Source organism: Exiguobacterium sp. U13-1 (assembly GCF_001750115.1).
In the GTDB taxonomy this organism is placed as follows: Bacteria; Bacillota; Bacilli; order Exiguobacteriales; family Exiguobacteriaceae; genus Exiguobacterium_A; species Exiguobacterium_A acetylicum.
In genome coordinates, this window is sequence record NZ_CP015731.1 from 1,787,803 (window position 1) to 2,696,050 (window position 908,248).

Below are 908,248 nucleotides of genomic sequence, written 5' to 3' on the forward strand. Positions count from 1 at the left end.
AGCTTTGCGATTTTGGAGCAGGGACGTCTCGTCGGGCATTACCCGAGTTTAGCAGCGTTCGATGCTGCGACGGATCCTGCCGTTGAACGGATACGCCAAGCAAAGCTTGCCGTGCATCCAAGGCAACGAACGATTCGCAAGACACAAGCAAACAAAGGATAACGGACGGCCGAACGGCACCGTTATCCTTTTTGTGTTGTAGCGGTGGATCAATAAGACGTTTTTCGGAATCGAAGAGCTGACCAGCCGAGTGTGAGAAGAATCCAAATGAGACAAGAAATGATTCCGATCAGATGAGACGAAGAAAAAAACGACGTGTGCGATGGGAGCGACAGTAGCGCACCAGGCGTGAAGAATAATACATCTGGCATTAGCGAAGGTAGTGCAACGAGTAATAAGGAAACGACGAGCGACAGGATGCCAATCGGAACAGCGCGTCGCAAGAAGGTGCTGATCAGTAGCGTCAGACTGACGACGAATAACGTCCAGAGACTAAAATCGAGAATGATGCGTAGCGCAAGCAGCGGCGAAAGGGATCCGAACCAATAGACGGTCAAACAATAGGACGTGAGGGCGCCGATCAGCATCCCGAATAGACTGATCATCCCGTGACTGAACCATTTCGACAGGAGATAGACATTCCGAGAGACAGGGCGCGTCAGAATGAAATCCTGCATGCCGGTTTGTCGGTCTGAAGCAAGCAATCCCATGAAGCTCATGATCAGGACGATCAAGCCAAGCTGATTGAACTGACCGTGGATCGTTGCGCTGAAGACGTCAAGCGATTGTGGAGCAGGGCGATTCGGATCAACGATGATTCCGTCCGCATTTCCGACATGTGCAAGCAAGACATCCATATACATCAACAGCAATGGTTGGGTCACGCCAAGGGCAATGAAGAACAGCGGTAACCAAACAATCTTCCATTCTTTCCATGCTTCCAACCACTCGGTCCATGTCAGCGTATAAAACGTCCTCATACGTCTGCCACCATGTCGAGGAACCGTTCCTCGAGTCCGATCGGTTGATAGGCAATCGAAGTAATCGACCATCCCTGTTGAATCAAAGTGATCGCTAACTGTGAGAGATCAAGCGGCTGCTGTGCGGAGAACTGATAGCAGTATGGGTTGATTCGATCAATCTCGACTTGTGGAAATCGTGTCGCAGAAAACGAAGGGGTAGCTGTAAGCGTCTCGACTTGAATCCGGTATTGATCCACGTTACGTTGATTATCGAGCGGTCCCAGCAATTTTCCGTGTTTAATGACGAGGAAGCGATCGCAACACGTCTTTGCGTCTTCTAACAGGTGCGTTGAGACGATGATCGTCATCCGTTTCTTTAGACGGAGAATCAACTGATTGATATCATGTCGACCACTCGGATCTAGGGCGGAAGCCGGTTCGTCAAGAATCAAAAATGTCGGTTCATGTAAGATGGCTTGGGCGATTCCGAGACGTTGGCGCATCCCGCCGGACAGGCGTTCGATGACTTCTGTTTGTTGGTTGTGGAGTCCAACTTCATGTAGAACGTCCGGAATCCGCTTATTTAACGTTGCGCGATCAAGCCCCGACAAGCGTCCGAAGAAACGTAGTGATTGTTCGCACGTCATCCAAGACTTGAAATCTGTTTGTTGTGATAAGTAGCCGATCGATTGCTGCTGTTGACGGATAGGGCGCGAAGACATCGTGATTGAACCACGGTCACTCTCGATCATGCCGCTCAGACATTTCAGGAGTGTCGTTTTTCCGGCACCATTCGGACCAATCAGTCCAAGACATTCATGTTCGTGAATCGTAAAGGAAATATCGTCTAGGATAAGACGTCGTTGAAGTGAAAACTGGAGATGAGAAATCTGAATCATGCTGTCATCCTCCTTCCGAGGACGAAGTAGAGAATCGAGCCAATCGGCTGGACGAGGAGAATGATCAATAACCAAGTAGTCGGTGTCGCGATCCGGTCCTTCCGTCTGAACCAATCGATACAGGCGCAGCTGAGTAGAATCAGGTTGATGGAGATGTAAATCAATAATAGGGGCAGGAATCGTTCCCAGTCGATGTGTGATAAGGCAGAGAAATCTGTATTCATGAAAAACCCTCCTTTTCTATTACCATTATCAATAATGAAAATAGAAAAGTCAATAAAAGATGTACTGATAAAAAACACTCTCCTGAATTCGGAGAGTGTCTACGGTAAGATGACGAGCGAGACAGTCCTTTCTTTTGCCTGGTCTTCTGTCTCCAGGTGATGATATTTTTCGAGCAGTGCCCGCATGTCCTGTTGAAAATCATTGAAGGTTTCATCCGTCAGGTGCAATTTCGCGATCGAGAACGTCGAGTGGTCCTGACCTTGCGTTTGAACGGTCTGTTCGAAGTACGTCTGGTACTGCTGCAAGACGTACATGAAGTAGAACGAGACAAAATTTACTTTTTCATCGTACGTCGCACTGTTCCAGTCTGCTTCGCTGATTTGATAGCCGCTTGTGTTCAAGGCATAGATTTTCTCTTCGACTTTTCCAACACGCTGGACGGCGACGACCTTCAACAACTGATCGTCCATCATCGCATTGACTTGCCGGTACAAAGTAGACTGCGGTACATCCGTTAAACGTTGATTCAGTTGCATGATTGATAAGCCGTCTTCGAGATCAATCAACTCAAGCGCAATCTTAAACCGGACATGATTTTTGAATAAGTTAAAGTTCACGTCGTGTCCCACTCCTTCATCCAATCGTTTCTAAAACTATCTTATCATGCTTTTGGAAACATTCTTAAAAATGATAATGAAAAAAGAGGAAATAAAAAGTGAATAGGGAATAGTCTATAATGACACTAATTGGTAAAGGAGCGTTTATTATGAAAGATTCAAACTATCGCTATGGTACATATGCACTCATTACAAGCTTTTTCTTATTTTTCTTTGTTCAGATGTTCCGAGCATATGTGGAATTATCACCAGAATTTGCTGGCGAAACACTTGAAGAATATCACTTGATGTACTTCCCAATCATTGCTTTAGTCGCCGGACTCGTCCTATTCATCAACGGCTGGTGGAAATCGACGGAAGCGCAACATAAAGCCTTATCGAATACAGAGCAAAAATAACGTATGCAAGTTAAAAAGACCGTCAACGAAATTATCGTTGACGGTCTTTTTAGGTTTATTCACTGACTTTCGTAAATCGTTCAATCGAAAATGGTGCAATCGGTTCAGGAGTCGATTTTTCGATGACTAGTTCACTGAGTACTTTTCCGACTAAGCTGCTGAACTTGAATCCGTGACCGGAAAAGCCGGCGGCGATCGCGATGTGCGGATAGTCCGGGTGCAGATCGATGATGAAGTCCTCGTCCGGTGTCATCGTATAAAGACATGTTTTGCCATGAGATAAGGTATCGATCGAGGGGATGAATGTGTTCGTGAACTGTCGTAAATCTGCCAGATCACCGGCTTCTTGACCAAATGGACGGCGTGGATGATTCGGATCAACCGGGATACCACCATCGTGCCGTCCGATTTTCAGACCGGCTTGAGCGATGCTTGGAAAACCGTAATAATAACCGGCGGGTGTATCAAAGGCAAAAGCAGGGAACGCCGCGTCGTTGAATACTTCTTCCGCTGCTTCAAACCAGGCGAACGTCTTGCGGACCGGGCGAAGCGGTAAGGAGAGGCCGGTCTGTTCGAGCAACGGACCAGACCAAGCCCCGGCTGCGACGATCAACGCGTCAGCCGAATAGGTGTCTGATCCGACGGTCACGTCAACACCAGTGGCATGAGCAGTAAGCGTCGTCACTTTCGCATTCGTCCGGATGTCGACACCGTTCACGACAGCAAGATCACGGTATGCTTCAATACAATCCTCACACTTCAACACACCGGACGTCGGTTCAAAACAACCGATATACTCGTCGGGCATCGTTAAGCCGGACCAGCGCGTTCTCATTTCTTCAGCCGTCAGGATCTCAAGCGGTAAATCATACTGCGCTGCACTCCTGATGATCGTCTGCATCGAACGGGACGAACGGTGACCAGCGTTTAAGACTCCCGTGTTCAGGAATAGACTTCGGCCGCTGATTTGTTCCAACTCATACCACAAGCGTTGCGCGGCTAACGCCAGTGGCACATAAGCTTCACCTTCACCGTAGGCATGGCGAATGATTCGTGTCTCCCCGTGGTGACTCGCTTGATCATGCGGTGGATTATAGGCGTCTAGTAGTAAGATGTTTTGATCGGTTCGTGAGAGATAGTAGCCGGCTGCCATCCCCATGGAACCCGCACCGACGATGATGACATCATAATGGGACATCTGGTTCGACTCCTTCATATGTAAGTTCACACCAGTATAGAGTGAGAACCAGAAAAGAACAAATGAAAGATTAAATCTCGAAGCGACGGGCTTCTTGTTCTAAGTGTTCTGTCCGCTCGTTCAAATCACCGACGAGCGTATGCAGCGTCGTGATCGTCGCAATCATTTGTTCAGACGCAGCGGCAACTTCTTCGTTACTCGCCGTGTGCTCTTCTGCGACAGCAGCAATTTCCGTCAAGGCATTGCGGATGAACCGTTCTGCCTGCAAGACGTCTTCCATTTGTTGCGTCATCTGCTGTGTTGCCGTTGAGACATGCGTGACTTGATCCGTCAACCGTTCGAACGTTGTATCTGTATCGAGAACGATCTGCTTGCCGGCTGCTGTTGCTTCGACCGTCGTCTTAAAGCTGTGTTGCATCTGCTGCGCACTGGCTTCGATTGACGTGACAATCGTTGCGATCTCACTGACACTGCTAGCGACATGGCTCGAAAGATTCTTGACCTCGGTCGCAACGACAGCGAATCCTTTCCCTTGTTCACCCGCCCGTGCCGCTTCAATCGCGGCATTAAGGGCGAGTAGATTCGTCTGTTCGGAAATTCCGCGGATGATACCGACGAGCGTTTGGATATCCGATGATTGCTGTTTCAGTAGATCAATCTGTTCAGCAGATTGCGTGACATGCTGATGAATGTGACGCATTTGTTCAACAGAAGTAGACATTTGCTCCCGGCCGACTCGTGTCAGTGTTGCCATCTGCTCCGTCGTTCCTTGAATTTCAACACCAGACTGATTCGTCGTCTCAATCAATGTTGCGAACCGATTCATCTCGTCATTCAACGAAAGCGTGACTTGCGTCTGACTTTCAGTTCCCGTTGCGATTTCCGACATCGTATGAGCGATTTGCTCAGATCCGTCGAGTACTTCTGATGTACTTTGATCAATCGATTGACTCGTCGTCGAGACGAGAGTGGCCGTCTGTTTGATGTCGACAATCATCGTCCGCAGCATCTCGTTCATATCACGAATCGAGATCGCAAGCGCATAGATTTCGTCCTTTGAAGCGATTGTCAAATCGCGCAACGTCTGTTTCGCCTGATTCAGTCGTCCCTCGGCAATCAAGGCGGCGACTTTCTGTAACGTCTCGAGCGGACGTAATTTTCGACCGAGCACGATGTAGAGCAAGACGAGGGTGATCGTTAACAGCAGGAGCATTAACCCGATGAAAATCGGAGCGTTTTGTTGTAATAGATCCGTCGTAAGCGCATCGACTTCCTTCGCAGCGATGTCGACGCCAAGAATGCCGATGATTTGACCAGACGCATCCTTTAACGGAACGTAGACACTCATATACTGTCCATTTACAGGATCATCAATGATGTCCGTCGCGTGTGTTCCACCATTTAATACGTCCTTCATGTCAGTAACTTTTGCGCCACTCGCCGGTTCATTAATCTTTGCGGCATCTTTCTTAGGGAGACCGTCAATCAGCAAACGGACCTTATTTTGGTCGATGTGTGCTGTGTATGCATACAGGAGTCCGTTTTGCTTACGTAATGCATCAAGTTCATTTCGTAACGTTTCATATTGCTCAGACGTGATAGGCGATTGTAGAAATTCGCTATAAGCCGCCGTGTCGAATGTCTTGCTGATGCGTAGCGCATCCTTTTCAGCGGTCGCTTTAAGCGTTGAAACCGCAGTTTGCTTCGTATTGAAGTATAAGGCCAGACTACTAAAAACAAAAAAGGCAATCAAAATTAAACTAATCATTACTAAAAGGCGTGTTCGGATGGAATGGTTTTTGGTTGTATTCTTCACTTGTAACTAGTCCTCTCAACTCATATTTTCTATCTATAATTCATTTATCGGTTGGTAAAATACATATTAAACAGGACCTTTTAACGATTTTTTTTATACCACCGCTGGAAGACAAACTATTTTTTCTAAAAAAAGGATTTATCAAGAATGATTCAGGGCACATATTAAATAGAAAAAATACAAATTGAGGGAAGAGGGATCGAGATGGAAAGTGAAGTCGATCATCGAATCAAAGCAAGACATGTATATGAAAATGAATTACGAAGACATGCGGTCAGCACAAAAAAAACTACATTTCGATTGATGACATGTCTACGTTGCCAATCGAAGATTCTGTTGAAACAGGGACATCAGGATAGCCATCAATGTGACGCGAACTAAAAAATCCCGCTCTTAGGAGCGAGATTGAACAAAGTGTTAGGTAGGAAAAGCAACGGCTAGAATGACAAAAACAATCATGAGCACTTGTTTTTCGGTCGTTCACGTTAGGATTTCATAGGCAACACATAGCGTAATAATAATTGTTGGATACAGGCAAGTAGCGTTCCGATTGTCAACGGAGCAAGAATCAAACCCATTCCGATGATAATCAGACCAGGTGCGTCGTCAATCTGACCAATATAGAAAAAGACGGGAAAGAGACATGCCGTTAAAATGGCGACGATATAAAAAGACAATTTCATCGATTGAATGGAAGCTGTGATGAGCGGAAAAGCCGAAGGAGTCATCGACATATATCGAAGGATTCGGAGCGCATGGAATAAAATCAAAAGAGTTGGGATGAAGATAAGGTATGCGGTCAATAGAACACTGTAGCCAGGTCGCTCGAGTAACAAGTTTTTCGTGATACCATGCCAGACAAGTGGGATACCAAGTCCAGCTAAACCGAACAGACTGAAGATGATACCGAAGACGATAAAACGTAAAAACCGGATTTGCCAGACGAAATGATTCACGATATCAACTCCTTTCGAGGCAACAAACGTTTCTTTTAGTATACTGCATTCCCCGATAGGCTAGTAAAAAATTCAAGTGAAAAGACAACCGTACGCCAAAACAGTCTCATGAAGATGAAATAGATTAAGGAAATGGAGGTCACGTGATGAAACGAGAGCAACATGTCACGCCGCATCCCAAAGGTGGCTATCAAGTGAAAGCTGCCGGTGCGACTCGAGCAACCAAACGATTCGCTACACAGAAAGAAGCGATTGCAGAAGGGCGTCGCATTGCGAAAAGTCAGAAGACAGAGCTCGTCATTCATAACAAAGAAGGGCAGATTCGCGAAAAAGATTCCTACGGACACGATCCATTTCCACCACGAGGTTGAGCCATCATATAAGACACGTTCTGAGCATGAGAGCGTGTCTTTTTAATGATTCTCATGTCAAAAGTTTTTGATATGAGAATGGAAGTTCATCACAGTAGAGATTTAAAAAGAATTTGACCCGTTGTGGAGGAATGAACGTGAGAAACCACATCAAGGAACTGCGTCTAGCGGCAAAATTATCGCAACAAGAACTGGCTGACCGCTGTCAGGTCAGTCGGCAGACAATCAATGCGATTGAAAACAACAAGTATGATCCGACTTTACAGAATGTACGAGCGAGAAAGCCCACTCCTTTAGAAGTGGGATGATAGCGAGTTCGGGGACGGGATGTCTTCAGACACCGCATGTCGCCGACTGTTCTTCCTGATGAAATACATTTATAGTAAATCTATAATGGAGTTGATTATTATGATGAAGGAGGTGTCAAAGATGAGTCAAGTCGTCACGGTAGAAGTTCGAATCTATGCCACGCGTCGTCAGGATGCCATCCTAAAAAGGATGGGCAAGACCTATATCCAGACCGCCAACCGAGTCGTGGCGAACATGGTCGCCTCCGAGGACGGGAAGAGGTGGTCGAGCAAGGACATCGACACCCCCCTTCCGAGCGCCGTGAAGAACCAACTCGCAGGAGATGCCGTCGGCATCTACAAGAAGGCGAGGAAAGAGGATTTCAAACGCATTCCTGTCCTCAAAAAGCCGGTCTGCGTCTGGAACAATCAGAACTATTCCTTCGACTTCGAGAGCATCTCCTTCCCCGTTTGGATGGACGGGAAGTCCGTGAAGATGCGATTCCGTGCTACCATGGTTGACAAGGACAATCGGAATACCCGACTCCTTGCCAACAAACTCGGGACGCTCAGGGTCACGAAGAAGGGAAGGAAGTGGATCGCTCAGATTTCCGTCCATGTACCGACCGTCCCTCGGACGGGGGTGCGGGTGATGGGGGTTGACCTCGGACTGAAAGTGCCGGCGGTCGCCGTCACCGATGACGACACGACCCGTTTCTTCGGGAACGGTCGTAAGAACAAGTATATGAAACGCAAGTTCCGTGCGGAACGGAAGGCACTCGGCAAAAAGAAGAAGCCGAAGGCTATCAAACGACGCAATCAGAAGGAACAGCGGTGGATGCGGGACAAGGACCACAAGGTCAGCCGAGCCATCGTCGATTTTGCAAGACAGAAGAAAATCTCTGTCATTCGCCTCGAACTCTTGGCGAACATCCGACAGACGGCAAGAACAAGCCGTAAAAACAACCAGAACCTCCACTTATGGTCGTTCTATCGTCTCGCGTCCTTCATCGAATACAAAGCCGCCTTGTCGGGCATCAAGGTTGAGTATGTGAACCCCGCCTACACGAGTCAGACCTGCCCATCCTGTTCCGTCAGGAACAAGGTAAGGGATAGGGTCTATACGTGTGCCTGTGGGTTTAAAGGACATCGGGACGCCGTCGGTGCGATGAACATTCGATACGCACCTGTGATGGATGGTAACAGTCCATCAGCCTGAGAACCTATACGGTCTGTCTCAGGAGGGGTGATGGCACACCCCTACCTCAAGGCTCGGACGAAGCAGAAATGGATTGAGTCCGCCAAGCACTTGAGAATCCCACCCTCACCAAAGGTGTGGGCTTGCGGCTTTAGCCGTGGGAGTGTCAAAATTAGCGTTTAATATCGCCAAAGTCTTGCAGACACAAGTCGATCATCTGTTCATTTCAGAACAGGAGGAATGGGATGTCTAAGAAAAAAACGGGTTTATTTTTAGTAACGCTCGTGATAGTGGCGAGTCTTACCATCATTAGTATGATCATCGAAAACAATGTAACGTTCTTCTCGATTGTTCAATTGGCGATTCTATTGATCATGTTCTTCTCGTATTTTACGTGGGCACGATCAGGAGAAGACGAGCGTCCTGTGCCAGAAGATGAGCTCGGCAAAAAGATTACGACGGAAAGCGGCCTCGTTAGCTACAAAATCCTGATTGTCCTGATTTTTGGATTCATCTGTCTCGATTACTTTTTACGTGAATCAGCGAATCTGTTATTGATCGTTTTGTTCGCGATTGCTTTAGTTACACTACCAATCATTGAATTTATGAAAGCACGTTCCTATCGATGAAGTGGTTTGGAACGGAAAGGAGTAAAGCATGGAAGAACAACAATAATGATGTCACTACTGATGGTACATCTACTATATTATATGGAATGTGCCTGCTGCATCATGCACGAAAAGCGATTGAGCTTGCTCCACTAGATGTTGCTTATTATGAATTGAGGGCAATCCTCATGTCTATCTGTTTAAAGAAGAAATAACTGATACCCACAAACGAATCAAAGAATTGCATAAATGATGAAAAAAATACCTAGATGAGATGACTAATAATCTCTTCTAGGTATTTTTTTTATTATTTTGTCAGTACAGGTGAAATCAATGTAGTAACTGTACTGTTTCCTTCTGCAGTTACACGAAGATTCGCCACACCCGTGACATCAATATCAAAGTCTATTTCATCCGCGCCATATACAACATCATAGCGACCGAGTTCTTTTCCGTTATTGTCGGAGAATACAAGTGTCATTTCATCTTCTGGACTCGCATAGTTCAAGTCACTCGAACTTTTTGTCAAAGCTTGTTCAGTCAAAAGGGACAGTTGACCAGATAATTTTTTATATTTTCGATCAAGACTAAAAGTAGCATATTCATCATTGAAGAACCCTGATAAGATTACGTTTTGATTATTTAGTTTACCATTCGCTAAAATGGATTGATTTTTTTCAATCGATTCAAACGATGAAGAGGCGATATGGATCGATGAAAGTGATGTACCTGAAAGTGGTGTTCCGACTTCATAAGCGGTGGAAGTCTCGATTAGAGGTAATCCTGAAAGGTCTGCTAACAATTGTAATGGTACGTATGGCGTTTTACCAAGCATCAACAAACTTTCTGTATTTTTGTACTTACCAGTTACGACTGCTCCGTCTGTGACAAGTGATTTTGAAGATGCGAGAAGGCGATACCCAGTCGAAAGCTCTTTGATCTTCTTTTTGTTCCCTTCGTTCTCGATTTGAAGATTCTTGTACTTAGTATCAAGTGATTTATAAGACTTTGAGAGGCTCGTGTGCTGTCCTTGTAACGTCTTATAGGCGTTTTCCGACTTCTTTGTTTTTTTCTTTTCGTCGGCTAGTTGTTTTTGGAGTGTTGCTTTTTCCTTTTTCAGTTTAGCCACTTCTTTTGAAGTTGAACTTGCTTCAACGATTGATGTCTGCATGACACCGAATGCTAATGATGATACAAGACCTGCTGCGATCCATTTCTTCAAGATGGTTCCCCCTTAAATGACAAAAATGATTTCTTACACCTAACAGTATATTCCAATATCATCTTTTTAGATTTCAATCATTTTGAAATGAAGGGAATGTTTTTATAGATTAAATTTGAAACCAATCACTTCGCAATATCGAGTACATATACAAATCATCGAATTGTCCACGCGTTTTCTCATATTGACGAAGCAACCCTTCACGTTGGAATCCGAGCCGTTCAAGCAATTGTTGTGAAGCAGTATTTGCTGGTAAGACAAGTGCTTCGATACGATTTAAAGAGAGCTCCTCAAACCCATATTCGATGACCGCAAGCGCTGCTTCCTTCGCGATGCCTTGTCCCTGATAGGCAGGGCTCAACTCAAACCCAAGTTCTGCCCGCTGATGGCGTTCCGCTTGATTCAAGAAACCGCAACTGCCGATGATGACATCGTCTTCTTGTAACGTGATCCCGAACCGGATACCCGTTCCATCTCGACGAATCGAGGCATACCAGTCAATCTCTTCAAGCGCGTCTGCTTCCGATTGAAAGGCGTCGAGTCCCATCTGTTTGACGACGTGTTCGTCTGATAAATAGGCGAGGACACTCGTAGCATCTTCGGGTAACACTTCGCGTAAGACGAGGCGGTTCGTTTTAAGCGTTGGGAAAGTATGTAACATTCAAAAAACTCCTTTGCAAGAAAATGTAAAAAGCTGTTGTGCAGTCTTTAAGTCATGTGGTAAGATTCTCCACAACAAGAGCATATCATTTCGTTGACGAGAAAGAGTAATGATTGTCCCTCTGCCTTACAGAAAACCTGGATTGCTGAGAGCCGGTAGCCAGATCAATCATGAAGATCCTCTCTGAGAAGTCACGCTGAACCATTCAGTAAGCGTGACCGGGTGTCCACCGTTACGTGGAATGCACATGATAGTGTGCAACTAAGTGCTGTCGAGAATAAGTATTCTCGGCGGAATATGGGTGGTATCGCGGTGAAGTCCGTCCCTGTCAAAGGGGGCGGACTTTTTTGTATTCTCTTAGTTATCGACAAAGGAGCGAACAAGAGATGACGTCACAAAACCAAGCAGAAACCGTACAACAACGCGAAGCGCGTGTTCGAAACAGATGGAAACAAGATCAGGTCTTCGCACGATCGATCGAGCAACGCACGGAAGCGGAATTCGTATTCTACGAAGGACCGCCGACTGCGAACGGCTTACCCCACGTCGGTCATGCACTCGGACGAACCGTCAAGGATACCGTCGCCTGCTATAAGACGATGCAAGGATTCCGGGTCGAACGAAAAGCCGGCTGGGATACACATGGACTACCGGTCGAACTCGGGGTCGAGAAACAACTCGGCATCTCCGGCAAACAAGCGATCGAAGACTATGGCGTCGAAGCATCCATCGCACGCTGTAAGGAAAGTGTCTTCTCTTATGAAACACAGTGGCGTTCCTTCACGGAAAAACTCGGATACTGGGTCGACATGGATGACCCTTACGTGACGATGGAGGACGAGTATATCGAAAGCGTCTGGCATATCCTTGGGACGATCCATGACAAAGGCTGGTTGACGAAGGGACATCGTGTATCACCTTATTGTCCGAGCTGTCAGACGTCACTCAGTTCCCATGAAGTCGCGCAAGCCTATCAGGACGTAACGGACTTATCGGCGACGGTCAAACTTCCGATCGTCGGTATGGAGCAGACGTTTCTACTTGCATGGACGACGACACCGTGGACGTTACCCGCAAACGTCGCGGTGGCGGTTCATCCGGAATTGACGTACGTCACAGTAGCGTTTGAAGGAGAGCGATTCATTGTCGCAAAAGCGTTAGTCGCTGAACTGTTCTCAGAATCCGTCGAGGTCGTATCCGAACAGCTCGGTGCGGAACTCGTCGGCTTGCGTTATGAACCACCGTTTGATTTCGTGACGCCAGAGAACGGTCACACGGTCGTCGAGGCGTCCTTCGTCCAAGCGACGAGCGGAACCGGACTTGTCCATCTTGCTCCAGCGTACGGGGAAGAAGATTACCGGGTCGTCCGGGAAAACGGTCTGTCATTCGTTAATGTCGTCGATGCTGCTGGATGTTACACGGACGCCGTTCCACCACTCGTTGGTCGATTCGTCAAGGAGTCAGACGTCGCGATCATCCAGCTGCTCGCGGAACGGGGACGCTTGTTTGCGAAAAAACGCTATACGCACAGTTATCCGCATTGTTGGCGATGTGACTCGCCACTGCTCTATTACGCACAAGACAACTGGTTCATCGAGACGACGGCCGTCAAGGAACAACTCCTTGCGAACAATGCGTCTGTGACGTGGTACCCTGATCACGTAAAGGAAGGGCGGTTCGGGAAGTTCCTTGAGCAACTCGTCGACTGGAACATCAGTCGCAATCGCTACTGGGGCACCCCACTGAACGTCTGGGAGTGTGAAGCGTGTGATACGACGTTCGTTCCGAAAAACAAGGCGGACTTGTTGCACCGGACGACATCGACGGAATCTGTCGAGTTGCATAAACCATACGTTGATGCGTTATCGGTCTCGTGTCCGACGTGTCAGGGTGTGATGCACCGGACACCAGAAGTCATCGATGTCTGGTTTGATAGCGGAGCGATGCCGTTCGCGCAACAGCATTATCCGTCACGGACGCAGACGCTTAATCGCTATCCAGCCGATGTCGTCATCGAAGGCGTCGATCAGACGCGGGGCTGGTTCTACAGTTTGCAAGCGATCTCGACACTCTTCACGGGACAGCCTGCCTATAAGCGCGTCCTCGCACTCGGGCACGTCCTCGATGAGAACGGACAGAAGATGTCGAAGAGTCGCGGGAATGCCCTCGATCCGGTGGCGTTAATCGAAGCATATGGTGCTGATAGCCTGCGCTGGGCGCTACTCGTCGACAGCAGTCCGTGGAGTGCGAAACGGTTTGCCGAGCGGATCGTTCAAGAAGCAAAATCAAAGCTAGTCGATACGCTGGATCATGCTGTCCAGTTCTATCTGACGTATACCGAACTGGACGGATTTGAAAGTTCACGTCCGCAAAACCGAACGCGTCTCGACGAATGGTTGCTCTCGCGTGTCCATCAGACGACGCAAGACGTGACGGATGCAATGGACGATTATCAATTGACTCAAGCAGCACGGAGTCTTGCGCAACTCGTCGATGAGATCAGTAACTGGTACATCCGCCGTTCGCGGGAACGTTTCTGGCAAGCTGACTGGTCGGAAGAGAAACAAGCCGCGTACACGACGCTTCACTTCGCACTTTCGACGACGGCACGACTACTCGCTCCGTTCACGCCGTACCTTGCTGATGATGTTTATCAGCGATTAACAGGAATGAGCGTACATGTAGCGGATTATCCGGTTGCCGATCCAAAGATGCTCCGACCTGATCTGGAATATGAGATGACACAAATCGTGTCTGTCGTCGAGTTAGGACGACAAGTACGTAATACGCACGCTTTAAAAGTAAAACAACCGCTTGCTAGCTTAGGCGTCCAATCGAGTGAAACCTTTTCGTGGTCGGACTATACGGCAATCATTCAAGAGGAACTGAATGTAAAAGACGTCCAAATCGTCCTGACGACGCAAGCGACGACACGGTTCCGTCTTAAACTGAACTTCCGCGCAGCCGGAGCGAAATTCGCACAGCAAGCGAACGCGATCCATCAATGGCTACAACAATTGTCTGCACAGAAGACTTCAGACTTGCTCGAGACCGGAAGATTGATCTATCAGACCGCATCAGGCGATGAAGTCGAGGTGCGTCAAGCGGACGTCATCGTCGAACCAATCGTCCAGACGGGCTTTGCTGCTGCGACGAGTGGTGGACTCACCGTGACGCTCGATACGCGGATCACGGAAGCACTGGAGCAGGAACGCTGGATGCGAGAGCTCGTTCGCTATATCCAGTCGGAACGAAAGGCACAAGCATTATCGCGGGACGCACGAATCGATCTCGTCTTGTCTGTCGATGCGACGTTCCAACCGATTGTCGAGACGTTTGAGCCTTTGTTATTTAAACACCTTGCCTTATCCTCCGTTCGAACTGAACCGCTACAAGGAGCAGGGGATGTCCAGCTAGGCGGACACGATGTCGGTGTCTCGTTCGCACCAACGAAAGAATATTGTTAAGGAGAAGATCATGATTGCATTAGAAGCATTAAAAGGTCGACTCGTCGACGGTTTGTTAGAGGTCCAAAAAGAAGAAGGATATGTTGCCCGAGAACGTTTCATCTTTAACCGAGGGGCGACGGACGAACAGCTCGCGCTGTTACCTGCGTGGACGGCAGACGACTATCAGGCGTTCTTGCGTCAACATAACGGGGCGAAGCTGTTTCAGCACGAAACGTTATCCTACAACGATGGATTCGAACTCTTTTCGATCGAGGATTGCCTGACGTATAGCGAGATTTGGGAATGTCCCGAAAACTTCTTAGCGATCGGCGCAGGACCAGACGGGGAGTGGATCGTCTACGAGATGAATCGCCCGGCAGGAAATCGGATCTGGAGTGGGGAATTTCTTAATTTCGAGGAATGGGAAGAAGACGCAATGCCGTTTGGCTTCGAGCGATGGCTCGACTACTTGATCGTCGCGCAAGGCACGCCATTTTGGGAATGATTCCGGTAAGAGAGGAAGAGGTTCAGTGGATATTCAATTAAAGATAGCGTCTCTTACAGACGCTCCGAAGCTTCACTCGCTTCAACTCGAGGCGTTTTCAGAGACGCTCGAGCGGTATCAGGATTTTGCAACGAATCCGGCGAACGAATCGATCGATCGTGTCATTCACCGGATCACGCATCCAAGTAGTACGTTTCATCAAATCATCGTCGACGATGTCGTCGTCGGCGGGATTTGTGTCGTTGCGAAAGCACCGAGTCGCTACGCGATCAGTCCGATGTTCTTAGATCCAGCCCGTCAAGGTGAAGGGATCGCCCAACGCGCATTACAGCTCGTTGAAGCAGCTTATCCGACTGCAACGATATGGGAACTGCGGACGATTCGCGAAGAGACACGTAACTGTTATTTCTATGATAAGATGGGCTATCGATTGACCGGTGTCAGTCAACCGCTCAATGAACGGGCGACACTCGTTTCTTATCAAAAATTGGTTTCGGAATGAGCAGGTTTTGTCGGAAGGAAGAACCACCACAGATTCGTCAAAAAAGCGGCAAGAACGGCAAAATTAAACAGATAAAGGCAAAAGAAGAAGACGAACTCGCCGATGTCCTCAAGGTTAGCTAACGGATTATCGACCAGGTATGATTCGTGACTAACGCCGAAGATGAACAAAGGAAAGAAGACATAGAAGTATCGTTTCCAAAAGAATGACGCACGACCTGTTTGAGACATAAGAGCACCTCCTGAAGGAATGGCACGCTTCTTCCAGTCAGAAGAAGCGTGTGTTCGTTTACGATAAAGAGGGTGTACCGACGACTTCGACGTGACGCGTGACCGTATCAAACAGACGTGTCCGCGTATCGTTATGAGACAACAGCAACGGTTCACCGGTCTCGTCATAGATGAAGGCAATCGGAATCGAAAAACCACAGTTGCGGTACGAACCATCGGCATGACTCGTTCCGATCATGAGTGCTCGTTGCGCCTGACTGATGATACGCGCTTCACCGGACCACTCAACGTACTGTTCCTCGCTGAACATGCCGACGCCAATCGGGTTAAAGATGAGATCAAGTCCGGATTCCTCGCGTAGTCCGTCTTTTCCTAAGAAGATTTCACGGCAGAGGACGTATCCATAGCGGAACGACCCGTCGTTTGCTGTTGATGGTGTATAAAGCGGTCCAGCTTCTGGTGTTTTTGCGCGATCAAGAAGAATTGTACCAGTCGCATCAATAATGACGGCGCGATCGAGATTCGTCGTATCTTTGTAACCTAGGACAACGGCTGTCCTGAATTGTTTGGCAAGATGTTGTACGCGATCGAGTTCTGCGATCGTGCAGTATCCTTCCGGATAGACGATCAGATCGACTTCAGGATAAGCGGCAATCTCGCGTTCGAATTGTGCGAGCCCGGTCTCGCGTTTCGGTTGAGCGATTAGTAATTTCATCTAAACATCCTCTCATGCATAAAAATATCTGAAAAATCAGACTTTTATATCGTCATGATTTTACTATTAGTGGTAAAATAAAGCACATCACTTTTTGATAAATTTTACTGCAAATGAAGGAAGGTCATCAGCTTGAACATTTCAAAAACCATTCTTGTGACACGCCATCTACCGGCGATGAAGGCTTTTTACATAAACCAGATCGGATTTCCGCTCGTCTCGGAAACGAATGAGTCGTTTACGATGCAAATCGGTACCGATCAGCTGACATATCAACAGACGGACGATGTTGATACGCAGTACCATATGGCGTTCAACATTCCGGAAAACGTCTTCCAACAAGGTAAAGCGTGGCTCGTAGAGCGGACACCACTCTTGATCGAAGACGGACAGGATGAGATTTATTTTGACTTCACGGATTCGCATTCCTGCTATTTTTATGATCCAGATGAAAATGTCTTGGAACTGATCGCGCGGCATCAAATCAATCCATCTAAAGCGAAACTGACGTTTGATGTATCCGACATCCTCGGAATCGGTGAGATGAGTCTGACGGTGAAAGATGTGCTTGAAGTGGGTGAGCAGCTAGCGGAGATCGGCGTTGTCGAGCGATGGGAACGTCCGCTCAATGGCGCGTCACTCAACTTCCTCGGACCGGTCGTGGATGGAACGCATATCTTGCTCGTCCCAGAAGGACGGACATGGTTGTTCTCACCGAAGACGGCGAAGATCAGTCCGATCGAGATGGAACTCGACGGCAGACATCGGGTCCGGCTTGATGCAGCGGGTATATGGCATCAAAGTACCGTTTCTTCATAATTCATTATTCTAAAAAGTGAGGGAAGTAAGATGAACAAAGCGGTGAATGCGAGTATCGCGTTCGGATTATTGTTGTTCGTATGTGGTTTCTTTTTTCTGTTTGGCTATTTGACCCGGTCGATGCCGATTCAGCAAGGCGGTGACCCGGTCATCTTACCGGTCGCAGCACTCCTCGTTCTCCTACCATTCGTGATCCGTGAAGGCATGCGCGTTTTGACGTATGTCTCACTGACACGTCGACAGGTCGGAGTACTCATCTTACTTGCAATCAGTGGAATCATACTAAGTAGTTGGATTGAGATGCAGCAGAATGTGGCACTGATCGATTTCCGTTCCCTCTTTACGATTCATACGTACGTACTTTTTGTTTCGGGCATCATCTTGTTGTGTCTCCTATTGACAGGACTCAAACGGATGCGCGTCCGAACGAAAGTAATTTAAATGGAAAAGGACTGAATGACATGGGATACATCACAGAATTACGCAAACTCGTCGGCACACGACCACTCGTCATGGCAGGGGCGTGTGTCATCGTCGTCAACGATAAACAAGAAGTTTTGTTACAACTTCGGCAAGATAATCGTTGCTGGGGACTCGCTGGTGGAGCGCTTGAGATCGGGGAGACGCTCGTAGAAACAGCAAAACGAGAATTAAGGGAAGAGACCGGTCTTGAAGCGGAGCATCTCGAATTATTGAACGTCTATTCGGGTGATGCGTTTTACTATAAGTATCCGCATGGGGATGAAGTCTATAATGTGATTTCGGCATTTCTGTGTACAGCTTATACGGGTGAAGTGGTTCGGGATCCGTCAGAAGTCGCAGAATTACGCTTTTTCGCTATGGATCAGCTACCAGAAAACCTCAATCCACCGGAACGACCGATCTTGATGAGTATGTTCAAAAACAACGGACAGCACATCACCTCTCCATTGGAAGCAAAGGATAAAAAACAAAAAATCTTGAATGAACTGTTCATTCAAGATTTTTTGTTGCACTGGGACGCGTTTCAGCCTGTAGCATCAAGAGGACACGAAAAGGGGGAAACGCGATGCGATGCGATGCTTTGCGATTGATTTAGATGGAACGTTATTAAATAAGGAACACGGAATTTCGGCGGAAAATCAGGCAGCCATCAAGAAACGGCAAGCCCAAGGAGATATCGTCATCATCGTCACCGGGCGAGCTGCTTTTGATGCACGACGGATTCTAGCGCAACACGGACTGGATTGTCCGGTCATTGGTGCGAACGGGGCAGAGGTCGAGGTGGGACAAGGTAGACGGTATTTTTTGAGCCGTTCTAGCAGTCGAACGATTTGGGAGATCGTACGATCTACAAACATATTCATACATATTTATCTACAAGATAACATCCTGTTACCGCAGTTTTCGCTTGCGCTGCTCTTCAAGGCGGAGATCGTGCGTTTCAAGAAGCGATTCAGGCTCAATTAACGCAACACAGTGTTGAGGAAGTTGACGAAATCGCAATCGATCAGTTGGACGTCATCAAATTCATGTTCGTCTCACCTGACAGATGGCGACTCGAACACCTCGAGCAACAACTCCTTCAGCTGAAGATCTGTTCCGTGACACGTTCAGGTGCCTATAACTTAGAAGTCATGGCAAACGGCGTGACAAAAGGGACTGCCCTTCAAGATATCGCAAGAGCGTACAGGATGACACTCGAGGACATCATTGCGATCGGTGATAATCAAAACGATCTACCGATGTTCGAAGTGGCGGGAACATCGATTGCCATGGGAAACGCTGAAGCGTCTGTCAAAAGCAGAGCGACATACCTTACCAGTGATCATGACGAGGACGGTGTAGCGGAGGCATTAAACGGCTTAGAACGATGGGAACAAACGAAGGAGGAACAGCATGGCGAACATCTCGGATATCGCTAAACAAGCGGGTGTCTCGAAGTCGACGGTATCCCGTGTCTTAAACGGTCATAAGCATGTATCAAAAGAAAAGCGACGGATCATCTTAGACGTGATGGAGCGACTGGAATATAGTCCGAACGGAAATGCGATCAACCTCTCACGCGGTGAGACGAATACGATTGGTGTCCTCGTGCCGCGTGTCGGTCATCCGTTTTTTCATCAATTAATCGAGGGAATCGGTCAAGTGTGCATGGAACGAAACCACACACTCCTTGTCATCCAGACGGAACACGATTCATCAAAAGAAGAAGCGAGTATGCAATACCTTCGCGATAAGCGGATTGACGGATTGATCATTGGCGCCATCAGTCAGCCGCAGTTACTTAAGACGATGCGGACGCTTGGACCAGTCGTTGCCTGCGAAGATCATCAGGGTATCGTGCCGTCGCTCTCTTTTAATCATGAAAAAGCGATCACGATGTTGCTGCAACATGTAGAAGAACGAGGAGCAAAAACAGTCGGTCTCTGTCTTGGAAATCCAGATAGCGGAGTCGGAAGAGTCAGACGGGAGGCGTTCGACCAATATCTCAAGACGTCTACGCTCCGTCATGGAATTCAATGGTACGCGGATCGGTGCTATTCTTTCGAAGACGGACAAGCACTAGCAAGTCAACTTCTAACGATAGACTTACCAGACGCCATCATCGTCGGCAATGACGAAGTCGCAGCAGGTCTCATCCATCAATTTCGCAAGGATGGCATTCGGGTGCCAAAGGATATCGCGATTACAGGATTCGACGATCGACCGATCGCACGAGCGCTTGGATTGACGACGATCCGGCAACCAGTCGTGGGGCTTGGAAGACTGGCAGCAAAGCAGTTACTGGATCAAAAAGAATTAGATAATCAAAAGAAAATAATATTGGAAATGGAACTAATGATTCGAAGATCAACATAAAATAAATATGGATAGTTATTTTTATATATGGAATAATGATACATGTAATGCCATTATATTGGGGGTGGAGATGTTGATTACAGCGCTTAAAATCAGAAGTAGATTTGTTTTCATCACAATTATTTCTTTATTCATGGCTTTAACCGTTTCATGGGCTTTCGCTAGTAATTTTGTTGACATCATGACGATGGATTACAATGCAAAAGATTTGGTTGGAACAAAAAGTGAAATTCGATCAAACTTTTTGATGTCCATTGCGACATGGGAACGGTTTGTCGACTCATCGATGTTCTATCTAATTAATTTCCTACCAGCATTTTTTGTTTTAGTCACATTAGGATTATATGCTGAAAAAAGAAGTACATATGCAATGGGACGCCATCGCTATTCATCATTTAAGAAGACGATCTATCGAGATGTCATTCAATATGTTCTTCTCTCTACTGCGACGGTAACAGGAGTATTCATTATTTATTATTCGATTGGTGCTGTCTTTGTTTATCGGGGACTAAACGATATTGGAGGCTTTGCATCTGCATTACCAGTAAATTTTTATGCTAATCATCCCTACCTATTTTTCCTCTTCATGGCCTCAACCATTTATCTCTCACTTGCTTTTGTTTTTAGTTTATTGTCTGCAGCGCTCGTCTTAATTTTCGATCGGGAATACAAGGTGATTCTAGCGGTATTAGCCATTTATTTTGTTTACGGAAAAATTGGCTTTTTGACAGGGAGCTCATGGCTGACTATATTTTCTAGTTTTGTTGCTTATAATACGACTCGTTCAACAGTTGAGACGTTTTATCCTCTTCTTGGACTATTGATTATTGCAATTGGTTTATTGGTTTATGGTGTAAATAAGACAGTTCGACAATATGAAGAATAGGAAAATAATGATATGACTAACAGATATGCTTTTAAACAAATGACGATTATCAGTATGTTGGCAATCATCATCAGTTATTTAAATTACAAACAAGGATTCAAAGCGATACAAGTTTATTCGTCTGATCGTCAAATCGATTTAGGCTATCTTGAGATATTTGATCGCATTTTCATTAATCTTAATTTTAGCCAATTAGAGTATATGGAAGGAAATTCTCCTTTCCATTACATAGGTCCATTCTTATTTTTTTTATGCGTCATTTTTGTAGGGAGCTATCCTTTTTTAGCTTTAAAAAAAACATATTTTCAATTTATTTATGTACGCTCTAATCATAAGTTAAAAGCCCTCCTCTATATGCTACAGGGCTTTTTATCTCGAATCACAGTTTTTGTAATCGTTTACGCGATTAGTATGTTGGGTTGGCTATTTCAAAATAATCTCTCAGCGATCACAAGTAATACAGAAATTTTAATGAAGATTACTTTTTTTTCGATAGCAGCTTTTTTTATATCTAGCGCGTTAACCATCCTCCTTTTATTTCTCTATATAAAGTGGGATGAAATTATTGCGATAGTAGGCGTATTATTAGCGCTTTTTACTGTGTTCGTCATAAATGTATCTTTTCCAAATTCAAGTATCGTCTTTATTGGTCAGGATCACTATTTCAGTACAGGAATAGTTACTGGATTAACATTAGTTGTTTTATCATTTACAGCTGTTTATAAAACCAAATACAAAATAGAGTAGGTGCCTCGGATGATTCAAATTCAAAACGTAAATAAGTCGATTAAAAATACTCAGATTTTAAAGGATATCAGCATATCGATCGAAGAACAATCGTGCGTTGGTTTTGTTGGACATAACGGGTCTGGTAAAACGATGTTGTTGAAAGCAATTTGTGGATTTACGAATATCAACAGTGGAAAAATCATAGTTAAGGATTCACCTATTGAATTTGGGAATAAGTACATCAAAGACGCTGGAATCATCATTGAACACCCACCATTCATCCACTACATTTCTGCTTGGGATAACTTAAAGGTCTTAGCAAACATCAACAATAAGATTGATGATGAAACGATTCTACAAACGCTTGAAAAGGTTGGATTATTGCAGGATAAAGATAAAAAAGTGAAAAGCTTCTCGTTAGGCATGAAACAAAAATTACGAATCGCTCAAGCAATCATGGAAAAGCCGGAAATTTTAGTCCTAGATGAACCATTTAATGGATTGGACCGTGCTTCTGTTCAAAACGTTCAAGAGATTCTTCTTGAATTCAAAAAATCAGGTACGACAATTTTGTTAACGAGTCATGATGAACGTCACATCGAGGCGTTATGCGATATCGTTTACCAAATGGAAGGGGGCGAATTAATTGCGTAACGTTAAACTTATGTTTTTATGTAGCTTTCTTCTAATCGGAGGATGTACTCCTTATGGTATTACAGGTTCTCCTGAAGAAGATGCACCAAAATCGCAAGAAACAGCTGCAGAGAAAAAGGCAATGGAAACACCTGATCATTTTTCGGTCACTCTTCAAGCATTCGAGAACCAGATAGCGCAATATGCGTTTTTCAAAGAGTTCGAACCGATACAAAATGGTTTGAAACAAAATGATGGTCCAGTTCAGTTTGAATACAAATCAAAGGACATAAAAAACGAGGACTCTCTTCAAAATATTTATTTGACGATCGATGTAGACGGTGAAGAGTTTAGCACAGCTTCAGAACAAACCGTTAAATCATTAGAGATGATCTGTGATGGTTTGAACCAAGAAGTTGACCTTGTTACGGTCATTAAACGAATTAAGGCGAATGAAACCAGTTTATATGAAAATGAACAATTATCGATAGAATTAATGAATTTCAAAAATGATGTTCAAATTATCATCAGTCCAAAAGTATGACAGTTGGAAGTCTTTACAATGCCTGTTCCTTATCGGAGTAGGTATTTTTGAAATGAATAATAACTCTATGATGATTTGAAAGGTGCCCAATTGATGACGAGAAATCAACAATGTGGATCTACTGCTATCGTAATGACGATGTCTGACGAGCGAGTACGCAAATACTTCCATGAATCGATTGAAAAACAACGAATCATACAGGAATTTCGTATGCTTGAAGAACTTGAACGGACGACCATCCCGACGCCAAACGTATATGCCGTTGAATTAGAAGATTCGCCGTTCATTGAGATGCAACGGATCGACGGCAACGAATTGTTAGAGTTGTTTGAACCCTCCCAAATAACGGACTTTCTTAACGCCTTCGCGACATTACATCAACGGATTCATCAGCAACAATCGCGCCAAGCGCCTAAATGGCACGATGTCACCCATCACAAAATGCGTCATCTATCACCAGAGTTACGCTTGAAGGCGGAACGATTGTTAGAGTCACTTCACATTCCCCAACAGCAGGCGTTGCTCCACGGGGACTTCCATTTTCAGAATATCCTCGTGACAGTAGATGAAACGTTCGTCGTCATTGATTGGCATGATGCGACGACAGGTCCACCGATCGCGGATGTCGCGCGGACGTTGCTCTTGCTACGGACAGCAGGTGGAACAGTAGTGCCGGACGAGATGCGACGATACGTCTGTCTAGAATACCTCGACCGCTATCAAGCTGTTTCGTCAATCCAGCTATCGAACCTTGCAGACTGGTTACGACTCATGGCGATTCTTAGGACGCTTGAGCAAGTACCGGATGCTGAACAAAGTCGTTTAGAGGAATTGATCAGTCATCCAGACCTCAGCGCATATTTTTTTATTACTTAAAGTATATACAAGTAGGAGGAACGCCATTCATGAGAACCATCATCTCGATTCAAGGCGCAATGGCTTCCGGGAAGACGACGCTTGCGCATGTGCTTGAAGACGCTTACCCGGAGTTGCATGAAAACTGGTTTGAACGGTTTCCGGTACATCCGATTGATACGACAGCGAAAACGCCGGAGCAAGTCCGACAAGCAGCGGTTCATCGGTTGGCAATCACCGGAATCTTAGGAAGGGAGAATGAGATATGAATGTAAAAGGGATGACCTATCCCCTCATCGAGGAACGAGACAAAAAACAGGTCTACTGGATAGAGCAAGGAGAATCGGTTCAGATCGGACAGACCTACGAAACGATTCGGTTTGAAAAAACAGCACATCAGTCCATTTTGGTACGGGAGCAAGAATTAGTGTCAGAAAAAATTGGCAATCGAACGATTCGTCTGATGATTGACGCTGAAGACTACGCACCACTCGAATTCTTCGAGTACCAAGATGGTGTCCAAACCGTGTATGCATCGTATGGGGGAGATGAAGTCGTGATCACGCGAGGAAATGAGCAATCTGTCTTGCCCATCCGTACGAAAAGTGTTGATCTGTTTTCAATCGAATTGTTGTTGCGAGTATTACCACTGGCTGTTGATTCGACGCTCTCGTTCAACGGCTTTAGTGCCGTTTCCGGACGTGAGGTGCCGATTCAGGTGAACCTTCTGCGGAACGAACTATTGACGACTGAATCAGGCGAACACGTAGAGACGCTTTGCGTTCACGTTACGTTTGGTGAGCGGATTCAGTATTACTGGATTGATCCAGTCAAGCGGGAGCTGTTAAAACAGTCCTCCCAGATTGCCGACGGGGTCTCGTTGGAATTTCGTCGATGAAAAAAGAGCTGACTCAAAAGTTGGTCTCTACAAAGAAAAGGGTGGCAGAATGATGATCTGCCACCCTTTTCTCGTAAAAATGACGCGTCACACGCCACTCCTACAGGAAAAAGCGCATTATGCGCTGTCAGAGACAAACAAGACCCGCTTTCCTGCTTAAATGAAGCAGGAAAACTGGCTTGTGTCTCGCCTGAGGAAAGGGCGTGAAAAGACGCGTCATTCTTTTTTGAGTCAGCTCCATTTGTTATAGCTGAAAATGGTGTTGCATCGCTTCGAAAATCCGTTTACTTGCTTTTGTATCGTCAAACGCATAGATGTGACTAAGATGACGTTTGAACTTTTTAGGCATCTTCGATTCGTGTAGTGACTCCATCAAGGCGTCTCTTGTTTCGATGACGTCTCCTGGTAACAAATCCGTCGATTCGCCGGCGTTATCTTCGCCAACTAAGACAGGTGGGCGGTAGTAGATGACCTTTTTGTGCATCAAGGAAAAATCGAGACCGACACTCGAATAATCGGTAATCAACACATGATGATTTTCAAGTAGCTCCTTGACTGTGAACGCATCCTGACTGATGACATCAACGAAGTCCGAGTGGAACAAGTGGCTGAATTTTTGGAAGTTGCGATGAAGATAGAACGAGACTTCAGCCTTGTTGTCCATCACTAAGCTTTTTAACCGTTCGTCCGTGATCAACGCTTGAAACTCCTGATAGTAGTCACTCTCCATAAATTGTTCATCTGAATACGTATCGAGTTTCGGTCGCCACGTCGGCATGATCAATAGCTTTTTCCGGTTTTTATATCGCTTGAGCCAACGTGATCGTTCCGTGATCAGGTGATCGAATCGGGCGAGACCCGTCACGATGATTTCGTCAGGATGAAAACCGTAATCGCGGGCGATGAGTTGTTTTTCCCGCTCCGAGGAGACGACGAATAAGTCGGTAAAAGGATGCGGCATTTTTTTACCATAAATGTGACTGACATCTTTTGATCCGATGACACCGTGTTGCAAGAACAGCTTTTGTTTCGTTTGCATCAGTGCCTCCGTGTGATAGGTAGCGAACGGTAAGGCATAACTTGAAGAATGCGTATGGCAGAGAATGTCTGCTGCTTGGACGACCTCGATGTTCTCTGGTGATTTGTAGAACACGATATGGTTCTCATATCCGACAAGATTTTTGAGGTCCGGACTCGACCGACTGATGATATAGAAGATATTGAAGCGCTTCTGATGCTGGTCGACGAGATACTTGAAGAAAATCATCCCGTTATCTTGTGCTTTATCCGGATATTCAAAACAGATAATCGTCTTCTTATTTGGATCCAGTCCAAGTAACGGTTGAGGGTCCGCGTAATACTCGACGGTCTCGACCGGCACTGGGATTAAACGCATCGCAAGGCGTTCCGACACGGTTGAATAGGGGCGGACCAGCACATCGTATTGCTCATTTAACGATAACCAGTGCTCATCGTTCAAGAGTTCCGGGTGATTTTTGAAGTGACGAATCCGCGGTGTAAAACCAGAGATCGGCATCTCACGAATCGTAAATCCGAACATGAGGTCATAGATGTTCGCATTGAACGCGTCGTAGTTATACCGGTCACCGAGTAACTGCTCGACGAGTTTTGGTTCGATCACGGCTTCGACCTCTGTCTTGAAGCGACGAGCATCAACCGGTGTGACGCTGAAGCGATTAATCGGCAGGGCGATTTTTTGCTCCTGATGTCTGATTTTAATGAAGCAATGTGGCTGTTTCACTTCGAAATACTTTGAGTGAAACGAAAACTTCAATAGAAGGACATCGTCTTGACGAGTGATGCCCTCAAATAGGATGTCTTGATCATAAAAATTCATGATGGACGGTTTTTTGTTATAGATCAGACTGAGCTCGTTGTCTTGGTCGATAAAAATGAAATAGGAATGTTTCCCTTGTTTGATGTAACTATTCGGTGCGATGATTAGTGGTTCCGAAAGATGTTTGAACGAGATTGGTGTTCCGGATTCATCGACGAATTTAACAGGATGATTCTTTTTTTTGAAGATATCGAGCAATGTATCAATCGATAGCACAAAGGCTGTCTCTATTTTTTGGAGTGGTATCAGTTGCTCATGGATCGCTAACTGTAGACTTTGGTGCGGAAGATTCTCGATCAAAAACGTATGATCACGACAGGTGATTTTCATTGGTGCATGGCTTCCTTTCATACTCTGATTCAGTCGTTCTTAAACTACATCACTTACCATACAATATCTTCCGATTTCTGCAAAGATGTAGATTGATTGGAAACCACTGCAGTATAGTCTACTGGCTGAAGGATATTGGGAAAAGACAGACGTTACCGTATCTTCGACAGACCATTGGTTGCAGAACCATGACAATGATTGGATATTATGCAAAACCGATTGACTTTGTTCGTAAAAAAGGAGATAAATAGAAACTGTATTGGTAAATGCGACTAGTATCGCAAGAGGTTTATGAAAAAGAAAAGTCGGCTATATATAGAGGTTGAACTCACAGAAAAAAACAGGGATCAATCTTGAAGGGTGAAGGGGAGTATTGACAGATGCTGTATACGGTAACATCGACATTACCACCAAAACACGGTGGTAGAACGAAGTCGTTATTGAGTCGAATCGCGCTCATGGAACAAGAACTTGGCGCCGGTTCAACAATCGTTACGACGAACTACAATGCCAACTACATGGAAGTCTACGAATTGTTCCGAACAGAAGAGAAGGTCGGTCCGAAAGTACAATTTGAAAATATCTACGATTGGCTATCAGATTACAAATTGTTAAGTATTCCAACGACTCGTTTTCGTAACAAACCGATCATCAAAGAAACAGAGCGCGAAATCGAAGGAATGAAAAGCGTCGAGAAAAAAAACAGTGACGCCGTTCGTTATTATGATGAGGAAGATGAGTATGTCCTCTACCGTAAATTTTACCCTGAAACGCAAGTCGTCGAATTCGAGGATTTCATGACGAACGCTTCCCGTAAAAAAGTCGAGCGCTGGGAATATAACGTCTACGGTCAATTACACCGGAAGACGATTTATTCGCCGGTCCATCATGGAAAGATGATGGAAGAGCTATATGATTCGGAAGGCAATGTCTATTGTAAGAAGTTCTACAATGAAATGGCGCGCCCGAAGCTCATCTTGATTCAGTTATACCGGAACGGCAGAATGTACAAAGCATTCAAAAAAGAGAAGGACTTATTTGAGTATTACTTCAACCGATTGTTTAAAGACGGTGATGTCTTGTTCGTCGATGCGCGTTTACTGGACCGCTCGATTCTCAACATCAAAGCAGATGTTAAACGGGTCATGGTCATCCATAACTCACACTTGGATGGTTCGACCGTCAAAGGATCATATACGACGATGTTCTCGGAATCCGATAAAGTGACACGTTTCATCAGTCTGACGAATCACCAAAAAGAAGACATTTTGGAGAGGTATAACATCCCGGAAGAGAAGATTTCCATCATTCCGCACTTCATCGTCCCAGAACAAACGCAACGACGCGAACAGGTCAAGGATCAATTCTGTTTCATCGGTCGATTCGGTCTGCAAAAGCAGATGGATCATTTGATCAAGAGTTATGCGATCTTCAAACAATCCGGTCATACGACGAAGCTTGTGCTCTATGGCATGGACGAACAAGGGCAACTGGCGATGATGGAGAGTTTGATCGAGGAACTCGGCTTACAGGATGATATCGAAATCCACGGCTTCACGTCGAATCCGGCAGAAGTGTTCCGGGAATCGAAAGCCTCCCTGTTGACGAGCGAATTTGAAGGATTTGGACTGACGGTCATGGAAAGTATTAATGTCGGCTGTCCGGTCATCTCTTATGACGTCAAATACGGACCACGCGAAATCATCGCCCACGGCGAGAACGGCTACCTCGTTCCAGCGAACGACATGGAAGCTTTTGCTGCCGCGATGGTGCAACTCGTCGAACGACCACTCGAGCGCGTCGAGACGAAGCCATCGCTGTACCTCGAGACGGCTGTAAAGAACTACGGACGATTACTAGAAGAATTAAGCAACTAAACCTACTATTTGAACGATGAAGAGGATGAACGTTATGAAGAAAATCACGAAAGCCATTATTCCAGCAGCAGGACTCGGGACACGTTTCTTGCCTGCGACAAAAGCCATGCCAAAAGAGATGTTACCGATTCTCGATAAACCGACGATCCAGTATATCGTCGAAGAAGCGGCAAAAGCCGGCATCGAAGATATCATCATCGTCACGGGGAAACACAAACGGGCCATCGAAGATCATTTCGATAACCAAAAAGAACTCGAGATCACGCTTGAGAACTCCGGAAAGACGGAATTACTCGAGAAGGTTCAATTCTCGACGAACCTCGCGAACATCTTCTATGTCCGCCAAAAAGAACAAAAAGGTCTCGGTCATGCCATTTTGACAGCAAAACAATTCATCGGGAACGAACCGTTCGCAGTCTTACTCGGGGACGATATCGTCGAGTCGGATGATCCGGCAATCAAACAATTGATGGACGTCTACGAGCAGACGGAAAAATCAGTCATCGGTGTACAAGAAGTCCGTCCGGAAGATACGCATCGTTACGGCATCATCGATCCTGTTTCACAAAACGGACGACTGTATGACGTGAAGAAATTCGTCGAAAAACCGGCTCCGGGTACAGCACCATCGAACCTCGCGATCATGGGACGTTACGTGCTGACACCGGATATCTTTGATTATCTAGCGAATCAAGGAGAAGGGGCAGGCGGTGAGATTCAATTAACGGATGCGATTGAACGATTGAATGCGGATAGCCAAGTCTATGCGTATGATTTCGAGGGTAACCGTTATGACGTCGGAGAGAAACTCGGTTTCGTCAAGACAACGATTGAATATGCGTTGAAAGATGCAGAGATGCGTGACGAGCTGAAAGCTTTCATCAAGACACTAGACATTTAACATGATGGGCCACTCTGACATGATTCAGAGTGGTTTTTTTGTAATTCATGAAACCAATCCGTCTAGTCGAAACGTAGAAAAAGGAGAAGAGAGGTGCTACATATGTTAACGTGGCTCGGTGTGAAGGCTGATAAAAAAGCAGAGCGACAATTTTTCGCAGGTGTCGAAAAGAAAACAATCTTCCTGATCTTATTCCTAGCGCTTGCGATCTTGAAGGGTGTGAAGTGGGGAATGACAGTACTTATCCCAACGGCATTTTTCAGTGATTCGATCATTTCCGTGTTACCAGGCGTGCTTGGCGTCCTAACAGCAGTCGTTTTCGTGCTTTTGGTAGAGCGCTCCCTGCAGGATAAGTCGAGTGAAAAGTAAGAGATACACGAAAGACCACCTGAAGTTAGTCGATTCAGACTGAAGACAAAGTGCAATTTTTCTTTAATTGAGAAGGATTGCGCTTTTTCGTTCGTCTCGAATCATTTATCAGGGTCAAGCTTCGCACCGTTGCTCCTGCTTATTTTTCTAATGTTTTTTGAAGGAATGCCGAAGTCGACTGATACATGGGTCGAATATGGAATAAAGTCTGTGGCAATTGCTGTTATTTTCCTAATAACGGAAGGTATTTTTTCTAAAAAATCTCTCAAAAAAAACACATCAAATCAATAAAGTATTCAATTGTTTTAATGCTGAGTACACGATAGAAACAAAGCCCACATGTGCGTTATAATGTGGGCTTTTTTCAATGCAAAGTGATCGAGTGAAATATATTACGATACGACGAATCCATTATTTTCACGATGTTTATCTATGCTCTGATCATGATTATTTTTCTTTTAATTCTAACGATCTCCCTAAAATCAATAAATGTCATGAGTGACGAACTGAACTTGGTACAAAAGACATCAGATGTTCAAAGGCGTTTTTGCGCATGACAACTGATTGTTGTTGTAAAATGAGGACAACGACGGAACAGGTGAGGGGCGAACGGACATGACGAAACGATCCATCCAAGATGCTGCTTTTTTGGGCAAACGAAAACAAGTAATGCGCTGCATCGAACGTGGTGACGATCTGAACGAACTGGATGAAGAAGGATTTGCGGCGCTTCATTGGGCGATTCAGGAAGGGTACCTACGGATCGTCGAATTGTTGCTCGATCACGGGGCGGATGTCAACCTTCCGAATCAGGACGGGATGTCACCGTTGCATATTGCGCTTTATGATCAAAAGACCGACATTGCGTTACTTTTGATCAAGCGAGGCGCTCATCTTGATTTAGATGAACACGGATTCTCAGCGCTTCATTTAGTAGCGGGCCGGGGCGGAAATAAAAAAGTCTTACGGAAACTAGCGCAGAACGTCGAGTTGTTACATCAACGGACCGATGACGGGGAAGGTGTGACACCGCTACATTATGCGGCGCAGGAAGGTAAGTCGAAAAAAGTCCAGCTATTACTGGAGGCAGGAGCAGAAGTCGATGCTGTCGGACTAGACGGATTCACACCGCTGTATCTCGCAGTCGGAAATAATCATCCGAAAGCGGTGAAAGTGCTTCTAAAGGCAGGAGCTGACATCGAAGCGGAAAACGTCGCGGATGGCGATACGGCAGTCCTTGCATTAGCGAGTGCTTACGGCTATGAACGGGTCGTCCGGTTATTGCTCTCTTATGGAGCCGATCCACTGCATCGAAACGAAGACGGGCGGACAGCGCGTGATGCGGCATTGGATAACGAACACCATCAGATTGCGGAGATCTTGCGCCAAAAAGAGATTGATGCGTTATCTGAGGAAGAGAATAACTGAACGGTGGACGACAAGACAAGAAACATCTGCGGATGCTTCCTGTTTTTAATTTTTAAAGGATTTTCAAATTGCTTTGTCAAAATAGAGATAAGAGAACACTTATTCGTCATTGAAAGGAAGGTCGCATCATGAACGCAATCGATTGGACGGTATGGAATTTAAACGAAGTGAGAAGAAGAAGCATCAAAGTCTGGCAGTCGATTCCTGAAGATAAATTGAACTGGAAACCGGATGAGAACGCCATGACGTGTTTTGAGATGATCCGTCATGTGTTAGACAGTGAGTATTATTATTTCTTAGCGTTACAGAATCGAGGCAGTCTACCGTCGTATGAGTCCCCGTTTGAAGGGCGCGGCTTCGTATCCGTGCAAGAGGAATTAGACTTTGCGGAAGCCTATCGTGAGGAATTCATGGCATATGTCGAGCAACTAACGGAATCAGATTTAGCGATCGTTCAGATTGATCGTTCGGAATCCGGATATGTGCGTTCGCTCGGTGATATGTTGTTACGAATTGCTTATCACGAAGCAGTGCATACAGGACAGTTACTCGATTACTTAAGAACAGCAGATGTTGAGCGGGTACGGGTCTGGGATTAATGTTGAGAGATGAGCAAATAATATCTTTTTAATGAAGATAAAAAGAAAAGAGAAAGATGGAATGATCGGAATCAGCATCGCCACCACATGGGAGTTCGACGCAACACTTGCGTATTTTCATGTCTCGCCTGAAGATAGAATCACTTATCCATATGGTGAATACTTCACGAGTGAGATAAACGGGAAGACACTTCTGTTTTATAGCACGGGCGTTCGAAAAGTAAACGGTATCGGTGCCAATCAATACATGATTCTCCGTTTCTCATTGACGAAGGTCATCGTTGCCGGAACGTGTGCCAGGATTGATCCGAGGTACGACGTACTCGATATCATCGTGGCAGATCGTGCCGTTCAATATGATTGCACGGTCAAAGAGATTGAACCACTGATTAAACCCTCGTTCGTCGTCAATCTCGATGTATCGAAGTATGGCAACGGTTTTCATCTCGGAACGATCGGAACGGCAGACCGTGCTGTCGTCATGTGGCGAGACTATATCGAACTGCGGGATAACGGATTGACGATTGCCGATACGGAAGCGGGGGCTATCGCGTACATCTGTCAGAAAAACGCCGTCGAATGTATCATCATCAAAGGTATCTCCGATTTTCCGACCGAAGAGAAGGAGGAAAATGCTGTCGAAGCAAACGTCGAACAGATGCGGATCTATATCGAGAACACACCAAAAGTCATGCAACGGATTTTTGCCGACTACTTATACCGGTTTCTAACGTAATCTTTCATCAGTGCACTTCTTTTACATATTTTCCAAGTTTCTTGCGACAATATAGTTCAGTAGCATTGTATTTTTTGAAATATGTTCTATCATAGTGAATGGAAACGTTTTCTTAAAATGGTGAGTACATACCGAACTGTACAAGAAATGCGCTGCAATCGTCAGGATTCGTAGGTGTAGAAGTAGATGGAGGGACATAGAAGCATGCAGGAATGGAAAGTATCTGGTCAACCGGGTCAGAAACGGATTGATATTGAAAGCCGGTTTCGCCCGGAAATCGAAGGGTTACGCACGGTAGCTGCCTTACTCGTTGCGATCTATCATATTTGGTTCAATCGTGTCTCAGGAGGTGTCGATGTCTTCTTCGTCATCTCGGGTTTTTTGATCACGACATCGATTATCTCGACGATCAACCGGACAGGGGAGTTCAAATTCCTGCCGTACGTCACAAAGTTGCTGAAACGACTCTTGCCATCCGTTTTGTTCATCTTAGGCGTCGTGTTAGTACTAAGCACATTTTTATTACCGGCATCGATTCTTGGGAAAACAATTCGTGAAGTCGTCGCCTCGATGTTCTTTTATCAAAACTGGCAACTCGCCGTCTCAAGTACGGATTACTTAGACGCGACCCAGATGAAGTCACCCGTCGAACATTTTTGGGCGCTATCGATCCAGTGGCAGTTTTATATGATTTGGTTCGTCTTGTTCTCGTTCATCTTATGGATGATGAACAAGTATCAGATTCGATCGATTAAAACCGTTTTAAATGGGTTGCTTGGATTCCTATTCGTCACGTCACTCGCGTACTCAATCTACCTGACAGAAGTCAATCAGCCGTGGGCGTATTTCATTACGCCGACGCGGGTCTGGGAATTTGCCTTAGGTAGTCTGTTATGTGTGAACTTATCGGCGATTCGTGTTCCGAAGTGGATAGCGACGATCATCGGCTGGGTCGGTTTGCTTGGCTTGCTGACGACTGGTGTTCTGTTTAATGTCTCGCAAATGTTCCCTGGCTATATCGCACTCTGGCCGATGACGTGCGCCTTGATGATCGTGTTATCAGGAACGCAGGAGACACGATTCGGATTAAAACGATTCCTCGGATCAAAGCCGATGGTCAAACTCGGCGGGATCGCGTTCGGGATTTACCTTTGGCACTGGGTGTTGCTTGAGTTCTATCGCTACAATGTTCAACAAACGCCAGGTCTGCTCGTCGGTACACTGATTATCGTTGCATCGATCGGTTTATCCTACTTGATGACGGAATGGGTTGAAAAACCGATTCGCACTTCGACTGTCAATCGGACAGCGTTCAAGAAGCTAGGTGCGCTGTTGACGGTCAACGTTTTGTTGATTGGATCCTTACTCGGACTCGCTTATATGGAGGAACAAGAGCTAAAACAAGCTGTCAGCAAGAATAAGTATCCGGGTGCCTTAGCGATCGAACAGACAATGCCTGTACCGAAGCAAGATCCTTTCCCGTCTTATGCGAACGTCTTCAATGACTTACCGCTCGTCCATACGGATGGTAGCAACCAAGGACTGCAAAAGACGGAAGCGAAAGTCGGTGAATACGGGAAGACGAAGGATTATAAAGCGACGATTGCGCTCGTCGGAAGCTCGCACTCGGAGCAATGGTTCGGTGCATTGCATGAAGCAATCAAAGGAACGGACATCCGTTTACTCAATCTGACGCGGTCAGGAACACGTTTTTCGACCGGCTATGAACCGGACTCCTTAAAAGGAATCTGGAACCAGAACGTCTTGAACTATTTGAAGGATGCCGATGTTGATTTGATCATCTCGCACGTGACTGCAGCGGATGCTTCAAAAGACAGCATCCATCAACAAATGGTCGACCAGATGCAGTTCGTCAAAGACGAGTATGGGATCGATGGTCTAGCACTCCGGGATAATCCACGATACGATTTCAACGTACTCGAGGCGCTCGAGACGACAAGCATCGCGGATACGACGAAACAGATGAATACGCAACCGAACCAAACGGATGAGGCGTACTGGAAACAGTTTGAAAAAACGAACCAGTCGCTCCATAAGCTGGATTTGACGCGTTACTTCCACGTCAAAGGCGAGTATCGCCCTGTCATCGGCAATGTCGTCATCTATCGTGACAACAGCCATATGACGAATACGTATGCGGAAAGCTTTGCTCCGATGTTCAAGAAAAAGCTCGACGAAGTGCTCGCGGACAAATTAGCGAGTACAACAGCTAACACGAACCAATAGAAATTTAGAGCGTGTCGTGAAGCTTAACGAGGAGGAAATAAAAGAAACCATGGCAAATATTACGGCAAAGTTTAATCGATGCTTAAAACTAATCGAAAAATACCCACAAGCTTTCAGAGTGGGAAATGGGTCAACGGAAAATGAGATTCTTGAAGTCGAACATCGTCTTCAGGTCACGTTTCCGCCAATGTACAAAGAATTTCTAAAAAAATTCAGTTATCTGGCTACGCATGATGAAGAGATCTGGGGAATCAGTCCATCAAACAACCAGTTAGATCTTGTATTTAGACTTGAAAAATATAACGAGGAACTCCGTAGCAAATCTCAAAGTGAAGTTCCTTCACATTTAATCGGAATACAAATGGAAGACTTTAGTTCATCGCTCATTTGTCTAGACTTACAAGCCTTGACCTACAATGATCAAGAGGCAAAAGTATGTTTTTACCCAAGTGATGATGAACCATATTATGCAGATTCCTTTACGGAAAGATTATTTGAAGTGTGTGATAGTGGCGTGTCAACGTATTTAGAGGATATAGAGGACGAATCCTCTACTCCAATCGAAAAGGTGAGTGCGATCAAGACGGAGCATAAGGATATTTATTCCGAAGCAAAAGCATTGATCCATGCACATCCAGAGTTATCTGAGTTTGGAGAAGGGATTTCGGACGCTGAAGTCGAGGTAATTGAAAAAGAGTTAAACGTCACCTTACCTGAAAGTTACGTGACATTCATGAAAGAATTCGGAGGGGGTATCTTTGGAGACAACCAGTTTTTTACGATGTTCAATGATGAATTAGTAAAAACGAATCTCGAATTGTATCATCCAACAGAATTTGAGCATGCTCTTTCAAAACATCTAGTGGCTGTCTATTTTGATGATCTTGAGGAATTTTATGCGTGTCTTGATTTCAAAAATATAGTGAATGGTGAGCCTAAAGTAGTGTATCGAGAAGTGAACGTACCGGAAGAAGACTATGATGATCGTGATGCATTCAAATCGTTCTCCGATTTTCTCTACTACATTATTCAAGACACCGTTGAGGTCAATAGCTGATATCATCCGATCGACTACGTAAATGCTCGATTTTTCCGTCAAACGAATAAGCAACGTAATGAAACGGCTTGAGTCCAGAATTCAAAAGGACTCAAGCCGTTTTCCTATTCTTAGCATCACTTAACGTATGGACCATGCAGAAGGGCTGAACGAAAACACAGAAAAACTCCCTTCAAAATAAACGGTTGAAAGAATGAAACCGTCTGTTTTGAGAGGGAGCGTTTATTCAACAGATTGAAACAATTAAACAGAATAACTGCCGTCCGGTTGTTCACGTAATTCGAGTGCTTCAGTGCGAACCTGTGGATTCGTCCCGAAGTACGCATCGACGACGCGGGAAGCGGCGAAGCCGTCCTCCATCGGACCGTACGTCGCACGGAACGTATCGAGTTGCGCTTGATACATTTTCGTCAGACGCGGAATGTCCGATAAGGCGTGAAGCAAAGCCTCTTCCGTCTCTAAGATGGGTCCCGGAAGATCGTTGTAGTAATCGAGATAGAATCCGCGTAGCGTGTCCCGATAGAGGTCAAGGTCATACGCATAGAACATCATCGGTCGATTCATGTTCGCGAAGTCGAAGAAGACAGAGGAATAGTCCGTGATCAGCAGATCCGTGATCAAATACAGTTCTTGAATATCCGGATAGGCTGTCACGTCAATGAATTGTTCCCGGTGCTGTACTGGAATCTTCGGTTTTTTCGTGACAAGCACGTGCGTCCGAATCAAGAAGACGTACTCATCGCCTAACGCTTCCGCGACCCGGTCGAAATCAAACGGATAGTCGAAGTAGAACTTCCCTTTGCCAAGCGATTGATGATCGCGGAAGGTCGGTGCATACAAGATGACTTTTTTGCCTTCCGGTAGTTGCAACTGCGTCCGAATCCGATCGATCGTTGCTTCATCATTCGCCGTAAAGAAGAGGTCATTTCGCGGATAACCGGATTCGACGACAGGACCGCTATACTGGAATGCACTTCTAAAGATGTTCGTCGCATAAGGACTCGGAGACAAGAGGACGCTCCATTGCGCGATCGAATTCGTCACTCGTTCGACGTAACCTTCATCCCGTCCATGGATCTCATCTAAGTCGAACAACATCTTCTTCAACGGCGTGCCGTGCCACGTTTGGATGTACTTCGTCTCTTTCCGCCGCGTCATGTAGTGCGGGAAGTTCTGATTGTTGACCCAGAACTTCGCCGTCGCCATGTAATAGAAGTAGGCAGGAGACAGGCGTTTGACGACTTTTGCGTTCGGATCACCAAGATAGAGCTTTTTGTTATAGATCCACACGACTTTATAACCGAGCGCTTGTCGCTTCAGTTCTTCGTAAATGTAGCGAGGACTGTCCGCGTAATGTTTACCGAGTCCGCTCTCGAAGACGACGAGTTTCGGGTCGACTGGTAAGACGCGTTGCATGAGTCGATATCCTGCCTTCATTGTCGGGAAGTAGAACCGGCTCCGACGATAGACTTTAAAGAGGATGTTCGCCGCTTCGTTCGTCTGAATCTTTTCCAAAAGACTTGTCTGTTTTGTATAGTTCGCGATCGTTTGATAGACCTGATCGGAATAGGTCGTATCCGTTTTCGTCAGGAAGACGTCAGCGCGGCGTTTGAATTCGTCATCCATCTCAAAATGACGGCGTGCCGTCGCATCGAGATCCTCGAACAAGTCATCGATCGTCTTCGAGATCCGCCCCGGTAATTCGTTTTCGAGATCGAGATACGAACCGAGCGGACCGATGAAGCGTTTCGGGTCGAATTGCAGGTAATGGACCGGTCGCTTCAAGAAACTGAAGTCAAAGGCGACACTCGAGTAGTCGGTCACGAGCAAGAGGCTCTCTTTTAACAACCCTTGGACATCACGTTCGCCTTGATGGATGACCGTGATCGGTAAGTTCTCGAAGTGACTAGAATATTGCTGCATGTTCGGGTGCAGGCAAAGGACGATCTCGAGACGATGTTGTTTTGCGTATGCATGCAGACGCTCACTCGATAGGAACGCTTGGTACTGCTGATAATATTCCGATTCGAAGAACTGGAGTGGCGTCTGTAGCCACGAGCGCCACGTCGGAATGACGAGCATCTGACGTTTGACTGGGACGTCATCATTCAAGAGGGCATCGAAACGAGACAAACCGGTGATTTTGACCTCTCGCTCAGCGTAGCCCATGTCTTGTGTGACAAGTCGTTTCTCACGCTCGGAACTGACGAGGAACAGATCCGTATCGAAGGCAGCGGCAAATTTCCCGTATTGGTCATTCATGTTCTTCGTTCCGAGAACCCCGTGTTGGATGAAGACACGATCCGCCCGCATCTTCCGTTTGAACGGTTCGGACCGGAGCGGATACAAGTATTCCGCATGATGTGTCCCGATGACCTTCTTCGCCATCAACGAGTGATAGATGTGTTCCTTCGATTTGATCGGCAAGACGTTTCCGAGCGGAGCGACTTGTGCGTATTCGTTCGACGTCGGATCGATGACGTAATAGACCGGTCGCTCCGGATAGGTTTCGCGCATGTATTTGAAGAAATGATACCCGTTGTCCTGCGCTTTATACGGGCGTTCTCCGACGAGCCACGTGTTCTTCTCGGCAAACAGCCGGTAGAGCGGGGCGAACGTCATCAGGTGATTTAGATAGGCGTAATTTTCATTCGTAAACTCGGTCATCTCAAACGATAGATTCCGGTGACCGACCGTGTAGTACGGAATGATATGCATTGTCGACGTATCATCTTTCCCTAACGCTTCCGGTGTCAGTTGACGCGTGATGTACCGGGCGCGACCGAGACGGTGTAATTTTGGTTCCGACCGGTGATAGAAGTCGAGTGCGACGAAGGCGTCATACACCCCTTCTTGTAATTGCGCTGCTTGATAGAGTTGTGACCAGTGGATCGTCGCCGTGTAGTGATAACGATACAATCCGAATTTTTTCGCACTTGTCTCATTTTGGTACAACCAATCGATTGGGACCGGGACTTGATTGCCACTTTCCCGGTGCACGAGGAGCAACCGTCCCGTCTTGACGAACGCGTGACGGGTAAAGGCTTTCCCGCTGATGATCGTCGTCGCTTTCGTCTCATTGCGGACCGCATCAATCTGAATCTTCGGCTTCGTCTGCGGTTCTTTATTCAACAATAGACGCAGGTTGCCTTTTAAATCCGTATACAATTGGACGAATTCGTTGAACGTCTCATCCATCAACGGCGCGAGCGGCGCAGGAATCTGCGTGTCAACGAAACGTCCTAGCAGAATCTCGCGGGTGAAGACGGACGCGTCGAGCGTAGCATGACTCGGTAAGCCGTCAGACTCCCATTTGTGTAATTGTTCTGGTGTGAGGTGTTCGACTTTTTTCGTAAACGTCAGCCAGAGTGAAAAACGACCGATCGGATAGGCAGTATCTTGATCGGCTTCGACAGACTCGATTTCAGCGAGTCCATCCTCTTCGACTGTCGGAACGTCCGCATCCTGCATCTGAGCAGCATGTTGACTCAGCTGAGAGACGAGCGTATGCGGCAGTTGGAAAGAGAAGCGATGATCGTGCTGTTGGTTCGGCACTTCAAGGACCGTCTCTTGCAATCGATCGCGAATGAGTAAGGACGTGATTGTCAGCAACGGATCGTTCAATTGACCGGATAGCGTATAGTCTGTCGGTGAGGAGTGAATCTGTAACGACTCTTTTAACACCGATCGTTTAAGTTTCTTTGGTTTCTTCGGAAGTACAGTGTGCCCGAATCGAAGCACCCGGAGAACAGATTTAAACAGCATGGAATCAAGGGACCTCCTACTAGGTGATATTTTATGAAAGCGTTATCTTCCATTAGCATTCTATCACAATCAATAGCTAAAACATCCCAAAATTTGAAAAACAATACGGACTTTGGTGGGTAGACGAAAAAAACCTTCTCACATGGGAGAAGGTCAATAACCGATTAGTCGAGCTCACTTAAAAGCGTTAACCAGTTTGTCGTAAAGAGATCATTAGAAAACCGATTGATCGAGTGCAGGGCGGCTTCCCCCATTTGACGGCGTAGAGCGGGCTGCTCCATCAAGCGGATTGCTGCTGCTGCAAAAGCTGACGTGTCACCAGGTGGAACGATATAACCGGTCGTCCCGTGCGCGATGATTTCACGCGGACCATAACAGATGTCATAGGCGATGACCGGAACACCGTGCCCCATGCTCTCAAGGATCGCCATCCCGAACCCTTCGGATTGCGACGTGAAGATCGTTGCGACGGCGCCATGATAGGCGTCTTGAATGTTCGTGATGAATCCGTTGAACCGGATTTGTTTCGTCAGTGACAGTTCCTTGATCAACGCGTGGAGATCCTTTTCGAGTTGATCGTTGTAACCGAAGCCATAGAAATCAAGGAAAGCATTCGGATGCTGGTCGACGATCTTCCGCATGATACGGATACTGGCAGCGACATCCTTTTTGATTTGAATGCGCGAGACGACGATGAACCGATTTGGATCAGGTTCAGGAAGAACCGTATAATCCGCTTCCGGCACCGCACCGACACCGTGAGGAATCGCATGGAACGTCTCCGGATGACCGAACTGATCGGTCATATGTGCTTGTTGCCGAAGGGTTGCCGTGATGACTCGATCCCACTCGTCGATACGACCGAATAACGTATCCCAGACACCGCTGACCGTTGCCGTCTCGTTGAAGGGGGAGACGAAGTGATTGCTGTGTCCGAAGGCGATCTTTTTGATGTTCGGATGTTTGATATCCAAGATGACTGCATCCAAATTCTTTTTCGGTAGGTTGGCAAGACGATCTCGGTATTCTGACGAGATCAGGACCGCCTTATGCTGACCTAACAGCTTATTCAAGACGAACGTATTAAAGGTCGCCGGATCATTGAACTGTTTTTCCTGACCGGCTTCGAAATAAAACAGATGACTCCAGTCCGCTGAATTGATTTTATGCCAAATCGTTAAATAACACGTCCCGTCACTATGGAAGAAGGAGCGAGAGACCGGCTTGTTCGACGTAAACGAATACTGGATCGTCTGCACCAACTGGCCGTTATCCAGATATTCTTCGCGGCGCAGGCGATGACGATTCTCTGAAAAATAATCGATGAAGCTGAGCTGATCATTCGCGTCAAACCGGGCGTACTGGACGTATGTACCATTGTCGAACAACCGATACGAATCTTTTTCGGCGCGACTCGCGTCAAGGAACAACGTATACCGCTTTTCCCAGCGTGGAATCAATTCGGCTTTCGAAGAGACGACGGACCGTTTGTCTGCCTGGCGACGTGCTAAAAAATTAATGACGTTGACGACTTGGATGCGAGGATCAAGCAACCGTGCCTCGACCATCTCTTGACGAATCGTTTCAAGATTCGGTTGAATCCCTAACGTCACGAGCGTCACGTTTCGCTCCGGATCAGCCGCGATGATCGCGTTCGCTCGTTTAATGACTGCTTTTGATAAACCGCCACGCTGGGTCGCTAACGTATTCAATGTAAAAAACAAATCTCGTTTCATAGGGCATCTCCTTATATAGCGCTTACAATTCTACCTAGCGTCATGAAATGTGAATCTCTTTGGTGAACCTTGCCCATACTATAGCATACAATGTTGGAATAATAAGGAACCTAGGGATGAAATGAAGATGTCCCTAGGCGTATCGTTAAGCTTCATGAATGGGTTGAATGAATGAACGATTGGCTGTGATGTACGTATCCTGAGCCGTTTTCAAGCGTGGGGTGCCTTTAGATGACAGAACGATCTTCTCAATCGAAAGAACCGTATCCGGTGTATTTTTCGTTGGTAGTTCGTTTTTAAAGTCACGATCAGCATACTGTTTACATGTCTTCAAAATCCGCACTGTTGTCGGAAGATCAGTCAGGTACGTCTCGTCATCAATCATAGGCGGAAGATGGATGTATTTTTTATTTGCCGTGACGTAAGCACCGTCAACCGTGACGAGTCGTGGTGTGCCGGCCAGTGTCAACTGAAGATCGGAAATCGCCAGCAATTGCCCGACTTCAAGTGCTGTCTGCTTATGCTCGAATTCCAGATCGTCATACAAGAAAGCCTTCTCGAGTACAACGACTTGCGTCGGTGCATCGACATGATACTTCGTCGCGTCGATTTTCTGTACAGGTGATCTGGATTCCGCTGGACGAAACTCGACTTTAAGTTGCTGGTAATGCAGATGCATCCCATTTACACTACTCGGTAACGTCATCCGGACGACGAACGGATGATAGTCGTCATGGATCAGCATCAATTGGAATGGATATGAATGTCGTTCGAGTGCCTCCGTCGGAATGAATAATTCAGTCCCTTCGATCTGGAACGGGACGGCGGTTTCCGTTGCTTCATCGTTCGGCGCGATCAAGAGAACTTGATCGACCGAAGCCGTGTCGTCTTTGAGTAATTGTACGATTTCATAGAAGACACCATCAACGAGACGCGTGCCTGCATACGTAGCAAAGAACGGCTCAAGGACAGGTCCGAGATGATGTAATGATTTTGGCATCCGGAAATAAAGGCGGTTCTCCGATACATAGCGCCGGGCTTTATGTTTTTGGACGAGGAGCGTGATGAAGGCGACGAAGCTGTCGTAATCTTGTTGCTGAAGTAAGGCGTACTGCTTTTGGAAGATGTCATCGAAAATGAAATCGGCTGGATCTGCACCATGACGTTCAAAGATTGTGATCATCTCGCGGAATAAATCAAAGAAGGTCTGATGTTGCGGATGCTCAAGGAACCGTTTGTTGTTGAACAGACGGGAGAGGAAATCCATCTCGATCAGACGGCTCAAGGCATGAGTCTTGGCGACTGTCGGAATATCCAGTTCAAGCGTTTTCTCAAGCACCTGTAAATTAAAGGTCGTCTTCTCGAAGATGCTCGTCTGTCCGACTAACGAATCATTCATCGCGAATCGGTTGACGTGATAGACAGGTGCCGGATTCATCGAAGCCGTTTGACATTTGGAGATGGCTTCGAAGAAGAAAAGTTTATCTTCACCGAACTGCATCGGGCTGAACCGGATGTTATGCTCGATCAAGACGGAGCGCTTCAGGATTTTCCCAGGGGGTCCAACCGCGCGAAATACTTTGTCGATTTCATATGGAACAAGCTGATTGGCAGTCGTGAACGATGCGAACCGCCCGACTTTTTGAATCGACGTGTCGGTATGCTTGATCGTTTGACCGAATGCGATATCGGCATCGTTCGAAGCGGCTTGTGCGACAAGCTGAGGAAATCCAACCGGATCGAGGCGGTCATCAGCATCTAAGAACGTGACGTATCTACCTGTCGCCTCTTCGATTCCGACGTTTCGCGGATGGGCAGGACTTCCCGTATTTTCGGGGAGTGCGATGATGCGAATGAAATCCATCGTTTCTGCAGCCGTTTGGAGAATCGATAACGACTCGTCGGTCGAACCGTCATCAACGAAAATCGCTTCCATCGTTGAATGGTCAAGCGTGAGTGCCTGAATCGACGCGATACACGTCAAGAGATACGTCGCTTTATTGTATACAGGAATGATAATTGAAACAATTTTTCCCAACAGTAATTCCCACCTTAAAGAAAATATTTTAAAAAATACCATTTGAACTGTACCACAAAATGGATGCTCTTAAGCTTAAGAAAGGTGAGAACATACAAAAAAGGACGATGACCCGATCAAAGAAGGGAGTCATCGACCATTTAAACGCGGTCATAAAGCACTGGAATTACTTGATTCCAATGTTCTCAAGATATTTTTTTTCAGAGTCATCGATTTTACGGCTGATTTGTTTCGTATACGTCTTCCGCGCGTAAGTAGATCCTTTTTTCTGATAAATGGCTCTTTTTCCTCCAGATGATTGGTCGTAATAGATTTCGATTAAATCTTGATCCTCATAGACGATGACGCCCGTTTCACCGGTGTTTCGCTTCAATTGTCTGTTGTCCTGCTGTTTCTTTAAGTACTGGTTTTCCGATTTAAAGACTTGATCGATGGCTGCATCATATTTCTTTTTTGCTTTCTCACTCGTCGTATTTCCGTCTTGATCGTAATCACTGCATCCCGCTAGGCAGACGATCGAAAAAAGGAGGAAAGATAAAAGTTTGATTTTCAAGAACGAACACCTCCGAAGTACACGTTTTGTATTACCGATAGTGTACATCAAGGCAACCCTTCATATGTAACGTACTTGAGAAATAGGGAAGTGCCTTAGAGTGGGCATGTTATAGTTCAATCGCATCGATGACGCCTTCAGGATACTCCCAGACGTTTCCTTCGATGAGCCATTGGTGGTGGCAGTTCGGACAAGCGACTTCCGAAGAGAAGTCATACTGGATTTCAACACCTAAGCGCCGCTCCTCGTGCGATACACTATGTAAATCTTCAATGAGAATCTCATCCTTGAATTTCTCACGACAACGTGGGCATTTGAATTTCGAATAATGACTGATGACCGTATCCATTCGATTCAACTCCTAAATAAAGAATTAGTATCGTATACAGTATAATGATAACGCTTACATACAAACGTGTTGATTTTGAATTGTAATCAAAATGGAATATATCAACTGAATTGGATTTTGATATATAGAGATCTCGAAAAAAATTTAAAAGGAATTACCCGTACTTATACATCCGTTCAATCCAATTGAGGCATACTTTTCTTCTAGATCAGTAAAAAGTGCCTTAAGATATAAGTTGAAACCACCATATCATTACAGCTTTTAAGAGAGGTGAAAATCATGTTAGAACTCGAAGTGTTATATATTGAGAAAAATGCAAATAATGAGTTGGATATTAACTATTTTGATCCAAAAAATGAACTATTGATCTTTATGTTTCAAAAGATGTTGAAAAAATTAAAGGTACAATTTCCGAAATACAGTTCGCTTTATGTTATTTTTTATGAAAGTTTAACAGAAGAAGAAAAACTAAAAATCAGAAGTGAAAATGGTGAAGGACGCGAATATTATTTTAAAGAAGCTAAGATGGAGGAATTAAAGTCAAAAAAGAATTTAGATTTTTTAAAAGAAACGTTGAATACTTTATTAGAAGGAATTAGACATTCAATATTCCGAGAATGTATAACCGATGATGAATTAAATAAAATAGAAAATTATGTGTATGAACAGAACTTTATATTCGTACAGAACATAGGCAGGAAAAATAACAAAACGAAAACAATGAGAGCTACTCTAAAAGCAAAATTGACACCTGTAAACCTAAATTTGTTTCTAGTGATTACTGATATGAAGTCTCGGAAAAGCCTATATGATGGATGTATATTTGAATTACCGCAATCAGTCATTATACCGTTAAGAAGTATATTAAACCCTATCTCTTTATATGGATATGAATTGCATTGGGAAAATGAGAATACGATCGACATCATCATAAACACTGTGGGAGATAGATTACGAACAAAAATTTATCGGAAGAATGATGACTCTGTTTTGGTTAAGCAACAAAAAATAAAGGCTTAAAGAAAACATTATTTTTTATCAAGTGATTGCGACATGGAGTGTTCTTAACATGCAATTCTTTTCTTCTGCTCACTAGATGCTACACTTAGACTAGCTATTACACATAAAAGGATGATATGGATGTGGAAGGCACTAATGTTTAATTCTGTTTGGATGGGTATCACATTGCCAATTCTTTTGAGTATTACTTTTACAATTTTATCCTCTCTATTCGTTTCTGGTAATAATGGTGTTCTCATGATTGTCGTTGCGTTAATCATTGGCATAATTGATGTTTACCTATCAATTCGGATTTGGATATGGATCGAAGGAAAGTCCTACAAACGAAAACGGTACATGTGAGTGAAGCCTAACGGATGAACATTTTAAAAAGTCGCTTTATTTTTTTACATTGTTATAAGATGGCTTCGGTATTGAACCGGAGTCATTTTTGTCGTTTTCAGATGTCACGATACCCTCCATTAGGAAAAAATAAAAAATCCCAAAATTGTATTATGAAATATATAATATATGGTAGAAGATATTTATTGGAAATGACATTTTTTAATGTCATGAAATGAGGATATAAAAATATGAATTACATAGAACACTTAGAAGCCCATTGTGGTGAAAGTACTGGTCACCTTGAGATGGAAGAATTACAAGATCATGCGATTCAAATGTTGCAGTTTCAAAATGCACCGTTTGCGAATGCGAATACCGTGACATCACTTGGATTATTGCATCAGCCATTGCAATTCGAGAACGGTGCCGTTATCCATCAAGAAGTGATGCTATCTGTCATGCAACAAGATGCCGAGTCGGATTTAATTGAATTGATCTATCGCTTGACGCTGGAAGCATTAAAGACTGGACACGCTTATGATTTAGGCGAGTACTTACCGATGCCGGTTGGGTTGTTATCGAAGTACGACTTCGCTGCCCTATACGTGACGACACCGTTCTATTTTGAAGAATCATTTCAAGTCTATAAAGGTAACGCGGCATTCGGGGAACCGGAGACGGTGTTACCAGTCTGGTTCGTACCCATCTTTGCTTCGGAAGTCGCTTACATCGAACAATACGGTACTGAGGAATTTAATGAGATGATGTATGAAACTGAGATGCAGCTACTTAATTTAAAGCGACATCCGCTCGTGGGAGACGATGAAGGAATTGAAGAATCGATTTTTAACAGGGAGGTATTCGTTTGCGAATGCGAAATTACCGACGCCCTTTTTGAAGACGAGATCCAACGACCGTTAGTACTAAATGGACCGTTAGCGAAGGCGTATCACATGAGTGTTGAATCGGGAGAACAAGGCGATAAAGATCAAAATGAAACTTTCCTGTTTGATTTTCTAAATCATCAAAATCGTTTTCCGATCTACGCGACCTTTTTTGCTTTTGAAGAGGAAGACAAAGACAACAGGGCTTTTTTCTCGCAACATCATATGTCGTTCACTTCACATGTCTTGTCTAGACAGAAACAAACGAACGGTTGGTTACGTGGAAAACGAACATCGACAAGTGAGAGTCATTTTTTCACGGTAAAGATTGAAAATGCTAGGATGCTCGAACTCATCCTTGAACACGCTTATAGAGTTGCGTCGATGAACGAACTGTTCATGTTTTCGTATTCCAATCGCTTGTCGATTCAACAAGAGGTCGAAACGACGTACCGAAAAACACGTGTCTTAGAAGATCGGTTCGTTTATCCGGAAGATACGACCGTCGTGATTGTCGGTCATGATGGAACAATGCTTTATCTGCTATCGAACGAAGAACACTTCGCTTATGATCTTCGGACGGACTGGGCGAAACGACTACGACAACAGTTACCGAACGATACGATGATTCGCCAGCTGAATGGCGAATTGTTCGCAGACCTATAAGAGTGGAGGGAACTTCATGCAACTCATCAAACCAATGAACGGTCAGAATCATTTTTGGCTGTTCGAAAAGGATGGACGGACACTCTATACGTTTCACGGCATCATGGGAGAGAGATTGAAAGAACCAATGAGCGAGCAAAAGTTCTCGCGCTTTTTTAATCTGGATGCCTACATTGGGGAGCTCGTAGCAGAGAAAGAAAAGGACGGATACTCGGTCGTTCAAGAAGCGGATTACCACGAAGTTGTCGTCGAGATCTTTTGTCAGGATACAGAGTATGACGTCATCTTTGAGCATCGTTTGAGCATTGAAGAAGACCTCAATGAATTTCTTTTTGAAATCGGCAATGGGTATTTTGTTGAAGATGAATATGGTCCAGAAGCGATCGAATTCGTCCTTCATATCTTGGAGCCGTCTTATATCATTGAACCCGTCATTGATTATTTTAAGGAACAGTTTAATCTGAAGAAAATCCGAATGGGACAGGCAAAAGTTCATTACGGCAGACGTTTGACCGGACTTTATCCTGCAGGCAAGAATTTTAACCGGAAAAATTGAACGATGACGACACAGATTGGAGATACAGTATGAACGAGCTGACAATCGACGAATATTCTTTTCAGTCGAAGAGTATCCAACATATGCTTCAGACATCCGAAATCAACGTGCTTGGTCCATTGCAAACTATCTACGAAATCATGTGTTATGACCATACAGTAGGTAGTTTTACCAGTGAATTGACGGAGGCAGTATTATATGACACGCTGGTTCGCTTCAATCATTTTCCTTTATATATCACGACTAATTTTGATGAGATTCGAGAAGATGAAATGGACCTCTTAGAGCGTTTAAAATTGCGACCATTCGTTTGCCACGAACATCTCCGGTACGAAGGCGATCAGCGACGTACCAGTTTTTATTGTTGTATCGAAGTGTTGAATGCGAATGATCTGTGTTTCGTCTTAAAAGAATCCTTCTTTCGAGCTGCTTATAGTGAAACGTTCCTCATCACGTTCGCTCGACCCACATTTGAATTAAAAACCTCTGGAAAATGGATTTTTAAAGAAGCGAAATACACGCATGTAATTGATGCACGTGATAGATTGCCGTTTATCCTTCCATCGCATGATGCGCTCGGTTTCATGTGGTTTTCGAATGGAGATGCCTTTCAAACCGTCGATCAGCTAAAAGCGACTTTACCAACGGATTATTCAGATTGATTATGCACTAAATACCTACAAATAATTTAATTTAAGATCAAAGGAGTCATACAGAATGACATATCAAAGTGGATTACCTGGCGTTACGGAAGAGAGATTACAAGAAGTAGAGGCAGTACTCGGCTTCGAGCTTCCGAAAGAACTACGAAATAGATACAAGCACGAAAACAAATTCAGCGTTGGCGAATGGGAGTTTCATCCGATCAAGGACGAGCATTATATCAAGCAGACATGGGATGACCTTGTTCGTGTCAATTTGACAGATACAGAAGAGTATCCAGAAGGGTTCTTGCGGATTGCGGCGGACGGAACAGGTGACGAACTCGGATATCAGCTCCCGGACAAAGAGACAATCGTCTTATGGGATCATGAGGAACAAGAGCTGTTTCCGATAGCACCGACACTTAAAATGTTTATAAAAAAGGAACAGAGCGCGGAACAAGCAGAACTTTTCTTAGAGACGGTTCTTGAAACGAGAGCTGTCTATGGTCTATCGAAGTTGGAACAGTCGGGCTGGGCGTACTGTCCGTCGAATCAAGAGGAAACAGACGTCCTATTATTCTTTTCGACGGAAGCGGCGGCAAAAGCACTGCAGACGAAGGAATGGGCGAACTATCATCTGATTCGCTTAGACCTGGATTTGTACATGAATGGCTGGTTACCGAGCATGATTAACGACGGACTGTATTGTGGCTTGGATTGGGGACCGGAGCTCGTCGGACTTGAGCTGGATCCAGAAGATGTCCTAGCAGATCTGGAGGGTTAACATGATTCAGACACTCAGTAAACAGGTGGATGGCATTACGTACTTTTGGTACTTGTATCGTGATGGTCGAACAATCCAGACCCATCACGGTGTCACCGAGCAATGGAAGCTTGATCAAGATGTCAGCGATGAGAAGGAAGAACAGTACTCGACGAGGCGTCAAGCGAAACGACGGATGGAGGAACTAATTGCTGAAAAGCAAGCGGAAGGATACAAGCAGGATGATATTTACGGGATACAACCCGGACGAAAGGAACGCGAGAAGTTTCGACGACGGACGTCCTGGTTCGCCTATATCCTTATGGGACTAGGTCTGTTTCAGTTCGTGACACCGTTCTCTGTCTTACCAATTGTAGTATTTGGAATGGGTATTCCCTTGATGTTTTTAGCTTTTATCGGTAAAGATTATCTTCCTACATGGCTTCGAATTGTCTGCTTCATTAGTTACTTTTTCATGCACGTGATTCATCAGCAGGAATCGTACATCCCGTATCTTTTCCCGGTTCTTTCGATAGGCACGGGAATACTATTATGGTTTCATCTTCGAAAAACGAGACAACAAATAAAAGTGGAGCAATGACATTTTTAAAAGGAGATGAAACATGTCGCTTCTAGATAAGTTATTACAAGACCCTATCGTTTCTGATCTACCACGTCTTCACACCGCTCTTCTTGCCAAAAATCGTGGCTTACGCAAAGAGTGGTTAGTACATATGGATAGATTCATTGAAGAAGCGAATACGTGGAACTTCGAGTGACAACGGACGTTTGTGAATTGGTTATTGTCCACCTGTGAAGGAGAGACAGACGCTTCGTTTCTCTTGATTCATCCGCTAAAAGAACGTCTTCTAAAACCGACTTTGAAGAAGTGGATGAAAGAGCTGCCGGATGACGTCCGACCGTATCGCTAGTATGGTCTTTTCATTGATGAAGATGACCGTTACATCTACTTACAAGAAGCGATTACACGTGGGGGAGGACGGGAGCAGTTAGCGATCGAGAGAATGATTGATCATCACTTGTATGGACTTTGGCATTCTTTCCACCATCTCGATGAAGACTTGTATTTAGGAGAAATAAAAGAGGATGCAGCATCCTTAACAGAGGCTTGGTTACTAATCGAGCAACTTGAAGATGCGGTTTTGAAATCGACATGTATTAACGAATGGAAGAAGATGAATCAAACCTTAACGGATTGGATTCGTTTCCGGAAAGAGCAAACCACCGGATTCATGGAGTGGCGGATGCAACAAGAATCAAAGGGTTAAGTTTGATTAATCCAATGGTATTAGCAAGTTGGAAATGTCCTCCCCGTTATATTTAAGAAAGAGGTATACACCATGAAAAAACTAGGCACGTTTATAAGTCACAAAGGAAATCTAATCGTCTCGGATCCGGCTTTCCTTGAGCCGGATGAAGAATACAACGTGACAATTCCAGTTGAACAAGGTTCGATTTGGATGGTCTTCTATGACGAAGATGAGTTCGAATCAATCAATTTGCTTTACCTAACAATGAATGAAGAAACGAAGATGGATCCACCGGATTTTGAGCCGCTATCCGATCTAGTCGTCGTCGATTCAGCGCAGCTCGTCGTCATGAACACAGCGGATTACGGGAGACGGGAAGCCATCGATTGGGAGATTCGAAATACGTTGGAGTTCGACGACGAGATCGACCCGTTCTATATCGCGATCTCAGACGAAATGATGGAAGACGAGATCTTTCTGTTTCCGTTCGGTGTCGCCGTTCAGTTAATGGGAGACGGACACTATGAAGTCCTTGTCCGAAGGGAAAATGGTAACATGACAGGGATTGCGATCGTCCTCGGGGAACATGAGGCTTTTGAAGAACACGATGACGAGGAAGACGTGTCATTAGAAGACGTTGAAATGCCAATCATCAAGAAAGAAAGAAATCCATCAGGAGCTGATGATAGGTTTCTGGCGAATGTACTAGCTTCCATGGAGAGATTTTATGGAAAAGACCACAAAAAACTAAAATACAGTATTCCAATCAAGGGGCAAAAGGTAAGTCACGAGCTTTGTTTGTATGATCGCTTACCAAAAATTCAAAGCTACCGAGTGTCCGTGGAGAGTCCTTGTCCAGAAGCCCGCCTCCAAGCATTCGAGACCAATCATTTTGCGATTCCGGAGTGGTATAAAGATATTTTACGAGTCTGTAACGGTGTGCGTTTTTCCGAAGAGTTGAACTTATACGGTATACCGCTGACGAGCTGGAACGGGTTATCGCATGAGATCCAATACAATCTCTCGGTTAGTCTTGATGAATACGCGTTTACCGAGTTCGATGCGATCCGCGACAAATACTTCTTTTTTGGTTCGTCGTTTAAACAGGACGAATACTATGCGGTATTGAAAGAGCGTCCAGACGAAGCTGTCTATTGCTTTGATTATAGAACGTTAAAACTCAAACCGAAGGCAACGACTTTCCAAGATATCGTCCGTGATGCATGGCGCGCGTGTAATCTGAAAGCACTCCATAAAAGAATGTGAGGATGATCTCATGAAAATAATCTATTCCCGTGAAGACTTACTCGCACTCGAGGATCCCTTTGAATATGAGGTTGGATTGCCAATCCGCATCAGAGAACTTCCGGCTTCCGTCATCGAAGAGGAGCTTCCGGATAGCCGCGAACAATTAGATCGCCTTCTGAAAGAGGGCTATACCTTGGTCATTCAAAAACCGCGAATTCCAAACCCTCCCGTATTCGCAGGGTTATCCGTGATAGCGGAGAACACGGTCATGAAATTATATGTCTACGAGGCGAATCATTGTGAGGATGCGTTATGGGATGTCCTGTCCGAGAATGAATACAATCGCCACTGGGCATATTTTTTAATGAAGAAAATCGAAGGTGTCAGATTCGAATTGCCTTATACGAATGAAGCTCAAAGTTCGCTGAAACTGTCTAATCTCAAAACAAATGAACTCGTACATCTACGATTTGAAACCAATCAAAGCGTAACGTGTCAATGGGAATGAAAAAGTAGATACTTCATGAAAACGTATCTTGAAGAGCATAGCGATGCGACACGCATCTTTCAATGGCTTGCGGATGCGAGTTCATCAATTCGCTGTCTATGTGCAGTCGGTGAGATGCTTTTGTTTCCAGAAGACATCGTCCAATTCAAACAAATCAGTAGTGAGATGTTCCGTGACAAGCTAGCGAAAAAGCATGCGCTGAGCACGTATCGCTTTTATGTAGTAGTGTGTGTCGGAAATGAGTTTCAGTCCAAAAGAATCTTTGATTATTACAAGCTGTGGCGTCTACTCGAACGAGAAGAAATGCTCGAGGGCTTCATCTCTCGAATAGAAGTACCGGTTCAAGTGGGAAAAGAACCGTACTACGTTGGGATTGCTGAATTTGGCATCAAACAGCTCACAACAGCCATCGAGATGATTAGTGATTCACCAGCTATGTATACCATTATTTGTGCGAATCATGATCGACCGTCACACTGTCAGGAGTTACTTGATCAGGTGCTCGACAACGGCTTAACAGAGAGTGGGGGTTTGCCAGTCGTCGAGATGGTCACGACACTGACCGCACAAGGTTATGCCATCTGCACGTGGGTAAGTTCGAGTGAAGAACAGGAACTACAGTGTTTTTATACGGCAACCTTCTTATAACATTTTAGAAAGAAGGAATTCGATGAGTCTGCGTGGCGTATCGTTTGAAATTCCGAATGAACCGGGACGTGTCTTGCTCGACATATTAAGTGCGATCGAGATGAAAGCGTATGACTGGTTTCTTCGTAACTTTGATTTTCCGATCCAAACCATGGATGGGGACTTGTATGACAGTTTAGAAGAGTTTTCAATCGATCGGATAGCGACAGGACATGAATTAGCAAAATGGCTAAGGGGACCAAGCAATTACCTGATCTTTGCTGAATTGTTTGCATTTCAACGTGGTCAGACTGAAGAAGTGGGAACAAGTTATGAGTGGTTTCAGGAAAGCAATTGTCAAATCGCGATTTTGGTATATGACTGCATGTACGTCGATATCTATTGCAAGGAGCAGCACGTATCTGAAGCATTTTATGAGAATGCGATGAAACGTGGATATACCGGAATCAAGTGGGTGACTGATGATAATGATCCTCGGACTCGTTTGTCGGTATGGGCAGAATAAGACACTGTTCAGACGAATAGATGTAATCGGTAAGCGTTCAAGATGAGAGATATGAACTACGAAGTGTTGATAAAAGGAGAGAAAAATCATGAACCAAGAGATGGAGGAGTTTGTTCAAGCGGTCCATCGGACGGTCGTTCAGGACGGTATGGCAGATTATAAGGACATCTATGAAGAAGAAGTCGATCCAAACGTCAATGACTATACGGCCTGCATCGCGTTTTACCAACAGTCGAGCGAAGCGGATCAAAAACGAATGAGACAGATGATTGAACAGACGATCATCGATACGGTTTCCCATGTATTTAGTATCATCGATGGGAGTTCAGGACTAAATGGATCTGCGCTTGAAGCGAAACTGGCACTTGTCCGAGTTGACGAAGCAGGAGATCCGGTCGATACCGTAGAGACAGATGGTGCATTGCAAGATACGTTTTTAGGCTACATAGAAGATCGTGACTTGAACGCATTGTGATGGAGGGAGCGGAAACCACTCATGATCCAACTGACAAAACAAAACGGCTCGGATACGCTCTACCAAACAATCTATACAGAGGGACGCCTCATCGTTCAACATCAAGGAATCGTTGGAGCGTGGGTGAAAGCAGAAAACGTAAAGCAAATGCGCGTCTCGCGCTTCAAACGATTAGGTGTACAGATATTGCAGCTGATCGAGAAGTTTGAACGTCAAGGCTATCGCGAGCTGAACGAGACCGATTATACGGAACTGGTTGTCCAGTTTTCTTATGAAAAGGATCAGGAAGAAACAGCGCTCGAGCGACGTCACATGATGGAAGAAGTAATCAATGATGGTTTGCTTCACACGGGGAACGGCTACTGCGAAGGGGGAGATGTCGGCAGTGGTACGACGAATATCTTTTACTATGTCCATGATGTCAAGACAGCCATTACACTAATTTTTGAAGAAATGAAAGCACGCGATGTACAAGACGAACCAAAAATTGCAGTACAAGAAGGAGCAGCGTACACCGTTCTATATCCTCAAGGAGCGCCGTTTGATCTGATTGGTGAAGGTAAACCATGGAGCTGGATTCCGATGACGCAATTGGAGGATGAGAAGGTATGGCACGTCATTGATCAACAATTTCAGTTCACACCGAGCACGACAGTCTTCCCCTCATACCGTGCTCCGAGTCCGTTCATTACATACGAAGTGGATTATAAGAAACGAGAAGAAATCGAACGAGAACTAGAACGTATTCTGATCGAGCTAACTGTTGAAGGAGAACGCGTCATGGCGCTCGATTGGAATCATCAAGGGTATTGGATCGACCCAAGACGTCCGTTTCTTCGCAATGAAGAAGGAGACTGGATGATTCCAGCAGTTCCAGATGGCGATTACTCCTTTTTCATCGCTCGTGATTTTCGCTGGGGATATCTCGGTCATCCCTGGGAGGGTAGCATCACGTTGTTTGGAGAAGATCTGATCTCTGCGTTTCAAAGAACGGAGATTTTTTCGAATGAAATCCGTAGAGGATAAAAGGAGGACAGGAAGTGAGAACACCATACGAAGAGTATCACAGAACCGCATTATGGCAGGTCATCTCGGAGACAATCAATGAATTAGTCGACAATGATGATCTTGAAGAACGGACGACGCATGAACATATCGTGGGCTATCTTTGTAGCAAACTAGAAGGTCGTATGAAAGATGAAAAATAAAAATAGGATGCTGGTTGAACGAGACGACTGGATCGATGTGTTCCGGGAACTGCTACCACGCGACGATTGGCAAGACCTCGTCCGTCTTCAAGTGAGTCAGCATTCGTATCCGGTTGAAGTAAAGTTATTGGACCGACCTCTCAAACAGAATCTACACATCGACGATTTTTCAGATTGGACGGTCCGATCTCACATGATTATGACCGACGACTCACAGCTTGAAAGATTTCTCGAACACCTTGTCATCGAACAGCAGGAAATGGCGACTAAAGCAGAAGTGACGCTCATTATCCAAAAACAAGGACAAGGAATCGTCCGAGTCACGAACGATTGTGTCTCGATGTATGGAGTCGCATATGAAGAGCTCGATAATGCAGGGACAGAATATGAGAAATTTTTCGATGCGATTTTACCGCATGCCACGTTTCCGGTCGAGGTCATTTTTTGTGGTCGGGATGTTTTAGAAAATGATGATTCGATTCACGTGATGACGTTGCACGATTCCAATTGGCAAGCGGTGTTGGAAGAACATGTATTGCATTTGCTGAATCGCAAGGAAGTGACGTCAGGATTATTTTCGAAAGATGCACGTCCCACGCAGCAAACGCTTGAGGACTTTATGTCTGAATTCTCGTTATTGATGCCCTATAACTTCATCGTGACCCGCGATGCAACAGATCGATTTGGCATGCTCGATCACTTTTGTACGAATGGAAAGATCGCGCATTTTGGAAAGATGAACAATGGAAAGACGTCTTTCAACTACCGATGAAAACATCACACATAAGGAGGAAGCACAATGAGCTTAGCATCATATATTTGCATGGAGAGACAAATTCCTGAACAGTATCTCAATTTAGATGAAAAAGATGAAACTGTTCCTTTATATATCGGTCCCTGTTTTGCGGATGAAGACTGTCTGTATGAAGTAAAAACGAAGCATTTTCATAAATGGTATGTATATGAAATTTCGAGTCACTGGGGCATCGAGATTGTTGAACCTTTTGATTCCGAAATTGCACTGGAATCGAAAGAAAAGCTGCGTTATCTGTTTACGTTCATGAATGACTTCTTAGACGAGGGTGAATCGTTCGAATTGTATACTTGTTGGATTGGGGAAGAATCCGATCCGCAAGTGAAAAGTATGACGTTATCATTGGCACTTGATCAGTTAGAAGACATTGAGATTCCTGAAAGAACGCATATTTTGATCACGAAACAGAGTAAAAACTAAAAAGCCGCTGCTTCACAGCGGCTTCAGTTTATTTGGTTCACTCTTGTGCATAGACGATGTCTGCGATGGCATGGACCTGAGCAAGCGTCATTTCGGAATAGAATTCGATCGACAAAGGATGATCCGTCGGCTCGAGTTCAAAGAAAGGAAGTTGACCGGTTCCTTCATCATGGACCATCACTTTTAAGTTGACGGTATCCGGGTAAGCGGGTAGATCGCTTGAAAACCAGCCGAACATCGGCTCCTCAATCCGAGAACGTTTTTTCTCGATGAAGCGAGCGAAGTTGTCAGGACTCAGGCTCACCCATGTAATCCACCAGAAGGGTTCGTCTTGTCCAGCAATCGGGAGTTCAAGAATGCCCTTCACGAAATAATGTGGACCGTGCAGTTCTAAGACGCACCACGTATCATGCATCTCGCTTTTCGTTTCTTGCTCTTTCTCAGACATTTGTTCGTAGTAGACCGGTCCGAGTGTTTCATATTCAGTCGGGAGTTCGTCGTGGCGTTCGCCACAGATGGCGCAAGGCATAAGTTTTTTCACTGGAATCACCTCTAAGTTGGGTTATGTATGTCTCGTTATCGAATGTTAGGAGAGAGCATACTTGTAGTGTAACACCCATTAGTAGAGAATCCTGATGGAGACCGTGACAATCCAGCGAAAGTGAGGGGATTAACGTGCACATTTACATCGAAGAACAGCAAAATCATGCGAAGACGATTAAGAAATATCATCTGACAGTGAAAGGACAAGACCGAATCACATCCATTTTTTCTTTCGAGTATTATGACGATGATTCAAAAGAAGATGAAGTCATCTCTTACGAAATAGTGTTAACCCAGTTATTCTCGCGGTTAAATCGTTTTCCAATTTATCTCTCTTTTGGATTTCATGAACTGACGGATTTAGAAAAAGAAGATTTGCTGTCTATGGTTAAGCACAAACAATTACCGTATACAGAGACCTCAATCACTAAGCGTGAAAGATATATGACCGTCGAAGTGAATCAATCGACTGACTTACTGCAAATACTAGCGAAGATCATTTCATTGGCTAGGAACAACGGCTACTATTTGATTGCTTTCACTGATGTATTGAAATTTGAAACGAGGAGAGTCAGACGGTGGTTGATTAAAAAAGAGAGAGTAGTGCCGGTAATCGATATGACGAAACCGACGACATTTTTTAAAACCGGCTTTGATTTCGAGAATGTCCTGATCTTCTCGAATGAAACAGATTTCGATGCGTTAGAAAAAATAGAAGCACTGTTTCCAGAAGATGAAATCGAGCGGTAATAAAGTGATTGAGAGAGGAGTGGAATCGTGTTGGATGTCTATTTTGAGAAGCATGTGGATCACGCACAAGTGTTCAAAGACAGATACTTGTACGTTGATCGACCGGAACGTATCGATTTCATCTATTCGATGGGATGTCTACCGGATATGGAAACTAAAAGCGACTATCAAGGCGATTCAAACCGAGTCTTGAAACAATTTTTGACGCGTCTCAATCGGTTCCCGATTTTCGTCACGTTCGGTGGAGGTTTTACGGACGAGGAGGTCGAGCCGTACTTTCAAAAGCACAATCTATCGTATACAAAGGTTCGACCAAACAAGAACCTATACTATCACGTTCAAGTGCATGACGCGACCGAACTGGAGTTATTGCTAGATGAGACCTATTGGTATGGGGCTGTGAACGAAGACTTTTTTATATCGTTTACGAATCTCCTGACGTTTGAGCGGAGAATGGCCAAAGGATGGTTTTTCAAAAAAAGAACATACCGTGCCCGTCATTCGTGTGAAAAAAGAGATGTCGTTCATCACGATGGAACATGATTTCATGGGCTATTATCTGTTTTCGAATGAAGCTTGTTTTAATACCGAAGACAAGGTGAAAGCCATCTTTCCTGACGACGGTACCATTGAATTCTATTGATGAAACAAGCAGTTGGATGATGCAGATGGATCAAACAAGTGCGCGGAGGGATTTCCATGTTATACATCGATTTCGAAGAACATACAAATCATGCAAAAGTAATCAAAGACCGTTATCTCGAAATTGATCCACCGGGTGCTATTAAGTCGATTTATTCGATGGGATGTATTCCGAATGACGAGAAACGAGACTATCAACATGATTCCAATGAAGTACTGAAGCATTTTTTGACGCGTCTGAATCGCTTTCCAATATTTGTCACGTTCGGTGGTGGTTTTACCAATGAAGAAGTGGAACCGTTTTTTCAGAAGGAAAACCTATGCTATACAAAGATTCAACCAGATAAGAGCAGTCTTTTTTATAGCGTTCAAGTGAACGATGCGAGCGAACTTGAGCGTCTGCTGGACGAAACGTATTGGTATGCGGCTGTGAACGATTTTTACTTCCTATCGTTTACGAATCTCCTGACGTTTGAACGGAAAATAGTCAAAGGGTGGTTTTTCAAAAAAGAACGTATCGTTCCCGTCATCCATGCGACGGAAGAGATGTCGTTCATCACAATGGAGCATGATTTCATGGGCTATTATCTGTTTTCAAATGAAGCTTGTTTTGATAGTGAAGACAAGGTAAAAGTATTTCTTCCAAAAGGAGAAGGCATCGACTACTATGATTGACATTCATAGGAACGATATAAAGGAGGACGATCATGTTTGGGATTAGTACGGATTTAAAAGAAGTGCCAGAAAACGAAAAAGAGATTCTCCCATTTCCGAGTCACGTCCAACGCTTTTTAAGAGAAGAATTCGCAAGTACCTCCAATCGCTGTGACCTCTTGATTGATCTCGATCCTTACGGCGATAAGTTGTTTAGAGCGAGAGAAGTGAACGAGTTGATTGGAATTTGCGAGCTGCTTATTCAACGCTATTGCACACCGAAGGAAGTGTGGATGTTGAATCAAGCGAATCATTATGCGAGTGAGCCGTGGATGATACATCAATCAGATAAACGAATGATGGAACTACATCAATTTTTAGAATTGTTGAAGCGGATGTGCATCGCGTCTGTCGAACAGAATACGTTGATTTGCTTTTGGGGCGACTAAACGATTGAATGTTGAAGAATATATAAAAATTGGAGTTTTGAAAAGTGAGAAAAAAGTTAAAGATAACGGGAATCATAGCAGGTGTAAGTCTTTCGATATATGTCGTGTGGACGATCTACCGACTATTTTTTTTGGTTGATATCAATGTTGTACCAAAAGAAGACTATATCTCGAAAAGCACCTCGCCCGATCAGGCGTACACGATTCGCTTTTATCGCGCGAATGGTGGCGCGACGGTGGATTATGCAATGCTCGGCATTATGGAGAACAAGGACGGAGAAAAGCGCAGAATGTACTGGGAGTATCCTTGTCGCGAAATAAAAGAAGTGAAGTGGACGAAGGATACGGTGACGATCAATGGCACTAAGATCAAGATATGGAGTCAAGTGTATGACTTCAGAGAGGGCATATACGAAGCAGACTAAGAGGAACATGAGGATGATGGTATGCATTCAGCAAATTTTGGCGTACGATCACGTGACGTAGCTGTTAGAAACCAAGCATGCAAGGATGAAGATTAACGATTGCTTGGTTTCTTCAACAAATAACGAGGTGGTGGACCGAAAGATTGCTCCGCTTCGAAATACGCTAGTTCGCCTGGAATACAGGAAATGATTGAGGCGAATCCAAAGCCGATGGCGTGTTCGAGTGCCTCACGGAGAGGTAACGTTTTCCCGCTAATCATCTCGTTTTCTGATAGACAATAGCACGTATCCGGTGCACCATATTGTTTCAATAAATCATATGTATCGTCAGGCCATGAATTAGGTGGTTTGATTTCAATCAAATAATCATTTTTCAGCATGCTTAAATACCGGTGATCTAACCGCTGAAGCGCCATATCTCGTTTTTTTGGCGTGAACAATTCATGTAGAACGCGCTCTTGAACGCGCTTGACAAAAAATGATTGGACGAGCACTCTTTCTTGTTCTTTATCCATGTTTTCATTTCCTTTCTACTCAATTTAGCGAATCAAATCCATTACATACACTCATTGAATTCATTTTACATAAAAAGGAGCCAATTTATGAGCTACCTATCTGCGGGATACTATCTTATTCTGCCAACTCCTCGAAAAGAATACATGGACAAGGCGTTTGTTCCTGAATCCGTTCTATCCGTAAGTGAATGCATCTGTACACACTATCCTGACATCAGTATCTTATGGGGAAACTCGGAAGTAAAGAAAGACCGTTATATGGAGCAACTTGGTCTATCACTTAATACCTTTGAGTTACTCGAACAATGGATAGAAGAACATCAGAAGACAGGAGATATGTTGTTTCCTCAAGTGTTCTCTAACTTAAATGCTGCGCAAACGTTCGTAGATCGTTTTTTGAATCATCTTCCTGACATACGTATCATCAGCATCGGTTTGCCTGAGCAGTATAAAGTGGATTTTCTGGAAGATGTAGCGGCTTTTAGTAGTCAAAACCCTGAGCCTTATGGAATAGAAAAAATAGTATCACAACATCTCAGCCCTAACACGGACAATGCCAAAAAAATCGGGTACGAAGTGTTAGGATTTGATTCGGGATCATTTCATTCGTATTTGTGTAACGGACTGGAACGCGATTTCAGTCACCATTTCAACTTCTCACTAAACAGCCATGGTTTAATCCATACGTTCGAAGAAGCGGATCGTTACTCAGATTATTGTAATGAATTAGGCGAGGCAACAGAAGCAGTCTTATGGCTTCCGTGGGCGATTTTTGAATATGAACGCAGCAATTAAAAGTAAAGATGCTGCTAATCAAGTAACAATCTTTAGCGTAATGGATCAGGAGGATAAAAAACAATGGAATCGACCGAACAATTAGAACAGCATGTAAATCAATTGAGAAATACACTTCACGAATTTTCTGTTGAAGAGTGGCGTTACCTGCTCGAACATGGATTAAATAGTCTTTTGAGCACACGTGAAGATGCACAGCAAATGATTTCGAAGCTCTCCATTCGAACGAAAAAAAGGGCCACTCGTTGGAAGCTATCATCTGGAGTTGTCTATGCGATTCCGTTACCTCGACTTGGAGGATACGGATATGCAGAGATGAGAATTTCGCAAGATGAGAATCATGAGACTGGAAAACTAGAGTCTATGGATTACATCCAATACTATAATCTTAGAACAGAAAGAATTCTTTCACTTCATGAGTTAGATAAAAAAAATCCTGAACCTTGTATAGTCATTAGAACGGGTCACTATGGTATAAAAAATCGGGAATGGTTTGTACTTGGAAGACGCCATCGAGAAGAAGGAACATTTTCAACTCCGTTGTTATTTGACACTTTAGAATCGAATAATGAAGAGTATTTCATCACGAAAGGCTTATGGGGAGAGAAAATTTTTGTGGATGAAGAAGAGGCTAAAGCAGTCGTAAATCCATATGGTTCAAGTGGGGATATAGCTGCTGTTTACAAATACGAAGAACGATTAAAAGAAATCAATGACAATTTGAAATGACTATTTATGTTGGAATCACAGATTGGTTTAGAAGTATTTAAACGATACTCAAACGGAGGTTTATTTAATGAATTATCTTGATCATTTAGAACAGTATTGCGGAGAATTCACGGAAGCATTTCCAATTGAGGAACTTGAACAAAAGAACGTCCAAATCTTGAAATTCAAAGATGCACCATTTAATGAAACCTATACGATTGCATCCCTTGGATTACTTTTTCATCCACTCCAAACGGAAGATGGTTCACTGATGCATCAAGAAATAATGATGTCAGCGGAACAACCAGACGTTCAGGATGAGATCATTTTTCTACTCTGGCAATTGGCTGAATACGCTATGAGAACAGGACACGCATTTGATGCAGCAGAATACTATCCACTCCCTGAAGGAATATTTGAAAAGTATCAGTTCTCATCTGTTTATGTCACAAGTCCTGTGTACTTTGATGAATCCTTCTGCCTATTTGAAACAGATTCTAATGTTGGGAATGAGCCAGATACCGTATTGCCAGTCTGGTTCGTACCGATTTTTGAATCTGAGGAGAAATATATTGAAAAACACGGAGCAGATCAATTTGAAGATCTTTTGTTCGAGACAGATGAGTTAGTAGATTTTAACCGTAAACCACTCGTGTAGATGGTTATTGATAGCTATTTGAAAGATAGAACATCGATCATACACGATCTGATAGAAAATCTTGGAGGTTTAGAGAATAATGGAGGATCAAATGACGACGCCTCGTATACCTGACATTATAGCGAAATTAGAATTGGTTTTAGAAAATAAGCTTTCTAGAGAAGAAGTGTCTGATTGGGCTTATAAATGGATGATGGTTTTAGAAAATAAAGAAGGATGGGAGACTACAGATTACGATATTTTAGTTTTTCAAGGCTTAACTACAGTGTATGGCATGGACTTACTCAATAGCCCAACCGGATATCTGCACTGTGAGGAAGATATCCGTGATTGGGTGAAAGAACTCCAAAAAATCGAGAATAACGATCATCAGAAGGTTAGAAAGAAGTTTAACTAAAGTTTTGATATATCGCACAATGACAGTAAATCATCTAGTGGATGCTTGAACTCCTCAAGTGAATTAGAAGAATTTCCATAACTGTTTTAAAAACAGGAGGTATGAATGAATAAGAATCAAATCATGGATTCAGGATGGAATCGTCAAACCATATGGCAGGGATGTATACTCGCTTCAATCGCTCATGCTATCTTTGTCGCAAACAACCCCGATTTTGCTTATGAGCATTCGTGGGATGGCGATCATTACAGTACGAATGATGGTCAAGGCTGTAGAGGAACAGTATCATTTGGATCGGATTTTTTTGTGGCGGGCTTTCGAAACGAAGATTTTTTTGAAGAGACTGTAGAAGCGAATGACTTGCTAATCGAAGCACCAGAAAAAGTACAAAAAACGGCTATAGATGATACTTTTCAATATCTATTAGATGATATTGAAGGAGTCGTTCTTCCGGTCGTCACTACTGTCTTGTGGGGAGATGATCGTCTAATTTTTTCTAGTCATCAATACGAAGAAATGATGGGTCGGGGATCAAGTCTATTAGAAATACAGGCATCGGGTTACGAAGCTGGACTGGCATATTGGGAAGAGTACTACGAGCTCACAGAACAACAGCTGGCGCTCCTAGAAACACTATATCACCTGAAAATAGAGAATCCATCTCAAGCTATTACCTTATCGCATGAGGACATTCAAGTATTAGATACGAGTGATATGGAAGGAATTGAGGAGAGTACAACTTCTTTTGATGAGATTGCTATTCATTGGCCTGGTGATGTTTTTAACTAATCTATTCACTTACGTAATCTAGTTATGATTGCAAAGAAGCACATATCGTCAAAGAGATGCGTGCTTCTATTTTTTAATACTAGATGCGTGTAGCTTACATCCTTTAATTCAGTAGTAGTAGTGTTTAGTACATATTAAAAGTGACTACTTCGAGGATGTTTAATTTGTCTTATATATTTAGAATAGTTCAAGTACATAAAGAAAGAGCTTTGTTTTAGGATTATTGAAGCAACTCTATCGCATATGTTGTCATGGAATCATGATAGAGTTTTAAATCTATTTCGACTTCGATACGGTCGATGACGACATCGTGAACGAGTGTAGAAATCGTGATGTTATTTGCCTTTGCGTATTCTTTTATGAGTTGTGCATCCTGATCATCCAAACATATGGAAATGGTACTCATGATTATCAGCTCCTCTGTATTATATTGTAATACAGATTAAGCTTACACATCATAATCGGAAATTATTAAAAATATCCGATGTAGTTTTTCTTAGACGTAGCTGTACGTTATTTTATTTTGTTGCCTCTGCCTCATATTTCTCTAAAAATTCATCAACAGAGACCTTCTCATTTACTTCACTCGTTGATTTACTCGAGGAAATGGTGTGAGATGATTTTTTTAAATCATCTGGACTTGATTGGATTTCAAGCACTAATGTATCACCTAAACCCGTTTCAAGCCCACTTTCGAAGTTGAAAGTTCGTGTTACATAAGCTTCAGCATAATTTCGTTGATTTTCAGAGTACACTTTTACGTTAGAAATTTTATAACTAAATGAATGTAGCTGTTGTTTATCCACTTTTATACTAGATAGAAAAATTAATACAGCCTCGTCGCGAGAAGATAATCTCGATTGATTGGTGTGTGCCAACGGCGTATTGTTTAAAAAATCCGCTTTTTGTTGTTCCAGGACTTTTGTGAAAAAAGTGAAGGCTTGCTCCTTTGAAATCGTTCTTTCAGATTTTTCCTGTGAAATATTAGAAGTCGCTATTGCGTTACTGATCAAAAAGCCAGAAGATAGAAGTACACCTAAAGAGAGTGATAATAAAATAGTTTTCTTCAATATCAAAACCTCTTTCTGTTGTATGGATAATGTTACTATATAACAAAAAAAACCAAAAAAGGAAAGGTTGAAAAAGATGGGTAAATCGAATTCTAAGAAAAAGAACAGAAAGAAAATAGTCCTGATCTGTTTCGGAACGCTAGCCATCATCGTACTACTCATGCCGATCCTATCACCGGTTCTGTTTACGGATGCTTCGCCGAGAGGGGCTCTAAGACACGAACTTTATAAAGAAGGCTATTTCTATCAAAGTTACTTTGCAATCATTACGGAACAAGATCCGCAAGCGGAGCGTTACCATATGTTTTGGTACCATTGGAAAAGTGAAACGGGCGGAACTCCTTTTGTCTGTTATTCGAAGAAAGTGAGTGAAGAAAAGTACGCGGTCTCTTGTGGTACAGGTCCATGACCTGATTTTTGGATAAGAATCTTACATAAAAAAAGTGAATACATCATGCGAAATAGGAGTGCAGGCTGGTGCGATGGAAGCGTACATAGTTCTGCGCTCCTTTTGTAAAAAAGAAGATATAAAAGAAAAAATCATACATAGAAAATTTTTCAATGAAACTTAATAAAGGAAAATATCGTAATTATTAGTTGTATAATAACTTCATGAAATAAACATATTCAAAGAATACATATGTCGGAGGAGACGTCTATGGTAATACCGTTTCTTGGACTTGGTGTCGGGATATTCTTGTTGACGTTAAGCATCTATTTCATCCGCTCAAAGCATGCGAAAAAGACAACGTTAGAAGGACACGGGGATAGTGTCGACACGGTGGATTCATTCGTACTCAGTATCATTTTGTCAATTGGCGTCATTCTATTTTGTTCGTTGACCGTCAGACATTATGGTTACGTCTGTGTTCTAGGTGGACTGTTCATACTATACATGGTCAGCGCAGCATGGTGAGATCTGTAGGTATTTAGAAAGCAAGATAGAGGGAGCACAAATCATGATTCAATTAGTGAAACAAGTCGACGATCGTGTGCATCACATCGTCTTTCACCAAGAGGGGCGCACTTTATTCTGCCGGGAAGGTGTTGCCCGAGAAGAGCAGGCAATCGATAGCGAGGATATGATGGAAAGGAATGAAGAGTCCGCAACGAAGCGGATCGTTTTTAAAAATCCGTTCCTCGCGTATCGTCAGAAAAAAACGTGGGTTCGTGAAAAATTAGACGATGGTTAAATCCGGTCACCTTTTGCTCTGTCTGAAGCGATGGATTTTCGAGCCGACCGACGCATCATAAAGTTGCGTATTTTAAGCGCTCTATTGATCTTGTTCAGTGGATTACTGACGCTGACTGATATCTTGCCAATCCCAGGATACATAACACTCGTCGTTCTGATGATTTTCTGGCCGATGCATCTCGAAGGGAAATCTGCACGTGCTCGCACGTATCGCTGGTCAGGAGCACTTTTCATGTTCGCCTTAGCGGGCTCATCGAAAAACTATTTATCACCGATCAATCTATCGATTAACGGAGCAGTCTGTCTCATCTCAGGATTCATTCTCCTGTTGTATGCGACAGAACAATTACAGGAACTTGCGACGAAAGGAATCACATATCATGACGAATCAACAAACGAAGGTGATTGAACTCAAGCGCGACAATGGTCAAGCGACCGACTACTGGGTCAGTTACCGGATGGGGCGCACGCTGTATCAGGTATCCGTGCAAGAGCAAGCGGATGGTCAAACGGATGAAGGGGAGGTCGTCAAAGAACGTTTTCCGTTTTATTTTGGGATGACGAAACGAATGCTTGAGTTAGCGGAAGCGAAAGAAGCGCTTGGTTTTCGACCGTTGACTGAAGCGGAGAAAGCAGCGCCCGTCATCGAGGAAGAGGAAGCGCAGCTCGATCCTGCTTTCTTTAAGCCTGCGATCCGATACGCTTGGTTGATGCTCGGTCTCGGCATTCTGCTCTTCCTTCTTCCTTCGCCGATCCTGAACGGACTTGCGTTCGGACTCGGCTTATACGTCTGGTATGAGACATTCGGGCAGCCAGGAATGCCGCGCAGCTATCAACGGTATTTCCACGGGATGCTCGCGGGATTGACGACCTTACAGGTGCTATCAGCGATTGAGTTGGAGCGATTTACGCAACCATATTATGCGACGATTTGTGTGATTTCCGCGATTGTACTAGTGCTGCTCGTCGTTCAGCACCGCTTGAAAGAGACCGATCAAATCGGTCAGGAGGAAAATGTTCGGGTTAGGAAAATGAAAGACATCGATCTCGATCGTTTGGATGATTGAATACGAGTAAACAGGAATCATTGGATGAACGAAAGCAGGCAGAGATTCGCCTGCTTTTTTCTTTGTGTTGAAACAAGTCTATTTGTTTAGTAAAATGAGTTCACATTTTACTACTGATCAGAGGAGTGAGGAAACATGGCAAGTATTCGAGAGGTGGCAAAATTAGCTGGTGTGTCGATTGCGACGGTTTCGCGTGTGTTGAATGCGGATGAGAAGTTATCAGTCAGTCCAGAAACCAGAGATAAGGTATTGCAAACGGCAAAAAAACTGAACTATAGTCCACGGCAAAAAAAATCGTATAATCAGCGGATTGCAACCGTCGGCTTAGTGACGACAGTCAACGAAATACAAGAAATCGATGATCCTTATTTCAGGGCAATTCGTCGCGGCATCGAAAGTGAAGCGGAACGCCAAAAAGTAAGTGTCAACAAAATTATTCGTCTATCTGAGAAAAAGGCGGATCTCGAAGGATTAAATCATCTAGGTGCGATTTTAGTACTAGGTACCGTCGCGCCAGACATGTTAGAAGTCTTATATCAAAAAAATCAAAACATCATCGTGATTGACGATTCCCAAGCAGATGCGCGGTTTGATGCCGTCTATTCTGACTTTAAAAGTGCGACGATTGCGAGTCTTGAGCACTTTTATGAGCTCGGTCATCGGCAGATCGCATTCATCGGTGGTCATCGTGTCATCATGAATCAGAACGGCGAGTCATTCATGAGTGAAGAAGAGGATCGCTATCAGACGTACGTCTCTTGGATGAAACAAAAAGAGTTGTCTGAGCATATACACGGGCTGCTTGGGGAATGGAAAACACTCGAAGGACTTCGTCTAGGGGAGCAGATGGCTGAACATCAGGAGGTCACCGCGGTACTCGTCGCTAGTGATCCGATGGCAGTCGGTGTGTACCGGGCATTCCAGCGAAACGGTCACCAGATACCGAAAGACATCTCCATCTCGAGCTTTGATGATATCGAAATCGCCGAATTTTTAACACCTTCCTTGACGACAGTGAAGGTCGAAACAGAAGAGTTAGGAAAGTTCGCCATTAAAATGGCTTTGGAACGAATTCGTGGCGAACGTCATCTGCCCATCCGCCTCATGATTCCCGCACAACTGATCAAACGAGAAAGTGTATCTCCTAAAAATTGAAAATAGTGTTGACAAAGTGTTTACTAAACTTTAAGTTATAGATATGTTTAGTAAACGCTTTTTGTTTTGTCTCAAAATGAAAGCGTCATCAATTGAGGGGGTTGGGTTTTGGAACTGATTCATGTTAACGAAACAGAAGGAATATTTCACTTAACAAATCGTCATTACAGCTATATCCTTCGTATCGAAGAAGGACAGGTCGTCGCCCAGGAGTATTTCGGTCAACCAATCAAAGCGTATCATGGAGCACGAAAATACCCACGGATTGATCGATCGTTTTCACCTAACTTTCCGGATGCTACGGATCGATTGTTCTCGCTCGATACGCTCCTGCAAGAGTATCCCGGTTATGGGACGGGGGATTATCGTTCACCAGCGCAACAAATCAAACATGAAGATGGGTCAGATGTAACAGACTTTCGCTATCGCTCATACGAACGAATCAAAGGAAAACCGAAGCTGGATGGTCTTCCCGCCACCTATGTCGAAATGGAGGAAGAGGCGGAGACGCTTGTCTTGATATTAGAAGATGCAAAGGAAGAACTCGAGTTGCGTCTAGCATATACCGTCTTTCGAGATCGACCGATCTTATCGCGATCCGTTCAGTTGCATAACGTCGGTACGAAAACACATGACATCCAAAAACTGATGAGTCTGTCACTGGATCTCCCGTCTCAACAATTGGAATGTCTGACGTTGAATGGTACGTGGGGGCGTGAGCGGATGATGGAACGAGAGACGATTACACGAGGCATCAAGGTGTTTGACAGTAAACGTGGTTCGAGTAGTCATCAAATGAATCCGTTTCTCGCGATCGTCTCACCGGAGGCGACGGAGTACAGCGGGGAAGTCGTCGGGTTCAGCTTGGTCTATAGCGGGAGTCATCAAATGACGATCGAGAAGGATCCCTATGGACAGACGCGAATTCAACTCGGGATCAATCCATTCGGTTTCCAGTGGCAACTGAATCCAGGCGAGTGTTTTCAAGCGCCCGAAGTCAACATCTCCTACAGCCAACACGGCATGATGCAAATGTCACACGCCTTTCACGCACTGTATCGCGAGCGCTTGGCGCGAGGAAACTTCCGTGACGCGGATCGTCCGGTTCTGATCAATAACTGGGAAGCGACGTACTTTGATTTTGATGAAACGAAAATCAAGCAAATCATGGAGGAGAGCGCGGCTCTTGGCATCGAATTGTTCGTGCTGGATGACGGCTGGTTCGGACGACGAGATGACGATTATTCCTCACTCGGAGATTGGTTCGAATATCAAGAAAAGATACCGAACGGGCTGAAACATCTCGCGTATCATGCCCATGCTCAAGGGATGCAATTCGGATTATGGTTCGAACCGGAAATGATTTCAAGAAACAGCCGACTTTTCAGAGATCATCCGGACTGGACGATCCATATTCCAGGTCGTGGACGATCCAAAGGACGAGATCAGTACGTCCTGGATTTCAGTCGAAAAGAGGTGCGAGACAATATCATCGAACAGATGACAGCTGTACTTGACGAAGTCGAGATTGATTACATCAAATGGGACTTCAACCGGAACGTCACGGAAGTCTTTTCGACCGCGTTACCAAGCGAGTTGCAAGGCGAACTGTTGCATCGCTATGTACTCGGACTCTATGAAGTACTGGAGTTCTTGACTGCGCGTTATCCGCATATCCTGTTCGAGAGTTGTTCCGGCGGTGGCGGTCGTTTTGATCCCGGGATGTTGTATTACATGCCGCAAACATGGACGAGTGACAACACGGACGCCGTCGCGCGTCTGAAGATCCAGCACGGAACGAGCATGGTCTATCCAATCTCGTCGATGGGCGCACACGTCTCTGCGGTCCCGAACCATCAAACGCATCGCAAGACGAGTCTTGAAATGCGAGGTCACGTTGCGATGGCGGGTGTATTCGGATATGAACTTGATGCGACACGGTTATCGGAACAGGAGAAGGCGATCGTCAAACAGCAAATCGCGTTTTACAAAACGCATCGGCGTACGCTTCAATACGGAACGTTTTATCGGTTGGAGAGTGCGTTCACAAGCAATCATCCAGCTTGGATGTTCATCTCACAGGAGCAAGATGAGATCATCGTCTGTGATGTCACCGTCTTGAGTGAAGCTGCGGCACCGATTCGGACACTGAAATTGAGTGGTCTCGATCCTCAAGCGATCTACGAACTAGAAGGAGCTCGTTACGGCGGAGATGAGCTCATGTACGTCGGATTATATGTGCCGCCAACCGTCAACGGAGATTTTGACAGCCGGTTATATGTCTTGAAAAAAATATAAGAGCATTCAGGAGGCAATCATGATGAATAAGTCGATGAAATTAGGAATGGCAGGCATTCTCTCGTCTTCGTTATTGTTTGGAGCAGGCTGTACGATGGGAGCGAATTCGGATCAGACCGAGATTGAGTTCTTTTCACAAAAAGTCGAGATGAAAGCAACGTTAGATCAAATCATTAAGGATTTCGAGAAGAAGAATCCCGACATCGATGTGAAGCTGACGAGCGTCAGCAATGCCGGTACCGTTTTAAAAACGCGGATTGCTGGTGGTGATGTTCCGGACATCGTCCATACCTATCCACAAAACGCGGATTTCAAAGGGTGGGCAGCAGACGGGAAGTTCGTTGATTTATCGAAAGAGTCGTTTTTAGGAAATCTCAAGGACGGTGCTGCCGAGTCGTATGCTGTTGATGGGAAAGTCTACTCGTTACCGCTGAACTCGAATGCCTGGGGCTTCTTCTATAATAAGACGAAATTCGATGAGCTCGGTCTACAGCCACCTAAAACGTGGGATGAGATGAAGGAAGTCGTCGCAAAAATCAAAGACGCGGGCGAGACACCATTTGCGAGCGCATTGACGACAGAGGACTCGTGGACAGTGAACGGATATCATCAACTTGCCTGGGCGACGGTCACAGGTGGATTCGAACAAACACAGGATGCACTCAAGAACAGCCCGAAAAATGGCATCAAAGTCGGAGATCCGAACTTTGAAGCGGTCGCGGACGAACTGAGTCTCGTCAGCGGAAATACGCAAAAGAATGCGAACGGTGCTTCGTATAGCGATGCGGTCGCTGTGTTTGCGAATCAAGACGCGTTGATCTTCCCGAACGGCATCTGGGCACTTCCAGTCATCCGGGACCAACAGCCTGATTTCGAAGTCAGTATGTTCGCATACCCGGGAAAACAAGCGGGAGAAGAGATGACGGTCGGAGCAGCCGACTTGGCGTTATCCGTCTCAGCGTCAGGATCGAAAAAAGAGCAGGCAGCTTCGAAGAAGTTCTTGTCGTACTTAACGGAAGGGGACGTCATGCAGAAATACTATGATAAGGATGGCTCACCAACGTCCGTCAAAGCTGTAAAAGCAGACGGATCCTTCAAAGAAACAAAAGCCGTCTCGGATCTCGTCTTCTCGGATAAACAAATCATCTGGTTGCATTCCGAGTGGCCATCGGAAGAAGAGTTTTGGCATTTGACTGTGGATTATATGAACAAAGGGGATAAGAAGAAGCTTTCGAATGATCTCAACACGTTCTTCAATGAAATGAAATAATCGAAAGGGAGTTGCCTCATGAAAGAAAAAGGATTCGTCAACCGCTACTGGCCCTATCTCTTCATCATCGTGCCACTCTTACTTCAAATCATTTTCTTCTTCATTCCCTTGGTTCAAGGTGTCATCTTCAGCTTCACCGACTGGACAGGGCTGACTAGCTCCTATCACTTCATAGGGATTGATAATTATATCTCGATTTTATCAGACACTCGTTTCCGGGATAGCATCGGCTTTACATTACTCTTTACGATTGGTCTCGTCGCTGGTCAAATCGTACTCGGCATCGCGATTGCTAAATTATTGAACCGTAAGATCAAAGGAGTCGGGCTGTTTCGAACAGCCTACTTCTTTCCTGCGGTCATTAGCACCGTCACACTCGGCTTGATTTTTAAGCAGTTCTTCAACTACGGTCTCGTACCGCTCGGTGAATACTTACAGATTGAATGGCTGTCGCAAAGCTTGATCGCAAACGAAGGAACTGCCTTCTGGGGTCTACTCTTCGTTGCGCTTTGGCAAGGGGTCGCGATTCCTGTCGTCATCTTCTTAGCGAACCTTCAAAGCATTCCAAACGAGATTCGTGAAGCGGCGTCCATTGACGGAGCAAATGCGTGGCAGACATTTAAAAAAATTGAACTACCTTTCCTATCGCCAGCGATCAGCATCGTCTTGATCCTCGCTATGAAGGCGGGTTTGACTGCGTTTGATTTAATCTATGCGTTAACGGGTGGAGGACCAAGTGGCTCGACGACATCTCTTGGACTACTCGTCTACAACTATGCGTTCAAAAATAACCAGTTCGGTTATGCCAGTGCGATTGCGATCGTACTGTTCATCATCATCGCGATCGTTTCGGTCATTCAAATCAATTCGTCCAAACGGTTCGAAGTTTAAGGAGGGCATCATGAAAAAAGATCGCATTCATATTCCGACCTATTTATTTTTATCCATCGGACTCGTATTGATTGCTCTACCGATGTATCTGACGATTTTGAATTCCTTCAAAGAAACGCGTCAAATCACCGGCGGTTTCTTTGATTGGCCAGATCCATTCACGTTCAATAACTTCCAGCGTTTATGGGAGGATGGTGTCGTCCAGTACTTCGCGAACTCGATGCTCATCACGACTTCGGCGATTGCGTTGATCATCCTGATTGTACCGATGGCTGCTTTTGCGTTGGCACGTACGATGGATCGAAGCCGTGTGTTTCAAGGCATCTACATTTTTTTAATCATCGGGATTTTCGTTCCGTTTCAAGTCATCATGATTCCGATCACTTCGATGATGTCAGGACTCGGTTTATCCAGTAAATTCGGCTTGATCCTGTTGTATTTGACGTACGCGGTACCACAATCGCTGTTCCTTTACGCAGGATATGTAAAAACCGTCATTCCGAAAGAACTCGATGAAGCGGCAGCGATTGACGGGAGCGGGAAGTTCAATACGTACTTCAAGATCATCTTCCCGATGATGAAACCGATGCATGCGACAGTGTTGATCTTAAATGCACTTTGGATTTGGAACGATTTCCTCTTGCCGTTGCTTCTGCTGAACCGCGACGAGTCGACTTGGACCTTGCCTTTGTTCCAATTCAACTATCAAGGGCAGTATTTTAGTGATTTTGGTCCTTCGTTCGCGTCGTATGTGGTCGGTATCGTATCGATCCTCGTCGTGTATCTCTTTTTCCAGCGCCATATCATTGATGGGATGGCAAACGGATCAATTAAATAAGGAACTAAGGAAGCATGTATTTGACGCGCAAGTCGAATACATGCTTTTTGTATGAGGAAATAAAAGGAAAACAGAATTGGAATGAAGAATAGATTACCGTGTTATAGAAGCGAAACAACAAAACATTGAAAAGAGGAAAAAGAGATATGGAAGTACAGTGGAACGATAAGACTATCCTTGAACTCATACTCATCGTCTGGGTGATCGGTGCCATCATCATCATCGTGAGTCAGGCGCGGAGTAAGAAAAGTTTGAAATCTAGCTTGATTAGCGGAACGATCATCAATCTTCTTTATACGACGGGCATTTCATTACTGTGGTTTTACACGATCGCAGTCGATGGGATCAGTCAGGTGTTAGTCGTCTTTTTCTTCGTTGGCATCTTTACAATCCTTGAGTTTCTATTCGTGATCGTTCTGTTGATCGTCAAACGCAAAAAAACAATGATCTCTTGAGAAGTGAAAATTCGTGATGAACCGTTTTAGAACGCTGATTTCAGAATTTCAACGTTTGCTTCGAGAATCATCCAAAATTCAAGCGGACGATAGAAGAATTAGAGGCGATATCGTGTTTGATCGGAACAGATCAAAGAAGGACTCGTTTATGTACGACGCAAGGACATCATCTACATAGTAGTAAACGTGCTTTTTCGTAAAGGCTCTATTTACGAAGAAGCATTTTTTCAAGGAATTAGTTAAATTAAATTGAACTCATTGCTTTACATTTTTCTTCCAGTCCTTTACGCTACAATAAAGTTCAATAAAATTTAACTATTGGAGAGAGAGGGGAAGGCGATTGAACAAGCAACTAGTCATGTTGTTACTTGGTAGAATTCTGATGAACATATCAGACAGCTTTTATATGATTGCCATCGTTTGGTTCGTCAAGACGACGACGAATTCGCCATTCCTGGTCGGATTAACGAGTACGATTGCTGTGTTACCCGTGACGCTTCAATTTTTGTACGGTCCGATCATTGATCGCTATTCGAAAAAGAAAATCCTCTTTTTCTCAGGCATCGGGCAAGCCGTTTTGGTCGGAATCATCACCTTGCTTTATTTTAACGAGGCGCTCTGGATTCCATTGCTGTTCGTCATACTGTTTTTAGCGTTAACATTAGCGGAAATCTCGTATCCCACCGAAAATACACTCATCGAGCGGTTGGCATCAAAAGATCAGTTGACGAAGGTCAATTCGGTGTTCGCCTTTTCTTATCAAACGCTTGATTTGATTGCTGATGCGTTAGCAGGCATCGTGATTTTGTTTGTCGGCGTCGGAATCGTATTCGCTGCGAATAGTATCGTACTGCTAGGGATCGGGTTCTTATTTTTGCTCATACTCAAAGTACCATCTTCGAAAAAGGAACAACCCATTTCCTTACGAAACTTTTGGCAACAGTATAAGCGAGACTTCAATGAAGGATTTTATGTTGTCAAGCAACAAAAGAAATTACTGACCATCATTTATGGCATCATCGGAATGAATTTTCTTGCGACGATGGGACTTGCGGTGTTACCAATTATTTCTGAGACGTCAGCAGAGTATGGATTTTGGTTAGCAGCAATTTCACTTGGAACGATGATCGGAACATTGATATCAAGTCGCTTGGAGACGTTTGCTCTCAATCGTGTCATGCCGATTGCAGCGCTCCTATCCGGTCTGTTTTGGATTGGTGCGTTTTTAGTAAATGATGCTGGGGTGCTTCCCATCGTTTTATTTGGAATCGCTTGGATTGGAATCGGTGTGAACAGCATATATCTGTATACGCTCATCCAAGTCAATCTTCCGTCGGACTATTTAGGAACAGGTTTATCGTTTCTCTCTTCACTGTTAGGGTCGTTAAGTCCACTTGGATATTTTGCGGGAGGGATTTTCGGAGAATGGTCTTCTAGTACAGCAATCTTATTGATCTCTAGTATCGGCTATTTTGGCTTTGCCGGCTATTTCTTAATTCATCCGACACTTAGAGCGTTAACGATACCTGTCAATACTAAATTCGAGAAGACTGCTGAAGAGAGAATAAAGGTCAATCAACATCTGTGAAACATTTTAGTTTACATAATGAAGTAGGAGAAGGAACGCATCTTTTTCTACTTTTTTTGTAATTATGCAATCGATTGCATTCGTATGCTTACTTAACATCCAGGAAAAGGAATCATATTTCTTGCAAAAAACTAGTTTTTATTTCACACGATTTATGCAAAAATAGAACACAACAAACTGCGAGAATTTTTAGAAAAGTGAATGACTAGACTATTCATCCTTTTGAGTAGAAGAGAGAAGTCATCGTTTTTCGAATTCTAAATAACTTATTTTTTGTAAGCCTGGAGGGGAACGTATGAAATTGTTGAAGATGTGGAACCAAATCAGTTTAGTGAAACAAATCGCGATTGGCTTGATCGTAGGGATTATTTTAGCCGTCACGATTCCTGAAGTAGCGAGTTCTTTGACCATCTTTGGAACATTATTTGTTTCCTCACTAAAGGCAGTCGCGCCGATTTTGGTCTTTTTCCTAGTTATGGCTTCGATTGTGCAACACAAAAAAGGTCAGCAAACGAACATGAAATCCATCGTCTTCTTATATCTGCTCGGTACATTTTTAGCGGGTGCGATTGCGGTCGTCGTCAGTTTCTTGTTCCCGGTTACGATTACACTGACAGAAGGCGCAGAGAAGCTGTCCGCTCCTGGAAACGCCATCGAAGTCCTTAAGAAACTTGTCTTGAACATGGTCGACAACCCCGTTAATGCGCTCATTCAAGCGAACTACATCGGAATTCTGACATGGGCGATCGTCTTAGGACTCGCATTAAAAAATGCTTCCGACACGACAAAAACGTTCATCTCGAATTTCTCAGACGGTATCGCTAAGATGGTCGGTTGGATCATCAAACTCGCACCCCTCGGGATCATGGGTCTCGTTATCGGTTCAGTCACAGAGAATGGACTTGGTTCTCTCGGTAAGTATGTAGGTTTATTAGGCGTTTTGATTGGTACGATGCTCATCGTTGCACTCATCGTTAATCCATTGATCGTATTCATCAACGTCCGTCAAAATCCATATCCGCTCGTCTTTAAATGTCTACGTGAAAGTGGCATCACGGCATTCTTCACACGCAGTTCTGCAGCGAACATCCCAGTCAACATGGAATTGTGTAAGAAGCTCGGTCTCGATAAAGAGACATACGGCATCTCGATTCCGCTCGGTGCCACAATCAACATGGCAGGTGCGGCGATTACGATTACGGTTCTAACACTTGCTGCCGTCAATACGCTCGGGATTCAAGTCGATATTCCGACAGCCATCATCTTGAGTGTACTCGCTGCGGTCTGTGCATGTGGAGCGTCAGGTGTCGCTGGCGGATCACTTCTCTTGATTCCACTTGCATGTAGCTTATTCGGAATTCCGAACGATGTCGCGATGCAAGTCGTTGCCGTTGGTTTCATCATTGGGGTGTTGCAAGATTCATTTGAAACAGGACTCAACTCTTCGACAGATGTTTTGTTCACAGCTACAGCGGAATATCGCAAACGCTTGAAAGAAGGCGAGCGTTTCTCAATCAATCGTCAGTCGATGAATGATGAAGTAGCTGAAAAAGTCGTTAACGGCTGATCAGCTTCTCAATTATCATCATGATCTAAAAAAGAAAAGGCATCCCAGCTGAGGATGCCTTTTCTTATAGATAAATTAACCTTCTCCTAAAGCAACGTACTTTTTTAATTTCCCGTTGAAGCTGACTAGCAAAATCTCATTTCTTTCTTTAGTAGAGTATAGGACGGTACCCTTAGAGAGCTTCGTAGCAGTCCCATTATCAAAACCGTCTTTATCCGAACTTCTTCTTTTAATTTCTCCGACTTTTTCCTTCTGAGTGACTTCGGTTTTCTCTGCCCATGCTACATCTGATTGGTAGATCGTATCATTGAATTGAAAAATGTCTGCTTTAGCATCTTCGCTCAATACTTCGGATGCCGTCGGTTTTTCACTAGTACTTTGCATTATCTCTTCATTGTTACAACCAACTAATATCCATACCGTCATAATCGAGAAAGCGAATGATAAAACAACTTTTTTCATGATATAACCTCTTTCCCGTTTTGTAAGTTATTCCATACCGATACACGTTAACATCAACTGCTCTTCACGGTTACCATCCCATTGAACAGTGGTTTCCTTTAGTCTAGCAAATTCAAATGTTTTTCTTAGTCAGGAATCTTAACAAAAAGGGAATCCATTTTTATGGGATCCAGCGTCCAATCTGCTCCCCCATCTTGACGCGACGTTCGATGCCTGGTGCGAGTTCGACGGTGTCCGGTGGCAAGACGAGGATGACGGTCGAACCGAATGAGAAGTAGCCGAACTCTGCACCACGCTCCAGCAGGCGTCCTTGATGTGTCTGAACGATCGTATTGACGTTCAGCGCATCGACCATGACGTGCTCGATCGTTCGGTGATCGACTTGCAGACGCGTGATCCGACGATAGTTGCGTGTCAGCGGACGTTTGCTGAATCGTAGTCCCATATCATTGACGGGTGCTGATTCTCGCCCTAGTGTATAACTCGTCGTGATTTCGCCCGTGACTGGCGAATGGACACGGTGATAGTCGGTCGGACTCAAATAGAAAATCAAGGCGACACCGTTCGCGTAATCCTGGGCGCGTTCGCTCGAGCCGATCAGCTCAGTAACGGTATAGTCCTGTCCTTTGATTGTAAACCGACTATCTTGCGTTAATGCTGGGACGATGGAAAGTACGGCGTCACTCGGACTGACGAAGGCATCCGGCGCGGTTGCGATTGGTCGCATACCGGGACGTAACTCGCGTACGAAACAATCGTGCAGCGAGGTAAACGAATCAACGGACTTCAGCGCTTGATCCGTCTGAATGTGATAGGTGCGAATAAAAGGTCGGATGAGCGGTTTACTAAAGCGACTCATCGCAAACCGTTTTAGTGTGTTCGCAACAACGGGTCGAGCATTTAAGTGGACGATCGTATCAAAGATGGCTTTCTTCATGAGGTAAAAACTCCTTTAAGCTGTAATCTACCTCTTAGGATACGGTCGAATTCTGTTGATAGACGGAGTCGCTTTCTTAAGTTTGTCTTAAGAAAAACACGTACCGAAGATGCGGCACGTGTCAGAACGTCATGATTTTCGAGTCAACAAATAGAGTAGAGGTCCGAACGCACCAATCGCGAGGGTGATGATCGCCCAAAGCGGAAAGCTTCGTCCGGCACGACGTGTATCATGGCGGAGCCAAACGATGATGAAGAGGGCGCAAAGAATCAAGTTGACGAAAATCTGGAGCGTCGCCGTATTTTGTGTCGCTTCAGCAAAGATGCCAAGTACACCAAAGTCAATGATCGAAAACGCAGTTAAAACAGCGAAAGCGATTGTAATGACGAGCAATAAAGGTTTCGGGATGGTGTCTACAAATGAAGCTTGAGATTCTTTCATGAAGGATCCTCCTTATAATTGTAGTGTTCACTACAAATAAATGTAGCATGTACTACAATCAAACGTCAATCGAGGATATATAGAAGGAAAGTTATTACCCTGATACGTCAAATAACGAAATGTGATGCTGTTAAATTTGGTATAATACGGAAAAAAGTACGTTGAATGACGAGAAGGGACGGAGCGAACATATGAAGGTAAAGCGATTGCGAACAATCATCGCCTGTAGTGCGGCTGTAGCCGTATTGATGAGTGGAGCGAGTATCGGAAGTGGAAGCACTCTTGTCGAAGCAAAAGTGATCCAAACGAAAAAAGCGTTTGATTACAAAAAATACCGTGCCGATCAATTGAAGGTCATCACGAAGTACGGCAACATCTTATCGGATCTTAGTTCCAAATCCCCAATCAAAATTCCTTCTTATTATCAAAATAAAGCGTATCGGACTGCGGTCGAGCAGTATAATCCGAAAGTAGAAAAATACGATTCAGATAACGTGAAGGAGTCAAGAAAAATCAGAGCGATGCGGGTTGATTTAAAAGCAGTCGATACATTGTCTGAGAAAAAAGCGTTCGATAAACGAATGGTCGCAATGAAAAAAGAAGTCAAACGACTCGTTAAGGTCGAGCAGGCATTAGCGAAGGAAAGCAAACCACTCTATCAAGAAGTCATGGATTACGAGCGACAACAAACGGAAGCGTTCATCGCCCAATATGGACCGATTGATCCGGCTTTGACGTTGATTAAATCACTTCCATACGTACAGGAACTTGAGCGAAAACTGATCAAGAAAAAAATCAGTAAGCAAGACCGGATAGAGCGCGTAGATCAAGCAGCAGAGGCGATGGTACGAGAACGTGAGACGTCGAGTGAGCGCGTCGGACCGGAGCGTGGGAAAATGACGATCTTGATTTACGAGAATAAATTTGAGGAAGCAGCAGCTGTCTTTGAAGAAGCGAAACAGCTGACGAAAGACGAGAACGTCCGACTGGATCTTGCTTTTAAGAAGATCATCAATCGCTATTTAAAATAGAGCATCCTTCGTGGATGCTTTTTTGCGTAGTGCCCGTTTCTTAAAATCGAGTATGATGGAAAAGGAAGGAGTCGATCGGATATGGATAAGTTTGAACAGAAGCGACAGGATTATACGCATCACATCGCAAAAGCGACGTTAGCATCAAGCATCAAGGAGATGAGTCTGAAGAAGATGGCGACCGCTGCCGGGACGAGTGACCGGATGCTGATGCATTATTTCAAGGATAAACAAGATATCGAAACCGCGGTGTTGACCGCGATTAGCCAAGAATTAATTGATTTACTACAGCAACCGGATCTAAAACTTGAGTTCACGGCATTCGTCCGTTTTCTGCGACAAGCGATCGATGAGCCACGAATCAAGCCATATTTGAATCTCTGGTTCGAGATCACCCATCTCGCAACGAGTCAGGGGGAGCCGTATACGTCGATCACGCGGACGATCGGGGAATCGTTCGACGATTGGATTAAACAGATCTATGTACCAACAGAGGGGGAAGATGTCGATCAGCAAACTGCGCTACTCTTCGTCTTCACGGAAGGACTCGTCGTCTTAAATAAGATCGGCTTAGAGGAGCGGATGGACGCGGCAGTGGAAGCGATGATCGCATTAACAAAGGACAACAGGCCTCGCAATTGAGGTGTGTTGTCCTTTTTCTGCATTTCACTGAAAATCGTCACAGTTGAATAAAGGAGTAAGCCACACATAATGACGCGAAACGCGACATCGTATCTTTGAAATAACGAACGAAACAGGGAGCCACTTCCTGCCCAAAGCAATAAGGCGATCCAACCGAGGATGATGGCATACGACGTGTATTGAACGATTTCTACAGTAGACGTGCTATGCGGCAGAATGAACGTCGATAAAGCGGTTAAGAAAAAGAGGATACTTTTGACGTTGATGAGTTGGAACAACAGACCGGATAAAAATGTCGCTGGCACGGTATCGACCTGACTTGCTGTCTGTTTCGGGAAACCAATCTTATAGGCAAGGTAGGCGAGGTATGCGGCACCGAGCCACTGAAGAATCGGTTCGATCATAGGTAAGGTCGCTTGTAAAACTGTCGTCCCTAATGCGCTGACCAACCCGAGCATCATGAACCCCAGTAAGATACCGGTATTAAATCGCCAAGCACCACGAAAACCGAAGTGGCTCGATTCATGCATGACTAACAGATTACTTGGTCCAGGTGTGATGGACGTAATGATGACATAAGATAAAAAAGCAACAATATTCATGAGAAAACTCCTTTTTCGTTCTATCGAGTACTTGAATTCTAGTGTAAGATGACAAGACCGATAAATAAAATTGAAATAAAAAATCATGCCATCATTTTTTTCGATGGATGATGAAAGGAGAGTCTTGGAATGGAAATTCGCCATTTGATCAGCTTCTTGAAGATCATTGAGACGAGGAGTTATACGGCAGCAGCGAGTGTACTCGGCTACACACAATCGACGATCACGTCCCATATGCAATTGCTTGAACAAGAAGTAGGCGGTGCCTTGTTTTTCTATGCCAATCGTAAGCTTCAGCTTACACCGCTAGGTCAGGAAATCATTCCGTTAGCTGAAGACTTACTAGCGACACACGAGAAAATCAAGTCGATTCAACAACAGGATCCCTTTGAAGGCGTCTTGAAGGTCGCAGCGCCAGAGTCACTGACAATCTCTCGTCTTGGTTCCGTCTTACAGACGTTCATGACAGCATATCCGAAAGTCAACATCATCTTATCAAATGGGACATGTCAGGAAAATCAAGACGAACTCTTACATGGACGGGTCGATGTCGCCTTGATGCTGTATCCAAAGTTTATCGCCGAACGTTGTACGCATGACGTTTTGAGAGAAGAAAAGATCGTCATCATTGGTCATCCGACGATGCCGGATCATTTTGACGCGATTCGATCTTCCGCAGACGCATACGTCTATCTGACGAATGAAGAAGGGTGTAGTTACCGAACGATGTTTGAGGCGTGCGTCAGAAACCAAGACATCTCGTTTCAGACACAGGAATTGTGGAGTATCGGGGCAATCAAGAAGATGGTGATGAACGGTCTTGGTTTTGCTGTGTTACCGTATGTGACGGTAGCAGATGAAGTGGAAGCAGGTGCGATAAAAATCATTCAACATGATGAGACGTTTGAACCGATGTATGCCCATCTGCTTACGAAACAGTCGAAGTGGGGCTCACCCGTGACACGCGCGTTTCAGGAAATCGTCCTGGACCAATTCACGAAGTCAAAGTGAATCGAGTATCTCGACCCAGACTTGATAATAGATTTCTTCATCGAGGTGAACCGTTGCCGAACGTACGCGATAGTCTGGGTTTTCCGCCAGATAAAAAGCAAGAATCGCCGCGACTTTAAAGTCAGGGGTGCAATAACCGGTAATTGAACGACCATGGATCTCATTCGTGATCGAGTCTGCCCAAACTTCGGCTTCACGAAACGTCTCGAACTGAAGCATCTCTTCCTTCCAACGAATCGACATCTGCATCTCCTCCTTTACTGTAGTTAATGTTAGTATATGGAAGAAATAGTGTGTTACTCAAGGGGGAACGTCAGACATGAGTCGTTTTGGAATACATCAGGAAGTAATCAATCCGCCGCTCGGTGCCACCTTCATCGGTTATCACCGAGAAGAAGGTGTCGCAAGCATACACGATCCGCTATATGTCACAGCGAGCATCTTTGAAAGTGAGCAGACGACATCGGTTTTCGTCAGCATCGATAACATCGGTTTGCTCGTCGGCGATACCGATACCATCCGTGAAGGCATCGCCGACCGGCTAGACGTGTCAAAGAAACAGATCACGGTTGTCTACACGCATACGCATTCGGGACCAGCGACAGCGGGAACTGAACCGTTGACCGTCGCCTATAAAACGATCTTGACGCAACAAGCGATCGTATCTGCCGTCAAAGCAAGCGAGGCGATGCAACCGGTCGAGATGGGTTGGGGTGTGACGTCCGGAAAACTTGGTGTCAATCGACGAGAGAAAATAAATGGTCACGCGGTGATGGGGACGGATCCGCTTGGGGTGACGGATGACCGAATCGGAACACTGTTGGTTCGCCGTGCCGATAATGCGAGTCTCGTCGGAGTCTTCGTTTTCTGTACAGCGCATCCGAACGTCTTGAAATCAGATAGTGTCGTCTTATCCGGTGATTACCCGGGCGTCGCTCGAACGATACTCGAACAGGCACTCGGTTGTCCAGTCGTGATCGTCCAAGGGGCGACGGGAAACGTCAATGCGAAATATCGCGGTGACCTAGCAAGTCTACAGAAGATGGCGTTTGTTCTAAGTGGACACGTCTTAACGACGATTCCAGACGTATCGTTTCAACCGTTAACGCACCACCGGATTCAGTCTGTGATTTATCCGATGCGCTTAACCGAAGTACCGGCTACGAACGAATTGCAAGACATGGCAACTTACGCTGAACAGACATGGGGTGTCAGCGCATCGCGCTGGTTGGCGTACGTTCAAGAGCAATCGGGAACAACACTCACCATCCCGCTCGAAGTTCAATTGTTCGAACTAAACGAAGGTTCGTTCTCAGGCATCCCGATGGAACCGTTCTGTGAAACAGCGTTACAGATTCAACAGATGCGTCAAACGGAACTCGCATTCTTCGGAGGCTATACGAACGGTTACATTGGTTATTTGCCGACAGCGGAAGAACATCCGTATGGTGGATACGAAGTGGCAATCAATCCTGTCGTCTACGGTCCAGTGACGGGTCTTTGGATGCCACCTGTACCGGAAACGGCAAACGAAATCGTGCATCGTATCCGACAACTCTATGAAACAAACAACCCGGCTTCTCTCGTCTGAGAGACCGGGTTTTCGTGATTACGATTTGATTTTTTTGATGATCCAAAATAAAGCGAAAACGATTCCGCATGTCAGTAAGACAAATAGAAGAAGCAGAATAAGTAAGTTAGATACTTGTAGCATCAAAGACCTCCGTGAATAGGTATAGCTGGATTTTCGAACTTTCGAATAATAATAGAGTAACATAGTAATTAACAATATATAGGGAAGTGACTTATTGTTTTTGATATTCCTTAAAGGATTTACTTATTATATGAAATAATAGTTATTTTATTCCATTTTAAAAGAGAGGGAAATATCATGATTATCAAAAGATTTATTCTTAGTGTTATCATCACTTATTTATTCCTCAGTTTGCTTTTATCTTTCAGCATCGGATATACGATCGATTGGATTCCGGAAGCAACGTTAGCTCAATAGATAAAAGGTTACGCTTTTGAAGGGTTCACTCGTTTTAATTTTATTTAGCTTTTAATTGCTGTAGGTGTAGGTACTTTGTACAGCCTATTCTACTTAAAACCAAGATCATCGAGTTCACTAAAGCGTTGATTTCCTTTATTTTGAAACTTTTCTTTATTTGTTTCGTTTATTAGGATGAGAACGAGTCAACGTATTGGGGGAAATAAATATGAAAAAGACAGTTGGCGCAATCGTCTTAGCGGGCGGTATGCTAATACTCGGTGGTTGCGGAACAGCAGCGACACAAACCGATTTATTTAAACAACAAGGTACATATCTAGGGGATAACAGTAACGTACGAGACATCGTCCAACAGCTACCTCATGGCGATCAGTTAAAGAAGATAGAACTGTCGACGAAGGATAAACCGTATCAACTCACATTACGTTATGCTGGATACGAAGAAGGACAGGTTGAACAAAAAAGCAATCATACGGCAATCTACAATGCAACAGCACTGTTCACATTGATTCCGAATGTCGACCACGTCAACATGACGATCGAGGATGCTTCGTATCACTTTACGAAACAACAGCTTCGCGATTGGTATGGAAAAGACTTTACGGCGTACGATAATGAAAAAGCGTTAAAGGCGTTTACGAAGCCTTTTATCGAAGATTCGAAGAAAGTAAACGACTTATTGAACTAAACCGACCGAGCACGCCCTTAAACAGGAGCGTGCTTTTTCGTCGATTCATTCCCATAAGTTGTAAAAAGTACTTTGCATTACAGAGTAATTCAGTTTATTGTAAAGGTACTGATACATCCAGAATAAGGAAGGGGTTGAACGGGGTGGAAATCGATAAAGAACTGTTAAAGGGGCATGTCGACACGATCATCTTGTCGTTGCTGAACGAACAAGATCGATATGGGTATGAAATCGCGAAGACGATCCGGCAAACGTCAGACGAGCAGTTTGAACTGAAAGAGGCGACACTCTATTTGTCACTCAAACGACTTGAGAAAAAAGGATTCGTCAAATCCTATTGGAGTGACGAAGCAGCGGGCGGCGGGCGGCGTAAATATTATACGCTGACGACTGAAGGAGAAATCCTTCTTGCGAAAAAACGACGCGAATGGCGTTTTCTGAAGCAACTACTCCCGAAGTTTCTTGAAGAGGGAGACGGTGCGCTTGAATAAACTCGATCATTTCGTCCGCGACTTGTATCAAGATGCGGATGTGACGGATCCGGAAATCATTGACGTCATGGAAGAGACGCGTAGCCATCTCGAACAATCGATGCGAGACTTGATGATTCAAGGTTATTCGGAAGAAGAAGCGACGAAGCTTGCCATGTATCGCTACGGTAGCAAGGAACATGTCGATCAGCTCTTGACGTGGGTCTATCGAAAAGAGCGGACGTTCGCTTCGTGGTTGCTCCGAATCGGAATTAGTATAGCTACTGCAACGATACTATGCTTTATCGGCACGATGATGTTGAGCCAGCATCAGTCACTCGCCTATGCGGATGCCTTTTATGGTAATGAACGCTCGATTGAAGCGTATGAACGTATTTTAGAAGATCATCTATTGCTAGTATCGATTTCTGGACAAGACACGGCGTCTTCACGTGATTTCACCATTCATAAATCGATTTGGTTACCGGAGTTGTTCACTTCACACGGCTTGTATCTGATTGACGAACAGCACCTGACGACGACAGAAAGCTTTGACGTCACGAAATTTGGTGCCGTGCTCATGTTGATTGGCATGACGATCTATCTCGTGACATCGGTCATTTGGAGCATCATCAAGCTCCATCATGCAGGACGATTGCATCTATTAAGTATCGTCTCAATCGTATTCTTTAACGTCCTAGGTTATTGGTTTTGGGCATTACGAAAATAGGAGGGGTCATATGTCGCAGCAAATCAAGCTCATTTGGTCGCAAGCATTCACGGTGAAACGATGCGTGTTCTATCTTCTGATCATTCTCGGATTACCGGTGCTTCAATTCAGTTTCATTTATGAAGGCTATCAGTTCTTCTTACCGATCGAAGTGTTCGAGGAGACGCTATCAGGAACGATCCCGATGCTGTTTCCGGTACTATCGGTCTTAATTTTCTTGCCAATCTTCATCGCTGAATACAAGGATAACTATCTTACATATGTCCGAACACGTGCGAGTCTAAAGGATTATCTGCTTGCGGTCGGTTTCGTCAATGCGATGCTGACAGGAATCGTATTCTTTTTAATGACAATCGTGACGTTCGTCCTCATTCATTATGTCGAACCAATCATCGGTCTCGTTGACTATTGGTCTCTCAGCGAAAAGACGTATGAGACCTCAAATGCATTTTCGTTCTTAGCGGACATCCATCCGTTACTCTATGCCGTCCTCTATGCTGTTTGGATTGGACTCAACGGAGCCGTGTACGCGACGCTTGCTTATTTGTTGATTTTGGCGCTCGAACAAGTTTATCTCGCAATTTCGTTACCATTCGTCGCTTATCATATCTTTAATTTCGTTGTGGGTATCATGCAAGTACCACAGTTCTCACCCATCAGTACCGTCTTTCCGTTCAATATCACGGAACAACCGCTTTGGACGGTGTTCGTGCCGTTTGCTATTTTGGTTGTCGTTAACATTATGCTCTATCTGACTATGATTCGAGCGAAACCGGAGTGGATCTTCCAATCATGAAGAGGACACGAAACATTTCGATTGTACTGAACAGTCTATTCATCCTCGTGATCAGCTATGTCGCATGGTATAGACGACAAGAAGTTCTGTCCGAGGCACAAGAATTCGGCAAAGACGTCAACGCGTGGGACATCACATTTGCGATTCAAAATAATATGTACCTAATACTCTTTTTCTTGATGCCGTTACTGCTGTTCCTCTCGTTTCGAACGATTGAACAGCAGTATGAATCGACGATTTTGATTCGGGTTGGCTCATTTCGGAACTGGGTTTACTACTCGACAAAACGGTATGTACGCGCTGTTCTGACACTGTTCGGATTCGTCTTGTTGCTGAGTCTTCTTAGTGCTAGCGATCAATCGTTTACGTTGCAGTGGAGTCCATATAGTCAACTCGCAACGAGTGGTAACATCAGTCATTATCTCGTTTCATCTTTCCGCTCACCCCTGTCAGTGATTTTATTACAACCGATTCTGTGGTTGCTTACGAGCATTGTCCTACATGGATTGATGTGTCTTATGTTTCTGTTACACGAAAAGCGTAATGGCTTGTTGCTTCAGGCGGCAGGGGTAGTGATTTGGTGTATCATCAGTTTCAAATCATCGTTTGGAGTAGGAGAGTTCTTTTCACCCGCCGTGTATTTCTCTGTCGGGGCTGTATCAAATAGAATGCATCCTTGGATGGCACTCGTCGGTCTCAGTCTTGCAATCGCGCTGATCTATCTACTGGCACAATGGATGCAATCGCTCCGTCAACTATTGACTTTGCGCAAGGAGTTCGTACCATATCTCGCCTACGCGATGCTTGCTCTTCTGTACATCTTCCTCAGTAGTAGTCGAGCGTCAACTGAGCTGCAAACGATCGGTGATCTGCTCGTTGTCGTATTTTACGGCGTCAGTGTGGAGGACAGTTCGTTTCTGCAACTCGTGTCACATCTGATTCTTTTCTTCGGTCTCGCTTACTTAAGTCAATTGCGTCTGCAGGAACAAATGACGGCAATCGGACCATACACGTGGATGCGTTACCAACGCCTCGAGAAATGGGCACTACATGTCTTCGTAAAAGAAGGACGTTTTTATCTACTTGCTTTCTCACTTCTGATTCTCGGAACGATGGGGATCGGAATGCTGCAAGGCGTATCGCTGTCGCTTTCGACTAGTCTTTTATCGATTTCACCGATGCAATTGCTGCTGCAACTGATTGGCATCTCGATGCTACAGTTAATGCTTTATTCACTTTTCAGCTTCATCTTGCTGTGGCAATTCCCAGATGGATACGCGATGCTCGGTTTGTTCGGTGTCTTATCGGTTTTCTTACTGCCCAACTTCAATCGGTATGGCATCTTTCCGTCCGGATTAAATGGATTCGCCCAGTTGCAGTCATTTAGTCTGACACATCTCTTGATCGTTTTGTTGATTTATGTTGGGCTTTCACTTGTCTGGTTATATGTTCTGTTTCAAAAAAGCATACGAATATAAGGAGGACGTATCATGGAAATGATCAAGCTCGAGCAGGTCACGAAAGGGTATCAAGGCAATCCGTTATTCGCAGACGTCGATTTGACGATTCAAAAAGGAGACATCGTCGGCATCACGGGACCGAACGGTTCAGGAAAGTCCGTCTTATTCAAGATGATTTGCGGCTTCATCCATCCGGACGCGGGAACGATCACCGTCCGGAATGAACAGCTTGGTCCGACACGACGCTTTCCGGAAAACGTCGGCGTCATCATTGATCGACCGGGTTATATCGCTCATAAATCAGGGTTTGAGAACTTAAAGCAACTCGCAGCAATCCGAAAAGTGATTACAGATGCTGACATCGAACAAGCGATGCGGACCGTCGGCTTACAGCCTGGCAATCGTCAGAAGGTCAAACAATATTCGCTCGGAATGAAACAAAAGCTCGCAATCGCTCAAGCTATCATGGAACAGCAGGACATTTTGATCTTGGATGAGGCATTCAATGCACTCGATCACGATAGTGTCTTGCGTCTGCGGGAACTTTTGTTGTCGTTCAAAAAAGAAGGGAAGACGATCATCTTGACGAGTCATAATCAACAGGACATCGATGCACTTTGTGACTCCGTCTACCGCATCAATCAAGGTCGACTCGAACAGGTCGGCTAACACAAACAGGGAGTGGATCAACGGATCCACTCCCTGTTGTATTACGATTGATTATTTCCCTGGCTTCGTCTTGTAGAAGCTGTAGAAGACGCTAATCAAGATGACGAGAACGATCGTGCCGAGCGACATCCAGATCGGCATTTTGTAGACATCACCGAGAATCATCTTCGCTCCGATAAAGACGAGCATGAAGCTGAGACCGTGTTTCAAATAGTAGAAACGATCGATCAAGTTCGCGAGGACGAAGTAGAGACTCCGGAGTCCGAGGATCGCCATGATGTTCGCATAGAAGATGATGAACGGATCACGCGAGTACGCGAAGCTTGCTGCAACGGAGTCGACGGCGAAGACGATATCCGATACTTCAATGAAGAGTAGAGCAATCAAGAGCGGCGTGAAGAACAGTTTCCCATCAATTCGTTTTGCGAACTTACCAGACGAGATGTCTTGCGTGATCGGTAAACGTTTCTCTAGCCAACGAATCGTTTTGTTTTCTTCGAGCGACGTCTCTTGACCGATGTTTTTATACATCATCCAACCCGTATAGACGAGGAACGCTCCGAAGATGTAGTAGATCCAAGCGAAGTTCTCAAGCAACGAAACACCAGCGACGATGAAGATGACGCGGAAGAAGATTGCACCAAGAATACCCCAGAATAAGACTTTGTGCTGGTACTTCAATGGAATCGCGAAGTATGCGAAGACGAGTGAGAAGACGAAGACGTTATCAATCGCGAGAGCCTTCTCGATGAAATAAACGCTCGTATATTCGATTGCAGCGGAACTTCCTTGATCGAAGTAGAGCCAGCCACCGAAGGCGACGGCGATTGCGATCCAGACGAACGTCCACGTCCAGGCCTCCCGAAGCGAAACTTCATGTGCCTTACGATGGAAGACTCCAAGGTCAAGAGCGAGCATGATGAAAACGATGGCTAGAAAAGCAATGAGTAGTGTCAACAGCGCTTCCTCCTTTAAGGTAATTGTTATCTTGAATTTATTATAAGGTCATGAGAACTCAAAAGTAAAGGGGTAAATGTTCGGAATGTGCAATTGGTTAAAAAACAATCCCCAAAAGTGGACGAATATATTCGACGTGATGTGCAATGAAACGACATGAAACTCAGTTCCGAAAAGGGACTGGGTTTCATGCAAATTATAAAGTGATTTTTAAGGCATCATGATAAGGGAAGGAAATGCGGCACGACATACGTTCCGAGTTCATCGATGACGTCTTCTGCTGATCGCTTACCGTCGAATAGGGCGAAGAACAGATGATTGACGCCAAGCTCGCGGTACAATTCCAGCAACTCAATCAGTCGATGGCGCCCGATCCGAAAACCGAGTCGAATCGGTGTCGCTTCCTCGTTCGGATCCGCGGATAAATCAAGATGCATCGGCATCGAAAACGGGCGAAACGTTGTGTTACCGGCTGCTTGACTCGCTGCACGCCATTGTTCGATGGCACGTGCTTGTTCGAACGGTCCTTGCGGATAATACATCCAGCCGTCGCCGTTTTTTGCGAGCCAGTCCATATCCTGCTGTGCGAAACTCGTGATCATCGTCGGGATTCGTTTCTTTGGTCGTGGCACGAGAGTCGCACCACGGACTTTCCCGTACGTCGAATCGATTTGCGGATAGTCTTCGTATAAGGCTTGTTCCATCACTTGCAGTGCTTCCTTGAACTGAGCACCACGGCTCGGATGATCGACACCGAGTCCATGGAAGTCGGCTTGCCGGTCACCGGACGAGACACCGAGAATCAAACGTTCCGGGAACAGCGCATCAATCGTCGCGACTTCTTTCGCAGAGCGTAACGGATGACGGAGTGGCAGGACAAGTGCTGAAGTCCCGAGGGCGATCTGTTTCGTCTGACTGAGGAGATGCGTCCCGTATATCAGCATGTCATGAATCTGTCCGACAGCCGGATCAAGAAAATAAGGATCCTTCAATAAGACGTCACGCAACCAGAGGGTCGTAAAACCATAGTTCTCTGCTTTTTGTGCGAGCTCGACTTGATTGGCAAGCGTCGGCGTTCGCATCTTGAAATTCTCGAGCGGGACGTGGAGACCGAGCGTGAGCTCGCCCTCCCGGTACATCCGCTGATAACTTGCATGATCGTTATACATAGTAGTCCTCCTTATTGATGTTCGAGACGACGCGAGACACCCGTCAAGATGACGGCAAGAATGACCATGATTCCGCCGACCCATGGCGTGTGGACGAGACCGATCGTATCGGTGACGAGACCACCAATCGTTGCTCCGAGTGCGATCCCAATATTGAAGGCTGCGATATTCAAGGCAGACGCAACATCGACTGCTGCTGGGACATATTTTTCAGCCAACTGAACGATATAGAGCTGGAGTCCAGGGACGTTCATGAACGCAAGGAGTCCCATTAAGATGATACCGATGATACCGGCGACCTTGAACGGAATCATGAACGAGAGAGCGATCATGACGATAGCGTGAATGATGAACATATAGAACAAAGCTTTAATCGGATTACCATTCGCGAGTTTTCCACCGACCGTGTTCCCGATCGCAACCGCGATTCCGTAGACGAGCAGAATGATACTGATTAAGCTCGGACTGATTTTCGTGACGTCCTGCATGATTGGTGTTAAATACGTAAAGGCGACGAACGTTCCACCATAACCGAGGGCAGTGATTAAGAAGCCGAGCATCAAGCGTCCGTTCGTCAACAATTTGAACATGTCGGAGAACTTAGCAGGTGGTGATTGTTTCAAGTCTTTTGGAATCAAGAAGAAGCTTGCGATGATCGCAATGATACCGAGTGCAGCAACCGCGAAGAACGTCGCGCGCCAGCCGAATGACTGACCGATGAATGTCCCGAGTGGAACACCTGTGACCGTTGCGACTGTCAGACCTGTGAACATCAAGGCGATGGCACTGGCTTTTTTATGCTCCGGTACGAGCTGGACGGCAATCGTCGCACCGATTGAGAAGAAGACACCGTGCGAGAAAGCAGTGATGAAACGGGCGACGATCAACAATTCAAACGTCGGTGAAATCGCGGAGACGAGGTTACCAGCGATGAAGACGACCATCAATGCCATCAGTAATGTTTTTCGATTCATCCGGTTCGTTAGTGCCGTTAGGATAGGTGCACCGACAGCGACACCGATCGCGTAACCAGAGATGATGAGACCAGCGAGTGTGATACCGATATTTAAGTCACCAGCTATTGCTGCGAGCAGTCCGACGGGAACGAATTCTGTCGTACCGATCCCAAATGCGCTGATGGCTAAGGCAAGTAGGGCAAGTCCGCCGTTTCTTGGGACCTGTTCCTCCTGGATCTGTGAGTTTAATTGATTCATGGGGATTCCTCCTAAAGATGATTTCAGTAGGGATCGTGTCCGATGGGCCCGACCAAACATGATCCGATTGACATGACCCCAGCATAACCGGGGTGTTTCCTTTCGGGAAGTACGTACTTTAAAGTGCGATAGGCACTAAAAAGTACCCTACTCCTCCTTTGAGATGCAAGGTCTAAAAGGAGGTTGTACTTTCCGTTGACAATTGCTATCATATAGCCAGCTAATCTGCTTGGGAAGTACGCACTTTCAAGTACGATAGGCACTAAAAAGTACCTATACCTTTAATTGAATCACGAAAGGATGGAATATATATGCCATACAATATCCCGGTCGAAGCAACACTTGAAGTCATCGGTGGAAAGTGGAAGGTCGTCATCATGTGTCATTTGATCAAAGGCGAGCGCCGCACGAGTGAGCTCCGCAAGCTAATGCCGACGATCACGCAAAAAATGCTAACGCAACAATTGCGGGAGTTAGAAGAAGACGGCGTCATCATCCGGACGGTCTTTGAACAAGTCCCACCGAAAGTCGTCTACTCGTTATCCGAGTACGGCTGGTCGCTGAAGCCGATTCTTGACGCGATGTGCGCATGGGGAGAAGGACATATCGATTTGACGGGTGGAGAGGTCGTCTCGTCATGACAAACAGAAGTGAGTCTCACTCGAGGCTCGCTTTTTTGAGTACATCATATACAGAATAGGGGTAGACAGATGGAACAACCAATCGTTCAATTTGATTCGATTACCGTTAGTTTTGAGGATAAAGCCGGCAGACGCCAGTCAATCGAGGAGTTTGCACAAGGATTCGAGCATGGCATCTTATTTTTCGGTCATCCACCGGAAACCAACAATGTCAAAGTTGTCCTTGATTTGAAGACGAACTTTGGTGAACGGACGTTTCGGTTTAACTTTTGCCGAATGGACCGGGCAATCGGCCATTATCTAATCGATGGGTTGGTCTGGAAATGGGTCATCTTGTGGGAATGGTATTACCAGGAGAGTTATCAAACGGGTGAGTCCTACCATATCAATCGTCCAAAGGAAGGAATTCGTGATTTTTATCGACAAATCGATGTACAAAATGAGACTTGTTCGAATGATTATTTAGAGTCAGGCATTCGCGAGGAGAACGTATCATTTACGGATAGTTATACAAATTTTGAGAACCTAGATTGGGTCACCGAAGGAGATCCGATTAATACATTAGAACGGATGCGGAACCAAGGTGTCTTTTTCGAGTATTATTTTAAAACCTGGATTGATTTAGAGCATTCATTGCCCGCGATTCGACGCGTCATGGATGAATTGTATGCACATACACCTGAATAATGCTTAATCAAATAAGCACCGCTCCCTCTGTCATTGACAGAAGGAGCGGTGTTTTGGTTAGAACGCTTTACGTTGACCTTTTAGAATCGTCTGTTGCAAGGGACCAAAGTCCCCCGGAACCGTCCGTTCCATAAACATATATGGTTTTCCATCGACGATGAATTTGCGATCTCCAAGATACTCGAAGTGGCGACCATCATCCTTTAATCTTCGCTTAACAGCTTGAATATGGTCTTCATGATGGATGAACCTCTCGTTAAACGTCATGACGATATTTCCTTTTTTGAATCCGAGTAAGAAGACATAGTAGAACCAATATCCAACGAGACAAATACCAACGGCCAATAACAAATCATACATGTGTGTCGAGCTCCTTTCGTGTATACAGATTTTTACGAATATTTATGTAAAAAGATTCAATCAATTTCAATTAAAAGTAAAAAAGTATTCATCCGAAGATGAATACTCGTTATTTTTGAGCGATATATCTCTTTTGATCGAAATCATATTTAAATTCAACGATCATCCAATCATCACCAGTTGAATTCCGATACGAGTAAAAGAGCGATGTCTGTTTTTCTGAATATTCGACTGTACTGTCATCAAAAGCTTTTCCAATCTTAGAGTAATCTTCTGTGCGGTGAGCCGTCATGACACCTAGCCCCTTACCAGAAAGAATATGATCGAATTCAGCTATCGTCATGACTGGTTTAAATTTCTTTCCTGGCAAGAGTCGTTTTTTCGAAGGCGTTTTAGGGGTGTATTCCTTTTGCACAAGATATAACGTGTGACCTTTTTGTTTCGTTTTGAAGATCAGATGCATGCGCTGTAAAGACCAATGATCATTTTTTTCATCGTACGGATAAAATGAGAAAGCGTATAAAGCATAGTCGTCTTTGATTTCACTCAATACTACACCGTGATTGAGTGTCGTGACGCCATGTTCTTTCTTTATGTATTTCTTATATGATTTTCCGTAGAGCGACTTTGCGACGTCTGTCGCGGTCATACCGAGTTTTAGTTTTTTGTACGACGTATATTCCTTTGTCGCCGCGTCGACAGAATGAGGTGCGAAAATAGCACCAATCATCGAAAGCGTGATCAGAAGCGCGAAGAGTACTTTCAACTGAAGAAGGTGTAATTTTTTCGTACGTGCCATCATGATTGTATCTCCTTTGACAAACTTATTAAAAACCGTGCGTTTCTTTTCGTTTAAGATACCAGAGAAGTCCGAGGGCAATAGAAAACCCAATCGCACCTATGATTCCGATGAACAGGAGACCAATGAGATCATTACCGATATTCTTTTGAAAAAAATAGGATGAACCAAAAATCGCAGTTGTAATCATGAAAATGTTGCTTAGGTGGCGAAGTACTTGGACTATCGTGGAGAACCCCTCTTTCTTAGTCTTTTGTTCGACGGATCTCGGTCGCGACAATCGAATCCTTTTCAAACGTCACTTGAATCGTATCACCCGTCTGAATGGCAACCGTGTTATCCGTTTTGCCATAGACGATCGTGTCCGGCGTGATGCGAATCTCCGTCAATGCATATTGCTCGTCCGGCTTTTGTTCACTCGGAGCGACGAATAACGTATCCCCTGTAACTTTCTCGACGATATGTGTATCGTTCTCGTGTGTACAGGCACTAAGCGGCATACTAAGGAATAGAATAAAAGCGAAAAGCCACCGACGTGTCGGCATGAACCAGGCACCTACTTTCGTCAGTTAATAGGGTTAAATGAAATCTTATTATTATATAAATTTTACCAGTTGCGATACTGATTGATGCGAATTAAAAAAACTTTCATACTCCAAAACAACAGGAATTCGGATCGAAATCGGCGTATGATTAAGGGAATACCATCATCTCGATCAGAGGAGGAAATACGATGAAGGCAGCCATCTGTACCCGCTACGGATTCCCTGACGTCTTGCACATCACAGAGGTACCACGCCCGGTTCCAAAATCAAACGATCTACTGATTAAAGTATATGCATCTGCCGTCCATTCCGGAGATCGTCGCATGCGTTCGCTCGATGTTCCGCTGTTGGGGAAGCTTCCGATGCGCCTAGCTGTTGGCTTTAAGCGACCGAGACAACCAATTCTTGGCGTTGTTCTTGCCGGTGAAGTCGTCGAAGTCGGTCAGGACGTCAAGCAGTTTCAAGTCGGAGACCGTGTCCATGCCTTGACCGGATTTGGTTTCGGTGGATACGCCGAATATGCGTGCGTTCCTGAGAAACGTTGCATTGCAAAAATGCCGCAGTACGCATCGTACACGGAAGCGGTCTGTCTCCCGTTCGGTGGTACGACGTCGCTCCATTTCTTCCGGAAACTCCAAATCGATCAGATGAAGACGATTTTAATTTACGGTGCGTCGGGTGCTGTTGGTACGGCTGCCGTTCAGATCGCCAAAGCAAAAGGGCTGCAGGTGACGGCTGTCTGTAGTGGACGAAACGCGGAGCGGGTCAAAGCGCTCGGTGCCGATCACGTCATCGATTATACAAAGGACGGCTACGATGGATTGTTGCTGAAGTACGATGCCGTCTTCGATGCGTCCGGAAAGATCAATAAGACGCAAGCGAAACGGCACGTCAAACAAAACGGTGCCTTTGCATCCGCCGCGGGGCAAGGTGTGGCGAGAGAACGGAAAGAGGATCTACACTATTTAAATGAACTGTTTGAAGCTGGACGATTTAAAGCCGTCATCGACCATATCTACTCGCTTGATGAGATCGTCGAAGCCCATCGTTATGTCGATACCGGGCAAAAATTCGGTAACGTCGTCGTGTTAATAGCAAACGAATGATTCATCGAACCACCTGGGTCAGGTGGTTTTTTTATGTTTATCCAATATATGTTAAAATGAAATAGGCTATTTTAAGGATGGGGGATATAGCGATGATGAAACAGATTCATGCGTTTGAGACAAAAACGGACTATGACAAATACGAAGCGGTCACGTATCGCTTTCAAGCACGGTTAGACGAGTATCAAACGATCTTACAAGAGACGTATCAACTGATCGACGTGCCGAAAGGAATCGTTTGGACGTCAGCGGAACTCGCGACGACCGTCTTCTCGGACATTCCGATTCCAGCATTTACGAATAAGGACTTGATCTACATATCACCAGACGTTGCAGAGTGGCGGACGTTATTTTTGTCTCAACTCGACGGGAAGGACGTACCGCATATTCGAGCGTTCTACGAAACACTCGCGGAAGATCACGTCTTGACGATTGCTGGTCATGAACTGACGCATCACTTGGATTTGTTCGTTGATGAATTCGACGATGAGAGAGCAGACGGGATCTGGTTCGAAGAGGGAATGTGTGAGTATCTGCCCCGGAAGCACCTGTTGTCGGACGAAGCATTCAAGCGAATTACGACAATCGAGACAGAGCTGGTCGAGCTCTTTCAGGAGGAGTATGGAGCGCGCTCGATTGATCAATTTGGGAGTGCCTCCTATGCCGGTAGTCTGTCGAGTATCATGTTTGATTATTGGCGGAGCTTTCTCGCGATCCACCATCTCATCGAGGAACGATATGACGGGGACGTCTTACGTGTTTTTGAAGCATATCGGAACTGGCATGAACAGGGGCGGATCGTGCCACTATCGGAATACTTTAATCTTCAGACGGTAAGACGCTAAGCTGTGTTTGTAGTGGAGGAGGGCTTATGAATCGTTACAGTATTTTTTCGTTAGCTGCATTCATCTGTTTTTGTTTCTTATTTTTTCTGATGAAGAGCGGAGTCAGTCTGAAAGGGTTTGGAACTGTCTATATCCTGCTTCTGTTTATCGTTCCGTTAGTCGGAGTATACACAGGGTACAAAACGAAGCATCGAATACTCAAGTGGGGATTCGTCGGCATCCATCTCATTACGTTCTGCATGATGTCCTATTTACTGTTACTGGCTTACGGTATTTCGGAGTCATAAAACAGATTAAATAAAAAAGTCAGCTGATTCCATGTAAAAAGGAATCGGCTGACTTTTCATGTTATGTAGTGCGAAACAAGTTATCATCGTGAACTCTAGTTTCGCTTCGGCAAACTAGTCGTCGTGCCCATCTCAACGACTCGGTCGTCTTGAAGACGATACAAGAAATATTCCTCTTTTTGAAGTCCTTGCCCCTGTACTTTTACAGCAATCTTATAGCGTTTTTCCTTATCGCGGTGTTTGTCGTCATAAGCAGAGTGGAGTGAGACGACACGAGCTGGACCGTATTTTTTCTCGACATAAGTCTCAACCTTAGTGCTGACGTGCTGCTCGAATCGTTCATCGTATCGGACGTCTAAGTAAAACAGCAGTCCTCCTAATAGGAGTGAAAAAACCAAAACGTTCATTCCGATTTTTTTCAATTCATCACTTCCGATCGTTCCATAGCATTGAACCTAGAAAAGCTGTTACAGATGATCGAAAGACGATCCATCATAACAGCGATTGAATCATTAAGTTGAAAATCTACATCATTTGAGTGATTGCTTTAGAGATCGACTCCAACTAATTTAAGAATGATGACGATCGTGATAGCTGAGAGCGCAAAAGAACCGGCAAAAGCAAGTTGTTTTTTCAAATGGATCTCCTCCTCATGAAAAGGTTACCATTATTATGCCATTAAGTAATGTATCTGTAAAATTAATTCCAATTAGAACCCTGGATTTTCATCACAATGTTTCAGAAAGGAATAAAAACATCCTTTTGTTAAGAAAGTGGGAAGATTGTTTGGTGACTTAAAAATAGTGATAGTGTGTCTTTAAATTATGTAGTGATAGATATAAAGTATTAAAAAACATATGTGAACGTTCTGAACGCGTCATATAAATGAATTTTATTAGTTTTACACCAAGTTTAGTAATAGTTGAGGCTGTTGGGAGAGTAAGTAATCGTTTGCGACGTAGTGATGATAGGACAATGACGAATCGTTCATATGAAAGAGCGCCAACTGCCGACTCTCGAAGTCGACTTCTTCTATGTAGACAAGTTCTGCAGCGCCACCGGAGTGATGGAGAGGAAGCAGTTTTAAGGATAATCTCTCCCGTAAAGCGATGAATAACATGACTTCCATTTTATAAGTCGTCGAAACGGGAGAATCATTGTGAAGAATAACGGATGAATCGATGGAGAGATAAATAAGCGGATTCATAGTAGATAACGATACCGGATGAGTCATTTCTTTTTGAAGGTGTTGCATGGTGGACCTCCTTATAATAAGAACGTATGTTCATATTATGGAGTATGAATCCATTTTTTGCAATCCTATATAATGCTTATAGCCTAATGATGTTTTATCCATAATCGTTCGAGTTTTACTATGAAGTAGCGGAATATACTTTTCGAAAAGAATGCTGAAATTCTTATATGTCTTGGGATAACCGAATCATATCCATGCAACGGATTCCGTTTTCGATGATCTCCTCTTCATAGTGTCTCAAGAAGAAGTTCAGATCGACTCCAACAATTCGGAATCCACATTTTTGGTAAAGTGCTAGCTGTCCAATGCTTGAATTGCCTGTTCCGATTTCAATGGTCATATAGCCCAGTGTTTTCGCTGTGCGAATCGCATGTCGTAAAAGATTTTTTCCGACACCTTTTCCTTGATACAACTCGTCCACTGCGATATTTACGATTTCAATCGTTTGGGGTCTTGTCGGAAGAAGTACATATACACCAATCCATTGCTCATTCCTTTCAGCGACAAAACAATAACCTCTTTTTACATAGCTTTTGACTAACTTCTGAGACGGGTCTGCTGCTAGCAAAAGCTCCATCGGTGGATCTTCATGGACGGACAATTGTCGGATGTTCATATTCATTCTCCTCACGGATCGATTGAGATACGTTTGTCTTAGACTTTAGTTTCACTCTGCTGCCTCAATAGCTGATGTAGAAGCGTTATGAAAGAACTTGTTAGCCTCTATTCTTCTTAAGAGTACAAAAGAGCATGTAAGAAAGAAAGTCGTCATCCGTACAGAGTACCGGAAAACGACTTTCTTTCGTTAGATTAAGATCATGATCGTTTAATTAGACGGGAGAAGCTTTACGACATGCAACGCAGATTTTTTTCCGTTCGTGATGGAGTAAATGATTTCCCCATCTTGCAGTAGAGGAGGGGATACCAACTCTTCAAAGTCCGTTAAAGGAGCGACGGTCTTCGCTTTTAAGTTTGCATACATCAACTGATGGATGCCTTCGCGGAAGACGACTTGTGTATTTGAGAGGAACTGAATGCCGTCGATTGTCGTCTGGGCACTGGAAGCGGAATAGTTCAGCGTCTGTTCGTCCAATCCGATGGGTTGGAACATGGCGTCGCCTTCTGTTCCAAGAGCGAGATAGGTACCGCTGCGACTGAAATCAATTAATCCGGATATTTCTTTTTTGTAGGCACGATCCAGCGTCTCAAGCACACGGACGTTCTTTCCGTTGTTAAAATGAGACGTGTATAAGGTTACGCCGTCATCGCTATCGCGGTGCTCGTATGTGAATAGACCGTCTCGTGCCTTTCCTGTTTTTAAGATGAAGGACTGGAGTGGTGTGATCTTTCCGGTTTTTAACGAATACGACTTTAACGTGGAAACCGTTTTTTGTGCAGTCGCTTCTTGTGTGATCCAGGACGCGCGAGTTGACGTGACATCGATTCTCGGAGGGGATGTATCAAAGCGACTTTCTCCTGTATCAAGTGTTTTCACTTGATTCGTCGTGATATTTAGTTGACGAATCGACCATTTCACACCTGTCTTTGTCGGCTGTTCTGTTTCGACCCATAGTAAAAACGCACCTGTACCCGTCATCATCGGGATTGCATTCTTCGTCGCATGGACGATTTTGTTGTGCTGTCGTTTCGTATCGTATGTATAGATGACACTCTTATTTTCTTGTAGGTCAAAGTAGAAGATCTGGTTTTGATAGAAATACTGCGGATCAATCGAGACACGGTGTTTGCTCAGTAAAGAAGAAAGGTCGAACGTTTTCGTTTGACCTAACGTGATGCGCTCCGATTGTTTTTCTAATTCGATGGGGGATTGGTTCTTTGTATCGGTCGCTGCTTTTTTGGAGGAAGTGTTTACTTGTTCAGGTGACGCGCTATTTTTTTGTGCTATACGCGGTGTTGCTTGTTCTTCCATCATGGTACAACCCGCTGTCGCCCAAACGACAGTCGAGAGACAAAAGACAGATGCGAATCGATGTAATTTCATATCAAATAGCTCCTTCGAAGGTTTTCGAAAACGTAAGTCATTGCTGTACCTCATGTGAAGAGGGACTCGGACGACGGGTATGAAGAAACACGAGATACCACCACTTTAATGTGTAGGCGAACAAGAAGACACACATCCATGCCCACGGTCGCAGTGTCGTCACTCCTTCGTAAAAATGTCTGAATTCTGTGATGTCAAGACGGTACAAGGAGTTCCAAATGAATAATGCATACATGAAAAGCATCGCTAACATCGCTCGAATCGATGCTTTTCTCAAGGCTGGTTGCTTGATTGCGACGAAGATCGCACTGATAAGCGTGATGAAAAAGAAAGCATAGGTCAATATCCACACCCACATGTCATTGGTAGGTCCCATATGTATTCTCCTCCTCAGTTAATCATGGATGCTTCTAGACGACCGTCTCATCAAAACAGAAAGAATGATATCGATCAGTAACCCGATCAAGAACCAACTGATCAAGGTCAGGATGTAGATCAGGAACAGCGGGACATGGAACGAATCCAGCCATGTTCCAAGAAAGGATCGTGATTCAAGAAGCCAAAAGACAGGGCTCGTCAGAAACAACAAGATATTTTTGTCGTCGTAGCCGAAGACATTGAACAGACAGACGGCAAGTGAAAGCAAGGGAAGCCAAAGTCGAAAACCTTTTCGCACGGTCATTCATCTCCTGTTTGAATGGGATGGGTATTATCGGACTTGAATCAAGAAGGCGGACAGCCCGTCGCCGTGATCGTTCCACCGCGCCTGAATCTCATAGGTATACGATCCTTGAGCGGACGGTGCGATGAGAGTATCGTTTTTTAAAGCAACCTGTTTACTTTTTGTTTTTGAATCCCAGCGTACGACTTGAAGCATATCGGGTTTACGATCGAACGAGAGGTGAATTTTGTCAGAGGGTGAGACGATGATAGGCTTACTTTTTTCAGTCATGTGTAAAGCATCCACATAGATCATGTCCGCACATTGAGCACTGAACAAACTGGACCAGCAATAAGAGCCTTGGACAGTCGGAATCGCTTTACCGTTTACTTCGACGTCTGGGTCATATGGTTCGATCCGAAACGGTTCAAAATAGATGAAAAAAGCAATCATAGCGATTAAACAACTGATCAAAATGTATTTCAGAATAGGAGCACCCCCTTAAAAATCAGTCTCGAAAAATGTATAGATCGATTACATCTAGCATATTTTTCCACAAGAAACAATTGAATCCCTTCTACTGGTGGATGGAGTTTCGGGATAGTCTGATATTATTGACTCATTCTTTAAATTGAAAAGAAGGACAGTGGTTCATGAGCGAATTCGCTGAACCTCTGTCCTTTTGATGGTCGACTGTACAGACTGATTTGATTTAACCAATCTTGTCCGCCGTATCCGGTATGGCGTTTCTTCGTTGACGCGATACACCAATTCCTAAAGCAATGGCAGCTCCAAGACAACTCGATAAGCAGCCGAAGAGTAAATACAGAGAGGGTGTGGATTCGCCGATCATGACGGATGCGATTCCGCCGATGACGGGGAAGAGCGCCACCATATAGCCGCTCTTCGCACCACCGATCCGTTCGACGAGTTTCAGGTAAAACAGCCATGCGAGAAATGATGCAATCACGGTTAAATACAGTAAAGCAGAAAGATAGGTGACGGTTGTCGGGAGCGTAAGCGGTGTTCCTTGGAACCAGACGATAGCGCCCATCAGTAGACTCGCGACAGAAAATCCGATCGCGTTGGCATTAACCGGGTTGATTCGTTGATTGGCGTTCCGCGCTGAACTGGCGTCACCCACTGAAGTCAATAGCGTGCCGACCAAGGCAATCAAGACACCTTTTAAATCGGTCAGTCCATGGATGCTGCTTAGACTCGGAACAATCAGGACACCGACGCCGATGATACCAAAACATCCGCCAATCCAAACGCGCGCATGGAGGGTCTCTTTTAAAAACAAGCGCAGAGCAATTGGTGTCAGAATGACCTTGAGTGAGAAAATCAACGTCACGATGGCGGCAGAGCTTAACATCGTCGCGTAATAGAGACATAAGTAACTCAGAGCGAAGTTACAGACACCAAATACGACGATGAAAGGCATGTCCGACGCGGTAGGTTTGTTCGTTCGTTTAACGAATAACACAAATAGAATGAAAAGAACAGCGGTCATCGCTAATCGATAGGTCAGGGATACTTCCAAGGCGACAGGTGTTCCTTGGATTTTGACAGCAATGAAATTCAGTCCCCAGACGATCAAACAAAATAGATACATGAAATATGTCATGGTTAATCCTCGTTTACGTATTTTCATTTCCAAATCTTTTCCTGTATTTCATCTTACCAAAAGTAAAACGTTAAGAAATTAATTTCGGTATAAATAGAAAAATCACTGACCGTCATATGACAGCCAGTGATTAAGTAGTAATCATAATTTGATTTTAACGGTGTAGAGAAAACCAGTGAATCCTGTTTTTACGTTCATGACGAAGGTATTTTCATTTTTCGGTACGATGTAGATGACATCAATTTTTGAGTGTAACGGAGCGTAATAACCTAAGCTTTCTGAATAGGCTTTTTTGTTCAGATTGATCGTTTCTTCTGGCATGTAGCTTTTCTTGTGACGATCAATCAATGGGAAAGAAGAGGGTTTATAGTCAATATAAGAGTCAGCTGAATCTTCACCCTTTACCTGCATCTCAAGTCTGACAGATACGGCTTGTTTATTTTTCGGAAGATTCTTCAGTGGAACACGTTTCGCCGAACTGACCATGAACCCACGTTGTTTCATTAAATTCTTATCACCAGCATAAGTCTGAAGACCACCTTTATTCATCAGTTCTTCGATGGCGTCTGTATTCTTTTTCTTTGACTGTTTCTTTTGTCCGGTCTTCACGTTGGTTGATGCAGCATTAACAGCATCGACTTCGATTTTGACGGTCGTCGGCTTCGCAATGGCTTCGCTTGTCGCGAGAAGAACATACGTATTTTTATCACTTGGAACACGGAACACAAGATCGACGCGAGAAACGAAAGGTGGGAAATAGCGATAGCCGTCCTTCCAAGCGTCTGGGTTCCGGTTCTCATAATCGACAGCTTCGTATACATTACCGCTTGTATCCTCTAACGTGAATAGATTTGGCTTATAAATACCATATCCGCCATCTGCGTCTTTATCCTTGTAGTTCTCAAGGATGACGGGAACGGTAACATATTGTTCATCATCAAGAGTTGGTAATTTCAACTCCTTTGGAGGAGATAGGAGAAGTTTATCAACATGGAAAATATTGCTTTTTGTTTTAGGATCTCCCGGATAGGTTTGAACGACTCCACGATCCATTAGTTGATCGAGCTTGCTCGAATTGACTTTTTTCGTAGAGGACGCTTTCTTTTTCTTGTCTTTTACATCTGCCAATTTCGTTCCTGTCGTCTTGACCGTTGGTGCAGCTGTTTGTACCGGTTTCGTGGACGTAGGACCTTCTTCTGTCGTAGCAAAGAAGAACAGGGAAGCGACACCAACGACAAGGGCACCACCAACTGCGGATAAGGCGAGTCGGAAACGTCGTTCCGTCGCTTTCGTATTCGTTGCGACACTTCCAATCGCAGCATTTGGTGTAATGCTGACGGCGCGTTGAGCGGGTAAGAGGGCACCGAGAACTCCCGTGATGGCAGGAATCAACAACATGACACTCAAGAAACCAAGCTCACCTGTTGGGAACTGGTTATAGACGAAGCCGATCATCGCGAGTGCAATGAGCAAACCGATGATTCCAGCGAACAGTCCCGTCATCAATCCTTCACTTAAGACGAGCGTCCGGATTTGACCGTTCCGCCAACCAGTTGCCTTCAAGACGGCAAGTTGACTCTTTCGTTCGTTGACGTTTTGCCACATGATCTCCGTCGTCGTCAGGATGGCGATAAGTAAAGCGACACCCATCGCAACATAATGCATCGTGCCGACTTCGAGGGCAACGTATTCGCCGAGCCATGTCGCATACAAGACACCTTTCAGTCGGAAGGTGATGAATAGGAAGAAAATGAACAGACTCGTCGGCAAGGCGATCGCGATTGTCGAGAGGATCGTCCGTTGCCAATACGTTGCAAGTTGGTTGATGCTCATCCCAAGGACACTTTGTGCCCGGACGAAGCGACGACCTTTGGAGACTTCACCAGAACGCATACTTTCGAACGGCTGAATCCGGCGGATGAGCGTCATCGGGACGAGCGTACCGCCCCAGTAAATCAATAGACCAGCAAGTCCAATCAAGATGATCCGTGATAAGGCAATCGGATGATCCGTCGTCAGCCAGAACGAACCGAGGATCGTCCAAGAGATCAAGGCGACGAGTGTGCCGAGTAGTGTCGCTTCCAGGAACAGAAGCTTCGAAAGCTGACGTGGACGCCAACCGAGCGACAGTAAGATCGCGAATTCCTTCTTGCGGGCATAGAGTAAGATGATGTTTGAACTGAAGACATAGACGAGCGCAACAGCGATGACACTGGCGATGATACCGCTCATTCCGACTTTCGCTTCTTGGAAGATGGCCATCGATGAACCGAGTTTGATCCACGGTTGCTGGATCCAACCGAGTGCCGATTCACCTTTTAATCCAGGGAGGTAAGTCAGTGCAAGTTGTGGCGAGGAACCAAGCGTGACGTCGGTGATTAAACCGGTCTTGTCCTCGATCTCTTGAGCGACAGCTTTCAACTTCTTCTCACTCGTCGCGTTCATCGTCTCGACACCTTTGACGTTGACACGAATAGCAGAAATCGCTTTATCACCACGTAACTTAAAGGCGGCGTCAAGCGTCGTCAGCATCGATGGTGGTTTCGTCAAGAAGTCATACGGATCGTTCGTCGGCTTGACTTCTCGGACTGGATTGACCGGTTTTTCATTCTTATCCATGACCCATTGGGCTTTCGCCGGGAAGTAGGTCTCCATCGGTAGTTCCGTCAACGGATCCTTCGAGATGTTCAATTTTTTCGGATCAAAGACACCAATATAGTTCAAATGCATTTTTGGTACTTTGTCTAGGTTACCCGTACCATCACCGAAGATACGCGCTTTTCGGTACATCGATCGTTTTGAAATGAGGGCGTCCTTATCGACCTCTTGAGGTGTTACTTGATAGGTGAACGGCCAACGTTTGGCAAAGGGACTAGCAATCGTTTGATACTCGACAGACGATGGCTTTAAAAACATCCAGTCAAAGCTACCACTTGCTTTTTCCGGAACCTTATCTTCGAGAATGTTCTTAATAAGTTGCTTTGATGCTTGCTCTGTCGAAATATAGTATTCCTTCGTATCTTTAACAGGAAGCGTCTTGAGATAGGATTCGCCACCTTTTTTCATGATACTGCGCACCGTTTCAACCATTGAATCTTTGACGAGCGGGATATCGACTTTCTCGTAGCGATAGGTCCGCGAAGCATTGACGTATTCCTGACTGTTCATGATCAATGGGATGTCCCAAACACCGTCACCATAATCGTTCACGACATCGTCCTTCGTGAAATAACGACTATGCGTAGCCTTTTTGGTTGCCTGATCGAGTCCAACGAGTTGTGCTTCAGCTTCCGGATCAATCCCGGCAAGCATCACTGCGCTCCCGTAACCGTAGATAGGAAACTCGCCTAATTCTTGCGGTGAAACATCTCGATTCAATCCGTCACTCTCAGGAGGGAACCAACCGGCTCCGGCAAAGAATGAATAAGATTCTGTTTCTTTCTTTAGCCCAGTATCTTGCATATCCGTAAACGAAATTTTGTAAATGCCCGGTTCTTTGAAATTATAGGTATCCGTTTCAGCATTCGTATTGTAGTTCCCAATCATCGCAATCGGTGCTGCGACTTCTACGTCAGCAATCTGCTTGATCGTCTCGTACTGCTTGCGGGAAATCCCACCGTCGAGTCCGCTCATATAGTTCGGTTCGAGCAGGTTCAAGTCTTCCGTCACGCTCCGGCTGCCTTCCGGACGGACGACGATATCGTACGACGATCCCCAGCGTTTTTGCAGTTCATCGACGACCGTTCCGTTGTTCGCTTGCGTCGTACCGATCAAGTAACTCAGTCCGGTACTGACGATCAGGACGCCGACGAGGAGCAAGATGAAACGCTCCTTATTGCGCCACCATGAATTCCAGATGAATCTCAGCATGTACTATCCCTCGCTTTCGTTTGATTTGAAGAAAATTGTGTAATATGACCTCCTTATCACTTATGTACATATCCATATATTTCTTTTTATTTTTCCATTATATACAAATAATAGTGAATTGACTAAAAAATCTGTTGATTAGGTATGTTCGTTTTTAATAGATTAGAAAAAGCACCTCACGAAGGAGGTGCTACATCAGGATTGATTCTTTTAAGCATAGAGCGGATTACATTTCCGCATGATGATTTCGTCGAACGAACGCCCTTCATAGGATACAGCATCAGGAATCGTTTCTACGACGTCAAAGCCAACTTTTTTATACGAAGCGATGGCTCGCTCATTATGCGAAAACACTTCAAGTTCAAGGTGATGAAGTCGAAGTTCCTCGAAACAAAAGCGGATGATACACGCGATCGCCTCTGTCCCGTATCCTTGACCGGTCCAGGGGAGGGCGCGCATCGAAATACGAAAGCCCGCTTGTTTCAACTCTGCCTCAATGTCTAAAATGGAACACTCACCAATTATTTCACCGGAATTCAAACAGATTGCGAAATCGAAGCGCGATGGATCAGCTTGGATCGAAAGAATGTGTCGTTCGATCTGCTCGAGCGAAAACGTTGCTGTCGTACCAGTCAGGAAACGTAATGTCTCATCCTCAGTTTGTTCGAATAAGACGTGCGCATCGGTCACGTCAAGCGGACGGAGGAAAATTCGTTTTGCGGTCAGGTGCATGAATATCTTCCTTTCTCATGACGAAAGCTTGATCGTTTCGTCTGTTTCCGTCGTAAAATGATGACGTTTCGTTCGATCCTGGACGATCCAAACAATCCATCCACCGATCAATAGAAAGCTGACTGCAGCGACGGTATACGTCAAGCGGATTGAGGTCTCCGCATAGAAACCAATCAACGCCGTCAAGAGAATGACACCAGCTGACTGTACGACGTGGATGCTACTGAGGAATCGTCCCATCGTTTCGACCGGAATGTGCGTTTGAGCGAACGTCATGAAGCCGGTGTTCGCAAACGCAAGGGCGAACGTCAGCAAGAAAAAGCCGGTCGCTGCCGTCAGGAATGACGTCGCTGTGGCAAAGATCACATAACCGATCGGTGTCATCAGTGCTCCGAATTGAATCAAGAAGCGGAGCGACAAGCGATGCGTGAAGATCGCATTGACGGCAGAACCACAGATGATGCCGATTCCAGCGATACTGACGAGAAATCCATACGTGCTTTCATCCAGTTGCAGAACGATCGTCGCAAACGAGGCTTCGAGCGAATCAAGTCCGCTCATCAGGACGATCATCAGCGCATAGAAGGCGTAGACGAGCGTGACGTAGCGCCGCGTCCGTGCAAACTGAAGCGTCTCTTTCCAGTCCGCAAGAATCACTTGGAGTGAGAAGGACGTCGCTGGAGTCTCTGCCTGACGGACGTCGGGCAAGACGGACAGTAAGGCAGCAGAACACAACAACGCTCCCGCATTCAGAATGATCGCTGTTTCTGGGGAACCAATCAAAAATAAGAATCCAGCAATCGACGGTCCGAGAATAAAGCCGGCTGACTGAATAAAGTTCTTCAACGCATTGAACCGTTGGCGACTCGTCTCCGGGACGAGCTTCGTCATATAGATCAATGACGATGTCTCAAACAGTGTGTTGCCGATGTTCAGGATAAAGACGAGCGCATAGAGGACATACAGTGAATCGATCAGTGTCAGTGAAAAGACGAGCCCGGCACGCGAGACGTCAAGCATGACGAGCAAGCGGCGCTGATTGATCCGATCGACGACACTACCGGACCAGAGGCTCGTCAACAGCGCGGAGATCGGCAACAGAATATAGAGAACGGAGACGGCGAACGCTGATCCCGTTCGTTCAAGGACAATTAAATTCAAGGCGATGAAGTAGACCCAAGCGCCGATGTTCGAGACACCGACACCAAGTAATAGCAATCCAGGGTATTTCCAATTCGACATATGACACACTCCTTTTTATTGTTTTTTAAGCCAACAAAAAAATCCCACCTCCAAGACGTTGGTCTTGGGGACGAGACTGTGCGTGTCGTGGTGCCACCCCTGTTCGCGAGACCGTCACCGGTATCGCCTTCATCGGTACGACCGTTTTCAAACGGCAAATACCTGAGCTCGATAACGGGAGCACCCGTCACGATATCCCCGATTCGGTTCCACCGTGCTGCTCAGAGGCTTGGTTCGGTCAATGGCTGATGCTCCTTTCCACCAATCGGAGCTCTCTAGGAAAAGCCGAGATGACGTACTGTTCTCTTCGACGCGTTTAATTCATATGATTTGTCTCATCCTAGCATATACAGAATGAAACCGTAAAGAATTTTATCAATTTTTTACAATTGTTGAAAATGATACATAGAAATCAGAATTAGAAAAAGCGACCTAAATGGTAAAAGATGTAACAGGTTGTATGATACATTGTCATGGTCACACGTTCACTTTCAAGAAAGTCGTACGAAAGGAGGGAAAGAAATGAAACGTTTGATTTTTTTCATATCTCCACTCCTTTTTCTAACCGAAGCTGTCTTTTTCACGACGTTCCGTCCAGTCGAGCAAGCAATCTATTTCTTAATCTTATTTTTACTGACCTGTCTATCAGCGATGATTCTAGTGGAGCGTTTCGTCAAACGTCATGATGTGATCCGTCGACTAAATACGATCCATCCACTTATCGGAATCGTAATGGGGACAGTTGTACTTGCCGTATTAGTCGGTGGTCTCATATGGTTAGCACCTTCGTTGACGAATCCGAGTCTCATTGGTCTTCTCGTCATCTTCCTTTCCATGTATAGCGGAATCCTCGTTCTCGGTTTCATCATCAGTTGTTTCTTCGAAGGCATTACGCGTCAACCGAAGGATCAATTGATTCGCCCAGTCTTTCTGTTCATCGGAACAGGCTATCTCATCTTGACCGTCTTCGGAATTTTGCAACTGTATCGTCAAACCGGATGACAGCAAACCCCACTGAAGTCATGAGACGACAGTGGGGTTATTGTTTTACTGCACTTTCAATAAGAATCCGAATTGTCCGTCTCCTTGTTCCCAGCGCGAGTTTAGTTCGTACGCATAGAGGCCAGGTTCTGTCGGGGCGTTGAACTGATCTTTTTTCAAAGCGACAGGGGATTCCTGTTTTTGATCGTCCCACTGTGATAGTTTTACGCTTTTAAGATCACCAGATAATTCGACACGGACGGGTGCCCCAGCGGAGATGGTAACTGGCGTTTTCCCTTTTGCTAGGTCAAGACCGTCACGGTACGTCTTATCGACACATTGACTGCGGAGCAAGCTGTCCCAGCAATAAGATCCTTGGACGGTCGGAACATCCTTTCCTTTTGCCTCGATTTCGGGATTCGGTGGCGCACCACGGAACGGTTCGAAAACGATGACGCAAACGACGAGGACCAGTAGAACGGCTAATGTTAGACCACGTTTCATGAGACACCCCCGATGGATTTTCTTTATTTTACCAAAATAAATCGAAATAAGTTGAGGTGTCTTTGAAAAAAAGGATATTCATTTCTTAAATTTCGAAATACTTCCGTTCCCTATTATTTTTCAGAAAACAGCTGCAATCGTTTGTTCAACAACTCCGCGACATAAATCGTTCCATCCGAACCGACCGCGATGTCGTGCGCAATCCGGAGTTGTCCCGCTTCTTTGCCCCACGCACCGAATCGTTTCTCAATCTTTCCTTGTTTGTTCAAGATGACGATTTGGCTTTGCGCGTTCTTTTTTTGTCCATTTAAATAGTTTCCGCCATCGGCGACGTAGACTTTACCGTTCGCACCGACTTCGATCCCGTACGGTCGACCGAGTTCTTTTGACGACCACGTATTGATGTGTTTGCCGTTTCGATTAAAGACTTGAACTCGGGCGTTGTCCCGGTCCGCCACATAGAGATTCATCTCATCGTCGCTACTGATCCCATGCGGCAGATTGAACTATCCGTCTTGTTTGCCGAGTTCATTGACTTCCCATTTGACTGCTCCTTTTGGATTGAACATGACGATGCGACTATTCCGGTAGCCGTCAGATACGGCGAACGAGCCGTCCTTGAAAACGGTGACGTCTGTCGGACGAGCGAACGTCTTTTCATCCAGCTGTAGCGGGATGCTTGGCAAGACGTTTCGGATACGCAGACCGACTTCCGTGAACGGACCATATGCGTTTCCGAACGTTTGCAAGACTTTGCCGGACGCATCGAGCTTGAAGACTTGGTTCAGACTGATGTCGGTAATCCAGATATTGTTTTGGTCATCGACTTCAAGACCGTGCGGTGACTTGAACAGACCGGCGCCTAACCGCTTCTTCACCTGCATCGTCTTTCCGTCGAGCACGATCAATGTCGGTTCTTTGATGTAGGTGTCATCGCCGTATAAATTACTACCCCGGTGTAAATAGTAGACGTCACCGTTCGGAGCAACAGCGACACCGCTTGCTTCGCCGGCAATCGAACGATCGCGCGTTTCAAGTGGCCAAGCGACCTGTCCTCGATACATCGTATCTTTTAGGATAGGTTGATAGTTGTCTTTCATGACGGGATCTGCGCCGCATCTCGACCAGGTAATACCCAGTACCGTGATGGTTGCTAATGTCCCTATAAAGAGCAGTCGTTTTTTCATACATTGTTCCTCCAGACGTGAATTCGTCCCCATATTATATCTAGATACTAAACGAGGACGAATCGTTCTATAGGAGGAGACAGCGGGTTACGGAAGCAGGATATTAAAATCAGGATGAAGGGGTAAAGAAGAGAGATATCATATGGAAGAAAGAAAGTGAGGCAAAAACATGAAGGCAGTCACCGTAACGGGGCATGGTGGGCTTGAGCAGCTCGCCTATATCGATCAAGAGACACCACAACCGAAACAAGGCGAGGTATTGATTGAAATCAAAGCTTGTGCCTTGAACAATACAGAAATTTGGATGCGGGAAGGCGCCTATGGTGCGGAGAGTGAATCCGGCTGGAAAGCAGAAGGGGTGCAGTTCCCCCGGATTCCCGGTTCAGACATTAGCGGACGGATTGTCGCGGTCGGAGACGGTGTCGCCGAGACGGAAATCGGGCGCGACGTCGTCTTGTTCCCGTTCACGGCAAGTGGAGAAATCGCTGATGAACAAAGTGCCGAGGACTTATCGTTCATCGGCTCCGAGTATGACGGCGGATACGCGGAGTATGTCTGCTGGCCGCTTGAACTCTGCTACGACATGCCGCTTGCTTCCTATACGGACAGTGCGGTCTTCTCGGTCAGTGGATTGACGGCGTGGCACATGGTCGAACAACTTGACTTACAAGAAGGACAGACGATACTCGTAACAGGTGCCAGTGGTGGTGTCGGCTCACTCAACGTCCAGATTGCGAAACGTGTCTTTGGCGCCCTTGTCATCGCACTTGTCGGTGACTTGAAGCTGACGGATCAATTGCAAAAACTCGGGGCGGACTTGGTCGTTTCCTACCGTGAGCCGGACTGGGATCAGCAGGTCATGCAAGAAGTCGGTCCGGTCGATGCGATTCTCGACGTCGTCGGCGATGCGGTGTTTAAACAAGGACTGGATCTGCTGAAGCGCGGCGGAACGTACTGTATTTCCGGATCGTCTGGGGGACAGGTGACGTCGCTCGATTTTCGGACGCTTTATTTGAAACATATCCGTCTACAAGGATCCGTCCTTGGCAATCGCCATGATTATGAGAAATTACTGGAGGCGGTTCGGACGCAGACGATTCAGCCCGTCATCGACCGGACGTTCCCGCTCGCTGAAGCGCGAGAAGCCCAAGCGTACTTTAAACAAGCTGGTAAATTCGGCAAGGTCGTCTTGCTACCATAAGAGAAACCGAACAAAACGAGCTATCCTCTTCCTGTGATGGAAAGGATAGCTCGTTTTCGTATCGTTAACGATTTGGCAAGATATAAAAAAATGTGACGGTCGAGCTGACAGGCTCCTCTTCCGTATAATCGATGAATTTCTCCTGTGATTCATGAATCGTATACCGGTTGCTCGGAAAGAGTTCCGTTACCCACGTCGGAACGTGTGAAGCGTGAGGGAACGACTGAATCCGCTCGAGTGGGAATGGGGTTCCGTCCGGATTCGTCGTGTGGACATGTAGTGCGTCTTGTGAAGCATCCTCGAGGACAATCGTTATGTAAAGCTGATGTTCAATCTGTTTTTCCGCTAGTTTTTGTTGCATGTCCTGCATAGCGCTCAATGCAATCCGAAGATGTGCTTTACGAATACGCAGACTCGCGTTGCCATGTCCATAAAAGTCAGGGTGCTCGTGCCAGTCGTTAAACCAAACGTCTGAATCAATATAGGCTGGAGAAGAAAAACTGTTGAATTCCAGTTCGAGATTTTTAAAGTAACGGCGTTTGCCGCGGAATTTTTTCATGAGCAATGTACCTTTCGTTAAAGGGATTTTTTATTTTTCATATGGGAAATAAGGCGAACACACTAAAAACGGGTAAATAAAAACCAATGACTTAAATGGTGTGACTCGTTTTTAAGTGACGAACTGATTGCGCGGACGTTCCCGGTGTCGTAATCGCCACCGCCTTGCTGCCACCGTCTATAACAGCATTGCGAATCAGAGCATGACCTACGCGCTCGGTGCAGATATCTGTTTCTGTACAACTGTAGTTTTATTTTGATCGCGACGTTGCTCGATGTCAAATAGCTCCTACGGACGGATCAAAGTTTACAACGAATCGATTATTTCCTGATCTCTGACTTGAATCAACTTGATCCTGACCAACTAGAGAAATTGTTCAATGAACGTGCGCCGTGATGACGGAACTGAGGAGAGAGCATGCTGGCGTTCTTTATTTTGATCCGAAATTTTTTTCATGTCATTCGTATCTTATTCAAGCAAGAAGAACAGAAGGCATTGATGATCATGGTCGGGGCACTTTTTTTGATTGGAACGGTCTTCTATCACAATGTCGAACAGTTCAGTATTCTGGACGCCTTTTATTTCTCCGTCATGACGATCGCAACGGTCGGATATGGGGATCTTGTCCCCCAAACAGCGTTCGGTAAATTGTTTTCGATTGTTTACGTCATGCTTGGCGTAGGTGTTCTCAGTGCCGTCATCGTAAACGTCAATATGGCATTAAAACAATATCACCGGGAGAAGAAAAAGGAGCAGAAATAAAACCGGATCTGATGTACTTCTTGCAATGATCCGCGGAGCAATCGTTGAGTTCTAAATAGAGAAACTTCTAACGAAGCATGATGGAAATCCTCTGTCATTATCCGATTAATAAATTTATGACTTATTACATTATTCGTTATTTGTCTTATAAATTGAATGAATCTATACTTTTTAAGAAGACCAAGCAAAAGGAGAAACCACATGATTGATTTTGAATGGTATCGCAGTTTCATTCACGTTTATCAACAACGTTCCGTCTCGGCAGCTGCCCGAATTCGTTTTTTGACGCAACCGGCGGTCAGTCAGCATATCGCGGCACTGGAAGCAGAACTAGAGACATCCTTGTTCATCCGTGCGCCACGGCAAATGATTCCGACGGACGCGGGAACAGCTCTCTATACACAAGTCGTCGGATTGATTGATCGGCTCGAGGAGTTATCACTTGAGATGAAGTACGAAGCAGGGGAACAATCTCGTCCGGTCTTGAAGTTCGGTGGACCGACGGAATTCGTCACGCATGGGATCGTACCGAAGCTACCGCTCGACGTCGCACAGTTCACGGTAGTCTTTGATTTGACGGTTCCCTTATTGCAACGCATGTTTGCAAATGAGCTCGACTTCATCATCGCAACGAAGCGAATTGATGAGCCGGGCGTCCAGTACGTTCCGATCGCTGACGAACGTTTTCATTTGATCGCCCCGATTGGCTACGATGCTCCGGAAGCGGATCTAAAGGAATGGATGGACCGACAGCGCTGGATCAGTTACGGACTCGAGTTACCGATCATTCGTCGCTACTATCAGACGCAGTTCGGAGAACGACCTGGGATCCGTCCGGAAATGATCTTACCGAACGTCGATGCGATACTAAAAGCGATCGAAGCAGGGCACGGCATCAGCGTTTTGCCCGATTATCTCGTCGAAGCAGCGGTCAGCGCTGGACGAGTACAACGGATTGCACCGGAACGATTCGCAACGAATCAGTTATATGTCGCTTATCGAACGGACTCGCGCCACGATCCGGTTTTGCAACAGGTGATTAAGGCGTTAAGTTGAATTAAGTTAAAAAAGTCCAATCCCCAAGCAATTGCTTAGAGGATTGGACTTTTTTGTACGAAATATACATTATTTCGATACGTCATCTAAGAACGTCAAGTTTCGATCAGCGACAAGACTGGCACTGACTGCTCGATAGGCTTGATAGTGCGGTGAGGCGACATGCTGATCGAAAGCGTCTTGATCACGCCATTGTTCATAAAAGTAGAAGACGTTCGGATCATCGATAGTGCGATGTGTCTGATACGTCAGGCACCCTGCTTCGGCACGCGAAGGGGATCACACCTTCGATGATAGAAACGAGCTGTTCGCCTTGATTCGGATGTGCTTCGATCCGGGCAATCAGTTGAATCATCTAAAAGACCTCCTATGAAAAGAGATCCTTCATACAAAGGATCTCTTGTTTCGATTAGTTGAGTGTATTAATGACGGCTTTCGCGACCGCAATCGTGGACTGTGGATTTTGACCCGTGACGAGGTTTCCGTCGACTTGGACGTTTTCCGTGAAGTTGTCAGCCGTGATGATGTTCGCACCGAGTTCACGAAGACGTGTCTCGAGCAAGAATGGCATGTAGACGTCAAGACCAGTCGCGCGTTCTTCTTCATCCGTGAACGTTGCGATCGTCTTTCCAGCGACGAGTGGTGTTCCGTCTGAGAGTGTCGCACTGACGAGTCCAGCTGGTTCGTGGCAGACCGCAGCGACCGTTTTGTTCGCTTCAAATAATGTCTGAAGGGCGTTGTTCAAGGCATCACTTTGTGGCAAGTCGAACATCGTACCGTGTCCACCTGGCATGAAGATTGCATCGAATGCTGAGAAGTCCTGGATTGATTTCAAATCAAGTGTCTCTTTCAAGAGTGGAGCTGTTGCTTGGATCTCAGCGGGGACTTCGTCTTCAAGGCTCCGTGCGTCGATTGGTGATTCGCCGCCGTTCGGACTTGCGACCGTTACCGTATATCCTGCATTTTTGAACTCAATGTATGCTTCTGCGAACTCCGACAACCAAAGTCCTGTCGCGTGACCTTCCTTCATTTCCTTTGCGTTCGTGACGACCATTAAGATGTTTTTACTCATGATGTGTTCCTCCTTTTTCGTTTGCCGATTGGCTACGTGATTAGAATACGCCCGCTTGAATCAAAAAACAAATTAATAAAAGCGAGCTTATCGATAAATAAATTTATACATGAAAATAAAAACTACTTCCTATCATGACGACGGAAGCAGTTTGAAAGATAGATTAACGTACGTCAGAAGAATAGTTAGTGAACATCGAGTGACTTCGCACTATCACGATGACACTGGCAAGACTTGCGACCGTTCCAAGGACAGCGACGATGATCGTCGAGGATCCGTTCGGACTCAAGAAGCCGACGGGAATCAGTCCGACGAAGCTAAAGACGATTAAGGATTGATAGACGACATTGATGATCTTCAGGACAGGATGTTCGAAAAATGATAGGACGAGCGGTGGTAAGAATAAGAAGACAATTAGTCCAATCGCGATGTAAACCGATACCGGCTCTTCAAACGATATGGTGTTTCCAGTTGAGTGGCGTGCTGCGACGAGCACGGCGACGATCGCGACGCATAAGGTCACACAAACGAAAGTTAGCCGTTTTAACATATGAACCCCTCCTTTTTACTTTAATTCCATAATAAACCATTTTTCAAATGGAAGACAATCTTTTTCCGGACGTCCAGTAGTGACGAATCGCTTCGATGATGACGTCAGGACGATCCCAGTGTAATAGATGTCCTGTCTCGGGTACGAAATGGACCGTCGCTTGCGTCATCTCATGTAATCGGTTCGTCGCCTGCTGACGGATCGAAGCTTGATCCGTCGGTAACGTTGCGACGTACAACTGAATGTCCGCTGGTGGAACGTCCGGGAGGAAATCAAGAACATCCTCGTGGTGAAGCGCGCGTACGATCGCAGCAGCCGTCTCTCCTCGGGCATGCCAGTGGTATCGTCCTTCCTCCATCCGAAGGAGATCGACGCCGGCTTGATCAAGGGAGGGCGAGCGACGGGCGTTTGAGGCATAAACAGCAATGTCCAAAAATTCGTCCCATGTCGAAACGAAATCCTCGAAATCTTGTTCATAAAAGGTGACTTCTTCCTCTACGGAACGACCGTAGAGCCGTTTACTGTGATAGCCGCCGTCAATTAGGATCGTGCCAAGCACACGGTCTGCATGTTCAATCAAATAATAAAGCGAGAGAACACTGCCCCACGAGTGCGACAAGGCATAGAACCGCTTGATATCAAGGATGTGTAAGACTTCGTCGATCCAGTCCGTAAAGGGTTTCATGCGATAGTGTAGGGGATCTAAGAAAGCTGGTGTTTTGCCGTGACCGGGTAAATCAATCGCAATCAGACGGAATTCGTCCGCGAGCGCTTCGGCGATTTCGATGAAGCTGAGACTCGTACTGCCGAGTCCATGAAAGCAGACAATCGTCGGAAGCTGTTCGTTTCCCCATTCCGTAATATGAACGGATGGTTGCTGACAGGTGATCGTATAACGTTTCATTTGCCGTCTCCTTTTTTCTTTTACTGTACCATGAGGAGAATGTTGGGAATTGAAAAATAAGGAAACTTTTTTAAGGAGTAGCGTAGAGTAAGATAACATGTCATTTACATAGAGGAGAATTCACATGGAAACCATCATCACGATGCTCTTAACAGCCGTTACCTTATATGGACTCGGTGTCCTTGTCACGAAAGTAAAAGAACGCTTGCGTTAATCAAAATAAGTTCAAAGGAGTCCGTCATGTTTCCAATCGTAAAACAAGAATTCACGAGCAGCTTCAAAAGCATCAAAGCGATTCTATTGATTCTTTTTCTGACGATCACGTCCGTCTTCACAGCATCGTATTTGACGAGGCATCCGGAACTGCTTGCTGGCGTTAATCAACCGTCTGCTTATACTTCAAGCATTAAGTTCTTCATCCTGTTCTTCGGTTTTCTGTTCGTGGCTGCGTTATCACACGACATCATCAATCGTGAAATCGAGACGCGGACGATTCGTTTACTGGTCACGAAGACGTCGCGTCTGCGAATCGTTTTGGAGAAGTTTCTCGGATCGCTATTGTTCTGGTGCGCGACGCTTACGATCAATTTTCTGATTGTTTCGCTCTACGCGCAGCAATGGTTCTGGATGGATTATCTGACGGTTCTGATCGTCATCCTATACATCACGAGTTTCAACATCTTTTTATCTACGATGATTGCGAAGCCTGGTTTGACGATGTTTCTCGGTATATTTCTCGGGGTTGTCGTCCCGATCATCGGTCTCTGGTCAGCGTTCTCAGAAAAATGGTATCTGGTACCGTTTCAATACATCTTGCCGTATCACGCTGTCATCATGTCTGGGACGTTATTACTGTTACCTGTTTTATGGAGTGGGTTGTTTTTGACAGTCTCCTATCTCACGTTAAAGCGAAAGGATTTGTAATATGAGTGCGATTGAAGTAAATGGGTTGAAGAAATCGTTCGGTGCGAAGGAAGTCTTACGAGAGGTGAATTTGACGGTCGAACGAGGAGAAATCTTTGGTTTTTTAGGTCGTAATGGTGCTGGGAAATCGACGTTCATTCAGATTATGACCGGAATCACACAAGCGACAGGCGGAACTGTCGACCTTCTCGGTGAACCCGCTGATCGACTGGATACCATCAAACAACGGATCGGAGTCATGCCGGATACATCGAATCTGTATCATGATATGACGGCACGTGCGTTTCTTAACTACATGGCAGGATTATCAGGAGTTCGCATCACGAAGCAAGAAATTGGACGATTGCTTGAACAAGTCGGATTAAGCGGAACGGAGCGACAAAAGATCGGGAGCTTTTCGTTCGGGATGAAGAAAAAGATCAGCATCGCACAAGCGCTCACCGGAAATCCGGAATTACTTTTTTTAGATGAACCGACGTCCGGTCTTGATCCAGAATCGGCGATTGATATCCAGCGATTGTTGCTTGAATTAAAAGCGGAAGGAAAAACGATTTTCTTGACCTCACATGACTTGAATGAGATCGAAAAGATGTGTGACCGTGTCGCCATCATGGCTGAGGGAAGAATCGTCCGCTATGGAACCGTTGCGTCCTTACAAGAAGCAATGAGGCAGGAGATTCAAATCCGTATTCGGACTGTTCCGCGATTAGCGCCATCGCATCTGCCAGCATACGCTCGACTTTTGTCGCAAACCGATGACTGTACACGGCTTGATTTATCGACGGAAGAGGATATTCCAGAGTTACTCGTCATGCTTGCAAAACAAGACGTCAAAGTCTACGAGGTGCAGATCGAACGCCAATCGTTAGAAGAGATTTTCTTAGCGGTCTGACCGATCAACCTCTGATTCCGTCTCCGGAACATCTTCGAGTAAAAGACGACCCCCGTCATTCCACTGACCGTACATCTGATTCAGTTTCGTTTTTTCAATCAACGTCTGGAGACGTTTTTCATAGAGAGCGGGATCCTTACGTACACTTTGAATCGTATCGATCCGGATACGTCGATAAAGCTCCGGGAAGTCATTAAACTGTTCATAGACGATCGGGTCTTCTTGTATTCGCGCCTGGATGGAGTCATCGATGACGAATGCATCAGCATGCATGTCTGGTAGAACCTGTCGTCCGGACGGTTGCATCAAGCCGAGGCGTTCCAAGCGACGGACCCGTTCCTTGTTCAGTTCGGTCCAGTTACTGTTCTTTCGACGCGGGGTGAAGCGTTGCGCCAGTTCACCGTCTTCGGTCTTCTTTGCAATGCCATCAATCCAGCCGAAGCAAAGTGCCTCTTCGACGGCATCGAGATAAAGTAACCCGTCCCCGATTTGTTTTCGACTGAGAATCACCCAACAGAAGGACGCGTGATCCGCGTGGTTCTTCAGCCACTGTCGAAAGCCATCGCGATCGGTAAAGCGTAAGACATTCGTAATTTCCATGTTCGTTCCTCCATTTCATATAGCAGTGCCCCCTCAATGTCACGCGAGGGGGCACTTTTTTTCATTAATGCAACGGATCATGATGAAAGACACAATTCCGACCACTCTTTTTCGCTTGATAGAGGGCAGCGTCTGCCTGCTGGATCGTCTGCAGAAAATTATGCGTCTCAGACGGTTGATGAGTTTGACGAGATACACCAATCGATAACGTCACTTGCAGCGGTTCTGTCGCTGATAACTCATACGTCCGTTTGGCGCAGGCTTCACAGATTTGTTCTGCGAGTCGACGCGTCTCCTGCAACGAATGCTCCGGTAACAGCATCATGAACTCTTCGCCACCGAATCGACCGAGCACACAAGTTGGGGGACAATACGATGTAAGCAAAGAGCTGATTTGCCGCAAGATATGATCGCCGCGGTCATGACCGTAAGTATCATTGACCTGTTTGAAATGATCGACATCGATGATCATGATTGAAAAATCCGTCTGTTGTGATTTGTAACGTTGGACGGTCTCTTCTAGGCGACGTCGATTATCAAGCCCTGTCAACGTATCCGTCAAGGCGAGACGCCGATGCATCCGGACTTGATTAAAGTGCCAGCGGACTTGATGCAAGATGCTGTGCAACAGGAGACCGGCACATCCATTCCCGACGAGAAAGATCATCATCGCGGTCATGTCATTCGGTTGAACATGTTGAACGTATGGTAAACAGAGAATGAGTGCAATCGTGAAGATGATCGGAAACGAGATGAATCGATCCGGTGCTTCATTTTGTAAGTACAAGACAACGATGCTGACGATCAGATACGTACCGATCAGCCAATAGGCATGAGCGGAATCAAAAACGAACGTTTGAAGGGAAGCGAAGACGAGGGTCGTGATGAAGCCGCTACTGATGCCTCCATAAATGAAAGCGATGACGATCAAGGTAATCGACAAATCGAAACGGAATCCCTCATAGGTGATGGCGTTATGGATGACCCAGTAGCCGGCACCTGTCGCAAGGATCAGTACTAACAGATTTTTCTTCAACCAGCTGTCGAACGTGTTTCGAAACTGAAATCGTTTAAAAAAGAACAGGGAGATGAGCACGAAGAAAAAGGTCAGAGCGACGTTGAGGATAAGATGGTTCAGCGTATTCCACATATTCGTGTTCCTCTCAAATGAGTTCTGAAAAATAACTACAAAAAATGTTTCATTCAATGAATATTTATTCTATATAGCCAACGATACCCTAAAGATGTATGAAAATATCTTGATTTCCGTATATTTTAAAAAAGATTAGATTTCTTCAACTAAGTCAATAATACTCGGAGATTTTTTCGCGTGAAGACTCGATTAGATAATCAAGTGAGACGAAATTACGAATGAATGCATACGAGCCGATTTCCTCGATCGATACGCCTAATCTCTCTGCCTGGTGACTGCGGTCATCTTCTTGCGATTGCAGAATCTCGAAGCCTGCTGCTTGCATCCGCTCCCCATCGAATTCGAGGGTAACGACATCTCCATCCTGCCACTCATTTTTTAATTGATGAAAGTGCGTTTGATACGCTGCGCTTGGAGGATCGACTTCAAAGGCGATCCAGCCTGTTGGTGCATCGATTTGGAATGTCGGTGACAATCCACCGCGCGTCACGATCGATTTAATATAATGCCGATGTGTCATATGACGTAATAGCATGGTCAGACCACTCCTTTTTTATCTATTATTACGCGACAGCGTCAGAATATCGAGAAAAATTTTCAAAAGAGATGGAAGGATATTGGATTTTTCTGGTATACTACGATTTCGGAAAGCGTTTGCACAAAAAGGGGGAGAATACATGCAACCATATGCCGTCAAAGCAACGGGACTGACGAAACACTATCAAATCCTACAACGGGAACCGGGACTACGAGGAGCGATCAAAGCGTTGTTTCACCGAACATATCGGACGAAAGAGGCTGTCAAAGCGATTGATTTGACGATCGCGCCAGGAGAACGGGTCGGCTATATCGGTTTCAACGGTGCCGGGAAATCGACGACGATCAAGATGCTCGCTGGTGTCCTGCGTCCGGACGCGGGGAACGTCCGGGTGTTCGGACTTGATCCACACGCCGACCGCGTCAAGAACGCGTCACAAATCGGAGCCGTCTTCGGTCAGCGGACGCAACTGTTCTGGGACATTCCGGTCCAAGAATCGTTTGAGCTGTTGAAGGAAATCTATCAAGTACCGACTTCCGAGTTTGCCGAGACGCTCGCGTGGTTTCGGGAGAAGCTTGATCTGGCACCGCTCTTAGACGTACCAGTCCGACAACTGTCGCTCGGACAAAAGATGCGCTGTGAACTAGCCGCAGCCTTCCTGCATCGACCAAAAGTCGTCTATCTCGACGAACCGACGATCGGGCTTGATATCGAGATCAAGGAGACGATCCGTCATTTCATCCGCGAGATGAGTGATCGCTGGGGGACGACCGTCCTCTTGACGACGCACGACATGCAGGATATCGAGGAAGTCTGTGACCGGGTGATCGTCCTCGACGACGGTAAAATCATCTATGACGATACGATCGATCAGTTGAAGGCATCCTTCAGTCACGAGCGGACACTTCGAATCACGCTCGAAGAACCGGTGCCGTTCGCTTTACCGACAGCGTTGATCAATCGTGTGATTGTGTTTGAGACGGATGAACTAACGTATGAGCTCGCCTTCGACGACCGAGAACTGTCAAGCGGTCAAGTCATCAAGGAAATCGTTTCGCTGTACGCCGTTCGGGACGTCTCCGTGTCCGTACCGAAGTTGGAGACGTTAATCCGCAAGCTCTACCAAGCGGGGATCAGTGCATGAGAATCCGTAAATATACCGCGTTGATGCGGTCCCAAATCAAAGTTGATCTCGCCTACACGGCCTGGTACTGGGCAAGCATGTTTAGCGTGACGATGCGTCTGTTCATCCTCTATTTCTTCTGGCAAGCCGTATATGCCAATAAGACCGATGTTTCCGGTATCTCGCTGTCGACGATGCTGACATATGCGGTGCTTGCGACGATGATCGATCAGTTCCGCGGGGGTGCCGGACGCGATCTCGCCCGGATGATCAAACAAGGGGCGATCGCAATCGAGTTACTCCGTCCGTATCACTTGCTCGATAAGTTACTCGCCCAAGACATCGGCTCAAAAGTCTCGGTCTTGTTCCGCTCGATCCTACCACTCGTCATCGTCTCGATCTTGTTCATCGGCGTGGATCGACCACAGTCATGGCTAGCTGGCATTGCCTTCGTCGGTAGCGTGATTTGTGCCGTGTTGCTCGCGACATTGATTGATCTGCTCGTCGGCATCTTTGCCTTCTATACCGTCAACATTTGGGGACTATCCGTCTTACAGGACGCCGTCATCACGATCATGTCCGGTGCGATCGTCCCGTTGACGCTGTTCCCGGACTGGTTTCAGACGATCAGTCTGTACTTACCGTTTGCTTCACTCGTCTACGTTCCGGTTGCGATCTATACGGGAGAAATTGGCGCAAGCGGCATCCTGCAGGCGTTACTGATTCAAATCGGTTGGTTGATTGGGTTCTTTGTCATCTTGCGGATCACGTTCGCGCTCGCAATCCGGAAAGTGACGGTGTTCGGCGGATGAAACGATACATAAAACTCTACTGGTTGTATGCCAAAAGTCATTTTAAAGTGATGATGGAATACCGGATCGATTTCCTGATCGGTGTCTTGTCGGTCTTCGGTCAACAGTTCGCCTCACTCTTTTTCCTGTCGGTCGTCTTTCAGCATATCGAGACGCTAAACGGTTGGGACTTTTACGAGATCCTATTCATTTACGGGATTGCCTTTTTAGGGCGAGCCTTACACCATATCTTCTTTGATAACTTGTGGACGATCGGCTGGCAGTACATCCGGACCGGGAATCTGGATCGGTTGTTGATGCGCCCGGTCAATCCACTGTTTCAAATCGTCGCCGAGCGCGTTCAGCAAGACGGGTTCGGTCAACTATTGATTGGCGGGGGGGTGCTCTATGTTGCTTCCGATCACCTCGACATGATCTGGAGCTTCGGTGATGTCTTGATGTTGATCGTACTTGTTCTTTCGAGCGGATTGCTCTATATCGCGATCAACCTGTTTTTTGCGACGTTCTCGTTCTGGATGGTCGACAGTTTACCGGTCGTCTCAGCGGTCTTCAGTCTGAGTGATTTCGCCCGTTATCCGATGACGATCTACTCGAAAGTCTTGATGTTCGTCTTGACCTACATCATCCCGTTCGGCTTTACTGCCTTTTATCCGGCGATGTATTTCTTTGACGGAAGAGGCTATGGTGTAATAGCAGTCGCGACACCACTCGTCGCGATCATCGCCTGTTTGATTGCTTATCGGTTCTGGTTGTTTGGACTGAAGGCATTCGCGAGTACGGGATCTTGAAATAAGAAGAACCTTGAAGTGTTGCGACGCTTCAAGGGTTCTTTTTGTTTCTAATCAATTTAGATATGGATTTCTTTATCTAAAATATGAAACTTTTGTTATTAAATGACAGTATAAAATATTGAGACATGAATCTGAGGGAGGGGTTACATTGAAAAAGGGATGGCTCGTATTACTGTGTTTGGTCTTGCTTACCTTATCGGGGTGTACCGTTTGGGAAAGGACAGAAAACTTCTTTTCACAGAACGACGAAACGATTAAAAACAAGACGATCAAGATTGGTCAAGATGATCAGGTCAAGATCGTTCCGCTCTATACGCAATACAATCAGTACTTAGAAGAAGCGATGCAGACAGGAAACTCAGACGACAACACGAACAGTTACCTAAAACATGTCTTAGGTTACATCGATGAAATCGGTGAGCAACAAGATCTCGATCTAACATATATGAAAAGTTACTTTATGCTACAAGCAACTGAGTATAAAGAACAATTGGTGAGTCGGACGAAAGAGCTGATGAAACAAGATACAGAGATCAAAAAAATCATTGAAAAAAGTTACACTGCTTCACATCGGGCATTACCAAAACAAACGAATACGATATTCATCGTGCCTGTTAACTCGGAATTCATTGAGCGTATGGATGTCATGGGAGGGGTCGCAGGATTGGCAACTAGAGATTGCTTCATGCTATTCCTTACCGCTGACTACGATAAGAAAATGTTGGAATATGCAGTAGCCCATGAATATCACCACACTGCTTTATATGATCGGATGAAGCTAGATACTTCCTTAGGAGAGGAAGCTAGTCCACTGATCCATTCACTCCTCCTTGAAGGGAAAGCGGATCAGTTCGCGAAACGCGTCGTTAAAGGTGTGACACCAGCTTGGGTCGAGCCATTAGAAGAAGAGACGAAACAACGTGTTCTACGTTTAATGAAAAATGGTGAGTTAACGCAAGATGATATCATGGACGGCAATAAGGAACAGGATGTACCTATGTGGAGTATGTACCGATTAGGTAAAGATATCATGGACGCATATCTTGAAAAACATCCTTCAGAATCGATAGCAGATTGGACGACTAAAGACGCGGAAACGATTTTAAAGGATTACAAGTATAAAAATGATCTACTTTGATTCAAAAAATAGACCCGTCAGCATAAAGAAGCTGATGGGCATATTTTTGTACTTTTGAAATTTTTCGAAATTAAGTCGAACGCTTTTGAACGATGGATGAACAGAAATAAAACGGCGAACGTGTTTTTTAGGAAATATCAGTTCGGGCGAGTGAACGGATAGCGTTTGACATGGCAGGGGAGACAGGATGAATCTGTTCGATGTAATCGAGGATCACTAGTGCAGCCGTTTTATTATGTGAATAGCCTGGCATCATCTCTGAGAATCGGTTGACCATTTCCGGGAAACGTTGCTCAATCCGACGTTCCGGAGCAAACGGATCAACAGATGTCGTTTCCTCTTTTTCAAATGAGGACAGAACGTGTAACAATTGACCAACGGCAAATTGTTGAATCAAACGGAAGGCTGATAAGGTTTCACCACGTGCTTCGCGACAGAGCCCGACATATAGGTTCGTCAGTGCTTCATGGATGGCGTAATCGACGGATGGATGTTCGCTCGAACTGTTACGTGGTTGTGGGACTAAGCGTTCAAACGCGTCGAAGGAAGGATCGCACCACACGATACGACCAGCGGAAAATGCAATTTCAGAAAGTTCATCTAGTTCGAAGATCGCGAATTCGGCGTAGATACCGTCGTCAAACATGACTTTATGTCCATCCTGCGTATTTTGAAATTGAAAGTGTAAAGGGTATGTGTTTTCTAACCAGTCGAGTTGCTCGATGAATCGAGCCTTCTTACCGGGCTTTGCGATGACGAAAAAGTCTAAGTCCGAATAGTCATCGAGTCGTGCAAGTTCTTGACCGACTGAACCGAGTCCGAGAAGGACAAGCGCATCATCTGTTTGTGCAATCGTTTGCCCAATTGCGTCTAATCGTTCCAATAATACGTCTCTATGTGTCATCTCTGTTACTCCCTCTTTATGGTGTTTATATGTAAAAATTGCGGACACCTCATTAGGGAAGCGTCCGCGAGTGTCGGTAGGGCGATCAAAAATGATCGCTTTGCATCTTATGGAGCAATTGGTCGAACGTCTCGTGGTCCTTTGATGTAAAGGCACGGAAATAACGATCATCAATCTCTTCGATCTCGGGAGCTGATGTTTGAATCAGCGCTGCACCATCTTCCGTCAAGAGAATCCGTTTTTCCCGGTTGATTCGTTTTCGGATGACGAGGTGTTCTGCGAGCAACTTCTTGACCGTTTGCGAAATGGCACCGCTTGAGAGTTCGAGCGTGCGTTCAAGTGATTTTTGCGTCGCACTCTCTTGATGATACAAGGTCATCAATAAATCGAATTGGGATTTTGAGAGTCCTTTTGGTTTCAGTACATCGTTGACTTCTTTCGAATAACGAGAATGGATTCGCTGAATGGCGTTCCAGTGTTGCATTGAAGATTCGAATGTGAAGGTCATGATTTTTCCTCCTCTTCTGTCACGCAGGATTGAGCTTATCGAAGAAACGGATTAATTCTTTCTGTTGTCGCGCAGTCAAAGCAGCGAATTGTTCTTGTAGAAAACGTTCGTAGGCGGGCAACACTTCTTGCAGAATGGCTGCTCCTTTTTCCGTCAAGAGCAGATAGTTCGTCTTCCATTTGCGTTTGCGGGTGATGAGTTGCCGATCAAATAAACGTTTGATTCCGTGTGAAATCGTGCCATCGGTCACTTGGATCCGTTCCGCGATTTCCTTCTGGCTCGTGCATGAGGTCGTTTGTAGGCAACGTAATACTTCAAGATTCGTATGGGAGAGATCCCATTGTTTCAAGAACGCATTGACGCGCTTGATTTGTTGATTATGATACGTCGAAATCGTATGCCAGCATGTCATGGGATATGTCTCTGTCATTATTGTCATGAGGAACCTCTTAAATGTAGAATGTACTGCTGATGAATTACTTTTACCATACCATATTAAAAATATGTAGTGCTACTAGTTTGAACGCAAACCCATCACTTCCCATCATTGCCTAGGAACTGTACAAAAAAGACCTGAACGTGTCAGGTCGGTTCAGGAAGGAATCCCATTCGAAAGCGTGAGATAGGAATCCGTTAACTGGAATCCATATTTCGTAAAACATTGATCTGAGACGCGTCCTTGTAAGGTAATCGTCGCATAGTCGCCACGAATCGCGTAATGAGTGTACTTTTTTTCAATATCATGAATCAATGACTCAAGTAACAGACCACGCTCGCCGAGTCCTTCTTCCCGAACGTTGATCTCAAGTAAACAGAATGTACCATATTCGGTGAGGGATGTGCGCTTTGTTCGTTCGTGAAGCACGGTTAAGAACGAACGTTTTGAAATAAGGGATCGACTATGGGGTGGTTCTAGAATCGTGACGTAATAACTGAGAGCTGGTGGACGTAAATTACGCGTGACTTCGACGACTTGCCGCTGATTGTTGTACGCGAGACCAACGAATTGTTCCTGCGGATGATGCGGCACGGTCAGTCCTTCTTGCTCACAAACGGTTTGCCACTCGGCTTCTGGAATCCAGACAGCCTCTTCGGTTTTCGCTAAAGCTTTAAAGAACTTCACGTTAAACGGATGACCTCCTATAGGGTATGTAAAATGACTATTCCCATCATGCCTGATGGCTAGACAAAAAACGAGTTACAATCTGACGACAAATGATCTTCCTTTGCTATAAGTATACCGTGAAATTTCGTTTTGAAACAGACTACACCTGAATCAATCGACTGTCTATACTGAATGTATCCAGTCAGGAGGCGAGCGTATGAAACCAGTCGAAGGTCCGTTTTTCCATGGCACGAAAGCCACATTGCGAATCGGTGACGAATTGAAACCAGGGCACGCGTCGAATTTTCGTGAACGACCGCTCCAGCACGTCTATTTCACAGCAACACTTGATGCAGCGAAGTGGGGCGCGGAGCTCGCACAATCTGACTCTCCGGAGCACATCTATCTCGTCGAACCACTCGGAGCGTATGAGGATGATCCGAACTTGACGAACAAACGGTTCCCAGGCAATCCGACCCGGTCGTATCGTTCGACTGAACCCGTGAAGATCATCGCTGAACTCGGAACGTGGGAACGGCATACGGATGAAGAGATTGAGACGATGAAAGCATCCCTGCAGCGGTTACGCGTAGAAGGGAAGGATACGATCATCGACTAAACGAACGGGGGAGAAGACTTGCCTGTATATGATTTTAAATCGATCCAACCAACGAACGTGAACTTCATTGATCAATTATTAGTTAATCACTTGCATGCCATCCGCCTGAATCAACAGGACGAGCGATTGATCACGATTCTGGAAGATCCATTCGTTCCACCTGTTGAAACGATCGTTGGAGTCTATTGTGTCTACCGGAAATCAATTCTCGACCTGTTGCAAGGCAGGATTTCCTCCATCGATTCGTTTGACTTTCAGAAAGTATTTGTGAAAGACAAACTCCTGACAGCAGAAGGTGTCGAAGGAGTGCTTGATATGGCGACATTCGTCGTCATCGCTTCAGAAGACACCACCTATATGTCTCACTACTTCATCGGCGGTGAGGCAGAGAAACTCAATTCGATACTAAATGTATGCTTTGGTCATCCGAATTTGATTGACGATCAATCGACGAAGCGTTGCATCAAACGCTTCGAGCAGGATGTTTTGATCGTTGCAAAGATGGGATTCATGAAATTGCTTCGAAATGAATAGAGAAACTAATTGAATGTAAGATAAGCACTACCACGTATTTTTTTGTCAGAATGTACTGCAAGGTGAAGATGGGATGGTACAATATGTAAAAAGGGGGCGTTTATATGTCTCGCTTCAAACAAGAAAAGAAACAACCACTCGATCATCTACGCGATGGTGTTGATCAAGGTCTTGGTAGTGCCGTACCTCGTGGACAAAACGACGGAATGCGCGGACTTGAGATGCTTGCAGTCGTCGTAATCCTTGGTGGAGGATATTTGCTATACCAATGGTTTTTCTAAAGTAAGAAGCATCATCCTTTCGGGGACGATGCTTCTTTTTGTTCGATTTCATTGACGATATCATCAAGCGTGACATGAGCCAGCACCTTCTCAAGAGCAGATTGCGCAAGCTCGAAGATTGGCGTGACCGTCGATTGGATGTTTCGTCCGACCGGGCAGTCTGGATTCGGTGCCGCATGGACGCTGAACAATTCCTTGTCCGGGACGACAGCGACAGCGTGATAAACGTCAAGCAGCGTGATGCTAGACAATGGACGAGCAAGCCGTGCACCGGCAACACCCGGACGAACTTCGATCAAACTGGCTTTTTTGAGCATGCTCATGATTTTACGGATGACAACCGGATTCGTATTGACGCTGCCGGCAATCAAGTCGGATGTCATTTTCTCTTCGGTCGCAATCAACGAGAGAATGTGGATGCCGACGGAAAAACGTGTACTGATGGCCAACGGATGACCCTCCTTCTTAACAACAGTGTTCTCTCATTATACGCTGTATCATTCATTTGGCAAGAAACAGGGAATAGAGACAATAATGTTGACAAACACTTTATTTGTAACTATATTGGTTACATGTAATCGAAGTAGTTACATATTAAAAGGAGGAATCATCATGAACATTGGAGTTATCGGTGCAACAGGAAAAGCAGGGCAATTGATTCTACAAGAAGCAATCGAGCGCGGGCATGACGTCACAGCAATCGTCCGTAATGCGGCAAAAGTGACGGCTAACGTCACGATTCTCGAGCGCGATGTCCTCGCGCTGACGAAAGACGACTTGAACGGGTTTGACGCAATCGTCAATGCGTTTAACGCAGCACCCGGTGAGGAGACGAAACATATCGAAGTCGGGCGTCACTTGATCAATCTGTTAGCAGGTAGTACGACGCGCCTATTCGTTGTCGGTGGTGCTGGTAGTCTATTCGTTGACGAGAGTCACTCGACACGCGTCATGGAAACACCTGATTTCCCGGAAGCGTATTATCCGACAGCCTCGAACATGGGGAAAAATCTGATCGAACTACAAGGACAGCAAGACGTGACGTGGACGTATCTCAGCCCCGCTGGATTCTTTGATCCGAGCGGTAAACGAACAGGAACGTATTCGGTCGGCGGCGAGCAGATGATTCTAAATGCAAAAGGGGAGAGCTACATCAGTTACGCGGATTATGCCATTGCTGTAGTGGATGAGCTTGAAAAGGGACAACACCTCAACGAACGGTTTTCCGTCGTTGGTGAACAAGGATAACGTTGTCAGACCGACGTATCTAGTCGGTCTTTTTTGATGGGCGGAGTGAGAGATACAGCGGAGGACGGATGGCGAAGTGGCGCGGTTTGTTTAAAATGAGAAGAGAAATAACAAAAGGAGCATACATTATGATGCGACGATATTTTAGTATCATCAGTCTGTTAGCTGTCTTGATCGTCTGTACGACGTCAACGCAACCGTCTCGGTTCGAACGTTCTGAACCAATCGCGACGATTGAAGATCATTACGCAGGACAAATCAATTGGCCGAGTGACACCGATCCGTTGCTAGAGCTTCATGCCAAACCGTGATCTACATATGACCGATCAAAGCCCGTCTCCTTAAAGAAGACGGGCTTTTTGGTGACGTTAAATGACAGTCATTGCGCTCAAGAAGACGAAGAAGAACGTGATGCCGCTCGTCAAAATCAAAAAGGGAAGGACGATCAGTAATTCGAGATGCGGACGAAGACCGTAGTAAAGCAGAAAGAACAAAGTCAAACAGGCGGTCGTGATCGTCAACGCAAGAGAAGTCATCAAGAGATGAAGGGGTTCGAAAAACGGAAGGTGAGACGATCCTGTGATCGTATCGAAAGCTAAACCAAAGGACAGAAAAATGAGTAAATACAGAAGCGATTTTTGACGAAACATGTGGCATGTCTCCTTTTACTAAACGATACATTTAGTATAAAGCGTAGGTCATCTTGTTTTACCTAACAAAAATGTAAGAAAGTGGCTGATTTCAAACAGCTGAATCTTTCTTGTATAACAATGTCAAACGCGTCATCAAAAAGTAGAGGAAAGCGGCGCTACTCGCGATTGCCTGAAAATAGATCGGTTGAAACAGACCTTTGAATACAAGTAACAGTACGCCACCGAGTAATAAGGCGATGCCTTGATTCAGGAGGAGGTGTGTTATCCAAGGTAGTGGACGTGAGCGAAATCGGAAGTAACGAATCGCGTCAGTCAGGATGCCACCGACCGTGATGACGATCGCAAACGACAGCAAGGTTTCGAAGACACCTGGATAATAGCCGACGTCCGGATCGGGCTTGAGACGTGGTGACGACAGGAGGTGTTGATAAAGCATCAAAAAAATCCAATTACTCATCAGTAGTCGAAATGACAGACGCATCATGGTACTCCTCCTTCCCGGTTTTCATGACGATGAATAGACGGGTGATCATTACATATAAACAGGCAGCGACTACGTTTCCGATGAAAAATAGCGCGGGAAGTGAACTGAACAAGATGAACGCACCGGCAAACACAAGGACCGTGCCTTGATGAACGAGGAGATGTGTCGTCCACGGTAGCGAACGCTTCGTGAAACGGACAGCTAACAGCATGTCAGCCATCGCGATGCTGCTGAAGAACAGTAGCATGACAGCGTCTAACTGTTCATTGACGAGCTGCACCGCGTGAGACAAACACGGAACAATCATCGTCATCGAGCCAAACAATTGGAGAAACAGAAAAAAGCTGAAGACGGTCCGACCGAACCACCCGAACAGATAGGGGAGGAATGACGGATACTTTCGCGCCGACTCGGAGACGATGAAATAGAGCAACGCTACACCAGAACAGAATACGATCAGAACGAGCGAAAACGAATTTGGTTGCATGAGCAGATAGAGGACGATGCTTGCGAATAACGCGACGATTTGATTGAGGATGACCCGTTGTGCAAATGAAATATCCGAACGAAATAACAGGCGCAGAAGCCCTTCTGTTAAGAGTGCACCGATCAGAATGGCGGGACCGACAAACAATGGACCAATCATAAAAAAGTCGGTGAAGGAAGTGCCGTATATTGCTGGGTCACCCATCTCAAACCCAGCAATGAGTGCATACAAGAAAACGAACAATATCGCGGAAATGAAACTGTTCTTTACGATAGATAACATGAGATAAGCCCTTTCCGACTGACGTTCAAAATAGTTTATACCAATACAATGTCAGGTCAATATGTGGATTGGCGAATTGTTTTAAACTATCGACACCGCCGAGCACGAAACCTTCTCGTTCGTAAAAACGGCAAGCAATCAAGTTATCGTCCTGTGCTTCGAGTGACAGACCACTCAACTCACGTTGCTGTGCCCATTTTGACGCAGCGACAAGCAATTGGTGTCCGACGCCTAGTTTACGAAACGCTTGTTTGACCGCGATGTTTTCGATGTAGGCGAAACGGTTCCAGTCACGAACAAGACGAATCTGTCCGACACAAGAAGTGCCGGAAAAGGCGAGGAGGACGATACGATCTTGATGATCAATATAAGTAGACCAATCGAGACGATCGTCCGGGAAATGGGTTTCAGTAGCGGTTTCATAGAGTTCTTCCGTATAAGACCATGCGGTACCAGAAAACTGCGGAACGATGCGTCCGATGATCGGGAATGAATCGTTGGCATCATTAACGAATGGAATGCTCTCGAACGATAGCGGTTGAATCGTCAGCTTTTCAGTCTCTTTCATTGTCATCCTCCTTCTTTCTATAGAGATCTACTTTACTCTATTCATCATCTCCTACAGACTGAGCATTGTCACGAGGAGAGATGCGAGAACAGGTCAATTTTCGAATGAACCAGGTTTTAATTTTTCTAAAAAAGGAATTGCTTCAACAGGAACGAATACATAGTCAGAAGACGTTGAAACAGTACAGAAAGACAGCAGTAGAGGACGTGACAACATGAATATGGATAAGGTCAATCAGTATCTCGATGCCTATGGATATGGCGTAATTTTCATTTTTTTATTTTTTGGCATCGTCGGGATTCCAGCACCGGAAGAATCCTTACTCGTCCTGATCGGCATCTTAAGTGGTCAAAATGAAGAACGTTTAATCTATTCAATCTTGACTGCGTATGCTGGGACGTTCGTCGGTATGCTGACGGCATATGGAGCGGGGCGCTTCTTCGGACCGACCGTCCTACGGTACGGTCGATTCCTCGGATTGACGAAGGAACGCTGGGAGCGGGTGTCAAAAGGCTACATGGAACGAATCAATCGAACGATCATTGGCGGTCTTTACATTCCGGGGGTGCGACAGATCAATCCATATTTTGCAGGCATGAAGCGGATTTCTTTCGGTCGGTACTTCTTTGTGTCAGCAATCGGTTCCGCGCTGTGGGTCGTCCCCTTTGTCTTACTCGGTCACTTTGCAGGAAAGACATTTCATATCAAGCCGGAAGTCGTACCGTATTTCGGACTTGCCTTACTCGTATTGTTCCTGCTCGGAGTGCTCGTGAAATGGCTCAAGCGGAAGCGACTTGAGAAACGCGTCGTTTCAGGGAAAAACGAAGCGGGAAAAGAAGACTAAACGTTACTTCTTTTTTGAAGATCGTCGGAACAGTTTGAAGGAGTGGACAAACGATGCAAAAAATAGTGATCTTTCCTTTTTTAAGGATGCGATCCGGTCATCATCTGGTTGCCGAAGCCATCGCCGAACGACTGCAAGGTCCGGGGGTTGAAGTCAAGGAAATAGAATTGCTCAGTACGATCAGCCCGTTTGCGGAATGGGTGACATCGAAGTTTTACCTGAACTGGATCCGACACTTCTCAAACGGCTATAGCCGTTTTTATCACCAGCATATTGCCGGACGTTCGAGCAATGCGCGGTCGACAGGGTGGACGTCGCATTATTTCCAACAACAGATGTTACGGATCATCCGGACGGAACAACCGGACGTCATCATCTGTACACATGCGTTTCCCTCCTATCTTTTGAATCAATTAAAAGAACGAAACCTTTGTGACGTACCGGTCATCAATGCCTATACCGATTTATTCGTCAGCCGCGTCTGGGGAAAGACGCATATCGAGTATCATCTGTTGCCGAATCGTGAGGCAAGGCAAGAATTGCACGAGCATCATGCTGTACCCATTGAGCGCTTGTTCGTGACGGGTATCCCCGTCCATCCAGCAATCGCTGGCGGTTCCATTTTTCGCTCGACGCAGTCACGCAAACAAATTCTTGTCGCAGGCGGAAACGGTGGACTAGGTCAACTCGAGACCTTACTGACGCAGATCGAACAATGTCCAGAAGCAGATTTCCATGTCTTATGTGGGAAGAACCAAACATTGTACAAACGACTAGCTTCGCGACGTCATCCACATATCCATCCGCTCACCTATATCGATTCACGGGATGAGATGAATCAGCTGTATGAACGAATGGATGCGATCGTTACGAAACCGGGTGGCGTGACGGTCAGTGAAGCATTCGAAAAACGTGTACCGTTGTTCATTCAGCACGTCCTACCGGGACAAGAAGAGATCAATCGTACGTATTTGATGGAGAAAGGACTTGCGTTCGCATTTCATCAAACGGATACACTCGCGGACGTCATCCGTCGGACGCTTGAGAACCCAGACGTCATGCATGCTTGGCAACAAGCAGTCACGCAGTATCAAAATGATCGCGTCATGGCCGATCAGCGGTTCTTCGCGGAACGGATTGCGGGTTGCCTGCAAGACCGTCGCCGAAAAGTAAATGAATAAAAGGGAGTTAGTTTCTATGCGTTCACGTCTTATCACAGCAGGAATTCTCGCGACACTCGCCTATACGGTCGTCCCGTACGTGGCATCACGCGTCTTTGGATGGCGCGTGACAAAATCACTGAACTCACGATACGTCGCCTTAACGTTCGATGATGGTCCAGATCCCGTCTATACGGCAGAACTGCTCGATCTCTTAAAACAAGAAGGCATTCAGGCGACGTTTTTTGTCGTTGGTCATAAAGCAGAAGCACATCCGGACCTCATTCGCCGGATACACGACGAAGGGCATCAACTCGGTATCCACAATTACGTCCATCGACCGAACTGGTCGATGCGACCGTCGACGGTCCGGGCAGGAATCGAGCGGACGGCTATGATCATTGAACGGATCACCGGTGAACGTCCGACGGTCTATCGTCCACCGTGGGGTGCACTCAATGCCGGAGATGTCCTCTGTCCAACCGCTTACAAGATGATTCTCTGGTCGAAGATGGCGGAAGACTGGAAGGTGGAAGGCGGGACAGTAAAAATCAAGAGGCTACTATCGAATGTGTCAGAAGGAGATATCATCTTGCTCCACGATAACGGGGATACGTTCGGTGCGGACCCACAAGCACCCGTGCAGACGATTGCGGCGCTGAAAGAACTCTTGCCGGAGTGGAAAGCACGCGGCTTACAGTTTCGGCGAATCGATCAAGCATAAAGAAAGAGGACTTACCGCTTTCATGGTAAGTCCTCTTTTGCATGGATTAAGCATTGCGTGACATGTCGTCCTCGTCTGCTTGACTATGATGGAGGATCAAGCGTCGTACGACGAACGAGCGTAAGAATAGGATGAAGGTGATGACCGGAAGTAGTAACCACCAAGATTGCGTCAAAAATAAGTCGTCGAACGTCGTGATCATGACGAAATGACGACCAATGTAAAGCCACATGAAAAAGGAACTGACGAATAGAATTGCTTCCGCCGTTGTCATGAACTCAAACTCATTTTTCATTGAACCACTCCTTATGGATGGATTTGATTTATTTTACACTATCCACCATATCACAAGACCGATACCAATGCCCCAACAACCTAATACGAACGCTAGACCATAACGTCGGAGTAATGGAAAGGAACGCGTTCCTTGTTGTTCAAGTCGCCGTTGTGCTTGTGTCAAGATCTCTTTAGGAATCGAATGGATGATGAAGTAGATACCGAGTGGAACGAGTAAGAGATCGTCGAGAAGACCGATGACAGGCAGAAAATCTGGTATCAAGTCGATCGGACTGATAGTATAGGCGATTAAGGCGATGATTCCCCATTTGATATGACGAGATAAACGAGGATGTTCGATTGCATAAGAGAGGACTGATAATTGTTGCTTCATCCGTCTAGCGATGCGTTTCATTCGCTCTAACATAGACGAGTACTACTTTCTTATGAGCGAACCGGTTCCCGTTCGTTTGTCGTGACGGCTGCCTCGTCATCCGCTTCATACAGAATGACACGATTTCGTCCTTGTTCCTTTGAGGCATATAATGCGTCGTCCGCAAGAATATTCATTCGTTGAATGGCGATATGTTTCCCGTGAGCGATCCCGACGGATGCCGTGATGGCAATCGACGGGGATCCGTCGAGCTGAAAGTGTGTGTTCGCGATCCGTTCTCGAATCCGGTTAGCGACTTTCGTGACTTTTGGAGGCGTGAGATCATAGATGAGGACCATGAATTCTTCGCCGCCAATTCGAGCAGTGATATCATGCGGACGTGTCTCTTCCTGCAAGATTCGTGCAAACTGTTGCAAGACGAGATCACCGTTCGCATGACCGTACGTATCGTTGACATGCTTGAAATGATCGATATCGAGCGCGAGCACATTGTAGACGCGTCCTTCTGCTTCAAGCAATGTCGTCCGTTCGTCCCAGACACGCCGATTGTACAGTCCTGTCAAGTGATCGAGTTCTGCTGATTGTTTATAACGCTGGACCTGTTCGTTGAGCAACTGAAAGTCGATCGTCAAGAGGCTCGATAACAGTCCAACTGCAAGTCCGATCGTCCACGTTGAAGCAAGTAAACGAAGTGCGGCGTCACTGAAGCCGAGATTGATCGAGACAGCGATCGAGATCATGAACAATGACCAGACGTTCATGATCAGGTTTTGCAAGAGCGGTCGATGGAGTAACCGCTTATGAATGAAGTACATCCCGGTGCTGATGCCGAGGACTGCGAGAAAGGCGACGATTGATTGCGGGGTCCAGCCGAAGTAAAATCGAGAACAACCGATGATCAGCGTCGCGATGATGAGAGGCGAGCGAAAGCCATAAAAAGCGAGCAGGACGAGCGGTAAATGACGTAAGTCCATCCGTAACGATTCATTGACTGCAATTCCTTTAAACATCAATAGCACGCCGAGTAGTCCGGTCGCAAGACCAACGATGAGGGACTTCATTCTGCTCGATGCGAGGCGTTGACTATAGATGATTTTAGCGATTAAATAAAAGCCGGTGAAGGCGATACAGGCATTCAATAACAACTCGGCAATGAACATGAGTTCCACATCCTTGAGTATGATACTTTCACGATAGCAGTTTGATAAGGGATGTCAACGAGAGAGACTCAAAATTTTAAAGATTCAGGAAAAGCCTTGCTCGATTGAAAGTATTTGGTAAAATAAGAGATCTTCAGGAAAAGGGAGGGATGAAGTGAAATTAAAACGTCTTATGATTGAGGCACGGAAACTTGACGGACGTCCGCACTATTCGTGGGATGGATATGTCCTAAAGCAGACAAAAGACTATCTACTCGTCGCGAATATTCCAGGGCGGACGCTTCATCATCATCGTCGCGCAACCGTTTATACATACGACAACTATAGTCTCGAATTCTATCCGTTTGAAGCTGATTTCACGGTTGGTCTCGATATAGAACGGACGGGAGAGATGAGCTATTACTGCAATATCTGTCTTCCGTCAGTCCTTCAAGATGAAACATTATCGTTCATCGATCTGGATCTTGATCTCGTCTATCGAAACGGAGTGTGGCAAGTCGTCGACGAGGACGAATTTATGGAGAACCAACGGCTCTATCACTATCCGGTTGAATTGATTGAACGAACCCGTGCGTCATTGCTGAACCTTCAAGAACGGATCGCGCAGCAACAGTTTCCGTTTGACGGCTATTTAGATGCTTTCATCCTGACCGTCATGAACATGAATGATGGAAAGGATACCCAATAAAAAAACCGCGATATTACGCATTTAGTCTGTTCCCTTTTTGTCGCAAGACGTTTGAGTCAGTCTATACGTTGACTCTCTTGATTCTATCATTAAAGATAGGGGTCCACCTGTTTGTCTCGTCTTAGTAGAGTAATCCGATGTAGTTCAATGAAACATCCTGTAGTGAGATTAACGTCGTCTACTTAATAATATGGAAGTCGCTGAACGTTCGTTTGTGATCCAAGCGTACTTTAAACAACGAACAAACGGCTTGAGTCCGGTAAAGTACCGAATTCAAGCCGTTTTAAGGGACATTCGTTCATCTGTTAACGATTCATTCATGAAGTAACAATATGTTTCTTCATCATGTATTGCATGCAATTAAAAAAGGCACTGATGGCTAGTGGGATGATGACGATACTTATTCCTACAAGCACTAATCCAGGAGCATCATCTAACTGACCTATATAAAAGAATACGGGAAGAATAGAAATCGCTAAAACAGCAATCACGAGGAATGCCTTTTTAATGCTATTCGACGATGAAGAAATACGAATAGCCGCGTCCTGACTTTTTGTAAAGGCGCTTAAAATGCGGAAACCGTGAAAAATAGAAGCCAATAGCGGTATAAGAGCAATATAAGCAACGATCAATACGACATATCCTGGTTTTTCAAAAATGATTGAACTCTTGATTCCGTTCAGCAATGTAGGGATTGCATAGCCCGCTAAACCCAGTAGACCAAGAGATAGTACAAATAGGCATGACTTTAGTAAAAAAACACTTAACTTTGGGGGATTCATGGTAGCAATCCTTCTTTCCATATGACTTTTCATTTAATGATCTATGTAAAGTGTATGATGAAATACGAACTATTACGTAAGCCTTTAGACTGATTTTGTAACGATTAATATAAAGCTAACCGCATTACCGCGTTCTTTAGATATCAATATGTTTAAGTGTCATTGTGATAAAAAATAAAAAATGTAAAAGAGAAGTAAAGGGAGGTATGATGAATGAAAACGATTCGTTGTCACCGTGCATTTGGAGTCTATGGCTTATTAATGAAAGAGGATGCTTTACTCGTAATCGATAAAAATGGTGGACCGTACATCAATCGCTATGATTTACCAGGGGGTAGCCTAGAAGAAGGGGAGACACTCGCTACGGCGATGCGCCGTGAGTTCACAGAAGAGACAGGGCTTGAGGTAGAGCTCGAACGACAGATCGGCGTCGCTGACTTCAAGCTCCCGTGGGACTGGCGGGAGTTCGATGAAGTCCATCATATCGCCGTCTTTTATCTCGTTCGACAGACCGGTGGAACGCTTGGCATTCCCGAGCAATTCGTCGGACAAGACTCACTCGGTGCGCGTTGGGTCAAGGCGAGTGAAGTTTCAATCGACAATGCGTCACCGCTCGTACTTGAAGCATTCCGCTGGATTGAGGAACAACAACTCGATCTTGAGGTACGACACTTTTCGAATTGGGATGTCTTAAAATGAATCGAAGCGCTCTTCGCATGCGGAGAGCGCTTTTTCATGTTCAATTGGCTAGCGCAGCGTCGAGTCGTCGTTTTTGATGCCGGTGATGCGCGAGATGGTACGAGACGAGGGCATACCACTCGGCAGCGTTCAACCAGCCCATCCCACCGTGTTGCGTCTTTTGATCAACGGGTGTCGCCTGAGCAATCGTTGCTAGCGTTACGTGACGATCAATCAGTTGCAACCAACGTGTCCTTATTTGTTCAACCTGATCCGTCTCGTTCGGTGGTGCGTTCATCGCATCCGGTAATCGAATCGGTGTCGCCGGAAATGCACCGACAGCAAATAACTGTTCGCCGAACGGTGACTTTCCGGACGTGGTCACGGGTGCGAACCGGCACGACTCGACTTCATCCAAATACTCATGACTGACGACGATCAAATGATCGTACATTTGACTAATCGACCACGTGTCATGATCGAGATGATGAATCAACGCCTCCGGCTCATAGCGATCAAGTTCTTGTAGATAATAGGTGAATAGTTCGTTCATCCTGTCACTCCTCTCAAAAAATATCTTCTTCACTCTTTTCGAACAATCTTCGACTTCTTCCTGTCATATTTCCTAGAAAGGAGGAATCACCATGCAAGCTCCATATCTTCCGGTTCCCCATACGCTCTTACGGAGCGGGACGGCATTCGCGTCCGTCCATGAAAAAATGATCTACCTGATCCTTGAAAGCTTCAGTGGTCAAGATGGTCAAGCATTTCCGTCCTATCAGACGATCGCCGATGCTGTTCCGTGCAGTAAATCGACAGTCAAGTCGTGTATACAGTCCTTGATCGCAAGTGGTCGGATCGAGAAAGTCGAACGGTTCACGAAACACGGAGGACAGACCTCAAATGCTTACCGTGTCCTGCCCCGTGTTGACACACCGTCCCCGGCGAGTCACGAGACGACTGCCTCCGAGGTTTCTGCTGACTCCGAAGAAGAAGTCTTGAAGAAAACGACTTTAAAAAAGGAACTGGTGCAGCAGTACGAAACGAATCTAGGTAAAGCGACACCACGAATCGAGCAGGAATTGCTACAGCTTGCATCAGAGCATCCGATTGAGCGAATCCAGTATGCGATCGAAGAGGCAGCGCGAGCGAACAGTCGTCATTTCGGTTACATCGAACAAGTCATCAAGCGTCTCGCGACCGGATTACCAGCTGAACGACGGAAACGAATAACCAAACGTTCAAGAAGAGAAACTTCATTATTTCAATTACCGAATTGGATAGAACAAGAAAGAACAGCGCAACGAGCATATGAAGCACACCAGAAGGAGAACCAGATCATACCTGACGACGTCGAAATTGCTGAACTATTACAAGGACTGACAAGGGAGGGAGCCTGATGCAACTGGAAGAAATACTCCGACGTGCCAATCAAAAACTATCCGTTCCGGGCATGCATCCGTCTGTCGTCCGGATCGCGCGTGACGCGATTCGAGAGCTGTATCCGCATGGGATCAAACTCGGTATAGCACAAAGCTTTCGAAGCATCGCGGAACAGAATGCGTTGTATGCAAAAGGACGGACGACACCAGGACCCATCGTGACGCAAGCCCGCGGAGGACAATCGAACCATAACTTCGGTGTAGCAATCGATGTCTTTCTCTATCAGGATGGGGCAATTTTCCTTTCTCCGCCAGACGCGCGACTCCGGCGGATCGTTGTAGCGATGAAACGACGCGGAATGGACTGGGGAGGTGATTGGTCTCGTTTTCCTGATTACCCACATTTTGAACTGTACGATCATGTCAGTCTTGCCCGCCATCATGTGCCAAAACCGGGACACTATCTACGGGAGCGCATCCAAGCACCGGAACTCGTCCGAGCCATCGAAAAACGCTTGGGTCTTGTGGTGACAGGAATCTTTGATGCCCGATTGACGCACGCCGTTCGAACGTTCCAACAGACATGTCGTCTAGTCGCTGACGGGATTGTTGGTCCGCAAACATGGCGTCGTCTCTTTCCAGTGTCACCATGATTCGTCTTCAGGCGTGGATCCGCCTCTTGATTCCGCTCTATGTCTTCCTTGAGTTACTCTTACCGACGCTCGGTTTTACAGCATTGCCAGTGTCGTCAAGTGACGTCGAACGGTTCGTGACGGGTCTGATCGGACTGGTTGGTCTACTCGTCGCTTGGTGGAAGAACAATGACGTGACTGAGCGGGCAATGAGACGAAGGCAGGCACAGGAACAGTTGGAAAACACATCCTTGACCGATTAAGAAAGCTGGAAGCGTTTGGAATGTGTCGGCAACGGGCATTATTTCATACAAACGACTAACAGTTTGATTTCAAGACACCGATAGAAGGGATAGACTTTAGTCAATTAGAAAGAGAAAGAAAGGTCGGTCTTTTTGTGAAATGGTCAACGTTGCAGCGCTATTTGTTTTTGGCACTCTGTGCGCTTTTGTTTACAAGCGTTTGGAGCTATCAAGCTTTCCTGAAAATCGAACGAGAGAATGCACGCATCTTAAACGAGGCGATTCCGATCTCGACGGAAGCAGCGGAGTTGTTTCCGGCGTTGCTAAATCTTGAACTGGTCGTTCGCAGTTACATCCTCACACCGAACGAAGCGGATTTAGCCCAGTATGATCGGACGATTGATCGGCTTGATCAAACGGTCAAGCGACTCAATCAACTCGATGAGAATCATCCAATCATGCGAAAACTCGTCCGGACGGAAGTGATTCCCCGGATCGAGACGGCAGTCCGATTTTATGATGCCCAACTGGCACTCGTTCGAAGCGGGGATCAATCAGCCGCTGAGGCAAAGCGCTATCAAGGGATGCAGTTCATCGAGACGTTTCGCCCGATCGATGCCCGTCTACGGACGGACGTCAACCGAATCATTGCTGAAGCAACGAATCGTTCCGAACAAGCATCGAGTGCTGCGAAATGGGTCATCGTTGTTGTCGCAAGCATTGCCGTTCTTGTCTTGATTGCCTTCATCCAGACGTTTCGGATGGAACGCAGTAAACAAGCCTTGATTCATCGTTCGCTTCACGACGCCTTGACCGGCATCCCGAATCGACGGGCGTTCGATGAACGATTGGAGCAACTCCTCGAAGAAGCCAAACAACAGCAGACACCACTCTCCCTGATTTTGATCGATGTCGATGCCTTTAAGTCGTATAATGATACGTATGGTCATTTAAAAGGGGATGAATGTTTAAAAGAAGTCGCCCGCGTCTTGAAGCGTCAAGCACGGCATGGGCAAGTCGCACGGTACGGTGGGGAGGAGTTCACGGTCTTGTTGTCGCGTGGAGCAGAAGAAACCCGGCACATTGCAGAACGAATTCGTCAGGACATTCTCGATTTGAATATCGTACATGAACGCTATGAACCACTTTGTCGGGTCAGTGTCAGTCTTGGCTTGACGTCGCTTGTACCCGGAGCAGAAACGACGGAAAAAGAGGTGATCGACCAAGCCGATCAAGCGTTATATCGGGCGAAAGAGAATGGTCGGAACCAAATCAGTGACATGGCAGGGTAATGCATAATCAGATGGGAATGAAGAATGCTGATACAGGTAGGATTTGTTTTTGAAAAAACGCAAGATATGGAACACGCTGTTCGAATGGTCTTGGATGCATTTCATTCAGATATACGATGTCTTAGATACAGTTACGCGACGGATATCGATGGATCACATTGGAATGAGGAAAAGGGTCTTCCGAAAGACTGGCGTCCATTACTGAATCATCATTACGGGAATGCCTCGCTCGTCTTCTTAGCGTATCATGGTTTAATAACAGTACCGGTTCGAATGACGATTGAAAAAGAGCCTGACTGCTTTGGTTTTCGATTCGGTTTTCAAGAAGAGAAGTTAATTCCGTTGACGACCGACCAGCAAGAATTGATGTTCATGGAGGACATGCAAAGGATTGCTGACAGGTCAAGCGCTCTGTATGCCTTTTGTGATTTTGATGCGGAAATCGAGCATGCGATAACAGAACGGGAACACATCAATCGAGAATATGCGATTGTCTATTGGTCGCAGCAACAGACTTTTTTGAAGAATTCTTGGAAAATCGATGGTTTTACCAGCCGATGAACATAAAAATACCCCGCATGAGAGTGTACTTCTCATGCGGGGTATTTTTATGTTCATTGTAAAATAACGCAATACGATCGATCGGAAATGAGAGGCGCCGATATGACATAGACCGCTTTGACAGGAACACCACCGACACGTGCATCGAGTTGTTTGAGCTGGGACCGAATCTTGCGGCTTAAGCCATAGCGTGTTTCAGTACTGAGCTCATCGACATCTTCTTGGACGTGCAAGAGAAGTTGGAACGGTTCAAGTGAAAAGATTGAAAAATCACAGGAAATCCGCGGATCCTCGAATTTTTCATTCAATTCCTTCTTGATGTAATAGGCTTCTTGTGCACTGATCATCTTCTCTCACCTCACTCTCCTGGTTAAACGACTTTTTCTCTACTATAGTCTATATTACCCAGTTTTCTGGCAACTAATCGTCTGATTTTGAAAAATAGTCAATCCAAATCTTAAAAACCTTTGGAACCTTCTTTCAAGATGTCATCCTACTCGACAGCAAAAGAAAAACCGCCGAGCTTCAATGAGCAGGGCGGCAGGATTCAAGAGATCGATGATTGAACTTGGCATGTCCGAAGATACTGCTCCATCGCTTGGGCGAAGAAGGTCAATTGATGCGTCGAGATGACCGGTACCTTCCCATACCGCACTTCAAAGTAGAGCGGATCAACAGGAGATGGGAACGCAATCCGATCAAACCATTCCGTTACCGTCTCGTGGGTCCGGCGTTGTAAGAACAGTGGCAATTGTGCATTAAAGTGAGCGAGTTGTTTTCGAATTGAGTCAGCAGGCAGGTCTTTTGTCTCATAAATGAAGATTGGAAATCGTGGCGGAAGCACGTACCCTGATGGATTGATACGAGGTCGACGCAACCACTGGAGATAATGCCAGAAAAACCAGCTACAAAACAGGAGAATGAGACATAGTATGAGAAGATAAGGAGGTGTAGTCACCGAAGAATCGAACCCTGTCCGGAACCATGGAGCTGGTGGATCGACTTCGCTCATCGTGACCGTGCTCTCGCCATAAGACGTTCCTTCTTCGATCGTATCGAAGATCGATTCCTTTGGACCGCAACGGTCGACGCAATATGTATTCGTTGCTGGATCAATTCCTCCAAGCAGTGACGTATAGAGCGACGGGACAAATTGTTGCATGATAAGTAGTAGTAGACAGACAAGTGGAATAAGAAGCAATAGGCGAGTGCGAAGCGTTTGCACGATAGGGACACCTCCTTTGACGAGTACGTTTAACAGACTTTCGCTACACAGTATAGCAAAAGTAGAGAGGGAATATTTTGATTTTTTCAAAAAATAGTCATTGATTTAGAAAGGAATGAACGAGATGGATTTACGATCGAGTTACCAAGAAACGACGAAACGTTTAGATGGACATGGTAGTCGGACGGTCGGCGTGTTACAAGAAGCGCTACGAACTGTCTCGGCTGATCAACCAAGTGACATCTATGGCAATGGCGAATTAATCAAGACGTTCGAGCGCAAGATGATAGACTTACTCGGGCACGACGATGCGGTCTTTTTCCCGAGTGGCACGATGGCGCAACAGATTGCGCTACGTATCTGGTCGGATGAACAGGACAATCGTAAGGTCGCGTATCACCCGCTCTGTCATCTCGAAATCCATGAACAGGACGGCTTAAAGAAATTGCACGGGATCGAACCAGTACTAGTCGGAGAAGCGGATCGGTTGATGACGATAGACGACGTCAAAGCTTTGCCGGACGTCAGTTGTCTGTTACTCGAACTGCCGCAACGCGAACTCGGCGGATTGCTTCCGTCGCGTGAAGAACTCGAAGTGATCTGTGCGTATGCCCGTGAACGAGGAATCCGTCTTCACTTGGACGGTGCCCGTTTACTTGAGGTCTTACCGTATTATGAGGCAGAAGCAAAGGACATCGCGCAACTGTTTGACAGTGTCTACATCTCTTTTTATAAGGGACTCGGCGGCGTCGCAGGAGCAATCTTAGCTGGACCAGAAACGTTTTGCCAAGAGGCACGGATCTGGAAACGTCGCTACGGCGGTGACTTGATTAGTCTATATCCGTATATTCTGTCTGCCGATCATTATTATGAACAACGAAAAGACGACATGGCAGAGTACCATGCAGCCGCAAAGGAGCTTGCGAGCAGTTTGAATGCGATTTCGGGCATCTCGACTCGTCCCCTAGAGCCAGTCTCGAACATGTTTCATCTCTACTTCAAGGCAGAAAAAGCAGTCGTCGAAGAAAAATTGATTGAAATCCAGTCGAACGGAAAAGTTGGTATCGCTGGTTATCTCGTTGAGAAAGATAGCGGCTGTGCGACGGAAATCAACATCGGCGACAGTTTTCTTGCGTTGACGCCTGACGAGCGTGAAACAGTCTATCGTCAATTGACGGAGGCGTTCTCAGAGGATTGAACAACATCAGGAGAGGGAATCGTAGGATGAAGGAGACGATAGGTGTCGACTTTTTCTGCGATCATTCGCTCCGTTTCTTGTAATGCTGCTAGTTGTGCTAAGACGTTCGCATGGTGGGCTTCAAGCAATGCGAGCCGTTCTTGCGTCGTATCCTGCTCGCCGTGAGCAAGAAACAGCGTCACGTAAGAACGGATTTGCTCGATCGGCATATGCGTTACGCGCAAGCGAAGGACGAACCGAAGCCACGTCACATCTTGGTCGTCGTATCGACGTTGACCGTTCTGGCGCTTCGGAAACAGTAGCTCTTCTTTCTCGTAATAGCGAATCGTATGGGCACTCGTATCGGTCAATCGACTGATTTCAGAAATCGTATACATACATCTCACCTTTCTGCTTGACTTAGAGTTCACTCTAAGGATTAGACTCTCACTATACCAAATCAAAAAGGGGATATGCTACATGAAGTACACGGTCATTACAGGAGCAAGTTCGGGGATTGGATATGAGACGGCAAAACTACTCGCAGGAAAAGGGAAATCACTCGTTCTCGTCGCGCGACGGACGTCTGAGCTCGAAAAACTTCGGGATGAAGTCAAACAAATCTCACCAGATAGTGATGTCATCCTCAAGTCGGTCGATCTCGCAGATAACCAAAATGTCCATGATTTATATGAGGGACTAAAGGAACTCGACATCGAGACGTGGATCAACAATGCTGGATTCGGCGATTTTGATCTCGTCCAGGACATTGAGCTCGGGAAAATCGAGAAAATGCTTCGCTTGAACATCGAGGCGCTGACGATTCTATCGAGTCTGTTCGTCCGCGATCATCATGACGTTGAAGGAACGACACTCGTCAATATCTCGTCAGCAGGTGGCTACCGGATCGTTCCGAACGCGGTCACGTATTGCGCGACGAAGTTCTATGTCAGTGCCTATACGGAAGGGCTAGCGCAAGAACTGCAAAAAGGTGGGGCAAAACTGCGGGCGAAAGTACTGGCACCAGCTGCGACAGAGACAGAGTTTGCGGATCGTTCGCGCGGCGAAGCAGGGTTCGACTACAGCAAGAACGTCAAAAAGTACCATACGGCGGCTGAGATGGCAGGCTTCCTGCATCAGTTGATCGAAAGTGACGCGATCGTCGGCATCGTCGACGGTGAGACGTATGAGTTTGAATTGCGTGGTCCGTTGTTCAACTACGCAGGATAAAATAGAACAAGGTCCCTTTTTCGAATGAGAAAGGGACCTTGCTTATGTAATCATGATCGATACGAATTTCAAGAATGAATCAAAAAAGGAAATCCATCATTTATTTTTTAAAGAGTTTTTTTGCTAATTTCCATACGACATAGACGACTGCGCCAATGATCAGAAGATTCATCAAGGCACCAAAAATCATGAATTGTCCCACGAGTTAACCACCTTTACATACTTTTTTTGGAGCGATAAGTATTCTATTTACGTTTTCGCTTTGAAAACCTCAAACTGATAAAAAATAACGCCATCAGCACGATAGCGATGTTCACGGCTAACGTTAATCGCTCATTTTCAATCACTCGACCATTCAAGAGATTCAAGATGATAACAAGCAACATAAATGACAATAAAAAGTATGTTATGGATTTATTTATCATGAACGACTTCCTTTTTTTGTGTTCTTGTATTAGTTTAAATATATCGCGGATTTTAAAACAAGGGGAATCAAGTTGTACGAAACATGTCAAAACAATGAAAGTAACGTCAAATGACCATTGGAAAAGAGGTGATCGAATGAAAAACATGATGTTCTTAGGACTCGTCGTTTTCTTACTCACGACGCTCTTTTCACTGCATTACGGGCTACAGCTCATCAGTGATACGACGCTGAAAATATCTTTGTTGGCTTGACTGATCGTAGTATTGATTGCGCGGAAAAAATGGAAGATTACGTTCTCTACGGCGGAATGATCTAAAGAACGTATGAAGAATCGGTAGAGAGAGAATGAGCGTCAATAAATTTTTTGACTGGAAAATCAACTTAGATGATGAACTGTATGCTGTCATTGATGAGAAGGCGAGAAAAATGGTAGTGATGGGGGACTTCATCGAACTGACTGCGGTCTTGTGGTTGGATCGAAATGATGTCCTTCAGTTAAAGCCGACATGGGATTGTGTCATATCCATCGATGATGCTACAAAACAAATTACGATTCGCTCGGCAGAATCACTGAACATGAAAGAAGAATGTTAAGAGGTACATAAATCGAGTCCATTCGTGCAATCGCTGAATGGGATCGATTGTTATTTAAAGTACGATGTCTACTTTAATTCATGTTGAACGGAGCCAGTCACTTCAACATGATGCTGGTCGTATACAGTCGTCAGTACATGATCTTCGACGATTTCATAGTTGTATGTATAGTCTGGTTCATTCGTGTATTTGATTTCCAGCACGTATCTTCCGGTCTTAGACTCAAAGACCGTTTCCTTTTTTGAAATATCTTGTTCGTATCCTGATTCAACTAACATTCGTTCAATCTTGATTTCGGTCATCGTTTTAGAAACGAAGAGGTAAGTCGGATAGGCAGCTATCAAGATGACGAGGACGATAAGTGTATAGATGAGTGGACGTACTTCTTTTTTCATACAATCACATCCGTTCCGATGAAATGAATAGAGAAGCTAGGTATTCTATATTGAAGATGAGGAGAGATGTGTGATGGGAAAAAACAAAGACGAGATACCGTACTATATGAGGAACGTTCCGTTCTTCTTCCTAACGGCACTCCTCGCACCCATCGCGGTACTACTTGTACTGCTCAATTGGGATAAGCTCTCTACACAAATGAGAAATAACCATTTAACGTTCTCAATCCTAATGACCATGTTATATATCTCAAAAATACTGCCTGACGGTTTATTTAAAATCATATTCGCGGTTTTTACGTGGACGTTGATTCTTTTCGTGACATACATCTACTTCGGTGGCTGTAGAAAAGGAGGGAAACCATGAGTAAGTATCATTTATCGAGCATTCGGTTAGTTCTCATTGTCGTCATCACATCGTCAATCTTGTATTTTGGATTCGATTGGGAACTCGGGTATGGCATTATCTGGTTGATTGGTTTAGTAGGATTTACGATTTATCGCAACTTTGAGGCTGCTCGGAACGAGAGAATCGAAGCGCAAACGAAGAACGATTGATTTAATCTGAAGTCCATCGTTCTTTTTAAATATGACCCCACAGAATTAAATCTTCGAAGTGCTCATTATCTTCTTCACCGACACACTAAAATTCATCTGCTTTTACGACAAATAGACCGTTGGATGAGTCCGACGGTCTACGCTCGTTATTTGTCGTACTATAAAATACATATTATCGTGTTAGAACATCTTATATCCCATCCGTTTTGCCTCGATGAAAGCAACAGCAAGAAAGGCGAAGACCCCCCGAAGAATCCATGCTGCACCATGTCCGACGAGTAAGGGATCCGTTCCATACAGAGATGTGCCCCACGTTAGAACGATTCCGTCTAAGAACGTAGCCACTAACAGTCCGAGACTGACATCCGGCACCATCTGTTCAGCACTTAAACGAGCGACTTTTTTTATGATGATGACGGAAATCCACGAGACTGCTAAACCAATCAGGAAGGCAATCACGTTTCCAGCGTTTTCGAACATACCGATTCCAGATCCGAATCTGACTGACAGGGCACCGACGAACCAAAACGCTACACCAAGTACGACCAAGACGATAGCTTGTTCTTTCGAAAATAGAGGGGGATTATTATGTGTCATTTTTATTTCCTCCTTAAAATTGTAGTATTTACTACATAAACAAATGTAGCATCTACTACGCTTTTTGACAATGCCGTAGTGTATCGTTTGTAAATGTCATAATATTTTGATTGAAATGATCTCGTTTTAGCGAAAAATCAACTTGGATAATCGCTGATTCATCTATAAAAAAGGTCAATTGATGACGATAGATAGGTACAGATTGTTCTCTTGAAAAACTGTCTTAGTACATGAATGATACATAGAAGGAGTTAATGACACTATGAATGAAATTTTACCGAGACCGCTACGCTCGCCAGCGATTTTGTCGAGCCTGGAAGCAAACGTCGCGATGATTTATTTTGATCGCCAACGACGTGTCGTCGACGTCAATGACTTGTTTGCGAAAACGATGAAGTATAAGCGGGACGAGATGATTGGCCTACAGCACCATACGTTTTGTACACCAGAATTCGCGAACAGCCGTGAGTATCAAGACTTTTGGACACGCCTGTTTTCGGGATTCAGTACAGCGGATAAAATCAAACGAGTCGATGCCCGGGGCGACATCTTATGGCTTGAAGCAACCTACATGCCGATCTTTGAGGGAGAAGAAGTCGTCGGCGTCGTCAAGATCGCGAGTAACATCACGGACCGGATCGATCGTGTACAAGGATATGCGAAAAGCTTCCAGACGCTTGCTGAGGGGTTGAATTTGCAATCGGTTCAAGGATCGAAAGAGGGCACCCAGCTTCAAGAGACGATGACCACGATCGCGAGTGAAACGGCAGTAAACCAACAGACGTTCGAAACGCTGTATGACCAAGCCATCGAGATCACGAAGATTGCTGATACGATCAAGGAGATTGCGGCCCGGACGAACCTGTTGTCTCTGAACGCGGCAATCGAAGCGGCACGGGCTGGGGAACACGGTAAAGGCTTTACCGTTGTTGCCAGTGAAGTCAAAAACTTATCGGATTTAGTCGGCAGTGCAGTTGTCGAAGTACGCACGAATACGGAAACGATGAACCGTCAAATCATGGCGATGATGAAAAAGATTGAAGCGTCCCATCTCGAAGTTGCGTCGAGCCTTGCGACGGTAAAAGAAACGATGCAACGCTTTACTGCGATCGAAGAGGTCGAACGACAACTCGAGCAGCAAACAGAGGATTTTCGGTCGTTTATTTAAAAAAGGATATGGAAAAAGCGATGGCAGTGGGTCATCGTTTTTTTTGTTTAGTCAGATGAGTCGTTTTAGGAGAGTAAAGGCGTGGGATATAACAGATGAGCCCGTTGACCACAGAACGGAGGCATGTTATAATTCAAATAGACGTTTGAATGTAAGGTAAAAGGAGGCAACGTCATGGCACATGATCATCATCACCACCATCATCATACCGACAATAAAAAGGTACTGGGCCTGTCGTTCCTGATCATCACCGCGTTCATGATCGTCGAGGTCATCGGCGGAATTTGGACGAATAGTCTCGCGTTGTTATCGGACGCAGGGCATATGCTCAGTGATTCGATTTCACTTGCGATCGCTTTGTTAGCCTTCCAGTTCTCGAGTCAAGCACCGGATGCGAATAAGACGTTCGGTTCAAAACGCTTTGAAATCTTAGCCGCCATCATAAATGGTGTGACGCTGATCGTCATCGCCCTCTATATTTTCATTGAAGCCATTCAACGCTTCATCGATCCACCCGCTGTCGCAACGACCGGGATGCTGATCATCAGTGTCCTCGGGTTGCTCGTCAACATTCTCGTTGCTTGGATCATGACACGCGGCGGAGGGCATGAGCACAACCTCAACATGCGTGGTGCCTATCTGCATGTCTTAAGCGACATGCTCGGATCGGTCGGTGCGATTGCAGCTGCTCTTCTGATCATGTTCTTCGGTTGGGGATGGGCGGATCCACTGGCAAGTGTCATCGTGGCGATCCTCGTCTTACGGAGCGGCTATTACGTGACGAAGGCATCCGTTCACGTCTTGATGGAAGGAACGCCGAGCGACGTCGACATCGATGAGGTCGTTTCGACGATTCAGACGAACGAAGCCGTCCTCGGTCTGCATGATCTACACATCTGGTCGATCACGAGTGGTTATAACGCATTATCGTGTCACGTCGTCGTCAAGGAGGACATGACCGTCCGGGAGTCGGAGTCGATTCGCGAACAGATTGATCACGATTTAAAACACGTCGGGATTAATCACGCGACGATCCAGGTCGAGACGGATCAGCATGCGCACGGCAATACGTTGTATTGTGACGGTAAACACGAATCGCATACGCATTAAAAAAACGAGCACGCGTCCAAGTCGGACGGGTGCTCGTTTGCTTATGCTCAAATGATCGGCACCGTTGGTAGAAACAGCGTCGCGAACAGACTGATACTCAAGAACATCGAGTATCCGAAAAAGGTCGTTTTGGCATTTCCAGCCGCTCGGTTACCTAAGTACATGAAAAAGACGATGGATAAGAACGTCAAACCCGTCAATACGGACGAGTGGTGTTGATCCGGCGAAGGAGCAAGCGACTGGACAAGATGCGCGAGACCAAGCGGCAGGACGATTAAAAGAAAATAGTAGCCTAGACGTGCCTCGGATGGGACGTCGACCTGTTCCTGTTCGGTTTCATAGTCATAACGCGTTTGCGTTTTCATGGATCTTCACCTCCCTATGCGTTTTAGTATAGCGAATGAACATGTCGGCTCTGTTACAGACGGGTAAGAATGCCTTAACAGACGATGACGATGTGATGACGAAAAAAGAATGGGCAGCAATTGAGAAAAATTGTAAGATAGACAAGAAGTCGTTTTAGGAAAGGAATAAAGCATCATGTCACGTGCGTTTCGTTTTATGTATGTCTCGGATTTGTTATCGACCGTCGGGACGAGTTTCGTCTATATCGCAATCTACTGGTTGAGCGCGGAAGAGATCAGTGCTTCTGGCGTCGCCCTGATTGCGACTGGTGTATTCTTGATTCGTTTTCTCGTTTCAACGTTCGTCGGACCATGGATCGACCGGTTCGTCAGTGCATCGTTGTACCAAATGTCGTTGCTCATTCGATTGCTTGCACTTGGTATTACGTTAGCAGGAATCGGGATGACGGACGTCGTCCTGCCGTGGTTACTCGGCTTACTCGTCGTTCAGACGATTTTACAAATCATTGGTGGCAATGCCGTCTTCACATGGGTCGTAGATTTAGTCGAAGATGATCAATTACCGCAAGCAAATGCGTATCTCGCAACGATTGAACGAATCGGGACGTTAAGCGGATTCTTGCTTGGTGGGATGATGATCGCCCGTTTTTCGATTGCGAGTATCTTATGGCTTGATCTTGGTCTGCATCTCGTCGCATGGTTACTCGTTCGACATATGTCAGGGCAAGTCGCAGAAGGGGCGCGTCAAGGATCGTACCGCGAAGCGTTGCTCGAAGGGATCAGTCACGTCGTCCGTGACGGTCGCCTGAAATGGATCCTCGGTTGTGCGATCCTCGCAAACTGGATGATCACACCAATGAATACCTTACTTGCACCATATGCGAAGAATGTCTTGTCGGGAAATGCCCAGACGTTTTCTGCACTCGAACTGGCGACGGTGATCGGGGGAATCGCGATGTCGCTCCTTTACGGAAAATGGGTCGCCTCCGTACGACAAGATAAGCTGTTTCGTTTTGCCGTCGTCTTGCAAGGTCTTGCGATTGCGATCGTTGCTTATGTCTCATTCGTTCCAGTGGCTGTTGGTGGGTTCGTCTTACTCGGGATGGCGCTGACGCTGTTCGGGATACCGTTTGCGACATTATTGCAACGCTCGACCCCTACGCATTTGCTCGGCCGGGTCCGGACGGCGATGGTCGCTGCATCAACGGCATGTTCCGCGCTCTGTTACGGATTGTCGTCGTACTTGACGTCGTTCTTTAGCATCTCGTTCGTTTTCCTGTTCTTTGCCTTAAGTGGTCTTGTGATGACCAGTATCTGGTTGCTCCTTCATCGTACCGTTTCCTTTACTGAGGTACGACAGGACAAGGTCGGATGAAATATCCGCCTTGAGGTGGAGGTAAGCGGTTTCGCACTCTTATACACTAGAGATAGAAATGAACGATGAGGAGTGGAGTCGATGGAGAGTTTATGGATCACAGCGTTATTGTTTTTGATTCCGATCAGTGGGATGACGGTCTTCTTGAATGTACTGTGGCGCCGAATGGAAACGGAAGGCGTTTCGGAGTAATCATGAACTAAATAGTGCGTCTGCTTACCGATGTTAGATCGGACAGCGGACGCTTTTTTCATTTGAGGCACAAATGGTCGTAGGAGAATAACCTCAGATTCGTTAAATCAACACTTCCCGTGTAAACTGATGTAGTAAGTAGTTTTATAATGTTTCGATTGAACATAAGGGGGATGAATCACCATGAAAGCAATCATTACAGGTATGAACGGAACGGTAGCACCTGTCGTTGCGGACGTCTTAGCAAAGCACGACATCGATACAGTCGCTTGGGATCGGACGAAAGTCTCGACGACTGACGAATCCGCGATGCGAACGTTTTTAGAAACGGAACGACCGGATTATTTCTTGCATATCGGGATGGGGTCTGTCAGTTGGACGGAAGCGCTCGTCCGCCTGTGCCAAGAGTATAAGATTCCGTTTTTCTTCACGAGTACGGTGTCTGTATTCTCAGACGACGTGCCGGCACCAATCGACAAGGGCGCTGTTCCGGATGCGACCGACGAGTATGGCGTATACAAGATTGCCTGCGAACAAGCGATTCAAGCAATCGATCCACATGCGAAGATCGTCCGAATCGGCTGGCAGATCGGGACGGAAGCTGGTTCGAACAATATGGTCGACTTCTTCACGAACGAGATGAAGCAGCACGGAGTCATTCGGGCGAGTCGGAATTGGTATCCGTCGAGTTCGGTGCTTGAAGATACGGCTGAAGCGCTCGTTACGATTTTACTCGAACAAGAAGCAGGGCTCTATCAATTGAATGGTAACAATCGCTATTCGATGTACGACTTAGCGCGTGCCTTGAATACGCTTCATGCGAAAAACTGGACGATCGAACCGGTCGACGAACCACGCCGCGATAACCGGATGGCGACGGACGTCGTTTTGGTTCGTCCTTTGTCAGAACGATTGCCACTATAATCAAACATCCCGTTCTCCTTGATGCGTGTCAAAGTGAACGGGATGTTTTTTATTGAGCAACTGGAGTTTCTGCTGAAAAGGCAAGCGTTGGTCCAAAGATTTCGTAATGCAGTTTGTCTGGTGACGCCGTGAAGTGTTCAATCACATATTGAATCATCGCTTCCGGACCGCAGACGTATGTCGGATCTGTGATGCTTGCGATAACGTCTTTCGGCAGGCGACCTGCTTGATCCGTCGCCTGATGCTCCGCGTAACGAATGACTCGCGCGCCGCGCTCCTCAAGCAAGGCAAGTTGCTCGTTAAATGGACGATTGCGTTCGTCTTGGACGGCATGATGTAACGTTACCTGTCGACCAGCAGCTAACGCTTCGTCAGCCATCGCAAGCATCGGTGTAATCCCGATACCACCGGCAATCAGCACGACGGGTTCGCCTGATGCATCAAGAGTGAAGGCACCCGCTGGCGCACTGATCAATACCGTGTCACCGACTTGCGCTGCATGTAAATAGTCCGAGACGATGCCTTCTCGTTTGACACCAATCGTATATGTCTCCGTGTTCGATGCCGTCGTCAGACTGTATTGACGATTGTGCCATAAGCCATCTTTGTCTTGAATCCGCACCGTAATGTATTGTCCGGCTCGATAAGCGGGGAGTGGACCGTCCTTGCGGAAGGTCAAGACGCGAATCCCATCCACTTGCTCCTCGACATCCGAAATCTCGACTGTCTGATATCCGGAAAAACCTTTTGCTTGTTCATCCTGTGCGTACAGTTCGGCTTCAAGCGTGATGAACAGATTGGCAATCTCACTATAGGCTTCTCCCCACGCGCGCAAGATGTCTGGCGTTGCGGCTTCTCCTATGACATCTTGCATCGCCCCGAGTAATTCGTGTCCGACGATGGGATACATCTCCGGTTTGATTTGTAGACTACGGTGTTTATGGAGCACCGGTAATAAGACCGGCTTTAACGTCTCGAGTCGATCGATGTGAGCAGCAGCGGCATACACGGCGGTCGCGAGTGCTTGCGATTGGCGGTCGCTTCGTTGATTCGATTGATTGAAGACATGTTTCAGTTCCGGATGAGCCTGAAACAAGCGCTGATAAAAGACTTTCGTGATCGCGGCACCGTGCGACGCAAGGACGGGAACAGTCGATTGAACGATTTGAATGGTAGAGGTTGATAACATAAGACCACTTCCTTTTCACTAAGTAATAAAGACAGTCTTAGTATTTCGCAACCTCACCTTTAATACAACATTTAAAATACTAGATTAAAGAATACCGTGCGTTTTGTCACAAGCAGGTCAAGATTTCGTCAACGATTCGTCACGATTGATTGGAAATCCAGAGCTTCGAGAAATCAAAGTAACCGAACGAGTCGATCGTGATGTTTCGCAGTTCGATCGGATACGGAATCAGCCGCGTATCGTGATAGAACGGGATGAAATACGATTCGTCGATCAAGTAACGCTCGATCGATTGGTGGATCGGGAGCCAGTCTTCGAACGGTGTCGCATCGTATTGTTCGATCCAGGTCAGCATCTCTGGCATCTGCTGAAACAGTCGGATCGGTGGTGAGAACGTGTTCGTCATGAACTGATAAAAGGCGTACTGGACATTTCGCTCGAACACTTCGGCATGGATGGCGAGATCGATTGTATCGTAGGCATGAAAATCCGTGATGCTCTCTTCAAATCCGACCTCGACGAACTCATACGGAATTCTGTCCTGATCAAATCGCTGACAGAGCCAGCGTGTCACCTTGTCCGTAAAGTCAGTTAGCTTGATTCGGATCGGTTGCGTGAACAAGACTGCAGGACCATCCGGGACAGTATACGGTTGACTATAGGACTCAAGAAAACCACAGTCGTTCGGTTGTGCCCGTTCATGGAAGTCATGAATGCCATTACGGACTTCCGCGACGAGCCGATGGACATAATGTCGCGCGGCTTTGGATTCAAACGGACCACCAGCACGTGGATGAAGCAAGACAAGACCAAATCCGGATTGCGTGGCAATCGTATCAATCGGACTGGAGTCAGACGCCGATGTCCGGTAGACCGGGTCATATTGCTCCGGCATCTGGATGAACTCGATCCGGTCGAGCAGGGCACGGATGCCAAAGTAATTCGGGAACGCTGTCAGAACGGTCTTCTTGTCGTCATGTTGCGTCAGTTGGAACGGTCCCGTTCCAATGCCGTCCTTGATGATGCTCGTATGAATCGAGGCAAGTTGCGGCAAAATCGAACTTCGACGTTGATCGAGTGTGAGGTCGACCCGGTACGGACCGTTCGAGACGATCTGTTTTACGTGCCGGTAGGAATAAGCGTAAGCCGGATATTTAATCAAAGCACGCAAGCTCTTCGTCACTTCCTTACTCGTCAGGAGCGAACCGTCATGAAAGCGGACGTCCTTCCGTAAGAAGAGACTGAGCGTCGCCCTGTTCCAGACAAAGTGATGGGCGAGTTCACCCTGAATGTTGCCGTCGCCATCGATCGTAAACAGCCGGTTGAAGACGTTCTGGACGAGATGGGCACTATGGATATCCGCTGCTTCTAACGGGTGTGTCGTCAGGAAATTCCGTTTTCGCGGAATCAATAACGCGTCAGCCGTCGTCTGTGTATAGCCGAATTTTCGTTCGAGTTGCCGCATGAAGCGTCCTGCTTGTGCTGGCGACCAGTCCCACGTCAGTTCCTCCGTCACTGATTCGATCGAGTCACGGTCGATCCGCTCGAGCATCCGTTTCGCATATTCCCTTTCAACGTGGCGCAACCAGACAAGTTCACTTAAGTTGCCTCGTCCGCGACCGCTCGTGTAACCAATCCAGCCGTCTTCCTGCCATTTATTGAGATATCGTTTCGTTTGTTTAGGACTGAGATGGATGGCGTCGGCAAGCGTCGCAATCGAGTAGTGTCCATTTCGGCAAGTCTTCCATAACATAAAAAGATAAGCATCCATCGTCCTTCTCCTCCTTAAAAGGGGACATCTTTTTTAAATGACGTCCATTTTTCCTGTGTCTTGTCTTGTTTATGATAAAGGTAGAGAATGGAAGGTGACAATATGAAATGGAAAGAAATACCGAAACCAATTAAAGTACGTCTCATCACATCGTTTTTCAACCGGGCTGTCTCGTTCTCCATCATGCCGTTCATGGCCCTCTTGTTCGTCCGGGCATTCAACGAAGTCATCGCCGGTGCATTTTTGATCGCGATGGTCTTCGTCAGCTTCATCACGAATCTACTCGGTGGATATCTTGCCGACCGCTTTTCCCGCAAACGTCTGCTCGTCACGACTTCTGCGCTCACGGCGCTGACATTCATCACGATGACGATCTCATTGACATTCGATTGGATGCTGTTGTTCATGGTCATCTACGTTGTCTTCTCGGTGACAAGTAATCTTGGTCGACCAGCAATGGGGGCGATCATCATCGATGCAACGACGAAGGAAAATCGCCAAGCGGTTTATGCGCTTGACTACTGGCTGATCAATCTCTCGATCGCCATCGGTACGGCGCTCGGGGGCTGGCTCTACGTCAGTAACCAACTGCTGTTGTTCGGGATCTTAAGCTTCACGTCGTCCGTTTTACCGATTGCCTATTATCTGTTTCTTGACGACACGTCACGGACATGGCAGCGTCAAAAACTACGTGGTGTCCTCACGGATATTTTCACGAGCTATCAACTCGCTTGGCGGGACCGTCCGTTCGTTAAGGTCGTCTTCGGTTCGATGTGTATCTTAGCGGCTGAGTTTTCGATGGGCAGTTATGTCGCCGTCCGACTCGCCGATTCGTTTGAACCGTTATCATTTGCCGGGTGGTCGATCAACGGGGTTCGGATGATGAGTATCATCAACATCGAAAATACGTTACTCGTCGTCACGTTGACGTTCATCGTCCAGCGACTAGCGAAGCACTTGTCGCCGCGTCGGACGCTCGCTGTGGGTCTCATGCTGTACACGATCGGCTACGTCGTCGTGACGAGTGCCAACAGTATGACGGCACTGATGGTCTTCATCTTCATCGCGACGATTGGCGAGTTGCTCTACTCTCCGGTCTTGAACACACAAAAAGCAAACATGATGCCAGCCGATCAACGTGGGGCGTACTCAGCGTTCGCGGGAACGTCGTTTGCTGGAGCGGACTTACTTTCTCGGTCGACGATTCTCGTCGGGACCTTCTTGATCCCATCGATGATGAGTGTATACATCGGATTGATCCTCTTAACGGGCTTTGGATTAGTCTATACGAGTCTGTTCGTGAAGGAATCTGTCGAACGAGAGCGAAACGTATCTTAATAAGGGGGAATACAGATGAACTTACCAGATACTATCGAAACGCCACGGCACCTGTTACGCCGTTGGCAGGATGAGGATGCAGCCGCATTGTATGCTTACGCGAAGGATCCAAATGTTGGACCAAAAGCAGGTTGGGCGCCGCACGCGTCACTTGACGAAAGCCGAGAAGTGATCGGCATTTTCCAAGCGTCACCTGGTGAGTATGCCGTTACCGATAAGGAGACGGGGGCAGTCATCGGGAGCTTCGGACTTCACTTCAATCGTCGGCCGGACGATTCGATTACCCATGACCGTCAAGTCGAGATCGGCTATGTCCTCGCGCCTAACTACTGGGGAGAAGGGCGGATGCCGGAAATCGTTGAAGCAATACTTGATTTCATCTTCCGGGAACTACCGATCGATGTCGTCTGGTGTGGTCACTTTGATTTCAATGACCAATCACGCCGTGTCGTTGAGAAACTCGGGTTTACGCCTATTCTTGACCGACCATTCGTCTTAGAACGAATCGACGGACGGATCGTGACGAGCCATGTCTACAACTGGACGCGTGAGCGGTATGAAGCAAAGAACGGGATGAAGAATACGTAATACATCAAAAACGACCTCAGCGCTGAGGTCGTTTTTTGGTATCAGAATTAAATAGATTCTTTAGAGTTTGTATTTTTTGACTGATCTTGCTTAGATTTTCGGAGAAAGATAACTGCAATCGTAATCGAGGTCAAAACATAACTCACGAGGACGGCGGTAATCTCTGAAAAATTAAATACAAACAAAAGCAGCAGTTGAGGCACGAAAAAGACGGACACTGCAATCGGTAAAATCCATGTCTTCGTCTTCCATGCCGTGATTAGAATCCAGGCAATTAGAAGGGCGCCAATTAACCAACCGACACTCGGAGATAACGTGATTTTGGGCGAATCAATGAGTCCGTTGACGATCAATAGTCCAATGATCAGGAGAATATGAACACTTCCATGAATACCATAACGCATGATGCGAGGGCGAGCGCCATCACGTAATGCATCTTGACGGAATAAAAACGCCAGGGTCGTCAAATAAACAGCGCTAATCAGCAGGAAGCCACCAACTAGCAAGATACTGAATGTCGTTGTTCCATTCAGCAGGTTTTGGAGATAGAGAAAACTCGATGCACCGAGAAAGACTTGCATGACGATCCAAAATGCTTCTATCGGATCGAACGCCATCTCTTTAGAAATCGACTGGATGTAGTCAGCCGGACTGTCACCCGTGATCGCGCGAACCGATTTGCCATCCGCTTCCGCTTCAATCAGATGGTCTTCGAGTTCAAGGACGATTTCGTTCGTCGCTTGTTCATTTTTTCCCGAAGCAAGCAGGTAGACCTTCAAGTCTTCCAAAAATCGGGTTGATTCCGTTGATAGGGTCATCTCAATCATCCTCCTTTAAAATACTTTCAACACTTGTCGAAAGATGTTGCCATCTTTCCTTGAATGCGGTGAGTTCTTCTGCACCGCTCGTCGTGATCGAATAATACTTCCGTTTTGGACCGGACGGAGAGACGCGTGAAGTCGCTTCGATCCAGCCCAGTTTCTGCATTCGGATCAATAATGGATAGATTGTTCCTTCGCTGATGTCAGCGAAACCGTATGCTTTGAGTTTCGTCGCCAGTTCGTAGCCATAAATCTCTTCTTCCGCGATCAGTGCAAGTAAACAACCGTCGAGAATCCCCTTTAACATTTGCGTCGATGACATCCGCATCATCCTTTCGCTACTTGGTATTACAAGGTAATGATATACCAAGCTATTGTGTATTGCAAGGTAGCTGGAGGAAAAAGATTCATTTCCCTGAAAAAAAGGTAAACAAATCATAAAGTAGATACGTCGCTTGTTTAGAAAAGGTAGGTATTGATCGTAGATAAGCGGAATACTATCGTCTCGGCGACCGTCGTCTTCATCATCATGGGTATCGTCATGGCTGTCTCTGCGTTTGGTTTCGGCATTCGTTAAGGTGAACCGGAGTTGTTACGTATCGCAATCTTCGGTGAAGTCGCAACAGCGATTTTTCTCGTCTGGTACATTCGTCGTCATGCCACGTTTGCTGCCGTCGGGTTTTCGAAATTGCAGTCGCGGGGTCTAATCTGGTACATTCCGTTACTGCTGATCGTTCTCGTTCAAGTCGGATTGATCGTCAATGCGTTGTTCACGTCCTCGATATCATCATCGGCACTTCAACTTGTCGGAATCGTCTTCCTGACGACCTTATTCGTCGGTTTTAATGAGGAAGTCTTGTTTCGGGGCATCATCTTACGCTATCTCAAACCGAACGAACATCCGTATCGTGCCGTCCTCATCAGTGCGCTTCTGTTCTCATCTTTCCACTTGCTTAATTTGATCGCCTTGATTCCGCCGGCAGCGATGTTGTTCCGACTTGCGAACACATTCGTCTTTGGTGTGTTCTTAGTGATCATCGCACTGAAGCTGAATAACCTCTGGCCATTAATCATTTTCCATGCGCTGTGGGATTTCGCGAGCATCGCAGCGGATGTCGTGAACGTCAATTTAGGCATCACTCCTCTTTTGACACAAGCTTATCTACTCTTCGCGATTGTCATTCAATTGATCTTGTTGAAACGGAACGATCTCAGTCACCTGAATGGACCGATGAATCCACGTAACGTTTGAATAGCTGACTCTCCGTTGTTTGACGGGGAGTTTTTATTTTTGAATAAAGCTAGTATCAATGATTAATATGTAATATATTACTTGTATGAAACCTACAGATGATTTAGCCATTGCACGACTTCCTCTCAGTGAGGAAGTATATCGACGTTTACAGCATCACATCATCACTTTACGCCTCGCCCCAGGCGAGAAGGTGAACGATCAAGCGCTCGCGGAAATGTTCGGAGTCAGCCGAACACCGGTCCGCGAAGCCTTGAAACGACTCGAGGAGGAAGGATTGATTTTTGCGAAACGGGGCTCGCGGACGATCGTGACAGAGCTTGACGCTGAACAGGCACAGCAAACCTATCCGATCATCGCGACGCTGCACGGACTAGCAGCGCGTCTAGCGGGACCGCTATTGACGGAAGACGATTTGACGGAGCTTCAGACGATTCACCAACAGTTCACGACGGCAATCGATCAGCAGGAGACGGAGACGGCACTGACGCTTGACGATGCCTTTCACGATGTCTTCGTACAGCGCAGTCAAAACGCACAACTACGAGAAACAATCCGCCGATTGACGCCGCTGATCCGCCGGCTCGAATATGCTCAGTTCGATCGACTCGGACGTCAATCGATTGCCGATCATGCGGCGATTTTGATCGCGTGTCAACAACGGGATGTCGAGCAGCTCGTCCAGGCGACGGAACATAACTGGAACGGGCTCGGACGTTTACTCGTCTCGACACTAAAGGAGGAGCGCTGATGCGACCAATCATTTATGGGATCTTGGCGGCGATGTTCTTTGCCGTCACCTTCATCTTGAATCAATCGATGCAAGGAGCAGGGGGGCACTGGATCTACAGTGCGTCGCTTCGCTTCTTCTTGATGTTGCCGTTCTTCGTCGTCATCGTCTTGATGCGTCGGGGAATCGGTCGCGTCTTACAGGCACTGCGAGCCGATTTCGGTTTTTGGTTACTGTACGGTACAATCGGTTTCGGACTGTTTTACGGTAGCATCTGTCTTGCTGCCGATCATGCGCCAGGCTGGTTGATTGCCGGAACGTGGCAATTGACGATCCTAGCCGGACCGCTCCTTGCACCGTTGTTCAAGCAACGGATTCCGTGGTCGGCCCTTAAGTATTCCGTCTTGATCGTCCTTGGGGTCGTCGTCATGCAGTTATCCGTCGCAGGAAGTCTATCGCTACAATCCTTACTGTTCGGTGCCTTGCCGGTGCTCGCCGCTGCGATTGCCTATCCGCTCGGTAACCGGAAGATGATGGAACGGTATGGGGATGAGCTCGATGTATTCGAGCGGATCCTTGGAATGACGATTGCGAGTCTACCGTTTTGGATCGTGCTTTCCGTAATTGCTTACATACAAGTCGGCTTACCGAGTATCAGTCAAGTGACCCAATCCGGCTTCGTCGCTTTATTCTCAGGCGTCATCGCGACATCGCTCTTCTTCTACGCGACGTCACTCGTCCGGACGGAACCGGTCCGGTTAGCCGCGATCGAGGCGACCCAGTCGTTTGAGATCGTCTTCACCGTTCTCGGGGAGATTTTGTTTCTCCATGCGGCACTACCGACGGGACTCGCGACATTCGGGATCATCCTCGTCATGCTCGGGATGACGTTGCATAGCTTGAATCAGGCGGAGCGGACGGTCGTCCGTCCCGCTAAAAGAAAAATCAATTGAGAAAGTAGGCTGTCAGATGGTTTTAACAGGTACACTCGTCAATACCGTCCTGATCATCGTCGGGACGTTGCTCGGATTGATGTTCCACCGGATTCCGGAACGGATGAAGGAGACGGTCTTGCAGGCGATTGGTCTAGCCGTCGTCGTGCTCGGGATCCAGATGGGGATGAAGAGCACGAACTTTTTGATCGTCATCGGTAGTCTTGTTCTCGGAGGTGCGATCGGGGAATGGTTCCGTCTCGATGAGAAGCTCGACCGGATGGGGGCATGGCTCGAACGTAAGATCAGTCGCGGTCGTCCATCGAATATCGCGGAAGGATTCGTCACCGCGACGTTGATTTTCGTCATCGGAGCGATGGGGGTCCTCGGTGCGCTCGATGGTGGACTGCGTCAGGATCACGACGTCCTCTATACGAAGGGGCTGATTGATGGTTTCACGGCGCTTGTCCTCAGTTCAACGCTCGGGATCGGCGTCATGTTCTCAGCGATTCCCGTTTTCCTCTATCAAGGGGCGATCGCACTGAGTGCCGTTGCCATCACGAAGTTCATTCCCGATGCCGCGTTGCAAGAATTCATCTTAGAGATGACGGCGACCGGTGGAGTGATGATTGCAGCGATTGGTCTCAATCTAGCCGGAATCACGAAGATCCGCGTCGCGAACTTGTTACCGGGCATCGTCATCGTCGCTGTCATCGTGACGGGCTTACATCTATTCTAACGAGACATCCCCGCCTGTCCGAAAGGACGAGCGGGGATGTTGTGTTATGACTCGATCAATTCATGTGTCTCGTATGCCGTGATTGTATGTCCATCGTAATGGAAGTCATGCAGTAATGGATGCTCGGTCGAAAGCACGACCGGTAAGTAGTGCCGGAGGTTGCTGATGATGCCCATGTTATCGTCGTCTAGAATCCAGTCGAGTGCTTTCCAATCGAGGATTCCTTCAACTGTCATGACCGGTGTTGGAAATGGACGATCTTCTAAATCAGCCAGGTAGAGGTACATGCCAGATGTCTCTTTCCCGTGCAAGCGGACGATTCCTTTTGGTGTCACTGAGGTGAGCGTGATGCCTGTCTCTTCGAATGTCTCGCGGATGACGGCGGCTTCCGGTGTTTCGCACGGTTCGATCTTACCACCGACACCGTTCCACATGCCCATCGCTGGACGTTTTTGTCGATTGACGAGTAAAAAGTGGTCTGCGTGGCGGATTAAACAAAGCGTATAACGATCCATGGTTTACGACTCCCGTCCTAAAAAGTGTGTGTTGTACAGCATCTCGAATTGGGCGGGACCTGCGACCGGTAACTCGGTCGTCGTCGTTTCTTCAATCCGTAACGTCCGCTCAGTCAACGTCTTTTGTCCGGTTGGCGTCCGCATCGCGACGAGGCGACCTTTATTGAACGGCGAAGCGTCGCTCTGCTGGATGATCTGTTCCATTTTCGATAAGTCATCTGTTGTAATGGATGTCTCGCGGTCGAACCGGTATCCAGTCACAAACTCCGCTTGTCCCGTTCGCTTCATCTCAAGTGTGTCATTATTGATGATCCGGTAACTGCCGCTCGCGGAATGAACGGTCTCCCCACTCAACGGAACAGGAACGAGCGGTAAATTAACGCCGAAGCCGGTATCAAGCAGGTGTGTTTCATTCCAAATGATCGCGACATGGGTCGGTCCGGTCGCTGACCAGGCGTCCGACTTCGTATCGTAAACAGTCGCTTGAACGAGTCGAACAGGACAGTTCAGTTCTTGCAGGACTCGGTGTAGCAGTCCGTTCAGGTCGTAACAGACACCACCGCGTCGCTCTGTCAGAAATGTCTCGATGAAGCGCTCGTCGCTAAACGGACGGATGCGTTTCTCAAGGACGGTCGTATTCTCGAACGGTAACTGGTAGGCGAAGGCTTCGAGTAAGTCAGGTAACTGATCAAACGTGATGGCATCGAGCGGAAACGCAATTCGCTGTTCTAAGTCTTTCATCCAATCCATCTTTAGTCCCTCCTTTGTTCACTACCTGATTATCCCATATTGCTTCAGAAAATGTGAATGTTAGTCTATATTATCTGAAAATAAGGATTTCCCTTTTGTTCAATGGAAATCTTTGATATGCTGAGACAGGATTAATTAAGAATGATTCTCAGTGTCGAATCACGAATTAAAGGAGGTCTCACCATGAGACGGAAAACTTGGATGACAGCGTTGACGCTCCTCGTGTTGAGCAGTTTGATGCTTGCAGCTTGTTCAGGTCAAGCAGAGCAAAAGAACGAAAAGACGCGGACGATTACGCACGAAGCAGGAAAAACGAAAGTACCGGAACAACCGAAGAAGGTCGTCGCGCTCGAATTCTCGTTCGTTGATGCGTTAGACAAACTCGGCATCACACCGGTCGGGATTGCACAAGAAAACAAGACCGATGTCTCTGGATTACTCGGAAAAGACATCGAGTTCACGGAAGTCGGTACACGCCAACAACCGAATCTTGAAGTGATCAGTTCCTTGCAACCGGATTTGATCATCGGCGACTTCAACCGTCATAAAGGAATTTACAAGCAATTGCAAGAAATCGCACCGACGATCATCTTGAAGAGTCGCAATGCGACGTATGAAGAGAACATCGATTCGTTCAAGACGATTGCGGAAGCGGTCGGCAAAACGAAACAGATGGACGATCGCCTTGCCCTGCATGAAGAGCGCTTGCAGGCAGCGAAGAAGAAGGTTGATCCAAAAGATGACCGGAAAGTCATGGTCGGTGTCTTCCGCGCCGATTCACTGACAGCACACGGTGAGACGTCGTTTGACGGTGAGTTGCTCGAGAAGATCGGTATCGAGAATGCCGTTACGAAAACAGCGGAACCGACTGTGACGATCACGTTAGAGCAGATGGTCAAGTGGGATCCGGACGTCATCTTCATGGCGGAAGCCGATCCGAAGTTACTGAAAGAGTGGAAGGATAATCCGCTTTGGAATCAGATCACAGCGGTCAAAAACGGAGAAGTCTACGAAGTCAATCGTGACCTCTGGACACGTTACCGCGGTCTGGACGCTGCTGAACAAATCGTTGACGAAGCAATTCAATTGCTCAAACAGAAATAACGAACGACAAAAGCCGGAGCAATCTGGCTTTTCGTCTTGATGAAAGGGGAAAGATCCGGTGCAGCGGAAACGTCTGATTTTCGTACTTATCTTACTCAGTTGCTTGGCCGTTTATAGTAGCTTGTTCTTTGGTATCACACAGATGAATCCGGTCCACTTAGTGCAGGAGTGGATCAGTGGCACGACCTCTAAAGCGGGACTCGTCCTGACGAATCTGCGCTTGCCGCGTCTCTTACTCGGATTGTTGCTCGGAGCAAACCTTGCTGTCGCTGGAGCGATCATGCAAGCTGTGACACGGAATCCGCTCGCTTCACCACAAGTCTTTGGGGTCAATGCCGGTGCGTCGTTTCTCGTCGTCTTAAGCCTGCTCATCTTTCCGTCACTCGGGACGGCGAACTTGCTTTACTTCGCATTTGCCGGTGCCTTACTCGGTGGCGTGCTCGTCTTTTCGTTCGCTTCGATTCGCGGGATGACGGCGTTAAAACTTGCCCTCGTCGGGATGGCGATCCATCTCTTGTTGACGTCGCTAACGAAAGGCTTGATTTTGTTCAATGATCGAATCACGAACGTCTTGTACTGGTTGTCTGGTTCGCTCAGTGATGCAAGCTGGCTCGAACTCCGGATCGTCTTACCGTGGTCGCTCGCCGGTTTGATTCTTGCGGCAAGTCTTGCGAAGTCGCTCGCCGTCTTCCAACTGGGACAAGACGTCGCGGTCGGACTCGGTCAAAAAGTGACGCGGATCCGTCTGCTTGTCGGCATCAGTGTCGTCTTACTCGCAGGCGTGACGGTTGCCGTCGCCGGAGCAATTGGCTTCATCGGTCTGATGGTGCCGCATATCACACGTCGACTCGTTGGCGAGGACTACCGAATCGTCTTACCCGTCTCTGCCGTCATCGGTGGTCTGGTGTTGACGTACGCCGATGTCCTGGCGCGCTTCATTGCCTATCCGTATGAATCACCAGTCGGCATCGTGACGTCATTGCTCGGGGCACCCTTCTTCCTTATCTTGGCACGCCGCCAGATGAAAGGGGGATTACGATGAGAGACATGCGTCGGATTTTACTTGTCGCAGTTTTAGTTCTTGTCACGAGCTTCGCCTTACTGTCGGTCGGTTCGATTCAATTGTCGTTAATGGAACTCTGGCAGTCGTTCTTTGGTGGAAAGGATGCTTTCATCGTCCAAAATTACCGTCTGCCGCGAACGGTCCTCGCCTTTTTAGCAGGAGCGAGTTTCGCACTTGCTGGCGTCATCTTACAAAGCGTCATCCGTAATCCATTGATCTCGCCGGACGTGATCGGAGTGACGAACGGAGCGTCTCTGTTCGCCGTTTTGACGATTGCCTTAGTGCCGGATGGTCCGCTCTTGTTGACACCGATCGCCGCCTTTATCGGAGCAGCACTCGTCATGCTGGCATTGATGATGCTAGAGCGTGGAGGAAACGTCTCCCGCAGTTCGTTTGCGTTACTTGGTATCGCCGTTAGTGCGATCTGTGCTTCAGGAACAGAATACCTGTTGATTAAATTTCCACTCCAGACGAACGATTCACTCGTCTGGCTTGCTGGAAGTCTGTTCGGGAAAGGGTGGCAGGAAGTTTTGATCTTAGCGCCGGTGCTCGTCGTGATTGGTGCGATCCTCTTCTATCGACACCGTCAACTCGATGTCTTATCACTCAGTGAGGAAGTCAGCATTGGTCTCGGTTTACCGATTCAGCGGACGCGGCACGTCTTCTTGGCGCTCGCTGTTGTCCTAGCCGGTGTTGCCGTCGCGACGGTCGGTGCGATTGGTTTCCTCGGTTTGATTGCCCCACATATGGCACGGCGTCTTGTCGGACATAAACATATCGCCGTCTTACCGATGGCGCTGTTACTCGGTGGTGGGTTACTCGTCGTCGCTGATGCGCTTGGACGCGGGATTCATCCGCCGCTTGAAGTGCCAGCCGGATTGATCACAGCAATCATCGGTGTACCGTACTTCCTGTATCTCTTACGAAGGGAACGGACGGCTTAAACGGATGAAACAAAACAAAACAATCCCCCTCATTTCATAATTGGAATGGGGGATTATTGTATAGAAGTTTTTATTAGATGGAACACGAGACATGTTTTTCACTTTATGCCGAGCGGATTTCTGAACCTAAGTTCAAGAAAATCTCTTCCAAAGAAGCTTCCTCTACTTCGAGTCGATACACGTTAACGTGTTGCGAGACGAGGTAGCTATTGATCGTAGCAATATCGTGTTCACTTTGGACGATGAACGTCGAATGAGTAGAGGAGACGTTGACGTCTTTCGCAAGTGTCGACAACTTGGTCTGCAGATGTTGTTGTGTATCATTGTCGAGCGACGCATGTTTTACATGAACGGTGATGTTCTTCTCATGTTGTTCCCGTAACTCCTCCATCGTGCCTTGCGTCTGAATCGATCCATCCTGCATGATCGCAATCTCCGTACACAGTTTTTCGACCTCGTCTAAGTTATGAGACGTTAAGAAAATCGTCGTTCCGTCTGCTGCGATCTTACGAATCAAAGTATGAATCCCGAGAATCGAGTTGGCATCAACGCCAGACGTCGGTTCATCTAAAAATAGCATTTCCGGTCGATTAATCAGGGCTTGGGCGATCCCGAGCTTTTTTTTTCATCCCAAAGGAGTAGTTCTTCGTTTTCACATCGATGGCGTCTTCGAGTTGTACATCACGGAGGAGTTGTTTTAACTCGTCCGTCGTCGTCTTCAGACCGAGGACTTTACTGAAATACTTCAAGTGATCGAGCGCCGTGAAGTTTTCGTAAAAGGTCGAGTAATCCGGGAGGACGCCGATTCGGGTCCGGACGTCCTTCAAGGAATCGTTCGGTGCTCCGAGTAACTCGAACGTTCCGGATGTCGGACGGACAAGACCCGTTATCATGTTGATGAATGTTGATTTACCGGCGCCATTTTGACCAAGGAAGCCGAAGATAGCCCCTTGTTTGATTTCGAGATTCAATTGGTTGACGACGGTCTTATTGCCATACTGTTTCGTTAGATTGGTTGCTCGAAGAGCTAGCATCATAAATCTCTCCTTTTAAAAATCATCAAGCTCGCGATGACGAAGACGGCGATATGGATCAAGATAAGGTACGTGTATGCAGTGTTTTCTTGCGTATAGTAATAATAGGGCGTCAAGTAAGACAACGTATCAACGATGACATTCTTCGAAATAAGACTCCACATCCCGATGACCGGAAGCGCGATCGAGATGAAGATGCCGACGAACATCGTCATCGCGGAGTTACTGACGACTGTTGAAAGAAACAGCGACAGACCAATGAAGTAAGAGACGAAGATGATACTCTGGATCAAATCGACGATCGGGAACGATTTTGAAAACGGGACGATCAACAAGAGGGCAACTGTCAGACAGAGGACCCAAAATGATACGTTGCCTAAAAACTTCCCGAAAATGATGTTCTCACGAGATGTTTTCGTCGCGAGAAAACGAATCGTCTTCGATTCAATCTCTTTGTTGACGCTACTATGAGAAATACTCGTCACGAATAAAGGAGATGCTAAGAACAGAAGCAGCATCAAACCGATGATATAGGCGTTGTCACCTAGACCGAGATCACTGAGTTGTCCTTTAAACTGGCTGACGAGTTTAGCAGAACCAATCGTCACACCGAACAAGACGACGATGATCAGGATGGCCCGAATACTTTGGAAAAGCGATTTAAATTCTCGAAGTGTAATCGCGAACATATCGACACACCTTTCTGTTTGAGTTTAGTATTGCCGTGCTATCTTTTTATTCTTCGTGACGTTAGTGATACCGGCGATCAAATAAGCGATTGAACCAAAGACACCGGCGAGTAATGTGAAAATCCCACCAAGAATTGCAGTAATGATCAACATCTTTCCTGCTGAACCGTTTTTGCGAATCCGGACGATTGAGACGATTCCGCCTATCGTACATAAAAGAGAGACGGCACCAAGGTACAAGAAGAATTGTTGGAAGGATGTGAGGATTTGGGTAGACGTGACATCCGTAATGTTCTCATCCTGGATGAATTGATCGACCAAATCCTTCATGCCAGCGTGATCCGCAATCGATCCAGACAATAGAAACCCACCTAAACATAATGATCCAAACAAGACGATACCGATGACAGCAAATATGTATTCCGTTGTTCTTTTCAAGTAGAACACTCCTTTTCCTTATTTTTCCGATTTGATAATCCTAAACTACCATGACTCGAATCACTATGACAAGCGAAATAATGAATATATTTTAATTAATTATTGGTTAAATGTTTAATAAATATCAAAAATACTTTAACTTTATTTAATTGGATGCTATTATGGTGGCATGGGAGGGAAATGGTAAATGAAAAAAGATGATGTTCCAGATTGGGTTTTATCTCTAGAATTGGAAGAGATGGAATTCGTTAAAAAATTCATCATAAGCTCGGGTTCTTTGAAAGAACTGGCGAAACATTATGATGTCTCCTATCCCACAGTCCGGATTCGCGTCGATCGAATCATTCAGAAAATCGAAGTGAATGAGAAAATCGAGAATGAACCGTTCATCGCATACATTAAACAAATGGCTATCGAAGACCGGATCACGATTGAAGATGCCAAAAAAATCATCGAAAAATATCGACTTGAGAGGGGTAACAATCAATGAACTTTTTCATTTCTGCTCTAATTATCAGCATCTGTTTAGGAATACAGTATTTCTTATCAAGCCGTCACAATCCGTATCTCGGTATCATCATGCCAATCGTTCTAGTGATTTTTCTGACATGGCGTTACTTTGATGGTAGATACAATAGTTTTTTAGCCTATGTATTGATTTTAGGAGTCGGCATGATTTCACTGTGGGAACAATGGTCGCGTGGTCGAAAGAAGCTTAAAGAGAATCAAGAAAAAGAACTAGAACGGATGCGCGTTCACGATACATTGTGAGTTACAACGATACATATCGTTTTTTTTGTGAAAAATGAGAGTAGCCTCGGTTTCGATGATGAAACCGAGGCTACTCTCATTTATGCGTTCCGTGCTAGATTCATATTACGGCATATTAATCGAGTTCAATCTTCACTGTCGTATCCTTTGGAAACGCATCATCCGCCGCAAAGAGAACGAATACCTTCTGGTCATCAGGAACTTGATAGACTAAATCAACGGTTGACTTATATGGAGAGAAATACTGATAACTGTTTCTAAATGCTTTCTCATTATGATTGACATAATCAACGGTTTCGTATTCTTTACCGTCTAGTGACGTCAGAATATACGTTCCAGGACGATAGATAGCATAAGATCCTTTTATTGGATTGCCGGGATCGTACATGACAATAGGAATCGTGACATAGCGATAGCCGACCTTTTCCTTTAGATTGAGTTCTTTTGGCGTCGGAATGAGAGATTTGACGTAAAACATCTGAGATGTCGCTTCTGGATCACCTGGGTACGTTTGGATGACTCCTTTATTCATTAGTTTTTTAAGTGCTTTCTGATTGTCAGTTTTCTTGTCGGTTGACGCTTTCGTTTCAGAAGCCAAGTTTTTTATTTTTTGTCCGCTTGTTTGTTGCTGAGGTGCACTCTGTGGTGCTGTGGTCGTCGAGGATTCCGTTGAGGCGAATAAGAATAGGCTTGCCACTCCGATACACAAGGAAGCGGCGATGGATCCGAGTGCCCATTTGAAACGCCGTTCTGTTGCTTGCGTATTTTCGACGATGCTACCGAGTGCGGCATTCGGTGTGATCCGGACGGCACGCTCGGCAGGAAGTAAGGCGCCTAACACGCCGGTGATCACTGGAATCAAGAGCATGATGCTGAGGAAACCAAGCTCTTGGACCGGAAATTGTCCGTAAACGAAGCCGATCATCCCAAGTGCTGTCAGAAGACCAATCACGCCAGCGCAGAGTCCTGTCATCATGCCTTCACTTAGCACGAGTAAACGAACTTGACCGTCTTGCCACCCCGTCGCTTTAAGGACGGCGAGCTGACTTTTCCGTTCATTGACGTTTTGCCACATGATTTCTGTCGTCGTCAGGATGGCAATCAGTAAAGCGACACCCATCGCGACGTAATGCATCGTCCCCACTTCAAGCGCGACATATTCACCGAGCCACGTTGCGTACAAGACGCCTTTCAGTCGGAACGTGATGAAGAGGAAGAAGATGAACAGACTCGTCGGTAAGGCGATCGCAACGACCGAAAGCAATGTCCGTTGCCAGTACGTGACGAGCTGATTGATGCTCATCCCGAGGGCGCTACGCGCACGAACGAAACGGCGACCTTTTGAGACTTCACCGGAACGCATGCTTTCGTACGGTTTGATCCGACGGATGAGCGTCATCGGCACGATCGTTCCACCCCAGTAAATAAGTAAACCAGCAAGACCAATCAATAAAATTCGACCGATCGCAATCGGGTTGTCCGTCGTGACCCAGAACGAACCGAGAATCGTCCAGGCAATCAAGACGACGAGTGTTCCGAGCAGCGTGGCCTCGAGGAACAATAGTTTCGACAGCTGGCGCGGACGCCAACCGAGTGATAGTAAAATCGCGAATTCTTTCTTTCGTGCATACAGCAGGATGATGTTCGAGCTGAAGACATAGACGAGCGCGACAGCGATGACACTGGCGATGATGCCGCTCATCCCGACTTTTGCTTCCTGGAAGATCGCAATCGAAGAGCCGAGCTTGATCCACGGTTGTTGGACCCATCCGAGTGCTGATTCGTCTTTTAAACCCGGTAAATAGGTCAAAGCGAGCTGCGGCGAGGAACCAAGTGTCACGTCCGTGATCAAGCCTGTCTTTTGTTCGATTTCTGCTGCCACCTGTTGGAGCTTCTTCTCGCTAGCAGCATTCATCGTCTCGACACCTTTGACGTTGACGCGGATGGCAGAAATCGCTTTGGCACCACGAATTTTAAACGCAGCATCGAGCGTCGTCAGCATCGACGGTGGTTTCGTCAGGAAATCATATGGATCATTTGTTGGTTTAACGTCTCGAACCGGATTGACGGGACGTTCATTTTTATCCATGACCCACTGGGCTTTTGACGGGAAGTACGTCTCCATCGGCAGTTCTGTCAGCGGGTCTTTCGAGATATTCAATTTCTTCGGATCGAAGACCCCGATATAGTTTAAGTTGACTTTGGGCCAATCCACGCTATCTTTTCCGAACATGCGCGCTTCCCGGTACATGCTGCGTTTAGCGAGCAAGGAATCTTGGTCGACTTGTTTCGGTTGGACTTGATAGGTGAACGGCCAACGTGAAGCGTAAGGACTTTTGATCGAACGGTAGTCGATCGGAGACGGTTTTAAGGCAATCCATGTAAAGGAATTGCTGTTCGTCTCTTCAGCGGTCGGTAACGTGTGTTTCAAAATATCATTGACGAGCTTCTTCTGGACATCTTGTGTCGTAATCGTATAACGTTTCGCACCACTTGTCGGTAAGGAATCTAAGTATTTTTTTCCGCCTTCTTGTTCGACTTGTTGTACCAGATCGTTAATGGATTTCTTTTTCGACGGCAGCTCCACTTTTTCGTACGTGTAGATGCGCGACGCATCGACATATTCACGATTGTTCAACAGGATCGGAATTTGGACACCATCTTCCCTGAACGAGGTGACCTGATCATCTTTTGAAAAATAGTTACTATAGGTTCCTTTGGTCGTCGCTTTGTCCAAGCCGACGAGTGCGGCTTCCGCTTCGGGATCAACCCCTGCAATCATGACTTGACTTCCATACTCATATAACGGTTGTTTTCCAAGTGGAAGGGGAGACACACCTGATTTTTTGGCATTTCCTGTAGGTTCCCATCCTGCTGCTAAGAAGGTGACGCCACTCGAGGATTCGTTCTGTAACCCGGTATCTTGCGTGTCTTTGATCGTTAGTTTATAGATGCCTTCTTGATCGATGGTATGCGTACCGACACTCGAAACTGTTTGATTATACCCAATCATCGCGATTGGGGCAGCGACCTCGACGTCAGTCATTTTTTTGATCGTTTCGTATTGTTTGCGGGTGATCCCGCCGTCGAGCCCACTCATGTAGTTGGGCTCGAGTAACTTCAAGTCTTCTGTTACGCTCCGGCTGCCTTCCGGTCGGACGACGATATCGTAAGAGGAACCCCAGCGTTTTTGCAGTTCATCGACGACGGTTCCGTTATTGGCTTGCGTCGTACCGATCAAGTAACTGAGTCCGGTACTGACGATCAGGACACCGACGAGAAGGAGAATGAATCGTTCTTTGTTACGCCACCACGAATTCCAGATGAACTTAAGCATAGGCAGGGACCTCCGATGGATCAACAACCCGACCATCTTTCATCGTGATCGTCCGGTTCGCGCGTGCGGCTAGTTCAGGATCATGCGTGACGAAGAAGACGCCACAGGCGTTCTCACGGTTCAGTTTCGTTAATAGACTGAAGATGACCTCACCGGTTGCTGTGTCAAGATTCCCAGTCGGTTCATCCGCGAGCAACCACTTCGGGCGATGGATGAGAGCGCGGGCGACGGCGACACGTTGCTGTTGTCCACCAGAAAGTTGCGAAGGGAGAGAGTGAATCTTGTCTGCGAGTCCGACCTCCTCGAGGAGCTCAAGTGCCCGTTTTTCCTTATCATAGTCGACCTTGCGTCCGAAGAGCGGAGCGAGCACGTTCTCGAGTGCCGTCAGCGTCGGGATGAGATGAAACTGCTGGAAGATGAAACCGATATTCTCGAAGCGTAAGTCCGAGAGTTGCTTCGCATTCAATTTGGAGATGTCTTTTGCATCAAACAGTAATTCGCCTGAAGTCGGAGTATCGAGTGTCCCGAGAATACTGAGCAACGTCGACTTACCAGAACCGGAAGGTCCGATAATCGAAATGAAGTCACCTTCGGCGAAGTCGAGCTGGATGTCGTGTAATGCGAACGTCTCGTTTTCACCTGTCTGGAACGATTTCGTTATACTTTTGCACGTAAACGAATAAGCCATGTACCTTACCTCCTAAAAGTAATAGTTATTTAATCCCATATTTAAGTTATAAAATCCATTACTTTCCTATTATAATCATAAAAACACTCTTATTAAACCGTAAAAATACAGAAATATCTGAAAAATAAGTCAATTTTCGAAGTAATGAATCTATTCTAGTAAACATATTCGTTCTACTCTTTGAATAATGAATATCTTTGTTCCTGCTCATCAAGTAGGTATCAGTTAATATTACATACGAATACAGATAACTTCCGTGTCAAGACAAGCAAAATGAAACAAGGAAGTCCACATCTGAGAAATGATGTGGACTTCCTTTTATAGTAGCTATGCTATTTGAAAGGTTAAGTATTTAAATATTCTTCACGACGATCATTTGTAAATATCTCGACGGTGTCCTATTTCGAGAATTAAGATCACGACTTTTTCATCCTGGATGTCAGCAATCAGACGATAATCACCGATGCGATAACGCCATTCACCCGATCTGTTCGAGACGAGCCCTCTACCATGACGACGCGGATCATCCGTCCCGACCAGATTCTTCTTGATCCAGGACATGATGATCCGCGCTTGTTGAGGGTCCATCTTCTTGAGAGACTTTTGAGCTCCGCGCTCAAACTCTACCGTATATGCTGTCATTCTAAATCAAGTTCTTTCATCATATCGTCGAAAGAGATCGCTTCTGATTTTTTACGGTGTGCTGCCATCGAATCATGATAGAGTTGTAAATCGATTTCATCTTCGATACGGTCGAGGACGGCATCGCGAACGAGTGTAGAAATCGTGATGTTCTTCGCTTTCGCATATTCCTTGATGAGTCGTGTATCTTGATCATCTAGACGTACGGAAATGGTACTCATGATTATCAGCTCCTTTGTAATACATTGTAATACATATTCCAGTAGTAGTCTAGAAATGGCACCGATTTAAAATAGGATTGAACCTGTTACAACTAGTATGAAAATGATGAATAAGTATGAAAAAAGAAAGGCTGCTGTATCGCGTGCCTTTCTTTTTGTATAAGACGTCGCACACGCTGAAATGCTCATGTGGAGGATCATAAATACACGGAAATGCTATACAACGCTGCGAAAAATAATGAGATCGAGACGCCTAATCCAAGATAGAGGGTCTTGATGGAGTCTTGGGTTGATCGGATGACGTACACCAACAATCCCACGAAAAGGAGGCTGATTGCCATCAAGATGAGGGATATCATGGTCGGCTCGAACCGGATATCAGAATAGGTGAAACGCAAGCTAGGGAAAAGAAACCCTGACAGTGGACCAGCCCCGCTGGATTGAAGAGTATCCTTGATCGAGTGAGGGGGTTCCTGTTGACCGAGCCACGCAGTAGCTGTGAAGAGAAGCAGGATCAAGATGCCTTCCATCCGCATCCGTCGGACTTCAAACGATCGTTCAGGAGACGCGTAACTCCACTTCCCGTTCATGATACCGATGATCAGCACGGGTAGAATCAGGACGTGTTTCCAGAGTAAGGCTTGTCCATACGGTAAAATCCAGGAATCGGAATACTCCTCTACCTGCACGACGACAGACATCAGATAGATGCCGGAACCGACGATCAGTAAGAAACATAGCGTCACGAGTGGTTTGAACCATTCGAGGAAGATGCCCCAGTTACGATCTGATGGACTCCAAAAGCCGAGTATGAGCAATCCACCGGTCCAGATGAAGACGGCGAGTGCGTGAATAGAATGTACGAGCATGCCTTCTGCCCCTTTGATGCTAGAGGGGTGCCCGGACCACGCGAACGTAACGACCATCGCCATAACAAGGAATACCCCTAGTTTTATACGTCCAGGACTGAGTGATGCACGATTGATGACGATGAGAAGGAGTACACTCCAGAGAACCATCAGAATCCAAGCGTTCCTTGCCTCGAATGTAAGTAACACGGATCGCAGTGTTATCCAAAAACCGATCTCTTCATATAAATACAGTACGATTCGTAAGACGGACAGGGAAAAGGATAACAGCATCAGCACGATGAGCATGCGAACCCAGCGGATTGAAAGCGATACGTCAGGTCGGTAAGAACGAGGGATGAGCTGGACGGAAAAGAAACCGATCAACAGCGCAAGACAACCGTAGAGGAGCGTATCGTCGATCAGATAGAGCGCGGTCATCGCTTCCGCCCCTTCAGGATAATCTGGTAGAAACCATACAACGCCAAGACGAACAAGCCTCCGGCAATCCAGAAGGGAAATCTGCCATCTTCCGTCGTGCGAGTAGTGACCTGAGAAGGTGCTACTTTTTTCGTTTCCTTTTGAACAGATGATGTCTCCTCTTCTGGTTCGGACGTAGTATTACTTGATACGACAGTGAATGTATATGTACATTGATCGGATGTCCATCTGTCCCGATGATTTTCCAATCGACCTGGTATTTCCCTGGCGCCATGGGACGGTCAAGTGTCAAAATCATCCGTTCGTTTTCTTGAGTGAACGTCCCCTCAAGGATGTCGGAAGCATCCACGGCGGATACTTGAAGACTACCGCCAGCCTCGATCTCGGATTCAAAACGGAGGGTCAGTTTGTCAGTTGGTTGAACAGTCTGATTCGCTCCCGGAGTGGAAGATTCCAGCCCGGTATGTGCGGAGGGAACCACTATAATGCGCCCGTAAGCAACAAAAGGAGAAAGCTTTTTTGATACATCGTGTCAACTCCTTCATGTGTAGGTATGTATGGTCGAAAAGATAAGGAAGAAAATCCAGTCCATTATTTTTTTGACGCTTACATTAGGAAATACTAATATGATGATAATATATTAGCGGATTCGAATATGAAAAAGGAGTGAATATTTTGGAACAATTACTGGAACCATTGGACTTAAAGGTAAGGGTCGTACATGGTTTTTCTAATAAGACACGATTGCAGATCTTAGAATGTATCCGTGACGGAGAGAAAACCGTCACGGAAATCGTCGAAGCGATTCAAGGAAATCAGTCCAACGTCTCGCAACACTTGGCGTGTCTAAAAGGATGCGGATTGATTCAAAAACGGACACATGGGAAGTTCGGGTACTACTCGTTGCGAAACGATACCGTACGAGAATTATTGCGACTGTTTGGAGAACTGACGTTAGAAATCGGTCAGGAATCTGCTTGTTGTGAACATCACATCGAGGAGGCGTAAAGATGGCAAGTTCCTGTTGTAACAATGACTCTTCGAAGGAGAGCGCTCCAAAAGAAGGGAAGAACGCTTCTTTACCGACAACGACGTGCTGTACCTCGAGCGCGGACACGCAACGTGGAAAGGCGGATCAGACAAGTTGTTGTACGACCTCCGAATTAGCGGGTACGTCGTTACAAACGGAACCTTCTGAGTCTCCGCCTAACGATACGGAGACATGCTGTAGTAAGGTGCCACTGGAGAAGGTGAATCCGGACGATGCGTCATGTTGCGCCTCGAGTAGCCCTGGATCAGCATCGAACCTCGCTACTCGTGCGACGTATACCTACCGAATAGAAGGGATGGATTGTCCCTCTTGCGCCGCGACGCTAGAGAAGGGGGTGGCGACGATACCGGAGTACCAGCAAGTGTCCGTCCAATATGGTGCTGCTCGTCTGAAGATCGACAGTGAAGAAGAACCAGATGATCGTCGTTTAGGGGAGGAAGTCCGAAAATTAGGATTCCATCTCATCCTTCCCGATAAATCAGATCAGCTCGTCCAAACATTCACCGTTTCCGGGATGGACTGTAGTAGCTGTGCTAAGACGATCGAACAACACTTTCAAAAGATGCAAAATGTCCAGACCGTCACAGTTTCGTTTGCCCGTGGGGAGATGGAAATCGACCATCATCTGGATGCTCGACAAGTCCAAAGCGAGCTGAACAAGATCGGTTTCGATGGATACGTCAAGGGAAAGAAAACGTCCGAGGCACCGGTTCGGTCGTTCGAGGCGATCTCCTTGATCCTGTCCGGGATTTTGATTGGTCTGGGATTGCTCATCCAAACGAGCGGAGTAGCGTATCTTCCGAATGTTTTGTACGGTATCGCCTTGATCCTCAGTGGGGGGAGAGTTTTCCGGAGTGCCTATTATGCCGTCCGTGCCCGCTCACTCGACATGAACGTATTGATGAGCGTAGCAGCCATCGGTGCCGCATGTATCGGGGAGTGGCTCGAGGGAGCGACCGTCGTCTTCCTCTTTGCCATCGGCAATTTGCTTCAGAATCGCTCCCTTGCGCGGACGCGCAATTCCATTCAGAAACTGATTGAACTGTCTCCGAAGGAAGCCTTCGTGCTGACGGACGGGGACGCTAGACGTAAACCGGTGGAAGCGGTGCGAGTCGGAGAAATCCTCCGGATTCGACCAGGTGATCAGGTTGCACTGGACGGCACGATCCTGAACGGGACGACGACCATCAATCAAGCACCGATCACGGGCGAATCGATTCCTGTCGATAAGAAGGAAGGCGATCACGTATTTGCCGGAACGCTCAACATGGATCGTTCGTTCGACATGATCGTCGAGAAGACGTATCAAGAGACGACGCTTGCGCACATCATTGAACTGGTCGAGGAAGCGCAGGATAATAAAGCACCGAGTGAAGCGTTCATCGATCGTTTCGCGAAAGTGTATACACCGTTCGTCTTCCTAGGTGCATTGTTGCTGATGATCGTCCCACCTTTACTCCAACTTGGTAGTTGGGGAGAGTGGTTCTATAAGGGGTAGCGTCAGGAAAATGCGGATTTACAATGCTAAGGAAATTCCCATACTAAAAAGCCAAATTTCTCAACATCAATTGAGAAATTTGGCTTTTTCCGTTGCTCAGTTAAAGCGTCCTTTAGTTGTATATTTCCTGTTGATATCCCTTTTGAAGCATAACATTGTTTTCAATGATCGCACCCGATAGTTGACGCCCATTTTAGAACCTATTCTTTGATTTTCAATAAGCGTAAACTGTTTAATGTTACAAGTAAAGTTGCTCCCATATCAGCAAATATAGCTATCCAAAGTGTTAACCAACCGGGCATGACCAAAAGTAATGCCACTAATTTAATCGCCAAAGAGAAGGTAATGTTTTGCTTGATGATTGCTAAAGCCTTACGGCTTAATTTTATTGTATATGGCAATTTACTCAAATCATCAGACATTAAGGCGATGTCAGCCGTTTCTAAAGCTGTATCAGTTCCAGCACCACCCATTGCTACACCAACGGTAGATGCCGCAAGGGCTGGAGCATCATTCACGCCATCTCCGACCATCCCCACACTTTGATGTTTTTCTCGAAGTTCTTTAATAAAATTAAGCTTATCTTCTGGAAGTAAGTCAGCTTTAATATCCGAAACACCAACTTGTTTTCCGATGGCTGTTGCCGTTCTTTGGTTATCGCCTGTTAGCATCACTGTTTCGATTCCCATATTGTTCAACTTGCCGATAACTTCTTTAGACGATTCCCTCATTTCATCGGCTACGGCAATAAACGAAAGAATTTCTTTTTCTGTTCCTAACACCATCACCGTTTTACCTTGAGTTTGCATATCGGCAATTTTTTCTTTCCTATCGCTTGAAATGCTTCCGTGTAATTCCTCAAAAAGATTTGGACTTCCCACATAATACATTTCATTATTTATTTTGGCTTTAACGCCTTTACCTGTAATGGATTGAAAATCCTCTACTGTTACTTCGTTAAATTTTAATCCATTTTCTTCTGCTTTTCGCATAATCGCTGAAGCAAGAGGGTGCTGTGATCCTTTTTCAATGGCTGCTGTTATGGTCATTAATTCATTTTCATTTCTACCATATGTCACAATGTCTGTTACAGCAGGAATACCTTTGGTTAATGTTCCTGTTTTATCAAAGGCTATCGCTTTTAAGTGTCCTGCTTCTTCTAAATGGATACCACCTTTAATTAAAACACCATTTTTCGCTGCATTTCCTATTGCTGTAACCACAGCAACTGGAGTTGAGACTACTAAGGCACAAGGACAACCAACCACTAATACAGCTAAGCCTTGATAAATCCATTGGCTCCAGTCTCCGCCAAATAATGGTGGAACTACCGCAATTAAAAGAGCTAGTATGACAATAGCTGGTGTATAGTATTTTGCAAATTTATCGACAAACGCTTGAGAAGGGGCCCGTTCTGCTTGGGCTTCTTCTACCAAGTGAATGATTTTTGAAAGAGTAGTATCTTCAACTCGTTTTGTTACTTTAACCTCAAGTAACCCTTCTTCATTCAAGGTTCCTGCAAATACTTCATCATTTGTGGTTTTCGTTACTGGAACACTTTCACCTGTAATCGCAGCCTGATTTAATGTCGATGTACCTTTAACCACTATTCCATCCATTGCTAACTTTTGACCGGGCTTAACAATCATGATGTCTCCAACTTGAATATCATCAACATGAATCATCATTTCTTCATTGCCTCGTCGAATTAACGCTTCTTTTGGGGCAATATCCATTAAAGATTCAATAGATTGACGTGCTTTATCCATTGAATAACGCTCTAATGCTTCACTAATCGCAAATAGGATAACAACGGTTGCCCCTTCACCCCATTCACCAATGATTGCAGCTCCTATAATTGCAATAGTCATAAGCGTATTCATATCGAAATTTAATCTGCTTAGATTTTTGAGACCTTTAATGAATAACGAATATCCACCGATTAAAATGGACGCTGCATAACCAATTGTCGATAGAACATGCTCTTCACCATACTGCTCTCCTAAGAACCAGCTAACTACAAGTAAAAGAGCTGATATATATACCTTAATGTTTTCTTTCTGCTTCCAAAAAGGTTCTCGTTCTACCCTTTGTTCTTTTTCATCTCGAATTTTTAAATTTTCAAATGCTCCTGCTTTTTCTAATTCTTCAACGGTTGTCGTCCCTTTAACATAAACTTTAGATGCTCCGAAATTTACTTTCGCATCCTGAACACCGGGAAGTTCTTTAACATTATTTTCAAAAATGGCTGCACAGTTAGTACAAGTAAATCCTTGAACACGATAGGCTTTCATTTCTTCTTCAGACAGTTTTGCTTTCCCACTAGACATTGATCTTCACCTCTTTCTTATGTGCCAATGCAATCATCATAATTTGTCTGATATGCTCATCATCTAATGAATAAAATGCAAGTTTTCCCTCTTTTCGAAACTTAACAATCCCTTGCTTATGGAGCGTTCGCAGGTGATGAGAGGCATTTGCAACCGTAACACCTATAATATTTGCTATATCACACACACACAGTTCGTCATCTTGACATAAAGCATAGGTAATTTTTGCTCTATTTTCATCTGCAATAGCTTTTAACATTTGGGCAACACTAGAAATATCTACTGTCTGTAAATTACCTTGTATTCGATTGACCTTTTCTTCGTCATAACAATAAATTTCACAAGTATCTTTCTTAATCACATTCTCACCCCAATATCATTCAAGTGTTTATTTGAATATAGTATAACCATTTTTAATAATTCATTCAAGTGTTTATTTGAATGAGTAAAAAAATTCATAAAAAAAGAATTGGAGTACCCAATTCTAATAACAAAATAACCAAACTGCATAAGACTTTAAGTACATAACATTATCTGGCCAATTAATGGAATAGGACTGAACTATTTGTTCTCTTCCGATAGCTTTCTATATAATGAATCCCTAGACACATTTGTAATTTCACAAATTTGATTTACAGTCATATTTCCTTCTTTATATAGCTTTACTGCATAATTCATTCCCGCATGATTTTTATGATATTTCTTTATCCGACCTTTAAACTTTCCTTCTTTCTTAGCCAGCTCAATCCCTTCACGTTGACGCATACGGATAAGATCTCTCTCTACCTGGTTAACACCAGCCATTACTGTAATTAAGAATTGGCTGTATGGATTATCCTCTGATAAATCTAGCCATGTATCCTTGAGTGATTTTAAGCTGGCTTTTTTCCTTCGTATGTAATCGATCAATTCAAATAAATCTTGTGTACTACGAGTAATTCGAGTTAAATCTGTAACATAAATGGTGTCACCATCTTGTAAGTCCTCTAACATTTTTTGAAGTTGCTCACGTTCCTTCGTTGCCCCAGAAACTTTTTCTTCGTATATAATATCCATTCCGAATTCGCTTAGCTGCTGAAATTGTCTTGAAGGGTTTTGACTAGTTGAACTGACACGTACATAACCAATTTTCCGCAAAATATCACCTCACTTTTGAGACAAGTCTTATGAGACGCTAGATCACAGCAATCCACTTCAAAATAAATGACTTGATGAAGTCGCTTCAGATCATAGAAAAACCCTCATTTCGACGTCGAAATGAGGGTTTTTCTATGATCTGAAAAGATGCTGTCTTAGGACATCCTCTCTTCTTTTTTTAGGTTACAAATAGTTCAATGGGTTGACACTATTCGCTGCAGAATAACTGCTGTATTTATAACTGTTTTTATGAATCTCAAAGTGTAAATGATTTCCGAACGAGTTTCCTGTATTCCCAACTGTTCCAATCTTCATACCTTTAGAGACTGTCTGACCACTTTTTACCGAAAGACTATTCATATGAGCATAAACGGTTACGTATTTTTGATTCTTTAGACTATGTGAAATCATAACGTGTTTACCATATGCACCGCTGTTTTTAGAGGTAGTGACTTTTCCACTCGCAGAAGCATAGACAGGTGTGCCTTTTGTTGCAGCTAGATCAACGCCATTATGGAATGTATAACCGTAAGCGCCATTAGATTTTCCGTATCCTTGGGTCAGCCTCCCTTTAGTAGGAGAAGCAAAAAGAGACTCATTATACGTCATTTTTTTTGCAACGTGGCTCTTATATTTTTTTAGGTAAGAACTATAGATATACCGTGTGTTCCCTTTGTAAAGTACTTTTGTCCAAGCTCCTTTTTTTCCTAAATAAGAAAAAGTCTGACCAGTGTTAGTCACGCCGACTATATTGTAATTGAGAGAAGGACCAGTCCGAACACGGAGACCGTCTGTCTTTACTTTTACTTTATATGCACTACTTGCTTCAACTTTTGGGCTATGCATTGAAAAAGTTGTTGTGAGTAAGACGCTAGAAGCGATAAGTATTACCTTGTTTTTCATTAGTTGTACTCCTTTAAAGATAAAGATACGGTGACAAACGATTTGTTAAAAGGAGTATAGCATCACTATATTACAAAAAAGTGTATCAAATTCATTTCAAAAATTGATACGAGATTTAATCAAAAAATGCATAGTTTTTTCACAAACAGATTTTATGTTTAAAATTAAACACATTTCTTTTTTATACATCTTAAAAAAGATTTATTTTTTAGAGTTCGGGAGGAATTTGATGGAGTTATCTTTTTTGTTAGCTTTTGGAGCAGGGTTTTTATCTTTTATCTCGCCATGTTGCCTAGCTTTGTATCCTGTTTTTCTATCTTACATTACAGGAATTTCAGTTACAGAGTTAAAAGAAAATAAAAAGTGGAACTGGAATGGTGTTCCCCATACATTCGTTTTCTTACTTGGATTTTCGAGCGTATTTTTAGTGATGGGTTTTTCAACGTCATATTTGGCTGATTTTTTTATAGTGTATAAAGATGTTCTACGGATGAGCGGTGCACTTATTTTATTCATATTCGGTGTTATTTTAACTGGTCTGTGGACCCCAATATTTTTACTTAAAGAGCGAAGAATGAACTTAGGAAAAAGAAAGCGTGGTTATATCGGAACGTTTATTGTCGGAGTCGGATCGGCTGCTGGATGGACTCCTTGTACAGGACCAATCCTCGCTGGAGTTATTGCTTTGATCGCCACGAATCCTAGTAATGGATTTTTATATATGCTCTTTTATGTACTAGGTTTTTCTATTCCATTTTTCTTGATGTCGTTTTTGGTCGGGAAATCCAGATACTTAATGAATTATTCTTCAAAGGTTATGAAAATAGGTGGCTGGTTTATGATTTTATTAGGTATCATATTGTATTTCGATGGTCTGACGAAACTAACTACAATATTGATTGATTTTACAGGGTTTAGAGGGTTCTGACGCTCTATTTTCTATTTCGAGAGGAGATGCATCGTAAATGTCTCGTGAAAATGTCTTGATAATGGGAGTAGAGGAAAACTGGAAAGTGATGGAGAACATAAAACAACTTAAGCCTGTAAGTATAGATATTCATATTTCTTCAAAAGAAGGATGGGTTCGAAAGCTATTTCCTGATTTTAAATATTTTGATTCATTTTCAAAAAAAGAATCAGAAGAAGGGTATATTAGTAATCTGATTGAATATTGTACTTCTCAAGAAATAGGCTGGATTATCCCTTTAAGCGAACAAGAAGCATCTACGTTATCAAAACATAAGTTGAAAATGAGAAAAAATAACGTAGCGTTTATAACATCCTTTGACTGGGATAAAACAGTACTTCATGATTCATTTTCGGTTCAAGGTAATACTTTCACTTATTCTTTTGACCAGATAAAGAATGCGCCTGAAGGTGTAAAGGTGGGGAAAATTGATGCATATGTCGATTATCGATCTAGTGAAGTGATTTGCTGTTTTATGAGAGAAGAGTATGAACGGTACCAAGATACTGTTCTTTCATACGAGGTGTTTGCCAACTCGATTTTAGAGGAGTGCGTAGCAATAATTGCTCAAAGGCTTAATATAAAGGGTTCTTTTTCTTTCGATTATCAACGTGATTCGGAGGGAATGTATACGATTACAAAAATAGAATGTTTCATGACGCGTTCTACTCGTGAGGCTATTTTTAGTGATTATGATTTCGCTAATTATTTGTGGAGTAATATTCAAGGAATTGTCCTTTTAAAAGAATCAAATGATAAAAGCTCTTTTGTGTATCGCCTAAATGAAGAATACTTTCTTTTCTAAATCTCAACAGTTTGTTTTTATATGCAATCATCTTAAATGAGAAAGGTACTTTATGAATAAACTTTCATTTAAAATAACGTTATTTTATTTTGTCGGGATTCTCATGATTTTCATTTTCTCATCTGCTATTGTATACAACATTCTTGAGCATCAACAAGTAGAAAGTGAACTGGAGAGCCTTCAAGAGAGAGGCAATAGTCATCGAGATGTTCTTTCCACTAACTTCGACAAGCAAACAGTTGAACACGTTGTTTTAATGGAGGAAAAGGCGATGACTGATGTGATTATCTTAGACAAAAATAATCAAGTCGTCGATTCATCTAACGACGCTGAACAATTTTTGAACCCGGATTGGATTCAAAAAAAGGATGGAATCGTAGAAGGTAATTGGAGAGAGGGCAAATTTTTAGTGACGGTGAGTAATATTGAAGATGGCGGTCAAATAATCATGTTAGAGCCGACGAAGTATATACAGCATTTGATGGGGGAATTGAAACAACAAGTAGTGTTCTCTCTATTCTTGTTAATACTTTTTCTATTAGTAAGTGTTTATTTTTTGAGTTATATCATTATAAAGCCACTTTTATCAATGAAAGAGGCAACGGTAAAGTTAAGTAAAGGCGAGGTGCTGAAAATCAGAGAAGCTGAGAGAAGCGACGAAGTAGGAGATTTAGCACGAGCGATCACTAAGTTATCTGTTGATTTACGTCACATTCAAAATACAAGAAAGCAATTTCTGACTTCAATCACACATGAATTGCGTACGCCGATTACCTACATCAAAGGATATGCAGGACTCCTCAAAAAAAACGAATCGAGATTTGGAGATATTATCTATGAGGAATCCGAAAGACTTCAAGAACTGATTGAGGATTTGTTTGAACTTGCTAGATTGGAAGAGCCACATTTTCAAATAGATCCTCAGATCACAGAGATGAATGATTTCTTAAAACAAATCAGTGAAAGAATAATTTTTAAATTTGAGGAGAAACAAGTGAAATTAATTCTTCAAATTAATAAAACTCCCATCTACAAAGAGATAGACCAAGCTAGATTCGATCAGGTTCTCTTAAATTTACTGGATAACGCGCTAAAATATACACATGCGAACAAACGCGTATTTTTAAAAATTGATGAAAACTTTATTGAAGTTACGGATGAAGGTGGTGGTGTGGATGAGCAATCACTCCCGTATCTTTTTGATCGTTTTTATCGAGTAGATTCTTCACGAAATCGTGAAACAGGAGGTACTGGGCTCGGTTTGGCTATCACGAAAGAAATAGTTGAAGCGCACAAAGGGACCATCGTAGCTATTAATGTAGAAAACGGGCTGAAGGTTGTCATTGACTTGAGGGGGATTCCAGGATGAGAACCATTGCTTTGGTAGATGATGAGAATCGAATGTTAGAACTGATTGAACTCTATCTGCAAGACAGTTATACCTGTATTAAGCTGAACAGCGGAAGAGAGATATTGAACTTGATTGATGTAGATGAGCCTGACTTAATCATATTGGATGTGATGATGCCTTTAATGGATGGTTTTGAGACCTGTCAAAGGATAAGGGAAGTTTCGAATGTACCAATCATTTTATTGACAGCACTCGACGGAAAAGAAGAAATCGTAAAAGGATTACAACTGGGAGCAGATGATTACATTGTGAAACCGTTCGACGAGGCGGAATTGAAGGCAAGAATTCAATCGATTTTCAGACGAACTACAGTTTCTTCAGGATCAAAAATCGAATCGTCGGGTCTAATCTTAAATGAAGACGCCCATGAGCTGTATTATGATAATCATTTAGTCAAAGTCACGCCAAAGGAATTTTCATTACTTGCTAAGTTATTAAAAAATCCAGAACGTGTCTATTCAAGAGAGGAACTACTCTCAAGTTTATGGTTAGCAAATGAGTGGACAGATGAACGAACGGTCGACTCTCATGTAAGAAACTTAAGAGAAAAACTTAGGAAACTCGAGTTTCCTATTGAAGAACACTTTCGCACAGTATGGGGAATTGGTTACAAGTGGGTTCCTTAAATAAGGAGAAATAAGACAAGAGAGGAACGGTTAAAAAACCGTTCCTCTCTTGTTTATCGTTTATTCTGCAGATAGTTCGTCTTCAGTCACCCATTTATGATTTTTCACTTCTTCACCTGTAGTCGATTCGAAATCAATCATATACACTGTTGTTTGCTTAGCTGAGTCGATAGTGGCCGTAGCATCCTTCATTCCTTTCATATGATCCGCGTCTACTTTTACTTCATCGCCTACTTCATAAGGAGATGACTTGGCATCTACAATCTCTTCTTGAATAATCCATTTATGATTCGTGACGCGTTTCCCGCCATTTGTAGGGTCATAAGAAATGCTATAAGCAGTAGTATCATAAGCTCCTACAATTTTAGCCTCGGCCCCTTTCATGCCTTCCATATGTGCTTCTTTGATCATCGCCATGTCGCCAACTTTAAATTTAGGGTTTTTAGCCTCTTGGAGCCCTTTCGGAACCTCTTTCGATCCAGACATGTCCATCGTCGAATGATCCATACCGTCCATATTTTTATCCATGCTTCCTGTTGATTTAGAATCATCACCATTGCTTCCGCACGCAGCGAGTGCTAAAGAAAGCGAAGCAGCCATAGTTGTCATAAAAATCTTTTTCTTTAATTTCATAAAAATTACCTCCAAGTGTTTTTTTTTATGCTTTCCATAGACTTTATCACATAAATTTGCAGAAACATTGCAGAGAGCAGAAAAGTAACACATTGAAAAAATATAAAATTCATGGGTGGAAAGACATATTTTTTTCACAATCATTCTTTAAGTTAAAGAAAATAATTAAATGAAGGGAATGATCCATGTGAAGAAAAGATGGTTAATCGCAACTATCGGTATCTTTACTCTCATGATGATAGTGGGCGGTTCGTATTTACTTTTTACCCGAGGTACTATGCCAAATAACAAACAGCATATGGAATCTATGATGAATGTAGGGAACACTACTACAAATCAGACCATGATGGAAGGTATGGGACATGGCGCGAGTGTCGATTTAAAATCAACTGAAGAAAAAGAGCGACGATTGAACATCCCTAAGATGCTAAAATCCGATCGTGAAACCAAGAATTCCATTCAATACACGATTGTCGCTAAACAAGGAGAGACACAGTTCTTCCGAAATAGTAAAAAAACTGAAACTCTAGGATATAACGGAAATTATTTAGGTCCTGTAGTGGAATTGAAAAAAGGAAAAATGGTAACAATCCGTACGGTGAATCGCTTATCAGAAGCGACTACATTCCATTGGCACGGTCTTGTTGTACCATCATCCGTAGATGGCGGACCACATCAAGTCGTGAAAGCTGGTGAAACGAAGGTAGTAAAGTTTAAAGTGAAGCAAGATGAATCGACATTGTGGTTTCATCCACATCCAATGGGGAAAACTGCTGAACAAGTATACAAGGGGTTAGCAGGATTGTTGTACGTAAAGGATGAAAAAACTAAAGAGACGATGCTACCTCAAAAATATGGTGAAAATGATATTCCATTAATTCTTCAAGATCGAAAAGTTAAAAACAGGAATGTCCTTGGATATGCTGATGTAGAAAAAACAGATGGGGCTTTAGGCGATACCCTCCTCGTAAACGGTACGATTAATCCATATTTCAACGTAAAATATTCGCAACTTAGAGTCAGATTGATAAATGGCTCCAATGCACGTAACTACGTAGTGAAGCTATCTGACGGTTCATCCTTTAAAAAAATTGCTGATGATGGTGGTTACATCTCAAAACCGAAAAACGTAAAGAAAATTGAATTAAGTCCAGGCGAACGTATAGAGGTATTGGTAGACTTTTCAAAAAGAAAAATTGGTGAGACTGTTTCATTTGAGACGAATGGAGTAAGGGTCGTTAACTTCAAGCTGAAGGATAAACAAGGGACGAACCTAAGTGCATTGGCGCCGAAAAGTAGATATGAAAAGCCGCTAAAGACCTTGTCTACAGTGAATCAAAAGTTAACTCTTTTCGGGATGGGCAAAAATGTTGAAATCAATGGGAAAAAGTTTGATGAGAAGAGAATCGATATTAAAGCGAAACAAGGAGAAACCGAAATTTGGGAGGTCTATAATAAAAAAGACATGATGGGTGGAATGACTCATCCCTTCCACATTCATGGAGTCCAATTCAAAGTGTTAGAGCGAAACGGACAGAAACTGGATAATCAAGAAGCAGGTCTAAAAGACACTATCGCTATAAAACCAGATGAACGAGTTAAGATTCAGATGACTTTCAAGGAAAAAGGGGTATTCATGTACCATTGCCATATCCTTGAACATGAAGAGAACGGAATGATGGGTCAGTTGAAAGTGGACTAAAAAATAGGTGAATGTTTTCATCTTTTTTTCACAAACTAAGGAAATAGGCTTTGTGTAAGTCAAAAAAGACGGAAAATGGAGGTATTTTAGAATGAATACTGGACAACAAGAAATCTTAGGTGCCCTACACAACTGTATAGTGACTTGTAATGAATGCTTTGATGCGTGTTTGAGTGAACATCATGTTTCTTCGATGGCAGAGTGTATACGTCTAGACAGAGATTGTTCTGAAATTTGTAGTCTTTTAGTACAAGCTATTTCTCGAAACAGCAGCAATATTGATGTTCTTGCAAGAAGCTGTGTTGAAATTTGTGAAAGATGTGCCGACGAATGTTCGAAACATGATCATGATCATTGTAAAAAGTGCGCTGAGGCCTGTAATGAATGTGCAAAAGTCTGTCGTAAATTAATTGCTTAAAGCGAAGTGTTAAAAATGAAGGAGCATCTATGTCGCCATGCCGAAAAAGGTATGAGCTAAAAAGCTGATGCTCTTTCATTTATAAGCACTAAGATACTTAGTTATGAAAAAGTTCATAACCCTTATAGACCAGTATTATGGTGAGAGAAAATAAGGATACATAGAGGATAACGATCAAACTCTTCATAAACACTTTCATGAAAATCAACTCCATTCTATAGGTTGAATTGATTATATAGAAAGTTCGTGAAATTTATGAGGAAATAGACTAACAATCATTTATTATTAAAAAATTTTAATGTAAGAGGTGGTGACTAGGATGGATAAAATATTAATTGTTGATGATGAAATAAGAATGAGGCAATTATTAAGACTCTATCTAGAACCAATAGGATATGAATGTAGTATGGCGAATGATGGGATCGAAGCTTTAGAGAAAGTGAAAAAAGAAACCTTCGATTTGATTTTATTGGATGTAATGATGCCAATGTACGATGGATTCGAAGTATGTAAGAAAATAACGGATTCTCACCCGGAAGTCCCTATCATCATGATAACGGCTCTAAATGATGCTGAATCCATCGTCAAAGGACTAGATGCTGGAGCTACAGATTATGTCACAAAGCCGTTTAACGGGGACGTACTTTTAGCAAGAGTTCGGTCTGTCATGAGAAGGAAAGCAAAAGAACCCGTTATCTACCACGGACTTACGTTCGATGAGAGCAACAATTTAATTTTACTAGATGGCAAGTCGATTGACTTTACACCAAAAGCACATGCATTACTGCGACTATTCCTTCAACATCCTGGAAGGCTGTTCAACAGACTAGAGCTTTATGAATTCGTTTGGTCTTATACGTCAGAATCGGATCCGAGGACAGTTGATTCTCATATTAAGATGATTAGAGAAAAGTTAAGAGAGTTAGATTACCCGATCGATAGGCATCTGAAAACAATTTGGGGAAGAGGATATCGTTGGAGTGAGGATGAAACGAAATGACACTCTTGCTATAGGAGCAAAAGTGTCATCATAAAAATCATAAGGGAGTCGGTGTCGGCTTCGAGTATCCATCTTTATATGAAGAATCGATTGCAGAACGAATATCTTTAACCGATTCTCCGTCCCGTTGCTTCAAAATAGACTTTACAGCAATCTCGAGACAGGTGCTGCATGTCGTTCCGTGACTTGTCCATTTCACCGATCCATTCGTCGCGTTTTCTTCTATAAAGCAATCATAATTATTTTTATGATTGACTGTTTCACCGCAACCGCAATAGCAAGGTATTTTCTCTAGTAGTTTACGATTTTTCCCTACAGCTTGATAAACATTTCGTACATCTTCAGGTTGAGTTTTTAAAAACGTGGGAAGTATCAACGATGATGATGTTTCTTCAATCTTGTCACCGCTCATATGTTTCGCATGATCTACCTCCTTTGAATGATTAGGAGTAGAAGACTTCATCGGGGATTGAGCACAGCCGACCGCAATCAAGGATAGGCTAATAAGACTTACGCTTTTTAAGAGTATGTTAAGTTTCACGATTGGATTCTCCTTAGAGATAATTTTGTAGGTGCATAAAACAAAGCTTTTTAATTGCGTTTTTTGTATTAGCTCATTTGTCTGTTCACGATAGTACCTATTCGTTCATTTGACCATAGTCTTCATTAGTTCAGTTAATTCATGAATTGTCATCAATCATTTGATGTCTACCTCGAACTTGTCCTTTAATTCTTTTTAAAGTTTCAGTACTTGTGATTTTGGCGCTAAATAGTCCTATTCAAACAAATGGTCTCATTTTTTAAAATATATCCTATACTTGTATGATAATTTTTATTTTTTAGTGTGTCAAAATACATTTTATATTTATATATATAAGTTTAACTGGAAGTAAAAACGAGATGTAGCTCTATATAGTCATGATCTCTCTATATACACCATACAGGTATATAGTACGTAAAAGGAGGTTTTCTTATGAATCACCATATCCATCACGAACATACTCATCATGAAGACCAACAAATGAGTGCTTCACATCATGAACATGAAGGAATGATCGGAGACTTCAAGAAAAGATTTCTCGTATCGTTAATGTTGACCATTCCAATCCTGCTACTTTCCAAAATGATTCAAGAATGGTCGGGTATCAACATTAGCTTTCCATATGACGACGTTGTTTTGCTTTTGCTATCCACAATTGTCTACTTCTACGGTGGATGGCCGTTCTTAAAAGGTAGCTTAGACGAAATGAAACAAAAAAATCCGGGGATGATGATGTTGATCGCTTTAGCGATTAGTGTTGCATACTTTTATAGTGTGGGCATCATCTTAGGTCTAGGAGAGGGACATGACTTTTTCTGGGAGTTAGCAACGCTCATAGATATTATGCTTTTAGGACATTGGATTGAAATGAAGTCAATCATGGGCGCGTCTAACGCGCTACAAGAATTAGTCAAATTGTTACCCAGTATTGCGCATCGAATTGATGATGAAAAAATAGAAGATATTGCGGTGTCGGAATTACAGACTGGTGACGTGATTCTGATCAAACCTGGGGAGCAAGTTCCAGTTGACGGTAAGATAATAAAAGGAGCAACAACAGTTGATGAATCGATGCTGACAGGTGAATCTCTTCCCATCGAAAAGAAAATGGACGACAACGTAATTGCTGGCTCCATTAATCAAGAAGGAAGCTTGACTGTTGAAACGAAAAATACAGGTGAAAGCACGTATTTATCGAAAGTGATCGAATTAGTCAGCGAAGCGCAGGCATCTAAATCTAAAACACAAAATTTAGCGAATCGTGCAGCAAAAATTCTCTTCTATGTCGCTGTTTTTGCCGGTGTGTTGACATTTATCATTTGGCTTGCATTAGGATATCCGCTCAGCATTGCTATCGAACGTATGGTGACTGTCATGGTTATTTCGTGTCCCCATGCACTAGGACTTGCAGCGCCATTGGTCGTCTCTGTCTCGACGGCGCTGTCTGCTAAGAAAGGTTTATTGATTCGAAATCGGACGCAGTTTGAAGAGGCACGGAAATTAGACGCCATTATTTTTGATAAGACAGGTACTTTGACGCAAGGTAATTTTGGTGTGACGGATTTGATGCCGGTTGATGAAATTTCCTCAAACGAACTACTTCGTCTAGCAGCGGGAGTCGAACGTTCATCACAACATCCTCTTGCTAAAGGTGTAGTAAAAAGAGCAGAAGAGCTACAACTATCACTTCCGTCGATTGAAGATTTTATGTCTATTACAGGAGTCGGATTGGAAGGGAAAGTAGAGGGTACGTTAATTCGTGTAGTGAGTCCTCGATATATTCGTCAAGAAAAAATAACGGTTGATGAGCTCGCTTTTGAAAAATTATCTGAAGAAGGAAAGACTGTCATATTTGTATTGAAAAACAAGCAATTACTAGGAATGATTGCACTTGCTGATTTAGTAAGAGAAGAAGCGAAAGAGACTGTGACTGCTCTTAAAAATAAAGGCATAAATTCAATCATGCTCACTGGTGACAATAAAAAGGTTGCACATTGGGTTGCCAAACAGTTGGGTATTGACGAAGTTCATGCAGAAGTTTTACCTGATGATAAATCAAGACAAGTAAAGAACATTCAATTGGAAGGTAGGAAAGTAGCCATGGTGGGTGATGGCATTAATGATGCACCCGCACTGGCACAAGCTGACGTAGGGATTGCGATTGGTAGTGGAACCGACGTGGCAGTCGAAACCGCTGATATCGTACTGGTCAGAAGTAATCCGAAAGATGTTCTCTCTATCCTTGAACTTTCCCGAAGCACTTATAACAAAATGATTCAAAACCTATGGTGGGCAGCTGGTTATAATGTTATAACAATACCACTAGCAGCCGGCGTTCTAGCTCCCTATGGTGTGATCTTATCCCCAGCCATTGGGGCAGTACTAATGAGTCTTAGCACCGTCATTGTTGCTGTAAATGCTAGAACGTTAAAAATATGAAATCATTTGAAGTGATTTCAGAACTTATTAGTAGCGAAGCACTGAATTTAATCGCGTGTAAAAAGTCTATGAGTATTCGAAGACTTTTTACACGCGATTTTAATTTTATTAGAATATATGATGATGATGATTTATATAAAGAACAAATTTTTATTGCAATCATTATATAAAACGGTCGTTAAATAGACAAAAAAGAAAACTCACATATTTCCTCAGATGCGAGTTCTAACTGCCATATTTATAGATATCACGACGATGTCCAATTTCAAGAATCAAGATCACGACTTTTTCATCCTGGATGTCAGCAATAAGACGATAGTCGCCAATGCGATAACGCCATTCACCCGATCTGTTCGAGACGAGCCCTCTACCATGACGACGCGGATCATCCGTTCCGACCAGATTATTCTTGATCCAGGACATGATAATCCGCGCTTGTTGGGGATCCATCTTCTTGAGAGACTTTTGGGCTCCGCGCTCAAACTCCACCGTATATGCTGTCATTCTAAATCAAGTTCCTTCATCATATCGCCGAAAGAGATCGCTTCTGATTTTTTACGGTGTGCTGCCATCGAATCATGATAGAGTTGCAAATCGATTTCGTCTTCGATGCGGTCGAGGACAGCATCGCGAACGAGTGTAGAAATCGTGATGTTCTTTGCTTTCGCATATTCCTTGATGAGTCGTGTATCCTGATCATCCAGACGTACGGAAATGGTACTCATGATTATCAGCTCCTTTGTAATACGTTGTAATACAAATTGAGCTTTTAGTACATAGAATTGATGATGATTCAGAATGAACATTCTCTGCGAGATGAAACCCGGCTACTGAATATCATGAATGAGTACGATTGAATAGATTGAATCATGTTCAAATTGTTCTAAACATAGTCATTCTATCTTAATTTTGACTATGTTTAGGCAATCGATGACCATGATTTTTTCAGCCCGATAGAGTGACGCTCAATATTTGCTTGAAAGGAACAATCTCGACGTCGAGATTTCGTTTGACTAGGTAGACCTCCTCTTGCACATAGTCGAGCTTCTCGACGAAGGCATCGAAACGATGCGTCAACAGACCGTTCATCGCCGTCACCGTGACGATGTCACCGCTGAAGATGGCGTCGTTCAACGCGTTCTCGATCGTCCCGTCGATTGGTCCCTCCGTATCCTCGAACTTGAGATGATGGACCTCTTGGTAATAGCGTTTTAGCAATCCTTTGTGTTCGGGCATGAGGAACGGGATCCACTTCTTATTGCCTCGGTCTTCATAACTCATTAAAACCACTCCTTTTCATAATAAGAACATTTGTTCTTATTATGTTCCTCGTTTCTCCTGTTTTCAATCCGCTTTTTCGACGTCTCATCAATGCCTCCGTTTTTGGGAACGAAAAAAGGCGCGACGAGTATCTCGTCACTGCCCTAATATGTTTCGCCTATTCGATTGGGTGGAGAATTCATTCTCCGACCATACCGTCATAGTCATTGTCCCGCATATATTGGTACAACCAGTGCTTCTCCGTGATTGGCATCGCAAAGCCTGCGTCCTTCGCTTCCTGGATCGTCACTTGACCATTGCCGTCGGTATCGACGCGCGAGACATCCTCGGTCGCTGTGGTATCGGCAGAGGACGTCGCTGACGATTCTGTTTTCGTCTCCTTTTTCTTCGTCAGACCGAGTGCCGCATTCGTCTCGTCCGGGTTACCGTTCTTGAACCGGTCGACGACAGTGTTCCCACGGACCGTATAGGTATACTGATACGCGGATGGGATCATCGTCGACGTATCCGGATAAGTGATTTGCGCCTCGAAGTTCGTCGCGCCACCTGCCTTGCGGATGACGTCTTCCATGTACGTCTGATCACCATGACGGTTCAAGGTGCTGTCCTGTGGTGTGATGTCGTAAGCATTCGAGACGCCACCGAGCGAAACAGCGATGATGTGTCAGTCAATCGATACCGTGTTGAGCGTATTGGAGAAGGGGCGAATTTTACAGTTAATTCTATAGATGGAGACTTGAAAGTAAACACAATTCTTGGTCTGGATGATGTGAACTCGAATGCATTTTTTAGTGAGGATGGCGATGTATTAGAAACTCAAGCAGATGTAAAATTAAAGATCATTTAATAATCTTTTGATTACGAATTAACGTGTACTCAGATTAAATAGCATCTATCAAACAATAGAGAACTAAATAAATGAGCACCCGATTTTTTTGATTTTATTCTAAAAAGAGAAGTTAATATAGACATTATAAAAATTGAAAGGAGTGTTTAAAAGACTTTTAAAAGTCTTTTAAACGGTGTATACTAAAGGAAATAAGAGGAGGGTATGATAATGAGAATGCGAATACTTGATATTCCAACCACTTCTATATCTGACGTGAAACGGTCTCCTATGGAAGCATTTCAAAGAGCAGATCGTGAAGCAGCCGGCGTATATGTTTTTAACCGTGAAAAAGTTGCAGGTGTTATGCTGACTCAACAGCAATACGAATCACTCAACAAAGAAATTGAAGACTTGTACAGCCGATTGGATGATTTAACAGTCGAAATGCGACTATCCAATAAAAATGTCCGCACCTACACCGATTCAGAAGTCCGTGGAGAACAAGGAACTCACTCGACGACTATTGATGAAATGGATGGGTGGGAGTAATCATTGTATCAGCTTGAGTGGACACAGTATTCGAAAGAGGACTACGATAACCTCGACGGTAGTCAAAAGGTATTCGTAGATAAAGCATTGAATCGCATCGTTTCTGTAGGAATGGCAGCAGGACAGCCGCTCAGTGGGAACTTGGCACATTGCAATAAATTAAAAAACAGAAAGATGGGGTTACGCGTTGTTTTTAGAGAAGTAGAGGGTAAACTCCAGATCATTCAAATTGTAGCGATTGGTAAACGAGATAAAGATGAGATTTATAAAACAGCAGAACAACGTTTAGATTAATAATTAAGAAAAGGATCAACGTACGGACACTTTAAAAGTATCTATACGCTGATTTTTTTGTATTTTTACATAAGAAAGGACTATTAAAAACACATTGATAAAAAGATGAGTTAATAAACTTTAAATTGTGTAGTAAATCAACTGAATACACATTTGTGAAAGACTAACTATTTTTGTATGCATAATGGTCGTTAAAAAAACATAAATCTAGTAGAAATCAATTATCTACTGGATTTATGTTTTTAATGAATTACAACGTACTTACTGAGTTTTCTGATCAAGTTCTATTTTTACAGTCGTATCCTTTGGAATAGATTCGTCGGTTGCATAGAGAACAAATGTCTTTTTGTCGACGGGTACTTGATAAACTAAGTCGACAACTGACTTATACGGGGCGAAGTATTGATAGCCGTTCTTGAATGCTTTTTCGTTATGATTGACATAATCGACGGTAGAATATTCTTTTCCGTCTAGCGAGGTTAGCGTAAATGTTCCTGGTCTGTAAGTTGAATATACACCTTTACTTTTTGTATCCGAGTTGTGCATAAAGACAGGAATTGTGATATACCGATAACCAGGCTTTTCTTTTAAATTCAGTTCTTTTGGTGTTGGAACGAGTGATTTAGCATAAAATAGCTCATATTTTGCTTTCGGATCACCCGGATAGGTTTGAATAACACCTTTCTCCATTAGTTTTTTAAGTGCTGCATCCTGCTTGCCTGTTTTCTTATCAGAGAATGTTTTCGTATTAGTTGTCAAATCCTTTAATTTTTGGCCACTAGTCTGTTGTTGAGGTGGAGTACTCTGTGTTGCTGTAGTCGTCGAAGATTCTGTTGAGGCGAACAGGAATAGACTCGCCACTCCGACACACAAGGAAGCAGCGATGGATCCGAGTGCCCATTTGAAACGCCGTTCTGTAGCTTGTGTGTTTTCGACGACACTGCCGAGTGCGGCATTCGGTGTGATCCGGACGGCACGCTGAGCGGGGAGCAAGGCGCCTAACACGCCGGTAATCACCGGAATCAAGAGCATGACGCTAAGGAAACCAAGCTCTTTAACGGGGAATTGCCCATAAACGAAGCCAATCATTCCAAGTGCTGTCAGAAGACCGATCACACCAGCACATAATCCTGTGATCATTCCTTCACTCAATACAAGTAAGCGAACTTGTCCATCCCGCCAGCCGGTTGCTTTGAGGACGGCAAGTTGACTCTTGCGTTCATTGACGTTTTGCCACATGATTTCCGTTGTCGTCAGGATAGCGATTAATAATGAGACTCCCATGGCGACGTAGTGCATCGTGCCGACTTCAAGCGCGACATATTCACCGAGCCACGTCGCATACAAGACGCCTTTTAAGCGGAACGTGATGAAGAGGAAGAAGATGAACAGACTCGTCGGTAAGGCGATCGCAACGACCGAAAGCAATGTCCGTTGCCAGTACGTGACGAGCTGATTGATGCTCATCCCGAGGGCGCTACGCGCACGAACGAAACGGCGACCTTTTGAGACTTCACCGGAACGCATGCTTTCGTACGGTTTGATCCGACGGATGAGCGTCATCGGCACGATCGTTCCACCCCAGTAAATAAGTAAACCAGCAAGACCAATCAATAAAATTCGACCGATCGCAATCGGGTTGTCCGTCGTGACCCAGAACGAACCGAGAATCGTCCAGGCAATCAAGACGACGAGTGTTCCGAGCAGCGTGGCCTCGAGGAACAATAGTTTCGACAGCTGGCGCGGACGCCAACCGAGTGATAGTAAAATCGCGAATTCTTTCTTTCGTGCATACAGCAGGATGATGTTCGAGCTGAAGACATAGACGAGCGCGACAGCGATGACACTGGCGATGATGCCGCTCATCCCGACTTTTGCTTCCTGGAAGATCGCAATCGAAGAGCCGAGCTTGATCCACGGTTGTTGGACCCATCCGAGTGCTGATTCGTCTTTTAAACCCGGTAAATAGGTCAAAGCGAGCTGCGGCGAGGAACCAAGTGTCACGTCCGTGATCAAGCCTGTCTTTTGTTCGATTTCTGCTGCCACCTGTTGGAGCTTCTTCTCGCTAGCAGCATTCATCGTCTCGACACCTTTGACGTTGACGCGGATGGCAGAAATCGCTTTGGCACCACGAATTTTAAACGCAGCATCGAGCGTCGTCAGCATCGACGGTGGTTTCGTCAGGAAATCATATGGATCATTTGTTGGTTTAACGTCTCGAACCGGATTGACGGGACGTTCATTTTTATCCATGACCCACTGGGCTTTTGACGGGAAGTACGTCTCCATCGGCAGTTCTGTCAGCGGGTCTTTCGAGATATTCAATTTCTTCGGATCGAAGACCCCGATATAGTTTAAGTTGACTTTGGGCCAATCCACGCTATCTTTTCCGAACATGCGCGCTTCCCGGTACATGCTGCGTTTAGCGAGCAAGGAATCTTGGTCGACTTGTTTCGGTTGGACTTGATAGGTGAACGGCCAACGTGAAGCGTAAGGACTTTTGATCGAACGGTAGTCGATCGGAGACGGTTTTAAGGCAATCCATGTAAAGGAATTGCTGTTCGTCTCTTCAGCGGTCGGTAACGTGTGTTTCAAAATATCATTGACGAGCTTCTTCTGGACATCTTGTGTCGTAATCGTATAACGTTTCGCACCACTTGTCGGTAAGGAATCTAAGTATTTTTTTCCGCCTTCTTGTTCGACTTGTTGTACCAGATCGTTAATGGATTTCTTTTTCGACGGCAGCTCCACTTTTTCGTACGTGTAGATGCGCGACGCATCGACATATTCACGATTGTTCAACAGGATCGGAATTTGGACACCATCTTCCCTGAACGAGGTGACCTGATCATCTTTTGAAAAATAGTTACTATAGGTTCCTTTGGTCGTCGCTTTGTCCAAGCCGACGAGTGCGGCTTCCGCTTCGGGATCAACCCCTGCAATCATGACTTGACTTCCATACTCATATAACGGTTGTTTTCCAAGTGGAAGGGGAGACACACCTGATTTTTTGGCATTTCCTGTAGGTTCCCATCCTGCTGCTAAGAAGGTGACGCCACTCGAGGATTCGTTCTGTAACCCGGTATCTTGCGTGTCTTTGATCGTTAGTTTATAGATGCCTTCTTGATCGATGGTATGCGTACCGACACTCGAAACTGTTTGATTATACCCAATCATCGCGATTGGGGCAGCGACCTCGACGTCAGTCATTTTTTTGATCGTTTCGTATTGTTTGCGGGTGATCCCGCCGTCGAGCCCACTCATGTAGTTGGGCTCGAGTAACTTCAAGTCTTCTGTTACGCTCCGGCTGCCTTCCGGTCGGACGACGATATCGTAAGAGGAACCCCAGCGTTTTTGCAGTTCATCGACGACGGTTCCGTTATTGGCTTGCGTCGTACCGATCAAGTAACTGAGTCCGGTACTGACGATCAGAACACCGACAAGTAGCAGGATGAAACGCTCTTTGTTGCGCCACCAGGAATTCCAGATGAACTTAAGCATCGGCAAACCCCTCCTGGAGTAAGATGTACTGTCTTATGATGGACCTTGCATTAACCATTAATTGAGGTGACGTGTAGCTATGGATGTGTACCGATTCAGTCATGGATGAATCCTCCTTTGAAAGAACGTTTTTTATTCCATATGTAAGTTAAAAAATCCAATCATTACCTAATTATAATTGAAGATTAAGAAAGTGAGCTAAAAAAACAGAAAAATCAGAAAAATTGGTTGGTCATTCAACTAAATATTATGAAACTTGAAGGAATGTAAAAGCGTTAATGAATTGACACACGTCATACATTAAAACGAGAGAAAGGAGAGGATGGTCGTGAGCGAATCTATTGTTTATTTTGTAATTCTTATCCCTCTACTAGTGTTTGCTATCGTTCTATCGAAAGGAAAAGGTGCATCATTGCTTGCAGGATATAATACGTTGTCTGAAAGTAAGAAACAAGACTATGACGAAGTCGCCCTATGTCAATTTATGGGTAAAATCATGTACGGCGTTTGTTTTAGCATCCTGTTGATTGCTGGGAGCGAGCTGTTTGGATATCACTCTTTGTTTAGTTTAGGCGTCATGCTACTATTCTTTCTTATTGTATTCGCAGTCGTCTATTCGAACACGAATGACCGATTCAAGAAAAAGAGATTATTCTGTTCACGTCAGCAAGATCTCCATCATTTAAACCATAATGAGAAATCCTTTAAGACGATTAACATCAAATGACTTTCGTCGTTCATATGAAGATATCAATCCTCATCAATCGTGTATGAAAAAATGTGTATGGGTAATTCCGTCGTCTCGATCGTCTCGACCAATGTCCATCCTAATTTTTTATAATATGCTGAAGCGTTTTCTGTTTTTAAATAGATTGTTGTGATCTGTCGTGATTTGGCGTAGACGATTAATTGATTGATGAGTTGCTGCGCGATCCCTTGATTCCGATAGACTTTTTCAACGAATAAAGAAGCGAGCCAAGGCGTATAGGCTGGTCGTTCGTTCAAGTCATTTTCAAAGAGGGAAACGGTTCCGATACACGTGGCATCATCTAAGGCAACGAACGTTACAGGATACGGTACACTTGGCTTTTTGTCTAAAAAGGCTTTTATTTGTTCATAGGGTACCGACCCTTTTTTCTTTTGAACGAATTCGGTATGAATCATTGTGGCAACCACTTCTAATTGTTCAGGATGATTCGATAATGTATCAATGATCATCTTCTCATCCTCCTTTCTACAATTGTTGTATCGATCATTAAATTAATGCGTCCTGTAATAGTTATTCAAAACAATACATCTGTCCTCATCAGAATAAAGGAGCTTTGGAATGAACTTCGAACAATACTTGCAACAACATTTTGGGAAGGTGAACTTATTTGATCGTTCCTTTGTTGAGAAGGATTTAGTATTCCACGTAGACTTAGTGAAGGACCTGTATCAGTTAAAGAAAAATTCAGATGAAATCAACGAGGAATACTTCAAACAGGCATACCAAAAATCAAACGACTTGTTTGAGGATCTATTCCGAGAAGAGGAGCCTCTTTATTTCGTCGTACATGTGAGAAGGGAGCGCGGTAAGTATCAAAAGTCAGCGACGAAAGTATTCCGTCACTTAAAAAGAAGAGAAGATCAATACAACATAAAGTTCGTAGAGAAAATGATGGATGAAGAAGAGCAGGTATCCGAATATGCCGTGTTATTACCGAACAAAAACACATTAGATTATAAGCGTTTAATCAAAGCGATCTGCCATCAGGATTTCCCGGCGCTGCAACCAAGATTTCGTCAAACATATACAGACTATCCGGAAGTCTTTTTCGTGAACGTGGATCGAAAGATCGTCATGAATATCTATGATGATCGCGGTTGTTTTCTCCTGTTCGGTGATTCAGCAACGTATAACGTGTTCAAGAAGAAATATCGTCATGATCTCAGTTAATCTTTAACCGTGTTTTCATCGGTTAGCGAAACGTTCAAGCTAGTGCCAAGAAGCCGATTACTGAAAAAATAAAAAGAACCAATAGAGAAGTGAGTAATGTTAACGCAAGGATTTTCCCCGTATTTCTTAGACTAATGATGGCGCACACTAGCGCAAGCAATAGTCCAGCTAACATATAGTTCGTACCCCAAAAACCATTGAACGGTAAGAGCTTAACAGTAAGGAAAGTGAAAACCACAATACCGATTGAGATCCATCCTAGGTGCTTTCGCATAAACTGCCTCCTCTTAAAATGAATACATATAGTCATAATTTGGTTCTTTTTTAGCATATCATTACAAATGTTTACAGCGAAAGAGTTTTGTAATCGTCGCTTAAAGATATCCTGAATGAACGCGTGTCATACACCAGCTCGTCACGAAACATACCAACAAGCAGAAAACAATTGAACAGTCATCGACCAACAAACAATCCCTCACTCTAATTAGAATGAGGGATTGTTTCGTTTCGTCATTAAAACGTCAACTCAATCATATTACCTTCCGGGTCCGCGATCGTACTTTCATAATACCCGTCACCCGTCGTCCGGGGACCGTCAAGATGTTGTACACCGGCATCCTGTAACCGAGCTGTCCAGTCATCGACTGCTTGTTTACTGCCGAGCGAAAAGGCGAAGTGGGCATACCCGAGCGCATTCATTGTCCGTTCCGTGATATCCGTCCGTTGCATCAACTCAAGACGCGCACCACTCGAGAACGTCAGGAAATACGACGTGAACCCTTTCGTCGGATTATGATACCGCTCGCCTGCCGTAGCATCAAAATGTGTTTCGTAGAATTGACGCATCCCGTCAAGGTCTGCCACCCAGAGGGCGATATGTTCAATCTTCATCTCCATTCCTCCTTTTTTCAAGACGCTTTTGCCAATCGCTGTCTGAATAACATCCGGTTCAAGCCTTCCGTAGCGACCAGCATCAAGAAGATGAGACTGATCGTGAACCAATGGAACAACGATAAGGAGTAGGACGTCGCCAGCCATCCGAACAATGGCGGCATGAAGGTACTACCGGTATAAGCAAATGCCATTTGTACCCCCATCAGCCGTTGCGCCGCAGCCTCCCCGAAGCGAACCGGTGTCTCATGGAGCATTGCCGGGTAAATCGGTGCGAGACCAAGACCGACAAGTACGAAACCAAGCGGCATCCAGGCAGCGGGTGCGAGGATGAAACAGGCTGCTCCGACGAATGCCGTCCATTGACCGACACGAATCAAACGACGATTCGACCAGCGTAGCGATAGAAAACCACTGATGAATCGACCCGCGGTGATGCTTCCGTAGTAGACGGAAATCCACGTCGCTGCTGATGTTACGGAAAAGGACCGGACTTGGACAAGATAACTACTGCCCCACAGCCCGACGACCGCCTCAACCCCGCAATAAAAGCAAAACGCTGCGAGAGCGGCAATCAATCCGCGTGGTTTTCCGGACGACGTACTCACGGTCTGAACCTGTTCAGACACCTGTTTCGGAGCCCGCTTCCAAAGCGGTAAGCTGACGATTAAGACAATCATCAAGACGAGTTGCAATGCGCCGACGACGAGGTAACCAACACGCCAGCCGGAATCGAGCAATACACCAGCCATGATGAGCGGACCAGCCGTCGCACCGATGCCCCAGAAGCAATGGAGCCAGTTCATATGATGTGCTTGATAATGGGTGGCGACGAAATGATTTAACGCCGCGTCGACGACTCCAGCACCGAGTCCAAGCGGGATCGCAAGGACGAAGAGCCAAATCAAGGACGGAGCAACGAAAAAACCGATCAATGCCAGTGCCGTCAAACCGGCAGAAGCTGCCGTGATCGGACCCGTAGAATAACGTTCGATCAAGCGACCGCTAAACAGACTCGAAACGATCGTTCCGGCAGCGATCGTCATGAAGAGCCAACCTGCCATGTCGAGCGGTGCGTCGAGATCGAGCCGCATCACAGGTCACGCCGTACCGAGTAACGCATCCGGAAGACCAAGACTGATGAAAGCGAGATAAATCAAAGGTAATAGTAGACGGGTCATCGGGCGAGTCCTCCTAACGGAATTTGTTCAATGAATGACTGGATGCTCAGTTGCATCAGACCATCTAAATAATCAGTTTCCCAGTCACCTTGCCGCAACCGAGGTAATTTGTCGAGCGGAAAGCGCTTGGCACATCGTTCCGTCAACCGTGCTAATCCGTCATCCGAGACATCTGACGCTGTAAACAAGATGACATCTGGGTTCAAGGTGACGCTAAACGAGAGGATGATTCGACATAATGCCTCATACCAATCGTCAGAGTGTGGTGCAGTCGTTGCGAGGACTTGACCGACATTTCGTTTCTCGTCAAACGGGATGAACGAGATCTCTCCAGCGAAGTGATGCGCTCCGCGGACGACATGACCGGAAACGGCGATGCCAGCGCCCGGTCCGTTCGTCCCGAGATACACATAGACAGTCGTCTCGTTATCAGAAGCTTGGGCACGGACCGCCGTGTTCATATCATTTTCGACGATGACGGGTCGCTTGAACAGTTCCGTCAGTTCTTGTTGCAAAGGGCGACCGTCAAGCGTCGGATAATCTGGGGCGAACAGGATCGTTCCGGTGGTATCAACGGCACCGGCAACACCAATCGCAAGCGTTTGAATAGATGGATGATCGTTAAGTAATGTTGTCAGCGTTTTCAATAAAACAGATCCATGATCCGACGAATCGAAGTTCAGGAGATCCGTTGCGATCAGATGTCCACTGACGTCGTGGATGCGATACTGCAGATACGTGCGTTCGAGATAAAGAGCAAGTCCATGAAAGTGATCCGCGCGATAGCGATACCGTTTTGCCGGACGCCCTCCGCGAACCAATTCAAGTGGTGTCTCTTCAATTTCCCGAGCATCGATCATCAAATCGATCTGTTTGCTCGCAGTCGGAAAACTGACATCCAAGACGTGGCGAATCGCAGGAATTGTATCGAACTGCTCGACTAAAAAAGCGTGACGTGTACGTGAAATGAGTTCAGTCAAAAAAAGACCTCCAATCTAAATCACTTATTAAAATTTTTTAATAAGTATCAATTTGAGTATAGCAGATTCAGGGATGAAAACAAGTTTAAAAAAGAGGTGTAGGATATGAATATTTAGAGAAATCACGTTTCATTCTATCGTTGTCTGGATATAGTAAAAGAAGTTAAAAAATTTTAGTCATATATCTTTAGTCCATACTATTCCGATTTGAAATATCTTGGATAGCCTGTAACAGGAGGTAGATGACGAGAGGAGCTTATAATCATGACTACCCAACTATCAACCGACCTAGGATCCCAAGATATTTTAGCCTCCCTGCGAGATAATGTTGCGATGATTCGATTCGACCGGCAACGTCGTGTCGTCGACGTTAATGGTTTATTCGCAAAGACGATGAAGTATAAACGAGAAGAAATGATCGGGATGCAGCATCATCTCTTCTGCACGACGGAGTTTGCAATGAGTGATGGTTACCAAGCATTTTGGCAGAAGCTGTTTAGTGGCTTCAGTACGGCAGATAAAATTGAACGCATCGATGCGCATGGTCAATCGATTTGGCTAGAAGCAACCTATATGCCGATTTACGATGGAACGGAAGTGACCGGTGTCTTGAAGATTGCCTCCGATATTACGGATCGGCAGCAGACGATTCAACAATTCGCGACTTCGTTTGATGCGATCGCTAGTGATTTGAATACGCGGTCGACGCATGGCGAGCAGGAAAGCGAAGCGTTACGGCGAACAATCGAACAGATGGCTGAGACGACCCGTGATAACCATCAGACGATTGAACGATTGCAACGTCAGGCGCAGGACATCTCTCAAGTGACGGAGACGATCAAAACCATTGCGTCACAGACGAATCTCTTGTCACTCAATGCATCAATCGAGGCAGCGCGAGCCGGAGAACACGGCAAAGGATTCAATGTCGTCGCGACGGAAGTCCGAAATCTCTCAAAGCTCGTCGAACAAGCCGTCGTCGATGTCCGGCAAACGACGCAGCGAATGAATGATGAACTGCAGCGGATTGCCCGTGCGATGACGCAAGCAACGTCGGATGCGCAAGCAAGCGTCAAGGTCGTCGCGGAAACGGTCGATCGTTTCCATGACGTGCAGAGTGCGGCATCGTCGTTAACGGAGACAGCGCGAGACTTTACAAAAGCCATTTAAGTGAGAGACGGCATTCCGATAACCGGAGTGCCGTTTTGTATAAAAAGTACCCCTATACTTTGGAATAATATGTTAATATACTACAAAACGAAAAGGGAGCGAACTTCTGATGAATATCCGTACTGCCCGTCCTGACGATTTTCAGGCCTTGATTCCATTGTTTCAGCAAATCCACGATCAACACGTCGCCTTACGACCTGATCATTACCGTCCGCACGAGATGCCGGTTCCGGAAGACTTATTTCTGTCGCAACTCGAGAATCCGGATTATGCATTACTCGTTGCGGAACAAGATGGGCTTGCCGGTGTGATCGTCCTAAAGGAAGACATCGTCGAAGGAAGCGGCTTCGTCTTCGATACGCATTACTTACGCGTCATCAGTCTCGTCGTTGCGGATACGCATCAAAAACAAGGCGTCGGGAGACGATTGATGCAAGCCGCTTACGCGCACGCGGAAACGATTGGCTGTGACAAAATCGAACTCGGCGTCGATGACGCCAATCAGGAAGCGATCGCCTTTTACGAGGCACTCGGAATGGCTGTCCGCTCGAGACGAATGGAATGGAACGTGACGTCAAGCAGGGAAACGTCGATGTGATGTCAAACAACAGGTACTAGAAAGGAGAGAGGTCATGTTCAGATTACAAGTATCCGATCACGTATCGCTTCAATTGTTTGAACGGCACCATGCGGAAGGATTATTCGCCCTCGTCGATGCCAATCGTGCCCATCTTCGCGAATGGCTCGGTTGGGTCGATGGTGCAACAGATGCCAATACATATCAGGAGATCGTCATCCCAGCATGGCTGCAACAGTTCGCCGATGGCAACGGCTTTACATGCGGCATTTATCTTCAGGACGAGCTCATCGGAACGATCAGTTTACATGAAATTAATCGGAATCTCGGGCAAACGTCGATCGGCTATTATCTAGGAGAAAAGGGCCTTCGAAAAGGCGTCATGACGGACGTTGTCCGGTTCGTCACGAACTATTGTTTCGAGACGCTCGGCTTGAACCGTGTCGTCATCGAGTGTGCGACTGGAAACGTCCGGAGCAGACGAATTCCGGAACGACTCGGCTTCACGGAAGAAGGCGTCTTACGGGATGCTGAAAAATTGTACGGGACGTATCACGACCTGCAGGTCTATGCGATGTTACGACGGGACTGGACGAAATCGCAGGAGGTGGCCGCATGCGTATCGAGCAAATGAGTCAAGCGACGTATGACGCTTACTTACCGGTCGCAATCGAGGAGTATGCGGCAGAGAAGTGTCGTGCTGGTACGTGGTCAGAAAACGAATCGCTCGAGAAGGCGACAGAAGAATTCGCAACATTGTTGCCAGAAGGGCTGAAGACGAAGGATCACTACTTATTTACGTTTCGTGACGAGACAGGTAACGATCTTGGAATGGTCTGGGTTCATGTGACAGAAGAATCACGCGGACGTTGCGCTTTCATCTACGACGTCAAGATTACGTCCGATAAACAGAACCAGGGCTACGGCAAGGAAGCGCTTCGCTTACTGGAAGCGATGTTGAAGCGGATGAACGTCAAGAAGGTTTCCTTACACGTCTTCGCGCATAACGAACGTGCGATTCATGTCTATGAATCGCTTGGATATGAAAAAACGGATTATTATATGTCGAAACGTCTCGATGACAGCCATTAAAAAGCTTCCTCTTGCGCAAGCAGGAGGAAGCTTTTTCGTTTAACGCCACGTCTGTAAGGTATTCGCGAACTGGATGTTCGTCTCCAGTTCTCCTGTGATCTCGCTTGCTGTGAAGTCATTGCCAGCGAGCCAGTCGGCAAAGTCGAACGTGACCGGCTCCTGATCACCACCGAGCGCGAACCAGACCTTCAATTCTTCCGGGAAGTAGGCAGACGTATGAATCGTTCCCGCCCACTGTGCATATAAATCAGCGAAGACGCCTTTATCGGTATCGTTGAGTAGTCGAAAAGCGGACTCCGCATCTTGAATCATATGTTGATGCGTCTTTAACTCCATCATCCGACGTTTCGAGTCATCCAGGTGATAGCGGTTTTCATGCTGTAGCAAATCAAAGTGATTCGTGCACATGTTTGTCTCGCGCACTTGCACATCCCGCGCCGTCGCCTCGATGACGAACGAACGCGCGGATTTATCATGGACGACGTACGTGAACGATCCGCGATGTGGAATCTCCTTGACGAGTGAGATCGCATCGTCGACCGACGTACACATCTCGAGGATGATCCGCCCAATCATGAAACTGACGAACCCGTCTCCCGGGCGGCGACGGTTGATGAAGTTATAGCCCATCGCAAGCCCATGTTCATTCATCCCGTCCATCCGCCCGGTCACCCGTGAAGCGGGACCGATAATTGCTGATCCGCCATCGTTCGGTTGAAAGACGGAAAATCGACCATCGTATGTCATCGGATGATAGTCGTAATTGCGGACGAGGAAATTATCACCGGTCATGATCGAACAACCACTTTTCGGTCCTTCGACCCGGTAATGCCCGAAATGTAGTAACGTATCCGACAGCGATAGTTCAAGTTCGTCTTGAAGTCCGAGTAGCTCGTCCCAAATATGCGGGGCGTAGCGGAGGAACATCTCCTTCGTCTCGACCGGATCGACTTGAAAGCGCGGAACACGGATCTTCCAGTTGTCCTCCCGGTTATGGAGCAACTGGTTTCGTTTGACGTAACGTCCTTGTTCGCGACCGAATTCATAATGACTGCCGCGGAATTGTGTGATCTCATTGGCTACACGTTGCATACGATTCATCCTTTCTTCAACTGCTGTATGCTGATTATATCGAACGCGAGCGAGAAAGTCGTATGGCAAGTCTTTACTGAAGCACATCTAAAGTATGGGAATATTGAAAAAATAGTCAACTTTTTCATTCTTGAACCGATAACAAAAACGGGAGGGGATGGAATGAAACACATGTCAGTCAGACGGAAGATACAAGCTTTGATCGCAACAGCCGTCGTTGCGATGCTTTTGATTGCGGGAGCAGGACTTTATTTCTTAAATCAGATGTCGAATGCTTCCCGAGCGATGTATCAGGAAAACTTATTACCGATCCAGGAAGTGGCTCAAATCCGGATTGATACACGCGCGCTCGATTCGTTTTTAGTCGAGATGATGTTAACGAAGGACGAGACGCGGGTCACGGAACTGCAAGCTGACATCGATACGCGTCAGGAACAGATTCGCGCATCAGTCACGAAAATCGAAAAAACAGGGCAATTCGATGCTAAAGAGAAGAAACAGCTCGAAGAATTAAAGGATAATGTCCTCGCCTATGATAATTCGATGACGATCGTCCAGGATGCGGCGACGCGCAACGAAACCGAAGAAGCCTATACGGCATACACGCAAGGTCTGGAACAAGTCCGGGATAACGTCGCAAATTCTGCGAAGTCGTTGATGGCTTCGATGACAAAACAAGCGAAGACGTTAGACGCTCAGAATCAAGCAGAAAAACAAACGGCCTTTTACTTAATGCTCGGCACCTTTTTACTCGCGGTTCTCTTGTTTGCAGGACTTGCAATGTACATTACACGTCTCATCACGCGTCCGATTCGTCAATTGCAGGGATGGATGGATCAATCGGGGAACGGGGACTTGACCGTCCGTGGAACATACGACTCAAAAGACGAGCTTGGACAGTTGACGACGTCTTTCAATGAAATGATTGCGTCACAGCAACAAGTCGTGCTTGAACTAACCGGTACGGCTGACCGTGTCGCTGTTGCGTCGGACGAACTCAGCGTCAACGCGGAATCGACGACGAAAGCAACAGAAATGGTCGCTGTGACGATGGAAGAGATGGCAAGCGGTGCTAGTCAACAATTGCATCAAGTATCGGATGCCTCACGGACGATCGAAGAATTGACGACATCGGTCCGTTACGTCGCCGGTAATGCCCAACAAATGACGGAACGCACTGCGGATGCGATGGAAAAAGTCGCTCTCGGTGGTCAAGTCGTCGGAACACTCGGTACCCAAATGGGACGGATTCAAGAAGACGTCTCTCGACTGAGCCACGTCATTGACGGTCTTGGTAACCGATCGCAGGAAATCGGACAAATCACGGATTCGATCAAAGGTGTCGCGGCACAGACGAACTTGCTTGCGTTAAACGCAGCAATCGAGGCAGCTCGCGCCGGTGAACAAGGGCGCGGATTCGCCGTCGTCGCTGCGGAAGTCAAGACGCTCGCGGAGCAGTCGGCGGTCTCGGCAAAACAGATCGAGTCGTTGATTCGGGTCATTCAACAAGAGACGGAAGCATCGGTCGCCTCGATGGAGAAGGTTTCGACCGAGATGACGAGTGGAATTGCCGTCGTCGATCAAGCCGGTGCCTCCTTCTCAGAAATCGAGACAGCGATCACCGACGTGACAGGGCACGTCGAAGAAGTGTCCGGTGCCGTACAGGAAATGGCGGCAGCGAGTGAGCAGATTGCCTCCGTCATGCGAACGATTCAAGCAGTGACGGAAGGGACTGCTGCCGGAACACAAAACATCTCCGCTTCGACCGAGGAGCAGATGGCGTCGATGGAAGAAATCACATCCGCGTCCCAATCACTCGCGACGATGGCGGATGATTTAAAACAAGTCACAGGCAGATTCACCGTGTAAGATATTGAACGACGACCATGAGGTAATTCATCATGGTCGTTTTTTTATTTGTGGTAATGAATGGAAAACAAGCAGGGGAGTAAGCGTGTGGCGTCGTATGTACAGGTTAAGCAAGAATGATACAAAGCAGCAGATAGATGTTATGAAAGTGATTGAAGAAATTGTTTGACAGCACGACGGGACGTCAGATGGATGACTTTTTTATCGGACGTCGCTGTAAGCGTTGAAAGAATACTCGGTCGCTTATCGATCGGGAAACGCCAAATCCATTTCAGAAAATCGAACGATAGTTTCTCGGGACAGCCTGCCGCCATATCCGGTCGACCGGTCTTGCGATAGCGCCATGTCCTTTTCAATGCCCGGTACAGACAGAGTGTCCGTGGTAGGTCAAGGAAGATGATCGTATCGGCGGCATCAATTCGTAAATCGAGCGTTCCAGCGTAATTACCGTCGATGATCCACGTGTCGCGCGTTATAAGTGTTTGTTGAATCTGGCGTTGTTCCTCACGCGAAACTGCTTCCCAGTTCGGACGCCATAATAAGCTGTCGAGGTGATCAACGGGATAGCTGAGTTTTTTGCCCATCTCGCGGGCAAGCGTCGATTTACCGGACCCACCGGAACCAATCAAGATGATCTTTCGCATACACTACCTCCTATTTTTTGTCATAGGAATTGATCATACCACGGTTTTCTAGTCGAGGATAGAACGAAAGGAGTGAATGAGATGGTACCAAATTTCATAATCGAAGGGATGACGATCGTTTTTACACTACTCGTAATCGGTTGCGGCGTGATATTCCTGCCGCAGCGATGGAAGCGGTATGGCTTGATTTTACTTGGTTTGGTGGCAATCGGGTGTAGTTCCTTTTGGTACATCCGACCGACGCTCCTCAATCAGCAGATTGCTGAGAATACGAAGCTCGCAAAAGTAGAACTAGCACGCCAGTTTCCAGGTGAAGCATATACGATGAGACCACAGAAGTTTTCATACGAATCGTCAGCAAATCCATATACGATTGAAGTCGAATTCGCGAATGAACCGAATATGATTTATATGTTGAAATTCTATGAAAATGATATCGAGCTAGCAGGTTATGTCATCAAAAATGAAGATATCTCCTATGAACAACAACATCAGTTCAAATAAAGACCGGATGTTTTGAGCATCCGGTTTTTTGATTAAGTCGATTTCAAATTTTTCGTAGCAGACATCGTTTTGACGGCGAAGAAGGCAATCAGACCAAATCCGACCTTGTTGATCGAGTCAGCGAAGTTATAGATCAATTCGCGGACGAGTTGCACCTCGATGCCGGGTGCAAACAAGGTGACGGCGTAACCGACCGGATAGATCGACCATCCGATTAAGATGAACAAGCGCATCTGCAGCAAGGCTTTACGAATCGGGGCAGGCTTATCTTCAGCGGCTTTCGTGACGTTCGTGAATAAGAGATAAATGATATAAAACCATGCGATACAACCGACGACGTATGCCCAAAGACCGAGTTGTGTGAAGCCACCCGCTAGATTGATCGACGACTCTCCAATGTAACCACCGATGATCATAATGATGTCGGCTATGACGAGTTTTGTTAATAATGCGCGTCCTTTTCCTTCTTTTAATCCAAGCAACAACGGGAACTTGATCAACAATAGCGGTGTCGTCACAAGCCAGTCGATGTAGCGAATTTCAGTCGGAAAGCCATCGATCTCCGACAACAAACCGGATTCCCCGACAGCTTGCTTCATGAAATAATAATGAATCGCGGCGACGAACGTGACGAGTGCAGCGACTGTTGCGGTCGAGCGGTATTCCGGGGCGAGGGAATTTCGTTCGACGAGAAAATAGAGCGTACCCGCGGCCATTCCGACGAATCCGACCCAGAACATGTACTGGGTCGCAAGAACGAGAAGGTTGACGTCTTCCATATTATTTCGACTCCTTTTCGTAAATGGACACGACCTTTCATACTTTTATTTTACTGACGATACAGTCTTCAGACACCACGTCAAAACGCTCTTGATGTGCGGTCTATCAACGGTTTGACAACATTTCGACACACTTGGAGAGGAACCATCGATGACACACTATCAGCCTCAATGTCATAGGGATTAACTAAATAAATTCAGACATTCCGTCATGACCTGCCTTCGCTGAAGCGAGGGTTTTTTAGTTTATCCGTTGATGGAAGAAGGAAAGTACTAAAGACGAATGATGTTACTTAAAATGACGGAGGAGGATGGATGGATGTTGCACGCCTTATTTTTAAACTGCACCTTAAAAGCATCACGTGAACCATCGAATACGGAGGCGCTGATCCGTGACGTGATTGCATATTGGAAACAAGAGGACGTCACTTCAGAAATTGTCCGCATCGTCGATCACCAAGTGGCGTTCGGCGTCACGGAAGACGAAGGCAACGGGGATGAATGGCCCGTGATTTTCGAAAAGGTGAAACGAGCGGACATCGTCGTCATCGGAACACCGCTCTGGCTGGGGGAAAAAAGTAGTGTTGCGACGCAAGTCATTGAACGATTATACGGAGGAAGCGGTCTGACGAACGATCTTGGACAAGCGATCTACTACAACAAGGTCGGTGGCGTCATCGTCACGGGGAATGAAGATGGAGCTAAACATGCGTCCGCTTCCATCTTGTACGGTCTGTCGCATATCGGTTTTACGATTCCGCCGAACGTCGATGCTTACTGGGTCGGTGAAGCGGGACCAGGACCATCGTACATCGAAGCAGGACGGAACAACGACTTTACGAAGCGACACGCACAGTTTTTAGCTGCCAACCTATACCATTTTGCCAAGATGTTAAAGGAACATCCGATTCCAGCAGAAGGGAATGTGATGGAATGAAAAAACAACGTGTAACAGGATACGGTGTCGCCACGTTGTTCGCGATGAGTTTTATGCTTGCGGGTTGCGGAAACGACGAAACGTCGACGGACAAGGTCGAAGAAGGATCAACGAATTCGAACACGACCGACGACACGATGCAAGACAAGGATACGGTAACGAAAAATGCCGACACGGATTATGGCTTCAACAGTCTGTCGATTGAAGCGGACGTTGAAGGGGATAACGATGCCATTGATATTAGCTATGACCGGGATAATGACGGAACGGAAGCGGAATATCGCTATAAAGGGGAGCAAAAGCAAGGAGACGACGCGATGACGGAACTCGACGCGAAGTTCAAGAACTTAAAGATTGGTGCGGATACATCTGAAAAAGAGGTCATTAGTGAGGTCGAGCGTGTGTTTGCGATTCAAGATGCTTCCCGCTTAGAGGTTGAAATCGAATTCTCAGACGGTACCGAAAAAGAATATAAAAAATAAACAACAGGTCTGCGCCCGTAACGGGTGTAGACCTGTTGTCTTAGTGTAGCGTCACATGAGCGAGGACACCGTAATGATCGCTCGGTACAAGGTGATGCGGCAGTCGATGATTTCCGATCAGCTGGACGTTCTGTAAGGTCACCTGTGAAAGCGAACGCTGACAGAGTAACCAATCATATCGAACGGGGCTTGTAATGCCGTCATTCTTCCTTGCGTACGGATTCGTAACGGAATCAAGCGTCGCGGCGGCGATTTGTCCTGTACGAGCGGCAAAACTGCCAGCAAGATCGACCCACTCCTTAAGCGCAGCGTGATGCAACGCAGAGTGTGGACCATCATTAAAGTCGCCGCCTAAGAACTCAATCGTCGTGTCATCCGTCTGTGAGGCAATCCATTCGTTGACGAATCGAAGTTGATCGAGTCGAATGTCTGAAGCACGCCAATTGAAATGAATGTTCGTCACGGCAAAACGAACACCGTCAATCGAAAACGGGATCCGAATCGCACAGTGGTGGTTGATGTTTGCTGTCGCAGCGGCACTCGAATCCGTTCGTTCAAACGGCAATTTCGTCAGAATGGCAAGTCCTTCATCTGGTGAATCCATATAAGGATCCATCATCCAATACGGATAACCGGTCGCCTCTGCGAGGTGCTCAGCGATCGAGACGAATGGTTCATCCGGATGAAACGTCGACATGACTTCTTGCAGAAGGAGAACGTCCGGTTGGTGTTGCTTGATCTCCGCGCATAACGCCTGGAACCGTTCTTGTCGTTTGTGCGGGTGATGCCAGATGTTATATGTCGCAATCGATAACGAAAGACTCATAGCTGTAAGCCCATCAGAACCGTATCGTAAAAGCAACCGTCCGATAGTAACCGGTCATGACGCAGTCGTCCTTCTTCTTGAAATCCATGTCGCTGATAGAGGCGAATGGCGCCAAGGTTCGTCTCGACGACCTCGAGCTGAATCTTTTGCAGGGATTGCGCTTTTGCCCAAGCAATCATTCGTTCCAGCAGTTGCGTACCAATTCCTTGCCCCCAGTCGGATTGAAGTACACCGAGTCCAAATGATGCTTTGTGCGCGAAACGTTTTAAATGAAAACCACGACATCGGGCGTAGGCGATGAGTCGTCCATCGCGCTCGACGACGAGGATACGATTCGGAACCGAGGAATCGCGTAACTGATCTGCGAAATCCGTCGCCGTCATCACGTCCTCACCAGGCATTCGGTCGAAGTATTCCGTTTCCGCATCGAGTGTTTGGCGGAGTTCAGCGAGGGCTTCAGCGTCACTAAGTCGAGCCGGTCGAATCTGGTACCGTTGTGTATCGAACGAGTGGTGCATCGTCTGCATATGTAATCCTCCGTTCTAGATGGAATATGCTATCATTATGGCAGTAATGGTATCATTTGTAAATTTAAGGAGAGAAGAAATGAAAATTCAAACTGGAATGAAGGAAGATAGGACATTCATCCGCGAGCAATTGATTGCCTACAATCGGCAATATGTTCCTAAAGCCTTATATGAACAATCGGAAGAACTTTGTTTTACAGCATATAATGAGAAGGGCGAATGCATCGGAGGAATTACCGCGTCTTACGGTTGGCAACACATTCATGTCCAGTTCCTTTGGGTGAGCGATACAGCACGACAGGCAGGTGTCGGAACCCGCCTGCTGCAAGCAATCGAAGGATATGCGAAGGAAGCAAGGTGTACGAAAATTCTTTTGGACACGTTTGATTTTCAAGCACCAGACTTTTACCGCAAGCATGGTTATGAAGAGTATGGACGACTGACCGATCATCCATCGATTGGACAAACTCAATACTTCTTCGTCAAGCGGCTTTAACGACGGACATGGACAATCCATGCCGTCATATACGTGAGTGTTCCAACCGAGAGAATGAGAGCGATCGCATAGAACGGAAACGCTGGAAACAGTTGTAGTAACGGCTGTTCAAACAAGAAAGCAATCATCAGGACAGGAAGGCTGATCATAAAAGCGACGTACGCTGCGCGGGTCGCTTTACCGGTGATTTGTGCCTCACGTTCATCGGAGTCGGAAAATTCTGCTGTCGCAAACGAATGCGAACGGTCTTCTCGTAAGAAATAGCTGACGATCGAAAGAATAATCGCAATCACTAGCACTGGAAGGACACTCATTAGATTCAATTTCAGCGACAATCCCGTACCGGATACAGGATCATCTTGAAATAACTGCAGATTCGCATGAATGGCACTAATGAGATAAGCAGCTAAAAAGTAGAGACAACAATTAAGTAAAGATTGAGTGACGACACGTTTCATCAGGATTCCTCCTCTAATTGAAATAGTTCCTCGATCGGGCAATCAAAGACGCGGGCAATCTGCATCGCGAGTAAGAGCGACGGCGTATAGCTCCCTTTTTCAAGCGAGATGACGGTTTGTCGGGTCACACCGATTCGTTCCGCGAACTGCTCTTGTGTCCACTTGTGCTGTTGACGATAGAGGCGGACATGGTTCGTCAGTTTCATCTGACGACCTCCTTTCCAGTTGTTTACATTGTAAAGTCAGTTTTACATTTTGTAAAGTAGACTTTACGTCATGTATTTAAAAAATGGAGCTGACTCAAAAGTCAACTCCTCAGACTGAAGACAAATCGTAATTTTTCTTTTAACGAAAAGGATTGCGCTTTTTTTGTTCATCTCGAATCGTTTTACTAGGGCAAGCATCGCGTCGCTTCGCTTCGCTGCAGGTTCGCTCTTGCTTGTTTTTCCCTAGGAAGCGATATGGAGTGAACAAAACGCTTCTCTGATCCTTCTTCCGGATATAAAAAAATGACGCATTACACGCCACTCCTACAGGAAAAAGCGCGATTTTGCGCTGTCAGAGACAAACAAGACCCGTTTTCCTGCTCGAACGGAGCGGGAAAACTGGCTTGTGTCTCGCCTGAGGAAAGGGCGTGAAAAGACGCGTCATTTTTTGGGATCAGTCATCTGAAGCCCACGTGAACATTAAAATACGTAAGGTGTCAAAATGACAGCCATGAGACAGGCGAACGTCGTCCATCCCTGATGATAACGTAAGGATAAGAAAAGCGTAATCAGCCCAGAGATCGTCATACCGGATAAAATCCATCCTAGCCAAAACTCCGTGCTATTCGAAGCAATCGGGATGCTTAATAAGTAAGCTGTCGCGTGTGGAAAGAAACCGATGGTATCTAACAGGATACCGCCAAAGACACCCATTAGCAGCAAGCCGATCGACAGACGAAATAGTGCGTTGCGTTTAATCATATGCATACTCCTATTCTGTTTGGTTGACGCAAGAAATCCTACTGTTGCGCCTATTCAATATGTTTCTACAAAAAGCGATGAATTCCTTTCTGTTATCTATCCCTGAACTTTATCAAAAATCCTCGCTTCTGCACATCGATCGGAATATTCAGATAATTATCGGGTATTCTTTTGAAAACGCCATCGCCGATTCAGTGGAGAGGAGAAGAGAAGATGATGCCTGAACTGATACCGGATGACCGGGAGCTCGAACGAAGGATTCGGATCGTCCATCTGTTGCGAAAACTGGGGAAGACGGACGAAGCGATTGCCCGATCCTTGTATGTTTCAATTGAATGGGTTCAATCAATTTATGAGGAAGACGACTGGCAGCAAATGCAATCATCCTAAGGCAAGGACGTCTAGTCCTTGTTTTTTCGCGTGTTCCGGTATACTAAAACAAGTATCTCAAATCGAGAGGATGAAATGAAATGAACGTTGCCATCATAGGAGCAGGAATCAGTGGTTTGTATCTCGCGACGCGTATGCAGGAACTTGGACACGCCGTGACGATCTATGAAGCACGTGACCGAATCGGCGGTAGAATCGAGACGATTGATTTCAACCTAGCCGGGCAAGCATATGCGTTTGATCTTGGACCGACTTGGTTTTGGCCGGACAGTGAACCACTGATGGTCGATTTGATCCATCGATTCGATTTACCGACACTGGAACAATATGCGACGGGAGCGCTTCGACTCGAACGGGCTGACGGCATCGAGTCACATCTGGTTGCGAATCAACCGACGGCGCTTCGCCTTCGTGACGGAATCCGCTCCGTAGCTATGGCACTTGCTGCACGACTCACACCGGGAACGATTCGACTCAAGTCTCCCGTCAGCCAGATTGATGTCATGAACCGGAGGGTCATCAGTTCAGGAAGGAAGAGTCAACCGTTCGATGAGATCGTTCTCGCACTACCACCACGTTTAGCGGCAAGACTATCGTATGTGCCAGCTTTACCTGAAGCAGTCCTGGATGAACTCGAAGCATTACCGACCTGGATGGCGCAGCAAGCGAAATGTCTGATTCTTTACGAGAAACCGTTTTGGTGTGATTCGGGCTGGTCCGGTCAGGCAATCAGCTGGACTGGGATGGTGCAGGAGATTCATGACGCTTCCCCACAAGACGGACCAGGAGCGTTGTTCGGTTTTTTCCGGACGCCAGCACGTGAACGACAGTTGTTGACCGAGGCGGAAATCAAGAAAACGGTACTCGCGCAGCTGGTTCGTCTGTTCGGTGAACAAGCACGTCAGTCGATTGGCTGGTTGTATAAAGACTGGTCAACGGATAGTTGGACAGCAACACGAGCCGATGCAGCACCACTCGTAGATTTCCCGGCGTATCATGCCATCAATCTCGGAGTGGAGCATGTGGCGATTTCACTGATTGGGACAGAGACCGATCCGAGTCATGGTGGACACTTAGAAGGCGCATTACGATCCGTTGAACGCTATTTAAAAAAGAGAGGAGCTGAAAAATGATCGAGACGCTACATTATGATGTGTTTACATCGACGCCAGGAAGCGGTAATCCAGCTGGGGTCGTCTTAGACGCCGATCAATTGACTGAGTCGCAAATGCAACGAATCGCTCGGATGAATGGCTTTACCGAGACGACGTTCGTCCTGTCATCCGAGCAAGCGGACTACCGCATGCGCTACTTTGCACCGGAACGGGAAATGGACTTATGCGGACATGGTACGATCGCTGCATTGACGGCACTTGATTCAAAGATCCGCTTATCTACGGCATGTCAGATCGAGACAAAGTCAGGCATCTTGCCAGTGATGCGTTTAGCGAACGGCATGTTTCGCTTGCAACAGGGACAACCACGTTTACAACAGTTTGACGGTGACATAAAGCAGGTTCTAGCCGCGATTGGTCTCGAATTGACACATCTCGATGACCGATGGCCAATCGTATACGGCAGTACTGGGAACTGGACACTGCTCCTCCCGATTCGTCGACTTGAGGACTTTCACCGGATGATGCCGGATAACCAACGCTTTGACACCGTGTTGACCGACTTGCCGCAAGCCTCGATTCATCCGATTTGTCTCGATACATATGACCGACAAGCGACGATGCACGGGCGTCACTTCTCGGCAGCAGGAGCAGGGAGCGTTGAAGATCCGGTTACGGGAACGGCGAGTGGTGTGATGGGTGTCTACTACCGAAAATTCATCCAGCCATTTGAAACGGAAACTGCAATCATCGTCGAACAAGGACACGAGATGGGACGACCCGGTCAGGTCGGAATCCGTATTTCTGGCGAAGGTCTTGATCACAGCCAATGGAAAGTCGAGATGGACGGGCAAGCCGTCTTTGTCGGCGTCAAGAGAGTGGGAGAGGAAGAGGCAGATGTTGAAACATTTCATTTGGGATTTTGACGGCACCTTGTTTGATACGTATCCGGTGTTAGTCGATGTGTTCGTGGAATTACTCGAGCGTGAGGGGCGAACGGTCGAACGCGAGCAAGTAGCAGAACTGATGGCGATCTCAGCAAAAACGACGTATGAGACGTTTGGTGTGTCTGAAGCATTCATTCTGAACTACAAGCAACAAAAGATGATGATCGAACAAGAACAGTCTGAACCGTTTCCCGGAATCCGTGAACTGCTAGAGGTGTTATCGACGAGAGGTGCGACGCATCATATCGTCACCCATCGTGGAACATCGATTCATGCGTTGCTTGCAAAACACGAGTTGACGCATCATTTTCAAGACGTGTTGACGGCACCGGATGGATTCGCCCGGAAGCCGGATCCGGAAGCTGTCACGTATTTAGTCAATCGGCATCAGATGGCACGAGACGAAACGATCATGATTGGAGACCGGGAACTCGATGTCTTAGCCGGACATCGTGCCGGTATCAAGACGTGTTTGATAAGCAACCGACCAAATGAGACCGTTGCGACGTATACCGTAACGTCGCCCGGTCGATTAAAGGAATTGTTACTGACATAACGACAGCCCCGCTTCCAGTGATGGAAACGGGGCTGTTTTTTAAGAAGACAATCGATCTGCTTCGGTTGCTTCCGCGCGTGGTGCACGCCAGAAATACGTCAGTAAAATGCCGACTGCAAGCATGACTGTCGCAAAATAAAACGGATAGTTCAAATTGACGTCAAACAGTAGTCCACCAACGATCGGTCCGAGGATGTTGCCGATGCTCGTAAACATCGAGTTCATTCCGCCGACGAATCCCTGTTCATCTCCGGCAATCTTTGAAAGATAGGTCGTGACAGCGGGGCGCATCAAGTCGAAACCGACGAAGACGACCATCGTCACGAGAATGATCGAGAGATAGTTCGTCACGAACGTCATCAAGACGACGAGCAGTGTCGAACCGATCAAACTGTACCGGATTAAACGAATCTCACCGAACCAGCGTGTTAAACGATCGAACAGTCCCACTTGGACGATGACGCCGACGATCGCACCGAGAGAAATTGCGAGCGCAATGTCCTTCGCTGTGAAGCCGAACTTCCGGTCGACGAACAAGGCGAATAACGACTCGAACGAGGCGAGACCGAACGACGAAATCAACAGGACAAGAAAAGCGATGAAATAGAGCGGACTGAAGACTTTCCGGAAACCGGTCTGCTGTTTGACCGTCGTTGTCTCGTAGTGACGTTTCGGTTCTTTAAGCGTAAAGACGGATAACACCATCGCTGTCAAACCGAAAGCAGCAGCAAAGAAGAACGGTGTCCGCGAGCCGAGGTCAGCGAGGAACCCACCGATCCCCGGTCCGATGATGAAACCGGTCGAGATGGCAGCAGACATATATCCGAGCGCTTTCGGACGAGTCTCGTTCGTCGTGATGTCAGCGATGAATGCCGTGACGGCTGGCATGATGAAAGCCGCACTGACACCACCGAGAATCCGTGACGCGAACAGGACTTCGACGCTTTGACCGAGACCGAATAAGAGCTCGGACATGCTGAAGATGAACAAACCGATGATGATCATCGGTTTACGTCCGTACTTGTCGACGGCACGTCCCGCGAGTGGTGACAGAATTAGTTGCGCAAAGGCGAAGGCGGAAACCATGTAACCGACCGTCGCCCCTGAGATGTTCAACTCGTTCATGATCGTCGGTGTGACGGGAATGACGAGTCCGATACCTAAAAAGGCGATGAATAAGTTGAGCAGGAGTGTACTTAAAATCAATGTATTGTTTTGCATAGTTCACCTCAATAGAATTAAATCGTTTTTGACATACCGCGCCAGACGATCGGCCAGACAGCTTGCTGTCGAGCGTGAAACGCGTCGACACCGTTGTAGACGAGTTCTGTCAGCGTGCCTTCCGCCACCGTTAAATAGGCGAGAGCGGCACTTTTGTAATCCGTCGAATAGAGAATCTGTTCCGTTCGGTCTCGTTCGCGTAGTAATCGCGTCAATAGATCGTGCAGTGAATCGAAAAACGGATTGAAGCGATCCGTCATTTCTTGTTCGAGCTTCTCCGGTGGAAAATAGGCAGCCCGAAGGATGAAGCGCATCAGGATATCGTCTTGCTGTTCCGAAATGAACCATTCGAAGAAACCGTGCAGCGATTGCTCGAGCGGCTGCTGCCGCGTACTCGTGAAATACGTCGCAAAGCGGCGCTTTTGTTCTTGCAGGGCATACGTCGTCGCTTGCAGGAACAGGTCGTCCTTCCCTTTATAGTGCGCATAGATCGATGGCTTTTTAATACCGACCTCTGTCGCGATCTCTTGCAGCGATGCCCCTTCATAGCCGTGCGCAGCAAAATGATGGATGCTCGTCTGTAACAATTGTTGGGCTTTCAGATGAATCACCTTCCTAACGGTCGTTAGGTAACACTGTAACAGTAAATTTCAAATAGAGTCAATCAGATTGTCTTATCGCACAAAAAAACTGACTCCGCGATGGCGGAATCAGTTAGGAAGGAATCATTATTTATTCATGACACGACCGCGTGTTGCGACGCGTGAACCGACGATTCCTGCGAATGACGTGAAGATGAGTGTCAGAAGCAGTCCGACGAACGCCCAGATCGAAACTTTTGACGCCGTTTGTGTCGCTTGTTCCGTTTGCTCGCGGACATCTTGGACCGTTTTCTTGAGGTCAGCCGATGTCTCATCAAGCGTTTGTTTGGCGTTTTCGATTTGTTGCGTCGTTTCTTTTGTTGCCGTGTTGAGACCATCGACGATATTTTGTGTCGCTTCTTCCGCCTCAGCACCTGTCAAATCGGTGTTTTTTGCGACTGCGTCAGCGATTTTATCTTCATCGACTGATTTCTCGATTTTTTCAGCTCGTGCTGTCAACGAATCACCGAGATCCTGGACGATCGTATCGAAGTTTTCTGGTTTCGTGATTGCTTCCTTACCAGCAGCCGTGACGTCTTCTTGAACAGCGTCAAGTTCATTCTGCAAGTAACCTGGTTGCAATTCTTTGATGTCCGTATCTTTTAAGATTTCGTCGACGTTCCCTTCAAGTTCTTTCGTATCAACTTGTGACACGTTTTTCGTAATCGAATCGAATCCTTTCGTCGCAGCGTCTTGTGCTGTTGAAGCAACGGATCCGATACCGTTACCAGCCGCACCACCGACTGTCCCGAGTAGTGAGCCGACCGATTGTAACGTATTGACCGTCGTGAACGTCAAAAGAGCGAACAAGAGGATGACGCTCGTCGACCATGTCAAGAAACCGTGGACGAGACCGGCACGTGCCGACGTCACACCGGAGACGAATCCGGCAACGAACAGCGAGATGAGCAATGAAAGGATTGCCCAGATGATCAAGCCCGTTCCAACACCATCGAACGGGTTATTCGACGTGACGTCCGTGACGCCGAGTCCGATCGCTGAACCGATTAAACTAAATAAGATCAATAAAGATAGAAATGATACCACACCTGCAAAAATCGAGCTCCATGAGATGTTACGACCTGCTCCGTCCGCTTCCGCTCGGAAATGCGACGAAAAGCCTCTGTTTGTTTTTTCCATACTAAGCACTACCTCTCCCCAAATTGGTCTTTCAAGTTCGAGATGTTCATGAATGTAAAAGCTTCATCTCAAGTTTCTTACGCGCATAGCTCTTATATAACCGGTAACTAAATAAGAGAAACCTAGTATTACAGGTACATGATTAATGGTCGTCTGAACTTCAACGAAGTGATATTGGTTGCGTTTGAAGAAAAAGCATCGTACACTCTTATCAAGTGTCACGTTATACTGTACAGTTTAAAATCAAAAGGAGGTGATCCCCCGCTTCTAGGGGGATACAAGTTGGACATCGTCTTAACACTGAATTTGTTGTTGCTCGTCGTATTGATTGGTTTGACTGCGTTTTTCGTCGGTTCGGAATTTGCTGTCGTTAAAGTCCGGATGTCACGTCTCGACCAGATGGTGCAAGAAGGAAAAAAGGGAGCAGTACTTGCGAAGAAGGTCGCAGGAGATCTCGATTATTACTTGTCGGCCTGTCAGCTTGGTATTACGATCACTGCACTTGGTCTGGGTGCACTCGGAAAACCGACCGTCGAGAAATTGTTGACACCGGTCTTTGATGAACTCGGTGTCGCCGTTGCGCTCTCAACGCTTCTCTCATACAGTATCGCTTTCATCTTCGTCACGTTTCTCCACGTCGTCATCGGAGAACTCGCACCGAAGACGCTCGCGATCCAGTATGCGGAACGGATGACGTTATTACTGGCGCCGTCACTCTATGTATTCGGAAAAGTCATGTATCCATTCATCTGGATCATGAACGGTTCGGCCCGTGTCCTCTTGCGGATGTTCGGTGTGAAACCAGCCGGTCACGAACAAGCCCATTCCGAAGAAGAGTTGAAGATCATCATGGCTCAAAGTTTTCAAAGTGGTGAGATCAATCAATCGGAACTCGCCTTGATGCAAAACGTCTTTGCGTTTGATGAGCGTGTCACACGTGACATCATGGTGCCACGGATGAACATGATGGTCATTTCGGACGAGATGAGTTGGGAAAATCTATTACAGACGATGTCTGACAATCCGTATACACGTTACCCGGTCAGTGAAGGAACGGATAAGGACCGGATTAGTGGTTATATCAACGTCAAGGAAGTGCTCGCCCATCACGCGGTACAAGACGAACGAGAACTTGCATCGTTCCTTAAACCGTTGCCGGTCGTCTCGGAATTGACACCGCTGCAAGAAACGATCTTGAAGATGAAGCAGACACGGTCACACATCGCTCTCGTCATCGATGAGTATGGTGGGACATCTGGTTTGATCACGATGGAGGACATTTTGGAGGAAATCGTCGGTGATATCCGAGATGAATTCGATGAAGCGGAGCAAGCTGATATCGAACAGTTACCGGACGGATCGTACCGTTTGGCCGGAACCGTCCTATTAGTTGAGATCGAAGAACGATTTGGTCTTCGTTTCACTGAATCAGAGGCAGTCGACACGATTGGTGGGTATATCCAATCACGGACGGCCGCTTTTGAAGAGGGAACCCTCGTCACAGATGAGGCGTTTACGCTTGAGATTTTGCGTTCTGCTCAATACCAGATTCAGGATGTCAAGTTAACAGTGACGGCGCGTTAACAGAAAGATCCGTTTTGCTTAGTAGTTCAATCTACTGAGCTGGCGGGTCTTCTTTTATCAAACGAGGTCTTAGCGCGTTCATCAAAGAGAAGTATGATAATATTCCAGACCGACGAGCTCGCGAATCGATAAGATTTGGCGATAAAGCGAGAGTATATCTACTAGATGCTCAGGAAAGTGGTCTCTTTAATCAACAAACGTTCAAGGTTATACATAATTATTGTGATTTTCCATTCAATTGTTAGAAGTTCGAGACGATATAAGGAATGAAGTTCACAAATAAACGAGGGAGAGAAGCATATGAAATGGTTCGCGAAATCAGCATCACCTTCCTTTGAAGCGCTCATTGAAGTCGAACACACGCATGTCATATTGAATGTTCCAGCATCCTTACATGAACAATTACGTCTAATCGGTCTACACGCCATCGATTTACAAATTGCACGAGTCATCCGCGAAGATGTATCCAGTTGGATGCCGAGCATGGTCGATGCGTTCTACGAGGAGCTGGTCCGGGTTCCGTCTCTCCGTCAGTTGATTGAACAGCATTCGACACTCGAACGATTGAAAGGCACCCTCGCTCGGCACATCCTGCAAATGTTCGATGGTCAGGTGACAATGGACTACATCGAAGCTCGGCGCCGAATCGCTGAGCGGCATGTTCAAATCGGTTTGCATAATAAATGGTATATTGCCGCATTCCAAAAAGTCTGGAACGTTCTCAGTGAGAAGATTGACGACAGTGCTTGGCCGGAAGCAGAGCGCGTCCGAATCATGCGGGCAGCGGGCAAACTCTTCAATCTCGAACAACAAATCGTCATGACGATGTATGAGGATCAAATCGATGAAGAACGCCAAGCGATCGCGACAGCAAAACAACACGTCGGGGATGGCGTTCAAAAATCGACCGAGGAACTCGCTGCGATGAGTGAGGAGTCGTCAGCGAACTTCCAGGAGATTGAACGGCACGCCAAACACGTCTCAACGACGACAAACGCGATTTCGATCCAGTTGACGGAAGCGGTCAGTGAAGCAGAAGCGGGTGTCGTCCTCGTCGAAGAGGAGACACGTCGCTTTGAACATGTCGTTGCAGATTTATCACGGACGACCGAACAAGTCGCTGAACTGTCCCGTCTGTCGCAGGAAATCGAACGGATCGCTGGGATGGTGACGACGATTTCTGATCAGACGAACCTTCTCAGCTTGAACGCCTCGATCGAAGCGGCACGTGCCGGGGAGATGGGACGCGGGTTCACTGTCGTTGCGCAAGAAATTCGGAAGCTTGCCGAAGAGAGTAAACAGTCGGCAACAGAGACGTCGCGGATCGCCCAAGAGATTACACAAAAGATGCTCGTCGTCTCAGAGCGGATGGGAACGACGGAGACAGCGGTCGTCCGGACGACGACAGAGATGCAACAAGTCGTCCGTGCCTTCTCACGGATTTCGGAACAGACCGACAATGTCTCGCGGCAAATTCATGAACTATCGACCGATACGAAGGATGTCGCCGGCACGATCGAAGGCATGCGTAAGATTGCAGAAGCGATTGCTGAGACAGCGGATGACTTACAAGAAGTCGCAGCAACCTTATAAGTGATCCCTCCTTTCTACGGGAAAGGAGGATTTTTTTGTCGTTTTATGGAAAAAAGAAAGTGGAGGTGTGAAGGATTCATGATGAAAAGTCTTGGATTGATTTTTGTATGTATGATCGCTTTTGTAGGAAATTACGTGATAGCAGGTGATCTCGCTCCACGGGAGTTCTATGCCTTACTCGGTTTAATGGGTGTCGCTTTCTTGACCGGTGGGATTGAATGGTGGGAAATCCGGCGCGATTTACGTTATCGGGGAGTAGAAGAGGGGATATCCGTTCGCTTAGCAGACCGGGCGAGCCGAAAGACGAATACGGTCTTTCTCGCGCATGAACGATGGCTGACGTTCTCACGTCGTTACGCCACGTGGTGGCAGGCAATCCTTGCGCGCTTCGAAAAGTTCGAATCATTTTTCCTTGACGTGACGTTCGAAGGAGACGGGGAACAATTACAAATTAAAGAGACAAGGACGGAGTGGCTCCGCAATACGACACATTTTGTGATTCGTAAAGACGGACGCGATGTCGGAACAATCCGCACCGATGCGGCACTGCGTCAGCAACTGCAGCTGCAAGAAGTCTTACTCGTCTCGTATGCCGATCAGGAGTATCAGATTCGGTCCTCGACGCTTACGCGAAAAATCGGCGTCTATCAAAACGGGGATTGTATCGCGACGGGGTCACGACACGGGGCGCGACTCGTCTTTGACTGTGACACGAATGAACGTCTCCTAGCCGTCGCCAGTATGATCGTCTTTCGACTTGTTTATTCGAAGTGATTTTATTTCAAATACCTAATTGAAAAAGGAACTATTATGATTCAATTTCAAGGAAGTCCAGCATTACAGACTGAACGACTACGATTACGGAAGATCCAACTGGCTGACACGGAAGCTATGTTTCAGAACTGGTTATCGGACGATCGTGTCATGCGCCATTTGATCAAGGGACCACACGAGACGATGGCGCAAACGAAGGCACGCGTAATGGAAATCCTCGCTTCTTACGAAGAGGACACCTTTTGCTACTGGGGGATGGAAGAGAAGCGCAGTGGGACGTTGATCGGTGTCATCGATCTATTCGCTTTTGATGCGGCGACGGATCACTGTGAGGTCGGCTATTGCATCGGATTCGACTGGTGGAATAACGGATACGGTAGTGAGGCGTTAGCTGCCGTCCTTGCCTTCGGTTTTCAAGAGATGCAGATCCATAAGATTTCTGCCGCCCATAATATCGACAATCCAGCTTCCGGACGGATCATGCAGAAGGTCGGCATGATTCAAGAAGGAACGGTACGGGCGATGATCCGCAACGCGGCAGGGGAGTATAAGGATTGTGCGATCTATGGGTTGCTTCGTGAAACATATGACTTACATAACGAATGAGGTGTGATACGTTGCAAGAAGTGACATTGTATCGAAATTTTGACGAACTGGCAGATGATGTATTGGAATTAGCGAAAGAGATTCTACCTGATCAATTGTTGTATTTAACGACAATCGAAGAAGACCAACAAATGATTTTACGGCTCTCGAACAATCATCGACGAATCGAGATTCGGGCAGGACAAGTGTTCGAGATGGAACAGACACTATGTCGTCACATCAATTTTGAACAGAACGAGCCCATCTGGTATGAATCCGTCAGCGATGACGAGCGCTTAGAAGATATGCAGGACACATTAAAAGCGCTACAGATCGAGTCCTATCTCGGGATTCCAATCAGTTTAACGAATGGTCAAACCTTTGGTACGTTGTGCGCTGTCCATGATGAAGCAAGTCAATTCGAAGAGAAAAGCATTCAACTTCTCCAACGGATCGCGAAACTGTTTTCGTATTACCTTGAGCTCGAACAGTTTGCTTGGAAGGACACGCTAACACAATTGTATAACCGACGTTATTTGACGAGACAGTGGGAAACGGAACAGCAACATTCCGGTGCGCTGTTTTATCTTGATCTCGACGGATTCAAGCAAGTGAACGACGTGTATGGGCATGAGACCGGCGACAAAGTCTTGATCGACGTCGCGAAACGACTACAGGATAGTACACGTTCTTATAAAGACGCGTTTTCTGTCCGTATCGGAGGAGACGAGTTCTTGATTCGTTTCACCCATCAGAGGACGAAAAAGGAGTACGAACGAATTGCGCAGCAGCTCCTTCAGAAACTTGGAACATGGCAGACGCCATACGCTGTCTCGACCAGCATCGGGATCGTGCTATTTGATGATGAAACCATTAAGCTAAAAACGATCATTCAACATGCAGACCGTGCGTTATATGCCGCAAAAAAAGACGGTAAGAATACGTTTCGTTTTGCGGATGCTGTCTCACATCGCATCCAATAATCAACGAAAAAACGCGATGTTTCCTCACAAGTAGGAGCATCGCGTTTTCAATTAACCGGTCTTTCGAATCGATTCGAACAAGCGTCCCTTATAGACATCAGCGATCGTATTGAGGAACGTCTCGCTCAGTTTTTTCGGGAAGAACGGTTTTGCATAGACATACTGGTAGGCTTTCTTCAAATCATCCCATTGTGTACACGGTTCGGTTTGACGGAACCTTGCGACATCGATGATCCGTGTTCCATTTGCCGTTAACAAAATATTGCGTAGATGAATATCTGATGGATTAAGACCTACGGCGCGTGCCTCTGCTAGCGCTGCATCGACAGTCGTTAAGACGGATTCTGGAATATAGGTCCCGCTGACGAGGCATTCGAATAACGTTTGTCCCTCGATGTATTCGAGCACAAGGTAATCGGGTCCATATTCGAACATCCTCGCATACGTCGAAAACGTCGTCAGTTGTTCATAAATGCCGCCTTCTAACTCAGCGAGAGGACGAAATGACGGATAGAACTTCTTGATGACGCGGTCGGTGCCACGAACCCGGAATACATAGGCGCTACGACCGGTGCCGATCCAGTCGAGCTCTTTTGGGAGATGTTCGATCGTACAGACCGGTCCCGTTTCTTTCAACTGAATCAAATCGGCTAACTCAGCGTCTGTCTTCACTGTTGCCACTTCCTTTCGCTCTGCTTGATCGTATGTTCATTATACGCTCATCTGACGGGAAAAGTTTCAAAAATCATTCGTGTGTGAAAGTTTTGAACATTTTGTGATATGCTAAAAATGCTACACTGTTACATACTTCAAGGGGGTCTCTAATCATGTCAACGACACAACAATGGCGCGACCATTTTGATGGTCTTCGCGCATACGAAGAAGCCGTCGCATTACTATACTGGGATATGCGGACATACATGCCGGATCAAGGTGCAGCGAACCGTTCCGCTTCAATCGGATTCCTCTCAACAGAGAGCTTCCGTCGCCGGACAGGAAAAACGTACCAACAATTACTGGCAGCGATGGAGCAAGAGACGCTGACGGGCATCGAAGCGATCTCGTTCGCGAAAGCAAAAGAAGCATTCGATCGCGACTCGAAGATTCCAGAAGCCGAGTATCAAACGTTCATCACGTTGATCTCTGAGGCAGAGAGCGTCTGGGAAAAGGCGAAGGACGCGAATGATTGGTCGATGTTTGAACCATACCTCGAGAAAATCGTCGCGATGGAGCGCCAGTTTGTTGAGTATTGGGGTTATGACGCGCACCCGTATGACGCGCTCCTGCATGACTATGAACCTGGGATGACGGTCGCGACACTCGATCCATTGTTTGCGGAACTCCGTCAAGCGATCATCGGTTTGCTCGGTCAGCTCGAAGGAAAAGACTTCCCGACGCTTGACTGGTCAGCGGACCGCGAGACACAGATCGCCTTGAACCAAGAGTGGCTCCTCGATATCGGCTATGACTTCACGTCTGGTCGCTTGGATGAGACGGTCCATCCGTTCCAGACGACGATCAACCGGAAGGACGCACGCATCACGACGAAATACGATGAGAACGACTACCGGAACTCTGTCTTCGGCACGATGCATGAAGCCGGACACGCGACGTATGAGCAAGGCATCGAACCGGAACTCGATTCACTCGGTCTCGGTGACGGCGCTTCGATGGGGATTCACGAATCACAATCGCTGTTCTTTGAGAACTTCATCGGACGTAACCAAGGCTTCCTCGAAGCTCGCTATCACGGCTTGCAACAAGCGATCCCATCACTGGCTGACGTCCCGTTCGAACGGTTCTATGCCGCGGTCAATGAAGTCAAACCGTCACTGATTCGGATCGAAGCCGATGAATTGACGTATGCGCTTCATATCATCATCCGCTATGAGCTGGAAAAACGCTTGATGACGAAAGAGCTCGAAGTCAAGGATCTTCCGCAAGAATGGAACCGCCTCTATAAAGAGTATCTCGGTGTGGATGTGCCGAGTGACGCAAAAGGCGTCTTACAGGACGTCCATTGGTCAGGTGGCTCGTTCGGTTACTTCCCAAGTTACGCGCTCGGTCTCGTTTATGCGGCACAGCTGAACGAAGCGCTTCGTCGTGACGTCGATAACGTCGATGGTCTAATCGCGGCGGGAACACTCGCTCCAATTAAAGGCTGGCTGAAAGAGAACATCCACCGTCACGGGAAATCGAAGACACCTGCTGAACTGATCGAAGCAGCAACGGGTCAATCGATCTCTGTCGCACCACTCGTCAACTACTTGACGAAGAAATACACGCGTGTCGTCGAGGCACTCTGATGTTATGGTTTGCACACCGCGGCGTCAGTGACCGTTTTCCGGAGAACACGCTCGAAGCCATCGCTGCTGCGATTGAAGACGACGTCGATGGGGTCGAATTCGATGTCCATTTCTCAAAGGACGGTGTCGGTGTCATCATTCACGATGAGACCGTCAACCGGACGACGAACGGGAAGGGGCGCGTCATCGACATGACGGTTGCCGAACTGCAGGCGCTGGATGCTGGAGCACGATTCAAAGGGGAACCGATCAAGACGAAGATTCCGACGCTTGACGAAGTCCTCGCAATCCTTGCACCAGTGACCCTGCGGCTCAACATCGAGCTGAAGACGGATACGATCCGCTATGACGGGCTTGAAGCGTATGTCCTTGAACGCTGTGCAGCGCACGGCATCGCGACCGACCGATTGTTATTCAGTTCGTTCAACCATTATTCGGTTGCCTTGATCCGGAAGCTCGACCCAAGCGTCGAGACGGCGATTCTCTATCCGTATCCGATCTATCATCCGGAAGAACAAGCCCTCCGAATTGGTGCGACCGGGATCCATCCCGATTATCGACGGGTGACGGAAGCGGACGTCGCGTTCGCTCATGCGCAAGACGTCACGGTCCGGGTCTATACCCCGAAGACGGTCGAGGATGTCCGGCAGATGCAGCGGATCGGCGTCGACGCCGTCATCGTCAATGATCCAAAAGGGATGCGCGATACACTCGAAGGATGAGGAGGAGGAAGGGATGCGCAAGGAATACGTATTCGTCATCAGTTTGTCGCTCGTCGCTTTATTCGTCGGACTTCAGCTTGGCTTTGCCCGCTTGCCGGAACCAAAACCGAAGCAAGTGACAACGACACCGATGCGCCCTGCGGATTATCAGGCAGGACTTGCGTCAGCGAAACGGGAACTGAAGCAGATTCAGCGCTTCACCTTGAAAAGCACCCTTCCTGCAGATGGAACGACGGTGACCTGGATCTATGAGACCCCATCCGATGAACGAATTGCGGTCGATTGGTATTACGTCGAGAGTTATCCGGAAGAACAAGTCCAGATGACACGAAACGAGACATCCCGGATCATCTCGTACGAACGCTATTTAATCGTCATCCGACCGATTTACGGAACGGTCGTCGATAGTGAACTGGAACAGTTCGCTCTTCGCTTTACAGGTTACTTCACGACACAACAACAGGGGGAAAACGATGTCAGGTAAAATCATTCTCTTGATTGGTGGATCGGGCAGCGGAAAGTCCTCCCTGATCAAACGTCTGCGGACGGAATACGCGCACGTCCGGTTCATCCCGTCGGTGACGACCCGACCGAAACGACCGACGGAGATTGATGGAGCAAGCTATCATTTCGTCGACGTCAAGACGTTCCAACAATTGATCCAAGACGACGGCTTCATCGAATACGCCCACGTCCACCGGGCGTGGTACGGGACACCGCGTCAAGCGTATGTCGATGTCCTCGAACAGGATCAAATCGTCATCAAGGACATTGATCCGAAAGGGGCGGCGAACTTCAAGCGTTTGTTTGGCGACCAAGTGATCACGATTTTCGTCTCGGTCCCACCCGACTTGATGAAGGAACGACTGTTGATGCGCGGGGATACACCGGAGTTTGAAGCGCGACTCGTCGATTACGAGGAAGCGTGGAAAGACCGCGATCATTATGATTATATGATTGAAAACATCGATTTTGAGACAGCGTATGCCGATCTGCTTGAGATCATTGCTGGCTACATTCCACAGGCATGACGAAGAGGACGCAAGATGCGTCCTCTTTTTGGTTTCAGAAAGGAGTCTCCATGCTACCTACGCATCCCTTACTCACGAACGTTGAGAGCGAAAGACAGTTATCTGGACGATCGCGCCAAGCCGTCTGGTCCGTCAAGACAGCAACAGCGCACTACATCGTCAAGGTCGTGACGGACCCGTCTAGTCGTCAATTTGAACGAGAAGCCGCTTTAGCGATTCCAAAACAAGCAGAATTGTCTCATGCCTTACCGCTAGCGACCGGACGGACCGCAACGACTGCTTACGGTATCTATCCGTACCTCCCCGGACAAACCGTTCGAAGTGTGCTCGAGGAGTCACCGGAATTAGCGCCCCGACTCGGTCAGGAGACAGGGCAAGCGTTGAGACGCATTCATGACGTCACCGCACCGAGCGGAATAACGTCATGGAGCGAACGTTGTCAGGCGAAACACGATCGCTATCGCGCGGCGATTGATGGGTTGCTTGAGCCAACGTGGATCGAGCGTCTGGATCGATTCATTAGCGAGCGGATTCCGTTACTTCAGGCACGTCCGAATCGATTGCAACATGATGACGTTCATCTCGATAATCTCCTTGTCGAGGATGGGCATCTTTCCGCCTTCCTTGATTACGGGAACCATGATTATGGCGATCCGTGGCATGACTTCGTCAAATGTGGTCTGTTTCAGGTCGAGACGAGTCCGCTATTTGCCCGTCACATGATTGAAGGGTATTTCGAGAACGAAGTACCGTCCGACTTTTGGCGAATGTATAGTCTTTACATGGCAATGGTCGTCTTCTCGGCACTCGTCTGGGCGAAGCGGTTCGATGCAGACGGGTTGGAGGCGATGCAACGACGTGTCCAGCGAATCATTCAGGATCATGCTGGATTTCAGCGGGACATCCCGCTTTGGTATGAGACTTGAACAGCAAGGACAACAAAAACATGATGCGTTCGTCTCTCTTGACTGAGAAACGAACGCATCATGTTTGGTCTGAATCATATATTCGAAGCGATACTTACCACTCGAAGCCTTCTTCACTATACTTGCCGTTCGAATTGAAGAATCGTTCTTCTGTTTTACCGTTTACCGTACTCGTATAAATGACGTAGACGTCGAGATGATCATTTTGATCCGCCATCTTTTTAGCAGCTTTCTTAGCATCGGCTTCAGTCGTATAGGTCTCTGACTTGCTTGCCTTGCCGTGTTTTTCTTGTCCTTGTTCTTCGTAACCTTCTACTGTCCATACTTTTTTTGATGACATCCTTAACTTCCTTTCCTGCCAAAAGCGAGTCCGCTTGGCTGTTACATTATGCTGTGCAAAACGAGCACTCGTCAACCGTTGCCGTTCATTCTTTGACGATCTCGTCCAAATGATCGGCATAATAACGGATTGCTCGGTCAAATGTCTGGATCGAGGCGTCCGACGACGTCGTAGCAATACTCTTTAGCAACCGACCGACCGCCTGATCGGCTTGACCGAGATTGTACTCCGTCATCGCAAGGAAGGCTTGCAGGGCGTGGGCGTTCGGAAATTCAATTAACGCACGATGGAACACGTCTGACGCAACTTCGAACTGACCGATGACACGATATGTACTGCCGAGCCCGATATATGCCTGCAGGCGGTCCTCACCTGCAAGACCGAGCGCTAGTGCTTGTTCATAATAGGGAACAGCAGCATGTTCCTCACCGAGACTATCATGACACCACGCCATCTGATAGAGGACGGTCGGGTCGTTAGGTGCCGTCTCGACATACTGACGGACGACTGCCTTCGCTGCTTCATATTGCCCCGTCTGTCGTAACTGTTGCACCGATTCGAAATCAAACATCGCGTTTCCTCCTCATTTATAAACTAAAAAACAGACCCGGTCGTCCTGACCGGATCCGTTCGATTGAACAGCTTAGATTGTTTTTTCAAGCTTCGTTAAGAGCGTCCGGAACAGTTCGAGTTCCTGATCCGAGAAGTCCTCGAAGACGTCTGCGAGGTAATCCATCTTCATCGATTCGAGTTTTTCATAGAGCTCGATGCCTTTTGGAGTGGCGCGGAGTTCGACGACACGACGATCGAGTTCACTTCGCTCACGCGAGATCAACTCTTTTTTCGTCAATTCGTCTGCTAATGCCGTGATCATGCTCGCTGAGAATTGAAACTCCTGCGAGAGGGCAGAGGCGATTTGCGGACTGTTCGCACAAAGGGACTTCAAGATGAAGAACTCATTGCGTGTCAAGTACGTCGTGAACATGCTACGCACGTCCTTTTTGATCGCGCGGTAGTTCATCCGTAATCCTTTTTCCGTATCAACGATCAACTGATCGCGTTGTGCTACTTCTAGTGTAGTTGCCATGTATCGTTCACTCTTTCTATACCGTAGTTTCTTTCACTCGTGATTTAGTATAGTGAAAAATTTTAGTTTAATCAATATTTTTCTCTTGAATCATCTGTTTCGACGACGCGAGCGACTTGGGCGACGATTTCTTCGACGTTGCGCAGTTCTGGATAGAAGCGGCGGAAGAAGTAGTCGATCCGGTGTGTATCTTCGCCAGCGATCGTCAGCGCCATGCAGATATAGGCGATACCGATTCCTTGACGAGGCAGGAACGGATTCGGCATGACCTTCGCACAGCGTAAGGCGAGCGGACTGTGTGTCGTCACCGCTTCAATCAACTCTCCGTACGTCCGGATATCGACATAATGGAACATCCGAATCAGTTCGTTGATCAGTTGTTGATCGGAATCGAGCATCATCTGCGATGTAACGAGTCGTTTATCGAGCTCGTTGATGACCGAGGAGTGATCGATGAAGTAGTTCAAGTTATCTGCCGTGATCCGGACTTGATGGGGGTCAGACAAGATTTGTTGAACGGTCTCGTCTTCAAATTGTTTTAACTGTTTCTTGATGTTGACGAACTCCTGATCGGCGATCTCGAGTAATCCTGCCACCCGACTGAAGCTGCGCCGGACTTCTGCTGGGACACTGTTCGGATTTTTATATCCGAGATCATGTTCGATCTCCGCCCACGCGTGTTGCAGGATCGAGCGAATCTGGATCTCAGCCGTGTAGTCTTTAAAACGTCCATACTCGCTCAGGGCTAGCCGCTGATCGCTGAGTGAAGCGACGAAGTGGACCGAGAGATAACCAAATTCCGTCGTATCGAGCAACGTCGACTTATCGACCGATTGATCGCGATCGATCGCGAACTCATTCTCGATGATGCGTGCCGCTTCCCGGACGTCGTCATGGAAATAAGTGACGATCCGAATCCCGGTCAAGTCATGGACGTCCTTGAGTGAACGGTATTTGTTCGGTTGCCGTAAGACTTTTTGATACAGACTCTCGGAGTCCTTCGTCCGGGCGACGATCGAGTGGTATTTGATGCCTGCCGCGTCCAGCAACTCGGACAAGAGCATCTTCAACTTGTCGGCGTAGGCATCGTATTCTTCCTTATCGTTGACATATTCGAGCATCATCGTATTTAAATCTTGTGATTGCACCGTTTCGCACCTTCCTCATCCTGTAGTCATCTAGCCATATTGTAGCACTCTGCTTCGTTAAACGCACAGCAAGACCCTGTTTGAAGCAGTACGATTCGTGGGAAAAAGACAAGTAGTACGTGTCCGGGAGGAGATTAATCATGGAAATAGTGGATGCCCGTGCTTTACCCGCCGATCATATGGATGTCTTGCATGTCACACCATCGTCGATTTATTTTCGACGTCGTCTTGATGACGCCCGTTACCACATCAGCCGATATGATCTTGAAGATCAGGAACAGGTCGATCTAACGCCAGAAGCCTTGACGGATCACGGACCAACCCGACCGTTCGTGCGGCACGGAAGAGTCTATTGTTTGAATGAACATACGCAAGAGCAGGGCGGGGAGACGGAAGTGCTCGTCATCGATCTCTTGTCCGGTAAACGGGAGCAGATTGCGTCGTTTTATGTCGAAGGGGATTTGACGCTCTACTGGGTGCTCAATGAGAACTATCTCGTATTCTTGCAAACGACCGATACGACGTCTGCGTTTTTGTATGACGTCAAGGATGAATCGCGGCAGACGATTCTCGATCCACGGCTCTACGGAATGACGGAGAATTACCGGGAACTCTATTTCTTTCTCGTCACGCTCGAAGACAAGGAGTACATCGTCTGTAACGCTCGGCTCGATGAGTTCTCGTTCTATGACGCCCTTGAAAGTGGTGTCATCTCACCGGAAGATCCGATCGACCACTCGGAAAGTCTGTTAATTGCCCCACTGCCGACCTTGATCGAGGAAATCGAACGCGGTATGGAGCACTTATCGTTCGCAACCTTGTTGAAGTTAGAAGGGGAAGGGGATACCGTTCAGTATCTCGGGGAACAGGAAGGGCATCTGATCTTCAGTGCCTATACCGATCGTCTAAACGAAGAAATCTTTTACCGGATTGATACGGAAGCGAGTGTCGAAGAGGTTGCCCGGATTCAGTGGAGTGACTATGAACCGCTCGACTTCACGTACGATGACGTTGAGTCGACGATCTTCATCGTCAATGACCGGTCCGAGCACCATCATGAAGTGATCAATTTACGCAACGGTGCCCGATTCCTCGATAAGGAACCGTTCGAACGTGTCTTACGTGGACGCTTCTATTTACACGAAGCGATCGGAGACGACGCGGAACCAATGGTCACGGTCTATGACGCAGAACACAATGAACGCTATCGGTTCGAGGATGCCTATTATGTCACCGTATCCGGGGAACTCGTCATCTTATCGGTCCATCAACTATAAAAAAAGAGCGGTTGTTCTTTTCGTGAGAGCAACCGTTTATCATCTAGAATAAAATTATTTCAACTACCGAAATTAGTACAAAAAATAAAAACCAGTCGAGAGTAAACCTCAGACTGGCAAGAAATGCTACACTTATTCTGTGTCAGTTGTACGTGTGTAGACGTCAACTTGGATGTTTCCAGCAGTTGCACGCGAATAAGGGCAGACCGTATGCGCGACTTTCGCAAGTTCAGCCGCAGCTTCTTCTGAGATCCCGCGGACGAGAACATCGAGTTCGACTGAAAGCATGAATCCGTCAGCTGCTTCGTTTAATGTCACGTGTGCTGTGACTTCACTGCCATCGTGTTTGATTCCTTGTTTGCGAGCGACCATGTTCAAGGCAGAGTCGAAGCAAGCAGAATATCCTGCAGCAAAGAGTTGTTCTGGGTTTGTGGCTTGTTTTTTCGATCCTGGTACCGGCATTGCGAGAGCGATGTCAAGGATTCCGTCCTCCGATACGACGCGTCCGTCGCGACCTCCGACAGCTGTTGCAGATGATGTGAACATTGGTTTCATGTGTGTAACTCCCTTTCGTTGTTAGATTCAAATAAGTAGCTTACAATTAGATTGTATACAATTTAAATCGAAATGCAACTCGTTTGCTCACGATAGGAGGAATTTTTTATGAACCCGTTAGCTTTAGATGAACAACTCTGTTTTCCGTTTTATGCGATTTCGCGTGAGATCACGCGTCGTTATCGTCCGTTACTTGAACCCCTCGGTCTGACGTATCCACAATATCTCGTCATGCTCGTCGTCTGGGAGGAGGAGGGACAATCGCTGAAAGCCATCGGCGAACGGCTCCATCTTGACTCCGGTACTTTAACGCCGTTACTAAAGAAACTCGAAGCAGCAGATTTGTTGCGACGCGTCCGTAAGCCGGAAGACGAACGGCACATCCAGATCTTTTTGACGGATGCCGGTCGTGCATTACGGAAACAAGCAGAGACCATTCCGCTTGATCTCGTCCGGACACTCGACGTTGACGAAGAAGACTTGCGCGTCGTCAAAGCGGCACTGAATCGTCTCGTCATGAAAATGAGCGACCCGGATTAACCGGATCGCTCATTGTCTTATTTACGGCGGAAACCTTCTTCTTCAAGATAGTTCGCTGCTTCCTTATACGAGTTGAATGCACCGTCTAAAAGATCACCAGCATAGACGAGCCACGTGTCGATGTCTTCATTGAGCAACGTTAATTCGAACTGATTATCGTTGACCCATGTTTCTTCGAGTGTTTCGACCGATTGGACCGTCGAGAGTGCTTTGATTGCATCTTCTAATAAGAGAATTAAAGCAGGCTCTGAGAATTCACGGATGTTGACGAACCCTTTTTCGTCCGTTTCATAACCTGGTAGACCAGCGGCATAGACGAAGCCGTTCCCGTTCGGATGCAAATGATAGACGAGATTCTTCTTCTCATACTGACTGTCCGGGAATTGGAAATTGACGCGCTTCAGCGAGACATCTTTTCGGACGAGTTGTGGGAAGGTCTCGATAATTCGTAGTTTTTCTTCAAAAGTTAACATGGTTCCTCCTTGGTGTTACAGTTCTTCACTTCTATATATGCGATGAAATCAAACAAAATGTCAACCGCTGTCTGAAACCAAGCGACGTTTTTAACCGTAAATGGAAACGAAAGGAAGTGTTTATTGATGTCTACTGTACAATGGCATACATTGCCACAACGATCGATTCGAGCAGAACGGCTCGGATTGTTGCCGTTACACGGCTTGATCGCCGTCATTTTGATCGGAACGACGATCACTCAAGTCATGTGGCTCGACCTGACACCCTGGTGGATGGGCATCGTCGGTCTGCTTTGGCTGATCTATTTCATTCCCCGTATCGTCTACATACCCGTTCTTCGCTTGAAGTATATGCGTTATCGCATCGATGAGGAATTTCTCGTCGTCCGCAACGGCATCTTCTTCCGCCGCGAAGTCACCGTGCCGCTCGTCAAGGTGCAATTGATCGATAGCCAAACGGGACCAATCCTGCGTCGCTATGATTTGATCACACTGGATATTCGAACGGCATCCGGATTCGTCACGTTGACACGACTCGATCGTGCGCAAGGAGACGCGCTACGCACACAAGTCGAACGCTTCGCGAAACTCGAGGAGCGGGAGGAGGAATCGTTATGACCCGGCGCGTCCACCCGCTGTTCATCGTGATGTCGAGTATCTCGATCATCCGCTCGCTCCTGATTCCGTTCGCCGCCTTGATTTTAAATGCGATCCGTAAAGGCGAGATCAACACCTATACGTGGATCGGGATCAGTGTCGGGATTGTGTTCGTCCTCTTATACGGGATCGCCTCCTGGTATTTTTATACGTTCACGATTGATGCCGAAACGATTCGGGTCCGCAAAGGGATTTTCCAAAAAAGTGAACGGACGACGCAACGTAAACGGATCGAGTCGATCGGCATCCAGCAAAATGTCATCGAACGACTGCTGCGTCTTGCGACGTTGACCGTCGAGACGTCGTCCGAGAGCGGAACACCGGAAGTCGAACTAAAGGGAATCCGTCTTGATTTTGCGAAAGAACTGAAATCGTCGATCAAAAACGAGGGGCAACTCGTCGTCGAAGAACAACAGGCGGAAGTCGCCTATACGATCCCTGTCCGTGATTTGGCATTAGCCGGTGCCTTGTCTGGACGCGTCGGACTGGCGCTCGTCGGGATCGGGACCGCCTATCAATTCATCGATCAGTTCATTGAACGTTATGTCGATCGACTGTTCTCGGAACTCGCGCATTTATCATTGTTCGTCTTGACGGGGCTTGGCGTACTCGTCTTACTCGTCATCTACATCGGCTCGATCATCGTCTATATCTTGAAATACGGTTCGTACCGTGCCGTCTTGCAACACAACCGATTGTTGATCGGGTACGGAATGTTGAACCGGACCGAGGTCGCGTTTCATGCTGACAAGATTCAAGCCCTCGTCATTCAGGAAAGCTGGATTCAGCGTTTGATCGGTCGAGCGAGTCTGTCCTTACACATCATCTCGGCGACCGGAGAAAAGGAGCGACTGTTGCTCCATCCGTTCATCCGGACGAACGAGATTGATCCGTTTCTGGCGACGTATCTACCGCGCTTTCGACAGTTCAGTCCGCAGCATGAAGTCGCACCGATCGGTTTTCGCTACCGGGTTCGTTGGCCGTTACTCGGTTATGCGCTGTTGTTTACGGCACTGAGCAGTGTCGTCATCATCGTCCTTGATTCCTCATGGCGCTTCTTGATCTTGCTTCTGTTCATCTGGTTACCGTTCTATTACTTCGCTGTGCGCAGCGGTTACCGAAAGACCCGTTTCGGAACCGGTCACGATCTCTTGATGTTACGCAAACAATGGGTCCAAAAAGAGACCGTCTATACGCCACGACTGAAAATCGAGGAATTGACCTGGTCCGTTTCTCGCTGGCTCGAAGCAAAGGAGATTGCCCGGATTGAGATTCAACTACGGGGCAATACTGCTTTTAACGCGCTTTATTTTGAACGAACGGATATCGATACCTTACAGCGCTGGTATAAACAATCGTTCCTTTCGACCCCGTTAGCAGGGGAAGTGAAAACCGACGACGAATAAGGAAAGACTCACTGTCGGAAAGGAAGCGAAGCACATGCGCAAATGGGGAATCGGCATCGTGTTGCTCGTCACGTGTCTGCTACTGTTCATCGTCTATGATGGATACCGGATGCAAGAAACATTGATCGGTCAGTCGGACGCTTCTCCGATTCTGAAGACGACGAGAACGGACGGACAGGTGACGAAAGACGAGACATGGTTCAAACAAACAAGCGAGACACAGCAATGGTCGAAGGACGGGCTCGTCCGTTTCGGTCGTTATCTACCGGTTGACGGTAGCAAACAGACGGTCCTCCTCGTTCCGGATGAGATGATGTTTTCACAGACCGGTGTTTATGCGCTTGCCCGTTATTACCATGAGGCTAATTTCAATGTCTTACTCATCGAACGGCGTGGGCAGGATCGAAGCGGTGGCGTCCGGAACTACGGTTGGCTCGATCGACTGGATGTCTTGGAATGGACGAAACGCCTGCTTGCTGAAAACGGAGACGATACACGGATCGTCTATCACGGACTCGGTGTCGGCGCAGCGACCGTCTTACTCGCTTCTGGCGAGACCGTACCGACACAAGTCCGGGCGATCGTTGCTGAAGGAGCTTACGCCCGACTCGACGACTGGTTCAGTCTACTCGCAGATGAACAAATCCTTTACCCGGCACTGCCGTCTCTGACGGTCGCGAGCATGTGGAACAAAGGCGAGCAAGATTTCTTTTATGGCGACGTCTCGGTGACCCGTCAAGCAACGAAGAGTCGAGTTCCGACGATGTTCATTCATGGAATGAAGGACGAACTCGTTCCGGTTCGGATGATGTACGAACTGTATCAAGCAAAAACGGGATTAAAACAATTGTATCCGGTTCGCGATGCCGATCATGACGAGACGTATACGATGGACCCGGATAACTACGAAAAACGATTACGCTTATTCTTGCAACCGTACTTGCGGGAGATGTAAAGAAGGGAAGACTGATGCATGCAGACGACACATCCATCCTACTACTGGGTCGGATCCGACGAACCATTCGTCGACACGAAGCAGATTGACCAGATTGGTCGGGTGACGCTCGGTCGATTCGGAGGCTGCTCAAGAAGCGGTCAATATAAAAACGAAGACGGGGCTGCCATCTTGATCGGCGACGATTGGGAGATGACCGTCGTCTTAGACGCTCATAAGACAGCGGATAGTGCAGCACTTGTCTTACAGCAGTTGGCACAACACGAGTCGCGTATTCGGACTGATCTTGATGCACCACTTACGGAAGCATTCCGACGAATCGAGACGACCGTGCTGGATCTACTTCAAGACCCGGACTTTTTAGCGGCGTGTGCGATGTTGCAAGGGGAAACCGCTTGTTTGATCGCCGTCCGCAAAGGACGTTTCATCTGGTGGTTCTCCGTCGGTGACGTCGTCTTGTATCTGTTTCATCCAGATTTGATGAAGATGGGACAAGCTGCTTTGAATGAGCGGCAGTTCTATGAATGGATCGGACGCGCGAACACCTTTGCGTTACCAGTGCCGAGTTACACACGAGGCGTCCGCGAGTTGCGGCAAGGGGACAACCGATTGTTCGTGACGACGGATGGTTTGCTCGAGTGCCCGGGAACACCGTATGCTGAACCGAAGCAGATAGAGGACACTTTACGATCAGGTGGTATTGCTAAACTCCTCTCGACGATCGAAGTACAGGGCGTTCGTGACAGCACGACGGTCGTCACGTGGACCGTCACGATTGACGAACGCGTCACCCAACCAAGTGATACATGAAATAACCCGCGCTCCTGCATGAGCGCGGGTTACTGTTATTCTGTTTCAGGCGTTTGTTCCTGTTGCTGATCGAGTTCGACCGGTTCTTGGTCAACGGGTGGCTTCGCTTCAGCCAACGGGAAGGCGATGCCCGCACTTGTCAGCAAGGTGATCAAGGCGGCGCTCGTCAATGTTTGACGCATGGTCCGGCACGTCCTTTCTGTCTGATTCCGACACTATATTTTAATAATTCTGAACATTCTTCATCGTTTCGTCAAGCAATCTTTTACTTCCACTACGTATTTTTCCCAAAAACCCAGTATACTTAAACATGAAAAAGGGGGAAATCGATTGAAATTAACGAAAGCCAACACACGTCAATTAGAAAACGTTTTACCACGCTTGAACCTGAATGTCGCAGAACCGGACCGGACGGAGATTGAAGACCGTCTGCGGGCAGATATCTATGAAGCCCAGCGGAAACAACGTCCATTCGAAGAGATTCACGGTCTATCCGTCGAGGCACGTCTCGACCAGATGATCGCCGAGTTACCGCAGCGGCACCGGATGGAGACGCAGAAACGCTGGACGCGAAACTATGTCTCGTCGATCCTGATGTTCATCTTCATCGAAGGGATCGATGGATTGTTCCAATTCGCTTTGATTGATTACTTATTCTTCTCGATCATCGCGCTATTTTTGATCGACGCGATGTCACAGGTCATCACGGCACCGAAGATTAAACAAGTCAAACCGCGGGTGTGGATTCAATTCGTCATCAGCTTCATTCTTTTTTCAACCTACAAGGCACTGCTCGTGACGGTCTTCCCGGCACCGGACGTCTTGATTCAAGTCAGCGGCACGCCGTCCTATATCATCGGCATCGCAGGACTCGTTGGTCTCTACATCTACTGGTCAAAGAATCCGTTACGAAAGCGCGGCGCATAATTCGCGAGAGGAGAGGATTGCGTGGAGTTCACACATTGGAAACGACGGCTGCAAGATCATTTCGAACGAATGGGTTTTTCCTTACTGACAGAACGCCTAGCGATGCAAGATATGGTCAAACTCGAAGCGACACATGGTGCCTTCCTGTTCTTTCCGGTGACGATCCATCTGTATGAGCGGTCCGGTTGGAAGATGATCGCCTTTGAGGCAGAGACGGAGGAGGATTCACAACTCGTCGAGCAACAGATCGCCTCGTTGTTCCAACTCTTGATGGTGACCTTCCAGGAAGAAGAGCGCGAGTTCCTGCTCGGATTTCACGCGAATACCGGTCGTTACCTGACGGACCGTAATGCACCCGTCGGACGGCTCGTCCGTCTGATCGAAGAGTGCTGGTATGACGGTGACGTCCTGCGAGTCGAAACGTTCGATCCGTTTCCGGGACTGTTCGTCGCGCCACCTTTCGCCCATCAAAGTTATGCCTTCATGCCGGAAGAACGGACGTGGCGTTTATCCGTTGGGCGTACTGGACGTCCGGCGAACGATTATCGCTTCGACGGAACGATTTTGTCCCCACACCGCTTACCGGAATCGGAATTATTCACCGTGACAACACGGTCGGTATTGTTAGAGGACGAGAACGCAATCCGGACCTTACTGGAAACGGAACGACAAACGATCGCTAATTTCCATGAACGGGCGATGGCAACGATTCGGGCGTACGACCCATCATTTGGTTTTGCTTGGCGCGGGACGCAGACATTTTTCCACGGTGTTCCGGTCAATCCATTCGCACAGCGCTTGTGGCTCGAGAACGGTGTAACGCGATATCGGATTCTACAACAAGGGTCGACGCGGTTGCTCGCTTCCGGTGAGTCCTGTGACGCTGTCATCGAAATGCTCGATGATGCCGTCAGCAGTGAAGAACCGGATGGTCAATCCGTCAGTCCGATTGGTCAACTGATCCTCGGGATTTGGCAACAGATCGAGTCGGACGAAGCGACGTATATCACGAACGTCGACTGCCGCGGCATCTCGCGTACACAAGCCGATAACCGGATTCGCCACGCGCTAGCACGACAAGAGACGATTGATTGGGTGCACCGGGCACCGAACGAAGATGATATTTGTCGCTTTGCCGGTCTGACGTTGACCTTCCCGCATCGTCCGCCAGGTGTCGTCACGATTGAACGAACGGAAGCAGAATAAATAAACGACCAGGTATGTCCGCGCTCGAGCAGACGTACCTGGTCGTTTTTAATGTGTTGGTGTCAGTCGATTAAAGACGACGGACAGGCTGTAATAGATCATGGCTGTCAGACCAGCGATCGTAAAAGAAAGTGGCAGATCAAATGCGTCCTTCGTCGTCAGTACGATGAGCAGGCTCGCAATCACGATGCCGTACACTCCGTAACCGAGGACTGTCGGCACATACGCTAATGTCGTCGATGATCGGTTGATGATCATGCCGATGATAAAGTCGAGTAAGAAGCCGGACAGCAGGATGATCGGCAATGCCACTAAGACATAAAACAAAAATGTTGACCGGAATGATTCATACATCGTATCCGATGCCTGATCTCGGAGCGGTGTATAGGATATGTATGCTAGGACGGTGCAAACGAGGGTGGTGGTCAAGATGACGGCAAGTAATCGTTTCAACATCAAGGTTCCTCCTTTATTTTCCTCTTTGAGTATACTAATCTACATCAAAAAACACACCCTACTTAAGGATGTGTCGAGAGCGATCTATAACCCGAGCGACACAATCAGCCGCCGAACGTCCTGATCCGCTTGTTTAGGTGTCAAAATCAACAGTTGATCGTCTACGAGGACACGTGTCTGACCACGCGGCGTCAGAATTTCATCTTCACGAATGATCGCGACGACGAGCACATCCTGAGGCATCTCGATATCCTGTAACGTTCTTCCGGCAATCACACTGTTTGCCGAGACCCTGACCTCGATGATTTCCGCTTGCGGATGGGTGACGGTCATGAATTTCAAGAACGGTTCAACCGTCGTATCGTGCTGTGTCTCAAGCCCCATCCGCCGGACGATCCACGGCAAGGCCGTTCCTTGCAAAAGGGCAGACGTCATGACGGTGAAGAAGACGATATTGAAAAGAAGCGGCGCTTCCGCGAGACCACTCGAAAGCGGATAGGTCGCGAGAATGATCGGAACGGCGCCCCGTAATCCGGCTGCTGTGATGACACTCTGTTCTTTGACCGTATACCGAAACGGAAGCAGCGATAAGACGACGGCAAGTGGACGAGCGAGCAGGATCAACGTCAGGACGATGACGGCTGAGACGAACAAGGTCCGAGGATCGAGCAATTGTTTTGGAAAGACGAGCAATCCGAGCATGATGAACATGCCGATCTCGGCTAAATGCGATAAGCTGCCACTGAATCGTTTGAGCGTCTCGCGGTAGATCATGTCATGATTGTTGATCCAGATCCCAGTCAAATAGACGGCGAGAAACCCACTGGCGTGCAAAATCGTCGCGAGACCATACGAGAAGAGCGCTCCACTGAATAGAAGAGTTGGATAAAGGGCGGACGATGGTAACTCGATCCGGTTCAGCAGTTGCGTGACGAGATACCCGATTGCGAGACCAACTAGTGTCCCGAGTCCCATCTCGTAGATGAAGGACAGAATACCCGCACCGATCGAGAACGATTCCGGTGCTAACGCAAACGACGTGAACAAAATCGTCAGGAAGACAGCCATCGGATCATTCGTTCCGGACTCCGCTTCGAGCGTATGTTTGACTTTTGGATCGACTGGTCGTCCACTGAGCAGGGAAAAGACAGCGGCCGCATCGGTCGAGCCGACGAGCGCGCCGATCAATAATGCGACCGGCCAAGAAAAATCAAGTAGTAGATACGCGACGATCGCAATGATCCCCGTCGTCGCAAGGACCCCGACGGTCGCAAGCGACAGGGCGGCAGGGAGGATTTTCCGGAAGTGTGCCCACTTCGTATGCAAGCCACCGTCAAACAGAATCAGAACGAGCGCCATCGTCCCAAAGAGACGGGCTTGCTCGAAATCACCAAAGTTGATGATTCCTGTGACATCTGACCCTGCTACGATCCCGACGACGACGAACAGGATCAACGTCGGTACATTTAACCGGACGGCGAATTTCGTCGTGATGATCGCAATCAATAGTAACGTTCCTGCGACGAATAAGATCGCCCCTTCTTCCATCCGACCACCTCTTTCGTGATAACATGTTCTTCTTTTAGTATACGTTACTTTTTGAAAATTTCGAAAAATAACGTCAAAACGAGGTGTACAAACGAAAAGAAAAAGGAAAACTAGAAACAGAACTATTTGCGTTCAAAATGGAACACAAGGAGGAAAAGGGATGAACATCTGTATCGTCACGGGTGCCAACTCCGGCATGGGGATGGTCACGATTCAAGAATTATTAGAGCGAGGAGATCGGGTCATCGCTACCGTCCGTTCGCAGAAGAAAGCAACGGCACTCGTACAATTACTGCGGGAACATGTTGTATCGCATACGCATCTGGAAATCGAGATTGTCCAACTCGATCAATTGGACTCCGTTCGTCGCTTTGCGGATCGTCTGTTTGATTTAGTCGGTCGCATCGACCGCTTGATCTTAAACGCTGGAGTCATGGTACCGCCGTATCATGTTACGAAGGACGGCTTCGAATCACAATTTCAAGTCAACTACTTGAGTCATTTCTACTTGATCGAGCGCTTATTGCCGTTACTTGAAAAAGGAAACGATCCGCGCGTCATCTCGATTTCGTCGCTCGCTGGTGAAGGCGGCTTGATTCGGACCGACGTCGAACTCGAAGCCATCGCCCACGTCAAAAAAGAACACTATAGTCCGATGCGTTCTTACCGCGAATCAAAGCTCCTGCAAATGATTCATATGCGTGAACTGGCCGAAAAACACGGCGACCGGATCACGTTCGTCAGCGTCCACCCAGGGATCGTCAATACGGATCTGTTCTACCGCGGCAAGTACGGGAAAGTGATGAAGACGTTACTCAAGCCGGTCGCCCAAGTCGGATACTGGACCGGAAAACTCTATACACCGGAATACGGCGCGAAGACGGCACTCTACCTCGCAACGACCGACGATCCGCTCGATAACGGTGGCTACTATGCGGATTCCGCTCCACGACTCAGCAATCCGATCGTCGAAGACGACGAGTACCGGGCGCAAGCACGGAATTTGTCGCGTCGTTGGGTCGAACTCGCCTGAACGACAAAAAAACGACCGGCTCGTGGGAAGCCGGTCGTTTATCCGTTGTGACGACTGGGGGTCAGATCACTCCTAAAGGATACGTTACATTGAAATAAAATTGTGGAATATGAAAAAAATCACAAAATAATGGGCAAACGTGAAATCTTGAAGCAAAAAGGTTTTCTTCTCGCTGTACATTCGTTAGGATAGAGAAGAATTTTTTTGTAACAGGAGGAATAACATGATACGACAAGCTACATCAAAAGACGTTCGAAACATCGCAACCCTACTTGAGCAAAAAGCGCTCTCCCTCAAAGCCAGTGGCAGTAGCCAGTGGTCTGCTTATCTGGAGCAAGACATCGACCAACTCGTCGCACGAGATTTAGAAGCAGGTCGCTTATATGTCTTTGAGGATCAGAACGAGCTGCTTGGTTCCGTTGCCCTGCTTCCTTCGCTCGAATGGGATCAATCCTTGTGGGATGATGTAGAAGGTCTGTATATCCATCGAATCGTCGTCAGCGACCGTGCAAAAGGACAGGGTGTCGGTCGAAAACTACTCGAACACGCGATTGCTGTGACAGAGGATGAAGGAGAAATTCTACGACTTGACTGTGTCGCGACGAACGAGTTTCTCAATGCATATTACGCGTCATTCGGATTCGTCTATCAAGGAACACGGGATGGATTCTCGATTTATGAGTACGAACGCATCGAAGCGACTGCCTGAAGCGGTTCAATCAAGACAACGGTCGTTTCGTTTGGTATGGTAATAGAAAAAGAACGGTTCAAGGAGTGATCGGATGCGACTGAATATCGGCTTTATCGGCTTTGGCAAAAGTACGACCCGTTACCATTTACCGTACGTGATGATCGAGGACAACTATCACGTCACCTGGATTTACAATCGGAAGGAAAAACCGGAGCTGTTCGCATCCTATCAGGATCGACTGCCGGATGCCCGGTTTACGACGGATCTGTCCGAGATGCTCGCTGACCCAAAACTCGACGTCGTCGTCATCAATACACCACCGGCGACTCATTTTGAGTATGCGTTACAAGCGTTACAGCATCAAAAGCATGTTCTCGTCGAAAAACCGTTCACCGTGACGGAAGAAGAGACAAAGCGGTTATTTGCGGAAGCAGCTGTGCAAGGCGTTAAGATTCTCGCCTATCAAAATCGACGTTACGATAGCGACTTCCAAGTCGTCGCGCAAATCATCCGTTCCGGAAAACTTGGACGACTCGTCGAGGTCGTCTCGCAATTTGATCTATTCCGCCCGGAAGCGGCGTCAGCGGACCCGCGTCACGAAAACGGTGCGCTTTACGGGCTCGGCGTCCATACGCTCGACCAAATCATCGCCTTGTTCGGAAAACCGGACAAGGTCGCCTTTGACGTGCGCAGTGTTCGACTGCCGCACAATCCAGACGACGCATTTGCGATCGATCTCTATTATCCGGAGCTGAAGGTGAGTGTCCGGACGAGTCACGTTGCACTCGCCCCGGCCCCACGCTGGATGTTGCACGGGACGAACGGGACGTTCATCAAACAACACGTCGACCGGCAAGAACTTGATTTAAAAGCGAACTACTTCCCAGGGGAAGAAGGTTTCGGTGAGGATTCCGAAGACGATTATGGTCGTCTGATCTATCATGACGAACATGGTCATCTGCAAGACGTCCGGATTCCGAGTCCTGTTGGTGATTACGGTAAAATGTACCGCGCCTTTTACCGCAGTATCGTCGAAGATGCACCGCTTCCAGTGAAAGAAGAGGATACCTTGTTTGTTGCCCACCTGCTCGAACAAGCTTTTGCGCAACCGTCCCCTTATATCTTGACGATCCAAAATTAAATTTTAATTTGATTGCAGGTTGATGACAACTCGACTGTGCCCATAGGCATGGTCGGGTTTTTTTGATATAAAGAACAGGTGCATTCCTGATTTTTCAGATTTTTCTAAAGAAATGTTGATTATTTTTTCAAAAAGTTGGGAATAAGGGAATGTCTCACCAAATCAAAGCATAGGGGGTCTATCATGAAACGATTCTTATCCGCATTGCTCGTAGCGGTTGTCATCGTTGGGGTACTCAGCCCTTCGTTGATCGCTGAGGCCGCAACGAAGTTGACCGTGACGACGGATGTCTTGCGTGTCCGTGAAAAACCGTCGACGTCGAGTAAGATTCTCGGTAACGTCTACAAAGGAAACGTCTACACATCAAAAGGAACATCCGGCAGCTGGTATAAAATCAGCTACAAATCCCGCACAGGTTACATACACAAGGATTACGTCAAATCATCCTCGTCGAAATACACGTCGACGGGTACGAAGTATACGACAGTCGGAACACTTAACGTCCGGACGGGAGCTGGAACGAAGTATAAGGTCGTTGCCCAACTGAATAAAGGGGTTGCTGTCGCGACATATGGCACGTCAGGTAGCTGGACACGGATTCTTTATAAGGGAAGCTACCGTTATATCTCGACGCAATATGTATCGAAATCAAAACCATCGACAACAACGAAGAAGTTGAATGTTCCGTATTACAACCAGTATTCACTCGGTTATCCGTCGGGTTGTGAGTTCGTTTCGTTGAAGATGGCGCTCGAATACAAGAAAAAAGCCGTCTCAGCTGCGTCGCTTTACAATCAGATGCCAAAGAGCATGAAAAATGCGACATACAAGAACGGGAAGTACTACTGGGCAGATCCGGAAAAGATGTTCACAGGAAATCCAGCCGGTACACTCGATTATTACAAGAACTGGGGCATCTATCCGAAAGGCATCTTGCCACTCGCTAAAAAATACCGCAGTGGTGCAGTCGATATCTCAAAACAAGGTGTTTCAAAGATTGAACGTGAAATTCGTAGCGGAAACCCGGTCATCGTTTGGGCAACCGTCGATTTCAAGAATCCATATGGCTACTTCTCTTGGATCAAACCGGACGGTAAAACTTTCACAGGTTACCGGAACTATCACGTCATGCTCGTGACAGGTGTCTCAAGCGGCTCGTTCTATGTCTCGGATCCATACCGCGGCAAGTATAGTGTCAGTCGCTCGCAGTTCACATCCGTTTTCAATCAGACGGGACAATATGCGTTATCTGTTCGTTAAACCCTCATCCGGTCGCTCTAAGGCGACCGGATTTTTGTCATTTTCAGGCATATTGATACGAAATCTACTGTAAAATGAAGGAGTTCACCTGCTAGGTGTGTAAAAGAATGACAATGTATCCATGAAAGGAAGTGAAGAGATGGAAGATCCACGGATCACGCGTCTCGAGCAGGAGGTCGCGGCGTTACGACAACGAGTGGCTGCTCTTGAAGAACAGCACACTTCACCTATCGCACCTGAACCGAGCGAACCAGAAGTGAGTACGGTCGCTCGCCCAGCCCCGCGTCCTGCCTATACGAAACGAAAACCGGTTGTTCCTCAACCAACGTTCAAGGAAAAGCGCTCCCGCGAAGAATGGGAACAGGTCATCGCGACCGTCTGGTTACCCCGGATAGGAGCGATATTTGCTGCACTCGGGGCTTTGTTCCTCTTCTCCTATGCCTCGGTTGCCGGTCTGATCAGTCCGCCTGTCCGTATCGGAAGTGGGGTGTTGATTGGTCTACTCGTCATCGCCCTCGGAGAATACCAGTATGAAAAGAAACGACGTGAGCTTGGGGTCGGACTCGTCGCGACCGGTACGATCGTCGCTTTGGCGGCACTGTTCGCCGGAATGGCCTTATATCAATTCTATCCACCGTCTTTAGCCTTCTTACTTGAGCTCGTCGTCGTCTTCATCGCGTACGGTTTGATGCTCTGGATGCGATCGCAAGCCTTACTCGTCCTCGTATCCATCACCGGTTTCTTATTACCGTATCTACAATTATCGGACGAGCCGAACTTACCGCTCTTCTTATTGTACGAAGTCGTCTTGTTCGCAGCGATCTTCTTTGCCGTTGACCGACTGAAGGCAAAGAAAGCGTTCGTCTTCGCTTGGGTGATCTTTACGATTGCACTCGCGTTTGGATTGTTGTCGTTGACGCTCTCACGGTACGACGATGGTGTCCCGCAACTCGATGAATGGTCTCTCTTACTTGCGACATTCTTCGGTTACGGCGCAACGTCTTTCGTCGGACGACGGATCCAGTTTCAGCCAAACGCCCCAAGCTGGCTTGCTGGTGTTGTCGTCTTGCTGACGTTACTGATTCTTGATTGGTCGTTCGGGACGCTAATCGCGATTCTGTTTGCTGGCGTTGCCTACGTGCTCGCTGATCGATTAAAGGATTCGGCGCAAAACGGCGTCGGTCACGTTGCTTTACTCGTCGCCGTCCTCTTGATTCCGGCAGATGCCATCAGCTGGACGTATCAACTGCGCTACTTCTTGATTGCCGGGGTGATCGCCGCATTTTGGTTCGTTCCGCAGGCGCGGATGCCGCATCAACGGTTGTTTAACGTCGGCTTGTATGTCGTCTTCATCTTTTCTGCCGTCGTTGATTATGAATCCTATCAAAGCTTAGGTCTGTCTTACGCCTTGACGGTGCTCGCTATGGTCATTGCTTCGACAGCATTCGTCTTGCTCCTCGTTCAGACACATCGTGATCCGGTCTGGAAAGGGTCATGGCAACTTGTTCTCGTCTTAGCTGCGATCGGTGTCTTTACGACCTATACGTTGATTATCATGGAGTTACCGTTCTACCGCGGTCTTGAAGAAACGGCGCGTAGTACGACGTTGTCCGCTGCCTATATCGTCCTCGCACTCGTCCTTGTCGCGATCGGTCGGATGCGGACGTCGTCGACGTGGCGATTGTCCGGATTGTTGCTACTGACGATCAGTGCCGTCAAGCTTTTACTGTTCGATTTGTCGTTCCTGAGCTTATTCCAAAAAGCGTTCGTCTTCATTGGCTTCGGGATCGTCACATTCATCATTTCACGGACGTACTTCAAAAAACGAAAAGAACAAGCATAACGAAGAGCTTGAATCGGTTGAAATGAACCGGTTCAAGCTTTTTTAATTGCGCAAAAATTTTTATTGATAACGATTATCATTGTCGTCTATACTATTTAAGGAACTGACTTAATTAGTAACAGGGGGAACCATACATGAAACAAGCATTATTGATGACAGGGGCGCTCGCCGTCGTTTTAGCAGGTTGTAGTCAAGCGAAACAAGCGGAGACACCGGCACCAAAAAAGACGAATTTTGATCAGGTCGTCACGGATTACCGAACGTATGCGATCAACGAAATCGATACGTTCGTCCGCGAGACGGAAAAGTTCACCGATGCCGTACAGGCTGGCAAACTCGAAGAAGCGAAAGCGTTGTACGCGCCAACACGGATGCACTACGAACGTGCAGAACCAATCGCGGAAGTGTTCGGTGACCTCGATCCGAAAATCGATGCGCGAGCAGGCGACGTTAAAGCGTCGGAGTGGGGTGGCTACCACCGGATCGAGCAAGGGTTATTTGAAAAGGGAACGACAAAAGGCTATGAAGCATACGCGAAACAATTGATGAAGGACGTTCACTTACTGCGGGCGAAGGTCGAGACGGTCGAGGTGACACCAGAATTACTCGTCACGGGGGCGACGGATCTATTGAACGAAGTCTCGACCTCAAAAGTGACAGGCGAAGAAGACCGCTATTCGCATACGGACTTATATGACTTCGCAGCAAACGTCGAAGGTGCTGAAAAGATCTACGAACTGTTGAACCCGGCGCTAAAAAAACAAGATGCGGCGTTATCAAAAGAGATCGCGGATCGCTTCAAGGACGTCCACGCTTTACTCGATGCGAAGAAACAGGGTGACGGCTATGTCCTCTATACGAGTCTCTCGAAACAAGACGTCAAACAGATGAGTGTCGCCATCAATGAACTCGCGGAACCGCTCTCGAAGATGGGCATCGTACTGGAGGGATAAGCATGAAACCAATCCAAGAAGGTGTCACGCGGCGTGACGTCCTGAAGGTCGCAGGCTTGACGAGTCTCGGGGCCGCCCTATATGCCAGTGGTCTTGAGAAGTTCCTCCCGCGGACATTGACTGTTGAAGCAAGTGATCAAGAGCCGTTCTACGGGACGTATCAAGCGGGAATTCTGACACCACCACAAAATCACGTCCAAGTCGTAGCGTTTGATATCAAGACGGAGCGACGCGATGAGTTGGTCGATTTATTAAAACGCTGGACGCGGTTATGTGCAAGACTTGCTGCCGGTTTACCATACGGCGATTCCGACTCCCGTTACGTCCCACCGGAAGATACGGGGGAAGCGGACGGATTATCTGCCGGTCACTTGACGTTTACGTTCGGGTGCGGTCCAAGTCTGTTTGATGGTCGCTTCGGCATCCGTCATAAACGACCGGATGCACTTCAATCGTTGCCGGCGTTCGACCTCGATCGTCTGGACGAAAAATGGAGTGGAGGCGACCTCGTCGTCCAAGTCTGTGGTGATGATGCCCAAGTCGTCTTCCATGCGATCCGTAACCTCGTCCGTGTCGGGCGCGGGACGGTCGCGATGCGTTGGTCCCAAGCTGGTTTCCAGCGCAGTAAAGCAGCAGATGCCTCTGGTGGGACGCCGCGCAATCTTTTCGGCTTCAAGGATGGCACGGGGAATCCTGACGTCTCGAAGAAGCAAGTCCGGAAAGAATCGCTCTTTTGTCAGTGGCAAGACGGTACGCCGTGGCTGACGAACGGCTCGTTCCTTGTCGTCCGTCGCATCCAGATGCATCTCGAAGTCTGGGACCGGACGATCCTAAAAGAGCAAGAACGGACCTTCGGGCGCGAACGTGCTTCCGGAGCTCCGCTCGGCTCAACAGACGAATTCGCTTCCGTCACACCGGCGAAACGACAAGCTCGTGGCGAAGCTGTTTTACCGGTTGACTCGCATACCGCTGTCGCGCACGGGGATGGGAAGACAGCGATCTTACGCCGTTCCTACTCGTATCAGGACGGCATCGATGAGAAGACAGGTGCCCTCGATGCGGGTCTACTCTTTTTATCGTATCAGCGTTCACCAAAACAATTCATCGAGATTCAGCGTCGCCTTGCCGCACAGGATCGATTGAATGAATACATCACGCACCGTGGAAGTGCCATCTTCGCCTGCTTCGGTGGAATCTCGAAAGGAGGCTACATCGGTGATGCGTTATTTGCGTAATCTCGTCCTTGTACTTGTACTCCTTATAGCCGGTCAACACGCGGTGCCTGTCCATGCTGCTTCGACGGATGATCTTTATGTCGCGATCGGACAAGCCCTGTCTGCCGTCGCAAGTGAAGATCGCGCGGCACTGAATCAAGCAATCGATGAACTAGGACAAGCTGCTCAAGACTTACCTGATCAACAAGCGGCAATCACGAAAGCTGTCAAACAGGTCGATGCGAAACGGTCGGCAGCGTTTCCGGAAGTCCGCGAGCAACTGACAGCACTCTCTGCTGCCGTCCGCAAGCAAGAAGAAGCAACGAAACCGAAGACAGATCCGGTCGCGAAAGCAAAAGTGAAACAACTGCTTTCATTGACGAAAGAGATGCGGCAGGTCAAGGCGAGCGATCGTCCGGCAGCGGAGCAACGATTGTTGACCGCATGGGCGACGCACGAGAGTCTTGTTCGCAATGACAGTGTCGGTCACTATGGCAATATCGAGATGACGCTCGCGTCGATCCGGATCGCGGCGGCGCGTGATTCCGCGGATACGAAGGAATGGAAAGCCGCACTTGATCAGTTCGATACGGCTGTCCAGTCTTTCCTCGACGGAAAGCAGGTCCAGGCAAAGAAAACGGGACTGCAGTCGCTGTTGACGCCACTTGAAAAGGCGCAAACCGCGCTAGCTGCAAATGATTTACCGAAAGCGAAACAAGCACTCGAATCGTTTCTGAAGACCTGGCCACGTGCGGAAGGCGAGGTCCGGACACGTAATGAAGGTCTCTATTCCCAGCTTGAATCAGATGTACCACTGTTACTTGCCCGCCTGACGCCGGAAACGCGGGAAAAGACGGCACAAGAACTCCAGTCGTTTGAGAATGCTATCGCACAATTACAAACGAAGACGCATTATACGTTCGTCGATGCAATGCTCGTCATGCTGCGGGAAGGTCTCGAAGCGTTACTGATCGTCAGTGCGCTCGTTGCTTTCGCTCGCAAAAGTCGTTCAAAACAAGAAGGGAAGGTCTGGGCAGGTGCTGGTCTTGGTCTGATCGCAAGCGGTCTGTTAGCGCTCATCCTCCAGACGGTCTTTCAGGCCACGTTCGCGGCGACAGGTCGGGAACAAATCGAAGGCTATACAGGAATCGTCGCGGTCGTTGTCATGTTGTTCGTCGGCTACTGGTTGCACTCGAAAAGCGCCGTCGCCAAACGAAAACACTTTTTATCGACGCTTTCGACGACGTCCTTGTTCTTCGTCAGCTTCTTAACGATCTTCCGGGAAGGCGCCGAGACGTTGTTGTTCTACATCGGAATGGCACCAGAGATGACGAAAACTGCCTTGTTATCCGGAATCGGACTCGCGATCGTCATCATCGGTCTGGTCTCGTATGCGGTCATCCAGATTGGTGTTCGTTTACCGATCCATCGTCTGTTCCAAGTCGCGTCCTGGTTGATTTATGTGATGGCGTTCAAGATTCTTGGTACGAGTCTGCACGCGTTGCAACTGACGAATGTCTTACCGATTCGTCCGATCAATGGACTCGGAACCGCCGGCTGGATTGGTTTCTACCCAACGCTCGAGACGCTTATCCCGCAAGTCGTCCTGATGATTCTGATTGCCTTGTTTACGATCTGGCAAAAGCGGCGCACAGCAGCAATCCAGGCTGCCGCTTGATCCATTTTTCAATTTCAGGTTTCAACTATTATGTTTCGGGTATAACTTCTTATCAGCAGCTTGCTGCATGAAAGAGAGGGATTTTTATGCTTGAAACACGCATCGTACGAAACATGACCGCTGTCGACGCAGAAGTGACGAGCCTCAAATCAAGTGGCTATTCGAATAAACAGATCTACATCTTTGCAAAAGACGAAGAACTCGCGGAACGCATCGCGAATGACACGCAGACGTTACCATACCGCGTAACGAAGAAGTCATTCTTCGAGACGTTATTATCAGCCGTCCGCAGTAACCGTAATGATCGGATTGCTCAATTGTCCGAGCTTGGCATGACGAAGGATGTCGCTGAGGATCTAGAAGATGAAGTCCGACACGGGCGGATCGTCATCGTCGGTTCGAAGTCTGATTTACTGAATCCAGCGTTCGCGGCGTCTTACGTGACGGATGAAGCAACCGATTATGGTGCTGGCGTACCAAAACTTGAAGACGAGGAAACGACGACGACGTTACCAGCCGATCAAAACGTCAAGTTAAAAGATGAATGATACATAAGCCTCCTGTTTCTCAGCGTAGAGACAGGAGGCTTTTGTTTAGCCTTCTCATGGAAGGGAATGGGAAAATTGAGAGGAGGAAAGACAATGCAATTCTTATATGTTGGCTATTACGATGCTGAGCGGATGGATGCTTTATCGAAGGAAGAGATCGATGCTTTGATGTCGCGATGTGATGCGTTGATGAACACCTTCAATGAACAAGTCGATGTCCTATCAGACTGGCACCCGGGTCTTACGACACAAGCATTTTACTGGCAAGATGGGGTCGTACAGAAGAAAGTAGAGCCGGATCGAGCGCATGGAGAGCAGATTGGCAGTTTGATTGTCTTTGAAGCACGTGATTTGGATCATGCGATGGAACTGGCTTCCCTTCATCCGACGACTCAAGTCGCAGAAGGGGAATCTTACGGTTGGCGCGCAGAAGTCCGTCCATTATCCGGTACCTCTTGATGTATGGATTATGGACGACATTTACGACTCAAGCCGGACAACGCGACCACGTCATCGCCCTGTTACTTGAAGCTGCGGCTTCTTTAGAGACTCATCCGAGTTGTCTACACTACATCATCAGTAGTTCTGACGAACCGGATGTGCTATATGTCCGTGAAATCTGGACGGATGCCGCTGCACACCTCGCGTCTTTAGAGTTACCGGTGACGCGGCGTTTGATTACGCAAGCGCGTCCGTTGCTCGAGCGTGTTGAACGCGTGCTCGAAGACCACCCGCTCGGTGGCAAAGGACTCATGTAAACCAAAAACCCCTCCTCTAGTCGAGAAGGGGTTACATGCCGTTAGGTTGTCTTCTACTCAATATCGATGACGTCCGACGCTCGCACCATCCGGCGCATACCTGTCGATGTGACGAGTTCAATCGTTCCGCGGTCATGAAAAATCGCTTGGATCGAACCGGATACCGTATCGAGTTGTTTTAATCGGACGTGGACCGTCTGTCCGGTCCGGACTGCACGTTCCATGATGTGTTGTAAGGAGAGGCGATCACGAACAATCGTCTCTTCGCGTGATTGATACAGATGTTCAAGATGAAGGATATGCTGGCGTGAAGTCAGTTGTTTCCACTTGCGATTCGATCGTTTTTTAGATGCGAACATGGCTGACCACCTCCTGAATTGAGTCGTACGCTAAACAGTCGTGCGCTCTGCTTCAGATAATTCCCTTCACGAACCGTGCTTAAACACGTGCTCCTGACATTTTTTCACGAAACGCCTCGATTGCCGCAATCGCTTCTTGATCGTGCTCGACCTCACCTGGTGCATTCCCTTCGGCAAGAATCGCTGTCTCAAGCGTCGCGCCAAGGAACGATGCGATATGCTCGAACTGCGTGACGAGCGCTTGCCCTTTAACGCGTGGATTGTCTCCTCCGACCGCGATCAAGTGGAATCGTTTCCCCGCCATCCGGTTTTTGAAGTCGAGCTCTTCGTCGCGCAGTGACTCGCTGAATCGATCGATGAATAATTTCATCTTCGTCGACATCGAGTACCAGTAAATCGGAGTGATGAACAGGATGTCATCGTGAAGAAGCATCTCTTCGACGATCCGGCGATAGTCATCACCGATCGGCAAAAAGCCTCCGTGATGACGGCGGTCTTCGATCGGCTGAATCGAGACGTTCGCCAAATCGACAGCAACATGAAGGAGGTCTTTCAATGCTTGTTCCCCGAGCCATTCACTGTTTCCTTTTCGTGAGCTACCAAAAATCGTATACATATCGTGCATCTCCTTTTGAATTCGATTGTTCTATTCTATTCCAAACTGAACTGTCAATACACCGATATGCTCACAATTGGTTTTGAATAAGGGTTTTGCGGAAAAAGACAAGAAGACGAAAAACAAATAGGGGAGGAACGGTCGAATGGAGAGAAGCACGCTCATTGCGCTAGAAAAACACTTATATGCCATCCACCTCGAGATGGATGGACTGGCGCGACTCATTACGAAACAATTGATTCATTTGAGCCAAGTGGCTGCATCCGTCGAACATTTTCGACGGATGAGCTTTGATATCTATAAACATCGGACGTCACTCGAGCAGATCCCGTCACAAGTCTTGTATGAGACGGCACTCGACTACGAAGACTGGCTCGAGGAAGAGTTTGATGAGATTCCTGCTAGCTGGCAACTGGCGACGAAAGAAGAGGAGGCACTCGAGCAGCTCTGGTGGTTCGAATTCTCACGAATTCAAGCGGAGCTCGAAGAATGGCTCAGTCTCTATCTGATTCGCCGGATTCGAGAAGACGTTCGTTATATGCCACCGGTGATCGAGAAAAATGCCTATGCTTTATCAGAGGATGCCCGCCATGTCTTTTGGCGCCTCTTACAACGCTCCGTCGCGAAGCCTTCATCAAAGATCAAGGCGAACCAACTGTCATGTCGGATGGGCATCGCTGAGATTGCCCGCTGTGCCCGACTTAATCAAGACCGGACGCGTCGTGCGATTGGTGAACTAACGCGTCGTGGTCTGATTGCGATCGAGGAGGATGATGAGAAGCTAAAAATGCGGCTCCGCCTTCAAGTCATCTGATTGAAGGCGATGAATCGTTCGATCATACGTTCATCCCGACGTGCGGATGGACCGATCCAAATCAGGTGACCGGGACTTTTCGATTCAATGAACTGCGCGTGAGGAATGCTCCGTCGTGCGTGTTCCGCATGCTCGAACGGAACAGCACGGTCTGACTTCGAATGGACGATCAAGACGGGACACGTGACGGCTTCAAGCCGTTCTCGTTCGATGTCTTGTGTGATATCAAACAAGACACCTCGCCCAGGACCATTTTGGAGACCAACTTCATACAACAACGATGCATCCGTCTCACTAATATGAGTACGGATTGTTTCGCGTGGTAAAAGACTCGTCATCTCTACCATCCGAACCGCTGCTTCTTCAGGAAACTTGCGAATCTTATCCTTCACGTATGTCCAGAGCCCCCACTGGATGAACTGTAAAGGACGTTGTAAGACCGGTTGTATCAGAAGCCGGTGATAGGGAAGCGAGATCCGGTGTGTCATTGCACACGCTAAGACGAGAGCATGAACGCCTGGATCCATTCCAGCAAGCGCGATTGCTGTCGGTCCACCGGCAGAGATGCCGTAAACGGTGTACTGTTTAATCTGGCGGGATGCCAGCCACCCAGCGTAGAACGTTGCAAGTGCCTCCGGACTATCAGCGAGCTGAAGTGGTGTTCTTCCATATCCCGGACGCGATGGCACGATGACTCGATATCCTGCAGCAATTAATTTTTCGACATGGTAGACTTCCCGGTAATCCGACTGCGTACCATGAATCAAAAGAATGATGGGACCACTTCCGCTATCCCGGTAATCAAAGCGCTGACCGTTCCATTCTGCAATATAATGCATCCAAATTCTCCTATCTCTTAATTATTACCATTTTATTGTTAATCTCGAATTTATTTTCATGTATACTGTAAAGTATAACCAAACCATTGTGACTTAGGAAATGAGGATGCGTAGTGTCAAACGAAAAATTAACGAACCGTGACCGCTTACTTGCTGTACGAGAAATCTTCGAACGTCAGTCGGATGAAGACCATACGTTGACGCTTGAGGAATTGAGCATGGAACTCTCGAAACGAGGACTGATCGAGAAGCTATCCCGAAAATCGTTGAAGGATGATATTGCGGCACTTGCCAAATCAGGTTTTGACGTCGTGGCGGAAGAGACGAAGAATGGACTTGCCATTCCGTATCATCTCGTCAGTCGTCCCTTTGAGCATCATCAGCTCCGATTGCTCGTCGATGCCATCGCCAGTGCGAAGTTCATCTCGGAAAGTGAGACGACGTCGCTCGTTCAGACGATTCAGTCGTTGACGAGTGACAAGATGGCGGAGTCACTCCAACCGGTACTACATACTGTCAAAAAACCAAAAGGAATGACGTCGCGCTCGATCGATACGATTCAGAAAGCAATCAGCGATGGGTTCGTCATCAGTTTCCAGTACCAAGGAAAGTTTAATGAACGGACGCGGAAGTTCGAGTTACGGAAGGATGGCGAGCATTACCTCGTTTCTCCGGCTCATCTGTTGATGGATAACGGAAATTACTATTTGATTGGACGCGATGAGCGGATCAAAGAGATCCGAACGTACCGGGTCGACCGAATCGTCGATTGTAAAGCGTTCGAACCGATGGAAGAACCCGTACATGTCGAGCCGAGTTACTTAAGTAACATGTTCAACATGTACGGGGGAGAGAACGAGCAATTGACGCTTAAATTCCAGGAGAGTCTGATGCCAACCGTCGTCGACCGGTTCGGAACGGATATCCGCTGCCGTCGTCTCGATGACCTCTGGTTCGAGGTCAAAGTCGATGCGCTCTTTTCCGACGGTTTCATGATGTGGCTGATTCAGTTCGGCAACCAGGCGGAAATCATCGCGCCTGTCGAACGGCGGGAGACATTCAAGAACAAGGTGGCAGGTCTTGCGACGATGTACCAAGTCGAAACACCTGCTCTCTAAGGGCTAAAGCAAGGTTCACTTGACCGTGGATCTTGCTTTTTTAAATTGTCGAGAAAAAAACTTTTTGTCGTTTTTTGTCGGATATTCATATTTGAATATTTTAAGCGAATAGTTCCAGTTACTATTAAGGGTATCTGATACTTATGTAGGAGGAACGACATGCAACAGATGGAAAAAAGCCAATCAAACGGGATGCGGAAACTAGCTGCTTTCCTCTTCTTCGTTTGTCTATCCTATACATCGTGGTACTTATTCTCACTTTTTGTCTTTCATCTCGTGTTTCCAGAAGATGTCGTGACATCCTTAGATATCGTCGTGTTCGGATTCAGTCCGGTCGTCGCTCTTGTCGTCACCATCGGCTCGTTACGCTTGATCGAACGACGCATGAAACCTAAATTCACACCCCTTTTATTCATCGGATATACGCTCTCGACAAGTATCTTGATTTATTACGCGATCGTGAACGAACTTCTGCCCCGACTGTGACTTGCAACTCCCCAGCAATTGGCATATGCTACGCTTATAGCTTGCTAGGTAAGGGGGGATACGATGAACGCACAGTATATCCTCGACTGGATGCCGCTCGTGATTCCTGTCGGTGCCATCGTCTTTATTGTCGTCATTGCAAAAAAAGCTTCGAAAATCGATGCTGAAAAGTAAGGAGACTCCGATCAGGGAGTCTTTTTTTATTGGCTTCTGTTGGTACTTTATTCACGCGATTTCCCTATTGTGCAAAAACATAACGTCACCCATTTCTATGGTATAAAGGAACTAGGCGAAAGACCTAATATTAGGAAATCATGGAGGGACAGATGAGACAAAGAACCGTCATGACTTTACTTGCACTCAGTCTACTGCTTACCGTATGTATGATGAAAAAACCAACGTTGACGCCAAAAGCCAGTACCATCGATCTCACCATCGCCGTCGTCGGAACGGCCCCAGTTCTTACGCAATCACCGGATTTTCACTCGATTGATCTGCAGGAGATCAAAGGAGATTTACGACGATACGACGCCGTCATGATTATGCCGGAGTACTTACATCAGGCAGCGGGACGTGACTATGCTACCGTCTACCGGAAGGCGCAGATTCCCTTTTTCTTTATCGGCTCTCAAAAATCCATCGAACCGTTTCTTGACCCGAGTCTATCCTATGAGGAAAGCATCTCGGTGCCGAATCCGACGTTTGCGGCTGGTATGCTCTATGACGATACACAAGAGACGACCTGGTTGTTTGGTGAGGGAATCGAACGACCGAATCGTTCAGAGCAACTGAAGATCTATCAATCAATCTTTCAAACGATTGAACAGAGTCACTTAGAAAAGTAACGCTTGAATGAAACAGACCGAAGTGCTCGGAAGTACATCTACTTCCAAACACTTCGGTCTGTTTTTTCGTCAATCGAGTTGTTTCGTCGGGGCTAAGACGATTTCCCGGATGTTGACATGTTGCGGTTGCTCGAAGGCGAATAAGACAGTGTCCGCGACGACTTGCGGATCGAGTCCACCGTCAATCGACTGTTTCCATTCGTTGTAGCCATCCTTAATCGCGTCACTTGTCGTATGACCGAGCAGTTCTGTCTCGACGACACCTGGTGCAATCGTCATGACGCGGACACCATGGGACGCGACTTCACCTCGGACGTTCTCACTCATCGCGTGGACGGCGAATTTCGTGCCGACGTACGCGGCGTGGTCTGCGAACGTCTTTTTACCGGCAATCGAGCTGATGTTGGTGATCGTGCCGGTCTTCCGTTTCACCATCGAGGGAAGGACAGCTTGCATTCCGTGTAAGACACCGAGCGCGTTGACATCAAACATCTCTTCCCATTCTTCCGCATCTTGTGTCTCGATTTGACCGAGTAACATCCGACCCGCATTATTGATGATGGCTTCGACCGGTCCGAACGCTTCCGTCGCGTCTGCTAAAGCAGCATCGAGGGCAACTCGGTCGGTGGCTGCGACTTGGCGAATCAAGACATCGTCTGAAGCAAGGCTCGCCAGACGATCAATTCGTCGTCCGAGCAATAAGACGCGGTACCCTTTCTGAATGAACGTTCGTGCAATCGCATGCCCGATTCCTGACGTAGCACCGGTGATGGCAATGAATCCTGTTTTCATGATATCGTCTCCTTATTTGATATGATAAATTGAAGATAACAGAGGGAAACCAATCCGAGAAGTACGCACTTTTAGGTCAGTCGGTTACCTTTTGGTAAGGGAGGGAACGGTATGCCGTATCTAAATGAGTTCGATGCGACGATGCGTCAGATTCAAGGTAAGTGGAAAGTGATGATCTTGTACGAGCTGCATGAGGAAGGTGCGGTACGTTTTAATACACTGGAGCGTTATATCCAGGACGTCTCACCGAAGACGCTGACACAGCAACTGAAGCAACTCGAACAAGATGGCTTGATTACGCGGACCGTCTACCCGGAAATCCCACCTCGTGTTGAGTATGCGTTAAGCGCGAAAGGTACGTCCTTGATTCCCTTACTCGATGCGATCTGCGACTGGGGACTCGCGACGACACCACGCAACCAATTGATGCGCACATTATGCGACGAGGAAGCCCCCGCTCCATGAGCAGGGGCTTTTCATTAGCGTTCGATTTGTTCGCGTACTTGACGGCGGAACGTCTGGATATCGTAGGCCGGTTCACTTGGACTGAACTCAATCCCGTCAATCAGACGAGCGTTTTGCACCGTATCCGGGAACTCGATCCGTGTCAGCCATTCAAGCGTCGTCTCTTCATGGCGTCTTGGGAAAGCTTGCTCGAGCTGAGAAGCAATCTTCAGAAGCGGATGATGACTATGCCGTTTTGGCGCATGTGCCCGTACTTGTTTGGAGTGCTTGACGGTTTGTTCTCTTTCGATCGCTATGACTTTTCGCTTCCGGATGACATAAAGTGTAACCGCAACTAAGATCACCGTCAGAAGCGTCGTTGCGATCCAAATCCAATCCGGTGTTCCTGCCTGGACGGCAGCTTGCTCCACGTCTTGAACACCTTTGATATTCTCTAGCCCCATTGCCCGGTTCGTCATCGTGTCCGCTTCCCGACCAAGTGGTTCCGTCCAAAGGAATAATGAACCGAATGCTTCAAATAACGGACGAATCGCACTCGTGACGGATCCGACGAGCGCTTCTTTCGTGAGACGGAAGACAACAGCGATGATCAGCCCCGCGCTGAGGACTAACGCGATCGTCGGGAAGATACGCCGCCATTCTGTCATGTAGGTGACGACGAATGGATACGCAATGACGAAGACCAAAATTAAAAATGCGCCAATTGGTGGTGTCACTCCCGGGAACAATACCATCACGACGCCGATGACCATCGCACTCGTAGCGTAACGCCACGCCGAATCGACCGTATCAAGAAACGCGGTCCAGGCGACGAAGACAAGGGCTAAGACGCTAGCTACGGGAGAGAGGAAAAACAAGGATCCCGCCACGAGTAACTGTAATCCGATTCGAATCGAACGATGTGGCACGAAGGCGAGTGCCGGAAGAGCGAGCGCGAGATAGAACGGAACCGGTAACAGACTCGCAAGGAATATCCACCAGAGAATCATGCGCTCACTCCTTTCTGCCGGTGACCGAGATGTATCTCCGCCGTCGTCGACGGCACACTACGTTGCAATCGCTTCGTGAAGTACCGTCGCTCGAGCGGTAGATCGTATTCGGAAATCCGGGCAAGGCATTCCATCGTCCGTAGGAATTGATGTTTTCCCATACCAGACGGAACATGGTACCACTGCCCGGATCGGTTGACCATCGAAATCCAGAGGCTGTAGGAAGCCCCTTGTTTCTCGAGTTCACGGATGATCGTCGCGGCACGCGATAATAGTTTCTCGAAGTCCGAGCGGAGAGCGAGTCCGTCTGCGGACAAGCCATCGACGATGACGGCATAATCATGGTTACGTTTCCGGTCATATTGATACGAGTACAGTTCATTCGTCTTCGCATAAGCGGACCAGTAAATCGACTTCGCATCTCCAGAGTAGGGAACGACGGAGTGGAAACTCGAGCGATCGGTGAACGGACTCGAGCGATCAATCGTCTCACCGGGAATCATCCGTTCATTCCACTCGACTGACGCTGGTGCAAAGTCAGGGAAGACGTGACCCAGCTCTTGGATATCAAGCGTCACATAGATTGTGATCAAATGAAACGGATCCGAGATCATGACGTCAAACGACTGAATCCGAATCGTTCCTCGGTGAGCGGCAATGACATCGATTGAAAACGGCACAATTGTCTGTTTGCTGACATATAAGTGTTGACGCCAAAATTGACTACTCGCATCAGGAAGCTTGATCTGATCCCCGAGCAACCCAGAGATCGTGATGCGACCGAGTGGTAACTTCGTTGGGTTCGACAATTCGAACGGTATCTGGATCGTTTCCTCTCGAAAAGCGCGAACCGTCTGAAGGAGGCGGACGCGAATCCGCTTCGCAACGTATTCGAGATAATACGGCATCACCCAGCCATATAATGTATAGGCGAGTAATAAAGCCGCAATCCAGACAGGACCATAGAGTCCCACGATGACGCCGCTTGCACCTGTCATCGTAAGAATGATGAGGTTAAAGCCTTTTGGTATGATCAATTGCATGATTACACCTCAGTCGGAACAGTGAGTGAATCGAGGACCTGCTCGACGAGACGTTCGTTCGATAGCTTCAGCGTCGCTTCGAGCGTTAAGACGAGACGGTGGGCAAGCAATGGCGTCGCCAAGTGCTTGACGTCCTCTGGTGTGACGTACGTCCGCTCCTGCATCCAGGCCCGTGCTTTTGCTGCTTTTAAGAGTGCGAGCGTCGCTCGTGGACTCGGTCCGATCTCAACGTCACGATGGGCGCGGAGTGCGTCACAGACATCAAGTAAGTAGTTTTCGACGCTATCCTCGATTGAGACGGCAACGACTTCCTCTTTCCAGTCATTGAGTTGTTCGAGCGGAATCTGTAGTTCGGCTGCTGTTAAGTGCGCCCCGCGTAATAATGCTTTTTCCGCTTGACGTGTCAGGGGAGCGAACGATAATTTGAACAAGAAACGGTCGAGTTGGGCATGCGGTAATGGGAATGTACCGTGTCCATCGAACGGATTTTGTGTCGCGATGACAAGAAAGTGTTGCGGTAACGTATAAGATGTATCCCCGATCGTCACTTGTCCTTCGGCCATTGCCTCGAGCAATGCTGACTGTGTCCGTGGAGTCGTCCGGTTGATCTCATCGACGAGGACGATGTTCGTGAACAGCGGACCAAACCGTTGTTCAAACGATCCTGTCAGTGGGTTGAACAGCTCCATCCCAAGTAAATCGGTCGGTAACGTATCCGCTGTACATTGAACACGTGAGAACTTTGCTTCGAGTGTCTGCGCCAGTGCTTTTGCTAGTGTCGTCTTACCGGTCCCCGGACGGTCTTCGAGCAACACATGACCTTCTGCGAGCAAGCCCATCAATAAATGATCAATCACATTGTCCTGACCAAGGACAGATTGTTTGAGTGATGTACGTAACGTTTGAAACATGGATGATTCCCCCTTTAAGATGCATCGTATTTCTAAAGTGTACGAAAATTCAGAAAAAACCGCTAGTGATTTTCCAGGAATCACGCATAAAGAAATACGTCTATCTTTTATACTACCAGTTTCATCCAAAAGTTTCGTGAAATATCAAAAAAATTGAAACAGGATTATGAAGTTACTTAGCGAATAGAAGGATATAGTCATTGGAATAGGGAGGATGGACAGATGAAACCACACACTACCGAATCGAACTCTACTCTAAACCAGCAACAGGATGTTGCTCACAGTCCTATTGACGAGTATCAACGTATTGTTGCCGGAGGACCTCCGAATCGTCGAGCCTTTGCCGCGATTCGTCGGCTCCCATTCGGATTACGTTTGCTGACGTATACGCTCGGTTCCTTATTCACAGCAGGCATCCTCGCTGGTCTCGTCATCAGTCTACTCGGTTAAAAAAGACTCCCTCAGCATTCCGAGGGAGTCTCATCATTCTTCAAAGAGATCATCCATCAACTCGGAGATCTCTTTTTTACGTGCGTTCGTCTCATCGCGTAAGATCCGAATCGAACGTCCGGTCCAGTCGAGTCGGTCGCCGATCGTCGCCTGGCGCGGCAAACGACTTTTCGGTAATGTGATCGTCTCGCGGTCGTCCGTCTCGCAAATCGCTAGATCGTCTTCAAAATCAGCTAGGGTCAATCGCATCTGATGCACCTCCACGTCTTGTTATTCCGGTCGTAAATCGGTCCGGTTCGATTCCTTGATGCCGTCACCAGTCGAGATATACTGGATCGTACCGCTTTGATCGGTTCGGTCAATCGTAATCCGTTCTGTTTTCAGTTCCTGTAAGACGGAGGGGCGTGGGTGACGATAGGCATTGTCCTTCCCGGCTGAGATCAACGCTCGCTTCGGATCAACGGCTTGTAGGAAGGGCAGGGAGGACGATGTGTCTGCTCCGTGATGCCCAAGCTTCAAGACATCGGCGCTAAGATCGACATCTGACTCGAGCAATTGTCGTTCCGTCCGGATCGGTGCGTCGCCCATGAAGAGGAACCGGTCCTGTCCATGTTCGACCCGCAGGACGGCACTCCAACTGTTAAGATCCTGCGTTCCGTCCGTTAGGGGAGCAAGGAAAGTAAAGCGTGCAGCTTCACTCGGTATCTCAAGACCTGCCTTAACCGACTTGATCGTCACCCCTTCGCGTTTGACGGCAAGGAGGAAATCGCGGTATGTCTCTGTCGTATGCGTGACACGCGGGGCATAGACGCTGTCGACTGGAAAGGCATCGAGGACGGTATCAAGTCCACCGATATGATCGGCGTCCGGATGTGTCGCAATGACTGCTGTTAAGCGTTTGACACCCAATTCTTGCAGGTAGCGGACGACATCCTCGCCTTTGCCGTTATTCCCGCCGTCAATCAAGATCGCGTCTTCCTTCGTCCGGATGAACGTACTATCTCCTTGACCGACGTCAAAACCATAGACCTCCATTTGTCCCGCGGTTGGGGCTGGGGGCTCTTCGTCCCGTGTCGTATAGAAGATGACGATCAGGCAGAGTGCTAACAGAATCGTTGATCCCCATTTCAACATGTCGGTTCCTCTTTCTCGAACAGATACAGCATGCCGTTACGCGGATGACCGAACCGAGGCCCCCGGTAACCGCGCCGTTTCAAGGCAGCACGCATCAAAATCATCATACCGCCATGCCCGACGAGTAAGACCCGTTCATCATCCTCGAACATCAGTTGATTCAACAGGACCTCAATCCGTTCATTCGCTTCCTTGATCTCCGCTTGAATCCGTTTGCTGAACGGGGCTGCGAGTCGACCGAGGACCGCCCAGCCAAGAAACGGTAACCGTAGATTCGACTGAATCGTCGGAAACGGTACTTCCCGTAGTAGATCCGTCACGATGATCTCTTTATCGTAGACACTCTTCGCCGTCTGGACGGCGCGTGGCATGCTACTGGCATAACAGACTGTCCAGTCGATCTGACCGAGCTCGACCGGTTGAATATCGATGTCTGACGTATCATACCGTTCAATCCATTTTTCAATATCGCTGGCGCTGATCCAGCCTTTCGTCGGGTATCCTTCCGTCACCCGGTGATGTCTCACTAATCCAATTTGTTTCATACTTCGTGCGACGGTCAAGACCGTCTCCCTCACTTTCATTCATCGTTTAGAGTGCGACGCGAATCGCGAGTCCACATAAAATCGCACCTAAGATACTGAGCAAGCTCCCGATGATGTAATATTCCGCAAAGCGGCGATCTTCAAACTGTTTAAAACGTGCCAGTGCCTTCAAAGCAATGATGAACCCGATGGCTCCGGTTGCGTTCGTGACGACGAGCAGGGTGATGATCGCCCGTTCGACGAGACCGATATAACGCCCGATTCCGTTTAATTCCGTCGTATAACTGCGCGCAGAATCTTCGACTTCATGTGTGACGGTCCGCGAAACGCCGTCTAATTGCTCCTTACGTGTCACTTTTCGCTCGAAATGCGCTTCGATCAAGCGCGGAGCAAATGGTGCGAGCATTAAGGCAATCCCGTGGCCGAGTAACTCCGTCGTCACTAAACTAAAGCATAGAATCCAGAGGACCTGCTCGGGTCGTGAGAACGACAACGACCAATCGATCGGGATGAATATCCATGTCAAAGCGATGATAGCAGCGATATGTAACGCTTGATCGATCCAGTACGCCGCCGCTTGCTTGACGCGACGTTTGAGCGGGGAGGCATCGAGTAGGGCGTGAAACACGAGAATACTTCCTCCAAGCCATCCGGCGATGTCGATGGTTAATCCCCCTCGGATGACGAAGAACGCAAGGACAAGTAGCATCAGAGCCGCATGAACGGCAATATGTTGGAATAAGATCCGTTGGTGTCGGTGTTTCAGTAGCGCCATCCGTCTCGTCTGTAATGGAAAATCAGCAAGTAGGTGGACAAGTATAAGGCTAAGTAAGATGGTCACCGAATCGCCTCCCAGACTTGGAATTGCTCCAGTGCCTGTGTCAAGGCAGCTTCAAGACGCTTCCGTTGCTTACGCTGCGAGCGGGAAACGAGTTTTGCGACATTCGCGCGGGCATCTTGTTCTTTAAAGCCCATCTTCAGACCGATCTCTTCATACGTATCATCTGGATATTGATCCATCAACCGGTGCAGTTCAATCTGACGGTCCGTCTTCCCGAAATACGCCGGATAAAGCATCTCGAGATAGCCATTCAGCAGGGCGGTCGGTAAGTAGGGCGGTCCAGCAAACGCAATCCGTGACGGAAGCGTCTTCGCCTGTTCTTGCGCTTCAAAAGCGTGAATGATCGCACTACCATTGGCTTCTTCAGCTTGGGTCGTCGAAATCGTCTCATATTGACCAAATCCGATCCCGATGTAACCTGGCAATTCTTGATTCAATAAGTGCAGAATGACCGGATAACTAACCGGATAATCCGCAAATACCGCTAGTAAGCTATCACCGGATTTGATTTGGAACGGAACGATACTCGTTGGAAATGCCGTATTCAGATTGTTCGCGAGTTCTCGGAGCGCTTGAAGTAATGCTTCTTTGCTCGGATAATCGCGGGAGCCTTTGACATCAAACGACAAGGCAACAGCTTGCATGACGATTCCTCCTGTTCATTTGTTGCCACAATCATGGAAACATTTGATTTGTTACCGTTAAAAAGGTAACATTCGCGGTGTTACTGTTATTAGAGTAACAAAGAATGAAGAAGAAGACCAACAGGACGATAGACCGATTTTTACACGACAGGGGGGATGGATGAATCTGACTAAAAGATCATTTTTTTATTCAAGTTAACATAACATATATTATCAATAGTTATAAGATTTTGTCTCATAATCAGGGTAAACTTAAGATAGTGAGACAAAACAAAAAAACACGGAATTAACCGTGTTTTCGACAATCATACGGACGTGTCCGTTCCAATCGATGAATCAAACGATCCAGGAATATATGATGGCGGCGTTCAAGTTGCGTGATCCGATCAAGTGGCAACCACGCGAAATCAAAGAAATCACCGCAATCCTGACCGTCACCAGCCACACAATGCGTCCAGCGGTTCTCTTGGCATTCGATGTGCGCATGGTAGAAATACGTGTAATGCACCCGCATTCGCTCCGGATAACGCATCTCTTCTTCGCCGATGTACTGGACGGATGCTAACGAGAGACCACTTTCCTCAAGCGTCTCACGGACAGCCGCTTCTTTTGCGATTTCAGCATCTTCGATCGTACCTGCGGGGATCTGCCAATCACTCTCAGGAGCCGATTGTGGATGAAAAACAAGTAGTTCCCATCCGTTAGGTTTTTCCCGAGTGATATAGATTGCTACTTTTTCGCGACGTCTGAATTTCATCTTCATCACCTCTCCAAGGTCGGCAGATTGCACAACAAGCAGCTAAAGGGACGGTCCCGTAGCTGCTTGATCAATTGACGCTATAAGCAAAGCTGCGGAGACGCGTGACCCGACGCTTGTTCGTGACGAATCGTGACCTGACTATTTCTTCTATTGTAGCCGTTATTGGTCAGTGTTTCAATTTGTAAACGATATTTATAGCGATAAATCTCAAAATTCCGAGCATTCGTCTCAAAATTCCCCCTCTCCTGCCCCGCTAGATCTAAAAAAGCTCCCCCGTTATCCGGAGGAGCCTCGTCTTATCGTGTATACCAGTCGAGCAATGGACCGAATTTCTCTTCATCATAGGCAAATGAACCGTTCGACAAGCGGTCGAGGAACGATAACGAACCGATTTGGATCGTTTTCTCTTGCTCTTTTCCGCTGAGGACCAATTCTTTCGCTTGTGTGACGTCGATCAATGCTGCGACTTGGTGTGGTTTCGATTTCAAATCACGGAGCAACTGTAAGCCACGGAGCGCACGGCTCGAGACTTGGAACTGATCCGCGAGGCGCATCTTCTTCAAGGCACCCCGTTGCGTCAAGAGGACGATCTGTGGTGCTTCCTTGAAGCCAATTGCACCCGCGACGACATCTTGATCCTTCAGGTTGATCGCTTTAACACCGGCAGCCCGGACACCAACGACAGGAACGTCGTCTTCCGTGAACCAGAGACCGAAACCGTTCTGTGTTGCAAGGAACAGCTCCGTTTGACCCGTTGAGACCTGAGCATACAAGACTTCATCGTCTGCCTTCAAACGAACACCTTGAAGTGGTTTTGACTTCCGCTGGGCGTTGTAGTCACTCAGTTTCGAGCGTTTGACCATCCCTTGACGAGTCACGAACAAGCAATGCTGTGCTTCGTCGAACGAGCGGACGAGATCCGCTGAGAGAACCCGGTCACCCGGTTCGAGTGGAACGAGGTTCGCGACGTGTTGACCGCCATCTTTCCACTTCGTATCCGGCAATTGATGGACCGGAATCAGCAAGTAATTCCCGCGAACGGTCCAGACGATCAAGTGATCCGTCGTCATCGCTTGCCCTTGGAGCAACGGACGATCCTGTTCCTTCAAATCCGGTAAGTCGTTCGAAGCACCAAATGAACGGAGCGACGAGCGTTTGACGTACCCGTTTTTCGACAGGAAGACCATCGTTTCTTCAACAGCGATCATGACTTCCGTCTTCAGCTTCAGTTCTTCAACTTCCGCTTCGATCGTCGAGCGACGTTTGTCCGCGACTTGTTCCTTCAAGACTGTCAATTCCTTGATGATGAGACGATTCCGTGTCTTTTCATCGTTAAGGATCTTCTCAAGACGAGCGATTTCCTTCTCGAGTTTCGCTGCTTCTTCCTGCAACTCGACGATATCGGTATTCGTTAACCGGTAAAGTTGGAGCATGACGACAGCTTCCGCTTGGCGATCCGTGAAGTTGAAGCGCGCGATCAGCTTCTCCTTTGCGTCCGCTTTGTTCGACGCAGAACGGATCAAGGCAAGCGTCTCATCGAGGACAGAGATTGCTGTCATCAAGGCAGAAACGACTTCCTGACGGCGTTTCGCTTGTTCGAGATCAAACGCTGTCCGGCGGATGACGACTTCCTTGACGTGTGCAAGATACGCATCAAGTAGTGTCAAGACGCCCATTTGCCGCGGTGTCCGTTCATGGATCGCGACCATGTTGTAGTTATAGGCAATTTGTAAGTCAGTCTGTTTGAGGTAGAAGTGTAAGACACCTTCTGCGTCCGCTTCCTTCTTCAACTCGATGACGACCCGTAAGCCGTCGCGGTCGGTCTCATCACGGACTTCAGCGACACCTTCGACCTTTTTATCAAGACGGAGTTCTTCCATCCGTTTAACGAGATTGGCTTTATTGACCTCATACGGGAGCTCCGTGATGACGATTTGCTGACGACCACCCCGCAGTGTCTCAATCGTTGAGCGCGAGCGGATGATGACTTTCCCGCGTCCTGTCTCGAACGCCTTCTTGATGCCGTCAAGCCCTTGAACAACACCACCAGTCGGGAAATCAGGACCTTGCATGTGCGTCAACAAGTCATCGACGTTCTGGACCGTACCGGAAATCCGACCAATCGCAGCATCGAGGACTTCTCCCGCGTGGTGCGGTGGAATCTCGGTTGCATAACCAGCGGAAATCCCCGTCGAACCGTTCATCAGCAAGTTCGGCAGTAGTGACGGTAAGACGAGCGGTTCTTCCGTCGTATCATCGAAGTTGAGCGTGTAATCGACGGTTTGTTTGTTGATCCCGTCGAGAATCAGACTCGAAACTTTTGATAAACGGGCTTCCGTATACCGCATCGCTGCCGCGCTATCGCCGTCGATTGATCCATTATTCCCTTGCATATCGATCAACGGGTAACGCAGTTTCCACTCTTGGCTCAAGCGGACCATTGCTTCATAGACCGATGAATCACCGTGCGGGTGGTAGTTACCGATGACGACACCGACCGTCTTCGCCGATTTCCGGTAAGCACGGTCAAACAGGTTGCCTTCCGTATGCATCGCATACAAGATACGGCGTTGAACCGGTTTCAGACCATCCCGGGCATCCGGTAAGGCACGATCTTGGATGATATATTTCGAATAACGACCAAACCGGTCGCCGACGACTTGCTCGAGCGACAGGTTCAGGATGTTTTGTAGATTAGACATGTTCGTTCACACTCTCTTTCGTCACGTGCTCATTCTCGATGATCGAGAGGTCTTCCGCGAGACCGAAGGCGACATTGTCCTCAATCCACGTCCGGCGGTGACCAACGTTATCGCCCATTAAGACCGAGACACGTTTTTCCGCAACAGCAGCATCGTCGATCGTGACCCGAATCAATGTCCGTGTCTCGGGATCCATCGTTGTTTCCCAGAGCTGTGGTGCATTCATCTCCCCAAGTCCTTTGTAACGTTGGATCATATAACCTTTACCGAATTTCTTCGTCGTTTTCTTGAGTGTCTCTTCGTCCCAGACATATTCAAATTTCTCCGATTTGCCTTTCCCTTTTGATACACGATAGAGCGGTGGTAAGGCAACGAAAACCTTCCCAGCGTCGATCAACGGACGCATGTAGCGGAAGAAGAACGTCAATAGCAAGACTTGGATATGCGCGCCATCGGTATCGGCATCCGTCATGATGATGACTTTGTCGAAATTACAATCCGACAAGTCAAAATCGGCTCCGACACCGCCACCAATCGCATGAATGATCGTATTGATCTCTTCATTTTTCATGATGTCAGCGAGTTTCGCTTTTTCCGTGTTCAAGACCTTACCACGGAGTGGAAGAATCGCTTGGAACGTCCGGTTTCGTCCTTGTTTCGCAGAACCACCGGCAGAATCACCCTCGACGAGGAACAATTCATTCTTGTCTGCGTTTTTTGAAGCAGCAGGTGTCAGTTTTCCGTTCAAGATGCTCGAACGTTTCTTCTTTTTCCCATTTCGTGCTTCTTCGCGGGCTTTACGTGCTGCTTCACGCGCTTGCGCTGCGCGGATCGCTTTTTTGATCAACAGCGTCGCCGTTTGCGGGTTCTCTTCCAAGTACGTCGAGAGACGACGGCTGATGACAGCATCACAGCTCGTCCGCGCTTCCGGTGAACCGAGTTTCGACTTCGTTTGTCCTTCGAACTGGAGGAACTCTTCCGGAATTCGGATCGAGACGATCATCGTCAAGCCTTCGCGGATATCATTTCCGTCAAGGTTCTTATCCTTTTCCTTCAAGAGCGTGTTCTTTCGGGCATATTCATTCATAACCCGTGTCATCGCTGTCTTCGCACCAACTTCGTGTGTTCCACCGTCGCGTGTCCGGACGTTGTTGACGAACGACAGGACGTTTTCCGAGTACGCATCCGTGAACTGGAAGGCGATATCGACTTCGATCTCGTTTTCCGTTCCTTCGAACGCGACCGTCGGATGAAGCGTATCTTTATCATCGTTCAAGTACTGGACGAATTCGCTGACACCGTCTTGGTACTGGAAGATATCTTGTTTATCGGACCGTTCGTCCGTCAGCGTAATCTTCAGACCTTTCAGCAAGAAAGCGGATTCGCGTAAGCGTTCCGCGAGCGTATCGTAGTTGTATGTCAACGTACTGAAGATCGAGCCATCTGGTTTAAAGTAAACGCTCGTTCCTTTTTGACGCGTCGTACCCGTTTCAAGCAACGTCGTCTTCGGAATCCCACCGTTTTCAAACGTTTGCTCATATTGTTTCCCGTCACGGAAGATCGTTACTTTCAAATCCGTTGATAAGGCGTTAACGACCGACGCCCCGACGCCGTGTAAGCCACCGGACGTCTTATAGCCACCTTGACCGAACTTACCGCCAGCGTGAAGGACCGTGAAGATGACTTCAGCAGTCGGCTTTCCCGATGCATGCATCCCCGTTGGCATTCCACGTCCATGGTCACGGACAGTGATTGCATTATCTTTATGAATCGTGACGTCAATTTGTTCCCCGAATCCTGCAAGTGCCTCATCGATTGCGTTATCGACGATCTCGTAGACGAGATGGTGAAGTCCACGGTGATCGGTTGAACCGATATACATACCTGGGCGCTTCCGGACTGCTTCGAGTCCTTCGAGCACCTGTATGGCATCATCATTGTAGTTATTTAAGTCTGTCGCCATTCATTTCACCTCAAAATTCGAAATTACGACGTCGTTTTTACAAACGTTCGTTCGTTATTTCAAGTAGTCTGTCTCTAATTGTAGGCATCTTCTTGCTTCCTGACAAGCATAACCTGTAAAGCGCATGAAAAAAGACACCTTCACGAACGGGTGAAGATGCCTGAAATCGTGCGATGACTCACAGATATTGATGCTCGATTTTGATGCAACGATTCTCAATATATGGAATACCAGCACCGAGTGCAAGACTTTCTGCTTCGACACTCGAGAGACCAAGCTGATTCCAAATCATCCCGACGTCACCGTGAGCAACAGCATCTTTGGCGACATCCGCTAAAAACTCAGACCGACGGAAGACGTCGACGATATCGATGTGTCCTGGAATGCTTGCGACGCTCGGATAGACTTTTTGACCGTTCCACTCGTTTAACGTCGGATTGACTGGAATGACTTCGTATCCATGTTGGACTAAGTAGTCCGCAATCCAGTTCGCGGTCTTTCCGGAATCACTCGAGACACCGACGACGGCAATGCGTTTCGCATCCTTCAAATACTGACGTGCTTGTTGATCGGTAATCATCTAGAACTCCCCCTTATGAAAATAACTCTTACCTAACACTCTATACCCGAACCAAGATGAAGTATGCGAAATCGAGCACGTTTTCGACGTTTTTCAGAAATCGTCTTGAAATCAAATGAGTCGACCAATGACCCGTCGAACGACTTCTCGATGCAACTGAGAGCGAAATTGAATATTCATTCTTTTTTGATGATTAAGTTGACATAATAATGTTATTGTTATCAAAGGGCATTTTGTAGCTCAAAAACCATAAAAATAGGTTAAATTCTCACGTGCATCGAGTTGACCAACGACCCGTCTGGTGCGTTGTCGATGCAACTGAGCGCTCCCTGTCTGACAATTTAACGTTGCGTGAAATAACTATTTCACGCAAATAAGTGTCTGATGTACCAACGTTTGGTATACTACTGCTAGAGGGGTGATTGTCGGATGAGTTTATTTAAAAACCTAGGAAAAACGATACATAAAACGACCGTTCCAGCTACAGCACCAGCTATTCCTGGATATGAGCGGATGCCTCGCTTCATACAGTCCTATTTGGATCAGCTAGCAGCAAAACATTTCTCATTAGCAACGATGCGCCGCTACGTCTACGACTACGAAGCGTTCTTTCAATTCGTTGCAACGGCGTCGGGTGAAGAAGTGACGGCGCGCGAGATTCCGCTTGAAGCGTTCGTCGAAATCGATGCAGCGGGGATTGAAGCTTATGCCGAATACCTTGCCTTAACGAAACAAAATGCACCGAGCGTCATCAACCGGAAATTATCGGCACTACAGTCGTTATTCCGTTATTTGGTCGATACAGGTCAACTGTCGGAAAATCCGGTCGCAAAAGTCAATCGACCAAAACAAGCGAAACGGGAACCGGTTTACCTGACGAAACGCGAATGGGATGAATTGATTCAGTTGTTACCGTCAAACGTTGAGATGAATGCCCGGGAAGCGTCGCATTATGAACGTGATCGCGTCCGCGACGTGACGTTATTCCAACTACTCGGCTATAGCGGGATGCGTTTGAGTGAGATGACCCAGCTCGTCTGGAACGATGTCGATTTCTACGAAAACACGCTCCGCGTCATCGGAAAAGGTAATAAAGAACGGTTAATTCCACTTGCAAAACCAGCCCGGATTGCCTTACGCAAATACGCGATTCATTATCAGATGCCAACGAGCGGCGCCGTGCCTGTCTTCCAAAAACACGGGAAACCACTCAGTCCACGGGCAGTCCAGCATATTTTGCAGCGGCATACGGAACGATTGAAACCGGTCCTGCCCTTTTTAGAGCGAAAAAAAATTACACCGCATAAATTGCGGCATACGTTTGCGACACGTCTTGCGATTGGTGGGGTCGACGTCCTGACGATCCAGCAGCTACTTGGTCACGAATCCGTCGCGACGACACAAGTCTATGCCCATATCGGTGATTCCGAGAAAAAACGCGCCGTCGATTTATTCGATGGTGAACGATAATCATATTATGTCAACCAAAGGAGGGATAGCATGAATTACGGGCTCAGTGAACGCAAAATCAAACAGATGTCTGATGCCTATGCTTTTCGACGGGGAAAGAAGTATGTCGCCGCTCGAAAGGTCACGTTGCATAATTATCGAATGGGCGACGAGCTGATCGAAGCGAGTGTCGACGGTGAGGAACGATTCACGGTGACCGTCCGCGTCAAGGCGCACGGTGTCGACGCCGGCTGTAATTGTCCATCACTTGCGATGGATACATCGTTTTGTGGACATATCGTCGCTGTTTTACTAGCGATGCATCATGTACAGGCGCACGGTACACCGACGCCGTTATCGCCGCAAATCCGTCCGTTCTCAGCAATCCAAGTCGATGACGCTGGCGCGCGCCATTATTTACGCAGTCTCACACCTGATCGTCGGGTAGCGATTCATTTCGAACTGACTGGAGCTGTCGTGACGCTTAAACGATTGACGGACAATCAACAGCATCAACTGTCCCTATCCTACTTTGATCGTCTGCTTGGACAGGCCGAGTATCTGCAGCGACTCGCCGATGTTTCGTTCAGTCCTGATTTACAAGAACGAATCGTTTCCGGGACACCAATCGTCAAACTCCATCTCGACCGAACGGCTCAGGAAGTCGAAGTCCGCGTGTCGTTTGATTATCAAGGGATTCAGCTGAATCCGCTCGATGAGACGATTTACGCTGGACGGGATCAGGTAACGGAGCAAAGTGTCTTACGCTTCTTACGTGAATTCCAAGCAACACCACGAGACATGCGATACATCATCACGAGTGACGTCGCGCAGTATGCCTTTCTGCGGAGTCTGCTTGACGAACGGGTTGCGCTCGGTCAACTGGAGTTATTTGCAACACAAGCGATCCGGACGACGTTACCAAAAGGTCCGTTCCATCCGCGAATCGAAGCCGACGTAACGGACCGCCTCGACTGGCTCGTGTTCAACTTTTCGATGGACGGGATTCCAGAAGATGAGCTGAAACGTGTCCTGAAGTCGCTCGTCTTACAAAAACGGTACCACCGCTTGAAATCTGGACAGTTCGTTTCCCTTGAGACACGGGCCTTCGAGCAGTTGCAACGGGTTCTCGCCCAGATGGAAGCAAGTGAACGCGACTTGCGCGATGGACGAATCGTCTTACCTGCCGTCCGGAACATGAAGCATCTGATCGGCGCCTCCGTCCTCCATCTTCACGCTGATTTGCTCGAGAAATGGCTTGAATTAAAATCCGGACAAGGATTCCGGCTCGACTTGCCGAATTCGTTAGAGTCACGACTCTATCCGTATCAACGGACGGGTATCCAATTTCTGAAGAATCTAGACGCGTTAGGATGTCACGGGATCCTAGCCGATGAGATGGGGCTCGGGAAGACGATTCAAGCGATTGGTTATATCGCGACGATTCCTGACCGTCGCGCGCTCATCGTCGCGCCGGCGTCACTGCTCCGCAACTGGGAAGCGGAACTGAAGCGCTTTTTACCCGGTCGACCGGTTCATGTCGTCACTGGTTCTCAAGCCAGCCGACTCCGCGAACTGGAGCACTTACCTGAAGATACGGTGACGATCGTCTCCTATACGACGCTTCGGACCGACGTCCGTCGCCACCCTGTATATGACGTCGTATTCTTTGATGAAGCACAGCACTTGAAGAATCCGCAGTCACAAACGGTCAGTCAACTACGGCATCTGCAAGCAAAACGCCGGTTCGCCTTAACGGGAACACCGCTCGAGAATCGTCCGCGTGATATCTGGTCAATCTTCCACGTCTTGTTTCCAGAATTACTGCCGGATCTAATGACGTTTGAGAAATGGTCGTTTGATGATATGCAACAGTTCATCCAACCGTTCTTATTACGGCGCGAAAAACAAGATGTCTTACAGGATTTACCGAAAAAACAGATCGAGCATCATTATGTCGAGCTCGGTCCGAACCAAAAACGCTTATATGCGTCGTATCTCGCCAAACTGCAACTGGAGACGCTGCAACACTTAGACGAGACGAAACGCGAAGATCGTTTGAAGTTACTGGCTGGATTAACGCGGTTGCGGCAAATTTGCAACGATCCGGGATTATTCGTCGAAGGATACACCGGGGAAGCGACGAAACGAACGCGTCTGCTCTCTTTGATTGCCGAAAAACGAGCAGCCGGAAAGCGGATCTTGATTTTCTCGCAGTATACGCAAATGCTTGAGCGCATTCGCTCGGACCTTGCGCAACGGCATCTCCCCCACTTCCTATTGACGGGTGAGACACCACTTGAAGACCGGGTCGCGTTATGCGACCGGTTCAATGACGGTGAAGTCGACCTCTTCTTGATTTCCCTGAAAGCCGGAGGAACGGGACTGAATCTCGCAACTGCTGATACCGTCATCCTGTTTGACAGCTGGTGGAATCCAGCCGTCGAACAACAAGCAGCCGATCGCGCCCACCGGCTTGGACAACAATCTGACGTGACGGTCATCAAACTGCTGACACGCGGGACGATTGAAGAGAAGATGACGGAATTACAAGATCGAAAAGCTCAGATGGTCGATGCCGTCCTGACGGCTCCGGACAGTGATGCCTTGACCGTCAAGGAACTCGTCCATCTCGTAACGACAAAGGAGGAACAACGGTGATCCTTGATCTCCTGCTTGGTTATCTCATCGGCAGCATTCTTGGCGGTACGCTCTGGAAGTACATCAGTCGTACCGATTTGGCACAGGTCGGTACCGGAAACATCGGTGCCCGCAATGCCCATCGCGCCGGTGGGCTCCCGGCTTTTTTATTCGTGTATCTGTTTGATGCCGCGAAGACGGTTCTTGCATTACAGCTAACAGACGCATTTTATCCAGTCGCCCTCGCCGTGCTCATCGGTCACTTGTTTCCGTTGTTTCATCCGCGACGTGGCGGTAAAGGGTATGCCGTATTTTCCGGCATCGTCTTTGCCATCACACCATGGGCATATCTGGGTGGACTAGGCATACTCGGTTTGTCTTATCTCATAACGAAAGATAGCGTCAAAGCGGGGCTTATTCCGGTCGTTTTACTCCCGTTACTACCTGTCTACTTTGACGCGGGACCCATCAATATCTTGTGTACCGTTGCCGTAAGTCTACTTGTCCTGTGGGCTCATGATGCATTTCACAAGCCAGTCATTACATAAGGAGGACGTCTCATGATCGACTTTTCCATTGCTACCGCTGTGGACGCTGAAGCAATCCATGAATTGAACTATCTCACCTTCACGGAAGAGATTCCGCAACACCAACCAAACATCGAGCGGAAACGGATTGACCGCTTTCATGATCAAAATACCTATCTGATCGGCAAAGAAGACGATCGACTCGTCGCGATGATTGCTATTCGGAAGCATCGTCCTTTTTCGCTTGAGGAAAAGGGCGTGACGCTAGATGAGACACTGACGGACCCAGTGGAAATCCGCTTACTCAGCGTTCGTCCCGAATACCGCAATAGTCGTACGTTCATGCAATTGATGCGCTTTTTGATGGTCTACTTGGAACGGGAGACGATTGATCATGTCTATATCAGTGGTACGACACGGGAAGCTAAACTATATGCGCGGTTCGGCTTCACACCAATCGCAGCAACGCTTGGTAGTGGCGATGCCCAGTTCGTACCGATGTTGTTGTCTCGCGCAACATACGAACGGTCCGTCATCGCGGATGTCTTACGTCCCCTGCATTTCCTAGCCGGTCCGGTCGAAGTCGCTCCGACGGTCCGTCAAGCGGCGCAACAAGCACCGCGTCCACATCGGACGGCATCGATGCGTCAGCTCGATCAAGATTTACGGGACCGAATGTGTCAGTTGCTGGATTTGCCACATGTCTCGATGGCTGTCGGCAGTGGTACGCTCGCGAACGATATCGTCGCACAACAACTCAGTGGACATGGATTGATCCTAAACGGTGGCGAGTTCGGTCAACGCTTGATCGATCACGCGGCACGAGCAGGAAAGTCATTTGATATCCACCTGCTTCCGTCCGGTCACCCGATCGACTTAGAACAACTCGCAAGCCAACTGCATCAAACGGAGTACGACTGGATTTGGTTGACGCATTGTGAGACGTCTACGGGCGTTCTCTACGATCTCGATGCGGTAAAAGCGCTATTAGATCAACGAACCGCACTCATCGTCGATGCGATCAGCGCCGTCGGGACCGGACGTTTCTCATACGCTGGCTGCAGATTCGTCACGACCGTCTCCGGAAAGGCGATTGGTGGGTTACCGGGTCTTGCGTTCATCGGGCATACGTCCAGCGTATTGCCTTCCTCCCGGATTCCACGTTATCTGGATCTCGGTCTATATGCGGAAGGGGTTGCTTTTTCCGGTTCCTCAAATCTGTTGCTGGCTTGTCAGGCAGCGCTGGATGCCATTGATCTCGATCAAGCAGCCATCAAGATGACCTATCTCGAACAAGCCGTTCGCGCTACTGGTTTCAACCTTCTTGCGACTCAAAAAGCGCAAGCGCCGGGAATTCTGACGATCGTTCATCCGTCGGCAACCGCTTTAGGAGACGCTCTTCGGATTCAGGGCTATCACGTCCAGTATGAAAGCGACTATCTCGTCCGTAATCAATGGCTCCAAATTTCAACGATGGGACAGACGACGATGCGGCACGTTGAACGTCTCGTCCGTGTATTGGTTCGTGAAAACCAACGCATCACCATAAAAAATGAAAAAAATGAAAGACCTCTCAACCCTTGACTTCAAGCGGTTTGGAGGTCTTTCGACTTTAAAAAATAAAAATTAGAGGTTTAAGGATTTAAAAAATAGGGGTATAAACTCACTAGCACCGCATCAAACCGGTGACTTATTCACACATGTTTCTCAATATCAGCGTAATGACCTGGGAGAGAAATGCAAAGTCACGAAAGCGTCAGGCTCAATGCGAGTCTGGAACCGATTGTCTTAGCATGTTTCATATTGTTCAGGACTTGTCCTGCTCCTACATTCATTACCTTTTGAGGGCTATACCAAATTCAAGGGGGAAATGAACATGTCAGTTAAATTAACAGTCGAAAAACGCGAGGTACGTCCACGCTCACTCCGTAAACAATTACGTCATGAAGGAAAAGCTCTTGGTGTCGTGTATGGTTACAAAGTGGAAAGTACACCAATCGCATTCGAAGAAAAAGAATTGCTTAAAATCGTTCGAGAAAACGGTGAGAACGTCTTGATTTCACTTAAACTCGATGGTAAAAATATTAACGTCTTGATCAACCGTCGTGATATGGATGTCTTCACACCAACCGTCGATCACGTTGAATTCATCGCCGTTAAAATGGATGAAGAGACAGAAGTAGAAGCAGACGTCGTACTCGTCGGCGAGGCAGCTGGCGCTAAAGTCGGCGGATTCCTGTCACAGACACTCTTTAAAGTAACAGTCGCAGCGACACCAGATAAATTACCAGAGAATGTCGAAGTCGACGTCACGAATCTCGAAATCGGCGATTCGATCTCTGTTGCTGATCTTCCGGAACAAAAAGATTTCCGTATCGTCACAGAAGGCGACATTCAAGTCGCAGCTGTCGTCGAATCAACGCTTGAACAAGAGCTTGAGGAAATCGAAGAAGCAGAAGCTGAAGCACAAGCACAAGCGGAAGCTGGCGAAGACAACGAAGCGGAAGCTACGGAAGAGTCTTCAGAAGAAGCAAAAGAAGAGAACGAAGATAACAAATAAGTCGTTTATCGATACGCCCTTCGTGGCGTATCGTTTTTTTGTGTCTTGACAATAGACAGAAGATTGCCTAAAGTGAACAGCGTATCATCTATTACCATATCCACTAGGGGAGCCCATTTGGCTGAGACGATTCACTTCGGACCCTTCGAACCTGATCTAGTTCATACTAGCGTAGGAAAGTGGAGCGATCACATCCAATGACTCCTGCTGCGCGCAGTTTTTCTGAGGACCGCTCTCTTTTTTACGGAGGGCGGTCTTTTTGGCGTCTCCCCCATTCTAAGGAGGACGAACACGATGCAACACTGGAAAATGAAAGAAATCATGGTCATGATGATGCTCGCCGTCGCTTGCGGGGTCATCTATCTCGGTTGGTCAACACTCTGGTTACCGATGTCTGCAATCTTCGGGCCAGTCGGTGCCAACTGGATGTTTGGGATCTGGATCATCGCAAGCCCGCTCGTCGCAGCAATCATTCAAAAACCAGGTGCTGCCCTCATCGCGGAAATCGTCGCGGCAGCCGTCGAGCTGTTCACGGGTAGTCACTTTGGCTTATCGGCTCTACTGATCGGGGTCTGCCAAGGACTTGGTGCGGAACTCGTCTTTGCGATGACGCGTTATCGCCGTTATGACACCTGGACATTGATGTTATCGGGTGTTGGAGCCGCGATTGGTAGCATTGTCTACAGTCTGATCGCGAACGGATTCGGTTACTACACGACGACGACGTTGCTTGCGACAACAGGTTTACAATTGATTAGTGGTGCATTACTCGGCGGCTTGCTTGCAGCGATTCTCGTCCGTCGCCTTGTTGCGACCGGTGTCTTGAACGGGTTTGCGGCCGGACGTGCGAAACGGGAAGTCGCATGATTACTGTCGACGACCTCAGCATCCGCTATCCGGGTCAGATGAAATCGGTGCTCGATCATGTATCGCTGACGATCGAACAAGGAACGACCCTTTTGCTTGGACGCAGTGGGAGTGGCAAGACGACACTGCTTCATGCCCTAGCCGGACTGACACCGGAGACGATTGAAGTCGAACAGACTGGTACCGTTACCCGGTCCGGTTCGGTCGGAGTCTTATTTCAAAATCCAGAAGAACAGTTCTGCATGGAAACGATCGGACGCGAAATCGCTTTTAGTTTAGAAAACCGGTCGATTCCAAGTGCGGAGATGGAGGAACGAATTGAACGCTTACTCGCACTCGTCGGTCTCCCTCTCCCCTTCTCGACACCGATCGCGAGTCTATCCGGGGGGATGAAACAGCGCCTCGCGCTCGCCGTGGTCCTAGCGCTCGAGCCGACGATCTTATTACTCGATGAACCAACAGCCCAGATTGATCCAATCGGACAACACGAGCTGATGGCGCTGATCTTTCGGATTCAGAAAGAACACGATTTAACGATCGTCTTGATCGAGCACCAACTCGATGTCTGTTTACCGTACATCGACCAGATCGTCTTACTTGAGGACGGATCGATTACTGCGACGGCGCATCCGCAGGATTTGTTCCCGCAGGCTTATACAGAGCTTCAATCGAAAGGCATCGCTGTCCCTTCCTTGTATCCGTACACGTTAGAGACGTTACCCATAGATGGACCACAAGCAGCGCGACTTCACGTGCTTCCTCCAGTCGCTACAGCAGGCATTCCCTTGTTACACATCGCTGCATTATCGACGAAAGCACCTTACCCGCTGACCGATGCGACGTTTTCCTTAGAGACAGGAGAATGGGTGATGTTGCTCGGGGCAAACGGCTCCGGAAAAAGTACGTTACTTGCAACACTCGGTCGATTGCTTCCCCATCGTGGAACATATCGATTCCAGGAACGTCCGGCTCATCGTTACTCCCGGCGACGCTTTTATGAGCACGTCGGCTATGTCTTTCAACAACCGGATTTGCAGTTTCTCAAGCTGACAGTCGAAGCGGAAATCGACTGGAGTCACCGGGCAGCGACGAGTGATGAGCGCACGACGTTGCTCGAACGGCTGGAACTTACATCCGTCAAACAACAGTCACCACTTGCGCTTAGTACGGGTCAACAACGACGACTCAGCGTCGCGACGATGCTCGGGCAGACGAAGGATGTGTTACTGCTCGATGAACCGACGTTCGGACAAGACGGGTTGACGACGCGGCGTTTAATGGAGCAGTTGTTGACGGAGCAACAAAACGGAACGACACTCGTCATGGCAACGCATGATATGGAACTCGTCGCCCGGTACGCAAATCGTGTCCTCGTCATGGAGCAAGGGCGGATTGCTTTTGACGGGTGTCCGAACGAGTTGTTCGCTGACGTTCCGTTACTCGAACGCTGTCAGCTACAACGCCCACTTTCGTACCAATTCCAGGAGGTGAAACGCGATGCAGACGAACGCGTCATCGTTCGCTAAACTCAATCCTGTCATCAAAGGTAGCGGATTATTTTTGATCATGTTCGCTCTAATCGCAACGAATGACTGGGGCAAGACGTTGGTATTCCTAAGTTTTGCTATCGCTCTGCTACTCCTCTCCGGGTGGGGTCCTCGCGATTTCTTGAAACGACTCGCACCTTACAGTCTATTATTCTTATTGACGTTCTGGATGATGGCAGCCTTCGGCAAAGGAACGAATCCTCTATGGTCGTTTGGTTGGTTTCATGTCACATCGGAAAGTGTCATGCACGGCTGGTTACTTGCCTTACGGATGGCAACGTTCGTCTGCTTAAGTTTCGCTTTCGTCACGACGACCGATGCGACCCGGTTCGTGATGAGCTTGATTCACCAAGCAAAGGTATCGCCTCGCTTCGCGTACGGATTTCTTGCCGGGATCCGCTTTCTTCCACATTTGGTCGAAGAAGTCCGCGTCTTACGGCAAGTCCGGATGATTCGGAACGTTCACAGTCGCTTTCCTGGTGATGCGTTCCTATCAATCGGCTTACCGCTCTTCTCGCGATCGATTCAGCGGGCAGAACGGATGGCAATCGCTTTCGAAGCCCGTCATTTTTCAGCAGAACGGACATATTATGAAGTGCCAGTCGTTCAGCGCCAGGATGTTATCTATCTCATGGTCATCCTCCTGTTCATCAGTCTTGTTTTTTGGCTATGATTACCACCACCCGTATCCGGGTACATTCTAGCAAGACAGATTGAAGGAGAACGACATGAAACGAATCCTCTTGATTGGTGCAGGACACGCTCACCTGCATTGCATTACCAATGGACCAACAGAAGACGTCGAGTGGCTGATTTTAAATGCCTCGACGTACCAATATTACTCAGGCATGTACTCCGGACTTGCTGACGGAACGTACGATATCGATGAGATCCGTATCGACGTCGCCGCACTGTGTCGCGCCAATGATAAACAGTTCATCGAAGAGACCGTCATCAAAATCGACCCCGATGAAAAGGTCGTCTTCGGTGCATCCGGCAGACGCTATACCTATGACGTCGTCTCGACGAATATCGGCTCGTTCGATTGGTCGGAAGACACGACACGATTATCGATCAAACCGAACTACCGGTTACCGGATACATTAAAGCGTCTGCAACAAGCAAAGTGTCCGGTCGTGATTGGAAGCGGTGCAGCGGCCGTCGAGATGGCGGCGTCCTTAAAAGCAGCGGGTGTGCCGATCACCCTGATCACGGATCCAGAGTTACTTTCAGGACACCCAGCAGCGGAAGCCATTACACGACGCTTACAAGAACTCGATGTTCATTGGATTCGAGAACGGTCACTGAACGAGTCGTCTCCTCTCCGCTTTTCACATCACCCGCCAATCGAGTCGGATGCGCTCGTCCGCTTGACGGGTGCGAAAGCTCCGGCATTGTTTGCGGACAGTAAGCTCTATACGGAAGACGGATTCCTACTTGTCAATGAGCAGTTGCAAGCGCTCGATCATCCAAGTCTGTTTGCTGCGGGTGACGCGGCGACCCTCGTCGCTTATCCCGATATTCCAAAGAACGGCGTCACAGCTGTCCGGCAAGCACCGATCTTACTGGCAAACCTCTTGCGGTATGTCAAAGAAGAAACGTTGCGATCCTATCGTCCGCAAACGAACTATTTGACGATTTTATCGATGGGACCACGTCATGCGGTTTCCCTGTATGGTAATCATTATTCGACACTGCCGTTCGGTTGGTACCTGAAGCGTTGGATTGATCAACGGTTCATGCGGAAGTATCGCCCTTAAAAGCGTGCGCCGGCGCACGCTTTTTTCTGTACACAAAAACAAGCCGTGGACGGGTGTCCATGGCTTGTTAGATTAGACGGTTTGATTTCCTTTGACGTATGACAGTAATGTCTCGTTGAACTTCTCTTGTTCATCAAGCAACATGCCGTGTCCACTCTCTTCGAAGACTTCAAGGCGTGCATGTGGAATTTCCTTTTGCATTTCTTCCGCGAACTCGAACGGACAAACTTGGTCTTTTTTACCGTGGATGATCAACGTATCGACTTTGATGTTCTCGAGTTTTCCACGTAAGTCTTCGTCACGTAAGGCGATTGCTGACTGAATCGTACCGTGGGACGAAGCGGCGATACTAAGTCCATGGAACCATTGTTGGAGTGGTTCTGGATGTTCCTTCGCAAAGAAGATTTCCCCGAATCCTTTGAGCATCGACGGACGATCCTGTTTCGTGTCGGCAATCAACGCATCGACTTCTTCTTTTGTCATTCCGTATGGATAACCGTCTCGCTGTGTAAAGACAGGTGCTGCAGCTCCTGCGAGAACGAGCTTACTGACTTTTGAATCCCCGTATTGTAAGAGATAGGACAAGGCGATTCCTCCTCCCATCGAGAAACCAAGCAACGTGACGTTCGATAATTTCAGCTGTTCGATGACTTCATTGATATCGGACGCCATCGTCTTATAATCGTATCCCGTTGCCGGTGCATCTGATTTGCCATAACCGCGATAATCGATTCCGACGTAACGGTATCCTTCTTCGACGAGCAGATTCTTTTGATACTCGAACATGTTATTGTTTGCCGGCCAGCCGTGTAAAAAGACGACCGGTTGACCCGACCCGACATCCTCGACATAAATCTTCGTGCCATCAACTGCTTGAATGAATGTACCCATCATAAAACCCCCATAGTAATAGATTGACCGTGCATGCATCTAATATTCCCGAGTCAAGAGATGTCAAACATCTTAATGTTAAAGCATTATAGAAAATTCTGTCTATTCTAGAAATTATGGTAAAATACAGTCAATAGGATAAAGGAGGTTTTTCATGAGACGCTATATACATACGGGGATTCTCGCAGGCGTAGTCTTACTTGCCGGATGCGGTAAAGAACAATACTTAGACCTTACATACGATGTTAATTACTGGGGCGGTATTTCGACTACCTTTGATGGGCAAGAGATACCGGATCTCCCGAAAAAACAAACCGCTGCTTTGTTGAAGGTTTGCCAGCAAAAACCAGACATGAAGCACTTACCTGATCGATATGTGCAACACGAAGGATTTGACTTATACTTCCTGCCTCCGAGTGTCCAAGGGCGTGAGTTCCAACACGTCCGTTTCCTGTCAGACGAAAAAAAGGACTATCTGGCGTGTCAGCCGATTCGTCATGCGGATTATGCGGTCCATCAGATCAAGCGAAGTGATTATCCATTCGTCGATTGGTCAAAACAACCGGTTAAAGCTAAATCGACAGTCGTTCGCTTTGGACCCGTTCCAAAAGAAGTGACAGATCAACAAAAACAGGAAAACGAAGATCGTAAAGAAGTAAAAGAGCTCGGACGGTACCTTTTCCCGTCCTATCAACTATCTTTGCCACCAGAAGGACAACTCGTCGTCTACATGAAAGAGAAAGGCAAAGATAAAGAACAAACACTCTTTGAGACGACCGAGTCACTATCCGGTTCCGAATTGAATTTAGCTTTTCGCGTTAGTCCGACTGGTGGTTTCCAACAATCGTCGATTGAGCTGATGTTCAGTGGTGACCGTGTCGGATTCCCTTCGACGATTCAAGAATATATGAATGGACAAATCTATCAGATTGAGCGGAAGCAACTGCTGGATACGATTGCGACAGGTCAGACCGTCCAGTTCGCGACCGTTCGGAAACAAGAGGACGGAAAAGTCGTCCAAGAAACATCGATTTATTTGCGTTTTAATAAAACTTATAAAAAACCTGTGAATTACGATTATGGATTCCTTCAAGCATCCTCAAGCAATTATGTCGGTTTCATCCATCAATCACCGAAACAGCTCATCGATAGCGATTATAAGTTCGTCTCAGCAATTCCTGACAAGCTAGCGAAAAAAATCGCTCAGGAATTAAAAGAGACCGAAGTGATGGAGCCACAAGGGACAAAACTAAAGCAGAAAAAATTGACGTTGATGCGCGAAGGGAAAAGCCAAATGTTCGAGCTATTCGAACGCAAACGCGCCAAAAAACTTGAAATCTATGTTGTCAAACCAGGATCAAAAAACGGTGCGAAGCTGTCGGGTACGACAAGTGAAGCACTCAGTGAGGTGCTCAATCAATGAACAAACGTTTCTGGATCGGACTCACACTCGGAGCAACGCTAGCATTAAGCGGTTGTCAAAGCGATGCGCCGAATTTCAAATGGGATTACTTATCGCAAATGTATGACGGAGGGCAATTCAACGAAAAAGAATCTCGCACCTTGTCAGCTAAAGAACGAACTGCCATCCAAAAAACGTGCGCGTCGAAAGTGAGCGATGCACCTACTGATTACGCTGTCGGCGATATCTATTCCGTCATGATGACGAATCCGTTCGAAGATTATGAAGGTCAAACCGTTCGTTACGTGAAAGCTGGAAAGAAGAGATATTTATATTGTCAGACATCGTTTAAAGGCGGGTACTATCCATTACCAAAGAAAGACGATGTCTTCAAGAAGACTGCTCTGACTCAACAACGGAAGAACTTTAATGTGAAGCCTACTGTATTAAAAAAAGACGACTGGTTTAATCCTGATGAGAAGATCGCAGATCATTCTGCTCGAACATTAGAACTTCCAGGATCAGGTTACCTCGTCATCGAGGCGACGGATGTCACAAAAAAAGATACACGTACGACGTCTTTCGTATATACGAATTCTTTGACACCGTTCACCCGTGATGTCGATCTCTATCTCGTCTACAATCAACAATTCGGTTCGACATACGACGTTTCGGTTCGAATACCACAGTTGTATGGTGGACGGCGTGCGGAACACCCGATCCATTCAATGAAACATCCAGGAAAGGTCCGGTTCATTCCGGGTGACGGAACACCCGAGCATTATGGAACGGTCATCGCAACGGAGAAAAACGGACGCGAATTCCGCTACGAATTATCGATTCGACACACGACGGAACAACCAACTGAACTCCAAGAACCGAATCAAACAACAGATGATCTTGTTGTGGATAATGAAGAAATGACGTTGATCCATCAAAGACAGTTCTCGCATGTCCGTTTTGAAGAAGATGATCAAGGAAATCGTATTTCGGAGAAAGGTCTCGATTGGGACCATATGATCATGATGACCAGTGATGAATCCGGGAAATTAAAAAAAGCAATCAAGACAAGTGAACAAGCTGACGTACGAGGAAAACGGGCGAAGTGGAAATATTTGACGTTCCGAGATGGAGTGAAAGGACAACAATACGAAGTTTATCTCGATAAGCGTGTCAAAAAGACCGATGTTTATTTAAAAGATCCGAAGCGTGACGTGTCGATTCACCTATCAGCGACAGGTCGTGACATCCTCCTTCCTTTGTTCGAGCAATACGAAAAATGACTCACGCCATGAAGACGAGATGTTGCAACAAATAAATCAAGGAACACCAGAAGATGAAAGCAATCCCCTCTCTTAACCACTCTTTACGCGTCAACGGTTCACGTAAGAAGGACACGCAAGCGAATAGTAAGACGAAGAAGTAGAGATAAATGAAGCCACCGCTCGTCAAGAAACCAAAGAGCAGGATCATACCACCGAGGACGGACAGGCTAGAGACGACAGGTTTACGATAGACCATGCGGTGTCACCTCGCTTCATCTAGTTTGTTAGATTATACCCAGATTACGGAAAAATAATCTATTGTAATGTACTAGACAACACCCCTTGAGAGGCGTCCTCCCAAGGGGTGTTGTTGTTTATTCCACGACGGCACTGTGATCAGCGACGATCGCATATTGCGTGACGGTATTCGACGTCACGAGCGGTTTGACTTCGGATGTTCCGTTATCCCGCTTATGGTGCACGCCTTTGTACGCTTGACTCTCTTGCCATGCATGGAATGCTGCTTGATTCGACCATGTCGTCATGATCGTGACGATGTCTTCTTCTTCCTGACTGATATCGACGAGGACTTGCATCCGGTGAAACCCTTCCATCCGTTCAATTCCTTTCGTCGTCTTAAAACGCGCTGCGACTTGATCTGCTGCACCTTTGACGACGTGTAACTGGTTCATGACGATCCACATGTTTACTTCCCCCTTTTTTCGTCTTTAGTATACTAAAAGTCATGGGTCGTAGAAAACACGGATGCGTTATCGCTTGTTGACACTCCCACGGCTAAAGCCGCAAGCCCACACCGTTGGTGAGGGGGGATTCTCAAGTGCTTGGCGGACTCAATCCATTTCTGCTTCGTCCGAGCCTTGAGGTAGGGGTGTGCCATCACCCCTCCTGAGACAGACCGTATAGGTTCTCAGGCTGATGGACTGTTACCATCCATCACAGGTGCGTATCGAATGTTCATCGCACCGACGGCGTCCCGATGTCCTTTAAACCCACAGGCACACGTGTAGACCCTATCCCTCACCTTGTTCCTGACGGAACAGGATGGGCAGGTCTGACTCGTGTAGGCGGGGTTCACATACTCAACCTTGATGCCCGACAAGGCGGCTTTGTATTCGATGAAGGACGCGAGACGATAGAACGACCATGAGTGGAGGTTCTGGTTGTTTTTACGGCTTGTTCTTGCCGTCTGTCGGATGTTCGCCAAGAGTTCGAGGCGAATGACAGAGATTTTCTTCTGTCTTGCAAAATCGACGATGGCTCGGCTGACCTTGTGGTCCTTGTCCCGCATCCACCGCTGTTCCTTCTGATTGCGTCGTTTGATAGCCCTCGGCTTCTTCTTTTTGCCGAGTGCCTTCCGTTCCGCACGGAACTTGCGTTTCATATACTTGTTCTTACGACCGTTCCCGAAGAAACGGGTCGTGTCGTCATCGGTGACGGCGACCGCCGGCACTTTCAGTCCGAGGTCAACCCCCATCATCCGCACCCCCGTCCGAGGGACGGTCGGTACATGGACGGAAATCTGAGCAATCCACTTCCTTCCCTTCTTCGTGACCCTGAGCGTCCCGAGTTTGTTGGCAAGGAGTCGGGTATTCCGATTGTCCTTGTCAACCATGGGAGCACGGAATCGCATCTTCACGGACTTCCCGTCCATCCAAACGGGGAAGGAGATGCTCTCGAAGTCGAAGGAATAGTTCTGATTGTTCCAGACGCAGACCGGCTTTTTGAGGACAGGGATGCGTTTGAACTCCTCTTTCCTCGCCTTCTTGTAGATGCCGACGGCATCTCCTGCGAGTTGGTTCTTCACGGCGCTCGGAAGGGGGGTGTCGATGTCCTTGCTCGACCACCTCTTCCCGTCCTCGGAGGCGACCATATTCGCCACGACTCGGTTGGCGGTCTGGATATAGGTCTTGCCCATCCTTTTTAGGATGGCATCCTGACGACGCGTGGCATAGATTCGAACTTCTACCGTGACGACTTGACTCATCTTTGACACCTCCTTCATCCTAATAATCAACTCCATTATAGATTTACTATAAATGCATTTCATCAGGAAGAACAGTCGAGGACATGCGGTGTCTGAAGACACCCCGTCTCCGAACTCGCTATCAGCCCACCCCTAAAGGAGTGGGCTTTCTCGCTCGTACATTCTGTAACGTCAAGCGCTGGATCGTCTCTTTTCCGTCTACGCTCGTCGCGATCATCTCGAAATAGAGCGAATGCGGGAAGGCATCCGGTAACGGTTGGACGGTATGGAAACGTTCCTGATCTGCTACCGACAAGGAACGTTGCATCGGACGAAGCGGCGCTTCGCCTTCAGCCGTCGTCTTATACGGCTCGAACCGGATCGATTTCATTTGTTTCGAACCATTCATGCCGTAGGCGACAAGGTATCGACCTTCGTCCGTCGTCAACAAACGACCTTCAAACCAATCCGACTCCCTCGTCTGTTTTGAGCGAATGATTCGGTCGATTCGTTGTGACTCATCGGTTTGTTGCAGGAGCAAAAACAAGCGGTCGTGCTTCGCTTCAAGATACGCAACGGCATAATGGTCAGATAGTCGTTCGACGAAGTAGACATCACGCGCTTCGACTGGTGTGTTCGTCATCTGTGTATATAACTGGGCGACTTGCTTCGCCGTAAAGGAAACGGTCTCTTGACGTGGATGCATCCCCGTCAGCGTTCCGAGCACGAGACCGAACAATAAGATGAGGAAAAGACGCCGTTTCATCAGTCAACCTGTTTGACGAGCAGATGGTAGCTCATCCCTGGTGGATAGTCATCGATTCGTCCGACTTCGACGAATCCCTGTCGCTCATAAAACGGAAGCGCTTGAAACGAGAACGTCTCGACGCGGATTCGCTGAACACCCGCTGCTCGTGCCCATTCCTCCAGTTGACGGAGTAACTGAGTACCGAGCCCACTTACCCGTTCCTCCTCGACGACGAAGAACCATTCAATATGTAACCAGCCCCAGTACATTTCTCCTGAGATGCCGCCGATCGATTGATCGTCACGCGTCGCAAGTAATGTGACGGCTTGTGTTCCCTCGGAGCGTTTCGTCGCATGAAATGGTGAATGCTCGACATTGTATTGACGCACTTGTTGTTGAAGCCAGTCCTGTCCGTCCTCATTTTCCTTAAGTTGAAATTGCAGCATGTCCAAACTCCTTTCTTGTTATAGTAATAATGGAGGTGAATACGATGGAACCCACGTTCCAAATTGATTGTACGAAGTGTTTTGGTTTATGTTGTACAGCACTCGCTTTTTCGAAATCTAGTGATTTTGGTCATGACAAATCGGAAGCAACACCGTGTCGTAATCTTGATACGGACTACAGCTGTCGGATCCATGACCGGTTACGTGACAGCGGCTACAAAGGCTGTACCGTCTATGATTGTTTTGGTGCTGGACAGCATCTGTCACAGCAGACGTTTCAAGGCGATGATGCGCCCAAGCGACGCCAAGCGATCTATGCTGCTTTCCCGAAGATGGTCCATTTATTTGAGATGATGTGGTACATAACCGACGGGAAACGCGATGTCACGCGTGACATCCACGATCAACTCGATGAGACACTTGCCGCACTGACCCGGTACGCGGCATTACCAGCCGATCAATTTGAACGACTTGATGTGATACCTGTTCGTCATACCATCCGACCACTCCTTGAGATGGTCGCCTCACGTGTTCAAGCTCAGTATAGCGGAAGACGCGACCAGACACCACGTGACTGGGTCGGAAAACAGTTACCCGGGCGTGATTTTTCAGGTGCCAGTGTTCAGAATCAGTGGTTGCTCGCGACGAACTTGTCAAATACCCGCTTGCGCGGGGTAAACTTTCTCGGGGCTGATTTGCGAGACTGTAACGTCAAAGGCGCGGATTTGACGGATGCGCTCTTTTTGACACAAGCACAAATTAATTCAGCGATCGGCAATGCGGCGACACAGTTACCGAATCGTTTACTTCGTCCATCCCATTGGCGTTAAACAGAACTGAACGATAAAGAGGCACGTTTTCGGTCGATTGATCCGAAAACGTGCCTCCTTTTGAATGCTTGTCATCGTTTACCGAGCGTAAAGCCATCAAAATAACGCCCGCCGAATGGTGCGAGATAAGCATCGATTAACGCGACGACTTCTCGTTGGTCATCCGATTGATAATACAACTCGAATGCCATTGTATGTCGGCTGGCATAGTCTTCGTCAAACTCTGCAAGAGCGCGAATCGCCCACTTCCCTTGTCCGATGTAGTAACGATTGGCACGAAGAACAAACTCGATACTCTGTTCATATAAACGTGACGCAATCGCTAGACCTTCTGCGCGGTTCGTCACACTTTCGAAATCGTCGAGCAAATCACTTAAAAAATAACGTGCGCGGTCTTGTTCCGAATTCGTCCACGCAACAGGTCCGTCCGTTAATTGGTGAGCCGCTTCCTGACGGATAGATGCAAGACGCGGATGATCCTCGATCGTCCAGCTGTCAGCAATCATTCGTTGCAGGGACGGGCGACCACGTTCCCGGTCACTCTCGAAAAAATGTGCAATCGTCTCAAAGGAATGGACGAATGCTTCGACCGGGACACCGTCATGGATGAACGACTCCCGGTACGCCTGACCTCGACTTGCTTCAAAAATGATCACATCGACATCTGATTGTGCGGTCGCTTGCCCTCGCGTATGGCTGCCGGCAAGTAAAACAGCACAGTGATTCGGGTAACGTGACGCAACGAGCGGCATGATCCAGTCGCACCACTCCATGCGTGTCCACTTAGTCTTCAACTTGTTCACCGATTCCGGAGAAGACGGCCAGTTCGTCACCCGGTACGGCAACGATCGTCGCGTCGGCTCGGTGTGGCGCGAGACCGATATCGATCGCCCACGATTCATAATATGTATCCGATCCGTTCAGGACGAGCGTTTGTCCGTTGCTAAACGTTAGGAATAAGTGCGGTGCCGTCTTTCCGATTCGCACACCGGTGATGCGTTCCGCGTGAAGTGAGACGATCAAATGTAACATCTCTTCTTTCGTCGCATGGCGGACGACCCAATCCTGTGTCGTCTCGACATCGCCGTAAAACAGACGGTCCGTCTCGATCCGTAGTCGTAGTTCAGGCGCTGTCGTATCGAACAGATTGATGAATTCGAGCGTGACGTAGCCTGCGACATGGACCGTCGCTAATTGTGTACCGATGAAATAGGTCGTCAAGAGCTGACGGGCGAGTTGATGATCTTCTTTGTTCATGATGAGCACCTCATTTAAAAAGAATGAATGGTATCGGGATGAGTCCGAGAAACTTACTTCCACTCAATTTACCACAAATTAGTCGATACGAACATGAGAAGAAAGGCATGTTTTCGGTTTTCTACGGCACGGAGGTGAGAATACGGTATACTGATGAGGAACTGACGTCGATCGTGATCGACAGAAAGGAGCTCCATCCATGCAATATTTCTACATGAGACCCTATCCGGATGATCCAGACTGTTCTATGCAACAAGCGGAAGCCGACAAGAGTGATGTGACGACACGTGTCATCGAGACGCATGATTCGGCTAAACGACGGACGGCACTCGAACAGATGCTTGAGGCACTTCAGACGGGAGACGAAGTCATCGTCTCGCATCTCTACATCTTAGCAGACTCGACGCGGCACTTGATCGAGTTGCTTGAGCACATGGAGACTCGTGGTGCGACGCTGTGGTCACTCCGCGAACAGATTCGGACGAGCGAGCGTGCCTCCTTATCGTTTCTTGAAACGGCCCGCCATCTCGTTCAGCTGCAAAGTGACGTCATCAGCATGTCGACGCGTGCTGGACTCTCTAAAGCAAAAGAACAAGGAAAGCAGACCGGTCGCCCCCGGAAGCCGGATGAAAATGTCCGCCGCGCGATCGCCATGTATCAAAGTAAAAACTATTCGCTCGCTGATATCCGCGAACAGACCGGTATTAGTAAAAGTACGTTGTACCGATATCTCGAAAGCGAGACAATCGATGCAACGGATAAAGGCTGACTCCATCATGGAATCAGCCTTTTTTTCAGCTATTTTGCTTTAAGGTGTTGCCGAGCCATTTTTGGAGGGCTTTTCCGCCTTCATAGAACGAGCTGTCTCGTAATTCATACGTATGACCACCTTGTTCAATCAAGTCGAGGAACGTATTCCCGACATCCCGGTTTTCCCATTTCCGCTGATCCGTCAAATACTTGAAACCGAAGTTACATTCGACGTTGAAGATGATGTGGAAGGGTTCCTTGAACGATTGGACGGCGCGGATCATCTCGATCAAGATCATCCGTTTTGGTGATGACGCTTCGAATGTATCGAATAAGGTCGTTCGGCGTCCGTGAAACTCGATGACGCGGATCGCGCGACCGGTATCCGCTTTAAAATCATAACTCGTCCGAATCGAGACGATGATCTCGCGTTGGTCTGGTTGTACTGGCATGGTATATCGCTTCCTTTCTCTCGGTCGATTATAGCATGGACCTGTTCGATTTTAATAGACATCGTCGATTCGGTCTCAAGAAGGATTGTCGCAACCTAAAATTTGTCTTATACTAAAATTACCAATACATAAAGGAGCGTTTTCGTGAAACATCTATTTTCGATACTCCTCTCGGCGAGTCTTTTGTTCACGGGTTGCTACTGCACCCTCGACGAACGAACGGACGAGCCGCACTTCAAATCACGTGCCCGCTCCATTTCCTCGTATCATACCTTCGACATCGAATATGCGAAAGGACTACGGAAGGAGCAAGTTTCGAACCGAACGGTCACCGTGACGGATTCGAATGGCGAGCGGATGCAAACGGAGATTGAAGTCCTAGACGGCAAAGAAATCCGAATCAAACCACCGCGCTCTGGATACAAAAAAGGACGTCGCTACATCATCCACATTCGGGATTCGATCGACGCCCGCAAACAAGTCCATACGAATACGATTCGGGAACGAACCTTCACTGTCGACCGCTGACAGACAAGGTTCGTTTTTTTATTTGGAACGAGCCGGAAAGACGGTGTAACTCATCGAGATGACCCCATCGATCACGAGGACGAGCCCCCACAGTTGTAACGTCCGTAAGAGACTCTCCGTCTGCTCAGCATCTCCCAGCCAGAGAATCATGGCACCGAGTAACGTACCACCAATCAAAAAGGCCAGGATGTGTCGATAGAAACCGTTGCGTTCCCGTCGCGCACGCGATATCCGTTCTTTTGCTACGTGCTCTTTTAGGACAAAACGGCGGTAGACTTTATCCGCCCAGGCAATCATTTGTTTCCCAAATGCAAGTGAGACGCCGATATAGATCGCAGCGAGACCGTGCGCGAGCGTTGCTGTATTGCCGCGACTTAAGTCAAACACCGTTAAGACCAGTAAGACGATATCAATCACCGGTGACATCGCCATCAATCGAAAACCAAGCTTCTCTCGTCTGAATCCATAACGCACGATCAGTCCGGCGACAATGAATACCCAAAATAGAATCTCACAACCGACGATTGCCCACGCGACGAGTTGCATATCAATCCTCTCCTTTTTTAATACGACTGTATCATAAAGATAACACCTCTTTCAGTGCTTGACTAGTCTTTTTAATACATTCGTGCTAAAAAAGATGATATACTTGAGACATGCCAAAACAAGTCAATCACGAAGAACGCAAACGCCTCATCGCCGAAGCGACGTGGCGCACGATTTCTCAAGTCGGTATTGAACAAGCCAGTGTCCGGACGATCGCCAAGGAAGCGGGACTCTCACTGGGTGCCTTGCGATATTACTTCACGACCCAGGACGAGTTGCTCCGCTTCTCGATGGACCTCGTCCAAGAACGGGTCCAAGCACGCATCACAACCATTTTCGAGAAAGGAGGAACCCCGGAAGAAACGTTATGTGACGTCTTACTTGAGGTCTTACCTTATGCACCCGAGCATCAGCTCGAGATGCAGGTCTGGTTTCAATTCATGATGTCCGCGTATTCATCGCAAGCGACGGAAAATCCGGACGATATCTACCATATGGTTCAAGTACTGTTGACACAGATTCCGGACGGTACACTCCGCGCGGGCTTAGACATTGCGCTTGAGAGTGAACGGCTCGCAGCACTCGTTGACGGGTTAGCCTTTCATGCTCTGTTTCGACCGGAACGATTACCAAAAGAACGCCTGCGTCATGTCCTCGTCCATCACTTGAACGCCCTCTTCGTCCGTCCTTTAGCGATCGACGACAAATAACCCGCTGTTCCCTTTGCGCGCGAGGGAAACAGCGGGTTTTTCATCGTCTTGCTTCTACGAGAATCAACGATAAGGAGCGAATCAAGAAGAAGGTCAAAAACGCTGCCCAGACGCCCTGATTTCCAAAAGTCGGTGTCAACAGGAGGACGACCGCAAAACCAATTCCTGCTTGAATCATTGAGTTCCGGACCGGTGTTGCTTCAACCCGCCCGGCAAAGATGCCTTCGTAGATCATCGCCCAACCGGCAAGGAGCGGTAGGATGATGATCCAGAAGTAATAATCGTGCGCCGCATTTAGGATTGCCTCTTCTGAAGTGAACAACTGAAGGAGCGGTGTCTCAAGGAAGAGGAGCACCAGTGACCAGAAGACGACCGAGTAGAATCCAAACGTCCGTGCCAAACGGACACTCGTCCGGTATCCTGCCTGATCTTGATGCCCTCTCGCCCGACCGACGAGAACGGTTGACGCATGACCGAGTCCACCGAACCAGTAAGAAATCAGATACTGGATTTGTAGCAGGATCGCGTTGGCTGCGAGGATATCCGGTCCGAATTTTCCACCAGCACGTGTGAACCAGCCGGTGACGAGTAGCAGGAAAATCGTGCGAATGAATAAATCCCGATTGACTTGAAAGAATTGACGGTACGCTTGCCATGCTGTCAAGGCACGCCATTCATCACGCGTCATCGACAAATGACTCCGGATCAGATAAAGACTACAGACGACGATGCTGATCTCTGCGATGACAGTCGCAACCGCAATTCCAGCAACACCGGCATCCAATCCGTAGACGAATCCGATATCGAGAACGACATTGACTCCTGTACTGAACAATTGTACGAACAAGGCGTGCTTGACCTGACCGGTACCAATCAACCAGCCGAGTAACGCATAGCCCATCAACACGAACGGTGCGCCGATCATCCGGTATGAGATATACGTTTTGACCGCATCAAGCAAGTCAACGGGTGGTGCAAGTAAGTACAGTCCGATTTGCTCGAGCGGCTGTCGAAACAACAGGATGAGCAGACCGATACAAGCTGCTAGAAACAGCGGTCGGTAAAGTGACGTCCGTAAGGCGTGCACGTCATTCGCCCCGCTTGCTTGGGCACTGAATCCTGTCGTACTCACTTTTAAGAAACCAAACAACCAGTAAATCGTATTGAAGAAGACGGCTCCGACGGCGATGCCGCCGATCGCCCGCGGATCACCGGATTGACCGATGACGATGGTATCGGTCACACCAAGCAAGGGTGTCGCAATACTTGAGAGAATCAGCGGATAAGCGAGTAACCAGTACGTTTTGTGGGTCGGTTGTGCGTTCACCATGTTCCGGCCTCGACGAATCGTTGAGTATACGCGCCACCTGATTCCAATCGATCAATCAAATCAACAGCGCGACCGTCACGTAAGACGAGTATTTCCGAACAGAGGCGCCGGATGAAATCAATATCGTGCGAGATCAATACAAGACTGACACCGAGTGTCTGCTGCAAGCGTTCCAGTAGCTCGATGATCTGCGCCCGAGAGACGACATCAAGTCCGGTCGTCGGCTCATCCATCACGATAATGTCGGGTTCGATCGAAATCGCGCGGGCGATCGCGGCACGTTGAATTTGTCCCCCACTCAATTGATGGGGCACTCGATCGAATAACTGCTCCTCGACCCCGACAGCAAGTGCGAGGGCTGTAATGAGATTTTCTTCTGACGTCGCTGGGAAATGCCGCAAGATCGGACGATGCCGACGAAACGGTTCAAGAATCGATTCCCGCACCGTCCATTCTGGATTAAAGGAAGCGAGAGGATGTTGAAAGACGGCTTGAATAGCTCGTCGCTCGTTTCGGTGCCCACTCGGAAATGCCTTTTCATGTAAGGAAATCAAACCATGCGTGGGTTTGAGCAGACCGAGAATCAATCGTCCGATTGTCGTCTTGCCACCCCCACTCTCCCCGATGATGCCAATTGACGCCTTTTTCGTCACGTGAAATGAGATATTCGACAAGATAGACTGACTCTTTATCTGATAAGTAAGATCTGTTACGGATAAGACTGGTGACATGAACTCTTCCTTTCTTCCAGTGATGTACGATGCGCTTGCATCAAGCTCATCGTGAACGGATGACGACTTTGCTCGATCATCTGTGGTGTTCCCGTCTCGACGATTCGTCCATCCTGCATTAAGACGAGTTGCTCTCCATAATGTAAGGCAGGTCCTAATTCGTGGGTGACGAACAAAATCGTTGCCCCGTACTGGTGTTGGTATTCGGTCAACCAGTCGAGTAAACGACGTGTCAACACAGGATCGAGCGCCGTCGTTAGTTCATCCGCTAAAATCAATCGTGGTTTTAAGGTGACGGCAAACAGGATCGCGAACCGTTGCAATTGCCCACCGCTCAACTCTCCTGGATATCGGTCCAACCAGGTCGGGTCCAACTCAAGCGTTCGCAAGACGTCATCGATGTAAGGATGATCCATCTTTCGTCCATGTGCTCGATATGTATCCCTTAACATCTGACGCATCGTCAAAAACGGAAGAAACGCATCGGTATACTGCTGTGGTATGTAACCAATATCGAGACCACGCCGAAGAGGTTCGTCCGAGATGACTTCTCCGCTCGACGACATCCCGTCCGGCAATCGATCCAGTAATCGTTTAAGCAAGAGCGTCTTACCGCTCCCGCTCGCTCCGACGAGACAGATGAATCGATGAGCTGGTAACGATAGATTCATGTCATGCAGAAGGACGTGCTTCGCCCGAACGTGTAAGTTCCGAATCTGAATCATTTACTTGTCCTCCTTTTTTCTTCATCCACCGTGTCCATCCCATCGTCATAACGACGGTCAAGACGATGCACGCACCTGGCAAAAGCATGAGCCGGGGTGCGGAACTGAAATAGGGACGTCCTTCATTCAACATCGCTCCCCACTCTGGCAGTGGTGCTTGGACACCAAGTCCAATATAAGAGAACGCTGATAAGAATAAGATGACTTTGCCGACATCCAAACTCATTAAGACGACGACTTGCCGGATGATAGGCGGAAGGATGTGGCGTCGTAAGATCATCCTGTCTGTTAACCCATTGATGCGTGCCATGCTGACGTATGGCTTTTGCATCGTCTCGGTCACGAGTGTTTCACTTAATCGCGCGTAGGAAATCCATTTAATGAGCAGAATCGCAAAGATTAAACTTCGAGGACTGGCACCCAATAGTCCGGCGATGACGAGTGCTAGAACAGTGTCCGGGAAAATCACGAGACCATCTTCTAATCGATGAATCACCCGCTTGAGACGTCCATCATAAAAACCGGCTAGACAGCCAAGGCAGGTACCGACGCATGCCGTGAGCAACACCGTAAGCAGGCTGAAACCTAAGGATATCAAACCAGCTAAAAAAAGACGAGCTGTGAAATCTCGTCCTAAACCGTCTGTTCCGAGCCAATGTTCGAATGAAGCAGGCTCAAGTCTCTTTGCTACGTTTGTATCAAATGGATTAACATATACGGTATATGAAATAAATAGTAGGAGACATCCTCCGAAAATGAGCCATGTTTTTTTCATGTGTGTATTCCCTTCTGCCAATCTGGTCGTAACGCCCGGTTTAACGACCGGATACCTTGATGCAAGACAAGAATGATGCCTGTCGTCAGCAAGATGTACCCTTGAATCAGTGGGTAATCACGTTGCAAAATCGCATCGACCATTAACTTTCCGACACCTGGATACGCGAACAGGACTTCGAGGACGACGACACCTCCGGCAAGACTGCCGAGCGTCAGACCGAAAACGGACAGAACCGGCGGCAAACTGCCGCGTAACGCATAACGCCAAAGGATCGTCCGCTCGGATATGCCACGCATCCGTGCCAACTCGATGTACGGTTGGCTCAGTTCACGGCGTAGATTCAGTCGAATCAATGGAATATAGACGCTCGCAAGTGGAAAGCCGAGTGATAGAGCCGGGAGGACGAGTGACGTCATCCCCTCCCTTCCCATTACAGGTAACCATCCGAGACGGACGGCAAACAGGTCGACGAGCAACAGACCGATCCAAAAACCAGGCACGGCCGCTCCACTCATGCTGACAAGGTGCGCAAGACGAACGATACTTCGGCGCGTCGTCAAGGCGCTACCGATTCCAAGGGGTAAGGCGATCAATAAGGCGATCGTAAGACCACCAAGTGCCAGCTCCGCCGTCACAAGATAACTCTCTAACAACATCTCGATGACCGGTCGCCCCGTTTGCAACGAGTTTCCGAGACGCAAGGTGAGTATGTCTTGCAGCCAACGAATGTATTGAACGAGCAACGGCTGATCGTATCCTAATTCACGGCGCGCGGCCTCGATTTGTTCGGGCGTCGCTGATAATTCATCGATATTCAATAACGTCAAGACCGGATCACCCGGCAGTAACCGCAGCAAGACAAAACAACTGAACGTGATGAGTAAAGTGAATAGACTCAGCGACAGCAGTCGTTTGACGATGGAACGCATCAATCGTTCACCTGCAGCGTATTCGTGATCATATAGTACTCACTTTTTTCTGTTTTCCATCCTTTAACGCGTTTGCCGTCGTAGGCAACGAGAGTCGATGGATGGAGGAGAAAACTATTATAGCGGCGTTCATCAACGTAACGGGCAATCTCTTCAGCCAGAATCGATCGATCCTCGACCTTTAACGTCCGGTTCAACGTCTCGATCTGTTTCGTCAACTTCGGATCCGCGACACGACTGAAGTTCAGTCCCCCGTTCGGATGATAGGTCGCGTTTAAATAATAACCAGCATCCCCACGCGGAGCTGTCAGATTGCTGTACGTCGCGATATCCCAGTCCCGGTTACTCGCCATGTATTCTTCTGGGACATCGATCTGTTTAATCGTGATTGTCACACCAATCTTTTTCGCGTCATCTTGAATGACTTGGGCAATCAACGGCAGGTCTGGTCGAGCCGCATACGTCAATAAAGTCAGTTTTAAAGGACGACCGTCCTTTTGCATCCGTCCGTTTTGTTTTGTATAACCGGCTTGTTTGAGCCATTCCTCAGGCGTCTTCTGCACTTGTTGCGGGTAGTCCGGAGCAAATGGGAATGACGAGAGGAATGGACCACGCGCTGGCACCGCATATCCTTGGAGGACGTGATCGACGAGTTGCTTTCGATTGATCAAAGCATCCATTGCCTGTCGGACTTCAAGAGATTGCATCGGACCGTTCGCGACATTCATCGTCAATTGATGGACACGGAACGTATCCGTCGCTTGGACTGTCAACCCTTCAGACTTCAATTGCTTGACACTCTCGATTTCCGGACGATAGACGATGTCTGCCTGTCCGGCACGCAAAGCGTTCGTCCGTGCGCCAGCGTCTTCGTTGAAGACAAAATCAACGGAATCAAGTTTCGCTTGTTCTTGCCAATAGGATGTAAAACGTTTTAACTCGACTTTTGTTCCCGGAGCGAACCGCTCGACTTGGAACGGGCCAGTTCCCATCGGTTCCTTCGTCACCCCGCTCGCCTTCGTGTCGATGATTGCTGTGTTTGGATTGACGAGTTCCGAGATGAACTCCGGATACGTCGTCTTCGTTTGGATGAGCACATCTGGTCCATCCGTTTTGATCGTCTCGATGTTCAAAGCATTTTTGACACCTGGATTTTCGTCGATCGAGCGTTCGAGAGACGATTTGACGGCCGCAGCATCAAGTCGTTTCCCGTTATGGAACGTCACGTCTTTCTGTAAGACGATCCGCCACGTTCGCTTTCCTTCATAGGACCATTTCTTCGCAAGCCACGGTTCGACTGTCAATCGTTCGTCATCAAGACGGACGAGCGTCTCCGTTACCCCCGCGCGAAGCGGAACATAACTGCTGTCCCGATGCGGATCGAGTGATTGTGTCGCGAAGTTATAGACGAACGTCAAATGGTTTTGCTCTTGTGGCGTATCAGAGGAGGCACAACCGGCAAGTGTCAATCCGAGGAAGACACTACCGATGAGGCTCGCTGTTTTATATGTAGACATTGTTCTCCACCTTTAATTCGGAATAATTACGTTTTACATCATATCGTAATGATTCCGATTTAACAAGCGTCTTTTCTATTTCTCTATATTGATGAAGTCATCAAAAAAATACCGAATCGTCATCGAGCAACCTGCTCGTACGATCCGGTATAGGTGGATGCGTTATAAGACATCGACGAATTGTTTTGCCTGACGCTCGAGTTGTTTCGCTGAATCAGCCAATTGATCGAACTCACTGACCGTATGTTCGAGTTGCCCCGTACTGTCCTTGACCTTAGACGAAATCCGCTCGATGCTGTGCGAAACGTCTTCAATCCGTTCAACGATCCCTTCAATGTTGTTCTTGATTTCTCCGATTGAATGCGACACTTTGTTCGACAGGTTTCGGACTTCGGTCGCGACGACATCGAACCCGCGACCATGTTCACCAGCACGTGCCGCCTCGATTGCCGCATTCAAGGCGAGCAGATTCGTCTGCGCGGCAATATCACGGATCGTCTTGACGATGTCGGTGATCGAGTTCGCATCTTTTCGTAAGGCAACAAGGCTCGACAAGTTCTCGACGGACTCCGCTTCGACTTGTTGAACGGTCGCCAGCACGTTCAGCCCATCCTGACGACCACTCTCCGATTTGACCGTCAAGAACGCGGACGTCTCGTTGAGTTCAGCTGCCATTCGTAAGACGTCCTGTTGGCGAATCGTAATGTCCGATGCAATTTTTGAGACACCGACGACCCGGCGTCCGTCATCCGAGTAGATCGGCATATACGTCGCTTCGAGCCATTTTTGTTGCCCATCGGCAGCCCGGCGTTCAATCTTGTCCTGATAGGTGATGCCTTGCATCAACTTGCGCCAAAACAACTCGTAATCCGGACTATTGACGTACGCTGGAAAACAAAGATCACGGTGGTATTTACCGATTAGCTCTTCCACTTCATACCCCATCGTCCGGGCAAACAACTCGTTGACATATGCAACTTTCCGTCGATCGTCAAAGCGGATGATTGCTAGATTTTGTTCGATTGCTCGAATGACTTGTGTGTCGGTGACGTGTGCTGCCTGTTCCTGCATCGACATGCCGATTCCTCCCTGGATTCAAACTCAAGGTCATAATGCGCCTATTGTCATATTATCCCTTATATCGACAAGTTCCTGCCATTTTAAACTGTAATCCAGTAAATAAGATATGAATTTTAATACGCGCTCCATCCGCCGTCCGCAACGACGATTGCCCCGTTAATGAAACTCGCCTCGTCAGACACGAGGAACAATGCCAATTTCGCGATCTCATCCGGCTGACCGGTGCGTGGATTCAGACCCATACCAAGCATTGCTCGTCCCATCCCGAATTCATTCAGATTCGTCATCGATTGCCCAATGTTCGTCTCGACGGCTCCGGGTGCGATCCCGTTACACCGAATCCCCTCTCCAGCATAAAAGAAGGCAGTATTTTTCGTCAGACCGATGACGGCATGTTTGGAAGCCGTATAGGCTGCACCTGCTCGAGCACCGTTCAGACCACCGATCGAGATGTTATTCAAAATGACGCCACCTTTTACTTTCTTGAAATGCTTGACTGCCTCACGCATCAGACGCATCGTTCCTGTCGTATTGACGGCGAAGACGTGATCCCAGCGCTCATCCGAGATGTCTTCCACTCCCTCCATTCCGTCCATGATACCGGCATTGTTAACGAGAACGTCCAATTTTCCATACGCATCGATTATTTGTTTGATTAGTTCTCTTGCCGCGCTAGGATTAGCGATATCACTTACAACAGCTATCGCTTCTCCACCTGCTGCCTTGATGTCAGAAACAACCCGTTCGACGGTTTCCAACCGAATGTCCGCTGCGACGATTCGCGCACCTTCTTGTGCAAACAATTTGGCCATTGCTTCCCCCATTCCTGAGCCGGCACCAGTGACGATGATCGTTTTTCCTGTTAGTCGCATCGTGCATCATCCTTTCGTCTTTCGTGATTTTAAACTATTCCCGTTCTCATCATCAAATACATCAAACGTCGTGTCGATTCCATGAAAAAAGACCCGACGAGTTTGTCGGATCTTTTGACTTGCTTATTGCAATTCGCGGTTCTTTTCTTCTTGTTCATTGTTTGATTTATTTTTTGCTTCAAATTCAGCACGTGTCATGACGTCCTCGACGTGCATATTGACTTCGACGACTTCAAGACCTGTCATGTCGCTGATTGATTTTTTGATTTTAGCGACCGTCTCTTGGAAGATCGACGGAATGTTTTTACCGTATTCAACGATGACTTTTAAATCGAGTGCGACTTGGCGTTCGCCGACTTCAGCGCCGATTCCTTTTGTAATGTCTTCCGTGCTCCGGAGACGATCCGTCAATCCACTCATGAATCCACCACTCATTGACAAGATACCTGTCACTTCGTTTGACGCAATCCCAGCGATTTTTTTGATGACTTGATCTTCGAACGTCAATTTATTTTCGCGTACCACTTCGTTTTGAGTTGTTGTGTTTACTTCGTTTGCCATTTGAAATCTCTCCTTTTGAATGTTTAGTAAGTTATATATGAATCAGTCCCGTTGAAAGAACTGAATCCACCCTTCAATATCGAGCGCACCATCGCGCCATTTTCCAATCAAGAATCCGATCGCCGCGAAGGCTACGATAAGGATTGTCGGACCGAAGCCGATCGTCAAGAATAAGACGGCGAGGATCAGACCGGCAAGTCCTCCGATCAGTCGAAACCGATACGGATAGAGTGCTTCTCTTGTCTTCATGTTCCCTCTCCTCCTTTAGACGACACGTTCCGATGTTTTCGTTTTCGTGTCACTGATCGTGACTTTCGTACTCGTTACCGGCAACTCAAGTAAGGATTCGACGGATTGTTTAGCACGTTCTTGAATATCCTTCGCAATCGTTGGTAATCCTTCTTGTCCGAAGACCGAGCAGTCGACTTTCAAGGCGACCGTCTCTTTTTTCGAATGGATATCGGCATGGACACGCGGTGTCCGTACGCCACCAATCCCACGAATCGACTCTAACGCCGTCCGTTCGATCGTTTCCTTCGAAATCGTGATCGTTCCATCACCCGTTTGGATCAACAGACGTTGACCTTTCGAGCGGCTGAATAATCCAGTGAATAATAGAATGACGAATACGAATGCTAAAAATCCTCCAATGGATAGAACGGTATAGCTATACCATTGCTGATCCTGCCACTGCTCAATCAATGAACTGAGGCGTGGAACATCATACACACCGAGCACAAGCAGCCCGACACTGACGAGTCCGAGTATGCCTATGATGACGAGTAAGAATCGATTGAACCCATTCATCTGCACCTCTCCTTTACGATTGTTAATTTCTTTCACCTAGGTGATTCAACACATGAACTATTATGTGTATGATGTGTTTATTCCCGTTCATTCGAACCCGAAACATTTAAATACACTTCTATTAAAATGTTTATTTATTCTGATTATTCAGACTAAAAACCGTTAATCAAGTGGATTATTTACTGTATTTCATGAAAAAAGACCTCTTTCAACTAAATAAGAGGTCAGCGATCCATTTATTTATCATTAAACATATATCCTGTCAATATGTTTTTATCTTACCTTTCATTCACCTCAATCGGAAAGGCGAAATCGCCATCACCTTCTTTCCAATCGGCTGTAATCTGATAGACATACTTTCCGGGAGTCGAGGGGACAGTAATCTGCCCGGTCTTCTTATATGATTTAATTTTTTTATTATCTTCGACCGACCATAAGACGATCGTGACAGACTTCGAAGCTGGTCCCTCTTTAAAACGAATCGTCAATTGATCTTCAGGATTTGCTGGCGTACTCGGATCACCTTTTACTAAATCGACGGCCTCCGACTTCGCATCGGCTGTTTCTCCGCGAAACATCCCTGACCAACTATAAGTACCTGTATACACCTTCACCTCACGATCTTCGATGGTCGCGTTAGGTTCTGGTGGTTGATGCCGAAATGGATCGAGCGACAAAAACCATCCGATTGCAATCACTATCAATCCGATAAATAAATAACGTTTCATAGGCAAACCTCCTACAACATGTTTTTAAAACAACAAAAGCGGAAATACCTCTCAAGGAGTACAATATTCAGAAGGAGGAGTTCAGATGATTCAAGATAAAGTCGTCATCATCACAGGAGCATCAAGCGGGATTGGTGAAGCAACGGCAAAGGAACTCGCAAAACAAGGTGCAAAACTTGTTCTTGCCGCACGCCGGGAAGATCGTTTGCAAGAGCTCGTCAAAGCCGTTGAAGCAGAAGGTGGTCAAGCCGTTTATCAAGTGACGGATGTCACTGATCGCGAGCAAGTCGATGCACTCGCTAAACTTGCGAAAGACAAGTTCGGTTCTGTTGATGTCATTATCAACAATGCTGGATTGATGCCACTATCACACCTCCATAAGAATCAGCAAGACGAATGGAACACGATGGTCGACGTCAACATCAAGGGTGTCCTTCACGGGATTGGCGCAGTCTTGCCGTATATGCGTGAGCAAAAAAGCGGACACGTCATCAATATCTCGTCCGTCGCAGGTCATGAAGTCATGCCGTCAAGCGCCGTCTATAGCGGTACGAAATTCGCCGTTCGTGCGATCACGGAAGGTCTCCGCAAGGAAGAATCGGTCTACAATCATATCCGCGCAACAATCATCTCACCGGGAGCGGTCGATACAGAACTGAAGGACCATATCTCGGATGAAGAGATCAAACAAGGAATCGGTGACTTAAAAGCCATCGATGCGAGTGCGATTGCGCGTGCCATCGCTTATGCCGTTAACGAGCCAGAGGATGTCGCGATTAACGAGATTTTGATCCGTCCAACCGCTCAACGTTAATTGAATCTAGATTTGTAGACAGGACCCCTTGTTAGCCGTTTGGCTAATGAGGGGTCCTGTTGTGTTTAGAGTAGTTGTTCCGCGATGAGCTGGTACGACTGCAATCGTTTTTCTTGATCAAAGGCATTATTGATCAGTAAAAATTGATCCGTTTGATATCGGGTTGCTAATGCCTCAAGTTCTCGCACAACGACGTCTTGTGTCCCAATAATTGCTCGCCGGCGATCTTTGCGAATCCGCTCCGTTTGCACATCATTCCAGACCTTTGCTTCTGTCGTCGTAAACGACGGAACGATTGAATTCCCGAGTCGGACGCCTTGAATCCAGGCATCTTGTGTCCGAGCGAGACGCTCTGCTTCTTCTTGTGTCGGGGCACAGATGACGAAGACACAGACGATGACGTTCTTCCCGCCTGCTTCGCGATATGTCGAAAGCGTCTCTTCCCAACGATCCGGATTAATGAAGTGACCAAACACGAGACCACGGTCTTGTTCGGCTGCAATCCGCGCACTACGTGGCGACAGACCTAGGATCGAGATTGGCGACGGTTGTCGGTCACGCGGTGTCGTCTTGACGATCCGGTACGGGTGTCGATTCGATAGACTGTCTGTCAAGAAGCCCGCCGTTTCATTGACAAGTCGACTAAACTCAGCCGCTCGGTTTTCTTCTCCATCCGTCAAGGCAAGTCGTGTCCGCTCACTTCCACCTGGCGAGTTGCCGATCCCAAGTTCAATCCGTCCCGGATAAAACGCATCAAGTGTCGCAAAACTCTCGGCGACTTTCAGCGGATGATATTGCGGTAACAGTATCCCTCCTGATCCAAGCTTGATTGTCTTGGTCTGCGCACCCATTCGGGCGATGAACAGTTCCGGTGCCGCACTGAGCAACCCGTTCGTATTATGATGTTCTGCGAACCAGTACCGTTCATAACCGAGTCGCTCGGCTTCTGAGACGAGTCGTTCCGTCGCTTCCATCGTCGCTTCGACCGTATCGCCTTCATGTAACGGTACTTGATCGAGTATTCCAAGTCGCATCACACATTCCTCCTCTACCCTATTAGTGTAAAGGGTGATGGAAAGGAGTTCAAAAACGAGGCTCAGACACGAACGAGACGATCTTCGATGATGACGCCATCTCGCATCTCAATCGTCCGGTTCGCTCGTTCCGCAAGTGCCGGATCGTGGGTGACGAACAAGACGCCGCAGCCCTTCTCTTCGTTCAACGACCGTAAGAGATTGAAGATGATTTCCCCCGTATCCGTATCGAGGTTCCCTGTCGGCTCATCGGCAAGTAACCATTTCGGTTCATGGACAAGTGCGCGGGCAACAGCAACCCGTTGTTGTTGTCCACCAGAGAGTTGCGACGGCAAACTGCCCGTTTTATCGGCGAGACCCACTTGCGCGAGTAACTGCTCAGCGCGTTCTTTTTTATCGTATGGTACTTTTCGACCGAACAGTGGTGCCATGACATTCTCAAGCGCCGTCAGCGTCGGAATCAAATGAAACTGCTGGAAGATGAAGCCGATGTTTTCGAACCGGAAGTCGGATAATTCTTTGCTGTTTAATTTGTTGATCGGTTTCCCGTCATAGTGCAACTCTCCGCTCGTCGGACGATCGAGCGTTCCGATTAGACTGAGTAACGTCGACTTTCCAGAACCAGATGGTCCGATAATCGAGATAAAATCACCCGCTTCGAGTGTCACGTCGATATCTTGTAACGCATGTGTCTCGACACCGTCTCCTGAAAATGATTTCCCCATCTGTTTACATTGAAATGTGCCTTCCATATGTAACCCTCCATTTATTCGTGATAACGTACTATTCAAGAATTTATTGGGAATTCCTTCAAAATGAAAGGAAATAAAAAACAGTATTCTTGAGGAACAAGAATACTGTCAAGAAACACGTGGTTGAATGGAAACGAAATTTTTGCGATAGATGATCTCGTACGGTAAAACGAACAACAGACAGGCAAGAGCCGTGAACTGAATCATGCTGCCGATCGGTGGTAAGGGAGATAGCGAAGCTTCGTGCCACGCTTCATATAGACCGATGAATAGAAACAAGACGACGGCACTCGTCGTCACGTAAATGAGTAGACGAAGAGTTAACGGATAGTGGCGAACAATCCATAACATCGGTAAACCAAAGATAAAATAGGATAACGTCATCGCAAACGTTCCGAACTGATAGACGATTTCAAAATCGATCGTCGTCAAGAACGAATACGCCGTGAACGCTAAGAACGAAAGAATCGTCACGACAGCCGCATAACTGATCCAGCGCATACGGTTGGCTCCTCTCCTAAATGTCATTCCTGTGCGCGCGATCGCGACAGAAACCGGATATGTACAATTAGTGTAGGCAGTCCGATTTCATTTGTCAATTGTCTTCAGATTGACTTATTCAGTCTCTGTACGATTGCATTGGAAGCGAATTCATTGAATAATGGAAAAAAGGAACTAGGAAAGTGAGGTTTTACCGATGGAGGAACCATTAACGATGTTTCGTGACCGCTTTGAAGCTACTTCTGACCTGCACGATGGTCCTTCGTATGACGAGGTCGAATCACGTCTGACGTCATCGAAACGAGCAGCACTTGCTTGGATGGAAGAGACGGGCGGCAAGCCGAACGTCTTAAAAATGGAAGGAAGATTCGTCATCATCGACACTGCCAAAGAAAGTCCCTCAGGTCGCCGAAGTGTCTGTTTGGATGAGTCCGCTCGACTCGGTCGAAAGAAAAATACGCCGGCAGCAAGTGTCGAGTCGATGATTGAGAAGCTAGAGGTGCACCTCTTAACACCAGAGCAGTATCAAGAATTGCAGACGCAGTTTTCGTTTGACGAAAAAACCTCCAGTTGGCTTGCGACACCGGACGCAATTCGTCATAAAGGCGGCGCCTTGTTCGGAGACCGTCGTTATGAGACAACGTTCATCTATCACAACGGGGCGGATTCCTATTATGCAAGCCGAGGATTTCGTGTCTTCATTGAGCTAGACTAATCAAAAAACACGCTACGATTGGAGTAGCGTGTTTTTTGTAAATTATAGGGAATAAAACCCAATTATGATATGATGGTCGATGAGTAGAGGAGGTGGACGTCATATTTGTATTGGGATTGATTGTAGGTGGTCTTCTAATGTTGATCAGTTTCCGGTTATTCCGCCAGCAACAGCCGGATACGATCGCATTGTGTAAAGATATCTTCTACGTGTTCGAAGTGCAGCCGGAATATCGGTTTCGTTATATCAGTCCTTCCCTCGATGACCATATGGGGAAAGGCGTGGCAGCAGCCAGCTACATGGATCCAGACGAGTGTTTCGCACGCATTCATCCGGAAGACGTCGAAGTCTTGATGTCGAAGATTTCGGGCGATTGTGACTACGAGCAGCCGTTTCGGCAACGCTGGCGGACGAATGACGAAACGTATGTCTGGTTCGAAGAATATGCGACGCCGATTCGCGAAAATGGACAGATCGTTGCCATTCAAGGTGTGATCCGCAACATTGACGAGCAGTTGAAATCACAACAGGCATTGCTCGATCAATACCGGATTGATTCCTTAACGCGGCTCGGTAATCGACACGCCTTCAACGAGGCTGTCCGCAAGCTCGATCAAGAGAAGACGTATGGGTTGATTCTGCTTGACTTGAATGAACTAAAAGAGCTCAACGACCGGTTCGGTCATGCGGTCGGTGATGCCTTGCTTGAACAAACAGGACTCTGCATCCGCCGCTTGACAGATCATGGCTACCGAATCGGTGGTGATGAATTCGTCTTGATCGACAGTAGTCCATCGATTGAGACGTTTGAAGCGTTCGTCGAACACGTCCGCTCGACGTTCGCGACGCACGAGATTGAACTTGCAATCGGCGCTGTTCATACGACAACAGGACGCCGTGTCGACGACGTCCTGCATGAGGCAGATGAGCAGATGTATCAAGAGAAGGTGAACGAACGCTTAAGTCGTCAGCATCGATTGGTGCGCCTGAAGCAGTAAGGCGTTGAAGCGTTCCGGTTGATCGAGATTCGCTGTATGCCCGGCTCCCTCGACCGGTAAGACGATGACGTTCGGCACGTGTGCCGCAACGAACGCGGTTGCGTCGACTTCGTAGTCCTCATTCGTCCCGTTTAGGATGACGACTGGAAGCGTGATCGACTGCAACATCGTTTCCGTCATTGTTGGGAAACGGAACGTCATCAAATCGAAGACTGCTCGTGCCGTCGTTTTCCAAGTCGGACCATGCAGTTTTTCGAACTGAAGCGCAATATCCGGTGCATGCTGGTCGATGTTAAGAAAATAGTCCCGTTGCTCGTGCATCAACGGTTCCATCGCTTCCGGAATGAACGGTGAATAACCCGTCACGATAACACCTTCGAGTTCGTCAGGTGGCTCGAGTGCCAATTGCATCGCAAGCGTCGCCCCAAGCGACAAGCCGAGAATCCACCCTGGACCTTCCTGTGCCATCCGTGAACGGATGGCACGTGTTGCTTGTGATAAGTAATCCTCCGTTGCTGGCTCCGTCGTCATTCCGTGACCAGGCAGATCAATCGGAATAAATGTAAACTCATCCGCTAAAGCAGATAGCTGTGGTGCAAAGTGTGTCGTTGCCGTTCCCATTAATCCATGTAATACGTACATGCGTGTCATACAGTAAACTCCTTCGGTTGATGTAGTGTCAATATGGCTTCTGCAATGACGTCCGGACGATCATGATGCATCATGTGCGACGTTCCCGGAACGAACGTCACGTTCGCCTGATAAGATAGATTCGCCTGTCGTCGAATCAATTCCTGCCATTTTTCTTCCATCCGTTCCAGTTCATCTTTCGGAAAACCAGCAGCCATCATCGTCTCGATCGACTGCGCTTTGTCCCGTCCAAGAACCGTTAACGGGACACCGAGATCGCGCATGAGTGGTTGAAGATCTTTCGCATCAGCTTTCCACTGTGTGATGATCGCATGCATCGACCGGTAATATGCTGGGTTCCAATCCGTACGGTCATCCCCGTCCGGGAAACGGTCACGTAAATCAGTTGCTTTTGATAGTTCTTCGAACCGGTCGATCCAGACTGCGTCATCCCCTTCTTGATCGAGTGTCGGTGTATCGAGCTGATCGAGTTCTGCTAAGTCAACGGATGTCGCATCCACGAGGACGAGTCCAGCTACACGTTCCGGATATTGTAAGGCGAAAGCTTGCGCGACGAGTCCACCGTAAGAATGTCCGACGAGCGTGACCGGAGTCGTAATATTCGTCGCGTTCAGGAACTGTTCGATTTGCCGTAAGATGCCGGTCGTCCCGTTCATATAATCTTCCGACCACTCATGCGGATGGAAGCTGACGACCCGGTAGTCCGGCGTTAGTTTCGTCAAAATGTCTGACCAGTCCTGGTATGTCCCACCGAGGGATGGCAATAGTAACAACGGTCGACCTGTCGAACCGTCATCATAATACGTCACTTGTTTTCCCAGTACTTGAATACATCGTTCCATTATAATCACTCCTCTATACTTTGAAAGATGGTGTTTACCTTGATTCGTGCTTTATTGTTTGATTTAGACGAGACGTTACATGACCGGTCCGGTTCTCTCCCACATTTCCTTCGGGATCAGCATCAACGTTTTCGTGAAGTGTCGCATGTTCCGATCACCGACTACATCGCGACGTTCTTATTGCTTGATCAAGGCGGGCGGGTCTGGAAGGACGTCGTCTATGCCGAAATGATTACTCACTTCCAGTTGTCGCTTTCTGTTGAAATACTGCTACAGGACTACGTGACGCGTTACCCGATCTTCGCAAGGAGCTTTCCGGGAGTCGACGACTTTTTTGCGCAATTATCGTCCGAGCTACCCATCGGTTTACTGTCGAACGGTCGGACGACGTTCCAACGTGCCGTCTGTGACGCGATCGGACTGTCTCCCTCCTTTACACAGATCGGGATCTCGGAACAAGAAGGCGTCCGTAAACCGAATCCGGCATTTTTCTTGCGCCTAACGGACCGTTTAGGTGTTCGCCCGGACGAAGTCCTTTATGTCGGCGACCATTACGACCACGACATCTTACCGGCACGCGCCTTCGGCATGCAGGCGATATGGAAGCGCACAGGCGATGTTCCGTTGACCGATACGCAATTTTCGGACTGGCGCCAGTTACCTGCTCCACTCCAAGACCTGATACGAAAGGAGAACCAGCCATGACTGAAAAGATCCGTCGTTTCCAACTTGACGATTTTGAGCAGATTCATCGATTGAACGCATTAGAAGGGTGGCAGGATCTCGTCGCTGATCAAGAGCGGACGCGCAACGCCTGGAGGAATTCGAATGCGGCTTTTGTCCTTGAATCTGACGGAAAAATCCTTGCTTATATCCGCGCTTTGACGGACGGTTCGGTGACGACGTTCGTCTGTGAGCTCCTCGTCAGTCGCGACGCACGCAAGCGTGGCTACGGACGAAAGTTACTCAATCATCTGAAGCACACTTATCCGACACGAATTGATTTACTGGCAACTCGTCAATCTGCTTCTTTTTATGAAGAGCAAGGTTTCCGCGTTTTCCATGGGTTCCGTCAATCACGATGAAGACAATGATTTCGAATAACTCGTACTCGTCACGCCGTAGCCCATCGCTTGATAAAAGTGATGGGCTGCTTCGCGTTCCGGTCGATTGCCACTGTTCAGTAAGACGGCAGTTGCGCCTCTCACTTTGGCCCAGTCTTCCGCTGCTTGGATCAAACGGCGTCCAATTCCCTGCCGACGATGTTTCGCGTTGACGACGAACGCCACGATTCGGACATAGGTCGTATCATGCTCGAACGCTTGTGCCTGAAAAAGACCGACGCAACCGAGAAGGATCCTGTCTTCTTCTAGTACAAGCAATCCATAATCCGGGTGACGGGTGATTCGCGAAAATCGTTCGCGTAACTCGTTCTCGCTTGCCGGATAACCGAGTTGCGTCATCAATCCCACCAATTGCGGTAGATCGTCTTCTGTCCAAGACCGGATGTTCATCTTTCTCTTCCTCCTTATCGTGTGGGCGACAGAATCATCACCCGTTCTCGACCTTCTTCCTCACCGACGACTAACACGTGCTCAGATACCGGATCATTCTTGACTTGATAGACGGTAAACGCATCGAGGTTCGACGCAAAATCAGATGTGTCCTGTTCTAGTTGCGTATCGGTCAAGACATCATCCGTGACACCAAGTCGTTTCCCTTTCAGCTGTTGCCAGTCTAAATTCGTCATCTCTTTTGCTACTTTGTAAAAGTGTTCATCATAATACATGCCGACCCTCATCGATTGCGACGATTGTTCGGGAACGGTCTCATGCAAGGAACTAAAGCCGATGATCGTTAGACCGGCAGCAAGGCAAACAGCTTGTAACGAGCGCCGGCGCCGTTTTGCTTTACGGATGCCCTGAATTGTCCGTTGCCTGACAGATGACGGTACGTCGATCAAGATTTTTGGATCGTGATTCATAGACTCATCCCCTTCTGTCGTCGTACTTTCTCGAGTGCGCGGTACAACGTGCTTTTGATCGTACTCAGTGGCACATTGAAGGTTTGCGCAATCTCTTGCAGTGACAAATCTTCTTCATACCGGAAGTAGACGATCGAGCGCTCGGTCGGCTCGAGGACTTCTAGTAAATCGTCCAGGTACAATCGATCAACAAGACGCTCTTCAAACGACGTCGTTTGACTGGATTCGATCGCGAGCGGCTGAAACGACGCTCGATGTTGCTGGAAAGCGCAATTCATCGTGATGCGCGTCAACCATGTCTTAAAATACGCAGCATCCCGTAGACTCTTTCGCGCGCGCCATGCCCGGTACGCGACCTCTTGCACGTTCTCAAGCGCTGCCGCCTCCTCTTTCAGATAAATGAAGGAAATACGGTACACATAGTCTTCTTCTGCGAATAAAGCTGCTTCAAAAGCAGCGTCCGATAATGCTGGACCTGACTTTCGAAACACATCGGCATCCTCCTTTTTTGCAATCACTTCCCTATTAGATACGCGACACATTTAAAAAGTTTCATTTTTTTCAAATTTTTCTTATAATTCCCTTTTCTTGAATGAATGAATTCGATAGGATGGGACACAGAGAGATAAAAAAGGAGGATGTACGGAGAATGAAACTCTATATCGCTTCTCGCTTTGACCACACGTTGACCGTTCGCTGGCTCCGCGATGAACTCCGCTTGCGTGGTCACGACTTAACATATGACTGGACGATGAATGATCGGGCAGAGGATCCTCAAGCACTTCGTCAAATCGGTCTTGCGGAGTTCGAAGCCGTGCAGCAAGCAGATGTCTTTGTCCTCGTGTTGCCGGCAGGAAAAAGTAGCCATGTCGAACTTGGAATTGCGCTCGCGACGAATCGCCCCGTCTACTTATGTATGCCAGACGCGACCTACTTCACTGGACCGTTAGCGAGTACGTTTTATCATATTGGCCAAACGACTCCCTGCTTCGGAACGAAGGAAGACTGGCTCGCGCAGATTCTTGCCGATCGCTTACCGGAAGAACAACTGACGTCATGAGGACCGTCCTGTTGACGATCGGTCCGACTCATGCCGGGAAAACGACGTTCGCCCGACAGCTTGCTCAGCGGCTACCAACAAGCCTTGTCATTGATCAGGATCTCCAGGCGCGTTTTTTGCTCGATCATTAACCGGAACTTGTTCCGACAGAAGGACCGAATCACGTCAAACATGACTTGACGGGATGGTTGATTAAACAAGCAGTCGCTTCTTCCCTCGAAACGATCATCTTATGTAATGCCAACGCCTTGCGCACCGGACGTCAGCAACTGTTAGATCAATTTCCCCGTTCGACGTTCCGCTCGATCCTCGCCTGGTTCGATTTACCTGAAACTACCCTTACAGATCGACTAACCCATTCGACACGTGATGGACGGGAGATTCGTAGCAATGCGTCGTACCACGACATCTATCAACGACAACGGATTGAGCCGCCAGCTCCCCATGAGGCCGACCAAATCGTTCATCTTCGTTCGACGGAAGACGTCGAAGCATTCCTCGAACACATCACGAATCACTCGTTTGATTCTTTTTTTGGTGGTGTGTCGACACCATGATGTTGACGTAACGCACGGTTGAAGTTCGCAATCAAGGCACTGATCATGCCGATCCCAAGTAAGACATATCCCATCGAGAAAATCTTACCGAGCGGTGTCACGGGGTGTAGATCACCGTACCCGACCGTCGTCAACGTCATGACCGACAAATAGAGCGCATCGAGATACCCAAGTGACTCGACGCCATGATAAAAGAACATCCCGATCGCAAGTAAAAAGACGACGGACCCCATGACGGCTTGCTGTTCCTGTTGCTTAAAGAGGATTCGTAGCACGTGGTACATATTCTTAAATACGATGAAAAACGCCAGCATGAGAATCGACCTTCTTTCGGCTTTTTGATAGTCGATTCCCGTCTCGTGGCAAAGACAATCCGCTTCTTTTAAACGGATTCATAATGACGAGCCAATAGGTAAGCAATCACAAATGAAACAAAGAAAGTAGGAACGATGATGTCTGAAGAACAACGATTGACTGGCGGAAATGTCTCCGCTGTCTATAAAAAAGGAAACTATGTCTATCGCTCACAAAAAGAGAACAGCAAAAACGTCCAACGATTATTGCGCCACTTGGAAGTTAAACAGTTATCTGGTGTTCCCCGCTTTATCGGCATCGACGAACAAGGGCGAGAAATATTAACCTATCTTCCTGGGGAAACGGCAGATTATCCGCTAAAGGCATACATGTGGCAAGACGACGTGCTAGACGATGTCGCGCGTCTGATGCGCAAGTACCATGACGCGACGGTCGACTTTGACGTCTCACCGGACTGGGCACCGTTGCTCAATACCCCGAGTCCACACGAAGTCATGTGTCACAACGATTTTGCCGTTTACAATACAATTTTTGAGGATCAAAAACTGAGTGGCGTGATTGACTTTGATCTCGCGGCACCCGGTCCGCGTGCGTGGGATATCGTCTATGCGCTCTATACGTTCGTTCCGCTCAGCAGCAGACGGCAAGCACCTGACGGATTCGTTCTTGATTATTCACCAGAGCAAGATGACGCAAGCTTCTCCGAGCGGGTGAGTCGATTCCTTGATGCGTATGGTTATGAAGGACCGCGTTCCGAACTGCGATCCCTATTATTGTTGCGTGTCGAAGCCCTGTATCTGTTGATTGATCAAAGAGCTGCGGACGGCGATGCTGCCTTCATCAAGATGAAAGCAGACGGTCACGATACACATTATCGAGCGGAATACCGTTTCATCGCCGAACATGGGCAGAAGTGGTTCACCGATAAATCCTCGATAAAATAACGTTCAATGTCCATGTTCATCATAAAGGGGTGATTTCTTTGAAGATGATTGATCTCGATTTTTTACTGACGACTGAAGATTACGATCTTGAACTGGATACGATGTCGTTAAAGGCGAACGACCATTACGCGATTGATTTCTATTTTTATGGCGCTGACGAAACATTTAAGCTCTTGATTGACGATCCTTCGCGCGATTACTTTTTGATGCGTTTTGAAAAGTACGCCGTTTTCCTCGGGACATTGCAAGAGCACGGCATCATCGACGAGAAACTTCGAAATCCGTATCCAGTCGTGAAGTCCAAAGAATCGATGTTCGGTGACTTTGCTGCAAAGTATATGAAAACGAAGGAAATTTATACGGAACGGGGAGACTTACACTTATTTGCCATTAGAACACATGAACAGGATTTTTACATTTTGTCCTACAGTGATCCGATCATCATTGATCATACGGCGAAAGAAGATTAATTGAACAACAGATGTTGTTACACCATAAAAAAGAGGAGGATGAACGTCTTTTGAAAAAATCACTGATAATACTTTTAACTGCTCCCGTTCTGCTTTTATCCGCTTGTACAGAAGAGCAAAAGACATCACAGCCTACTACTCAACTAATGTTAAAGAGTGAAAAAATACAATCCGAATCTGTAAAAATTGATGATGACAGTAAAGTGAACATTGTTTTTCTCTATGAACCGTACAAAAAATATCTACAAGCGTCCTTAAAAAACAATGATCCTGAAGTAGATAAAAAGAATTATGCGAAGTATGTCTTAAGCTATATCGACAAAGTCGGCGACAAGGAGCAGTTCGCGACAGCCGACTTAAAAGGTTCTCTGATGTTGCAATCAACCGTATACGAACAAGAGCTACTCGATAAAATCGAGAACTTGATGAAACAGCAGGACAACATTAAAAAAATCATCCAAAAAAACTACATCGCTTCACATATGATCCTTCCCAAAAAGAAAAGTACCATTATTGTCGCCCCCATTAATCCTGAATCCTCTCTCGATATTCAGCCGATGAAAGGTGTTACAGGAGCCGCCTATAAAGATGCTTTCATTCTCTACCTGGATCCAAACTACGATCAAGACGTCTTAGCATATACGACGGCACATGAATATCATCACTTAGTCCTCATGGATACACCCGATTTTAGTTTAAATACGACTCTTAATTCCGTCATTGTCGAAGGAAAGGCAGATGCCTTTGCCGAGCGAATCGTCAAAGACGTTTCCATTCCTTGGAATGTCGAGATGGATGAAGCAACAAAGAAACATGTCGTGCATCTCGTCAACAGCCATGAAGTATCACAACTCGACTTCGTTCTAGGTAACGAACAAAAAGAGATTCCTCGCTGGAGTAACTACATGTTAGGGCGTGATATCCTCAATCATTATTTTGAGTCGCATCCCGACCAGTCCATCGCTGACTGGACCTATACGGATCAAACAGATATCTTAAAAGGATACAAGTATCAAAAGATTCTTGAGCAATGAGGTGCTTTCATGAAATACACATGTCCCGTCTGCGGATATGACCGAATGGACGACGTTGCTTATTATGAAAATGGTGACGCTTCGTTCGAACTTTGTTCTTGTTGCGGCTTTCAGTTCGGAGTAGACGATGATGTCGAAATCGAGGATGGTATCTTCTTATCAAGAAGTGAAGCACACGACTTGTATCGCTCGAACTGGCTCAAGGACGGTGCTAAAATCTTTAGTCCTCATGCCTTTAAAACCATGCAAGACGCGGGCGACTATTTGGAAAGAACAATTTTACAAAAACAATTACAAAGAATTCATATCACGCTAGACAACTAAGCTGAATTCAAATTGATGACGTAACCAAATGAAAAGGAGCGCCACACTTCACGATAACATCGTGTAAGTCTGCGCTCCTTTTCGTCTGACATCATTCACGCGTCTCGTGCGCCATCAACGTAACGGTCACGATTGCGCCTTGCTCCGAATGATTCCTAATCGTTAACTCACCGTCATGTAAATCAATGATTCGTTTAACGATCGATAATCCAAGACCATGTCCTTCATTCGCTCGTGACTGTTCGCCCTGATAAAAGCGATCGAACACGTACGGTAAATCCTGTTCTGCGATTCCTGGTCCTTCATCGCGGATCGTGACGCGAATGTTTTTTCCTTCGCTTAAGGTCACTTCTAACACTCCCGATTCCGGCGAAAACCGAATCGCGTTCTCAAGCAGATTGAGCCAGACGTGCTGCATCAGTTCCTCTTCCCACTCGACGGACACTTCTGGTAAATCAAGCTCCAGTCGAAGTGATTTCTCCGTCCACTGTCGTTCCAGTAGTAAAAGACATGTCCGAAGTTGTTCATCAAGGCGATACCGTTTCCGCTCGATGATCGTCTGATGATCAAGCCGCGATAAGCGGACGAGATTTGACGTCAAGCGTGATAGACGGGTGCTCTCTTGCTCCATGATCGTCAAGTACTGCTGCCGTTTATCCGAGTTTTCTTCTGTCTGTAACAACCTAGAAAATCCTTGAATCGAAGCAATCGGTGTCTTCAGCTCATGCGAGATCGAGGCGACGAGATCTTTTGCGAGATGGTCGTTTCGTCGCAGTGCTTCGGTCATGTGGTTGAAGTTTTCAACGAGGAGTGCGACCTCATCATTTCCACCTTCCTTGATCGAGACATCATAGTTCCCGTTCGTCACTTCAATCGCCGCTTCACTGATGCGACGAATCCGTCGTGTCACGAGCGTGACGGCAAGCCAGGTCAGGATGAAGGCGACGCCGATCGTGATGACGATACCGATTCCAGCTGACGTTCGTAATCCGTCAAGGATGCGTTGTCCGGCAATCGGTGTCGAGACGAGATATCCTGTCTCCGTTTGGCGAATGTATTGCGACGGTTCGAGCCACGCCCCATCGATCGTAATTTCTCCTTTTTGCTGTAACTGGTTACGTTCTGACGCCGATAATGACTGTACTTGATTGAGCGACGTGTATTGTGTCGTTTGAATCAAAGACTGATCCATGTATTGACTCGCTTCAGCGAACGACAGGTTTTGGTCTTGCATCAATCGTTCAATCTGATCCGTTCGTTGTTGCAATTGATTATTCAGATCTTGATCGATTTCTTGGAACTGGAACCAGACCGTCATGATGAAAGGTAACAGCAGTGGTAGTAACAATAAACCCAATAGGATGACGAAAAAGCGACCGGAGATCGAGCGGATGAAGCGCTTCACTGGATCACTCCTTTATAACCGAGTCCCCAGACCGTCTCGATCGTAAAATCATCATAAGTGCTGAACTTGTCACGCAACCGCTTGATGTGGACATCGACCGTCCGACTGTCGGTCTCGACATCATATCCCCAAATCTCGTCCATCAACTGCTGACGTGTAAAAATCTGCTTCGGATGTGCCAACAAGCGATAGAGCAGTTGAAACTCCTTCTGTGGCAACGGTATCTCACCACGAGGCGTTACGACCGTCGCATCCGTCATCCGTAGTTGCAGGGAATTAACGATTAATTCTTGTGCTGCTACGATCTTTGAACGGCGTAACAGCGCTCGGATCCGCAGTAAGAGCTCGTCCAAATCAACTGGCTTGACCATATAATCATCGGCACCGGTCGTGAATCCGGCTTCCTTATCCTGAAAGGAATCCAGCACTGTCAACATCAAGACAGGTTGTTCGTACCCGGATTCACGTAGCAGCTCAACCAGTTCGATTCCTGAGACGTGCGGCATCATCACATCCGTCACGACGAGGTCGACGTGTTTCTGATCGAGTTGATCGAGGGCGTCTTTTCCGTCTCTCGCTTCAATCACCGTAAAGCCGGCGGACCGGAGTGTCTCACCTAATAGTAGACGGACATTCCGGTCATCTTCGGCAATCAAGATCGTTACCATCGTCTTCCTCCTTCACTTAAACATTTCGTAAGGCTTCGATCGGGTTCAGACGGGACGCTTTCCGTGCTGGCATATAACCGAATAAGACACCGACCCCGATTGAGAATCCGGCTGCAAGCAGAATCGTGCTCACGGAGAGTGTGAACGGTGTGCTGATCATCAGACTGACGCCAAATGCGAGCATCGCTCCGACAAGAATCCCGATCACCCCACCTATCAAGGACAGCAGGATCGATTCCAAGAGGAACTGAAGGCGGATCGTACGTGGTTTTGCACCGAGTGCTTTTCGTAAGCCAATCTCCGTCGTCCGTTCCGTGACCGAGACGAGCATCATGTTCATGATGCCGATTCCGCCGACGATCAAGGAAATCGACGCAATACCCGTCAACAAGAGCGAGAGCATCGTATTGATTTGGTCAATCGAATCGAGTGCTTCATCCAAGCTGACGACGTCATACGTATCGTCGCGTCCGTTATAGAACTGATACAGCTTTGCCGAGACATCCCGTTTGACGGTCGCGACGTCTGCTGCGTCCGTCTTGAAGATATCCACTTGCTTAACGGCTGTCACCCCAAGCGTCCGCAATGCCGTCGTATAGGGAATGACGATTTGATCGCCATCTGCGTTACTGACACCGACGATCCGGTAATCGAGTCCATCGAGCTTGATCGTCTCCCCAATCGCGACCTGACCCGGATAGAGCGTCCGGGCGACGGACGGACTGACGACGGCGACATGCGACTGTTGTTTCACATCACTGATGACGATACCACGTCCTTGCGGGACATCTTCTGATTCCCGGTAATAGATGTGGTTTCGTCCTTCGATCGTCACCTGGTCGAGCGTGTGATTTTCGAAACGGACGTCCCGAACCGTCGAAACGGTCGGTGAGACACCGCGTGCTCCTTTAATCGTGTTTAACTCTTCCAGTTGTGCAGGTGATAATCCTTCTTTCAACGGCGTCTCTGTCGTTTGGACCGTTAATTTATTGGCACCGAACGACGCGACCTCTTCATTGATTGAGGCCGTCGCGCCGTTGACGATTGAAATCAAGGCGATGATCGACGCGACACCGATGATGACACCAAGCGTCGTCAAGAACGACCGCATCTTATGATGCCAGATATTCGACCATGCCATCCGTAACGTTTCGCGAATCATGTCGTCACCTCCGTCACCTGACCATCCTCGATCCGGATAATCCGGCGGGCTTGCTTAGCAATATTGACATCGTGTGTAATCATGATGATCGTCTTCCCTTCCTCCGAGAGGCTCTCGAACAACTCCATGATTTGTTTCCCTGTCTTTTGATCGAGCGCTCCGGTCGGCTCATCGGCGAGTAAGATCGTCGGTCGCGTCACGAGCGCCCGTGCGATCGCAACCCGTTGTTGTTGACCACCGGACAGTTGACTCGGTAAGGCATCGGCTTTATCTGTCAATCCGACACGTTCCAAGATTTCAAGCGAGCGCGCGCGGCGCTCTTTGCGCGAGACGCCGGCATAGATGAGCGGTAATTCAACGTTTTGTAAGACGCTCATGCGCGGCAGCAACTGGAACTGTTGAAAGATGAAGCCAATCTCTTCATTGCGAATCGTCGCTAGCTGATCCTCGGATAGATCGTGGACGAGCTGCTCCTGCAAGCGATAGACGCCGTTTGAAGCGACATCGAGGCATCCGATGATATTCATCAGCGTTGATTTTCCTGAACCCGAAGGTCCGAGGATCGTCACATATTCACCAGCCTCGATCGTCAGCGATACTCGATCGAGGACGATGTGACGATTGGTTCCATCGCCGTAAGTTTTTTGGATTTCTTGCAAGTCAACGACCGGCATCAGGACGCACCTCCTGGTGGAGTCGGAAGAAGACCAGAACCACCGTCATCACTCGGCAGGAAGACTTCGTCTCCGGCAGACAATCCGTCCTTGATTTCAATATCTTGTCCGTCCGTCACGCCCGTCTCGATGTATTGACGAGTCGTTTCCCCGTCTTTTTTCACATACACATACGGACGATCCGACTTCGAATACGAAATGACATCGAGCGATAAGACAGGTACATCTTGTGCGAGTTGATACGGTAAACGTCCCTCGACCGTCATGCCGGGTAACCAGTTTGAAGAGCTCGGTACCGACACTTTTGCATTGAAATACGTACTCCCATTTTCCGTCACAGCTTCCGGACTAATCGATTCGACCTTTCCTTTGATGGTCTTATCAGATGCATCCGTCTGTAGTTCAATCGTATCTTCAACTTCAATCCGTTCGATATCTTGTTCATCAATTTTCAGACGAGCGATCAACGCTTTGTTGTCTGCAACAACGAAAAGGACGGTATTCGGGGCATACGCTTCGCCTTCCGTGACGTCAAGACGAACGAGTTGTCCGGAGCGTGGTGCCTTGAAATCTTCTCCTCCTTCGACGCTGATGATCGTTTGACCCGACTTGACGGTATCCCCTTCTTCAAATCGAACGTCAGTGACACGGACATCACGATCACTGATGACCGTCTGTCGATCTTTCGCTTCAAGCGTGCCTGAGAAGTAGAAGAATGTTTGTAATGTTTTCGACTCGACGACCTCCTTCGTTTCTTGTGCCTCTCCTCGTCCTAAAAAGAGCGTGGAACCGATTAATAGGAGTACCAGGATGACCCCTCCACTGATCCATAACCATTTCTTGCGTGTTCGTTTCATGTTAAATGACTCCCTTGATTGGTATTAATCCGATCATAAGGAGAAGTTATGAACCAACTATGAATAAATGTTAAAAAAGTGGTTGGATCAGAAATAAAAACGCAATAGACAAAATTTTCTAAAAATAATACACTGAACATAACCAAATTATGTAAAAGGAGTGGTCATATGGATATTACCTTTCAAGATATTTCGCATACATTCGAACGAAGCGGTGTCCGGACCGATGTCTTGCATCAACTAAACGGTCAGTTTTCGCACAGTGAGGTAACGGCACTCGTCGGTCCATCCGGGTCTGGAAAATCAACGTTCCTGAGTCTCCTTGGTTCGCTTGATCGCCCGACGTCCGGGCAGATTCTTTATGACGGGCAGGATATCACGTCTTGGAAGAACAAACGGTTATCGCAATTCCGCTCGCAAGAGATCGGCTTCATCTTCCAGCAGTTTCACTTATTACCGGCACTGACGGTATCTGAGAACTTAAAGGTCGCCTTGTTAAAGCAAAAGACATCCTTCAATCAAGAGGAGCGGATTCTCGAGTTACTCGAACGGGTTGGACTCGACGACAAACGGAATGCTTTACCTGCTCAATTATCCGGTGGTCAACAACAACGGGTCGCGATCGCCCGTGCCCTGCTTCATCATCCACAATGGATTCTTGCGGACGAACCAACCGGTAATCTCGATTCCGTGACCGGTGATGCAATTTTTGAGTTGTTACTAGAGCTCCATCGTGAAGCCAAGTGTGGCGTTTTATTTGTCACACACGATTTGGAACTCGCGGAACGTGCTGACCGGATTCTCTTCATGCAGGATGGTCGGATCGTCGAAGACCGCCGAAAGCGCACAGTGCAAAGTGTCTAAGTTTCATTCTCTTAGGAGGTGTTCGCGTTGCAAACGTTTCGCAGCAAACTGATTGTGAGCTTCATCGGCTCAATTGTCGTTTTTCTGTTGCTATCGGTATCGACGCAGTCCGCGTATGAAGCGTTTCAGAATGCGGACTTCTCGGAACAGGAGACGACGATCGTTCGGGGATGTAATCATAACGACTTATCCAATTTATTCTTCACAAAAAACAGTTGTAATTTCGATGACAAAATTGATGAAAAAGAAGACGGCGTCTATCTGGGAACGTCCGATGAAAAAAGTAAAAATACGGGAGGAACGCCACGCGGTCGAAAGGTAAAGGATCTTCCTCCATTTTCTGTTTTGAATGTTGTAGAAGGCACATCCTCCTCCAATAAACTTCTATTCTTAACCGCTGTACTTGTACTCGTTGCTTTCGTAGCATACCGGATTCTTCGTCGTCAGCGACGTTCATCACAATCACGAGAATTTGAAAGTGAAGCAAACCATTGGGTCCAACCATCTCCTGAAAGTTATGTCCAACAAATAAATCTTCAATCGGTGCTTACTCCGCCTGAAGAATCATTGCGTCTGATGCTATTTGATTTTAATCAACGCTTACCACGTGCCCTCAGACGGCGAAGCCATGAATCATTGACAGACTGGACAGAGCGCATTCATCTGGTGACGCCACTCTCCCCTTATTTCGTCACTCGCTACGCGGCGCAAGCAGAAATAGAAGCACTCGATGCACAAGCGATTCACCATTTTGAACAAGATCTTACGCGTTATTTAAAGACGCAGCTCTCCCAATAACATACAAAGGAGACTACATATGCTTCGTTTCGTCATCAATCACTGGCGTCGGCAGCGCGGAAAATTCATCCTGACGCTCGTCGGTGCGCTCATCATTAGTGCTGGACTCAGTTTGATGTTCAACCTCACCGACTCCAGTAAAGGGACGGTCGAACAAACATTACAAAAGAAATGGTCGTCTGCGTACGACATCGTCGTACGACCGAAGGCAAGTCAGCTTGCAAGTGAGTCGAATGATTTACTTGAACCGAACTATTTGAATGGAATCGATGGTGGAATTTCCTTCAAACAATACGAAACCATCAAGAAAATGCAGGACATTGAAACTGCTGCACCCGTCGCCGTGATGGGTTATGTCAAACTTGGCTTACGCGTTGATGAGCAATGGGACGTTCCCAATAAACCTGGCTTTTACCGTTTGAGAGAAACGCTGACATCACCTAATGGTTTCGGGAAAAAAATCCTAAGCGACGAAGCCGTTTATAGTGTCAATGGCAATAAAAACGCACGTATTGCTGATATACCAGGAGTCTTTACAACTAAGTCTACGTCGCGAATCATCTATCCTCGAACATTCAGCTTGCTTGTAGCAATTGATCCTGAAGCTGAAGCCAAGTTAGTGGCTCTTGACCGTAGCATCATTCCTTCAAAAGGAAATAGTCGCTATTTTACTAAAAATGATAAAGCTACCGAAAAAGCAAATTCAAATACCATTCCCATTCTTTTAAATCCAAATTCATTTAATCAAGGGACTTTTCAGTATTCAATCGAACGACTAGATGTTCCATTCGATACACAAAAACAACAAAATACATTTTTTTCAAAGATTCCAAAGGATTTTACACCTGCGTTTGAGATGTTGAATGAGATTCCAAGTAAAACAATCAAAAAATTTAAGATCTCTTCAAAAGATGTTGAGCAAAAATTTTTTAGCACTTTAACGAATACTCCAACCAAAAATACTCAATCATCACGATTAGATGATGCAACGATTTCTGATTACTTACAACTCGAAATCACGACTGGACCGCTAACGTACCAATCTGAAAAAAGTCCGTTTGCCGCGCGTTGGTCAAATGCCTACCAAGTTGAGAGTCAGAAAATTCAAGTCACGAATCCATTTTTAAAGGATACGAACGCTTTACCTAAAACCGGATATCGTTCCACGCATTCGTTAGAAAAAAAAGTAAAAGACACTATGGGTAGCGGGAATGATATTTATTATTCTCCCGGCTTTTCAATGAATGTCATCGGACTTTATGATCCTAACAAAATTCGTGTATCAAAAGATCCACTTAATGAGTTACCGATGGAGACATATCGCCCTTCTTCAGCTGATCTGGTCTTAGATGCAAATAGAAAACCAATCAATCCAGCTAAATCTATCAATACTTCAGGCGACCCAGTCGGATTACTGACTAACTCACCGAATATGTTGACGACTCTAGACAGTGCACAGCAATATCGAGGCAACAAATCGATCTCATCGATTCGTCTAAAAATCAAAGGTGGCGAAACACTCAACGAAAAGTCAGATCAGCTCTTACAACAAATCAAAGCAACCATCGAGAGAGATCCTGGTCTTGTCGCTACGATCACTAAGGGCTCTTCCCCGCAACCCGTCGTCACGAAAGTCGTCGAACAAGGCAAAACACTCGGTTGGATCGAACAACCATGGGTTCATATCGGTGCTGCGATGACGATTTTCCGCGAGACGAGCGTCGGGTTCTCCGGTGTCATCTTCGCAATGCTCGCCGTCGCCATCGTCTATGTCCTCGCGACGAGTTATGTTTCGATGCTCGCGCGCAGAAAAGAATTCGCTGTTTTACTCGCACTCGGCTGGCGGACGAAGGACCTCTACAAAATCGTCTTGATCGAGGCAGCGATCCTCGCTGGATTCGTCTCTACGGTTGCCTTAATTGTCGAAGGGATCTTCTCGTATGTCCGTAACGAAGCGATGAACGGCTGGAGTCTTCTTTGGATCGCGCTGTTCAGTCTCGTCATTTACCTGGCTGGTGCGACGTGGTCAGCGTGGACGATTCGTCGCATCTCACCGTACGAAGCGATTAAGACCGGTGAATACGCGAAAGCAGCTCGTGTCGGACTGAAGCTTCGTTCGACCGCGACACTCGCACTAAAAGAACTAATCGGGAAATGGAAGCGGAACAGTTTGTCGGTCCTCTCGATTGCTCTACCGACGGCGCTCTTGACGTTCTTCCTGTTCGTGACGTTCCATTTACAGGGTGTTCTTTACACTTCGTGGCTCGGTCAGTTCGTTGCCCTGCAAGTCGGACCAATGCATTACGTGACGATGGGTGTTGCGATCACGATCGCTATCTTAACGACTGGTGAGATCATGTGGCAAAACGTCACCGATCGTAGGGCATCGCTCGCCGTCCTAAAAGCACTCGGCTGGACGAACGGCGCAATCCGACAGTTGATCGTCCTTGAAGGCTTCCTCGTCGGTCTCATCTCCGGAGTCATTGGACTGATTGTCGCCTACTCGACGATTTACGTTCTATACGATCTTGTTCCCTGGAATGAGCCGTTGTTGATTGGCGTATCGCTCGCCCTACCGATTCTGTTCGGTGTCATTGCAGCCTTCATCCCAGCACAACTGGCAGCACGTGTTCAACCGTATCAAGAACTGAAAGATGCATCTTAATATTTGGCGGAGGGGCAACAGGCGTTGTCCCTCTCTTCACAGGAGGAAGTCTATGTTACCGACATCGATTTATTCGTTATCAGCAGGAGCGGTCGTCTTGAATGACCAAAACGAGATTCTTTTAATCCAAGGACCGGATCGCGGCTGGGAGTTTCCGGGTGGCATCGTCGAGCCTGGAGAAAGTGCAGCTGACGGTATCATTCGCGAAGTCAAAGAAGAGTCTGGAATTGAGATTGAAATCGTGAAATTTTGCGGCATCTATCAAAACCTCGAGGCGAATGTCTGTGCGACTTGTTGGATTGCCAAAGCGATTGGTGGCCAACCGCAGACGAGCAGCGAAAGTTTAGCAGTCGGTTTTTTTCCGCTCGAAGAAGTGTTACGACGCGTAACGTGGTCGAACTTCAGCGAACGAATCTTACATATCTTAGATGAACAGTCTCATCCATTTTTCGTAGCCTTTACCCCATACAAGGAGGAATGACGATGTTCCGTTTTGTCTTAAATCAATGGCGCCGGCAGCGCGGGAAATTCATCCTGACGCTTGTCGGTGCCCTCATCATCAGTGCCGGGCTCAGTTTGATGTTCAACTTGACCGACTCCAGTCAAGGAACGGTCGAACAGACGTTACAAAAGAAATGGTCGTCTGCGTATGATATCGTCGTCCGACCGAAAGGCAGTCAGATGACGACGGAATCAAATAATTTACTCGAACCGAATTATCTCAATGGGATCAATGGTGGGATTTCGTTTAAACAATATCAACAAATCAAACAAATGAATGAGGTTGATATTGCAGCCCCGGTCGCTGTCATGGGGTATGTCATGTCTAATGTTTCCTTTGAAAAAGCGATTAAAATTCCTTCCACACCAGGAATCTATCGTTTTACAGAAACCACTTATATTCAAAACGGCTTCAAGAAGGAGCGACAATCAAAAACTGTGCTTCATCTTGCTCAAGGAACAAAAGTTCAAGTTCCTGAGAACGCTTCATTCATTTCTGAACAAATTGATGGTTTTTCAACGGCTGTCGCTAGAAATCCAGTCCTGATCGTCGGTATTGATCCAAAAGAAGAAGCACGGCTGGTCGGTTTGGACAAGAGTGTGCGTACGACGAACAAATCCCGATACTTCAATTCGACCGACCACCATGAGTCAGATACTGCTAATAATCGAAACATCATCCCGATTTTAGTAAATCCGAACTCCTTTAATAAAGGAAGTTACGACTATGATATCGAACGTCTCGATGCTCCTTATCAAACCGAACAAGATCAGCAAAAACTAATTAATAAGGTCATCAAATCACAACCAAAACGGTCTATTATCGATTCTCCTCTTGCCTCTTATCCCGCTAAGAATATTCAACACCTGTCCATCCCAACCGCTAAAGTAGAAGAAACCTATCTGCGAACGATGGTTGAAAAGACAAACAGCATACAAACGGATTCTGAATATGCAGAAGGAGGACAATTGGTTTATCAATCCGGTCCTCTTCGATTCCAATCAACGGCTAGTCCGTTTTCAAGCCGATGGATCACAGCTTTTGAAGTATCCGCGACGCCGACACGAATTTCAGGAATCGGTTTTGAGAAGGAACTTATTTCTGATAAAGGGTTTCGTTCCCTCACATCAATGGGACAAAAGGTCAAAAGACCAGAACCGGGCTCATCTAGTATCATCTTTCCATTTTTACAATTTAAAGTCGTTGGTCTATACGATCCTAATAACATCAAAGTCTCAAAAGACCCGCTGAACGAGTTACCAATGGAAACTTATCGTCCTTCGTCTGCCGATCTTGTTTTAGATGCGAAGGGCGAACCCGTCAACCCAGCGAAATCGATTGATACGTCTGGTAATCCCGTCGGACTGTTGACGAGTTCTCCAAACATCCTGACGACGATTGACAGCGCGCGAGCAGTCAATGGAGAACAAGCGATTTCTTCGATTCGTCTTAAAATCAAGGGGGCTTCGACCGTCAGTGAAGAGTCGGAGCGACTACTCCAAGACGTGAAAAAGCAAATCGAACAGAAAACCGGATTAATGGTCACTATCACCAAAGGTTCTTCCCCACAACCGGTCGTCACGAAGGTCGTCGATGACGGGAAGACGCTCGGTTGGATTGAACAACCATGGATCCACATCGGTGCTGCGATGACGATCTTCCGCGAGACGAGCGTCGGATTTTCAGGTGTCATCTTCGCGATGCTTGCGGTCGCGATCGTCTATGTCCTCGCGACGAGTTATGTCTCAATGCTCGCCCGCCGGAAAGAATTCGCTGTCTTACTCGCTCTCGGCTGGCGGACGAAGGACCTCTACAAAATCGTTTTGATCGAGGCAGCGATCCTCGCTGGATTTGTCTCAACAGTCGCCTTGATCGTCGAAGGCATCTTCTCATATGTCCGTAATGAAGCGATGAACGGCTGGAGTCTCCTCTGGATTGCGCTGTTCAGTCTCGTCATCTACCTCGCTGGTGCCGCTTGGTCGGCGTGGACGATTCGCCGCATCTCACCGTACGAAGCGATCAAGACCGGTGAATACGCGAAAGCCGCTCGCGTCGGACTGAAACTTCGTTCGACCGCGACACTCGCACTAAAGGAACTGATCGGGAAATGGAAGCGCAATAGCCTATCCGTCCTCTCAATCGCTCTACCGACGGCACTGCTGACGTTCTTCTTATTCGTGACGTTCCATTTACAAGGTGTTCTTTACACGTCGTGGCTTGGTCAATTCGTTGCCCTGCAAGTCGGTCCGATGCATTACGTGACGATGGGAGTTGCAATCACAATCGCTATTTTGACGACAGGAGAGATTATGTGGCAAAACGTCACCGATCGCCGCGCCTCACTCGCTGTCTTAAAAGCACTCGGCTGGACGAACGGAGCGATCCGTCAGTTGATCGTCCTCGAAGGCTTCCTAGTCGGTTTAATTTCCGGCATCATTGGATTGATCGTTGCCTATTCGACGATTTATGTCTTGTACGATCTCGTACCGTGGAATGAACCGTTGTTGATTGGCGTATCGCTTTCCTTACCAATTTTGTTCGGTGTCATCGCTGCCTTTATCCCAGCACAACTGGCCGCACGTGTTCAACCGTATCAAGAACTGAAAGATGCTTCGTAATCAAAGGAGTTGTACACATGAATTCTATTCAGGCAATATTTCTTGACCGAGACGGAACGATTGGTGGAGATGCTACCGTCCACTACCCTGGAACGTTTGCGTTATTTCCATACGTTTCTTCGCTAATCGAACGCTTACGTAATCAAGGGATTTTACTGATTGCGTTCACGAATCAACCTGGTATCTCAAAAGGCTTGGCCCGCGAAGAGGATTTTCGAATAGAATTACAGAGCTTCGGCTTTGATGACGTGCTGATTTGTCCGCATGCAGCGGAAGATCGCTGCACTTGTCGCAAACCATCACCAAATTTATTATGGCAAGCACAAACAAAACACAATCTCCGACTCGAGCAATGTGTCGTCATCGGGGACCGCTGGAGTGATATGGTGGCAGCTGCGCATGCCGGGTGTATCAAAATCTTAGTCCGAACCGGTGCCGGAGAGTGCTCGATTCGTGATTACGCTGATCGGGTGGAACAAGCAAACGTTGACTACATTGCCGACGACTTGACGGACGCGATCGCTTGGCTCGATACGCAAAACTGAACAAACGAAAAGGCGCGACTTCCATTGTGGAAGTCGCGCCTTTTTTATTTCTTCGAACGTTTCGGCTGAGAAGATGCGTAGACACTAACCGCTAACACAAATAAGATTGCAAACCATGTCCAAAATGACATGTCATCGCCTCCTTTTGATGATGCGTAAGTACTTTAACTACCTTCTTGTTATTACCAATAAATCCCTGCATTCATTTATTAGCGATTTTCCGTAATAGATAAAGCGCGTAGATGATCGAAGGAACAGCCATCGCCATGAGGATGATATGGATACTTCCGAATAACACATTCATAGCTAGATTAAACTCTGACACTTTTGTTTCCTCCTATACTTCAATGGTTCTCTTATATATATTCTAATATAATAATGCATTTACTACATTTTGAACCCTTACAATTATGTAATAATTTTCAATTACCCTTCATTATGAAGGGATTCACGTTACACTGAACGTACGAAACAGAGGTGAATAGGTTGCAATTAACATTTGAGTACATGCCTTATTATTACGATGATGATCTTCAATTGATTCCAAATGATTTTTCAAATCCTGACAATCTACGATTCGTCATAGAACAAGACTACACATCTGCCTTCAGCATCTTTACGAATCCAGACGATGAATCCTCTTCGTTTAAAAGTTCATTTCTTGAGAATTGGCTTCATCGATTACATACAATGATTTAACACCACTTGCGGACAAACGTTTTATCGTCGTTGAGCTTAAGCATGCCGAAGACTTCCAACGATTATATTCTTACATCCATTCCCACGCGAGTTGGAATGATCTTGTCATCTGGTCGACCAAACCATATGTCTTCCGGATTGAATACCGAACGCACTACTACTCCGAAAGACCAGAAAAAACGGTCATCGTCTCCATGCAGGAAAACATGTCTGTCTTTGCGTTCAGCTACGATGCAGATGTCGTGAATGTTGTTTCAAATCAACCGTTTTTCGAGACATCCGATCGCTTATTCCAAACCTTACCTGACTTCGTCATTCCAACCTTGATTGACGACACGGAGGACATACAAAAAAAGGAGTGAACAGCTTGCATGCCCTAACAAAACAACTGACTGAATACATGCTCGAGAAATATCGGTTAACCGATTATGTACTCTATGAATCGTCCTACGCTCGACACAAACGGAACGACCAAACCGTTTACTCTTTTGAAACGTTTTGGATTCCGCGAGGTGCATCGGTTATCGAGGAAGAGGATGGCACGCTGCTTCCTGAAGGAACCGTGCAGATTAAAATTGACCCTGTTACGAAACGAACGACGACGTTATCCTTACACGGTCCGACCTCGATTCATTCCGTGCCTAACGATTTACGTGATCCAACCACTCGGATGGCTTGGATCGAATCAGAGACCGACATGATCCATGGTACGCATTTCATGCTCGAAGAAGAAAACGAAACTTTTTTTAGTTATGTGAGTTGTCATGAAGGGATTCGGCTGTCTCCCGGTTGTTTCATTCATCTGACGTTAACGGACAACGGTCAACTCGATGAGTTGTTCCTATACGGTCCTCATCCGCTTGATCATCATGTGAAACAGGAACCTTTCGCCTTAACGCTCGAGGACATCAAATCGCTAACTAAACAACAACTAAAATGGTTCTCCTATACAAAACCAGGACATCAATACGCGCATACCGTCGTCGAGACGATCGTGACGCAAGAAGGGTCTATCCTTGTGCCTAGTAAACTGGATATCACGTCATCACTCGATCGAAATGACATCTTAACGTGGACAAATCCGTCATCTTCAATTCTCAAATGCCATCCTATCCAATCAGCAGCAAGCGTGACAGCAGAGGATGTGATCACGCAATCCGAACATCCGGATTTTCGTCCAATCCAGCAAGAGACGGTGAACGCCTGTCGAATTGCGATTCAAGAAATCGTCCAAAACGTGTACCCTGGCGAGTCCGGACAATGGACAATTCGTCACATTTACCGGCAACATCCCTACCTTGCTGTCAAATTGTCACGCGCGCATCCGACGTCCTATGTTGATCAGCATCGGCGCGTCACGATTCTCCTTGACGAAAAGACGCTTCACTGGATTAGCTTGACCGACGATCAGGAACTCCATACCGTGTTCGATTCCGTTAGCGCACCGGAGCTCGAGGATGAGCAGCAAGACATCATCTTCAACGCATTACGTCCGTACCTTTTACTCACGCCGCGTTATGTGTTTGCCGCTTCAAAAGGTCAATACGTTCTTTGTGGCTTGCTTGACTCAAATCATGCTTACTTACCCGCAACAAATGAGGTCGTTTTATTACGCAATCTATAAATTGAAGATAGTTACGAAGGAGTGAACGAGTTGCATCCATTAACGAAAGATTTAATCTCCCATATTCAAGATAAATATCAACTGAACGATTATGTCTTACATGAATCCTTCTATCACCGCGAAAAAATTCATGGTGCAACGCAGTATTCGTTTGAGACATGTTGGTTCCCAATCCTGCACGGTCCATGGTTTGAAGACGAGAGTTATCCAGACGGTACGATTGAGATCCAAGTCGATACAGTTACACGACGAACGACATCAATCAACAAACATGGTGATGTCACAATTTATTCTCTTCCAGAGGACTTGCGTGATTCAGACACACAGACTTCCTGGCTAGAGCAAGAGTTAGGAATGACGTTCGACCAGGAGTTCATGTTACTGAAGCACCAAGATTCGCTGTATCAGTATGTCAGCTGCCAAAACGGAATTCGCCTCTTCCCTGGTTTTTTCATTTCGCTTGAATTGACGGACGACGGAGCGCTTGATTTTTTCAGTGTGTATGGAACCCCCGCCCTGAGCAACAATTATCCGACTGAATCGTTTTCACTGTCACCTGTTCAAATCACACCGATCATTACAGAACAGATACGGTTCTTTTCAGCTCCTGGTGAGCAACAACGAATACAGGCGCATACAATCGAGGAAATCTTTGTTTCTCAAAACGACTCGCTCACGTATCCCTTTAGTGATCCAGACACTTCGTCCGTTGCCATGAAGGAGATCGTGACATGGGACAAGCCATCTACGTTCTCCTTCACGCGTAAATTGATTAAGCGGAGAGACGCCGTCACGGCACGCGATGCCGAAGCTCAAACGCCACACCCGGATTATCGACCGTTGACCGATGGGACATTGATGACTTGTAAGTCAATTGCTGTAGACCTCATCGCTGCGGAGTATCCTGAGGAGTCAGGAGCGTGGACGATTCAGGAAATCTATCGGGATTTTCCATTCATTAACGTGAACGTACGCCGGACACATGACGACCCAAATCTCGCTCATAAACGTCGTTTGACGATTCTCCTGATTGAAGAAACTTATGAAGTCAGCCTAATCGTTGATAACGAGTCGATTATCGCGCTCTACCATGACTCGTCACAACCGTTGCCTAATAGCGTGCCCAAAGAAGTTATACGTGACGCACTCATGCCTTATCTGACATTAAAGCCATATTATGTCTTCGACCAGGCGCTCGATCAGTACGTCCTCTGCGGACTACTCGACTCCGTTCATGCTTACTTACCGGCAACGAACGAAGTCGTTTTATTGCGCGACTTATGAGTTAGTTCAGCCATTGATCTATCCGATTCCTTATTGCTTTTGGAAGAACGAGTCGTCTCAGCTGTTCCAGTCGCTCTCGGTCCGCTTCCTGCTTAGCAAGACATTGCTCAATCATCGCGACCTTTTGTTCCCGTCCTGGAATCAGTTGATAGTTGACGTACCAATCAACGAGTGACATGAACGGACGTCCAGTTGAATCAATCGATTGTTCATCAAACGGATAGATGAACACGCCCTCACCATGACGAATCTGCAGTCCGCTCATCAAATCGATATCGATTCCTTCGATGATAAATTCCTGGAACACTTCCGTCGCATAAAGTGACGTCTTGTCTTGTTCGACGACAGTCCCCATGTCCGCCAACAGTTGGACTGCTCGTTCGGCGTCCGCTAACGCGACGACGAGATCGATGTCGCGCGGTACAACTGGTAGTCCATGCTGCGCCAACAATAATGAACCACCGATACCAAAATGAATCCGTTCTTGCTGCAAACAAACGACGACTTTTTCTAAGACTTGCTCAAGACTCATCGCCGGAACCCCGCTGCTCGAAACGGTCCTTCCATCGAAATCGTAAAGACAATTCGAACAATTTCATCCGGTGATGTCTCGTTTGGGTGGCTCAACCAGGATTCGATGACACCGAGATGGGCGGCTGAGAGATAGGCAATGAGATAATTTTCTGGAACAAGCCGTTCTCCTTGTTCCGGTAGTCCCGAGAACAGAATCTGTTGCATGTAATCACGGACCCGCTTCCGAAACATCCCGTCACTCGATGGACTGAGTAAGATCCGCATCAGCGTCCGGTGTTCATAAAGAAACGTTAGAAACGGAATGATTCGTCGGTACGGAGAGTCCTCCGATTTGTTGATCAGAACGAACGGAATCTCGCGTTCAAATGTCGCTTCAATCTTTTCAAAAATCTCATTCGTCATCCGCTCAAGCAGTTCGTATTTATCCGCGTAATGATGGTAGAACGTCCCACGGTTGACTTCCGCCCGGTCCGTCAACAACTTGATCGTCACACCATCAAAACCAACTTCATCGATCAGCTGAAGGAACGTCTCGCGTATCCTCCGGTCGGTCCGGATAACGCGTAAATCCTGTTTTTTCATCGAAATCGCCTCTTTCTTCAACAGATTGTCGGGATGTGTCGCTTAAGCGACAGATGGACGTCAACTGGTCATTGCTCCCAGTTTCTCTCCCTTTTATAATGAAATTAATCAACACGTTGTTCAATAATTATTTCATAAAAGGAGGGAGAATACGATGGATTTACGATTACACGGTGTATCAAAATCATTTCATCAACAGAACGTCCTCCAACAGATTGATCTTTTGATTCCATCCGGTGAAATTTGTGGGTTGCTCGGTCCGTCAGGTTCCGGAAAGACGACATTGATTCGTTTGATGATTGGTGCAATCCAAGCAGACGCAGGTTCGATTCAGATTGGCGACACTTCGATACCAAACTTCAAGATGTTATCGCAGATTGGTTTCATGCCACAAAATGATGCCTTATACGAGGATTTATCTGGCCTTGCGAATCTGCAATTTTTCGGTTCCTTATACAACATGTCTCGTCAGGACTTAGCGAAACGCATCGAAGAAGTGTTAACGCTCGTCGATTTAACAAATGATCAAAAAAAGCTCGTTCGCCATTATTCCGGCGGGATGAAGAAACGATTATCCCTCGCCATCTCGATCCTGCATCGCCCTAGCGTCCTATTTCTGGATGAGCCGACCGTCGGGATCGATCCCGTGTTACGCCGCCAGATTTGGAATCAATTCCAAACGATCCGTACGCAAGGCACGACGATTGTCGTTTCAACCCACGTCATGGATGAAATCAATGAGTGTGACCGGGCGGCATTGATCTATAACGGTCGGATCATCGCCTACGATCCGCTCGACCGTTTACTTGCGCAGACTGAAAACGGTCAGGTCGAGGAACTGTTCCTGCTTGCTGGAAAGGACGTGACGTAATGTGGCAACTCGCACGACGGGTCATCCGTCAAACGTTGAACGATAAACGAAGCGTCGGACTCATTTTGCTTGCTCCATTATTAATCTTCACCTTAATCTATTTCCTACTTGGAAACGATGATTACACGCCTGTCGTCGCCATTGACCAGGATGTACCAGCTCCGGTCTCACAAGCGATTAAAAAGCAGGATCTGTCGCTTAAAACGTATAACGGTAGTGATGCGGAAGTCTATCTCAAAGATCACGAAACGGTCGACGTCGTCTTAGAGATGAGCGACAATCAGCTGTCCTTAAGTCTCCGCGAACCATCGACGAAAAGTTCGAAAGCACTACGCGAGATTCAAGCTGGACTTGCGTCACTGCAACCGACGATGCAACTTAAGACGAACTATCTGTACGGAGATGTCGATCAATCGACGTTTGACGCGCTCGGATTCGTCTTTTTATCGCTATTCTCCTTCTTTTTCGTCTTTATCTTATCAGCAATGGCACTCGTCAAGGAGCGCAGTGGTGGTACACTCGAGCGACTGATGATGACACCGATTCGCCAAACGGATGTCATCTTCGGCTACACGCTCGGTTATAGCGTCTTCGCTTCCATCCAAGCCATTCTTGTCGTACTATATGCGACGACCGTTCTTGATCTGCCATCTGCAGGTTCAATCATCTGGGTCTTCTTGACGATGCTCGGACTTGCTGTCGTCGCGGTTTTGTTCGGGGCAACGATCTCGATCTTCGCCCAGTCTGAATTACAAGTCGTCCAGTTAATTCCTTTTACGATCATTCCGCAGATTTTCTTCTCCGGCTTGATTCCACTTGATTTAATCCCGTATGGACTCGGGAACATCGGATATATCACCCCAATCTTTTACGGGGCGAGCGCAATCAAGGAAGTACTTGTCTACGGCAACGGTTGGTCAAGCATCTGGCCGTACTGGTTCGGATTATTCCTTTATGGCGCAGCCTTGTTCCTGTTGAACATGCTCGCTCTCAATAAATATCGCGGACACCAAAAAAGACACGGCTGATTACACGAGCCGTGTCTGATTTTGCTTAAGCTGTTCAAGGAAAACAGTCCGTCGAGAAGGATCAAGTGTCTGTTCTGCCACGTCGGCATACCGAACGAGCTGATACATCTCATACGGAACCGTGACCTCTAAACGTGTTAACCACTCCGTCAGCGTCTCATGTGTCCGCCGTTGTTGTACTGGAGCAAGTGACCGATTGAACGCGCGCACTGCTTCACGAATTTTTGAATCAAGAATACTGTCTTCTGATGAGGACTGGACTTCAGGCATTAGCGTTAGCGATAGAGCGGTTCGTTTTGGTTGATGCCTTGGTGGAAATGACCACTGCATACGGTTGAATCGTTGTCGACGATACAGGTAGATGATGACTAGAGCGACCATCCAAGGAGTCATACGTGCGATTTGATTGATCGCATCTGTCAAGAAACCTTCCCCAAGCTCAATCGGTTTTTTCTTTTTAGGTTCCTTCCGATATCTTTCGTGCCCAATTTTTGAAGAATCCGGTTGTTTGATGATTTGTTCTTCTTTCACATAGATGACTTTTTTAGTCGGTAAGATCTTGCTCGGAATATGTACCCAGTTCCCTGTCGATTGATCAATCGGTGGATCGATCAATGCTTGATACGATAGTTTTACACCCATGATGCCTAAAAATAGGACTAGGTACGTCAAAAAAGTCATTCCAATGATTCGATGTCTCATTTCATCCTGCACCTCCAAACCGACTTGAAATCCGTGACACAAGATCTTTTCCCATATGTTACCATGAAAGGAGGCGATTCAGATGAGTTACGAAAAAGTATTTCAAATGCCAATGTTGCAGCTGTATCAGGTATACCGTCAAAAAGTCGAGCGTAAGCAACGGACACAAGAGGAACTCGATGACGTGCTGTTCTGGTTGACCGGACACACGCAATCAACTCTTGAACAAGCCATACAAACCCAAACTGTCGCAGCCTTTTTCGAGCACGCACCCGACCTGAACGAACGCCGATTTTTAGTCACTGGCGTCATCTGCGGGATTCGTGTGGAAAATCTAACGGATCCGCACATTCGTAACATCCGGATTCTCGACAAACTCGTCGATGAGTTGGCGAAAGGAAAAGCGTTAGCTAAAATCTTACGATAAGGAGGAATGCTGATGTCTACTTTACTCAGTACACTGGCGATCCTCGTCATGGTGACCAGTGCGACCTATTTCATCGTCTATCAAGTCAAACGAAATAAAGGAACCCATCGTTCACCCGTCTATCGACTTGCTTTTAGTGGTCTGTTGGTCGGCTTGATGGTCAGTTATTTTTTGTTGACGTGAGTCGTGATTTTTAGTTTTTGATTTAAACAATAAAATCATTAATACAGTATTTGAAATAATGAAGGAGGTATACGATTGAAGATTCGAAAATGGATCCTTCCGCTTTTGCTACTCATCTGTCTTGCTTCACCGAATGCCGCAACAACATATGTGAAATGGACGGTCGCTCCGACGGGTCACTATCTCGAACGTCTTCAAGCGGCTGACATTCCTTATAAAGTCCGCCAACACACGCTTTACATTCAAGAAAAGGATCTGCGCCGCGTCACGTCGTGTTGTACATGACAACGATAGAAAACCCCCTCATTTCGCTGAAATGAGGGGGTTTTCTGATCAATCACGAATTAGCGAATCGTTTTTAACGCCGTTGCCCACGGAATGACTTGATCGAGCATTTGGTTGACCGATGTTTCTTGAACGGCTGCCGCTTTTAAGACCGATCCGTTCTCGAAATCAGTGAACAAGGATAATGCCGGATGCACACGGACATCGGCAATCAATAACTCACCGAGGATGCCGCGCAAGTGTTCTGCTGCCCGCGCTCCACCGACAGAACCGTAAGAGACGATCCCTGCCGCTTTATTGTTCCATTCGACTCGTAAATAATCGAGCGCATTCTTGAGTGAGGCTGCGATGGAGTGGTTGTATTCCTGGACGATGAAGACGAATCCGTCTTGTGCCGCGACATCCTTCGACCAATCAGCAGCACCTGACGCATCCCCGTCCTTTTCACCTAGGAGCGGTAATTTGTAGTCGGCGATATCAAGAATCGTATAGTTCGCATCCCCCCGTTGATCCGCGAGTTGTTTGACCCAGTTCCCGACTTGTGGGCTGAGGCGTCCTTCACGTGTGGATCCTAAGACGATACCAATGTTTAATTTCTCCATTTTCATTTCCTCCTCTTGTTTAGATGCGGTTAGTTACATTATCGTAATGTTCTCTTAAAGGTATTCTTTTTCGATCTTGCGCGTACTCCGGACCGTATCGATCGGACGGACCATTTGTTCGATTTGTGCTCGTTGTGGCTCGAGGAATGGTGGTAATGACAATTTCTCCCCGACCGTTTCGTATGGCTCATCACCCATGAAACCAGGACCATCCGTTGCCCACTCGAACAAGACACCACGCGCGACACGAGCGTAGAGCGATTCGAAGAAGAAGCGATCAACGTAACCGGATGTGTTGAAGCGAAGCTGTTGCATCCGCTCGATCCATTCCTGTAAGGCAGCCGTATCTTCAACGCGGAAAGCGACGTGGTGGACCGTTCCGAATCCTTGACGTCCGCTTGGTAGAACGACGTTGTGCTCAACGATGACTTGGGCACCATTTCCGCCTTCGCCCATCTCGAACAAGTGCAGGGAACCAGCTTGATCGACTTCGCGCATCAACATCGCTTGTTCAAGTACCGCTTTTAAATTGTCGAATTCCGCGATCCGGATGTGAATTGGACCGAGTCCCGTGATCGCGAACTCGAGGGGTACCGGACCGTTTTGCCACGGCGTGCCGGAAGCGACACCTTGATTATGCTCGTCAGAAATCAACATGTATTGTTGCTCATCGAAATCGACGAACGAGAGCGTCTGCTTGCCGAATTGTTCTTTGATACCACGATGCTTGACGTCGTATTTGTCAAAGCGTTTGATCCAGTATTCGAGTGCCGCATCCGTTGGAACACGGAACGCTGTCTTAAAGATTTCATTCGTTCCGTGTGACCCTTTTTGGATACCAGGGAAATCAAAGAACGTCATATCCGTTCCGGCAGATCCTTTATCATCGGCGAAGAATAAGTGATACGTCTGGATGTCATCCTGATTGACGGTCTTCTTGACCAATCGCATTCCTAGGACGTTCGTAAAGAAGTCATAGTTTTTCTCGGCACTGCTCGTAATCGCTGTCACGTGGTGGATTCCTTTTAATTCATTCATGAAAAATCACTCCTTTAATGTAATGGTTATTATCTCGAATTCGAGATATCAGTCTAAAAAAATTTTTATTGTTTTTTTGCTTGATAGCCGATCGTTTTGGCTGTCTCGATGAATGCTTCGAGGTCTGACGGGGCTATTCCTTGAAATACTTGATTGATCGCTTGTTCGTGCTCCGGAAAAATAGCTTCCATCAGTTGGTGTCCTTCAGAGGTCAGTTCCGCAAATGTCACACGCCGATCCTCTGGACAGGCTTTGCGGACAACGTAATTCTTTTTTTCGAGCTTATCGATGACATAGGTGATGCTACTGCTCGTGATCAAGACTTTTTTCCCAATCAATTGAATCGGTTGCCTGCCTCTGTGAAACAGCAACTCAAGAACCGAAAAATCCGTTGGGTTCAACCCCCATTGCGCAACATCCTTCTTGATGACTTCATGTAACGCATCGACTGCGCGCACCATGACCGTTAATGCTTTCAAGTTCGGATTCGGTGGAGTCATTTCGTTCACCTCTTTTGTATCTTTAATTCATATATCTTTAATTCGAGATAAATATACCATCTCGATTTTTGTTCGTCAACTGTTTTGAATCATATTTATGTGGACTTGATGCGTAACAAACTAAAAAAACTGAGCCGAAGAAAAATTTCGGCTCAGATGGGATGAATCACATAGTTTTTAAAAATAGCTTGAATATTAGACCCAATCAACGAGATCAGCGATGGCTTGACGCGTTTGCGCATGCGCCGGTGCTGCATTTCGGTAACCGAACGCTGCCATGACAGCGACATTCAGATTGTCCGTCAAATGTCCTTCTTCACGTAACAGCTGTTCGATGGCTTGTTGGTCGAATCCTTCCATCGGGCACGAATCAATCCCGACCTGTGCCGCACTGGTCATCATGTTGCCGAGCGCAATGTATGTTTGTTTTGCCGACCAATCCCGCATAGCGCGCTTGGATGACACAAGATCGAAATCGGCTTCCTGGAACTGCCGATAAAATGAATAACGACATTTCTGTGCTTCAGGAGTTAATCCGATCACATCTTGCATCATATGATTGATGTAAGGCGCGTCAAAATGCATGTCCTGTTCATTTCGAGCCAAGAGGATGACGAAGTGGCTCGCTGTCTCAAGTTGTCCGGCAGCGCCCCACGCAAACGGTGCAAGCCGCGCACGAAGCGACTCATCCTGAATGACGAGAAAACGCCACGGTTCGTAGCCAAACGATGATGGAGAAAGACGTCCCGTTTCGAGTATGAAAGCAAAATCATCTTCCGGAATCTGTTTGTCCGCAAATCGTTTTGTCGCGTGACGGAAGGCGAATGCCTCGAGAATCTGTTGTTTTCGTAAATCGGTAGTCGTTTTAGTTAACATGTTCTAGTCTCATTTCGTATGATAGTGACATCTGAAGTGTATGCCGCTTCATATCAAGCGACAAGTACGCACTTTGAAGTGACATACTATCAATCATGTAACTAAAGGAGACGATCCACATGCCAATCGAAGACAGTTGTATGTTTCTAAACACCTATTCTTGTGCGACCGCAGCGACGGTCGAAGTAATCGGTGGAAAATGGAAAGCCATCTTACTCTATCAACTACTTGACGGTCCGCTTCGCTTTTCAGAACTGTTGAAGACCTCTGAATCCATCAGTCCGCGTATCTTGACCTTACAACTGCGAGAACTCGAGCACGATGGGCTGATCCATCGTGTGACATACGCAGAAGTACCACCTCGTGTCGAGTATTCGCTGACCCCGCTCGGTGAGACACTTCGTCCGCTCGTCCTGATGATGAAACAATGGGCGACCGATCATATGTCAAGCGTGCTCGAACATCGTGCTGCAGGAGAACTCGTTCGATGACGTTCTCACTATATGAAGCGCATCTACCGGTATCTGATTTACATCGATCGATTGAATTTTACGAATCACTCGGATTAACCTTTGATCATACCATTGACGATCGAATCGCATTTTTATGGATTGAACCCGGAAAAAGTTGGATTGGACTTTGGCTTAGTGAGCATACGAACACACCGTATCATCCTTCCATCCGACACATCGCTTTAACTGTTGATATCGACTTTTTACGAAATGCTCCGAATTGGTTGCGCGAGCGTCAAATCGAACCACGCGCTGCATTTGGATTTGGACCAGATGAGCCCTTCGTTATGACACATACGGATTACGCCCATGCCAAACTGCATTTCAATGATCCGGATGGCAATAGTCTTGAATTCATCTGTCACTTACCGAATCCGAAACGACTATCGAAGAAGATGACACTCCTAGAGTTCGAGACGCTAACGTTCACTTAATGTAACATCCATACAACGCGTGTCCTTCGCCTAATCGATAGTAATCGGTCCCAGAAAGAATATACGCCGTATCGTCAGGTAATCCGATGGCGTGATTCATTTGAGACAGGTGTTCCTGAAAACGGGTTGCCCGTTTTTCCTGGTTCAAGTGTGGACAGAGACAACCACTCAGCCAACCTTGCCCCGTATCCAGGTAATAGTCCGTTCCGTCCTCACTCGTACGGATTCCGTATTCCATCGCATAGATCGCTCCAGCGCTGACACCGACGTACCACGTTCCACGCTTGATGGCTTGTTCAAGCAATACATCCATGCCTTTTACAGCAAACGTCTGAACGAGTAACGGATAATTGCCACCACCGACATAAAGAATGTCGGCATTTTCTATTAGTCGTCGTTGCGTCTCCATGGATTGTTCGTCGTCAAACAGCGTGACGATCGAGACAATCGCTCCAATTGCTTCATATGTATCTCGAAATTGTTGTTGGTATAGCAATTCATCTCGACTTGCCGTCGGCAGGAAGACGATATGTGGTGCGTGTTTCGTCAGTTGAACGACATGCCGATTGATGAATTGATGAGACGGAGCAACCAGTTGACCGCCTCCGATTAGCATGAGGTTCATCTTTTTTCTCCTTTGCAGCGACTTTTTAGAAAAAGGAATACAGTCCGTGTTCGTAATAATCAAATTCTCGTGTAGTTAGTCGCTCAAAGCGATAGTCTTCATAAAAGGCATCGAGTGCTACCGGATCATTGATGATTGGACTGATGGCGAGAGCGATATCATACCGCCGATCGCCCGGTCTCATCGCTCCGACATCTATGAACGAGAGCTTTCCGTCCGTCGCGACCAACAGATTGTCTGTCGTACAGTCGCCATGAATCCAACTGGCAGTTATCGGCTCCGGACAGGAGGACTTTAGTTGTTTCAGTAAATCCATCGTGCCGGACGTCCAAACAGATGTGACATAACGTTCCGCTGTCATGAGTCGTTCCGTTAACCAATCCTGTGACGTTCCCCCTGTCGCTCGTTGATGAAAATGAAAAAGATATGTCCCGAATGCTCGCCACAGCTGGATCCGTCGCTCGCTTGTCGCCTGTCTTAAAGCTGTCGTCAACGTTATCCCGTCTCGCCACTGCATCAAGAGATGGCTTTGCTGTTCCGTCTTTAAAAAGCCGACGTACTCAGGTAGGAACCCCGGTTCTCGTTGCATCCATTCTTCTAAGACGATTGCTTCTTCTGCGAGCCATTCCTGGTACCTCGCTTTCGTAGCAGTCTTGAGTAAGTATTTTCCTGTTTTCGTTTCAACCCGGTAGACCGTCGATGTTCCCCCTTGCTCACCGAGTTGTTCGATGTACTCGATATCCCCCGTCAGTTGTTCGATCCGTACACGTGTCGCTTCCGTCATACCGTATATCCCGTGAACGGCACTGGCGTCGACAGCCGAATCCAGGTCGACGGTTTGCCGTAGACCGATGCATCATCGAGAAAACGTTCCAGTGTTGCAACGGACGCGGTTTGCAACTTGACCATGAAGTTATAGCTGCCGGTCAGGCGGTGACACTCGACGACTTCTGGATGTCCTTTACAAAATTCAATCAAGCCTGCACAGCGTGTCTCTTCGAACATGACGATCGCGAGTAACCCTTGCGCGAGTGCTTCTGGATTAATGACAGCACGGAACCCTTCGATGATTCCCGTATCCTCCATTTTTCGGACCCGTTCGATGACGGCAGGTGCCGATAATCCGATCTGACGTCCGAGTTCCGACCATGGAATCCGGGCATCGTCTTGCAGAATCCGGACAATCTGTTGATCAATTTGGTCCATTTTTCATCTTCCCTTCGAATTAAAACCACTTTCTTCAAATTAACATGGAATCAAAGGGAAATATAGCCTTTTTCTATGTTCTCCTACTGTGCTCATCAAAATGCTTTTCTTATACTAGTAACAGGAGGTGATACTTATGGAACCAACCTGTGTCCGGTGCCAAGAAACGATTGAAACGACGGTCTATCAGTGCTCGCACGCTTGTACATTTTGCGAACCGTGTACGAAAACGCTCGATCATATTTGCCAAAACTGCGGGGAGATGCTCGAACCCGTCACACCAGTCGCGACTTAAAAAGACGGATGCCTCGGCACCCGTCTTTTGTCTATTTAGATCGTCTCTTGTGATTGCCGCTCGGCTAAGCGCCCTTTTGCTTGTTCTTGATGCGGCTTGATCGCCGACTCCCCGAGTGCTTTCGCTAGACCTCGGGTTGGAAGATTGACATACATCGACTCATAATTGCTGACTTCGAACGTCTCATGGAAGATCCCGACCGCTTCTGATGTCCGTGCCTTCTGATTGAATCGTTTCCACGCCGTCAAATGACGGGAACCATGGGCATATGCCATCAATTCTTCCGTCGAACGCCAATACTGAATCAACGTCACGGAACGCCAACCGACAAGTGACTCATGCGAAATCAGACCGACATCGTTTTCATAACACTCTTGTAGCATCGGTCCCATCGCTTGGACCGTCGGTAACCACTGCCGGACAGAACGTAAGCGATTGATCCGTAAACCGACTCCGAACACGACGACGTCTTTGTTCGGAGTCGCAATGATCCGTTTCATGTCAATTTCCTCCTTCAAGGGTCTCAAGGGAAGCGTCGCACCAGTCGAGTAACGCCCGTGTCTTCCGAATGCCATAATCAAGCGTCAATAACCAATAGACGGCATCATTCGAGTCAGGATAAGAACGAATCATCGCATCGATCGCTTGATACGTCTCAAGCCGTTCTTCGAGCAATCGAGCGTGCTCCTGAATTTTCTGCAAGGTGACCTCTTTTGAAGCATGTCGAGCGAAGTACAGCTTCAACAACAGGTCGTTCCGTTGCACGGGCAATTCGACGGACGGTTCAGCGACCCACCGCTCGAGCTCCGCATGCCCGTTTTTCGTCAGAGCGAATTGTTTCCGTTCCCCATCCGTGACCTCTTCAACAATCAATCCTTCCGCCTCTAACCGTTTCAGCGTCGGATAGACTTGTCCGAAGCTGATTTTCCAAAAGTGATTCAAGCTCGTGTCGATCGTATGTTTCATCTCATAACCAGACGTACATCCACTTGCAAGAAGTCCGAGAATCGCATAACGAGTCATGTTTTCTTTAGGCATCGGTCCCTCCTATATCTAAAAGATACTATCTTTTAGATATAGTTCCCGTTCATTCAAATGCCAAACAAGAAATTCACTAAATGAAGCAGGAATTCTCGTTTTAAATCCGAATTCTTGTTCACATACTTAATTAAAAGGAGTTCTCATATGACATACGCTAAAGCTTCTATCTTCTTTAGTTTGCTCGGTCTACTCATCGCCTATATGATTTTCCCGCCGCTCAACTGGTCGTTCGGACCGAACTCGATGCTTACGATTCCGATCGGACTTGCCATTTATCTGTTCGGAATCGGACTCGGGATCGTCGCCATCAAACGACGCGAACCGGGAATCCTTAAATACGTCAGTCTCGCTTGTGCCGTTCCGCTTGGCGTGTTACTACTGCTCTTTCTCGGTTTCATCTTCAGCGGGCAGATTTAATCATTTTACAATAGTTGTTCATGAGACGTTTTCCCGCTTGCATCGAATGTCAGTTGATGGATTGCTGGACTCGCCATCGTGTTAAGCCACTCATTGGCTGGTCGTCCAGTGTAGTGTTCGAGCACTAACGCCAACACGAGACCATGCGTCGCGACGACCACTCGGTGGTGCGGGTGGGTTTTACGTAGATGATCGATGGCTACTAGAACACGATTGCGTGCTATTTGATTCGACTCTCCACCACTTTGCGCGTAATCGTCATTTTGGAATGATCGCTTCAACAGTTCTTCTAGCCGTTCAGGTGATAAACGTTCGTCTGTTTCCTGAAAACGCCGTTCCTGAAACGCTGCCTCGTAGATTCGCAAATCTCGTTGCTCAGCAAGCGGACGGACGGAATCCATCGCCCGTCGCATCGGACTAGAATAAATGATATCAATCGGTATCGCTTGAAAGAACGCTACGAGTTCCTGCGCTTGTTCTTGACCTGCATCTGTTAATCCCCGCCCTCGATCACTGCCTGTTTTGATCGATTCGCAATGGCGAACGAAATAGATCGTCCTCATCGCAACTGGACCCACGTTCCTTCAGAAATTACATCTACGTTCGAACCGATGACACGGATCGCTGTCGCGTCGTCGATTGCGTAAGCTGGATTCGTTAATATCTCAGCCCAAGACTTGGCAGCTTGTAAGTGATTGTCTGGTAACTGCGGATGCTCGAGGTGCGGGAAGATTGAAAAATCAACGAGACCTAATGTTGCGTCCGATTGCTCCGGCGTCTTTTTCCACCCAACGAAATCCGTTCCGATTCGTGGCGTAAGCACCATGCTACCGGCGCTCATCCCGACATAAACACCGGTCAGTTGCGGTAATAGTCGATCGAAGCCCGATTCGACGAACCAGTGATGTAGAAAGAGTGGATCACCACCATTAACGAGGATGACATCTGCTTGTTCGACCGCTGGTTGCCAAATTGCTGGATCAATTACCGAGACCGCTGATAATTCCAACAGACCGACTGACTTCCATCCTAAATCGACCATCGGTGCCTCATCTTTTCCTTGAATGAAGTTGACAGCGAGGGCCGTTCCTCTGCCTAATGCGTAGGAAGCTGTCGTGATCGCGATGGCATTGCATTCCTCAATCGGTTTTCCGAGCATCTCGCGTAACGCGTTGTGAATCGATGGATTTTGTATCCCACCAGATGTTAATAAATAGTCCATCATGATACCTCCTGTCCTTTGCTTCAGTTTACAATATTTGTTTCTTTCTGGTATCCTTACTTTTATTCCCACTAGAATAGGAGGAATCATATGTCTTTCGATTTAATGACGTTACCTGAAACGACGTTACACTATCGTCTGATTCTCGGAACTTCCAATCAACCGACGTTTAGCTTTGAAAATGGATATGGACAAGATCTTTCAACTTGGCAACCAATCATGGATCAAGTTGAAGGACTTGGAACGATCTTGATGTATGACCGTACGAACATCGGTGGCAGTATGCCCTATGATTCCGAGACTAGTCGACAGAGCGTGAATCGCCTTCGCCGTTTGATTCATACTTTATCTCTCAAACCACCATTCATTCTTGTTGGTCATTCCTATGGCGGCACGTTAGTTCGACAATTTGCATCGCAATATCCAAGTGAAATAAATGGGCTATTGCTCATTGATGCAACACCAGAGTCCTATATTCAACGCTTTTTACCAGTGATGCCAAACACGTTCCAATCCATTTACAAAAAACAATTCACGCTCGAATGTACATACGAAGATTTTAAAGAGAGTATTGAAGCGACGAACGTTGATATCCTCTACCCATTTCCAGTCATTGTTCTGTCTGCTGGTAAAAAGGATCATTATTCGCGTGAGGCGCAACTATTGTGGCACGAATTGCAACGACAAACTGCTGCACAGTCGATTCAAGGATCATTCATCGAAGTTGTCAACAGCCGGCACTTCATTCAACAGGATGCTCCCGATATTGTTGTCGATGCGTTACATCGTTTGATTTCAGGTGATTCTTAAACCCTTTTCAAAGGAACTATTTCCCATTTCCAAACGTATTCTTAATATAAGCTTGATTCGACACACTGATTGGAGGCACCTATGTATTCGATTCCTAGCTACTTCACACTCTACTTAAAAATCATGCTGACGGATAAGATTCCGGTCTTTTGGTCGTTGATTTTCCCGTTGATTCTCGCCTTTGTCTTCGGATCACGCCTCGACTTCACCGAGAACAGTTTCCTCTCGTTCCTCGCGCTATTTTGGGGCTATATCTTACTTTCGATTTACGTGAATGGCATCGGTCTCCAGCTTGCCCGAATGCGGGAGCATGGTTTGATGAAGACGTATATCATGATTTCCGGTAGTAAGATCGGTTGTATTCTCGCACTCGTACTCGTTCAGCTCGTGTTTGCAGCCGTTAGTTTAACGGTCTTTACGACGATCCTGATGCTCGTATTCAGCTTCTTCTCACCTTTGACGTTGTTACTTGCTTATCTCGTCTTGTTGCTCAGCATCCCGCTTGCTTTTGCAAGCATCGCCTTGACGATGCTTCCGGCAAAGATTTCGAGTATGTCGACATTGATCAACATCGTCATGTATCCACTGTTCTTGTTCGCGAATAGCCAACCGGATCGTTGGTACAGTTACTTGAATCCTTTTTATGTCATGAAAACACTCGGTCTCGCCGTATCCGAGCACGTTACGGGAGCATCGTTACTTATCTTGACCGTCGTACTCGTCGTTTACCTGTTACTTGGTCTATTCTCTGTCAAACGCTTTAATCTCATGTCATTGCTGACCCGATAGGAGGATTCAGATGCACGTCCAACACATACGCTTTAACTATCCGAAATCACCTGACCTGTTACACGATGTCTCCTTTTCGCTCATTCCTGGAAAATTGAACGTCTTGATCGGGATGAACGGTGCCGGTAAAACAACACTGTTTGATTGCATGACCGGTGCTTTACCGATCACGTCCGGTGAGCTTGATTTACCCGATATCTCGGACATTCTCTATTTGACGCAATTCATCTATTACTCGGACGAACTAAAGGGCAAGGATGTCGCCGTCTTCGTCGGTCGGCTCGCCCGTTTGAAAGCATATCGCAAGCAAGAGACGTATACGCTTCATCTGAAACAGCCACGAGAGCTCGATCTATTCGCTCACCTGTGGGAGATGAAAATCGGCAAGATGTCCGCTGGCGAAAAGAAATGGTTGTTCGTTACACTGTTGACGACAGTACCACGTTCGCTCTACATTTTTGACGAGCCGACGAGCGGGGTCGATCCGGCAACACGACTTCATATCATGCGACGCTTCGAGCAGATGACCGCAAACGGTCAAACGTGTCTTTTCTCGACCCATCAACTACACGATCTATTGCATACGGACGCTCATGTCATCTTTCTCCATCAAGGTCGTATTTTGTACGAAGGTGACTTCAAGGATTGGTTGAACCGATTCGAGACGACCGATCCAGACGTCGCGTTCGTTCAAATGCTTGAACTGGCAGGATAACGTTAACCACCTCTTTTTTTGAGGTGGTTTTTTTATAATATTTGAAATACAGGTTTTTAATAAACATGTACAGGATATACACATTATAAGAAAGGAGGTCGTCCGATGCATTTCATCTCTGGTCAAGCTTTTATTACGATGATGGATTCACTTTTCAACGAACAGGAGTGGAAGCGACACGTCTTATACGTCACTGCGAATTCAGCAGCTGTCCACTTGCAAAAACGATCTGTTGCTATCCCCTTGCCACCTCTTGAATATCAGATTTCGTTTCTCGTGCATTTACCAACGCTAGAAAAACGACTGATCGTCAAAACGAATCAACAGGAGACGCGTCAATTTTTCTTTGATTCAATGGCTTCCATCGATTGTATGTGCACTAGTTTAATGCCATGGACGAATCCAGGGCGATTTAATGAGGAGGAAAACGTTCATGTCCACCAACACTCTTGAACAACGCATGAATGCCGTCCTCGATTGTTTGGCGGCCGCAAAGGACTACCAACGTATCGCCGGACGGCATGATGTGTCGTATCAACAATTGTATAACTGGGTCCGGCGCTATGAGAGCGGCGGTATTCCTGCCCTGACGGATCGCCGTGGTCGGAAGTTACGAAGCGAACGACTTACTTCGACTCAGCATACGCCTTGAACCGATCAAGGATCGCCTGCCAACCCGCTTGTTGCATCTCAGGCGGGTTTATCGTTTCGGCATCAAACGATTCGACGACTTCGGTTTGTTCCCCGTTCCGAGAAAAGTCGATCGTCACCTGACGACCATCCTCAAGGACATACGCAATGCGCTCATAAGAAACGATCGCCTCATATGTACCCGTGAAATCAAACCCCATGCTACCGTCTTTTGCTTCCATTCGATTCGTGAATTGACCACCGACCGTCAAATCATTCGTTGACGCCGTCGTATGCCAATCGTCAGACGCAGCGTTCCAGCGTTTGATGTCTTCCGGTGCGTTCCAGATCTCCCACACGGTCTCGACCGGACGATCAATCACGGCTTGAATCGTTAGTTTCGTCATCTTTCTTCCTCCTTACTAATTTGAAGTTCTCTCCTTTTTTCAAGAATACCTAGACGAATTCCTTGTTTTTATCGATTAATTCAGAGGTGATTTTGCGCTCTTTGTTTTCCATACCACAAACAATAGAATCGCCGGAACGAGACAGATGATTGCATCGGTAACGGTTGGTAGGCGTAATGCTGAGCTTGTTAAAAAACGAACGCCTTCCACCGTCCAAATTGTTAACATCAAGGCGGTCAATATTCCGAGTCGCCAGCGTCTCGGAATCCCGATCCAGTAAGCGAGTAATCGTTCCGATCGCTTCATTCTCATTCCACCTTTCGAACGGCTTTCAAGAAGCTTTGTTCCGTTTTATAGGAGGCCTCGCGCCACATGAAACGTTTTGTATGCTTGAACGTATTTTTTTCAAACTGGTTCCCAGAACTCGTCTTGAAGTAATGGGCGACACTTAAAGGACCGTCGAATGTGTTTCTGATGATCGTGTTATCATGGACGTCATGCTGGACGAGCAATTGACCACCCTCGAGCCCTTTCGTATCATTCCCGATCAGCTGATTTTGCTCGATCCGGACATGTTTTGTACCGCCCCGCTTTGTGTCATACCCACCGATCGCAATCCCGGTGTAGACGTTTTTCCGTACATCATTCTGGCGGACGATGACATCTTCTGCGTACCGTCCGGCATGTTCACTCGTTACCTCAATCCCGATGTCACTCGCTTCGACGAGATTCTTCTCAATTGTTAGGTTTTTCCCACCATCGACATAGATGCCCGCTGCATTGTATTCCTTCCCGTAAGCAGGATTCCCGTAGCTTGACGTCCGGTAGACACGATTTTCCGACACGACGCCTTCACGGACGTAGTCGTCTTTCTTCGATCGAGCGATTCCTTCATATCCGATCAAATCAATGCCGATGTTGTCGTTATCCCGTAAGACGTTCTTCGTCACACGGAAATGTTTGACGTTTCCGTTTAAGACGAGAGCTTCACTAAAACCGAGGCGATTCTGCTCGACTCGGTTGCCGGTGATCGTCAGGTGACGAATCGCTCCCGTTCCGTAGACCGCGATTCCGTGTGCATTCCCATCTTTCGCGAGCGTCTTGATCTGGCGGACCGTATTGTTCTTCAACGTGATGTGTGATCCTGATCCTGTAATCAAAATACCGACTGGTGTCGCGTCCGTTCGTTTCGACTGAACGGCTTCGATCGTCAGACCTTGAATTGTTACGTATTTCCGATCCTTGATCTGGATGATTGGTAAGGTGGCGTCCCGATCTTTGATGTTTTTCCCGCATAACGTGACCTGCTCGTCTTGATAGTTTCGGAAGGAGATCGGGCGTTCTCTCGTTCCGCTCTGTCTAACGTTCAGTGCCTCGTGATACGTTCCCTTTCGCAAGTAGACCGTCGTACCCGCAGTCGCTTTTTGCGTCGCCTGTCGGATCGTTTTAAATGGATGCTTCAACGTGCCGGTATTTTCGTCACTGCCGTTCGGTGCGACGTATAACGATTTTGCCGTCGATTCGGCCTCTTCACCCGTCGAGGCACAACCGACGAGCAGGACGGTTGCTAATAACCATTTGCCGTTCATGATTTCCTCCTTTATTTAGCGAGAACATTGTTGGTATAATCTAGGTATCATTTCTAATTTTTTGAATATTTAATTTTATCCCGATTTACTATGACTATGGAAAAGAGGAACACGTCATGAAATATGCGCTTTTATTCACCCTTCCCTTGTTGCTTGCTGGTTGCACAACGGAAGCAACTGTCCTTCCAAAAGAAACCGTCAAGATTAAGAAGTCTTCCTTTTCGATTACACCCTCTACCGCAAAGGACGAGTCGCAGCAACAGCGGACATTTTTCTTGACTGGTACACTCGATCGCCCACTTCAGCTCAAAGCGGTCCAATTTGACGATACAAAACCACCAGAGGTGCTGATTGACAAATCGATTCCTGCCGGTACATACGATCGCACGCCGTTCCAGTTGACATATGATTTGAACCTGCTCAATAATTCGCATGCCTTTACGTATTCGCTTGATGCGAAGAATGGTATTCCTGAGACGAAAACGGCGTACACCTTACCTCAAAATCTCCAGACTGACAGCGGTCAATTCAATGATCAGAAACAGATGAATGTTTCGTTCTATCCCTTATTACTCAAACGCTACACGACAGGAGAATCGATCATCGGTCGCTCGATCGACACGTTATCCTCCCCTCACCTAAAGGTCAGAAAACAAGAAGGCGCGATTTTGATTTATTTGACGAAATCACGATAAGGAGAACAGCGGACCGAGAAAAAGTCCGCTGTTTTTTTAGTCCGCTATGACATGCGACATGTCAGCTTCTAATCGGATTATGGCTTCCCCATCCGTATATTCGACGATCGTCAAACTCGTTCCATGAATGAACGGCGGATCCCATAATGTCGCGAACGGCTTACGTTGAAGATGTGTCAGCAAGATGTTAAGGAAGATGCCATGCGTGACGATTAAGATGTTTTCGTCTTCTTTATGGTCAGCCAGTTGTTCCAAAAATGATAGGATGCGCTCGCGGACCGCGTCAAAGGACTCTCCACTCTCCGGTATGTATGCGTGCGGCGTTTGCCAAAATGCAGCATGAGCAAGTGGATGCGCGACTTCAATTTCCGCTGCTGTCCTCCCTTCCCAGGCTCCCATGTGCATTTCACGCAATCGATCGTCGATGGTGACCGGAATCGCTGGATCGAGATCCATCATTCGAACTGTTTCTCGGACGCGACCAATCGGACTGATATAGAGGTGATCCAGGTGCATTTCACGTAAGCGGTGACCAAGGTCCCGCGCATTTTGCCTGCCCTTTGCTGTCAAGGGAGAGTCTTCCCAGCCTTGCATTCTTTTTTCTAAGTTCCATTCCGTCTCGCCATGACGCGTCATGTAAAGTGTTGGCATCTGTTCCATCCTTTCGATTTCTAGTTTCTTTCAAAAGTGTATCAAACTCTGGCTGTTTTTTCCTGCAACTAAAGAAAACGAATCTAGAAGAGAAATTCTCCCATCCGTTCGGTATGATGAAGATAGACCTAAAGGAGGAATTCGATGAATCGCCAAGAGATGATTGACCTTGCCAAACAAATCCGCTCAGATGAGGAACGTCCTCAAGTCACACCTCCTCATTCACCGCAAGCGACCACGACTACGCTACAAGTGCCGACTTCAGTCGGAGACGTTCGAGTGTTGTGCCACTCGCCAATCGATACAGTAGAACCGTTACCTGGATTCATCAGTTTTCATGGCGGTGGTTTCATCACCGGAACGCCAGAGATGGATGAACCATGGAATTTGTTTCTCGCTGAGACCGCCAACTGTCATGTTCTCAATATTGAGTATCCGTTAGCGCCGGAGCATCCATTTCCCACTCCGGTCCACGTCGCCTATGAAGTCGTTCAGTGGATTTTCCAACATGCTGATACGCTACGCCTCGATGCTTCACGTATCGCAATCGGAGGGCATAGTGCCGGTGGCAATCTCGCGACTGCCGTATCGTTATGGAACGCTGAGCAGACAGATCCTGTGCCGCTCATCACTCAAATTCTGGACTATCCTCCGCTTGATCTCGCGACGGACCCCGCGGACAAACCGTTCTTCGAGGAAGCGATACCGGCTGAGCAAGCACGGCAGTTCAATGCGATGTACATCGCGCGATCGGAAGACGCATACCACCACCTCGCTTCGCCACTCTATGCGGCTCAACTCGATGCGTTACCACAGACGCTCGTCCTGACGGCGGAGCACGACTCGCTGGCGCAGGAGGCGCGGCAGTATGCAAAACGCCTTCAGTCGGCAGGTGTCGCTGTTGAACACCAGGAATTCGCTGGTCAAGCTCATGCCTTTACACACCACGGTGACTTAGACGCGGCGCTTCAGGCTTGGCAACGTATCGCGGATTACCTCAAGTCCGTCTATCGTTCGTAAGTATAAGGGGGCTGACTCAAAAGTCAGTCTCTACAAAGATAAGGGTGGCAGAACAATCATCTGCTACCCTTATCGCGTAAATAAAGAATGACGCGTTTCACGCCACTCCTACAGGAAAAAGCGCATTTTTGCGCTGTCAGAGACAAACAAGACCCGCTTACCTGCTTGAATAAAGCAGGTAAGCGGGTCTTGTGTCTCGCCTGAGGAAAGGGCGTGAAAAGACGCGTCATTCTTTTTTTCTACTCGGTGAGAAGCGAGTCAATCGGACTGTCTGGTGATTTCTGAATCAATCGCATGGTTGTCTCTTCCGGTCGATCACTGACGATCCACATTACGTCTTTTCCGTTTTGGTAGGCAAGATTGAGCTGTTTCCCTTGCTTTTGAACGTGTACCTTCAATCCGTTGATGGTACGTACCCGTTTTCCAAATCGTGCCGGAATCTGCTCACTTTTCAGTCGTGTCTCAATTACCGTATAATGACGATTCGTAACAAGTTTCGTCGTCATTTTTTTCTTGTTTCCTTCCCACGCTAGACTCCCTTCGATCGACTCGCCTTTCGTGGATTGATCCCGAATGAGATCCATAGAACTGCTTAACATCCAGTTCGACTTCTTTTCATAAATCATCAGCGAATCGAATCGTCCATCGATGACGCTTGCTAGCAGTAAATTATAGTCACCGAACCGAGCGTCCACTCGGAAATCGTCTTGCTTTAACGTATAGGTGGACTTGTCACTCAAGTCATATTTAAACTGATGTTCGGCCGTCTCTACAGCAGTCGGATAGGAGCCACTGTCGAACAAACTCGTACCATCAACGTGAATCTTTTCTTTCACCTCGACATTCTTTTCCGGTGCGCACCCGCTGATACAGAGGAGTCCTACTAGTATAAGCGGTATCGTTTTTTTATAACTGATTCGTTTCATCACATAAGCTCCTTCTTGTTTCATTTACATATTTGTAGACCTGGGTCGTCTTGCCATCCTTTTTCGATCACTCGTCGCTGAAAAATCGAATGACGCGCGGTACCGATTTGAAAAGGTGGCGTCGGTCGAATGATCCGATGAGTAAAGTCACTTGCACCGTATGGAAGATAGAGTTCAAAATCGGGTCGTCTCGTTACGCCGATTGCCGTGACGGTCTCAGGGAACCGCGAAATCGCATCCGTTACGGACTGATAAGGTGGTAATCCATTGACGAGATGCATTCGTGTTTGATTTTTAACAGACCACGGCAAATTCAATAATTTTCGTAACTGTTCTTCATGACGTTTTTCCGTGGCTTCCGAAAGATCAGTAGGATCAAAATAGACGATATCGATGTCCGATGTCGCCTGTCGTTCGATGTTCCAAATCTTCGAACGTAAGACACCGGCACAGATCCACCAATCCGGTAGATCTAGTCGTTCTACGATATCTAGCATTTGTTGTAATTCCAAATCTTCCCGTAATCGTCGTTCGATATCAGTTTGATTCATTCGTTTCCCCTCGCATCTACTTTCTATTTGATGATTCTTGCTTCAGTTTACCTCAATTCCTCTATCAGGAAATCATTTCCTGTGTTTTTTAAGAAATGATTGAAAACAGCTCGTTCTCAACGTATGCAACCTTACGTTCGAACGAACTGTTTTTAAATGCGGATCAACACGATACCAGCTAGCATGACAAGTAGACTGACGATTTGCACACCGGTGACCGGTTGTTTTTTTGCACCGAACCAACCGAAACGATCAATCAATAGGCTGCCGGTCAGTAAACCAATCGTAACGATGACGACGGCGAGCCCTGTACCAACGAGTGGAACGATGAAAGCATTCCCGGCAACGAACAGTGCACCGATCAATCCCCCGATCCAGATCCAAGCAGGTAAGGATTGCGAACGATCGATGTGCCACTTCGTTCGGAGGATCAGATTCAGCAATAACAAGGTGAGTGTACCGATGACGAATGAAATCAAGGCTCCTTTGACGGCTGACCCGAGAACACTTCCGAGATGACCATTGATCGCCGTCTGGGCAGCACTCATCATACCCGTCAGAATTCCGAGCAGACGCCAGACAAGCAACGAGTTTTCTGATGATGTCACCTGTTGCTTGCGCCGTCGTGCGAAATAGTCACCTAGCGCGACCGTCCCGACGACACCGAGTAACACAAGCACTGCGCCGATGACTCGTGTCAGCGAAAGTGAGGTGACCGTTGACTCAAACAATCCGAAATGATCGATCAACAGTCCCATGATGACCTGACCGAAAATGGGCATGATGACCGTTTGGACGCCTCCGAGTCGCGGAAACAACAAGATGTTCCCAGTCAAATAGATGACGCCGAGCAACCCCCCACCCCAAATCCAGAACGGTTCATCGGCAGTAGCCGTAAGACCTGTGAGATTCCCATCGACGAGCAACACGAGAATCAGTAAGAAGAGTGAGCCGATCGAAAAGGAAATCAGTGAAGCGAGGAACGGCGATCCCACGACGATCCGTAGTCGTGTATTGACACTCGTTTGAACCGGTACGAGTAGACCGATAATAAATCCAATGATGATTGCAAGCATTCGAGGACCTCCTTCTTCATGTGCCCCTTCATCATACGGCAGTCGAACAAGCTGAGGCGACCGGAATGCTCAAAAAGGAGCCGGTTCATCGACCGGCTCCACGGATTAGATCTTTTTCCACGATTTCGGATACGTCCGCAGTTCCTTCTTCGTCGGATGCTCAGCATCGAGACGTTTTCCGTTTCGTTCAAGCAACATATCGGATACGAGCAAAACAATCGCAAGGACGACATAGACGGCAAAACTGAGGAAGAATGGCAAGTCGAATACGATGATCAGCGGGAAGAATAATCCCATTAAGATCACGAACAGAAAATCGGTCACATACTGCCATTGAATGATTTTCTTCATCTGTGGTTCTACCGTTAATGCCATATCACGTTCGACTTCTTGTGAGTGAATCCGCGCAATCCAGACCAATGCCACAAGTAAAAAGAACAATGGCCAGTATACGTCACGATTGGCGACGACTAATAAGATACTGACGCCGTACAGCAACGAGCTGTACAAACGTGGTTTGATGAGTTGACGCTTTTCTTCTTGAATGAACGCGATGCGTTCGGCTTTCGTTTTCACCTATATTCCCCCAAACGGATGTGACGTCTACTATTAATTCGGTCGAACGGTCCGTGATCGACCGATGTACTCGACTTTATTTTGAAGTACACGATACATCCGGTATTCTCCCGTCGGTGCCGACTTCAGCTGAACGGCAATCTGATGACGTCGTGATTTCGATGATTCCGACGCTACGAAGTACGGTTTGACCGATGCGATATCATCGCGTCCGAACTGCTTCGTCACGTGTCGAACGACTTGTACTTCAACAATCTGTTCATAGGTCGCATCCCGTTCATCTGCGATCATCCACCAGCCGACACCGCTAATTATTACGAGTAATAGAATCGCCCCGATCGTTTTTCGCATTTCGATCCCCCCGGTTCACGTGCCCTTACTTACTGTTTCAATTCGTGAACGATGTTTTCCTGCTTTCGTCGGGTGACGAACCAAGCGATGCTTATGACAAGCACTATTAAACCGACAATGGTTCCGGCAATCGTCGGTACGTTGAAGTAAAATGATCCCGCATCATCAATCCGTGTCACGAAGAAGGTCGCACCAAGACCACTGATCAGTCCAAAGGTGATGCCGCTCCCAATGAATAAGAGCATTTGAAGGAGTGTAAGCTGACGGAGCTTGTTCCGTGTCAACGCAATCGTTCGTAGCAATGCGTATTCACCTCGTTTTCCACTCACGAAACTGAGTAAGGCGTTTGCAAGTCCGAACCAGACGGATCCACTCATGACGACAAGCGCAATCAAGAAGACGAACCAGCGTTCCGTCGTTTGTTGCTCCGCATCGCGAAGTGCGTCAGATAGTCGATTCACTTGCAATGTCGGATAACTTTCTGTGATCTCTAATAATGTTGTGGTCACTTGCGCCTTCGTTAACTCGGACGGAACGTCGATAAAGACATTCAAGATGTGATCGTTTGGTTGCCGCAGTTGCTCGTTCCGCCAATCCACGAGGACGTCTGGTGCTATCTTCTTTTCAATTCCAACGATTCGGAATTGACCGACCGAAACGTTTCGTTCTTGTTCCCCGTCCCATCGCCCGATTGGCAACATATCGCCTTTTTGAAGACTGTGTGTTTTAGCAAAGGCGCGTGAGACGATGATTCCTTCTGTGTCACTCGTCTGCTCTCCCGCTAAGACATCAAGACGACGATAATCCGTCACTTCGTATTCGATCGAGACATCTTCTTGAGGCGACTGGTATTCGAAGGAATTGCGAGACGACAGGAAGGTCGCTCTTGCGCCAGGTAGGTCGGTTTCAATTTGTCGAATCAATTGCAACGGGTTTCCTTGCGATCCTTCATCCAAACGACTCTTTAGGACGACTTCTGTCGGATATTGGCTGATGATGTACTTCCGCTCGTTTTGTTGCACCGTCTCAAGGAACGTCGAGCCGATGACGACGATGATCATCAATACTTGAACGATCAGCATCAACCAAGCATTTTTCCGTAGTTGCGGTAACACGCCCCGGAAGGCAACGAAACTCGTCGGTCCCGCTAACCGACGAACAATCGGTTCCGCTCGCTGGAGCACTCCCTTCAAGAGGAGTGGCGTCGCAAGGTACATCGTCAGTAAAAAGGCGACGGTTGCACCGAGCCAGGCGATTGCCCGTGACCCATCCGTACTGGAAATCACTTCAGCGAACAACACCAAACTGACAGTCAGTCCACTACTGAACAGGACGAGACGTTTTCGTCGAGTCGGTCGTGACGCCGTTTTCAGATTTTCTCGCAAGACGTGGAGTGGTAACACATCCCGTTTTCGATAAGCCGTACTCGCAAGCAACAGCAGAATCAACAAAGCACTACCGATCGTGATGAGCATCAAAAACGCTCCCTGTTCAATCATGAGGGAGACGATCATTTTACCCTCTGTCGGCCATACGAGTTGACCGAGTAACGGGAAGAAAATACTGCCTAGAATCGTAAGCATCATTCCGGCTAAGACAATCAATCCAGATTGAACGAAGAACAGCTGAAACAATTGCCGGGTCGTTGCTCCAAGCGTCCGCATAATCGCAAATTGAACAGCATGTTTACGTAAATACAAGTCGAAGTTCGCCATCAAGATGAAACCGGAGACGACAAGGATCAGTACTGACAAGATTCCGATGTAGCCGTTCAGCGCCGGTGAGAGCGCTTGCCCCTCCGCAAGTTCAACCCGGAGCTTCGGATTCGCTTTGACGAGTGTATCGGCATAGTGGACGAAATCCACCTCTTTTTTTAGATTGAGCAAGACGGCTTTCGTTTCGATTGGATGGTTCTTTTTCAGATCAGCATACGAAAGCAAGACTTGATCGTGCGAAGCTTCAGGCGTTTTTGTATTTGGTAAAATCTCACGGATTCGATACGTCGCTTCTCCAACGCGAAGCGTTTGTCCGACACTACGATCAAGCGACGTCGCGAGTCGAGCTGACACGATCGCTTCTCCCTGTTTCAAATCGTTCGTGAAATGATACCGACTTTTCGTCAGAGCATCCGAATGAACTCCCATCGTTTCCACGTCGGCCATCGTTTGACCAGCGACGCGCGCTGTCGTCTGTAAGATCGACTCTGCGTCCAAGCCATCGTGATCCTTTTTAAGTTGCTCAAACTCGGACTGATCCGCCTGCTCATCTTCAGGTGTATATTTGACCGTCAGATCGACTTGACCGTATCTTTGTTCACGATCCGCTTCGATTGCGGCTTGATTATGTAGTAAAAAAATGACCATCGTTAAGACAAGACCAATCGAAATCATGACGCTTCCGATTGAGGTCACTAAAATCATCGGACTTTTACGGTACAGTCGGTGCGAAAGACGGAAGAGATGTTGTCGTTTCATACAGCCCCCACGAACTGCTCGTATGTCTCTAAGATCGGAGCCACGTCTCCGGTCGACAGCTGATCGGCAACGAGCTGTCCGTCATGGAAATACAGCACACGTTTCGCATGAGCAGCTACGGTCGCATCATGGGTCACGAGCAGGATACTCGTTTGTTGTTCGCGATTGAGTTCTTGTAGCAATTGCATGATTTCAGCAGATGTCTTGAAATCGAGGTTCCCCGTCGGCTCATCCGCTAAGATGATCGGTGGTCGACTGATCAAGGCACGTGCGATCGCAACACGTTGTTGTTGTCCACCCGACAGCTCTTGCGGTCGATGATTGTTCCACTTCGTCAGTCCGACTCGTTTGAGCCAAGTCTCTACCTCTTGATTGATCGTTTTATCATCCGTCCCCTTCAACATCAACGGTAAGGCGATATTCTCATGCACCGTCAAGTCATCGAGTAAATGAAACGATTGAAAGATGAAGCCGATATGTTGTTGTCGGTATAACGTCGCAGCAGGTTCAGTGAAGATGTCGCGTTGCCGTTTTTCTTTTAAGGTCAACGTTCCGCTGGTTGGCGCGTCAAGCGCTCCCAGGATATTCAACAGTGTACTTTTCCCGGAGCCACTCGTGCCCATGATGGCGATGAATCCTCCTTCCTCTAACGTAAAGCTGACTTGCTTCAACGCATGGATCGTCTCCGTTCCACGTATGTAGGTTTTTGATAACCGTTCGACTTCTAATAAAGCTGACACGCAAATCCCTCCTTAATTATTCCGTCTTTATCATAACCATAATAAGGATTTTTTAGAAGTAAATGCAAAAAAAACCCTCATCCAAACGACGAGGAGTTACTGGTTATTGTCGGACATATTTCAATGGAATCAAATCCGCGATCCGGACTTTCGTCAACTGATCGTCGATCGTCAAGAGGACAAACGCGTCCGGTGCATAATCGGAAATCAATTCGCGACACATGCCGCACGGACTGACGACACGAATCGTTCGGTCCGTCTCATCCGAATAAGGATGTCGGACAGCGACGATCGTCTCAAAATCCGTCAATCCATCCGTGATGGCGGAACCGATCGTGATGGCTTCCGCGCACACCGTCACCCGTCCGATATAGGCTTCGACATGAACACCCGTTTTCGTCGCGCCATCTTTTGTCCGCAACGCAGCTGCGACGTGATGTTTATCGTCAGCGTAACGGCTTTGAATCGTTTCGGTTGCTAGTTCGACCAGTTGTAGGTCGGCTTCTGTAATCGGATAAGTCTGCATAACGTGCTCCTTACGTGTCTTTTTTCTTATAGGTCAAACCGATGAATTGTGCTTTTTCATTGAACAGTCGACGGTAGGATAGAAAACCAACGAGGACCGATGCCATCGCCGCCGTCGTCAAGATCAGGAATAGAATCAATAGTTGATAAAGGACTGCTTCCATCGGATCCGCGCCACCGATGATCAACCCACTCATCATCCCTGGCAGTTGGACGAGGCCCATCGTTTTTTGCGCTTCAATCGTTGGAATCATACTTGTCCGAATCGCGCCTTTTAAGCTCGTATCAATCGCTGTCTTCGCATCTCCACCAAGCGAAAGAATCAGTTCAATGACCTCGTCGCTTCGTTCGACCTCGTCCTTGAACTTATTAAGAAACAATAAGGACAAAATCATACAGTTCCCAATGACCATCCCGCTGATCGGAATGACTTGCTGGGCTTCAAACGGAATGATTTGTAATCCAAGCAAAATGCCCATCGTCAATGCTTCGACCGCAATCAGTGTCAACAAGATGATCCACTGGATCCCAGGAATCCCGTCCCCTTTACGGATGACGTTCAGTGTCGCTGCACCGATCATCAACAGAATCATGAGTAACATGAAAATTGGACTGCCGCTCTCAAAGACGAACGTCAGAATGTAACCGATGATCAAGAGTTGGACGATTGATCGAACGGTTGCGATGATGATGTCCTTCTCTAAACCAAGCTGTAACGTCCGTGCTAAGACGAGGGGGATCAGAATGAAGATTAGCGAAGTTGCCAGTTGGAGGTAACTCATACCGATTCCCCCTTCAAGAATGCTTGCGTCTCGGCTTGACCACTTGAAGCGAGTTCTTTAAAATCACCAGACTCGATCAATCGTCCATCCTTTAAAAACCAGACGTCGTCGCTGACCCGCTTTGCTTGCTCTAAGTCATGCGTAATCCAAATGATTGTCGTCTGTAACTCCTGCTGTAGATCAAGGATTAGCTTCTCAATCTCTTGTACCATTCGGTAATCGAGACTTGCCGTGATTTCATCGAGCAACAGGACGTCTGGACGATTGACGAGTGTCCGTGCGATTCCAAGTCGGCTTCGTTCGCCACCGGACAAATCTTTGACCGGTCGCTCAAGTTCGACGGATAGTTCGACTTGTTGTAGCAAGCGTTCCGCCTCCTCGCGTGGCAACGATTCCCCGAAGATCGATTTCGGTAAATTGATATTATCGTAGACGGTACCTGGAATCATCGGCGCGCTTTGGAACGCCATTCCGATCCGTTTGCGGACGTCGAGCAGATTCATCTGCTCGAGTGGTTCGCCTCGAAAACAAATTTCGCCGCGATCGGGAGAAATAAGTCCGTTGATGTGTTTCAATGTCGTGGATTTTCCGGCACCACTCGGTCCGACGAGCGTCGTAATGACACCTTCTCGGAACTCACCCGTTATTTCGTGTAAGATGTGTTGATAGCTGACTTCGTGAAACGTAAGAATCGACATACTGTGTGTTCACCTGACTTTCTACAAATTTCGGGTAATGCTCCTGTAATGTTGTACCCGAAAATCCGTCACCTTAGTACGTCAAGCAACACTTCCTTACGCGTGAATGATCTCTCCGGCAAAATCATATGGTACCGTTCGACCAGCAAAGAGCGATTCTTTTGACGCTTCCGGTAAATTGAGGTGTTTGAACGCTTCTTCACGGTCCATCCAGACGAGTCCGGAAATTTCTTCTGGGACATTCGTCTGCAATTGACCGGAAGTGATTTCTCCCGCGAAGAAGAAAAAGAGACAATGTTCCCCCGCTTGCGGAAAGAATGCTTCTGCCACATGGACGATGTCACCTGGGATGATGGTAAATCCTGTCTCTTCTAATACTTCACGCGCGATTGCCATATGTAACGTTTCGTCACGTTCGACCGTCCCACCGGGCAATGTATAGTAGTCACCGTGATCGCCACGATTTTCAACCATCAATAACTGACTGCCTGTGGCATTGAATAAGGTCGCATAAACAATGTTTTTTCGTGTGTTCATGTTCATCCTCCTATCGTTTTGTACATCTGCTATTTCTGATCAAAGCGTGTTGTTTTTAATATGTCTTTTCTAACTCATTTGTCCAAATTTCAATTTGACCTTCTAGGAACGCCATCAACTCTTTCATTTCCGCATCACTTGGTAAGAAGGATACTCCCGCTCTCGCATAGACGTCTTGAATCGAATGGGTGTGACTAAGCGCTAAAGCTGCAAGGAAGTCCTTCATCGTTTGGTCAGGATCTTTCGTAAAACAGTGATACAACTGAAGAGCAGCAATTTGGGCTATCGCATATTCAATGTAATAAAATGGCGTCTCAAAGAGATGAATGACACTCATCCATTCGAGGCCTTTCCAATCGAGCGTTTCCGACCAATCGATGACGTCCGTATCATACGTCTCCCGGAGACGAGCAAAAGAAACTTGGCGCTCTTCCGGCAGATGGTCCGGGTGAGCATAGAGCCACGACTGGAAACGATCAACGATAATCGTTTGTGGCAAAAACTCCACTATGGAACGAATCTGTTCGAGTTTCGCTCGGGCAACGTCTTTTCGACCTGGAATCACTTGGTGCCACTCGTTCATCGACAACAACTCAAGTGACATAGCAGCGAATTCCCCTACTTCAAGCGGAATCGGTTGTAGTCCATCATACGTCTCTTTCATCGCATCATGATGGACGGCATGCCCGATCTCATGCATAAAGATGACGAGATCATCAAACGTATGGATGCGATTCATGAATAGGAACGATTGTTGTTCGACCGGTAAATACTCACAAAACCCTCCGCCCGCTTTATTCGACCGGGCACCGATATCGAGATGATTCGTATGTCGCATTTCTCTTAATACGTCAGCAAAATATAAATGCACGCTCTCGAGGATTGCTTGTGCCTTGTCTAAGAATGAAGTATCAGACCCGGTTACATGATGATCAATCTGCGTATAGGCCGATTGCCGAACGTCCCACGGATGGAGCGCCTGTTTGCCGAGAAACGTTTGTTGCTCGAGCTGAAATCGCTGTTTAACCGGCAGAAAATAAGTTTGAATGATGCTGGCGTAATGATCGACATCCTTGCTTGTATAATCGATACGTCCGAGCTCCGCAAAAGCTAATTCTTCGTATCCCGACTGATGCCTTGCAGAAGCACGCGCTTGTCGCAAGTCGACGAGTTGCGAAAATAATCGTTGAATGACAGATTCATTCGTCCGGAACGCTTCCTCAATCGATAAGAATGCTTGTTTCCGTGTCGGCTCATCTGCATCAAATAAGGCGGCATAGAGATCAGAAACCACTTCTCCCGCTTCTGTCAGCATCGTTGCCTCATTCTGGAGATACTCTTGAATGAGACGTGCTTCCTCTTCCGTCACAGACGTCGCTCTTAGTGACTGTTTCCAGAGTGCTCGCGTTCGAATCGGAACGTCGTCGCGCGAGATAAAATTCATTTTTACCGAATGTCTTAACGTATCGAGTTTGTCTGATAGCTGCTGACGTCCTTGTTCGTATGTATTAGTTGCGTCCGAGTCTGTCACGTCCTGGAGATACGTGATTTTTTGTTTGAGCAATGTCTCTTCCATTTGGAGAATCGAAGCAATCTGGTGCGTAACATTCTCATCATTATTAATAACATTGTTTATACATGACTGAGATTTCATCGACGGATTTCACATCTCCTTTCAACTTATTCCAGTATACAGTTTATGCCAACGATATGATCATTTTACGAACAAATGACTATCATGTTGTCTTTTTTGACTATTATCGTTGTCAAAAAGACTATGATAAGTTACATTATATAGGAGGTGAATCCCTATATGAAATCCCGTTTAAAAGAATTACGTGCTCGCCACGGATGGAATCAGTCTGAACTGGCACGGCGCGCGAACATTTCTCGCCAGACGATCAGCTTAATCGAACGCGAAGAATTTATGCCGTCGCTACTGATCGCCGTCAAAATTTCTCGTGTGTTTGACACACCGCTAGAAGACATCTTTTATTTCGATGAGGAGGAATTAACATGAACAAGGAAGCAGTCAAGGTCATCATCGCAGGATTACTCGGTTTCATTAGTAGTTATATCGTTATGTTTGTCCTCAAAAATACGCATTTGTCACAGTTTGAACGATCGCTCTATCTTGATTACATATTCACTGGTCTTTTCGTTATCTTGACGATCTTGACTCTCAGTTACATCGTACGCTATTTGCAAATTCGTCAATTGACTCGACGCTCCGTTTCTTCCAACGAAGAGGACGCGATTGACGATCAAGTGAATCGCTACTATGCGGACGGCATGATGATCGTGCAGTTCTCCAATCTTCTCAGCATCGGACTTGCATCATTTAGCATCATTGAAAACCAGTTCGGACTTCATTTGATACTGAGCGGACTCTTTTTTATCATCAGTAGTCTTGTCTCTGTTTTTTATCTTAATCTCATGCATCATATATATCCGGACCGTCAGTTCCCGAAGTACTCGGAAACAAACTATATCAAAAAGCTGTTCGCTGCTTCAGATGACGGCGAGCGACACGTCATGTTAGAAGGACTCATCCGTTCACAATCTTCTTTGCAACTCCTATTAATGGGTATTATCGTCGTATTGGTCGTGTATTCATATGAGACCGGTCAATCTCAGATCTTCGCGATCAGCTTATTGATTTTCGCCTTGATCTGGAGCAACGCAAAATATTTTCTCCATGTACGCAATCGCTAAAAAGGAGCATTCAGTCAATCGACTGGATGCTCCTTTACATGCCTTCAAAAATCACGATGATTTTTTTGTTGATGGACATCATGTTGATTCAGTGTATATTCCTGATCGTCGAGCGAGCGATGTTTCGATTGACTCCGCGCTGAAATGAACCAGACGACTCCACCAACGGCGAGAAAAATAGCAATGAAGATCATAGACACCCTCCTTTAGATTCCTTTTTTACTTTATTCTTCCAACACCTTTATTTTTCCTTTACGATAAGGTAGAAGATAAAAATAATCAGGGGGAGTTAGGATGTTCGGCAAAGAACCGACATGTATTCATTGCGGCAAAACGATTGAAGGAAACGAAAAAGTCTACATCCAGATGCGCTATCCGAAACATCGCGGGATGACGGAAGTCAAAGCATACCTAAAAAGCGAAGGACGTTTCATTTGTGAGCAATGTTTCGCTGAAAAGACAGAGTCAAAGGGGTAAGCATCCATGAATCTGAAAGAGAGTACGATTTTAATTACAGGAATGACCGGGACGCTTGGCTCTCGTGTTGCGCGACGTTTTCTAAAAGAAGCGCGTGAAGTGCGCGGTTTGTATCGCTCTCAGGAACAAGCGGATCAATACGCTTTCAAAGGTGTCCACGCAGTCATCGGTGAGCTCGGTGATCCGGATTCGCTTCTTACAGCACTTCAAGGTGTCGATCTGTTGATTCACTGTGCTGCCTATCTCGGAGATGATCCCGATTTAGCACAGGAAGCAAATGTCACTGGTGTACAACATCTCGCGGATGCTGCGACAAAAGCTCGTGTCAAGCGCATCGTTCACATCTCGACGACTTCCGTGTACGGCGAAGTCGTGAGTGGACATTTTACGGAAACGTCACCGCTCCTACCGTCCGAGCACGTCTACATCCATACAAAGCAGGAATCCGAACGCCTGTTACAGGAAAACACACCCGATTCCGATTTAATCATCTTACGCCCAGGATCAATTTGTGCCGAGGAGCAGTCCTATTGGGGGGATCGTCAAGTCGAGCGGATGAAGGAGGCGGATGTGATTACCTGGGTGCATCCGTATGATGTCGTCCCGTGGGTCCATACGGATAATCTAGTCGAAATGATCGTCCTTGCCGCAACAAATGCGCATAATGGGGATATCTTCAATGCAATCGATTCGAATCTACCTGAGACGGATTTCCGGATGAAGTTGATCACAGCAAGTGACAAGCCGTACCAAATACCGAAGCGTGCAGCGGAACACGCGACATTTGCGAATGACCGAATCAAGCAACTTGGTTATATTCCGATTCGCACTCCTGAATCAACTATTGAACAGTTGGTCAAATCGTTTTAATAACGAAGAGGCATCGAATCGAGTGATTCGGTGCCTCATTTACGCTTATCTTACCGACATCCACTTGATCCAGAGATTCCGGTCGTGCGCTCGTAATTCTTTTATTGTTAAAACGACTTGTTCTGTTCCAAGGACTCGTTCCGCTTCAGGGATCCCACTTTTCCCGAGTGAGCGCTCCAGATTAAAATTCAGCCAGTCCAGCTTTCCTTGAACACTGCTATCGATGACGTGCGTCCAGTCGACATCAGGCAAAACTTGATTTGTTGCGTAACCGTCAAGAAATGCGTTAAATCGAACGCTGTCGAACGTATCGTTTTCCTGCTTCGACCAATAACAGGCTGTCTCGAACACGTCGACGGCTCGATGAATCAGACCCGCAGACTCCCAGTCAATCAGGACTGGACCCGTTGGTGTCCAGAGGACGTTCTTTGGATCGAGATCACGATGACTGACGATCCAGTCTACTGGCAGTTGTTTCTGTGCTTTCTGTGCTAATCTTTCAATTCGTTGCAAATGTTCCTGCTCTTCCATGAATAGCTGCAGCCACTTTCCTTGCTGCCGTTTTCCTGCTTCTAAATGACCGTTCCAATCGATTGAAGTAATTGAGGTATCCGGCTTTATAAAGCCAGTCGTCGCTATGGAAAGACCGTGCAATAGTCCTAATTGAACTCCGATTTGTCGTGCATGTGCCGATCGAAGCTGGTCGGTTGATAACGTCTTGCCATCGATCCAGTCAAACAAAAGGTAATCCGATCCGTCAATCGTCTGTACCGCTTGATCGTTGATGCAACGTGCCGGTAATGCTGCTAAGTGAAATGACGCTTGCATGGCGACCGCTTCTGACATCTTAAAATTATTTCGTGCTTCAGGGCGTCGCATGATGTCCGGATTCAATCGCTTTAAGACGTAAGATCCAGTCGTCGTCTGTAGTCGCCATGTCTCATGCAAGAGTCCGCCTGTCAATCGTACAGGTTCGCTAATCATTTGCCCTAATAAAAATCGTTCACAAATCAAATTCATCGTTTGTTGCATCATATTCTCCATTTCGTTCGTTCCAACCGATCCGTGAAATGCTACACTAGTTCTGCATGATTTCATTGAACACGAAGGAAGGTTTTTAGTATGAAACAAATTCATCACATCTGTATTCAGACAACGGATTATGCTGCGTCTAAACAATTTTATGAACAGCTTGGGTTCTCACTCGTTCAAGAGTCGCCTGGTTTTCACGACCGCGCCTTTAACAGCTGGTTACGTCTCGGTGACTTCTATATCGAATTGCAAACACCCAAATCGGGTCAGCCGTTCACCGATTATACGAAGCAAGCAGCGGGTCCCGTCCATTTCGCACTTTACGTTGACGACTTGCAAGAAGAAGTAGCACGCCTCGAACGACTCGGGATGCCTTTCCTACCGAAACACGGCGGAAACATCTACTTCGTCGTCGATGGTCATCTCAGCAAATTAAAAGCACCCGAAGGAACAATCATCGAGTTACGGGATACGTTTGCGATTCATGGTTGAATCTTGAAAATATCTTTATTAATGATTTTTTTATGAAAGAATCCCAATCATAAGTAAAAAGCTAACGATTTGTAATCTAAGCATTTCTAGATCCACGTCGTTAGCTATACTTTTATTTGATTTTAATATGTTTTTGATTTTCTATAAAGGCACCATTTGATGCAATTACTTTTTTATACCAATCAAATGACGCCTTTTTTTGTCTTCGATTCGTTCCACTGCCATCATCATGACGATCTACATAGATATAGCCATACCGTTTTGCATATTCTCCGGAAGAAGCACTAACAAGGTCAATACATCCCCAACTCGTGTAACCGATAAGTTCAACACCGTCTTGTATCGATTCGTACATTGCGCGTATATGATCTGTTAAATAAGCAATTCGATAGTCATCTTGAATGTTTCCTTCACCATCCAATTCATCAAATGCTCCTAATCCATTTTCGACGATGAATAAAGGAAGTTGATAACGGTCGTATAGCTGATTTGCCGTTAAACGGAGTCCTTTCGGATCAATCGTCCATCCCCATTCCGATTGATTTAGATATGGATTTTTAACAGTCGGGAACACATTCCCCGCCGTCATCTTATTCAGTATTTCTGGATCAGTACTGATACAGCGACTCGAGTAATAACTAAAGCCAATAAAGTCCACTGTGTGGTTGCGCAATAGTTCAATATCACCTGGTTCCATCTGAATTTCAATTCCAGCATCTTTCAATTGTCTTAATGCATAACCAGGATAGGCACCGCGAGCTTGTACATCAATGAAGAAGAAATTCTCACGATCACGTTCCATCGCTTTTTCGACGTCATCTGGGTTACAGGTATAAGGATATGTCATGGCTGCTGCTAACATACACCCAACTTGAAGATCCGAATTAATCGTATGAGCAATTTCCACGGCACGCGCACTCGCCACCAATTGATGATGTGCTGCTTGATACTGAATTTGTTGCCGATTCTCTCCTTCAACGAATACTAATCCAGCTCCCATATAAGGAAGGTGGAACAACATATTTATTTCATTGAAAGTCATCCAATAGCGAACTTTTGAATGATACCGGGATACAATCGTCTTCACATATTGTTCGAAAAATGTAACCATCTTTCGATTGCGCCAACTTCCGTAATGCTCTACTAAATGAACGGGAACATCAAAATGCGCCATCGTGACAACCGGTTCAATTCCATATGTTAATAATTCATCGAACACATCATCGTAAAACTTCAATCCTTGTTCGTTTGGTTGTTCTTCATCACCATTTGGAAAGATACGCGCCCATGAAATCGATAGACGAAGTGCTTTAAATCCCATTTCAGCGAATAACGCAATATCTTCCTTGTAGCGATGATAAAAATCAATCGCATCATGGGATGGATAAGTTAGTTCTGGGAGCGGCTCATAATGTGATAAGTCTCCTTTCATGACGGCTCTTCGAGTTGACCCACTAGGAATTAAATCAACGGAAGATAATCCCTTTCCATCGGATAAATAGGCACCTTCTGCTTGATTGGCAGCAATAGCGCCACCCCATAAAAAGTTTTTTGGAAATTGCATCGTCTCATCCTTTCTTATGCAAAAGCAGGTTTATTGTATTTACTCACTGAAATTTGATCTTGGTCAATCGTAATTTGTCGTTCTTCTGATAAATTCGTGAAAATCACAGGTGTGATGATGTCATACCCTTCCGATTGAATCGATTCCATATCAAAAGTGATTAATACATCTCCTGGTTCGATTTTCTGGTCTTGTGTGACGTGTAATTCGAAGTGAGTTCCATCTAAGCGTACCGTATCAATCCCAACATGAATGAGAATCTCCATTCCGTCCTCTGATCGAATACCAATTGCATGTTTGCTTGCAAATATAGCAGTTACTTGACCTGACACTGGGGCAACGACTTTTCCTTCAGTCGGAACGACTGCGAAACCTTGTCCCATCGCTCCACTTGCAAACACACTATCCGAAACTTTTTCGAGAGACACGATTTGACCTGACACTGGGCTTGGAATCGTCATCTCTGTTGATGGACGAACATTTATTTCCGCTTCTTTTTCAATTGGATCATCTTCAAATCCAAGGATGTATGTTAAGACCATCGATAATAAGAATGAGACACCGACACCAATTAATAACCCGTAAAATGCTGTCATACTATCTCCAATGAAGACGGGTAATGTCAATAATCCCGGAGGACCAGAAGCTACCGCTACACTTCCAAAATGTCCTACAATTCCTCCACCTACTGCTGCACTAATGACCGCTGCAATGAAAGGGCGCTTTAAGCGTAAAGTAACTCCATATACGGCTGGCTCTGTAATACCGAATAATGCGGTAATTCCCGTAGATCCTGCTAATGTCTTTAACTTTTTATTTTTTGAACGAAGCATGACACCGAATGAAGCTCCTGCCTGTGCAAAAATTGCTGGAGCAGTTGCTGGTTTGATATAGTCATATCCTTTAGTCGCAATGTTATTGATGAAAATCGGAACGACTCCCCAGTGAATACCGAAAATGACAAGGACTTGCCATACACCAGCAATAAACGCCCCTGCTAAAATTGGGTTAAATGCTAATACCTTTAAAATGAACGCAGCAATCAAGTCGCCTGACGTGACGCCGATTGGTCCAAACACGATTAATGTCAATGGAACGATTGTAATGAGAGCAATCAAAGGTGTAACAAAATTTTTAACACTCTCATGGATATGTCGATTGAAGAATTTTTCAACATAACTCATAACCCAAACGGCAAGAATGATTGGAATGACCGTAGAGGTATATGACATCATCGTCACGGGTATACCGAAGAATGTCGTCGCGACTGCATCCGTCTTCAGTTGAATGATTGTCGGATAGATCAAGGCACCTGCTACTGTCATGGCAACAAATTGATTCGCACCAAACTTCCGCGCTGATGTAACCGCTAACAAAATAGGTAAAAAGTAAAAGAGACTATCCGCTGTAGCATTTAAAATAATATACGTAGTTTCAGTAGGAATTAACCAACCTGCATTCGTCGCAATCGCAAGTAACCCCTTTAAGATACCAGCTCCCGCCATGACACCAAGCAATGGCGTAAAGATACTTGAAATAATATCGATTGCTCGACCAAAAATGTTTCCTTTTTCATTTATCTCACTAGTGTCTGTTGACTCCTCCATCAGCTTTGTTTGTTTCCCAATTGCTTGATATACCTCAGGTACTGTATTTCCGACAACGACCTGAAATTGCCCTCCGCTCTCTTTTACTGCAATGACACCTTCTAGTTTTTCAAGTTTTAATTTATCAGCCTTTACTTTGTCTTTAAGTACGAAACGTAGACGGGTCGCACAATGAACAAGTGAACTAACGTTTTGTTCGCCTCCGACAGATTCAATGATTTCTTTTGCCAATTGATCGTATTTCATAAGACACCTCCATAGTTGATAGACACAAAAAGAAACCCAGATGAGAACAAGTAACGTATTTCATGAAAATACGTTTTGTTTCACCTAGGTTTCGCCTGCTTGACCAGTAACAATCCCATTAAATATATTTATTAAACATATAATAACAATTATACATTTATATGTCAACCTTTCTTTTTTTCTTTGATTAACCTTGTGATATGAACCGTTAGGTACAGTTTCTCTTCATCCGTCAACCGATAATCATATTTTGTCTGAATAAAGGTAGCGATTTTTTCAGTGCAGACATAGGACTTTGGATATTGCATTTTCACTAAATCGAAAAGCGCACTCTCATCTCCTTCGTATTCGGTTCGTGACACGAGTCGTTGTGCAAAAAATTTAAGGTGAGTAACAAAACGATGATAGGCGAGAGCATTCTCATCCCATTCTAATGCAAAGTGGTATTTTACGAGATTTAATACTTCTTGAATGACTTTTGTCATTGAGACGATGTTCGGCATCTCTTCGTTTAATTCAGCATTCACGATGTGAAGTGCAATATAGGCTGCTTCGTCTTCAGGTAATATGATATTGAATTTTTCTTCAACTAGTTCAAGTGCTTGCAGACCAACACTAAACTCATCTTGATATAAACGTTTAATCTCCCAAAGCAATACATTTTTGATCTCTAAACCTTTTTCATGACGTTCTAATGCAAAATGTAAATGATCGGCAAGAGCGATATAGACAAGTTCATTGAGTTTTTTTCCAAGCGTCAATTTAGCAATCGTTACGATATCATCAGTCAAGACGATGATTTCTTCAGGAATTTCTTGAAGTAGTAATTTAAATCGTTCATGATTGCCAGCATCATCGAGATAAAAGACTTTTTCAACATCGGAGGCTAATATCGCCTGCCCTGAATTCCGTTTAAATCCGATCCCCTTCCCCATGACGACTCGCTCACGCCCTGCTTCGTCAAATACACTGATGACATTGTTGTTGAAAATTTGATGAATGATCATAGGTGACCTCCTTCCAAATCGAAAAAATAGAAAAACCCAAATCAAACGTCACTCACGGTTCCAGTGATCGCTGATTTGGGTTTCGCCTGCTTGACCAGTAACAATCCCTATTCCATTACATTCTATACCATTTTTGATAACGGTTACAAGCATCATTTTTATAAACATTTAATTCTTCACATCTTTCGATTCACGTACAGCAATACAAGCGGAAAGAATAAAAGTTGTCCTCCTAATGCTAGTAACAGAGCAAATTGAATGTCTTGAATGATCGACAGATTAACGAGTACCAAGATTAAAAAAAGATATCCGATACTTACGAGATAAGCGATATGTCCACTACGGATTTTAACCGCTCCTTGGCGCTCATCATACGGTTCCGTTGGCGAGAATACCGTTCCTGTGATACGTGACGTGACACCTGCTAAAACAAGGATGATTCCGAGTGTTTTAGCCGCTGGATCCGTCATTGTTAAGTAAAGACCCGCTCCAATTAAAATGATGTCTAAGAACACATTGACTCGCTTCATGCTGTTCCCTCCTCGCTCGTTCGATTCGGTGTAAAAATTTCTTCGATTCGCCGCTCAAATAGATCAGCTAGTGTAAACGCGAGGTCGAGTGACGGATTATACCGCTCTTTTTCAATGGAAATGACCGTCTGACGCGACACATTCAATCGTTTTGCCAGTTCGCCTTGCGACCAGCCTCGTTCTTCGCGCATCTCCTTGACTATATTTTTCATGATTCCACCTCGTAATTCCACTATATGTAAATAACACACTACCTGTCAAGTTTCCTTTACAACCTCTTTGTTCGCTTCCACATGATATATCGATCATCACTCCCGACCTGAATCAATCTCGCTTTTTCGAGCACTCGGATCGATGCTTTATTCGTCGACTCCGTCTTCGCAAGTACCCCTGTCACTTCCGTTTGTTCAAACGCCCATTTAATCAATGCTTGAACTGCTTCCGTCGCAAACCCTTGATTGAGATACGCTGGTAACAGACCATAACCGATTTCAACCGCTTGTCGTATGTCCGGCTTCCCCTTGAATCCGATATCCCCGATTACTTGACTATCCTTTGTCATGACGAGCCAGCTGCCCCAGTATAGTAGCGAGGGATCTGACGCTATTGACATCAAATGATGCTGAACTTCCGGTCCGTTATCGTAGTGCTGTTGTTGTAAACGTGTCACGTCATTCGCTGTACATGGATGAATCGTCAATCGCTTTGTTTGAAGGGTTATCATTACTTTGTCTCCTTTTTTAGGTTTGCCACCACTGTTGTAGGTAACGTTGGATATACCAACAAACGATAAAAAGACTTGTTGCACCGAGTATACTGTAAAAAATAGGAATCCCTAAGCGGATCAATCCATATAAGACGGCAAGCAATAAGAACGTCGCTGGTAATCCGAGTAACACACTCTTTAAGAATGTACTCAGTTCTGCCCGTTCACTTCCCTGTTTAACGAGCCAGGCAAAGCTAATCAGACTGACGACGGGCAATGCAGACAACACACCACCCAGTGACGGTGAACGCCGGGCGACTTCGGTAACAAGACCAATGACTAGTGCGCTCGAAAACACCTTAACGAGAAAAGCAGTCATCTGCCGCCTCCCGCAACAATCGAAACGCCTGTTCAATCGCCTGTTGGTCTGTTTTTGACATCGTAGCAAGGACTTGATTTAACCGTTCAGGATCAAGTTCCGTATGACGACGAACAATTATATCCCCCATGTCTGTCAAACCAATCGTCACTTGGCGTTGGTCTTCTGGATTCCGTTTTTTTTCGATATAGCCTAATCTGTCCAACTTTTTGACGTGCTCGGACGTCGTATTATGTGAGAGGCGAAATGCCTCGGCAATCTGCTTGATCGTCGGATTCACCGCAAATTGAATGTATTGCAAAATACGCACACTTTGGTGAGACAGGTTTTCTTCGAACCGTGGATGTAATTGATAATAAATTTTTGCAAAATCAGCTGAAATCATGATGCTCCCCCCTTATATCGTATAATTCGAATATATCGTAAAACACGATATATTAACAGAGAAAGAGATGTGTTTCATGAAAAAAACGTTAGCTACTATCGTATTGGTCATTCTTTTTCTCAGTGGATGCTTAGCGGAGACGACGATGACAACGACGGACCTCATCGCGGCGGATGCCATTAAACAAGATCAAGACGTCATCCGCTTGAACGATCGCGTGTATCGACTAGATCAGGTCGTAACCGTCTCGATTCTTTCTTTGACTCCTGGTCCACGTGTTCAAAAAATAGCATCCGAAAAGACGCTCAAGGACGGCATGGCAACTCGTCTTAATAGCGATACGGTCATCTATCAAGAAAAAGATGATACGATGTTTTTATATGTGCAGCGAAACAAGAAGTGGTATCGCTATCAATCCATTCCTGAAGGATGAGGAGGAAGACAGATGCAGTATCCAACGACATTGGGCACGAAAAATGGCTACATCCACAATCCGACTTCCGCTGAAGCGATTCCTGTCCGTTATCGTGCCGTGATTCGAGACGTCGTCGCCTATGTACAAACCTTATCCGTGTTTCATGGCGTGTACTTGTATGGAAGCGTCGCAAAAGGAACGGCGCGTCCCTTTGAATCCGACCTCGATTTTACACTGATTTTGACAGAGCCGTTGACGGAAGAAGAACACATGCAGTTAGATAAACGGACGGAACACTGGTTGACGGACTATCCATTCGTCACCAAAATCGATTATGACATCGGTCTGCTTGACAACGTCATACGGGACGACGAAGTTCTTCGCTGGGGCGTCTGGTTGAAATCCGTCAACTTGTTTTTGGCAGGCGAAAATCTCCAAAGTCGATTTCCATCCCTTCGTCCGACACGCGCTCTTGGCTTCGCGTTAAACAGTGGAGTATGTGAGCAGTTAAAAACGGATTTATTTCTCTTAGAAACAAGTCAGGTCGCTTTGCTTCATTCCGATTCGATCGTGAAACAGATTGTTCGGAGCGCCTATCACCTTATTCTAGAAGACGATCAAAGCTTCGTACATGACCTAGAGACACTCCGCCCAATCTTGCTTCATTATTTCCCTGACGAACCGCGCTTTTTGTCACTGTTCGCTGCATACGATACACACCAAATCGTTTCGCTAGAGGATGTCCACTACTTTGTAGACTGGTTCGCGTCTCGAATGCAGGACGAATCAATCCTTTAATCGAAACAGACCAGTCCACAGTCCAACATGACCAAATAATGCCTCTGGATTGTCGACGGGTTTCATTTCCTTTAGTTCGATGACGTCGAATGCATCGAATATGGAGAGTAATCGCTCTTTCGTATAGCCAAGTCCGCCATGGAGACTATTTTCTTGATAGACTTCCCAGTCCGTCAACGTCGCCCCGCCTAGCGGACCACCCGCAACAAAACACGTCAATCCGAAATATCCTCCTGGCCGCAACATCTCTTTTATTCGCGTCACGTAGGTCAAACGTCGATGTGGCGCCATATGATGAAAACAGCCGGAATCGTAAATGAAATCATATGTATTCTGTTCGGTCGTCTCTAGAAAATCTTGTTTTCGAAACGCAACATGCGCTCCAGTCTGTTGTGCTTGTTCTGTTGCCCAGTCTAACGCGGTTGCTGAAAGATCGAGTCCCGTCACCGAAAAACCGTGTGTTGCGAGGTAGATCGCGTTACGTCCCGGTCCTGTCCCGAGATCTAACGCGTCACCCGGTGAGAGCCATCCCTGTTCGATATAGCGAACTAAGTTCTCGTCAGGGATGTTCTTAAAAAACGGAACCGGTTTCGTACGATCTTCATAAAATTTGTCCCAAAATGGTTCCGGTTCACGCAATCGCGCGTCGAGCATCTTTAAAATATCCTCCATCGTATCAATCGTCTGTGGTTCTGTCATTGATCAGTTCTCCCTCTTTTTTTCTATAATAATGTATTCGTGTTTCCCTACTGATTTCCCTGTATTTCTCGGATAAAAATGCGCTATTTTTCTTACCTTACGATATTGTTAGTATGTTCTTGAAATCTCTCATGCTACACTAGCCTGTAATTGAAACAACCATTCAAAAGGGAGATATCTTGCATGCGTCAACATCCGACTTCCACTTCCACCTTAGCAACGGATGAGAAGATCATCCGCTTGATTCAAGGTCTTCATCAAATGCACCATTCACCTATGAAAGCTACCCATTATCAAAAGTTAGCAGCTCAACTTCCTTATCCTTCGCTTGAAGAGATCAATGCCCGATTCGGTTCGTGGGCACACCTGTTAGAACGAGCGGGAATCGTCAAGACTTCCCACTTATCGACGAAAGAACGCATGACGTTGAACCGTCCCGCTGCGGTCAAGCGAACGAAACGGTGGTCGATCGAAGAAAGCGTCGCTTTTTATGTCGCACAGAAAGGAACGAACATGACGATTCGCTCCTACACGGAATTGCGGGATCTACATCCGGAGATGTTAAGTGCCAATACGATCATTCGTCGGTTCGGTACATGGAAAAATGCCTTAGCACACTTCGACCTCACCTCGAACGGCTTCTTCACAGATCAAGACTGCTTAGACGCTCTTGAACAAGCTGCAGCCACGCATGGACCACTTCTGACGAGTCAACAATATGCCAAGTGGGCGCGTGCGCACCAAGCACCTTCACTGACGTTGTTGATTGAACGTTTCTCCAGTTGGCGCGAAGCCTTGCGTTGTCTCGAGATCGAATAAAAAGGATCGTGCCCGCTGATTGATTCGACGGGACACGATCCTTTTTGATTATTGTTTTGGCAATCGCAGGAGCTCATGATCCGCTTCTTCAGCGCATTTACGTAACGTATAGATCGACTGCTTCTTATCGCTTGTCTTGTTGAGTTGCTGACAGATTTCGTTTTTACGATCATCGTCTGTCGTACCGAACTGATCACGCGATGAATCGGAAGTGTATTGATACGACTTACCATCATACTTGACATCATACAAAATCGGGTCTCCTTCAGTCGTAAACGCCGTGATGCGAATCTGATCCGATTTGCCTTGCGTTGACTTTTTCAAAAAGGACTCGAATCGGTCTCTGTTCGTAACATCCTTCTGGACAATGATGTCGCCATTCTTCTTCTCCTCTTCCATCGTATATTTTCCGAAACCAGCTAAACAAAGCAGACATACCACAAGACAGAGCTTTCGCATCACTCACCGACTCCTTCTCACTATTTCGCTAATAGACGATCGAGGCGATACAGTTGCGACGTAAAGCCCTCCTTCATCCCCATACCGAGCACTTCTTGCACAGCTTCTTCTGTCTCATAGGTCGACTCGAAGACGATCAACGTCGTCTCCCCATGATCAATGAATGTCGTGACATTCTCGCTTCCTGGTAAATGTTCAGAGATCACCCCTGACGCGTCTGAGAAGTAATCGGCATGACTATACGTGTTCGGAGCATCGATGTTTCTGAAAATCGCTTTCCCCCACGACTCCATGCCGTAAAAGTCACCTTGCGCCGGATCAACACAGCGCATGCAATAATGCCACATACCACCCGGTTGAAATTCGAACGTCTTGATCGCTGTCTCCCAGCCTTCCGGTCCCCACCACGCTTCAAGCTGTTCTTTTTCCGTAAATGCGGCAAAGACGCTATCTCGCGGCGCTTCACACGTCCATTCCATTCGTAGCGTCTTCCCCTCAATCGAAGTCTTCAATTCCTTTTTCATTCGTCCCGTCTCCCTTCACGTTCGACTGAATCTGCTTCAAATGTGCGTCTAAACGATGCATGCGGGCCTCCATTTGCGCTAGCGAGTTGCTCCATATGACGAGTTCTCGAAACGCTTCTGGACGAAGACTGTACAAGCGACGATTCGCCTGTCGTTCGACAGTGATCAGTTCCGCGTCAAGCAACAGCTTCAAATGCTTCGAGGTTTGCGGTTGGCGTAACTGTAATTGTTCAGCTAACTCATTGACGGAGCGAGGACCGTTTCGTAACGCTTCGATCAGTTGGAGCCGTGTCGCGTCTCCGAGTGCTGAGAATCGTATTGGTATCCGATCGTTCATATCCGTTCACCTCTTTATTTTATATATTCCCAATTTGGAATATTCTAAACTAAGAATATAAAAAATGCAAAATGATTGTCAGATGCGTTCAAATGACGTACGTTCTAAACAACCTGTATGAAAAGAGCGTGAACCAATGAAGACCGAATGGATGGAAGCATTCCTCGTCACCGCGGAGACCGGCAGCCTGACGAAAGCAAGCGAAGTATTGCATATGACGCAACCGGCGTTAAGTAAACAAATCAAAAGTCTTGAGAGTGCGCTTGATGTCTCTTTGTTACACCGATCGGCACATGGTGTCACGTTGACGCCAGCAGGCGAAATCGTCTTTGAAGAGAGTCGTGAACTGATTGATCGGATCGATCAGATGAAACGACGGATCGGTACGATCGACGAACGGACGACCTTAACGCTCGGATCATGGCCAAGCGTCGCGATGACGTATCTCCCGCGTCACGTCTCGCGTCAAGCAACAGCACCAGATCTCAAGTTGAAGACGGCGCATACGACGATCGATTTGATGCAAGGTCTTGAAGAACGCCGATACGATGCTGTCTTACTCGACGATCGTCACCATGTCCATCCGTATCATACGACCCATTTGTATACGGAGAACTTTTTACTTTATGTCCATCAAGACGATGAACGATTCACAGGCTGTACGTCTGTGGCGTTTGAGCAAATTCGTGACGCCTCTTTCTTGTCGCTTCCGATCGATTGCGATTCGACGAACATCCTAAAGGACGCGTTCATCGAGCGAGGTGCCGTCTACCAAGCAGAAAACGAGATGGAATTCGGTTCAAGCGTCCTCGGTTTCATCCGTGCAGGGCTCGGTATTGCCCTGTTGCCGGAGATTTTCCAAGACGGACTATCCCCAGAAATCAAGACGTTACCGGTCGACGGGTTTGATGTCGTCCGTGAATTGTCACTCGTCTCACGGGACGCCTCTCATCATGCGATTCTGCTTGATTTACTTGGTCAGTCGCGCTGAAGGTGCACTTGTAGTTCATGCCTCAGCCCATCGACTTGATCTTGTGAAATCGCCGAATCCGGTGTGTCACCGTACCGGACGAGATGGTAGATCGATGGATCAAGCGTGACATCAATCCGTTGTAACCATTCGCCGACCGTCTCTTCGGAGCGGCGGCGTTTTTGTCGTGTCAGTTGCCGATCGAACTTTTGTAACAGACGGCGAATCTCTGACTCTGATTCTTCACCAACAAGTGTTTGTCGTGTCGAACGATTTGGGGAAAACACCGGCGGCGGCTGCATTAAATCGTCGATTACATTCTCTCGTTTGCGTCGTTTTCGCAAACGCTTCAAGAAGTAACGCACACTGAAGAGGACGATTAGTAGTATGGCAAGACCGACGACACTGTAAAAGGTAGCAACACCTAAGGCATCCTTATCCGCAAATCCCCCGCTTTGGATGTCCATTTTTTGCTCGGTCGGTTTTCCTTCTTCTTTCCCGCCTCCATCAACCATAAATCGGGCTTGATAGGTTGCCGGATCATAAAAGAAATAACGATAGACTTCTGTACCGACTAGTTGAATAGCAGCAAGGCTCACGAGTGTTATACATAATGTCACAACTAAACCACGCTTCATCTCATCCCTCCTTTTCAATATTTTACCATCTCCACTCTACCTTGGAGTGATTTTTCTTTCTTTTCAGTCAATTTTTCATTAGAGTAAGTGATGACTCTCAATAAAAGGACGTGACATCATGTATCTTCCAAGTTTTTCGTTAACCGATCAGACATTTCTCATCACAGGAGCTGGTCGAGGCATCGGACGTGCGCTCGCCATCGGAATGGCAGAAGCCGGTGCCGACATCATTCTCGTCGCCCGGACGGAACGCGATTTGACGGAGACGGCACAAGAAATCGAACGACTTGGTCGAACGGCTTACATATTCCCGTGCGACATCACTGACCGGAAACAAGTCGTCGAGACGGTAGCTCGTGCTTACGAACAAGTACCGCAGATTGATGGGCTCGTCAACAATGCCGGAATGAACATTCGTTCGAAGGCACTCGATGTGACGGAAGACGAGTGGGAAACGATTCAACAGACCAATCTGAAATCCGCTTTCTTCTTTGCTCAAGAAATTGGTAAACGGATGCAGGAGACAGGTGGAAGCATTCTGAATATCGCCTCGGTTGCTGGTCACGTCGCCTTACGGACCGGCGTCGTATATGCGACGACGAAAGCGGCGATGATTCAGATGACGAAAGTACTGGCGCTTGAATGGGGACCACGAAACATTCGCGTCAATGCGATCGGACCGTGGTATTTTAAGACACCATTAACGGAACCATTGCTGAAAGATTCTACATACCTGCAAGAGATCGTTGACGTGACACCACTCGGGCGGGTCGGTGAATTAGAAGAACTGGTTGGACCAGCCGTCTTCTTATCGTCTGCTGCTGCCCGTTACGTGACCGGGCAAACGCTTTATGTCGATGGTGGAATGACGATTAAAGGTTTTTAAGACAGAAGAAGACGGATGCGCATCTGCCCATCCGTCTTCTCGTATCTGAAAGGAGCTTCATCATGTCAAAACGTATTGCACTCGTCGCTGGTGGCTCCCGTGGCGCCGGACGTGGCATCGCCTATGCCTTAGGTGACGCCGGAATGATCGTTTACGTCACGGGACGAAGTACGAATGAACAGACGACGGATCATCGAAGCGAAACGATCGAAGAGACGGCTGCTGGTGTCACGGCACGCGGCGGACTCGGCATACCGGTCGTTTGTGACCATACGAGTCTTTACGATATCGATCGTCTGATTCAGCAGATCCAGCACTGCGATGGTCGAATCGATCTCCTCGTCAATTGTGTGTTCGGTGGTTCGGAAAACCACTTACCGTCTGGAACCGGACGACGGTTTTGGGAGCGACCACCGGAACATTGGAACGCGATGATGTCTGCCGGACCAAAAGCGTACTTGTGGACGATTCGGGCCGCGATGCCATTACTGCAACAGAGTCCAGCTGCGCTCGTCATCAATCTGACGTCATTCACTCCAGAGCAGGTGTCTGGAAACCTCTATTATGATTTGGCAATGCAAACGATTAATCGGATGACGCACGTCATGGCGCAGGAGTTAGCTCAGACGACCATCTCCGTTATCGCGCTTTGCCCCGGTTTCATGCGGACGGAACGGGTTGTCGATGCCGGTTTCGCGAGTGCCGCGACTGAATCGACGACCTATATCGGACGAGCCGTTACAGCGCTAATGGCGGATGAAGATGTTAGACGTTATTCTGGACAAGCCGTCTTCGTTGCCGATCTCGCGAAGACCTATCAATTTACGGATCAGGACGGAACGCAGCCACTACCGTTTTAATTTCTTTAATCGATGATTTCAAATAGTTTTCGATCACTCACTTCCGTTCCGGTCGTACTGAATCAAAGACCTCTTTCGCATCAAAGAATGGATCGAGTACGCTCGTCTTTCCAGCAACGGCTTGGCGTAAACGAATCCCATCAACGTTGATCCGGGCTTGGCGGAAGTAGTCGGGACCAATTTGCTTCCACGCATGTTGACTCGCATCGACATTGAAGAAATACCGGAACCCGCTATCGATGAGCAAACGATATTTCTCACCCGAATAATCGTGCCAATCCCCGACATCACTGCCGTAAGGATAAATCAGTTGCGGCGTTTTTCCAATCAGCGGGGCAACGTCCTGTTTGTAGCGTTTAAGATCCGCGCGGATCGTCGCGACTGATTCTTTTCCGACCCAAATATGTCCGTACGTATGACTCGCGAACTGCCAGCCGTCCTTGTTTAATGCGACGGCGGTCTGCTTCGCTTGTTTTCGTGCCGTTTCGACCTTTTCATTGTGCCCATATTGATTGTAAGAAGAACGATACCCGAGCACTCCGTTATAGCCTGTGATGCCGAGCAACCCTTTCGCGCCTTTATACGAAAAGTCAGGATGAGACTGGACGAACGCATCGACGATTGGTACGAGATCATAGGCGCCGTCGGGCTTTCCGACCATCGTGTTGACGATTTTGCCATCCTTCACTTTTAAATTCTTCGCAAATCCATCCCCTTCCATGTATTCGTAATAATTGACGTCATCCTGCGAGAGAACGAGCGGATGTTTTCCTTTTGGTAAACGAACCGGTGTCTCGACAATCTTTCCGTTCGCTTCTTTTGCTAAATCCGTCGGTCGGACGAGTACGTAATCGTTTTTATACAATGCATCCAAAATTCGTTCGAACTCCTGTTGCGTCACCATATAATCGTCGTATCCCGCCTCCTTTCGGTCGCCGTCAAACGCTTGTTTTGGATCAGCAATCAGTGAATGGAAAAAGAGATGTGGCACAGTTTTTTTCATAGGTAAGAGCGCCTGCTTTTTCTGTTCGTATTCTTCCGTTTTCAGATTCGTCTCTTTTGCGCGGACGGGTTTCAACACTTTGATCGCCCGGTCATAATCGTACTGGGCAGCGTAACGATCAGCACGCTGTATCGTCTTTTCTATGTATGCCTGTTGCGAAGCTTGTCTTTTTTGCTGTGACTCTAGTGTTTTTTCCGACTTTTTCTCGCTGACTTCGCTTTCCCCACATCCACTTAGTAGCAGACTCAGCGCCACACCGCCAATGATCCAGTTCCGTCTCATGTTTTTCGACTCCTTCATCAATTTTGACGTTTTCATCCCCCTCTATTCTAACTGTTCCCGATTGTTCAGTCGATTAACTACTTTTTTGAGTCATTCCGTTTCGTTATGACTGTCCATCCAAAGCGGAACTTCCGCTCACTCGTCTTGAGGTGTTTAATAAAGGACGTAATGAAATTCACGGAGGTGCAACAAGATGATTGAAAAGAACTTAATTAATGGTGAATGGTACGATACGACAGAAACGATTCCGGTCTACGACCCAGCAACGAAAAAACTGCTCGGACATGTTCCTGCAAGTTCAGCGGAAGACGCACAACGTTCCGTTGACGCAGCGAGCGAAGCATTCGTCAAGTGGTCAAATGAAACAGCAGACACACGCGCGAATTTAGTCGATGCCTGGTATCGCTTGATCAACGAACACCGTGAGGAACTCGCTCGGATCATGACGACAGAACAAGGGAAACCGTACGTCGAAGCACTCGGTGAAGTCGATTACGGAAATCAATATGTCCGTTGGTACGCTGAAGAAGCACGCCGGATTTACGGTGAAACGATTCCGGCTTCTGTTCCAGGAAAACGACTCTTCGTCGAAAAAGAACCAGTCGGTGTCGTCGCAGCGATCACACCATGGAACTTCCCGGCAGCGATGATCACACGTAAACTTGCACCGGCTCTTGCAGCGGGTTGTACGATTGTCCTTAAACCATCGGAAGAAACACCGTTTACGGCACTTCGCCTCGTTGAATTAGCAGAAGAAGCAGGTATCCCTAAAGGTGTCATCAACGTCCTAACAGGTGACGCGGCAACGATCAGTGGTGTCTGGCAAGCCGATTCCCGTGTCCGGAAGATCACGTTCACAGGTTCAACAGCCGTCGGGAAATTGATCATGCGTCAAGCAGCCGATACGATGAAAAAACTATCACTTGAACTCGGTGGTCACGCACCCTTCATCGTCACGGAAAATGCGGATCTCGATAAAGCTGTCGAAGGGGCAATGCGCTCAAAATTCCGGAACGGTGGACAAGCGTGTGTCGCGACGAACCGCTTCTACGTGCAAGCGTCTGTTCTTGACGCATTCACGGAAAAATTCACAGCAGCCGTCAAACAACTGCAAGTCGGTAATGGGATGGACGCTGACTCGACAGTTGGTCCATTAATCAATGCGAAAGCCGTCGCAAAAGTCAAAGCACACATCGATGACGCTGTCGCAAAAGGGGCAACGATCCTGACTGGTGGTACGATTGACGAATCTGTCGGCTACTTCGTCACTCCGACCGTGCTTTCGAATGTCACAGAAGACATGCTTTGCATGCAGGAAGAGACGTTTGGTCCGCTCGCACCGATCTCTGTCTTTGAGACGCTTGATGAAGTCATCGAACGGGCGAACAACACACCATACGGACTTGCGGCTTACGCGTTCTCTGAACGCATCGATGAAGCATTGATGCTCGGAAAACGACTCGAATACGGGATCGTCGGTCTGAACGATGGTGCGCCATCTGCAGCACAAGCCCCATTTGGTGGCTACAAAGAGAGTGGTCTTGGACGTGAAGGTGGCGTCTACGGCATCGAAGATTATCTCGAAGTCAAATACTTGTCGCTCGGTTAATCCATTAGACGATTTGTTTGAAGCAAACGATCGTCACTCCTAGGAAACCCCTCATTTCTAAAACGAAATGAGGGGTTTTTGTACGGCTCATACTTGCATACGAAATTTAAGGTATGATTGACATCGAACGATTTTATGGAAAGGAGCGATGGAAGAATGAATGTCATCACCTTCGGACAGAAAGAACAGAATCAACGCTACATCACAAGACCTGCTGTTTATGCGGTCATACTCGACCATCAAACAGGTAAAATCGCCGTCATTCAAAAAAAGGACGGTAAGTTGTTTCTTCCGGGTGGCGGTATCGAGACCTATGAGACGCATGAAGACTGTCTTAAAAGAGAGGTATTAGAAGAAACCGGAATAGATGTTACGGTGGTTGATTTCATCGGACGAGCCAATCAATATTTCTATTCACAAAATGAAACGACATATTATTTAAACGAAGGGCAGTTCTATCGTTGCGATGCTGGGCAGAACATATATGACCCAATCGAAGACGATCATCATCTAATATGGATTGATCCCGTTTCTGCTATAGAAGGCTTATTCCACGCACATCAACGCTACGCAGTCCAAAAGACGCTAGAAATGATTTAAATCGAGTCAAACAAAAGGTGCACAGTTCTCTTGTTCAGAGAAACGTGCACCTTTTAAATACTATCCGTTGTGACAAACGAGCAGCCTAGTCGTTATTCAACGTATTCGTACAAAACGACACTCTCGATATAGTGAATGAAGCGGCGTAATTCCTTCTCCTCTTCGTTCGAGAGATCGCCTTCTTTTGACATATTGGCAATTTCAAGACGCTGAACTTCGATGGCCTTCAGACAGAGTTCTTCCTTCTGCTGATCGACGTCCTTGCCGCCAATCGGCGACGACCAACGCGTATGTTTGAAGCGAAGTCGTTTATAGAACTCCAGCACACTTTGAACGACGTCTGGTGGATAAGATGAGCGGCAATTCTCGAGACGTTCGATCACTGTGCCCATTACCTTTTCATACAGTTCATGCTCGACTTGTGTCATTTGAATCAACGCATCAGACGACATGTTCGATCGTTTCCGCTTCCACCACAATTTACGAATCGGTTGGACGATTTGGAAACGCGAATCCTTGCCGATCGCCTTACGACGGTTTTCGATCGAGCGGAAGACATCCTTCTTCAACAGATCCGGCACCTTGTGCTCAGCGACGAAACGTTTTGATTCTTCCTTTTCCCACTGGACGGCTTCCAGTCGCAGTGCTTTCAATTGATCATTGAATTGATCGAGCTCTTCCTGACTTTTTTCCTGTGCCCGAAGTAACCGAAGCATGACATGATACTCATTAAGGAGATCAAACGCAACGACTGCATTGTCTTCGTCCGTCACTTGTTTAATTTCTGAGATTGCACGGCGAATCATCCGTTGTTTTTGGGCATTCAGGTCGAGTGCGATTGGTGTAGCCGCCTCACCACGGTTCAAGACCGGTAAAAGAATCGTTGCGAGAACGAGTGTATAGATAATGACACCCGCTGCAAGAAAGATAATCAATGAGCGTTCTGGGAAGGCTTCGCCGGACTCCGTCAAGAACGGTAATGACAAGACCCCGACCATCGTGATCGTTCCGCGAACCCCGACCAGTGTCGTGATTAAATCTTGTTTGAAGGACGGTCGACGATGATCGCGGTCCTCTTTTTTAAAGAACCGATGATCGAACCAATTGAAGAACATCGTCCAGACGAGACGGATCGCGAGAATGAATGAACCGATTTCGATGACATATAGCATGAGACGCCAGTTGTTGATCGCGTCATCCGCAAAAATCTCGCGTGTCGCTTCTGGTAACGTCAAACCGAGCAATAAGAAGATGATCCCGTTTAACGTATACGCGATCATCGTCCAGATGTTATCCGTCAACGTCTGCTCTTGTGCAAAGAACGTTTCCGTCCGTTCTTTGATCAAGGCATGCAAGATACCACCTGTCACGACGGCGATGACGCCTGACGCGTGAAACCCTTCTTCGGCGATGAAGAAGATGATGAATGGCGTTAAAATTTGCAATAAGGCATAAAAGACGACATCTTCAATGCCGGCGCGACGCAAGCGAACCTTGAGAAAGTTCATCGCGAGTGAGATCGTCAATCCGATCAATGCTCCGACGATGAACATGTAGAAGAACTCAGTCGTCGCACTTTGAAGCGAGAAATATCCTGTGACGACAGCAGCGACCGCATAACTGAACGCAACTAATCCTGAAGCATCATTGATCAGCGACTCTCCGCGAACGAGTGTCAGAATCTGTTCTGGAATCTGGACACGTTTCGCGATCCCGTTGACGGCAATCGGATCCGTTGGCGATAAAATCGCAGCCAAAGCAAAGGCAGCAGCGACTGGAATAACTGGAATCAACCAGTTGATGAAGTACCCTCCGACGATCGTCGTCAACAAGACGAGAATGATCGCGTTCCCGAAGATCGCTGTCCGCATCCGCCATAAATCTTCTCGTGGGAAGTGAGAACTATCGTTGTAAAGTAACGGTGCGATGAATAAGAGGAGGAACCACTCGGATTCGACCTCGATCGTCAAACCACTCATCAGGAGAGCGGCGACGGTTCCGGCAATGATTTGAATCAAAGCCGTTGGGATGAAACGGATGTAATGTCCGATGACTTGCGTCAATAAAATAAGCGCAAGCATCAATAAAATCAATGATAGTGTTTCCATGGAAGACCCCTTCCTCTATTGTTTCTTTCTACCTATATCCTAACATAGTTTTTTAATCAATCCTGTCCGAGCGCCTTATCGGACCGTTGCACAGCAATCATTTCTTCTGCTTGACGAATCAACTGCTCCCGGAGTTCGAGTGGTTCAAGGACTCGCACTTCCGGACCGAGCCGCATCAATTGGCGTCCGAGATACGGCAGTTCAGTTTCCGGAACCAACCATGTTCGTTCCGACTGAATCGGTAAAATCCCCTCTAGCAACCGTTCGCCTAATGGTGATACTTCCAGTTTCACCGTCGTCATCGGTACGTGTGCCGTACCCTGCTCCAAATCTGAAAAGGTTAACTCGGTTGCCGGCAACTCATGGAGCGTCACGTCTTTAATCCGATCGACACGGAACTGGCGATACCCTCGATTCGTCTGTCCATAGAAGTACCAGCGATTCTGTTCGAACGATATACCGATCGGATCCACGACGATCACGTGTCGTCCTTTTGTCGTCTCATAAAGAATATTCCCCATCCGTCCGCTCTCTAACAAGTCGAGTAACGCAGGATTTTGCGGCGACGGTGGTGTATCGACCGCTTGAAAGCGAAAGCGGTCTTTCCATTTTACAATCTGTTGCTCCGTCATTTTCGGTAACTCGTTCGCATAGCGTTCAGCGACTTCCTGTCGAATCGTACCGAATGGAAAATCGGGAATCTGTCCGACCCATTCCAGAAGGATGAATAAGACAATCGTCTCTTCATCCGTCAAGACGAGTGGCGGCATGTTCCGGTGCGGCAGCATCCGGTAACCCCCCGCTACGCCTGGTTCGCTGTAGATCGGATAACCATTTGCTTCAAGTACCGTCATGTCCCGTTGAATCGTCCGGATCGACACCTGACATTCTTCCGCAAGCATCCGTGCAGAGAAGTGTTCCCCCCGGTTTAACAAGCGGACTAAACGCCATTGTCTCGTATTCATACATTTCCTCCTCAAATAACGACATCTTTTGTCGTCATTATACGCTAAGATGAAGTCACACGATGCAAAAGGAGGAATTATGGATGTCACAACCTACGACCGTTCTTTATATCGCTTGTAGTCTTGACGGGAAAATTGCTAGACTCGACGGTTCACTTGATTGGTTATTTGCCGTTGCCGGAGACGGGGATAATGGTTATCAAGCGTTCTATGATCAAGTCGGTGCCGTCATCATGGGACGAAAAACATATGATGAGGTCCTGCAACTCAGCGAGACATACCCTTACGCAGATATTCCGAGTTATATCTATAGTTGGACGCAACGAACGTCTGAGACGGTCACCTATACGGATGAACCGCTCGATCAACTGCTTGACCGGATCACGCCAACGATCGAAGGTAACGTCTGGCTTGTCGGTGGTGGCGAATTGATTCAAGAAGCGTTGCGTTTAAAACGCATCCGCTCGATTGAACTGGCGATCGCACCCGTCATCCTCGGAACAGGCATCCCGCTGTTTCCGGAAGGGACGAATGAAACGCATCTTCGTTTGACAGCAAGTCGCCATTCGGGACAATTCCTGATGGCGACGTATGAAGTCTTGACTTAAAACAACAACAACCGGTTCGGGAAAGCGAACCGGTTGTTCGTTTATATCAGTCAGGCATTTTTCTTCGTTTTTTTCTCTTTTGGTTCCGTCCACTTGAAGATTTTATTCATGACGTTGTAAATCCGTTTTGATTCCTTCGTCATCAACGGTCCGAGGATGGCGAGAATCAAGACGTACAAGGCTGAGAATGGTGACAAGATGTCCATCAACCCACCAGCGATTCCGAGATTCGCGACGATGATCGAGAATTCCCCACGCGAGACGATTGTCAAGCCGATGTTCGAGGATGCTTTGTGTGACAAACCTGCTTTACGTCCCGCGATCATACCAGCCACATAGTTTCCGATGATCGTGATGACGACGGCACCGAGTGCGAGCCAAACGGCGTCAAGTAACATCGTCGGATCGATACTCAACCCGAAACTGAAGAAGAAGATCGCACCGAAGAAATCACGGAATGGGACGACGAGATGTTCGATCCGTTCGCCTTGATCAGTTTCCGAGAAGACGAGACCGAGTAACAACGCCCCGATTGCTTCTGCAACATGAATCGTTTCCGAGAATCCGGCGATGAAGAACAAGGCAGCAAAGACGACGATGATGAAGACTTCGTCCGAGGCGATCTTCAGCATCTTATTCAAAAGCGGTGTTGCCTTCCGAGCGACGATGAAGAACAGCAACATATAGCCGAGGGCGATCAAGATTGAGGTAAGGGACGCGAGTAACGTCGTCCCACCGCCGAGAAGCAGTCCCGATAAAACCGACAAATAAACGGCGAGGAAGATGTCCTCGAACATGATGATTCCAAGAATCAACTCCGTCTCCGTATTACCGGTCCGGCGAAGATCAACGAGGACTTTTGCCACGATCGCACTCGAGGAGATCGTAATGATCCCGGCGATGACGAGTACTTCATAGAGTGGGAATCCAGCGATGAACCCGTATAAGAGACCACCGGTAAAGTTAATCGATAAATAGATCGTTCCGCTCGTGACAATCGATTTTCCAGACCGGATCAACTTACCGATCGAGAACTCGAGTCCGAGATAGAATAAAAGGAACAGGACGCCGATTCGTCCGAGGAAGCTGATGAACTCAGCACTTTCAATGAACTTGAAGTCTAGTATCCCGATTGTCGGAGCGTGCGGTCCAACAATCATCCCGAGAATTATTAGAAACGGGATGATTGAGAAATTGAGTCTGTTCGCGAGCACTGCCGCGATTGCCACTAAGATAAGCGCGGTACCGACTTCAAATATGAGATGATCCATATATTATCCGCCTCCTTCGATTGAGAATAATGCTTTCGTGATGTGACGGATGTTTTGACGCTCTCCAGATAAGACGATCGTATCACCGGCTTCAAGGCGTGTATCCGGTCCTGGATTGAGCGATTTTGAACGGTCATGCTTGAGCACCGCAATGATTGAAATATCGTAATGGTTACGGACATCGAGTTCACCGATCGTTCGATTGTTGACCTTTGAATCCTGACCGACTTTGAACCATTCAATGACGAGATCATCAAACGCGAGTTCAATTTTTTCGAGATCCTTCGGCTTATAGGATAATCCTCCGAGAATTCCTGCCATCTGACGGGCTTCTGCGTCATTGAACGTCACGCTCGAGATGCTCTCATCAAAATCATCGTCATCGTAGTGATGCATCTCGCGTCGTCCATCATCATGGACGATGACGACCACCTTATCTCCTCGTGTCGTGATGCCTTCGAACTTCCGTCCGATTCCTGGTAAATCTACTTCTCGCATATCCATCTGTTATTTCCTCCTTTTTTTGGTTTACAAATGATGATTTGCTTTGTGGATGAGTGTCTTGAACGTCTCATCGCTCAATATATCTTGAAGGTCATGCAGCTGTTTCAAATCCGCTTTCGCCATGATGACAAACCCGTCCTCCTCAATGAATGCCACGCGATCTCCTTCCTCCACTTGCAAGGCCTGCCGAATTTTTTTGGGGATGGTGATCTGTCCTTTTGACGTTAACTTTGATAGCTCCATCACGAACTTCCTTCTTTCTGTGTTTTTCTTGTATTCCTTACTTCCTTACTTTTCTTATTTCCAGCGTAACACAGTTCTAAACTTATTCCGAGTGTTTTGCTTTGAATTAAAATTTAAAAATCGATTTTCTTTTTGTTCAACCGTATTCATACGATTATTTTCAAGACATCTTACAATAAACATAGAAAAACGCATCCTAATCTAAATGGATGCGTTCTTCGTCTTATTGTTATTCGGAGGTGATTTTATGTCGCAATTATTTTCAATTGCGTTTGTAATCTATATTTTATCGTTGAACATGGCAGCGATCTATCTTGTCCATAAACGAATCGTACCAGCTATAGTCGCTGGCTTAACAATTCTCTTCCTGATTCCAACCGTCAGTTGGACCGTCATGGTACTTTTTGTTTTCGCTTTATTCGTCACACCAGTCATGGATTGGTTTGAAGGTTTAGAAAGTCTGATTAACCTGATGTGGATTGGTCTGCTGAACGGATGCTGCTACATATTATTCGGTACCGTTAGATGGATCATTTCAATGATTCGGAGATGATTCTTTCGCTGGATCGATCTTTAGCCCTTTTTCACCTAAGTGATGGAAGGAACGTTCAATCGCCGTTTCGATATATCCATCCAATTGACACGGCAACAAGATATCATATTCTTGTGGCAGAACGGTTCGTCGATCCTCCTCTACCTCTCTAATGAAATGCGGAAATGCTTTCTATCTCGACTGCACACTCACTTCATGAAGCGCCCAATTTATCGCTTGTTCATTCCAGTTCACGAACGGAGCAATGCGTGTATTGTACCGCCTGAAGTCATCATGATACCTTGAACCAATCGAGGCGTCAGCTATGATCGCTTGCCGTAACCACCCCATATAAAAACCGCGTAACCAAATATCGTCCGCTATCAGATGGACGTAATAGCCACTTCGAAAAGATGGATCCCAAGACGCCGAGTCTCTCCAAAACGCTTCGCAGTCAATCGCTCGTGTCCCGCTCGCTAATTCACCCGTATAATGGTGGGCTTGCTCCTTCTCGTCATAGCGCGCATCAGGAGCGATCGTACCGAGAAGAAATCGAGCGGGGTCTAGTTCCGGAAGTAACGTAATCAATCGTTGTCCGATGTAGGCATGCATCAGTCGTGAACCCATCGCTTACTTCCCTTCGTAATCGTTACGCGTGATCGCATAAATTTTTAAATCCCAGAAACGCTCTTTAACGAATAAAGCACTCCGCGAGATCCCTTCAAACGTCATACCGATCTTTTCCATGACTCGAGCTGATCCATCATTCGCAACAAAATAACGGGCTTGAATGCGCTCGAGTCCGAGTGTCTCAAAACCGTACTGTACGAGACGCGCTGCTGCTTCCGGCATCAAACCCTTCCCCCAGTAATCGCGCGACAGCGCATAACCGAGTTCTGCTTGCTGTTGCTCAAACGAGACTTTGATGAAATCAATCGTCCCGATGACTCGTCCGCTCGTTTTTTCTTCGATTGCCCAAGGTGCCGGATTTCCTTGTTCGTATTGGCGAAGGATATGTTCGACGAATTGCTCAGAGTCCGTGAGGCTTTTATGCGCATGCCAGCTGACATATCGCGCCGTCTCTTCATCTTTCGTATAGGCATAGATATCTGCTGCATCTTCTATGCGAACCGGTCGCAAACGGAGTCGCTCCGTTTCAAGTACAGGCAAAGCTTGATATAAATCGATGGTCGTTAACATGATCGAACCCTTCTTCCTTTGATTTTTTCCAAGTATACCCACTCTTCCATAAAAAGTATAGAGATATACGAAAACGGTATCAGAATTTTCTGTTATAATATTGGAAAATGATGTAAGAAAGGATGCTGTCATGTCTTCTCGGGAACGAACCCTCTTAAGTGCGCTCGGTATTTCACAGTTTGGTGACTTCATTTATCTCGTTGCGATCAACGTATACATCTATCGCTTGACCGGCTCTGCGTCAGCCGTTGCTGCGCTTTGGATCATCAGTCCGGTCATCGCTCTCGTCATCAAGTCGTTCGCAGGAAGTTGGGTCGACCGATCCGACTTACGTCGACTGTTGATTCAAACTGATTTGTTGCGTGCTTTCTTAATCGGTATCATGCCATTTCTACCATTATCGTTGCTTTACATCGACTTGATCGCCTTAGCTATCATCAAAGCGGTCGTCGAACCGGCAACGTTGACCTACATCACGACGCTTGTTCCACAAAACGATCGGACGTCATTTAATGCCTATCGTAGTCTGATCACGTCTGGTGCCTTTTTGATCGGTCCGGCTCTCGCTGGAGGACTGCTCTATGTTGCTTCTGCCGACGTTGCCATTTGGCTCAACGCTGTCTCGTTCCTCGGATCAGCTGTCCTGCTGATGCGCTTGCCGCGTTTTACTGCTTCGGTCGAACAAGGGATGCGGCTGCAAGACATTATATCCGATTGGCGGCTTGTCTATCAGTTCAGCAAAAGTGCACGCTACGTGACGGGATTGTATATCCTCGCGATGCTGATGATGATCGCGACACTTGCACTTGATACGCAAGAAGTCGTCTTTTTACAACGAAGCATCGGGTTATCGGAAACCGACTATGGTTTACTGATGAGCCTGACTGGGATTGGTTCCGTCGCCGGCAGCTGGGTCGTCGCCCGCTACGCTAAAACGCTCTCGATTAGGACGATGCTGACGATCGGCTATGTATTTGTCGCTGTCGGTTACATGCTGTATGCGAATGCGAATTCGTTTTCGATCGTCTGTACTGGTTTCTTGTTGCTCGGTAGTTTTCACGCATTTGCGGGAACCGGTTTCTTGACGTTCCAACAGACGAATATTCCACTCCACTTAATGGGACGCTTTACGAGTCTATACGGTGTCGGCGTCAGTCTGCTACAGATTCTAGCGATCGTCGCGATCGGTCTGCTCGGTGACATCTGGTCGATTCGTTTCAGTACGATTCTATTTGCCGGTCTCCTCGTGATCGTGACGATCTGTTTCCTTGGATTGGTTCTCCTCCCGCGCAAGCAACAGTATTTCGCAACGAACGAGATCAACGAAGAACGACATGCCTAAAAAAACAGGGAACCCCGTCAACGCGGTGTTCCCTGTTTGAGTTGCAATTCTAACCGTTCTTTCATTACTTCAACGTGTGCGACGAGCGGAAAAGTTCCGTCTTGTAGTTGTTTTTGCAGTTGTTTTGCTTCCGCTAAAGCGAGCGCGTATTCCGCTTCTGAGACGTCCCCTTGCTCCCGTGCTGCTTCCAGTTCGTCCACATCGACTAACAAGAAGACTTCTCCCGATGGCAAAACGATCAGATCGAGAAACAGATCCTCCCAGTAAATACGTCCGTCTTCCACTCCAGTACGAAGACAGATATCGATATAGTTTTGTACCAACTGACCTGTGGCGTCAAACATCGAGGTCACGGCATGATGGGCATCGCTTGGGAATTGTTGTACCCAGACGTAACCAGCGTCAGCGATTCGAATCGTTTCGTCACCATAACGGACGTCTAACGGTGAAGTGACTTCAATGAGTTGAAGGAGTGTCACATGTCCTTTGAACACTTCGTTTTCTACTTGTTCATGACCATAGTGTCGTTGTGTGATGCGACGCCAGTCACGTCGATCGGCATAGCGTTTTTTGATCATTTACCGGTCCTCCGTTTTTTCCTTAGTGTGCCATACCCCACTTCTTTTTCATTCTAATTCTTTAAAAAAAGAGGCAACGGATTTTTTCCGTTGCCCCTTACTTCATCATTTTGCCGTCTCTGAACCGTGTAACGCAGCACCATTCGTCTCGATGACGTGACGGTACCAATCGAACGAATCTTTTTTCATCCGTTTCATCGATCCATTGCCTTCGTTATCCCGGTCGACATAGATCATGCCGTATCGTTTTTTCATCTCTCCTGTCGTAAAGGAGACGATGTCGATGACGCCCCACGGCGTGTAGCCGATCAATTCGACGCCATCTTCGAGCACGGCTGCTTTGAACGCTTCGATATGCTCACGCAAGTAATCGATCCGCGCTGTATCATGAATCTGACCATCCTCGATCGTATCAATCGCACCGAAACCGTTCTCGACGATGAACAACGGAATCTGATAGCGGTCGTACAGACGGTTCATCGCATACCGGAGTCCAACCGGATCAATCGCCCATCCCCAGTCACTCGACTGGATGTATGGGTTCTCAACACCATTCGCAAGACCACCGTTGACGATGTTACCTGTGTTATTGACGACAGCATCATGTTTGACGGTCGTCGACATGTAGTAACTGAATCCGAGATAATCGACCGTTCCGTTTCGTAAGATTTCTGCGTCACCTTCTAGGATCGGAATGTCATACCCTTCCCGTTTGAACTCATTTAACGCGTAAGACGGATAATAGCCGCGGACTTGAACGTCTGGGAAGAAGTAACGCTGACGCATCGATGTCTCAGCAAGCAGAATGTCTTCCGGGTGCGACGAGTACGGATAGATCGGTACATGGGAAACCATCGCTCCGATCTCGAAGTCCGGGTTGATCGCTTTCCCTTTCGCGACAGCTAGTGCACTCGCGAGTAACTCATGATGCCCCGTTTGATACATGACTTCCATCGCGTTCTCTTTCGGATCAAGTAGGACACCAGAATTCGTCCAAAGGAACAACGGATTGCTGACGTCCATCTTGTTGTTGATCTCATTGAACGTCATCCAGTACTTAACCTTGTCTTTGTAACGCGTGAAACAGACTTCCGCGAATTTTTCGAAGAACAGCGCTACTTTCCGGTTGCGGAATCCACCGTATTCACGTGCGAGGTGGAGTGGCATCTCAAAGTGCGACAGTGTGATGATCGGTTCGATGCCGTATTTCAGTAATTCGTCGAAAACGTCATCATAAAACTTCAGTCCTTCTTCGTTCGGTTCCGCCTCGTCTCCGTTCGGGAAAATCCGACTCCACCCGATTGACGTCCGGAGACATTTCAGTCCCATCTCAGCGAACAGGGCGATGTCCTCTTTATAACGGTGATAAAAATCAATCGCCTCGTGATTCGGATAGAATTCATTCTCCTCTACCTGATCCGTGATGCGTCGTGCAACGCCGTGAGCCCCTGCCGTCAATACATCAACGACGCTCGGTCCTTTTCCGCCAGCATTCCAGCCACCTTCGAATTGATGCGCCGCTAACGCACCGCCCCATAGGAAATCATTTGGTAATGTCTTCATCTTCATGTCCTCCTTCTTTTCTCTTACTTGATGATCGTCAAGATTTCTGTATTTGCCGTCGTGACTGTCTCGTCCGTCGGTAGGATTTGTGCATAACTCTGCGTGTTCGTGATAATGATTAGTGTGATCGTCTCGAGTCCATGCGTCTCAATCGCTGTCGCATCAAACGTTACGAGGAGATCACCTGTCGTCACCGTATCACCTTCTTGGACGTGAAGCGTAAACGGTTTACCGTCGAGCGTTACGGTCTCAAGACCGACATGGATCAAAACTTCGACACCACTCGTCGAGCGTAATCCGATCGCGTGACCTGACGGGGCGACCATGACGACGGTCCCGTCAAACGGTGCCGTGACCCGGTTGTTCGTCGGACGAATCGCTACCCCTTGTCCCATCGCACCGGAAGCAAAGACAGGATCCGGTACATCCGATAAGGCAACGATTTTTCCTTCAAGTGGTGCACGAAGCGTCTCTTCATTTGTCAGAGTTGCGCTGACTTCCTGTTTTGCAACTGGTGTCGCTGTACTTGCAGGTGCTACGACCGGAGCAGCCTGCTCCCCGAAACCGAACACTTGAATTAAAACGATGGGTAGAATCAAGGCAATCGCCGTTCCGATCAATAAGCCGATGATCGACGATGGATAGTCGGAATCGATGCCGTTGACGAGCGTCAATGGTCCCGGTAATCCGGCGTAGGCAAAGTAATACGGTTTAAAGAAACTTGCCGTGACTGCGCCGATTGCTCCCGAGATACAGCCATAGATAAACGGTTTTTTAAAACGGAGCGTCACCCCATAGATAGCTGGTTCCGTGATACCGAAGATACCTGTCAGTCCGGCTGAGACCCCGACTTTTTTCGTTTCTTTGTTACGTGCTTTCAAGATGACCCCGATGACAGCACCGATTTGGGCGATGACGGCAATCGTTTGGTAGGCTTGGAACGAGTCGCGACCATATTGCTCAAAGTTTGCGAGCACCATCGGCGTGACACCCCAGTGGACACCGAAGATAACGATGACTTGCCAGAAGCCACCGATGATGAGACCAGCTACCGCAGGAGCATTCTCCGCTAAGTAGTTATACCCGTTTGCGATCCCTTCTGCACCAAGTGTCGTGATCGGTCCGATCAAGAGAATCGTAAGCGGCACCATCAATACCATACTGAAGAATGGAACGAACAACGGACGGACGACTTCATGAATTGTCTTGTTCAGGAATCGCTCGACATAAGACAGGATCCAGACGAGGAATAATGGCGGTAAGACCGATGACGTATACGTCGTCCCGGATAATGCGATTCCTAAAAACGTGATGGATTCACCAGCCGTGATGCGTGCTGCGATATCTGCCCATGTTGGACTGACGAGTGCCGCACTACAGGCGACCGCGATGAAGGCATTGACCTTAAAATGATTCGCTGCCGTGATGGCAATGAAAATCGGCAAAAACGTAAACGGTGCCCATGAAATGAAGCTGAAGACTTCGTAAATCCCTGTTTTCGCAAATGCTGGAAAAGCGAGCGTCGTCAAAATCAAAATTCCCTGCAGAATCCCCGCTGCAGCTAAGATGTAGACAAACGGTGCAAAGACGGCTGACATCGTCGCAATGATTCGGTTGAGGACCGTCCCTTTCGGCGCCTCTTCCGTTTCCGATTGTTCCAAATCGACGAGCTTCAAAAATTCTTGATGAACTTCCCCGACGTGTTGACCAATGACGACTTGAAATTGCCCACCAGACTCAACGACCGTAATGACGCCAGGTAGTGCACTGACTGTTTCCTTAGCTGACGAATCCGATCGTTTCAAGACGAGACGAAGTCGTGTGGCACATCGGACGGCGCTGATGACGTTGTCTTCTCCCCCGACAGCTTCTAAAATCGAATGCGCCAATTGTTGATAATCGCGAACCTTGCCCATATCGTGTACCTCCCCTGAATATGACGCTTGAATACCCTTTCATTTTAATTGTACATTCACAATTAATCAATACATAAATAATTAAATTTAACATGTTATTAATCAACAGAAGGCTTATGCTATACTAAAGAAAGAAAAAGTTCGCAAGAAAAGAAGGTGTCCTATGCTGAAATACCAACAGACGGCCGATGAAATCGAACGGTACATAGAACAACATGAGTTGAAACAAGGGGACAAACTACCGATTCTCGAAGAGTTGATCCGGCAGTTCGCCGTCAGTAAGACGACGATGACAAAATCACTTGAGTTACTCGAACGAAAAGGGGTTATCTTTCAAGTCCGTGGAAGCGGGATTTTTGTCCGGAAGACGAATCGCACCGGCTACATTCGCCTGTTCTCGACCCAAGGATTCAAGCAGAATCTCGTCGGTCATACGATCGAGTCGACCGTTCTCGCACTCGAACCAATCGCTGCAACCGATAATATCGCGAAAAATCTCGGGATCGAGGCAGGTGAGACAGTTTATTACGTCAAGCGAATCCGCTACATCGACAGCAAGATCCTCTGTCTCGAAGAGTCTTACTATCGCCAATCAATCGTTCCGTACTTAAATCGTGAAATCGTCGAGCAGTCGATCTTCGAATACTTAGAGACGGCACTCCAATTGAATATCGGGTTCTCGGATATGTATATGCACGTCGGGAAGTTAAGCGCTGAGTCGGCTCATCATCTGGATCTCACCGAGGGCGATCCTGGATTGACGATCGAGACGGTGTTTCATTTGACGAACGGTCGTCCGTTCGACTATTCCGTCATCACCTATCATTATGAACACTCGCATTTCGTCGTTCAGGCGAACGGACTATATCTTTAACAAATGAAAAAAGTAAAAAAGCGAAGTCTGATGATCGTCTTCATTTTACTGAAGACGTTCCATCGGATTTCGCTTTTTCTTTTAAGAAACTAATTAAAATTAACATACAAAACGGATAAATCGCTAAAACGGCAATCAATAATAAGCCAAGGACTGGGCTCGGAAAATCAGTAGGGTACGTGACTGGGAACCACTGACTCAGAGCATACGACATGAAGACGAAATACGGTATCCAACTAAAGGAAAACGACCAAGTAATTCGACCTCGAACTATTATCCCCTGCATCAGACGAATAGGCGTAAAAAATAGGATCATACACACCGTGATTAATAGAAAATCCATTAGATAAAAAACTGGTATGATGTTCCCGTTATGCGGATAATACGTTCGATGTTCAATGTCATCTCAACAGGAAGAAAGAGAATCAAGGCGAAAAACAGACTCCATCCGTTCCATTTTATAAATAATCGCATCCTTTAAATACCTATCTCTTCTTTACTAGAATTTTCGATATACAGTTCCCCATCAAATGTCGTCAAGGCAATCACTTTCCCGTCTTTTTCATACCACGCCGTTGCGCCTTCACGATCGAGTTCTTTCCAATCGGCTTGGCGAATCCGAGTCCCATAGAGTAAACCCGGTCCGTCAGTTTCCGAGACTAGACGGGTTTTGATTTTCCACTCGCCTTGTTTTTCAACTGCCGTAGCAAATCGCGGCACCGGAAAACCGGATACTTTTGATTCTTGAAATCCAGCATACCAACTACCGATGACTACAATGAGCCCAAGACATACAATGGCGATCCATTTCTTCTTCATAAGTATTCTCCTTTTACTTTCCATCTTCATTTTAAAATTACCAAAAAATAGTTTAATTTCCCTCATCCTAAAGGCGGATTACTGATTTTTTAGTTGTGAAAACATATGAAAATTGTTTCGAATTTATGAAAACATCCAAAAAAATTTCAATTTTTTTCATAAAAAATGCACACCCCTGTTCGTCCTTAGAGTAGCAACGGTTTGACAACTCCCGGCACAGAGCCGTTTTCAGTCGTTTTCAATTGATTAAGCGCATTAGCAACTTGACTTCATTTCCTGCTATGGTACGATACGAACTTATCAAAGGGAGTGAACAGAACTTATGAAATTCAGAAAAGAAAAAGTCAATGTCGTTGACATGCAGCAAACCAAAAAGAGTGTCTACGCGACCGGAATTGGGAATGCGATGGAATGGTTCGATTTTGGTCTTTATTCCTATCTCGCAATCATCATCAGTCAAAACTTCTTTAGCGCTGTTGAAAATGATGAACTGAAGCTCGTCTTTACTTTTGCGACGTTTGCGATCGCTTTTTTAATGCGACCAATCGGCGGAATCGTCTTTGGACGCATCGGAGATCGACTCGGGCGGAAGGTCGTCTTAACAACGACGATCGTCATGATGGCTGGTTCCACGCTCATCATTGGTCTATTACCGACCTACGATCAAATCGGAATTTGGGCACCGATCCTGTTATTGTTAGCCCGGATTTTACAAGGATTCTCGACTGGCGGTGAATATGCCGGCGCAATGGTCTACATCGCTGAGTCATCACCAGATAACAAACGGAGTGCCCTCGGAAGTGGACTTGAAATCGGTACACTCGGTGGATATATTCTCGCCTCATTACTGGCTACAACACTTTTCGTCACCTTATCGGATGATCAAATGGCATCTTGGGGATGGCGGATTCCCTTCATTCTTGGAGCACCACTCGGTTTATTTGGTCTCTATTTACGTCGTCACTTGGATGAATCACCGATCTTCGAAAATGAGATTAATGAAAACACAGAAGAGCCTGCGACATTCCGCGAAATTCTTCGCGACCACAAACGTGATATCATCGTTTGTTTCATCGCTGTTGCCTTCTTCAATATTACGAACTACATGCTCTTGTCCTACATGCCATCGTACCTCGATGAAGTCATCGGCATGTCAAGTTCGACAAGTACGATTCTAATTACTGGGGTCATGGTGATCATGATTCCGCTCGCTTACTTCTTCGGGAAGCTCAGTGATAAAAAAGGGAATCGTAATATCGTCCTTTTCGCGTTAGCCGGACTATCGTTGCTTTCAATCCTGTCGTTCTTCTTGATTGGTCTTAAACCACTCTTTTTCGTCGGAATCGGGATCTTCATCCTCGGCTTCTTCTTGGCGATCTTTGAAGGAACGATGCCAAGTCTTCTACCGAGTATCTTCTATACGGATGTCCGTTATCGGACACTATCCGTGACGTTCAACGTCTCGGTCTCGATCTTCGGTGGAACGACGCCACTCGTTTCGACTTGGCTCGTCCATACGACACAAAATCCGCTTGCTCCTGCTTTCTATCTAACAGCAGTCAGCGTCATCGGATTCGTCACGTTCTTCTTCTTCTTTAAAAATACAGCCGGAAAAGCACTTAAAGGATCGCATCCGACTGTATCGAGTGAAAAAGAAGTCGCATCAATCGCGAAGAAACCAAACGATGCCCTCTGGTGGGCAGAATAATTGCTAGCTATAAGTAAGAGCCGTCTTCCACAGAAGACGGCTCTTTTTATTAGACAGCACTCAACTCTTTTACGACTCGGTCCGCGACTGCGAGTTCCTGTTCTTGTGCAAAATCGAACTGACAACCGATCGCAGCGAGCCCGTTTGCATGCGCCGCTTTGAAATCAGATAAGCGGTCACCGACAACGTAGCCTGACGAGATATCGTGCATCTTACAAATCTCCCGTACGAGTGCTGATTTATCACCGGAACGAATGTCTTCAATGCTATAGACATGATCGATATACGCTTCAAGTCCATACGTCGTCACGATTGCTGACAAGTAGGATGGCCACCCATTACTGGCGATATAGACGGAGTGACCCGCTTGTTTCAAACGAGCGAGCAACTCGACCGTTCCTGGATATAAGCGACCGTTCCCCGCTTTGACTGCCTGCTCTAAGCTACGTCGAAACTTGTGATCCGCAGCCTGTTGGTCTGTGGCTGAAAAGTCCGGTAGTAACGTCTGCCAGACTTCCGGTAACGAGACGCCCATGATCTGCTGATAGAGGGCGAGTGGGGTTTCCCCCTCCCAGCGTCCCGTTTGACGCAACTCTTGAAAGACCTCTTCTAGCGCATGCGACAGCACGGCATTCGTTTGAAACAACGTTCCATCCATATCAAAAATGTAGTGTGTCATTCGCTCTCCCCTTTTTGCTCTTGATTTATCATTTGAATCACGGATTCTATCGATCTATCCTCAGCAATTAGACGATCTGTCGGGCGGTGATCCCGATCAATCCACCAGCGTTTCATATCCGTCACAGAAAACTCCGTGGGCTGGCGCATTTCATGGCGACGAACCGTTTCTTCAAATGAGACGTCAAAATAATACGCCGCGTACCGTGAAGTAAAGCGTCGTTCCAACCGGTCAATCATCTCACCGTACCAGTTCTGTGCAAGAATTCCTTCCAGCAGAATCGTCGCGTGGCGTCCGTCAGCAAGTCCGATCAACTCTTCGATCCAGCAAATCGCCGGATTTCCTGGTCCATCTTTTACGTTCAACATCTCCCTGCGGATGACATCTTGCGAGAATAAGATGCTATCCGGTAAGACCGATCGTAACGCTTTTGCAAGCGTCGTTTTTCCACTACCAGAATTCCCACGGATGACGATCAAGCGCGACTTCATGTCGTGAACCAGTCCCCGTTTAAGGCAGCAATGTACCGCTCTGCAGAGCGCGCTACTGCTTCAGACGCACCGGTTTCGATTTTCCGATGAAAGGCGTCATATAATTTTTCAAAGTGAAGCGGACGTAACGTTTCTGCCATTCGCGCGACCGTCTTTGCCGGAAGCGGAATCACATTCGGATAGCTGTACATGAAACTGACCCATGCCCGATCGGCAACGATCCGAATGATGTCTCCTGTCAACAATAGCCCCGCTGACGCGTCTTTTCGTTCACAAATGACTGCTCCTTTGAAGTGACCACCGACGCGATGTAACATCACATCTTCTGCTAACTTCAATCGTTCACCACTCCAGAAGACGATACGCTCGCTTGGTCGTGTCACGAACGACGCATCATCTTCATGAATATAGATCGGTACGTCAAAAGTCTCCGCCCATTCGACTTGTGTCGCGTAATAATGCGGATGTGATAAAGCAATCGCCTGAATCCCGCCCAATTCGTCAAGTTGCTCTTTCGTTGCGGAATCAAGATATGTAATGCAGTCCCATAACAGGTTGAACGATTTTCCTTGGACAAGATATGCCGTCTGACCGATACCGAACGACGGTGTCGTCTGAATCGCATAGACGCCTGCTCCGTCGTCACTAATGACATTTTGATACGTTCCTGATTGTTGCATCGCATCGAGCGTCGTCCACGTTTGACCGGTTGGATTGACATACTGTCGTTCCTCTAAGCAAATCGGGCATGTTTCGCGCTCTGGATTGATTTGTTCAACACCACACGTCGTACAGATGATGGTTTCCATCTCATCATTCCTTTCCAATTCGTAAATGATTTTCCTGATATATCATACCATATTCCATTTATAGGGATTGGAGGGATTAAGAGGCGGTTATCGAAAGGAACATGTATGAAAACAAAGGAGGAGATTCTGATGTCAATTTCGACCCACCTCATTACGCCCCGCTTGAACGCTGTTTTTTTGCATGTTCAGGATGTGAAACGTGCCGCCGCTTGGTATCACCAGTTACTGCAGCTGCCGTTTGATGCTTCGCGCGTCTCGTCACCTGTCTACAATCTTCCACTTGAGGGTCCAACGAGTTTGACGCTCGATGATCATACGAATGACGCAACGTACCGACATCACCCTTCTCCCCATGCCTTGTTTAATTTTTATACGACGGACATCGATGCATCCTATCAGTTTGTGCGGTCACTACACGCACCCATCATTCGAGACATCGAACGTTTCGATGACTTTGCTTACTTTACGTTTTCGGATCCTGACGGTAACGTCTTGATGCTCTGTACAGGGTAAGACAAAAGCAGGTCGAACCACTAATATGGGCTCGACCTGCTTTGTTTAATAAGACGTTCGATCGTCATTTATGACGCTTTGAAAACGTTCTGTGAATCGATTGATTGCCTCTTCCGTGTCTAAAATACCTGAAAACCAGATCTTCTTGTTCTGTGAAAATGTAAGATGCAGTGAGTCATGTATCGTGGATTGCACTTCAAGCATCGCAATCGTATCTGACTTCATTAACGTCTTTCGTGATAGAGTGACCAGTTCGTTCGTCAACGTTTCGCGTGTATCTTCTGACGTCTTTTCATGGAGAAGATCAACTGTCTTATGAAGCAATACGGCTTTTGAGACACGTGATAGATTCAACTCACGAATTTCGAACGTGTAGGCGTCCTCATGTTCATGCTGACGCTGGACGACGAATCGTGGAGAATGCACTAGGTGTTGAATGAAGTGAACGAACATTTCGATGGTCATTTCGGACATACCGAAACCCTCCCTTTTACGTGGATCAATGAACGAATGCCTTTAATCCTTTATCTGAATGGACAGTAAGAGTCCTGTATAAAAATCAATCAGGTGAATTGGAAATATCCCCTCCTCCCTGTAAAGTTATACCACAAAAACAAGTACAAAGTGTACATGTTTTTGTTTCAAAATTAAGATTCGATTAGCGTCCGAATCTTGTTTATAGTAACATAAAAGATACTAGTTTTAATCATAATTACCATCATCATGTGATAAAAATCTGAATGACTAGATTATGTACACGGATAAAGAGTCAGAGCTCGTTGATCCCACTCTGACTCTTCCTTCAATCGATCATCGTTGGCGCGATTAAATCTTGTAACGTGTATGCCTGCAACGCATCCGTAAAGGACATGAATGCTTGATCGAACGCTTGTCGTGTGTTTTGCAAACTACCATTTTTATTTGGAACTGTCACATTTTCAAGATAGGAGACTTCTTCAAATAAATGAACAATTTCTCCTAACGTAATCGTCTCTGGGGATTTTGCTAATTTGAATCCACCATTACGACCTTGTACGGAAATGATGAGACCAAACTTGCTCAATGAATGGACAATCTTCATCAAATGATTTTTAGAAATATCATAATGGGTTGCCACTTCCTGAATTTGTACGAGCCGAGTCGGATGCGACGCTGCGAAAATAAGCACACGAATGGCATAGTCCGTAGAGCGAGTCATCTTCATCCATTTCACCTTCTTTTTCTTTCCTTTATATAAACATAGTACAGAAGCTCACTCATTTTCACAATCAATAGTATGGTTTAAAGTGTCACTTCGAGTGATTTTGCACATATGTATATCGTTTATCTTAAAGGATATGAAGTGTCAAAATCTAGGGATTTTTTCGGAAAGAGGCAAAATGATATTTGGATCGATGAATCAAATCATGCAGATTATTGAATGTCTATGATAAGATTTCTTTAAACATGTATTTTTAGAGTTTGTTTCTATATCTTTTTAGAAAGAGGTCTAGTCATGAAGTGGCTCTCATCAAGTATGTTTCATCGATTTTATATCTTGTTACTCTCAAATTTCTTGATTTTTGCAAGCATTGGCGCCCTAACCTTTTACTTTTCTCAAAAAGAACTCGAGCAACACCGTGCTTCATCTCAAGAAATAACACTACAAAAAACGAAAGCTCGTACGCTTTGGAATGAAGCACAGCAAGTAAATCTTCAAATTCAACAAGTTGACTTTAATGATCAATCTGATCTCAAGCAGGTCAAGCAGCGGTTGGAACGTTTTCAACGACAGGTTCAATCATTTAATCAACGCTACTCAAATCCAGCGGACGAACGCTTTATACATCAACTCGTTCAATTTGCGAGATTTTTGGAACTGGAACTCACGTTGCAAGTACTCACGGATAATCAAAAGCTGGTTCAACAATCTGACTCCTCTATCAATGACTATTTTCGATTGATTCATGATGAAGAGCGAAAAGCGCAACAGTCACTACAACAAAGAACCGTTGAAGTTTTACGTTATGCTTTTGGTGTGATGATCATCGCTTTTTGCCTTCTCAGTTACTTGATTTTACGACTTGTGCGGTCTTTTCGAACGGACTTACTCGATCTCGTCGATCAAACGAAACAACCTGATCGATTGGAACATCATGATTTCCAGAACCGCCACGATGAGATTGGTTCACTTGGGCGATCGATGCAACAAATGACGACATTGCTCGCATTTGAACATCAGCAAACGCAAGCTGTTAATTCACAACTTCAAGAGTCTTTCTATCAACAAAAAATAATTGAGCGACAACTTCAATTTCAAAACCAGTTAGCTACTCAAATTTTACGCCATCAATCAATGTCAGGTCTTCACACTTGGCTACAAGCAATCGGTAGTCATTTTCGGGCGACGCATATCCATTTTTCACCACAGTCGGAAAGTTTTGAACCTGTACATATCGCCTTATCAGACGAACCGACATTTGACCAAGAGCGGCTAGAGTTAGAAGCGAAGACTGAGTTAGATACATCGCTCCATCTAATCGAGAAGGAACAATCGACGTTGTGTGCTCTCCCTTTACACAGTCCGTCAAAATTCATTGGTACATTGACGTTACAATTTCATCATCGTTTCACCGAGACAATCGCACTTCAGAAAACGACACATTTATTAAATATCGGATTGATGCGGTTGCTTGATGATATCCGTATAAAAGATCATCATCAATTAATTCAACGTATCTTAAATGGTCTTCGAGAAGCTATATTGTTCGTCGATGTGACGAACACAAATATCTTTACGAATCACATGTTCCATCAATTGTTCCCGAACTGGTCACCTTCTGAAAAACAATCCGAAAACTTAGCATTCGTCATCGAAACTTTCGAACCGTTGATTCTCGAAACAGATGCGTTATATGCCTATGTCGAACAAATCAAAGCAGGCTTTGAGCACGCAACAGTCGTTCCTGCTCAGGATTTTTCAATGTCAGACGATCGTCATGTAAGACTTTATACAGAATTTTTGTCCGATCGACAAGGGATTTTATTTGTTTTTCGTGAACGTACGGTTGAAGTCAATTATGCCAAAAGGGAGCAAAATTTCATTTCGGTTTTATCTCATGAGCTACGAACGCCGCTTGCGTCCATTGAAGGGTTTAGCGAACTGATGTTACATCGGACGTTGTCTCCTTCAAAACAGCGCAAATATCTAGAGACGATGCGGAGTGAGACACAGCGACTTAGTCAACTGTTAACCGAATTCCTTGATTATCAGCGACTCAGTCATCAAAAAGAATCATATCAGTTAGAATCATTTTGCATCGAACATATGCTCATTGAGTTAACGGAATGGTTGAACGTCACGACATCGACGCATCATATACAAATCGAAAGCGATGGTCCTTGCCTGATCACGGCTGATCCAGAAAAAATCCGGAGAGTCTTATTAAACCTCCTGAATAATGCAATAAAGTACTCTTCAGCCGGTTCGAACATTCAGGTCTCGTTAGCGTGCTGTGAAGCTGAAATCGTCATCACCATTAGCGATGACGGGTATGGTATTCCCAAAAAAGATCTTCCCCATCTGTTTGATCCATATTACCGCGTCGAACATGAAGATCATCTCCAAGTTCAAGGAACAGGTCTCGGTTTACCGATTTGTAAGGAAATCATTGAAGCGCACGGCGGACGGATCACCGTTCATTCAGAAATCGAAAAAGGATCCGACTTTTTTATCCGTTTACCTCGTGATGAAGAGTGGAACACAACCAATAACATGTATAAGAACAGTATGAATAATCTACAACTAGGAAGTGAAGAAAGTGGAAGCTGATTTAAATCAAATCGTTCGCTGTTTAAATCAAGATTTTAAACAGCAAAAAACTGTCTTCAGTGCAATACCCTTAAAAGAGACCAATCCCTGCATCGTCTTGATGGAAGATCACCGTAAAAGACGGATGGAGGATGCCTTGTATCAATATCCTGATTTCATCGCAGAGTTGGAATCACTCATTTATCGTTGTTTAATTGATGTCCGGGGAGCCCGTGAATCAGCCTCCCCTTCGGAGATTTTTATCTCTAAAGCCCAGCTTTATTCGCCGTATCATTATTTAGTCACCTTTTTATGAGAGGAGTCCGCCATGACTGTTCAAGAAAATACAGCATTGTTGATCATCGATGTCATCAATAAGATGGATTTCGAAGGAGCTGAGCAGTTATTGCAACAGACGCTCCCTGTCCTCGAACCACTCTCAAAATTAAAACAACATTGTAAACGTCAAAATATCCCAGTGATTTATGTCAATGATAATTTTGGTCTGTGGCAAGAGAATGTTAACCAAATCATTGATGAGTGCCGCGGTGGTCTTGGCGATGTACTCATCGAAACAATGCACCCAGAAGAGAACGATTACTTCATCATCAAGCCAAAACATTCAGGCTTTTTCGGGACCCAACTTGATATTTTATTGAAGCATTTGGAAGTCTCACGTCTTATCATCACCGGTCTAACGACAGATATGTGTATCTTATTTACTGCAAACGACGCTTACATGCGAGAATATGCTATTCATGTTCCTGAAGACTGTACGGCAGCAGAAACCGCCGTTGCAAAAGATCATGCTTTAGAAATTCTCAGTTCGACATTATCTCTTGATTGCTCTTCAAGTTTAAGTTTGATGAAGGGGGAATAACGATGTTGCATTATTTTTCTGGTACGTATGAAACAGCACGCCAACGTTTCAATGAGACTTCGAAGGAAATGCTCTCTCGGTATTATCCGAAACTTATTCATGAATCACTCAAACAACAAGGATCGCTTTGTTCCGATTGGTGGCATGGGCAATCCGGTAACAATTCAACATTATTGATCCTAACGAGTGGGTTACACGGAATTGAAGGATATGCAGGGAGTGCCATGCAACTTCAATTTTTATCAGACCATATGAAACAGCTAAATACGGGAGAAGTCGATGTTTTGCTGATCCATGGTATTAATGCGTACGGGATGAAACATCATCGTAAAGAAACACATCATAACCTCAATTTAAATCGAAATGCGATTCACGATTTTTCAAAGGCAGATTTACGTAATCCAGGTTTTGATGACTTACAGTCTTTGTTCATAAAACGACCAGGTTCAGGGCGTCGTCTGGATTATGTGCCGTTTACGTTACATGTCTTATACGACTTGATTCGTCTAGGTCCACATGCGTTTTTAAAGGCTGCGACACTAGGACAATTCAAACATCCGACCGGATTCTATTATGGCGGACGTACGCCAGACGCTTACTTCTCTGACGTATTAAGTCGTCTCGTCGATACCCTATCTACTTACCGACACGTCGTGATGCTCGACTGTCATACTGGTTATGGACCAGCGGGGCAAGTCCAACTCGTCATGTCATCGGATGATCCAAGACACGCAAAGGAAGTAGAAGGATATACACATTACCCGATTGTCGATCAACCACGAGATCAACAGTTTTATGCGATTGAAGGGGAATGGTTAAACTATCTGTATCAAGAAACAAAAAAGCGCGATATCGGTTTTTTAGGTTTAACCGTAGAGTGTGGGACGCTTGGAAAACATCCTTTCGCCCTACTCCGAACATTGAAAGCAACGATTGATGAAAATCGTCTCTTTTTCAATCAAGCAGTTGCCCCTCGACGGATTAGAGAGCGGTTCGATGCACTTTACATTCCTAAAAATAAACAGTGGCGACAGTCCATCTTGAATGAGACATCCTTCATTTTCAATAACATCACCGAGTGGGTCAATGAACCTAAAAACAACACTTTAATTAACCGATCACTTCAGCATAACGAAAAATAAGGTGAAAACAGGTTTGAAAGAAACTGATTAAGGTATATAACATGTGTAACTTTTATATGTTTAAAACTTAAAGGGGGTCTTTTCATGTTTCGTCATCAAAAGGAATTACAATTCGAAGTCAAGGTAGATCGACCCGATCCAAAACTTGCTCGGGCCGTGCAAGAGGTACTCGGTGGACAATTCGGTGAAATGACGGTCATGATGCAATATCTCTTCCAAGGCTTCAATTGCCGAGGCGAAGAAAAGTACAAGGATATGCTGATGGATATCGGGACGGAAGAAATCGGACACGTTGAGATGCTGTGTTCCCTTATTTCTCAATTGCTCGACGGGGCGTCACCGGATGATCAGGCAGAAGCTGCCAAAGATCCGGCGACAGCAGCAATTCTCGGGGGAATGAATCCTCAGCACCTACTTGTCAGCGGTCTCGGTGGATTGCCATCGAACGCAAACGGCATTCCATGGAACGGATCCTATATCGTCGCCAGTGGTAACTTATTGGCAGACATGCGCTCGAACTTACATGCTGAATCACAAGGTCGCCTTCAGGTCGCCCGCCTCTATCATATGACGACAGATGAAGGCGTTCGTGCTACCTTCCGTAAAATGCTCGCTCGCGACCGATATCACCAGTATCAATGGATGGCTGCGATCGAAGAACTTGAGACAAAAAACGGAATCGTCGTGCCGGCTACTTTTGCACCAGAAGACGAAATGGAAGCGCAACCGCATGCTTATGAGTTCTGGGACCTATCGGAAGGAACAGCTTCAAAAGAAGGTCGCTGGGCTCAAGGGGAAGCACAAGATGGAACTGGTGAATTCGTTCATCTAGAAAATCCTGCACCGCAAGGAAACATTCCGAACATGAAGGTACCAGCACACAAACTTCATCACGACCTAGCAGAAAAAACAGGAATGCAAAACGTTAAAGATACTGTCAAACGGATGTTACATGATAAGGAGTGAGACCGATGGCTAAATCACCACTTGCAATCCATGAAACACTCGAAATCCATGAAATCATGACGATGAAACAAGCTTGTCTCGTTAAAGCTGTTGCTGTTCGTTCTTTTGTTAAAGATGAGACGCTTGAAAAATTGATTGCTCAAGACATCAAAGATAGCGAACAAGCATTAAACGATTTACAAAGGCTATTGGCAGATCATGAAGGAGGCGGTTCTCATGAATGAAGCTCTTCAATCCATTAATCGTCCCAGTAAAAAACGAGACGAGTTGATTGCGACAGACTTCTTGATCAGCAGTAAATCACTTGTCCGTGCTTATGCTGTCGCGATTACGGAAACGGCTTCTCCTGATGTGCGGAAAGTCTTGACCGAACAACTGAACAAAGCCATTCAGACTCACGCTGCGATCGCCGGATACATGATCGATCACGATATGTATCACGCGCATGACTTGAAAAAACAATTAAAACACGATCAAGAAAAACTAGAAGTCGCTAAAGGATTATTATGACGTTCCCCCTTCCCTTCTGATCCTGAAGTGGAAGGGGTTTTCTTTCAGAATTCGTGTAAGGAGCGATCAGTCTCATGATTGACATCAATCACATTCAAATCAAACAAAGTGGAGAAACCGTTTGTCTCACCTGGGAAGGGACAAGTAACGTCCGTCTCTTATTAAATGGTAGACCCTGTTTCATTCAAAACTCGAATAGCTATCAAACGGAGACACTTCCTTTATTTGAGCCTTTGTCATTCGAACTGATCGATTCAGATTCGAAGACACGCATCGTCACCGCGCTTGTTTCAAGTACAGATGATTTGTTCTGGAACCGAAAAATGACTGTCCTGATCCAACAAGATCATGCTGTACGACTGTTATGGGGTGAAATTCCAGAAGTATCGCATTATACGGTATTTCAAGATGGACATCGGTTAGGTCAAACTATGATACCCGAGTGGCAAGGAACGATTGACCCTGAACGGTTTACACGTTTCGAAATCCGGGTGTTACGTCCCATTTCTAGAAAAGCGATGCCGTTCGCACGGACAATCGAGAAGTTCGCCCGCGTTACGAATCAGATAAAACAAGAACAAGACCGGGAACGAGAATTTGAACAGTTCGTGCTCTATTTTTCTTTGTATCCACTATCCGCTTCACATATGAAGGTTTCTTCATACCGATTACGTGTACTGACGTTCATTGCTCCTCCGATTCTCGTGAATCCGAATCCGTTTTCTCCGCATCGATATTTTGAAGGCGATGCGCGACAATATTCGCCTTTTTCTAAAGAGTATCGCACCTTTACAGAAGTCCTGACATGTAGTGGTGAAACTACTCATCAACTATCAAAACAAGCAAATCCTACCCGCTCTTTTGATGCTCGCCATCAGTTATATCGAGAAGATGTTGCCTCGACACAGCGGGTCTATTTATCAAATCAATCACCAACTCGGTATACACTCCACCATTCTGTCGGTAATCCGCTCGTCGTCTCACCTAACATCGACTACGAGATCAAGGTGGCACATCGTTCAAATCTTTGGCGTATCGCAGGAACACATCTCCAATCACCGCATCATGAAGTGTACTTAGATGAAGGGGACGATTGTTTCGAGACGATTCACCAAGCCCATGATTTAGGTTTAAGTTTTCTCGGCGATCCGCTGCCGAGTTGTCACTGGTTACATGTGATGAATCAATGAACAGAGAGAAAGCCGCGACCGATTCGTCGCGGCTTTTCATATTTAGTCGTGAAATCGAGCACGTGTCTCCGGAGACGGCAGTGCACACTGCTGTTTTTGCCCGAACCAACGATGGCGATTATTTGCAACGAAGTCATAGACACGATCCCGAAGTCGACGTGGAACAATCCGAAGTATACTTAACAGATGCCACCCACCTCTTAAATGACCGGCAATCCGTAACGCAGCATCGGATTTAATATACGGTACACCTCGGTCAATCACAACGACACTGTCGATCGTTTCCGGGAGATGATGGCGCCTTACGAGTTCTTGCCCCGTCTCCCCTTGCAATGAAGCAAAGTCATGGTACCCTTGATCTCGCTTTAAGATGAACTGGACACTCGCGTCACAGAGATTACATTCCCCGTCAAATAAGACGATTGCTTTCATGATTGATTCATCCTTCCCTATCTGTTTAACAAATAATTTCGTACACTTTTTCTTTACCACACTTTAGGTCAAAACATGCATTTAATCAGTATGTTAAATCATGATAACGCTTTTGTTCATTGTCTTTCTTACGTTATACTGGTTTTGTAAACATTTGGAACCGTTCATTTATTTGAATGTATCTATGTAAAGGAGCGTACATATGACGAAACGACCGATTGCCATCGTGACCGGTGCCAGTCAGACACGCGACATCGGAGCTGCCATTTGCCGCCAGCTTGCCTCGTCCGGACATGACTTGGTCTTTACTTCTTTTAAAGCAACAGCGGATTGGGCGGCTAGTTTTACGACCGAACTCGAAAATCAAGGTGCCCGCGTCCTTGCGATCGAGCTAGATTTAGGTCAAGCAGATGCTGCTGACGATTTATTCGCACGCATTGAAGACTTTGGAACACCAAGCATCCTGATCAACAACGCTGCCCATTCGACGATGACGGATTGGAAAACGCTTGATGCAAAAAGTCTCGATCAACACTATGCCGTCAATCTCCGGGCACCGCTGTTGCTTGCGACACGTTTCACGAAACGATTCGCTGAAGCACATCTAACGTCCGGTCGTATCATTCAACTGACATCGGGACAAGATCTCGGTCCGATGCCTGACGAGATTGCTTACGCTACGACAAAAGGTGCCTTGTCGACATTTACAAAGACTTACGCGGCAGCCGTAGCACCGCTTGGCATCACCGTTAATGCGGTCAATCCGGGTCCGACAGACTCGACTTGGATGGATGAAGCAACACGGACAGCGCTTAAACCTAGTTTTCCATTCGGGCGAATCGGTGCGCCAGAAGACGTCGCACGATTGATCCAATTCCTCGTGAGTCCTGACGGTGACTGGGTGACCGGACAGATCATTCATTCCGAAGGCGGCTTTGAACGCTGAACATGGAGAACATAAAATCCCCCCTGATTTTTACATCAGGGGGGATTTTTGCGTTATCGAAAAACCGGACCCAGTTCCGTCAAAAAATCGTTCCAGGCTGTTTGATGCAACTCGCTATAGAGTTCTGGCATTTGGTCTCTTTCAAAAAAAGTAATATCGAGTGATTCATCGGAATCAATCGTCAATTGCCCCCCATTGATTCGGCAAACGAAAAAATGGACGATCGGTTGGGCGACATCCCCGTTTGGATACATCTCTTCGTACTTCGAATAGACACCACTCAAACGTTCAATCGTGACATGAAAACCGGTCTCTTCAAAAATCTCACGCTGTGCGGCTTCGACAATTGACTCTCCCAGTTCCAGTGCGCCGCCGGGAAAGCCCCATGCTTGTTGCTCTCGCCGTTTTTGAAGAAGAATGCGCCCCTCCTCGTCGAAGACGATGCCACCCGCAAAGTTCAACATCACTTTTTCTTGACCGACCTTACTGCGAAGAAAACGTATGTAGTCCATCTGTCGCCCCTTGAAGTTTGACGTGCTTCAGCCATGCAATCAGTTGCTTGATCATGGCATCGGTCACGGTATGGTTGACACCTGGAAAAACGTCTAATACGGTCGTTTGCGCCATACCTGCTTGAACAGCTGTCCCGTGATAAAACTGCTGGATCGATAGTGGAATGATGTCATCGGCATCGCCGTGCAGGAGCAATCGCGGACGCTCATCCATCACACTGATCGGATCGAGCTTCCATGGTACATCCTCCTGTTTGATGGCAGGTCGCCCGTCACGAACGCGGAATTGACGTTCCGCTTCAAGATAGGCACCGCCCCCATTGATCGCAACAAGCGCTTTAATCGGCTGACGTGCCATGATTCCATGGGCAATGAACCCACCCATCGAGACGCCGATTGCCATCACATCTGAAACATGCCAGCCTGATTGTTCGATGATAGCTGTCGCTTCCGTAATCGATTGTTCGACGACCGTCCAAAAATAGGTCGTCGTTACTTCTTTATCGTAAGGGTCATCAAACGGTTCTCGTTGATCATGTCGAACGAGTTCCGGAATGAAGACATCGTATCCTTCGTCAGCGAGTTGCTCAGCAAACGCTAGATAAGAAACAGCTGTCCCACCCCAACCATGATAGAGCAGGATGGCTCCTGTTGGTTGAGAGGATCGGACGATATGGACATGAAAATCAAGCTTCATTTTTTAGCTTCTCCTGACTCAAGCGGACGATCGTTCTCGCGAAGTCATCTTCCGGTAATCGTTGTCCGTTCTCAAGAAACGGTTTCCAGTACGGTCGAATCTTAAATAGCGAGACCGTATCACGATAGACTGTTCGGCGGACGATTTGTTTTGTCGTCAACGGCAATCCGTTCTCGCTTTCGACCTGAATGCCACAGATCTGACCACCAATCGATTTTCCGTTCAAAAGTTTTAATTGCGCGACTTCTCCTAGAAAACTGATCGTCGGTTGTGTGACGACGGCGTGCACGACTTCTGACTTCACACGCCGTAATACCGTTTTTTCGATGACGACGGAAAGTCCAAGATAAACAGCTTGGTTGATAATATACGCACCGATTCGTCGTTTGGTCGTTGAATGCATGAATGGTCCTCCTTATACGTTAAAATAGACGACAGCGCCGAGTCCACTGACCGCAATCAGGTAAAAGACGATCGCGAGTCGCTTGTTTGCGGCAGAGATATCCTTTCGGACGAGGATCTTACTATACCGAAACGTCAAAAATGCGAACACGAGCAATGCCAAAATTAATAATGGTGCCATTTGATTCCCCCCTCTTCTTTTTTATTCTACATCATTTCTGGTTTCGAATTGTTATATTTTACAAGTAAAGTGGTATATGCTTGATCCATATGTAATCAATCCAACAATGAAATGAGGTTTACATGTTGAACACTACAACAATTTGCTGTCTTGTTGAGTCGAAGACGCCTAGTTATCTTGTTCGGGAACTGCCGCCGCTTGGCATCCATGACGTCCACGTCCGCACCTTAGCCGGTGCCATCAGTATTGGTGCCGAACTTCCCCAATGGCTGGAACAGGATATAACCGAAACCGTTTATGATTATCCACTCGAGACCGGATATGAAAGTTACGGCGAAGTGATTGCTGTTGGTGACGCGGTCCAAATCGTCAAGCCGGGTGATCGGATCGTCAGCTTCTATGGACATCAAGATCAAGCGATCGTTCCTGAATCGAAGGTCATCCCGGTTCCTGCTCACATTTCACCGCGTGAAGCTTTACTTCTGATCCTGTCTTGCGACGCGGCAAAAGGCGTCCGAAAGCTGACATTGACGCCCGATTCTAGCGTCTTAGTTTCTGGAATGGGTACGCTCGGTTTGCTGACGGTACATTACTTACGGCATTACTTTGATGTTTGTCAGATTGATATCATCGAGCCGCTTACGTCCCGAGCGGAGTTAGCGCGTCAATTAGGTGCACGTGTTGTCACACCGGGTTCAAGTATGTATGACGCCGCCATCGAATGTTCCGGACGTCAAGCGGCCTTTGCCGAGCTTCAATCCGCTGTCCGTCCTCATGGTTCAATCTGCGTCTTATCGGACGGCAACCGGGAAGCCTTGGCGTTGACGCCCGCTTTTCACGCGAAAGAACTTCAGATCGTTGCATCGAGTGACGGCTGGGACTACCGCAAGCACGCAGACTGGCTCTTTGCAGACGAGCGTCACGCGACATTGCCCGCTTTGTTCGAACACGAGACTTCGTTTTCGGAGCTCGCCAGTTGCTTCGCTGCCTTGATGGAAACACCAGATCTCCCGATTAAAGTATTCGTTGATTATGAGCAGACGAGCTGAACACCGTTCGGATCCGTACCTACTAGCGATACGTCGGAAAAGACTGCTTCTTGCAAGACGGTCTTCTCTCCGCGGACGGTTTGGATTTGTGACATCGGTTGATCGAACAGTTTCGCTAAATCCGCCTCTAATCCTTCTCGTGGCGTCGCCAGAACGAGACGCTCAAGTGTCGTTCCATCAGTATCCGCAATCGCATCTTCATGGATTTGCAGTTCAATCCGTAATCCGTATGGTGTCTGCAAGAACGTCCGACGCTCGTTCGCTTGGACCGTGAACGATAACGTTTCTGCGCGGTCGAGAATCGCTTGCACGTCACCAGGCTGAATCAAAAATCCGATGTGATCGAAGCGAACCGTTTTTCCGAATCCGATCGTCACGTTGACCGCCCCCCGTTTCATTTCGATGATTCGGAATAAAATTTGATCCGCTCGAAAATCATTCCATGACAGAGGTGGATTAAACGAAGAAAATTCTCCGTCCTTCTTCCCGATGCGCTGGGAAACGTGAAACCCGCGTGCCGTGTACCAGGCTTCTGTTTCTTCCAAATGTGGTGTCCAGATATGGTAGTGAAATAGCATTTACATACACTCCTTTTCGTTGTTCCAATCGTTCCACGTCATCACTTCGACTTGGTTCGATTCATTCAAGTACTGTCGTAATAACGGGAGGTGCGCAGCACCGTACAAACAGACGATTCGCTCGTTCGTCTGAGCGAGTTGCAGTAAACGATTTGTGATCTTTTGATTGCGGACTTGCCAGTAGCGTTCGATCCAAATCCGCCCGCTTTCCAGTCGTTCGATTTGATCATAGATTCTAGCCGACGCTGCAATCGTTTCTTCAGCGTGCAATCGGTCGAGCCATTCGGAGAAGGATAACTGCTCCATCGCGTGCTCTAACTGTTCTGTCCGCTTCATCTCAGCCGCGACGATCGTCTCAAAGGCTTCCGGATGATGTGAACGGACAATTCCTAAATCCGGTACGCCAGGTACGACTTCGTTCCAATCGACCCCATGGAGATGTGCTAATCCTGCCATCCGGGCTAAGCGAAAACCAATTTGTTGCCGTTCATTATCAGCTAAGTCGCTCTCGGATTGACAGGTTTCATATGTATGTTGCAAATCATTCATGCGTTCGGCTACCGTCTCAAGAGCAACGCCTGTCGGTCGAAATGCGTTCAATCGAGCAACGACTTCTTGGATTTCTCGTTGCCGTCGTTCTGATCTGACATCAAATATCGACGGACGAATCAGATCTCCATTGGCCGGGCGATCGAGATGGAACATGCCTAGCAGTAAAATCTGAGGTTTCATCTACCCCCCTCCTTTTCCTGATTTTACCTTATATTTGGTAAGGGAAGCGACTTTTACCTATCATGAATTTACGTTCCTATTCAACAAATACTCATATAAGGAGGTTCCGATGAAAAAGATATTTGTCATTGTGTTCATTGGATTTTTATTCGGATGCAGTCAAACCGGTACAGAGGACGAAGCTAGTTATGCCATGATCGTCATTGTGAATAACAAAGAGTATAACGGAACAGAAACAGAATTGGATGCATCTAAGCAACAAGGAGAAAAAATTAGCACGATACTAAAGAAAACAAAAGCATATGAAATGCCCCAAGCGAACAGTCAATCGAATCTTTTTTCAGTCGGGTCCACCATCTATTCTGTTAAAGGAACAGAAGATTTTATCATCGTAAAAGACAAAGAAAATAAAAAATGGCTTTTACAAAAGGTAAGAGATATCAAAAACCATTTGAATTAATGAGGTACTTAACACTTTTAACGTGGTACCTCTTTAGAAGTACTAACAGCGGAGATGTTTTGTACTTTTACACGAGGTATGGTGAGAAGAATTTAGAAAGGAGACAGATGGCGCCATCTGTCTCCTTTCTTTTATCCTGTTAAGCTTGATTTGACTAGCAAGATCTTACCACTTTCCTCAGCATCGATATAAGAAACGGCTTGCACATCGAGATGGATATCACGACCGAATAAACGGTATAGCCGTTCCATCAGAAGTCGTTCGTCTGATTGACTGAACCGCTCTGCGTCCGGAACGTAGTAAATCGATACGCTATCCGGCGTCATTTGAACATATTGAATGCGTTCGATACTGTTTGGTAAGTGTTTGACGAGACTTGACAGTTGCGCCTCAAAAATCTTCTGCCCATCCGGTTTTTGGATGAAGGCGCGTCCTCTTCCGTCAATTGAATCAATGATTGGTCCTGGATGACCGCACGAACAGGTGCGTTGACTGAGCGTCATCCGATCGCCGACACGGTAGCGAATGAGTGGCGTCCCATGTGTATCAAAACTCGTCACGAGAATCTCCCCGTCTGTATCGAGTTCGATGATCCCCATCTCATGATGCAGATGTTTTTGACCTTACCGACATTCCGAAACGATTGGTGCCCCTTCAGACGATGCATATTGATCAAAAACTAGTCCGTGAAACACTTCTTCGATGACTTGGCGCTCTTCCGCATCGATCCGTTCAGCCGTTGGAAAAATCGCAATCGGTTGACACGTCAAGCGGATCCCTTCTCACTTCGCGAACCGGGCGAGCTCAATCATCGCTGACGGAAGACCATCGATCGTTTCTGGTTGAAAACGTTCGATGGCTTCAAGATACGCTGCCATCGTCCGTGGAGACAATCGTTTTACCGTGAACAAGAGCTGATTCGCCGCATGCCACGGTAGACACCGTGGGTCGCCTTGAAATAATCCAGATGGGCCATGCGAATTTGCATATCCGGTATCGTATATCGTACTTGCAGTGACATGCTGCCTGTCGTTCCGCCCGTTTTCCCTATGATTGGTGCAGGAATGTCCGTTTGAATTTCCGCCATCTTCGTTCGTAATGTTTCTTTTGATAATACAGGGATGTTTTTTAGTTCTGATAAGTCTTTGAACGGTAGGCGAATGCCATGTGAAGTGAAGAGCTGATGGTAATAGGGACTGTGTTCCGTACAGAAGTGAAGGAAGTCATTTAAACGATCAAGTTGTTCCGCTTTGACGTCGATCGTCGTATGTTCTCGTTCGAGGAGCATCCGGAACCGTTCTTGATAGGCCGGTCCATAACGTTCGCGATGCAATTGATACCCATAGAGGGTTGTGAAGAGGTGCTGGAGAAATAGAGGAGAGCGATTGTAGATCTGCTCTTTGATACCCATGTCATCACGTCCTTTCGCAAGGGAAGTAACGGTTTCGATGTCTCTACGATAGCCTATGTACCTGACAAGAATATGACAAAAATAAGGGAACATGCATCCTGACAAATTACTATCGCCTTGGACAGGTCAGACGATCATCGCTCTATTATACTAAAAACAAGGAGGTGACAAGATGTGGCTCGAATCAATTCAACGCGTCATTGACTATATCGAAGATCATTTAGAAGATTCGCTCGATCTCAACGTTTTGACAAGGGTGGCGCAGATGCAAACGTATCCTTTACAACGGACGTTTTCGTTACTTGCGATGATGACCTTACCGGAATACATCCGCGGGCGACGTCTGACGCTCGCTGCCCAACAATTGACGCAGACGGACGAAAAAATCATCGATCTCGCCTTACGTTTTGGTTATGAGACGCCGGAAGCTTTCACAAAAGCTTTCAAACGTCAGCATGGTTGTTCGCCGACGTTGATGCGAAACGAGCGACGTCCGATTCACGCCTATAACCGCCTGAGTATTCAGGTGACTTTGAAAGGACTGGAGCAAATGGATTACCAACTCATCGAACGACCGGCTTTACAGATTTCAGGATGGCGAAAACATTTCCCGACGCAAGATGGCGCCCAACAGCAACTGATTCCGTTGTTTTGGAATGATGTGAATCGTTCTGGTCAAGACGCGATTTTGTTCAAACAAAACGATGGAAAGATCGAAGGTGTGATTGGTGTCTGCTCCAATTTCACCGAAGCATCAATGGATTATTGGATCGCGACAACGACAACGGAAGTCCTGCCCGGTCAAGAGACGATGACGATTCCGGCGAGTCTTTGGGCGACGTTTCCGGTCGTTGGTCCGATGCCGCATGCCATTCAAGAGATGTGGCAGCGTATCTATCAAGAGTGGCTCCCATCGCATGGATATGATCCTCTGCCTCACGCTGAACTCGAAGTGTATTCGGCAGGCGACCCGTCTGCCGCCGATTATCAATCTGCCATCTGGATTCCGGTGCGTCCGCGCGACTGATAATTTCAGGACATACGAAAAGGCGAAATCATCGGTGGTCTCGCCTTTTACGTTGTACGTCATGCATACTGTTGTTTAATCAGTAACGTTTTGCCACTGATTTCTTTCGGTATTTCGGGTACCGCGCGCATGACGACATTCAATTGTCCGTCAAACAGTCGGTCAAGAACGAAAAAGAGTTTTTTCTCATGTTCTTTCTCAAAACATCGTTCATCCGGAACATACAATAATACAATCTCGTCCCGCGTCTCTTGAATGTATTGCACGCGTTCGATACAGTTCGGGAACGCTCGAACGATTCCCGCGAGCTCCCCTTCAAAAACACGATGTCCGTTTCTGAGTTGAATGAAGCTTCTCCCTCGACCATCAATCGAAGCGATGATTGGACCTTGATGACCGCACGGACACGTTTCCTGACTGAGCGTCATCCGATCGCCGACGCGGTAACGGACGAGTGGTGTCCCGTGTGTATCAAAACTCGTCACGAGAATTTCTCCATCCTCATCGCGTTCAATGATTCCCATCTCATAATGTAAATGTTTTTTCCCATACGGACATTCGGCGACGATCGGTGCCCCTTCTGAAGACGCATACTGGTCATAGATCGGTGCATGGAAGACGTCTTCGACGAGTGCTCGTTCTTCTGCTGTCATCATCTCTGCCGTCGGGAAAATCGCTTTCGGTCGGAACGTACAGGTCATCCCATATTTTTTAGCATATCGTGCGACTTCAATCATTCCTGAAGGCAAACCATCAATCGATTCCGGCTGAAACCGATTCAGTTGTTCAATGTATGCAGCAGCGGTTTTCGGATTGATATTTTTGATCGAGAACAGCATCTGATTGATGACTTTGTTCGTCCGCCAGTAGACCGGTGCCTTTTGTTGCGGCGAAGCGAGCGTTTGACCGGTAAAACTTGCACGGCGCATTCCTTGATCGACTCCATGGGTCCACTTGAAGAAATCGAGGTGTGCCATCCGGATTTGCATATCTTCCTTTGTATAATGCACTTGAATCGATTTACCAGTCGTCCCGCCCGTTTTTCCGAGAATCGGGGCATGGACGTGCGCATGGACGTCTTCATTTTGTTGCCGTAAGATTTCTTTCGTTAAAGGGGGAATCTGCTTTAGCTCGTCAATCGATTTTAAAGGGAGCTCTAATCTGATAGAAGAAAACAATTCCTGATAGTATGGACTATGCGTTTGGCAAAAAGAAAGGAAGTCGTTTAATCGATGCAACTGTTCTGCTCGAACGTCAATCGGTCGTCCTAACTTCTGTTTCAGTTCTTGTAAGCGTTGCTGGTAAGTTGCACCGTATCGTTCGTGGAACAGACGGCGTCCTTGTAAAGTCGTCAACAAGTTTTGGATGAAAATCGGTGAGTGAAAGTAGATCGATTCTTTGAGCTGCATGATGTCACTCCTTCCATAGTTAGACCACCTTTTACTGATACTTTCATCTTATTTCCAGTCGCCGCCCATCTCAATTAGTTCTTCGTGAATAAACTTAGCTTTTATTTTCATGGCGATTTATTTTAATGAACTCTGATTCACGAACATCTTCTTACCGATTCTCGAACTTACAACTTTTCTTCCCTCACAAAAAATCCGATTGATGAAGAGGAGTTTCTTCATCAATCGGATTCATACGAGTGGCATTACGATTTCGCACCTTTTTGTAGCATCTGACATCCGTATGCCCGCAATTTAATCGCTTCGAGTACGAGCGACATCTGTTGCTCATCCAATCGTTCAATCAGCTCGATGATCGTGATCGTCGTTCGTCCATTATACAATTGGACGATCAAGTGGATGATTGCTTCTAACGCTGGACTCGGATAGGGTTCAGCCAGAAATTCACGATCAAAAAACTCACCACTATCCGGAAAGAAGTAATCCGAGAACCGTTCGAGCACTTCTGGCTGTCCTGTCGCAAGGTACAGCATCGAGACCATCGCTGCATCTTCTCGTTGTTTCGGCTTTAATCGTCTCCACAACAGATCGAATCGTCGTTCATGTCCCTCTTGCATGAATTGTATCGTCTGCATGGTTGAAGCCCCCTTTGTTTTCATACTTCCTGTTGGTTCTTTTCCATATGTTACTATTCCCTATTCCATTCAACTGAATCGTCTCAGCATATCCTCTTGCGATTGAACCGACTCGATTGGGGGTACATTACAACAGATATAAGAGAGGAGTTTACATCCATGCCAACGCGTTTAGCTTTAGCCGGAGCCACCGGATACATTGGTCACAACCTACTGAATGAATTAAAGAAAAAATATGACGTCATCGCCCTTTCACGAAACGGTGATGATAAGGACAATGAGGAACGCGTCGAATGGCGATCGTGCGATCTCTTTTCTTTAAACGATACGATCGAAGGTATGAAAGGAGCGGACATCGCTGTCTATCTCGTCCATTCGATGATGCCTTCTGCCAAATTGACACAAGGATCGTTTGAGAACATGGATTTGCTGTTAGCTGATAACTTCGCCCGTGCCGCAAAAGAAAATGGTATCCGCCAGATTATCTACTTAAGTGGTATCATCCCTGAGGAAACAGAAGACCTATCACGTCACTTAAAGAGCCGACTGGAAGTCGAACGTGTCCTCGGTGCATACGGGACTCCAGTGACGACGATCCGTGCCGCGTTGATCGTCGGTCCAAAAGGCTCATCGTTCCCGATCTTATCGAAGCTCGTCAAACGCCTTCCCGTCATGGCACTCCCCCGCTGGACGCGCAACAAAACGCACCCAGTCGCCTTGCCCGACGTCATTCATGCACTTGGCGAAAGTGTTGATCGTGACGACGTGAAAGACCGGGCAATCGATATCGGTGGTCCGGAAGCGATGACTTACAAAGAGATGATTCTTAAAACGGCAGATATCATGGGAAAACGACAACCGACGATCGATATTCCTTTACTGACCGTTAAATTATCCCGCCTCTGGGTGACGCTCGTGTCCGGGGAACCAAAAGAAACCGTCTATCCACTTGTTGAAAGCATGGTACATGAGATGGTCGCAGATCCAGAAAAAATGGTTCCAGGCATCAGTGACGGTAAAATCACTTTCGAACAATCGGTTCGGGATGCGTTAAAAGAGGAAGAAGAACAAAAAGGCTCTTCCTCCTCGTCGTCTTCGACACCAGACGTCCTAGACGTTCGTTCAGTCCAACGTGTCCTTCTACCGAAGGATCGTGACGCCGATTGGGCAGCCGATGATTATATGAATTGGTTGTCTTCGTTTGCCCGTCCCTTCCTATCGTCAACTGTGCAGGATCAAGTCGTCGGAATCCACATTCCATTTTACGAACAACCACTACTTGAATTGACGAAGGAACCAGTCCACGACCGACAAATGGCGACGTACCGGATTACTGGTGGACTGTTCGCGAAAGTCGAGCAAGATAGCCGTGGTCGGATTGAATTCCGGCAAATTCCTGGTACACAGGAATGTATCATCGCCATCCATGAATTCGTGCCCGCGTTGCCTTGGATACTCTATAAAGCAACGCAGGCGAACGTTCACTTGCTTGTGATGTACCTCTTTAAATTACACTTGTTGCGTCGGATTCATTCGACGGAGCAAGAATCGACAAGCGCAGACGAAATCGTTCCGTCATCTTGATCACGATCACACGATCCGCCTCTTCCCGGGCGGATCGTTTTTTGTCGCTTTTAGAAGGATGACGAAACTGAAAAAATCGTGATACACTGAACGGTGACTGAAAGAAAGGGGTTTCATCGCATGCGCTCATTTGAGGAACGATTATCGAACCAACTCGAGGCGACGGCCTCACTCGTCACATTGATTCAACCTTCAACGGATCAACTTCGTTTAGATAAACTAGATAAATTCGCCATGAAACTATTAAAACGAGAGTTCACGATTGCGTTTGCTGGTCATTTCTCGGCTGGGAAGTCGAGCATGATTAACGCCTTGACAGGAGAATCGGTCTTACCAACGAGCCCGATTCCAACGAGTGCGAACATCGTGACGCTTCAGCAAGGTGACACGGATTCAGCGATCGTTCACTTTCACGAACAACCGTCTGTTCGCCTGACAGCGAAAGAGCAAGAGGAGCATCTTCAAACGCTTGGGAAGAGTGGCGATGTCCGACAAATCGACTTGACGCATGCCGCGTCCAAGCTGCCACCTGGTCTTGTCCTAATGGATACACCTGGCGTTGACTCGGTCGATGATGCCCACCGTGTATCAACGGAATCCGCACTTCACTTAGCAGACATCTTGTTTTACGTCATGGACTACAACCATGTCCAATCCGAATTGAACTTCATGGTAACGGATGAATTACAAGCTGCCGTACCTGAGTTATATTTAATCGTCAATCAAATTGATAAACATCGTGACGATGAATTATCATTCGACGCATTCCGCCGCTCGGTCCATGCATCCTTCGCCGAACATGGTGTCGTGCCAAAAGGAATCTTCTTTACGAGTCTAAGGAATCCAGATCATTTGCATAACGATTTTACGGAAGTCGAACAGCTCGTTAAGCAAAGCATTCGCGACGCTCAACCGAAGTTGTTGACGTCTGCCGCTTTGACACTTGAAAGTCTTCACCAAGAGCATACACGGTATCTCACACGTCTCGTTTCAGAAGCCCACGAGACGATGACTGAACAATTGAGTGACGCTGAACGACGCGATCCGGCGACGATCGAAGCCGAACTAGTCCACATCTCGCAGCAATTAGAAGCACGCCAACCGGACCGTTGGGTACAGACGTTTTCGTTGCATCGGGATCAACTCTTGAAAAATGCGACCTTGATGCCGTTTGAGTTACGTGAGAAGATGCGCCGTTTTCTTGAGTCACGCCAACGTGACTTCAAGGTTGGACTATTCCGTAGCACGAAAAAGACGGAAGCGGCTCAAGCAGAGATCGCGCAAGACGTGCTACGTGCCTATCAGACGGTGACCGCTTCCGAAATTTCGCTACATTTACGTAACTTGATGAAACAATCGTTACGTGACCTTGGTCTCTTGCAGGATATGCATATCGTCGCAATCGATCAGCTCTCACTCGACCCACCGCTTTCCGTACTCGAAAGTGCCTTGCCGACGGGTATTACGATTACCGGTGAATCGGTGCTCCAGTTCACGAATCGTGTCGCTGAGCAGACACAAGCGTGGTTCGTCAAGGAAACGAACGCGTGGCGGGAGCATGTGCGCCAAGAGTTAACGGTGACTTTCCCGAAAGAGCAAGCTGAACTATTGCAACGACAGTCGTCACTACAGCACAAATGGAACAGCGTCCAAGTATGGCAACAGGCTACCGTAGCACTTGAGCGTTATGAGCATGGTGTTGCCGATCCATCTGATCAACAACTCGAACGAGCTCGGACGCAAGTTTCGGTCTGGGAGGAGCAATTGATCCAACAAGAAGCGGCGATCGTCTCCTTTACCGGGTTTGAGTCGATGACAGAGACAACTGCGTTTGAACTTGCGACGACGGTCAGTGAGCAACAAGCCGTCCGTTATGCACCAGAAGACGTCGCTCAAATCCGTCAGCATCTGAATGGTCTTCAAGGTTTTGAAGATGCCGTCGCTTATTTGAATGACAAATTGGACCGACTGACACACCAATCGTTCACGATTGCCTTATTCGGTGCCTTCAGTGCCGGAAAATCATCGTTTTGCAATGCCTTACTCGGAGATAAGGTACTACCGGTCTCTCCGAATCCGACGACGGCATCAATCAACCGGATTCACCCTGTTGACGCAGCACACCCGCACGGCGTGGCAGAAGTCACGTTCAAGTCGGAAGCAGCGATGCTTGAGGACTTAAATGAAGCAATGGTCGAAACGATGACGTTCGAGTCAACGAAACAAGCATACGATACGCTCTTACCACGTACCGCGTCACTGACGGATCCGTTCTTGCGTGCTTTCTTGAAAGGATTCCCTGCCGTTCAATCCTTCATCGGTACCGTCCAGACGGTCGATCAAGAAGCTTTTAAACAGTATGTCGCGCAGGAAGAACGAAGCTGTTTCGTCGATGTCATCGATTTCTATTATGATAGCCCGTTGACGCGACTCGGCGTGACGCTCGTTGATACGCCGGGAGCAGATTCAATCAATGCCCGTCATACTGATGTCGCTTTTGATTACATCAAGAACGCGGATGCGATCTTATTCGTCACGTACTTCAATCATGCCTTCGCCCGCGCTGACCGTGAATTCTTGATTCAACTCGGTCGTGTCAAAGACGCATTCGAACTCGATAAGATGTTCTTCCTCGTCAACGCGATTGATCTTGCTGCGTCAGATAGCGAACGTCAAGATGTCTTGAACTATGTCGCGTCGGAATTGCAACGCTTCGGGATTCGATCGCCTCGACTGTATGGAGTCTCGAGCTTACAAGGACTCACGGAAAAGCAACAAGAGCGATCGGATTCAACTTCCGGTTTACCTGAATTCGAAGAGGCATTCCATCACTTCCTAGCGGAGGATCTGACCGGTCTCGCCAAAGTATCGTTGTCTGAGCAGACGGAAAAGACCGTCCAGCGACTCGAACGATTTATCGCTGCGACTGAAGCGAATCTGTTGCGAAAAGAAGAACGGTTGGCTGAGCTGTCTGCTTTAGAACAGCAGGTCACGGATCGTTTCGAAGACAATCGCGCCGCTTTGATCGAACCTGCACTCAAAGCAGAGATCCATGAGCTGTTGCATCATGTCGTACAACGCATTTATTACCGTTTCCCCGACTTTTTCAAGGAATCCTATAATCCTGTTCGTTTTGCTCAAACTGGCAAAGGAGCGGCATTACAGGATGCATTAACGGAACTGTTGACGTTCCTTCGGTTCGATTTTGAACAAGAGCTCCGGGTCACGCATTTCCGTGTCGATCAATGGCTCGAAGCGGCCTTGATCCGGCGTCAACAAGAGGAGCAACAGTTGCTAGAGCAATGGAACGAATCCTTCCAACTCGCACCTGTCACGGTCTCTCGATTAAACGAAATGACGTTCGATGGTCCATTCGAAGATGCAACGCCTTATGTCGGCGTCAAACGTCACTTCCGGAATGCGAAAGCCTTCTTCGAGAAAAATGAGAAGGAGCAGCTGAAAGAGGAGCTTGCGACATTAACCAAACAAGAAGCACTCGCGTATACTGCCACTCAAGAAAAACGCTTGCTGGCAGTCGCGGCGGCACATCTAGATGTTTCTTTGACAGCCGTTTCAGAGCACCTGTTACGTCAAACACTCGAGCAACTTGAGAGTGAACGCGCGACGTTACAGGCACAAGAGACGCTGACCCCTTATAAACAAGCAGCTAAGCAGATTCGCAGTCTGACGCAACATGTCACTTCATGAGATACGATCGTTCAGCACAAAAGACCGGAGCGCGATGCGTCCCGGTCTTTTTTCTTCACCGCGCAGGCGTCGGCCAATACGACTGAAAATAGTGGACGATGTATTGATGAACGTGCCGGACGACAGGACGTAATTCCGTCCCAACGAGTCGGTTCAACGAGACATCCCATAACATTGGTGGGTCGAACGGGATGATTTTAATGTCATCCGCATGATGAAACCGTAGGATTGGTTCCGGTAGGATCGAGATGACGTCAAGTTCTTGGACCATCCCGATCAATAAGTCCCATGCCCCTGACATGAAGAAGATATTCGGTTCTTGTTGCACCTTACGAAACTCCGATAGTATCTGATGGTGCAACATGAATCGATCATTTAAGATGACGAGTGGTTCATTTCCGATATCACGATATGTTAGGGCTTCTTTTGATTGAAATGGATGATTCGGACGCACGGCGACGACGACCTCGTCTTCAATCAATCGAAAACGTTCGATGCCATAGGATTCACCTGGTTCGATCAAGATGGCCAAGTCGAGTTCTTCAAGTAACAGTCGACGTTTGAGTTCAAACGCCCCCTCCTCAATGATTTCGAGTTCAATCCCAGGGTGTTCCGCCATGAACTTCGGAATCAACTGTGAAAATAAGACAGGGAGGATAACGGGTGGGATGCCAAGACGGACTTTCCCTCGGACGACGTTCGAGCGTTCGCGCAGATGACCCATCAATGCTTGATGACGTGTCAGAACGATCTTCGCATCTTCATATAATTGACGTCCCGTTTCCGATAATCCTGTCAACCGTCCGTGCTTTCGAATGAATAGTTCCACTTGCTCTAGCTGTTCGAAGTCGCGAATCATCTGACTAAGCGCTGGTTGCGAAATCGACAAGTGCTTCGAAGCACGCGTTAAGTTATAGCCTTGCTCGACGATCGTCGTAAAAAAAAGTAACTGTCGAATATCCACTTCTATCTCCCCTTATTCATCAAACCAGCGATTTTTTTTAAAGAACAGAATCATTCCTAAAGCAAGGAGCGCCATTGCCCCTAACGTCACGAAATAACCGTAACGAGTGGTCAGTTCTGGCATATGTTCGAAGTTCATGCCGTATATACCAGCAATGAACGTCAACGGCATGAAAATCGTCGTGAAGATTGTCAATGTCTTCATGATACTATTCATCCGGTACGAGTTGAGGGAAATGAAATTGTCCCGAAATTCAGATGTCATCAATCGATTGTATTCAATCATTTCCGATAACTTCAGTAAGTGATCGTACAAATCGCGAAAAAATGCCTGTTTCTTCGGATGAATCGATAAGCGCTTCGATTCGACGACACGGTACAATAAGTCCCGCATCGGCATGACCGTCCGCGAGATTCGAAGTAACCGCGCCCGTAGTTCGAAAATTTCTTCCATCAACCGACGATCGTTTCCACGCGTCCGGTAACGTTCCTCAAGCGCAAACAACTCATCTTCCGTCGCATGAACGATCGGAAAATAACCATCGACGATTTTGTCCATGATTTTATGGACGAGGTCGACCGTCTCTTGTTTGTCAAGGCGTTGTGTACACTGTTCAAACACGATATCAATTTCTCGCGAAGATTGCTCATGGTAGCTGACGAGATGCCGATCACTTGCGAACAAATTAATTTCGCGACTCGTCAACGTTCCTTCATCGAGCGCATGAAGGACAAAAAAGCTATGTTCTGTATAATATTCAAGCTTCGGGCGTTGTAAGTAATGGAAACAATCTTCAACCGCAAGTGGATGGAAATCAAAAACCTCAATCAATTTTTGCTTCTCTGCATCTGTCGGTTGATCGAAATCAACGAAATAACGTTTGATACCTGACTCCTGTGTCCGACCTACATCAGCGGTCAAAATGATCGTGTCATTCGCATCGATCAGTATACAACGAATCAACTTTTTCTCCCCCTTTGATTATGTAAGCGTACTATATTTTTTCGTATGCAACAAAAAAAGGACTCCTCCGAAGAGAAATCCGTTTTATATAGCAATCAACCATGTTCAATATAAAAGCCGCTCCAATAGACCTGACGATACGTAAACTCTTTTCCACTCTTCGTCGTCACAAGCATCTCATCTTCTGCCATGACGGCAATTTTAATCGGGACTTCACCGTGATCCGTCAAATAATTGAGGATTTCAAGATGTCGATTCAACCAAAGACGACGGCGGAACCAACGAAAGCGACTGAATGCCGCACAGAAGTGGAGTAAGGCGAGCGCAAGGATAATTAAAGCAAACGGAAGTGGAATATCGAACAACGCAATCAAATATACATCTGCGATCAGCAAGGATAACGAGAGACCCATTTCCGTCATCTCCATGAAAGATGCTTTATAGGTCGCAAAGTAGGTCATCACACGAAATAGGAAGATGACCGTGAGGTACGGTACGAAGTACATTTGAAACACATGGTCCGTGCCGCTGTTGACGAACATGAGCAGTGGCAGGAAGAATAGCAATTTCCAGATTAGGATGGCGGAATAAAATAAAGTATGATCCGTGTAGCGTCTGCGTACGATGGCTTGACTCATATTCATTGCCTTCCCCTCCTTCATGATGGACCGTTTCAAAGTCGATGATGACAGGACATGATGCCTATAAGGGTATGTTTCCGAATTCAGCTGTTTCTAATCGTCTAATTCACAGTTTTTAGAAACTGTATATTTAGTATACGTCATGATTCACTAAATGGTTCACTTTCCCCATCATTTCCCATCATTCGATGTGCTACAGATTGGAAACCCGCTCTTGCTAGTCGTCCTGATCTTCTACTGCTACAATTAAAGATATTCCAATTGAACAGAATCGAGTTGAATCTTTCATGTACACCCATATCATCATCGGCGCCGGAATTCTCGGTGCCTCGACAGCTTATCATTTATCAAAGGCTGGTGAACGCGTCTTACTCGTCGACCGAAAGGAACCAGGTCGCGCTTCTCATGCGGCAGCCGGTATCATCTGTCCATGGATGACACAACGGCGAAATAAGGCATGGTACAAATTAGCGAATAACGGGGCTCATTTTTACAAGACATTGATTCCTGAACTCGAAGCACTCGGTGAGACGAGTACGGGTTATCAGCAAGTTGGAACAATCGCCTTACACGAAACGTCAAAAATCGATAAGATGGAGACGATTGCACATAATCGTTTTCCGGAAGCTCCTGCCATCGAGCGACTCGAGCGACTCGATCAAGATCGTGTCAAAACGCTCTTTCCGCTCGTCGAACAAATTGAAGATGCGTTGTTCGTCTCTGGCGGTGCCCGTGTTGATGGACGTGCCTTATGTGCCGCTATGATCCGTGGTGCTGTCGAACATGGAGCCACCGTGATCGAAGGAGACGCTTCTCTGATCGTAGAGGACGGGAGCGTCACGGGAATCAAAGTGGGGCGTGAGGAGTATACGGCAGAACAATTCATTTTAACGGCAGGTGTCTGGTTGAATGATCTTCTCCGCCCGCTTGCGCTTAAAATTGATTTGCATCCGGAGAAGGGACAAATCCTACAACTCGACTTGACGGATTCTACATCAACGACGTGGCCGGTCATCATGGGACAACGCGGATTATATCTGGTCTCAATCCACGAAAAGAAACTGATCGTCGGTTCGACACACGAAAAGCAGACCGACTATGACTTGAAACCGACCGTCAAGGGGATGCATGCTTTATTGAATCGCGCCTTACCTGTCTTACCAAGTTTAGAAGAAACGACGATCGATGAACTGCGTATCGGCTTACGCCCGTATACGAAAAACTCCCTACCGGTGATCGGACCGCTTCAAAATCATCCGAACGTGTTCCTAGCGAATGGACTCGGTGCATCCGGTCTAACGATCGGACCTTATCTCGGTAGCCAATTAGCGAAGCTTGCACGTCATCAAACGCCTGATATCGAATGGACGACTTATGAGCCGACCTACGTCGCTCTCGACTCCTGACCCACTCTATGCTTCATTTTGAAAGGAAGTACACCATTGTCCATGAAACCTAACGTTCCTCTTGAATTATTCGATGCTTTAGATATACGCGTTGGTACGATCCAGTCGATTTCAAATCGCACAGACGGCTTGATTCAGCTTGAACTACAATTCGACGGATTTACACGTTCATTTTCACTCGACTGGGAATCACTGCGACCCGATGTCCATGAATTGCTTGGAAAACAAGCGATTGCCGTCCTGAACATACCTGGACGTACGCCTGAAGAGTCCGGTCGGGTGCTTGAGATTGGTCGCTCAGAACAATGGATGCCGATTCTTGTCGTACCGGAACATCCGATTCCGGAAGGCGCACGTGTCGAATAAGGCAGATCATTTAGAAAAACACTCCCTGTGTCGCTTTGAACTGAACCAAAAAAGTTAGACAATAAATAATTTGTCAGGCGACCTTGAGGACCTGAGTCCGGTATTCCACCGGGCTCAGGTTTTTTAGTCGTCTCTTGATACGACGATGATTATAGTACTCGATGTAACGCTCGAGCTCACTTTTGAAGTGGTCCATGTCATCGAACTCCTTGAGATACAGGAGCTCTGACTTGAGCACAGCGAAGAAGCTTTCGATGGCTGCGTTGTCGAGGCAGTTGCCCTTACGGGACATGCTTTGCGTAATGCCGTGCTCGTGAAGCGTACCGACGAACGCTCGATATTGATAATGCCACCCTTGGTCGGAATGCAGAATCGGTCGGGCTTTCCCGTCGAGCTTCCCGATTGCCTGATCCAACATTTCACCAACGAATTGATAGGTAGGGCGGTCCGATAGGGTATAAGCAATGATCTCACGATTTCCCAAGTCCATCATCGGTGAGAGGTAGAGTTTCTCCCCGAACAGGTGAAACTCAGTGACGTCAGTCACCCATTTCTGGTTCAGGCCGGTGGCCTTGAAGTCACGTTGGAGAAGATTCGGTGCGACCTTTCCGACCCGTCCTTTATAGGAGCGGTATCGCTTCATACGGACAAGACATTTTAGACCGAGCTCATTCATGAGACGGCGTACGGTCTTCGGATCGTGCCGGAAGCCTTGGCGTTCGAGAAGTGCGTGGATGCGACGATAGCCACATCGTCCCTCGTGTTCGTGGAAGAGAGTATGGATAGCTATCTTCACCTCCGCATACTTGTCCTCGCCCGTCAGGCGCGTCCGCCAATAGTAATAGACGCTTCGTGCCATACCGAGCACGCGAAGGAGTCCCGGAACGGGATAGACTGACCGCAATTCGTCGATTACTTGTGCCTTGATCCGGTTCGTCGCGCATTCTCTTCTTGAACCAAGGCTTTCAATTTTTTTAACGCAGCGTTCTCCATCTCGAGATACTCGATCCGCTCTTTGAGCTTCTCGACTTCTGTCATCTCTTCAAATTCCTTCTTCTTGCGTCTCGCCATCGGGGCACGTCCTTTCGGTCTGGCGACCAGACCTGCGGTCCCTTCCCGTTCATACGTCGATCGCCATCTCGAGATCGTCCCTGGGGAAGAAATTCGGTACTTTACGGTCGCCTCTATATTGGACAGCCTGTTGGTCACCATGTCGTTTAATACCTCCAGTTTAAATGCCAGCGAGTGGCTTGTATAGGAAGGATCGAAGATCGTTTCCCCCCAACGCTCATAGAGACGCGACCACTCGCGGATCAGTTCACGTGCTATCCCGAATTCTATCGCTACACCTCGGTATCCGTCTCGTCCTGTCAGATAACGCTCAGCGACTTGGACTTTAAACGCCTTTGTATATTTGACCATAAAAAACACCCCATAAAAGTTGGATTTTTATGTCCAACTTTTATGGGGCAGTTCATCATTCAAGCGGGAGTGTTTTTAGATATGCCATTACATTTTTTCTAAATAATGTACGCTAAATCGTTCATCGTCATCGATCCAGCAATTGACCGGATGAAAACCACTTTTAAGGGCAAGTGTCTCAAACTCTTCTTTACTGTATTTATAGGAGTTTTCCGTATGAATCGTTTCTCCTTGTTTAAACGGAACCGTCACATCTCCAACTTGTACGAGTTGATCGAGTTGACTCCGAAGATGCATTTCGATTCGTCCTTTTTCCTCATTATAAAAAGCATGATGTTCGAATCGCGTCACATCAAATGTTCCCTCAAGCATCTGATTCAAATGCGTCAACATATTCAAATTGAATGCTGCTGTGACGCCGGCTGCATCATTATAAGCTCGTTCAAGAACGTCAACAGACTTTTTCAAATCGACCCCGATCAAGAATCCATCTCCTGTTTCAAGAATTCGTGAGGAATGACGTAAGAAGCGCATCGCTTCCTCAGGTTCAAAGTTTCCGATCGTCGATCCCGGGAAAAAAATGACTCGTTTTTGAGACTCCTCGACCGGTAAAGAAATCGATTGTGAGTAATCCCCACAGACCGCTTTAATATGCAGCGCAGGATACCGTTCCGACAATTGGCGTGCAGATTCCATTAAGAAATCTTTTGAAATATCGATGGGCATATACGTGTCTAAATGTGTAAATGTCTCCAGTAACATTTGGATTTTACGACTGCTTCCACTTCCATATTCAATCAGTGTATGCACATCCCCGATACTTCGTGCGATTTCCGCTCGATGTTGCTCCAAGATGGCGAGTTCTGTTCGTGTCGGATAATATTCCGGTTGTTGCGTAATCTGTTCGAACAGCTGGGATCCGATGTGATCATAAAAATATTTTGCCGGTAAGACCTTTTGTTCTTGCAACAGACCTTCGATGACTTCTAAACGCATGTTTTGTTGCGGCGTATATAAATCGTAACCTATTACTGTTTCCCGCATCACATGTCACCTGCCAATCGGAAGCCGCCAAATAACCAACGTTTATCAGGCGGGAAGAAGTTGCGGTATGTTTCGCGAATATGATCGTCAGGCGTCACGCACGCTCCTCCACGCAGTACCATTTGATTACACATGAACTTCGCGTTGTATTCTCCAAGTGCTCCTTCGAGCGGTTTACTGCCTGGGTATGAACTATAAGCGCTCGACGTCCATTCCCAAACGTTTCCGAACATGCTCGCAAGCGTTGTCTCTGACTCTTCAACGGCTACCGGATGGAAGGTCCCGCTTCCCATCATATTACGCTTCGTGACAGAATCGACTTGGCGAGAAGCCCATTCCCACTCTGCTTCTGTCGGCAACCGTTTCCCTATATAACGACTATAAGCATCCGCCTCATAAAAACTGACGTGACAGACCGGTTCATCGAGACGAAGTGGTTCGACACCATTCATCGTAAAGATCGTCCACTCCCCTGCTTCATCCTTCATCCAATATAACGGTGCTTTCCAGCCTTCTTTTTGAACCGTCGAAAAGCCGTCGGACAACCAGTATTCTGATTTTTCATAGCCCTCTGCTTCAATGAACGCCAAATACTCTCCATTCGTGACAGGACGCGTCGCGAGTTTAAACGGATACAGCCACGTTTTATGACGTGGACTCTCGTTGTCAAACGCAAAACCGTCTCCTGTATGACCGATCTCGACGAGTCCTTCCTCGAATTGGATAAAAGATGTTTCCTTGACTGCATTTTCAGGCACATCTGTTGCCCGCGACTTTGACTGATAGGCAGGTAACAACGGATTCGTAAAAAAGTTATTCTTCACGTCCATCAAGATCAATTCCTGATGTTGTTGTTCGTGTTGTAATCCCATCTCGACTAATGCTTCGATTTTTCGTTGGTCTTCTGGAGTTCGATCTTCCTTCAAGAACTCGATCATTTGTCCATCGACATATGACCGGTAAGCAATGATGTCTTCGACGGTCGGACGTGACAGCATTCCTCGTTGTTGACGAGGTTGGTAAGGACCGATCGAGTTATAGTACGAGTTGAATAGATAATTGTACTCCGGATGGAAGACGCGATAGTCTTCACTATATTCCTGTAGTATCATTCGTTCAAAAAACCAGGTCGTATGGGCGATATGCCATTTCGGTGGACTCACGTCGGAACTTGCCTGGATGACGAAATCCTCCGCTTCGAGTGGTTCGATCAAGGCGATTGTTTGATTACGAACAGTGGAAAATTTTTCAATTAAGTAAGATGTCGTTTTAAATAGCATGTCAATCACTCCCTATCCAAAATATTCCGAATCTTTTGGTCCATTTGATGTATACCCCTCCTATGGAAGAGTTATGCTAAAGAAACAAAAAAAGTCCGCTCCGTTAAGAGCGAACTGATCACTTTAATATACTTTATCGCCGTTGAAGATCGAGTTCTTGACGACAACGTAGTCGACCGTCCGAATCGCCTGCAATTTGTTCCCACCAGCGTACGAGATTGCCGATTGTAAATCTTGCTCCATCTCGATTAAAGTATCCGCTAGACTTCCTTTATGCTCGACGAACATTTTCTTTCCTTCGACGTTCTTGCGTTCCCCTTTTTGGAACTCAGAAGCAGAACCGAAGTATTCCTTGACGAGCACTCCGTCCACTTCATGTGTCTCACCAGGCGATTCTTCATGCCCTGCGAAGAGTGAACCGATCATGACCATCGACGCACCGAACCGGACTGACTTCGCGATATCGCCATGCGTCCGAATCCCACCATCAGCAATAATCGGTTTACTTGCTGCTTTTGCACACCAACGAAGTGCCGCGAGTTGCCAACCACCTGTACCGAATCCTGTCTTAATCTTCGTGATACACACTTTACCTGGTCCGATCCCGACTTTTGTTGCATCGGCTCCCGCATTCTCAAGTTCACGCACCGCTTCCGGTGTTCCGACGTTACCAGCGATGACGAAACTTTCTGGTAGAAGCGACTTGATGTGGCGAATCATCTGAATGACGGCTTCCGAATGACCGTGCGCGATATCAATCGTGATGTATTCCGGAGTCAGCCCTTCTGCTGCGAGCTGTTCGATCAGCTGATATTCCTCTTCCTTGACACCGACGCTAATTGAAGCGAACAGTTGGCGTTCTTGCATCATACGAACGAATGCCAAACGACGAGCCGGTTCGAATCGATGCATGATATAGAAATAATCGCCTTCCGCTAAGAACAAAGCGATCGATTCATCAATGATCGTTTGCATGTTTGCCGGTACGACTGGAAGCTTGAAACGACGACCACCGAACTCGACTGACGTATCACATTCCGAACGACTACCAACGATTGATTTTGCTGGAATTAATTGAATATCTTCATAATCGAATACTACATCCATGAATAACACCTCTAATTACGAATATTTTTAAATATATTGGCGATAATCATTCGCCCCTTGACTACTATAACGAACTGTCCTCATAGTGTCAAAGAAATTTTCGCGTTTTTAAGGTTTTTCAAGAACTTTATTCCGCTATCAGCAATTTAATGTTCGGTTTTTAACGGTTCTTCCGTTGTAAATCTGTCAACCAGTGCTCTTCCCAGTCAAAATAGCTCGTCGCTTCGGATGCTTCAAACACATGATCAGGATAAGGAAGTGCTAGAGGTGGACGCTCCTGTTTTGGGAAATATGCCAGTTGTTTGGATTCCCCATCGACGGCTTCGAGCGTTCCCCCGACTACCTTACACTCGAATACTGTCGCTACGTATTCAACTTCGTTTCCGTCCGGGTACGTCAAACGAAACGCCTCTCCACCGAATGTCGCAATCAGTCGGACCGGTCGGACGAATAGACCCGTTTCTTCATAGACTTCACGAATGACTGCTTGCGCAGGAGATTCTCCCAGTTCGATCGCTCCAGCAGGCAAACTCCAAAACGGACCTCCTGGATCCTGAAAGAGGATATGACCTGCTTCGTTTCGAATGATCGCTGCGACGCATGGTGTAAAAAGACGTTGCGTTCCGACAAGTTGGCGCAGATTAGCATAGTAATCAGAGATTGGCATGTTTTGACTCCTCTCGGTCTTCTTTTAATAGAGCAAACAAAATAAAGTCTTCCCAGGCATCGTTGATGAAGAGATTTTGTTTCGCGATTCCTTCTTGGCGAAACCCAACTTTCTCAAGGACACGGATCGAGCCGATATTCTCTGGCATGACTTCAGCACGGATCCGGTGGAACTGGTGGACATCAAATAAATGATCTACGAATAATCCGACTGCTTGAGCCATATATCCTCGACCAGAAAAGGTGGCATCCAGTTGATAACCGATCATGCATGTCTCGGCTGGTCCACGCTGAACGAACATCGCCGAGACATCCCCAATCAATTGGTCTGTCTCATTTAAAAAGACGCCATACGCATAATAAGCATCTTGGCGCATCAACTCTTGGTGGCGGTAAATTCGTTCTCGTTGTCCTTCGATCGTGTATTGTTCAGGAGACGGTTTGATTGGCATCCAGTACTCAAAGTGATCACGGTTTCGCAAATTCACCTCAAGGACCTCCGCTGCATCCTCTAATGTATAAGGACGAATGTAAACAGGTAACATAATTATTCCTCCTCTTCCATCAATATCTTTAGTTCAAGAAGTTTGAGTGTTTCATAATTCATCCAGCGGGAATCTACATAATAGTTTCATTACATTACTGTGACAGCATACTATAGAGAAAACTGTCGAAGAAGGAGTGACTTATGTATTCAGACACTGATTTGCTCAATCAAATCAAACAACGCGATTCCGTCGCGTTAGAACGATTATACGATCGTTACGAAAAAACACTCTTTCTTCTATTCCGTCGCACGCAAGTCGAGGAAGCACTCATTCATTCCGCGATGACTCAGTTATTCCGCACTGTTTGGGAGCAACCGACACGTTATCCGAACTTTCAAGGATTCATTCTGCATACATTACGACAACTCAGTAGCAAAAGAGAACATATCCCGACTCGCTGAAAGAATCAGTTATATTCTTTCGACATGAGTAGAATGAACCCTTTAATTGCATGATTTATTCAGAGAAGAACAGCTTCGTTTGTTCTTTTTTTGTTTTGTCCTTTCTTTTTTGTTTGAGGCATGCTATATTATTAAGTAATTATTGTTGTTCGGTGGAGATACGAAGTGTTTCACTTTATATTCGATGAAATTGATCACGGTAGTAATAATCAGTGTGCCAGTCACACGCAGGAGGCAATACACATGGAACAAGGTAAAGTAAAATGGTTTAACGCAGAAAAAGGATTCGGCTTCATCGAGCGCGAAAGCGGAGACGACGTATTCGTACACTTCTCAGCAATCCAATCTGAAGGTTTCAAATCACTTGACGAAGGTCAAGAGGTTTCTTTCGAAGTTGAAGAAGGTCAACGTGGACCACAAGCAACTAACGTTGTAAAACTTTAATTTCCTTTAGACCCTGCTCACGCAGGGTCTTTTTTTGTTTATATATGCTACACTAGCGATTCAGGAAGAAAGGAGATGTAATATGACACTTGAACAAACGATGCAACACCTTCAAGATGCTATGTTAAAAGGCGACCTAACACAAGTCTCGCATCTATTATCTCCCGAATTTACGTTCATCGATGCATTAGGGCGGTCATTTGATGCCGAGACCTACCTCGATCATTACGTGGATCCTGCAAACATCCGCTGGTTATCCCGAACTGATGATTTTTCATACATTGATCATTTCGAAGATACGGCAATCCAGTATAGTTTGACAGAAGACCGATTTGAATACGGAACAACTCAATACGTTGGTCGTTTCCGGATCGTGTCCATCTATCGTGCTACGTCAGATGGTTGGAAATGGCACTTTGGTCAATTGACATCTCTTGATCCGTCGTAACGGATTCAAGGGATGTTTTTGTTTTCATTTTCCATTCATCGTCAGTTGGAATTGCTTCTCATTTTTCATTCCGTTACACTTGAGGGGTACATATTTTCTGAAAATTCAAGAAGGAGTGTTCCTCATGACGGTTTATAACTTCTCTGCCGGTCCAGCAGTCCTTCCTGCCCCGGTCCTATTGAAGGCTCAATCCGAGCTACTCGATTATGAAAATTCAGGACAATCCGTTTTTGAAATGAGTCATCGTTCGCCAATCTTTGAATCGATTCGAGATGCGGCTGAACAATCCTTACGGAGACTGATGTCGATTCCCGATACGTACTCCGTATTGTTTCTTCAAGGGGGAGCTACACTTCAGTTCACGATGTTACCGCAAAATCTAGCGACGAAGACCGGACGGGTTGATTTCATCGATACCGGTGGCTGGTCGACGAAGGCGATTGCAGATGCCAAACTGTACACCTCTGTCAATGTGCTCGCCTCTTCCGCTGATCACGGATATCGCTTCATCCCAGAAGGTCCGTTCACATCAACGGCCGACTATCTGCATATCACTTGGAACAATACGCTCGAAGGGACGACGTATCAGACACCGCCTCTCGTCGATGTGCCACTCGTCGCTGATGTCTCTTCTTCGATTTTGTCTGAACCATTGCCAATCGAGTCATTCGATATGTTGTATGCTGGTGCTCAAAAAAACCTTGGCGTCGCTGGTTTGACGGTCGTCATCGTGAAGAACGCGTTGCTAGATCGTGTTCCTGACACGATTGGTGCCTACTTACGGTATGACATCCATGCCAAACAGCGGTCTCTGTATAACACGCCACCGACGTTCAGTCTTTATATGACGAAATTAGTACTCGAATGGATTGAAGAGACGGGACTCGAGACGATCGCGGCACGAAACGTCTCACAAGCACGCATGTTATATGAAGCAATTGATCAATCCCATCTATTTCATAACCATGTAGGCGTCAAGGATCGAAGCCGGATGAACATTCCATTCTCGACCGGTAGTGAGTCGGAGGATGCTGCTTTCTTGAACTTTGCTGCAAGTCACGATCTAATCAACCTTGCCGGTCACCGTTCGATTGGTGGAATGCGCGCGAGTCTTTACAATGCGATGCCGACCGAAGGGGTTACGGCACTGATTCATATCATGCACCGTTTTGAACAGGGGGAACGTTAAATGTATCAAGTCCAACTATGGAATGATTTATCGGATAAAGGATTAAAACGATTCACAGACGACTATCACGTCCAACGGGAAACGGAACAACCGGATGCTTTTCTCGTCCGCAGCAAGGATTTGCATGACATGCGCTTTCCAGATAGTCTCAAAGCCGTCGCCCGAGCCGGTGTCGGTGTCAATACAATTCCACTTAATCAACTCGCGAACCGCGGGATTCCCGTCTTTTCGACGCCAGGTGCTAATGCGAATGCCGTCAAGGAACTCGTCATCGGTAGTTTATTCCTGACGGCGCGAAAGCTCGTCCCGAGTCTGCTTTGGACGAATAACTTACGCGGACCAGATATTCCAGAGCGGATCGAAGCGAACAAAAAACAATTCGTCGGAACGGAGTTACTCGGGAAACGAATCGGGATCGTCGGACTTGGAGCGATCGGGGCAAACTTAGCCAACACCCTTCACGAGCTTGGCATGAGCGTCACAGGCTATGATCCACACATGTCCGTCGAGTCAGCTTGGCGCGTCTCGAATCAGATTCAGCGGGCAACACAGCTTGAGGATCTCCTCGCGACAAGTGACTACATCACGTTGCATCTCCCGCTCGTTGATGCGACGACGGGTTTACTCGATGCGTCACTCTTCTCGAAGATGAAACACGGTGCGACCCTGCTCAACTTCTCGCGTGGTGAACTCGTCGATGAAGAGGCGTTAGCCGACGTGCTCCGGTCGGGTCGCCTGGCGAACTATGTGACGGATTTCCCGAACGCCTTCATCTTATCCCTCCCCCGTGTCATTGCTTTACCACATATCGGGGCATCGACGAGTGAAGCGGAAGAAAACTGTGCCATCATGGCGGTCGATCAACTGCGTCTGTTCCTTGAGACAGGAAACATCCGCAATGCTGTCAATTTCCCAGCCGTCGAGTTACCGTTCACTGGAAAACGACGGATTACGATTGCGCACCATAACATTCCGAACATGGTCGGTCAAATCGCTTCGGTCTTAGCACAAGAGTCGATCAATATCGCGAATATGATCAATGGTAGTAAAGATGCAATTGCCTATACGATCATCGATATCGATAACCATGCGGACGAATCAATCTCGCTCGACCGACTGAAACAGATTCCTGGCGTCTTGAAAACACGTCTACTTTAAAAGGAGTGAACTCCATGCCAACTTTCGAACTTTTTGCGGCGTTACGACCGGACTCAAAATATGCGGCAGAATTTGCCGCCCTACCGTATGATGTTTATTCGCGCGAAGAAGCACGTTCTGAGATTCGACGTCATCCGCTGTCTTTTTTGCGGATCGATAAAGCAGAAGCCACCCTTCCGTCATTGATCGCTGAAGATGATCCACGCGTTTATCAGCAAGCAGCGCTTGCCTTCGAAGAGAGTCAAACAAACGGCATCTTGCGACTCGATCCGGACGAGACATATTACATCTATCAATTGTCAGATGGGACACATACACAATCTGGTTTCGTCGGATGTGTTGCCGTCAGCGATTATGAGACGAATCAAATTCGTAAACATGAATTCACACGTCCAGATAAGGAGCGCGACCGTGTCCGACACGTCGAACAGTTACAAGCTCATACGGGACCGATTTTACTGGCGCATCAGACCGATCCACAACTCGAAGCAATCGTCACAACGGTCACTGCCGGCGACCCTCTATATGATTTCACCGTCGATGGAGTGACGCACCGAATTTTTAAAATCGCCGATCGTAATCACCTGTTGACGATCGGAAGCCAGTTCGCCCGTCACGATGCTCTCTATATCGCTGATGGTCATCATCGTGCGGCGGCGGCCGCCATCGCTGCCAGTCGGACGGACCAGGAGGAAGCCCAACGTTTTCTTGGTGTTTCCTTCCCGCAAGATCAATTACGAATCCTTGGCTACCACCGTGTCGTCGAAGATTTATACGGTCAATCGGTCGTTGACTTCCTCGAGCGATTAGCCCATCGCTTTACGATTACAAAAGGACGCGCTGAACAAACGAAGTCTCACCAAATTGAGATGTATCTCAACCGGCAATGGTATACCCTTTCGTACAAATCTGAACGAATCGGGACGAAAGCGAATCTCGACGTCTCGATTTTACAAGAAGAGTTGTTGACACCGTTACTCGGTATCGAAGATCCACGGACGGACGCACGGATCCAGTTCGTCGGTGGTCATAAGGGATATGCTGGTCTTGAGCAGATCGTGGACTCTGGTCATGCCGCTGTTGCTTTTCACTTGCATCCGACTTCGATCAAAGATTTAATGGCTGTGGCTGATGCCGGAGAAGTGATGCCACCGAAATCGACTTGGTTCGAACCGAAACTTCGGAGCGGTTTACTGATCCATCCGTTTGATTCGTAATGCACACTAAAAAAGCAAGTCGCGGATACGATATCCACGACTTGCTTTTTCTTATACGTGTCGCAAAAGAAGAGCTGACACAGCTTCTACTTGAATAGTTCCCGATAACGTCGTTCCATCTAACAGACTTTCATACGTTCCTTCAAGCGAAAGAGATTGTACCTCTTCACTGACGTTGACGACGAGCAAGTAAACCTGTTCGCCCTGACGTCGCTCGACAATAAATGTCTGTCTTGTATCATCGATCCTTTGGAAATGATACGTTCCGGCATTTGCTAAAACCGGATGCTGTTTTCGAAGGGCGATCAACTGCGCAACGTGATCGAACAACTCAAGGTTCTGCTTCGTCTCGTCCCATTCCATACACGCACGGTTGGCCGGATCTTGCCCACCCTTCATTCCAATCTCATCACCATAATAGATGACGGGTGAACCTGGAAATGTCAACAGTGTAGTGAACAGCAATTTCATTCGATCGATATTCCCTTTCGCACGCGTTAGAGCACGCGGCGTGTCATGCGAGTCAATCAAATTGAACATGACCTCGTTGACATTTTGGGAATGCCAGTTCAAATTCCGGCTGACTGCATGTGAGAAATCACGAACGCGCGTCTCGCCCGTCGCAAAACAAGTCAAAAAGCTCTCGGTCAAACCATAATTCATGACGGCATCAAATTGATCGCCGAGGAGCCATGGTTGCGAATCCGTCCAGCACTCACCGACGATATAACATGTTCCGTTCGCAGCCCGGACTTCCTTGCGAAACTCACGCCAAAATGCATGATCGACTTCACTTGCGACATCCAGACGCCAGCCGTCGATTCCGAATTCCTCGACCCAGTAACGTCCGACGTGAAGCAAATAGTCTTTGACGTCCGGATGGGCAGTATTTAACTTCGGCATGTTTCGTTCAAAGGCAAACACTTCATAGTTCGGAATCGATGGATCGACTGGGAAGGAACCAATCGTAAACCAATTGGCGTATTTTGAATCTTTCCCCTTTTCTAAGACATCCTGAAAGGCGGGGTGCTCTTCACTAATATGGTTGAAGACGGCATCGAGTAATACGCGGATACCGTTCTCATGTAGCACATCGATCATCTTGCGGAACGTTTTCTCGTCACCAAATGCAGGATCAAGCTTCAGATAATCAAGCGTATCGTATTTATGATTCGATGGTGCCTCAAAGACTGGGCAGAAGTAGACACCCGTGACGCCAAGACGTTGTAAATGATCGACGTGATCGATGACCCCTTGAAAATCTCCACCAAAGAAATTCTGAAAAGCAGGTGCTTCACTTCCCCACTCCTTCGTTCCCGCTGGATCATTCGCCGGGTCACCATTCGCGAATCGTTCCGGGAAAATTTGATACCAGACCGTATCCTTCACCCACTCCGGTGTATCAAAGACATCCGTTGCATGAACATATGGCACAGAAAAATAATAGCCCGGATGATCGAGTGGCGCTTCGTCATACCAGCCACGCTCGGTTAAAACGGCTGTCGTATCGCCATGAACCTCAAACCCATATCGTACCCGCTTCCGTTCTGGACGGATTGCAACGAACCAATAGTCATACGTTGCATCACTTCCATTGTGTTGCATCGGCGTCCGCTCTACTTTCCATGATTTTTCTTTCTCCGGATCAAAATTCCAATCTCGGTCTTCTTCTTTTTCCGCTTCCCATTCGTACGGATCACCATATATCAATTCAACTTTTTCAATATCGTCTTTAGCCGTCATGAGTCGGACATGGACCGTCTCTTGATCGTAAGCATAAACGAACGGTGATAATGCGCGATGAACTACCCCAGCCTGGTTCAAATTCTGCCACTCTCCCTTAAATTGATATTTCTCTATCAGTAAAGTTCCTTTCTTCCACATCGCTTAAACGTATTTAATAGAAATTCAACGGTTCCACCGACATTTTAGTTCAGTCTGTCAGGTAGTTTAAGGTATACTGATAACGCATAGGAAATCACGGATTTCTGACATTACGGAAAGAGAGTGGATACGAAATGGGTCGTAAATGGAATAACATCAAGGAAAAAAAAGCATCAAAAGACAAAAATACGAGTCGGATTTACGCAAAGTTCGGTCGTGAGATTTATGTAGCGGCTAAACAAGGTGAACCCGATCCAGAATCAAACCAAGCATTAAAGGTCGTTCTCGAACGAGCGAAAACATACAACGTGCCACGTGCCATCGTCGATCGGGCGATTGAAAAAGCAAAAGGTGGAGCGGAAGAAAACTACGACGTCTTGCGTTATGAAGGATTCGGTCCAAGCGGTTCAATGGTCATCGTCGAAACGTTGACGAACAACGTTAACCGGACGGCTTCTGACGTTCGTGCTGCATTCGGAAAAAATGGCGGAAACATGGGCGTGAGCGGATCCGTCGCTTATATGTTCGATGCGACGGCAATCTTTGCGTTTGAAGGTAAAACTGCAGATGACGTTCTCGAATTGATGATGGAAGCGGATATTGATGTGCGCGATATCCTCGAAGAAGACGAATCTGTCATCATCTACGCTGAGCCGGAACAATTCCATGCTGTACAAGAAGCGTTGAAAGCTGCAGGCATTACTGAGTTCTCACTTGCCGAACTGGTCATGCTCGCCCAAAACGAAGTCGCGTTGTCTGAAGACGACGTCGCACAATTCGAGAAAATGATCGATGCACTGGAAGATCTTGAGGATGTGCAACAGGTCTACCATAACGTAGAACTATAATTAAAAAGACAAGGGGATGGTCACGACCATCCCCTTGTCTTTTTAATTATAGTTTCTGTATCGGTTAACGCCCGAAATCGGTCACGCACCGTCTGTTTTTATCATAAAGTATGAAACGCGTTTCATAACAAGAACAAAAAAAGATTCATTTGTGATGTTTATTTCTTGTATTTAATGGGAATAGTAATATTCGGAGTTGATTATAACTTATTTTGCTTTGAAGAAATAAAAGGAGGAACGAACGATGACATATTCTTTAATTGAAACATTCAAACACATCGTAAGCGAGGCAACTAGCTTTAAGCGCGTTGATTTCGGAGGTTACGATATTTATATGCAGACAACAGATGGACGAACGATTACGGCACACATCCGCTATGATGGTGGTGGTACGGACTTCAATGAAGCTTATTTAATGCTTGAATCGAGTACCGGTCAACGTCGCACAGCGACCTTAACGCTTTATCAATTCGAACATCTCTCTTCTTATACTGCACACAGTGAACGGACACGTGCCCTAGTCACAACAAGTGCTTAATGACCATAAAACACGCCTCTCATTCGAGAGACGTGCTTTTTTAATTTTCTTCTCGCTCGAGGCGCTCGAGTTCTGCGTGTGTTTGTGGGAATCCATTCGCTTGCCAATCTGCCCGATGAATGGAATCCAGTTGTGTCAGTCCGACTTCAGCCGGATCGCGTTTCGCGTCGACACTTGGACGATGGTCAATATCATCTGAAGTCGATTTTCGTTGTTGGTATTGTTGATAGGCGATTGTCGCAATCGCCGCTAGACCACCTAAAATGACACCTGTCTTGAATGTTGCTCGCATGAAAGTTCCCCCTCTATGGTCATTAGTTGTGCTCTAGGTAGATGTACCCGAGTTACTTGAATTTGAATCATTCTTCTCATGGATCAACGTGTTATTTGAAAAAAATCAAAAAAAATTTCAGCCTATTTCTGCCGTGTTCCTACATATTTAATAATCAAGAGAGAAAATGGCTCTATCCCTTATGCTTCAACGCTTCACGTCATGCAAGAAGGAAAAAAGTACGCTATACTTGATTCAGAAACATCTTCGACGAACAAAATGAATCGTGTCTTCTACTGGACAGTTCCGAGCTTCAACAGCTTGCGTTCGCGTCCCTTTTTCATTTTTGGTCGTCGATGTCACAAAGGAGGGAATTTCGTGTCCGTGATGCACGGGGCTATTTTACTGCCCATATTGATCAGTCTTTTCATTCCGCTTCTAGCGAAACGCCTTCCGAACATTCATACCGGTTGGTTTGTACTTGTCGTACCTGTACTGCTCGTTTCGTATTTCAGCCGCTTTCTCGCTGGTACGATGTCAGGTGAGACCTTTACGGCACGCATGCCGTGGATACCATCGCTCGGTATCGATTTCGTCACGTATCTCGACGGACTCGGCTTATTGTTCGCACTATTGATCACAGGAATCGGCTCACTCGTCGTTCTTTATTCGATTTTTTATTTAGATGCGAAAAAAGAATCACTCGGAACATTTTATGTTTATCTGTTGATGTTCATGACCGCCATGCTTGGCGTCGTGCTGTCAGATAACATGATCGTCCTCTATCTGTTCTGGGAATTAACGTCGATTTCGTCGTTCTTATTGATCGCCTATTGGTACGAGCGGGAACGTTCTCGTTACGGCGCTCAAAAATCGATGCTGATCACCGTCTTCGGTGGACTAGCGATGCTTGGGGGAATCGCGATTCTCTCAACACTCAGTGGATCGTTAAGTATTCGTGAGACCTATGCGTCGCTTGAATCGATTCAAGGTGAACCCTTCTTTTCGGTCGCCCTCGTTTTATTCTTGCTAGCTGCCTTCACGAAATCGGCTCAATTTCCGTTCCACATCTGGTTACCGGATGCGATGGAAGCACCGACCCCTGTCAGCGCCTACTTGCACTCGGCAACGATGGTCAAGGCAGGGTTGTATCTTGTCGCTCGTTTCAGTCCGATTTTTGCGGATGAGTCGCTCTGGTTCTATCTCGTCTCATCTGTCGGAATATTCACCTTATTCTGGGGTTCACTCAATGCGGTGAAACAACATGATTTGAAAGGAATCCTTGCTTACTCGACGATTTCTCAGCTTGGATTGATCATGTCCTTGCTCGGACTCGGAGCAGCCGCCTTGCACGTCGACGCGTTAGATGACGGATTATATACGATTGCGACAGTCGCTGCGATCTTCCACCTGATCAACCACGCGACGTTTAAAGGCAGTCTCTTCATGATGGCGGGAATCGTCGATCACGAGACTGGTACTCGCGACATTCGGAAGCTCGGTGGTCTTGCGCAACTCATGCCGATTTCGATGACGATTGCGATGATCGGGACCCTTTCGATGGCGGGGATTCCACCATTCAATGGTTTCTTAAGTAAAGAGATGTTCTTGACAGGTGTACTTGAAGTTTCAGGATCTGACTTGTTCCACTTACCGTCTTACGGTTGGATTATTCCTGTACTCGCCGTCGTCGGAAGTATCTTTACATTCGTCTATAGCATCTTGATCGTCCGCAGAACGTTCTTCGGTAAGCGTCAAGACGACAAGTTACCGAAAACACCACACGAGGCACCGATTGGCATGTTGATTCCACCTCTCGTCCTCGTCTCGCTCGTCGTCATCATCGGACTCTTCCCGAATATATTATCGGATACGTTGATTCGACCGGCAGTCGAAGCGATCTTACCGCAAGTCGTTGATGCGGGTGGCAAGATTGATGTGCATATTTCAATGTGGCATGGATTCAATACTGAATTATTCCTGACACTCGTGATCATCAGTGCTGGCGTAATCTTGTATAAAACACTCCCACGTTGGCAATCGCTTTACAACCGGATGCCACGTGCCGTCTCCTTGAATCATCAATATGACGCCTTGTTACGTCGTGGTGAACAGACATCGACAAAGATCCATGATACGGTCATGACCGGATACATGCGGTCGTATCTCGTCTACATCTTCGGATTCATCGTCATCTTGATCTTGACGGCATTATACGGGTTTGATGCCTTCCGCTTCGCGGTTGATCCAATCAGCTCGATTGACGCGTATGAGATCATCCTTGCACTCGTTCTCGTTTCGAGTGCCCTCTCGATCACCTTTGCGCGTTCACGACTGACATCGATCATCTTGCTCGGTGTGACAGGTTATACGGTCGCTCTGTTCTTCGTCTTGTTCCGAGCGCCAGACCTTGCCTTGACGCAACTCGTCATCGAGACCGTATCGGTCGCTCTGTTCCTGCTCGTTTTCTATCGTTTACCGGAAATCAGCCGGAAAGAAGAGCGCATTCCGTTCAAGCTCGGCAACGCCTTGATTTCGGCACTCGTCGGACTGACGGTGACACTCGTCGCACTTGCTTCTCTCAGCCAACGATCGTTTACTTCAATCGCCAAATATTACATCGATAATGTCGCTGATCTTGCCGCTGGCGGTAATATGGTCAACGTCATTCTCGTCGACTTCCGTGGCTTCGATACGTTGTTTGAGATTGCCGTTCTCGCACTTGCCGGAATCGGAATTTACACGATGATTAAATTCAGACGAACAGGAGGGATGGATAAATGAAAAAGCAGACAAAAAAGCATACGAATGACGTCATCTTAGAGTCCGCGACTTCCTTTATCACGTTCATCATCTTCCTGTTTGCTGTCTACTTGTTCTTTGCTGGACACTATACGCCAGGTGGCGGTTTCATTGGTGGTCTTGTGACGGCGTCTGCTCTTGTCTTGATCTTACTTGCTTACGACATCAAGACGTTACGCCGGATTTTGCCATTCGACTACAAATGGATCACGGCTCTTGGCATGTTGATTGCCGTACTGACGGCTTCAGGAGCGCTTGTCTTTAACGTCCCGTTCTTCACACATGCACATGACTATTTCAACCTACCGTTATTCGGTAAGACATCACTTCATACGGCGATGTTGTTTGATCTTGGTGTTTATCTTGTTGTCGTCGGTGTGACGATGACGATTATTCAAACGATTGGGGAGAGTGATTAATATGGAAATCATCATGGCGATCGCCGCAGGCATCCTGACGATGTGTGCCATTTATCTCATTCTTTCGAAAAGTATTCTTCGCATTATCATCGGAACAGGGTTGCTCAGCCACGCTGCCCATCTACTCGTCATGACGATGGGTGGATTAAAACGAGGCGCGGCTCCGGTCTTAAAGGACGGCGTGACTTCCTATACGGATCCACTACCGCAAGCACTCGTCTTGACCGCCATCGTCATCAGCTTTGGTGTCACTGCCTTTTTCTTGGTACTCGCTTATCGTGCCTATCAAGAACTCGGAACCGATAATATCGAAGAGATGAAAGGAACCGATTCGAATGATTAACTTACCGCTACTACCAATCATCATCCCTTTGTTGACGGGTGTCATCTTGATGTTTTTCCCACGACACCTCAAAGGACAACGAATCGTTTCCCTCTTTTCGACGATTTTAACTGTCTGTGCCTCCATCTATCTTGTGCTGACTGTCCGGTCTAACGGAATCTTAACAGTCACACTCGGTAGCTGGCCAGCACCTTTTGGTATCACACTCGTCTCTGACATGCTATCCGCTTTACTCGTCACGACGACAAGCATTCTTGTTCTTTGTATCATCTGGTATGCCATTGTCTACTTGAGCGTTTCCTATCAACGATACTACTATTTCATTGCCGTCCAATTCTTGCTCGTTGGTGTCAATGGTGCCTTTACGACAGGTGATATCTTTAACATGTTCGTCTTCTTCGAAGTCTTCCTGATTTCGTCTTATGTCTTGATCGTTCTTGGCGGGAAACCGGCACAATTACGAGAATCGCTGAAGTATCTCTTGATCAACGTCATCTCGTCCGCATTATTCGTCATGACGGTTGCCTTCTTGTACGGGATCATTGGATCGCTCAGCATGGCGGATATCAGTCAAAAGATTTCAGAGGTCGGACAGCCGGCAATCCTCAACGTCATCGCCTTGTTATTCCTGATCGTCTTCGGATTAAAAGGTGCGATCTTCCCGCTCTACTTCTGGTTACCTGGTTCTTATCAAGTACCGCCGACGCCTGTTCTTGCTCTGTTCGGTGCCTTGCTGACGAAGGTCGGGGTCTACGGGATTTTACGGACGTATAGTTTGTTCTTCTCAAATGAGATTGGAACGATTCATCAAATCTTAAGTATCCTTGCTCTCAGTACGATCGTCATCGGGGTGATTGGTGCGCTCGCGACACGAGATGCGAAGCAAATCATCATCTACAACATCATTGTCGCAGTCGGGGTCATCTTGTACGGGGTTTCCCTCATGACACCGCAAGCACTAGAAGGTGCGATTTTCTATCTTCTTCATGATATGTTGATTAAAGCTGCTCTATTCCTACTTGTTGGGATTATGGTCGGAATTGCTGGTTCGAGTAAACTGAAGGATATGGGGGGAATGATCAAAACCTACCCTGTACTTGGTTGGACGTTCTTTATTGCGGCGTTATCACTTGCCGGGATTCCACCGCTCAGCGGGTTCATTGGGAAATTCCTGATTGTTCGTGGTGGTATTGAAGCCGGTGAGTTGATTGGACCAATCATCGTCTTACTATCAAGTCTACTGGTCTTGTATTCCGTCGTTCAATTGTTCATGCGTGCCTTTTGGGGAACACCAAAGACTTACTCTGGTGATAAACAAGCGCTTGTTCCAAAGCTGCTCGTTCCTACGATTGCCTTAGTTGCGCTCAGCGTTCTCTATGGAGTAGGTGCTGAGGCGATGCGTCCACTGATTCAACAAGCCGTTGAACCGTTGACGAATCCAACGCTCTATATCGATGCCGTACTAAAAGGAGGTCGTTAATTCATGGCATTTCAAGTCTTGCTCAACTTATTTCTTGCATTCTTGTGGATGTTCCTCTCAAACAATTTCTCGGCCTCCGGTTTTGTCATTGGTTACGCGCTGGGGCTGATTGCGATGTTCGCTTTCCGTCGCGGCTTCAAAGGTCGCTTTTATCTCGGACCTGTCGTCGCACTCGTCCTATTGTTCTTCCGCTTTCTCTACGAGCTTGTCGTCGCGAACATCGATGTCTTGAAGATCATCTTAAAGCCGAGGTTAGATATTCAGCCTGGTATCTTTGCCTATGAGACCGAACTCGATCAACCATGGCAAATCACGTTGCTGTCGATGCTGATCACATTGACACCAGGAACACTTGTCGTCGATATCTCAGATGATAATAAGACACTCTATATTCACGCGCTCCACATGCCAGAGGTCGATGAAGCAGTCGCTTCGATTCGTGATAGTTTTGAGAAAGCCATTCTGGAGGTGAGTCGGTAATGTTCGATATTTTAATCTATATCGCACTCGGGGGTGTCTTTCTCTCGATGCTCGGTCTGTTTTACCGGGTCATCAAAGGACCAAGTGTGGCGGATCGTGTCATTGCTCTTGATTCGATTGGTATCAGCTTGATTTCAATCGTTGGCCTTGTCTCGATCATCTTACGGACGAGCGACTACCTCGAAGTCATCCTGTTGATTGGTATACTCGCCTTCATCGGTACGGTTGCCTTTTCAAAATATATCGAGAAAGGAGAGATCATCGAACGTGATCGCAATCAATGAATTGATCGTCGCGGTCTTCGCCTTGCTCGGTATGGGATTTAGTCTCGTCACCGCGCTTGGTCTGATCCGCTTACCGGATGTCTATACGCGTGCTCACGCTGCATCTAAAAGCGCGACATTAGGTGTCATGTCGATTTTAATCGGCGTCATCATCTATTTCGTCACTGAAGATGGATTCTTCTCCTCTCGTGTCGTTCTCGGCATCCTGTTCGTGCTCATTACAGCACCGATTGGAGGACATCTGATCGCTCGTGCTGCATATTACAGCAATGTGCCGTTATGGAAATCGTCTGTTCGTGACGACTTGTCTCAGAACAAAGAACATGTGGAACCAAAGAAACGCCAAGATGATGTATAAGTATCGCTATGACAAAACCCTCGCTTCCATTCACGGAAGCGAGGGTTTTTTGATTAAGAACGCTGTAAAGGTGAGGCAGCAAACAAGAGTGCCAACTCATCACGATTAACCAGCAATTCTTCTAATGTATGCTGTTCCAGTTCCCGGATAAAAGCTCGAAGCGCTCGTCCGAGCACACCTTTTAGACGACATCCTGGTTCGATGACACAATGACCGTTGCTTCCAAAACACTCGACGATATCCATCGGTTCCATCTCCCGAACGACTTTACCGATGTTGATGTCTTTTGGATCACGAATCAAACGGAGTCCGCCTGACCGACCTCTTGTTGATTCGACATAGCCAAGTTTCGCTAACTGTTGTGTCACCTTCATTAAATGGTTGGATGAGATGCCATAATGATTTGCAATCTGCGGCATTGGTGTGATGACATCCCGGTGCACCCCGAGGTACATCAACACACGTAATCCATAATCCGTATACTGTGTAATTCTCACGATCCTCACTCCATTCCTTCCCAAAACTGCACTGTTATCGTACCATGAAATACGAAACTGACTACATTGTTTTGTCTCATGATTCGAAATTCTGATAAACCTCTATAGGGTTTACGTATGGAATGAAATATTGGATTTAAAATACGAGTTTTAAAAACAAAAAAACTATTTCTCCTTTCCTGTTCGAAAGAAGAAATAGTACTATTTCCTTTTTACCTTATTTTTTGTACAGTCCTTTCACGACATCATTAAAACGGTCGGCATAGTTCGTAAAGACTCCCGTGACACCATAATCAAGCATACGAACCATATCCGCTTTTTCATTCACTGTGTACGGGTGAAGTAACAAATCATGCGCCCGAATTGCTGCGACGTTCTCACGTGTCAATGCTTTGAAGGAAGGACCGACACCGACCGCATACTGGCGGATTGCTGTTAATCGATCATCCGTCATTGCCTTGACTTCATTTGCTTCCATCAACTGAACCAAGGGAACGTTCGGGTCGATGGCTCTGACTTTTTGAAGACTCGCTTCACTAAACGACTGAATCAAGACTTGTCCTGATTTGACCTTGTTACTCGACAATCCGTTCTGCTTTAGTACGTCGAGCAATTTCTGTTCCATTCCCGGGTACACTTCCGGTGATTTCGTCTCGATGTAGTAATTCGCATGCTTCCCATACTTACTCAAGACTTCTTGAAGCGTCGGAACTTTCAAACCGACATACGATTTTTTCGCAAGGGTCGGGTTCGCTTCATTGAACCAGCTACCGGCATCAAGTTTCTTGATTTCAGCAAGCGTTTTATCTTTGACGGCACCCGTTCCGTTCGTCGTCCGATCAACCGTTTCATCGTGCATCGCAATCAATTGACCGTCTTTTGTCATCTGTAAATCAATTTCGATGTAATCTGCTTTGAATGTCTTATGTCCCATTTCATAAGCTGGCATCGTATGCTCTGGCGCGTATCCCGAAGCTCCGCGGTGAGCAACATTGATGATTCGATTTGGATCGAGTAACGATGTTCCTTTTGAATGTGCGCTGACATCTTCTGTCGGAAGACCCGTGCTTAATACGGCTCCTGCTACCATCGTCAATCCAAATTGTTTCAACATAATCAATCCCCCCTTGAAATATTCTTACAACACTTATCCTAAATCGTATGTATGAAGCTGATATAGAGATGATGTAAATGTCATTTCGTGTTTTGATGACAAAGTGATATCAACAAAAAAAAGACCCGCATCTAAAACGGGTCTTTTAATGATTACGCTTCGAAAATCAATGACTCTGGATCTTCAAGGAGATCTTTAATGTGCTTCAAGAACGTAACAGCTTCTTTTCCATCAACGATTCGGTGATCATAAGAGAGTGCGACATACATCATCGGACGGTTTTCCATGCGTTCAGCATCAATCGCTACAGGACGTAAGTTGATTGCGTGCATTCCGAGAATCGCGACTTGTGGACCGTTTAAAATCGGTGTCGACATGAGTGAACCGAACGTACCACCATTCGTGATCGTGAACGTACCACCCGTCAAATCAGATAGACCGAGTTTGTTATCGCGCGCCTTGACCGCTAATTGAATGATGTCTTTTTCAATCTCAGCAAAGTTCTTTTTGTCCGCATCACGCACGACTGGAACGACGAGACCATCTGGTGCTGAAACGGCAATACCGATATCGTAGAATTTCTTCAGGACGATTTCGTCGCCTTGAATCTCAGCATTCAAGTATGGCATCTTTTTAAGTGCTGCGACTGCTGCTTTCGTAAAGAATGACATGAAGCCAAGTTTGACTTCGTTTTCTTTCACGAATTTCTCTTGGCGACGTTTACGCAGTGCCATGACCGCTGACATATCGATCTCATTAAATGTTGTCAACATTGCTGCCGTTTGCTGAACTTCAACGAGTCGGTTCGCAATCGTCTTGCGACGGCGTGACATCTTGATTCGCTCTTCCGGTTTCCCAGGAGCGGCTGCAGATGCTGGTGCTGGTGCCGGTGTAGCGGGTTTCGTAGGAGCCGGTTTTGCTTGCTCACGTGGTGCTACTTCAAACGTCGCGACGTCTTGCACACGGATACGACCAAGTGGATCTTGCGTCGCCACTTGTGCTAAATCAATTCCTTTTTCACGAGCCAGTTTACGGGCAGCAGGTGAAGCAATCGGACGATCCGCAACAGATGTACTTTCAGTCGCTGCCACAGCCACCGGTTGTTCCGCTTTTTCTTCTGCTTTTGGTGTCTCTTTTGGAGTTTCTTGTACTGGTTCTGCCGCAGCCGGTTTTGGAGCCTCGCCACCAGCAGAGATGACAGCAATCGTTTCCCCGACGCGAACTGTATCTCCTTCAGCAGCCATCACTTCCGTCAACGTACCTGCTTCATCTGACGGTACTTCGATATTGACTTTATCTGTCTCGAGCTCAACGATGGCTTCTCCTTTTTCAACGTGATCACCTGGTTGTTTCAACCAAGACGCCACCGTTCCTTCTGTGATTGATTCGGCAAGTTCTGGTACTTTGATTTCCATCGTATTCTCCCCCTATGACTCGATTCTATCTTAAGTTATGATGTGTGATTTGATACGTGTGATGGTGCTGTTGGAGTAGAAGCAGTCGCTGTGAGTGCATCATTGATGATACGTGCCTGCTCTACTTTATGACCTGACGGGTCACCTTCTGCTGTACTTGAACGGCGACGACGACCGATGTAACGGACGGTTTGGATGCCGTTCGGTGCGACTGTCTCAAGTCGAGGTTCCATGAAGGACCAAGCCCCCATGTTTTTCGGTTCTTCTTGTACCCAGACCATCTCTTCGACGGCTTCATAGCGCGCGATGACTTCTTGTAAGGCTTTCGCCGGGAACGGATACAACTCCTCGACCCGGACGATTTGTAGCCAATCGAGATTCTCATCTGATTTTGAAACGGCTTCCGCTAGATCGATTGCCATCTTACCAGAACAGAACACAAGACGTTTAACTCGATCTGGTGCTTCGCCAAGTCCAGCTTGTTCGATGACACGTTGGAAACTACCTTCCGTCAACTCAGAGACATCCGATGTTGCAAGCGGATGACGCAAGAGACTCTTCGGCGTCATGACGACGAGCGGTCGGACTTCCTCTTTTCCGAGAATCGCTGCTTGTCGGCGCAATAAGTGGAAGTACTGGGCAGCACTCGATACGTTCGCGACTGTCCAGTTTTTCTCACCCGATAACGTCAAGAAGCGTTCTAAACGACCACTCGAGTGTTCTGGTCCTTGCCCTTCATAACCATGCGGAAGCAACATGACGAGACCTGACGTTTGTCCCCATTTCGCGCGGCTAGCTGAGATGAACTGGTCGAAGATGACTTGACCTGAGTTCGCAAAGTCCCCATATTGCGCTTCCCATAATACGAGCGTTTCCGGAGCGAAGACGTTATAACCGTATTCAAAACCAAGTACACCTGCTTCAGACAACGGACTGTTGTAGACCGAGAATGATGCAGTTGCCGTTGATAAGGCATGGAGTGGCGAGAAGCCTTCTCCTGTTTTCACATCATGAAGATTAATGTTCCGTTGTGCGAACGTTCCTCGTTCAGAATCTTGACCGCTCAAGCGGATGGGTATTCCATCTGAGAGAATCGAAGCGAACGCCAATGTTTCGGCATGTCCCCAGTCAATTCCGTTCTTTGTCGAGAACGCATCCGTCCGGCGCTTCAGGACCTTCTCAAGTTTATGGAACACCTGGAAGCCATCCGGCCACTGTAATAATTCTTCGTTGTACGCTGTTAGTGTTTCGATCGAGACCCCTGTCTCGATTGTCGGTACCCCTTTAAAGACGACATCCGGCATGACCCCACCATACTCTTTCTCGACGTTCGGTACTTTCTCTCGAGCCGCTTTCATCTGATCATTGATCGATGTTTCAATCGATTGAATTTCGTCAGCTGTCGCATCCCCATTCGCGACAAGCGTTTTCCCGTACAAGATACGAATTGGATCATGTTTATGAATCAAATCATATAAGACCGGGTTCGTATTCATCGGTTCATCCATTTCGTTATGACCAAAACGACGGTATCCGATTAAATCAATCATGACATCCTTCTTAAACGTTGCCCGGTACTCGCTCGCGAGTAACGCGACAGCGAGACAGCTTTCCGGCTCATCTGCGTTGACGTGGAAGACTGGGATCTCATACCCTTTGGCAAGATCACTCGAGTAACGCGTCGAACGGGAGTCCGTCGGCTCCGTTGTGAAGCCGATCGTGTTATTCGCGATGATATGAATCGTTCCGCCGGTGTTATATCCTTTGAGATTCGCTAAATTCAACGTTTCAGCCACGATTCCTTGACCTGGGAACGCTGCATCCCCGTGAATGAGGATCGCAGCAGCAGCTGCTTGCTCTTGGCGTGGTGCCCCTTTTTGTGAGCGATCATCTTGTGCCGCACGTGTGAAGCCTTCAACGACTGGGTCGACGAACTCAAGGTGCGACGGATTGTTTGCAAGCGTCATCCGGACGTTACGTGTCTCTTGCTCGAGTTTTCGGTTTAAACCGAGGTGATACTTCACGTCGCCTGTCCAACCGTACGTGATCCCAATCGAGCCTTCAGATGGAACGAGATCATGGTTCGGTGCATGTTGGAACTCAGCAAAGATCATTTCATATGGCTTCCCGAGTACGTGCGCCAAAACGTTCAACCGTCCACGGTGTGCCATTCCGATATTGATCGTCTCCGACCCGTTCGAGATGAGGTGTCCGACGATCGTGTCGAGCAATGGCACCATTGCGTCAAGTCCCTCAATCGAGAACCGCTTTTGACCGACATATGTTTTGTGCAAGTATTTTTCGAAAAGGTCCGTTTCAGCCAAGCGTTTGAATAACTGTTTCTTTTGTTCAGCATCTAGCGTCGCTGTCAAAGCACCTTGCTCGATTTTTTGACGGAGCCATTTCTTTTCATCGAGATCGTCGACATGCTGGAACTCAACAGCGGCTGCTCCCGTGTACTGTGCCTTTAAATGTTCGATGCCTTCATACGCGTCCTGTATACCAGTTGGTGGTTCAGGGCAGACGAGTGAGACTGGCATTTTCCGAAGATCTGCCTCTGTCAATCCGTACTGACTCAATTCGAATAATCCTGTTTCTCGCGGATGGTCCTTCAGCGGATAGATATCCGCCGCAAGATGTCCTTTTGCACGAATTTGTTCCGCTAAACGATTCGCCGCAAGATATTTTTCGAAATCTCCTGTCTCGACTTGCATCGGTACGACTGGTTCCGTCACGGGTGCACCATGCTCTTCGAAATACGCACGTGTCTCCTCATCAACGGATGTCTTGTCTTCTAAAAAACGCTCGTACAATTCAATAATGTAGCCAAGGTTTGGTCCATAAAATGCTTGTTGATCTTGCTCGTGGCCTGCCATGTACGGTTCCCCCCGTTTCTATATTTCTCCCCACACATCCAGTGGATACTCGATGTGTTTCCAGCCCTCTACCTGTTAGCGCTTTCAAAAGGAATTGCATGAATAAAACGCTGAACGTCATGAGAAGGAATGACCGTGTCATTCTTCCATGAAAGTGCCTTCGTTACTATATTACTACTCTTTTCCTATGTGTGCATTTCGAATTCCCAAATTCTCACGCTTAAATGTATAAGTTTTTCTTATGACCACTTGCCTAGTTATTTATGATTCGTCAAAAAACCGGCGTATCCGCATTTAGATACGCCGGTCTCATCATAAGACTTTACTAAGGAACGATTGCGTCCGTTCGTGTTGTGGAGAATCAAATAATGCTTGTGGTACGTTCTCTTCGACGATATAACCACCATCCATGAATAAGACGCGATCTCCAACCTCTCGAGCAAATCCCATCTCATGGGTCACGACGACCATCGTCATGCCTTCAAGAGCAAGTTGTTTCATGACGGCAAGCACGTCACCTACCATTTCCGGGTCAAGTGCTGACGTTGGCTCATCAAACAACATGATTTTCGGATTCATTGCAAGCGCGCGGGCAATCGCGACCCGTTGTTTTTGACCACCAGATAATTCACCTGGATAATTATCCGCTTTTTCACGTAATCCGACTTTATCAAGGAGTTCAAGTGCCCGCTGTTTCGCCTGTTCTTTATCCGATTTACGTACTTTGATCGGTGCGAGCGTGACGTTTTCTAACACAGTTTTATGCGGGAAGAGATTAAAATGTTGAAAGACCATCCCTACTTCTTCCCGGACCTTGTTAATATCGACCTTTGGACTCGTAATGTCGAAATCATCGACAATGACCGTGCCACCTGTAATCTCTTCCAATCGATTCAAACAGCGTAAAAACGTACTTTTCCCAGATCCCGACGGACCGATGACACAGACGACTTCTTTTTCGGCAATCGAGACGTTGATGTCTTTTAAGACTTCATTCGAACCGAAGGATTTCTTTAGATTCTTTACTTCAATGATACTCATCGTAATGTAAACCTCCGTTCCAAAAACTTCGCCACTAAGGACAAGAGATAAATGATGACGAAGTACATCAATCCGACGACGGACCAGACGATGAATGGTTCAAACGTCGTTGACTGCTGTACTTGACCTTGTTGCGTCAAGTCAGCGATGCCGATAATCGACAACAACGATGTATCTTTTAAGCTAATGATCGATTGGTTCGTAATCGTTGGTAACATCCGCCGGAATGCTTGCGGTAAGATGATCTGCACCATCGTTTGACGCCCTGTCATCCCGAGTGAACGTGCAGCTTCTGTTTGTCCTTTATCAATCGATTGGATACCAGCTCGAATGATCTCTGCAAAATAAGCACCGGCATTGATTGCGACCGTCAGTATCCCTGCATACATCCGGTCCATCGATAACCATTCGAGCGAGTTAAGTCCAAAATAGATGAAGAATAACTGAACGATGAACGGCGTTCCGCGAATGACATCAATATAGACAATCGCGATCCCGTTTAAGATTTTTGATGGTGATAAGCGCATCAATGCGACGACTAAGCCAATCAGAAAGCCGACGATGACCGCGATGATGAAAATATACAATGTGACTTGAAGCCCTTCCAAGAAAAATGGAAATGCGGTTTTGACCACTTCCATTGGCTATCCCACTCCCTTATTGCCTTGCGACTTATTTCAGATACGTATCAACGATTTTATCGTATTCACCGTTTTCTTTTAGATTCGCAAGTCCTTTGTTGATTTTCTTCATCAGATCCTCGTTCTCACCTTTTAAGACAGCGATTCCGTAATTGTCCCCGTTGAGACGGTCTCCGACAAGTTTTAATCCAAGGTTTTGTTGTTTGTTTGCATATGAGATGACAGGATAATCTTCAATCAAGGCTGCTGCGTTACCGTTCTTCACTTCTTGGAACATCGCTGGGCTGTCATTGAACTGTGTGACTGTGAAGCCAAGCTTATCTGCGTTATCCGTTGCATATTTCGCACCCGTCGTTCCCTTTTTGACGGCTACTTTTTTCCCTTTTAAATCGTTGACGGATTTAATACCATTCTCATCTTCTTTGACGACTAAAATAAGACCAGCTTTGAAGTATGGATCTGAGAATGTGACGACTTTCTTCCGTTCTGGCGTAATACTCATACCGGCAATGGCAACGTCCAATTGATTGGCTTGAAGTGCCGGAATGATACCGCTAAAGTCCATTGCTTCAAATTGAATCTTGAAGTTCTGATCCTTCGCGATTGCTTTCATGAGATCAATGTCGATTCCCTTGTACGTATCCCCATCTTTATATTCAAATGGTGGGTACGTGACGTCAATGCCGACCTTATACGTCTTTCCTTCTGACGACTCTTCTTCTTTCGAACCGATGCTACATGCACCAAGCACGAGAACACAGCTCATCAAGAGCGCTAGCAAGATACTCCCTTTTTTCATGTTTGTTTCCCCTCTCCTATGTGTTAAAGATTGTTAACTCTACTTAGTACTTTCCCTGAAGAGTACCCTCTTTAAAACGTATTTTACCAGAAAAATTCTAAAAAGATAAACTTTTCTGAATTTTTATTCGTTGAAACCGTTTTCTATTCATCATCAAAAAAGAAGGCAACCCCTTGCTGGGATTGCCTCCTTCAATCATTTATGCCGCCGAGAGGACTTGAACCTCCACGGTGTTGCCACCACTAGATTCTGAGTCTAGCGCGTCTACCAGTTCCGCCACGACGACGTTGATTTATGATATTAATATAGCGGGTAACGAACTGAGTTGTCAATCATTTCGCAAGATGTTGCGAACGAACTTCTCGACGACATCATCATACAATGCCGGATCCTCAAAATAGGCCATCGCGTGAGCGGCATTCGGAATGACGACGAGCTCTTTTTCTGTTGGACAAGCTTCATACAGCTCATATACCATATCTGTCGGTACAAACGTATCTGCCCCACCATGGATGAACAAAATTGGTACCTGTGCTTTTTTGACTTGTTTCAGCGCTGATGCTTCACGGAACGTATAACCTGCCTTTAGCTTCGTCAATACGCTCGTCATACCTAAAAACGGGAAATGTGGTAGTCGATACATCCGCTTCATCTGATACGCAAGTACAGCATTGACGGACGTATAGGCACAATCAGAAATGATTCCTTTGATCTGTGGTGGGAGTTGCTCGCCACTCGTCATCAATACGGTCGCCCCTCCCATCGACACCCCATGCAAGAACAGTTTCGCATCCTGTCCAATCCGTTCAATCAGATAGTTCGACCAACTGAGACAATCTTCCCGATCATGCCATCCGAATCCGATATAGTGACCGTCACTCATTCCGTGTCCTCGATTATCCGGCATCATGACATGAAAACCGGCCTGATGGTACAGATAGGCGAATCCGGCTAAATCCGTTCCGACGCCTCCGTATCCGTGCACGAGAATGACAATCCGATCTGATGGAACAGGAGACGGAAGGAAGTGCCCGCGTAACGTCAAACCATCTTTCGCTTCAATCTCGATCCGCTCGAGCGGCTGCTCCTTGATCCAGGTCTGTCCAGGTTGCATCAATCGGACCATCTCATCACTCAAATCCCGATTATTCGATAAGAAAGGCTTCGGATTCGTGGCGATTGCCATCTCATAAAAATAATAACTCGCTGCTACTAATCCGGATCCGATGACTCCGATTCCAATTTTTGTTCTGCGACGCATCTGCCCCACTCCTTCTTTCAGTTATAGCTCGATCTTCAGTTGAGCAGCATGGTCATCCTCTTCATCCTGCAAGACTTGTTGACGTAATCGTTGTTCTTGTTGCTGACGCCGGTAGGCAAACTCTTGGACAAGCTCTGTACCCGTGAACCCATCTTCTACGAGTTCGCTCAATAAATCCGTTTCTGTCTCGACGACCTCGCCCGGACGTCGCATGACGAGAACATCTCCGACTTGTGCAATCAGCAATTCATCTTCTAGACGAAGTGCATCGTAAAATGGTTCCGGTAACGTCATTCGACGTGTCTCCGGATTGATATGGACGCGTTTATAAACGCCTAATGCTTGAAACTTACGACGTGCCATTGCGTGCTCTCCTTTTTAGTTGAACGTCAGATCGATTCGTGAATCTTTTCCTTGAATACGAACCGTACCCGTCGCTCCATTGATTAACGTCAACTGTGGCGGCTGATGACCGATGTCAAGATCATATAAGACTGGTAAGCCCGTTTCATCTGCTAGATACTGATACACGTCTAGCCATGTCAGATCTTCTGTGATCCTTGCAGACGTACGACCGAATAAAAAGCCAGCCGCATGGTCAAACCATCCTGCATACGCCATTTGTCGAAGTGTCCGGTGCACCTCTGCTGAACTCGCTTCAGACACCTCGAAGTACCAGAGTATCGGTTCTCCGTTGATTTCTTCACGCTGGAAACGCTGTACATCTCCGTACGGTGTCCCAATCAGATGGCGAATCGTCTCAAGACACCCACCAAGTATCCGTCCGGTCACTTCTGTTCGCTCATCAAGTGCTTTCCATTCGGTCGCTTCCGTCAGTTGAAATAACGAACCTGCTGGACGTTCTTGGTCTGTCCACTCGGATTGATAACGATCGGAAGCCCACTGTGTGACGGTTCCTCCAGTTGGCGTTGCGAGCACCCGTCGCCAGGCACTTGTCGTCTCGTCCCATTCTTCACTTCGAAGCTCAACGAAATTCGGACCATGTGCTGTCGCCATCCCCGTCTGAAGCGTCAGACTGAGCAATAACGTACTGATATCGGAATAGCCAAGCAACCATTTCGGTTGGTACGTAGCTAGCGCCAACTCGGGTAAAAGATCAATGGCGCGTTCCCCACCAAATGGCGGGATAACGGCATCAATCGTCTCATCCGTCATCATCTGATTCAATTCTTCGGCGCGTTGTTTAACCGGCGCACTCGCAGCAAGTTGATGCGACCAAATCGTTTCGCCCAAACGGACGTTCATTTGCCGTGCTTGTACTTGTTCAACTGCTCGTTCGACCCATTCCTGTTGCTGTTCACGTAATCCGGAGGAGGGCGCCGTCACTCCGATCGTTTGACCTGTCCAACCTAAAAATGGATATTTCATGGTGACCCCTATAATGTCATAGTGTGAAACTATCTTCTCGTCAAAATATGAGTTCATTATACCGTTCTTATGCCGCATTACCAACTTTTATCCTGTTAGAACGTCGTGATACGAACAAAAAACACGATTCCGCACAAGCGACCTGAATGAACAAGTCACCTCGACGAAATCGTGTTTGAATCTTTTTTAACTTGATGCTGATAGTTCAGCATATTCCTCTTGCGTGAACGCACGGGAGCGTGTCAAAAAACGTTTCCCTTCGACACCCTCAAGAGAGAACATTCCGCCTCGACCATTCACGACATCAATGATGAGTTGCGTATGTTTCCAGTACTCATATTGATCTTCATGAATATAAAACGGACAACCACCGATCTCTCCTAGTTTTTTATCCTGATCCCCTAGAAATAGATCACCCTGCGCAAAACACATCGGGGAACTGCCATCGCAACAACCACCAGATTGATGAAACATCAACGGACCGTGCTTTTCTCTCAACTGGTCGATTAACTCTAAACAAGCTGCTGTCGCCTGAACACGTTCCACCATTTGCATCCACGTCCTTTCCGACTTAGAAGAAACCGAGTTTATTCGGGTTATAGCTAACGAGTAGGTTTTTCGTCCGTTGATAATGGTTAAGCATCATCTTATGGTTTTCGCGTCCGATACCCGACATTTTGTAACCACCAAATGCCGCGTGAGCTGGATATTGGTGATAACAGTTCGTCCAGACGCGTCCTGCTTCGATCGCACGACCAAACCGGTACGCACGGTTCATATCGCGCGTCCAAACACCGGCACCAAGACCGTACAACGTATCATTCGCAATTTCGAGCGCTTCTTCTTCCGTCTTGAATGTCGTGACCGACAAGACCGGTCCGAAAATTTCTTCTTGGAAGATTCGCATCTTGTTATGCCCTTTAAAGATCGTTGGTTGGATGTAATATCCTTTTGCGAGATCCCCTTCGAGCATGTTACGCTCTCCACCGACGAGACACTCTGCGCCTTCAGATTTCCCGATTTCAAGATATGAAAGGATTTTCTCCATCTGTTCGTTCGAAGCTTGAGCCCCCATCATGACGTCCGAATCAAGAGGATTTCCGATCTTGATGGCTTTGACGCGCTCAAGAACACGTTCCATGAACGGCTCGTAAATTGATTCTTGAATCAAGGCACGCGACGGACACGTACAGACTTCTCCTTGGTTCAATGCAAACATCAGTAATCCTTCGATTGCTTTATCGAAGAAGGCATCATCTGCCTGCATGATATCTTCGAAGAAGATGTTCGGCGATTTCCCACCAAGCTCGAGTGTGACCGGAATCAGGTTCTGTGATGCGTACTGCATGATCAAACGTCCTGTCGTCGTCTCACCCGTAAAGGCGATTTTGGCGATTCGTTTGCTTGAAGCGAGTGGTTTCCCTGCCTCAAGACCAAATCCATTGACGATGTTAAGAACACCTGGTGGAAGTAAGTCTTCGATGAGTTCAACGAGTACCATGATGCTCGCTGGTGTTTGTTCTGCTGGTTTTAAGACGACACAGTTTCCTGCCGCGAGAGCTGGTGCTAATTTCCAGACAGCCATTAAAAGCGGGAAGTTCCACGGAATGATTTGACCGACGACGCCAAGTGGCTCATGGAAGTGATACGCGACCGTATCTTGGTCAAGTTCACCGACCGAACCTTCTTGGGCACGGATGACGCCGGCGAAATAGCGGAAGTGATCAATTGCAAGCGGTAAATCCGCGTTGAGTGTCTCACGGACCGCTTTCCCGTTCTCAAGTGTCTCTGCATAAGCGAGCATCTCAAGGTTTTCTTCCATCCGATTCGCGATTTTATTTAAAATGTTTGAACGTTCCGTTACAGAGGTCTTCCCCCATGCTTCTTTTGCGGCATGCGCTGCGTCAAGAGCCAGTTCGATGTCTTCCTTACCGGAACGAGCGACTTGGCACAATACTTTACCGGTGACAGGTGTTACATTATCAAAATATTCTCCCCCGACAGGTGCCGTCCACTTTCCATTGATGTAATTTTCATACCGTTCCTTGTACTGTACTTTTGACCCTTGCTTGTTCGGAATGTCATAAATCATGCGTTACTTCCTCCCTCAACTAAAATGGTCAAGCAGTGAGACGGATGCTTGTATGCGCTTACATTTTAATATAGGCTAAAACAGCCCTCTCGATACCATCGTACCAAAATTATATGAAAAGTCAAAAAATTCCGGTAAATATCTGTGATTTTTTTCGAAAAAAAACATCTCCGTTTTCAGGAGATGTTTTACGATCAAGACCGTGTCGGGTCAATCCCGTCTTCTTGGTCAGACGGTGTATCGGAACTACCAAAGTCACTCACTTTCGAGAAACCGTCCGTATCACCGTCGATGTCTTTTCCGCGGGCTGTGACCGATGGATCAAGTACATCTTCTTCGCTTGGTCGTGAATTCGGATCGTTCTCATTTTGTGCAGCTTCTTCTTTAGCATGCTCGATACATAATAACGTCTCCGGAATGATATCAAGACGTTCAATCTCAATCTCTTTTCCGCATACTTCACAAATCCCGTACGTTCCGTCTTCAATCGCTTTAAGAGCACGATCCACATCCGACAGCATGTCTTCTTGCATATCCGTGATCGCTTGATCGCGTTCCCGCAAGAACAGTTCATCGCCGGAATCGGCAGGATGATTATCGTAACTCGACAATTCACCTTCATCGTAATCGGTATCGCGTTGTTCGATGTTTGATGTCGTCTTCTCTTTTTCCTTTAATAACCGTTGCTTGAATTCTTCCGTCTGTTGTTTAGATAACATGATTGTTCGACTCCCCTTCGTTAGTACCTCTGTTAAGAATGTAGCCTATTCGGAGAAGAGTTAAACCATCAGGAACATTTGTAAGAACGAATCGATCCGTGAAGATCGCAGATGACCGTCATACATTCATTTCCATCATTAAAGCAAATCTGATGCGACCGTCCGTTTTTGGATGTCGTGATATCGTCAATCCACAGTTGCGAAGCATCTGCCGAAGACAACATGGCGATTTTGTCGCGAATCATGAATAAATCAAACGGTAACAGATTCAAGGATTGAATCGTTAAACCGTGCTTCCGGAAAAGTGGATCAAGCTGATATTGCGAGAGACTATACAAACACTTCTCCGCCCCACCAATCAACAACTGAATCGAATGGGAGGGTTCATGACTATCGATTCGCTCCTTATGGAGGATGATTCGTCCTCGAACACCAGATTCATTGAAAATCCGTTGCGTATCCTCTTGTGAAAGACGTGGTCCACCATCTTTGACCTTTAGAACGATGTGAGCGAATTCTGCGAAATCTGGTTTTCCAATTTCAAGCGCCGGGATATGACGGACTTCTTCACGTTCAATGATTTCAATCAAGTCACGCTCGACTTGGACACTGACCGTATCTGTTGAAAAGACACGGACGTCGATCACGAATTGATCGAGTACCGCATTTACTTCGATCGTGTATGTTAAATCAAGGTTTTTTTCTTGTTCAACCAACAATCGATTCAAGATAAGTTGATGCAATAAATGGACTGGTGTGCGTGAAGAAAATTGACTCGAATAAATCAAATGCTTCGGTCCGGTTCCTTTTGTTGCTTTTGGTCGTGCTCCGTTTAATCTATATCCGTTTAATCTATATACGTTTACTTTATAATTCAACATATGATCACCTTCTCTTACCTGAAAAATCGGAATAGAGATGTTCCGTTCATATAGCGTACAATGTATTTTAATCACTAAATATTCGTTTTCGAATATTCCAAATTTAATATACAAATTGTAATCAAATTGTGATAGAAGATTCTTAAAAACAGATCTTTTCTATGATACCATTTCGCATTAAAGTCAAAAAAAAAACACCTTCCACAAGATGTGAAAGGTGTTTGACACACAAGAGTATTCTTTCTTAAGCAATCGAATTGACTTGTTGTTGCATTGCTTCATAATGTTCGATGATTCGAGATCCAAGTGGATCCGTTGCTGACAGTTGTAGATATGCGTTCAGCGCATCTTCGATTCCATGTTTTGTAATATACGCATTTAATTCTGAAGATTCTGAATCATCCGGGTCGAAATAGGTTAGGGCTGCTGCGATGCCGCGTGCTAATCCATCTGCTTCGATGCCGCGTTCCATCAATTCTTTCGCTGGTTTAACGAGTCGGTCGCTTGGACTCAGTTTACGAATCGGTGAACGAGCAACCCGAATGATTTCATCATGAATCCGCGGGTTTTCAAATCGTTTCATATTCTTTTGGATATACGCACTATGGTCGACTGGGTTAAAGCCGTACTTTTCAAGTAACAACCACCCTGTTTCGTAAAGTGCTGTCTGGACACCACGACGGATGCGTGGATCTGTTAAACTTTCAGCGATCGTCTCTTTTTGGAACAATGCTCCGAGGTACGATGCGATCGCATGTCCTGTGTTGACGGTGAACAGTTTCCGCTCGATGAACGGTTCAATGTTCTCGACATAGGTGACGCCTTCGATCCGTGGATAGGCTTCCGGTAATCCAGTCGTCTCGATCACCCATTCGAAGAATTCTTCCACTTCGACGTATAACGGGTCTTCATGATGTTGAAGCGGCACGATCCGGTCAACCGCCGCATTCGGAAAATACCAGTTCTCCGCTATCGGCTGATGTTTCGCCACCTCTGCTTGCAAGTGTTTTGACCCACCAATCATGTTTTCACACGCAATGACGTAGACAGGTGCCTGCTGATCACGTTGACGTAATCCTTCCGCGATCAAAGGAGCGACTTTCGACAACAAGCTCGGTCCGACAGCTGTTGTAATCACATCTGCATCGCGAATCGCTGCAATGACCTGATCCGGTTCAGACAAGCTGTTGAGCGCTGTCACGCCGTCAACCCGTTCACGTCCTCCTTGTTCAGAGGCATAACCGACTTCATAGGTATGTCGTGCTTTTAATGCATCGACGACCGTCGTATTAACATCTACGAAACAGACTTCGTAACCCGTCTTGACGAGTTGTAAGCCGATGAACCCACGTCCGATGTTACCGGCACCAAAATGAATGGCTTTCATGCTTACACCTCCGCTGTCAATAAGGCGATGATTTCTTCTTTTGATGTCGCAGCTACGATACGCTCGACGTTCTCCTCATCGGAGCAAATGACCGCAATATTCGATAGCAACTCGAGGTGTTCGTCACCGACACCAGCGATGCCGATGACGAGTCGTGCTTGTTCCGTTCCGAACGCTACGCCTTGCGGTACTTGTAGAATCGAAAGTCCTGTCTTCTTGACCTGCGATTTAGCTGACTCTGTTCCGTGGGGAATCGCGACATGGTTGCCGATATAGACCGTCGATAAAGCATGACGCTCCTGCATTGAGTCGATGTAACCGGCTTCGACATATCCGTGATCGACGAGGAGTTGACCGGCAGCCGTAATGGCTGCCGTCTCGTCTGCGAATTGTTGGTCAAGTAATACGAGTTCCGGTGAAAGGTTCATTGTCGTTGTCATGTTTATTCCTCCTTGAGTGTCTCTATCTTTATCTTTAAGAAATCTTATTCCGTGCTGTTTCGATCTCATGGACAAGCTGATCATAATATCCGGCATTCAGGAAATTATCGACTGATCGATGCTCTGCCGTTGGAACCTGTTCCATCGCTCGCTCGGTCAAATCACGGTGCGTGATGATCAGTTCGGCGTTTGCCGGCAGTTGGCTGATCGACGTATTCGTTACCTTGATCGGTAAGCCTGCTTTATTGATTTTATTGCGAAGGACGGATGCCCCCATCGCACTCGATCCCATACCAGCGTCACAAGCGAAAATGATATGTTCGACTTCCGCAAGTGGTTTAGCATCAGCTGAAACGAGTGTCGAGGCAATTGATTGTTTGCCTTTCATTGCACTAACGTTCGCGCTTGCTTCTTCAAGTGATGTCTCTTTTGCTTTGCTTGTTTTCAATAAGACAGTCGAGACAACGAAGGTAACGGATGCTGAAACAAGGACACCTGCGATCAATCCGACGTAAGACCCTCGGGATGCCATCGCAAGGACAGCGATGATACTACCCGGCGAAGCAGGTGCGACCAATCCAACATCAAACAGGACGAAAGTGAGGATTCCACTCATGCCACCCGCGATCATCGCAAGTAATAGTACCGGTTTCATTAAGACATAAGGGAAATAGATTTCGTGAATCCCACCAATGAACTGAATGAATGCTGCACCCGGTGCCGTTTTCTTCGCTGCACCAGAACCGAAGAACGAGTAAGCGAGTAACAATCCGAGACCCGGACCTGGGTTGGCTTCAAGTAGGAACAGAACTGATTTGCCCGCCTCGTTTACTTGATCGAGACCAAGAGGGCTTAAGATACCGTGGTTGATTGCGTTGTTTAAGAATAAAATTTTCGCTGGTTCGATGAACAAACTGGCAAGCGGCAATAAGTGTGCACTGACAATCGCACCAACTGCTGCAGCCATGATGTCGTCAAGACCTGTCATGAGTGGTCCGAATACTTTGAATCCACCGAGCATCAACAAACCACCGATGATTCCGACCGAGAAATTGTTGACGAGCATTTCGAGACCTGGTTTGATTTTTCCTTCGATCAACTGATCGAACTTTTTGATGACGTATCCGCCAAGTGGTCCCATGATCATGGCACCGAGGAACATTGGAATTTCTGTTCCGACGATGACCCCCATCGTCGCGAGCGTCCCAACGACGCCCCCTCTGACGTCATGCATTAATTTCCCGCCTGTGTATCCGATCAGCAACGGTAAGAGATAGGTGATCGTCGGACCGACGAGTTCACCGAGTTCCTTATTTGGTGCCCATCCAGTTGGGATGAACAGTGCCGTGATGATCCCCCAAGCGATAAATGCACCGATGTTCGGCATGACCATTCCGCTTAAAAAGCTTCCGAACCGTTGAACTTGTACACGGATGCCCCGTGCTCCATTTTGAGCTGTCGCCATTGCGTTAGCCTCCATTTCGTGTATGAGTTGATAAGATGATTGCTTTGCTATGCTCTTATTGTAAGAGCACTGCAAGCGCTTACTCAATCTTTCCTAGTTCAGTCTTTGTCCAAGAAGTTGGACAGACTGGAAAGAAGCCTGCCTGACCTAAAAAAATCCCTGTCACTTCAGGAATGGAGTGACAGGGATTTTTCAAGTGTGACCTAGGAATTGATCAATGACCGTTCGAAACGTTCGATTCAAAAGCAGACGAACCGTCTGTTCCTCACCGAACTCGAATTGATCCATTTGTTCGGGACTCTCGATGATCGCAGCACTGATTGAACTGAGTAATTCAAGCAGTTCATTCGATGTCTCTTCCGGTGCGACCAAGACGAGGAGCCGTTCGACGGATTGCAACTGTTGATCCATCCCGAGTAAGTCGATCGGTTCAGGTAATTCAAAGATAAGAAATCCCCCTCTTTGGATCGTCGCATCGCGTCCGTGGAACAGTGCGAGCCGCGTTCCCGGAATACCGAGACCTGACATCTCATGACGACGCAACAATTGTGTCGAGAGTGATACTGCTGATTTCGCTAATCCTTGGTCGACCATGCGCGTGCTGATTTTAAACAAGAGCGATTCAATCCCATCGTCCACCCGCTCCAACCGTTCCATCTTGAATCCATTCGACACTTGGATCGACGATGCGACAAGACGTTGCAGCTGTTCAAGATCGAGCCATTCCGTTTTCGCCTTTCGCGGTGCCGGCTGAAAGGATTTAGGCAAGGCGAGAATTAATTTTCGGATCCGTTCGACCTCATCCTGAGGAAGTAACGGGTTAACGAGAAGATGTGGTGGGCGGATGTCAGGCAACGGTACGGTCGATAAAACGAAGTCGTACGAGTCGATTGGTAACCGTTCGATGCCAAACAGGGACGAGTTATCGATGTGCTCGAGTTCAGCGAATTCTTGCCGCAACCGATTCATCAGTAACTTCGAGGAACCGAGTCCTGCAGAGCAGACGACTAAAACGCGATAGGGTAGTTTTGGTGTCGGTTTGCTAAGAACGGCACCGAAATGCATGACCCAAAAAGCTAAATCTACGTCTTCAAATGTCGCATCGGTGAAGATTGACAGCGCTGCTTGTTTGACCGCATCAAACAAGCGAGGATATTCCCGTTCGATTTGTTTAATGACATAGGACGGATTGACGCTATTTTGACGCGTGTACGATTGAATATGCGAAACGAGTCCGCGTTCTAACGCATGATCCTTCGTGAAGTTCGTTCCATACAATAAGGAAACATGTTCAATCAATCGTTTCACACGAAGGCGCGTGACGAGTTCTTCCGTATCTCCTGCGTCCGATTGAAAGAAAGCACGCAACTCTTCTGATAACCATTGGCGTTCGGCAATCGACAATGTGTCAGGTAATCGCTCTTCCACGCGTTCCACCCATTTGAGGATTTCGACCGGATACGCTTTTAACTCGTAACGCATCGGAAACGGATCTTTGCGCAACGCTTGTAAAGCTAAGCTGAGTGTCGCGCGCATGATTTGTCGGTCATTGAGACGCCCTTCTTTCGTCAATGGCGCAATGACCGCGTACGCTTGATTGATCATCTCAAGCCAGGATGTTCGATTCATGCGTAACAGATGAGGTAATTGCCCGACGTCGCCTTGTAACAACCGATAGAAAGCGAGAACATCCCATTGCGTAAAAATCAATGAAATCAGTAAACGGCGTTTATTGATTTCTTCGCCGATGACTTCTGCACCAATACCTTTTTTGCGCTTGATTTCAAGGTCATATTGCAGAAACCACTCATCAATCCGCTCTAAATCCTGGCTGACCGTGCTCGGAGCCACATACATCGCATGGGCGATCGCCTGTAATTTGACCATCCCTTCTTCTTGCAGTAGCCGATACGCTAACTCGACTTGGCGATCTTCAGCGTTCGGTAATTGTTTATGTGACAACAATAATTGGTCTCGTAATGCATGTTTGGCTTCGTCTGTTCCTTCAATTAATAGACCTCTGCCGCGGACATATGTCAAACGCAATTCATGATCTTCTAAAGACTGGGTAAGACGATCGCGTTCACGTTGAATCGTTCGTTCCGATGTCTCGAGCGTTTCCGCGATCTCTTGGATTTGAACAGGTTCTTCGCGTGATAAGAGGAAAAATAAGATATCATGTTCCCGTGGTGTAAATTCAGTCATGCAGCCTCACTCTTTTCTGCCAAGATTCGAGGATGACATCATATGCAGTCGGATCAAGAATCTGATCGACTGGATGAACAGAACAATGTGCTTTCCATACGTGTCGATGGACGAGTTGCGTTTCTCCGACGATAAAAGATGCCTGATCAGGTAGTTCTGCGATGCGACATGTCTTGACGTCTGTCGTAATACCGCATTCAAGTAAGCGCTTTCTTAAAATCGTAGCCCCCATGATACTACTCGCCATTCCACTCTCGCATACGAAATAGATGATTTCTGGATTCATCTGTCATACCTCCTCTTCATTTTATAAGAATAGCAGAAATATTTTCGGTGTTTCACCTTGAAATAAAATCAATAGTTATTTTTGAACTGGCAGATTCCTTTGCCAAACGTAAAAAAGCCTGGATTTCTGAAAGTATCAGAAAATCCAGACCATGTGATTTAGCCGGTTTGTTGCATCGTTCTTAAATACTGACCGACGGCTTCCGCCACTTCACGACCTTCTCGAATCGCCCAGACGATCAGTGATTGACCCCGTCTTGCGTCACCTGCGGCAAATACGCCTGGCCGGCTCGTCGCGTAACGCGTCGTCTTGATTTTCCCGCGTTCTGATGCGACCGCTAAATGTTCGAGTACATTCTCTTCCACACCACTGAATCCAATGGCGATCCAGACTTGATCGACTGGGAAGTAACGATCGCTCCCTTCGATTTCCTCAAAGATCACTGCACCCGATTCATTTTTTGTTTTCGTCGTCTGAATCGTCCAGACACCGGTGACTTGACCCGATTCACTTGTTGTGAATCGCTTGATGGCGATCAAGTATTCACGAGGATCCCGCCCGAATTGTTGCAACGCTTCTGCGTACCCATAATCGATTGAGTAGAGTAACGGTGTATCCGGCCACATGTTTCCTGTTGCACGCATCGTACCCGGTTGTTCATGTTTACCGAATTGGACAACGGAGCGACAGCGTTGACGGAGTGCTGTTGCCACACAGTCCGCTCCTGTATCGCCTCCACCGATGACCAGAATATCTTTATCTTTCGCATCGTGATCAGAAGACAACGGTTCTTGCGAGAGCACGTGACGTGTCACCCCTGTCAAATAATCCATCGCATAACCAACACCACGCGTTGGTGCATCAGTCAATTTGCGCGGTTCCGTCGCACCGACACACAAGATCACCGCGTCATACTCCGCTTCAAGTGTCTCGAGAGCGATATCTGCGCCAATCGTGACGTTCGTCCGGAAGTGGATCCCTTCCGCTTCAAGCAAATCAACACGGCGCTGTACGACCTCTTTATCGAGTTTCATGGCTGGTATACCGTATGTCAATAGACCGCCAATACGATCTTCCCGCTCAAAGACCGTCACTTGGTGACCGGCTTGATTCAGCTGATCGGCAGCCGCAAGACCAGCAGGACCAGATCCAACGATGGCAATCGAACGCGACGATCGTATTGCTGGAATTCTGGGCACGACCCAACCTTTTTCAAAGCCGATGTCGATGATCGTCCGTTCGATATCTTTGATCGCGACCGCGGGTTCATGAATCGACAACGTACAGGATCCTTCACATGGCGCTGGGCAGACACGACCTGTGAATTCCGGGAAGTTGTTCGTCTCAAGAAGTCGATCGAGTGCCTCTTGAAAACGTCCTTCTTCTACGAGCAAGTTCCATTCTGGAATCAAGTTATAGACTGGACAGCCGATCTTCACTTGATCAAATACTTCCCCTACATGGCAAAACGGGGTGCCACAATCCATACATCGACTTGCTTGTTGACTCGCTTCCGCTTCCGTCAAAGCCGTCTTATATTCCTTAAAATCACCCACCCGTTCGCTTGGATGTCGTTCCGTTCCACCCGAACGAGCAACTGTCATGAATTGATCGCGTCGTTTCATCGTACCCCTCCTGTTCTGCGCCCTAGATGTGTCTCAAATGCGAGCAACATCGCTTCTTCGGTGTTATGTCCTTGTTTTGCAAAATCAGCCATCAACGTCGTCACTTTCTCATACGTCGAGGGAATGACGCGGATGAACGAATGAATGACATGATCCCAGTTCGCTAGAATCGCATCGCCCTGTTCACTACCAGTCCGTGCGACGTGACGTTCGATGAACGTCTTCAGTCGCGCAATCTCTTCGACATGCGTGACAGGTCCCGTCGAAACGAGTTCGCGGTTGACACGCTGTAAAAATTGTTCAGGATTACGCGGCAAGACATAGGCGACACCACCTGACATACCAGCAGCAAAGTTTTTTCCGACATCTCCAAGGACGACGACAGATCCACCGGTCATATACTCGAGTCCATGGTTGCCAATTCCTTCAACGACGGCGACGGCTCCACTGTTTCGAACAGCAAATCGCTCACCTGCCTGACCGTTGACATAGAGTTCTCCACTTGTCGCCCCATAAAGTGCGACGTTACCAATGATCGACTGATCGGACGAGACGAACGAAATCGAACGTGGAGGATGCACGGCGATGATACCTCCGGACAATCCTTTCCCGACGTAATCATTCGCTTCTCCCGTGACATCAAGCGTTACTCCACGTGGTAAATAAGCGCCTAAACTTTGTCCGGCAGATCCATTCAGTTCGAGTTTTAATCGGTCCGTCGGAAGACCAAGTGCCCCAAACCGTCTTGTCAGCATGGCACCGGTCTGTGTTCCGATCGCACGGTCTGTATTTTGAATCGTTAAACGTAGCGTCTGAGGCTGACTGAAATCTGCCGCCTCCAAATACGGCGAGATTTCACGAGCGTCAAAGGAACGCTCGACATGATGCTGTTGTTGTTCAGCCGGACCGTGTGTCACATGGACGAGGAGACGCGAAAAATCAAGACTCTTCGCTTTCCAATGCGTCCGTTGTCGCTCCGATGGTTCGAGTAAATCTGTCCGACCTACAAGATCTTGCAGTCGTCTTACACCGAGTTTCGCTAAATGTTCTCGTACTTCCTCAGCGATGAACGTCATGAAATGGACGACGTCATCGGCAGATCCTGTGAATTTCTTACGGAGCTCTGGATCCTGTGTCGCAACACCAACAGGACACGTATCGAGATGACACGCACGCATCATGATACATCCGACGGCAATGAGCGGTGCTGTCGCAAACCCATACTCATTCGCTCCTAACATCGCAGCGAGGATGACGTCGCGACCGGTCAATAGCTTTCCATCGGTTTCAAGAACGACACGCTCGCGCAACCCGTTTAATGTCAAGGTTTGATGGGTCTCAGCTAGACCAAGTTCCCATGGTAGTCCGGCATGTTGAATACTCGTCTTCGGCGAGGCGCCTGTACCTCCGTCATGTCCACTGATGACGATGACATCTGCAAGCCCCTTCGCAACTCCAGCCGCAATCGTTCCAACGCCACCTTTTGCGACAAGTTTGACGCTAATCCGAGCTTGATCGTTCGCACGTTTTAAGTCATGAATCAACTGTGCCAAATCTTCAATCGAATAGATATCGTGATGTGGAGGTGGGGAAATCAATCCAACACCCGGTGTCGATGCACGAACTCGCGCGATCCACGGATAGACCTTTTCACCAGGTAATTGACCGCCTTCACCAGGTTTCGCACCTTGTGCCACCTTGATTTGTAATTCGTCCGCGTGAACGAGGTAATGACTCGTCACCCCAAAACGACCAGAAGCGATCTGTTTGATCCGACTCATCCGGAAGTCACCATTTTCATCGCGCTCGTATCGTTCCTCCTCTTCACCGCCTTCACCACTATTACTTTTACCACATAAGCGGTTCATCGCGATCGCAAGCGTCTCGTGCGCTTCTTTTGATAAAGAGCCGTATGACATCGCACCCGTCTTAAAGTATTTGACGATTTCGCTGACAGGCTCGACTTCTTCGATTGGGATTGCCGTCGTCTCCTTGAATGTCAACAGATGTCGTAGCACCGTTGCCGGTTCCTCCTGAATGCGTTGTGCATACTTTTGATAGAGCCGGTAATCATTCGTCCGGCATGCGTGTTGCAACAAATGAATCGTTGCCGGGTTAAAGGCATGATGTTCTCCCGCTTGACGGTACCGGAAGACACTGCCGGATTCTAAATGAATCCGTTCATCTGCAATCCGTTGTGCCCGTCGGACTTCTTCTTCCATCAGTTCAAGCGTCATCCCGCTCAATTGAGAGACCGTACCAGTGAAATGCTGCTCGATGACGGCGCGGTCGATTCCGACTGCTTCAAAGATTTGCGCCCCCCGGTAGCTGAAGACCGTCGAAATGCCCATCTTCGACATGACTTTGACGACGCCTTCCGTGACTGCTTTTTGGTAACGTTTGTCTACATCCATAAAACGATCCCCTACCGCTTCTTCAAGCGTCGCATACGCCAGGTACGGATAAATCGCATCCGCGCCGTATCCGATCAACGTCGCAACATGGTGAACTTCACGAATTTCTCCACCTTCAACGATTAAGCTGAGATTTGTGCGTAATCCCTTACGGATCAGAGCATGATGAATCGCACTCGTCACTAAGAGGATCGGCATCGGCAATGTGCCAGGGCGTACGAGGCGATCCGATAACGTCAATAATTCATATCCGTTTCGTGCAGCGGTCACAGCCTCATCAACGATCATGCCGAGCGCTTCTTCAAGTGAATCGGTGAACGTCGCCGAAATCGTTTTTTGCTTGAGCCCACAATGTTTGAGCGCATGGGCTTCGTCTGGTCTTAGAATCGGCGTCTCTAAGCGAACACGACGACAGTTCGCACGGTTCGGCGTCAGCAGCTCCCCTTGTCGACCTAACCATGTTAGCGTCGAGGTGACGATCTCTTCGCGTAACGCGTCGATCGGTGGGTTCGTTACTTGAGCGAACAGCTGTTTGAAATAACGGAACAAGGATTGAGGGCGTTCACTTAAGACCGCTAGCGGTATATCCGTCCCCATCGCGCCTAACGGATCCTTTTGTTCTTCGACGAGCGGTATCAGGTATTGATCGATATCTTCACGGGTATACCCGAAGTGTCGTTGTTTCGTACCAAGATCGACGAGCGTTTCCTTAAAGTCGTTACTTGAGAGGGACACGACTTCTTGAGCGAGCCACTCCGCGTAGGGGTGCCGTGTCGCTAGCTCCCGTTTGATTTCTTCATCTGCAATCAACTGACCGGACGCAAAATCGAGTAAAAGCAGTTCACCCGGTGCTAATCGTTTTTTGTACAGAATGTCTTGTTCACGAAGAGGGAGTACTCCTGCTTCTGACGACAACATGAAGTGACCATCGCGTAATAGAACATATCGCGCCGGTCGTAGACCATTTCGGTCAAGCGTCGCACCAATCTGTTTCCCGTTCGTAAAGACGATGGCAGACGGACCATCCCATGGTTCCATCATGCTGCTGTGGTACTCATAATACGCGCGCTTCGCCGGTCTGATTTCGGCATGTTCGAATGGTTCCGGTACGAGCATCAGTGCTGTCTCAGCAAGCGATAGACCTGACAGATGAAGAAACTCAAACGCATTATCAAGCATCGATGAGTCGCTACCCGTCTCATCTAGAATCGGTAACACTTCTTCTGCCCGATTGCCGTATGTCGTCTCAGCCAGTCGACGTTCGCGACCGCGCATTGCCCGGATGTTCCCTTGTAATGTATTGATTTCGCCATTGTGAATCAAATAACGGTTCGGATGGGCACGTTTCCAGCTTGGGAACGTATTCGTACTAAAACGCGAATGCACGATACCAAATCCTGATTGATAGCGCTCGTCTCGTAAGTCATCGAAATACGCGCGCAATTGATCCGTCGTCACAAGTCCTTTGTAAACGATTGTTTCACTTGAGCTACTGAGGACGTATTGTTCAAGACCGAGTTGTTCTGATTCACGTTCAAACGCTCGTCGAATCAAAAAGAGCGTTCGTTCGAATGTCAATCCTTCCATCGCCTGTGCACCAATGAAGCATTGACGAATGACTGGCTCCGTGCTGCGTGCACCCGATCCAAGCACTTCGGACTGAACAGGTACGGTTCGCCATCCCAATACGTCTTGTCCTTCCGTCAAAATGATTGACTCTAACGTTCGCTCGAGTCGCATCCGTTCCCGTTCCTCACGTGGTAAGAACATCATGAAAACGCCATAATCCCCTTTTTTAGGGAAGGAAATGTGACGAACTGTTTCACGAAACAACCGATCTGGTAATTGCGTTAAAATACCCGCTCCGTCTCCCGTCTTCGCATCGCTTCCTTGTCCACCACGGTGTTCCATTTGACAAAGCATGGCCAATGCATGTTCAACGATTTCATGACTCGCTCGTCCTGTTTGATGTGCGTAAACCCCGATCCCGCACGCATCATGTTCCATACGAGGGTCGTATAATCCCTGCTGTTCAGGGTATTGATGAAATGTCATAGTAGCACTCTCCTTGCCTTCTTAATTTTCTGTATATTCAGTTAAATTATACTTTACACCCTTTTATGTTTATTCGCTACTATGCATAATCACCATTTTGCGCAACCTCTGAAGCCATAATTACCATATATCAACATTGATAACGCTTACATAAACTTGGATATTCATTCAATATTTTTTTTGGCTGATTTCTACACTTTGTGCGCGTATTACTTTGCCCGAACATATGATTCCGTGGTATTTTTAACTATGAAAAGAGTTATTTGATCATGGAAATAAAGAGAGGAATAATACGATGAAAAAAACAATGCAATTTACGGGTCTCTTGATCGCAGGAAGCTCGATTTTATTAAGCGCATGTGGTCAGCAAGAGGAGAAGGCAACCGCATATGACAAGATTCAAAAAGAAGGAACGATCGTCGTCGCTACAGCTGGTACACTTTTCCCGACATCTTACCATGAAGAGAAGAACAATAAGTTGACTGGATTTGACGTCGAAGTCGTTAAAGAAGTAGCAAAACGCCTTGATTTGAAAGTGAAATTCAAAGAGATGTCATTCGACGGTATGTTGACAAGCGTCAATACAGGTCAAGTCGATCTTGCCGCTAACGACATTACGATCACCGATGATCGTAAAGAAAAATTTGCGTTCTCAAAACCATATAAATATACGTATGGTACGGCAATCGTCCGTAAAAGTGATTTGTCAGGCATCAAATCTCTCGAAGATCTAAAAGGAAAAAAAGCTGCCGGAGAAGCAACAACGACGTATATGCAGATTGCTAAAAAATACGGTGCAAAAGAAGTCACTTACGATAACGCGACGAACGATCAATATCTTCGAGATGTCTCAAATGGTCGCACAGACGTCATCTTGAATGATTATTACTTGCAAACACTCGCTGTCGATTTCTTCAAGGACTTTGATATTACGATTCATCCTGATATCGCTTATAATCCAAGTCAGGTTGGTTTAATCATGGATTTAGATAACAAGGAACTTCAATCCAATATTAACGAACAACTCGATAAGATGAAGGAAGACGGCACGTTAAAGGAAATTTCCAAGCAATTCTATGCCGGAAAAGATGTCTCCCAAATGCCTGACGTCAAAACGACGATCGTCGATGTGAAGTAACGATGTCTTCGATTGATTGGCGGTCCGTCTTCAATCCGGAATTGGCGGTCGAATCGTTTCCTTATATTTTGAGTGGACTAGGGCAGACGTTATGGATTTCCTTGCTTAGCATGGCCATCGGTCTCGGAATCGGGTTAATCCTTGCCCTTTGTCGTCTGTCTCGCCTTCGACTTTTACGTATCGGAGCGAGCGCCTACATCTCGTTCATGCGAGGTGTCCCGATTCTCGTATTGCTGTTCATGTTGTATTTTGGGCTGCCGGTCATCAATATTCAACTGAACGCGTTAACCGCAGCAATTACCGGTTTTAGTTTGAACAGTGCTGCGTACATGGCGGAGATCATTCGTTCTTCCTTGCTATCGATTGATCGTGGTCAGGAAGAGGCGGCGGCGTCACTCGGTTTATCCAGATACCGGACATTTGTTGGCATCATTTTGCCACAAGCGATTCGAATTGCTATCCCACCGCTTTCAAACGTCTTGCTTGATCTGGTTAAAGCTTCATCGCTTGCTGCCATGATTACAGTTCCTGAGATTTTTCAAAAAGCAAAAATTGTTGGTGGGCGCGAATTCGATTATATGACCGTCTATTTTGTTGTTGCGTTCATTTACTGGGGTATCTGTTCTTGTATCGCAGTCATTCAAGAGATTCTCGAACGACGTTTTGCGCGGTATCTGTGATTCATTAATAAACAGTTATACGAACAGGCGATGGACATAGTCCACCGCCTGTTTACTTTCTTTTTTGATATATCATATCGTCAGCCTTCTCGATACATCGTTAAAAAGTGTTCTAATTGTCTTGGTTGTAACGGGCGATGGAAGAGATATCCTTGCAATGTATGACACCCTAATCTCTCGAGCAATGCCGCCTCTTCTTCTAATTCAATCCCTTCAGCTACGATTGTCATATCTAATCGCTTCCCTAACTGAATGATCGTTTCGATCATCGCTCGTTTCTTCTCAGAATGAATGGCTTCTTGAACGATTTCTTTTGGAATCTTCAATTGATCGAACGGTAACTCCACTAAGGATTGCATCGATGAAAAGCCCGTTCCGAAGTCATCGAGCGCAATCCGGATCCCATACAAATGGAGTGCGTTTAATGTCTCGATGATTTGCTCTGTTCCTTCAATGAAGATGTGTTCTGTCATTTCGATTTCGAGTAATGACGGAGGAAAGCCAGACTGTTTTAAGATCGCCAATACGCGATCCGTAAAATCAGATTGGCGTAATTCCCACGGCGAGACATTCACAGAAATTGTTAACGGCTCCTTGCCTTCTTCCAACCATGCTTTTCCTTGGAAACAAGCTTGACGCATGACCCAAACTCCTAATGTCTCAATGAAACGTGTCCGCTCCGCGAGTGGAATGAACTCGTTTGGTGGAACAAGACCATATTCCGGATGATTCCATCGAATTAATGCTTCGACTCCTGTAATTTGACGAGTTCGTGCATTGACCTGAGGTTGAAATAAAATAAAAAAGTCGCGATCCAGTTCTGCATCGTACAAGTCGCGTGTTAACTGAAGCGCCCGCTTTCGTTCATTTTGTGTCGCTAAATCTGTAATCGCATACGTATTTTTCCGATTAGATTTAGCAGTGAACAAGGCAATCTCCGCATCATTAATGACATGGTCCGTCGTTTCGTCATTCACATAGGAAACACCGATACTTGCAGTGACGTTAATCTGTTTAAAATCAATTTGGACGCGCTCTGATACACTCGATAATATATCGTCACAAAGAGTTCGCGCATCGTAATGGTTTGGTGCATGTAGTAAAAAAGCACTTCCACTCGCTTTCGCAATCGTACAATCCGGAAAGCGATTCATCAACCGACGACCAATGATATGCAAAGTGCGGTCACCTGTCCGGTAACCAAAAGCATCATTGACGGTTTTAAAATCATCCAGATCAACCAGACAAATCATGTCGCCTTCTCGCTTCTTCTTGTCCACTTCTATGACAAAAGAAGAACGGTTTGACAAACCTGTCACAGAATCCGTAAATGCTTGTTCTTGTAAACGGGCTAAGTAGTCAATATTACGCTCAAGACGAGTGACGTATTGATTATGGATCAATAAACTTATGATCGTCGCAATCAAGATAAGTCCAATTCGCGCAATATGATCGGATGCAAACAGCGTAACACCCTCTAGTGAGGGAGTCTGATACCAAATATAGAGGAGAGAGAGCGTCGTGATGCTCGTCGCGTATAACAACATCGTTCGGTTAATAACGACGAGAGACGCTAAAATAAACAGTAATGCGCATGCCCAAACGGACTGAACACCTCGATCAATGAATGGATAATAAATATAAGGAATCAATAAAAAAATACTCGACATCATATGGGGTTTTAAACGATCTGACAACGAGCTTTTACCGATGAAATACTGCGCGATTCCAGCACTTGCAATGACGGTCGCTCGCACCCAATCGTCACCATCTAAACCGGAGCGACTAAATGTATTCGCCACGATGTATAAAACGGCACCACAACTCGTCAACACAAAAATGATCATCCCGAACAACTGATAATTTGCCCGAATTTCTCGATGATATTGCAGACTATTGGAAGAACGTCGCTGTGTATTCACCGCCATCCCCTCTTTCTAGTTCCTGTCGTTTATTTTCCTTATCAGAACCAAAATAAAACCTGAATTTTCTAAAAATAATAAAATAATGGGAAGTCATGATTTTGAGCGGAATGGGAATAGATAAGTATAGAAAGGAGTAATGTTTATGTCACACTTACTATTCATTGAAGCGAACGATAGCACACATCAAAAAAAAGGCATTAGCTCTGAATTGAACGATGCCTTTTTGAACGCGTATCGCGAATCACATCCGGATGATGCAGTTACGGTTTTGAATTTATTTGAAGAACGTCTTCCCTTTTTCGATTTGAAACTTGCGAGCGCAGCAGGTCGTCTCTTTAAAGGCGAAGAATTAACTGGAGATGACGCGACTCATGCTCAGCGACTTCAAGAGTATTTAAACGGGTTTTTAGACGCCGACAAGGTCGTCTTCTCATTTCCGATGTGGAACTTGACGGTTCCGGCACCACTGCACAATTATATGGATTACCTTGCCCAAGCTGGTCAAACGTTTCGTTATACGGCAGAAGGTTCGATTGGGCTTGTTGAAGACAAACAAGTGCTGTTGATTCATTCACGTGGTGGTGATTATTCGACGAAAGAGAAAGCATCGAGTGAGCATGCTGTTCGCTACATGCTAGATTTATTAGCATTCTTTGGCATTGAAGATGTATCGACTGTCATTCTCGAAGGACATCAGCAATACCCGGAACGTGCCTCTGAATTAATCAATCAAGCGCTTCAAGAGTGCCGACAATTCGGTCGTGAGTTTTAAGTGGGGAAGAGAACGTACTCTGCATGTTCTTCCAGAAGTATTTTTTCATGAAGTGGCATATTAAATGCTCGAAAGACGGAATAGGCCATCGTAAAATCGCGTTGGATAGCTGAAAGATCGCCATTCAGTTGTTGAGTGAAATATCCTCGCTGATAATAAAAGTGACCTAAAAAATGACCATCTTCTATTTGAAGACTCTCTTGAATACCTTGTTCGGTGATTTTTAGACCGGCAAGGTATTTTTTTGCATTAATAGTTGTTGTCCATAATTATATAAAATCTTGATTCGAACTTTTTTCAATTCGATGGATGGGTAATGCGATTGAATCAATGTTTGAAAGATAGCCTCCGCTAAATCGAAGTCACCATGTTCAACATACAAATTTGCTATCGCCATCTGAATTCTTAAATACAGAGTAGCTGATTCAAACCAAAGGTGTTCTTTATTGAGTAATCGTTCGAGCGATTGAATGGCTTTTTGGTAGTGAAGTTGGCCACTTTTTTCTTGAACGATGACTTGATAATATGCTGCTAAGTCACGAACTTCCTCAAAATCTACTGTTGAAAGAATATGTTCGATCATCTTTAAAGAATCGACGTATTGAATAGTGCGCAATAGTTCTCCTAATTGCTTGTCATACGATTGAAAAACATCACTTCGTAAATGATCTTGAAACAACATCGACAATGGTACCTTTAATCGTTTTGCGACTTGTTGTAGCAAATCGATGGTGGGTGAGTTTTTACCATTTTCGATTTTACTAATTTCAGCTTGGCTACAAATACCTTCACACAATTCTGATTGTGTAATCTTTTTTTCTTTTCGAATTCTCTTGATTTCATAACCAATCGAGACGGGTAAGTGATCCATTATATCTTCCTTTCTTTCACTTCCATCATCACATTTGAAAGTGGAGAAATTGTTTTTTACCTTTCAAGACTAACGCGGCATGATTCTCATTGCCAAAGGCAGTAAAAAGAAAATAGGCATGAGTAAACGCATCACGGATATCACACTTTCGATAATTCAATTCTTCATAGAAACATCCTCTTTGATAAAAGAAATGTCCTAACATCGCTGTATCTTTTCGTTCGATGGATAAACAAATCCCTTGTTCAGCAACCTGTAGTCCTGTTTTAAAGTCATTTTGAAAATACAACTGTTGCGCATGATTATATATGATTTTACACTGTAATTTTTTAAGTGCATGTGTCGAATAATCATACGATAATAACCCTTCATATATTTTTCGCGCATATGGATATTGACCGTTCAAGTAATAATAGTTCGCGACCGACATTCGAATACGTAAATAAAGAACAGGATACTCTATTTCCATTTGATTTTCTTCCGATAAGCGAAGCAATTGGGAGATACATGTCCGGTAATCGATATCTTTTTTACCTTCGCGAGCAACCCATTCAAAATAATGAATCAATAATTGAACGGAAGGAGGAAGATTAGGTGGTAAACGTTTCATAAATTCTAGCATTTCATCATAACGATGTTGCCTAGAAAAGTCGGATAGTTGTAAATCATAATGTTGAAATAGCTTTACTTCATTTGAATCGATGAAGATTTGCTCCATTGAAATATGTAATTTTTGGGACAAACGTGGAACAAGATCGATGATTGGAATTATTTTCCATTTTTTCAATTTTACTTAATTCTGCTTGACTACATACATCTTTTGCCAATTCTTTTTATGTTAAATTTTTCTCGATTCGTAGTTTTTTATTTGTTTACCAAATGACTCGATACGCAAACTTCCTTCCCCTTTCTTGTATTTTTTTGTAGTAATCTTAGTCCAGTACAGATTGTAGAAAAGAACGTTTCGTCTTTAGAACGATGGTAGCGTATTGTTTCATCTGAAAAGCAGAGAATAATTCATACGCCATCGTATAATCATGTTTCATCTGCATAAAATTCGTATCCATCCGTTCATGAAACTCGCCACGTTGATAATACAAGTGCGCTAAGTAGGAAGTCTGTCTCAATTGTCGACTGAGCTGTATGCCTTCCTCGATGATACGAAGACCCTTTTGAGACTGATCCATTTTATATAATAATTTTGCATAGTTATAAAGGATCTTTAGTCGCTCACTCTTCAGACCACTGATTTCTGTAGTGATGCGTAATACTTCATCATAAATTTTTTCTGCTTGTTGATACTGTCCGCACTCTGCATATAAAATGGATAATGCCATCTTGATTCGAAAGTAAAGCATCGGATCTTTCACCCATAAATCCTCTTGATCCATCCATCGCGTAAATAAAACGGAGGTCGTTCGATAATCAACTTGTTTTTTTCGATAATCAATCACAATTTCATAGTAGGTTATTAATCGTCTTATTTCATCAGCAGAATCCTCTACTGAGATTTGTTTCATTTCATGAGAACATTCATCAAAAGCATTCTCGCGTAGTAAGGTACTAAGTTTTTGATCAATGATATTTGCCTGCTCCAATTGATGTTCAGAATCGCTCTTTAATAAGTCTGATATAGGAACACGAAGTACTGTTGCGATTTGTCGTAATAATTCCACAGTCGGCATCGTCTTCCCGTTCTCAATCTTACTAATTTCAGCTTGACTACAAATCCCTGCACTCAGATCTTTTTGCGATAAACCATTCAACTGTCGAAAAAATTTTAGTTTTTTACCAATTGGATGTTCGTCCTTCATCTAATCACCTCTTTGAAATAAACGAGTTGCACTTTTCATGAAAAAACCTTCTTGTTTACCAAGAAGGTTACGTATCCTTTTTATTAATTCTCAAAGGTAAACAACATATACGGTTCCTTCATACGAAGAATCATCTTTTTCCGAACGTCGTGTTCAAATGCATGAAATAGTGCATAGGCGACTGAATACTGTTTTTGGAGTGACTTCTCATCCTCACCTGAGTATTCATCATAGTGAGCGAGTTGATAATAAAAATGACCGAATAGAAATGTATGATTATGCATCAAGCATAACTCATATCCTTTTTTGGCGATGACGATACTTTCCTCAGACTTCCCTTGGTACTCAAGAATCTGACAATGATTGAAGTAAATTTTCAATAGCGCATTTAGATGGGTAGTGGACTGAAGAACTTCGATTTCATTTTCTAATTCCTGATACACGGATTCCGTTAAATAAAATAAGTCCTGCTCTGAATACATATTCGCAATTGCCATTTTGATTCGAATGAACAATTGAATGGACTGAGACCAGACTTCTTTTTCAATCAACAAGTTGCTGAGTAGGCTTGCCGCTGCCCGAAAATCGATTCGATTTTGCTTTAGGTCAATGATCGTCTTGATGTAGCTTTTTAAAATGTCGATTTCGACGATGCTATCCTTTTCTTGCTGGTGAATTCGCTCTAACGCCTCTTTGTATTTCTCTTCTCGAAGCAAATCGGACAAGAATCGATCTAGTTGAAAGAACTTTTCCTCATCGGTATGTTCTTGAAACAACAAAGAGATGGGAACTTGCAACCTTACAGCAAGTTGTTGTAATAAATCAACAGTCGGAGAATTTAAGCCGTTTTCAATTTTACTAATTTCAGCTTGACTACATAAATCAGCACATAGTTCTTTTTGAGAATACCCCTTTTGAACACGAAATCGTTTTAAGTTTTCTCCAATTGGATTAGCATTAACCATTTTATCAAATCCTCCAAATATCTTAAAACGTCACACTGTGTTTTGAATCATGCTTCGTGTTTAACGGTAGACTCAAAAGTAAACAATAAATAATCTTTCTTTAAGTCAACGACTAATTGTTTCGTCGTTTGAAATTCAAATGCGTGTAACAATGTATAAGCTATCGTATATGTCTTTTGAAATAAAGCGGTACCGACAGCTACTTGATAATTTCCTAATTGAAAATAAAAATGCCCTAACAGAAAAGTCTGTTGAGATTCTAAGCATAAATTAATTCCTTTTTGAATAAACACATTCGCTTCTTCAAATAAATCTTGATACAAAAGAATTTGAGCATGATTAAAATAGATTTTTATCAAAGAATTAATATATTGGGAACTTTTGAGTCGTTCTAATAGCGTTTCAATGTCGGAATAAGTACCTGTAGTTAAATGATATAACTCATGTTCAGCATATATATTGGCAATTGCCGTTTTAATCCGAATGAATAAAGAAATGGATTCGTTCCAAACATCATACTCGTTTAAAAGGTTACTTAATAAGGAAGTGGCTGTTCTAAAATCAAACCGATTTTGTTTCATATCCACGATGATCCGAAAGTAAGCACTTAATATGATTAAATTCATATTATCTTTGTAATCATACTTTGAAATGAATTGTATGATTTGATCAAAATTCTCTTCTCGAAGTTGATCTGAAATAAATTTATCAAAAAAATCTATTTCTTCATTAGCTTGAGGATTCTCGAATAAAAGTGCAATCGGACTATTTAAACGAGCGGCAATTTTTTGTAATAATTCTACGGTTGGTGAATTTAAGCCGTTCTCGATTTTACTAATCTCAGCTTGGCTACAAATACCGTCACATAGTTCTTTTTTGGGTCATTTGATTTTCGATACGTAATTGTTTAATTTTTGCACCGATTGATGAAGTTAAATCATCCATCTTCATCATTCCTCACTCACTTCCATCTACAGGAAATAGCAATAGCTCTGATAAATGTGTCTCAAGAATTTTTCGGTATGCGTGATTATTCGTCGCTGTGAAAAATGAATAAGCAATCGTATACGCTTCTTTAATACTTTTCTCGGAAGCGTTTAACGCTTCTAAAAAGAAGCCCTTTTGATAATAAAAGTGACCAATGTATGTTAAATCTTCTAGCTCTTTTGTTTCTTTTATTGCGTGTTCAACTTCTTTTAACCCTTCCTCAAATCTCTTTAATCGATATAAGTTACGTAAGTAGTTATATATGATTTTCATTTTAATTTTTTTATACTCGCGTGTTCGATAAGGTAGTTTTAATAACTCTTCGTAAATTTGGTGAGAATGCATGTAATCCTCATGATTCGTATATAAAACAGCGATTGCCATCTGAATTCTTGTATAGAGAAGAAATGACTTTTCAACTAAACTTTCTTCAATGACTAATTTTAATAACGCAGAAATACATGTCCTAAAATCGATGTTTCCTTTTTCATGTAATAACAGCTTTTGATGATATCGAATTAACACTTGAATTTCAAACACAGTATTTGATTTCGCATATTCTTCTAAATCCTTCTCCATAGCTGAGTAAGTTTTCTCTCTCATATGGCGCAACATTCTTTGATCAATTTCATTTAATTTTTGTGAGACGATCTCATCTTCAAAAAACAATGAAATCGGGATGCGTAGTCTTCGACAAATCTGCTGCAACAGATCAATCGTCGGTGAATTTCGACCATTTTCGATTTTACTGATTTCAGCCTGACTACAAATTCCCTCACAAAGTGCTTTTTGTGTCATTCCTTGTTTTTTTCGTTCTTGCTTGATCTTATCACCAACAGATTGAATGACTGGATGCATGGAGGTCACTCCTCAAATCAAAAATATCGAACTCATGAAAAAAATCTTCCGTTTCAAGTATATATCACTTGAGACGGAAGACGTGACTATGCTTCCGGCGAGAATCGAACTCGCACTGCAGCATTACCATTGCTGAGGTCTGCCATTAACCTACGGAAGCTTGCAAAACCTGATTCTAGTATAACTTATAGAAAAAGACAAAACAAGAAGTCGATGCTTTTTCAGCTCAACTTCTTGTCACTAATTTACAATGTAGTTTTCGTTAGCGAGTTATCATAAACGACTAAAACTGAATAATGTTCATCCGCTTTAGACGCAACGAATGTTGAAAATTTTAATGTAATGATAGCGTTCGATCCGACCCCATTATTTTCAAAAAAGTCATTTAGTCTTTCCTCTAATTCTTCAGGCGATCGCCCGACGACTACTTTAGAATGCAACATGATCATCACTCCGTTCCGTTATGGTAGGTTCGAGTTTAGTAATTTCCTTATCGAATAAAAGTTAAACCTTTATTTTTTCGACTTGCCCCACTCTCTCCCTATCCGCTATGGTGAAATGGAGTCATTCAATTATTGAAGAACAGGAGTGAAGTCTGATGGAACAAATCAATTTCGATGAAACGATCGAGAAACGAAATACAGGATCCGTCAAGTGGGACGGGCTCCCTTCGCTGTATGGATCAGATGAGCTGATTCCGATGTGGGTTGCCGACATGGACGTCCGTCCACCGCACCATTTGACAGAACGATTGACAAGACGTGCTGCTACAGGTCATTTCGGTTACTCGATGTTTGAAGACGAAGCAAAACGAGCGATTCAGCATTGGTTTCAAAAGCGGTATGACGTATCAATCACTACTGATTCCATTCTTTATTCAAGCGGTGTCGTTCCTGGACTTGCGCATACTGTCCTAGCATTGACTGAACCAAGTGATGAAATCATCATCCAAACACCGGTCTATCCTCCATTTCATCAAATCATTCAGTCTAATCAACGACAACTCATTGAAAGTCCGCTTCTTTTAGACGGTGAGACGTACCAGACCGACTTTCCACTTCTCGAACGACAAATGCGAACAGCACGTATGATGATTCTCTGTAGCCCGCATAATCCAAGCGGTAAAGTCTATCCGAGAGAAGAATTACAACAAATCGTCGAACTCGCGAAGCAACATGATGTTTATGTTGTATCCGATGAGATTCATGCGGACCTCGTCTATACAGGTTCCGTGCACACGCCTATTCTTGGTTTGGATTATGAAAAACTCATTTTAGTAAGTGCACCATCCAAAACGTTCAATATTCCGGGTCTCTATGCGTCTTATCTGATCGTACCTGACAACTCGATTCGTCAACAGATCGAGCGTATCCAGCAGCGTCATTTCGTTCACCCGAATGCATTAGCTTCAACTGCTATTACAGCAGCGTATGGTGATGTTGCGAGTGAACAATGGCTTTCACAATTACTTGTGTATTTAGAAGGAAATCGTGACCATGCTATTCGTCGGATTCGCCAAGAGATGCCAAAACTAGACGTTGTCATTCCAGAATCAACTTTCCTGTTGTGGATCGACTTCAAAGCACTCAAACTAGACAGTAAAACACGAGCAGATTGGCTCGTCAAGGAGGTCAAAATTGCCCTAACGCATGGTTCTTCGTTCGGATCTGGTGGAGAAACATTTGAACGTTTAAATATCGGGTGTCCTCGTGCACAATTAGATCAGGCACTAGACCGCTTAAGCGCTGCATACCAACGGTTTTGGACAAATTAACATGACACGAATGATCCTAATTCATTAGGGTCATTTATTTTTTGTTGAATTATTCTGAATATTTTAAATTGATGAACTTCAACAGGGACTAAAACCGTCCCAACCCCTTAAGGCACTAGGCGTGGCGGCACTTTTTATGAAATTGAAGTGACTTGCAAAGTCGTTTTATCCCCTGTAAGGTGGGGAACATATCATTTGGCGAACTGGTTAATACGTACTTGATCGCTGAAAAAACTATTGCATTTGGAGGATTTAACTTTATGACGCAAGAATGGATTTCGATCATCCTGTATCTTGTTCTCATGTTGGCAATCGGTTATTTTGCCTACAAGCGAACGACGAATACAGAAGATTACATGTTAGGCGGACGCGATCTCGGTCCAGGTGTCACAGCACTTTCTGCTGGTGCATCGGATATGAGTGGATGGATGCTCATGGGACTTCCCGGCGCCATGTATGCAACAGGTGTATCAGCCCTTTGGCTCGCACTCGGTTTATTGATTGGATGTTACGTAAACTATATCGTACTCGCACCACGTTTCCGTCTCTATACGGAAATGGCGAACGACTCGATTACGATTCCTGATTTCTTAGAGAATCGTTTTGAAGACAAATCACGCGTGCTTCGTACTGTATCAGCACTCGTCATCATCATTTTCTTCACGTTCTACACATCAGCTGGAATCGTATCTGGCGGAAAATTGTTCGTCAGTTCATTCGGATTTGATTACCACTATGGTATGCTCTTGACGATTGCGGTCGTAATCGCCTACACACTTTTTGGCGGTTTTCTCGCAGTTAGTTGGACCGATTTCGTCCAGGGCTGTATCATGTTCATCGCACTCGTTCTTGTACCGATTGTCGCATTAACGGACGTCGGTGGAATCGATGGTGCATACAACTATGCTGAAAAATTAGACCCTTCGTTGTTTGATCCACTCAAAGGAACAACTGCACTTGGAATCATCGGATTCCTTGCCTGGGGACTTGGTTACTTCGGTCAACCACACATCATCGTCCGCTTTATGGCGATTCGTTCCGTTAAAGATTTAAAAAGTGCCCGTCGTATCGGGATCGGTTGGATGTTCGTCTCAATCATCGGTGCGATGATGACTGGTCTTGTTGGGATTGCCTATTTCGAAGGACAAGGCAATGGACTGGGTGATCCGGAAACAGTCTTCATTCGTTTCTCGGATGTACTATTCCACCCGTATATCACAGGATTCTTAATGGCTGCGATTCTTGCAGCAATCATGTCGACGATTTCATCACAATTGCTTGTTACTTCAAGTGCGTTGACAGAAGATTTTTATAAGACGTTCTTGAAAAAAGATGCATCAGATAAAGAACTCGTCTTAACAGGTCGAATTGCCGTTCTTGTCGTTGCGATCATCGCAAGTGTACTCGCTTGGAATCCATCAGCGACGATTCTTGCACTTGTCGGTTATGCATGGGCTGGATTCGGTTCTGCCTTTGGTCCGATCATCTTGCTTTCTCTCTACTGGAAACGAATGACGAAACAAGGTGCACTGGCTGGTATCATCTCAGGTGCCTTGACAGTCATCATCTGGGTTCAACTCGGACTTAGTACGACGCTTTACGAAATGGTACCTGGATTCTTCACAAGCTTGATCTTTACGGTCGTTGTCAGCTTGATGACGAAACAACCGGTCAATGCCGTTCAGGAAACGTTTGAAGAGATGGAAGACGAATTAAAAGACGCTGTTCAATAATCAGCGAATAACGAGTAAGACCTCTGCCGGAAAATCGGCAGAGGTCTTTTTTGACTTACAGTTCAATCACACCATAATGCAACTTCGACGACTTCCGCTTTGTTCGTTCGAACCCAAACCGTTCAAATAATGGGCTCTCATAATGTGCTTTTAAAACGATGCGCTGACGTGCCACACGCTTCGCCTCCATCATCGCTTCTTCGGATAAGGCTTCATAATTCGCAAGCGTTCGTAAAGCGTCGAGGTGCGTCGATTCTTCGACGGTCTGTTCGAACATGGGGTCAAAGTAGATGACATCAAAAGAATGATCCGGACATTCTTTCAAATAGGCAAGATGGTGTTTGACTTTCACTTCAATTCGTCGCATTGCTTGATTGATCGGTTCGTAGGATTCTTCCCACCGTTTTAATCCGTTCTTGACGACAAATGCTGTCTCAATCCGGCTCTCTAAACCGATGATCCGCCCCCGCTCTCCGATGGCATGACTCATGACGATCGCATCTGCCCCGAGTCCAAGCGTACAATCTAACACATGCATCCCTTCCGATAAGCGTCCGATTGAAACTAGTGGATCTCCTCCACCTGCATCAATTTGTTTGATGCGAAACACCGCACTTGAAGGATGGAAAAAGAACGATGTCGTCTCACCTAGTGGATATAAATCAAGCCGCTGTTTATCGACGACAAGCACCGGTAACCCTGTCTCCTGTTGCAAGTGTTCTATGCTTTTTTTCTGACGCACGACGTAGATAAAATGTATCGTTTCATCCGCTAACAACTGCTTCACACGATGATGTACGTCGTCAGTCGGACGAAGACATGTCGTCAGTCCAATGGTTGGTTTCATAATGTGTTCCTCCATAAAAAAATAAGCTAGCCGGAGCTAGCTCATTTCTTTTTCTTCAATAATCCTTCGATGTCTTCAATCAATGCTTTTTTCGAAATCAGATCTTCTTGCTTTTCCTGTTCGACTTTTGCATCGACCGTCGTCCGCTTCATGAGTGCTTGTAGCGTCTCATCGATGCTTGACTTCAAATGATCGCGGTCTTCTTTATTAAGGGAAAGATCATGTTGAACTTCATCCCCTTGTTCATCTAATTGGCGTAAGCGTTCCGTCAATTGTTTCGCTTCACGATTCAAGTCCGAATACAATCGTTCGATTTGCTCTAGACGCAATTTGATTCCGTCACGTTCTGTGAACACGTTTTCCAGCCCCTTCCAGTATGCAGTTGTCTACATCATTACTTTACCATATTCCGAGGTAATTAAAACAATCACAAGATGATTACAGAATGACTTTTTTCAGATTTCTTCCTGCGGATCGATTCCAGTTAATTTTTGCAATTGCACGAAGGGTATCGCTATAATGTAAACGAAGCATCAATTGGGATGAGGGAGGATTTTGTGATGGAATTGAGACGTCGAACATTACGTCATGTCGATCAAGCTGAGTACGATCATTTCTTGAAGTATGGCGAGCAAGCATATGGACTGACTCCGCAAGAAATCAAAGGGTATGACCATGAGCTTGGAGAAGAGCGAGCTTTTGATTCCGTCGAGCACAGCTATCCTGAAGATTATTACTTTGATATCGTTGAAGCGGATACGATCCTGGGGCGGGTTCTGCTCTTAAAAATGGGTCACTACTTCCAACTCGACTTCATGGTGTTTGATCCCTATACGCGTCGGGGTCTAGCTACTCAAGCAGTTGCCGAAGCATTGACGTATTCTGGGGTACTAGATCGTCACGAAGTACGCGCGCGTGTCCTTGAACAATCACCACACGCTTCGTTTGCAAAACGCATTTTGGAAGCGAATGATTTTACGTCGACAGAGAACTATTACGTCAAAGGAAGACGTCGTCGGTACTCTCTGCAACGAATGGGCTAAAGACCGTCCGAAAGACCATGAAACTCATGGTCTTTTTTTAATGCCCCTCATCTCTTCGTCACCTTTGACAGTTGATGAATTTCAGCGTACAATTTTCATCTGTATGAACAGAAAGGAGTACATCTCATGAACGAATGGTTATGGATCCCTTCCATTTTTTTAACGATGGGATTATTGATTTTCAGTTATTATTTATTTGGTAAGACAGGATTGTTGATGTGGATTGCCATCGCAACAATCATTGCAAACATCCAAGTTACACAAACCGTCGATATTTTTGGTTTCGTCTTCACGTTAGGAAACGTCGTGTATGGCAGTTGTTATCTAGCGACAGATATCCTCAATGAAAAATACGGAAAACAGGTCGCTCGTAAAGGCGTCTATATGGGGTTCTTCTCCCTGATCACGACGACCGTCCTCATGCAGTTCAGTCTCTTGTATACACCACTTGCTGATAAGGCTGCACTCGAAACATCCGATTCCTTGCATTTATTGTTTGGACTCTTACCATGGATTGCTGTTGGTAGTCTTGCCGCTTATCTCGTCTCGCAACTATTCGATGTCTTTATCTATTCAAAGATCCGTCAGAAGACAGGCGAACGTAAGCTTTGGTTACGGACGACAGGGTCAACCGTATTAAGTCAATTGCTTGATACGTTGACGTTTTGTGCGATTGCCTTTCACGATATGCCCTTCTCCATCTGGTGGCAAATCTTCATTACGACGTATCTTGCGAAATTCGTCGTCGCTTGGTTCGCGACACCATTCATGTATTTAGCAAAACGTATCCACCCAACGAAACAATCGACAGACGCTGCTGCATGACCTAAAAAAAACTAGAAGACTTGACGAAATTGTCGGATAATGGGAGTGGAGGTGCCTACATGAAAATCAAACGGAATGAACCATTTCGATATACGCTGAAAAAACCAATAACAGGTGAATTTCATTTATTGAAAAATAACCAGCGTACTCCCAATGGACTGATGAAAATTCATAATATCTCACCAAACGGACTAGCAATCAGCACAGAACTAAAACTTCCACTTCACAAATCAATGAAAATCGTTGTTGAGTTCTCATTGATCGAGGGTCAAGAACCTTTATGCATCGAAGGTCAGTTATTGCATGAGAAGCCAGTGGGTCCCGAGAGGCTGTATGGCATCCGCCTCAATCCGTCAACGACTGATCGCGATACGATCATCGCTCAGGTTAAACAAGTTGCTCAATTGGAACGATAATTTATTTAGCTGACTCAAAAGTCAGTCTCTACAAAGGAAAGGGTGGCAGAATGATGATCTGCCACCCTTTTCTCGTAAAAAAATGACGCGTCACACGCAACTCTTACAGGAATAAGCGCATTTATGCGCTTCAAAGACAAACAAGACCCGCTTTCCTGCTTGAATGAAGCAGGAAAACCGGCTTGTGTCTCGCCTGAGGAAAGGGCGTGAAAAGACGCGTCATTCTTTTTTGAGTCAGCCCTCTGTTTTGTGCCTAGATGAATCATCCTTCAAACGTACGGAAGACGACGGCTTCGTAAGGTCGAAGCGTGAGTTCGTCGGTAACAGCGGACCCATCATAGTTTCCGATGACCCGGTCTGACGTATCATGCGTAGACGGAATGTTCACATCATGATCCGCAAACGAACAGTAGACATACCATGTCTCCCCTTCAAGCGTCCGTGAGTAGGCGTATACTTCCGGATGATCTTCGAGTAAGAGTTGATAGCGACCATACACAACGAGTTCATGATCATGTCGTAGACGAATCAACTGTTGATAGTAATAAAAGATGGACTGCTCATCTGCAAGCGCCTGTTCGACGTTGATTTCCGGATAGTTTGGATTGACCTTCAACCATGGTGTTCCCGTCGAGAAACCAGCGTTCTCCGACGCATCCCACTGCATCGGTGTCCGCGCATTGTCGCGTCCTTTGATATGGATAGAACGTAGTAGTTCAGCCGGTGATGCCCCTTGTTCCGTACGTTCTTTCCACATGTTCCGAATTTCGATATCTTCATAGTCCGCGATGTCTTCAAAAGCGACGTTCGTCATGCCGATTTCCTCGCCTTGATAGATATATGGCGTCCCTTTTAACAAATGCAACAATGTAGCAAGCATCTTAGCTGACTCGACGCGGTACGTCGTGTCATTACCGAATCGACTGACGACACGGGGTTGATCGTGGTTGTTCCAATAGAGCGAGTTCCAGCCCGTCTCATGTAACGCCGTCTGCCACTTGGTGAAATTTTGCTTGAGTTTAAGTAAATCAAACGGAATGACGTCCCACTTCCCATTCGGACCTGAATCGAGATCCATATGTTCGAACGTAAAGACCATGTTGACCTCTTTACGTGCCGGATCTGTATATAGAATGGCATCATCCGTCGTCGCTCCTGGCATCTCACCGACTGTCAGGACATCGTATTTACCGAAAGAGGCTTCATTCATTTCGTGTAAAAATTCATGAACACGTGGTCCATTGATATAATGTTCTCCACCATCTCCATACAATGCTCCTGGATGGACCGTCGCATTTGGTAGTCCCGGTGTCTTCGAAATCAAGTTGATGACGTCCATTCGGAAACCGTCAATCCCTCGATCCAACCACCGACGAATCATCCCGTACACATCGTGACGCATCTGTTCATTTTCCCAGTTCAAGTCAGGCTGTTTCTTCGAGAATAAGTGAAGATAGTATTCATTCGTTGTTTCATCATATTCCCAGGCAGGTCCAGAGAAAATCGATCCCCAGTTGTTTGGTAGCGAACCGTCTGGATTTGCTGGGCGCCACATGTAATAATCCCGATACGGATTGTCCTTGCTTTGACGCGATTCCGCGAACCACTGATGTTCATCTGACGAATGATTGATGACGAGGTCCATGACGATTTTGATATCTCGTGCATGTGCCTCATCTAGAAGACGATCAAAATCATCCATCGTTCCGAATTCCTTCATGATGGCTTCATAATCACGGATGTCATAGCCATTATCGTCGTTCGGTGAATCGTAGACAGGACTTAGCCAGATGACGTCGATACCAAGCGTCTTCAAATAATCCAACTTTTCGATGATCCCATTCAAGTCACCGATTCCATCCCCATTTGAATCATTGTAACTACGTGGGTAAATTTGATAAACGACACTATCATGCCACCATTTACGTTCCATCCTCAACACTCTCCTCTTTTATGTACGTAACGTGCTACAATATTGAGCAAACGATTGCATCAATTCGTAAAAGCGCTTTCAATTCTCACAACGTCATCTTAACATGTCCATGAGAGGTGCTCAAGCAAGAACCTCTACATATTTGATATCATGAAATATGAAATACAGGTGTTTACTACATCCAAGATGATGGGAAAGAAAGGTATGAGAAAGGAGTGTGGATAAATGTATCGTCGATATTTGCTCTTCCTTGTCTGGACGATTGCTATTGTCTTCATCTTATTATTTGGAAATAATCGTGTCTTTCCGGAAGGTTTCTTGATTTCGTTTTTACGTTTCGACCAAAGTCAATTTGATACTTCTGCTTTAAGTTTATTTGCCTTACTCGGTATTTATCCGTTCGCTTTCTTTTTACTATTTCTAGATGAGAAACGATTCATGCGACCCGGACCGCTCGTCGCAAGTATTGGATCCTTCTTCTTAGGTGCCTTCGTGTTGATGCCTTATGTCGCTCTCGCTATTCCTAGGAAAACTTTTCTTCCTTTTCGTCGTCGAGGATGGATTCCGACCGTCGTCGCCTTACTTAGCGTCGTGACGACATTATTGCTGTGGATTGCTCTTGCTCGGTCTGATTGGAGTATATTCCGCATCTACTTTGAGACCAATCAATTCGTTCGAACGATGACCGTCGATTTGTTATTATTCTACATTCTACAAGTCTATTTGCTTCGGCGCATTCGTCTTCGGAATGCACAGTCATTAAAGTGGCAAGACGTGATTCCGCTCTTTGGTTTATTCCGCTATCTATTCGCAAGACATTTACCGACATCCACAAAATCTTAATTTATGGTACAATGAAATTTGGATTTTTTGAAAAGGAGCTGTCATCCGATGGAACAATATCATGCACTTTGCGAACACATTTTGGAACACGGAACAAAAAAGGAAGACCGGACGGGAACGGGAACGCTCAGCGTGTTTGGTCACCAAATGCGCTTCTCCCTTCAAGATGGCTTTCCTCTCATTACGACGAAAAAGTTACATATGAAGTCGATCATCCATGAGTTGATTTGGTTCATCTCGGGTGATACGAATATTCGTTATCTACAGGAAAATGGTGTGCGGATTTGGAACGAATGGGCAGATGAGAACGGAGATCTAGGTCCTGTTTACGGAGCACAATGGCGCTCTTTTCCACGTCCAGATGGCACGACGGTTGATCAGCTGGCACAAGTCATTGAACAGATCAAGACGAATCCGGATTCTCGTCGTTTGATCGTCAGTGCTTGGAATCCTGGACAAGTCGATGAGATGGCTTTACCGCCCTGTCATCTCTTGTTCCAATTTTATGTCGCTGACGGAAAACTATCATGCCAATTGTATCAACGTTCAGCTGATGTTTTCTTAGGCGTACCATTCAATATTGCATCTTATGCGTTACTGACACATATGATTGCTCATGTGTGTGGACTTGAAGTCGGAGACTTCGTTCATACGCTCGGTGACGCTCATATCTATTCGAACCATGTGGAACAAGTCAATCTTCAGTTGACACGTACCCCTAAAAAATTACCGACGCTGCGCTTCGCTCGAACAGTCGATCGTATCGAAGACTTCCGCTTCGAAGACATCATCATTGAAGGCTATGATCCTGATCCTCACATTAAAGGTGTGGTAGCCGTATGATCACACATATCGTAGCGTATACAAAAAATCATGTCATCGGTCGTGACAATGCGATGCCTTGGCATCTTCCAGCTGATTTGGCTCACTTCAAACGTACGACGATTGGCAAACCGATCATCATGGGACGAAAGACGTTCGAATCCATCGGAAGACCGTTGCCCGGTCGAGAGAACATCGTCATTACGCGCGATCAGACGTTTGCAGCCGAAGGTGTAACGGTATGGCATGATCTATCTGCTTTACAACCATACGTCGATTCAGAAGAAGAAGTCTTTTTAATTGGTGGTGGAGAGTTGTTTGCTCAAACGCTTCCTCTTGCTCGCCGCTTGTATGTCACCGAAATTGATGCGGTTCTTTCTGGAGATGTACATTATCCCGAAATCCCGTCTTCATTTCAGATTACTTCCGAAATACATTATGATGCGGTCGAGGGAAACGATTATCCGTTCATCATTCGTCGATATGATCAGTAACCAAAAACCAGCCACATTGCTCCGTGTAACGGACGAATGTGGCTGGTTTTCTATGGAATTTGCATGATCCATTCAGTAATCCATTCCTCCATATCAGAATCGATCTGTGAGGTCATGATATAGTCTGTCGCACCGCATGATAGCGCATTGGCTAAACGATCGTCTTCTTGATCCGTCACGACCAAAATATCAATGATCGATTCCCGTTGTTGTCTCCACTCTTCTAATCGTACAAAGTTCTCTCTTACTACTTGATCAAGTGAAAGAATCGCCAATTGTAATTGCGTCGTCCGTCGATCGTCTAGCGGAATCACCTCAATATGGTATTTCGGATGATCCGGCATATCAAGAGTATGTACCTGTTTGAGCAATCCTTGCTCGACACGGATATAGACCGGTATTTTTTCGATGGATATCGCTGTCGAATAGGACACCACTTGATTACGGCCGTTACGTTTCGCTTGATACAAAGCTTCGTCTGCCTCCGCTGTTGCTTGCGCCAGGGATGTGTGGAGATCAAAAGAAAAGGATAGACCAATCGAAATCGTTACTTTTAATCCGTTCGCAAAAATATGGCGCTCGACGCGCTCGCGAATTTTATTCATACTCGCAACTGCTTGCGGTAATGTTTCTGCTGAAAACAATAAGATGAATTCCTCACCACCAAAACGAATGAATTCATCGTCGAGACGAGCAGCTTGTTGAACGACGGTAGCTAATTCGGAAAGGACCAAATCCCCTGTTGGATGTCCATGTAAATCATTGATCCGCTTAAAATGATCGATATCAAAAATCGCTAGCCCAAATGTCCGCTGTTCACGTTCGAGACGTGCTACGCGACGATCAAAAGCATTTTGGAGATATTTCCGATTATAAGCTCCCGTCAATTCATCGACCAAGATCGTCGAAGATACGACCCTTAATTTTCGTAAGAGTCTCGCTAGACGAACATGCCGTTCTTCATTCGGCACTGTTTCATCCCAGTAGTCATCGGCTCCCATCTCATAGCTGACTTGACGAATTTCAGACCGGTTCGGACCTACGATGATGACGGGAACGAATGCCGACTCCATTTGTTTGATCAGTTTTTTAAACAACTCTAATGAATCCACGATAGATGCATGGTCGATGATGACGGCATCCATCGCAATATCATGTGATATCGACAACGTGTCTTCCACCGAACTGAAGAATCGTGACATATAGCGCTCCTGTTCGAGCGATTTCTTCCATTTGATATTTTCAAGAAAACGTCTTGTCACAGTGACCACCAATTCTTTTCGAATTCGATTGGCGCGTGAGCGTTCCGACAACTGATCGACGATGGGTTGCAGCAATTCTTTGACGCTTGACTGCGAAATGACAGCGTCCATTTGTTCCCACGTCACTTTTTCACGGCTGACTTGATCAGCGAGTCCCTTAAAGAGCTCTTCTCTCCCGAGTCCTTCGAGCCAGCTGGCTAAAGCTAGCAATTCTGTCCGTGGTACGTTCGGCATTCGAAGTAATGTCTCTACCATGACAATCGTTTGTTGCAGTTGTTTTTCTGCCCGTTTTCGACTCCGTTCCATCCAATCCCCTCTCTTTCTATAGATCCGAAGAACCGTCCTCGGATAAAGAGAAAGCGAGGGAATTCCCCCGCTTTTTCAACTCACGCTTTTAAGTTCGGACGGACCATATCTGCTGGTACGATCCATTGATCATATTGTTCTTCTGTTAATAAACCTGTCGCAAGTGCTGCTTCTTTTAGAGTGGATCCTGACTGATGCGCCGCTTTCGCAATTTTCGCCGCATTCTCATATCCGATGTGCGGGTTGAGTGCAGTGACGAGCATCAACGAACGTTCGACGTTTTCAGCGATGACGGACTGTTCTGGTTCGATTCCGATCGCACAATGGTCATTGAACGAATGCAAGGCGTCTGTCAATAAACGAACGGATTGAATGAAGTTATACATGATGACCGGTTTAAAGACGTTTAGTTCGAAATTCCCTTGACTTGCAGCAAAACCAATCGTTGCATCGTTTCCAAGAACTTGCGCTGCGACCATCGTCAACGCTTCACTTTGAGTCGGATTGACTTTCCCCGGCATGATTGAGCTTCCCGGCTCATTTTCTGGAATCGTGATTTCACCGATTCCTGCTCGTGGACCTGATGCGAGCCAGCGGACATCGTTCGCGATCTTCATCGCGTCCATCGCTAGCGCTTTGACCGCTCCATGTGTGAAGACGAGTTGATCGTGGCTCGTTAAGGCATGGAATTTGTTTTCCGCGCTTGTGAATTCATATCCCGTTTCTTCACTCATCTTTTTCGCAGCCAAATCACCGAACTCAGGATGAGCGTTGATGCCGGTTCCGACTGCCGTACCGCCGATTGCTAATTCCGTTAACGGATCAAGCGTCCGTTCGATCATTTGCTTCGAAAGTGCAAGCATCCGGACCCAACCACTGATTTCTTGACCGAGTGTGATCGGTGTAGCATCTTGCAAGTGTGTCCGTCCAATTTTGACGATATCCGCAAACGCGTTCGCTTTTTCGTCAAGTGTCGCATGCAGAGCATCAATCGCTGGGAATAGTGATTCCAGCAAGACTGTTTTTGCCGCTAAATGCATTGCTGTCGGATATGTATCATTTGAACTTTGTGATTTGTTGACGTCATCATTCGGATGAATTGTCGTCTCACTACCTTGTTCTTTTAACTTGCGTGTCGCGACCCGAGCGATCACTTCGTTGACGTTCATATTGGATTGTGTACCTGAACCCGTTTGCCAAACGACAAGCGGAAACTCATCATCGAATTTCCCCGCGATGATTTCGTCACATACTTCAGCGATGACACCCGCTTTTTCTGCCTCAAGCACGCCTAAGTCACGGTTCGCAAGTGCTGCTCCTTTTTTCAGGACTGCAAAGGCACGAATGACTTCAATCGGCATTTTTTCCGTTCCGATCTTAAAGTTTTCTAGACTACGTTGTGTTTGTGCGCCCCATTCCTGCGCTTCTGGTACACGAATTTCCCCCATCGTGTCACGTTCTACACGGTATTCCATAAACAAATTCCCCCTTTTGATTACTTCTCTTCTAGTTTACCGGAAAGCTTGCGGAATGGGAATGAGGGAGACAGTTTTGGGGAATAGTTTATTATCGAAAAAGGAGTGAAGATTTTATGTGGTTGATAAATTTAATGATTGTTTTGTTATTGATTCTGGCAAACGGCATTTTTGCGATGACCGAACTCGCTTTGCTTTCCTCAAAACGTTCGAAATTGGAAAAAGCAGCGAATAATGGTAAGAAGTCAGCCCATGTCGCGTTAGAGTTACTCGATCGCCCGACCGATCTGTTATCGACCGTACAAGTCGGCATCACGTTGATCGGAATCGTCAATGGTGCATTTGGTGGTGCCGCATTATCTGGTCCTGTCATCAACTGGCTCGCTCAATTTGAATGGATGGCTCCTTATGCCAGTACAATTGGCTATATTCTCGTCGTAACGATCATTACCTATATTTCGCTTGTCATCGGTGAACTTGTTCCTAAGCGTATCGCCCTTGTCAGTCCAGAACGGGTTACGATGTGGCTTGCCCCACCGATGCGTTTTTTCTCAATCGTGCTTCGACCATTCATTTGGGTTCTAAGTAAGTCGACGAGTTCCATCTTCCGTTTGATTGGTTTGGATCGCCTACAGACAGAAGACGAGACGGAAGACGAAGTCCGGCAATTACTGATTCGTGGTACGCAAGAGGGAACCTTCAACCGGTCTGAAGCGGAGCAAGTCTCTCGTGTGTTTGATTTTCATGATTTGTACGCTTACGAACTGATGGAGCCGCGTACCGTTACCGAATGGATTGACTTAGCGGATGACTCCGACACGATCTTACAAGAGCTTCGGCAAGCGCGACATCGAAACTTACCGGTTGGTCATGGTGACTTGGATCACTTCGTCGGTTTCATTGATGCGAAAGAAGTGCTATCAACGGAACGACCTGTCCAGGAACTGGAACGACTGATTCAGTCACCGCTGATTGTTCCCCGTCAATTAAAAGCAACCGTTTTACTCGAACGGATGCGGAAGGAAACTGTATCAATTGCTTTCGTTTTAGACGAGTACGGGGGGTTCCTCGGTATGATTACTTTATTTGATATTCTCGAAGCATTTGTCGGTGAGATTTCAAGCGTCGAGGAAGAACCGGAACTCGTCATGCGGAAAGATGGGTCGTTCCTCGCTGATGGATTATTGCACATCGATGATTTGAAACGAACGCTCGGTTATACAGATGACTTACCTGGAGAACAGTTGAACGCCTATCATACGGTTGCTGGTTTAATTTTATATACGTTAGGTGATGTACCCTCCCGTGGGAGTACTGTCGAAATTGGACCGTATCGGTTTGAAGTCGTCGATTTAGACGGACGACGCGTCGACCAAATTTTGATTGAGCGCATCGAACATAAACAAACACCCCTACCGTGAGGATAGGGGTGTTTGTCGTCAATCATGCTTCGTATAATCGTAACGCCTCTCGTGCGACACGATCTGCTTTATTCTCCGACCGTGGAATCCACTTCACAAAAGCGAGTGGTAAGAGTTGATAACGCGCAAAGGCAGGATCAAAGATCGTCTGCGTTCGTTTATTCTTGACGAATTCGCGTTCGACCGCGAGTGCAACTGCTTCTGAATCCGTCCGAAACGAAATGACACTCTCGCCTTGTGCGATGAGTTCGTGCGCCCACTCGACAGCTTTCGAAAAAGCAATAAATTCTGCCTCATGATTATTGATTGCTTGAATTTGATACATTTTTTCCGTGACTTCGCCCTCGGAATTTTTACTAAAAACTCCAACCGCCGCTTCATCATTCGAAGGACGGACCGTACCGTCAAAATAAAGTTCAACCATGTTCAATTGCCGCCTCGATTCCTTTTCGTATCGCTTGTTCATCTAGCCCTTTCCCAATGAAGACGAGCGTCGTCTTTGGTTGTTCGCTAAATGGTTCTCTAATCGCTGTTCCGTAAATCATGCCAGTACCTTGTAAAATGACCTTTCGATCCGTATCTGCAAAATGAATGATCCCTTTATAGCGATAGAGGTCTTCCGCATACGCCTCTAACACCTCACGTAGGACCATTCCGAATCGATTCCGGTTCAACGGTCGTTCCTCGACAATCGTCAATGCCGTGAAATCCTCAACCGATTGATGAATCTGATCCGTTTGTTGACTAAGTCGTACTTGCTCTTCTTTTGGAAAATGGAACGTTTCAAACAGTCGATCTGATTCGAGTTGACCTTGTTCCGTTTCAATGATGGCTGCAGAAGGATTTCGTTCGCGCAGTAAAGCGGTCAACGTTTCGCGCTCTGATACATCAACTAAATCCATCTTATTTAAGATAAGGACATCAGCAAAACCGATTTGTTTCACATTTTCTTGGAACGTCAGTTGACGTTCTAAATGATATGCATCGATGACTGTGACGACACTGGAAATCTGATAGGACTGTTCAACAGCCGGCTCAAAATAGAATGTCTGTAGAATCGGTCCTGGATCAGCGACGCCTGTCGTCTCAATCAATAATCGATCAAACGATAGCTCCCCATCTCGACGGCGTTTTGCGATCCGTAGTAACGCATCCCGTAAATCACCGCGAATCGAACAACAAATGCAGCCATTCGTCAATTCGATCATCTCTTCGTCACTTCGTTCAATCAATGCTTCATCAATATGAACAGAACCTACTTCATTGACGAGCAACGCAAACTTTTCTGTCGGTTGAGAAACGAGATGATTGAGTAGCGTAGTTTTACCGGCACCTAAAAAACCAGTAATGACAGTCGTACGTATTTTGTCTTGCATGATTTCACTCCTTAGCGTCCTTGTTGCTGACGCCATTTTTCTTTTCGTGCATCGAGTAGATCGATCGCATGGAGATACCAAGCATCTGTCGTTTGCGGCGTAACACTTGATCCCCACTCGCGTTTACCATGGTGTGATAATACCATATGCATGAGACGGTGATAAACAGCACGCGGTAATCGGATATCTTCTTCTCGAAGTGTTTGTTCGAGAACAAAACATCCATATGGCATATGCCCCATCAACACGCCGTCCAGATCAAGCGCAATGCCCGCCAGTTCTTCCTCTTCCTCTGTTACGTGCAGCAGTCTTGAAAAACGATCTGCCGAAGCCCCTGCATGTGTATACTCCCATAGCTTTCCGATGTCATGCAATAAAATGCCGAGTAACAATTCGTTCGGATTTGGACGTTGATCTAACAGTGCAATCCCTTTTGCCGCTTGATAGAGAGCATCAAAACTATCATCCCAAGAAAATTGACGTATCTCTCGTTCAGCTGCTTGGAATAGTTCATTTTTATGATCGGCTTCTGCTTCTTGAATACATTTGAGTAGCGTCAAGTATGGTTGTTCACTATCACAAATTCCTCGACCAATCGTCATCATACAAGCAGTGTGTTTCAGCAACCCACCGATATAGGCATGGTGATGAAAAAGAGCAGCCGGTCGTGTCGAAAAATCTGCCCAGTACTGTCGCAAAATCGAGAGCGCGATTTCTTGATGAGGAGAATCAAGCTGACCGACTAATCCAAGCAACTGATCACGGTATGTTTCAAGCGATTCACCTGCAGGTAACTGTGGCAAGAACTGCGTCGGTGAGGCATCATGAATCGGAGTGACACGCTGAACGGTCAATGATTTGTTTCCGGATTGCGGCGGATATTCCTCTACCTTTGCCTCGACCCGAACGATTCGTGTTTCGAGATAGGGACGAAGTGCTTCTTCTGCCGTTCCTTGATTGATCCATTGTTTTCCCTTACAAGATCCAGCGGGCGAATTGAACGTGAATTGTAACCATTCTCGTCCGGTTTGACCAGTACGGATTTCACCAGAGGCAACAAGTAGGACCTCTTCCACTCGTTCACCGGGAGCACATGTATCAATCGAAAATCCAATCGGTTGATTCGACTGATTAATGGAAAAATCAACATTTTCATAAGGAGGCATCGTCACTTCTGGAAGTGCCTTAAATAATTGAATCACGTCATCTCACTCCTTTTTCTTCATTCATATCATAGCAGACACGATTTCATCACGACTACTATTAAGCAGATATTGTAAGCGTTTTCTAAATGAATTATGATGAAATTGGAAGTCCATTTTATGCTTAAGGAGGAGAAACGATGATTCGACCACTTACTCAACTATACAGTGAAGCTGTTGGCACACTCGATCAATGGACGGTATCCGAAATCGTGACACGCGATCAAATTCGGCAAGCTGTTCAGTTGTACGATCCATATCAAATGCATACGTCGTATGCTTTGGAACAATTGTTGATTCATGAATTGCGTGAGGCTTGTTAGCATGTCCAAGAACAAGGGCTAACGTTGGCTGATGCGCAAACAGAGCTTCTCATTCTCTCTGCCTTCCAAAGTGATGCGGGCTACCAAGCAGAAGAAATTCAAGATATGTCTCCCACTGCAATCAAACGACACTTGTCCTCGCTAGACGCTGCCTTTAATCGACTATTGCATCAACTGTTTTTACATCAATCGCAACCAGACATCCTTTGTCAGCGATTCATGACGATTCTTTCAGGTGCGGTCGCCACGAAATGCGCAATCCGTGCTAAACGCTTCAAGGAAGCGACACTTGTCCATCCATAAAAAAAATCCTGACTCATGTGAGTCAGGATTTTTTCATTCAACGACCTGGCATTCCAGCTCCTTGATTGGTTTTGTATGAAAATGCGGCGTTCCGCTTCGTCATATTCTATAGTCATCATGACAAACTATTCAATTCTTGTCAATTCTTTTCTAAAAAAAAGTGGACCGATTTTCGATTGAAAATCAGTCCGAATGGAAGAGTGAATAATTACCATGGCAATGCTTGATTTCATCATACAATGCAATGGAAGCGTTTACAACCCTTTTCCGTTAAATTTTTTCAAGAAAATATTCGTTTGCGAGTGGCAAGTGAATGACTTCGATCCCACTCTGCCTCATCAGGTTCAACCCGTCCCCGTATTCATAACCTGTCGAATAGACGACCCGATCGATTTTAGAGGCAATCAGCGCCAAACTACATGCATGACACGGACTATGGGTGACATAAGCGGTCGCATGACGCGCACTCGTCGAATCGGCTGCCAGCTTACCGAGCGCGTTGATTTCAGCATGAATCTCGTGTTGTTTCGACCATTCATGGTGTTCTTCTTGATTTTCGCACCGATAAAAAAGAATCCCGTTTCGTTCAATCGATTCTTCAACCACCGGGTGGTCAGGTCGTGATGTATAGAGAATACCCTCTTGCTTTAAGTAAATTTCGTTGCAATTCACATGCTGACTAGGTGTTCCGTTTATTCCGATCGAAATCGGCTTTTCATCTTTGACGATGACACAGGCAACAGATTTCGAGGCACATTTAGAATGACGATCTGCCATCATCCGTGCGAATAATAACCATGTCGTATCCCATTGCAGCTGTTTCTCTTCACTTTTCATTCCTAATCCTTCCTTTCATGAAGGAAAGGAACACGAAAAATCGTGTTCCTTAGTATGGTCGATTCGGTAATTCTCTGCTTTTTGAAGCGACTTCGATGACTTTTTGTTTCAGTTCGTTTTCCATTCGTTCTAACTCATGCTCCGCATCACGACGCTTTTGTTTTCCTTCTTGTTGGATGCGTAATGTTTCATCGAGTGTCTCAATCAAGTTTTGATGTGCAACCTTTAACGATTCAACAGATACGATACCTTTTTCGTTTTCTTCCGCAATTTCAATTGACGATTCCTTCAACAGCTTCGAATTTTGCTCAAGTAACTGGTTCGTCGTATTGGTGACATCCTTCTGCATTTCAAGCGCTGCCTTTTGACGCGACAGACTCAAAGATAGGACAACTTGGTTCTTCCAAAGTGGAATCGTATTGACGACGGCTGATTCAATTTTTTCCGCTAGAATTTGGTTGTTTTGTTGAATGACACGAATTTGCGGTGCCATCTGCAAGCTAATCGTTCGAGATAATTTTAAATCATGGATTTTCTTTTCAAAACGATCCGTCAATTGAATCAAGTCATTTAATTCCTGTAACTTCGTTTGATCCCGCGATACCTCGACTTCTGTTCGTAACGGTTCGATTTCATGTTGACGAACGTGAGCAATTTTCGTTTCGCCGGCTGCAATATAGACGTTCAATTCTTCGAAATAACGCTTGTTCTTTTGATACATTTGATCAAGTAGCGTAATATCCTTCATTAAACCAAATTTCGATCGATCAAGATTGTGTACGACTTCTTCCAAATACGCACTCATTTTCTCGTATTGCAAGAAGTACGTTTCCGCTTTTTTCTTCGCCCGACCAATGACCGGTACGTTCGACCAGAAACTCTTTTTTTCTTGGAGCGTGTCTGGATCCATTTGGCGGACACGTTGCATTAAATCACTCAACAATTTTCCCGCTTCGCCGCCATCCTTCATCTTCACTTCACTTAAGACTTGATCAGAGAATTGGGATAACTCACGTTGAACAGGCGCGCCAAACTGCATGACAGCATCTGTTTTCTGAAGATCAATCACCTGTAGTAGACGTTCGATCTTTTGTCGTTGTTCTGACGGAACATCTGAAGGAATCATCTCTTCGACCGGACGTGCCGGCATTTTAGGTGGTGTCTCTGCTACATTCAGATCGACCGATGGATCAGAAATCGTCGGTTGCTCTTGCTCATCAGGCCATTGTTGCCATGTATCTTTATCAGAATGGGTCATGTCGGTAACTCTCCTCCTGTTTTCGTTGTTCAGTCTCTTGCGCCAGTACCTTTTCAATCGTCAAAAGTTCCCGTTCTAAATCAACGGTGTCTCCTTCAAGCAACAAGGTTTGTTGCTGTTTCAGCTTTTGACCGATCATCTTTAAGTTCGAAATCAATTGATTTTTCGTATCCAATTGAACTTGGGCACCACGGCGTTCCAAATCGGCATATTTTTCTGAAATCGACAATAAGGAATCCAAGTAGAATGTAAAGAAGTCCCGAACTTTTTTGACGTCGCGTGGACTTTCATATAATTCCTCGAACAATACATGCGCTTCACGAGAGACGATTCGCATCTCGCTTCTAATTTCGCTATCTCGAATGGACGGAACGATTTGATCGTACGTCTGGATTTTCGCAAATCCTTCTTCGATTGTCCGCTGCAATACTTGAAGCTCCAAATCATCCGTCTCTTCAAAACGGCGTGTCGCCCGTTCTGGTTTTAAAATGACACTTCCGACGAATTCCTCTTCATCGTCAAGAAGTAATTTCTTTTTCACATTTTTCCGCTTGATTTCAGTCGACTTCCGTTCTGTCCGATATCGTCGACCTGGTTTTGTCCGGTAACCGCTCCAAATGAACCACAAACCAAGAGCGATGAAGATTCCCGAGAAGCTGAACGTATCGGCTAATTGTAGAAATACGAACATCATACCGATGGAACCAAATATCCACCATGAAGACTTCATGTCATCCCCTCTTCCTTCGTGCTGATTCTTCTATCAGGTTTACGTGTCTTTATTTTAACATTACGTATGGTCTAACAAAAAGTTTCCCGTTTTTGCGAAATGTTACGCCTCATGTATTCATATTTCACCATACTTTTTAACGAATGACATCAGGCTGAAGAATGAACTGTTCAGGCTTTTCTGTTTGATATCCTTTCATGACAAATAAGGTAGTCGACAATTTTAGTCGACTACCTTATGGAGAATACTTCATTTATTATCCGAACAACGGCCAGACAAGAATAATGAGAATCGCGATTGGACTTAGGTAACATACACTCAGTCGCCAGATTGGAACCATTTTTTTCATCATTGGGCTAGTCACCAATTCTTGTTCGACAAGTGCACGGTCTAACTTAAAGCCAGCAAAAATCGAAATTAATAATGCACCGATTGGCATTAAAATATTCGAGACTAGGAAATCAACGCTATCAAAGAACGTTTTTCCCATGAGCTGTGCATCACCTAAGATTCCGAACGAAAGCGCGGACGGAATCCCGACGATTGCAATCGCTAGTGTCGCAAGCCATGTCGTCCGTTTTTTATCACGCATCGTCGCGTTTTCTTTACGATCCGTTAAGGAAGCAACAACGACTTCAAGCATCGCGATCGATGACGTGATCGATGCGAAAGCGAATAAAAGGAAAAACAACGTCAAGAAGACTGAACCAAACTGAATTTGGCTGAAGACTGTTGGTAAGACGATAAAGAGTAACGCTGGTCCTTCTGCTGGATCAAGACCTGAAGCAAATACTGCTGGGAAAATCGCAAATCCTGCGAGTAACGAGACAGCGACATTCATTGTAACGATCCAAGCTGCAGAACGATTAATCTCTCCACGTTCCTTCATATAGGAAGCGTATGTCAGCATCGCTGATACACCGAGCGATAGTGAGAAGAACGCTTGACCGAGTGCACTGAGCACTGATGTTCGATTCAGGACCGAGAAATCAGGCTGTATGAAGAATTTAACACCTTCCATTGCACCATCGAGTGTCAAAGAACGGACAACAAGAACAATGAAACAAACAAATAATAAAGGCATCATGATTTTACTCATTTTTTCAATACCAGATTGAACTCCACGTAAGACGATCCAACACGTCAATGCGAGGAAAATCAATTGTCCTGAAATGACATAGAGCGGTGAGGCAGAAATCGTGCCGAACAGTTCACCAAGCGCCCCACTGTCCATCGTCGTTAAACGACCAGTAAACCCTAGAATGGTATAAATCAATACCCATCCACCAATGACGCTGTAGAAAGAGAGCAACAAGAAACATGCGATGACACCAAGGACACCAATGAACGTGAACTTCTTATGGCCAAGCTCCGAGAATGCTCGAAGTGCTGTTTTCCCGCTCGTTCGACCGATTAAAAATTCGGCAATCAAGACAGGCAGTCCCAGCAGTAAGGTAAACACGAGGAATAAGAGTAAAAACGCGCCTCCTCCGTTCGTTCCAGTCGTGTACGGAAATTTCCAAATGGCCCCCAGACCAATGGCGGATCCCGCTGCTGCTAAAATAAATCCAACTTTTGAAGCCCATGCGTTTCCTTTCATGGTGCTCCACCTCCTTTTCAAAATACTTTTTCATTGTACAGAAAGAATCCGTGAAAGTCATCCTTTATCAAATATTTTCTTTAAAGCGTCAAAGCATAACCGCATACGCGTGTTGAATAAGCATCAAAAAAGAGAAGATCGTATACTTTTACGACCTTCTCTTCCTTCCAATTTTATTATAGAGTGCCTCCATACATTCGGAGAAACTCTGGTAATACTTTGACTGTCACTGGTGTATGAATCGCTTTTTCACCATCTGTATCAATGACTTTTGCATCTTTCGTTTTCAACTGAAAACCGCTTGTCAGGATATGCGTAAAGGAAGGATCATTGGCAAGACCGATTTTTTGAAGGATCACATCACGAATAGTCGTCAAGTTTACTTCATCGACGATGACTAAATCAAGTTTCCCATCGTTATATGCTCCATCTGACAAGTTTGTTTCGATTCCACCGAGCGATTCTCCATTTGCCGCAAGGATTAGTACCGCTTCGCCTGTCATATGACGACCTTCGTCTAAGATTAATTCATATTCAAATGGTTTTGCTTCTAGACTCGAACGAATCGTCGATAGATAATAACCCATCTTACCAAGACGTGCTTTTTCTTCCGTATCGATTCCAATTGATGCTTCTGCGACAAGACCAACACCAAGGAAATTCAAGAAATAGCTATCTTCGACTTGTCCGAGATCAACTTGAACGACATGTTGCATCGCAATCGCTTCCGCGGCAAGGCGCGGCGCCATCGGCAACCCGAGTGTTCGTGCGAAATCATTACAAGTACCTCCAGGAATGATCCCAAGAATTGGTCGCTCGTCTAGTTTTGCGACGCCGTTGATTGTTTCAAAGACCGTTCCATCTCCACCAATGACGACGACGGCATCAAACGAAGATGATTCTTCCGCAAAATGCATCGCATCGCCGGCTTGTTTCGTATTTTTAATGACGATTTCATCGAACAATGTACTTAACGGTTCGATGACTTCTCCAAGTAATCCCATACCATTCGTGCCCGCTGTTGGATTACTGATCAGTAATAGCTTCATTGAATGATGCCTTCTTTCTTCAGATAATCACGAGCGACTTCATTCGCTGTTTTCCCACCATATGCGACCGCTTCATTCATTTTGGACATCTCTTCATCAGAAATTTTACCTGATAATTGTTCGAGTGCCTGTTTTACTTCTGGATATTCTTCAATCGTCTCTTGACGCAGAAGAGGAGCCCCTTCGTACGGCGGGAATAATTGCTGGTCGTCTTTTAGGACCACCATGTCGTATTTCGCGATTTCTGGATCCGTTGAGTAAGCATCAATGACATCGATTTCACCTGATTCGATTGCTTTATAGCGCAACTTCGGTTCCATCGTAACGACTTCTTTGAAATTGACGTCATATTTTTCTTGAATGCCTTTATACCCATCTTGGCGATCCTTGAATTCTAACGTGAAGCCGGCTGTTAACTGATTCGCGACCTGTTTCAAGTCAGAAATCGTCTTCAGATCATATCGTTCAGCTAATTTCTTCGGAACGGCTACAGCATAAGTGTTGTTATAGTTCATAGGTGGTAGCAAGGCTAATTCTTGTTTTTCAAGACCGGCTTTCGCTTGTTCATACACTTCTTTTGCATCGTTTGACTTCGGTTTTTCATTCGTCAAACTAGCAAGTACCGTTCCCGTAAATTCAGGATACGCGTCGATATCACCTGACTCGAGTGCCTTGTAGACGAATGTCGTCTTACCAAAGTTTGGTTTAACTTGAACTGTCAAATCTGTTTCATCTTCAATGACGATTTTATACATATTCATCAGGATTTCAGGTTCTACACCTAATTTTCCAGCAACGACGAGATCCGGTCGTTCACTGCGACCAAAGGCAAAAGGTGCGGCGACAATTGCGACCATCAATACGACTGCTGTTACGAGACGGGCTGTTTGTCGTTTACGAGTCGCGACTTCCGTTTGACGTAATAAGCCATCAAATAGAAGGGCGAGTAGTGCTGCTGGAATCGCACCAAGCAACAGTAGATAGTTATCGTTACGGTCGATTCCAAGGAGAATGATGGAGCCTAATCCTCCAGCACCAATCAAGGCCGCAATCGTTGCTGTACCAATGATCAGTACCATCGCGGTCCGAATCCCTGCCATCATGACAGGTAAGGCTAGCGGGAGTTCGACTTTCCAAAGGCTTTGCATCGGAGTCATCCCACATGCGCGTGCCGCTTCCTTAATCGAGGGATCGACTTCGGCAAGCCCTGTATAAGTGTTTCGAACGATTGGTAATAAAGAATACAAGACAAGTGCAATGATCGACGGTACTGTACCAATCCCGACAAGCGGTATCATCAAACCAAGTAATGCGAGTGATGGAATCGTTTGGATGACTGAGGTCACACCAATCGACCACTCACTCAGACGTTTGTTACGTGATAAGTAAATCCCAAGCGGAATAGCGATAACACATGCAATGAGCAAGGAGATGACAGATAATTGGATATGTTCGATCAACGCTTGAAGCAGTTCGCTTTTTCGGTCCTGATACGTCTCAAGCAATCCGTTCATTCGATATTCCCCCTGACTTGACGCATGAATTCTTGAACGAACGGGTCGTTACTTGCTAGTACCTCTTCCTTCGTACCGATGAAAGCGATCTCTCCAGCGTTCATCAGACAGATGCGACTGCCTAGTTTCAACGCTTCGTTCATATCGTGCGTGACGAACAAAATTGTTTTACCAAGCTCTTCGTTTAGATGCAACAAATCATTTTGTAATTGTTCACGTGAAATGGGATCAAGAGCAGAAAATGGTTCATCCATCAAGATGACGTCTTGTTCTGCTGCGAGTGCCCGCATAACCCCGACCCGTTGTTGTTGTCCCCCAGAGAGTTCGCTTGGATATTTTTTCTTAAGTGAGGTGTTCAACCCAGTTAACCGAAATAATTCATCGACTCGTTGTACTACTTTCTCTTTATCCCACTTTAATAACTCAGGTACGACGCTAACATTTTCCTCAATCGTCATGTGTGGAAAAAGGGCAATCTGTTGTAAGACATAGCCAATTCGCCGACGCAGTTCATGTTCATTGATCGACATGATCGGTTCACCATCAATCCAAATTTGCCCTTCCGTATGATCAATCAATCGATTGACCATTTTCATCGTTGTAGTTTTACCGCATCCTGAAGGACCAATCAAACAAAAAATCTCGCCTTGTTCAACTGTAAAATTCACATGTTGCACTGCCTTTGTTCCGTCTGCATACGTTTTGCCGACATCCTTGAATTCAATCACGAACCATCCCTCGTTTCCCGGTTTATTATCTTTGTAAAATTCCCCTTTCTTGGACATTCCAAAACCTATTCCATCCACTCTTTTCCCTGTTTTCTGAATCCATTATCGAACAGGCAAGTTTTTAATTCTTTATCAAAACAAAAAAGACGATGGAAACTATCCACCGCCTAATCGTATACTTCTCTTATTCGAACGTCACCGTGACTTGACGGCGACCCCATTCTAAGGCTTCTTGTTTTGAACCGACAAGAAGATCCATGATTTTTCCGCGAATCGCACCACCTGTATCGAGCGCAATCGCATCGCCGAAACCTTCTACATGTACCTTAGTTCCAAGCGGTACGACCGATGGATCGACAGCAACAATGCGACGTCCTTCGTATGTAATCGTGTTTGTGACGTCATAACCTGATGCCGTTAAGGCACGACCATTATACAAGCGGCTTCCATTGTTTTCTGGATTCGTCGTATACGCTGTCGTCTCAAATGTTTCCGTACGCTTTGTGGAACGGTCAGCGTTTGCTTGTGTTCGACTTTGTTTCTTTACCTGTTGTGCTTCCTTTTTGGCTTCTTGCGCTGCTTTTGCTTTTTGCTCTGCTTCTGCTTTTTGCTTAGCCAAGGCTTTTAGACGCGCTTGCTTTTTCGCCTCTGCTTGTTCACGCTTCTCTTGAGCAGCTTGACGTTTCATCTCTAATGGATTTTGTACGATTGTTTTCTCCGTACCGATCCCGATTTGTGCTGCCGACGCTTCATGATGCGGCAAAAGAATAAATATGAATCCCGCTAAACATAGGGATAAAAGGAATGATGTTCGTTTCATGTTGATGCCAACCTTTCTCGCCGTTTTACGACCCGCACAACGTATCACGGTGACAAATAGTTTGAAAAGCGAACACTATGAATTGAAATATATCTGTCAAAAAGTAACGAAATGGTTACACGCTTACAAAAAACGCTCTCAATTGTTGTGTATCAACGTTTTTATATTTTGTAACCGTTCTGTTACGAATTAGTTCTTGTTACTCTTTTGTAATAAATGTATCTTTTCAATGTTTTCAGTTATTTTATCCAATTCTTCAAAGAATATAAGAATATAGGATTTTATTATTATTCAGATCGCTGAATGAACATAAAAAACACACCAATTATGTGGTGTGCTGAGTTTGCAAACAAGATGGTCCTGCGGAACCAGTTGTTCCAATATGATGGTGATCTCTCTTACCTATCATTGAAAGTCTTCCTCCTTCTTCGTTTCTACTTTTTTATACCGAAAGAAAGAGGCGAGAAGCGTTTTGTTCAATCGAAATCGCTTCCTAGGGAAAAACAAGCAGGAGCGACCCTGCAACGAAGTGAAGCGGCGCGATGCTTGTCCCAGGAAAACGATTCGAGATGAACAAAAAAAAACGCAATCTTTCTCGTTAAGAGAAAAATTACGCTTTGTCTTAAGTCTGAGCAAACCAATTATTTGGTGTGCTTTCATGTATTATTTTGTTTTACGTTCTAACAATTCGATCTCTGACTTTAATAAGACTTGTTTTTCAAACTCTAAGCCGAGTGACTCAAAGTTTTTCGTGTGGGATACATCACCGACGACCGTATTTGTCAATACAGCCGTTACTTCCGCAACCCAACCTTCTTTTGTTTTCACCATATCGCCAACGATATAATCGAATAACTCTTCTGTTTCTTCCATTTGACTCATCTCCTGACACGTTCAATTACAGTTAATCATATAAAATAACGACCGAAAAAGCTAGTCACGCGTCAATTGAGCTAAGAACCGGCGCAAGATTTTAGCGGTTAATCCCCAAATCAGATAATCCCCGTGCTCATAAAAATGCTCCGTGACCGTATACGTACGATCCAGATATGCTTCTCGATTCGCCATTCGTTCGGTCGGCACTTCCTTGCCAGGGCGAATCCGCCACTCCATATCTCCTTTAATCGGCTTCGAAGTCATCAATTCCGTTAATGACACGAGAAACACATGATCGACTTCTGCTGGTGAAGGATTAAAGTCCGTCGCATGGAGAATGCCAAGATACGGGTAAATGATCGACCGGTTCGGTGTCACGAGTGGTTCAAGTGTTCCAATCACTTCGATCTCAGAAGCATTGACATTTAATTCTTCGACCGTTTCGCGAACAGCTGCTGCTTTCGGTAATTCACCCGCATCGATCCGACCACCCGGAAAAGCGATTTCACCTGGTTGCGAACGTAGTGTTTTGGCTCTCACTTGAAATAACAGGTACACTTCGCCATTCTGCTCGACTAACGGAACGAGTACGGCTGCCGCATGACGAGGTAAACGTTCTTCAGAATCTACGTATTGCTTTCGGATATCGGCTAAGTTCACCTGTTTCATCGCCCTTCTTGTGCAACGTGATGGTACGCCTCTTCCAGATGGCGCATACGGACGATGAGATCCGCATTCTTAGCAATCCGGTCCGATAAAATCGATCCTGCTACCGTCTTGTAATAGGCATTTAACGCATGTCTTTTTGTTAGATGCGCTTCATTCTGCCGGATATATTCCTTAAAATTCGCAATCAATCGTTCTGTCGTAAAAAGTTGTTCGTTCACAAGTTTCATCCTTTCACACGTCCAGCGTGTCATCAATAGTTTAATGGTACCGAGTTTTGGCTAAGATGTAAATTAAGGGGGGTTATCCGTGAATAAAAAATTAGATGTCCTCATTATCGGTGCCGGACCAACCGGTTTAACACTCGCACTCGCACTCTCGCGCTATGGATTATCCTTTCGCATCGTCGAACGTGCAAGCGGACCATCCGTCGTCTCAAAAGCAATCGGGATTCAAGCGCGTTCTCTAGAGTTGTTCGCAAGGCTTGGTGTCGCAGAAGACTTGATGGAGAATGCGATTAAAATCAATCAAGGAAACCTCTATGTCAATGGTGCATGGCAGGCAAAACTTGATTTTACTGATTTGAATACACCCTTTCCGTTCGTCACGCTGTTACCTCAAAGTGAGACAGAACGGATTCTTGAAGCGCAACTCGCCACTTACGGTCATGCAGTGGAACGAGAGACGGAATTGACGGGGTTTGCTCAATTCCCGACTTTTGTTACTGCTTCCTTACAACATAAAGGGGAAACAGAGACGGTCGATGCTTCCTTCATCATCGGAGCAGATGGTGCGAACAGTTTCGTTCGTCGTGAGCTCGGGCTTCCATTCAGCGGGAAGTCGTTTAAAGAATCGTGGGCACTGGCTGACATCGAGGTCGACTGGCCGCTCTCTTCAGAAGAGGTTCATATCTTCTTCTCTGATCATGGCGTCATCGAGTCGTTTCCTCTCCAGTCGAACTTGTTCCGTATTACTGGTAATCTAACGAGCGGACCTGTTCCGACCGACCATAAAGCGATTGATGATTTTTTACAAAATCGAGCCAAAGTACCGTTTGAGCTAAAAAAAGTCCATTGGTATTCGATGTTCCGTGTCCATAACCGGATTATCGAGAAATTTGGTCACCATCGGATTTATTTGATTGGGGATGCCGCACACATCAATTCACCCGTCGGTGGTCAAGGAATGAACACCGGAATTGCTGATGCGATGAACCTCGCTTGGAAACTATGGTGTGTCCATCAGTTCAAGGCGAGTTTTCCGTTACTTGATTCTTACAGCGTCGAACGTCGAGAAGCGGCACAAGGTATCTTACGATCAACAAACCTTGCGACGGAACTCTTGCAAATCAACATTCCCTTTTTATTACCCTTGCAGGAAAAAGTCATTCGGAATAGTCTCAAAATCGCACCCTTACATCATTTCGTGACAAACCGGATTGCTCAGCTCAACAGCCACTACCCAACGAGTTCGACCTTCGTCACACAAGGACACTTTAGTCCATTGACACCAAAACCAGGTGAACCGATGCCTTACAGTGAAGTCGTCCACCCGCGGACGAAAAAGAACGAACTATTGTTACGTCGTGCCGATCGGAATTTCTTATTGCTGCTGTTCTTACCAAAAAACGCAACCGATGATCTTCTTGAGCCATTCAAGGAACTCGCCTATACCTATCCCGATCTATTTGAGACGGTACCGATCCATCAATCCCTTAAAGAGGATGGTGTCGTCGATCAAGGCGGTGAACTTGCACGACGCTTTGGCATCAAGCAATCCGGATTATATTTGATTCGCCCTGACGGTTATATCGCGTATCGCCAACAAGGTTTGAAAAGTAAATCATTCGCCCAGTATGTTGAACGTTTACTTTATGCGCGTTAACTCGGTATGATAGTAGGTGAGGTGAAGGTAAAGATGGATATACAGCTAGTTCGAACGGTTTTAATCGTTCTTTTAGTCATTGCATTTCTCGTCATCGTCAGCAGACGAACGAAGGAAAATCTTCGATGGTCACTGATCGGGGAAGCATTTGGTGAAAAAGGAGAAGATTTATTAAAGGATGCTGCTCGACTTGAAGCAGCTGACTTAGACATTCGAGTCGAACGCGGCGTCAAGACTTCGTTTTTATTCCGGCGTTTCAGTAAAGACTTGGATGATCGCGTAGCGGTGTATGTCTTGAAAGAAGACTTGGATCAAGCTGAAGACATTCTTGCTTCTCGACCAAGACGATGAATTCAAACGAAAAGGCAGTGAAGCGAGCGCTTCACTGCCTTTGTTCATTCCTGCTGCTGTGCAAGATAAAATGCAACTTGTTTTCGTTCTTGCTCTAGAACAGGGGAGGATTTCTTTGAGACGATGAACGCCCGCACATCCTTGAAGCTATGCCCCGTCGGGAATTTAATTCGTTCCGTTCGCATCTGTGGTGCATTCGGAAAAAGTGTGATGCCATGAATTGGAATGATGATCCCTTGTTCTTTTAGCGTTTTTCGAACCGCTTGAACGATTTTTTTCGACCGATTGATTGGATGAGGTTCAAACACTTTTCTTCCATGCTCAGAATCCATGATATGACAAGATTCCTCCGTCATCCATTCTACGACCGCATCGTTTTGTAACACGAGGAACAATCCTTTTGGACCAATCAGTGCAAAAGGAATGACAATCGTGTCAGAAAGACGAATCCGATCAAACAACATCCAATCAAAACGACAAACATGACGGATTTCATTACAGAGTGCATCCGTTTCACTCGTCGTCGTACTCACTTGTTTATTTGCAAAAAAACGACGGCGCGGTGGTTCAGGAACAGAAGCAGTCATGACTTGTAACATGGTTCATCATCCTTTGTAGTATGTATTATTAGTTATCTTAACACCGTTTTCGTTCAGATGACGATTCTTTCAAAAAGAAGGAAATAAAAAAGACACTTCTGATTTGACAGAAATGTCTTTTTTGATGCGTCAATCTTGGTGCGGACGTCCGAAAACGGCCTTCTCTAGATTCGAAATACGACGTAACATGTCATAGTTCGATGAACTTGATACTTGTGGCTCCGCTTGTTCGACGCGGCGTTCTTCACGTTTTACCGGTTGTGCTGGTGCTTGTTTTAACGCCTCGTTCTCTTTCTTCAGACGTTCGATCTCACGTTCGAATCCTTCATAATCCTTAATGATTTGATCCAAGTATCCATCGACATCCTCGATGACATAGCCACGGAGGCCGGTTTTGAATTCCTTTTTGTAAATATCGTCCGCTGTCAACAATGGCTTATACATCCTCTTCACTCCCACTGATCATTGTATTGTAATTCTTGTTCGAGCCAAGATAAATCATCTTGTGTAATTAAAAACAACTGATAATCGGATTGTTCCATTTCTATTCTAGCACGCTCTACTAAAAATTTCGCCGATCCTCCATGTTCTTCATCAAAAACCGACAATAATCCTTGGCTTTTTTGAATCATGAACTCGGTTTTATTGCGTAACTGCGATGGATCCGTATACGGTTTCTGACTGATTGCTTCGACGAAGTCAGCTTGTTCAAGAATGGAGAGGTACTGCGCTTGAACTGGCTCTTTCCAGCGTGCTTCCTGTTCCAAGAACGGCAAAAGAATACCGAGACGAATATGTGGATACTCTTCCTTTAATTCAAGCACGACCTCGCATGCCCAGATTTCGCAACCCGGTGAGGCATTCGTGATAAACCACTCTGTACCTCGATCCTCAATTAAGCGAATCATCCGCTCTCGATATGCTGCCTTTAAGACCCGGATACCAGGATGTTTTTGATCAAAGATACCTAGTTCATTGGGTTTGTAACCTGTGATGGCGATAACTTTCACGCGTCACACTTCCTTTTTAACCGACGTCCTCGATGATCTAGCTCTGCCAAGATTCGTTCTTTTTTAGTAATCAACCAATGATGTCGCTCGACGTGTTGTCGTGCTCGTTCCGTATAATCATAAGCAAGCACTGGATCTTTTGCAATGTGCTCTGCCCACTTCGCAAGTTCGACATACCCTAAATAACTGTTGCTCTTCAAGAAACAATCTCGAGCTAGTTCATAGTTCTTCATTTTTTTATGCAAATAACCTTGGCGCAACCATCCTTCTGCGGATAGTTCTTTGACTTGTTGAAAATGAGCGTGTGATCCTTCATGAATTCCGAGATCTGCCAACCAAATCGCGATGTTTTCTTGTATCGGAGAAGGTGCCTCCGCTCGATGTGTGACGAGTCGGTTGCATGCATCATAGAGTCCGACAAGCGTCAAACAATCATCCAGATGATGTTGCAAGACCCCTGTCATGATATCCGGATGCTGGTGTTCGACGTACTGGAAGTAATGCATGGGTGCCAAAAATCCAGGTAAATCCCCTTCCCGTTCGAATCCGATCCGCTCTTCCATCGCTGTCAACCGATAGGAATCATACATTCCTTTAAAGATCCGTCGCGCAACATGAAGTAAATCAAGATGACCGACTTTCGGCAAACGAGGAACACGTTCCCGAACGAAGACATGACGAGTCTTGATTTGCGGCCAATCAAAGCTTTTCCCGTTATAGGTCACGAAGCGGACATCATCTCCGATATCATGCAGGAAGTGATGGTAAAAGGCAGCTTCAAAGTGCGGATGCGGTAAGAAATATTGCCGCATCAGCAATCCACCCTGCTCAAAGCGCGCGAACCCGAGTAAAAAGATCGTCGTTCCGGTTCCTCGTAATCCTGTCGTTTCCGTATCAAAGAAGATGACTTGCTCAAGTGGAACATCCAGTGCAAGTGGCGGATGAGGAAGCTGTAAGGACTCATACACTTCAGCAAAACTTCGGTCTCCATGTCGGTCCGTTAACGCATACCGTTTGTCGATCCGAACAATCCACTCTTCTTCAAACGTCAAGATGTCGGCCCCTCGATCAATCCAAGCCTGCTGCTCGTCGGTCCATCCGACTGTGGTCTCCGCTATTTCCGCTTCAGAAGCGGAGGACGCAGGAGCATCTGGTGCGACGTCTGATGTAGATTTCAGCATTCGTCTAAGACGATTTTTCATGATAGTTCCTTCTCCATTTCTGCTAATAACTGAATCGTTCGTTCTTTTTCATCTGCGACACCTACCATACCGATGCAAGCAGGACAGCCGTCCTGACAAGGACACGTGACGATCGAATCCCGTGCTGCACGTAACATGACACCGCGTTGCTTGTAGATCGACTGCGCAAGTCCAACTCCACCAGGGTAACGATCATACAGATAGACGGTAGGTTGTTGTGTGTGTGTCGCTTTGACTTGCGGCACGACGAAGACATCACTAGCATCACACATCAAATAAAGTGGTGCGACACGCCGTAGACTATTCGCGACGCCCTCTAACACTTGCTCGAGTTCCGTCGAGGAGCGTGCATGATCGGGTAAAGTGAACCAGACACCCGTCGTATGAATTTCTCGTTCCGGTAGGTGAATCGGACCCGATCCGATATTCTCATGAGTTCCGAACTTAATTTTCTTGAACATCGTCGCCATCCCCCGGACACTGACATCGCCACGGGCAACACTATATTCTCCCTCTGCGTATCGTTCATCTTCTTCGAGTACGGAAAGGTCGACTGAAAAATTAGCATCTGTATAATAATCGACGTCTACAGCACGGACGAAGGCTTTTTTCTCTTCAAAATCCAAATGTTCGACTTGATATTGATCGGCTCCATGCAAATAGATCGCCTCGTCATGCAACAACGTCATTGCACTGAACGTATCCATCTCACCGATGACCCGATTCGGTACTTCGGTCTGATCGACGATGATGACGTTCTCTTGATCACTCGATCGAAGCGAAATCCCGTGTGCTGGGAACGCATCGTTCATCCAATAAAAGCGATCGCCTCGTTCGTGCAAGACGCGTTCCTCGACTAAGTATTCAAGGATATCCTCCGTCTCAAGCGACCCGAATGATTCTCCTTTTGTAAAGGGGAGTTCGAACGCTGCACATTTGACGTGATCGACGGCAATGATCAGATTATCCGGATCCAGTCGGGCTGCTTCTGGAGATTGATTCAAGAACAACTCAGGTCGTTCTGCGACATATTGATCGAGCATCCCGGAAGAAGCGACAAGAATGATCAACGCATCATCTTGGCGGCGCCCCGCTCGTCCTGCTTGTTGCCAGAGTGAAGCAATCGTTCCCGGATAACCGTTCATGATACAGACTTGCAGTTGACCAATATCAACACCAAGTTCGAGAGCATTCGTCGAGACGATACCCGTGATTTCTCCTTGGCGTAACCGACGTTCGATATCGCGACGTTCACTTGGCAAATAGCCTCCTCGATATCCTTCGATTGATCGTGGACCAAGTTCATGTGGGTAGATGCTTCGCAAATACGTCAGTAAGACTTCGACGCGGACGCGTGACCGTGCAAAGACGATTGTTTGGAACTTTTTTTTGATGAAACGCATCGCTAATTGTTTCGTCTCGAGTGTCGCTGAACGTCGTATCCCGAGTTGTGCATTGACGATTGGCGGTTGATAAACGAGAAAATGTTTACGACCAGTCGGTGCACCGTTGTCATCAATCAGACCGACTGATTTTTCTGTTAACCGCTCTGCTAACTCCTTTGGATTGGCAATCGTCGCACTCGTCATGATAAAGACCGGGTCACTGCCGTAATAACGACAAATTCGTCGGAGCCGTCGAATCACATTCGCGACATGACTACCAAACACTCCACGGTACGTGTGTAACTCATCGATGACAATGTATTTCAAGTTCTCAAATAGTTCGATCCATTTGGTGTGGTGTGGCAAAATCCCGGAATGCAACATGTCTGGATTCGTAATGACGATGTTTCCTGCTTTTCGCACTTTTGTCCGAATCGTGGGAGATGTGTCGCCATCATAAGTAAAACAACGGATTGGCGCTTCTAATTGATCAATCAGTTCCAGTAACTCACTATTTTGATCTTGTGCGAGAGCTTTTGTCGGGTAAAGATACAACGCTCGCGCGTTCGGATGCTCTAGCAAATGTGATAAGACCGGTAAATTAAAACAATAGGTCTTTCCTGAAGCGGTCGGCGTGACGATGACCGTCGACTCTCCCGCTTGTACACGTTCATACGCTAGCCCTTGATGACGGTATAACTGGTTTATTCCACGTGTACGTAGCGCTTGCCGCAAACGTTCCGGTAGTTGTTCTGGAAAATCGACGTAGCGTCCAGCTGTCGCTTCCATCGTTTTCATATACGTAATCCGCTCCATGAACGAGCGGTCCTGTTTCAGTTCTTCGAGAAATGCAACGAGCGTTTGTTTCGCTTGCATACCTTCACTTCCTTCCACTTCTCATTATACAAAAAAAGAGGCAAGACCAAAGAACGATCTACTCGTCTTTGGTCTTGTCTGCTTTACAGGTGATGATCTTTCATTACTCTTCAGAGTCATCTCCACTATCATTCGAATTATTGTTGTTATTTCGTTCCGTCGAACCATTCGAATTGTTTTGCGCGTTTGCGCCATCATTTGAATTCGGTTCATCTGTTGCTGGTTCGTCCGTCGTCGGTTCGTCTGTTACCGGCTCATCCGTCGTCGGTTCGTCCGTTGTCGGTTCGTCCGTTGCCGGTTCGTCCGTTGTCGGCTCATCCGTCGTTGGTTCGTCCGTCGTCGGTTCGTCCGTCGTTGGCTCATCCGTCGCTGGTTCGTCCGTCGTTGGCTCATCCGTCGCTGGTTCATCCGTCGCTGGTTCGTCCGTTGTCGGTTCTTCTGCTTCAGGATCCGTGACCGTGACCGTTGTCGAGACCGGACCTGATTCTTCTCCAGAAGCTTTTGCTACGACTTGGAACGTCGATCGTCCTGGCTTCAATCCATTGATGGCGATTCGATTCGTCGTACTCGTACCAATCGTTGATGTTTCGCCGTCAGCATCTGTCATCGTCACTTCGAACGATACATCATCATAGCCATTGGCACGAAGCGCAGCATCATTATAGTTCCAAGTCAGTTCACCGCTCTTTGTGTCTTCATCGTAAGATGCTTGTAATCCAGTCGGAGCGGGTACTGTCTTTTTTTCAACGACAGGTTCCTTCGTCCCTTTCACGTACAATTCATTTCCGATACTAAGGACAGAACTTGGTTGTTCGAATGGTGCGGGTGTACGATCGCGCGTTTTTGTAATGAAATCTTTCCAGATTTGCTGTGCCATCGTACTGTTATACGGACCACTGAGTCCAGATCCGTTGTTATTTCCAGATTTCGTCGTTCCTGTCCAAACACTGATTGAGACATCAGACGTATATCCTGCAAACCAAACATCTTTATAGGCATTCGTCGTTCCGGTCTTACCGGCTGCATCAAATGACAATCCAGCACTTGGGAACGTACCGCCTGGTTTTAAGACATCACGAAGCATGTCCGTCAACATATAAGCTGTATAGTCTTCCATCGCTTTTTTCGATTTGATTGGTGATTTGATTTTCGATCCATCACTGTACTCAATCGATTTGATGACGTGTGGTTTGATATAATCGCCACCATTACCAAGTGTGGCATAAGCTCCTGCCATCTGAGTCGTATTGAAACCGTGTTTCATCCCACCAATCGCATACGCAGGCGAAATCGACTCATCGTCTTTCATTTTCAAGCCAGATTTTTCAGCGAACGCCTCAACTGAATCACCACCAATTTCTTGATACGTTTGGATGGCCGGTGTGTTTGCTGAGATTTTCAACCAGTGGCGAATTGTGTTCGTGCCACGGTATCCATCATAATAGTTTCCAATCTCTTTTCCGTTGACTTCTGTTGGTTTATCCGTTAATTGTTTCGCAGTCGACCACTTATCATTTTCGATTGCTGGTCCGTAAGCGAAGAATGGTTTTGCAGACGATCCCGGTTGATGCGGTTCATTCGCAAAGTTTCGTCGCGCCGTTCCTTTACCTGGATTTTTACCATCCACGACCGCAAGGATTTCTCCTGATTGCGTATTGACTGCTGTCGCAGCCGTTTCAGCGTATTCCGGTAATTGGACGATTTGGTCTTTCTTAATGGCTTCATTCATATAGTCGTGCATCGGTTTATCAATCGATGTATAGATCTTTAACCCTTGACCATAGATATCTTTACCTTCAAGACCAAAATCATCTTCTAACTCTTTAGACACCATGTCGAAGATGACACTATCGTAGGACTCATCCTTCGTTGACTTCGGTGCCGGATTGATTAATTTCGAAATCGGTTGTTTGACCGCTTTATCCCGTTGTGCTTCTGTAATGACGCCTGTCGTTTGCATCGCATTGAGAACTTGCGTCTGACGCCATTTCGTTAGCTTTGGATCTCCTTTGATTGGATCGTAAGCTGTCGGACGTTGCGGGAGTCCTGCAAGCATCGCGGCTTCCGCATAATTCAACTTATCAACAGACTTGTTGAAGTAAGCCTTTGAAGCCGTCTGGATTCCAAACGAGTTTTGACCATAATAGTTTTTGTTCAAGTACATCTCTAAAATTTGATCTTTTGTATAGTCCTGCTCTAAACGAATCGCGAGCCATTGCTCCTGCACTTTCCGCGTAATCGTCTTATCAAAGCTGAGGAACGACTGTTTGACGACCTGTTGCGTGATCGTCGAAGCCCCTTCTGATCCGAATCCATCTGTCACGTTCGCGATGATGGCTCCGCCCAGACGACGGAAATCGATTCCGTTGTGCTGATAGAAACGACGGTCCTCAATCGATATGAATGCGTCTTTAACGACTTCCGGTACTTCATCGATTGATACGTATTCTCGACTCGTTCCGCCTTTCGTAATCTCTTCCTTGTTGCTCGCATAGATTTTCAATGGCAAAGCATCTCGAAGTTCTGTCTCATCGAGCTCAGGTGCCGTAGCAATCGCGTAAGCGGCAAATCCGCCTCCGACCAACATCATGACGATGAATAGTCCAGTAGCAATCAGCAATAACTTTTTCCAAAGTGGTCCTTTTCCACCGGAACCTCCACCTGACTTTTTCTTTTGGGGACGTTTCGTCCGTTTCATCTTTTTCTCAGATGACTTCGTCTCTTCACGACGTGCGACACGACTTCTTTCCATATGCTATCCTTCTCCTTCAATCAAAAAGTGTCTGAATTGAAATATAGTTCGTCCACTGCCTTTAAATAATCGATGGCAGGGTACGCGCCAGTCTCGACTTTGATACCGTCTCGTTCAATGACCGTCAGCGGAATTGATTTTCGTCCGCTTTCTAGCTGATCCCACCAGGGGAACACGTGCTCGACTGAAAGCACATATTGCACATTATACAGACTGAAACGAATGATGACAAAACAAATTCCTCCATGTTCGACACATTGGCGCATGTGTGCGATTTGATGGGGGTGAAAATTTTTTATCGGGAAGGACGTTTTGTTCGTCGTCTCCTTCGCTTCGAAATCAATATATTTTCCGCGATAAACACCGTTATAGTCCGTCGTCGACGGTTGCTTGAAATAGGCTTCCTTGACGACCGCTGCCGACCGTTTTGGATAATCGACTTGGACGATTTGTAACGGAGTGGGTTTCTTGTGAATGATTGCCCGATTATGGGTCAAGTAAAACGTATTACTTTCATTCAATAATTTTTCGAGCGTCATCCCTCGATTTGAAAAGGTTGAATCGGTTGATCGCGCCTTCTTGATTCGAATTCCATGCGACTCGAGTGGCTTTTGAAATTTTTTCCCATTCGGGTAATTCAAAACGATTCCCCTCCTATCGCGTTTATTGTACCATGATATGTGATTGTACCGTATCGGCCGAGAGGAGTAGTTAAAAACCAATGACAATTGAACCGTTATTACAAGAGATTGAACGTATTTATCAAGAAGGACGTGCCGGAACCGAATATGACTTCAATCGAGACGTCGTACCGTTCGTTGAACGAGCGGATCAACTGATTGCACAGTGGCAAACGAATGCCCAAGATAGTCCTTACTTACGACCTAGCATGGTCGAAAGCGCCGTTGATCAACTGAAGCAAATTTCCGTCCAAGCATTTCAGCCGAAAACGAGTCTGAAGCGCTTCAATGAAACAATTAAATCCGTTCGATATATCGATCGCTTGATGAATGGTGAAGAATAACGATTAAAAAACAGGAATTATCTTCCTTAAGTCGAACACCTAATCATACGAGGGAATGTTTCTACGGTTTCACTTATCAGGCTATAGCTTTTCAATCGCCTAGCGTGTAAAGTGGCATCAAGAGCATTTCTTTCGAAAAGACTGTGTAATTATTGTGCAACTGGAGGAGATTCATTTGAACAAACGGGTACAATCGAACGTCAAAGGCGTTGACGTCAAAGGATTTCCTAAGAATTCAACCCCTGCCCCGAAGAAATACATCATGTTCGTCGACGAAACTGGGACACCGAAAGGGAATACACAATTCAACTTAACGGGTGTCTTGATGGAATATAAATATGCCATCGATTCGGATGAGACCGGTGAACCAAGTCCGCTTCGTCAACGTTTGATGGATTTTAAGGCAAAAGTTTTTGAAGATCCACATATTCCCCTTCATTTGAAAGAGATTTTAAAAGCTGAGCATCCGTACGGTAAAGAAGATGGCATCACGATCGATATGCTACGACATTTCTGGATCGCCTTGCCGGAATTTTTAGTTGATATCGATTGTACGATCGTCAGTGTCGAAGTCGATAAACAGAAGCTACAAGACTTCTTCTCGACACCGAAGGATCCGTACGTCGTCGCCTTCGCCCATCTGATGAAGTCGTTTTATTCCTTCCTCGATGAGACAGAAGCAACGAGTGCGCGTGTCGTCCTTGAAAGCCGTGATGATTATCAAAACTTGCTCATTCAAAAGGCGTTCTTCGATATCTTCAATTCGGGAACGGTCCATCTCGACGTCGAAAAAAGCCGTCAAAAAATCAAAGGCTTCATCTTTGCTGAAAAAGACAGCGACCTCTACCAATCTGGTCTTGAGATTGCCGACTTGGTCTGCTTACCTTTATCTCGCGTCCGTCGTGGTGTCATCGAGGTAAAACCACGGTTTGTCCATTATGGGGACGAAAACCGGATTTTTAAAGCCATCAAAGATAAGATTTACATTCGACGCGATAGTCCGGACCAAGATTTCCGAAACTGGGGATTCAAAAAAGTACCGATCACGAAAAAGCGTCGTGAATGGTCCGATACTCCTTGGAATGGATGATATGCAAAAAAAGTGGATCCGGTCTCGGATCCACTTTTTTTTATAGTGTAGCTAGTCCTTTTGTCCGCTTTTTTCCCTCTCGACACATATCAAGTAACGGGCACGCTTCACAGTTCGGACGTTGTGCCTTGCAGTGATACCGTCCAAAGAAAATGAATTGGTGATGGAGCTTTGACCACCGCTCCCGTTTGAAACGACGCATGAGTGTCGCTTCGACCTGCGTGACATTATCTTTCCAGCGACAGATCCCGAGGCGTTTTGAGACACGTTCGACATGTGTATCGACCGCAAATGCCGGTACATCAAAGGCGACAGACAAGACGACGTTCGCCGTCTTACGTCCAACGCCAGGTAATGCTTCGAGCCCGGCGCGTTCCGTCGGGACTTCTCCATCGTGTTGCGTAAGGAGTTGTGCCGCAAGCGCCTTGATGTTTTTTGCTTTATTCCGGTATAATCCAAGTCGTTTGATTTTGTCCTCGATTTCCTCGACCGGTGCCGTAGCAAGCGAAGCAGGATCCGGATACGCCGCGAATAATCCAGGCGTCACCTGATTGACGAGCACATCGGTCGCTTGTGCACTGAGTGCGACCGCGACGACAAGTTCAAACGGATTACGGTGAATCAACTCACAAAATGCATCTGGAAACATCTCTTCTAGCGTTGCTTCAATCCGATCGATTTCTGCTTTTCGTAACATCTACTCAACCTCCCCGCCCTGCGAGATCCTCGAGCGTCTTGATCCCTTCACGTTCCCACGTCCGTAAAATTTGATTGATATAAGTCATTTTACGGACATTATGATAGACCGCTTCTCGAAGTGCGGCAAGCACCAGTTCTTCCGAAATGTTCTCAATCGTCAACCACTGAATGATCTGCTCCATCTGAAACGGTGACATCATCCCGAGTTCCCGTTCAAATTGTTGGAAGACGGACGGATTGATCGTATCAAAGTTCGGTGTTTCCTGTTCCGGTGGTGCCATCAGCTTTTCGTACAGCGGAACAAGCGAATAACGTTCTGATCCGTTGACGTTTTCCATAGCCAATAATCCTTTTTGCAATAAACCGAGAGTCGTCTCGATCGTTTCCGTCTCTGATAGTCCGAGTCGATTGCTTAACTCTTCCGGTGACGGCATCTCCATGCCTTCCGCCCGACAAGCAAACAGTTGACCAATCAACGTGAACTCAACGAAACTGATGCCTAATCGTTTTGCCTCGGTGAACAATCGTTTCGGTAAGACGACGGTCCCTTCTTCAAATAATTGCACTAAATTATGATTCATCGTATTTCCTCGATTCTCTAGTCTAAACAAGAAATCGACCCGTCGAGACGATGGGTCGATGTTTTTCTTTACTGCTTAAGGATAGAGACGGTTCAGCAGACGTGGGAACGGAATCGTTTCCCGAACGTGCTCGACGCCTGTGATCCAAGCGACTGTCCGCTCTAAACCAAGACCGAAACCACTGTGTGGCACAGAACCGTATTGACGTGTTTCAAGATACCATTTATAAGCACCCGTCTCGTCAAGTCCGTGTTTCTTCATCTCCGCGAGAAGTTTCTCATGATCTTCTTCACGTTGTGAACCACCGACGATTTCCCCGTATCCTTCAGGGGCAATCAAATCATCACATAAAACGAAGTCTGGGTTTTCCGGATCTTCTTTCATGTAGAACGGTTTGATCGCTTTTGGCCAGTGCGTGATGAAGACAGGACGTGCGAAGCTGTTCGCGATCGCTGTCTCGTGTGGCGCACCAAAATCATCGCCGAATTCGATATCGTCGAATCCTTGCTCCTTGAGCATGTCAATTGCTTCCGTATACTTGACGCGTGGGAACGGTGCGTTGATATTCTCAAGGACCGTCAAGTCACGACCAAGCAATTCGAGTTCCGCACGACAGTTTTTGAGTGCCGATTGCACGAGGTGCGAAACGTAGTTTTCTTGGACTTCGAGGTTCATCTCGTGGTCGTGGAATGCCATCTCAGGCTCCATCATCCAGAATTCGATCAAGTGACGACGTGTTTTTGATTTTTCAGCACGGAACGTTGGACCGAACGAGAAGACCTTTCCAAGTGCCATTGCTGCCGCTTCCATGTAGAGCTGACCAGATTGTGAAAGGTACGCATCTTCATCGAAATATTTCGTGTGGAACAATTCTGTCGTTCCTTCTGGCGCGCTACCTGTCAAGATTGGTGGATCCACTTTAATGAATCCTTCTTGGTTGAAGAATTCGTACGTCGCTCGAATCAATTCGTTCCGAACGACCATGACCGCATGTTGACGCTTTGAACGCAACCAGAGGTGACGGTTGTCCATCAAGAAATCCGTTCCGTGTGCTTTTGGAGTGATCGGATAATCGACTGCTTCATGGATGAGCTCAATCTTAGAGATTTCCATTTCATGACCGATCGCTGTCCGACCGCCGTCTGATTTGATGACACCTGTCACCCAAAGTGACGATTCCTGCGTTAAGCCTTTTGCTTGTTTGAATAAGTCTTCGCCGACTGTTTCTTTGACGACGACACCCTGCATGAATCCAGAGCCATCCCGAAGCTGGAGGAAGGCGATCTTACCGCTTGAGCGTTTGTTTGCTAACCAACACCCGATCGTCACTTCTTCTCCTACATATTTGTTTACATCTCGAATCATTGCTTTCAACAGTCAACATCCTCTCTCTATTAAACGGCTGTATGTGCCGTGATGAATCCTTCAATCCGGTCGAGTGCTTCTAAGACACGTGCCGGGTCCGTCGCGTAAGATAGGCGGACATAGTCCGGTGCACCAAATCCTGAACCTGGAATCAAGGCGACCTTCGCTTCAGATAAAACAGCTGTACACCAGTCGTCGACATTATCGAATCCACACATCTCAGCAGCTTGCTTTGCATGTGGGAACAAATAGAATGCCCCTTCCGGCTTCAAGCACGTCAATCCTTTGATTTCATTGAGTCGTGCATAGATTTTCTCAAGTCGTTCCTCAAAGATGACACGCATCGCTTCGACCGGTGCATCGCCTTCTGCATACGCAGCAACCGATGCTGCTTGCGCAATCGATGTCGGGTTCGACGTCGAGTGGCTCGCTAAGTTTGTCATCGCTGAGATGATTTCCTTCGGTCCGATTGCATACCCGATCCGCCAGCCTGTCATCGCATGGGACTTCGAGACACCATTGATGATGACCGTCCGTTCGCGCATCTCTGGCAAGGACGCAATCGAGATATGTGTCGCACCGTTATAGAGCAACTTTTCATAAATCTCATCACTGATGACGAGTAGATCGTGCTTGATCGCAACATCTGCTACCATCTCGAGCTCTTCTTTCGAATAGACCATTCCAGTCGGATTCGATGGTGAATTCAAGACGAGTGCTTTCGTTTTTGGAGTAATGTGTTGCTCGAGCAATTCCCGTGTCACTTTGAAGCGAGACGATTCGTCCGTTTCTAAAATGACCGGTACACCGTCACTGAGTTTAATTTGCTCCGGGTAACTGACCCAGTATGGTGCTGGGACAATGACTTCATCGCCTGGATCAAGAATCGCTTGGAACAACGTCGAAAGTGCATGTTTTGCTCCTGAAGCGACCATGACTTCCGAACGTTCGTATGACATCCATAAGTCCCGGCGTGTTTTTTCGATGATCGCATCCTTCAAGGCAACCGTTCCGCCAGACGGCGTATACTTCGTATCGCCCGCTTCTGCTGCCTCGAATGCTGCTTGGATGATGAATTCCGGTGTATTGAAGTCGGGCTCTCCCGCACCTAAACCGATGATGTCTTGACCTTCTTCACGTAGTGCCTTGGCTTTCGCTGTGATGGCTAGCGTTGTAGATGGTGTCAATTGTCGTACGCGTTTCGATAACATGTCGCCCACTCCCTTTACTTGATTCGTAATCGTTTGATGAAAGAACCTTCTTGATACGTGTAATACGAATAATCATAGCCTGTCGTCGTCTTTGAAACGATCTCGATGACGGCACGATCCTCAAAGCCGTACTTAGCAGACACGATGTCTCCGAGTTCCGGATGATCCGCGATGACCGTTTTGATGGCAATACCATCAGCAACCGGTCGTGCCTCAATCGTTCCTTTTTTCGGAACGAACGCCCGTACCGCCTGTCCGTTCTGCTTCATCGTAAAAACGACATATTGACGTTTCCCGTTAAAGACAGACTCGAACCGGACGTCCGTCGGTTTGAGTTCTTTTTTCAGACGTGCCTCTGCTTGCTCGGCGACGCTCTGTTCCCGGTCTTTTGCCTCAGCAATCGTCACCTGATAAACGGCGGTGCCAAGCACAGTCAAAAGGATGAGTGCACTCAGCAGACCGAGCGTGATTTTCCACTTCATGTGCGGTAGATGGTGAAGACCATCTGCTCCTTGTCTTTTTCATCGAGAGCAAGACCGAACATTAAATCTTCCGTTTTCAGTGTCCGATTCAACAAGTCTACGATTTTATACGTATCCTCATGGCGGTTCACTTTGACGGTCGCAAGTGTTTCAATTTTTGAATCCATCTGTATGTCCTCCCTCATTTTTCTCTATCTATTATAATGCGATAGGGTTTATCTGAATAGACTCAATCGCCATCATTCAAGAACAATTCTAGTTCTGCCGTTAGTTCATCAAGTGGTTTTGATAAAACAGGCACTTTCGGCAGACTCGTCACGAACCGTTTTCCATAACGTGTCGTCTCGATCCGTCGATCGAGTACGAAGACGACACCTCGGTCGTTCGTCGTCCGGATCAAGCGACCAAATCCTTGCTTAAAGCGAATGATGGCTTGCGGTAAACTGTATTCGAAGAATGATGATTTCCCGAGTTTTTCGATCCGTTCCGAACGTGCCTGGACAATCGGTTGGTCCGGTGGTGCAAACGGAAGCCGGACGATGACGAGACAACTGAGGTCATCTCCTGGGATATCGACCCCTTCCCAAAAACTAGCTGTTCCGAACAAGATACAGGCGTCGAGTTGTTTGAATTGTTTCATCAGTCGTTGCCGTGAACCTTGCGTGACCCCTTGCGAGAGTAACGTAAACCGGTCAGGTAGTAACGGCTTCGTCGCTTCATGCGTCAGTCGAAGTAAATCGTTTGACGTAAATAAGACGAGCATCCGCCCTTCCGTCACCTCTGCGATTTGTAAGATGGCTTCTGCAATCGTCTCTGCGAATTCCGGCAATGGCACATCCTGTAGGAGCGGAAGATCCGTCGGAATCATCAATCGCACGTTATCGGCATATCCGAATGGTGACGGAACGACGAATCGACGTGTCTCAAACGCATCAAGTCCTAATCGGTTCTCAATGAATTGGAACTTGTTCGAGACGGTCAACGTCGCAGACGTCAGGATACACGTCCGTTTCGAAAAGACATCGCGACGTAGTCGCTCTGAAATATCGATTGGTTGTGTATACACGCGTGTCAGTTTTCGATTCTTAACGGACGTTTCGATCCAAGATACCGTATCGTCGTGCGGAGCAAGCATTGTCTCGAAGATGGCGAGCTCCGCTTCTTCGATTTGAGACGTGATCGCTTTTAAATCCGCGACGAGTGAACGCTCCCGATAACTCATCTGCTCACGGTGCTCGTGGAATAGTTTATGAATCGCACGGATTGCTTGACGCAAACGACGCAACACTAATTCAACCCGCTTGGCACTCTCTTGAACAGCACGCATCGAACGGTCGAGTCGCTTGAAGCGAATGCTGACCATCCCTTCCCGACGTGCTTTGCGGGAAGCCAGTTCGAGCCCGTACGCTTGAATGATCATCAACAGCCCGTCCGCCTCTTCGAGCAATGTCGTCAACGCCTCATCGACTGTCTCACTATGGGCTTCGACCATCTCGGCGATGTCCCATTCTTCCGACAGATCGAGCAAGCGGTGTAACAATTTTTTGTCGGACGAATATCCGAGTTGTCGGAACAGACGATCAAACGTGTGTCCATCAAAGACGAGACCAAAGTGATGACTCGCGACTTCTTCGATCTGGTGCGCCTCATCAAGAATCAACGGACTTCCTTTCGGTAAGACCCCTGCCTCGAATTGAAGGTCACTAAACAACAAGGCGTGGTTCGTAACGATAATCGTCGCATCCTTTGCCTGGCGAATCGCGTGTTGGAAGAAGTCCCGGCTGTACCATGGGTCAAACCGTCCAAGCTGCGATTGGCTATCAGACTGGATCAACTGTTTGATGCCGATATTGCCTTGCGCAGCACCGCCTGGTAAGCTGACTTCTTCTAAATCTCCCGTTTCTGTTTCCGTCAACCAGACGAGCAGAATCGCTTTTGCGAGCGTGAAGTTATAGGCATCCTCTTGATCATTCAAGAAAAATTCGAATTTCCGTAAATCAATGTAGTTACTTCGTCCCTTAAGTAATGCAATCTGGACCGGTGCCTCGAACAGCTGACGCAAGAGCGGTAAATCACGCGCGAACAATTGCTCCTGCAATTGAATCGTGTGCGTACTGACAACGATCGGTACTTCATGTTCGAGTGCGTAATGCGCTGCAGGCACAAGATAACCGAGCGATTTTCCTGTTCCCGTCCCTGCTTCGACGAGCAACGGTGTTTCTTGATCGAGCGATTGATAGACATGACGCATCATCTCGAGCTGCCCACGTCGCTCTTCATATCCTTCGAATAGACGAGGGAACGTGACGGCATTCAATTCATCAACGAATGGTCCAAACGGTTCAAGGACGGGTGGATGTGCCAACCGCTCTATCGTCTGGCGTTTTTTCAAAGCGATTTTTCGAAAACGATCGAATCGCTCTTCCTCTTCGATACCGACTAAACGAATCGCATGGTCGATTTCCTCTTCGATGGCACTGAACAGGCGCGGTGATAAACGTCTTAAGTGCTTCAATGTCTCAAGCGGCAACGTATGTAGTCGTTTGAGTAGTTCAAGCAACAATTCAGCCGTCGCCGAAGCGTCACTCCCTGCCCGGTGCGCCTCTTGATGGGCAAGGTGTAATGACTCTGACAGATGCGACAGCGCGTGGCTTTCTGCTGTCGGAAGTAAGATTCGTGCGAGTTCGACCGTATCAATGACAGGACCTGTGTACGGCAAGTATCCTTCCTCTTCTAACGCATCGTTTAAGAAGTTTAAATCGAACTGCACATTATGTGCGACGAAGACACCACCATCGAGCAATGATAAGACACGCGGTGCGATGACATCGAATGTCTCGGCCTCTTTGACATCCTCATCTGTGATGCCCGTCAACTGGGAAATGAACGGAGGAATCGGTTGGGTCGGACGCACGAAGGCAGACAATTGTTCTGTCAACTGCCCCTCTTCAATGACCGCCATGCCGATCTCAATCATCTCATCGCCAGCCTTTATGGAATGACCTGTCGTTTCCAGGTCGACTACGACGTACTTTTTCTTCAACACTGATCCTCCACCTTTTATCCATCCTCTCCATGATCGGACGGCATCTCATTCTTCATCTTAACAAAAAAAGAGACCCGCTGACATGATCGGGTCTCTAAAATTTCATAAGATCGTGTGGGCGATTTCTTGAGATAACATTTGTTTGATGTCGTTCTGCTCATTTAGAACAGCCACTTTTGGGACATGTGTCGCGATTTCTTCCGTCGACAATTGCGCATACGCCATGATGATGACCTCATCCCCGACTTGGAAATGACGTGCTGCCGCACCGTTTAAACAGATGACACCTGAACCGCGCGCACCTTTGATCGCATACGTTTCAATCCGCGCACCGTTCTGGTTGTTCGTCACTTGGACTTTTTCATTTTCAAGAATTCCGACAGCATCGAGTAAATCTTCATCAATCGTAATCGAACCAACATAGTGTAAGTTTGCCTCGGTGACCCGGGCCTTGTGTAGTTTAGCGTGCATGAATGTGCGTAACATCGTCATGCTCCTCTCGTATATAGTAAATTATCGATCAAGCGTGCCGATGCGAACTGCACGGCGACAGCTAAGAGAATCGTAGTCGTTTGTTCAGTGACAGGTCGTAGTGATGGATAGTCGACAGCTTCGACGTAATCGATCGTGGTCCCCTCGAATTGAAGTGCTTCGCGAGTCTGCTCGAGAACCGTTTCAACCGGCACCCCTTGATCGAGTGCTTGTTTCGCTTGTTGTAACGCTTGCTGGATTCCCGGTGCTTGCGCACGTTCTGTTTCCGATAGATAGACATTACGTGACGATTTCGCTAGACCATCTGCTTCGCGAATGATTGGGCAACGGACAATCTCAACCGGAACAAAGTAATCAGCGACATACGCTTCGATCAATGCGAGCTGTTGTGCATCCTTCAGACCGAAATACGCACGGGTTGGACGGACGACGTTCAACAGTTTACTGACGACCGTCAAGACACCGTCAAAATGCCCTGGTCGTGATGCGCCGCATAAGACATCATCACCGGAGCGGACCGTAACACGGGCCATATCCAGCGGATACATCGTCTCGTTCGTCGGATAGAACAGATAATCGACTCCTTCTGCCTCCGCGATTTTCTGATCCCGTTCTGCGTCTCGTGGATAACGATCCAAATCTTCGTTTGGTCCGAATTGCGTCGGGTTGACGAAAATACTCAAGACGACGACATCATTTTCTTGTCGTGCTTGTTTGAGCAAGGAAGCATGCCCTTCATGCAAGAATCCCATCGTCGGTACAAAACCGATTGAACCGGCTCCCGCTAAATGTTCGCGTAACGTCTGGACGTCCTCGATAATCTTCATTCCTTGTTCCCTCCATAAAGCGCACCAATCAGTTCTTCGTCCATCTGGAACGAATGTGCTAGTTCAGGGAAGGCACCGGCTTTGACGTCTTTGACGTAAGCTGCGATTGCTTCCGTTCCTGAAGTATTCCAGTCCGTGTACGCTTTAACAAACTTCGGTAAACGACCGACGCCATACGTCAAGATGTCATGATAGACAAGTACTTGACCGGCGACTTCTGCGCCGGCACCGATTCCGATGACGGGAATCGAGAGGAGCTCTTGAATCCGTTTCGCGAGCGGATGCGGCACACACTCGAGCACGAGCATCTTCGCTCCGGCACGCTCTGCTTCCAAACTGTCTGCAATCAGTTGTTCGGCTGCTTCTAGTGATTTCCCCTGGACCTTGAATCCTTCAAGAACGCCAACGGATTGTGGTGTTAATCCGAGATGCGCGACGCAAGGCATCCCAGCATCCGTCAAACGACGAATCGTCTTTAAGATTTCCCCTGCCCCTTCTAGTTTCAAGGCATCTGCCTGTGATTCTTGGAAGATGCGGGCTGCTGATTCAAGCGTGCGATCAAATGAACCATGATAGCTTGCGAACGGCATATCGACGATCATGAACGTCTGTGGTGCGCCGCGGCGAACGGCACGCGCATGATGAACCATGTCGTCGACCGTGACGGCAATCGTTGAATCATAGCCGAGGATGACGTTCCCGAGGGAATCGCCGACGAGCAACATATCAACCCCTGCTGCCTCCGATAGTTTTGCTGAAGGATAATCATACGCCGTCAACATGACAAGCTTCTCTCCAGCTTGTTGTTTTTTCAATAATGGACCCATTGTGTGCATTGTGTTCTCTCCTTACGTGTGTAGGGAGGACAAAAGGAAAACGCCTTCTTCTCCAAAATAAATGCATGCGGAAAAGAAGGCGGAATAATTGAATATCGTCCTTCTGTCCCTGTCCGTTAAGATCAAGGCAGTTGAAACAGCTAAAACTGGCACCTGTCAATTCGGTATGGTTCCGATGAGCGGATACCATCCGTGGCTTTATTATACATGACGGGAAAAGCTCTCTGCAAACCGTCTGATTCAAACCCTTATTCTTTTTACCAGTAAATCAGCTCTGCTGAATGGAAACGGGTCTCACCTGTTTCCGTCTTAATCCGAATCGTACCCGTCTCGTCAATACCGAGCAATGTTCCGGAAGCGGTCGCCTGACGTGTCCGTAGTGTCACTTGTTCATGTAAGCGGTCAGCGAGTGTTTCCCACTCGGAGACGAAAGATCCGAACCCTAGCTCGAGCCACTGCGTGTATAGTCGTTCAAATCGATTCAAAAACGTCGCGACGACTTCCGCACGTCGGAAAGTTCTTCCTGATTCTCGGACAAGCGAGGTAGCACGATCTTTGATGCCTTCGGGAAACTGTTCGTGATGGACATTGATGCCGATGCCGATGATGACCGAACTAATCCGGTCCGCCTCGGTCTGCATTTCCGTCAAGATGCCTGCTACCTTACGACCGTTAATCAAGATGTCGTTCGGCCATTTAATCGTAACCGGAACATCGAATGTCCGGAGAGACTGTGCAAGTGCAATACCTGCTACAAGTGTTAATTGACCTGCTTGATGCATCGGTACATCTGGTCGGACGAGTAGACTCATCGCGATGCCTTCATTTTTCGCCTCATGCCACGTTCTCCCTAGCTGTCCGCGTCCATTCGTTTGGTGATCGCATACGACGAGTGTTCCTTCTGGCGCATGCTGTTGCGCTTGTTCATGTGCAATCCGTTGCGTTGTATCCAGTTCTTCGAAATGAAGGAGGTGGCGACCAAGACACGCTGTCGTTAACCATTGTTCAATGGCAATCGGCGTTAGCAAATCGCCTTCATCGACTAATTGATAACCTTGTTTTTTATTTGAGATGATCTGGTATCCTTCTTCTTTTAAAATTTGCATATGCTTCCAAATGGCGGTACGTGAAATATTTAACGTCTCTGCTAATTCTTGTCCGGAATACCACGTCCGCTTACGAAGTGCGATCAAGATTTGTTCTCGGACTGAGTGCGCCATCGCTCTACCTCCTCCATTAATGCCGTTCGGTCGTTTGGACAAGATCGCATGACGACGCTATTCTCCAAGTGCAAGAGCGCTTCCTTGATCTGTTGCTTTTGAAGACCGAGGCGGATCATATCTTTTCCGTCGACAGCGAGCTCTTTGCGACCACGAATCGGTAAATCCGAACGATCCGGATAATGCTTTCCCGTCATTTCCCGAAGAGTCGTCAGTTCTGAGTCCGACAATTGATAACGATCCCAGTCCTGTAACGGTCGATGCAACAGGGGTGCCAAACGCGTAGCGAGCTGGACTTGATGTTTCGATCGTTTCCAGCGCGTCAATTGGTCTCGCGCAAGACCCGCATCGAGCACGAGTGTCCAGACGGCATCTTTTGAAACACCCCGAAGCGACTGCTGCGCAAGTCCTTTGACGATTTCTGAAGTCATGCCGGGTAAATAGCGTTCGATGCCAGTGCGTAGCATCGCCTGTAACGCCCGCTGTTTTCCCGGACCAAGTAAGAGCTTCTCGAACTCGATCGCGATCCGCTCAATCGCAACGGCCGCTAAATGTGGGGCAAGTTCCGTAATTGCTTGTTCCGTCGCCTCGTCAAGCGAGAAGTCCAGTTGACTCATGAAGCGGAACGCCCGCATCATCCGAAGCGCATCTTCATTAAAACGTTCGGTCGGTTTGCCGACCGTCCGGATGATCCGCTCTTCGATGTCACGCGCTCCTCCGAATAGATCGACGCGACCCGTTGGTCTGAGTGCCATCGCGTTGATTGTAAAGTCGCGCCGGGTCAAATCCTCTTCCAAACTGACACCAAGCGTCACCGCATCCGGTCGCCGGCGATCGCTATACGTTGCTTCCGAGCGGAACGTCGTGATCTCGTACGGCACGTGGTTGAGTAAGACCGTTACGGTTCCATGCTCAAGTCCTGTCGGAATGACGACAGGGAATAAGTCGATGATTTGTTCCGGTAACATCGAGCTCGCTAAATCATAGTCTCCAGGTGTCCGGTCGAGCAACATATCACGAACGGCACCACCGACGATATAGGCTTCACCGCCCGCTTGCTCGATTGTTTTAATGATGTGATGTGCACCTTCAAGCAAGTTCATGACGCGCACACACCCGTTCATAGACTTGTTCATAACGGCGGACGATCTCGTTCGAATCAAAACGACGACGCGTATCGCGAATGCCCTCTTCTGCCATTCGCTCCCGTAACATCGAATCATCTGCGAGTTCACCGATTCGTGCCGCAGCTACTTTGACGTCGTAGGTTGGAACGATATACCCGGTTACGCCGTCTTGTATGACTTCCGGTAAGCCACCTGCTGTCGAGACAACACTCGGGACTCCAATTGCCATCGCCTCAAGGACGACGAGTCCGAATGCTTCTTTTTCCGACAACAGAACATGAATATCACTGATGGCGAGCAACTGCGCGACGTGTTCCTGTTTACCAGCAAAGATCACTTTGTCGTAAATGCCGAGTTCCTTTGCGCGACGTCTCGTTTGTCCCATCTCTGGACCATCCCCGACAAGTAAGAGACGCATCTTCCGATCTTTCGCTGCAATGGCGAACGCTGCAAGCGTATCATCAATTCGTTTGACCGGTCGGAAGTTCGAGATATGAATGACGACGACTTCGTCCGCTTCGATGCCGTAATGCCGCTTCAAGCGTTCATCCCGCATCGGATAATAGACACTCTCATCAATCGAGTTCGCAATGACATCGATGTCGTAGTGTGCGTTGAGCGTCGCATTCGTCTCAAGCGCTAGACTCTCTGAGACGGCCGTGACCGCGTCTGATCGTTCGATACCGTAACGAATTGCCGGTTGCATCTCTAAGTCTTGCCCGATGACGGTGATGTCCGTTCCGTGTAACGTCGTCACGACGGCGACACCTTTTTTCTTTGCCATGTTTCGTCCGAGATCTGCACAGACCGCGTGCGGAACGGCGTAATGGGCATGGATGACATCAAGATCAAATAAATCAATGATTTCTGCGACTTTTGACGCCAACGTAATGTCGTATGGTGGATATTTAAAGACGGAGTACTGGTTGACTTCAACCAAGTGTACCGTGATGTTTGGACGATATTCTGTCAGCCGAAACGGCATGCTGGATGTAATGAAGTGAACGTCATGTCCACGATCTGCTAGTTTCATACCAAGTTCCGTTGCGACGACCCCACTCCCGCCGACGGAAGGATAACAAAGAATCCCAATTGCTTTTTTCATGATAAGACCACACTCTCTTTATGACTTCTATTCGTCTCTATTCTAAGCAATATCGATCGGAATGACCATACTGATCACTTTTCGACTGATTTTCATAGGAAAAGCTAGTCTTTTTCCGACCGTGCCGTTACCCTAGAGAAAGAGTCTTGATTTGAAAGGAGCATACGGAAATGGCACCTCCATTCCAATTTCCGATTCGGATCCAGAACATTTTCTGGATTTTGGTCGGGTCATTCATCTTTGCTTTTGGTATTTATCATTTTAACGTTCAAAACGAGTTAGCAGAAGGCGGTTTTACTGGGATTACCTTAATCTTAAAAGGACTGTTCGGATGGTCTCCATCGATCACGAACTTAGTGTTGAATGTCCCACTTTTTTTCGTCAGTTATAAGATTCTTGGTCGAACGACCTTCGTCTACACGTTGATCGGTACATTCAGTTTTTCCTTCTGGTATGGATTGATTGCCAAATATTCACCTCTTGTCATCGACCTGCGCGACGATATGGTGCTTGCCGCGCTCTTTGCAGGTGTATTCATCGGCGTGGGTCTTGGTATCATTTTCAACAACGGCGGTACGACAGGTGGCGTCGATATCATCGCGCGTTTGACGAAACGCTACTTCGGTTGGTCGATCGGTCGAACATTCTTAATCTTTGATTTCTTCGTCATCGTCGCATCCTTGACGTATCTCGATTACAAACAAGCGATGTATACGTTACTTGCCGTCTACGTCGGCGCCCGTGTCATCGATTGGATGCAAGAGGGCACTTATGCTGGTAAAGCAGCGATGATCATCAGTGATCACCGGACGGAGATTGCAGACGGCATTCATGCGACAATGAATCGTGGCACGACCCGTCTGATCGCAAAAGGCGGTTACTCCGGACGAGATCTCGAAGTATTGTACGTCGTCGTCGCTCGTAATGAAATCAATCGCTTGAAGACACTTGTAAAAAGTGTCGATCAACATGCTTTCATTACCTTACATGACGTTTATGAAGTAACGGGAGAAGGCTTCACGTTCGACGAAAACCGGGTCCCAATCAAAGAAACGTAAAAAAACACGGATCGCTCACTTGAGCAATCCGTGTTTTTCTGTTTAATCATCACTTGATGGGTTGAAGACGAGCAGTGCAAGACGAAGAAACTCGGCGACGGCAACGAGTGTTGCTGCGACGTACGTCCAAGCCGCTGCGTTCAAGACACGACGTGAACCACGTTCTTCTTCGGCATCAATGATACCATGCTCCGTCAACTGCGCCATCGCTCGATTCGAGGCATCAAACTCAACTGGTAACGTGACGAGTTGGAAGATGACGGCACCAAGCATCAAGACGACACCCAGCATCGCAAGACCACTGAAACCGGCAAATAGACCAATCAACAACAGTGGGAACGATAAGTTCGACGTAATCGACGCGACAGGTACGATCCGGTGACGGACACGCATCATATTGTAATCCGTCGCATCTTGAATGACGTGACCGATTTCGTGTGCTGCAATCGAAACGGCTGAGACCGTCGAACCGTAATAGACGTCTTCCGACAAACGAACGACTTTGTTCGTCGGGTCATAATGGTCGGACATCGTTCCACCAATCGGCTCGAGACGGACGTTCGTGATCCCGTTCTGCTTCATGATGAAGTCGGCGACCTGCGCTCCCGTCACCCCACTCTGAATCGGAACATCTTGATATTTTTTATAGGTGCTCCGCACCCGCATCTGAGCCCAAATCGGGACGATGATGATGATCGCGAGATAGATCAAATAGTTTGCCACGAGACATCGTTCCTTTCTTTTTTTGATTATAGGTCTATTTTATGTTCAAGTGATCTTATTGTCAATTGAATCGCGTGCGACAAGCAGATATCCCATCAAAAGACATAATCCGGTCAACCAGAAGGAGCCGTATCCGATCCACTGAATGTGCTCCGCAAGCGCCGGATAGCGCGGCCATTGTCCGAGGACGTAATCGACGACATCGTTGTGGATGACCCAGATGGCGACGAGGACGAGCTCCTTGACGCGAAACGTCATCAGCGGACTGTATAACAATGCCTGGAACGCCATCGCTCCGTGCGACACCATCAACATCAGTGCCATCGCCGTTAAGGTCGCATTCTCCATTCCGAGTTGATTCAACATCAACGCATTCATGACGACTGCCCAGACGCCATATTTAATCAATGTCACGAACGCGAGCGCTTCAAACAGTCGGGAACGTCGTCCAAAGATCCAGAGAATGACGATGATCGTAAAGAAGAGAGAGGCGGTCGGGCTATCCGGAATGAACGGATAGTAATACCACTTCGATGTCGCAAGTTGCGGTTCATACCAGATGTAGCCGTAGATCGTTCCTGCTAAGTTGATCAATCCGACGATCCAGAGTACTGCTTTATGGCGGAGTAATGTCAAAATACCTTGCAATCGTTTCACCTCATCATCGACAAAAGCCGGAGGATTGCTCCCCCGGCTTTTGGCTTATTTATTGTTTTCGCCGCCTTCACCGTATGAAGCGATGAATTTCGCGAGTTCTTTACGATCCGCATCTGATCCTTTGTACTGACCAGCAGGCATCGAACCGATACCTTTATCTGCGATTTCATAAATCTCTTCTTCTGTCTTCTTCGTACCAACGAGTGCCGGAGCTGCTGCTCCACCCTCGAGGTTTTTACCGTGACAGTTGACACATGACTGGTTCGAATAAATTTCGTATCCTTTTGCCGATGTATCAATTTTTGGTCCTTCGTTCATCGTCAACTCACCTTGTTTATGGATTGTATCCCAGTGAGTCGTTTGAACAGATTCCCATGTCAAGAAGACGATCGAGACGACTGCGAGGAGCATCATGCTGACTGCGATCGGACGTTTCGCAGGACGACGTTCAAGACCTTGGTCGAGCCATGGCGCGACGAGAAGTGCTGTGAACGCAAGACCTGGAAGGATGACCGTACCCATCAAGATGTATGGACCTGCAGCGAATTGATATTTCAAGAGCTGATAGAGGAATAGGAAGTACCAGTCCGGAAGTGGAATGTACGACGTATTCGTCGGATCGGCAATGTTTTGAAGTGGTGCTGCTTCTACGATTGTCAGTGTCATGAAGCCGATCAAGAAGACCGCTCCAACCATCCATTCGCGAAGTAAGAAGTTTGGCCAGAACGCTTCCGTTCGACCTGGATATTCCGAGTAGTCTTTCGACTTGTTCGGCATCCGGTTGTTGATCGACACCCGTGAATCGGTGACGAATTTCATTCCTTTACCACGATGCATCGTGTTCTCCCCCTTTTTTGTTGTCTAGATGATAGTCGGTTTAAAGTGGTCCAGAGATCCCTTGTTTACGGATCATCATGAAGTGGGCCCCGAGCAAGACGAACAATGCTGCAGGAAGGAAGAAGACGTGAATCGCAAAGAATCGAGCGATTGTACTTGCGCCGACGATTTCTCCACCCGCAAGGAGGGTCTTCGCGATACCACCGATGACCGGAATACTTTCAGCAATCTGAATCGTAACTTTTGTCGCGAACAACGCTTTCATGTCCCAAGGCAATAGGTATCCTGTCAGACCGAGAGCTAAGACGACGAAGAACAAGAGAACTCCGACGACCCAGTTCAATTCACGTGGTTTTTTGTATGAACCAGTGAAGAAGACACGTAATGTATGTAGGAACAACATTACGATAACGACCGACGCACCCCAGTGGTGCATACCACGAACGATTTGTCCGTGTGCGACTTCATTTTGAAGATAGTAGACGGACGCGTGTGCGTTGATGATGTCCGGTACATAATACATCGTCAAGAACATCCCCGAAAGAATCTGGATGACGATCGTAAAGAACGTCAATCCGCCAAAACAATAAACGAAAGCTGAAAAGTTATGTGCCGGGTTGACGTGCTCCGGTACTTCATGGTCGGCGATATCTCGCCAGAGCGGCGTAATGTCAACGCGCTCATCGATCCAATCATAGATTTTTTGCATCATCGCTTACGCACCTCTTTCGACTGGTTTACCAAGGTAGAGGAAACCATCTTTCTGCTGCATTTCATAACCATCGAGTGGTTTCGTCGGAGGCGTTCCTGGAACGTTGACGCCATCCTTCGTGTACCGACCGAAGTGACATGGGCAATAGAATTGCTCCGGGTGCGTCGGATCTGAACCGAAGCTGACTTGGCAACCTAAGTGTTTACAAATTGGTGAGAGGGCTAGAATTTCTCCCTTATCATCTTTGAACACCCAAGCTGACAACGTTTCTTCGAACTCATACCATGCATCTTGCGTTTGTTTCTTGAAGTCGACCCGTTTTGGTTCTGTCGTGATATCCGACAACTTCATTACTTTTACTTTATCGCCTGCTCCTGATTTCTTCAGGACTGGATCAACTGCGAAGTTGACCATCGGCATGACCATCGTCGCCGCCATGAAACCGCCGACGCCTGTCAATGTATACGTCAAGAACTGACGACGTGTTACGTTAGACCCGTTTTGAGCCATCTCGATCCCCCCTTGTGATGTACGCTGTGCCCCAAGACGACAGTACTTCACACAAATTTCTCACATGGTAATAGTATCTTAATAAAATCATTGCGTCAACCGCTTCATAGCGCGGTCCAACGGTTTCCTAACTGTTCGAGAACTTGTCCAACAAAATTCCCGACCATCTGACCTTGTTGGTCACGACTCATCGTCTCAAGAGCTAGACGTGGCACGTAGATAATCTCTTCAGCAGCAGTCTCCTTCCACCTTAAATCAGCGGTGATGAAGGTGATGAAACGGAATTGCCCGGAAGCAGCCGCTTGACGCCATCCTTCCAACTGTTCGATCGACGGTGCATCGATGTAGGTCAGAGCCGGAACGAGCAACGCCCGTCCGGATAGCTGGCGTTCAACTTCGGACGCCACCGTCAATGTCATGTCTGCGCATTCCGCGTAAGCATGCATCGCCTCATCGAAACCGACCGGAAGCAAAGGCACGATCAGCGTATCGATGTACGCTTGCTCGCTTCGTGTCCGCTGTACGTCGGATGGTTTGAAACGCAAGTCATTTCCCCCTTTCTTCGTACTTACAATTCGTCACATTTAATGTATCATATCCGCATTTCCTCCTACTCTCTTAATGTGAACGTTTTATGAAATTCCACTCTATTTTTCTTCATATTTTGCACAAATCTTCACATACGAAAGGACCCTATCGCCTGCACTGGGCAATAGAGTCCTTCTGTTAAGGAAGTTGACTTCGAACGAGCCGTAACTGTTCGGAAAGGGAGTGGAACCGATGTTGATCGCGTGCATCTAGCGCTTCATCAATCAAGCGGACTAACCGTTCTTCTTCCTGCCGATTGACCGTGACCGCGATGAAATGTGTCGCTTCATCCGCTAAACGCGGTTCAACAGCAACTTCTGGGCGAAACGGATTTTCTTCTAGTAAAGACAAATACTCGTCATCCATCATCATACCTTGGAAGTTCAACTCGATATAGATATCTTCCGAGGTCAGGCGGATGTCATGATACGCTTTTTCTGGATCTAACGTCGTGACATCCCCTTTTTTGAAGAGAAACGGTTCTGCATCGAATCCGTATGTCGTCATGATGATTGCCTTCGGTGCGAAGGTCGCATTTTGGACGAAGTGTACTTGCTCGAGTTTTGCCTCATTACGCAGCCAATAATCGATGATCCATTTCGCTTCCCGTCGCTTTAACGTGTAATAGGTCAAGATGCGGCGTAAGAATCGCTGCTTTCTCTCTATCATCTCAATCCTACTCCCTTCTCCCGTGAAGTCATCCATCCATTCGTTCAACATAGTCGACGAGTTCGTTATCTTCTGGTGTCAACTGGGCAGCGCGACGGAGGAGACGTTGCCCCTCTTCACGCCGTCCTTCCTCGACGAGTGCAAATCCATACTCTTTCAAGAAGAGCGCATCTTCCGTGAATGCACCTTCGACTATCGCATAATTCTCCATCGCTTGTGTGTATTCCTCTAAGGCATACAAAGCGCGTGCCCGGTACCATGTCAGAATCGGAGCCGTGACGTGTTCTTCGATGGCAGAGATCGTCTCGATCATCGCTTCGTGGTCCTCGTCTTCAGCTAGTAACGAAAGCAAACGTTCCGCTGCGACGATTGATTCCGGATTCAAGGCAAGTGCTTCACGCAACGCTTGGACGCTTCCTGCGCGATCACCGAGTTTTAGAAGGAACAAGGCTTCCATCGTCCGCAACTCATCATTATAATCGTCGCGCTCCATTCCTTGTTTGATGACGTTCAGCGCTTCTTTCGTCAAACCAAGTTCGGCTTGGCTTTCCGCATATGGTACGTACGCCGACGTATAGTCTGGATCCTGTGCAATCAATTGCTGGAATGTCTCGACCGCTTTTTGATGTTGACCAACACGGTGAGCCGTCATCGCAAGACCAAACAGCGTATGCAGGTCGGAGCGTTCTGCGACAGCACGTTCGTACAGTGGAATCGCATCTTCAAATTGTCCTGTCATCGCGAGCGATTCCGCATAAAGGGCATCGAGAGGCAATTCAGCACGTAACTCTGGACGCTCCGCAATTTCAGCGAATAACGGTACCGCCTGATCAAACGCGCCGAGCGTCATGTAGAGCTCAGCCAAACCGTATGCAAGTAACGGTTCGTCCGGCGCAAGATTACGTGCTTCCTTCAGCTTCGCTAACGCTACTTCGTCAAGACCTTGCGACTGATAAAGGTCCGCAAGTAAAACAAGAGACCGGGGACCATATTCCATGTCCGACGTATCAACCTGCTCGAGGACCGAGATCGCTTCTTCTTCGCGATCCAAATCGATATAACATTCTGCAAGTAACAAGGCAACTCCCGCGTTACCCGCATATTCAACGTAAAGTGGTGCCAAGAGATCGACCGCCCGGTCAGACAATCCGAGTTCGATATAGAGATCGGCAACGGCGAGGCGGTCCTCATCCGTCCCTGTCTTTTCGAGTTTTTCTAATGCTGCTAACGCTTCTGAGGTGTGACCATGTTCTAATTCTTCGATGATGCCATTCAATAGTTGTTCATTCAAGGCAAACGCCCCACTTTCTGTCATCCGCCTATTGCTTACTCAGATTGGTCGGATTGAAGTTTCTTTAAATCATCATAGAACGTTGGATAGCTGACTTCAACTACTTCGCGTCCATGAACCATAATTTCCGGATTGATCGTCGCTGCGATCGTTAACATCATCGCGAGCCGGTGATCACCTGCACTGTCGACTTCCGCTGCTTGCAAAGATGTCGGTCCTTCGATGATCATGCCGTCATCCGTCGCCTCGATGTTCGCCCCAAGACGCTGTAATGCCGTCACGACCGTCTCGATCCGGTCCGTTTCCTTGACACGAAGCTCTTCCGCATCGCGAATGATCGTTCGTCCTTCCGCTTGCGTCGCAAGTAAAGCGAGTAACGGGATCTCATCAATCAAGGATGGAATCTGATCCCCTTCGACGGTGATTGCTTGTAACGATGTCGTCTCGACGGTCACATCTGCCGTCTCCTCTCCACCGTCTTCTGAGCGATGATTGATTTCGACACTTGCACCCATCTGTCGTAACGTCTGTAAAAAACCGATCCGTGTCGGATTCATCAAGACGTGGGTCGTCGTGATGCGACTATCCTGACCGATTGCTGCTGCCGTCCACCAAAACGCTGCTGACGATGGATCCCCTGGAATGTCCAGTGACGTCGCGTGTAAGCGTACAGGACCCTGTACACGAATGTGCCGACCATCCTCGCGTTCATCGATTGTTACGTCAACGCCGAACTGTGGCAGCATCCGTTCTGTATGATCGCGTGACAGGACCGGCTCAATGACAGTCGTCTCACCCGTCGCATGCAGACCTGCGAGCAACATGGCACTTTTCACTTGCGCACTTGCAACTGGCAATGTATACGTCGTTCCGACAAGCGGCGTTCCTGTGATATGAAGTGGTGCCGTCTCACCTGTGATGTTCGCTCCAAATAAGGCAAGCGGTTCCGTGATCCGTTTCATCGGACGTCTGCGCAAGGAAGCATCGCCATCGAGCGCATAAGCCGCTTGACCGCCTGCTAGGATACCGCTCAAGAGACGAATCGTCGTCCCCGAGTTTCCGCAATCGATCGTCGCTTCTTGGAACGTATCCGTTCCGGTGATCCGAATTTCCTCTGGTGTTCGATCGATCTGCGCACCAAGCGCCTGCATCGCTTCTAGTGAAGCGAGACAATCAGCTCCTTCAAGCGCATTTCTGACACGTGTTGTTCCCTCGGCAATTCCACCGAACAGGAAAGCACGGTGCGTCATTGATTTATCGCCTGGTACTTGTACAGTTCCTCTTAAGCCCATTCTAAACACCTCACTGTTTGATTGAATGCTTGGCGCAATCGTTCTTCGCTCATCGCTTCTAAAATGAAGCGTCCTTCTTTTTCAAGGACGAATCGAATCGTTGCTTGGTGGTTCTTCTTGTCGCGACGCATCAGTTCGAGATAGGTCTCAAACGATTGTCGATCTGGCAATTCCGTTCCGAGACGGTGGAGCAATTGCCCGAGCTGCTTCGCCTGTCCGTCATTTCCTTCCAAGAACTTGACGAAGACGAGTCCGATCCCTACGGCCTCGCCATGCGACAGACCCAGACTCGCATATTCAACGGCATGACCGAATGTATGTCCATAATTCAAGAAGGCACGCATCCCTTGCTCCGTCTCATCTTGTTCGACGATATCCCGTTTCACATTAATCCCTCGTGCGAGCCAGTCTTCTAAATCGAGTCCTTTAACAGTATCCAGCGAAACATTGAGTAACGAATCCGCAAATGATGGTCGCGAAAGGAACCCATGCTTGACTAACTCAAAGAAGCCACTTCTCCATTCCCGGTCTGGTAATGTCTGAAGGAGCGTTAAATCATACACGACACCACTCGGCTGATAAAATGCACCGACTAAGTTTTTACCAAGGGAGAGGTTGAGACCAACCTTTCCACCAACACTTGAATCATGCGCTAACAGTGTCGTCGGAATTTGAATGAACGGGATGCCGCGCAAAAAGGTTGCCGCGACGAATCCCGCTAAATCCCCAATCATACCACCACCGAACGCAAGGATAAGGCTACGGCGTGTCATCCCATACCGAATTCCTTCTTCAAGTAGAGCGCCGTATACGGCAAGCGACTTACTGTTCTCCCCAGGCGCAACGGTGCTGATGTGAACATCGATCGATGGTGATACATCCGCTAACGCAGCCTGCAATCGATTCATTTGCAAATGATGTACCGTTTCATCCGTGATGACCCAGATGCGGTCCGCCTTGTTTAGCGCTGAAAGATGCGATAACCGGGCTAATGCCCCATTTCCGACAAATACGGGATATGACGTTTTCAACCGGATATCAAATTCGATCAAAACGTCCGAACCTCCTCTTTATAAGCAGCGACGGCAGCCTGAAGACGATCGAGTGTCGATGTCCCGAACATTTCAAGGATAGCAACCGCAATCTCAAACGCGACGACGGCTTCTAGGACAACCGATGCGGCTGGAACGGCACAGGCATCACTTCGCTCGATTTGAGCCGTGAATGCTTCCTTCGTCTCGATATCGACTGATTGCAGTGGACGATAGAGTGTCGGAATCGGCTTCATCGCGATTTGGACGCGAATCGGCATGCCTGTCGACATCCCACCTTCGATTCCACCTAGATGATTCGTCCGCCGATGATATCCGGATGCATCATGAACGATTTCATCTTGGACGGTACTTCCCTTGCGACGACCAAGTTCATACCCGTCACCAAAACCGACTGATTTCATCGCGTTGACACTGATGACAGCTTGTGCAATCCGGCTGTCGAGCTTTAGATCGTTTTGGGTGAAGGACCCGACGCCAGGCATCATGCCCGTCACGACGACTTCGATTTCACCGCCGAGTGTATCCCCTTCTTTTTTAGCCGCATCGATTTCCTCCATCATCCGTTGTCCAGCCATCTCATCTGCACAACGAACGGGTGAAGCATCAATCGTTTCCTGATGTTCGACGGGATCCTTCCACGGTGCATCGATTCCACCAATCGACCGTACGTGCGAGAACACTTCAATTCCGAGTTCATTCAGTAATTGTTTAGCGAAGGCACCGACCGCTACACGTGCTGCTGTCTCACGAGCGGAAGAACGTTCTAGCACATCGCGTAAGTCGCGATGACCGTACTTCAATCCACCAACGAGATCCGCATGTCCGGGACGTGGACGCGTCAACGTTCGCGGGCGCTCCAACTGTTCTTCGAGCGGTTCTGCTTGCATGACTTGTGTCCAGTGCGTATGATCCTTATTCTCGATGAACAAACTGATCGGTGATCCCGTCGTGTACCCGTGACGAATCCCGCCACGTGCATCGATTTGATCTTGTTCGATTTGCATCCGTCGTCCGCGTCCGTATCCCCCTTGGCGACGTGTCATTTCACGCTGGATGGCTTCAAAATCAATCGTGAGTCCTGCCGGCATCCCATCGATGATGACGGTCAACCCTTTTCCGTGTGATTCTCCTGCTGTCATGTAACGCATTCGCTTCATCCCTTCCTGTTCAACCGATTTTTTCGTAAAAGAAGCTCTGTTTCATCTTTAATCCAAACCGTTCGGGTTGGAAAATTTGTTCCGTTCCACCAACGAATAGGATTCCGCCTGGCTTTAAGGCCTCGACGAACGAACGATAGACGTGTGCTTTTGCTTCTTCTGTAAAATAAATTAGTACGTTGCGGCAGATGATTAAATCAAACCCCGTATCGTACCGGTCTCCTAACAGATTATGTTTACTGAAACGAACGAGTCGTTTGATTTCCGGAACGACTTCGAACGTTTGCTCTTGCTCGATGAAGTATTGCTTTTTACGCGCTTCGACGACTTCATTCAATGCAGAAGCTCCGTATCGACCAAGCTTGGCTTTTTCAAGGACGAGTTCATCCAAATCTGTTGCTTGAATCGTAAAGGCGGACGGATCGAGCCGTTCACTTAAAATCATCGCGAGGGAGTACGGTTCTTCTCCGGTCGAACAAGCTGCGCTCCACGTCCGGATTCGTCCATGTGCTCGCGACTCTAGGATCGGTAAGATATCTTGTTCCAATTGTTGCCAACGAATCGGATTACGGAAAAATTCACTGACATTGATCGTCATCCGATCTAAAAATTCGTCGTATAACGATGTGTCCTTATCCATTGCCTGCATATAAGAAGCAAATGTACTGTATCCTTTTTTATCACGTAACGCCGTCAATCGCCGTTTCATCTGTGCTTCTTTATACTGACCGAGATCAATCCCTGATTTGGTCTTGAATCGTTGAATAAAAAGTTCATAATCTTGCAATTGGCACACCTCACTCACTCTCGATATCGAATGGTCATCTCCATGACCGGTTCAACTTATTTTCTATAGTAGCATAAAGCTATAGGCATTCCAAAAAGCAATTAGACAATTGGGTCATTCCGTTTTACAAGAACACGACAAAAGGGATTCGATCAAATCGAATCCCCTCCCCGTTGTCTTTCCATTCATTTATTACGCGTTGACTGGCTGTCCTTGAAACCAGAGGGAAAGCTCACGCTCCGCACTCTCGACACTATCTGAACCATGGATGACGTTTTCACTCATCGTGTTCGCGAAATCACCACGAATCGTTCCAGGTGCTGCTTCAAGTGGTTTTGTTTTCCCGATCATCAAACGAGAAACAGCGACGACGTCTGCACCCTCGACACGAAGTGCAACGACAGGACCCGATGTGAGGAAAGTGACCAACTCTCCAAAGAACGGTTTTTCCGCATGCTCTTCGTAATGTGCTTTTGCGAGCTCTTCTGTGACGTTCATCATTTTCATTTCACGAATGATGAATCCTTTGCGTTCGATCCGTCCAATGATTTCCCCAATCAATCCACGTTCTACGCCATCCGGTTTGACCATCAAAAATGTCTGTTCCATCTCTAGTTCCCCCTATGAAATGCTTTTAGAAAAGCGCTTACATAGTCAGTTTACTGGCTTTTGAGAAGAACAGCAAGAAATTTTTGACAATCTTCATCCTTTTCGTTTTCCAACGTAGCGTGCGACTTCTTCAAGTGAACGCTTAGCTGAGGATTTAGGTAAGGGTTCAAGACGTTTGATGGCACGGTGGATATAATGATCGACTGTTTGTTGCGTTCGTTCAAGAGCTCCTGAAGTTTGAAGAAACGATAATAAGGGTGCGACTTCTTCATGTGTTGGCATACTCTCAATTTTTGAAAGACGTTCATAAAAGACAGCATCTTCTGCACCATAAAAGACAGGTAACGTTTTGTGTCCATGACGCAAATCCTCTGCTACTGGCTTACCAAGTTCTGTGCGATTCGCGGTGAAATCAAGTAAATCGTCAGCAATTTGAAAAGCGAGTCCGATATCTCGTCCAAACAACCGTAACGCTTTCGTATCGGCTGCAGAACAGTTCGCAACAATTGCACCCAGGTGGCAACTCGCTTCGATGAGAATGGCGGTTTTTCGTTCAATCCGTTTGATGTAGCGCTTAATCGACTGTTCCCAATCATATTGGTCGTAGATTTGTTCAATCTCACCTTCACAAATTTCACGCATCGTATGGACCATCACTTGGACAAGTTCCGGCTTTCCGACTTCACCGATCAACCGAATCGCCTCTCCAAACAAATAATTCCCGGAATACAATGCTACTTCTTCATCGAAATATTGCATGACGGTCGGTTTTCCTCGTCGTAGTTCCGCATCATCAATGACATCGTCATGAACAAGTGACGCCATATGGACAAGTTCAAGACTTGCCGCCACACGAATCAGCTCATCCCGATCTGCCTCACCGAATTTAGACGCTAACAATACGAATGCCGGTCGAATCCGTTTTCCACCAGCCTTCAACAGTTGCTTTCCAGCCGCATCGATCGTTGGTTCCTCAGAAGCGATATGACTGATCAGAAAACGATCGACTAAATTAACTTCCTTCGTGACATCACGGTATATGGAATGCAGTGACATCTCACCACTTCTTCCCAAGGTGCATCGCAGCAGCCCCACCCGCGAATGCTTTGACTTCCACTTGCATGAAGCCTGCCTGTTCGAAGAGTTGTTTCAGTTCGACGCGGTCGAGGAACACTTCCGTCGATTCTTGTAGCCAGTTGTATTGATCGTATGATTTCGCAAGCAATCGCCCGACCTGAGGCATGATTTTCCCGAAGTACAATGAATATGCTTCGCGGAAAAGTGGCGCAGTCGGTTGACTCGTCTCGAGACAGACGACCGTTCCACCTGGTTTTAAGACACGATGCATCTCTTTGATGACTTGTAGATAATCCGGTACGTTGCGTAGACCAAAACCAATCGTCACATAATCGAACGAGTTATCACCGAACGGTAGATCCATCGCATTTCCGTGAATCAATTCGATGTTTTTCATATCGAGCGCTTCTACCTTCTCGACGCCGACTCTCAGCATGTTTTCTGAAAAATCAAGTCCTTTGATGACCCCTGTCGGACCGGCTGCTTTCGCCAGTTGAATCGTCCAGTCCGCTGTCCCACAGCAAAGATCGAGACATTTAGCGCCTGGGAAGACTTGCATCCGGCGCATCGTCTCGCGTCTCCATAGTTTATGCAGTCGGAAGCTGATGACTGAATTCATTTGATCATAGTTCGTTGATATCGATTGAAACACTTCATATACTTTTTTTTCTTTATCTTTTGCCTGCACACCGCTCACCCTTTCCAAGATCTTATGCTACCGCCATCTGCTCGAGATGCGATAACAGTAATTTCTGTGCGACCAGATCCAATTGTTCTGCCTGTTGTTGAATGATCTGTCGCCCCTGTCGTGTCAGCCATTCTCGTTTCGTGATTGCCGCGAGTCCTTGCATTAATCCGAACTCTGCTGTCAACCATAAGAGAACCCGTTCTTCCGTCGATGCATAATTCATTTCGTGAAGGGCACACTTTGCCTCGTTGACCCGTTGAATTGTCCGTCCGAGTGAAACGAGAACCTCTTTTGGTAACCCAGCTAGCTGTTCGAAAAAGTAGCTCGAGAATAAATCCCCCGCTAATACAAGCAACTGTCGCTCCTTCGAACCGCGTAGCGTTTCATTGACACGCTCATGCAGACGTAGCGCTACTTGTGCGAAATGTATCGCTTTGACGAGTGCTTCCGTATCCAGCGTGTCATGTTGAGCGACATCAATCAACCAACTGATCTGTTCACGATCGATGGAAGGGAAATCCACATGTCGAGCCAATCGTGTCGTTTGTTTAGTGGTGAGTGCAGTGATGATTTCATCCACGCGCAGCTCATGTTGTTCCATGCTTTTACCCCCCGATCTCCAGTGCCATCTCGTTGATGGACGTTCTTCTTTTTTAATATACCATAATCGGCGGGCTTTCACGCTTCTGAATGTCCACAAAAAAGCCGCCCGAGAAAATCTCGGGCGACTATGTAGCCGGATTACTTCACAGCATCTTTCAATGCTTTACCTGGTTTGAAGGCAGGTACTTTGCTTGCTGGAATCTCGATATCTTCTTTTGTACGTGGGTTGCGACCTTTACGGGCTGCACGCTCACGGACTTCGAAGTTACCAAATCCAATCAATTGGACTTTCTCTCCAGACTGAAGTGTCTCAGTGATCGATTCGAATGTTGATTCAACAACTTTCGTCACGTCTTTTTTTGTAAGACCTGATTTTTCGACAACTGCTTGAATGAGTTCAGTTTTGTTCATTACTTTCACCCCCTCCCAATCACTTCTTCGAGGGTAATCATACCCCATAAACGTTGCTATTACAACATTTTCGTGTAAATAACGTTCAATTTTCAGATTCTTCGCTCGATTCCTCTGAAAACACAGGTTCGCCTTTTTCGTTTATCGTGTAGCTTTGAGAATAGGCAGGAACAAAAGGTTGATCTTCATAGAGCAAATACCGAATATCCTGACCGACTTTCGGCTTTTTCTTCGCAGTTTGAACAGCTTTCTTCAACTCAGGTAAATAGTTGATGAAGAGGCGTCCTTGACCATCGACATAGATCGACAACTTTTCATCTGAATACGGACTTGGGACGGTCGGTTCTTTTTTGATGAATAGTTTTTTATAGTCAAGCGTAAACTGGTTTTTTCCGAACGATCCTTTAAACGGATACTTTTCGTTCTTCTTCCGATACGCATCAATCCGGACTTGGAGCTTCTGTAACTCTTCTGCAACAAGTAAGTCCATCAACTTAACAGTCGGTTTCGTATCGACATCAACTAACAAGTAGATGAATGTTCCGCCACCTTCAAAACTGTTTGATGGTGGATCACTCATATAACGCGGAATGAGCCGCCCTAATTCGATTTGATAACGCTCCATGAGCGGAGTATCTGCTTCCATCGTCTTGATTGGCAAAACACCCGTGTCTTTTTGATACGCATCGACAGCATCCTGTACGGTACGTAACTGTTGCGGATACGGTACGCGGTTCGACGGTTTCTGACTGTCTGGAAACAGACAACCCGATAACAACGTCACCGGAATGAGCATGAGGATGACGAACCACTTCTTCATGCGCTTGGCCCCGCCATGACGATGAACACCATGATGATCGACGCAACGATGAAACATACGAATGCCAAAGTCGATACGAGAACCTGCCATATCCCTTTCAACTTCGTCCGACTGACTGTGACCAGCAAGACACTGATCGCAAAGAGTCCAATGCCAGCGAACGAGATCCACATTTTTATTAATCCTGGACTCAAGGTTTCCACCCCACTCCGTTAATCTTTCGTCGTGAAGAGATGCTCGATCTCATTTTTCTGTGGTCGTTGCATCAACTTTTTGACTTCTTCTTCCGGTGTATGACCGTCAAAGAGAACATGGTAGAGGGCAGAAGTGATTGGGAGTTCACACTGTTTCGTCTCCGCCAAATCATATGCCGCTTGGGTTGCACGAACACCTTCGACGACCATTCCCATGTTTTCTAGCACCGTCTCTAACTTTTCACCGCGACCGATGGCATTCCCCGCACGCCAATTTCGACTATGAACCGATGTACAAGTAACAATCAAGTCACCCATTCCCGTCAATCCAGTGAACGTCATTGGGTTAGCTCCAAGCATCGTACCGAGACGGGCGATTTCAACCATTCCACGCGTAATCAATGCTGCTTTGGCATTGTCCCCGTAACCGAGACCATCCGTCATACCTGCGGCAAGCGCAATGATATTTTTGAGCGCCCCACCAAGTTCAGCTCCAATGATATCCGCATTTAGATAGACGCGGAAGTTTTCATTCGTAAACAGCTCCTGTACACGACCAGCCTCTTCTAAATCATCCGATGCAATGGTCACTGTCGTTGGTTTACGTAACGCGACCTCTTCGGCATGCGAAGGACCCGTCAAGACACAAACCGCCTTGCGTTTCGCAGGATCGACCTCTTCTTCGATTAATTCTGACAACCGAAGATGGGTCTTTGGCTCAATTCCTTTTGATGCATGAATCAGAACGACTGGTTCCGTCAACAAGTCATTCAATTGTCGGGAAACCGAACGAATCGCAGAGGACGGTGTGACAATCAAGATATGTGTTGCACCTTCAACCGCCACTTTAAGATCCGTCGTCGCCTTCAATGATTGTGGTAACATAACCCCCGGCAAAAATTGCGCATTTTCATGATGTTCATTGATGCGGTCGACGTTTGTTTGTTCACGACCGTAAAGCATGACTTCCTGATCATTATCGGCTAGAACGAGCGAGAGCGCTGTTCCCCAGCTTCCCGCTCCGATGACAGCGATTTTGGTCATACTGACTCACCTCATTATTGTTTTTGACGAGCTAAAATCCGGATTGGTGTACCTGTAAAATCAAATGCTTCCCGAATCCGATTCTCAAGATATCGTTTATAAGAGAAGTGCAGCAATTCTGGATCATTGACGAACAAGACGAACGTTGGCGGACGTGACGCGACTTGAGTCGCATAGTTGATCCGAAGACGAACCCCTTTATCCGTCGGCGCCGGGTTCATCGCAACAGCGTCAACGATGACATCGTTCAAGACGCTTGTCTGAATCCGTTGCGCATGACTGTGCGCTGCTTGTTGAATGACTGGTAACAACGTCTGCAAACGACGTTTAGTTTTCGCTGAGACGAAGACGATTGGTGCGTAGTCAAGGAAACGGAATTCTTCCCGAATCTCTTCTTGCATCTTTTTCATCGTCTTATCATCTTTTTCGACAGCATCCCATTTATTGACGACAATGATGACCGCGCGACCTGCTTCGTGCGCATATCCCGCCACTTTTTTATCTTGCTCGATGATGCCTTCTTCGCCATCAAGCACGACACAGACGACGTCTGCCCGTTCGATTGCTTTTTGAGCACGCATGACGCTGAAACGTTCTGTTGATTCATAGACTTTCCCGCGTTTTCGCATCCCTGCCGTATCGATGATGACGTATTCTTGCTCATCTCGCGTAAACGGTGTATCGATTGCATCGCGTGTCGTACCGGCGATGTTTGAGACGATGACGCGTTCTTCACCGAGAATCGAGTTCGTCATACTTGATTTCCCGACGTTCGGACGACCAATCAAGGCAAACTTGATCGTGCTTTCGTCATATTCTAATTCTTCTTTATCTGGTGCCAGTTCAAGGACACGGTCGAGTAAGTCACCTAGACCAAGACCATGCGTACCAGAAATCGGGAACAAGTCTCCGAATCCAAGGGAGTAAAATTCATACATTAAATCACGCATTTCAAAGTTATCGACTTTGTTGACAGCTACGACGACTGGTTTGTTCGAACGGAACAACATGTTCGCGACTTCCTCATCCGCTGCTGTGATTCCTTCGCGTCCGTTCACCATGAAAATGATGACATCCGCTTCATCAATGGCGAGCTCCGCCTGATGACGCATCATTTGAAGTAGGGGCTCATCCCCGACTTCGATTCCACCTGTATCAATCAAATGAAAATGACGATTCAGCCATTCTCCAGTTCCGTAAATACGGTCGCGGGTAACGCCTGGCTTGTCTTCTACGATTGAAACCCGATCTCCAATCACCCGGTTAAAAATCGTCGACTTTCCGATATTTGGGCGACCTACGATCGCCACGACTGGAATTGCCATCCCAACACCTTCTTTCTCTTCTCTCGCTTCATAGCCGTTCTATTGTATCAAATCAAACTGTCATATACCATAACAAACCGCATATAAAAAGCGGACACGCTTGTGTCCGCTTTGTGTCATTGCTTATTCTTTCTGATCAGAATCGTCCTCAGTCAAGTCAGCGACCGAGAATCCTTCTGATTGATTCGTATAATCCGAGTAATCGTCAGCGGATGATTCTTCCTCTTCAAGAACACGTGTTGATAGCGAAATCTTATGCTCGTCAAGACGCACTTCTAGTACTTTCGCCTCGATTTCCTGTCCTTCTTCGAGTACTTCCGAAGGTGAACCGATATGACGGTTCGCGATTTGCGAAATGTGCAAAAGTCCTTCTACTTGCGGCGCAAGTTCGATGAAGGCCCCGAACTGGACGAGACGACGCACACGCCCTTTGACGATATCGCCAGCTTCGATCTTCCCTTCCATCTGTTGCCATGGACCAGGTTGTGTTTCCTTGATCGATAACTTGACTTTTTCCGTATCACGGTCGACACCAAGTACTTTGACTTCGACTTTTTGACCTTCCGTGACGATATCCGAAGGACGTTCGACACGGTGGTGTGCCATCTCCGAGATATGAACGAGACCGTCGACGCCACCGATATCAACGAAAGCACCAAAGTCCGTTAAACGTTGGACTGTACCTTCGAGGATTTGACCTACTTCTAAATTTTCGAGTGTCTCTTTTTTCTTCGCGTTCAATTCGCCTTCAACGACAGCTTTGTGCGAGAGAATGACACGGTTCTTCTCTTGATCGAGTTCAACGACCTTGACTTCGATCGAACGACCGATATAATCCGAGAAATCTTCGACATAATGCCGTTCGACGAGTGACGCCGGAATGAATCCGCGGACACCGATATCAACGACGAGTCCACCTTTGACGATGTCCTTGACGACAACTTCAAAGATCTCACCTGATTTATACTTTTCTTCTACTTGCTCCCACGCTTTGAGCGCGTCGATTTCTCGTTTCGAGACGACGACCTCTTCATCCGTGATTTTCTTGACCTTCACTTGTAGTTCATCTCCGACGTTCAGCACGCCACGAATATCATCGAGATGAAGACTCGATACTTCGCTGATCGGTAAGATGGCTTCTGTTTTATATCCGATATCAATGAGTGCTTGCTTGTCTTCAATTTTCACGACCATTCCGGTAACTACCTGGTCCCGATGAATTTCAAAATCAGGCATATCTTTCATTTCTTCGACCATTCCAAAACAACCTCCTCACGATGAGTACAAGAAACGCCTGACACATGTCAATGCGTTTATCCTGCTTCTAACTTCTTACAATTCTGACTATTTGTCAAGGTATTAAGCGTGATTGAAGTAGACGGATTTGATTTCGTCCATGATTCGGTCAGAAATCGCTTTCGCTGCCCCCCGCTGGTCACGTAAATCCGAAATATCAACCGGTTTTCCGACCGCGACGTGCATCCGTTTGAACGGACGATAAGATCCGATGATGGCAATCGGTAAAATCTGAGCATTCGATCGTAACGCAAAGAACCCAACTCCTGGTTGTGCTGCTGTAAATTCACCTGGTTCGGAACGTGTTCCTTCTGGGAAAATACCGACCGTCTCATCTGAATTCAATAGTTCAATCGTCCGTTTTAAAGCTTGACGATCTCCTTGACCGCGACCGACAGGATATGTTCCTGCTGCAATCATTAATTGTTTCAAGGCAGGAACTTTGAACAGTTCTTCTTTTGCCATGTAACGAACCGCACGTTTTGGCGGAATCGCGCTGACGAGGAAAACCGGGTCCCAGTTCGAGCTGTGATTGGCACAGACGAGTAAGGAACCGTCTTTCGGAATATTTTCTTGCCCTGTCACTTTCAATCGGAAGACAGTTTTCGCAATGACCCAGACGACAAACCGCGCAATCCGGTAAACGGTATCTTGACGTTTCATTTTAGGACACCCTCTGCTAGTTCCATCAAGCGGACAACGACTTCATCGATCGTCATCTCTGTCGTATCGAGATATAGCGCATCGTCAGCTTGACGCAATGGCGAGACTTCACGCTCACTGTCGCGCTTATCGCGTAGTGCGATCTCTTCTTGAAGAACCGTGATGTCACTGTCCATCCCACGCGCGATGTTTTCGCGGTGTCTTCGAGCAGCACGTTCTTCCACAGTTGCCGTCAAAAAGACTTTTAATTCTGCATCCGGCAATACGACTGTGCCGATATCACGCCCATCCATGACGATCCCACCGCGTTCAGCTAATTTCCGCTGTGCTGTGACGAGTGCAGCCCGGACTTCTTTTTGACGAGCGACGAACGAGACATTATTCGTGATTTCGATGGAACGAATCGCATCCGTCACTTCGCGATCACCAATAAAGACACGTTGCCCGTTTTCACCTGGTGTTAAACGAATATCAAGCGATTTCATTAATTCTCCGAGCACTTCACCATCGTTGAGGTCAAGCGATTGTTCAAGTGCTGCCAGCGTCACAGCTCGGTACATGGCTCCTGTATCGATGTATACATAGTCAAGGCGCGCTGCCAATTGTTTTGCGATCGTACTTTTCCCAGCACCCGCTGGTCCATCTAAAGCAATTTGAATCTTTTTCATCATCCATCCTGTCCTTCCATCTTCCCTATGATTAATAGGGATTCATTCTTCCGAACGTTATCATAGCAAAAAAATGCGGTCAGGTGAATGGATTCATGCCCCTTCTTGAACTTTTCATTTGCATTTGATAACAGTGACGCAATACAAGCTCACGACTTCGGTCGGGAATCATCGTAAATTGGAAAGCTAATTCGTATCGTTCTTCGCGCCGATCAATTCGGACGAGTTCAGCGACGACGTCTAGTGTACTTGATACACCCTCACCAGTAGGCAAAATGAATGTCATTTCCACCTCTTCCTCTTTTTGAACCGGTAATTGATCCGACAAGATCATCATCCCTCCAGCCGATAGATCGAGCGTCACAGTCGTAAACGGCTCGAAATGTGTTTTATGAGGGTGTACAGCGACATCGAGTATTTGCGGTACTCGGACGAACTGACGTCGTTGGATGCGTTCGATTTGATCATCCTTCGGTCGTTTCAAAGCATATCGTTGACCGCGAAGTGGATCATTTTGTCGTTCAACGACGACCGTATCAAATCCAAATAATTTGCCCTTCTCCTTAAAGAAATAAAAGGACACTTCTTCTTGCTCTGACAAGATGAATGTCTTCAGTGTCGCGACCTCACTCGGTGCTTCAATCCAAATCAATCGATTCGTCACGGCCGTCACCTTTGAGCGACCTTGTCGATCCTCACTATTCGAAAGCATTACCAAATCCCCAATTTCCATCATACTACTTCGCTCCTACTCTCTATTCGATGCCATCTGAATGTTGTTTTTTTCGTTTGAATCGCCGATTTAAACGATTGGCACCTCGTACTTGAAATAATCCAATCGTCCATAGGATGACCATGAAGACGATTGGCAAAAAAGATATACCACCATTTTCCAATATTAACAAATTAAATAAGATATGCGCAAATACCGGAAGCGCAATCGAGAGGGACAACCAGCGATAAGGATGAGGCGAGAATTTCGCCATGCCCATGAAGAATCCCATGATGACCGCAAACAAAGCATGACCAGATACTGGTAAGAGTGCACGGAACAGCATATGTTCGACTGTTCCATTCACCATCAGATATAAAATATTCTCAAGCGTTGCGAACCCAAGTGAACAGGCTACCGCGTAGATGATCCCGTCGTAATAATCATTAAACCGTTGATGGATATAGACCGTATAAAAGACGACAAACCATTTGGCGAATTCTTCCGTGATAGCTGTTCGAATCAACTGTACCTCTTCACGCCCACCAAACTCTGTCTGGACGATATAGTCGATGAACATCAAGGGAAAGACAAGTAAAATACCGAAAATGAAACTTCGAAGAATATAGCCGACTGGCTCCGATTCATGTTCGTGACGTAGATAAAAATAAGTTAGGAGTGCGATGCCTGGGGCAACTCCGGAGAAAACGATTTGAACCACGCTTCCTCTCCCCCTTTCTTCCTCATTTATAAGAATAAAGGTTTCTTGGAAAAAAGAAAACGTCCTCGTTGTTTCAGGAGGGAAAAAGGTTACAATATGGGAGAACGAATTGAATCCGCTATAGAAAGTAGGTGAAGGTCTTCTGTCTGTAGACAAGGACCCTTTAGCATGAAATCATTATTACTCATTCATACGGGTGGAACGATTGCCATGGCACAGGATCATTCTGGTCATGTCTTACCAAATGATATCAATCCACTCGACGCTTCACTCCCGCGAGCAACAGATATCGCCAACATCACGACGCGTCACTTTGCCAATTTGCCTTCTCCTCATATGACACCTGACATCATGTTGCGTCTAGCCCATTTCATCGAGAGTGAGCTAACAAAGGAACATTACGATGGCGTCGTCATCACCCACGGAACGGACACACTGGAAGAGACGGCTTATTTTTTGCATTTGACGCTTGGTGCACCCGTTCCAATTGTTTTGACAGGAGCCATGCGTTCTTCTAATGAGGTCGGATCCGATGGTGAGTTTAATCTGATTACGGCACTTCGTGTCGCTGTCAGTGAAGCTGCGCGCGGAAAAGGTGTCCTCGTCGTCTTCAATGGGGAAATTCATTCGGCATTCAACGTCACAAAAACGCATACGTCATCCGTCGATACGTTCAAATCCGTTCATTTCGGAAATCTTGGGATGGTAACGAAGGATCATGTCTACTTATTCAATACACCGCTTTTAAAACAAACACATATGGTGACTTCGCTCTCAAAACGGGTCGCCGTTCTCAAAGTCTCTGCCGGTATGGAACCCGACTTATTACTTGCTGTGAAACAGCTCGGTTATGATGGACTCGTCCTTGAAGTCCTTGGTCAAGGAAACGTACCACCGAGTATCGTGGATGCCATCGCTGAATTGATTACCGTCATGCCGATCGTCATCGTCAGTCGCTGTTTCAACGGAATCGTTCAAGACGTCTACGGATATACGGGTGGAGGACAACAATTAAAAGAACTCGGCGTCATTTTCTCGAATGGACTGAATTCACAAAAAGCGCGGCTTAAACTGATGGTCGAACTCGAAATCAATGCCTCACAACTAGAACTCGAAGAATCATTTCGCGTTGAATAAATGAAAAAAACCTCTTGATTCGGAAATTTATTTTCCAAATCAAGAGGTTTTGTTTAGGCTTGTATCGATGCACCACGTAACCGTTCAACGAGATGGTTTGCAATGTTCGCACCGTGAAAACGTCCATTTTCAATGAATATTTTATTGGCGTCATATCCTGCTGCCACGACACCTGCGATATAGATGCCCGGGACATTCGATTCCATCGTCTCTTCGTCATGACTCGGAATACCGGTCTCGCGATCAATCGTGATGCCTGTGTCAGCGAACAAACCGACGTCTGGCGTGTATCCGGTCATCGCAAATACAAAATCAGCACGGACGGTTCGTTTGTCTCCATCTATTTGATAAACGACCTCTTGTTCCGTGATTTCTTCGATCGTCGCCTCAAAAATCATCTTGACCTTTTCCGAACGAACGAGAGATTCGAAGTTCGGCAACACCCATGGTTTGATGGATGGACTATACTCCGGTCCACGGTAAAGGACGGTCACACGTGCTCCCGCTTTTTCAAGTTCAATCGCTGCATCAACGCTCGAATTTTTCCCACCGATGACGACGACATCTTGATCAAAATACGGATGTCCTTCCGTAAAGTAGTGCGAGACATGAGGTAATTCCTCTCCAGGAACATCCATTCGGTTCGGTAAACCATAATAACCTGTCGCAAGCACGACGGAACGAGCTTCTCGGCTTCTTTTTTCCCCGGAACGCTCCGAGTGGATGATAAAATGATTCGCTTGACGTTCAATCCGCTCGACCGTCTCAAACGGACGAATCGTCAATTGTTTTCGTTTGACGACTTCTCGATAATAGACGAGCGCGTCGAGACGTCGTGGCTTTAATTCTTTATTGATGAACGGTATACCACCAATTTCTAACTTCTCACTACTTGAAAAGAACGTTTGATGCGTCGGATAACGATAAATCGCTTCGACGATATTTCCCTTTTCGAGCACTTCGACGTCTAGTCCCCGATCTTGCATTTCGATCGCTGCCGATAACCCACATGGGCCTGCACCGATTACGATACAATCTAACATTCGAATATCTCCTCTTCCGGTTGCTTTTTTTATATCTTAGCAAATCTCTACCATAGACGAAAGAAATTGCAATGCAAAACGCCCGCTCTTCGCAAAGAAGAAGCGGACGTTCATTATCATATTAGACCCAACCACGGAAACGAGATGCTTCCGCCATCTTCCGGACACCTACCATATAAGCGGCAAGTCGCATGTCGACATTACGCGTCTGCGCTGTCTGATAGACTTGGTTGAACGAGTTCACGAGTACTTTTTCAAGTTTCTCGTGTACTTCCTCTTCCGTCCAGTAATACCCTTGGTTGTTTTGGACCCATTCGAAGTAAGAAACCGTTACGCCACCACTCGAAGCAAGAACATCCGGAACGATCAGGATGTCACGTTCAGCGAGAATTTTCGTCGCCTCGTTCGTCGTCGGACCGTTAGCCGCTTCAACGACGATCGCTGCTTTGATATCGTGCGCATTGTCTTCTGTGATTTGATTCTCGATTGCTGCCGGAACAAGAATATCACATTCAAGTTCAAGCAATTCTTTATTCGAGATCGTATTTTTGAACAATGTCGTCACGGTACCGAACGAGTCACGACGGTCGAGTAGGTATGGAATATCGAGACCGTTTGGATCATGGAGTGCCCCGTACGCATCGCTGATCGCGATGACTTTTGCACCTAAATCATACATGAATTTCGATAAGAAACTTCCGGCGTTGCCGAATCCTTGAACGACGACACGTGCGCCTTCGAGCGAGATACCCTTTTTAGCAGCCGCTTCCCGAATCATGATTGCGACACCTTTCGCCGTCGCTGTCTCACGACCGTGTGAACCACCGAGGACGAGCGGTTTCCCTGTAATGAAACCAGGTGAGTTGAATTCATCGATTCGACTGTATTCGTCCATCATCCATGCCATGATTTGCGAGTTCGTGAAGACGTCAGGTGCTGGAATATCCTTCGTCGGTCCAACGATTTGACTGATAGCACGGACATATCCACGGCTGAGACGTTCGATTTCACGGAAGCTCATCTCACGTGGATCACAGATGATTCCGCCTTTACCGCCGCCGTATGGTAAGTCAACGATACCAGCTTTCAGACTCATCCAGACGGATAATGCTTTGACTTCGACTTCCGTCACGTTTGGGTGGAAACGAATTCCACCTTTCGTCGGTCCAACGGCATCGTTATGTTGCGCACGATATCCTGTGAAGATTTTCGTCGAACCATCATCCATCCGTACCGGAATCCGGACTGTCAACATCCGGAGTGGTTCTTTAAGTAATTCGTACATCTCGTCTGGATAACCAAGTTTCCCTAGTGCCTCCTTGACGATTTCTTGTGTTGCTTCCAGTACGTTCTTGCGGTGATTCGCATGTTGTTGGTCAGTGATCATTCCAACGTTCCTCCCCATAAGTGGCATCCCCTATGCCGTTTCCTTGTTCGGATAAAGTATACTCTTTTCTCGAACGTAATGAAAGGGGTTACGCCTATATTTGTAAGCGCTTTCTCACTTCTTTTCCTAGGATATCATTGATTTGGTTGTTTTGTTTGACGATGTCGTTCGATCGCCAGTTCCATGAAATATTCGACCAATTCCGGATATTCAATTCCCACTGCTCGTGCACCGTCCGGGAATAAACTGGTCGAAGTCATACCAGGAAGTGTATTCGTCTCCAAGATGACTGGATTTCCGGATTCCGGCACAAGGAAATCAGATCGCGAGTATCCTGCACAGCCAAGTACTTGATGCGCTTTAACAGCCCATTCTTGAAGTTTTTCTGTCGTTGCTTCATCCAGTTCAGCAGGACAAATATGCTCCGAACCTCCGATGGCATATTTGGATTCATAGTCATAAAAAGCGTTCTTCGGAATGATCTCGATGACCGGCAGTGCTTTTTCTGCACCTTTATGTCCGACGACTGGAACTGTCACTTCACGCCCTTTAATAAACTGTTCGACAAGAACTGCATCGTCTGCTTCAAAGGCTTTCGCGATTCCTTCACGTAACATCGTCTCGTCTTGAGCAATCGTCAATCCGTTTGATGAGCCTTCTTGTGCTGGTTTGACGACACAAGGAAATTGACCATTCCACTCTGCGATTTTTGCTTCGATATCATCTCCACGCTCTAACAGCACATCACGAGCGATCGTAATGCCTGCTTTATCAAAGTGAACTTTCGAACGTGCCTTATCCATCGCTAGCGCTGACGCTAACACACCTGAACCTGTATATGGAATGTCTGCCAGTTCAAGCAATGCTTGTACGCGTCCATCTTCACCAATTTTCCCGTGAAGAGCGATGACAGCCACATCTACATCCAGCTGGAAGAGTTCATGCGCTTGATCAGGGTGGAAATCAACAGCCGTGACCTCATGCCCTTTACTGTTTAATGCTTCCATGATCGACTTTCCACTGTTTAATGAAACCTCCCGTTCTCCTGAAGTCCCACCGTATAATACTGCCACTTTCATCCTACTTCACTCCTTCTTCTTACGTTCAATGATTATCATACCATCCTTCTGACGATGAAAAAATACAAAATGGTGCCACTTCCAGCAGAAGACAAAAAGGTGCGGCATCCCCCCTATGAGGGAATGGCGCACCTGATGTTTTACATATTAAACTGTTCAGCTATCGTTGCGACGGCATGTTCCGCCTGAATCGTTTTCCCATACTCCGCCATGACGAGTGGACTTTTCGGGCTCGGTTCACCGTATTCAGATAAAATCGTCGTCACCGTTCGCTCGAGCGCCTCGTTCATTCGTTCTTGGAAATAGAGATAATAGCTTCCCTCGAAGAAGTAGAGGCTACCCCCTGTCTCTGTACGAGGCATATGCCGCAATAATCCATGACTCGCTTGAATGACGTCTTCTAGCGAGTGTAGAGCATATAAGACGTGATGGACGATATCGACTGTCATGCGGATTTCGACTTGATCGAACTCCTCGTTCATCTCTTCTGGCAAATCTCCTTCACGACGTACATCAACGAGCATCCCGTCATTCGGGAAGAATGTGACGAAAAATTCGAGTGTTCCTGCTGCCTGAAAACCATAATTCGATTCGGCTTCTTCTAATAAGTTGCGCAATAAAGCTTGTCCCTTCCCGACAGCCAACGTTTCTGGTCGGACGTCGTGAAGCGATAACTCTTGCTTTGTGATGAAGACACGAAGGTGTCCTTGTTTCATTTGTTCAAACCTCATAATAGACTCCTCCAGTCAAAACCGGAAACACAGATGTCTCCGTTCGTTATGAACCATACTATACACCAGTTGTCGGAGTGAGTCGACTTAACCAACTTTTCCAAGATTGATCGTCTGCACCAAGTAAATGTGGACCATATCGTTCCGGGAGCTGATCGACCGCATAACCACCAAGACCAATCTCAAGATCCGGAAAATCAGACATCAAACGTGCTAACGCTTCATCAAGTAACGGTAAATGATCCGATAACGTGCAGGAAAGAATAACGGCTTTCGGTTGCAGCTGATGCGTAACCGTCACCAAGTCCTGAACCGGTATACCGGAACCGAGGAAAATGACATCAAATCCAGATTGTCGTAAATAAAGTGTAAAGAAAAGTAGTCCGAGTTCGTGTTCTTCTTCCGGCGCACAAACACAGACGATTCGTGGTAAGAACGGATTGATCGGCATCTGTAACGACAATGTCGAAAGACGAGCTCTCAGAAATGCCGTCGCAAAATGCTCATGCGCAATCGTAATCTCACCCGACTCCCACTTCACTCCAATCTCATGCAAAAGTGGACCGACGATGTCCTGAATGACTTTATCGAAGCTAAACATCGAAAATGCTTTATTCATAATATCATGCGCGTGACGTTCTTCGAAGTTCGTCAATGCCCGGAATAATTGATCTCGCAGTTCGACTCCGTAATCGTGCGGTACTTCAGCCCGATTGACCGGCATTTCATACAACTGGATTGCTTTAGAGACAGACAATCCCTCTTTTTGTTTATCGACGATCCAGCGTAATTTCGCGACGTCGTTATCACTATAAATGCGATGTCCGGATTCACTTCGATCCGGATCGAGCACCTGATATCTCCGCTCCCAAGCACGAATGGTCGTCGGGTTGAGTCCCACTAACGCAGCGACTGCTTTGATATTATATTTCCCACGATCCATGCATCGTGCCTCCTTCCCCTTCCTTTCTAGTATACGCTGAAAGGAAAAAAATCTCCGTTCACAATGTGCCCTTACATCATGAAACCAATGGAGACGAAGGCGATGATGATCGTGATCATGAGCACCGTCAGCGTGATGGCTAACGGATTTTTTCGAAATGGTTGTTTTAATCGCTCGTTTCGAACGTGTTCGATACGCGAAGAACGCGGTGGCAGTGACTGCCCCTCTTCGTTCTGATCCAACCGTCGCTGATCTTGTTTACTCAATGTTCATCACCTTTTCTTGAAAAATATAAGGATATTGTCTAGTTTACACCGAATCTGGTGATGAAAAAAAGACTTGTTCTAAACGCAATTTCCAATCTACCGGTTGATGCGTCCTTCTCTGCACTGGATTTTCCCACTCAATCGTTCCACATATATCACAACAACGTGGTTGTACGATTACCTGCTCATCAAAATGATGCAACAACATCGAACGGCGACATTCGTTCCGGTGAACGTAGTCCATCATCTGGTTGATCTCTTGTCGTTTTAATTGTTTACGTTCCGTTTGCCACTGGATGATGCGTTCCTTCGACCACCCATTTTCGAGTTGTGATTTGAGTAACCGGTATGCCGGGTCTTCCGGGTTAAAACGAAAACGACTTTCCATCTTGGCATAGGATTCGCCTTGATTCATCCCTTGTTGCAATTGATCGATCCACAAGACGGGTGCATATTGCGTGTCGATCAAGTACGTCTGTAATTGTTCATCTTGAGCAGCGTAGAGTAAGATTGCGGTCGCCTCTTTACCGTCACGTCCGGCACGTCCGACTTCCTGCATATAGGCTTCGATCGTCGCAGGCATCGTATAATGAATGACCGTACGCACGTTGCCTTTATCGACACCCATTCCGAACGCACTCGTACACACGAGACAATCAATCTCATCATGAAGAAACTGTTGTTGGACAAGCTGGCGATCTTCTATCGTCAACCCAGCATGATAATAGGTCGCGCCGTCAATGATTCCAGCAATTCGTTCCGCTTCTTTACGGGTTGTCGTATAGATGACGCATGGGCGAACGATGCGTTCCATCCACCGATCAACTGCCGCATCTTTTTCTTCTCGATCAACGCGATCGACAACATATTGGATTTCTGGTCGGTTGACAGAACGACGGATGATTTGTGGTTCGCGCATACGCAGTTGTGTTCGAATATCTTGCTCAACAGCACGCGTCGCTGTTGCCGTTAAGGCGAGACATGGTGGAAGGCCTAGTTCTTGTCGAATGTGACCAAGTCTTGCGTACTCCGGTCGAAATTCGTGTCCCCATTGGGAGATACAATGCGCCTCATCAACGACGAAGAGAGCAATATTGACCTGTTTTAGCCGAGCCCGAATCTGTGGTAGCGCGAGTTGTTCCGGCGATAAGTAAAGATATCGTAGATGTTCGAGTACAGATAAGATCTGCTCCTTCTCTTCTCGTGTCTCGACTGATGTTAATTTAGCGACAGATCGCTCTCCTCTGCGCTTGATTTGCATGACCTGATCTTCAATCAACGAGAGTAACGGAGACAAAATCAACGTCAGTCCTTCATTTTGTACATAAGACGGAAATTGATAACAGACAGATTTTCCTCCGCCTGTCGGCAAAATCGCTAATGTATCTGTTCCGTCTAGGATGGAATCGATGATTTGGCGTTGTCCAGGTCGAAATGCTTCGTATCCAAAATGACGATGCAATAACGCTTCCATTAAATTCCCTCCCATTTACTACGTGCTAATACCAATCGAATTTGAAAATAAGATATATCGGATTGCATCTCGTTCTTGATTCGCTTCAGCGCGTAAGTTCCGAGTCGCTGTGCAATCTGTTGTACCTCTTCTTGCTGAGATGGCGTGACAAAATGATTCAGCGGAAAAGAAGGAGCATACATCGCGATCTCAACAAGATGATCTTCCATCGTACTATTTTTTAGCCGCCTTCGAATCGCAACCTCTTCAACGGTTAATCCCTGTTGCAACAACTCCCATGTCGTTTGAGCAGACTGCGTCATTTTTGATGTGTGTAGATCCATTCCTATTTGCTTGAGGAGTGGTGAGTTTTCCAAGTCATCGATGCACTTTCGCCAAGCGATCATAAATTCGTATTGGACAGTCTCCACATCCATTTTCATCATTTGAGCTAATTGCGGATAAGACCATCCTGCTTGTACGCCAGACAAGCGGTAACTTATCAATGTCGCATCTCGTTCTGACAAGCGGTCAAGGAGAAATATCAACTCTTGATGCATATCATGTAACCATTCTGCTCGATTCGAGATGGTCGGAAGAACACTTTTTACCCATTCACGGACGATGGTTTCCTGTTGTACAGGAATGAACGGCTGTTTTGCTTCCAAGCAAATTATCGTTTGAACCAAAAGGCTGAGTCGTTTCCACATCATCTCAGCATATCCACGAAGTTCACCACCTAGTTGATCAATGATCGCACGATCCGTTTGATTTACCAGTCGTGTGCCTTCGTGCGTCAGTCGCAATGTCTCTTGCCGCTCAATCCAATTCTTCTTGGCGAGTTCCGCTAAGATTGTTTCGAATCGTTGTTTACTGACTAATACAGTACCGAATACCGACTCTAAATCATAAAAATGAGCATCTTGCAGAGAAGTTGCTGACTTCTTCCCTTGAAAAACATGATAAAGACTCCGGTCAGATCGTTCATTTCGAAGGCGCTCAATCGATTCCAAGAAAATACGCTCGAGTAAAGAAATTTCCATATGTCACACTCCCCCCTGTTGTATGTCGTTTCCAAATCAAAGATGATATGCTATTCCTGTTTCATCGTTACGTTTTAGAGCGGCCGTTTGCGGGCATGTGATGATATATACATTTTCTGCTGTCACTTGCGCTTCGTCATTGAAATGCAACGATGAGTCCGATACAATGACATATAGATGAGAACAGCGTGTTTCAATAATGTTTTCGTATAGAGAGGAGACCGTTCAATGGCTAAATTTACGATTGTCGACAAAGATACTTGCATCGCTTGTGGTGCTTGTGGAGCAGCGGCACCAGATATCTATGATTATGATGATGAGGGTTTGGCGTATGTCATTCTTGATGATAACAATGGTACTGCCGAAATTCCAGAAGCATTATTCGACGATATGATTGATGCATTCGAAGGCTGCCCGACGGATTCAATCAAAGTAGCAGATGAATCGTTCGAAGGCGATGCGTTAAAATTCGAATAAGTGAATAAAAAAGATGTTTCCTCGCGAAGCATCTTTTTTATTGGACTTTTTCTCATTCAATCTATCGATCATCTAAAAAAAACGGATGTCACCAATTGGCAACATCCGGTCTATGATTAGTAAAAATTTAGCGTTTACCTTTGATATACGGTACACCGACAGCTTTTGGTGCATCCGCACGACCAACGACACCAGCAAGTGCTAAGATCGTCAATAAATACGGCGCAATCAACAGATACACTTGTGGAATTTGATCGAGTAACGGCAATTGCTGACCGATGATCGAAATCGCTTGAGCGAACCCGAAGAAGAGGGCTGCCCCCATGGCACCGAGTGGGTTCCATTTTCCGAAGATCATCGCCGCAATCGCGAGGAAGCCTTGACCGAGAATCGTCGTCACACTGAAGTTCAATGAAATCGACGTCGCGTAGACAGCACCAGCAAGACCGCCGAAACCACCAGAGATCATAACGCCGATGAAACGCATCTTCGTGACGTTGATTCCCATTGTGTCCGCTGCCATCGGGTGTTCCCCGACAGAACGTAAACGAAGACCAAATGGTGTCTTGAAGATGATGTACCATGCGACGAACGCGAGAACGATCGCAATATACGATGTGTAGTAGACGTTCGCGAAGAACATCTTCAAGACTGGAATATCAGACAAGAATGGTACATTTTCTTTCGAAATCCGGTTTGGAATCGAATCTGTCTGTCCTTTACTGTAAAGTGCACGGACAAGGAAGATCGCAAGACCAACCGCAAGCAAGTTGATCGCTACTCCAAGAACCGTTTGGTCTGCTCGGAATAGGATTGCTGGAATCGCAAGGAACAGTGAGAAGACCGCTCCGACGACGATCGCGATGAGCATCGCAAGCCAAGGACTCGCAGCACCTAAGCCCATTTTCGATAAAGTCAATGCCGTGACGACACCTGTGAAGGCACCCATGACCATTAATCCTTCTAACGCGATGTTGACGACGCCAGAACGCTCACTGAAAATGCCGCCAAGTGCTGCAATGATTAACGGAGCCGAATAGGCGAGTGCGATTGGCACGATGATATAAAGTACTTCAAGAAAGCCCATTATTGACCGGCTCCTTTCGCTTTTTTAGATTCTTTCTTAACCGTGAACTTCTCGATGACGAGACGAATCGCGTAACCCGAAGCCACGAAGATGATGATGAATGCGATGATGATTTTGATCAGTTCCGGTGGAATACCAATCTGTTGCATCGACAGACCACCGATATTGAGTCCTGCAAACAGTAACGCCGCGAGAACGACACCGATCGGGTTATTCGCACCTAACAAGGCAACCGCGATTCCGTCGAATCCAACACCTGTGAAGGACGCGTTCAATGTCATGTTTTGGAACGTCCCAAGACCTTCCATCGCTCCAGCGAGACCTGCGAACACACCTGAGATGACGAACGATAAGATGATGTTTCGGTTAACGCCCATCCCTGCATACTCTGCAGCATTTTTATTGAATCCAACTGCTCGGAGTTCATAACCAAGCGTTGTTTTCCACAAAATGAACCAGAAGACGAGGGCAGCGATGACTGCGATGAAAATCCCGTTATGCAATCGTGAAAAATCCGTCATCTCTTGTAAGAACGGTGAAGCAAGGGATGCTGATTCCTTGACTGACTCCGTCCGCTCGTTCGTAATACCGATGACATGACGTAAAATATCATTCGTCACATACAATGCGATATAGTTCATCATGATTGACGTGATGACTTCATGCACATGAAACTTCGCTTTTAAGATACCAGGAATCGATGCCCAAAGTGCACCTGCTAAACCTGCTCCAATTAGAGCAAGCGGTAAATGAATCGCCATCGGTAGATCAAACTCAATCCCGATCCAAACTGCGACCATCCACCCGACGAGAACCTGACCTTCAACCCCGATGTTAAAGAGTCCAGTTCGGAAAGCAAACGCGACAGCAAGACCGGCAAAGATCAACGGAGCTGCTGCTCGCAATGTTTCACCGATGCTGTATGGTTCGCCAAAAATACCATAGAATAACTGATCAAAACCGGCAATCGGATCGTACCCGCCGATGACCATGACGATCGCCCCGACGACCATTCCAAGGATGATGGAAAGAATCGGAATGAGGATGCCGTAAAAACGCTCTAACTTCATGAATGACCTACCTCCTCTTTCTTACCGCCGGCCATCAAGAAGCCAAGCTCGATCTCATTCGTTTCTTTTGGATCCAAGAAGGCAACTGTTTTTCCTTCATAAAGAACGGCAATCCGATCTGATACTTGAAGAATTTCTTCGAGTTCGAATGAAATCAACAAGACAGCGCGACCTTTTTCGCGTTCAAGAACCAACTGTTCATGAATGAACTCGATTGCTCCGACATCAAGACCACGTGTCGGCTGTGCTGCAATCAATAGGTCTGGTGAACGATCGACTTCACGCGCAATGATCGCTTTTTGCTGGTTACCACCTGACAAGGCACGAGCAAACGTCTCTGGACTTGGAGTTCGGACGTCGAACTTCTCGATGAGCGTTTTTGCTTTTTCCATGACTTGTTTATAGTTCATGATGCCTGCTTTTGAATACGGTTGTTTGTAATACGTTTGTAAGACCATGTTATGTCCGATTGAATAATCGAGGACAAGTCCATGTTTATGACGGTCTTGCGGAATGTGACCGACACCTGATTCCGTCACTTTACGTGGCTTCAAGTTTTTGATCGATTTATTGTTGAGGAAGATTTCTCCACTATCCGCTTTACGGAGACCAGTGATGGCTTCAATCAATTCCGTTTGCCCGTTCCCGTCGATTCCGGCAATTCCGACGATCTCTCCGGCACGAATGTCGAGATTTAATCCATCGACGGCTTTGATGCCGCGACTGTCCTTGACGACTAGATCCTTGATGTCGAGAACGAGTTCTTGTGGAGTTGCCTTGGAATACTCCGCATTAAAGTTGACTTCACGACCTACCATCATTTCAGCAAGACGCGACTGTGTCATCGTCTCATCGATATCGACCGTTCCGATATACTTACCACGGCGAATCGTCGTACAGCGATCAGCTACTTCCATGATTTCCTTCAGTTTGTGCGTGATGAGGATGATCGACTTTCCTTCTGCGATCAAGCGATTCATGATCTGAATCAATTCTTTGATCTCTTGTGGTGTCAAGACAGCAGATGGTTCATCGAAGATCAAGATGTCTGCACCACGGTACAACGTCTTTAAAATTTCAACACGCTGTTGCATTCCGACTGAGATATCCTCGATTTTTGCATCAGGATCAACAGCAAGACCATACTGTTCAGAAATCTGGCGTACCTTCTCACGTGCAGTTGCACGGTCGATCTTAATTCCGGCACGTGGCTCTGCACCTAAAATGATGTTTTCAGTAACAGTGAAATTTTGAACGAGCATGAAGTGTTGGTGCACCATACCGATTCCAAGATCGTTCGCGACGTTCGGACTCGTAATATTGGCTTTTTCACCACGTACACGAATTTCTCCAGCCTCAGGCTGATACAAACCAAATAAGACGTTCATCAGCGTCGATTTTCCGGCACCGTTTTCACCAAGTAAAGCGTGAATCTCACCTTTCCGAAGCTGGAGCGTGATATTATCATTTGCGACGAAACTGCCAAACTCTTTTCTAATGTTCAGCATCTCAATGACGTATTCCAAGAAAATCCACTCCCATGTTTAGTTTAAAAGGGGGAGCCGCAATGCTAGCGACCCCCGCTTTCATTATTATTTCAGTGACGCTTCGTATTCTTTGTACTCGTCGTCTGTCGCTGGGACTTTAACGTCGCCATCGATGATTTGTTTTTTATACTCTTCGACTTTGTCGAGCGCTTCTTTCGAAACGTTGTCTTTCGAAGGTGCGATATCAACACCGCCATCTTTTAGACCGAACTCAACAACTTTACCTGCTGGGAAGTTGCCGTCTTTCGTATCTTTTGAGACTTGCTCAACAGCTGTATCGACACGTTTGACCATTGACGTCAATGTGACGTTCTCTGGCATTCCTTCTTCGACTTGGTCACGGTCTACACCGATAACCCAAACATCTTCACCATTCTTCTTACGGTTTTTCGCTTCTGTGAATACCCCTTGTCCTGTACCACCAGCTGCGTGATAGATGACGTCGACTTTTTTACCGTACATACCTGAAGCGATTGCTTGTCCTTTTTCAGCAGCATTGAAGTCTTCTGCATATTGTACTTCGATGTCTGCATCAGGGTTGACTGCTTTAACACCTGCTTTGAATCCACTTTCGAACTTCTTGATCAAGTCAGAGTTAACGCCACCGACGAATCCGACTTTATCTGATTTCGTCGTCAAACCAGCAACAACACCAACGAGGAACGAGCCTTCGTTTTCTTTGAAGACGATTGACGCGACGTTTGGCTTGTCAACGACCATATCGACGAGTGCAAAGTTGCTCTTTTTGAACTGATCCGCTACTTTACCGATATCTTCTCCCATCAAGAACCCGATACCGAGGATCAAGTCGTATTTAGCACGAGCTAATTGTTGAAGGTTTGGTTGATAATCCGATTGTTTTGCAGATTGAAGATATTTGTAGCCAGTACCTTCTTTTAAGTCGTTGTCTTTTCCGAACTTTTGGATACCTTCCCAAGCAGATTGGTTGAATGATTTATCATCAACACCGCCTGTATCTGTAACCATACCTACTTTAAAGCCGTCTGATTTGCTGCCGCTACCTGAATCTTTTGAATCGTCGTTGCCACCACATGCTGCAAGGACCGAACTCATTGCTAAACCTGTTGCTGCTAATGCGAGAAGTGACTTCTTTTTCATCTGGAAAATCCCCTTTCGAATATGGTCATACAAAGTTCAAGACTACGTCTAGCACCCGAGGCTGGCGATGAGGAGCGTTACGTAGGTTATGACGGAAAGCGCTTTCAGTATTCATCCTAAAACAATGGCTCACACACGTTTACGGATGACGTGGAAATCAAACTTATCTGCTCGGAAATAGTTCGCTGAAAAAAGAACGGAACGGTCGAGCTCATCATAATGCGTTTGACGCAACGCGAGCAAAGGTTGGTCCGTATGTAATTGTTCAGCGATTTTCGGATCAATACGTGGCTCGATGTGCGTCACGGCATGCGTGACACGTCGTCCAAGTTCTTTTTCTAAAGCATCAAATAATGATGTCGAAGAGGTGAACTGCTCTTCATTTTTAATATAATGGCTTGGAATCTTATCGATACAATAGACGACAGGAACATCCCCTGCGAGTCGGATTCGTTCGATTCGATAAACCAATTCATCCGGACCAAGTTGAAAACGTTCTCGGTCGCGCTCAGTCGGTTGGACCATCTCGGATGATAACACTTCTGATGTCGGAACCATACCTGCGCGCGCAATCATTTCTGTTACGCTGTACAATTCTTCGATTCCAGAAGTAAACGGTGGTCTTGCATTGATAAACGTACCGACACCGTGTTTACGGATGACGATGTTCTCATCTTCAAGAATTCGTAATGCCTCTCGAAGAGTAGCTCGACTGACGCCAAGTTGCTTTGAAAGTTCAAACTCTGAAGGGAGCTTCTCGCCTTCCTTGTAAACGCCGTCATCGATGTCAGACTTGATCTTTTCAATCACACGTAAATAAAGCAAACGATGATCTAATTTAATCGACATGACGCATCTCCATCCTCTATCTAGTTGTAACCAGTGCTCAGACTTCTGACGTATGAGAACTCCAGCCAAGATAAGTATATGACGCCCAACACAATCCTGCAATCATTTTGTAACAGGTTAGAAGTCTGACTTCTGGCGCTTTTGTAACCCTTTTCATAACGCAATCAATAATGGAAGAAAATAGGGCATTCTACCTAAGAATGCCCCTTCTTTTTTCAACGCTTATTGCTCAGGTACTTCGATTTTTCCAGAAACGACATCTGATTTTGCTTTCTCAAGCGCAGTCAACGTCTTCTTCGAAATCTTTTCAGATGGTACGATATCAACTCCATCTTCTTTCAGACCATAACGAATCGTTTTGCCGCCCTCGAGTTTACCATCCTTCGCTGCGTTTGCTGTATCTTCGACTGCACTGTCGACACGTTTGATGACAGAAGTTAATGTAACGTCTTCCGGCATACCCTCTTCTTTTTGGTCTCGGTCGACACCGATGACTGAGACGTTTTCACCGTTTTTCTTGCGGTTTTTCGCCTCTGTGAAGACACCGTTTCCTGTACCACCTGCTGCTGGGAAGATGATATCTGCGCCTTTACCATACATTCCAGCTGCGATCGCTTGACCTTTTTCTGGAGCTGCGAAGTCTTCCGCATATTGGACATCGATTTTAATCTTCGGATTGACGGACTTAGCACCTGCTTCGAAACCGGCACGGAAACGCTCGATGACGTCCATCTTCATCCCACCAACGAAACCGATATGATCTTTTTTCGTCTCCATTGCAGCAACGATCCCTGCAAGATATGCTCCTTCATTTTCCTTGAATGTGATCGACGTGACGTTCTTTCCTTCAACGACGTTATCGATGATTGCGAATTGTGTGTCTTTGAATTGATCAGCAACTGTTTTGATATCCTCATTGAACGTGTTCCCGATTCCGAAAACTAAATCTTCTCCCCCACGAGCAAGACGCGATAGATTCGGTTGATAATCTTGTTGCGATTTAGATTGTAGATAAGAGAACCCTTCATTCTTTTGAAGTTTGTTGTCTTTACCGTACGCTTGCAGACCTTCCCAAGCGGATTGGTTGAACGATTTATCATCGATACCACCCTTATCGGCTACCATCGCAACAGAGAATTGATCTTTTTGATCGGCTTTCTCACCTGAACCACCACAAGCAACAAGACCAACCGTCGCTACTGACATCATCGATACGATTACCTGTTTCTTCTTCATTTCATCCATCTCCTCTGCAATTATGAGAGCGCTTTCATTATCTATTTGTGAAAAAGCCGCTCCCAGCCCTCGTGTTGAAGGTCGGTCACTCATATGACTGAGTATGCCAAAAACACTACTGAAAATCAACAGACGTCTGACAACTATTTTCATGAAAGCGATTTTATTTTTGATGCATTTATGAATTTTTCCAGTCATTTCTATTTATACAAAATCATCATGTCTTTTTTTCATATGTCTTTTCTTTTTTTGAGATACCGGGTCTTCTCTATACATTTTTCTAGAAAAGAAAAGGAAGCCCCGGAATATTCCACGACTTCCTTTCTACTCGATTAACGTCCCATGACGCGACGTGGTTTAGATCCTTCAGATGGACCAATTAGACCGTTTTCTTCTAACGCATCAATAAGACGGGCAGCTCGGTTGTAACCGATGCGGTACTTTCGTTGAATCATCGACGTTGATGCTGTCTCTTGTGTCAGAATGAACTGGACGACCTCATCGTAAAGTGGATCGTCGACCTCTGTTTCGCCCTCTGGTACATCTTTTGGAATCATCGCTTCAACATACTGTGCCTTTTGCTGACTGATGACATGATTGACGACCTTCTCGACTTCTTCGTCCGATAAAAAGGCTCCTTGTACGCGGACCGGTTTGTTCATGCCGTTACCAAGTAACAACATATCTCCTCGTCCGAGCAATTTATCAGCGCCTCCCGTATCAAGAATCGTCCGCGAGTCAGTCGCACTCGATACACTGAATGCGATCCGCGACGGGATATTCGCCTTGATGACACCGGTGATGATGTCAACACTCGGACGCTGCGTCGCAATGACCATATGAATTCCTGCTGCTCGCGCCATTTGTGCAAGTCGCATGATCGCATCTTCGACTTCGTTTGACGCGACCATCATCAAGTCAGCTAACTCATCGACGATGACAACGATGTACGGTAATCGTTGATGCACTTTCTCCTCTGCGTTCATCTTATCAATCAGTGCATTGTAGCCTTCGATGTTGCGCGCTCCGTTTTGACTGAAGATCTCATAACGGCGTTCCATTTCCGAGACGACCTGTTTTAATGCCTGTGCCGCTTTTTTAGGATCGGTGACGACGGGCGCTAAGAGGTGCGGAATGCCGTTGTAGACATTCAATTCGACCATTTTCGGGTCAATCATCATCAAGCGGACTTCATCCGGTCGTGCCCGCATCAATATCGAGACAATCATCCCATTAATACAGACCGATTTACCGGAACCCGTCGAACCGGCAACTAAGACGTGTGGCATCTTATTCAACTTCGCTGTCACCGTCTCACCAGAAATGCTTCGTCCGAGTGCGACGAGCAAACGATCGCTGTCAGATTGGACGCTCTCCGCTCCTAGTACTTCTCGAAGGGATACCATGGCGACTTCACGGTTCGGCACCTCGATTCCAACAGCCGCTTTACCCGGAATCGGTGCTTCGATCCGGATATCTTTTGCGGCTAACGCTAGCGCTAAGTCATCGGCGAGTCCCGTGATTCGACTAAGCTTGATTCCTTGTTTTGGTTCAATCTCGTACTTCGTGACACTAGGTCCGAGATGAATCTTTAAAACTTTTGCTCCGATCCCGAACGACTTTAAGGTCGCAATCAATTTCGTCGCATTGTCCTTCAATCGTTTGTTCTCACCGGACAAGTCTTTTGATGTTGGTTCTGCTAACAAATCAAGCGACGGCAATTGATAACCGTCGGGTGTCTCTGTCATCGTCAACGGTCCTTGTGTCTCCGCTGCTTGCGGTTCAACGTGATCCGTGAAACCGATGATCGGAACGTCTTGAATGTTGACGGAAGGATCTTCTGCTTCTTGTTCCGTTTCGATCGGTTCCTCGACAGTTGCTGGTCGCAACGTCTTCGGTTTTTTCTCACGAACCGGTTTCGCTTTCAACTCTTTTTCGACACGAGGACGTGGTGTCCGTTCACGATTGCGAAACTCTTCTGCACGTTCCCGGAGCCCAAGCCACAGCTCTCCATAAAACGATGGGCGTAGGATATGAACGGCCGTTCCGATGAAGAACAGACCAATCAAGAAGGCACCCGCGCTCGAAATATAATAAGCTGCGTTTTGATAGAGCCATCCATTGAGAATGCCACGCGGTGCTCCGAGCAATAGATCAATCCAGACGACTGAACCCATCAGTAACATCGACCATGCCCATTTCTGAGCACGCGACGCATTCGAGAGGAGTAAAAGTAGCACAGCACCGATTCCACCATATAATAAGGAACCGAACTGACCAATTAACCGCTCTCCTCCATCCGCTAGCGTCAGTCCGACTTTTCCGAACTCCCCGAAAGCGAGAACGAAAGCTAGTAATGAGACGATTGCGATGATGGTCGCATATGTACGATACGCAATCGGCTGACGTTGTTTCTTCGCTGCCGGTCGTTTCCGTGGCGGCGTTTTTTTTCGTACAGGTTTTCGTTTCGTCGTCGCCATACGTCATCCCTCCTGATAAAAAAACGGCTCAGTGGACCAGGTATTGGTCAATCTGAGCCGCTCGTTTGTTAAATCTCCATGATGATCGGAAGAATCATCGGGCGGCGTTTCGTCTGTTCATAGAGATAAGCACTCAGTTTATCTCGAATCAACGACTTCATCTCCGTCCAATCCAATTCTCCGTTTAATTTACCTTGTAGTTGTTTCGCAACGATTCGGTTCGCTTCGTTGATCATATCCTCTGATTCACGCATGTAGACGAATCCGCGAGAGATGATTTCTGGTCCCGAGACGATCGTTTTGTTTTTCCGGCTGATCGTAATGACACAAAGGACGACACCGTCTTGCGATAACAAGCGACGATCACGAAGGACGATGTTTCCGACATCACCCACACCGATTCCGTCGATCAAGACGTTTCCAGCGTTCACTTTGCGCGACATCCGTGCTTTGCGCTTCTCGAACTCAACGACATCCCCATTCTCGATAATGAAGATGTTGTTCGCATTGACGCCAACCGTCTGTGCGAGACGACTGTGTGCCTTTTGCATCCGGAATTCTCCGTGAATCGGTAGGAAGAATTTCGGTTTGATCAAGTTGAGCATTAGCTTCAGATCTTCCGCATGACCGTGACCGGACACGTGTACTTTCCGTTGGTTGTAAATGACATTCGCACCAGCACGGAATAAGAGATCGATCGTTTTCGAAACCGACTTTTCGTTACCTGGAATCGGCGAAGCCGCAACGACGACCGTATCGTTCAAGCGAATATTGACTTGCTTATGTGCATTACGCGCCATTCGTGTCAAGGCTGCCATCGGCTCACCTTGCGATCCTGTCGTCAAGATGACGACTTGGTTATCGTCGAGGCGGTTGATGTCAGATAGATCAATCAATGTTTTCTGTTTGAAGCGTAAGTAATTCAAACGCTGTGCCACTTCGACGTTATTGACCATGCTACGACCGACGACCGCTACTTTTCGATTGTTCGCTTCTGCTGCCGCAAACACTTGTTGTAGACGATGAATGTTCGAAGCGAATGAAGCTACGATGACACGACCTGGTGCCTCATAGATGACGTCGTTCAGTTCAGAACCGACGATCGATTCTGATCCAGACATCCCTGGTCGCTCTGCATTCGTTGAGTCAGACAGTAAGCAAAGCACTCCCCGTTGACCAATTGCTGCAATCTTCCCGAAATCCGCCTGTTTTCCATCAACTGGTGTGTAATCGAATTTGAAATCCCCTGTATGGACGATCGCACCTTGAGATGTTTGAATACATACCCCGACTGCATCCGGAATCGAGTGGTTGACCCGGAAGAACGTAATAAAATGACCTGCAACGGTTAATTTCGTCTTGGCATCAATTGGACGAAGATCTGCCTTTTTCAATAAACCGGCTTCTTTTAATTTGTGTTCAATCAAACCGAGCGTCAAACGTGTTCCGTAAACCGGTACTTTTAAGTCACGCAAGACGTAACTGAGTGCCCCGATATGATCCTCGTGACCATGGGTAATGAAAATCCCCTGAATCCGCTCTTTGTTTTCTTTTAAATAACTGATGTCTGGAATGACTTTATCGATTCCAAGCATCTCGTCTCCTGGGAACATTAATCCGGCATCGATGACGAAGATGTCCTCGTCGAGTTCGACGACGTACATGTTCTTCCCGATCTCACCGGCGCCACCAAGAGCAAAGACGCTTACTTTTTCCGTCTTCTTCTTTGACACAACATGACCTCCTATAATTCATATTCACTTTTCGTGAGCCGTCCACTTATCACTATCACTATTCTAGCCGAATTTTCACAATCTGCCAACAATCGGACTAGGAAATCTAAAAAAAACGTCATTCCTGCCACATTACTCCAGGAATGACGTTGATTACGTATTCAACAAATCTTCGACTTCTTCCGTTCGTTTCGCTTTTTCCGAACGGCTTGGACGTTCACCAGCCTTCAGTTCGTCGAGCGAATACCCGAACCTCATCTCAAAATGAGGATAGTCGACGAATCGTTTCCAATCGCCTCCCCATTCGAAACCGAGCGCTTTTCCGATATCCGCGACTTCGCGCCAATCACTTTTCCCTGACCGATTCCCGTCATACTCAAGGTCATACGAAATCTGGCCATTCACGAGCTGAACAAAATCGACAGCGAGTCCATAATTATGCATCGATTCACCACCACGTGCATTCGTGACGACTTCACCTGCCTTAGAACGTCCTTGTTCATAAAGCGCATTCTGTTGCTGAATCGAGCGGTATCCTTGCGTAATCTTGATATCGATATTGTAGCAAGAATGCGCCACACGGATCAGATCCTTTGCCCCCGCTTCGACAGCTGGGTGGAGACGCTTCAGGTTTGGCTCACTTGCATTGATTAAGCGATCTTCTCCTGCTACGTCTCGTGGACAACTATCAATCCCGAGCTCCGGTTGATCCATTAAAATCGTCGGCATCCGATTCATGGATGCCGCAAGAAACAATCCAATCGCAAACATCGTCAATAAAAATACGATCCAACCGAAGATTGTTCCCCGTTTCATCAGCGGCGAAGCTTCTTCCGAAGTTTTTGTAGAATCGGTAACCCAGTCTCAAGCAACAGATAGAGCGGACGATTGAGTACATAATCGAACTCACCGATTTTTTCAATCATCCGGCTGCCCCAACCAGATTTAAAGGCGTAGAGTCCCGCGTAATGATCATCCGGGTCTGTCGAACCACTGACTCCACCGAAGTCATAGGAGAGCGCACCATGTTCTTTTGCATATTGCATCATCGTCCATTGCATCAAGTGGTTCGGCATGAACTCCCGGTACTCGTTCGATGAAGCGCCGTATAAGTAATACGAGCGACGACCAGCAAGCGTCAAAAGACCACCAGACAGGATGACACCGTTTGGATGTTTAGCAGCAATCGTCATCAGTTCTGTCTTCGACTTCTCTGCTTTTTCGATTTGTGCTGTCGTCTGCTCCAAGCGATTGTTTAAGCTTTTTAGCTTCTTCTCGGCCGTCTCTTTCTCGAGTTGACGATGAATTTTCGAGAGTTCCTTGTCAGCTTGAAGTAATAAGGCTTCTGTATTCTCAAGCGCACGAACGACATCGAGTTTCGTCAAAAACAAGACTGCATCACCTTTTGGGTGAAGATGATCGTACAGATTTTCGAAATAATCCAGACCGCGGATTGAAAAACCATCCCGTTCGCCCGTCTCGACCATCAGCTTCGCGAATGTCTTTAGCCCTTCACGATCTGCTTGTTCGCATACGATCCCTTTGCGTTCAGCAAGGCGGACGTTGTAGCGGAACTTCGAATGGAAACCGTCGAAGATCTCTTTTTCTGTCCCTACAAGACTCGTCTCCATCGTAAAGCGTGGCTGCGCGTAGTCAAAACCGCCACCGAAGCCATTATGTTTGAAGCCAAGTCCTTGCATCTCCTGCAACAGACCAGGATATTCTTCCCGCTCGACGTTTGGATCAAATTTAATCGCAATTGCCTTCTGTTGTTTTGCGACACGAATCGCTTCGTCACGAAGGGCGCGAAGGGCGTCCGTATCTGTATAATCGACGACGAAACCGCGCGGTGCATAACAAAGCGTGAACGGTAGCTTCGGTACTTTCTTGAACAAAAGAAGACCAACTCCGGCAATCTCACCGGAAGCCGTTCCGACCGCGATACGTTCATGTGTCCATCCTGTCGCGCTTTTGACTTCTCCCCATGCTGGAAGCTGGAGTAAGTCGCCTTTGGGATGTGTTTTTACGAATGTTTCAAATTGATCTATGGTTACAACGATTGGTTGATAAGTCACTTCTGTTCCTCCATTTGCCGTATCATCTCTTTGACGATGATTTCCTCATCGAGCGGGAATTTCTCATCCCCAATGATTTGATATTTTTCATGGCCCTTACCGGCTAAGATGACGATATTATCTGGTCGTGCGAGACGTGCTGCGTAACGTACGGCCTCTTCCCGATCACCGATTTCAACGAACTGATCGTGTGTCATCCCTTTGGCGATGCCGGATGTGATTGAATCATACGCTTCATATCGTGGATCATCCGTCGTGATGACGACGGTTCCTGCGTACGTCGAAGCGAGTTCACCCATCTTCGGTCGTTTCGTAACATCGCGGTTTCCACCTGTCCCGATTAGGAAGACGATCTTTTCCTTCGGTACGTCAACGAGTGCTTTCAGACACTGTTCGATACCGTCAGGCGTATGCGCATAGTCGACATAGACGTTATATCCTTCAATCGGCAAGCGTTGCATCCGACCTTTTGCCGGACGGATTGCTGAAATCGCGCCTGCGATCGTCGCTAGCTCATATCCGCAAGATAAGAGGATCCCTGTCGCAAGCAACAGATTGTAGACGTTGAAGCGACCGATGAAATTCGCCGTGACACCGACTTGTTTTTCCTTGTACAGCATCGTGAACGTCGTTTGTTGAAGCGACTGTTCAATCGCCGTTGCTCGGAGGTCAGCTGCGTTGTCGATACCGTATGTCATGACACGAGCACCTGTCATCATCTCATACAGCTCACTCGTCGGATCATCCGCATTCAAGATTGCAACTTTCTCTGTCGACAGCCGTTGACCGAGTTGTGCGAACAACAATCCTTTGGCACGCGCATAGTTTTCAAATGTTTTGTGGAAATCAAGGTGATCATGCGTCAGATTTGTGAATCCCGCAACGTCGTAATCGACACCCGTTACCCGACCAAGCTCTAATCCATGTGAAGAAACTTCCATGATGACATCTTGGACATCTTCTTCATGCATCTGATGCAGAAATGCTTGTAACTCGGAGCTTTGTGGTGTCGTATTGCGACTTGGCACGACGCGGTCACCAATCTTGACTTCAACCGTACCGATGATACCCGTCTTCCGACCAAGGTGCGCTAATATATCACGGACGATCGTCGTCGTCGTCGTTTTCCCATTCGTTCCCGTAATACCAATCATCCGCATCTTTTCAGAAGGATAATCATAGAATTTGCCAGCCAACTCGGCAATGGCACGTGATGTACTACGAACAAGAATGACAGGAATCGACACGTCGACCGGTTGTTCCGCGACGATTGCGACCGCTCCTTGTGCTTCCGCCTGTTTAGCATAGTCGTGTCCATCAACAGTATATCCTTTGATGGCGACGAACAATGTTCCCGGTTTAACATCCCGTGAATCGGTCGTGATGGACGTAACGTCCACCTCTACCATTCGTTCGATTTTTTGCGTCTGTATGACTTGAATCAATTCAGCTAAATTCAACGGTATTCCTTCTTTCTCGACATCGTCATTTCATATGTTTCATCTATTCCGTTCTGCTATCATGCTTCCTCTTCTTCGTCTGCCGGAAGAATATAGGCCTTTGCCGGTTCCTCCGAAAAGATGTGCTCAATCAGCCCTTCGATGTCCGATGGACGAATCCGTTCGACATCCGCTAACACTTCTTCAAGTGATGGGTGACGATGCAGATGCAACTCATTTCGGGCGTTTCGATTCATGTGACTCGATGTGCCTTCGTTCCCTAGAATCAGAGAACCTTTCAGCTGTTCAATCCCATCTTCGAGTTCCTTCGTCGATAATCCATCCCGCTTCAAGCGATCGATTTCAGCAGCGAGGACCTGTTCGACCTCTTCGACTGATTCCGGAGACGTGCCGACATAGATCGTGAACGTTCCATGATCGTCAAACGTCGTGTAATAGGAAAAGACTGAATAGGCAAGACCGCGTTCCTCTCGGATGGATTGGAACAAACGACTCGACATCGTCGCACCGAATGCATTATTGAGTAAGGCGAGGGCAGGCAAACGTGGATCAGCAGAAGGAATCGCACGGAAATTATAACAAATATGAGCCTGCTCCGTATCCTTTTCCTTACGAATCACACCATTTTGTAACCTTGGCTCTGTCGTCTCGCGTGTCTTCGATCGTGATTCGAGGATTGACATCCGCTCTTGAATCTGCGCAATCAACTCGTCTGAGACGTTTCCGGCAACGGAAATGACGATTTGATCCGGAGCATACGCTTCTTCGAGATATCGTCCGATCATCGTTCGATCAATCCGAAGCACACTCTCTTCCGTTCCAAGAATCGGTCGAGCCATGACATCCTCTCCGTAAGTCGCAACAGCTAATAACTCATGGACGAGATCATCCGGTGTGTCATCGTACATCTTGATTTCTTCAATGACGACCTTTTTCTCTTTTTCCAGTTCATCCGCGTCAAACGTCGATTCGAGGAACATGTCCGCCAATACGTGAAAGGCTTCTCCTGCATGTTCATCTAGTGTCTTGACGTAATAACACGTTTGATCCTTACTCGTGAACGCATTAATATTTCCACCAAGTCGGTCAAAGTAAACCGCAATCTCTTTTGCCGTATGGCGTTTTGTTCCTTTAAACATCATATGCTCGATGAGATGACTGATCCCATGCTCCTCGATCTGTTCCGTCCGGCTTCCTGCTTGAATGAAGATTCCGGTCGCGACGCTGCGTGCTTCCGGCATTCGTTCAACGATCAGTCGAACTCCGTTTTCTAATTGTATCCGTTCGATCATAGTAATTCCTCCAAATATAGGAAACAAGGTGGCTCTCGTTGCATTCTCTGCATCGTCGAGCCACCTTGGATTCATTAGTTACGACGTGGTGGACGTTGTCCGTCACGTGGTGGGCGTGAACCCTGATCCCGGCGTGGCGGGCGGTTCTCACGCTCTGTCTTTTTCTTTTCTTCATACGCTGCACGATCTTCTTCGCTTAAGCCTTCGACGAGCAGGACTTTGTGCGAAGCGTTGACGCGTCCCTTGTCATCGATTTCTGTGACACGGACTTTTAGCTTATCTCCAAGTTTGACGACATCTTCCGTTTGACCAACACGGTTAAGTGCGAGTTCCGAAATGTGGACGAGTGCGTCTTTTCCTTTGAACAATTCGACGAATGCACCGAATTTCTCAACACGACGAACTGTTCCATCGAACTCTTCTCCGACGACGACTTCACGGACGATATCTTCGACCAATTGACGGGCACGATCGATGCCAGCTTGATCCGTCGATGCGATGAAGACGGTTCCGTCTTGATCGATATCGATCTTGACGCCTGTCTCATCGATGATACCGTTGATGACTTTACCACCAGGTCCGATAACATCACGGATTTTATCTGGATTGATTTTGAGTGTGACGATTTTTGGCGCGTATTGTGACAATTCGACACGTGGTTCAGCGATGACCGTTTGCATATGCTCAAGAATGTGCAGACGACCAAGACGTGCTTGTTCGAGTGCTTCTTCGAGGATTTGACGCGTGATCCCGCCAATTTTCATATCCATTTGCAGAGCTGTGACACCTTCGTGAGTTCCAGCGACTTTGAAGTCCATATCTCCGAGATGATCTTCCATCCCTTGGATATCTGTCAAGATCGAGTAATTGTCGCCTTCCATGATCAAGCCCATCGCAATACCAGCGACAGGTGCTTTGAGTGGAACACCAGCATCCATCATGGCAAGGATCGAACCACAGATTGAAGCCTGTGATGAAGAACCGTTCGACTCAAGGACTTCCGACACGAGACGAATCGTGTACGGGAAATCGACTTCATTCGGAAGAACTGGCAAGAGTGCGCGTTCTCCAAGTGCCCCGTGACCGATTTCACGACGACCTGGTGCACGCATCGGACGTGCTTCTCCGACTGAGAATGGCGGGAAGTTATAGTGGTGCATGAAACGTTTCTCTTCCTTCAGACCAAGACCATCGATGATTTGAGCGTCACCCGCAACACCGAGTGTCGCAACAGACAAGACTTGCGTCTGACCGCGAGTGAACAAACCTGAACCGTGTGCACGTGGTAAGAGACCGACTTCTGAATCGAGTGGACGGATCTCAGCAAGACCACGACCATCTGGACGGACTTTGTCTTCCGTGATGAGACGACGGACTTCGTCTTTGACGAACTTGTTGAGAACGCCTGATACTTCTGCCAGTTGCTCTGCTGTGACTGACTCGTCAGCTGCATACAACTCGATGTATTTTGCGATGACTTCGTTGATGGCAACGTCACGTGCTTGTTTTTCTTCGACTTGAACTGCTTGTGTGACTTCTGCCAATGCTTCTGTTTTCAGGCGATTGACGATTGTCTCATCGAAGCTTGATACCGTGTAGTCGAACTTCTCTTTACCGACTTGTGCGACGATTTCTTCTTGGAACGCGATCATTTCCTTGATGACATCGTGTCCGAGCAAGATCGCTTCAAGCATTGCTTGTTCCGATACTTCCTTCGCACCTGCTTCAACCATGTTGACGGCATGTTTCGTTCCGGCAACTTGAAGGTCGATGTCGCTAACTTCCATTTGCGCTGAAGTCGGGTTCACGACGAACTCTCCGTCGACGCGACCGATTGTCACGCCTGCGATTGGACCGTCGAAGGGAATATCCGAGATCGAAAGCGCAATCGAAGCTCCGATCATCGCAGCGACTTCTGGTGAATTGTCAGCATCTGACGAAAGAACCGTCGTCGCGACTTGAACGTCGTGACGGAAACCGTCCGGGAATAGTGGACGGATCGGACGGTCGATCAGACGCGAAGTCAAGATCGCGCTCTCTCCAGGGCGTCCTTCACGTTTGAGGAATCCACCTGGGATTTTCCCTGCCGCATATAATTTTTCTTCATAGTTCACTGTTAATGGGAAGAAATCTAAGTCCTTCGGTTGTTTTGATGCAACGACCGTAGCAAGAACGGCTGTATCGCCGTAACGAATCAATGCTGCTCCGTTCGCTTGTTTTGCTAATTGACCGATTTCAATCGTTAATGGACGTCCACCGAGTTCGGTCGAAAACGTCTGTTTTGTTTGTGACATGCACAAATCTCCTCTCACTGCTATCCGTTTTTTCATTCAAATCTAATTATGTAGGTTCTTGCGCAAAAAGTCCATGAATCGGCAAAAAAAAGAAACAGGAGACGATGCTCCTGCTTCCCTACCTCGTTCTCGTCGGGATTAGCGACGGAGACCAAGACGCTCGATCAACGAACGGTAACGTGCAACATCCTTGTTACGAAGGTATGTGAGCAAGTTACGGCGACGACCGACCATTTTCAAGAGACCACGACGTGAGTGGTGATCCTTTTTGTGTGTACGTAAGTGATCGTTCAAAGTTGTGATCTGTTCAGTTAAAACAGCAACTTGTACTTCCGGCGAACCAGTATCGCCTTGTTTCGTAGCATATGCTTCGATGATTTCGTTTTTACGTTCTTTTGTGAGTGCCATTGTCACTCCACCTCCATCTTATAAATGACCGTATTCCCGAGCATCGGATGGTGAGACCAGATGCCAAGTGAATCGGCTGTACGTGATCGTACTGACCTATCATAACGAACCCTGTCCGTACTGTCAAACGCTTAATCGTGTATTTGCCTCTTCACGGTCCCGTGCCAATTGTTCTTTCAATTGATCGATACCATTGAAGGCTTTTTCATCGCGTAAGTAAGCGATCCATTCAAGCGTCAATTCTTGACCATAAAGATCCTCATCAAAGTCAAGAAGATGTGTCTCAATACTGACGTCTCCCGTCTCATAAAACGTCGGGCGTCTGCCGACGTTCGTCATCGCTTTGAATCGACGACCGTCCGCTAAGCGAACGAATGTCGCATACACACCAAGTTTCGGTATGACGTAGGCGAATTCTGGGCGCATGTTGGCTGTCGGGAAGCCAATTTGTCGACCGCGTGCGTCACCATGAATGATTGTACCTTTGATTTGGTAGGGTTCACCAAGCAAACGTGCAGCCGGTTCGACTTCTCCTGCAGCAAGTAAACGACGAATCCGGGTTGAGCTGATTTTTTCTGCTTCTTCTTGGAACTCTGCTACAACGGTGTGTGTGAACGTGCCCCGACTATGAAAATCAAGCGTCGTCATTTTGCCAGCTCCGAAGCGACCGTAGGAATAATCAAATCCAGCGACGACATGCTCTGCTCCAGACGCAATCAGATATTCATCGACGAAAGCTTGCGGTGACAATTCCGAGAAAGGAATCGTGAACTCAATTACATAAACACGATCGACACCAAGGCGTTCGATTTTCTCTAATTTACGTTCAAGCGGCGTGATGTAGCGGACCGGTTCATCCCCTTTACCAAGTACTTGTTTCGGATGTGGATCAAAGGTCATGACAGCCAAAGGCAGGCGACGAGCCTCCGCTTCTTTCCGTGCTGCTGCGATGACTTGCTGATGTCCGAGATGTACACCGTCAAAAAAGCCAAGTGCGATGACAGCAGGGGCTTTTTGAGGCTGTTCCGGATATGTCAAATGTATGATGTCCATGATGCTCTCTCCGATCTTAATCGATTTGTAGCATGACCTCGACGCGTGCTACCTGTTCTTCTGGAAGACGTCGATATAGTGCTAAAGGTACGTCCTCTTCATTATAGACAGTAAACAGCTCGAATTCGACTGGAATGCTTGTCAGCTTTGCTCCGTTCAAGACACGCTGCGCTGTTGCTGCATCGACCGTCAATCGTGGCCATTTTTGGATGACGTGTTCGATCGGTAGGACGTGTTGCATCCGTTCTTCGACTGTCTCGTATGATTCGAGCGTCTCGAGTGTGACGGTGTCCGTCTCAGCAATCGCACCAGAACCTGTCCGACGTAAGTCGCTCATGTGTGCGGCATAACCGAGGCGTTCTCCGATTTCGACTGCTAGCGTCCGGATATACGTCCCTTTTCCACAGGCGATATCGAGGCGGAAGCGACAAAGACCATCTTCGAACACAAGGTCCGATGTCCGTTCCAATCGATCGATACGGACGATCCGTGTCGGTCGCTCGACTTCAATGCCTTTTCGTGCATATTCGTATAGTTTCTTCCCGTTCACTTTGACTGCTGAATAATACGGTGGCGTCTGCTCGATCTCCCCTGTCAATGCGCTCAGAATATCAGCGATTACCTCTTCAGTAATACTTCCGGGCTCGACCGGTGTTTCACGAACCGTCTCCCCGTGTGCATCTTCCGTCGTCGTTGCGAAGCCGATCGTCACTTCCGCCGCGTAACGTTTTCCTTCATCCGTGATGAACCGGGCAAGCTTCGTCGCTCGACCGAGACAGATCGGTAAGACACCTGTTACTTCCGGGTCAAGTGTCCCTGTATGTCCGACTTTTTTCGTCTGAAACAAGCGACGTAGACGAAAGACACAGTCATGACTGGTCATTCCGGCTGGTTTATCTAGTGGTAATACTCCGATGGGTTCCACGTGATGTCCTCCTTGAAAAAAAGGCAACCACACGCGTGGTTGCCTTAGGTGTTAATCTTTGTTCAAATTCCGAAGCAACTCATCAATGCGTGATCCGTATTCGACAGAAGAATCGACCTCGAACAACAGTTCAGGTGTTTTCCGTAGACGAATCCGCGATCCGATTTCCTTACGCATGAAGCCTTTTGATTTTTCAAGACCGATGCGCGCATCCTCACGTGCTTTTTCGTCACCGAGGACCGAATAGAAGATCGTCGCTTGTTGCAAGTCTCCTGTCACTTCGACACCTGTGACGGTAATCGGCTTGACGCGTGGATCCTTGACATCTTTGATGAGCAGTTGCGTAATTTCCTTACGCACCTGTTCGGCGACACGATTCGAGCGTAAACTCATGTTTGTTCCCTCCAGTTCGGAAGAATGGATTCCGTTCTGTTACTTCCGTTTGACTTCTTCCATAATGAACGCTTCGATGACATCATCAACTTTCACATCATCATAACGTTCGATCTTAATACCACACTCGTAACCAGCAGCGACTTCTTTGACATCATCTTTGAAGCGGCGAAGTGTATCGAGTTTTCCTTCGTAGATGACGATACTATCACGAACGACACGGACACCTGCATCACGCGTTAACTTACCTTCCGTGACATATCCACCTGCGATCGTACCGACTTTCGATACTTTGATGACATCGCGGACTTCAGCTTGACCGATGATTTTCTCGACGAACTCAGGATCAAGGAGACCTTTCATCGCTTGCTCGATTTCTTCAATCGCATTGTAGATGATCCGGTGAAGACGAATTTCGACTTTCTCCTGATCTGCCATTGATTTCGCGTTACCATCCGGACGAACGTTGAATCCGATGATGATCGCATTTGCTGCTGAGGCGAGGATAACGTCACCTTCTGTGATCGCACCAACACCTGAGTGTACGATGTTAATTTTAACACCTTCGACATCAATTTTCTTCAATGAACCGGCTAAGGCTTCAACTGAACCTTGAACGTCACCTTTGATGATGATGTTGAGGTCCTTAACTTCGCCTTCTTTGATGCGGTCGAAGAGATCTTCTAAGCTAACTTTCGCTGAATCGCGACGTTGTGCTTCGATTTCACGTTGGTAACGTGCTTCACCGATTTGACGTGCTTTTTTCTCATCTTCGAATGCGAAGAATTGATCGCCCGCTTTCGGAACATCGTTTAAACCTGTGATTTCGATTGGCGTCGATGGTCCGACTTCTTTGACACGACGACCGATATCGTTGACCATTGCCCGGATACGACCGAACGTGTGACCGACGACGATCGGGTCACCAACACGAAGTGTTCCGTGTTGAACGAGAAGTGTAGCGACTGGACCGCGTCCTTTATCGAGTTTCGCCTCGATGACTGTTCCGCGACCGTTCATGTCTGGTGTTGATTTGTATTCTTGAACTTCTGAAACGAGAAGGATCATCTCGAGCAATTCGTCGATGCCGTCTCCTTTAAGAGCTGAAACCGGTACGAAGATCGTATCGCCGCCCCAGTCTTCTGCAACGAGTTCGAACTCTGTCAATTCTTGTTTGACACGGTCAGGGTTCGCACCCTCTTTATCCATCTTGTTGACCGCAACGATGATTGGAACGCCAGCTGCTTTCGCGTGGCTGATCGCTTCTTCCGTCTGCGGCATGACACCGTCATCGGCTGCAACGACGATGATCGCGATATCCGTGACATCTGCTCCACGTGCACGCATCGTCGTGAACGCCGCGTGACCTGGTGTATCGAGGAACGTGATCTTCTTGCCGTCGATCTCAACTTGGTAAGCACCGATGTGCTGCGTGATCCCGCCGGCTTCGCCTGCAGTGACCTTCGTGTTACGGATCGAGTCGAGCAATGTCGTTTTACCGTGGTCGACGTGTCCCATGATCGTAACGACCGGTGGACGCTCAGACAATTCGTACTTGTCAAGGTTCAATTCATATTGATCAAAGTCCGTCTCATCGACTTGGACTGTCTTTTCGACTTCAAAACCAAACTCTGTCGCGAGCAGTTCGACTGTCTCGTCATCAAGATCTTGGTTGATTGTCGCCATGACACCGAGACCCATCAATTTCATGATCAATTCATTTGGTTTTTTCGCCATTTTTTCAGCGAGTTCACCGACTGTCAAGTTATCAGAGTATTGAACGACGTTTGCCATCGCCTCTTCTTGCGCCCGGCGAGCTGCTTTCCGTTGACTCGACTTCGAGTTCGGATCCGCTACTTCGAGTTTACGCGGTTCTGCTTTCTTTTGGTTCGGACGACGTTTGCCGCCACGGTTGTTACGGTTGCCGAATTCTGGGCGTCCGCCTTTGCTGTTACGTGATTGGTTACCTGCTGGTTTGTTTGTACTTCCTGGTCGGTTCGGTTTATTATCTGATTTCACTTGTTTTGGAGCCTCCGTCTTTTGAGCCCGATATTTTTCGGGATTAAATACTTGATCGAGTTGCTGTACTGTCTGTTCATCTAATACTGCCATATGATTCTTGACTGGTTTCTCCAGCTTTTCGAGCTGGGTGATGACCTGCTTACTTGTTACGTTTTGTTCCTTGGCGAATTCGTATACACGTTTACCCAAAGGATCCACCTCCAATTAGTCGTTCGAGAGGAGTTCAGTTAGCTTTTTCGCAAATCCGGCTTCATTGACTGACACGACAACACGCGCATCCTTTCCTAATGCTTGACCGAGAATCGTCCGGTCGGCGACTTCTAGGTAAGGAACCTGATAACTCGTACATTTATCTGTGACTTTCTTACGCGTGGCAGCCCCCGCATCTGCTGCTAAGAGAACAAGCTTCGCTTGTCCTCCTCGTACTTCTTTCAGTACGAGTTCTTCTCCCGTCGTCACTTTTCTAGCTCGATTCGCGAGACCGAGAAGGGATTCCCATTTACTCATTTGTACCTCCCGCGATTTCAAGCAATTCATCGTATAAGGCATCTGTCGTCTTGACCTTCAAATGATGATCAAGCGTCCGTTTTTTCTTCGCCGTCGCAATGACTGCCGCATCTTTCGATAAATAGGCACCTCGCCCATTCATCTTACCATTTAAATCGATGACGACCTCTTGTTCAGGTGTTCGGACGACACGAATTAATTCTTTTTTCGGCTTCATTTCTTGTGTGATGACACACTTGCGTAATGGTACCTTTTTTTGCACGAATTATTCCTCGCCTTCGACTTGGACCGCTTCTACTGCCGGCTCTTCCGTCGCGAAGACATCTTCGAGATCCATCGCTTCCGCTTCAGACTCGCTCTTAATGTCGATTTTCCATCCTGTCAACTTCGCTGCGAGACGCGCGTTTTGACCACGTTTCCCGATTGCAAGTGACAATTGGAAATCCGGAACGACGACAATCGTCGCTTTCGCCGGTTCGTTGACGTAGACCGCAACGACTTGAGCTGGGCTGAGTGCATTCGCAACATATTCTTTCGGATCATCCGAGTAACGGACGATATCGATTTTTTCCCCGTTCAAATCATTGACGATGCGTTGAACACGTGCCCCTTTTTGCCCGACACATGCACCGACTGGATCGATGTCGTCCGCTGCGACTGCGATTTTCGAACGGTCGCCCGCTTCACGCGCCACAGACTTAACTTCGACTTCGCCACTTGAAATCTCTGGTACTTCGATTTCGAAGAGACGTTTTAAGAGACCTGGATGTGTCCGTGATACGAGAATCGATGCCCCTGATCCTTTAACCATCGGATCAACCTTCGTGACGTACACCTTGATGCGATCACGAATCCCGAAACGCTCGTTCGGCATTTGCTCGTGTGTCGTCAAGACAGCTTCGATACCTTCTAGGTTGACGTACAAGTTGCGTGCATCTTGACGCTCAACGATACCTGTCATGATCTCATCTTCACGATCCGCAAAGTGATTGTAGATGCGTTCACGTTCTGCTTCACGCATTTTTTGTGTGACGATCTGCTTCGCCGTTTGTGCCGCAACACGACCGAAGTCGCCTGGCGTCACTTCGACTTTATGGAAATCGCCGAGTTCATATGTCGGATCGATCTCGTGCGCTTCTTCAAGCGAAAGTTGCTCTTCTGGTTGTGTCAATCGTTCGACGACTTCCTTGAGTGCGAAGACACGGATGTCTCCTGTCTGCTGGTCGAATTCGACCTTTACAGCCTCCGATTCTTTTCCGAAGTTGCGTCGGTACGCTGAAATCAATGCCTGTTCGAGCGCATCGATGATGATGTTCTTGTCAATTTCCTTCTCTTTCGCGATTTGATTGATCGCCTCGAGTAACTGTGGTCCCATCGTTCTCTTCCTTTCCGTCAGAACATTACCGCAAGTCGCGCAAGTGAAATCTTGTCGACCGGTATCTCAATTTTCAATTTTCTTGTTTTGACACGCACTTCGATTTCAAGCATCTCAGGTGTGTACGCGAGCAACGTTCCTTCGAATTCAACCGCATTCTTTACTGGATCGTGCGTTTTGATATACACATGTTTCCCAATCGCCTTTTCGAAGTCCTCGTCTTTCTTCAGTGGACGTTCCGCTCCTGGACTAGCGACGTCGAGGTAATACGGCTCGTCGATCGGATCATTGTCATTCAATGCTTCCGATAACTGTTCATTGATTTTGACGCAGTCTTCAAGATCCACGCCACCCTCTTTGTCGATGGAGACACGTAGGAACCAATCCGCCCCTTCTTTGACGAATTCAACGTCGACTAGCTCCATCCCCTCTCGTTCGACGATTGGTTTTGCGAGCGCTTCGACCTTTTCCGTTACGTTCGTCATCTTCATCCTCCTTCAAAAAACAAACAAGAAAGGAGCAGGTCCCCCTACTCCTTCCAAGTCGTAGTATAAAAAACATTTCCTCACTCAATATAGCATAGGAAAGCGCTCAAAGCAAGTGTTCCTAAGGGCTTACAAGTCGAACAAGGAGAGCTGATTCTCGTCCGGTAACCCTTCGAGACAGCCTAGGTTATCGAGTGTCTCGATGATCGTTTTCGATAACTTGGCACGTTTTTGGAGGTCTTCCTTCGAGAGGAATTCGCCACCTTTACGTGCTTCGACGATCTGCTTCGCTGCATTCGTCCCGAGACCTGTCACGGCATTAAACGGTGGTAACAACGTATCCCCGTCAATGAGGAATTCCGTTGCACTTGAGCGGTAGAGATCGACCTTTTGGAACGTAAAGCCCCGTTCGATCATCTCAAGCGCGATTTCAAGAACCGTGTACAATCCCTTGTCCTTCGCCGTTGCCTCGAATCCTTTATCCTTGATGTCTTGCAAGACTTTCCGGACGGCTGCAGAGCCTTTATTCATCGCACCGATATCAAAGTCACCCGCACGTACCGTAAAGTACGAAGCGTAGTAATACATTGGATGATGGACTTTATAGTAGGCGATCCGAACAGCCATTAAGACATAGGCAGCAGCATGGGCTTTCGGGAACATGTACTTGATTTTCTTACAAGAATCGATATACCAGAGCGGCACATCGTTCTCGATCATCGCCTCTTCCATGTCAATCGAGAGTCCTTTCCCTTTTCGGACCGACTCCATGATTTTAAAAGCAAGTGACGGTTCAAGACCGGCATAGATCAAGTAGACCATGATGTCATCTCGACAACCGATGACGTCTTTTAATTCACATGTTCCGTTGTAGATCAATTCGCTGGCGTTTCCGAGCCAGACATCCGTTCCGTGCGAGAGTCCTGAAATCTGGACGAGCTCCGAGAACGTCGTCGGTTTCGTCTCTTCTAACATTTGGCGGACGAACTTTGTTCCAAACTCGGGAATACCGAGCGTTCCCGTTTTTGAATCGATTTGCTCCGGCGTCACGCCGATCGATTCCGTCGAACTGAAAATTTTCATGACTTCCGGGTCATCGACCGGAATCGTCTTCGGATCTCGTCCTGATAAATCCTGTAGCATCCGAATCATGGTCGGGTCATCGTGACCGAGGATATCGAGTTTGAGTAAGTTATCGTGAATCGAGTGGAAGTCAAAGTGTGTCGTCTTCCATTCAGAACCCATATCATCTGCCGGATATTGAATCGGACTAATATCATAAATATCCATATAGTCCGGTACGACGATGATCCCACCTGGGTGTTGCCCAGTCGTTCGTTTGACGCCGGTGACACCACTGACGAGACGATCGACTTCCGCATTCCGATACGTCAGCTCATTCTCCGACTGATACCCTTTGACATAGCCATACGCCGTCTTCTCGGCAATCGTTCCGATTGTTCCGGCACGGTAGACGTAATCGTCACCGAACAAGACTTTCGTATAGGCGTGTGCTTGCGGCTGATATTCTCCACTGAAGTTCAAATCGATATCCGGTACTTTATCCCCTTTAAATCCAAGGAACGTTTCAAACGGAATATCATGACCGTCTTTAAATAACGGGATATCACATTTCGAACAGGATTTATCCGGTAAATCGAATCCCGAACCGACAGAACCGTCATCGAAGAACTCCGATTCCTTACAATTCGGACAGACATAGTGTGGCGGCAAGGGATTGACTTCGGTGATCTCGGTCATCGTCGCAACGAGACTTGATCCGACCGACCCCCGTGAACCGACCAAATAGCCGTCGTCGAGTGATTTTTTAACGAGTTTATGAGAAATCAAATAGATGACGGCGAATCCGTGACCGATGATTGACTTCAACTCTTTTTCGAGTCGTGCTTCGACGATTTCCGGTAACGTCTCTCCGTAAATCCGGTGCGCCATATCGTACGACAAGTTCCGAACTTCTTCATCCGCCCCTTCGATCTTTGGTGTATAGAGATCTTTTGGAATGATGTCGATGTTCTCGAACTGTTCCGCGACGGCTTGACTGTTCGTGATGACGAGACGTTCCGATACATCTGGCCCGAGGAACTTGAAGTCATCCATCATTTCCTTCGTCGTCCGGAAGTGTGCCGGTGGCAGTTGTTTTCGCATGTTCAGCATGTTCGCTCCACCTTGCGTCCGGATCAAAATCTCCCGGTACGTGGCGTCATGTTGATCGAGGTAATGCACGTTCCCTGTCGCAACTGGTAAGATATCATGTTCTTCCGCGACACGGATGATTTTTTTGATCAGTTCGCGCAGTTCGAGTTCATTCTGAACGATTTCCCGCTCGATCAAATGACCATACATCGCGGGTGGCTGAATCTCGATGAAATCATAGAACTGCATCACTTTCGCTAAATCTTCGTCTGACTTGTTCAAAGCGGCATCAAACACTTCGCCATTATCGCAAGCTGATCCGATGATCAAACCATCCCGGTGCGCGACGAGTTGCGAGCGCGGTGTGCGGACGACACGGTGCACGTGTTTCGTATGAGCAATCGAAATCAATTGGTACAAATTCTTCAAGCCCGTCCGGTTCTTCGCATAGACCGTCGCGTGGTATGGTCGTGCCCGCGAGATATCTTTCCCCATCTCCCGGTTGAGTGAGGCGTGTGTCTTCATGTCGAACATCTCATCTGCCATTTGAAGCAACTTGACCATCAAATATCCCGTCGCTTCCGCGTCATAGATGGCGCGGTGATGTTGCGTCAATTCGATATCAAATCGTTTCGCGAGTGTGTTCAATCGGTGATTTTTTAGCGTCGGCATCAAGACACGGGCTAGCTCAAGCGTATCAATGACCGGCAAGACCGATTCATCGTGTCCACCAGACCGGAGTGTCGCATTCAAGAACCCGATATCAAACGAAGCATTATGGGCAACGAGAATCGAGTCGCCGACCCAGTCCATGAACTCCTTGACGACTTGTTCCGGGTCTGGTTTTCCGCGGACCATATCATCGGTGATCCCTGTCAAATCAATCGTCGTCGCCGACAACAGGTGTTTCGGATCCGCGAATGCTTCGAACTTATCGATGATATCACCGTCGTGGATCTTGACGGCTGCGAGTTCAATGATTTTGTTGTACATCGCCGATAAACCAGTCGTCTCGACGTCAAAGACGACGAATGTCGCGTCATCTAAGTTACGTTCTACCGGATGATAGGCGACTTGCACCCCGTCATCGACGACATTCGCTTCGATTCCGTATAGTACCTTGATATCGTTTTTCTTTCCGGCATAGTAGGCATCCGGGAAACTTTGGGCGCCAGCGTGATCCGTGATCGCAACAGCAGGATGACCCCATTTTGCTGCGCGTTCGACGTATTTCGTCACGTTCATGACAGCGTCCATCTGACTCATTTGCGAGTGCGCATGTAACTCGACACGCTTCTCACCTGCCCAAGGGTCAGCCGGTGCTTCCATCTTCACTTCTGACAGTTGGGCAATCATCATACAGAGATCGCGTAGGAATGTATCGAACTCAACGCGACCTGCCGCCTGGATCCACATCCCTTTTTTGATGGCTGAGAGGATCTTGACGTCTGTTTCGTCACGCGCAAACATCTTGACGACGAGGGAGTCCGTATAGTCCGTCATCTTGAACGTAAAGATCGTCTTTCCACTTCGTAGTTCACGACTCTCTGCCGAGAAGACGAGACCACGGATCGCAATCCGTCGTTCCTCATCTTGGATCGTCTTAATCGGGACAATCTCATCTTGAATTGGTTTCCCGATCCGGATCTCAACCGGTCCTTCATCGTCATCCCGCGATTGTTCCCGCTTGAATTGCAACTCGAGCATCCGTTTTGCTTCTTCCATGTCTTCCTGTTTCACCTGATTGCGCAACGCTTCTTGTTTCGATTCGTTGATTTGAACAATCGGTTCACAGTTGAATTTCGGAAATCCGTAAGCACTGTAAAGTAACTGCAACTCACCACATAAGCTACTTTTTAAGAATCCTGCTTCCGGTTCACTCCGGACCGGAATGAATAATTTCTGTTCTTTGAACTCCGGTAAGACCCGTCCAAGTTGTGTCCGCATCGCCGATGAGACATCTGCGAGATCCTGCACGACGTATGGCCAGTAATCATGATACAGGCGTTCGTCTGGTCGACTATCCGCATGTAGGATGATTTTGACTTCGGCGAATTGCTGATACCGACTGACTAAGCGACTCGTAAAGAGTTGATAAACGTTTTGGGGTAAAACATGTGGCAAGCGGATCTCAAATGTCCAGGTTGCTTTTGCTTTATTAACGCGAAGCTTCTCAAGGACTGCTTCGTTAAAGTATTCTTCAATGATACCGTTCGGTAATTCCAAGTCACTGAGTAACAGTGACATGCGTTGTTGTGTATCCACTCGCAATTGTGCTGTCTGATCGCTTCACACCGTGACAGCAACTCCTCCTCCTCTTGCGGATTGCCCAAGGGGCGAATGGGTGTGAGACAAGAAAACAGTCACTTTATGAAAAGTGACCGTCTCCATACTTTATTCTAAACCTTCATAGAGTGAACGAACAGCCTCAACGACTTGTTCTTGTCCAATTTCTTCTGCATCGCCACCACGACGGGCTTTTAATTCGACGATTCCTTCTGCCGCTTTTTTCCCGACGTTCAAACGAACCGGTAGACCGATCAAATCAGCATCGGCGAACTTGACGCCTGCTCGTTCTTTCCGGTCGTCAAGTAAGACGCTAAAACCTGCAGCTGTCAACTCACGATATAGCGTCTCTCCGAGTTCAAGCTGTTCCGCATTTTTACCATTGACGACGATCAAATGGACATCGTATGGTGCGATCGCTTTTGGCCAAATGATCCCGCGCTCATCATAATGTTGTTCGACGACTGCCGACAATGTCCGCGAGACACCGATGCCGTAACAACCCATGATGAGTGGTTGCGCTTTACCGCCTTCATCGAGGAACGTCGCTCCCATTCCTTCAGAGTAACGTGTGCCGAGTTTGAAGACTTGACCGACTTCGATACCACGTGCGAATTTGACGTTGCCGTTGCCGTCTGGTGACGCGTCACCTTCTTCAACGAAACGTAAATCCGTATAGTCGGCTTCGAAATCACGGCTTGGGTCGACATGGATATAATGCGTTTCCGCTTTGTTCGCACCACAGACAGCGTTCGTCAAGGCACGGATCGCGTAATCGGCGACGATCTTCATGTCTGCTCCGATCGGTCCGAGTGTTCCAGGCGTTGAGTGAAGCGCTGCTTCAATCTCTTCGTCGCTCGCCATCGTGATGTCGAGAGCACCCAGATAGTTTTTCAACTTGATGTCGTTGACTTCGTGATCGCCACGGACAAGTGCCATGACAAGTCCTTGCTCCGTCTTGAAGATGACGGTCTTGATTGATTCGTTTGCTGGTAAATTCAGATGTGCGCTGACCGCTTCGATCGTCTTCGCATCTGCCGTATGCACTTCTTCAAGTGCTTCTGGTGCTTTGTCTTGCTTCGGATAGGCATCGATGGACTCTGCCATCTCTAAGTTCGCTGCATAATCCGATTGGTCCGAGTAGACGATCGTATCTTCACCGATTGCTGCTAACGCATGGAACTCATGTGTTCCACTACCACCAATCGCACCTGAGTCAGCGACGACTGGACGGAACTCAAGACCAACACGTGTGAAAATCCGCGAATACGTATCAAACATGTTTTGATACTCTTCGTCTAAGCTCTCTTGTGAAGAATGGAACGAATAAGCGTCCTTCATGATGAACTCGCGACCACGTAATAAACCGAAACGTGGACGACGTTCGTCACGGTACTTCATTTGAATCTGGAAGAGATTGACCGGTAACTTTTTGTACGAGTTCAATTCATCACGAACGATTGAAGTGATCAGTTCCTCGTGCGTCGCTCCGAGCGCGAACCGGCGATCATGACGATCCGTCAAGCGCATTAATTCAGGTCCATAGATATCCCAGCGTCCTGTTTCTTCCCATAGTTCAGCTGGTTGAATCGCTGGCATCAGTAATTCTTGCGCACCCGCCGCTTCTAATTCCTCACGGATGATCGTCTCGATGTTTGCGAGTACTCGTTTTGCGAGTGGTAGATACGAATAGATCCCAGCGGCATTTTGACGCATGAATCCTGCACGAAGCAAGAGTTGGTGACTGATGGCTTCTGCATCAGATGGTACTTCACGCAACGTTGGCATGAATAGTTTTGATTGTTTCATAATGAGTCACGAACTCCTTTGACTGAGTGATTAATTAAAAGAATTTTTGAATGTCGTTCCAAGTGACGACGAGCATGAGTAGCATCAAAAGCGCAAAACCGACGAAGTGAACCAATCCTTCTTTTTGAGGATCAACTGGTTTACCGCGTAAGGCTTCAAGGAAGAGGAACAACAATCGTCCTCCGTCAAGTGCTGGAAGTGGCAATAAGTTGAAGACTGCTAAGTTGACTGACAACAATGCTGTCCATGTCAATAGCATCGAGAACCCACTATCTGCGACCTGATCGGTCATTTTGACGATCCCGACTGGTCCTGATAATTGATCGACGCCAACGACACCCGTTACGAGATCTCCAACAGCTCCGACGATAAGCGTCGACATCCGCCATGTTTCTGAAACGCCCGTTTGTAGTGCTGTTCCGAATGATTTTTCTGTCTCATTCGTGACACCGATGATGCCAACCTTCTGTTCCCCTTGCTGTTGCACTTTTGGCGTGATCTCAGTTGTCGTCTCTTTTCCATCACGCTCATATTTTACTTCTGTCGCTTTCCCAGCACGATCTTGGAATCCAGCACGTAAATCTGTCCATTTTGCTGTATCCTGTCCGTTGACCGAGATAATCCGGTCACCTTCAACAAGTCCTGCTTGATCGGCAGGTGAACCTTTTTGTACTGTTCCGATGACGCTTTCCCCTGTCGGAGAACCATTATATAAGGCAAGACCGAATAAAATGACGAACGCAAGGACAAAGTTCATGAACGGTCCTGCAGCAATCGCAAGGACGCGTTTCCATACGGATTTCGAACCAAATGTGCGGTCATATGGCGCAATTTGTGTCCGTGTCTGACCTTCGACAAGAAATGCTGTCGGTGAGACAGGATAGCGAACCGATGTCTCGTCTTGTAACCCAACGAGTTCGAGTTGACGCAACAAGTCAATCCGCTCGACAGTAACGACTTGATCGACTTGTGGCTGATCCGCATCGAAATAAATCGTCTCGATGACGCCGTCCTTTAACTGTAATCCAACGGTTTGACCTGATTTGATCTCTACGAGTTCAGGTTCTTCACCCGCCATCTTGACGTAACCGCCAATCGGCAACAGGCGTACCGTATACAACGTCTCATTCTTAAACACTGAAAAGATCTTCGGTCCAAATCCAATCGCGAATTCCCGACAGAGAATACCTGCCCGCTTCGCCATTACGAGATGACCCCATTCATGGACGGCGACGAGTACACCGAACATCAGCACGATTGAAATAAAGGTCGTCATTACTTATCCCATCCTTAGTTAGCGAATGTAAGAGACGATACGAACTCACGCGCCCATCGATCAGCTTCAAGGATTTGATCCAAAGAAGGCTCCTCGATAAGCTCATGAGCTTGAAGCGCCGCCTCGACGCTCGCTTCGATTTCTAAAAAGCGAATGTCCCCTTTTAAGAAACGGTCCACCGCTTGTTCGTTCGCAGCATTGAGTACTGATGGCATCGATCCGCCGGCTTGACCCGCTTCAAAAGCAAGTCGTAACAACGGATAACGCTCAAATGATGCATCAGCAAAGTGTAAGCGTCCGATTTCCTTTAAGTTTAACCGTTCTCCCCCTTGGATTTCAAGACGGGACGGATATGTAAGAGCGTACTGAATCGGTTCTCGCATGTCAGGCATACCAAGCTGAGCCATGACAGCTCCATCGTTGAATTCGACCATCGAGTGGATGATGGATTCACGATGAATGACGACATCGATGTCCGCATAGTCGACATCAAATAACCAGTGCGCTTCAATGACTTCGAATCCTTTGTTCATCATCGTTGCGGAATCAATCGTGATTTTTGCTCCCATCGACCAGTTCGGATGCGCGAGTGCTTGTTCGACCGTCACGTCTGCCAGTTCTTCACGTGATTGATCACGGAAGCTTCCGCCTGACGCCGTCAAGATGATTTGACGCACATCTTCTCGCCGCTCACCGTTCAAGCATTGGAAAATCGCCGCATGCTCACTATCGACGGGTAAAATCGTCACGTTTTTTTCACGCGCGAGCTTCATGACAAGGTGCCCTGCCGTGACGAGTGTCTCCTTATTCGCAAGACCAATCGTCTTACCTGCCTCAATCGCGGCAAGCGTTGGACGTAAGCCAACAGCTCCTACGACCGCTGTAATGACCGTATCGACTTCAGGATGCGTCACGATATCAAGCAATCCTTCTTCACCGATGACGATTGTTGGCTGATAAGTCAACTGTTGCTCGAGTTCTTGACGTGTTGTCTCATCTTGGACTCCGACAAGCATCGGTTGCAAACGATTCAACCACGGTACGGCGACCGTCGTGTTGCGTCCAAATGCAAAACTCGTCAATTCAAAAAGGTCTGGATTAGCCGCAATGACATCGAGCGTCTGCGTACCAATCGATCCTGTTCCACCGATGATACTGATTTTCTTCATAATGAAGCGCCTCCTCAAGCAAAGATATCGAGTACGACGAGGACCGTAAAGACGATCATCATGCTGTCGAACCGATCTAGAATACCACCATGACCCGGTAGTAACGTTCCAGAATCCTTCACACCATAATGGCGTTTGTAAGCGGACTGGACCAAGTCACCAAGTTGGCCAACGACGGCAACGATGATGGCAAGGACAATGACTTTTCCAAAACCGACTGTCGGTTCGATACTTTCAAACACGACACCGAGTAAGATGGCAAGTAACACGCCACCGACTGCCCCTTCAATCGTCTTATTCGGACTGATTGATGGCCACAGTTTATTCTTACCAAATCGTTTCCCGACGAAGTACGCCCCTGAATCCGTAAACCAGATCAAGAGAATGATCAACAGCGACCACGTTAATCCGTGTTCGAGTAAGCGGATGTAGGCGAACGATGCAAAACCGACACCGACATAAACCGCAGTCAGCAGTAAAAAGGCGACATCATCGAACGTAAAGACATTTTTCGAAAACACGTTCCAAAAGAGACCGATCAATAAAATGATCATTGCCCAAGCGATTGGTGAAAGTCCGATTGGGAGTGTCCGATCGACTGCCTCTTCATAGATACCGACGAATGGTAATAACGTGCCGATCCCGAATAAAATCCGTGGAATGCGCGAGCCGCTCCATTGTCGCATCCGGACGAGCTCGGTATAACCGAGAATCGTTAGTATTGCCATAAACGCTAAAAAGGGAAGTCCACCGATGTACAAAAGCGCCAAAAAGATGGCGCCTGCCCATATCCCTGTGATAATCCGAGTTTTCATAAGCTAGTTCCTCATTTAATCAGACGCCGCCAAATCGGCGTGTCCGTTGATTGTAATCTTCAATTGCTGCCAAGAAAGCATCCCGACGAAACTCTGGCCACAAGACGTCTGTAAAGTAAAACTCTGCGTACGCCGCTTGCCAAAGTAAGAAATTCGATAACCGTTGTTCGCCACTCGTTCGAATCACGAAATCGACATCGGTTACGGATCCTGTCATTAGCTCGCGCTCGATCGTCTCCGGTGTAATCGCATCCGGTGACAATGTTCCTGCCTGAACCTGTGCGCCCAGTTTTTGCATGACTTGTACGAGTTCATCGCGTCCTCCATAATTCAGAGCGAAAATCAGACGAAGTCCTGTATTGTGTTGCGTATCCAGTTTCGCTTGTTCCACTGCCTCACGTGTGAAATGAGGGAGGCGTGACACTTCTCCTGCTACCTCGACTTTGACATTTTGCGCGTCTAACTCTTTTAAATCCGACTCTAAAAATTGTGCCGGCAGCTTCATGAGAAAGCTCACTTCTTCTTCCGGGCGCGTCCAATTCTCCGTCGAGAAGGCATATAATGTCAGACTCTTAACGCCGAGTTCATTTGCAACCCGAACAACTTCACGAATCGATTTCATGCCTTCGCGATGTCCCATGATACGTGGAAGCCCGCGTTTTTGTGCCCATCTACCGTTTCCGTCCATGATGATAGCGACGTGTTCAGGCACCCGATCATAGGTTTCGGTTTCTTTCGTCTGATTCAACCATTGAAACATCCGCACTTCCTCCTCTCTCAATTATGAAGAAAGGGACTCTTCGTGTGACAAAGAGTCCCCCCCATGACGATCCGTCGCGTCATACTTCCATGATTTCTTGTTCTTTTTCCGTTGCTGTCTGATCAAGTTGTTTAACGAACTTGTCTGTCAACGTCTGAACATCTTCTGTGTATCCACGCAAATCATCTTCTGTCAATGCACCATCTTTTTCTTGTTTCTTTAACTGCTCGTTCGTATCACGACGAATGTTACGGAGGGCAACCTTACCTTCTTCCGTATACTTCTTGACGAGTTTGACGAGTTCCTTCCGGCGCTCTTCCGTTAGTGGTGGAATCGCAAGACGGATGACCGTACCATCAGATGATGGCGCAAGACCAAGATCAGCACGTTGAATCGCTTTTTCAATCTCGCTGACCATTGATTTATCCCATGGAGTGATCAAGATCAGACGTGCTTCTGGTGTGTTGACGTTCGCTACTTGATTGAGCGGTGTCGGTGACCCGTAGTATTCGACTTGAACGGGATCTAAAATCGCAACGTTCGCACGACCTGCACGGAGTGTCGCAAGTTCTTTCTTAAGTGAAAGATGTGCTTTTTCCATCCGTTCTTCGGCTTGTTTTAAGATTTCTTTTGACATATTATTTCCCCCTTACGATTGTCCCGATTTCGTCACCGATGACGACACGTTTGATGTTACCTTCTTCCATCAACGAGAAGACGATGAGCGGGATGTCATTGTCCATACAAAGTGATGTTGCTGTAGAATCCATGACTTGAAGTCCATCCTTTAAGACATCCAAGTAAGAGAGCGTTTCGAATTTCTTCGCTTCTGGATCAACATTCGGGTCAGCTGAGTACACACCATCGACGTTGTTTTTCGCCATTAAGATGACCTCTGCTTCAATTTCAGCTGCACGAAGAGCAGCTGTCGTATCTGTCGAGAAGTACGGGTTCCCTGTACCTGCTGCAAAGATGACGACGCGTCCTTTTTCAAGATGACGCATCGCACGGCGGCGAATGTACGGTTCTGCTACTTGGCGCATCTCGATTGATGTTTGAACGCGAGTTTCGACACCTACATCTTCTAAGCTGTCTTGAAGCGCAAGCGAGTTCATGACTGTCGCTAACATCCCCATATAATCGGCGTTGGCCCGGTCCATCCCAAGTTCTGCACCTGTTTTGCCACGCCAAATGTTTCCAGCTCCGACGACGACCGCTACTTCAACGTTCAATTCAACTAATTCGCGAATCTGTTCCGAGATAGATTTGACGATGACAGGATTGATCCCAAACCCTTGATCTCCTGCGAGCGCTTCTCCGCTCAATTTTAACACAATCCGGTTATATTTCGGTTGCATGACTATGTCCCCCTTGCTAAATTCCGTAAAAAAGGAACACGAACCACTTCCACACGAAAGTGGATTGAAGCATACGTGTTCCTTCTCTTGTCATCAGGATGATCCCGATTCTTATTTTTTAAGTTGGTTCATAACTTCTTCAGCGAAGTTCTCTTCGCGTTTTTCCATACCTTCTCCAACTTCGAAGCGTACGAATGACACGACTTTACCGCCTTTAGATTCTACATATTTACCAACTTTGAAGTCTGGATCCTTAACGAACGTTTGATCGACGAGGCAGATTTCCTCGAAGAATTTGTTCATACGACCAACGATCATTTTTTCAACGATGTTAGCTGGTTTTCCTTCGTTCAATGCTTGCTCAGTGAGGACTTTTTCTTCACGTGCTTTTTCTTCTTCTGTGACAGAAGTACGGTCAACGTAAAGTGGACGTGCTGCTGCGATGTGCATTGCAACGTCTTTTGCAACTGTTTCATCTGTCGTACCTTCGATAACGACGACTGAACCGATGCGTCCACCCATGTGGAGGTAAGAACCGAATGCTGCGTCATCTGCTTTTGTGAAGAGCGCTACGCGACGGAGTGAGATTTTCTCTCCGATTGTTGAAGCTTCTTCTGAGATGTATGTGTCGATTGTTTTACCTGCTTCGTATTCAGAAGCAAGAGCAGCTTCTGCTGTCTCAGAACCGTTACGGAGAACAGCGTCTGCGATGTTTTGAACGAGTGTTTGGAAACGTTCGTTTTTCGCAACGAAGTCTGTTTCTGAGTTGATTTCGACGAGTGCCGCTTTGTTGCCGTCAACTGCAACTGCAGTCAATCCTTCAGCTGCAATACGATCGCCTTTTGCTGCTGCTTTAGCGATCCCTTTTTCACGCAAGAAATCTACTGCTGCGTTCATGTCACCGTCAGTTTCAACGAGTGCTTTTTTGCAGTCGAGCATACCTGCACCTGTTTTTTCACGAAGTTCTTTAACCATTGCTGCTGTAATAGCCATTCGATATTCCTCCTTATAACATCCTTAGTTTCAAAAAAAAGGTGATAAAAGGTCGATTCCCTTTATCACCTGGCATCACGAATTACTCAGCGTCTGCTACTACTTCTTCAGTAGTTTCAGGTGCTACGTTATCTTCGCCTTGTTTAACTTCGAGGATTGCGTCAGCCATTTTACCAGTGAGCAATTTGACTGCACGGATCGCATCGTCGTTCGCTGGGATGACGTAGTCGATTTCGTCTGGATCACAGTTAGTATCAACAATCGCAACGATTGGGATGTTGAGTTTGTGTGCTTCTGCAATCGCGATACGCTCTTTGCGTGGGTCAACGATGAAGAGTGCATCCGGAACGCCTGGCATATCTTTGATACCGCCGAGGAATTTCTCAAGACGAGTCATTTCTTTTTTAAGAATGATGACTTCTTTTTTAGGAAGAACTTCGAATGTACCGTTCTCTTCCATTTTTTCGAGTTGTTTCAAACGGTTGATACGTTTTTTGATTGTAGAGAAGTTCGTGAGGGTTCCACCCAACCAACGTTCGTTGATGAAGTATTGACCTGCACGGATCGCTTCTTCTTTCACAGTGTCTTGAGCTTGTTTTTTCGTACCAACGAAAAGAACGTTTCCGCCTTCAGACGCTACTTCACGGATGAAGTTGTATGCTTCGTCTACTTTTTTGACCGTTTTTTGAAGGTCGATGATGTAGATTCCGTTCCGTTCTGTGAAGATGTATTTTGCCATTTTTGGGTTCCAACGGCGTGTTTGGTGACCGAAGTGTACACCAGCTTCTAACAATTGTTTCATCGAGATTACTGCCATGATGAATTCCTCCTTTTGGGTTTTGGATGTCCTCCGCGATGATCGTCTGTCCAGCTAACCTATTAAAGGCACCGCAGCTGGCGATACATGCGTGCGTAATTAACACCGTAGACTAATATAGCATAAAGATTACCGAGGGGCAACCTTCGTTTGATGAGAAAGTTTAGCAATCAAAGCAACCTCGCCCGTCCCGCGATTTAAAGACCGCGCAAGCGTCTCAAGATCCGCTCCTTCTCGTAGCGCCTGCTTGACATCTGTTAACGGTGGTTCTTTTGAAATGGATCGCTCGATTTCGACGGCTTCCGATTTCTCGTATGTAGCCGCCTCCACCATCTGTGGAGACACGTCCGGTACTTGATCAACCTGTTCGTTCGCTTCATTTACGGATGTCTCCGTCATAGCGTTGACGTTCTCCATGAAATGAAGCAACACTTGTTCCGTCTCATTCTTTTCACGTTCCAACCGGATAATCCGGTCTTTAAGCGCTGCCTGCTGGCGAAATAACACCAGCAGCGCATAACAAACTAAAGCAGCTAATAAAATATAAACGACAGTCATAATTCTTCCTTTCACATGGCGACACGATCTGCTAAGTAGGCACTTCCGAGCGCATTCTTCAACTTCCGAAGCGCTTTTGAATGGATTTGTGAAATACGGGAAGTCGAGAGCCCGAGGACTTCACCAATTTCAGTAAGCGTCAATTCTTCATAATAGAACAACGAGACGACAAGTTGTTCTTTTTCGGATAACCCCTCTACTTCCTCTGCCAGTTTAGCAATCAACTCACGCATTAATAACATATCTTCCGGTGTAGCAGTATCTGGATCTAAATAGGAAACGGTCATCGCCTTCCCCTCATCCTGTAACGTGACTGCTTCATCGATCGATAATACATTCGCAAAATAGCTTTCTGCTAAAGCACCCTTGACCTCGTCCGGTGTCATGTCGACGATGGAAGAGACCTCGTCTAACGTCGGCGTCCGTTGCAAAGATTGTTCAAGGATCTCGACGGCTGCCTCGACCCGTTTTGCTTTTTCCCGTAAGGAACGTGGTAACCAATCGATTTTACGAAGCCCATCTAAAATAGCTCCTCGAATCCGAAAGGCGGCATACGTGTCGAATTTATTATTATGATTTTGATCGAATTTTTGAAGCGCATCGTACAATCCCATCATCCCTAAACTTTTCAACTCGTCTCGATCGACACTTTTAGGCAACGTCGCACTTAAACGCTGAACATGGTATTGAACAAGTGGTTCATAATTGTGAAGTAACAGGTCTGCCACCGCAATATCGCGTGTGGTCAGCCATCGATCCCAAAGTTGTTGTAATTCCTCACGCATGACCATTCCTCCTCTAGATTTCCAGCGTCCCGACATTCACCGTCCGGATGACGAGACGCCCTGATTGTGAGTGGAACTCGATCGTTCGTCCATTCGTGCCGCCAACATCTTCGGCAACGAGTGGAATTTTGACTTGTTGAAGCATTGCTTTGACCGCAGCGATGTTTCGCTCACCAATCCGCATGGATTCATGTTCATACTTAAATTGAAACATCTGAGCCCCACCCGCAATCTTCGCACGTAATCGGATGGCTCCACTTGCTCGTAATTCGCGGGCTACCTCTAGAATTGCAGTATCCGCGAACTTTCCGACTTCAAGCTCCCGATTCCGACTGATCGCTGAATCAGGCAACATGACATGCGCCATACTCGATAACCCTCGTTCCTGGTCATAGATGACGACGCCTACACACGATCCAAGACCCGCCGTCCGTAAAATGACGGGGCGTTTACTGATGGCGTACTCCGCAATCCCAATCCGTACGATTTCATCCATTCAAGTCCACACCCAATCGTTCGAAGACCGTCTGAAAGGCGTTAGCTTCAGGCAACAAAAGTAAATGTCCAGTCAAATCGTTTCCTGCACTAGACAAATGCGTGTCGATATAGACAGCCATATTGCCTGGGGTCGTTGATTCAAGTAAGGCTACTTCAAGTAACGCACCAACCATATCAAACGCTGATGCAGGAACACTGACATGTAACGATAAATCAAGCCAATCGGAGATAGCCCGAGCATATGCTCCTATTAAAATATTCCCAATTTCTTCCCAAGCAGAAACCCCCATTTCGTGGGAATCGGAAAAAAAGTGGAATTCCGTCTGCATCAATTGGCTCACGAGCTTCTCTGCATCACGAAGTGGCATCAAAAAAAGTAACGTTGCTTGAATATCGCCAGAAAAACGTAACAATGCACCAGCGGTATACGTTTCCGCCCCTCCACTTCGCTCGATGATCGTCGTGAAATCCTCAAGTTCAGCGGAAGGTACTTCGATCTCAATCGGTTGTCCAAGTAAGGTCGAAAGTGCTGTCGCTGCGTGACCAGCTCCAATGTTGCCGACTTCCCGTAAAATGTCCCGTTCGTTCGGATTAAGCATGAACGATGTCCTCAAATAAGCGATTCGGTTCAATCAACGAAAACAATTGCTGATCGCCTTTTGCGACTGCAGTCAAATACGAGGCATCCTCCTGCTTTTGTTCACTGAGCGGTTCAATCCGAACATCCGTTGATTCGACGACTTCGTTTGCCCGGTCGACGATGAATCCAGCGTCCCCATGCTCCAAAGTGGCGATGATGATGCGTGTTTCTTCCGTTTCTTCCATTAATTCGAATCCAAGACGGGCACGCAGGTCAATCACGGGGGTGACGACACCTCGCAAATTGATGACTCCTTTGACATAGGATGCAGCGTTCGGAATCCGTGTGATCGGGATGAGCCGTTCGATTGAACGAACAGACTGTACATCAATACCGTATGCATTATCTTCTAATTGAAAAACAACCCATTTTTGTTCCATCTTCGTTCCCCTCACTTCCGTAATAGTGCATTGCTGTCAATGATCAATGCGACTTGTCCGTCTCCAAGAATCGTCGCGCCAGAAATGGCACGGATGCCTTCTAGATAACTACCGAGTGGCTTCATGACGATTTCCTGTTGACCGATCAATTCGGATACGATCAATCCTGCTAATTTTTCGCCACTCCGGACGACGACGACCGAATAGGCTTCTGCCTCATGTTGTGGCAATCCGTAAACTTCATTCAGCGAAATAAGTGGAACCAATTGTCCACGGAAATCAAATACTTTTTCCCGGTGCGCTTGCAGGATCGCCGATTTACGTAAAGATGTCGTCTCGATGATGGCAGTCAGTGGAATTGCATACGTTTCTTGTCCGAGCTCAACGAGCATGGCTGAGATGATCGAGAGCGTCAATGGTAAACTGATACGGAAAATCGTTCCTTCTCCGCGGCGTGTCTCAACGAACACTTCTCCACCCAATGATTCGATCTTCGATTTGACGACGTCGAGACCAACACCACGACCAGACAAGTCCGTGACTTCTTCTGCCGTCGAGAAACCAGGTGCGAATAACAGCATCGAAGCCTCTTCGATCGTTAATTGCATCGCTTCTTCTTCTGTGATCAATCCTTTTTCAATCGCAATCCGTGTGACACGTTCGTGATTGATACCTGCTCCATCATCTTCAATCTCAATGAAGACTCGGTTTCCTGAATGGTAGGCACGAAGCGAAAGATTTCCTTCGACCGGCTTATTCGCTAAAATCCGTTCCGCTTTGTTTTCAATTCCATGATCGATCGCATTACGGATCAAGTGGACAAGTGGATCACCAATCTCATCGATGACTGTGCGATCAAGTTCCGTCTCAGCACCCGTAATGTGTAGTTTGATATGTTTTCCGACATCCTTCGAAACGGAACGCACCATTCGTGGGAATCGATTGAATACTTGTTCGATCGGCATCATTCGTAACGTTAAAACGAGTGATTGCAATTCGTTCGTGCCCCGTTTGATCCGTTCGACCGTATCTGTCAATTCCGGCGAGCTGACTTCTGCTGCAATACGCTCCAAACGTCCGCGGTCGATGATGAACTCTTCGAACAGATTCATCAAACGATCAATCCGCTCGAGATTGACACGAATCGTTTTCGAAGCGACAGGCACAGATAGATCTGTCTGTTCTGGTGATTCCGGTGAAGCTGTTGGTGCAGGTACTGATGTCGCAACCGGCACTTCCTGTGGAAGGGTGGATGTCGCCACCTCTGCTTCTGGTGTTGCTTCGAACACGTCCATCGTTACTATTGCGACTTCAGAAACCGAGGCAACCGCCTCTTGAATGACCGATTGCTCTTGTTGCGTCACGAATAAAACAGAGAATGACGTCTCAAAATGTTCTTGCTCCAGTTCATCAGATGTCGGATTCGACAAAATGACATCTCCGAGCTGTTGTAAACGATCAAAGACCATGTAAACACGTGCCGCTTTTAAGATGACGTCTGCTGAAAGTTCGACTTGGACGATATAGGCTTGATAACCGGACGCAATCGATTGTTTGACGACCGCTTCCGAATAGACATCACATTCGAATGTTGATGGTGCAGTTGATGGCGTAACCGAAATGATCTCTTCTTGTTCGGGACGAATGAACTGCTGTAATCGTCTCACTGTTTCCGTAACGTCAAGTTTCCCTTTTCCACCGCGACTGATGTCTTCTACCATCGTTTCCAGTTGCTCAGCAGCAACGAATAGGACATCGATCAACTCAGCTGTAGCGGGTTGTTTCTTTGATCTGACTAAATCAAGGGCACTCTCCATCTCATGCGTCAAATCAGCGATCGCATCATATCCCATCGTTCCTGCCATTCCTTTTAGCGTATGGGCAGAACGGAAAATTTGATCGATGACCGCTTCATCGTCTAATCGTTCTTCAAAAACCAATAAGCTTGTGTTAATAGCTTGTAAATGCTCCATCGACTCATCGAGGAACAACCCCACATATTCATTTAAGTCCATGACTGATACCCTCCTTTAATCTTAACGGACATGATCTTTTCGTTTTTTCAGACGATGTAACAATCGATCTAAAAACTTCCGTTCTTTGACTTGTACACCTGTTAGAGACGTCGTGATATGATCGAGTCGCCAACTGACGTCACTCGTTCGATCCATCAAGTAAAATGGCATCTGTGCCTTGACTGCTTTGACGACTGCCGGATCTTCCGGCAAAAAACCGGTAAAGCGCAGTGGTTTTTGTAAAAATTGTTGGCTGACGAGCGCCAGTCGATCAAACGTTTCAAGTGCTTCTCCACCATTCGTCGCCCGATTGACGACGACGGAAATCGGAAGATCCGTCGCATGATGGTGTGCCAGTTTGACGAACGCATAACCGTCCATGATTGAAGTCGGCTCTGGCGTGACGATCAACCAGGCTTCGTCTGCACTACTGATAAAATCAAACGTCTGATGGTTGGCGCCGGCTCCTAAATCGAGCAACACAAAATCATACTCATAGAAAAATTGGAATTCCCGCAGTAGGAACACGACATCCTCCTTCGTCAGATTCGTCAGTTCCGCAAATCCACTTCCGCCATGAATGAAATGAAGGGATGGAGACTGTTCAACGATTGCGTGCTGGAGTGATTCTCGTCGTTTGACGCATTCCATCAAGGATGACTTCGATGATTTACCGAATAGAATACCAATGTTCGCCATCCCGATATCAAGATCAATCAAGAGTACTCGTTTTTCTTGTAACGATAATGCCACGCCAAGATTCACCGCGACATTCGTTTTTCCGACGCCACCTTTTCCACTCACGATGGCAATCGTCTTCGTTTCCTTGACGGTCACTTTTGATCGTAAGACACGTGCTTGATCTTCTCGCATCATCTCATCCCTCTCTCGACGATCATTCGGGATAACTCATCCGCCGTAGCGAACGTGATGTCTTCTGGCACTTCTTGACCCGTTGTCACGCAATAGATTGGTAACTCCGTCTCTGTCATAAGCCCAAACATCGACCACAGTTCACTTGTTTCATCTGCTTTCGAAAATACGATCCCTGATAAGGGAATCTTACTGAAACGATCGTGGATCTGTAATAAATCTCGATATTTCGATGTCAAACTAAGAACTAAAAATACATCCGTATCCTCAAAGTCATGACGACTTCGTAATTGCTCTACATATGCTTCGTCAAGGAAATTCCGTCCCGCTGTATCGACAAGTACGATGTCGCATGACGTTAGCGCCTGCTTCGCTCGTTCAAAATCTTCCAGGTCGTATGCAACATGAATCGGAATACCTAATATGTCGGCATATGTCTTCAGTTGTTCAATCGCTGAGATCCGGTATGTATCGGTTGTGATGAGACCGACTCGTTGATTTTTAATGAGCGTATGATGCGCAGCGAGTTTAGCGATGGTTGTCGTCTTTCCGACGCCAGTTGGTCCTGTTAACATGACATAACGTGCAGTCGACGGCGTCACGCGCAATGCCGACTTCACTTCTTCCGTCAAGAGATCGGTTAATTCCGTTTGCTGCGTTTGATAGTACGCAGTTAGTAATCGCTCATGCAATCGTTCAGACACTTGTTGTAACGCTGGTTCTGCCAACAGCGGCGCATAATGTCGCAATTCTTTTGGCAATGGTCGTTCGCCGACCGTAACGATCGTCGGACGCACTGGGATCGGTTGGATGGTTTCCACAATGTCCTTCCGACTCGTTGTTTGCTTCGAGACGATCGGTTCGTTCGACACATGTTCATCCACCGATGCAACCAGTTCCACTTTTTTCTTCGCAAATAAGCCAAAGAATCCGCCCACTTTAATATGGCGAGTATTTAATATGATGGCATCGTTACCGAGTTCGCGTTTGATGCGTTCCATGGCTTCGCTAACGGAATCCGCCGTGACTTTTTTGACTATCATCGCTTAAATCACCCCAATACTCTTAACTTCAATCGTCGGCATTAATTCGTTATAAGACAATATCGGAATATCTGGAAAATACCGTTCTGTCAATTGACGGACGAACATCCGGATACTTGGAGAAGTCAGGATGATCGGATGCGCCCCGTACCGTTCGAATTCCGTTGCTCGCTCCTGTAACGTCTCGATGAAACGTGTCGCCTTTTCGGGATCAAGCGCTAAATAATTTCCGAACTCCGTCTTTTGGATGGCCGACTGGATATCCAGTTCCATCTCACTTGAGACCGTCACGACATGTAAGACATCTCCTTGCATGACTTGTTCCGTAATTTGACGCGATAAGGATTGACGGACATATTCAGCAAGCAGTTCGCTGTCTTTCGTCACAGCTGCATAGTCCGCGAGCGTTTCAAAAATCAATGGTAGATTTCGAATCGAGACTTTTTCTTTTAATAATTGAACGAATACTTTTTGAAGTTCCCCGATTGATAACAGTTGTGGTGTTACTTCCTCGACCAAAATCGGATGGGATTCCTTCAAATGATCAACCAACTGTTTCGTCTCTTCTCGACCGAGTAACTCAGCTGCATGTTTCTTCAAGAGCTCCGTTAAATGTGTCGCAACGACGGATGGTGGATCAACGACCGTATAGCCTGACATCTCTGCTCGGCTCCGTGTCTGTTCATCAATCCAGAGTGCCGGCATACCGAATGCTGGTTCAACCGTCTCGATGCCTCGAATTTCTGGATCATCGACCCCTGGGCTCATCGCTAAATAATGATCAAGCAATAGCTCACCACTTGCCATCTCACTTCCGCGAATCTTGATTCGATACTGGTTCGGTGATAACTGCAGGTGATCACGAATCCGAACAGTCGGTAGAACGAATCCAAGTTCGAGTGCTAGCTGCCGACGAATCATAACGACACGATCGAGTAAATCGCCACCTTGCGCTTCATCAGCGAGTGGAATCAAACCGTAACCGAATTCAAATTCAATCGTATCGACGTTCAGTAAAGAAATGACCGATTCACTCGAACGCAAGTTTTCGCTCGGCGCTTCCTCGACAGCGACCTCTTCTTGCATCGTCTTCGTCGTCTGCTTTATTCGCCAAGCGAAGAAGCCAAATAACGCTGCAATCGGCATCGTGACGTAATCGGGAATCGCTGTGAATAGTCCGAGTAAGAAGATTGCTCCAGCCGCGATTCCGACAAGTAATGGTGTGCGTGTCAATTGACCGATGACATCCTCACCAAGGTTTCCGTCGGATGTCGAGCGCGTGACGATGATCCCGGTCGCAACCGAAATCAACAGTGCTGGAATCTGACTGACGAGACCGTCCCCGACTGTCAGTAACGTATATAGTTCGACTGACTCCGCTATCGGTAAGCCTTGCTGGACGACACCGATGATCATTCCGAAGATCAAGTTAATGATGACGATGATGATACCAGCGATCGCATCTCCTTTAACGAACTTCGAGGCCCCGTCCATCGCCCCATAAAAGTCTGCTTCCGATTGGATTTTTTGACGACGAGTCCGGGCTTGTAATTCGTCAATCATACCGGAGTTCAGGTCGGCGTCGATTGCCATCTGTTTTCCGGGCATCGCATCAAGCGTAAAACGTGCCGACACTTCCGAGACTCGTTCTGAACCCTTTGTGATGACGAGAAACTGGATCAAGACGAGAATCAAGAAGACGACGAAACCGACGAGCGGCTTACCGCCGACGACAAAGCTACCGAAAGCCTCGATAACTTCGCCACCATTTCCGTTCGATAGGATCGCCCGTGTCGTCGAGACGTTAAGTGCCAGACGAAATAGAGTCACGATCAATAACAACGTCGGAAATACAGAAAACTCAAGTGCCTCTTTGGCATTCATCGCAACGAGTAATACCATCAAAGCAATTAAGATATTGATGATGATTAAAAAATCGAGCATGATAGCGGGCAGTGGAATGACGAGCATGAAGACGATCATGATGACGCCTAGCAGAACCGTTAAATCTCGTGTTGATATACTCATGATGCTTCATCCTTTCATTTTGCTTGTTTCAGTTGATAGACAAAGGCGAGTGTTTCAGCGAGCGCCTGATAGAACGTTTCATCCACTGCCATACCAATCTCTGTTTGAGCGAACAACGCCCGCGCCAGCGGACGATTTTCAACAATCGGGACATCAGCTGCTGTCGCCTTCTCCCGAATCCGGAACGCGACAGCATCTACGCCTTTTGCAACGACGATCGGTGCCATATGTTTTCCGTCATCGTATTGAATCGCTACCGCATAATGGGTCGGGTTCGTGATGACGACGTCGGCATTCGGTATTTCTTGCATCATCCGCCGCATCGCCATCTCCCGTTGTTGTTGTTTAATCTTTCCTTTGATTTGAGGGTCACCTTCCGTGTTCTTATGCTCATCCTTTAAATCCTGTTTACTCATTCGAATCGACTTTTCAAAATCAAATTTTTGATAAGCGAAGTCCAGAATGGCTAACGCGATCAAGGCGATACTGACCGACAAACCGAGCAAAAATGTTAAATGACCAATGATAGCTAACGCATCGCCGATCGGTTCCGAAGTCAGCCTCGAAATCTCGACCTTGTTATTCCACAGAACAGTGCCACTCGTGACACCGATGACTAACAGTTTAAAAACGGATTTCAAAAACTCGACGAGTGCTTTAACGCTAACGATCCGTTTGACGCCTTGAAGCGGATTGATCCGGTCTAGCTTCGGCTGAATCGCCTCACCACTTAAGAGCACACCAATCTGAACGAAGTTTCCAAGGATCCCGATGACGACCGCTGTTAAAAAGAAGGGGGCGACTAAAATCCCCATTTGTATCAGCATCTCGACTAAAATCTGTTCAATTCGTCCCTCTTCGACGGCTTGCAGAACTTGACTTGCACTGAGACCATCTTGCAGGACGAGTACGAATCGCCGTCCTAGAAATGGACCGAAAAAATAGAGGACGAGAAACATCGCGAATAACATAAAACTGCTCGTTAAATCTGCTGATTTTGCGACCTGTCCCTTTTTACGCGAGTCATCCCGCTTTCGAGGTGTCGCTTTTTCCGTCTTCTCACCAGCGAAGTACTGAAGATCAAGGCGTAATCGATATGAATGCATGTCCTTAACCTCCTAGTAATCGAATAGCGTCTGCAAGTACATCTTGCAACAATGGAACGAATCGACCGATTCCTGTGATCGTCGCTCCTGCTAATAAAAACAGAATCGCGTATCCCATTAACAGTTTGACGGAAAAACCAATCGCAAAAATGTTGAACTGGGGTGCCGTTTTCGCTAAGAAACCGAGTGCGAGATCCACTAAAAAGAGTGAAACGACAAGTGGCATCGCCATTTGTAAGGCAGTCAACATCGCAAGTCCGACGACACGGATGACAAGACTCATTCCTGCGTCGCCTGATACCGCAATCAGACTGCCCGGCGGAAAGATTTGAAAACTCGTGTAGATGCCGTCCAGTAAAATGAGATGCATATCAGAAGCGAGCAGGACGAGTAACGTCAGCATGTAATAAAATCGTCCGACGATTGGTGACTGTCCGCCAAACATCGGATCATAAGCGGAAGCCATCGCAAGACCCATCTGTAAATCAATGATCGAACCCGCAATTTGTGGGGCGTATAATAAAAAACTGGCAAGTAAGCCAAGAGCTAGACCCACTAAGACTTCCGTTCCCATCCGAAAGAAAAAATCGAAGTCTTCTACACGAACGTCCGTCTTCACGGCGTAACTCGCAAAGTAAGCAAGACCCGCCGCAAGTGCTAATTTATGTTGCGCTGGTAATTGTCTTGATGAAAACAAAGGCGCCGCAACGAGAAAACCGACGATCCGTCCAAAGACGAGCAGAAAAACACTCAGGAAAGAAAGTAATGTCATTTTCGGGAAACCTCAGCGATTTGTTTGAATAGATCAATCGTAAAGGTCTGTAACTCCTGCATAATCCAAGGTCCAAAGAAGACGAGTGCTAAAAACACGGCAACGATCTTTGGAACAAACGATAACGTCTGTTCCTGAATCTGCGTCGTCGCCTGCAAAATACTGACGAGCAGACCGACGACGAGCGAGACGAGTAACAAGGGGGCCGATACTTTGAGTAATGTCCAGACAGCAGAACTCGCCAACTGAATAATCATTTCTTGAGTCATCTTTTCTCCCCCTAACGCATACTGACGAGCAGTGATTCAACAATCAGGTGCCAGCCATCGACTAAAATAAATAACAGCAATTTAAACGGTAACGCAATCATGACTGGCGGTAACATCATCATTCCCATCGACATCAAAACACTCGAGACGACCATGTCGATGACAAGGAAAGGAATGAAGATCATGAAGCCGATTTGGAAGGCTGTCTTCAATTCACTAATCGCATATGCTGGAACGAGTGCGACGAGTGGAATATCTTCAATCTTTTCCGGTTTTTCATAATTACCGTATTTTAAGAATAGTTCTAAATCATTCGTTCGCGTGTGCTTCGACATGAAGCGTTTCATCGTATCTCCTGCTTTATCAAACGCTTCATCTTGACTGATTTTATCAGCCATGTATGGTTTTAAAGCCGTCGTGTTTAATTCCGATATGACGGGCGACATGACGAAAAGCGTAATGAACAAGGCCAGTCCGACGAGTAGCTGGTTCGGCGGCGTCTGTTGTGTTCCGAGAGCCGAACGGACGAACGACAACACGACGACGACACGCGTGAAACAAGTCATTAAGATTAGTAGTGAGGGCGCCAGTGATAACAACGTCAGTAATACGAGCAGTTTAATCGATGTTGCTGTTCCTGACGGAGTATCGAGTGAGATCAGGTTTTCAATCGTATTCATGAGCGCCCTCGATTCTTCTGCAGTTGCTCGAGTTGTTGTTTGAACGTCTCAAGAAATGGTGAAGGTGCTGATTTCGAAGATGACTCTTCAAGATCCGTCGGTTCGTATCCCTCTAAATCGTCCAGCGTGTCTAAGAGTTGTACGTTCTCACCAACTCCGACGACATAAATCTTATCCTGCACTTTCACTAACTGAACCGATCGATCCTTACCAAGTGGTACACCACCTAGATGGGTCAAACGTCCGGAATGTCTGACGCCTCGCGTCCGCTCGTGAATAAAACGTGTCACGAGGATGAATCCGCCGATCAAGACGACGAGAACGACGACTCCTTTAAAGATGGTCAATGCCATGGAAGGACTCTCATCGACTTGCTGAGTCGTCGGTGCATCGTTCTTGGTTGGATTTAATTTTTCTTCGACCGTTTCAGCCTGTACAGGAAGTGTCAGCAGAAACAGAAGACAAATCAGCAAAGTCACTTTTTTCATGACGAGACAGTTTTCGAGACCGCTTCAAGCACACGATCCGCTTGGAACGGTTTGACGATGAAATCTTTTGCACCTGCTTGAATCGCGTCGATGACCATCGACTGTTGCCCCATCGCTGAACACATGATGACTTTAGCGGCAGGATTGAATGCTTTGATTTCTTTAAGCGCAGAGATTCCGTCCATCTCAGGCATCGTAATGTCTAGCGTGACGAGGTCTGGTGTCAATTCCTTATACTTCGTGACCGCTTCGCGTCCGTTTTCTGCTTCACCGACGACATCATAGCCGTTCTTCGATAGAATTTCCTTGATCATCATCCGCATGAAAGCGGCGTCGTCTACGATTAATACTTTTGCACTCATATTAGTTCCTCCTTAGAACATCCGAAGACGTTCTTTTGTATTTACGATTTCCGTAATGCGTACACCGAAATTCTCTTCGATGACGACCACTTCACCCGTTGCGATCAATGTATTGTTGACAAGAACGTCAACTGGTTCCCCTGCCAGTTTATCCAGCTCGATGACAGAACCTTGTGTTAATTCCAATATGTCACGAACGGAGCGGCGTGTCCGTCCTAACTCAACCGTGACGTTCAACGGAACATCATATAACATTCCGATATTTCCTGGCGTGCCCTCTACTTCCATCTCACCTAACTGACTAAATTGAACTGGACTGACACCGACTGGCGTTGCTTTCGGTTCAGGTGGTGGGACGACCGTTCGTTGTTCCATCGCTGGTGCCGGTGTCGGTTGCGCTTGTGGTTGTGGTTGTTCTGGTTGCGCTTGTGCCGTTGCTTGTGGTGCAGGTTCTGCTTGTTGGGTCGTACTCGCGCTAAAGAGTTTTTGAATCAATTGTTTCGAGAAGTCCAGTGGTGCTAATTGAACGATTTTTGAATCGATCATCGTGCCAATCTTCAGATCAAACTCGATGATGACCATGCTCTCCCAAAGAGAAAAGCTATCGACGATACTCTTATCTTGTGAAAAATCAAAAATTTCAACAGCAGGTGGTGAGATATCGATTCGCATGGAGAACACGGTCGACATCGATGTCGCAGCAGCTCCCATCATCTGATTCATCGCTTCCTGTACAGCAGATAGAGCAATCGGCTCCATCTCCAGCGATTCATCAATGACACCATCGCCTCCCATCATCAGGTTCGCGATGACAGAAGCATCTCGCTGTGTCAGAATCAGGACATTTTCTCCTTTAAATCCTTCTGTATAGCCGACACGCAACGCGACGTGCGGAATCGGATAACGACTTCGTAATTCTTCCATCGAAATCATCCGAACATGTGGTGTCGTGATTTCTACTTTTTGATTCAACAATGCCGATAAGGCCGTTGCTGAATTCCCAAGTGAGATGTTTCCGACTTCCCCTAGCGCATCGATTTCCATATCATCTAATATTTCCTCTGCGTCCGAATCTTGCGGTTCATCGTTTGATGGCGTTCCGCGTAACAACGCATCGATTTCATCTTGCGAAAGCATATCGCTCATGTTATTCCTCCTCAATTCGTTGTAAGACTTGCAAAGCGAGGTGTTTCCCGTTTAGTCCCGGTCGGGCTTTGAACATCTTCCGGTCATCGACGAATACATCGACGGCATCTGAGGCTCGCGTCTTCAGGGATAAACAATCGCCTACTTCGAGGTGTAACAATTCACCAAACGATAGCTCTGTTTGGCCGAGCACTGCTTTTAAATCGACGACGGAACTCATCAACTGCGTTTGCATGTGTTCAGACTCTTGATTATCTGCTGTCGTTCGCTTTTCTTGTTGCATCCAATAATGACTTGATAATTTCGGAAGAACGGATTCAAGGGTCACGAACGGCAAACAGACATTCAACGTACCGCTCACTTCTCCAACCGTTACGTAAATCGATACGAGTATGACCGTCTCATTCGGAGAAACGAGCTGTAGAAACTGCGGATTGATTTCTAAATCGTCGTACTCCGCCTCGACTTCCGTCACCGACTCCCAAGCGGCGCCATATTGGACGAAGGCACGTTTGAACAATTGTGTCAGAATACGCGTCTCGATTTCCGTCAAATTTTCAATCTTGTTCATCCCTTCACCCGGTCCTCCAAGTAATCGATCGAGCATCGCATAAGCAATGTTCGGATTGACTTCGAACAAGACTTTTCCATCAAGCGGATGAAGGTTCACTAGATTGATCAATGTCATATTCGGAATGGAATGAATGAATTCATCGTACGGGAGTTGCTCGACTGTATTGACCGTGAACTGGACGTACGTCCGAAGTTGTGCAGAAAAATGCGTCGTCAACACTCGGGCGAACTGTTCATGGATACGCGTCAAATTCCGTAATTGATCTTTTGAGAAGCGAAGCGCTCGTTTAAAGTCATAGACTTTGACACGGCGCTGCTCCTCTTGGCTTCGGATTTCCTCGACTTCCATATCTCCGCTTGAAATGGCTGATAGCAAGGCATCGATTTCATGTTGGGATAATACTTCGCTCATGCTGCCACCTCACTGGATGATTTTTTTCGTCGTATAGACACGCTGGACATCACCTTCTTGGATGAGCTTCTTGAACTGCATCCGTAACCGTTCTTCGAGCTTCTCCATATCCGCTTTTGAGTCTAAGTCCGACTTTTTCATCGCAGATAAATCACCTAAGATGATGTTATTGATTTGAAACTTTCGTAATTCTAAATCATCACGCGTTGCTTGATCGTCTGTAACGATCGTGAATTGGACATTCAAGAACCGTTCGTCTGCGATGTTCGTCGTCAAGTCGTCTGTCTGAAGACTTCGTGCATCAAGTTCTTCACCCGTCGGCTGTTCGACTTTTGCTTCTGTCGTATCATTAGCTAAAAAGTAATTCATGATCATATAACCTGCCCCAACCATCAGTGCTGCGACAATGATCATGATTAAAGGGATTTTTAGTTTACTCTTCTTCTTTTCCTCGGCCATCTTCGAGCCTCCTTACACTGTTCAAGCCCGCTAATCCGATTTGTTGATAAAAAGCGATTGCGATTGCCTTGACCTCTTCTATTGATTCCTTCACGACATAAATCTGTCCGCCAACGAGTTGAATCGTCGTATCCGGAGTGGAACGGACAGATTCAATCAGAATAGCGTTTAGTACGAGTGGTGCATTACGTAATGTCGTTAGCGTAATCATCGTTTCAGGTTGACCAATTCCTCAAGAACTTGGTCAGAAGTCGTAATGATTCGCGTATTCGCTTGGAAACCACGTTGGGCAATGATCATCTCCGTGAATTCTTCTGATAAATCGACGTTTGACATTTCGAGCGTTCCAGATGTCAATTGACCCATTCCGTTCAAGCTCGGTGTTCCAAGTACTGGCTCACCTGAGTTTTGCGACGCTGCGAACACGTTGACACCTGATTTTTCTAAACCACCTGGGTTAGCAAAGTTCGCGATCGTGATATAACCGACGTTTTGTAATGCTCCTGTCGTATCGACGTAAGTGACGAGACCGTCTTTACCGATTGATAAGTTACGTGCATCCGTTGGTACTTTTAGTTTTTGGAATCCTGCGCCACCTGCTTCCGGAAGGGGTACCGGTGGTGTCTCGCCATCTGCAATTGCTTGAGAGTCACTACCAATCAAATAGTTTCCGTCGCCGGTAACCAAGTTTCCTTCAAGATCGGTATAGAAGTTACCCGAGCGTGTATAACGAATCCCTTCCGCCGTGACGACTTGGAAGAATCCTTCCCCAGAAATCCCGACATCGAGGACGCGACCCGTATTTTGAAGCGCACCTTGGTTATACACATTATCGACTGTTGACATCGATGCTCCAAGACCGACCTGTTTTGGGTTCGTTCCACCGACATTACCACCAGCACCGGATGATGAACCGACCGATTGGCTGACGAGATCCTTAAACGTCACCCGTCCTTTTTTATAACCGAACGTGTTGACGTTCGCGATGTTATTCCCGACGACATCCAGTTTCGTCTGGAAGTTCTTAAGCCCACTGATTCCTGAATACATTGAACGTAACATTATTTTTCCTCCTTTGATTGAATCTGCGTCAACTCGTATACACTAATCTGTTTTCCGTTCGATAATTCGGCCATGATATCCAGCCCATCCCGTTTTACACTAACGACACTGGCTGTCTCTTCGACGGTCGTCGTCTGTTCTGCTCCAGAAGCATCGGTCGTCTTTGACTCGGCTTCATAACTGACGTTCTTACCAATCAGATTGCTGTAGGATAATAACGCCGTCGTATGTTGGTTCAAGACCATCGTGTCCATCGTCTTCCCGATTGCTTGCATCTGTTCAAGTGAAGAAAACTGCGCCATCTGAGCAATGAAATCCTTATCTTCCATTGGTGCCGTCGGGTCCTGATTCGACAGCTGGGCAATCAGAATTTTCATGAACATATCTTTATCCATTGCTTTATTCGTCGGTACTTGTGACTTTTCAGGAAGCTGGTATGAAGTACCATCTGTTTTGATTGCATCAGTCATCGTCTTCCTCCTCTTCTTCCTCTACTGGAGCGGGTGTTTCTTGATAAGGGGACTCATGCTCCTGCTGATCACGTGTGAAGGACTGTTGAAACTCCCGTGCACTAGATGCGATCATCCCCGTCTCGATCTTCACGACCGGCGTCTGCTGGTGTAAAGCTGTCTGCAATTTTCCAAGTTGTTGCTCGATCGATTGTTTCGCTTGTTCAGTACTCGCAAACAGTTTGATGGTCAATGCCCCCTCCTTACGATCGAGTTGAACGACGACCTCTCCAAGCTGCTCTGGATAAAGACGAATCGACAATCGAGTTGACCCGTCAGCACCTTTTAAGAACGGTGCCTGTTGAAGTGCAGCTTCAATCCGTTGTTGAATCTGTTCTGGTACGGGTAGCGGCACTGGACGAATCGTTTGCAACGGGGTACCCTTGTAAATCGGCATGCTCATTGGAGTCAGCGCGGCTTTTCCTTCTGGATCAACGGCCATGGTCGCTTTTCGCATGAGTGAAGCGAATACCAACGGAAGCGGTGTCTTTCCTTTTGCCTGCTCAGCTACAGCTACAGTGTCCGACTTGAACGCTTCGACAATAGGACCAGTTTGCGGGAGCGTCTGTTTCACAGGCAACGCGGAAATGTCTCCTTCAATCGTAGTAAGTAATGGTTGTTTTAAGTTGTTCGTATGATGATCTTTCATTTTGATCGTATCGTTCGTTACTGTCTGCAAGACGACTTGCTGAAGCAATGGTGGCAATTGATCGAACTGATTTTTCGCCTGCTCGACATTTCCCTCAAGCAATTGTTTGACGAACGCTAGTAGTTGTTCCATTTTCTTCGGTTCTTGTTTTAACGCCTCTACTTCCGGTTGTTTCAGTAAAGAGAGAAGCTCGTCCGGTTGATCTACGAGTTCTTGTATCCAATCCGGTAATAGTGGTGTCTCCACTTTCGTCTCGAGTGCTGTCAAATCAGCTGAGACCGGTGACGATGACGTTGTTGGTAACTTTGTCAGATAATCCAGTAACGAAGCAAATTGACCACCAACCGTGGTCATCTCTCCTTTTTTCCCTGTTCCAGTATTCAAGTTCGGGGAGGATGATTGTATTACTTCCGTCATGTTCATCTGGCTTCCCTCCTTACTTCGTCGCGAGTAGCTGTGTTAAGGCCGCCGCTTTTTTAGCATCCATCTTGGCAATGATCGCCGCCTGTTGTTCCGCATCGATGTCCTCGATGATCGGTACGACTTCTGTCGGACTGAGTTCGTTTAAGATGAGCGCAGCATCCTTTGGTGCCATTTCAGCATAGACATCAGTCACAGATGCTGCTTTTTTCTTCGTCGTCTTCGTTTGATCCGTCGTCGCGGGCGTCGGTGTTTGTTTTAAACGATCTCGTTCTGCAATCAAACGTTCGACTTCCTGTTCTTTAGCTTTTAAAGTATCCGATTGTTCCTTGCTTTGATTGCGTAGTTTCTTGATTTCTTGATTCGCTACTTTCAGACGACGTTCGAGTTCTGCTGACGGATTTGCTTGATTCGTAGTCGTTTTTTCCGTTGCGAACGGTAAGGATAGCAATGGACGTCCATTCGCATAATTTAATACGAAATAAGCTGTCAGCAAGATTAAAATCAAAGGAATGATCAATAAAGGTAAGATCCATCCTTTTGACGTTTTATTTTCACTCATATCATCCGTCCTCTTCCAAACTGTAACAATGCCAGTTCATCTAATTGATTTTGTTCCGTCAATGCCTCGATTCGTTTCGTTTCAACCGTATGATTCTCTTGCAGACGACTAAACTTCTTCTCCTCGATCAACGCTCGTTCGAGTGCTTCCTGTGCGCGTTCATAGCGATTTTTCGATTGTGTCACGTACAGTTGTTGCCGTTCGATTTCTTGCTTCACGACATCTCGAGCCCGCTCTCGATATTGCGAAGACGTTAATTCGACGATGCCAATCTCATCTTGCGCTTTCAGAAAGGATTCATAACGGACGAGCAGATGGTATAGTTTTTCGACTTCGATCTCATATTGTTTTTTATGAAGGCTCAATTCTTTTGCGACGCGATCTTTCTCTGCTTCAGCCAAAGGAATGATTCGTTCATAAATCGTCTTCATCTTCCGTCCTCCTTACTGAATCGTTGCCATGAGTTGCTGACAAGCTCTCTCGAAGTCACTGTCTTCATGGATTTGTTGTTTTAAAAAACGGATCAGCTCCGGATATTTATCAACGGCACGATCAATTTCTGGGTTCGTCCCTTTTTTGTAGGCGCCGATATTGATTAAGTCTTCCGAATCAAGATACGTCGATAACAGCTGGCGAAATGCGACGGCAGCTGTCTTTTGTTCAGCAGTCGTGATTTGATTCATGACACGACTGATGGATCGTAAGACATGAATCGCCGGAAACTGTCCTTTGTTCGCAAGATTACGATCAAGAACGAAATGACCATCTAAGATCCCTCGTACAGCGTCAGCAATCGGTTCATTCATGTCGTCTCCATCGACGAGAACAGTATAAAAAGCCGTAATCGAGCCATCTTGCGTTTTCCCGCTACGTTCGAGTAACTGAGGAAGAAGAGCAAAAACGCTTGGTGTATACCCTTTTGACGCAGGCGGTTCACCTGTCGCAAGACCAATTTCTCGTTGTGCCATCGCAAAACGTGTGACAGAGTCCATCATCAAGACCACATTCTTACCTTGATCCCGAAAATGTTCAGCGATGGCTGTTGCCGTATAGGCGCCTTTTAGACGAACAAGTGGCGGTTGATCACTTGTCGCTACGACCAAGATGGAGCGTTTCATTCCTTCTTCACCGAGTTCTGCCTCCACGAATTCCTTGACTTCGCGTCCTCGTTCACCAATCAAGGCAATGACGTTGATGTCTGCTGTCGATCGTTTTGCAATCATACCGAGTAGTGTCGACTTCCCAACTCCTGATCCTGCAAATAAACCAACGCGTTGCCCTTGACCGACTGTTAGTAGCCCATCGATGGCACGGATGCCCGTCGAGAGAACATCACTGATACGAGGTCGCTCCAACGGACTAGGTGGTTTACGAACGATTGATGTCGTACGTAAATTTTCTAATGACTCCCCATCCAGTGGTCTCCCTAGACCATCGAGCACCTTACCGATCAGTTCATCCCCTACAGGGACGTGGAGTGGTTTTCCTGTCGCAAGAACAATCGAGCCTGGAGCAATCGATGTCGTTTCACCATACGGCATGAGTAGGACGTGACCTTCTCTAAAACCGACGACTTCCGCTTCAATCGTCTGCCGTTGTTGAATTTGGATCAAACAACGCTCGCCGATTGCGACAGCCGTTGGTCCACGTGATTCAATCATCAATCCAATCACTTGTACGACCTTTCCGGAATGCTGAACGAGTTCTTCCGGACGAATTTCTCGAACTGCGGCTTGAATCGCATTTACGTTAAACATGATGTAAAACCTCTTTGATTTTGGTTTGTAGGGCTTCAAAGCCACTTGTCAAACCACCTGTGATTGCTCCATTCTCCGAGTCGATCCGATAATCGCGTGCTTTAAGCGCTGGATCAAATCGTAATTGAATCGTCGCATTAGCACCTAGAACACCTTGGAGCTGCTCTTCAAGCAGAACGACCCGTTCAAAATCCGCTGGTGAAGCGTAGATAATGATCTTTTCACGATCTCGGAACTGAATGATCAACTGATGTAATAATTGGTATAATGCCTCTTCTTCTTCATCATGTAACTGCTCTAGAAACTGATGCGTCACCTGGAGTCCAAGAACACACAATTCATGTTCCAATCGCATCAATCGCTCTTGATTTTGCTCTTCGATTCGTGCAGTAAACGTATTTGTCGTTGCGATTTGCTCTTCGAACGTTGCTTGTCCTTCCGCACGTCCTGTTTCAAATCCAGCCTGGTGTCCTTCTTCATATCCTCGTTGACGTGCTTCCTCTAATGCCTGAAGACGTTCTTGTTCAAACTCACGCTGACGCTGTTCAAACTCTAGAACCATCGTCTGGCGAAGACGTTCTAGTTCAGCTTGACCTTCTGCCATCCGCTCTTCATAGAACGTATCTGGAACGATTGCCGATTCTTCCTGAGCATTTCGGACTTGAACGAGTGTTCGTTCCTGTCGTTCAATCACAGCTTGTCTTTTGATGACGTTAGACAACAATATCATCTCCTCCACCACGAGCCACGACGATCTCACCCATGTCTTCTAAGCGGCGGATGATTCCGACGATTCGACTTTGTGCTTCTTCGACGTCTCGGAGACGAACAGGACCCATGAATTCCATATCCTCTTTGAACGATTCGACCATCCGTTGTGACATGTTGCGGTAGACCATATCCTTGACGTCGTCTGACGATACTTTGAGTGCCAACAGTAGATCTTCGTTCGATACTTCGCGAATGATGCGCTGAATCGCCCGTGCATCGAGCGTGACGATATCTTCGAAGACGAACATCCGTTTTTTGATCTCTTCTGCGAGTTCCGGATCCTGAATCTCGAGCGTATCGAGAATCGTTCGTTCCGTCGTCCGGTCGACCCCGTTCAATACTTGAACGACCGCCTCGATACCGCCAGACTGCGCAAAATCTTGCATGCCTGCTTGTGACAGATTCCGTTCGAGAATTTGCTCTACTTCGCTAATGATCTCCGGGTTCATTCTGTCCATCGTCGCAATCCGTCGTGCTACATCGGATTGTGCTTCTGCCGGTAGCTCCGAGAGAATTTGTCCTGATTTAGCAGGATCAAGATGGGCAAGAACAAGCGCGATTGTTTGCGGATGTTCATTTTGAATGAAGTTCAATAGCTGTTTTGGGTCTGCCTTTCGTGCAAACTCAAACGGTCGGACTTGTAACGTCGATGTCAGGCGATAGATGAGTTCCATCGCCTTTTCTTCACCAAGCGCCTTCTCTAGAACCGATTTAGCAAACCCAATTCCACCTTGAGTGATGTAGTTTTGCGCCATCGCTAGTTCATGAAACTCTTCGAGAACGACTAACTTATCTTCTGGATCGACTCGTTTCATACTTGAGATTTGAAGGGTCAACCATTCCATCTCTTCTTCCGATAAATGTTTATATACACTGGCAGCGACTTCAGGACCTAACGAAATCATGAGAATCGCAGCCTTTTCCCGACTGTTCATTTCTAGCTTCTTCATCTCATCAATCCTCCGCTAACCAAGTACGTAATAATTTCGCAAACTCATCCGGATTGGATTCAGCGAGTTTTTCAAGCTGTTTGCGTTTGACTGCACCGTCGCTCGTATCTTCTGTTGATAATTCCGGAATTTCCGTCTCAATCGGTGTCCATTCCTCAAGTTCTTCGATTTCATTCGCTCTCCGTCGACGCATGAGGAGGATGACTGCTCCAATGACGAGGATTGCCGCTCCACCAAGGGCGAACCAAACCCACATCGGTGTTGCCGTCGTCGTTTTCGTCGCTGCCGTCGTTTCCGCGAATGGTCGAGACATGACAACGACCTTATTGGCAAGTTCTGCATCCGTCAGCGTTGCTTTCGCATCTGTCTTCGTTAATGATGTCCGGATGATCGAGTACATCATCGTCTGTAAGTCAGTTTGTAGTTGTGGATCGATCTGATTCTGACCTTTTGGTGGCTCGACGATGATTTGAATTCCTAAATCACGAATCTCGTAAGGAGCTCCTGTGATTTGTTTTGTGATTCGATTGACTTCATAGTTGATGATATCGTGTGTTTTCTCACTCGTATCACCCGTCGTTCCAGTACCCGCTGGGAAATTCGTCGTCTCATTTTGCCCCGTACCTGCTGTACCAGCATTTGCAGAGCCTGTGTACGCTTCTGCTACTTTTTCAGCAGACGTGACGATCCCTTCGATTTTATCGGGATCTACTGGCTCAACAAGCTTTTGTTCTTCCTGACGTTTCGTGACATCGACATCTGCCGTGACTGAAACGAGTGCTTTTTGTGGACCGAGAACGACAGATAGCATCTGCTGAATCTGCTTGCGTAAATCGTTTTCCGTCGTTTTCTTCAGCGCCATCGGATCGGTTCCACCCGCTGTTTGCGTAGCAGATCCTGGCTCGTAATACGTAAAATACTGATCCATGATCGTAATGTTTTCTTCTTTAAGGTTCGGAATACTCTTTGCAATCAAATGATACAACCCTTGAACCGTCTGATTGTTAAGATTACTACCCGCGCTAGAAGTCAAGACGACAGAAACCGTTGAAGATTCCTTTTCATCAGATAGAAAAACACTCTTCTCCGGGAGAGTGATCATGACTTTTGCTGACTCGATCCCATTAACTTGTGTGATCAAGTTTTCAAGTTCCGTCTGCATCGTATCGCGTTCGAGAATGTTCATCTCTTTATCCGTTGTTCCGAATCCAGCGTTTTCACTGAAGAAGGAATAGTCGATTTGACCGGATTTTGGTATACCAGCCGTCGCTAATTCGACTTTTAAGTTTTCAACGTTTGCTTCTGGAACAAGTATCGTCACGCCATTTGCTTCAGTGACGACTTCCGATGCGATTCCATCTTCATTTAGCTTTTCCGTCACTTGCCCCGCCTCTTGAGGGGATAGCTTCGAATAAAGAGGCGTCATCGTTGGTTTAGATAACCAGATGATCGCAACAATCAACGCCGCTAAAACGACGACGATGATTCCTAAAATCGTCGCCTTTTTCGCAAGTGACCATTCTTTCCATGTCGTATTCATAGCTCCTAATCGAGCTTTTAAACGTTCGTTCATTCAACATCTCCCACGCTTTCCTTAACAGTCACAGTTGCATACGCATCATTTCTTGGTATGCTTCGATGCCTTTGTTACGGACTTCAAGGGCGAGTTGCATAGAAAGCGATGCCTCTTCTGTTTTAATCATGATGTTATGTAGATCCGTCGTCTTTCCTGTCGCGAGATCGACACGAGCTTGAGATGAGGCGTGTTGCGTTGCATTCAGTCCGTTCATCGCCTCGCTGAGCACCTCACTAAAATCACTTGGTGTCGTCTTAGCGACTGTCTGCGTGGGTAGTACCATCTGCATGTTTTGAATTGGTTGAATTGCCATCTCTTCATCTCCTCTACTTATTTACCAATCTCCATCGCTTTGACGAGCATCGCTTTTGTCGCGTTCAAAGCCGTTACGTTCGCTTCGTAAGAGCGTGTCGCGCCCATCATGTCGACCATTTCTTTTAAGATATCGACATTAGGCATCTTGACGTACCCGAGTTCATCCGCATCTGGATGCGTCGGATTATATTCTAATTTGAATGGTTCAGGATCCTTCTTCAATTCACTGACCGTGACACCATTGGCGGTCTCTTTCAACACAGCGAGTTTTCTCGCATACGGTTGCCACTGTCCATTGACGAGCTCACCTCTTGTCGTTTGAGCATTCGCGATGTTTGCCGAGACTGTATCGAGCCGCAAACGCTGGGCAGTTAACCCGGATGCAGACGTATGAAATCCGTTGAACATACTCATCGATTACTTTCCTCCTCGGATAACAGACTGAATGCCAGAGAATTTGCGATTCAACTGTTCGACCAACGCCTCGTACTCAATTTGATTGCGTGATAATTCAGACATCTCAAGATCGATATCGACACCATTTCCATCGTTACGCATCGTATTTGGTCGATCGACGATGCTACCAGAAGTTCCGATTGTTGCGTGTCGCTTTAAACTCATTTTCATCTCTGAATCGAGCACATCTCCAAAAGTGACACGCTTTGCCTTATACCCAGGCGTATCGACATTCGAGATGTTCTTAGCGATAACTTCCTGTGCCATAACCGTTCGATTGACAGCTTGTGTCATTACGTTATAGTCAGACCCTAACCAATTCATCTTCTTTCCTCCACTCATGGAAACTATATTCAAATTCACGACAAAAAGTAAGTCGTTAGTAACATATCTGAAATAATTGAAACAAATAGGTCAATGTTTGAAAAGAAGTTTTTTGAAAAATAGGGTAATGAGATGTTAATAATCTGTTTTTTATTCCCTTTTCTTATAAAAATGATAAATAATACCTAGTCAAACAAAAAAGACCTAGTGCTTAACTAGGTCTTCTCTCTATAAGCAGCAATTCCCTTTTTAGTTCGATTTAATTCGTTCTAATTCATATAGGAAATTATCGTTTAAGATTTTGATGTATGTTCCCTTCATCCCGAGCGAACGTGACTCGATGACTCCTGCACTTTCGAGCTTACGAAGCGCATTGACGATGACGGAACGAGTAATACCGACACGATCCGCAATCTTTGAAGCGACGAGTAACCCTTCATTTCCTTCAAGCTCTTCGAAGATATGCTCAATCGCTTCGAGTTCCGAATAAGACAGTGAATTGATCGCCATCTGAACGACAGCTTTCTTCCGTGCTTTATCTTCCGCCTCATGAGCCTTTTCACGAAGGATCTCCATCCCGACGACTGTCGCACCATACTCTGCCAGCACGAGGTCTTCTTCGTTAAAGTCTTCAACCATACGACCGAGGACAAGCGTACCAAGGCGTTCTCCACCACCGATGATTGGTACGATCGTCGTTTTCGACGTTTCGAACGTGTCACGGTTATCGACTGGGAATGCCGTATGTTCGCTATCGATGGCAATGTTTGCCGTCGTTTCCGTGACGTTAAATAATTTTTTCGTGTAATCTTCCGGGAATTGACGTTCTTCTAAGAAACCACGGACCCGGTCATTTTCGATTTGTTGCTTGATTGCGATACCCAGTAACTTACCGCGCCGACTTACGATGAATGTGTTTGATTCCATGACTTCACTGAGACGGTCAGCCATGACCTTGAAATCAACATGTGTGCTCGCTTCCTGTTGTAACATCGTATTCAGCTTCCGCGTTTTCGCCAATAAATTCATTTTTTCTTCCTCCACTTTATAAGATGAACTGACTTAAGTCACGATCATCTGCTACTTTTCCAACTCGATCCGTCACGTATTGTGGCGTGATCGTCACATCCGTTTCCGGCATATCTGCTGCTTCGAAAGATAATTCCTCGAGCACGCGCTCCATGATCGTATACAAGCGCCGCGCTCCGATATTATCCGTCTCATCGTTCACTTGTGCAGCAATCCGTGCGATTTCACGAATGGCTTCTTCTGTAAAGGTGACATGAACATGCTCTGCCCCTAATAATGCTTTATATTGTTTGAGTAATGCTTGATTCGGTTCAGTCAAAATTTTGACAAAGTCATCTTCTGTCAAACTATCGAGTTCGACACGGATCGGAAAACGACCTTGGAGTTCAGGAATCAGATCAGATGGTTTCGCCATATGGAACGCACCTGCAGCGATGAACAAGATATGATCCGTCTTGACTGGACCATATTTCGTAACGATCGTCGATCCTTCAACGATCGGTAAGATGTCCCGCTGAACACCCTCTCGTGAAACACCTGCTGAATCATGTCCTTTTGTCGCAATCTTATCGATCTCATCGACGAAGATGATCCCCATTTGTTCTGCGCGACGGACCGCTTCGTCATGGACTTCGTTCAAGTCAAGCAACCGTTCCGCTTCTTCCGCTGTCAAGATCGGTCGCGCTTCTTTGACTGTGAGTTGACGCTTCTTCGTTTTCTTCGGCATGACTTGTCCGAGCATATCCTGAAGATTCGCAAGCCCCTCCATACCTTGTTGCCCAGAGAATAAATCCACTTGACGTTCTTCGACATCGACTTCGATCATTCGATCCTCGAGTTGCCCCGTCAGTAATTGCTGACGAAGTAACGAACGGTCGGCTGTCGCTTCCGATGTATCCGGCTCTTGTTGCTTTTGGTTCCCACCGAACAACATCTCAAACGGATTCGTTCCACCACCGAGACTAGATGACGCTTTTTTCCCAGACAACGCATCAACGATTCGTTCGTTCGCCACTGCTTCCGCTCGATCCTTGAGCGCTTCTTTTTTCTCATCTTTGACAAGACGAAGAGACGCTTCCACGAGATCCCGCACCATTGACTCCACATCACGACCGACGTACCCTACTTCCGTGAACTTCGTTGCTTCAATCTTGACGAATGGCGCCCGAACGAGTTTCGCGAGGCGTCGCGCAATTTCCGTCTTTCCGACACCGGTAGGTCCGATCATCAGAATGTTCTTCGGTGTGACTTCGTCCCGCATCGATGCATCGAGTAACTGTCGACGATAACGATTTCGTAAAGCAATCGCCACCGCACGTTTAGCATCTGCTTGTCCGATGACATGTTCATTCAACTTCTCGACGATTTGTCTTGGCGTCAATTCATGCATGGTCATTGCCTCCGATCGTTTCTAGGATGATTTGATCGTTCGTAAAGACACAGAGTTCACCAGCCGTCTCAAGAGCTGCGCGGGCGATTTCCTCTGCCGTGAGATGACTTGCGTGTCGAGCTAACGCGCGACCTGCTGCAAGCGCATAATTACCACCTGAACCGATTGCGAGAATGCCATCATCCGGTTCAATGACTTCCCCGTTTCCGGATACAAGTAAGAGATGTGTTCCATCCATGACGAGTAAGAGTGCTTCTAGTTGACGCAGCATCTTATCGCCTCGCCATTCCTTCGCTAGCTCAACTGCTGCCCGTTGTAAGTTCCCGTTATACATTTCAAGCTTCGCTTCGAATTTTTCAAAGAGTGTAAACGCGTCCGCGACACTTCCAGCAAATCCGGCAATGACTTTTCCACCATAGAGGCGCCGTACTTTTTTCGCACTTTTCTTCATGATGACTTGGTTTCCGAAAGTCACCTGTCCGTCTCCGCTCATCGCGGATTGTCCGTTATGTTGAATCGCAAAAATCGTCGTTGCATGAAACATCAATGTTTCCTCCCTTAGGCACGAGGATGTGCTTGTTGATAAACATGTCGTAATCGTTCCGTCGTTACGTGTGTGTACTGACCGGTCGTCGACAGCGATGCGTGTCCAAGTAACTCTTGGACTGCTCGCAAATCGGCGCCTCTTTCCAGTAAATCTGTCGCGAAACTATGACGAAGCGCATGTGGTGTCACATGTTTCCCAACAAGTTGTTCCCCTTTTTTCATGATTTTCCGAATCGCATCCGTCGTCAATCGACGCCCTGAATGAGACAAGAATAACGCTTGCTCATGACCTGCGACTGGATCTCGTGATGGTAAGTACAGTTCTAATGCATCTTTAGCAAAGGTTCCAATTGGTGCGATGCGTTCTTTCCCACCTTTTCCATACACATGGACGTAGGAGTGATCAGTCGCGAGATCACGAAGATCAAGTTGAACGACCTCGCTGACCCGCATACCCGTCGCATATAAAAGTTCTACTAACGCCACATTCCGGTTGCCAAGCGTATCACTCGATCGAAAGGCATCGAGGAAACGTTCATATTCCGTTGGAACGAGGAATGTCGGAAGTCCTTGTTGTCGTTTTGGTGCTTTTAATCCATCGAATGGATTAGGCTCATCGGTGTCACGTGTCAAAAAACGACCAAATTGTTTGAGGCAGGAAACTTTTTGTGCAATCGTCGCCCGCGCCAGCTCCTGATCGTAAAGAGCATACAAATAACGCCGTGCACTTGCCAATTCAATCGATCGTAACTGATGATCGCGGCAAAAAGCGGCGTATTGTCGAAGTGTTTGATCATAAGAGCGACCTGTATTCGGAGATAATTGACGTTCAATATGAACATACCGCATAAAATCTTCTAGCAGTCGCTCAAAAGCAGTGTCTATCCCCATGAATGCGCCCCCTTCTGACCATTTCATTCTCGAATCGCCCTTAGCATAGCACAGACCAAGTAGTCTGACAATAGACCAAAAACCGAAAAATTAACGAAATTATCGCGCTTTTATGACAAATTAAGAAATGGGGAGAAAGAGCGCTGAATCACGCCTTTCTCCCCATCAAAAATCACATATCCGTGAAATCTTTGATTGCTTCAAGTGCTCGCTCTGCGTAGAGCGCATACTTCTCAGGTTTTTTCATCCGAACCGGATGACCAACGAGTGCTGGTACCAATCCGAAGTTGGCATTCATTGGCTGGAAGTTCTTCCCTTCCGTCGTCGTGATATAGTGCGACATCGCACCCATCATCGTTTCCTGCGGGAACGTAACCGGTTCCGCCTCATTGACGAGACGTGCCGCGTTAATTCCTGCCGTTAAGCCGGACGCTGCTGACTCGACGTACCCTTCGACACCTGTCATTTGACCAGCAAAGAACAAGTCGTCACGTGTACGTGTCTGATACGTTGGCTTTAACAAATTCGGTGAGTTGACGAACGTGTTACGGTGCATGACACCATAACGGACGATTTCTGCATTCTCAAGACCAGGAATCAAGCGAATGATCCGCTTTTGTTCGCCCCATTTCAAATGTGTCTGGAAGCCGACAAGGTTGAACAATGTTCCAGCTGAGTTATCTTGACGCAATTGAACGACAGCATATGGCCGTTTGCCTGTCTTCGGATCTTCAAGTCCGACTGGCTTCATTGGTCCGAACAAGAGTGTTTTCGGTCCGCGAGAAGCGAGAACTTCAAATGGCATACAGCCCTCGAAGTAAATCTCTTTTTCAAATTCCTTCAGTGGAACAACTTCCGCATTGATCAGCTCATCATAGAAGAGCTGGAATTCTTCTTCCGTCATTGGACAATTCAAGTAGGCAGCTTCGCCTTTATCATATCGTGATTTCAGATAAACCTTCTCACGATCGATTGTGTCTCCATCGAGAATCGGTGCCGCTGCATCGAAGAAGTATAGATAATCTTCACCTGTGAATTGTTTAAGTGATTCCGATAATGCCGCACTCGTCAACGGACCCGTCGCGACGATCGTCGGACCATCTGGAATCGCTTCGATTTCTTCATGATGGACTGTAACGTTCGGATGGTTTTTCAACGTTTCCGTCACATATCCTGCGAAGTCGTGCCGATCGACAGCAAGTGCTCCACCTGCTGGAACGCTCGCTAAGTCTGCTGCTTTCATGATCAAGGAATCGAGCTGACGCATCTCTTCCTTTAAAACACCGACTGCGTTCGTTAACTGGTTCGCTCGAAGTGAGTTCGAACAGACGAGTTCAGCGAATTGGTCTGTATGGTGCGCGGGTGTCTGCTTGACAGGCCGCATTTCATATAAGTCTACTTGTACGCCGCGTTTTGCAAGTTGCCATGCTGCTTCAGAACCTGCAAGTCCCGCGCCGATTACCGTTACACGTTTCAACGGTCATTCCTCCTCTTGCTCCTGATCGATGCGTGTTTCATGATGTCCACAAGATGTACATTCTACTTTCACACCGTTCTTGATTTTCTTTTGTACCATCATACTGCTACATACCGGACATGGTTCTTCGACCGGTTTATCCCATGAGACGAACTCACATTCCGGATAGTTCGAACAACCGTAGAACAAACGTCCTTTTTTACTACGACGTTCGACGATGTCGCCCGTTCCACATGTCGGACACTTCACACCGATCTCGACTTGGATCGGTTTTGTGTTACGACACTCTGGGAAGTTCGAGCACGCCATGAACTTGCCATAACGTCCCATCTTGATGACCATCGGATGACCACAGACTTCACAATCTTCTCCAGCCGGTTCATCTTTGATTTCAATCTTCTCGATTTCTGCTTCTGCTCGTGTCAGACGCTTTGCAAAGGACTTGTAGATTGGATCGACGACTTCCGTCCACTGCATGTCACCTTTTTCGATCGCATCGAGTAAAGCTTCCATGTCTGCAGTGAACTGGACAGTGATGAACTCTTGGAAATAGTCGCTGATCATATCGATGACGAGTTCACCAAGTTCCGTTGGTAAGAATTTCTTCTCTTCAAGCGTCACGTAACCCCGTTTTTGAATCGTATCGAGCGTCGGCGCATACGTCGACGGACGACCGATGCCGAGTTCTTCCATCGCCCGGACAAGACGTGCTTCCGTATAACGTGGCGGTGGTTGGGTGAAGTGTTGTTTCGGTTCGATTGCTGATTGTTTTAACTCTTCCCCTTCATCGAGTGGAGGAAGTAATCCTTCCTTGACGTCTGAAACCGCCTCATCGTCCGTATCTTCGATGTAGACCTTCATGAAGCCTGGGAATTTAACGGTCGACCCGTTGGCACGGAAAGTGACGTCGTTCGAGACGAGATCGATCTTGACGGTATCGAGAATCGCTGGCGCCATCTGACTTGCGACGAACCGTTCCCAAATTAGTTTATATAAGCGGAACTGATCACGCGATAAATACGATTTGACGAGTTGTGGCTCGCGCATCGTCGAAGTCGGACGAACTGCTTCGTGCGCATCTTGTGAGTTCGCTGATTTTTTTTCTTTGCGTTTCTCGCTTGCGATGTATTCTTTTCCGTACGCCTGCTCAATGAACCCGTGTGCTTCAAGGTTCGCCGAATCTGACGTCCGTGTCGAATCGGTACGCATATACGTGATCAAACCGACTGTACCTTCTTTTCCAATCTCGATTCCTTCGTATAGCTGTTGTGCGATCATCATCGTCTTCTTTGCTCGGAAGTTCAGCTTACGTGCTGCTTCCTGTTGCAGGGAACTCGTCGTAAACGGTAACGCCGGATTCCGTTTCCGCTCTTTTTTCGTGACGGAATCAACTGTGAAGTCTTCCGAGAGTTGATTCAAGATTTGATCGACTTCTTCTTGCGAATGAAGTTCACGCTTCTTGCCATCGACTCCATAGAAGTTCGCTTCGAGCTTTTCACCGTTTGCATCGAGTTCGAGTTTGATCGTCCAGTATTCTTCAGGCATGAACGCGTTGATTTCTTGTTCCCGATCAATGATCATCTTGACGGCAACGGATTGAACGCGTCCCGCAGATAACCCTTTTTTAATCTTCTTCCATAATAACGGACTCATGCTGTAACCAACAAGGCGGTCCAAGATACGACGGGCTTGCTGTGCATCGACAAGATCATAGTTGAGCTTGCGTGGTCGCTTGAACGAATCCTTGATGGCATCTTTCGTGATTTCATTGAAGACGACGCGGCACTCCGTTGATTCATCAACGCCTAATGCTTTGGCTAAATGCCATGCGATCGCTTCCCCTTCACGGTCGGGGTCGGCTGCGAGATAGATTTTTTGTGCTTTTTTCGCAGCTGTCTTGAGTTCTTTTAAGACCGGACCTTTACCACGGATCGTGATATATTTCGGTTCATAGTCATGTTCGACGTCGACTCCCATTTGGCTTTTCGGCAAGTCAATGACGTGCCCCATCGACGCTTTCACGGTATAGTTGGATCCGAGATAACGTTTGATGGTTTTTGCCTTAGCGGGTGACTCGACGATTACTAGATATTTTGCCATTGCAATCGCTCCCTATTAGAGGCGTACTCGTATTTTAATCTCACTTATCATAGTAGTCTCGATTCCCATTTGTCAACGTTCAGCCGAATACTTTTTGAAACTTCTTCCGGATTAAGGAGTGGAATCGCTCCTTCTGCGATCAATTGATTCGTTCCGGTAAAGAACGATTCAGTTGGACAACCCGGCAAACAATAGACATCTTTTCCTTGATCAAGTGCGTGACTTGCAGTATTCATCGTACCGCTTCGTTTCGCCGCTTCGACGATGATCAACGAGGAGGACAATCCGGCGATGATGCGATTCCGTTCTAGAAATTGAAATTTTTGAATAGGAGTTCCGGATGGATATTCGGAGAGAAGAAGACCGTTTGAGAGGATCCGTTCAAAAAGAGTAGCATGGGAAGTGGGATATAGACGATCAAGTCCGCCAGCAAGAACCGCAATCGTTGTTTGCTGATGTTTTAAGGATAGACGATGAACGAGGGCATCGATGCCATAGGCACCTCCGGAAACGGTGGCGAGATCGGGGTGAAAGAAGGGTTGCAGGAAACGCATGCGGGAAAGGTGTTGCGGTGAAGGGGTTCGACTACCGATGATACTGACGCGTGGAAGAGTTAGGCGGGACGGGTCACCGCGGTAAAAGAGGGCATAGACAGGTTGAGGGATCGTCAGTAACACAGTCGGAAACAGCCGATCTCCTTTGACTAGAATCGACTCTTCGATCCAATCAAGCTGTAGTGCTTGTTCATACCGTTTTCGAAGACGCGTCGAAACGGGTAATTCATGACTTGGAACGATTCCGAATTGCTCAATCAATCGGACGATCGTGTAGGGTACCTGACACATGGCGAAGCGGACATACAGTTCACGTTTCATGAGATCAGCGCTCCTTATTTAAGCTTCTTATTTATATAGAAGAAAGCCGTCCTGATTTGATCAGGACAGCTTCTTTTTTTGATTTATTTGACTGTGCTGTTCGTCACGCACTCGTCATAGATCCCTGCTTCTTTGATGACACGGATTAACGTCTCACCAATGACAGCTGGTGTTTCTGCTACTTCGATTCCGTTTGCACGGAGTGTCTTGATTTTTTCAGCAGCTGTTCCTTTACCGCCAGAGATGATCGCACCTGCGTGACCCATCCGTTTGCCGGCAGGAGCTGTTTGACCACCGATGAAACCAATGACTGGTTTCGTCATGTTCGCTTTGACCCACTCAGCCGCTTCTTCTTCAGCTGTTCCACCGATTTCCCCTAACATGATGACAGCTTTTGTTTCTGGATCTTCATTGAACGCTTTGAGCGTATCGATGAAGTCCGTTCCATTGACCGGGTCGCCCCCGATACCAACAGCTGTCGATTGACCGATGCCTGCTGTCGTCAATTGATGGACAGCTTCATATGTCAAAGTCCCAGAACGTGAGACGATACCGACATGACCTGGTGTATGGATATATCCTGGCATGATACCAAGCTTCGCGACACCTGGAGTGATGACGCCAGGGCAGTTCGGTCCAATAAGACGAACTGGTTTGCCTTCGAGGTAACGTTTTACTTTGACCATATCAAGAACTGGAATACCTTCCGTGATACAGATGATCAACGCGATGTTCGCATCTGCTGCTTCCATGATTGCATCCGCTGCGAATGCTGGTGGAACGTAGATGATCGATGCGTTCGCACCCGTTTTTTCGACCGCTTGTGCGACCGTATCAAAAACAGGAACACCACCGAGTACTTCCGTACCGCCTTTTCCTGGTGTGACACCTCCTACGAGGTTTGTGCCGTAGTCGATCATCTGTTCACCGTGGAACATCCCTTGGTTACCAGTAATCCCTTGAATAATGACTTTCGTCGATTCGTTCACCCAAATACTCATCTTTAGCTCCCCCTTACTTCACGAGCGCAGCGATTTTTTCTGCGCCGTCTGCCATTGATGTAGCTGCTGTAATCGCTAGACCTGAATCTTTGAGAATTTGTTTCCCTGCATCAACGTTCGTCCCTTCAAGACGAACGACGAGTGGCAATTCGAGACCGACTTCTTTTGTCGCCGCAACGATACCTTCTGCGATGACGTCACATTTCATGATTCCACCGAAGATGTTGACGAAAATCCCTTTGACGTTCTCATCTGATAAGATCAGTTTGAATGCTTCTGTAACTTTCTCTTTTGTCGCACCACCACCGACATCGAGGAAGTTTGCAGGATCACCACTGAAGTGTTTGATGATATCCATCGTTGCCATGGCAAGACCCGCACCATTGACGAGGCAACCGATGTTTCCATCGAGCGCGATGTAGTTCAAATCACTTTTCGACGCTTCGACTTCACGTGGATCTTCTTCTGTTTCATCACGTAACGCTACGATATCCGCATGACGATACAACGCGTTTGAATCGAAGTTCAACTTTGCATCTAATGCAAGGACTTCGCCATCCTTCGTCGTAACGAGTGGGTTGATTTCTGCGATCGAACAATCCTTGTCGACGAAGAAGTTGTAGAGTTTTGTGACCATACCGACGAACTTGTTGACGAGCTTCACTGGAACACCCATTGCGAACGCAAGTTTACGCGCTTGGAATCCTTGAAGACCAACCGCAGGATCAACGACTTCTTTGATGATTTTTTCTGGTGTCGCTTCCGCCACCTCTTCGATGTCCATACCACCTTCGCTTGATCCCATGATGACAACACGTCCTGTCACACGATCAAGTACGATTCCAAGATAGTATTCTTTGTCAATCGCACAACCTTCTTCGACGAGAAGACGTTGAACGACTTTTCCTTCTGGACCTGTTTGGTGCGTGACGAGCGTTTTGCCGAGTAACTCCGTCGCATATTCCTTCACTTCTTCTTGCGATTTCGCAAGCTTGACGCCACCTGCTTTACCGCGTCCCCCCGCGTGAATTTGAGCTTTGACGACTTTAATCGGGCCTGACAATTGTTCTGATGCATCGACCGCCTCTTCGACGGTGAAGGCTGCGATTCCGTTTGGTACGGGTACACCGTACGAACGAAGTAATTCTTTTGCCTGATACTCATGTACATTCATGAAAAAATCCCCCTTAACCCCTTTAGTTTCGGCTCTTTCATTGTAGTTAAAATTGGAAGCGCTGTCTATCGTTATCGACCGAAAGCTTTATTTTTTCAGAATTTCATCTTGATCGAGACGATATAAAAAGGCGAATAACTCAGCGATGACACCGTACAATTCTTCTGGAATCTGTTCCGATACTTGGACAGCGTCTAGTAACGTCATCAACGTTTCGTCCTGTCGGATGGGAATATCATGTTTCAATGCCTCTTCTAAAATCCGTTCCGCGATATGTTCCGATCCCTTAGCGACGACTTTTGGGGCATGCATCTGTTCTTCGTATGATAGAGCTATTGCTTTTTTCATATATGAAGATCCACCCTTCCATTACGCGTTGAGATATCATGCGGTACGCGCTCTTTCGTCTGTTCGACCCAATCGAATCGCGTCAATACATAGCCTTGTTCCTCTAAACGAGTCTGGATTTGCGGTGTGTAGGCTTGCATGAACGTATCGACGTGCGCATTCGGATGAAAAACGGAAATCGAAACATTCCGGTCTGCGATCAAGACGTCAACAGCGACCTCACCGAGCGCCGGTAATTGAAGATACAACACGACGCGGGCATGATTTGGATCAAACGTCCGTTCGAACGGTGCTTCCATCATGAGATCGACATCTTCGAAAGGTCCAAATTGAGGTAATTGAAATAAATAGACTCCTTTCCCTGCTTCGTTTGTTGCTTGAACGAGTTGTTGCGCTAAAATCTGATCACTCGTCTTTCGATCAAGCGTTCGACCTGTCTCGTCACCCTTTGCCAGTTGAACGAGTTCGGTAAGAGCGTGCTTTAGCTGCTTTGCTTCTCCTTCTGTTACCGGTTGACCGATTTGCTTTAGGAGTTCACGTGTTTCCGCAGTCGGTACCGTCTGACGCTGTAAAAAGGAATCGAGTAACTGTGGTAGAGCCGACTTTTGCGGAACAGACTCGGTCGAGATGATTTTTAAGACCGGTTGTCCCTCTGCTGAAACGACTTGAAAGCGATACATGTTCCCTTCTTTTAGTTCAGCCGTTGTCCCAGCCGTCAAGACGCGTTGACCGACTTGGAGTTCCATCAATCCGTCCGGCAACAGTTTCAATACTTTACCGACGATGTTTGCTCCTTCCCGTAACGGCAGGTTCGCATGATCGATGATTTTAAATGGAAGTAAGGCACGATGTTCGATTTGCATGCTCGATCCCTCCTAGAGACGTTCTTTGACAGGACGGAATGTTTTCCGGTGAATCGGTGTGACGCCCAGTGTATCGAGCGCTTGTAAATGTATCGGTGTTCCGTAACCTGCGTGTGTTTCAAATCCGTATCCCGGATACTCGATCGCGTATTGTTCCATCATCGCATCTCGTGTCTCTTTCGCAACGACACTTGCAGCAGCAATTGAGACACTTCGCGCATCTCCTTTGATGAGAGAGAGTTGTGGTATATCGTCGTCGAGTGTCATCGCATCGACGAGTAAGGCATCCGGTTGCAATTGACGTAGAGCATTTTGCATCGCCTGTTTCGATGCTTGATAGATATTGATTTCGTCGATTTCAGCCGGTTCGATGATGCCGATCGCAATCTCAGCAACTTCTTGCAAATGCTTAAGTGCCGCTTGTCGCTGTACTTTACTCATCTGTTTTGAATCCGTTAGTCCCGGATGATAGAAACCGTCTGGTAAGATGACAGCTGCTGCGACGACAGGACCAGCTAGTGGACCTCGTCCGACTTCGTCCACTCCTGCAATTCGAACGTACCCTTGTTGACGATATTCGTCTTCAAATGCGAGTCGTTCCTTGAAATCGATCCGTTGCTGCTCTTCGAGCGCAAATCGTCGCTCTGTCTGACGAAACAGTGTATGCACCCCTTTTCGCGCATCTGTCGCCAGTTCCTGCTTCAGTTGAATAAATTCTTCTAGTGTTGCTTTTTGCAATCGTTCTTTTAATTCGGCTATTTTCATACACCCTGCTCCTTTGAAAAAAACTTGGACATCAAAGGATGTCCAAGTCCGTTATGCATTCGTTTCCCACTCTTCGACTGTTTCAAGCGTCACCCGACCGAGCTTTTCCGTTCGCAATTCATGCAGGAGCATTTCGCTCGTCCGCTCGAAATCGACATAACCCCCTGAGACGAAACCACGCTTTTTACCGATTGCTTCGAGTACATCAACCGCTTCTCCCGATACTTCGTCGAGTCGATAACGCTCACGTAACTGCTCCGGATACCGTGTCTTTAGCTCACGAAGGGCAAATAGCGCGATATCGTCGATGTTTAAGATATCATCTTTGATCGCTCCTGTTGCTGCTAGACGATAGCCGACGACTTGATCGTCGAACTTCGGCCAGAGAATACCTGGTGTATCGAGTAATTCCATCTCACCTGTTTTCATCTTGATCCACTGCTGGCGTTTCGTCACACCTGGACGGTCACCGGTGATGGCGATATTTCGGCCGGCAAGTCGATTGATGAGCGTCGATTTCCCGACGTTTGGAATACCAATGATCAAGGCACGAATCGCGCTCGGATTCCGACCCTTCTCCCGCATCCGTGCATGTTTTTCTTTCATTAGTCGTAAAGCGCCCTCATGGATTTGATTCAATCCTTTATTGTGCTTCGCGTCGACCGCGACGACATCGACACCATCTGCTCGTAATGCCTGCATCCATTGTTCCGTCACTCGTTTGTCTGCCATATCCGCTTTGTTGAGGACAATCAATCGCGGCTTACCTGCCGTGATCTGTTCGACCATCGGATTACGGCTCGACATCGGAAGACGTGCGTCGACGAGTTCGATCACCACATCGATCAACTTTAATTTTTCTGTGACTTCCCGACGTGCTTTGGCCATGTGACCGGGGAACCATTGAATCGTCATATCCTTCACCTCGTTCATATATTCCTGGACTTCTTGCTGATCATACGATACATGAAAAAACATCCACTCCCTAGTATACGCAACTTAAGACGAGAAAAGAAGATGAGCTGCTTACTTTTAACGGCAAGCGTCTCATCTTCTTTCGTTTTAATCGACAGAACGTACATCATTGAATGGATAGAAGACGAAGTTCGTCGTTCCGACGATTTGTTCTTCATCCACGAAACCGATATCACGACTATCTTTTGAATTTTGACGGTTGTCTCCCATGACGAATACTTTCCCTTTCGGAACAGTCGTTTCACCTGTTCGCTCTTCAAGCGTGAAGTCTTCCGTCAATGGAACACCACTCATCTGGGCTTTGTATTCTTTCAAATACGGTTCAGCTACTTTCTTATCGTTGACATACAACGTATCGTCTTTGTAATACATCGTATCTCCTGGAACAGCGATGACCCGTTTGATGTAATCTCGAGTTTCCGTTGCATGGAAGACGACGATATCGCCTCTTTCTGGTTCATTAAAATAGTACGGGACCTTATTAACGATCATTCGATCCGCATTGTGTAAGGTTGGCATCATCGATTCCCCATCAACGATGACGGGTACGAACAGGAACGTTCGAATGATAAACGCGATGACGAGCGCTACGACGAGCGCCTTTACCCAACTGAATAACTCCTTCACGAATTCCACTCCCTTGATTAACGCAATTTCTTCCTAAGGACTAGTATACGCATAAACGGCAAAAAAAAGAAGCTTGTCCGGAGACAAGCCACTTTTTCACATGATTAACGACGAATTTCTTTAATACGCGCCGCTTTACCACGAAGGTTACGGAGGTAGTAAAGTTTCGCACGACGGACTTTACCGTAGCGAACGACTTCGATTTGTGCAACACGTGGTGAGTGGAGCGGGAATGCACGCTCAACGCCAACTCCGTAAGAAATTTTACGGACTGTGAATGTTTCACTGATGCCGCCACCGTGACGTTTGATGACTACGCCTTCGAAGAGCTGAATACGCTCACGCGTACCCTCGACGACTTTAACGTGTACACGGACTGTATCCCCAGGACGGAACGCAGGGACGTCTGACTTGATTTGTTCTTGTGTAAGTTCACGGAACAATTGTTGTGTGTTCATGAATGATTTCTCCTTTTTTCACCAATGTTCTTATCTTCATTTGCTTCAAGCATCCGACAGCGGAACATCGTTAATGGGTGGCTTTTGCCACATGTTTTAACTTATCATAGATTCAGTCGTTTGACAATCCTGAAATCGAGTCTAAATAATGCTGATCTTCTTCTGTTAACGGTGCATCAACGAGGAGATCGGGACGACGCTCATATGTCCGTTTTAGCGACTGTTCCCGTCGCCATTTTTCAATCCGGGCATGGTTGCCTGATAACAAGACATCGGGTACGCGGTGCCCTTTATATTCTGCCGGACGTGTATAATGCGGATATTCAAGTAGCCCCGTCGAGAAGGAATCATCTTCGTGACTCGCAGATGCACCGAGGACGTCCGGTAAAAGTCGGACGACAGCATCGATCATCGTCATCGCAGCAAGTTCTCCTCCCGTCAAGACAAAGTCTCCGAGCGAGACCTCATCCGTCACCAACTGATCATGAATTCGCTGATCAAACCCCTCATAGTGACCACATAAGAAGACTAGTTCTTCTTCGTTTGCCCACTCTTCTGCCATCCGTTGCGAAAAACGTTTACCGGTCGGTGTCATGACGATGATTCGTCGTTTTCGTTCCGGCAGGCTCGCCATCGCATCGAAGACGGGTTGAGGTGTCAACAGCATGCCAGCTCCTCCACCATATGGATAATCATCGACCTTACCATGCCGATTCGTTGAAAAGTCCCGAAAATTGATTGTTTCGAGCATGACGCGTTCATCGTCTTGCGCTCGCTTGACGATCGAATGATCGAGCGCTGAAAACATTTCTGGAAACAGCGTCAACACACGGATGTTCATTCTTCGATCAGTCCCGGAAGCGGCGTGATTTGGATGCGTTTCTGTTCGACGTCAACGGAAGCAACGACTTGTTCAATATACGGAATCAAGACATCCTTTTTCCCGTCACGTTTGATCGTCCAGACATCGTTCGCTCCTGTCTCGAGAATATCGGATACGACACCAATTTTTGTCTCACCGTCGTAAACCGTACAACCGATGATTTCATGATAGTAAAATTCATGCTCGTCTAAGTCCTGCAAGTCTTCTGCGTGGACATAGAGTTTCAATCCTTTATACTTCTCGACATCATTGATATGATGCATCCCTTTGAACGTCACCATGATGAATTGTTTATGCTTCCGGTAGCCACTGATTGTTACCGGTGTATACGTACCTTCAGAGCCGAGAAAGACTTCTTTTCCGATCTTAAAGCGTTCTTCCGGAAAATCCGTGCTTGCAAGTAATTTCAATTCCCCTTTTAGACCGTGCGTATTAGCGATTTTCGCAATTTCCAACCATTCCATTCGTTTCACTTCCTTTCTTGAATTAAAAAAGGAGGTAAGCTTTCGCTCACCTCCTAATGTCTTACTTCGCGAGTTTCGCGTTGTGGAATTTCTCCATGATACCAGCTTGTGAGAAGAGGTTACGAACTGTGTCCGAAGGTTTAGCACCTTCAGAGAGCCATTTAAGAGCTAGCTCTTCGTTGATTTTAACTTCTGCTTCTGGTTTAGCAACTGGATTGTAGTATCCGATTTGCTCGATGAAACGACCATCACGTGGTGCACGTGAGTCTGCTACTACCACACGGTAGAAAGGTGATTTTTTTGCGCCCATGCGCTTAAGACGAATTTTAACTGCCATTCGTAAGTCCCTCCAAATAATAAATAATTTTTTCGTTTAGTCAAATTGACAACTTCATTAGTATACAACGTTACAGCAAAAGAGAAAAGACTTTTAAAAGAATGGAAGGCCAAAGCCTTTCTTTTTCCCTTTGCCCATCTGTCCGGAAAATTGTTTCATCATTTTCCGCATGTCTTCAAACTGTTTAATGAGACGGTTGACTTCTTGGATACTGCGTCCGCTACCGCGGGCAATCCGCTTCCGGCGACTCGCATTCAAGATTTCAGGTTCAGTCCGCTCTCGTTTCGTCATCGATTGGATGATCGCTTCGACATACACGAGTTGCTTCTCATCGATTTGGGCGTTTTTCAACCCCTTCATCTTCCCTTTACCTGCCCCAGGGATCATTCCCAACAGTTCGTCGAGTGGACCCATCTGTTTCACTTGCTGCAACTGCTCGATGAAATCATCGAATGTAAACGATGCATCGCGCATTTTGCTTTCTAACTCTTTGGCACGCGTAGCGTCCATTTGTGACTCTGCTTTTTCAATCAGTGTCAGCATGTCTCCCATGCCTAGAATCCGAGACGCCATCCGCTCGGGATAGAATGGTTCGATGGCATCGAGCTTCTCTCCAAGACCGACGAACTTAATCGGTGCTCCGGTGACTGCCTTGATGGAGAGTGCTGCACCACCTCGCGTATCTCCGTCGAGCTTCGTCAGAACGACTCCCGTTACGCCAAGCTTCTCGTTGAAGCTCTCTGCGACGTTGACAGCATCCTGACCCGTCATCGAATCGACGACAAGGAAGATTTCATGCGGTTTGGCGATCTCCTTCACATCAACGAGTTCCTGCATCAGTTCCTCATCGACGTGTAAGCGACCTGCCGTATCGATCAACACGATATCGTGATGATGCTCTTTTGCATAATCGAGTGCACCGGTAACGATTTCTTGCGGACTGACCTGATCTCCCATCGAGAAGACCGGTAACTCCAATTGTTTTCCGAGTGTCTCTAATTGTTTGATTGCTGCCGGACGATAAATATCCGCTGCAACAAGCAAAGGACTACGATTATGTTTTTTACGTAAATGATTGGCAAGTTTACCAGTTGTCGTTGTTTTACCTGCCCCTTGCAGACCCGTCATCATGATGACGGTCGGAGGACGGTTCGCAAGCGTCAATGGTGACACTTCTGCACCCATCAGATTCGTCAATTCATCATGGACGATTTTGACGACTTGTTGCCCTGGCGTCAAAGACGTCATGACATCCTGTCCGACGGCGCGTTCCTTTACATCATTTACGAATTGTTTGACGACTTTGAAGTTGACGTCGGCTTCGAGTAGCGCTAAGCGAACTTCGCGCATCATCTCTTTGACGTCTGCTTCAGAAATCTTACCCTTACCTCGCATTTTAGCGAGACTGGCTTGAAGCCGTTCCGATAATCCTTCGAATGCCATTAAGAATGCCTCCTACTCTAATTGCTCCAATGTCTCAATGATCACTAGGGCTTCACCCGGAAGGTCGCATTGCTTCAGCTGATCGAGTAACTGCTTTCGCCGTTCGTGTTTCTTGAACAGGGATAGTCGTTCTTCATACTGCTCGAGCATGGCTTCCGTGCGTTTTATGTTGTCGTAGACTGCTTGTCGGCTGACTTCAAACTCATCGGCGATCTCACCTAAGGAAAAGTCATCTAAGTAATAGAGTGACATGTAATTCCGTTGTTTTGGCGTCAAAAGCTCCTGATAAAAGTCAATCAGATAATTCATCCGGTTCGTTTTATCAAGTGTCATCCGAGCACCTCCGCAATGTTAAGTGAAATTCCTTTACAGATAGTATAGTACAGCCCTCACAGTGTGTTGTCAAGTTTTTTTCTTTACATGAAACGTCGCTTATTCAGCGCTTTCTTCCGTGTCGACGTTTTCTTTTTCTTCAAAGACATCGCCAAACAGGCCATATACGAATTGTTCTGCGTCAAACGGTTGTAAATCATCGATTTTTTCACCGAGACCCACGAACTTAACCGGCAGATTCAGCTCGTTCTTAATCGCAAGAACAATCCCGCCTTTTGCCGTTCCATCAAGCTTCGTCAAGACGATCCCGCTGACGTTCGTCGCTTGTTTGAAGGCTTTTGCCTGCACCATCGCGTTTTGCCCTGTTGTTGCGTCAAGTGCTAGTAACACTTCATGGGGTGCACCTGGAATTTCACGTTCGATGACACGCTTGACCTTTTCAAGTTCGTTCATCAGGTTGACCTTGTTTTGAAGACGTCCTGCCGTATCACAAATCAGGACATCAACCTTACGTGCTTTTGCTGCTTGGACGGCGTCATAGACGACAGCAGCCGGGTCGGACCCTTCGCCTTGGCGGATGACCGGTACACCGGAGCGTTCACCCCAGACTTGCAATTGATCGATCGCACCCGCCCGGAACGTATCCCCCGCTGCTAACATCACGCCCTTGCCTTCTTGTTTTAATCGGTTCGCAAGTTTCCCGATTGTCGTCGTCTTCCCAACGCCATTGACACCAACGAACAGGATGACATTCAGCTCATGATCGAGATCGAGAGCTGTCTCTTCTTCTTCGACTAACATCTTCGCAACGACTTCAACGAGGACGTCTCGGACTTGTTTTGGATCCTTGACGTTACGTCGTTTGACTTCTGTCTTTAATTCCTCGACCAAATCCATCGTCGTCGTCACACCGACGTCGGCTTGGATCAACACTTCTTCTAACTCTTCGAAGAAGTCTTCATCAACTTCTCGGAAGCGGTAGACGAGATCATTGACGGCACTCGCTAATCCGTCACGTGTCTTCGTCAAGCCTTCCGTGAATTTAGTCGTGACTTCTTGTGTCGAAGTCGTCAAGCGGTCTTTCAGTTTTTTAAAGAAACTCATTGTTTAATCTCCTTTGGTTCTTCACTTAATGTACGCCGTGCCTCTTCTAGTTTAACGGATAACACTTCTGATATCCCGTTTTGCTGCATCGTGACGCCGTAAAGGACGTCTGCTGCCTCCATCGTCCCTTTACGATGAGTGATGATGACGAACTGTGTCTCGCGTGCTAGCTGATGGACGAACTCGCCGAATCGCGCGACGTTCGCTTCATCAAGCGCTGCTTCGACCTCATCGAGGACACAGAATGGAACGGGACGTGTCTTAAGAATCGCAAATAATAAGGCGATTGCCGTCAAAGCACGCTCTCCACCAGACAAGAGCGACAAATTTTGCAGCTTCTTACCAGGCGGTTTCGCGACAATATCAATTCCACTCGTCAACAGATCACTCGGGTCAACGAGGACTAGATCGGCTTCACCGCCCCCGAATAGCTCTCGGAATGTTTCCCGGAAGTGTTCACGGACAGCATCATACGTTTGACGGAACAACCGAATGACTTCTCGGTCCATCTCTTCGATGACGCCATAGAGATCCGTTTTAGCAGCGACGAGATCATCCCGTTGCGCTGACAGGAACGTAAACCGTTCATCGACCTCCGCGAATTCCTCAATCGCACCGATATTGACGATGCCGATTTCTTCGAGTTGGCGTTTGAGCAGATGAATTTCCTCTTTCGCCTCATCATACGATAGATCGAGTGGTGCAATCAGTTCGAGCAGTAATCCCATCTCTTCAAGCATTTCTTGTCTTGTCTCAAGACGTGTACTTGTTTTCCCTTGAGAAAGTCGAAGTTGCTCGAGTGTCTGTTTCGTCGTTTGTTGATCGTCCTTTGTCTTCGCTTCGCGGATCCGGATCAAGCGCAAGGATTCTGCTTGTACTTGAATCCGTTGTCCGATCGCGACGAGTTCGGTCTCGACCCGTTGTTGTTCCTGTTCCTGTTCACGCTGTTCCGCATGCAAGGCATCGATTTTCGCTTCATCGAATCCTTCAAGGACATGACGCAAGTCACGGCGTTTATGACTACGCTCAAGCTTCGCGTGACTGACCTGTTCCGTCAGGCGTTCGATATCTTGCGTGAGTTGCGCTTGTTTCATTTGAATCGTCCGCTCTTCGAGAACTGCTTCTGCTTGTTCCTTCTTCAGTTCGTCCATCGTAACGGCGCCACGGGCTTGAGCATCCTTGAGACGATCTAAGGCTTGTCTGAGCTCTGTTTGACGCTCCGTCCATTTTGCGATCTCAACTTCCGACGTCTCGATGATCCGACGTGCTTCTTGTTCTTGTTCGAGTACACGTGCCATCTGTCGATCTTCAACCGATAATTCAGACGTCATGACAGCAAGATGACGGTTCGCATCTGCTAACGTATCGCGCGATTGTTCGAGTTGTCCTTGTAATGTTTGAATCGTTTCTGTCCGCGTCCGAGCAGTAGCATCAAGCGTCTGAATCGCCGCTCTCAGATCTTCCAAGCGGCGCATCTGCTCCCGAATGACCGCTTGCCCGCGTGTCAGTCCCTCTTTTAACTCGTCGAGCTCACGCGATTGACTGAACAATGGGGTACCCTTCTTCCGACTTCCGCCAGTCATCGTACCGCCAACGTTGACGACATCTCCTTCGAGCGTGACGAGACGATAGCGATGTCCTGTCGAACGGGCAATTTGGTTCGCCTGTTCAAGTGAGTCGACGACGAGTGTCGTACCGAGCAGGTTCATCTTTAATTTCGTCAACGACTCATCCGTCGTCACGAGATCACTTGCGATCCCGACGAATCCAGACATCCCCCCGACTTGTTCTCGCACTGAACGGTTAACTTCACGTGCTTGGAGTGAGGCGAGCGGCATGAACGTCGCTCGACCGGCATTTAATCGTCGGAGTTCCTGAATCAGACGACGTCCAGTCGCATCGGTATCAACAACGATGTTTTGCATCGCCCCACCGAGCGCTGTCTCGATTGCCGCTTCAAACCGCGCCGGAACCGAAATCAACTCTGCGACCGCCCCGTGAATACCTGGGTGATGATCTCGTTGTTTTAAAATCGTCTTAACGGCACCGAAATAACCGCTATAGTCGGCTTTGACAGATTCAAGGAATTCAATCCGGTCTTCCGTTTTATGACGACGTCGCTCTAAATCCGCAACGGACTGTTCGACTTGGCGTAACGCATGTTGTTGTTCATTTCGTGCAACAAGTGCCTTTGTTTCTTCGTCTGTTGCTTGGTCCAACTTCGTCCGGATCGAAGCAACATCCGCTTCTAGTCGAGCGACATCTTCCTCGAGTTGACGACGTGTCGATTGTTTCGTACCGCTATCCGCCGTAAAAGAACGTTGTTGTTCTTCTGCCTGCATGAGATCTTGCTTCGCCCGGTTATAGGCATTATTCGTCGCAGCTAATCGACTCGCCACATCAAAAGCTTCCGAACGTAATGTTTCAGCTTCCTTATCAAAATCACGATCGGTTTGTGTCAGCGCTTGATCGGCTCGTTCTCGTTCAGCCGTGATCCGTTTTGCGTCCTGATCGACTTCTGCTTGGCGTTCTTGTAAAGCCGTCAATTCGCGTTCCAGTTCCTTGACGCGTTCTTCGACGACGGCAACCTCTTGTTCGAGTCGCTCTTTCGTCTCGGTTCCGTGCTTTTCACGCTCTTTCGCTAGGTTAAGGGCACCTTGGATCTCAACAAGTCGCGTCGAGACATGTCGAAGTTGCTCCTGCAAAGTGTTTTCTTGTTGTCGTTCTTCTTCAAGCATCGATTCTTGTTTCTCTCGTGACACGACGGTCTCTTCGTAGGTCGCCTTTTGAAACTCAAGGCGTTCTTCACATTGGGCGATGTCACGCGCCAATGTTTCGAGCTCCGTCTGATACGTCGTGATTTCATGCGCCAAGATGCCACGTTCCAGTACATCATGCCGTTCTCGAGCGACGAGATACTCTTTCGCGAGCGCCGCTTGTTCACGTAACGGCTCGATTCGTCCGCCCAGTTCATATAAAATATCATCGACACGCGATAGATTCGCTTCCGTATCACTTAATTTCCGCTCTGCTTGCTTCTTGCGATGACGATACTTCAAAACGCCTGCTGCTTCCTCAATGACAGCACGACGTTCTTCCGGTTTACCGGAGATGACTTGTTCAACTCGCCCTTGTCCGATGATCGCAAAGGCGTCACGTGACAAGCCTGTGTCCATGAACAGATCAAGGACATCCTTCAGACGACATGGTTTTTTATTTAAAAAATAATCGCTGTCTCCATTGCGGCTGACACGACGCGTGACGCTGATTTCCTGATACGGTAAAGCAACCGTTCCCGACTCGTTGTCTAAGACGAGTGTCACTTCAGCAAATTGTTTCCGGTGTTCAGACAGACTGCCGGCAAAAATGACGTCTTCCATCTTCGCCCCGCGCAGGGACTTCGCAGATTGTTCTCCGAGCACCCAACGGACAGCGTCCGATATATTTGATTTCCCACTTCCGTTCGGTCCGACGACTGCCGTGACACCCGGAAGGAATTCTAGTTCAGTTCGACTGGCAAATGATTTGAAGCCATTGATTTCAATTCGTTTTAAGTACATCTTGATCACCCGTATGTTTAAATTTCTTTTGAATTTCTTTCAGTTTACCATAGCCGAAACGCTAGCAACATGATAGGTTTTAAGGTAGTATCATGCGAAACAAGAAGAAGAGGAGCGAATAACACGATGACGATTGAACAAATGATTGAAGCAATCTTAGATAAATTGAACATCATCAACAAAGGGGTCATTAAAGCAGACCAGTTCGACGGCTCAAAAAATGAGGACTTAAAAGAGATTTATGAGTTCGTCATGATGCGCGACTCGTTATCACTTGCAGAGGTCGATGCGATCGTCGACGAACTGAAATCCCTCAAGACTGTCTAATCAAGCGAACTTCACACGATAAAGGCCGATCATCTCTCACGCATTCGAGAGATGGTCGGCCTTTTGTTGCTTAAAACTGTTTCTTTAATTCAAGTAAGGCTTGTTTTGCCGCCTGTTGTTCTGCCTCTTTTTTCGATCGGCCTGTCCCGATCCCTTCAAGCTCATCCGCGACTTGGACACGCGAGATAAATTCCCGACTATGCGCCGGACCGCGCTCCTCGATGATTTCATACTCGATGACACCTAAACCGACACGTTGAATCGCTTCCTGTAATTGACTCTTGAAATCTGTCTGTTCTTCAAAAAAGCCTGTCGCCACTTTCGGAAAAACCGCTTCGGCGAGGAATCGTTCGGCTGCTTCGATGCCTTGGTCAAGATACAAGGCGCCAATGAAGGATTCGAAGACATCCGCAAGTAAGGCTGGACGATTCCGACCACCGGTCAGTTCTTCCCCCTTACCTAACAGAATCATATCGGAAAACTGATAGTGATTCGCAAATTGGACGAGTGACGGTTCACAGACAATCGCCGCTCGCAATTTCGTTAATTCCCCCTCGGAACGTTCCGGGTAGTGTTCGAATAGATAGCGTGACACCGTCAACTCTAAGACAGCGTCCCCTAAAAATTCTAGGCGTTCATTATCCCCTTCTGACTCGCGTTGTTCATTGACGAACGAAGAGTGCGTGAAGGCTTGTTTTAATAGCTCGACATTAGAAAACGTGATATTCAGACGCTCTTGTAACGCTTCGAATTTCTGCTCGATTTGAGCGAGCGTCCGAGCATCCTTGCGTCGTTTTACATAGGGTCCTTTTCGGACACGACGTCCTTTTTGATTCGTCATAGTTCCTCCTAAACAGCTAAAGCCCACCGCAAAATGCGGTGGGTCAGCTTCAATGATCAGACTTGTGTTTCGATGTAGTTGACGACATCGCCGACAGTCTTCAAGTTTTCTGCTTGCTCATCTTCGATCGTGATTTCGAACTTGTCTTCTAAGTCCATGACGAGTTCCATGACTTCTAGAGAGTCAGCACCGAGGTCGTCTTTGAACGATTTATCAAGTGTGATTTCACTTTGTTCTTTACCTAATTTTTCTGCGATTGCTTCTTGTACGTCTACTAAGATTTGTTCTTTTGTCATTTTAAAATCCCTCCATGAGTTGAGTATATAAGATGATTGCCGATTTGGCAAAGTACTACCGTTAGTTGTGTTACATCGTCATGCCGCCATCGACGGCAAGAGTTTGTCCTGTGATATATCGCGCTTCATCTGAAGCGATGAAACTGACGAGTGAAGCGATATCGTCCGTTTGACCGAAGCGTTTCAACGGAATTTGCCCGAGTGACAGGTTCCGCTGTTCTTCCGTCAATTCATCCGTCATGTCCGTCTCGATAAAGCCTGGACAGATGGCATTGACTGTGACGCTTTTACTAGCGAGTTCACGTGCGACGGATTTCGTCAGCCCGATCAGACCCGCTTTCGCAGCGACATAGTTCGCTTGCCCTGGATTTCCGGAAATACCGACGACTGATGCGATGTTGATGATACGACCGCTTGTTTTTAACAATGGACGTGTCGCAGCTTGCGTGACAAGAAACGCTCCCTTGAGGTTCGTATCGATGACAGCATCGAAATCCGCTTCCTTCATGCGCATTAGCAAACCATCGCGCGTGATGCCGGCATTATTAACGACACAATCCAGTTGACCGAACGTGTCGATTGTCTGTTTGATCATCTGTTTGACAGCATCCGCTTCAGCGACATTCGCTTGAATCGCGAGTGCCTCTCCGCCTGCTTCCTTGATTTCACGGACAACAGCTTCCGCCTTGTCCGTGCTTCCTGCATAGTTGACGACGACACGGAAACCATCTGTTGCCAATCGCTTCGCGATGGCAGCTCCGATGCCGCGTGACGCGCCAGTGACGAGTGCTACTTTACTCAACGAATTCCCTCCGCTTCCAATTGCTCAAGTGTCGTGATGCTGATGATTTTCGCATCTTTTTTGATTCGTTTCACGAGACCGCTCAATGGAGATGATGGACCGAACTCGATGAATGTATCTGCACCCTCTTCAATCAGACGCTCGACACATGCTTCGAACCGGACCGGTGAATAGAGCTGTTGAACGAGCAAACGAATCAATTTGTCTGGTTGATCGTGGAACGCACTGTCGACGTTCGAGATGAATTTCGTCTTCGCTGCTTCAAACGGTGACGAGACGAGAATGTCTTCGAATCGTGGTGCGAATGGTGTCATGAGTGACGAATGGAACGCACCTGAAACATCAAGCGGTAAGACACGTTTTGCTCCGAGCTCTTTTAACTTCGCTGTAGCGGATTCGACCGCTGCAATTTGTCCGGAGATGACGAATTGCCCAGGACAGTTGTAGTTCGCTATCTGGACAATCTCTCCCGTTGCCGCAATCGATTCGACCGCGTGATGGGCTGCCTCGACATCATTCATACCGATGACTGCCGCCATCGTTCCACCCGTGACTTGATTCATAAGTTTTCCGCGTTCGCGGACGAGATAGACGGCTTCAGACGGTGTGATGACAGAAGCTGCGACGAGCGCGCTATATTCTCCAACACTGTGTCCGAGTACGAAATCAGGTGTGTGTCCTTGTGCTGCGTACTGCTGTGCGAGTAATGCACTATGTGCGACGATGGCTGGTTGAGCGATGTCCGTCGCTTTCAATTCATCCTTCGTCCCTGTCGTCATCAGCGTCGTCAGATCCAGACCAATTCGCGTTCCGAGGTCAGCGAGTGCTTGGCGTGTCTCGTCTTGCGTGATAAGCGTCTGTCCCATTCCAGGCGTCTGTGACCCTTGTCCTGGAAACATCCAAACTGTTTTCCCCATCTCGTCTCACTCCTTCTTAACGTGCTTCTGTTGCCTTCGCTTGAACGATTTTGGCAACGACTTCTTGTTCGACCATCTTTTCCGCTTGAACGAGCGCTCGGCTGAATGCGTAGGCATTACTTGAACCATGCGCCTTGATGACCGGAGCCGCAATGCCGAATAGTCCGGCACCGCCATATTCTTCATAAGCGAGCAACTGCTTCATTTTTTTCAACTTCGGTTTCAGTACGAGAGCGGCAAGCTTTGATGTCCACGAGCTCATGAACTGTTCCTTCATGACACCCATGATCATACTGGCAGCCCCTTCTGTACTCTTAAGTAACGTATTGCCGGCAAAACCTTCCGTGACGATGACATCGACGTCACCGCTCATCGCTTCTCTCGCCTCGACGTTCCCAACGAAATGAATCGGTGCTGTCTCAAGTAGCGGATACGTTTCCTTCGTCAGTGCATTCCCTTTACCGGCTTCTGATCCGATATTCAGGAGTCCGACTTTCGGACGTGTGATGCCGCGAACTTGTTCTGCGTAGACAGACCCCATGATGGCATAATCGAGCAAATGCTCTGCCTTCGCATCCGGGTTGGCGCCAACATCTAAGATGACGACACCTTTCCCATTACGTGTCGGGAAAGTCGGGGCCAGTGCAGGACGGTCAACTCCTTCGATTCGACCGATGACGAACAATCCGGCAGTCATGAGCGCTCCCGTGTTTCCTGCTGAAATCAAGGCATCTGCTTCTCCTGATTTCACCAGGTTTGCAGCCACAACGAGTGAGCTATCTTTCTTGCGGCGAATCGCACGTACCGGTTCATCTTCTCCGGTGATGACGGATGCCGCGTGGACGATCGTCACGCGCGGATCCTCGATTGTGTATGAGCGTAATTTCAACTCATCTCCGACTAGTCGGATATCGATGTCTTCGTTTGGACGTTCTGCCAAATAGGCAACGACCCCTTCTACGATGGCACGGGGTGCGTGGTCGCCCCCCATAGCGTCAACTGCTAAAATCATTTCGATTCCTCCTTACTACTTCGATACACCGTGAACTCACCGATGAAGACACATTCTTCACCGACATAACTCTCCACCGTGATGTCAGAACGCCCATCTTGACGATGGGAACTGACGAACGCCTTCGCAACGACGCGTTCTCCGACATGAACGGAGCGTGTGAACTGAACGTTCGCACGTGTCGTCAACGCGAGTTCATCGTCGATGAGCGCAATCGCAAGCGAGTTTGCCTGCGCAAACAAAATATGTCCGCGGGCGATCGCATTCCGACTAAACGCATGTTCCGGCAAAATCTCAAGGATCGAGATCGCAGATGTATCGAGTTTCAGGTCAATCATATCACCAATGACTTCATTTTCAGTCAACGTACGCACATCATCCAGCCGTTCGGTCGCGACGTGTTTAATTCGCTCCCGTAATTCCGGAATTTTTAATTCCATCCGGTCGAGACGAATCGTCTGGATACTGACACGGAATCGTGTCGCCAGCGCTTCATCCGTGATGAACGGATTTTGCTCGATCGTCTGTAATAATTCTTGTTGTCTCTCTTTTTTAGGTACCCGCATGTATGTTCCTCCCACAAGAAGGATGACCACTATTATTACCTGGTACTAACAGTAGTATATATCCCTTGTTGTTCACTTTCAAGTATTATTCGATTCTTTCTCCTTCAAGTAGTCCTTGTCGTTCGATATAGTCACGTAAAACATCATATTCCGGCGCTTGCCAAAAGGCGTCCGATCGCAGTAAACGGACTGCATCTTGTCGCGCAGTTTCCATGACTTGTATATCGAGCGCAGGATCAGTCAAGACGAATCGCGGTAAACCACTTTGTTCGGTACCAAAGAAATTTCCGGCTCCGCGCAGTTTCAAATCCTTTTCCGCTAGCTTGAAGCCATCGTTCGTCTCCGTCATCGTCTTGATCCGTTCTTTTCCCGTATCGGAAGAGGGATCGGCGATTAGAATACAATAAGACTGGGCATCACCTCGACCGACGCGTCCTCTTAATTGGTGTAATTGCGCAAGACCGAAGCGTTCTGCATCATGAATGACGATGATCGACGCGTTCGGAACGTTCACGCCGACCTCGACGACAGTCGTTGAAACAAGGATTTGAACGGTATTCTCCTTGAACGCCTGCATGACTTCGTCTTTTTCGGAAGAAGTCAAGCGCCCATGCATCAAACCGACATGATAGGGCTTGAACCTCTCGGTCAATATCGCATGTAATTCAATCGCATTTTGAACTTCAAGTGATTCGGATTCCTCGATCAATGGCGTGATGACGTAGGCTTGTCTTCCTTGCGACAATTCTTTCTCGACGAACCCGAAAACGCGTTCCATCTGTTGTGGTTTCGCCCAGTAGGTCTCGATTTCCTTTCGTCCCGCCGGCATCTCATCGATGATCGAAACATCCATATCTCCAAAGACCGATATCGCAAGCGTACGCGGAATCGGTGTCGCTGTCATATATAATACATCTGCCTGTTCGGCTTTCGCGCGCAGTCGTTTCCGTTGTTCGACACCGAAGCGATGTTGTTCATCGGTGATGACGAGGTGTAATGCCTTGAACTGGACGGTATCTTGAATCAGCGCATGTGTTCCGACCAAGACGTCAATCTCTCCTGTCACGAGGGCTTCTAGTAAATGCACCCGTGCTTTCCCTTTAACCGAACTCGTCAGTAGACCGACCCGAATCCCAAGTGGTTCAAGCAATGGGGCGAGCGACGCTGCATGCTGTTCCGCTAAAATTTCGGTCGGCACCATTAAGGCGCCTTGTCTTCCGGCACGAACCGTCGCGAACAAGGCGATGGCAGCGATGACGGTCTTCCCGCTTCCAACGTCCCCTTGCAACAACCGATTCATTCGTTCGCCGCGACTGATGTCGTCTAGGATTTCTTTTGTCACGCGCTGTTGCGCTCCTGTCAGTGGAAACGGTAGACTCTTGATGAAATTCGCTATATCCGCTTCGTGCAGAGGCAAGGCAATCCCTTGACCTTTTCTTCGTCCAAGACGTAATGCCTGTAACTTCAGCTGAAAATAAAGACACTCCTCATAGACATAGCTCCGACGAGCTGCCGTTAACTCTTGTCGATTCGTCGGGAAATGAAGTGCCTTTAGCATCGTCATCCGATCTTGTAACCGGTATGTCTTCCGGATGCTATCCGGTATCCGTTCAGCCAATGCCTCAGTCTCCTTGAACGCCAAGTCGACGACGCGTCGAAACGTCTTCATCCGCATGTCGCCACGTAACGAATAGACCGGTGTCAATTCACCTTCGATTGCTCCAAATTGTAGTTCCGTCGCAGAGATCGTCATTCGGTGCAAATCCCATTTGCCACTGACCGTCACTTCTGCCCCGAGTTGTAGTTGGTCTTTGTAGAATGCTCGGTTGAACATCGTCACCGTCACACTATATCGTTCTTCAACGAGCAGTCGGAACGTTAAACGATTCTTTCCTTTACCGTAATAGCGCACAAGTGGTTCAGACTGGACTTGACCCGTGAACTTGACTTTATCCTCATGAATCGCTTCCGTTAGACTTCCCGTCACGAAGTCATCATAACGAAACGGGACGTGCTCGAGCACGTCCGCAACGGTGAGAATATTCATGTCTTCTAGTTTTTTCGCCAAATCCCGTCCGACACCTTTTAGCGTCTTGACGTCACGTGATGGATTCATTCGATAACTCTCCGAAGATTTTCGCTTCGAGCCAGCGACCCGTCGGCGTATTCGCGAGTCCGCCTTTTGCTGTCTCGCGAAGCGCAGATGGCATCATCTGACCAATCTCATGCATGGCTGAGATGACTTCATCACACGGAATCCGTGACGTGATTCCAGCGAGTGCCATATCGGCAGCGACGACGGCATTCGCTCCACCCATTGCATTTCGTTTGACGCACGGTACTTCGACGAGTCCTGCAACAGGATCGCAGACGAGTCCGAGCATGTTCTTCAGCGCGATCGCAAAAGCATGCGCTGACTGATCCGGCGTCCCGCCTGCCATCTCAACGATCGCAGCTGCTGCCATCGCTGTTGCTGAACCAACTTCTGCCTGACAGCCACCAGCTGCTCCGGAAATCGACGCATTATTCGCGACGACGAAGCCGAACGCACCGGATGTGAACAAGAAGCGTAACATCTGCTCACGCGTTGGGTTTAAGCGATCTTTGACCGCAAATAACGTACCTGGCACGACGCCGGCACTCCCTGCCGTTGGTGTCGCACAAATTTTTCCCATCGCAGCATTGACTTCATTCGTTCCGATTGCCTTACTAACGGCGTCCAGTAATAAATCACCGGATAAACCTTTACCTGAAGCACGGTACCGTTGAAGCAAAACAGCATCCCCACCGGTTAGTCCTGTCACCGACTGGACACCATCACCATCAAGTGAACGAGCGACTGCTTCTTCCATGACTTGTAGGTTTCGCTCCATCATCGCGTAAACTTCATCCCGCTCTAAGTGACGAACCGTCATCTCTTGCTCGATCATGACTTCCGAAATCGGAATGTTTCGTTCCGTCGCGATGGCGACGAGTTCTTTTACGGATTTAAACATGTTTTCACTCTCCCATCATGACGGCACGCTCGACTTGAGGTAACCGATCGATTTCTTCCAACACTTCTGCCGTTATCCGGTCATCAATCTCAATTGCCATGAGTGCTTGTTTTCCTTTTTCGTGCCGTGACACTTCCATATGCCCAATGTTGATTTCGTAATCAGCCAAAATGCTCGTCACGGCTGCAATCGCACCAAAGCGGTCATGGTGTAAGACGACGAGTGCCGGTCCCCCACCGGACAAGCGAAGCGGTACACCATTTAGTTCCGTGATCTCAATCGTTCCCCCACCGATTGAAATACCAACCAATTCAAACTCTTCTAATCCATTCGACAAGTGGACACGTGCCGTATTCGGATGATCCGTCAACGCCTCACTCGTCTCGAAATGAATCTCAATCCCTTTCGACTTCGCGATATCGATCGATTGTGGAATCCGGTCGTCGAACGTGTCGTATCCGAGAACCCCGCCAATGATCGCCACATCCGTTCCATGTCCGCGATACGTATCAGCAAATGACCCATAAAACGTGATGTGGATGACAGTAGGTGTTTCCCCGAATAATTTACCCGCCATCAATCCAATCCGTGCAGCTCCCGCTGTATGCGAGCTTGATGGACCAACCATGACTGGTCCGATGATGTCAAAGACGCTACGATATTTCATCTCTTTTCCCCTCTCTATGAAACAAACGAAATCCCACCTCTATTATCGCAGATGGTGGGATTCGTGAAAAGGCTAGTCGCCCTTTTTCAGTATGATGGTTTTATTCGACGCTTAAAATGTACGAATAAAGTGGTTGTTTACCGTCGTGGACTTCCACTTCAGCATCCGGATTAACCGATTCGATGTACGCGACGAGTGCGTCAACTTCTTCTGTTGAGACGCCTTCACCGTAAAGAACCGTGATGATCTCATCATCTTCCGTGACGAGTGTATCGACGAGTTTCTTGACAGCACCAAGACTTGATCCGTCTGTAGCGACGATTTGTTTTTCAGCAATCGCCATATGGTCGTCCTTCTTGATTTCAACACCATCGATGTTCGTATCACGTACAGCATATGTGACTTGACCCGACTTAACAGCTGCAATCGCATCCGCCATATGCGCTTCGTTCTCTTCGACAGTCGCTTCCGGGTTATAAACGATTGTTGCTGCTAAACCTTGTGGGACTGTTTTTGATTTCACGACCGTCACACCACAATTCGCGACAGATGCTGCTTGTTCAGCCGCCATGATGATGTTCGAGTTGTTCGGGTAGACATAAACGTGTTCCGCGTGTGCATCCTCGATCGCCTTAACGATATCTTCCGTTGATGGGTTCATCGTTTGTCCGCCTTCGATGACGACACTGACACCGAGTGATTTGAAGAGTTCACTGATTCCTTCACCCATTGCGACTGTCACGAGGGCTGCTTTCGCTTTTGCCTTCGGTGCAGCAACTGGAGTGACTTGGTTCGCGCCTTCTTCTTCAAGGATTGTTGAGTGTTGTTGACGCATGTTTTCAATCTTAACAGCGACGAGTTCACCGAAACGTTGTCCTTTTGTGATGACTTCTCCTGGTGTTTCGACGTGGACGTGAACTTTAAGGAGTTCTTCATCCGCGACGACAAGCAACGAATCACCGAATTCCGCTAATTCGTTACGGAAGTCTTCTTCGCTGAACGGTGCATTCGCAAGTTTGTCATCCTGGAAACGAACCATGATTTCCGTGCAGTAACCGTAATGGATTTCTTCCGTCGACATGAAGCTTTGAGCCGTTTTGTGATGCTCTGCTTCGACGAGTGCTTCCATGACAGGCGCATGCGGCTTGTCGAGTTCTTTTCCTTCGAGCGTTGCGAGGAATCCTTCATAGATACAGACGAGACCTTGACCACCAGAGTCAACGACGCCTACTTCTTTTAATACCGGAAGAAGTTCTGGTGTACCGTCGAGCGATACTTTCGACGCTTCGACGAGTTGACGCATCAACTCTAAGAAATCCGTCGTCGTCTCAGATTGTGCGATAGCAGCGACAGCTGTTTCACGGGCAACCGTCAAGATTGTTCCTTCGACCGGTTTCATGACTGCTTTGTATGCTGTATCGACACCTTTTTGCAACGCATCTGCGAATTCCTTCGTATCAATCGTTGTCTTACCTTCGATTGATTTCGAGAATCCACGGAACAATTGGCTTAAGATGACGCCAGAGTTTCCGCGTGCTCCCATCAATAATCCACGTGCGAAGACGTTCGCGACTTCCGATACAGAATCCGAAGTTGATTTACCTGCTTCTTTTGCACCTGAAGTCATCGTCAAATTCATGTTCGTTCCCGTATCACCATCTGGCACAGGGAAGACGTTCAATGAATCGACGAAATCTGCGTTTTGATAGAGATTCGCCGCGCCATTTTGAATCATCTTGACTAACTGCGCTCCTGTTAAACGATCTACACTCACTAAAGTTTCCTCCTCTATTCCCGCCTTAGACATTCGTCAAGCGGACTCCTTGGACAAAGATGTTCACAGATGTCACGTCAAGACCTAGTGCCTGACTGAGCGTGTATTTCACGCGACTCTGTACGTTATTCGCCACCTCTGAGATTTTCGTTCCATAACTTACGATGATATGCATATCGATATGGACCTGCTCTGAAGCCTGTCGAACGATGACACCGCGTGCAAAGTTCTCGCGTTTTAAGAGTTCTGCAAGACCATCCTTGATTTGAGACTGGGATGCCATACCAACGACACCAAAACATTCCATTGCTGCGCCGCCCGCAAGTTGCGCAACGACATCATTATCTACATCAATCTTTCCATAGGTCGTTTTCATCTCGATCGCCACCTGAGTAGCCCCCTTTGAATATTGTATTCTTCTCATAATTCTACTATAAGGACCTACTATTGAAAAGTCGCCGTACTGACTATACAATGAATAAGTGAAAAATAGTAGCGGTCAAATGAACTTTTACCATCATCCTCATCCATTATTTTAAATTTCGAGGTTGTCTGTCAAGTTTTTTTCTTGTCAGCTACTTTTTTTATGTTGCAACCGCCCTGACACCATGCTAAGATAGCAAAGTGTCTATTAGGACGAACGCAAAACAACATAAAAGGAGGCGGAACGCATGGCACGTAAATGCTACGTTACTGGGAAATCGCCAAAGTCGGGTAACAACCGTTCACACGCATTGAACAAAACAAAACGTACTTGGGGAGTCAACGTACAAAAAGTACGTATCCTCGTCGACGGTAAGCCGAAAAAGGTTTGGGTTTCAGCTCGAGCTCTTAAATCAGGTAAAGTCGAACGCGTATAAGGCGCAACCACCGGATGGGAATCTTCCCTTCCGGTTTTTTTATACCCTCATTTATTTTTCTCATAAACTAATTGTCGCTTTTATTGAAAACGCTTACAATAGGAACGTACTTTATTTTGTCAGAATTGGGGGAAGTCATCATGCAACTCAAACGAGAGATGACGAGTCGACACCTGTTCATGATCTCACTCGGGGGAATCATCGGGACAGGCTTATTTTTAGGGTCAGGATTAACGATTTCACAAGCAGGACCTCTCGGGGCGGTCCTCAGTTACATCGTGGGTGGGACCATCATGTATCTGACGATGTTATGTCTAGGGGAATTAGCGGTCTATATGCCGGTCTCGGGGTCCTTCCAGACCTATACGACCCGCTTCATTGGACCAGGAATTGGCTTTGCCGTCGGTTGGATTTATTGGCTCGGCTGGGCCGTGACGGTCGCACTCGAAATCACGGCAGCTGGCAGTTTGATGGACCGCTGGTTTCCGAATGTACCCGTCGTCGTCTGGTGTACCGTCTTTACGGTCTTACTGTTCGGTCTGAATGCCGTCTCAGCCAAAGCATTCGGTGAAGCCGAATTCTGGTTCTCGAGTTTGAAGGTCCTCGCGATCCTTTTCTTCATCATTCTAGGTGGCGCTGCTTGGTTCGGCTGGTTACCGATGGAAGCAGATCGTCCAACCTCGTTATTCGCGAACTTTACGGCAAGCGGTTGGTTTCCAAACGGGATTCTTGGCGTCTTGACGACGATGATTGCTGTCAACTTCGCCTTCCAAGGAACGGAATTGATCGGTGTTGCGGCTGGGGAGTCCGACACGCCAGAAAAATCGATTCCAAAAGCCATCCGCAATACAGTCTGGCGGACGTTCATCTTCTTCGTCTTATCGATTACGATCGTTGGTGCATTAATTCCGTATGAAACAGCTGGCGGAGTCAGCAGTCCGTTCATCATGGTCTTTGATGCGATCGGTATTCCGTACGCTGCTGATTTGATGAACATCGTCGTCTTGACGGCACTATTGTCCGTCGGAAACTCCGGATTATATGCGGCGACTCGGATGTTATGGGCAATGGCGCAAGAAGGGATGATTTCAAAGAAATTATCTTACGTCAATGCACATGGTGTGCCGATGCGGGCGTTGCTCTTTACGATGATGTTCGCGATGTTATCGCTTCTGACCGCATTTTTCGCAGAAGATACCGTCTTCATTTGGCTCTTGTCCTTAGCCGGACTCGGGGCTCAAGTCGGCTGGATTTCAATCTCTGCTTCTCAGCTTGCATTTCGTCGTCAGTTCGTCCGAAACGGACACGATGTATCCGAACTGAAATTCAAGACACCACTCTATCCGGTGTTACCACTGATTTCGTTGACACTTAACGTCGTCGTCCTCGTCAGTCTTGCGTTTCAAGCGGATCAACGAATCGCTCTATACATCGGTGTTCCTTTCTTCCTTGTCATGTGGGGAAGTTATCATCTCTTCGTCAAAGGAAAACATCTATCCGCTCAAAGCGACATCCGTGTCGCCCCTTCTCAACTCGAAGAATAATTTCATCTAAAAAGAGGCCGCGGAGTCATCCACGGCCTCTTTCCTATGATTGTGCTATTCCTTAAGCGTCCGCATCATCAATAGTTCTCCTTGATGGAGCTCTACCTTCGCTTCTGACGCACACCATTCATTACTGACGGTCAAGGAACCTCCGACCGGTACTGGATGTGCATCAAGTGGATATTTGACTCCGGATAAGCTTAAAGTCGATGGTACGAGTGGAATGAACGAAAGATAATGATAGCTCCCTGCTTCGACTGCATACGTTCCCTCAGCCAAGTATCGTACCTCTTCTCGTTTCGTCACGAGTCGTGCCTCTGGGTATCGCTTCAACAAATAGACATTTTGGACGGTCATGTCGAGCCGCCCACCTGTCGCCCCGATAATGAAGGTATCCTCAAACTGTTTCTTCTCTGAGACTGTACGAAGTGCCAGTTCGAGATCCGTTTCATCTTTCTCGGCCGGATGAACGATTGCCCCTTCTGGTACATAACCAAGCGAATCAAAATCACCAATCGTCAGGTCGCATGTCAGCCCAAACGATTCAATCGTCTGAACACCACCGTCGACACCGACGATAAAGTCACCTGGCTGACAAAACGTCCGTAAATCCGGCGCTTCTTCTCGCGGACCGGCACAGACGAGAATCGCCCGCATCTCAGACGCCTCGTGCCGAATAACGGAGTAAGCGTGGCGCAGTCGTAAATAGAATTCCTGCTACGATTCCACATAAGATGTACGAAGGAACCATATACGTTGCGTTATAGACAAAAGAGTACTCCACGACTGGACCTTTTGCATACTCGGCAAAAAAGACGATTCCACTGATGACATGACAGATATAACGGAGTCCTGCGCCTAATAACGTCGCAAGGAGAACGAACGCCATCAAGCTTTTCTTTTGTCCATTGCGCGCGGCTAGTCTGACTTGACGCGCGAACAGACCACTTAATCCGACGACACCATACGCAATCGTATAGTCAAGCATCGGTTGAACGATCGTCAAAACTTGTGGAGCGAACATCAATTGAATCGTACCGACAAGCGCTCCCGTGACGACCCCTCCGACGACACCGTGGCGAAATGCCATGACGAAGATCGGTAGCATCGCTAAGCTGATTGAGCCTCCTTGTGGCATTTTGAATGGAATCAGTAAATCAAAGACGACTCCGAGACTGGCGAAGATGGCAATTTCCATCATCATTTGTAACCGTTTCATGCTGTTTTTCCTCCTTCATTGTACGAGAGGACGCAAAAAGGCAGTACGACGAACGCCGTACTGCCTGCGTGCGCCACATCCCTACGTCCGTTTGAACGGAACAGGTTCGAAGGGTTAAAGTCTAAAAGACTCCTCTCAGCCGCTTTTCAAGCGACACCCCTTGCGGTCATCATATTTCGTTTTCTCGTTCTTATTATACGGCAGCCCCTTGACGAATGCTAGTGATCGCTTCCGCATAATCTGGTGCATTGTAGATTGCTGATCCTGCGACGAGAACGTTCGCACCGTTATCGATGCAAAGCTTTGCCGTTTCCGGATTGACGCCACCGTCAATCTCGATTTCAAATGTCAGACCACGATCTGCTTTCATTTGCGCGAGTGCTGCAAGTTTCGGCATGACACGCTCGATAAAGGCTTGTCCACCGAAGCCCGGATTGACCGTCATCAATAAAACCATATCGACATCCTCAAGGACGTGTTCAATCGTTGATAATGGCGTATGGGGATTCAAGACGACCCCTGCCTTTGCGCCCGCTGCTTTGATTTGTTGCAAGACACGATGGACATGATTCGTCGCTTCGACGTGGAACGTCACGATGTCCGCCCCTGCTTTGACGAAATCCTCGACGAAACGTTCTGGCTGGTCGATCATCAAATGGACATCGAGAATCATATCCGTCTTTTGACGTAAGCTGCTAAGCACAGGTAATCCAAATGAGATGTTCGGTACGAACTGACCGTCCATGACATCAAAATGGATATAGTCCGCGCCTGCTGCTTCGACTGCTTTAACATCGCGTTCGAGATTCGCAAAATCTGCTGATAAAATAGATGGTGCAATTTTAATCATCTTTAATACCTCCGGGCTCGATTCTTGATTTCGTCTATAAACATACCATAGTTCTCATAACGAGAGGACATGATTTCTTGGGCTTCGACGGCTTCCTTGACGGCACAACCGGGTTCATTCAAATGCAAGCAACCTCGGTATTTGCAATCATCTTGTACAGCCACGAATTCAGGGAAACTCCACCGTACATCCTCGATTTCCATATCATACGGAAAATCGAGGTTCGAGAAACCTGGCGTATCGGCAATCAATCCTTCGGCAAGCGGCATCAATGTGACGTGGCGAGTCGTATGACGTCCGCGTCCGAGTGATTTCGAGATGGCACTTGTTTCTAAATCAAGAGAGGGCTCCAGTGCATTGAGCAATGAACTTTTCCCGACACCGGATTGTCCGGCGAGAACGCTTGTTTTTCCAGCAAGTAACGGACGGACTTGCTCAATACCTGCCAACGTCTCACTTGATGTCTCGATGACCGTATACCCAATCTTCCGGTAAGCGGCAATCGCCTCTCGGACAGCCGGTCCTTTGACATCGTCCAGCAAATCCATCTTCGTCAATAGGATGACGGGTTGAATTTCCTTCGCTTCGATCAAAACGAGAAATCGGTCGAGCAAGTGCGCTGAAAAATCAGGTTCTGCCGCCGAGACGACGAGCAATGCCTGGTCGATATTCGCGACTGGAGGGCGTACTAAAAAGTTGTCCCGCTCCTTCACTTCGAGAATATATCCTGTCTCACTTTCGATATGAAGAACGACCTCGTCTCCGACGACTGGACTGATGCCGCGTTTTCGGAAATTCCCTCTTGCCCGTGAACGGACCTCTCCTTCTGGTGTCATGACATCATAAAAGCCACCCTGCAGACGTATGATCGTTCCTTCTCGATTCTCTTCGATGCGTTGTTCCGTCATCCTATGCACTCCTTTTTCATCACATTCATTGTGCGTCTTTTGCTTGATTGTACGTGATGGTTTTTGAACGATACACCGTATCGTCTTTATAGATCGTAATTTTTCCTTCTTCTCCTGGATCAATCGTCACCGGCACGTCGAATGTCTCATCTTGATCAATCGATTCCTCGATGACGGTCCGCTTCCCTTTCGCGTCTTCCGTCTCAATCCGTATGACTTGTTTCGGTGGTTCCTCGTCCTCGTTCTCGCTGACCGCATCATAGACGACCTTTTCAGGGAACGTTGCCGTCACCGTTTTTTCTTCCTCACCTTTTGAGATGAAGACGGTCACAGAGTCGTTTGGTTCGACTTGTGCCCCTGCTTGTGGGAATTGACGGATGACTTGATCGAGCTTGACATCACTCGAGAATTCTTGTTCAAACGTACCGTCGAGACCCATTTCATCGAGATACGCTTTCGCTTCATCACTCGATAAGTTCGTCAAGTCTTTCAATTCAAAGGATGACGTTCCTTCCGAGACAGTGATCGTAATCGTCTGTTCTTTTGCAATCACTTCCGTTCCAGCAGAGATCGATTGCCGGATAACATTACCTCGCGCAATTTCATCCGACTTTTCACGTTCGACCTCGACTTTTGCGAATCCAGCCTCTTTTAATGTTGCAATCGCCTCTTTTTCAGCGTCATCTGTCACATCTGGTACTTCGACCGGAGCACTACCTGTAGAGACGACCAAGTTGACCGTCGAACCCTTTTTGACTTGTGCATTTTCACGCGGTGTCTGACTAATGACATCGCCTTCATCGACTGTATCGCTATTTCGTTCTGTCGTCTCGACGACGAATCCAAGTTTCTCAAGCTTCGTTTCCGCATCGTCTCCATCTGTCTTGACGACAGATGGTACGGTGACCGTTGGATCCGGCCACATCGCAAACGTCGTAGCCGCTCCACCGAGTAAAACGAGCAATAAGAGAACGATCCACCAGCGTTTTTTCTTTTTCTTTTCCGGTGTTTTCGGTTGAACAGTCGTGACGGCGGGTGATTCTGGTTCCGCTTTTGATTCTTCTGGCACTTGGACGGGTGACAAGACCATCGTCTTTTCCATCTCATCCTCTTCTGCACCTCGAATGCCTTCACTTGCCCGTTCGTCAGACAACGCCGTCACCATATCTGCCTTAAAGGCTGCGACGGACTGTTGGCGGTCATGCGGTGCTTTCGCGAGCGCCTGCATGATACAGTTCTCAAGCGCTTGTGGCACTTTCGGATTCAAGACGGATGGGCGACGCGGTGTATCTTGCAGATGCTTCAGCGCAATCGCGACCGGTGAATCCCCTTCGAACGGCACTTGTCCTGTAACAAGTTCGTATAAGACAGCACCAAGTGAATAGATATCCGACTTCTCATCCGCAAATTTACCTTTTGCTTGTTCCGGTGAAAAGTAATGCACGGACCCAAGAACGGACATCGTATGCGTCAGCGTCGCATTCGACATCGCCACAGCAATTCCGAAATCCGTTACTTTGACGGTACCATCTTCTCGAATCAACATGTTTTGCGGTTTAATATCGCGATGGATAATCCGGTGTGCATGGGCGTGATCGATTGCATCACAAATTTGAGCGATGATATCAACTGCCTGCGGCACAGGTAATGCTTGATTTTCACAAAATGTTTTTAATGTCATACCATCGATATACTCCATGACGATGTAATAGATGGCATCTTCTTCGCCTACATCATAGACGGCAACGATGTTTGGATGATTCAAGCTGGTAGCAGCATGTGCTTCACGTTCGAATCGACGAATGAATTGTTCGTCATGCGAAAATTCAGTTCGTAAAATCTTAATGGCAACATGACGCTTTAAAATCTCATCATAGGCTTGATAGACATTCGCCATCCCGCCACTTCCAACTAGCCGTTCTATGCGGTAGCGGTCATTTAATCGATCTCCGTATCGCATATTCAGACCCTCTTTCTTTCTTTGAACCGGATGGCGGCAATCGTAATATTATCCGCGCCTCCTCGAGCGTTCGCTTCTTTCACCAATCGTCCGACAATCTCATCAAGCGGCTCATCCTGTAAGATGATCTGTTCGATGACATCATCTGGTACTTCATCGGTCAATCCGTCACTACAAACGAGGACGAGGTCATAGTCTGGAGCATCTCTGACTTGAATGTCGACTTCGACCGTTTCGTTCGAGCCGACCGACCGTGTGATGACATTCTTACGTGGATGATTTTCGACTTCCTCATCCGAAAGCTCCCCCATTTGTCGTAACATGTTGACGTAAGAATGATCGTCCGTCAATTGTTTTAACGCCGTACCTTCAAGGGCATAGACTCTACTATCTCCAACATGACCGATGACGAGCAAATCCTCGACCCAGCACACACAGGCAATGGTCGTTCCGACGATCGCAAGTTGCTCTTCTTTTGAAAACTGAAGAATCCGGGCATTCGCCTCGGCTACACGTTGTTCTATCCATTCAGACAATTCCATCGGACGATTTGGCATGAGTGAAAAGGATGCTTCAAATACCTCGCGAACGATCGCACTTGCGATATCGCCAGCAGCATGACCTCCCATACCATCCGCAACGACGGCAAGACCACGTTCGGCGTTCCCGACGAGTAATACCGTATCCTCATTTTTAGTCCTGACTTTCCCAGTAGTCGAAAGGTGAGCTAACTCCATGACAGTCCTCCGTTCGTGTCAATCTTCTCGTTTTTTAAACGCGGCAATATAGAAGCCGTCCGTTCCAACTGTCGTCGGTAACAACTTGAGTTCTGCTCGATCCCCGATCAGATGTCGCACGGATTCTGGCATGCGTGCCGCGAAGGATGTGTCAAAATCGAACCCTTGATCGAGAATGAACGCTGTCTGCTCCTCGTTTTCTGTCGGATCAATCGTACAAGTCGAATAGACGAAGGTTCCACCCTTTTTAACGAGTGGTAAGACAGCTGTCAGAATATCTCGTTGGATTTTCGGCAGTTGCTCGAGCTGTTCCGGACGTTTCGTCCATTTGATATCTGGTTTTCTCCGAATGACACCGAGTCCTGAACAAGGTGCGTCAACAAGAATTCGATCAAAAGATTCTACTTCAAAGCGTTCCCCTGCTTTACGTGCATCTAACGCTTCTGCTTGAACAGTCGTAAGACCTAATCGTGTCGCTTGCTGTTCAATCAGTTTAATCTTATGTGGATGAAGATCAAGTGCCTGTAGTGTACCCGTCGTCAAACCTTCAGCAATGTGCATCGCTTTCCCACCAGGTGCAGCACAGCTGTCGAGTACATGATCAGATGCTTCTGCACCAAGTGCACGAGCGACAAGCATCGAGCTCTCATCCTGCAAAGATAGGTATCCGCGATTGATCAAATCGGTTTTTTGAACGCTTCCTCGTTCGATTTCGAGACCGTCTGGCGCTACCGTAGATGGTTTTGCCGTCACACCTTGGTCGAGTAGAAGCTCGATCGCTTCCTCTCGCGTCGTCTTCGTCCGATTGATACGAACCGTGACCGGTGCAGGCGTGTTATTCAATTGACAGATCTGAAGCGTTTCTTCCGGACCAAACAGTTCAAGCCAGCGTTCGACGAGCCACTGCGGGTGACTCGTTTCGATACTGATCCGTTTTGCAACAGGCTCAATCTCAGCGAAATGAGGCATTCCCGCCCGAAATACATTCCGGAGCACTCCGTTGACGACTTTCGAGACATGGACTTTTCCACGTTTTTTAGCAATCTCAACAGCTTCATGGATGACGGCATGATCCGGTACACGATCAAGATAAAACAACTGATACACACTCATCCGTAACAACGGACGCATGAACGGATCAAGTTTTTTCTGTTTTGCTAAATATGGCTCCAAAATGTAATCAAGCGTCAACTCACGACTAAGCGTTCCGTAGACAAGTTCCGTGAACAAACCGACATCTGACGCTGAGATAGCACGCTTTTCAAGCATCTGGTGAACGGTGATTGTCGAGAAGGCACCACCTTGACCGATTTTCATCAGTGTCGTTACTGCTGCGTCGCGTACATTCATGCGTTCTCACCTACTTGTTGTCCGAGTTCAAGCGATTGACCGATCCCGCGCATGAACGTGGCACCATCCATTCGTTTTTTACCGGACGGTTGTAAGTCGATCAGCTTCAACGCTGTTTCAGAACCCGTTGCGATGACGGGACCATCTGCTTCTAAAGCGATGATTTCACCCGGTCGTCCCGTTCCTTTGACTTTCGTTGCGAAAAAGACTTTTAAACGATCATTTCCAAGCATCGTATACGTACTCGGGAAAGGATTCATTCCTCGGATTTGATCATAGAGTGTCTCACCCGATAACGTAAAATCAAGCCGTTCCCGTTCCCGTGAGATATTCGGCGCAAACGTCGCTTCTGCCTCGACTTGCGCTTCCGGTGTCAATTCACCTGCTAACAGACGCGGCAACGTTTCAAGCAACAGCCGCGCTCCTGCGTCCGCTAATTTTTCGAACATCGTTCCGACTGTATCGTTCTCTTCGATCGGAACGATGATTTTTGACAACATATCACCGGCGTCAAGTCGATCGACCATATACATGATCGTCACGCCCGTCTCTTTTTCGCCATCAATGATTGCTTGATGAATCGGGGCACCGCCACGATATTTCGGTAAGAGTGACGCATGGACATTGATTGCCCCAAAACGTGGTGCTTCCAAAATAGCTGTCGGTACAATCTGACCGTAAGCTGCCGTGATAATAAGATCTGGTTTTAAATCAAGGACGTCCTGATAGTCTTCACGAATCCGTTTCGGTTGCAACACGGGAATATCGTGTTCCATCGCGACGAGTTTCACTGGTGTCGGTTTGACTTCTCGTTTTCGTCCGACCGGCTTATCTGGTTGTGAGACGACACCGACGACGTCATACCCGGCATCGATGACTTCACGTAGCGTTCCTGCCGCAAATTCAGGCGTCCCCATGAAGACGACGCGCGGCTTTTCTTGCTCGACGAGTTTATCCGTGAACAGGACACCGTCTAAATGATCCATCTCGTGCTGGATCGCACGTGCAAAAAAGCCGTTTGCTTTGATTTTGACCGTCCGTCCAAGACGATCTTGCGACTTGACGACGATGCGGTCGAACCGTTCGACCGGTCCGAAAACACCTGGCATGCTGAGACATCCTTCGTCATCAATCTGTGAACCATCGGCTTCGATGATTTCCGGATTGATCAGCTCAATCGGTCCTGTCTCATCATCCGTATGGACGACCGCTACACGGATCGGTTGATTGATTTGCGGTGCCGCTAAGCCGACACCATCATATTCATACATCGTATCGAACATCCGGTCGATCATCTTACCAAGTTTTTTATCGAACTTCGTGACAGGTTCACACACCTGTCGTAATACGTCATTAGGTACTTCTACTACTTTATACATACAGACACCTCACATGAATACAAATGGATTCAAGTCGATCGCGACTTGTGTTTTTGACTTTTGACGACGGGCTAAGATATCACGGAGATGTGTCCGGACATCTTCCTGCCCTTTATGTTTAATTAAGATCTGTTGTCGGTACATATTCTTCAGTCGAGCAAGTGGCGCATCGAACGGTCCATTGACGACTAAGTCCTCGGATTCGAAAGCCCGCAGCTCGGAAGCAATCTGTTGCGCTTCTGCTTGTGCTTCGAGTGGATGTGTCGCTGAGACCGTGATTAAACCAAGGAACCAGAATGGAGGGTGTCCCCCGAGTTTGCGCAACTGCATCTCGCGCTTATAGAACGTTTCGAAATCATGCTGTTTTGCCGTCTGAATGACGTAGTGCTCCGGATTATAGGTCTGGATGATCGACTGTCCGGCGAGTTGCCCCCGCCCGGCACGACCCGACACTTGCGTGATCAACTGGAACGTTCGCTCACTTGCCCGAAAATCCGGAATACCGAGCGTCGCATCGGCAGCGAGCACCCCTACGAGCGTGACATTTGGAAAGTCGAGACCTTTGGCGATCATCTGTGTCCCGAGAAGAATGTTCCCTTCCTTACGCTCGAAGGCATCGAGTAACTTCTCATGTGCACCTTTACGAGACGTCGTATCCTGATCCATCCGGATAATGCGCGCTTCCGGAATCAAATGCGCCAACTCTTCCTCGATCTTTTGCGTCCCCGTTCCGAACTGACGAATCTTCGTAGATTCACAGGACGGACAAGTTTTCGGCATCGCTGCCTCGAATCCACAATAGTGGCACTTCAAGCGATCTTCGTGCTGATGATACGTTAAATTAACGGCACAATGTGGACATTGCAACGTCTCACCGCAATCCCGACATAAGACGAATGTCGTGTACCCACGACGGTTCAAAAGCAAGACCGTCTGTTCGCCGCGCTCGATTCGTTCTTTGATGCCTTCGATGAGTGCAAGACTGAACGGAGTACGATTGCCTCGTTCAAGCTCTTTACGCATATCAACGATGTCGACAGGCGGTAATTCCCCACCAAATCGTTCACGAAGCGGTAAGTAATGATAAACCCCTTTTTGTGCCCGCGCATACGTTTCGAGTAACGGTGTTGCACTTCCGAGCACGACGGGACAACGATGATAAGCCGCCCGCCACTTCGCGACATCGCGCGTATGATAACGCGGATTCTCTTCTTGTTTATAGGTTGTTTCATGTTCTTCATCGAGAATAATGATTCCGATATTCGTCAGCGGCGCAAACACGGCGGACCGTGCACCGACAACGACATCAACCTCGCCTTGGGCGATTTTGCGCCACTCATCATACTTTTCTCCAAGCGATAGACCGCTATGCAAGACAGCGACCCGTTCTCCGAAACGACGTTTGAAGCGTTTGACCATCATCGGCGTCAGACTGATTTCAGGAACGAGCAAGATCGCTTGTCTACCGCGTTCGAGTTGTGCATGAATCGATTCAAGATAGACTTCCGTCTTACCACTTCCTGTTACGCCATGTAACAAGAACGTTCCGGTCTCCGCTTCAGCCGTGATCGCCGAGACGGCTTCCTGTTGCTTTTCCGTCAAAGAAGACGGCACAAAGATATCTTGGACGAGATGCTCGTAAGGATTTCGCCGCACATCGATCGTCTCGACTTGAACGATGCCCTTTTTATCGAGGGCGTTCAACGTCGCGCTCGTTGCGCCCGTCGCCTGCTTGATTTCACTCCACAACGCATTCGGAAATTCTTGGATATACGCATAAAGTGCCGCTTGTTGGCTCGCTTGTTTTGTAAAGGTTGCTTGCTCCTCGAGGAGACGAATCCGTTTATCGGTTTTAGACGTCTTTTTCTCGCGAATGACCGGTTGAAGCGTCACATCAGCTTGTTTCGCCGCTGTTAAAATGATTTGTTGGACTTCCGTTGGTAATTGACTCATTTTCTTACCATGATATGCCCGAAGTGGGCCCGACTCGACTATGACCAGTTTATCATAACTCACCTTTAAGGCAGCCGGCAGCATCGCAAGCAACGCCGTCGCCTGAAAACACAAGGTCGTTTCTGATAAATACGCCGACAACTCGAGTAATTCTTCCGTATAGGTCGGGGTCTCATCGAGAACACGAACGATTGATTTGACGTTCGTCAGATCAGACGTAGCTTTTGTTCCAACGACGATTCCAAGCAACGCCCGTGGACCGAATGGTACCTCGACGCGCATCCCGGGAACGATCAACTCTTGCCAGAGTTTCGGCACGGCGTAATCAAACGGACGATCAACGGTGGCCGCTGCGACATCGACGATGACTTCGGCTATCATGCCAATGCCTCCGCAAATTGGCGCATGAGCGATTTAGCGAGCGTCGATTTCAATTGTTGATCGTATCGCGTGACGGAATCATTCTTCCCGAAGACGACAACCTCGTTTTCGTCGCTGACAAATCCGATGTCAGAACGAGAGACATCATTCGCGACGATGAAATCCGCCTTCTTTCGGATGAGTTTCTGTTTCGCGAACGTCTCGACATCCGTCGTCTCCGCTGCAAATCCGACTAATAGTTGGTGTTGTTTCTGCTCACCGAGCGTCTTCAGAATATCCGTCGTCTCCTCGAGTTCAATCCGCAATGGTCCGTGAATTTTCTTTTGCTTCTGATCGTACTGGACAGACGGTCGATAGTCAGCTACGGCAGCGGACATGATGACGATGTCTTGCGTCTCATAATCACGTAACATGGCTTCGAGCATCTCTTCTCCCGACTCAACGGCAATCGTCGATATGCCGGTCGGTAATCCGATCCGAAGGGGTCCATGGACGAGCGTGACATCTGCTCCTGCGTCTCTCGCTGCTTCCGCAAGTGCAATTCCCGTCTTTCCTGAAGAGTCATTCGTCAAGTAACGGACCGGATCAATCCGTTCAACTGTCGGACCTGCACTGATCAAGACTTTTCGCCCGGCTAAATACTTATCTTCAAAGAACGTTGAGAGTGTTGCGACTAAGTCTTCCGGTTCAGGTAAACGACCTTTCCCGACCCAACCACATGCGAGATTTCCGACTCCCGGTGCAATCACCTGGACACCATCCTGCTTGAGTTGTTCGATATTGCGGACTGTCGCCGGATGTTCGAGCATGTTGACATTCATCGCCGGTGCGACGATGACGGGACACGTCGCGGCGAGGATCGTTGTCGTAATGAAGTCATCTGCGATCCCGTGTGCGAGTTTTGCGATCAAGTTCGCTGTCGCTGGTGCGACGACGATTAAGTCCGCTTCGTCCGCTAAATCGATATGGGCGATCTTTGACGGATCATGCTCGATGAAGACATCATCATAGACCGCTTTTCGCGTCAGTGCTTCAAACGTCGTCTTACCGACGAATTGTTGTGCATTACGCGTCATTGCAACTTGGACGTGTGCCCCTGCTTGAACGAGTTTTGAAGCGAGTGCTGCTGATTTATAGGAAGCGATTCCACCGCCGACACACAGTAGAATGTTTCGGTTGGTTAACATGTAGGTGTCCTCCTTATTGAAAAAAACAGCCACGATGACAAGTGGCTGCTTCAAAATTAGTCTTGCGGTTGGTTCGTGACGGATACTTCTTCGAAATAAAGCTCTTCTAAAGCTTTCCCGACCGGTTTATGCGATTTTGGGTTCGTGACTTTCACGCGTTTCCCGTCTTGGATTTGACGTGCACGCTTAGCGGCAACTGTAACGATCGTATATTTCGACGGTACTTTCTTTTGAAGCTTATCAACTGATGGATATAACATATCACTTAACCTCCATGGCTTTTTTATATAGGGACGCGACACGTTCCCGACTGCAATGTTCCGCTGTGACGATCGCTTGAATTCGATCACAGGCTTTATGAATTTCGTCGTTCGTCACGACATAGTCATACGCATCCATCATCTCGATCTCTTCCTTAGCGACGAGAAGACGTTGCTTGATGACTTCCTCCGATTCCGTTCCACGCCCTACGAGGCGGTTCCGCAATTCTTGGAGGCTTGGAGGTGCAAGGAATAAGAAGACAGCTTCCGGAAAATGTTCTTTGACCTGCATGGCCCCTTGAACTTCGATTTCGAGAATGACATCTTTTCCTTCATCTAGGATCTGGTTCACCCACTCGACAGGTGTTCCATAATAATTCCCTACGAATTCAGCATATTCCAAGAGTTGATTGTTCGCAATCATCTCTTCGAATTCTTCACGCGATTTAAAGAAATAGTGAACACCATCTACTTCTCCTTCGCGCGGTTGGCGCGTCGTACAGGATACCGAGTAATGCAGATCATTATCCTGATCTTCGCGCAAGGCACGACAGACCGTTCCCTTTCCGACACCACTTGGACCAGATAATACGAGTAATAAGCCACGCTCTTTGAAAATCACTTCAAAACCCCTCCATCTCACAAACTTCACATTGTTTCATATTAGCAGTAGAGACGGGAAGTTCGCAAGTCATCTTTTTTAGCTCGACTGCTTTATCATACCATAACGATGCCATTTCTGTTACCTTTAGAAAGTGAGAACGAAATCAAGAAAGAAGGTAATCGTATGGCTTTTGACGGATTGATGACGACACGTGTCGTCGAAGAACTCCAACCGCTCGTCGGAGGACGGATCAACAAGGTATACCAACCTTACACATTGGATTTAGTATTCCAGGTCCGGGCCGAGCGAAAAAACGTACTATTGCTCGCCTCTGCGAATGCCATGTATGCACGGATGCACATTACGTCGGAAGCAGTCAGCAACCCGAGTGAACCCCCACTCTTCTGCATGATGCTCCGCAAACATGTCGAAGGCGGATTCATCGAATCAATCGAACAACTCGAACGCGACCGGATCATCGTCTTACGCGTCCGGTCACGGAACGAACTCGGTGATGAGGAAGCGAAAAAAATCTATGTCGAGTTGATGGGACGTCACTCGAACATCATTTTGACCGATGGACAAGATAAGATCCTCGATGCGATCAAACACTTGCCCCTCAGTCAAAATACCTTCCGGACGATCATGCCGGGCATGACTTATCAACTTCCACCAGCACAGGATAAAGTTGATCCGCTTACAGGAGATATCGAAAAGGCGCTTCACCGGATCGACTGGAACGCCGGGAAACTCGATCGCCAGTTACTTGGTCTGTTCAGTGGTCTATCCCCGCAAATCGCAAAAGAGATCGTGACACGGGCAGGTCTTGCCAACCGGACAAATCTTGCATCTGCTTTTCAAGATGTCCTGAAGGAACTCGATGGTCCTTATGTCTTACAACGGATGGAGGGTGGTAAGGAACGCTTCGCCCCCGTCCGCTTAACGGAAGGATCCATCATCGATGAAAAGATGTTCGAGACGAGTGGTCAAGTCCTCGATGCCTTCTTCCATCAAAAAGCGAACCGCGATCGCGTCAAACAACAAGCAGCTGATCTCGAACGGTTCATCAAGAGTGAATATGATAAAAATATTCTAAAACGCTCGAAACTCGAAAAAGATTTAGAAGCGACGCTACGGATGGATGAGTGGAAACATAAAGGGGAATTACTGACGACCTATCTGTATCAGCTCGAACGTGGGATGAAGGAAGCGACAGTCGTCGATTACTATGACCCAGACGGCGCTGAGATCACGATTTCGCTCGACCCTCGCTTTTCACCGAATGAGAACGCGCAACGTTACTACAAACGGTATAACAAATTAAAAACCGCCAAAGTCGAAGTCGCGCGTCAGCTCGAGAAGAACCAAGCTGAGATTGCATATTTTGAAGGTTTGCTTGCACAGCTCGACGTCGCGTCCCCGGAAGACATTCGGGAAATGCGCGAGGAACTCGTCGAAGAAGGTTATCTGCGCGAACGACAAAAGAAGAAAAAGAAACCACAGCTCCCACAACTCGAAGCATACCGTTCTTCGACTGGTCTTCCATTCTTCGTCGGAAAGAACAATAAACAAAATGATTACGCGACGTTCAAGTTCGGTCGACGGTCCGATACGTGGCTACACACGAAGGATATCCCGGGATCGCACGTCATCATTCAAAGTGATACACCTGACGAGACGACGTTGAAGGAAGCAGCGATTGTCGCGGCTTATTTCTCGAAAGCACGTGAGTCGAGCCAAGTCCCGGTCGACTTCACGGAACTACGTTATGTCAAAAAACCGAGTGGTGCAAAACCCGGATTCGTCATCTATACGGATCAAACGACTCTTTACGTCACACCTGATCCAGATGTCGTCCAATCCTTACGTCAATGACGCTACACAAAAAAGCGCTGTTTTTCCTAAATATTACTTAGGAGAAACAGCGCTTTTTCATCGTTACTTCATTTTTTCTAACTGTTCCCGGTAATCGAGCAAATGCCCATGGATGATATCCTTCGCCTCGCTTAATTCTTGATCGAATGAGAACATCGCTTGTTTTCGTTCGTGGGAGAAGATGACATCGTAATGATGGCTGAGTAAGAAATCAATTTCCTGACCGAGCGTCTTTTCCTGTTCTTCTGTCATCGGGATATCCCGATGACTGGCAATGCTTTCAAGCAAGACGAGCAACTTGTCTTCAAGATCGACAAGCTCCTTCAGTCGAATGAACGCTTCACTTTGACCGCTCGCCACTAGTGGATATTTTTGATCTTCTTGGAGCATCAACATCATTTCCTCATGCTTGAGAATTTGTTTACGGACAGTAAGCAAGCGTCCATCATCTTGCACAAGGCTGCGCCAATCTTCCATCAACTGTTGCGTCGTTTTTTTGACGAGTAACAGTAAGCGGTCTTCATAATGTGGTGGGAAGACGATGTAATTGACGAGGACAGCAGATAATACCCCAACGACAGTCAGCAACGACCGTGATAAGGCATAGTGGACGTAGTCGGCGGTCGGGCTCTCGAACATCAACACAATTGCAAAAGCGGCGAACGTCGACATATCCGTTCGTCCAATCATCGAATTGAGGACGAGCGAGACAACGACGGCGAGTCCGATCGTCAGTGGATTGGCGCCAAGTGTCGCAACGATGGCGAGTCCACACATCAGTCCAAGTACCGTTCCGAAAATCCGATTGAAGACGATTTTGAACGACCGATGAATCGTCGGTTGCATCGCAACGATTGCCGCGACGGCTCCCATGCCTGAATAAATACCGAAGACATACCAAGAGATGCTGAGGGCAAGAGCTACCGCGATGCCGGTCTTGATCGTCCGAAGTCCAATCCGAAACTTTAATTTCACTCGAGCGTCACCTGCCCGACTTCACTATTGACTGTCACTTCCGGTTTTTCTTGTTTCGACAGTTCATAAATCGTCTCATCCTTATTCTTTTGTTTTGTATATCGGTCAGAGGCTTTAACATCGCCTCCCGTGTCAATCGTAATCGTACCGGCTGCTTTGTTTGGTTTTAGCTTTGTCGCGCCGTCAATCGTTGTGACGTCGAGACTCAACTTCGCCATGTAGTCTGATAGAGAGACACTCTCGCCTGTCACCTGCGCATGGACGGCATCCATTTCCTTGACGGTAATCGCACGTGTTGCATTCAGTGTAATCTCATCACCTTTTACTTTATCGAGACTCATCGCTTCTCCGTCCATCTCGATCGTTTTTGCGTAGATGCCCATTCCTTTCAGTGTACCGGCATCGACATCGACACGGTTCATATAACTTGGTAATCCCACTTGAATCGTGTAGTCTGCTGTTTTTTCGCTCGGACGATTGCCAAGTCGAGACAGCCAACCATCTCGTCCTGTCACCGTCACCGTATTCGTCGATGTACTGATTTTCAGTCGTTTTCCACTCGACGCACTATCGACGAGTTTGATTTGGACGTTTCCGTCTGTGCTTCGAACGAATTGTACCGTTGCGTGCGGCGCCTCGATGGCGAGAGATTTATAGCGATTCGTCGTTTTGAATGTTTCGCCGCGCGATAACAATTCCGTTGAGACGAGCAATGTGATCGAATAGATGAGGACAAGTCCGAGAATGACACCACCGTATAAATAAAGCGGTCGCTTCACTGGCCCTTTTTCTCCAATCCGATTCAACCGTGCATCCATCTTTTGTTTTTGTTTATTTTTCAAGCGTGTGAACGACGATTGTTTTCGTTTCCGCACACTCCTACTATTATGCTCTTCCATGTCAGCCCCTCCATCTCATGTCTACCATTATTCCGAATATCTGAATCGGCTGTCAACAGCCCCCTTCTTATCATAGAAGAAGTTCACCGTTTCGCCATCGGGCGGAAGAAGGAAGCGTCATCGGATGAACCACTGACATTCCAGAAGAATAATCGACAAAAAGGAGAGGAACATTGACGTTTCCTCTCCTTTGCTTAAGAACGGATTATAATTCGAGTGACTCGCCGATTGCGAGTGGATGACCCGTTTGACCTTGCGCTTCAATCTTTTCACAGAATGCGTTGGCATCTTGTTTGATTAAATCAAATGTATCGTAGTGGATCGGTACGACTGCTTTCGCTTGCAACATATCTGCAGCGATCAACGCATCATCCGGACCCATCGTGAAGTTATCACCGATCGGTAAGAAGGCTAAATCGATTTCGTGATGGGCGCCATAAAGGGCTAAATCCCCGAACAGTGCCGTATCGCCTGCATGATAGATTTCTTTCCCTTCGATCGTCAGCAAGAATCCAGCCGGCATCCCCATATACGTAATCGTCTGTTTTTCCTCATCGATGATGCTCGACGAGTGGAATGCCTGTGTCATCTTCACCTTACCAAACGAAAATTCAAACTGTCCGCCGAGATTCATCGGATGAACGTTGAGCCCTTTGAAACTTAGATACGTCGCCAGTTCATGAGTAGCAATGATTGTTGCTCCCGTGGCTTTCGCGATTCGCTCTGCATCAAGCATATGATCGGCATGGGCATGGGTTAGCAAAATAAAATCTGCCTTGACGTCATCTGGATTCGTCGTCGCTTTTTCATTACCGCTAAAGAATGGATCGATGACGAGATGGTGACCATTCGTTTCAATCGTTACTGTTGACTGTCCATGATAAGTTAGCTTCATCTAGTTCACTGCCTCTCGATTAGGATTCGGATAATTGATTCCCTTCCCCCCATGCGCATAAACCTTTCATGGCTGGTTGCAGTGTAAATGCCGCTTCTGTCAATTTGTATTCGACGTGTAAGACGGCTTCATCATACTCAATCCGCTCAATCATTCCGAGACGTTCGAGTTCTTTTAACTGATCAGTCAAGACTTTCCGAGAAATCCCGGGAATGGCACGTTGTAACTCTAAAAAACGTTTCGGACCGTTCTCTAACGTGCAATATAATTGTGGACGCCATTTTCCGCCGATGATGGCGAGCGCCCGATTGACCGGAAATTGTTCTGTCGACATGTTGTTCTCTCCTCCAGAGTAGTTACTTCAAAGTGCGTACTATGCAATCGAGTGTAGCGTAAGTTAGAGTATGCGTAAATCATTTTGCAAAAGGAGTGTTAAGCATGACGTATCCACGTAATTTTTCGCACATCGGTCTTTCTGTACCGAATCTCGACGAAGCCGTCCGTTTTTATCAAGAGGTGATGGGCTGGTATATCATCATGGAACCATCTGATGTCCTCGAAGATGATTCTGCCATCGGTGTCATGTGTACGGATGTCTTTGGTGCAGGATGGAACAAATTCCGGATTGCTCACATGGCGACAGGTGACCGTATCGGAATCGAGTTGTTCGAGTTCCCGAACAATGAACAACCCGAGAACAATTTCGAATTCTGGAAAACAGGGATCTTCCATTATGCGATCCAAGACCCAGACGTCGAAGGACTCGTCGAAAAAATCGTCGCCCACGGCGGCAAACAACGGATGCCGATCCGCGAATACTACCCTGGAGACAAGCCGTATCGGATGGTCTACTGTGAGGATCCATTCGGTAACCTCGTCGAAATCTACTCTCACTCGTATGAACTCACGTATTCGGAAGGAGCGTATTAAACATGAAAGCATGGTTAAATCACTCAGGTACAGCCATTGATCAATGGACATTCGAAGAGGTCGAAACGCCAACGCCAGGAGAAGGACAAGCTTTGATTCGCGTCAAGACCGTCGCGTTGAATCCCGTCGATTATAAAGCGACCAACAATCCAGCTTGGACGTTCCCGCATATTCCGGGCGTTGACCTAGCCGGTGTCGTCGAACAAATCGGACCAGGCGCAGAAGTAAAAGTCGGGGATCGTGTAGCGATTCATACGAACCTGCAACGCGATGGTGCTTTTGCTGAATATGCGCTCGTCGATACACGTGCCCTCGCCCTGATTCCGGAAGACGTCTCATTCGCTGAAGCCGCTGCGATTCTTTGCGCAGGTATGACAGCTTATGAAGCTATCGTCCAAAAGATGAACACGACAGGAAAAGAGACGATCCTCATTCATGCTGGTGCAGGTGGTGTTGGTGGCATCGGCATTCAACTCGCGAAACGCCTTGGTCTTTCGGTCGCAACGACTGCTTCGACGGAAAACCATGAGTGGGTCAAGCGACTCGGTGCCGATCTTGCCATTGACTATAAAAAAGAAAATGTCACGGATGTCATTCGAGATTGGACGAACGGTCGCGGTGCTGACTTGATTTTCAATACAGTCGGTCGTGACGAAGCAACAGCAGATCTCGGACGTCTTGCTTTCTCAGGACAACTTGCCTTCATCGCCGGTGGTCCTGATCAGTCAGTCGTCAAACCGTTCACGCTCTCTCCATCAATCCATGAAGTGGCACTCGCGGCTGCTTATGCCAGCGAAGATGACCGTGCGATCCGAAACCTCAGTCATATGGCAAGCGAGTTATTAAAACTCGTCGCAACAAAAGAACTCGATCCACTCGTCACGGAAGAGATTCCAGCAGCAGACATCGTCAAAGGATTGCAACGTCTATCTGAACGCCACGTCCGTGGTAAAATCATTGCTACATTCAATTAATTTCATTTTGACATGAAACAGCCGATCATCCTATTTTATAAAAGGATGATCGGCTGTTTTTGTACATATCAATGTCTAGCCATGTCCAAGATACAGGCGGCTCGATATTCACCGATAGCGCTCTTGTTTCTTGATATGTAAGGATCGTCCGACCAACTCGAAACCGACATGCTGATAGATCTTATTCGCTGTCTGGTTCGACCAATCGGTATAGAGCGTCACGACCGGATAAGACTGTAGTAGATGTTCAGATAGTTTGGCGACGAGATAAGAGGCATACCCATTTCCACGCAGTTCTTTCGGCGTATAGACGTAAGAAATCGTAATCCCAGTTTGTGTCGGACGCGTCGCTGCCGCCATTGCGACAAGCATATCTCCACTAAACAGTCCGAACAAGCTTCCTTGATGGATGTGGCGCGTCATCGACTGATGGAGTTGTGCAAGCTGTCGCTCGGAAGGACGCGGTTCGACTTCATATAAAAATCCGGACGCAAACGCTAAGGCTTGTTGTCTTTCATCGTCCGAAATCGGTCGGAAGACGACGTTTTCCGGAACATCTGGCATCTTGACCTTCGTCAGTGCATACATCCCCTGTTCCATATGTACCTCATACATGGAATGTGGAAGTAAAAGCGGTGCTAAGATGACCTGTTCTCCGACGAATCCTGGACTGTCCAGAATTCGCGCAAGCTTTCGGATCCCTTCTTGCGAGAACACATCCCCAGCGACGATGGCTTGCTCGGGTATCGTTTGCAATATGACGAGACGATGATCGCCTTCTTGTGCCGTTGCCATCAAGAGCGGTTCATCCCCACGTTCTAATATGCCAAGAATCAACTGATGGGTATCCGGACGTTCAAGCAAAAACGGGAGGACGACCTTTTTGAACTGTTCATAATCACGATAATGCGTCACCATAGTCGACGACCTCCTTTATTTTTCTAGTGTACCAAATCTCACACGAGAAATCGTAGGTCGTCCGACGGAATCTATCGATTTTAAACGTTCGCTGTAAAACGTTCACTCCAAGCAACTGGATCTTTCGACCAATCCGCCAACTGTTTTTGCTCTTCTATAGTAATATCGCCTTGTTGTTGCGCCGTTTCGAGTAACGCTTCAAACGTCAGTAATGCATCCGATTCAATTTTTGCGTCGCGGAGATTGTTTGACAAGCGCTCCATCCCGTATGAGAAGATCGCTTGAATGCGAACGACATCTGCCCCTTTCGCTTGCAAGGCTTCCGCTGCCTCGATCGCAGACATCCCGGTCGATAATAAATCTTCGATGACGACGACACGTTGTCCAGGCTGAATGACACCTTCGATTTGATTCCCTTTACCGTGTTTCTTGTTGCCACTACGTACGTAGACCATCGGTAATCCTAATCGTTCCGCGACGAATGCTGCGTGTGGAATACCTGCCGTCGCGGTTCCCGCAATCACATCGACTGCAAGTCGCTTCACTTTCTCTGCGAGTGCATCCGCAATCAACGAACGAACTTCCGGGTACGAGAGCGTCAAACGATTATCACAATAGATTGGTGAACGAAGTCCACTCGCCCATGTGTATGGATCGTTTGGCGATAAGGTGACGGCTTCAATACGGAGTAACGAACTAGCGATTGGATTTACCATGAGAATTGCCCCTTCCATTGTTCAAGTAACATCTGATAGACCTGTTCGGGATGTTCAGCACGTGTAATCGGACGACCGATCACTAAATCCGACGCTCCATTTTGACGAGCGTCAAGAACGGTCGCGACACGCTTTTGATCATCCGCTTGACTGTTCGTCGGACGAATGCCGGGTGTGACGAACCGAAAATCTGCTCGACAGGCTGGAACTAATTCCGGAAGATCGAGTGCTGAACAAACGATACCATCTAGTCCCGCTACTTCTGCGAGTTGCGCATACTCACGAACGACAGTCGGCATCGCTCCTTCAATCTTTAAATCGCGTAACATCGCTTCATCCGTCGATGTCAACTGAGTCACGCCAATCAGTTGTGTCTCGGCGTTCGTCTCACGCAGTCCTTCTCGCGCCGCGATCATCATCTCTCTCCCACCGGCAACATGGACGTTCGTCAGATCGACGCCTAGCTGTCCGATGATACGCATCGTCCGGCGCGCCGTTTCTGGAATGTCGTGGACTTTGACATCGAGGAATACCGCATGTCCACGCTCGACGAGTTTACGGACGAACGTTCCGCCTGCTGCATAAAACAATTCCATCCCGACTTTTACGGCCGGTCGTGTCGTTTCGAACCGTTCGAGAAACGAAAAGACTTCTGCTTCGGTCGGAAAATCAAGCGCGATGTAAAGTTGATTCATATGCTTTCCCCCTAATGTCTAAAATATGATCGATACCCAGTTCGTCCATGCGTTCCGGTAACTGCTGAATCAATTCTTGACAGATGTATGGATTGACGAAGTTTGCAGTACCGACGGCAACAGCCGAAGCCCCAGCGTAAATCATTTCCAAGACGTCATCGACCTCCATCACGCCACCCATGCCGATGATCGGGATCGAGACGACTTGTGCAACATCATGAATCATCCGAATCGCGACTGGTTTGATTGACGGACCAGATAATCCACCAATCCGATTGGCAAGGATTGGCTGCCCCGTCCGGACATCGATTCGCATCCCAACGAGTGTATTGATCATCGTCAGACCATCTGCACCAGCGTTCTCGACGGCACGAGCCATCTCGACGATCGAGGTGACGTTCGGTGATAGTTTGACGTAAACCGGTTTAGTCGAGACCCGTTTCACACGTCGTGTCAACTCAGCAGCAAGCAACGGATCCGTCCCAAATTGAATCCCACCCGATTTGACGTTCGGACAGGAAATATTTAATTCCAGTGCATGAATGCCAGGATGCCGACTCATTTTCTCCGCGACGAGCTCATATTCTTCCGGTGTCGAACCCGCGACATTGGCGATGATTGCCGTATCGAACGTCTCGAGGAAAGGCAATTTATTCGTTAGGATGCCATCGACACCCGGGTTTTGGAGACCAATTGCATTCAGCATCCCCATGCCACTCTCTGCGACACGTGGCGTCGGGTTTCCGTAGCGTTCTTCCCCCGTCGCTGCTTTAATCATGATCGCCCCAAGCTCTGATAAATCATACAACTTCGCATATTCCTCACCGAATCCAAAACATCCGGATGCTGGCATGATCGGATTTTTTAAAGAGAGTCCCGGTAACTCGACACGCAATCGTTCCGTCATAATACGACCTCCTCTGCCCGAAAGACTGGACCATCGGAACACGTCTTAACGTACCCGCCCGTCGGTGTTTTACAGACACAGGCAAAGCATGCTCCAATGCCGCATCCCATTCGGTTTTCGATCGACAGATACTTATGTTCGATTGGTTGTTGCTGTAACGTTCGCAACATCGGTTCCGGTCCGCAGGCGAGTAGGACGTCGTAGCTTTCTGGACGTAAGGCTGCCGTGACGAATCCTGTCGTGCCATGCGTTCCATCGACGGTCGTAACCGTCGTCTTACCGAGTGCTTGGAATTCCGCTTCGTAAAAAACACTTGTTGCCGTATCAAATCCTAGAATCGCTTCACATGTCACGCCCCGGGCGACAAGTTGGCGCATCGTCTCATACAGCGGCGGGACACCGATCCCACCACCAACGAGGACGACGCGTTGAGCGGGATGGATAGCAGCAATCGGAAACCCGTTTCCAAGCGGTCCGAGGGCATCGATCGTATCATCCGGACGCAAAGAAGCCAGTTCTGCTGTTCCTTGTCCGATTTCTTTAAAGAGAAACGTGATCAAGTCACGATCGACCCGGGCAATCGAGATCGGTCGGCGTAAGAGTGGACCGACGCGCAGATGCATGAATCGCCCTGGCGCGATGTCCTGAGGTTGCTCGAGGCGACAGACGAGTTCTGTCGCACCTTGAGCTACCTTTCGTCGAGAGACGACCGTCAAGAGTTGCTTCATTGGATCACCACTTTCTTTTCATGTGTGAAGGCTTGGATTGCACTGGCTTCAAACGAGCGACTTTCGATGACACGTAGAATTGCTTCCGCTGTATCGAGTGATGTCAGACAGACGACTTGATTCTCGGCTGCTGCCCGGCGAATGATGAAGCCGTCTTTTGTGACTTGTGAGTCCCGACTCATCGTATTGATGACATATTCGATTTCTCCTTTTTCAATCACGTCGAGCATCGATTCGGAAGACGAGTCGATTTTGCCGACCGTCTGGACCGGTAATCCTTGTTCCGTCAAGTAGGCTGCCGTTCCTTCCGTTGCAAGTAGCGTGAATCCCAGTGAGGCAAAGCGTCGTGCAAGATCCGTCATTTCTGCTTTATCTGGATCTGCGACCGTCAAGAGGACACGACCGTGCTCTGGAATTGCCATCCCTGATGCGAGCAACCCTTTATAGAGCGCTTTTTCAAGCGTCCGGTCCGTTCCGATGACTTCACCGGTTGATTTCATCTCCGGTCCGAGTGTCGGATCAACTTCTTTAAGCTTCGCAAATGAGAAGACCGGTACTTTGACCGAGACGAGTGGTTCTTCCGGTAGGACACCACTTGTTAATCCATAAGAAGCGAGTGTCTCACCGAGAATGATGTCCGTTGCGAGACGCGCGACCGGAAGTCCCGTCACTTTCGAGATGAATGGCACCGTCCGGCTAGCACGCGGATTGACTTCAAGGACATAGAGAGCGCCGTCCGCGTAGACGAACTGGATGTTGAGTAAGCCTTTGATGCCGAATGCTTTCGCAATCCGTGTCGTGTAGTCGACGATCCGGTCCTTGATGTCTTGGGAGACACGTTGTGGCGGATAGACACCAATCGAGTCACCCGAGTGAACACCGGCACGTTCGATGTGCTCCATGATGCCTGGAATGACGACATCCGTTCCGTCGCAGATCGCGTCGACCTCGAGTTCGATTCCTGTCAGGTAGCGGTCAACGAGGACCGGTCGTTCCGGTGAGGCGATGACCGCGTGTTTCATGTAATGTTCCAGTTCTTCTTGAGCATAGACGATTTCCATTGCCCGACCGCCGAGGACGTACGATGGACGAACGAGAACCGGGTAACCGAGTGACGCTGCTGCCGTGACCGCTTCTTCGACTGTCACGGCCGTTTTACCTGGTGGCTGTGGAATGTCGAGCGCCGTCAATGCTGCTTCGAACTGTTTCCGGTCCTCAGCCCGGTCGAGATCCTCAAGCGATGTCCCGAGGATTTTTACACCTTCTGCTGCTAATGACTCGGCTAAGTTGATCGCTGTCTGTCCACCGAACTGGACGATGACACCGAGCGGACGTTCATTTCGGATGACTTCCAGTACATCCTCCGTTGTCAGTGGTTCAAAGTAAAGCCGATCGGAGATCGAGAAGTCGGTCGACACCGTTTCTGGATTGTTGTTGACGATAATTGCTTCGTAGCCAGCTTGACGAATCGCCTGAATCGAATGGACTGTCGCATAATCGAACTCAACGCCTTGACCAATCCGGATCGGTCCCGATCCTAGGACGAGAATCGAAGAACGGTTCGTCGCGATCGCTTCATTTTCGCGTTCGTATGTCCCGTAGTAGTACGGCGTGTCGGACGCGAACTCTGCCGCACACGTATCGACCATCTTATAGACCGGGTGAATCGCTTGTGCTTCACGCATCCGGCGAATCTCCGTTTCCGTTTGTCCGGTGATCCGGGCGAGCATCGGGTCACTGAATCCATACCGCTTCACATGCAGGAGTAGTTCAGGTGTCAAACCAGCTGCGACCGATTGCTCGAGCTGCCAAATATGGTGCAACTTCTCTAGGAACAGGCGATCAATCGCCGTCCAGTCATGAATCTGTTCGACGCTGTAACCGCGGACGAAGCCCGCGTACAAGGCGAAGAGTCGATCGTCCGTCGCTTGGCGAATCGCTTGTTGTAAGGCATCGTCTGCCATTTCGATGAAGCGTGGCATATACAGATCCGCTGTACCGATCTCGAGCGAACGAACGGCTTTTAGTAAGGCCTCTTCCATCGTCCGTCCCATTGCCATGACCTCACCAGTTGCTTTCATCTGTGTTCCGAGTGTTCGGTCTGCCGTTTCGAATTTATCGAACGGCCAGCGCGGAATCTTGGCGACGACATAATCGAGTGCCGGTTCGAAGGAAGCAAAACTTGTCTCGGTGATCGGGTTCTTTAATTCGGATAAGGCATACCCGACGGCAATTTTCGCAGCCAGTTTTGCGATTGGGTAACCCGTTGCTTTTGACGCGAGTGCAGACGAGCGTGAGACACGTGGATTGACTTCGATGACATAGTAGTCGAAGCTCGTCGGATCCAGTGCGAACTGGATGTTACATCCACCCTCAATCCCGAGTGCACGAATGATATCGAGCGAGACGTTTCGTAGCAATTGATAATCGCGATCCGATAGCGTTTGTGTCGGAGCGAAGACGATCGAGTCTCCAGTATGAACACCGACGGGATCGAAGTTTTCCATCGCACAGACGATGATCGCCTGATTCGTCGCATCGCGCATGACTTCGAACTCGACTTCCTTCATCCCGGCAATTGATTTTTCTAGAAGTACTTGTGTTGCCGGACTTGCCTTGAGTCCCCCTTCGACGATTCGCGTGAACTCTTCTGGTGTGTTGGCGATTCCACCGCCCGTTCCTCCAAGCGTATACGCCGGACGGATGATGATCGGTAAACCGATCTGTTGCCGGAATTGTTGTGCCTCTTCAAGCGTATGCACGATTTCACTGTCCGGCACACCATGCCCGCGTTTAAACATCAGTTGACGGAACAAATCACGATCTTCTGCCTCTTCGATTGCTGACAATTTCGTACCAAGTAACTCGACACCATACTCAGCAAGGACACCGAGACGATCCAGCTCGACAGCCAAGTTCAGACCCGTTTGACCCCCGAGTGTCGCAAGTAAGGCGTCTGGTCGCTCCTTGCGGATGATCCGCGAGACGAACTCTGCTTGGAGGGGCTCGATGTAGACACGATCAGCGACCGTTGGATCCGTCATGATCGTTGCTGGGTTCGAGTTGACGAGGATGACTTCATATCCTTCTTCCTTCAAGGCTTGACACGCTTGTGTTCCAGCGTAGTCGAATTCAGCTGCTTGTCCGATCACGATAGGACCGGACCCGATAACGAGAATTTTCTGGATATCTTGACGTTTAGGCATGAGAGACCTCCTGTTGTTTCGTGATTTCTTCTAAAAACTGTTGGAATAGACCGTTCGCATCCATCGGACCAGGTGATGCTTCCGGATGGTACTGGACGGAGAAGACCGCTGCTGTCGTATGACGGATTCCTTCGACCGTTCCGTCATTGATCGCAAGATGCGTCACTTCAAGCACGGTATCGCGTAATGACTGTTCGTCGACGGCATACCCGTGGTTTTGCGACGTGATATCGACGCGACCTGTCCGGATATCTTGGACTGGATGATTCGCCCCTCGGTGACCGAATGGGAGCTTGAACGTATCCGCCCCGTGCGCTAGTGCGATCAACTGATGACCGAGACAGATGCCGAAGATGACAACTTTTCCCGTCAATTCTTGAATCATCGGAATCGCTGTCGGGACATCCTTTGGATTCCCTGGTCCGTTCGACAGCATCACACCGTCTGGACGATAGCGTAAGACTTCCGTTGCACTGACGTCGTAGGGCACGACGACGACTTCACAGCCGCGTTTGACGAGTTCACGGACGATCCCGAGCTTCGCACCGAAGTCGACGAGGACAATCCGCGGTCCAGCGCCCGGAATGATGTACGCTCGTTCCGTCGAGGCCCGCTTGACTTGATCCGTCTCGATAGGGGCGTTTTGAAGATGAACCAGTTCTGCTGCTAAATCGAACTCACCATCAACGAGTCGTCCGCGCATGACGCCTTTCGAACGGATATGTCGTGTCAGTTGACGCGTATCGATTCCACTTAATCCTGGGATGTCGAGATCTTGGAGTGCTGCATCGAGTGACATCTCACTCCGGAAGTTCGACGGTGTCTGACAATGTTCACGTACGATCAATGCTTTAGCGAGTGGACGCGTCGTTTCATAATCTTCTCGGTTAATCCCGTAGTTTCCGATCAACGGATTCGTCAACACGATCATCTGATCGCAGTAAGATGGATCCGATAACATTTCTTGATACCCTGTCATTCCGGTCTGAAAGACGACTTCTCCTGTTGTTGTCGTATCCGAGCCAAACGCTGTTCCTTCAAACGTCATCCCATCCTCTAGTATCAGTGTCCGTTTATGCATGTGCTGTGTCCTCCTTGAATACGATTTCTCCCTTGACGAGCGTCATGACCGGGAATCCTTTTAACCGTTCTCCTGCGAACGGTGTGTTCTTACCTTTTGAGCGGAATCGTTCCGGTGATATGGTCCGCTCTGTTTCTAAATCAAGCAGAACCAAATCTGCTTCCGCCCCCACTTCGAGTTTGCCGTAAGGAAGTTCAAAGATCGCTGCTGCCTTGTCTGTCAAATTCCGAATCAGTGTTTCAAGTGTCATCTCACCTTCAGCGACGAGTTTCGTATAGAGCAATGGGAAGGCCGTCTCAAACCCTGTGATGCCGAACGGGGCGCGTTCGATACCGAGTGCCTTCTCTTCTGCCGCATGAGGAGCATGATCGGTCGCGATGCAATCAATCGTTCCGTCCGCTAGCCCCTCGAGCAATGCTTGGCGATCCGCTTCACTCCGCAGGGGAGGATTCATTTTAAAGTTCGGATCCTGATTCGGTATGTCTTCATCGATCAACACGAGATGGTGTGGTGTGACTTCTGCCGTCACCCGGATCCCGGCTCGTTTCGCATCACGGATGACACGGACCGATTCTTTCGTCGAAACGTGACAAACATGGTAATGGCAGCCAGTCTCTTCGGCGATCAGGACATCCCGGGCGATGTGGATACTCTCAGCAAGCGATGGAATACCTTGTAGTCCTTCCCGTCGACTATAGTTCCCCTCGTGCACACACCCTGCTTTTAATGAATCATCTTCGCAGTGGGCAACGATCGTTTTCCCGAGCCGTGCCGCTTGTTGCATCGCTGTCCGCATGACTGCTGCCGTCTGGACACCGACACCGTCATCCGTGAACGCAACAGCATCTGTTAGTTGGTCGAACGCGACGAGTTCTTGTCCGAGTTGATTTTTTGAAATCGCCGCGTAAGGCAAAACCCGGACGGACGCCGTTTCTTCAATCTTTCGGAACAAGGCATCGAGTGTTTGGCGATCGTCCGGTACAGGACGCGTGTTCGGCATCGGACAAATCGTCGTGAATCCTCCCGCTGCCGCCGCTGCTGTGCCGGTCGCAATCGTTTCCTTATGTTCGCCACCCGGTTCCCGTAGATGGACATGGATGTCGACGAATCCTGGTGCAACGAATAAGCCGGATGCATCAATGACCGTTTCTCCAGCTTGTGGTGTTGCTGCTAAATCCGTAATTTTCCCGTCATCGATTCGAATATCCCCCGTCCGAACTTGTCCCGCCTCGAACCATCTTGCATTCTCAATTCGTGTTATCATCTTCATCGTCTCCTTTGATTGATTTCGTTGAAAAGCACCATTCCAGAATCGCCATGCGGGCAAAGACACCGTTTTTCATCTGTTCAAAGATCCGTGATCGCGGATGTTCAACCAGTTCGTCGGCAATCTCGACTCCTCGATTGACCGGTGCCGGATGAAGCACGATTGCGGAATTCTTCAGACGGTTCATCCGCTCATGCGTTAATCCATACGTCGCGTGATAGTCTGCTGGATCAAATCGAGTCGTCCCGTCATGCCGTTCGTGCTGGACACGCAGTAACATCAAGATGTCGCACTGTTCGACGGCTTCATCCATCGAAAGATGTGGAATCCCCATCGCCGGATCGTACCACTCAACTGGTCCTGATCCATAGACGATGGCACCGAGTCGCTTTAAGATATCCGCATTCGACCGGGCGACGCGACTATGTTGTAAGTCCCCACAGATGACGACGACTTTTCCTTCGACCGTTCCGTACGTCTCGACCATCGTCATCAGATCGAGTAAGGACTGGGACGGATGTTGACCGCTCCCGTCTCCCGCATTGATGATCGGAATATCGAGCGTTGCTAGTAGTTCTTCGTAATAGCCGGTCGCCCCGTGACGAATGACCAACCCATCTGCGCCGATTGCTTCAAGCGTCTTGCACGTATCGAGTAACGTCTCCCCTTTTTGTACGGAGGAAGTCGCGGTTTCGAACGGTAGTAGATACATGTTCAGGCGATGCTCTGCCATCTCAAAGGAAGAGCGTGTCCGGGTCGAGTTTTCAAAGAACAGATTGACAAGTGTCTTATCGGAAAAATCTGGTGCTGGCTCGCCCCGTTTAAAAGCGAGACTGCGCTCAATCAAAGAATTGATCTCTGTCGTGGATAAGCTTTCTAAATTGACGAAATGCCGGTTTTTTAGGATTGTCTTCATATCATTCACTCCTTTTCAGGTCATGAAAAAGGCGCACCTTCTAAGTGAAGGTGCGCCGAAAGAAGGCAGAGTGATTCCCTGCATCTTTTCATGGCCCTCACTTTATCGTTCTCTCGGAACGTCTTAAAAGTTGTTAGCTACCGATTGAGTTGTAGAGGTTTCCGTTGTTTCTTCGACCTGCTCTGTCGTTTTCGGAAGGACTAGATTCAGGATGATCCCAAGAATCGTCGCCAGTGCCATCCCTTCGAGAGAGAAGTTGCCGATTTTGAGCGCTGCGCCTCCGATACCCGTGACGAGAATGACGGCTGTAATCGTCAAGTTTCGTTTATCGGCAAGATCAATCTTACTTTCCGTCAGCGTCCGGAGACCGTTTGACGCGATGACTCCGAATAAGAGGATACTGATCCCGCCCATGACTGGTGTCGGAATCGTCTTGATGAACCCTTCGACATATCCGAGGAAACCGAAACTGATCGCAAGAACCGCCGCACCACCTAGGACAAAGACACTATAGACGCGAGTGATTGACATGACACCGTTGTTTTCACCGTAGGTCGTAACTGGTGGTCCACCGAGCATCGAAGCGACTGTCTTCGCAATCCCGTCGCCAAGTACGGTCCGGTGCATCCCTGGATCAAGGAGCGTCTCGCGCCCGATGATGCGTGATGTCACTTTTTGTTCGCCGATGTGTTCCGTCAGTGTGACGAGCGTCACGGGAACGATCAGTAGCAAGGCTGCTGTATTCCACGATGGTGTGTAACTCAGGAACGGAATCGTGAAGTCCGGCACGTGGAAGAACGTGGCTTGTTGCAGTGGTGTGAAGTCAATGATTCCGACCGATGCCGCAACGAGATAACCAACCGTGATCCCGAACAGGATCGGAATCGTGCTCCACATTCCTTTTAAGTACGTCATCGCAAGGAGTGTGACACCGAGTGTGACCATCGCGACGAGGAAGTACAGTCCGTTGTACTTACCGTCCGCTCCGTTCATCGCCATGTTGACAGCGGTCGGGGCGAGCGATAAACCGATGACCATGATGACCGGTCCGATGACAACCGGCGGGAGTAAGCGAAGCAACCAAGCAGCTCCCGTGTAGCGGATGAGGAGTGAGACAAGTCCGTAAACGAGTCCAGCGACCATTCCGCCGATTAAGGCATCCTCGACACCCCACCGTTCACTGACGGCAATGATCGGGGCAATGTAGGCAAAACTCGAACCAAGATATGTGGGTACTTTGAAGCGGGTAACGGCGAGGAAAATCAGTGTGCCGACTCCGCTTGCGACGAGCGCGACCGATGTGTTGAGTCCCGTTAAGAGCGGGACGAGCACGGTCGCACCAAACATCGCGAAGACGTGTTGTAGGCTGAGCATCAGCCAGTTTAGAGGGTGAGTAGGTACTTCTTGTACATCAAGTACTGCGGCATGTTTTGCCATATGGATGACTCCCTTTCTGGTCTCTCTGGACCACCTTAAAGGTTTTGAATTTTAGCGTTTAATGAATACTTGATCGGCTTCATCGACTTCAGAAAGCGCGACGACGACTTGTTCCTCACGGGATGTCGGGACGTTCTTACCGATGAAATCTGGTCGAATCGGTAACTCCCGATGTCCGCGGTCGACGAGGACAGCGAGTTGAATCATACTTGGTCTTCCGTGGTCGACGAGCGCGTCCATCGCGGCGCGAACGGTGCGTCCTGTGTAGAGGACATCGTCAACGAGGACGACGATTTTCCCGGTGATGTCTTCCGGTAAATCAGAACCTTTGATTTCTGGTTCTAAACTTCGTTTCGACAAATCATCCCGGTACATCGAGATGTCGACGACACCGAGTAAGACCGGTTTTCCTTCGATTTGTTCGATTCGCTTCGCAAGGCGACGAGCGAGTGTCTCGCCACGCGTCTTGATTCCGACGATCATCAAATCATGAATCCCTTTGTTTCGTTCGATGATTTCATGGGCGATCCGTGTCAGTGCACGTCCAATCGCGGCTTCATCTAAGATGACGGCTGGTTTCATAGTTTCTCCTTTCATACAAAAGACCTTCTGCGGGAATCCGCAGAAGGTCATCGAAGACAGAATCATGGCATACGTATTGTATGCATGCCTACACACAATCGTGGTAGGTTCTCCCTTTCGCAGCCTCTCCGGACTCGATTAAAGGTGATATTAGTTTGGTAGGATCGTCGCTCGGACGACCGAAGTGTCAGTAGAGGATGTCTCGCATCGCTCTCTAGGTGATACTCTACCGTTTTATTAGAAAAACGTCAAGACTCTAATTCAAGTTTTTTCAATTGACCGATTTCAAATGTCATCTCTTCTGAGAGTGGTGCTTCAAACCGCATCCACTCGCCTGTGCGTGGATGTTCGAAACCGAGAACCGCAGCATGCAAGGCTTGACCGTTCATTTTCATCGTCTTGCGTGGACCATATTTCGGGTCACCTGCAAGCGGGAAACCGATATAACGCATATGGACACGGATTTGGTGTGTCCGTCCTGTTTCAAGTTTACATTCAACGACCGTAAAGCCTTCGTACCGATCAAGCACACGGAAATGGGTTACGGCAGACTTTGAATTCTTATCCGTTACCGTCATCCGTTGACGGTCGTTCTTATCGCGTCCGATTGGTGCTTCGATTGTTCCGAGTTCGTGCGGGATTTCACCGTGTACGAGCGCGATGTAAAGACGTTCTGTCGTCTTCTCTTTTAATTGATGCGCGAGCGATTCATGCGCTAAGTCGTTCTTAGCGACCATCAAGAGACCTGACGTATCCTTATCGATCCGGTGAACGATTCCTGGACGTTTGACGCCATTGATGCCTGAGAGATCTTGACAGTGGTGTAATAAGGCGTTGACGAGCGTTCCTGAGACATGACCTGCCGCCGGGTGAACGACCATCCCTTTTGGTTTGTTGACGACGATGACGTCCGAGTCCTCATAGACGACATCAAGTGGGATGTCTTCCGGTAAGATCTCGAGCTCCACCGCTTCCGGGATATGAACGACAATCGATTCCGTTCCCGATAATTTATAGTTCGGTTTGACAACACGACCATCGACTTCGACACGTCCCGCTTTCAACCATTCCTGTACTTGCGAACGCGACCAATCGTTTTGTTCTGCGAGCCATTTATCAATGCGCCCTGTCGCTCCATCCGCTTGCACGGACCATGTTTCTACTTCATTCATTTATCCATCGTTCCTTTCTTAGTCAACCGTTCTTCGAACATGACGCTGATCAGCATCGCGATGACACCAAACGTCAAACAGACGTCTGCGACATTAAAGATCGGAAAATTATAGCCGAACGGGAAGAAGTGGAAGAAATCAACGACTTCTCCTCGTGCCATTCGATCAATGAAATTTCCGATCGCACCACTGAGCAATAACGCGATGCTCCAAGCAAATACCTTATTTTTCGTGCCTTCCTTGTAGAGGAAGTAAATCAATCCAATGACGACGACGACCGTAACGATGAAGAAAAAGCCGAATTTACCTTCGAGCATTCCCCATGCAGCGCCTCGATTCCGATACGAGTTGAGATAAAAGAAATCCGGAATGACCGTGATCGATTGACCGATCGTCATGTTTTGAACGACGATCCATTTCGTTAACTGGTCGATTCCAACGAGTAAAGCAGCAATCCCTAAGTAAAGCCACATCCTATTGTCCTCCGCATCCAAAAATAATGAGGGACGTCCTGCGAAGTCGCAGTCGCCCCTCCCTTTGTATCATTATAAAGAATTGACGACTTCAGTACAACGTGGGCAAAGCGTCGGATGAGCCGGATCTTGTCCGAGTTCCGTCGAATATGTCCAACAACGTTCACATTTTTCACCGTCAGCTTTTTGAACCGTGATGCCGGTCGTCTCATACGTCTTATCCGCTGTTTCCACGAATTCGAGTTGTGAGACTTGGAGTAACTGCTCAAGATGATCGATTGTTCCGAGCAAGGCTTTTGTTTCTTCTTTCGGCGCAAGTAAGAGTTTCGCTTCGAGTGTCTTACCGACGAGTTTCTCAACGCGTGCTTCCTCGAGTGCTTTTAAGACATCATCGCGGAACGTCAGGAACGCGTTCCATTTCTCGATGAGGGCAAGTCCTTCTTCTGAGACTTCGACCGTTTCCGGAAGGTCCGTCAAGAAGATACTCTTCGTCTCAACAGCTGGTACGAACTCCCATGCTTCGTCTGCTGTGTGTGGCAGGACAGGTGCCATCAATTGCAACAAGGCGACGACTGTATCATACATGACCGTCTGAACCGCACGACGCGACGTCGCGTCTGCTTTTTCGATATACAGGATATCTTTCGTGTAATCGAGGTAGAACGACGACAAATCAAGGACGCAGAAGTTGTGGAGCAATTGATAGACCGACATGAAGTCGTACGCATCATATGCCGCTTTTACTTTTCCAACAAGTTGGTCCAATTTCGTCCGCATGAAACGGTCTGACTCTGGTAAGTCTTCAAATGCGACACGATGCGCCGCAGGATCGAATTGATCCAAGTTTCCAAGAAGGAAACGAACCGTGTTGCGGATTTTCCGGTATGACTCTGAGACTTGTTTGAAGTTATCCATCGATGCCCGGACATCGGCTTGATAATCAACAGATGCGACCCATAAGCGAAGAATCTCTGCTCCGAATTGTTGCATGACTTGGATCGGTGCGATCGTGTTACCGATCGATTTAGACATCTTACGACCTTGACCATCCAAGACGAATCCGTGACTGACGACCGCTTTATATGGTGCTTTCCCTGTCGTTGCGACAGCTGTCGATAACGAAGAGTTAAACCAACCGCGGTATTGGTCAGATCCTTCAAGATAGAGATCCGCCGGACGCGTCAATTCAGGACGTGTCGCAAGGACACCGGCATGTGATGAACCAGAATCGAACCAGACATCCATGATGTCCGTTTCTTTTTTGAAGATACCGTTCGGACTGGCTGGATGTGTGAATCCTTTAGGAAGCAAGTCGACCGCTTCGCGCTCATACCAGACGTTTGATCCGTGAGCTGCGAACAAGTTCGCGATATGATCAATCGTTTCTGGTGTGACGATTTCCGTACCGTCTTCAGCGTAGAAGATTGGAAGTGGTACACCCCAAGCGCGTTGACGTGAGATGACCCAGTCGCCGCGGTCTTTAAACATGTTGTGAAGACGTGTTTCGCCCCACTCTGGTACCCACTGGACGCCTTTGATCTCATCAAGGATTTCCGCACGGAAGTCTTTGATTGAAGCGAACCACTGTGGCGTTGCCCGGAAGATGACCGGTTTTTTCGTCCGCCAGTCGTGTGGATACGAGTGTTTGATGAACGATAGTTTTAAGAGAGCGCCTGCTTCTTCGAGGGCGAGACCGATTTCTTTGTTCGCATCCTCATAGAACATGCCTTCAAATCCAGGAGCTTCTGCTGTCATGACTCCTTTATCGTCAACTGGGCAAAGGACGTCAAGACCGTACGCTTGACCGATGCGGAAGTCATCTTCCCCGTGACCTGGAGCTGTATGAACGACACCTGTCGCTTCTGCTGTAACGTGATCGCCAAGCATGACGAGTGATTCACGATCGTAAAGCGGATGTTTTGCCTTGATGTACTCGAAGTCCGCACCATTGAAGACACGTCCGACTGTTGCATCTTCCCATCCGAGTGCTTCGATGACTTCAGGAACGAGCGTTTCCGCTACGATATAGCCTTTTCCTTGATATTCGATCCGCGCATACGTCAATTCCGCACTGACAGAGATTCCAAGGTTCGCTGGAATCGTCCATGGTGTCGTCGTCCAGATGACGAAATGATCCGTCGGCTCTAAGATGTTTTTTCCGTCCATGACTTGGAACGCGACATAGATGGCAGCTGATCGTTTATCTTGATATTCGATTTCTGCTTCAGCTAGTGCCGATTCAGAAGACGGTGACCAATAGACTGGCTTCTTCCCTTTATAGATATAGCCTTTGTTCGCCATATCTCCGAATAAACGAATTTGCGCTGCTTCAAATTCTGGTTGCAGGGTGATATATGGGTTGTCATAGTCACCGAGTACGCCGAGGCGTTTGAATTGCTCGCGTTGGTGATCGACTTGTTCGAGCGCATATTTCGCACATAATTCACGGAATTCCGCGACCGTCATCGATTTACGATCAACGCCGGCTTTTTGAAGTGCTGTTTCGATTGGTAATCCATGTGTGTCCCAACCTGGTACGTACGGAGACTGGAATCCATTCATCGATTTATAACGAACGATGATGTCTTTTAGGACTTTGTTTAATCCGTGACCCATATGGATATCACCATTCGCATACGGAGGACCGTCGTGGAGGATGAACGTTGGTTTCCCAGCGTTCTTTTCCTGTACGGCAGCATAGAGGTTCATTTCTTCCCAACGTGCTTGCATATCTGGTTCACGTTTAGGTAAATTGCCTCGCATTAAAAACTCAGTTTTCATCATCAATAAGGTTTCTTTGTAATCCATCTGACCATCTCTCACCTTTCGCTTTAAAAGTACAAAAAAAGCCAAGCTCATCCCTGAGATAGGGACGAGCTTGGCTGAACTCGCGGTACCACCCTACTAATCCTGTTCATCAGTTCGATGACACAGGACCGCTTAAGTACTCGATAACGGGAGTGAACCGGCATGGCTTACTGTTCAGCGAACGTTCAGTCATGCACTCTAAGGGGATACCCCATCTTTTTCGTTGCTCGGGCTCCCACCGTTCCCCGATTCGCTGTCAACCGTCCAAGATGCGACGTGTCCTTATCATTGATTTTATTTATACGACATCGTCGTCATTATACGCAACTGCCGGAACATCGTCAAGCGCTCCACGAGAAGAGAAATCAAACGCATCCCAGTCGTGGCTCGTCAACAATTCCATCTGTGCATCGATCAACACTTTAAACCGGTTGCGGTAAAGCTCGATTTTCTTGCGCATCTGCTCCACTTCGAAGTCTGTCCGTTGTGCCCGGCGTTGCGCCGCATCTTGCAACTGCTCTGCTTCACGTTCTGCTTGCTTTAGGATCAAGCTCGCTTCTTTTGAAGCATTGGCTTTGACTTCTTCAGCCGCTTCCTGTGCGACGATGATCGATTTGTTTAATGTTTCTTCCATCGAACTGAAGTAGTCGACGCGTGCTTGCATATTTTGGATGACTTCCTGTTGTTGACGATTCTCACGTAACAACAATTCAAAGTCCTTGATGACTTGATCTAGGAATTCGTTCACTTCATCTTCGTCATAGCCGCGAAACTTTCGTGTGAACTCCTTATTATGAATATCGAGTGGCGTTAATGGCATGATGAATTCCTCCTCCGCATTTATCTTATCCTTTTAAAATACCGTATTGTAGCTTGATCCGGTCACGTTTTGTTGATCCGAGGATTGCAATCAACTTGACACGTCCCGTTCCACGCAAGGAAAGCAAGTCACCTTCTTCTAGCATGAAGCTTGAATCATCCACTACTTTATAATTGACCTTACTTTCACCTTGTTTAATGAGCGTCTGTGCTTTTTGACGTGAGAAGCCTAGAATTTCACTCACGACCGTATCGAACCGAAGTGAACTGACGAACCCAAGTGTCTCTTCCCACTCTTGATCCTTCACTTTCAAACGGTCTTCCGCCTCAACACGCGAAAGACGAATCTTCGTCTTCCCTGCTCGTTCGACGTTTGCTTCGATATAGGTCGCGACTTCGTCCGCGACGGCAAATTGTACTTGATCCTGGATGATGACGTCGCCGAATTTGGCTCGTTTCAATCCGACGTTCAATAATGTACCGGTGACTTGACGATGAGAAAGTTCAACGAATTTAGTAGGATAATGAATGCGATAGATGGAAATGTCAAAGTCATCCGCGTTGTATTCATAATAATCTGGTGCGAGGATTGCCCGTTTACGTTCAGCGCCTTCGAAACCGCCCTCAAAAAAGAGGGCGCATTTCGAACCGACGAGTTCTTGTGTGATTTGTTGTTCACGTGGATCTAGGAAATCCGTTAATTTGAACGTATAGGTCGCTTCCACATGATCGATCCAGTTCAAGACTGAATCGACGAATTCCCGCTCGCTTCCACGATAATGATCGTATACGCTCATACTAAAAAGATTGCTCGAATGCCCGATTGAGCCAAGTTCAAGACGAGGAAGGCTACAATCGGCGAGATATCCAGCATGCCCCCGATAGGCGGGATGATACGACGGAAGGGCGCTAGGAATGGCTCGACTAACATCGCGAGCACTTGTCCGAATTTCGAATCACGGGCATTCGGGAACCACGATAGCAGGATATAAACGATCATGACGTAACTGTAATACTGTAATAACGTACTCAATGTACGACCAATTGCGTACATCACTTGAGAATCCATACTTACCACCCCTTATGATTAATATCATCTTCTCCAAGAAGATTCGAGATGCTACCAGCCAACTCGACGTTGTTCGGAACACAGAGGAGGGTATTCTGACTGATCGTCGTAATCGTTCCATCGAGAGCGAAGACGACACCAGATAAGAAATTGATCATCTGTCGTGATTGATCTTTTGACATACGCTGCATATTGACGATGACAGCACGGTTCTGACGAAGATGTTCCCCGATTTCCTGGGCTTCGTTGAATACACGTGGTTCACTCAAAATAACTTGCGATTTCGTTTTTTTCGTCGCATGAAGCGGCACGATATTCGATTGTCTCACGCTGTCCTCCTTTTGAGTAACACTTGGGGTAGATTCCTCGTAATACTCTTCATACTCTTGTTGTGAAGCACCTCTACCTTTATTTATTGTAGCATCATTTTCATATTCAAGTTCATCTAAATCGTCGCTGTTGCCGAGAAATAGATTTTGCATTTTTGATTTAAAACCCATATCCATTCTCCCTTCTTCTCGTTTAGGTGTGAACGAGCGTCGTCCCGATTCGGACGAACGTCGCCCCTTCTTCGATGGCGATCTCAAAATCAGACGACATTCCCATAGATAACTCCATACATGGAGCATACGACAATTTTTTCGCCTTGACCTCTTCTTGCAATGTTTTTAACGAACGAAATACCTCACGGATACGCGTCGTATCTTCCGTTAACGGTGCCATCGTCATCAGTCCGATGACACGAATCGCTGGATACTGACCGATTTCATGTAAGAACGAAGGTACATCCTCAGGTGCAATGCCTTGCTTCGATTCTTCTCCGGAAACATTGACTTGAATGAAACAATCAATGATTCGGTCCGTTCGTTTATTGATCTCTTCCGCCAAATGAAGACGGTCGAGGGAATGCAGCACGTCAATGGCATCAATGATTTGACGAACTTTACGTGTCTGTAACGTACCGATGAAGTGCCACGTACATGCCGTTCGTCCGAGCTCTGCCTGTTTTTCGAGTAGTCTATCCGGGCGATTTTCACCGAGATGTGTCACACCTGCTGCTAATAATTCAGAAGCAACTTGACTTGAGACTGATTTCGTCACGCCAATCAACTGTACCTGCTTTTCAGAAGAACTCTTTTCGCTTGCTTGTTCCATTCGTTTCGTAACCTCTTGTACATTATCAAGAATTGACATCCAATGACTCCTTTACGATCAAACTTGCAAAGCGACCACCATGGTCGCCGTGGCGATAAGAGAAGTAATCTTCCGCCTGACAGTGTGTACATAGACCTGTGTCCAGGACATCACCGACTCCACAACGCTCAGCTAGCGCAGCGTTCGTTTTTTGTAGCGATAACATCGCTTTTCCATCTTCCTTGCGTATGTAAGGAGTCTCATCGAGTTCAAGCGCATCGATTGCATCGATGACGGGTTGATCGACTTCGTAACAACAATCACGGATTGATGGACCAATGACCATTTGAATCGATGAACGACTCGCACCCGCACGTTCCATTTGCTTGACTGTTTCCTCGACGATATTGCCGACAGTTCCGCGCCAACCGGCGTGCGTATTCGCGATGATTCCTGTCGTCGGATCACAGAAGACAAGCGGAACACAGTCAGCGAAGAGCATCATCAATAAAACATTCGAATCAGTCGTCACCAATCCATCTGTACCCGGAATCGCTGTTTCGTAATCCAAAGCACCGCGCCCAGAGTCAAGTGTCGTCACCTGTTCGACGTGATTTCCGTGAACTTGCTGTGCCCAAATCGAGTTCTCGAGGGATAGATCAAGCTGACGTGCGATGACTTGTCGGTTCTGGATGACACCGTCGCGATCATCGTTGACATGTAATCCTAAATTTCCGTTTTCATGAGGGGCAGCGAACTTCGTCGTAAAGGCGGCACGTACGGTACCTGTCGGTGTATCCCATTTGATCCATTGTCCAAACATGTTCATGCCTCCTTTGATTTTAAAAAAAGAGGCGCCGCTTTCGCGACACCTCATCGTTTAGCAGTCGTGTCACTGGAACATCGATCAACGATTATTCCGGCGAAGGAAAGATGGGATGTCCATCGTTTCTTCGACATCTGGCGCTTTAGCCGGTTCAGGATTCGAGCTGACAGGTGTCTCTTCGACTTGTGGTTTTGACTCCTCTGTTGGTGGTGGAGTCGCTTGTTTTTTCTTTAGAAGATTCTTCATCATCTCTTGTGCCGATGGAATTTCGAAATCGAGTGGTTCGTTTTCGAACTCTGTCGCGATGACTGTAACGATGATTTCATCTTCGAGGTTATCGTTGATGACAGAACCGAAGATCAAGTTGACTTCCTCATCGGCTGCACTCTGAACGATTTGTGCGGCTTCCGTCACTTCGTACAAGCTAAGGTTCGCACTACCCGTGATGTTCATCAGAACACCTTTTGCGCCTTCGATTGATGTCTCAAGCAACGGACTCGAAATCGCTTTTTTCGCTGCTTCCGTCGCACGGTGTTCGCCTGTTGCGACCCCTACACCCATCAATGCAGAACCTTTTTCGGTCATGATCGTCTTCACATCGGCGAAGTCGAGGTTGATGAGACCAGGTACGGCGATCAAGTCGGTAATACCTTGTACACCTTGACGCAAGACGTTATCCGCTTCTTTGAACGCTTCAAGCATTGGTGTATTCCGATCGACGATTTCAAGCAACTTGTCGTTCGGGATGACGATTAACGTATCGACTTTTTCTTTGAAGTTCTGGACACCTGAAACAGCATGTTGCATCCGTTTGCGTCCTTCAAACATGAATGGTTTTGTAACGACACCGACTGTCAATGCGCCGATCTCTTTTGAAATCTCCGCGATGACAGGAGCAGCTCCCGTACCCGTTCCGCCACCCATTCCCGCTGTGACGAAGACCATGTCAGCGCCAGAAAGGATTTCCGTTAATTGCTCACGGCTCTCTTCCGCCGCTTTTTTACCGATTTCCGGATTGGCACCCGCACCGAGACCGCGTGTCAATTTAGCACCGAGTTGTAGTTTTACGTCAGCTTGTGACATGTTCAATGCCTGCGCATCCGTGTTTACTGCGATGAATTCTACGCCTTGGACACCGTGTTCAATCATTCGGTTGACGGCGTTCGAACCGCCACCACCTACACCGATGACCTTGATTTTTGCTACTTGGTCCATCATTTCATCAAAATGCAACATAAAAAGGGCCCCCTAATATTTTTTACTCATTGGATTTTTTGTAGGCATTAACCAAAGAATTTCTCAAAGAAACTGCTGAATGACTTTTTCTCTTTTGGAGGCTGTTCACGTGTCGACCGTTCTTCTCGAACAGGTGCCGCTTGTTCGTTCATGAGCAGTGCATCCTGTTCACGTCCGTGTGCTACGACTTCCTTCTCTTCCGCGCGGTCGAAACCTGATTTCGATACGGCGCTTCGTGAAAGTACATAACGTAACATACCAGCTGCGACGGCATACTTCGGATGACGAATACCAAGACTAGCAGGTTGATAGACATTGACGCTCTGCTTGAAGATTCGTTTTCCAAGCTGGTCGATTCCAGGCAGTGAAGAACTTCCACCACACAAGATTAAACCGCTGTTCATATGAGCGTATCCTGCTTGTGTCATTCGTTTTTGAATCATCTCGAAGATTTCTTCAAGTCGTGCTTCTAACACGAAACCGATTTCTGATTGTGGCTCGAAACGATGTTCCCCGTTGATCGTGACGTAAGAAACTTTCTCTTCCGGATCACCGAGTGCTTCAAGTGCAACACCGTACTCTTCTTTTGCGAGCTTCGCATCTTGATATTTACAATTCATCTTATACGTCAAATCACGTGTCAGATGATCGCCACCGTATGGCAACGTCGTCGAGTAGACGAGATCATTCTTTTCATAGATGGAAAGTGTGGTCGTCTCATGTCCGATGTCGATGATTCCAACACCGAGTTCGAGTTCATCAATCGATGCTGCGATTCTAGATACCGCTAAACTCTCCAGCACATATCCAGCAAGCTCTAAACCAGCCCGTTCAATGGAACGTTTAATGCTATGTAGGATCGTCTTTGCTCCGATGATGAGCTTCCCTGTTACTTCGAGACGATAACCAATCATTCCTCTAGGATCAGTGATCTCCGTTTGCTGATCGACCGTAAACGTCTTCGGCAGAACATCGACGACACTGAGTTCGTTTGGAATTCGCATGACCATCGCAGAATGCAGAACATCTTTCACGTCATCATCCGTGATTTCATTGTCCTCACCTTTGATCGATGTCATCCCCTGGCAATCCTTCACTTGAATGTGTTCGCCAGAAATAGCAACATATACTTCACCAATTGATTCACCAAGTGTACGTTCCACTTCCGTGACCGCTTGTTTAATGGCATGTACCGTTTGATCGATGTCAACGATGACACCTCGTTTAACACCCGCGGATGGTGCAGAACCTTCAGCAAGAACGTTCAGCGTTCCACCAAGTAGTTCACCGACGATGAGTTTCACCTCCGATGTCCCTATGTCGAGTGCGGCAATCGTACCTTTCGTTTCCATGGGAGTGACACCTCCACTTTCATAATACTAATCCTTTTTATTCCTAATTATATTCTAGAAACAGGACAGGCTTCTTCTCGTTTAAGTCTACACTATATAAATACTTACGAAAAGAAGTTATTGCCCGTCTTAGCGTTCGAATAGATTACGATTTGATGACGATTCGAATAACAGTCGACGAATGAAAACACACGTTTGTTTTTTTGTTCGTCAGCCCTTTACGAATCTTCTATTTTTTCCCTTTATATGGTTTGAAATAGATACCGCCATCAATTGTAATTGTTCCCGTCTTTCCTTTCGGTAAGGCAGAAATGACCTTCACGTACTCATTCAAGGAATTTGAAAAGGCAGACGTACTGAGTAATACCGTATTCCCATCCGTCATGAATAACTTCAGACCGCCTTTGTCCGTCTTATCGTTTGCGACGATTTCGGAAATCCGGCTCCGTACTTTCGGCTCGATTTTAACAAGTTCCTTCGTCAATCGATTTAATGACTGATCCGTGAATCCTGTCAAGATCGGAGCATCGAATAGTTCTTCCTTCGACTTTCCAGGAATGATTGTTCCGTCCGCAAGCACGATCCGGTCTCCCGGTTTATCCTTCGCGTAAGCAATCTCTTTCTCTTCCGTCACCGTCACGCGATATTGATGCAAAAACTGTTTTTGCATCGTCGCTTCTTGAATACCCGGAACCTTCTCGATTCGCTCAAGAACGTCTTCCTCCGATACATTAAAGGCATGTGTTTCCTTCACCTTAATCCCGGACGCTTGCAAGATATCAGCAGACTTCACATTGACATTACCATCGATATCAAATTGAGCAACCCGAGAATAACTCGATTGTAGATAAAAGACGACACCGACCAATAGACCAATCAGAATCAGGACATAAATGAGTCTTCGGTTGGCTTTTTTGCGACGTTGTTCACGGATATAAGGTATCTTATCCTCGAGACTACGGACGTTCTCGTCCTCTTGTGGTCGTCCGACCGCTCTCCGTTCCCTCACGTCTCATTCCCCCTCTATACGTAACAGTTCATTTCCCTATCGGTCTTTTCCTGCAATAGTTTAGTTTTTTTGTGCCGTCAATCGTAACAATTCATCAACTAAGTCCCGTGAAGCATTCGGCATACCGAGGGCAAGCGCCGCTTCAGACATCATTTGTTGTTGTGCTAATGCTTTTTCACATGCCTCAAACAACCGATCACCCGTTAGCTCTTGTTCACGAATCAATAGACTCGCACCTGTCTCGACAAGCGATGAGGCATTGACCTCTTGATGATTTTCCGTCACGTAAGGACTCGGGATGAGCACACTCGGTAAGCCGAGTGTCGTCAGCTCTGCCAGTGTGCTTGCTCCCGAACGCGAAATGACAAGTTGACTTGCTTTTAAGATGTTTGGTAAATCATATACGAATGGGCGAAGTTGAATGCGTTCTGGTACGGAACCAACGCGTGACACAATCGTATCGTAATGAATTTGACCAGTAACGAAGAGGAGCGACCATCCTGCTTGCTCGACCTTTGGCATCATATCGACGACTGCTTCGTTGATCGCCGGTGCGCCACGACTACCGCCATAGATGACGATGAGAGGGCGTCCTTCCTCAAAACCGAAACGTTGTCGCTCTTCAAGCGGATTGATGTTGAGCTCTGCCACTTCAGAAGCACGCGGATTTCCGATTAAAACCGTCTTCGCTTCATTCTTACCGAAGTGATGCCCAGATCCTTTAAAAGAGAGTGCAACCCGATCCACATACCGAGCTAAGAATTTATTCGTGATACCAGGTAGACTGTTTTGTTCATGAACGAGTGTCTTGAAACCCATTTTTGCAGCCGTATACAATACCGGTCCACAAACGAACCCACCTGTACCGACGACGATATCCGGTTGGAACTGGCGCAGTAGTCGACGAACACGCCGGACGCTCTTGACGAATCGGATGCCGGTCTTGACGTTTTCGAATGACAAGGAACGACGGATACCAGAAATCTCAATCGATTCAAATGAAATTCCCGCGCGACGGACGATATCCGCCTCGAGACCATTTTCTGTTCCGATATAGAGGACCTCACACGGCATGCGTTGTTCGAGCTCCCGAATCATGGCGAGTGCCGGATAGATATGACCACCTGTACCGCCTCCAGAGACGACGATTTTCATACTGTTGTTCCTCCTACTTCATGTACGGCACGAACGAAATGATCGCCGCGCTCTTCATATGTCTTGTATTGATCCCAACTTGCAGATGCTGGTGACAGAAGAATGATGTCGCCGGGTTGCGATACTTCAAACGCTACTTTCACGGCTTCATCCATCGCCTCAACGACAGTTGACGCATAGCCATTTTCTGACGCAAGCGTTCCGAATCGATGACCCGTTTCACCAAGTCCGATGACATGTTTGACATGCTTCATTGCATCGAGTAACGGTGTCAAATCCGCTCCACGCTCGAGTCCGCCACATAACCAGATGATGGGTGCCGTAAATCCGGATAACGCCGCTTCCGTCGCAACATTATTCGTCGCTTTTGAGTCGTTGTAAACTTTTCGTCCAGCAACTTCACCAACGAACTGTGTCCGGTGCTCTACACCACCGAACGTCCGTAGAACATGTTGAACGTCAGATAATGCTAAGTTAAACGGTTCGACGAGTGTTAAGGCTGCGAGAACGTTCTCGACATTATGCCCACCACCGAGAGCCAGTTCACTAACAGGTAAGATACTCGTCCCATTGATTGTCAACGTATCGTTCATGACTTCTGCGTACGCCGATTGACGACGAGAGAACAAGAGTGGCGTTACTTCAGCAGTCTTTCCGAGCGCATTGACGGACGTATCATCGGCATTCAAGACAAGACGATCCGTTTCTTTCATGTTCTTAAAGATCCGGGCTTTCGCTTCGCCATACGATTGAAAATCACCATGATAATCCAGATGTGCCGGTGATAAATTCAAAAAGGCTGCCGTGTACGGTCGGAACTGCTCGATCCCCATCAATTGAAAACTTGATAATTCGATGACGATGATATCGTCCTGTTTCGCCTGACATGCGATTTCAATTGCCGGGAATCCAATGTTTCCTGCCAAATGTACACGCCGAGTACCGGTTTTCAACAACTCATGGACAAGCGTCGTCGTCGTCGTTTTCCCGTTCGATCCTGTGATGGCAATCCACGTCGCATCTGTTGCTTGATACGCCAGCTCTACCTCTGTCCAAACCGGAATGTCGCGTCGTAGCGCTTCTTGTAGCAGATCGATGTGATACGGAATCCCTGGATTCTTGACGATCAGATCGATGTCGTCGAGTAGTGTGAGCGGATGCTCACCGTAGACTGTCTTAACGTCGAGTGATGCAAGCGTTGCTTGATCACTCTCGGACGGCGTTTTCCCGTCATTGACCGTTACTTCTGCACCAACACTCGCTAAATACCGAGCTGCTGCGACTCCACTTTTCGCCGTTCCGAGAACGAGCACTTTTTGATCATTCCATTGTCGTTGTTCCATTGTTGAATCGCTCACTTTCTCTCTTCTTTTTTATTACACGAATAGATAGGCGATGAATGCCATTAAACAGCTGATTCCTGCGAATGTACCGACGATCCGCCATTCGCTCCAACCGACCATTTCGAAGTGGTGGTGAATTGGGCTCATTTTGAAAATTCGTTTCCCTGTCGTCTTAAAGGAGATGACCTGTAGAATGACTGATAATGTCTCGACAACGAAAACGATACCGATTAAGACGAGTAGTAATTCCAGTTTTAAGACAATCGATAGACCTGCTAGTGCAGCCCCAAGTGCTAGTGAACCTGTATCTCCCATGAAGATCTTCGCTGGGTGCGCATTGAATAACAGGAATCCGATCAATGCACCGACTGCTGAGAAAGCAAAACAAGCAGCGCCTACTTCATCCGCGATAAACCAACTGTATAATCCGAAGAACAAGAATGTTGGAATCGCTGTGAACGACACGAGACCATCTAGACCATCCGTCAAGTTGACTGCATTTGAGAAGCCGACTAACCAGAACAAGGCAACGAACGGATAGACGATACCGAAATCAAGCTCAAAATCTGTAAATGGAATCGATAGATACGTCGCATCACTCGTAAATCCACCACTCAACCAGACGAATAACAATCCGACGACGATTTGTCCAATTAATTTTTGTTTCGAATTCAGACCAAGGTTACGTTTCTTGACGACTTTGATGTAATCATCAATGAAGCCGATCACGCCATAAGCAAGTGTTAAAAACAGTAACGATAATTGTGTTGTCGATAGATCGCCCATGACGACTGCACCGAGAACGCTGAAGATCATCGCGACAAGAATGACGATTCCACCCATTGTCGGTGTTCCTGATTTGACCTGATGCCATTGCGGTCCTTCTTCCCGAATTTCCTGACCGAACTTCAATTGGTGTAGAAACGGAATCGCCTTTGGCATTATAAGTAGTACAACAAGAAATGCAAGAATAAGACTGATGAATAATGTGATCATAGCAGACACCCTTTTTCAAAAATTAGTTTTCGTTCAGATAGGTTAATATCCGTTCGAGCGCCATCCCACGTGACGCTTTCAATAAGACGATTGTTCGTTCTCCGAGCAGCGAATACAATCGTTTTGCAGCCTCCTCGACAGTTGCTGCGAATTGGATTTGAACAGACGGGTCGCTGATTCCTTCAGCAATCCACGCGCCTTTCTCCCCTACTAGGATAGCATGCGAAACGGGTAACGCAATCCGCTTTCCGACCGAGGCATGTAATAAGCGTTCTTGGTCCCCTAATTCATACATATCGCCGAGGACGAGAACTCGTGTCGTATACCCTTCCAGCGCAGTGACGGTCTCTATCGCCGCATTCATCGATGTCGGACTCGCGTTATACGCATCATTGATGACTGCAGTCTCCTCAAAGAGCAGTCGTTCCATCCGCATCGGTGTCAATTCAACAGCATCGAACCCTTCTTGAATCCGGGCGTCTGTCACGCCAAGTGCACGTGCTGTCGCGATCGCGTATGCTGCATTTCGGACTTGGTGCTTTCCTAACACTGGCAGATGAAAAGCGGTGCCATCGTAAGTAAAGGCCGTCCCAAAGAATGTTGCTTCCTTCGTTTCGATCCGGTACGTATTTCCGATCTGATAGCCGATCTTCTCCGCTTCGACTTCTGCGAGAAGTGGTTCGTCACCATCAACGAATAAATGACCACCTGGCTTGAGTCCGGATTGAATCTCAAGCTTCGCTTTGGCTATGCCACTGCGTCCACCGACTTGCTCCGCATGCGATTCGCCGATATTCGTGACGAGTGCGATATCTGGCTCAGCTAGATTCGATAGGAATTCAATATCGCCAAATCCGTTCATTCCCATCTCAAGCACAGCGACTTCCGTATCAGCTGGCATCATGAGAATCGTTAACGGCATTCCGATATCCGAATTGAAGTTTCCTTGTGTCTTATGTGTCTTGAACGTCGTCTTGAGTACACTTTCGACCATGTCCTTCGTCGACGTCTTCCCATTCGATCCAGTGATGGCGACGATTTTTGGCGCAATCTGCATTAAGTATCGTTTTGCGATTTGTTGCAGGGCAACCAATGGTTCATCAACTTCCAAGAAAACGACATCGATATCTGGTCGATCAATGCCTTTCTTCCATAAGGTGACGATCGCTCCTTGATTTTTTGCACCTTCAAGGAATCGATGACCATCAACGCGTGCTCCCTGAATCGGTACATAGAGACCGTCTTCCAGTTGCGCGCGCGAATCCGTTGCAAAGTGCCGGACGACACGGTCGTCTTTGACATCGAGATGCAACCATTCAGCGAGTTGCGTAATTGTTAACATGATATATACCTCCATTCGATGACAGCAAAAGAGGACGAATGCAAAAGTCAACGAATGACTCCTGTTCGTCCTCGTCTTCCTGTAGAAATCAGGAAACTTGCTCTACCGTTACTCTTTAGGTTCAGCTAGTTCGACCGTCAACTTTCCATTTTCCTTCACTAGTGTACCAGTTCGAGCCGATTGTTTGGTTACAAAACCTTTACCGATGACGTCGAGCTTCAAATCATATAAGCTGACAAGCTTTTTGACGTCTCGTTGCGACCAACCGGTCAAATCCGGCATCTTAAACGTATTTGATGTTTTCAGCAAGACACGTTCTCCGCTGACGAATTCCTGTCCACGGGATGGAATCTGCGAAACGACTTCAGCACCATCGCCTAGGATGATCGCAACTGCCTCTTGTTCTTTTGCTAGGTCAGTCGCTTGTCGAGCACTCTTTTTGATATAACTTGGCGTGATCTTCGCTTTGACATCCACTGAATCCTTTTGCGTTTCCGGTTGGATGCTACGATACTGTAGTGCCGTATTCATGACACTTTTGAACACAGGACTCATGATGAGCGGACCAGAGACGGATGATTCGTTTTTCGATGGACGATCGACCGCGATGTACATGATCAATTCCGGATCATCTTTTGGGGCCATACCGATGAACGAGTGAATGAATTGTCCTTGAATATACTTTCCATTCTCAGAAATCTGAGCCGTACCGGTCTTCCCGATGACTCGGTAGTCTTTCAACTTATACATTTGACCTGTACCAAGCTTACTGTTGACGACACCGTCCAGTGCTTCGCGTGTTGCTTTTGCCGCTTCAGCAGAAATCGGTTTACCGACGACTTCTGTTTTCGCTCGGTATGGTGCCTTATCCGTATGATCCGCTTTTTGGATGATATGCGGTTTGACCATCTCGCCGTCTCCAGCGATTGCTGTCGCTCCTTGAAGCAATTGCATCGGCGTGACCGCAGTCGATTGCCCCCATGAGGTGATGAGCGCATTCAACGGTTTAGACAAGTCGGATTGACTATTTACTTCTCCCGAGATGTCTATACCCGTTCGTTGGTCAAAATGAAACTTCTTAAAGTAATCTTTATACCGTTCAATCCCAAGTTTTTCTGCTGTTAACTTCGAGAACATGACGTTTGAGGAGTGATAGACCCCTTCAATCATCGGGATGGTTCCCCAACCGACATCATTATAATCCTTGATGACCGTTCCTTTGTAGTTATAACTACCCGATTTATACATCTCATTCGGACGGAACACTCCCGCATCAATCGCCGCTGCGAGCGTAAAGATTTTCATCGTCGAACCTGGCTCGAATCGTGACGAGACGGCAAAATTCGTGAAATCTTTCATATCACGTAAATTCGGGTTGAACGATGGGCGATCCGCCATGGCGAGGATTTCACCAGTCTTCGCATCCATGACGATACCTGTCGCATTTTTCGGTTTGTACGTGTTGTACATTTTTTGCATCTCTTTTTCAAGTGACTGTTGGATTCGATGATCGATCGTTAAATAGAGATTCGATCCATCCTTTGGTTCGTTCGAGACACGTGACGCGCCTTGAATCAACGGATTACCGCTACGATCCTTTTCAAAGACACGAGCTCCGTAAGATTCACTTAAAGCATTATCATACTGCTTCTCGATTCCCATCTGACCTTGTAAAGCGACCCGACCATTTTCCTCGGTGATCTTTTGAACGAACCCAAGTGTATCAGACAAGAAGATACCGTTCGGATAGTATCGTTTCGGCTCTTCAATCATCCGGATGCCAGGAAGCTTCAGATTGTCGATTTTCTCTTTTTGATCAAGCGTCAAATCATTTCCTTTTTTTCCGAACTCAATTTGAGAACGGTCTTTGTTTTCAATCAGATAGGTCTCCAGTTCCTTTGTCGTCATCCCAAGAATCGGCGCAAGACCCTCAGCCGTCTTTTTAAAATCGACGATCGTCTCATCTGGATCTTTGACACCACCCAGTCGATAAACGCCAATCAGATGATAGGATGGAATGTTGATCGCAATCGGGGAACCGAGACGGTCGAAAATCTCGCCACGTTCTGCTCCAAGCGTTTCTTGAGACTCCCATCGTTTCTTTTCCGCGTATGCAATCATATCTTCACCGTGGAACTGTTTTGTCGTTGCTAAATACAAAAATCGACCAATGAACACAAAAAAGAGAGTAGCAAATATCACCATGATAAAGGCTACTCTCCAACGGGATTTTTTCAGTGGATTCATTTAGGAATCACCTTGATGTTCCCTTTACGCATATCAAGACCCTGTTCTTTTGCAATCTTATAAATCCGTTCCGGAGAGCTTAAGTTCGTGACCTCTAGTTGTAAACGTTCGTTTTCTTTTTGGAGTGATTGTGTGACTTGGTTCTCTTTCGCTAAATCACGGCTCACATTATACGCTTCGTTATGCGTACTGATCGTCAAACTCCCAAATAACACAAGACCACCAATCATCGCGCTGTATAAGAATTTTTCAAAGGGGTACAAGCGATACTTCGGACGGACGGCGACGCGACGCGCGATATCTTCCGTCTTTCGTGGTTCCTGAACAGGTTGTTGACGAACGGGTTGAACCGTTTGGACCGATTTACGAAGTGGTTCTGCCATTGGAATGCTCCTCTCAAGTTTCTTTCATTTTTTCAGCAACTCGTAATTTTGCCGATCGGGCGCGACGGTTATCATCGAGCTCTTCAACACCAGCCGTAATCGGCTTGCGTGTGACGAGTCGGAGTTCCGGCTCCATTTCGACGGGAATCATCGGTAACCCCGGTGGAAGCTCGGGTAGTGATGATTTTTCTTTGATTGCTTGTTTACACATGCGATCTTCAAGTGAATGGAACGTAATGACACATAGACGTCCACCGACCCGTAATAAATCAATGGCTTGGTGTACTGCACGGTCAAAGACATTCAGTTCATCATTGACGGCGATCCGGATTGCTTGGAATGTCCGTTTCGCAGGGTGACCACCTTTACGTCGTGCTGGTGCCGGAATCGCATCCTTGATCAATTCGACGAGTTCGAACGTCGTCTCGATCGGTCGCTCTTCCCGCGCTTTTTCGATTTTGCGCGCAATCTGTTTCGAGAACTTCTCTTCCCCGTATGTAAAGAAGATACGTACGAGATCATTGTACGGCCACTCATTGACGACTTCGTAGGCAGAAAGTGGAGAAGATTGATCCATGCGCATGTCGAGACGTGCGTCGTGATTGTAACTAAATCCCCGTTCCCCTTCGTCTAATTGTGGTGAAGAGACACCGAGATCGAATAAGATGCCGTCCACTTTCTCGACTCCATGTGCTGCCAACTGCTCTTTTAAATAAGCAAAATTACTCTTTATTAAAGTAAAGCGACCTTCATACGCCGCGAGACGTTCTGCTGCATGAGCGAGGGCGACATCATCTTGATCAAATGCATACAGATGACCTGTCGTCAGTTGCTTGACGATCTCTTCGCTGTGTCCTGCTCCACCTAATGTACAATCGACGTAAATGCCGTCGGGTTTAATCGCGAGTCCTTCGATCGACTCCCATTTCAATACTGTTTCATGCTCAAACATGTCCTGCCTCACCTTTCACTGTCCTTGAAGGACGTTACTCTTTTTCAATGTATCACATTCTCTCGTGAAAACGTTACGAAAATGAGACAGTTTCCTTGATTTATTTAACTTTTGTGTAATTTTCGCTAAAAAACCGAAAAAACCTGCTAGTTTCAGCAGGTTTAGAGGAAAATCTTCAGTTGATCACTCGCATTCGCTTCATAGGCTGTCCTTAAGTCCCGCACAAAATCAGGACCATGATGATTCAACCACGGGAGGACAGAATGCATCCGTTCTTGTGGCGCTCCATCAGGAAGGAGATGGTAAGCCGTCTCTTTATATTGCCGTGTTTGTCGATCAAACTGACGTCGATCTTCTGCTAGCAAACTAGCAATTGCTTGTTCGAGCTGTTTCTTGACCTTCTCACTCTTACTCGACGTCCGCAGTAAATGCTGTTCGAGCGAGAGAAACTCGGAGACGAAACTGTCTTTTAGCATCGCTGCCGTCTGCATACGTCCTGTCATCTTCTCTTCTGAATAGAGCGGAATCGGAACGCCTGAACGGACGATTTCTTCGAGCGATACCTCGAGTTTAGCAAGACGCTTTTCATCGCTATGACGCACGATTACCCCGCCCATGCGGGGAATCAATAGCGGCATCGTCCAATTCAGGTGATGAAAGAGCGGTCGTAAGCGTGTCCAGTATGCTAACTCCCCCGGACCCCCGATATAGGCAAGCGTCGGGAACAGGTAATCCTGCATCAATGGACGTGTGACGACACTGTTGGAGAAACGTTCCGGACTGGCGTACAGCAACGCGATCAATTCAAGCTCCGTATATTGCTTTCCTTGTTTCGTCTCGAATCCGTCTGCTGTCGGATAAAGCAACTGACGACCATGATCATCGACGAAAAGATGCGCCGCTTCCTCGTTCAAGAACGTATCCGGTAACTCTTGCGTCTGTGAAATACCATCCGTCAATGCTCGTCTAAATTCCGCATTGTCTTGAATCAACCGTTCAAAGAACGGAATCTCGAGTTCACGGACAGAATGTGTATCCGCATCAAAGAAGACGACATCATAATCGATCAATTCACCGATCAATTGCGAGAAAAACATCCCATAGGATGTACACGCTTCAACGATTTGCTTCAGACGCGCAATTAATCGTTTCGTATGAACCGTTTCTGGCATTGCTCGGAATGTCTCTTCGATGATTTCAAGAAGTGTTGCTTGATCAAAAGAGAGTCGACTGACCGAGCGGGCAATCGATTCTGTAGGTGCAACAGCGATTTTACGCGTTTGATAATCCGCTGTCGGAACGTAAACATGGTTAATCTCATCAAAATCGTGATCTTCGGTCGCGAGCCAAAAAATCGGAACGACAGGTCGCCCAAGTGTCGTCTCCGCCTGCTGCGCGACCTTAAGACAGGTCAACAATTTATAGATCGCATATAATGGTCCGCCAAAGATCCCCGTTTGTTGCCCTGTAATGACAACTTGAGCTTCACCCGTACGAAGCTTCGCGACGCGCTCCCGCAAACGCTCCGTCATGTTCGGATTTTGACGTTCAAGTTCGTCTGTCAGTGCCGCAAGATGCGGATAATGACGACCTTCGAGCAAGCGGCTCCTTGACGCTAAACCACTCTCACCAAGATGGTCGACATATGTTAAGAATTCTTCTCGTGAAGCACGATGCATCAACGAGTTATCATCGTATAAGGCTTCAAATGGTTGTACCTTCAAACAAAATCCCTTCTTTCTTACCTAACTGGTCAACTGATGAACAGTTGACGAATACCAAGTACGAACAGTATGAAATGGACGGGTAATGCCAGCAAGATGATGATCCGCCAACTGTGTCGAATCATTTGTCTCAAATCAACGTCAAGTTGACGAATTCGTTGCCAGAGCGCATTCAACGCAAATACCAACAACACGACGATGACGATCCACCCTAAGTAATTTGTTCCGGTCAAGGCAATCAATGCAACATGAATCGCATACAGAACGATGAACGTTCCAAAGTCGAGTGCAACTCGAACGGCCTTCCCATGTTTCCGAAATAGAAGTAGAAAGACGAGATACAACGCAATCAGGCTGAATAAAGGAAAAATGATGAAGACTGTCACTGCGGACCCTCCCTCTGTTTGATCTGTTCATAATAAAAAGATAAACGTGGCGTCGCAGTCGTCGCCTGACGTAATGCGTATCCAAGTATCGGTTCTACTTCCGTTCGTCGTCCATACTCAAAATCTCGTAACATGGAAGAACGATTTTTGCTCGTATTCTTCATGATCCGCTCGATCTCGGAATAAGTAATGTCATGGTGCGGGAAAATCGTCCGCATTTCGTCAAATAATTGATGGGCTTCTTCTCGATAAGGCATCTCTAACAAGGATCCATTCTCAACACCGTAATAAGCCGTCACTGGATTAATGACGACGTTGATGAATAGCTTCGTCAATAAAACGGCTTCCATATCTGACTCGAATTCAAAGCACAGTTGCTTTGACGACAAGTTCGCTACCTCTTGATTGCCGTAGCGGATGCGGCCATTTCCAGTATGCTGAACTTCAAACGGTGCAGTACGCATGGCACCATGTTCGACGACACCAAATAAGACATGCGGCAATTGCTCTTTCCATTTCAAATGATCCATTCCATTTTGCAGGAACATGACGGGACACGTCAGCCGTTCGAGGAATGGAATCACACTTTTTATATCATACGACTTTGTCGCGACAAACACCAAGTCTTCTGACTCGAGCCGATCAATCTTCCGGATCCGTACGAGACGACTCGCCTGTCCATCACGAATGATTGGTCGTTCCTCATCTTGTTCCTGTCGCACATAAAGCGTAACTGCATGCTCTTCCGATAAATAAGAGGCAAGCAACAACCCGATGGCACCCGCGCCAATGATTCCAACATTCATCTATTCATGTCCCCTTTCATGAAAAAAGCGACCTTAAAACCGATTTCTCGATTCGAAGGTCGCTTTTATACCGATCAATCAGCTTATTTGCTGACGATTTCTTTACCTTTGTACGAGCCACATGCTTTACAAACGCGGTGTGAAAGTTTCATTTCACCACAGTTTGGGCACTCGACCATACCTGGTACACGGAGTTTGAAATGAGTACGGCGAAGACGTTTGCGTGTTTTCGACGTTCTGCGGAATGGTACTGCCATCGTTGTCCACCTCCTTGAAAAAATACACTCGCCTTTACTTCAGAAATCAGGAATCCTGATCTTTTTTAAAGAACTGAGCGAGACCCGCGAGTCGCGGATCGATTTTTGGTTCGGTTTCCTCTGGATCTTCTTCAGAAAGAATCGTCCAGCCTTCCCCCTCAACCAACTGATTCTCTTCATCATCCCCATGCACTTGCACTGGCACATGAAGTAAAATCAATTCTTGCACGAGCGGTCGAAGATCGACCGTATTCCCGATCGGTACGTTGATGTCATCTGCTTCGTTCGAAACAGCATCGACCTCGAGCAGGAATGGCTCGATGGATTCAATCTCGAATGGATAAGCGACATCACTTAGCGTCCGGGCATCCGGAAGCGTCATTTCGCCAGAGATCCGAAGATTGAATATTAATTGATTCGATGTAAACGATGCATTTGCACGAACGTGCACAGGTTGCACCGCCCGGATATCCGGATGGAGGGCGACTAGCTCATTGAGCTCGATCGTCTCGTTAACCTGAAGTTGACCCAGATTGCGCAATTTATTCAATTGCATCAGGGACCATTTCATCCGAATCACCTCAATTGCAACAATATGAATTATAGAGAGGACATCTTGTTTTGTCAATGTTTTTTCTTTACACTGAAATCGCTAGAGAACGAACACTTTTGGACGTCTTTATCCATATTACCGCACTTAATTCGGTTTGCAAAGGAGAAAGTTTTCATGAGGATGACAGCTATCATTTCAGAGTACAATCCGTTTCACAACGGACACTATTATCAAGCGACGACAGCACGACGGGAAACGGATGCCGACGTCATCGTCGCCATCATGAGCGGAACGTTCATGCAGCGTGGTGAACCCGCCTTTACAGACAAATGGACACGTGCTCAGGCAGCGGTCGCGAGCGGTGCCATCGATCTCGTTCTTGAACTCCCCTTCTATTTTGCTGTCCAGCGTGCTGATCGTTTTGCACTCGGTGGTGTGACGATTGCCGAGACGATCGGCTGTCAATCGCTTTCGTTCGGAAGCGAGTGTGGAGACATCGAACCTTTTCTGCATGCGGCAGCGGAACAGATCGAAGAGACACTTGCTTACAAGCAAGCCTTACACGATGGTTTGGCATCTGGTCTCTCTTCTGCTCACGCCGCTAGTCTAGCATTCAAGAGCGTCTCAGGAACGCTTGATTTGACACAACCGAACAATACGCTTGGCTATTATTACGCTCGCGCCGCAAATACCCTATCGCTTCACACGACGAAACGGATTGGAAGTGGCTACCACGACTTATCAACCGGAGACATCATGAGCGCCACCGCGATACGCGCCCATCATCAAACGCACGGTCAGCTGCTCGCACTTCCTGAACAAACCGAAGACGTCTTAGCAAACGCCTCTTTCGCCAACTTTTCGCACTATTATCCGTGGATTCGACAACGTCTACTGACAACCCCAGTACCCGAGTTGATACGAATCGCTGGGATCGACGCTTCGTTAGCGCCACGACTCATCGAAGGGGCGAAACAAGCAACGACGTTCGATACCTTTCTGAATTACGTCAAAACACGCCGTTATACGCGGACGAGCCTGCAACGTGCCCTGATCTATCTGTTGACCTCAACGACAGCAGAGGAGGTCGCACGGATTGATTACGACCATATTGATTTTGTTCGTCCCCTCGCCTTTTCAGAACGAGGACGACAAGCACTCAAAACCATCAAAACGCGGACTACCGTCTTCAGTACCTTTACGAGTCATCCTTGGCTAACGAAAGAAAGCCAAGTGACAGCTGCATATGCACTGCCCTTGGCTCGCTACGACGCGTTGCTCGAACACCGTCGTTTCCCTTATTTTGCTGGAAGTTCTTCTAAATAATCAATCGCATCTTCGACTGTCTTGATCGGAACGAGCTTCATGTTCGTTCCGAGTTTTTTGATGGATGGTTTTGCTTCTTTGTAGTTCTCTCCTGCTGGTACGAACATGATTTCTGCTTCTGCCTCGTCTGCAGCGACCACCTTTTGCCACGCTCCACCAATCGGTCCTACCTTGCCGCCTTCTTCAATCGTTCCTGTGCCGGCGATTTTATGCCCTTTCGCCAAATCTCCCGGCGTCAATTGGTCATAGATTTCAAGGGTGAACATCATCCCAGCAGAAGGTCCTCCGACGTCTTCGACCTGAAACGCAATATCAGGATCCGTCGTCACGTTTGAGATCGGAAGCGGTTCGTAAATGCCGAGCCCGACGCGCTTAACCTCTTTGGATAACTGATCCACTCGAATCGTCGTCTTCTTGTCTTCCGATTTACGCGTGAACTGAATCGGAACAGCTGTTTTTGCTTTTTTTGCTTGAATCGTCTTCATGAAACCTTCGAATGACGTAATCGGTTTTCCGTCAATACTTGTAATGCGATCCCCTGCTTTCAGTTTCCCCTCAGCTGGACCACCGGGAATGACCCCAGAGACGTAAATCCCTTCGAAATCGACATCGACCTTTTGATCCGCCAATTCATACGCTTCGATCGTTGCGTTATGTTGCGCTTCTTCCATATACAGCTTCTGACGCGTTTCATACTGCGCGTCCGACTCGCCGTCGTACAGATAATCACTTACACTCGATGTTTCGGAGAACGGTAGAAATAAGCTTTCAATGAGAAAGTAAGGCGTGGCCCGACGTTGTGCGATCGTCAGCATCATCAAATCTCCCGGTTCCTTGTCGCCTCCAGATACTTCGATCAAATCTTCTGTCGACGTCGCATCACCTGGATAAGAGATGAAATAAGGAAGTGGTACGAAAAATACGATCAAGGCAGCAACGATAGCTGCTAAGGCGGGTTTCCAAGCTTTCATCACAGTTCTCCTTTCGTATATTTCTGACGTAGCGCCTCTTCGACGGAAGGCGGTACGAGATCGGCAACGGAAGCACCATATTTGGCAGCCTCCTTAACGATCGAAGAACTCAAGAAGGAATACTGATTATTCGTCATCATGAACAGTGTCTCGATTTGATCGTTCATCTTCTTGTTGATGGAAGCGACTTGCATTTCGTATTCAAAATCCGAAACTGCTCGTAGACCGCGGACAATCGCGGTTGCACCGACTTCCGCCGCATAATCGACAAGTAGACCATTAAAGGAATCCACCTTGATTTGAGGTAGGTGCGACGTCACATCGGCAATCAACTCCATCCGTTCCTGGACAGAAAAGAGTGGTTGCTTCGAAGAATTATTCAGTACGGCAACGATGATCTCATCAAAAATCGGAACGGCACGCTCGATGATGTCTAAATGTCCGTTCGTGATCGGATCAAAGCTACCTGGGCAAATGGCGATTCGTTTCATTCGTGGTCTTCCTCCGCTTCCATGAATTCGTACAATGTGATCGAGATGACAGCAGAATAACGAAGTCGACGCACGACTTCTAGCCGTCCGATCCGGTCCGGTAATTCAACAGCAGAGTCATGTTCACAGACGATGACACCGTTGTCCGTCAGCATATCATGTTGCTCTATGTATGTGACATGTTCCGTCAATCGCTCTTTTGCATAAGGAGGGTCTAAATAAATCAATTTAAACGGCTCTTCAGATGCGAGTTCCGCTAAAGCGATCGCTACATCTTTTTTCAAAACACGTGCTTGGTCCGTATAGTGCGTCGTTCGTAAGTTATCTTGGATCGTTTGGACCGCTTTATGGTGTTGGTCGACGAACACTGCCTCATCGCATCCTCTTGACAGAGATTCAATCCCAAGACCACCGCTCCCCGCAAAAAGATCCAGTGCCCGTCCTCCATTGAAATAAGGACCGATGACGTTGAATAAAGATTCTTTTACCTTATCCGTAGTCGGTCGTGTCTGATCCCCTGGTACTGCTTTTAATCGTGTACCTTTCCGTTCCCCTGAAATGACTCGCATTTCCTTCATTCCTTTCAACAAAGAAGCGACGAGGATGTCCTCATCGCTCCATGGATTATGCTTCTTCTGGCATTTTACCTTTTTTGTTCGCGAACGTCTCCGTGATGAACGGTCGTTCTGAACGTTTGATCGATTCGACGAACGGGAGAGTCGAAATGACTTCCATCACCTGTTCATGTTGATCTAAATCGACATATAGATGAACGTATCGTTCACGTTTAGACGTAAAGTAGACGTTCCCGTAACGGCGTAATTGACGGGATGCTTTCATCGCATTGACATAGACGATGAGTCCCACTCGTTCCTTGATCACGCCAGCCTACCCCCTTCATCTTCGTTATCCGCTACAGCTACAGCTGCCACCGGTCGAACAACCTCCAGCGCATCCTTGATCGAAGAAAGGATTTCCCGTCGGTACTTTAATTTGCGGTGATACTTCCCCAGCGAGCTTCAGACTGATTTGTCCGAGTAACGTTTCGAGTTGTTTTTCCGCCTTTTTAAACTGCGCGACTTCCTCTTGTAAATCAAGTCGCCGTTTGACTTCGTGGACCTTTTTCGTGATCGTCTGATAGTCAGGATGGTACCGTCCGAATCGCTGTACGAGTTCGTAGTCCTCCTTGACTTGATGAAAATCGCGAATGACAGCCTGTGCCTCTACTGACTCTTGCTGTGCTTGTTTCGCACATCTATATGCTTGCCCCGTTTCACTTTGAGCGAGAGATCGAATGAGGTCTTCCGCTGCGTTGATGAGGTCAATCGTCTTATCGGTATATATCACAACGAATCTCCTCCTTAACTTTACCATCTTATCATAACATTTCTCTCCCTCCTAGCCTGTTGAATTGTGTATAATTTGTTCAGAAGGAAGGAATGAACTTTATGCAACTGCTCTCTTTTAATATGTTCCGGACGATTGGAATCAAGACGGAACATGCCAAGTCAGATTATCACTTTGATTCCTTAAAAAAAATCGAACAGGCGGATGTCGTCCTGTTCCCGGAATACTGGCAAATCCACTCGATCATCTACGGAATGAAAAAACCGATTTTCCCGTCGGCTGCTACGTTCCACTTAGGTCATGACAAGATTGAGATGACGCGGATTTTTCAAACCGTCATTCCGGATAACATCCCTCGGACCGGCATCTACGGAAAAAATGAATTCACTGTCGAACGTGTCTTACGAGAATTTTCGTTTCCGTTCGTTGCTAAGACAGTTCGTAGCTCAATGGGACAAGGTGTCCATCTCATCAAAAATGAAATGGACTGGAAGAAATACACGGATACACACGAGACGTTCTACATTCAGGAGTACATTCCGAATGAGAAAGACTTACGTGTCGTCGTCGTCGGCGATCAAGTCCTTGCTGCGTACTGGCGCGTCGGTGGTGCTCAATTCTTAAATAACGTCGCTCAAGGTGGTGTCCTTGATTTTGATGATGTGCCACAAGGAGCAATCGACTTCGTGCTCGCTCTAGCGAAACAGCTCGATATCGATCACGCTGGTTTTGATCTCATCATCCGTGACGGACAGTGGTACGTTCTTGAGTTCAATGTTTTCTTCGGTGGAGAAGGACTCAATCATCTTGGTATCCACGCACCGGATACGATTCTTGAATATGTCGAACGAAAATATGGAAGTTCATGAATTCTTCAAAATGACTTCACATCTTTTACGTCATCGTTTCATTCATTATGGTATGATAGTTTGGAAAGACTAGTATCTACTAGCAAACTGGGGTATAGGGGGATTCAAACATGAAGTTTGAACAATATGGTATCGAAGGCAAGGAACTGAAGTTCGGTCTTCTCGAAACAATCATGGAACATCACCGCTTCGTTCGTGAAGGACAGTGGGATTATGAACGCGCGATGTACGACATGAAGTACGAAAAACAATCAACAGGTGAAGTATTCTACCTGCGTGTTCCTGTCTATGCGATCCAAGGCGAGATTGAAGATCGCCATGCTGTCGTTCGTATGATGACACCACTTCTCGGTAAACACTACTATCCACACGGTGTCGAGTATGATGAGACGTTCCCTCCAGAAATCGTCAAAGACTGCGAACGTCGTTTAGCAGCATTGCTCGAAACACTCGAAAAATAAGACTCACACGTAGAGGTTCCAATTAGGAGCCTCTATTTTTTTGTTCTTCATTCCAAACAAAAAAAGCTAACGACCTCGCATCATCTACGAAGTCATTAGCTGTTCTGCCCATCTGATTGTTATTCCTTAAAATACACGAAACCGCTTTTAACGCGCGACGAATTGTACGTAGGATACGACATCGTCTCCGAGCTGAATCCCAAGCTGCTCGCGTACATGAAGATAAAGTGCGTGAAGTGACGTTGCCGGTGCATTGACCTTTACGCTAAATGCAATCTCTTCCCGGTCCATCCGTTTGATCCGGGAGTGATGGATTCCATAATCTTCGATCGCACAAGCAAGTAATTCCTCGATGGCTTGAATAGAGACGGTAACATCTCCTTGCATGTACTCTTCATATGTCATCTACCTTCACTCCTTTGCTAATTGTGTGACCGAAGACATGACCTCTTCTAAGTCGACCGGTTCATCCGGTGTCTTCGCCATAGACGAAATCGCCCGTACTTTATTCTCACGGTCCAAAATGAACATTTGTGTTCCGTGTGTCACTAAGCCACTCTCGGCCTTTGAGTAATAGAAGTTCAACTGACGAGTCAGACGATCGATGACGACTGGATCTCCCGTCAATACTTTCCAGCCCTTAGCATCTGCTTCAAAGTTCGAAGCATACTTCTTCAAGACTGTTGGTGTATCGACTTTTGGATCAACTGTCACTGCGACGAGTTCGACGTCACTTCCATACAATTCTTCACTCCGAAGCTTCTTCTCAAGCTTACGGTAATCATTTAATGTCAACGGACAGATATCAGGACAGTTCGAGTAGAAGAACGTCAATACTTTGACTTTTCCATCTTCCGAATTGAATGATTTTCCGTCTACAGCATTCGTTAATTCAAATGGCGTCGGTTCAGCGATGACAGGTAACTTTTCTTTCATGAAGAAATAATAATATCCCCCGGCTGCCGCAACTAAGATGAGGACGACGGCAGCGACCGTCAAGTAACTATTCTTTTTCAAGTTGGCTCCCCCTTAATGACTCCAGATCGCCCGGAATACGTTCGTCGTCTCACCTGGATCGTAGACGACATATAATAAGCAGTACACGATCACACCGGTAATGGCTGTCAAAAACCAAACGATCGAGGCAACCGGTCCGATTTTACGGTGACGTGCAAAGTTCTTCTTATACGCATGATAGAGTGCCATCAAACCGAGCACCCCACCAGATGTCGCAAGAAGGATGTGGAAGATCAAGAATCCTGTGTAATAGGCTTTGACGGATTCTGGACCGCCAAAGGCTGTGTTACCAAGCAGAATCGTCCGCAAGGCATACATGATGAAGAATAATAAAGCGAGTGCAGCTGCAATCGTCATCACGGTTTGGTGAGCTTTCATGTTACGACGCGTTTGGGCGATCAAAAACCAGCCAATCGCTACGAAAATCGCACTGATGACAATCAGCGACACACAAATCAACGGCAAATAACTCATGTTCCAACTTCCTCCAATTTAATCCGCTTTTGGTGTGAAGGACATGCCTTCATCCACGGCAGTACTTTTTGAACGGCGCACCCATGTAAAGAAGGTTAATCCGAAGAATAAACCATACACGAGTTCTTGACCGAGCTTCATGAGGACACCACCAAAGCGTTGGTCCTCTAATAAGTCATCTGTCGTTCCGAGCAATCGTTCCAGGTTCAAGCCGCTCAAATCATTGTTCGGCATACAGTAAGCGAGTACTTTCGCGAACGTCGCCGGATCCTGATACGCTTGATACTGAAAACTTTGACTGAAGATCATGAAGGCACAGGCTGGTGTCAACAACACACCATTCGCTACGATATACACCATCTTCTTTAGGTCAGAAAGGCTGTCCGCCTCATTGACCGGTGCAATGATCGGATACCACATCGTCATACTCAAGAAAATCAATGTTCCGTGGAACAGACGGTGAACGGTATAGTTCGTTAAGACATAATCAAAAATAAATGGCATGTGATAGAACGTAAACAAGGCATTAAAGACGACAAGTGCAATCAGCGGCTTGATGAAGAAGCGAAGAATCCTCCCAAGATACGGTGCATCGAACAAGCGCTTATAAAGCCACTCTGGTATCGCAATCAACAAGAGCGGCGGTGCGACCATATAGACGAATACCATCTGCAGCATGTGTGCTGAGAACGTGATATGCGCTAGCAGGTCTAACGGACTTCCAAAACCGATGTAAAAAACGATCAATGCTGCGAGCATCGAAAACTTTTGCCCAAGCGTTGTTTCCGGCTCATCCGGACGACGCAACTTTTCTGTCACGACAGCATATAGGATATACAATCCAACGAGTATCAACGCATAATACGGACTCCATAAGACAGTCCAGTCGAATTGCGAAAGTGCTCCCCTTAAATTGCCTAACATATTTTTTCACCCCGTTCCTTTCTCTTACAAACTAAGATTACCGTTCCCCTATTTCATTGTAAAGGTTTCTCATAAAACGATTCCAAAATAAAAGACCATCCTGCTAAACGTTAGCAGAATGGTCACATTTCTTACCAGATCAACAGACGGAGTGTCGCAACGATCGTCAAGGCGACGAAAATGCCAAGACCCATCATGACTTTGATCCATGTGTTGCCTTTGTTGTTCATATGCATGAACATGTAAAGCTGAAGGTAAACCTGAACGATTGCCATGATGATCAAGAAACCACCGGCTGCCCAGTGCGGCATGAGATCAGCCATGACAGCACCGAAAGCGATGAGCGTCAAGAAAATCATGAGTGCGAAACTGATGAGCTGCAGTTGTGTCTCACGACCACGTTCTGCTTTCATCTCAAGCTCGATTTGATTGCGCGTAAGTTGCGGTTCGTGTTTTTCCATCTTATTTCACCATCCCCATGAGGTAGACGACTGAGAAGATAAAGACCCAGACGACGTCAATGAAGTGCCAGTAAAGACTTGAAACATAGTACTTCGGCGCATTCACGACCGTGATGCCACGGTTCCAGTTCCGGATGAGCAATGTCGAGATCCAGAGAAGACCGAACAAGACGTGCGCACCGTGGAAACCGACGAGTGTATAGAAGGCAGAACCAAATGCACTCGACGTGAACGTATGACCGATGTGGTAGTAGTGATTGAACTCATAGATCTCACCCGCTAAGAATGCTAGTCCAAGAACAAGTGTGATAATCAACCACATTTTCATCTTCTTCACATCATTACGTTTCATCGCCATCATCGCAAGAACACTTGTTAATGAACTTGTGAGAAGAAGCATCGTCATGATGAAGACGAGACCCATTTCAAAGATGTCATAACTGCGTAATCCTTCTTTTGCACCGGAGTTATGAAGTCCGATGTATGTTCCGAAGAGAGAGGCGAACAAAGTCGTCTCTCCTCCAAGGAAGAACCAGAAGGCTACATATTTATTCTTACCCTCAAGTGTTGCTTTTTCAACATGATCCGGAATACCCGTGATCGGGTTATTCGGTACTGAATGATGACCCATCTTACTTCGCCTCCTTTTCTGCTTCAAGGCGTAGATCTTCTTCGACGACTGATTTCGGGATGTAGTATCCTTCATCGTCAATCCAAGAACGGAAGAACATCGCGATCAATGTCATCGCAAGACCAATCAAGGCAACGACGAGACCAACAGTTCCATAGTCGAGGCGAAGAATGAATCCGAGACCTGCAAGGAATAGACCGACTGACATGACGAATGGCAAGATCGTGTTATTCGGCATATGAATATCGCCGACTTCTTCCGATACAGAAACTGTTTTGTTCCCCGCCATTTTTTCGAGCCAATACGTATCCAAACCTTTGACGAGTGGAATTTGAGCGAAGTTATACTCTGGAGTTGGAACTGGAAGTGTCCACTCAAGTGTACGTCCATCTCCCCAAACGTCGCGTTTCACATATTCTTTTGACATCAATGCTGCTGCAATCGAGATGACGAGAACGATCGTCGATACACCCATGAATGCTGCACCAATTGATGAAAGTAAGTTCATTGTTTCCCAGCCTTGGTTTGGCAAGTACGTGAAGACACGACGTGGCATACCTGTAAGACCGAGGATGTGTTGTGGGAAGAACGTCAAGTGGAAGCCGATGAAGAACAACCAGAATTGAATTTTTCCCCAGAACTCGTTGAGCTGTTTCCCGAACATAAGTGGGAACCAGTAGTACAGACCTGCGAAGAGACCGAAGACTACCCCACCAACGATAACGTAGTGGAAGTGAGCGACTACGAAGTAACTGTCATGGTACTGATAATCGGCAGGTGCTACTGAAAGCATGACCCCTGTCATACCACCAACAAGGAATGATGGAATGAACGCGACCGAATAAAGCATCGCGACTGGGAACGTCAACTTACCGCCCCACAGCGTAAAGAGCCAGTTGAAGATCTTGACCCCTGTCGGTACAGCAATCGCCATTGTTGCTACGGCGAAGATCGCGTTTGCGACCGGACCGAGACCAACTGTGAACATGTGGTGGACCCATACCATGAATCCGAGGAAACCGATCAACATTGTCGCAAAGACCATCGTCGTGTAACCGAAGAGACGCTTACGAGCAAATGTAGGAATGATTTCAGAGAAAATACCGAATGCCGGTAAGATCAAGATATAAACTTCTGGGTGACCGAAGATCCAGAAGAGGTGTTCCCAGATGACGATATTCCCGCCCGCTGCCGGGTCAAAGAAGTGCGCTCCGAAGAGTCGCTCGAACGTCAAGAGGAACAATCCAACCGTAAGTGGTGGGAATGCGAAAACGATCAAGGCAGAAGCAACGAATGCTGTCCATGTGAAGAGCGGCATCCGCATCAGTTTCATACCTGGTGCACGCATGTTCAAAATCGTAACGAGGAAGTTAATCCCCCCCATAAGTGTACCGAAACCAGAAATCTGAAGACCTAAAGCGTAGAAATCTACACCAAGAGATTCAGGAACTGTAGAAAGTGGTGCGTACGCTGTCCATCCTGCGTTCGGTGCAGCGCCGAAGAACCAAGAGAGGTTCAGTAAGACTCCACCGAAGAAGAACAACCAAAATCCAAGTGCGTTCAAGAATGGGAACGCAACGTCACGTGCCCCGATTTGAAGCGGTACTGCAGCGTTCATGTATCCAATCAACATCGGCATCGCTGCCAAGAAGATCATCGTCGTACCGTGCATCGTGATCAATTGGTTAAAGAGTTCACCGCTGACGAAATCGTTCATCGGTTTAATCAATTGAAAACGAATCATTAGGGCTTCTACGCCACCGACCAGAAGGAAGAACAATCCAGACATGATGTAGAGAATCCCGATTTTCTTATGGTCGACTGTCGTTAGCCAGTCCATGATGCCGCTTTTTTTCTGCGGCATACCCATAGTATGTGTCCCCACTATGATTCCCCCTTAAAAAATTATTGGAGCTTTTTGTCCAATAGATAATCTGCCAATTCGCTCAATTCTTCATCGCTGATCTGATCTTCAGAGAATCCAGGCATTTTCGTACCTTGTTTCTCTTTTTGAGGATCGCGAATCCATTTTTCGAGGTTCTCTTTATCATGATCGAGGTAACCCGCGATACGTTGACGGTCACCGAAGTTCGTCAAGCTAGGTGCGACTTTTCCGCCACCATGACAGCTGAGACAGTTCTGAGCATAGACTTTCTCGCCAGTCGTCCAGTTCTTTTCATTCTTTTTGTCGAGCTGTTTCGTTTCTGCTTCTTTTGCAGATTTCATGTCTTTCAACCACTGATCGTAGTCATCCTGTTCCATCGCAACGACTTTAAAGTCCATCAATGCGTGGGAAGGACCACACAACTCAGCACATTTACCGTAGTAAGTGCCTGCTTCTTTTGCTTGTAACCACATTTCGTTCTCAAGACCTGGGTTCGTATCTGTTTTACCAGAAAGAGCTGGTACCCAGAATGAGTGAATGACGTCTTTAGACGTCAAGTTAACAGCAACACGTTTACCGACTGGGATGACGAGTTCTTGTCCTGTCGAAACACCTTTGTCTGGGTATTCGAACTCCCACCAGTAGAGATTTGCTGTAACGTTGATTTGTTCGTTTTTCTTCGCTTCTTTTGCATCTGCAAGTTCAACCGTTGTTTTGATCGTCGGAATTGCAAGAACGATCAAGAGAAGAATCGGAATGACTGTCCAGATGATTTCAAGCGTATGGTTCCCTTCGACTTGCTTCGGAACCGTGTTATCACCTGATTTACGACGGAATTTCATAAGTACGTAAATATAAATGACGGCTACGATCGCAAGGACGAACAACATGACCCACAAGCTAAGCTTGATGATCTCAAGTTGCATCTCAGCGCCTTCTCCGCGAGGCTGTAGCGCAGACAATTCCGGAATTCCACAACCTGATAACATGAGTGCCATCAAGCCGATTGGAAGAAGCCGGAAGAGCATTTTTACTGATTTTTTCACAACCATCCCCACTTTCTTTGTCCCCAATTTTGTCTTTCGTAATGGTGTACGTGAATTATGTCAAATCGTTTTAGAGAGAAACGAGTACGACCGTCACGATCCAAGCCGTGAAATAAAAGAGTGAGAAGAAGAACATCTTCGACGCCCATTTGATTTCGGCTTGTTCATCTTGGATCTTCAGACCTTTCAGTCCCATATAGAGCCAATATCCACCGAGCAATGCCATGACGATCATGTAGATGATGCCATAGTGTGCTAAGAGGAGTGATGATGGAATGAGTACTGCAATCCACCATACAATTTGTCGTTTCGTGATCGCGAATCCGTTTACGACAGGTAACATCGGGATACCTGCTGCCCGATACTCCTCTGTCCGTCGCATCGCGAGTGCAAGGAAATGTGGTGGTTGCCACACGAACATGATGAGGAATAAAATCCACGCATCAATGTGAAGCGTCGGAGTGACTGCCGCAAATCCAATGATTGGTGGCACAGCTCCTGAAATACCACCTACGACTGTATTGATCGTGTGCGTCCGCTTTAACCACATCGTATAAATCACGACGTAAACGAATGATCCGATCAATCCGAACACTGCCGCCACATGGTTGACGATCAACAACAATACCGTACCGGTCGCAAGAATACCGAGTCCTAGTGCGAGTATCCGTTGTCCATCCATCTTCCCAGTAACGCTTGGTCTTCCCATCGTCCGTTCCATCTTGTAATCGATGTCCCGGTCAATGTAGTTATTGAGGTAGCAACTTCCGGCAATGACCAATCCACTCCCGAGAAGCGTCCACAGTAACATCCACTTGGTTTGCCATAGATACAACAGGACATCATCCGTTATGTACGATGCCGCTACGACATACCCTGCGAAGACCGTAATCAGATTGGCACGGACAATCCCCATTTTTGCTAGGGTAATATAGTCCTTGAATGTGGGCTGATCTGCTTGCTCAATCGCCATATCCAGTGCCTCTCCAGTAACTTTCGCCATGCTGTTCCCTCCTTTTCACCGTCTGCTTCCGTTTAGCACCTAAGCTTCACGTAATTTCTTCACAGAAATAACACAGACATGCCACGAAACGCCCTTTTCTCTATAAAAGATACCACATATTCAGGACCGTGACGTATGAAAATACTTTCGACATAATGAACAAAATGTGAAATCTATGTGATTTTCATCACAGTTCACCATATTTACCTAATACTAGAATAGCGTTGTTCTAAAAGATTGCAACCCTTTCAGTACTTTTTGTGCGATACTAGTCCTATGGAAATCCATGTATTTCGTATTTTTTAGAAAGGTGGTGTCCAAATCTTGAATCGAAAGCTTTCGATGTTTTCAGCCTTCGTCACGTTTACGATGATGATCGTCTTGCTGATGGGTGGGACAGTCACAAAAACGGATTCTGGCGATGGTTGCGGAACGGATTGGCCACTCTGTCATGGGGAACTCATTCCGACGAACCCAAGTGTTGAAACGATGATTGAATATAGCCACCGTGCTGTAACTGGAGTCGTTGGACTCTTAATCATCGCCTTATGTCTCTGGACGCTCGTTGCCTTCAAGGATCGACTCGATACGAAGATCTTCGCGTTTCTCGCCTTCATCTTCATGTTGATTCAATCGATCGTCGGCGCTGGTGCTGTCGTTTGGCAACAATCGGACCTCGTCATGGCGTTACATTTCGGTATCTCCTTGATTTCCTTTGCTTCGCTGTTGATTTTGACGTTGTTGATCATGGAGCGTCCGGGTCAGGAATTCAGGGAATCGGTCCCAGCATTCTTACGGAAACTCTTATACGCTCTACTCATCTATACGCTAATCGTCGTATATACCGGTGCTTACGTACGCCACGTCGGCGCTACATATGCTTGCGTTGGTTGGCCTGTCTGTTCTCAACCGTCAATGACGTTCGAAGCTTGGGTGCAGATGATTCACCGGATCATGGCAGGACTATTGTTCCTGTTCACCTTATTCGTCCATGTCGTTGCGATTCGCTTAAAACACCGGACGACAACGATTGGTATGGCGTTCGCGACGTTCTTCATCTCGTGCCAAGTCGCCACTGGGGCTTGGATCGTTCTTGGTGGACATGCAACGTATGTCCCGTTACTCCATGCTTTCTTGATCACATGTTACTTCGGTGTCTTATCTTACTTGACGTACCATGCATTCCGAACGCGCAAGGCAAACAGTCGTCTTCAATAAGATCGTAAAAAAGGATGTTCCTCGCTTGAGGGACATCCTTTTTTCATTATTTGAATCGAGCAATCGCACGCTTTCGTGCTTCGTCGTGTGCGACGATTGGTTCTGGATAGCCATAATCCTTGCGTTGCTCAGCAGTCGGTTCATGAATATACTGCTTTGATAAATCCTTGATTTCCGTAACATACTTTCGAATGAACTCGCCATCCTTATCGAACTTCTTCGATTGAGTCGTCGGATTGAAGACGCGGAAGTACGGAACGGCATCCGTTCCGACTGATGCAGCCCATTGCCAACCCCCGATGTTTGATGCCGCTTCGTAATCAACGAGTTTCTGCTGGAAATACTGTTCGCCTTTCTGCCAATCGACTAACAGGTCTTTTGTCAGGAAAGAAGCGACGATCATCCGTAGACGATTATGCATCCACCCCGTTTGATTCAATTGTCGCATCGCCGCATCAACGATTGGATAGCCCGTCTTGCCTTCACACCACGCTTTGAAGCCCTCTTCATCTTTCTCCCATTCGATTTCCCGATATTGCGTATTGACGGCTTGTCGTTTTGATTCCGGGAAATGCATTAAAATCATGTAATAGAATTCACGCCAGATGAGTTCCGTGATGAAGGTCTGTTTTCCTTTTGATTCTTTTGCCTCCTGAACAGCCGCATAGACCGTTCGAATACCGATTTCTCCAGTCCGTAAGTAGCGGGAGAGTAAGCTTGTACCGTCAACAGCAGGAAGATCACGGTTCTCTTCGTAACCTTCAAGCGATTGTTCGATGAATTTCTTCAAGCGTTGTTTCGCCTGCTTTTCACCAGGATGGAAGACGGCTTCCGACTCTGCCTTTTTAAAATATGCGTCGATGAAACTATTATCGTGCTGACGCTTTTGATAATGATCCCGTAGCGTTTGCCACTTGACTTCATATGGTGCAGGAATGTCTTTTTTCATGAATGCATTCTTATATGGCGTGAATACTTTATAGAACTTTCCATCTTGCTTTTTAATGTCATGCGGGTGAAGAAGATGTCGGTCTAGTAGTCGCTCCGTCTGACGATCTTTACGCTTTTTAATGATTTTTTCATCTCGCGTCTTAAATGGTTCGACATATTCCGCATTAAATAACAAGATGTCCGCATCTTCGGTTGCATCTAAGAACGCCTGTTCATCCCCTTCGATGAAACGGATTGGCATCTCTTTCTCTTTGCAGGCATCAGAAAATATTTCGAGCGCTTGGAAGAAATATTGTTGGCGTGCTTCATATTCTCCGATGTAATCCGGATTGAGCCAAAAGACGAATTCGACCGTCGCCTTCGGATTTTCTTTTAGTAATTCAACAGCACGTGCCAACATGTGATTATCTTGTAATCGAAAATCACTTCGTACCCAACAAATAATGTTCAATCGTATCCTCTCCCACTACGTATTGAATGAAAAACAGGCAGCCCGCCGAGCGTGCGCCTGTTTTTCGTTGTGACCCTTATACGAATTCAATCAGTAAGTCTTGACTCGCGATTGCTTCGCCTTCCTTGACGTGGACGGCTTTAATTTCACCGTCTTCCGGTGCTTGGATCGTCGTTTCCATCTTCATCGCTTCCGTGACGAGGAGTTGCTCTCCTTTACGGACACGTGTACCTGTCTCGACGAGTACCTTCAGCACGCTACCCGGCATGGATGCACCGATTTGTTTCGCGTTGCTTCGATCTGCTTTTGGACGACTTGATGAACTTTCCTTGATACTGATGTCTTTGACTTCGACTTCACGAGGCACACCGTTCATCTCGTAATAGATCGTCCGCATACCATGGTCGTCTGGCTGACCGATTTGAATCAACTTGAGGTAGAGTGTCTTGCCTCGTTCGATTTCAACCTCGATCGTCTCACCTAAACGCATTCCATGGAAGAATGTATTCGTATCAAGAACAGAAATGTCACCATATCGCGCGACGTACGAACTGTAATCCATGAAGACTTTTGGATAGAGCGCGTAAGCGAGTGCATCAAACTCCGTGACTGGACGTTCAAGTTTTTCGAACAACTCATGTTTGACCGCATCGAAGTTGAGTGGTTCCATCATCTTACCTGGGCGTTCTGTCAGCGGAGCAGCTCCCTTGAGAATAGCCTGTTGAACGTCTTGCGGGAAACCATCTGGTGGTGTTCCGAGCTCCCCTTTCATCAGTTCGACGACTGAATCCGGGAAATCAAGTCCACTTGCGCGTTGCAAGACATCTTCTTCTGTCAGATGATGTTGAACCATGAAGAGTGCCATGTCTCCGACGACTTTCGACGATGGTGTGACCTTGACGATATCTCCAAACAGCATATTGACACGCGCATACATCTCTTTGACTTCAGACCAACGATCCGCAAGTCCAACTGCTTTTGCTTGTTGCTGTAAGTTCGAGTATTGTCCACCTGGCATCTCGTGATCATAGACCGTTGGATTCGGTGCGATCATATCGAGTTCGAATGCTTGGTACAGATGACGCACATCCTGCCAATAATCCGAAATCTGTTCAAACTTCTGTGCTGAGACGAGCGGTTGACGTGGATGACCACTTAAGGCATGAATCAAGCTCCCACCCGCTGGCTGACTTGTCAGTCCTGACATGCTTGATGCCGCAACGTCGACGACGTCGACACCTGCATCGATCGCACGCGCATACGTGTAAATCCCGTTCCCACTCGCATCGTGTGTGTGGAGATGGATCGGTAACGATACCGCATCTTTGAGTGCTGATACGAGCGCATAGGCTGCTTCCGGTTTCAAGAGACCCGCCATATCCTTGATCGCAATGATATGAGCGCCGCTTTCTTCAAGTTGTTTTGCCAGATTGACGTAATACGGCAGGTGGTATTTCGGACGATTCGCGTCGAATAAATCCCCTGTGTAACAGACTGCTGCTTCCGCGATTTTACCTGTCGGCAAGACCGCATCGATTGCGAGTTGAATCGACTCCGGGTTGTTCAAGCTATCGAAGATTCGGAAGACATCGACTCCTGCTTGCGCCGCTTCCTTGACGAACGTGTGGATGACGTTGTCCGGATAGTTTTTGTAACCAACGCCGTTCGCACCACGAAGCAACATTTGAATGAGGACGTTCGGCATCTTTTCACGCAATTTCATCAGACGAACCCATGGATCCTCCGATAAGAATCGGTAGGCGACATCAAATGTCGCGCCTCCCCATGCTTCGACAGAGAACAATTCAGGTAGCAGTTTCGCTTCCGCCTCTGCAATCGCGACGAGATCCTTCGTCCGCATCCGCGTCGCAAGGAGCGACTGATGGGCGTCACGGAATGTCGTATCTGTCAACAAAACGTTTTCCTGAGCTGCCAACCATTTTGCGACGGCTTCCGGACCTTCCGCGTCGAGAATCGCTTTGGCACCTGGTGTATAGTCTGTCGGGAGATTTTTTGGAATCCGGACGTCACGCGCAAGCGGCTTGTCCAATTTTCCGATTCCCGGGAATCCATTGACGGAAACCTCTCCGATGTACGTCAATAGTTTCGTTCCCCGGTCTTGACGTTTCGGGAAGATGAATAATTCTTGTGTATCATCAATGAACGATGTGTTGTAATCCCCGCTGACGAACGCATGGTGTTTCAAGACGTTGCTTAAGAATGGAATATTCGTCTTAATCCCACGGATACGGAATTCACTTAAGTTTCGACGCATCTTCGCGACAGCTTGATCGTACGTCAAACCGTGCGTCGAGATTTTAACGAGCAGTGAGTCATAATATGGTGAAATTTCTGCTCCGACATAAGCGTTCCCACCATCAAGACGTACACCAAAACCACCTGGTGAACGATACGCTTTAATTTTTCCTGTATCCGGCAAGAAGCCATTCTCTGGGTCTTCTGACGTAATTCGGCTTTGGATTGCAAACCCAAGCATCTTAATGTCTTCTTGTTGCGGAATACCAACGAGGTCGCTATGTAACGATTCGCCTTCAGCAACACGAATTTGCGTCTGGACGATATCAACGCCTGTGATCATCTCCGTAATCGTGTGCTCGACTTGGACACGTGGGTTGACCTCGATGAAATAGAACGATTCATCTTGTGTCACGAGAAATTCGACCGTACCCGCATTTTCGTATCCGACATGTTTCATCAACGTGACGGCTGCGTCACAAATCTTTTGTCGCCCTTCGTCTGATAGCGTGACACATGGTGCCACTTCGACTACTTTTTGGTGACGACGCTGTACGGAACAATCACGTTCAAACAAATGAATGATGTTCCCATGGGCATCACCGATGATTTGAACTTCAATATGTTTTGGTCGTTCGATTAATTTTTCGACGTAAATCTCATCCGAACCGAACGCTTTCAAGGCTTCAGATTTCGCACGTTCAATCATGTCTGGAAGCTCTTCTTCTGTCCGGACGACACGCATACCGCGTCCACCACCGCCAAGCGATGCCTTGACCATGAGTGGATAGCCTGCTTCTTTTGCGAACGCATACGCTTCATCAATGGATGAGATCGGACCATCCGTTCCTGGAATGACAGGAAGACCAGCTTCAATCGCCGTCGTCCGTGCCCGTACTTTATCCCCGAATTTATACAGGTGCTCTTCTTGCGGTCCGATGAAGATGATGCCTTCTTCACGGCAACGTTTGGCTAGCTCAATATTCTCAGAGAGGAATCCATAACCAGGATGGATCGCATCACATTCGGCTTTTTTCGCTGTTGCAATGATATCTTCAATGTCGAGATAGGCTTCGATCGGTTTTTTTCCTTCTCCGATCCGGTACGCTTCATCGGCTTTATAGCGATGAAGAGAACCCATGTCCTCTCGCGAATAAATGGCAACGGTACGAATACCGAGTTCTGTCGCTGCACGGAAAACGCGAATCGCGATTTCCCCGCGGTTTGCTACGAGAATCTTCTGGATTTTAGTCAACTGATGCTCCCCCTTTAGTTAATGAGCTCGTGGCACTCATCGAACGTGCAGTCTGCACTTCTTTATGATACGCCATCCGATATTTGTTTTGCATGGAAATGTTCGCCATCACACCAAGCATCGTACTCATGACAAGTAACGATGATCCACCGTAACTGATGAATGGCAAGGTAACGCCTGTACCTGGAAACAGGCCAGACATCGCCGCGATATTGATACATGTCTGGATGAAGATGATACCCGAAATACCGAGCGCGAGCATACTCGAGTACAGTGAGACACACCGATTAGCGATGATTGCCCCTTGAATCATCAAGAAGAACAATAGACCAAGCACGACGAGAACACCCACGAATCCAAGCTCCTCTGAGATGATCGACATGATGTAGTCGGTTTCAGGCTCTGGCAGATAACCATACTTTTGAAAACTATTTCCAAGACCTACTCCGAATAATCCCCCGTGGGCAATTGATATGACGGAGTTGATAAGCTGATATCCCTTACCTTCTGCATCAAGGAAGGGATTCAAACTTGCTTGAATCCGTTGCATCTGATTATCCGAAAAATTATTCCATGCGTACAAGAAGATAATTGGTACGGTGACGACACATAACATGATGTAACCACTCGGTAATCCAACTGCGAATAAAATCATAGCCGTGATGAGTAACAGAATGAACAATCCGCCGTCATCCGGTTGCATGCGAATGATGATCGCGTAAGGTGCAAGTAATACAATCATCGGAATCAAGATCCAGTCCGAGAAACTAAGTAAAATTCGTCTTCCTGGAGACGTCGCTGGAATTTGACGATGGATGAAGTGATGGACGATCCCAATCACGCCATCCATTTTCCCTTTGTGCTTTTGATCAAAATAACTCGCAAGTCCGACGACGAGCACAAATTTACAAAGCTCGATTGGTTGAATCAAGAAGATACCGAAGTTCAACCATGCACGAGCCCCGTTTAGTGGTGCCGAAAACAGCGTCGCCATCAACATCAACCATGTAATCGCGTACAAGAGTAAACGAATCACTGGTCCACGGAACACCTCATGGTTTATTTGCGAAACGAAAAGGAACAATACGATAGCCATCGCATCAAACATCAACTGCTTCTCAAAGAAGGACGTATTCGCATAATCTCCACCGTTCCACACGCTCGCACTATAAACCATGACCGTACTGATCGCCATGAGGATGAGCATCGTAAAGAAGAGACCATAGTCAAAAAATGCTCGTTTTTCTTTAAACTTCGCTAACATATGTACACGTCCTTTTTTCATTTTCTAAAAAAAAATACCCAAACGCCGCATTTCACGTTTGAGTAGAAAATCAGCACGTCTCCGCATCATGTAAATCAGATAATTGCTGTTCAAGTGATTCGAGTAATTGTTTCCCCTCACCCGCATCAATCAGTTCAAGACGTACCGCAAAATCAATCTGACGGGATAATCCGAACATTTGTGTATCCAATACTTCCTCGTAAAGAGGACATTGTGGCATCGTTAAATTCGCAAGCTGGACCTCGATCAACCGGCGGATTTTTTGTGCATCCGCTTCTAGTAGCTCAAGAGCGCGCTGGCGATGAACTGTCTCGATTTCAGTTGACAATCCAATCCCTCCTCATCAAATGACGCGTTCCTGTTATAGCTAAACTTTACCTTACTTTCGCCAACAATTCAACGTTTCGGTATAATGGATTTGTTGGACTTACACATTTAGGGGGTAGAACAAATGATTTTTCCGATTAACGGTAAAGTACGGCATCAGTTAACGATTGATCCGACAGTCTGGATCTTTGAAGAACGAAAGGTGGCAATCGAGAAAATCGGGCAACCAGCCGACACAAGTGAACAAGAAGCTTACTACGCGAAAATGGGGGCTGCGTGGGATAAAGGTATCATGGAAGGCAGTCGTACGGATCACAATCGTCCGATGACACGTGCTGAAAAAGAAGCCGCGCTTCAAGGGTCATTCGCGATGGCGCTTGCGCCGTTCATCCGGAATGCTGAACTCTTACCGGATGCGATCGCTATTCGTTTTGAAGGCGAAGAAACGGTTGAACTTCCACTTGAGCAACTCGACGAAGTGTATTTGCAGTTCTCACAAGACGGCAAAGTGTTAGCAGATGGACCCGTTCATTTGTTGCACGGACAACGGATCGTCAAATCCGTTCATACGGTTACCGTCATATAAGGAAAACGTGGTGCGCCTGATTAGACGCACCACGTTTTTTCATAGTAAATCGGCTGCGAGGCGCGCCAAGTTCGAGCGCTCCCCTTTGACGAGTTTGACGTGTCCCGTCATCTTCTCATTTTTGAGTCGTTCTACGGCGTAGGATAAACCATTGGAATACTCATCTAGATACGGATGATCAATCTGTTGCGGATCCCCGACTAACACGATTTTCGAGTTTTCACCGACACGTGTCAAAATCGTCTTCACTTCATGTTTCGTTAAATTCTGCGCTTCATCGATGATGATGAATTGCCCCGGCATACTACGTCCCCGGATATACGTTAATGCTTCCAGTTGAATCGTCTTCATTCCAGCGAGAATGTTACCAAGTTCATCTCCTGATCCTGTATTGAAGAGGTGTTCGAGGTTATCGTAGATGGGTTGCATCCACGGACGAAGCTTCTCTTCCATTTCACCCGGCAAGTAGCCGATATCGTTTCCCATCGGTACGACGGGACGAGCAACGACCAATTTTTTATATTTATGCTCGTCTTCTACTTGCAAAAGACCCGCGGCGAGTGCGAGTAACGTTTTCCCGGTACCTGCCTTACCAACGAGTGTTACAAGTGGTACATCGTCACGTAATAACAATTCAAATGCCATTCGTTGTTGGACGTTTCGTGGTATTACGCCCCAAACTTGATCGACATCGATCGAAAGTGCCCGGATAATTGGCAGGTTCTGATCAACGACGGCGATGGCTGAAGCTTTCGACATGTTACTTTTTAAGATGACGAACTCATTCGGTTGCACTTTTTCTGGCAAAACATCAACCGAAAGCCGTTTATCCTGATAAAAGGCATCAATATATTCCTGATCGACAGTCACTTCGATAAATCCTGTATAAAGACCGGTCAGATCAGCGATATGATCCGTCATATAATCTTCAGCGACTAATCCATACGCATCCGCTTTGACGCGGACTAAGATATCTTTTGAGACGAGAATGACATCTCGTGGTGTCGCTTCAGTTTGTTGTTCACGGTGAATCGACCACGCCAGTTCAATAATCTTATTATCGTTTGATTCATGCGTAAACGGCGAACCTTCATGAATAGAGTCTCCAATATCGACGCGAAGAATACCGCCGTTTCCGAGTGGCACTCCCGCATGAAGCTGCCCCGTTTCTCGTAATTGGTCTAAGATGCGAGCTGTTTCTCGTGCATTACGTCCAACTTCATCCATGTTGCGTTTTTTTCCATCCAGTTCTTCTAGTACGATCGCTGGTATGACGACATCATGCTCCTGGAATTGAAAAAGAGAAAGTGGATCGTGAAGCATGACATTGGTATCAAGTACGTATATTTTTTTCATTCCATCGTTCGCCCCTTTAGAGTCGAGTTTGTGATGAATGTTACGCTTTTAGGATGCGATGAACGAGTTGATCTAACCGTTCGGCTGCCTGTTCATCGTATGTTTTTTCAATAGTCGGTCGTTGTGTGACAGCTGCTCCGTAAAACAAGATGTCACGTACCTCCTCAACGCGTCCCTCATAAAAAGCGAGTGGTAACGGAAGGTCTTCTTGTGGCGTAATCGCCTTGACGTCCGTACACGTTAAGCTGTACGTCGACTGATCAGCAAAAAAGATCAACGTGAAGACCGGATGCTCTCGTAATGTTTTAACGAGATGAGAATCTGCTTCGATTGCAAAACGAACCGTTTGCGAATCCGTCGCATGTACCCAACTGATTGCATGTGTGATGGGCCAATGTTTGGATTGATCATGCGTAATCAAAAAAACGAGTGGTAATTGCGATAATGCTTCTAGTTGACCTGAGTTGAGCTGTTGTTCAACTTTATTTGCCATGACATCACCCCCTCTGCGACTTAGTGATGATATTTCGAGATATACTTCTCGTTTCCCTTTTTTACATCTGAATAATCTTCTAATATGATATACTAAGAAAAAAAGGGAGGACCTGACATGCGAGTGAAATGTACGATTTGCGATAAGCGTGAAACGATTGATGATTGGTCCTTCACGGCGAAGCGATTACGCAATAAACCTGTTCGTGTCCATATCTGTGATGAGTGTCGATCACGCGTAGAAGAACGGACACTTGAACGCCACGCTTCTGGACAATTCCATTTATACCCGACTTGGGAAACAAAACGAAAACACTGGTAAACAAAAGGTCTGCGGGGAAATTCCCTGACAGACCTTTTATTGTTTATCGATTGATTCGAACGAGTCGATCATCATCTGCCGATGGATTCCCTCTTCCGTCCGTATTATTTGTAATATAGTAAATCGACGTCTCGTCAATCCAGACATCTCGAATCCGACCTTGGTTTTCGACAACCGTCTTGACTTGCTTCGTCTCTAAATCAATCGTTTGTAATCGCTGTCCGACAAGTGTTGCAAAATACAGTGTATTCTCTGCTGTTGCCACTCCACTTGGTGCAACAGATTGTTCTCCTACTTCATACCACGGCGTCACCAGTCCTTCAGCTTGTTCTTTCCCTTCAATCGTCGGCCATCCATAGTTCTTTTGTTCGATTCGGTTGATTTCATCGTGCCCACTTTGTCCATGTTCGCTTGCATACAGTTGATCATCGACGAAAACAAGTCCTTGTGGATTCCGGTGACCGAGACTGTAGACGTATCCTTTTTGATTCCCCTCGAACGGTTTCCCTTCAGATGTTATGCGTAAAATCTTTCCTGCCAACGAATCAATGTCTTGCGCCAGTTCGGGATTCGCTGCGTCTCCTGCTGTGACGTAGAGTGCGCCCTCAGGTCCCCACTCCAGCCGTCCCCCGTTATGAATCGTCGCTCCGGGAATATCATCGAGTAAGACACGTTCTTCCGTCCACTGGTCGCCCTCTTCTTTTATCGCGATGACGCGATTCGTCGCTTGTCCTTGTTTGGCGTACGTATGGTAGACGTATGCTGTCTTATTGTCCTTAAAATCAGGATCGAGTACCATCCCAAGCAATCCACCTTCTCCTTCAGCGAGGACATCCTCTTTCAGCTGAAGGCGCATCCGTTCATAATCATCTTGTTCTCCTTTGACAATCGTTCCTTCACGTTCCGTGATGTAAAACACCTCTCCTTCTCGGACGATATTCCACGGAGCGTTTAGCTCTTTAAATACGACGCCTTCTTGCGCTTGAGATGATTGCGTCGCTTCTTGATCACCTGAATCCTGTTGATTGTTTTCTTGTGTCGTCTGATTCGTTTCCTCTGTTGACGATTCTTCTGACGTTTGCGTACAGCCCATCAGAATACCTGTTAACAGCAGGGGTATGACATACCTTATTTTCACTGTTTTCTCCCCCTTTTAGTATCATTGTTCCCGCTCCGCTTTAAATCATGCATCTGAATTGACTCAAAAAAAAGAACGAACCTCCGAAGAGATTCGTTCTTTTGATTCATGACACGCTTCCGTCAAGAAGCTGTCCGTTCACGTTCACGCTTGACCATCCACATCCGGAAGCGATAAATACCAAGTACGAAGACCATCGCAAGAAGTACTTCAGGAATCGGCCATGTCCAGAAGACAAGCGTCAATGCTGCCGAGAAGACGGCGAGCAAGAGATAGACGATCAGTGATTTCCACCATGCCAGTTCCTTAGCAAATCCTAACTTAAAGACGACAAGCGTCAAAATGACAACGGTAATCATTAAAGGATAAAATCCCGCTTCGATGTTATTCGGATCACTTCCGATACCGAGAAGTTTCGCGATGAACGGAATATCGTATTTCGAGAAATCAGAAGCAACGGCAGCTTGTGCATTCATTGCCAGTCCCCCTATTCGTTCAAGACTCAATCTTTACCTAGACGACGACGTTTTTCTTGCTTTTCACGTTCGTTCTTGTTCAAGACTTGTTTACGGAGACGAACCGATTGTGGTGTGATTTCACAGTACTCATCTTCGTTCAAGAATGTCAACGACTCTTCAAGTGAGAAGACACGTGGACGTTTAAGAACGTTCGTTGAATCTTTTGCAGATGCACGCATGTTCGTTAATTGTTTTGCTTTAACGACGTTGACAGCGAGATCGACATCACGGTTACATTCGCCGATGATCATACCTTCGTATACTTCGATACCAGGCTCGATGAAGATCGTTCCGCGGTCTTCAAGAGCTGAGATCGCGTAAGCAGTTGCTTTACCTGTTTCGATTGAGACCATAACTCCACTGCGACGTCCACCGATATCCGCTTGGATGAACGGACGGTATTCTTCGAATGTGTGGTTCATGATTCCGTATCCGCGTGTAGCAGAAAGGAATTCGTTACGGTAACCAATCAAACCACGTGAAGGAACGATGAATTCCATTTTCGTTTGACCGTTGTCCATTGTTTGCATGTTCGTCAATTCACCTTTACGGAGACCGATCGATTCCATGACAGAACCTGTGTACTCTTCTGGTGTATCGATGACGACGCGTTCGAATGGCTCGACTTTGACGCCTTCTTCTTCTTTGATGATAACTTGCGGTTTTGATACTTGGATTTCGTATCCTTCACGGCGCATGTTTTCGATCAAGATCCCGAGGTGAAGTTCCCCACGACCAGAAACGATCCAGCGGTCCGGTGAGTCCGTGTTTTCGATGCGAAGTGAAACGTCTGTTTCGAGTTCTTTTTCAAGACGCTCTTCGATTTTACGTGAAGTAACGAGATCCCCTTCACGACCAGCGAATGGCGAGTTGTTGACGATGAATGTCATTTGAAGCGTTGGCTCATCGATACGTAATAATGGGAGTGGATCAACGTGTGAAGTCGGGCAAACCGTCTCACCGACGTTGATATCTTCCATACCAGCGATCGCGATCAAATCTCCAGCTTTTGCTGTTTCGATTTCGACACGTTTTAGACCGAAGTAACCGAACAACTTCGTAACACGGAAGTTCTTCGTTGAGCCGTCAAGTTTCGAAAGCGAAACGCTATCGCCAACTTTGATTTCTCCACGGAAGACACGACCGACACCGATCCGTCCGAGGTAGTTATCATAGTCAAGCATCGTCACTTGGAACTGAAGCGGCTCCATTGTGTTATCGACAGGTGCTGGTGTGTGCTCAAGAATCAAATCAAGAACGTTCGTGATTGTATCTTCTTGTTTTTCTAATTCAGGTTCAAATGAACTTGAGCCGTTGACTGCCGATGCATAAACGACTGGGAATTCGAGTTGATCTTCGTCAGCTCCGAGGTCGATCAAGAGATCAACAACTTCGTCGACGACTTCAAGAGGACGGACCATCGGTTTGTCGATTTTGTTGACGACGACGATTGGTTGAAGTCCTTGCTCGAGTGCTTTTTTCAAAACGAAACGTGTTTGTGGCATACAGCCTTCACGTGCATCGACGACGAGGATGACGCCATCAACCATACGCATGATCCGCTCAACTTCTCCACCGAAATCGGCGTGTCCTGGCGTATCAACGATGTTGATGCGTGTGTTCTTGTAGTCAATTGCAGTGTTTTTCGCAAGAATCGTGATTCCACGTTCCCGCTCGATGTCATTTGAGTCCATTGCGCGTTCTTCGACTTGTTCGTTCGTACGGAACGTACCAGACTGTTTTAAAAGCTCATCGACTAATGTTGTTTTACCATGGTCAACGTGGGCGATGATCGCAACGTTGCGTAAATCATTTCGTACTAATGTTGTCATAGGTGTGTACCTCTTTCTATTCATTTAAATAAATCTTATCATACTTTCGGTCAACTTTAAGAGTATAGCACAGGTAGAGTCCTAATTGGCAATGACTAAGATTCGACATCACTCCGAAAGCCTTTTCATTATCCTTCATTCACGCTACACTGTTAACGTACTCACGGGTAGAGGGGGAAAAAACATGCGTCTGCTATTTTTATTACTCGCTATGCTTGCCGTAGGATCCATGGCAGCCATCGGCATCTTCATCGCGGAACAAAACGTTCCGATGACGATTGCTTCTGTCATCTTGATGATTGTTGCGATGGGTGCTGGGTTCGTCTTAAAGGCACGTTTACGAAAACAAGCATGACCGAAAAGGTTCCTTTCGTTTAAAACGAAAGAAACCTTTTTTCAATCTTCTTGTGTTTGTACGAATGTCAAAACATCTTTAACGAACGTCTGGCTCCCTGCTAGCACACTCGTTTGTTCGAGAAATGACATCGATTCACCTGTGATCGTTCCGACACGCCCACCGACCTCTTCAATCAATAACTGACCGGCTGCGTAATCCCAAGGCATATTACGCATCGTGATATACCCATCAACACGTCCTGCAGCTGTCCATGCAAGTTCAAGTGATGCTGCACCGATCGCTCGCACTCCGACGGCATGTCGCACGAGTGGTGCAAGACGATCCGTATTGATCCGACGATTTGGTGTCACCCAGGTCGCATTCATACAGATGATTGCTTCTTTAACACTCCGCTCCTCGATTTGTGGTAATCGTATGCCGTTTTGATAAGCACCATGCCCTTTGATGACATGGAACAACTCGTCAGCCATGACGTCGTAAACGAAACCATAACGTAACTCACCATCTATCATGATCGCGATCGAGATGGCAAACATTCGTTTTTGACGAATGAAGTTCATCGTTCCATCAATCGGATCAACGAACCAGATCGTGCCTTCGAGTGTATCAGGTCGAGCGATTCGTCCCTCTTCCCCATAAATATGATGATTCGGATAGCGATCTAAAATACCTTGAATCAATAAATCCTCGACGGCTTGATCAATCTCCGTCACTAAATCACTTTTTCCGGTTTTTTGTTCGACGTGATACGAACCATCAATTTTTTCGCGAATGTACTTTCCCGCTCGTTTGATCAAATCTATCGCATCCAACTCAATCTGCATTTGAGTTCACTCCTTCATCGTTGTTTCCAGCTTCTTCTATAGTAACAAAAAAAGAAAACCAGCGAACAGTTCGCTGGTTGAAGAGTTGATATTTTATTATAAGGTAGAGATCGGAACGTTGAAATCAAGCTTCAAGACGTACCATCTCTTGACGATATTTTTCGAGGCGCTCTTTACTTGCGCCAACAGCTTCTGCGTCACTTGCCACCATCGCATCGTGTAATGTAGCAAGCTCATAATCGATTTCGAGACGCAATACAGGAATGCGTTTTTCTGCATCTTTTCTCTTGTATGCTTCTATCACTTGTTTCACAGTAACCACACTCCTTCGCGGGATAAACAGAGGTTTAATTTGTCAGACAATTGCGACTTATTAGTGGATTGAATCTATAATAGTACGATTCAACTTAGATGTAAAGCATCTAATTTTAAAAAATACAGTTTCACATATTTGTAAGGTCAACGTCTTGTATGTAGTATATAGCCGCTTCCTTTCCACTTTAAACAAATGTTGATCATTTCCCGCACATTTCCAGTCGGATTAAAAGATAAGACTCCCACGCGTTCGCACAGGAGTCTTATCTTCATGGTCTAATTATTTCTTCATGCGAACGATTGATTCTTCTTGACGTTTCGCCTGCTGCATCGTCCGATAACTCGAGCAACCTGTCTCTTCCGCATAAAACTGATCCCATTGCTTCTCCTCGGATTTCGAGGTGACGATCTGTTTGAATTCACGATATGCTTCGAGCAACCGCTGTCGTTCAACGCCTGATTCATACGCTTGTTCGACTAAATTAAAGAAGTCGATGACTTTCACGATTTCTTCAGTCGACCAATCGGAATTGAGCGGATAATTCAATGCCATCATTCCCACTTCCTTTCTGCACTTTTCTATTTTACACGGAAAAGAAGCATAAAACAGTTGCAACCGTCCGAAAACTTGTTATAGTTAGCTTGTTTGATTGTATTTTTATTCGGTTTTAAGGGGGGAAATCTGGTGCAAACAAAAAGCTTAACACAGCTCGATACACCTTTATTCGATGCGCTACTCGCGCATGCGAAACGTCAACCAATTCAATTTCATATTCCCGGTCATAAAAATGGTCAAGGAATGGATCCAGCCTTTCGATCGTTCATCGGTCAGAATGCGCTCGATATCGATTTAATCAATATCGCTCCCCTTGATGATCTTCATCATCCAAAGGCAATCATTAAGGAAGCTCATCAATTGGCCGCTCAAGCCTTCCACGCCGACGAAACGTTCTTTTCCGTACAAGGAACTTCAACGGCAATCATGGCAATGATCATGAGTGTCGTCGGACCTGATGATAAAATTCTCGTTCCTCGGAACGTGCATAAATCGGTGATGTCAGCTATCGTTCTTTCTGGTGCGCATCCGATTTTCATTCACCCTGAATTTGATGAGACATTCGGAATCGCGCACGGCATCACACCAAGCGCGGTAGAACGTGCCCTTGCACTTCATCCCGATACAAAAGCAGTTCTCGTCATCAACCCGACCTATTTCGGCGTTGCTGGCGACTTAGAGAGTATCGTCAAGCTTTCCCATAGTAAAGGTATTCCGGTACTCGTCGACGAAGCACACGGCGTTCATATCGCATTCCACGAAGATATGCCATTGTCTGCGATGCAAGCAGGAGCTGATCTTGCCGCAACCAGCGTGCATAAGCTCGGTGGGTCACTCACTGGAAGCTCTGTCCTGAACGTTCGTCGCGGACTTGTTTCTCCAGATAAAGTTCAAGCGGTGCTCTCGATGTTGACGACGACATCGACATCCTACCTATTGCTCGCATCTCTTGACTGTGCACGACGTCATCTTGCGATCAATGGTGAAGCGATGAATCGTCGGGCACTTGAACTTGCGACACGGATGCGTTTTGGATTAGCGAAGCTTCCTTATCTCGCTGTTTTCGGCGAATCCGATCTTCATTCGAGTGCGACGTTTGCCTTTGATCCTACGAAAGTGCTCGTTTCCGTCAAAGGACTTGGTATTTCCGGTCACCTTGTTGAAGAGTTTTTACGTGAAGAACATCGGATTGAAGTTGAACTTTCAGATTTGAACAACATCCTCGTCATCATTACGTCTGGTGACTCGGAAGAGACGATTGATGCCTTTCTCCATGCGATGTCATTACTGGTTGCACGTTATCAAAATAATGGCGCTGAAACGACTGATCATTCGATTGTTCTTCCAGACATCCCAGCACTCGCTCTCAGTCCTCGTGATGCATTCTATGAAGAGACAGAGACGATTCCGTTGATTGATGCGGTCGGGCGGATTTCAGCTGAATTCATGATGGTATATCCACCTGGCATCCCAATCTTCATTCCAGGCGAAATGATTACGGCAGACAATCTTGCCTATATTAAAGAAAACATCGAAGCTGGTCTTCCGGTTCAAGGCCTTGAGGACCATTCACTCGAGACAATCAAAGTCATTCAACAATCGAATGCGATTCGGTAAAAACAAGACAAAGCAGTAATCCTTATTCAATGAGGATTACTGCTTTTTTAGTCATTTCATTCTGCGTACTCATCATTTGGTGAACAAGGAATGAATGCTGCGAGTGCTTCACCAATTACTTCGACATCCTCTCGTTCAATCGCAAATGTACGAACTAAGACATCTCCATTCAACACATCCTGTTGATCGAGTAACGCTGACTGACCACCGGTTAAACTGACGACGAGTACTTTCCCGAAGAATTGTCCTGTACAGACGACAGCAAAATCATAGCGGGCGAGTGCAGTCGTCCAGCCGACAAAACGAACCTTATCCATCTCTGATACGTAATACAGCTCCTCCAAGGTAGTCACGGATTCCATGTGCGTCCACCCTCTCCAATTTTTACTTTTCCTTTTCCTTTTTTGAATCAAGCCCAAACAAAAAACACCTCATTCACGGTCGGCTCCCCGCGAATGAGGTGTTTCAATATTATTTAATGATGTGGATTGGGCTGCCGATTGCAACTTCAGCAGTTTCCATTGCGATTTCACCAAGTGATGGGTGCGCGTGGATTGTGAGTGCGATATCTTCAGCTGTCATACCAGACTCGATTGCGAGTCCCATTTCAGCGATCATATCAGAAGCGCCTGTACCAGCGATTTGCGCGCCGATCAAGAGACCATCTGATTTACGAGTGATCATTTTCAAGAAGCCGTCTGGCTCGTTGAGTGCAAGTGCACGACCATTCGCAGCGTAAGGGAATTTAGACGCGATGTAGTCGAGTCCTTCTTCTTTTGCTTGTGCTTCCGTGTAACCGACTGTAGCGAGTTCTGGGTCTGTGAAGACGACCGCTGGAATCGCGCTGTAGTCGAGGTATGCAGGGTGTCCTGCAGCTGCTTCAGCAGCGATTTTAGCTTCGAATGAAGCTTTGTGTGCAAGTGGTGGTCCGGGAACGATATCACCGATTGCGTAGATGTTTTCGTTTGAAGTACGGCACTGATCGTCGATTTCGACAAGACCACGGTCGCTGACTTTAACTTCTGCCATTTCAAGACCAAGATCACCAGTGTTCGGACGGCGACCAACAGTAACGAGGACGTAGTCCGCTTCAACTGTTTGTGCTTCACCGTTGACTTCGAATGTTACTTTAACGCCATCTTCCGACTCTTCCACACTTTGAGCAAGTGCTTCGTTGTGGATTGTGATGTTACCTTTTTGTTTGAGCTTTTTCTTAACGACTTGCGTCATAGCAGGCTCGAAACCAGAAAGGATGTCTTTTGTTCCTTCAAGAATGACGACTTCTGTATCGAAGTTCGCATACGCTGTACCAAGCTCCATCCCGATGTATCCGCCACCGATGACGATGAGTTTTTTCGGGATTTCAGGAAGGTTCAATGCGCCTGTTGAAGAAAGAACGCGTTTTGACCATTTGAAAGCTGGAAGTTCGATTGGAGTCGAACCTGTCGCGATGATACATTTCTTGAATTTGTAAGGAGTCGAAGAATCTTCGTTGATGATACGAACTGTATCTTCTGATTGGAAGTAAGCTTCCCCAACGACAGTCTCAACTTTGTTCCCTTTAAGAAGACCACTAACGCCGCCAGTCAATTTGTTGACGACAGATTGTTTCCAAGATTGAACTTTCGAGAAATCGACAGTTGCATTCTCAGAAGCGATCCCCATATCGCTTGAACCTTTAGCATGCTGGAAGTTGTGTCCTGCAGTGATCAAGGCTTTTGACGGGATACATCCAACGTTTAAGCAGACACCGCCGACGTTTTCACGTTCAACGATTGTTACTTTCATACCGAGTTGCGCGCCGCGGATTGCAGCAACGTAACCACCAGGGCCAGCCCCGATTACGAGTAAATCTGTTTCTTGTGCGAATTCACCTACTACCATTGCTTATCCCTCCATGATGAGAAGTTGTGGGTCGTTCAATAGACGTTTAACTAAGTTAAGCGCGTTTTGTGCAGTTGCACCATCGATGAGACGGTGGTCGAAGCTGAATGAAAGTGCAAGAACTGGTGCAGCAACGATTTCGCCGTTTTTAACGACCGCTTTTTCAGCGATACGACCGATACCGAGGATTGCAACTTCTGGGTGGTTGATGACTGGTGTGAACCACTGACCGCCAGCAGAACCGATGTTAGTGATCGTGATTGATCCACCTTTCATCTCGTCGCCAGAAAGTTTTCCTTCGCGTGCTTTACCAGCAAGGTCATTGATGTCGTCAGCGAGTGAGAAGATCGATTTACGATCTGCATCTTTAACGACTGGTACGACAAGACCGTTGTCTGTATCTGCAGCGATACCGATGTTGAAGTAGTTTTTGTAGACGATTTCTTCGTTTACATCGTCGATTGATGCGTTGATTGCTGGGTATTTCTTAGCAGCAGCAGTCAATGCTTTTACGACGAACGGAAGGTAAGTCAATTTCGTACCTTGAGCAGCCGCAACTTCTTTGAAGTTTTTACGGAGTGCTACGAGGTTCGTAACATCAACTTCGTCCATGAGTGTTACGTGTGGAGCTGTATGTTTCGAGTTAACCATTGCTTTCGAAATCGCTTTACGGATTCCTTTGATTTTCTCGCGTGTTTCAAGTTCAGGTTGAGCAGCAACGTAAGGCTTAACTTCTGTTTTTGGTGCAGAAGCAGCTGCAGCTGGTGCTTTTTCTTCTGTTGCTGGTGCTTCAGAAGTTTGTCCACCGTTTGCGAATGCATCGATGTCTTCTTTAACAACACGACCGTTGTCGCCAGAACCTTGGACTTCACGGATGTCGACACCTTTTTCACGTGCATATTTACGGACAGATGGCATCGCGATGACGCGTTCTGATTTATGGATTTGAACCTCGTTTGGTTTGTCTTCCACTTTTTGATCCGTATCTTGAACGTCTTTCGCGTTGTCTTCAGCTTTTGGTTGCTCTGCTTCTTCAGAAGGAGCAGAACCTTCGCCTTCGACTTCGAATGTGATGAGGACGTCGCCAACGACAGCTACGACACCTTCGTCAACTTTTACTTCTTTAACAGTACCATCAACTGGTGATGGGATTTCAACGACTGCTTTATCGTTTTGTACTTCAAGAAGAACGTCGTCTTCCTTGACAGTGTCGCCCGCTTTTACGAACCACTTTACGATTTCACCTTCATGAATACCCTCACCGATATCCGGCAATTTGAATTCAAATAAACCCATTTGAATATGCCTCCTTTTAGTTCACTCTTCTAGTCGATTGTTATCTGTAAAAACGGAAGCAAGGAGAGAATGGAACCCTCTCCTTATTTTCCGAAATGCTCTTAGAAATTGTAGACAGTTTTGACTTTCTCAACGATATCTTTGTGGTCTGGGATCCAGACGTCTTCACCTTGTGCGAATGGGAAGATTGTATCTGGTGCAGCAACACGAAGGATCGGTGCTTCAAGGTCAAGGATTGCACGTTCTTGGATTTCAGTAGCAACCATTGCAGCAATACCCGCTTGTTTTTGTGCTTCTTGAACGACGACGACACGGTTTGTTTTCTTGACAGAAGCAAGAATCGTATCGATATCAATCGGGCTGATCGTCATCAAGTCGATGATTTCGACGCTGATGTTTTCTTTTTCGAGCTCTTCAGCTGCTTTAAGTGAAGCGTGTACCATCGCACCGTAAGTGACGATTGTTACATCTGTACCTTCACGTTTTACATCAGCTTTTCCGAGTTCGATCGTGTAATCGCCCTCTGGCACTTCACCGCGGAATGAACGGTAGAGTTTCATGTGCTCGAGGAATACGACTGGGTCATTGTCGCGGATTGACGCGATCAAGAGACCTTTTGCATCGTATGGTGTTGAAGGAATGACAACTTTAAGTCCTGGTGACTGAGCCATGAGTCCTTCGAGGTTATCTGCGTGAAGTTCCGGTGTTTTAACACCGCCACCGAATGGTGAACGGATTGTTACAGGTGCACTGTACGTACCACCTGAACGGTAACGGAGACGCGCAAGTTGTGCTGCGACTGAATCAAATACTTCGAATACGAATCCGAAGAATTGGATTTCCATGATTGGACGGAATCCTGTCAGACTGAATCCGACAGCAAGACCACCAATACCTGATTCCGCAAGTGGTGTATCGAAGACGCGGTCTTCGCCGAGCTCATCTTGAAGACCTTCTGTCGCACGGAATACCCCACCGTTTTTACCGACGTCTTCACCGAACAAGAGAACTTGTTCGTCGCGTTTCATCTCGACGCGCATTGCGTCAGTGATCGCTTGGATCATCGTCATTTGTGCCATGGGTTATTTCGACTCCTTTGCTGTATACTCATCAAGCTGCTCTTGCAGGTTTTGTGGAAGCTTTTCAGCCATCACGTTGATGAAATCTGTAACTTTTTGTTTTGGTTCTTTGTCAGCTTGTGCAAGTGCTTCCTTAACGTCAGCTTTTGCTTGCTCGATGACTTCGTTCTCTTTATCTTCGTTCCAAAGACCTTTTGCTTCCATGAAAGCACGGAAACGGACGAGTGGATCTTGTGCTTGGTACTCATCATCCATGTCTTTTGTACGGTAACGTGTTGGATCATCACCAGCGAGTGTGTGTGGTCCGTAACGGTAAGTCAATGTTTCGATCAATGTCGGAACACCGTTAAGTGCTTCAACACGAGCTTGTTTCGTAGCTGCGTATACAGCGAGAACGTCCATACCGTCGACTTGGATACCATTGATCCCAGCAGCGACAGCTTTTTGAGCGATTGTTTTCGCCATAGATTGTTTTTCGACAGGTGTCGAGATTGCGAAACGGTTGTTTTGAACGACGAAGATTGCAGGTGCTTTGAAAGCTCCAGCGAAGTTCATACCTTCATAGAAGTCCCCTTGTGAAGAACCACCATCACCTGTGTAAGTGATTGCGACTTGTTCTTTACCGCTTTTCTTAAGACCGAGAGCAACACCAGCCGCTTGAACGATCTGCGCACCGATGATGATTTGTGGCATTAAGACGTTAACACCTTCAGGAATCTTACCACCTGTGATGTGACCGCGTGAGAACAAGAATGCTTTGTAAAGTGGAAAGCCATGGAAGACCATTTGTGGAATATCACGGTATCCAGGAAGAATCCAGTCATCTTTATCCAAAGCGAATTGTGTACCGATCATTGACGCTTCTTGTCCAGCTACTGGTGCGTAGAACCCAAGACGTCCTTGACGGTTAAGTGAGATTGCACGTTGGTCCCAGATACGTGTGTATACGAGACGGCGCATTAATTCCGTAAGCTCTTCATCCGAGAGGTCTGGCATAGCGTCTTTATTGACGACTTCACCTTTCTCGTCAAGAATGCGGAACGTTTCAAAGTTTTCTTCCACGTTTTTAAACATGTTTACGTTCATCTTTTCACCTCATCCTTTCACTGCGTTCAGCGAAATATTCCTCTGACTGATTTGCTCACATGACAATAGTGTCCAAAAAACGAAGTCCCGTGTGACTATCCTTTGAACATGTGTCTGTGTACCTATTCAGTTGAGTAAACTGTATTATCATGAATCGACACGTAATAGTGTCTTGTTCATTACGTTACAAGTATAAATCTGTAACACCTTAAAATCAAAGGAAATGTTTTATTTTTTTCACGTTTCATATTGTGAATTCAATCACAAAACTAGAATATTCCATCTTCTGTATCATTCGATATTTTCCTACTGTGTTAGTTGTCATCATTCCCCACTTTCCTATGCTATACTTTTTGTAGACGAAAGGAGTGTTGTTCATGATCACCATGAATGAAATCGTACGCGAAGACGTTCCTGCTCTTCACGAACGGTCAGTAGAAGTGACCTTCCCTCTCAGCGATGAGGATAAGGAAACGATGCGACTCATGCGCGAGTTCCTCGCCAACAGTCAAGATGATGAAATTGCGAAGAAATACGACTTACGAAGCGGTATTGGACTTGCAGCACCACAGATCGGTGTCAACAAGCGCATGTTCGCGATCCGCTTACCGGATGGTGACGATTTATTGGAATTTGGTATCTATAATCCAAAAATCATCAGTCATTCCGTCGAGCAGACGTATTTAACTGGCGGTGAAGGATGTTTGTCCGTCGACCGTGAAGTCGAAGGACATGTACCGCGCTATATGCGTATTACCCTAACTGGCATCGATCATAACGGAAATCCTATAAAATTACGTTTAAAAGGGATGAAAGCAATCGTCTGCCAACATGAATACGACCATCTAGATGGCGTCATGTTTTACGATCGGATTGATAAAAAAGAACCGTTCAAGGAATACGGTCCTGCTACGTAATACAAAAATCCTCGTTTCCGTTTTCGGAGACGAGGATTTTTTGAATCAGACTTCCATGATGATCGGCATGACCATCGGATGACGTTGTGTTTTTTCTGTTAAATACGGTGTGAGCGTATCATTGATGACTTGTTTGATATCCGTCCATTTCGTATTCCGGTTCGCAAGCGATTGATCAAGTGAGCGCTTGAGTAGACGTTCAGCATCTTTAATCAAATTACCCGACTCACGCATGTAGACGAAACCACGTGAGATGATGTCCGGTCCTGAGACGAGACGATTCGTCTTCGAGTCGAGCGTCACGACGACGACGACGAGTCCCTCTTCCGAGAGGATACGACGATCGCGTAAGACGATGTTTCCGATGTCTCCGATCCCTTTTCCGTCGACATATACCGCATTCGCTTGAATCTTCCCGGTGATAGCGGCTGCATTCGCATCTAATGCGAGTACTTCACCGTTATCCATGACGAAACAGTTTTCTTCCGGTACACCAGCATCCATCGCAAGCGACATATGCTTCTTCAGCATCCGATATTCACCGTGAATCGGCATGAAGTATTTCGGATTCAATAGACGTAACATGAGCAACTGCTCTTGTTGACTACCGTGACCTGATGTATGGATATCATTCAGTTTACCGTACATGACATCTGCGCCAGCTTTATATAGCTGATTGATCGTCTTTCCGACAGAAACGACGTTTCCTGGGATTGGTGACGACGAGAAGATGACGAGATCATCCGGAATGATCGAGATTTGACGATGTGTTCCGTTTGCGATACGGCTAAGTGCCGCCATTGGTTCTCCTTGTGAACCGGTACAAAGGATCGTCAACTCATTTGATTTATAACGTTTCATCTCGTTCGGTTCGATAATCGTACCCTTCGGCGCTTTGATGAAATCAAGTTCTTGACCAATCATCATGACCTTGTCCATACTACGTCCGAAAACGACGATTTTCCGTCCTGCTTCAACAGAAGCATTGACGACTTGTTGCAGACGATAGATGTTCGACGCAAACGTCGCAAAGATGATCCGTCCTTCCGCTTTACGGAAGATGTCTGAGATCGTTTCCCCAACGACACGTTCACTCATCGTAAACCCTTCCACTTCTGCGTTCGTTGAATCCGATAGAAGACACAAAACGCCTTCCTTACCGAGTTCAGCCATTTTCGCTAGATCAGCTGGTTCTCCGACTGGTGTGAAATCGAACTTAAAGTCCCCTGTATGCACGATGTTCCCTTGTGGTGTTTTGACGACGACGCCGAACGAGTTTGGAATCGAGTGTGTCGTACGGAAGAACGAGATGCTTGTCTTCCGGAACTTGATGATCGAATCTTCATCGATTTCATGCAGTTCCGCGTTGCGAAGCAACCCGTGCTCTTCAAGTTTCACCTTGATGAGACCCATCGCAATCTTTCCTGCGTAAATCGGTAAGTTTACTTGTTTAAGCAAGAAAGGCAGACCGCCAATGTGATCTTCATGACCGTGTGTGATGAAGACGCCTTTGACCTTGTCCTTGTTCTTGATCAAGTACGTGTAATCTGGAATGACATAGTCGATTCCGAGTAATTCATCTTCTGGGAACATGACACCCGCGTCAATGACGATGATCTCATCTTGGAATTGAACGACATACGTGTTCTTCCCGATTTCCCCGAGTCCACCGAGTGCGAAAACGGCGGCCTGATGGTTTTTGACGAACTTCATTCGAACGTCGCAACCTTGAAATCAGGATGTTGTTGTTCGTATGTCAAAAATTCTCCACTGACTTCGCGGATGAACTCGATGTTGATTTCTTTGAGGTGGTCAATCGTTGATCGCACGTCACGAATGCTTTCCCCTTCTACATACATTGTTTCTGTCCGTTCACGAACAGGTGCTTCCGAACGAAGCGGTTGGTAAAATACTTTAAAAATCATGCCTAGCAACTCCTTATCAGTACATTGTTTTTTGTCCTTAGTACAGTATACACGATACATGGACTATTTTTCATCCTTATTCGGCATGTTCCCTTCCGGCAACACGCTTTTGGTTATGCTATACTTTCACATGAACAGGTCATTTCGACCAATTAAAAAGAGAAGGTGAAACCATGGCAAATCAGAAAGTCGTCTTTTTCGATATCGACGGAACCTTATTGCATGATGGTCATTTTGTTCCGGAATCAACAAAACAGGCAATTCGTAAGCTTCAAGAAAATGGTGTTTATGTAGCGCTCGCAACTGGACGCGGACCTGCGATGTTGTCTGGAATCCGTGAACTACTCAACATCGATACGATTATCGGCTATAACGGGCAAATCGTCGTTCATCAAAATGAAATCATCTACAAACGTCCACAACCGAAGACGGATTTAACGCATTTAACGCAGCAAGCGAAAGAAAACGGGCATACACTCGTTTATCTTGGTGAAACAAAAGGCTTCACGACGAAATCAAATGACACGCATGTCGTAGATTCGCTCGGCGATCTCGACATGCCATTACCGATTCACGATGAAGAAGCTTTCTTATCGCATGATGTTTTCCAAACGCTCGTTTACTGTACGGCCGAAGAAGAAGCGGATTATGTTAAACGGTATGACGCATTCGATTTCATTCGTTGGCACCCACACGCAATGGATGTCATCAATGTCGGTTCTTCGAAAGCAGAAGGGATCAAACAATTCCTGAAATTGACGAACATTCGCCGCGAAGATACCTTTGCATTCGGTGATGCTTTAAACGATCTAGAGATGCTCCGCTACGTTGGAACCGGTATTGCGATGGGCAACGGACTTCCAGAAACGAAAGCTGCTGCTGATTACGTCACGAAACCGATTCTCGAAGACGGGATCGCACACGGATTAAAAGAGTTCCAACTGATTTAATAAGTAGATGTAAAGCTGAGGCATGCCTCAGCTTTTTTTAATTCTTCACTTTATGAATCGCGCGCTCTAGACGGTCGAGATCCTCATTTTCACCAATGACGACGAGATAATCTCCTTTTTCGATCATTTCATCAGCTTGTAAAGAAATCAGAACGTTTTCTCCACGTTTAATGGCGACGACGTTCGCCCCGTATTTGCTCCGTAGATCAAGATCAATCAATGTTTGTTTCGCCATCCGGTCACTGACTTTAATTTCAACGATCGAAAATTCTTGAGATAAGTCGAGATAGTCAAGAATATTTGAACTCATTAAACCGTTCGCAATTCGGACGCCCATATCCCGTTCTGGGTGAACGATGAAATCTGCTCCGATTTTTCGTAATACTTTTTCGTGGTAATCGTTCGTCGCTTTAACGGTGATCGATTGTACCCCGAGCTCTTTTAAAATCAATGTCGTCAAGATGGATGCTTGAATATTTTCCCCGATGGCAACGATGACATGATCGAAGTTTCGGATTCCTAGACTTTTTAAGACATTCTCATCCGTCGTGTCCGCGATGACGGAATGCGTCGCAATTCCCATGAATTCATTGACGCGCTCCTCGTCGGAGTCAATCGCTAAAACATCATAACCATTTTTTGATAGTTCTCGGACGATCGAGCCACCAAAGCGCCCTAGTCCAATTACTGCAAACTCTCCATTCATTTTCACAACTCTCCTTCACAATCGCTCTTCCTTAGTAGTGTACCCGATTCATTTTAAAAATACTATAAACGCCCCTGCGATTCGCAGAGGCGTTTATTCATCCATTATTTTGAGGATTTCCCACGTACATAATCGTTATCGAACAAGAAGAGTCGTAAAATCAAGTACAACGCCGGAATCAAGAGTAAGAGTCCGAAGATGAAGACAACGACGAGTGCGGAAGCCATTGTTTCGTTAACGACCGCTTTGTTGATATCGATATATGGATACAAGATATATGGTAAGTGCGTATAACCGTAACCAAACCATGCCACTCCATACTGTAACATGACCGCGACGAAGGCAATTCCGTAATTCTTCTTCATGTAGACGAGTGTTACCGCAACGAGGAAGAAGATGAAACTAGCAGCGAACCACCACCAGTTCCCGTTTAAGATGTTCTCATAGTGCCATGCCGCTTGATTTTTCAATCCAAAGAAGACGAGTGCACAGACAAGAATCGTCGGACCACTCCAGAAGAGTGCCCATTTACGAATTAGCGGAGTAGCCCCTTCATCCTTCGCTTTATCTGCGTAGAACAAAAGGAACATCGCACTGATATAGAGGACGGATACGATAGCGAGTGCTACGACCGACCAAGAGTAAAAGTTCGTAAATAATTTTGTTCCTAAAAACTCGACTGTTTCATTCGTTTTACGAATAAAACCACCTTGACTGATCGTCAATGTCGTTGACATCGCCGCCGGAATCAATAGACCAGTTGCTCCATATAAGAACGTATAGAACATGCTGTCGTTTGATCCATAATTGGCAAATGCATAGAAGCTACCGCGAATTGCAATCAATACAAGAACGATTGAGGCTGGCACAAGCAGTGCCGTACCGAAATAATAAGCGGTATCCGGGAAGAACCCGACTAGTCCGACGAAGAAGAATACGAAGAAGACGTTCGTTACCTCCCACACTGGTGAGAGATAACGAAGAATCAATCGATTCGTTAAATGATCCCGCTTCGTATATTTTGAATAAAAGGCATAAAATCCAGCACCGAAGTCAATTGAGGCAACGATGAGATATCCGTACAGGAAAGTCCAAAGGACCGTAATTCCTAGTGTTTGAACGTCCAAATCGTTCCCTCCTTACTTGTTATCATCCACGAACATAGCTTCCCCACGCGCGTGGTGGTTTTCAGCAAGTTCTTGAAGTTCTTTACCAACCGGGTTTTTCTTGAACATCCGTAATAATACGACTGTACAAATCGTACCAAGCATCAAGTACAAGGCACTGAATAGAATCAACATCGGACCAACAGCAGTTGACGTCGTCGCCGCATCTGCAGTCCGCATGATGCCGTAAAGTGTCCAAGGTTGGCGACCAATTTCAGCGTACATCCAACCTGCTTCAATTGAAATCATCGCTAGAGGTCCACCGATGAAGACACCTCTTAAAATCCATTTATTATACGGATTCAATTTTTTCAAACGGAATGCCAAGATGAACAACGCAGAGATGGCAGCCAAATACATACCAATCGAGACCATGATATCGAAGAAATAGTGAACGATCAGCGGTGCTTGATCTTCTTTAGCAAACTCATTTAGACCAATAACTTCTGTATCTGGAGCTCCACCTGCAAGAATTGAAAGTGCATATGGGATTTTGACGGCTCCCTTAATTTCATAACTGCCGTCTTCTTGCTGATCAAGTATCCCACCAAAGATCAACTCGGCTTCACTTGTCGTTTCAAAATGCCATTCAGCAGCTGCAAGTTTTTCTGGCTGGTATTTTGCCAAGTATTTCCCTGAGAAATCTCCGACAAGTGCCGTCGAGAAGGCAAAAATCAAACCGGCCATGACAGTGAGACGAAGAGCTTTTTTATGATAAGCCGTCTCCGCTGCTGAGAGTGTTTTTTTGCGGAGTAAGTGGAACGCCGCGATTGCCGCCAAGATGAATGCGACTGTTAAATAAGCCGATACGATGACGTGTGTTGCTTTTGTAGGTGTTGCTGTATTGAACATTGCTTTTAATGGTTCGATTTGCGTTAGCGTTCCGTTGACGATCTTAAACCCTTCTGGTGAGTTCATGAAAGAGTTGACCGTCGTAATGAAGAATGCTGATGCTGTCGCACCAATGACGACCGGAATCCCGATCAACCAGTGTAACCATGGGTTTTTGAACCGATCCCACGTGTACAGATAAATACCGAGGAAAATCGCTTCAAAGAAGAATGCGAATGTTTCCATGAATAGCGGTAATGCGATCGTTTGACCAGCCACTTGCATGAGTGACGGCCAAAGTAGTGATAATTGCAATCCAATTGCCGTCCCTGTCACGACACCGACTGCGACGGTAACGACGTATCCACGCGTCCACCGTCTTGCTAATAAAATATAATCCGGATCTTTGCGTTTCAGACCGATGAATTCAGCTGCGAGTACCATGAGCGGTACCCCGACGCCAATCGTCGCGAATATAATGTGAAACGCTAATGTGAGCCCTGTCAACAATCGACTGAGCAATACGGGATCATTGAACATGTATATAGCCCCCTCTTCCTAAAACATACTTCTCTATATGGTCTATAACCGTATCATAGAGAACATAACCCTTTATGTCTGTTTATAATGTTTGATGTAACAAATTGTTCACATGTGCACGTGATTTTTTTCACAAAATGTTCGAAAACTCCTATTCTTACATATATAAAAAGCTTTCCCATTCTTGATTTCGAAAGGGAAAGCAGTATGTCCTTCATTATTTCATAAAACTTTTTAAACATATTCTCGGAAATAATGGTCGAGTAAATCAATCACAAATGGAATTGCGGATTCATCTGGATTCAAAGTTGGTTGATGAAGTCCAGATGTCGGATTATCGACTCCGAGCCAAAACATCATTCCTGGAATTTCCTTCAACATGAATCCAAAGTCTTCTCCTGTCATTGCTGCATCACATTCGATGTAGTTCGCATTCATCTTGACGAATGATGAGAATTTATCAACGATGTGTCGGTCATTGACGACCTCGTAATAACGATTTCCGAATTGTAGATCAATCTTGACGCCGAACGAAGCTTCGATTCCCCGGATGATGTCACGAACGCGTCGTTCCAGTTTTTCCATGTCTTCTCCATTGAGTGCGCGCATCGTTCCGTCAAGAACAGCTCTACCGGCGATGACGTTTTCCCGAATCCCAGCATCGACCTTTCCGATCGTGATGACGCTACAGTTCATCGGATTGATGGATCGGCTGACGATTGTTTGCAATTGCATGATCAAGGCTGCTTGCGCAACGACTGTATCAATCGTCAAATGAGGAAATGCCGCGTGACCACTTTGACCATAGATCGTGATATGGACTTCTCGAGCACTCGCGAACAAGACGCCAGGACGGCTCGCAATCGTACCGACTGGATATTCCGGTGCGACATGAAGACCATACATCTCACTTGGACGATATTTTTCAAACAACGGACTTTTAATCATCGGTTCTGCCCCGCCCGGACCTTCTTCCGCTGGTTGGAATAAAAAGACGACATCATCCATGACCGGCAATTCAATGATTCGTTTCATTAATCCTAACGCAATCGACGTGTGCATATCGTGACCACAGGCATGCATGAAGCCTGGATGTTCCGAGCAAAATGGAAGACCTGTCGCTTCTTCGATCGGTAACCCATCAATGTCTGCCCGGTACCCAATCGTCCGATTCCCAGTCAATCCTTTCACTCGAACGAAAACACCCGTTTCAAACGTGTCATACGTGACACGATCTGGTGGATAAGCACGAATTTGTTCCAATATAAAAGCTTGCGTCTTAAATTCCTTGAACCCTGGTTCTGGTATTTTATGAAGCGCGCGCCGCATTTCAATGGCGTATTCCATCTGACTGACTTCCTCCTTCTTCTTTTACGATGTCCCAAAATGCTTGAACTTGTTTCAGCTCAAGCATCGATTCCGTAGACAAGATCCATGTATCTCGCTTTAATATCTTTCCGGACGATGTTTTTAACGGAAGCTGCATGACTTCATTTGATTGCTGGATCGTCGACTCGGGTAAAATCGCAAATCCAATTCCATGTAGAGCCATCTGCTTGCATGTCTCGATTTGATCGACGACCAGCGTCCGAGAGGGGGGGCTTGCGAACCGATCTTGCCACCACTCTAAAATTTCTTGGTAGTATGTCGAATCACTCTTGAACTGGATGAACGGTCGATCCGTCACGCGCAATTGTTCAATCGACGTCAGCTCACTATCGACTAAATAGAGCGGATCCGAGAAAAGACGTTCTTTGACACCTTTCCAGTCCGGGTTTCCACGAATGATCCCGATATGAAAATGTTCCTCTAACATATGACGCATCATCTCACTCGACCAACCCGTGACAAGCTGGACACGGACATGCGGATAACGCTCAACGAATCGTTTTAAGACACGCGGGAGCCAGTATTGCCCCATGATGGAAGCGACGGCAATCCGAAGCGTCCCATAAACGGCACCTTCTTCTGCTGTCAATTCACTTTTTAACTCGAGTTCCTTCCGATTCATCTCTTTTGCGAGACCGATTACTTTTTCTCCTTGTGGTGTGATGCTTAACCCACGCGATGAACGAATGAATAATTTTGTTCCCCAGCGTCTTTCAATCGCAACGAGACGTTGACTAAGTGCAGGTTGCGAGACGAATAATCGTTCAGCAGCGCGCCTCATATTCAATTCTTCCGATAAGGTGATCAACATTTCCATTTCCGACACTTGCAATGTGAGATTCGACTCCTCATGATATAAGATGGCATTAGTTTAACACGTTAGAAAGGACGATACATATGACACGCTATCATTTTATGTTCATCATCTCAACGATTGCAACGCTTGGCAGTCTCTATTTCAGTGAAATTCGCGGATTCATTCCCTGCCCGCTCTGTTGGTGGCAACGACTATTCATGTATACGACAGCCTTTTATTTGCTCATCTCGCTATTCCGGTCGAAAACGATTGATCCGCTCTTCGTCCGCCTGTATGTGCTTGCCGGCTTTGGTGTCGCCTTGTACCACGTCATCCTTGAGCGCTTACCCGATGGCGAAGCGTTATGTACGAGTGGCTGTCTCATTAAATGGGTCAACTATTTTGGCTTCTTGACGATTCCGATGATGAGTCTTATTGCCTTTACATTACTCTTAGTACTAGCGTTCTATCCAGCACGTTCAAACAATGAAGCGTAAGACAACACGATACAAATTAGGAGAAGCTATTTGAGCTTCTCCTTATTTGTATCGTACATCACGTCCAGCGATTGAAGACGCTGACGGCGCTTGAGAACGCAAGCTCTGAGAGTTGTCCCGTACCTTCACACCAGTCCCCGACGAAAGCGACACCTGCATGATCCGGAATGTGAGTCGCAAGTGGCGTTTGCCCCATTTTCCATTTGATTTCTTGTACGACTGCTCGTTTGATCGTTCGTTCTGCGACGATACGTTGTCTCCAATCTGCAAAATGAACGTCAAGCATCTGTTCGATTCCCGTTCGGACATGTCCAATATAATCGGGATCATCAAGTCGATCGTGTTCAAGATAGGCGATTGCTTGAAGGACTTGACCATCCTTCGGTGCAAGACTTGTATCATAATGCGATAAATCCGTGATGAACGCTCGATGCGAACGGTCGTAGATGTATGAATACGGTGTTTGAATATACGGGTGAAGTCCAAGATCATACACGAATACTTCTACTGGTTCATGACTCGCATACGGTGTAACAAATCGTTGAATGACAGTTGGGGTCGCCATTTTTAAAATTTCACGCGGTGGTACGGCAAAGATAATCCGTTCGACGTTCCATTCTTGTTTCTTTCGATCACGGACTAAGAATCCTGTCATAGTCGATTCGACTGCTGTTATTTTTGTTTTTTTCAAGATCTCTCCACGATTCTCTAGGATGATCCGTTCCAACTCCTGTACTAACCCTTGCCACCCACCTTCGATGTATGAGACAGGCTTTCGCGTCCGAAAAAGTTTTTGATAATACTCGAAATAGACGTCTGACGGGATTTTTTCCGGTTCTGCCGTAAAAAAGTTCGTTGATGCCAAATCAAGCATCAACTGTGCCACTTGTTCATCGACTCGTTCTGTTTTTAACCATTGTCCGATCGATTGTAGCGGATCCCCTCGTTCGACTCGTAAAATCGTTTTAATGATCTCCCATGTGAAACGTACTTTGTTCGTTCCTTCGATGACTTCTGTTTTTAGTAATCCCCAGGCATTCGCAGGAACTGCCGTCAAATGACCTGAAAACTCATATTTCGCACGACTCGCTGAGAAATCTAACCACGTCACTTCGATACCGAGCTGTTTCGTTAATTTGCGAAGAATCGATTGATCGCGTCCATAAATCGCATGAGCACCGTAATTAAACGTAAACCCTTTTACGGTTTGAGAGGTGGCACGTCCTCCAAGTAATCCAGCATCCCAAAGCGTGACCGGTGTTCCTTGTTTTGCGAATAATGCCGCTGCCGTCAAGCCGGATAATCCTCCACCTATGATACCAATCGTCATACTCCCGCCTCCTCAATCGTCATTTCTTTTCTTTTCCCATAACGATTGAAGAAGAATCGAAGAACATGAAAAAAGACGCGATTTCAATCATGAAATCACGCCTCCTTATTCTTGATTATGCTCTCCACCATTCATCGAGTGGTGAGACCGGCATATGATGCTTATGCCCAACACGTTTATACTGCGTCTCTAACTTTTCTTGACTTGCTTCTGAAATCGTCTTACCTTCCAAGTAATCATCAATTTCTTCGTATGTTATTCCGAGTGCCACTTCGTCTGGTAGTGCCGGACGGTTTTCTTCAAGATCTGCTGTCGGAACTTTTTCAATCAAGACTTCTGGTGCGTTCAAGTAACGTAAGAGTTGTTTCCCTTGCCGTTTATTCAGTCCCGTCAATGGCGTCAGATCACATGCACCATCACCATGTTTCGTGTAGAATCCTGTCACGAATTCAGCTGCATGATCCGTTCCAACGACTAAGCAGCCATAATGAGCGGCTAAATCATACTGGCTTTTCATTCGCTCCCGCGCTTTCGTATTTCCTTTACTAAAGTCGGAGAGTTCTGCACCTGTCGCTTCTTTGAACGCCTGCATCGATGCTTCGACTGCTGGTTTAATGTTCACACGAAGCGAATGATCCGGTTGAATGAACGTCAAGGCTGTCTGTGCGTCTGCTTCATCTTGTTGTTCCCCGTAAGGCAAGCGGACCGCATAAAATGCGACATCTTTCCCCTCTTCTTTTCGCAACTCTTCAACTGCCAGTTGGCATAGACGACCTGCGAGCGAAGAATCTTGTCCCCCTGAAATGCCCAATACGAATCCTTTTGCTCCAGTATGCTTGAGATACGCCTTCAAGAAGCCTACCCGCTCGCTTACTTCTTGTGCTGGATCAATGACAGGCTTTACTCCTGTTACTTGGATGATTTCTTGTTGCATGAATCACTTCACTCCTTCACATTGTGTTGATCGTCATTTTGAATCAATCATTTGTCGATCCGTCGTTTGTTTTGCACTTGCTCCCTTGAATTGACGGATTGTCGATACGCGAACTTCCGTGCTATCACCTAAAGAGGAGATTGGTAATTCAACCGTATACTGTTTCGTTTCACGTTTCGTGAACGTATCCTTTTCAATCGCTTGCGTGAAAACTTGTTCTTTCTCAAAATCATACGTTACGTGTTGTTTCGCATCAATCAATTGAGCCTGAAAACGTTGTGAGGAAGGATACGTCACGTTCACACTATGATCATTTGGATTCGTTAAAGATATGTCTAATTGCATCATGTCGTCCTGCTTGGTCGTTTTGACTGCGATCTGAATCGGTTCGTTCGTGGTTGTTGTTGCCTGTTGTTTCTTTTCTTGGCAACCTGCTAAACAAACAGTAAGCAGTAGCAGAATGAAAACGAGACGTTTCATCTCATCCCTCCTTTTATCTTTATTAATTTTATCACAAAAAAAAGCGAGAGAGGATTCTCCTCTCTCGCACGTTTATCCGCTTATGCCACAGGTAAAGTCGATGGATTCATCTTGAATGAAAACAATTGCTCTAATCCTGTCGCAAACAGTTCGTCACAAATATCCTCTGCCGCGTTTGCTGGTGCGACTAATGTAATCGTCCGACTGTCGATTGTTTCGATCGTTACATATACCCCTGTTTTTGTCCGTTCCTTGTATCCTACTGCTAAATCTGTTTCAGCGAAAAGTAACATATCCCCGATTCTCCCCTTTTCTCATTCATAATGCCCAGCCAAGAGATGACCTACATGATTCGAATTCGTTATTGTAGATTAACTGTACCAAAGGGCAGAAAAAAGAAGAAAATTGTCATTCGACATTTCATTTCAAAACAATATTTCAATTTCATCAGGGATATTTTGGAATGCTTGATTTAGTTGTTAGATGCAAGCGTTTTAATAAGCATTTCCAACACATTTCATTTCGATTTCAAAAAGATGACAACATAATTTTGATTATTTTACCAGCATTTTTAGACAACAGGGAAAATATACCTAGACAATTAGTGACTCATTTTGTCGAATGATTCTCTCAAGCAATTATTTTTTAAGTTCTCATGAACTTTCATCTATCATTCGATTCATTTGCTGCCAAACCGTTCCTAGTGCTTCTTCCCCACTCTCGATTCGCGTCAATGCGAGTTCGGCTTGTAGAGCTACTTCATATTCCCGGTCTCGGATTGCTTCACGCAGTCTTGGAATCGACTGTTCCGTTCCGACATCAAACAAGAAGCGAGCAGCTCGCCAGCGTACTAATTTATTTTTATCCGCTAATGCTTCCATCATCATTGGTTCAGCTTCTGGCATCGCCCAATCAGAAATCGTATCGCCTGCTGTCCGACGCACAATCCCTGACGGGTCATGCAGTGCACTCGTCAAATACTCTAACAGTTCTTCACGGTGATCTTCGAACATCCCAAGCTTTACGATCGCTTGACGTCGAATTTGCATCTTCTCATCCTGTAGCAGGCGAGCATAAGCAGGAACCCATTCCATCTCAACAGGTAGTTCATCGAGCGCCGCGAATCGTTCTTTCCAATCGGTTGATTGAATCGCTTGACCGCTAAATGTAATATCTTCTCCTGCTGCGAGCGACTTAAGACGTTCGATACGTTCGACTGGATATGCAATCTCAATCTCATTCGCTACTTCACGCAAACTTTCGTCAAGATCACCGTATCGAGGTGCTTGTTCCACCCAGCGTCGATCGCTAATGACATTCTGAACGAATGGTTGGACGAATAGCGCTGCTTCTCGGAAACGTTCCGACAGCCCTTCTCGTTTTTCTTCTAATCCTTTTACACCTTTGATTTGCATTGGTACGCCTAAAATGAACTGCACGAACAGATGGACAGGTTCATACTCAGCATCTGTCTCGTGCTGTTCAACATCATTTAACGTTTCACCGAACGCACGTCGTATATCGATGACAAGCGAACGCCAATCATATTTCGGATAACGCTCGATCGATAAAAAGTCACTGACCTGATAAACGAACTTAACGCCAGGTATTTCAAGTAATCGCTGAATGTGTTCCGGTGCGCCAAAGGCATGCTCGAATGTCTGTCCTTTTTCCGAAAAGACCTCATCAACGATGACTTTCATGTTATTTGGACTTGGTGTTGGTTCAATCGCTACGATTTTCATGTGTATCCCCTCCACTTCTATCATTTCAGATATCTAATCTGAAATGCAAAGCAAATGCCCTACAGACGTGACCGTAGGGCAAAAACTTACTTGAATGCTTCTTCAATGATTGCAACGAAGGCATCCGGTGTCTCAAACATCCCCATGTGTCCACTGTCTGTTGACCGATGTATGAGATGATCATTCTTTGGTGCAAATGCGCTTTCCTCTGAAATCAGTTGATCTTTCGTGCCGTGAATGATGACACCTTTTACGTTTGCTTTCGTTAAGACCTTCGTCATATCTCGCCGATCTCGCATTGCAGAAAGCGCACGGATGGCTCCTTCGACCGTCATCATGTACCCGATTTCAAGTGCTTCAGCGACAGCGAACTCATCTGCCCCTTCAGCGAATAAGGACGGAACAAGACCATTGACGAATTCTCTGACACCGACTTCTTCAACGCGCGTGATATTTTGATTTCGTTTTTGTTTCGCTTGTTCATCATCTGCTTTAGCTGTCGAGTACACGAGACCGTATCCACTGATTTGATCCGCATACCCTTCTACGATTGCAGCTGTAATGTATCCACCAAAGGAATGCCCGATGATGATCGGCTTTTCGATACCACGTCGATCAAGTTCATGCATGACCCATTCTGCAAAGCCTTCAATCGTATCCGGACCAACATCAAGTCCCTCATGTCCTGGTAAACTTAGTGGTAATACATCAAAGGAATGTCGTAAATTTGCCTCTACCCGATTAAAATAATCTGTTCCTCCTGTAAATCCATGCAGGAGTACAAGTGTTTGTTTTTCCATTGACTACCTCATCCCTTCCATTCAGATGCGAGCATACGGTACATCGTCAAATCCATGAAACGGCCATGACTGTATGCATAATCTTCTAGTAATCCTTCTGCTTTGAATCCTAATTTTTGAACCAATGCATTAGAAGCGAGATTTTCAGGTGCGACGAGGGCGCTGATTCGATGGAGAGCAAATTCTTCAAAGCCATATGTCAGAACAGCTCTTGCCGCTTCCGAAGCGACACCACGTTGCCAATAGTCTTGACTAACTTCAAAACCAATCTCAGCCCGATGGTATTGGGATAGCCAGTTATGAAATCCGATCGTACCGATCAATTGATTCGTTTGCGCATCAGCAATTGCCCAGCGAATCGCTTTACCGTGCGTGAACTGTTCTTTAAAGTAACTGATGACATTTTTAGCTTCATAGACCGTCACGAGCGGATCTGATCCGTAATAGTACATCACTTTATCGTCCGATAGGATTTTAAACAATTCGCGTGCGTCACGGTTTTCGAGCTCCCGTAATATGAAGCGCTCGGTCCGCAATTCCGGGAATGGCTTTCGCAAGCCCCACATGCTCCATCACCTCTCTTTATGCTTCTCTATGTAGTATGCCCGTTTTCAGAAGTAAATATCCTTTCAGGCAATTCGAAGTTTTGCTACTATTAAATTATGAAGGAGTTAGTTATGGAAAGGAAGCGAAGTGGTATGTCGAGTGCGTTACTTTACTTATACGAGGACGAGGAAAATCAACGATTGACGATGTCAGGAGTACATTTCTCTGATTTCGCCGCAGCCGTCGATTTGAAACGTCCTTTACTTATTTCAGGAAGTGATTTCAAACAGACGAAACAATCGTTTCGCACGATGCTTCATTACATCGAAGGGCATGAGATCGAACAGTTTTCACAATCAACAGATGTCCAGCGTCATCCTTTGACTGCTATTGATATTCGCTCCTCCCATTCGCTCGATGTATTAACGGATGTCGAAATCGCGGAGTTATTATTTTTAATGCATATGAAACGAGGTACACCGCTCCCTTTCCTTGAATCGATTGAGAATGAACTAGTTTATTTTAGCGAACACGATGGTCTTCATGCTTCGGTTTACTTAAAGGATTGGTCACGGATAGAACAACTTATCTCCGACCTCGTACAACGGAAATTTCGTCAGCACGCACGATCCGTCGCCTCGATCGCCTTAACAGCTGAAATCATGATTCATATCCGTCATCTCCTCAAAGAAGGAGTATTGATTGATTTCGAAAGTGCAAAACGGTCTGTTTTCTCAAGAAATATTACGATTCCTGTCTATGTAGCAGGACGGTATGAAGACATGAGCGTACTACATGAAGATTTTGAAGCGGAGAAAGAATCGATTCTTCGACGAGGAACGCTTGTTTGCCGCAAGAAGAAATGGAGTTTTGAGTTAGATTGACCTTTAGCATCTTTTTCTTTTAGAAAAGGATGCTTTTGTTCTATTTGAATTTCACATGACGATTCCCTCTTAACAGGTATTCCTATCCATATGACAATATTGTTAAAAAATTTTTCGAATTTTCACACAAAATAAGACTAGCATCTTGTGAAGACTTCGCTATAATGAGGATAACCTTTTAAAGATAGAAGTTAGACCCGGTTTTTTATAGGGATAGTACTGGAATCAACAGAAGGAGGAATTCAATATGGATCAGTTAAAAGTGAACGGAATTGGCTCATTCACGAAATTTGCGACAAATGGGAACATCCTGAAATTAAAGGATGCGACACTCGGTGAAGTGAAATTGTCGCTGAATGAAGCGAGTTCAATGACCATCGCCCCTGTCGATGAAGAAAATGGACTTTTCATCATTAAAGGGCAACAGCAGGAATCGCTTGTTGAACTGACGTTACCACGTCAATCCTGTGAGGTCGTTCACGCTTGGCTCCTCCATAAATTGAAACGCCACAAAAAAACGCGCTCGATTGCAACGAGCTGATATGTAACGTGAAACGTCTTGAGTAGAGACCGTCATCTCTGCTCGAGGCGTTATTTATTTTCAAAAATTCGGTGGTGAATTTTCAGAAAATATTGTTTTATTAAATTCTTCATGTTATCCTTAGAAAAATTCAAACAGGAGGTTTTAAACATGACACACGCAACGCTCATCCAAGAACGACTGATTGTGATTAAGAGCAGGGACTGAAGATTCATTTCTCGTTTGAGAAAATGAAGATCCAGGCCCTTTTCGTCATTTCGACAAGGCGTCTGTGCAAACGACGCCTATCCACAAACTGAGTGGATGAGGCTTTTTTTATGAAATTAGGATGAATGGAGGACAACACATGTTTAAGACAAAAGATACATTTGCTTTAGGATTTATGATTTTTGCTTTATTTTTCGGTGCGGGTAACCTCATCTTCCCACCGGAACTCGGTGCGCTTGCAGGTTCACAGTTCCTTCCTGCCATCCTTGGTTTTATCGTAACGGGTGTCGGTCTTCCTTTGCTCGGCTTACTTGCAGTTGCCTCTATCGGAGGCGGCATCAAAACACTTGCTGCACCACTCCCTCGTTTTGTAGGTGCTGCTTTGACGTTTGCACTCTATGTTGCGATTGGTCCCTTTTTCGGGATTCCGCGAACATCGGTTGTTACGTATGAGCTCGGAGTCGTTCCGTTTCTCGGTGCTCCTTCACAAATGACGTTGGTCATCTCATCAAGTCTCTTTTTCCTTGCTACACTCTATCTTGTACTACGACCAGGAAAATTACTTGAGATCATCGGACGTTTCATCACACCTTTGTTATTAATCGCTCTTGCTGCATTAAGCATCAGTAGTATCATTTCACCACTCTCGAGCGTCGCTTCACCAAACGAAGCGTATGAGACGACTGGACAGGCATTCATTCAAGGATTCCTTCAAGGATACTTAACGCTTGATGCACTCGGTGCCTTAGTATTTGGGGTCGTCGTACTGCATACACTAAAAAGCCGAGGCGTTCATGAACGAAAAGCACAATTTAAAGTCGTCACTCGTGCCGGAATCATCGCTGCCACTGCTTTGACTCTCGTCTATGTCGGACTTGGAATGATCGGACGTAACACATTTGCCGCCATCGGAAAAGTTGATGGTCCAGCACTTCTTCAACATTATGCAAATACTGCATTCGGCTCAATCGGTTTAGCTGTACTTGGTCTTGCGATCTTGCTTGCATGTTTGACGACATCAGTTGGTCTCGTCACCGCATTTGCAGAATATATGATGACGATTTCCAACCGTGTATCTTTAAAAGCGGCAAGTGTCTTCACGACTGCTCTTGGTCTTACGGTATCCATCGTCGGATTGCAGACATTGTTATCCATCGCTGTTCCGGTATTGATGTTCCTTTATCCAATCGTCATCGTCTTGATCGCATTGACATTCATACGTCATCTGTTCCGTCGTAAATCGGTCGTTTATCAATCAACTCTTGGAGTAACGATTTTCTTCTCATTCTGTAGTGCGTTGAATCAACTTTCGCTTTTCCCGGGAAATCTTAAAACGTTCTATCAATCCTTACCTTTAGTGGATCAAAGTTTAGAATGGTTATTCCCGACACTCATCGCCTTTGGTATCAGTTCATGGTTTGGACACGTTTCCAGTGCTTCTATCACACAAAAACGCGCTAGCTAGTGATTCCGCTTTCATCGCTATGGTATGATGGACAAAATGGTTATATTAATGGAGGCGTCATATACATGGATAAGATTGCTTGGATTACCGACAGCATGGCTTTTTTTGAGCCAGGAGAGGCTGAAAAAATCGGAGTCCATGTGATACCGACTTTACTCATCTTAAACGGAGAGTCTTACCGGGAGTACGTCGATATCTCGATTGAACAACTTGATCAAAAAATGCGAGAAGATTCCCACGTTTCACCGACGACTTCTCAACCATCATTCGGTGACTTCGTAACCTTGTATGAACAATTACTTGAAGATGGCTATGATTATGGGTATGCGATTCATATCACGAGTGGACTGAGCGGCACATATTCGAGTTCCGTCGCTGCAGCTGAAGCCGTCGGTTTCCCCTTATACGCGATTGATTCGTATACAGGTGCTGCGAATCAGCAAGAACTTGTCCGGATCGCACAACGACTCGTTGCTGCTGGTAAAGGTCCAGATGAAGTCATGTCTACGCTTGAGACATTCAAGCACAAATCGCATTTTTATCTGATTATCGGAAATATGGAGACGATGCGACGTAGCGGACGTGTCTCAGGAAGTCAATTTTTATTAGCAAACATGCTCAATATTAAACCAATCGCTCAATTTAATGAGGAAGGACGGCTTGTTCCATTTAAAAAAGTTCGTTCCATCAAAAAAGCTTTTAAAGAAATGGTTAGTGAAATTTCATCAAAAGTCAGCGCTCATGGTGTATATGATCGGACGCTTTATGTCAGTCATACGCTCGCTCATGCCGCTGCAGAAGAATTACGGCGTTTGATTTCTACAGAACATCCGGAGCTTCAAGTACGCATTACCCAATTTGGTCCTTCCATCTTGGCACATGCTGGCGCTGAGACGGTCGGTGTGTACTGGTTCGATGAGATTCCTTTACCGACAACTTGATATCTTGCACGAAACGATAAAAACCGGACGGTCTCAAACAGACCGTGGGCTAACCTAAAATTTTGAGACAATATAAAACACCTTCGGAGTGGTACACTTTTAAAAAGTACTAACATCGGAGGTGTTTTTGCATGGGCAAAAACGTATATTCAAGTGAAGTAAAATGGGCAGTAGTCAAAGATAAGTTGAGTGGTAAGTTAACGACGAGAGAAATCATGGAGAAGTACGGAATCAAAAATGAATCTCAAATCAAAACATGGATGAGATGGTATCGCTCTAACAAACATTATCGATTTGATCAGCCAATCGGTAAACAATATACCTATGGACATGGTCCAGATTCTGCGAGTGAGGATGACAAGAGAGAACGACAAATGTCACATCTGAAGATGGAAAATGAGATCTTAAAAAAGTACATGGAAATCGAAAGAGAGTTGAGAAAGAAGTAGTCATAAAAATTGTAGAGTTTCTTCGGAGAAAGTATACAATCACCGCCATTCTTAGCGCTTTGAATGTACCAAGAGCAAGCTATTACCGTTGGATTAAGGAATCTGTGAAAGCACCTTCGGTGCTCGAAAAAACCGTCATTGAACTAAGTAAACAGACGAAGTATCGGAATGGACATCGAAAAATAAAGGCATTATTACAGCAAATCTATCAGTTAAAAGCCAATCGGAATACCGTACAGAAAATCATGCAAAAACACCATCTCCAATGTCGGATCAAGCCGAAGCGAAGATGGAAGTCTCAAGGTGAGCGCATCATAACGGCACCGGATCTCATCAAGCGCGATTTCACAGCAAGTAAACCGAATCAAAAGTGGGTGACGGATATCACCTATATCCAATACGGCAGCACGACGAAATATCTTTCCACCATTATGGATCTTTTTAATAACGAAATCGTCGCATACAAGTTATACGAGCATCAACAAACGTCTCTTGTGATTGATACGTTGAAGATAGCGCTTGAGAATCGAAACTATCCCGAAGGGGTCATCCTTCATTCGGACCAAGGAAGTGTCTATACGTCATACGCCTTTCAAGAATTCGTTAAAAGGAATCACCTAACAAGCAGTATGTCTCGTAGAGGAAACTGTTGGGACAACGCAGTTATCGAATCGTTCCACTCTAATTTAAAGTCCGAGGAATTCCAGTACGTCAAATTTAATTCACTAAGAGACCATGAGGTCTCTGAACGCGTTACTAATTACTTAAATTACTATAACGAAGAACGAATCCAAGAAAAATTAGGCTACCTGACACCGAAAAAATACGGTGTACAGGCAGCCTAATCAAGGTGCTTTATATGTGTCTCATATTGCTAGGTCAGTCTAGTCTACCGTCCGGTTTTTTCATGTCGTTTCATACTTACGAAATAGTTCTTCTAGTAATACCGCTTCGTCCGTCGTCCGTTGAATCGGTTCATGCGGCAGCGTGATTACACTGGATAACGTCTCAGAAGGATATACATCGATTGAAACTTGTTCCATTTCGATGAGATACTCAAGAATGGAATTAAGTGATGTCTCCTTATTGAATTGACGAAGCCAATTTTCATATCGACGATCCACTTTTCCTTCTTTGAGCAAAATCTTTCCACCGTCAATGATCGCCCACTTAGGTGGCGCATCGATTTGAAAGAGTTCCAACTGCTGGTACTCTTCCATCGTTCGTTTCGTCACCGGAACAACACCGTTAATCGATACTAACCGTTTTAATCTAAGATGCGCTCGCATCGTCATGAAACGAGGTCGCCCAGCGACTCGCTCGACAAGCAACGTCGGCTTGTTGATGGAGCGCATCGTCTCTTCATCAAATAACAAACTGTGATCAACATCTAACAGTAACATCAAGCCACTCCTTTTTTTCTACGGGAGACGATGAATGCATAGGAGCTACATAAAAGAATTCCGGCAAAACAATACCCACCGATGACATCTGAGAAATAGTGAACGTTTAAAATGATTCGAGAAGCTCCCATGGCGAGGAATAATCCAATCGTCACGATCGATACAAGTACTTTCCCACCTGTTTTTAGATGACGAAACGCAACAACGAGAAATCCAGCATAGACAGCAAATGCCATCGCAGAATGACCGCTCGGAAAACTGTATCCTACGCCGCCAACCAGTTCGTTTAATGAAGGTCGCTCTCGAACAAAAGCGAATTTAACGACTTGATTCAACACCCCTACCGATATTGCCATGAGCACATACCAGATGCTTGCGATACGATCTCGCCACAAGACATAACTCAGTATGCCAAGTAACGCTGTCATCGTCATCGCTCCTGGACCTGATCCGAGTTGAGTGAACCAAGAAACGTAATCCCCAGGAACATGTTGCGACATGTATGATGATAATTGGGCATCAAATAAGAAATAGCCTGTCATTCGAATCGAGACAGCGATGATCACGAACAAGACGACAGCAATAGACGCACCTGTCCATGCCGCTCTCGCACCCCGCATTAGTATGTCCCCTTACGTTCTTCTAATTCTTCTGCTGAGTAGTCTTCTTTATCCCGCAAGCGATGCGCTAGTCGTCCGGACGCGTTTGCTGCGATGGCCGCGACGATATCATCCATGAACGTATTGACTTTTCCATCCCCAAGCTTCGTATCGAGTTCTTTGATGATACCGACCTTTGCTTTATCCAAATAGCCGAACGTCGTAACCGCAATCGAACCATACGTGTTGACGGCGCCAATCGCAATCGTCTCATCTACGCCAAATAGCCCTTCATCGCTTTGGATGATGGACAGGAGGGGTTCTGATAATAACCCTTTTTCCGCCAAGATGTCTAGTTCTGCTCCGACGAGAATCGCATGTTGTAATTCACGTTTTTCAAGAACACGTTCTACTGAACTGACACATGTTTCAATTGTCAGATCTACCGTGTATGGGGCCTGCATCTGGTACACGATTTCAGCAATCGCATGAATCGTTACCCCTCGTTCATGTAACTTATCGATAGCTGCCTGTTTGACTTCTTTTGAATGTGTTTTCTTCATGACTATATCCACCTCTCCAACAAAGTACTTCATTAGTATACACGGATTCTGAACCTCCTCTCAAACTTCTTTGACATCGACGCCAGAATCCGTCATGATTATTTTGTAAAGCGTTATCATTTCAGGGGAAAGTAGGGGATTTTCGATGAACATCGGGGTTGTATTGTTTCCATCGAAACGCGTTCAAGATTTTGCAAATTCATACCGAAAGAGATATGACTCGAAGTATGCACTGATCACACCTCATATCACGCTACGGGAGCGGATGGAAGTCGATGAGACAGAATTAGACCACATCGTGACGGAGTTGAATCGAATCGCGTCCGAAACGAAGCCTGTCAATTTGCACATTCAAGGAGCTCGTTCGTTCCATCCGACGAACAATGTCTTGTTCCTTAAAGTAATGCCAACGGATGAGTTAGAACAATTACATCGCGCTTTGCATACAGGGCCACTCGAACATAAGCCGAAATACGATTTCTTGCCACATATCACGATTGGTCAAGAACTGTCGGATGTCGAACTGTTCGACGTGTTAGAACGTCTCAAGATGGAAGATATTCGTTTCCAAGAGGACGTTACGAAAATGGCTTTATTGTATGAACTGGAAAACGGTGCTTGGAGTGTCTATGAGACATTCCGCTTCTCAGGTCAATGAATGATTAAACTTCCCGGTCGAAGCTTCGACCGGGAAGTTTTAGTTCTGGTAATACACCGTATGCATTTGCTTGTTCTTCTAAAAAATCGTCAGTTTCATGTTCACGATAAGCATCGATTGGGCGAATTGGTTGAATCCGAGCGACTGGCTCAGTCTTTAGTTGTGGATCGACACGTACTTGACGGTTCACATATTGCACGACTGTAAAATCGATTGCATTCATCCATTACACTTCCTCTCTCCTTCAACATGTTCATATTTGATACTTCCCCGATCCAGCACAAAAAAAACCAAGCCTCCCACTTAGGAAAGCCTGGCTTAATCGATCTTTTATTAAAGAATGTGGAATCCGCTATCAACGTGAAGGATTTCTCCTGTCACCCCACTCGACATTTGTGAAAGCAAGAACAGTCCACTTTGACCAATTTGTTCTGTCGTGACGTTACGATGAAGTGGCGCACGTTCTTCGATGCTATCAAGAATCGAATTGAAGTCGCCGACACCTTTTGCTGATACTGTCCGAATTGGACCAGCTGAGATGGCATTGACACGAACGCTTTGCTGACCATATTCAGCAGCGAGATAACGAACGCTTGCATCTAATGCGGCTTTCGCAACACCCATGACGTTGTAGTTCGGAACCATCTTCTCACCACCAAGGTACGTCAACGTGATGACGGATGCATCTTCCGTAAAGAAATCCTTCGCCGCCTTGACGACTGCTGTTAAGCTGTAGGCTGAGATATCAAGTGCTTGCGCAAACTGTTCACGCGTTACTCCAGAGAATTCACCACGAAGCGCTTCTTTGTCCGCGAATGCGATCGAGTGAGCGATTCCTGAAATCTTACCGTGATCCGCATGGATTGTTTGGAAGACCTGTTCGATTTCTTCATCACTTGTGACATCACACGTATAATAAGAAGCCGGACGTGATAATTCTTGCCCTAATTTTTCAAGTGGTGCTTTAAAACGTTCCCCGACATATGTAAATGCCAGGCTTGCTCCAGCAGCGTCGAGCGCACGTGCGATACCCCATGCAATCGAACGTTGGTTGATGACGCCCATGACGACGTACGTCTTGCCTTCGAGTGAAGGATAAATATTCATGATAGAGTCCCCCTTGAATTAGTACCTGGTAATAAAACCTATCTTCAGGTTACAAAAACGTAACGCTTCTGTCAACCATCGCTCTTGATATTGCGGATTTGATAAATTACGGTAATATAGAAAGTGATAGAAAGTAGGGATGAAATGAATCGATTCAAATCATTTACACAACGTTATGATCATACGTTGCTTTTTTTACTCGCCTGTCTGATGGTCATCAGTATCATCGCCATCTATACAGCACAACCTTCGCTTAAAGGTGCGATCAGTGCCATCAACTTCTCTGCCAAACAAATTCAATGGTATGTCATCGGCTTCATGGCGTTATCCGTCGTCATTTTCATCGATTATGAACAGTTGAAGCGATTCCACTGGTTTTTATATGGAGCAGGTATCGTGTCATTGATCGGTCTTGTCATTTTCCGTGGTACACCAATCGTCACTGAAATCAAAGGGGCATACGGTTGGTATCAATTCCCCGTTATCGGTACGGTCCAACCGGCTGAGTTCATGAAGTTCTTTTTGATCGTGACGCTCGCTGCCGTTATTACCGAGCACAATGCGCGTTATGTTCAACATGAAAGAGATCTCTTGTTACTTATCAAGTTAGTCGCGGTTACAGCCTTGCCGCTCGGTCTCATCATCATTCAGCCCGATTTAGGGATTGGTTTGATTCTCTGCGTCATCTTGGCATGTGCGATGTTATTATCAGGACTAAATTGGAAATGGCTTTTGACAATGTTCGGTCTGTTTGCAGGCGCCGTCATCATCTTCTTTTATCTGTTCTTTTTCCAGAACGATTTACTCGCCACCTTTTTCCCGGGTCACGCGATGAACCGGATCATGGCTTGGTTGCAACCATTCGAATATGCGGATGATCTGTCGTACCAGCTCGTCCAAGCAATCAACGCTACAGGTTCAGGGCAAATGTTCGGCGTTGGATACGGGAAACTGCAAGTGTTTGTTCCAGAATTGCATACAGACTTCATCTTTACGACGATTGCCTCACACTACGGTTTCATTGGAGCTGCCATCGTCTTGATCGTCTTGTTCCTGTTCGTCTATCGCTTGATTCAAATTGCACTTGAAACGGCGGATCCATTTGGCACCTATATCGTGACAGGATACGTCGCGATGTTTACGTTCCAGATTTTCCAAAACATCGGGATGACGATTGGTGTCTTACCGATCACAGGTCTTCCCTTACCGTTCATCAGTTATGGTGGATCAACGATGATCGTAAACCTCGTCGGTCTAGGATTGATCATGGCAATCGCCTCTCAATCTCGGATTTCCATGTTCGATGAGGACTAAACACAAATAAAAGGCAGTGGACCAAGTCCATTGCCTTTTATTTGTGTACTTCATCATTCCAGTCGGAGATCCTCAGGAAGTGGTGCTTCAAAACGAACCCGTTCTCCCGTCGCAGGATGAAGGAACGTTGCTGACGCACTATGGAGCGCCTGACGCGGCAGCAACGGGTTTCCTTGATACATCGTATCGCCAATCAAAGGATGCCCAAGAAAAGCAAGGTGGACACGAATTTGGTGTGTCCGACCCGTCTCTAGTCGGATATCGAGTAATGAGATTTCTTGGTCAAAGGCTCGAACTAGACGGCTATTTAAGATATGCGTAATGGCTCGTTGACCATCTGGTCGTACCATCCGTTCCATGAAAGAATGATCGGTTTGACCAATCGGTTGATCAATCGTTTGTACCGGTACGTTTCCGGGTGCATACGCTAAATAATGTCGTTCTAATTCATTGGATCGTTGCATAAGACTCATCCGGTGATGGGCAAGCCCATGTTTCGCGAACAAGACAAGACCACTCGTATCACGATCGAGCCGATTAACGATATGGATCGCATACGGAATTCCTTGTTTTCGGTAATAACCAAGGACATAGTTCGATAATGAGCGTTCTGGATGCAATCGTGACGGGATCGATGCCATGCCTGGCGGTTTATTGACGACGAGTAACCAATCGTCTTCAAACAAAATATCAAGTTCCCCTTCTGTCGCCACCATATCCGGTGCTGGTGTCTCTTCCGGGAAGAAGATATGGACATGATCACCCGCGTGTAAGACGTCGTGGACGTTAACATGCTGACCATTACGCGTGATATCCCCATGATTTTTAATCGATACTAACATTTTTCGTGAAATTCCTAAGCGGGTCGTACAAAAATGACTGACACGCCAGCCATTCTCGATGTCAGTCACCATCTGTTGTAGCTGAAATCCATTCATGTTTCCATTTCCTTTACTTTAACGTCTTTCGTCTGCCAGGAAAGATTCCCGCACCCGTTGCCAGAACGGGAAAGAACGAAAACGAGCAAATTTCACTTTTTTATCAGAGACCCGGCACCGAATCGATGTCACGTTTTGATGAATGATCGAAGCATAGTGGTCATAGGTCATCTGAAAATCAATCGGATTAACGGGACGAATTTCGACATCATGATGTTTCGGTAACAACATCGGTGAGCCGATCGTCCGGTAGACACGATTGTTGATGGAAGCCATCTCTGTAATTTGAATTGCTTCGAGCGCCGGGTGAACGATCGCTCCGCCGAGTGCCTTATTGTAAGCTGTGGAACCAGACGGTGTCGATACACACAACCCGTCCCCTCGGAATGTCTCGAAGTAGTCGCCTCGAATCGATAAATCGCAAACGAGCGTCTGATTAAAACTTTTAATCGTACATTCATTCAAGGCAAGCAGTTGGTTGTGTGAACCATCCGCATAATCAATCGAGAGTTCAAGCAATGGGTATTGAACCGTCGCCAAATCCTGCTTCGCGATATGATCAATCAGTTCATCCATTTCTTCAGGGCGCCAATCCGCATAAAAACCAAGATGCCCCGTATGAATCCCAACAAGCGTGATCGTCTCTACTTGATCTAGATACGAATGAAACGCCTGTAACATCGTTCCGTCTCCACCGATCGAGACGACGATTTCCGGCTGGCTGACATCAAGAATACATCCTCGATCCGTCAATGCCTGCTCGAGTTGCTGTTTCAGCGCATGAGATCGCTCATCATCACGAGCCGTGATTGCAAAACGCATGGTCATCCCCCTACTCTTTTAATCGTTCAGACGCCTTAGCGTCGCGTTGAAAGACGAGTTGTGCGTCTTGGATTTCTACTTTCAGCTGGCTCATCTCCGCATCAAGCAAAAATGCTGCCTCTGCCGCACGCCGCAATCGCTCACGCGTCTCTTCCGGAATATTTCCTTGGTACTTATAGTTCAACGAGTGTTCAATCGTTGCCCAGAAGTTCATCGCAAGTGTTCGAATTTGAATTTCGACTAATGTCGGAACTTCACCTTCGATTGTCTGTACCGGATAGGCAATGATGACGTGATACGATCGATAGCCACTATCCTTTTTTTGCGTAATGTAGTTTCGTTCTTCGACGATTTTGAAATCTCCGCGCGAGCGCAAGAGCTCAAGGACATGAATGATATCATCGACGAATTGACACATGATACGTAATCCGGCGATATCCTGCATATCTTGTTCTAATGACTCGCGCGCAATTGCTTTTCGTTCCGCTTTTTGAAGAATGCTCTTTACAGGTTTGACCCGTCCTGTGACAAATTCAATCGGTGAATGTTCTCCCCGTTGCTGAAATTGTTTACGAATCGCTTTTAGCTTAACTTTCAACTCATCGACCGCGATTTGATACGGCGCAAGAAATAAATCCCAATTTTCTTTTGTCATCTGATTTGTCACCACTTTTAATCGAATAGTATTGGTTCGGTGCCTGTTCCTACCTCATTCATGTTATCATATTTTCAGACATTCAACTAGAAAGGCGTGATTCCGATTAGACAAGAATTGGAAATCGAATTTAAGAACTTATTGTCTGAACAAGAATATCTATCACTATTTACCCATTATGCGTCAACAAAACAACCCATTTGGCAAGCAAATGATTATTTTGATACACCAGATTTTGAACTTCGTAAAAAAGGCGCTGCATTACGGATTCGTGAAAAAAAACAGGGACTCGTACTGACTTTAAAACAACCTCATGAAAAGGGGTTGCTTGAGACACATGTCACGTTATCAGCAACTGAAGCAGAAGATTTATTCAAATACGGTCTAATTCATTCCGAAGAGATGAACAATCAGCTAAAGTCATTTGATTTACAGGGATCTTTAGAACATTTAGGTCGATTAGAGACAGAACGAATCGAAACCGTTCTTCCAGAAGGATTGCTTGTCCTTGATAAAAGTCGCTATCTCGGACATACCGATTATGAGTTAGAGTTTGAGGTCAGTAACTTCGAACAAGGGCAAAAGGATTTCGAGCGACTTCTTTCAGAACACGACATTCCCAAGCGCAAAACAAAAAACAAAATCGTTCGCTTCATGGAACGTAAAGCGCTTTCTTGATTTTTCGTGTAAGAATGAACAAGCAAAACCTTTGCTCTTTCTTTTTTTTCGTTGCTAAAATAGGGTAACGATAACAACAGGAAGGGGTGAACGGATGGAACACGCACAATGCAACGGATCTTATTGTTCATTGGACGAACCATCGATTCAACAACCGACGAAACCTCTGGAAATCTATCATTTTCTAGATGTGACACAAACGGATGGTTTACGGTTGATACCCGTCCTCAAGAAGCTAGAGCTAGAATATGGTCATCTGTTCCGTCTTCGGACGATTGCAACGATTCCATGTGCTCCATCACGATCTGCATGCGATATGTCACCACTCGTCATTCTAAAAGCAATTGAGCTTCAAGGAAAAACGTTTGGTATGCGATTCATGCGACGCCTTCGAATGCTTCATAACGTCGAAGGAGAAAGTGCTTATAGTCGCCCATCATTGATGCGGCTAGCAGAAGCATTGACGGAGTATGGTTTGGATTTAGAAGAGTTCCATCGTGATGTGTCGTCGGATACGATTCAGCAAATGCTCGAGAAAGAAACTGAACTAGTCACCGAGTGGGATGTTCGGATTCTTCCGACACTTGCTTTCGTCGGAGACGAAGAAGCGATTAAAGCAGAAGGACCTTATGAGTATTTGGTGTATGTCTCGATCTTAAGTGAATTGCTAGATCATACGATCGAAAAACAACCGAAGCCACCACTCGAACAATTCTTGAGACGGTATGAAACAGCAACAACGGCTGAAATCGCCTTTATTTATGACGCTCCTGAATCCCAGATTGAACATGAATTAAAAAAACTAGTCTTGCAACAAAAATGTGCTTCTCTATCGTACTGTGATGGAAAAGTATGGCGTCATTTAAAAGATTCGGCACATGCATGATAAAAACATAAAAAGGACAGTGAAGCGTGCTTCACTGTCCTTTTTATGTTCAATCATAGACAAAAGAAAAAGTCCCTCATGACGAGAAGGACTTTTCTTTTGACCACTGGATGGGGGAAAAAGAGAATCGACTGGGGAATGTGACCCTCTTCACAATATAAGTATATCGTGGACCACTCCTCTTTTCCACTCTTTGTTCACTTTGTCACAAAGATGTCACTCTGCTAACAAAGATTCAAATTCATCTAGGACACGTTCAAATTGACGAAGTGCTGCTTCCACTGGTGCTTTTGTTGTCATATCAACACCCGCAGCTTTTAACACTTCGATTGGATAATCACTTGATCCCGCTTTTAAGAAATTGTTGATGTATCGCTCTACAGCAGGTTGTCCTTCTTCTAGAATCTGATCCGTCAAGGCAGCAGCAGCAGAAATACCTGTTGCATACTGATAGACATAATAATTGTAGTAGAAGTGTGGAATCCGAGCCCATTCTAGACCAATTTCTTCATCTAATACAATTTCTTCTCCAAAGTATTTTTGATTCAACGCATAATACGTTGACGTTAGGAATTCCGGTGTCAGCGATTGTCCAAGACGAGCCGCATCATGGATTGCATGTTCGAACTCGGCGAACATCGTTTGTCGGAACAATGTTCCGCGGAATGTTTCGAGTTGATTGTTCAATAGATAGAGTTTTTCTTTACGATCCGTCACTTTTTTCAATAGATAGTCGTTCAATAATGCTTCATTCGTCGTTGAGGCGACTTCTGCGACGAAGATTGAATAGTCACCATATGGATATGGTTGAGATTTCCGCGTGTAATAACTATGGACAGAATGTCCGAATTCATGTGCGAGTGTAAAGAGGTTGTTGATGTTGTCTTGCCAGTTCATCAAAATGAACGGCTGTGTATCATAAGCACCAGAAGAGTAAGCTCCACTCCGTTTACCACGCGTCTCCCGGACATCAACCCAACGTTCAGACAATCCTTCTTCGAGGATGTGCTTGTACTCCGCTCCGAGCGGTGCGAGTCCTTCAACCATCAATTGTTTCGCTTCCTCGTAAGAGACTTTCATCTCCACCTCAGAAACGAGTGGTGTGTACATATCATACACGTGTAGTTCATCGAGTCCGAGCACCCGCTTACGCAGGGCGACGTAACGATGGAGCAGTGGTAAATGCTCATGTACCGCTTCAACTAATCCATCATAGACGGACTCAGGAATCGCATTACCGTGTAAAGCTGCTGCGCGTGCCGATGGGAACTTCCGGACATCCGCATAGAAGTTGTCTTTCTTAACTGACCCAGCAAGTGTCGAGGCGAGTGTATTGGTGTATTTCGCATATGTTCCGTACATCGCTTTAAATGCTGCTTCACGGACCGAACGATCAGATGATTCAAGGAATGTGATGAAGCGACCATGCGTCAACTCTGTCTCTTCTCCGTCTTCCCCTTTAATTTTCGGGAATGTCAGATCTGCATTGTTCAACATACCGAACGTCGTACCGGATTGACCGAGTACTTCTCCTGCCTTCGCAAGAATCGCTTCTTCTGCTTCCGTCAGGACGTGTTCACGCTCTTGATTCAATTCATCAAATGCGTGACGATACATCGCAAGATCTGGATTCTCATTAAGATACGTCTCAATCGTTGACTCAGGTACAGCTAATAGTTCTGGTGTCATGAAAGCAAGTGTTGCTCCGATTTGCGACGCGAGCGTCCGAGCACGGTCGTTCATGGCTTGATAGAAGCTGTCTGCTGTATTTTCGTCATAACGCATGTGCGCGTATGTATAAAGCTTATAAAGGCGTCTTGAGACTTCGTCTCGTAACTGTAACCCTTCATAGAGCGTTTCTGCACTCTGTCCAAGACGACCCTTATACTCGACGAGTAATGGAAGCATCGCTTTCACCGATTCGAATTCTTCTTCCCACGCTTCGTTCGTTGCGTAAATCGACTCTAGATTCCATGTTTCTGTAACGTCAACATCTTGACGTGTTAATACTTCTGCCATTTCCCTCACTCCTTTAATTCAGTTATACCTGTTTTCTTTTCGACAAACAATCGAAGTGCTCCTGCTAAAACAGCTTATTCGCCTCCTCAATCCGCTCCATCCATTCCCTGACAAGAGCATCAATCAACTCTCTTTCAATTGATAGATTCAATTGCTGAAGCAGTTGATTTATGGCATGTTCCAGACAGATCGAAGTATATCTTCCTTTTAGCTCTAAAAAGACGACGATTTGAAATTCAAAGGGATGGACGGGTAGAAATAATAAACGTGTGATGGGAAGAAAGACAAAAGAGGGAAGATTTTGTAGATGGAAACCTGCTTGATACAGTGGAACCTTTAGGAGGCGTGGAGGTAATGAAGGATAAAAAGGACGTCGACGATAGCGATGAACGATTCCTTGCCATCGAGCGATTGAAAATTTCCGAGGAAATGATGAAGACTCTATCGAGAGAAAATCAGATAACGAAAGCGATTGAACCGTACAATAGACATGATGTTTCGCAAAAGGAACCGGATGTCGAAATCTCCGGATTTGATTCTCGACGATTAGATCCAAATAATCATTTTGTAAAAATGCTTGTCGCATCCAACCTTGCAATCGCAATGTGACACCCTGTGAAGGATGAAATCCGATCCACCGAACTGTTTGTTCTTGTTTCGCATCAAGTATGGCTCGTCTCATCCATTCCTCTGCCGACATTGGAGAACGTTGAATTTCAATTCCAAGTTCCCTTTCTGGTATCCACAGGTCAAAACGTCTCTCTCCAGTCATCCATTCAAATTCGACTTGGATACCTGCGTTTATTAAAGAATCGGCAATACGCTTTTTCCAGGACATATGCAAACTACTTTCTCCTGAACAAGCTGAGATATGTGCAAAATGTGGTCGTCGTCCTTGCCTGACGCGCAATGGCTTCAGGCAATACGGACAACGTAAGGACATCGCTTTTAATTCATGGATGGGAAATCTGTGAATCATGATGCGTTTACCAGAAGCATTAATGGCTTCAAACATCTGAATCGTCCCCTTTTGCTAGAGTAACGGTGAGAATAAACGTGAAATTGATTCAATCAATCGACGGCGTAATGGACGCCGATGAAACAGATCAGCATCAACTTGTGTTGAATGGCTAAAATCTTCATAAAAATCACGTGTCAGTTCATGAACAGAGTTTGTTCCGTATAAAAAAGCATTCACTTCGAAATTCAAATGAAAACTACGTAAATCCATGTTCGCTGTCCCAATCGTTGCGATGGCGTCATCGACGACGATGACTTTCGAGTGCATGAACCCTTTGTTGTACTCGTAGATTTTCACACCAGCTTGTAGCAAATCATCAAAGTATGAACGGCTCGCATAAAACACGATTTTATGATCTGGGAAACTCGGTAGTAGAATACGGACATCAATCCCTGCCATAGCAGCTGTCTTCAGCGCTGTCATGAGATCTTCGTCCGGTATCAAATACGGGGAAGCAATATAGACCGATTCACGCGCTTCCGTGATGAGCCCGAAGTAAAGTGATTTCATTGCCTCATGTGGCTCATCAGGTCCGCTTGCAATGATTTGAACGCCTCCTGTTGCTTCTTCAACGTACTCAAGTGGCTCCATATAAAACGGGGTAAACAGCCGTTCACCGGTCATGTAATACCAGTCTTGCAAAAAAATCAATTGGAGTTCAGAGACAGCCTCTCCTCTTACAAGAAGGTGAGTATCACGCCAGAAACCAAAATGTTGATCACGACCGATATACTCGTCGCCAATGTTGATTCCGCCTGTAAAAGCAACCGTTCCATCGATGACGACGATTTTCCGATGATTCCGGTAGTTAGATTTACTCGAAATAAACGGTAAGACGACGGGGAAAAACGCACGAACCTCAATACCAGCCGCCTGCATCTTCTTGAAATAATGTTTATCCGTCGAAAAACATCCGACAGCATCATAAAGAAAGCGGACCTCGATTCCTTGCTTGGCCTTTTCAATCAACGCTTCCTGTAACTGAAGCGCAAGTTGATCATCGCGTACGATATAGTACTCCAAATGAATATGATGCTGTGCTTGACGAATCTCTTCTAAAAGAATCGGAAACTTTTCCTGACCATTCGTCAAGATCCTTGTATGTGTATTATACGAAATCGGAAGGCGACTGATTGAATCGATAAGTGTCACAACTTTTCCATAATGTCCTTCTTGGAACACTGATTGGTGTACCCCTGCCTTAAACTGGGTACGATATTTAATGTAAGACTCTTCATCAAGCATTGCCTTCAGTCGAAACATTCGTTTTCGACGGTAATTCTGACCAAATGTGAAATACACGAATACGCCAACGACAGGCAATGCCATCATGACGAGTGCCCAGACGAGCGTTCGTTCTGGGTTCCGATTTTCAAGTAAAATGATGACGAACACGCTCATGACGACCAAGATGATGACGATGGACAGCCAACCTACCATATAGACACTCCAATAGTAGGATAAAAAGGCAATCAAGCCGATGGTCAAGATGAGGGTCATGAGAAGTTGTACACGTCGTAGCATGAATCCCCCTCCTTTTTTATGTAGATCGTACAAATCGTATTTTAACTGATGACAGAAAGGAAGCGTTTAAATGGGTACGTATATCATTACTGGTGCAACAAGTGGAATTGGTGAGGCAACTTCCCTTCAACTCATTCGGGAGGGACATACCGTCCTTGCGATTGGTCGCAATGAAGAAAAGGGATCCTCGCTTGAATCAAACGGAGAAGGACGTTTATATTTCTTCCCTGTCGACTTAGCTGATTCCTCTGCAATCGATGCGTTCTTTGAAGAAACACAAGAAGATTTCCCAGAAATCGATGGTATTTTCAACAATGCAGGTACTTTCGGGAAACCCGTTGCACCTGAACGTGTCTCCGATCAACAAAAAGAAGTGTTCCAAGTGAACTATCACGCGCCCGAACGAATCATCCAGCTTGCGACGAAACGCTTCTCAAAGGGTGCTTCTATCGTCAATAATAGTGCCATCGTAGGTCACGTTAAGTTTCCAGCAATGCTACTGCCTTATGCATCGTCTAAAAGTGCTTTACTGACGCTAACAAAGACATACGCCGCCCGATTCCATGGTAAGTACCGATTTAATGCTATTTGCCCGGGACCAGTCGATACAGCGCTCAGTCATGCGTTATATGGCGGGAAAGATAAATTTGATCTCGCAATGAAACATCACCTTCGAGGTGAACCTGCACAACCTTCTGAAATCGCTGAGGTCGTTTGTTTCTTACTATCAAACAAAGCGAGTTACATCAACGGTCAAGCGCTCATCGTAGATGGAGGCTACACCCTCACTTAATACCAGAACAAAAGGAGGTATCACGATATGTGATCCTCCTTTTCCTCGCACTTTTTCTGACCTTAGTTCGGAAAATGTTTCCGAATGAACGGAAAGACATCTGAAGCAATGATCTGTTTCCCGTATTCAGCGACAGGATGTATCGTTTGCTCGCTGAACTGGAGATACTCTGCGATTAAACTCATGACGTTTTCTTGCGCCTCTACGTTCACATCATCTTCGAAATGAACATGCAGTAAATAGAGTCCATCTTTTTGGTAAAGCGCTGTTTCAAGTTCTGCGAATACAGGAGCATTCGCATATTGACTGAGCGCGATGATATGTTCAAAATCGCGAGTTTCAAATAAAACATCTTGGCTTAACTCTGTATCTTTATCTTCTGTCTCAGACATCGCTGATCGTAAAAGTGAATCGAGTTCGTCTTCATCGACTTGCTCACCATCAACTGCATTTTTCGCGATCGTTACAGTGACTTCAAGACCTTTTTCAAATGCTTGCACTTGTATCCACAGTGGACCTTCGAAGGAGATGGACTCTTTTTCATTCGCTTCGTCCATCATTTGCCAGAATAACTGTTCTCCCCGTTCCCGGTTATACCAAATCTCATCTCGGGCAAAACCACGGCGTTCGATGTCGGTGTACGTGATGAAGAACTTGACCGTATTGTCATTGACGCGTTCGATTTTCAAACTGTCCACTCCTTTCTTCTCGTTCCTTATCTAGAATACGAACGAGGACATGACTTGGATTCATAGTTTTGAATCCTAAGGATATATTTCTATTCCTTTGTTATCTTTATTTTAACCTTTTTTATCGGTAACAAAAAGCACACTGCTCACGAAGCAGCGTGCTTTTCAAAATTACTCGTTTACAAGACGCTGTGCTTCCAAAAGTTGGAACGTACGCACCTTGCGCGGTAAGAATCGACGGATTTCATCCTCGTTGTATCCAACTTGAAGGCGTTTTTCATCAATCAAGATTGGGCGACGCAATAATCCCGGATATTCTTGAATCAAATCGTATAGGTGCTGCAACGATAAGTTTTCAACGGAAACATCGAGTTTCGAGAAGACTTTTGAACGTGTTGAGATAATCTCGTCCGTTCCATCTTCCGTCATACGAAGAATCTGTTTGATTTCATCGAGCGATAATGGTTCTGAAAAAATATTACGTTCAACGAACGGGATTTCATGTTCTTCAAGCCACGCGCGTGCTTTCCGACAAGAAGTACAACTTGGTGAAGTATAGAGTGTTACCATTGAAAAACATCCTCCCCCTGATTTAACATCATTCAATATCTATGTGAATAAGCAAATATTGATGATGGTTCTATTACTTGACAGTTTACATCTAATAAAGCAGAAAACCTAGCTTTTTTATAAAGATGAAAGAACTTTTCGTAAAAAAGCTTGTTAAAGCCACCACGTGGCTTTAACAAGCTGGCGTGTGATCAAATGGCTGAGAAATCGTCTCTTTTGCTTTAGGAAGTTTCATTTCTTTCAGTTTTTTCTCTAAAATATCCCGCAAAAGGCGCTTCTTCAGCTTTTTCTTCTTGTCACGTTCTTTCATATTCCGACACCCCAATCGGCCCGAAACAGAACTAACAACCTACGAAAGCGAAATAATCATCTTCTACATTAGTAAGTATACCACGTAAACTAAAAATCTATTCCTACTTTAAGCAATTAAATATGTGAGATTGTCGATTGAGAAATGAAAAACAGTTGCAATTTCTTTCAATTTTCTGTAGAGTGTATAGAAATATCAACGCTCAGAAAGGAGTTTTTCATTCATGGCATTAACACTCGTCACGATTCTCGATCATCCGATCGCTCAAAAATATTTATCTCGTTCTGGCTTAAATCATGCGATTTCAGTCGCGGAGCGCGCGCTAACACTTGCTACGAAACGCGGCTTAGATGCTGACACTGCTACGAAGGCAGCACTCTTACATGATATCGGTCATTACGAATGGTATACCGATGGCACTTGGAACTATGATTTATATCGCCAAAATGATATTCATGCCATTAAAGGAGCTGAACGTGCTCACAAACTTCTAATTCGCCTTGGTGAAGAACCAGCACGCGCAAAAGAAATTGCTCTCGCCGTTCTGTTGCATACGGATTCTTATCTTCCACCAGGTGCGATCAATCGAACACCTCTTCAACAACTTGTCCATGATGCGGATACGCTGGAAGAACAGCCGGGCGGACTCCATCATTACGAAAAAATTGACTTTGAAGAAGCCATGCGTCGTCTTGATGCAATCGATGCAGTCGTCCATCGATTTGCTCATCTACCGCGTATCGCATCAGAAAATTAAAAGGCATTTCCACGATCAACGTGGAAATGCCTTTTTGCTTTAACGATTATACGAGTTGCGCTTGATACGCTTCAAGTTCTGCATCCGTCATCGAAACGAAGTGACCTGGCTCGATTTCACGAAGTGGTGGAATGCTCGAATCTTCATCCGATTTACCGACCGGTCCACTCGTCGGACGATCGAAGATGATCCGTTTACGTGTCCGCTCGTGCTCTGGATCCGGAAGCGGAATCGCAGACAAAAGTGACTTCGTATACGCATGAACTGGATTCTCATACAGACGATCCGCATCACACAATTCAACGAGGTGACCCTGATACATAACACCGATCCGGTCTGAGATATACTTGACCATCGATAAATCATGGGCGATGAACAAGTATGTCAAACTGCGATCACGTTGCAGTTTTTTCATCAAGTTGACGACTTGGGCTTGAATCGATACGTCGAGTGCTGAAATCGGCTCATCCGCAATGATGAAGTCCGGCTCTACAGCAAGTGCGCGTGCGATACCAATCCGTTGACGCTGACCACCTGAGAACTCGTGCGGGTAACGACTCGCATGTTCTTTCGTCAAACCAACCGTCTCAAGCAAATCATACACACGGTTATTGCGCTCTTCTTTTGAGTTTGCTAAACCGTGAATATCGATTCCTTCAGCGATGATATCGCCAACCGTCATCCGTGGATTTAACGATGCATACGGATCTTGGAAGATCATTTGCATTGCACGGTTGAATTTCAATTTGTCTTTACGTGACTTCTTACCATGAACGTTTTCACCTTTGAAGATGACTTCGCCGTCTGTCGCTTCGTATAAACCAATAATCGAGCGACCAGTCGTAGACTTACCACAGCCTGACTCTCCAACGAGACCAAGTACTTCGCCTTCGTAGATATCAAATGAAAGTCCATCAACCGCTTTGACGACGCGTCCACGTCCAATATTGAAATGTTGCTTCAAGTTTTTTACTTCAAGTAATTTATTACGGTTTTCCATTATTTCAGACCGCCTTTCAGAAGCGATTTTGAGAACACGCTGTCCGGACGGTATTTTAACGCCAAGTCACGGATTGCAGCGGGTGGTTCGACATATGGAGCTTGTGGATGTAGCAACCACGTCGCCGCTTCGTGTGTATCTGAGATTTTGAAGAAAGGTGGTTCTTTCTCGAAATCAATCTTCATCGCGTATTTGTTACGCGGTGCAAACGCATCACCGACTGGTGGATGCATCAAGTTCGGTGGAGTTCCTGGAATCGCAGGAAGATCTTGTGAACGGTCATCAGATGGACGTGGCATTGAACCTAGTAGTCCCCAAGTGTATGGATGACGCGGCTCATAGAAGATCTCATCTACTGTACCTTTTTCAATCAATTTACCAGCATACATGACGGCTACACGGTCAGCCATGTTCGCTACGACACCTAAGTCGTGCGTAATAAAGATGATTGCTGTACCCGTTTTTTGCTGAATGTCTTTCAATAACTCGAGAATCTGAGCTTGAATCGTAACATCGAGTGCAGTCGTCGGCTCATCGGCAATCAACACTTTCGGATTACATGCAAGCGCGATTGCGATGACGATCCGTTGACGCATCCCACCCGATAATTGGTGCGGATATTGTTTCAGACGCGCTTCTGGATTCGGAATTCCTACGAGTGTCAAAAGTTCGAGTGTACGCTTTTTCGCTGCGTCACCTGTTAAGCCTTGGTGACGTTTTAGACCTTCAGCGATTTGTTTATAAATCGTCATCGTCGGGTTAAGTGATGTCATCGGATCTTGGAAAATCATTGCGATATCACGACCGCGGACTTTTTGCATTTCTTTATCGGAAAGCTTAACGAGGTCGCGACCTTCAAATAAGATTTCACCTTGTGTGATTTCACCTGGTGGGTTTGGGATCAAACGCATGATCGCTTTTGAAGTAACCGATTTACCAGAACCAGACTCACCAACGATTGCGAGTGTCTCGCCTTTTTTCAAATCAAACGATACACCGCGGACGGCTTGTACCGTCCCGGCATACGTATGGAAAGCGACATTCAGGTCGCGAACAGATAAAATAGTTTCCATTGTGAATGAGCTCCTCTCTAGTTTCCGTTAGCGTCGTAAACGTGGGTCGAACGCATCACGCAGTCCATCTGCCAACATATTGAAGCTGACCATGAGGAGTACGATGACCGTCGATGGAACAACGAGCAAGAATGGGAACGTTTTGAGTTCTTTGTACCCTTCGTTGATCAATGTACCGAGTGACGGTTGTGGTGGTGCAAGTCCTAAACCGATGAAGCTTAAGAACGCTTCGAAGAAGATCGCACTTGGAATCGTGAACATAAGCGAGATAATGATTGTTCCCAAGGTATTTGGAATCAAATGCTTGAAGATTAATCGTGCGCTAGAAGCACCAAGTGTCCGTGCTGCAAGAACGAATTCTTGGTTCTTTAGTTTCAGGATTTGACCACGAACAAGTCGGCTCATCCCGATCCAGCCGGTAATCGTCATCGCAAGGATGATCGTCGTGATCCCTGGTTCAAGAATCAAGATGAACAAGATGATCAAGATCAAGTTCGGTACACCTGTTAAAATTTCTGCAATCCGTTGCATGATGTTATCGACACGCCCACCGTAGTAAGCAGAAATCCCGCCGTATGTGACACCAACGAGAACGTCGATGAGTGCTGCCATCAACCCGATGAATAGCGAAATCTTCGTTCCTTCCCAAACACGTGACCAAAGATCACGACCAAGGTGGTCCGTTCCGAACCAGAAGTTCTCCGTCACCTGTTTTTGTTTATAAAAATCAATCGGCGTATCACCAAGTGTCGCCATACCGTCAAAACCAGCCCACTCTAAACCAGTAACTTTAGGCGGAAGTTTAGCTTGCGTGATTGTTTGGGTATAAGGGTCATTACCAGACAACGCAGGTCCGACCAATGACATGATCGCGATGATGATGATGACAGCAAGTGAGAGAATCGCTGCTTTGTTCTTGCGTAGACGCATCCAAGCATCTTGCCAGAAGTTTAAGCTTTTACCAGCAAGGCGTTCCCCTGCTTGTTCATTGAACTCAACGTGTTGGAACAGCGATGAATCAAACTGTTCTGCTTTTGCATTTGAATTTTGTTCAGCCATTATTTGTTACCCCCCAAACGGATCCGTGGATCAACGACACCGTACAGCAAATCGACGATCAAAATCATGAGAATGAAGACTGCTGAGAAGAACAACGTCGTACCCATGATGACTGTGTAGTCATTTTGTGTGATTGATGATACGAAGAGTTCACCAAGACCAGGTACAGAGAAAATCCGCTCAATGACGAGTGTTCCTGTAATCAAAGCAGCTGTCATTGGTCCAAGAATCGTAATCGCCGGAATCAAGGCGTTCCGAACCATGTGTTTCCAAGTAATCGACTGACCATCTAGGCCTTTTGCTTTAGCTAACGTGACATAATCCTGGTTCGTAACTTCTAGCATCTCTGTCCGGACGAATCGAGCAATTGAGGCTGTGACCCCAAGTGATAACGATATAGTCGGCAAGATGGTATGCGCCGGGCTTTCCCAGAACGCGACTGGCAAAACGCCCCATTTCACGCCAACGTAGTATTGAAGGAGTGAGGCGAATACGAATGACGGTACCGAGATTCCGATAACCGATACGAACATCGCACCGTAATCGATCACTGTGTTGTGGCGAAGCGCTGCGACAACACCTAAGACGAGTCCTAATAATACTCCGAGTACTAGTGCTTGAACTCCTAATTGAGCCGATGGTCCAATTCGTTCAGAGATTAAATCCGTTACCGGACGGCTATCATATTTGAATGAAATACCGAGATCTCCTTGGAACAAGTTGACCATATACGCTGCATAGCGTTGTGGCAGTGGATCATTCAAGTTGTACTTATCCCGAAGGATATTCAACTGTTCAGGAGAAAGTTTCTCCTGGTTTTGGAACGGTGAACCTGGTAGCAGATCCATCAGGAAGAAAGTGAACGAAGCGATGAGTAAAAACGTCAGTACGCCGTAAACCAGGCGTTGAGCTAAATAACGGCCCATAAGATGGCACCCCCTATAAAGATTTTCTGTTTTTTTCGAAACATCAATAAAATCAGTATGACCCACAATTGTCGGAACATTCAAGAATTTTGTCATAAAAATTTAAAAATTCTTTTTTAATTGTGCTTTGATTTGATGTTCGCTTGGATGTTTTTCTAATTTCATCCAATAGTCAGAATTTTTCGTTTGATTCCATTATACTTTGCTAACAAAGTAATTAGAACTACTTTTTTACGAAACTTTCACATTTTCGATAAAAATGAGTTTCCATTCATAAAAAGTAGTATAAAACAGGAGCGTACCCGAACTGATCAGGGGACGCTCCCATTCTCGATTACTTAATATCAACGTATTTGTATTGGAAATCTGCTCCGAACACTTGACGGTTGAAATCTTTAACCGTCGGACGGCTCAAGTATGCAGAACCTGCTTGATAGATTGGCGCGATGGCTTGATCTTTCTCAATCAATTGCGCTTCCGCTTGTTTGAAGAGATCGAGACGTTTGTTTAAGTCAGACTCTTCATTCGCTGCGTTCAACAATTTATCATAAGCTGCAGACTTGTACTTGACGTCGTTTTGGCTATTCGTTGATTCGAAGATAGAAAGGTTAGACATTGGATCCTGGTAATCCGGGCCCCAAAGTGAGTAAGAAACCTGGTAGTCTCCTTTTGATTCAAGATCGAGTTTATTCTTGAACGGTTGTTGTTTGATTGAAACAGTGACGTTCGGAAGATTTTTCTCGATTTGACCTTTCATGTACTCACTGATCTTCTTCGCATCTTCATTGTCGAATGAAAGAAGTTCAATCGTCGTTTTCTTATCGCCGTTTGCTTTTTTCCAAAGATCAGCTGCTTCTTTTCCATCACGGTCGAACCAGTTGATGTCGCTCGTATAGTCTTTACCAGACGCATCTTTGATGAATTCTTTCGGAATGAAGCTTGTTGTTGGAATCGAACCGTTCGCAAGAAGCGTATCTGTAATTCCTTTTGGATCGATAGCACGAGCAATTGCTTTACGTGCATCAACATTTTTCATCGTTGCATCTTCGTTATTGAACTTCAAATAAGCGATTGAAGAACGAAGTGCTGTCTTGAATTCAGGCTTCGATTTGTAAGCTTCAACTTGCTCTGAAGTCAGACCAGCGTAATCGATATCGTTTGAATCATAAAGGTTTACTACTGTTGACGTATCTTTGACGACACTGACCGTAACTTCGTCGAGTTTGACAGCATCTTTATCCCAGTAGTTATCGTTTTTCTTCAGGACACGTTTTGAATCCGTTTTCCAAGATTCCCAAACGAAAGGACCGTTATAGAGTAATTTATCTGGTTTAAGCGAGAAGTCTTTTTCATTCTTTTTGTAGAAGTCTTCACTGATCGGTGAGTACGTACCAAACGATGTCAGTGAAAGGAAATACGGCGCTGGACGCTCAAGTTTTACTTCTAACGTTTTGTCGTCAAGTGCTTTAACACCGAGTTCGTCGACAGCTTTTTTACCCTGTGTAACATCAGCGCCGTTTTTTAACGTGTCAAAGATGTACGAGTAACTAGATGCTGTTTTCGGATCAGCAGCACGTTTCCAAGCGAATTCGAAATCTTGTGCTTTGACGGGTGAACCATCAGACCATTTTGAATCACGAAGTGTGAACGTATACGTCAAGTTATCACTTGAGATATCTGTTTTTTCTGCAAGTGCTGGAATCGCTTTGCCGTCTTTATCGAGACGGTAAAGACCTTCCATCGTGTTCCCGATCATGTTGAAAGCGACAGAATCCGTAGCTTTTGCCGGGTCAACTGTCGTGATATCCGAAGAGTCTGTTAAGCGTAGATTTTTCTTTCCGTCTGTAGAACCTGAATCACTGTCTCCGCCACCTGTCGAACATCCAGCAAGCACTGCGCTTCCTGCAAGCATGACTGATAATGCGAGACCGACTGTTTTTTTCTTCATCGGTAAGTCATCTCCTTTTCAATTTCCAAGTTGCCATAATGCCTATGACATCAATAACGTCCCGTCGAAACTGCAATGTATTCCCCAAAATGCATTGACCTAGTTTCAAAAACTTAAACGAAGTGATAAATTGATTTTATGTGAGAATAGCATTAACGTCAAGTAAATAGTCACACTATTTGCTATTTTGCATCATTCGTTTGTTACCGATTCGTAACAGGATTAAAAATTTCGTATACTAAGGTTATCAATGCATTTAAGGGGGATTTTCATGCGATCGACCTATTTCCGACCTGTCATCATTGCGGTCATTCTAGTCTTACTTTATACGATATGGGCGACTATCACCGATTCGACGCACGGTATTTTGTACCATCTATCTGGTGGATTATTCATTGGAGGCTTTTTGCTTATGGCAATCGGATTCTTTTCCAACATGTCGGCTAACGGCTTCTTCCGTGGCATGACAGCTGGATTTAAAAAACAACGGGAAGCGAAGCTTCGAGAGATTGATGGCGATTACTACGAAGATGATGACGAAGAGGAAGAAGTCCTCCGTAAAAAGCAAAACCGGGCTTCTGCCCGAACGAAACCCTATGTTTCTAGTGGTATTATCTTCATCATCGTATCGCTGATCATCTCTTACTTTTAATCGAAATCACCGTGACGTGCCTTCTATCGTATGGTAAACTTAAGTGAATTAAACAAGAAAACACGACGACAAAGAGTAGTAACTTAGGTACATCCCTTTCAGAGAGTCCATGGTGCTGGAAATGGACAGGTGATGCCTACGTGAATGGACTTTCGAGTGGCTGATTCGAATCAAGTAGAGTCAGATGGGTGTGCCCATTACAGCAAATTGAGCGGCTATGCGAATAGCAACTTGGGTGGCAACGCGATGAATCGTCCCTTGATTTTCAAGGGGCGTTTTTTATTTTGATTTTATTATTTGGAGGGATTTCATTATGAAAACGATTTTCTCAGGTATCAAACCAACGGGAACAGTAACACTTGGAAATTACTTAGGTGCCATGAAACACTTCGTTAACTTACAGGATGGTCATGATGCATATTATTGTGTCGTCGATTTGCACTCCATCACGGTCGACATTGATCGTGTCGAATTGATGAATAATACACGTGCACTCGCAGCTCTTTATATCGCAAGTGGTCTGAATCCAGAAAAATCAACAATCTTCGTTCAATCAGAAGTTAAAGCGCATGCGCAACTCGGCTGGATGTTGACGTGTCTTTCTGGAATGGGTGAACTAGAGCGTATGACACAGTATAAAGATAAATCGCAAGGGAAAGACCGAATCGGTGCTGGATTGTTTGTCTATCCGACACTCATGGCAGCTGATATCCTACTCTATGATGCGGAACTCGTTCCGGTCGGCGATGACCAAAAACAACATATTGAGTTAACGCGCGACTTGGCTCAACGTTTTAATAGTCGTTACTATGAGACGTTCACATTACCAGAACCAATCATCGCTGAATCAGGAGCTCGAATCATGAGCCTGACGACACCAGACAAAAAGATGTCAAAATCTGATCAGAATCCGAAAGGCTTCATCTCGATGCTTGACGCACCAGATGTCATTCGTAAAAAAGTAAAATCAGCCGTCACGGACTCCGAAGGAATCGTCAAATTCGATCGGGAAAATAAACCAGGTGTGTCGAATTTGCTTGAAATCTACTCCCTACTCGCTGGCATCTCGATTCCAGATCTCGAAACCAAATACGAAGGTTCGAACTACGGAACATTTAAAGCAGATGTCGCGGAAGCAATCATTTCAGAACTCGAACCGATTCAACAACGCTACTATGAGTTGATTGATTCAGAAGAACTCGATCAGATTCTCGACGCTGGACGAGACCGTGCTGAAGCCGTTGCTGCTAAAAAGCTCGCGAAAATCGAGAAGGCAATGGGCTTACAACGGAAGCGTGCTAAAGTAAAAAAATAAGTTCTACGCAAAAGAGATCGGAATGCTCCGGTCTTTTTTGATATTTCCAAACAAAAAAACTGCTTCCGATTTATTTCGGAAGCAGTTTTTATATTGCTTATTTTCCTTCGATTGAAGCCCATTTGTACGAGAAGTCTGCGCCGAAGTTATGCTCGACGACTCCTTTAACGTATGGTTTGACGAGGAATGCACGTCCACGCTGATAAACAGGTGAGATCGCTGCAGAGTCGAGAAGGATTTTCTCAGCTTCTTGCAATTCAGACCAACGTTTCGTTGCATCTGTTTGTGTTTGAGCATCTTTGATGAGTTTATCATACTCTTCATTTGACCACTTACCACGGTTATATGGTCCGTCTGTCAAGAAGAGATCGAGGAACGTCATCGGATCTTGGTAGTCAGGTCCCCAGCCCGCGAGCGAGAATTGGAAGTCCCCTTTGTTTTCAAGATCAAGTTTGTTTTTGAATGGTTGTTGTTTGATTGTGACCTTCATACCTGGAAGGTTTTTCTCAAGTTCACCTTTCAAGAACTCACCGATTTTTTTCGAATCGTCGCTATCGTAGTTCAAGAGTTCAAGATCAACCGATTTTTGACCGATTTCCTTTAAGCCCTCTTCCCAGAGTTTTTTCGCTTCGTCTGCATTGTATTCGTTGAATGCTGGATACTTATCACGGAAGTCTTTCCCGTCAGCATCTTTCGCGAAATCTTTTGGTACGAGATAGTTCGCTGGAAGTGATCCGTTTGCGAGGATAACATCCGTGATCCCTTTTTTATCGTAACCCATGTCGATTGCGCGACGGATTTTTTCGTTATCAAGCGCTTTTACCTTCGTGTTGAGGTAGAGGTAGAAGATTGTTGATTCACCTTTTGTTTTGAATTCTTTATTATCTTTGAACTGGGCAACGAACTCAGATGTTAAACCTGTGCGATCGATGTCACCTTTTTCGTAAAGGTTAACACCAGTTGCAACTTCTTTAACGACCTTAACGTTGATCGTTTTAAGTTTAACGGCATCTTTATCCCAGTAGTTATCGTTTTTGACCATTTTCCAGCCTTGCTCACGTGTCCACTCTGTTAATTTAAATGGTCCGTTATAGAGCGCTTTGTCTGCAGTCGAACCGAAGTCTTTTCCGATTTTCTTCGAGAGTTCTTCTGATTTCGGCATGAATGGTCCGAATCCAGTAAGTCCGAGGAAGTAGTCTGCAGGTGCTTTTAACTTAACTTCGAACGTTTTGTCGTCGATCGCTTTGACGCCGACAGCATCACGCTCGCCTTTTTTCGTGTTGTACTCTTCTGCACCTTCGATGTTGTAGAAGACGTATGCATACTGTGAAGCGTTCTCTGGATTAAGAACTTCTTTCCATGCATATTCGAAGTCTTTAGCTGTGATTGGAGTACCGTCAGACCATTTCGCATCACGTAATTTGAACGTGTACGTCTTTTTGTCTTCTGATACTTCATGACTCTCAGCGATACCTGGTGTTGGTTGCTGTTTGTCATCTAGACGGTAAAGACCTTCCATCGTGTTGTTCAACACGTTGAATGAAACCGAGTCTGTTGAAGTCGTCGGGTTAAGTGTCGGGATATCCGAACCTTCGATCAAGTTAAGTGTTTGATCACTAGACTTTTTGTCTGAACCTGTGTCGCCCGATTTGTCGCCTGAATCCGTTGTCGAACAAGCTGCGAGGAACGCACTTGATACGAGAGCTACTGAAGTAGCTAAAGCAAAACTTTTCTTCTTCATGTTACGATGACCCCCCTAGGTTTCTAAAAAGTGATACTGTCAGGTTTTTGACCGAAAAAAAAAGAATTACTATATTCGAATCAAACCCTTCGTTACAAATAGTTTACAATGTTCTGATAATTTTGCAAACCTTTTATCCGATTTTTCTAAATATTTTTTCAAAAAAGACTGGGACCTCACGAAAAAATGGTCCCAGCTCAGTAATTATTTTAGAATTTTCATTGCGCGAAGTAGGTATTCCGGTCCATAAATCGGTACTTCGATTCCTTGAATTGTATCAGAAACATATAATTTCTCTGTCGTCTGATACAAAGGAACGATGACGGCATCTTGATTGATTAACTGTCTTTCAGCTTGATGATATAACGCCTGTTTTTTCTTCATATCTCGTACCTGCCGTGCTTTTTCGATCATTTGATCGTACGTGTCTGATTGATAGTTTACGGAATTCAACGGATTACCCGAGACGAACTGATTCAAATATGCAAGTGGACCTGGATAATCCGGCATCCATCCTGTTAACGTCATCGCATACTGCGCCGACTGTTCTTTATCGATCTTCTCTTCAATCGCAACGGGTTTAAGAACAATATCAATATCAGGCAACTGTCTCTCAAGATACGTCTCGAGTTGTTGCCCGATACGCTTCGCCTGTGGGTCTTCGAAGTTAAGCATCTCGATTCGCTGTTTCTTCTGTTGTTTAACTTGTTCTTTTTTTACTTGTACCGGTTCCGTCATCAATACGTTCGTATCTGTGACGACGAACCGATTAGTCGGAATGCCTGCATATCCTAAAGGAAGTTGAACGGACTCTTTTTCCATCAAGGCGTAAGCAATTCGTTTTCGGAGTGTCTTTTCGCGGAAGGCTTCATTTTTTTGATTAAATGCGATATAAAAGACACCGCTCCGCTTTTTTTGATAGGTTGGTCGAGAGACTTGATCTTCTTGTGTCTCGACACTCTCTTGTAACGGAAGAATCGCTGCTTTACTGTTCTCATACGTACTCCATTGCGTCTGATGATCAGAGATGATGCGACTTTTCACTTCTTCGACTGTGACAACATTTTGTTGATGATACTGGTTGTTTTTCTTAAGCGTATATCCGTTTTTCGACATCTGTTCTAGTGTAAACGCACCATTACCCGTGAGGTCTTGCCACTTCTTAGATTCCGGTTGTGGATAAAAGACGGACATCGCGAGTAATTCTTTTAGATTCGAAACCGGCTGATTCAGCGTGATGACAAGTTGGTCACGTCCTTTGGCCTTTACACCTAGACGTTCTGGCTTCATTTTTCCGTCATTGACGGCACGTCCATTTTCAAACACTTCAAATAAAAAACCATAGGGAGAATTTGTTTTATTGGCTGCGACACGTCGGAAACTATCGACAAAGTCTTGCGCTGTAATCGGCTGACCCTTCGCATTTTTTGTTTGTTTGAGTTGAATCGTATACGTCAGACGATCCTTTGAGACTGACATATCCTGTGCTAATCCTCTACGGACGGATGTCCCAGAAGTAAAAACATATAATCCTTCATACAGTTGTGCTAACAGTGTCTGAGAACGGCTATCCGTTGCTAACGCAATATCGGATGTCTTCGGGAGTGATGATTCAATTAATTCAACCTTCACTGCTTGTGTCTCCTGATCTGTTTTCGTCTTTTGAGATGATGATAGACGGTATATGAGCGTACCACTGAGACCAATCAATAAACATATGATCAGTATCATGATTGATGTTTTTCTTGTGATATTAGTCATAAACGACTCCTTTCTGCGTCAAACACGCATTTCTCTATTGAATCAGAAAATCAGCAAAAAAGCGACCCCCTCGTTTTTCTAAGGGAATCGCTTAAGCTTAAGCTTCGTAACGTTTGAAGACGAGTGATGCGTTGTGTCCACCGAACCCGAGCGAGTTGCTCAGGGCATAATTCAATTTTACGCTCCGTGCACCTTCCGTCACGTAATCAAGATCACAACCTTCACTCGGCTGTTTGAGATGAATCGTTGGGTGAACGGTTTGTTCTTGTAACGATTTGATTGTTGCAATCGCCTCGACGCCACCAGCGCCACCAAGCAAGTGACCAATCATCGATTTCGTCGAGTTGACGACGAGTTGTTTTGCCTGTTCACCGAAGACACTATGGATTGCTTTTGTTTCAAGAATGTCGTTCATCGGTGTGCTCGTTCCGTGTGCATTGATGTATCCGATTGCTTCTGGTGCGATACCTGCATCTTGGATTGCCATTGCCATCGCACGTGCTCCACCGTCTCCATCTGGATCTGGAGCTGTGATGTGGTAGGCGTCAGCTGTTAATCCATATCCACTGACTTCGGCATAGATTTTTGCACCACGCGCTACCGCATGCTCGTACTCTTCAAGAATCAAGATGCCTGCCCCTTCTCCCATGACGAATCCATCACGTCCTTCGTCAAACGGACGGCTTGCTGTCTCAGGATCGTGATTCGTTGACATCGCTTTGTTGGCACAAAAACCAGCAAATGATAAGTTCGTGATTGGTGCTTCCGCTCCACCAGCGATCATGACATCTGCATCGCCCCGTTCGATGACACGAAGGGCTTCTCCAATGGCATTCGTTCCTGAAGCACATGCAGTGACGGAACAGTTATTCGGTCCCTTGGCTCCGGTATAGATCGATACCTGACCGCTTGCCATGTTTGGAATCATCATCGGAATGAAGAACGGGCTGACACGACGGTGTCCACGTTCGAAGTAGATCTTCGCTTGTTTCTCAATTGTCTCAACGCCACCGATTCCTGATCCAATCCAAACCCCAGCACGTTCTGCGATTTCTTTAATGTCGATTCCAGAATCTTGGACAGCTTCCATGCTTGCGACAAGTGAGTAATGAACGAAGCGGTCCATCTTACGTGCTTCTTTCGCCTCGATGAATTCTGTTACATCGAAGTTTTGTAATTCGCCAGTGACCTTCGTTGGATACTCATCGATATCGAGACGCTCCATCGGACGAATCCCGTTTGTTCCTTCTTTTAGTGCTTCCCAGAATGTATTGGCATCGTTCCCGATCGGTGTCAGTGCTCCGATTCCTGTGACTACAACGCGTTTTCTCATCATCTTATGTGTTCTCTCCTTTAGTCCAAGTAATGTATGCTGCTCCCCAAGTCAATCCGGCACCAAATCCAGCAAGTACGAGTTTCGTACCAGGTGTCAGGCGTCCTTGTTGACGCGCTTCCTCAAGTGCGAGTGGGATTGATGCAGCAGATGTATTCGCATGCTCATCGATCGTGACGATGACCTTTTCTTGCGGAATATGCAGTCGTTCGCACGCTGCATCAATGATGCGTAGGTTTGCTTGATGCGGAATCAAGATATCGATCTCTTCGAGCGTACTATCCGCTTTTTGAATGACTTTCTCAACGATTTCCGGTAATTTACGAACCGCGAACTTAAAGACTTCCCGACCGTTCATCTCGATTGGTCCATCAATGTCCTTAAATAATAAATGTGCTCCGCGTCCATCTGTTCCAAGCTCGAAGGCATTAAGACCCGCTTGCTCAGTTGGTCCGATGACGACTGCCCCTGCACCATCTCCAAATAAGATGGCAGTTGACCGGTCTGACCAGTCGACGATACTCGACATTTTTTCAGCACCGATGACGAGCGCATGTTTTCCTTCAACTGTCGTCAACATGCTAGCAGCTGTTTGTAATGCAAAGATGAAGCCACTACATGCCGCACTAATATCGAATGCAGTCGCTCCGCGTGCTCCAAGACGCTCTTGGACGATACAGGCTGTAGATGGAAACGCGCGTCCTGTTGCCGTTCCGACGACGATCAACCCGATGTCCTCTACTGTCAATCCAGCATCATCAAGCGCTTTCTGAGCAGCTTCTGTCGCTAAGTCAGTGACATCCACATCATCGGCTGCAATCCGTCGTGCCCCGATTCCTGTCCGTGTCCGAATCCATTCATCGCTCGTATCGAGCGTCGTTGCTAATTCATCATTCGTCACGCGCCGTGACGGCAAAGACGTTCCTAATCCTACAATCCCGATCTTCATAAGGCATCCCCTTTTGTTATTAGTATCTGGTACTAATATAAAGCGTTAATTTGCTTTTGTCAAAGAAAAAAGGAAGAGCATGGTCTCCCGTGCCCTTCCTCATACCTCATTCTGCTAACGTCCGTACGACTTCCATGACCATTTTAGCGGAATTGATTGACGCAATCTCGAGGAATTCATCAAACGAGAGTGACGCTTCTTCATTGGCGCTATCTGAAATCGACCGCGTTACGACGAACGGGACACCGAACTGATGACAGACTTGTGCGATTGGTGCTGCTTCCATTTCGACGGCTGCGACTTCTGGGAAGTGCGCCTTGATTTGAGCAGAGCGCTCTGAATCGTGGATGAACGAATCGCCTGTAGCAATCAATCCATGAACGACGCGAATCGCATCCATCCGCTCGATGACGGCTTCTGCTGTTGCAACAAGCTTCGGATCTGCTTGATAGGCAGCTGGCATTCCAGGTACCTGTCCATATTCGTATCCAAATGCCGTCACATCGACGTCGTGGTGACGTACTTCTGTTGAGACGACGACATCCCCGACCGTTAAGCCTTCCTTGAATCCACCTGCTGAGCCCGTATTGATGACAGCACTTGGTTTGTAATGATCCAGCAATAATGTCGTTCCGATCGCAGCGTTCACTTTCCCGATTCCTGACTTCAAGATGACGACAGGAACGCTATTTAAAAGCCCTTCATAAAAATGATAGTTTGCGATGACTGTATCTTTACGTTCTGATAACTCATTACGCAATAAGTTGACTTCCTCTTCCATTGCGCCGATGATTGCGATTGGCATACTTCATTCCTCCATCAAACAGAAAGCCGGATTGCTCCGGCTCCTGTGTTCTTTATTTGATCGATGTAATTTTTACTGCGTATTCGCCGCCTGGTGCTGGTACAGAGACTTGATCTCCGACTTGGTGCCCCATTAAACTTTTCGCGATTGGTGATTCGTTCGAGATTTTACCTGTGAACGGATCTGCTTCGGCACTACCAACAATTGTGTACGTATCTTCTTCGTTATCTTCGACACTCAAGAAAGTGACTGTCGTTCCGATACCGACGACCGAGATATCCTTCTCTTCTTCCGAGATGATCGCAACATTACGAAGCATCTCTTCAAGTTGAGCAATCCGGCCTTCGACCATCGCTTGTTCTTCTTTTGCTGAATCGTATTCTGCGTTCTCTGAAAGGTCACCGAACGAACGGGCGATCTTGATGTTCTCGACGACTTCTTTCCGGCGGACTGACTTCAATTCATTCAATTCATTTTCAATGTTCGCTTTACCTTCAAGCGTCATGTAGTATTGCTTTTCTGCCATTTTTGTCACGCTCCTTTTTATTCCACTAGTATAGTATATTCACATCTTTTTTGGAATCAATATCCTCTTTGATCGAGTGCTGAACGATAATCAAGAATCGCTCGAATCTTCGTCACGAGTAAATCGATCGCGACATGATTCTCGCCGCCTTCCGGTACGATGATGTCCGCATATCGTTTTGTTGGTTCACAGAACTGAAGATGCATCGGACGAACGACGTTCGTATACTGCTCAACGACTGAGTCGATCGAGCGTCCACGTTCGTTGATATCACGTTGCATCCGACGAAGAATGCGAACGTCCGCATCCGTATCGACGAACACCTTGATATCCATTAGTTCCCGTAACCGTTCGTCTTCAAGCGCTAAAATTCCTTCTACGATGATGACATCGCGTGGTTCGAGACGAATCGTTTCTTGTGCCCGCGTGTGGGCGACATAGTCATATACCGGTTTTTCAACGGCAATGTTTTCACGGAGCGACTGAATGTGCTCAATCAACAGACCATTATCAAAAGCAAACGGGTGATCATAGTTTGTCTGATACCGCTCCTCCATTGATAAATCACTTTGATCTTTATAATACGCGTCCTGTTCAATCATGACGATTGATTCACTTGGGAACGCATCGACGAGTGAACGTGCCACCGTCGTCTTCCCTGAACCCGTTCCGCCCGCTACGCCAATTACTACCGGTTTTTGCATGTCATTCGTTCCTCCATCATTTCGACTTTTTCCGACTGACGGATACACCGTCACCGAGCGGAAAAATCGTCGTATCGTATTGTTCTTGTTCCATCATCCAGACCGTGAATTCCTTGACGAGACGCACGAGTCGACGTCTTCTTCGATCGAATGTCTTCGGATCGGACTCGAGGACATCTCCGTGTAAGAAGAGATTATCCGTATAAAGCACGCCGCCCTCAGGAATGAGTCGCCCATATCCTGCAAAGAATTTTTTATACTGTCCTTTAGCTGCATCAATGAAGACCGCATCGAACTGGTCTTCAAGCGTTTCGGCTAATTCTACTGCATCACCAAAAATGATGTCAATCCGGTCCGCCACATCTGACCGGGCGATGAAGGTTTTTGCTTCTTCATACCGCTTCGCATTTCGTTCAATCGTCGTAATACGCGCATCCGGTAGCGCACGCGCCATCCGAATCGCACTATATCCGATTGCGGTTCCGACTTCTAGAATGCGCTTCGGTTGTTGTAATCGCAGGAGCGATAACAAGACCTCGGAACCTGTCAGTTCGATGATTGGTATATGATTTTCTTCCGCATAACGCTCCATTTCTTCTAACAGAGCATCTCGAGGATGAATCATTGATTCGACATAGGTCGTGAAATCATTCACGCCATTCACTCCCTCTTCCGCATAAACAGGTTGACTTGAAGCGAACTTCCCGCTTCAACCCAACCCGTTGCTCATTGCTCTTTACTCGCTTCGTATTCCACCCATTCCGGCTTATACTTAACGACGTTTCGTTGATGTTCTTCATATGTCTCTTCGTATAGAATCTGTCCGCGTGGATGTTTATCACTTGGTGGACGAGCAAAGAAATAGACATATTTTGTTTTATTCGGATTTAACACGGCAAGTACCGAATCTTTACTGACCGTCGAAATCGGACCAATCGGAATTCCTTCGTACTTATACGTATTGTACTTCGAATTATTCTCGAGATCCTTCAGTGTCGTTAAAGCCGTGTTTTCACCTGTGCCATACCAAACCGTTGGATCCGACTGTAACTTCATGCCGTCATCCAATCGATTTTTGAAGACACCAGCGATTTCACGACGATCATCTGCTGTCGCCGCTTCACGCTCGACCATGGAACCGAGACTGAGTACTTCATGGAAGGTCATGCCTGATTTTTGAATGGCATCCGCATTCTCATCGTAGACTTTTTCTGTTTCATCGAGCATCGTCTCGACGATTTGATCAATGCTTTTTCCTTTATCAAACTCATACGTTGCTGGGAAGAGATATCCTTCAAGTGCATACAAGACACCATTCTTCTTCACTTCATCCGTCAACATCGGATATTTTTCAATCATGCTGTCGATGAATGTCGCATCCGTCAATTCTTTACGGACCGTCTCTTCCTTGAAGTTCGTTGCTTTCGCGATCAAAGCGATTTGACGATCCATCGTGATGCCTTCAGGTAACGTGATTTTCACATCCGCTGCCTTCATGACCGTTCCCGTCTTTAATTCATTAATGATTTCATCCGGGGACATGGCTTGTGACAGTGTATACGTACCCGCTTGGAATGACGATTCATTCTTGTAACGGACGTAGTAACGGAAAATCGTCTCGTTTGCAATCAAGTCTTTTTCCTTTAGTAAAGAAGCAATCGAACTCGTCCCTGCTCCTAAAGGAATTTCGACTTTGACGGATTTCGTCGCTGTTTCATCGACTGGTTCAAGCGCATTTTTCAAAAAGACATAGATGACCGCACTGGTAACTAGAAAAATCGTCAACAATACAGAAAGGATGATTAGCGTAATCCGACGTGATGTCCGGCGTCGCCTTTTTTCGATTTCAGCATTTTGCTTCCATTCGTTCTCCATCGGTTCCTCCTTCTTCTCTTAAAACAAGGTGACATCGTAAGAGAAAGTCTCTTACGACGTCACCTGTCATGAGTCGGGTTAGTCTAACTGGTCTTCGAGCGTGTTAAAGACTTCTTCGATTTCATCCCAAGTCGCTGTATCGTCTTCATCGATTGGTACGAGGTTGAAGTCGTTATCTCCATCACCGTATTCGTCGAGTTCGTAAACGAAGATATCGACTTCTTCTGCTTCGTCATAGTCTGCTCCGATTGGCTCGAGGAAGATGTATGTCTTGCTCGAACGTGGGCTTTCATAACGCAGACGTTCTACGAATTCGAAATCATTTCCTTCGCCGTCCGGAATTACGTAACGTGTTGGTTCATTCTGTTGCATCAGTGATCCGCTCCTTTAACGCAAGCTCGAGTTCATCCCAAGTTTGCTCATCATTTTCATCGATCAGGCTCAATTCAAAATCATCTTCGCCTTCTCCATATTCATCGATCTCACAGATGATCAGATCATCTGCTCCTTCGTCAGGGTTACCGATCATTTCAAGAAACAGATAGGTTTTTCCTGTACGTTCACTCGAGTAACGGTACCATTCTTTGAAAAGATGTTCGCCGCCCTCTTCATCTGGAAAGAGATACTGACGTTTTTCTTCAGCCATCGGTTTCTCCCCCTTCATCGGTTCGTCCGATCCAAGTACGATTGCAGGATCATGACGGCAGCCATCTTATCGATGACTTGTTTACGCTTTTTACGACTGACATCGGCATCGATCAGCATCCGTTCTGCTTGCATCGTCGTCAACCGTTCATCCATGAAGACGACTTCAAGCCCGGTATGCTGTTCGATTTCCTTCGCAAAAGCTTCACTTGCTTCTGCGCGGGGACCGATGGAACCGTTCATGTTTTTCGGAAGACCAATGACTAGGATTTCGACATTGTATGTCTTCATGATGACATCGAGCCGTTTGAAGGCTTCTGGGTAATCCGGTTCCGTCCACTTGACCGTCTCAACGCCTTGCGCCGTCCAGCCCATCAAATCACTGACCGCTACCCCGATCGTCTTCGAACCGACATCTAGTCCCATTGCACGTTTCATTTTGAATTTCCACTCTCCGCCAAATAAGATTTCACGAGTTCTTCGAGCAATTCGTCGCGTTCAATCTTACGAATTAAATTACGTGCGTCATTATGACGAGGAATGTAAGCAGGATCTCCTGAAAGGAGATAGCCGACGATTTGGTTGATCGGATGATATCCTTTTTCTTCTAAAGCATGATAGACCGTCAACAACACATCACGTGTTGCTGCTTTGTTATCGTCTTCCGGAAAGTTGAATTTCATCGTTTGATCCATCTGACTCACGTTCATCACCTCTTTCATATACACTACGTTTCTATTATGCCAGTGATTGCACGTATTGTGAAGCGTACGCGAGTGCTTCTTCTAATTTCGACGCATCTTTTCCACCAGCTTGAGCCATGTCAGGGCGACCGCCACCGCCCCCACCGCAGCGTGTTGCGACTTCCTTGATCAATTTACCAGCATGATAGCCTTGGTCGATTAAATCTTTTGAGACGCTTGCGACGAGATTGACTTTCTCACCTTGCGCACTCCCGAGAACGATGATCGCTGATCCGAGTGAGCTCTTCAGCTCATCCATCATGCCGCGAAGAGCGTCCATGTCTGAGACGTCGACACGTTTCGCAAGCACACGCACACCGTTGATTTCTTCCACATCATCCTTGAGCGAAGCAGCTTCAATGTTCGCAAGTTTTGCTTGCAACGATTCGTTTGCTCGTTCCGTCTCACGAAGCTGTTGTTGCAGTGCTTCGATGCGGACAGGAACTTCTGTCGTCTTCGTCTTCAGAACAGCTGCTGCTTGTTCGAGTGTTTCTAAGTGTTGGTTCATGACACGATACGCACCTGCACCCGTTACCGCTTCGATTCGGCGTGTACCTGCACCGATACCAGACTCCGAAACAATCTTGAACAAGCCGATTTCGGCTGTGTTTCCGACGTGGATTCCGCCACACAACTCGATCGAGTATGTGCCTGCTGAGACGACGCGGACCGTTTCACCGTACTTCTCACCGAACAATGCCATCGCGCCTTTTGCTTTTGCATCAGCGATGTTCATCTCTTCGATATCGACCGGTAGCGATGCCCAGATTGCTTGGTTGACGTCTTGTTCAATCTTCGTCAACTCTTCTTGTGTCACTGCACCGAAGTGTGAGAAATCGAAGCGAAGACGTTCTGGAGAAACGAGTGATCCCGCTTGGTTAACGTGTGTTCCGAGCGTATCTTTCAATGCTTTATGAAGCAAGTGTGTTGCCGTATGGTTTTTCGTGACGGCTTTACGTTCTGCTGCTTCGACCGTTGCAACGACATCTGCCGCTTCCGTTGCGATCCCTGTACGAACGATGACCGTATGCAAGTTTTGACCGTTTGGTGCTTTTTGAACATCTTTAACATCAAGAACGAAGTCTTTGCCTTCGATTGTTCCTGTATCTGCGACTTCACCACCGCTTTCAGCGTAGAACGGCGTGATGTCGAGAATGACTTGTGCTTCTTCACCAGCAGCGACTTCTGTGACTCGTTCTCCATCATGCACTAAAGCGATGATTTTTGCATCCGCCTTAAGGTCGGTATAGCCGACGAACGTACTTTTATCTTTTAGCGTCGAGAGGACTTCCGATTGCTGTTGCATCGAACCACTCTCTTCACGTGCCGCACGTGCACGCTGACGTTGCGCATCCATTGCTAATTTGAAGCCTTCTTCATCGACAGACATCTGATGATCTTCTGCATACTCGACTGTCAACTCAAGTGGGAAACCATATGTGTCATACAGACGGAACGCATCTTCGCCGCTGATGACATGCTCACCGTTCGCCTTAGACGTCTGAGCGACTGTGTTCAAGATTGCAAGACCGTCATGAAGTGTCTCATGGAAACGTTCTTCTTCGTTTTTGATGACGCGTTTGATGAAGTCCGCTTTTTCCGGAACTTGTGGGTAGAAGTCGACCATGACGTTCCCGACCGTATCGACGAGTTCATACATGAACGGACGCTCGATTCCAAGCATCTTCGCATAACGCACCGCACGGCGTAGTAAACGACGAAGGACATATCCACGTCCTTCATTCGAAGGAAGCGCACCATCACCGATTGCGAATGATACGGTACGGATGTGGTCTGCGATGACTTTGAATGCTACATCAAGTTTCGAATCATCACGGTAGATTTTACCGCTGATTTCTTCTGTCTTATGAATGATCGGCATGAACAGATCCGTATCGAAGTTCGTCGGCACGTCCTGCATGACACACGCCATCCGTTCAAGTCCCATCCCTGTATCGATGTTTTTACGCGGAAGTTCCGTATAGTTGCCGTGTCCATCGTGGTTGTATTGACTGAAGACGATATTCCAGATCTCGAGATAGCGTTCGTTTTCGCCACCTGGGTAGAGTTCTGAATCGTTCGGATCGTCTCCGAAAGCTGGACCACGATCGAAGAAGATTTCCGTGTTCGGACCAGATGGACCTTCACCGATTTCCCAGAAGTTATCTTCAAGTGGAATGATCCGCTCAGCCGGCACGCCGAGTTCAAGCCAGATTTGACGCGCTGCGTCATCTTCCGGGTGAATCGTGACCGAAAGACGTTCCGGATCAAGACCGTACCAGTCATCACTCGTCAAGAGCTCCCAGCCCCATTTGATTGCATCTTCACGGAAGTAATCACCGACGGAGAAGTTTCCGAGCATCTCGAAGAATGTGTGGTGACGCGCTGTTTTCCCAACGTTTTCGATATCGTTCGTCCGGATTGATTTTTGTGCGTTGACAATCCGTGGATTATCAGGAATGACACGACCATCGAAATATTTCTTGAGTGTTGCAACACCCGAGTTGATCCACAAGAGCGATGGATCTTCGACCGGTACGAGTGAAGCACTCGGTTCGATCGCATGTCCTTTGCTTTGGAAGAAATCAAGATACATCTGACGGATTTGTGCACCCGTTAATGGTTTTAGAGCTTTCATGAACAGTTACCCCCATTGGTTTTATTTGGACGCAAAAAAGCGATGTCTTCATCCCTGAAAAGGGACGAAAGCATCGCTTCCGTGGTACCACCCTCGTTCGTAAGCAATCCATTGCCTACCTCGAACATCTGATAACGGGGATGACCCGCAGGTGTTTACACCCGACTCCGGAAGGAGCTTCAAAGGGACTCGAGAAAGTGATTGCAGCAGACTCACTTCTCTCTGGACTCGAGTTTTCCTTTTACTTATCTTCCATCAACGTGTTACGTCCATTCATCTATCGTGATTATTACCTATCGCACAGCATCCGTCAAGTCTTTGTCACACCACCGAGTCGTTCAATCAATCGTGTACGGCGCCGGGGTTCCTCTTCTTGCGACGCTTTATGGAATGCTCGTGGGTCGCCGAACAATAATAAACTCGACTTCGCACGGGTAACCGCCGTATAAATCAAATTTCGGGAATGCTTGAACGCCCCCGTAAAATAGACCGGCATCAAGACGATTGGAAACTCGGACCCTTGCGCCTTATGGATCGTGATCGCATAGGCATGCGTGAATTGATCCCAGTCACTTCGGTTATACTCGACTTCCGTCTGGTCGAAGCGGGCGATGATCTTATCCACCTTGTCGACATTCTCTTTAGCGAAGAAGATGTTGACGATTTCTCCGATATCTCCGTTATAAACGTTTTCTTCTGCATTGTTGACGAGCTGGAGAATCTTATCTCCGGTCCGGTAAATCCGCGTGCCTTGTTTAACTTCTCGTTTCTTTGGTTCTTCCGGGTTGTAGACGCGTTGCAAGGCGACATTTAATTCGTCGATTCCGACTTGACCACGGTAAGTCGGTGCAAGAATCTGAACATCGAATTTCGAATAGCCTTTCGCAAGTGCTTTTTCTGCGAAAGCTGAAATACCGCGTAACGTCTCTTGCGGAGACGCGGTATAGAAGCGACGATCCGCAAGTGGTGCCAACAAATCAGCAGACGTCGTCCGGTTCTTCAAATCATGGGCAAGCCGTAAAATCGAAGAATCTTCCGCTTGGCGATGGACGACGTTCAGACGAACGACGGGAATCCCTTCCGTGTCCATCAAGTCTGCCAGTACCTGCCCAGGACCTACGGATGGCAACTGATCGCGGTCACCGACGAACAAAATTTTCATACCGTTCGGAACAGCACGGAGCAGACTCGATAACAAGTAGATATCAATCATTGATGACTCATCGATGATCAGTACTTTTCCCGTGATCGGCTGATCTTCATTCAGTTGGAAGTTCGTTCCGTCATACTTCAACAGACGATGAATCGTCATCGCTGGAACGTCCGTTGCTTCCGACAAACGTTTAGCGGCGCGTCCGGTCGGTGCAACAAGGACATACGGATAGACATCTCCCGTCTTGACGCGACTTTTCTCAAGTGGCCAATCATGAATTTCTTGCAAGGCATGTAAAATTCCCTTGATGACGGTCGTCTTACCGGTCCCTGGTCCACCGGTCAGAACCATCAATGGTGCTTTAACCGCTAACTCGATCGCTTCCCGCTGCTGTGCGGCATATTCCATGCCAAACTGTTCTTCGAGGTGCCCAATCGCTTCAAGAATCGTCGCGACATCGACTTCCTGTTCGGCACCGTTCGCCATGACGCGAGCCAGTTCTTTCGCCGCTCGAACTTCCGCATAAAAGATCGTCGGTAAATACAAACAACCTTCTTCAAGCTTGACCTTATCTTCAGCGAGCAACAGTTCAATCGCTTGTTCCAGCCGTTCTCCTGGGTCTTCACCAAGCAACCGGGGTGCCCGTTGTAATAGTGAGTCGACCGTCGCAAAGGCATGTCCCTCTCCTGCTTCTTGTTCTAATATATGCATGATCGAAGCAGCGACACGTTCCGGATGTAATCCGACAAGTCCGAGATGTGAGGCGATATGATCGGCTGTCTTAAAACCAATCCCGTTCACTTCATACATCAAGGAATACGGATTCTCTCGAATTCGCGCCATGGCGTCCCCTTCGTAAGCAGCATAGATTTTCGCCGCTAGTTTTGGTGTGACATCAAATGGCGCTAAGAATAGCATCAACTGATCGACACCGTATAACGTAGCGAGTCGACTCAATATGATATCCGCTTGTTTTTGTTTTAACCCAGGCACCTGATTCAGTACTCGCTCATCCTTCAAAATGAGGTCCACTGCCTCTTCTCCGAGAGCATCGACGATATTTTTCGCTGTCTTCGGACCAATGCCGGTGAACGAACCATTCGTCAAGAAGCGGATCGTTGCCTGTTTTGTCATCGGAACCGATCGACGAATCAGCTCCGCCTTCAGTTGTTTTCCGAAGCGAGGATGATCAACGAGACGACCAAATGCTTGATACGTTCCTCCGAGTTCGATTCCGACCCCTGTACCCGTGATGACGAGCTCGGTTTCTTTCAGTTCAAAGTTTTTTTCTTTGACGGCGACCAATACAATGGAGTGTGCTTCTTCTTCAGAAGAAAAGAGCACACGTTTGACGCGCCCGACGACTTGATGGGGGTGCTCCATCACTCCACCTTCTTTCTCTCTTTTTCATTCGCTGCTTTCATCATAGCATTCGTTTACCGGATTTTAAATCAGGGAAAGATACCCTGAAACATTTCGTTAAGAGGAGGAGTTCAAGGATGGCACGTTTACCGATTGCAGGATTGTGTGAATTAGTACTGGAAGTCGAGGATATGGACCGTGCGGTTGGCTTTTGGAATGGGACACTTGGTATTCCGATCGTCGAGCAATGGGCACCTGAGGATGCAGAACCGAGCAAGGAACAATCTAAACAGGACGGAGTTTGGGCAACGTGGCTCTACATTGGCGGTAACACCCGACTCGGTCTATGGCTGAAGCGAGACTTCACGATGGAAGAACGAACGGTCAAACACTTACCAGTGTCCGAATGGGACACGTTGTATGACGAAGGTGGTGTCCATGTCCACTGTGCTTTCTACGTTGAGAAGGAAGAGTTCCAACAAGCCTTGAATCAACTGCGCGAAGCTTCGATCACCGTGAAGCTCAGAGAGTGGGATGAACAGGAGACCTCGAATCAAAAAGAGCATTCAGCTTATTTCAAGGATACGGAAAATAACGTCATCGAACTGTACACGAAAAACATGGATGAAGCCTATGAAGACTTTTCCGGTCCACCACTTCGTGTCATCCGTGAAGTTGGGAATTAAATAGCACAAAAAAGACGACTCCAGATGGAATCGTCTTTTTTGGATCAGTCTGCTTGTTTTAATAACGCATCCATCTTCGCTTTTGCATCTCGCGCAAGAGCGTGTTCCGGCTGGTAGGCAAGAACGGCTTCAAGTTCTGCATAACACACTTCCTGTTGACCGAGGAAAGCAAGCGCGATCGCATAGTTGTACCGAGCATCCGTGTGCGTTTCGTCAAGCATCAAAACGTGCTCGAACATCTCGACGGCTTCTTCCAACTTCTCGTTTTGCGCTAAGGCAAGCCCGTATTGGAACGCGATCTCAATATCGACACCGTTCAATTCTGACGCACGTTGTAGACGAGGTAAGCCACGTACAGGATCACCAAGTTTTTGATACGTCATCCCAAGCATGAAATGGAGATCCGCGTCGTCAAGTCCATATAATAACGCTGCCCGCAATGATTCCTCTGCTTCGACGAGTTGGTCGGCAGCAAAGAATAGCGCACCTTTTGCATAATAGGCACTCGCGAACGTATTATCGATCATCAGCGCCCGATCATAAAAACGAAGGGCACGATCAGCGTCGTTCATCGATTGGAGTAATGTTCCGAGATTGACATATGCTGTCGGATCTTTTGGATTTTCTTCGATTGCGTCGTTGAAAGCCTGCGCTGCTAATTCATAATTTCCAGCTTCTAAATGCCGGAATCCTACTTCATTATAATTCATCTTCTTTTGCTCCTTACGCGAGATAAGCGAGGCGTTCGCCTGCTTTATAGGCTGCATCGATCGTCGCACCACCGAGGCAGATGTCTCCATCATAGAACACGACCGCTTGTCCTGGTGTGATTGCCCGTTGACGCTCGTCAAACGAGACATCGAGTCCATCTTCGAGGACACGAACCGTGACGGCTGTGTCTTGTTGACGGTAACGGAATTTCGCTGTACAACGGAATGTCTCACCGACCGGACGCTCAGACGTCCAACTGACATCTGAAGCAAGCAATCCTTCCGAATACAACAATTCGTTATGGAATCCTTGATCGACATAGAGAATGTTCTCTTTTAGGTTTTTCCCAACGACGAACCAAGGTTCTCCGTCGCCACCGATACCAAGTCCATGACGTTGTCCCATCGTATAGTACATCAATCCATCGTGACGTCCCATGACGTTCCCGTCAAGCGTCCGCATTTCACCGGGTTGCGCCGGCAGATATTGACCGAGGAACTGCTTGAAGTTCCGCTCGCCGATGAAGCAAATGCCTGTCGAGTCTTTTTTCTTCGCTGTCGCGAGGTTCGCTTCTTCTGCGATCCGGCGTACTTCTGATTTTTCCATGTGTCCGATCGGGAACATCGCCTTCGCGATCTGCTCTTGCGACAATTGATTCAAGAAATACGTTTGATCCTTGTTTGCATCAACGCCTCGAAGCAATTTATGTTCTCCATCCTCATAGACGGCACGCGCATAGTGCCCTGTCGCGACGAAATCGGCACCAAGACGCATCGCGTGATCGAGGAAGGCTTTGAACTTGATTTCCTTGTTACACATGACGTCCGGATTCGGTGTCCGACCGAGTTTATATTCATCGAGGAAGTACGTGAAGACCTTATCCCAGTACTCTTTCTCGAAATTGACTGCATAGTACGGAATGCCGATTTGATTGGCTACCGCGATGACGTCTTCATAATCTTCCGTCGCCGTACAAAAGCCGTTCTCATCCGTGTCATCCCAGTTTTTCATGAAGATTCCGATGACGTTATAGCCTTGCTCTTTTAATAAATGAGCGGTCACAGAAGAATCGACACCGCCCGACATCCCAACGACGACTGTCGTTTCACTCGGGGCTTTCGCTCGTGTATTCATTTATTTCACCTCTTCGTTAATTCTGAAACGATTTTACGACATCTTGCAAGGCTTGTGCGAGTAGTTCGACTTGCGCGAGCTCATTTCCGTGACCAAAACTGATTCGGACCGATGCTCGTGTCCGTTCATCTTCGCCATACATCGCCGATAAGACATGCGAAGGTTCGACGGATCCTGCCGTACATGCACTCCCGCTCGATACGGCCATCTGACGCATATCAAGCATGATCAGGAACGGTTCGATTTCAATCCGCGGGAAGTAAAGATTGAGGACATTCGGTAATCCTTCAACACCGTTGACTTCGTAAGTGACGCCACTTTCATTCAAGCGTGTTAGCAAAACACTGCGCAGCTGTTTGATGTGGTCCTGTTGTTGATCACGCTCTGCAATCATCAGTTCGAGCGCTTTCGCTAAACCGACGATTCCCGGTACGTTCTCCGTACCAGCACGACGCTTGCGTTCCTGTTCTCCACCGAACGTTTGAGGGGCTAACTTCACGCCAGTCCGCACGTACAACAATCCGATTCCTTTTGGACCATTGATTTTATGACCAGACGCGGATAAGAGATCGACATGTAACGCTTCGACATCGATTGCTTGTTTTCCGAACACTTGCACCGCGTCCGTATGAAACAAAATACCGCGTTCTCGTAAAAATTGACCGAATGCCGCAATCGGCTGAATCGTTCCGACTTCATTGTTGCCGAACATGATCGAGACGAGTGTCGTATCTTCCCGGACCGCTTCTTGCAAGGCAGCCAATGAGACGACGCCTGTATTGGGAACATCGAGATACGTGACGTCATAACCTTGTTTTTCGAGTTCTTCAAACGCATGCAATACAGCATGGTGCTCAAATCGTGTCGTAATGAGATGACGCCCTTTTTCACGCGTTGCTTCAGCTGCCCCAAAGATCGCGTAGTTATCCGACTCCGTCCCACCACTCGTGAAAATCAGTTCGGTTGGTTTTGCGTTCAATTCTTGGGCAATCTGCCGGCGCGCTTTGTCAATTGCTGCCCGAGCAGACCGACCAGCCGCGTGGACACTCGATGGGTTGCCATACTGTTCGAGCAAATAAGGCGTCATTGCCTCAAGGACTTCCGGACGCATCGGCGTCGTCGCCGAATGGTCAAAGTAATTCATTCATTTTCACCTCTCAAATATAGAACATGTATCCTGTATCTTCTTCTTCCGCTAAATCTTGTAGCGTCGTTGAATCGAGCACTTGATCGACTGCTTGCTGGATTTTATCCCAAAGTTTGCGTTTCGTGACCTCGTCACATGCATCGCCTTCGACGACGACGAGTGGTCCTTCAAGCAGGCGGATAATTTCACCTGCTGTGATGTTTTGCGCTTCACGACCGAGCTTATACCCGCCGTAAGCACCGCGGACACTTTTGACGAGACCTCCATTACGAAGGGGTGCAATCAACTGTTCAAGGTAGTGCTCAGATAGGTCATACATCTGCGCAATTTTTTTTAGGGATAATGGTTTAGATTCAGCTTCTTTCGCGAGTGCGATCATGATCGTTAGACCATATCGCCCTTTCGTCGAGATTTTCATCATGCGAAGGATCATCCTTTCTAGTATAGTAGTAGCTAAAAGTGGAAGGAGTGTATGTGTATGGCACATTTATTTGAATCCCAGTCACCTGCCGGACCGCTCGCGAATCGGATGCGTCCTCAGAATCTGGATGAAATCGTCGGACAACGCCATCTGATCGGAGAGACGACACTCCTGCGGCGTGCCATCTTAGCTGACCGTCTCGGAACCGTCATTTTTTACGGCCCACCGGGTACCGGAAAGACGACGCTCGCGCGTGTCATCTCTAGTTATACGAAATCAGCGTTCGAGCAATTAAACGCGGTCACGGCAAAACTGGAACAATTACGGGAAATTCTAAAAGCAGCCGAAGCCCGTCTTCAGTTCGAGGAACAAAAAACAATTCTCTTTCTCGATGAGATCCATCGATTCAATAAGATGCAACAAGACGCCTTACTCCCGGCGCTTGAAGCGGGTACGATCACGTTGATCGGCGCAACGACGGAAAATCCGAGTTTTGAGGTCAATGCCGCTCTCTTATCGCGGGCAACGGTCTTTCGTTTTGAACCACCGACAGCAGACGATTTACGAATCGTCCTCGACCGGACCTTAAAGGACGAAGAGCGTGGTCTTGGCAAATATCCGATTACGATCACAGATGATGCAATCGATCATTACGTCAAGTTGTCAGATGGCGATTACCGAGCATTATTGAATGCACTTGAACTCGCCGTCTTAACAACACCGGAAATCGATGGTCAGATCACGATCGACCTCGCTGTTGCCGAGGAATCGATTCAGCAAAAAGCATTGAAGTACGACAAGGACGGCGATCGGCATTACGATGTCATCTCTGCCTTCATCAAATCGATTCGAGGTTCCGATCCTGACGCCGCGCTTTACTGGCTCGCCGTCATGATTGAAGCGGGCGAAAGTCCACGTTTCATCGTTCGTCGTCTCTATGTCCATGCGGCAGAAGACATCGGTCTGTCTGATCCGCAAGCGTTATTGATGGTCGATGCGTGTGCCCGTGCTTGTGAATACGTCGGTTTCCCGGAAGCACGAATTCCGCTCGCTGAAACGGTCTTATATCTCGCGACAGCACCGAAGTCGAATGCTGTCATCTCAGCGATTGATCAAGCATTGACACTCGTTCGTCGTTCGGACGGTGGACCGGTTCCGCCGCACTTGCGCGATGCTCATCATCCGGGGGCAGCAGCACTTGGGAATGGCGTCACCTATCAATATCCGCACGACTTCGAACATGCCTATGTGCCACAAAATTACTGGCCTGAGAATCTTGCCCGGACAAAACCGGTCTTTTATCGTCCTAGCCCACGCGGTTTTGAGAAACAACTGCAAGCTCGACTTGATTTTTGGAACAAACAAACAGCCACACATCAGAAAAAGCGACCATAAGGTCGCTTTTTTTAACGAACGCGTTCGATCGTCACGCCGGCTTCACGGACGATCTCGTTGATGACGTAGCTCGCTGCGATCAATCCACCAACTGATGGAACGAACGCATTTGAACTTGGCGGCATCTTTGCCTTACGAATTGCAGCCGCATCATTTCCGACGACTTGACGGACTTCTTCGATGATCTTAACAGGCGGTTCATCGGAGAAGACGACAGGAACACCCTTATGAATACCGGCTTTCCGGAGTTTCGTCCGAATGACCTTCGCCAATGGATCATAACTTGTATCTTTGATGTCAACGATCTTGATGCGTGTCGGATCCATCTTGTTCGCCATCCCCATGCTTGAGATGATCGGAATGTTGCGTTTCTTACATTCCTGAATCAAGTGAATTTTGAACGAGACCGTGTCCGATGCATCGATGACATAATCCGGTTGCTGTTCGAAGAACGACTCGAATGTCTCTTCGTTGTAGAACATCTTCAAACGAACGATTTCAAGATCCGGATTGATTAACGCAAGACGCTCTGCCATCGCATCGACCTTCGGTTGACCAACCGTCGGAAGCAAAGCATGGATTTGTCGGTTGACGTTTGTGATGTCGATATCATCCTTATCGACGAGAATCAAACGACCTACGCCACTGCGGGCAAGTGCTTCTGCTGAGAACGATCCAACACCACCGATTCCCAGAATAGCGACAGACTTGGATGCCAATGCGTCAAGTCCAGTTTTACCGATTGCTAGTTCATTACGCGAAAATTGATGTAACATCTCATAACCTCACAATACTCATACTGTTTTACTCGGAATTATATCATAAAAAAAAACGTCATGCGACGTGTCAAACAATAAAATAATAAGACGATGGGACCCGAAGTGCCGTGTCGATACCTTATTTTTGAACCTGCTGTGCAGGTGGGTGTCTTATCCGATTCCTATTCGTACGTCCTCCTGCTGTGTTACGAGGCATGTACTACTAGTTGGAACGTCAAACTCCCTATCAAAAAAGAGTGGCTCAAAGATAAAAGGCGGCTCTCGTACAATTCAGGAACCCCATCTGATGCATTTAATATAGCATCCTCCCTTCTGAAATGCAACTACTTCCCACTCCAGAAAAAGATGCTTTTTTCAGGTCCAACGTTTCGTGAAGTGTTGATTCGGATCATATCTTTGTTGTTGGAATGCGGGATCGAATCGTGGTGTGCGTGTCGCATTCCCGACACCCGCGATGAACGCCCAGTTTCCATAGTTCGAAGCGACATCATAGTCGACCAACTGCTGTTCGAAATACCGCGCTCCGATACGCCAGTCCTGCTTTAATTCATGAATCAGATAACTGGCAACGATTTGCCTTCCGCGATTCGACATCCACCCTGTCTCGCGAATCTCGTTCATGAAGGCATCGACGAATGGCACACCGGTTTTTCCTTCTATCCAACGTTCGACAGCTAGCTGGTCCGTCTTCCAAGTGTATTGACCTTCTTGTAATCCACTCGACCGGAACAGACGGCTTCCGGTCTCACGCATCGTCAAATGGAAGAAGTCACGCCATAACAATTCGAAATACAACCAGTACGTCGATTCATTCGCTCCCTTTTTTCGCTCGGCTTCCTGTAATTCAGCCATGACGCGGCGCGGTGAGAGTGAACCGTTCGCTAGCCAGGCAGATAACTTCGATGAATCATTTCGTAAGAACCCATTCCGTGTTTCTTTATAGGTGAATACAGGCTTGGCGAGATATTCCTGAAGGCGTGCCCTTCCCGCTGATTCTCCTCCCCGAAATGGGAACGCGGTCTCTGGGTCCGCTTCAACTGATTCCTCTTTTATCAGCTGAATATCAGTTGGTGGATCGAGTGGATCGTAGAAGGTCCCTTTCGCCTCGACCCGTTTTCGAAATGCCGTAAAGACGCTCTTTAATTCATCACTTCCGATATCTTCCCGACGATGTAACGTCTGTGTTTCAAAAGAGTGGACGGTATATCTGTCTTCGATATACTGCTCACTTGTCGCTTCTTCTGTTCCGGTCATCTTATGGAAATAGACGGTATCATCCGCTTGCAGATAAGAATCGAGTACCTCACATGTCTTCCCTTCTACTATATCTAGCGTGATCCCGATTTGAGACAGGTGACCCGCTAAGTTCTCAAGTGTCTCTTGTTCGAACCGTTCTTGATGTGTACCTCTTTTAAAATCGCGTTTCTTTTGATCTTTGACGTATACGGCACGAATGACGTCCTGTTCTTCACATGCACTCCGAAGTGCCTCATGATCATCAACACGTAAATCATGACGATACCAAACAACTGCTCCCATATTGATCGTCTCCCTTCTCTTTATACTATGACCCGACTATAGTATTTGGAAAACCACTTAATGTGCCGATGAGGTTTTAAGACGTTGTTTTCGTGGAATATGATTAGTACAACAAACCAGAGGAGTGAATGAATCAATGGCAGCAAAACGCGGTAAACTCAGAACTTTAATGACGCTTGTAACGACGGTTGGACCAATCGTCTATAAATTCTATAAAAAACAGCAGTCTAAAAAATCAATTAACAATCCTAAATAAAAAATGGACGTCTCCTTACCGGAGCGTCCATTTTTTTAACGTTTACTGACACCCTCACTCGCCTCTACATAGAACCGCCATGGATAGGCTGTCGCTTCTCCTGCATTCGGGATACCGATGCGAGTCGTCTGGACGATTGCATCGACCGGGTCAGCAACGAGTCGAAAACGGGCTTGATAAAGATCTTGACCTGAATCAGCTGTCGTTAGACCGAACCCTTGGCACAGTTTCGCTGGTCCATTGACGAGATTGCGTCGTTGCACCGCTGTCAACTCTGCGTAGGAACAACCAAAACGACGTTCAGCGACCCGATCATGACCCTTGATGATTTCGGCACCTCGTAACAACAGTCCGTATCCTTCCCCTTCGTGACCACAAACGATGTTCATGCAATGATGCATACCATATGTGAAATAAACATAGAGATGTCCCGGTGGACCGAACATTGGTGCCGTCCGTTTCGTAGGTTTCCCGGAAAACGAATGAGCGGCTTGATCGTGAGGACCAAGATAGGCTTCGACTTCGACGATCCGCATCGTCACCTCATCGACGGTGATCTGTGTTCCTAAGAAATCTGGACCGACTTCAACCGGTGAGCGCTCAAAAAACTGTCGTTCCATTCGTTCGTCCTCCTTCATGAAACAAGCGAACCTCCCTCTACCGGAAGATTCGCTTGTCGTGTCTTAAGATTGTTTAACTGCTGTTCGAATCGAGAGATCATTTAATTGCGCATCCGAGACTGGGCTTGGTGCTGCCGTCAACAGATCACTTGCTGATGCTGTTTTCGGGAAGGCAATCGTATCACGCAAGTTCGAACGTCCTGCAAGTAACATGACGAGACGGTCTAGACCGAGTGCGATACCCGCATGTGGTGGTGTTCCGTATTCGAATGCTTCCATCAAGAAGCCGAATTGCTCGTTTGCTTCTTCTTCTGTGAAGCCAAGCAATTTGAACATCCGCTCTTGGATATCCCGTTCATAGATCCGTTGTGATCCACCGCCGAGCTCGTATCCGTTCAAGACGAGGTCATACGCGACTGCGAGGACTTTTCCAGGATCCGTCTCGAGCAATTCGAGATCTTCACGACGTGGCATCGTGAACGGGTGGTGGTTCGCGTAGAAACGACCATCTTCTTCTTCGTACGTGACGAGTGGGAAGTCTGTCACCCAAAGGAAATTGAAGACTGACTCATCGATCAAGTCGAGTTCCTTCGCTAACTTCTGACGGAGCGCACCTAAGCTGTCTGCTACGATCGATGCTTTTGCTGCGACGAACAATAACAAGTCGCCTGCTTCTGCATCTGTCGCCGCTGTCAAGCGAGCGGTTGCTTCTTCGTCGAAGAACTTCGCAATCGGACCGTTCAATCCTTCCGCTGTCACTTTGACCCAAGCGAGACCTTTTGCACCGTAGATCGCCGTGAATTCTTGTAACTTATCGATGTCTTTACGCGAGAAGCGCTCAGCTGCACCTTTGACGTTCAAGGCTTTGACTTCGCCACCTGCTTCTAATGCCATATCGAATACTTTGAATCCTGCCCCTTTGACGGCTTCTGCGACATCAATCAATTCGAGACCGAAGCGCGTATCCGGTTTATCCGAGCCATACCGGCTCATCGCTTCTGCATACGGCATCCGTGGGAATGGTGTCACGATATCTTTGCCAAGCGTTTCTTTCATGACACGCGTCATCATTGACTCCATCATCGCATACAAGTCTTCGATGTCCATGAAGCTCGTCTCGATGTCGACTTGCGTGAATTCAGGTTGACGGTCTGCCCGTAAGTCTTCGTCACGGAAACAACGCGCAATTTGGAAGTACCGCTCAAAACCAGATACCATCAGCAATTGTTTGAACAATTGTGGCGATTGTGGCAAGGCGTAGAACTCACCTGGGTGAACACGACTTGGTACGAGATAGTCACGTGCGCCTTCTGGTGTTGATTTCGTTAGGATTGGTGTCTCGACTTCTAGGAAGTCTTGCTCATCAAGGAAGTTCCGCATGATGTTCGATGCTTTCGAACGGAGACGGAATGTCTCTTGGAGCGATGGACGACGCAAGTCAAGATAACGGTATTTGAGACGTAAATCTTCTGACGTCTGCTCTGCTTCTTCACTGATTGGGAATGGTGTCATCTTCGCTGCGTTCAAGATGACGACTTCATCCGCGACGACTTCGACTTGTCCAGTCGGAATGTTCGGGTTCGGATTCTCACGAGCGATGACGTGCCCTTTGATATCGAGGACATACTCCGAACGAATTGATTCCGCAAGACGGTGTGCCTGCTCGTTTTCCGGTTGGAAGACGATTTGGACGATGCCGCTACGGTCGCGGAGATCTAGGAAGATCAATCCTCCTAAGTCACGTCGTTTTTGAACCCATCCTTTAAGTTGAACGTGTTGTCCGATGACTTCTTCCGTCACCTGACCGTTCATATGCGTGCGTCCGATCATTGTGCTTCCTCCTTTAATTTCGCGACGATCGTATCAGCGACTGCTGATAACGGGACGTCCGTCTGTTCCCCTGTAGCCATGTTCTTCAGCGCCGCTGCGCCACGCTCGACTTCTTCATCCCCGAGGATGACCGTGTAGCGTGCCTTCAAGCGATCTGCCGCTTTGAATTGTCCTTTGAACTTCCGACCAAGATAATCCCGATCCGCGACAAGTCCTTCGAGACGCATCAATTGTAAGAGACGTGTTGCTGTCTTTTCGACTTCGTCACTGCCTTGCGCGACGATGAAGACATCGATTTGATCATCGACTGCCGGTAAGACGTTCTCATTCTCAAGCGCCATCAATAAACGTTCAATACCCATTCCGAATCCGATTCCCGGTGTTGCCGGTCCACCGATCTGTTCGACGAGACCGTTGTATCGTCCACCACCACATAATGTCGTGATCGCTCCGAAGCCTTCTGCTTCTGACATGATTTCGAACGCCGTGTGATTGTAATAATCGATTCCACGGACGAGCGTCGGATCAACGACATACTCGATGCCGAGTGCGTCTAAGTGAAGCAATACTTCGTCGAAGTAGGCTTTTGATGCCGGGTTCAAGTAATCAAGAATCGATGGTGCCGTCGCCATGCTCGGGTGATCGCGGTCGACCTTACAGTCGAGGACACGAAGTGGATTCGTTTCGAGACGATTCTGACAGTCCTGACATAACTCGTGAACGACTGGTTTGAAGTGAGCGACGAGTGCTGCCCGGTGTGCGGCGCGGCTTTCGTTATCCCCGAGTGTGTTGATGACGAGCTTGAGGTGCTTCAAGCCGAATGACCGGTAGATGCTCATCGCGAGACTGATGACTTCTGCATCGATCGCCGGTTGCTCGCTACCGAGTGCTTCGACTCCGTATTGGTGGAGCTGACGGAAACGACCTGCTTGCGGACGTTCATAACGGAACATCGGTCCGATGTAGAACAATTTCGTCGGTTGGTTCGGTGAACCAAACAGTTTGTTCGTCACGAATGAACGAACGACAGCAGCCGTTCCTTCTGGGCGTAACGTCAACTGGTCTTTTCCGCGTTTCTCAAGCATGAACATTTCTTTTTGAACGATATCCGTCGTCTCACCAACGCCACGTTTGAAGAGTTCTGTCTCCTCAAAAATCGGTGTCCGGATTTCCTTATAGTTGTAACGCTTACTGATGTCACGTAATTGTTGCTCGATGTACTGCCAGCGTTCGACTGTTCCTGGAAGGACATCAAACGTACCGCGTGGTAATTTCATCTCAAATTCCTCCTTTTTTGAATACAAAAAAGTCCTCGTCCGCAAAGGGACGAGAACTTGAAGATCCCGTGGTACCACCCTGGTTGTCAAATCACATTTGACCACTCGGTGCAGTTAACGCCTGCGTACGACCTTCCCTACTATCAGTTCAGGAAGATACCTCGGAAGGGTCTTTCATCGAGTTCGTCTGTTCGCCCTTCCAGCCAAGGGGCGACTCTCTAAGCAGACGAGGTCTTGATTACTCCTCTTCGTCTTCGGTCGTATGAATCATTTGGTTACGTCTAATATTGCCTCGTCTCTCGGTTCCTGTCAAGCGTTTGCTTCTTTTTCAAGAATCAATGTCACCGGTCCATCATTGACGAGCGCGATATCCATCATCGCGCCAAACTGACCAGTCTCGACCTTCAGTCCTTGCGCGCGAAGACGTTCATTGAACGCTTCATACAACGCGTTGGCAAGATCCGGTTTCGCTGCTTCCGTGAACGCTGGACGACGTCCTTTTTTGACATCACCATACAACGTGAACTGCGAGACGGACAGAATCTGACCGTCGACATCCTGCAACGAGCGGTTCATCCGTTCTTCCTCATCTTCGAACACACGGAGTCCTGCGATTTTATCAGCTAACCAGTTCACCTGATCGATCGTGTCTTCGTGCGTGACACCGACAAGCAAGAGAAAACCTTGCTTGATTTGACCGATGACCTCCTGATCGACTGTGACACTTGCTTCTTTGACTCGTTGTAATACGACTCGCATGACTCATCCGCTCCTTACGTCATCATGACGCGATGTACAGCATACACGTCAGAGATTTGTTTGATCCGATCGACGACTTTCTGTAAATGATTGACGTTGTTGATCGCGATCGTCATCGTGATTTTGGCTTGCTTACTGTCGTCGCCTTTCCCGCTGACGGCGACGATGTTCGTATTCGTCGCAGATACCGACTGCAGGACATCGTTCAGTAATCCAGCCCGGTCGAATCCTGAAATTTCGATTTCGACGTTGTAACTCTTAACGGCTTTACCTTCGTGTTCCCACTCGACTTCGAGCAAGCGCTCTGGATTTTGTTCGTGAATGACGTTCAAACAATCCGTCCGGTGAATCGAGACACCCCGTCCACGTGTGATATACCCGACGATATCGTCCCCTGGTACCGGATTACAACAGCGGCTCATGCGAACGAGCATGTTGTCGATGCCTTTGACACGAACACCTTCTGGATTTTCTTTCTTCGGACGATCGAACGTCTTCATCTCGCTGATGGCTTCGTTCAGTTCAAGATTTTTGGACTCTTTGTCTTTGCGTAACTTTTCCGTCAATTTGTGCGCGACTTGGGCAGCGGTCAGACCATGATAGCCAACGGCAGCATACATATCTTCTTCTTGCGCGAAGTTGAACTTCCGCGTCACGTCTTCGAGCGTCTTCTCATTGATGACTTCCTTCGGCTCAAAACCAAGCTTCTTCACTTCCGCTTCGATCAGTTCCCGTCCTTTGGAGACGTTCTCTTCCCGTTGCTGACGTTTGAACCATTGACGGATCTTGTTCTTCGCCTGACTCGACACACAAATCTTGAGCCAGTCCTTACTTGGACCATAACTGTGTTTTGATGTGACGATTTCAATGATGTCACCTGTCTTCAGCTTATAATCAATCGGTACCATCCGTCCGTTGACTTTCGCTCCGATCGTTCGGTGACCGATCTCTGTATGAATCCGGTAGGCATAATCAATCGGAACAGACCCTTTCGGGAGTTCAATGACGTCACCCTTTGGTGTAAAGACGTACAACATGTCACTAAAGAAGTCGACTTTGACCGATTCCATGAATTCTTCAGCATCCGCTGTATCCTTCTGCAATTCAAGAATTTCACGGAAATGAGCAATCTTATCCTCAAAGCCTGATTTCGCTTCCTGTTCCTTACCTTCTTTATACGCCCAGTGAGCGGCAATCCCGTACTCGGCAATAAAATGCATGTCCCGTGTCCGAATTTGGACCTCGAGCGGCTCGCCTTTCGGTCCGATGACCGTCGTATGCAGCGATTGATACATGTTCGGCTTCGGCATCGCGATATAATCCTTGAAACGTCCCGGCATCGGTTTATATTGCGTATGAATGATTCCGAGAACGGCGTAACAATCCTTGATTGAATCGACGATGATACGCACAGCCATTAAGTCATAAATTTCACTGAACTCTTTTTTCGAATTTTGCATCTTGTTATAAATGGAATAAATATGCTTCGGACGTCCATCGACTTCCGCCGCGATCTGTACATCATCGAGTACTTCGTTGACCTCTTCGATGACCGAACTGACGAGCGCTTCGCGTTCCGTCCGTTTTTGCTTCATCATTGAGACAATCCGGTAGTACTGTTGTGGATTGATATAACGCAAACTGATGTCTTCAAGTTCCCACTTGATCGTCGAAATCCCGAGACGATGGGCAAGCGGCGCAAAGATTTCAAGCGTCTCTTCCGCCTTTTGCACCTGCTTTTCCTTGACCATATGTTGCAACGTCCGCATGTTGTGCAGACGGTCAGCCAGTTTGATCAAGATGACGCGAATATCTTCCGCCATGGCGATGAACATTTTCCGGTGGTTCTCAGCAAGCTCTTCACGCTTTGATTTATATTTGATTTTCCCGAGTTTCGTGACGCCATCAACAAGCATCGCGACGTCAGGACCGAATCGTTCCGTTAATTCTTCGAGTGTAATGTCCGTATCTTCGACGACATCATGAAGAAGCGCAGCGACGATCGTCGTTGCATCCAAACCAATATCGACTAAGATACCGGCAACTTGTACCGGATGAATGATGTATGGTTCCCCTGAACGGCGGAATTGCCCATCATGTTCGTCTTTCGCGAATTGGTAAGCCCGTTCGATGTCTTTGACTTCAGCTTGCGTCATGTATTCCGCACATCGAGCGAGAAGGTCTTCTACATTTACGATTTGTTTGTTTGTCATCCCTTTTCCTCACCCAGTCCCCGGGATCGTCTGCAACGGAATCCCTAATATATAGTTCTTATTATCGTGAAATCTTGAGAAGATGTCAAAATAAAAAGAAATACCCCCTTGGTCATCACGTACCAAGAGAGTATATATGCTTTAGTCTTCGTAGCGAATCAATGAGAGAACGTCGTATCCTTCGAGTTTCTCACGTCCACCAAGACCATCGAGTTCAATCAAGAATCCGATTCCGGCAACCGTTCCGCCTAATTTTTCAATCATTTGAATCGTTGCTTCGATCGTACCACCTGTTGCAAGCAAATCGTCAAGGATGACGACGCGTTGTCCTGGTTGAATCGCATCTTCATGCATCGTCAAAACGTCTTTTCCGTACTCAAGACCATACTCGACACGGACTGTCTCACGTGGTAATTTTCCTTCTTTACGGACAGGTACAAATCCGATCTCCATCGCGTAAGCGGCTGGGCAACCAACGACGAATCCACGTGCTTCCGGACCCGCGATGACATCAGCGCCTTTACTGCGTGCATATTCGACGAGTGCATCAACCGATTGTTTGTACACTGGTCCGTTCTGCATGAGTGATGTGATGTCTTTGAAACTGATTCCTTCTTTCGGCCAGTTTTCGACCTCTTTTATATGCTGTTTGAACTCCATGTCTTTTCCTCCTGCTTCGCCGCTTCTACCAAAGTATCAAAACGCTCTTTCAACTGAGCGAGTGACGAATAAATGTATTGTTGCTCGAGCTCTTGACGTGCTTCATGACGCTGGTACGTCGGAGCTTCCGTCAGATCTCGTTTTGCAGCATTTGGGTTCACACCCGGCAGCCCGTCCTCCATTGTAACAAGAAAATCAAGTTCCGAGAATACCGAATGCATAAAGTTAATCGATCGTTTCGTCCATTTTCGCGATTTCGACAAACGTACAAGACCAATTCGGAGCTCGTCACGCGGACATTTCGCGAAATACTGGAAGTACTGTTTGAAGTCCTCCCGCGATGGAATCGTCTCGAAATAATATCCTTCATCCTTAAAAGCGCAATAAATCCGCTCTGCCTGTTGCACGTAAGGATGGAATGCAACTTCTTCCTCCGGTAGGTCAAGGAAAACGATATTTTGACGGATCGGACCGTTCAACGGACGTTCCGCGTACTTTTCTTTCACCTCATCGGTAAAGGCAACGAATGTCGTTGTCTCGTGCGGTAAGGCAAATAGTTCGCTCAGCGGTCGTTTACCCCCACGATAATCAAACACTTGAACATCTTCGACGGCGACATCTTGAATCATCAATTGTGGTTTACGGAACCCATTCCATTCATTAATGTTCAGACTGCCCATCAAGTGAATCTCCGACAGGGTCGAGACTTCATCGACAAGGTCGCCGAAGCCGAAGCCGATCGCATCGAGTTCCTTCCCGTCGCCTGATAGTAGTGCTTTGACATGCGTCAAGTCACGACCGATCCGCTTCATGTCCCGGATCTTCGCTTGCTCGATGACAATCCGTGGCGCGGGATTCCCCATCCCGAATGGTGCGAGTCGCTGAATATCTTCAATTAACTGGATCGAGACGTCGCTGACTTGCAAACGTAAGTCGACATCAATCGTCGCGATGAAGGCATCGTCTGGCAACGTGCTAGCCTGTTCATTCAAGCGTTGACGTAACGTCTCGACGTCATCGGAAGAGAGTGTCATTCCAGCAGCAGCTGGATGTCCACCGAAGTGCGGCAAGATGTCTTCACACTTCGTCAGTTCCGCGAATAAATCAAAGGCTGGAATCGAACGTCCAGAACCCTTAGCTGTTCCTTTTTCAGCATCATGACACAGCATGATGACGGGACGATGATATTTTTCAACGAGTCGCGAAGCGACAATCCCAACGACACCTGGATTCCAGTCTGCCGCATCGACGACGAGTACGCGGTCATCTTTAAACCGTTCTTCGACAAGCGCCGTCGCTTCTTCCGCAATCTGCTTGACGATATCTTGACGCTGCTTATTTTGTTGGTCGAGTTGCTTCGCGAGGTGAAGTGCCTCATCCTTACTTTCCGCTAGTAACATCTCAAGCGCTGGCATCGCCGAATCAAGACGACCTGCCGCATTGATCCGCGGACCGAACGCAAATCCGACCGATTCTTCGGTCAGTTCCTCTTCCGTTAAACTACAAACGTCACGTAACGCAAGGATACCCGGACGTTCACTCGCATTCAGCGCCTCGATGCCACGAATCGCTAGCAACCTGTTCTCACCGACAAGTGGGACGAGATCGGCAATCGTTCCGAGCACGGCAAGATCGAGTAACTCGACGGGTTCCCGATCAAGCAGTGCATGTGCGACCTTAAAGGCCACACCCGCTCCAGCAAGATTCGAGAACGGATACGCTGGATCAACACCCGGATGAATCAAAGCAAAAGCGTCGGGTAACGTTTCTTTTGCTTCGTGATGATCGGTGATGATTAAATCGACACCGAGTTCTTTCAGGACATCTGCTTCATGGATGCCGGAAATGCCGCAGTCAACGGTAATGACGAGACTAAAGCCTTCTTCCGCAGCCCAGCGAAAAGCGGCTTCGTTTGGTCCATAGCCTTCCGTGAATCGGTTCGGGATATAACACTCTGCCATCCCTCCGATTTCAATTAAGGCGTGCCAGAGAATCGCAGCGGAACTCACGCCGTCAACGTCATAATCACCGTAAATTAAAATCATCTCGCCCTCGTCAACGGCACGTTGAATCCGTTCGACGACTTTTGGCATGTCTTTAAAAGCAAATGGATCATGAAATGCCATTTGATCGGTTTCTAAAAAATCACGGGCAGCTTCACGTGTCGTGAATCCCCGTTGGACAAGTAGTTGTGCGACGTGCGGTGAGATCGTGCCATCCGCCGTCAATTGTTCGATTTGTTCTGAATCGATGACTTTATCAAGCCATGTTTTTTTAGCATGGTACATCTCAAACCCTCCAATCAACTTCCCCATTATAATTGAAAATCCGCACCAGCGATAGCTGATGCGGATACTCTTTTAAGAAGCACGTTTTGTCCGACCAAGTGTCCGACCTTTCATGACGAGCCAGAGTTGTGCGGCGATGAAGATCGAAGAATACATTCCCATGATCAACCCGACGAGCAGAGCAAGACTGAATCCGCGGATCGCTTCGCTACCGAAGATGTAGAGTGCCGCTGCCGTCATGATGACCGTGACGACCGTATTGATCGAGCGAATGATCGTTTGTTGAATCGATTCATTGACGATGTGTGCCAATTCATCAAATGAGACTTTCCGTCCACCTTTTTCAGCAAGTCCGAGATTTTCTCGTACCCTGTCGAACGTAACGATCGTATCGTTGACGGAATAGCCGATGATCGTCAAGACGGCTGCGATGAAGTACAGATTGACTTCGATCTGGAACAGCGAGAAGAAAGCAATGATCATCAACGCATCATGTAGCAATGCGAGGACTGTCGCAATCCCGTAGAGCGGTTGGAATCGGAACGAGACGTAGATGACGATCCCGAGTGACGCAAGTAAAACCGCATAAATCGCGTTACGCGCGATTTCCCGACCGACTTGTGCCGAAACTGTCGAGATACTCGGTTCTTTCTTGTATTCCGCTTCAACCGATTGTTTGATTTCAGAAATTTGTTCTTGGCTGAATTCACCAACGAACGTGACGTTCGCTAACTTTCCGCCTTGAGCGAATTGAATACCATCGATTTCTTCCGCATCAATCCCGGCATCTTCAATGACAGAGCGGACGTCCGCTTCCTTGATTTGATTCTCAGAAGAAATCTCGACACGCGTTCCTTGCGTGAAGTCGATCCCGAGGTTCAGACCACGGAACGACAACAAGAGGACCGACACGATGACAAGCGCGATCGTGATTGCGAAATAGATTTTACGATGTTTGACGTAATCGAATTTCGTAGGATTAAAGCTCACGGATTTCACTCTCCTTTACACCGAACCATGATTTCTTCTTATCGAACCATCGGCTACTGACAAGGAGTTGCATCAGGTAACGTGAGACAAAGACGTTCGTGACGAACGTGACGGCGATCGAAACCATCAACATGATGGCAAACCCTTTGACCGTACTTGTACCAAAGTAGTACAACACGCCAGCAGAGATCAACGTCGTCAAGTTGGCATCAAGAATCGTACCGAACGAACGACGGTTACCGGCTTTGAATGCGGACAAGACGGATTTACCACTTCGTAATTCATCCTTGATCCGCTCAGCAGTGATGATGTTCGCATCGACCGCCATCCCGACTCCAAGAACGAGTGCCGCAATCCCCGGTAACGTGAGGACGGCATTGATCCCGTTAAAGAAGATCATGACGAGATAGATGTAGAACAGCAATGTGATGATGGATACGAATCCAGAGATCCGGTAGAACAAGAGCATGAACAAGAAGACAGCGGCTACACCGATTGCTGAGGCGAAGAGCGTCTGATCAAGTGCGTCCTGTCCAAAAGCAGCAGAGACCGACGTCGAGTAGATTTCCTTGAGTTTGACCGGTAGTGCGCCGGCGTTCAGGATCGACGATAATTGTTTCCCGTACTCGGCATCGATATCGCCACCAGAAATGATCGCTTTATCCGAATTGATCGGTTGTGTGACCGATGCATCCGAGACGATCTTCGAGTTTGCTTTTTGAATTTCTTTTTCATACGAATCGCCTTTCTCATAATCGAGCCAGATGACGAGACGATTCGCAGGTGGTTGCATTTGTGAGACTTTTTGTGTCACTTCATAGAATTTCTCTTTTGATTTCATCGTCAACTCGACGAGTGGTTCATTCGTGTTCGGATCATATCCGACTTTTGCCCCTTTGGCTTTTAAGTCTGATCCATCGAGCAACAACTTATCGTTGATGTCACGGAATGACAATTGTGCTGTCGAAGAGAGGATTTGACGCGCTTCCGTCTGATCCTTGACGCCAGCAAGCTGAACGCGAATCCGGTTATCGCCTTCGATCCGGATATCTGGTTCAGAGACACCGAGGACGTTGACACGGTTCTCGATTGCCGTCAGCGTCGCACTCATCGCATTTTGATCGATGACGTCTCCTTCTTTCAGCGGTTGTACTTCATACAAGACTTCGAAGCCACCCTTAAGGTCAAGGCCGAGCTTCGTATCCTTCAACAACCATGACGATGTCGTACCAATCAGTACGAGCAACGCAATGACGACGATGAAGAATGTGGCAAGTTTCCCTTTCTTGATCATGCTACATTGTCCTTTCTCTAGTTCCCAGTATATTTTCAGACAACTTTGTTCTCCTACCCTAGCTTACAAAAGAAATGGTAATCTTAGCAAACGTTTTTCTCATATATAAACAGAAAAGACGCTCCGGAATCCGGAAAGCGCCTTTTCAATGCCTTATTCGACAGTTTCGTCGTCCATGACAGTCGTTGATTTTTTCGTCACTTCTGCGACAGCACTTCGGTTGAATGTCAATTGTGCATTACCTGACTTCAATGTCACCGTCATGTCGTCAACTTTTTGGACAACCCCGTGAAGACCACCGATCGTAACGATCGAGTCGCCGCGTGAGAGTTCATTTTGCATCTGACGCACTTGCTTCTGGCGTTTGTTCTGTGGACGGATCAACAAGAAATAGAACACCACGAAGATCAAGATCATCGGGAGGAATGTGATTAAGCCTTCCATCTGATTCAGCTCCTTTATCATTCAAATCACGTTCATTATACCGTGAAAGAATTGATTTGTCAGACGATTTGTTAGAAATTCTTTGCGTTCGGTAAATTGTAACCGTATTCTTCGAAGAATTCTTCCTTGAAATCGAGCAGGCGATCCTCACGAATCGCTTGGCGAACGCCTTCCATCAACTTGACGAGGAAGTGAAGATTGTGTGTCGAACACAGATGCAGACCGAACGTTTCTTGCGCACGGATCAAGTGATGGATGTACGAACGCGAGTAGTTCTTGCACGCGTAGCAATCACATTTCTCATCGAGCGGACGGAAATCACGTGCATACTTCGCGTTCCGAACGACGAGACGTCCTTGTGATGTCATCAATGTGCCGTTTCGCGCGATCCGTGTCGGTAAGACACAGTCGAACATATCGATTCCGCGGATCGCACCCTCGATCAATGCGTCCGGTGAACCGACGCCCATCAAATAACGAGGCTTGTCTTCCGGCATGAGTGGTGTCGTGAATTCGAGCGCACGGTACATGACGTCTTTTGGCTCTCCGACTGATAGACCACCGACCGCATAACCAGGGAAATCAAGGGCAACGAGGTCTTTTGCACTTTGACGACGTAAGTCTTCGTATTCTCCACCTTGGATGATACCGAACAGCGCTTGATCGTGTGGACGTTCATGCGCAGCAAGACAACGTTCCGCCCAGCGGCTCGTTCGTTCGACAGATGCTTTCATGTACTCGTGAGAAGCTGGGTACGGTGGGCACTCATCAAACGCCATCATGATATCTGAACCGAGTGCATTTTGAATTTCCATCGCTTTTTCCGGTGACAAGAACAATTTGTCCCCGTTCAAGTGGTTACGGAAATGAACACCCTCCTCAGAAATGTTCCGGAGGTCAGCAAGTGAGAACACTTGGAAACCACCTGAGTCCGTCAGAATCGCGCCATCCCAGTTCATGAATTTATGCAGACCGCCCGCTTCCTTGATGACATCATGTCCTGGACGCACCCAGAGGTGGTACGTGTTCGCGAGGATGATGTTCGCGTTCATGTCCTTGATTTGTTCCGGTGCCATCGTCTTGACCGTCGCTTGCGTTCCGACCGGCATGAAGACCGGTGTCTCGAAACTACCGTGCGGCGTGTGGACGATTCCTAACCGCGCTCCGGATTGTTTACATGTCTTGATATGTTCGTATGTTACCGCGTGTTTTGTCATTAGTTTCGTTCCTCTCTCGTTAAGAACATCGCATCACCGAAGCTAAAGAAACGATAGCCGTTCGCGACTGCTTCTTCATAGGCATGCAGAATGTGTTCCCGTGTCGATAATGCGGACACGAGCATGATCAATGTTGATTTCGGTAAGTGGAAGTTCGTGATCAATCCATCAATCCCTTTGACTTCCTGACCTGGGAAGATGAAGATGTCCGTCCAGCCCGTTGCTTCGACGAAGTCGCCATGGTCACGAATGACCGTTTCAAGCGTCCGTGTCGATGTCGTTCCGACTGCGATGATCCGTCCGCCTTGTTTCCGTGTTTCGCGTAGCAAGGCAGCTGAACTTTCCGGCAGTTCGTAGTACTCACTGTGCATTTTATGACTATCGACGTCGTCGACCGAGACAGGACGGAACGTGCCAAGTCCAACGTGTAACGTCAACGGTGCGATCCGGACGCCTTTCGCTTTGAGCGCTTCAAGCAATTCCGGTGTGAAGTGAAGACCAGCCGTCGGTGCTGCCGCACTTCCGCGTTCCCGAGCGTAGACCGTCTGATAACGATCTTGATCCTCGAGTTGTTCATGAATATACGGTGGCAGTGGCATCGTTCCGAGTTGGTCGAGCACTTCGTAGAAAATCCCGTCATAGAAAAACTTCAGGATTCGTCCTCCGTCTTCAAGTGCTTCGACACACTCAGCACGGAGTAACCCGTCACCAAACGATAAAATCGTTCCTGGTTTAACACGTTTTGCCGGTTTCGCAAGTGTTTCCCAAACATCGTCACTCGTTTGCTTCAAGAGTAACAATTCAATCTTTCCACCCGTTTCTTCCTTCACACCAAAGAGACGGGCCGGTAAGACTTTCGTATCGTTGATGACGAGTGTATCGCCTTCGCGGAAGTGATCGACGATATCATGGAAGTGCTGGTGCTGAATCGCACCGGTCTCCCGATCGAGAACCATCAATTTCGAACTCGTCCGGTCGAGCAATGGCACTTGGGCAATTTGTTCTTCTGGTAAATGAAAATCAAATAAGTTTACATCCATTGGTTCAATTTCCTTCTTTCAGTCCTAAATGTTGGCGGGCGAACGGTGTTAAGACACGTCCGCGCGGGGTACGTTGTAAAAATCCTTGTTGTAGTAGATATGGTTCATACACATCCTCGATCGTCTGCGCATCTTCCCCGATCGTCGCTGCGATTGTCTCGAGTCCGACCGGACCACCGGCAAACCGTTCTGCAAGCGATCGTAGTAAACGATGGTCGACATCGTCGAGTCCGAGCGCATCGACATGCAAGCGATCAAGCGCACTTGTCGCAAGCGTGGCATCGATCTCGGTTTGATGGGCGACTTGAGCAAAATCACGAACACGCCGTAATAACCGGTTCGCGACACGTGGTGTGCCACGTGAACGGAGTGCGATCGCTTCTGCTGCCAGACGATCCGCTTCGAATCCGAACAATCGTGACGTCCGGGTCACGATGGCAGACAACTCTGACATCGTATAATATTCAAGCTTCAGCGTCACGCCAAAACGATCACGGAGCGGTGCCGATAACATCCCCGCACGTGTCGTTGCACCGACGAGCGTAAACGGTGGTAAATCAATTCGGACGCTGCGGGCAAGTTCCCCTTGACCGATGACGATATCGAGACAATAATCCTCCATCGCCGGATACAGGATCTCTTCGATCGATCGACTCAATCGATGAATCTCGTCGATGAACAAGACGTCACCCGGTTCCAGTGATGATAGGATTGCTGCCAAATCACCCGGTCGTTCGATCGCAGGACCGGCTGTCGTCTTGATGCCGACTCCCATCTCGTTCGCGATGATCGTTGCAAGCGTCGTCTTCCCGAGCCCCGGAGGACCGTAGAGAAGAACGTGATCGAGTGTTTCCTGACGAATTTTTGCCGCCTCGATGAAGACACTTAAATTTCCTTTTGCTTTCTCCTGCCCGATATATTGCTCGAGCGTTTGAGGACGCAGACTCCACTCTTCTTGATCTTCCGCATGGGCGGATTCTGACAAAATGCGCTCTTCCATGTCCTCACCTCACATTCAATAACAACTGGAGTGCCCGTTTGACATATTGATCCGTCGACAGGACTTCTGCCTGCAACGCTTTTTTGACTTTCTCGACTTCTCGGTCACTGTAACCAAGCGCCGTTAAGGCTTCACAAGCTTCATTCAGCTCAGCATTGCCTTGCGCGAACAAGCCTTCGCTCGGTACGTAATCCGGTGCGAGCTCAGCTAACTTTCCTTTTAGGTCGAGCGTCATTTGCTTCGCTGTTTTCTTGCCGACCCCTGGGAATTTGACGAGATAACTTTCTTTCTCTTGTTCAATCGCTTCAACGAGCGCATCGACATTCCCTGATGCGACGATCGCAAGCGCTCCTTTTGGTCCGATTCCTGTGACACCGAGCAACTTCGTGAACAAGGCACGCTCACGACGGGAACGGAATCCAAATAAGACTTCTTGGTCCTCACGGACATAATGATACGTATATACGATGATCTGTTCGTCTCCGGTCCGATAAAAAAACGGGTTCGGTGCTACGATTTTGTAGCCAATCCCGCCAACTTCTACCGTCACGAATTCCGCACAGACATAAGCGACTTCGCCGCGTACGAATTCTATCAATGTGGAACGCTCCCATCCTTAAACAAACTCTCGTGTTATTGTAGCATACATCTTCGTTTGGCTTCAAAGCGTTCTTCAGCAAAAATCAATACATATGTTCGGTCTCTCAATCAGAAAACAAAAAAGCGTGATCGTTCGCACGACCACGCTCTCACCCTTTATTTTATGAACGCTCAAGCATCCGTTCGAGCGCCAATACGGCGTGCCGCGTCGTCTCTGCATCGACCGTGATGATGTTAACCGGGTCACCGGCTTCGACTTGTTCGAGCGCCCACGCCAAGTGCGGTAAGTCAATCCGGTTCATCGTCAGACACGGACACATGAATGGATTGAGCGACACGATATCAAGTTCCGGATGAGTCGACGCGAGTCGATTGACGAGGTTCATCTCTGTTCCGATCGCCCACTTCGTTCCAGGAGCAGCCTGTTCGATTTGTTGAATGATGTACGCCGTTGATCCGTTGAGATCAGACGCTGCTACGACTTCGTGTGAACATTCCGGATGGACGAGAATCTTTCGCTCTGGATCCGTCTTGCGGAACTGTTCAATCTGACCGACCGTGAATTTCTCGTGGACCGAACAATGTCCTTTCCATAAGATGACGCGGACGTCCTGGTCTTCCCCGTCAAAAACGAGTTCGTCCTTGATCGGATCCCAAATCGCCATCTGTTCTAACGGAATTCCGAGTGCGTGCGCCGTATTGCGACCGAGGTGTTGATCGGGCAGGAAGAATAAGATGTCGCGTTCAGCAAGCGCCCACTTGACCATCTGGACAGCGTTTGATGACGTCACTGTCGCCCCCCCGTGACGACCAACGAACGCTTTGATTGCTGCCGTCGAATTGACATACGTCAACGGTAAAATCGACTCCCCGAACCGTTCCGTCAAGATCGTAAAGGCCCGCTCCGTTTGCGTATCGTTCGCCATATCCGCCATCGAACAACCAGCACGCATGTCAGGCAAAACGACCGTATGTGACGCATCCGTCAGCATGTCTGCCGTCTCTGCCATGAAGTGGACACCACAAAAGACTGTAAATTCCGCTTCTGTCATCTGCTTCGCGACTTGCGCGAGCTGGAGCGAATCTCCCGTCGCATCCGCGAACTGGACGACTTCATCCTTTTGATAGTGGTGGGCAGGTAAGAACAAGCGACTGCCCATCCGTGCTTTGACCCCTTCGATGATGGCGATTAAGTCTGCTTCTGATTGTTGTAAGTACGACGCCGGAATTCCCTCATGACGTAATAAATCAAATGACATCTTTTTTTCCTCCTTCGATTTTCATGCTGATATCAAGTGCTGTTGCTGAATGGGTGAGTGCTCCGAGTGAGATGACGTCTGCTCCGCTATCTGCAAAGTCTGATAACGTGTCTAGCGTAATCCCACCGGATAGTTCGACCGTGATGTGCGGTGGAATCAATTGCCGGAGCTGTTTGATTTCTGCTGGTGTCCGGTTATCGAGCATGATGATATCGACTCTTGCAGCCACTGCCTCCAGCACTTCCGCTTCCGTCTCGACTTCGACTTCAATTGGTGTCGTATGACCCGCGACACGTTTTGCTCGCGTCACCGCTTCCGTAATCGATCCCGCTACTGTGATGTGGTTGTCCTTGATCATGACGGCGTCATCGAGACGTCCGCGATGACTATAACCACCCCCGACGCGAACGGCATGTTTTTCGAGCATTCGTAATCCAGGGGTCGTCTTTCGTGTATCCGTGATTCGGATTCGTCCTGCTGCCATTTCAACGGCTTGACGTGTCTTCGTCGCAATCCCGGATAAACGTTGCACCAAGTTCAAGGCGACCCGTTCTCCACTTAAAATATCCTGTAACGAACCAGACCACTCGGCAAGGAGTGTGCCTCGCGTGACGACCGTCCCTTCCGCTACATGAATCGTCACGTCGACTTGTAACAGATGCGCCATCTCCCGAATGATGTCTGCTCCGCAAAAAACTCCGTCTTCCTTTGCTAAAAAACGACCGGTCCCGCGTTCTTGTCCCGTCAGACATCCTTCACTCGTGATGTCCCACTGTCCGATATCCTCGATTAAAAATGCCTCCAGTTGTTGCCGTAACTGCCACTTGTTCAACGCTCTCATCCTCTCCTGTCAATCGACTCCGTGCTCCTTCAAGCAACAAACATGCCGTTACGTGACGTAATCGATTTTCTTCCGCTTCCTGTCCGGATTCGTCTAATGTCCAGTCTTTTAATGCGTCCAGACTTTCTTGTATCTGCCTAACATCCATTTCGACACCAATGACCTGCGATAGACGGTCTGTTACGGAACGAAGTGTTCCCGGACGTCGTTTTATTTGTTTGACTGAACGTTCCGGTAACAGCTTGAGCTGTTCTGCTACTGCTTTTCCCATGACGACACATTCAAGGAGCGAGTTCGACGCCAGACGATTTCGACCGTGTAGTCCAATCGATGCTGTCTCGCCGACCGCGTATAGTCCTTCGACCTGCGTCCGCCCTGAAAGGTCCGTCTCGATCCCACCCATTAAGAAATGAATGCCTGGTGCAATTTCAACGAGATCCGGATTTATGTTCAGTTTTTCACATTTTTCTACAAACGTTGGAAACCGTTTCGTTCGGTCGACGACGTTCGACGTATCGAGATAGACCGGTTCACGTTTTCGCACCTCATGGATTCGTTTTGCGACTTCATCTCGCGCCGCTAAATCTTGCATCGGATGATCCGCCATGATCCGGTCGCCATTTTTCGTTACAAGCGTCGCTCCTGCACCTCGTAATGCTTCCGTGATTAAACCTTCCGAACGACCTGCATGAACGAGTACCGTCGGATGATGCTGGATATAACCGAGATCACGAATCGTCGCCCCCGCTTCAAAGGCGAGTGCAATCCCGTCCCCTTGAATCAAAGGGTCATTCGTCGACGCTGCGAATAATCCACCCACTCCACCGGTCGCGAGAATCGTTGCGCGCGCCACAATCTCGATCGGCTCTCCCTCGCTATATCCGACTGCACCTACTACCTGTCCATTGACTTGAATCAACTCTGTGATATGCGTCTGCTCAAGAATCGGAAATGGTACTTGCGGCATCAACGTCTCCATGATCCGTTTACCAGTCTCGTCCCCGCCACAGTGATAAATCCGCGGCAAACGATGTGCTCCTTCACGACCGAGTAAAAACTCTCCCTCGGACTGATCGAATAAAACGCCTTGTCGTAATAAGAATTCCATCGCCTCGGTTCCCGATCGGGTGACGTAATCGACGACGGACCGATTGATACGCCCTTTTGCTGCTTGGCACGTATCTTCAAAGTGACCACGATGATCGATTTCTGCATAAGCGGAAGCAATCCCACCTTGTGCTCGGACGGAATTTGTCTCAAACCGCGTACCTTTCGAGACAAGTAATGCGTTCATTCCTGAAGGAAGATGCAGGGCGACTGAAATCGCGGCAAGCCCTGTTCCAATGATCAACACATCCGTCTCAAGCCTTTTATGTAAAGACATATGATTTACACCTCTATATCTAAATGTTTACTATTGACTTGACAATAAGTTTGGCATACTTTTAGCTGAGTGACAAGACGAAAGGACAGGATTTTTTCATGATCTATCTCGATTACGCAGCGACGACTCCGCTGCATCCACAAGCACTCGATCATTATCAACAAGCCGCTCAGTCGTTCTACGGCAACAGTTCTTCTCTTCACGACATCGGTGGGGATGCTGAACGTTTACTCGAACGAGCCCGTCACTATCTGATGCAACAATTGGCTCAACAAGAAGGAACCGTTATCTTTACAGGGAGCGGATCAGAAGCGAATTACATCGCTTTGACACACTTGATGCGACAGAGTAACAAATCAGTTGTCTTGACACTTCGATGTGAACATGATTCGGTCTTGCTTCCGCTTGCGCGCTGGGCACAAGAAACACGGCACCTGTCTTTATTACCGGACGGAACGTTCGATTGGGAACAATTCGTCGCGACTTGTACGGACGAAATTGGTGTCGTCTCGATTCAACACGTCAATTCGGATACGGGTTTTCGCTTTCCCGTCGAACGAATTGCAGCTTACTGTCAATCGCGTGGGATTCTGTTTCATTGCGACGGGGTCCAAGGATTCTTAAAAGACGACATCCATATTGACGCCTTTGATGCGTACACGATGAGTAGTCACAAGGTCTATGGACCTAAAGGGTTGGGCGCCCTGTATCTGCGACGACCACTCTTCAGTCCTTACTACGAAGGTCATCACGAATTCGGGATCCGTCCTGGTACAGTCGATGTTCCGGGAATTGCAGCCTTCATCGCTGCCTGTGAAGCCACGCGACTAGAAAATCCAGGAATCCAGGATTCAAGCCGTCGATTTCGTGGTATGCTAAAAAAAACATTGTCTTCGTCTCGTTACGTGATCATCGAGTCCCCGACGCAACTGGCTTCCATCTGTGCCATCCATACGAAACAACGGGACGGTCAATACGCGTTGCTCGCCTTGAATCGTGCTGGAATCGCCGTTTCTGCTGGTAGTGCTTGTCGGGCTGGAGAAAATGGTCCGAATGCGACATTACGTGCCATCGGCTATGACGAATCGGCGGCTCATGGGTTGATTCGACTCAGTTTTGGAAGACACACGACGAACGAAGAAATCGAACAGTGCATTGATGTGTTGAACACAATTTCATGACACTGGAGAAAGGTAGGAGACATGATGGGGAAACGCATCTCCGGAGAAGAACGCCGGAAATCATTACTTCGTATGATTGAGGAAAGTGAGCAACCTGTCACAGGAACGGCACTGGCGAAACAAGCAGGTGTCAGTCGCCAAGTGATTGTGCAGGATTTATCATTGTTAAAGGCAAAAGGATATCCTGTCATCGCGACAGCTCGTGGCTATTTTATCAATGATCCGGAAGTCGACGGCTCAAAATTACGCCGCAAGATCGTTTGCCGTCACGGCATCGATCAGTTAAAGGATGAGTGTGACGCCATCGTTGACGAAGGGGTCGTCGTCCGTGATGTTATCATCGAACATCCCGTCTACGGCTTCATCACTGGAGAATTGATGCTAAAAAGCCGCCGAGATGTCCGCGTATTGCTCGAGCAGTTAAAGGAGACGCAAGCCACTCCGCTCTCGAGCCTGACGGACGGAGTCCATATTCATACGCTGGAAGCGGATCATGAAGAAGCACTAGAAGCAGCTATCGCAAAACTCGATCGTCTCGGAATTCTCGTTTCGGAGCTCGATGTCTGAACAATAAAAACCGCTTATTCCCAAAGAATAGGCGGTTTTTTATCGTTCAATCGGTTCAAGTCGTGTCTCCGGCATCGTAGATGGCGGATCGAACGCTGCTAAAACTTTGCGGACGCGTCGGTTTTCGATATGCAAGACCGTCAACGTGACACGTTCATAACGCATCACCGTTCCAACGTCCGGCAATTGTCCGCTCTCCTCCATGATCCATCCCCCGAGTGACTGGGCATCGGTGTCTGGCATCGTCAACTGAAATTGCTGACAGAAGTCTTCAATGTCATACTCTGCTAGACATTCGTATTGCTCTGGACCAATCCGTTTCGTGTATTCCAATGATTCATCGTGTTCATCCCAAATCTCCCCGACGATTTCTTCTAAAATATCCTCAAGGGTGATCAGACCTGCCGTCCCTCCGAATTCATCAAGTACGACTGCCATATGGGACTGCTTGACTTTGAGTTCCGGTAATAAATCCATCAATCGTGTCTGTGGTACGACGAACGATACCGGTCGAATCCATTCTCGGATATCGACAGAGCCATTCTTCACATACGCACGCAGAAAGTCCCGCTCCGATAATACACCGATGACGTGATCAATCGAATCCTTATAGACCGGTAGACGAGAATAGCCACCCTTCTGGACCTCTGCAAGGATATCTTCAAGCCGCGCATCAATATCGATCGCTTGAATATCCATGCGAGGCGTCAACGCATCCTCGACCGTCACATGTTGAAAATCAACCGCTTGATGAACGAGTTCAGCCTCTGCAAGCCCCATGATCCCCTCTTCTTGACTGATATCAACGAGTGCTTTGAGTTCCTGTTCAGTCACGAGCGGTCCTTTTGGATCTGCTCCAATCAACCTTAGCGCTAACTGGCGTAAGCGGAGTAACAGGAAGACGAGTGGTCGAAAGCACAGTAAGAAGAAGCGCAGTGGACGTCCGATCAACAACACGTAACGTTCCGTATGTTCACGGGCATACGACTTCGGTATCAATTCCCCGAACAACAGCAACAGGAAAAACAGCGCAAGAAAGGCAATGGTTTGTGTCGCGATCGTCTCGACGAACTGGATGATCCACCAGCCACCAAATAAGATAAAAGCGACGTTGACGATCGTATTCCCAATCAAAATCGACGTCAGTGTCTCTTCATAGCGTTGAAGTAAACGAAATACACGGGACGCACGCGCGTCCCCTGCTTCCGACTGATGCAACAATCGCAACCGATTGACACTCGCGAGTGCCGTCTCGGCTGAGGAAAAGAATGCGGATAAGACGAGAATCGGAATTAACCAAACGAATGAAATCATGGGCAATGGGTCCACGATGCTTTCACACTCCGTTTCCTAATGGAATGAACCGCTTAGAAGGATGACTCGACGAATTCGAACTCGAAATCACGGATACGAACGACATCGCCGTCGATCGCACCAAGACGACGTAACTCTTCGTCGACACCCATTTGACGCAGTGTCCGAGCGAAACGTTTAATCGATTCTTCACGCATGAAGTTTGTCATCGTGAAGAGTTTTTCGATCCGTGGTCCTTTGATGACGAAGCAATCGTCTTCATCTTTCGAAATCGTAAAGCCGGCTTCAGGTGCTTCGTAACCGTAGACGACACGTGGTGTCGCTGTTTTCTCTTCGAGTTCCTCAAGACCAAATTCTGGTGTTGCATCGACGAGGTCCGCGATTCGGAATAACAGATCGCGTAATCCTTGACGTGTTGCTGCTGAAATCTCGAATACTTCAAGCTCTGGGAAAGCTTCCTTGAAGGCTTCAAGATGTTCTGCCGCATCCGGCATGTCCATCTTGTTCGCGACGACGACTTGCGGACGCTCTGTTAAGCGCAGGTTATAGTCTGCAAGTTCTTTATTGATGATGTTGTAGTCTTCGATTGGATCGCGGCCTTCCATCCCACTCATGTCGATGACGTGGACGATGACTTTCGTCCGCTCGACGTGGCGTAGGAACTGGTGACCGAGTCCGACACCTTCACTTGCGCCTTCAATCAATCCTGGCAAGTCAGCCATGACGAAGCTACGGCTATCTTCCGTTTCGACGACACCGATGTTCGGTGTGATCGTCGTGAAGTGATACGCGCCGATTTTCGGACGTGCTGCTGAAACGACTGATAACATCGTTGATTTTCCGACACTCGGGAAACCAACGAGACCAACGTCTGCTAGCATCTTCAGTTCAAGTTTCAAGTACTTCTCTTCTCCTGGCTCACCGTTTTCAGCGTGCTCAGGTGCTGGGTTGGCTGGTGTTGCAAAACGTGTATTCCCACGTCCGCCACGTCCACCTTTTGCGACGATCGCTTGTTGCCCGTGATGGACGAGGTCAGCGATGACTGCATTCGTATCGTCATCATAGACGACCGTACCAGGTGGGACCTTGACGATTAAATGCTCGGCTTTACGACCGTGCATGCCTTTTGACATACCGTTTTCACCTTGAACTGCTTTAAAGTGACGTTTGTAACGGAAGTCCATCAATGTCCGAAGCCCTTCGTCGACTTCAAGGACGACGTGTGCCCCGTGACCACCGTCACCGCCGGCAGGACCGCCGTCCGGAACGTATTTCTCGCGACGGAACGCTACTTGCCCACGTCCTCCGTCACCTGCTTTTACATAAATATTTACCTGATCGACAAACATGTCGGATCCCTCCTCTTACTTCTCTTCCTCAAACGGAAGACTTTCAATCTCAATCACACACTCATTTTCCGTCTGCGACTCGATTTCCATCGGCGTCACTAGATCTTCAAGGCGCGACATATCTAGTAGATCCCGATAGATCTCGATGGTCACGCCCTCGTGGAAGGTCACGGATACTTCTCCTACTCCTACATCAATCATGGCGATGGCTGCTTCGACGAGTTGCTTCAGCCGCTCATCTTCCATGTGGGGTGCTCCGATGACATCATACGTCACAGTTTTGCCTGACCATTCAGCTTGCAGTAACGCCAGTGCGGTTTTCGGCAATCCGATTCGCGCTAGACGTCCTTCCCGAGATGCTTGATCCCGGTACGCCGAACAGATTGACTCGACTGCTTGTTCGTCTCCGATCGCGCCATACGAACGGACGAGTTGTATCCGGTTCAACCACTCGTGACGAAGAGTCTTTAAAAGATCAAGTACCTGCTGTTCCTCCATCGGTCGTTCCCTCCTAAAAAAAACAGACCCTAACCCTCGAAAGTGGCTAGAGTCTGCTTCGTCGATCCTTATGCTGGGTAAACGCTGACTTGTTTCTTGTCGCGTCCGAGACGTTCGAAACGAACGACACCAGTTGCAGTTGCGAAAAGTGTATCATCGCCACCACGTCCGACGTTCATACCTGGGTGAATCTTCGTACCGCGTTGACGGTAGAGGATTGAACCAGCAGAAACAGTTTGACCGTCTGCACGTTTCGCCCCAAGGCGTTTCGATTGCGAGTCACGACCGTTCTTTGTCGAACCTACCCCTTTTTTCGATGCGAAGAACTGAAGATTAAGTTTCAACATGTGGAATCCACCTCCTATACTTGTTCAAGTTGGATAAACTCACCGTAACTTTCAGCGATGGTACCAAGTTGGACCAAAGTCGCTTCCAGTAACAATTGGGTGCGTTCACTGACATCCGGTGCTAAGTCAGCGTACGGTTCTACATAAAAGTAGCCACCCTCTTGTTGTTCTGCCATTTCAAGGAGCAGGACCTGCCCGAGTAATGCTTCTATGGCATTGTATGCCCCGAAGATCACCGACGAGACGCCGGCACAGACAAGGTCGAGACCTGGTTCTGCGAACTCGGCATGTCCTGTCACTTCGATGGAGCGGACGAGTTCCGCTTCATCTCGTCGAATCTTGACACGTATCATGGCTTACGCTTCGATTTTCTCGATGCGGACCTTCGTGTAAGGTTGACGGTGACCTTGCTTACGACGGTAGTTCTTTTTCGCTTTCATTTTGAAGACAGTGATCTTTTTCGCGCGAGCGTGTTTGATGACCGTTGCTACGACCTTCGCACCTTCTACGAGTGGAGCGCCGACTTTAACATCGTCACCACCAAGGATCAATACTTCACCAAATTCAACTGTGCTGTCGACGTCTGCGTTTAATTTCTCAACGTAGATTTCTTGGCCAGCTTCAACTTTGACTTGTTTACCACCAGTTTTGATAATTGCGTACATTACGTGCACCTCCTCTTAGGAACTCAGACTCGCCATCACGGGCAGCGGATGCTTTAAAACCCGGTCTGTGCGGTTGTAGTCATTTGGGTGCTTCCAAACGAACTAACGTTATTCAGAATACCAAACGTTCTTCTACCTTGTCAATGCTGTTCTGAAGGATTATTCCGATCGCTTGATGAAATCGAGACAGTCCTGTGACGACCCCGTGAACAGGACCGCTGGATCGCCTTCGAGCACATGGACTTCGAGCGGTTGACGAGAGATGAATTCGTCTTGCAACAAATGCCGTGGTGCGCGAATCACGACCGCTTCCGCATAGGTCGCAATCTCAAGTAACTTCGGTTCAATCAAGCGATAGACACTCAATCGCGTCCACTGCCCGGATTCCTGTGAGCGTTCCTGTAGCGATTTCCCGTGACGTTGTCGTGTCAGTTCGCATAAGCCCATCTTCGTAAAGCCATAGACTTCGATTTGTTTCGTCTCGAGCGCCGCTCGTTCTTTGAGGAGTTGCGTCACCCGTGTCTGACCTTTACTAGAGCCACGTAAAAAATCGATCGCAATCATACCGCTAATGTTGCGCAACCGTAATTGGCGCATGACTTCGACGGCAGCCGCTTCATTGATTTGATCAAACGTCCGCTTTTGTTCCTTGACGGAGATCGTCTTCCCACTGTTGACGTCGATGACGGTCATCGTCTCGACCTCTTCAATCAAGAGATACGCTCCCCCCTCAAGCCAGACGACCCGTTGCATCGCTTTTTCAATCGCCCCATCAATGGTCTCCATCTCAGGTAAGCGCCCTTTTCGTAGCGAGCGTTCGACAGATAGACCAAGCAACTCGAGCCGTTCCTTTTCCTGACGTGTCATGACGAGCGCTTCCATGACATGGGGAAGTCGTTTTGCTTCTTGAACGATCAGTGCTTCGTCTTGTTCAAGACGCGGCGCCTGCAAAAGTTCTTTATGTCGTGTCCGTAATGACTGCAATTCTTGCTTCAATTCGTCAATTGATGCTTTTGCCGCCTCTGTCCGGTAGAGAATCCCCTCTTCTTCCGTCGTCGTCAGTTGCTCCGCCAGTTGACGCTGGATGACGAGGTCCAGCTTTCGACTGAAACGGATACGTCGACCGTATGGGAAATAGACGAGATAACGTCCACCATAGGTGATGTTCTGCGTCACCTTATGTTGCTTCGGTGCGACGCCTTCCTTAACGACCTGGACAAGTAACGTCTGTCCGACCTGGACGGCTTGCCCGATCGTCGGGACGTCCGGATAGCGACGAAGTGCTTCCACCGTTTCATTCAGCGGTAAGTAAAGCGGTGTACCGTCAGTCGCGATCAAAAAGGCTGCCCCGAGCGTCGGATGCAACCGGTCGACCTTGGCATAGACGAAAGTGCCAACCCGAATCTCGTCACGCATCCGCTCATGATATTCAATCAATCGACCGCCTTCGACCAATGCCAATCGTTCGAGTGAAGCGGTCTGTTCACTAATCCATCGCATACTGATCCCTCCAAAAAAATTAGACTAGGCACGACGATGTCGTCCTAGTCTAATTTCCCATTCTTATTTCATCCCAAGCATCTTCTTCAATTTGACGAAGAATCCTTTTTGTGGTTGTTCATTTAAATCAAGCAGTGGTACAGATTCTCCGAGAATCCGGCGGGCAATGTTCCGGTAGCCGAGTCCAGCCCGGTTATCCGGATTCATCGTCACAGGCACACCGCGGTGTGAAGCAGCGATTACTTCTTCATCATCGATGATCAGACCAAGCAAATCGATCGAAAGGATACGCATGATCTCATCGATGTCGAGCATGTCACCTGATGCCATCATATGCGAACGCACCCGGTTGATGACGAGTTTCGGAACGATGTTACGTTCTGAGCGTTCGAGCATCCCGATGATCCGGTCCGCATCCTGAACGGCTGCTTTTTCCGGTGTCGTCACGACGACGGCTTCATCCGCTCCAGCGATTGCATTCATGAAGCCTTGCTCGATTCCTGCAGGGCAATCGATCAAGACGAAGTCGTATTCGAGTTTCAATGTATCGATGATTGCCTTCACCTGTTCGGGTGTGACGGAGGACTTATCCTTTGATTGAGCAGCAGGCAACAGATACATCTCTTCAAAACGTTTATCGCGGACGAGTGCTTGGTGCAACTTACATTGCCCTGTCACGACGTCAACGATGTTATAGATACTCCGGTTATCGAGACCAAGCACGATATCCAGATTACGTAACCCGATATCCGTATCGACGAGGCAAACGGAATGTCCCATCAATGCAAGTGCTGTTCCGATGTTTGCAGTCGTCGTTGTCTTTCCGACGCCACCTTTACCGGATGTGACGACGATGGCGCGTCCCATGTTCGTCTTCGCCTCCATATGTACCTGTTCTTTCACTTGTTCCATATCCGTCACCCTCTTTCACTATCAATCGCAAACTGATCCATCCGCGCGAGCGGAACGGTTTGAAGGCGGGAGAATTCGACCCCGTCTTCGCCTAAAAATGCACAACCCATATCGAGAGCTGGAATCGGTGCGTCGTCCGGTTCTTCGTGGACGGTGCCAGCGACTGCGACCCACTTCGGCTGCAATACACTCGCCGCAATGACGGCTTCCGCATTGCCACCTTTTCCTGCATGAACGGTACCACGTAAAGCACCGAGACAATAGATACTTCCTGTCGCATGGACGACCGCACCTGGATTGATATCTCCGATGATGACGATCGAACCTTCGACGTCTAATACGTGCCCACTGCGTGCCGTTCCACCGAAGTAATGAAACGTTCGCTCTCCGTACAAGGCTTTTGCCTCGTCCTTCGTGATGCACTCACTGTCATAGCCTTTGAAAGAGAAGGAATCATGTCGCGCGACGATAGATTCGACGGCCGTCAACACTCCTTCATCGACATAACGTCGACCGAAGAAGAAGGTAATCGGTACGGCGCGTCCGTTCTCGACGGATTTGTCCGCAAGCGTCAACTCTAAATCGTCAAGAAATTCATCCACACTGCACCTTTCATTCACATAGACGGCGAGGCCACCACGATGACCTTTCATCGTTACATAACGTTTACGCTCAATCATGACTCATCCTCTTTTCTCGTCAAGGGTCGACTGCACGAGTCGGGTCATCGGATAATACAGGATGATGATCCCGATCAGCTGGGCAACCAGACTCCTTGGAATGATCTGTGTCGCGAGTTCCTGGAAGGAGACTCCGACACCTACGACCGAAGCCGTAAAGAAATATATATCGAGCTCATACAAAATGGCACTGAACGTGAACGTGACAAGAATCGTCAATACGTTCTCCTTTACATATTTTAGCACGAAGCTACTAAAAAGCGGAATGGCGGATAACGCAAATAAGTAAATGCCGATGATATCCGAGTACACGAAATCATACAGCAATCCAAAGACGAGTCCGAATCCGAGTGCCTGTTCAAGTTTTCCATACCGACCGAGGAACATTAGACCAATCAATGTCGCATGGATGACGTACGGTGAACCGTCTCCGAGTGGTCCTGCGAACAGCGTTCCTTCTAAGATAAAAAGAAGGAACACGGCGAAAAACAACTTAACGTTATTCACGAGTGTCCCCTCCCTTATCGGTCTCAGCGAAAGGTTCCTTCGCTTCGCGCTCAATCACGAAGACATGACCGAACTGTTCGAAGTCTGCTGCCGGTTTGACGTATGCGATTTTCGAAGCCCCATACTGATCGGATTTCACTTCCTCGATTTTTCCGATGACGATTCCGCTCGGATACTTTCCACCAAGACCGGACGTCGTGACGGTCTGCCCTTTTTTCAGCTTCGCGTCATTCGGAATTTTCGTGAACTTGAGTAATTTCGTCTCCTCATCAAAGCCTTCGATTGTACCGAAGACTCCTTTTCCTTTCGTGTCGTCTGCCGTTGCCGAGACATTATTCGTCCGACTCGTATCTGACATCAACTGCACGAGGGATGTATACGCACTCGCCTGGATGACGCGACCGATCAGTCCATCTGCTGTTACGACGGCCATGTTCGGCTTGACTCCTTTTTGTTCGCCGATGTTAATCGTAACGAACCGTTGCCATTCGGACGATGTCCGACCGATCATCTCTGCTGGTAACAATTTATAGTCGCGAATCGATCCGTTCAGGTCGAGCATATCTTTCAATTCTTTATTCTCACGTTCTAGATCACGGACTTTGACGGCATTACCGGCATAGTCACTTAAACGTGATTTCAAGTGTTCGTTCTCTTTGTACACGTCACGCACTTCTTTAATCGAAGTGACCGTATCATCAATCCAGCCAATCGGTGTCGCGAAAAGGCGTTGACCGACGCCCACGGTATCCCGCACGAAGCTTTGATACCAGTGGGATTGGTTACGCCCTTGTAGCGAAATCCCGATTAAGATCACCAAAAGGAGAAAACTAAGGAGTGTGATGAGCAGTTTTCGATTATTTAAAAATCGCTTCATCGCTCATCCCGTCCTTATCTTTTTTGCGAGATGCCTGATTTCGAACGAAGGACATTCATCATCTCGAGTGATTTTCCTGTACCGATTGCGACACAATCGAGTGCGTTTTCCGCAACGAGTGTCAAAATGCGTGTTTCGTCTTCGATGACAGCGTCGAGGTTCTTCAAGAGTGCCCCACCGCCTGTCAAGACGATACCGCGGTCCATGACGTCTGCTGATAATTCAGGAGGCGTCTGCTCAAGCGTATGTTTGACACCTGCAAGAATCGCTTCGACTGTATCCGAGAGTGCGTCACAAATTTCAGCACTTGTGACTTCAATCTGTTTCGGAAGACCTGTGACGAGATCACGTCCACGGATTTCCATCGTTTCGTTTTCTGACTCTTCATCGATGCGAGCGTAACCGATCGTCATTTTCAACGTCTCAGCTGTCCGCTCCCCGATCATCAAGTTGTATTTCGATTTGATGTAACGAATGATCGACTCATCCATCTCATCACCACCGACACGGATCGATTGGCTCGTGACGATACCACCGAGTGAGATGACAGCAACTTCTGTCGTACCACCACCGATATCAACGACCATCGATCCTGTTGGTTCTGAAACCGGAAGACCAGCACCGATTGCTGCTGCGAATGGTTCTTCGATCGTGTACGCTTCACGCGCACCTGCAAGTTTCGCTGCATCTTCGACCGCACGTTTTTCGACCGATGTGATTCCACTTGGTACACAGATCATGACGTTCGTCTTAGAAGAGAACAAGCCTTTTTTCTTCGAAGCTTGATCCATGAAATATTTGATCATCGTAGCGGTTGTTTCATAATCCGCGATAACCCCGTCTTTCATCGGGCGTCGTGCAGTCACGTTACCCGGCGTACGACCGATCATGTTTTTCGCCGCGTTACCGACAGCTTCAATTTTCCCTGTATCCGTACGGAAGGCGACGACGGACGGTTCGCGGACGACGATTCCTTGCCCCTTTACATACACAAGCGTGTTAGCCGTACCTAAGTCAATGCCGATTTCACGGCTGAATGATCCAAACATTATTCAAAAAACCCCTCTCTGAGAATACACTTCACTAATTATAACGGAAAAGCCTTCATTGGAAAGCGTTAAAACGTTACAGCTTGTTTACAGTTCGCCTTAGAAAACACACAAAAAAACGTCTGACGGAAAGAATCGAAGCTTTCCCTTCAGACGTTATTCTTACATAAATCCGCGCTGTTTCATACTAATAAATTGTCCATGCCCGATGATGATGTGGTCAAGACAACTGATTCCAATGAGTCGTCCCGCCTCAACGAGTCGCTCAGATACCTCGATATCTTCCCGACTTGGCGTCGGGTCACCGGACGGATGATTGTGGACGGCGATGAAGTTCGCAGCCGAGCAGCGAATCGCTTCCCGGAAGACGTCTCGCGGGTGGACGATCGACGTGTTCAATCCTCCGATGAATAACGTCTTTTTCGAGACGACCTCATTTTTCGTATTCAAATACAGGCAGATGAAGTGTTCCTGCTGATAGAGGCGCATCTCTTCTAACAACAGTTCGGCGGCGTCTTCCGGTGAGCGGATCGTCGGTCGCACCCATTTGGGTTCCGTGACGAGCCGTCGACCGAGTTCTAGTCCAGCCATGATTTGTAGTGCCTTCGCCTTCCCGACCCCCGGTGCTTTTTCGAGCCCACCGACTCCCGCTGCCTCGAGTTCGATCAATGAAGGATAGATGTGCAGTAATTCTTCCGCGATTTCAAGCGGTGTCCGGTCGCGCGTCCCACTTCGGACGAGACACGCCAGCAACTCGACTGTCGTCGCTTGTGCCAAGCCTTTCAACTGAACCATATCCTTCGGCCATTCAATCACAGCATCCGACCTCTCTGTTTCAGGATTACGCAAACATCGGCTTGATCGCAAAGGACGCGAGACGTTTTGTGATCTCGTGGATCGGCAGTCCGACGACATTGTAATAATCGCCCTCGATTGCCTCGACGAATAGACCACCCATCGCTTGGATACCATATCCGCCCGCTTTATCGTAGGGCTCGATCGTCGCAATATAGCCTTCGATCCACTCGCCTGGTAATGCACCAAAACGGACGTACGTTGTCACGTCGAACGTCTCTTCCTTCTCTCCGAAGCGAATCGTCACGCCTGTCACGACTTCATGAGCACGTCCTGACAGACGCGCAAGCATCGCCCGCGCTTCAGAAATATCCGCCGGCTTCTCAAGAATCATGTCATCAATTGCGACGACCGTATCGGCAGCCAGAATGACACCATCTGCTGTAATCGCTCGCGCTTTCTTTTGCGATAGATGACGGACGTACTCGTGTGGTGACATCGGATACGGTGCCTCTTCGACGACGTTCGCCGGTACGACTTCATGAGGAATTCCGATTTGTTGCAGGAGCTCCGTCCGGCGTGGTGAAGCCGACGCGAGAATCAAGTGTGGTTGCGTTATCATCAGTATCACGTTCTTTCCCGTTAATTTCGAATCGGATAATTCGAGTCATCGTTTAGTCTAACAAAAAACAAGCGGTCCCTAACAGAGTAGGAACCGCCAAATGAACCTTAATTTCCTGTCACATCGACAAATGGATCCGACTTCGGTGTCTTCTCCTCGAGTGGCGTTTGTTTATCCGGCGTCAACTTCGTCAAATCCGGACGATAATACGACTCGATCTCGACTGTGAATGAGAGCATCTCATCCTCAAGTAAGACTGTTCCACTGCCTGGACCCGGCTCTTCCGGTCCCGACAACTGGATTTGGCGTAAGACCGTGATTCGATCCGTCCGCTCGATTTGCTTCAGGAATGCCATTAATTCAACATACGACGGGGCTTCGACTGTTAGTGATGCCGGAAGCGGTGTTGCATTCGCTGTGGTCGTTCCCGTCGTTGCAGATGAAGCTGCAGCTGCCTGATCAGACTCCGTCGCCATCGCTCCGTCAACAGCAGGTGTTGAGGTCACCGGTGACTGTGGTGCTGTCTCTGTCGCCTGACCAAACGTGATCGACTGGACTTTGACACCAGCAATCTGACTCGATGCGTTGATCGCATCGATGACATCATCGTTCGATGCCGTCACCGGGACTTTTTGTTGGAGAAAACTCGACTCAGCGACGTCGACTTTCTGCTCGTTCGCTTTCGCTTGTTCGAGTACCATCTGTTCCCGCTTCAGCGTCGCTTCTTTTTCTTGCAACGTTTGGTGTGTCGTATAGGTCGTATAACCGAAGTAACCAACCGCACCGAGGACGATCAAGATCGTTAGACCGAGGAGGATGAAGCTACTATAACGTTTCAATTGTCCGTCACCTCCTCGATTTCAGTCGTTACATTCGGATCAGTCGTCTCCGTCGTATCGGTCTCAGGAGTCGCTTCCGTCGAGCCATCCGTTTCCGATTCAGACGGCTGATCTTCTTTTGGTACTTCCGGATCAGCCTCGTTCGTCTCACCTTTGACGACTTCCGTCGGGTTGACGTTTAACGAGAATTGTCCGATATAACGGGGTTCTTCTGATTTGGCATCTTCAGACGGTGTAATTTCCGTCGTCGGGACTTCTTGTCCGGTCGTCGGATCAACCGTCGTTGTCGTGACGACGTCGGCCTTTTCATTCATCGTCCGTGTCGTCACACTCGTAAGATTCGTTCCTGAGAAGACTTTATCCGTCAGTAACTCGCGATAAAAATCGTTCAGTTCATCAAGTGTCTCGAACTGGGTCGTCATCGTCACGGCATGATCTGCACCGTACGCAAATTGAAGAATGTAACCGCGTTCCGGGAGATAACGGGTAATCCGCTCAAGTGTTGGTACAGCAGGACGAGGCGTCGTCTCAAGTCCTTCGACCGTCTGTTTAAGTTGTGCAACTTCTTGTTTCGCCGATTGATCCGATTCCGACTGCAGCTGACGAACGATCTGGATTTGATCATTCGTCGATTCGACGCGATCCGCGAATTGATCGGTTTGCCAGTAGAGATAGCCACCGGCGAGTCCCCCGAACAATAAGAGGATCAATGAAGCGACGAGTGGGTACTTCGGTGCTTCATCGTTTTCGGGTAACAAGTTGATGCGGTCTTTTCGCGGTGAAGCAAGACCAGCAAGCGGTAAGTAGGCTCGTGGAATCGACTGTCCGTCGATCGTCATCATGTCAGGAATCTCATCAAGGTTTAAATCGAAGTTCGACCGGAAACGCGTCGCCAGTTCATCTCGGAACGGGAAGTCGCCGGCAAGGACGACGTTCGTGATTTCCCGTCCTTCGCGCGCGAGCGAAAAGCGATAGAAATCGAGCACTCGTGAGAACTCGAGCAACATCTCGTCTAAGACGAGTTCAACCGTCGGATCATCCGAACGGTAACGATAATGCAATTGATCATCGATGACATTAACATCCCACGCGTCAGCCGCAAACGTATCAACGGAGCGAATCAGACGCGGCACGTGATCTTCGATGATGATCAACTGGTGGTTCGTTGCATTCGCATTCCAGATCAATAATGTATCGGCTTCTGTCGTGACCGGATGATGGGCTTCGATCCCGAAATAGGTCGCGAGTGGTTGAGGTTCAGCTGCGACCAGTCGTAAATGCTTTTGTTTGAACAGTTGCGTATATTGCTTCAGCGCCTCGTTTGGCGCGGCATAGAGCATGATTTCTCGCTTGCCGTCTTCTTCCAGAACCGTGTAATCAAAATACGGTTCTTCAAACGGCAAGACGATACTATGTCCAATTTCCATGAATAAGTAACCGCGGATTTGATTCGTCTCGATCGTCTCCGGGATATCAAGTTTCCGAGCGAGAACGAGTGAACCATCGAGTGCCAGCACCGCTTGCGAGCCACGTGGTACTTTCAGCTTCGTCAGTAACCCGTCAAAGATGAAATCAAGCGAGGCTTCGGGTTGCAACCAGCCTCCTTGCAGTGTTCCCGGCGGCAGCGCGACGACTGCCTGGCGCTTGATGACGCCTTTTTTGACGACTGCACCGAAAATTGCGACATCGGTGAAATTAAAGTAGATATATGTACCTTTACGCCGTTGCGCCATATGTACGTTCTTCCTTTCTTAAAGCAGTAAATCGAGGTACCACGATACCCAATCATCCGCAAAATAATATGTCAGTAAGGTCCCGACGGCAATCGACGGGACGAAGGGAATTGGTTGTTTCCGTTTCACGCGTCCGAGTCCAAGTAACGTTAAACCAAGAACGGAACCGACGAATGCCGAGACGAACAAGGCAATGACGACGTGAAGCGGTCCAAGGAAGATTCCGAGCAGTCCGAACAGCTTGACATCCCCTGCTCCCATACCACGCCGGGAAGCAAGAAAGATGACAAACAATAGAACGAACCCGACGATTCCACCAATAATTGGATTATACCAGTTTTCGAGTGGAGAAAGGTAGCGCACAATCAAGGCAATCGGCAAAAAGATCAGCAAAATTTTATTCGGGATCAGCATGTAGGCTAAGTCCGACATCGTCAGGATGAACAGTAGGCTTGTCAGGACGAGCGTCAATGCGAGTTCCATCGACCAGCCGAACTGCCAGAAGGCATAGGCATAGAGGATTCCTCCGAGTAATTCAAGCGCTGGATACTTGATTGAGATCGGTTGTCCGCAAGAGCGGCATTTGCCGCCAAGCAGTGCATAGCCGAGTACTGGCGTCAGTTCGAGCGGTCCTAAGACATGTCCACACGTCGGACAATGAGAGCGCGGATGAACGATCGACTCCCCGACCGGAACGCGCAGACCGACGACGTTCGTAAACGACGTGATGAGTAAGCCTAATAAGAAAAAATATACCGTGAAGACGATCGTCATGACACGACCTCCCTTTCAAAAAAGTTCAGAAAAAAACCCCCGAGGAGGGGGTGGTAATTATTACTTTTCTTTTACTCCACTGCGCTTTAATGCTGAAGGAGCTGAAGCACTAAAATAAGTATAATCTGTTGATTTACTAGTTAACGTGACTGCATATGTGTATGAACCATTTTTCTCAGTGACAACTACATATGAATCTTTATAGTCTGCATCAGAGTTCAATGCATCCTTCATATCATCAATATACTTTTTCAAAGAGTCTGTGCGTGGTGCTGCTGCAGTACCTTTAGTAACATCGTTAGCCACGATAGCGTCGTTATTGTCATTAACCCCAACTTTTACTGTTTCACCAGGCTGAACAGGATTCGAAGATGTATAAAGTTTTGCTGCAGCTACTAATTGCTTCGCATCCGAAACAACTGCATCCTTACGTGAGTTCTCAATCAATCCACCGATTGCGACGACAGCGATTGCTGCAATGATTCCTAAGATAACGACGACGACGAGTAACTCGATCAACGTCAACCCGCGCTCATCACGCATTTGTTTTGCATCTAACCAGATTTCTTTTAAACGTTCTACCATTACATTATGCCTCCCTAGTACTTTTTTACTGTTTTTGGCTAGTAGGTAATACTATCCAGACGAATACTATTATAGTAGCACCATATTTTTTGTAGATTATGTCTTTTTTTCACAACAGGTAAATGTTTTTACAATTGTCAACTTGCTTGGATATCCGAGTAAATTTTAAACATCGGTACGACGACGGCAATGACGATGACCCCAACGATGGCAGCGAGGACAACAATCAGCAACGGCTCAATAATCGACTTTAATCGGTCCGTCGTCGTCTCGACTTCTGTCTCATAGAAGTTTGCGACTTCCGTCAACATCGTATCAAGACGCCCTGATTCTTCGCCAATCGCAATCATCTGCGTGACGAGCGGTGGAAAATATTTGTTTTTCTCAAGCGGCTCGTGCATCGGAATTCCGCGTGACATCGCTTCATTGGCACTCGCAATCCCCTTCCGGATGATCCGATTCGTGACGATCCGTTCCGTGATGTCGAGCGATGCCAGGATCGGGACCGAAGCGTTCAACAATACTGATAGTCCACGCGTCATCAAGGCAATTTGCGATTTTTGGATCAATGGACCAAAGACTGGAACCATCAATAAGAATCGATCAAAGAATAAACGTTGCCGTTCGTTTTTTAAATTGAAATACAGTAAGCCAATCAATCCGAAGGCAATCAGTAATAGTACCCACCAATAAGCGACGAAGAAGTCGGATACTGCGACGACGAGCTTCGTGATCAATGGTAGTTCACTACCGAGCTGATCGAAGATCGATGCAAAGGTCGGCACGACGTTCATCATCAAGAAAACGACGACTCCAACGGCAACGAGTGAAACGACCGCAGGATAAATCAACGCCGAGATGACCTTCCGTTTAATTTCGTACTGCTTTTCAAGTTGAGTGACGATGTTATCGAGTGCTTCCTCGAGATTACCACTCGCCTCTCCCGCCATCGCCATACTGACGAAGAACGTATCAAAGACACGTGGATGCTTTTCGATTGCTTGCGAAAACTGGATCCCACTTCGCAAATCGTCCTCGACCTCAACGAGTGCCCGTTCAAGTGGTTTCGACTCCGTCTGCTTGCGTAGAATTTCCGTCGCCTTGACGATTGAGACACCGGACCGCACGAGGGTCGCGAACTGCCGCGCATACATGACGAGATGTTCGATTTTCGGTTTGGCACTGAGAAACGTAATCTCGGTGTTCAAGCCTTTCGATTCTTGTTTTTCAAGCGAGGTCACAGCAATCTGATCCGTCCGCAACCGTTCTGCAGCTTCTCGTTTCGTCAGTGCTGTAATCTTGCCTTTCTTTCGTTTGCCGGCAATCGTCCGACCTTCATAAATGAATACTGCCATGTGTTCACCCCGATATGTACGGTGATGCAGCAGAAGCCGGAATCAATCCCCGACTGACGAGATCCTGCAATGCCATCTGCATCGTCTGCATGCCGTATTGTTTACCCGTCTGCAGGACGGATTGAATCTGATATTCCTTACCGGTCCGAATCAAGTTCGAGACAGCTGGTGTATCGACCATGATTTCAAGGGCTGCGACGCGTCCAGTTCCATCCGAACGCGGCATCAGGCGTTGCGAGACGACACCCGCAAGAACGTTTGCGAGTTGAGCCCGAATCTGATCTTGTTGCTCTGACGGGAAAACATCGATGATCCGGCTGACTGTCGAGGCAGCCGTCGACGTATGGACCGTTGCAAAGACGAGGTGACCAGTTTCTGCTGCTGTCACGGCGGTCGCGATCGTTTCAAGGTCTCGCATCTCTCCAAGCAAAATGACATCCGGATCTTGACGGAGCGCTGACCGTAATCCAGTCGCAAAGCGCGGCGCATCAATCCCGATTTCCCGCTGATCAATAAGACTTTTATGATGACTATGTAAGTACTCAATCGGATCCTCCAGCGTAATGATCCGTTTATACATCGTCTGATTAATTTCATTGATCATCGCTGCAAGCGTCGTCGATTTTCCGGAACCCGTCGGACCCGTCACGAGAATCAAGCCGTGTGGTTTCGTTAAGAATCGCTTTAAGACAGGCGGCAACGCTAATTGCTCAAGCGTTGGCACCTCGGTAGGAATCGTTCGAAACGCCATCGACAAAGCGCCCCGTTGGTAAAAACAGTTGACCCGGTACCGGGCGACACCGGTCACACCGAACGAAAAATCGATATCCCGGTCCTGCTTCAGCTGTTGATACATTTCTTCCGTGATCAACGACTGAACAAATCCATCAATGATGATCGGTTTCATCTTTTCTGTTCCAAACGGTGTCAACGTTCCGTTGATCCGAAAGACGGGCGGTGATCCCGCCGTCAAGTGAACATCGGATGCGCCTCGCTCTTTCGACGAACGTAAAATATCTTCGATTTGTGCCCGTTCGATCGTACTGTTCATTCTGAAATCACCGTCCGTAAAATCTCTTCTGTCGTCGTAATCCCATCTGCGACTTTGGTTAGACCATCTGCAAGCAGGAACCGTTGACCTTGTTCCTTGACATACGCTGTGATATCACTTTCCGTCGATTGGTTCATGATCATCCGACGTAACACTTCGTCGACCATGATGACCTCTTGAATCGCAACCCGTCCGCGGTACCCCGTCATATTACAAGACGAGCAACCACGTCCACGCATGACCGTTGTCGCTTCAATTCTCTCTTGATCAAATAACTCTTGCTCTCGTTTTGAAATCGGATGGACTTCGCCACAATCACGACAAACACGGCGAACGAGTCGTTGTGCAATCAATCCACTGACAGAAGCAGCTACGAGGAACGGTTCCACTCCCATGTCGATCAATCGCGTAATCGAACTAACGGCAGAGTTCGTGTGCAAAGTCGAAAGAACCAAGTGTCCTGTCAGCGAGGCACGAATCGAAATCTCAGCCGTCTCAATATCTCGAATCTCCCCGACCATGACGACGTTCGGATCCTGACGAAGGATCGAGCGAAGACCACTCGCAAACGTCAAACCAATCTTCGCATTGACTTGAACCTGGTTGATCCCATCGACCTGGTACTCGACTGGATCTTCGACAGTGATGATGTTGCGCGACTCGTCATTCAACTCATTTAAGGCGGCATACAACGTCGACGATTTCCCGGAACCGGTCGGACCAGTAATCAAGATAATCCCGTTCGGACGCTTCAACATCTCCCGGAACTGTGCTTCATTCCGCGAACTAAAACCGATTTTTGAAATCGAGATGTTCGAGTTCGAGCTGTCAAGAATCCGGATAACGACCTTTTCACCGTAAACGGTCGGCAAGGTCGAGACACGGAAATCATATGGTAATCCGTTAAAGACATATTTAATCCGTCCATCCTGTGGCAAGCGTGACTCGGTGATATCTAGTTCACTCATGACCTTGATCCGGGTCGTCAGAATGCTTTGGATCTGTTTCGGATAGTTGTTCTCCGTTCGTAATTCTCCATCAATCCGGATTCGGATCGTCATCGACGTTTCCTGTGGATCCATATGAATATCTGATGCACGCTGGGCAATCGCGTTCTCTAAAATTTGATTGACGAGCCGGATGATGGGTGCATCTTCGCGTGTCACGACATCACGGGATTGATCCGACTCCATCATGTCATCGGATTCGAGTAGCTCCCGTAACGACGAATCAATGTCGTAGTATTTCAGAATCGTTCGTCTGATTTCGTCACGCGTCGCGATTCCGACATCGATTGATAGACCGGTCTGCATCCGCAAATCATCGATCGCGATCAAATCCATCGGATCCGCCATGGCGATGAATAGACGATTTCCTTCCCGGTAGACCGGGACGAGCGTATGTCGCTGTGCGAGGTCTTTTGAAATCAGTTTCGTGACAGCGACGTCAACTGGATAGTTGTACAGCTGGATGATCGGAATCTTCAATTGGTGATGTAGCGCCTCTAGTAATTGTTGTTCCGTCAAGTGACCAAGTCGAAGGAGTGCATCCCCGAGTTTTTCGGTCGATCGTTTAACCGTCAACGCCTCTTCGACTTGTTGCTCCGTCACGAGGCTTTCTTCGATCAACATTTCCCCTAAACGTTTTCGTTTCATTGCCATTTAACGTGTCATCCTTCCGCGTGCCATGTTTCTTCTTCCTCTAACACATCCGGTTTTTGATGTTTTTCATCCATTACACTCGTCACTGCTGCCGTCAACAGACATAGGACGACAATTCCGACGAGGACGAGTGGGTTCGTAATCCAGTCGAGCTGGATGCTGAAGTAGATCAACGTTACGATCAAAATTGCCGCAACGGATAAAATCGCTTTCGTCGTCACGGTCGTCACGTAAGGAATCGTCACCGCAAACATCAGACCACAGATGATCGTCGCTAGACCGATAATGATACCGAGTTCAATTGCTATCGTCGTCCAGTTCATCTTTTTTCCTCCTTCTTATCCAACAGGTTCCCCTGTTGTTTCACCTTCTACTGGTGAAGCAGGATCACCCGTTTCATTACTATCTGGTGTGTCGGGTGTCGTCGGACTTGTCGGAGACGTTGGTGTATCTGGCGTCTCGACGCCATCTGTCTGCGGCTCATCCGTTGTTTGGTCATTATTTGTATCCGTTGAATCATTGGAATCATTCGTATCTGTCGAATCATCGGAGTTCGTGTCGTCTTCCGGTTCAGGTACGACGACAGGTGCTTGTTCTTCTTGACTACTCTTTGTGACGATTGCCGGGATGGCGCTGTAGAAATCAAGAGACAATAACTGCTTCTTCTCCCCTTGAGCCGTCTTCGTCACGCGATAGACTTCAATCGATTTCCCTTCTTCTCCCGCTTGTGTATCACTCGTCGTTCCTGCCGTGAGCGTTGCAGAATAACGTGTGATCGTCCGGAATGGAATCATTTTTTCGCCTTCAAGGACGGTCGTGACCGTTTCTTTGAACGGTGTGCCTCGCAATTCAAGCGTGACATCGCTTCCGTTTTGGGTCGCAATGACACGATAGATGGATGCTTGTGTATTACGAACGGCAAAATCTGTTTTTTCGTCAATTTTGACATCGTATCCCAGTGTGACGCCGTCTGGTAATGCCGCATGCGGCATCCGTTCGACGATTTCAAATGGCGTTTTTGCAAACAATTCGTATAACTTGCTACCGACATACGATCCCGCGACTGCATCCATACCGTACGTCTTGACATTCATCAATTGTCCCGGCTTGATTTCCACATTCATCATTGCTGTGATCATCTGTTCTTCAGCAGCAGAACGCGTCGAGAACGAAACCGTTGAAACGACCTCACCTGTTGGATCGACTGCAGCATCCGATTGAGCAGGATCAAAGTTTCCTTCCTGTAACGTTTTGCTCGTATCGATTAACCATGTCTTAAAGGTAACGAGTTGCTCATCCGAGTAACTGATTGGCTGCGTCGCTAGAAAATTCTCAAGCGACGCTTCATCTACCGTCACCATCAAGTCTCCGCCTTTTTTCAAAGAAGCTTTTTTGACAGAATCAGCGGCGTTGATCGTCACGACTTCTGTTGGAATCGGTGTCGTCTCTTCTCCCGTTCCAGTCGTCAGCGGCGCTTTCTTCGTCCACTCCGTAATCGCTTTCTCAACTTTCGATTGTGCTTCCTTTCGATCCATGCCACTGACTGGAACCGATCCAATCCGTGCCGTCTCAGAAAACGTCGTCGGTGCCGTTGCTTTACCGGTAAAGGAAATCAAGGCAAACGATGGTACGTAAATCAGAGCTATTAGTACAAGGAGTAAAAGTGTATGTATAACAAAACGCTTCGGATTAATCATCATCTGTTTCCTTTCTGTATGAATTTAATCATTTCAGGTGCCTAGTATTTCCATTATAATGAATATTATGATGAAACATAAGTCCTATCCTGACAAATCCTTTCATGATCTGTGAATAGGTGCTGTTTTTGATTTTCTAGAAAATCATTTAGGATCTTTCATCCTCATCTATCATGAAGTAGAGGTGAATCCATGCAACGCGAGCAAGGCGGTTTTTCGCTAATCGAAGTATTAGTCAGTATTACGATCTTATCTATCATATCGGTCTCTCTGATCAGCATTTTTTCTCAGTCACTAGCTGCCTCACGCGACAGTACAGAGTTGACGTTTGCGAATTATTTGGCAAAAAACGCAACCTCTTATATCAAGCGAGAAGCTTTAGAAGCGACAAGTGATGAACCCTTCGCCTTCAGTTCTCTATCTACACAGGCAGACAAAGCTACTTATCTGAATGGAAAATATGTCATTCCAGAGCCTACGTCTCCTTCTTGTGAACTATCGGCTATTTGCTCATCAATCTTTACTAATCCTGAAATCAATAATATTGCCTTTGAAGTCAAATACAGTGTGACTCCTCGGAAACTCGAAGGAGTCGTTAATCCGAATCTTCTGGACCTCCATGTATTCGTTTACATAGAAGGAACAACTGAACCGATTACATCATTGAAAGGATCGATTACGAATGCGACGCTCAATCAAAGTTTTCCGACAACAAAATGACGGCTTCTCGCTCGTCGAACTACTCGTCGCCATCGTCATCGCCTCGATTTTCAGTGCTGTCATCCTGACGGTATTCATCTCTGGTACGAAAAGCTTTCGGGCAACAGGAATCATCAGTGAACTGCGTAGTGAAGCTGATAGCCGCGTCGGTATCATATTAAATGAAATCGGTGGATTTGATGCAATCCGAATCGATGAAGCAAAACAGCTATCGTTTTATAAAAGAACACTTCCTGTCTTAAACGCCGACACCGGTCTACTTGAACGCGCCAGTGGATTTGAACCTTTTAACGCAACAGAAGAAGCATCTTCTTCAGAGAAGGAAGTGACACCAGTTCGTTATACGTTCGCAGAACAAACTTTAGACAGCACCGAACTAACGTACGAATCGACACCACAGTCGATCGACGACCAAACGGAATTACTTCAAACTTTTAAGTTATCGAGTCCCGAGTATCAAACCATTACATCAGGAACATATCCGGGGCGCTATGTCATTCACGGGATTTTAACGATTACAACTACGATTCAATCGACAGATCAAGAAGAAGTCCAGACCTTCACGAGTACGATTGGATTTTAACTCAGAAAGGAACACGGTATGCGTAAATCCGAACAAGGCTATACATTACTTTTCGTTCTTGTGACTTTAACCGTCCTGTCCGTTCTCGCTGTTGCGACGATTGGCATCAGTTTACAGTCAACTCGCCTAACCGAAATCCGCGAGACGGATATCGATGTCGAGACGACGACACAAAATGATCTTGATTTAGCAGTCGCCTCCCTCCAAAACATTGTTTCAAAGACGACCGGGACTTCACCAACGACTTCTTCTCAAGCATTGTTTGAGAATCTCGACAGTTCTATCGTCTTACCTTTAAAAACAATCGTTCCGAACGTGACCGTCAAGCTAAATGAAGCCGCATCGAACGTTCGTGTCAAAGCGCTTGATTTAACAGCGACAGTTTCAAAACAAAAAGGCGATCAGCCGGCAATCAAAAAAACGTATCGACAACGTGTTTATTTGTCTGCGATTCCTAGTTTTTTGTACTATACGTTAGGTTCAGATGATCAAGTCATCTTAAATGGCGCTCCCTTGATCGAAGGTAATATTTTTTCCCGCAACGCTCTGCAAGCAACTGCGACCCCGATATTTAAATACAACGACGAGGATGGAATCTTCACTAATACAAAAGCACTTCCTTATATCGCAGGTCAGGTACGCGTTTTTCAAGAGAAGAATCAGCCATTACTGAAGTGCGGAGATTACCTTGTGTGTGATAAAACGATTTTTGATCCTAAAGGTGAGACAGAATTAGTATCAACGAAAGAAACACTCGTTCCGTTCGATTTCGATTATGCGTTGAACGATTTTCTGAAACTACCGGTGAATACGCCTCTTACACAAGTCGCGTCTACATTAAAAAATTCCTCGATTCCGCAGTCTATACTAACAGGACCTTTTTTAACAGAACTTGATACGAAGCGACAAATGATTAGTCCAGCATTAAACACAGGTAATACCGTGACGTTGACAGATGATCTTGTTCAGGAAACACTCGAACCTTTAATCATTAACGGGAATTTAACGATTTCTTCTTTGAACCCTTTGACCCAACCGCTTGAAATCAAGCGTCCTCTCATCGTTCTTGGCAACTTACTGATTCGAGGAAATGTTGGGTTTGCAACGACGATTTATGCGACCGGGACGAGTCGCCTGGATGACGCAAACATTCAAGGGCTGACTTCAACAGCTAAACAAAATACATTGATTTTACTCAGTAAAGGAAATCTCGTTATTAACCGCGTCAATAAATTTTCGACGCCTCAAACGACTACACCTGATTTAAATGCCTTTCTATATAGTGATGACAATCAAAAAAATACGATTTACTCTGTAGGTTCGACGATGAATGTACGCGGTGGCATTTTTACGAAGGGTAATCTAGAAGTCAACGCCTATCGTGGAAAATTGGATTTACCAGAAAATGCGTTTCCTGCAAACGTAAGAGAACTCGAAAAACTGATGGTCGCTAACAAATCATCTGACTTTGAAGCATCCCGTCTACGCATGGCGTATGATGCGACGGTATTAAAAAATCCAACCGCATTACTTCCACTCAATCGAGCAGTTCAATTGTATGTCGAAACACCAAAGCGCGTTCAACCGTAACACACATAAAAAAGAGTCATTCGTCTCAGGCGAATGACTCTTTTTTCTAGAATTTTGTTGCTCGGTATTTCTTAGCGAGCTTTTTCACCTTTTTGCTTTCTACCGTTGCTCCGCTCTGTTCTAACATGGCGTACAAATCTTTTCGATTTTGTTTGACCGTTTCATAGACCGGTTTCTCTTTCCCACGATTCGAATCAGCTCCTGCTTCTAACAACAGTTCAATCGCTGCCTCATTTTGATCCAGTGTCGCATAAAAGAGTGGTGTATGCCCAAAGTCATCCATCCGATTGAGCTCTTTTTTAGACGCTTCTTTTATCAAAAGAGCATACGCATCAATCGATCGATTTACACTCGTCGCAACATGAAGAACTGACTGACCTTGTGCATTCAGTCGACTAATTTTTGCACCTTTCGCCAACCATGCTGAGACTGTACTCCGCGGCGCAAATTGCGCCGCATAAAACCAGTTCGCTTTATTTTTTACGGTCTGCTCATCAAGAAGGAGTTTTGCTTTGTCAAAAGCGAGTGTTTCCTGGAATTGACGAATGTAACGATTTTTCTCCTTTGTTGATAAAGAAGCGTCTTTTAATGCGTTCGCAAGTCGTCCTGGTTTTTCTGAACGCAGTCCTTGTTCCAATGCTGCTTGTTGATTCGCTTTTATAACGTACGCCGCTCCCCCGATTCCAATAATGATTAAAATCAAGAGTACGACAATGATTCGTCTGCGTTTCATATATAGCATCCCCACTTCTTAATAAACATCTCCATCCAAGTCTGACGTACCTGATTCAGAACCGATCGTCACCTTGAATGTCGTCGTTAGTGGTGTTTTTTGATTGTCTTTCATGACTTCGAGCACATCTTTGTTTTCTTTTAATGCCGTTACCTTGATACGTGCCACACCTGGACGAAGTGGTTGTAGCGCTTGTCCTGTTGGATCAATTTTGACGTATTCCTTACCCTGAAGCACTTCCAACCGATAGAAGCGTTCCGTCGTCGTCACTGGGAACCAGCGCAGAATCGGTGATTTCTTATCATCTTTCATCGTCATCGCGATATCATCGGCTGTCAGATTAAGTGGATTCTCACGTACCCGTACGAGCGTCTTCGCTACTGTATCTGGGAAATCTGTCAATGTAAGTAGCGCTTCGACCGGTCCGTTTGGTGTGCCGGATTTACCTGTGATCGTATAACCCGATGCCGTCTGTTTCAATTCAATTGCATTACTAACAGTCGAAGTCGTAAATGGTAATGGATAGTTCGGTTTAAATATCGCTGTCACATCTTGGTTCGATCCGACCCACAGTTCAAGATTACTTGGCGAGACGGATAATTCTGGCAACTTGACTTGAATCGTGTACTCTGGCGACTGTGCAAGATAAGTAGAGCTTCCAGCTGTCGCAGGGACGACCGCTTTGACCGTGACCGTTCCTGGCGTCTTTCCTGTCAGCTCCAACGTATTTTTAGTTAAGCCATTCGTCGTCACACGAGAATCGTTCGTTATAATCCATTGAATCGGTGTGTTTCGTCCTGATACCATCGAAGCAATTCCTAACATTGATTTTGTCTCTCCAACATATAATGTCTCCGGTATATTTTGAACGGTTAGTCCTCCAAATACATCATTGATGACGAGTTCTGAAGTCGCTGTCAACTCTTTACCGTTTCCGACTGGAACAACGAGTTTAATCTGTGTCGTTCCGACTTTTTTCGGTTTGATGACACCAGCCTCATCAATCGATGCGATTTCCGAATCCACAATCGACCATTTTAACGTGCCATATTGACTGCCTGAAGGATTAATTTCTGGCAAGACTTTATAAGATGGTGTCGTGATATCCATCTTAACGGACGGAATCTTCGCACTGGTCGCAAAGGATGGTGTCAGTGCATAACCAATCGTCGGAAAAGCTTGTGGATCATTTGTGACGGTTGTCGATTTATCTTTCCCATTCTTTTTATCACGATAAATATTTTTTATTGATGTCAACGTGTTGTCTTTTTTATCGAGTAAATGGACTCCTGCGGCATCTTTCGCACGTACTTTGACAGTAAACGTGACTTCCGATTGATTCGCAATCCATTCCCCCTTATGAACACCTGAGATCGCCTCATCGTATTCGATATCCGGTAGTCTCCCTTTTATCGTCTGACCAGTTATATTCGTTCCTGTCAGCCCCGTCGTTGAGAGTATCTCAAGGTTACTAGGAAATTGTTCATTGAACAGGATGTTTTCCATCGTCACTGAAAATTGTCCCATGATATATCCATTATTCCCGATTGCATCTTTTTGCATCATTGGAGAAGTCTTAACCGTATACGTGATGTCCGCTGTTTCCCCTTTCGGAATTGTTGCCGGATCAATCGAGCGTGACAAGACGAATGGGGCGGAGGCAGCTGGACGAACGACTTGAACAGTCCTAGTCTCAATCGTCTTCGCACCACGTTGATCTTCTGCTTCAATTCGAATCGTTACGCTCGTTTTTCCTGTGAGCTTCGATTCAAAAGATTGGCTGACAAAAGAATTATTTTTCAACTTATTGTTTTCAAAGACTTTTTCATCATCGATATAGATTCTTGTTTTCAGCTCACGATCTTGAAGATCATAGTCGTTTACTTGATATGAGATTGCCAGAGGCTCATTTTCAAGATAACTTGATTTATCAGATGGTAGAACGTTTTTGATTAAAGGTTTATGATTAGCACCGGTGAAGGCACGATACATTGTATTCGTAAATAAGTTCCGCTCCCCTACATCAGGAAAAGAAGAAGTATGTCCAGCACCTGAATAAGTTATATTTCCTTTAGTGTACATGTAGTAGTGATTTCGAGCATCTCCTACCGTTCTACCAGTATCTGTACTTGTTTCTGTTTCTTTAATGTTATACCAAGGGATTAGATCTGGTTGCTCTAAGTCAAGAGCAAAGTACTGATTATGTGTTTGTGCAATCGAAATCTCATTGTCTAAAGCAAATGGATACGATGTCATTTGTCCTTCATTTTGACGAATAGCTTTTGTGGATCTTTTAGGTGCGCCAAATCCCATGTTCGTATAGTAGGTTTGACCTGACGTTGCAGCATAGTCTGATTCCCAACGTGTTGGAGAATTCGTTACTTTCGATCTAAAGATAGTATCGTGTGTCAACATTAAACCTTGGCCAGTATTCGTAAATGATTTAATTTTATCGAAAGCCGAACTAGTAAGACTAGCTGTGCCATACGTATCTTGAAATCCAAAGATCAACATGTCATATGAAGTATTTAAATCTTTCAAAATCGCTTCGCTCGAAAATTTTGCTGAATCTATAACATCTAATTTGAAATTATAAAAATCACTTTTACTTAGATTCTCTCCAGTTAAATCCGTCAAAAGAGAACCTTTCAAACTCGTTCCAAGAACTTGTAGTACTTTCGCTTCAGCTAACTGGTCTTTCATTAAAAAGCTACCTGTCTTGTAATCCGTCAATCCATTACTTTTGGTGACTCGAACCATCCATTGTCTTGGTCCAGTGTAACTCGGAACGTCAAATGTATAGGTAAGTTTTCCATTAGCTACTGCTGATAATTCATCGACTTTTTCTGATTCATCAAACTGATCGTTACTGTCAAAATCGATATAAAGCGTTGCTGTTGTATCAATCGTAGACTGATCAAGTACATAACTAAACTCAATTGGTCGATTCGGTACAGCGATTGAGCTGATGGTCGCCAATGTGCTTCCATCTTGTTTTACTGTCACACTCGAAATACGGGGGCGGATATTAATTTTTTGCTTCAATGAGTTAATGACATCATTAATATTTTCGTAAGAAACAGTTGCTTGCGTCGATACGTAGTTTTTCAAGACCTTCGAGAAATTACTTTGGTCATGCGTGAAAACATCTTTATGCAAATACACTGGTAACCCTTTTCGGACATACGCATTTAGGATTTCATTACTTTTTAGTCGTGTAATATCATTTTCGATTTTACTTGTATTATGATTTTTTTTATCAAACTCAGATAATTTAATTGAATATTTCTCTTGATCATTACTATTGATTGATGGATCAAAAACAATCGCATCAAACGCTCCATCTAACGGGAAACGCGAGGCGTTAAGTTCCTTGACTGTCATCTTTTTAACGTCAAAACGCACTGAATCAAGTCCAGTCAATAGCGAAGTGATATTCGTTTTCGGATTAATTCGATTTATTGTCGACCATTCATCACGAATCTCTAAAACCTTAAACTTTTCACCGGTTGCCGCTTTGGAATGTGGCTCATGTATATACGTAAAACTCGAAAAAATCAGTAAGATGGCTAAGGCTAGACGGACCCACTGTTTCATCATTTATCGTCTCCTCATCGTATCATTGAAATATGGGACTATACTCCCCCATTTCATTATAACGAGAGAATACGAATTTTCCCTATTTTGTAAAAATAGAAGCGTAATAATGACGTACTTCACTAATGAAATAGAGTGATCCCGTCACGACGTATGTCCGGTCTATCTCTAATTGATCGAAGAACGCTTCGACCGTCGTTACATTGGCGCCTTCTTGCTTTAACTCATCGAGTGTCCGCGCTCGTGGAAAATCAAATGTCGTTTCATAAATATCCGGTGTAATGCTACGTAACTGCGTAAGCATCGCCGTCCGGTCTTTGTCACGCAAAATCGAACAGAGCAACGTCACGGGTTTTGATTCTTCCTTTAACCGTTCAACAAGTGCCGTGATGCCTTCCGGATTATGTGCACCATCGAGAATGATTCGTGGTTTGCGCGAGATGATCTCAAACCGTCCCGGATGTTTTGCTTCCCGTAATCCTTTTCGGATCGCCGCTTTCGACCATCCGAGTCGTCGCGCACAGATGACGGCATTTGCCGCATTATGGACTTGATGATGACCTTCGAGACCTAAGCGGGTCTCCGGAATCCCATCATATGTCGCCCAGGTCCCCGTCTCTTTTAAGCGGTAACGAATGATCGCTTCCTGACTCCATTTCAACGTCGCATTTCGATCCCCGCAATACGCCATTAACGGCACCGTCAACTCTTCCTGCAGTTTCCCGGCAATGACCGGCGTCCCTTGTTTGATGATGCCGAACTTCTGTAAAGCGATCTCTTGGAGCGTATCTCCGAGAATCGCTTGGTGATCGTGCCCGATCGACGTGATGATCGCTGCGACCGGCTTCTTGAAGACGTTCGTCGAATCATACAACCCACCGAGTCCGACTTCATAGATGACGAAATCGGGACGAATCTGATCAAAATAATAGAAGGCAAGTCCCGTCAATGCCTCGAACTCAGTGACTGTACCAAGTGCTGGATCGATGTGCCCGATGGCCGCTTGAACGGCAATCGCAGCTGTGACGAGATCATCTTCTGCAATCGGGACTCCGTTCAACATGATCCGCTCCTCGAACTGAATGATATATGGCGACGTGAACGTTCCGATTCGTAACCCTTCTGCAATCCCCATCTCACGTAAGAACGCGACCGTCGATCCTTTTCCGTTCGTACCGGCGACATGAATCGTTGGAATCGCATCCGGGTCAATCTGTAATTCCAGTAACATCGCCTGCATCCGTTCAAGACCTGGTTTGACGCCGAATGCTAGTAAGCTCGATAACCAATCCAATACATCTTCTCGCGTCCTCATGCTGTTCGCTCCTTTAAAAAAAGTGGCTCAAGGAGACTTGAGCCACTGCTGTAATTAGTGTGAGAGTTCGTTGATGCGTGCTTCGACAGCTTGACGTTTTTCCGTATAATCAAGTGCCTTCGCTTTTTCTTCATCAATGACATGTGCTGGTGCTTTGCCGACGAAGCCAGGGTTGTTGAGTTTTTTCTCGACCCGTTCGACTTCTTTCGTATACTTGACGAGTTCTTTATTCAAGCGCGCGATTTCTTCCTCGATGTTGATCAAGTCCGCGAGTGGGATGAACAATTCTGCTCCCGTTACGATCGCACTCATCGCTTTTTCTGGCGCCGGCATCTGTTCTTCGATCCGGAGTTCAGACGCGTTCGTGAACTTTTGCAAGTACGAGCTGTTTGACGACAAGTCGTCTTGAACACGTGCGTCATTCGTCGAGATAAACAGTTGGATCTGTTTCGACATCGGTGCGTTCACTTCCGCGCGGATGTTACGAACCGAACGGATGACGTTCTGAACTGCTTCGAATGCTGGAACAGCTTCCGGGAAGTCGAGTGATGCCTCGCGTGTTGGCCATGCAGCACGTGTGATCGTCTCGCCTTCATGCGGTAAGTGTTGCCAGATCTCTTCCGTGATGAACGGCATGAATGGATGCATCAGACGCATGATCCGGTCGAGCGTATAGGCAAGAACCGAACGCGTCGTCTGCTTCGCTGCTTCATCTTCCCCGTTGAGCGGTAATTTCGCCATCTCGATGTACCAGTTACAGAAGTCTTCCCAGATGAAGTGATAGAGAATGCGTCCTGCTTCACCAAACTCATATTTATCCGACAGACGTGTCACATCGTCGATCGTCGTCTGTAAGCGTGTCAGAATCCACTTATCTGCGAGTGACTTCTCGCCTGTCAAATCGATCTGATCAAACGTTAGACCATCCATGTTCATCAAGGCAAAACGGCTTGCGTTCCACAGTTTGTTCGAGAAGTTCCATGTTGCTTCGATTTTTTCCCAGTAGAAGCGGAGGTCGTTCCCTGGCGTCGATCCTGTCGTTAGGAACCAACGAAGTGAATCGGCACCATACTTCTCAATGACATCCATCGGGTCGATTCCGTTCCCGAGGGATTTCGACATCTTGCGTCCTTCCGAATCACGAATCAATCCGTGGATCAAGACGTCTTGGAATGGACGTTGTCCTGTGAATTCGTACGATTGGAAGATCATCCGTGATACCCAGAAAGCGATGATGTCATAACCCGTAACGAGTGTCGACGTAGGGAAGTATTTTTGATAATCCGCTGCGTCCGTGTTCGGCCAGCCCATTGTTGAGAACGGCCAAAGCGCTGACGAGAACCATGTATCGAGAACATCGTTGTCTTGCTCCCAGTTCTCGATATCGGCTGGTGCTTCCTTACCAACATAAACTTCTCCTGTTTCTTTATGGTACCAAGCTGGAATCCGGTGTCCCCACCAGAGTTGACGGCTGACACACCAGTCACGGATGTTTTCCATCCAGCGCACGTACGTGTTTTCAAAGCGTTGTGGAACGAAATTGACCTTGTCTGGTCCTTGTTGCTCCTCGAGTGCTTTTTGCGCAAGTGGTTCCATCTTGACGAACCATTGGAGTGAAAGATACGGCTCAACGATCGCATCTGAACGTTCCGAATGACCGACAGAGTGTAAATGTGGCTCGATTTTGATCAGAACACCTGCTGCTTTTAAATCTTCAACGATTTGTTTCCGGCATTCGAAACGATCCATGCCTTCGTATTTACCGGCGTTCTCGTTCATCGTTCCATCTTCGTTCATGACGAGGACACGTGGTAACTCGTGACGGTTACCGACTTCAAAGTCGTTCGGGTCGTGGGCTGGTGTAATCTTAACGACACCTGTACCGAACTCCATATCGACATAGTCATCGGCAACGATCGGAATCTCGCGACCAACGATTGGTAACGTGATCGTTTTTCCGACGAGGTGAGCATAACGCTCATCCTTCGGGTTCACGGCAATCGCTGTATCACCGAGCATCGTCTCCGGACGTGTCGTCGCTAGTTCAACGTGACCTGAACCGTCCGTTAGTGGATAGCTGAAGTGATAGAACGCACCTTCGATATCCTTGTAGATGACTTCGATATCCGAGATCGCTGTTTTCGTCGCTGGATCCCAGTTAACGATGTATTCGCCGCGGTAGATCAAGCCTTTTTCGTAAAGTTTCACGAAGACTTCTTGAACCGCTTCCGACAATCCTTCGTCAAGCGTGAAACGCTCACGTGAGTAATCGAGTCCAAGACCGAGTTTTGCCCATTGTGCACGAATCGTTGATGCGTACTCTTCTTTCCATGCCCATGATTGCTCGAGGAATTTCTCGCGCCCCATTTCAAGACGTGATTGTCCTTCTGCCCGCAGTTTTTGTTCGACTTTTGCTTGTGTTGCGATACCGGCATGGTCCATTCCCGGTAAGTAAAGGACGTCAAACCCTTGCATCCGCTTCATCCGTGTTAGCATGTCTTGTAACGTCGTGTCCCACGCGTGACCAAGGTGCAATTTACCTGTGACGTTCGGTGGTGGAATGACGATCGTGTACGGCTCTTTTTCTGGATCCTGATCGGCTTTGAAATAGTCACCTTTCACCCAAAAGTCGTACCATTTTTCTTCCGTTGCCTGTGGATCATACTTCGTTGGCATTGATAATTCCTGCATCCTGATCGCTCCCTTTTTGTCCATAATAAAAACGGCTTCTCTCGTCCTATGCTAAGGACGAAAGAAAGCCGTTGCTTTTTTCCGCGGTACCACCTTAGTTCATCCAAAATCGGATGCCCTCGAGCCACGTAACGTGTGGAGGACGGATATCGCTCGTAAGACTCACGATATCAGCTCGTGGGGTGACCTTCCTCCTGTTCGCCCGTCACATCTTTCAGCCAAGGATGTGTTCTCTACACCGGTACGAATACAGGACTACTCTTCCCGTCATCGCTGTTGCCATTTTCTTCTTTACTCATTTTAGCCGAGAGTTCAAGTAATCGTCAAGAACTGCTTAACGACCAAATTCAACTTGGAGTTCTTGGAATGTCAATTCGACGGCTTCGATCGTCTGCTCGATGTCTTCGTCCGTATGGGCGATCGACAGGAAGAGACCTTCGAATTGTGACGGTGGTAAGAAGACACCACGCGCCGCCATCTTTTGATAATACGAACGGAACATCTCAAGGTTCGACGTTTTCGCTTTTTCGAAGTTCGTAACACGTTCATCCGTGAAGAAGACACCGAACATCGCGCCTGCACGGTTCGTCGTCAGCGGAATGTTGTATTTCGATGCAGCGTTCAGGTAGCCTTCTGACAAACGGCTCGCTTTCCGGTCGAACTCTGCATAGTGTTCTGGTTTCAATTGTGTCAATGTTGCTAGACCCGCTGCCATCGCGAGTGGGTTCCCGGATAACGTACCTGCTTGATAGATTGGACCTTGTGGTGCGATCTGTTCCATGATGTCCCGACGTCCGCCGTAAGCACCGACTGGCATTCCGCCGCCGATGACTTTACCGAGACACGTGATGTCTGGTGTAACACCGAAGTGCCCTTGTGCACAGTGGAATCCAACTCGGAAACCGGTCATGACTTCGTCAAAGATCAATAAGGCACCGTTTTCCGCCGTGATCTCCCGTAAGCCTTCGAGGAATCCTGGCTCTGGTGGTACGAAGCCCATGTTCCCAGCAGCCGGTTCGACGATGACACCAGCGATATCGTCGCCGTGTTTTTCAAACGCGATCCGGACAGCGTCCAAATCGTTGTACGGAACCGTCAGCGTCATGCTCGCGATTTGCGCAGGAACTCCTGGTGAATCTGGTAGTCCGAGTGTCGCGACACCTGAACCCGCTTTGATCAAGAGCGAGTCACCGTGACCATGGTAACAGCCTTCGAACTTGAGGATTTTCGTCCGACCTGTATAGCCGCGTGCGAGACGAAGGGCAGCCATCGTCGCTTCTGTCCCTGAGTTGACCATCCGAACGACTTCGACTGACGGTACCCGACTGATGACGACTTCCGCCATCGCTGATTCGATTTCCGTTGGTGTCCCGTAGCTCCAGCCACGTGTTGCTTGTTCTTGGATCGCTGACGTGACGATTGGATCGGCATGACCGAGAATCATTGGTCCCCATGACAAGACGTAATCGATATACTCTTTTCCGTCGATATCATAGAGCTTTGATCCTTTCGCATGATCTGCGAAAATCGGTGTCATCCCGACCGATTTATAAGCACGGACCGGACTGTTGACACCACCCGGCATGAGCGGGAGTGCCCGCTCGAATGCTTCTTTTGATTTTGAGTTCTGGTTAATTAAGCTCATTTCGACCCCTCCAGGTAACGACAAATGTCTTTTGCGAAATAGGTGATGATTAAATCAGCACCTGCTCGTTTAAAGCCAAGCATCGTCTCAAGGACGATTCGTTCTTCGTCGATCCAGCCGTTCAAGGCAGCGGCTTTGACCATTGCATACTCACCTGATACGTTATACGCGACAATTGGTAGATCGATTCGCTCGCGCACATCACGAATGATATCCATGAACGCAAGTGCAGGTTTGACGATCATGAAGTCAGCTCCTTGATCGACGTCCGCTGTTGCTTCGCGGAACGCTTCGCGACGGTTTGCTGGATCCATTTGATAACCTTTCCGGTCGCCTTCTCCCGGTGCCGAATTCGCTGCATCACGGAATGGACCGTAATAAGCAGACGCATATTTAACACCATAGCTCATGACCGGAATATGGCTGAAGCCATTCTCGTCTAATCCTTGACGAATCGCTGCGACGAATCCGTCCATCATCGATGATGGCGCGATGACGTCGGCACCCGCTCGAGCTTGTGAGATCGCTGTCTTGACGTGAAGCGGTAATGACGCATCATTATCGACCGTACCGTCGGCGACAATCCCACAGTGACCTGTCGACGTATATTCACATAAGCATGTGTCAGCGATGACCGTTAGCTGCGGGGCAACCTTCTTGACGAGACGTGTCGCTTCTTGAACGATCCCGTGATCGTGAAACGCACCTGATCCTTGCTCGTCTTTCAAGTGGTCATGCGGAACACCGAATAAGATAACAGATTCGATTCCGAGTGCGACGACTTCTTCAATCTCAGCCGTCAGATGATCAAGTGATAAGTTGAAGACGCCAGGCATCGAGCTGACTTCGCGTTTAATATCTTCGCCTTCAGCGACGAAAATCGGATAAATCAAATCTGATTTATGCAACTGGTTCTCGCGGACGAGTGACCGGAGTGATGCGGTATGGCGCAAACGACGGTGACGTGCGTATTCTAATGTGTTCATGCTGATTCCTCCTCAATGATACGATCAATCATGCCGTCTACCGTGAATTCACGGGCGACATGGATCGGTTGAAGTCCGGCTGCTTTTGCTGCTTGCTCCGTGATTGTCCCAATGACGATGAACGTCGTCTGCGGGAATAGTGGAGCAATCGCTTCGACAGCGGAAGGACTCTGCAGTCCAATATAGGTGGCAGTTCTGACAAGTGCTTCAGGTAGCCGACGGGTGACAGTTTCATACGTGATGATATCTTCGATCGTATATCGATTCAGTTTTCGTAACTGATCGACCGGCGCTTTCCGCGATCGGTTCCCTCGCGCAAAAACGATATGATCGCCGTTAGACAAGTGTGGTCCCAGTTCTGCGACGAGTGCGTCTCCTGTAAAGGTCGACGGACAGAAGTCGGCTGTTCGACCGTACTTCGCAAGTGCATCTGCCGTCTTTCGTCCGACGACCGCGATACGCGTTGCTGCTAATTCAGGCAACGCATCAGCAATCCGGTGGACACCATTCGGACTCGTCACGATGAGCCAATCAATTCCCTTCGGTAACGTAAACGAAACCGGTCGCGTTTCAATGACAGGATAATGCACTGACTCGATCGCGACGGCGCGCAGTCGCGCCATCTGCTCGGTCGTCGGTGGTCGGCTGCCCGTGAAGAGTACCTGCTTACAAGTCATCCGGAAGTGTCGCGAGAATCTCACGACCGCCCGAAGCAAGCAGACGTTCGGCAACATCTTGACCGAGTTGCATCGGGTCAAGACCTGATTCGCGCTCGAGTAGGATTTGCTCTCCATCGACGGATCCAATGAATCCGACGAGTGTCGTTGACAGATCTTCGTTGATCGTTGCAAATCCACCGACCGGAACGTGACAGCTACCTTCGATCGCTGCTAGGAAAGCGCGCTCGGCATAAGCTACTTTTTCTGTCATCTGATCATGGATCAGATGAAGGAGGTCACGTACTTCTTGGTCATGTGCGCGACATTCGATGCCGAGGATTCCTTGACCAACGGCTGGAATCATGTCGTCTGTCGAGAGATATTCCGAAACGACGTCTTCAGACCAACCCATCCGTTGTAGACCAGCTGCTGCAAGCAAAATCCCGTCAAACGAACCGTTCTTTAATTTATCGAGTCGTGTGTCGATGTTTCCGCGAATCGATTCGATTTTTAAATCAGGGCGGAGTTTTAGCAATTGCGACCCACGACGTAAACTGCTCGTGCCGACAACTGCGCCTTCTGGCAAGGAAGCAAGACCTTCGCCTGTTTTCGTGATCAAAGCATCACGCGCATCGACACGCGCTGGTGTTGCACCGATGATGAGACCGTCCGGTAATTCAGAAGGTAGATCCTTCATGCTGTGAACGGCAAAATCGATTTCTTCGTCAATCATCTGCTGCTCGATCTCTTTTACGAATAATCCTTTACCGCCGACTTTCGAGAGCGTCACATCCAAAATGCGGTCCCCTTTTGTGATGATGTTCTTGATTTCGAACTCATACGGCGCGCCGGCTTGTTTCAACTGGTCAATGACCCATTTCGTCTGTGTCATCGCAAGCTTCGAGCTTCGCGATCCAACAATGATTTTTCGCATGCTAAAATCCCCCTGTACAATGATAAAGGGGCGGCACAAGTCCGCCCCATGCATTTTCTATTGTAACACAAATCGTGCTTTGTTCACCGGTTCACAGCTTTTGCAGAAGGTGTCGTCTCTTCTGATGTCATGACGTCATCTTCGAGCCCTTCGAACAAGTCTTCGTTTAATGCAAACGTATCCATGAACTGCGCAATCCGCTCATCGGCATCTGGTTTCGCTGCCGCATCTTTAATATAAGACAACGGTTCACGTAACAACTGGTTGATGATTGATTTCATATGTTTGCCAATGACGGTTTTTTCACGTTTCGACATCTCCGGTAATTTCCGTTCCAAGCTTTGCATCGTTTCTTGTTGAATGCGTAACGCCTGGTCTCGTAATTCCGTGATGATTGGTACGACACCCAGTGTCGTCATCCAACCTTCGAACTCAGCAATCGCCGCTTCAATCCGTTGTTCGATCTTCGCTGCTTCCTTCATCCGTTCCGCCATGTTTTGTTGGACGATCGATGTCAGATCATCGACATCGTACAAATGAACACCTGGCAAGTCACCGACGGTCGGTTCGATGTCGCGTGGTACGGCGATATCGATCAAGAGGAATGGACGATCGTGCCGGAACAGCTGTGCTGCCGCGATGTCTTCGCGTTTGATGATGGCACGTTTTGCACCGGTTGAAGAGATGACGATGTCTGCCCGAAGCAAACCGCACTGCATCTCGTTAATCGAATGTGCCGATCCTTCGAACCGATTCGCGACCTCTTCTGCTTTAGCTAATGTCCGGTTAAAGACCGTGATATCGCGTGCCCCTGCTTCATATAAGTTAAGCGTCGTCAATTCGCCGGTTTCTCCCGCACCGATGACAACGATTGATTTATCTTCAAGCGATCCGAGTAACTGTTCGGCAAGCGTGACAGCAGCAGCACTGACAGAAACGGCATTTTCACCGATTCCAGTTTCTGCGTGAGCCCGTTTGGCGAGCGTGACCGCTTCTTTAAAGAGTTTATTGAAGACCGTTCCTGTCGTTTCAAGCTTCTGCGCCATGAAGAAGCTTGTCTTGACTTGACCAAGGATCTGCGTTTCACCGACGATCATCGAATCAAGTCCACTTGTCACGCGGAACAGATGCTTCATCGCATCGAATCCTTCATGAATGAAGAGATACGGCTCCAGTTCCTCCATCGTCAAACCGAACCAGTTTGCAAGGAAACGTTTTGTATAATACCGTCCTGTATGTGGCTGATCCGTCACGACGTAAAGTTCCGTCCGGTTACATGTCGAGACGATGACACTTTCAAAAATACTTTTTTCATCGCGCAATGCGACGACCGCTCCCTTCATCTCATGCTCCCCAAATGAGACTTGTTCGCGTATTGATACAGGCGCTGTTTTGTTATTCAAGCCGACCACTACGATATGCATGCGCTCTACCCCTTACGTCCAAAGATTTCGTTCCGATCTATCTTTTCGTTCTCTATCCTACATTATAACCATTATAAAAAAGATTCCAATCAATTTATAAACTAAAATGAGTCGAAGTTGTGAAATCTTCTTCATTTTTTTCTCTTCTTCTACCTTATCCCTCTCTCATGAAAATCACAAACCCTCTGCTCCTAAAAAGAGCAGAGGGCTACACTTCACTTCAAGGATTCGGGTGATACCGTCACGTCCGGTACGTCGAGACGTTGCTGACGTAAACGATAGATCCGAGCGATATTTTGAACGACGACTTTTGTAACCGCATAGGTCGGAACCGCTAGGATGACACCAATGATTCCACCGATTTTCCCGGCAACGAGCAAGACGATGATAATCGTCAACGGGTGAACCTTGAGTGTCTTTCCTTGGACATAAGGCGAAATCAAGTTCGACTCGATTTGCTGCGCGACGACGATCGTGATGATCGCATAGACGGCTTTGATCGGATCATCGATGAACCCGACGATTACCGCCGGTACGGCACCGATGTAGGGACCAAGATACGGAATGATATTTGTGACCGTACAGAATAAAGCAAGCAGTAACGCATATTGAATATCAGCGATGAAGAAGCCAATCAATGACATCAGACCGACACAAATCGAGACGATGACCTGTCCATTGACGTAATGCTTCACTGTCACGTGCATGTCGTGCAAGATTTTACGCGTTTCTGTTTCATAGCTTTTCGGCAACAGCTTCACGACAGAATCCGGAAACTTATAGCCGTCAAGCAACATGTAGACTAAGATGAACGGTACTAAGACGATGATTAAGACCGTCGAAGAGATGACACCGAAAATCGTTCCGACAGACGTCGAGACAGACTTAAAGACTGTGCCGATATACGACGTTGCTTCATTCGTCCATTTGTCAAATAAGTCCGTATTCTCATGAACCCATGTCGAGATGAATCGGTTGTTCATCAATTGATCGCGTAAATTTAACGTCTGATCGCGCAATTCAACGACAAGCGTCGGGATGCTCGTCGCAAAATCCGTCACCTGCTCGACTAAGATTGGTCCGATGGATGCAACCGCAATCGTCAGGATTGTAATGAAACCAAGCAAGACGATCAGCACGGCAAGACCACGCTTCTTGACCCGCTTCTGCAACGCATCCACGATACCGAGCGTAAAGTAATAGAAGATCCCTGCGATGATCAATGGCGGGAAAATCAAGGCCAACATGACTCGAATTGGCTGGAATAAGAATGAAATCTTCGTTCCAACCCAGATGACGAGAAAAATCATCAATACCCAGATTAATGCTTTGAACCATTTGTTTCGTAACAACTCCACCTAACTTATCCCCCTCATACCTATTCGTCAGCCGACTTTTTCCTCGGTGACGTCTTCGAGACGTTGGCGTTCCATCTGTCCCCAGTTTCCTCGACCCGTCAAGAATTGAATCAATCCTCCTAATTTGAAGAAAACGAGAATCGGACGGTACCAGAACGACTCGGTCAAAGACCATAGATACAACCGAATCAATTCCTTGACGTTCTTGAATCGGTGCATCGTCCACTCTTCCAATAATACGGCACCTGCTGATAATAAGGAACCGTAGAGTAAAGCGACGACTAATAAGACGATCCCAAATTCAAAGTTGAGTGTACCGACGAGTAGATTGAGCGGAATGATGAAATAACCAATCAGTTCGACGATGGGTCCGAGCAGTTCAATCAAAAAGAAATATAACATCGAGACACTACCAACAGAGCCATATTTGGGATTGCCAATCATCCGTTTATGTGTCCACAACGTCTCAGCAAGACCACGATGCCAACGTGTTCGCTGTGAACGTAACACTTCCATCGACTCAGGAGCTTGTGTCCAACAAACCGGTGCCGGAACGTACTCGATGCGTTTATCGAGCTTATTTTCCTTCATGTACCGGTGCAAACGAACGACAAGCTCCATGTCCTCACCGACAAGCCCTTCCTTATACCCACCTGCCTGTACGACGATGTTCTTTTGGAACAATCCGAAGGCACCGGAGACGATCAATAAGATATTGAAACGGCTAAGACCAAGGCGACCAAACAGGAACGCTCGGAAATATTCGATCATCTGCATCAGGACGATCCGTTGTTTTGGTGTCCGAATCTCGACGATTTCGCCGCCTTCGATCGTACAACCGTTAACGAGGAAGATCGAACCACATGTCGCGACGACTTCTTCATCTGACTCAACGATCGGCTTCATGACTTTCAATAACGCATCACGCTCTAAAATCGAATCCGCGTCAAGCGAACAGAAATACGGATAACTCGAGTGATCGATACCGGCATTCAAGGCATCTGCCTTTCCACCATTCTCTTTATCGATGACGATCAAGCGACTATCAATCCGCGAACGATAGACTTGTTTAACTGGCTTCGAACCGATCAGGATTCGCGGATAGCGGATTTCCTTCTCTAACTCATACGAACGGAATAGTTCATCCATCGTTCCGTCCTTTGAACCATCGTTGATGACGATGACTTCATGCTCCGGGTAGTCAAGCGCTAGTAATGCTTGAACACTTGACACGATCGTATATTCTTCATTATAGGCTGGAACAAGGATACTGACCGGTCGTGTATAGAGTGACCGCATCAGCGGCAAGTAGGAGCTCTCTTTCCGGCGGAAACGTTGTCGTCGCACCATCTGAGCTGAAATCAGGTACAGCGTCGAATAGAACACGATGACGAGTAGCATATAAATCAATACTGTCCAGGAAAGGACTTCAATAATGGCTTGGATTGTCTCAGACGACATGATGTTTCATCTCCTTTGCCAACCGTTCTGTTGCTTTTTGACGCGCATAGCGGTCGGGGTGTGTACTTGATACCTTCGCCAACTGTTCGATCCCACCACAAGAAAGTAACGCATCGAAGGCTGCCGTCCGAACCCACCACGATCGACTACCGACAAACGGCAAGATCGCTGGTATCGCATCGTCTGGAACGACATGTTCTAAGAAACGAAGGGCAAGCATTTGCTCGACCCAACTCGATTCTTCTTCCAAGTATGGGACATACAATTTCCAGTCTTCCTCAAGTCCGATTCGCGTGAGTGCACGAAGGGCACGTTTTCGAATTTCTGGATTTTCATCTGTTGTCTTGTCACGAACGAGCGCGATATAACGTGTTTCATCGCGGTCAAAGATCAGCTGAAGAATCGCTAACCTAAAGGACAACGTTAATTCTTCAAACGCAGTCACCCATTCCGCCAAGTCTTGGCTACGCCCGACCGCAAGAATCGCACCAAAGAAGCTAATGTCATTTTCTTGTTTAGCGATCGCGATTGCATCTTGTTCGGATAGTGACACGAGTGTGCGGACGATGACATCGCTCTCCTCTTTTTCAATTGCCTTTCCCCAACGCGCATGAATCATTGGTGCGACTGCGACCAAACGGAATTGAGACACCGCTTCATAGGCGTTCAAGCGGCGGTCAATCCGGCGATGCTTCAATTGTTGTTCATAATACGCTTGCATATTGGCAGCGACGAATGCTTGCACTCGTTCGAGATGTGCCGGTGTTGCCGTTAAATTGGACAGGGCGAACAGTTCAAGCTCCGCTAAATCCTCGTTTCCTTTTTGAATCGTCGGCATGTCCTGTCGTTCCCCTGTCGCATAGTCATAGATGTCATCTCGAAAGGCGAGTTGCCAATCGCGCCGTGCATGCTCGCGGTTG

998 protein-coding genes, 2 tRNA genes, 1 other RNA gene, 7 pseudogenes, 2 riboswitches and 7 other annotated features (2 of these 1017 running past the window's edge) are annotated in these 908,248 nt (G+C 46.8%); of the genes and pseudogenes, 352 read left to right on the forward strand and 656 right to left on the reverse strand.

Annotated elements, in window-relative coordinates:
* Positions 1-162, forward strand: partial view of an ATP-binding cassette domain-containing protein gene (locus ESP131_RS09110; protein WP_069940464.1) — the 3' end only. 636 nt of this gene lie to the left of the window's left edge; the window shows 162 of its 798 coding nt (coding positions 637-798); its start codon lies off the left edge, out of view; its stop codon occupies positions 160-162.
* 47 nt (positions 163-209) lie between these two features.
* Here ESP131_RS09110 and ESP131_RS09115 read toward each other — a convergent pair whose 3' ends face one another.
* From ESP131_RS09115 to ESP131_RS09130, 4 genes are all read right to left on the reverse strand, one after another.
* Positions 210-980 (reverse strand): ABC transporter permease, encoded by a 771-nt coding sequence (locus ESP131_RS09115; protein WP_069940465.1) that lies wholly within the window; start codon positions 978-980, stop codon positions 210-212.
* The gene (locus ESP131_RS09120) at positions 977-1,861 is read right to left on the reverse strand and encodes an ABC transporter ATP-binding protein (protein WP_069940466.1); all 885 of its coding nucleotides are present in this window, start codon (positions 1,859-1,861) and stop codon (positions 977-979) included. Before ESP131_RS09120 ends, ESP131_RS09115 begins: the two co-directional genes overlap by 4 nt.
* The gene (locus ESP131_RS09125) at positions 1,858-2,085 is read right to left on the reverse strand and encodes a PLDc N-terminal domain-containing protein (RefSeq protein ID WP_056060843.1); all 228 of its coding nucleotides are present in this window, start codon (positions 2,083-2,085) and stop codon (positions 1,858-1,860) included. The genes ESP131_RS09120 and ESP131_RS09125 overlap by 4 nt, the downstream gene beginning before the upstream one ends.
* 99 nt (positions 2,086-2,184) lie before the next feature.
* Positions 2,185-2,703 (reverse strand): helix-turn-helix domain-containing protein, encoded by a 519-nt coding sequence (locus ESP131_RS09130; protein WP_069940467.1) that lies wholly within the window; start codon positions 2,701-2,703, stop codon positions 2,185-2,187.
* A gap of 149 nt (positions 2,704-2,852) precedes the next feature.
* On the opposite strand from ESP131_RS09130, the gene ESP131_RS09135 reads away from it, so the two are divergent.
* Complete coding sequence (locus ESP131_RS09135; protein WP_231925606.1) at positions 2,853-3,101, forward strand: hypothetical protein; 249 nt, start codon at positions 2,853-2,855, stop codon at positions 3,099-3,101.
* A 55-nt stretch (positions 3,102-3,156) separates the two neighbouring features.
* Here the strand turns inward: ESP131_RS09135 and solA are convergent, their stop codons facing one another.
* The 3 genes from solA to ESP131_RS09150 all read right to left on the reverse strand — a co-directional run bounded on the left by solA (position 3,157) and on the right by ESP131_RS09150 (position 7,071).
* Positions 3,157-4,299 carry an N-methyl-L-tryptophan oxidase gene (gene solA, locus ESP131_RS09140; protein ID WP_069940468.1) on the reverse strand — a complete coding sequence of 381 codons (1,143 nt, stop codon included), beginning with the start codon at positions 4,297-4,299 and terminating at the stop codon, positions 3,157-3,159.
* A gap of 70 nt (positions 4,300-4,369) precedes the next feature.
* Positions 4,370-6,067, reverse strand: a complete 1,698-nt coding sequence (locus tag ESP131_RS09145; RefSeq protein ID WP_069941031.1) for a methyl-accepting chemotaxis protein — start codon at positions 6,065-6,067, stop codon at positions 4,370-4,372.
* Positions 6,068-6,600: 533 nt separating this feature from the next.
* Positions 6,601-7,071: a DUF2975 domain-containing protein gene (locus ESP131_RS09150; protein WP_069940469.1), complete on the reverse strand. Its 471-nt coding sequence runs from the start codon at positions 7,069-7,071 to the stop codon at positions 6,601-6,603.
* 146 nt (positions 7,072-7,217) lie between these two features.
* On the opposite strand from ESP131_RS09150, the gene ESP131_RS09155 reads away from it, so the two are divergent.
* The 5 genes from ESP131_RS09155 to ESP131_RS16785 all read left to right on the forward strand — a co-directional run bounded on the left by ESP131_RS09155 (position 7,218) and on the right by ESP131_RS16785 (position 9,750).
* Positions 7,218-7,442, forward strand: coding sequence for a DUF2188 domain-containing protein (locus ESP131_RS09155; protein ID WP_029341445.1), 225 nt, complete (start codon positions 7,218-7,220; stop codon positions 7,440-7,442).
* 131 nt (positions 7,443-7,573) lie between these two features.
* The gene (locus tag ESP131_RS16520; protein ID WP_197499314.1) at positions 7,574-7,750 is read left to right on the forward strand and encodes a helix-turn-helix transcriptional regulator; all 177 of its coding nucleotides are present in this window, start codon (positions 7,574-7,576) and stop codon (positions 7,748-7,750) included.
* A gap of 121 nt (positions 7,751-7,871) precedes the next feature.
* Positions 7,872-8,948 (forward strand): RNA-guided endonuclease InsQ/TnpB family protein, encoded by a 1,077-nt coding sequence (locus tag ESP131_RS09160; RefSeq protein ID WP_069940470.1) that lies wholly within the window; start codon positions 7,872-7,874, stop codon positions 8,946-8,948.
* A gap of 224 nt (positions 8,949-9,172) precedes the next feature.
* Positions 9,173-9,556, forward strand: a complete 384-nt coding sequence (locus ESP131_RS09165) for a DUF2178 domain-containing protein (protein WP_069940471.1) — start codon at positions 9,173-9,175, stop codon at positions 9,554-9,556.
* Positions 9,553-9,750: a hypothetical protein gene (locus ESP131_RS16785; protein WP_197499315.1), complete on the forward strand. Its 198-nt coding sequence runs from the start codon at positions 9,553-9,555 to the stop codon at positions 9,748-9,750. The genes ESP131_RS09165 and ESP131_RS16785 overlap by 4 nt, the downstream gene beginning before the upstream one ends.
* Before the next feature lie 92 nt (positions 9,751-9,842).
* Here the strand turns inward: ESP131_RS16785 and ESP131_RS09170 are convergent, their stop codons facing one another.
* Complete coding sequence (locus ESP131_RS09170) at positions 9,843-10,757, reverse strand: hypothetical protein (protein ID WP_069940472.1); 915 nt, start codon at positions 10,755-10,757, stop codon at positions 9,843-9,845.
* A 109-nt stretch (positions 10,758-10,866) separates the two neighbouring features.
* On the reverse strand, positions 10,867-11,418 hold the full coding sequence (locus ESP131_RS09175) for a GNAT family N-acetyltransferase (protein ID WP_069940473.1): 552 nt from the start codon (positions 11,416-11,418) through the stop codon (positions 10,867-10,869).
* Between the two features lie 84 nt (positions 11,419-11,502).
* Positions 11,503-11,748 (forward strand) — a binding site (T-box leader).
* Positions 11,749-11,804: 56 nt separating this feature from the next.
* Between ESP131_RS09175 and ileS (ESP131_RS09180) the strand changes: the two genes are divergently transcribed.
* The 3 genes from ileS (ESP131_RS09180) to ESP131_RS09190 are packed head-to-tail and all read left to right on the forward strand — an operon-like array spanning position 11,805 to position 15,874.
* Positions 11,805-14,885: an isoleucine--tRNA ligase gene (ileS, locus tag ESP131_RS09180; RefSeq protein ID WP_069940474.1), complete on the forward strand. Its 3,081-nt coding sequence runs from the start codon at positions 11,805-11,807 to the stop codon at positions 14,883-14,885.
* A gap of 10 nt (positions 14,886-14,895) precedes the next feature.
* Positions 14,896-15,372, forward strand: coding sequence for an SMI1/KNR4 family protein (locus tag ESP131_RS09185; RefSeq protein ID WP_069940475.1), 477 nt, complete (start codon positions 14,896-14,898; stop codon positions 15,370-15,372).
* A 25-nt stretch (positions 15,373-15,397) separates the two neighbouring features.
* Positions 15,398-15,874 (forward strand): GNAT family N-acetyltransferase, encoded by a 477-nt coding sequence (locus ESP131_RS09190; RefSeq protein ID WP_069940476.1) that lies wholly within the window; start codon positions 15,398-15,400, stop codon positions 15,872-15,874.
* On the opposite strand, the gene ESP131_RS09195 is transcribed toward ESP131_RS09190, so the two are convergent.
* Both ESP131_RS09195 and ESP131_RS09200 read right to left on the reverse strand, forming a co-directional pair.
* A complete protein-coding gene (locus ESP131_RS09195; protein WP_069940477.1) occupies positions 15,853-16,104 on the reverse strand; it encodes a hypothetical protein in 252 nt (83 codons plus the stop codon). The two genes, ESP131_RS09190 and ESP131_RS09195, sit on opposite strands and share 22 nt — an antisense overlap.
* A gap of 58 nt (positions 16,105-16,162) precedes the next feature.
* The gene (locus ESP131_RS09200) at positions 16,163-16,819 is read right to left on the reverse strand and encodes a carbon-nitrogen hydrolase family protein (protein ID WP_069940478.1); all 657 of its coding nucleotides are present in this window, start codon (positions 16,817-16,819) and stop codon (positions 16,163-16,165) included.
* 132 nt (positions 16,820-16,951) lie between these two features.
* Between ESP131_RS09200 and ESP131_RS09205 the strand changes: the two genes are divergently transcribed.
* From ESP131_RS09205 to ESP131_RS09265, 13 genes and pseudogenes are all read left to right on the forward strand, one after another.
* Positions 16,952-17,638, forward strand: a complete 687-nt coding sequence (locus tag ESP131_RS09205; protein ID WP_069940479.1) for a glyoxalase — start codon at positions 16,952-16,954, stop codon at positions 17,636-17,638.
* Between the two features lie 30 nt (positions 17,639-17,668).
* The gene (locus ESP131_RS09210; RefSeq protein ID WP_069940480.1) at positions 17,669-18,079 is read left to right on the forward strand and encodes a hypothetical protein; all 411 of its coding nucleotides are present in this window, start codon (positions 17,669-17,671) and stop codon (positions 18,077-18,079) included.
* 20 nt (positions 18,080-18,099) lie between these two features.
* Positions 18,100-18,525 (forward strand): annotated as a pseudogene (locus ESP131_RS09215) (NUDIX hydrolase); the annotation flags it as partial.
* A 166-nt stretch (positions 18,526-18,691) separates the two neighbouring features.
* Positions 18,692-19,087 (forward strand): HAD family hydrolase, encoded by a 396-nt coding sequence (locus ESP131_RS16985; RefSeq protein WP_069940482.1) that lies wholly within the window; start codon positions 18,692-18,694, stop codon positions 19,085-19,087.
* A 44-nt stretch (positions 19,088-19,131) separates the two neighbouring features.
* A complete protein-coding gene (locus ESP131_RS16990; protein ID WP_069940483.1) occupies positions 19,132-19,542 on the forward strand; it encodes an HAD-IIB family hydrolase in 411 nt (136 codons plus the stop codon).
* A complete protein-coding gene (locus ESP131_RS09230) occupies positions 19,517-20,479 on the forward strand; it encodes a LacI family DNA-binding transcriptional regulator (protein WP_069940484.1) in 963 nt (320 codons plus the stop codon). Before ESP131_RS16990 ends, ESP131_RS09230 begins: the two co-directional genes overlap by 26 nt.
* Positions 20,480-20,549: 70 nt before the next feature.
* The gene (locus tag ESP131_RS09235; protein WP_069940485.1) at positions 20,550-21,365 is read left to right on the forward strand and encodes a hypothetical protein; all 816 of its coding nucleotides are present in this window, start codon (positions 20,550-20,552) and stop codon (positions 21,363-21,365) included.
* A gap of 12 nt (positions 21,366-21,377) precedes the next feature.
* Complete coding sequence (locus ESP131_RS09240) at positions 21,378-22,112, forward strand: hypothetical protein (protein WP_069940486.1); 735 nt, start codon at positions 21,378-21,380, stop codon at positions 22,110-22,112.
* Positions 22,113-22,121: 9 nt separating this feature from the next.
* A complete protein-coding gene (locus ESP131_RS09245; RefSeq protein ID WP_069940487.1) occupies positions 22,122-22,748 on the forward strand; it encodes an ABC transporter ATP-binding protein in 627 nt (208 codons plus the stop codon).
* Entirely contained in the window at positions 22,741-23,271 is a 531-nt protein-coding gene (locus ESP131_RS09250; protein WP_069940488.1) for a hypothetical protein, read from the forward strand. Before ESP131_RS09245 ends, ESP131_RS09250 begins: the two co-directional genes overlap by 8 nt.
* 93 nt (positions 23,272-23,364) lie before the next feature.
* Entirely contained in the window at positions 23,365-24,147 is a 783-nt protein-coding gene (locus tag ESP131_RS09255) for a phosphotransferase family protein (RefSeq protein WP_069940489.1), read from the forward strand.
* 29 nt (positions 24,148-24,176) lie between these two features.
* Positions 24,177-24,395: a hypothetical protein gene (locus ESP131_RS09260; RefSeq protein ID WP_069940490.1), complete on the forward strand. Its 219-nt coding sequence runs from the start codon at positions 24,177-24,179 to the stop codon at positions 24,393-24,395.
* The gene (locus tag ESP131_RS09265) at positions 24,392-25,024 is read left to right on the forward strand and encodes a DUF3108 domain-containing protein (protein ID WP_069940491.1); all 633 of its coding nucleotides are present in this window, start codon (positions 24,392-24,394) and stop codon (positions 25,022-25,024) included. Before ESP131_RS09260 ends, ESP131_RS09265 begins: the two co-directional genes overlap by 4 nt.
* A 244-nt stretch (positions 25,025-25,268) precedes the next feature.
* Here ESP131_RS09265 and ESP131_RS09270 read toward each other — a convergent pair whose 3' ends face one another.
* Positions 25,269-27,212, reverse strand: a complete 1,944-nt coding sequence (locus ESP131_RS09270; RefSeq protein ID WP_069940492.1) for a CDP-glycerol glycerophosphotransferase family protein — start codon at positions 27,210-27,212, stop codon at positions 25,269-25,271.
* 380 nt (positions 27,213-27,592) lie between these two features.
* On the opposite strand from ESP131_RS09270, the gene ESP131_RS09275 reads away from it, so the two are divergent.
* The 8 genes from ESP131_RS09275 (at position 27,593) to ESP131_RS09310 (ending at position 36,426) form a co-directional block, all read left to right on the forward strand.
* On the forward strand, positions 27,593-29,089 hold the full coding sequence (locus ESP131_RS09275; RefSeq protein WP_069940493.1) for a glycosyltransferase: 1,497 nt from the start codon (positions 27,593-27,595) through the stop codon (positions 29,087-29,089).
* A 34-nt stretch (positions 29,090-29,123) separates the two neighbouring features.
* The gene (galU, locus tag ESP131_RS09280; protein WP_064300048.1) at positions 29,124-29,990 is read left to right on the forward strand and encodes a UTP--glucose-1-phosphate uridylyltransferase GalU; all 867 of its coding nucleotides are present in this window, start codon (positions 29,124-29,126) and stop codon (positions 29,988-29,990) included.
* 93 nt (positions 29,991-30,083) lie between these two features.
* Positions 30,084-30,359, forward strand: coding sequence for a hypothetical protein (locus ESP131_RS09285; protein ID WP_156772498.1), 276 nt, complete (start codon positions 30,084-30,086; stop codon positions 30,357-30,359).
* A 615-nt stretch (positions 30,360-30,974) separates the two neighbouring features.
* Positions 30,975-31,787: an ankyrin repeat domain-containing protein gene (locus tag ESP131_RS09290; protein ID WP_064300045.1), complete on the forward strand. Its 813-nt coding sequence runs from the start codon at positions 30,975-30,977 to the stop codon at positions 31,785-31,787.
* Between the two features lie 128 nt (positions 31,788-31,915).
* Positions 31,916-32,386, forward strand: coding sequence for a DinB family protein (locus tag ESP131_RS09295; protein ID WP_069940495.1), 471 nt, complete (start codon positions 31,916-31,918; stop codon positions 32,384-32,386).
* Positions 32,387-32,447: 61 nt separating this feature from the next.
* Positions 32,448-33,122, forward strand: coding sequence for a 5'-methylthioadenosine/S-adenosylhomocysteine nucleosidase family protein (locus ESP131_RS09300; protein WP_069940496.1), 675 nt, complete (start codon positions 32,448-32,450; stop codon positions 33,120-33,122).
* 204 nt (positions 33,123-33,326) lie between these two features.
* Complete coding sequence (locus tag ESP131_RS09305; protein ID WP_069940497.1) at positions 33,327-35,369, forward strand: acyltransferase family protein; 2,043 nt, start codon at positions 33,327-33,329, stop codon at positions 35,367-35,369.
* Between the two features lie 49 nt (positions 35,370-35,418).
* The gene (locus ESP131_RS09310) at positions 35,419-36,426 is read left to right on the forward strand and encodes an SMI1/KNR4 family protein (RefSeq protein WP_069940498.1); all 1,008 of its coding nucleotides are present in this window, start codon (positions 35,419-35,421) and stop codon (positions 36,424-36,426) included.
* Positions 36,427-36,669: 243 nt separating this feature from the next.
* Here the strand turns inward: ESP131_RS09310 and ESP131_RS09315 are convergent, their stop codons facing one another.
* From ESP131_RS09315 to ESP131_RS09335, 5 genes are all read right to left on the reverse strand, one after another.
* The gene (locus ESP131_RS09315) at positions 36,670-40,110 is read right to left on the reverse strand and encodes a CDP-glycerol glycerophosphotransferase family protein (protein WP_231925607.1); all 3,441 of its coding nucleotides are present in this window, start codon (positions 40,108-40,110) and stop codon (positions 36,670-36,672) included.
* A gap of 245 nt (positions 40,111-40,355) precedes the next feature.
* On the reverse strand, positions 40,356-41,927 hold the full coding sequence (locus ESP131_RS09320; protein ID WP_069940500.1) for a glycosyltransferase: 1,572 nt from the start codon (positions 41,925-41,927) through the stop codon (positions 40,356-40,358).
* 145 nt (positions 41,928-42,072) lie between these two features.
* Complete coding sequence (locus ESP131_RS09325) at positions 42,073-43,965, reverse strand: glycosyltransferase family 2 protein (RefSeq protein ID WP_069940501.1); 1,893 nt, start codon at positions 43,963-43,965, stop codon at positions 42,073-42,075.
* A gap of 166 nt (positions 43,966-44,131) precedes the next feature.
* Positions 44,132-44,518 carry a hypothetical protein gene (locus tag ESP131_RS09330; RefSeq protein ID WP_069940502.1) on the reverse strand — a complete coding sequence of 129 codons (387 nt, stop codon included), beginning with the start codon at positions 44,516-44,518 and terminating at the stop codon, positions 44,132-44,134.
* A gap of 109 nt (positions 44,519-44,627) precedes the next feature.
* Positions 44,628-44,867: a hypothetical protein gene (locus ESP131_RS09335; RefSeq protein ID WP_047395737.1), complete on the reverse strand. Its 240-nt coding sequence runs from the start codon at positions 44,865-44,867 to the stop codon at positions 44,628-44,630.
* 279 nt (positions 44,868-45,146) lie between these two features.
* Here ESP131_RS09335 and ESP131_RS09340 point away from each other — a divergent pair, with 279 nt between their 5' ends.
* From ESP131_RS09340 to ESP131_RS09415, 16 genes are all read left to right on the forward strand, one after another.
* The gene (locus ESP131_RS09340; protein ID WP_069940503.1) at positions 45,147-45,887 is read left to right on the forward strand and encodes a hypothetical protein; all 741 of its coding nucleotides are present in this window, start codon (positions 45,147-45,149) and stop codon (positions 45,885-45,887) included.
* Between the two features lie 572 nt (positions 45,888-46,459).
* The gene (locus ESP131_RS09350; RefSeq protein ID WP_069940505.1) at positions 46,460-47,761 is read left to right on the forward strand and encodes a suppressor of fused domain protein; all 1,302 of its coding nucleotides are present in this window, start codon (positions 46,460-46,462) and stop codon (positions 47,759-47,761) included.
* Between the two features lie 16 nt (positions 47,762-47,777).
* Positions 47,778-48,317, forward strand: coding sequence for a hypothetical protein (locus ESP131_RS09355; RefSeq protein ID WP_069940506.1), 540 nt, complete (start codon positions 47,778-47,780; stop codon positions 48,315-48,317).
* 29 nt (positions 48,318-48,346) lie between these two features.
* On the forward strand, positions 48,347-48,979 hold the full coding sequence (locus ESP131_RS09360; protein WP_069940507.1) for a hypothetical protein: 633 nt from the start codon (positions 48,347-48,349) through the stop codon (positions 48,977-48,979).
* 55 nt (positions 48,980-49,034) lie between these two features.
* Complete coding sequence (locus tag ESP131_RS16525; protein ID WP_083254787.1) at positions 49,035-49,745, forward strand: DUF2750 domain-containing protein; 711 nt, start codon at positions 49,035-49,037, stop codon at positions 49,743-49,745.
* Between the two features lies 1 nt (position 49,746).
* Positions 49,747-50,325, forward strand: coding sequence for a hypothetical protein (locus ESP131_RS09370; protein WP_069940508.1), 579 nt, complete (start codon positions 49,747-49,749; stop codon positions 50,323-50,325).
* A gap of 424 nt (positions 50,326-50,749) precedes the next feature.
* Positions 50,750-51,013 (forward strand): hypothetical protein, encoded by a 264-nt coding sequence (locus ESP131_RS09375; protein WP_069940509.1) that lies wholly within the window; start codon positions 50,750-50,752, stop codon positions 51,011-51,013.
* 72 nt (positions 51,014-51,085) lie between these two features.
* Positions 51,086-52,261 carry an SMI1/KNR4 family protein gene (locus tag ESP131_RS09380; RefSeq protein ID WP_069940510.1) on the forward strand — a complete coding sequence of 392 codons (1,176 nt, stop codon included), beginning with the start codon at positions 51,086-51,088 and terminating at the stop codon, positions 52,259-52,261.
* A 10-nt stretch (positions 52,262-52,271) separates the two neighbouring features.
* Complete coding sequence (locus ESP131_RS09385) at positions 52,272-52,751, forward strand: hypothetical protein (protein WP_069940511.1); 480 nt, start codon at positions 52,272-52,274, stop codon at positions 52,749-52,751.
* A gap of 15 nt (positions 52,752-52,766) precedes the next feature.
* A complete protein-coding gene (locus ESP131_RS09390) occupies positions 52,767-53,399 on the forward strand; it encodes a hypothetical protein (protein WP_069940512.1) in 633 nt (210 codons plus the stop codon).
* A gap of 22 nt (positions 53,400-53,421) precedes the next feature.
* Positions 53,422-53,904, forward strand: coding sequence for a DUF2691 family protein (locus ESP131_RS09395; RefSeq protein WP_064300026.1), 483 nt, complete (start codon positions 53,422-53,424; stop codon positions 53,902-53,904).
* A gap of 88 nt (positions 53,905-53,992) precedes the next feature.
* Positions 53,993-54,379: a hypothetical protein gene (locus ESP131_RS09400; RefSeq protein WP_058705264.1), complete on the forward strand. Its 387-nt coding sequence runs from the start codon at positions 53,993-53,995 to the stop codon at positions 54,377-54,379.
* A 21-nt stretch (positions 54,380-54,400) separates the two neighbouring features.
* On the forward strand, positions 54,401-55,405 hold the full coding sequence (locus ESP131_RS16890) for a DUF2716 domain-containing protein (RefSeq protein WP_231925608.1): 1,005 nt from the start codon (positions 54,401-54,403) through the stop codon (positions 55,403-55,405).
* 14 nt (positions 55,406-55,419) lie between these two features.
* Complete coding sequence (locus tag ESP131_RS16790) at positions 55,420-55,587, forward strand: hypothetical protein (protein ID WP_197499316.1); 168 nt, start codon at positions 55,420-55,422, stop codon at positions 55,585-55,587.
* 7 nt (positions 55,588-55,594) lie between these two features.
* Entirely contained in the window at positions 55,595-56,359 is a 765-nt protein-coding gene (locus ESP131_RS09410) for a hypothetical protein (RefSeq protein WP_069941034.1), read from the forward strand.
* A 51-nt stretch (positions 56,360-56,410) separates the two neighbouring features.
* Positions 56,411-56,821: a hypothetical protein gene (locus tag ESP131_RS09415; RefSeq protein ID WP_231925609.1), complete on the forward strand. Its 411-nt coding sequence runs from the start codon at positions 56,411-56,413 to the stop codon at positions 56,819-56,821.
* A gap of 37 nt (positions 56,822-56,858) precedes the next feature.
* Here the strand turns inward: ESP131_RS09415 and ESP131_RS09420 are convergent, their stop codons facing one another.
* Entirely contained in the window at positions 56,859-57,362 is a 504-nt protein-coding gene (locus ESP131_RS09420) for a DUF2199 domain-containing protein (RefSeq protein ID WP_083254788.1), read from the reverse strand.
* A 134-nt stretch (positions 57,363-57,496) separates the two neighbouring features.
* Between ESP131_RS09420 and ESP131_RS09425 the strand changes: the two genes are divergently transcribed.
* The 5 genes from ESP131_RS09425 (at position 57,497) to ESP131_RS09445 (ending at position 60,284) form a co-directional block, all read left to right on the forward strand.
* Positions 57,497-58,114 (forward strand): hypothetical protein, encoded by a 618-nt coding sequence (locus ESP131_RS09425; RefSeq protein WP_069940514.1) that lies wholly within the window; start codon positions 57,497-57,499, stop codon positions 58,112-58,114.
* Positions 58,115-58,141: 27 nt separating this feature from the next.
* The gene (locus ESP131_RS09430; RefSeq protein ID WP_069940515.1) at positions 58,142-58,657 is read left to right on the forward strand and encodes a hypothetical protein; all 516 of its coding nucleotides are present in this window, start codon (positions 58,142-58,144) and stop codon (positions 58,655-58,657) included.
* 156 nt (positions 58,658-58,813) lie between these two features.
* Positions 58,814-59,431, forward strand: a complete 618-nt coding sequence (locus tag ESP131_RS09435; protein WP_069940516.1) for a hypothetical protein — start codon at positions 58,814-58,816, stop codon at positions 59,429-59,431.
* 32 nt (positions 59,432-59,463) lie between these two features.
* Positions 59,464-59,859, forward strand: coding sequence for a hypothetical protein (locus ESP131_RS09440; protein ID WP_069940517.1), 396 nt, complete (start codon positions 59,464-59,466; stop codon positions 59,857-59,859).
* Between the two features lie 44 nt (positions 59,860-59,903).
* A complete protein-coding gene (locus ESP131_RS09445; protein ID WP_069940518.1) occupies positions 59,904-60,284 on the forward strand; it encodes a DUF5412 family protein in 381 nt (126 codons plus the stop codon).
* 92 nt (positions 60,285-60,376) lie between these two features.
* Here ESP131_RS09445 and ESP131_RS09450 read toward each other — a convergent pair whose 3' ends face one another.
* Positions 60,377-60,799 (reverse strand): hypothetical protein, encoded by a 423-nt coding sequence (locus tag ESP131_RS09450; RefSeq protein ID WP_069940519.1) that lies wholly within the window; start codon positions 60,797-60,799, stop codon positions 60,377-60,379.
* Positions 60,800-60,886: 87 nt separating this feature from the next.
* On the opposite strand from ESP131_RS09450, the gene ESP131_RS09455 reads away from it, so the two are divergent.
* The 5 genes from ESP131_RS09455 to ESP131_RS09475 all read left to right on the forward strand — a co-directional run bounded on the left by ESP131_RS09455 (position 60,887) and on the right by ESP131_RS09475 (position 64,146).
* Entirely contained in the window at positions 60,887-61,594 is a 708-nt protein-coding gene (locus ESP131_RS09455; protein ID WP_231925610.1) for a hypothetical protein, read from the forward strand.
* A gap of 63 nt (positions 61,595-61,657) precedes the next feature.
* A complete protein-coding gene (locus tag ESP131_RS09460; RefSeq protein ID WP_069940520.1) occupies positions 61,658-62,323 on the forward strand; it encodes a hypothetical protein in 666 nt (221 codons plus the stop codon).
* A 67-nt stretch (positions 62,324-62,390) separates the two neighbouring features.
* Positions 62,391-62,960 (forward strand): suppressor of fused domain protein, encoded by a 570-nt coding sequence (locus ESP131_RS09465; RefSeq protein WP_069940521.1) that lies wholly within the window; start codon positions 62,391-62,393, stop codon positions 62,958-62,960.
* 79 nt (positions 62,961-63,039) lie between these two features.
* Positions 63,040-63,357 (forward strand): hypothetical protein, encoded by a 318-nt coding sequence (locus tag ESP131_RS09470; protein WP_083254789.1) that lies wholly within the window; start codon positions 63,040-63,042, stop codon positions 63,355-63,357.
* Positions 63,358-63,462: 105 nt separating this feature from the next.
* On the forward strand, positions 63,463-64,146 hold the full coding sequence (locus ESP131_RS09475) for a hypothetical protein (protein WP_069940522.1): 684 nt from the start codon (positions 63,463-63,465) through the stop codon (positions 64,144-64,146).
* A gap of 220 nt (positions 64,147-64,366) precedes the next feature.
* Here ESP131_RS09475 and relB (ESP131_RS09480) read toward each other — a convergent pair whose 3' ends face one another.
* Positions 64,367-64,552 (reverse strand): type II toxin-antitoxin system RelB family antitoxin, encoded by a 186-nt coding sequence (relB, locus tag ESP131_RS09480; RefSeq protein WP_069940523.1) that lies wholly within the window; start codon positions 64,550-64,552, stop codon positions 64,367-64,369.
* 112 nt (positions 64,553-64,664) lie between these two features.
* Complete coding sequence (locus ESP131_RS09485) at positions 64,665-65,378, reverse strand: hypothetical protein (RefSeq protein ID WP_197499348.1); 714 nt, start codon at positions 65,376-65,378, stop codon at positions 64,665-64,667.
* On the opposite strand from ESP131_RS09485, the gene ESP131_RS09490 reads away from it, so the two are divergent.
* From ESP131_RS09490 to sstT, 13 genes are all read left to right on the forward strand, one after another.
* Positions 65,377-65,625 (forward strand): hypothetical protein, encoded by a 249-nt coding sequence (locus tag ESP131_RS09490; protein ID WP_058265361.1) that lies wholly within the window; start codon positions 65,377-65,379, stop codon positions 65,623-65,625. The genes ESP131_RS09485 and ESP131_RS09490 overlap by 2 nt on opposite strands.
* Before the next feature lie 249 nt (positions 65,626-65,874).
* The gene (locus ESP131_RS09495; RefSeq protein WP_069940525.1) at positions 65,875-66,132 is read left to right on the forward strand and encodes a hypothetical protein; all 258 of its coding nucleotides are present in this window, start codon (positions 65,875-65,877) and stop codon (positions 66,130-66,132) included.
* A gap of 43 nt (positions 66,133-66,175) precedes the next feature.
* The gene (locus tag ESP131_RS16895; protein WP_231925611.1) at positions 66,176-66,409 is read left to right on the forward strand and encodes a hypothetical protein; all 234 of its coding nucleotides are present in this window, start codon (positions 66,176-66,178) and stop codon (positions 66,407-66,409) included.
* Between the two features lie 63 nt (positions 66,410-66,472).
* Positions 66,473-66,820 carry a hypothetical protein gene (locus tag ESP131_RS16900; protein ID WP_231925612.1) on the forward strand — a complete coding sequence of 116 codons (348 nt, stop codon included), beginning with the start codon at positions 66,473-66,475 and terminating at the stop codon, positions 66,818-66,820.
* Complete coding sequence (locus ESP131_RS09505; RefSeq protein ID WP_069940526.1) at positions 66,792-67,478, forward strand: hypothetical protein; 687 nt, start codon at positions 66,792-66,794, stop codon at positions 67,476-67,478. Before ESP131_RS16900 ends, ESP131_RS09505 begins: the two co-directional genes overlap by 29 nt.
* Positions 67,479-67,613: 135 nt before the next feature.
* A complete protein-coding gene (locus ESP131_RS09510; protein ID WP_069940527.1) occupies positions 67,614-68,633 on the forward strand; it encodes a LacI family DNA-binding transcriptional regulator in 1,020 nt (339 codons plus the stop codon).
* Between the two features lie 114 nt (positions 68,634-68,747).
* Positions 68,748-70,931 carry an alpha-galactosidase gene (locus ESP131_RS09515; protein ID WP_069941038.1) on the forward strand — a complete coding sequence of 728 codons (2,184 nt, stop codon included), beginning with the start codon at positions 68,748-68,750 and terminating at the stop codon, positions 70,929-70,931.
* A gap of 22 nt (positions 70,932-70,953) precedes the next feature.
* Positions 70,954-72,201, forward strand: coding sequence for an extracellular solute-binding protein (locus ESP131_RS09520; protein WP_069940528.1), 1,248 nt, complete (start codon positions 70,954-70,956; stop codon positions 72,199-72,201).
* 18 nt (positions 72,202-72,219) lie between these two features.
* The gene (locus tag ESP131_RS09525) at positions 72,220-73,092 is read left to right on the forward strand and encodes a carbohydrate ABC transporter permease (RefSeq protein ID WP_029341502.1); all 873 of its coding nucleotides are present in this window, start codon (positions 72,220-72,222) and stop codon (positions 73,090-73,092) included.
* A gap of 10 nt (positions 73,093-73,102) precedes the next feature.
* Complete coding sequence (locus tag ESP131_RS09530) at positions 73,103-73,930, forward strand: carbohydrate ABC transporter permease (protein WP_069940529.1); 828 nt, start codon at positions 73,103-73,105, stop codon at positions 73,928-73,930.
* Positions 73,931-74,076: 146 nt separating this feature from the next.
* Positions 74,077-74,385, forward strand: a complete 309-nt coding sequence (locus ESP131_RS09535; protein WP_069940530.1) for a hypothetical protein — start codon at positions 74,077-74,079, stop codon at positions 74,383-74,385.
* Positions 74,386-74,725: 340 nt separating this feature from the next.
* A complete protein-coding gene (locus ESP131_RS09540; RefSeq protein ID WP_069940531.1) occupies positions 74,726-75,973 on the forward strand; it encodes an MFS transporter in 1,248 nt (415 codons plus the stop codon).
* A gap of 295 nt (positions 75,974-76,268) precedes the next feature.
* On the forward strand, positions 76,269-77,540 hold the full coding sequence (gene sstT / locus ESP131_RS09545; protein WP_069940532.1) for a serine/threonine transporter SstT: 1,272 nt from the start codon (positions 76,269-76,271) through the stop codon (positions 77,538-77,540).
* Positions 77,541-77,615: 75 nt separating this feature from the next.
* On the opposite strand, the gene ESP131_RS09550 is transcribed toward sstT, so the two are convergent.
* From ESP131_RS09550 to ESP131_RS09560, 3 genes are all read right to left on the reverse strand, one after another.
* Positions 77,616-78,002 carry a hypothetical protein gene (locus tag ESP131_RS09550; RefSeq protein ID WP_069940533.1) on the reverse strand — a complete coding sequence of 129 codons (387 nt, stop codon included), beginning with the start codon at positions 78,000-78,002 and terminating at the stop codon, positions 77,616-77,618.
* Positions 78,003-78,162: 160 nt separating this feature from the next.
* Positions 78,163-78,939, reverse strand: a complete 777-nt coding sequence (locus ESP131_RS09555) for a phosphatidylserine decarboxylase (RefSeq protein WP_069940534.1) — start codon at positions 78,937-78,939, stop codon at positions 78,163-78,165.
* A gap of 129 nt (positions 78,940-79,068) precedes the next feature.
* Positions 79,069-79,380 (reverse strand): hypothetical protein, encoded by a 312-nt coding sequence (locus tag ESP131_RS09560; RefSeq protein WP_069940535.1) that lies wholly within the window; start codon positions 79,378-79,380, stop codon positions 79,069-79,071.
* Between the two features lie 206 nt (positions 79,381-79,586).
* On the opposite strand from ESP131_RS09560, the gene ESP131_RS09565 reads away from it, so the two are divergent.
* The gene (locus ESP131_RS09565) at positions 79,587-80,411 is read left to right on the forward strand and encodes a hypothetical protein (RefSeq protein WP_156772500.1); all 825 of its coding nucleotides are present in this window, start codon (positions 79,587-79,589) and stop codon (positions 80,409-80,411) included.
* 509 nt (positions 80,412-80,920) lie between these two features.
* Here ESP131_RS09565 and ESP131_RS16530 read toward each other — a convergent pair.
* Positions 80,921-81,655 (reverse strand): LysE family translocator, encoded by a 735-nt coding sequence (locus ESP131_RS16530; protein ID WP_083254791.1) that lies wholly within the window; start codon positions 81,653-81,655, stop codon positions 80,921-80,923.
* Positions 81,656-81,784: 129 nt separating this feature from the next.
* Here ESP131_RS16530 and ESP131_RS09575 point away from each other — a divergent pair, with 129 nt between their 5' ends.
* Positions 81,785-82,666 carry a LysR family transcriptional regulator gene (locus tag ESP131_RS09575; RefSeq protein WP_069940538.1) on the forward strand — a complete coding sequence of 294 codons (882 nt, stop codon included), beginning with the start codon at positions 81,785-81,787 and terminating at the stop codon, positions 82,664-82,666.
* On the opposite strand, the gene ESP131_RS09580 is transcribed toward ESP131_RS09575, so the two are convergent.
* The gene (locus tag ESP131_RS09580; protein WP_251136726.1) at positions 82,658-82,909 is read right to left on the reverse strand and encodes a hypothetical protein; all 252 of its coding nucleotides are present in this window, start codon (positions 82,907-82,909) and stop codon (positions 82,658-82,660) included. The two genes, ESP131_RS09575 and ESP131_RS09580, sit on opposite strands and share 9 nt — an antisense overlap.
* Before the next feature lie 76 nt (positions 82,910-82,985).
* Here ESP131_RS09580 and ESP131_RS09585 point away from each other — a divergent pair, with 76 nt between their 5' ends.
* The 7 genes from ESP131_RS09585 to ESP131_RS09615 all read left to right on the forward strand — a co-directional run bounded on the left by ESP131_RS09585 (position 82,986) and on the right by ESP131_RS09615 (position 89,490).
* Positions 82,986-84,257, forward strand: coding sequence for an alkaline ceramidase (locus tag ESP131_RS09585; protein ID WP_069940539.1), 1,272 nt, complete (start codon positions 82,986-82,988; stop codon positions 84,255-84,257).
* 628 nt (positions 84,258-84,885) lie between these two features.
* Complete coding sequence (locus tag ESP131_RS09590) at positions 84,886-85,365, forward strand: DUF4825 domain-containing protein (RefSeq protein WP_069940540.1); 480 nt, start codon at positions 84,886-84,888, stop codon at positions 85,363-85,365.
* Between the two features lie 143 nt (positions 85,366-85,508).
* Entirely contained in the window at positions 85,509-85,856 is a 348-nt protein-coding gene (locus ESP131_RS09595) for a PadR family transcriptional regulator (RefSeq protein ID WP_069940541.1), read from the forward strand.
* On the forward strand, positions 85,843-86,565 hold the full coding sequence (locus tag ESP131_RS09600) for a hypothetical protein (RefSeq protein ID WP_069940542.1): 723 nt from the start codon (positions 85,843-85,845) through the stop codon (positions 86,563-86,565). The genes ESP131_RS09595 and ESP131_RS09600 overlap by 14 nt, the downstream gene beginning before the upstream one ends.
* A 10-nt stretch (positions 86,566-86,575) precedes the next feature.
* Positions 86,576-87,361 carry an ABC transporter permease gene (locus ESP131_RS09605; protein ID WP_069940543.1) on the forward strand — a complete coding sequence of 262 codons (786 nt, stop codon included), beginning with the start codon at positions 86,576-86,578 and terminating at the stop codon, positions 87,359-87,361.
* The gene (locus ESP131_RS09610) at positions 87,358-88,839 is read left to right on the forward strand and encodes a hypothetical protein (protein WP_069940544.1); all 1,482 of its coding nucleotides are present in this window, start codon (positions 87,358-87,360) and stop codon (positions 88,837-88,839) included. Before ESP131_RS09605 ends, ESP131_RS09610 begins: the two co-directional genes overlap by 4 nt.
* A gap of 12 nt (positions 88,840-88,851) precedes the next feature.
* Positions 88,852-89,490 (forward strand): ATP-binding cassette domain-containing protein, encoded by a 639-nt coding sequence (locus tag ESP131_RS09615; RefSeq protein ID WP_055967687.1) that lies wholly within the window; start codon positions 88,852-88,854, stop codon positions 89,488-89,490.
* A 51-nt stretch (positions 89,491-89,541) separates the two neighbouring features.
* Here ESP131_RS09615 and ESP131_RS09620 read toward each other — a convergent pair whose 3' ends face one another.
* The 3 genes from ESP131_RS09620 to ESP131_RS09630 all read right to left on the reverse strand — a co-directional run bounded on the left by ESP131_RS09620 (position 89,542) and on the right by ESP131_RS09630 (position 92,830).
* Complete coding sequence (locus ESP131_RS09620) at positions 89,542-90,447, reverse strand: TerC family protein (RefSeq protein WP_069940545.1); 906 nt, start codon at positions 90,445-90,447, stop codon at positions 89,542-89,544.
* 218 nt (positions 90,448-90,665) lie between these two features.
* Complete coding sequence (locus ESP131_RS09625; protein WP_069940546.1) at positions 90,666-91,616, reverse strand: TIGR03571 family LLM class oxidoreductase; 951 nt, start codon at positions 91,614-91,616, stop codon at positions 90,666-90,668.
* A gap of 11 nt (positions 91,617-91,627) precedes the next feature.
* Positions 91,628-92,830, reverse strand: coding sequence for an MFS transporter (locus tag ESP131_RS09630; RefSeq protein WP_029341523.1), 1,203 nt, complete (start codon positions 92,828-92,830; stop codon positions 91,628-91,630).
* A gap of 311 nt (positions 92,831-93,141) precedes the next feature.
* On the opposite strand from ESP131_RS09630, the gene ESP131_RS09635 reads away from it, so the two are divergent.
* Both ESP131_RS09635 and ESP131_RS09640 read left to right on the forward strand, forming a co-directional pair.
* The gene (locus ESP131_RS09635; RefSeq protein ID WP_023468096.1) at positions 93,142-93,471 is read left to right on the forward strand and encodes a winged helix-turn-helix transcriptional regulator; all 330 of its coding nucleotides are present in this window, start codon (positions 93,142-93,144) and stop codon (positions 93,469-93,471) included.
* Positions 93,472-93,540: 69 nt separating this feature from the next.
* Positions 93,541-94,158 (forward strand): hypothetical protein, encoded by a 618-nt coding sequence (locus ESP131_RS09640; RefSeq protein ID WP_069940547.1) that lies wholly within the window; start codon positions 93,541-93,543, stop codon positions 94,156-94,158.
* Positions 94,159-94,215: 57 nt separating this feature from the next.
* Here the strand turns inward: ESP131_RS09640 and ESP131_RS09645 are convergent, their stop codons facing one another.
* The 3 genes from ESP131_RS09645 to ESP131_RS09655 all read right to left on the reverse strand — a co-directional run bounded on the left by ESP131_RS09645 (position 94,216) and on the right by ESP131_RS09655 (position 95,862).
* Positions 94,216-94,518, reverse strand: a complete 303-nt coding sequence (locus ESP131_RS09645) for a hypothetical protein (protein ID WP_069940548.1) — start codon at positions 94,516-94,518, stop codon at positions 94,216-94,218.
* A gap of 109 nt (positions 94,519-94,627) precedes the next feature.
* Complete coding sequence (locus ESP131_RS09650) at positions 94,628-95,320, reverse strand: hypothetical protein (protein ID WP_069940549.1); 693 nt, start codon at positions 95,318-95,320, stop codon at positions 94,628-94,630.
* A gap of 242 nt (positions 95,321-95,562) precedes the next feature.
* Positions 95,563-95,862 carry a hypothetical protein gene (locus ESP131_RS09655; RefSeq protein ID WP_069940550.1) on the reverse strand — a complete coding sequence of 100 codons (300 nt, stop codon included), beginning with the start codon at positions 95,860-95,862 and terminating at the stop codon, positions 95,563-95,565.
* A gap of 188 nt (positions 95,863-96,050) precedes the next feature.
* Between ESP131_RS09655 and ESP131_RS09660 the strand changes: the two genes are divergently transcribed.
* From ESP131_RS09660 to ESP131_RS09670, 3 genes are all read left to right on the forward strand, one after another.
* Positions 96,051-96,968 carry an NAD(P)-dependent alcohol dehydrogenase gene (locus ESP131_RS09660; RefSeq protein WP_069940551.1) on the forward strand — a complete coding sequence of 306 codons (918 nt, stop codon included), beginning with the start codon at positions 96,051-96,053 and terminating at the stop codon, positions 96,966-96,968.
* Between the two features lie 92 nt (positions 96,969-97,060).
* On the forward strand, positions 97,061-97,813 hold the full coding sequence (locus tag ESP131_RS09665) for a collagenase (protein ID WP_069940552.1): 753 nt from the start codon (positions 97,061-97,063) through the stop codon (positions 97,811-97,813).
* Positions 97,814-97,839: 26 nt separating this feature from the next.
* The gene (locus tag ESP131_RS09670) at positions 97,840-98,100 is read left to right on the forward strand and encodes a hypothetical protein (protein WP_023468104.1); all 261 of its coding nucleotides are present in this window, start codon (positions 97,840-97,842) and stop codon (positions 98,098-98,100) included.
* A gap of 95 nt (positions 98,101-98,195) precedes the next feature.
* Here ESP131_RS09670 and ESP131_RS09675 read toward each other — a convergent pair whose 3' ends face one another.
* From ESP131_RS09675 to ESP131_RS09725, 11 genes are all read right to left on the reverse strand, one after another.
* A complete protein-coding gene (locus ESP131_RS09675) occupies positions 98,196-98,507 on the reverse strand; it encodes a hypothetical protein (RefSeq protein WP_156772502.1) in 312 nt (103 codons plus the stop codon).
* 494 nt (positions 98,508-99,001) lie between these two features.
* Positions 99,002-99,355, reverse strand: a complete 354-nt coding sequence (locus ESP131_RS09680; protein WP_069940554.1) for a hypothetical protein — start codon at positions 99,353-99,355, stop codon at positions 99,002-99,004.
* Between the two features lie 163 nt (positions 99,356-99,518).
* Positions 99,519-99,971 (reverse strand): GNAT family N-acetyltransferase, encoded by a 453-nt coding sequence (locus ESP131_RS09685; protein WP_069940555.1) that lies wholly within the window; start codon positions 99,969-99,971, stop codon positions 99,519-99,521.
* A 210-nt stretch (positions 99,972-100,181) separates the two neighbouring features.
* Positions 100,182-101,357, reverse strand: a complete 1,176-nt coding sequence (locus ESP131_RS09690; protein ID WP_069940556.1) for a hypothetical protein — start codon at positions 101,355-101,357, stop codon at positions 100,182-100,184.
* 37 nt (positions 101,358-101,394) lie between these two features.
* A complete protein-coding gene (locus ESP131_RS09695) occupies positions 101,395-101,733 on the reverse strand; it encodes a hypothetical protein (protein ID WP_069940557.1) in 339 nt (112 codons plus the stop codon).
* Positions 101,734-101,751: 18 nt separating this feature from the next.
* The gene (locus tag ESP131_RS09700; protein WP_083254792.1) at positions 101,752-102,033 is read right to left on the reverse strand and encodes a hypothetical protein; all 282 of its coding nucleotides are present in this window, start codon (positions 102,031-102,033) and stop codon (positions 101,752-101,754) included.
* A 33-nt stretch (positions 102,034-102,066) separates the two neighbouring features.
* Positions 102,067-102,471 (reverse strand): hypothetical protein, encoded by a 405-nt coding sequence (locus ESP131_RS09705; RefSeq protein WP_231925613.1) that lies wholly within the window; start codon positions 102,469-102,471, stop codon positions 102,067-102,069.
* A 259-nt stretch (positions 102,472-102,730) separates the two neighbouring features.
* A complete protein-coding gene (locus ESP131_RS09710) occupies positions 102,731-103,645 on the reverse strand; it encodes a DMT family transporter (RefSeq protein WP_069940560.1) in 915 nt (304 codons plus the stop codon).
* Between the two features lie 141 nt (positions 103,646-103,786).
* Entirely contained in the window at positions 103,787-107,515 is a 3,729-nt protein-coding gene (locus ESP131_RS09715) for an ABC transporter permease (protein ID WP_069940561.1), read from the reverse strand.
* A gap of 210 nt (positions 107,516-107,725) precedes the next feature.
* Complete coding sequence (locus ESP131_RS09720) at positions 107,726-108,247, reverse strand: GNAT family N-acetyltransferase (protein ID WP_069940562.1); 522 nt, start codon at positions 108,245-108,247, stop codon at positions 107,726-107,728.
* Positions 108,248-108,262: 15 nt separating this feature from the next.
* The gene (locus tag ESP131_RS09725) at positions 108,263-109,489 is read right to left on the reverse strand and encodes an MFS transporter (protein ID WP_069940563.1); all 1,227 of its coding nucleotides are present in this window, start codon (positions 109,487-109,489) and stop codon (positions 108,263-108,265) included.
* A gap of 522 nt (positions 109,490-110,011) precedes the next feature.
* Between ESP131_RS09725 and ESP131_RS09730 the strand changes: the two genes are divergently transcribed.
* Positions 110,012-110,491 carry a hypothetical protein gene (locus tag ESP131_RS09730; RefSeq protein WP_069940564.1) on the forward strand — a complete coding sequence of 160 codons (480 nt, stop codon included), beginning with the start codon at positions 110,012-110,014 and terminating at the stop codon, positions 110,489-110,491.
* Between the two features lie 45 nt (positions 110,492-110,536).
* Here ESP131_RS09730 and ESP131_RS09735 read toward each other — a convergent pair whose 3' ends face one another.
* The 3 genes from ESP131_RS09735 to ESP131_RS16655 form a co-directional block, all read right to left on the reverse strand.
* Entirely contained in the window at positions 110,537-110,974 is a 438-nt protein-coding gene (locus tag ESP131_RS09735; RefSeq protein WP_069940565.1) for a hypothetical protein, read from the reverse strand.
* Positions 110,975-111,087: 113 nt separating this feature from the next.
* Positions 111,088-111,474, reverse strand: a complete 387-nt coding sequence (locus tag ESP131_RS16650) for an NHL repeat-containing protein (protein ID WP_156772503.1) — start codon at positions 111,472-111,474, stop codon at positions 111,088-111,090.
* Between the two features lie 6 nt (positions 111,475-111,480).
* Entirely contained in the window at positions 111,481-112,161 is a 681-nt protein-coding gene (locus ESP131_RS16655) for an NHL repeat-containing protein (protein WP_197499318.1), read from the reverse strand.
* 169 nt (positions 112,162-112,330) lie between these two features.
* Between ESP131_RS16655 and ESP131_RS09745 the strand changes: the two genes are divergently transcribed.
* Positions 112,331-113,362: a zinc-binding dehydrogenase gene (locus ESP131_RS09745; RefSeq protein WP_069940566.1), complete on the forward strand. Its 1,032-nt coding sequence runs from the start codon at positions 112,331-112,333 to the stop codon at positions 113,360-113,362.
* Positions 113,363-113,426: 64 nt separating this feature from the next.
* Here ESP131_RS09745 and ESP131_RS09750 read toward each other — a convergent pair whose 3' ends face one another.
* The gene (locus ESP131_RS09750) at positions 113,427-113,921 is read right to left on the reverse strand and encodes a hypothetical protein (protein WP_069940567.1); all 495 of its coding nucleotides are present in this window, start codon (positions 113,919-113,921) and stop codon (positions 113,427-113,429) included.
* A gap of 417 nt (positions 113,922-114,338) precedes the next feature.
* Between ESP131_RS09750 and ESP131_RS09755 the strand changes: the two genes are divergently transcribed.
* Positions 114,339-114,683 (forward strand): potassium channel family protein, encoded by a 345-nt coding sequence (locus ESP131_RS09755; protein ID WP_069940568.1) that lies wholly within the window; start codon positions 114,339-114,341, stop codon positions 114,681-114,683.
* Positions 114,684-114,884: 201 nt separating this feature from the next.
* Complete coding sequence (locus ESP131_RS09760; RefSeq protein ID WP_069940569.1) at positions 114,885-115,739, forward strand: LysR family transcriptional regulator; 855 nt, start codon at positions 114,885-114,887, stop codon at positions 115,737-115,739.
* A 69-nt stretch (positions 115,740-115,808) separates the two neighbouring features.
* On the opposite strand, the gene ESP131_RS16910 is transcribed toward ESP131_RS09760, so the two are convergent.
* The 5 genes from ESP131_RS16910 to ESP131_RS09775 all read right to left on the reverse strand — a co-directional run bounded on the left by ESP131_RS16910 (position 115,809) and on the right by ESP131_RS09775 (position 118,265).
* Positions 115,809-115,991, reverse strand: a complete 183-nt coding sequence (locus ESP131_RS16910) for a putative quinol monooxygenase (protein ID WP_083254834.1) — start codon at positions 115,989-115,991, stop codon at positions 115,809-115,811.
* Positions 115,960-116,094, reverse strand: coding sequence for a hypothetical protein (locus tag ESP131_RS17005; RefSeq protein ID WP_256442767.1), 135 nt, complete (start codon positions 116,092-116,094; stop codon positions 115,960-115,962). Before ESP131_RS17005 ends, ESP131_RS16910 begins: the two co-directional genes overlap by 32 nt.
* 54 nt (positions 116,095-116,148) lie before the next feature.
* Positions 116,149-116,811 (reverse strand): type 1 glutamine amidotransferase domain-containing protein, encoded by a 663-nt coding sequence (locus ESP131_RS09765; RefSeq protein ID WP_069940570.1) that lies wholly within the window; start codon positions 116,809-116,811, stop codon positions 116,149-116,151.
* 163 nt (positions 116,812-116,974) lie between these two features.
* The gene (locus ESP131_RS09770) at positions 116,975-117,361 is read right to left on the reverse strand and encodes a hypothetical protein (protein ID WP_069940571.1); all 387 of its coding nucleotides are present in this window, start codon (positions 117,359-117,361) and stop codon (positions 116,975-116,977) included.
* Positions 117,362-117,404: 43 nt separating this feature from the next.
* Positions 117,405-118,265, reverse strand: a complete 861-nt coding sequence (locus ESP131_RS09775; protein WP_069940572.1) for an alpha/beta fold hydrolase — start codon at positions 118,263-118,265, stop codon at positions 117,405-117,407.
* A gap of 240 nt (positions 118,266-118,505) precedes the next feature.
* Between ESP131_RS09775 and ESP131_RS09780 the strand changes: the two genes are divergently transcribed.
* Positions 118,506-119,189 carry an ABC transporter permease gene (locus ESP131_RS09780; protein WP_069940573.1) on the forward strand — a complete coding sequence of 228 codons (684 nt, stop codon included), beginning with the start codon at positions 118,506-118,508 and terminating at the stop codon, positions 119,187-119,189.
* A gap of 1 nt (position 119,190) precedes the next feature.
* Positions 119,191-120,081 (forward strand): ABC transporter ATP-binding protein, encoded by an 891-nt coding sequence (locus ESP131_RS09785; RefSeq protein WP_069940574.1) that lies wholly within the window; start codon positions 119,191-119,193, stop codon positions 120,079-120,081.
* Here ESP131_RS09785 and ESP131_RS09790 read toward each other — a convergent pair.
* From ESP131_RS09790 to ESP131_RS09800, 3 genes are all read right to left on the reverse strand, one after another.
* Positions 120,070-120,681 carry a YdeI/OmpD-associated family protein gene (locus tag ESP131_RS09790; protein WP_069940575.1) on the reverse strand — a complete coding sequence of 204 codons (612 nt, stop codon included), beginning with the start codon at positions 120,679-120,681 and terminating at the stop codon, positions 120,070-120,072. The genes ESP131_RS09785 and ESP131_RS09790 overlap by 12 nt on opposite strands.
* Positions 120,682-120,745: 64 nt before the next feature.
* Entirely contained in the window at positions 120,746-121,831 is a 1,086-nt protein-coding gene (locus ESP131_RS09795; protein ID WP_069940576.1) for a diguanylate cyclase, read from the reverse strand.
* A 154-nt stretch (positions 121,832-121,985) separates the two neighbouring features.
* Positions 121,986-122,369 carry a hypothetical protein gene (locus ESP131_RS09800; RefSeq protein WP_069940577.1) on the reverse strand — a complete coding sequence of 128 codons (384 nt, stop codon included), beginning with the start codon at positions 122,367-122,369 and terminating at the stop codon, positions 121,986-121,988.
* Between the two features lie 142 nt (positions 122,370-122,511).
* Between ESP131_RS09800 and ESP131_RS09805 the strand changes: the two genes are divergently transcribed.
* The 4 genes from ESP131_RS09805 (at position 122,512) to ESP131_RS09820 (ending at position 126,236) form a co-directional block, all read left to right on the forward strand.
* Positions 122,512-123,516 (forward strand): ABC transporter ATP-binding protein, encoded by a 1,005-nt coding sequence (locus tag ESP131_RS09805; protein ID WP_069940578.1) that lies wholly within the window; start codon positions 122,512-122,514, stop codon positions 123,514-123,516.
* Complete coding sequence (locus ESP131_RS09810; protein ID WP_197499319.1) at positions 123,513-124,307, forward strand: ABC transporter permease; 795 nt, start codon at positions 123,513-123,515, stop codon at positions 124,305-124,307. The genes ESP131_RS09805 and ESP131_RS09810 overlap by 4 nt, the downstream gene beginning before the upstream one ends.
* The gene (locus ESP131_RS09815) at positions 124,304-125,095 is read left to right on the forward strand and encodes an ABC transporter permease (RefSeq protein WP_069940579.1); all 792 of its coding nucleotides are present in this window, start codon (positions 124,304-124,306) and stop codon (positions 125,093-125,095) included. The genes ESP131_RS09810 and ESP131_RS09815 overlap by 4 nt, the downstream gene beginning before the upstream one ends.
* Before the next feature lie 187 nt (positions 125,096-125,282).
* Positions 125,283-126,236 carry a DUF2268 domain-containing putative Zn-dependent protease gene (locus ESP131_RS09820; protein WP_197499320.1) on the forward strand — a complete coding sequence of 318 codons (954 nt, stop codon included), beginning with the start codon at positions 125,283-125,285 and terminating at the stop codon, positions 126,234-126,236.
* Positions 126,237-126,363: 127 nt separating this feature from the next.
* On the opposite strand, the gene ESP131_RS09825 is transcribed toward ESP131_RS09820, so the two are convergent.
* The 4 genes from ESP131_RS09825 to ESP131_RS09840 form a co-directional block, all read right to left on the reverse strand.
* Complete coding sequence (locus ESP131_RS09825) at positions 126,364-127,140, reverse strand: hypothetical protein (RefSeq protein ID WP_069940581.1); 777 nt, start codon at positions 127,138-127,140, stop codon at positions 126,364-126,366.
* Between the two features lie 85 nt (positions 127,141-127,225).
* On the reverse strand, positions 127,226-127,648 hold the full coding sequence (locus ESP131_RS09830) for a MarR family winged helix-turn-helix transcriptional regulator (protein WP_023468160.1): 423 nt from the start codon (positions 127,646-127,648) through the stop codon (positions 127,226-127,228).
* Between the two features lie 19 nt (positions 127,649-127,667).
* A complete protein-coding gene (locus ESP131_RS09835; RefSeq protein WP_069940582.1) occupies positions 127,668-128,087 on the reverse strand; it encodes a MarR family winged helix-turn-helix transcriptional regulator in 420 nt (139 codons plus the stop codon).
* A gap of 153 nt (positions 128,088-128,240) precedes the next feature.
* A complete protein-coding gene (locus ESP131_RS09840) occupies positions 128,241-128,771 on the reverse strand; it encodes a hypothetical protein (RefSeq protein ID WP_023468162.1) in 531 nt (176 codons plus the stop codon).
* Positions 128,772-128,970: 199 nt separating this feature from the next.
* On the opposite strand from ESP131_RS09840, the gene arr reads away from it, so the two are divergent.
* The 3 genes from arr to ESP131_RS16665 all read left to right on the forward strand — a co-directional run bounded on the left by arr (position 128,971) and on the right by ESP131_RS16665 (position 130,187).
* Positions 128,971-129,372 carry an NAD(+)--rifampin ADP-ribosyltransferase gene (gene arr / locus ESP131_RS09845; protein ID WP_069940583.1) on the forward strand — a complete coding sequence of 134 codons (402 nt, stop codon included), beginning with the start codon at positions 128,971-128,973 and terminating at the stop codon, positions 129,370-129,372.
* An 18-nt stretch (positions 129,373-129,390) separates the two neighbouring features.
* Positions 129,391-129,906 (forward strand): hypothetical protein, encoded by a 516-nt coding sequence (locus ESP131_RS09850; protein WP_069940584.1) that lies wholly within the window; start codon positions 129,391-129,393, stop codon positions 129,904-129,906.
* Positions 129,907-130,010: 104 nt separating this feature from the next.
* Positions 130,011-130,187 carry a hypothetical protein gene (locus tag ESP131_RS16665; RefSeq protein ID WP_156772505.1) on the forward strand — a complete coding sequence of 59 codons (177 nt, stop codon included), beginning with the start codon at positions 130,011-130,013 and terminating at the stop codon, positions 130,185-130,187.
* A gap of 11 nt (positions 130,188-130,198) precedes the next feature.
* Here ESP131_RS16665 and ESP131_RS09855 read toward each other — a convergent pair whose 3' ends face one another.
* On the reverse strand, positions 130,199-130,636 hold the full coding sequence (locus tag ESP131_RS09855; RefSeq protein WP_069940585.1) for an Rrf2 family transcriptional regulator: 438 nt from the start codon (positions 130,634-130,636) through the stop codon (positions 130,199-130,201).
* Between the two features lie 163 nt (positions 130,637-130,799).
* On the opposite strand from ESP131_RS09855, the gene ESP131_RS09860 reads away from it, so the two are divergent.
* On the forward strand, positions 130,800-131,435 hold the full coding sequence (locus tag ESP131_RS09860; RefSeq protein ID WP_035408193.1) for an NAD(P)-dependent oxidoreductase: 636 nt from the start codon (positions 130,800-130,802) through the stop codon (positions 131,433-131,435).
* A gap of 128 nt (positions 131,436-131,563) precedes the next feature.
* Positions 131,564-131,746, forward strand: coding sequence for a hypothetical protein (locus tag ESP131_RS09865; RefSeq protein WP_069940586.1), 183 nt, complete (start codon positions 131,564-131,566; stop codon positions 131,744-131,746).
* Between the two features lie 57 nt (positions 131,747-131,803).
* Here the strand turns inward: ESP131_RS09865 and ESP131_RS09870 are convergent, their stop codons facing one another.
* The 4 genes from ESP131_RS09870 to ESP131_RS09885 all read right to left on the reverse strand — a co-directional run bounded on the left by ESP131_RS09870 (position 131,804) and on the right by ESP131_RS09885 (position 133,909).
* Positions 131,804-132,085 carry a hypothetical protein gene (locus ESP131_RS09870; RefSeq protein ID WP_035408189.1) on the reverse strand — a complete coding sequence of 94 codons (282 nt, stop codon included), beginning with the start codon at positions 132,083-132,085 and terminating at the stop codon, positions 131,804-131,806.
* A 91-nt stretch (positions 132,086-132,176) separates the two neighbouring features.
* Positions 132,177-132,572, reverse strand: a complete 396-nt coding sequence (locus ESP131_RS09875) for a hypothetical protein (protein WP_156772506.1) — start codon at positions 132,570-132,572, stop codon at positions 132,177-132,179.
* Positions 132,538-133,341: a hypothetical protein gene (locus ESP131_RS09880; RefSeq protein ID WP_069940588.1), complete on the reverse strand. Its 804-nt coding sequence runs from the start codon at positions 133,339-133,341 to the stop codon at positions 132,538-132,540. The genes ESP131_RS09875 and ESP131_RS09880 overlap by 35 nt, the downstream gene beginning before the upstream one ends.
* Before the next feature lie 25 nt (positions 133,342-133,366).
* Complete coding sequence (locus tag ESP131_RS09885; RefSeq protein ID WP_069940589.1) at positions 133,367-133,909, reverse strand: GNAT family N-acetyltransferase; 543 nt, start codon at positions 133,907-133,909, stop codon at positions 133,367-133,369.
* A gap of 214 nt (positions 133,910-134,123) precedes the next feature.
* Here ESP131_RS09885 and ESP131_RS09890 point away from each other — a divergent pair, with 214 nt between their 5' ends.
* From ESP131_RS09890 to ESP131_RS09900, 3 genes are read left to right on the forward strand one after another with little or no spacing between them, the layout of a single operon-like run.
* The gene (locus tag ESP131_RS09890) at positions 134,124-134,753 is read left to right on the forward strand and encodes a DedA family protein (protein WP_069940590.1); all 630 of its coding nucleotides are present in this window, start codon (positions 134,124-134,126) and stop codon (positions 134,751-134,753) included.
* A 53-nt stretch (positions 134,754-134,806) separates the two neighbouring features.
* Positions 134,807-135,934, forward strand: a complete 1,128-nt coding sequence (locus ESP131_RS09895; RefSeq protein WP_069940591.1) for an MGDG synthase family glycosyltransferase — start codon at positions 134,807-134,809, stop codon at positions 135,932-135,934.
* Positions 135,935-135,950: 16 nt separating this feature from the next.
* Positions 135,951-136,637 (forward strand): polysaccharide deacetylase family protein, encoded by a 687-nt coding sequence (locus ESP131_RS09900; protein ID WP_069940592.1) that lies wholly within the window; start codon positions 135,951-135,953, stop codon positions 136,635-136,637.
* 46 nt (positions 136,638-136,683) lie between these two features.
* Here the strand turns inward: ESP131_RS09900 and ESP131_RS09905 are convergent, their stop codons facing one another.
* The 3 genes from ESP131_RS09905 to ESP131_RS09915 are packed head-to-tail and all read right to left on the reverse strand — an operon-like array spanning position 136,684 to position 138,467.
* Complete coding sequence (locus tag ESP131_RS09905; RefSeq protein ID WP_069940593.1) at positions 136,684-136,932, reverse strand: hypothetical protein; 249 nt, start codon at positions 136,930-136,932, stop codon at positions 136,684-136,686.
* 33 nt (positions 136,933-136,965) lie between these two features.
* A complete protein-coding gene (locus ESP131_RS17010) occupies positions 136,966-137,328 on the reverse strand; it encodes a YkvA family protein (RefSeq protein ID WP_442856547.1) in 363 nt (120 codons plus the stop codon).
* A gap of 29 nt (positions 137,329-137,357) precedes the next feature.
* The gene (locus ESP131_RS09915; RefSeq protein WP_069940595.1) at positions 137,358-138,467 is read right to left on the reverse strand and encodes a GGDEF domain-containing protein; all 1,110 of its coding nucleotides are present in this window, start codon (positions 138,465-138,467) and stop codon (positions 137,358-137,360) included.
* 154 nt (positions 138,468-138,621) lie between these two features.
* On the opposite strand from ESP131_RS09915, the gene ESP131_RS09920 reads away from it, so the two are divergent.
* Entirely contained in the window at positions 138,622-139,155 is a 534-nt protein-coding gene (locus ESP131_RS09920) for a DUF402 domain-containing protein (protein WP_083254793.1), read from the forward strand.
* 317 nt (positions 139,156-139,472) lie between these two features.
* On the opposite strand, the gene ESP131_RS09925 is transcribed toward ESP131_RS09920, so the two are convergent.
* The gene (locus ESP131_RS09925; RefSeq protein ID WP_035408172.1) at positions 139,473-139,937 is read right to left on the reverse strand and encodes a hypothetical protein; all 465 of its coding nucleotides are present in this window, start codon (positions 139,935-139,937) and stop codon (positions 139,473-139,475) included.
* Between the two features lie 213 nt (positions 139,938-140,150).
* On the opposite strand from ESP131_RS09925, the gene ESP131_RS09930 reads away from it, so the two are divergent.
* On the forward strand, positions 140,151-140,636 hold the full coding sequence (locus ESP131_RS09930) for an NUDIX hydrolase (protein WP_069940596.1): 486 nt from the start codon (positions 140,151-140,153) through the stop codon (positions 140,634-140,636).
* Positions 140,637-140,676: 40 nt separating this feature from the next.
* Here ESP131_RS09930 and ESP131_RS09935 read toward each other — a convergent pair whose 3' ends face one another.
* Positions 140,677-141,168 carry a DinB family protein gene (locus ESP131_RS09935; RefSeq protein WP_069940597.1) on the reverse strand — a complete coding sequence of 164 codons (492 nt, stop codon included), beginning with the start codon at positions 141,166-141,168 and terminating at the stop codon, positions 140,677-140,679.
* Positions 141,169-141,259: 91 nt separating this feature from the next.
* Between ESP131_RS09935 and ESP131_RS09940 the strand changes: the two genes are divergently transcribed.
* The 5 genes from ESP131_RS09940 (at position 141,260) to ESP131_RS09960 (ending at position 144,724) form a co-directional block, all read left to right on the forward strand.
* On the forward strand, positions 141,260-142,015 hold the full coding sequence (locus tag ESP131_RS09940; protein ID WP_069940598.1) for a helix-turn-helix domain-containing protein: 756 nt from the start codon (positions 141,260-141,262) through the stop codon (positions 142,013-142,015).
* Positions 142,015-142,650, forward strand: coding sequence for a M15 family metallopeptidase (locus ESP131_RS09945; RefSeq protein ID WP_069940599.1), 636 nt, complete (start codon positions 142,015-142,017; stop codon positions 142,648-142,650). Before ESP131_RS09940 ends, ESP131_RS09945 begins: the two co-directional genes overlap by 1 nt.
* Complete coding sequence (locus ESP131_RS09950; RefSeq protein ID WP_069940600.1) at positions 142,647-142,892, forward strand: phage holin; 246 nt, start codon at positions 142,647-142,649, stop codon at positions 142,890-142,892. Before ESP131_RS09945 ends, ESP131_RS09950 begins: the two co-directional genes overlap by 4 nt.
* 134 nt (positions 142,893-143,026) lie before the next feature.
* Positions 143,027-144,163: a GGDEF domain-containing protein gene (locus tag ESP131_RS09955; RefSeq protein ID WP_069940601.1), complete on the forward strand. Its 1,137-nt coding sequence runs from the start codon at positions 143,027-143,029 to the stop codon at positions 144,161-144,163.
* A gap of 66 nt (positions 144,164-144,229) precedes the next feature.
* Complete coding sequence (locus ESP131_RS09960; protein ID WP_197499321.1) at positions 144,230-144,724, forward strand: Imm64 family immunity protein; 495 nt, start codon at positions 144,230-144,232, stop codon at positions 144,722-144,724.
* 53 nt (positions 144,725-144,777) lie between these two features.
* Here the strand turns inward: ESP131_RS09960 and ESP131_RS09965 are convergent, their stop codons facing one another.
* Both ESP131_RS09965 and ESP131_RS09970 read right to left on the reverse strand, forming a co-directional pair.
* On the reverse strand, positions 144,778-145,071 hold the full coding sequence (locus ESP131_RS09965) for a hypothetical protein (protein ID WP_029341604.1): 294 nt from the start codon (positions 145,069-145,071) through the stop codon (positions 144,778-144,780).
* A 200-nt stretch (positions 145,072-145,271) separates the two neighbouring features.
* The gene (locus tag ESP131_RS09970; RefSeq protein ID WP_069940603.1) at positions 145,272-145,949 is read right to left on the reverse strand and encodes a hypothetical protein; all 678 of its coding nucleotides are present in this window, start codon (positions 145,947-145,949) and stop codon (positions 145,272-145,274) included.
* 124 nt (positions 145,950-146,073) lie between these two features.
* Here ESP131_RS09970 and ESP131_RS09975 point away from each other — a divergent pair, with 124 nt between their 5' ends.
* A complete protein-coding gene (locus ESP131_RS09975) occupies positions 146,074-147,147 on the forward strand; it encodes a threonine aldolase family protein (RefSeq protein ID WP_069940604.1) in 1,074 nt (357 codons plus the stop codon).
* Here ESP131_RS09975 and ESP131_RS09980 read toward each other — a convergent pair.
* The gene (locus ESP131_RS09980; RefSeq protein ID WP_069940605.1) at positions 147,117-147,524 is read right to left on the reverse strand and encodes a MerR family transcriptional regulator; all 408 of its coding nucleotides are present in this window, start codon (positions 147,522-147,524) and stop codon (positions 147,117-147,119) included. The two genes, ESP131_RS09975 and ESP131_RS09980, sit on opposite strands and share 31 nt — an antisense overlap.
* An 82-nt stretch (positions 147,525-147,606) precedes the next feature.
* On the opposite strand from ESP131_RS09980, the gene ESP131_RS09985 reads away from it, so the two are divergent.
* Positions 147,607-148,356 carry an SDR family NAD(P)-dependent oxidoreductase gene (locus ESP131_RS09985; RefSeq protein WP_064300902.1) on the forward strand — a complete coding sequence of 250 codons (750 nt, stop codon included), beginning with the start codon at positions 147,607-147,609 and terminating at the stop codon, positions 148,354-148,356.
* Positions 148,357-149,128: 772 nt separating this feature from the next.
* The gene (locus ESP131_RS09995) at positions 149,129-149,377 is read left to right on the forward strand and encodes a hypothetical protein (RefSeq protein ID WP_069940607.1); all 249 of its coding nucleotides are present in this window, start codon (positions 149,129-149,131) and stop codon (positions 149,375-149,377) included.
* Positions 149,378-149,445: 68 nt separating this feature from the next.
* Here ESP131_RS09995 and ESP131_RS10000 read toward each other — a convergent pair whose 3' ends face one another.
* Positions 149,446-149,772, reverse strand: a complete 327-nt coding sequence (locus ESP131_RS10000; RefSeq protein ID WP_069940608.1) for a DUF3139 domain-containing protein — start codon at positions 149,770-149,772, stop codon at positions 149,446-149,448.
* Positions 149,773-150,135: 363 nt separating this feature from the next.
* Between ESP131_RS10000 and ESP131_RS10010 the strand changes: the two genes are divergently transcribed.
* Positions 150,136-150,330, forward strand: coding sequence for a hypothetical protein (locus ESP131_RS10010; protein WP_069940610.1), 195 nt, complete (start codon positions 150,136-150,138; stop codon positions 150,328-150,330).
* A 180-nt stretch (positions 150,331-150,510) separates the two neighbouring features.
* On the opposite strand, the gene ESP131_RS10015 is transcribed toward ESP131_RS10010, so the two are convergent.
* Positions 150,511-150,927 carry a hypothetical protein gene (locus ESP131_RS10015; RefSeq protein ID WP_069940611.1) on the reverse strand — a complete coding sequence of 139 codons (417 nt, stop codon included), beginning with the start codon at positions 150,925-150,927 and terminating at the stop codon, positions 150,511-150,513.
* 262 nt (positions 150,928-151,189) lie between these two features.
* Between ESP131_RS10015 and ESP131_RS17035 the strand changes: the two genes are divergently transcribed.
* Together ESP131_RS17035 and ESP131_RS10025 are read left to right on the forward strand one after the other, a co-directional pair.
* Positions 151,190-152,095: a methyl-accepting chemotaxis protein gene (locus tag ESP131_RS17035; protein ID WP_069940612.1), complete on the forward strand. Its 906-nt coding sequence runs from the start codon at positions 151,190-151,192 to the stop codon at positions 152,093-152,095.
* 174 nt (positions 152,096-152,269) lie between these two features.
* Positions 152,270-153,205 carry a cation diffusion facilitator family transporter gene (locus ESP131_RS10025; protein WP_058705061.1) on the forward strand — a complete coding sequence of 312 codons (936 nt, stop codon included), beginning with the start codon at positions 152,270-152,272 and terminating at the stop codon, positions 153,203-153,205.
* 47 nt (positions 153,206-153,252) lie between these two features.
* Here the strand turns inward: ESP131_RS10025 and ESP131_RS10030 are convergent, their stop codons facing one another.
* Positions 153,253-153,570, reverse strand: a complete 318-nt coding sequence (locus ESP131_RS10030) for a hypothetical protein (protein WP_023468204.1) — start codon at positions 153,568-153,570, stop codon at positions 153,253-153,255.
* Positions 153,571-153,745: 175 nt separating this feature from the next.
* Here ESP131_RS10030 and ESP131_RS10035 point away from each other — a divergent pair, with 175 nt between their 5' ends.
* Positions 153,746-154,945, forward strand: coding sequence for an MFS transporter (locus ESP131_RS10035; protein WP_069940613.1), 1,200 nt, complete (start codon positions 153,746-153,748; stop codon positions 154,943-154,945).
* A 375-nt stretch (positions 154,946-155,320) separates the two neighbouring features.
* Positions 155,321-156,061 carry a sugar nucleotide-binding protein gene (locus ESP131_RS10040; RefSeq protein WP_069940614.1) on the forward strand — a complete coding sequence of 247 codons (741 nt, stop codon included), beginning with the start codon at positions 155,321-155,323 and terminating at the stop codon, positions 156,059-156,061.
* Between the two features lie 49 nt (positions 156,062-156,110).
* Here ESP131_RS10040 and ESP131_RS10045 read toward each other — a convergent pair whose 3' ends face one another.
* Together ESP131_RS10045 and ESP131_RS10050 are read right to left on the reverse strand one after the other, a co-directional pair.
* Positions 156,111-157,250 carry a globin domain-containing protein gene (locus tag ESP131_RS10045; RefSeq protein WP_069940615.1) on the reverse strand — a complete coding sequence of 380 codons (1,140 nt, stop codon included), beginning with the start codon at positions 157,248-157,250 and terminating at the stop codon, positions 156,111-156,113.
* A gap of 139 nt (positions 157,251-157,389) precedes the next feature.
* The gene (locus tag ESP131_RS10050) at positions 157,390-159,021 is read right to left on the reverse strand and encodes an ABC transporter substrate-binding protein (RefSeq protein ID WP_069940616.1); all 1,632 of its coding nucleotides are present in this window, start codon (positions 159,019-159,021) and stop codon (positions 157,390-157,392) included.
* Between the two features lie 102 nt (positions 159,022-159,123).
* On the opposite strand from ESP131_RS10050, the gene ESP131_RS10055 reads away from it, so the two are divergent.
* Both ESP131_RS10055 and ESP131_RS10060 read left to right on the forward strand, forming a co-directional pair.
* A complete protein-coding gene (locus ESP131_RS10055; RefSeq protein ID WP_069940617.1) occupies positions 159,124-160,359 on the forward strand; it encodes an MDR family MFS transporter in 1,236 nt (411 codons plus the stop codon).
* Positions 160,360-160,374: 15 nt separating this feature from the next.
* The gene (locus tag ESP131_RS10060) at positions 160,375-160,947 is read left to right on the forward strand and encodes a GNAT family N-acetyltransferase (protein ID WP_069940618.1); all 573 of its coding nucleotides are present in this window, start codon (positions 160,375-160,377) and stop codon (positions 160,945-160,947) included.
* Positions 160,948-160,994: 47 nt separating this feature from the next.
* On the opposite strand, the gene ESP131_RS10065 is transcribed toward ESP131_RS10060, so the two are convergent.
* A complete protein-coding gene (locus ESP131_RS10065; RefSeq protein WP_069940619.1) occupies positions 160,995-161,765 on the reverse strand; it encodes a hypothetical protein in 771 nt (256 codons plus the stop codon).
* A gap of 1 nt (position 161,766) precedes the next feature.
* Positions 161,767-162,090: a PadR family transcriptional regulator gene (locus ESP131_RS10070; RefSeq protein ID WP_035397512.1), complete on the reverse strand. Its 324-nt coding sequence runs from the start codon at positions 162,088-162,090 to the stop codon at positions 161,767-161,769.
* Positions 162,091-162,357: 267 nt separating this feature from the next.
* Here ESP131_RS10070 and ESP131_RS10075 point away from each other — a divergent pair, with 267 nt between their 5' ends.
* The 4 genes from ESP131_RS10075 to ESP131_RS10090 all read left to right on the forward strand — a co-directional run bounded on the left by ESP131_RS10075 (position 162,358) and on the right by ESP131_RS10090 (position 165,421).
* Positions 162,358-163,020 (forward strand): CPBP family intramembrane glutamic endopeptidase, encoded by a 663-nt coding sequence (locus tag ESP131_RS10075; protein WP_069940620.1) that lies wholly within the window; start codon positions 162,358-162,360, stop codon positions 163,018-163,020.
* An 85-nt stretch (positions 163,021-163,105) separates the two neighbouring features.
* On the forward strand, positions 163,106-163,771 hold the full coding sequence (locus ESP131_RS10080) for a GntR family transcriptional regulator (RefSeq protein ID WP_069940621.1): 666 nt from the start codon (positions 163,106-163,108) through the stop codon (positions 163,769-163,771).
* On the forward strand, positions 163,771-164,703 hold the full coding sequence (locus tag ESP131_RS10085) for a DMT family transporter (protein WP_069940622.1): 933 nt from the start codon (positions 163,771-163,773) through the stop codon (positions 164,701-164,703). The genes ESP131_RS10080 and ESP131_RS10085 overlap by 1 nt, the downstream gene beginning before the upstream one ends.
* Before the next feature lie 16 nt (positions 164,704-164,719).
* Positions 164,720-165,421, forward strand: coding sequence for a DUF554 domain-containing protein (locus ESP131_RS10090; RefSeq protein ID WP_035397505.1), 702 nt, complete (start codon positions 164,720-164,722; stop codon positions 165,419-165,421).
* Positions 165,422-165,465: 44 nt separating this feature from the next.
* Here ESP131_RS10090 and ESP131_RS10095 read toward each other — a convergent pair whose 3' ends face one another.
* On the reverse strand, positions 165,466-165,936 hold the full coding sequence (locus tag ESP131_RS10095; protein WP_069940623.1) for an NUDIX hydrolase: 471 nt from the start codon (positions 165,934-165,936) through the stop codon (positions 165,466-165,468).
* A gap of 3 nt (positions 165,937-165,939) precedes the next feature.
* Positions 165,940-166,686 (reverse strand): arylamine N-acetyltransferase family protein, encoded by a 747-nt coding sequence (locus ESP131_RS10100; RefSeq protein ID WP_083254796.1) that lies wholly within the window; start codon positions 166,684-166,686, stop codon positions 165,940-165,942.
* A 183-nt stretch (positions 166,687-166,869) separates the two neighbouring features.
* Here ESP131_RS10100 and ESP131_RS10105 point away from each other — a divergent pair, with 183 nt between their 5' ends.
* From ESP131_RS10105 to ESP131_RS10115, 3 genes are read left to right on the forward strand one after another with little or no spacing between them, the layout of a single operon-like run.
* Positions 166,870-167,790 carry an ABC transporter substrate-binding protein gene (locus tag ESP131_RS10105; protein WP_069940624.1) on the forward strand — a complete coding sequence of 307 codons (921 nt, stop codon included), beginning with the start codon at positions 166,870-166,872 and terminating at the stop codon, positions 167,788-167,790.
* 58 nt (positions 167,791-167,848) lie between these two features.
* A complete protein-coding gene (locus tag ESP131_RS10110; RefSeq protein ID WP_069940625.1) occupies positions 167,849-168,832 on the forward strand; it encodes a FecCD family ABC transporter permease in 984 nt (327 codons plus the stop codon).
* A gap of 5 nt (positions 168,833-168,837) precedes the next feature.
* Positions 168,838-169,797, forward strand: coding sequence for a FecCD family ABC transporter permease (locus ESP131_RS10115; RefSeq protein ID WP_156772528.1), 960 nt, complete (start codon positions 168,838-168,840; stop codon positions 169,795-169,797).
* Positions 169,798-169,900: 103 nt separating this feature from the next.
* Here the strand turns inward: ESP131_RS10115 and ESP131_RS17040 are convergent, their stop codons facing one another.
* The 4 genes from ESP131_RS17040 to ESP131_RS10130 are packed head-to-tail and all read right to left on the reverse strand — an operon-like array spanning position 169,901 to position 171,958.
* Positions 169,901-170,377 (reverse strand): ATP-binding protein DrrA1-3 family domain-containing protein, encoded by a 477-nt coding sequence (locus tag ESP131_RS17040; protein ID WP_335583348.1) that lies wholly within the window; start codon positions 170,375-170,377, stop codon positions 169,901-169,903.
* Between the two features lie 10 nt (positions 170,378-170,387).
* A complete protein-coding gene (locus ESP131_RS17045; protein ID WP_335583349.1) occupies positions 170,388-170,831 on the reverse strand; it encodes an ATP-binding cassette domain-containing protein in 444 nt (147 codons plus the stop codon).
* A complete protein-coding gene (locus ESP131_RS10125) occupies positions 170,831-171,520 on the reverse strand; it encodes an ABC transporter permease (protein ID WP_069940627.1) in 690 nt (229 codons plus the stop codon). The genes ESP131_RS17045 and ESP131_RS10125 overlap by 1 nt, the downstream gene beginning before the upstream one ends.
* Positions 171,521-171,544: 24 nt before the next feature.
* Entirely contained in the window at positions 171,545-171,958 is a 414-nt protein-coding gene (locus ESP131_RS10130; protein WP_047395297.1) for a DUF4064 domain-containing protein, read from the reverse strand.
* Positions 171,959-172,145: 187 nt separating this feature from the next.
* Here ESP131_RS10130 and ESP131_RS10135 point away from each other — a divergent pair, with 187 nt between their 5' ends.
* Together ESP131_RS10135 and ESP131_RS10140 are read left to right on the forward strand one after the other, a co-directional pair.
* Positions 172,146-172,448 carry a DUF2089 family protein gene (locus tag ESP131_RS10135; RefSeq protein WP_064300933.1) on the forward strand — a complete coding sequence of 101 codons (303 nt, stop codon included), beginning with the start codon at positions 172,146-172,148 and terminating at the stop codon, positions 172,446-172,448.
* The gene (locus tag ESP131_RS10140) at positions 172,445-172,729 is read left to right on the forward strand and encodes a hypothetical protein (RefSeq protein WP_050677872.1); all 285 of its coding nucleotides are present in this window, start codon (positions 172,445-172,447) and stop codon (positions 172,727-172,729) included. Before ESP131_RS10135 ends, ESP131_RS10140 begins: the two co-directional genes overlap by 4 nt.
* 115 nt (positions 172,730-172,844) lie before the next feature.
* On the opposite strand, the gene ESP131_RS10145 is transcribed toward ESP131_RS10140, so the two are convergent.
* From ESP131_RS10145 to ESP131_RS17070, 6 genes are all read right to left on the reverse strand, one after another.
* The gene (locus ESP131_RS10145) at positions 172,845-176,066 is read right to left on the reverse strand and encodes an ABC transporter permease (protein WP_069940628.1); all 3,222 of its coding nucleotides are present in this window, start codon (positions 176,064-176,066) and stop codon (positions 172,845-172,847) included.
* A complete protein-coding gene (locus ESP131_RS10150) occupies positions 176,059-176,754 on the reverse strand; it encodes an ABC transporter ATP-binding protein (RefSeq protein WP_069940629.1) in 696 nt (231 codons plus the stop codon). The genes ESP131_RS10145 and ESP131_RS10150 overlap by 8 nt, the downstream gene beginning before the upstream one ends.
* Positions 176,755-177,126: 372 nt before the next feature.
* Positions 177,127-177,396 (reverse strand): type II toxin-antitoxin system RelE family toxin, encoded by a 270-nt coding sequence (locus tag ESP131_RS10155; protein ID WP_058266059.1) that lies wholly within the window; start codon positions 177,394-177,396, stop codon positions 177,127-177,129.
* Complete coding sequence (relB, locus tag ESP131_RS10160) at positions 177,393-177,617, reverse strand: type II toxin-antitoxin system RelB family antitoxin (protein ID WP_026829710.1); 225 nt, start codon at positions 177,615-177,617, stop codon at positions 177,393-177,395. The genes ESP131_RS10155 and relB (ESP131_RS10160) overlap by 4 nt, the downstream gene beginning before the upstream one ends.
* Positions 177,618-177,814: 197 nt before the next feature.
* On the reverse strand, positions 177,815-178,906 hold the full coding sequence (locus ESP131_RS10165) for a copper resistance D family protein (protein WP_069940630.1): 1,092 nt from the start codon (positions 178,904-178,906) through the stop codon (positions 177,815-177,817).
* 121 nt (positions 178,907-179,027) lie between these two features.
* Positions 179,028-179,387 carry a copper resistance CopC family protein gene (locus tag ESP131_RS17070; RefSeq protein ID WP_069940631.1) on the reverse strand — a complete coding sequence of 120 codons (360 nt, stop codon included), beginning with the start codon at positions 179,385-179,387 and terminating at the stop codon, positions 179,028-179,030.
* Positions 179,388-179,581: 194 nt separating this feature from the next.
* On the opposite strand from ESP131_RS17070, the gene ESP131_RS10175 reads away from it, so the two are divergent.
* Both ESP131_RS10175 and ESP131_RS10180 read left to right on the forward strand, forming a co-directional pair.
* Positions 179,582-179,914 (forward strand): ArsR/SmtB family transcription factor, encoded by a 333-nt coding sequence (locus tag ESP131_RS10175; RefSeq protein ID WP_083254799.1) that lies wholly within the window; start codon positions 179,582-179,584, stop codon positions 179,912-179,914.
* 2 nt (positions 179,915-179,916) lie between these two features.
* Complete coding sequence (locus ESP131_RS10180) at positions 179,917-181,455, forward strand: heavy metal translocating P-type ATPase (protein WP_083254800.1); 1,539 nt, start codon at positions 179,917-179,919, stop codon at positions 181,453-181,455.
* Positions 181,456-181,655: 200 nt separating this feature from the next.
* Here ESP131_RS10180 and ESP131_RS10185 read toward each other — a convergent pair whose 3' ends face one another.
* The 4 genes from ESP131_RS10185 to ESP131_RS10200 all read right to left on the reverse strand — a co-directional run bounded on the left by ESP131_RS10185 (position 181,656) and on the right by ESP131_RS10200 (position 185,825).
* Complete coding sequence (locus tag ESP131_RS10185) at positions 181,656-183,785, reverse strand: heavy metal translocating P-type ATPase (protein ID WP_069940633.1); 2,130 nt, start codon at positions 183,783-183,785, stop codon at positions 181,656-181,658.
* Positions 183,778-184,146: an ArsR/SmtB family transcription factor gene (locus ESP131_RS10190; protein WP_017474136.1), complete on the reverse strand. Its 369-nt coding sequence runs from the start codon at positions 184,144-184,146 to the stop codon at positions 183,778-183,780. Before ESP131_RS10190 ends, ESP131_RS10185 begins: the two co-directional genes overlap by 8 nt.
* A gap of 200 nt (positions 184,147-184,346) precedes the next feature.
* Positions 184,347-184,922, reverse strand: coding sequence for a recombinase family protein (locus tag ESP131_RS10195; RefSeq protein ID WP_069940634.1), 576 nt, complete (start codon positions 184,920-184,922; stop codon positions 184,347-184,349).
* Between the two features lie 183 nt (positions 184,923-185,105).
* Positions 185,106-185,825, reverse strand: a complete 720-nt coding sequence (locus ESP131_RS10200) for a peptidoglycan DD-metalloendopeptidase family protein (RefSeq protein WP_069940635.1) — start codon at positions 185,823-185,825, stop codon at positions 185,106-185,108.
* Between the two features lie 229 nt (positions 185,826-186,054).
* Between ESP131_RS10200 and ESP131_RS10205 the strand changes: the two genes are divergently transcribed.
* From ESP131_RS10205 to ESP131_RS10220, 4 genes are read left to right on the forward strand one after another with little or no spacing between them, the layout of a single operon-like run.
* Positions 186,055-186,753: a cytochrome c biogenesis CcdA family protein gene (locus ESP131_RS10205; protein WP_034786404.1), complete on the forward strand. Its 699-nt coding sequence runs from the start codon at positions 186,055-186,057 to the stop codon at positions 186,751-186,753.
* A gap of 37 nt (positions 186,754-186,790) precedes the next feature.
* A complete protein-coding gene (locus tag ESP131_RS10210) occupies positions 186,791-187,597 on the forward strand; it encodes a hypothetical protein (protein ID WP_069940636.1) in 807 nt (268 codons plus the stop codon).
* Between the two features lie 52 nt (positions 187,598-187,649).
* Entirely contained in the window at positions 187,650-188,966 is a 1,317-nt protein-coding gene (locus tag ESP131_RS10215; protein ID WP_069940637.1) for a sensor histidine kinase, read from the forward strand.
* Positions 188,963-189,634, forward strand: a complete 672-nt coding sequence (locus tag ESP131_RS10220; protein ID WP_029343435.1) for a response regulator transcription factor — start codon at positions 188,963-188,965, stop codon at positions 189,632-189,634. The genes ESP131_RS10215 and ESP131_RS10220 overlap by 4 nt, the downstream gene beginning before the upstream one ends.
* Before the next feature lie 60 nt (positions 189,635-189,694).
* Here ESP131_RS10220 and ESP131_RS10225 read toward each other — a convergent pair whose 3' ends face one another.
* Positions 189,695-190,267 (reverse strand): YdhK family protein, encoded by a 573-nt coding sequence (locus ESP131_RS10225; protein WP_029343434.1) that lies wholly within the window; start codon positions 190,265-190,267, stop codon positions 189,695-189,697.
* Positions 190,268-190,436: 169 nt separating this feature from the next.
* Here ESP131_RS10225 and ESP131_RS10230 point away from each other — a divergent pair, with 169 nt between their 5' ends.
* The 3 genes from ESP131_RS10230 (at position 190,437) to ESP131_RS10235 (ending at position 193,387) form a co-directional block, all read left to right on the forward strand.
* Complete coding sequence (locus ESP131_RS10230; protein WP_156772507.1) at positions 190,437-191,969, forward strand: multicopper oxidase family protein; 1,533 nt, start codon at positions 190,437-190,439, stop codon at positions 191,967-191,969.
* Positions 191,970-192,162: 193 nt separating this feature from the next.
* Positions 192,163-192,387: a four-helix bundle copper-binding protein gene (locus tag ESP131_RS16540; protein ID WP_313533290.1), complete on the forward strand. Its 225-nt coding sequence runs from the start codon at positions 192,163-192,165 to the stop codon at positions 192,385-192,387.
* Positions 192,388-192,706: 319 nt separating this feature from the next.
* The gene (locus tag ESP131_RS10235; RefSeq protein WP_047394277.1) at positions 192,707-193,387 is read left to right on the forward strand and encodes a response regulator transcription factor; all 681 of its coding nucleotides are present in this window, start codon (positions 192,707-192,709) and stop codon (positions 193,385-193,387) included.
* A gap of 37 nt (positions 193,388-193,424) precedes the next feature.
* Here the strand turns inward: ESP131_RS10235 and ESP131_RS10240 are convergent, their stop codons facing one another.
* Entirely contained in the window at positions 193,425-193,928 is a 504-nt protein-coding gene (locus ESP131_RS10240) for a PCYCGC motif-containing (lipo)protein (protein WP_029343432.1), read from the reverse strand.
* A gap of 432 nt (positions 193,929-194,360) precedes the next feature.
* On the opposite strand from ESP131_RS10240, the gene ESP131_RS10245 reads away from it, so the two are divergent.
* The gene (locus ESP131_RS10245) at positions 194,361-196,367 is read left to right on the forward strand and encodes a heavy metal translocating P-type ATPase (protein ID WP_069940638.1); all 2,007 of its coding nucleotides are present in this window, start codon (positions 194,361-194,363) and stop codon (positions 196,365-196,367) included.
* A gap of 225 nt (positions 196,368-196,592) precedes the next feature.
* On the opposite strand, the gene ESP131_RS10250 is transcribed toward ESP131_RS10245, so the two are convergent.
* The 4 genes and pseudogenes from ESP131_RS10250 to ESP131_RS10265 all read right to left on the reverse strand — a co-directional run.
* Positions 196,593-196,871 carry a type II toxin-antitoxin system RelE family toxin gene (locus ESP131_RS10250; RefSeq protein WP_069940639.1) on the reverse strand — a complete coding sequence of 93 codons (279 nt, stop codon included), beginning with the start codon at positions 196,869-196,871 and terminating at the stop codon, positions 196,593-196,595.
* Positions 196,868-197,092: a type II toxin-antitoxin system RelB family antitoxin gene (gene relB, locus ESP131_RS10255; RefSeq protein WP_069940640.1), complete on the reverse strand. Its 225-nt coding sequence runs from the start codon at positions 197,090-197,092 to the stop codon at positions 196,868-196,870. Before relB (ESP131_RS10255) ends, ESP131_RS10250 begins: the two co-directional genes overlap by 4 nt.
* A gap of 220 nt (positions 197,093-197,312) precedes the next feature.
* Positions 197,313-197,648 carry a YolD-like family protein gene (locus tag ESP131_RS10260; protein ID WP_069940641.1) on the reverse strand — a complete coding sequence of 112 codons (336 nt, stop codon included), beginning with the start codon at positions 197,646-197,648 and terminating at the stop codon, positions 197,313-197,315.
* A gap of 178 nt (positions 197,649-197,826) precedes the next feature.
* Positions 197,827-198,312, reverse strand: a pseudogene (locus ESP131_RS10265) (DNA/RNA non-specific endonuclease); the annotation flags it as partial.
* Between ESP131_RS10265 and ESP131_RS16930 the strand changes: the two are divergent.
* From ESP131_RS16930 to ESP131_RS10280, 3 genes are all read left to right on the forward strand, one after another.
* On the forward strand, positions 198,235-198,495 hold the full coding sequence (locus ESP131_RS16930) for a hypothetical protein (RefSeq protein WP_069940642.1): 261 nt from the start codon (positions 198,235-198,237) through the stop codon (positions 198,493-198,495). The pseudogene ESP131_RS10265 and the gene ESP131_RS16930 sit on opposite strands and share 78 nt — an antisense overlap.
* 210 nt (positions 198,496-198,705) lie before the next feature.
* Positions 198,706-199,026, forward strand: coding sequence for a hypothetical protein (locus tag ESP131_RS10275; protein WP_069940643.1), 321 nt, complete (start codon positions 198,706-198,708; stop codon positions 199,024-199,026).
* A gap of 3 nt (positions 199,027-199,029) precedes the next feature.
* Positions 199,030-199,320 carry a type II toxin-antitoxin system RelE family toxin gene (locus ESP131_RS10280; protein WP_069940644.1) on the forward strand — a complete coding sequence of 97 codons (291 nt, stop codon included), beginning with the start codon at positions 199,030-199,032 and terminating at the stop codon, positions 199,318-199,320.
* 261 nt (positions 199,321-199,581) lie between these two features.
* Here the strand turns inward: ESP131_RS10280 and ESP131_RS10285 are convergent, their stop codons facing one another.
* Positions 199,582-202,821, reverse strand: a complete 3,240-nt coding sequence (locus tag ESP131_RS10285) for an ABC transporter permease (RefSeq protein WP_069940645.1) — start codon at positions 202,819-202,821, stop codon at positions 199,582-199,584.
* 328 nt (positions 202,822-203,149) lie between these two features.
* On the opposite strand from ESP131_RS10285, the gene ESP131_RS10290 reads away from it, so the two are divergent.
* Positions 203,150-203,548, forward strand: a complete 399-nt coding sequence (locus ESP131_RS10290) for a DUF3784 domain-containing protein (RefSeq protein ID WP_069940646.1) — start codon at positions 203,150-203,152, stop codon at positions 203,546-203,548.
* Between the two features lie 23 nt (positions 203,549-203,571).
* Here the strand turns inward: ESP131_RS10290 and ESP131_RS10295 are convergent, their stop codons facing one another.
* A complete protein-coding gene (locus tag ESP131_RS10295) occupies positions 203,572-204,039 on the reverse strand; it encodes a GNAT family N-acetyltransferase (RefSeq protein ID WP_069940647.1) in 468 nt (155 codons plus the stop codon).
* Between the two features lie 109 nt (positions 204,040-204,148).
* Here ESP131_RS10295 and ESP131_RS10300 point away from each other — a divergent pair, with 109 nt between their 5' ends.
* Complete coding sequence (locus ESP131_RS10300) at positions 204,149-204,760, forward strand: DUF3885 domain-containing protein (protein WP_069940648.1); 612 nt, start codon at positions 204,149-204,151, stop codon at positions 204,758-204,760.
* A 513-nt stretch (positions 204,761-205,273) separates the two neighbouring features.
* On the opposite strand, the gene ESP131_RS10310 is transcribed toward ESP131_RS10300, so the two are convergent.
* The 3 genes and pseudogenes from ESP131_RS10310 to ESP131_RS10320 form a co-directional block, all read right to left on the reverse strand.
* Positions 205,274-205,651, reverse strand: a complete 378-nt coding sequence (locus ESP131_RS10310; RefSeq protein ID WP_069940650.1) for a VOC family protein — start codon at positions 205,649-205,651, stop codon at positions 205,274-205,276.
* A gap of 17 nt (positions 205,652-205,668) precedes the next feature.
* A pseudogene (locus tag ESP131_RS10315) lies at positions 205,669-206,832 on the reverse strand (MFS transporter).
* Positions 206,829-207,812, reverse strand: a complete 984-nt coding sequence (locus tag ESP131_RS10320; protein ID WP_083254802.1) for an ROK family protein — start codon at positions 207,810-207,812, stop codon at positions 206,829-206,831. Before ESP131_RS10320 ends, ESP131_RS10315 begins: the two are co-directional and overlap by 4 nt.
* Positions 207,813-208,076: 264 nt before the next feature.
* On the opposite strand from ESP131_RS10320, the gene ESP131_RS10325 reads away from it, so the two are divergent.
* From ESP131_RS10325 to ESP131_RS10340, 4 genes are all read left to right on the forward strand, one after another.
* Complete coding sequence (locus ESP131_RS10325; protein ID WP_069940652.1) at positions 208,077-208,982, forward strand: methyl-accepting chemotaxis protein; 906 nt, start codon at positions 208,077-208,079, stop codon at positions 208,980-208,982.
* Between the two features lie 109 nt (positions 208,983-209,091).
* Complete coding sequence (locus ESP131_RS10330; protein WP_069940653.1) at positions 209,092-209,580, forward strand: GNAT family N-acetyltransferase; 489 nt, start codon at positions 209,092-209,094, stop codon at positions 209,578-209,580.
* A 34-nt stretch (positions 209,581-209,614) separates the two neighbouring features.
* Entirely contained in the window at positions 209,615-210,193 is a 579-nt protein-coding gene (locus ESP131_RS10335) for a GNAT family N-acetyltransferase (protein ID WP_069940654.1), read from the forward strand.
* Positions 210,175-210,651, forward strand: coding sequence for a GNAT family N-acetyltransferase (locus ESP131_RS10340; protein ID WP_069940655.1), 477 nt, complete (start codon positions 210,175-210,177; stop codon positions 210,649-210,651). Before ESP131_RS10335 ends, ESP131_RS10340 begins: the two co-directional genes overlap by 19 nt.
* Before the next feature lie 39 nt (positions 210,652-210,690).
* On the opposite strand, the gene ESP131_RS10345 is transcribed toward ESP131_RS10340, so the two are convergent.
* On the reverse strand, positions 210,691-211,743 hold the full coding sequence (locus ESP131_RS10345; RefSeq protein ID WP_069940656.1) for a C45 family autoproteolytic acyltransferase/hydrolase: 1,053 nt from the start codon (positions 211,741-211,743) through the stop codon (positions 210,691-210,693).
* Between the two features lie 162 nt (positions 211,744-211,905).
* Here ESP131_RS10345 and ESP131_RS10350 point away from each other — a divergent pair, with 162 nt between their 5' ends.
* A complete protein-coding gene (locus tag ESP131_RS10350) occupies positions 211,906-213,612 on the forward strand; it encodes a methyl-accepting chemotaxis protein (RefSeq protein WP_069940657.1) in 1,707 nt (568 codons plus the stop codon).
* A gap of 140 nt (positions 213,613-213,752) precedes the next feature.
* On the opposite strand, the gene ESP131_RS10355 is transcribed toward ESP131_RS10350, so the two are convergent.
* Positions 213,753-214,256, reverse strand: coding sequence for a DNA topology modulation protein (locus ESP131_RS10355; protein ID WP_069940658.1), 504 nt, complete (start codon positions 214,254-214,256; stop codon positions 213,753-213,755).
* 81 nt (positions 214,257-214,337) lie between these two features.
* Here ESP131_RS10355 and ESP131_RS10360 point away from each other — a divergent pair, with 81 nt between their 5' ends.
* On the forward strand, positions 214,338-214,760 hold the full coding sequence (locus tag ESP131_RS10360; RefSeq protein WP_069940659.1) for a hypothetical protein: 423 nt from the start codon (positions 214,338-214,340) through the stop codon (positions 214,758-214,760).
* Positions 214,761-214,792: 32 nt separating this feature from the next.
* Here the strand turns inward: ESP131_RS10360 and ESP131_RS10365 are convergent, their stop codons facing one another.
* The gene (locus ESP131_RS10365; protein ID WP_069940660.1) at positions 214,793-215,539 is read right to left on the reverse strand and encodes a bacteriorhodopsin; all 747 of its coding nucleotides are present in this window, start codon (positions 215,537-215,539) and stop codon (positions 214,793-214,795) included.
* A 319-nt stretch (positions 215,540-215,858) separates the two neighbouring features.
* Here ESP131_RS10365 and ESP131_RS10370 point away from each other — a divergent pair, with 319 nt between their 5' ends.
* Both ESP131_RS10370 and ESP131_RS10375 read left to right on the forward strand, forming a co-directional pair.
* Positions 215,859-216,476: a flavodoxin family protein gene (locus ESP131_RS10370; RefSeq protein WP_055968026.1), complete on the forward strand. Its 618-nt coding sequence runs from the start codon at positions 215,859-215,861 to the stop codon at positions 216,474-216,476.
* Positions 216,473-216,958 carry a YusW family protein gene (locus ESP131_RS10375; protein WP_069940661.1) on the forward strand — a complete coding sequence of 162 codons (486 nt, stop codon included), beginning with the start codon at positions 216,473-216,475 and terminating at the stop codon, positions 216,956-216,958. The genes ESP131_RS10370 and ESP131_RS10375 overlap by 4 nt, the downstream gene beginning before the upstream one ends.
* Before the next feature lie 40 nt (positions 216,959-216,998).
* Here the strand turns inward: ESP131_RS10375 and ESP131_RS10380 are convergent, their stop codons facing one another.
* A complete protein-coding gene (locus ESP131_RS10380; RefSeq protein ID WP_069940662.1) occupies positions 216,999-217,784 on the reverse strand; it encodes an endonuclease/exonuclease/phosphatase family protein in 786 nt (261 codons plus the stop codon).
* Positions 217,781-218,311, reverse strand: a complete 531-nt coding sequence (locus tag ESP131_RS10385) for a GNAT family N-acetyltransferase (protein ID WP_069940663.1) — start codon at positions 218,309-218,311, stop codon at positions 217,781-217,783. The genes ESP131_RS10380 and ESP131_RS10385 overlap by 4 nt, the downstream gene beginning before the upstream one ends.
* Positions 218,312-218,390: 79 nt before the next feature.
* Here ESP131_RS10385 and ESP131_RS10390 point away from each other — a divergent pair, with 79 nt between their 5' ends.
* On the forward strand, positions 218,391-218,807 hold the full coding sequence (locus ESP131_RS10390; RefSeq protein WP_069940664.1) for a GNAT family N-acetyltransferase: 417 nt from the start codon (positions 218,391-218,393) through the stop codon (positions 218,805-218,807).
* Here ESP131_RS10390 and ESP131_RS10395 read toward each other — a convergent pair.
* From ESP131_RS10395 to ESP131_RS10405, 3 genes are all read right to left on the reverse strand, one after another.
* Positions 218,804-219,265, reverse strand: a complete 462-nt coding sequence (locus ESP131_RS10395) for a DUF2178 domain-containing protein (RefSeq protein WP_069940665.1) — start codon at positions 219,263-219,265, stop codon at positions 218,804-218,806. The genes ESP131_RS10390 and ESP131_RS10395 overlap by 4 nt on opposite strands.
* Positions 219,265-219,471 (reverse strand): helix-turn-helix transcriptional regulator, encoded by a 207-nt coding sequence (locus ESP131_RS10400; protein ID WP_023468270.1) that lies wholly within the window; start codon positions 219,469-219,471, stop codon positions 219,265-219,267. The genes ESP131_RS10395 and ESP131_RS10400 overlap by 1 nt, the downstream gene beginning before the upstream one ends.
* 480 nt (positions 219,472-219,951) lie before the next feature.
* Positions 219,952-220,233: a hypothetical protein gene (locus ESP131_RS10405; RefSeq protein ID WP_069940666.1), complete on the reverse strand. Its 282-nt coding sequence runs from the start codon at positions 220,231-220,233 to the stop codon at positions 219,952-219,954.
* A 213-nt stretch (positions 220,234-220,446) separates the two neighbouring features.
* Here ESP131_RS10405 and ESP131_RS16795 point away from each other — a divergent pair, with 213 nt between their 5' ends.
* The 4 genes from ESP131_RS16795 (at position 220,447) to ESP131_RS10420 (ending at position 223,241) form a co-directional block, all read left to right on the forward strand.
* Positions 220,447-220,623, forward strand: coding sequence for a hypothetical protein (locus ESP131_RS16795; RefSeq protein ID WP_169738094.1), 177 nt, complete (start codon positions 220,447-220,449; stop codon positions 220,621-220,623).
* Between the two features lie 80 nt (positions 220,624-220,703).
* Entirely contained in the window at positions 220,704-221,756 is a 1,053-nt protein-coding gene (locus tag ESP131_RS10410; protein WP_069940667.1) for a flavin monoamine oxidase family protein, read from the forward strand.
* On the forward strand, positions 221,753-222,664 hold the full coding sequence (locus ESP131_RS10415; RefSeq protein WP_069940668.1) for a PhzF family phenazine biosynthesis protein: 912 nt from the start codon (positions 221,753-221,755) through the stop codon (positions 222,662-222,664). Before ESP131_RS10410 ends, ESP131_RS10415 begins: the two co-directional genes overlap by 4 nt.
* Positions 222,636-223,241: an HAD-IA family hydrolase gene (locus tag ESP131_RS10420; RefSeq protein WP_069940669.1), complete on the forward strand. Its 606-nt coding sequence runs from the start codon at positions 222,636-222,638 to the stop codon at positions 223,239-223,241. The genes ESP131_RS10415 and ESP131_RS10420 overlap by 29 nt, the downstream gene beginning before the upstream one ends.
* Positions 223,242-223,280: 39 nt before the next feature.
* Here ESP131_RS10420 and ESP131_RS10425 read toward each other — a convergent pair whose 3' ends face one another.
* The 3 genes from ESP131_RS10425 to ESP131_RS10435 form a co-directional block, all read right to left on the reverse strand.
* On the reverse strand, positions 223,281-224,462 hold the full coding sequence (locus ESP131_RS10425; RefSeq protein ID WP_069940670.1) for an MFS transporter: 1,182 nt from the start codon (positions 224,460-224,462) through the stop codon (positions 223,281-223,283).
* A gap of 17 nt (positions 224,463-224,479) precedes the next feature.
* Positions 224,480-225,073, reverse strand: coding sequence for a TetR/AcrR family transcriptional regulator (locus tag ESP131_RS10430; protein WP_231925614.1), 594 nt, complete (start codon positions 225,071-225,073; stop codon positions 224,480-224,482).
* Between the two features lie 117 nt (positions 225,074-225,190).
* A complete protein-coding gene (locus tag ESP131_RS10435; RefSeq protein WP_035397417.1) occupies positions 225,191-226,243 on the reverse strand; it encodes a YrzE family protein in 1,053 nt (350 codons plus the stop codon).
* A 282-nt stretch (positions 226,244-226,525) separates the two neighbouring features.
* On the opposite strand from ESP131_RS10435, the gene ESP131_RS10440 reads away from it, so the two are divergent.
* The 5 genes from ESP131_RS10440 to ESP131_RS10460 all read left to right on the forward strand — a co-directional run bounded on the left by ESP131_RS10440 (position 226,526) and on the right by ESP131_RS10460 (position 231,762).
* Positions 226,526-227,827, forward strand: a complete 1,302-nt coding sequence (locus ESP131_RS10440; protein ID WP_069940671.1) for a hemolysin family protein — start codon at positions 226,526-226,528, stop codon at positions 227,825-227,827.
* A 300-nt stretch (positions 227,828-228,127) separates the two neighbouring features.
* Positions 228,128-229,420, forward strand: coding sequence for a globin-coupled sensor protein (locus tag ESP131_RS10445; RefSeq protein WP_069940672.1), 1,293 nt, complete (start codon positions 228,128-228,130; stop codon positions 229,418-229,420).
* 111 nt (positions 229,421-229,531) lie between these two features.
* On the forward strand, positions 229,532-230,194 hold the full coding sequence (locus ESP131_RS10450; RefSeq protein ID WP_156772509.1) for a hypothetical protein: 663 nt from the start codon (positions 229,532-229,534) through the stop codon (positions 230,192-230,194).
* A gap of 36 nt (positions 230,195-230,230) precedes the next feature.
* Positions 230,231-230,800 carry a GNAT family N-acetyltransferase gene (locus ESP131_RS10455; RefSeq protein WP_069940674.1) on the forward strand — a complete coding sequence of 190 codons (570 nt, stop codon included), beginning with the start codon at positions 230,231-230,233 and terminating at the stop codon, positions 230,798-230,800.
* Between the two features lie 20 nt (positions 230,801-230,820).
* Positions 230,821-231,762 (forward strand): sensor domain-containing diguanylate cyclase, encoded by a 942-nt coding sequence (locus tag ESP131_RS10460; RefSeq protein ID WP_231925725.1) that lies wholly within the window; start codon positions 230,821-230,823, stop codon positions 231,760-231,762.
* 51 nt (positions 231,763-231,813) lie between these two features.
* Here ESP131_RS10460 and ESP131_RS10465 read toward each other — a convergent pair whose 3' ends face one another.
* Positions 231,814-232,434: a hypothetical protein gene (locus ESP131_RS10465; protein WP_056061341.1), complete on the reverse strand. Its 621-nt coding sequence runs from the start codon at positions 232,432-232,434 to the stop codon at positions 231,814-231,816.
* A gap of 155 nt (positions 232,435-232,589) precedes the next feature.
* Between ESP131_RS10465 and ESP131_RS10470 the strand changes: the two genes are divergently transcribed.
* Genes ESP131_RS10470 through ESP131_RS10490 form a run of 5 tightly spaced genes read left to right on the forward strand, consistent with a single transcriptional unit; the run spans position 232,590 to position 236,747 of the window.
* A complete protein-coding gene (locus ESP131_RS10470) occupies positions 232,590-234,068 on the forward strand; it encodes a carboxypeptidase M32 (protein ID WP_069940676.1) in 1,479 nt (492 codons plus the stop codon).
* The gene (locus ESP131_RS10475; protein WP_064300967.1) at positions 234,068-234,790 is read left to right on the forward strand and encodes a glycerophosphodiester phosphodiesterase; all 723 of its coding nucleotides are present in this window, start codon (positions 234,068-234,070) and stop codon (positions 234,788-234,790) included. Before ESP131_RS10470 ends, ESP131_RS10475 begins: the two co-directional genes overlap by 1 nt.
* Before the next feature lie 13 nt (positions 234,791-234,803).
* Positions 234,804-235,274 (forward strand): hypothetical protein, encoded by a 471-nt coding sequence (locus ESP131_RS10480; RefSeq protein ID WP_023468285.1) that lies wholly within the window; start codon positions 234,804-234,806, stop codon positions 235,272-235,274.
* Positions 235,264-235,821, forward strand: a complete 558-nt coding sequence (locus tag ESP131_RS10485; protein WP_029341679.1) for a guanylate kinase — start codon at positions 235,264-235,266, stop codon at positions 235,819-235,821. The genes ESP131_RS10480 and ESP131_RS10485 overlap by 11 nt, the downstream gene beginning before the upstream one ends.
* Positions 235,822-235,871: 50 nt before the next feature.
* Positions 235,872-236,747, forward strand: a complete 876-nt coding sequence (locus tag ESP131_RS10490; protein ID WP_069940677.1) for a phosphotransferase family protein — start codon at positions 235,872-235,874, stop codon at positions 236,745-236,747.
* Between the two features lie 94 nt (positions 236,748-236,841).
* Here ESP131_RS10490 and ESP131_RS10495 read toward each other — a convergent pair whose 3' ends face one another.
* From ESP131_RS10495 to ESP131_RS10510, 4 genes are all read right to left on the reverse strand, one after another.
* Positions 236,842-237,087 carry a hypothetical protein gene (locus ESP131_RS10495; protein WP_029341681.1) on the reverse strand — a complete coding sequence of 82 codons (246 nt, stop codon included), beginning with the start codon at positions 237,085-237,087 and terminating at the stop codon, positions 236,842-236,844.
* 85 nt (positions 237,088-237,172) lie between these two features.
* The gene (locus tag ESP131_RS10500; protein ID WP_069940678.1) at positions 237,173-237,658 is read right to left on the reverse strand and encodes a tetratricopeptide repeat protein; all 486 of its coding nucleotides are present in this window, start codon (positions 237,656-237,658) and stop codon (positions 237,173-237,175) included.
* Between the two features lie 72 nt (positions 237,659-237,730).
* Positions 237,731-238,174 carry a MarR family winged helix-turn-helix transcriptional regulator gene (locus ESP131_RS10505; RefSeq protein ID WP_023468290.1) on the reverse strand — a complete coding sequence of 148 codons (444 nt, stop codon included), beginning with the start codon at positions 238,172-238,174 and terminating at the stop codon, positions 237,731-237,733.
* A gap of 71 nt (positions 238,175-238,245) precedes the next feature.
* On the reverse strand, positions 238,246-239,322 hold the full coding sequence (locus ESP131_RS10510; protein ID WP_231925615.1) for a GTP pyrophosphokinase: 1,077 nt from the start codon (positions 239,320-239,322) through the stop codon (positions 238,246-238,248).
* 140 nt (positions 239,323-239,462) lie between these two features.
* Between ESP131_RS10510 and ESP131_RS10515 the strand changes: the two genes are divergently transcribed.
* Entirely contained in the window at positions 239,463-240,599 is a 1,137-nt protein-coding gene (locus tag ESP131_RS10515; RefSeq protein ID WP_069940679.1) for a Six-bladed beta-propeller, TolB-like protein, read from the forward strand.
* 132 nt (positions 240,600-240,731) lie between these two features.
* Here ESP131_RS10515 and ESP131_RS10520 read toward each other — a convergent pair whose 3' ends face one another.
* A complete protein-coding gene (locus ESP131_RS10520; RefSeq protein ID WP_069940680.1) occupies positions 240,732-241,154 on the reverse strand; it encodes an organic hydroperoxide resistance protein in 423 nt (140 codons plus the stop codon).
* A 108-nt stretch (positions 241,155-241,262) separates the two neighbouring features.
* Between ESP131_RS10520 and ESP131_RS10525 the strand changes: the two genes are divergently transcribed.
* Positions 241,263-241,694 carry a MarR family winged helix-turn-helix transcriptional regulator gene (locus tag ESP131_RS10525; RefSeq protein ID WP_069940681.1) on the forward strand — a complete coding sequence of 144 codons (432 nt, stop codon included), beginning with the start codon at positions 241,263-241,265 and terminating at the stop codon, positions 241,692-241,694.
* Between the two features lie 17 nt (positions 241,695-241,711).
* On the opposite strand, the gene ESP131_RS10530 is transcribed toward ESP131_RS10525, so the two are convergent.
* Entirely contained in the window at positions 241,712-242,167 is a 456-nt protein-coding gene (locus ESP131_RS10530; RefSeq protein ID WP_023468294.1) for a hypothetical protein, read from the reverse strand.
* 126 nt (positions 242,168-242,293) lie between these two features.
* Here ESP131_RS10530 and ESP131_RS10535 point away from each other — a divergent pair, with 126 nt between their 5' ends.
* From ESP131_RS10535 to ESP131_RS10550, 4 genes are read left to right on the forward strand one after another with little or no spacing between them, the layout of a single operon-like run.
* Positions 242,294-242,785 (forward strand): PH domain-containing protein, encoded by a 492-nt coding sequence (locus ESP131_RS10535; RefSeq protein ID WP_069940682.1) that lies wholly within the window; start codon positions 242,294-242,296, stop codon positions 242,783-242,785.
* On the forward strand, positions 242,782-244,230 hold the full coding sequence (locus ESP131_RS10540) for a PH domain-containing protein (protein WP_069940683.1): 1,449 nt from the start codon (positions 242,782-242,784) through the stop codon (positions 244,228-244,230). The genes ESP131_RS10535 and ESP131_RS10540 overlap by 4 nt, the downstream gene beginning before the upstream one ends.
* A gap of 34 nt (positions 244,231-244,264) precedes the next feature.
* Positions 244,265-245,185, forward strand: coding sequence for an alpha/beta hydrolase (locus ESP131_RS10545; protein WP_069940684.1), 921 nt, complete (start codon positions 244,265-244,267; stop codon positions 245,183-245,185).
* 18 nt (positions 245,186-245,203) lie between these two features.
* On the forward strand, positions 245,204-245,995 hold the full coding sequence (locus ESP131_RS10550) for a PP2C family serine/threonine-protein phosphatase (protein WP_069940685.1): 792 nt from the start codon (positions 245,204-245,206) through the stop codon (positions 245,993-245,995).
* A 35-nt stretch (positions 245,996-246,030) separates the two neighbouring features.
* On the opposite strand, the gene ESP131_RS16670 is transcribed toward ESP131_RS10550, so the two are convergent.
* A complete protein-coding gene (locus ESP131_RS16670; protein WP_023468299.1) occupies positions 246,031-246,177 on the reverse strand; it encodes a hypothetical protein in 147 nt (48 codons plus the stop codon).
* Positions 246,178-246,325: 148 nt separating this feature from the next.
* On the opposite strand from ESP131_RS16670, the gene ESP131_RS10555 reads away from it, so the two are divergent.
* Both ESP131_RS10555 and ESP131_RS10560 read left to right on the forward strand, forming a co-directional pair.
* On the forward strand, positions 246,326-246,922 hold the full coding sequence (locus ESP131_RS10555) for a DUF1129 family protein (protein ID WP_047395471.1): 597 nt from the start codon (positions 246,326-246,328) through the stop codon (positions 246,920-246,922).
* A 21-nt stretch (positions 246,923-246,943) separates the two neighbouring features.
* Complete coding sequence (locus ESP131_RS10560; protein ID WP_069940686.1) at positions 246,944-248,128, forward strand: hypothetical protein; 1,185 nt, start codon at positions 246,944-246,946, stop codon at positions 248,126-248,128.
* Between the two features lie 48 nt (positions 248,129-248,176).
* On the opposite strand, the gene ESP131_RS10565 is transcribed toward ESP131_RS10560, so the two are convergent.
* Together ESP131_RS10565 and ESP131_RS10570 are read right to left on the reverse strand one after the other, a co-directional pair.
* Positions 248,177-248,584, reverse strand: a complete 408-nt coding sequence (locus ESP131_RS10565; RefSeq protein ID WP_047395468.1) for a hypothetical protein — start codon at positions 248,582-248,584, stop codon at positions 248,177-248,179.
* An 84-nt stretch (positions 248,585-248,668) separates the two neighbouring features.
* Complete coding sequence (locus ESP131_RS10570) at positions 248,669-250,132, reverse strand: potassium/proton antiporter (RefSeq protein ID WP_069940687.1); 1,464 nt, start codon at positions 250,130-250,132, stop codon at positions 248,669-248,671.
* A 160-nt stretch (positions 250,133-250,292) separates the two neighbouring features.
* Between ESP131_RS10570 and ESP131_RS10575 the strand changes: the two genes are divergently transcribed.
* From ESP131_RS10575 to ESP131_RS10625, 11 genes are all read left to right on the forward strand, one after another.
* Positions 250,293-251,165 (forward strand): SDR family NAD(P)-dependent oxidoreductase, encoded by an 873-nt coding sequence (locus ESP131_RS10575; RefSeq protein ID WP_069940688.1) that lies wholly within the window; start codon positions 250,293-250,295, stop codon positions 251,163-251,165.
* A 223-nt stretch (positions 251,166-251,388) separates the two neighbouring features.
* Positions 251,389-251,874, forward strand: coding sequence for a GNAT family N-acetyltransferase (locus tag ESP131_RS10580; protein ID WP_069940689.1), 486 nt, complete (start codon positions 251,389-251,391; stop codon positions 251,872-251,874).
* Between the two features lie 73 nt (positions 251,875-251,947).
* Positions 251,948-252,997, forward strand: a complete 1,050-nt coding sequence (locus ESP131_RS10585; protein WP_029341698.1) for an oxidoreductase — start codon at positions 251,948-251,950, stop codon at positions 252,995-252,997.
* A 183-nt stretch (positions 252,998-253,180) separates the two neighbouring features.
* A complete protein-coding gene (locus ESP131_RS10590; protein WP_069940690.1) occupies positions 253,181-254,257 on the forward strand; it encodes a C39 family peptidase in 1,077 nt (358 codons plus the stop codon).
* 139 nt (positions 254,258-254,396) lie between these two features.
* Positions 254,397-256,100 (forward strand): DUF2339 domain-containing protein, encoded by a 1,704-nt coding sequence (locus tag ESP131_RS10595; RefSeq protein ID WP_069940691.1) that lies wholly within the window; start codon positions 254,397-254,399, stop codon positions 256,098-256,100.
* A 134-nt stretch (positions 256,101-256,234) separates the two neighbouring features.
* Entirely contained in the window at positions 256,235-257,053 is an 819-nt protein-coding gene (efeO, locus tag ESP131_RS10600) for an iron uptake system protein EfeO (RefSeq protein ID WP_069940692.1), read from the forward strand.
* A gap of 2 nt (positions 257,054-257,055) precedes the next feature.
* Entirely contained in the window at positions 257,056-258,288 is a 1,233-nt protein-coding gene (gene efeB, locus ESP131_RS10605) for an iron uptake transporter deferrochelatase/peroxidase subunit (protein ID WP_425323770.1), read from the forward strand.
* Positions 258,272-259,945 carry an FTR1 family protein gene (locus ESP131_RS10610; RefSeq protein WP_069940694.1) on the forward strand — a complete coding sequence of 558 codons (1,674 nt, stop codon included), beginning with the start codon at positions 258,272-258,274 and terminating at the stop codon, positions 259,943-259,945. Before efeB ends, ESP131_RS10610 begins: the two co-directional genes overlap by 17 nt.
* An 86-nt stretch (positions 259,946-260,031) precedes the next feature.
* Positions 260,032-260,493, forward strand: coding sequence for a YflT domain-containing protein (locus tag ESP131_RS10615; protein WP_023468312.1), 462 nt, complete (start codon positions 260,032-260,034; stop codon positions 260,491-260,493).
* Between the two features lie 93 nt (positions 260,494-260,586).
* Positions 260,587-260,952, forward strand: a complete 366-nt coding sequence (locus ESP131_RS10620; protein WP_069940695.1) for a YciI family protein — start codon at positions 260,587-260,589, stop codon at positions 260,950-260,952.
* Positions 260,952-261,251, forward strand: coding sequence for a putative quinol monooxygenase (locus ESP131_RS10625; RefSeq protein ID WP_069940696.1), 300 nt, complete (start codon positions 260,952-260,954; stop codon positions 261,249-261,251). Before ESP131_RS10620 ends, ESP131_RS10625 begins: the two co-directional genes overlap by 1 nt.
* A 53-nt stretch (positions 261,252-261,304) precedes the next feature.
* Here the strand turns inward: ESP131_RS10625 and ESP131_RS10630 are convergent, their stop codons facing one another.
* Positions 261,305-261,610, reverse strand: a complete 306-nt coding sequence (locus ESP131_RS10630; RefSeq protein ID WP_047395435.1) for a hypothetical protein — start codon at positions 261,608-261,610, stop codon at positions 261,305-261,307.
* Positions 261,611-261,689: 79 nt separating this feature from the next.
* Positions 261,690-262,226 (reverse strand): flavodoxin family protein, encoded by a 537-nt coding sequence (locus ESP131_RS10635; protein WP_047395432.1) that lies wholly within the window; start codon positions 262,224-262,226, stop codon positions 261,690-261,692.
* Between the two features lie 145 nt (positions 262,227-262,371).
* Here ESP131_RS10635 and ESP131_RS10640 point away from each other — a divergent pair, with 145 nt between their 5' ends.
* On the forward strand, positions 262,372-263,040 hold the full coding sequence (locus tag ESP131_RS10640; protein WP_029341707.1) for a hypothetical protein: 669 nt from the start codon (positions 262,372-262,374) through the stop codon (positions 263,038-263,040).
* On the opposite strand, the gene ESP131_RS10645 is transcribed toward ESP131_RS10640, so the two are convergent.
* Positions 263,028-263,879, reverse strand: coding sequence for an alpha/beta fold hydrolase (locus ESP131_RS10645; protein ID WP_069940697.1), 852 nt, complete (start codon positions 263,877-263,879; stop codon positions 263,028-263,030). The two genes, ESP131_RS10640 and ESP131_RS10645, sit on opposite strands and share 13 nt — an antisense overlap.
* Positions 263,880-263,992: 113 nt before the next feature.
* Between ESP131_RS10645 and ESP131_RS10650 the strand changes: the two genes are divergently transcribed.
* The 3 genes from ESP131_RS10650 to ESP131_RS10660 all read left to right on the forward strand — a co-directional run bounded on the left by ESP131_RS10650 (position 263,993) and on the right by ESP131_RS10660 (position 266,328).
* Positions 263,993-264,997 carry a helix-turn-helix transcriptional regulator gene (locus ESP131_RS10650; protein WP_069940698.1) on the forward strand — a complete coding sequence of 335 codons (1,005 nt, stop codon included), beginning with the start codon at positions 263,993-263,995 and terminating at the stop codon, positions 264,995-264,997.
* A gap of 159 nt (positions 264,998-265,156) precedes the next feature.
* Complete coding sequence (locus ESP131_RS10655) at positions 265,157-265,483, forward strand: hypothetical protein (RefSeq protein ID WP_050677942.1); 327 nt, start codon at positions 265,157-265,159, stop codon at positions 265,481-265,483.
* 326 nt (positions 265,484-265,809) lie between these two features.
* Positions 265,810-266,328: a hypothetical protein gene (locus ESP131_RS10660; RefSeq protein ID WP_069940699.1), complete on the forward strand. Its 519-nt coding sequence runs from the start codon at positions 265,810-265,812 to the stop codon at positions 266,326-266,328.
* A gap of 69 nt (positions 266,329-266,397) precedes the next feature.
* On the opposite strand, the gene ESP131_RS10665 is transcribed toward ESP131_RS10660, so the two are convergent.
* On the reverse strand, positions 266,398-267,120 hold the full coding sequence (locus ESP131_RS10665) for an SDR family oxidoreductase (RefSeq protein ID WP_069940700.1): 723 nt from the start codon (positions 267,118-267,120) through the stop codon (positions 266,398-266,400).
* A 111-nt stretch (positions 267,121-267,231) separates the two neighbouring features.
* On the opposite strand from ESP131_RS10665, the gene ESP131_RS10670 reads away from it, so the two are divergent.
* Positions 267,232-267,585: a winged helix-turn-helix transcriptional regulator gene (locus tag ESP131_RS10670; protein WP_069940701.1), complete on the forward strand. Its 354-nt coding sequence runs from the start codon at positions 267,232-267,234 to the stop codon at positions 267,583-267,585.
* A 14-nt stretch (positions 267,586-267,599) separates the two neighbouring features.
* Here the strand turns inward: ESP131_RS10670 and ESP131_RS10675 are convergent, their stop codons facing one another.
* From ESP131_RS10675 to ESP131_RS10685, 3 genes are read right to left on the reverse strand one after another with little or no spacing between them, the layout of a single operon-like run.
* A complete protein-coding gene (locus tag ESP131_RS10675) occupies positions 267,600-268,574 on the reverse strand; it encodes a hypothetical protein (RefSeq protein ID WP_069940702.1) in 975 nt (324 codons plus the stop codon).
* Positions 268,571-269,617, reverse strand: a complete 1,047-nt coding sequence (locus tag ESP131_RS10680) for a DUF58 domain-containing protein (protein WP_069940703.1) — start codon at positions 269,615-269,617, stop codon at positions 268,571-268,573. Before ESP131_RS10680 ends, ESP131_RS10675 begins: the two co-directional genes overlap by 4 nt.
* A gap of 2 nt (positions 269,618-269,619) precedes the next feature.
* Positions 269,620-270,528: an AAA family ATPase gene (locus ESP131_RS10685; protein ID WP_069940704.1), complete on the reverse strand. Its 909-nt coding sequence runs from the start codon at positions 270,526-270,528 to the stop codon at positions 269,620-269,622.
* Between the two features lie 222 nt (positions 270,529-270,750).
* Between ESP131_RS10685 and ESP131_RS10690 the strand changes: the two genes are divergently transcribed.
* Positions 270,751-270,978, forward strand: a complete 228-nt coding sequence (locus ESP131_RS10690; RefSeq protein ID WP_058703407.1) for a hypothetical protein — start codon at positions 270,751-270,753, stop codon at positions 270,976-270,978.
* A gap of 33 nt (positions 270,979-271,011) precedes the next feature.
* Here ESP131_RS10690 and ESP131_RS10695 read toward each other — a convergent pair whose 3' ends face one another.
* The 9 genes from ESP131_RS10695 to ESP131_RS10735 form a co-directional block, all read right to left on the reverse strand.
* A complete protein-coding gene (locus ESP131_RS10695) occupies positions 271,012-271,227 on the reverse strand; it encodes a DUF3006 domain-containing protein (RefSeq protein ID WP_029341721.1) in 216 nt (71 codons plus the stop codon).
* A gap of 21 nt (positions 271,228-271,248) precedes the next feature.
* Positions 271,249-272,109, reverse strand: a complete 861-nt coding sequence (locus ESP131_RS10700) for a ComEC/Rec2 family competence protein (RefSeq protein WP_069941047.1) — start codon at positions 272,107-272,109, stop codon at positions 271,249-271,251.
* Positions 272,106-272,657, reverse strand: coding sequence for a histidine phosphatase family protein (locus tag ESP131_RS10705; RefSeq protein WP_035398499.1), 552 nt, complete (start codon positions 272,655-272,657; stop codon positions 272,106-272,108). Before ESP131_RS10705 ends, ESP131_RS10700 begins: the two co-directional genes overlap by 4 nt.
* Positions 272,658-272,703: 46 nt before the next feature.
* Positions 272,704-273,498: a DUF3307 domain-containing protein gene (locus tag ESP131_RS10710; RefSeq protein ID WP_050677951.1), complete on the reverse strand. Its 795-nt coding sequence runs from the start codon at positions 273,496-273,498 to the stop codon at positions 272,704-272,706.
* Positions 273,495-274,142, reverse strand: a complete 648-nt coding sequence (locus ESP131_RS10715; protein ID WP_050677952.1) for a hypothetical protein — start codon at positions 274,140-274,142, stop codon at positions 273,495-273,497. Before ESP131_RS10715 ends, ESP131_RS10710 begins: the two co-directional genes overlap by 4 nt.
* 286 nt (positions 274,143-274,428) lie before the next feature.
* A complete protein-coding gene (locus tag ESP131_RS10720) occupies positions 274,429-274,899 on the reverse strand; it encodes an NUDIX domain-containing protein (protein ID WP_231681758.1) in 471 nt (156 codons plus the stop codon).
* A 299-nt stretch (positions 274,900-275,198) separates the two neighbouring features.
* Positions 275,199-277,604 carry a DNA topoisomerase IV subunit A gene (gene parC, locus ESP131_RS10725; protein ID WP_058265960.1) on the reverse strand — a complete coding sequence of 802 codons (2,406 nt, stop codon included), beginning with the start codon at positions 277,602-277,604 and terminating at the stop codon, positions 275,199-275,201.
* Complete coding sequence (gene parE / locus ESP131_RS10730; RefSeq protein WP_035407952.1) at positions 277,597-279,567, reverse strand: DNA topoisomerase IV subunit B; 1,971 nt, start codon at positions 279,565-279,567, stop codon at positions 277,597-277,599. Before parE ends, parC begins: the two co-directional genes overlap by 8 nt.
* A 178-nt stretch (positions 279,568-279,745) precedes the next feature.
* Positions 279,746-280,147, reverse strand: coding sequence for a CoA-binding protein (locus ESP131_RS10735; protein ID WP_023468336.1), 402 nt, complete (start codon positions 280,145-280,147; stop codon positions 279,746-279,748).
* 429 nt (positions 280,148-280,576) lie between these two features.
* On the opposite strand from ESP131_RS10735, the gene ESP131_RS10740 reads away from it, so the two are divergent.
* From ESP131_RS10740 to ESP131_RS10780, 9 genes are all read left to right on the forward strand, one after another.
* On the forward strand, positions 280,577-281,617 hold the full coding sequence (locus ESP131_RS10740; RefSeq protein WP_069940705.1) for a tyrosine-type recombinase/integrase: 1,041 nt from the start codon (positions 280,577-280,579) through the stop codon (positions 281,615-281,617).
* 30 nt (positions 281,618-281,647) lie between these two features.
* On the forward strand, positions 281,648-284,257 hold the full coding sequence (locus ESP131_RS10745; protein ID WP_069940706.1) for a DEAD/DEAH box helicase: 2,610 nt from the start codon (positions 281,648-281,650) through the stop codon (positions 284,255-284,257).
* Positions 284,254-284,784 (forward strand): glycerol-3-phosphate acyltransferase, encoded by a 531-nt coding sequence (locus ESP131_RS10750; RefSeq protein WP_083254806.1) that lies wholly within the window; start codon positions 284,254-284,256, stop codon positions 284,782-284,784. The genes ESP131_RS10745 and ESP131_RS10750 overlap by 4 nt, the downstream gene beginning before the upstream one ends.
* A 12-nt stretch (positions 284,785-284,796) precedes the next feature.
* On the forward strand, positions 284,797-286,347 hold the full coding sequence (locus ESP131_RS10755) for a GNAT family N-acetyltransferase (RefSeq protein WP_069940707.1): 1,551 nt from the start codon (positions 284,797-284,799) through the stop codon (positions 286,345-286,347).
* A gap of 292 nt (positions 286,348-286,639) precedes the next feature.
* Positions 286,640-287,323 (forward strand): 50S ribosomal protein L25/general stress protein Ctc, encoded by a 684-nt coding sequence (locus ESP131_RS10760; protein WP_069940708.1) that lies wholly within the window; start codon positions 286,640-286,642, stop codon positions 287,321-287,323.
* Between the two features lie 95 nt (positions 287,324-287,418).
* Positions 287,419-287,518: riboswitch (TPP riboswitch) on the forward strand.
* Between the two features lie 99 nt (positions 287,519-287,617).
* Entirely contained in the window at positions 287,618-288,190 is a 573-nt protein-coding gene (locus tag ESP131_RS10765; protein WP_047390306.1) for an ECF transporter S component, read from the forward strand.
* Positions 288,187-289,716: an ABC transporter ATP-binding protein gene (locus ESP131_RS10770; protein WP_069940709.1), complete on the forward strand. Its 1,530-nt coding sequence runs from the start codon at positions 288,187-288,189 to the stop codon at positions 289,714-289,716. The genes ESP131_RS10765 and ESP131_RS10770 overlap by 4 nt, the downstream gene beginning before the upstream one ends.
* Positions 289,688-290,410 (forward strand): energy-coupling factor transporter transmembrane component T family protein, encoded by a 723-nt coding sequence (locus ESP131_RS10775; RefSeq protein ID WP_069940710.1) that lies wholly within the window; start codon positions 289,688-289,690, stop codon positions 290,408-290,410. Before ESP131_RS10770 ends, ESP131_RS10775 begins: the two co-directional genes overlap by 29 nt.
* 55 nt (positions 290,411-290,465) lie before the next feature.
* The gene (locus tag ESP131_RS10780) at positions 290,466-291,497 is read left to right on the forward strand and encodes an NAD(P)/FAD-dependent oxidoreductase (RefSeq protein ID WP_029341735.1); all 1,032 of its coding nucleotides are present in this window, start codon (positions 290,466-290,468) and stop codon (positions 291,495-291,497) included.
* Positions 291,498-291,569: 72 nt separating this feature from the next.
* Here ESP131_RS10780 and ESP131_RS10785 read toward each other — a convergent pair whose 3' ends face one another.
* Positions 291,570-292,388 carry an alpha/beta fold hydrolase gene (locus ESP131_RS10785; protein ID WP_029341736.1) on the reverse strand — a complete coding sequence of 273 codons (819 nt, stop codon included), beginning with the start codon at positions 292,386-292,388 and terminating at the stop codon, positions 291,570-291,572.
* 154 nt (positions 292,389-292,542) lie between these two features.
* On the opposite strand from ESP131_RS10785, the gene ESP131_RS10790 reads away from it, so the two are divergent.
* Both ESP131_RS10790 and ESP131_RS10795 read left to right on the forward strand, forming a co-directional pair.
* Complete coding sequence (locus ESP131_RS10790) at positions 292,543-293,811, forward strand: hypothetical protein (protein ID WP_069940711.1); 1,269 nt, start codon at positions 292,543-292,545, stop codon at positions 293,809-293,811.
* Positions 293,808-295,073: a hypothetical protein gene (locus ESP131_RS10795; protein WP_029341739.1), complete on the forward strand. Its 1,266-nt coding sequence runs from the start codon at positions 293,808-293,810 to the stop codon at positions 295,071-295,073. The genes ESP131_RS10790 and ESP131_RS10795 overlap by 4 nt, the downstream gene beginning before the upstream one ends.
* A 1-nt stretch (position 295,074) precedes the next feature.
* On the opposite strand, the gene ESP131_RS10800 is transcribed toward ESP131_RS10795, so the two are convergent.
* The 5 genes from ESP131_RS10800 to ESP131_RS10820 form a co-directional block, all read right to left on the reverse strand.
* The gene (locus ESP131_RS10800) at positions 295,075-295,311 is read right to left on the reverse strand and encodes a hypothetical protein (RefSeq protein ID WP_029341740.1); all 237 of its coding nucleotides are present in this window, start codon (positions 295,309-295,311) and stop codon (positions 295,075-295,077) included.
* Positions 295,312-295,429: 118 nt separating this feature from the next.
* Positions 295,430-295,759: an antibiotic biosynthesis monooxygenase gene (locus ESP131_RS10805; RefSeq protein WP_029341741.1), complete on the reverse strand. Its 330-nt coding sequence runs from the start codon at positions 295,757-295,759 to the stop codon at positions 295,430-295,432.
* Between the two features lie 224 nt (positions 295,760-295,983).
* A complete protein-coding gene (locus ESP131_RS10810) occupies positions 295,984-297,060 on the reverse strand; it encodes an RNA-guided endonuclease InsQ/TnpB family protein (protein WP_069940712.1) in 1,077 nt (358 codons plus the stop codon).
* A gap of 121 nt (positions 297,061-297,181) precedes the next feature.
* Positions 297,182-297,805 carry a hypothetical protein gene (locus tag ESP131_RS10815; RefSeq protein WP_029341742.1) on the reverse strand — a complete coding sequence of 208 codons (624 nt, stop codon included), beginning with the start codon at positions 297,803-297,805 and terminating at the stop codon, positions 297,182-297,184.
* Positions 297,805-298,233, reverse strand: a complete 429-nt coding sequence (locus tag ESP131_RS10820) for a GNAT family N-acetyltransferase (protein WP_029341743.1) — start codon at positions 298,231-298,233, stop codon at positions 297,805-297,807. Before ESP131_RS10820 ends, ESP131_RS10815 begins: the two co-directional genes overlap by 1 nt.
* A 44-nt stretch (positions 298,234-298,277) precedes the next feature.
* Here ESP131_RS10820 and ESP131_RS10825 point away from each other — a divergent pair, with 44 nt between their 5' ends.
* Complete coding sequence (locus tag ESP131_RS10825; RefSeq protein ID WP_158513342.1) at positions 298,278-299,063, forward strand: pentapeptide repeat-containing protein; 786 nt, start codon at positions 298,278-298,280, stop codon at positions 299,061-299,063.
* Between the two features lie 71 nt (positions 299,064-299,134).
* On the opposite strand, the gene ESP131_RS10830 is transcribed toward ESP131_RS10825, so the two are convergent.
* Together ESP131_RS10830 and ESP131_RS10835 are read right to left on the reverse strand one after the other, a co-directional pair.
* Positions 299,135-299,857: a nucleotidyltransferase domain-containing protein gene (locus tag ESP131_RS10830; RefSeq protein WP_231925618.1), complete on the reverse strand. Its 723-nt coding sequence runs from the start codon at positions 299,855-299,857 to the stop codon at positions 299,135-299,137.
* On the reverse strand, positions 299,847-300,320 hold the full coding sequence (locus tag ESP131_RS10835; RefSeq protein ID WP_029341746.1) for a hypothetical protein: 474 nt from the start codon (positions 300,318-300,320) through the stop codon (positions 299,847-299,849). Before ESP131_RS10835 ends, ESP131_RS10830 begins: the two co-directional genes overlap by 11 nt.
* A 199-nt stretch (positions 300,321-300,519) precedes the next feature.
* On the opposite strand from ESP131_RS10835, the gene ESP131_RS10840 reads away from it, so the two are divergent.
* Complete coding sequence (locus ESP131_RS10840) at positions 300,520-301,089, forward strand: recombinase family protein (protein ID WP_069940713.1); 570 nt, start codon at positions 300,520-300,522, stop codon at positions 301,087-301,089.
* Positions 301,090-301,114: 25 nt separating this feature from the next.
* On the opposite strand, the gene ESP131_RS10845 is transcribed toward ESP131_RS10840, so the two are convergent.
* A complete protein-coding gene (locus ESP131_RS10845) occupies positions 301,115-301,522 on the reverse strand; it encodes a hypothetical protein (protein WP_023468357.1) in 408 nt (135 codons plus the stop codon).
* Between the two features lie 144 nt (positions 301,523-301,666).
* Between ESP131_RS10845 and ESP131_RS10850 the strand changes: the two genes are divergently transcribed.
* A complete protein-coding gene (locus ESP131_RS10850; RefSeq protein ID WP_029341748.1) occupies positions 301,667-302,050 on the forward strand; it encodes a hypothetical protein in 384 nt (127 codons plus the stop codon).
* An 18-nt stretch (positions 302,051-302,068) separates the two neighbouring features.
* On the opposite strand, the gene ESP131_RS10855 is transcribed toward ESP131_RS10850, so the two are convergent.
* Entirely contained in the window at positions 302,069-302,596 is a 528-nt protein-coding gene (locus tag ESP131_RS10855; RefSeq protein ID WP_069940714.1) for a hypothetical protein, read from the reverse strand.
* A 110-nt stretch (positions 302,597-302,706) separates the two neighbouring features.
* Between ESP131_RS10855 and ESP131_RS10860 the strand changes: the two genes are divergently transcribed.
* Positions 302,707-303,306 carry a TetR/AcrR family transcriptional regulator gene (locus ESP131_RS10860; protein WP_029341750.1) on the forward strand — a complete coding sequence of 200 codons (600 nt, stop codon included), beginning with the start codon at positions 302,707-302,709 and terminating at the stop codon, positions 303,304-303,306.
* 40 nt (positions 303,307-303,346) lie between these two features.
* Here the strand turns inward: ESP131_RS10860 and ESP131_RS10865 are convergent, their stop codons facing one another.
* The 12 genes from ESP131_RS10865 to ESP131_RS10920 form a co-directional block, all read right to left on the reverse strand.
* The gene (locus ESP131_RS10865) at positions 303,347-304,636 is read right to left on the reverse strand and encodes an MATE family efflux transporter (RefSeq protein WP_069940715.1); all 1,290 of its coding nucleotides are present in this window, start codon (positions 304,634-304,636) and stop codon (positions 303,347-303,349) included.
* Positions 304,630-305,310: an ABC transporter ATP-binding protein gene (locus ESP131_RS10870; protein ID WP_197499322.1), complete on the reverse strand. Its 681-nt coding sequence runs from the start codon at positions 305,308-305,310 to the stop codon at positions 304,630-304,632. Before ESP131_RS10870 ends, ESP131_RS10865 begins: the two co-directional genes overlap by 7 nt.
* Positions 305,311-305,345: 35 nt before the next feature.
* Positions 305,346-306,092, reverse strand: coding sequence for an ATP-binding cassette domain-containing protein (locus tag ESP131_RS10875; protein WP_029341753.1), 747 nt, complete (start codon positions 306,090-306,092; stop codon positions 305,346-305,348).
* Positions 306,040-306,867: an ABC transporter permease gene (locus tag ESP131_RS10880; protein WP_069940717.1), complete on the reverse strand. Its 828-nt coding sequence runs from the start codon at positions 306,865-306,867 to the stop codon at positions 306,040-306,042. Before ESP131_RS10880 ends, ESP131_RS10875 begins: the two co-directional genes overlap by 53 nt.
* Positions 306,864-307,799: an ABC transporter permease gene (locus tag ESP131_RS10885; RefSeq protein WP_069940718.1), complete on the reverse strand. Its 936-nt coding sequence runs from the start codon at positions 307,797-307,799 to the stop codon at positions 306,864-306,866. The genes ESP131_RS10880 and ESP131_RS10885 overlap by 4 nt, the downstream gene beginning before the upstream one ends.
* Positions 307,799-309,316, reverse strand: a complete 1,518-nt coding sequence (nikA, locus tag ESP131_RS10890) for a nickel ABC transporter substrate-binding protein (RefSeq protein ID WP_069940719.1) — start codon at positions 309,314-309,316, stop codon at positions 307,799-307,801. Before nikA ends, ESP131_RS10885 begins: the two co-directional genes overlap by 1 nt.
* A gap of 162 nt (positions 309,317-309,478) precedes the next feature.
* Positions 309,479-310,393: a methyl-accepting chemotaxis protein gene (locus ESP131_RS10895; protein WP_023468367.1), complete on the reverse strand. Its 915-nt coding sequence runs from the start codon at positions 310,391-310,393 to the stop codon at positions 309,479-309,481.
* 116 nt (positions 310,394-310,509) lie between these two features.
* Positions 310,510-311,268, reverse strand: coding sequence for an SDR family oxidoreductase (locus ESP131_RS10900; RefSeq protein ID WP_069940720.1), 759 nt, complete (start codon positions 311,266-311,268; stop codon positions 310,510-310,512).
* A 123-nt stretch (positions 311,269-311,391) separates the two neighbouring features.
* Positions 311,392-311,829, reverse strand: coding sequence for an Asp23/Gls24 family envelope stress response protein (locus ESP131_RS10905; protein ID WP_047391392.1), 438 nt, complete (start codon positions 311,827-311,829; stop codon positions 311,392-311,394).
* A gap of 42 nt (positions 311,830-311,871) precedes the next feature.
* A complete protein-coding gene (locus ESP131_RS10910) occupies positions 311,872-312,078 on the reverse strand; it encodes a DUF2273 domain-containing protein (RefSeq protein WP_029341760.1) in 207 nt (68 codons plus the stop codon).
* A gap of 15 nt (positions 312,079-312,093) precedes the next feature.
* Positions 312,094-312,636 carry an alkaline shock response membrane anchor protein AmaP gene (gene amaP / locus ESP131_RS10915; protein ID WP_047391391.1) on the reverse strand — a complete coding sequence of 181 codons (543 nt, stop codon included), beginning with the start codon at positions 312,634-312,636 and terminating at the stop codon, positions 312,094-312,096.
* 278 nt (positions 312,637-312,914) lie between these two features.
* Positions 312,915-313,364, reverse strand: a complete 450-nt coding sequence (locus tag ESP131_RS10920) for a hypothetical protein (protein ID WP_069940721.1) — start codon at positions 313,362-313,364, stop codon at positions 312,915-312,917.
* A gap of 85 nt (positions 313,365-313,449) precedes the next feature.
* Between ESP131_RS10920 and ESP131_RS10925 the strand changes: the two genes are divergently transcribed.
* Positions 313,450-314,178, forward strand: a complete 729-nt coding sequence (locus ESP131_RS10925; protein ID WP_069940722.1) for an SDR family oxidoreductase — start codon at positions 313,450-313,452, stop codon at positions 314,176-314,178.
* Positions 314,179-314,243: 65 nt separating this feature from the next.
* Here ESP131_RS10925 and ESP131_RS10930 read toward each other — a convergent pair whose 3' ends face one another.
* The 3 genes from ESP131_RS10930 to ESP131_RS10940 all read right to left on the reverse strand — a co-directional run bounded on the left by ESP131_RS10930 (position 314,244) and on the right by ESP131_RS10940 (position 316,465).
* Positions 314,244-315,212 carry an LLM class flavin-dependent oxidoreductase gene (locus ESP131_RS10930; protein ID WP_047391382.1) on the reverse strand — a complete coding sequence of 323 codons (969 nt, stop codon included), beginning with the start codon at positions 315,210-315,212 and terminating at the stop codon, positions 314,244-314,246.
* A gap of 62 nt (positions 315,213-315,274) precedes the next feature.
* Complete coding sequence (locus ESP131_RS10935; protein ID WP_029341764.1) at positions 315,275-315,964, reverse strand: ABC transporter ATP-binding protein; 690 nt, start codon at positions 315,962-315,964, stop codon at positions 315,275-315,277.
* A gap of 108 nt (positions 315,965-316,072) precedes the next feature.
* Positions 316,073-316,465, reverse strand: a complete 393-nt coding sequence (locus ESP131_RS10940; RefSeq protein WP_029341765.1) for a hypothetical protein — start codon at positions 316,463-316,465, stop codon at positions 316,073-316,075.
* 196 nt (positions 316,466-316,661) lie between these two features.
* Here ESP131_RS10940 and ESP131_RS10945 point away from each other — a divergent pair, with 196 nt between their 5' ends.
* The gene (locus ESP131_RS10945; protein ID WP_029341766.1) at positions 316,662-317,180 is read left to right on the forward strand and encodes a DUF4256 domain-containing protein; all 519 of its coding nucleotides are present in this window, start codon (positions 316,662-316,664) and stop codon (positions 317,178-317,180) included.
* A 137-nt stretch (positions 317,181-317,317) separates the two neighbouring features.
* Positions 317,318-318,178 (forward strand): sensor domain-containing diguanylate cyclase, encoded by an 861-nt coding sequence (locus ESP131_RS10950; protein ID WP_029341767.1) that lies wholly within the window; start codon positions 317,318-317,320, stop codon positions 318,176-318,178.
* Here ESP131_RS10950 and ESP131_RS10955 read toward each other — a convergent pair.
* Together ESP131_RS10955 and ESP131_RS10960 are read right to left on the reverse strand one after the other, a co-directional pair.
* Complete coding sequence (locus tag ESP131_RS10955) at positions 318,140-318,829, reverse strand: alpha/beta fold hydrolase (RefSeq protein WP_069940723.1); 690 nt, start codon at positions 318,827-318,829, stop codon at positions 318,140-318,142. The two genes, ESP131_RS10950 and ESP131_RS10955, sit on opposite strands and share 39 nt — an antisense overlap.
* On the reverse strand, positions 318,826-319,671 hold the full coding sequence (locus ESP131_RS10960) for an alpha/beta fold hydrolase (RefSeq protein ID WP_069940724.1): 846 nt from the start codon (positions 319,669-319,671) through the stop codon (positions 318,826-318,828). The genes ESP131_RS10955 and ESP131_RS10960 overlap by 4 nt, the downstream gene beginning before the upstream one ends.
* A 39-nt stretch (positions 319,672-319,710) precedes the next feature.
* On the opposite strand from ESP131_RS10960, the gene ESP131_RS10965 reads away from it, so the two are divergent.
* Both ESP131_RS10965 and ESP131_RS10970 read left to right on the forward strand, forming a co-directional pair.
* The gene (locus tag ESP131_RS10965) at positions 319,711-320,376 is read left to right on the forward strand and encodes an HAD family hydrolase (protein WP_069940725.1); all 666 of its coding nucleotides are present in this window, start codon (positions 319,711-319,713) and stop codon (positions 320,374-320,376) included.
* Complete coding sequence (locus ESP131_RS10970; RefSeq protein ID WP_047391374.1) at positions 320,373-320,756, forward strand: GNAT family N-acetyltransferase; 384 nt, start codon at positions 320,373-320,375, stop codon at positions 320,754-320,756. The genes ESP131_RS10965 and ESP131_RS10970 overlap by 4 nt, the downstream gene beginning before the upstream one ends.
* On the opposite strand, the gene ESP131_RS10975 is transcribed toward ESP131_RS10970, so the two are convergent.
* From ESP131_RS10975 to ESP131_RS10985, 3 genes are read right to left on the reverse strand one after another with little or no spacing between them, the layout of a single operon-like run.
* On the reverse strand, positions 320,748-321,185 hold the full coding sequence (locus ESP131_RS10975; protein ID WP_047391371.1) for a GNAT family N-acetyltransferase: 438 nt from the start codon (positions 321,183-321,185) through the stop codon (positions 320,748-320,750). The two genes, ESP131_RS10970 and ESP131_RS10975, sit on opposite strands and share 9 nt — an antisense overlap.
* Before the next feature lie 14 nt (positions 321,186-321,199).
* A complete protein-coding gene (locus tag ESP131_RS10980; RefSeq protein ID WP_047391368.1) occupies positions 321,200-321,655 on the reverse strand; it encodes a hypothetical protein in 456 nt (151 codons plus the stop codon).
* Entirely contained in the window at positions 321,652-322,146 is a 495-nt protein-coding gene (locus tag ESP131_RS10985; RefSeq protein WP_047391364.1) for a sigma-70 family RNA polymerase sigma factor, read from the reverse strand. The genes ESP131_RS10980 and ESP131_RS10985 overlap by 4 nt, the downstream gene beginning before the upstream one ends.
* A 158-nt stretch (positions 322,147-322,304) precedes the next feature.
* Between ESP131_RS10985 and ESP131_RS10990 the strand changes: the two genes are divergently transcribed.
* Genes ESP131_RS10990 through ESP131_RS10995 form a run of 3 tightly spaced genes read left to right on the forward strand, consistent with a single transcriptional unit; the run spans position 322,305 to position 323,272 of the window.
* Positions 322,305-322,715, forward strand: a complete 411-nt coding sequence (locus tag ESP131_RS10990; RefSeq protein ID WP_047391361.1) for a TIR domain-containing protein — start codon at positions 322,305-322,307, stop codon at positions 322,713-322,715.
* Positions 322,712-322,846: an ATP-binding protein gene (locus ESP131_RS16675; protein ID WP_156772511.1), complete on the forward strand. Its 135-nt coding sequence runs from the start codon at positions 322,712-322,714 to the stop codon at positions 322,844-322,846. Before ESP131_RS10990 ends, ESP131_RS16675 begins: the two co-directional genes overlap by 4 nt.
* A gap of 45 nt (positions 322,847-322,891) precedes the next feature.
* Positions 322,892-323,272, forward strand: a complete 381-nt coding sequence (locus ESP131_RS10995; RefSeq protein ID WP_069940726.1) for a hypothetical protein — start codon at positions 322,892-322,894, stop codon at positions 323,270-323,272.
* Here ESP131_RS10995 and ESP131_RS11000 read toward each other — a convergent pair.
* Positions 323,230-323,586: a potassium channel family protein gene (locus tag ESP131_RS11000; RefSeq protein ID WP_029341777.1), complete on the reverse strand. Its 357-nt coding sequence runs from the start codon at positions 323,584-323,586 to the stop codon at positions 323,230-323,232. The genes ESP131_RS10995 and ESP131_RS11000 overlap by 43 nt on opposite strands.
* Positions 323,587-323,724: 138 nt before the next feature.
* Here ESP131_RS11000 and ESP131_RS11005 point away from each other — a divergent pair, with 138 nt between their 5' ends.
* From ESP131_RS11005 to ESP131_RS11020, 4 genes are all read left to right on the forward strand, one after another.
* A complete protein-coding gene (locus tag ESP131_RS11005; RefSeq protein ID WP_047391424.1) occupies positions 323,725-324,531 on the forward strand; it encodes a phosphotransferase in 807 nt (268 codons plus the stop codon).
* Between the two features lie 38 nt (positions 324,532-324,569).
* Entirely contained in the window at positions 324,570-325,001 is a 432-nt protein-coding gene (locus ESP131_RS11010; RefSeq protein WP_047391352.1) for a hypothetical protein, read from the forward strand.
* 203 nt (positions 325,002-325,204) lie between these two features.
* Positions 325,205-326,035, forward strand: coding sequence for a DUF2268 domain-containing putative Zn-dependent protease (locus ESP131_RS11015; protein WP_231925622.1), 831 nt, complete (start codon positions 325,205-325,207; stop codon positions 326,033-326,035).
* 9 nt (positions 326,036-326,044) lie between these two features.
* A complete protein-coding gene (locus tag ESP131_RS11020; RefSeq protein WP_029341781.1) occupies positions 326,045-326,359 on the forward strand; it encodes a hypothetical protein in 315 nt (104 codons plus the stop codon).
* Positions 326,360-326,450: 91 nt separating this feature from the next.
* Here ESP131_RS11020 and ESP131_RS11025 read toward each other — a convergent pair whose 3' ends face one another.
* Genes ESP131_RS11025 through ESP131_RS11045 form a run of 5 tightly spaced genes read right to left on the reverse strand, consistent with a single transcriptional unit; the run spans position 326,451 to position 331,125 of the window.
* Positions 326,451-327,764 (reverse strand): HAMP domain-containing sensor histidine kinase, encoded by a 1,314-nt coding sequence (locus ESP131_RS11025; protein WP_069940727.1) that lies wholly within the window; start codon positions 327,762-327,764, stop codon positions 326,451-326,453.
* A complete protein-coding gene (locus ESP131_RS11030) occupies positions 327,761-328,432 on the reverse strand; it encodes a response regulator transcription factor (protein WP_069940728.1) in 672 nt (223 codons plus the stop codon). The genes ESP131_RS11025 and ESP131_RS11030 overlap by 4 nt, the downstream gene beginning before the upstream one ends.
* A 16-nt stretch (positions 328,433-328,448) precedes the next feature.
* Positions 328,449-329,594 carry an ABC transporter permease gene (locus tag ESP131_RS11035; RefSeq protein WP_069940729.1) on the reverse strand — a complete coding sequence of 382 codons (1,146 nt, stop codon included), beginning with the start codon at positions 329,592-329,594 and terminating at the stop codon, positions 328,449-328,451.
* On the reverse strand, positions 329,591-330,268 hold the full coding sequence (locus ESP131_RS11040) for an ABC transporter ATP-binding protein (protein WP_047391338.1): 678 nt from the start codon (positions 330,266-330,268) through the stop codon (positions 329,591-329,593). The genes ESP131_RS11035 and ESP131_RS11040 overlap by 4 nt, the downstream gene beginning before the upstream one ends.
* Positions 330,268-331,125 carry an efflux RND transporter periplasmic adaptor subunit gene (locus ESP131_RS11045; protein ID WP_029341786.1) on the reverse strand — a complete coding sequence of 286 codons (858 nt, stop codon included), beginning with the start codon at positions 331,123-331,125 and terminating at the stop codon, positions 330,268-330,270. Before ESP131_RS11045 ends, ESP131_RS11040 begins: the two co-directional genes overlap by 1 nt.
* Positions 331,126-331,293: 168 nt before the next feature.
* On the opposite strand from ESP131_RS11045, the gene ESP131_RS11050 reads away from it, so the two are divergent.
* Genes ESP131_RS11050 through ESP131_RS11075 form a run of 6 tightly spaced genes read left to right on the forward strand, consistent with a single transcriptional unit; the run spans position 331,294 to position 339,117 of the window.
* A complete protein-coding gene (locus ESP131_RS11050) occupies positions 331,294-331,989 on the forward strand; it encodes an ABC transporter ATP-binding protein (protein ID WP_029341787.1) in 696 nt (231 codons plus the stop codon).
* A 27-nt stretch (positions 331,990-332,016) separates the two neighbouring features.
* Positions 332,017-332,787 (forward strand): hypothetical protein, encoded by a 771-nt coding sequence (locus ESP131_RS11055; protein WP_069940730.1) that lies wholly within the window; start codon positions 332,017-332,019, stop codon positions 332,785-332,787.
* 19 nt (positions 332,788-332,806) lie between these two features.
* Positions 332,807-335,452 (forward strand): ABC transporter permease, encoded by a 2,646-nt coding sequence (locus tag ESP131_RS11060; protein WP_069940731.1) that lies wholly within the window; start codon positions 332,807-332,809, stop codon positions 335,450-335,452.
* A 52-nt stretch (positions 335,453-335,504) separates the two neighbouring features.
* The gene (locus tag ESP131_RS11065) at positions 335,505-335,933 is read left to right on the forward strand and encodes an NUDIX hydrolase (protein ID WP_069940732.1); all 429 of its coding nucleotides are present in this window, start codon (positions 335,505-335,507) and stop codon (positions 335,931-335,933) included.
* Between the two features lie 2 nt (positions 335,934-335,935).
* Entirely contained in the window at positions 335,936-338,572 is a 2,637-nt protein-coding gene (locus tag ESP131_RS11070; RefSeq protein ID WP_069940733.1) for an ABC transporter permease, read from the forward strand.
* Positions 338,573-338,589: 17 nt separating this feature from the next.
* Positions 338,590-339,117, forward strand: a complete 528-nt coding sequence (locus ESP131_RS11075; RefSeq protein ID WP_069940734.1) for an HAD-IIIA family hydrolase — start codon at positions 338,590-338,592, stop codon at positions 339,115-339,117.
* 202 nt (positions 339,118-339,319) lie between these two features.
* Here ESP131_RS11075 and ESP131_RS17015 read toward each other — a convergent pair whose 3' ends face one another.
* Positions 339,320-339,442: a hypothetical protein gene (locus ESP131_RS17015; RefSeq protein WP_256442776.1), complete on the reverse strand. Its 123-nt coding sequence runs from the start codon at positions 339,440-339,442 to the stop codon at positions 339,320-339,322.
* Positions 339,443-339,624: 182 nt separating this feature from the next.
* Between ESP131_RS17015 and ESP131_RS16680 the strand changes: the two genes are divergently transcribed.
* Genes ESP131_RS16680 through ESP131_RS11090 form a run of 4 tightly spaced genes read left to right on the forward strand, consistent with a single transcriptional unit; the run spans position 339,625 to position 342,724 of the window.
* Positions 339,625-339,816 (forward strand): hypothetical protein, encoded by a 192-nt coding sequence (locus ESP131_RS16680; RefSeq protein ID WP_197499323.1) that lies wholly within the window; start codon positions 339,625-339,627, stop codon positions 339,814-339,816.
* Positions 339,786-340,178, forward strand: coding sequence for a hypothetical protein (locus ESP131_RS11080; protein ID WP_069940735.1), 393 nt, complete (start codon positions 339,786-339,788; stop codon positions 340,176-340,178). The genes ESP131_RS16680 and ESP131_RS11080 overlap by 31 nt, the downstream gene beginning before the upstream one ends.
* Before the next feature lie 5 nt (positions 340,179-340,183).
* The gene (locus tag ESP131_RS11085; protein WP_069940736.1) at positions 340,184-341,440 is read left to right on the forward strand and encodes a hypothetical protein; all 1,257 of its coding nucleotides are present in this window, start codon (positions 340,184-340,186) and stop codon (positions 341,438-341,440) included.
* A 30-nt stretch (positions 341,441-341,470) separates the two neighbouring features.
* Positions 341,471-342,724 (forward strand): hypothetical protein, encoded by a 1,254-nt coding sequence (locus ESP131_RS11090; protein ID WP_069940737.1) that lies wholly within the window; start codon positions 341,471-341,473, stop codon positions 342,722-342,724.
* A 1-nt stretch (position 342,725) separates the two neighbouring features.
* Here the strand turns inward: ESP131_RS11090 and ESP131_RS11095 are convergent, their stop codons facing one another.
* Positions 342,726-343,256 carry a nucleotidyltransferase family protein gene (locus tag ESP131_RS11095; RefSeq protein ID WP_069940738.1) on the reverse strand — a complete coding sequence of 177 codons (531 nt, stop codon included), beginning with the start codon at positions 343,254-343,256 and terminating at the stop codon, positions 342,726-342,728.
* Positions 343,253-343,840 carry a TetR/AcrR family transcriptional regulator gene (locus ESP131_RS11100; protein ID WP_069940739.1) on the reverse strand — a complete coding sequence of 196 codons (588 nt, stop codon included), beginning with the start codon at positions 343,838-343,840 and terminating at the stop codon, positions 343,253-343,255. The genes ESP131_RS11095 and ESP131_RS11100 overlap by 4 nt, the downstream gene beginning before the upstream one ends.
* 154 nt (positions 343,841-343,994) lie before the next feature.
* On the opposite strand from ESP131_RS11100, the gene ESP131_RS11105 reads away from it, so the two are divergent.
* Positions 343,995-344,711 (forward strand): ABC transporter ATP-binding protein, encoded by a 717-nt coding sequence (locus ESP131_RS11105; protein WP_069940740.1) that lies wholly within the window; start codon positions 343,995-343,997, stop codon positions 344,709-344,711.
* A complete protein-coding gene (locus ESP131_RS11110) occupies positions 344,711-345,739 on the forward strand; it encodes an ABC transporter permease (protein ID WP_069940741.1) in 1,029 nt (342 codons plus the stop codon). Before ESP131_RS11105 ends, ESP131_RS11110 begins: the two co-directional genes overlap by 1 nt.
* On the opposite strand, the gene ESP131_RS11115 is transcribed toward ESP131_RS11110, so the two are convergent.
* Positions 345,740-346,441 (reverse strand): hypothetical protein, encoded by a 702-nt coding sequence (locus ESP131_RS11115; RefSeq protein ID WP_069940742.1) that lies wholly within the window; start codon positions 346,439-346,441, stop codon positions 345,740-345,742.
* Positions 346,442-346,523: 82 nt separating this feature from the next.
* On the opposite strand from ESP131_RS11115, the gene ESP131_RS11120 reads away from it, so the two are divergent.
* From ESP131_RS11120 to ESP131_RS11125, 3 genes are all read left to right on the forward strand, one after another.
* The gene (locus ESP131_RS11120) at positions 346,524-346,868 is read left to right on the forward strand and encodes a DUF2200 domain-containing protein (RefSeq protein WP_069940743.1); all 345 of its coding nucleotides are present in this window, start codon (positions 346,524-346,526) and stop codon (positions 346,866-346,868) included.
* Between the two features lie 12 nt (positions 346,869-346,880).
* The gene (locus ESP131_RS16685) at positions 346,881-347,051 is read left to right on the forward strand and encodes a hypothetical protein (RefSeq protein WP_156772513.1); all 171 of its coding nucleotides are present in this window, start codon (positions 346,881-346,883) and stop codon (positions 347,049-347,051) included.
* Between the two features lie 75 nt (positions 347,052-347,126).
* Positions 347,127-347,336 carry a hypothetical protein gene (locus tag ESP131_RS11125; protein WP_029341800.1) on the forward strand — a complete coding sequence of 70 codons (210 nt, stop codon included), beginning with the start codon at positions 347,127-347,129 and terminating at the stop codon, positions 347,334-347,336.
* Between the two features lie 59 nt (positions 347,337-347,395).
* Here ESP131_RS11125 and ESP131_RS11130 read toward each other — a convergent pair whose 3' ends face one another.
* From ESP131_RS11130 to ESP131_RS11145, 4 genes are all read right to left on the reverse strand, one after another.
* The gene (locus ESP131_RS11130; protein ID WP_029341801.1) at positions 347,396-347,938 is read right to left on the reverse strand and encodes an NADPH-dependent FMN reductase; all 543 of its coding nucleotides are present in this window, start codon (positions 347,936-347,938) and stop codon (positions 347,396-347,398) included.
* A 54-nt stretch (positions 347,939-347,992) separates the two neighbouring features.
* A complete protein-coding gene (locus tag ESP131_RS11135) occupies positions 347,993-348,976 on the reverse strand; it encodes a ring-cleaving dioxygenase (RefSeq protein ID WP_035397186.1) in 984 nt (327 codons plus the stop codon).
* Positions 348,977-349,041: 65 nt separating this feature from the next.
* Positions 349,042-349,476 (reverse strand): MarR family winged helix-turn-helix transcriptional regulator, encoded by a 435-nt coding sequence (locus tag ESP131_RS11140; RefSeq protein ID WP_069940744.1) that lies wholly within the window; start codon positions 349,474-349,476, stop codon positions 349,042-349,044.
* A 195-nt stretch (positions 349,477-349,671) separates the two neighbouring features.
* Positions 349,672-350,352, reverse strand: coding sequence for an NAD(P)H-dependent oxidoreductase (locus ESP131_RS11145; protein WP_069940745.1), 681 nt, complete (start codon positions 350,350-350,352; stop codon positions 349,672-349,674).
* A 119-nt stretch (positions 350,353-350,471) separates the two neighbouring features.
* Here ESP131_RS11145 and ESP131_RS11150 point away from each other — a divergent pair, with 119 nt between their 5' ends.
* Both ESP131_RS11150 and ESP131_RS11155 read left to right on the forward strand, forming a co-directional pair.
* Complete coding sequence (locus tag ESP131_RS11150) at positions 350,472-350,843, forward strand: winged helix-turn-helix transcriptional regulator (RefSeq protein ID WP_069940746.1); 372 nt, start codon at positions 350,472-350,474, stop codon at positions 350,841-350,843.
* Complete coding sequence (locus ESP131_RS11155) at positions 350,840-351,298, forward strand: VOC family protein (RefSeq protein WP_069940747.1); 459 nt, start codon at positions 350,840-350,842, stop codon at positions 351,296-351,298. Before ESP131_RS11150 ends, ESP131_RS11155 begins: the two co-directional genes overlap by 4 nt.
* On the opposite strand, the gene ESP131_RS11160 is transcribed toward ESP131_RS11155, so the two are convergent.
* The 3 genes from ESP131_RS11160 to ESP131_RS11170 are packed head-to-tail and all read right to left on the reverse strand — an operon-like array spanning position 351,291 to position 353,129.
* Positions 351,291-351,923 carry a Type 1 glutamine amidotransferase-like domain-containing protein gene (locus tag ESP131_RS11160; protein ID WP_069940748.1) on the reverse strand — a complete coding sequence of 211 codons (633 nt, stop codon included), beginning with the start codon at positions 351,921-351,923 and terminating at the stop codon, positions 351,291-351,293. The genes ESP131_RS11155 and ESP131_RS11160 overlap by 8 nt on opposite strands.
* Positions 351,924-351,948: 25 nt before the next feature.
* The gene (locus ESP131_RS11165) at positions 351,949-352,707 is read right to left on the reverse strand and encodes an aminoglycoside phosphotransferase family protein (protein WP_069940749.1); all 759 of its coding nucleotides are present in this window, start codon (positions 352,705-352,707) and stop codon (positions 351,949-351,951) included.
* Positions 352,704-353,129, reverse strand: coding sequence for an Lrp/AsnC family transcriptional regulator (locus ESP131_RS11170; protein ID WP_069940750.1), 426 nt, complete (start codon positions 353,127-353,129; stop codon positions 352,704-352,706). The genes ESP131_RS11165 and ESP131_RS11170 overlap by 4 nt, the downstream gene beginning before the upstream one ends.
* Before the next feature lie 136 nt (positions 353,130-353,265).
* Between ESP131_RS11170 and ESP131_RS16545 the strand changes: the two genes are divergently transcribed.
* Positions 353,266-353,424 carry a DUF1272 domain-containing protein gene (locus ESP131_RS16545; protein ID WP_081637378.1) on the forward strand — a complete coding sequence of 53 codons (159 nt, stop codon included), beginning with the start codon at positions 353,266-353,268 and terminating at the stop codon, positions 353,422-353,424.
* Positions 353,425-353,459: 35 nt separating this feature from the next.
* Here ESP131_RS16545 and ESP131_RS11175 read toward each other — a convergent pair whose 3' ends face one another.
* Positions 353,460-353,924 (reverse strand): DUF4188 domain-containing protein, encoded by a 465-nt coding sequence (locus tag ESP131_RS11175; protein WP_069940751.1) that lies wholly within the window; start codon positions 353,922-353,924, stop codon positions 353,460-353,462.
* A 1-nt stretch (position 353,925) separates the two neighbouring features.
* A complete protein-coding gene (locus ESP131_RS11180) occupies positions 353,926-354,462 on the reverse strand; it encodes a PadR family transcriptional regulator (RefSeq protein ID WP_029341807.1) in 537 nt (178 codons plus the stop codon).
* A 147-nt stretch (positions 354,463-354,609) separates the two neighbouring features.
* Here ESP131_RS11180 and ESP131_RS11185 point away from each other — a divergent pair, with 147 nt between their 5' ends.
* Positions 354,610-354,882 (forward strand): hypothetical protein, encoded by a 273-nt coding sequence (locus ESP131_RS11185; RefSeq protein ID WP_029341808.1) that lies wholly within the window; start codon positions 354,610-354,612, stop codon positions 354,880-354,882.
* A 5-nt stretch (positions 354,883-354,887) separates the two neighbouring features.
* Here the strand turns inward: ESP131_RS11185 and ESP131_RS11190 are convergent, their stop codons facing one another.
* On the reverse strand, positions 354,888-355,445 hold the full coding sequence (locus tag ESP131_RS11190; protein ID WP_029341809.1) for a histidine phosphatase family protein: 558 nt from the start codon (positions 355,443-355,445) through the stop codon (positions 354,888-354,890).
* Positions 355,442-356,104, reverse strand: a complete 663-nt coding sequence (locus ESP131_RS11195) for a Type 1 glutamine amidotransferase-like domain-containing protein (protein ID WP_069940752.1) — start codon at positions 356,102-356,104, stop codon at positions 355,442-355,444. Before ESP131_RS11195 ends, ESP131_RS11190 begins: the two co-directional genes overlap by 4 nt.
* A gap of 90 nt (positions 356,105-356,194) precedes the next feature.
* On the opposite strand from ESP131_RS11195, the gene ESP131_RS11200 reads away from it, so the two are divergent.
* From ESP131_RS11200 to ESP131_RS11220, 5 genes are all read left to right on the forward strand, one after another.
* Positions 356,195-356,914: an alpha/beta fold hydrolase gene (locus ESP131_RS11200; RefSeq protein ID WP_069940753.1), complete on the forward strand. Its 720-nt coding sequence runs from the start codon at positions 356,195-356,197 to the stop codon at positions 356,912-356,914.
* Positions 356,915-356,995: 81 nt separating this feature from the next.
* On the forward strand, positions 356,996-357,703 hold the full coding sequence (locus ESP131_RS11205; protein WP_069940754.1) for a hypothetical protein: 708 nt from the start codon (positions 356,996-356,998) through the stop codon (positions 357,701-357,703).
* 10 nt (positions 357,704-357,713) lie between these two features.
* Positions 357,714-358,418 (forward strand): AAA family ATPase, encoded by a 705-nt coding sequence (locus ESP131_RS11210; protein WP_029341813.1) that lies wholly within the window; start codon positions 357,714-357,716, stop codon positions 358,416-358,418.
* Positions 358,419-358,523: 105 nt separating this feature from the next.
* Positions 358,524-358,871, forward strand: coding sequence for a hypothetical protein (locus ESP131_RS11215; RefSeq protein WP_069940755.1), 348 nt, complete (start codon positions 358,524-358,526; stop codon positions 358,869-358,871).
* Positions 358,852-359,070, forward strand: coding sequence for a helix-turn-helix domain-containing protein (locus ESP131_RS11220; protein ID WP_058713141.1), 219 nt, complete (start codon positions 358,852-358,854; stop codon positions 359,068-359,070). The genes ESP131_RS11215 and ESP131_RS11220 overlap by 20 nt, the downstream gene beginning before the upstream one ends.
* On the opposite strand, the gene ESP131_RS11225 is transcribed toward ESP131_RS11220, so the two are convergent.
* The 3 genes from ESP131_RS11225 to ESP131_RS11235 form a co-directional block, all read right to left on the reverse strand.
* Positions 359,045-359,455 (reverse strand): SRPBCC family protein, encoded by a 411-nt coding sequence (locus ESP131_RS11225; protein ID WP_069940756.1) that lies wholly within the window; start codon positions 359,453-359,455, stop codon positions 359,045-359,047. The two genes, ESP131_RS11220 and ESP131_RS11225, sit on opposite strands and share 26 nt — an antisense overlap.
* Before the next feature lie 75 nt (positions 359,456-359,530).
* Positions 359,531-359,761, reverse strand: coding sequence for a hypothetical protein (locus ESP131_RS11230; RefSeq protein WP_069940757.1), 231 nt, complete (start codon positions 359,759-359,761; stop codon positions 359,531-359,533).
* Between the two features lie 2 nt (positions 359,762-359,763).
* Complete coding sequence (locus ESP131_RS11235) at positions 359,764-361,044, reverse strand: right-handed parallel beta-helix repeat-containing protein (RefSeq protein ID WP_069940758.1); 1,281 nt, start codon at positions 361,042-361,044, stop codon at positions 359,764-359,766.
* Positions 361,045-361,160: 116 nt separating this feature from the next.
* Here ESP131_RS11235 and ESP131_RS11240 point away from each other — a divergent pair, with 116 nt between their 5' ends.
* Positions 361,161-361,739 carry a hypothetical protein gene (locus tag ESP131_RS11240; RefSeq protein WP_047394690.1) on the forward strand — a complete coding sequence of 193 codons (579 nt, stop codon included), beginning with the start codon at positions 361,161-361,163 and terminating at the stop codon, positions 361,737-361,739.
* 36 nt (positions 361,740-361,775) lie between these two features.
* Here ESP131_RS11240 and ESP131_RS11245 read toward each other — a convergent pair whose 3' ends face one another.
* Positions 361,776-362,399 (reverse strand): histidine phosphatase family protein, encoded by a 624-nt coding sequence (locus ESP131_RS11245; protein WP_083254812.1) that lies wholly within the window; start codon positions 362,397-362,399, stop codon positions 361,776-361,778.
* Positions 362,400-362,534: 135 nt separating this feature from the next.
* Between ESP131_RS11245 and ESP131_RS11250 the strand changes: the two genes are divergently transcribed.
* The gene (locus ESP131_RS11250) at positions 362,535-363,410 is read left to right on the forward strand and encodes an alpha/beta hydrolase (RefSeq protein WP_069940760.1); all 876 of its coding nucleotides are present in this window, start codon (positions 362,535-362,537) and stop codon (positions 363,408-363,410) included.
* Between the two features lie 239 nt (positions 363,411-363,649).
* On the opposite strand, the gene ESP131_RS11255 is transcribed toward ESP131_RS11250, so the two are convergent.
* The 12 genes from ESP131_RS11255 to ESP131_RS11310 form a co-directional block, all read right to left on the reverse strand.
* Positions 363,650-364,336, reverse strand: coding sequence for a hypothetical protein (locus tag ESP131_RS11255; RefSeq protein WP_152548185.1), 687 nt, complete (start codon positions 364,334-364,336; stop codon positions 363,650-363,652).
* A 20-nt stretch (positions 364,337-364,356) separates the two neighbouring features.
* Positions 364,357-364,887 carry a nucleotidyltransferase family protein gene (locus tag ESP131_RS11260; RefSeq protein WP_069940761.1) on the reverse strand — a complete coding sequence of 177 codons (531 nt, stop codon included), beginning with the start codon at positions 364,885-364,887 and terminating at the stop codon, positions 364,357-364,359.
* 152 nt (positions 364,888-365,039) lie between these two features.
* The gene (locus ESP131_RS11265; RefSeq protein WP_069940762.1) at positions 365,040-365,963 is read right to left on the reverse strand and encodes a DMT family transporter; all 924 of its coding nucleotides are present in this window, start codon (positions 365,961-365,963) and stop codon (positions 365,040-365,042) included.
* Positions 365,964-366,068: 105 nt separating this feature from the next.
* Positions 366,069-366,539, reverse strand: coding sequence for a hypothetical protein (locus tag ESP131_RS11270; RefSeq protein ID WP_047394710.1), 471 nt, complete (start codon positions 366,537-366,539; stop codon positions 366,069-366,071).
* A gap of 33 nt (positions 366,540-366,572) precedes the next feature.
* Positions 366,573-366,890, reverse strand: a complete 318-nt coding sequence (locus ESP131_RS11275) for a hypothetical protein (RefSeq protein ID WP_047394714.1) — start codon at positions 366,888-366,890, stop codon at positions 366,573-366,575.
* A 29-nt stretch (positions 366,891-366,919) separates the two neighbouring features.
* Positions 366,920-369,364 (reverse strand): ABC transporter permease, encoded by a 2,445-nt coding sequence (locus ESP131_RS11280; RefSeq protein ID WP_069940763.1) that lies wholly within the window; start codon positions 369,362-369,364, stop codon positions 366,920-366,922.
* Positions 369,361-370,110, reverse strand: a complete 750-nt coding sequence (locus tag ESP131_RS11285) for an ABC transporter ATP-binding protein (protein ID WP_047394720.1) — start codon at positions 370,108-370,110, stop codon at positions 369,361-369,363. The genes ESP131_RS11280 and ESP131_RS11285 overlap by 4 nt, the downstream gene beginning before the upstream one ends.
* A gap of 97 nt (positions 370,111-370,207) precedes the next feature.
* The gene (locus tag ESP131_RS11290; protein WP_047394725.1) at positions 370,208-370,630 is read right to left on the reverse strand and encodes a cytidine deaminase; all 423 of its coding nucleotides are present in this window, start codon (positions 370,628-370,630) and stop codon (positions 370,208-370,210) included.
* A gap of 10 nt (positions 370,631-370,640) precedes the next feature.
* Positions 370,641-371,411, reverse strand: a complete 771-nt coding sequence (locus ESP131_RS11295; RefSeq protein ID WP_029341829.1) for an ABC transporter permease — start codon at positions 371,409-371,411, stop codon at positions 370,641-370,643.
* Positions 371,408-372,109: an ABC transporter ATP-binding protein gene (locus tag ESP131_RS11300; RefSeq protein ID WP_029341830.1), complete on the reverse strand. Its 702-nt coding sequence runs from the start codon at positions 372,107-372,109 to the stop codon at positions 371,408-371,410. Before ESP131_RS11300 ends, ESP131_RS11295 begins: the two co-directional genes overlap by 4 nt.
* Positions 372,110-372,205: 96 nt before the next feature.
* Positions 372,206-372,646, reverse strand: coding sequence for an NUDIX domain-containing protein (locus tag ESP131_RS11305; RefSeq protein WP_047394729.1), 441 nt, complete (start codon positions 372,644-372,646; stop codon positions 372,206-372,208).
* Between the two features lie 55 nt (positions 372,647-372,701).
* Entirely contained in the window at positions 372,702-374,222 is a 1,521-nt protein-coding gene (locus ESP131_RS11310; RefSeq protein ID WP_069940764.1) for a M3 family metallopeptidase, read from the reverse strand.
* Positions 374,223-374,459: 237 nt separating this feature from the next.
* On the opposite strand from ESP131_RS11310, the gene ESP131_RS11315 reads away from it, so the two are divergent.
* Complete coding sequence (locus tag ESP131_RS11315; RefSeq protein ID WP_023468455.1) at positions 374,460-374,666, forward strand: helix-turn-helix transcriptional regulator; 207 nt, start codon at positions 374,460-374,462, stop codon at positions 374,664-374,666.
* Entirely contained in the window at positions 374,663-375,361 is a 699-nt protein-coding gene (locus ESP131_RS11320; protein WP_029341833.1) for a DUF3169 family protein, read from the forward strand. The genes ESP131_RS11315 and ESP131_RS11320 overlap by 4 nt, the downstream gene beginning before the upstream one ends.
* Before the next feature lie 44 nt (positions 375,362-375,405).
* Here the strand turns inward: ESP131_RS11320 and ESP131_RS16690 are convergent, their stop codons facing one another.
* Positions 375,406-375,555 carry a hypothetical protein gene (locus ESP131_RS16690; RefSeq protein ID WP_156772514.1) on the reverse strand — a complete coding sequence of 50 codons (150 nt, stop codon included), beginning with the start codon at positions 375,553-375,555 and terminating at the stop codon, positions 375,406-375,408.
* A 100-nt stretch (positions 375,556-375,655) separates the two neighbouring features.
* Between ESP131_RS16690 and ESP131_RS11325 the strand changes: the two genes are divergently transcribed.
* On the forward strand, positions 375,656-375,838 hold the full coding sequence (locus ESP131_RS11325; RefSeq protein WP_029341834.1) for a hypothetical protein: 183 nt from the start codon (positions 375,656-375,658) through the stop codon (positions 375,836-375,838).
* 6 nt (positions 375,839-375,844) lie between these two features.
* Positions 375,845-376,708, forward strand: coding sequence for an NAD-dependent epimerase/dehydratase family protein (locus ESP131_RS11330; protein ID WP_069940765.1), 864 nt, complete (start codon positions 375,845-375,847; stop codon positions 376,706-376,708).
* 45 nt (positions 376,709-376,753) lie between these two features.
* Here the strand turns inward: ESP131_RS11330 and ESP131_RS11335 are convergent, their stop codons facing one another.
* On the reverse strand, positions 376,754-377,752 hold the full coding sequence (locus ESP131_RS11335) for a phosphotransferase (RefSeq protein ID WP_197499324.1): 999 nt from the start codon (positions 377,750-377,752) through the stop codon (positions 376,754-376,756).
* A gap of 78 nt (positions 377,753-377,830) precedes the next feature.
* Here ESP131_RS11335 and ESP131_RS11340 point away from each other — a divergent pair, with 78 nt between their 5' ends.
* Positions 377,831-378,232: a VOC family protein gene (locus ESP131_RS11340; protein ID WP_029341837.1), complete on the forward strand. Its 402-nt coding sequence runs from the start codon at positions 377,831-377,833 to the stop codon at positions 378,230-378,232.
* A gap of 112 nt (positions 378,233-378,344) precedes the next feature.
* Here ESP131_RS11340 and ESP131_RS11345 read toward each other — a convergent pair whose 3' ends face one another.
* The 8 genes from ESP131_RS11345 to ESP131_RS11380 form a co-directional block, all read right to left on the reverse strand.
* Positions 378,345-379,796 carry a 6-phospho-beta-glucosidase gene (locus ESP131_RS11345; protein WP_069940767.1) on the reverse strand — a complete coding sequence of 484 codons (1,452 nt, stop codon included), beginning with the start codon at positions 379,794-379,796 and terminating at the stop codon, positions 378,345-378,347.
* A 14-nt stretch (positions 379,797-379,810) separates the two neighbouring features.
* The gene (locus ESP131_RS11350; RefSeq protein ID WP_047394747.1) at positions 379,811-381,649 is read right to left on the reverse strand and encodes a beta-glucoside-specific PTS transporter subunit IIABC; all 1,839 of its coding nucleotides are present in this window, start codon (positions 381,647-381,649) and stop codon (positions 379,811-379,813) included.
* A gap of 164 nt (positions 381,650-381,813) precedes the next feature.
* A complete protein-coding gene (licT, locus tag ESP131_RS11355; RefSeq protein WP_047394750.1) occupies positions 381,814-382,656 on the reverse strand; it encodes a BglG family transcription antiterminator LicT in 843 nt (280 codons plus the stop codon).
* 176 nt (positions 382,657-382,832) lie between these two features.
* Positions 382,833-383,186 (reverse strand): hypothetical protein, encoded by a 354-nt coding sequence (locus ESP131_RS11360; protein ID WP_051656274.1) that lies wholly within the window; start codon positions 383,184-383,186, stop codon positions 382,833-382,835.
* Positions 383,183-383,398, reverse strand: a complete 216-nt coding sequence (locus tag ESP131_RS11365; protein ID WP_047394753.1) for a helix-turn-helix transcriptional regulator — start codon at positions 383,396-383,398, stop codon at positions 383,183-383,185. The genes ESP131_RS11360 and ESP131_RS11365 overlap by 4 nt, the downstream gene beginning before the upstream one ends.
* 56 nt (positions 383,399-383,454) lie before the next feature.
* Positions 383,455-383,910: a GNAT family N-acetyltransferase gene (locus ESP131_RS11370; RefSeq protein ID WP_231925623.1), complete on the reverse strand. Its 456-nt coding sequence runs from the start codon at positions 383,908-383,910 to the stop codon at positions 383,455-383,457.
* 16 nt (positions 383,911-383,926) lie between these two features.
* Complete coding sequence (locus tag ESP131_RS11375; RefSeq protein WP_029341844.1) at positions 383,927-384,271, reverse strand: DUF3147 family protein; 345 nt, start codon at positions 384,269-384,271, stop codon at positions 383,927-383,929.
* Positions 384,252-384,656 carry a MarR family winged helix-turn-helix transcriptional regulator gene (locus ESP131_RS11380; RefSeq protein ID WP_029341845.1) on the reverse strand — a complete coding sequence of 135 codons (405 nt, stop codon included), beginning with the start codon at positions 384,654-384,656 and terminating at the stop codon, positions 384,252-384,254. Before ESP131_RS11380 ends, ESP131_RS11375 begins: the two co-directional genes overlap by 20 nt.
* Before the next feature lie 76 nt (positions 384,657-384,732).
* On the opposite strand from ESP131_RS11380, the gene ESP131_RS11385 reads away from it, so the two are divergent.
* A complete protein-coding gene (locus ESP131_RS11385) occupies positions 384,733-385,089 on the forward strand; it encodes a hypothetical protein (RefSeq protein ID WP_069940768.1) in 357 nt (118 codons plus the stop codon).
* A 12-nt stretch (positions 385,090-385,101) separates the two neighbouring features.
* Entirely contained in the window at positions 385,102-385,869 is a 768-nt protein-coding gene (locus tag ESP131_RS11390) for a nucleotidyltransferase domain-containing protein (protein ID WP_069940769.1), read from the forward strand.
* On the opposite strand, the gene ESP131_RS11395 is transcribed toward ESP131_RS11390, so the two are convergent.
* The gene (locus tag ESP131_RS11395) at positions 385,858-386,568 is read right to left on the reverse strand and encodes a class I SAM-dependent methyltransferase (RefSeq protein ID WP_069940770.1); all 711 of its coding nucleotides are present in this window, start codon (positions 386,566-386,568) and stop codon (positions 385,858-385,860) included. The genes ESP131_RS11390 and ESP131_RS11395 overlap by 12 nt on opposite strands.
* A gap of 183 nt (positions 386,569-386,751) precedes the next feature.
* Here ESP131_RS11395 and ESP131_RS11400 point away from each other — a divergent pair, with 183 nt between their 5' ends.
* Positions 386,752-387,387: a hypothetical protein gene (locus ESP131_RS11400; protein WP_069940771.1), complete on the forward strand. Its 636-nt coding sequence runs from the start codon at positions 386,752-386,754 to the stop codon at positions 387,385-387,387.
* A 48-nt stretch (positions 387,388-387,435) separates the two neighbouring features.
* Here the strand turns inward: ESP131_RS11400 and ESP131_RS11405 are convergent, their stop codons facing one another.
* From ESP131_RS11405 to ESP131_RS11415, 3 genes are read right to left on the reverse strand one after another with little or no spacing between them, the layout of a single operon-like run.
* A complete protein-coding gene (locus ESP131_RS11405) occupies positions 387,436-387,846 on the reverse strand; it encodes a DUF4362 domain-containing protein (protein WP_069940772.1) in 411 nt (136 codons plus the stop codon).
* A gap of 20 nt (positions 387,847-387,866) precedes the next feature.
* A complete protein-coding gene (locus ESP131_RS11410; RefSeq protein WP_029341851.1) occupies positions 387,867-388,370 on the reverse strand; it encodes an SRPBCC domain-containing protein in 504 nt (167 codons plus the stop codon).
* The gene (locus ESP131_RS11415) at positions 388,342-388,707 is read right to left on the reverse strand and encodes an ArsR/SmtB family transcription factor (RefSeq protein WP_051656275.1); all 366 of its coding nucleotides are present in this window, start codon (positions 388,705-388,707) and stop codon (positions 388,342-388,344) included. The genes ESP131_RS11410 and ESP131_RS11415 overlap by 29 nt, the downstream gene beginning before the upstream one ends.
* Before the next feature lie 136 nt (positions 388,708-388,843).
* Here ESP131_RS11415 and ESP131_RS11420 point away from each other — a divergent pair, with 136 nt between their 5' ends.
* Positions 388,844-389,698 carry a LysR family transcriptional regulator gene (locus ESP131_RS11420; protein ID WP_047394774.1) on the forward strand — a complete coding sequence of 285 codons (855 nt, stop codon included), beginning with the start codon at positions 388,844-388,846 and terminating at the stop codon, positions 389,696-389,698.
* Here the strand turns inward: ESP131_RS11420 and ESP131_RS11425 are convergent.
* The gene (locus ESP131_RS11425) at positions 389,686-390,315 is read right to left on the reverse strand and encodes a hypothetical protein (RefSeq protein WP_069940773.1); all 630 of its coding nucleotides are present in this window, start codon (positions 390,313-390,315) and stop codon (positions 389,686-389,688) included. The genes ESP131_RS11420 and ESP131_RS11425 overlap by 13 nt on opposite strands.
* A 118-nt stretch (positions 390,316-390,433) precedes the next feature.
* Here ESP131_RS11425 and ESP131_RS11430 point away from each other — a divergent pair, with 118 nt between their 5' ends.
* Complete coding sequence (locus ESP131_RS11430; protein ID WP_069940774.1) at positions 390,434-391,201, forward strand: SDR family NAD(P)-dependent oxidoreductase; 768 nt, start codon at positions 390,434-390,436, stop codon at positions 391,199-391,201.
* A gap of 62 nt (positions 391,202-391,263) precedes the next feature.
* Positions 391,264-392,061, forward strand: a complete 798-nt coding sequence (locus ESP131_RS11435; RefSeq protein ID WP_069940775.1) for an SDR family NAD(P)-dependent oxidoreductase — start codon at positions 391,264-391,266, stop codon at positions 392,059-392,061.
* 37 nt (positions 392,062-392,098) lie between these two features.
* Here ESP131_RS11435 and ESP131_RS11440 read toward each other — a convergent pair whose 3' ends face one another.
* Positions 392,099-393,346 carry a polysaccharide deacetylase family protein gene (locus ESP131_RS11440; protein ID WP_231925624.1) on the reverse strand — a complete coding sequence of 416 codons (1,248 nt, stop codon included), beginning with the start codon at positions 393,344-393,346 and terminating at the stop codon, positions 392,099-392,101.
* A gap of 193 nt (positions 393,347-393,539) precedes the next feature.
* On the opposite strand from ESP131_RS11440, the gene ESP131_RS11445 reads away from it, so the two are divergent.
* Positions 393,540-394,955, forward strand: a complete 1,416-nt coding sequence (locus ESP131_RS11445) for an NAD-dependent succinate-semialdehyde dehydrogenase (protein ID WP_069940776.1) — start codon at positions 393,540-393,542, stop codon at positions 394,953-394,955.
* A 156-nt stretch (positions 394,956-395,111) separates the two neighbouring features.
* Positions 395,112-395,555 carry an NUDIX hydrolase gene (locus tag ESP131_RS11450; RefSeq protein WP_047394788.1) on the forward strand — a complete coding sequence of 148 codons (444 nt, stop codon included), beginning with the start codon at positions 395,112-395,114 and terminating at the stop codon, positions 395,553-395,555.
* Between the two features lie 92 nt (positions 395,556-395,647).
* Here the strand turns inward: ESP131_RS11450 and ESP131_RS11455 are convergent, their stop codons facing one another.
* Positions 395,648-397,663, reverse strand: a complete 2,016-nt coding sequence (locus ESP131_RS11455; protein WP_023468480.1) for a Na+/H+ antiporter — start codon at positions 397,661-397,663, stop codon at positions 395,648-395,650.
* A 56-nt stretch (positions 397,664-397,719) separates the two neighbouring features.
* Complete coding sequence (locus tag ESP131_RS11460; protein ID WP_047394792.1) at positions 397,720-398,628, reverse strand: helix-turn-helix transcriptional regulator; 909 nt, start codon at positions 398,626-398,628, stop codon at positions 397,720-397,722.
* Positions 398,629-398,711: 83 nt separating this feature from the next.
* On the opposite strand from ESP131_RS11460, the gene ESP131_RS11465 reads away from it, so the two are divergent.
* Positions 398,712-399,236: a dihydrofolate reductase family protein gene (locus ESP131_RS11465; RefSeq protein WP_069940777.1), complete on the forward strand. Its 525-nt coding sequence runs from the start codon at positions 398,712-398,714 to the stop codon at positions 399,234-399,236.
* 50 nt (positions 399,237-399,286) lie between these two features.
* On the opposite strand, the gene ESP131_RS11470 is transcribed toward ESP131_RS11465, so the two are convergent.
* From ESP131_RS11470 to ESP131_RS11480, 3 genes are read right to left on the reverse strand one after another with little or no spacing between them, the layout of a single operon-like run.
* On the reverse strand, positions 399,287-400,507 hold the full coding sequence (locus tag ESP131_RS11470) for a cation:proton antiporter (RefSeq protein ID WP_035397077.1): 1,221 nt from the start codon (positions 400,505-400,507) through the stop codon (positions 399,287-399,289).
* A gap of 3 nt (positions 400,508-400,510) precedes the next feature.
* Positions 400,511-401,011 (reverse strand): cation:proton antiporter regulatory subunit, encoded by a 501-nt coding sequence (locus ESP131_RS11475; protein WP_029341865.1) that lies wholly within the window; start codon positions 401,009-401,011, stop codon positions 400,511-400,513.
* Positions 401,012-401,035: 24 nt separating this feature from the next.
* Positions 401,036-401,254 carry an AbrB/MazE/SpoVT family DNA-binding domain-containing protein gene (locus ESP131_RS11480; protein WP_023468485.1) on the reverse strand — a complete coding sequence of 73 codons (219 nt, stop codon included), beginning with the start codon at positions 401,252-401,254 and terminating at the stop codon, positions 401,036-401,038.
* Between the two features lie 247 nt (positions 401,255-401,501).
* Here ESP131_RS11480 and ESP131_RS11485 point away from each other — a divergent pair, with 247 nt between their 5' ends.
* A complete protein-coding gene (locus tag ESP131_RS11485; protein WP_069940778.1) occupies positions 401,502-401,807 on the forward strand; it encodes a hypothetical protein in 306 nt (101 codons plus the stop codon).
* Between the two features lie 171 nt (positions 401,808-401,978).
* Here ESP131_RS11485 and ESP131_RS11490 read toward each other — a convergent pair whose 3' ends face one another.
* Positions 401,979-402,413: a zinc dependent phospholipase C family protein gene (locus ESP131_RS11490; protein WP_051656277.1), complete on the reverse strand. Its 435-nt coding sequence runs from the start codon at positions 402,411-402,413 to the stop codon at positions 401,979-401,981.
* 3 nt (positions 402,414-402,416) lie between these two features.
* Positions 402,417-402,986 carry a GNAT family N-acetyltransferase gene (locus tag ESP131_RS11495; protein WP_069940779.1) on the reverse strand — a complete coding sequence of 190 codons (570 nt, stop codon included), beginning with the start codon at positions 402,984-402,986 and terminating at the stop codon, positions 402,417-402,419.
* Between the two features lie 130 nt (positions 402,987-403,116).
* On the opposite strand from ESP131_RS11495, the gene ESP131_RS11500 reads away from it, so the two are divergent.
* The gene (locus ESP131_RS11500) at positions 403,117-404,328 is read left to right on the forward strand and encodes an MFS transporter (protein ID WP_029341869.1); all 1,212 of its coding nucleotides are present in this window, start codon (positions 403,117-403,119) and stop codon (positions 404,326-404,328) included.
* Positions 404,329-404,345: 17 nt separating this feature from the next.
* On the opposite strand, the gene ESP131_RS11505 is transcribed toward ESP131_RS11500, so the two are convergent.
* The 3 genes from ESP131_RS11505 to ESP131_RS11515 form a co-directional block, all read right to left on the reverse strand.
* A complete protein-coding gene (locus ESP131_RS11505; protein WP_069940780.1) occupies positions 404,346-404,906 on the reverse strand; it encodes a ribonuclease FAU-1 family protein in 561 nt (186 codons plus the stop codon).
* A gap of 105 nt (positions 404,907-405,011) precedes the next feature.
* Positions 405,012-406,469 (reverse strand): 6-phospho-beta-glucosidase BglA, encoded by a 1,458-nt coding sequence (gene bglA, locus ESP131_RS11510; RefSeq protein WP_029341871.1) that lies wholly within the window; start codon positions 406,467-406,469, stop codon positions 405,012-405,014.
* Between the two features lie 23 nt (positions 406,470-406,492).
* Positions 406,493-408,385, reverse strand: a complete 1,893-nt coding sequence (locus ESP131_RS11515) for a beta-glucoside-specific PTS transporter subunit IIABC (RefSeq protein ID WP_029341872.1) — start codon at positions 408,383-408,385, stop codon at positions 406,493-406,495.
* Positions 408,386-408,548: 163 nt separating this feature from the next.
* On the opposite strand from ESP131_RS11515, the gene ESP131_RS11520 reads away from it, so the two are divergent.
* Positions 408,549-409,259 carry a GntR family transcriptional regulator gene (locus tag ESP131_RS11520; protein ID WP_029341873.1) on the forward strand — a complete coding sequence of 237 codons (711 nt, stop codon included), beginning with the start codon at positions 408,549-408,551 and terminating at the stop codon, positions 409,257-409,259.
* Between the two features lie 40 nt (positions 409,260-409,299).
* Here the strand turns inward: ESP131_RS11520 and ESP131_RS16800 are convergent, their stop codons facing one another.
* Positions 409,300-409,473 (reverse strand): hypothetical protein, encoded by a 174-nt coding sequence (locus ESP131_RS16800; RefSeq protein ID WP_197499325.1) that lies wholly within the window; start codon positions 409,471-409,473, stop codon positions 409,300-409,302.
* Positions 409,474-409,736: 263 nt separating this feature from the next.
* Complete coding sequence (locus ESP131_RS11525; RefSeq protein ID WP_029341874.1) at positions 409,737-410,078, reverse strand: hypothetical protein; 342 nt, start codon at positions 410,076-410,078, stop codon at positions 409,737-409,739.
* A 322-nt stretch (positions 410,079-410,400) separates the two neighbouring features.
* Between ESP131_RS11525 and ESP131_RS11530 the strand changes: the two genes are divergently transcribed.
* Positions 410,401-411,786: an MFS transporter gene (locus ESP131_RS11530; RefSeq protein ID WP_029341875.1), complete on the forward strand. Its 1,386-nt coding sequence runs from the start codon at positions 410,401-410,403 to the stop codon at positions 411,784-411,786.
* Between the two features lie 49 nt (positions 411,787-411,835).
* Here the strand turns inward: ESP131_RS11530 and ESP131_RS11535 are convergent, their stop codons facing one another.
* From ESP131_RS11535 to ESP131_RS11545, 3 genes are read right to left on the reverse strand one after another with little or no spacing between them, the layout of a single operon-like run.
* Positions 411,836-412,465, reverse strand: coding sequence for an HAD hydrolase-like protein (locus ESP131_RS11535; RefSeq protein ID WP_029341876.1), 630 nt, complete (start codon positions 412,463-412,465; stop codon positions 411,836-411,838).
* Entirely contained in the window at positions 412,462-412,956 is a 495-nt protein-coding gene (locus tag ESP131_RS11540; RefSeq protein ID WP_069940781.1) for an AAA family ATPase, read from the reverse strand. The genes ESP131_RS11535 and ESP131_RS11540 overlap by 4 nt, the downstream gene beginning before the upstream one ends.
* Positions 412,953-413,765, reverse strand: coding sequence for an MBL fold metallo-hydrolase (locus ESP131_RS11545; RefSeq protein ID WP_029341878.1), 813 nt, complete (start codon positions 413,763-413,765; stop codon positions 412,953-412,955). The genes ESP131_RS11540 and ESP131_RS11545 overlap by 4 nt, the downstream gene beginning before the upstream one ends.
* 129 nt (positions 413,766-413,894) lie before the next feature.
* Between ESP131_RS11545 and ESP131_RS11550 the strand changes: the two genes are divergently transcribed.
* Positions 413,895-414,278, forward strand: a complete 384-nt coding sequence (locus ESP131_RS11550; protein WP_231925625.1) for a VOC family protein — start codon at positions 413,895-413,897, stop codon at positions 414,276-414,278.
* A 45-nt stretch (positions 414,279-414,323) separates the two neighbouring features.
* Here ESP131_RS11550 and ESP131_RS11555 read toward each other — a convergent pair whose 3' ends face one another.
* Both ESP131_RS11555 and ESP131_RS11560 read right to left on the reverse strand, forming a co-directional pair.
* Positions 414,324-414,752 (reverse strand): hypothetical protein, encoded by a 429-nt coding sequence (locus ESP131_RS11555; protein ID WP_029341880.1) that lies wholly within the window; start codon positions 414,750-414,752, stop codon positions 414,324-414,326.
* A 328-nt stretch (positions 414,753-415,080) separates the two neighbouring features.
* On the reverse strand, positions 415,081-415,482 hold the full coding sequence (locus ESP131_RS11560; protein ID WP_029341881.1) for an RrF2 family transcriptional regulator: 402 nt from the start codon (positions 415,480-415,482) through the stop codon (positions 415,081-415,083).
* A gap of 291 nt (positions 415,483-415,773) precedes the next feature.
* On the opposite strand from ESP131_RS11560, the gene ESP131_RS11565 reads away from it, so the two are divergent.
* From ESP131_RS11565 to ESP131_RS11600, 8 genes are all read left to right on the forward strand, one after another.
* Entirely contained in the window at positions 415,774-418,089 is a 2,316-nt protein-coding gene (locus tag ESP131_RS11565) for a sensor histidine kinase (RefSeq protein WP_029341882.1), read from the forward strand.
* Positions 418,079-418,384, forward strand: a complete 306-nt coding sequence (locus ESP131_RS11570) for a hypothetical protein (RefSeq protein WP_029341883.1) — start codon at positions 418,079-418,081, stop codon at positions 418,382-418,384. The genes ESP131_RS11565 and ESP131_RS11570 overlap by 11 nt, the downstream gene beginning before the upstream one ends.
* 12 nt (positions 418,385-418,396) lie before the next feature.
* Entirely contained in the window at positions 418,397-418,948 is a 552-nt protein-coding gene (locus ESP131_RS11575; protein WP_029341884.1) for a cysteine hydrolase family protein, read from the forward strand.
* 2 nt (positions 418,949-418,950) lie between these two features.
* Positions 418,951-420,090: a M14 family metallopeptidase gene (locus tag ESP131_RS11580; protein WP_029341885.1), complete on the forward strand. Its 1,140-nt coding sequence runs from the start codon at positions 418,951-418,953 to the stop codon at positions 420,088-420,090.
* An 84-nt stretch (positions 420,091-420,174) separates the two neighbouring features.
* On the forward strand, positions 420,175-421,056 hold the full coding sequence (locus ESP131_RS11585; RefSeq protein ID WP_029341886.1) for a manganese catalase: 882 nt from the start codon (positions 420,175-420,177) through the stop codon (positions 421,054-421,056).
* A 5-nt stretch (positions 421,057-421,061) separates the two neighbouring features.
* A complete protein-coding gene (locus ESP131_RS11590; RefSeq protein ID WP_029341887.1) occupies positions 421,062-421,280 on the forward strand; it encodes a hypothetical protein in 219 nt (72 codons plus the stop codon).
* Positions 421,273-421,566, forward strand: coding sequence for a spore coat protein (locus ESP131_RS11595; RefSeq protein ID WP_029341888.1), 294 nt, complete (start codon positions 421,273-421,275; stop codon positions 421,564-421,566). Before ESP131_RS11590 ends, ESP131_RS11595 begins: the two co-directional genes overlap by 8 nt.
* Before the next feature lie 74 nt (positions 421,567-421,640).
* A complete protein-coding gene (locus ESP131_RS11600) occupies positions 421,641-422,756 on the forward strand; it encodes a hypothetical protein (RefSeq protein ID WP_029341889.1) in 1,116 nt (371 codons plus the stop codon).
* Between the two features lie 42 nt (positions 422,757-422,798).
* On the opposite strand, the gene ESP131_RS11605 is transcribed toward ESP131_RS11600, so the two are convergent.
* Entirely contained in the window at positions 422,799-423,188 is a 390-nt protein-coding gene (locus tag ESP131_RS11605) for a thiol-disulfide oxidoreductase DCC family protein (protein ID WP_029341890.1), read from the reverse strand.
* Between the two features lie 202 nt (positions 423,189-423,390).
* On the opposite strand from ESP131_RS11605, the gene ESP131_RS11610 reads away from it, so the two are divergent.
* Entirely contained in the window at positions 423,391-424,134 is a 744-nt protein-coding gene (locus ESP131_RS11610; protein WP_029341891.1) for an SDR family oxidoreductase, read from the forward strand.
* Positions 424,135-424,187: 53 nt separating this feature from the next.
* Here ESP131_RS11610 and ESP131_RS11615 read toward each other — a convergent pair whose 3' ends face one another.
* The 4 genes from ESP131_RS11615 to ESP131_RS16695 are packed head-to-tail and all read right to left on the reverse strand — an operon-like array spanning position 424,188 to position 425,926.
* Positions 424,188-424,646, reverse strand: coding sequence for an NUDIX hydrolase (locus ESP131_RS11615; protein ID WP_029341892.1), 459 nt, complete (start codon positions 424,644-424,646; stop codon positions 424,188-424,190).
* The gene (locus ESP131_RS11620; protein ID WP_069940782.1) at positions 424,618-425,343 is read right to left on the reverse strand and encodes an alpha/beta fold hydrolase; all 726 of its coding nucleotides are present in this window, start codon (positions 425,341-425,343) and stop codon (positions 424,618-424,620) included. The genes ESP131_RS11615 and ESP131_RS11620 overlap by 29 nt, the downstream gene beginning before the upstream one ends.
* Positions 425,333-425,746, reverse strand: a complete 414-nt coding sequence (locus ESP131_RS11625) for an RDD family protein (protein ID WP_069940783.1) — start codon at positions 425,744-425,746, stop codon at positions 425,333-425,335. The genes ESP131_RS11620 and ESP131_RS11625 overlap by 11 nt, the downstream gene beginning before the upstream one ends.
* A gap of 12 nt (positions 425,747-425,758) precedes the next feature.
* Positions 425,759-425,926, reverse strand: coding sequence for a hypothetical protein (locus tag ESP131_RS16695; RefSeq protein ID WP_156323149.1), 168 nt, complete (start codon positions 425,924-425,926; stop codon positions 425,759-425,761).
* Between the two features lie 125 nt (positions 425,927-426,051).
* Here ESP131_RS16695 and ESP131_RS11630 point away from each other — a divergent pair, with 125 nt between their 5' ends.
* A complete protein-coding gene (locus ESP131_RS11630; RefSeq protein WP_152548186.1) occupies positions 426,052-426,975 on the forward strand; it encodes a zinc-dependent alcohol dehydrogenase in 924 nt (307 codons plus the stop codon).
* Here ESP131_RS11630 and ESP131_RS11635 read toward each other — a convergent pair.
* On the reverse strand, positions 426,957-427,553 hold the full coding sequence (locus ESP131_RS11635; protein WP_029341896.1) for a glyoxalase/bleomycin resistance/dioxygenase family protein: 597 nt from the start codon (positions 427,551-427,553) through the stop codon (positions 426,957-426,959). The two genes, ESP131_RS11630 and ESP131_RS11635, sit on opposite strands and share 19 nt — an antisense overlap.
* On the reverse strand, positions 427,554-428,285 hold the full coding sequence (locus ESP131_RS11640) for a DUF5694 domain-containing protein (protein WP_047394836.1): 732 nt from the start codon (positions 428,283-428,285) through the stop codon (positions 427,554-427,556). It abuts the gene before it with no gap.
* 109 nt (positions 428,286-428,394) lie between these two features.
* Here ESP131_RS11640 and ESP131_RS11645 point away from each other — a divergent pair, with 109 nt between their 5' ends.
* Positions 428,395-428,745 (forward strand): hypothetical protein, encoded by a 351-nt coding sequence (locus ESP131_RS11645; protein ID WP_069940784.1) that lies wholly within the window; start codon positions 428,395-428,397, stop codon positions 428,743-428,745.
* Between the two features lie 131 nt (positions 428,746-428,876).
* Here the strand turns inward: ESP131_RS11645 and ESP131_RS16940 are convergent, their stop codons facing one another.
* The 3 genes from ESP131_RS16940 to ESP131_RS16950 form a co-directional block, all read right to left on the reverse strand.
* Positions 428,877-429,344, reverse strand: coding sequence for a phenylacetate--CoA ligase family protein (locus tag ESP131_RS16940; RefSeq protein ID WP_231925626.1), 468 nt, complete (start codon positions 429,342-429,344; stop codon positions 428,877-428,879).
* A 24-nt stretch (positions 429,345-429,368) separates the two neighbouring features.
* Complete coding sequence (locus tag ESP131_RS16945) at positions 429,369-429,515, reverse strand: hypothetical protein (RefSeq protein WP_231925627.1); 147 nt, start codon at positions 429,513-429,515, stop codon at positions 429,369-429,371.
* Positions 429,516-429,643: 128 nt separating this feature from the next.
* Positions 429,644-430,156 (reverse strand): hypothetical protein, encoded by a 513-nt coding sequence (locus ESP131_RS16950; protein ID WP_231925628.1) that lies wholly within the window; start codon positions 430,154-430,156, stop codon positions 429,644-429,646.
* A 172-nt stretch (positions 430,157-430,328) separates the two neighbouring features.
* Between ESP131_RS16950 and ESP131_RS11655 the strand changes: the two genes are divergently transcribed.
* Complete coding sequence (locus ESP131_RS11655; RefSeq protein WP_069940785.1) at positions 430,329-431,183, forward strand: AraC family transcriptional regulator; 855 nt, start codon at positions 430,329-430,331, stop codon at positions 431,181-431,183.
* Between the two features lie 59 nt (positions 431,184-431,242).
* On the opposite strand, the gene ESP131_RS11660 is transcribed toward ESP131_RS11655, so the two are convergent.
* On the reverse strand, positions 431,243-432,592 hold the full coding sequence (locus tag ESP131_RS11660; protein ID WP_047394842.1) for a phenylacetate--CoA ligase family protein: 1,350 nt from the start codon (positions 432,590-432,592) through the stop codon (positions 431,243-431,245).
* Between the two features lie 245 nt (positions 432,593-432,837).
* A complete protein-coding gene (locus ESP131_RS11665; protein ID WP_035397030.1) occupies positions 432,838-433,227 on the reverse strand; it encodes a hypothetical protein in 390 nt (129 codons plus the stop codon).
* Between the two features lie 159 nt (positions 433,228-433,386).
* Here ESP131_RS11665 and ESP131_RS11670 point away from each other — a divergent pair, with 159 nt between their 5' ends.
* Entirely contained in the window at positions 433,387-434,811 is a 1,425-nt protein-coding gene (locus ESP131_RS11670; protein WP_069940786.1) for an NAD(P)H-binding protein, read from the forward strand.
* Between the two features lie 120 nt (positions 434,812-434,931).
* Complete coding sequence (locus tag ESP131_RS11675) at positions 434,932-438,519, forward strand: dynamin family protein (RefSeq protein WP_069940787.1); 3,588 nt, start codon at positions 434,932-434,934, stop codon at positions 438,517-438,519.
* 55 nt (positions 438,520-438,574) lie between these two features.
* Here the strand turns inward: ESP131_RS11675 and ESP131_RS11680 are convergent, their stop codons facing one another.
* The 3 genes from ESP131_RS11680 to ESP131_RS11690 all read right to left on the reverse strand — a co-directional run bounded on the left by ESP131_RS11680 (position 438,575) and on the right by ESP131_RS11690 (position 441,090).
* Positions 438,575-439,483, reverse strand: coding sequence for a LysR family transcriptional regulator (locus ESP131_RS11680; protein WP_069940788.1), 909 nt, complete (start codon positions 439,481-439,483; stop codon positions 438,575-438,577).
* A gap of 12 nt (positions 439,484-439,495) precedes the next feature.
* Positions 439,496-440,446 (reverse strand): magnesium/cobalt transporter CorA, encoded by a 951-nt coding sequence (corA, locus tag ESP131_RS11685; protein WP_069940789.1) that lies wholly within the window; start codon positions 440,444-440,446, stop codon positions 439,496-439,498.
* A 95-nt stretch (positions 440,447-440,541) separates the two neighbouring features.
* Entirely contained in the window at positions 440,542-441,090 is a 549-nt protein-coding gene (locus ESP131_RS11690; RefSeq protein ID WP_047394858.1) for a hypothetical protein, read from the reverse strand.
* Positions 441,091-441,374: 284 nt separating this feature from the next.
* Between ESP131_RS11690 and ESP131_RS11695 the strand changes: the two genes are divergently transcribed.
* Together ESP131_RS11695 and ESP131_RS11700 are read left to right on the forward strand one after the other, a co-directional pair.
* On the forward strand, positions 441,375-442,493 hold the full coding sequence (locus tag ESP131_RS11695) for an NAD(P)/FAD-dependent oxidoreductase (protein WP_069940790.1): 1,119 nt from the start codon (positions 441,375-441,377) through the stop codon (positions 442,491-442,493).
* Positions 442,494-442,535: 42 nt separating this feature from the next.
* Positions 442,536-442,859 carry a hypothetical protein gene (locus ESP131_RS11700; RefSeq protein WP_047394863.1) on the forward strand — a complete coding sequence of 108 codons (324 nt, stop codon included), beginning with the start codon at positions 442,536-442,538 and terminating at the stop codon, positions 442,857-442,859.
* 73 nt (positions 442,860-442,932) lie between these two features.
* Here the strand turns inward: ESP131_RS11700 and ESP131_RS16550 are convergent, their stop codons facing one another.
* From ESP131_RS16550 to ESP131_RS11735, 7 genes are all read right to left on the reverse strand, one after another.
* Complete coding sequence (locus tag ESP131_RS16550; protein WP_425323777.1) at positions 442,933-443,829, reverse strand: IS3 family transposase; 897 nt, start codon at positions 443,827-443,829, stop codon at positions 442,933-442,935.
* Positions 443,772-444,281: a helix-turn-helix domain-containing protein gene (locus ESP131_RS17075; protein WP_069940791.1), complete on the reverse strand. Its 510-nt coding sequence runs from the start codon at positions 444,279-444,281 to the stop codon at positions 443,772-443,774. Before ESP131_RS17075 ends, ESP131_RS16550 begins: the two co-directional genes overlap by 58 nt.
* Positions 444,282-444,368: 87 nt before the next feature.
* Positions 444,369-445,325 (reverse strand): L-histidine N(alpha)-methyltransferase, encoded by a 957-nt coding sequence (egtD, locus tag ESP131_RS11715; RefSeq protein WP_029341909.1) that lies wholly within the window; start codon positions 445,323-445,325, stop codon positions 444,369-444,371.
* Entirely contained in the window at positions 445,325-446,605 is a 1,281-nt protein-coding gene (gene egtB / locus ESP131_RS11720) for an ergothioneine biosynthesis protein EgtB (protein WP_069940792.1), read from the reverse strand. Before egtB ends, egtD begins: the two co-directional genes overlap by 1 nt.
* A gap of 123 nt (positions 446,606-446,728) precedes the next feature.
* On the reverse strand, positions 446,729-447,712 hold the full coding sequence (gene guaC / locus ESP131_RS11725; RefSeq protein WP_029341911.1) for a GMP reductase: 984 nt from the start codon (positions 447,710-447,712) through the stop codon (positions 446,729-446,731).
* A gap of 160 nt (positions 447,713-447,872) precedes the next feature.
* Positions 447,873-448,379 (reverse strand): NUDIX domain-containing protein, encoded by a 507-nt coding sequence (locus ESP131_RS11730; protein WP_051656280.1) that lies wholly within the window; start codon positions 448,377-448,379, stop codon positions 447,873-447,875.
* Positions 448,366-448,923: a GNAT family N-acetyltransferase gene (locus ESP131_RS11735; RefSeq protein WP_029341913.1), complete on the reverse strand. Its 558-nt coding sequence runs from the start codon at positions 448,921-448,923 to the stop codon at positions 448,366-448,368. The genes ESP131_RS11730 and ESP131_RS11735 overlap by 14 nt, the downstream gene beginning before the upstream one ends.
* Before the next feature lie 143 nt (positions 448,924-449,066).
* On the opposite strand from ESP131_RS11735, the gene ESP131_RS11740 reads away from it, so the two are divergent.
* The 6 genes from ESP131_RS11740 to ESP131_RS11765 all read left to right on the forward strand — a co-directional run bounded on the left by ESP131_RS11740 (position 449,067) and on the right by ESP131_RS11765 (position 453,783).
* A complete protein-coding gene (locus ESP131_RS11740) occupies positions 449,067-449,327 on the forward strand; it encodes a hypothetical protein (RefSeq protein ID WP_029341914.1) in 261 nt (86 codons plus the stop codon).
* Positions 449,328-449,570: 243 nt separating this feature from the next.
* A complete protein-coding gene (locus ESP131_RS11745) occupies positions 449,571-449,771 on the forward strand; it encodes a cold-shock protein (protein ID WP_023468529.1) in 201 nt (66 codons plus the stop codon).
* Positions 449,772-449,853: 82 nt separating this feature from the next.
* Positions 449,854-450,219, forward strand: a complete 366-nt coding sequence (locus tag ESP131_RS11750) for a nuclear transport factor 2 family protein (RefSeq protein ID WP_047394207.1) — start codon at positions 449,854-449,856, stop codon at positions 450,217-450,219.
* Between the two features lie 124 nt (positions 450,220-450,343).
* Positions 450,344-451,408: a 3-phosphoserine/phosphohydroxythreonine transaminase gene (serC, locus tag ESP131_RS11755; protein ID WP_069940793.1), complete on the forward strand. Its 1,065-nt coding sequence runs from the start codon at positions 450,344-450,346 to the stop codon at positions 451,406-451,408.
* Positions 451,409-452,566 (forward strand): phosphoglycerate dehydrogenase, encoded by a 1,158-nt coding sequence (locus ESP131_RS11760; protein WP_069940794.1) that lies wholly within the window; start codon positions 451,409-451,411, stop codon positions 452,564-452,566.
* Between the two features lie 14 nt (positions 452,567-452,580).
* Positions 452,581-453,783 carry a DUF1015 domain-containing protein gene (locus ESP131_RS11765; protein WP_069940795.1) on the forward strand — a complete coding sequence of 401 codons (1,203 nt, stop codon included), beginning with the start codon at positions 452,581-452,583 and terminating at the stop codon, positions 453,781-453,783.
* 51 nt (positions 453,784-453,834) lie between these two features.
* On the opposite strand, the gene ESP131_RS11770 is transcribed toward ESP131_RS11765, so the two are convergent.
* Positions 453,835-455,607, reverse strand: a complete 1,773-nt coding sequence (locus ESP131_RS11770; protein WP_069940796.1) for a glycoside hydrolase family 13 protein — start codon at positions 455,605-455,607, stop codon at positions 453,835-453,837.
* A 194-nt stretch (positions 455,608-455,801) separates the two neighbouring features.
* Between ESP131_RS11770 and ESP131_RS11775 the strand changes: the two genes are divergently transcribed.
* Together ESP131_RS11775 and ESP131_RS11780 are read left to right on the forward strand one after the other, a co-directional pair.
* Positions 455,802-456,515, forward strand: coding sequence for a YebC/PmpR family DNA-binding transcriptional regulator (locus ESP131_RS11775; RefSeq protein WP_023468535.1), 714 nt, complete (start codon positions 455,802-455,804; stop codon positions 456,513-456,515).
* A 244-nt stretch (positions 456,516-456,759) separates the two neighbouring features.
* Positions 456,760-457,053, forward strand: coding sequence for a hypothetical protein (locus ESP131_RS11780; protein ID WP_023468536.1), 294 nt, complete (start codon positions 456,760-456,762; stop codon positions 457,051-457,053).
* Between the two features lie 40 nt (positions 457,054-457,093).
* Here ESP131_RS11780 and ESP131_RS11785 read toward each other — a convergent pair whose 3' ends face one another.
* Complete coding sequence (locus tag ESP131_RS11785) at positions 457,094-457,345, reverse strand: hypothetical protein (RefSeq protein ID WP_029341919.1); 252 nt, start codon at positions 457,343-457,345, stop codon at positions 457,094-457,096.
* Between the two features lie 357 nt (positions 457,346-457,702).
* On the opposite strand from ESP131_RS11785, the gene ESP131_RS11790 reads away from it, so the two are divergent.
* From ESP131_RS11790 to mnhG, 7 genes are read left to right on the forward strand one after another with little or no spacing between them, the layout of a single operon-like run.
* Positions 457,703-460,108: a Na+/H+ antiporter subunit A gene (locus tag ESP131_RS11790; protein WP_035396993.1), complete on the forward strand. Its 2,406-nt coding sequence runs from the start codon at positions 457,703-457,705 to the stop codon at positions 460,106-460,108.
* Positions 460,105-460,545 carry a Na(+)/H(+) antiporter subunit B gene (locus tag ESP131_RS11795; protein ID WP_023468539.1) on the forward strand — a complete coding sequence of 147 codons (441 nt, stop codon included), beginning with the start codon at positions 460,105-460,107 and terminating at the stop codon, positions 460,543-460,545. The genes ESP131_RS11790 and ESP131_RS11795 overlap by 4 nt, the downstream gene beginning before the upstream one ends.
* A gap of 1 nt (position 460,546) precedes the next feature.
* A complete protein-coding gene (locus ESP131_RS11800; RefSeq protein ID WP_023468540.1) occupies positions 460,547-460,888 on the forward strand; it encodes a Na(+)/H(+) antiporter subunit C in 342 nt (113 codons plus the stop codon).
* Positions 460,881-462,368: a Na+/H+ antiporter subunit D gene (locus tag ESP131_RS11805; protein WP_069940797.1), complete on the forward strand. Its 1,488-nt coding sequence runs from the start codon at positions 460,881-460,883 to the stop codon at positions 462,366-462,368. The genes ESP131_RS11800 and ESP131_RS11805 overlap by 8 nt, the downstream gene beginning before the upstream one ends.
* Before the next feature lie 3 nt (positions 462,369-462,371).
* Positions 462,372-462,848, forward strand: coding sequence for a Na+/H+ antiporter subunit E (locus ESP131_RS11810; protein WP_069940798.1), 477 nt, complete (start codon positions 462,372-462,374; stop codon positions 462,846-462,848).
* A gap of 47 nt (positions 462,849-462,895) precedes the next feature.
* On the forward strand, positions 462,896-463,132 hold the full coding sequence (locus ESP131_RS11815; protein ID WP_369792030.1) for a Na(+)/H(+) antiporter subunit F1: 237 nt from the start codon (positions 462,896-462,898) through the stop codon (positions 463,130-463,132).
* The gene (gene mnhG / locus ESP131_RS11820; protein WP_047395592.1) at positions 463,116-463,490 is read left to right on the forward strand and encodes a monovalent cation/H(+) antiporter subunit G; all 375 of its coding nucleotides are present in this window, start codon (positions 463,116-463,118) and stop codon (positions 463,488-463,490) included. Before ESP131_RS11815 ends, mnhG begins: the two co-directional genes overlap by 17 nt.
* 53 nt (positions 463,491-463,543) lie before the next feature.
* On the opposite strand, the gene ESP131_RS11825 is transcribed toward mnhG, so the two are convergent.
* From ESP131_RS11825 to gltB, 22 genes are all read right to left on the reverse strand, one after another.
* Positions 463,544-463,987, reverse strand: a complete 444-nt coding sequence (locus ESP131_RS11825) for an Rrf2 family transcriptional regulator (protein ID WP_047395589.1) — start codon at positions 463,985-463,987, stop codon at positions 463,544-463,546.
* Positions 463,988-464,204: 217 nt separating this feature from the next.
* The gene (locus ESP131_RS11830) at positions 464,205-465,101 is read right to left on the reverse strand and encodes a glycerophosphodiester phosphodiesterase (RefSeq protein WP_047395586.1); all 897 of its coding nucleotides are present in this window, start codon (positions 465,099-465,101) and stop codon (positions 464,205-464,207) included.
* 152 nt (positions 465,102-465,253) lie between these two features.
* Positions 465,254-466,516 carry a 2-oxoglutarate dehydrogenase complex dihydrolipoyllysine-residue succinyltransferase gene (gene odhB / locus ESP131_RS11835; protein ID WP_047395583.1) on the reverse strand — a complete coding sequence of 421 codons (1,263 nt, stop codon included), beginning with the start codon at positions 466,514-466,516 and terminating at the stop codon, positions 465,254-465,256.
* Between the two features lie 35 nt (positions 466,517-466,551).
* Entirely contained in the window at positions 466,552-469,392 is a 2,841-nt protein-coding gene (locus tag ESP131_RS11840) for a 2-oxoglutarate dehydrogenase E1 component (RefSeq protein WP_069940799.1), read from the reverse strand.
* Between the two features lie 312 nt (positions 469,393-469,704).
* The gene (locus ESP131_RS11845) at positions 469,705-470,433 is read right to left on the reverse strand and encodes an amino acid ABC transporter ATP-binding protein (protein ID WP_023468549.1); all 729 of its coding nucleotides are present in this window, start codon (positions 470,431-470,433) and stop codon (positions 469,705-469,707) included.
* Positions 470,430-471,074 (reverse strand): amino acid ABC transporter permease, encoded by a 645-nt coding sequence (locus tag ESP131_RS11850; protein WP_023468550.1) that lies wholly within the window; start codon positions 471,072-471,074, stop codon positions 470,430-470,432. The genes ESP131_RS11845 and ESP131_RS11850 overlap by 4 nt, the downstream gene beginning before the upstream one ends.
* A gap of 31 nt (positions 471,075-471,105) precedes the next feature.
* The gene (locus tag ESP131_RS11855; RefSeq protein ID WP_023468551.1) at positions 471,106-471,873 is read right to left on the reverse strand and encodes a transporter substrate-binding domain-containing protein; all 768 of its coding nucleotides are present in this window, start codon (positions 471,871-471,873) and stop codon (positions 471,106-471,108) included.
* 202 nt (positions 471,874-472,075) lie between these two features.
* Positions 472,076-472,159: transfer RNA gene (locus ESP131_RS11860), tRNA-Leu, on the reverse strand.
* A gap of 42 nt (positions 472,160-472,201) precedes the next feature.
* The gene (locus ESP131_RS11865; protein WP_029341930.1) at positions 472,202-473,134 is read right to left on the reverse strand and encodes an alpha/beta hydrolase; all 933 of its coding nucleotides are present in this window, start codon (positions 473,132-473,134) and stop codon (positions 472,202-472,204) included.
* A gap of 21 nt (positions 473,135-473,155) precedes the next feature.
* Positions 473,156-473,497 (reverse strand): hypothetical protein, encoded by a 342-nt coding sequence (locus ESP131_RS11870; protein WP_023468553.1) that lies wholly within the window; start codon positions 473,495-473,497, stop codon positions 473,156-473,158.
* A 15-nt stretch (positions 473,498-473,512) separates the two neighbouring features.
* Positions 473,513-474,523, reverse strand: coding sequence for a S66 family peptidase (locus tag ESP131_RS11875; protein ID WP_069940800.1), 1,011 nt, complete (start codon positions 474,521-474,523; stop codon positions 473,513-473,515).
* Positions 474,524-474,709: 186 nt separating this feature from the next.
* A complete protein-coding gene (locus ESP131_RS11880; RefSeq protein ID WP_047395570.1) occupies positions 474,710-475,072 on the reverse strand; it encodes a DUF779 domain-containing protein in 363 nt (120 codons plus the stop codon).
* A 22-nt stretch (positions 475,073-475,094) separates the two neighbouring features.
* Entirely contained in the window at positions 475,095-476,615 is a 1,521-nt protein-coding gene (gene adh, locus ESP131_RS11885) for an aldehyde dehydrogenase (protein WP_069940801.1), read from the reverse strand.
* A 194-nt stretch (positions 476,616-476,809) separates the two neighbouring features.
* On the reverse strand, positions 476,810-477,334 hold the full coding sequence (locus tag ESP131_RS11890) for a TraR/DksA C4-type zinc finger protein (protein WP_029341934.1): 525 nt from the start codon (positions 477,332-477,334) through the stop codon (positions 476,810-476,812).
* Between the two features lie 68 nt (positions 477,335-477,402).
* Positions 477,403-478,215, reverse strand: coding sequence for a hypothetical protein (locus tag ESP131_RS11895; protein ID WP_069940802.1), 813 nt, complete (start codon positions 478,213-478,215; stop codon positions 477,403-477,405).
* 244 nt (positions 478,216-478,459) lie between these two features.
* The gene (locus ESP131_RS11900) at positions 478,460-479,602 is read right to left on the reverse strand and encodes a mannitol-1-phosphate 5-dehydrogenase (RefSeq protein WP_069940803.1); all 1,143 of its coding nucleotides are present in this window, start codon (positions 479,600-479,602) and stop codon (positions 478,460-478,462) included.
* A 2-nt stretch (positions 479,603-479,604) separates the two neighbouring features.
* Positions 479,605-480,042 (reverse strand): PTS mannitol transporter subunit IIA, encoded by a 438-nt coding sequence (locus ESP131_RS11905; RefSeq protein WP_200934376.1) that lies wholly within the window; start codon positions 480,040-480,042, stop codon positions 479,605-479,607.
* A gap of 34 nt (positions 480,043-480,076) precedes the next feature.
* Positions 480,077-481,507 carry a PTS mannitol transporter subunit IIBC gene (locus ESP131_RS11910; protein WP_069940804.1) on the reverse strand — a complete coding sequence of 477 codons (1,431 nt, stop codon included), beginning with the start codon at positions 481,505-481,507 and terminating at the stop codon, positions 480,077-480,079.
* 192 nt (positions 481,508-481,699) lie between these two features.
* Positions 481,700-483,712, reverse strand: a complete 2,013-nt coding sequence (locus ESP131_RS11915) for a BglG family transcription antiterminator (protein WP_069940805.1) — start codon at positions 483,710-483,712, stop codon at positions 481,700-481,702.
* On the reverse strand, positions 483,705-483,998 hold the full coding sequence (locus ESP131_RS11920) for a PTS sugar transporter subunit IIB (RefSeq protein ID WP_058705357.1): 294 nt from the start codon (positions 483,996-483,998) through the stop codon (positions 483,705-483,707). The genes ESP131_RS11915 and ESP131_RS11920 overlap by 8 nt, the downstream gene beginning before the upstream one ends.
* A gap of 158 nt (positions 483,999-484,156) precedes the next feature.
* Positions 484,157-485,623 (reverse strand): glutamate synthase subunit beta, encoded by a 1,467-nt coding sequence (locus tag ESP131_RS11925; RefSeq protein ID WP_069940806.1) that lies wholly within the window; start codon positions 485,621-485,623, stop codon positions 484,157-484,159.
* Positions 485,620-490,092 carry a glutamate synthase large subunit gene (gltB, locus tag ESP131_RS11930; protein WP_069940807.1) on the reverse strand — a complete coding sequence of 1,491 codons (4,473 nt, stop codon included), beginning with the start codon at positions 490,090-490,092 and terminating at the stop codon, positions 485,620-485,622. Before gltB ends, ESP131_RS11925 begins: the two co-directional genes overlap by 4 nt.
* Before the next feature lie 295 nt (positions 490,093-490,387).
* Between gltB and ESP131_RS11935 the strand changes: the two genes are divergently transcribed.
* Entirely contained in the window at positions 490,388-491,230 is an 843-nt protein-coding gene (locus tag ESP131_RS11935) for a transporter substrate-binding domain-containing protein (RefSeq protein WP_069940808.1), read from the forward strand.
* Positions 491,231-491,232: 2 nt separating this feature from the next.
* Positions 491,233-491,910 (forward strand): amino acid ABC transporter permease, encoded by a 678-nt coding sequence (locus tag ESP131_RS11940; RefSeq protein ID WP_029341944.1) that lies wholly within the window; start codon positions 491,233-491,235, stop codon positions 491,908-491,910.
* An 80-nt stretch (positions 491,911-491,990) separates the two neighbouring features.
* Here the strand turns inward: ESP131_RS11940 and ESP131_RS11945 are convergent, their stop codons facing one another.
* On the reverse strand, positions 491,991-493,832 hold the full coding sequence (locus ESP131_RS11945; RefSeq protein ID WP_425323771.1) for a putative bifunctional diguanylate cyclase/phosphodiesterase: 1,842 nt from the start codon (positions 493,830-493,832) through the stop codon (positions 491,991-491,993).
* 145 nt (positions 493,833-493,977) lie between these two features.
* On the opposite strand from ESP131_RS11945, the gene ESP131_RS11950 reads away from it, so the two are divergent.
* Positions 493,978-494,607, forward strand: a complete 630-nt coding sequence (locus ESP131_RS11950; protein ID WP_069940810.1) for an FMN-dependent NADH-azoreductase — start codon at positions 493,978-493,980, stop codon at positions 494,605-494,607.
* Here the strand turns inward: ESP131_RS11950 and ESP131_RS11955 are convergent.
* The 8 genes and pseudogenes from ESP131_RS11955 to ESP131_RS11985 form a co-directional block, all read right to left on the reverse strand.
* A pseudogene (locus ESP131_RS11955) lies at positions 494,604-495,478 on the reverse strand (helix-turn-helix domain-containing protein). The gene ESP131_RS11950 and the pseudogene ESP131_RS11955 overlap by 4 nt on opposite strands.
* A gap of 28 nt (positions 495,479-495,506) precedes the next feature.
* Positions 495,507-496,265: a hypothetical protein gene (locus tag ESP131_RS11960; RefSeq protein WP_029341946.1), complete on the reverse strand. Its 759-nt coding sequence runs from the start codon at positions 496,263-496,265 to the stop codon at positions 495,507-495,509.
* Between the two features lie 145 nt (positions 496,266-496,410).
* Positions 496,411-497,292 carry a helix-turn-helix domain-containing protein gene (locus ESP131_RS11965; RefSeq protein ID WP_029341947.1) on the reverse strand — a complete coding sequence of 294 codons (882 nt, stop codon included), beginning with the start codon at positions 497,290-497,292 and terminating at the stop codon, positions 496,411-496,413.
* A gap of 83 nt (positions 497,293-497,375) precedes the next feature.
* Positions 497,376-498,257 carry a helix-turn-helix domain-containing protein gene (locus tag ESP131_RS11970; RefSeq protein ID WP_029341948.1) on the reverse strand — a complete coding sequence of 294 codons (882 nt, stop codon included), beginning with the start codon at positions 498,255-498,257 and terminating at the stop codon, positions 497,376-497,378.
* A 47-nt stretch (positions 498,258-498,304) separates the two neighbouring features.
* Positions 498,305-499,042, reverse strand: a complete 738-nt coding sequence (locus ESP131_RS11975; protein WP_425323778.1) for a hypothetical protein — start codon at positions 499,040-499,042, stop codon at positions 498,305-498,307.
* Positions 499,022-499,120 (reverse strand): annotated as a pseudogene (locus ESP131_RS17080) (helix-turn-helix domain-containing protein); the annotation flags it as partial. The pseudogene ESP131_RS17080 and the gene ESP131_RS11975, both read right to left, overlap by 21 nt.
* Positions 499,121-499,214: 94 nt before the next feature.
* Positions 499,215-500,102: a helix-turn-helix domain-containing protein gene (locus tag ESP131_RS11980; protein WP_069940813.1), complete on the reverse strand. Its 888-nt coding sequence runs from the start codon at positions 500,100-500,102 to the stop codon at positions 499,215-499,217.
* A gap of 89 nt (positions 500,103-500,191) precedes the next feature.
* A tRNA-Thr gene (locus ESP131_RS11985) sits at positions 500,192-500,262 on the reverse strand.
* A gap of 438 nt (positions 500,263-500,700) precedes the next feature.
* Here ESP131_RS11985 and ESP131_RS11990 point away from each other — a divergent pair.
* A complete protein-coding gene (locus tag ESP131_RS11990; RefSeq protein WP_083254816.1) occupies positions 500,701-501,876 on the forward strand; it encodes a MalY/PatB family protein in 1,176 nt (391 codons plus the stop codon).
* A 260-nt stretch (positions 501,877-502,136) separates the two neighbouring features.
* Positions 502,137-503,609, forward strand: coding sequence for a sodium/proline symporter PutP (gene putP, locus ESP131_RS11995; RefSeq protein ID WP_047395531.1), 1,473 nt, complete (start codon positions 502,137-502,139; stop codon positions 503,607-503,609).
* A 55-nt stretch (positions 503,610-503,664) separates the two neighbouring features.
* On the opposite strand, the gene ESP131_RS12000 is transcribed toward putP, so the two are convergent.
* Positions 503,665-504,456 (reverse strand): class I SAM-dependent methyltransferase, encoded by a 792-nt coding sequence (locus tag ESP131_RS12000; RefSeq protein ID WP_231925629.1) that lies wholly within the window; start codon positions 504,454-504,456, stop codon positions 503,665-503,667.
* Positions 504,457-504,497: 41 nt separating this feature from the next.
* Positions 504,498-504,812 (reverse strand): hypothetical protein, encoded by a 315-nt coding sequence (locus tag ESP131_RS12005; RefSeq protein WP_023468579.1) that lies wholly within the window; start codon positions 504,810-504,812, stop codon positions 504,498-504,500.
* 204 nt (positions 504,813-505,016) lie between these two features.
* Between ESP131_RS12005 and ESP131_RS12010 the strand changes: the two genes are divergently transcribed.
* From ESP131_RS12010 to ESP131_RS12020, 3 genes are all read left to right on the forward strand, one after another.
* Entirely contained in the window at positions 505,017-505,499 is a 483-nt protein-coding gene (locus tag ESP131_RS12010; protein ID WP_047395528.1) for a GNAT family N-acetyltransferase, read from the forward strand.
* Between the two features lie 126 nt (positions 505,500-505,625).
* Positions 505,626-506,324, forward strand: coding sequence for a queuosine precursor transporter (locus tag ESP131_RS12015; protein ID WP_029341956.1), 699 nt, complete (start codon positions 505,626-505,628; stop codon positions 506,322-506,324).
* A 59-nt stretch (positions 506,325-506,383) separates the two neighbouring features.
* Positions 506,384-506,740, forward strand: a complete 357-nt coding sequence (locus tag ESP131_RS12020; protein ID WP_029341957.1) for a PilZ domain-containing protein — start codon at positions 506,384-506,386, stop codon at positions 506,738-506,740.
* Positions 506,741-507,002: 262 nt separating this feature from the next.
* On the opposite strand, the gene ESP131_RS12025 is transcribed toward ESP131_RS12020, so the two are convergent.
* Entirely contained in the window at positions 507,003-508,673 is a 1,671-nt protein-coding gene (locus ESP131_RS12025) for a glycoside hydrolase family 13 protein (RefSeq protein WP_029341958.1), read from the reverse strand.
* A gap of 225 nt (positions 508,674-508,898) precedes the next feature.
* Between ESP131_RS12025 and ESP131_RS12030 the strand changes: the two genes are divergently transcribed.
* From ESP131_RS12030 to ESP131_RS12040, 3 genes are read left to right on the forward strand one after another with little or no spacing between them, the layout of a single operon-like run.
* A complete protein-coding gene (locus tag ESP131_RS12030; RefSeq protein WP_069940814.1) occupies positions 508,899-509,516 on the forward strand; it encodes a hypothetical protein in 618 nt (205 codons plus the stop codon).
* Positions 509,517-509,564: 48 nt separating this feature from the next.
* Positions 509,565-510,359 carry a thymidylate synthase gene (locus ESP131_RS12035; protein ID WP_029341960.1) on the forward strand — a complete coding sequence of 265 codons (795 nt, stop codon included), beginning with the start codon at positions 509,565-509,567 and terminating at the stop codon, positions 510,357-510,359.
* Positions 510,356-510,832, forward strand: a complete 477-nt coding sequence (locus ESP131_RS12040; protein ID WP_029341961.1) for a dihydrofolate reductase — start codon at positions 510,356-510,358, stop codon at positions 510,830-510,832. The genes ESP131_RS12035 and ESP131_RS12040 overlap by 4 nt, the downstream gene beginning before the upstream one ends.
* Before the next feature lie 50 nt (positions 510,833-510,882).
* On the opposite strand, the gene ESP131_RS12045 is transcribed toward ESP131_RS12040, so the two are convergent.
* Both ESP131_RS12045 and fumC read right to left on the reverse strand, forming a co-directional pair.
* Positions 510,883-512,400 (reverse strand): GGDEF domain-containing response regulator, encoded by a 1,518-nt coding sequence (locus ESP131_RS12045; RefSeq protein WP_029341962.1) that lies wholly within the window; start codon positions 512,398-512,400, stop codon positions 510,883-510,885.
* 80 nt (positions 512,401-512,480) lie between these two features.
* Complete coding sequence (gene fumC / locus ESP131_RS12050) at positions 512,481-513,875, reverse strand: class II fumarate hydratase (protein ID WP_029341963.1); 1,395 nt, start codon at positions 513,873-513,875, stop codon at positions 512,481-512,483.
* A gap of 116 nt (positions 513,876-513,991) precedes the next feature.
* Between fumC and ESP131_RS12055 the strand changes: the two genes are divergently transcribed.
* A complete protein-coding gene (locus ESP131_RS12055) occupies positions 513,992-515,296 on the forward strand; it encodes a hemolysin family protein (RefSeq protein ID WP_047395515.1) in 1,305 nt (434 codons plus the stop codon).
* 22 nt (positions 515,297-515,318) lie between these two features.
* On the opposite strand, the gene ESP131_RS12060 is transcribed toward ESP131_RS12055, so the two are convergent.
* From ESP131_RS12060 to ESP131_RS12070, 3 genes are read right to left on the reverse strand one after another with little or no spacing between them, the layout of a single operon-like run.
* Positions 515,319-515,720 (reverse strand): reverse transcriptase-like protein, encoded by a 402-nt coding sequence (locus ESP131_RS12060; protein ID WP_029341965.1) that lies wholly within the window; start codon positions 515,718-515,720, stop codon positions 515,319-515,321.
* On the reverse strand, positions 515,713-516,672 hold the full coding sequence (locus ESP131_RS12065; RefSeq protein ID WP_047393931.1) for a CobW family GTP-binding protein: 960 nt from the start codon (positions 516,670-516,672) through the stop codon (positions 515,713-515,715). Before ESP131_RS12065 ends, ESP131_RS12060 begins: the two co-directional genes overlap by 8 nt.
* 11 nt (positions 516,673-516,683) lie before the next feature.
* Positions 516,684-517,874 (reverse strand): HD domain-containing protein, encoded by a 1,191-nt coding sequence (locus tag ESP131_RS12070; RefSeq protein ID WP_051656283.1) that lies wholly within the window; start codon positions 517,872-517,874, stop codon positions 516,684-516,686.
* Between the two features lie 140 nt (positions 517,875-518,014).
* On the opposite strand from ESP131_RS12070, the gene ESP131_RS12075 reads away from it, so the two are divergent.
* Positions 518,015-518,197, forward strand: a complete 183-nt coding sequence (locus tag ESP131_RS12075) for a hypothetical protein (RefSeq protein ID WP_069940815.1) — start codon at positions 518,015-518,017, stop codon at positions 518,195-518,197.
* 24 nt (positions 518,198-518,221) lie between these two features.
* On the forward strand, positions 518,222-518,500 hold the full coding sequence (locus tag ESP131_RS12080) for a hypothetical protein (RefSeq protein WP_069940816.1): 279 nt from the start codon (positions 518,222-518,224) through the stop codon (positions 518,498-518,500).
* 270 nt (positions 518,501-518,770) lie between these two features.
* On the opposite strand, the gene ESP131_RS12085 is transcribed toward ESP131_RS12080, so the two are convergent.
* From ESP131_RS12085 to yvfG, 11 genes are all read right to left on the reverse strand, one after another.
* A complete protein-coding gene (locus tag ESP131_RS12085; RefSeq protein ID WP_029341969.1) occupies positions 518,771-519,337 on the reverse strand; it encodes a deoxycytidylate deaminase in 567 nt (188 codons plus the stop codon).
* A gap of 49 nt (positions 519,338-519,386) precedes the next feature.
* The gene (locus ESP131_RS12090; protein ID WP_029341970.1) at positions 519,387-520,595 is read right to left on the reverse strand and encodes a toxic anion resistance protein; all 1,209 of its coding nucleotides are present in this window, start codon (positions 520,593-520,595) and stop codon (positions 519,387-519,389) included.
* Positions 520,582-521,325, reverse strand: a complete 744-nt coding sequence (locus ESP131_RS12095) for a 5-bromo-4-chloroindolyl phosphate hydrolysis family protein (protein ID WP_069940817.1) — start codon at positions 521,323-521,325, stop codon at positions 520,582-520,584. The genes ESP131_RS12090 and ESP131_RS12095 overlap by 14 nt, the downstream gene beginning before the upstream one ends.
* A gap of 256 nt (positions 521,326-521,581) precedes the next feature.
* On the reverse strand, positions 521,582-522,925 hold the full coding sequence (locus ESP131_RS12100; RefSeq protein WP_029341972.1) for a sodium-dependent transporter: 1,344 nt from the start codon (positions 522,923-522,925) through the stop codon (positions 521,582-521,584).
* Between the two features lie 176 nt (positions 522,926-523,101).
* Positions 523,102-523,974, reverse strand: a complete 873-nt coding sequence (locus ESP131_RS12105) for a diacylglycerol/lipid kinase family protein (RefSeq protein ID WP_029341973.1) — start codon at positions 523,972-523,974, stop codon at positions 523,102-523,104.
* On the reverse strand, positions 523,971-525,488 hold the full coding sequence (locus ESP131_RS12110; protein ID WP_029341974.1) for an ABC transporter permease/substrate-binding protein: 1,518 nt from the start codon (positions 525,486-525,488) through the stop codon (positions 523,971-523,973). The genes ESP131_RS12105 and ESP131_RS12110 overlap by 4 nt, the downstream gene beginning before the upstream one ends.
* Entirely contained in the window at positions 525,485-526,216 is a 732-nt protein-coding gene (locus ESP131_RS12115) for an ABC transporter ATP-binding protein (protein WP_029341975.1), read from the reverse strand. The genes ESP131_RS12110 and ESP131_RS12115 overlap by 4 nt, the downstream gene beginning before the upstream one ends.
* Positions 526,217-526,400: 184 nt before the next feature.
* Positions 526,401-527,036, reverse strand: a complete 636-nt coding sequence (locus ESP131_RS12120; RefSeq protein ID WP_029341976.1) for a 3D domain-containing protein — start codon at positions 527,034-527,036, stop codon at positions 526,401-526,403.
* Between the two features lie 663 nt (positions 527,037-527,699).
* The gene (locus tag ESP131_RS12130) at positions 527,700-527,909 is read right to left on the reverse strand and encodes a hypothetical protein (RefSeq protein WP_029341978.1); all 210 of its coding nucleotides are present in this window, start codon (positions 527,907-527,909) and stop codon (positions 527,700-527,702) included.
* Between the two features lie 60 nt (positions 527,910-527,969).
* The gene (locus tag ESP131_RS12135) at positions 527,970-528,581 is read right to left on the reverse strand and encodes an NUDIX hydrolase (RefSeq protein ID WP_069940818.1); all 612 of its coding nucleotides are present in this window, start codon (positions 528,579-528,581) and stop codon (positions 527,970-527,972) included.
* Positions 528,578-528,799: a protein YvfG gene (yvfG, locus tag ESP131_RS12140; RefSeq protein WP_029341980.1), complete on the reverse strand. Its 222-nt coding sequence runs from the start codon at positions 528,797-528,799 to the stop codon at positions 528,578-528,580. The genes ESP131_RS12135 and yvfG overlap by 4 nt, the downstream gene beginning before the upstream one ends.
* A gap of 88 nt (positions 528,800-528,887) precedes the next feature.
* Here yvfG and ESP131_RS12145 point away from each other — a divergent pair, with 88 nt between their 5' ends.
* Together ESP131_RS12145 and ESP131_RS12150 are read left to right on the forward strand one after the other, a co-directional pair.
* Positions 528,888-530,462 (forward strand): FAD-dependent monooxygenase, encoded by a 1,575-nt coding sequence (locus ESP131_RS12145; RefSeq protein WP_069940819.1) that lies wholly within the window; start codon positions 528,888-528,890, stop codon positions 530,460-530,462.
* Positions 530,463-530,495: 33 nt separating this feature from the next.
* Entirely contained in the window at positions 530,496-530,813 is a 318-nt protein-coding gene (locus tag ESP131_RS12150) for a hypothetical protein (protein WP_069940820.1), read from the forward strand.
* 44 nt (positions 530,814-530,857) lie between these two features.
* Here ESP131_RS12150 and ESP131_RS12155 read toward each other — a convergent pair whose 3' ends face one another.
* The 7 genes from ESP131_RS12155 to recU form a co-directional block, all read right to left on the reverse strand.
* A complete protein-coding gene (locus ESP131_RS12155; RefSeq protein WP_069940821.1) occupies positions 530,858-531,412 on the reverse strand; it encodes a hypothetical protein in 555 nt (184 codons plus the stop codon).
* Positions 531,413-531,541: 129 nt separating this feature from the next.
* Positions 531,542-531,856 (reverse strand): cell division regulator GpsB, encoded by a 315-nt coding sequence (gene gpsB, locus ESP131_RS12160; protein ID WP_023468607.1) that lies wholly within the window; start codon positions 531,854-531,856, stop codon positions 531,542-531,544.
* 5 nt (positions 531,857-531,861) lie between these two features.
* The gene (locus tag ESP131_RS12165) at positions 531,862-532,422 is read right to left on the reverse strand and encodes an SLOG family protein (protein WP_029341984.1); all 561 of its coding nucleotides are present in this window, start codon (positions 532,420-532,422) and stop codon (positions 531,862-531,864) included.
* The gene (locus ESP131_RS12170; RefSeq protein WP_231925631.1) at positions 532,419-533,603 is read right to left on the reverse strand and encodes a ribonuclease H-like domain-containing protein; all 1,185 of its coding nucleotides are present in this window, start codon (positions 533,601-533,603) and stop codon (positions 532,419-532,421) included. The genes ESP131_RS12165 and ESP131_RS12170 overlap by 4 nt, the downstream gene beginning before the upstream one ends.
* Positions 533,604-533,620: 17 nt before the next feature.
* Entirely contained in the window at positions 533,621-535,885 is a 2,265-nt protein-coding gene (locus ESP131_RS12175; protein WP_069940823.1) for a DEAD/DEAH box helicase, read from the reverse strand.
* 103 nt (positions 535,886-535,988) lie between these two features.
* A complete protein-coding gene (locus ESP131_RS12180) occupies positions 535,989-538,637 on the reverse strand; it encodes a PBP1A family penicillin-binding protein (RefSeq protein WP_029341987.1) in 2,649 nt (882 codons plus the stop codon).
* Between the two features lie 20 nt (positions 538,638-538,657).
* Entirely contained in the window at positions 538,658-539,284 is a 627-nt protein-coding gene (gene recU / locus ESP131_RS12185; protein WP_029341988.1) for a Holliday junction resolvase RecU, read from the reverse strand.
* A 74-nt stretch (positions 539,285-539,358) separates the two neighbouring features.
* Here recU and ESP131_RS12190 point away from each other — a divergent pair, with 74 nt between their 5' ends.
* Together ESP131_RS12190 and ESP131_RS12195 are read left to right on the forward strand one after the other, a co-directional pair.
* Complete coding sequence (locus ESP131_RS12190; protein WP_023468613.1) at positions 539,359-539,661, forward strand: DUF1798 family protein; 303 nt, start codon at positions 539,359-539,361, stop codon at positions 539,659-539,661.
* Between the two features lie 175 nt (positions 539,662-539,836).
* Positions 539,837-540,751 (forward strand): DUF3800 domain-containing protein, encoded by a 915-nt coding sequence (locus ESP131_RS12195; protein ID WP_023468614.1) that lies wholly within the window; start codon positions 539,837-539,839, stop codon positions 540,749-540,751.
* 40 nt (positions 540,752-540,791) lie between these two features.
* Here ESP131_RS12195 and nth read toward each other — a convergent pair whose 3' ends face one another.
* The 13 genes from nth to bshA form a co-directional block, all read right to left on the reverse strand.
* Positions 540,792-541,448, reverse strand: coding sequence for an endonuclease III (gene nth, locus ESP131_RS12200; protein ID WP_069940824.1), 657 nt, complete (start codon positions 541,446-541,448; stop codon positions 540,792-540,794).
* Between the two features lie 4 nt (positions 541,449-541,452).
* Positions 541,453-542,031 carry a DnaD domain-containing protein gene (locus ESP131_RS12205; protein WP_029341990.1) on the reverse strand — a complete coding sequence of 193 codons (579 nt, stop codon included), beginning with the start codon at positions 542,029-542,031 and terminating at the stop codon, positions 541,453-541,455.
* A 75-nt stretch (positions 542,032-542,106) separates the two neighbouring features.
* Positions 542,107-543,396 carry an asparagine--tRNA ligase gene (gene asnS / locus ESP131_RS12210; RefSeq protein ID WP_197499327.1) on the reverse strand — a complete coding sequence of 430 codons (1,290 nt, stop codon included), beginning with the start codon at positions 543,394-543,396 and terminating at the stop codon, positions 542,107-542,109.
* A 29-nt stretch (positions 543,397-543,425) separates the two neighbouring features.
* Positions 543,426-544,607, reverse strand: coding sequence for a pyridoxal phosphate-dependent aminotransferase (locus ESP131_RS12215; RefSeq protein ID WP_029341992.1), 1,182 nt, complete (start codon positions 544,605-544,607; stop codon positions 543,426-543,428).
* A gap of 14 nt (positions 544,608-544,621) precedes the next feature.
* Complete coding sequence (locus tag ESP131_RS12220; protein WP_029341993.1) at positions 544,622-545,089, reverse strand: hypothetical protein; 468 nt, start codon at positions 545,087-545,089, stop codon at positions 544,622-544,624.
* Positions 545,086-545,256 (reverse strand): YpmA family protein, encoded by a 171-nt coding sequence (locus tag ESP131_RS12225; RefSeq protein WP_069940825.1) that lies wholly within the window; start codon positions 545,254-545,256, stop codon positions 545,086-545,088. The genes ESP131_RS12220 and ESP131_RS12225 overlap by 4 nt, the downstream gene beginning before the upstream one ends.
* A 62-nt stretch (positions 545,257-545,318) precedes the next feature.
* A complete protein-coding gene (gene dinG / locus ESP131_RS12230; protein WP_069941055.1) occupies positions 545,319-548,132 on the reverse strand; it encodes an ATP-dependent DNA helicase DinG in 2,814 nt (937 codons plus the stop codon).
* Positions 548,133-548,237: 105 nt separating this feature from the next.
* Complete coding sequence (panD, locus tag ESP131_RS12235) at positions 548,238-548,621, reverse strand: aspartate 1-decarboxylase (RefSeq protein ID WP_029341994.1); 384 nt, start codon at positions 548,619-548,621, stop codon at positions 548,238-548,240.
* Between the two features lie 2 nt (positions 548,622-548,623).
* Positions 548,624-549,454, reverse strand: coding sequence for a pantoate--beta-alanine ligase (gene panC / locus ESP131_RS12240; RefSeq protein WP_029341995.1), 831 nt, complete (start codon positions 549,452-549,454; stop codon positions 548,624-548,626).
* Complete coding sequence (panB, locus tag ESP131_RS12245; RefSeq protein ID WP_029341996.1) at positions 549,451-550,290, reverse strand: 3-methyl-2-oxobutanoate hydroxymethyltransferase; 840 nt, start codon at positions 550,288-550,290, stop codon at positions 549,451-549,453. The genes panC and panB overlap by 4 nt, the downstream gene beginning before the upstream one ends.
* Positions 550,291-550,547: 257 nt before the next feature.
* Positions 550,548-551,510 carry a biotin--[acetyl-CoA-carboxylase] ligase gene (locus ESP131_RS12250; protein ID WP_029341997.1) on the reverse strand — a complete coding sequence of 321 codons (963 nt, stop codon included), beginning with the start codon at positions 551,508-551,510 and terminating at the stop codon, positions 550,548-550,550.
* A complete protein-coding gene (locus ESP131_RS12255) occupies positions 551,480-552,613 on the reverse strand; it encodes a CCA tRNA nucleotidyltransferase (RefSeq protein ID WP_029341998.1) in 1,134 nt (377 codons plus the stop codon). Before ESP131_RS12255 ends, ESP131_RS12250 begins: the two co-directional genes overlap by 31 nt.
* Positions 552,600-553,742 (reverse strand): N-acetyl-alpha-D-glucosaminyl L-malate synthase BshA, encoded by a 1,143-nt coding sequence (gene bshA, locus ESP131_RS12260; protein WP_029341999.1) that lies wholly within the window; start codon positions 553,740-553,742, stop codon positions 552,600-552,602. The genes ESP131_RS12255 and bshA overlap by 14 nt, the downstream gene beginning before the upstream one ends.
* A 170-nt stretch (positions 553,743-553,912) precedes the next feature.
* Here bshA and ESP131_RS12265 point away from each other — a divergent pair, with 170 nt between their 5' ends.
* Complete coding sequence (locus tag ESP131_RS12265; protein ID WP_029342000.1) at positions 553,913-554,800, forward strand: YitT family protein; 888 nt, start codon at positions 553,913-553,915, stop codon at positions 554,798-554,800.
* Between the two features lie 42 nt (positions 554,801-554,842).
* Here ESP131_RS12265 and ESP131_RS12270 read toward each other — a convergent pair whose 3' ends face one another.
* The 26 genes from ESP131_RS12270 to prsW form a co-directional block, all read right to left on the reverse strand.
* Complete coding sequence (locus ESP131_RS12270; protein ID WP_069940826.1) at positions 554,843-555,523, reverse strand: zinc metallopeptidase; 681 nt, start codon at positions 555,521-555,523, stop codon at positions 554,843-554,845.
* A 45-nt stretch (positions 555,524-555,568) separates the two neighbouring features.
* The gene (locus ESP131_RS12275; protein ID WP_029342001.1) at positions 555,569-556,171 is read right to left on the reverse strand and encodes a DUF1405 domain-containing protein; all 603 of its coding nucleotides are present in this window, start codon (positions 556,169-556,171) and stop codon (positions 555,569-555,571) included.
* Between the two features lie 54 nt (positions 556,172-556,225).
* Entirely contained in the window at positions 556,226-557,017 is a 792-nt protein-coding gene (locus ESP131_RS12280; RefSeq protein WP_029342002.1) for a menaquinol-cytochrome c reductase cytochrome b/c subunit, read from the reverse strand.
* A 40-nt stretch (positions 557,018-557,057) separates the two neighbouring features.
* Positions 557,058-557,729: a menaquinol-cytochrome c reductase cytochrome b subunit gene (gene qcrB, locus ESP131_RS12285; RefSeq protein ID WP_012370658.1), complete on the reverse strand. Its 672-nt coding sequence runs from the start codon at positions 557,727-557,729 to the stop codon at positions 557,058-557,060.
* A gap of 3 nt (positions 557,730-557,732) precedes the next feature.
* A complete protein-coding gene (locus ESP131_RS12290; protein WP_023468631.1) occupies positions 557,733-558,239 on the reverse strand; it encodes a ubiquinol-cytochrome c reductase iron-sulfur subunit in 507 nt (168 codons plus the stop codon).
* A 104-nt stretch (positions 558,240-558,343) separates the two neighbouring features.
* Positions 558,344-558,784, reverse strand: a complete 441-nt coding sequence (locus tag ESP131_RS12295) for a DUF2487 family protein (protein WP_023468632.1) — start codon at positions 558,782-558,784, stop codon at positions 558,344-558,346.
* A 181-nt stretch (positions 558,785-558,965) separates the two neighbouring features.
* Positions 558,966-559,496, reverse strand: a complete 531-nt coding sequence (locus ESP131_RS12300) for a ReoY family proteolytic degradation factor (protein ID WP_029342003.1) — start codon at positions 559,494-559,496, stop codon at positions 558,966-558,968.
* A gap of 28 nt (positions 559,497-559,524) precedes the next feature.
* Entirely contained in the window at positions 559,525-560,811 is a 1,287-nt protein-coding gene (locus ESP131_RS12305) for a tetratricopeptide repeat protein (RefSeq protein WP_231925633.1), read from the reverse strand.
* An 11-nt stretch (positions 560,812-560,822) separates the two neighbouring features.
* On the reverse strand, positions 560,823-562,079 hold the full coding sequence (gene aroA / locus ESP131_RS12310) for a 3-phosphoshikimate 1-carboxyvinyltransferase (protein WP_069940827.1): 1,257 nt from the start codon (positions 562,077-562,079) through the stop codon (positions 560,823-560,825).
* Positions 562,070-563,131 carry a 3-dehydroquinate synthase gene (gene aroB / locus ESP131_RS12315; protein WP_029342006.1) on the reverse strand — a complete coding sequence of 354 codons (1,062 nt, stop codon included), beginning with the start codon at positions 563,129-563,131 and terminating at the stop codon, positions 562,070-562,072. The genes aroA and aroB overlap by 10 nt, the downstream gene beginning before the upstream one ends.
* Complete coding sequence (gene aroC / locus ESP131_RS12320; RefSeq protein WP_029342007.1) at positions 563,128-564,282, reverse strand: chorismate synthase; 1,155 nt, start codon at positions 564,280-564,282, stop codon at positions 563,128-563,130. The genes aroB and aroC overlap by 4 nt, the downstream gene beginning before the upstream one ends.
* Before the next feature lie 19 nt (positions 564,283-564,301).
* Positions 564,302-565,078 (reverse strand): CheR family methyltransferase, encoded by a 777-nt coding sequence (locus ESP131_RS12325; protein ID WP_029342008.1) that lies wholly within the window; start codon positions 565,076-565,078, stop codon positions 564,302-564,304.
* Between the two features lie 192 nt (positions 565,079-565,270).
* A complete protein-coding gene (ndk, locus tag ESP131_RS12330; protein ID WP_029342009.1) occupies positions 565,271-565,687 on the reverse strand; it encodes a nucleoside-diphosphate kinase in 417 nt (138 codons plus the stop codon).
* 93 nt (positions 565,688-565,780) lie between these two features.
* Positions 565,781-566,743, reverse strand: coding sequence for a polyprenyl synthetase family protein (locus ESP131_RS12335; RefSeq protein WP_023468640.1), 963 nt, complete (start codon positions 566,741-566,743; stop codon positions 565,781-565,783).
* 1 nt (position 566,744) lies between these two features.
* Positions 566,745-567,452, reverse strand: coding sequence for a demethylmenaquinone methyltransferase (locus tag ESP131_RS12340; RefSeq protein ID WP_029342010.1), 708 nt, complete (start codon positions 567,450-567,452; stop codon positions 566,745-566,747).
* A 22-nt stretch (positions 567,453-567,474) separates the two neighbouring features.
* Positions 567,475-568,053 carry a heptaprenyl diphosphate synthase component 1 gene (locus ESP131_RS12345; RefSeq protein WP_029342011.1) on the reverse strand — a complete coding sequence of 193 codons (579 nt, stop codon included), beginning with the start codon at positions 568,051-568,053 and terminating at the stop codon, positions 567,475-567,477.
* Between the two features lie 140 nt (positions 568,054-568,193).
* Positions 568,194-568,466 (reverse strand): HU family DNA-binding protein, encoded by a 273-nt coding sequence (locus ESP131_RS12350; RefSeq protein WP_012370671.1) that lies wholly within the window; start codon positions 568,464-568,466, stop codon positions 568,194-568,196.
* A gap of 85 nt (positions 568,467-568,551) precedes the next feature.
* On the reverse strand, positions 568,552-569,286 hold the full coding sequence (locus tag ESP131_RS12355) for a hypothetical protein (protein WP_029342012.1): 735 nt from the start codon (positions 569,284-569,286) through the stop codon (positions 568,552-568,554).
* The gene (locus ESP131_RS16560) at positions 569,283-569,459 is read right to left on the reverse strand and encodes a DUF2768 domain-containing protein (protein WP_034786022.1); all 177 of its coding nucleotides are present in this window, start codon (positions 569,457-569,459) and stop codon (positions 569,283-569,285) included. The genes ESP131_RS12355 and ESP131_RS16560 overlap by 4 nt, the downstream gene beginning before the upstream one ends.
* A 39-nt stretch (positions 569,460-569,498) precedes the next feature.
* A complete protein-coding gene (locus tag ESP131_RS12360) occupies positions 569,499-570,524 on the reverse strand; it encodes an NAD(P)H-dependent glycerol-3-phosphate dehydrogenase (RefSeq protein ID WP_029342013.1) in 1,026 nt (341 codons plus the stop codon).
* A 14-nt stretch (positions 570,525-570,538) separates the two neighbouring features.
* The gene (gene der / locus ESP131_RS12365; protein ID WP_029342014.1) at positions 570,539-571,849 is read right to left on the reverse strand and encodes a ribosome biogenesis GTPase Der; all 1,311 of its coding nucleotides are present in this window, start codon (positions 571,847-571,849) and stop codon (positions 570,539-570,541) included.
* Between the two features lie 123 nt (positions 571,850-571,972).
* Positions 571,973-573,106, reverse strand: coding sequence for a 30S ribosomal protein S1 (rpsA, locus tag ESP131_RS12370; RefSeq protein ID WP_023468647.1), 1,134 nt, complete (start codon positions 573,104-573,106; stop codon positions 571,973-571,975).
* 102 nt (positions 573,107-573,208) lie between these two features.
* Complete coding sequence (locus tag ESP131_RS12375; RefSeq protein WP_029342015.1) at positions 573,209-573,808, reverse strand: lysophospholipid acyltransferase family protein; 600 nt, start codon at positions 573,806-573,808, stop codon at positions 573,209-573,211.
* Positions 573,805-574,479, reverse strand: coding sequence for a (d)CMP kinase (gene cmk, locus ESP131_RS12380; protein WP_029342016.1), 675 nt, complete (start codon positions 574,477-574,479; stop codon positions 573,805-573,807). The genes ESP131_RS12375 and cmk overlap by 4 nt, the downstream gene beginning before the upstream one ends.
* A 76-nt stretch (positions 574,480-574,555) precedes the next feature.
* A complete protein-coding gene (locus tag ESP131_RS12385) occupies positions 574,556-575,212 on the reverse strand; it encodes a flagellar brake protein (RefSeq protein ID WP_029342017.1) in 657 nt (218 codons plus the stop codon).
* Between the two features lie 19 nt (positions 575,213-575,231).
* Positions 575,232-575,909, reverse strand: a complete 678-nt coding sequence (gene prsW / locus ESP131_RS12390) for a glutamic-type intramembrane protease PrsW (RefSeq protein WP_029342018.1) — start codon at positions 575,907-575,909, stop codon at positions 575,232-575,234.
* Positions 575,910-576,077: 168 nt separating this feature from the next.
* Between prsW and ESP131_RS12395 the strand changes: the two genes are divergently transcribed.
* The gene (locus tag ESP131_RS12395; RefSeq protein ID WP_029342019.1) at positions 576,078-577,046 is read left to right on the forward strand and encodes an asparaginase; all 969 of its coding nucleotides are present in this window, start codon (positions 576,078-576,080) and stop codon (positions 577,044-577,046) included.
* A 53-nt stretch (positions 577,047-577,099) separates the two neighbouring features.
* Here ESP131_RS12395 and ESP131_RS12400 read toward each other — a convergent pair whose 3' ends face one another.
* From ESP131_RS12400 to ESP131_RS12435, 8 genes are all read right to left on the reverse strand, one after another.
* Positions 577,100-578,089: a YpdA family putative bacillithiol disulfide reductase gene (locus ESP131_RS12400; protein ID WP_069940828.1), complete on the reverse strand. Its 990-nt coding sequence runs from the start codon at positions 578,087-578,089 to the stop codon at positions 577,100-577,102.
* 121 nt (positions 578,090-578,210) lie between these two features.
* The gene (locus ESP131_RS12405; RefSeq protein ID WP_023468654.1) at positions 578,211-579,476 is read right to left on the reverse strand and encodes a Glu/Leu/Phe/Val family dehydrogenase; all 1,266 of its coding nucleotides are present in this window, start codon (positions 579,474-579,476) and stop codon (positions 578,211-578,213) included.
* Positions 579,477-579,610: 134 nt separating this feature from the next.
* Positions 579,611-580,555 carry a D-alanine--D-alanine ligase gene (locus ESP131_RS12410; protein ID WP_029342021.1) on the reverse strand — a complete coding sequence of 315 codons (945 nt, stop codon included), beginning with the start codon at positions 580,553-580,555 and terminating at the stop codon, positions 579,611-579,613.
* Between the two features lie 140 nt (positions 580,556-580,695).
* Positions 580,696-581,286 (reverse strand): adaptor protein MecA, encoded by a 591-nt coding sequence (locus ESP131_RS12415; protein WP_029342022.1) that lies wholly within the window; start codon positions 581,284-581,286, stop codon positions 580,696-580,698.
* A 58-nt stretch (positions 581,287-581,344) separates the two neighbouring features.
* Positions 581,345-582,229, reverse strand: a complete 885-nt coding sequence (locus tag ESP131_RS12420) for a MerR family transcriptional regulator (protein WP_029342023.1) — start codon at positions 582,227-582,229, stop codon at positions 581,345-581,347.
* A gap of 71 nt (positions 582,230-582,300) precedes the next feature.
* Positions 582,301-582,495 (reverse strand): hypothetical protein, encoded by a 195-nt coding sequence (locus tag ESP131_RS12425; RefSeq protein ID WP_029342024.1) that lies wholly within the window; start codon positions 582,493-582,495, stop codon positions 582,301-582,303.
* 43 nt (positions 582,496-582,538) lie between these two features.
* Positions 582,539-583,969 (reverse strand): RecQ family ATP-dependent DNA helicase, encoded by a 1,431-nt coding sequence (locus ESP131_RS12430; protein ID WP_029342025.1) that lies wholly within the window; start codon positions 583,967-583,969, stop codon positions 582,539-582,541.
* Positions 583,969-584,991: a YpbB family protein gene (locus ESP131_RS12435; RefSeq protein ID WP_069940829.1), complete on the reverse strand. Its 1,023-nt coding sequence runs from the start codon at positions 584,989-584,991 to the stop codon at positions 583,969-583,971. The genes ESP131_RS12430 and ESP131_RS12435 overlap by 1 nt, the downstream gene beginning before the upstream one ends.
* 228 nt (positions 584,992-585,219) lie before the next feature.
* On the opposite strand from ESP131_RS12435, the gene ESP131_RS12440 reads away from it, so the two are divergent.
* Entirely contained in the window at positions 585,220-585,468 is a 249-nt protein-coding gene (locus ESP131_RS12440) for a ferredoxin (protein WP_029342027.1), read from the forward strand.
* A 127-nt stretch (positions 585,469-585,595) separates the two neighbouring features.
* Here ESP131_RS12440 and ESP131_RS12445 read toward each other — a convergent pair whose 3' ends face one another.
* The 85 genes from ESP131_RS12445 to smc all read right to left on the reverse strand — a co-directional run bounded on the left by ESP131_RS12445 (position 585,596) and on the right by smc (position 671,396).
* Positions 585,596-586,555 (reverse strand): ABC transporter permease, encoded by a 960-nt coding sequence (locus tag ESP131_RS12445; RefSeq protein WP_023468662.1) that lies wholly within the window; start codon positions 586,553-586,555, stop codon positions 585,596-585,598.
* The gene (locus ESP131_RS12450; RefSeq protein ID WP_029342028.1) at positions 586,555-587,625 is read right to left on the reverse strand and encodes an ABC transporter permease; all 1,071 of its coding nucleotides are present in this window, start codon (positions 587,623-587,625) and stop codon (positions 586,555-586,557) included. Before ESP131_RS12450 ends, ESP131_RS12445 begins: the two co-directional genes overlap by 1 nt.
* The gene (locus ESP131_RS12455) at positions 587,622-589,151 is read right to left on the reverse strand and encodes an ABC transporter ATP-binding protein (RefSeq protein ID WP_029342029.1); all 1,530 of its coding nucleotides are present in this window, start codon (positions 589,149-589,151) and stop codon (positions 587,622-587,624) included. The genes ESP131_RS12450 and ESP131_RS12455 overlap by 4 nt, the downstream gene beginning before the upstream one ends.
* 66 nt (positions 589,152-589,217) lie before the next feature.
* A complete protein-coding gene (locus ESP131_RS12460) occupies positions 589,218-590,291 on the reverse strand; it encodes a BMP family lipoprotein (protein ID WP_029342030.1) in 1,074 nt (357 codons plus the stop codon).
* Positions 590,292-590,420: 129 nt separating this feature from the next.
* Positions 590,421-591,140 carry a GntR family transcriptional regulator gene (locus ESP131_RS12465; protein ID WP_023468666.1) on the reverse strand — a complete coding sequence of 240 codons (720 nt, stop codon included), beginning with the start codon at positions 591,138-591,140 and terminating at the stop codon, positions 590,421-590,423.
* 222 nt (positions 591,141-591,362) lie between these two features.
* On the reverse strand, positions 591,363-592,376 hold the full coding sequence (locus ESP131_RS12470; RefSeq protein ID WP_029342031.1) for a BMP family lipoprotein: 1,014 nt from the start codon (positions 592,374-592,376) through the stop codon (positions 591,363-591,365).
* A gap of 332 nt (positions 592,377-592,708) precedes the next feature.
* Entirely contained in the window at positions 592,709-594,856 is a 2,148-nt protein-coding gene (locus ESP131_RS12480; RefSeq protein ID WP_034786026.1) for a DNA translocase FtsK, read from the reverse strand.
* 68 nt (positions 594,857-594,924) lie between these two features.
* Positions 594,925-596,589: a ribonuclease J gene (locus ESP131_RS12485; RefSeq protein ID WP_023468670.1), complete on the reverse strand. Its 1,665-nt coding sequence runs from the start codon at positions 596,587-596,589 to the stop codon at positions 594,925-594,927.
* 153 nt (positions 596,590-596,742) lie between these two features.
* Complete coding sequence (locus tag ESP131_RS12490) at positions 596,743-597,405, reverse strand: M15 family metallopeptidase (RefSeq protein WP_069940830.1); 663 nt, start codon at positions 597,403-597,405, stop codon at positions 596,743-596,745.
* Complete coding sequence (locus tag ESP131_RS12495; protein WP_029342035.1) at positions 597,405-598,664, reverse strand: lipid II:glycine glycyltransferase FemX; 1,260 nt, start codon at positions 598,662-598,664, stop codon at positions 597,405-597,407. The genes ESP131_RS12490 and ESP131_RS12495 overlap by 1 nt, the downstream gene beginning before the upstream one ends.
* A complete protein-coding gene (locus ESP131_RS12500; RefSeq protein ID WP_047393857.1) occupies positions 598,661-600,124 on the reverse strand; it encodes a UDP-N-acetylmuramoyl-L-alanyl-D-glutamate--2,6-diaminopimelate ligase in 1,464 nt (487 codons plus the stop codon). The genes ESP131_RS12495 and ESP131_RS12500 overlap by 4 nt, the downstream gene beginning before the upstream one ends.
* A 59-nt stretch (positions 600,125-600,183) precedes the next feature.
* Positions 600,184-601,416, reverse strand: a complete 1,233-nt coding sequence (locus tag ESP131_RS12505) for a M16 family metallopeptidase (RefSeq protein ID WP_069940831.1) — start codon at positions 601,414-601,416, stop codon at positions 600,184-600,186.
* Positions 601,417-601,490: 74 nt separating this feature from the next.
* Positions 601,491-603,710, reverse strand: coding sequence for a polyribonucleotide nucleotidyltransferase (gene pnp / locus ESP131_RS12510; RefSeq protein ID WP_029342038.1), 2,220 nt, complete (start codon positions 603,708-603,710; stop codon positions 601,491-601,493).
* Between the two features lie 138 nt (positions 603,711-603,848).
* Positions 603,849-604,118 (reverse strand): 30S ribosomal protein S15, encoded by a 270-nt coding sequence (gene rpsO / locus ESP131_RS12515; RefSeq protein WP_023468676.1) that lies wholly within the window; start codon positions 604,116-604,118, stop codon positions 603,849-603,851.
* 123 nt (positions 604,119-604,241) lie between these two features.
* Positions 604,242-605,171: a bifunctional riboflavin kinase/FAD synthetase gene (locus ESP131_RS12520; RefSeq protein WP_029342039.1), complete on the reverse strand. Its 930-nt coding sequence runs from the start codon at positions 605,169-605,171 to the stop codon at positions 604,242-604,244.
* A 16-nt stretch (positions 605,172-605,187) separates the two neighbouring features.
* Positions 605,188-606,096 carry a tRNA pseudouridine(55) synthase TruB gene (truB, locus tag ESP131_RS12525; protein WP_069940832.1) on the reverse strand — a complete coding sequence of 303 codons (909 nt, stop codon included), beginning with the start codon at positions 606,094-606,096 and terminating at the stop codon, positions 605,188-605,190.
* A gap of 51 nt (positions 606,097-606,147) precedes the next feature.
* A complete protein-coding gene (gene rbfA / locus ESP131_RS12530; RefSeq protein ID WP_023468679.1) occupies positions 606,148-606,489 on the reverse strand; it encodes a 30S ribosome-binding factor RbfA in 342 nt (113 codons plus the stop codon).
* A gap of 39 nt (positions 606,490-606,528) precedes the next feature.
* On the reverse strand, positions 606,529-608,700 hold the full coding sequence (infB, locus tag ESP131_RS12535) for a translation initiation factor IF-2 (RefSeq protein WP_047393846.1): 2,172 nt from the start codon (positions 608,698-608,700) through the stop codon (positions 606,529-606,531).
* A 15-nt stretch (positions 608,701-608,715) separates the two neighbouring features.
* On the reverse strand, positions 608,716-609,018 hold the full coding sequence (locus tag ESP131_RS12540) for a YlxQ family RNA-binding protein (protein ID WP_023468681.1): 303 nt from the start codon (positions 609,016-609,018) through the stop codon (positions 608,716-608,718).
* Positions 609,011-609,280: an RNase P modulator RnpM gene (gene rnpM, locus ESP131_RS12545; RefSeq protein ID WP_023468682.1), complete on the reverse strand. Its 270-nt coding sequence runs from the start codon at positions 609,278-609,280 to the stop codon at positions 609,011-609,013. Before rnpM ends, ESP131_RS12540 begins: the two co-directional genes overlap by 8 nt.
* Before the next feature lie 3 nt (positions 609,281-609,283).
* Positions 609,284-610,393 carry a transcription termination factor NusA gene (nusA, locus tag ESP131_RS12550; RefSeq protein WP_023468683.1) on the reverse strand — a complete coding sequence of 370 codons (1,110 nt, stop codon included), beginning with the start codon at positions 610,391-610,393 and terminating at the stop codon, positions 609,284-609,286.
* 17 nt (positions 610,394-610,410) lie between these two features.
* A complete protein-coding gene (gene rimP / locus ESP131_RS12555; RefSeq protein WP_023468684.1) occupies positions 610,411-610,878 on the reverse strand; it encodes a ribosome maturation factor RimP in 468 nt (155 codons plus the stop codon).
* A gap of 129 nt (positions 610,879-611,007) precedes the next feature.
* On the reverse strand, positions 611,008-615,279 hold the full coding sequence (locus ESP131_RS12560; RefSeq protein WP_197499346.1) for a PolC-type DNA polymerase III: 4,272 nt from the start codon (positions 615,277-615,279) through the stop codon (positions 611,008-611,010).
* Between the two features lie 147 nt (positions 615,280-615,426).
* A complete protein-coding gene (locus ESP131_RS12565; protein ID WP_047393839.1) occupies positions 615,427-617,127 on the reverse strand; it encodes a proline--tRNA ligase in 1,701 nt (566 codons plus the stop codon).
* A gap of 34 nt (positions 617,128-617,161) precedes the next feature.
* Positions 617,162-618,403, reverse strand: coding sequence for an RIP metalloprotease RseP (gene rseP, locus ESP131_RS12570; protein WP_023468687.1), 1,242 nt, complete (start codon positions 618,401-618,403; stop codon positions 617,162-617,164).
* A 14-nt stretch (positions 618,404-618,417) separates the two neighbouring features.
* Entirely contained in the window at positions 618,418-619,572 is a 1,155-nt protein-coding gene (locus ESP131_RS12575; protein ID WP_029342044.1) for a 1-deoxy-D-xylulose-5-phosphate reductoisomerase, read from the reverse strand.
* 14 nt (positions 619,573-619,586) lie between these two features.
* Entirely contained in the window at positions 619,587-620,387 is an 801-nt protein-coding gene (locus ESP131_RS12580) for a phosphatidate cytidylyltransferase (protein WP_029342045.1), read from the reverse strand.
* A 19-nt stretch (positions 620,388-620,406) separates the two neighbouring features.
* Positions 620,407-621,147: an undecaprenyl pyrophosphate synthase gene (locus ESP131_RS12585; RefSeq protein ID WP_029342046.1), complete on the reverse strand. Its 741-nt coding sequence runs from the start codon at positions 621,145-621,147 to the stop codon at positions 620,407-620,409.
* Positions 621,148-621,226: 79 nt separating this feature from the next.
* Complete coding sequence (gene frr, locus ESP131_RS12590; RefSeq protein WP_023468691.1) at positions 621,227-621,784, reverse strand: ribosome recycling factor; 558 nt, start codon at positions 621,782-621,784, stop codon at positions 621,227-621,229.
* Position 621,785: 1 nt separating this feature from the next.
* A complete protein-coding gene (pyrH, locus tag ESP131_RS12595) occupies positions 621,786-622,505 on the reverse strand; it encodes a UMP kinase (RefSeq protein WP_029342047.1) in 720 nt (239 codons plus the stop codon).
* 111 nt (positions 622,506-622,616) lie between these two features.
* Complete coding sequence (gene tsf, locus ESP131_RS12600; protein ID WP_029342048.1) at positions 622,617-623,498, reverse strand: translation elongation factor Ts; 882 nt, start codon at positions 623,496-623,498, stop codon at positions 622,617-622,619.
* A gap of 82 nt (positions 623,499-623,580) precedes the next feature.
* The gene (rpsB, locus tag ESP131_RS12605; RefSeq protein WP_012370721.1) at positions 623,581-624,315 is read right to left on the reverse strand and encodes a 30S ribosomal protein S2; all 735 of its coding nucleotides are present in this window, start codon (positions 624,313-624,315) and stop codon (positions 623,581-623,583) included.
* A gap of 129 nt (positions 624,316-624,444) precedes the next feature.
* Positions 624,445-624,873, reverse strand: a complete 429-nt coding sequence (locus ESP131_RS12610) for a hypothetical protein (protein ID WP_029342050.1) — start codon at positions 624,871-624,873, stop codon at positions 624,445-624,447.
* Positions 624,874-624,884: 11 nt separating this feature from the next.
* Positions 624,885-625,658, reverse strand: coding sequence for a FliA/WhiG family RNA polymerase sigma factor (locus ESP131_RS12615; protein ID WP_047393832.1), 774 nt, complete (start codon positions 625,656-625,658; stop codon positions 624,885-624,887).
* 13 nt (positions 625,659-625,671) lie between these two features.
* A complete protein-coding gene (locus ESP131_RS12620) occupies positions 625,672-626,154 on the reverse strand; it encodes a chemotaxis protein CheD (protein ID WP_029342052.1) in 483 nt (160 codons plus the stop codon).
* Positions 626,147-626,755 carry a chemotaxis protein CheC gene (locus ESP131_RS12625; protein ID WP_029342053.1) on the reverse strand — a complete coding sequence of 203 codons (609 nt, stop codon included), beginning with the start codon at positions 626,753-626,755 and terminating at the stop codon, positions 626,147-626,149. The genes ESP131_RS12620 and ESP131_RS12625 overlap by 8 nt, the downstream gene beginning before the upstream one ends.
* Complete coding sequence (locus ESP131_RS12630) at positions 626,748-627,176, reverse strand: chemotaxis protein CheW (protein ID WP_029342054.1); 429 nt, start codon at positions 627,174-627,176, stop codon at positions 626,748-626,750. The genes ESP131_RS12625 and ESP131_RS12630 overlap by 8 nt, the downstream gene beginning before the upstream one ends.
* A gap of 11 nt (positions 627,177-627,187) precedes the next feature.
* Entirely contained in the window at positions 627,188-629,191 is a 2,004-nt protein-coding gene (locus ESP131_RS12635) for a chemotaxis protein CheA (RefSeq protein WP_047393826.1), read from the reverse strand.
* 21 nt (positions 629,192-629,212) lie between these two features.
* Positions 629,213-630,067 carry a MinD/ParA family protein gene (locus tag ESP131_RS12640; protein ID WP_029342056.1) on the reverse strand — a complete coding sequence of 285 codons (855 nt, stop codon included), beginning with the start codon at positions 630,065-630,067 and terminating at the stop codon, positions 629,213-629,215.
* Positions 630,064-631,107, reverse strand: coding sequence for a flagellar biosynthesis protein FlhF (locus ESP131_RS12645; RefSeq protein ID WP_029342057.1), 1,044 nt, complete (start codon positions 631,105-631,107; stop codon positions 630,064-630,066). The genes ESP131_RS12640 and ESP131_RS12645 overlap by 4 nt, the downstream gene beginning before the upstream one ends.
* 3 nt (positions 631,108-631,110) lie before the next feature.
* Complete coding sequence (gene flhA, locus ESP131_RS12650; RefSeq protein WP_029342058.1) at positions 631,111-633,135, reverse strand: flagellar biosynthesis protein FlhA; 2,025 nt, start codon at positions 633,133-633,135, stop codon at positions 631,111-631,113.
* Between the two features lie 14 nt (positions 633,136-633,149).
* Entirely contained in the window at positions 633,150-634,241 is a 1,092-nt protein-coding gene (gene flhB, locus ESP131_RS12655; RefSeq protein WP_029342059.1) for a flagellar biosynthesis protein FlhB, read from the reverse strand.
* 4 nt (positions 634,242-634,245) lie between these two features.
* The gene (fliR, locus tag ESP131_RS12660; RefSeq protein ID WP_029342060.1) at positions 634,246-635,013 is read right to left on the reverse strand and encodes a flagellar biosynthetic protein FliR; all 768 of its coding nucleotides are present in this window, start codon (positions 635,011-635,013) and stop codon (positions 634,246-634,248) included.
* Positions 635,010-635,282: a flagellar biosynthesis protein FliQ gene (fliQ, locus tag ESP131_RS12665; RefSeq protein WP_023468705.1), complete on the reverse strand. Its 273-nt coding sequence runs from the start codon at positions 635,280-635,282 to the stop codon at positions 635,010-635,012. Before fliQ ends, fliR begins: the two co-directional genes overlap by 4 nt.
* 11 nt (positions 635,283-635,293) lie before the next feature.
* A complete protein-coding gene (gene fliP / locus ESP131_RS12670; RefSeq protein WP_029342061.1) occupies positions 635,294-635,962 on the reverse strand; it encodes a flagellar type III secretion system pore protein FliP in 669 nt (222 codons plus the stop codon).
* Positions 635,959-636,450 carry a flagellar biosynthetic protein FliO gene (locus ESP131_RS12675; protein ID WP_047393816.1) on the reverse strand — a complete coding sequence of 164 codons (492 nt, stop codon included), beginning with the start codon at positions 636,448-636,450 and terminating at the stop codon, positions 635,959-635,961. Before ESP131_RS12675 ends, fliP begins: the two co-directional genes overlap by 4 nt.
* Positions 636,447-636,812 (reverse strand): response regulator, encoded by a 366-nt coding sequence (locus tag ESP131_RS12680; protein ID WP_029342063.1) that lies wholly within the window; start codon positions 636,810-636,812, stop codon positions 636,447-636,449. The genes ESP131_RS12675 and ESP131_RS12680 overlap by 4 nt, the downstream gene beginning before the upstream one ends.
* 12 nt (positions 636,813-636,824) lie before the next feature.
* Entirely contained in the window at positions 636,825-637,958 is a 1,134-nt protein-coding gene (gene fliY, locus ESP131_RS12685) for a flagellar motor switch phosphatase FliY (protein WP_029342064.1), read from the reverse strand.
* A 1-nt stretch (position 637,959) separates the two neighbouring features.
* On the reverse strand, positions 637,960-638,943 hold the full coding sequence (gene fliM, locus ESP131_RS12690) for a flagellar motor switch protein FliM (RefSeq protein WP_029342065.1): 984 nt from the start codon (positions 638,941-638,943) through the stop codon (positions 637,960-637,962).
* Positions 638,944-638,952: 9 nt separating this feature from the next.
* Positions 638,953-639,357: a flagellar basal body-associated FliL family protein gene (locus ESP131_RS12695; protein ID WP_231681733.1), complete on the reverse strand. Its 405-nt coding sequence runs from the start codon at positions 639,355-639,357 to the stop codon at positions 638,953-638,955.
* A 19-nt stretch (positions 639,358-639,376) separates the two neighbouring features.
* Positions 639,377-639,613, reverse strand: a complete 237-nt coding sequence (locus ESP131_RS12700) for a flagellar FlbD family protein (RefSeq protein WP_029342067.1) — start codon at positions 639,611-639,613, stop codon at positions 639,377-639,379.
* Positions 639,610-640,464: a flagellar basal body rod protein FlgG gene (gene flgG, locus ESP131_RS12705; protein ID WP_029342068.1), complete on the reverse strand. Its 855-nt coding sequence runs from the start codon at positions 640,462-640,464 to the stop codon at positions 639,610-639,612. The genes ESP131_RS12700 and flgG overlap by 4 nt, the downstream gene beginning before the upstream one ends.
* Entirely contained in the window at positions 640,464-640,934 is a 471-nt protein-coding gene (locus ESP131_RS12710; protein ID WP_069940833.1) for a flagellar hook capping FlgD N-terminal domain-containing protein, read from the reverse strand. Before ESP131_RS12710 ends, flgG begins: the two co-directional genes overlap by 1 nt.
* Positions 640,927-642,045 (reverse strand): flagellar hook-length control protein FliK, encoded by a 1,119-nt coding sequence (locus ESP131_RS12715; RefSeq protein WP_064299652.1) that lies wholly within the window; start codon positions 642,043-642,045, stop codon positions 640,927-640,929. Before ESP131_RS12715 ends, ESP131_RS12710 begins: the two co-directional genes overlap by 8 nt.
* 13 nt (positions 642,046-642,058) lie before the next feature.
* The gene (locus ESP131_RS12720) at positions 642,059-642,604 is read right to left on the reverse strand and encodes a MotE family protein (RefSeq protein ID WP_050677477.1); all 546 of its coding nucleotides are present in this window, start codon (positions 642,602-642,604) and stop codon (positions 642,059-642,061) included.
* Positions 642,601-643,035 carry a flagellar export protein FliJ gene (locus ESP131_RS12725; protein WP_029342072.1) on the reverse strand — a complete coding sequence of 145 codons (435 nt, stop codon included), beginning with the start codon at positions 643,033-643,035 and terminating at the stop codon, positions 642,601-642,603. The genes ESP131_RS12720 and ESP131_RS12725 overlap by 4 nt, the downstream gene beginning before the upstream one ends.
* Positions 643,036-643,047: 12 nt before the next feature.
* Complete coding sequence (gene fliI, locus ESP131_RS12730; protein WP_064299651.1) at positions 643,048-644,361, reverse strand: flagellar protein export ATPase FliI; 1,314 nt, start codon at positions 644,359-644,361, stop codon at positions 643,048-643,050.
* Positions 644,354-645,091: a FliH/SctL family protein gene (locus ESP131_RS12735; RefSeq protein WP_047393803.1), complete on the reverse strand. Its 738-nt coding sequence runs from the start codon at positions 645,089-645,091 to the stop codon at positions 644,354-644,356. The genes fliI and ESP131_RS12735 overlap by 8 nt, the downstream gene beginning before the upstream one ends.
* A complete protein-coding gene (fliG, locus tag ESP131_RS12740) occupies positions 645,075-646,082 on the reverse strand; it encodes a flagellar motor switch protein FliG (RefSeq protein ID WP_029342075.1) in 1,008 nt (335 codons plus the stop codon). The genes ESP131_RS12735 and fliG overlap by 17 nt, the downstream gene beginning before the upstream one ends.
* Positions 646,083-646,086: 4 nt before the next feature.
* Complete coding sequence (fliF, locus tag ESP131_RS12745) at positions 646,087-647,622, reverse strand: flagellar basal-body MS-ring/collar protein FliF (RefSeq protein ID WP_231925634.1); 1,536 nt, start codon at positions 647,620-647,622, stop codon at positions 646,087-646,089.
* Positions 647,623-647,683: 61 nt separating this feature from the next.
* A complete protein-coding gene (gene fliE / locus ESP131_RS12750; RefSeq protein ID WP_029342077.1) occupies positions 647,684-647,971 on the reverse strand; it encodes a flagellar hook-basal body complex protein FliE in 288 nt (95 codons plus the stop codon).
* Between the two features lie 17 nt (positions 647,972-647,988).
* A complete protein-coding gene (gene flgC / locus ESP131_RS12755) occupies positions 647,989-648,387 on the reverse strand; it encodes a flagellar basal body rod protein FlgC (protein WP_029342078.1) in 399 nt (132 codons plus the stop codon).
* A 3-nt stretch (positions 648,388-648,390) separates the two neighbouring features.
* On the reverse strand, positions 648,391-648,753 hold the full coding sequence (flgB, locus tag ESP131_RS12760) for a flagellar basal body rod protein FlgB (RefSeq protein WP_029342079.1): 363 nt from the start codon (positions 648,751-648,753) through the stop codon (positions 648,391-648,393).
* Positions 648,754-649,002: 249 nt separating this feature from the next.
* The gene (codY, locus tag ESP131_RS12765; RefSeq protein ID WP_023468725.1) at positions 649,003-649,782 is read right to left on the reverse strand and encodes a GTP-sensing pleiotropic transcriptional regulator CodY; all 780 of its coding nucleotides are present in this window, start codon (positions 649,780-649,782) and stop codon (positions 649,003-649,005) included.
* 16 nt (positions 649,783-649,798) lie between these two features.
* Positions 649,799-651,178 (reverse strand): ATP-dependent protease ATPase subunit HslU, encoded by a 1,380-nt coding sequence (gene hslU / locus ESP131_RS12770; RefSeq protein WP_029342080.1) that lies wholly within the window; start codon positions 651,176-651,178, stop codon positions 649,799-649,801.
* Positions 651,165-651,716, reverse strand: coding sequence for an ATP-dependent protease subunit HslV (gene hslV / locus ESP131_RS12775; protein WP_023468727.1), 552 nt, complete (start codon positions 651,714-651,716; stop codon positions 651,165-651,167). The genes hslU and hslV overlap by 14 nt, the downstream gene beginning before the upstream one ends.
* 14 nt (positions 651,717-651,730) lie before the next feature.
* Entirely contained in the window at positions 651,731-652,636 is a 906-nt protein-coding gene (locus tag ESP131_RS12780; RefSeq protein WP_231496840.1) for a tyrosine recombinase XerC, read from the reverse strand.
* Between the two features lie 145 nt (positions 652,637-652,781).
* Positions 652,782-654,086 carry an FADH(2)-oxidizing methylenetetrahydrofolate--tRNA-(uracil(54)-C(5))-methyltransferase TrmFO gene (gene trmFO, locus ESP131_RS12785; RefSeq protein ID WP_023468729.1) on the reverse strand — a complete coding sequence of 435 codons (1,305 nt, stop codon included), beginning with the start codon at positions 654,084-654,086 and terminating at the stop codon, positions 652,782-652,784.
* Between the two features lie 3 nt (positions 654,087-654,089).
* On the reverse strand, positions 654,090-656,186 hold the full coding sequence (topA, locus tag ESP131_RS12790) for a type I DNA topoisomerase (RefSeq protein ID WP_029342082.1): 2,097 nt from the start codon (positions 656,184-656,186) through the stop codon (positions 654,090-654,092).
* 47 nt (positions 656,187-656,233) lie between these two features.
* Positions 656,234-657,061: a DNA-processing protein DprA gene (gene dprA, locus ESP131_RS12795; protein ID WP_029342083.1), complete on the reverse strand. Its 828-nt coding sequence runs from the start codon at positions 657,059-657,061 to the stop codon at positions 656,234-656,236.
* A gap of 83 nt (positions 657,062-657,144) precedes the next feature.
* On the reverse strand, positions 657,145-658,062 hold the full coding sequence (gene sucD, locus ESP131_RS12800) for a succinate--CoA ligase subunit alpha (protein ID WP_023468731.1): 918 nt from the start codon (positions 658,060-658,062) through the stop codon (positions 657,145-657,147).
* A gap of 13 nt (positions 658,063-658,075) precedes the next feature.
* Complete coding sequence (gene sucC, locus ESP131_RS12805) at positions 658,076-659,236, reverse strand: ADP-forming succinate--CoA ligase subunit beta (RefSeq protein ID WP_023468732.1); 1,161 nt, start codon at positions 659,234-659,236, stop codon at positions 658,076-658,078.
* Between the two features lie 87 nt (positions 659,237-659,323).
* On the reverse strand, positions 659,324-659,584 hold the full coding sequence (locus tag ESP131_RS12810) for an EscU/YscU/HrcU family type III secretion system export apparatus switch protein (protein ID WP_023468733.1): 261 nt from the start codon (positions 659,582-659,584) through the stop codon (positions 659,324-659,326).
* Positions 659,581-660,447, reverse strand: coding sequence for a flagellar hook-length control protein FliK (locus ESP131_RS12815; protein ID WP_029342085.1), 867 nt, complete (start codon positions 660,445-660,447; stop codon positions 659,581-659,583). Before ESP131_RS12815 ends, ESP131_RS12810 begins: the two co-directional genes overlap by 4 nt.
* Positions 660,448-660,459: 12 nt before the next feature.
* Positions 660,460-661,212 (reverse strand): ribonuclease HII, encoded by a 753-nt coding sequence (locus tag ESP131_RS12820; RefSeq protein ID WP_029342086.1) that lies wholly within the window; start codon positions 661,210-661,212, stop codon positions 660,460-660,462.
* Between the two features lie 51 nt (positions 661,213-661,263).
* Positions 661,264-662,127: a ribosome biogenesis GTPase YlqF gene (gene ylqF / locus ESP131_RS12825; protein ID WP_029342087.1), complete on the reverse strand. Its 864-nt coding sequence runs from the start codon at positions 662,125-662,127 to the stop codon at positions 661,264-661,266.
* Between the two features lie 147 nt (positions 662,128-662,274).
* A complete protein-coding gene (lepB, locus tag ESP131_RS12830) occupies positions 662,275-662,814 on the reverse strand; it encodes a signal peptidase I (RefSeq protein WP_034786034.1) in 540 nt (179 codons plus the stop codon).
* Positions 662,815-662,918: 104 nt separating this feature from the next.
* Positions 662,919-663,272, reverse strand: a complete 354-nt coding sequence (gene rplS / locus ESP131_RS12835; RefSeq protein WP_023468738.1) for a 50S ribosomal protein L19 — start codon at positions 663,270-663,272, stop codon at positions 662,919-662,921.
* A 112-nt stretch (positions 663,273-663,384) separates the two neighbouring features.
* Positions 663,385-664,113, reverse strand: coding sequence for a tRNA (guanosine(37)-N1)-methyltransferase TrmD (trmD, locus tag ESP131_RS12840; protein ID WP_029342089.1), 729 nt, complete (start codon positions 664,111-664,113; stop codon positions 663,385-663,387).
* Positions 664,110-664,619 carry a ribosome maturation factor RimM gene (gene rimM / locus ESP131_RS12845; protein ID WP_047393795.1) on the reverse strand — a complete coding sequence of 170 codons (510 nt, stop codon included), beginning with the start codon at positions 664,617-664,619 and terminating at the stop codon, positions 664,110-664,112. The genes trmD and rimM overlap by 4 nt, the downstream gene beginning before the upstream one ends.
* A gap of 61 nt (positions 664,620-664,680) precedes the next feature.
* Positions 664,681-664,956 (reverse strand): 30S ribosomal protein S16, encoded by a 276-nt coding sequence (gene rpsP, locus ESP131_RS12850; protein ID WP_023468741.1) that lies wholly within the window; start codon positions 664,954-664,956, stop codon positions 664,681-664,683.
* A gap of 93 nt (positions 664,957-665,049) precedes the next feature.
* Positions 665,050-666,399, reverse strand: a complete 1,350-nt coding sequence (gene ffh, locus ESP131_RS12855) for a signal recognition particle protein (RefSeq protein ID WP_023468742.1) — start codon at positions 666,397-666,399, stop codon at positions 665,050-665,052.
* Between the two features lie 12 nt (positions 666,400-666,411).
* Entirely contained in the window at positions 666,412-666,732 is a 321-nt protein-coding gene (locus tag ESP131_RS12860) for a putative DNA-binding protein (RefSeq protein WP_023468743.1), read from the reverse strand.
* 99 nt (positions 666,733-666,831) lie between these two features.
* The gene (gene ftsY / locus ESP131_RS12865) at positions 666,832-667,836 is read right to left on the reverse strand and encodes a signal recognition particle-docking protein FtsY (protein ID WP_069940834.1); all 1,005 of its coding nucleotides are present in this window, start codon (positions 667,834-667,836) and stop codon (positions 666,832-666,834) included.
* Complete coding sequence (gene smc / locus ESP131_RS12870) at positions 667,833-671,396, reverse strand: chromosome segregation protein SMC (protein ID WP_047393786.1); 3,564 nt, start codon at positions 671,394-671,396, stop codon at positions 667,833-667,835. The genes ftsY and smc overlap by 4 nt, the downstream gene beginning before the upstream one ends.
* Positions 671,397-671,522: 126 nt before the next feature.
* Here smc and ESP131_RS12875 point away from each other — a divergent pair, with 126 nt between their 5' ends.
* Positions 671,523-671,723, forward strand: coding sequence for a DUF1128 family protein (locus ESP131_RS12875; protein WP_029342093.1), 201 nt, complete (start codon positions 671,523-671,525; stop codon positions 671,721-671,723).
* A gap of 70 nt (positions 671,724-671,793) precedes the next feature.
* Here the strand turns inward: ESP131_RS12875 and rnc are convergent, their stop codons facing one another.
* The 11 genes from rnc to ESP131_RS12930 form a co-directional block, all read right to left on the reverse strand.
* Positions 671,794-672,564, reverse strand: coding sequence for a ribonuclease III (gene rnc / locus ESP131_RS12880; RefSeq protein WP_023468747.1), 771 nt, complete (start codon positions 672,562-672,564; stop codon positions 671,794-671,796).
* A 56-nt stretch (positions 672,565-672,620) separates the two neighbouring features.
* Positions 672,621-672,860 carry an acyl carrier protein gene (gene acpP / locus ESP131_RS12885; protein ID WP_029342095.1) on the reverse strand — a complete coding sequence of 80 codons (240 nt, stop codon included), beginning with the start codon at positions 672,858-672,860 and terminating at the stop codon, positions 672,621-672,623.
* Positions 672,861-672,930: 70 nt separating this feature from the next.
* Positions 672,931-673,662, reverse strand: a complete 732-nt coding sequence (gene fabG / locus ESP131_RS12890; protein ID WP_047393782.1) for a 3-oxoacyl-[acyl-carrier-protein] reductase — start codon at positions 673,660-673,662, stop codon at positions 672,931-672,933.
* Positions 673,659-674,579 (reverse strand): ACP S-malonyltransferase, encoded by a 921-nt coding sequence (gene fabD, locus ESP131_RS12895; protein WP_069940835.1) that lies wholly within the window; start codon positions 674,577-674,579, stop codon positions 673,659-673,661. Before fabD ends, fabG begins: the two co-directional genes overlap by 4 nt.
* Positions 674,580-674,595: 16 nt before the next feature.
* Complete coding sequence (plsX, locus tag ESP131_RS12900) at positions 674,596-675,591, reverse strand: phosphate acyltransferase PlsX (protein ID WP_029342098.1); 996 nt, start codon at positions 675,589-675,591, stop codon at positions 674,596-674,598.
* The gene (fapR, locus tag ESP131_RS12905; RefSeq protein ID WP_023468752.1) at positions 675,588-676,157 is read right to left on the reverse strand and encodes a transcription factor FapR; all 570 of its coding nucleotides are present in this window, start codon (positions 676,155-676,157) and stop codon (positions 675,588-675,590) included. Before fapR ends, plsX begins: the two co-directional genes overlap by 4 nt.
* An 85-nt stretch (positions 676,158-676,242) precedes the next feature.
* On the reverse strand, positions 676,243-678,273 hold the full coding sequence (recG, locus tag ESP131_RS12910) for an ATP-dependent DNA helicase RecG (protein ID WP_069940836.1): 2,031 nt from the start codon (positions 678,271-678,273) through the stop codon (positions 676,243-676,245).
* Positions 678,257-679,153 carry an L-serine ammonia-lyase, iron-sulfur-dependent, subunit alpha gene (gene sdaAA / locus ESP131_RS12915; RefSeq protein WP_023468754.1) on the reverse strand — a complete coding sequence of 299 codons (897 nt, stop codon included), beginning with the start codon at positions 679,151-679,153 and terminating at the stop codon, positions 678,257-678,259. Before sdaAA ends, recG begins: the two co-directional genes overlap by 17 nt.
* A 4-nt stretch (positions 679,154-679,157) precedes the next feature.
* Entirely contained in the window at positions 679,158-679,820 is a 663-nt protein-coding gene (gene sdaAB, locus ESP131_RS12920; RefSeq protein ID WP_047393774.1) for an L-serine ammonia-lyase, iron-sulfur-dependent subunit beta, read from the reverse strand.
* 100 nt (positions 679,821-679,920) lie between these two features.
* Complete coding sequence (locus tag ESP131_RS12925; protein ID WP_029342102.1) at positions 679,921-681,594, reverse strand: DAK2 domain-containing protein; 1,674 nt, start codon at positions 681,592-681,594, stop codon at positions 679,921-679,923.
* 25 nt (positions 681,595-681,619) lie between these two features.
* Entirely contained in the window at positions 681,620-681,982 is a 363-nt protein-coding gene (locus ESP131_RS12930; protein ID WP_023468757.1) for an Asp23/Gls24 family envelope stress response protein, read from the reverse strand.
* Between the two features lie 283 nt (positions 681,983-682,265).
* On the opposite strand from ESP131_RS12930, the gene rpmB reads away from it, so the two are divergent.
* Together rpmB and ESP131_RS12940 are read left to right on the forward strand one after the other, a co-directional pair.
* Positions 682,266-682,454: a 50S ribosomal protein L28 gene (gene rpmB, locus ESP131_RS12935; protein WP_023468758.1), complete on the forward strand. Its 189-nt coding sequence runs from the start codon at positions 682,266-682,268 to the stop codon at positions 682,452-682,454.
* A 140-nt stretch (positions 682,455-682,594) separates the two neighbouring features.
* Entirely contained in the window at positions 682,595-683,998 is a 1,404-nt protein-coding gene (locus ESP131_RS12940; protein WP_029342103.1) for an amino acid permease, read from the forward strand.
* A 54-nt stretch (positions 683,999-684,052) separates the two neighbouring features.
* Here ESP131_RS12940 and ESP131_RS12945 read toward each other — a convergent pair whose 3' ends face one another.
* From ESP131_RS12945 to gmk, 13 genes and pseudogenes are all read right to left on the reverse strand, one after another.
* A complete protein-coding gene (locus ESP131_RS12945) occupies positions 684,053-684,655 on the reverse strand; it encodes a thiamine diphosphokinase (protein WP_029342104.1) in 603 nt (200 codons plus the stop codon).
* A gap of 1 nt (position 684,656) precedes the next feature.
* Positions 684,657-685,217: an energy-coupled thiamine transporter ThiT gene (gene thiT, locus ESP131_RS12950; protein WP_029342105.1), complete on the reverse strand. Its 561-nt coding sequence runs from the start codon at positions 685,215-685,217 to the stop codon at positions 684,657-684,659.
* 61 nt (positions 685,218-685,278) lie between these two features.
* A riboswitch (TPP riboswitch) is annotated at positions 685,279-685,388 on the reverse strand.
* A gap of 22 nt (positions 685,389-685,410) precedes the next feature.
* Positions 685,411-686,067 (reverse strand): ribulose-phosphate 3-epimerase, encoded by a 657-nt coding sequence (gene rpe / locus ESP131_RS12955; RefSeq protein WP_029342106.1) that lies wholly within the window; start codon positions 686,065-686,067, stop codon positions 685,411-685,413.
* A 2-nt stretch (positions 686,068-686,069) separates the two neighbouring features.
* Positions 686,070-686,975, reverse strand: coding sequence for a ribosome small subunit-dependent GTPase A (gene rsgA / locus ESP131_RS12960; RefSeq protein ID WP_029342107.1), 906 nt, complete (start codon positions 686,973-686,975; stop codon positions 686,070-686,072).
* A 25-nt stretch (positions 686,976-687,000) separates the two neighbouring features.
* Positions 687,001-688,935: a Stk1 family PASTA domain-containing Ser/Thr kinase gene (pknB, locus tag ESP131_RS12965; RefSeq protein WP_029342108.1), complete on the reverse strand. Its 1,935-nt coding sequence runs from the start codon at positions 688,933-688,935 to the stop codon at positions 687,001-687,003.
* A gap of 2 nt (positions 688,936-688,937) precedes the next feature.
* Positions 688,938-689,672, reverse strand: a complete 735-nt coding sequence (locus ESP131_RS12970; RefSeq protein ID WP_029342109.1) for a Stp1/IreP family PP2C-type Ser/Thr phosphatase — start codon at positions 689,670-689,672, stop codon at positions 688,938-688,940.
* An 18-nt stretch (positions 689,673-689,690) separates the two neighbouring features.
* Positions 689,691-691,022 carry a 16S rRNA (cytosine(967)-C(5))-methyltransferase RsmB gene (gene rsmB, locus ESP131_RS12975; RefSeq protein WP_069940837.1) on the reverse strand — a complete coding sequence of 444 codons (1,332 nt, stop codon included), beginning with the start codon at positions 691,020-691,022 and terminating at the stop codon, positions 689,691-689,693.
* Positions 691,019-691,939, reverse strand: coding sequence for a methionyl-tRNA formyltransferase (gene fmt, locus ESP131_RS12980; RefSeq protein WP_335583352.1), 921 nt, complete (start codon positions 691,937-691,939; stop codon positions 691,019-691,021). Before fmt ends, rsmB begins: the two co-directional genes overlap by 4 nt.
* Positions 691,940-691,963: 24 nt before the next feature.
* Positions 691,964-692,401 (reverse strand): annotated as a pseudogene (gene def, locus ESP131_RS17050) (peptide deformylase); the annotation flags it as partial.
* A gap of 9 nt (positions 692,402-692,410) precedes the next feature.
* Positions 692,411-694,735 (reverse strand): primosomal protein N', encoded by a 2,325-nt coding sequence (gene priA / locus ESP131_RS12985; RefSeq protein WP_069940838.1) that lies wholly within the window; start codon positions 694,733-694,735, stop codon positions 692,411-692,413.
* The gene (coaBC, locus tag ESP131_RS12990) at positions 694,732-695,922 is read right to left on the reverse strand and encodes a bifunctional phosphopantothenoylcysteine decarboxylase/phosphopantothenate--cysteine ligase CoaBC (protein WP_029342113.1); all 1,191 of its coding nucleotides are present in this window, start codon (positions 695,920-695,922) and stop codon (positions 694,732-694,734) included. The genes priA and coaBC overlap by 4 nt, the downstream gene beginning before the upstream one ends.
* A 56-nt stretch (positions 695,923-695,978) precedes the next feature.
* Positions 695,979-696,182, reverse strand: a complete 204-nt coding sequence (rpoZ, locus tag ESP131_RS12995; RefSeq protein ID WP_029342114.1) for a DNA-directed RNA polymerase subunit omega — start codon at positions 696,180-696,182, stop codon at positions 695,979-695,981.
* A 1-nt stretch (position 696,183) separates the two neighbouring features.
* Positions 696,184-696,801 carry a guanylate kinase gene (gene gmk / locus ESP131_RS13000; RefSeq protein ID WP_174316772.1) on the reverse strand — a complete coding sequence of 206 codons (618 nt, stop codon included), beginning with the start codon at positions 696,799-696,801 and terminating at the stop codon, positions 696,184-696,186.
* A 168-nt stretch (positions 696,802-696,969) separates the two neighbouring features.
* Here gmk and ESP131_RS13005 point away from each other — a divergent pair, with 168 nt between their 5' ends.
* Entirely contained in the window at positions 696,970-698,661 is a 1,692-nt protein-coding gene (locus ESP131_RS13005; RefSeq protein WP_029342115.1) for an Rqc2 family fibronectin-binding protein, read from the forward strand.
* A 63-nt stretch (positions 698,662-698,724) separates the two neighbouring features.
* Here ESP131_RS13005 and ESP131_RS13010 read toward each other — a convergent pair whose 3' ends face one another.
* The 4 genes from ESP131_RS13010 to ESP131_RS13025 all read right to left on the reverse strand — a co-directional run bounded on the left by ESP131_RS13010 (position 698,725) and on the right by ESP131_RS13025 (position 701,764).
* A complete protein-coding gene (locus tag ESP131_RS13010; protein ID WP_029342116.1) occupies positions 698,725-699,636 on the reverse strand; it encodes an FUSC family protein in 912 nt (303 codons plus the stop codon).
* Complete coding sequence (locus ESP131_RS13015; RefSeq protein ID WP_029342117.1) at positions 699,633-700,535, reverse strand: DUF4097 family beta strand repeat-containing protein; 903 nt, start codon at positions 700,533-700,535, stop codon at positions 699,633-699,635. The genes ESP131_RS13010 and ESP131_RS13015 overlap by 4 nt, the downstream gene beginning before the upstream one ends.
* A gap of 205 nt (positions 700,536-700,740) precedes the next feature.
* Positions 700,741-701,430, reverse strand: coding sequence for a metal-dependent hydrolase (locus ESP131_RS13020; protein WP_029342118.1), 690 nt, complete (start codon positions 701,428-701,430; stop codon positions 700,741-700,743).
* 19 nt (positions 701,431-701,449) lie between these two features.
* Complete coding sequence (locus ESP131_RS13025; protein ID WP_023468777.1) at positions 701,450-701,764, reverse strand: winged helix-turn-helix transcriptional regulator; 315 nt, start codon at positions 701,762-701,764, stop codon at positions 701,450-701,452.
* Between the two features lie 104 nt (positions 701,765-701,868).
* Between ESP131_RS13025 and ESP131_RS13030 the strand changes: the two genes are divergently transcribed.
* Together ESP131_RS13030 and ESP131_RS13035 are read left to right on the forward strand one after the other, a co-directional pair.
* Positions 701,869-702,360 carry a lactoylglutathione lyase family protein gene (locus tag ESP131_RS13030; protein WP_023468778.1) on the forward strand — a complete coding sequence of 164 codons (492 nt, stop codon included), beginning with the start codon at positions 701,869-701,871 and terminating at the stop codon, positions 702,358-702,360.
* A gap of 2 nt (positions 702,361-702,362) precedes the next feature.
* Positions 702,363-703,334, forward strand: coding sequence for a zinc-binding dehydrogenase (locus ESP131_RS13035; protein WP_069940839.1), 972 nt, complete (start codon positions 702,363-702,365; stop codon positions 703,332-703,334).
* A 108-nt stretch (positions 703,335-703,442) separates the two neighbouring features.
* Here ESP131_RS13035 and ESP131_RS13040 read toward each other — a convergent pair whose 3' ends face one another.
* The 35 genes from ESP131_RS13040 to ESP131_RS13210 form a co-directional block, all read right to left on the reverse strand.
* Entirely contained in the window at positions 703,443-704,252 is an 810-nt protein-coding gene (locus ESP131_RS13040; RefSeq protein WP_069940840.1) for a GNAT family N-acetyltransferase, read from the reverse strand.
* Positions 704,253-704,332: 80 nt separating this feature from the next.
* Positions 704,333-704,974 carry an orotate phosphoribosyltransferase gene (pyrE, locus tag ESP131_RS13045; protein ID WP_419718203.1) on the reverse strand — a complete coding sequence of 214 codons (642 nt, stop codon included), beginning with the start codon at positions 704,972-704,974 and terminating at the stop codon, positions 704,333-704,335.
* The gene (gene pyrF / locus ESP131_RS13050) at positions 704,962-705,663 is read right to left on the reverse strand and encodes an orotidine-5'-phosphate decarboxylase (RefSeq protein WP_069940842.1); all 702 of its coding nucleotides are present in this window, start codon (positions 705,661-705,663) and stop codon (positions 704,962-704,964) included. The genes pyrE and pyrF overlap by 13 nt, the downstream gene beginning before the upstream one ends.
* Entirely contained in the window at positions 705,638-706,570 is a 933-nt protein-coding gene (locus ESP131_RS13055; RefSeq protein WP_029342122.1) for a dihydroorotate dehydrogenase, read from the reverse strand. The genes pyrF and ESP131_RS13055 overlap by 26 nt, the downstream gene beginning before the upstream one ends.
* Positions 706,567-707,298, reverse strand: coding sequence for an iron-sulfur cluster-binding protein (locus ESP131_RS13060; RefSeq protein ID WP_029342123.1), 732 nt, complete (start codon positions 707,296-707,298; stop codon positions 706,567-706,569). The genes ESP131_RS13055 and ESP131_RS13060 overlap by 4 nt, the downstream gene beginning before the upstream one ends.
* On the reverse strand, positions 707,295-710,504 hold the full coding sequence (gene carB / locus ESP131_RS13065; RefSeq protein WP_055968653.1) for a carbamoyl-phosphate synthase large subunit: 3,210 nt from the start codon (positions 710,502-710,504) through the stop codon (positions 707,295-707,297). The genes ESP131_RS13060 and carB overlap by 4 nt, the downstream gene beginning before the upstream one ends.
* On the reverse strand, positions 710,497-711,585 hold the full coding sequence (locus tag ESP131_RS13070; protein WP_029342125.1) for a carbamoyl phosphate synthase small subunit: 1,089 nt from the start codon (positions 711,583-711,585) through the stop codon (positions 710,497-710,499). The genes carB and ESP131_RS13070 overlap by 8 nt, the downstream gene beginning before the upstream one ends.
* Positions 711,578-712,849, reverse strand: coding sequence for a dihydroorotase (locus ESP131_RS13075; protein ID WP_029342126.1), 1,272 nt, complete (start codon positions 712,847-712,849; stop codon positions 711,578-711,580). The genes ESP131_RS13070 and ESP131_RS13075 overlap by 8 nt, the downstream gene beginning before the upstream one ends.
* Positions 712,833-713,768, reverse strand: coding sequence for an aspartate carbamoyltransferase catalytic subunit (locus ESP131_RS13080; RefSeq protein ID WP_029342127.1), 936 nt, complete (start codon positions 713,766-713,768; stop codon positions 712,833-712,835). Before ESP131_RS13080 ends, ESP131_RS13075 begins: the two co-directional genes overlap by 17 nt.
* 123 nt (positions 713,769-713,891) lie before the next feature.
* Positions 713,892-715,205 (reverse strand): uracil-xanthine permease family protein, encoded by a 1,314-nt coding sequence (locus tag ESP131_RS13085; protein WP_029342128.1) that lies wholly within the window; start codon positions 715,203-715,205, stop codon positions 713,892-713,894.
* 51 nt (positions 715,206-715,256) lie between these two features.
* Positions 715,257-715,787, reverse strand: a complete 531-nt coding sequence (gene pyrR, locus ESP131_RS13090; protein WP_029342129.1) for a bifunctional pyr operon transcriptional regulator/uracil phosphoribosyltransferase PyrR — start codon at positions 715,785-715,787, stop codon at positions 715,257-715,259.
* Positions 715,788-716,035: 248 nt separating this feature from the next.
* A complete protein-coding gene (locus tag ESP131_RS13095) occupies positions 716,036-716,959 on the reverse strand; it encodes an RluA family pseudouridine synthase (RefSeq protein ID WP_069940843.1) in 924 nt (307 codons plus the stop codon).
* Positions 716,956-717,432 (reverse strand): signal peptidase II, encoded by a 477-nt coding sequence (gene lspA, locus ESP131_RS13100; protein WP_069940844.1) that lies wholly within the window; start codon positions 717,430-717,432, stop codon positions 716,956-716,958. The genes ESP131_RS13095 and lspA overlap by 4 nt, the downstream gene beginning before the upstream one ends.
* Positions 717,433-717,504: 72 nt before the next feature.
* Positions 717,505-720,240, reverse strand: a complete 2,736-nt coding sequence (gene ileS, locus ESP131_RS13105; protein WP_069940845.1) for an isoleucine--tRNA ligase — start codon at positions 720,238-720,240, stop codon at positions 717,505-717,507.
* A 57-nt stretch (positions 720,241-720,297) separates the two neighbouring features.
* Positions 720,298-720,538: a binding site (T-box leader), on the reverse strand.
* Positions 720,539-721,060: a DivIVA domain-containing protein gene (locus tag ESP131_RS13110; RefSeq protein ID WP_023468794.1), complete on the reverse strand. Its 522-nt coding sequence runs from the start codon at positions 721,058-721,060 to the stop codon at positions 720,539-720,541. It lies immediately after the preceding feature.
* A gap of 25 nt (positions 721,061-721,085) precedes the next feature.
* Positions 721,086-721,856, reverse strand: coding sequence for a YlmH family RNA-binding protein (locus ESP131_RS13115; RefSeq protein WP_029342133.1), 771 nt, complete (start codon positions 721,854-721,856; stop codon positions 721,086-721,088).
* On the reverse strand, positions 721,853-722,128 hold the full coding sequence (locus ESP131_RS13120; RefSeq protein WP_023468796.1) for a YggT family protein: 276 nt from the start codon (positions 722,126-722,128) through the stop codon (positions 721,853-721,855). The genes ESP131_RS13115 and ESP131_RS13120 overlap by 4 nt, the downstream gene beginning before the upstream one ends.
* Positions 722,129-722,130: 2 nt before the next feature.
* Positions 722,131-722,457 (reverse strand): cell division protein SepF, encoded by a 327-nt coding sequence (locus tag ESP131_RS13125; RefSeq protein ID WP_231496839.1) that lies wholly within the window; start codon positions 722,455-722,457, stop codon positions 722,131-722,133.
* Between the two features lie 193 nt (positions 722,458-722,650).
* On the reverse strand, positions 722,651-723,322 hold the full coding sequence (locus tag ESP131_RS13130) for a YggS family pyridoxal phosphate-dependent enzyme (RefSeq protein WP_029342135.1): 672 nt from the start codon (positions 723,320-723,322) through the stop codon (positions 722,651-722,653).
* A complete protein-coding gene (gene pgeF / locus ESP131_RS13135) occupies positions 723,309-724,085 on the reverse strand; it encodes a peptidoglycan editing factor PgeF (protein ID WP_069940846.1) in 777 nt (258 codons plus the stop codon). The genes ESP131_RS13130 and pgeF overlap by 14 nt, the downstream gene beginning before the upstream one ends.
* A gap of 84 nt (positions 724,086-724,169) precedes the next feature.
* The gene (gene ftsZ / locus ESP131_RS13140; protein ID WP_029342137.1) at positions 724,170-725,324 is read right to left on the reverse strand and encodes a cell division protein FtsZ; all 1,155 of its coding nucleotides are present in this window, start codon (positions 725,322-725,324) and stop codon (positions 724,170-724,172) included.
* Between the two features lie 47 nt (positions 725,325-725,371).
* Positions 725,372-726,676: a cell division protein FtsA gene (ftsA, locus tag ESP131_RS13145; RefSeq protein WP_069940847.1), complete on the reverse strand. Its 1,305-nt coding sequence runs from the start codon at positions 726,674-726,676 to the stop codon at positions 725,372-725,374.
* Between the two features lie 229 nt (positions 726,677-726,905).
* Positions 726,906-727,685 carry a cell division protein FtsQ/DivIB gene (locus ESP131_RS13150; protein WP_029342139.1) on the reverse strand — a complete coding sequence of 260 codons (780 nt, stop codon included), beginning with the start codon at positions 727,683-727,685 and terminating at the stop codon, positions 726,906-726,908.
* A gap of 60 nt (positions 727,686-727,745) precedes the next feature.
* Entirely contained in the window at positions 727,746-728,840 is a 1,095-nt protein-coding gene (murG, locus tag ESP131_RS13155; protein ID WP_029342140.1) for an undecaprenyldiphospho-muramoylpentapeptide beta-N-acetylglucosaminyltransferase, read from the reverse strand.
* Positions 728,837-730,183: a UDP-N-acetylmuramoyl-L-alanine--D-glutamate ligase gene (gene murD / locus ESP131_RS13160; RefSeq protein ID WP_069940848.1), complete on the reverse strand. Its 1,347-nt coding sequence runs from the start codon at positions 730,181-730,183 to the stop codon at positions 728,837-728,839. Before murD ends, murG begins: the two co-directional genes overlap by 4 nt.
* Before the next feature lie 33 nt (positions 730,184-730,216).
* Positions 730,217-731,179, reverse strand: a complete 963-nt coding sequence (gene mraY, locus ESP131_RS13165; protein ID WP_069940849.1) for a phospho-N-acetylmuramoyl-pentapeptide-transferase — start codon at positions 731,177-731,179, stop codon at positions 730,217-730,219.
* 22 nt (positions 731,180-731,201) lie between these two features.
* Positions 731,202-732,521, reverse strand: a complete 1,320-nt coding sequence (locus ESP131_RS13170) for a UDP-N-acetylmuramoyl-tripeptide--D-alanyl-D-alanine ligase (RefSeq protein WP_047393720.1) — start codon at positions 732,519-732,521, stop codon at positions 731,202-731,204.
* 108 nt (positions 732,522-732,629) lie between these two features.
* Positions 732,630-734,768 carry a penicillin-binding protein gene (locus tag ESP131_RS13175; protein WP_029342144.1) on the reverse strand — a complete coding sequence of 713 codons (2,139 nt, stop codon included), beginning with the start codon at positions 734,766-734,768 and terminating at the stop codon, positions 732,630-732,632.
* Positions 734,765-735,151, reverse strand: a complete 387-nt coding sequence (ftsL, locus tag ESP131_RS13180) for a cell division protein FtsL (protein WP_029342145.1) — start codon at positions 735,149-735,151, stop codon at positions 734,765-734,767. The genes ESP131_RS13175 and ftsL overlap by 4 nt, the downstream gene beginning before the upstream one ends.
* 13 nt (positions 735,152-735,164) lie before the next feature.
* Positions 735,165-736,103: a 16S rRNA (cytosine(1402)-N(4))-methyltransferase RsmH gene (rsmH, locus tag ESP131_RS13185; RefSeq protein WP_029342146.1), complete on the reverse strand. Its 939-nt coding sequence runs from the start codon at positions 736,101-736,103 to the stop codon at positions 735,165-735,167.
* 161 nt (positions 736,104-736,264) lie between these two features.
* Positions 736,265-737,827, reverse strand: coding sequence for a bacillithiol biosynthesis cysteine-adding enzyme BshC (bshC, locus tag ESP131_RS13190; protein ID WP_029342147.1), 1,563 nt, complete (start codon positions 737,825-737,827; stop codon positions 736,265-736,267).
* Positions 737,828-737,856: 29 nt separating this feature from the next.
* Entirely contained in the window at positions 737,857-738,213 is a 357-nt protein-coding gene (locus ESP131_RS13195) for a DUF3397 domain-containing protein (RefSeq protein WP_029342148.1), read from the reverse strand.
* A complete protein-coding gene (locus ESP131_RS13200; protein ID WP_029342149.1) occupies positions 738,210-739,019 on the reverse strand; it encodes a ketopantoate reductase family protein in 810 nt (269 codons plus the stop codon). Before ESP131_RS13200 ends, ESP131_RS13195 begins: the two co-directional genes overlap by 4 nt.
* A gap of 83 nt (positions 739,020-739,102) precedes the next feature.
* Positions 739,103-739,276, reverse strand: a complete 174-nt coding sequence (gene rpmF / locus ESP131_RS13205; protein WP_012370841.1) for a 50S ribosomal protein L32 — start codon at positions 739,274-739,276, stop codon at positions 739,103-739,105.
* A gap of 46 nt (positions 739,277-739,322) precedes the next feature.
* The gene (locus tag ESP131_RS13210) at positions 739,323-739,847 is read right to left on the reverse strand and encodes a YceD family protein (protein ID WP_069940850.1); all 525 of its coding nucleotides are present in this window, start codon (positions 739,845-739,847) and stop codon (positions 739,323-739,325) included.
* 156 nt (positions 739,848-740,003) lie between these two features.
* On the opposite strand from ESP131_RS13210, the gene ESP131_RS13215 reads away from it, so the two are divergent.
* On the forward strand, positions 740,004-741,155 hold the full coding sequence (locus ESP131_RS13215; protein WP_069940851.1) for a tRNA(Met) cytidine acetate ligase: 1,152 nt from the start codon (positions 740,004-740,006) through the stop codon (positions 741,153-741,155).
* On the opposite strand, the gene ESP131_RS13220 is transcribed toward ESP131_RS13215, so the two are convergent.
* The 5 genes from ESP131_RS13220 to ESP131_RS13240 are packed head-to-tail and all read right to left on the reverse strand — an operon-like array spanning position 741,128 to position 743,964.
* A complete protein-coding gene (locus ESP131_RS13220; RefSeq protein ID WP_069940852.1) occupies positions 741,128-742,126 on the reverse strand; it encodes a SepM family pheromone-processing serine protease in 999 nt (332 codons plus the stop codon). The two genes, ESP131_RS13215 and ESP131_RS13220, sit on opposite strands and share 28 nt — an antisense overlap.
* Positions 742,126-742,617 carry a pantetheine-phosphate adenylyltransferase gene (gene coaD, locus ESP131_RS13225; RefSeq protein WP_029342153.1) on the reverse strand — a complete coding sequence of 164 codons (492 nt, stop codon included), beginning with the start codon at positions 742,615-742,617 and terminating at the stop codon, positions 742,126-742,128. The genes ESP131_RS13220 and coaD overlap by 1 nt, the downstream gene beginning before the upstream one ends.
* A complete protein-coding gene (gene rsmD, locus ESP131_RS13230) occupies positions 742,614-743,195 on the reverse strand; it encodes a 16S rRNA (guanine(966)-N(2))-methyltransferase RsmD (protein WP_071908823.1) in 582 nt (193 codons plus the stop codon). Before rsmD ends, coaD begins: the two co-directional genes overlap by 4 nt.
* A 46-nt stretch (positions 743,196-743,241) precedes the next feature.
* A complete protein-coding gene (locus ESP131_RS13235) occupies positions 743,242-743,499 on the reverse strand; it encodes a YlbG family protein (protein WP_023468818.1) in 258 nt (85 codons plus the stop codon).
* 24 nt (positions 743,500-743,523) lie between these two features.
* Positions 743,524-743,964 (reverse strand): YlbF/YmcA family competence regulator, encoded by a 441-nt coding sequence (locus tag ESP131_RS13240; RefSeq protein ID WP_029342155.1) that lies wholly within the window; start codon positions 743,962-743,964, stop codon positions 743,524-743,526.
* A gap of 92 nt (positions 743,965-744,056) precedes the next feature.
* On the opposite strand from ESP131_RS13240, the gene ESP131_RS13245 reads away from it, so the two are divergent.
* Both ESP131_RS13245 and ESP131_RS13250 read left to right on the forward strand, forming a co-directional pair.
* Entirely contained in the window at positions 744,057-744,833 is a 777-nt protein-coding gene (locus ESP131_RS13245; protein WP_029342156.1) for an ATP-grasp domain-containing protein, read from the forward strand.
* A gap of 110 nt (positions 744,834-744,943) precedes the next feature.
* Entirely contained in the window at positions 744,944-745,294 is a 351-nt protein-coding gene (locus tag ESP131_RS13250) for a YugN family protein (RefSeq protein ID WP_023468821.1), read from the forward strand.
* A gap of 147 nt (positions 745,295-745,441) precedes the next feature.
* Here the strand turns inward: ESP131_RS13250 and ESP131_RS13255 are convergent, their stop codons facing one another.
* From ESP131_RS13255 to cyoE, 9 genes are all read right to left on the reverse strand, one after another.
* Entirely contained in the window at positions 745,442-745,699 is a 258-nt protein-coding gene (locus ESP131_RS13255; protein ID WP_023468822.1) for a hypothetical protein, read from the reverse strand.
* A gap of 6 nt (positions 745,700-745,705) precedes the next feature.
* Complete coding sequence (locus ESP131_RS13260) at positions 745,706-746,311, reverse strand: SCO family protein (RefSeq protein WP_029342158.1); 606 nt, start codon at positions 746,309-746,311, stop codon at positions 745,706-745,708.
* Between the two features lie 12 nt (positions 746,312-746,323).
* Positions 746,324-746,785: a DUF420 domain-containing protein gene (locus tag ESP131_RS13265; protein ID WP_023468824.1), complete on the reverse strand. Its 462-nt coding sequence runs from the start codon at positions 746,783-746,785 to the stop codon at positions 746,324-746,326.
* Positions 746,786-746,803: 18 nt separating this feature from the next.
* Positions 746,804-747,709, reverse strand: a complete 906-nt coding sequence (ctaG, locus tag ESP131_RS13270; RefSeq protein ID WP_029342159.1) for a cytochrome c oxidase assembly factor CtaG — start codon at positions 747,707-747,709, stop codon at positions 746,804-746,806.
* 131 nt (positions 747,710-747,840) lie between these two features.
* The gene (locus ESP131_RS13275) at positions 747,841-748,170 is read right to left on the reverse strand and encodes a cytochrome C oxidase subunit IV family protein (RefSeq protein WP_029342160.1); all 330 of its coding nucleotides are present in this window, start codon (positions 748,168-748,170) and stop codon (positions 747,841-747,843) included.
* A 1-nt stretch (position 748,171) separates the two neighbouring features.
* Positions 748,172-748,801 carry a cytochrome (ubi)quinol oxidase subunit III gene (locus tag ESP131_RS13280; protein ID WP_029342161.1) on the reverse strand — a complete coding sequence of 210 codons (630 nt, stop codon included), beginning with the start codon at positions 748,799-748,801 and terminating at the stop codon, positions 748,172-748,174.
* 1 nt (position 748,802) lies between these two features.
* Positions 748,803-750,671 carry a cytochrome c oxidase subunit I gene (gene ctaD / locus ESP131_RS13285; RefSeq protein ID WP_029342162.1) on the reverse strand — a complete coding sequence of 623 codons (1,869 nt, stop codon included), beginning with the start codon at positions 750,669-750,671 and terminating at the stop codon, positions 748,803-748,805.
* 35 nt (positions 750,672-750,706) lie between these two features.
* Positions 750,707-751,738 (reverse strand): cytochrome c oxidase subunit II, encoded by a 1,032-nt coding sequence (gene coxB / locus ESP131_RS13290; protein ID WP_081834728.1) that lies wholly within the window; start codon positions 751,736-751,738, stop codon positions 750,707-750,709.
* Positions 751,739-751,802: 64 nt separating this feature from the next.
* Complete coding sequence (gene cyoE / locus ESP131_RS13295; protein ID WP_023468830.1) at positions 751,803-752,735, reverse strand: heme o synthase; 933 nt, start codon at positions 752,733-752,735, stop codon at positions 751,803-751,805.
* A gap of 324 nt (positions 752,736-753,059) precedes the next feature.
* Here cyoE and ESP131_RS13300 point away from each other — a divergent pair, with 324 nt between their 5' ends.
* Complete coding sequence (locus ESP131_RS13300) at positions 753,060-753,953, forward strand: COX15/CtaA family protein (RefSeq protein WP_029342165.1); 894 nt, start codon at positions 753,060-753,062, stop codon at positions 753,951-753,953.
* A gap of 46 nt (positions 753,954-753,999) precedes the next feature.
* On the opposite strand, the gene ESP131_RS13305 is transcribed toward ESP131_RS13300, so the two are convergent.
* From ESP131_RS13305 to ESP131_RS13320, 4 genes are all read right to left on the reverse strand, one after another.
* Positions 754,000-755,355: a cryptochrome/photolyase family protein gene (locus ESP131_RS13305; protein WP_029342166.1), complete on the reverse strand. Its 1,356-nt coding sequence runs from the start codon at positions 755,353-755,355 to the stop codon at positions 754,000-754,002.
* Between the two features lie 76 nt (positions 755,356-755,431).
* Positions 755,432-758,866, reverse strand: coding sequence for a pyruvate carboxylase (locus ESP131_RS13310; RefSeq protein WP_047393710.1), 3,435 nt, complete (start codon positions 758,864-758,866; stop codon positions 755,432-755,434).
* Positions 758,859-760,130 carry an FtsW/RodA/SpoVE family cell cycle protein gene (locus ESP131_RS13315; RefSeq protein ID WP_029342167.1) on the reverse strand — a complete coding sequence of 424 codons (1,272 nt, stop codon included), beginning with the start codon at positions 760,128-760,130 and terminating at the stop codon, positions 758,859-758,861. The genes ESP131_RS13310 and ESP131_RS13315 overlap by 8 nt, the downstream gene beginning before the upstream one ends.
* Positions 760,131-760,200: 70 nt before the next feature.
* Complete coding sequence (locus ESP131_RS13320; RefSeq protein ID WP_023468835.1) at positions 760,201-760,479, reverse strand: Fpa/YlaN family protein; 279 nt, start codon at positions 760,477-760,479, stop codon at positions 760,201-760,203.
* A gap of 123 nt (positions 760,480-760,602) precedes the next feature.
* Here ESP131_RS13320 and ESP131_RS13325 point away from each other — a divergent pair, with 123 nt between their 5' ends.
* The gene (locus ESP131_RS13325) at positions 760,603-761,064 is read left to right on the forward strand and encodes a hypothetical protein (protein ID WP_069940853.1); all 462 of its coding nucleotides are present in this window, start codon (positions 760,603-760,605) and stop codon (positions 761,062-761,064) included.
* A gap of 39 nt (positions 761,065-761,103) precedes the next feature.
* Here the strand turns inward: ESP131_RS13325 and ESP131_RS13330 are convergent, their stop codons facing one another.
* Complete coding sequence (locus ESP131_RS13330) at positions 761,104-762,420, reverse strand: PhoH family protein (protein WP_029342169.1); 1,317 nt, start codon at positions 762,418-762,420, stop codon at positions 761,104-761,106.
* Between the two features lie 40 nt (positions 762,421-762,460).
* On the reverse strand, positions 762,461-762,913 hold the full coding sequence (locus tag ESP131_RS13335; protein WP_029342170.1) for a PNPOx family protein: 453 nt from the start codon (positions 762,911-762,913) through the stop codon (positions 762,461-762,463).
* 117 nt (positions 762,914-763,030) lie between these two features.
* Here ESP131_RS13335 and ESP131_RS13340 point away from each other — a divergent pair, with 117 nt between their 5' ends.
* Positions 763,031-763,234 carry a YlaI family protein gene (locus tag ESP131_RS13340; RefSeq protein WP_029342171.1) on the forward strand — a complete coding sequence of 68 codons (204 nt, stop codon included), beginning with the start codon at positions 763,031-763,033 and terminating at the stop codon, positions 763,232-763,234.
* 43 nt (positions 763,235-763,277) lie between these two features.
* Here the strand turns inward: ESP131_RS13340 and ESP131_RS13345 are convergent, their stop codons facing one another.
* The 3 genes from ESP131_RS13345 to typA all read right to left on the reverse strand — a co-directional run bounded on the left by ESP131_RS13345 (position 763,278) and on the right by typA (position 766,722).
* Positions 763,278-764,372, reverse strand: coding sequence for a PQQ-dependent sugar dehydrogenase (locus tag ESP131_RS13345; RefSeq protein WP_156772516.1), 1,095 nt, complete (start codon positions 764,370-764,372; stop codon positions 763,278-763,280).
* A gap of 122 nt (positions 764,373-764,494) precedes the next feature.
* Positions 764,495-764,848, reverse strand: a complete 354-nt coding sequence (locus ESP131_RS13350) for a YlaH-like family protein (protein WP_023468841.1) — start codon at positions 764,846-764,848, stop codon at positions 764,495-764,497.
* Positions 764,849-764,874: 26 nt separating this feature from the next.
* The gene (gene typA, locus ESP131_RS13355; protein ID WP_023468842.1) at positions 764,875-766,722 is read right to left on the reverse strand and encodes a translational GTPase TypA; all 1,848 of its coding nucleotides are present in this window, start codon (positions 766,720-766,722) and stop codon (positions 764,875-764,877) included.
* Positions 766,723-766,906: 184 nt separating this feature from the next.
* On the opposite strand from typA, the gene ESP131_RS16805 reads away from it, so the two are divergent.
* Complete coding sequence (locus ESP131_RS16805; RefSeq protein WP_023468843.1) at positions 766,907-767,077, forward strand: DUF5325 family protein; 171 nt, start codon at positions 766,907-766,909, stop codon at positions 767,075-767,077.
* Positions 767,078-767,118: 41 nt separating this feature from the next.
* On the opposite strand, the gene ESP131_RS13360 is transcribed toward ESP131_RS16805, so the two are convergent.
* The 3 genes from ESP131_RS13360 to ESP131_RS13370 all read right to left on the reverse strand — a co-directional run bounded on the left by ESP131_RS13360 (position 767,119) and on the right by ESP131_RS13370 (position 768,772).
* Positions 767,119-767,904 carry an inositol monophosphatase family protein gene (locus ESP131_RS13360; RefSeq protein WP_029342173.1) on the reverse strand — a complete coding sequence of 262 codons (786 nt, stop codon included), beginning with the start codon at positions 767,902-767,904 and terminating at the stop codon, positions 767,119-767,121.
* A 124-nt stretch (positions 767,905-768,028) separates the two neighbouring features.
* Positions 768,029-768,217, reverse strand: a complete 189-nt coding sequence (locus ESP131_RS13365; protein WP_023468845.1) for a hypothetical protein — start codon at positions 768,215-768,217, stop codon at positions 768,029-768,031.
* Between the two features lie 282 nt (positions 768,218-768,499).
* Positions 768,500-768,772 carry a UPF0223 family protein gene (locus tag ESP131_RS13370; RefSeq protein ID WP_029342174.1) on the reverse strand — a complete coding sequence of 91 codons (273 nt, stop codon included), beginning with the start codon at positions 768,770-768,772 and terminating at the stop codon, positions 768,500-768,502.
* A gap of 132 nt (positions 768,773-768,904) precedes the next feature.
* On the opposite strand from ESP131_RS13370, the gene ESP131_RS13375 reads away from it, so the two are divergent.
* Positions 768,905-770,392 (forward strand): aminotransferase class I/II-fold pyridoxal phosphate-dependent enzyme, encoded by a 1,488-nt coding sequence (locus ESP131_RS13375; protein ID WP_023468847.1) that lies wholly within the window; start codon positions 768,905-768,907, stop codon positions 770,390-770,392.
* A 56-nt stretch (positions 770,393-770,448) separates the two neighbouring features.
* Here the strand turns inward: ESP131_RS13375 and ESP131_RS13380 are convergent, their stop codons facing one another.
* The 5 genes from ESP131_RS13380 to pdhA form a co-directional block, all read right to left on the reverse strand.
* A complete protein-coding gene (locus ESP131_RS13380; RefSeq protein ID WP_029342175.1) occupies positions 770,449-770,754 on the reverse strand; it encodes an SAV0927 family protein in 306 nt (101 codons plus the stop codon).
* Between the two features lie 109 nt (positions 770,755-770,863).
* The gene (gene lpdA, locus ESP131_RS13385) at positions 770,864-772,276 is read right to left on the reverse strand and encodes a dihydrolipoyl dehydrogenase (RefSeq protein WP_069940855.1); all 1,413 of its coding nucleotides are present in this window, start codon (positions 772,274-772,276) and stop codon (positions 770,864-770,866) included.
* A gap of 3 nt (positions 772,277-772,279) precedes the next feature.
* Positions 772,280-773,572, reverse strand: a complete 1,293-nt coding sequence (locus ESP131_RS13390; RefSeq protein WP_029342177.1) for a dihydrolipoamide acetyltransferase family protein — start codon at positions 773,570-773,572, stop codon at positions 772,280-772,282.
* 101 nt (positions 773,573-773,673) lie between these two features.
* The gene (locus ESP131_RS13395; RefSeq protein ID WP_023468851.1) at positions 773,674-774,651 is read right to left on the reverse strand and encodes an alpha-ketoacid dehydrogenase subunit beta; all 978 of its coding nucleotides are present in this window, start codon (positions 774,649-774,651) and stop codon (positions 773,674-773,676) included.
* Positions 774,652-774,654: 3 nt separating this feature from the next.
* A complete protein-coding gene (pdhA, locus tag ESP131_RS13400) occupies positions 774,655-775,737 on the reverse strand; it encodes a pyruvate dehydrogenase (acetyl-transferring) E1 component subunit alpha (RefSeq protein ID WP_023468852.1) in 1,083 nt (360 codons plus the stop codon).
* Between the two features lie 377 nt (positions 775,738-776,114).
* On the opposite strand from pdhA, the gene def (ESP131_RS13405) reads away from it, so the two are divergent.
* The gene (gene def, locus ESP131_RS13405) at positions 776,115-776,654 is read left to right on the forward strand and encodes a peptide deformylase (RefSeq protein ID WP_029342180.1); all 540 of its coding nucleotides are present in this window, start codon (positions 776,115-776,117) and stop codon (positions 776,652-776,654) included.
* Positions 776,655-776,699: 45 nt separating this feature from the next.
* On the opposite strand, the gene rnjA is transcribed toward def (ESP131_RS13405), so the two are convergent.
* Together rnjA and ESP131_RS13415 are read right to left on the reverse strand one after the other, a co-directional pair.
* Entirely contained in the window at positions 776,700-778,367 is a 1,668-nt protein-coding gene (rnjA, locus tag ESP131_RS13410) for a ribonuclease J1 (RefSeq protein ID WP_035406688.1), read from the reverse strand.
* A complete protein-coding gene (locus ESP131_RS13415) occupies positions 778,364-778,579 on the reverse strand; it encodes a DNA-dependent RNA polymerase subunit epsilon (RefSeq protein ID WP_029342182.1) in 216 nt (71 codons plus the stop codon). The genes rnjA and ESP131_RS13415 overlap by 4 nt, the downstream gene beginning before the upstream one ends.
* A gap of 173 nt (positions 778,580-778,752) precedes the next feature.
* Here ESP131_RS13415 and ESP131_RS13420 point away from each other — a divergent pair, with 173 nt between their 5' ends.
* Positions 778,753-779,529 carry a Cof-type HAD-IIB family hydrolase gene (locus ESP131_RS13420; RefSeq protein WP_029342183.1) on the forward strand — a complete coding sequence of 259 codons (777 nt, stop codon included), beginning with the start codon at positions 778,753-778,755 and terminating at the stop codon, positions 779,527-779,529.
* Between the two features lie 37 nt (positions 779,530-779,566).
* On the opposite strand, the gene ESP131_RS13425 is transcribed toward ESP131_RS13420, so the two are convergent.
* The 5 genes from ESP131_RS13425 to ESP131_RS13445 all read right to left on the reverse strand — a co-directional run bounded on the left by ESP131_RS13425 (position 779,567) and on the right by ESP131_RS13445 (position 784,993).
* Positions 779,567-780,235, reverse strand: coding sequence for a potassium channel family protein (locus tag ESP131_RS13425; protein ID WP_023468857.1), 669 nt, complete (start codon positions 780,233-780,235; stop codon positions 779,567-779,569).
* Between the two features lie 104 nt (positions 780,236-780,339).
* Entirely contained in the window at positions 780,340-781,362 is a 1,023-nt protein-coding gene (locus ESP131_RS13430; RefSeq protein ID WP_023468858.1) for a cytochrome d ubiquinol oxidase subunit II, read from the reverse strand.
* Positions 781,363-781,374: 12 nt separating this feature from the next.
* Positions 781,375-782,772: a cytochrome ubiquinol oxidase subunit I gene (locus ESP131_RS13435; RefSeq protein ID WP_023468859.1), complete on the reverse strand. Its 1,398-nt coding sequence runs from the start codon at positions 782,770-782,772 to the stop codon at positions 781,375-781,377.
* Positions 782,773-783,006: 234 nt separating this feature from the next.
* Positions 783,007-784,119 (reverse strand): N-acetyldiaminopimelate deacetylase, encoded by a 1,113-nt coding sequence (locus ESP131_RS13440; protein ID WP_023468860.1) that lies wholly within the window; start codon positions 784,117-784,119, stop codon positions 783,007-783,009.
* Entirely contained in the window at positions 784,103-784,993 is an 891-nt protein-coding gene (locus ESP131_RS13445; RefSeq protein WP_029342184.1) for a transcriptional regulator CcpC, read from the reverse strand. Before ESP131_RS13445 ends, ESP131_RS13440 begins: the two co-directional genes overlap by 17 nt.
* Positions 784,994-785,058: 65 nt before the next feature.
* Here ESP131_RS13445 and ESP131_RS13450 point away from each other — a divergent pair, with 65 nt between their 5' ends.
* Positions 785,059-785,454 (forward strand): disulfide bond formation protein B, encoded by a 396-nt coding sequence (locus tag ESP131_RS13450; RefSeq protein WP_029342185.1) that lies wholly within the window; start codon positions 785,059-785,061, stop codon positions 785,452-785,454.
* A gap of 58 nt (positions 785,455-785,512) precedes the next feature.
* On the opposite strand, the gene ESP131_RS13455 is transcribed toward ESP131_RS13450, so the two are convergent.
* The 7 genes from ESP131_RS13455 to ESP131_RS13485 all read right to left on the reverse strand — a co-directional run bounded on the left by ESP131_RS13455 (position 785,513) and on the right by ESP131_RS13485 (position 791,309).
* Positions 785,513-786,784 carry an FAD-dependent oxidoreductase gene (locus tag ESP131_RS13455; RefSeq protein ID WP_047393698.1) on the reverse strand — a complete coding sequence of 424 codons (1,272 nt, stop codon included), beginning with the start codon at positions 786,782-786,784 and terminating at the stop codon, positions 785,513-785,515.
* Between the two features lie 115 nt (positions 786,785-786,899).
* A complete protein-coding gene (nadE, locus tag ESP131_RS13460) occupies positions 786,900-787,718 on the reverse strand; it encodes an ammonia-dependent NAD(+) synthetase (protein ID WP_069940856.1) in 819 nt (272 codons plus the stop codon).
* Positions 787,719-787,751: 33 nt separating this feature from the next.
* Positions 787,752-788,198, reverse strand: coding sequence for a BsuPI-related putative proteinase inhibitor (locus tag ESP131_RS13465; protein WP_029342188.1), 447 nt, complete (start codon positions 788,196-788,198; stop codon positions 787,752-787,754).
* Between the two features lie 80 nt (positions 788,199-788,278).
* Positions 788,279-788,491: a hypothetical protein gene (locus ESP131_RS13470; protein WP_023468866.1), complete on the reverse strand. Its 213-nt coding sequence runs from the start codon at positions 788,489-788,491 to the stop codon at positions 788,279-788,281.
* Between the two features lie 360 nt (positions 788,492-788,851).
* Complete coding sequence (locus ESP131_RS13475; protein ID WP_029342189.1) at positions 788,852-789,943, reverse strand: conserved virulence factor C family protein; 1,092 nt, start codon at positions 789,941-789,943, stop codon at positions 788,852-788,854.
* Between the two features lie 86 nt (positions 789,944-790,029).
* Positions 790,030-790,743, reverse strand: coding sequence for an alpha/beta fold hydrolase (locus ESP131_RS13480; protein ID WP_029342190.1), 714 nt, complete (start codon positions 790,741-790,743; stop codon positions 790,030-790,032).
* Positions 790,744-790,751: 8 nt separating this feature from the next.
* Positions 790,752-791,309, reverse strand: a complete 558-nt coding sequence (locus tag ESP131_RS13485) for a GNAT family N-acetyltransferase (RefSeq protein WP_029342191.1) — start codon at positions 791,307-791,309, stop codon at positions 790,752-790,754.
* A gap of 96 nt (positions 791,310-791,405) precedes the next feature.
* Here ESP131_RS13485 and ESP131_RS13490 point away from each other — a divergent pair, with 96 nt between their 5' ends.
* The 5 genes from ESP131_RS13490 (at position 791,406) to ESP131_RS13515 (ending at position 796,621) form a co-directional block, all read left to right on the forward strand.
* Positions 791,406-792,173, forward strand: coding sequence for a hypothetical protein (locus tag ESP131_RS13490; protein ID WP_231925635.1), 768 nt, complete (start codon positions 791,406-791,408; stop codon positions 792,171-792,173).
* Between the two features lie 247 nt (positions 792,174-792,420).
* Positions 792,421-792,714, forward strand: a complete 294-nt coding sequence (locus ESP131_RS13495; protein ID WP_050677561.1) for a hypothetical protein — start codon at positions 792,421-792,423, stop codon at positions 792,712-792,714.
* A 346-nt stretch (positions 792,715-793,060) separates the two neighbouring features.
* On the forward strand, positions 793,061-794,386 hold the full coding sequence (brnQ, locus tag ESP131_RS13500) for a branched-chain amino acid transport system II carrier protein (RefSeq protein WP_047393690.1): 1,326 nt from the start codon (positions 793,061-793,063) through the stop codon (positions 794,384-794,386).
* 65 nt (positions 794,387-794,451) lie between these two features.
* Positions 794,452-795,327: a DegV family protein gene (locus ESP131_RS13505; protein WP_023468873.1), complete on the forward strand. Its 876-nt coding sequence runs from the start codon at positions 794,452-794,454 to the stop codon at positions 795,325-795,327.
* A 131-nt stretch (positions 795,328-795,458) separates the two neighbouring features.
* Positions 795,459-796,621, forward strand: a protein-coding gene (locus ESP131_RS13515) for an IS3 family transposase (RefSeq protein WP_152548188.1) whose coding sequence is annotated in 2 segments (ribosomal slippage) — positions 795,459-795,735 and positions 795,735-796,621 — 1,164 coding nt in all. Because the reading frame shifts where the segments join, the coding sequence is not laid out codon by codon here.
* Between the two features lie 60 nt (positions 796,622-796,681).
* Here the strand turns inward: ESP131_RS13515 and ESP131_RS13520 are convergent.
* The 3 genes from ESP131_RS13520 to ESP131_RS13530 are packed head-to-tail and all read right to left on the reverse strand — an operon-like array spanning position 796,682 to position 798,341.
* Positions 796,682-797,179, reverse strand: a complete 498-nt coding sequence (locus ESP131_RS13520; protein ID WP_029342217.1) for a hypothetical protein — start codon at positions 797,177-797,179, stop codon at positions 796,682-796,684.
* Positions 797,179-797,799 carry a phosphatase PAP2 family protein gene (locus ESP131_RS13525; protein ID WP_069940857.1) on the reverse strand — a complete coding sequence of 207 codons (621 nt, stop codon included), beginning with the start codon at positions 797,797-797,799 and terminating at the stop codon, positions 797,179-797,181. The genes ESP131_RS13520 and ESP131_RS13525 overlap by 1 nt, the downstream gene beginning before the upstream one ends.
* Entirely contained in the window at positions 797,799-798,341 is a 543-nt protein-coding gene (locus tag ESP131_RS13530) for a phosphatidylglycerophosphatase A family protein (RefSeq protein ID WP_034786059.1), read from the reverse strand. Before ESP131_RS13530 ends, ESP131_RS13525 begins: the two co-directional genes overlap by 1 nt.
* Before the next feature lie 145 nt (positions 798,342-798,486).
* Between ESP131_RS13530 and ESP131_RS13535 the strand changes: the two genes are divergently transcribed.
* Entirely contained in the window at positions 798,487-798,999 is a 513-nt protein-coding gene (locus ESP131_RS13535; protein ID WP_029342214.1) for a YjcG family protein, read from the forward strand.
* A gap of 4 nt (positions 799,000-799,003) precedes the next feature.
* On the opposite strand, the gene ESP131_RS13540 is transcribed toward ESP131_RS13535, so the two are convergent.
* Both ESP131_RS13540 and fabI read right to left on the reverse strand, forming a co-directional pair.
* On the reverse strand, positions 799,004-799,222 hold the full coding sequence (locus ESP131_RS13540; RefSeq protein ID WP_029342213.1) for a hypothetical protein: 219 nt from the start codon (positions 799,220-799,222) through the stop codon (positions 799,004-799,006).
* 110 nt (positions 799,223-799,332) lie between these two features.
* Positions 799,333-800,106, reverse strand: a complete 774-nt coding sequence (gene fabI / locus ESP131_RS13545; RefSeq protein WP_069940858.1) for an enoyl-ACP reductase FabI — start codon at positions 800,104-800,106, stop codon at positions 799,333-799,335.
* A gap of 144 nt (positions 800,107-800,250) precedes the next feature.
* Between fabI and ESP131_RS13550 the strand changes: the two genes are divergently transcribed.
* The gene (locus ESP131_RS13550) at positions 800,251-801,420 is read left to right on the forward strand and encodes an FtsW/RodA/SpoVE family cell cycle protein (RefSeq protein WP_029342211.1); all 1,170 of its coding nucleotides are present in this window, start codon (positions 800,251-800,253) and stop codon (positions 801,418-801,420) included.
* A gap of 53 nt (positions 801,421-801,473) precedes the next feature.
* Here ESP131_RS13550 and ESP131_RS13555 read toward each other — a convergent pair whose 3' ends face one another.
* From ESP131_RS13555 to ESP131_RS13565, 3 genes are read right to left on the reverse strand one after another with little or no spacing between them, the layout of a single operon-like run.
* Positions 801,474-802,358 (reverse strand): RluA family pseudouridine synthase, encoded by an 885-nt coding sequence (locus ESP131_RS13555; RefSeq protein WP_029342210.1) that lies wholly within the window; start codon positions 802,356-802,358, stop codon positions 801,474-801,476.
* A gap of 18 nt (positions 802,359-802,376) precedes the next feature.
* Entirely contained in the window at positions 802,377-803,180 is an 804-nt protein-coding gene (locus ESP131_RS13560; RefSeq protein ID WP_023468882.1) for an NAD kinase, read from the reverse strand.
* A gap of 10 nt (positions 803,181-803,190) precedes the next feature.
* On the reverse strand, positions 803,191-803,835 hold the full coding sequence (locus tag ESP131_RS13565; protein WP_035396676.1) for a GTP diphosphokinase: 645 nt from the start codon (positions 803,833-803,835) through the stop codon (positions 803,191-803,193).
* Between the two features lie 117 nt (positions 803,836-803,952).
* On the opposite strand from ESP131_RS13565, the gene ESP131_RS13570 reads away from it, so the two are divergent.
* Positions 803,953-804,513: a CYTH domain-containing protein gene (locus ESP131_RS13570; protein WP_052169458.1), complete on the forward strand. Its 561-nt coding sequence runs from the start codon at positions 803,953-803,955 to the stop codon at positions 804,511-804,513.
* A gap of 94 nt (positions 804,514-804,607) precedes the next feature.
* Positions 804,608-805,399, forward strand: coding sequence for a DsbA family protein (locus ESP131_RS13575; protein ID WP_029342209.1), 792 nt, complete (start codon positions 804,608-804,610; stop codon positions 805,397-805,399).
* A 216-nt stretch (positions 805,400-805,615) separates the two neighbouring features.
* Here ESP131_RS13575 and pepF read toward each other — a convergent pair whose 3' ends face one another.
* From pepF to cls, 3 genes are all read right to left on the reverse strand, one after another.
* Positions 805,616-807,418: an oligoendopeptidase F gene (pepF, locus tag ESP131_RS13580; RefSeq protein WP_029342208.1), complete on the reverse strand. Its 1,803-nt coding sequence runs from the start codon at positions 807,416-807,418 to the stop codon at positions 805,616-805,618.
* A gap of 64 nt (positions 807,419-807,482) precedes the next feature.
* Complete coding sequence (locus tag ESP131_RS16565; RefSeq protein ID WP_071908824.1) at positions 807,483-808,433, reverse strand: competence protein CoiA family protein; 951 nt, start codon at positions 808,431-808,433, stop codon at positions 807,483-807,485.
* A gap of 18 nt (positions 808,434-808,451) precedes the next feature.
* Positions 808,452-809,963: a cardiolipin synthase gene (cls, locus tag ESP131_RS13590; protein ID WP_034786055.1), complete on the reverse strand. Its 1,512-nt coding sequence runs from the start codon at positions 809,961-809,963 to the stop codon at positions 808,452-808,454.
* 70 nt (positions 809,964-810,033) lie between these two features.
* On the opposite strand from cls, the gene ESP131_RS13595 reads away from it, so the two are divergent.
* The gene (locus tag ESP131_RS13595; RefSeq protein WP_047393679.1) at positions 810,034-810,756 is read left to right on the forward strand and encodes an SDR family NAD(P)-dependent oxidoreductase; all 723 of its coding nucleotides are present in this window, start codon (positions 810,034-810,036) and stop codon (positions 810,754-810,756) included.
* 62 nt (positions 810,757-810,818) lie between these two features.
* On the opposite strand, the gene mecA is transcribed toward ESP131_RS13595, so the two are convergent.
* The 3 genes from mecA to ESP131_RS16810 all read right to left on the reverse strand — a co-directional run bounded on the left by mecA (position 810,819) and on the right by ESP131_RS16810 (position 812,325).
* Positions 810,819-811,445, reverse strand: coding sequence for an adaptor protein MecA (gene mecA, locus ESP131_RS13600; RefSeq protein ID WP_023468889.1), 627 nt, complete (start codon positions 811,443-811,445; stop codon positions 810,819-810,821).
* Positions 811,446-811,616: 171 nt separating this feature from the next.
* Complete coding sequence (gene spxA / locus ESP131_RS13605) at positions 811,617-812,015, reverse strand: transcriptional regulator SpxA (RefSeq protein ID WP_012370920.1); 399 nt, start codon at positions 812,013-812,015, stop codon at positions 811,617-811,619.
* A gap of 172 nt (positions 812,016-812,187) precedes the next feature.
* The gene (locus tag ESP131_RS16810; protein ID WP_023468890.1) at positions 812,188-812,325 is read right to left on the reverse strand and encodes a hypothetical protein; all 138 of its coding nucleotides are present in this window, start codon (positions 812,323-812,325) and stop codon (positions 812,188-812,190) included.
* Positions 812,326-812,548: 223 nt separating this feature from the next.
* On the opposite strand from ESP131_RS16810, the gene ESP131_RS13610 reads away from it, so the two are divergent.
* Entirely contained in the window at positions 812,549-813,082 is a 534-nt protein-coding gene (locus ESP131_RS13610) for an HD domain-containing protein (protein ID WP_029342203.1), read from the forward strand.
* 46 nt (positions 813,083-813,128) lie between these two features.
* Here ESP131_RS13610 and ESP131_RS13615 read toward each other — a convergent pair whose 3' ends face one another.
* The 5 genes from ESP131_RS13615 to ESP131_RS13635 all read right to left on the reverse strand — a co-directional run bounded on the left by ESP131_RS13615 (position 813,129) and on the right by ESP131_RS13635 (position 819,088).
* Complete coding sequence (locus tag ESP131_RS13615; RefSeq protein WP_029342202.1) at positions 813,129-814,082, reverse strand: ABC transporter ATP-binding protein; 954 nt, start codon at positions 814,080-814,082, stop codon at positions 813,129-813,131.
* A complete protein-coding gene (locus ESP131_RS13620; protein WP_029342201.1) occupies positions 814,082-815,155 on the reverse strand; it encodes an ABC transporter ATP-binding protein in 1,074 nt (357 codons plus the stop codon). The genes ESP131_RS13615 and ESP131_RS13620 overlap by 1 nt, the downstream gene beginning before the upstream one ends.
* 27 nt (positions 815,156-815,182) lie before the next feature.
* Complete coding sequence (gene opp3C, locus ESP131_RS13625) at positions 815,183-816,214, reverse strand: oligopeptide ABC transporter permease (RefSeq protein ID WP_029342200.1); 1,032 nt, start codon at positions 816,212-816,214, stop codon at positions 815,183-815,185.
* Positions 816,214-817,140 carry an oligopeptide ABC transporter permease gene (opp3b, locus tag ESP131_RS13630; RefSeq protein ID WP_029342199.1) on the reverse strand — a complete coding sequence of 309 codons (927 nt, stop codon included), beginning with the start codon at positions 817,138-817,140 and terminating at the stop codon, positions 816,214-816,216. Before opp3b ends, opp3C begins: the two co-directional genes overlap by 1 nt.
* Before the next feature lie 334 nt (positions 817,141-817,474).
* Positions 817,475-819,088 carry a peptide ABC transporter substrate-binding protein gene (locus ESP131_RS13635; RefSeq protein WP_047393676.1) on the reverse strand — a complete coding sequence of 538 codons (1,614 nt, stop codon included), beginning with the start codon at positions 819,086-819,088 and terminating at the stop codon, positions 817,475-817,477.
* A 271-nt stretch (positions 819,089-819,359) separates the two neighbouring features.
* Here ESP131_RS13635 and ESP131_RS13640 point away from each other — a divergent pair, with 271 nt between their 5' ends.
* Positions 819,360-819,740: a DUF3899 domain-containing protein gene (locus ESP131_RS13640; protein ID WP_029342197.1), complete on the forward strand. Its 381-nt coding sequence runs from the start codon at positions 819,360-819,362 to the stop codon at positions 819,738-819,740.
* 56 nt (positions 819,741-819,796) lie between these two features.
* Positions 819,797-820,002 (forward strand) — a binding site (T-box leader).
* 51 nt (positions 820,003-820,053) lie between these two features.
* Positions 820,054-821,055, forward strand: a complete 1,002-nt coding sequence (gene trpS / locus ESP131_RS13645) for a tryptophan--tRNA ligase (RefSeq protein WP_029342196.1) — start codon at positions 820,054-820,056, stop codon at positions 821,053-821,055.
* Positions 821,056-821,152: 97 nt separating this feature from the next.
* Here trpS and ESP131_RS13650 read toward each other — a convergent pair whose 3' ends face one another.
* The 15 genes from ESP131_RS13650 to recD2 form a co-directional block, all read right to left on the reverse strand.
* Positions 821,153-822,796, reverse strand: a complete 1,644-nt coding sequence (locus ESP131_RS13650) for a peptide ABC transporter substrate-binding protein (protein ID WP_047393672.1) — start codon at positions 822,794-822,796, stop codon at positions 821,153-821,155.
* Positions 822,797-823,000: 204 nt separating this feature from the next.
* Positions 823,001-824,527, reverse strand: a complete 1,527-nt coding sequence (locus tag ESP131_RS13655; RefSeq protein ID WP_158513349.1) for a peptide ABC transporter substrate-binding protein — start codon at positions 824,525-824,527, stop codon at positions 823,001-823,003.
* Between the two features lie 127 nt (positions 824,528-824,654).
* On the reverse strand, positions 824,655-825,893 hold the full coding sequence (gene fabF / locus ESP131_RS13660) for a beta-ketoacyl-ACP synthase II (RefSeq protein WP_069940859.1): 1,239 nt from the start codon (positions 825,891-825,893) through the stop codon (positions 824,655-824,657).
* Between the two features lies 1 nt (position 825,894).
* Positions 825,895-826,839 carry a beta-ketoacyl-ACP synthase III gene (locus tag ESP131_RS13665; protein ID WP_069940860.1) on the reverse strand — a complete coding sequence of 315 codons (945 nt, stop codon included), beginning with the start codon at positions 826,837-826,839 and terminating at the stop codon, positions 825,895-825,897.
* A 106-nt stretch (positions 826,840-826,945) separates the two neighbouring features.
* Positions 826,946-827,644: a 5'-methylthioadenosine/S-adenosylhomocysteine nucleosidase gene (gene mtnN, locus ESP131_RS13670; protein WP_023468903.1), complete on the reverse strand. Its 699-nt coding sequence runs from the start codon at positions 827,642-827,644 to the stop codon at positions 826,946-826,948.
* A 52-nt stretch (positions 827,645-827,696) separates the two neighbouring features.
* On the reverse strand, positions 827,697-828,170 hold the full coding sequence (greA, locus tag ESP131_RS13675; RefSeq protein WP_029342224.1) for a transcription elongation factor GreA: 474 nt from the start codon (positions 828,168-828,170) through the stop codon (positions 827,697-827,699).
* A 56-nt stretch (positions 828,171-828,226) separates the two neighbouring features.
* Positions 828,227-828,874 carry a uridine kinase gene (udk, locus tag ESP131_RS13680; protein ID WP_023468905.1) on the reverse strand — a complete coding sequence of 216 codons (648 nt, stop codon included), beginning with the start codon at positions 828,872-828,874 and terminating at the stop codon, positions 828,227-828,229.
* A 16-nt stretch (positions 828,875-828,890) separates the two neighbouring features.
* Positions 828,891-829,529, reverse strand: a complete 639-nt coding sequence (locus ESP131_RS13685) for an O-methyltransferase (protein WP_081834729.1) — start codon at positions 829,527-829,529, stop codon at positions 828,891-828,893.
* A gap of 71 nt (positions 829,530-829,600) precedes the next feature.
* Positions 829,601-830,749, reverse strand: a complete 1,149-nt coding sequence (gene mltG / locus ESP131_RS13690) for an endolytic transglycosylase MltG (RefSeq protein WP_029342227.1) — start codon at positions 830,747-830,749, stop codon at positions 829,601-829,603.
* Between the two features lie 78 nt (positions 830,750-830,827).
* Positions 830,828-831,121, reverse strand: coding sequence for a DUF1292 domain-containing protein (locus ESP131_RS13695; protein ID WP_023468908.1), 294 nt, complete (start codon positions 831,119-831,121; stop codon positions 830,828-830,830).
* A complete protein-coding gene (locus ESP131_RS13700; RefSeq protein WP_069940861.1) occupies positions 831,108-831,395 on the reverse strand; it encodes a DUF1292 domain-containing protein in 288 nt (95 codons plus the stop codon). The genes ESP131_RS13695 and ESP131_RS13700 overlap by 14 nt, the downstream gene beginning before the upstream one ends.
* Positions 831,396-831,409: 14 nt before the next feature.
* Positions 831,410-831,832 carry a Holliday junction resolvase RuvX gene (gene ruvX / locus ESP131_RS13705; RefSeq protein ID WP_023468910.1) on the reverse strand — a complete coding sequence of 141 codons (423 nt, stop codon included), beginning with the start codon at positions 831,830-831,832 and terminating at the stop codon, positions 831,410-831,412.
* Positions 831,829-832,098 (reverse strand): IreB family regulatory phosphoprotein, encoded by a 270-nt coding sequence (locus ESP131_RS13710; protein WP_029342229.1) that lies wholly within the window; start codon positions 832,096-832,098, stop codon positions 831,829-831,831. Before ESP131_RS13710 ends, ruvX begins: the two co-directional genes overlap by 4 nt.
* 34 nt (positions 832,099-832,132) lie before the next feature.
* Positions 832,133-834,775, reverse strand: a complete 2,643-nt coding sequence (alaS, locus tag ESP131_RS13715) for an alanine--tRNA ligase (protein ID WP_029342230.1) — start codon at positions 834,773-834,775, stop codon at positions 832,133-832,135.
* 57 nt (positions 834,776-834,832) lie between these two features.
* Positions 834,833-835,043: a binding site (T-box leader), on the reverse strand.
* A 42-nt stretch (positions 835,044-835,085) separates the two neighbouring features.
* On the reverse strand, positions 835,086-837,311 hold the full coding sequence (recD2, locus tag ESP131_RS13720) for an SF1B family DNA helicase RecD2 (protein WP_047393660.1): 2,226 nt from the start codon (positions 837,309-837,311) through the stop codon (positions 835,086-835,088).
* Positions 837,312-837,427: 116 nt separating this feature from the next.
* Between recD2 and ESP131_RS13725 the strand changes: the two genes are divergently transcribed.
* Positions 837,428-837,976, forward strand: coding sequence for a VOC family protein (locus tag ESP131_RS13725; protein WP_029342232.1), 549 nt, complete (start codon positions 837,428-837,430; stop codon positions 837,974-837,976).
* Between the two features lie 44 nt (positions 837,977-838,020).
* Here the strand turns inward: ESP131_RS13725 and ESP131_RS13730 are convergent, their stop codons facing one another.
* From ESP131_RS13730 to cymR, 4 genes are read right to left on the reverse strand one after another with little or no spacing between them, the layout of a single operon-like run.
* Positions 838,021-838,686, reverse strand: coding sequence for a tetratricopeptide repeat protein (locus tag ESP131_RS13730; protein ID WP_029342233.1), 666 nt, complete (start codon positions 838,684-838,686; stop codon positions 838,021-838,023).
* Between the two features lie 13 nt (positions 838,687-838,699).
* A complete protein-coding gene (gene mnmA, locus ESP131_RS13735) occupies positions 838,700-839,821 on the reverse strand; it encodes a tRNA 2-thiouridine(34) synthase MnmA (protein WP_029342234.1) in 1,122 nt (373 codons plus the stop codon).
* A gap of 16 nt (positions 839,822-839,837) precedes the next feature.
* Positions 839,838-840,965 carry a cysteine desulfurase family protein gene (locus ESP131_RS13740; protein WP_069940862.1) on the reverse strand — a complete coding sequence of 376 codons (1,128 nt, stop codon included), beginning with the start codon at positions 840,963-840,965 and terminating at the stop codon, positions 839,838-839,840.
* Between the two features lie 13 nt (positions 840,966-840,978).
* The gene (gene cymR, locus ESP131_RS13745) at positions 840,979-841,386 is read right to left on the reverse strand and encodes a cysteine metabolism transcriptional regulator CymR (RefSeq protein WP_029342236.1); all 408 of its coding nucleotides are present in this window, start codon (positions 841,384-841,386) and stop codon (positions 840,979-840,981) included.
* A gap of 60 nt (positions 841,387-841,446) precedes the next feature.
* Here cymR and ESP131_RS13750 point away from each other — a divergent pair, with 60 nt between their 5' ends.
* Complete coding sequence (locus tag ESP131_RS13750; RefSeq protein WP_029342237.1) at positions 841,447-842,784, forward strand: replication-associated recombination protein A; 1,338 nt, start codon at positions 841,447-841,449, stop codon at positions 842,782-842,784.
* Between the two features lie 11 nt (positions 842,785-842,795).
* Here the strand turns inward: ESP131_RS13750 and ESP131_RS13755 are convergent, their stop codons facing one another.
* From ESP131_RS13755 to ESP131_RS13845, 19 genes and pseudogenes are all read right to left on the reverse strand, one after another.
* Positions 842,796-843,560, reverse strand: a complete 765-nt coding sequence (locus ESP131_RS13755) for a tRNA threonylcarbamoyladenosine dehydratase (RefSeq protein ID WP_023468920.1) — start codon at positions 843,558-843,560, stop codon at positions 842,796-842,798.
* Between the two features lie 93 nt (positions 843,561-843,653).
* Positions 843,654-843,843, reverse strand: a non-coding RNA gene (gene ssrS / locus ESP131_RS13760) — 6S RNA.
* A gap of 74 nt (positions 843,844-843,917) precedes the next feature.
* Entirely contained in the window at positions 843,918-845,102 is a 1,185-nt protein-coding gene (locus tag ESP131_RS13765) for a DASH family cryptochrome (protein ID WP_069940863.1), read from the reverse strand.
* 291 nt (positions 845,103-845,393) lie between these two features.
* A complete protein-coding gene (locus ESP131_RS13770; protein ID WP_029342238.1) occupies positions 845,394-845,978 on the reverse strand; it encodes a DNA-3-methyladenine glycosylase in 585 nt (194 codons plus the stop codon).
* 63 nt (positions 845,979-846,041) lie between these two features.
* Positions 846,042-847,808 (reverse strand): aspartate--tRNA ligase, encoded by a 1,767-nt coding sequence (aspS, locus tag ESP131_RS13775; protein ID WP_029342239.1) that lies wholly within the window; start codon positions 847,806-847,808, stop codon positions 846,042-846,044.
* On the reverse strand, positions 847,805-849,085 hold the full coding sequence (gene hisS, locus ESP131_RS13780) for a histidine--tRNA ligase (RefSeq protein ID WP_029342240.1): 1,281 nt from the start codon (positions 849,083-849,085) through the stop codon (positions 847,805-847,807). The genes aspS and hisS overlap by 4 nt, the downstream gene beginning before the upstream one ends.
* A gap of 42 nt (positions 849,086-849,127) precedes the next feature.
* Positions 849,128-849,349 (reverse strand) — a binding site (T-box leader).
* Between the two features lie 45 nt (positions 849,350-849,394).
* Positions 849,395-849,844, reverse strand: a complete 450-nt coding sequence (dtd, locus tag ESP131_RS13785; RefSeq protein ID WP_029342241.1) for a D-aminoacyl-tRNA deacylase — start codon at positions 849,842-849,844, stop codon at positions 849,395-849,397.
* Between the two features lie 14 nt (positions 849,845-849,858).
* Positions 849,859-852,057 (reverse strand): RelA/SpoT family protein, encoded by a 2,199-nt coding sequence (locus ESP131_RS13790; protein WP_023468927.1) that lies wholly within the window; start codon positions 852,055-852,057, stop codon positions 849,859-849,861.
* A gap of 141 nt (positions 852,058-852,198) precedes the next feature.
* Positions 852,199-852,717: an adenine phosphoribosyltransferase gene (locus tag ESP131_RS13795; RefSeq protein WP_023468928.1), complete on the reverse strand. Its 519-nt coding sequence runs from the start codon at positions 852,715-852,717 to the stop codon at positions 852,199-852,201.
* Positions 852,696-855,005: a single-stranded-DNA-specific exonuclease RecJ gene (recJ, locus tag ESP131_RS13800; RefSeq protein WP_069940864.1), complete on the reverse strand. Its 2,310-nt coding sequence runs from the start codon at positions 855,003-855,005 to the stop codon at positions 852,696-852,698. Before recJ ends, ESP131_RS13795 begins: the two co-directional genes overlap by 22 nt.
* A 72-nt stretch (positions 855,006-855,077) precedes the next feature.
* Positions 855,078-857,289 (reverse strand): annotated as a pseudogene (gene secD / locus ESP131_RS17055) (protein translocase subunit SecD).
* 153 nt (positions 857,290-857,442) lie between these two features.
* Positions 857,443-857,733 (reverse strand): preprotein translocase subunit YajC, encoded by a 291-nt coding sequence (gene yajC / locus ESP131_RS13810; RefSeq protein WP_029342244.1) that lies wholly within the window; start codon positions 857,731-857,733, stop codon positions 857,443-857,445.
* 71 nt (positions 857,734-857,804) lie between these two features.
* Positions 857,805-858,950 carry a tRNA guanosine(34) transglycosylase Tgt gene (gene tgt / locus ESP131_RS13815; protein ID WP_029342245.1) on the reverse strand — a complete coding sequence of 382 codons (1,146 nt, stop codon included), beginning with the start codon at positions 858,948-858,950 and terminating at the stop codon, positions 857,805-857,807.
* Positions 858,950-859,990 (reverse strand): tRNA preQ1(34) S-adenosylmethionine ribosyltransferase-isomerase QueA, encoded by a 1,041-nt coding sequence (gene queA / locus ESP131_RS13820; protein ID WP_023468934.1) that lies wholly within the window; start codon positions 859,988-859,990, stop codon positions 858,950-858,952. The genes tgt and queA overlap by 1 nt, the downstream gene beginning before the upstream one ends.
* A gap of 4 nt (positions 859,991-859,994) precedes the next feature.
* Positions 859,995-860,990, reverse strand: coding sequence for a Holliday junction branch migration DNA helicase RuvB (ruvB, locus tag ESP131_RS13825; RefSeq protein WP_029342246.1), 996 nt, complete (start codon positions 860,988-860,990; stop codon positions 859,995-859,997).
* Positions 860,991-860,994: 4 nt separating this feature from the next.
* Entirely contained in the window at positions 860,995-861,588 is a 594-nt protein-coding gene (ruvA, locus tag ESP131_RS13830; protein WP_023468936.1) for a Holliday junction branch migration protein RuvA, read from the reverse strand.
* 163 nt (positions 861,589-861,751) lie between these two features.
* Complete coding sequence (nadA, locus tag ESP131_RS13835) at positions 861,752-862,849, reverse strand: quinolinate synthase NadA (RefSeq protein WP_069940865.1); 1,098 nt, start codon at positions 862,847-862,849, stop codon at positions 861,752-861,754.
* On the reverse strand, positions 862,839-863,681 hold the full coding sequence (nadC, locus tag ESP131_RS13840; protein WP_047393643.1) for a carboxylating nicotinate-nucleotide diphosphorylase: 843 nt from the start codon (positions 863,679-863,681) through the stop codon (positions 862,839-862,841). The genes nadA and nadC overlap by 11 nt, the downstream gene beginning before the upstream one ends.
* Positions 863,605-865,074 (reverse strand): L-aspartate oxidase, encoded by a 1,470-nt coding sequence (locus ESP131_RS13845; protein ID WP_069940866.1) that lies wholly within the window; start codon positions 865,072-865,074, stop codon positions 863,605-863,607. The genes nadC and ESP131_RS13845 overlap by 77 nt, the downstream gene beginning before the upstream one ends.
* Before the next feature lie 98 nt (positions 865,075-865,172).
* Here ESP131_RS13845 and ESP131_RS13850 point away from each other — a divergent pair, with 98 nt between their 5' ends.
* Together ESP131_RS13850 and ESP131_RS13855 are read left to right on the forward strand one after the other, a co-directional pair.
* The gene (locus tag ESP131_RS13850; protein ID WP_069940867.1) at positions 865,173-866,255 is read left to right on the forward strand and encodes a cysteine desulfurase family protein; all 1,083 of its coding nucleotides are present in this window, start codon (positions 865,173-865,175) and stop codon (positions 866,253-866,255) included.
* A 21-nt stretch (positions 866,256-866,276) separates the two neighbouring features.
* On the forward strand, positions 866,277-866,822 hold the full coding sequence (locus ESP131_RS13855; RefSeq protein ID WP_231925638.1) for a transcription repressor NadR: 546 nt from the start codon (positions 866,277-866,279) through the stop codon (positions 866,820-866,822).
* A 39-nt stretch (positions 866,823-866,861) separates the two neighbouring features.
* Here ESP131_RS13855 and ESP131_RS13860 read toward each other — a convergent pair whose 3' ends face one another.
* The 23 genes from ESP131_RS13860 to ESP131_RS13970 form a co-directional block, all read right to left on the reverse strand.
* The gene (locus ESP131_RS13860) at positions 866,862-868,136 is read right to left on the reverse strand and encodes a hemolysin family protein (RefSeq protein WP_069940868.1); all 1,275 of its coding nucleotides are present in this window, start codon (positions 868,134-868,136) and stop codon (positions 866,862-866,864) included.
* A 53-nt stretch (positions 868,137-868,189) separates the two neighbouring features.
* Entirely contained in the window at positions 868,190-869,485 is a 1,296-nt protein-coding gene (gene obgE / locus ESP131_RS13865; protein ID WP_023468943.1) for a GTPase ObgE, read from the reverse strand.
* Between the two features lie 15 nt (positions 869,486-869,500).
* The gene (locus ESP131_RS13870; protein ID WP_069940869.1) at positions 869,501-869,983 is read right to left on the reverse strand and encodes a Spo0B domain-containing protein; all 483 of its coding nucleotides are present in this window, start codon (positions 869,981-869,983) and stop codon (positions 869,501-869,503) included.
* 68 nt (positions 869,984-870,051) lie between these two features.
* Complete coding sequence (rpmA, locus tag ESP131_RS13875) at positions 870,052-870,330, reverse strand: 50S ribosomal protein L27 (RefSeq protein WP_012370976.1); 279 nt, start codon at positions 870,328-870,330, stop codon at positions 870,052-870,054.
* Positions 870,331-870,344: 14 nt separating this feature from the next.
* Positions 870,345-870,683 (reverse strand): ribosomal-processing cysteine protease Prp, encoded by a 339-nt coding sequence (locus ESP131_RS13880; RefSeq protein ID WP_023468945.1) that lies wholly within the window; start codon positions 870,681-870,683, stop codon positions 870,345-870,347.
* Between the two features lie 3 nt (positions 870,684-870,686).
* Positions 870,687-870,995, reverse strand: coding sequence for a 50S ribosomal protein L21 (rplU, locus tag ESP131_RS13885; RefSeq protein ID WP_012370978.1), 309 nt, complete (start codon positions 870,993-870,995; stop codon positions 870,687-870,689).
* 15 nt (positions 870,996-871,010) lie between these two features.
* Positions 871,011-871,080, reverse strand: a sequence feature (ribosomal protein L21 leader region).
* Positions 871,081-871,154: 74 nt separating this feature from the next.
* Entirely contained in the window at positions 871,155-872,495 is a 1,341-nt protein-coding gene (locus tag ESP131_RS13890) for a ribonuclease E/G (protein WP_069940870.1), read from the reverse strand.
* 63 nt (positions 872,496-872,558) lie between these two features.
* Positions 872,559-873,362 (reverse strand): septum site-determining protein MinD, encoded by an 804-nt coding sequence (minD, locus tag ESP131_RS13895; protein ID WP_029342255.1) that lies wholly within the window; start codon positions 873,360-873,362, stop codon positions 872,559-872,561.
* A 50-nt stretch (positions 873,363-873,412) separates the two neighbouring features.
* Positions 873,413-874,087 (reverse strand): septum site-determining protein MinC, encoded by a 675-nt coding sequence (locus tag ESP131_RS13900; RefSeq protein WP_029342256.1) that lies wholly within the window; start codon positions 874,085-874,087, stop codon positions 873,413-873,415.
* 3 nt (positions 874,088-874,090) lie between these two features.
* Complete coding sequence (mreD, locus tag ESP131_RS13905) at positions 874,091-874,594, reverse strand: rod shape-determining protein MreD (protein WP_023468949.1); 504 nt, start codon at positions 874,592-874,594, stop codon at positions 874,091-874,093.
* Positions 874,587-875,471 (reverse strand): rod shape-determining protein MreC, encoded by an 885-nt coding sequence (gene mreC / locus ESP131_RS13910; RefSeq protein WP_029342257.1) that lies wholly within the window; start codon positions 875,469-875,471, stop codon positions 874,587-874,589. Before mreC ends, mreD begins: the two co-directional genes overlap by 8 nt.
* 14 nt (positions 875,472-875,485) lie before the next feature.
* The gene (locus tag ESP131_RS13915) at positions 875,486-876,520 is read right to left on the reverse strand and encodes a rod shape-determining protein (RefSeq protein ID WP_029342258.1); all 1,035 of its coding nucleotides are present in this window, start codon (positions 876,518-876,520) and stop codon (positions 875,486-875,488) included.
* A gap of 162 nt (positions 876,521-876,682) precedes the next feature.
* On the reverse strand, positions 876,683-877,315 hold the full coding sequence (gene radC, locus ESP131_RS13920; RefSeq protein WP_050677672.1) for a RadC family protein: 633 nt from the start codon (positions 877,313-877,315) through the stop codon (positions 876,683-876,685).
* Positions 877,316-877,361: 46 nt separating this feature from the next.
* Positions 877,362-877,937, reverse strand: a complete 576-nt coding sequence (locus ESP131_RS13925) for a Maf family protein (protein ID WP_069940871.1) — start codon at positions 877,935-877,937, stop codon at positions 877,362-877,364.
* Positions 877,938-878,044: 107 nt separating this feature from the next.
* Positions 878,045-878,776 carry a YfgM family protein gene (locus ESP131_RS13930; protein ID WP_029342261.1) on the reverse strand — a complete coding sequence of 244 codons (732 nt, stop codon included), beginning with the start codon at positions 878,774-878,776 and terminating at the stop codon, positions 878,045-878,047.
* On the reverse strand, positions 878,773-880,509 hold the full coding sequence (locus ESP131_RS13935) for a type IV pilus biogenesis protein PilM (RefSeq protein ID WP_069940872.1): 1,737 nt from the start codon (positions 880,507-880,509) through the stop codon (positions 878,773-878,775). Before ESP131_RS13935 ends, ESP131_RS13930 begins: the two co-directional genes overlap by 4 nt.
* An 18-nt stretch (positions 880,510-880,527) precedes the next feature.
* Positions 880,528-881,283 carry a prepilin peptidase gene (locus tag ESP131_RS13940; RefSeq protein WP_029342263.1) on the reverse strand — a complete coding sequence of 252 codons (756 nt, stop codon included), beginning with the start codon at positions 881,281-881,283 and terminating at the stop codon, positions 880,528-880,530.
* A 60-nt stretch (positions 881,284-881,343) separates the two neighbouring features.
* Positions 881,344-881,868, reverse strand: a complete 525-nt coding sequence (locus ESP131_RS13945; RefSeq protein ID WP_029342264.1) for a type II secretion system protein — start codon at positions 881,866-881,868, stop codon at positions 881,344-881,346.
* A 137-nt stretch (positions 881,869-882,005) separates the two neighbouring features.
* A complete protein-coding gene (locus tag ESP131_RS13950) occupies positions 882,006-883,223 on the reverse strand; it encodes a type II secretion system F family protein (RefSeq protein ID WP_029342265.1) in 1,218 nt (405 codons plus the stop codon).
* A 4-nt stretch (positions 883,224-883,227) separates the two neighbouring features.
* The gene (locus tag ESP131_RS13955; RefSeq protein WP_029342266.1) at positions 883,228-884,274 is read right to left on the reverse strand and encodes a type IV pilus twitching motility protein PilT; all 1,047 of its coding nucleotides are present in this window, start codon (positions 884,272-884,274) and stop codon (positions 883,228-883,230) included.
* Positions 884,271-885,935, reverse strand: coding sequence for a GspE/PulE family protein (locus ESP131_RS13960; protein WP_047393614.1), 1,665 nt, complete (start codon positions 885,933-885,935; stop codon positions 884,271-884,273). The genes ESP131_RS13955 and ESP131_RS13960 overlap by 4 nt, the downstream gene beginning before the upstream one ends.
* An 8-nt stretch (positions 885,936-885,943) precedes the next feature.
* Positions 885,944-886,258 (reverse strand): hypothetical protein, encoded by a 315-nt coding sequence (locus tag ESP131_RS13965; RefSeq protein ID WP_029342268.1) that lies wholly within the window; start codon positions 886,256-886,258, stop codon positions 885,944-885,946.
* A gap of 15 nt (positions 886,259-886,273) precedes the next feature.
* Complete coding sequence (locus ESP131_RS13970) at positions 886,274-887,470, reverse strand: G5 domain-containing protein (protein WP_231925640.1); 1,197 nt, start codon at positions 887,468-887,470, stop codon at positions 886,274-886,276.
* A gap of 354 nt (positions 887,471-887,824) precedes the next feature.
* Here ESP131_RS13970 and ESP131_RS13975 point away from each other — a divergent pair, with 354 nt between their 5' ends.
* The 3 genes from ESP131_RS13975 to ESP131_RS13985 are packed head-to-tail and all read left to right on the forward strand — an operon-like array spanning position 887,825 to position 890,525.
* Positions 887,825-888,352 carry a prepilin-type N-terminal cleavage/methylation domain-containing protein gene (locus tag ESP131_RS13975; RefSeq protein ID WP_029342270.1) on the forward strand — a complete coding sequence of 176 codons (528 nt, stop codon included), beginning with the start codon at positions 887,825-887,827 and terminating at the stop codon, positions 888,350-888,352.
* Positions 888,315-888,935, forward strand: coding sequence for a prepilin-type N-terminal cleavage/methylation domain-containing protein (locus tag ESP131_RS13980; protein ID WP_029342271.1), 621 nt, complete (start codon positions 888,315-888,317; stop codon positions 888,933-888,935). The genes ESP131_RS13975 and ESP131_RS13980 overlap by 38 nt, the downstream gene beginning before the upstream one ends.
* An 18-nt stretch (positions 888,936-888,953) precedes the next feature.
* Positions 888,954-890,525, forward strand: coding sequence for a type IV pilus modification PilV family protein (locus ESP131_RS13985; protein ID WP_029342272.1), 1,572 nt, complete (start codon positions 888,954-888,956; stop codon positions 890,523-890,525).
* Positions 890,526-890,571: 46 nt separating this feature from the next.
* Here ESP131_RS13985 and ESP131_RS13990 read toward each other — a convergent pair whose 3' ends face one another.
* From ESP131_RS13990 to ESP131_RS14045, 12 genes are all read right to left on the reverse strand, one after another.
* Positions 890,572-891,258: an ankyrin repeat domain-containing protein gene (locus ESP131_RS13990; protein ID WP_069940874.1), complete on the reverse strand. Its 687-nt coding sequence runs from the start codon at positions 891,256-891,258 to the stop codon at positions 890,572-890,574.
* Between the two features lie 18 nt (positions 891,259-891,276).
* Positions 891,277-894,858 (reverse strand): GEVED domain-containing protein, encoded by a 3,582-nt coding sequence (locus tag ESP131_RS13995; RefSeq protein ID WP_231925642.1) that lies wholly within the window; start codon positions 894,856-894,858, stop codon positions 891,277-891,279.
* A gap of 79 nt (positions 894,859-894,937) precedes the next feature.
* Positions 894,938-896,170: a bifunctional folylpolyglutamate synthase/dihydrofolate synthase gene (locus ESP131_RS14000; RefSeq protein WP_029342274.1), complete on the reverse strand. Its 1,233-nt coding sequence runs from the start codon at positions 896,168-896,170 to the stop codon at positions 894,938-894,940.
* Between the two features lie 54 nt (positions 896,171-896,224).
* Positions 896,225-898,861, reverse strand: a complete 2,637-nt coding sequence (locus ESP131_RS14005; protein WP_047393606.1) for a valine--tRNA ligase — start codon at positions 898,859-898,861, stop codon at positions 896,225-896,227.
* A 50-nt stretch (positions 898,862-898,911) separates the two neighbouring features.
* Positions 898,912-899,141, reverse strand: a binding site (T-box leader).
* 54 nt (positions 899,142-899,195) lie between these two features.
* Complete coding sequence (hemL, locus tag ESP131_RS14010) at positions 899,196-900,506, reverse strand: glutamate-1-semialdehyde 2,1-aminomutase (RefSeq protein WP_029342276.1); 1,311 nt, start codon at positions 900,504-900,506, stop codon at positions 899,196-899,198.
* Positions 900,503-901,492 (reverse strand): porphobilinogen synthase, encoded by a 990-nt coding sequence (hemB, locus tag ESP131_RS14015; protein WP_023468970.1) that lies wholly within the window; start codon positions 901,490-901,492, stop codon positions 900,503-900,505. The genes hemL and hemB overlap by 4 nt, the downstream gene beginning before the upstream one ends.
* A complete protein-coding gene (locus tag ESP131_RS14020; protein ID WP_029342277.1) occupies positions 901,489-902,169 on the reverse strand; it encodes a uroporphyrinogen-III synthase in 681 nt (226 codons plus the stop codon). Before ESP131_RS14020 ends, hemB begins: the two co-directional genes overlap by 4 nt.
* The gene (gene hemC / locus ESP131_RS14025) at positions 902,159-903,085 is read right to left on the reverse strand and encodes a hydroxymethylbilane synthase (protein ID WP_029342278.1); all 927 of its coding nucleotides are present in this window, start codon (positions 903,083-903,085) and stop codon (positions 902,159-902,161) included. The genes ESP131_RS14020 and hemC overlap by 11 nt, the downstream gene beginning before the upstream one ends.
* 83 nt (positions 903,086-903,168) lie before the next feature.
* Positions 903,169-904,509: a glutamyl-tRNA reductase gene (gene hemA / locus ESP131_RS14030; protein WP_029342279.1), complete on the reverse strand. Its 1,341-nt coding sequence runs from the start codon at positions 904,507-904,509 to the stop codon at positions 903,169-903,171.
* A gap of 215 nt (positions 904,510-904,724) precedes the next feature.
* On the reverse strand, positions 904,725-905,867 hold the full coding sequence (locus tag ESP131_RS14035; RefSeq protein ID WP_081834730.1) for an AI-2E family transporter: 1,143 nt from the start codon (positions 905,865-905,867) through the stop codon (positions 904,725-904,727).
* Positions 905,868-905,894: 27 nt separating this feature from the next.
* Complete coding sequence (locus ESP131_RS14040; protein ID WP_029342281.1) at positions 905,895-907,328, reverse strand: glycosyltransferase family 2 protein; 1,434 nt, start codon at positions 907,326-907,328, stop codon at positions 905,895-905,897.
* A protein-coding gene (locus ESP131_RS14045) for a HEAT repeat domain-containing protein (protein WP_197499329.1) crosses the window boundary here: on the reverse strand, positions 907,318-908,248 show its 3' portion. 119 nt of this gene lie beyond the right edge of the window; only the last 931 of its 1,050 coding nucleotides appear in the window; the start codon falls outside the window, past its right edge; it ends in the stop codon at positions 907,318-907,320. The genes ESP131_RS14040 and ESP131_RS14045 overlap by 11 nt, the downstream gene beginning before the upstream one ends.

Excerpts from the sequence above, each read along its gene's own strand:
- ESP131_RS11765 (WP_069940795.1), top strand. The coding sequence starts at position 452,581 with ATGCCAACTTTCGAACTTTTTGCGGCGTTACGACCGGACTCAAAATAT.
- ESP131_RS10135 (WP_064300933.1), top strand. The coding sequence starts at position 172,146 with ATGAAAAAAGATGATGTTCCAGATTGGGTTTTATCTCTAGAATTGGAA.
- ESP131_RS09590 (WP_069940540.1), top strand. The coding sequence starts at position 84,886 with ATGAAAAAGACAGTTGGCGCAATCGTCTTAGCGGGCGGTATGCTAATA.
- ESP131_RS10105 (WP_069940624.1), top strand. The coding sequence starts at position 166,870 with ATGAGACGGAAAACTTGGATGACAGCGTTGACGCTCCTCGTGTTGAGC.
- ESP131_RS16685 (WP_156772513.1), top strand. The coding sequence starts at position 346,881 with ATGTCTACTTTACTCAGTACACTGGCGATCCTCGTCATGGTGACCAGT.
- dtd (WP_029342241.1), bottom strand. The coding sequence starts at position 849,844 with ATGCGAGTCGTATTACAACGAGTCAAAGAAGCAAGTGTCACAGTCGAT.
- ESP131_RS12305 (WP_231925633.1), bottom strand. The coding sequence starts at position 560,811 with ATGACAGAAAGTGGGGCGTTTGCCTTGAATGAACAACTATTGAATGGC.
- ESP131_RS10930 (WP_047391382.1), bottom strand. The coding sequence starts at position 315,212 with ATGCGACTTGGAATACTCGATCAAGTACCGTTACATGAAGGCGATACG.
- ftsL (WP_029342145.1), bottom strand. The coding sequence starts at position 735,151 with ATGGCAGAACCACTTCGTAAATCGGTCCAAACGGTTCAACCCGTTCGT.
- solA (WP_069940468.1), bottom strand. The coding sequence starts at position 4,299 with ATGTCCCATTATGATGTCATCATCGTCGGTGCGGGTTCCATGGGGATG.
- ESP131_RS09200 (WP_069940478.1), bottom strand. The coding sequence starts at position 16,819 with ATGAAATTACTAATCGCTCAACCGAAACGCGAGACCGGGCTCGCACAA.
- ESP131_RS16525 (WP_083254787.1), top strand. The coding sequence starts at position 49,035 with ATGACATATCAAAGTGGATTACCTGGCGTTACGGAAGAGAGATTACAA.
- ESP131_RS16800 (WP_197499325.1), bottom strand. The coding sequence starts at position 409,473 with ATGTCGTATGCTCTGAGTCAGTGGTTCCCAGTCACGTACCCTACTGAT.
- ESP131_RS13340 (WP_029342171.1), top strand. The coding sequence starts at position 763,031 with ATGCGAGTGAAATGTACGATTTGCGATAAGCGTGAAACGATTGATGAT.
- ESP131_RS11325 (WP_029341834.1), top strand. The coding sequence starts at position 375,656 with ATGTTCGGCAAAGAACCGACATGTATTCATTGCGGCAAAACGATTGAA.
- ESP131_RS11875 (WP_069940800.1), bottom strand. The coding sequence starts at position 474,523 with ATGAAATATCCATTTTTAGGTTGGACAGGTCAAACGATCGGAGTGACG.
- ESP131_RS10810 (WP_069940712.1), bottom strand. The coding sequence starts at position 297,060 with ATGAGTCAAGTCGTCACGGTAGAAGTTCGAATCTATGCCACGCGTCGT.
- ESP131_RS09535 (WP_069940530.1), top strand. The coding sequence starts at position 74,077 with ATGGAAGTACAGTGGAACGATAAGACTATCCTTGAACTCATACTCATC.
- ESP131_RS13380 (WP_029342175.1), bottom strand. The coding sequence starts at position 770,754 with ATGGAATCCGTGACTACCTTGGAGGAGCTGTATTACGTATCAGAGATG.
- ESP131_RS11255 (WP_152548185.1), bottom strand. The coding sequence starts at position 364,336 with ATGAAACGAATCAGTTATAAAAAAACGATACCGCTTATACTAGTAGGA.
- ESP131_RS10275 (WP_069940643.1), top strand. The coding sequence starts at position 198,706 with ATGAGAATGCGAATACTTGATATTCCAACCACTTCTATATCTGACGTG.
- ESP131_RS13440 (WP_023468860.1), bottom strand. The coding sequence starts at position 784,119 with ATGGAATACGCCATTGAAATGCGGCGCGCGCTTCATAAAATACCAGAA.
- ESP131_RS16670 (WP_023468299.1), bottom strand. The coding sequence starts at position 246,177 with ATGCGTCAAACATTGACGAGCGCCGCCTTGATCACCTTGCTGACAAGT.
- ESP131_RS10970 (WP_047391374.1), top strand. The coding sequence starts at position 320,373 with ATGACTGAAAAGATCCGTCGTTTCCAACTTGACGATTTTGAGCAGATT.
- ESP131_RS10670 (WP_069940701.1), top strand. The coding sequence starts at position 267,232 with ATGCCGTATCTAAATGAGTTCGATGCGACGATGCGTCAGATTCAAGGT.
- ESP131_RS09460 (WP_069940520.1), top strand. The coding sequence starts at position 61,658 with ATGGAATCGACCGAACAATTAGAACAGCATGTAAATCAATTGAGAAAT.
- ESP131_RS16655 (WP_197499318.1), bottom strand. The coding sequence starts at position 112,161 with ATGAAAAAACGACTGCTCTTTATAGGGACATTAGCAACCATCACGGTA.
- ESP131_RS10695 (WP_029341721.1), bottom strand. The coding sequence starts at position 271,227 with ATGCGATTGACCCTAGCTGATTTTGAAGACGATCTAGCGATTTGCGAG.
- ESP131_RS09860 (WP_035408193.1), top strand. The coding sequence starts at position 130,800 with ATGAACATTGGAGTTATCGGTGCAACAGGAAAAGCAGGGCAATTGATT.
- ESP131_RS11605 (WP_029341890.1), bottom strand. The coding sequence starts at position 423,188 with ATGAAAGCAATCGTCTTATTTGACGGGGAATGTAATCTCTGTGACGCG.
- tsf (WP_029342048.1), bottom strand. The coding sequence starts at position 623,498 with ATGGCTATTACAGCAGCAATGGTTAAAGAACTTCGTGAAAAAACAGGT.
- ESP131_RS13075 (WP_029342126.1), bottom strand. The coding sequence starts at position 712,849 with ATGATAACACGAATTGAGAATGCAAGATGGTTCGAGGCGGGACAAGTT.
- ESP131_RS11830 (WP_047395586.1), bottom strand. The coding sequence starts at position 465,101 with ATGTTGAAACAATTTGGATTGACGATGGTAGCAGGAGCCGTATTAAGC.
- ESP131_RS09395 (WP_064300026.1), top strand. The coding sequence starts at position 53,422 with ATGAGTCTGCGTGGCGTATCGTTTGAAATTCCGAATGAACCGGGACGT.
- ESP131_RS11690 (WP_047394858.1), bottom strand. The coding sequence starts at position 441,090 with ATGAATATGAGTCAAGCCATCGTACGCAGACGCTACACGGATCATACT.
- ESP131_RS09660 (WP_069940551.1), top strand. The coding sequence starts at position 96,051 with ATGAAGGCAGCCATCTGTACCCGCTACGGATTCCCTGACGTCTTGCAC.
- ESP131_RS09155 (WP_029341445.1), top strand. The coding sequence starts at position 7,218 with ATGAAACGAGAGCAACATGTCACGCCGCATCCCAAAGGTGGCTATCAA.
- rnc (WP_023468747.1), bottom strand. The coding sequence starts at position 672,564 with ATGACGAATCAAAAAGGACGTCGTGTCCGAAAAGGACCCTATGTAAAA.
- ESP131_RS10990 (WP_047391361.1), top strand. The coding sequence starts at position 322,305 with ATGAAACTCTATATCGCTTCTCGCTTTGACCACACGTTGACCGTTCGC.
- ESP131_RS12405 (WP_023468654.1), bottom strand. The coding sequence starts at position 579,476 with ATGATCACTGACCAACAACATGCGAATCACCGCAAGAACGTACTGGAA.
- ESP131_RS11575 (WP_029341884.1), top strand. The coding sequence starts at position 418,397 with ATGACTGTTCAAGAAAATACAGCATTGTTGATCATCGATGTCATCAAT.
- ESP131_RS10540 (WP_069940683.1), top strand. The coding sequence starts at position 242,782 with ATGACCCGGCGCGTCCACCCGCTGTTCATCGTGATGTCGAGTATCTCG.
- queA (WP_023468934.1), bottom strand. The coding sequence starts at position 859,990 with ATGGATGTAAACTTATTTGATTTTCATTTACCAGAAGAACAAATTGCC.
- parC (WP_058265960.1), bottom strand. The coding sequence starts at position 277,604 with ATGTCTAATCTACAAAACATCCTGAACCTGTCGCTCGAGCAAGTCGTC.
- ESP131_RS11750 (WP_047394207.1), top strand. The coding sequence starts at position 449,854 with ATGACACTTGAACAAACGATGCAACACCTTCAAGATGCTATGTTAAAA.
- fliG (WP_029342075.1), bottom strand. The coding sequence starts at position 646,082 with ATGAAGAAGCTAGAAATGAACAGTCGGGAAAAGGCTGCGATTCTCATG.
- ESP131_RS12265 (WP_029342000.1), top strand. The coding sequence starts at position 553,913 with ATGGCACCTCCATTCCAATTTCCGATTCGGATCCAGAACATTTTCTGG.
- rimP (WP_023468684.1), bottom strand. The coding sequence starts at position 610,878 with ATGACGAACGTAACGGAAAAGGTCGAAGCGCTCGCAAAACCAATCGTC.
- ESP131_RS09645 (WP_069940548.1), bottom strand. The coding sequence starts at position 94,518 with ATGTATGATTTGTTATTGGCCGTTGGTATTTGTCTCGTTGGATATTGG.
- ESP131_RS10770 (WP_069940709.1), top strand. The coding sequence starts at position 288,187 with ATGATTACTGTCGACGACCTCAGCATCCGCTATCCGGGTCAGATGAAA.
- ESP131_RS13040 (WP_069940840.1), bottom strand. The coding sequence starts at position 704,252 with ATGGTGACGCATTATCGTGATTATGAACAGTTCAAAAAGGTCGTCCTC.
- ESP131_RS13990 (WP_069940874.1), bottom strand. The coding sequence starts at position 891,258 with ATGAAACGCAGACGAATCATTGTCGTACTCTTGATTTTAATCATTATT.
- ESP131_RS12000 (WP_231925629.1), bottom strand. The coding sequence starts at position 504,456 with ATGAAACCAACCATTGGACTGACGACATGTCTTCGTCCGACTGACGAC.
- ESP131_RS13330 (WP_029342169.1), bottom strand. The coding sequence starts at position 762,420 with ATGAAAAAAATATACGTACTTGATACCAATGTCATGCTTCACGATCCA.
- murD (WP_069940848.1), bottom strand. The coding sequence starts at position 730,183 with ATGGAACAACGACAATGGAATGATCAAAAAGTGCTCGTTCTCGGAACG.
- ESP131_RS09725 (WP_069940563.1), bottom strand. The coding sequence starts at position 109,489 with ATGTCGAATTGGAAATACCCTGGATTGCTATTACTTGGTGTCGGTGTC.
- ESP131_RS09335 (WP_047395737.1), bottom strand. The coding sequence starts at position 44,867 with ATGGATACGGTCATCAGTCATTATTCGAAATTCAAATGCCCACGTTGT.
- ESP131_RS11600 (WP_029341889.1), top strand. The coding sequence starts at position 421,641 with ATGATTGACATCAATCACATTCAAATCAAACAAAGTGGAGAAACCGTT.
- ESP131_RS12215 (WP_029341992.1), bottom strand. The coding sequence starts at position 544,607 with ATGTTATCGAAACGCGTACGACAATTGACACCATCTACAACGCTAGCC.
- aroA (WP_069940827.1), bottom strand. The coding sequence starts at position 562,079 with ATGGGCTTAAGAGGAACTGTACAAGTACCAGGCGATAAATCAATGACG.
- ESP131_RS09370 (WP_069940508.1), top strand. The coding sequence starts at position 49,747 with ATGATTCAGACACTCAGTAAACAGGTGGATGGCATTACGTACTTTTGG.
- ESP131_RS10620 (WP_069940695.1), top strand. The coding sequence starts at position 260,587 with ATGCAATTCTTATATGTTGGCTATTACGATGCTGAGCGGATGGATGCT.
- ESP131_RS13170 (WP_047393720.1), bottom strand. The coding sequence starts at position 732,521 with ATGTTAACAATTACGCAACTCGCTGAATGGTTGCATCTCGATGTCAAA.
- ESP131_RS13925 (WP_069940871.1), bottom strand. The coding sequence starts at position 877,937 with ATGATAACGCAACCACACTTGATTCTCGCGTCGGCTTCACCACGCCGG.
- ESP131_RS09815 (WP_069940579.1), top strand. The coding sequence starts at position 124,304 with ATGAAACGATACATAAAACTCTACTGGTTGTATGCCAAAAGTCATTTT.
- ESP131_RS10845 (WP_023468357.1), bottom strand. The coding sequence starts at position 301,522 with ATGCCAGTACAACCAGACCAACGCGAGATCATCGTCTCGATTCGGACG.
- ESP131_RS11150 (WP_069940746.1), top strand. The coding sequence starts at position 350,472 with ATGCCAATCGAAGACAGTTGTATGTTTCTAAACACCTATTCTTGTGCG.
- ESP131_RS11220 (WP_058713141.1), top strand. The coding sequence starts at position 358,852 with ATGTCCACCAACACTCTTGAACAACGCATGAATGCCGTCCTCGATTGT.
- ESP131_RS10925 (WP_069940722.1), top strand. The coding sequence starts at position 313,450 with ATGATTCAAGATAAAGTCGTCATCATCACAGGAGCATCAAGCGGGATT.
- ESP131_RS11155 (WP_069940747.1), top strand. The coding sequence starts at position 350,840 with ATGACGTTCTCACTATATGAAGCGCATCTACCGGTATCTGATTTACAT.
- ESP131_RS13855 (WP_231925638.1), top strand. The coding sequence starts at position 866,277 with ATGATGGGGAAACGCATCTCCGGAGAAGAACGCCGGAAATCATTACTT.
- ESP131_RS13700 (WP_069940861.1), bottom strand. The coding sequence starts at position 831,395 with ATGGCTGAAGAAAAACGTCAGTATCTCTTTCCAGATGAAGAGGGCGGC.
- ESP131_RS09745 (WP_069940566.1), top strand. The coding sequence starts at position 112,331 with ATGAAGGCAGTCACCGTAACGGGGCATGGTGGGCTTGAGCAGCTCGCC.
- ESP131_RS10960 (WP_069940724.1), bottom strand. The coding sequence starts at position 319,671 with ATGGAACGATGTATTCAAGTACTGGGAAAACAAGTGACGTATTATGAT.
- ESP131_RS12645 (WP_029342057.1), bottom strand. The coding sequence starts at position 631,107 with ATGATAGTCAAAAAAGTCACGGCGGATTCCGTTAGCGAAGCCATGGAA.
- ESP131_RS10775 (WP_069940710.1), top strand. The coding sequence starts at position 289,688 with ATGCAGACGAACGCGTCATCGTTCGCTAAACTCAATCCTGTCATCAAA.
- ESP131_RS13035 (WP_069940839.1), top strand. The coding sequence starts at position 702,363 with ATGAAAGCATGGTTAAATCACTCAGGTACAGCCATTGATCAATGGACA.
- ESP131_RS10755 (WP_069940707.1), top strand. The coding sequence starts at position 284,797 with ATGATCGACTTTTCCATTGCTACCGCTGTGGACGCTGAAGCAATCCAT.
- ESP131_RS12025 (WP_029341958.1), bottom strand. The coding sequence starts at position 508,673 with ATGGAACGTAAATGGTGGCATGATAGTGTCGTTTATCAAATTTACCCA.
- ESP131_RS09730 (WP_069940564.1), top strand. The coding sequence starts at position 110,012 with ATGAAACGTTTGATTTTTTTCATATCTCCACTCCTTTTTCTAACCGAA.
- aroC (WP_029342007.1), bottom strand. The coding sequence starts at position 564,282 with ATGCGTTACATGACAGCAGGAGAATCACACGGAAAAGGGTTGACCGTC.
- ESP131_RS11925 (WP_069940806.1), bottom strand. The coding sequence starts at position 485,623 with ATGAAACGACGCGATCAATTCATGACAGTTGCTCGTTCGGGTGGAACG.
- odhB (WP_047395583.1), bottom strand. The coding sequence starts at position 466,516 with ATGGAAATCAAAGTACCAGAACTTGCCGAATCAATCACAGAAGGAACG.
- nth (WP_069940824.1), bottom strand. The coding sequence starts at position 541,448 with ATGTTACGAAAAGCAGAAATCGATCGGATTGAAGCAACGCTAGAAGAG.
- ESP131_RS11580 (WP_029341885.1), top strand. The coding sequence starts at position 418,951 with ATGTTGCATTATTTTTCTGGTACGTATGAAACAGCACGCCAACGTTTC.
- ESP131_RS11475 (WP_029341865.1), bottom strand. The coding sequence starts at position 401,011 with ATGGATATGCGAGAAGTAGATTTACCAGGAATCGGACGGAAGTTCGAA.
- ESP131_RS13750 (WP_029342237.1), top strand. The coding sequence starts at position 841,447 with ATGGCACATTTATTTGAATCCCAGTCACCTGCCGGACCGCTCGCGAAT.
- rpmF (WP_012370841.1), bottom strand. The coding sequence starts at position 739,276 with ATGGCAGTACCATTCCGCAGAACGTCGAAAACACGCAAACGTCTTCGC.
- ESP131_RS09965 (WP_029341604.1), bottom strand. The coding sequence starts at position 145,071 with ATGATCAGTGCACAAGAAGCCTATTACATCAAGAAGGAATTGAATGAA.
- ESP131_RS11225 (WP_069940756.1), bottom strand. The coding sequence starts at position 359,455 with ATGACGAAACTAACGATTCAAGCCGTGATTGATCGTCCGGTCGAGACC.
- spxA (WP_012370920.1), bottom strand. The coding sequence starts at position 812,015 with ATGGTAACACTCTATACTTCACCAAGTTGTACTTCTTGTCGGAAAGCA.
- ESP131_RS10060 (WP_069940618.1), top strand. The coding sequence starts at position 160,375 with ATGAACTTACCAGATACTATCGAAACGCCACGGCACCTGTTACGCCGT.
- ESP131_RS10855 (WP_069940714.1), bottom strand. The coding sequence starts at position 302,596 with ATGCAACTCGTCGCGTGGGCAATCGTCGGTTGTGAGATTCTATTTTGG.
- gpsB (WP_023468607.1), bottom strand. The coding sequence starts at position 531,856 with ATGTATAAGCCATTGTTGACAGCGGACGATATTTACAAAAAGGAATTC.
- ESP131_RS09930 (WP_069940596.1), top strand. The coding sequence starts at position 140,151 with ATGAAAACGATTCGTTGTCACCGTGCATTTGGAGTCTATGGCTTATTA.
- ESP131_RS10585 (WP_029341698.1), top strand. The coding sequence starts at position 251,948 with ATGCGACTGAATATCGGCTTTATCGGCTTTGGCAAAAGTACGACCCGT.
- ESP131_RS09625 (WP_069940546.1), bottom strand. The coding sequence starts at position 91,616 with ATGTATAACGATCATGCAAGTTATCAGCGGATGTACCGGGAGGGCGAG.
- ESP131_RS11665 (WP_035397030.1), bottom strand. The coding sequence starts at position 433,227 with ATGCAGACGATACAATTCATGCAAGAGGGACATGAACGACGATTCGAT.
- ESP131_RS11070 (WP_069940733.1), top strand. The coding sequence starts at position 335,936 with ATGTTCCGTTTTGTCTTAAATCAATGGCGCCGGCAGCGCGGGAAATTC.
- ESP131_RS09270 (WP_069940492.1), bottom strand. The coding sequence starts at position 27,212 with ATGAAAATCACCTGTCGTGATCATACGTTTTTGATCGAGAATCTTCCG.
- ESP131_RS11375 (WP_029341844.1), bottom strand. The coding sequence starts at position 384,271 with ATGACTGCTTTTCTCGTTAAGGTGTTTTCGAGCGCACTAGTCATTGGT.
- ESP131_RS09355 (WP_069940506.1), top strand. The coding sequence starts at position 47,778 with ATGCAACTCATCAAACCAATGAACGGTCAGAATCATTTTTGGCTGTTC.
- ESP131_RS11530 (WP_029341875.1), top strand. The coding sequence starts at position 410,401 with ATGAAATTCAGAAAAGAAAAAGTCAATGTCGTTGACATGCAGCAAACC.
- ESP131_RS12580 (WP_029342045.1), bottom strand. The coding sequence starts at position 620,387 with ATGAAAACTCGGATTATCACAGGGATATGGGCAGGCGCCATCTTTTTG.
- ESP131_RS10080 (WP_069940621.1), top strand. The coding sequence starts at position 163,106 with ATGAAACCTACAGATGATTTAGCCATTGCACGACTTCCTCTCAGTGAG.
- ESP131_RS11815 (WP_369792030.1), top strand. The coding sequence starts at position 462,896 with ATGCTCGGTCTGTTTTACCGGGTCATCAAAGGACCAAGTGTGGCGGAT.
- ESP131_RS11940 (WP_029341944.1), top strand. The coding sequence starts at position 491,233 with ATGTCTTCGATTGATTGGCGGTCCGTCTTCAATCCGGAATTGGCGGTC.
- ileS (WP_069940845.1), bottom strand. The coding sequence starts at position 720,240 with ATGGATTACAAAGAAACCTTATTGATGATGAAAACTGAGTTTTTAATG.
- aspS (WP_029342239.1), bottom strand. The coding sequence starts at position 847,808 with ATGATCGGACGCACGCATATGAACGGTCAGGTGACGGAAGAAGTCATC.
- ESP131_RS10975 (WP_047391371.1), bottom strand. The coding sequence starts at position 321,185 with ATGAACATCCGGTCTTGGACAGAAGACGATCTACCGCAATTGGTGGGA.
- ESP131_RS12630 (WP_029342054.1), bottom strand. The coding sequence starts at position 627,176 with ATGGAACAAAAATGGGTTGTTTTTCAATTAGAAGATAATGCATACGGT.
- ESP131_RS13115 (WP_029342133.1), bottom strand. The coding sequence starts at position 721,856 with ATGAGCGTATACGATCATTATCGTGGAAGCGAGCGGGAATTCGTCGAT.
- ESP131_RS10065 (WP_069940619.1), bottom strand. The coding sequence starts at position 161,765 with ATGACCCTATCAACGGAATCAACCCGATTTTTGGAAGACTTGAAGGTC.
- ESP131_RS09915 (WP_069940595.1), bottom strand. The coding sequence starts at position 138,467 with ATGTTCATTGCCGAGTTGTTATTGAATGCCTGTATCGCCTTCACCGGC.
- ruvX (WP_023468910.1), bottom strand. The coding sequence starts at position 831,832 with ATGAAACGTGCAATGGGACTAGATGTCGGTTCGAAGACGATCGGGGTA.
- ESP131_RS10500 (WP_069940678.1), bottom strand. The coding sequence starts at position 237,658 with ATGTTTGATTTCGAATCGGTGCAACAGTTACGACAGACGGGGCAATAT.
- ESP131_RS10220 (WP_029343435.1), top strand. The coding sequence starts at position 188,963 with ATGAGAACCATTGCTTTGGTAGATGATGAGAATCGAATGTTAGAACTG.
- ESP131_RS09710 (WP_069940560.1), bottom strand. The coding sequence starts at position 103,645 with ATGACATATTTCATGTATCTATTTTGTTTGATCGTCTGGGGACTGAAT.
- ESP131_RS10050 (WP_069940616.1), bottom strand. The coding sequence starts at position 159,021 with ATGGATGCTTATCTTTTTATGTTATGGAAGACTTGCCGAAATGGACAC.
- ESP131_RS09985 (WP_064300902.1), top strand. The coding sequence starts at position 147,607 with ATGAAGTACACGGTCATTACAGGAGCAAGTTCGGGGATTGGATATGAG.
- ESP131_RS09375 (WP_069940509.1), top strand. The coding sequence starts at position 50,750 with ATGATTGATCATCACTTGTATGGACTTTGGCATTCTTTCCACCATCTC.
- ESP131_RS14020 (WP_029342277.1), bottom strand. The coding sequence starts at position 902,169 with ATGACTTGTAAGCAGGTACTCTTCACGGGCAGCCGACCACCGACGACC.
- ESP131_RS11745 (WP_023468529.1), top strand. The coding sequence starts at position 449,571 with ATGGAACAAGGTAAAGTAAAATGGTTTAACGCAGAAAAAGGATTCGGC.
- ESP131_RS09770 (WP_069940571.1), bottom strand. The coding sequence starts at position 117,361 with ATGTTAAAACGGCTAACTTTCGTTTGTGTGACCTTATGCGTCGCGATC.
- fabF (WP_069940859.1), bottom strand. The coding sequence starts at position 825,893 with ATGATGAGAAAACGCGTTGTAGTCACAGGAATCGGAGCACTGACACCG.
- ESP131_RS11290 (WP_047394725.1), bottom strand. The coding sequence starts at position 370,630 with ATGCAGACTTATCCGATTACAGAAGCCGACCTACAACTGGTCGAACTA.
- ESP131_RS16560 (WP_034786022.1), bottom strand. The coding sequence starts at position 569,459 with ATGTGGATCTCGTTCGCTGGCATTGGACTCTTTGCGATCAGTGTCTTG.
- ESP131_RS11415 (WP_051656275.1), bottom strand. The coding sequence starts at position 388,707 with ATGAACGATCGGATACCAATACGATTCTCAGCACTCGGAGACGCGACA.
- ESP131_RS12290 (WP_023468631.1), bottom strand. The coding sequence starts at position 558,239 with ATGGCTCAAAACGGGTCTAACGTAACACGTCGTCAGTTCTTGACGTAT.
- ESP131_RS11425 (WP_069940773.1), bottom strand. The coding sequence starts at position 390,315 with ATGAAGCGTGGTTTAGTTGTGACATTATGTATAACACTCGTGAGCCTT.
- ESP131_RS12860 (WP_023468743.1), bottom strand. The coding sequence starts at position 666,732 with ATGACACTTGATAAAACGAACCGGATGAATTATCTGATTGACTTTTAT.
- ESP131_RS11990 (WP_083254816.1), top strand. The coding sequence starts at position 500,701 with ATGGAACAAATCAATTTCGATGAAACGATCGAGAAACGAAATACAGGA.
- ESP131_RS10070 (WP_035397512.1), bottom strand. The coding sequence starts at position 162,090 with ATGTCATCGACGCAAATGTTAAAGGGGATTCTCGACGGTTGTTTACTT.
- ESP131_RS11075 (WP_069940734.1), top strand. The coding sequence starts at position 338,590 with ATGAATTCTATTCAGGCAATATTTCTTGACCGAGACGGAACGATTGGT.
- ESP131_RS11405 (WP_069940772.1), bottom strand. The coding sequence starts at position 387,846 with ATGCGAAAGCTCTGTCTTGTGGTATGTCTGCTTTGTTTAGCTGGTTTC.
- ESP131_RS10045 (WP_069940615.1), bottom strand. The coding sequence starts at position 157,250 with ATGTTATCAACCTCTACCATTCAAATCGTTCAATCGACTGTTCCCGTC.
- ESP131_RS10980 (WP_047391368.1), bottom strand. The coding sequence starts at position 321,655 with ATGAATCACGATCCAAAAATCTTGATCGACGTACCGTCATCTGTCAGG.
- hemC (WP_029342278.1), bottom strand. The coding sequence starts at position 903,085 with ATGCGAAAAATCATTGTTGGATCGCGAAGCTCGAAGCTTGCGATGACA.
- ESP131_RS09550 (WP_069940533.1), bottom strand. The coding sequence starts at position 78,002 with ATGAAAAAAGTTGTTTTATCATTCGCTTTCTCGATTATGACGGTATGG.
- ESP131_RS09790 (WP_069940575.1), bottom strand. The coding sequence starts at position 120,681 with ATGGAAATTACGAATGTCTTACGCTTTACCGATCGCGATGGCTTTCGA.
- ESP131_RS09160 (WP_069940470.1), top strand. The coding sequence starts at position 7,872 with ATGAGTCAAGTCGTCACGGTAGAAGTTCGAATCTATGCCACGCGTCGT.
- amaP (WP_047391391.1), bottom strand. The coding sequence starts at position 312,636 with ATGAATGGGTTCAATCGATTCTTACTCGTCATCATAGGCATACTCGGA.
- carB (WP_055968653.1), bottom strand. The coding sequence starts at position 710,504 with ATGCCTAAACGTCAAGATATCCAGAAAATTCTCGTTATCGGGTCCGGT.
- ESP131_RS10655 (WP_050677942.1), top strand. The coding sequence starts at position 265,157 with ATGCAACAGATGGAAAAAAGCCAATCAAACGGGATGCGGAAACTAGCT.
- ESP131_RS11460 (WP_047394792.1), bottom strand. The coding sequence starts at position 398,628 with ATGAATACGAGACAATGGCGTTTAGTCCGCTTGTTAAACCGGGGGGAA.
- ESP131_RS10040 (WP_069940614.1), top strand. The coding sequence starts at position 155,321 with ATGAAAGCAATCATTACAGGTATGAACGGAACGGTAGCACCTGTCGTT.
- ESP131_RS11005 (WP_047391424.1), top strand. The coding sequence starts at position 323,725 with ATGTCTGAAGAACAACGATTGACTGGCGGAAATGTCTCCGCTGTCTAT.
- ESP131_RS16680 (WP_197499323.1), top strand. The coding sequence starts at position 339,625 with ATGCCTTATTATTACGATGATGATCTTCAATTGATTCCAAATGATTTT.
- ESP131_RS11050 (WP_029341787.1), top strand. The coding sequence starts at position 331,294 with ATGGATATTACCTTTCAAGATATTTCGCATACATTCGAACGAAGCGGT.
- ESP131_RS16565 (WP_071908824.1), bottom strand. The coding sequence starts at position 808,433 with ATGTTTGAAGCCATTAATGCTTCTGGTAAACGCATCATGATTCACAGA.
- ESP131_RS13540 (WP_029342213.1), bottom strand. The coding sequence starts at position 799,222 with ATGAATGCAATCGATTTTACAGTCGTGCAATATGTGAACCGTCAAGTA.
- rsmB (WP_069940837.1), bottom strand. The coding sequence starts at position 691,022 with ATGAATGTACGCGACGCAGCAGTAACGACACTGATGAAAATCGGTCAA.
- ESP131_RS13350 (WP_023468841.1), bottom strand. The coding sequence starts at position 764,848 with ATGAATGCACAAGCTGCCGTTGCTTCTGATTTCTCGAAATACGATATT.
- ESP131_RS09760 (WP_069940569.1), top strand. The coding sequence starts at position 114,885 with ATGATTGATTTTGAATGGTATCGCAGTTTCATTCACGTTTATCAACAA.
- ESP131_RS17035 (WP_069940612.1), top strand. The coding sequence starts at position 151,190 with ATGAATGAAATTTTACCGAGACCGCTACGCTCGCCAGCGATTTTGTCG.
- rpoZ (WP_029342114.1), bottom strand. The coding sequence starts at position 696,182 with ATGTTATATCCATCAGTTGATAAGCTTCAAAAGAAAGTACCGTCGAAA.
- ESP131_RS12940 (WP_029342103.1), top strand. The coding sequence starts at position 682,595 with ATGCAACTCAAACGAGAGATGACGAGTCGACACCTGTTCATGATCTCA.
- ESP131_RS09120 (WP_069940466.1), bottom strand. The coding sequence starts at position 1,861 with ATGATTCAGATTTCTCATCTCCAGTTTTCACTTCAACGACGTCTTATC.
- ESP131_RS13450 (WP_029342185.1), top strand. The coding sequence starts at position 785,059 with ATGACACGCTATCATTTTATGTTCATCATCTCAACGATTGCAACGCTT.
- ESP131_RS11495 (WP_069940779.1), bottom strand. The coding sequence starts at position 402,986 with ATGTTAACGACCATCGATTTATATCAAGCTTTGCCTGTACTTGAAACG.
- ESP131_RS16985 (WP_069940482.1), top strand. The coding sequence starts at position 18,692 with ATGCGATGCTTTGCGATTGATTTAGATGGAACGTTATTAAATAAGGAA.
- ESP131_RS17005 (WP_256442767.1), bottom strand. The coding sequence starts at position 116,094 with ATGATTCAACTGATTGCCCGGATCGAAGCACATCCGAATCAAGGCGAA.
- ESP131_RS10330 (WP_069940653.1), top strand. The coding sequence starts at position 209,092 with ATGAATATCCGTACTGCCCGTCCTGACGATTTTCAGGCCTTGATTCCA.
- hemL (WP_029342276.1), bottom strand. The coding sequence starts at position 900,506 with ATGAGCTTAATTAACCAGAACTCAAAATCAAAAGAAGCATTCGAGCGG.
- ESP131_RS11400 (WP_069940771.1), top strand. The coding sequence starts at position 386,752 with ATGCGTCAACATCCGACTTCCACTTCCACCTTAGCAACGGATGAGAAG.
- ESP131_RS12780 (WP_231496840.1), bottom strand. The coding sequence starts at position 652,636 with ATGAAATGGTCAGAAGGGGGCGCATTCATGGGGATAGACACTGCTTTT.
- priA (WP_069940838.1), bottom strand. The coding sequence starts at position 694,735 with ATGATAGCCGAAGTCATCGTCGATGTCGCAGCGGCCACCGTTGATCGT.
- ESP131_RS09715 (WP_069940561.1), bottom strand. The coding sequence starts at position 107,515 with ATGCTGAGATTCATCTGGAATTCATGGTGGCGCAATAAGGAGCGTTTC.
- ESP131_RS11385 (WP_069940768.1), top strand. The coding sequence starts at position 384,733 with ATGAAAAAAACGTTAGCTACTATCGTATTGGTCATTCTTTTTCTCAGT.
- ESP131_RS10660 (WP_069940699.1), top strand. The coding sequence starts at position 265,810 with ATGAGACAAAGAACCGTCATGACTTTACTTGCACTCAGTCTACTGCTT.
- ESP131_RS09615 (WP_055967687.1), top strand. The coding sequence starts at position 88,852 with ATGGAAATGATCAAGCTCGAGCAGGTCACGAAAGGGTATCAAGGCAAT.
- ESP131_RS09295 (WP_069940495.1), top strand. The coding sequence starts at position 31,916 with ATGAACGCAATCGATTGGACGGTATGGAATTTAAACGAAGTGAGAAGA.
- ESP131_RS10955 (WP_069940723.1), bottom strand. The coding sequence starts at position 318,829 with ATGACACGCATGTACGTATTACATGGATTAATGGGAACGGCAACGACA.
- ESP131_RS11635 (WP_029341896.1), bottom strand. The coding sequence starts at position 427,553 with ATGCTATTTCACTACCATATCTGGACACCACATTTGGAAGAAACAGAA.
- efeB (WP_425323770.1), top strand. The coding sequence starts at position 257,056 with ATGAAACCAATCCAAGAAGGTGTCACGCGGCGTGACGTCCTGAAGGTC.
- greA (WP_029342224.1), bottom strand. The coding sequence starts at position 828,170 with ATGGCAGAAAAGCAATACTACATGACGCTTGAAGGTAAAGCGAACATT.
- rsmD (WP_071908823.1), bottom strand. The coding sequence starts at position 743,195 with ATGAAGGAAATGCGAGTCATTTCAGGGGAACGGAAAGGTACACGATTA.
- ESP131_RS13985 (WP_029342272.1), top strand. The coding sequence starts at position 888,954 with ATGCGTAAATCCGAACAAGGCTATACATTACTTTTCGTTCTTGTGACT.
- ESP131_RS09905 (WP_069940593.1), bottom strand. The coding sequence starts at position 136,932 with ATGAAAAATGAGTTTGAGTTCATGACAACGGCGGAAGCAATTCTATTC.
- ESP131_RS12345 (WP_029342011.1), bottom strand. The coding sequence starts at position 568,053 with ATGGAACAACATGAGCTGCGCGTGGATGAAATCATCACTGCACTCACC.
- ESP131_RS09900 (WP_069940592.1), top strand. The coding sequence starts at position 135,951 with ATGCGTTCACGTCTTATCACAGCAGGAATTCTCGCGACACTCGCCTAT.
- ESP131_RS13315 (WP_029342167.1), bottom strand. The coding sequence starts at position 760,130 with ATGTTAGCGAAGTTTAAAGAAAAACGAGCATTTTTTGACTATGGTCTC.
- flhB (WP_029342059.1), bottom strand. The coding sequence starts at position 634,241 with ATGCATTCATATCGATTACGCCTTGATCTTCAGTACTTCGCTGGTGAG.
- ESP131_RS10715 (WP_050677952.1), bottom strand. The coding sequence starts at position 274,142 with ATGCAAGCTGTTGCCTTGTCGTTTGATGTCAAAGGCTCCCGCGATTAT.
- ESP131_RS11920 (WP_058705357.1), bottom strand. The coding sequence starts at position 483,998 with ATGAATCCAGAAATCATCTATTTCGTATGCGAGAGTGGAATGGCGAGT.
- ESP131_RS09690 (WP_069940556.1), bottom strand. The coding sequence starts at position 101,357 with ATGAAATTACATCGATTCGCATCTGTCTTTTGTCTCTCGACTGTCGTT.
- ESP131_RS09485 (WP_197499348.1), bottom strand. The coding sequence starts at position 65,378 with ATGAGTAGTACGATGATGGCTAGCGTTCCGAAACAGATCAGGACTATT.
- ESP131_RS12450 (WP_029342028.1), bottom strand. The coding sequence starts at position 587,625 with ATGAAGTTAGAGCGTTTTTACGGCATCCTCATTCCGATTCTTTCCATC.
- ESP131_RS12810 (WP_023468733.1), bottom strand. The coding sequence starts at position 659,584 with ATGAAAAAAGCAATAGCTCTATCATACGAAGAACAGATGCATGCCCCA.
- ESP131_RS11260 (WP_069940761.1), bottom strand. The coding sequence starts at position 364,887 with ATGAATCAAACTGATATCGAACGACGATTACGGGAAGATTTGGAATTA.
- cmk (WP_029342016.1), bottom strand. The coding sequence starts at position 574,479 with ATGATGAAAAAGATTCAAATTGCTTTAGATGGACCAGCGGGTGCTGGG.
- ESP131_RS13015 (WP_029342117.1), bottom strand. The coding sequence starts at position 700,535 with ATGGAAGAGCATAATAGTAGGAGTGTGCGGAAACGAAAACAATCGTCG.
- ESP131_RS10910 (WP_029341760.1), bottom strand. The coding sequence starts at position 312,078 with ATGAAGACAAGAGAAGCACTCTATCCGTATCGGTTTCGACTGATCGGA.
- ESP131_RS13535 (WP_029342214.1), top strand. The coding sequence starts at position 798,487 with ATGAACATCGGGGTTGTATTGTTTCCATCGAAACGCGTTCAAGATTTT.
- ESP131_RS13880 (WP_023468945.1), bottom strand. The coding sequence starts at position 870,683 with ATGATACGTGTCAAGATTCGACGAGATGAAGCGGAACTCGTCCGCTCC.
- ESP131_RS13475 (WP_029342189.1), bottom strand. The coding sequence starts at position 789,943 with ATGAAAATCGTAGCGATTGAACCAACACCAAGTCCAAATAACATGAAA.
- ESP131_RS13490 (WP_231925635.1), top strand. The coding sequence starts at position 791,406 with ATGAAGGAGTTAGTTATGGAAAGGAAGCGAAGTGGTATGTCGAGTGCG.
- ESP131_RS11915 (WP_069940805.1), bottom strand. The coding sequence starts at position 483,712 with ATGACTGAATTTACACCACGGGAACATGATATCTTATTTTTCCTCTTA.
- ESP131_RS10790 (WP_069940711.1), top strand. The coding sequence starts at position 292,543 with ATGAGACGCTATATACATACGGGGATTCTCGCAGGCGTAGTCTTACTT.
- ESP131_RS10675 (WP_069940702.1), bottom strand. The coding sequence starts at position 268,574 with ATGATTCTCTGGTGGATATTCCTTGCGAGTCTGTTACCGGTTCCGTTC.
- flgC (WP_029342078.1), bottom strand. The coding sequence starts at position 648,387 with ATGAGTATGTTCAACGGATTTCATACGTCTGCATCCGGGTTAACTGCC.
- ESP131_RS11040 (WP_047391338.1), bottom strand. The coding sequence starts at position 330,268 with ATGCCGGTCGTTGACTTGCAAGAAATCCAAAAAACTTACGGCGATGGA.
- ESP131_RS13665 (WP_069940860.1), bottom strand. The coding sequence starts at position 826,839 with ATGAAGATCGGGATTGTAGGATTAGGAACGTCTTTGCCGTCACGGCGC.
- der (WP_029342014.1), bottom strand. The coding sequence starts at position 571,849 with ATGGCAATTCCAGTCGTGGCGATCGTAGGTCGCCCAAATATCGGAAAG.
- ESP131_RS13960 (WP_047393614.1), bottom strand. The coding sequence starts at position 885,935 with ATGGCAATGAAACGAAAACGTTTAGGGGAAATGTTGATCGAAGAAAGC.
- ESP131_RS09825 (WP_069940581.1), bottom strand. The coding sequence starts at position 127,140 with ATGACACATAGAGACGTATTATTGGAACGATTAGACGCAATTGGGCAA.
- ESP131_RS13595 (WP_047393679.1), top strand. The coding sequence starts at position 810,034 with ATGGGTACGTATATCATTACTGGTGCAACAAGTGGAATTGGTGAGGCA.
- ESP131_RS09695 (WP_069940557.1), bottom strand. The coding sequence starts at position 101,733 with ATGGGACCTACCAATGACATGTGGGTGTGGATATTGACCTATGCTTTC.
- ESP131_RS12625 (WP_029342053.1), bottom strand. The coding sequence starts at position 626,755 with ATGCTTAATCCGAACGAACGGGACATTTTACGGGAAGTCGGCAACATT.
- ESP131_RS11890 (WP_029341934.1), bottom strand. The coding sequence starts at position 477,334 with ATGTTATCTAAACAACAGACGGAAGAATTCAAGCAACGGTTATTAAAG.
- ESP131_RS12490 (WP_069940830.1), bottom strand. The coding sequence starts at position 597,405 with ATGAAACGGGGAACAATCTTCGGTTGGATCGTATTTTTATTGACGATG.
- relB (WP_069940640.1), bottom strand. The coding sequence starts at position 197,092 with ATGAGTACCATTTCCGTACGTCTGGATGATCAGGATACACGACTCATC.
- ESP131_RS12445 (WP_023468662.1), bottom strand. The coding sequence starts at position 586,555 with ATGGGCTTTCTTGAAGTACTTTATATCATCGTGCCAATCGCACTCGCC.
- ESP131_RS11115 (WP_069940742.1), bottom strand. The coding sequence starts at position 346,441 with ATGAGACATCGAATCATTGGAATGACTTTTTTGACGTACCTAGTCCTA.
- ESP131_RS09780 (WP_069940573.1), top strand. The coding sequence starts at position 118,506 with ATGTTTCCAATCGTAAAACAAGAATTCACGAGCAGCTTCAAAAGCATC.
- ESP131_RS10945 (WP_029341766.1), top strand. The coding sequence starts at position 316,662 with ATGGAGGAACCATTAACGATGTTTCGTGACCGCTTTGAAGCTACTTCT.
- relB (WP_026829710.1), bottom strand. The coding sequence starts at position 177,617 with ATGAGTACCATTTCCGTACGTCTAGATGATCAAGATACACGACTCATC.
- ESP131_RS11035 (WP_069940729.1), bottom strand. The coding sequence starts at position 329,594 with ATGATTCGCGAAACGTTACGGATGGCATGGTCGAATATCTGGCATCAT.
- ESP131_RS12635 (WP_047393826.1), bottom strand. The coding sequence starts at position 629,191 with ATGGACTTAAATGAATATGTGGGGTTGTTCCTCGATGAGTCGATGGAG.
- ESP131_RS11565 (WP_029341882.1), top strand. The coding sequence starts at position 415,774 with ATGAAGTGGCTCTCATCAAGTATGTTTCATCGATTTTATATCTTGTTA.
- ESP131_RS10550 (WP_069940685.1), top strand. The coding sequence starts at position 245,204 with ATGCAGACGACACATCCATCCTACTACTGGGTCGGATCCGACGAACCA.
- ESP131_RS11360 (WP_051656274.1), bottom strand. The coding sequence starts at position 383,186 with ATGAAGCGAGTCAATGTGTTCTTAGACATCATTTTAATTGGAGCGGGT.
- fliM (WP_029342065.1), bottom strand. The coding sequence starts at position 638,943 with ATGAGCGAAGTATTATCCCAACATGAAATCGATGCCTTGCTATCAGCC.
- ESP131_RS10410 (WP_069940667.1), top strand. The coding sequence starts at position 220,704 with ATGAACGTTGCCATCATAGGAGCAGGAATCAGTGGTTTGTATCTCGCG.
- ESP131_RS11365 (WP_047394753.1), bottom strand. The coding sequence starts at position 383,398 with ATGAAAAATATAGTCAAGGAGATGCGCGAAGAACGAGGCTGGTCGCAA.
- ESP131_RS11390 (WP_069940769.1), top strand. The coding sequence starts at position 385,102 with ATGCAGTATCCAACGACATTGGGCACGAAAAATGGCTACATCCACAAT.
- ESP131_RS12135 (WP_069940818.1), bottom strand. The coding sequence starts at position 528,581 with ATGAAACAGGTGAACTTAGCCGATATCCGAAAGCAATACGTAGATTCT.
- ESP131_RS09510 (WP_069940527.1), top strand. The coding sequence starts at position 67,614 with ATGGCAAGTATTCGAGAGGTGGCAAAATTAGCTGGTGTGTCGATTGCG.
- ESP131_RS09885 (WP_069940589.1), bottom strand. The coding sequence starts at position 133,909 with ATGAAAGAGACTGAAAAGCTGACGATTCAACCGCTATCGTTCGAGAGC.
- ESP131_RS13360 (WP_029342173.1), bottom strand. The coding sequence starts at position 767,904 with ATGCAGATTGAGTTGGATGCGATAGATTTGATCAAACGAGCGGGAAAG.
- ESP131_RS13335 (WP_029342170.1), bottom strand. The coding sequence starts at position 762,913 with ATGGCAAATAAAGTTGAACAACAGCTCAACTCAGGTCAACTAGAAGCA.
- ESP131_RS10035 (WP_069940613.1), top strand. The coding sequence starts at position 153,746 with ATGTCACGTGCGTTTCGTTTTATGTATGTCTCGGATTTGTTATCGACC.
- ESP131_RS13465 (WP_029342188.1), bottom strand. The coding sequence starts at position 788,198 with ATGAAACGTCTCGTTTTCATTCTGCTACTGCTTACTGTTTGTTTAGCA.
- ESP131_RS10415 (WP_069940668.1), top strand. The coding sequence starts at position 221,753 with ATGATCGAGACGCTACATTATGATGTGTTTACATCGACGCCAGGAAGC.
- ESP131_RS12575 (WP_029342044.1), bottom strand. The coding sequence starts at position 619,572 with ATGAAGAAAATCAGTATCATCGGTGGAACAGGATCGATTGGTACGCAG.
- ESP131_RS13980 (WP_029342271.1), top strand. The coding sequence starts at position 888,315 with ATGCGACGCTCAATCAAAGTTTTCCGACAACAAAATGACGGCTTCTCG.
- tgt (WP_029342245.1), bottom strand. The coding sequence starts at position 858,950 with ATGACAAAACACGCGGTAACATACGAACATATCAAGACATGTAAACAA.
- ESP131_RS12430 (WP_029342025.1), bottom strand. The coding sequence starts at position 583,969 with ATGGAAGCGTTATTGCATCGTCATTTTGGATACGAAGCATTTCGACCT.
- ESP131_RS11785 (WP_029341919.1), bottom strand. The coding sequence starts at position 457,345 with ATGCGAGCAACATTCAAGACAGGTGTCATTTTAGGTGGTCTAGCGGCG.
- ESP131_RS13215 (WP_069940851.1), top strand. The coding sequence starts at position 740,004 with ATGAGGATGACAGCTATCATTTCAGAGTACAATCCGTTTCACAACGGA.
- ESP131_RS09785 (WP_069940574.1), top strand. The coding sequence starts at position 119,191 with ATGAGTGCGATTGAAGTAAATGGGTTGAAGAAATCGTTCGGTGCGAAG.
- ESP131_RS09875 (WP_156772506.1), bottom strand. The coding sequence starts at position 132,572 with ATGATGCGTCTGTCATTTCGACTACTGATGAGTAATTGGATTTTTTTG.
- ESP131_RS11470 (WP_035397077.1), bottom strand. The coding sequence starts at position 400,507 with ATGGATCATCTCATATTTGAAGTCGGTACCGCGCTTATCTTAGTGGCA.
- ESP131_RS10360 (WP_069940659.1), top strand. The coding sequence starts at position 214,338 with ATGGTACCAAATTTCATAATCGAAGGGATGACGATCGTTTTTACACTA.
- ESP131_RS13900 (WP_029342256.1), bottom strand. The coding sequence starts at position 874,087 with ATGATTGAGCGTAAACGTTATGTAACGATGAAAGGTCATCGTGGTGGC.
- ESP131_RS11380 (WP_029341845.1), bottom strand. The coding sequence starts at position 384,656 with ATGATTTCAGCTGATTTTGCAAAAATTTATTATCAATTACATCCACGG.
- ESP131_RS09505 (WP_069940526.1), top strand. The coding sequence starts at position 66,792 with ATGACGAATCAACAAACGAAGGTGATTGAACTCAAGCGCGACAATGGT.
- ESP131_RS12410 (WP_029342021.1), bottom strand. The coding sequence starts at position 580,555 with ATGAAAGTGGCAGTATTATACGGTGGGACTTCAGGAGAACGGGAGGTT.
- ESP131_RS11145 (WP_069940745.1), bottom strand. The coding sequence starts at position 350,352 with ATGTTAACTAAAACGACTACCGATTTACGAAAACAACAGATTCTCGAG.
- ESP131_RS13480 (WP_029342190.1), bottom strand. The coding sequence starts at position 790,743 with ATGGAAAAACAAACACTTGTACTCCTGCATGGATTTACAGGAGGAACA.
- ESP131_RS10400 (WP_023468270.1), bottom strand. The coding sequence starts at position 219,471 with ATGAAACTGACGAACCATGTCCGCCTCTATCGTCAACAGCACAAGTGG.
- ESP131_RS09765 (WP_069940570.1), bottom strand. The coding sequence starts at position 116,811 with ATGAGTAAAAACATCTTAATGGTCGTCACGAACGCAAAGGAAATGAAG.
- ESP131_RS13030 (WP_023468778.1), top strand. The coding sequence starts at position 701,869 with ATGACGTATCCACGTAATTTTTCGCACATCGGTCTTTCTGTACCGAAT.
- ESP131_RS09665 (WP_069940552.1), top strand. The coding sequence starts at position 97,061 with ATGATGAAACAGATTCATGCGTTTGAGACAAAAACGGACTATGACAAA.
- ESP131_RS13695 (WP_023468908.1), bottom strand. The coding sequence starts at position 831,121 with ATGCAACAGAATGAACCAACACGTTACGTAATTCCGGACGGCGAAGGA.
- ESP131_RS12620 (WP_029342052.1), bottom strand. The coding sequence starts at position 626,154 with ATGGATGAAATCGTACGGATTGGGATTGCGGAGTACGCCATCAGTAAA.
- ESP131_RS10355 (WP_069940658.1), bottom strand. The coding sequence starts at position 214,256 with ATGCGAAAGATCATCTTGATTGGTTCCGGTGGGTCCGGTAAATCGACG.
- ESP131_RS10245 (WP_069940638.1), top strand. The coding sequence starts at position 194,361 with ATGAATCACCATATCCATCACGAACATACTCATCATGAAGACCAACAA.
- ESP131_RS09230 (WP_069940484.1), top strand. The coding sequence starts at position 19,517 with ATGGCGAACATCTCGGATATCGCTAAACAAGCGGGTGTCTCGAAGTCG.
- ESP131_RS10150 (WP_069940629.1), bottom strand. The coding sequence starts at position 176,754 with ATGGCTTATTCGTTTACGTGCAAAAGTATAACGAAATCGTTCCAGACA.
- ESP131_RS11275 (WP_047394714.1), bottom strand. The coding sequence starts at position 366,890 with ATGCGAAAAACGATCGGGGCGATTCTATTACTCGTAATAATTAGCGGT.
- ESP131_RS12540 (WP_023468681.1), bottom strand. The coding sequence starts at position 609,018 with ATGAGTAAATGGGAATCCCTTCTCGGTCTCGCGAATCGAGCTAGAAAA.
- ESP131_RS10370 (WP_055968026.1), top strand. The coding sequence starts at position 215,859 with ATGTTGCACGCCTTATTTTTAAACTGCACCTTAAAAGCATCACGTGAA.
- flgG (WP_029342068.1), bottom strand. The coding sequence starts at position 640,464 with ATGTTACGTTCAATGTATTCAGGAATCAGTGGGCTTAAGAACTTCCAG.
- ESP131_RS11700 (WP_047394863.1), top strand. The coding sequence starts at position 442,536 with ATGAAACCTAACGTTCCTCTTGAATTATTCGATGCTTTAGATATACGC.
- ESP131_RS09260 (WP_069940490.1), top strand. The coding sequence starts at position 24,177 with ATGAGAACCATCATCTCGATTCAAGGCGCAATGGCTTCCGGGAAGACG.
- lspA (WP_069940844.1), bottom strand. The coding sequence starts at position 717,432 with ATGTGGCTTTACTTAGGGATTGCTGCTTTACTCGTTGGAATCGACCAG.
- ftsZ (WP_029342137.1), bottom strand. The coding sequence starts at position 725,324 with ATGTTGCATTTTGATGAAATGATGGACCAAGTAGCAAAAATCAAGGTC.
- ESP131_RS13940 (WP_029342263.1), bottom strand. The coding sequence starts at position 881,283 with ATGACGATCGTCTTCACGGTATATTTTTTCTTATTAGGCTTACTCATC.
- ESP131_RS12470 (WP_029342031.1), bottom strand. The coding sequence starts at position 592,376 with ATGAAGAAGAAACAGGTAATCGTATCGATGATGTCAGTAGCGACGGTT.
- ESP131_RS10445 (WP_069940672.1), top strand. The coding sequence starts at position 228,128 with ATGAAATGGTTCGCGAAATCAGCATCACCTTCCTTTGAAGCGCTCATT.
- guaC (WP_029341911.1), bottom strand. The coding sequence starts at position 447,712 with ATGGATGTAGTATTCGATTATGAAGATATTCAATTAATTCCAGCAAAA.
- ESP131_RS12415 (WP_029342022.1), bottom strand. The coding sequence starts at position 581,286 with ATGAGGTTTGAACAAATGAAACAAGGACACCTTCGTGTCTTCATCACA.
- ESP131_RS11870 (WP_023468553.1), bottom strand. The coding sequence starts at position 473,497 with ATGGCACGTCGTAAGTTTCAAGCATTAGGCGTTTATAAACGCGTCCAT.
- ESP131_RS11235 (WP_069940758.1), bottom strand. The coding sequence starts at position 361,044 with ATGAACGGCAAATGGTTATTAGCAACCGTCCTGCTCGTCGGTTGTGCC.
- ESP131_RS11540 (WP_069940781.1), bottom strand. The coding sequence starts at position 412,956 with ATGAAGTCGCGCTTGATCGTCATCCGTGGGAATTCTGGTAGTGGAAAA.
- parE (WP_035407952.1), bottom strand. The coding sequence starts at position 279,567 with ATGGCGACAGACTTAAATAACTACAATGATGATGCCATACAGGTGCTC.
- relB (WP_069940523.1), bottom strand. The coding sequence starts at position 64,552 with ATGAGTACCATTTCCATATGTTTGGATGATCAGGATGCACAACTCATA.
- rsmH (WP_029342146.1), bottom strand. The coding sequence starts at position 736,103 with ATGTTTGAGCATGAAACAGTATTGAAATGGGAGTCGATCGAAGGACTC.
- ESP131_RS11550 (WP_231925625.1), top strand. The coding sequence starts at position 413,895 with ATGTCAATTTCGACCCACCTCATTACGCCCCGCTTGAACGCTGTTTTT.
- ESP131_RS11615 (WP_029341892.1), bottom strand. The coding sequence starts at position 424,646 with ATGGACTACATACGTTTTCTTCGCAGTAAGGTCGGTCAAGAAAAAGTG.
- pknB (WP_029342108.1), bottom strand. The coding sequence starts at position 688,935 with ATGCGATACGGAGATCGATTAAATGACCGCTACCGCATAGAACGGCTA.
- ESP131_RS10405 (WP_069940666.1), bottom strand. The coding sequence starts at position 220,233 with ATGATTAAACGCAACGCACTATTTCGTCTGTCGATCGGCTTGCTGCTA.
- ESP131_RS12335 (WP_023468640.1), bottom strand. The coding sequence starts at position 566,743 with ATGTCACTGCATTCCATATACCGTGATGTCACGAAGGAAGTTAATTTA.
- ESP131_RS11585 (WP_029341886.1), top strand. The coding sequence starts at position 420,175 with ATGTTTCGTCATCAAAAGGAATTACAATTCGAAGTCAAGGTAGATCGA.
- ESP131_RS09470 (WP_083254789.1), top strand. The coding sequence starts at position 63,040 with ATGGAGGATCAAATGACGACGCCTCGTATACCTGACATTATAGCGAAA.
- ESP131_RS11455 (WP_023468480.1), bottom strand. The coding sequence starts at position 397,663 with ATGGAAACACTATCATTGATTTTATTGATGCTTGCGCTTATTTTATTG.
- ESP131_RS13435 (WP_023468859.1), bottom strand. The coding sequence starts at position 782,772 with ATGTTCAATGATCCCGTATTGCTCAGTCGATTGTTGACAGGGCTCACA.
- ESP131_RS11655 (WP_069940785.1), top strand. The coding sequence starts at position 430,329 with ATGTGGCTCGAATCAATTCAACGCGTCATTGACTATATCGAAGATCAT.
- ESP131_RS12715 (WP_064299652.1), bottom strand. The coding sequence starts at position 642,045 with ATGAACATGACGGAAGTAATACAATCATCCTCCCCGAACTTGAATACT.
- ESP131_RS10230 (WP_156772507.1), top strand. The coding sequence starts at position 190,437 with ATGAAGGGAATGATCCATGTGAAGAAAAGATGGTTAATCGCAACTATC.
- sucC (WP_023468732.1), bottom strand. The coding sequence starts at position 659,236 with ATGAATGTACATGAGTATCAGGCAAAAGAATTACTTCGTTCGTACGGT.
- ftsA (WP_069940847.1), bottom strand. The coding sequence starts at position 726,676 with ATGGAAACGAAAGGTACGATTGCCGCACTCGACATAGGGACATCGGAG.
- ESP131_RS09490 (WP_058265361.1), top strand. The coding sequence starts at position 65,377 with ATGCCGATCCTATCACCGGTTCTGTTTACGGATGCTTCGCCGAGAGGG.
- ESP131_RS16810 (WP_023468890.1), bottom strand. The coding sequence starts at position 812,325 with ATGAAAGAACGTGACAAGAAGAAAAAGCTGAAGAAGCGCCTTTTGCGG.
- ESP131_RS12180 (WP_029341987.1), bottom strand. The coding sequence starts at position 538,637 with ATGGAAAGAAGTCGTGTCGCACGTCGTGAAGAGACGAAGTCATCTGAG.
- ESP131_RS10095 (WP_069940623.1), bottom strand. The coding sequence starts at position 165,936 with ATGGATCGTTATACGCTTTGTTTAATCCGCCACGCAGACCACTTTTTA.
- fliF (WP_231925634.1), bottom strand. The coding sequence starts at position 647,622 with ATGAATACGACATGGAAAGAATGGTCACTTGCGAAAAAGGCGACGATT.
- ESP131_RS11500 (WP_029341869.1), top strand. The coding sequence starts at position 403,117 with ATGTCTTCTCGGGAACGAACCCTCTTAAGTGCGCTCGGTATTTCACAG.
- ESP131_RS12130 (WP_029341978.1), bottom strand. The coding sequence starts at position 527,909 with ATGGAAGAAACAGAAGAGTTATTCGATTATATCGTTGGCGATATGGTG.
- ESP131_RS11110 (WP_069940741.1), top strand. The coding sequence starts at position 344,711 with ATGTGGCAACTCGCACGACGGGTCATCCGTCAAACGTTGAACGATAAA.
- ESP131_RS16545 (WP_081637378.1), top strand. The coding sequence starts at position 353,266 with ATGGAACCAACCTGTGTCCGGTGCCAAGAAACGATTGAAACGACGGTC.
- ESP131_RS12010 (WP_047395528.1), top strand. The coding sequence starts at position 505,017 with ATGGAATTGAGACGTCGAACATTACGTCATGTCGATCAAGCTGAGTAC.
- ESP131_RS12250 (WP_029341997.1), bottom strand. The coding sequence starts at position 551,510 with ATGGCGCACTCAGTCCGAGAACAAATCTTGATCGCACTTCGTAAGCGG.
- ESP131_RS12205 (WP_029341990.1), bottom strand. The coding sequence starts at position 542,031 with ATGAATCATAATTTAGTGCAATTATTTGAAGAAGGGACCGTCGTCTTA.
- hisS (WP_029342240.1), bottom strand. The coding sequence starts at position 849,085 with ATGAAATTACCACGCGGTACGTTTGATGTCCTTCCAGGAACAGTCGAA.
- ESP131_RS13870 (WP_069940869.1), bottom strand. The coding sequence starts at position 869,983 with ATGGAGGAACAGCAGGTACTTGATCTTTTAAAGACTCTTCGTCACGAG.
- ESP131_RS11320 (WP_029341833.1), top strand. The coding sequence starts at position 374,663 with ATGAACAAGGAAGCAGTCAAGGTCATCATCGCAGGATTACTCGGTTTC.
- ESP131_RS16520 (WP_197499314.1), top strand. The coding sequence starts at position 7,574 with ATGAACGTGAGAAACCACATCAAGGAACTGCGTCTAGCGGCAAAATTA.
- ESP131_RS12020 (WP_029341957.1), top strand. The coding sequence starts at position 506,384 with ATGAAAATCAAACGGAATGAACCATTTCGATATACGCTGAAAAAACCA.
- topA (WP_029342082.1), bottom strand. The coding sequence starts at position 656,186 with ATGGCAAAATATCTAGTAATCGTCGAGTCACCCGCTAAGGCAAAAACC.
- ESP131_RS11135 (WP_035397186.1), bottom strand. The coding sequence starts at position 348,976 with ATGAATGAATTAAAAGGAATCCACCACGTGACAGCGATTACGAGCAGT.
- ESP131_RS13575 (WP_029342209.1), top strand. The coding sequence starts at position 804,608 with ATGGAACACGCACAATGCAACGGATCTTATTGTTCATTGGACGAACCA.
- ESP131_RS11850 (WP_023468550.1), bottom strand. The coding sequence starts at position 471,074 with ATGGAAGTGGTCAAAACCGCATTTCCATTTTTCTTGGAAGGGCTTCAA.
- ESP131_RS10505 (WP_023468290.1), bottom strand. The coding sequence starts at position 238,174 with ATGGCAACTACACTAGAAGTAGCACAACGCGATCAGTTGATCGTTGAT.
- cyoE (WP_023468830.1), bottom strand. The coding sequence starts at position 752,735 with ATGGCGAAAGTTACTGGAGAGGCACTGGATATGGCGATTGAGCAAGCA.
- ESP131_RS13860 (WP_069940868.1), bottom strand. The coding sequence starts at position 868,136 with ATGATTTCATTCGTTTGGTTAATTCCGATTCTCGTCTTATCCGCATTC.
- ESP131_RS11595 (WP_029341888.1), top strand. The coding sequence starts at position 421,273 with ATGAATGAAGCTCTTCAATCCATTAATCGTCCCAGTAAAAAACGAGAC.
- fliY (WP_029342064.1), bottom strand. The coding sequence starts at position 637,958 with ATGAGCGATATGCTTTCGCAAGATGAAATCGATGCGTTGTTACGCGGA.
- ESP131_RS13095 (WP_069940843.1), bottom strand. The coding sequence starts at position 716,959 with ATGAATGAAGTAGAAACATGGTCCGTGCAAGCGGATGGAGCGACAGGG.
- ctaG (WP_029342159.1), bottom strand. The coding sequence starts at position 747,709 with ATGTTAGGCAATTTAAGGGGAGCACTTTCGCAATTCGACTGGACTGTC.
- ESP131_RS09650 (WP_069940549.1), bottom strand. The coding sequence starts at position 95,320 with ATGATGGCACGTACGAAAAAATTACACCTTCTTCAGTTGAAAGTACTC.
- ESP131_RS10295 (WP_069940647.1), bottom strand. The coding sequence starts at position 204,039 with ATGATCATTGATACATTATCGAATCATCCTGAACAATTAGAAGTGGTT.
- ESP131_RS13070 (WP_029342125.1), bottom strand. The coding sequence starts at position 711,585 with ATGCATAAACGGACACTGATACTAGAGGATGGGATGACGTTTGAAGGA.
- ESP131_RS16665 (WP_156772505.1), top strand. The coding sequence starts at position 130,011 with ATGTCTCGCTTCAAACAAGAAAAGAAACAACCACTCGATCATCTACGC.
- ESP131_RS16890 (WP_231925608.1), top strand. The coding sequence starts at position 54,401 with ATGATCCAACTGACAAAACAAAACGGCTCGGATACGCTCTACCAAACA.
- ESP131_RS10820 (WP_029341743.1), bottom strand. The coding sequence starts at position 298,233 with ATGCTGCAATTTCAACTTAAGGAAAATGAGGACGGACAGGACTGGCTT.
- ESP131_RS09640 (WP_069940547.1), top strand. The coding sequence starts at position 93,541 with ATGGAACAACCAATCGTTCAATTTGATTCGATTACCGTTAGTTTTGAG.
- ESP131_RS10575 (WP_069940688.1), top strand. The coding sequence starts at position 250,293 with ATGAACATCTGTATCGTCACGGGTGCCAACTCCGGCATGGGGATGGTC.
- ESP131_RS11980 (WP_069940813.1), bottom strand. The coding sequence starts at position 500,102 with ATGCATCCAGTCATTCAATCTGTTGGTGATAAGATCAAGCAAGAACGA.
- ESP131_RS12565 (WP_047393839.1), bottom strand. The coding sequence starts at position 617,127 with ATGAAACAATCAAAACTATTCATGCCAACGTTGCGTGAAGTACCATCT.
- ESP131_RS12170 (WP_231925631.1), bottom strand. The coding sequence starts at position 533,603 with ATGCTGAAATCTACATCAGACGTCGCACCAGATGCTCCTGCGTCCTCC.
- ESP131_RS10800 (WP_029341740.1), bottom strand. The coding sequence starts at position 295,311 with ATGGTCTATCGTAAACCTGTCGTCTCTAGCCTGTCCGTCCTCGGTGGT.
- ESP131_RS10530 (WP_023468294.1), bottom strand. The coding sequence starts at position 242,167 with ATGTTAACTTTTGAAGAAAAACTACGAATTATCGAGACCTTCCCACAA.
- ESP131_RS16785 (WP_197499315.1), top strand. The coding sequence starts at position 9,553 with ATGAAGTGGTTTGGAACGGAAAGGAGTAAAGCATGGAAGAACAACAAT.
- ESP131_RS10795 (WP_029341739.1), top strand. The coding sequence starts at position 293,808 with ATGAACAAACGTTTCTGGATCGGACTCACACTCGGAGCAACGCTAGCA.
- ESP131_RS09670 (WP_023468104.1), top strand. The coding sequence starts at position 97,840 with ATGAATCGTTACAGTATTTTTTCGTTAGCTGCATTCATCTGTTTTTGT.
- ESP131_RS12300 (WP_029342003.1), bottom strand. The coding sequence starts at position 559,496 with ATGATAGAGAGAAAGCAGCGATTCTTACGCCGCATCTTGACCTATTAC.
- flhA (WP_029342058.1), bottom strand. The coding sequence starts at position 633,135 with ATGAGTATATCAACACGAGATTTAACGGTTCTGCTAGGCGTCATCATG.
- rpsP (WP_023468741.1), bottom strand. The coding sequence starts at position 664,956 with ATGGCAGTTAAAATTCGTCTTAAGCGCATGGGCGCAAAAAAATCACCT.
- nusA (WP_023468683.1), bottom strand. The coding sequence starts at position 610,393 with ATGGGACCACAGTTACTCGAGGCGATCAATCAAATCGCGAAAGAGAAG.
- ESP131_RS11740 (WP_029341914.1), top strand. The coding sequence starts at position 449,067 with ATGTATTCAGACACTGATTTGCTCAATCAAATCAAACAACGCGATTCC.
- ESP131_RS11100 (WP_069940739.1), bottom strand. The coding sequence starts at position 343,840 with ATGAAAAAACAGGATTTACGCGTTATCCGGACCGACCGGAGGATACGC.
- ESP131_RS09800 (WP_069940577.1), bottom strand. The coding sequence starts at position 122,369 with ATGCTATTACGTCATATGACACATCGGCATTATATTAAATCGATCGTG.
- ESP131_RS11345 (WP_069940767.1), bottom strand. The coding sequence starts at position 379,796 with ATGCAATTTCCAAAAAACTTTTTATGGGGTGGCGCTATTGCTGCCAAT.
- rpsB (WP_012370721.1), bottom strand. The coding sequence starts at position 624,315 with ATGGCAGTAATCTCGATGAAACAATTGTTAGAAGCTGGTGTACACTTC.
- ESP131_RS13470 (WP_023468866.1), bottom strand. The coding sequence starts at position 788,491 with ATGTTACTTTTCGCTGAAACAGATTTAGCAGTAGGATACAAGGAACGG.
- ESP131_RS09580 (WP_251136726.1), bottom strand. The coding sequence starts at position 82,909 with ATGTCGATTCGTTGGAAGGAAGAGATGCTTCAGTTCGAGACGTTTCGT.
- ESP131_RS13975 (WP_029342270.1), top strand. The coding sequence starts at position 887,825 with ATGCAACGCGAGCAAGGCGGTTTTTCGCTAATCGAAGTATTAGTCAGT.
- ESP131_RS12355 (WP_029342012.1), bottom strand. The coding sequence starts at position 569,286 with ATGAAGAAGTGGTTCGTCATCCTCATGCTCATTCCGGTGACGTTGTTA.
- ESP131_RS09575 (WP_069940538.1), top strand. The coding sequence starts at position 81,785 with ATGGAAATTCGCCATTTGATCAGCTTCTTGAAGATCATTGAGACGAGG.
- ESP131_RS13120 (WP_023468796.1), bottom strand. The coding sequence starts at position 722,128 with ATGGATTCTCAAGTGATGTACGCAATTGGTCGTACATTGAGTACGTTA.
- ESP131_RS10635 (WP_047395432.1), bottom strand. The coding sequence starts at position 262,226 with ATGTATACGATTTTTGGTAGCTCACGAAAAGGAAACAGTGAATGGCTC.
- ESP131_RS10395 (WP_069940665.1), bottom strand. The coding sequence starts at position 219,265 with ATGAAACGTGTCGTCACTCAATCTTTACTTAATTGTTGTCTCTACTTT.
- ESP131_RS10535 (WP_069940682.1), top strand. The coding sequence starts at position 242,294 with ATGTCTACTGTACAATGGCATACATTGCCACAACGATCGATTCGAGCA.
- ESP131_RS10735 (WP_023468336.1), bottom strand. The coding sequence starts at position 280,147 with ATGATTACCGATCAACAAGCACGTCAGTATTTGAAGGATGCGAAACGC.
- ESP131_RS13730 (WP_029342233.1), bottom strand. The coding sequence starts at position 838,686 with ATGAATTATAATGAAGTAGGATTCCGGCATTTAGAAGCTGGAAATTAT.
- ESP131_RS11795 (WP_023468539.1), top strand. The coding sequence starts at position 460,105 with ATGAAAAAGCAGACAAAAAAGCATACGAATGACGTCATCTTAGAGTCC.
- ESP131_RS10475 (WP_064300967.1), top strand. The coding sequence starts at position 234,068 with ATGTTATGGTTTGCACACCGCGGCGTCAGTGACCGTTTTCCGGAGAAC.
- ESP131_RS12675 (WP_047393816.1), bottom strand. The coding sequence starts at position 636,450 with ATGAAAAAAGTGACTTTGCTGATTTGTCTTCTGTTTCTGCTGACACTT.
- ESP131_RS12710 (WP_069940833.1), bottom strand. The coding sequence starts at position 640,934 with ATGACTGATGCAATCAAAACAGATGGTACTTCATACCAGCTTCCTGAA.
- serC (WP_069940793.1), top strand. The coding sequence starts at position 450,344 with ATGACGGTTTATAACTTCTCTGCCGGTCCAGCAGTCCTTCCTGCCCCG.
- ESP131_RS11645 (WP_069940784.1), top strand. The coding sequence starts at position 428,395 with ATGAAAAAGATATTTGTCATTGTGTTCATTGGATTTTTATTCGGATGC.
- ESP131_RS13425 (WP_023468857.1), bottom strand. The coding sequence starts at position 780,235 with ATGAATGGAGAGTTTGCAGTAATTGGACTAGGGCGCTTTGGTGGCTCG.
- ESP131_RS10185 (WP_069940633.1), bottom strand. The coding sequence starts at position 183,785 with ATGTCTAGTGGGAAAGCAAAACTGTCTGAAGAAGAAATGAAAGCCTAT.
- ESP131_RS13970 (WP_231925640.1), bottom strand. The coding sequence starts at position 887,470 with ATGGATCGAAAGGAAGCACAATCGAAAGTTGAGAAAGCGATTACGGAG.
- ESP131_RS10665 (WP_069940700.1), bottom strand. The coding sequence starts at position 267,120 with ATGAAAACAGGATTCATTGCCATCACCGGTGCTACGTCAGGAATCGGG.
- ESP131_RS09810 (WP_197499319.1), top strand. The coding sequence starts at position 123,513 with ATGAGAATCCGTAAATATACCGCGTTGATGCGGTCCCAAATCAAAGTT.
- pnp (WP_029342038.1), bottom strand. The coding sequence starts at position 603,710 with ATGTCACAAACAAAACAGACGTTTTCGACCGAACTCGGTGGACGTCCA.
- ESP131_RS11340 (WP_029341837.1), top strand. The coding sequence starts at position 377,831 with ATGAAACAAATTCATCACATCTGTATTCAGACAACGGATTATGCTGCG.
- ESP131_RS10825 (WP_158513342.1), top strand. The coding sequence starts at position 298,278 with ATGGAACCCACGTTCCAAATTGATTGTACGAAGTGTTTTGGTTTATGT.
- ESP131_RS13935 (WP_069940872.1), bottom strand. The coding sequence starts at position 880,509 with ATGGCGCAACGGCGTAAAGGTACATATATCTACTTTAATTTCACCGAT.
- ESP131_RS10595 (WP_069940691.1), top strand. The coding sequence starts at position 254,397 with ATGGAAGATCCACGGATCACGCGTCTCGAGCAGGAGGTCGCGGCGTTA.
- mltG (WP_029342227.1), bottom strand. The coding sequence starts at position 830,749 with ATGGAGAACGAATGGAAGCAAAATGCTGAAATCGAAAAAAGGCGACGC.
- def (WP_029342180.1), top strand. The coding sequence starts at position 776,115 with ATGATCACCATGAATGAAATCGTACGCGAAGACGTTCCTGCTCTTCAC.
- panD (WP_029341994.1), bottom strand. The coding sequence starts at position 548,621 with ATGTTACGCACATTCATGCACGCTAAACTACACAAGGCCCGGGTCACC.
- ESP131_RS10745 (WP_069940706.1), top strand. The coding sequence starts at position 281,648 with ATGAATTACGGGCTCAGTGAACGCAAAATCAAACAGATGTCTGATGCC.
- ESP131_RS13755 (WP_023468920.1), bottom strand. The coding sequence starts at position 843,560 with ATGTTACATCAATTTTCGCGTAATGAACTAGCAATCGGTAAAACTGGA.
- ESP131_RS11515 (WP_029341872.1), bottom strand. The coding sequence starts at position 408,385 with ATGGGCAAGGTTCGCGATTATCAACAATTGGCGCATTCGATTTTAGAA.
- licT (WP_047394750.1), bottom strand. The coding sequence starts at position 382,656 with ATGATCATTCATCAAATTTTCAACAACAATGTCATCAGTGTATTTGAC.
- ESP131_RS10805 (WP_029341741.1), bottom strand. The coding sequence starts at position 295,759 with ATGTGGATCGTCATGAACCAGTTACACGTCGTCAAAGGTGCAGCAGAT.
- ESP131_RS10590 (WP_069940690.1), top strand. The coding sequence starts at position 253,181 with ATGAAACGATTCTTATCCGCATTGCTCGTAGCGGTTGTCATCGTTGGG.
- ESP131_RS17045 (WP_335583349.1), bottom strand. The coding sequence starts at position 170,831 with ATGCTAGCTCTTCGAGCAACCAATCTAACGAAACAGTATGGCAATAAG.
- asnS (WP_197499327.1), bottom strand. The coding sequence starts at position 543,396 with ATGATTCGAGATGTAAACAAATATGTAGGAGAAGAAGTGACGATCGGG.
- pdhA (WP_023468852.1), bottom strand. The coding sequence starts at position 775,737 with ATGAACGTAAACATGTTTAAAAACGTGGAAGAAAACTTTGAAACGTTC.
- obgE (WP_023468943.1), bottom strand. The coding sequence starts at position 869,485 with ATGTTTGTCGATCAGGTAAATATTTATGTAAAAGCAGGTGACGGAGGA.
- ESP131_RS11775 (WP_023468535.1), top strand. The coding sequence starts at position 455,802 with ATGGGTCGTAAATGGAATAACATCAAGGAAAAAAAAGCATCAAAAGAC.
- ESP131_RS12615 (WP_047393832.1), bottom strand. The coding sequence starts at position 625,658 with ATGCGTGAGGAATTACAACAACTTTGGGATCGATGGCTGACCACACGC.
- ESP131_RS12085 (WP_029341969.1), bottom strand. The coding sequence starts at position 519,337 with ATGAAAAGTGAAGAGAAACAGCTGCAATGGGATACGACATGGTTATTA.
- sdaAB (WP_047393774.1), bottom strand. The coding sequence starts at position 679,820 with ATGAAATATCGTAGCGTCTTTGACATCATCGGACCAGTCATGGTTGGT.
- ESP131_RS11175 (WP_069940751.1), bottom strand. The coding sequence starts at position 353,924 with ATGAAACGGATCATTGCGACTCCGAACAAAGACGTCGTCGTGTTCGGA.
- ESP131_RS09925 (WP_035408172.1), bottom strand. The coding sequence starts at position 139,937 with ATGAATCCCCCAAAGTTAAGTGTTTTTTTACTAAAGTCATGCCTATTT.
- ESP131_RS12700 (WP_029342067.1), bottom strand. The coding sequence starts at position 639,613 with ATGATTACGCTAACGACATTACGTAATGCACCACTCGTACTAAACGCT.
- yajC (WP_029342244.1), bottom strand. The coding sequence starts at position 857,733 with ATGGAAGGCTTAATCACATTCCTCCCGATGATCTTGATCTTCGTGGTG.
- gltB (WP_069940807.1), bottom strand. The coding sequence starts at position 490,092 with ATGACATTTCATCAATACCCTGAACAGCAGGGATTATACGACCCTCGT.
- ESP131_RS10335 (WP_069940654.1), top strand. The coding sequence starts at position 209,615 with ATGTTCAGATTACAAGTATCCGATCACGTATCGCTTCAATTGTTTGAA.
- recD2 (WP_047393660.1), bottom strand. The coding sequence starts at position 837,311 with ATGGAGCACCCCCATCAAGTCGTCGGGCGCGTCAAACGTGTGCTCTTT.
- ESP131_RS11555 (WP_029341880.1), bottom strand. The coding sequence starts at position 414,752 with ATGTCCGAAATGACCATCGAAATGTTCGTTCACTTCATTCAACACCTA.
- ESP131_RS16690 (WP_156772514.1), bottom strand. The coding sequence starts at position 375,555 with ATGATCTTCATTGCTATTTTTCTCGCCGTTGGTGGAGTCGTCTGGTTC.
- ESP131_RS13565 (WP_035396676.1), bottom strand. The coding sequence starts at position 803,835 with ATGACAAAAGAAAATTGGGATTTATTTCTTGCGCCGTATCAAATCGCG.
- ESP131_RS13740 (WP_069940862.1), bottom strand. The coding sequence starts at position 840,965 with ATGAATTACTTTGACCATTCGGCGACGACGCCGATGCGTCCGGAAGTC.
- ESP131_RS13275 (WP_029342160.1), bottom strand. The coding sequence starts at position 748,170 with ATGGAAAAACACGAACCGCAACTTACGCGCAATCAAATCGAGCTTGAG.
- ESP131_RS13485 (WP_029342191.1), bottom strand. The coding sequence starts at position 791,309 with ATGTGGGGCTTGCGAAAGCCATTCCCGGAATTGCGGACCGAGCGCTTC.
- alaS (WP_029342230.1), bottom strand. The coding sequence starts at position 834,775 with ATGAAAGCTCTAAAACCATTAACGGGTGCACAAATCCGTCAGATGTAT.
- ESP131_RS11245 (WP_083254812.1), bottom strand. The coding sequence starts at position 362,399 with ATGGAACAGATGCCAACACTTTACATGACGCGTCATGGCGAGACGGAA.
- ESP131_RS09895 (WP_069940591.1), top strand. The coding sequence starts at position 134,807 with ATGCAAAAAATAGTGATCTTTCCTTTTTTAAGGATGCGATCCGGTCAT.
- ESP131_RS09880 (WP_069940588.1), bottom strand. The coding sequence starts at position 133,341 with ATGTTATCTATCGTAAAGAACAGTTTCATTTCCGCGATATTGTTCGTT.
- ESP131_RS13250 (WP_023468821.1), top strand. The coding sequence starts at position 744,944 with ATGAAGTTTGAACAATATGGTATCGAAGGCAAGGAACTGAAGTTCGGT.
- ESP131_RS13790 (WP_023468927.1), bottom strand. The coding sequence starts at position 852,057 with ATGACAAACAAACAAATCGTAAATGTAGAAGACCTTCTCGCTCGATGT.
- ESP131_RS11195 (WP_069940752.1), bottom strand. The coding sequence starts at position 356,104 with ATGGACTATTTATTAACATCTGGTGGGATACAAAATCCATCGATTCAC.
- ESP131_RS10690 (WP_058703407.1), top strand. The coding sequence starts at position 270,751 with ATGAAACCACACACTACCGAATCGAACTCTACTCTAAACCAGCAACAG.
- bshA (WP_029341999.1), bottom strand. The coding sequence starts at position 553,742 with ATGAAAAAAGCAATTGGGATTCTTTGTTATCCTTCCGTCGGCGGGAGT.
- ESP131_RS11180 (WP_029341807.1), bottom strand. The coding sequence starts at position 354,462 with ATGCCTAAAGAAAACATGACTCGTTATGCGATTCTCGGACTTCTTGCA.
- ESP131_RS14000 (WP_029342274.1), bottom strand. The coding sequence starts at position 896,170 with ATGAGGACGCGAGAAGATGTATTGGATTGGTTATCGAGCTTACTAGCA.
- ESP131_RS10485 (WP_029341679.1), top strand. The coding sequence starts at position 235,264 with ATGTCAGGTAAAATCATTCTCTTGATTGGTGGATCGGGCAGCGGAAAG.
- frr (WP_023468691.1), bottom strand. The coding sequence starts at position 621,784 with ATGTCAAAAGAAATCTTAAAACAAGCCGAAGAACGGATGGAAAAAGCA.
- ESP131_RS09935 (WP_069940597.1), bottom strand. The coding sequence starts at position 141,168 with ATGAACGAACTATTCACCTATTATCTACAAGAACTTGATCGCTATGAG.
- ndk (WP_029342009.1), bottom strand. The coding sequence starts at position 565,687 with ATGGAACAGACATTTTTGATGGTCAAACCGGATGGCGTAGAACGTGGA.
- ESP131_RS11800 (WP_023468540.1), top strand. The coding sequence starts at position 460,547 with ATGGAAATCATCATGGCGATCGCCGCAGGCATCCTGACGATGTGTGCC.
- ESP131_RS12375 (WP_029342015.1), bottom strand. The coding sequence starts at position 573,808 with ATGAAACGTCAAGATACCGTTTACCGGATTGCGCGGTTTGTCGTCTGG.
- ESP131_RS09475 (WP_069940522.1), top strand. The coding sequence starts at position 63,463 with ATGAATAAGAATCAAATCATGGATTCAGGATGGAATCGTCAAACCATA.
- ESP131_RS09975 (WP_069940604.1), top strand. The coding sequence starts at position 146,074 with ATGGATTTACGATCGAGTTACCAAGAAACGACGAAACGTTTAGATGGA.
- efeO (WP_069940692.1), top strand. The coding sequence starts at position 256,235 with ATGAAACAAGCATTATTGATGACAGGGGCGCTCGCCGTCGTTTTAGCA.
- ESP131_RS11440 (WP_231925624.1), bottom strand. The coding sequence starts at position 393,346 with ATGAGACGGAACTGGATCATTGGCGGTGTGGCGCTGAGTCTGCTACTA.
- egtD (WP_029341909.1), bottom strand. The coding sequence starts at position 445,325 with ATGCGGGAAACAGTAATAGGTTACGATTTATATACGCCGCAACAAAAC.
- ESP131_RS10205 (WP_034786404.1), top strand. The coding sequence starts at position 186,055 with ATGGAGTTATCTTTTTTGTTAGCTTTTGGAGCAGGGTTTTTATCTTTT.
- ESP131_RS13620 (WP_029342201.1), bottom strand. The coding sequence starts at position 815,155 with ATGGAAACTATTTTATCTGTTCGCGACCTGAATGTCGCTTTCCATACG.
- ESP131_RS09950 (WP_069940600.1), top strand. The coding sequence starts at position 142,647 with ATGATTCGTCTTCAGGCGTGGATCCGCCTCTTGATTCCGCTCTATGTC.
- ESP131_RS09755 (WP_069940568.1), top strand. The coding sequence starts at position 114,339 with ATGCTGGCGTTCTTTATTTTGATCCGAAATTTTTTTCATGTCATTCGT.
- ESP131_RS10210 (WP_069940636.1), top strand. The coding sequence starts at position 186,791 with ATGTCTCGTGAAAATGTCTTGATAATGGGAGTAGAGGAAAACTGGAAA.
- ESP131_RS09210 (WP_069940480.1), top strand. The coding sequence starts at position 17,669 with ATGAACAAAGCGGTGAATGCGAGTATCGCGTTCGGATTATTGTTGTTC.
- ESP131_RS09390 (WP_069940512.1), top strand. The coding sequence starts at position 52,767 with ATGAAAACGTATCTTGAAGAGCATAGCGATGCGACACGCATCTTTCAA.
- ESP131_RS09795 (WP_069940576.1), bottom strand. The coding sequence starts at position 121,831 with ATGTGGAATACGCTGAACCATCTTATCCTCAACGTCGCTCTGACCTTT.
- ESP131_RS11505 (WP_069940780.1), bottom strand. The coding sequence starts at position 404,906 with ATGATCAAAAAACGCTATGCCGATCGACGTGACTGGCGTCGCATCACA.
- trpS (WP_029342196.1), top strand. The coding sequence starts at position 820,054 with ATGAAAACGATTTTCTCAGGTATCAAACCAACGGGAACAGTAACACTT.
- rplU (WP_012370978.1), bottom strand. The coding sequence starts at position 870,995 with ATGTACGCAATTATCAAAACTGGTGGTAAACAAGTCAAAGTTGAAGCT.
- fabI (WP_069940858.1), bottom strand. The coding sequence starts at position 800,106 with ATGAATATTTATCCTTCACTCGAAGGCAAGACGTACGTCGTCATGGGC.
- ESP131_RS10125 (WP_069940627.1), bottom strand. The coding sequence starts at position 171,520 with ATGTTCGCGATTACACTTCGAGAATTTAAATCGCTTTTCCAAAGTATT.
- ctaD (WP_029342162.1), bottom strand. The coding sequence starts at position 750,671 with ATGGGTATGCCGCAGAAAAAAAGCGGCATCATGGACTGGCTAACGACA.
- ESP131_RS11435 (WP_069940775.1), top strand. The coding sequence starts at position 391,264 with ATGTCAAAACGTATTGCACTCGTCGCTGGTGGCTCCCGTGGCGCCGGA.
- ESP131_RS16540 (WP_313533290.1), top strand. The coding sequence starts at position 192,163 with ATGGCAGAGTGTATACGTCTAGACAGAGATTGTTCTGAAATTTGTAGT.
- ESP131_RS11675 (WP_069940787.1), top strand. The coding sequence starts at position 434,932 with ATGCGCTCATTTGAGGAACGATTATCGAACCAACTCGAGGCGACGGCC.
- ESP131_RS13130 (WP_029342135.1), bottom strand. The coding sequence starts at position 723,322 with ATGTCAATTCTTGATAATGTACAAGAGGTTACGAAACGAATGGAACAA.
- ESP131_RS11845 (WP_023468549.1), bottom strand. The coding sequence starts at position 470,433 with ATGAGTATCATTGAAGTAAAGAATCTAAAGAAATCCTTCGGTTCGAAT.
- ESP131_RS09175 (WP_069940473.1), bottom strand. The coding sequence starts at position 11,418 with ATGTTACATACTTTCCCAACGCTTAAAACGAACCGCCTCGTCTTACGC.
- ESP131_RS11735 (WP_029341913.1), bottom strand. The coding sequence starts at position 448,923 with ATGTTACCTGTTTACATTCGTCCTTATACATTAGAGGATGCAGCGGAG.
- ESP131_RS10310 (WP_069940650.1), bottom strand. The coding sequence starts at position 205,651 with ATGAAGATTGAACATATCGCCCTCTGGGTGGCAGACCTTGACGGGATG.
- ESP131_RS11170 (WP_069940750.1), bottom strand. The coding sequence starts at position 353,129 with ATGGACCAAATTGATCAACAGATTGTCCGGATTCTGCAAGACGATGCC.
- fabD (WP_069940835.1), bottom strand. The coding sequence starts at position 674,579 with ATGGGGAAAACAGTTTGGATGTTTCCAGGACAAGGGTCACAGACGCCT.
- plsX (WP_029342098.1), bottom strand. The coding sequence starts at position 675,591 with ATGATTTTAGCAGTTGACGCTATGGGGGGCGACCACGCACCCCGTGCC.
- fliQ (WP_023468705.1), bottom strand. The coding sequence starts at position 635,282 with ATGACTCAAGAAATGATTATTCAGTTGGCGAGTTCTGCTGTCTGGACA.
- ESP131_RS11590 (WP_029341887.1), top strand. The coding sequence starts at position 421,062 with ATGGCTAAATCACCACTTGCAATCCATGAAACACTCGAAATCCATGAA.
- ESP131_RS13520 (WP_029342217.1), bottom strand. The coding sequence starts at position 797,179 with ATGTTACTGTTAGATGTTGATCACAGTTTGTTATTTGATGAAGAGACG.
- ESP131_RS09525 (WP_029341502.1), top strand. The coding sequence starts at position 72,220 with ATGAAAGAAAAAGGATTCGTCAACCGCTACTGGCCCTATCTCTTCATC.
- ESP131_RS12640 (WP_029342056.1), bottom strand. The coding sequence starts at position 630,067 with ATGATGCGAGAAGATCAAGCACGTGTCTTACGATCAAAAGTGACCGTC.
- ESP131_RS10480 (WP_023468285.1), top strand. The coding sequence starts at position 234,804 with ATGCGCAAGGAATACGTATTCGTCATCAGTTTGTCGCTCGTCGCTTTA.
- ESP131_RS09655 (WP_069940550.1), bottom strand. The coding sequence starts at position 95,862 with ATGCCGACACGTCGGTGGCTTTTCGCTTTTATTCTATTCCTTAGTATG.
- ESP131_RS13655 (WP_158513349.1), bottom strand. The coding sequence starts at position 824,527 with ATGATACTGATCATATGTTTATTGATTGGTCTCAGTGGTACGCTCATA.
- ESP131_RS11250 (WP_069940760.1), top strand. The coding sequence starts at position 362,535 with ATGAATCGCCAAGAGATGATTGACCTTGCCAAACAAATCCGCTCAGAT.
- ESP131_RS11660 (WP_047394842.1), bottom strand. The coding sequence starts at position 432,592 with ATGCAGCTCAAAGAATCGATCTACTTTCACTCACCGATTTTCATCCAA.
- ESP131_RS11300 (WP_029341830.1), bottom strand. The coding sequence starts at position 372,109 with ATGTCGATTCTTACGTTTCACGAAGTCAGCTATCAACACATCTTACAC.
- ESP131_RS13725 (WP_029342232.1), top strand. The coding sequence starts at position 837,428 with ATGGCACGTTTACCGATTGCAGGATTGTGTGAATTAGTACTGGAAGTC.
- ESP131_RS10115 (WP_156772528.1), top strand. The coding sequence starts at position 168,838 with ATGCGTCGGATTTTACTTGTCGCAGTTTTAGTTCTTGTCACGAGCTTC.
- ESP131_RS10455 (WP_069940674.1), top strand. The coding sequence starts at position 230,231 with ATGATTCAATTTCAAGGAAGTCCAGCATTACAGACTGAACGACTACGA.
- ESP131_RS12105 (WP_029341973.1), bottom strand. The coding sequence starts at position 523,974 with ATGAAGCTATTACTGATCAGTAATCCAACAGCGGGCACGAATGGTATG.
- ESP131_RS09145 (WP_069941031.1), bottom strand. The coding sequence starts at position 6,067 with ATGATTAGTTTAATTTTGATTGCCTTTTTTGTTTTTAGTAGTCTGGCC.
- ESP131_RS13265 (WP_023468824.1), bottom strand. The coding sequence starts at position 746,785 with ATGAGTTATTTGCCGTTGATTTGTGTGTCGCTGATTGTCATCAGTGCG.
- ESP131_RS13415 (WP_029342182.1), bottom strand. The coding sequence starts at position 778,579 with ATGATTTTTAAAGTATTTTACCAACCGCTTCGTTCGGAAGCACCTGTT.
- coaD (WP_029342153.1), bottom strand. The coding sequence starts at position 742,617 with ATGAAACGAATCGCCATTTGCCCAGGTAGCTTTGATCCGATCACGAAC.
- ESP131_RS09125 (WP_056060843.1), bottom strand. The coding sequence starts at position 2,085 with ATGAATACAGATTTCTCTGCCTTATCACACATCGACTGGGAACGATTC.
- ESP131_RS09240 (WP_069940486.1), top strand. The coding sequence starts at position 21,378 with ATGACTAACAGATATGCTTTTAAACAAATGACGATTATCAGTATGTTG.
- ESP131_RS13945 (WP_029342264.1), bottom strand. The coding sequence starts at position 881,868 with ATGGTAGAACGTTTAAAAGAAATCTGGTTAGATGCAAAACAAATGCGT.
- ESP131_RS11950 (WP_069940810.1), top strand. The coding sequence starts at position 493,978 with ATGTCACACTTACTATTCATTGAAGCGAACGATAGCACACATCAAAAA.
- ESP131_RS10900 (WP_069940720.1), bottom strand. The coding sequence starts at position 311,268 with ATGCGACTAACAGGAAAAACGATCATCGTCACTGGTGCCGGCTCAGGA.
- ESP131_RS10155 (WP_058266059.1), bottom strand. The coding sequence starts at position 177,396 with ATGACAGCATATACGGTAGAGTTTGAGCGCGGAGCTCAAAAGTCTCTC.
- ESP131_RS10570 (WP_069940687.1), bottom strand. The coding sequence starts at position 250,132 with ATGGAAGAAGGGGCGATCTTATTCGTCGCAGGAACGTTACTATTGATT.
- ESP131_RS11760 (WP_069940794.1), top strand. The coding sequence starts at position 451,409 with ATGTATCAAGTCCAACTATGGAATGATTTATCGGATAAAGGATTAAAA.
- ESP131_RS09465 (WP_069940521.1), top strand. The coding sequence starts at position 62,391 with ATGAATTATCTTGATCATTTAGAACAGTATTGCGGAGAATTCACGGAA.
- ESP131_RS11625 (WP_069940783.1), bottom strand. The coding sequence starts at position 425,746 with ATGCATTCAACGACCAAACGACGAATCGGTGCGTATATTATCAACCAA.
- sdaAA (WP_023468754.1), bottom strand. The coding sequence starts at position 679,153 with ATGTTTAAATCCGTAAAAGAACTCGTCGCCATCGCGACGGAACGAAAC.
- ESP131_RS09340 (WP_069940503.1), top strand. The coding sequence starts at position 45,147 with ATGTTAGAACTCGAAGTGTTATATATTGAGAAAAATGCAAATAATGAG.
- ESP131_RS09835 (WP_069940582.1), bottom strand. The coding sequence starts at position 128,087 with ATGACAATAATGACAGAGACATATCCCATGACATGCTGGCATACGATT.
- ESP131_RS10015 (WP_069940611.1), bottom strand. The coding sequence starts at position 150,927 with ATGACACATAATAATCCCCCTCTATTTTCGAAAGAACAAGCTATCGTC.
- ESP131_RS12505 (WP_069940831.1), bottom strand. The coding sequence starts at position 601,416 with ATGATCGAACGGATACAATTAGAAAACGGAGTTCGACTGATCGTTGAA.
- panC (WP_029341995.1), bottom strand. The coding sequence starts at position 549,454 with ATGAAGATTATCGAGGACGTCCAGACGTTACGCGAACATTTAGCGGGA.
- ESP131_RS09380 (WP_069940510.1), top strand. The coding sequence starts at position 51,086 with ATGAAAAAACTAGGCACGTTTATAAGTCACAAAGGAAATCTAATCGTC.
- ESP131_RS10375 (WP_069940661.1), top strand. The coding sequence starts at position 216,473 with ATGAAAAAACAACGTGTAACAGGATACGGTGTCGCCACGTTGTTCGCG.
- ESP131_RS11695 (WP_069940790.1), top strand. The coding sequence starts at position 441,375 with ATGTACACCCATATCATCATCGGCGCCGGAATTCTCGGTGCCTCGACA.
- ESP131_RS09350 (WP_069940505.1), top strand. The coding sequence starts at position 46,460 with ATGAATTACATAGAACACTTAGAAGCCCATTGTGGTGAAAGTACTGGT.
- ESP131_RS10630 (WP_047395435.1), bottom strand. The coding sequence starts at position 261,610 with ATGTTCGCATCTAAAAAACGATCGAATCGCAAGTGGAAACAACTGACT.
- ESP131_RS13530 (WP_034786059.1), bottom strand. The coding sequence starts at position 798,341 with ATGAAGAAAACACATTCAAAAGAAGTCAAACAGGCAGCTATCGATAAG.
- ESP131_RS09415 (WP_231925609.1), top strand. The coding sequence starts at position 56,411 with ATGGAGAGACAAATTCCTGAACAGTATCTCAATTTAGATGAAAAAGAT.
- ESP131_RS11335 (WP_197499324.1), bottom strand. The coding sequence starts at position 377,752 with ATGGAGAATATGATGCAACAAACGATGAATTTGATTTGTGAACGATTT.
- ESP131_RS09450 (WP_069940519.1), bottom strand. The coding sequence starts at position 60,799 with ATGGATAAAGAACAAGAAAGAGTGCTCGTCCAATCATTTTTTGTCAAG.
- ESP131_RS10345 (WP_069940656.1), bottom strand. The coding sequence starts at position 211,743 with ATGCAACGTGTAGCCAATGAGATCACACAATTCCGCGGCAGTCATTAT.
- ESP131_RS11430 (WP_069940774.1), top strand. The coding sequence starts at position 390,434 with ATGTATCTTCCAAGTTTTTCGTTAACCGATCAGACATTTCTCATCACA.
- nadE (WP_069940856.1), bottom strand. The coding sequence starts at position 787,718 with ATGCAACAAGAAATCATCCAAGTAACAGGAGTAAAGCCTGTCATTGAT.
- ESP131_RS12720 (WP_050677477.1), bottom strand. The coding sequence starts at position 642,604 with ATGAGTGAAAATAAAACGTCAAAAGGATGGATCTTACCTTTATTGATC.
- sucD (WP_023468731.1), bottom strand. The coding sequence starts at position 658,062 with ATGAGTATTTGGGTGAACGAATCGACGAAAGTCATTATTCAAGGGATT.
- ESP131_RS17075 (WP_069940791.1), bottom strand. The coding sequence starts at position 444,281 with ATGGTCAAATATACAAAGGCGTTTAAAGTCCAAGTCGCTGAGCGTTAT.
- ESP131_RS10895 (WP_023468367.1), bottom strand. The coding sequence starts at position 310,393 with ATGTCGATGCAGGAACAGGCAGCACACGTCACCGACACACAAGTCATT.
- ESP131_RS10010 (WP_069940610.1), top strand. The coding sequence starts at position 150,136 with ATGAGTAAGTATCATTTATCGAGCATTCGGTTAGTTCTCATTGTCGTC.
- ileS (WP_069940474.1), top strand. The coding sequence starts at position 11,805 with ATGACGTCACAAAACCAAGCAGAAACCGTACAACAACGCGAAGCGCGT.
- ESP131_RS11350 (WP_047394747.1), bottom strand. The coding sequence starts at position 381,649 with ATGAAATACGATCAATTGGCAAAAGAAATCATTGAATCTGTCGGAGGC.
- ESP131_RS13650 (WP_047393672.1), bottom strand. The coding sequence starts at position 822,796 with ATGAAGAAGAAAAGTTTTGCTTTAGCTACTTCAGTAGCTCTCGTATCA.
- ESP131_RS12030 (WP_069940814.1), top strand. The coding sequence starts at position 508,899 with ATGTATCGTCGATATTTGCTCTTCCTTGTCTGGACGATTGCTATTGTC.
- pyrR (WP_029342129.1), bottom strand. The coding sequence starts at position 715,787 with ATGAAACCAGCCGTCATCTTAGATGAAGCCGCGATTGGACGTGCACTG.
- ESP131_RS13395 (WP_023468851.1), bottom strand. The coding sequence starts at position 774,651 with ATGGCACAAATGACGATGATCCAAGCGATCACTGACGCAATGCGCGTC.
- ESP131_RS16940 (WP_231925626.1), bottom strand. The coding sequence starts at position 429,344 with ATGGGGATCATCGAACTCGATACAGACGGGGAGATTCTCGTGACGAGT.
- ESP131_RS13765 (WP_069940863.1), bottom strand. The coding sequence starts at position 845,102 with ATGGGAGCAGTTGTTTGGTATCGTCATGATTTACGTGTTGATGATCAT.
- ESP131_RS13255 (WP_023468822.1), bottom strand. The coding sequence starts at position 745,699 with ATGACATATGAAGAGTACATGCAAGGAGATGTTACCGTCTCTATTCAA.
- ESP131_RS11105 (WP_069940740.1), top strand. The coding sequence starts at position 343,995 with ATGGATTTACGATTACACGGTGTATCAAAATCATTTCATCAACAGAAC.
- pgeF (WP_069940846.1), bottom strand. The coding sequence starts at position 724,085 with ATGTTTGGACAATGGATCAAATGGGATACACCGACAGGTACCGTACGT.
- ESP131_RS09705 (WP_231925613.1), bottom strand. The coding sequence starts at position 102,471 with ATGATTGCTTTTTTCATCTATTTTGAACCGTTTCGGATCGAACCATAT.
- ESP131_RS10880 (WP_069940717.1), bottom strand. The coding sequence starts at position 306,867 with ATGAAAAAAACATGGCTCATTTTCGGAGGATGTCTCCTACTATTTATT.
- ESP131_RS09865 (WP_069940586.1), top strand. The coding sequence starts at position 131,564 with ATGATGCGACGATATTTTAGTATCATCAGTCTGTTAGCTGTCTTGATC.
- ESP131_RS11315 (WP_023468455.1), top strand. The coding sequence starts at position 374,460 with ATGAAATCCCGTTTAAAAGAATTACGTGCTCGCCACGGATGGAATCAG.
- ESP131_RS17040 (WP_335583348.1), bottom strand. The coding sequence starts at position 170,377 with ATGCTATTTTTAGATGAACCGACGTCTGGCGTTGATGCCAACTCGATT.
- rpe (WP_029342106.1), bottom strand. The coding sequence starts at position 686,067 with ATGATTAAAATTGCACCATCTATTTTATCAGCAGATTTTGCGAATCTC.
- ESP131_RS11520 (WP_029341873.1), top strand. The coding sequence starts at position 408,549 with ATGCTGAAATACCAACAGACGGCCGATGAAATCGAACGGTACATAGAA.
- ESP131_RS12480 (WP_034786026.1), bottom strand. The coding sequence starts at position 594,856 with ATGGCGACGACGAAACGAAAACCTGTACGAAAAAAAACGCCGCCACGG.
- ESP131_RS13525 (WP_069940857.1), bottom strand. The coding sequence starts at position 797,799 with ATGCGGGGTGCGAGAGCGGCATGGACAGGTGCGTCTATTGCTGTCGTC.
- ESP131_RS12120 (WP_029341976.1), bottom strand. The coding sequence starts at position 527,036 with ATGAAACGAACATCATTCCTTTTATCCCTATGTTTAGCGGGATTCATA.
- ESP131_RS11295 (WP_029341829.1), bottom strand. The coding sequence starts at position 371,411 with ATGAGTTACCTCCAACTGGCAACTTCGCTAATCTTCATTCTGATCCCC.
- ESP131_RS11525 (WP_029341874.1), bottom strand. The coding sequence starts at position 410,078 with ATGAAGAAGAAATGGATCGCCATTGTATGTCTTGGGCTCATTGTAGTC.
- ESP131_RS09455 (WP_231925610.1), top strand. The coding sequence starts at position 60,887 with ATGAGCTACCTATCTGCGGGATACTATCTTATTCTGCCAACTCCTCGA.
- ESP131_RS12395 (WP_029342019.1), top strand. The coding sequence starts at position 576,078 with ATGAAATCATTATTACTCATTCATACGGGTGGAACGATTGCCATGGCA.
- ESP131_RS09980 (WP_069940605.1), bottom strand. The coding sequence starts at position 147,524 with ATGTATACGATTTCTGAAATCAGTCGATTGACCGATACGAGTGCCCAT.
- ESP131_RS14040 (WP_029342281.1), bottom strand. The coding sequence starts at position 907,328 with ATGTCGTCTGAGACAATCCAAGCCATTATTGAAGTCCTTTCCTGGACA.
- ESP131_RS16695 (WP_156323149.1), bottom strand. The coding sequence starts at position 425,926 with ATGGCACCATTATTAATTTTGGCATTGCTCGTGTTCGCATTTTTGACG.
- ESP131_RS13055 (WP_029342122.1), bottom strand. The coding sequence starts at position 706,570 with ATGACGGAACGATTGCGTGTCGAGTTACCGGGACTCTCTTTAAAAAAT.
- ESP131_RS16895 (WP_231925611.1), top strand. The coding sequence starts at position 66,176 with ATGATTCAATTAGTGAAACAAGTCGACGATCGTGTGCATCACATCGTC.
- arr (WP_069940583.1), top strand. The coding sequence starts at position 128,971 with ATGAAACCAGTCGAAGGTCCGTTTTTCCATGGCACGAAAGCCACATTG.
- ESP131_RS11905 (WP_200934376.1), bottom strand. The coding sequence starts at position 480,042 with ATGACAACGACAATGAACCTTTCACCGGAACTCGTATTACTTGACCAA.
- fliI (WP_064299651.1), bottom strand. The coding sequence starts at position 644,361 with ATGTTTAACGTAAATGCGATTCAAGCCGCAGTTCGAGAAATTCGTCCG.
- ESP131_RS11200 (WP_069940753.1), top strand. The coding sequence starts at position 356,195 with ATGTCTTTCGATTTAATGACGTTACCTGAAACGACGTTACACTATCGT.
- fliR (WP_029342060.1), bottom strand. The coding sequence starts at position 635,013 with ATGACATTACTTTCTTTCCTGAGTGTTTTTCTGCTCGTCTTTGGACGG.
- ESP131_RS12815 (WP_029342085.1), bottom strand. The coding sequence starts at position 660,447 with ATGCAAATCGAACATCGTGCCTTACTTCCATTTAAAATCATCGATCAT.
- ESP131_RS10640 (WP_029341707.1), top strand. The coding sequence starts at position 262,372 with ATGGAGAGAAGCACGCTCATTGCGCTAGAAAAACACTTATATGCCATC.
- ESP131_RS10235 (WP_047394277.1), top strand. The coding sequence starts at position 192,707 with ATGGATAAAATATTAATTGTTGATGATGAAATAAGAATGAGGCAATTA.
- ESP131_RS13955 (WP_029342266.1), bottom strand. The coding sequence starts at position 884,274 with ATGAACAGTACGATCGAACGGGCACAAATCGAAGATATTTTACGTTCG.
- ESP131_RS10785 (WP_029341736.1), bottom strand. The coding sequence starts at position 292,388 with ATGGGTACATTCATTCAAGCAGTTGATGGCACGAAGATTTATGTCGAG.
- ESP131_RS11965 (WP_029341947.1), bottom strand. The coding sequence starts at position 497,292 with ATGAAGGACGAACATCCAATTGGTAAAAAACTAAAATTTTTTCGACAG.
- brnQ (WP_047393690.1), top strand. The coding sequence starts at position 793,061 with ATGTTTAAGACAAAAGATACATTTGCTTTAGGATTTATGATTTTTGCT.
- ESP131_RS13110 (WP_023468794.1), bottom strand. The coding sequence starts at position 721,060 with ATGCCATTAACGCCACTCGATATTCATAATAAGGAGTTCACACGAAAG.
- ESP131_RS09440 (WP_069940517.1), top strand. The coding sequence starts at position 59,464 with ATGTTTGGGATTAGTACGGATTTAAAAGAAGTGCCAGAAAACGAAAAA.
- fliE (WP_029342077.1), bottom strand. The coding sequence starts at position 647,971 with ATGGCAATTCAACCAATTCAAAACATGCAGATGGTACTACCCACGCAG.
- ESP131_RS10815 (WP_029341742.1), bottom strand. The coding sequence starts at position 297,805 with ATGAAACGGCGTCTTTTCCTCATCTTATTGTTCGGTCTCGTGCTCGGA.
- opp3C (WP_029342200.1), bottom strand. The coding sequence starts at position 816,214 with ATGGCTGAACAAAATTCAAATGCAAAAGCAGAACAGTTTGATTCATCG.
- ESP131_RS09360 (WP_069940507.1), top strand. The coding sequence starts at position 48,347 with ATGAACGAGCTGACAATCGACGAATATTCTTTTCAGTCGAAGAGTATC.
- ESP131_RS11045 (WP_029341786.1), bottom strand. The coding sequence starts at position 331,125 with ATGAAACGAACACGCAAGAAATGGTTATGGATCAGTGGAGGGGTCATC.
- rplS (WP_023468738.1), bottom strand. The coding sequence starts at position 663,272 with ATGAACACACAACAATTGTTCCGTGAACTTACACAAGAACAAATCAAG.
- ESP131_RS11095 (WP_069940738.1), bottom strand. The coding sequence starts at position 343,256 with ATGAGTCTTGAGCAAGTCTTAGAAAAAGTCGTCGTTTGTTTGCAGCAA.
- ESP131_RS12420 (WP_029342023.1), bottom strand. The coding sequence starts at position 582,229 with ATGGATCGTGGGAAATATAATATCAAAGCAGTCGCTGCGTTAGTGGGA.
- ESP131_RS11670 (WP_069940786.1), top strand. The coding sequence starts at position 433,387 with ATGCCAACGCGTTTAGCTTTAGCCGGAGCCACCGGATACATTGGTCAC.
- ESP131_RS11210 (WP_029341813.1), top strand. The coding sequence starts at position 357,714 with ATGCACGTCCAACACATACGCTTTAACTATCCGAAATCACCTGACCTG.
- ESP131_RS10000 (WP_069940608.1), bottom strand. The coding sequence starts at position 149,772 with ATGAAAAAAGAAGTACGTCCACTCATCTATACACTTATCGTCCTCGTC.
- coaBC (WP_029342113.1), bottom strand. The coding sequence starts at position 695,922 with ATGTTAACCAACCGAAACATTCTACTGTGTGTCGGCGGTGGAATCGCT.
- ESP131_RS11485 (WP_069940778.1), top strand. The coding sequence starts at position 401,502 with ATGTCGCAATTATTTTCAATTGCGTTTGTAATCTATATTTTATCGTTG.
- ESP131_RS10625 (WP_069940696.1), top strand. The coding sequence starts at position 260,952 with ATGTATGGATTATGGACGACATTTACGACTCAAGCCGGACAACGCGAC.
- ESP131_RS10285 (WP_069940645.1), bottom strand. The coding sequence starts at position 202,821 with ATGCTTAAGTTCATCTGGAATTCCTGGTGGCGCAACAAAGAGCGTTTC.
- ftsY (WP_069940834.1), bottom strand. The coding sequence starts at position 667,836 with ATGAGTTTCTTTAAAAAACTGAAAGACCGCTTGACGACTTCGACACAA.
- ESP131_RS10780 (WP_029341735.1), top strand. The coding sequence starts at position 290,466 with ATGAAACGAATCCTCTTGATTGGTGCAGGACACGCTCACCTGCATTGC.
- ESP131_RS09805 (WP_069940578.1), top strand. The coding sequence starts at position 122,512 with ATGCAACCATATGCCGTCAAAGCAACGGGACTGACGAAACACTATCAA.
- sstT (WP_069940532.1), top strand. The coding sequence starts at position 76,269 with ATGAAATTGTTGAAGATGTGGAACCAAATCAGTTTAGTGAAACAAATC.
- ESP131_RS09385 (WP_069940511.1), top strand. The coding sequence starts at position 52,272 with ATGAAAATAATCTATTCCCGTGAAGACTTACTCGCACTCGAGGATCCC.
- ESP131_RS10875 (WP_029341753.1), bottom strand. The coding sequence starts at position 306,092 with ATGATTCAGATTCGGAACTTACACGTTCGGGCGAAGCACGTCCTTCTG.
- ESP131_RS13325 (WP_069940853.1), top strand. The coding sequence starts at position 760,603 with ATGATTTTTCCGATTAACGGTAAAGTACGGCATCAGTTAACGATTGAT.
- ESP131_RS12350 (WP_012370671.1), bottom strand. The coding sequence starts at position 568,466 with ATGAACAAAACTGAACTCATTCAAGCAGTTGTCGAAAAATCAGGTCTT.
- ESP131_RS13965 (WP_029342268.1), bottom strand. The coding sequence starts at position 886,258 with ATGAACTGGACGACGATAGCAATTGAACTCGGTATCATTATCGGTCTA.
- ESP131_RS09945 (WP_069940599.1), top strand. The coding sequence starts at position 142,015 with ATGCAACTGGAAGAAATACTCCGACGTGCCAATCAAAAACTATCCGTT.
- ESP131_RS10565 (WP_047395468.1), bottom strand. The coding sequence starts at position 248,584 with ATGTTGAAACGATTACTTGCCGTCATCTTGACCACCACCCTCGTTTGC.
- ESP131_RS10885 (WP_069940718.1), bottom strand. The coding sequence starts at position 307,799 with ATGCGTTCCATCGTCAAACGACTGCTGTCGCTGAGTCTATTCACTTTA.
- ESP131_RS13550 (WP_029342211.1), top strand. The coding sequence starts at position 800,251 with ATGAATCGATTCAAATCATTTACACAACGTTATGATCATACGTTGCTT.
- ESP131_RS09870 (WP_035408189.1), bottom strand. The coding sequence starts at position 132,085 with ATGTTTCGTCAAAAATCGCTTCTGTATTTACTCATTTTTCTGTCCTTT.
- fmt (WP_335583352.1), bottom strand. The coding sequence starts at position 691,939 with ATGGGGACGCCTGAATTTGCGGCAGGAACGCTACGTGAAGTCATCGAT.
- rsgA (WP_029342107.1), bottom strand. The coding sequence starts at position 686,975 with ATGACGGAACAACGCATCGAAGAGAATCGAGAAGGAACGATCATACGT.
- ESP131_RS13615 (WP_029342202.1), bottom strand. The coding sequence starts at position 814,082 with ATGGAAAACCGTAATAAATTACTTGAAGTAAAAAACTTGAAGCAACAT.
- ESP131_RS12520 (WP_029342039.1), bottom strand. The coding sequence starts at position 605,171 with ATGGACATCATACATTTGACATATCCGGAACAGCCTCAAAAAGCCCCT.
- ESP131_RS09435 (WP_069940516.1), top strand. The coding sequence starts at position 58,814 with ATGTTATACATCGATTTCGAAGAACATACAAATCATGCAAAAGTAATC.
- ESP131_RS10615 (WP_023468312.1), top strand. The coding sequence starts at position 260,032 with ATGCTTGAAACACGCATCGTACGAAACATGACCGCTGTCGACGCAGAA.
- rnjA (WP_035406688.1), bottom strand. The coding sequence starts at position 778,367 with ATGAAGTTCGTCAAAAACCATCAGGCCGCCGTTTTCGCACTCGGTGGA.
- typA (WP_023468842.1), bottom strand. The coding sequence starts at position 766,722 with ATGACAACATTAGTACGAAATGATTTACGCAACGTTGCGATCATCGCC.
- ESP131_RS10935 (WP_029341764.1), bottom strand. The coding sequence starts at position 315,964 with ATGGAAGGCACATTTCAATGTAAACAGATGGGGAAATCATTTTCAGGA.
- ESP131_RS11880 (WP_047395570.1), bottom strand. The coding sequence starts at position 475,072 with ATGGTGGAACGTGTTCAGGCGACAGCAGCTTGTTTAGAGTTAATCGAC.
- mreC (WP_029342257.1), bottom strand. The coding sequence starts at position 875,471 with ATGAAGCGATTTTTAAATAATCGAAAACTGCTCATCACACTCCTTAGT.
- ESP131_RS12035 (WP_029341960.1), top strand. The coding sequence starts at position 509,565 with ATGGAACAATATCATGCACTTTGCGAACACATTTTGGAACACGGAACA.
- ESP131_RS10765 (WP_047390306.1), top strand. The coding sequence starts at position 287,618 with ATGCAACACTGGAAAATGAAAGAAATCATGGTCATGATGATGCTCGCC.
- ESP131_RS09265 (WP_069940491.1), top strand. The coding sequence starts at position 24,392 with ATGAATGTAAAAGGGATGACCTATCCCCTCATCGAGGAACGAGACAAA.
- putP (WP_047395531.1), top strand. The coding sequence starts at position 502,137 with ATGACGCAAGAATGGATTTCGATCATCCTGTATCTTGTTCTCATGTTG.
- ESP131_RS13770 (WP_029342238.1), bottom strand. The coding sequence starts at position 845,978 with ATGGAACGACAGTTTTTTGAGCGCTCACCGGTTGAAGTCGGTCCAGAT.
- nikA (WP_069940719.1), bottom strand. The coding sequence starts at position 309,316 with ATGTCTACATATAAAACAGCGAGCCTCATCGGTAGTGTCTTCCTCGGA.
- pepF (WP_029342208.1), bottom strand. The coding sequence starts at position 807,418 with ATGGCAGAAGTATTAACACGTCAAGATGTTGACGTTACAGAAACATGG.
- ESP131_RS13210 (WP_069940850.1), bottom strand. The coding sequence starts at position 739,847 with ATGAAATGGTCCCTGATGCAATTGAATAAATTGCGCAATCTGGGTCAA.
- ESP131_RS09275 (WP_069940493.1), top strand. The coding sequence starts at position 27,593 with ATGCTGTATACGGTAACATCGACATTACCACCAAAACACGGTGGTAGA.
- ESP131_RS11445 (WP_069940776.1), top strand. The coding sequence starts at position 393,540 with ATGATTGAAAAGAACTTAATTAATGGTGAATGGTACGATACGACAGAA.
- rpsO (WP_023468676.1), bottom strand. The coding sequence starts at position 604,118 with ATGGCACTCACAAAAGAACGTAAAAACGAAATCATCGAAGCATATGCT.
- ESP131_RS11420 (WP_047394774.1), top strand. The coding sequence starts at position 388,844 with ATGAAGACCGAATGGATGGAAGCATTCCTCGTCACCGCGGAGACCGGC.
- ESP131_RS09630 (WP_029341523.1), bottom strand. The coding sequence starts at position 92,830 with ATGAATCAATTAAACTCACAGATCCAGGAGGAACAGGTCCCAAGAAAC.
- ESP131_RS10645 (WP_069940697.1), bottom strand. The coding sequence starts at position 263,879 with ATGCATTATATTGCAGAATGGAACGGTCAGCGCTTTGATTACCGGGAT.
- ESP131_RS11910 (WP_069940804.1), bottom strand. The coding sequence starts at position 481,507 with ATGGCGACAGCTCAAAATGGAGCACGGGGCATCCGTGTACAAGTTCAA.
- ESP131_RS12100 (WP_029341972.1), bottom strand. The coding sequence starts at position 522,925 with ATGAAAGGAAACGCATGGGCTTCAAAAGTTGGATTTATTTTAGCAGCA.
- ESP131_RS10030 (WP_023468204.1), bottom strand. The coding sequence starts at position 153,570 with ATGAAAACGCAAACGCGTTATGACTATGAAACCGAACAGGAACAGGTC.
- ESP131_RS10215 (WP_069940637.1), top strand. The coding sequence starts at position 187,650 with ATGAATAAACTTTCATTTAAAATAACGTTATTTTATTTTGTCGGGATT.
- ESP131_RS12220 (WP_029341993.1), bottom strand. The coding sequence starts at position 545,089 with ATGAAGTGGAAAATCACGCTCGGTCTGCTGAGTGCACTCATCCTTTTG.
- ESP131_RS09585 (WP_069940539.1), top strand. The coding sequence starts at position 82,986 with ATGAGTCGTTTTGGAATACATCAGGAAGTAATCAATCCGCCGCTCGGT.
- ESP131_RS11840 (WP_069940799.1), bottom strand. The coding sequence starts at position 469,392 with ATGGCAGGCCACGAGCAAGATCAACAAGCATTTTATGGACCAAACCTT.
- ESP131_RS13795 (WP_023468928.1), bottom strand. The coding sequence starts at position 852,717 with ATGGAGTTCAAACAGCATATAAAAGAGGTCGAAAACTGGCCGAAAGAA.
- rbfA (WP_023468679.1), bottom strand. The coding sequence starts at position 606,489 with ATGAGTTTACGCTCGAATCGTGTCGCCGAACAGGTGCGTAAGGAAATT.
- ESP131_RS09235 (WP_069940485.1), top strand. The coding sequence starts at position 20,550 with ATGTTGATTACAGCGCTTAAAATCAGAAGTAGATTTGTTTTCATCACA.
- ESP131_RS09735 (WP_069940565.1), bottom strand. The coding sequence starts at position 110,974 with ATGAAACGTGGTCTAACATTAGCCGTTCTACTGGTCCTCGTCGTTTGC.
- ESP131_RS13950 (WP_029342265.1), bottom strand. The coding sequence starts at position 883,223 with ATGGCAGTATTCATTTATGAAGGTCGGACGATTGCCGGCAAACGAAAG.
- ESP131_RS12460 (WP_029342030.1), bottom strand. The coding sequence starts at position 590,291 with ATGAAAAAGAAGTCACTTCTCGCATTAGCAGCAACAGGTTTAGCAATG.
- ESP131_RS12255 (WP_029341998.1), bottom strand. The coding sequence starts at position 552,613 with ATGAACTTGCTTGAAGGTGCACATCACATCATTAAAACAATCGAGCAA.
- ESP131_RS10385 (WP_069940663.1), bottom strand. The coding sequence starts at position 218,311 with ATGCAGACGATGCACCACTCGTTCGATACACAACGGTACCAGATTCGA.
- ESP131_RS10380 (WP_069940662.1), bottom strand. The coding sequence starts at position 217,784 with ATGAGTCTTTCGTTATCGATTGCGACATATAACATCTGGCATCACCCG.
- ESP131_RS11190 (WP_029341809.1), bottom strand. The coding sequence starts at position 355,445 with ATGAGGACGATCTATTTCGTTCGCCATTGCGAATCGATCAAAACAGGC.
- minD (WP_029342255.1), bottom strand. The coding sequence starts at position 873,362 with ATGGGACGCGCCATCGTCGTCACATCCGGTAAAGGTGGCGTCGGAAAG.
- codY (WP_023468725.1), bottom strand. The coding sequence starts at position 649,782 with ATGAATTTATTGGCGAAAACGCGGAAGCTGAATACGATGTTACAACAG.
- ESP131_RS11310 (WP_069940764.1), bottom strand. The coding sequence starts at position 374,222 with ATGGAAGAGACATTGCTCAAACAAAAAATCACGTATCTCCAGGACGTG.
- ESP131_RS13995 (WP_231925642.1), bottom strand. The coding sequence starts at position 894,858 with ATGATGAAACAGTGGGTCCGTCTAGCCTTAGCCATCTTACTGATTTTT.
- ESP131_RS09320 (WP_069940500.1), bottom strand. The coding sequence starts at position 41,927 with ATGAAACGAGATTTGTTTTTTACATTGAATACGTTAGCGACCCAGCGT.
- pyrF (WP_069940842.1), bottom strand. The coding sequence starts at position 705,663 with ATGAATCAACTTTACATCGCGCTTGATTTTCCGACCGAAGCAGAAGTC.
- fapR (WP_023468752.1), bottom strand. The coding sequence starts at position 676,157 with ATGCGGGTACCTAAAAAAGAGAGACAACAAGAATTATTACAGACGATC.
- ESP131_RS10920 (WP_069940721.1), bottom strand. The coding sequence starts at position 313,364 with ATGAAACGTTATTTATTTATCGGATTGATAGTGATTGCAATCGGATGG.
- ESP131_RS11330 (WP_069940765.1), top strand. The coding sequence starts at position 375,845 with ATGAATCTGAAAGAGAGTACGATTTTAATTACAGGAATGACCGGGACG.
- cymR (WP_029342236.1), bottom strand. The coding sequence starts at position 841,386 with ATGAAAATCTCGACGAAAGGGCGATATGGTCTAACGATCATGATCGCA.
- ESP131_RS10225 (WP_029343434.1), bottom strand. The coding sequence starts at position 190,267 with ATGAAATTAAAGAAAAAGATTTTTATGACAACTATGGCTGCTTCGCTT.
- cls (WP_034786055.1), bottom strand. The coding sequence starts at position 809,963 with ATGCTACGACGTGTACAACTTCTCATGACCCTCATCTTGACCATCGGC.
- ESP131_RS10525 (WP_069940681.1), top strand. The coding sequence starts at position 241,263 with ATGAACCCGTTAGCTTTAGATGAACAACTCTGTTTTCCGTTTTATGCG.
- ESP131_RS10470 (WP_069940676.1), top strand. The coding sequence starts at position 232,590 with ATGTCAACGACACAACAATGGCGCGACCATTTTGATGGTCTTCGCGCA.
- ESP131_RS13555 (WP_029342210.1), bottom strand. The coding sequence starts at position 802,358 with ATGAATGGATTTCAGCTACAACAGATGGTGACTGACATCGAGAATGGC.
- ESP131_RS11805 (WP_069940797.1), top strand. The coding sequence starts at position 460,881 with ATGATTAACTTACCGCTACTACCAATCATCATCCCTTTGTTGACGGGT.
- ESP131_RS11185 (WP_029341808.1), top strand. The coding sequence starts at position 354,610 with ATGACATACGCTAAAGCTTCTATCTTCTTTAGTTTGCTCGGTCTACTC.
- ESP131_RS12175 (WP_069940823.1), bottom strand. The coding sequence starts at position 535,885 with ATGCAAGCGAAACAAACGCTCGTTGCATTTCTCGAAGAACTGAAACAG.
- ESP131_RS11855 (WP_023468551.1), bottom strand. The coding sequence starts at position 471,873 with ATGAAAAAAGGGAGTATCTTGCTAGCGCTCTTGATGAGCTGTGTTCTC.
- panB (WP_029341996.1), bottom strand. The coding sequence starts at position 550,290 with ATGCACACAATGGGTCCATTATTGAAAAAACAACAAGCTGGAGAGAAG.
- ESP131_RS09750 (WP_069940567.1), bottom strand. The coding sequence starts at position 113,921 with ATGAAAAAATTCCGCGGCAAACGCCGTTACTTTAAAAATCTCGAACTG.
- ESP131_RS09555 (WP_069940534.1), bottom strand. The coding sequence starts at position 78,939 with ATGAAGAAAGCCATCTTTGATACGATCGTCCACTTAAATGCTCGACCC.
- hemB (WP_023468970.1), bottom strand. The coding sequence starts at position 901,492 with ATGAACACATTAGAATACGCACGTCACCGTCGTTTGCGCCATACCGCA.
- ESP131_RS16950 (WP_231925628.1), bottom strand. The coding sequence starts at position 430,156 with ATGGGTATCAAAGAGCAGATCTACAATCGCTCTCCTCTATTTCTCCAG.
- ESP131_RS16795 (WP_169738094.1), top strand. The coding sequence starts at position 220,447 with ATGATGCCTGAACTGATACCGGATGACCGGGAGCTCGAACGAAGGATT.
- ESP131_RS13850 (WP_069940867.1), top strand. The coding sequence starts at position 865,173 with ATGATCTATCTCGATTACGCAGCGACGACTCCGCTGCATCCACAAGCA.
- mtnN (WP_023468903.1), bottom strand. The coding sequence starts at position 827,644 with ATGCCAATCGCAATCATCGGCGCAATGGAAGAGGAAGTCAACTTATTG.
- ESP131_RS09890 (WP_069940590.1), top strand. The coding sequence starts at position 134,124 with ATGAATATGGATAAGGTCAATCAGTATCTCGATGCCTATGGATATGGC.
- ESP131_RS11165 (WP_069940749.1), bottom strand. The coding sequence starts at position 352,707 with ATGACGGAAGCGACACGTGTACGGATCGAACAACTGACGGGGGATATC.
- ESP131_RS10055 (WP_069940617.1), top strand. The coding sequence starts at position 159,124 with ATGAAATGGAAAGAAATACCGAAACCAATTAAAGTACGTCTCATCACA.
- galU (WP_064300048.1), top strand. The coding sequence starts at position 29,124 with ATGAAGAAAATCACGAAAGCCATTATTCCAGCAGCAGGACTCGGGACA.
- rpmB (WP_023468758.1), top strand. The coding sequence starts at position 682,266 with ATGGCACGTAAATGCTACGTTACTGGGAAATCGCCAAAGTCGGGTAAC.
- ESP131_RS12725 (WP_029342072.1), bottom strand. The coding sequence starts at position 643,035 with ATGAAGACGATTTATGAACGAATCATTCCTTTGGCTGAAGCAGAGAAA.
- ESP131_RS10180 (WP_083254800.1), top strand. The coding sequence starts at position 179,917 with ATGGCAAGTTCCTGTTGTAACAATGACTCTTCGAAGGAGAGCGCTCCA.
- fliP (WP_029342061.1), bottom strand. The coding sequence starts at position 635,962 with ATGAATACGATTGAAAACCTGATCTCACTCGATACTCCGTCAGGAACA.
- ESP131_RS10025 (WP_058705061.1), top strand. The coding sequence starts at position 152,270 with ATGGCACATGATCATCATCACCACCATCATCATACCGACAATAAAAAG.
- ESP131_RS09635 (WP_023468096.1), top strand. The coding sequence starts at position 93,142 with ATGCCATACAATATCCCGGTCGAAGCAACACTTGAAGTCATCGGTGGA.
- ffh (WP_023468742.1), bottom strand. The coding sequence starts at position 666,399 with ATGGCATTCGAAGGATTATCGGAACGGCTTCAAGCCAGTCTCGCTAAA.
- ESP131_RS10705 (WP_035398499.1), bottom strand. The coding sequence starts at position 272,657 with ATGAAACAAATTGGATTAGTGAGACATCACCGGGTGACGGAAGGATAC.
- ESP131_RS10200 (WP_069940635.1), bottom strand. The coding sequence starts at position 185,825 with ATGAAAAACAAGGTAATACTTATCGCTTCTAGCGTCTTACTCACAACA.
- ESP131_RS10365 (WP_069940660.1), bottom strand. The coding sequence starts at position 215,539 with ATGGAAGACGTCAACCTTCTCGTTCTTGCGACCCAGTACATGTTCTGG.
- ESP131_RS09400 (WP_058705264.1), top strand. The coding sequence starts at position 53,993 with ATGAACCAAGAGATGGAGGAGTTTGTTCAAGCGGTCCATCGGACGGTC.
- ESP131_RS12040 (WP_029341961.1), top strand. The coding sequence starts at position 510,356 with ATGATCACACATATCGTAGCGTATACAAAAAATCATGTCATCGGTCGT.
- ESP131_RS11490 (WP_051656277.1), bottom strand. The coding sequence starts at position 402,413 with ATGGGTTCACGACTGATGCATGCCTACATCGGACAACGATTGATTACG.
- ESP131_RS09520 (WP_069940528.1), top strand. The coding sequence starts at position 70,954 with ATGAATAAGTCGATGAAATTAGGAATGGCAGGCATTCTCTCGTCTTCG.
- ESP131_RS10260 (WP_069940641.1), bottom strand. The coding sequence starts at position 197,648 with ATGAGTTATGAAGACCGAGGCAATAAGAAGTGGATCCCGTTCCTCATG.
- ESP131_RS10085 (WP_069940622.1), top strand. The coding sequence starts at position 163,771 with ATGCGACCAATCATTTATGGGATCTTGGCGGCGATGTTCTTTGCCGTC.
- ESP131_RS10420 (WP_069940669.1), top strand. The coding sequence starts at position 222,636 with ATGTTGAAACATTTCATTTGGGATTTTGACGGCACCTTGTTTGATACG.
- ESP131_RS13455 (WP_047393698.1), bottom strand. The coding sequence starts at position 786,784 with ATGACGATTGGTATCATAGGTGGAGGATTATCCGGCTTGACGGCAGCG.
- ESP131_RS16530 (WP_083254791.1), bottom strand. The coding sequence starts at position 81,655 with ATGAATATTGTTGCTTTTTTATCTTATGTCATCATTACGTCCATCACA.
- ESP131_RS10495 (WP_029341681.1), bottom strand. The coding sequence starts at position 237,087 with ATGTCATCAAAAAAAGTATGGACAGTAGAAGGTTACGAAGAACAAGGA.
- bglA (WP_029341871.1), bottom strand. The coding sequence starts at position 406,469 with ATGAAGACATTACCAAATGATTTCCTATGGGGCGGTGCGTTAGCGGCG.
- ESP131_RS09135 (WP_231925606.1), top strand. The coding sequence starts at position 2,853 with ATGAAAGATTCAAACTATCGCTATGGTACATATGCACTCATTACAAGC.
- ESP131_RS11810 (WP_069940798.1), top strand. The coding sequence starts at position 462,372 with ATGGCATTTCAAGTCTTGCTCAACTTATTTCTTGCATTCTTGTGGATG.
- ESP131_RS12190 (WP_023468613.1), top strand. The coding sequence starts at position 539,359 with ATGACAATTGAACCGTTATTACAAGAGATTGAACGTATTTATCAAGAA.
- ESP131_RS12875 (WP_029342093.1), top strand. The coding sequence starts at position 671,523 with ATGACGATTGAACAAATGATTGAAGCAATCTTAGATAAATTGAACATC.
- ESP131_RS09560 (WP_069940535.1), bottom strand. The coding sequence starts at position 79,380 with ATGAAAGAATCTCAAGCTTCATTTGTAGACACCATCCCGAAACCTTTA.
- ESP131_RS12735 (WP_047393803.1), bottom strand. The coding sequence starts at position 645,091 with ATGATATTGTTGTCTAACGTCATCAAAAGACAAGCTGTGATTGAACGA.
- mnmA (WP_029342234.1), bottom strand. The coding sequence starts at position 839,821 with ATGAATACACGAGCGAAAGCCCCGAGTGAAACGACAGTCGTCGTTGGG.
- ESP131_RS11265 (WP_069940762.1), bottom strand. The coding sequence starts at position 365,963 with ATGCTTGCAATCATCATTGGATTTATTATCGGTCTACTCGTACCGGTT.
- acpP (WP_029342095.1), bottom strand. The coding sequence starts at position 672,860 with ATGACAAAAGAACAAATCTTAGTAGACGTACAAGAAGCAATCGCAGAA.
- ESP131_RS11865 (WP_029341930.1), bottom strand. The coding sequence starts at position 473,134 with ATGCGTCGCAGAACAAAAATTGGAATCGGAGTCATCGGATCCGGATTA.
- ESP131_RS13085 (WP_029342128.1), bottom strand. The coding sequence starts at position 715,205 with ATGGCAAAACATGCCGCAGTACTTGATGTACAAGAAGTACCTACTCAC.
- ESP131_RS11205 (WP_069940754.1), top strand. The coding sequence starts at position 356,996 with ATGTATTCGATTCCTAGCTACTTCACACTCTACTTAAAAATCATGCTG.
- ESP131_RS09680 (WP_069940554.1), bottom strand. The coding sequence starts at position 99,355 with ATGCAACACCTTCAAAAAGAAATGACTCATCCGGTATCGTTATCTACT.
- recG (WP_069940836.1), bottom strand. The coding sequence starts at position 678,273 with ATGAATCCATCACGTGACGTCAAGACGCTAAAAGGTGTCGGACGGGAT.
- ESP131_RS11140 (WP_069940744.1), bottom strand. The coding sequence starts at position 349,476 with ATGACTCCACCGAATCCGAACTTGAAAGCATTAACGGTCATGGTGCGC.
- ylqF (WP_029342087.1), bottom strand. The coding sequence starts at position 662,127 with ATGACGATTCAATGGTTCCCCGGTCACATGGCCAAAGCACGTCGGGAA.
- ESP131_RS10450 (WP_156772509.1), top strand. The coding sequence starts at position 229,532 with ATGATCGCTTTTGTAGGAAATTACGTGATAGCAGGTGATCTCGCTCCA.
- ESP131_RS11560 (WP_029341881.1), bottom strand. The coding sequence starts at position 415,482 with ATGAAGATGACTCGCTCTACGGACTATGCCATTCGTGTGCTTATTTTC.
- ESP131_RS09940 (WP_069940598.1), top strand. The coding sequence starts at position 141,260 with ATGCAAGCTCCATATCTTCCGGTTCCCCATACGCTCTTACGGAGCGGG.
- trmD (WP_029342089.1), bottom strand. The coding sequence starts at position 664,113 with ATGAACATCCGTGTGTTGACGCTGTTTCCAGAAATGTTTTCAGCGCTC.
- dprA (WP_029342083.1), bottom strand. The coding sequence starts at position 657,061 with ATGAAACGTGAACTGTATGTCCGCTTCGCCATGTGTCAGGTACCCTAC.
- udk (WP_023468905.1), bottom strand. The coding sequence starts at position 828,874 with ATGCAAAAACCGGTAGTAATTGGCGTAGCGGGCGGAACGGGTTCAGGG.
- hslV (WP_023468727.1), bottom strand. The coding sequence starts at position 651,716 with ATGTTTCATGCAACGACGATTTTTGCGATTCAACATAACGGACAATCC.
- ESP131_RS11065 (WP_069940732.1), top strand. The coding sequence starts at position 335,505 with ATGTTACCGACATCGATTTATTCGTTATCAGCAGGAGCGGTCGTCTTG.
- ESP131_RS13390 (WP_029342177.1), bottom strand. The coding sequence starts at position 773,572 with ATGGGTTTATTTGAATTCAAATTGCCGGATATCGGTGAGGGTATTCAT.
- ESP131_RS11780 (WP_023468536.1), top strand. The coding sequence starts at position 456,760 with ATGACATATTCTTTAATTGAAACATTCAAACACATCGTAAGCGAGGCA.
- ESP131_RS10740 (WP_069940705.1), top strand. The coding sequence starts at position 280,577 with ATGAGTTTATTTAAAAACCTAGGAAAAACGATACATAAAACGACCGTT.
- ESP131_RS12155 (WP_069940821.1), bottom strand. The coding sequence starts at position 531,412 with ATGTTACAAGTCATGACTGCTTCTGTTCCTGAACCACCGCGCCGTCGT.
- adh (WP_069940801.1), bottom strand. The coding sequence starts at position 476,615 with ATGATTTATGACATTCCGAACAAGCAAGGGTCAAAAGTACAGTACAAG.
- ESP131_RS11410 (WP_029341851.1), bottom strand. The coding sequence starts at position 388,370 with ATGAAAAAGGAATTGAAGACTTCGATTGAGGGGAAGACGCTACGAATG.
- ESP131_RS11640 (WP_047394836.1), bottom strand. The coding sequence starts at position 428,285 with ATGAAACCTCAGATTTTACTGCTAGGCATGTTCCATCTCGATCGCCCG.
- ESP131_RS09995 (WP_069940607.1), top strand. The coding sequence starts at position 149,129 with ATGAGCGTCAATAAATTTTTTGACTGGAAAATCAACTTAGATGATGAA.
- ESP131_RS11370 (WP_231925623.1), bottom strand. The coding sequence starts at position 383,910 with ATGATAACCCTTCAAACAAAGCGATTGACGATTCATCCATGTACAGCG.
- ESP131_RS12150 (WP_069940820.1), top strand. The coding sequence starts at position 530,496 with ATGGATATACAGCTAGTTCGAACGGTTTTAATCGTTCTTTTAGTCATT.
- ESP131_RS11610 (WP_029341891.1), top strand. The coding sequence starts at position 423,391 with ATGACGAAACGACCGATTGCCATCGTGACCGGTGCCAGTCAGACACGC.
- ESP131_RS10520 (WP_069940680.1), bottom strand. The coding sequence starts at position 241,154 with ATGAAACCAATGTTCACATCATCTGCAACAGCTGTCGGAGGTCGCGAC.
- ESP131_RS11215 (WP_069940755.1), top strand. The coding sequence starts at position 358,524 with ATGCATTTCATCTCTGGTCAAGCTTTTATTACGATGATGGATTCACTT.
- ESP131_RS13635 (WP_047393676.1), bottom strand. The coding sequence starts at position 819,088 with ATGAAGAAAAAAACAGTCGGTCTCGCATTATCAGTCATGCTTGCAGGA.
- ESP131_RS09165 (WP_069940471.1), top strand. The coding sequence starts at position 9,173 with ATGTCTAAGAAAAAAACGGGTTTATTTTTAGTAACGCTCGTGATAGTG.
- ESP131_RS10140 (WP_050677872.1), top strand. The coding sequence starts at position 172,445 with ATGAACTTTTTCATTTCTGCTCTAATTATCAGCATCTGTTTAGGAATA.
- ESP131_RS13220 (WP_069940852.1), bottom strand. The coding sequence starts at position 742,126 with ATGAAAGCTTGGAAACCCGCCTTAGCAGCTATCGTTGCTGCCTTGATC.
- ESP131_RS12440 (WP_029342027.1), top strand. The coding sequence starts at position 585,220 with ATGGCTAAATTTACGATTGTCGACAAAGATACTTGCATCGCTTGTGGT.
- rimM (WP_047393795.1), bottom strand. The coding sequence starts at position 664,619 with ATGGAATGGTTGGAAATTGCGAAAATCGCTAATACGCACGGTCTAAAA.
- ESP131_RS10300 (WP_069940648.1), top strand. The coding sequence starts at position 204,149 with ATGAACTTCGAACAATACTTGCAACAACATTTTGGGAAGGTGAACTTA.
- ESP131_RS10905 (WP_047391392.1), bottom strand. The coding sequence starts at position 311,829 with ATGGCAAACGAAGTAAACACAACAACTCAAAACGAAGTGGTACGCGAA.
- ESP131_RS14005 (WP_047393606.1), bottom strand. The coding sequence starts at position 898,861 with ATGCAGGAATTATCAATGCCAACGAAGTATGATCCACAGGCAACGGAA.
- ESP131_RS13890 (WP_069940870.1), bottom strand. The coding sequence starts at position 872,495 with ATGCGATGGATTAGTGAACAGACCGCTTCACTCGAACGATTGGCATTG.
- ESP131_RS10490 (WP_069940677.1), top strand. The coding sequence starts at position 235,872 with ATGCTACCTACGCATCCCTTACTCACGAACGTTGAGAGCGAAAGACAG.
- ESP131_RS12385 (WP_029342017.1), bottom strand. The coding sequence starts at position 575,212 with ATGATGGAAATTGGGGATTTGGTAATGCTTTCGAATAGTGAGGATCGA.
- ESP131_RS11465 (WP_069940777.1), top strand. The coding sequence starts at position 398,712 with ATGTCACAACCTACGACCGTTCTTTATATCGCTTGTAGTCTTGACGGG.
- ESP131_RS11130 (WP_029341801.1), bottom strand. The coding sequence starts at position 347,938 with ATGGAGAAATTAAACATTGGTATCGTCTTAGGATCCACACGTGAAGGA.
- hemA (WP_029342279.1), bottom strand. The coding sequence starts at position 904,509 with ATGCATATCGTAGTGGTCGGCTTGAATAACAAAACAGCGCCTGTATCA.
- qcrB (WP_012370658.1), bottom strand. The coding sequence starts at position 557,729 with ATGATGCAAAAAATCTATGATTGGATCGATGAGCGCGTTGACATTACG.
- ESP131_RS09685 (WP_069940555.1), bottom strand. The coding sequence starts at position 99,971 with ATGAACATCCGACAATTGTCCGTCCATGAAGATCCACCGATGGAGCTT.
- ESP131_RS10950 (WP_029341767.1), top strand. The coding sequence starts at position 317,318 with ATGTTGATCAGTTTCCGGTTATTCCGCCAGCAACAGCCGGATACGATC.
- ESP131_RS12055 (WP_047395515.1), top strand. The coding sequence starts at position 513,992 with ATGTGGTTGATAAATTTAATGATTGTTTTGTTATTGATTCTGGCAAAC.
- ESP131_RS09495 (WP_069940525.1), top strand. The coding sequence starts at position 65,875 with ATGGTAATACCGTTTCTTGGACTTGGTGTCGGGATATTCTTGTTGACG.
- flgB (WP_029342079.1), bottom strand. The coding sequence starts at position 648,753 with ATGAATTGGTTAGGGTCTGACTATAACGTAATGACACAAGCTGTCAAT.
- ESP131_RS11020 (WP_029341781.1), top strand. The coding sequence starts at position 326,045 with ATGAAATACACATGTCCCGTCTGCGGATATGACCGAATGGACGACGTT.
- ESP131_RS09255 (WP_069940489.1), top strand. The coding sequence starts at position 23,365 with ATGACGAGAAATCAACAATGTGGATCTACTGCTATCGTAATGACGATG.
- ESP131_RS10350 (WP_069940657.1), top strand. The coding sequence starts at position 211,906 with ATGAAACACATGTCAGTCAGACGGAAGATACAAGCTTTGATCGCAACA.
- ESP131_RS12945 (WP_029342104.1), bottom strand. The coding sequence starts at position 684,655 with ATGCGGGCGATTCTCGTCTGTGCCGGTCCGCGAGAAGAAGCGCCGGAT.
- ESP131_RS10680 (WP_069940703.1), bottom strand. The coding sequence starts at position 269,617 with ATGCAATTGATCATACCAAAAGGCTTTAACCTCATCATTCTTACGATG.
- ESP131_RS13020 (WP_029342118.1), bottom strand. The coding sequence starts at position 701,430 with ATGAAGCTAACTTATCATGGACAGTCAACAGTAACGATTGAAACGAAT.
- ESP131_RS10840 (WP_069940713.1), top strand. The coding sequence starts at position 300,520 with ATGCAATATTTCTACATGAGACCCTATCCGGATGATCCAGACTGTTCT.
- ESP131_RS11160 (WP_069940748.1), bottom strand. The coding sequence starts at position 351,923 with ATGAACCTCATGCTAATCGGAGGCGGTCAACTGGTTGCTCCGTCTCAT.
- ESP131_RS12065 (WP_047393931.1), bottom strand. The coding sequence starts at position 516,672 with ATGCAAGACAAAATACGTACGACTGTCATTACTGGTTTTTTAGGTGCC.
- mraY (WP_069940849.1), bottom strand. The coding sequence starts at position 731,179 with ATGATCACATTATTCATCAGTCTTATTCTTGCATTTCTTGTTGTACTA.
- ESP131_RS10435 (WP_035397417.1), bottom strand. The coding sequence starts at position 226,243 with ATGGAAAAAACAAACAGAGGCTTTTCGTCGCATTTCCGAGCGGAAGCG.
- ESP131_RS11935 (WP_069940808.1), top strand. The coding sequence starts at position 490,388 with ATGAAAAAAACAATGCAATTTACGGGTCTCTTGATCGCAGGAAGCTCG.
- ESP131_RS11450 (WP_047394788.1), top strand. The coding sequence starts at position 395,112 with ATGAATGTCATCACCTTCGGACAGAAAGAACAGAATCAACGCTACATC.
- recJ (WP_069940864.1), bottom strand. The coding sequence starts at position 855,005 with ATGTACCATGCTAAAAAAACATGGCTTGATAAAGTCATCGATTCAGAA.
- ESP131_RS10940 (WP_029341765.1), bottom strand. The coding sequence starts at position 316,465 with ATGCGCTGGATCAGTTATGCGGCTGTCGTGACGATTCTTTCGTTCTTA.
- ESP131_RS11060 (WP_069940731.1), top strand. The coding sequence starts at position 332,807 with ATGCTTCGTTTCGTCATCAATCACTGGCGTCGGCAGCGCGGAAAATTC.
- ESP131_RS10390 (WP_069940664.1), top strand. The coding sequence starts at position 218,391 with ATGAAAATTCAAACTGGAATGAAGGAAGATAGGACATTCATCCGCGAG.
- ESP131_RS13640 (WP_029342197.1), top strand. The coding sequence starts at position 819,360 with ATGCGATCGACCTATTTCCGACCTGTCATCATTGCGGTCATTCTAGTC.
- ESP131_RS09310 (WP_069940498.1), top strand. The coding sequence starts at position 35,419 with ATGGCAAATATTACGGCAAAGTTTAATCGATGCTTAAAACTAATCGAA.
- ESP131_RS13560 (WP_023468882.1), bottom strand. The coding sequence starts at position 803,180 with ATGCGTTTTGCAATCACGGCTCGTGATGATGAGCGATCTCATGCGCTG.
- ESP131_RS16675 (WP_156772511.1), top strand. The coding sequence starts at position 322,712 with ATGAGGACCGTCCTGTTGACGATCGGTCCGACTCATGCCGGGAAAACG.
- ESP131_RS12015 (WP_029341956.1), top strand. The coding sequence starts at position 505,626 with ATGAACGAATGGTTATGGATCCCTTCCATTTTTTTAACGATGGGATTA.
- ESP131_RS13025 (WP_023468777.1), bottom strand. The coding sequence starts at position 701,764 with ATGTCGACAGAACAATTTCCGGTCAATCGGGCGCTCGCCATCATCGGC.
- ESP131_RS10610 (WP_069940694.1), top strand. The coding sequence starts at position 258,272 with ATGCGTTATTTGCGTAATCTCGTCCTTGTACTTGTACTCCTTATAGCC.
- ESP131_RS09775 (WP_069940572.1), bottom strand. The coding sequence starts at position 118,265 with ATGAAACGTTATACGATCACCTGTCAGCAACCATCCGTTCATATTACG.
- radC (WP_050677672.1), bottom strand. The coding sequence starts at position 877,315 with ATGGTTCAGTTGAAAGGCTTGGCACAAGCGACGACAGTCGAGTTGCTG.
- ESP131_RS13005 (WP_029342115.1), top strand. The coding sequence starts at position 696,970 with ATGGCTTTTGACGGATTGATGACGACACGTGTCGTCGAAGAACTCCAA.
- ESP131_RS11000 (WP_029341777.1), bottom strand. The coding sequence starts at position 323,586 with ATGCTGGCGTTTTTCATCGTATTTAAGAATATGTACCACGTGCTACGA.
- ESP131_RS12400 (WP_069940828.1), bottom strand. The coding sequence starts at position 578,089 with ATGTTAGATTGTATCGTAATCGGTGCAGGCCCATGTGGGTTATCGGCA.
- ESP131_RS12060 (WP_029341965.1), bottom strand. The coding sequence starts at position 515,720 with ATGGTTGAACTTTATTTTGACGGTACGGTCCGTCCTTCGAATGATGAA.
- ESP131_RS10760 (WP_069940708.1), top strand. The coding sequence starts at position 286,640 with ATGTCAGTTAAATTAACAGTCGAAAAACGCGAGGTACGTCCACGCTCA.
- ESP131_RS13610 (WP_029342203.1), top strand. The coding sequence starts at position 812,549 with ATGGCATTAACACTCGTCACGATTCTCGATCATCCGATCGCTCAAAAA.
- ESP131_RS10340 (WP_069940655.1), top strand. The coding sequence starts at position 210,175 with ATGCGTATCGAGCAAATGAGTCAAGCGACGTATGACGCTTACTTACCG.
- ESP131_RS10090 (WP_035397505.1), top strand. The coding sequence starts at position 164,720 with ATGGTTTTAACAGGTACACTCGTCAATACCGTCCTGATCATCGTCGGG.
- ESP131_RS11545 (WP_029341878.1), bottom strand. The coding sequence starts at position 413,765 with ATGGAAACCATCATCTGTACGACGTGTGGTGTTGAACAAATCAATCCA.
- ESP131_RS11030 (WP_069940728.1), bottom strand. The coding sequence starts at position 328,432 with ATGGTAACGATCTTGATTGCCGAAGATGACCGGAATGTCCGTCTACTA.
- ESP131_RS16930 (WP_069940642.1), top strand. The coding sequence starts at position 198,235 with ATGACGGTTCAAGGTGCTGTCCTGTGGTGTGATGTCGTAAGCATTCGA.
- ESP131_RS12075 (WP_069940815.1), top strand. The coding sequence starts at position 518,015 with ATGATTCGACCACTTACTCAACTATACAGTGAAGCTGTTGGCACACTC.
- ESP131_RS09605 (WP_069940543.1), top strand. The coding sequence starts at position 86,576 with ATGTCGCAGCAAATCAAGCTCATTTGGTCGCAAGCATTCACGGTGAAA.
- ESP131_RS09830 (WP_023468160.1), bottom strand. The coding sequence starts at position 127,648 with ATGACCTTCACATTCGAATCTTCAATGCAACACTGGAACGCCATTCAG.
- ruvB (WP_029342246.1), bottom strand. The coding sequence starts at position 860,990 with ATGGAAGAGCGCATTTTGTCAGAATCCGCCCATGCGGAAGATCAAGAA.
- ESP131_RS09290 (WP_064300045.1), top strand. The coding sequence starts at position 30,975 with ATGACGAAACGATCCATCCAAGATGCTGCTTTTTTGGGCAAACGAAAA.
- ESP131_RS10835 (WP_029341746.1), bottom strand. The coding sequence starts at position 300,320 with ATGAACAAAGAAGATCATCAACTCGCCCGTCAGCTCTTGACGACCTAT.
- ESP131_RS10685 (WP_069940704.1), bottom strand. The coding sequence starts at position 270,528 with ATGTTTCAAACGTTACGTACATCACTCAAACAATCTGTCCTTGGTCAG.
- thiT (WP_029342105.1), bottom strand. The coding sequence starts at position 685,217 with ATGAAACGGTTACAAATGATGATGGAAATTGCCATCTTCGCCAGTCTC.
- ESP131_RS10860 (WP_029341750.1), top strand. The coding sequence starts at position 302,707 with ATGCCAAAACAAGTCAATCACGAAGAACGCAAACGCCTCATCGCCGAA.
- ESP131_RS09960 (WP_197499321.1), top strand. The coding sequence starts at position 144,230 with ATGGAACACGCTGTTCGAATGGTCTTGGATGCATTTCATTCAGATATA.
- ESP131_RS09610 (WP_069940544.1), top strand. The coding sequence starts at position 87,358 with ATGAAGAGGACACGAAACATTTCGATTGTACTGAACAGTCTATTCATC.
- ESP131_RS13420 (WP_029342183.1), top strand. The coding sequence starts at position 778,753 with ATGGCAAATCAGAAAGTCGTCTTTTTCGATATCGACGGAACCTTATTG.
- ESP131_RS09195 (WP_069940477.1), bottom strand. The coding sequence starts at position 16,104 with ATGTCTCAAACAGGTCGTGCGTCATTCTTTTGGAAACGATACTTCTAT.
- ESP131_RS12585 (WP_029342046.1), bottom strand. The coding sequence starts at position 621,147 with ATGTTTCAATGGTTGAATCAGACGAAAGAAACCGAAACCTATGATCGG.
- ESP131_RS12045 (WP_029341962.1), bottom strand. The coding sequence starts at position 512,400 with ATGGAACGGAGTCGAAAACGGGCAGAAAAACAACTGCAACAAACGATT.
- ESP131_RS11900 (WP_069940803.1), bottom strand. The coding sequence starts at position 479,602 with ATGAAAGCCATTCATTTTGGTGCCGGTAACATCGGACGTGGGTTCATC.
- ESP131_RS12820 (WP_029342086.1), bottom strand. The coding sequence starts at position 661,212 with ATGAAAATAGCCGAATTAAAAGAACGATTGCAAAAAGCAACACTAGAA.
- ESP131_RS13200 (WP_029342149.1), bottom strand. The coding sequence starts at position 739,019 with ATGAATGTTGGAATCATTGGCGCGGGTGCCATCGGGTTGTTGCTTGCC.
- ESP131_RS11480 (WP_023468485.1), bottom strand. The coding sequence starts at position 401,254 with ATGGAGCTATCAAAGTTAACGTCAAAAGGACAGATCACCATCCCCAAA.
- ESP131_RS12095 (WP_069940817.1), bottom strand. The coding sequence starts at position 521,325 with ATGAAGTCTTCATGGTGGATATTTGGTTCCATCGGTATGATGTTCGTA.
- ESP131_RS11730 (WP_051656280.1), bottom strand. The coding sequence starts at position 448,379 with ATGCCAATCTCTGATTACTATGCTAATCTGCGCCAACTTGTCGGAACG.
- ESP131_RS09185 (WP_069940475.1), top strand. The coding sequence starts at position 14,896 with ATGATTGCATTAGAAGCATTAAAAGGTCGACTCGTCGACGGTTTGTTA.
- ESP131_RS12225 (WP_069940825.1), bottom strand. The coding sequence starts at position 545,256 with ATGGATTCAAAAATTGAAACACTTGCGACCGTCAAAGTGAACCGCCAT.
- ESP131_RS10165 (WP_069940630.1), bottom strand. The coding sequence starts at position 178,906 with ATGACCGCGCTCTATCTGATCGACGATACGCTCCTCTACGGTTGTCTT.
- ESP131_RS12280 (WP_029342002.1), bottom strand. The coding sequence starts at position 557,017 with ATGCATCGTGGTAAAGGAATGAAATTCGTCACCGATTCACGGGTGTCG.
- ESP131_RS11305 (WP_047394729.1), bottom strand. The coding sequence starts at position 372,646 with ATGAACACACGAAAAAACATTGTTTATGCGACCTTATTCAATGCCACA.
- ESP131_RS09675 (WP_156772502.1), bottom strand. The coding sequence starts at position 98,507 with ATGAACGTTTTGGTTTTTTCACTCCTATTAGGAGGACTGCTGTTTTAC.
- ESP131_RS12435 (WP_069940829.1), bottom strand. The coding sequence starts at position 584,991 with ATGGAAATTTCTTTACTCGAGCGTATTTTCTTGGAATCGATTGAGCGC.
- coxB (WP_081834728.1), bottom strand. The coding sequence starts at position 751,738 with ATGGTTGTGAAAAAATCAGTAAAAATGCTCTTCCGGCTTCTTCCAATC.
- ESP131_RS11895 (WP_069940802.1), bottom strand. The coding sequence starts at position 478,215 with ATGTTGAATTATAAAGTAAACGTATATAGATTAAACGGATATAGATTA.
- ESP131_RS13245 (WP_029342156.1), top strand. The coding sequence starts at position 744,057 with ATGAACTTTATGCAACTGCTCTCTTTTAATATGTTCCGGACGATTGGA.
- murG (WP_029342140.1), bottom strand. The coding sequence starts at position 728,840 with ATGAAAATCGTCGTCTCTGGAGGCGGTACAGGTGGTCATATCTATCCG.
- ESP131_RS12560 (WP_197499346.1), bottom strand. The coding sequence starts at position 615,279 with ATGTCACTGTTACTCAGTGACTTGGAATTACCGAACGGTATCATTGAA.
- rpsA (WP_023468647.1), bottom strand. The coding sequence starts at position 573,106 with ATGGTCGAAGAAATGAAAGATATGCCTGATTTTGAAATTCATCGGGAC.
- ESP131_RS11120 (WP_069940743.1), top strand. The coding sequence starts at position 346,524 with ATGAGTTACGAAAAAGTATTTCAAATGCCAATGTTGCAGCTGTATCAG.
- ESP131_RS10145 (WP_069940628.1), bottom strand. The coding sequence starts at position 176,066 with ATGCTTAAGTTCATCTGGAATTCGTGGTGGCGTAACAAAGAACGATTC.
- hslU (WP_029342080.1), bottom strand. The coding sequence starts at position 651,178 with ATGACCATGCATGAATTGACGCCAAGACAAATCGTCGAGAAGTTGAAT.
- ESP131_RS10865 (WP_069940715.1), bottom strand. The coding sequence starts at position 304,636 with ATGGTGAACGCACAACCGACCCACAAAACGTACTGGTTACTCGCTTAT.
- ESP131_RS09410 (WP_069941034.1), top strand. The coding sequence starts at position 55,595 with ATGCTGGTTGAACGAGACGACTGGATCGATGTGTTCCGGGAACTGCTA.
- egtB (WP_069940792.1), bottom strand. The coding sequence starts at position 446,605 with ATGCTATTTAAAACGACATCTTACTTAATTGAAAAATTTTCCACTGTT.
- ESP131_RS10425 (WP_069940670.1), bottom strand. The coding sequence starts at position 224,462 with ATGCAAAACAATACATTGATTTTAAGTACACTCCTGCTCAACTTATTC.
- lpdA (WP_069940855.1), bottom strand. The coding sequence starts at position 772,276 with ATGGTAGTAGGTGAATTCGCACAAGAAACAGATTTACTCGTAATCGGG.
- rseP (WP_023468687.1), bottom strand. The coding sequence starts at position 618,403 with ATGACGACCTTTATTTCAATCGTGCTGATGTTCGGTGTACTCGTCGCC.
- ESP131_RS12610 (WP_029342050.1), bottom strand. The coding sequence starts at position 624,873 with ATGACTGTCGTTTATATTTTATTAGCTGCTTTAGTTTGTTATGCGCTG.
- ESP131_RS12465 (WP_023468666.1), bottom strand. The coding sequence starts at position 591,140 with ATGTCGATTAAATTAGATCATCGTTTGCTTTATTTACGTGTGATTGAA.
- pyrH (WP_029342047.1), bottom strand. The coding sequence starts at position 622,505 with ATGCAACCGAAATATAACCGGATTGTGTTAAAATTGAGCGGAGAAGCG.
- ESP131_RS10580 (WP_069940689.1), top strand. The coding sequence starts at position 251,389 with ATGATACGACAAGCTACATCAAAAGACGTTCGAAACATCGCAACCCTA.
- ESP131_RS11395 (WP_069940770.1), bottom strand. The coding sequence starts at position 386,568 with ATGACAGAACCACAGACGATTGATACGATGGAGGATATTTTAAAGATG.
- ESP131_RS12110 (WP_029341974.1), bottom strand. The coding sequence starts at position 525,488 with ATGAACGGATTGCTTGAGACGTATCAGGACCGAAAAAGCGAACTGCTT.
- ESP131_RS13845 (WP_069940866.1), bottom strand. The coding sequence starts at position 865,074 with ATGTCTTTACATAAAAGGCTTGAGACGGATGTGTTGATCATTGGAACA.
- ESP131_RS13915 (WP_029342258.1), bottom strand. The coding sequence starts at position 876,520 with ATGTTTGGATCATTCAGCCGTGAAATCGGCATTGACTTAGGTACGGCT.
- smc (WP_047393786.1), bottom strand. The coding sequence starts at position 671,396 with ATGTACTTAAAACGAATTGAAATCAATGGCTTCAAATCATTTGCCAGT.
- ESP131_RS09300 (WP_069940496.1), top strand. The coding sequence starts at position 32,448 with ATGATCGGAATCAGCATCGCCACCACATGGGAGTTCGACGCAACACTT.
- ESP131_RS10720 (WP_231681758.1), bottom strand. The coding sequence starts at position 274,899 with ATGAAATTCAGACGTCGCGAAAAAGTAGCAATCTATATCACTCGGGAA.
- ESP131_RS13060 (WP_029342123.1), bottom strand. The coding sequence starts at position 707,298 with ATGAAGCAACTCTTGACGGTCGTCTCTCGACGAAAGGTAGCTCAAGGT.
- ESP131_RS09115 (WP_069940465.1), bottom strand. The coding sequence starts at position 980 with ATGAGGACGTTTTATACGCTGACATGGACCGAGTGGTTGGAAGCATGG.
- ESP131_RS10545 (WP_069940684.1), top strand. The coding sequence starts at position 244,265 with ATGCGCAAATGGGGAATCGGCATCGTGTTGCTCGTCACGTGTCTGCTA.
- ESP131_RS13280 (WP_029342161.1), bottom strand. The coding sequence starts at position 748,801 with ATGGGTCATCATTCAGTACCGAATAACCCGATCACGGGTATTCCGGAT.
- ESP131_RS10325 (WP_069940652.1), top strand. The coding sequence starts at position 208,077 with ATGACTACCCAACTATCAACCGACCTAGGATCCCAAGATATTTTAGCC.
- ESP131_RS13175 (WP_029342144.1), bottom strand. The coding sequence starts at position 734,768 with ATGAATCCACTGAAAAAATCCCGTTGGAGAGTAGCCTTTATCATGGTG.
- ESP131_RS12970 (WP_029342109.1), bottom strand. The coding sequence starts at position 689,672 with ATGGAGTTAGCTCACCTTTCGACTACTGGGAAAGTCAGGACTAAAAAT.
- ESP131_RS09245 (WP_069940487.1), top strand. The coding sequence starts at position 22,122 with ATGATTCAAATTCAAAACGTAAATAAGTCGATTAAAAATACTCAGATT.
- ESP131_RS09305 (WP_069940497.1), top strand. The coding sequence starts at position 33,327 with ATGCAGGAATGGAAAGTATCTGGTCAACCGGGTCAGAAACGGATTGAT.
- ESP131_RS10100 (WP_083254796.1), bottom strand. The coding sequence starts at position 166,686 with ATGGATTGGATGAAAGACTTAGAACAGCGAATTGCGTTTCCGCTCGAT.
- ESP131_RS12680 (WP_029342063.1), bottom strand. The coding sequence starts at position 636,812 with ATGAGTGCAAAAGTATTAATCGTAGACGACGCCGCTTTCATGCGGATG.
- ESP131_RS11535 (WP_029341876.1), bottom strand. The coding sequence starts at position 412,465 with ATGACACACTACATTTTTGATATGGATGGAACGTTGTTTCAAACGAAT.
- ESP131_RS09720 (WP_069940562.1), bottom strand. The coding sequence starts at position 108,247 with ATGCACCTGACCGCAAAACGAATTTTCCTCCGTCCGCTTGACGTGACC.
- ESP131_RS17010 (WP_442856547.1), bottom strand. The coding sequence starts at position 137,328 with ATGAAACGCATCGCTAGACGGATGAAGCAACAATTATCAGTCCTCTCT.
- rpmA (WP_012370976.1), bottom strand. The coding sequence starts at position 870,330 with ATGTTGAAACTTAATCTTCAGTTCTTCGCATCGAAAAAAGGGGTAGGT.
- ESP131_RS12695 (WP_231681733.1), bottom strand. The coding sequence starts at position 639,357 with ATGATCATTGTCGCAGCACTGATGGTTGGGGCAGGTTATATGATCATG.
- ESP131_RS12090 (WP_029341970.1), bottom strand. The coding sequence starts at position 520,595 with ATGACCCATTCTGATAAAGATACATGGCAACAATGGCCTGATGAGCAA.
- ESP131_RS11620 (WP_069940782.1), bottom strand. The coding sequence starts at position 425,343 with ATGAAGCTTGATTTTCATGTCCATATCGTCCGATCCTCTCAACCAACA.
- opp3b (WP_029342199.1), bottom strand. The coding sequence starts at position 817,140 with ATGGGCCGTTATTTAGCTCAACGCCTGGTTTACGGCGTACTGACGTTT.
- ESP131_RS11230 (WP_069940757.1), bottom strand. The coding sequence starts at position 359,761 with ATGAAGCGATCGGAACGATTACTCGCTTACTGGATCGGGATTCCGAGA.
- ESP131_RS11280 (WP_069940763.1), bottom strand. The coding sequence starts at position 369,364 with ATGAAACGACAACATCTCTTCCGTCTTTCGCACCGACTGTACCGTAAA.
- ESP131_RS13505 (WP_023468873.1), top strand. The coding sequence starts at position 794,452 with ATGGATAAGATTGCTTGGATTACCGACAGCATGGCTTTTTTTGAGCCA.
- ESP131_RS13495 (WP_050677561.1), top strand. The coding sequence starts at position 792,421 with ATGGATCAGTTAAAAGTGAACGGAATTGGCTCATTCACGAAATTTGCG.
- fumC (WP_029341963.1), bottom strand. The coding sequence starts at position 513,875 with ATGGAATACCGTGTAGAACGTGACACGATGGGGGAAATTCGTGTACCA.
- ESP131_RS10515 (WP_069940679.1), top strand. The coding sequence starts at position 239,463 with ATGGAAATAGTGGATGCCCGTGCTTTACCCGCCGATCATATGGATGTC.
- nadA (WP_069940865.1), bottom strand. The coding sequence starts at position 862,849 with ATGTCATTTGATTTATTACGTCATGAGGGAATTCCGGCGTCGTACTTA.
- ESP131_RS09530 (WP_069940529.1), top strand. The coding sequence starts at position 73,103 with ATGAAAAAAGATCGCATTCATATTCCGACCTATTTATTTTTATCCATC.
- ESP131_RS13080 (WP_029342127.1), bottom strand. The coding sequence starts at position 713,768 with ATGAAGACAATCCTAAAAAACCGGCATTTCGTCAATTTAGAAAGCTTA.
- ESP131_RS16805 (WP_023468843.1), top strand. The coding sequence starts at position 766,907 with ATGCGTCTGCTATTTTTATTACTCGCTATGCTTGCCGTAGGATCCATG.
- ESP131_RS11240 (WP_047394690.1), top strand. The coding sequence starts at position 361,161 with ATGAAATATGCGCTTTTATTCACCCTTCCCTTGTTGCTTGCTGGTTGC.
- ESP131_RS12360 (WP_029342013.1), bottom strand. The coding sequence starts at position 570,524 with ATGACCAAAATCGCTGTCATCGGAGCGGGAAGCTGGGGAACAGCGCTC.
- ESP131_RS10250 (WP_069940639.1), bottom strand. The coding sequence starts at position 196,871 with ATGACAGCATATACGGTGGAGTTTGAGCGCGGAGCCCAAAAGTCTCTC.
- ESP131_RS11970 (WP_029341948.1), bottom strand. The coding sequence starts at position 498,257 with ATGGTTAATGCTAATCCAATTGGAGAAAACTTAAAACGATTTCGTGTT.
- ESP131_RS13370 (WP_029342174.1), bottom strand. The coding sequence starts at position 768,772 with ATGGCATTGAATTATCCGCTCAATTCCGATTGGTCGACTGAAGAAATC.